This window comes from Neotamlana laminarinivorans, from assembly GCF_020523925.1.
Taxonomy (GTDB): domain Bacteria; phylum Bacteroidota; class Bacteroidia; order Flavobacteriales; family Flavobacteriaceae; genus Neotamlana; species Neotamlana laminarinivorans.
Genome location: NZ_JAJAPW010000001.1, coordinates 115,344 through 897,596 on the forward strand (window position 1 = coordinate 115,344; position 782,253 = coordinate 897,596).

Annotated in this window: 665 protein-coding genes, 2 tRNA genes, 3 other RNA genes and 4 pseudogenes (1 of these 674 cut by a window edge); 356 read left to right on the forward strand and 318 right to left on the reverse strand. The window is 31.4% G+C overall.

Annotation, left to right across the window (positions count from 1 at the left end; translation table 11 throughout):
* The 4 genes in view from LG649_RS00490 to LG649_RS00505 are tightly spaced (at most 8 nt apart) and all read right to left on the reverse strand, a layout consistent with a single transcriptional unit that may run on beyond the window.
* Positions 1-133, reverse strand: partial view of a response regulator transcription factor gene (locus tag LG649_RS00490; RefSeq protein WP_226539708.1) — the 5' portion only. The gene continues 509 nt to the left of window position 1, outside the view; 133 of the gene's 642 nt are visible here — the first part of the coding sequence; its start codon is at positions 131-133; its stop codon lies beyond the left edge, outside the window.
* Positions 120-881: a sensor histidine kinase gene (locus LG649_RS00495; protein WP_226539710.1), complete on the reverse strand. Its 762-nt coding sequence runs from the start codon at positions 879-881 to the stop codon at positions 120-122. Before LG649_RS00495 ends, LG649_RS00490 begins: the two co-directional genes overlap by 14 nt.
* On the reverse strand, positions 851-1,495 hold the full coding sequence (locus LG649_RS00500) for a hypothetical protein (protein ID WP_226539712.1): 645 nt from the start codon (positions 1,493-1,495) through the stop codon (positions 851-853). The genes LG649_RS00495 and LG649_RS00500 overlap by 31 nt, the downstream gene beginning before the upstream one ends.
* Before the next feature lie 8 nt (positions 1,496-1,503).
* Positions 1,504-2,019, reverse strand: coding sequence for a hypothetical protein (locus LG649_RS00505; protein WP_226539714.1), 516 nt, complete (start codon positions 2,017-2,019; stop codon positions 1,504-1,506).
* A gap of 254 nt (positions 2,020-2,273) precedes the next feature.
* Between LG649_RS00505 and LG649_RS00510 the strand changes: the two genes are divergently transcribed.
* The 12 genes from LG649_RS00510 to LG649_RS00565 all read left to right on the forward strand — a co-directional run bounded on the left by LG649_RS00510 (position 2,274) and on the right by LG649_RS00565 (position 12,262).
* Positions 2,274-3,809, forward strand: coding sequence for a YifB family Mg chelatase-like AAA ATPase (locus LG649_RS00510; RefSeq protein WP_226539716.1), 1,536 nt, complete (start codon positions 2,274-2,276; stop codon positions 3,807-3,809).
* Between the two features lie 74 nt (positions 3,810-3,883).
* Positions 3,884-5,002, forward strand: coding sequence for a DUF2891 domain-containing protein (locus LG649_RS00515; protein WP_226539718.1), 1,119 nt, complete (start codon positions 3,884-3,886; stop codon positions 5,000-5,002).
* Positions 5,003-5,077: 75 nt separating this feature from the next.
* Positions 5,078-5,383 carry an ArsR/SmtB family transcription factor gene (locus tag LG649_RS00520; RefSeq protein ID WP_226539720.1) on the forward strand — a complete coding sequence of 102 codons (306 nt, stop codon included), beginning with the start codon at positions 5,078-5,080 and terminating at the stop codon, positions 5,381-5,383.
* Between the two features lie 51 nt (positions 5,384-5,434).
* Positions 5,435-5,671, forward strand: coding sequence for a thioredoxin family protein (locus tag LG649_RS00525; RefSeq protein WP_226539723.1), 237 nt, complete (start codon positions 5,435-5,437; stop codon positions 5,669-5,671).
* Positions 5,672-5,718: 47 nt separating this feature from the next.
* Positions 5,719-6,696 (forward strand): permease, encoded by a 978-nt coding sequence (locus LG649_RS00530; protein ID WP_226539725.1) that lies wholly within the window; start codon positions 5,719-5,721, stop codon positions 6,694-6,696.
* Positions 6,697-6,714: 18 nt separating this feature from the next.
* Positions 6,715-7,152: a nitrophenyl compound nitroreductase subunit ArsF family protein gene (locus tag LG649_RS00535; RefSeq protein WP_226539739.1), complete on the forward strand. Its 438-nt coding sequence runs from the start codon at positions 6,715-6,717 to the stop codon at positions 7,150-7,152.
* Positions 7,153-7,860: an aromatic aminobenezylarsenical efflux permease ArsG family transporter gene (locus LG649_RS00540; protein ID WP_226539741.1), complete on the forward strand. Its 708-nt coding sequence runs from the start codon at positions 7,153-7,155 to the stop codon at positions 7,858-7,860.
* Positions 7,861-7,935: 75 nt separating this feature from the next.
* Entirely contained in the window at positions 7,936-9,165 is a 1,230-nt protein-coding gene (locus LG649_RS00545) for an Nramp family divalent metal transporter (protein WP_226539756.1), read from the forward strand.
* Positions 9,165-9,902 (forward strand): 5-oxoprolinase subunit PxpA, encoded by a 738-nt coding sequence (pxpA, locus tag LG649_RS00550; protein ID WP_226539765.1) that lies wholly within the window; start codon positions 9,165-9,167, stop codon positions 9,900-9,902. The genes LG649_RS00545 and pxpA overlap by 1 nt, the downstream gene beginning before the upstream one ends.
* A 3-nt stretch (positions 9,903-9,905) precedes the next feature.
* Positions 9,906-10,637: a 5-oxoprolinase subunit PxpB gene (gene pxpB / locus LG649_RS00555; protein ID WP_226539767.1), complete on the forward strand. Its 732-nt coding sequence runs from the start codon at positions 9,906-9,908 to the stop codon at positions 10,635-10,637.
* Entirely contained in the window at positions 10,630-11,478 is an 849-nt protein-coding gene (locus LG649_RS00560) for a 5-oxoprolinase subunit C family protein (RefSeq protein ID WP_226539769.1), read from the forward strand. The genes pxpB and LG649_RS00560 overlap by 8 nt, the downstream gene beginning before the upstream one ends.
* A gap of 40 nt (positions 11,479-11,518) precedes the next feature.
* Complete coding sequence (locus tag LG649_RS00565) at positions 11,519-12,262, forward strand: DUF6503 family protein (RefSeq protein WP_226539771.1); 744 nt, start codon at positions 11,519-11,521, stop codon at positions 12,260-12,262.
* Here the strand turns inward: LG649_RS00565 and deoD are convergent.
* From deoD to clpB, 4 genes are all read right to left on the reverse strand, one after another.
* Positions 12,259-12,957: a purine-nucleoside phosphorylase gene (deoD, locus tag LG649_RS00570; protein ID WP_226539773.1), complete on the reverse strand. Its 699-nt coding sequence runs from the start codon at positions 12,955-12,957 to the stop codon at positions 12,259-12,261. The genes LG649_RS00565 and deoD overlap by 4 nt on opposite strands.
* A gap of 3 nt (positions 12,958-12,960) precedes the next feature.
* Complete coding sequence (gene deoC, locus LG649_RS00575; RefSeq protein ID WP_226539775.1) at positions 12,961-13,623, reverse strand: deoxyribose-phosphate aldolase; 663 nt, start codon at positions 13,621-13,623, stop codon at positions 12,961-12,963.
* A 93-nt stretch (positions 13,624-13,716) separates the two neighbouring features.
* The gene (gene deoC / locus LG649_RS00580) at positions 13,717-14,475 is read right to left on the reverse strand and encodes a deoxyribose-phosphate aldolase (RefSeq protein ID WP_226539777.1); all 759 of its coding nucleotides are present in this window, start codon (positions 14,473-14,475) and stop codon (positions 13,717-13,719) included.
* A gap of 331 nt (positions 14,476-14,806) precedes the next feature.
* Positions 14,807-17,413 carry an ATP-dependent chaperone ClpB gene (gene clpB, locus LG649_RS00585; protein WP_226539779.1) on the reverse strand — a complete coding sequence of 869 codons (2,607 nt, stop codon included), beginning with the start codon at positions 17,411-17,413 and terminating at the stop codon, positions 14,807-14,809.
* A gap of 157 nt (positions 17,414-17,570) precedes the next feature.
* Between clpB and ytxJ the strand changes: the two genes are divergently transcribed.
* Together ytxJ and LG649_RS00595 are read left to right on the forward strand one after the other, a co-directional pair.
* Positions 17,571-17,960 carry a bacillithiol system redox-active protein YtxJ gene (ytxJ, locus tag LG649_RS00590; RefSeq protein ID WP_226539781.1) on the forward strand — a complete coding sequence of 130 codons (390 nt, stop codon included), beginning with the start codon at positions 17,571-17,573 and terminating at the stop codon, positions 17,958-17,960.
* Positions 17,961-17,965: 5 nt separating this feature from the next.
* Positions 17,966-18,361 carry a gamma-glutamylcyclotransferase family protein gene (locus LG649_RS00595; protein ID WP_226539783.1) on the forward strand — a complete coding sequence of 132 codons (396 nt, stop codon included), beginning with the start codon at positions 17,966-17,968 and terminating at the stop codon, positions 18,359-18,361.
* 6 nt (positions 18,362-18,367) lie between these two features.
* Here the strand turns inward: LG649_RS00595 and LG649_RS00600 are convergent, their stop codons facing one another.
* Entirely contained in the window at positions 18,368-19,456 is a 1,089-nt protein-coding gene (locus tag LG649_RS00600; RefSeq protein WP_226539784.1) for a heparan-alpha-glucosaminide N-acetyltransferase domain-containing protein, read from the reverse strand.
* A 95-nt stretch (positions 19,457-19,551) separates the two neighbouring features.
* On the opposite strand from LG649_RS00600, the gene LG649_RS00605 reads away from it, so the two are divergent.
* Positions 19,552-20,907, forward strand: a complete 1,356-nt coding sequence (locus tag LG649_RS00605; RefSeq protein WP_226539786.1) for an alanine/glycine:cation symporter family protein — start codon at positions 19,552-19,554, stop codon at positions 20,905-20,907.
* Positions 20,908-21,088: 181 nt separating this feature from the next.
* The gene (acs, locus tag LG649_RS00610; protein ID WP_226539788.1) at positions 21,089-22,996 is read left to right on the forward strand and encodes an acetate--CoA ligase; all 1,908 of its coding nucleotides are present in this window, start codon (positions 21,089-21,091) and stop codon (positions 22,994-22,996) included.
* On the opposite strand, the gene LG649_RS00615 is transcribed toward acs, so the two are convergent.
* The 7 genes from LG649_RS00615 to LG649_RS00645 all read right to left on the reverse strand — a co-directional run bounded on the left by LG649_RS00615 (position 22,997) and on the right by LG649_RS00645 (position 29,965).
* On the reverse strand, positions 22,997-23,656 hold the full coding sequence (locus LG649_RS00615) for a 3'-5' exonuclease (protein WP_226539790.1): 660 nt from the start codon (positions 23,654-23,656) through the stop codon (positions 22,997-22,999).
* Positions 23,657-23,665: 9 nt separating this feature from the next.
* Entirely contained in the window at positions 23,666-25,570 is a 1,905-nt protein-coding gene (locus tag LG649_RS00620; protein WP_226539792.1) for a DUF294 nucleotidyltransferase-like domain-containing protein, read from the reverse strand.
* Positions 25,571-25,594: 24 nt separating this feature from the next.
* Positions 25,595-26,209, reverse strand: a complete 615-nt coding sequence (locus tag LG649_RS00625) for a fumarylacetoacetate hydrolase family protein (protein WP_226539794.1) — start codon at positions 26,207-26,209, stop codon at positions 25,595-25,597.
* A 54-nt stretch (positions 26,210-26,263) separates the two neighbouring features.
* Complete coding sequence (locus tag LG649_RS00630; RefSeq protein WP_226539796.1) at positions 26,264-27,469, reverse strand: multidrug effflux MFS transporter; 1,206 nt, start codon at positions 27,467-27,469, stop codon at positions 26,264-26,266.
* Positions 27,470-27,546: 77 nt separating this feature from the next.
* Positions 27,547-28,221, reverse strand: a complete 675-nt coding sequence (locus LG649_RS00635) for a PrsW family intramembrane metalloprotease (protein WP_226539798.1) — start codon at positions 28,219-28,221, stop codon at positions 27,547-27,549.
* The gene (locus LG649_RS00640; RefSeq protein WP_226539806.1) at positions 28,222-28,779 is read right to left on the reverse strand and encodes an NUDIX hydrolase; all 558 of its coding nucleotides are present in this window, start codon (positions 28,777-28,779) and stop codon (positions 28,222-28,224) included.
* Positions 28,780-28,876: 97 nt separating this feature from the next.
* Positions 28,877-29,965, reverse strand: coding sequence for a M42 family metallopeptidase (locus tag LG649_RS00645; RefSeq protein ID WP_226539808.1), 1,089 nt, complete (start codon positions 29,963-29,965; stop codon positions 28,877-28,879).
* Between the two features lie 102 nt (positions 29,966-30,067).
* Here LG649_RS00645 and LG649_RS00650 point away from each other — a divergent pair, with 102 nt between their 5' ends.
* The 3 genes from LG649_RS00650 to LG649_RS00660 are packed head-to-tail and all read left to right on the forward strand — an operon-like array spanning position 30,068 to position 31,873.
* Complete coding sequence (locus LG649_RS00650) at positions 30,068-30,751, forward strand: DUF4294 domain-containing protein (protein WP_226539809.1); 684 nt, start codon at positions 30,068-30,070, stop codon at positions 30,749-30,751.
* Positions 30,751-31,377 (forward strand): PAQR family membrane homeostasis protein TrhA, encoded by a 627-nt coding sequence (gene trhA, locus LG649_RS00655; protein ID WP_226539810.1) that lies wholly within the window; start codon positions 30,751-30,753, stop codon positions 31,375-31,377. The genes LG649_RS00650 and trhA overlap by 1 nt, the downstream gene beginning before the upstream one ends.
* A gap of 1 nt (position 31,378) precedes the next feature.
* Positions 31,379-31,873, forward strand: a complete 495-nt coding sequence (locus LG649_RS00660) for a GNAT family N-acetyltransferase (RefSeq protein WP_226539812.1) — start codon at positions 31,379-31,381, stop codon at positions 31,871-31,873.
* Between the two features lie 3 nt (positions 31,874-31,876).
* Here LG649_RS00660 and LG649_RS00665 read toward each other — a convergent pair whose 3' ends face one another.
* The 7 genes from LG649_RS00665 to LG649_RS00695 form a co-directional block, all read right to left on the reverse strand.
* Positions 31,877-32,314 (reverse strand): hypothetical protein, encoded by a 438-nt coding sequence (locus LG649_RS00665; protein WP_226539814.1) that lies wholly within the window; start codon positions 32,312-32,314, stop codon positions 31,877-31,879.
* Complete coding sequence (locus LG649_RS00670; protein WP_226539815.1) at positions 32,304-33,632, reverse strand: ABC transporter permease; 1,329 nt, start codon at positions 33,630-33,632, stop codon at positions 32,304-32,306. Before LG649_RS00670 ends, LG649_RS00665 begins: the two co-directional genes overlap by 11 nt.
* Positions 33,629-34,258, reverse strand: coding sequence for an ATP-binding cassette domain-containing protein (locus tag LG649_RS00675; protein WP_226539817.1), 630 nt, complete (start codon positions 34,256-34,258; stop codon positions 33,629-33,631). Before LG649_RS00675 ends, LG649_RS00670 begins: the two co-directional genes overlap by 4 nt.
* A 37-nt stretch (positions 34,259-34,295) precedes the next feature.
* A complete protein-coding gene (locus LG649_RS00680) occupies positions 34,296-35,201 on the reverse strand; it encodes a GTP-binding protein (RefSeq protein ID WP_226539826.1) in 906 nt (301 codons plus the stop codon).
* A gap of 3 nt (positions 35,202-35,204) precedes the next feature.
* Positions 35,205-35,612 carry a molybdopterin adenylyltransferase gene (mog, locus tag LG649_RS00685; RefSeq protein ID WP_226541076.1) on the reverse strand — a complete coding sequence of 136 codons (408 nt, stop codon included), beginning with the start codon at positions 35,610-35,612 and terminating at the stop codon, positions 35,205-35,207.
* 288 nt (positions 35,613-35,900) lie between these two features.
* Positions 35,901-36,563: a GTP cyclohydrolase I FolE gene (folE, locus tag LG649_RS00690; RefSeq protein ID WP_226539828.1), complete on the reverse strand. Its 663-nt coding sequence runs from the start codon at positions 36,561-36,563 to the stop codon at positions 35,901-35,903.
* Positions 36,560-36,967: a MerC domain-containing protein gene (locus LG649_RS00695; RefSeq protein ID WP_226539830.1), complete on the reverse strand. Its 408-nt coding sequence runs from the start codon at positions 36,965-36,967 to the stop codon at positions 36,560-36,562. The genes folE (LG649_RS00690) and LG649_RS00695 overlap by 4 nt, the downstream gene beginning before the upstream one ends.
* An 81-nt stretch (positions 36,968-37,048) precedes the next feature.
* Here LG649_RS00695 and LG649_RS00700 point away from each other — a divergent pair, with 81 nt between their 5' ends.
* On the forward strand, positions 37,049-37,429 hold the full coding sequence (locus LG649_RS00700; protein ID WP_226539832.1) for a Fur family transcriptional regulator: 381 nt from the start codon (positions 37,049-37,051) through the stop codon (positions 37,427-37,429).
* Here LG649_RS00700 and LG649_RS00705 read toward each other — a convergent pair whose 3' ends face one another.
* Genes LG649_RS00705 through LG649_RS00715 form a run of 3 tightly spaced genes read right to left on the reverse strand, consistent with a single transcriptional unit; the run spans position 37,430 to position 39,318 of the window.
* Positions 37,430-37,858, reverse strand: coding sequence for a DUF4268 domain-containing protein (locus LG649_RS00705; protein WP_226539841.1), 429 nt, complete (start codon positions 37,856-37,858; stop codon positions 37,430-37,432). It lies immediately after the preceding gene.
* 42 nt (positions 37,859-37,900) lie between these two features.
* Positions 37,901-38,575 carry a ZIP family metal transporter gene (locus tag LG649_RS00710; RefSeq protein ID WP_226539843.1) on the reverse strand — a complete coding sequence of 225 codons (675 nt, stop codon included), beginning with the start codon at positions 38,573-38,575 and terminating at the stop codon, positions 37,901-37,903.
* A gap of 11 nt (positions 38,576-38,586) precedes the next feature.
* On the reverse strand, positions 38,587-39,318 hold the full coding sequence (locus LG649_RS00715) for a class I SAM-dependent methyltransferase (protein ID WP_226539851.1): 732 nt from the start codon (positions 39,316-39,318) through the stop codon (positions 38,587-38,589).
* A gap of 194 nt (positions 39,319-39,512) precedes the next feature.
* On the opposite strand from LG649_RS00715, the gene LG649_RS00720 reads away from it, so the two are divergent.
* Positions 39,513-40,667 carry a THUMP domain-containing class I SAM-dependent RNA methyltransferase gene (locus tag LG649_RS00720; protein ID WP_226539853.1) on the forward strand — a complete coding sequence of 385 codons (1,155 nt, stop codon included), beginning with the start codon at positions 39,513-39,515 and terminating at the stop codon, positions 40,665-40,667.
* 187 nt (positions 40,668-40,854) lie between these two features.
* Here the strand turns inward: LG649_RS00720 and LG649_RS00725 are convergent, their stop codons facing one another.
* The 8 genes from LG649_RS00725 to LG649_RS00760 form a co-directional block, all read right to left on the reverse strand.
* Positions 40,855-41,478 carry a hypothetical protein gene (locus tag LG649_RS00725; protein WP_226539855.1) on the reverse strand — a complete coding sequence of 208 codons (624 nt, stop codon included), beginning with the start codon at positions 41,476-41,478 and terminating at the stop codon, positions 40,855-40,857.
* A 363-nt stretch (positions 41,479-41,841) separates the two neighbouring features.
* Positions 41,842-42,780: a hypothetical protein gene (locus tag LG649_RS00730; protein WP_226539857.1), complete on the reverse strand. Its 939-nt coding sequence runs from the start codon at positions 42,778-42,780 to the stop codon at positions 41,842-41,844.
* 254 nt (positions 42,781-43,034) lie between these two features.
* Positions 43,035-43,769: a DUF4435 domain-containing protein gene (locus LG649_RS00735; protein ID WP_226539859.1), complete on the reverse strand. Its 735-nt coding sequence runs from the start codon at positions 43,767-43,769 to the stop codon at positions 43,035-43,037.
* 2 nt (positions 43,770-43,771) lie between these two features.
* Positions 43,772-44,833 (reverse strand): AAA family ATPase, encoded by a 1,062-nt coding sequence (locus LG649_RS00740; protein ID WP_226539860.1) that lies wholly within the window; start codon positions 44,831-44,833, stop codon positions 43,772-43,774.
* 145 nt (positions 44,834-44,978) lie between these two features.
* Positions 44,979-45,887, reverse strand: a complete 909-nt coding sequence (locus LG649_RS00745) for an NAD(P)/FAD-dependent oxidoreductase (protein WP_226539869.1) — start codon at positions 45,885-45,887, stop codon at positions 44,979-44,981.
* Positions 45,888-46,032: 145 nt separating this feature from the next.
* Positions 46,033-47,349, reverse strand: a complete 1,317-nt coding sequence (locus LG649_RS00750; protein ID WP_226539871.1) for a DUF3500 domain-containing protein — start codon at positions 47,347-47,349, stop codon at positions 46,033-46,035.
* A 76-nt stretch (positions 47,350-47,425) separates the two neighbouring features.
* Positions 47,426-48,112, reverse strand: coding sequence for a LytR/AlgR family response regulator transcription factor (locus tag LG649_RS00755; protein ID WP_226539872.1), 687 nt, complete (start codon positions 48,110-48,112; stop codon positions 47,426-47,428).
* On the reverse strand, positions 48,109-49,158 hold the full coding sequence (locus LG649_RS00760) for a sensor histidine kinase (RefSeq protein ID WP_226539880.1): 1,050 nt from the start codon (positions 49,156-49,158) through the stop codon (positions 48,109-48,111). The genes LG649_RS00755 and LG649_RS00760 overlap by 4 nt, the downstream gene beginning before the upstream one ends.
* A gap of 169 nt (positions 49,159-49,327) precedes the next feature.
* Here LG649_RS00760 and pyrR point away from each other — a divergent pair, with 169 nt between their 5' ends.
* The 5 genes from pyrR to LG649_RS00785 all read left to right on the forward strand — a co-directional run bounded on the left by pyrR (position 49,328) and on the right by LG649_RS00785 (position 52,580).
* The gene (pyrR, locus tag LG649_RS00765; RefSeq protein WP_226539882.1) at positions 49,328-49,867 is read left to right on the forward strand and encodes a bifunctional pyr operon transcriptional regulator/uracil phosphoribosyltransferase PyrR; all 540 of its coding nucleotides are present in this window, start codon (positions 49,328-49,330) and stop codon (positions 49,865-49,867) included.
* A gap of 65 nt (positions 49,868-49,932) precedes the next feature.
* A complete protein-coding gene (locus LG649_RS00770; protein WP_226539884.1) occupies positions 49,933-50,862 on the forward strand; it encodes an aspartate carbamoyltransferase catalytic subunit in 930 nt (309 codons plus the stop codon).
* 4 nt (positions 50,863-50,866) lie between these two features.
* Entirely contained in the window at positions 50,867-51,199 is a 333-nt protein-coding gene (locus tag LG649_RS00775) for a ribonuclease Z (RefSeq protein WP_226539886.1), read from the forward strand.
* A 2-nt stretch (positions 51,200-51,201) separates the two neighbouring features.
* Entirely contained in the window at positions 51,202-51,678 is a 477-nt protein-coding gene (locus LG649_RS00780) for a DUF3291 domain-containing protein (protein ID WP_226539888.1), read from the forward strand.
* Positions 51,675-52,580, forward strand: a complete 906-nt coding sequence (locus LG649_RS00785; protein WP_226539890.1) for a ribonuclease Z — start codon at positions 51,675-51,677, stop codon at positions 52,578-52,580. The genes LG649_RS00780 and LG649_RS00785 overlap by 4 nt, the downstream gene beginning before the upstream one ends.
* Here the strand turns inward: LG649_RS00785 and LG649_RS00790 are convergent.
* Entirely contained in the window at positions 52,570-53,001 is a 432-nt protein-coding gene (locus LG649_RS00790) for a hypothetical protein (protein ID WP_226539892.1), read from the reverse strand. The two genes, LG649_RS00785 and LG649_RS00790, sit on opposite strands and share 11 nt — an antisense overlap.
* Positions 53,002-53,088: 87 nt before the next feature.
* Here LG649_RS00790 and pdxH point away from each other — a divergent pair, with 87 nt between their 5' ends.
* The 3 genes from pdxH to LG649_RS00805 all read left to right on the forward strand — a co-directional run bounded on the left by pdxH (position 53,089) and on the right by LG649_RS00805 (position 56,273).
* The gene (gene pdxH / locus LG649_RS00795) at positions 53,089-53,736 is read left to right on the forward strand and encodes a pyridoxamine 5'-phosphate oxidase (RefSeq protein ID WP_226539893.1); all 648 of its coding nucleotides are present in this window, start codon (positions 53,089-53,091) and stop codon (positions 53,734-53,736) included.
* 170 nt (positions 53,737-53,906) lie between these two features.
* Positions 53,907-54,401: a CAP domain-containing protein gene (locus tag LG649_RS00800; protein WP_226539895.1), complete on the forward strand. Its 495-nt coding sequence runs from the start codon at positions 53,907-53,909 to the stop codon at positions 54,399-54,401.
* Positions 54,402-54,590: 189 nt separating this feature from the next.
* The gene (locus LG649_RS00805) at positions 54,591-56,273 is read left to right on the forward strand and encodes an RluA family pseudouridine synthase (protein WP_226539897.1); all 1,683 of its coding nucleotides are present in this window, start codon (positions 54,591-54,593) and stop codon (positions 56,271-56,273) included.
* A 19-nt stretch (positions 56,274-56,292) separates the two neighbouring features.
* Here LG649_RS00805 and fahA read toward each other — a convergent pair whose 3' ends face one another.
* The gene (gene fahA / locus LG649_RS00810; protein WP_226539899.1) at positions 56,293-57,576 is read right to left on the reverse strand and encodes a fumarylacetoacetase; all 1,284 of its coding nucleotides are present in this window, start codon (positions 57,574-57,576) and stop codon (positions 56,293-56,295) included.
* Positions 57,577-57,778: 202 nt separating this feature from the next.
* Between fahA and glyA the strand changes: the two genes are divergently transcribed.
* Positions 57,779-59,050, forward strand: a complete 1,272-nt coding sequence (gene glyA, locus LG649_RS00815; RefSeq protein ID WP_226539901.1) for a serine hydroxymethyltransferase — start codon at positions 57,779-57,781, stop codon at positions 59,048-59,050.
* 36 nt (positions 59,051-59,086) lie between these two features.
* Here the strand turns inward: glyA and LG649_RS00820 are convergent, their stop codons facing one another.
* The 8 genes from LG649_RS00820 to rlmD form a co-directional block, all read right to left on the reverse strand.
* On the reverse strand, positions 59,087-59,605 hold the full coding sequence (locus LG649_RS00820) for a hypothetical protein (RefSeq protein WP_226539903.1): 519 nt from the start codon (positions 59,603-59,605) through the stop codon (positions 59,087-59,089).
* Positions 59,606-59,776: 171 nt separating this feature from the next.
* The gene (locus tag LG649_RS00825; RefSeq protein ID WP_226539917.1) at positions 59,777-60,205 is read right to left on the reverse strand and encodes an SRPBCC family protein; all 429 of its coding nucleotides are present in this window, start codon (positions 60,203-60,205) and stop codon (positions 59,777-59,779) included.
* A gap of 11 nt (positions 60,206-60,216) precedes the next feature.
* Complete coding sequence (locus tag LG649_RS00830) at positions 60,217-60,732, reverse strand: SRPBCC family protein (protein WP_226539919.1); 516 nt, start codon at positions 60,730-60,732, stop codon at positions 60,217-60,219.
* Positions 60,733-60,802: 70 nt separating this feature from the next.
* Complete coding sequence (locus LG649_RS00835; RefSeq protein WP_226539928.1) at positions 60,803-61,168, reverse strand: DoxX family protein; 366 nt, start codon at positions 61,166-61,168, stop codon at positions 60,803-60,805.
* Positions 61,169-61,256: 88 nt separating this feature from the next.
* Positions 61,257-61,727: a Crp/Fnr family transcriptional regulator gene (locus tag LG649_RS00840; protein WP_226539930.1), complete on the reverse strand. Its 471-nt coding sequence runs from the start codon at positions 61,725-61,727 to the stop codon at positions 61,257-61,259.
* A 50-nt stretch (positions 61,728-61,777) separates the two neighbouring features.
* A complete protein-coding gene (locus LG649_RS00845; RefSeq protein ID WP_226539939.1) occupies positions 61,778-62,557 on the reverse strand; it encodes a DUF6048 family protein in 780 nt (259 codons plus the stop codon).
* Positions 62,529-63,071, reverse strand: a complete 543-nt coding sequence (locus LG649_RS00850; protein WP_226539941.1) for a DUF6452 family protein — start codon at positions 63,069-63,071, stop codon at positions 62,529-62,531. The genes LG649_RS00845 and LG649_RS00850 overlap by 29 nt, the downstream gene beginning before the upstream one ends.
* A 3-nt stretch (positions 63,072-63,074) precedes the next feature.
* Positions 63,075-64,526, reverse strand: a complete 1,452-nt coding sequence (rlmD, locus tag LG649_RS00855; RefSeq protein WP_226539942.1) for a 23S rRNA (uracil(1939)-C(5))-methyltransferase RlmD — start codon at positions 64,524-64,526, stop codon at positions 63,075-63,077.
* A gap of 406 nt (positions 64,527-64,932) precedes the next feature.
* On the opposite strand from rlmD, the gene rocD reads away from it, so the two are divergent.
* Complete coding sequence (gene rocD / locus LG649_RS00860) at positions 64,933-66,174, forward strand: ornithine--oxo-acid transaminase (RefSeq protein WP_226539958.1); 1,242 nt, start codon at positions 64,933-64,935, stop codon at positions 66,172-66,174.
* Between the two features lie 78 nt (positions 66,175-66,252).
* On the opposite strand, the gene LG649_RS00865 is transcribed toward rocD, so the two are convergent.
* Genes LG649_RS00865 through LG649_RS00875 form a run of 3 tightly spaced genes read right to left on the reverse strand, consistent with a single transcriptional unit; the run spans position 66,253 to position 68,840 of the window.
* Entirely contained in the window at positions 66,253-66,615 is a 363-nt protein-coding gene (locus LG649_RS00865; RefSeq protein ID WP_226539960.1) for a CCC motif membrane protein, read from the reverse strand.
* Positions 66,616-66,631: 16 nt separating this feature from the next.
* Entirely contained in the window at positions 66,632-66,913 is a 282-nt protein-coding gene (locus tag LG649_RS00870) for a DUF2752 domain-containing protein (protein ID WP_226539962.1), read from the reverse strand.
* A gap of 55 nt (positions 66,914-66,968) precedes the next feature.
* Positions 66,969-68,840: a T9SS type A sorting domain-containing protein gene (locus LG649_RS00875; protein ID WP_226539964.1), complete on the reverse strand. Its 1,872-nt coding sequence runs from the start codon at positions 68,838-68,840 to the stop codon at positions 66,969-66,971.
* A gap of 151 nt (positions 68,841-68,991) precedes the next feature.
* On the opposite strand from LG649_RS00875, the gene LG649_RS00880 reads away from it, so the two are divergent.
* Positions 68,992-69,186: a hypothetical protein gene (locus tag LG649_RS00880; protein ID WP_226539966.1), complete on the forward strand. Its 195-nt coding sequence runs from the start codon at positions 68,992-68,994 to the stop codon at positions 69,184-69,186.
* 5 nt (positions 69,187-69,191) lie between these two features.
* Entirely contained in the window at positions 69,192-69,734 is a 543-nt protein-coding gene (locus LG649_RS00885) for a Smr/MutS family protein (RefSeq protein ID WP_226539968.1), read from the forward strand.
* Here LG649_RS00885 and LG649_RS00890 read toward each other — a convergent pair.
* Positions 69,727-70,719: a hypothetical protein gene (locus LG649_RS00890; protein WP_226539976.1), complete on the reverse strand. Its 993-nt coding sequence runs from the start codon at positions 70,717-70,719 to the stop codon at positions 69,727-69,729. The genes LG649_RS00885 and LG649_RS00890 overlap by 8 nt on opposite strands.
* 123 nt (positions 70,720-70,842) lie before the next feature.
* Here LG649_RS00890 and LG649_RS00895 point away from each other — a divergent pair, with 123 nt between their 5' ends.
* Complete coding sequence (locus tag LG649_RS00895) at positions 70,843-71,982, forward strand: cysteine desulfurase family protein (protein ID WP_226541078.1); 1,140 nt, start codon at positions 70,843-70,845, stop codon at positions 71,980-71,982.
* A gap of 90 nt (positions 71,983-72,072) precedes the next feature.
* Complete coding sequence (locus LG649_RS00900; RefSeq protein ID WP_226539978.1) at positions 72,073-73,521, forward strand: hypothetical protein; 1,449 nt, start codon at positions 72,073-72,075, stop codon at positions 73,519-73,521.
* A gap of 6 nt (positions 73,522-73,527) precedes the next feature.
* Here the strand turns inward: LG649_RS00900 and LG649_RS00905 are convergent, their stop codons facing one another.
* Both LG649_RS00905 and LG649_RS00910 read right to left on the reverse strand, forming a co-directional pair.
* On the reverse strand, positions 73,528-75,990 hold the full coding sequence (locus tag LG649_RS00905; RefSeq protein WP_226539987.1) for a TonB-dependent receptor: 2,463 nt from the start codon (positions 75,988-75,990) through the stop codon (positions 73,528-73,530).
* A 12-nt stretch (positions 75,991-76,002) separates the two neighbouring features.
* Positions 76,003-77,691, reverse strand: coding sequence for a M23 family metallopeptidase (locus LG649_RS00910; protein WP_226539990.1), 1,689 nt, complete (start codon positions 77,689-77,691; stop codon positions 76,003-76,005).
* Between the two features lie 174 nt (positions 77,692-77,865).
* Here LG649_RS00910 and LG649_RS00915 point away from each other — a divergent pair, with 174 nt between their 5' ends.
* From LG649_RS00915 to rny, 4 genes are all read left to right on the forward strand, one after another.
* Entirely contained in the window at positions 77,866-78,156 is a 291-nt protein-coding gene (locus LG649_RS00915) for a hypothetical protein (protein ID WP_226540000.1), read from the forward strand.
* Between the two features lie 12 nt (positions 78,157-78,168).
* Complete coding sequence (locus LG649_RS00920; RefSeq protein WP_226540002.1) at positions 78,169-78,462, forward strand: cell division protein ZapA; 294 nt, start codon at positions 78,169-78,171, stop codon at positions 78,460-78,462.
* 53 nt (positions 78,463-78,515) lie between these two features.
* Positions 78,516-78,640: non-coding RNA, 6S RNA (gene ssrS / locus LG649_RS00925), on the forward strand.
* 56 nt (positions 78,641-78,696) lie between these two features.
* The gene (gene rny, locus LG649_RS00930) at positions 78,697-80,271 is read left to right on the forward strand and encodes a ribonuclease Y (RefSeq protein ID WP_226540004.1); all 1,575 of its coding nucleotides are present in this window, start codon (positions 78,697-78,699) and stop codon (positions 80,269-80,271) included.
* Positions 80,272-80,348: 77 nt separating this feature from the next.
* Here rny and LG649_RS00935 read toward each other — a convergent pair whose 3' ends face one another.
* Together LG649_RS00935 and xerD are read right to left on the reverse strand one after the other, a co-directional pair.
* Positions 80,349-82,955 carry a chondroitinase-B domain-containing protein gene (locus LG649_RS00935; RefSeq protein WP_226540005.1) on the reverse strand — a complete coding sequence of 869 codons (2,607 nt, stop codon included), beginning with the start codon at positions 82,953-82,955 and terminating at the stop codon, positions 80,349-80,351.
* Positions 82,956-83,072: 117 nt separating this feature from the next.
* Positions 83,073-83,969: a site-specific tyrosine recombinase XerD gene (gene xerD, locus LG649_RS00940; protein ID WP_226540007.1), complete on the reverse strand. Its 897-nt coding sequence runs from the start codon at positions 83,967-83,969 to the stop codon at positions 83,073-83,075.
* Between the two features lie 69 nt (positions 83,970-84,038).
* Here xerD and aroQ point away from each other — a divergent pair, with 69 nt between their 5' ends.
* The 4 genes from aroQ (at position 84,039) to LG649_RS00960 (ending at position 86,135) form a co-directional block, all read left to right on the forward strand.
* Positions 84,039-84,458 (forward strand): type II 3-dehydroquinate dehydratase, encoded by a 420-nt coding sequence (gene aroQ / locus LG649_RS00945; RefSeq protein ID WP_226540009.1) that lies wholly within the window; start codon positions 84,039-84,041, stop codon positions 84,456-84,458.
* 65 nt (positions 84,459-84,523) lie between these two features.
* Entirely contained in the window at positions 84,524-85,096 is a 573-nt protein-coding gene (locus LG649_RS00950) for an RNA polymerase sigma factor (protein ID WP_226540011.1), read from the forward strand.
* A 2-nt stretch (positions 85,097-85,098) separates the two neighbouring features.
* The gene (locus tag LG649_RS00955) at positions 85,099-85,302 is read left to right on the forward strand and encodes a hypothetical protein (protein ID WP_226540013.1); all 204 of its coding nucleotides are present in this window, start codon (positions 85,099-85,101) and stop codon (positions 85,300-85,302) included.
* 20 nt (positions 85,303-85,322) lie between these two features.
* The gene (locus tag LG649_RS00960) at positions 85,323-86,135 is read left to right on the forward strand and encodes a mechanosensitive ion channel family protein (RefSeq protein WP_226540015.1); all 813 of its coding nucleotides are present in this window, start codon (positions 85,323-85,325) and stop codon (positions 86,133-86,135) included.
* 357 nt (positions 86,136-86,492) lie between these two features.
* Here LG649_RS00960 and lpdA read toward each other — a convergent pair whose 3' ends face one another.
* On the reverse strand, positions 86,493-87,869 hold the full coding sequence (gene lpdA, locus LG649_RS00965; protein WP_226540017.1) for a dihydrolipoyl dehydrogenase: 1,377 nt from the start codon (positions 87,867-87,869) through the stop codon (positions 86,493-86,495).
* Positions 87,870-87,976: 107 nt separating this feature from the next.
* Between lpdA and LG649_RS00970 the strand changes: the two genes are divergently transcribed.
* Positions 87,977-89,260: an NAD(P)/FAD-dependent oxidoreductase gene (locus tag LG649_RS00970; RefSeq protein ID WP_226540018.1), complete on the forward strand. Its 1,284-nt coding sequence runs from the start codon at positions 87,977-87,979 to the stop codon at positions 89,258-89,260.
* 2 nt (positions 89,261-89,262) lie between these two features.
* Here LG649_RS00970 and LG649_RS00975 read toward each other — a convergent pair.
* Both LG649_RS00975 and msrB read right to left on the reverse strand, forming a co-directional pair.
* Positions 89,263-89,814: pseudogene (locus tag LG649_RS00975) on the reverse strand (DUF1572 family protein).
* Positions 89,815-89,863: 49 nt separating this feature from the next.
* Positions 89,864-90,340, reverse strand: coding sequence for a peptide-methionine (R)-S-oxide reductase MsrB (gene msrB, locus LG649_RS00980; RefSeq protein ID WP_226540020.1), 477 nt, complete (start codon positions 90,338-90,340; stop codon positions 89,864-89,866).
* A 158-nt stretch (positions 90,341-90,498) separates the two neighbouring features.
* Here msrB and LG649_RS00985 point away from each other — a divergent pair, with 158 nt between their 5' ends.
* On the forward strand, positions 90,499-91,332 hold the full coding sequence (locus tag LG649_RS00985; protein WP_226540022.1) for a M48 family metallopeptidase: 834 nt from the start codon (positions 90,499-90,501) through the stop codon (positions 91,330-91,332).
* A 65-nt stretch (positions 91,333-91,397) separates the two neighbouring features.
* The gene (locus LG649_RS00990) at positions 91,398-92,690 is read left to right on the forward strand and encodes an MFS transporter (RefSeq protein WP_226540024.1); all 1,293 of its coding nucleotides are present in this window, start codon (positions 91,398-91,400) and stop codon (positions 92,688-92,690) included.
* Between the two features lie 7 nt (positions 92,691-92,697).
* Here LG649_RS00990 and LG649_RS00995 read toward each other — a convergent pair whose 3' ends face one another.
* Both LG649_RS00995 and LG649_RS01000 read right to left on the reverse strand, forming a co-directional pair.
* Positions 92,698-93,081, reverse strand: coding sequence for a hypothetical protein (locus LG649_RS00995; protein ID WP_226540026.1), 384 nt, complete (start codon positions 93,079-93,081; stop codon positions 92,698-92,700).
* A 70-nt stretch (positions 93,082-93,151) separates the two neighbouring features.
* Complete coding sequence (locus LG649_RS01000; RefSeq protein WP_226540028.1) at positions 93,152-95,701, reverse strand: ATP-dependent Clp protease ATP-binding subunit; 2,550 nt, start codon at positions 95,699-95,701, stop codon at positions 93,152-93,154.
* A gap of 260 nt (positions 95,702-95,961) precedes the next feature.
* Between LG649_RS01000 and gyrA the strand changes: the two genes are divergently transcribed.
* Positions 95,962-98,520, forward strand: coding sequence for a DNA gyrase subunit A (gyrA, locus tag LG649_RS01005; protein WP_226540030.1), 2,559 nt, complete (start codon positions 95,962-95,964; stop codon positions 98,518-98,520).
* A 28-nt stretch (positions 98,521-98,548) separates the two neighbouring features.
* The gene (locus LG649_RS01010) at positions 98,549-99,802 is read left to right on the forward strand and encodes a tetratricopeptide repeat protein (protein ID WP_226540031.1); all 1,254 of its coding nucleotides are present in this window, start codon (positions 98,549-98,551) and stop codon (positions 99,800-99,802) included.
* 81 nt (positions 99,803-99,883) lie between these two features.
* Here LG649_RS01010 and LG649_RS01015 read toward each other — a convergent pair whose 3' ends face one another.
* From LG649_RS01015 to LG649_RS01030, 4 genes are read right to left on the reverse strand one after another with little or no spacing between them, the layout of a single operon-like run.
* Complete coding sequence (locus LG649_RS01015; protein WP_226540033.1) at positions 99,884-101,158, reverse strand: adenylosuccinate synthase; 1,275 nt, start codon at positions 101,156-101,158, stop codon at positions 99,884-99,886.
* Positions 101,159-101,167: 9 nt separating this feature from the next.
* Complete coding sequence (locus LG649_RS01020) at positions 101,168-101,623, reverse strand: Fur family transcriptional regulator (protein WP_226540035.1); 456 nt, start codon at positions 101,621-101,623, stop codon at positions 101,168-101,170.
* 23 nt (positions 101,624-101,646) lie between these two features.
* Entirely contained in the window at positions 101,647-103,872 is a 2,226-nt protein-coding gene (locus LG649_RS01025; RefSeq protein ID WP_226540037.1) for a RelA/SpoT family protein, read from the reverse strand.
* A gap of 43 nt (positions 103,873-103,915) precedes the next feature.
* Positions 103,916-104,497, reverse strand: coding sequence for a non-canonical purine NTP diphosphatase (locus LG649_RS01030; protein ID WP_226540039.1), 582 nt, complete (start codon positions 104,495-104,497; stop codon positions 103,916-103,918).
* A 151-nt stretch (positions 104,498-104,648) separates the two neighbouring features.
* On the opposite strand from LG649_RS01030, the gene LG649_RS01035 reads away from it, so the two are divergent.
* The 5 genes and pseudogenes from LG649_RS01035 (at position 104,649) to LG649_RS01055 (ending at position 111,553) form a co-directional block, all read left to right on the forward strand.
* Entirely contained in the window at positions 104,649-109,226 is a 4,578-nt protein-coding gene (locus tag LG649_RS01035) for a PAS domain-containing protein (protein ID WP_226540040.1), read from the forward strand.
* 9 nt (positions 109,227-109,235) lie between these two features.
* Positions 109,236-109,655 carry a response regulator gene (locus LG649_RS01040; RefSeq protein ID WP_226540042.1) on the forward strand — a complete coding sequence of 140 codons (420 nt, stop codon included), beginning with the start codon at positions 109,236-109,238 and terminating at the stop codon, positions 109,653-109,655.
* A 240-nt stretch (positions 109,656-109,895) separates the two neighbouring features.
* Positions 109,896-110,459: a cysteine hydrolase family protein gene (locus LG649_RS01045; RefSeq protein ID WP_226540044.1), complete on the forward strand. Its 564-nt coding sequence runs from the start codon at positions 109,896-109,898 to the stop codon at positions 110,457-110,459.
* A gap of 533 nt (positions 110,460-110,992) precedes the next feature.
* Positions 110,993-111,127 (forward strand): annotated as a pseudogene (locus LG649_RS01050) (ATP-binding protein); the annotation flags it as partial.
* Between the two features lie 21 nt (positions 111,128-111,148).
* Entirely contained in the window at positions 111,149-111,553 is a 405-nt protein-coding gene (locus LG649_RS01055; protein WP_226540046.1) for a response regulator, read from the forward strand.
* Positions 111,554-111,619: 66 nt separating this feature from the next.
* On the opposite strand, the gene rlmH is transcribed toward LG649_RS01055, so the two are convergent.
* Positions 111,620-112,093, reverse strand: coding sequence for a 23S rRNA (pseudouridine(1915)-N(3))-methyltransferase RlmH (rlmH, locus tag LG649_RS01060; RefSeq protein WP_226540048.1), 474 nt, complete (start codon positions 112,091-112,093; stop codon positions 111,620-111,622).
* Between the two features lie 132 nt (positions 112,094-112,225).
* Between rlmH and nadC the strand changes: the two genes are divergently transcribed.
* The 4 genes from nadC to priA all read left to right on the forward strand — a co-directional run bounded on the left by nadC (position 112,226) and on the right by priA (position 117,010).
* Entirely contained in the window at positions 112,226-113,086 is an 861-nt protein-coding gene (gene nadC / locus LG649_RS01065; RefSeq protein ID WP_226540050.1) for a carboxylating nicotinate-nucleotide diphosphorylase, read from the forward strand.
* 85 nt (positions 113,087-113,171) lie between these two features.
* Positions 113,172-114,113, forward strand: coding sequence for a YihY/virulence factor BrkB family protein (locus LG649_RS01070; RefSeq protein WP_226540058.1), 942 nt, complete (start codon positions 113,172-113,174; stop codon positions 114,111-114,113).
* Positions 114,114-114,115: 2 nt separating this feature from the next.
* Positions 114,116-114,538, forward strand: a complete 423-nt coding sequence (locus LG649_RS01075; protein ID WP_226540060.1) for a DUF2147 domain-containing protein — start codon at positions 114,116-114,118, stop codon at positions 114,536-114,538.
* An 18-nt stretch (positions 114,539-114,556) separates the two neighbouring features.
* Complete coding sequence (gene priA, locus LG649_RS01080) at positions 114,557-117,010, forward strand: replication restart helicase PriA (protein WP_226541080.1); 2,454 nt, start codon at positions 114,557-114,559, stop codon at positions 117,008-117,010.
* 86 nt (positions 117,011-117,096) lie between these two features.
* Here the strand turns inward: priA and LG649_RS01085 are convergent, their stop codons facing one another.
* On the reverse strand, positions 117,097-117,792 hold the full coding sequence (locus LG649_RS01085; RefSeq protein WP_044626026.1) for a LytR/AlgR family response regulator transcription factor: 696 nt from the start codon (positions 117,790-117,792) through the stop codon (positions 117,097-117,099).
* A 205-nt stretch (positions 117,793-117,997) separates the two neighbouring features.
* Between LG649_RS01085 and rpsF the strand changes: the two genes are divergently transcribed.
* The 7 genes from rpsF (at position 117,998) to hisS (ending at position 125,505) form a co-directional block, all read left to right on the forward strand.
* Positions 117,998-118,336 (forward strand): 30S ribosomal protein S6, encoded by a 339-nt coding sequence (rpsF, locus tag LG649_RS01090; RefSeq protein WP_226540062.1) that lies wholly within the window; start codon positions 117,998-118,000, stop codon positions 118,334-118,336.
* Positions 118,337-118,338: 2 nt separating this feature from the next.
* Positions 118,339-118,638, forward strand: coding sequence for a 30S ribosomal protein S18 (rpsR, locus tag LG649_RS01095; protein ID WP_042245715.1), 300 nt, complete (start codon positions 118,339-118,341; stop codon positions 118,636-118,638).
* A 13-nt stretch (positions 118,639-118,651) separates the two neighbouring features.
* Complete coding sequence (gene rplI / locus LG649_RS01100; protein WP_226540063.1) at positions 118,652-119,095, forward strand: 50S ribosomal protein L9; 444 nt, start codon at positions 118,652-118,654, stop codon at positions 119,093-119,095.
* A 133-nt stretch (positions 119,096-119,228) separates the two neighbouring features.
* Positions 119,229-122,381, forward strand: coding sequence for a TonB-dependent receptor (locus tag LG649_RS01105; RefSeq protein WP_226540064.1), 3,153 nt, complete (start codon positions 119,229-119,231; stop codon positions 122,379-122,381).
* Between the two features lie 61 nt (positions 122,382-122,442).
* Positions 122,443-123,318: a glycerophosphodiester phosphodiesterase family protein gene (locus tag LG649_RS01110; protein WP_226540065.1), complete on the forward strand. Its 876-nt coding sequence runs from the start codon at positions 122,443-122,445 to the stop codon at positions 123,316-123,318.
* Between the two features lie 27 nt (positions 123,319-123,345).
* Complete coding sequence (locus LG649_RS01115; protein WP_226540066.1) at positions 123,346-123,816, forward strand: DUF6495 family protein; 471 nt, start codon at positions 123,346-123,348, stop codon at positions 123,814-123,816.
* A gap of 72 nt (positions 123,817-123,888) precedes the next feature.
* Complete coding sequence (gene hisS / locus LG649_RS01120; protein WP_226540067.1) at positions 123,889-125,505, forward strand: histidine--tRNA ligase; 1,617 nt, start codon at positions 123,889-123,891, stop codon at positions 125,503-125,505.
* Positions 125,506-125,778: 273 nt separating this feature from the next.
* On the opposite strand, the gene LG649_RS01125 is transcribed toward hisS, so the two are convergent.
* Together LG649_RS01125 and LG649_RS01130 are read right to left on the reverse strand one after the other, a co-directional pair.
* Positions 125,779-126,333, reverse strand: a complete 555-nt coding sequence (locus tag LG649_RS01125) for a 3'-5' exonuclease (protein WP_394371884.1) — start codon at positions 126,331-126,333, stop codon at positions 125,779-125,781.
* A 476-nt stretch (positions 126,334-126,809) separates the two neighbouring features.
* Positions 126,810-126,883, reverse strand: a tRNA-Met gene (locus tag LG649_RS01130).
* 129 nt (positions 126,884-127,012) lie between these two features.
* Between LG649_RS01130 and LG649_RS01135 the strand changes: the two genes are divergently transcribed.
* Positions 127,013-127,405, forward strand: coding sequence for an START-like domain-containing protein (locus LG649_RS01135; RefSeq protein ID WP_226540068.1), 393 nt, complete (start codon positions 127,013-127,015; stop codon positions 127,403-127,405).
* A gap of 59 nt (positions 127,406-127,464) precedes the next feature.
* Positions 127,465-128,307 carry an aminotransferase class IV gene (locus LG649_RS01140; RefSeq protein ID WP_226540069.1) on the forward strand — a complete coding sequence of 281 codons (843 nt, stop codon included), beginning with the start codon at positions 127,465-127,467 and terminating at the stop codon, positions 128,305-128,307.
* Here the strand turns inward: LG649_RS01140 and LG649_RS01145 are convergent.
* The 5 genes from LG649_RS01145 to LG649_RS01165 all read right to left on the reverse strand — a co-directional run bounded on the left by LG649_RS01145 (position 128,304) and on the right by LG649_RS01165 (position 132,852).
* A complete protein-coding gene (locus LG649_RS01145) occupies positions 128,304-128,864 on the reverse strand; it encodes a YqgE/AlgH family protein (protein ID WP_226540073.1) in 561 nt (186 codons plus the stop codon). The two genes, LG649_RS01140 and LG649_RS01145, sit on opposite strands and share 4 nt — an antisense overlap.
* 118 nt (positions 128,865-128,982) lie before the next feature.
* Positions 128,983-129,255 (reverse strand): HU family DNA-binding protein, encoded by a 273-nt coding sequence (locus LG649_RS01150; protein ID WP_044626204.1) that lies wholly within the window; start codon positions 129,253-129,255, stop codon positions 128,983-128,985.
* 190 nt (positions 129,256-129,445) lie between these two features.
* The gene (gene fmt, locus LG649_RS01155; protein WP_226540074.1) at positions 129,446-130,393 is read right to left on the reverse strand and encodes a methionyl-tRNA formyltransferase; all 948 of its coding nucleotides are present in this window, start codon (positions 130,391-130,393) and stop codon (positions 129,446-129,448) included.
* A gap of 14 nt (positions 130,394-130,407) precedes the next feature.
* The gene (locus LG649_RS01160; protein ID WP_226540076.1) at positions 130,408-132,312 is read right to left on the reverse strand and encodes a RecQ family ATP-dependent DNA helicase; all 1,905 of its coding nucleotides are present in this window, start codon (positions 132,310-132,312) and stop codon (positions 130,408-130,410) included.
* On the reverse strand, positions 132,313-132,852 hold the full coding sequence (locus LG649_RS01165) for an AAA family ATPase (RefSeq protein WP_226540078.1): 540 nt from the start codon (positions 132,850-132,852) through the stop codon (positions 132,313-132,315).
* 88 nt (positions 132,853-132,940) lie between these two features.
* Between LG649_RS01165 and LG649_RS01170 the strand changes: the two genes are divergently transcribed.
* The 3 genes from LG649_RS01170 to murA all read left to right on the forward strand — a co-directional run bounded on the left by LG649_RS01170 (position 132,941) and on the right by murA (position 135,254).
* Positions 132,941-133,234 (forward strand): DUF493 family protein, encoded by a 294-nt coding sequence (locus LG649_RS01170; protein ID WP_226540080.1) that lies wholly within the window; start codon positions 132,941-132,943, stop codon positions 133,232-133,234.
* Between the two features lie 65 nt (positions 133,235-133,299).
* Entirely contained in the window at positions 133,300-133,938 is a 639-nt protein-coding gene (locus tag LG649_RS01175) for a DUF4290 domain-containing protein (RefSeq protein WP_226540082.1), read from the forward strand.
* Positions 133,939-133,943: 5 nt separating this feature from the next.
* Entirely contained in the window at positions 133,944-135,254 is a 1,311-nt protein-coding gene (gene murA / locus LG649_RS01180) for a UDP-N-acetylglucosamine 1-carboxyvinyltransferase (RefSeq protein ID WP_226540084.1), read from the forward strand.
* An 82-nt stretch (positions 135,255-135,336) separates the two neighbouring features.
* On the opposite strand, the gene LG649_RS01185 is transcribed toward murA, so the two are convergent.
* The 21 genes from LG649_RS01185 to LG649_RS01285 form a co-directional block, all read right to left on the reverse strand.
* The gene (locus LG649_RS01185) at positions 135,337-135,948 is read right to left on the reverse strand and encodes a hypothetical protein (protein ID WP_226540086.1); all 612 of its coding nucleotides are present in this window, start codon (positions 135,946-135,948) and stop codon (positions 135,337-135,339) included.
* Positions 135,949-135,961: 13 nt separating this feature from the next.
* The gene (locus tag LG649_RS01190; RefSeq protein ID WP_226540087.1) at positions 135,962-136,450 is read right to left on the reverse strand and encodes a hypothetical protein; all 489 of its coding nucleotides are present in this window, start codon (positions 136,448-136,450) and stop codon (positions 135,962-135,964) included.
* A gap of 149 nt (positions 136,451-136,599) precedes the next feature.
* A complete protein-coding gene (locus LG649_RS01195; protein WP_226540088.1) occupies positions 136,600-137,469 on the reverse strand; it encodes an outer membrane beta-barrel protein in 870 nt (289 codons plus the stop codon).
* Positions 137,470-137,566: 97 nt separating this feature from the next.
* Positions 137,567-138,871, reverse strand: a complete 1,305-nt coding sequence (locus tag LG649_RS01200) for a cryptochrome/photolyase family protein (RefSeq protein WP_226540089.1) — start codon at positions 138,869-138,871, stop codon at positions 137,567-137,569.
* Complete coding sequence (locus LG649_RS01205) at positions 138,872-139,333, reverse strand: SRPBCC family protein (protein WP_226540090.1); 462 nt, start codon at positions 139,331-139,333, stop codon at positions 138,872-138,874.
* Positions 139,334-139,336: 3 nt separating this feature from the next.
* Positions 139,337-139,792 (reverse strand): TspO/MBR family protein, encoded by a 456-nt coding sequence (locus LG649_RS01210; RefSeq protein WP_226540091.1) that lies wholly within the window; start codon positions 139,790-139,792, stop codon positions 139,337-139,339.
* An 8-nt stretch (positions 139,793-139,800) separates the two neighbouring features.
* Positions 139,801-139,971, reverse strand: coding sequence for a Lacal_2735 family protein (locus tag LG649_RS01215; RefSeq protein ID WP_226540092.1), 171 nt, complete (start codon positions 139,969-139,971; stop codon positions 139,801-139,803).
* A 2-nt stretch (positions 139,972-139,973) separates the two neighbouring features.
* Complete coding sequence (locus LG649_RS01220; protein ID WP_226540100.1) at positions 139,974-140,501, reverse strand: glutathione peroxidase; 528 nt, start codon at positions 140,499-140,501, stop codon at positions 139,974-139,976.
* The gene (locus LG649_RS01225; RefSeq protein ID WP_226540102.1) at positions 140,498-141,181 is read right to left on the reverse strand and encodes an SDR family NAD(P)-dependent oxidoreductase; all 684 of its coding nucleotides are present in this window, start codon (positions 141,179-141,181) and stop codon (positions 140,498-140,500) included. The genes LG649_RS01220 and LG649_RS01225 overlap by 4 nt, the downstream gene beginning before the upstream one ends.
* A gap of 22 nt (positions 141,182-141,203) precedes the next feature.
* Positions 141,204-141,419: a hypothetical protein gene (locus LG649_RS01230; protein WP_044631994.1), complete on the reverse strand. Its 216-nt coding sequence runs from the start codon at positions 141,417-141,419 to the stop codon at positions 141,204-141,206.
* Positions 141,420-141,577: 158 nt separating this feature from the next.
* Entirely contained in the window at positions 141,578-141,802 is a 225-nt protein-coding gene (locus LG649_RS01235) for a hypothetical protein (protein ID WP_044631993.1), read from the reverse strand.
* Between the two features lie 18 nt (positions 141,803-141,820).
* Positions 141,821-142,093: a TIGR03643 family protein gene (locus LG649_RS01240; protein WP_044631992.1), complete on the reverse strand. Its 273-nt coding sequence runs from the start codon at positions 142,091-142,093 to the stop codon at positions 141,821-141,823.
* On the reverse strand, positions 142,090-142,518 hold the full coding sequence (locus LG649_RS01245; RefSeq protein ID WP_044631991.1) for a hypothetical protein: 429 nt from the start codon (positions 142,516-142,518) through the stop codon (positions 142,090-142,092). The genes LG649_RS01240 and LG649_RS01245 overlap by 4 nt, the downstream gene beginning before the upstream one ends.
* Before the next feature lie 99 nt (positions 142,519-142,617).
* A complete protein-coding gene (locus tag LG649_RS01250) occupies positions 142,618-144,102 on the reverse strand; it encodes a cryptochrome/deoxyribodipyrimidine photo-lyase family protein (RefSeq protein WP_226540104.1) in 1,485 nt (494 codons plus the stop codon).
* Positions 144,102-145,634: a cryptochrome/photolyase family protein gene (locus LG649_RS01255; RefSeq protein ID WP_226540106.1), complete on the reverse strand. Its 1,533-nt coding sequence runs from the start codon at positions 145,632-145,634 to the stop codon at positions 144,102-144,104. Before LG649_RS01255 ends, LG649_RS01250 begins: the two co-directional genes overlap by 1 nt.
* 48 nt (positions 145,635-145,682) lie before the next feature.
* Complete coding sequence (locus LG649_RS01260) at positions 145,683-146,993, reverse strand: DASH family cryptochrome (protein ID WP_226540108.1); 1,311 nt, start codon at positions 146,991-146,993, stop codon at positions 145,683-145,685.
* Positions 146,966-147,103: a DUF2256 domain-containing protein gene (locus tag LG649_RS01265; protein ID WP_205618126.1), complete on the reverse strand. Its 138-nt coding sequence runs from the start codon at positions 147,101-147,103 to the stop codon at positions 146,966-146,968. The genes LG649_RS01260 and LG649_RS01265 overlap by 28 nt, the downstream gene beginning before the upstream one ends.
* Before the next feature lie 4 nt (positions 147,104-147,107).
* Positions 147,108-148,532 carry an SDR family oxidoreductase gene (locus tag LG649_RS01270; RefSeq protein WP_226540110.1) on the reverse strand — a complete coding sequence of 475 codons (1,425 nt, stop codon included), beginning with the start codon at positions 148,530-148,532 and terminating at the stop codon, positions 147,108-147,110.
* 5 nt (positions 148,533-148,537) lie between these two features.
* Positions 148,538-149,155 (reverse strand): flavin reductase family protein, encoded by a 618-nt coding sequence (locus LG649_RS01275; RefSeq protein WP_226540112.1) that lies wholly within the window; start codon positions 149,153-149,155, stop codon positions 148,538-148,540.
* Entirely contained in the window at positions 149,155-150,465 is a 1,311-nt protein-coding gene (locus tag LG649_RS01280) for an ABC1 kinase family protein (RefSeq protein ID WP_226540115.1), read from the reverse strand. Before LG649_RS01280 ends, LG649_RS01275 begins: the two co-directional genes overlap by 1 nt.
* Positions 150,466-150,471: 6 nt before the next feature.
* Positions 150,472-151,131 (reverse strand): TetR family transcriptional regulator C-terminal domain-containing protein, encoded by a 660-nt coding sequence (locus LG649_RS01285; protein ID WP_226540116.1) that lies wholly within the window; start codon positions 151,129-151,131, stop codon positions 150,472-150,474.
* A gap of 184 nt (positions 151,132-151,315) precedes the next feature.
* On the opposite strand from LG649_RS01285, the gene LG649_RS01290 reads away from it, so the two are divergent.
* Positions 151,316-152,164 carry a DUF2911 domain-containing protein gene (locus LG649_RS01290; RefSeq protein ID WP_226540117.1) on the forward strand — a complete coding sequence of 283 codons (849 nt, stop codon included), beginning with the start codon at positions 151,316-151,318 and terminating at the stop codon, positions 152,162-152,164.
* A gap of 80 nt (positions 152,165-152,244) precedes the next feature.
* Here the strand turns inward: LG649_RS01290 and LG649_RS01295 are convergent, their stop codons facing one another.
* Positions 152,245-153,657 carry a trypsin-like peptidase domain-containing protein gene (locus LG649_RS01295; protein ID WP_226540118.1) on the reverse strand — a complete coding sequence of 471 codons (1,413 nt, stop codon included), beginning with the start codon at positions 153,655-153,657 and terminating at the stop codon, positions 152,245-152,247.
* A 202-nt stretch (positions 153,658-153,859) separates the two neighbouring features.
* On the opposite strand from LG649_RS01295, the gene dapF reads away from it, so the two are divergent.
* The 5 genes from dapF to LG649_RS01320 all read left to right on the forward strand — a co-directional run bounded on the left by dapF (position 153,860) and on the right by LG649_RS01320 (position 157,868).
* Positions 153,860-154,633: a diaminopimelate epimerase gene (dapF, locus tag LG649_RS01300; RefSeq protein ID WP_226540119.1), complete on the forward strand. Its 774-nt coding sequence runs from the start codon at positions 153,860-153,862 to the stop codon at positions 154,631-154,633.
* On the forward strand, positions 154,630-155,154 hold the full coding sequence (locus tag LG649_RS01305) for a GNAT family N-acetyltransferase (protein WP_226540120.1): 525 nt from the start codon (positions 154,630-154,632) through the stop codon (positions 155,152-155,154). Before dapF ends, LG649_RS01305 begins: the two co-directional genes overlap by 4 nt.
* Entirely contained in the window at positions 155,155-156,198 is a 1,044-nt protein-coding gene (gene mltG, locus LG649_RS01310) for an endolytic transglycosylase MltG (RefSeq protein ID WP_226540122.1), read from the forward strand.
* Complete coding sequence (locus LG649_RS01315; RefSeq protein WP_226540125.1) at positions 156,198-157,097, forward strand: DUF2279 domain-containing protein; 900 nt, start codon at positions 156,198-156,200, stop codon at positions 157,095-157,097. The genes mltG and LG649_RS01315 overlap by 1 nt, the downstream gene beginning before the upstream one ends.
* Positions 157,098-157,211: 114 nt before the next feature.
* Positions 157,212-157,868, forward strand: coding sequence for a lysozyme family protein (locus tag LG649_RS01320; RefSeq protein ID WP_226540126.1), 657 nt, complete (start codon positions 157,212-157,214; stop codon positions 157,866-157,868).
* A 6-nt stretch (positions 157,869-157,874) separates the two neighbouring features.
* Here LG649_RS01320 and LG649_RS01325 read toward each other — a convergent pair whose 3' ends face one another.
* The 3 genes from LG649_RS01325 to dnaA are packed head-to-tail and all read right to left on the reverse strand — an operon-like array spanning position 157,875 to position 160,469.
* A complete protein-coding gene (locus LG649_RS01325; protein ID WP_226540127.1) occupies positions 157,875-158,588 on the reverse strand; it encodes an SAM-dependent methyltransferase in 714 nt (237 codons plus the stop codon).
* 2 nt (positions 158,589-158,590) lie between these two features.
* Positions 158,591-159,040, reverse strand: coding sequence for a low molecular weight protein-tyrosine-phosphatase (locus LG649_RS01330; RefSeq protein ID WP_226540128.1), 450 nt, complete (start codon positions 159,038-159,040; stop codon positions 158,591-158,593).
* A gap of 1 nt (position 159,041) precedes the next feature.
* Positions 159,042-160,469, reverse strand: coding sequence for a chromosomal replication initiator protein DnaA (gene dnaA / locus LG649_RS01335; RefSeq protein WP_226540129.1), 1,428 nt, complete (start codon positions 160,467-160,469; stop codon positions 159,042-159,044).
* A 193-nt stretch (positions 160,470-160,662) separates the two neighbouring features.
* On the opposite strand from dnaA, the gene LG649_RS01340 reads away from it, so the two are divergent.
* A complete protein-coding gene (locus LG649_RS01340; RefSeq protein WP_226540130.1) occupies positions 160,663-161,061 on the forward strand; it encodes an acyl-CoA thioesterase in 399 nt (132 codons plus the stop codon).
* Between the two features lies 1 nt (position 161,062).
* Here the strand turns inward: LG649_RS01340 and LG649_RS01345 are convergent, their stop codons facing one another.
* The gene (locus tag LG649_RS01345) at positions 161,063-161,671 is read right to left on the reverse strand and encodes an IMPACT family protein (RefSeq protein ID WP_226540131.1); all 609 of its coding nucleotides are present in this window, start codon (positions 161,669-161,671) and stop codon (positions 161,063-161,065) included.
* A 6-nt stretch (positions 161,672-161,677) separates the two neighbouring features.
* Positions 161,678-162,661 (reverse strand): bifunctional diaminohydroxyphosphoribosylaminopyrimidine deaminase/5-amino-6-(5-phosphoribosylamino)uracil reductase RibD, encoded by a 984-nt coding sequence (gene ribD / locus LG649_RS01350; protein ID WP_226540132.1) that lies wholly within the window; start codon positions 162,659-162,661, stop codon positions 161,678-161,680.
* A 33-nt stretch (positions 162,662-162,694) separates the two neighbouring features.
* Between ribD and LG649_RS01355 the strand changes: the two genes are divergently transcribed.
* From LG649_RS01355 to LG649_RS01375, 5 genes are all read left to right on the forward strand, one after another.
* Positions 162,695-163,186, forward strand: coding sequence for a GNAT family N-acetyltransferase (locus LG649_RS01355; RefSeq protein ID WP_226540133.1), 492 nt, complete (start codon positions 162,695-162,697; stop codon positions 163,184-163,186).
* Complete coding sequence (prmC, locus tag LG649_RS01360) at positions 163,183-164,040, forward strand: peptide chain release factor N(5)-glutamine methyltransferase (protein ID WP_226540136.1); 858 nt, start codon at positions 163,183-163,185, stop codon at positions 164,038-164,040. The genes LG649_RS01355 and prmC overlap by 4 nt, the downstream gene beginning before the upstream one ends.
* Positions 164,037-166,037: an NAD-dependent DNA ligase LigA gene (gene ligA, locus LG649_RS01365; protein WP_226540137.1), complete on the forward strand. Its 2,001-nt coding sequence runs from the start codon at positions 164,037-164,039 to the stop codon at positions 166,035-166,037. The genes prmC and ligA overlap by 4 nt, the downstream gene beginning before the upstream one ends.
* 74 nt (positions 166,038-166,111) lie before the next feature.
* Positions 166,112-166,852: a hypothetical protein gene (locus LG649_RS01370; RefSeq protein WP_226540138.1), complete on the forward strand. Its 741-nt coding sequence runs from the start codon at positions 166,112-166,114 to the stop codon at positions 166,850-166,852.
* A gap of 545 nt (positions 166,853-167,397) precedes the next feature.
* Positions 167,398-167,817 carry a hypothetical protein gene (locus LG649_RS01375; protein WP_226540140.1) on the forward strand — a complete coding sequence of 140 codons (420 nt, stop codon included), beginning with the start codon at positions 167,398-167,400 and terminating at the stop codon, positions 167,815-167,817.
* On the opposite strand, the gene LG649_RS01380 is transcribed toward LG649_RS01375, so the two are convergent.
* Together LG649_RS01380 and LG649_RS01385 are read right to left on the reverse strand one after the other, a co-directional pair.
* Positions 167,809-168,726 (reverse strand): bifunctional metallophosphatase/5'-nucleotidase, encoded by a 918-nt coding sequence (locus LG649_RS01380; protein WP_226540142.1) that lies wholly within the window; start codon positions 168,724-168,726, stop codon positions 167,809-167,811. The genes LG649_RS01375 and LG649_RS01380 overlap by 9 nt on opposite strands.
* A gap of 2 nt (positions 168,727-168,728) precedes the next feature.
* On the reverse strand, positions 168,729-169,484 hold the full coding sequence (locus tag LG649_RS01385) for a 5'-nucleotidase C-terminal domain-containing protein (RefSeq protein ID WP_226540144.1): 756 nt from the start codon (positions 169,482-169,484) through the stop codon (positions 168,729-168,731).
* Positions 169,485-169,546: 62 nt separating this feature from the next.
* Between LG649_RS01385 and LG649_RS01390 the strand changes: the two genes are divergently transcribed.
* From LG649_RS01390 to LG649_RS01450, 13 genes are all read left to right on the forward strand, one after another.
* On the forward strand, positions 169,547-170,065 hold the full coding sequence (locus LG649_RS01390) for a DUF6913 domain-containing protein (protein WP_226540147.1): 519 nt from the start codon (positions 169,547-169,549) through the stop codon (positions 170,063-170,065).
* 1 nt (position 170,066) lies between these two features.
* Complete coding sequence (dapA, locus tag LG649_RS01395) at positions 170,067-170,945, forward strand: 4-hydroxy-tetrahydrodipicolinate synthase (RefSeq protein WP_226540148.1); 879 nt, start codon at positions 170,067-170,069, stop codon at positions 170,943-170,945.
* 117 nt (positions 170,946-171,062) lie between these two features.
* Positions 171,063-171,914, forward strand: a complete 852-nt coding sequence (locus LG649_RS01400) for an outer membrane protein assembly factor BamD (RefSeq protein ID WP_226540149.1) — start codon at positions 171,063-171,065, stop codon at positions 171,912-171,914.
* 8 nt (positions 171,915-171,922) lie between these two features.
* The gene (locus LG649_RS01405; protein WP_226540151.1) at positions 171,923-172,249 is read left to right on the forward strand and encodes a DNA-directed RNA polymerase subunit omega; all 327 of its coding nucleotides are present in this window, start codon (positions 171,923-171,925) and stop codon (positions 172,247-172,249) included.
* An 11-nt stretch (positions 172,250-172,260) separates the two neighbouring features.
* Entirely contained in the window at positions 172,261-173,472 is a 1,212-nt protein-coding gene (coaBC, locus tag LG649_RS01410; RefSeq protein ID WP_226540153.1) for a bifunctional phosphopantothenoylcysteine decarboxylase/phosphopantothenate--cysteine ligase CoaBC, read from the forward strand.
* Positions 173,465-174,352 carry a type IX secretion system protein PorD gene (gene porD, locus LG649_RS01415; protein ID WP_226540154.1) on the forward strand — a complete coding sequence of 296 codons (888 nt, stop codon included), beginning with the start codon at positions 173,465-173,467 and terminating at the stop codon, positions 174,350-174,352. Before coaBC ends, porD begins: the two co-directional genes overlap by 8 nt.
* Positions 174,353-174,435: 83 nt before the next feature.
* Positions 174,436-176,088 carry a DNA repair protein RecN gene (recN, locus tag LG649_RS01420; protein WP_226540155.1) on the forward strand — a complete coding sequence of 551 codons (1,653 nt, stop codon included), beginning with the start codon at positions 174,436-174,438 and terminating at the stop codon, positions 176,086-176,088.
* An 88-nt stretch (positions 176,089-176,176) separates the two neighbouring features.
* On the forward strand, positions 176,177-176,998 hold the full coding sequence (locus LG649_RS01425; RefSeq protein WP_226540156.1) for an enoyl-ACP reductase FabI: 822 nt from the start codon (positions 176,177-176,179) through the stop codon (positions 176,996-176,998).
* A 196-nt stretch (positions 176,999-177,194) separates the two neighbouring features.
* Positions 177,195-178,202 carry a glycosyltransferase gene (locus LG649_RS01430; protein WP_226540157.1) on the forward strand — a complete coding sequence of 336 codons (1,008 nt, stop codon included), beginning with the start codon at positions 177,195-177,197 and terminating at the stop codon, positions 178,200-178,202.
* Positions 178,199-179,158: a CdaR family protein gene (locus LG649_RS01435; RefSeq protein WP_226540158.1), complete on the forward strand. Its 960-nt coding sequence runs from the start codon at positions 178,199-178,201 to the stop codon at positions 179,156-179,158. Before LG649_RS01430 ends, LG649_RS01435 begins: the two co-directional genes overlap by 4 nt.
* Positions 179,155-179,736 carry a dephospho-CoA kinase gene (gene coaE, locus LG649_RS01440; RefSeq protein ID WP_226540159.1) on the forward strand — a complete coding sequence of 194 codons (582 nt, stop codon included), beginning with the start codon at positions 179,155-179,157 and terminating at the stop codon, positions 179,734-179,736. Before LG649_RS01435 ends, coaE begins: the two co-directional genes overlap by 4 nt.
* A gap of 105 nt (positions 179,737-179,841) precedes the next feature.
* Positions 179,842-181,374, forward strand: coding sequence for a sensor histidine kinase (locus tag LG649_RS01445; protein WP_226540162.1), 1,533 nt, complete (start codon positions 179,842-179,844; stop codon positions 181,372-181,374).
* A 2-nt stretch (positions 181,375-181,376) separates the two neighbouring features.
* Positions 181,377-182,081: a response regulator transcription factor gene (locus tag LG649_RS01450; protein WP_226540163.1), complete on the forward strand. Its 705-nt coding sequence runs from the start codon at positions 181,377-181,379 to the stop codon at positions 182,079-182,081.
* A gap of 56 nt (positions 182,082-182,137) precedes the next feature.
* Here the strand turns inward: LG649_RS01450 and LG649_RS01455 are convergent, their stop codons facing one another.
* The gene (locus LG649_RS01455) at positions 182,138-182,377 is read right to left on the reverse strand and encodes a hypothetical protein (protein WP_226540164.1); all 240 of its coding nucleotides are present in this window, start codon (positions 182,375-182,377) and stop codon (positions 182,138-182,140) included.
* 143 nt (positions 182,378-182,520) lie between these two features.
* On the opposite strand from LG649_RS01455, the gene LG649_RS01460 reads away from it, so the two are divergent.
* The 9 genes from LG649_RS01460 (at position 182,521) to LG649_RS01500 (ending at position 201,593) form a co-directional block, all read left to right on the forward strand.
* Complete coding sequence (locus tag LG649_RS01460) at positions 182,521-184,467, forward strand: peptidylprolyl isomerase (protein ID WP_226540165.1); 1,947 nt, start codon at positions 182,521-182,523, stop codon at positions 184,465-184,467.
* A gap of 3 nt (positions 184,468-184,470) precedes the next feature.
* A complete protein-coding gene (locus LG649_RS01465; protein ID WP_226540166.1) occupies positions 184,471-185,325 on the forward strand; it encodes a peptidyl-prolyl cis-trans isomerase in 855 nt (284 codons plus the stop codon).
* On the forward strand, positions 185,288-186,742 hold the full coding sequence (locus tag LG649_RS01470; RefSeq protein WP_226540167.1) for a peptidylprolyl isomerase: 1,455 nt from the start codon (positions 185,288-185,290) through the stop codon (positions 186,740-186,742). Before LG649_RS01465 ends, LG649_RS01470 begins: the two co-directional genes overlap by 38 nt.
* Before the next feature lie 4 nt (positions 186,743-186,746).
* On the forward strand, positions 186,747-187,700 hold the full coding sequence (locus LG649_RS01475) for an AAA family ATPase (protein WP_226540168.1): 954 nt from the start codon (positions 186,747-186,749) through the stop codon (positions 187,698-187,700).
* Positions 187,701-187,711: 11 nt separating this feature from the next.
* Entirely contained in the window at positions 187,712-188,017 is a 306-nt protein-coding gene (locus LG649_RS01480; RefSeq protein WP_226540169.1) for an acyltransferase family protein, read from the forward strand.
* A 390-nt stretch (positions 188,018-188,407) separates the two neighbouring features.
* Positions 188,408-191,185: a bifunctional aconitate hydratase 2/2-methylisocitrate dehydratase gene (locus tag LG649_RS01485; RefSeq protein ID WP_226540171.1), complete on the forward strand. Its 2,778-nt coding sequence runs from the start codon at positions 188,408-188,410 to the stop codon at positions 191,183-191,185.
* A gap of 136 nt (positions 191,186-191,321) precedes the next feature.
* Complete coding sequence (locus LG649_RS01490; RefSeq protein WP_449587084.1) at positions 191,322-196,826, forward strand: alpha-2-macroglobulin family protein; 5,505 nt, start codon at positions 191,322-191,324, stop codon at positions 196,824-196,826.
* Between the two features lie 119 nt (positions 196,827-196,945).
* Positions 196,946-199,207 (forward strand): penicillin-binding protein 1C, encoded by a 2,262-nt coding sequence (gene pbpC / locus LG649_RS01495; protein WP_317197643.1) that lies wholly within the window; start codon positions 196,946-196,948, stop codon positions 199,205-199,207.
* Positions 199,208-199,325: 118 nt separating this feature from the next.
* Entirely contained in the window at positions 199,326-201,593 is a 2,268-nt protein-coding gene (locus LG649_RS01500) for an aconitate hydratase (protein ID WP_226540177.1), read from the forward strand.
* A 112-nt stretch (positions 201,594-201,705) separates the two neighbouring features.
* Here the strand turns inward: LG649_RS01500 and LG649_RS01505 are convergent, their stop codons facing one another.
* Both LG649_RS01505 and LG649_RS01510 read right to left on the reverse strand, forming a co-directional pair.
* Positions 201,706-202,023 (reverse strand): YtxH domain-containing protein, encoded by a 318-nt coding sequence (locus tag LG649_RS01505; protein ID WP_226540181.1) that lies wholly within the window; start codon positions 202,021-202,023, stop codon positions 201,706-201,708.
* A gap of 278 nt (positions 202,024-202,301) precedes the next feature.
* A complete protein-coding gene (locus LG649_RS01510) occupies positions 202,302-202,964 on the reverse strand; it encodes a hypothetical protein (RefSeq protein ID WP_226540183.1) in 663 nt (220 codons plus the stop codon).
* A 290-nt stretch (positions 202,965-203,254) separates the two neighbouring features.
* Between LG649_RS01510 and mazG the strand changes: the two genes are divergently transcribed.
* The gene (gene mazG, locus LG649_RS01515) at positions 203,255-204,034 is read left to right on the forward strand and encodes a nucleoside triphosphate pyrophosphohydrolase (protein ID WP_226540185.1); all 780 of its coding nucleotides are present in this window, start codon (positions 203,255-203,257) and stop codon (positions 204,032-204,034) included.
* Positions 204,035-204,108: 74 nt separating this feature from the next.
* On the opposite strand, the gene LG649_RS01520 is transcribed toward mazG, so the two are convergent.
* The 7 genes from LG649_RS01520 to LG649_RS01550 form a co-directional block, all read right to left on the reverse strand.
* Entirely contained in the window at positions 204,109-206,025 is a 1,917-nt protein-coding gene (locus LG649_RS01520) for a DUF349 domain-containing protein (RefSeq protein ID WP_226540187.1), read from the reverse strand.
* A gap of 103 nt (positions 206,026-206,128) precedes the next feature.
* Positions 206,129-206,872 carry a shikimate dehydrogenase family protein gene (locus LG649_RS01525; protein WP_226540189.1) on the reverse strand — a complete coding sequence of 248 codons (744 nt, stop codon included), beginning with the start codon at positions 206,870-206,872 and terminating at the stop codon, positions 206,129-206,131.
* Positions 206,869-207,885 carry a DUF368 domain-containing protein gene (locus LG649_RS01530; protein ID WP_226540191.1) on the reverse strand — a complete coding sequence of 339 codons (1,017 nt, stop codon included), beginning with the start codon at positions 207,883-207,885 and terminating at the stop codon, positions 206,869-206,871. Before LG649_RS01530 ends, LG649_RS01525 begins: the two co-directional genes overlap by 4 nt.
* A 1-nt stretch (position 207,886) precedes the next feature.
* The gene (locus LG649_RS01535) at positions 207,887-208,804 is read right to left on the reverse strand and encodes a DUF368 domain-containing protein (protein ID WP_226540192.1); all 918 of its coding nucleotides are present in this window, start codon (positions 208,802-208,804) and stop codon (positions 207,887-207,889) included.
* Between the two features lie 52 nt (positions 208,805-208,856).
* The gene (locus LG649_RS01540) at positions 208,857-210,245 is read right to left on the reverse strand and encodes a tetratricopeptide repeat protein (protein ID WP_226540193.1); all 1,389 of its coding nucleotides are present in this window, start codon (positions 210,243-210,245) and stop codon (positions 208,857-208,859) included.
* Positions 210,246-210,406: 161 nt separating this feature from the next.
* Positions 210,407-211,588, reverse strand: a complete 1,182-nt coding sequence (locus tag LG649_RS01545; RefSeq protein ID WP_226540194.1) for an aspartate aminotransferase family protein — start codon at positions 211,586-211,588, stop codon at positions 210,407-210,409.
* 2 nt (positions 211,589-211,590) lie between these two features.
* Complete coding sequence (locus LG649_RS01550) at positions 211,591-213,723, reverse strand: OstA-like protein (protein WP_226540196.1); 2,133 nt, start codon at positions 213,721-213,723, stop codon at positions 211,591-211,593.
* Between the two features lie 248 nt (positions 213,724-213,971).
* On the opposite strand from LG649_RS01550, the gene LG649_RS16365 reads away from it, so the two are divergent.
* Positions 213,972-215,696, forward strand: coding sequence for a carbohydrate-binding protein (locus tag LG649_RS16365; RefSeq protein ID WP_317197644.1), 1,725 nt, complete (start codon positions 213,972-213,974; stop codon positions 215,694-215,696).
* Positions 215,697-215,763: 67 nt separating this feature from the next.
* Here LG649_RS16365 and LG649_RS01565 read toward each other — a convergent pair whose 3' ends face one another.
* From LG649_RS01565 to LG649_RS01585, 5 genes are all read right to left on the reverse strand, one after another.
* Positions 215,764-216,657, reverse strand: coding sequence for a transglutaminase family protein (locus tag LG649_RS01565; RefSeq protein ID WP_226540203.1), 894 nt, complete (start codon positions 216,655-216,657; stop codon positions 215,764-215,766).
* Positions 216,658-216,666: 9 nt separating this feature from the next.
* Positions 216,667-219,225 (reverse strand): circularly permuted type 2 ATP-grasp protein, encoded by a 2,559-nt coding sequence (locus tag LG649_RS01570; protein ID WP_226540204.1) that lies wholly within the window; start codon positions 219,223-219,225, stop codon positions 216,667-216,669.
* On the reverse strand, positions 219,225-222,563 hold the full coding sequence (locus LG649_RS01575; protein WP_226540205.1) for a transglutaminase family protein: 3,339 nt from the start codon (positions 222,561-222,563) through the stop codon (positions 219,225-219,227). The genes LG649_RS01570 and LG649_RS01575 overlap by 1 nt, the downstream gene beginning before the upstream one ends.
* 138 nt (positions 222,564-222,701) lie before the next feature.
* Positions 222,702-223,706 carry a sugar kinase gene (locus LG649_RS01580; protein WP_226540206.1) on the reverse strand — a complete coding sequence of 335 codons (1,005 nt, stop codon included), beginning with the start codon at positions 223,704-223,706 and terminating at the stop codon, positions 222,702-222,704.
* 28 nt (positions 223,707-223,734) lie between these two features.
* Complete coding sequence (locus LG649_RS01585; RefSeq protein ID WP_226540208.1) at positions 223,735-224,775, reverse strand: GMP reductase; 1,041 nt, start codon at positions 224,773-224,775, stop codon at positions 223,735-223,737.
* 126 nt (positions 224,776-224,901) lie between these two features.
* On the opposite strand from LG649_RS01585, the gene LG649_RS01590 reads away from it, so the two are divergent.
* Positions 224,902-226,320 (forward strand): response regulator, encoded by a 1,419-nt coding sequence (locus LG649_RS01590; RefSeq protein WP_226540209.1) that lies wholly within the window; start codon positions 224,902-224,904, stop codon positions 226,318-226,320.
* Here LG649_RS01590 and LG649_RS01595 read toward each other — a convergent pair.
* Together LG649_RS01595 and LG649_RS01600 are read right to left on the reverse strand one after the other, a co-directional pair.
* On the reverse strand, positions 226,310-226,690 hold the full coding sequence (locus tag LG649_RS01595; RefSeq protein WP_226540210.1) for a RidA family protein: 381 nt from the start codon (positions 226,688-226,690) through the stop codon (positions 226,310-226,312). The two genes, LG649_RS01590 and LG649_RS01595, sit on opposite strands and share 11 nt — an antisense overlap.
* 3 nt (positions 226,691-226,693) lie before the next feature.
* Positions 226,694-229,453, reverse strand: coding sequence for a putative LPS assembly protein LptD (locus tag LG649_RS01600; protein ID WP_226540211.1), 2,760 nt, complete (start codon positions 229,451-229,453; stop codon positions 226,694-226,696).
* A 163-nt stretch (positions 229,454-229,616) separates the two neighbouring features.
* On the opposite strand from LG649_RS01600, the gene LG649_RS01605 reads away from it, so the two are divergent.
* From LG649_RS01605 to bshA, 10 genes are all read left to right on the forward strand, one after another.
* The gene (locus LG649_RS01605) at positions 229,617-230,741 is read left to right on the forward strand and encodes an N-acetylmuramoyl-L-alanine amidase family protein (RefSeq protein WP_226540212.1); all 1,125 of its coding nucleotides are present in this window, start codon (positions 229,617-229,619) and stop codon (positions 230,739-230,741) included.
* A gap of 48 nt (positions 230,742-230,789) precedes the next feature.
* Positions 230,790-231,719, forward strand: coding sequence for an MlaD family protein (locus tag LG649_RS01610; protein WP_226540213.1), 930 nt, complete (start codon positions 230,790-230,792; stop codon positions 231,717-231,719).
* Positions 231,720-231,736: 17 nt separating this feature from the next.
* Positions 231,737-233,044, forward strand: a complete 1,308-nt coding sequence (locus tag LG649_RS01615; protein ID WP_226540214.1) for a (Fe-S)-binding protein — start codon at positions 231,737-231,739, stop codon at positions 233,042-233,044.
* Positions 233,045-233,047: 3 nt separating this feature from the next.
* Complete coding sequence (locus LG649_RS01620; protein WP_226540215.1) at positions 233,048-233,437, forward strand: hypothetical protein; 390 nt, start codon at positions 233,048-233,050, stop codon at positions 233,435-233,437.
* Entirely contained in the window at positions 233,424-234,041 is a 618-nt protein-coding gene (locus tag LG649_RS01625) for a hypothetical protein (protein WP_226540217.1), read from the forward strand. The genes LG649_RS01620 and LG649_RS01625 overlap by 14 nt, the downstream gene beginning before the upstream one ends.
* A gap of 22 nt (positions 234,042-234,063) precedes the next feature.
* Complete coding sequence (locus LG649_RS01630; protein ID WP_226540219.1) at positions 234,064-234,855, forward strand: (Fe-S)-binding protein; 792 nt, start codon at positions 234,064-234,066, stop codon at positions 234,853-234,855.
* A gap of 50 nt (positions 234,856-234,905) precedes the next feature.
* The gene (locus LG649_RS01635; protein WP_226540221.1) at positions 234,906-235,391 is read left to right on the forward strand and encodes an ABC transporter ATPase; all 486 of its coding nucleotides are present in this window, start codon (positions 234,906-234,908) and stop codon (positions 235,389-235,391) included.
* An 85-nt stretch (positions 235,392-235,476) separates the two neighbouring features.
* The gene (gene serB / locus LG649_RS01640) at positions 235,477-236,694 is read left to right on the forward strand and encodes a phosphoserine phosphatase SerB (RefSeq protein WP_226540223.1); all 1,218 of its coding nucleotides are present in this window, start codon (positions 235,477-235,479) and stop codon (positions 236,692-236,694) included.
* 129 nt (positions 236,695-236,823) lie between these two features.
* Positions 236,824-239,748 (forward strand): glycoside hydrolase family 3 N-terminal domain-containing protein, encoded by a 2,925-nt coding sequence (locus LG649_RS01645; RefSeq protein WP_226540226.1) that lies wholly within the window; start codon positions 236,824-236,826, stop codon positions 239,746-239,748.
* Between the two features lie 31 nt (positions 239,749-239,779).
* On the forward strand, positions 239,780-240,916 hold the full coding sequence (bshA, locus tag LG649_RS01650) for an N-acetyl-alpha-D-glucosaminyl L-malate synthase BshA (RefSeq protein ID WP_226540228.1): 1,137 nt from the start codon (positions 239,780-239,782) through the stop codon (positions 240,914-240,916).
* A gap of 5 nt (positions 240,917-240,921) precedes the next feature.
* On the opposite strand, the gene LG649_RS01655 is transcribed toward bshA, so the two are convergent.
* Genes LG649_RS01655 through LG649_RS01675 form a run of 5 tightly spaced genes read right to left on the reverse strand, consistent with a single transcriptional unit; the run spans position 240,922 to position 246,146 of the window.
* Complete coding sequence (locus LG649_RS01655) at positions 240,922-241,575, reverse strand: alpha/beta hydrolase (protein WP_226540230.1); 654 nt, start codon at positions 241,573-241,575, stop codon at positions 240,922-240,924.
* Positions 241,576-241,581: 6 nt separating this feature from the next.
* Entirely contained in the window at positions 241,582-241,911 is a 330-nt protein-coding gene (locus LG649_RS01660; RefSeq protein ID WP_226540233.1) for a hypothetical protein, read from the reverse strand.
* A 4-nt stretch (positions 241,912-241,915) separates the two neighbouring features.
* Complete coding sequence (locus LG649_RS01665; RefSeq protein WP_226540240.1) at positions 241,916-243,169, reverse strand: dihydroorotase; 1,254 nt, start codon at positions 243,167-243,169, stop codon at positions 241,916-241,918.
* Positions 243,166-245,091, reverse strand: coding sequence for a BatA domain-containing protein (locus LG649_RS01670; RefSeq protein ID WP_226540241.1), 1,926 nt, complete (start codon positions 245,089-245,091; stop codon positions 243,166-243,168). Before LG649_RS01670 ends, LG649_RS01665 begins: the two co-directional genes overlap by 4 nt.
* A 47-nt stretch (positions 245,092-245,138) precedes the next feature.
* Positions 245,139-246,146, reverse strand: a complete 1,008-nt coding sequence (locus LG649_RS01675) for a glycosyltransferase family 2 protein (protein ID WP_226540243.1) — start codon at positions 246,144-246,146, stop codon at positions 245,139-245,141.
* Positions 246,147-246,253: 107 nt separating this feature from the next.
* Here LG649_RS01675 and LG649_RS01680 point away from each other — a divergent pair, with 107 nt between their 5' ends.
* Positions 246,254-248,143, forward strand: coding sequence for a M61 family metallopeptidase (locus LG649_RS01680; protein WP_394371894.1), 1,890 nt, complete (start codon positions 246,254-246,256; stop codon positions 248,141-248,143).
* Positions 248,144-248,255: 112 nt separating this feature from the next.
* On the opposite strand, the gene LG649_RS01685 is transcribed toward LG649_RS01680, so the two are convergent.
* The 3 genes from LG649_RS01685 to LG649_RS01695 all read right to left on the reverse strand — a co-directional run bounded on the left by LG649_RS01685 (position 248,256) and on the right by LG649_RS01695 (position 251,830).
* Positions 248,256-249,752 (reverse strand): S10 family peptidase, encoded by a 1,497-nt coding sequence (locus LG649_RS01685; RefSeq protein ID WP_226540246.1) that lies wholly within the window; start codon positions 249,750-249,752, stop codon positions 248,256-248,258.
* Between the two features lie 43 nt (positions 249,753-249,795).
* Positions 249,796-250,992: a sensor histidine kinase gene (locus tag LG649_RS01690; protein WP_226540255.1), complete on the reverse strand. Its 1,197-nt coding sequence runs from the start codon at positions 250,990-250,992 to the stop codon at positions 249,796-249,798.
* 64 nt (positions 250,993-251,056) lie between these two features.
* On the reverse strand, positions 251,057-251,830 hold the full coding sequence (locus LG649_RS01695; RefSeq protein WP_226540257.1) for a TIGR02757 family protein: 774 nt from the start codon (positions 251,828-251,830) through the stop codon (positions 251,057-251,059).
* A 209-nt stretch (positions 251,831-252,039) separates the two neighbouring features.
* On the opposite strand from LG649_RS01695, the gene LG649_RS01700 reads away from it, so the two are divergent.
* Entirely contained in the window at positions 252,040-252,843 is an 804-nt protein-coding gene (locus LG649_RS01700) for a hypothetical protein (RefSeq protein WP_226540258.1), read from the forward strand.
* 34 nt (positions 252,844-252,877) lie between these two features.
* Here the strand turns inward: LG649_RS01700 and LG649_RS01705 are convergent, their stop codons facing one another.
* Both LG649_RS01705 and LG649_RS01710 read right to left on the reverse strand, forming a co-directional pair.
* Positions 252,878-254,086 (reverse strand): GAF domain-containing sensor histidine kinase, encoded by a 1,209-nt coding sequence (locus LG649_RS01705; protein ID WP_226540260.1) that lies wholly within the window; start codon positions 254,084-254,086, stop codon positions 252,878-252,880.
* Between the two features lie 63 nt (positions 254,087-254,149).
* Positions 254,150-254,809, reverse strand: coding sequence for an ABC transporter ATP-binding protein (locus LG649_RS01710; protein WP_226540262.1), 660 nt, complete (start codon positions 254,807-254,809; stop codon positions 254,150-254,152).
* A gap of 143 nt (positions 254,810-254,952) precedes the next feature.
* On the opposite strand from LG649_RS01710, the gene folE (LG649_RS01715) reads away from it, so the two are divergent.
* The 3 genes from folE (LG649_RS01715) (at position 254,953) to LG649_RS01725 (ending at position 257,451) form a co-directional block, all read left to right on the forward strand.
* Positions 254,953-255,540, forward strand: a complete 588-nt coding sequence (folE, locus tag LG649_RS01715) for a GTP cyclohydrolase I FolE (RefSeq protein ID WP_226540264.1) — start codon at positions 254,953-254,955, stop codon at positions 255,538-255,540.
* Between the two features lie 52 nt (positions 255,541-255,592).
* Positions 255,593-255,856: a hypothetical protein gene (locus LG649_RS01720; protein ID WP_226540266.1), complete on the forward strand. Its 264-nt coding sequence runs from the start codon at positions 255,593-255,595 to the stop codon at positions 255,854-255,856.
* 68 nt (positions 255,857-255,924) lie between these two features.
* Positions 255,925-257,451: a GH3 family domain-containing protein gene (locus LG649_RS01725; protein WP_226540268.1), complete on the forward strand. Its 1,527-nt coding sequence runs from the start codon at positions 255,925-255,927 to the stop codon at positions 257,449-257,451.
* Here the strand turns inward: LG649_RS01725 and LG649_RS01730 are convergent.
* The 3 genes from LG649_RS01730 to LG649_RS01740 form a co-directional block, all read right to left on the reverse strand.
* Positions 257,448-259,181 carry an FAD/NAD(P)-binding protein gene (locus tag LG649_RS01730; RefSeq protein WP_226540270.1) on the reverse strand — a complete coding sequence of 578 codons (1,734 nt, stop codon included), beginning with the start codon at positions 259,179-259,181 and terminating at the stop codon, positions 257,448-257,450. The genes LG649_RS01725 and LG649_RS01730 overlap by 4 nt on opposite strands.
* Positions 259,182-259,191: 10 nt before the next feature.
* On the reverse strand, positions 259,192-259,800 hold the full coding sequence (locus LG649_RS01735; RefSeq protein ID WP_394371886.1) for a hypothetical protein: 609 nt from the start codon (positions 259,798-259,800) through the stop codon (positions 259,192-259,194).
* 78 nt (positions 259,801-259,878) lie between these two features.
* Positions 259,879-260,382 (reverse strand): outer membrane protein, encoded by a 504-nt coding sequence (locus LG649_RS01740; RefSeq protein ID WP_226540272.1) that lies wholly within the window; start codon positions 260,380-260,382, stop codon positions 259,879-259,881.
* Positions 260,383-260,519: 137 nt separating this feature from the next.
* On the opposite strand from LG649_RS01740, the gene LG649_RS01745 reads away from it, so the two are divergent.
* Positions 260,520-263,432 carry an FAD-binding and (Fe-S)-binding domain-containing protein gene (locus tag LG649_RS01745; RefSeq protein ID WP_226540274.1) on the forward strand — a complete coding sequence of 971 codons (2,913 nt, stop codon included), beginning with the start codon at positions 260,520-260,522 and terminating at the stop codon, positions 263,430-263,432.
* Here LG649_RS01745 and LG649_RS01750 read toward each other — a convergent pair.
* Complete coding sequence (locus LG649_RS01750) at positions 263,421-264,305, reverse strand: UDP-2,3-diacylglucosamine diphosphatase (protein WP_226540276.1); 885 nt, start codon at positions 264,303-264,305, stop codon at positions 263,421-263,423. The two genes, LG649_RS01745 and LG649_RS01750, sit on opposite strands and share 12 nt — an antisense overlap.
* A gap of 187 nt (positions 264,306-264,492) precedes the next feature.
* Between LG649_RS01750 and aroC the strand changes: the two genes are divergently transcribed.
* From aroC to LG649_RS01765, 3 genes are all read left to right on the forward strand, one after another.
* Positions 264,493-265,554, forward strand: a complete 1,062-nt coding sequence (gene aroC / locus LG649_RS01755; RefSeq protein WP_226540277.1) for a chorismate synthase — start codon at positions 264,493-264,495, stop codon at positions 265,552-265,554.
* Positions 265,555-265,768: 214 nt separating this feature from the next.
* Positions 265,769-267,094 (forward strand): dicarboxylate/amino acid:cation symporter, encoded by a 1,326-nt coding sequence (locus LG649_RS01760; RefSeq protein WP_226540279.1) that lies wholly within the window; start codon positions 265,769-265,771, stop codon positions 267,092-267,094.
* 5 nt (positions 267,095-267,099) lie between these two features.
* Positions 267,100-267,906, forward strand: coding sequence for a sulfurtransferase (locus LG649_RS01765; RefSeq protein ID WP_226540280.1), 807 nt, complete (start codon positions 267,100-267,102; stop codon positions 267,904-267,906).
* Positions 267,907-267,908: 2 nt separating this feature from the next.
* Here the strand turns inward: LG649_RS01765 and LG649_RS01770 are convergent, their stop codons facing one another.
* The 7 genes from LG649_RS01770 to recG all read right to left on the reverse strand — a co-directional run bounded on the left by LG649_RS01770 (position 267,909) and on the right by recG (position 277,273).
* Entirely contained in the window at positions 267,909-269,369 is a 1,461-nt protein-coding gene (locus LG649_RS01770) for a potassium/proton antiporter (RefSeq protein ID WP_226540281.1), read from the reverse strand.
* Between the two features lie 146 nt (positions 269,370-269,515).
* Positions 269,516-270,130 carry a porin family protein gene (locus LG649_RS01775; protein ID WP_226540282.1) on the reverse strand — a complete coding sequence of 205 codons (615 nt, stop codon included), beginning with the start codon at positions 270,128-270,130 and terminating at the stop codon, positions 269,516-269,518.
* A gap of 783 nt (positions 270,131-270,913) precedes the next feature.
* Entirely contained in the window at positions 270,914-271,225 is a 312-nt protein-coding gene (locus LG649_RS01785; RefSeq protein ID WP_226540283.1) for a hypothetical protein, read from the reverse strand.
* 67 nt (positions 271,226-271,292) lie between these two features.
* Positions 271,293-271,709 (reverse strand): thiol-disulfide oxidoreductase DCC family protein, encoded by a 417-nt coding sequence (locus LG649_RS01790; protein ID WP_226540284.1) that lies wholly within the window; start codon positions 271,707-271,709, stop codon positions 271,293-271,295.
* A gap of 89 nt (positions 271,710-271,798) precedes the next feature.
* Entirely contained in the window at positions 271,799-272,698 is a 900-nt protein-coding gene (locus LG649_RS01795) for a polysaccharide lyase family 7 protein (RefSeq protein ID WP_226540285.1), read from the reverse strand.
* 21 nt (positions 272,699-272,719) lie between these two features.
* A complete protein-coding gene (locus LG649_RS01800; protein ID WP_226540286.1) occupies positions 272,720-274,888 on the reverse strand; it encodes an endonuclease MutS2 in 2,169 nt (722 codons plus the stop codon).
* 228 nt (positions 274,889-275,116) lie between these two features.
* On the reverse strand, positions 275,117-277,273 hold the full coding sequence (gene recG / locus LG649_RS01805) for an ATP-dependent DNA helicase RecG (protein WP_226540288.1): 2,157 nt from the start codon (positions 277,271-277,273) through the stop codon (positions 275,117-275,119).
* Between the two features lie 72 nt (positions 277,274-277,345).
* Here recG and LG649_RS01810 point away from each other — a divergent pair, with 72 nt between their 5' ends.
* Together LG649_RS01810 and LG649_RS01815 are read left to right on the forward strand one after the other, a co-directional pair.
* Positions 277,346-279,319, forward strand: a complete 1,974-nt coding sequence (locus tag LG649_RS01810) for a M1 family metallopeptidase (RefSeq protein WP_226540298.1) — start codon at positions 277,346-277,348, stop codon at positions 279,317-279,319.
* A complete protein-coding gene (locus LG649_RS01815) occupies positions 279,320-280,228 on the forward strand; it encodes a patatin-like phospholipase family protein (RefSeq protein ID WP_226540300.1) in 909 nt (302 codons plus the stop codon).
* Here the strand turns inward: LG649_RS01815 and LG649_RS01820 are convergent, their stop codons facing one another.
* On the reverse strand, positions 280,229-280,747 hold the full coding sequence (locus LG649_RS01820) for a DUF7935 family protein (RefSeq protein WP_226540302.1): 519 nt from the start codon (positions 280,745-280,747) through the stop codon (positions 280,229-280,231).
* 4 nt (positions 280,748-280,751) lie between these two features.
* Positions 280,752-282,320: an FMN-binding glutamate synthase family protein gene (locus tag LG649_RS01825; protein ID WP_226540304.1), complete on the reverse strand. Its 1,569-nt coding sequence runs from the start codon at positions 282,318-282,320 to the stop codon at positions 280,752-280,754.
* Positions 282,321-282,393: 73 nt separating this feature from the next.
* On the opposite strand from LG649_RS01825, the gene LG649_RS01830 reads away from it, so the two are divergent.
* Positions 282,394-283,938 (forward strand): hypothetical protein, encoded by a 1,545-nt coding sequence (locus LG649_RS01830; protein ID WP_226540306.1) that lies wholly within the window; start codon positions 282,394-282,396, stop codon positions 283,936-283,938.
* Here LG649_RS01830 and LG649_RS01835 read toward each other — a convergent pair.
* Positions 283,935-285,212 carry an amidohydrolase gene (locus LG649_RS01835; protein ID WP_226540313.1) on the reverse strand — a complete coding sequence of 426 codons (1,278 nt, stop codon included), beginning with the start codon at positions 285,210-285,212 and terminating at the stop codon, positions 283,935-283,937. The two genes, LG649_RS01830 and LG649_RS01835, sit on opposite strands and share 4 nt — an antisense overlap.
* A gap of 152 nt (positions 285,213-285,364) precedes the next feature.
* Between LG649_RS01835 and LG649_RS01840 the strand changes: the two genes are divergently transcribed.
* From LG649_RS01840 to LG649_RS01855, 4 genes are all read left to right on the forward strand, one after another.
* The gene (locus LG649_RS01840) at positions 285,365-287,701 is read left to right on the forward strand and encodes an ATP-dependent helicase (RefSeq protein WP_226540315.1); all 2,337 of its coding nucleotides are present in this window, start codon (positions 285,365-285,367) and stop codon (positions 287,699-287,701) included.
* Between the two features lie 101 nt (positions 287,702-287,802).
* Positions 287,803-288,480: a hypothetical protein gene (locus tag LG649_RS01845; protein WP_226540317.1), complete on the forward strand. Its 678-nt coding sequence runs from the start codon at positions 287,803-287,805 to the stop codon at positions 288,478-288,480.
* Positions 288,481-288,635: 155 nt separating this feature from the next.
* On the forward strand, positions 288,636-289,256 hold the full coding sequence (locus LG649_RS01850) for an L-threonylcarbamoyladenylate synthase (protein WP_226540322.1): 621 nt from the start codon (positions 288,636-288,638) through the stop codon (positions 289,254-289,256).
* Between the two features lie 207 nt (positions 289,257-289,463).
* Positions 289,464-290,162, forward strand: coding sequence for a ZIP family metal transporter (locus LG649_RS01855; RefSeq protein ID WP_226540324.1), 699 nt, complete (start codon positions 289,464-289,466; stop codon positions 290,160-290,162).
* 194 nt (positions 290,163-290,356) lie between these two features.
* Here the strand turns inward: LG649_RS01855 and LG649_RS01860 are convergent, their stop codons facing one another.
* The 3 genes from LG649_RS01860 to LG649_RS01870 all read right to left on the reverse strand — a co-directional run bounded on the left by LG649_RS01860 (position 290,357) and on the right by LG649_RS01870 (position 292,718).
* Positions 290,357-291,193 carry an OmpA family protein gene (locus tag LG649_RS01860; RefSeq protein ID WP_226540326.1) on the reverse strand — a complete coding sequence of 279 codons (837 nt, stop codon included), beginning with the start codon at positions 291,191-291,193 and terminating at the stop codon, positions 290,357-290,359.
* Positions 291,194-291,288: 95 nt separating this feature from the next.
* Positions 291,289-292,275 (reverse strand): glycosyltransferase family 2 protein, encoded by a 987-nt coding sequence (locus LG649_RS01865; protein WP_226540328.1) that lies wholly within the window; start codon positions 292,273-292,275, stop codon positions 291,289-291,291.
* Positions 292,276-292,277: 2 nt separating this feature from the next.
* On the reverse strand, positions 292,278-292,718 hold the full coding sequence (locus tag LG649_RS01870) for a type I restriction enzyme HsdR N-terminal domain-containing protein (protein ID WP_226540330.1): 441 nt from the start codon (positions 292,716-292,718) through the stop codon (positions 292,278-292,280).
* Between the two features lie 103 nt (positions 292,719-292,821).
* Here LG649_RS01870 and holA point away from each other — a divergent pair, with 103 nt between their 5' ends.
* From holA to sppA, 9 genes are all read left to right on the forward strand, one after another.
* Entirely contained in the window at positions 292,822-293,826 is a 1,005-nt protein-coding gene (gene holA, locus LG649_RS01875; RefSeq protein WP_226540337.1) for a DNA polymerase III subunit delta, read from the forward strand.
* Position 293,827: 1 nt separating this feature from the next.
* Complete coding sequence (locus LG649_RS01880; RefSeq protein WP_226540339.1) at positions 293,828-294,493, forward strand: uracil-DNA glycosylase; 666 nt, start codon at positions 293,828-293,830, stop codon at positions 294,491-294,493.
* 486 nt (positions 294,494-294,979) lie between these two features.
* A complete protein-coding gene (locus LG649_RS01885; protein ID WP_226540341.1) occupies positions 294,980-295,819 on the forward strand; it encodes a 1,4-dihydroxy-2-naphthoyl-CoA synthase in 840 nt (279 codons plus the stop codon).
* Position 295,820: 1 nt separating this feature from the next.
* On the forward strand, positions 295,821-296,723 hold the full coding sequence (gene menA, locus LG649_RS01890) for a 1,4-dihydroxy-2-naphthoate octaprenyltransferase (protein ID WP_226540342.1): 903 nt from the start codon (positions 295,821-295,823) through the stop codon (positions 296,721-296,723).
* Positions 296,724-296,734: 11 nt separating this feature from the next.
* Positions 296,735-297,412 (forward strand): metal-dependent hydrolase, encoded by a 678-nt coding sequence (locus LG649_RS01895; RefSeq protein WP_226540343.1) that lies wholly within the window; start codon positions 296,735-296,737, stop codon positions 297,410-297,412.
* On the forward strand, positions 297,413-298,450 hold the full coding sequence (locus LG649_RS01900) for an o-succinylbenzoate synthase (protein WP_226540344.1): 1,038 nt from the start codon (positions 297,413-297,415) through the stop codon (positions 298,448-298,450).
* On the forward strand, positions 298,451-299,383 hold the full coding sequence (locus tag LG649_RS01905; protein ID WP_226540345.1) for a CPBP family intramembrane glutamic endopeptidase: 933 nt from the start codon (positions 298,451-298,453) through the stop codon (positions 299,381-299,383).
* 14 nt (positions 299,384-299,397) lie between these two features.
* Entirely contained in the window at positions 299,398-300,462 is a 1,065-nt protein-coding gene (locus LG649_RS01910; protein ID WP_226540346.1) for an AMP-binding protein, read from the forward strand.
* A 24-nt stretch (positions 300,463-300,486) separates the two neighbouring features.
* Entirely contained in the window at positions 300,487-302,250 is a 1,764-nt protein-coding gene (gene sppA, locus LG649_RS01915) for a signal peptide peptidase SppA (RefSeq protein WP_226540355.1), read from the forward strand.
* A 1-nt stretch (position 302,251) separates the two neighbouring features.
* Here sppA and LG649_RS01920 read toward each other — a convergent pair whose 3' ends face one another.
* Together LG649_RS01920 and LG649_RS01925 are read right to left on the reverse strand one after the other, a co-directional pair.
* A complete protein-coding gene (locus LG649_RS01920; protein WP_226540357.1) occupies positions 302,252-304,243 on the reverse strand; it encodes a DUF3352 domain-containing protein in 1,992 nt (663 codons plus the stop codon).
* Between the two features lie 3 nt (positions 304,244-304,246).
* Positions 304,247-305,875: an acyl-CoA carboxylase subunit beta gene (locus tag LG649_RS01925; RefSeq protein ID WP_226540359.1), complete on the reverse strand. Its 1,629-nt coding sequence runs from the start codon at positions 305,873-305,875 to the stop codon at positions 304,247-304,249.
* Between the two features lie 148 nt (positions 305,876-306,023).
* Here LG649_RS01925 and LG649_RS01930 point away from each other — a divergent pair, with 148 nt between their 5' ends.
* The 5 genes from LG649_RS01930 to LG649_RS01950 all read left to right on the forward strand — a co-directional run bounded on the left by LG649_RS01930 (position 306,024) and on the right by LG649_RS01950 (position 309,498).
* Positions 306,024-306,380: a DoxX family protein gene (locus LG649_RS01930; RefSeq protein WP_226540361.1), complete on the forward strand. Its 357-nt coding sequence runs from the start codon at positions 306,024-306,026 to the stop codon at positions 306,378-306,380.
* Positions 306,381-306,384: 4 nt separating this feature from the next.
* A complete protein-coding gene (locus LG649_RS01935) occupies positions 306,385-306,915 on the forward strand; it encodes an NADPH-dependent FMN reductase (protein WP_226540363.1) in 531 nt (176 codons plus the stop codon).
* A gap of 3 nt (positions 306,916-306,918) precedes the next feature.
* Positions 306,919-307,356: a MarR family winged helix-turn-helix transcriptional regulator gene (locus tag LG649_RS01940; RefSeq protein WP_226540365.1), complete on the forward strand. Its 438-nt coding sequence runs from the start codon at positions 306,919-306,921 to the stop codon at positions 307,354-307,356.
* Between the two features lie 46 nt (positions 307,357-307,402).
* Positions 307,403-308,131 (forward strand): pirin family protein, encoded by a 729-nt coding sequence (locus tag LG649_RS01945; protein ID WP_226540367.1) that lies wholly within the window; start codon positions 307,403-307,405, stop codon positions 308,129-308,131.
* Between the two features lie 206 nt (positions 308,132-308,337).
* Entirely contained in the window at positions 308,338-309,498 is a 1,161-nt protein-coding gene (locus LG649_RS01950) for an OmpA family protein (protein WP_226540369.1), read from the forward strand.
* Positions 309,499-309,529: 31 nt separating this feature from the next.
* Here LG649_RS01950 and LG649_RS01955 read toward each other — a convergent pair whose 3' ends face one another.
* Positions 309,530-310,711 (reverse strand): MFS transporter, encoded by a 1,182-nt coding sequence (locus LG649_RS01955; protein WP_226540370.1) that lies wholly within the window; start codon positions 310,709-310,711, stop codon positions 309,530-309,532.
* A 193-nt stretch (positions 310,712-310,904) separates the two neighbouring features.
* Here LG649_RS01955 and LG649_RS01960 point away from each other — a divergent pair, with 193 nt between their 5' ends.
* Together LG649_RS01960 and ettA are read left to right on the forward strand one after the other, a co-directional pair.
* Positions 310,905-311,087 (forward strand): CAL67264 family membrane protein, encoded by a 183-nt coding sequence (locus LG649_RS01960; RefSeq protein ID WP_226540371.1) that lies wholly within the window; start codon positions 310,905-310,907, stop codon positions 311,085-311,087.
* 41 nt (positions 311,088-311,128) lie between these two features.
* Positions 311,129-312,820, forward strand: coding sequence for an energy-dependent translational throttle protein EttA (ettA, locus tag LG649_RS01965; RefSeq protein ID WP_226540372.1), 1,692 nt, complete (start codon positions 311,129-311,131; stop codon positions 312,818-312,820).
* 37 nt (positions 312,821-312,857) lie between these two features.
* Here ettA and LG649_RS01970 read toward each other — a convergent pair whose 3' ends face one another.
* The 3 genes from LG649_RS01970 to LG649_RS01980 form a co-directional block, all read right to left on the reverse strand.
* Complete coding sequence (locus LG649_RS01970; protein ID WP_226540373.1) at positions 312,858-313,034, reverse strand: hypothetical protein; 177 nt, start codon at positions 313,032-313,034, stop codon at positions 312,858-312,860.
* A 20-nt stretch (positions 313,035-313,054) separates the two neighbouring features.
* Positions 313,055-313,312: a hypothetical protein gene (locus LG649_RS01975; protein ID WP_226540374.1), complete on the reverse strand. Its 258-nt coding sequence runs from the start codon at positions 313,310-313,312 to the stop codon at positions 313,055-313,057.
* 63 nt (positions 313,313-313,375) lie between these two features.
* The gene (locus tag LG649_RS01980; protein WP_226540378.1) at positions 313,376-314,170 is read right to left on the reverse strand and encodes an MBL fold metallo-hydrolase; all 795 of its coding nucleotides are present in this window, start codon (positions 314,168-314,170) and stop codon (positions 313,376-313,378) included.
* Positions 314,171-314,376: 206 nt separating this feature from the next.
* On the opposite strand from LG649_RS01980, the gene LG649_RS01985 reads away from it, so the two are divergent.
* From LG649_RS01985 to LG649_RS02030, 10 genes are all read left to right on the forward strand, one after another.
* The gene (locus LG649_RS01985) at positions 314,377-315,717 is read left to right on the forward strand and encodes a microtubule-binding protein (protein ID WP_226540380.1); all 1,341 of its coding nucleotides are present in this window, start codon (positions 314,377-314,379) and stop codon (positions 315,715-315,717) included.
* A gap of 339 nt (positions 315,718-316,056) precedes the next feature.
* Positions 316,057-317,121, forward strand: coding sequence for a hypothetical protein (locus tag LG649_RS01990; protein ID WP_226540382.1), 1,065 nt, complete (start codon positions 316,057-316,059; stop codon positions 317,119-317,121).
* A gap of 60 nt (positions 317,122-317,181) precedes the next feature.
* Complete coding sequence (locus LG649_RS01995) at positions 317,182-319,140, forward strand: AAA family ATPase (protein WP_226540383.1); 1,959 nt, start codon at positions 317,182-317,184, stop codon at positions 319,138-319,140.
* An 82-nt stretch (positions 319,141-319,222) separates the two neighbouring features.
* The gene (locus LG649_RS02000) at positions 319,223-319,807 is read left to right on the forward strand and encodes an NUDIX domain-containing protein (RefSeq protein ID WP_226540384.1); all 585 of its coding nucleotides are present in this window, start codon (positions 319,223-319,225) and stop codon (positions 319,805-319,807) included.
* A 65-nt stretch (positions 319,808-319,872) separates the two neighbouring features.
* Positions 319,873-320,721, forward strand: coding sequence for an alpha/beta fold hydrolase (locus LG649_RS02005; RefSeq protein WP_226540385.1), 849 nt, complete (start codon positions 319,873-319,875; stop codon positions 320,719-320,721).
* Between the two features lie 39 nt (positions 320,722-320,760).
* The gene (locus tag LG649_RS02010) at positions 320,761-321,999 is read left to right on the forward strand and encodes a DUF6638 family protein (protein WP_226540387.1); all 1,239 of its coding nucleotides are present in this window, start codon (positions 320,761-320,763) and stop codon (positions 321,997-321,999) included.
* A 60-nt stretch (positions 322,000-322,059) separates the two neighbouring features.
* The gene (locus tag LG649_RS02015) at positions 322,060-322,572 is read left to right on the forward strand and encodes a hypothetical protein (RefSeq protein WP_226540389.1); all 513 of its coding nucleotides are present in this window, start codon (positions 322,060-322,062) and stop codon (positions 322,570-322,572) included.
* An 85-nt stretch (positions 322,573-322,657) separates the two neighbouring features.
* Positions 322,658-324,352 (forward strand): hypothetical protein, encoded by a 1,695-nt coding sequence (locus tag LG649_RS02020; protein WP_226540390.1) that lies wholly within the window; start codon positions 322,658-322,660, stop codon positions 324,350-324,352.
* Between the two features lie 65 nt (positions 324,353-324,417).
* Positions 324,418-324,870 (forward strand): hypothetical protein, encoded by a 453-nt coding sequence (locus LG649_RS02025; protein WP_226540391.1) that lies wholly within the window; start codon positions 324,418-324,420, stop codon positions 324,868-324,870.
* A gap of 333 nt (positions 324,871-325,203) precedes the next feature.
* A complete protein-coding gene (locus LG649_RS02030) occupies positions 325,204-326,085 on the forward strand; it encodes a chromosome partitioning protein ParA (protein WP_226540392.1) in 882 nt (293 codons plus the stop codon).
* Between the two features lie 73 nt (positions 326,086-326,158).
* Here LG649_RS02030 and fumC read toward each other — a convergent pair whose 3' ends face one another.
* On the reverse strand, positions 326,159-327,556 hold the full coding sequence (fumC, locus tag LG649_RS02035; RefSeq protein WP_226540393.1) for a class II fumarate hydratase: 1,398 nt from the start codon (positions 327,554-327,556) through the stop codon (positions 326,159-326,161).
* 161 nt (positions 327,557-327,717) lie between these two features.
* Between fumC and LG649_RS02040 the strand changes: the two genes are divergently transcribed.
* Positions 327,718-328,359, forward strand: a complete 642-nt coding sequence (locus LG649_RS02040; RefSeq protein ID WP_226540394.1) for a peroxiredoxin — start codon at positions 327,718-327,720, stop codon at positions 328,357-328,359.
* Between the two features lie 95 nt (positions 328,360-328,454).
* Entirely contained in the window at positions 328,455-328,628 is a 174-nt protein-coding gene (locus LG649_RS02045) for a hypothetical protein (RefSeq protein WP_226540395.1), read from the forward strand.
* A 72-nt stretch (positions 328,629-328,700) separates the two neighbouring features.
* Here LG649_RS02045 and LG649_RS02050 read toward each other — a convergent pair whose 3' ends face one another.
* The 5 genes from LG649_RS02050 to prfB all read right to left on the reverse strand — a co-directional run bounded on the left by LG649_RS02050 (position 328,701) and on the right by prfB (position 333,788).
* Complete coding sequence (locus LG649_RS02050; protein WP_226540397.1) at positions 328,701-331,226, reverse strand: outer membrane beta-barrel family protein; 2,526 nt, start codon at positions 331,224-331,226, stop codon at positions 328,701-328,703.
* A gap of 93 nt (positions 331,227-331,319) precedes the next feature.
* Complete coding sequence (locus LG649_RS02055; RefSeq protein ID WP_226540398.1) at positions 331,320-331,661, reverse strand: ArsC/Spx/MgsR family protein; 342 nt, start codon at positions 331,659-331,661, stop codon at positions 331,320-331,322.
* A gap of 54 nt (positions 331,662-331,715) precedes the next feature.
* Positions 331,716-332,057, reverse strand: coding sequence for an arsenate reductase (glutaredoxin) (arsC, locus tag LG649_RS02060; RefSeq protein ID WP_226540399.1), 342 nt, complete (start codon positions 332,055-332,057; stop codon positions 331,716-331,718).
* Between the two features lie 3 nt (positions 332,058-332,060).
* Positions 332,061-332,681 carry an HAD family hydrolase gene (locus LG649_RS02065; RefSeq protein WP_226540401.1) on the reverse strand — a complete coding sequence of 207 codons (621 nt, stop codon included), beginning with the start codon at positions 332,679-332,681 and terminating at the stop codon, positions 332,061-332,063.
* Positions 332,678-333,788 (reverse strand): peptide chain release factor 2 gene (gene prfB / locus LG649_RS02070; RefSeq protein ID WP_226540403.1). Its coding sequence is split into 2 segments (ribosomal slippage): positions 332,678-333,724 and positions 333,726-333,788, totalling 1,110 coding nucleotides; the frame shifts between segments, so codons are not numbered across the junction. Before prfB ends, LG649_RS02065 begins: the two co-directional genes overlap by 4 nt.
* 135 nt (positions 333,789-333,923) lie before the next feature.
* On the opposite strand from prfB, the gene LG649_RS02075 reads away from it, so the two are divergent.
* Positions 333,924-336,317: a zinc-dependent metalloprotease gene (locus tag LG649_RS02075; protein ID WP_226540404.1), complete on the forward strand. Its 2,394-nt coding sequence runs from the start codon at positions 333,924-333,926 to the stop codon at positions 336,315-336,317.
* A 6-nt stretch (positions 336,318-336,323) separates the two neighbouring features.
* On the opposite strand, the gene LG649_RS16370 is transcribed toward LG649_RS02075, so the two are convergent.
* Genes LG649_RS16370 through LG649_RS02090 form a run of 3 tightly spaced genes read right to left on the reverse strand, consistent with a single transcriptional unit; the run spans position 336,324 to position 339,512 of the window.
* Positions 336,324-337,088, reverse strand: coding sequence for a transglutaminase-like domain-containing protein (locus LG649_RS16370; RefSeq protein ID WP_226540405.1), 765 nt, complete (start codon positions 337,086-337,088; stop codon positions 336,324-336,326).
* An 11-nt stretch (positions 337,089-337,099) separates the two neighbouring features.
* Positions 337,100-338,044, reverse strand: coding sequence for an alpha-E domain-containing protein (locus LG649_RS02085; protein ID WP_226540407.1), 945 nt, complete (start codon positions 338,042-338,044; stop codon positions 337,100-337,102).
* A gap of 10 nt (positions 338,045-338,054) precedes the next feature.
* Positions 338,055-339,512: a circularly permuted type 2 ATP-grasp protein gene (locus tag LG649_RS02090; protein ID WP_226540408.1), complete on the reverse strand. Its 1,458-nt coding sequence runs from the start codon at positions 339,510-339,512 to the stop codon at positions 338,055-338,057.
* A gap of 257 nt (positions 339,513-339,769) precedes the next feature.
* Here LG649_RS02090 and LG649_RS02095 point away from each other — a divergent pair, with 257 nt between their 5' ends.
* Complete coding sequence (locus LG649_RS02095) at positions 339,770-340,744, forward strand: threonine aldolase family protein (RefSeq protein ID WP_394371895.1); 975 nt, start codon at positions 339,770-339,772, stop codon at positions 340,742-340,744.
* Positions 340,745-340,817: 73 nt separating this feature from the next.
* On the opposite strand, the gene LG649_RS02100 is transcribed toward LG649_RS02095, so the two are convergent.
* The gene (locus LG649_RS02100) at positions 340,818-341,141 is read right to left on the reverse strand and encodes a YbaB/EbfC family nucleoid-associated protein (RefSeq protein ID WP_226540410.1); all 324 of its coding nucleotides are present in this window, start codon (positions 341,139-341,141) and stop codon (positions 340,818-340,820) included.
* Between the two features lie 84 nt (positions 341,142-341,225).
* Here LG649_RS02100 and LG649_RS02105 point away from each other — a divergent pair, with 84 nt between their 5' ends.
* The 3 genes from LG649_RS02105 to LG649_RS02115 all read left to right on the forward strand — a co-directional run bounded on the left by LG649_RS02105 (position 341,226) and on the right by LG649_RS02115 (position 345,894).
* Complete coding sequence (locus tag LG649_RS02105; protein WP_226540411.1) at positions 341,226-343,286, forward strand: S9 family peptidase; 2,061 nt, start codon at positions 341,226-341,228, stop codon at positions 343,284-343,286.
* Positions 343,287-343,365: 79 nt separating this feature from the next.
* Positions 343,366-344,406 (forward strand): PLP-dependent cysteine synthase family protein, encoded by a 1,041-nt coding sequence (locus LG649_RS02110; protein WP_226540412.1) that lies wholly within the window; start codon positions 343,366-343,368, stop codon positions 344,404-344,406.
* A 225-nt stretch (positions 344,407-344,631) separates the two neighbouring features.
* Positions 344,632-345,894 (forward strand): aminotransferase class I/II-fold pyridoxal phosphate-dependent enzyme, encoded by a 1,263-nt coding sequence (locus tag LG649_RS02115; RefSeq protein ID WP_226540415.1) that lies wholly within the window; start codon positions 344,632-344,634, stop codon positions 345,892-345,894.
* A gap of 56 nt (positions 345,895-345,950) precedes the next feature.
* Here LG649_RS02115 and LG649_RS02120 read toward each other — a convergent pair whose 3' ends face one another.
* Together LG649_RS02120 and LG649_RS02125 are read right to left on the reverse strand one after the other, a co-directional pair.
* Positions 345,951-347,075, reverse strand: a complete 1,125-nt coding sequence (locus tag LG649_RS02120; protein WP_226540417.1) for a GTP cyclohydrolase — start codon at positions 347,073-347,075, stop codon at positions 345,951-345,953.
* A gap of 24 nt (positions 347,076-347,099) precedes the next feature.
* Complete coding sequence (locus LG649_RS02125; protein ID WP_226540423.1) at positions 347,100-348,104, reverse strand: transporter; 1,005 nt, start codon at positions 348,102-348,104, stop codon at positions 347,100-347,102.
* Positions 348,105-348,235: 131 nt separating this feature from the next.
* Here LG649_RS02125 and LG649_RS02130 point away from each other — a divergent pair, with 131 nt between their 5' ends.
* The 5 genes from LG649_RS02130 to LG649_RS02150 are packed head-to-tail and all read left to right on the forward strand — an operon-like array spanning position 348,236 to position 354,129.
* Entirely contained in the window at positions 348,236-348,514 is a 279-nt protein-coding gene (locus LG649_RS02130; protein WP_226540424.1) for a DUF4834 family protein, read from the forward strand.
* 28 nt (positions 348,515-348,542) lie between these two features.
* Complete coding sequence (locus tag LG649_RS02135; RefSeq protein ID WP_226540425.1) at positions 348,543-350,978, forward strand: YfhO family protein; 2,436 nt, start codon at positions 348,543-348,545, stop codon at positions 350,976-350,978.
* Positions 350,962-351,369 (forward strand): MFS transporter, encoded by a 408-nt coding sequence (locus tag LG649_RS02140; protein WP_226540426.1) that lies wholly within the window; start codon positions 350,962-350,964, stop codon positions 351,367-351,369. Before LG649_RS02135 ends, LG649_RS02140 begins: the two co-directional genes overlap by 17 nt.
* Positions 351,370-351,385: 16 nt before the next feature.
* On the forward strand, positions 351,386-352,666 hold the full coding sequence (locus LG649_RS02145) for a glycosyltransferase family 4 protein (protein ID WP_226540427.1): 1,281 nt from the start codon (positions 351,386-351,388) through the stop codon (positions 352,664-352,666).
* Positions 352,666-354,129: a lipopolysaccharide biosynthesis protein gene (locus tag LG649_RS02150; RefSeq protein WP_226540428.1), complete on the forward strand. Its 1,464-nt coding sequence runs from the start codon at positions 352,666-352,668 to the stop codon at positions 354,127-354,129. Before LG649_RS02145 ends, LG649_RS02150 begins: the two co-directional genes overlap by 1 nt.
* An 85-nt stretch (positions 354,130-354,214) precedes the next feature.
* Here the strand turns inward: LG649_RS02150 and LG649_RS02155 are convergent, their stop codons facing one another.
* Entirely contained in the window at positions 354,215-355,375 is a 1,161-nt protein-coding gene (locus tag LG649_RS02155) for a hypothetical protein (RefSeq protein WP_226540429.1), read from the reverse strand.
* A 218-nt stretch (positions 355,376-355,593) separates the two neighbouring features.
* Between LG649_RS02155 and LG649_RS02160 the strand changes: the two genes are divergently transcribed.
* On the forward strand, positions 355,594-356,205 hold the full coding sequence (locus tag LG649_RS02160; RefSeq protein ID WP_226540430.1) for a class I SAM-dependent methyltransferase: 612 nt from the start codon (positions 355,594-355,596) through the stop codon (positions 356,203-356,205).
* A 62-nt stretch (positions 356,206-356,267) separates the two neighbouring features.
* On the opposite strand, the gene LG649_RS02165 is transcribed toward LG649_RS02160, so the two are convergent.
* Positions 356,268-356,765, reverse strand: a complete 498-nt coding sequence (locus LG649_RS02165; protein ID WP_226540432.1) for a hypothetical protein — start codon at positions 356,763-356,765, stop codon at positions 356,268-356,270.
* A 199-nt stretch (positions 356,766-356,964) separates the two neighbouring features.
* On the opposite strand from LG649_RS02165, the gene LG649_RS02170 reads away from it, so the two are divergent.
* A complete protein-coding gene (locus LG649_RS02170) occupies positions 356,965-358,041 on the forward strand; it encodes a DUF3667 domain-containing protein (protein WP_226540434.1) in 1,077 nt (358 codons plus the stop codon).
* A 1-nt stretch (position 358,042) separates the two neighbouring features.
* On the opposite strand, the gene LG649_RS02175 is transcribed toward LG649_RS02170, so the two are convergent.
* Both LG649_RS02175 and uvrA (LG649_RS02180) read right to left on the reverse strand, forming a co-directional pair.
* Positions 358,043-358,618: a hypothetical protein gene (locus tag LG649_RS02175; protein WP_226540436.1), complete on the reverse strand. Its 576-nt coding sequence runs from the start codon at positions 358,616-358,618 to the stop codon at positions 358,043-358,045.
* A gap of 4 nt (positions 358,619-358,622) precedes the next feature.
* Positions 358,623-361,406 carry an excinuclease ABC subunit UvrA gene (gene uvrA, locus LG649_RS02180; protein WP_226540438.1) on the reverse strand — a complete coding sequence of 928 codons (2,784 nt, stop codon included), beginning with the start codon at positions 361,404-361,406 and terminating at the stop codon, positions 358,623-358,625.
* 324 nt (positions 361,407-361,730) lie between these two features.
* Here uvrA (LG649_RS02180) and LG649_RS02185 point away from each other — a divergent pair, with 324 nt between their 5' ends.
* Both LG649_RS02185 and LG649_RS02190 read left to right on the forward strand, forming a co-directional pair.
* Entirely contained in the window at positions 361,731-362,315 is a 585-nt protein-coding gene (locus LG649_RS02185) for an RNA polymerase sigma factor (RefSeq protein WP_226540439.1), read from the forward strand.
* A 55-nt stretch (positions 362,316-362,370) separates the two neighbouring features.
* Entirely contained in the window at positions 362,371-362,511 is a 141-nt protein-coding gene (locus LG649_RS02190) for a hypothetical protein (RefSeq protein ID WP_226540440.1), read from the forward strand.
* A 17-nt stretch (positions 362,512-362,528) separates the two neighbouring features.
* On the opposite strand, the gene LG649_RS02195 is transcribed toward LG649_RS02190, so the two are convergent.
* The gene (locus LG649_RS02195) at positions 362,529-363,188 is read right to left on the reverse strand and encodes an endonuclease III domain-containing protein (RefSeq protein WP_226540441.1); all 660 of its coding nucleotides are present in this window, start codon (positions 363,186-363,188) and stop codon (positions 362,529-362,531) included.
* A gap of 34 nt (positions 363,189-363,222) precedes the next feature.
* Between LG649_RS02195 and bcp the strand changes: the two genes are divergently transcribed.
* Positions 363,223-363,675, forward strand: a complete 453-nt coding sequence (bcp, locus tag LG649_RS02200; RefSeq protein ID WP_226540442.1) for a thioredoxin-dependent thiol peroxidase — start codon at positions 363,223-363,225, stop codon at positions 363,673-363,675.
* A gap of 32 nt (positions 363,676-363,707) precedes the next feature.
* On the opposite strand, the gene LG649_RS02205 is transcribed toward bcp, so the two are convergent.
* Complete coding sequence (locus LG649_RS02205; RefSeq protein WP_226540444.1) at positions 363,708-365,174, reverse strand: TonB-dependent receptor; 1,467 nt, start codon at positions 365,172-365,174, stop codon at positions 363,708-363,710.
* A gap of 98 nt (positions 365,175-365,272) precedes the next feature.
* On the opposite strand from LG649_RS02205, the gene LG649_RS02210 reads away from it, so the two are divergent.
* Entirely contained in the window at positions 365,273-366,034 is a 762-nt protein-coding gene (locus LG649_RS02210; RefSeq protein WP_226540446.1) for an MBL fold metallo-hydrolase, read from the forward strand.
* A 17-nt stretch (positions 366,035-366,051) separates the two neighbouring features.
* Positions 366,052-366,552 (forward strand): hydrolase, encoded by a 501-nt coding sequence (locus LG649_RS02215; RefSeq protein WP_226540448.1) that lies wholly within the window; start codon positions 366,052-366,054, stop codon positions 366,550-366,552.
* 4 nt (positions 366,553-366,556) lie between these two features.
* On the opposite strand, the gene LG649_RS02220 is transcribed toward LG649_RS02215, so the two are convergent.
* The gene (locus LG649_RS02220; protein ID WP_226540450.1) at positions 366,557-366,925 is read right to left on the reverse strand and encodes a DNA topoisomerase IV; all 369 of its coding nucleotides are present in this window, start codon (positions 366,923-366,925) and stop codon (positions 366,557-366,559) included.
* A gap of 35 nt (positions 366,926-366,960) precedes the next feature.
* Positions 366,961-367,374 (reverse strand): helix-turn-helix domain-containing protein, encoded by a 414-nt coding sequence (locus LG649_RS02225; protein ID WP_226540452.1) that lies wholly within the window; start codon positions 367,372-367,374, stop codon positions 366,961-366,963.
* 279 nt (positions 367,375-367,653) lie between these two features.
* Between LG649_RS02225 and LG649_RS02230 the strand changes: the two genes are divergently transcribed.
* The 3 genes from LG649_RS02230 to LG649_RS02240 all read left to right on the forward strand — a co-directional run bounded on the left by LG649_RS02230 (position 367,654) and on the right by LG649_RS02240 (position 370,287).
* Entirely contained in the window at positions 367,654-368,796 is a 1,143-nt protein-coding gene (locus tag LG649_RS02230; protein ID WP_226540454.1) for a M14 family zinc carboxypeptidase, read from the forward strand.
* A 70-nt stretch (positions 368,797-368,866) separates the two neighbouring features.
* Positions 368,867-369,346 (forward strand): Lrp/AsnC family transcriptional regulator, encoded by a 480-nt coding sequence (locus tag LG649_RS02235; protein ID WP_226540456.1) that lies wholly within the window; start codon positions 368,867-368,869, stop codon positions 369,344-369,346.
* A gap of 167 nt (positions 369,347-369,513) precedes the next feature.
* Positions 369,514-370,287 (forward strand): polysaccharide biosynthesis/export family protein, encoded by a 774-nt coding sequence (locus LG649_RS02240; protein WP_226540458.1) that lies wholly within the window; start codon positions 369,514-369,516, stop codon positions 370,285-370,287.
* 82 nt (positions 370,288-370,369) lie between these two features.
* Here the strand turns inward: LG649_RS02240 and aroB are convergent, their stop codons facing one another.
* Complete coding sequence (gene aroB, locus LG649_RS02245) at positions 370,370-371,437, reverse strand: 3-dehydroquinate synthase (protein WP_226540459.1); 1,068 nt, start codon at positions 371,435-371,437, stop codon at positions 370,370-370,372.
* A 96-nt stretch (positions 371,438-371,533) separates the two neighbouring features.
* On the opposite strand from aroB, the gene LG649_RS02250 reads away from it, so the two are divergent.
* The gene (locus LG649_RS02250; RefSeq protein WP_226540461.1) at positions 371,534-372,706 is read left to right on the forward strand and encodes a proline dehydrogenase family protein; all 1,173 of its coding nucleotides are present in this window, start codon (positions 371,534-371,536) and stop codon (positions 372,704-372,706) included.
* A gap of 3 nt (positions 372,707-372,709) precedes the next feature.
* On the opposite strand, the gene LG649_RS02255 is transcribed toward LG649_RS02250, so the two are convergent.
* The 4 genes from LG649_RS02255 to LG649_RS02270 all read right to left on the reverse strand — a co-directional run bounded on the left by LG649_RS02255 (position 372,710) and on the right by LG649_RS02270 (position 376,030).
* The gene (locus LG649_RS02255) at positions 372,710-373,765 is read right to left on the reverse strand and encodes an SDR family NAD(P)-dependent oxidoreductase (RefSeq protein ID WP_226540463.1); all 1,056 of its coding nucleotides are present in this window, start codon (positions 373,763-373,765) and stop codon (positions 372,710-372,712) included.
* A gap of 66 nt (positions 373,766-373,831) precedes the next feature.
* Positions 373,832-374,422 (reverse strand): sugar transferase, encoded by a 591-nt coding sequence (locus LG649_RS02260; protein ID WP_226540465.1) that lies wholly within the window; start codon positions 374,420-374,422, stop codon positions 373,832-373,834.
* Positions 374,419-374,796 carry a hypothetical protein gene (locus tag LG649_RS02265; RefSeq protein WP_226540467.1) on the reverse strand — a complete coding sequence of 126 codons (378 nt, stop codon included), beginning with the start codon at positions 374,794-374,796 and terminating at the stop codon, positions 374,419-374,421. Before LG649_RS02265 ends, LG649_RS02260 begins: the two co-directional genes overlap by 4 nt.
* Positions 374,797-374,830: 34 nt before the next feature.
* Positions 374,831-376,030 carry an alanine dehydrogenase gene (locus LG649_RS02270; RefSeq protein WP_226540468.1) on the reverse strand — a complete coding sequence of 400 codons (1,200 nt, stop codon included), beginning with the start codon at positions 376,028-376,030 and terminating at the stop codon, positions 374,831-374,833.
* Positions 376,031-376,345: 315 nt separating this feature from the next.
* Here LG649_RS02270 and LG649_RS02275 point away from each other — a divergent pair, with 315 nt between their 5' ends.
* Positions 376,346-378,772 carry a TonB-dependent receptor domain-containing protein gene (locus tag LG649_RS02275; RefSeq protein WP_226540470.1) on the forward strand — a complete coding sequence of 809 codons (2,427 nt, stop codon included), beginning with the start codon at positions 376,346-376,348 and terminating at the stop codon, positions 378,770-378,772.
* On the opposite strand, the gene LG649_RS02280 is transcribed toward LG649_RS02275, so the two are convergent.
* The 4 genes from LG649_RS02280 to porX form a co-directional block, all read right to left on the reverse strand.
* Positions 378,763-379,287 (reverse strand): hypothetical protein, encoded by a 525-nt coding sequence (locus tag LG649_RS02280; protein WP_226540472.1) that lies wholly within the window; start codon positions 379,285-379,287, stop codon positions 378,763-378,765. The genes LG649_RS02275 and LG649_RS02280 overlap by 10 nt on opposite strands.
* Positions 379,250-379,393: a hypothetical protein gene (locus LG649_RS02285; protein ID WP_226540474.1), complete on the reverse strand. Its 144-nt coding sequence runs from the start codon at positions 379,391-379,393 to the stop codon at positions 379,250-379,252. The genes LG649_RS02280 and LG649_RS02285 overlap by 38 nt, the downstream gene beginning before the upstream one ends.
* Positions 379,394-379,561: 168 nt before the next feature.
* Positions 379,562-379,969 carry a tRNA (adenosine(37)-N6)-threonylcarbamoyltransferase complex ATPase subunit type 1 TsaE gene (gene tsaE, locus LG649_RS02290; RefSeq protein ID WP_226540477.1) on the reverse strand — a complete coding sequence of 136 codons (408 nt, stop codon included), beginning with the start codon at positions 379,967-379,969 and terminating at the stop codon, positions 379,562-379,564.
* 95 nt (positions 379,970-380,064) lie between these two features.
* Entirely contained in the window at positions 380,065-381,612 is a 1,548-nt protein-coding gene (gene porX, locus LG649_RS02295; protein ID WP_226540479.1) for a T9SS response regulator signal transducer PorX, read from the reverse strand.
* Positions 381,613-381,682: 70 nt separating this feature from the next.
* On the opposite strand from porX, the gene LG649_RS02300 reads away from it, so the two are divergent.
* The 19 genes from LG649_RS02300 to LG649_RS02390 all read left to right on the forward strand — a co-directional run bounded on the left by LG649_RS02300 (position 381,683) and on the right by LG649_RS02390 (position 401,088).
* A complete protein-coding gene (locus LG649_RS02300) occupies positions 381,683-382,903 on the forward strand; it encodes an HD domain-containing protein (RefSeq protein ID WP_226540480.1) in 1,221 nt (406 codons plus the stop codon).
* 51 nt (positions 382,904-382,954) lie between these two features.
* On the forward strand, positions 382,955-383,983 hold the full coding sequence (gene lpxD, locus LG649_RS02305) for a UDP-3-O-(3-hydroxymyristoyl)glucosamine N-acyltransferase (protein ID WP_226540481.1): 1,029 nt from the start codon (positions 382,955-382,957) through the stop codon (positions 383,981-383,983).
* Positions 383,970-385,376, forward strand: coding sequence for a bifunctional UDP-3-O-[3-hydroxymyristoyl] N-acetylglucosamine deacetylase/3-hydroxyacyl-ACP dehydratase (locus LG649_RS02310; RefSeq protein WP_226540482.1), 1,407 nt, complete (start codon positions 383,970-383,972; stop codon positions 385,374-385,376). Before lpxD ends, LG649_RS02310 begins: the two co-directional genes overlap by 14 nt.
* Before the next feature lie 34 nt (positions 385,377-385,410).
* On the forward strand, positions 385,411-386,196 hold the full coding sequence (lpxA, locus tag LG649_RS02315) for an acyl-ACP--UDP-N-acetylglucosamine O-acyltransferase (protein ID WP_226540483.1): 786 nt from the start codon (positions 385,411-385,413) through the stop codon (positions 386,194-386,196).
* A gap of 23 nt (positions 386,197-386,219) precedes the next feature.
* On the forward strand, positions 386,220-386,786 hold the full coding sequence (gene efp, locus LG649_RS02320; RefSeq protein ID WP_044631914.1) for an elongation factor P: 567 nt from the start codon (positions 386,220-386,222) through the stop codon (positions 386,784-386,786).
* Positions 386,787-386,789: 3 nt separating this feature from the next.
* The gene (locus tag LG649_RS02325; protein ID WP_226540484.1) at positions 386,790-387,734 is read left to right on the forward strand and encodes a UDP-3-O-(3-hydroxymyristoyl)glucosamine N-acyltransferase; all 945 of its coding nucleotides are present in this window, start codon (positions 386,790-386,792) and stop codon (positions 387,732-387,734) included.
* Between the two features lie 79 nt (positions 387,735-387,813).
* Positions 387,814-388,686 (forward strand): succinate--CoA ligase subunit alpha, encoded by an 873-nt coding sequence (gene sucD, locus LG649_RS02330; RefSeq protein WP_044631916.1) that lies wholly within the window; start codon positions 387,814-387,816, stop codon positions 388,684-388,686.
* Between the two features lie 119 nt (positions 388,687-388,805).
* Entirely contained in the window at positions 388,806-389,552 is a 747-nt protein-coding gene (gene fabG, locus LG649_RS02335; protein WP_226540485.1) for a 3-oxoacyl-[acyl-carrier-protein] reductase, read from the forward strand.
* A 9-nt stretch (positions 389,553-389,561) separates the two neighbouring features.
* Complete coding sequence (locus tag LG649_RS02340; RefSeq protein WP_226540486.1) at positions 389,562-391,598, forward strand: VWA domain-containing protein; 2,037 nt, start codon at positions 389,562-389,564, stop codon at positions 391,596-391,598.
* Positions 391,599-391,618: 20 nt separating this feature from the next.
* Complete coding sequence (locus LG649_RS02345; RefSeq protein WP_226540487.1) at positions 391,619-392,434, forward strand: prohibitin family protein; 816 nt, start codon at positions 391,619-391,621, stop codon at positions 392,432-392,434.
* 284 nt (positions 392,435-392,718) lie between these two features.
* Positions 392,719-393,576 (forward strand): ATP phosphoribosyltransferase, encoded by an 858-nt coding sequence (hisG, locus tag LG649_RS02350; RefSeq protein ID WP_226540489.1) that lies wholly within the window; start codon positions 392,719-392,721, stop codon positions 393,574-393,576.
* Positions 393,577-393,675: 99 nt separating this feature from the next.
* Positions 393,676-394,959 carry a histidinol dehydrogenase gene (gene hisD, locus LG649_RS02355; protein WP_226540491.1) on the forward strand — a complete coding sequence of 428 codons (1,284 nt, stop codon included), beginning with the start codon at positions 393,676-393,678 and terminating at the stop codon, positions 394,957-394,959.
* Positions 394,960-395,112: 153 nt separating this feature from the next.
* Positions 395,113-396,159 (forward strand): histidinol-phosphate transaminase, encoded by a 1,047-nt coding sequence (hisC, locus tag LG649_RS02360; RefSeq protein WP_226540493.1) that lies wholly within the window; start codon positions 395,113-395,115, stop codon positions 396,157-396,159.
* A 1-nt stretch (position 396,160) separates the two neighbouring features.
* Positions 396,161-397,303: a bifunctional histidinol-phosphatase/imidazoleglycerol-phosphate dehydratase HisB gene (hisB, locus tag LG649_RS02365; RefSeq protein WP_226540494.1), complete on the forward strand. Its 1,143-nt coding sequence runs from the start codon at positions 396,161-396,163 to the stop codon at positions 397,301-397,303.
* A gap of 61 nt (positions 397,304-397,364) precedes the next feature.
* Positions 397,365-397,946, forward strand: a complete 582-nt coding sequence (gene hisH / locus LG649_RS02370; protein ID WP_226540495.1) for an imidazole glycerol phosphate synthase subunit HisH — start codon at positions 397,365-397,367, stop codon at positions 397,944-397,946.
* A 63-nt stretch (positions 397,947-398,009) separates the two neighbouring features.
* A complete protein-coding gene (hisA, locus tag LG649_RS02375) occupies positions 398,010-398,765 on the forward strand; it encodes a 1-(5-phosphoribosyl)-5-[(5-phosphoribosylamino)methylideneamino]imidazole-4-carboxamide isomerase (RefSeq protein WP_226540497.1) in 756 nt (251 codons plus the stop codon).
* Positions 398,766-398,874: 109 nt separating this feature from the next.
* A complete protein-coding gene (gene hisF / locus LG649_RS02380; protein WP_226540498.1) occupies positions 398,875-399,630 on the forward strand; it encodes an imidazole glycerol phosphate synthase subunit HisF in 756 nt (251 codons plus the stop codon).
* Positions 399,631-399,705: 75 nt separating this feature from the next.
* On the forward strand, positions 399,706-400,299 hold the full coding sequence (gene hisIE, locus LG649_RS02385; protein WP_226540499.1) for a bifunctional phosphoribosyl-AMP cyclohydrolase/phosphoribosyl-ATP diphosphatase HisIE: 594 nt from the start codon (positions 399,706-399,708) through the stop codon (positions 400,297-400,299).
* Positions 400,300-401,088: a tRNA pseudouridine synthase A gene (locus tag LG649_RS02390; protein WP_226540500.1), complete on the forward strand. Its 789-nt coding sequence runs from the start codon at positions 400,300-400,302 to the stop codon at positions 401,086-401,088.
* Positions 401,089-401,148: 60 nt separating this feature from the next.
* Here LG649_RS02390 and LG649_RS02395 read toward each other — a convergent pair whose 3' ends face one another.
* Positions 401,149-401,694, reverse strand: coding sequence for a dual specificity protein phosphatase family protein (locus LG649_RS02395; RefSeq protein ID WP_226540504.1), 546 nt, complete (start codon positions 401,692-401,694; stop codon positions 401,149-401,151).
* Between the two features lie 279 nt (positions 401,695-401,973).
* Here LG649_RS02395 and LG649_RS02400 point away from each other — a divergent pair, with 279 nt between their 5' ends.
* From LG649_RS02400 to LG649_RS02425, 6 genes are all read left to right on the forward strand, one after another.
* On the forward strand, positions 401,974-402,480 hold the full coding sequence (locus LG649_RS02400; RefSeq protein WP_226540505.1) for a Dps family protein: 507 nt from the start codon (positions 401,974-401,976) through the stop codon (positions 402,478-402,480).
* A gap of 48 nt (positions 402,481-402,528) precedes the next feature.
* On the forward strand, positions 402,529-403,431 hold the full coding sequence (locus LG649_RS02405; RefSeq protein ID WP_044631930.1) for a mechanosensitive ion channel family protein: 903 nt from the start codon (positions 402,529-402,531) through the stop codon (positions 403,429-403,431).
* A gap of 217 nt (positions 403,432-403,648) precedes the next feature.
* Positions 403,649-403,810, forward strand: a complete 162-nt coding sequence (locus tag LG649_RS02410; protein WP_082050846.1) for a DUF1328 domain-containing protein — start codon at positions 403,649-403,651, stop codon at positions 403,808-403,810.
* A 59-nt stretch (positions 403,811-403,869) separates the two neighbouring features.
* The gene (locus LG649_RS02415) at positions 403,870-404,067 is read left to right on the forward strand and encodes a hypothetical protein (protein WP_226540506.1); all 198 of its coding nucleotides are present in this window, start codon (positions 403,870-403,872) and stop codon (positions 404,065-404,067) included.
* A 24-nt stretch (positions 404,068-404,091) separates the two neighbouring features.
* Positions 404,092-404,649 (forward strand): hypothetical protein, encoded by a 558-nt coding sequence (locus LG649_RS02420; RefSeq protein WP_226540507.1) that lies wholly within the window; start codon positions 404,092-404,094, stop codon positions 404,647-404,649.
* Positions 404,650-404,720: 71 nt separating this feature from the next.
* Positions 404,721-405,404, forward strand: a complete 684-nt coding sequence (locus tag LG649_RS02425; RefSeq protein WP_226540508.1) for a DUF2461 domain-containing protein — start codon at positions 404,721-404,723, stop codon at positions 405,402-405,404.
* Here the strand turns inward: LG649_RS02425 and LG649_RS02430 are convergent.
* Positions 405,401-405,817: a glyoxalase gene (locus tag LG649_RS02430; protein ID WP_226540509.1), complete on the reverse strand. Its 417-nt coding sequence runs from the start codon at positions 405,815-405,817 to the stop codon at positions 405,401-405,403. The two genes, LG649_RS02425 and LG649_RS02430, sit on opposite strands and share 4 nt — an antisense overlap.
* A gap of 118 nt (positions 405,818-405,935) precedes the next feature.
* Here LG649_RS02430 and LG649_RS02435 point away from each other — a divergent pair, with 118 nt between their 5' ends.
* The 6 genes from LG649_RS02435 to leuB all read left to right on the forward strand — a co-directional run bounded on the left by LG649_RS02435 (position 405,936) and on the right by leuB (position 412,373).
* On the forward strand, positions 405,936-406,829 hold the full coding sequence (locus LG649_RS02435; protein WP_226540511.1) for a DUF72 domain-containing protein: 894 nt from the start codon (positions 405,936-405,938) through the stop codon (positions 406,827-406,829).
* Between the two features lie 11 nt (positions 406,830-406,840).
* Positions 406,841-407,233 carry an acyl-CoA thioesterase gene (locus LG649_RS02440; RefSeq protein WP_226540513.1) on the forward strand — a complete coding sequence of 131 codons (393 nt, stop codon included), beginning with the start codon at positions 406,841-406,843 and terminating at the stop codon, positions 407,231-407,233.
* A 197-nt stretch (positions 407,234-407,430) separates the two neighbouring features.
* On the forward strand, positions 407,431-408,837 hold the full coding sequence (gene leuC, locus LG649_RS02445; RefSeq protein ID WP_226540515.1) for a 3-isopropylmalate dehydratase large subunit: 1,407 nt from the start codon (positions 407,431-407,433) through the stop codon (positions 408,835-408,837).
* Between the two features lie 95 nt (positions 408,838-408,932).
* The gene (leuD, locus tag LG649_RS02450) at positions 408,933-409,532 is read left to right on the forward strand and encodes a 3-isopropylmalate dehydratase small subunit (RefSeq protein WP_226541091.1); all 600 of its coding nucleotides are present in this window, start codon (positions 408,933-408,935) and stop codon (positions 409,530-409,532) included.
* A gap of 94 nt (positions 409,533-409,626) precedes the next feature.
* Positions 409,627-411,147 (forward strand): alpha-isopropylmalate synthase regulatory domain-containing protein, encoded by a 1,521-nt coding sequence (locus LG649_RS02455; protein ID WP_226540516.1) that lies wholly within the window; start codon positions 409,627-409,629, stop codon positions 411,145-411,147.
* Between the two features lie 170 nt (positions 411,148-411,317).
* Positions 411,318-412,373: a 3-isopropylmalate dehydrogenase gene (gene leuB, locus LG649_RS02460; RefSeq protein ID WP_044631939.1), complete on the forward strand. Its 1,056-nt coding sequence runs from the start codon at positions 411,318-411,320 to the stop codon at positions 412,371-412,373.
* 76 nt (positions 412,374-412,449) lie between these two features.
* On the opposite strand, the gene LG649_RS02465 is transcribed toward leuB, so the two are convergent.
* Positions 412,450-413,124 (reverse strand): hypothetical protein, encoded by a 675-nt coding sequence (locus LG649_RS02465; RefSeq protein ID WP_226540517.1) that lies wholly within the window; start codon positions 413,122-413,124, stop codon positions 412,450-412,452.
* Between the two features lie 184 nt (positions 413,125-413,308).
* Between LG649_RS02465 and LG649_RS02470 the strand changes: the two genes are divergently transcribed.
* Positions 413,309-415,786, forward strand: a complete 2,478-nt coding sequence (locus tag LG649_RS02470; protein WP_226540518.1) for a zinc-dependent metalloprotease — start codon at positions 413,309-413,311, stop codon at positions 415,784-415,786.
* 295 nt (positions 415,787-416,081) lie between these two features.
* Here the strand turns inward: LG649_RS02470 and LG649_RS02475 are convergent, their stop codons facing one another.
* The 4 genes from LG649_RS02475 to LG649_RS02490 form a co-directional block, all read right to left on the reverse strand.
* Positions 416,082-417,317: a mechanosensitive ion channel family protein gene (locus LG649_RS02475; RefSeq protein ID WP_226540520.1), complete on the reverse strand. Its 1,236-nt coding sequence runs from the start codon at positions 417,315-417,317 to the stop codon at positions 416,082-416,084.
* Positions 417,317-417,610: a DUF3817 domain-containing protein gene (locus LG649_RS02480; protein ID WP_226540521.1), complete on the reverse strand. Its 294-nt coding sequence runs from the start codon at positions 417,608-417,610 to the stop codon at positions 417,317-417,319. Before LG649_RS02480 ends, LG649_RS02475 begins: the two co-directional genes overlap by 1 nt.
* Before the next feature lie 356 nt (positions 417,611-417,966).
* Complete coding sequence (locus LG649_RS02485; protein ID WP_226540523.1) at positions 417,967-419,130, reverse strand: IPT/TIG domain-containing protein; 1,164 nt, start codon at positions 419,128-419,130, stop codon at positions 417,967-417,969.
* Positions 419,130-421,133 carry an IPT/TIG domain-containing protein gene (locus LG649_RS02490; RefSeq protein ID WP_226540525.1) on the reverse strand — a complete coding sequence of 668 codons (2,004 nt, stop codon included), beginning with the start codon at positions 421,131-421,133 and terminating at the stop codon, positions 419,130-419,132. The genes LG649_RS02485 and LG649_RS02490 overlap by 1 nt, the downstream gene beginning before the upstream one ends.
* A gap of 385 nt (positions 421,134-421,518) precedes the next feature.
* On the opposite strand from LG649_RS02490, the gene LG649_RS02495 reads away from it, so the two are divergent.
* The 4 genes from LG649_RS02495 to LG649_RS02510 all read left to right on the forward strand — a co-directional run bounded on the left by LG649_RS02495 (position 421,519) and on the right by LG649_RS02510 (position 424,704).
* Positions 421,519-422,103, forward strand: a complete 585-nt coding sequence (locus tag LG649_RS02495) for a TetR/AcrR family transcriptional regulator (RefSeq protein WP_226540528.1) — start codon at positions 421,519-421,521, stop codon at positions 422,101-422,103.
* Between the two features lies 1 nt (position 422,104).
* The gene (locus LG649_RS02500) at positions 422,105-422,770 is read left to right on the forward strand and encodes an NAD(P)H-binding protein (protein WP_226540529.1); all 666 of its coding nucleotides are present in this window, start codon (positions 422,105-422,107) and stop codon (positions 422,768-422,770) included.
* An 18-nt stretch (positions 422,771-422,788) separates the two neighbouring features.
* Entirely contained in the window at positions 422,789-423,949 is a 1,161-nt protein-coding gene (locus tag LG649_RS02505; protein ID WP_226540531.1) for an iron-containing alcohol dehydrogenase, read from the forward strand.
* Positions 423,950-424,026: 77 nt separating this feature from the next.
* The gene (locus tag LG649_RS02510) at positions 424,027-424,704 is read left to right on the forward strand and encodes a type 1 glutamine amidotransferase domain-containing protein (protein ID WP_226540533.1); all 678 of its coding nucleotides are present in this window, start codon (positions 424,027-424,029) and stop codon (positions 424,702-424,704) included.
* Between the two features lie 63 nt (positions 424,705-424,767).
* On the opposite strand, the gene LG649_RS16375 is transcribed toward LG649_RS02510, so the two are convergent.
* On the reverse strand, positions 424,768-426,981 hold the full coding sequence (locus LG649_RS16375; protein ID WP_226540542.1) for a tetratricopeptide repeat-containing hybrid sensor histidine kinase/response regulator: 2,214 nt from the start codon (positions 426,979-426,981) through the stop codon (positions 424,768-424,770).
* 436 nt (positions 426,982-427,417) lie between these two features.
* Between LG649_RS16375 and LG649_RS02520 the strand changes: the two genes are divergently transcribed.
* The 9 genes from LG649_RS02520 (at position 427,418) to LG649_RS02560 (ending at position 450,625) form a co-directional block, all read left to right on the forward strand.
* Entirely contained in the window at positions 427,418-428,590 is a 1,173-nt protein-coding gene (locus tag LG649_RS02520; RefSeq protein WP_226540544.1) for a cytochrome-c peroxidase, read from the forward strand.
* A gap of 78 nt (positions 428,591-428,668) precedes the next feature.
* Complete coding sequence (locus tag LG649_RS02525) at positions 428,669-429,190, forward strand: RNA polymerase sigma factor (protein WP_226540546.1); 522 nt, start codon at positions 428,669-428,671, stop codon at positions 429,188-429,190.
* Positions 429,191-429,241: 51 nt separating this feature from the next.
* A complete protein-coding gene (locus LG649_RS02530) occupies positions 429,242-430,162 on the forward strand; it encodes a FecR family protein (RefSeq protein WP_226540548.1) in 921 nt (306 codons plus the stop codon).
* A 5-nt stretch (positions 430,163-430,167) separates the two neighbouring features.
* Complete coding sequence (locus LG649_RS02535) at positions 430,168-432,627, forward strand: TonB-dependent receptor plug domain-containing protein (RefSeq protein WP_226540551.1); 2,460 nt, start codon at positions 430,168-430,170, stop codon at positions 432,625-432,627.
* 223 nt (positions 432,628-432,850) lie between these two features.
* Positions 432,851-434,296, forward strand: coding sequence for a vanadium-dependent haloperoxidase (locus tag LG649_RS02540; RefSeq protein WP_226540553.1), 1,446 nt, complete (start codon positions 432,851-432,853; stop codon positions 434,294-434,296).
* A gap of 128 nt (positions 434,297-434,424) precedes the next feature.
* The gene (locus LG649_RS02545) at positions 434,425-435,204 is read left to right on the forward strand and encodes a patatin-like phospholipase family protein (protein ID WP_226540558.1); all 780 of its coding nucleotides are present in this window, start codon (positions 434,425-434,427) and stop codon (positions 435,202-435,204) included.
* Between the two features lie 107 nt (positions 435,205-435,311).
* On the forward strand, positions 435,312-437,360 hold the full coding sequence (locus LG649_RS02550) for a tetratricopeptide repeat-containing sensor histidine kinase (RefSeq protein WP_226540567.1): 2,049 nt from the start codon (positions 435,312-435,314) through the stop codon (positions 437,358-437,360).
* A gap of 281 nt (positions 437,361-437,641) precedes the next feature.
* Complete coding sequence (locus LG649_RS02555) at positions 437,642-449,821, forward strand: DUF7507 domain-containing protein (RefSeq protein ID WP_226540568.1); 12,180 nt, start codon at positions 437,642-437,644, stop codon at positions 449,819-449,821.
* 99 nt (positions 449,822-449,920) lie between these two features.
* Positions 449,921-450,625, forward strand: a complete 705-nt coding sequence (locus tag LG649_RS02560) for a hypothetical protein (RefSeq protein WP_226540569.1) — start codon at positions 449,921-449,923, stop codon at positions 450,623-450,625.
* 3 nt (positions 450,626-450,628) lie between these two features.
* Here the strand turns inward: LG649_RS02560 and LG649_RS02565 are convergent, their stop codons facing one another.
* Positions 450,629-452,713 (reverse strand): DUF748 domain-containing protein, encoded by a 2,085-nt coding sequence (locus LG649_RS02565; RefSeq protein WP_226540570.1) that lies wholly within the window; start codon positions 452,711-452,713, stop codon positions 450,629-450,631.
* A 248-nt stretch (positions 452,714-452,961) separates the two neighbouring features.
* On the opposite strand from LG649_RS02565, the gene LG649_RS02570 reads away from it, so the two are divergent.
* From LG649_RS02570 to LG649_RS02595, 6 genes are all read left to right on the forward strand, one after another.
* Positions 452,962-453,606, forward strand: coding sequence for a DUF2064 domain-containing protein (locus LG649_RS02570; RefSeq protein ID WP_226540571.1), 645 nt, complete (start codon positions 452,962-452,964; stop codon positions 453,604-453,606).
* Between the two features lie 97 nt (positions 453,607-453,703).
* A complete protein-coding gene (locus LG649_RS02575) occupies positions 453,704-456,724 on the forward strand; it encodes a TonB-dependent receptor plug domain-containing protein (RefSeq protein ID WP_226540573.1) in 3,021 nt (1,006 codons plus the stop codon).
* 11 nt (positions 456,725-456,735) lie between these two features.
* Positions 456,736-457,659, forward strand: coding sequence for a nucleoside hydrolase (locus tag LG649_RS02580; protein ID WP_226540575.1), 924 nt, complete (start codon positions 456,736-456,738; stop codon positions 457,657-457,659).
* A gap of 2 nt (positions 457,660-457,661) precedes the next feature.
* The gene (locus LG649_RS02585; RefSeq protein WP_226540577.1) at positions 457,662-458,642 is read left to right on the forward strand and encodes a phosphotransferase; all 981 of its coding nucleotides are present in this window, start codon (positions 457,662-457,664) and stop codon (positions 458,640-458,642) included.
* A gap of 58 nt (positions 458,643-458,700) precedes the next feature.
* Positions 458,701-459,600 carry an EamA family transporter gene (locus tag LG649_RS02590; protein WP_226540579.1) on the forward strand — a complete coding sequence of 300 codons (900 nt, stop codon included), beginning with the start codon at positions 458,701-458,703 and terminating at the stop codon, positions 459,598-459,600.
* Positions 459,601-459,670: 70 nt separating this feature from the next.
* Positions 459,671-460,402 (forward strand): hypothetical protein, encoded by a 732-nt coding sequence (locus tag LG649_RS02595; protein WP_226540581.1) that lies wholly within the window; start codon positions 459,671-459,673, stop codon positions 460,400-460,402.
* A gap of 58 nt (positions 460,403-460,460) precedes the next feature.
* Here LG649_RS02595 and LG649_RS02600 read toward each other — a convergent pair whose 3' ends face one another.
* The 9 genes from LG649_RS02600 to nfsB all read right to left on the reverse strand — a co-directional run bounded on the left by LG649_RS02600 (position 460,461) and on the right by nfsB (position 468,907).
* A complete protein-coding gene (locus LG649_RS02600) occupies positions 460,461-461,054 on the reverse strand; it encodes a DUF6515 family protein (protein WP_226540583.1) in 594 nt (197 codons plus the stop codon).
* A gap of 76 nt (positions 461,055-461,130) precedes the next feature.
* Positions 461,131-463,023, reverse strand: a complete 1,893-nt coding sequence (locus tag LG649_RS02605) for a monovalent cation:proton antiporter-2 (CPA2) family protein (RefSeq protein ID WP_226540585.1) — start codon at positions 463,021-463,023, stop codon at positions 461,131-461,133.
* Positions 463,024-463,626, reverse strand: a complete 603-nt coding sequence (locus tag LG649_RS02610; RefSeq protein ID WP_226540594.1) for an NAD(P)H-dependent oxidoreductase — start codon at positions 463,624-463,626, stop codon at positions 463,024-463,026.
* Between the two features lie 11 nt (positions 463,627-463,637).
* Positions 463,638-464,261 (reverse strand): MarC family protein, encoded by a 624-nt coding sequence (locus tag LG649_RS02615; protein ID WP_226540596.1) that lies wholly within the window; start codon positions 464,259-464,261, stop codon positions 463,638-463,640.
* A gap of 60 nt (positions 464,262-464,321) precedes the next feature.
* The gene (locus LG649_RS02620) at positions 464,322-465,119 is read right to left on the reverse strand and encodes an SDR family NAD(P)-dependent oxidoreductase (protein WP_226540598.1); all 798 of its coding nucleotides are present in this window, start codon (positions 465,117-465,119) and stop codon (positions 464,322-464,324) included.
* Positions 465,120-465,362: 243 nt separating this feature from the next.
* Positions 465,363-466,325, reverse strand: coding sequence for a 2OG-Fe(II) oxygenase (locus tag LG649_RS02625; RefSeq protein WP_226540600.1), 963 nt, complete (start codon positions 466,323-466,325; stop codon positions 465,363-465,365).
* Between the two features lie 112 nt (positions 466,326-466,437).
* On the reverse strand, positions 466,438-467,298 hold the full coding sequence (locus tag LG649_RS02630; protein WP_226540602.1) for an AraC family transcriptional regulator: 861 nt from the start codon (positions 467,296-467,298) through the stop codon (positions 466,438-466,440).
* Positions 467,299-467,400: 102 nt separating this feature from the next.
* A complete protein-coding gene (locus LG649_RS02635; RefSeq protein WP_226540604.1) occupies positions 467,401-468,228 on the reverse strand; it encodes a DUF4437 domain-containing protein in 828 nt (275 codons plus the stop codon).
* A 19-nt stretch (positions 468,229-468,247) separates the two neighbouring features.
* Positions 468,248-468,907 (reverse strand): oxygen-insensitive NAD(P)H nitroreductase, encoded by a 660-nt coding sequence (nfsB, locus tag LG649_RS02640; RefSeq protein WP_226540606.1) that lies wholly within the window; start codon positions 468,905-468,907, stop codon positions 468,248-468,250.
* A gap of 234 nt (positions 468,908-469,141) precedes the next feature.
* Between nfsB and LG649_RS02645 the strand changes: the two genes are divergently transcribed.
* Positions 469,142-469,492, forward strand: coding sequence for a winged helix-turn-helix transcriptional regulator (locus LG649_RS02645; RefSeq protein ID WP_226540608.1), 351 nt, complete (start codon positions 469,142-469,144; stop codon positions 469,490-469,492).
* 59 nt (positions 469,493-469,551) lie between these two features.
* Here the strand turns inward: LG649_RS02645 and LG649_RS02650 are convergent, their stop codons facing one another.
* From LG649_RS02650 to LG649_RS02665, 4 genes are all read right to left on the reverse strand, one after another.
* Positions 469,552-470,706 (reverse strand): adenylyltransferase/cytidyltransferase family protein, encoded by a 1,155-nt coding sequence (locus tag LG649_RS02650; RefSeq protein ID WP_226540609.1) that lies wholly within the window; start codon positions 470,704-470,706, stop codon positions 469,552-469,554.
* 148 nt (positions 470,707-470,854) lie between these two features.
* On the reverse strand, positions 470,855-471,460 hold the full coding sequence (locus LG649_RS02655) for a hypothetical protein (protein WP_226540610.1): 606 nt from the start codon (positions 471,458-471,460) through the stop codon (positions 470,855-470,857).
* Between the two features lie 19 nt (positions 471,461-471,479).
* Complete coding sequence (locus LG649_RS02660) at positions 471,480-472,436, reverse strand: YHYH protein (RefSeq protein ID WP_226540612.1); 957 nt, start codon at positions 472,434-472,436, stop codon at positions 471,480-471,482.
* Positions 472,437-472,451: 15 nt separating this feature from the next.
* Positions 472,452-472,718: an EF-hand domain-containing protein gene (locus tag LG649_RS02665; RefSeq protein ID WP_226540614.1), complete on the reverse strand. Its 267-nt coding sequence runs from the start codon at positions 472,716-472,718 to the stop codon at positions 472,452-472,454.
* 182 nt (positions 472,719-472,900) lie between these two features.
* Here LG649_RS02665 and LG649_RS02670 point away from each other — a divergent pair, with 182 nt between their 5' ends.
* Together LG649_RS02670 and LG649_RS02675 are read left to right on the forward strand one after the other, a co-directional pair.
* Positions 472,901-473,929, forward strand: coding sequence for a sensor histidine kinase (locus tag LG649_RS02670; protein WP_226540615.1), 1,029 nt, complete (start codon positions 472,901-472,903; stop codon positions 473,927-473,929).
* Positions 473,929-474,600, forward strand: a complete 672-nt coding sequence (locus LG649_RS02675) for a LytR/AlgR family response regulator transcription factor (RefSeq protein WP_226540617.1) — start codon at positions 473,929-473,931, stop codon at positions 474,598-474,600. The genes LG649_RS02670 and LG649_RS02675 overlap by 1 nt, the downstream gene beginning before the upstream one ends.
* A 53-nt stretch (positions 474,601-474,653) precedes the next feature.
* Here LG649_RS02675 and LG649_RS02680 read toward each other — a convergent pair whose 3' ends face one another.
* Positions 474,654-475,082, reverse strand: coding sequence for an FKBP-type peptidyl-prolyl cis-trans isomerase (locus LG649_RS02680; protein WP_226540618.1), 429 nt, complete (start codon positions 475,080-475,082; stop codon positions 474,654-474,656).
* A gap of 269 nt (positions 475,083-475,351) precedes the next feature.
* Between LG649_RS02680 and LG649_RS02685 the strand changes: the two genes are divergently transcribed.
* Positions 475,352-476,542, forward strand: a complete 1,191-nt coding sequence (locus tag LG649_RS02685) for a pyridoxal phosphate-dependent aminotransferase (RefSeq protein WP_226540619.1) — start codon at positions 475,352-475,354, stop codon at positions 476,540-476,542.
* Positions 476,542-477,648 (forward strand): AEC family transporter, encoded by a 1,107-nt coding sequence (locus LG649_RS02690; RefSeq protein ID WP_226540620.1) that lies wholly within the window; start codon positions 476,542-476,544, stop codon positions 477,646-477,648. Before LG649_RS02685 ends, LG649_RS02690 begins: the two co-directional genes overlap by 1 nt.
* A gap of 5 nt (positions 477,649-477,653) precedes the next feature.
* Here the strand turns inward: LG649_RS02690 and LG649_RS02695 are convergent, their stop codons facing one another.
* The 7 genes from LG649_RS02695 to LG649_RS02725 all read right to left on the reverse strand — a co-directional run bounded on the left by LG649_RS02695 (position 477,654) and on the right by LG649_RS02725 (position 484,379).
* Positions 477,654-478,286 (reverse strand): peptidase associated/transthyretin-like domain-containing protein, encoded by a 633-nt coding sequence (locus LG649_RS02695; RefSeq protein WP_226540621.1) that lies wholly within the window; start codon positions 478,284-478,286, stop codon positions 477,654-477,656.
* A 120-nt stretch (positions 478,287-478,406) separates the two neighbouring features.
* The gene (locus tag LG649_RS02700) at positions 478,407-478,943 is read right to left on the reverse strand and encodes a DUF4251 domain-containing protein (RefSeq protein ID WP_226540622.1); all 537 of its coding nucleotides are present in this window, start codon (positions 478,941-478,943) and stop codon (positions 478,407-478,409) included.
* A gap of 52 nt (positions 478,944-478,995) precedes the next feature.
* Positions 478,996-480,045 carry a glycosyltransferase family 9 protein gene (locus LG649_RS02705; protein ID WP_226540624.1) on the reverse strand — a complete coding sequence of 350 codons (1,050 nt, stop codon included), beginning with the start codon at positions 480,043-480,045 and terminating at the stop codon, positions 478,996-478,998.
* Positions 480,042-480,893, reverse strand: a complete 852-nt coding sequence (locus tag LG649_RS02710) for a DMT family transporter (protein ID WP_226540626.1) — start codon at positions 480,891-480,893, stop codon at positions 480,042-480,044. The genes LG649_RS02705 and LG649_RS02710 overlap by 4 nt, the downstream gene beginning before the upstream one ends.
* Positions 480,883-481,797, reverse strand: coding sequence for an EamA family transporter (locus LG649_RS02715; RefSeq protein ID WP_226540631.1), 915 nt, complete (start codon positions 481,795-481,797; stop codon positions 480,883-480,885). The genes LG649_RS02710 and LG649_RS02715 overlap by 11 nt, the downstream gene beginning before the upstream one ends.
* 69 nt (positions 481,798-481,866) lie before the next feature.
* The gene (locus LG649_RS02720) at positions 481,867-483,420 is read right to left on the reverse strand and encodes a DEAD/DEAH box helicase (protein ID WP_226540633.1); all 1,554 of its coding nucleotides are present in this window, start codon (positions 483,418-483,420) and stop codon (positions 481,867-481,869) included.
* 248 nt (positions 483,421-483,668) lie between these two features.
* On the reverse strand, positions 483,669-484,379 hold the full coding sequence (locus LG649_RS02725) for a hypothetical protein (RefSeq protein ID WP_226540635.1): 711 nt from the start codon (positions 484,377-484,379) through the stop codon (positions 483,669-483,671).
* Between the two features lie 204 nt (positions 484,380-484,583).
* On the opposite strand from LG649_RS02725, the gene LG649_RS02730 reads away from it, so the two are divergent.
* Entirely contained in the window at positions 484,584-484,826 is a 243-nt protein-coding gene (locus LG649_RS02730) for an ExbD/TolR family protein (RefSeq protein ID WP_226540637.1), read from the forward strand.
* A gap of 312 nt (positions 484,827-485,138) precedes the next feature.
* Here LG649_RS02730 and LG649_RS02735 read toward each other — a convergent pair whose 3' ends face one another.
* Positions 485,139-485,582 carry a 3D domain-containing protein gene (locus LG649_RS02735; RefSeq protein WP_226540639.1) on the reverse strand — a complete coding sequence of 148 codons (444 nt, stop codon included), beginning with the start codon at positions 485,580-485,582 and terminating at the stop codon, positions 485,139-485,141.
* A gap of 258 nt (positions 485,583-485,840) precedes the next feature.
* Between LG649_RS02735 and LG649_RS02740 the strand changes: the two genes are divergently transcribed.
* The 6 genes from LG649_RS02740 to LG649_RS02765 all read left to right on the forward strand — a co-directional run bounded on the left by LG649_RS02740 (position 485,841) and on the right by LG649_RS02765 (position 490,932).
* A complete protein-coding gene (locus LG649_RS02740) occupies positions 485,841-486,791 on the forward strand; it encodes an isopenicillin N synthase family dioxygenase (RefSeq protein ID WP_226540641.1) in 951 nt (316 codons plus the stop codon).
* An 8-nt stretch (positions 486,792-486,799) separates the two neighbouring features.
* Positions 486,800-487,129 (forward strand): translation initiation factor, encoded by a 330-nt coding sequence (locus LG649_RS02745; RefSeq protein ID WP_226540643.1) that lies wholly within the window; start codon positions 486,800-486,802, stop codon positions 487,127-487,129.
* Positions 487,130-487,132: 3 nt separating this feature from the next.
* Positions 487,133-488,074 (forward strand): DUF1835 domain-containing protein, encoded by a 942-nt coding sequence (locus tag LG649_RS02750; RefSeq protein ID WP_226540651.1) that lies wholly within the window; start codon positions 487,133-487,135, stop codon positions 488,072-488,074.
* Positions 488,064-488,939, forward strand: a complete 876-nt coding sequence (locus LG649_RS02755) for a nucleoside phosphorylase (protein WP_226540653.1) — start codon at positions 488,064-488,066, stop codon at positions 488,937-488,939. Before LG649_RS02750 ends, LG649_RS02755 begins: the two co-directional genes overlap by 11 nt.
* A 10-nt stretch (positions 488,940-488,949) precedes the next feature.
* Positions 488,950-489,804, forward strand: coding sequence for a substrate-binding domain-containing protein (locus tag LG649_RS02760; RefSeq protein ID WP_226540654.1), 855 nt, complete (start codon positions 488,950-488,952; stop codon positions 489,802-489,804).
* Between the two features lie 81 nt (positions 489,805-489,885).
* A complete protein-coding gene (locus LG649_RS02765) occupies positions 489,886-490,932 on the forward strand; it encodes a TlpA family protein disulfide reductase (RefSeq protein ID WP_226540656.1) in 1,047 nt (348 codons plus the stop codon).
* A 55-nt stretch (positions 490,933-490,987) separates the two neighbouring features.
* On the opposite strand, the gene LG649_RS02770 is transcribed toward LG649_RS02765, so the two are convergent.
* On the reverse strand, positions 490,988-492,535 hold the full coding sequence (locus LG649_RS02770; protein WP_226540658.1) for an NAD(P)H-hydrate dehydratase: 1,548 nt from the start codon (positions 492,533-492,535) through the stop codon (positions 490,988-490,990).
* A gap of 336 nt (positions 492,536-492,871) precedes the next feature.
* Between LG649_RS02770 and thrA the strand changes: the two genes are divergently transcribed.
* The 5 genes from thrA (at position 492,872) to LG649_RS02795 (ending at position 499,137) form a co-directional block, all read left to right on the forward strand.
* Complete coding sequence (gene thrA / locus LG649_RS02775; RefSeq protein ID WP_226540660.1) at positions 492,872-495,316, forward strand: bifunctional aspartate kinase/homoserine dehydrogenase I; 2,445 nt, start codon at positions 492,872-492,874, stop codon at positions 495,314-495,316.
* A gap of 74 nt (positions 495,317-495,390) precedes the next feature.
* Complete coding sequence (locus LG649_RS02780) at positions 495,391-496,311, forward strand: homoserine kinase (protein ID WP_226541093.1); 921 nt, start codon at positions 495,391-495,393, stop codon at positions 496,309-496,311.
* Positions 496,312-496,361: 50 nt separating this feature from the next.
* A complete protein-coding gene (locus LG649_RS02785) occupies positions 496,362-496,715 on the forward strand; it encodes a four helix bundle protein (RefSeq protein ID WP_226540662.1) in 354 nt (117 codons plus the stop codon).
* An 84-nt stretch (positions 496,716-496,799) separates the two neighbouring features.
* Positions 496,800-498,092: a threonine synthase gene (gene thrC, locus LG649_RS02790; protein ID WP_226540663.1), complete on the forward strand. Its 1,293-nt coding sequence runs from the start codon at positions 496,800-496,802 to the stop codon at positions 498,090-498,092.
* 67 nt (positions 498,093-498,159) lie between these two features.
* The gene (locus LG649_RS02795) at positions 498,160-499,137 is read left to right on the forward strand and encodes a YHYH protein (RefSeq protein ID WP_226540665.1); all 978 of its coding nucleotides are present in this window, start codon (positions 498,160-498,162) and stop codon (positions 499,135-499,137) included.
* A 70-nt stretch (positions 499,138-499,207) separates the two neighbouring features.
* On the opposite strand, the gene LG649_RS02800 is transcribed toward LG649_RS02795, so the two are convergent.
* Complete coding sequence (locus LG649_RS02800; protein WP_226540666.1) at positions 499,208-499,858, reverse strand: SDR family oxidoreductase; 651 nt, start codon at positions 499,856-499,858, stop codon at positions 499,208-499,210.
* A gap of 328 nt (positions 499,859-500,186) precedes the next feature.
* On the opposite strand from LG649_RS02800, the gene gcvT reads away from it, so the two are divergent.
* The 10 genes from gcvT (at position 500,187) to LG649_RS02850 (ending at position 508,972) form a co-directional block, all read left to right on the forward strand.
* Positions 500,187-501,269, forward strand: coding sequence for a glycine cleavage system aminomethyltransferase GcvT (gene gcvT / locus LG649_RS02805; RefSeq protein ID WP_226540675.1), 1,083 nt, complete (start codon positions 500,187-500,189; stop codon positions 501,267-501,269).
* The gene (locus LG649_RS02810; RefSeq protein ID WP_226540677.1) at positions 501,269-502,183 is read left to right on the forward strand and encodes a glutaminase; all 915 of its coding nucleotides are present in this window, start codon (positions 501,269-501,271) and stop codon (positions 502,181-502,183) included. Before gcvT ends, LG649_RS02810 begins: the two co-directional genes overlap by 1 nt.
* Before the next feature lie 25 nt (positions 502,184-502,208).
* Complete coding sequence (locus LG649_RS02815) at positions 502,209-503,033, forward strand: sugar nucleotide-binding protein (RefSeq protein WP_226540678.1); 825 nt, start codon at positions 502,209-502,211, stop codon at positions 503,031-503,033.
* 51 nt (positions 503,034-503,084) lie between these two features.
* Positions 503,085-503,375 carry a 4a-hydroxytetrahydrobiopterin dehydratase gene (locus LG649_RS02820; protein WP_226540679.1) on the forward strand — a complete coding sequence of 97 codons (291 nt, stop codon included), beginning with the start codon at positions 503,085-503,087 and terminating at the stop codon, positions 503,373-503,375.
* Between the two features lie 73 nt (positions 503,376-503,448).
* Complete coding sequence (locus LG649_RS02825; RefSeq protein WP_226540681.1) at positions 503,449-504,192, forward strand: YebC/PmpR family DNA-binding transcriptional regulator; 744 nt, start codon at positions 503,449-503,451, stop codon at positions 504,190-504,192.
* 156 nt (positions 504,193-504,348) lie between these two features.
* Positions 504,349-505,797, forward strand: a complete 1,449-nt coding sequence (locus tag LG649_RS02830; protein WP_226540684.1) for a glyceraldehyde-3-phosphate dehydrogenase — start codon at positions 504,349-504,351, stop codon at positions 505,795-505,797.
* A gap of 127 nt (positions 505,798-505,924) precedes the next feature.
* Positions 505,925-506,548 (forward strand): tRNA (guanine-N1)-methyltransferase, encoded by a 624-nt coding sequence (locus LG649_RS02835; RefSeq protein WP_226540686.1) that lies wholly within the window; start codon positions 505,925-505,927, stop codon positions 506,546-506,548.
* Between the two features lie 67 nt (positions 506,549-506,615).
* Complete coding sequence (locus LG649_RS02840) at positions 506,616-507,125, forward strand: TlpA family protein disulfide reductase (protein ID WP_226540688.1); 510 nt, start codon at positions 506,616-506,618, stop codon at positions 507,123-507,125.
* Positions 507,126-507,144: 19 nt separating this feature from the next.
* Positions 507,145-507,897: a thioredoxin family protein gene (locus LG649_RS02845; RefSeq protein WP_226540690.1), complete on the forward strand. Its 753-nt coding sequence runs from the start codon at positions 507,145-507,147 to the stop codon at positions 507,895-507,897.
* Positions 507,898-508,003: 106 nt separating this feature from the next.
* Positions 508,004-508,972, forward strand: coding sequence for a hypothetical protein (locus LG649_RS02850; RefSeq protein WP_226540694.1), 969 nt, complete (start codon positions 508,004-508,006; stop codon positions 508,970-508,972).
* A gap of 1 nt (position 508,973) precedes the next feature.
* Here the strand turns inward: LG649_RS02850 and LG649_RS02855 are convergent, their stop codons facing one another.
* Positions 508,974-509,579, reverse strand: a complete 606-nt coding sequence (locus LG649_RS02855) for a DUF1684 domain-containing protein (RefSeq protein WP_226540695.1) — start codon at positions 509,577-509,579, stop codon at positions 508,974-508,976.
* A 253-nt stretch (positions 509,580-509,832) separates the two neighbouring features.
* Here LG649_RS02855 and LG649_RS02860 point away from each other — a divergent pair, with 253 nt between their 5' ends.
* Both LG649_RS02860 and LG649_RS02865 read left to right on the forward strand, forming a co-directional pair.
* Complete coding sequence (locus LG649_RS02860) at positions 509,833-511,065, forward strand: MFS transporter (protein WP_226540696.1); 1,233 nt, start codon at positions 509,833-509,835, stop codon at positions 511,063-511,065.
* Entirely contained in the window at positions 511,044-512,012 is a 969-nt protein-coding gene (locus tag LG649_RS02865) for a YpdA family putative bacillithiol disulfide reductase (RefSeq protein WP_226540698.1), read from the forward strand. Before LG649_RS02860 ends, LG649_RS02865 begins: the two co-directional genes overlap by 22 nt.
* 52 nt (positions 512,013-512,064) lie before the next feature.
* On the opposite strand, the gene LG649_RS02870 is transcribed toward LG649_RS02865, so the two are convergent.
* A complete protein-coding gene (locus LG649_RS02870; protein ID WP_226540700.1) occupies positions 512,065-512,508 on the reverse strand; it encodes an Lrp/AsnC family transcriptional regulator in 444 nt (147 codons plus the stop codon).
* Positions 512,509-512,631: 123 nt separating this feature from the next.
* Between LG649_RS02870 and LG649_RS02875 the strand changes: the two genes are divergently transcribed.
* Positions 512,632-513,027, forward strand: a complete 396-nt coding sequence (locus tag LG649_RS02875; RefSeq protein ID WP_226540706.1) for a hypothetical protein — start codon at positions 512,632-512,634, stop codon at positions 513,025-513,027.
* Here the strand turns inward: LG649_RS02875 and LG649_RS02880 are convergent.
* Complete coding sequence (locus LG649_RS02880) at positions 513,024-513,563, reverse strand: sigma-70 family RNA polymerase sigma factor (protein WP_226540708.1); 540 nt, start codon at positions 513,561-513,563, stop codon at positions 513,024-513,026. The genes LG649_RS02875 and LG649_RS02880 overlap by 4 nt on opposite strands.
* Positions 513,564-513,874: 311 nt before the next feature.
* Here LG649_RS02880 and purU point away from each other — a divergent pair, with 311 nt between their 5' ends.
* Together purU and LG649_RS02890 are read left to right on the forward strand one after the other, a co-directional pair.
* Positions 513,875-514,729: a formyltetrahydrofolate deformylase gene (gene purU / locus LG649_RS02885; RefSeq protein WP_226540710.1), complete on the forward strand. Its 855-nt coding sequence runs from the start codon at positions 513,875-513,877 to the stop codon at positions 514,727-514,729.
* 154 nt (positions 514,730-514,883) lie between these two features.
* Positions 514,884-515,981: an OmpA family protein gene (locus tag LG649_RS02890; protein ID WP_226540712.1), complete on the forward strand. Its 1,098-nt coding sequence runs from the start codon at positions 514,884-514,886 to the stop codon at positions 515,979-515,981.
* Positions 515,982-516,119: 138 nt separating this feature from the next.
* On the opposite strand, the gene LG649_RS02895 is transcribed toward LG649_RS02890, so the two are convergent.
* Together LG649_RS02895 and bshB1 are read right to left on the reverse strand one after the other, a co-directional pair.
* A tRNA-His gene (locus LG649_RS02895) sits at positions 516,120-516,195 on the reverse strand.
* A gap of 72 nt (positions 516,196-516,267) precedes the next feature.
* On the reverse strand, positions 516,268-516,990 hold the full coding sequence (gene bshB1, locus LG649_RS02900; RefSeq protein WP_226540714.1) for a bacillithiol biosynthesis deacetylase BshB1: 723 nt from the start codon (positions 516,988-516,990) through the stop codon (positions 516,268-516,270).
* Positions 516,991-517,287: 297 nt separating this feature from the next.
* Here bshB1 and LG649_RS02905 point away from each other — a divergent pair, with 297 nt between their 5' ends.
* The gene (locus LG649_RS02905) at positions 517,288-519,126 is read left to right on the forward strand and encodes an SLC13 family permease (RefSeq protein WP_226540716.1); all 1,839 of its coding nucleotides are present in this window, start codon (positions 517,288-517,290) and stop codon (positions 519,124-519,126) included.
* 12 nt (positions 519,127-519,138) lie between these two features.
* Entirely contained in the window at positions 519,139-519,828 is a 690-nt protein-coding gene (locus LG649_RS02910; protein ID WP_226540718.1) for a DUF2490 domain-containing protein, read from the forward strand.
* A 3-nt stretch (positions 519,829-519,831) separates the two neighbouring features.
* Here the strand turns inward: LG649_RS02910 and rlmF are convergent, their stop codons facing one another.
* Complete coding sequence (gene rlmF, locus LG649_RS02915; RefSeq protein ID WP_226541095.1) at positions 519,832-520,710, reverse strand: 23S rRNA (adenine(1618)-N(6))-methyltransferase RlmF; 879 nt, start codon at positions 520,708-520,710, stop codon at positions 519,832-519,834.
* 103 nt (positions 520,711-520,813) lie between these two features.
* Here rlmF and LG649_RS02920 point away from each other — a divergent pair, with 103 nt between their 5' ends.
* Entirely contained in the window at positions 520,814-521,473 is a 660-nt protein-coding gene (locus LG649_RS02920) for an HAD family hydrolase (RefSeq protein WP_226540720.1), read from the forward strand.
* Between the two features lie 195 nt (positions 521,474-521,668).
* Here the strand turns inward: LG649_RS02920 and LG649_RS02925 are convergent, their stop codons facing one another.
* The 3 genes from LG649_RS02925 to mscL form a co-directional block, all read right to left on the reverse strand.
* Positions 521,669-522,259 (reverse strand): lactoylglutathione lyase family protein, encoded by a 591-nt coding sequence (locus LG649_RS02925; RefSeq protein ID WP_226540721.1) that lies wholly within the window; start codon positions 522,257-522,259, stop codon positions 521,669-521,671.
* 193 nt (positions 522,260-522,452) lie between these two features.
* Positions 522,453-523,349: a DUF2167 domain-containing protein gene (locus LG649_RS02930; RefSeq protein ID WP_226540722.1), complete on the reverse strand. Its 897-nt coding sequence runs from the start codon at positions 523,347-523,349 to the stop codon at positions 522,453-522,455.
* 101 nt (positions 523,350-523,450) lie between these two features.
* The gene (mscL, locus tag LG649_RS02935) at positions 523,451-523,912 is read right to left on the reverse strand and encodes a large conductance mechanosensitive channel protein MscL (RefSeq protein ID WP_226540723.1); all 462 of its coding nucleotides are present in this window, start codon (positions 523,910-523,912) and stop codon (positions 523,451-523,453) included.
* 148 nt (positions 523,913-524,060) lie between these two features.
* On the opposite strand from mscL, the gene LG649_RS02940 reads away from it, so the two are divergent.
* Both LG649_RS02940 and LG649_RS02945 read left to right on the forward strand, forming a co-directional pair.
* Entirely contained in the window at positions 524,061-524,660 is a 600-nt protein-coding gene (locus tag LG649_RS02940) for a SatD family protein (RefSeq protein ID WP_226540724.1), read from the forward strand.
* Positions 524,657-525,373 (forward strand): DUF3307 domain-containing protein, encoded by a 717-nt coding sequence (locus LG649_RS02945; RefSeq protein ID WP_226540725.1) that lies wholly within the window; start codon positions 524,657-524,659, stop codon positions 525,371-525,373. Before LG649_RS02940 ends, LG649_RS02945 begins: the two co-directional genes overlap by 4 nt.
* 3 nt (positions 525,374-525,376) lie before the next feature.
* Here LG649_RS02945 and ccsA read toward each other — a convergent pair whose 3' ends face one another.
* Both ccsA and LG649_RS02955 read right to left on the reverse strand, forming a co-directional pair.
* Positions 525,377-528,571, reverse strand: coding sequence for a cytochrome c biogenesis protein CcsA (gene ccsA, locus LG649_RS02950; protein ID WP_226540734.1), 3,195 nt, complete (start codon positions 528,569-528,571; stop codon positions 525,377-525,379).
* 154 nt (positions 528,572-528,725) lie between these two features.
* The gene (locus tag LG649_RS02955) at positions 528,726-529,115 is read right to left on the reverse strand and encodes a group III truncated hemoglobin (RefSeq protein WP_044632028.1); all 390 of its coding nucleotides are present in this window, start codon (positions 529,113-529,115) and stop codon (positions 528,726-528,728) included.
* Between the two features lie 58 nt (positions 529,116-529,173).
* Between LG649_RS02955 and LG649_RS02960 the strand changes: the two genes are divergently transcribed.
* The 14 genes from LG649_RS02960 (at position 529,174) to LG649_RS03025 (ending at position 544,668) form a co-directional block, all read left to right on the forward strand.
* Positions 529,174-529,941 carry a Rossmann-like and DUF2520 domain-containing protein gene (locus tag LG649_RS02960; protein ID WP_226540736.1) on the forward strand — a complete coding sequence of 256 codons (768 nt, stop codon included), beginning with the start codon at positions 529,174-529,176 and terminating at the stop codon, positions 529,939-529,941.
* Positions 529,922-530,452 (forward strand): KdsC family phosphatase, encoded by a 531-nt coding sequence (locus LG649_RS02965; protein ID WP_044632030.1) that lies wholly within the window; start codon positions 529,922-529,924, stop codon positions 530,450-530,452. The genes LG649_RS02960 and LG649_RS02965 overlap by 20 nt, the downstream gene beginning before the upstream one ends.
* Before the next feature lie 3 nt (positions 530,453-530,455).
* Positions 530,456-530,773, forward strand: coding sequence for a hypothetical protein (locus LG649_RS02970; protein WP_226540739.1), 318 nt, complete (start codon positions 530,456-530,458; stop codon positions 530,771-530,773).
* Positions 530,774-530,776: 3 nt separating this feature from the next.
* On the forward strand, positions 530,777-531,691 hold the full coding sequence (locus tag LG649_RS02975; RefSeq protein WP_226540741.1) for a geranylgeranylglycerol-phosphate geranylgeranyltransferase: 915 nt from the start codon (positions 530,777-530,779) through the stop codon (positions 531,689-531,691).
* Positions 531,691-532,281, forward strand: a complete 591-nt coding sequence (locus LG649_RS02980; protein WP_226540743.1) for a Maf family nucleotide pyrophosphatase — start codon at positions 531,691-531,693, stop codon at positions 532,279-532,281. Before LG649_RS02975 ends, LG649_RS02980 begins: the two co-directional genes overlap by 1 nt.
* 27 nt (positions 532,282-532,308) lie before the next feature.
* Positions 532,309-533,247: a septum formation inhibitor Maf gene (locus tag LG649_RS02985; RefSeq protein WP_226540745.1), complete on the forward strand. Its 939-nt coding sequence runs from the start codon at positions 532,309-532,311 to the stop codon at positions 533,245-533,247.
* 5 nt (positions 533,248-533,252) lie between these two features.
* Positions 533,253-533,804 carry a mechanosensitive ion channel domain-containing protein gene (locus LG649_RS02990; protein ID WP_226540747.1) on the forward strand — a complete coding sequence of 184 codons (552 nt, stop codon included), beginning with the start codon at positions 533,253-533,255 and terminating at the stop codon, positions 533,802-533,804.
* A gap of 23 nt (positions 533,805-533,827) precedes the next feature.
* A complete protein-coding gene (gene corA, locus LG649_RS02995) occupies positions 533,828-534,910 on the forward strand; it encodes a magnesium/cobalt transporter CorA (protein WP_226540748.1) in 1,083 nt (360 codons plus the stop codon).
* A gap of 81 nt (positions 534,911-534,991) precedes the next feature.
* A complete protein-coding gene (locus tag LG649_RS03000) occupies positions 534,992-535,459 on the forward strand; it encodes a hypothetical protein (RefSeq protein WP_226540749.1) in 468 nt (155 codons plus the stop codon).
* A 93-nt stretch (positions 535,460-535,552) separates the two neighbouring features.
* Positions 535,553-538,078 carry a PIG-L family deacetylase gene (locus tag LG649_RS03005; RefSeq protein WP_226540751.1) on the forward strand — a complete coding sequence of 842 codons (2,526 nt, stop codon included), beginning with the start codon at positions 535,553-535,555 and terminating at the stop codon, positions 538,076-538,078.
* Between the two features lie 121 nt (positions 538,079-538,199).
* Positions 538,200-540,002 (forward strand): sodium:solute symporter family transporter, encoded by a 1,803-nt coding sequence (locus LG649_RS03010; protein ID WP_226540752.1) that lies wholly within the window; start codon positions 538,200-538,202, stop codon positions 540,000-540,002.
* Positions 539,986-540,957 carry a Gfo/Idh/MocA family protein gene (locus tag LG649_RS03015; RefSeq protein ID WP_226540754.1) on the forward strand — a complete coding sequence of 324 codons (972 nt, stop codon included), beginning with the start codon at positions 539,986-539,988 and terminating at the stop codon, positions 540,955-540,957. Before LG649_RS03010 ends, LG649_RS03015 begins: the two co-directional genes overlap by 17 nt.
* Before the next feature lie 26 nt (positions 540,958-540,983).
* Positions 540,984-541,964 carry a Gfo/Idh/MocA family protein gene (locus tag LG649_RS03020; RefSeq protein ID WP_226540757.1) on the forward strand — a complete coding sequence of 327 codons (981 nt, stop codon included), beginning with the start codon at positions 540,984-540,986 and terminating at the stop codon, positions 541,962-541,964.
* A gap of 121 nt (positions 541,965-542,085) precedes the next feature.
* A complete protein-coding gene (locus LG649_RS03025) occupies positions 542,086-544,668 on the forward strand; it encodes a zinc-dependent metalloprotease (RefSeq protein ID WP_226540759.1) in 2,583 nt (860 codons plus the stop codon).
* A 156-nt stretch (positions 544,669-544,824) separates the two neighbouring features.
* Here the strand turns inward: LG649_RS03025 and LG649_RS03030 are convergent, their stop codons facing one another.
* From LG649_RS03030 to LG649_RS03060, 7 genes are read right to left on the reverse strand one after another with little or no spacing between them, the layout of a single operon-like run.
* Complete coding sequence (locus LG649_RS03030; protein ID WP_226540761.1) at positions 544,825-545,376, reverse strand: 1-acyl-sn-glycerol-3-phosphate acyltransferase; 552 nt, start codon at positions 545,374-545,376, stop codon at positions 544,825-544,827.
* Between the two features lies 1 nt (position 545,377).
* On the reverse strand, positions 545,378-546,460 hold the full coding sequence (locus LG649_RS03035) for an iron-containing alcohol dehydrogenase family protein (protein WP_226540763.1): 1,083 nt from the start codon (positions 546,458-546,460) through the stop codon (positions 545,378-545,380).
* Positions 546,461-546,504: 44 nt separating this feature from the next.
* Complete coding sequence (locus LG649_RS03040) at positions 546,505-547,122, reverse strand: CatA-like O-acetyltransferase (protein WP_226540770.1); 618 nt, start codon at positions 547,120-547,122, stop codon at positions 546,505-546,507.
* A gap of 1 nt (position 547,123) precedes the next feature.
* Positions 547,124-547,828 carry an HAD family hydrolase gene (locus LG649_RS03045; RefSeq protein ID WP_226540772.1) on the reverse strand — a complete coding sequence of 235 codons (705 nt, stop codon included), beginning with the start codon at positions 547,826-547,828 and terminating at the stop codon, positions 547,124-547,126.
* Positions 547,819-548,547, reverse strand: coding sequence for a 3-deoxy-manno-octulosonate cytidylyltransferase (gene kdsB / locus LG649_RS03050; protein ID WP_226540774.1), 729 nt, complete (start codon positions 548,545-548,547; stop codon positions 547,819-547,821). Before kdsB ends, LG649_RS03045 begins: the two co-directional genes overlap by 10 nt.
* A 39-nt stretch (positions 548,548-548,586) precedes the next feature.
* A complete protein-coding gene (locus LG649_RS03055; RefSeq protein ID WP_226540776.1) occupies positions 548,587-549,162 on the reverse strand; it encodes a DUF4126 domain-containing protein in 576 nt (191 codons plus the stop codon).
* Between the two features lie 3 nt (positions 549,163-549,165).
* Positions 549,166-550,593 carry an ATP-dependent DNA helicase gene (locus LG649_RS03060; RefSeq protein WP_226540778.1) on the reverse strand — a complete coding sequence of 476 codons (1,428 nt, stop codon included), beginning with the start codon at positions 550,591-550,593 and terminating at the stop codon, positions 549,166-549,168.
* Between the two features lie 129 nt (positions 550,594-550,722).
* Between LG649_RS03060 and LG649_RS03065 the strand changes: the two genes are divergently transcribed.
* The 3 genes from LG649_RS03065 to rsmD are packed head-to-tail and all read left to right on the forward strand — an operon-like array spanning position 550,723 to position 552,816.
* Positions 550,723-551,460: a hypothetical protein gene (locus LG649_RS03065; RefSeq protein WP_226540780.1), complete on the forward strand. Its 738-nt coding sequence runs from the start codon at positions 550,723-550,725 to the stop codon at positions 551,458-551,460.
* On the forward strand, positions 551,444-552,271 hold the full coding sequence (locus LG649_RS03070; protein WP_226540782.1) for a DUF3822 family protein: 828 nt from the start codon (positions 551,444-551,446) through the stop codon (positions 552,269-552,271). The genes LG649_RS03065 and LG649_RS03070 overlap by 17 nt, the downstream gene beginning before the upstream one ends.
* Complete coding sequence (rsmD, locus tag LG649_RS03075) at positions 552,271-552,816, forward strand: 16S rRNA (guanine(966)-N(2))-methyltransferase RsmD (RefSeq protein WP_226540784.1); 546 nt, start codon at positions 552,271-552,273, stop codon at positions 552,814-552,816. Before LG649_RS03070 ends, rsmD begins: the two co-directional genes overlap by 1 nt.
* A 39-nt stretch (positions 552,817-552,855) precedes the next feature.
* Here rsmD and rnpB read toward each other — a convergent pair.
* An RNA gene (gene rnpB / locus LG649_RS03080) (RNase P RNA component class A) lies at positions 552,856-553,202 on the reverse strand.
* Positions 553,203-553,458: 256 nt separating this feature from the next.
* Between rnpB and dnaX the strand changes: the two are divergent.
* The 3 genes and pseudogenes from dnaX (at position 553,459) to miaE (ending at position 556,339) form a co-directional block, all read left to right on the forward strand.
* Positions 553,459-555,175 (forward strand): annotated as a pseudogene (gene dnaX / locus LG649_RS03085) (DNA polymerase III subunit gamma/tau).
* A complete protein-coding gene (locus LG649_RS03090; protein WP_226540785.1) occupies positions 555,168-555,755 on the forward strand; it encodes a hypothetical protein in 588 nt (195 codons plus the stop codon). The pseudogene dnaX and the gene LG649_RS03090 overlap by 8 nt, the downstream one beginning before the upstream one ends.
* 2 nt (positions 555,756-555,757) lie before the next feature.
* Positions 555,758-556,339: a tRNA-(ms[2]io[6]A)-hydroxylase gene (gene miaE / locus LG649_RS03095; RefSeq protein WP_226540787.1), complete on the forward strand. Its 582-nt coding sequence runs from the start codon at positions 555,758-555,760 to the stop codon at positions 556,337-556,339.
* Here miaE and LG649_RS03100 read toward each other — a convergent pair.
* The 4 genes from LG649_RS03100 to LG649_RS03115 all read right to left on the reverse strand — a co-directional run bounded on the left by LG649_RS03100 (position 556,336) and on the right by LG649_RS03115 (position 560,558).
* Positions 556,336-556,917 carry a porin family protein gene (locus LG649_RS03100; protein WP_226540789.1) on the reverse strand — a complete coding sequence of 194 codons (582 nt, stop codon included), beginning with the start codon at positions 556,915-556,917 and terminating at the stop codon, positions 556,336-556,338. The two genes, miaE and LG649_RS03100, sit on opposite strands and share 4 nt — an antisense overlap.
* Before the next feature lie 87 nt (positions 556,918-557,004).
* Positions 557,005-557,910, reverse strand: a complete 906-nt coding sequence (locus tag LG649_RS03105) for a Ppx/GppA phosphatase family protein (RefSeq protein WP_226540791.1) — start codon at positions 557,908-557,910, stop codon at positions 557,005-557,007.
* A 1-nt stretch (position 557,911) separates the two neighbouring features.
* Entirely contained in the window at positions 557,912-559,975 is a 2,064-nt protein-coding gene (gene ppk1, locus LG649_RS03110) for a polyphosphate kinase 1 (protein ID WP_226540803.1), read from the reverse strand.
* A gap of 97 nt (positions 559,976-560,072) precedes the next feature.
* Positions 560,073-560,558, reverse strand: coding sequence for a SixA phosphatase family protein (locus LG649_RS03115; RefSeq protein ID WP_226540804.1), 486 nt, complete (start codon positions 560,556-560,558; stop codon positions 560,073-560,075).
* A gap of 409 nt (positions 560,559-560,967) precedes the next feature.
* Between LG649_RS03115 and LG649_RS03120 the strand changes: the two genes are divergently transcribed.
* From LG649_RS03120 to LG649_RS03135, 4 genes are read left to right on the forward strand one after another with little or no spacing between them, the layout of a single operon-like run.
* A complete protein-coding gene (locus tag LG649_RS03120) occupies positions 560,968-566,202 on the forward strand; it encodes an HYR-like domain-containing protein (RefSeq protein WP_226540808.1) in 5,235 nt (1,744 codons plus the stop codon).
* Positions 566,203-566,213: 11 nt separating this feature from the next.
* Entirely contained in the window at positions 566,214-567,143 is a 930-nt protein-coding gene (locus LG649_RS03125; RefSeq protein WP_226540810.1) for a PorP/SprF family type IX secretion system membrane protein, read from the forward strand.
* 11 nt (positions 567,144-567,154) lie between these two features.
* Entirely contained in the window at positions 567,155-569,140 is a 1,986-nt protein-coding gene (locus LG649_RS03130) for an OmpA family protein (RefSeq protein WP_226540812.1), read from the forward strand.
* A gap of 31 nt (positions 569,141-569,171) precedes the next feature.
* Positions 569,172-571,073 carry an OmpA family protein gene (locus LG649_RS03135; protein WP_226540814.1) on the forward strand — a complete coding sequence of 634 codons (1,902 nt, stop codon included), beginning with the start codon at positions 569,172-569,174 and terminating at the stop codon, positions 571,071-571,073.
* A gap of 73 nt (positions 571,074-571,146) precedes the next feature.
* On the opposite strand, the gene LG649_RS03140 is transcribed toward LG649_RS03135, so the two are convergent.
* Positions 571,147-572,094, reverse strand: a complete 948-nt coding sequence (locus tag LG649_RS03140; RefSeq protein ID WP_226540816.1) for a phosphoribosylaminoimidazolesuccinocarboxamide synthase — start codon at positions 572,092-572,094, stop codon at positions 571,147-571,149.
* 160 nt (positions 572,095-572,254) lie between these two features.
* On the reverse strand, positions 572,255-573,208 hold the full coding sequence (locus tag LG649_RS03145) for a PhoH family protein (RefSeq protein WP_226540821.1): 954 nt from the start codon (positions 573,206-573,208) through the stop codon (positions 572,255-572,257).
* Between the two features lie 157 nt (positions 573,209-573,365).
* On the opposite strand from LG649_RS03145, the gene LG649_RS03150 reads away from it, so the two are divergent.
* The 6 genes from LG649_RS03150 (at position 573,366) to dnaN (ending at position 578,692) form a co-directional block, all read left to right on the forward strand.
* Positions 573,366-574,259, forward strand: coding sequence for an SAM hydrolase/SAM-dependent halogenase family protein (locus LG649_RS03150; protein WP_226540822.1), 894 nt, complete (start codon positions 573,366-573,368; stop codon positions 574,257-574,259).
* A gap of 15 nt (positions 574,260-574,274) precedes the next feature.
* Complete coding sequence (locus tag LG649_RS03155; protein ID WP_226540823.1) at positions 574,275-574,571, forward strand: putative quinol monooxygenase; 297 nt, start codon at positions 574,275-574,277, stop codon at positions 574,569-574,571.
* Positions 574,572-574,627: 56 nt separating this feature from the next.
* Positions 574,628-575,344 (forward strand): gliding motility-associated ABC transporter permease subunit GldF, encoded by a 717-nt coding sequence (gldF, locus tag LG649_RS03160; protein ID WP_226540825.1) that lies wholly within the window; start codon positions 574,628-574,630, stop codon positions 575,342-575,344.
* The gene (locus tag LG649_RS03165) at positions 575,344-575,829 is read left to right on the forward strand and encodes a hypothetical protein (RefSeq protein WP_226540827.1); all 486 of its coding nucleotides are present in this window, start codon (positions 575,344-575,346) and stop codon (positions 575,827-575,829) included. Before gldF ends, LG649_RS03165 begins: the two co-directional genes overlap by 1 nt.
* On the forward strand, positions 575,822-577,489 hold the full coding sequence (gene gldG / locus LG649_RS03170) for a gliding motility-associated ABC transporter substrate-binding protein GldG (RefSeq protein ID WP_226540829.1): 1,668 nt from the start codon (positions 575,822-575,824) through the stop codon (positions 577,487-577,489). The genes LG649_RS03165 and gldG overlap by 8 nt, the downstream gene beginning before the upstream one ends.
* Before the next feature lie 84 nt (positions 577,490-577,573).
* Complete coding sequence (dnaN, locus tag LG649_RS03175; RefSeq protein WP_226540830.1) at positions 577,574-578,692, forward strand: DNA polymerase III subunit beta; 1,119 nt, start codon at positions 577,574-577,576, stop codon at positions 578,690-578,692.
* A 75-nt stretch (positions 578,693-578,767) separates the two neighbouring features.
* On the opposite strand, the gene LG649_RS03180 is transcribed toward dnaN, so the two are convergent.
* The 12 genes from LG649_RS03180 to LG649_RS03235 form a co-directional block, all read right to left on the reverse strand.
* The gene (locus LG649_RS03180; RefSeq protein WP_226540832.1) at positions 578,768-579,310 is read right to left on the reverse strand and encodes a hypothetical protein; all 543 of its coding nucleotides are present in this window, start codon (positions 579,308-579,310) and stop codon (positions 578,768-578,770) included.
* A 76-nt stretch (positions 579,311-579,386) separates the two neighbouring features.
* On the reverse strand, positions 579,387-581,924 hold the full coding sequence (locus tag LG649_RS03185; protein ID WP_226540834.1) for a T9SS type A sorting domain-containing protein: 2,538 nt from the start codon (positions 581,922-581,924) through the stop codon (positions 579,387-579,389).
* A 193-nt stretch (positions 581,925-582,117) separates the two neighbouring features.
* Complete coding sequence (locus LG649_RS03190) at positions 582,118-582,624, reverse strand: protein kinase family protein (RefSeq protein WP_226540836.1); 507 nt, start codon at positions 582,622-582,624, stop codon at positions 582,118-582,120.
* A 33-nt stretch (positions 582,625-582,657) separates the two neighbouring features.
* A complete protein-coding gene (locus LG649_RS03195; protein WP_226540838.1) occupies positions 582,658-583,878 on the reverse strand; it encodes a hypothetical protein in 1,221 nt (406 codons plus the stop codon).
* 96 nt (positions 583,879-583,974) lie between these two features.
* Positions 583,975-584,727: a LytR/AlgR family response regulator transcription factor gene (locus LG649_RS03200; RefSeq protein WP_226540839.1), complete on the reverse strand. Its 753-nt coding sequence runs from the start codon at positions 584,725-584,727 to the stop codon at positions 583,975-583,977.
* 6 nt (positions 584,728-584,733) lie between these two features.
* Positions 584,734-587,550: a sensor histidine kinase gene (locus tag LG649_RS03205; protein WP_226540841.1), complete on the reverse strand. Its 2,817-nt coding sequence runs from the start codon at positions 587,548-587,550 to the stop codon at positions 584,734-584,736.
* A gap of 211 nt (positions 587,551-587,761) precedes the next feature.
* Complete coding sequence (locus LG649_RS03210) at positions 587,762-588,124, reverse strand: DUF4870 domain-containing protein (RefSeq protein ID WP_226540843.1); 363 nt, start codon at positions 588,122-588,124, stop codon at positions 587,762-587,764.
* Between the two features lie 136 nt (positions 588,125-588,260).
* Positions 588,261-588,449: a YgaP family membrane protein gene (locus tag LG649_RS03215; protein WP_226540844.1), complete on the reverse strand. Its 189-nt coding sequence runs from the start codon at positions 588,447-588,449 to the stop codon at positions 588,261-588,263.
* A gap of 20 nt (positions 588,450-588,469) precedes the next feature.
* Positions 588,470-588,649, reverse strand: coding sequence for a hypothetical protein (locus tag LG649_RS16380; RefSeq protein ID WP_317197645.1), 180 nt, complete (start codon positions 588,647-588,649; stop codon positions 588,470-588,472).
* Between the two features lie 139 nt (positions 588,650-588,788).
* Positions 588,789-591,983, reverse strand: a complete 3,195-nt coding sequence (locus LG649_RS03225) for an efflux RND transporter permease subunit (protein WP_226540845.1) — start codon at positions 591,981-591,983, stop codon at positions 588,789-588,791.
* Positions 591,984-592,151: 168 nt separating this feature from the next.
* Positions 592,152-593,228, reverse strand: a complete 1,077-nt coding sequence (locus tag LG649_RS03230; RefSeq protein ID WP_226540846.1) for an efflux RND transporter periplasmic adaptor subunit — start codon at positions 593,226-593,228, stop codon at positions 592,152-592,154.
* A 79-nt stretch (positions 593,229-593,307) separates the two neighbouring features.
* On the reverse strand, positions 593,308-594,615 hold the full coding sequence (locus LG649_RS03235; RefSeq protein ID WP_226540847.1) for a TolC family protein: 1,308 nt from the start codon (positions 594,613-594,615) through the stop codon (positions 593,308-593,310).
* A gap of 303 nt (positions 594,616-594,918) precedes the next feature.
* Here LG649_RS03235 and LG649_RS03240 point away from each other — a divergent pair, with 303 nt between their 5' ends.
* Both LG649_RS03240 and pncA read left to right on the forward strand, forming a co-directional pair.
* Entirely contained in the window at positions 594,919-596,316 is a 1,398-nt protein-coding gene (locus tag LG649_RS03240; protein WP_226540848.1) for a nicotinate phosphoribosyltransferase, read from the forward strand.
* A gap of 26 nt (positions 596,317-596,342) precedes the next feature.
* Positions 596,343-596,948 carry a bifunctional nicotinamidase/pyrazinamidase gene (gene pncA, locus LG649_RS03245; RefSeq protein ID WP_226540849.1) on the forward strand — a complete coding sequence of 202 codons (606 nt, stop codon included), beginning with the start codon at positions 596,343-596,345 and terminating at the stop codon, positions 596,946-596,948.
* A 26-nt stretch (positions 596,949-596,974) separates the two neighbouring features.
* Here pncA and LG649_RS03250 read toward each other — a convergent pair whose 3' ends face one another.
* Genes LG649_RS03250 through LG649_RS03260 form a run of 3 tightly spaced genes read right to left on the reverse strand, consistent with a single transcriptional unit; the run spans position 596,975 to position 599,699 of the window.
* Positions 596,975-597,274 (reverse strand): hypothetical protein, encoded by a 300-nt coding sequence (locus LG649_RS03250; RefSeq protein ID WP_226540850.1) that lies wholly within the window; start codon positions 597,272-597,274, stop codon positions 596,975-596,977.
* An 11-nt stretch (positions 597,275-597,285) separates the two neighbouring features.
* Positions 597,286-598,362 (reverse strand): cytochrome d ubiquinol oxidase subunit II, encoded by a 1,077-nt coding sequence (gene cydB, locus LG649_RS03255; protein WP_226540852.1) that lies wholly within the window; start codon positions 598,360-598,362, stop codon positions 597,286-597,288.
* A gap of 2 nt (positions 598,363-598,364) precedes the next feature.
* Positions 598,365-599,699, reverse strand: coding sequence for a cytochrome ubiquinol oxidase subunit I (locus LG649_RS03260; RefSeq protein WP_226540853.1), 1,335 nt, complete (start codon positions 599,697-599,699; stop codon positions 598,365-598,367).
* A gap of 256 nt (positions 599,700-599,955) precedes the next feature.
* On the opposite strand from LG649_RS03260, the gene LG649_RS03265 reads away from it, so the two are divergent.
* From LG649_RS03265 to LG649_RS03275, 3 genes are read left to right on the forward strand one after another with little or no spacing between them, the layout of a single operon-like run.
* Complete coding sequence (locus LG649_RS03265) at positions 599,956-600,720, forward strand: DUF3108 domain-containing protein (protein WP_226540855.1); 765 nt, start codon at positions 599,956-599,958, stop codon at positions 600,718-600,720.
* A 6-nt stretch (positions 600,721-600,726) separates the two neighbouring features.
* A complete protein-coding gene (locus LG649_RS03270; RefSeq protein ID WP_226540857.1) occupies positions 600,727-601,245 on the forward strand; it encodes a hypothetical protein in 519 nt (172 codons plus the stop codon).
* A gap of 38 nt (positions 601,246-601,283) precedes the next feature.
* Entirely contained in the window at positions 601,284-602,303 is a 1,020-nt protein-coding gene (locus LG649_RS03275) for a M28 family metallopeptidase (protein ID WP_226540862.1), read from the forward strand.
* Between the two features lie 30 nt (positions 602,304-602,333).
* On the opposite strand, the gene LG649_RS03280 is transcribed toward LG649_RS03275, so the two are convergent.
* Positions 602,334-603,452, reverse strand: coding sequence for a TlpA family protein disulfide reductase (locus LG649_RS03280; RefSeq protein WP_226540863.1), 1,119 nt, complete (start codon positions 603,450-603,452; stop codon positions 602,334-602,336).
* A 90-nt stretch (positions 603,453-603,542) separates the two neighbouring features.
* Between LG649_RS03280 and LG649_RS03285 the strand changes: the two genes are divergently transcribed.
* The 4 genes from LG649_RS03285 (at position 603,543) to LG649_RS03300 (ending at position 606,661) form a co-directional block, all read left to right on the forward strand.
* Positions 603,543-604,250: a DUF4197 domain-containing protein gene (locus LG649_RS03285; protein WP_226540865.1), complete on the forward strand. Its 708-nt coding sequence runs from the start codon at positions 603,543-603,545 to the stop codon at positions 604,248-604,250.
* Between the two features lie 163 nt (positions 604,251-604,413).
* Positions 604,414-604,560 carry a hypothetical protein gene (locus LG649_RS03290; protein ID WP_226540868.1) on the forward strand — a complete coding sequence of 49 codons (147 nt, stop codon included), beginning with the start codon at positions 604,414-604,416 and terminating at the stop codon, positions 604,558-604,560.
* Positions 604,561-604,802: 242 nt separating this feature from the next.
* On the forward strand, positions 604,803-606,266 hold the full coding sequence (locus LG649_RS03295; RefSeq protein WP_226540870.1) for a phytochrome family protein: 1,464 nt from the start codon (positions 604,803-604,805) through the stop codon (positions 606,264-606,266).
* Positions 606,245-606,661: a response regulator gene (locus LG649_RS03300; RefSeq protein WP_226540872.1), complete on the forward strand. Its 417-nt coding sequence runs from the start codon at positions 606,245-606,247 to the stop codon at positions 606,659-606,661. Before LG649_RS03295 ends, LG649_RS03300 begins: the two co-directional genes overlap by 22 nt.
* Before the next feature lie 6 nt (positions 606,662-606,667).
* Here LG649_RS03300 and pyrF read toward each other — a convergent pair whose 3' ends face one another.
* From pyrF to LG649_RS03325, 5 genes are all read right to left on the reverse strand, one after another.
* A complete protein-coding gene (pyrF, locus tag LG649_RS03305) occupies positions 606,668-607,477 on the reverse strand; it encodes an orotidine-5'-phosphate decarboxylase (protein WP_226540874.1) in 810 nt (269 codons plus the stop codon).
* Between the two features lie 58 nt (positions 607,478-607,535).
* Complete coding sequence (gene prfA / locus LG649_RS03310; protein WP_044632356.1) at positions 607,536-608,612, reverse strand: peptide chain release factor 1; 1,077 nt, start codon at positions 608,610-608,612, stop codon at positions 607,536-607,538.
* Positions 608,613-609,028: 416 nt separating this feature from the next.
* The gene (locus tag LG649_RS03315; RefSeq protein WP_226540876.1) at positions 609,029-611,578 is read right to left on the reverse strand and encodes an adenosylcobalamin-dependent ribonucleoside-diphosphate reductase; all 2,550 of its coding nucleotides are present in this window, start codon (positions 611,576-611,578) and stop codon (positions 609,029-609,031) included.
* 182 nt (positions 611,579-611,760) lie between these two features.
* Complete coding sequence (locus tag LG649_RS03320) at positions 611,761-612,726, reverse strand: DUF3078 domain-containing protein (RefSeq protein ID WP_226540884.1); 966 nt, start codon at positions 612,724-612,726, stop codon at positions 611,761-611,763.
* A 74-nt stretch (positions 612,727-612,800) separates the two neighbouring features.
* Positions 612,801-613,979 (reverse strand): AIR synthase related protein, encoded by a 1,179-nt coding sequence (locus LG649_RS03325; RefSeq protein WP_226540885.1) that lies wholly within the window; start codon positions 613,977-613,979, stop codon positions 612,801-612,803.
* Between the two features lie 255 nt (positions 613,980-614,234).
* Here LG649_RS03325 and LG649_RS03330 point away from each other — a divergent pair, with 255 nt between their 5' ends.
* A complete protein-coding gene (locus tag LG649_RS03330; RefSeq protein WP_226540887.1) occupies positions 614,235-615,080 on the forward strand; it encodes a phosphatase PAP2 family protein in 846 nt (281 codons plus the stop codon).
* 70 nt (positions 615,081-615,150) lie between these two features.
* Here LG649_RS03330 and LG649_RS03335 read toward each other — a convergent pair whose 3' ends face one another.
* Entirely contained in the window at positions 615,151-617,337 is a 2,187-nt protein-coding gene (locus LG649_RS03335) for a glutamine synthetase III family protein (RefSeq protein WP_226540889.1), read from the reverse strand.
* A 256-nt stretch (positions 617,338-617,593) separates the two neighbouring features.
* Between LG649_RS03335 and LG649_RS03340 the strand changes: the two genes are divergently transcribed.
* Positions 617,594-618,616: a glutamine synthetase beta-grasp domain-containing protein gene (locus tag LG649_RS03340; protein WP_226540890.1), complete on the forward strand. Its 1,023-nt coding sequence runs from the start codon at positions 617,594-617,596 to the stop codon at positions 618,614-618,616.
* 201 nt (positions 618,617-618,817) lie between these two features.
* On the opposite strand, the gene LG649_RS03345 is transcribed toward LG649_RS03340, so the two are convergent.
* Positions 618,818-619,774 carry a calcium/sodium antiporter gene (locus tag LG649_RS03345; RefSeq protein ID WP_226540891.1) on the reverse strand — a complete coding sequence of 319 codons (957 nt, stop codon included), beginning with the start codon at positions 619,772-619,774 and terminating at the stop codon, positions 618,818-618,820.
* 239 nt (positions 619,775-620,013) lie between these two features.
* On the opposite strand from LG649_RS03345, the gene LG649_RS03350 reads away from it, so the two are divergent.
* The 9 genes from LG649_RS03350 (at position 620,014) to LG649_RS03390 (ending at position 627,115) form a co-directional block, all read left to right on the forward strand.
* Positions 620,014-620,373 carry a BlaI/MecI/CopY family transcriptional regulator gene (locus LG649_RS03350; RefSeq protein WP_226540892.1) on the forward strand — a complete coding sequence of 120 codons (360 nt, stop codon included), beginning with the start codon at positions 620,014-620,016 and terminating at the stop codon, positions 620,371-620,373.
* 1 nt (position 620,374) lies between these two features.
* Positions 620,375-622,033, forward strand: coding sequence for a M56 family metallopeptidase (locus LG649_RS03355; RefSeq protein WP_226540893.1), 1,659 nt, complete (start codon positions 620,375-620,377; stop codon positions 622,031-622,033).
* 232 nt (positions 622,034-622,265) lie between these two features.
* On the forward strand, positions 622,266-622,898 hold the full coding sequence (locus LG649_RS03360) for a Crp/Fnr family transcriptional regulator (protein WP_226540894.1): 633 nt from the start codon (positions 622,266-622,268) through the stop codon (positions 622,896-622,898).
* 67 nt (positions 622,899-622,965) lie between these two features.
* Complete coding sequence (locus LG649_RS03365; RefSeq protein WP_226540895.1) at positions 622,966-623,775, forward strand: sulfite exporter TauE/SafE family protein; 810 nt, start codon at positions 622,966-622,968, stop codon at positions 623,773-623,775.
* A gap of 75 nt (positions 623,776-623,850) precedes the next feature.
* Positions 623,851-625,260 carry an MBL fold metallo-hydrolase gene (locus LG649_RS03370; protein ID WP_226540896.1) on the forward strand — a complete coding sequence of 470 codons (1,410 nt, stop codon included), beginning with the start codon at positions 623,851-623,853 and terminating at the stop codon, positions 625,258-625,260.
* Between the two features lie 8 nt (positions 625,261-625,268).
* Positions 625,269-625,634: a rhodanese-like domain-containing protein gene (locus tag LG649_RS03375; protein WP_226540897.1), complete on the forward strand. Its 366-nt coding sequence runs from the start codon at positions 625,269-625,271 to the stop codon at positions 625,632-625,634.
* On the forward strand, positions 625,634-625,903 hold the full coding sequence (locus LG649_RS03380) for a heavy-metal-associated domain-containing protein (protein WP_226540899.1): 270 nt from the start codon (positions 625,634-625,636) through the stop codon (positions 625,901-625,903). The genes LG649_RS03375 and LG649_RS03380 overlap by 1 nt, the downstream gene beginning before the upstream one ends.
* A 235-nt stretch (positions 625,904-626,138) precedes the next feature.
* Positions 626,139-626,696, forward strand: coding sequence for a YeeE/YedE family protein (locus LG649_RS03385; protein ID WP_226540900.1), 558 nt, complete (start codon positions 626,139-626,141; stop codon positions 626,694-626,696).
* 2 nt (positions 626,697-626,698) lie between these two features.
* Positions 626,699-627,115: a DUF6691 family protein gene (locus LG649_RS03390; RefSeq protein WP_226540902.1), complete on the forward strand. Its 417-nt coding sequence runs from the start codon at positions 626,699-626,701 to the stop codon at positions 627,113-627,115.
* A 1-nt stretch (position 627,116) separates the two neighbouring features.
* Here the strand turns inward: LG649_RS03390 and LG649_RS03395 are convergent, their stop codons facing one another.
* The 36 genes from LG649_RS03395 to LG649_RS03570 all read right to left on the reverse strand — a co-directional run bounded on the left by LG649_RS03395 (position 627,117) and on the right by LG649_RS03570 (position 690,070).
* Complete coding sequence (locus LG649_RS03395) at positions 627,117-628,526, reverse strand: hypothetical protein (RefSeq protein WP_226540904.1); 1,410 nt, start codon at positions 628,524-628,526, stop codon at positions 627,117-627,119.
* Between the two features lie 116 nt (positions 628,527-628,642).
* Positions 628,643-630,994 carry a beta-N-acetylhexosaminidase gene (locus tag LG649_RS03400; RefSeq protein ID WP_226540906.1) on the reverse strand — a complete coding sequence of 784 codons (2,352 nt, stop codon included), beginning with the start codon at positions 630,992-630,994 and terminating at the stop codon, positions 628,643-628,645.
* 14 nt (positions 630,995-631,008) lie between these two features.
* On the reverse strand, positions 631,009-633,234 hold the full coding sequence (locus LG649_RS03405; protein ID WP_226540908.1) for a GH92 family glycosyl hydrolase: 2,226 nt from the start codon (positions 633,232-633,234) through the stop codon (positions 631,009-631,011).
* Positions 633,235-633,240: 6 nt separating this feature from the next.
* On the reverse strand, positions 633,241-635,541 hold the full coding sequence (locus tag LG649_RS03410) for a family 20 glycosylhydrolase (RefSeq protein WP_226540909.1): 2,301 nt from the start codon (positions 635,539-635,541) through the stop codon (positions 633,241-633,243).
* Between the two features lie 2 nt (positions 635,542-635,543).
* Complete coding sequence (locus LG649_RS03415; protein WP_226540911.1) at positions 635,544-637,658, reverse strand: right-handed parallel beta-helix repeat-containing protein; 2,115 nt, start codon at positions 637,656-637,658, stop codon at positions 635,544-635,546.
* A 12-nt stretch (positions 637,659-637,670) separates the two neighbouring features.
* Positions 637,671-639,233: a sulfatase-like hydrolase/transferase gene (locus tag LG649_RS03420; protein ID WP_226540913.1), complete on the reverse strand. Its 1,563-nt coding sequence runs from the start codon at positions 639,231-639,233 to the stop codon at positions 637,671-637,673.
* The gene (locus LG649_RS03425) at positions 639,221-641,686 is read right to left on the reverse strand and encodes a prolyl oligopeptidase family serine peptidase (RefSeq protein WP_226540915.1); all 2,466 of its coding nucleotides are present in this window, start codon (positions 641,684-641,686) and stop codon (positions 639,221-639,223) included. Before LG649_RS03425 ends, LG649_RS03420 begins: the two co-directional genes overlap by 13 nt.
* Positions 641,687-641,702: 16 nt before the next feature.
* Positions 641,703-642,896 carry an alpha/beta hydrolase family protein gene (locus LG649_RS03430; RefSeq protein WP_226540918.1) on the reverse strand — a complete coding sequence of 398 codons (1,194 nt, stop codon included), beginning with the start codon at positions 642,894-642,896 and terminating at the stop codon, positions 641,703-641,705.
* 118 nt (positions 642,897-643,014) lie between these two features.
* Complete coding sequence (locus LG649_RS03435; RefSeq protein ID WP_226540919.1) at positions 643,015-644,385, reverse strand: arylsulfatase; 1,371 nt, start codon at positions 644,383-644,385, stop codon at positions 643,015-643,017.
* Positions 644,386-644,482: 97 nt separating this feature from the next.
* Complete coding sequence (locus LG649_RS03440) at positions 644,483-646,096, reverse strand: glycoside hydrolase family 172 protein (protein ID WP_226540921.1); 1,614 nt, start codon at positions 646,094-646,096, stop codon at positions 644,483-644,485.
* A gap of 89 nt (positions 646,097-646,185) precedes the next feature.
* A complete protein-coding gene (locus LG649_RS03445) occupies positions 646,186-647,526 on the reverse strand; it encodes a sulfatase family protein (RefSeq protein WP_226540923.1) in 1,341 nt (446 codons plus the stop codon).
* A 102-nt stretch (positions 647,527-647,628) separates the two neighbouring features.
* The gene (locus tag LG649_RS03450) at positions 647,629-649,971 is read right to left on the reverse strand and encodes a GH92 family glycosyl hydrolase (protein WP_226540925.1); all 2,343 of its coding nucleotides are present in this window, start codon (positions 649,969-649,971) and stop codon (positions 647,629-647,631) included.
* Between the two features lie 18 nt (positions 649,972-649,989).
* On the reverse strand, positions 649,990-651,477 hold the full coding sequence (locus tag LG649_RS03455) for a sulfatase family protein (RefSeq protein WP_226540927.1): 1,488 nt from the start codon (positions 651,475-651,477) through the stop codon (positions 649,990-649,992).
* 1 nt (position 651,478) lies between these two features.
* A complete protein-coding gene (locus LG649_RS03460) occupies positions 651,479-653,329 on the reverse strand; it encodes a beta-N-acetylhexosaminidase (RefSeq protein WP_226540928.1) in 1,851 nt (616 codons plus the stop codon).
* Between the two features lie 3 nt (positions 653,330-653,332).
* The gene (locus tag LG649_RS03465; RefSeq protein ID WP_226540930.1) at positions 653,333-654,121 is read right to left on the reverse strand and encodes an SGNH/GDSL hydrolase family protein; all 789 of its coding nucleotides are present in this window, start codon (positions 654,119-654,121) and stop codon (positions 653,333-653,335) included.
* 3 nt (positions 654,122-654,124) lie between these two features.
* On the reverse strand, positions 654,125-655,564 hold the full coding sequence (locus LG649_RS03470) for a glycoside hydrolase family 30 protein (RefSeq protein WP_226540932.1): 1,440 nt from the start codon (positions 655,562-655,564) through the stop codon (positions 654,125-654,127).
* An 11-nt stretch (positions 655,565-655,575) separates the two neighbouring features.
* The gene (locus tag LG649_RS03475; RefSeq protein WP_226540934.1) at positions 655,576-658,266 is read right to left on the reverse strand and encodes a glycoside hydrolase family 3 protein; all 2,691 of its coding nucleotides are present in this window, start codon (positions 658,264-658,266) and stop codon (positions 655,576-655,578) included.
* Between the two features lie 11 nt (positions 658,267-658,277).
* Positions 658,278-659,819 carry a sulfatase family protein gene (locus tag LG649_RS03480; protein WP_226540936.1) on the reverse strand — a complete coding sequence of 514 codons (1,542 nt, stop codon included), beginning with the start codon at positions 659,817-659,819 and terminating at the stop codon, positions 658,278-658,280.
* A 32-nt stretch (positions 659,820-659,851) separates the two neighbouring features.
* Positions 659,852-661,243: a sulfatase family protein gene (locus LG649_RS03485; protein WP_226540938.1), complete on the reverse strand. Its 1,392-nt coding sequence runs from the start codon at positions 661,241-661,243 to the stop codon at positions 659,852-659,854.
* Positions 661,243-663,576 carry a glycoside hydrolase family 95 protein gene (locus LG649_RS03490; RefSeq protein WP_226540940.1) on the reverse strand — a complete coding sequence of 778 codons (2,334 nt, stop codon included), beginning with the start codon at positions 663,574-663,576 and terminating at the stop codon, positions 661,243-661,245. The genes LG649_RS03485 and LG649_RS03490 overlap by 1 nt, the downstream gene beginning before the upstream one ends.
* Positions 663,577-663,590: 14 nt before the next feature.
* Complete coding sequence (locus LG649_RS03495) at positions 663,591-665,363, reverse strand: arylsulfatase (RefSeq protein ID WP_226540942.1); 1,773 nt, start codon at positions 665,361-665,363, stop codon at positions 663,591-663,593.
* Between the two features lie 9 nt (positions 665,364-665,372).
* Positions 665,373-666,698, reverse strand: coding sequence for a sulfatase (locus LG649_RS03500; protein ID WP_226540944.1), 1,326 nt, complete (start codon positions 666,696-666,698; stop codon positions 665,373-665,375).
* A 24-nt stretch (positions 666,699-666,722) separates the two neighbouring features.
* Positions 666,723-668,300, reverse strand: a complete 1,578-nt coding sequence (locus LG649_RS03505; RefSeq protein WP_226540945.1) for a sulfatase family protein — start codon at positions 668,298-668,300, stop codon at positions 666,723-666,725.
* A gap of 12 nt (positions 668,301-668,312) precedes the next feature.
* Positions 668,313-670,907, reverse strand: coding sequence for a glycoside hydrolase family 3 C-terminal domain-containing protein (locus LG649_RS03510; protein WP_226540947.1), 2,595 nt, complete (start codon positions 670,905-670,907; stop codon positions 668,313-668,315).
* 19 nt (positions 670,908-670,926) lie between these two features.
* Positions 670,927-672,321 carry a glycoside hydrolase family 30 protein gene (locus LG649_RS03515; RefSeq protein WP_226540948.1) on the reverse strand — a complete coding sequence of 465 codons (1,395 nt, stop codon included), beginning with the start codon at positions 672,319-672,321 and terminating at the stop codon, positions 670,927-670,929.
* Positions 672,322-672,328: 7 nt separating this feature from the next.
* A complete protein-coding gene (locus LG649_RS03520) occupies positions 672,329-673,927 on the reverse strand; it encodes an alpha-L-fucosidase (RefSeq protein WP_226540949.1) in 1,599 nt (532 codons plus the stop codon).
* A 30-nt stretch (positions 673,928-673,957) separates the two neighbouring features.
* Positions 673,958-675,493 (reverse strand): sulfatase-like hydrolase/transferase, encoded by a 1,536-nt coding sequence (locus LG649_RS03525; RefSeq protein ID WP_226540950.1) that lies wholly within the window; start codon positions 675,491-675,493, stop codon positions 673,958-673,960.
* Positions 675,494-675,528: 35 nt separating this feature from the next.
* Complete coding sequence (locus LG649_RS03530; protein ID WP_226540951.1) at positions 675,529-677,829, reverse strand: DUF5703 domain-containing protein; 2,301 nt, start codon at positions 677,827-677,829, stop codon at positions 675,529-675,531.
* A gap of 21 nt (positions 677,830-677,850) precedes the next feature.
* A complete protein-coding gene (locus LG649_RS03535; RefSeq protein WP_226540952.1) occupies positions 677,851-679,470 on the reverse strand; it encodes a sulfatase family protein in 1,620 nt (539 codons plus the stop codon).
* Positions 679,471-679,483: 13 nt separating this feature from the next.
* Positions 679,484-681,727: a GH92 family glycosyl hydrolase gene (locus tag LG649_RS03540; protein WP_394371889.1), complete on the reverse strand. Its 2,244-nt coding sequence runs from the start codon at positions 681,725-681,727 to the stop codon at positions 679,484-679,486.
* Positions 681,728-681,729: 2 nt separating this feature from the next.
* Positions 681,730-682,743 carry an isoaspartyl peptidase/L-asparaginase family protein gene (locus tag LG649_RS03545; protein ID WP_226540953.1) on the reverse strand — a complete coding sequence of 338 codons (1,014 nt, stop codon included), beginning with the start codon at positions 682,741-682,743 and terminating at the stop codon, positions 681,730-681,732.
* A 12-nt stretch (positions 682,744-682,755) separates the two neighbouring features.
* Complete coding sequence (locus tag LG649_RS03550; protein WP_226540954.1) at positions 682,756-683,874, reverse strand: family 10 glycosylhydrolase; 1,119 nt, start codon at positions 683,872-683,874, stop codon at positions 682,756-682,758.
* A gap of 13 nt (positions 683,875-683,887) precedes the next feature.
* Complete coding sequence (locus LG649_RS03555; RefSeq protein WP_226540961.1) at positions 683,888-684,958, reverse strand: carbohydrate-binding family 9-like protein; 1,071 nt, start codon at positions 684,956-684,958, stop codon at positions 683,888-683,890.
* A 6-nt stretch (positions 684,959-684,964) separates the two neighbouring features.
* A complete protein-coding gene (locus tag LG649_RS03560) occupies positions 684,965-685,930 on the reverse strand; it encodes a glycoside hydrolase family 130 protein (RefSeq protein ID WP_262904464.1) in 966 nt (321 codons plus the stop codon).
* A gap of 13 nt (positions 685,931-685,943) precedes the next feature.
* On the reverse strand, positions 685,944-687,821 hold the full coding sequence (locus tag LG649_RS03565) for a sodium:solute symporter family protein (protein ID WP_226540963.1): 1,878 nt from the start codon (positions 687,819-687,821) through the stop codon (positions 685,944-685,946).
* On the reverse strand, positions 687,821-690,070 hold the full coding sequence (locus tag LG649_RS03570) for a GH92 family glycosyl hydrolase (RefSeq protein ID WP_226540965.1): 2,250 nt from the start codon (positions 690,068-690,070) through the stop codon (positions 687,821-687,823). Before LG649_RS03570 ends, LG649_RS03565 begins: the two co-directional genes overlap by 1 nt.
* A 124-nt stretch (positions 690,071-690,194) precedes the next feature.
* On the opposite strand from LG649_RS03570, the gene LG649_RS03575 reads away from it, so the two are divergent.
* From LG649_RS03575 to LG649_RS03610, 8 genes are all read left to right on the forward strand, one after another.
* Positions 690,195-691,253, forward strand: coding sequence for a sensor histidine kinase (locus tag LG649_RS03575; RefSeq protein WP_226540966.1), 1,059 nt, complete (start codon positions 690,195-690,197; stop codon positions 691,251-691,253).
* Positions 691,254-691,281: 28 nt separating this feature from the next.
* Positions 691,282-691,992, forward strand: coding sequence for a LytR/AlgR family response regulator transcription factor (locus LG649_RS03580; RefSeq protein WP_226540967.1), 711 nt, complete (start codon positions 691,282-691,284; stop codon positions 691,990-691,992).
* 431 nt (positions 691,993-692,423) lie between these two features.
* On the forward strand, positions 692,424-695,717 hold the full coding sequence (locus LG649_RS03585) for a SusC/RagA family TonB-linked outer membrane protein (protein WP_226540969.1): 3,294 nt from the start codon (positions 692,424-692,426) through the stop codon (positions 695,715-695,717).
* A gap of 17 nt (positions 695,718-695,734) precedes the next feature.
* Entirely contained in the window at positions 695,735-697,450 is a 1,716-nt protein-coding gene (locus LG649_RS03590; RefSeq protein WP_226540972.1) for a RagB/SusD family nutrient uptake outer membrane protein, read from the forward strand.
* 280 nt (positions 697,451-697,730) lie between these two features.
* Positions 697,731-699,071, forward strand: coding sequence for a sugar MFS transporter (locus tag LG649_RS03595; protein ID WP_226540974.1), 1,341 nt, complete (start codon positions 697,731-697,733; stop codon positions 699,069-699,071).
* Positions 699,072-699,095: 24 nt separating this feature from the next.
* Positions 699,096-701,024 carry a glucosamine-6-phosphate deaminase gene (gene nagB / locus LG649_RS03600; RefSeq protein ID WP_226540984.1) on the forward strand — a complete coding sequence of 643 codons (1,929 nt, stop codon included), beginning with the start codon at positions 699,096-699,098 and terminating at the stop codon, positions 701,022-701,024.
* A gap of 101 nt (positions 701,025-701,125) precedes the next feature.
* Positions 701,126-703,918 (forward strand): PAS domain-containing sensor histidine kinase, encoded by a 2,793-nt coding sequence (locus tag LG649_RS03605; RefSeq protein ID WP_226540986.1) that lies wholly within the window; start codon positions 701,126-701,128, stop codon positions 703,916-703,918.
* A 2-nt stretch (positions 703,919-703,920) separates the two neighbouring features.
* The gene (locus tag LG649_RS03610) at positions 703,921-704,295 is read left to right on the forward strand and encodes a response regulator (RefSeq protein ID WP_226540988.1); all 375 of its coding nucleotides are present in this window, start codon (positions 703,921-703,923) and stop codon (positions 704,293-704,295) included.
* A gap of 77 nt (positions 704,296-704,372) precedes the next feature.
* Here LG649_RS03610 and rpsA read toward each other — a convergent pair whose 3' ends face one another.
* On the reverse strand, positions 704,373-706,205 hold the full coding sequence (gene rpsA, locus LG649_RS03615; RefSeq protein WP_226540990.1) for a 30S ribosomal protein S1: 1,833 nt from the start codon (positions 706,203-706,205) through the stop codon (positions 704,373-704,375).
* Positions 706,206-706,534: 329 nt separating this feature from the next.
* On the opposite strand from rpsA, the gene LG649_RS03620 reads away from it, so the two are divergent.
* Positions 706,535-706,915: a LysM peptidoglycan-binding domain-containing protein gene (locus tag LG649_RS03620; protein WP_226541000.1), complete on the forward strand. Its 381-nt coding sequence runs from the start codon at positions 706,535-706,537 to the stop codon at positions 706,913-706,915.
* Positions 706,916-706,988: 73 nt separating this feature from the next.
* Here LG649_RS03620 and cmk read toward each other — a convergent pair whose 3' ends face one another.
* The 5 genes from cmk to LG649_RS03645 all read right to left on the reverse strand — a co-directional run bounded on the left by cmk (position 706,989) and on the right by LG649_RS03645 (position 712,595).
* Positions 706,989-707,678: a (d)CMP kinase gene (gene cmk / locus LG649_RS03625; protein WP_226541001.1), complete on the reverse strand. Its 690-nt coding sequence runs from the start codon at positions 707,676-707,678 to the stop codon at positions 706,989-706,991.
* A 36-nt stretch (positions 707,679-707,714) separates the two neighbouring features.
* Complete coding sequence (porQ, locus tag LG649_RS03630) at positions 707,715-708,731, reverse strand: type IX secretion system protein PorQ (RefSeq protein WP_226541002.1); 1,017 nt, start codon at positions 708,729-708,731, stop codon at positions 707,715-707,717.
* 76 nt (positions 708,732-708,807) lie between these two features.
* Entirely contained in the window at positions 708,808-709,350 is a 543-nt protein-coding gene (locus LG649_RS03635) for a LysM peptidoglycan-binding domain-containing protein (RefSeq protein ID WP_226541003.1), read from the reverse strand.
* Entirely contained in the window at positions 709,334-711,784 is a 2,451-nt protein-coding gene (gene lon, locus LG649_RS03640) for an endopeptidase La (protein ID WP_226541004.1), read from the reverse strand. The genes LG649_RS03635 and lon overlap by 17 nt, the downstream gene beginning before the upstream one ends.
* Before the next feature lie 160 nt (positions 711,785-711,944).
* Positions 711,945-712,595: a rhomboid family intramembrane serine protease gene (locus tag LG649_RS03645; protein WP_226541005.1), complete on the reverse strand. Its 651-nt coding sequence runs from the start codon at positions 712,593-712,595 to the stop codon at positions 711,945-711,947.
* Between the two features lie 101 nt (positions 712,596-712,696).
* Here LG649_RS03645 and LG649_RS03650 point away from each other — a divergent pair, with 101 nt between their 5' ends.
* From LG649_RS03650 to LG649_RS03670, 5 genes are all read left to right on the forward strand, one after another.
* Entirely contained in the window at positions 712,697-713,572 is an 876-nt protein-coding gene (locus LG649_RS03650) for a lysophospholipid acyltransferase family protein (RefSeq protein ID WP_226541006.1), read from the forward strand.
* 219 nt (positions 713,573-713,791) lie between these two features.
* A complete protein-coding gene (locus LG649_RS03655) occupies positions 713,792-714,394 on the forward strand; it encodes a TetR/AcrR family transcriptional regulator (RefSeq protein ID WP_226541007.1) in 603 nt (200 codons plus the stop codon).
* Between the two features lie 4 nt (positions 714,395-714,398).
* A complete protein-coding gene (locus LG649_RS03660; protein ID WP_226541009.1) occupies positions 714,399-715,451 on the forward strand; it encodes an efflux RND transporter periplasmic adaptor subunit in 1,053 nt (350 codons plus the stop codon).
* Between the two features lie 3 nt (positions 715,452-715,454).
* Entirely contained in the window at positions 715,455-718,571 is a 3,117-nt protein-coding gene (locus LG649_RS03665; RefSeq protein WP_226541011.1) for an efflux RND transporter permease subunit, read from the forward strand.
* Positions 718,564-719,892, forward strand: a complete 1,329-nt coding sequence (locus LG649_RS03670) for a TolC family protein (RefSeq protein WP_226541013.1) — start codon at positions 718,564-718,566, stop codon at positions 719,890-719,892. Before LG649_RS03665 ends, LG649_RS03670 begins: the two co-directional genes overlap by 8 nt.
* A gap of 72 nt (positions 719,893-719,964) precedes the next feature.
* Here the strand turns inward: LG649_RS03670 and glmM are convergent, their stop codons facing one another.
* Positions 719,965-721,353 (reverse strand): phosphoglucosamine mutase, encoded by a 1,389-nt coding sequence (gene glmM / locus LG649_RS03675; protein ID WP_226541014.1) that lies wholly within the window; start codon positions 721,351-721,353, stop codon positions 719,965-719,967.
* A 77-nt stretch (positions 721,354-721,430) separates the two neighbouring features.
* On the opposite strand from glmM, the gene LG649_RS03680 reads away from it, so the two are divergent.
* From LG649_RS03680 to LG649_RS03690, 3 genes are read left to right on the forward strand one after another with little or no spacing between them, the layout of a single operon-like run.
* Positions 721,431-722,030, forward strand: coding sequence for an acyl carrier protein phosphodiesterase (locus tag LG649_RS03680; protein WP_226541015.1), 600 nt, complete (start codon positions 721,431-721,433; stop codon positions 722,028-722,030).
* Entirely contained in the window at positions 722,027-723,718 is a 1,692-nt protein-coding gene (gene ggt / locus LG649_RS03685; RefSeq protein WP_226541019.1) for a gamma-glutamyltransferase, read from the forward strand. Before LG649_RS03680 ends, ggt begins: the two co-directional genes overlap by 4 nt.
* A 26-nt stretch (positions 723,719-723,744) precedes the next feature.
* The gene (locus LG649_RS03690; RefSeq protein ID WP_226541022.1) at positions 723,745-724,473 is read left to right on the forward strand and encodes a hypothetical protein; all 729 of its coding nucleotides are present in this window, start codon (positions 723,745-723,747) and stop codon (positions 724,471-724,473) included.
* Between the two features lies 1 nt (position 724,474).
* Here LG649_RS03690 and LG649_RS03695 read toward each other — a convergent pair whose 3' ends face one another.
* Entirely contained in the window at positions 724,475-724,999 is a 525-nt protein-coding gene (locus tag LG649_RS03695) for a hypothetical protein (RefSeq protein WP_226541024.1), read from the reverse strand.
* A gap of 97 nt (positions 725,000-725,096) precedes the next feature.
* Between LG649_RS03695 and uvrA (LG649_RS03700) the strand changes: the two genes are divergently transcribed.
* From uvrA (LG649_RS03700) to LG649_RS03745, 10 genes are all read left to right on the forward strand, one after another.
* Positions 725,097-727,934 (forward strand): excinuclease ABC subunit UvrA, encoded by a 2,838-nt coding sequence (gene uvrA, locus LG649_RS03700; protein ID WP_226541026.1) that lies wholly within the window; start codon positions 725,097-725,099, stop codon positions 727,932-727,934.
* An 80-nt stretch (positions 727,935-728,014) separates the two neighbouring features.
* Complete coding sequence (locus LG649_RS03705) at positions 728,015-728,182, forward strand: lmo0937 family membrane protein (RefSeq protein WP_226541029.1); 168 nt, start codon at positions 728,015-728,017, stop codon at positions 728,180-728,182.
* Between the two features lie 162 nt (positions 728,183-728,344).
* Complete coding sequence (locus LG649_RS03710) at positions 728,345-729,034, forward strand: LOG family protein (protein ID WP_226541030.1); 690 nt, start codon at positions 728,345-728,347, stop codon at positions 729,032-729,034.
* 159 nt (positions 729,035-729,193) lie between these two features.
* Complete coding sequence (locus tag LG649_RS03715) at positions 729,194-731,971, forward strand: gluzincin family metallopeptidase (RefSeq protein WP_226541031.1); 2,778 nt, start codon at positions 729,194-729,196, stop codon at positions 731,969-731,971.
* Positions 731,972-732,137: 166 nt separating this feature from the next.
* The gene (locus LG649_RS03720; RefSeq protein ID WP_226541032.1) at positions 732,138-734,549 is read left to right on the forward strand and encodes an alpha-ketoacid dehydrogenase subunit alpha/beta; all 2,412 of its coding nucleotides are present in this window, start codon (positions 732,138-732,140) and stop codon (positions 734,547-734,549) included.
* Positions 734,550-734,618: 69 nt separating this feature from the next.
* Positions 734,619-734,882 carry a DUF202 domain-containing protein gene (locus tag LG649_RS03725; protein ID WP_226541033.1) on the forward strand — a complete coding sequence of 88 codons (264 nt, stop codon included), beginning with the start codon at positions 734,619-734,621 and terminating at the stop codon, positions 734,880-734,882.
* Between the two features lie 3 nt (positions 734,883-734,885).
* Complete coding sequence (locus tag LG649_RS03730; RefSeq protein ID WP_226541034.1) at positions 734,886-735,359, forward strand: hypothetical protein; 474 nt, start codon at positions 734,886-734,888, stop codon at positions 735,357-735,359.
* Between the two features lie 89 nt (positions 735,360-735,448).
* Entirely contained in the window at positions 735,449-735,877 is a 429-nt protein-coding gene (locus LG649_RS03735) for a MarR family winged helix-turn-helix transcriptional regulator (RefSeq protein WP_226541035.1), read from the forward strand.
* Positions 735,874-736,299 (forward strand): organic hydroperoxide resistance protein, encoded by a 426-nt coding sequence (locus LG649_RS03740; RefSeq protein ID WP_226541036.1) that lies wholly within the window; start codon positions 735,874-735,876, stop codon positions 736,297-736,299. Before LG649_RS03735 ends, LG649_RS03740 begins: the two co-directional genes overlap by 4 nt.
* Positions 736,300-736,325: 26 nt before the next feature.
* Entirely contained in the window at positions 736,326-736,961 is a 636-nt protein-coding gene (locus LG649_RS03745) for a nitroreductase family protein (protein WP_226541037.1), read from the forward strand.
* Positions 736,962-737,035: 74 nt separating this feature from the next.
* Here the strand turns inward: LG649_RS03745 and LG649_RS03750 are convergent, their stop codons facing one another.
* The 7 genes from LG649_RS03750 to LG649_RS03780 all read right to left on the reverse strand — a co-directional run bounded on the left by LG649_RS03750 (position 737,036) and on the right by LG649_RS03780 (position 750,014).
* Complete coding sequence (locus LG649_RS03750; protein ID WP_226541038.1) at positions 737,036-738,523, reverse strand: calcineurin-like phosphoesterase C-terminal domain-containing protein; 1,488 nt, start codon at positions 738,521-738,523, stop codon at positions 737,036-737,038.
* Positions 738,520-740,325 carry an alkaline phosphatase gene (locus tag LG649_RS03755; protein WP_226541039.1) on the reverse strand — a complete coding sequence of 602 codons (1,806 nt, stop codon included), beginning with the start codon at positions 740,323-740,325 and terminating at the stop codon, positions 738,520-738,522. Before LG649_RS03755 ends, LG649_RS03750 begins: the two co-directional genes overlap by 4 nt.
* Positions 740,326-740,403: 78 nt before the next feature.
* A complete protein-coding gene (locus LG649_RS03760) occupies positions 740,404-741,990 on the reverse strand; it encodes a RagB/SusD family nutrient uptake outer membrane protein (RefSeq protein ID WP_226541040.1) in 1,587 nt (528 codons plus the stop codon).
* 19 nt (positions 741,991-742,009) lie between these two features.
* Positions 742,010-745,075, reverse strand: a complete 3,066-nt coding sequence (locus tag LG649_RS03765; protein ID WP_226541041.1) for a SusC/RagA family TonB-linked outer membrane protein — start codon at positions 745,073-745,075, stop codon at positions 742,010-742,012.
* A 179-nt stretch (positions 745,076-745,254) separates the two neighbouring features.
* The gene (locus LG649_RS03770; RefSeq protein ID WP_226541042.1) at positions 745,255-748,962 is read right to left on the reverse strand and encodes a two-component regulator propeller domain-containing protein; all 3,708 of its coding nucleotides are present in this window, start codon (positions 748,960-748,962) and stop codon (positions 745,255-745,257) included.
* Positions 748,963-749,136: 174 nt separating this feature from the next.
* Positions 749,137-749,742, reverse strand: a complete 606-nt coding sequence (locus LG649_RS03775; protein ID WP_226541043.1) for a hypothetical protein — start codon at positions 749,740-749,742, stop codon at positions 749,137-749,139.
* A gap of 14 nt (positions 749,743-749,756) precedes the next feature.
* The gene (locus LG649_RS03780) at positions 749,757-750,014 is read right to left on the reverse strand and encodes a hypothetical protein (RefSeq protein ID WP_226541044.1); all 258 of its coding nucleotides are present in this window, start codon (positions 750,012-750,014) and stop codon (positions 749,757-749,759) included.
* Between the two features lie 119 nt (positions 750,015-750,133).
* Between LG649_RS03780 and pheT the strand changes: the two genes are divergently transcribed.
* From pheT to LG649_RS03795, 3 genes are all read left to right on the forward strand, one after another.
* Positions 750,134-752,560, forward strand: coding sequence for a phenylalanine--tRNA ligase subunit beta (pheT, locus tag LG649_RS03785; protein WP_226541045.1), 2,427 nt, complete (start codon positions 750,134-750,136; stop codon positions 752,558-752,560).
* A 6-nt stretch (positions 752,561-752,566) separates the two neighbouring features.
* On the forward strand, positions 752,567-753,418 hold the full coding sequence (locus LG649_RS03790; protein WP_226541046.1) for a phosphatase PAP2 family protein: 852 nt from the start codon (positions 752,567-752,569) through the stop codon (positions 753,416-753,418).
* Positions 753,419-753,506: 88 nt separating this feature from the next.
* On the forward strand, positions 753,507-753,740 hold the full coding sequence (locus LG649_RS03795) for a putative signal transducing protein (RefSeq protein WP_226541047.1): 234 nt from the start codon (positions 753,507-753,509) through the stop codon (positions 753,738-753,740).
* Positions 753,741-753,750: 10 nt separating this feature from the next.
* Here the strand turns inward: LG649_RS03795 and LG649_RS03800 are convergent, their stop codons facing one another.
* Positions 753,751-755,370: an ABC-F family ATP-binding cassette domain-containing protein gene (locus LG649_RS03800; RefSeq protein ID WP_226541048.1), complete on the reverse strand. Its 1,620-nt coding sequence runs from the start codon at positions 755,368-755,370 to the stop codon at positions 753,751-753,753.
* Between the two features lie 199 nt (positions 755,371-755,569).
* On the opposite strand from LG649_RS03800, the gene LG649_RS03805 reads away from it, so the two are divergent.
* On the forward strand, positions 755,570-756,985 hold the full coding sequence (locus tag LG649_RS03805) for a TlpA family protein disulfide reductase (RefSeq protein WP_226541049.1): 1,416 nt from the start codon (positions 755,570-755,572) through the stop codon (positions 756,983-756,985).
* Between the two features lie 12 nt (positions 756,986-756,997).
* Here LG649_RS03805 and LG649_RS03810 read toward each other — a convergent pair whose 3' ends face one another.
* Both LG649_RS03810 and ffs read right to left on the reverse strand, forming a co-directional pair.
* Positions 756,998-757,798, reverse strand: coding sequence for an SDR family oxidoreductase (locus LG649_RS03810; RefSeq protein WP_226541050.1), 801 nt, complete (start codon positions 757,796-757,798; stop codon positions 756,998-757,000).
* A 56-nt stretch (positions 757,799-757,854) separates the two neighbouring features.
* An RNA gene (gene ffs / locus LG649_RS03815) (signal recognition particle sRNA small type) lies at positions 757,855-757,953 on the reverse strand.
* Positions 757,954-758,041: 88 nt separating this feature from the next.
* Between ffs and LG649_RS03820 the strand changes: the two genes are divergently transcribed.
* Both LG649_RS03820 and LG649_RS03825 read left to right on the forward strand, forming a co-directional pair.
* Complete coding sequence (locus LG649_RS03820) at positions 758,042-759,073, forward strand: glutaminyl-peptide cyclotransferase (RefSeq protein WP_226541053.1); 1,032 nt, start codon at positions 758,042-758,044, stop codon at positions 759,071-759,073.
* A 22-nt stretch (positions 759,074-759,095) separates the two neighbouring features.
* A complete protein-coding gene (locus tag LG649_RS03825) occupies positions 759,096-759,569 on the forward strand; it encodes a hypothetical protein (RefSeq protein WP_226541054.1) in 474 nt (157 codons plus the stop codon).
* Here the strand turns inward: LG649_RS03825 and LG649_RS03830 are convergent.
* A complete protein-coding gene (locus tag LG649_RS03830; protein ID WP_226541055.1) occupies positions 759,559-761,040 on the reverse strand; it encodes an aminotransferase class V-fold PLP-dependent enzyme in 1,482 nt (493 codons plus the stop codon). The genes LG649_RS03825 and LG649_RS03830 overlap by 11 nt on opposite strands.
* Positions 761,021-763,066 carry a protein-disulfide reductase DsbD family protein gene (locus LG649_RS03835; protein ID WP_226541056.1) on the reverse strand — a complete coding sequence of 682 codons (2,046 nt, stop codon included), beginning with the start codon at positions 763,064-763,066 and terminating at the stop codon, positions 761,021-761,023. Before LG649_RS03835 ends, LG649_RS03830 begins: the two co-directional genes overlap by 20 nt.
* A gap of 327 nt (positions 763,067-763,393) precedes the next feature.
* Between LG649_RS03835 and LG649_RS03840 the strand changes: the two genes are divergently transcribed.
* The 3 genes from LG649_RS03840 (at position 763,394) to LG649_RS03850 (ending at position 765,945) form a co-directional block, all read left to right on the forward strand.
* Entirely contained in the window at positions 763,394-763,972 is a 579-nt protein-coding gene (locus LG649_RS03840; protein WP_226541060.1) for a YceI family protein, read from the forward strand.
* Positions 763,973-764,006: 34 nt separating this feature from the next.
* Positions 764,007-765,272 (forward strand): hypothetical protein, encoded by a 1,266-nt coding sequence (locus tag LG649_RS03845; protein ID WP_226541062.1) that lies wholly within the window; start codon positions 764,007-764,009, stop codon positions 765,270-765,272.
* Positions 765,273-765,366: 94 nt separating this feature from the next.
* Positions 765,367-765,945 (forward strand): YceI family protein, encoded by a 579-nt coding sequence (locus LG649_RS03850; RefSeq protein WP_226541063.1) that lies wholly within the window; start codon positions 765,367-765,369, stop codon positions 765,943-765,945.
* Positions 765,946-765,950: 5 nt separating this feature from the next.
* Here the strand turns inward: LG649_RS03850 and LG649_RS03855 are convergent, their stop codons facing one another.
* From LG649_RS03855 to LG649_RS03865, 3 genes and pseudogenes are all read right to left on the reverse strand, one after another.
* Positions 765,951-766,925 (reverse strand): PorP/SprF family type IX secretion system membrane protein, encoded by a 975-nt coding sequence (locus tag LG649_RS03855; RefSeq protein ID WP_226541064.1) that lies wholly within the window; start codon positions 766,923-766,925, stop codon positions 765,951-765,953.
* Positions 766,926-766,931: 6 nt separating this feature from the next.
* Entirely contained in the window at positions 766,932-780,896 is a 13,965-nt protein-coding gene (locus tag LG649_RS03860; RefSeq protein WP_226541067.1) for a T9SS type B sorting domain-containing protein, read from the reverse strand.
* 255 nt (positions 780,897-781,151) lie between these two features.
* Positions 781,152-782,253: pseudogene (locus LG649_RS03865) on the reverse strand (hypothetical protein); the annotation flags it as partial.

The following is a 782,253-nucleotide window of genomic DNA, read 5'->3' on the forward strand; positions in this document are numbered from 1 at the left end:
GTTTGGTTAAAAGATCTTTTCCGTTTTTACAAGTATATAAAACTGTAAATTTATTAAAAGAATTAACTAACCCTGCTATGGCTTGAGATAAAAGGTTGTGGTCTTCTACTATTACTACGCTATGTAATTCCATTTACGTAAGGGTATATTATTGTTAGTTTAGTTCCTTTATTTATTTCAGATTCTATTTTGGCGGTTGCCTTAACTAAATTTGCTCTAGATTTTATGTTAGAAAGCCCAATACCAGAGTTGTTAGTTTTATAAGTATTAAAACCTAAACCGTTATCTTTTGCGGTTATTATAAGTTCACTGCTTAAATAATTTAAAGTTACGCATAAATGTGAAGCTTTTGCATGTTTAATGGTATTAGAAAAAAATTCTTGTAATATTCTAAAAAAAACAATTTCAGTTTTATGGTCTAGACTTATTATGTTGCCTTTAATTTCTAGATTAGCATTAATAAAATTCAATCGGTTAAAACGGTTGGTTTCATCTTGTAATGCTTGTTTTAAATCAATATTTTTTAAAGTTTCTGGGTTTATTAATTTAGATAGTGTTCTTAACTCACTTATACTTTTACTAATGGTTTCTTTTACTTCATCTTTAGGTAAATTATTTGCTAATTGTATTTTAGCTAAGGTTAATAACTGGCCTATGTTATCGTGTAATTCCCAACTTATGTTTCTAAAAGTTTCTTCTCTAATTTCAATTTGAGCTTTAGCAATTTCTTGCTCAAATTTTTGTTCAGCTAATCTTTTTTCTAAAATTAAATCATTCTTCTTTTTTCTAAATAAAAGAAAAAGAGAAATCATTGTAAAACTAATAACCAGTACTACAACCGACGATATTATTAAAAATGATTGTATTTCTGTTTCGTCCATATAAAGCCAATAATGTAGCAGGTATAAAGTACCAAATTAAGAAAAAATAAAATATTGGTAAACACCACGTTATCCATTCTTACATTAAAATAATTTGAAAGTAAAATTAACGGAAACATGCCTATGTTAAAAAGTACTAATGCAGTGCTTATCCAGAAACTTAGTTTGTATTTTATTTTTAAGGTGTAGTCTGAATTTGATAGTTGGTGTAAATGCAAACAGGTTAAAATAAGAACTAAAAGTGCTCCTATTACAAATATGTATTTGTGCATATTTAAATAAAAAATGCCTGTAAAAAATGCTATTAAAAATATAATGAAAAAGACAGAGCTTAATATTTTATGCAAAGATTTTAGCAATACTTTATAATACCACCAACAATAAAAACTAAAACTAAAACCTGTGTAAGCATAGTAAATCCATATATTATCAAACTCAAAAAAAGTTGAAAAAAAAACACCTACAACACTATCTATAAAAAAGGTTAGCCATAAAAAATGTAAAAAGTAGCGCTCTGTAGATTGTACGTATTTTGGGTAATGTATTAACGCAAAAACCGCAGCAATTAGCTCTAAAAAGTTTACGGCATAAGATAAAACATCGCTGTAGGTCATAAATTATTCTATTCTTCTATTTTTTTAGGAGGTCTACCAGCGTGTCCATAATTAAGAGATGATATACTTTCTATGTTATCGTCTCCAGTTTCATAAACTGCTAAAAACGGGTTAAACGATCCTTGAGATTGGATTTTATTTCCAGTAGGTACAAGAAACACAGTCGATTTACCAGGATCTGGATATTTTTTACTCTCTGGGTAAGCTCCAAAATATATTCTAATACCTAAATCTTTATAGCCTTGTGTTTTGGCTTCACGCTCAAAATAAGCTATGTATTGTTTTAAAGAATCTAATGAGAATAAAAATTCTCTTGAATCTTCAAAACCTAAAGTATCATTTAAAATATTAGCACGCGTTTTTATAAATTCATCTTCTAAAATATTGGCTTGAGAGTAGCTAATAGCTTGCGATGGTACTTTAAGTTGGTCTTTTTCAACAGATGTTTTTGAAATACATGATTTAATAAAAAACATAGTGCAAAAACATCCTACGGTTACTATTATATTAAAAGTTGTTTTCATAATTGTTTTGTTTTTTGAGGGTTTCATAAAATTACGGATTAATATTAAAAGTTTTATGTCTGATTGTGTTGTTGTGTTTTGTAAAGTTCTAAAAATAAATCAGTTAAAAAATAAAAGTGCTAAATAAACAGCCTTTTTCCTGTTAAATAGGGTGAAAACACCTTAATTTTTTATAAGAAATATCTTAGTAAGAATGTGTTTATACTTATGATTTAATGGATACTTTTATTACATTTAAGTTATAAACTAATTATATGCTTAAAAAAGTTTTTGGAAGCGCCGTTTTTGGCGTTGAAGCCACCACCATAACAGTTGAGGTAAATGTAGATAAAGGCATAGGTTACCACCTTGTAGGGTTACCCGATAATGCCATAAAAGAAAGTAACTACCGTATTGCAGCGGCGTTACAAAATAATGGATACAGAATTCCAGGAAAGAAAATAATTATTAATATGTCGCCAGCCGATTTACGTAAAGAAGGCAGTGCATACGATTTAACTTTAGCCATTGGTATTTTAGCATCAACCAGTCAAATAAAAGCTGATAATTTAGAGCAATATTTAATTATGGGCGAACTTTCTTTAGATGGTAGCTTACAACCCATAAAAGGCGCATTGCCTATTGCAGTTAAGGCCAGAGAAGAAGGTTTTAAAGGATTTATTTTACCAAAGCAAAATGCAAAAGAAGCTGCCATTGTTAACGATTTAGAGGTTTATGGTATTGAAAATATTAAACAGGTTATAAACTTTTTTGATAAAGGAGAAGCTCTAGAACAAACCATTATTGATACTAGAAAAGAATTTGAAAAAAGTTTAGATTTTCCCGAATTCGATTTTGCCGATGTAAAAGGGCAAGAAGGCATAAAACGCTGTATGGAAATAGCTGCCGCTGGCGGACATAATATTATTTTAATTGGACCACCCGGAGCAGGTAAAACCATGTTAGCAAAGCGTTTACCTAGTATTTTACCACCTATGACGCTGCACGAAGCTTTGGAAACCACAAAAATTCATTCGGTAGTTGGGCGTGTAAAAGATAGCGGTTTAATGGCACAACGCCCGTTTCGGAGTCCGCATCACACTATATCGAACGTGGCTTTGGTTGGTGGTGGTAGTTATCCGCAACCCGGAGAAATATCATTATCGCACAATGGGGTTTTGTTTTTAGATGAATTGCCTGAATTTAAACGAGAAGTTTTAGAAGTGATGCGCCAACCTTTAGAGGATAGAGAGGTAACCATTTCTAGAGCAAAATTTACGGTAACATATCCGTCGTCGTTTATGTTGGTAGCAAGTATGAATCCGAGCCCTGGAGGTTATTTTAACGATCCCGATGCTCCGGTAACTTCAAGTCCCGCCGAAATGCAACGCTATTTAAGTAAAATATCAGGGCCACTGTTAGATAGAATTGATATACATATTGAAGTAACTCCGGTACCATTCGATAAATTGAGTGACGACCGCAAAGGGGAAAGCTCAGTAGATATTAGAAAGCGTGTAACCCGTGCCAGAGCAATACAAACTCAACGTTTTAAGGCCAGCGATAAAGTGCATTACAACGCCCAAATGAATACCAAACAAATTAGAAAATATTGCGGATTAGATGAAGCCTCAAAACAATTATTAAAAACCGCTATGGAACGTTTAAACTTATCGGCTAGAGCTTACGATCGTATTTTAAAAGTATCAAGAACTATTGCCGATTTAGAAGCAAGCGAAACAGTTACAGGAACACATATTAGTGAAGCTATACAATATAGAAGTTTAGATCGCGACGGGTGGTTGGGGTAGAAGGTTAAGAATAAAATTATAGCAATTTTTACCTCAATATGTTATTATAAGAGTTATTTTTCTAAATTTATTAAATGAAAAAACAAATTCTAACAATCACGTTAATATCAATCTTGAGCTGTAATAATAATCAAAAAGATAAGGTTGATGTTTTTCAAGAAACTACAGAAAAACCAGAAATAGTTGAAGTGCCTAAACTTAATTTAGAGCAAGCCAACAAATTGGCCGAATTACCCCTACATTGCTTAAATACAGAATATCCAAATAGACTTTCACAAACTTTGGGCAGCGATCAAGATTTAAAATCGCCAAGTACACTACACCCTGCATTTTATGGATGTTACGATTGGCATTCATCGGTACATGGGCACTGGAGTTTAATTTCGTTATTAAAGTATTTTCCAGAGATAGATAAAGCCGAAGAAATTAAAGAAAGTTTATTAAACAATATTTCTGAAGAAAATATTAAACAAGAAATAGAGTACTTTAAAGGCGAACACAATAAAAACTACGAACGCACATACGGTTGGGCGTGGTTATTAAAAATGGCTGAAGAACTTCACACCTGGAATACGCCTTTGGCCAGAACTTTAGAAGCTAATTTACAACCATTAGTAGATTTACTTTGCGAAAAATATATAGAATATTTACCAAAACTTAACTACCCGTTACGTGTTGGGCAACATACCAATACAGCGTTTGGTTTAAGTTTTGCTTACGATTATGCTTTGGCAACACAACGGCTAGATTTAAAACAAGCTATTGAAGCACGTGCTAAATATTTCTTTTTAAACGATGAAGATTGCCCAATGTCATGGGAACCTAGTGGAAGCGACTTTTTATCGCCATGTTTAGAAGAAGCCGCTTTAATGAAGCGCTTATTACCAAAAGAAGAATACAAATTATGGCTAACTAAGTTTTTACCACAATTAGAAAATAAAAATTATGATTTAGCACCTGGTGAGGTTTCCGATAGATCTGATGGGAAACTTGTGCATTTAGATGGTTTAAACTTTTCAAGAGCTTGGAATTTATATACAATAGCAGAAGGTTTACCAGAATACAATCATTTAAAAAACATTGCAAACAAACATATTAACTACGCTTTACCAAACATTTTTGGAGACGATTATATGGGAAGCCATTGGTTGGGCAGTTTTGCAATTTACTCCTTGAATACTACAAAAAAATAATTTTTATAAATTTTAAGAAATGTGACTTTTGTCACATTTCTTTTTAAAAACCAATCGTAAATTTGCGATAATAAAATGAAAAGAAGTTTAGAAACAATACAATATGATAAAAAAGCAGAAGCTTTAGCAATGTATGCCAAAGCATTATCGCATCCTATGCGTGTTTCAATTTTAAATTATTTAGAAAACCAAACGTGTTGCTATACAGGAGATTTAGTTGATGTGTTTCCTTTGGCACAATCTACAATTTCGCAACATTTAAAAGAATTAAAAAATGCTGGGTTAATTCAAGGAGAATTAAAACCACCAAAAATAAAATACTGTATAAATCAAGAAAACTGGGCTATAGCTAAAGAGTTGTTTAACCGTTTTTTTGATTAATATTTTTTTAATAACTATATCGTTTATTTACGATAAACAATTAATAATATTATGAGTTTAGCAATTAAAATTTTAGGAACTGGTTGTCCAAAATGTCAATCTATGGTAAGTATTGTTCAAAAAGTGGTTAAAGAAAATAATATTGATGCCACTGTAGAGAAAGTAGAAGACATTATGGAAATCATGAAGTACAATATAATGACTACACCAGCTTTAGTAGTAAACAATGAGGTAACTATTAAAGGGAGGGTACCATCTGGCGAAGAAATATTAGCATTATTAAATTAAAGCTAAGTTTACTTAATTCAATTTATAAAATATAAGGCTTTTTTAAAATGTTCGACTGGATTCAACACATTGCAGATTGGTTGGTATATAGTGTTTTTAACCTAAACACTAATCAACATTTAGCGAAAGCATTAAACTTTTTTATCTATGATTCTATAAAAATTTTAATTCTACTTTTTGTGGTTATTTTTTTTATGGGTATTGTAAATAGCTATTTTCCAATAGATAAAGTTAGAAGTTACCTATCAAAAAATAAATTATATGGTTTAGAATATCTTTTAGCAAGTCTTTTTGGGGTAGTTACTCCATTTTGTTCATGTTCATCTGTGCCTTTGTTTATTGGTTTTGTTCGAGGTGGTATTCCATTGGGGGTAACCTTTGCATTTTTAATAACATCGCCATTGGTAAACGAAGTTGCAGTTGGGCTTTTTATAGGCTTATTTGGTGTAAAAACAACTTTAATTTATGTAATAAGTGGTGTGTTATTAGGTACAATATCTGGTATAATACTTCAAAAATTAAAGTTAGAGCGTTTTTTAACGCCTTGGGTTAAAACAGTTTTGGCAGATGCGCAGCGAGAGCAAGATTTATTTCAAGAAGAAAAACTAAGTTTAAAACAGCGGCTACCTATTATTTGGGCAGAAGTATTAAAAATTTTAAAAGGGATTATTCCTTACGTATTAGTTGGTATAGCTATTGGAGGATTAATGCATGGTTATATTTCTGAAGGTTTTTTTGAAAGATATATGGATAAAGATAACTTATTTGCAGTACCTATAGTAACTATTTTGGCCGTACCAATGTATTCTAATGCTTCCGGTATTCTTCCTGTAGTACAGGTTTTGGTACATAAAGGTATTCCTTTAGGAACAGCAATTGCTTTTATGATGGGTGTTGTTGGGCTATCACTTCCAGAAGCAATGTTATTAAAAAAGGTGATGACATTTAAGCTTATTGCAACCTTTTTTGGCGTTGTAACACTTTGTATAATTCTATCAGGATATGTGTTCAACATTATATTATAAATTAAAAAATAACAGATAATGAAATTAGTAAAAACACTTTGTGTAATAGTATTAGGCATTATGTTTATGTCTTGCAATAGTCAAGATAAAAGCTCTAAAAAAATATTAAATACATCAATTTCAAAAATTGAAGTATTAGATTTTCATGCGACACATAGGTGCATGACTTGTAATGCAATTGAAGCTAATACAAAATATACTTTAAATACTTATTTTAAAGAAGCTTTAAGTAAAGGGAAAATTACCTTTCAAGTTGTTAATGTAGATAAAAAAGAAAATGAAAAAATAGCTAAAAAGTTTCAAGCATCAAGTACAGCACTTTTTTTAAATGTGATAAAAAATGGTGAAGAAAAACAAATTGATTTAACCGAATTCGCATTTTTGAATGGTAATAATAAAGAAGTTTTTTCAAAAAAATTAAAAGCCAAAATAGATGCAGAATTAAAAAATATTTAAATGGAATTTTTACAATCGCTTTTAGAGCAATACAATATTCCAATATTATCGGCATTTATTCTAGGGTTAATGGCGGCAGTTAGTCCATGCCCATTAGCTACAAATATTACAGCAACAGCTTTTATTACAAAAAATATAACAAATAAACGAACAGTACTTTTAAGTGGTTTACTGTATTCTTTAGGTAGAGCTTTTAGTTATACTTTAATTGGTTTAATTTTATTTTTTGGAGCTAGTAAATTTCATGTTTCTCGATTTTTTAATCAATACGGAGAAAAATTATTAGGCCCGTTATTAATTGTAATTGGCTTGATAATGATAAATATTTTGAAAATCAGTTTTTTAGAAAAACTCAACCTTCAAGAAAAATTCTCTAATAAATTTGAAAACAAAGGCATGCTCAGTCCTTTTTTTCTTGGGGCTCTCTTTGCGTTGGCATTCTGTCCATATAGCGGAGCTTTATTTTTTGTTATTCTAATACCAATTTCAATTACATCAACAGGTGGGTTATATTTACCTATAATATATGCCTTAGGTACAGGTTTTCCTGTTATGTTATTTTCTTATTTGTTAGCCTTTACGGCAGATAAAATTGGGTTGTTTTATAATAAAATTACTAAAGTAGAGAAAGTTATGCGCCTAATAGCAGGAATCGTATTTATAATTTCTGGATTATATTACTTATTAATATTTATAGGTTTATGGTAAAACCTAAATTTTAATTTTTAATTAGCTTTAAAAACCATTTTGAATTTAATAAATTTAATGCTTAAGCTAAAATCTATGAAAAGTTGGTTTAAAAATATAGGTCCAGGGCCATTAATTGCAGCTGCTTTTATAGGTCCAGGATCTGTAACCGTTTGCACATTAGCTGGTGCGGGTTTTGGTTATGCTTTATTGTGGGCTTTAGTATTATCAATAGTTGCAACTATTGTGCTTCAAGAAATGTCTGCCAGATTAGGTATAATTACTCAAAAAGGCTTATCTGATATCATCAGAACAGAAATAAAGCATCCTTGGTTTAAAGGTTTTGTAATAGTTTTAATGCTATCGGCCATAGTTATTGGTAATGCGGCTTACGAAGCAGGGAATATTTCTGGTGGCGTTTTAGGCTTGCAAACTGTTTTAGGTAATCCTTCAGTTAATGTTTTTGGATACTCAATTAATATTCTTAGTATTATTTTAGGAGGATTAGCCTTTGTTTTACTGTATTTAGGCAATTATAAAATACTAGAACGTGTGCTTTTAGCTTTAGTCATTTTAATGAGTTTAGCTTTTCTGGTTTCAGCAATATTAACAAAACCAGATGTTGTATCTATTTTTAAAGGTGCTTTTGTTCCTAGTTTTCCAGGAAATAGTTTGTTGTTAATTATAGGTTTAATTGGTACAACTGTAGTGCCGTATAATTTGTTTTTACATGCTTCTTTAGTGAAAGAAAAATGGAATAAAACATCCGATTTAGGTCTGGCTAAAAAAGATACCATAATTGCTGTCGTCCTAGGCGGAGTAGTATCAATGGCTATCATTGTTTCGGCCGCATCAATGCAAGGAAACAATATTAGCAATGCATCAGATTTAGCAAAAGGTTTAGAGCCTTTATTTGGTAGTTTTGCAAAATATTTTCTAGCTATTGGCTTATTTGCTGCAGGTTTAACAAGTGCAATTACAGCGCCTTTAGCAGCTGCTTATGTGGCTAGTGGGTGTTTTGGTTGGTCGTCTCATTTAAAAAGTAAAAAGTTTCAATCGGTCTGGGCAATTGTTTTAATTTTAGGTGTTATATTTTCATCAGTAGGCATAAAACCTATCGATATTATAAAATTTGCTCAAGTTTCTAATGGAATTTTACTACCGTTTATGGCTGTAATTTTATTATGGTTAGTTAACAAATCATCGGTTTTAGGAGCATTTAAAAATTCATTAAAGCAAAATATATTGGCTATTTTAATTCTGTTAATTAGTATTTTACTTTCGGTAGCAACAATTAACAAAATATTCAACTTCAACTTATTTTAATGCAAAATATAATCGATATAAATGCCGATGTAGGTGAAGGAATAAACAACGAAGCGCAATTAATACCGCTAGTTTCGTCTTGTAATATTGCTTGTGGTGGTCATGCAGGTGATGAAGAAACGATGCAAACCGTTGTAAAACTAGCGAAACAACATCATGTTAAAATAGGTGCGCATCCATCGTATCCAGATAAAGAAAACTTTGGAAGAGTTATTGTTGACATGCCTTTTAATGATTTAGTTGAATCTTTAAAAAATCAAATTGAAATTTTAATAAAGATTATAAATGAAGAAAACTTAAAACTTCATCATATAAAACCTCACGGTGCACTTTATAATTATGCTGCAATTAACACCGAAGCAGCTACAGCGGTAGTTGAAGTAATGAAGCAATTATCTATTAAAGTTAAATTGTATGCGCCATATAAATCGGTTTTAGCAGATTTGGCTATTAAAAATAATATTGAAGTTGTTTTTGAAGCTTTTGTCGATAGAAATTATAATCCCGATTTAACTTTAGTGTCCAGAAACCAGGAAAATGCAGTTATTAAAGATGAAAAATTGGTGTTTAACCATGTTTATAAAATGTTTACTCAACAAAAAGTATTAACTATAAAAAACACAGAAACACCAATAAAGGCGCAAACATTTTGTGTGCATGGAGACAACCCCAAAGCCATACAATTAATAAAATATTTAGTGATTCAGTTAAAAAGTAAAGGCATATTTATTAGTTAGTTTATGAGTTATAATTTAACATATAAGCAATTTAATGAACGTTCCATTTTAATTGAATGGCCTAAAACCATTGATGAAGATATTTTAAATGATGTTTTACAATTTAAAGCGAAAATAAAAGCTTTAGAAATGTTTGAAATTACGGTGATAAAACACGCGTATCAATCATTATTAATTCAGTTTAAAAATAACATTACAGATGTTGAAAGTTTAATAACTACGCTTAAAAGTATTTATCAATCTCAAACAGAAATCATATCATTTCAAAATAAAATTTGGAAAATACCTGTGTGTTACGATCCGTTTTTTGGTATAGATTTAGCAAATTTAGCAAACAAAAAAGGTCTATCTATTGAAACGGTAATTGAAAAGCATTCGCAAGTTACTTACAAAGTCTATTTTATTGGTTTTTTACCAGGGTTTTTATATTTAGGCGGATTAGACAATGCTTTAGAAACACCACGAAAAGCGACACCACGTTTACAAATAGAAAAAGGATCTGTTGCTATTGGCGGAAATCAAACTGGAATTTACCCAAGCAATAGCCCTGGCGGTTGGAATATTATTGGGCAAACGCCTATTAATTTTTTTAACGTTAATAAAAGTGAGCCTTGTTTTGCTAGAGCAGGAGATGGTATAAAGTTTATCCCGGTTTCTAAAAAAGAGTTTTTAGATATTAAAACTTTAGTTGAACACGATGTTTATATTATAGAAAGCGAGGTGATTAATGATTAAAGTAATAAATAGAGGTTTATATAGCACTGTGCAAGACTTTGGTCGTGAAAACTACCAAGACTTTGGTGTGCCATTTTCTGGAGTTATGGACAGAAAAGCAGCCGCTTTTGCTAATGCAATTTTAGGCAATAAACCTAATACAGCTGTTTTAGAAATGACCATGCTAGGAGCAAAACTTCTGTTTACTAAACCAACTTTAATCGCTATTTCTGGTGCAAACATGTCGCCTAAGTTAAATAACAAAGCCATTACTATAAATAAGGCTGTTGCTGTAAATTCAGGAGATATTTTGTCTTTTGGTAAACTACAAAAGGGGTTTAGGTGTTATTTAGCAGTTTTAGGCGGAATAAAATCTGATAAAGTATTGGGAAGTCAATCGATGTATTCTGGTATCACAAAAACATATGTTTTAGAAAATAATGATGAAATAGAGTTTGATGATTTAAACACGAACTTTAAACCTGCATTCGCTTCCATTAGGTTTAATGATGCCTATCTAGAAAAAAACAATATAAACGTGTTTAAAGGTCCCGAGTTTAATTTACTAACCAAGGAACAGCAAGGTCAATTATTATCACAAGAATTTAGTATTTCAAAAGATAATAACCGTATGGCATATCAATTAAACGAAGTTCTTCCCAATAATTTAAAACCCATTATAACATCGTTGGTTTTACCAGGTACGGTGCAATTAACACCAGCAGGAAAACTCATTATTTTAATGCGCGATTGCCAAACTACAGGTGGTTATCCCAGAGTTTTACAGCTTAGCGAAGCTTCAATTAATGTTTTATCTCAGAAATTTACGCATCAAAAAATTACTTTCAACTTAAAATATTAGGTTACATCATTTTTTCCGACTTTAAAATAAACGAACCATCATGCCTTACAAAAATATCATCATATTAATTTTTACATGTTTAGCTTTTAGTTGTAAAACGGAACAACCTAATGCTAACGAAATTATAAATACATCAATTTTAAAATCTGGAGGTGAAACACTTAAAAACGCGGTTCTAGACTTCGATTTTAGAGACAAACATTACAAAGCAAAACGGGCAGGAGGTAAGTTTGAGTTTCAGCGTGTTTTTAGCGATTCTATAGGTGTCGTGAAGGATGTTTTAAACAACTCTAGTTTTAAAAGATATATTAATGATACTTTAGTTGATGTTGATAAAAAGAAGGCCGATGCTTATACAAGCTCTGTGAATTCTGTACATTATTTTTCGGTGTTGCCTTATGGTTTAAATGATAAGGCTGTGAATAAAACGTTTTTAGCTGAAGTTGAAGTTAAAGGTAAAACTTACTATAAAATAAAAGTAACATTTAATGAAGAAGGCGGTGGTGAAGATTTTGATGATGAATTTATTTATTGGATAAATAAGAACACATTTTTTGTTGATTATTTAGCCTATTCGTACGCTGAAGCTACCGGAAGAGGTTATAGGTTTAGAGAGGCTTATAACGAACGGTTTTTAAATGGTGTAAGGATGGTAGATTACAATAATTACAAACCTAAAGAAAATGATATAACTCTAGGAAATTTAGACCTATTATTTGAAAAAGGTGAATTAACGTTGCTGTCTAAAATAGAGTTAGAAGCAGTTAAAGTATCTCCAATTTAAGCAAGCTCCAAAGCAATTTCAATCATATTCTTAAAGGTTGTTTCTCGTTCTTTACTCGTGGTTTTTTCTCCTGTAACTAAAGAATCTGAAATGGTTAAAATAGCAAGCGCATTAGCGTTATGTTTTGCTGCTACTGTGTATAAACCAGCAGCTTCCATTTCTACACAAAGTACACCAAATTCAGCCCATTTTTTGTACGAATTAAAATCGTCTGCATAAAATTCATCCGATGATAATACATTACCAGCTTTAAAAACTATTTTTTTAGTATTAGCTGCATCTATGGCTTTTTTAAATAAATTAAAGCTTGCTGTTGGTGCGTAGTTTGCACCAGTAAAGCGTAAGTTATTTATACCAGAGTTAGATGAAGCCGACATTGCTATAACAATATCTCGAACTTTTACATCTTTTCTATAAGAACCCGCACTGCCTACACGTATTAAATTTTTTACTCCAAACTCAGTTATAAGTTCATTAGCATAAATAGAAATTGATGGAATACCCATACCAGTACCCATAACAGAAATAGTTTTTTCGTTATAAGTACCTGTGTAACCAAACATATTTCTAACTGTATTAAAGCATACAGGGTTATCTAAATATGTTTCAGCAATCCACTTTGCTCTTAGTGGGTCGCCTGGTAATAAAATGGTTTCTGCAATATCGCCTTTTACAGCGTCAATGTGTATACTCATATTTTAATAGTTAGAGTTTGATGTTTCTCCAGATATAATAGCAATACCAGAGGATGTGCCTAAACGTTCTGCCCCTAAATTAATGAATGCCACAGCGGTTTCAGCATTTTTTATACCTCCAGAAGCTTTTACTTTAGCTTTATTTCCAGTAATTTGTTTCATTAATTTTACATGATGTAAAGTTGCTCCGGCCGTACCAAATCCGGTAGAAGTTTTAATAAAATCTGCTCCATTATTGATAGAAATTTCGCTGGCTTGTATAATTTCAGAGTCAGTTAAATAACAAGTCTCTAAAATAACTTTTAAAATGGTATTAGGCATTATTGTTTTTACGGCTTTAATATCTTGGGCAACAGCATCAAAATCGTTGCTTTTAATTAAACCTATATTTATAACCATGTCAATTTCATCTGCCCCGTTTTTAATAGCGTCTTTAGTTTCTTCAACTTTTGCATGAGTGCTCATAGCTCCTAAAGGAAAACCTATAACGCTACAAACCTTAACATTAGTATTTTCAAGCTGTTTTTTGGCTAATTGTACATAACAGCTATTTACACATACCGAGAAAAACTGATGTGTTTTTGCTTCGTTGCATAGTGTTATTATGTCTTCTTTGGTTGCTGTTGGTTTTAGTAAGGTGTGATCTATAAATTTATTTAAATCCATTTATAAAAAATTAAGGGAATAATATTTATTAAAAAGAAAGTATTCTTTCAAAAATAAATATTATTCCCTTAAAAATATAAATAAGGTGTAAATTTAATTATTTAGTTCGGTGGTTTTAGAGGTGATAATATCGGTATTACTATTTGGATTATCTTTTTTCTCTAAATTCTCAATATACTGCTTAAAAATTTTAGAATTTCTGGCTTGTTGTGTTTTGTTTACTTGCATTACATTAGCGTTTGTGCCAACCAAATCTGCACCCATTTCAATATATTTTAAAATAGTTTCGTAATCATCTATACCATCAGAAGCAATAATTTTAATTCTGTTTTTAACCGTTTTTTTAATAATTTTTACAGCTGTAAGTGTTGCTCCTCCTTTAGCAAATCCACTAGAGGTTTTTATAAAATCTACTTGAGCATCCATGCATATTTCGCATACCTTAATAATTTCATTTTTTGTTAATTCTGAAATTTCAATTGTTGCTTTTAAAGGTACATCTCCAATGGCACGTTTAACTTCAAAAATATCTTTTAAAACCGAAACGTAATTTCTACTTTTTAGATAGCCTAAATTAATAGCCATATCGATTTCGTTGGCACCATCATTTATAGCGGTTTTGGCTTCAAAAATTTTAGTTTTGGTATCGGCAAATCCAAAAGGAAAACCAACAGTAGCACAAATTTTAATTTCGCTTCCTGCTAATAATTGTTTTGCTAAAGGAACATAACAGCTATTTAATGTTACAGCGTAGTTCCCATTTTTTTTGGCATTATAGCAATGGTCTATAATTTCGTGTTCGGTAGTTGAGGGCGCTACAATTGAGTAATCAATAAAATGTGATATATTCATTCGTTCGTTTTAGGGTTAATTATGTAATAAATAACTTTCAAGAGAAGTAGGGTTCTTGTAAGTTATCTTACGGCTAATGTATAAATAAAAACTAACCGTTTATCGAGGAATACTTTGTTTTTTGTTAACAAGAGATTGTTGATTTTTATTATAAACCTCATGTTTTTTTATACAATAAAATAAATGTTAAAAATCCAGTAATGTAAGGTGTTGTCTATCAGAGTCGAGGATTTTGTGTTAAAAAACTAGCCTGGTTTAAGTTGTTAAATCAGGCTAGTTTTTATTGTTATTTTATGTTAATTTTAGCTATGTATTTCATCGAAAAAATGTGCTAAAATTCTTCTTTTACTAATTCTCCTTGATTACGAAACACTAATTTTTCATCAAAAGCATCTAATAAAATAATACTATCTGTGGTTACTTTACCAGCTAAAATTTCTTTACTTAAAGCGTTTAAAACTTCTTTTTGTATGATTCGTTTTACTGGTCTTGCTCCATACTCTGGATTGTATCCTTTTTTAGCTAAATATTGAATAGCTTCTTGAGTGGCATCAAAAGTAATACCTTGTTTGGCAATCATTTTTGTAATAGCTTTAAGCTGAAGCCCCACAATATCTACAATGTTTTCTTTAGATAGAGGTGTGAACATTACAGTGTCGTCTATACGGTTTAAAAACTCGGGGCGAACACTTTGTTTTAACAACCCTAAAACATCTACTTTTGCGGCTTCTATTGCCGAATCAATATCTTTTGTAGCCTCAAATCGCTCTTGTATTATATGGCTTCCCATATTTGAAGTCATGATAATAATAGTGTTTTTAAAATCGGCAATTCTGCCTTTATTATCTGTTAAATGGCCTTCGTCTAAAACTTGTAAAAGGATATTAAATGTATCTGGGTGTGCTTTTTCAATTTCATCTAAAAGTACAACAGAATAAGGTTTACGTCTAACAGCTTCGGTTAATTGTCCGCCTTCATCGTAACCAACATATCCTGGAGGTGCTCCAACCAAACGGCTTACAGCATGACGCTCTTGGTATTCGCTCATATCTATTCTAGTCATTGCATTTTCGTCATCAAATAAATATTCTGCGAGAGCCTTGGCAAGTTCGGTTTTACCAACACCCGTAGTACCAAGAAATAAAAATGTTCCTATAGGTTTTTGCGGATTTTGTAATCCGGCACGACTACGGCGCACAGCATCACTTACAGCTTCTATAGCTTCTTCTTGGCCAACAACACGTTTGTGTAACTCATCTTCTAATTTTAAAAGTTTTTCACGCTCGCTTTGTATCATTTTTGTAACAGGAATTCCTGTCCACTTCGCTACAACTTCGGCAATATCTTCATAAGTAACTTCTTCTTTAATTAAGGAGTTTTCAGATTGTGCTTGTAATTGTTTTTGGTACGTTTCAAGAGCTTCTTGGGCTTCTTTAATTTTGCCATAGCGTAATTCTGCTACTTTGCCATAATTACCTTCACGTTCGGCGCGTTCGGCTTCTAGTTTGTAGTTTTCAATATCTTGTTTTGTATTTTGGATATTATCTACAACTTCTTTTTCGCTTTTCCATTTGGCATTAATTTCGTTGCGAGCTTCTTTAAGGTTTGCTAAATCGCTTCTCAAAGATTTTAATTTAGTTTCATCCTTCTCTCGTTTAATGGCTTCAATTTCAATTTCTAACTGCATAATTTTTCTGTCCATCACATCTAATTCTTCTGGTTTAGAATTGATTTCCATACGCAATTTTGAAGCTGCTTCATCCATTAAATCAATAGCCTTGTCTGGTAAATATCTATTGGTTATGTACCGTGTAGATAGCTCTACTGCACCAATAATTGCCTCGTCTTTTATACGAACTTTATGGTGTGTTTCGTACTTTTCTTTAATACCTCTTAAAATAGAAATTGCACTTTCTGTATCTGGCTCGTCTACCATTACTTTTTGGAAACGACGCTCTAGTGCTTTATCTTTTTCAAAGTATTTTTGATACTCATCAAGGGTTGTTGCACCAATAGCTCTTAATTCACCACGTGCTAAAGCGGGTTTTAAAATATTTGCAGCATCCATGGCGCCTTGGCCACCACCAGCACCAACAAGTGTGTGAATTTCATCTATAAATAGAACAATATCGCCTTCGCTTGTTGTTACTTCTTTTATAACGGCTTTTAAGCGTTCTTCAAATTCACCTTTATATTTTGCACCAGCGATAAGAGCACCCATATCTAGGGCGAAAATTTGCTTATCCTTTAGGTTTTCTGGAATATCGCCATCTATAATTCTATGTGCTAAACCTTCAGCAATGGCTGTTTTACCAGTACCAGGTTCGCCAACCAAAATAGGATTGTTTTTGGTACGACGAGATAAAATTTGAAGAATTCTACGAATTTCCTCATCTCGACCAATAACTGGGTCTAGTTTTCCATCTTTAGCCAATTGGTTTAAGTTTTTGGCATATTTGTTAAGCGAATTATAGGTGTCTTCTTGACTTTGAGAGGTTACGTTTTCGCCTTGTCTTAATTCTTCAATTGCTGCATTTAAAGTTGAGGTAGTAACACCTTGATCTTTTAGCATTTGAGCAATTTTACTTTTAGATTTAAAAATAGCTAAAATTAAATGTTCTATAGATACAAAGTCATCTTTTTTGTTTTTTGCAATAATTGAAGCCTCATTTAATGTTTTTCCGGCTTCTCTCGATAGCATTAAGTCTGTTCCAGATACTTTTGCAAAACTTTCTAGTTGTTTATCTAAAGCTTGTTTTAAAATACTAACGTTTACATTTAGTTTTTTAAGTATAAATGGAAGAACGTTTTCATCTACTTCAAAAATTCCTTTGAAAAGATGTTCGTTATCTATTTGTTGATGGCCAAAACTTTGCGCTATTTGTTGCGCTTGTTGTATGGCTTCTTGCGATTTTATTGTATAATTATTAAAGTTCATAGCTTAAATTTGTTTTTCTTTACATTGGGTAATAGTCAATAATCTTACCAATACAATTTAAAAGACAAAATGTCGGTTTTTTACTTGTTTTAAATGACTTTTAGTCAGTGTGTAAGTAAAGTTAATAAAGTCGACTTAACAATAAAATTAAAATATAATGGGAATTTTTAAAAATATATTTGGAGGCTCAGGTGAGCCTAAAGAAGAGAAAACTTTGCCTTGGATTGCTTTGAATAGTATTGAGCAACTTAGTGATATAGAAGTTAAATCGAAAACAAAACCTCAATTAATATTTAAACATTCTACACGATGCGGAATTAGTAGAATGGTAATGAATCAATTTATTGATGCTTATAATTTTAGTGAAGATGACTTTGATTTATATTATCTTGATTTGCTTAATTATAGAGAAGTATCGAACGAGGTAGGTTATAAATTTCAAGTATTACACCAATCGCCACAATTGTTAGTTATAAAAAACGGAACTGTAATGGTACATGAATCTCATGGAGCTATAAATGGTATAGATCTTAAAACTTATGCTTAACAGGTGTGAAAACGTCGTACTTATTTGTTTACGGAACACTGCTTGACCAGTTAGAAAATAACATGTCTGTTTTCTTAAGAGCCAATTCAAAAATTATTGGTAAAGGCTATTTTTATGGAAAAGTTTATAAAATATCTTGGTATCCAGGGGCTATATTGTCAAATTTAAATACAGATAAAGTATATGGTACTTTGGTGCAACTAAATACTCCAGAGAACGCTTTACCTATTTTAGATGATTATGAAGGTTTTGTGCCAAATAACCCAAATAATAGTTTGTTTTTAAGAAAGCAGATTGGCGTTTATTTAAATGATATTGTTTATAAAGCGTGGGTTTATATTTATAATAAACCAGTTAACGAAGAAAACAGGATTTTTTCTGGAAATTTTTTAAAACAATAATTGTATTTAATTTTTAATTTTTGTTACCATTTTATTTATCATTTTATAAATAAATGTATTTGTTTTTACGTAGTAAAATGCTATGAAACAAACGGTAACAATAAATATTAATGCGCCAAAAATAGCTTCAACCGGATCAAGGCTTTTGTATAAATAGCGTTTTAAGCCATACCCCGTAAAACTTCCATAAAGTAGAATAAAGTGTATTACGTAAATTGATAATGTTTTTTTGCCAATGTTGGTAATTAAAGATTGTTTTAAAAAATGCTCACAAGCATAAAAAAAACCAAATAAAACAAAAACATTTCCAAGTCTAGAAAATAAATAATTATAGTTAGCACTTTTAACAAAAAGTTCTACTCCTGTAATTTCGCCAAATACGGTTAATATAAATGTTGAAAGGTAAATAAGGCTTAAACCACAAATAAAAAAGGTTAAAACAGTAAGTAGTTTAAATTTATTTTTATGAGCGTGGTTAAAAAACACTAAGGATAGAAAGGCTCCAAACGCAGTATAACCAAACCAAGGTAACATTGTAAAAACCGATCCGTTTGCTTTTGATAGGTAGTTAGAGAAAAATAAAGGCACATTGGGTAATGCTAAATTTCTATAAAGTGGTTCTGTTACAAAAATTAATGTTCCTATAAGTAATAAAGTAATGGCATAAAAAATTTGATGTTTTTTTAGTAGCATATGCAAAAAAACCAATATAATTAATGATAGCCCAATGCATTGTAATACATCAATTACTAAAACATAAGTATTAAAATTACCACTTAACCATCCTAAAATATTTATTCTTAAACTGTAGCCTATTACAATTAGAAGTAAACCTCTAAAAAGCCCTTTTTTAATTCGTGGTTTATCATCACCTTTTTGGTGAGCTTTTAATAATAAATAGGCAAAAACTAAACCAGAAATAGTAAAAAATACAGGTGCCGTAATACCTCTAAAATAACTCCAAGTATTAAAATAAATATTGTTTGTATTTCTGTATATAGGGCTTAAAAGTGTGTCTATAAAATGTCCTTGTAGCATCATAAGGATAGCAAATGCACGAACGGCATCAATAAAATATAAACGGGTGGCTTGCAATGTAAGTTAGTTTGTTGGCGATAAATATACTTTTTAAAATTTAAAAACTTTATATTGCTAGAACAAATTACCTTTATTTTTTTAAAAATTTATACATGGATGAAATCATTAAAGTTTTTTCTAATTACGCCTGGGGGTTACCATTGGTTATTTTACTAATTGGTGGAGGCTTATATTTAATAATTCGTTCTAAATTTTTACCATTTCGTTATTTAGGTCATGCTATACAGGTTTTACTGGGTAAATATGATAATCCTGATGATGTTGGGGAAATAAGTCATTTTAAAGCCTTAACTACAGCATTATCTTCAACCATTGGTATGGGGAATATTGCTGGTGTAGCTGTTGCTATATCAGTAGGAGGGCCTGGGGCTATGTTTTGGATGTGGGTTAGTGCTATTGTTGGAATGTCTACTAAATTTTTTACGTGTTCTTTGGCTGTAATGTATAGAGGTAAAGATTCCGAAGGTAATATTCAAGGTGGCCCTATGTACTTTATAACCGAGGGTTTAGGCAAAAACTGGAAGCCTTTAGCAGTTATGTTTAGTGTGTTCGGAATGGTTGGTGCCTTACCAGTTGTAAATGTAAACCAATTAACACAGGCAATAAACGATATTGTTTTAACTCCAAATGGATTTGAAGTTGGGCTTAAATCAAACCTTATTTTAGCCTTAATATTAGTAGCGTTTACTTCATTAATTATATTGGGTGGTTTAAAGCGAATTAGTAATGCGGCTTCTAAAATGGTGCCAAGCATGGTGTTGCTTTACTTTGTATTAGTATTATTTATTTTAATATCTAATTATCAAGTTATTCCTAAATATTTTATAATGATTTTTGAAAATGCATTTTCTGGAAAAAATTATAATGATGAAGCTTTTTATGGAGGTGTTTTAGGCGGATTAATTTTGTTAGGTGTTCGCAGAGGAGCTTTCTCAAACGAAGCCGGTATAGGTACAGCACCATTAGTACACGGTGCAGCTAAAACTAACGAACCCATTCGAGAGGGGTTAGTAGCTATGCTAGGTCCTGCTATAGATACTCTAATAGTTTGTACCTTAACAGCATTAGCTATTTTAGTAACAGGAGTTTGGGAAACTACCGAGAGTAACGGAGTAAGTTTAACTGCTAACGCATTTGAGCACGCTATTCCTTTTTACGGAAAGTATTTACTCATGGTTTGTGTTTTGGTGTTTAGTATATCATCTTTATTTTCTTATGCCTATTATGGGGCGAAATGTTTGTCTTTCTTAATAGGAGCGAACAAAAAACATTTTTATAATTACATTTATATTTTAAGTATAATTTTAGCTGCAACAACACCATTTACCACCATGTTAAATTTAATTGATGGTGTTTTTGCCCTTATGGCTATACCAACAATGATAGCTACTATAATTTTAGCACCTAAAGTTATTATTGAATTCAAAAAATATATTGCTAAACTTTAAGTATTTCTAATTATTATGATGTTAAAAAAAACATATAGTTAGTAATCTGTTTAAATTTTATAAATAAAATAATTAACTTAAAGTTTCATTTTCGTCGCAGATATTATGTTGTCGGTAGAAAATGTTTAACAAAAGCACATTATTTTTTAACTTTAAAACAACAATTAAAACTAAATAATACATGAGTAATTACCACATAAAACACTTAGAAGAATACTATCAAGTTTATAGAAAATCTGTAAGAAATCCAGAAGTTTTCTGGGAAGAAATAGCCGAAGAACATTTTATGTGGCGTAAAAAATGGGACAACGTTTTAAGTTGGGATTTTACAAAACCAGAAGTAAAATGGTTTGAAGGTGCACAATTAAACATTACCGAAAACTGCATCGATAGGCATTTGTACACGCGTGGCGATAAAACCGCTATAATTTTTGAGCCTAACGATCCAAAAGAATCAGCCGAACATATTACGTATAAACAACTTCACGACCGTGTTTGTCGTTTTGCCAATGTGTTAAAAGAAAAAGGTATTAAAAAAGGCGACCGTGTTTGTATTTATTTACCAATGATTCCAGAATTGGCTATTTCGGTTTTAGCTTGTGCTAGAATTGGGGCCATACACTCAGTTGTTTTTGCAGGATTTTCAGCATCGGCTTTAGCCACCAGAATAAAAGATTCTGAATGTAAAATGGTAATAACTAGTGATGGTTCGTTTAGAGGTTCAAAAACCATCGATTTAAAAGGGATTGTAGATGAGGCATTAGATGAATGTGATACCGTTCAAAATGTACTAGTAGCCAATAGAATTGATTCAAAAATTAAAATGAAAGAGGGTCGCGATTATTGGTTAGAGCCTTTGTTAGATGTAGCAAGTACAGATTGTGAGCCAGAAATAATGAATGCTGAAGATCCGTTATTTATTCTTTATACTTCGGGTTCTACAGGAAAGCCAAAAGGAATGGTTCATACTACCGCGGGCTACATGGTTTACACTGCATATACGTTTAAAAACGTGTTTCAGTACCGAGAAAAAGATGTGTATTGGTGTACTGCCGATATAGGGTGGATTACCGGGCATAGTTACATAGTTTACGGCCCATTGTGTAACGGAGCTACAACAATTATGTTTGAAGGTGTACCGAGTTATCCAGATTTTGGTCGTTTTTGGGAAATTGTAGAAAAACATAAAGTCAATCAGTTTTATACAGCGCCTACTGCTATTCGAGCTTTAGCAAAAGAAGGTGTAGACCATTTAGAGAAACACGATTTATCATCGCTTAAAGTTCTAGGAACTGTTGGCGAACCTATAAATGAAGAAGCGTGGCACTGGTATGATGATAATGTAGGTAAAAAGAAAGCTCCAATTGTTGACACTTGGTGGCAAACTGAAACAGGAGGTATCATGATTACACCAATTGCTTTTGCAACACCAACAAAACCAACTTATGCGACCTTGCCATTTATTGGAATTCAACCTGCTTTAATGGACGAAAACGGAAAAGAAATAAAAGGAAACCAAGTAGATGGTCGTTTATGTATAAAATTTCCTTGGCCTAGTATGGCACGAACTATTTGGGGAAATCATCAGCGTTATAAAGATACTTATTTTGCAGCGTTTGAAAATAAATATTTTACAGGTGATGGCGCTTTACGCGATGAGGTTGGTTATTACAGAATTACAGGTAGAGTAGACGATGTTATTATTGTTTCTGGCCATAACTTAGGAACTGCACCTATTGAAGATGCTATTAACGAACATCCTGCAGTTGCAGAAAGTGCTATTGTTGGTTTTCCGCACGATATAAAAGGAAATGCATTGTATGGTTATGTAACTTTAAAAGAAACTGGCGAAAGCAGAAACCATGATAATTTACGTAAAGAAATTAACCAATTAATTACCGAACAAGTTGGCCCAATTGCTAAATTAGATAAAATTCAGTTTACTGCTGGTTTACCTAAAACGCGTAGTGGAAAAATTATGCGTCGTATTTTAAGAAAAATTGCCTGTAAAGATACCAGTAATCTTGGTGATACAAGTACTTTGCTAAATCCAGAAATTGTAAAAGGTATTATGGACGAGGTTTTGTAATTATTTAAGCAAATAATCCCACTCCAAATTTTTTCGTTTATCTAAGCGCGATAAAATTTTTAAGAAAATAATAGCAGTAATAAGCGCATCGCCAGTGGCGGTGTGCCTATCTGTTTTTGGTACATTTAATTCTTCACACAAATCATCTAAACTATAATGTTCTTTTAAATTTTCTCTGTAAATAATGTGTTTCGATTTGTTGTAAAGGTGTCCAGTATCAATAAACTTATTTTTTAGTTTACCCAAATTATGTCTTAAAAGCATTTCATTTACCATATTTTTATCAAAACCAGCATGATGGGCTACTAAATCAGAATCTTTTATATAAGCTAAAAATTTTTTAATTGCTTCAATTTCAGATATTTTTTCTAATGATCCATGTTTTAGAATACCATGAATTTTAACAGTTTCTGGTTTAAAAATATCTTGTTCTATATAAAGTTCTAGGCTTTGGTTTACTTGAATTGTTTTTTTTGTGATTGAAACAGCTCCAATAGATAATATACGATCTTCTTTTCTGTCGAATCCGGTAGTTTCGGTATCAAAGGCAACAAAACGAGTTTCTTTAATAATTGTTCGCTTTTTAGATTTGAAGTGGTTAAGATACTCTAACCAAAAATCGGGATAATTTTTTTTCTTGCTTTTAAACCAGTTCAACATATGGTGTGCTTATAAATCAAATTTATACTTTAGTGTTTCTTGTATTTCGTTTATAGGTTTGAAACAGCGGCGTAATTTTAATTTTTCTTCTTTTGTTAAGCTTTCTAGGGCTATAAATTTACCTGAATTTTTATGAAGAAGCCCTTGCTTAGCTTTAAATTTTGAAAGCGCCTTAAATGCATAAGCACAAGAGTTGTATAATGCTTTGTTTTCAGGCTCGAGTTCGGCCATTTTTTCATAGCGTTCTGCGGTATTGTTAATACCTTTAATTTTGTTTATTAATACCAGCAATCTTGCAGAATCTATTAAAGGCATTAAAGCTCTGTTTTTTATGTTAAACAAATCTTTTTGTTCTCCATTTTGTTCAACAACAAATTTTTTGAAAAACCCAACAGGCGAAGGACTTTTAATAGCATCTCGACCTAAAAATTTAAAAAATTGAGAAGTATTATCAATAGTATTAAAAATGGTTTCCGTTAAATTTTCAACCAAGTACTTGTTACCATAAATATAGTTGTAATCGAAAAATATAGAAGATAACAAAACGGCTTTTTCATCGGGTTGAAGAATCCAGTTTTTAAATTGAGTCTGCCATTCACTCGCAGATTTACACCATTCTGGATTACTAGCCATCATATCGGCTTCACAATATTCAAAACCTATTTTATGTAGTCTTTCTGTAATTCTTTTAGAGAGTTCTAAAAAGTAGTTTTTAGTGTCTTCATATTTATCAGTATCAACATCTTCAAAAATAAGCGCATTATCTTGGTCTGTAAATAATAATTGCTCGTGTCTGCCTTGACTTCCTAAGGCTAACCAAGCAAAGGAGGTTGGTGGAGGTGTAGGCATTCTGTTTACAGCAATTTCAACAACTTTAAAACTTATGGCGTCGTTAATTTGCGCCATAATTTTAACAATATGCGATAACGGAATATTTTGTTCTAGGTAACTTTTAAGTAAGGTGTTGGCCTTTAGGCGTGCAGTTCTAAGTTTTTTTGTGCGGTTTGCACGTTTTATTTCTTTTAATATAACACTAGGGCTGTTTCCTAAAGCAACTAAAATGTCGTGATGGGTTAATATTCCAATTATTTTGGTATTGGTTGTGCCATCGTGAGTTATACACAAGTGGCCAATGCTATTTTTTATCATTTGTAATTGAGCATCGGCAATTGTTAGCCCTTTTTTTCCAGTAAATACGGGACTAGACATTATGTTTGTTACCTCGGTTTCAATAGGGAATTTACCCGTTGCAATTTTATTTTTAATATCACTATTTGTAATTATACCTAATGGTTTTTTTTGGTCATCTACAACAATAATACAGCCTATTTTTAAGGTACTCATTTTTATGGCAGCATCTCTTAAAGAGGTTTTTGCATTGCAGGTAACTGGATTTTTTGTGTAATCTGCTGTTTGGAAATTAGCAACATCGTTTGCAGTATTAGGTAAATAATCTACAAATACTTTAGAGTTTTCTTCAGTGGTATATGGGTCGTAAGCGTTTGTTGCAAAAGCGGTTACTAAATATTTGCTTACTTGAGAGTTGTTGTAGGTAATGGATTGAAAAAGATCGATAGGTATGCCATAAACAATAGATTCCTCGTTGGCGGTAGCCGTATGTTTGTAATTTTCTTTAGCAATTAAAGGTCTTACACCAAAAACATCGCCAACATCGTTAATGTTTAGGTTTTTATCTGAGTCATTTAATGTGTAGTGTAAGTTTATAGCCCCATCTCTAACAATAAAAAAATGATGATTAAAACTATCGTCTTGATTGTAGACCGTGTCGCCCTTTTCAAGGTATACAATGTTTACTTCTTTGGCAATTTGTAATAAATCTTGAGAAGAAATCATGTTAAAAGGAGGATACCTATTTAAGAAATCGGCGACACGTTCTGCAATGGAATTTTTCATTTAATAATAGTTAGTAAAAGACTTTTAAACTAATTTGAAATCTAGTAATAACTCACCTTCAATTGAAGCTTGTAAGTGATCGCCTTTTACATTTAAGCCTACACCTGAAGCTGGAGTTCCAGTAAAAATTAAATCACCAGGTTCTAGAGTCATATATTCAGAAACAAAAGCAATAATTTCACTAAAATTGTAAATCATTAAATCGGTGTTACCAATTTGTCTATCTTCACCATTAATTTTTAAGCTAAAGTTAATGTTGTTTAAATCCGGAAAATCGCTAATAGGTTTAAAATTTGAAATTGGCGAAGCGCCATCAAACCCTTTTGCTAAAGCCCAAGGGCCTTTTTTTTCTCTACTTTTAGCTAAAACATCTTTAGCTGTAAAATCTATACCAACAGCAATTTCAGAAATGTAAGATTCAGCATCTTCTAATGCAATGTTTTTTCCTTGTTTACCAATTTTTGCAACAAGCTCTACTTCATAAGCAAGTTGTTCTGTAATTGCAGGAAAAGTAATGTTGTTGTTATTGGTAACTATTGTAGAATTTGCTTTAATAAATATGGTTTGAAAACCTGTTTTTATGGCTTCAATTTCCGATTTATCGTTTACGTAGTTTTTACCAATTCCTATTAATTTCATTTTATTTTTAGTTTATAAATTAGGCTATAAAAATACTAAATATAACCACATAATTTATGCATTTTGTAAGGCTCTTTTTCGTTTTAAAATTAAAAAAACGGTCAGAGATAAAATGCCAAAAAATGAAAACCCAATAAATAAAGGTAAAACCGAAGTGTTTACGTAAGTGCCAATAAAATTTGCAATGGGAACAGCCAAAACAGTAGATAGAAATCCGTTTATTGCAGCACCTATACCAGCAATATGACCAAGAGGTTGCATAGCTAAAGCACGTAAATTTCCAAACAGAAAGCCAACAGCAAAAAATTGCATGGCAAAAAATGGAACTAAAATATAAATACTAGGGTTTTGTCCACTTGAAAATAATACTACAAATAAAAGTGATATAAAGGCATAAGCTATACAAGAGTTAAATGCTATGTTAAACATACCAAACCTTTCTACAAGACGGCTATTTAAAAAAGTAGCGAAACCAATTGATATAGCCAAACTTGCAAATATGTATGGAAATAATTCTTCTAATTTATACTGAACTTGAAAAATTTGTTGCGATGTACTTAAATACACCATAAACGAACCAGTTATAAAACCAGATATAAAGGTGTAAGCAACAGCATCTTTACTTTTAAAAAATTCTTTTGTACCATCTATAAACAAATGTGATGAGAATTTTATTCGATTTTCTTTAGCTAGTGTTTCGGGTTGCCTAAAATAAAACCAAAGCATAATAATAAGGCCAAATGCTAGATTGAAATAAAATATTGCCTGCCAATTAAAGGCATGAAATAATAATTGTCCTAAAGTTGGAGCAATAACCGGTACTAGTAAAAAGAACATAACAATTATTGAAATGATTTTAGCCATATAATCGCCCTCAAATTGGTCGCGAACCATAGAAATACTTATTGTCCTTGCTGAAGACAAGCCAAAACCTTGTAAGGCCCTACCAAAAATCATTACCGTAAAACTTTCGGTGGTTAAGCAAATTATGCTAGCAATTATAAAAATTAAGAAACCCGCATAAACAATGGGTTTACGCCCAAAACTATCCGATAAAGGTCCCAGAACTAATTGTCCGCAACCAATACCCAAAAAAATCATGGTGATTAGTAATTGGTTTTTACTTGGGTCGAACGAGTTAAGTGTTTTTCCAATTTCTGGTATAGCAGGTAATAAGGCATCTATTGAAAGTGCTACAATAGACATGAGTGATGCCATAAGTGCTACAAATTCAAACTTAAATTCTTGTGGTTTTTGCATGTTGTAAAATTACAGTAATTAATCTGTGGGTATTGCTTTTAATAGTTAATTAACAAAATGATATTATGCAATGTTTTTTAAGATTTAAATACGGAGTTGTTTTGGTGTCGTTTAATAGCTTTTCTAGATAAAACTAACCCAATAAAAAGCGATATAAAAGCTCCAATCCAGATTCCCGGAATAAAATCTATAAATAAAAAGAAATCGTATGCGCCATGAAAAATTATTGCTAATAACAAACCAGACAGGTTTAATATAATTCTATTTTTAGAGAATTTAGCTTTTCCCATAAAATACCCCATTAAAACCCCAAATGTAGCATGGGCTGGTACTGCGGTAAAAGCTCTTAAAATGGCTGTTTGGTAGCCGTTTTCAATAACATAAAATATATTTTCGGTGGCAGCAAAACCCATAGATACCATTACAGCATAAACAATGCCATCAAAAGGTTCGTTAAAATCTCTTTTTTTCTGAGCGTAGTATCGTACAATAATATACTTACTGAACTCTTCGGTTAAACCAACAACTAAGAAGGCTTTAACAAATTGCTGAATTACACTTAATGCATTAGTTAATGGTAAAAATATATCGAAAAAATAGTAAAGTATACTAGTTATAATTATGCTTACAATGGCACCAAGCATAAAGCAAATAGCTAACAGTTTTTTAGGTTCTTTTTCGTATAAATCGCGAGTGTAAATGTATATAATTATTATAAAAATAGGCGCTACGGCCAAAAGTAGTAATGTCATTTATTGTAATGATTCTTTTATTTTTTCAAGCACAATTTGGTAGTATGCTTTATTGCTAGGTATTAAATGGTTACTGTTGTTAGTTTCTATAGTGTTTATTAAATCTTCAAAGTTGTTTAATTGTATTAATTTTAATGCTTCAACTTCTTCTTCCTGAGGAGTTAATTGAGAAATAGGTACTTTTAATTCTGCTATAAATGTGTTGTGAAACTCGTTATCAGTAATTCCATTAATGTAAGACTGGAAACATTTAAAAACACCTATTTTTTTTAATTCTTTTTCTTTAATTGTTAAACCAATTTCTTCAAAGGTTTCTCTAACACAAGCTTGCTCTGGGGTTTCACCAGCATCAATATGCCCTGCTACAGAAACGTCCCAAAGTAACGGACAAATAAGTTTTTTTGAAGAGCGTTGCGATAATAAAATGTCTCCATTTTTAGTGTAAAGCCACAAGTGAGCTGTATTGTGTAATAAACCTTTACTATGTATAACAGATTTTAATGCGGTCTCACCTGTTGGTATACCTTTGTTATCAACAATATCTATAAGTTCGTCCATAAGTTTTTTTAAAGCAAAGCGAAGAATTTTTCGATATTAGAAAGATTCTTCGCTTGGTATTAAATTAAAAAGATTACCGCTTTCGCGGAAATTTATGCTATTCGAAATAACTAAACGTATCGCCATCATTGATTTTTAATAACGATTCGTAAATTAGTTTAATTACATTTTCTACATCTTCGCGATGCACCATTTCTACAGTGGTGTGCATGTAGCGTAGAGGTAAAGATATTAATGCAGAAGCTACGCCACCGTTACTATAAGCAAAGGCATCAGTGTCGGTTCCCGTAGCTCTAGATAATGCAGAACGTTGAAACGGAATTTTTTTAGCTTCTGCAGTATCAATAATTAAGTCACGTAATTTTTGTTGTACCGCAGGAGCATAAGCTACAACCGGCCCTTTGCCAAGTTCTAAATGGCCTTCTTTTTTCATTTCAATCATTGGTGTAGTGGTGTCGTGCGTTACATCGGTAACTATAGCCACATTAGGTTTAATGGTTTGCGTAATCATTTCTGCACCACGTAAACCAATTTCTTCCTGTACCGAATTAGTAATGTATAGCCCAAAAGGTAATTCTTTTTTATTTTCTTTAAGCAATCGAGCTACTTCAGCAATCATAAAGCCACCCATGCGGTTATCAATGGCCCTACATACAAATTTATTATCATTTAAAATATGAAATTCATCTGGATAGGTAATCACACAACCCACGTGTACGCCTAGTTTTTCAACTTCTTCTTTATCTTTACAACCACAATCTATAAAAATATTGTCTGGTTTTGGAGCTTCTTCTTTGGCGCGATTTCTGGTGTGTATTGCAGGCCATCCAAAAACACCTTTTACAATACCTTTTTTAGTATGTATGTTAACTACTTTACTTGGTGCAATTTGATGATCGCTACCTCCGTTTCTAATAACGTAAATTAATCCATTATCCGAAATATAATTTACATACCAAGAAATTTCGTCGGCATGTCCTTCAATAACTACTTTATATTTAGCGTCTGGATTAATTACACCAACAGCAGTTCCGTAGGTGTCAGTTATAAAATCATCGACGTATGGTTTCAGGTAATCCATCCATATTTCTTGGCCTTTCCATTCGTAACCAGTTGGTGATGCGTTATTTAGGTATTTTTCTAAAAACTCTATTGATTTTGTATTAAGAATACTGTTTTCTGACATAAGAATAAATTTTCCACTAAAATAATAATATAAAAAGAAATACTGTTTTAAATGCTGTAAATTAGTAATTTTGAAATGCAAATTGATTATGCTTTTTCTGTTATGAACAATTTAAAATTTATATTACTATTATGTCCTTTTTTTGTGTTTGCTCAAATCAATGAAGTTGAGCAGGATACAATTAAGGATAGGTATATAATTATTGAAGGAGATTCTATTCATAAGACCGCGATTGATTTGGGAGAGGTTAGGCTATTACACAAATTACGATTTAATAGCAGAGAAGAACGGATACAATATTTAATTTTACGACGAAAAACACTTAAAGTGTATCCTTATGCAAAATTAGCTGCTGAACGTTTAGATTCTATGAATACACGTTTAGCGCAAATTACAAGAACAAGAGAAAAAAAGCGATACACAAAACGTGTGCAAAAATATATAGAGAGTGAGTTTTCTGAAGAATTAAAAAAGTTTTCAAGAACAGAAGGGCAAATATTAGTAAAATTAATTCATAGGCAAACAGGAAAAACTGCTTTCGATTTGGTTTCTGATTTGCGAAGTGGTTGGCGAGCATTTTGGTACAATACAACGGCTAGTATGTTCGATATTTCATTGAAAAAAGAATTTGATCCAGAGCATGAAAAAGAAGATTATTTTATTGAAGATATCTTGCAACGTAATTTTCAAAGCGGCCGATTAGAACGCCAAAAGTCAGCTTTAAAATTCGATTTTTACGATTTAACTAATAAATGGATTTATAATAAAGAAAACGCGAAATATTAATGCGTATACAATCGCCTTTTGAAGAAAAATTAAACACATTTTCTCACGCCGTTGGAGCTCTATTTGGCGTAATTGCTCTGGTTTTATTAATACAGCGAGATATAAATAAACCATTTTGGAGCTTGTTTAGTGTTGTGGTTTATGGGGGGTCTATAGTAATTCTTTTTACGGCTTCCACCTGTTATCACGCTATTGTAAGCGAAAAGCGTAAACATTATTTTAGAATTCTAGATCACATAAGTATTTACTTTTTAATAGCTGGAACTTACACGCCGGTTTGCCTAATTGCATTATCCGAAAGTAAAGGTTGGTTATTATTTTATTTGGTTTGGGCTATAGCTGCCTTTGGTGTTATTCTAAAACTGTTTTTTACAGGAAAGTTTGAAGTGTTTTCAACGCTTTTGTATTTGGTAATGGGGTGGCTTGTGGTTTTTGATTTTTCTGCATTATCTCAACAAATTGGAGATAACGGAATTTGGTTTTTATTTGCCGGAGGTATTGCTTACACAGGCGGTATTGTGTTTTATGCCATTGATAAAATACCATTTAATCATGTAATTTGGCATGTGTTTGTTTTGGCAGGTGCTGTATTTCATTTTATTATGACTTATTTTTATATTCTTTAAAATGATTGAATTTTTTAAAGCAGAAAGTATAAGTGATTTTGAAACGATTGAAATTTTAGCAAAAACCATTTGGCAAGCACATTATACACCAATAATAGGCGAACAGCAAGTAGCGTATATGTTGAAGAAGTATCAATCTGCTGAAGCTGTACAAATGCAGATAGAATCTGGTTATATTTATTTTATAATAAAGTGGGCTAATGAAGCCTTAGGATATTTGGCCATAAAGCCAGAAAAAGACTCACTTTTTTTAAGCAAACTATATATTTTAAAACGCTTTCGCGGAAAAGGTTTTGGTAAGGAAGCTATCGCTTTTGTTGAAGCAGAAGCACTAAAAATGGGGCTTTTAAAAATTAGACTAACAGTAAATAAGTATAATAGCCAATCAATAAAAGCTTATGAAAACATAGGATTCATAACTACTAAAAAATTACTAATAGATATAGGCAACGGTTTTGTAATGGACGATTACGAAATGGTAAAAACGCTTGCTTAATTTTTAATCGAGAAGTTTAACTTCACATTCACTTAAAATATAATTAAAGTGCTCTACATCGTCTGCGTTTAATGTTAATTTACCAGTTACAGAAACAATATCGTCGGTTTTTAAATCTTGTCGGTCTTCAAATTGCATTTCTATAGCTGTTTCCGGACCGCCAACACCACAGAAAAAACAAGACGACATTGGGCCTTTGGATAGCATGTACAATTTATCCTTTGGAGAAATATGTAAAAAGTAGCCTGTAATTGTAATACGTTTTCCTTCTAAAGCCTTTATAGATTCAGAAAATTCTGGAACTAAAAACACGTCATCGTAAATTGGGAAAAACTTCTCTACAAATTTTACTTCCGATAAATCTTCCCAAGTAATTAGTTTTTGACCAAAAGAAGTTGCAGATGTTATTAAAAATAAGGCTATTATTATTTTATTTTTCATTGCTTAAAATAGTTGAAATATTCATTTTTAAAATTGGGTAAATCGCCAAAGCAATGGACAAAGTTACCATTATAAAAACTAATATTGCAACTTGCATGCCATCTTCAAAGGTTAAAGTTTTAATAATATTTTGTTTAAAACCTAATCGAGCTGTTTTTAAAACTAGGGTTAAACCAACCTTTACAAACAAGAAACCTGCTAAAAAAGCAATTATTGCAACAGTAAAACCTTCGTAAGCAATCATTTTAATTAATTGCAAGTTACTTGCGCCGTAAGTTCTTAAAATGGCTAAATCGAAAGCGCGTTCTTTTACCATTTTATACAGATTTACAAAAATGGTAATTCCAGAAATAATAAGTATTAAATAGGCTATCCAAGTAATGGTTTTAAACCCAATGCTTGTAAATTCGTATAATCTGTCTAACTCATATTTAGGAATTGCCGCTTGTAAATTACTGCTTTCGTTTACTTTTCTTGGAAAATTTAAAAGTGCTACTGGGCTTCTAAATTGTACTAACAGCGAGGTGATTTCTTTGTCTTCCTCATGATGATTTTCGTGCTCGTGATGAGCTTCATCCGTAGTTTCATGATCGTGTTCATCGTGCTCGTCGTGTTCATGATGCTCATTATCATGTTCATGTACTTCATGAGTTTCAGAGTCGTTATGTTCCGCTTCATGCGAGTTAGTGTGTTCTTCGTCATCATGATCATGAACATCCCAAACCGTTTCTAAATTGGTTACAATTAAACGATCTATTACTTTTTGCGTGGGTTTTAAAATACCAACAACAATTAACTCATCGTCATGTACATCAATAGCATTATCCACCAAACCGTGCGAACTTTTAAAAGTGTCGCCTAGTTTTAAATTTAGGTTTTTGGCTAAAGTTGCGCCAATAACAACTTGCGAAGATTTTTCTGTAAACTTACCTTCGGCTAATTCAGCGTTATAAAAATTATAGAATTCATCGGTCGTACCAACGATCCGATAGCCTTTGTAATTATCGCCGTAAGAAATAGGAACTGCCGTTTTAATTAATCGGTTTTTTGCTAATTTTTTAGCTTCAGCGTAATTTATATTTCCCGTAGGATTATCTAAATGAAGAATAGAAGCTAAAACGAGTTGCAACGGACTTCCTTTTGCGCCTATTACCAAATCTATATCACCTAAATTATTTTCCATTTGGTATTCAAATGAAGATTTTATTTGCTGAATACCCAACAATAAAGTGATACTCAATGCTAAAATAACTATACTTAAAACCGTGTAGAACGATTTCGACTTTAGGTTTTTTATGCTAATTTTCCAGATGTTCATAGCGTCATGGTATTTTCAAAAAAGGACTTTATGCGCTGGTCGTGTGTAATTACAATTAAATGCGCCTTGTTTTTTTCGGCTTGCTGTTTTAACAAGTTAATTACAGCCTCACAGTTTTCATCATCTAAACTCGATGTGGGCTCATCGGCTAAAATGACTTGTGGATTGTGCACTACAGAAAGCGCAATGCCTAAACGTTGCAGTTGGCCTTCGCTTATCTGGTTTATTTTGTTGTTTTTACAAGTGGTTAAATTAAGTTGCTCTAAAAGGTCGTTTAGTTTGTTTTGATTTTCTTTTTTATTGCTGAAGAATAAGCGGGCTTGTAAATTCTCTATAACGCTTAACGATTGTATGGCGTGTTTTTGCTGAAATACTAAACCAACATTTTTACCTCTAAATTTATCAAGTTTACTACTCGATAATGTGTTAATATTGGTGTTGTTTATAGTAAGATTTCCGGTTTCTGGTTTTAATAAACCTGCTAAAAGATGCAAAAGCGTGGTTTTACCAATACCCGATTTTCCTAGAATTAAAAGATGTTCGTTTTCTTTTAAATGAATATCAGGAAAGCCAATAGTGGTTTTCTGGTTTTTATATTTAAACGTAAGATTTTGGGTTTGTATCATTGTTAATTCAAAAAAATCTTTAAAACTAAATAAGGTATTATTTTATTACATTTAATTGAGACGTAATCGCCTCATTTAAAACTTCTGGCTTACTGCCAGGACCAATAGTTAGTAATTTTGCGCCTGTAATAGGAACACCTTTAAACGGACGGATATTAACAGAACCATCGGGTTTGCGCTCAAAATAAGTGTAGTTATTTTTATTAGCAAGCTTTGTACAACCTTTAACACGTAAAATACTTTTTGGCAAGTGGTCGCATATGTTTTTTATAATTTGCTCCGAAGGCAAGTTAGGTAAATCTACAGAACAAGATGCCCAATGTGCTTTTAAATGATCTAGTTTTTCGGCATTGTTTTTAGATGGTAATAATTCGGGCAATAACAACACATCTAAGGCATTAAAATCTATAATTTGCGCAGATGGATTTAGCTGTTTTAAATCTTGAATAACGGTGTTTTTTCGGTGTGCATTAACCTGATCTAAATGTGTTAAAACTAGGAGGGAAGACACTTGAATTTGATTTGCTTCTAATTCGTTATGCTCGCCTCGTTTTTGCCAGTTATTTACATCGACCACAGAGAGTTGAATGGGTGGTAAAAAGCGTTCGTTTAGCCCAACGCCTAAAAATTCCATAAGCGAACACGCATCTGATGTGCCGTTAGCTTCAATTAATGTAACCCCATTTTTGCGTTCAGGAATTCGATTTACAGTATCGCGCAGCTCTACAATGCCACTGCAACAAATACAGCTTCCGCTTAAAGGTTTTATAGAGTTTAAGTTAAGCTGTTCTCTAAACTGTTGTACATCCATATTGGCGTTTTCGTAATCGTTTAAAATTACAAAAGGTTGCCAGTTTTTAGCTTGAAAATTTTCAATTAAATACTTTAAAAGAGTGGTTTTACCAGCTCCTAAAAATCCAACTATGGTAATTACAGCTTCCATGGTTTATTTGTTTTTAGGTCTAAACGGTTTAATAACGTTTTCGTTACACTCTAAATAAGGCCCTTGCATAAGGTCGATGCAATAAGGCACTGCAGGAAAAACAGCATCTAAACATTCTCGAATAGATTTTGGTTTACCGGGTAAATTTATAATTAAACTGCTGCCTCTAAGTCCAGCAGTTTGCCTAGATAAAATAGCCGTTGGCACATATTTTAAAGATTCGGCGCGCATAAGCTCACCAAAACCAGGCATCATACGGTCGCAAACAGCTTCGGTGGCTTCAGGAGTTACGTCGCGTTTTGCGGGTCCTGTGCCGCCTGTGGTTACCACTAAACAACAATTTTCGTTATCAACCATATCAATAATGGTTTGCTCAATAACATCTTGTTCATCTGGAATAATTTTATAAATGGGTTGTCAGTTTGAAGTTAAATAATCGTTTAGCGTATTAATAATGGCTTTTCCGCTTAAATCTTCATAAACGCCATTACTGGCTCTATCGCTTACGGTTATTATTCCTATTTTAATGGATTGCATAGTTGCTGTTTAATACACAAAGTTAAGCATTTGTTGGTGCGAAATTTTCAATTGGCCAAGAATCTGTATTAGGAAATAGGTTGTTTTTCCAAAGGTTTACTTCGTTATCGGTTAGTAAACATTTATTGAGTTGTGCTATCATGTTAAAATAAGTTGGTTAATTTATGTTGATGAATTATTAACAATACCGAAAAACTCGTTTCGTTGTAGTTCGTTGTTAAACTCGCCATCATATTCAATAGTTGTGGTAAAACTATCTTTGTCTTTAATGCCTCTGGAAGATACGCAGAGGTGTTTTGCAGAAATCATTACAATAACGTCTTTGGTGTTTAAAACCGCTTGCAGGTCTTTTAAAATTTGAAGCGATAAACGCTCTTGCACCTGTGGACGATGGGCATAGTAATCTACCAGCCGGTTAATTTTAGATAAGCCAATAACTTTATCTTTAGGGATGTAAGCAATATGCGCATGCCCAGTAATTGGTAAAAAGTGATGCTCGCAGGACGAATCGATAGTAATGTTTTGTTCTACAAGCATTTTTTTATACTTGTATTTGTTTTCAAAAATCGAAAGTTTAGGTTTGTTTTTTGGGTTTAAGCCATAAAACAACTCTTTAACGTACATTTTTGCAAAGCGGTATGGCGTTCCAGATAAGCTATCGTCGGTTAAATCTAAACCTAACTCTTCCATTATTTTTGCAAAGTGATGTTTTATGTTTTCTATTTTTTCGTCATCACTTTTATCAAAAGCATTTGGTAGTAAAGGCGTTTCTATGTTTGTAGAGATATGGTTGTCTCCAATGTTTTCAATTAAATCTTTATTCATTTTTTTGTGCAGCATTTATCGGTTTTGCATTGGCAATAATTCAAATTATATAGGTGTAAAATAACCAGTGAAATAGCAACTATATACATAACCATTTCAGGTATGGCTAACCATTCTATTTTTTCATTTATTATTAAGATAAAAAGTAGGCTCCAAGACACCCAAAGCCCGTTTTTTATACTGTTATTACTTGATGTTTGAGTAGAACGATACACCGCAAAAAACGAAATAACTATAAATATAAAATCGATGGTGTGCCACCAAGTAGGAACTGCCTCTGAAGCGCAACAAGCAGCAACAGTAGTTTGAGCCATAAATAAAAACGGTGTAGCTATGCAATGTATTAAGCAAATAGAGTTTGCTAAAGCACCCAACGTATCGGGTTTTTTAATAGAAATGTTCATTTAAATTTATATTAATGCAACTAAGTTGTAAATATAAGTATTAAGTTTGTTAATGCAACTAAGTTGTATTAAATTTGTAATATGGGAGTTGTACGCAAAACACAATCGGTTAATTTGGTATTAAACGCATTTAAGGCAGAAAATAAAGCTATTTCTGTAATAGATTTGGTTGATAGATTTAGCGATAAAATAAATAAAACCACAGTGTATCGTGTTTTAGATAGGCTAGAAGACGATGGCGTTTTACATTCCTTTTTAGGAGTTAACGGTATAAAATGGTATGCGCCCTGTAAAGATTGTAGCGAGCACAAGCATACCGATGTGCATCCGCATTTTCAATGTACCGATTGCGGAAAAATAGATTGTTTAAATGTAGATATTATAATACCAAAACTACCCAATAGGGAAGTAGCAGGCGCTCAAGTATTAATTCAAGGAAAATGTGAAGCTTGTTGTAATTAATTAGCCTTCAATAACCTCTTTATATTCTTCAAAAAAGGCTTCGAATAAGCTCATGTTTTCATTAAAAAACTCCATAACTTGTTGCCAGGTGTTTTTGTTGTGTATAGAAACCTTTTCTTCTAAAGGCACGTAAATTCTAGAAATTTCTTTGTGGTTTTCAAGAAAATATTCTTCTTCGTAAATGGCGTTTGGTAAATAATCGTCGTGTAAAATACTTTTTAAGGCTACTAATTTTTCCCAGTATTTAATTCTAAATTCTAAATCGTCTTCAACATCAAGCGCTACTAAAGCTTTTTTAGTATCAAAATGAAATTTAAAGCTAAAGCCTTTCAGTTTTGTATCGTACAAAATCCATTTCCTCGGAAAAGATTTTCCGAAGCTAATCCAAAAGTCTTGTCGTAATTTTCGCGATTCTTCTTTACTAAACATTTAAAAACTCTCTTTTTCGGTATTTTCCGCGAAAGCGGTAACTTATATAAAATAGGCTACTGTAACCCCTAAAATAATGGCTACAAATTTCGATAAATTAAATTTATGTCCGTCGCCACTTTCAAACAAAATCGTAGTACTAATATGTAAAAATATACCAATAACAATAGCGTTTATAGCGCTTACCGTGTCGTGATTTAAGTTGGCGGTGTTCGATATTAAAGTGCCCAAAGGCGTCATTAACCCAAAAACTACTAAAAACAAAATACGCTGTGTTTTACTAAAATGCGACTGTAACAAAAACAGTGTAATCATTGTTGCAATGGGAATTTTGTGCACTAAAACCCCAAGCACCATGGTGTTGTGATCGTGTATAGGGAAGCCTTCTAAAAAACTATGAATACATAAACTAATAAATAATAGCCACGGGAATGTACTGTCGTTTTTATTTACATGTACATGTCCATGCTCTGCGCCTTTAGAGAAAAGCTCTAAAACAATTTGCAGTAAAATACCGCCCATTATTAAAAGGCCAGTAAATTTGGTGTCCAGGTGATGGTAAACTTCTGGTAGTAGCTCAAATAAAGTTAATGCCAATAAAAAGGCACCACTAAAAGATAATAATAATTTATTGTTCCAAGACTTTTGATTTTTAGTAAAAAAAGCCAAAACAATACCTAAAATAACAGCAATAACAGGTAAGAGAAACTTAATCATTTAACTTAAAATTATTTAAATATCATAATTAAACGTTCCGATTGTTTTACATCGAACTTATTTAATTTATAGTCACCAAAAGTATCCAATAAAAAAATATTTGCCGCTTCAAACAACGCTTCAAAATCTTTTAAAGTAAACCCACGCACACGCTCTTGAAAATTATAGTTTTCGCCTTCGTGTGTAAAACTAATATCTTTAACAATATAGCCATTATCAACAAAACGCTTTAAATAAAAGGTAATATCATCAACGGTTTTAACCTCTTCTGGTACTAAATTATCAATAACAAAATCGCTATTCATAAAATCGATAACCCCAAACCCCGTTTCGTTAAGGTTGGTTTTAATGGCTTTTAAGGTTTTAAGGTTATCCTCATCGTTTTCAAAATACCCAAAACTAGTAAACAAGTTAAAAACAGCATCAAAAGTTTCGCCAAAAGGTTGGCACATATCATGCACTTTAAAATGTAGGCTGCTATTTTCAAACTGTTTAGCAAAAGCAATACTATTTTCGCTTAAATCGGCACCCGTAACGTTGTAACCAATACTGTTTAAGTATTTAGAGTGCCTGCCTTTGCCGCACGCCAAATCTAAAATTTGTCCGTTTTCGGGTAAATTAAGGTAATTGGTAAGGTTATTCATAAAAACCTCGGCCTCTGTAGTATCTCTATCTTTGTATAGCGTGTGGTAAAACGGGGTGTTAAACCACGAAGTAAACCATTTAGTAGTTTGTTTTGTCATAATTTTTTGGAGGTTACCACGCTTAGGCGCGGTCAGGCTTTCCGTTATATCTTTTTATTTAGTTCGTTGCAATGCTTATTGCATTACACCAACCTAAATAAAAAGGATGCCACTGCAATCCTTAACCTAAATATCAGTAAACTTTATGTTTCGGGCAAAATTACATTATTTTTGCAATGTATTTTATATAAACTATGGAAGAAAACTTTAAAATGATAGCCAAAACCCTTTTTGGCTTCGAAGATATATTAGAAAACGAGCTTATACAGTTAGGCGCGCAAAACATAAACAAAGGTGTGCGAATGGTATCGTTTGTAGGCGATAAAGGCTTTATGTACAAGGCAAACTTAGCGTTGCGTACGGCTATAAAAATTTTAAAGCCTATACATTCGTTTAAAGTAAAAAACGAAAACGATTTATATAAAAACATTTACGCCATGGATTGGAGCCAATACCTAAAATCCAACGGTACCTTGGCTGTAGATGCTACCATACACTCCGATTTGTTTTCGCATTCCCTATTTATAGCACAAAAAACAAAAGATGCTATTGTAGATAAGTTTCGTGAAACTACCGGCGAGCGCCCAAGTGTAGATTTAAAGTTTCCCGACGTTAAAATAAACGTACACATTAGTAAAAACCACTGTAATATTTCGTTAGATACCTCTGGCGATTCTCTGCATAAACGCGGTTATAAAACCGCAACCAATATTGCGCCTATAAACGAAGTGTTGGCAGCAGGATTAATAATGCTATCTGGTTGGGATGGGCAAAGCGATTTTATGGACCCCATGTGTGGCTCGGGCACCATGCTAATAGAAGCGGCTATGATTGCCTGTAACATACCACCAAACTTAATGCGCAAAGAATTTGCTTTCGAGCGTTGGCCAAATTGGGATGTAGAATTATTTGAAAAAATTGAAGAATCGTTGCTTAAAAAAACACGCGATTTTCATCATAAAATAATAGGTTACGATAAAGCACCAAGTGCTGTAAAAAAGGCACAAATAAATGCAGAAAACGCCCAATTAGACGATTTTATTACCGTAAAACACGAAGATTTCTTTAAAACCCAAAAAGGCGGAAACGAAAAACTTCACATGGTGTTTAACCCGCCCTACGGCGAACGTTTAAATATTGATATGGAATTGTTTTACAAAAACATAGGCGATACCCTTAAACAAAGTTACCCAGGTACCGATGCATGGTTTATTACCAGTAATTTAAATGCTTTAAAACATGTTGGTTTGCGCCCTTCGAGAAAAATACAACTGTACAACGCTAAATTAGAATCGCGTTTGGTAAAATATGTAATGTACGAAGGCAGTAAGAAGGCTAAATTTAATTAGTTGGTTTTTGGACTTTTGTTGCTTATCGGGCTTGACTATGAGTAGTTGCGTGTTTTGATACGGACTTTTGCAAGTACACAACAAGCTGAAAATTCCCTAGGAATTTTCAGGATAAGACTGTAATAGCAATTGTTGGTAGTAGTAATTATTTTACAATTTCTGATTTTATCAAAAAAACCTCTTATAGTCATTCTTTTATTTCAATTAAAGGATCTATGTCAAGTAGTTCAGGAAGGTCAGGTGGTTGAGCATAGCTTCCTTCTATTGATCCCATACATTCTTTGCCAGTTGTTTTGTCTATAAAGTATTTTCCAAAGGCTATTTCATTATCTATGTAAATACTATACATATTAGCATTCTCAATAATTTTATTATTGAATCCAAAGCGTGGTAATCCAAATGCTTTGATAACAAAATCAATTTTCTCTTGTTCTTCGATTGTTGGTAAGTAAAAACGATCTAATCCCCAAGTATCAAAAGGAAAAACATTCTGGCTGATTAAGTCAACTTCAAAGTCGTAAATTAAATTTTCATCCTTTTTGTCATAAGGGGTAAATCTGATTATTCGTCTGTAGTTAACGATTGTTTTTTTTGAATTTTCCCATGTTGTGATTTCATATAATAAAGGGTTAAATACAAAATCAGGATATTTGGAAGCAATAATTTTATTGGCTTGATTTATTAGTTCATTTTTATTCAATTTAATTGTTTTTTTAATAGAGTCCTCTTTACTAATTATTTGGTCTATTGCATTTTTTTGAGCATAGCTTGATAAACTAAGAATAAGTAATAATATAGATAGCCTTGTCATGTTCATAGCTTTAATTACTGCTAACTTTATTGATATAACACCTGTTATAATGATTTATATCAGACGATAAGCAAGTTCGCCTTTTTCCATTAAAAAGAAAATAGATATATACGTTTTTTTAGTTATTTGTTATTTAAAATAATAAAATAAACTAAGCGAAAACAGAATCTTGTTTAGTAAAATATGTAATGTACGAAGGTAGTAAGAAAGCTAAGTTTAATTAGTTGGGTTTGATCTCTGTTATTGTTGGTTGCTTGGTTTAACAATTAACTTTACAAGTACACACCAAACTATAAATCCGCAAGGATTTTCAGAATTAGTCGGGAACAAGCAATTAATTATACTCAATGTTGTATACCGTTTTTATTCACAATTTAGTATTTGTGGAACATATTTTATTATTTCATCTGTAGTCGACAAGATGTTACTTGTTCGTCCAAGACCTAGAACTCTAGATGTGTTAAAAACTAAATCATCTGTTGTTATAAGTGGGTTTACCGAGCGAATAGATATAATTTGAGGTCTAATTTCAATATCATCATCATAAATTTTAGACTTGATAGTCGCCATTGCTTGCATTGCACTTTGTATTGATGCTGAACTAATTTCTGATGGCATTGGTAGTAAAGTTGTTATTTCTCTTGATTCTATTCCTAAAACGTTAACACTCAAAGAACCACTAACTTCGTTTCTACTCGCGGCAAAACCAATAGCAAATAAATCACCAAGATTGATTCCGCTCTTTTTAGTTTCTATTGATGCAACTATTCTCAATCCAACACCAACTCTTGCATATGAATAAATACTCAGGTTTTCTAATTGGATATTATTTTTGGCGTAATTTAAAGTATCGACAACATTTATTGTTACAAACTTAACATAGTCCATTGTTACTTGATAGCTTGTGTTTTTTGCTGAAATTGCAGCAGCTCCTTTTAATGAAAGACCACCTTGTTTAGTGATTTCTGAAATTTGAATTTCGACAGTTTCATTAGGTAATAGGTCAACAATTTTTTTATTCGGGATATCAGAAAAATAGATATTTCTGTCTTCTCTTGAATAACAAGTGTCAGTTTTGACTGCATAATTTTTGAGTTCTTTTTTCGAAACTCCAGACATTAATTTTTGGAAATATTCATTCGAGAATTTATAGTATGCTATTGGATAAACATAATTTATTGGGTCAACAGGTCTAAACCCTACACTAGACATTAAATCGTCGGAAGGATTAACTTTTTCTTGTGCTTTGGTATTAGAATTAAATGCTACTAGAAGGATTAATAGAAAAATAGTTTTATTCATATTGTTGGTTTTTTAAATGGTGCATAGCTATATTAATATAACGTCCGTTTTAGTGACTTATATTAGACGATAAGCAAGTTCGCCTTTTTCTGTTAAAAAGTAAATAGGTATATATACTTATTTTTTAGTGATTTGTTATTAGAATAGAACAAACCACGCGAAAATAGAATTTTGTTTGGTAAAATATGTAATCTATAAAGGTAGTAAGAAAGCAAAGTTTAATTAGGATTAGTTTGTGTTGCTTATAGGTTTTGTTATGCGTATAGTCTTGTTTTTAATTTTTCTATTATTGAATTTATTGAATCACTTCGGTGCATTTTATAACAATGCTCTAGAAGGGACTTTTTGTTATGTTTTACGTCCCTATTTTTTGCACTCAAAAATCTAATTAATAAAGCGAAAAGAGATTTGCCTCTAATTAGTACATCATACTCATTTTGCAAATACTCGATTGTCTCTTCACTTGGACTTTCAAAGTTGATTTCATTTAAAAAATCCTGCTTAAGATTTTGAGCGTCACATAGAACCTGGTTTGGGTGATTGGCGAAGTTGTAAATTAACTTTTTCTGAAATTGTTCAATTTCAAATGCGTAATATGTTATAAAATTTCTAATAGCTTTTCTAAACTTTACATTTTCATTTATATCAAGTAATTGTTCTATTTTCTGTCCTTGATATAAGTCATTTTCTATCGAATAACCTTTTGTCCAAATAATTTCTTCAAGTTCCAAAGGTGTTTCTTCATAAACAAAAGAATCTTTATCTGCTATGAATACAGTTTTAATGTGATTAAATTCATCTCTTCTTTCAAAAACCTTTAATAGTCTGTCTCTTCCGCCACAAGACAAAAAATTGGCGTTTTGAATTCCAATTTCTTCTTCAATCCATCTGTAAATTAGCATGTCGTCTTTACCTTCAACCAATACAGTTGTTAGAGAAGAGCGTTTCAATGTCTCAACGATTTCGTCTTCAGTTAAATGTAAATTCATCCTTATTGACCTTTATCGTTAGACAGTATTATTTCCTTGTCTGAATATTTTGAATATATAAAAGGACTGTGAGTTGCCATGAAGAATTGATTACTATTCCCTTGATTTAGAAGGGTAGGGACTAATGTCCTTTGCCAATCAGGGTGTAGGCTTAATTCTGGTTCATCAATAAATATAGTGCTGTTCTTTGTGAAGATATTATAGCAAATAAAACTTAACATTTGTTTTTCCCCTGCTGATAGTTTTTCTGAAGCCACAGAGTCACTTACATCCCCAAATGTTAAATTACTTAAATGAATTCCTTTATGCTGGAAAATAGTTGTGATTAAATCAGATAAAATTGTGAATGGCTTAAACAATGAGTTCCTTTCATTTTCCATTCCTTCAATATCATTTTGAATATCGTTTAATATAGAGGTTTCATCCTTTGTTCTATTTTTTATTTTGGCAATAATTGAATCGGATTTCTCTTTTTGCATTTTATTGATTTTGCTGTTGATTTCAGCATATTCTTTTGTCAAGAGTGAAACGATATCGTCAGTTGAGATTGAAGCTACGAATTTCTGATTAAAACTAGATAGTCTTTCCGAAAACTCATTCATTGCATCTTTCAATGAGTCGGAATGAAACCGAGGGTCATGTCTGTCCATTGAAAAACCACCTTCAATTCTTCTAAAAGTGGGAAAGAATACAGTTGGAATGCTCTTATTCTGTATTTCATGAAACCTCTTTTGATAGCGAGGGTGCATTCTAAACTCAAAATTTCTTAAGTCCTGTTGACTTAATGACCAAGTCGGGTCATTATTGAAGTTAACTGAGATTTTTTCTGAATTTGAATCTTGTTTAATAGAGATTCTAAATTCAGAAGTTGTTAATTCAGCATATTCGAAAACAATTTCTCTTATCAAACTCACAATTCTCCCTGAATTTAGAAACCAAATTAGTTTCAATATAGTAGTTTTACTTGAACCATTTTTCCCTGTTAGTAAATTTAAATCTGGTTCAAACGAGAGGTCTAAGTTTGTTTTATTATTTAATTTCTTCACAATTAGTCTTTCAATCATAATTTTTCGTTGTTTTCTGCTTACGTCTAACTTTATTGATATAAATTCCGTTTTAATGACTTATATCAAGCGCTAAGCAATTTCGAGTTTTTCTGTTAAAAAGTAAATACGTAGTTATACTTATTTTTAAAGCCTGTAAGGTATTTTAAAAAGCTTCATTAATTAAAGCATTATTTGCAGCAGCACCTGCAATAGTTCCTGTAGATACGGCATAAGATACGGCTCGAAATGGGCTAGTATTATCTCCGCAGGCATAAATACCAGCAATGGTGGTTTGTTGCATAGTATCTACTTTTATAAAATTTTGTTCTGTAAGCTCGCAACCTAATAGTTTTGGTAAGTTGCAATGTTGCTCAACATTTGGTTTTGCATAAATGGCTTTTACAGAAAAAGCGCTTTCATTATTAAAAATAATAGCTTGGAGTTGCCCATTTTTATGTTGTAAATGGCTTATTTTATTTTCTATAACTTTTATGTTATGCTTTGCTATTTTTTGGTTTTGTTCGTTGGTTAAAGTGGAGGTGCCGTTGGTAAAAATGGTTAATTTTTTGGTCCAGTTTGTAATAAGTTGTGCATAGTGAAATGCCATATCTCCGTTGGCTAAAATACCTGTGGCTTCATGTTTTACTTCGTAACCATGGCAATATGGGCAATGTATTACTGTTTTTCCCCAGCATTTTGAAAACCCAGGAATGTTTGGCATAATATCTTTTAAACCTGTAGCAAATATTAGTTTTTTTGCTGTAAAGGCATCGTTGTTTTGTGTAATTATTTCAAAACCTTCTTGGTTTTGTTTGGCTTTTATAGCTAAACCATCGTAAAATTTTATTGTTTTGTAAACACTAACTTGCTGTTTGGCAACGGTTGTAATTTCTAGAGGTGTTTTACCATCTTGAGTAATAAAATTATGCGAGTGTGGTGTAGCTTTATTACATGGGTTTTGGTTGTCTATTACTAAAACACGTCTTAAAGCTCTACCTAAAGCCATTGCAGCAGATAGGCCTGCGAAGCTTCCGCCAATAATTATAATTTCAAATTTTTTTATGTGTGCCATAGCTTTATTTTTATTACGATATTTTAAACATTATTTAATTATGTTTAAAAGTAATAATTGTATTAAAAAAAACGAGTAACTTTTCGTTACTCGTTTTACAATTCAAACAAAACAAATTTTAAAAAATTTGTAAAAAAACATGAATTTAACCATGATTGTGAGAGTAATCGTGGTTATGATGCTCAGGTATTAAGCCTTCAACTGTGTAATCAAATTTAATAGTACTCAGGTTATGGTGATCTGCCAATGCATAATGTTCTAGCAATGTTCTAGGGCCACCATTATTAATTATTTGTGCAAATATGCCGTAATCTCCACCATTATCTGTGGTTGGGTTGTTAGGTATTCTGGTTATGGCATGCACATGGTTATAATCTGCAATAGTATTTTCGTTGGCACCAGTAACATCTTCGGTGTTAAATTCTGCCCATAAATAAGGGTTGTAAACACGGTAATAAAATTGCGATGTTGTAGATGGTGCTTCGTCGTAAACAAAAGCAAAATAGGTATCATCTAAATTTGCCGAAATATCTGTCCACCAATCATCTGCAAAGGTATCGGTAAGGTTGTAAACATGTTCTTTCATTAAGGCAATTACATTGGCTTGAGTATCAGTAGACATATCTGAATATTTTAAACCTGTTGTAAAGCCAGAATAATCGTAAGTACCACGGTATGGGTCTGGATCGCCAGACATATCTGCAGCGCCAACTCTTAAATCTCTGTCGGTTGTGCTTATTAATGCCGAAGAAAGTTCGGTATCTGTCATGCCGCTGTAAAGGGCAATAGCTAAAGCTTTTTCGTTTTCAAAAATGTTGTAATCAATACCATTGTAGGTTTCTTCGGCAGGCTCGCCGCCCATAAAAGCAGGAACCATAGATACGTTATCGCCGTGTACTAAAAAGTTTATAGCACAATGGTGGCCATCTAATTGAAATCCCCAAGAACCACTAGTTTCTGGATCGCCAAACATATCGATAGAGTAGTAGCCTGGAGACCAAGCATCCATATTACTGCTATCTTCTAGCCAACCTTCTGCTAATTCTGTAATTTCGTATACTTTTTCGTAACCTTCTGCACTTAAAAATAACTGCAGCATTTCTTTAAAAGCTGTAAGTTGTGCATCGGTTAAATCGTTGTAAATAATACCATCTCTGTTTGTACCGCTGGTATTTGGTGTGTTGTGCCAAAGGTAGAAGCGCTCGTTGTCTAAACAATTATCTGCTTCATCTAAAAGTGTAGAAGATAATGAGGCTCTAAAATTAACCATGGCTTCTCGCATGGCTTCAATTTCGGTGTCTGTACTTTGGTCTACTTCACCATCGGTTTCACATGCTGTAGTGGTGTCATCATCATCGTCATCGTCTGTTGATGAGCCACTATCGTCACTTCCGCAGGCTACAAATAAGCCTAGAAATATCATTAATAAAAATGATTTTATCGTTCTTAAATTTAAATGCATATATCTTTTTTTAGTGAAAATACTAATGCTTAAAATGAAATGAAATAATTTGCGATTAACCTAGGTTATTTTGCGGTTAAAATAAGTTGTTGAAATTTTCTAATTGTTTTTTGTATTTGTTGCCAATAGGTAGCTCTATAAAATCTAGTGTAATTTTATCTTTTTCTATAGATTTAATTCGCGTTGTAGAAATAATGAACGATTTATGAATACGAATAAAATGTTTGCAATGTATTTTTTTTAAAACATTGGTCATGGTAGATCGTGCCACGATATTTTTGTTTGAATCTAAGTGAATTTTTACGTAGTCGTTCATGGCTTCAATATACTTAATATCAGACAGTTTTATTCTGTTTAATTTATAGTCGGCTCTAATTTTAAGGTATTTGTGCTCGCAGTTTTCATCATCTTCTTTGTTATCTTTAACACGATTAATGGCTTCAATAAAGCGCTCTTTAGAAAATGGTTTTAGTAAATAATCTGTTGCATTAACATTAAAACCCTCAACAGCAAATTCGCTAAAGGCTGTTGTAAAAATAACATGAACATTTTGGTTTAAAGCTTTATAAAAATTTATGCCATTTACATTGGGCATTTTTATATCTAGAAAAACAACATCTACAGGAAAATTATTTAAATATTTTTTTGCCTTGGTGGTGTTGGTAAACGTTTTTACCAATTTTATATACTCAATGGCATTACAATATTCTTCAATAATTGTTAATGCAAGTGGTTCATCATCAATGGCAACAGCTTTAATCATTCTAAGTTTAGGTCTAAATTTACTTGATACGTTTGGTTTTCTTTAGCGATTACTAATTTGTGTTTATTTGGGTAAAAAAGGTTTAATTGGGTTTTTGTGTTGCTAATTCCTTTTTTAGTAGTAAAAGGTATATTGGGGTTTACAATATTGTTTTTTACTTCTAAATTTAAATTATTGTTTTTTATTATTAAACTTATAGCTATTTCTGAACTATTTTCGGTGTCTGAGCCGTATTTAAAGGCATTTTCTACTAAACAAATTAAAATAAATGGCGAAACTTTATAGTTTTCAAAATCGCCAGTAAAATGTGTTGTTATTTTAGTTTTATTAGTTAATCTTAGTTTTTGTAAATCTATAAAAGCATTTATTATTTGTACTTCTTTATCTAAATTTACAAAATTGTTGCTACTTTCTGTTGTTGCATAACGCATTAGCTCAGATAGTTTTAAAATAGCATTTGGGGCGTCTTCAGACTTTGTTAGTACTAACGCATATAAACTGTTTAAAGTATTAAATAAAAAATGTGGGTTTATTTGTGCCTTTAAATAAGCTATGTCTGCTTTAAGTTTTTCGTTTTTTATTTTATTTGCTTGTTCGTTAACTCTTAAAAGAGCCGATAAAAAAAATACGCCTAAAAATTGCATTAAATGGCTGTCTTTTGATATTAAATGACTTAAAATAGGATGGTTTCTTATATATTGAAAATCTGGATTATGCATATACCTTGGCAGGCGATAGGCTTTTTGCAATCCACTAATTAAGTTATTGTTAATTACAAATTTTGGAATTTCAAGTACTAAAAAATAGCACATTAGTCCGGTTAAAAATAAAAACACCCATTGTTTGGTGATGTAAAATTTGGGTATAACAAAGTAGTAACTAAAAAAGAAAAATAAGGCTAGTAAAAAATAGCTGATAAAATTTCGTAAAAACGGAGCAAATTTAAACATAGCCCAACCTTTTACAATATCTGGCGATGTAAAAACAGGAATAGTAAGTAACCCAAACCCTATTAAAATGTTTATGAATAATTTTTCATTTTTCATAATGTTGCTATTCTTCATTTTTACTTTAACAAGCCTAAAAAAGTAAAACGGTTAATTACTTTATTATAAGAATTATAACTTTTTTTGCTGTGAATGTATTAAATATCTATTTAAATTTACAATAAAAAAATTAGTACTTTTGTAAGCCAAAAACAGGATTCTTGTATTTATGAGTCATAAAGTGTTACTTAACGAAAAAGAGGTAAACATCATTCTTCATCGATTGGCTTGTCAACTTATTGAAAAACATGGCAAATTTAAAAATACTGCTTTAATTGGTTTACAACCAAGAGGTGTGTATTTAGCCGATAGATTAGCAAAAATATTATCTGAAAATTATAACATAAAAAACATACCATTAGGTTATTTAGATATAACGTTTTTTAGAGATGATTTTAGACGCGGCGAGAAACCTCTTGAAGCTAATAAAACAAAAATTAACTTTTTAGTTGAAGATAAAAATATTGTTTTTATAGATGATGTTTTATACACCGGAAGAAGTATTCGAGCAGCACTTACGGCAATTCAATCTTTTGGAAGACCAAATGAAATTGAACTACTTACATTAATAGATAGGCGTTTTAGTAGGCATTTGCCTATACAACCTAATTATAGAGGTAGGCAAGTAGATGTAATTAACAATGAAAAAGTACGAGTAAATTGGAAAGAACGCGATAACGAAGATTCTGTTTACTTAATAGAAAATTAAAATATTAACTAAAGCTATGTGTTGTAAATAATAAACACGCAAGTTTTAAATTTTAAACCAACGTAATGAGCGAGTTAAGTGTAAATCACTTGTTAGGAATAAAATATCTTAATAAAGCAGATATTAAACTTATTTTTGAAACAGCCGACCATTTTAAAGAAGTTATTAATCGCCCTATAAAAAAAGTACCATCGTTACGAGATATTACCATTGCCAATTTATTTTTTGAAAATTCTACACGCACCAAGTTATCGTTTGAATTAGCAGAAAAACGATTATCTGCCGATGTTATAAATTTTTCATCAGCTCAATCTTCAGTAAAAAAAGGAGAAACTTTAATAGATACGGTAAACAATATTTTATCAATGAAGGTTGATATGGTTGTTATGCGTCACCCCAACCCTGGGGCAGGTGTGTTTTTATCAAAACACGTTAATGCAAGTATTGTAAATGCAGGCGATGGAGCCCATGAACACCCAACACAAGCTTTACTAGATTCGTATTCTATACGCGAAAAATTAGGCGAAGTAGGTGGTAAAAAAGTGGTTATAGTTGGAGATATTTTACACAGCAGAGTAGCTTTGTCTAACATTTTTGCCTTACAATTACAAGGTGCCGAAGTAATGGTTTGTGGGCCAAAAACTTTGCTGCCTAAATACATTAACGAACTAGGTGTAAAAGTAGAAACTAACTTGCGCAAAGCGTTAAATTGGTGCGATGTAGCCAATATGTTACGTGTGCAAAACGAACGTATGGATATAAGTTATTTTCCATCAACACGAGAGTACACTCAACAATTTGGTGTAAACAAGGCATTGCTAGAAAGTTTAGATAAAGAAATTACAATTATGCATCCCGGGCCAATAAATAGAGGGGTAGAAATTACTAGTGATGTTGCAGATTCAAATCAATCTATTATTTTAGATCAAGTACAAAATGGAGTAGCCATAAGAATGGCTGTTATTTATTTATTAGCTTCAAAAATTAAACAATAAGCTCATGATTATAGATCAAAACGAAAATATTACAGTTATTACTCAAGAAAGTGCAACAATTATTGAGTTAGTAAAAAAAATAGAAAGCTTATACCCTAAATTTAAAAACAACAATATTATAGTTGATTTAAATACGCTGAAACCAATTTCTTTAGAAGAAATTATTGAGTTTTTACAACTTTCAAATAAACATCGAGGAGCAAAAAACTCTTTTGTTATAGTAAATAAAGGAATTGATGCAACCAAAACTCCAGATGAAATTATAATTGTACCAACGCTACAAGAAGCTTACGATATAATTGAAATGGAAGAAATGGAACGCGATTTAGGTTTTTAAATATGCAGCATTACAATCTTGCTCAAGTAAATATTGCTAAATGTTTAGCACCTTTAAACGACCCAATTATGCAAGGTTTTGTAAATAATGTACAAAAAATGAATGCTATTGCAGACCAAAGCGAAGGATTTATTTGGCGTTTACAAGACGAAGATAAAAGCGAGGTTGCTCAAATATTTAAAGATCCAACACTTATTGTAAATATCTCGGTTTGGAAAAATATAGATAGCCTGTTTAATTACACTTATAAAACCGAGCATGCCAATATTTTTAAACATAAAAACAAGTGGTTTAGTAAAATTAAATCAAACCACATGGCTTTCTGGTATATACCAGAAAATAAAATACCAACCTTACAAGAAGCCAAACATAAGCTAGACTACTTAAATAAAAACAACTCTACACCTTACGCTTTTACTTTTAAGGATAAGTTCTCGGTTACAGATTTTATTAACTATAAACCTATAATAAAATTATGAGGCTTACCATTTTAGGCTGCTATAGTGCCACACCACGTACTTTAAATAACACAACATCTCAGGTGTTAGAAATTAACAATCATATGTTTTTAATAGATTGTGGAGAAGGCACACAGGTAGAACTACGCAGGCATAAAATAAAGTTTAACAGAATAAAACATGTTTTTATTTCTCATTTACACGGCGATCATTTTTTTGGGTTGGTTGGCTTAATTTCAACATTTAGGTTGTTAACTCGTGAAGCCGATTTACACATATATGGCCCTAAAGGAATTAAAGAAGCAATTACTTTACAGTTAAAGTTATCCGATTCATGGACTAACTACAAATTATATTTTCATGAATTAACATCAAAAAAATCTGAATTAATTTTTGAAGACGATAAGGTTGAAGTGCATACCATTCCGCTAGATCATAGAATTTATACTAATGGCTATTTGTTTAAAGAAAAACAAGGGCAACATAAATTAAATTTAGATGCAGCTCAAGAAGCTAATGTAAATGTTGCTTATTACAGAAAATTAAAACAAGGTTTTGATGTAAAAAACGAAGATGGTGTTTTAATTGATTATAAAACTGTAACATTTCCAGCCGAATTGCCTAAAAGTTATGCCTTTTGTAGCGATACCAAATATAAAGAAGATATTGTGCCTATTATTAAAGATTCTGATGTTTTGTACCACGAATCTACGTTTTTAGATAAACACGCACATTACGCTGAAAAAACAAAGCATGCAACCGCAAAACAAGCAGCAACTATTGCAAAAATGGCAAATGTTAAAACTTTAATTTTGGGGCATTATTCTACAAGATATAGTGATTTATCAGTTTTTAAAAATGAGGCTAAAGAAGTGTTTAAAAATGTTAAATTAGCCGATGATGGTAAGGTTTTTAACTTTTAAGAGTTGTTTTTTTAAACTCTTTTAAATTTTTCACCCAACAAATACCTTCATCTAAACTCGTACAACGCTTCAAACTTTTTTTTGCAAAGTGTTTTTCTATTGATGCGTTCATAAAAGTAGCATTGTTGTATATAATTATAGCACTAGCTACTACAAAATCAAAAGTTTCTTCCCATAGTGTCCATATTTGTGGATTTATTGAGTAATCGTTAATGCGATGAGATATGTACGCCAGTTTAGTATTTTTATCATAAAGAGCTTCAACATTCATTAGCATACATTCAATTTTATCCCAATCTACATGTTGTCCTTCAAAAAATTCACCAATCACCATTTTATCTGCTAAGTAAAAATCACCAAAAGGTAGAGTAAGTTTTCTAGTATTCAGTTCTTTATAGTAAACAGAATCTTCAAATTTCATATATTAGTATCTTAAGGGAGCTAAAAATAGAAATTCTACTTAAAACTAAACTATTTTATTCTTATAATTTTCATTTATTTTGTAACCATGGATGCAGATTTAAGTAATTACAGAAAGTCTTACGAGAAAGGAACTTTACTATTAACAGAAACACCAGAAAATCCCATTGAACTATTTCAAAGATGGTTTTTTGAGGTAGATTCTTTTTTTGTTGAAGACGAAACTAACGCTATGACCTTATCTACAATAGGGTTAGATGGATTTCCAAAAAACCGAGTTGTTTTATTAAAAAAATACACTTTTGAAGGGTTTATATTTTATACCAATTATAACAGCGAAAAAGGAAGAGCTATTGCTAAAAATCCCAATGTATGTTTATCCTTTTTTTGGCATGGTGCAGAACGACAAATTATAATTAAAGGAAAAGCCGAAAAAATTGCAGAAAACTTAAGTGATGGATATTTTGAGTCTAGGCCACGTGGCAGTCAACTAGGGGCATTAGTTTCTAACCAAAGCGAAATTATTGAAAGTAGAGATTTTTTGGAAAAAAAATTGAGCGATCTAGAAAAACAATTTGAAGGCAAGGACATTGAGCGACCTTTACATTGGGGCGGATACATTGTTAAGCCAATAGAAATGGAATTTTGGCAAGGTAGACCTAATCGTTTACACGATAGAATTCGCTACACACTTCAGTCTGATTATAATTGGCAAAAAGATCGATTATCTCCTTAATAAATCGATGTAAGACTTGTTTTTGTATTTTGACTTAAAATTTCATCGATTAAAAACGATTTTTCACCGACAAAATGCGCTTGCTTCATCGATTTTAACATTTAATTAACATTCGTTTTCTAGGATGTAGGTTATTTTTATAATCCCGAATTAATAAACTTAACCTACAAATGAATTCGTTTTACAAAGTAACGTTAGTGTTGCTATTGCTTTTTAGCAGTCTAACATCATGCACATCAGAGTCTATTGATGATGCAGATAGCTTAATTATTCCAGAAGAAACACTGGTAGCAAAAGACATTGAAGTTGAGATTTTAAGCTTAATAAATCAACATCGTAGCAATTTAGGCTTGTCTTCTTTAGATGATATGTCTATTATTAAATCCGTAGCTTTTAGCCATACAGATTATATGGTAGATGTTAATCAAGTTTCTCATGCAAATTTTTACACACGTAGTGCTTACTTAAAAGAAAATGCTGGAGCACAAACCGTAACCGAAAATGTTGCATACGGATATAGCTCTGCAGAAGCGGTTGTAAATGCATGGTTGCGCAGTGATTCTCACAAAGAAAATCTTGAAGGCGATTTTACCAATTTTGATGTTTCAGCAGAAACAAATGCAGATGGTCGTTGGTATTTTACCAACATATTTATTAAAATTTAAATTCTCATAGTTCCAATGGCTTGAAATTTTAACTTTTAATAGAAGCATATATAGTTTTGTATGTTATTCAAGTTTAACTTTGTTGTTATAAACGCTCTCATTAACTTTGGCAGCGTTTTTGTTTTTTCTATACCTATTTTAAATATCATGAAATAACAAAAAATATAAAGCTTTTCAACAAACGTATACATGCCTGAATTTAATTTTCAAGAAGCGTATTTTCATAATTTACAAAGTACGGCTTTTAGTTTACCTCAAAAATTTACGTATCCATTTTATTATACACCGCATAAATTAAGTGTTCTAGCAGCACAGCATCTTCAAAATTATCTTAGTAAGGCTAATCTTAATCATAATTTTGGTTTATGTCCAGATTCTAAAGGCTTAATTATTGGCAAAATGTTTGGGGTTATGGTAGTAAAAAATAATGATAATACTTTGGGGTATTTAGCAGCATTTTCAGGTAAACTTGCTAATACTAATAATCTGCCTGGTTTTGTGCCAACTGTTTTCGATACTTTAAATCCTAATGGATTTTACAAAAAAGGAGAGCAGGAGTTAAATGAAATAAATAAACAAATTGAAATCCTTGAAGCTTCAAACGAATATGTTGTAGCCAAACGCAATTTAGAATTAAGTTTATCATTGTATAATGAAGAATTAAGGGCTTTAAAAGAAACCATAAAACAAAAAAAGATAGCTCGAAAAAAACTTCGAATTTCTGAAGCAGATAAACTATCAAATGAAGATTATAATATTTTTTTAGAAACACTAAAAAACGAAAGTATACAGTATAACTTGAAGTTAAAACATTTTAAAAAGTTTCATGAATCAAACATTGATGATTTAAAACAAAAATGGAATAACTTAAAACATAAAATTGATTTATTAAAAGATTTACGCCAAACAAAGTCTGCAGCGCTTCAGAAACAAATTCATCAACAATATAAATTTTTAAACGCATTAGGTGAAACTAAAGATTTACTAGATATTTTTAAAGATACAACATTACGAGTACCACCAGCTGGTGCAGGGGAGTGTGCTGCACCAAAACTTTTTCAGTATGCATACGAGAATAATTTAAAACCAATAGCAATGGCAGAGTTTTGGTGGGGAGCTTCACCAAAATCTGAAGTAAGGAAACATAAACAGTTTTATCCTTCCTGTAGAAGTAAATGTGAACCCATTTTAGGCCATATGATGCAAGGTTTAACTGTTGAAGATAATCCAATTTTAGAAGTAAAAAAGCATAACGAACCTTTAGAAATATTATACGAAGATGATTATTTATTGCTGGTAAATAAACCCGCAGAATTTTTATCTGTTCCCGGAAAAACAAGTTTACAGTCTGTGCAAACTAAAATGCAGGAATATTTACCAAATAATAAGGTACTTCTTGTTCATCGTTTAGATATGTCTACATCTGGTATTTTATTAGTAGCAAAAAATGAAAGAACCCATAAAAAGCTTCAAAAACAGTTTATTAATAGAAGTGTAAAAAAACGCTACGTTGCCATTTTAAACGGTGAAATAGATACACAAGAAGGTGAAATAGAGTTACCGCTTCGGGTTGATTTAGATAATCGTCCGCAACAATTAGTTTGCTTTCAGTATGGTAAACCAGCTAAAACAAAATACAAAGTTGTAGCCGTTAAAAACGGAAAAACAAGAATTCATTTTTTCCCAATTACAGGTAGAACACACCAATTACGAGTTCATGCAGCTCATAGCAGTGGATTAAATACACCTATTTTTGGAGATGACTTATACGGTTTAAAAGCAAATAGATTACATTTACATGCAGAATTTTTAAGCTTTGAACATCCGGTTAAAAAAAAAGAGCTAAACATTTTCTGTAAAGCTCCTTTTTAAAATAAATTTTATAAATCTTTTATTTTTTGTTAAAAACTGGAAGTAACTTGGTTGAAACTTCGCCAAAACCAATACGTGTACCGTCTTTTTCGCAATAACCTCTCATAATTACAGTATCATTATCATTAATAGCTGCACGTTCACTTCCATCTGTCATTTTTATTAGGTTTTCGCCTTTCCAAGTTAATTCTAACATCGATCCGTAAGTATCAGGTGTTGGTCCAGAAATGGCACCACTTCCCATTAAATCGCCAGAATTTACAGAGCATCCGTTAATGGTATGGTGAGCTAATTGTTGCACCATATTCCAGTACATATATTTAAAGTTCGAGTTGCTTACAACAGTTTCTTTAGCGCCTTGAGGTTGTATAGCAACTTCTAAATTAATGTCGTAGCTTTTTTTTCCTTTATATTTTAAATAATTTAATTGAGGTTTTTTAGGTTTAGGACTTTCAACTCTGTAAGGTTCTAAAGCATCAAGAGTTACAATCCATGGGGAAATAGAGGAGGCAAAACTTTTTGCTAAAAAAGGACCAAAAGGCATTTGTTCCCATTCTTGAATATCGCGGGCACTCCAATCGTTAAGAAGTACAAGTCCAAAAATATATTCTTCAGCTTCTTCAATAGGTATAGGTTCTCCTAAGTCGTTAGCGGCAGTTGTTATAAATGCCATTTCAAGTTCAAAATCTACTAATTTACTTGGGCCAAAAACAGGATTAGTTTTACCATTTTGTAAAATTTGTCCTTGTGGTCTGTGAATTGAAATTCCTGATGGAATTACAGAAGAGCTTCTACCGTGATAACCTATAGGCATTTGCAGCCAATTTGGAGCTAACTCAGCATCGGCACTTTTAAAAATTGAACTTACGTTAGTGGCGTGTTCTATACTAGAATAAAAATCTGTATAATCTCCAACTTGAACAGGTAGTTGCATTTCAATTTCATCTAGCCTAAATAAAACAATTTCTTTGTGCTTTTTATTTTGTTTTAAGCTATCGTTATTATCATCAAAAATTTCTGCAATTCTATTTCTTACGGCGCGCCATGTTTTACGCCCATCTGCAATAAAATCGTTTAAAGTATCTTGCAAGAAAATATCATCAGTTAGGGCAATTCCATCAAAATATCCAAGTTGGTGTAAGGCACCTAAGTCAATTGCTGTATCACCAATTCGTGTACCAATAGTTATAATATCGTCTCGGGTTAAAAACACCCCAAAAGGAATGTTTTGTATAGGAAAATCAGAGTTTTTATCGACGTGTAACCACGACTTTCTATCTGGGTTATTTGCTGAAAGCGGCATAGTTATAATGTAATTATTTTGTTTTAAGTCTTATCAAACCTACACAAAATTTTCGTTTTTATTGTTAAAATCTATTAAAATTTAAATTTTATCAAAAAGTTGATAATTTGGTTAAAAACTTGGCTCGAATTATAACATTTTTACCATTTATAAGTAATGTATTTTCTATTTTTGCACATCATTAAAATAGAAACTAAATATTATGCAACGCGACGAACAAATTTTTGAACTTATTCAGGCAGAAAAAGAACGCCAACTTCATGGTATAGAACTTATAGCATCCGAGAATTTTGTAAGTGAACAAGTTATGGAAGCAGCTGGTTCTGTATTAACAAATAAATACGCCGAAGGTTACCCAGGAAAACGCTACTATGGTGGTTGTGAAGTGGTTGATGAAGTAGAGGCAATAGCCATAGAACGTGCAAAAACTTTGTTTGGAGCCGAATATGTTAATGTACAACCTCACTCTGGTAGTCAGGCTAACACAGCGGTTTACCATGCCTGTTTAAAACCAGGAGATAAAATTTTAGGTTTCGATTTATCTCACGGTGGTCATTTAACACACGGTTCGCCGGTAAACTTTTCAGGTAAATTATATAGCCCTGTTTTTTATGGTGTGGAAGAAGAAACAGGTGTCTTAAATTATGATAAAATTCAAGAAATTGCAACCAAAGAACAACCAAAATTAATTATTGCAGGTGCTTCAGCTTATTCTCGCGATATAGATTTTAAACGTTTTAGAACCATTGCTGATAGTGTAGGTGCTATTTTGTTAGCCGATATATCGCATCCAGCAGGCTTAATAGCAAAAGGTATTTTAAACGATCCGTTGCCTCATTGTCATATTGTTACAACAACAACTCATAAAACATTAAGAGGTCCTCGTGGAGGTATGATTATGATGGGGAAAGATTTTGAGAACCCATTTGGAATTACTTTAAAAAATGGAAGCTTACGTAAAATGTCGTCGCTTTTAGATTCTGCTGTATTTCCAGGAAACCAAGGCGGACCTTTAGAGCACATTATTGCAGCGAAAGCAATTGCATTTGGTGAGGCTTTAACAGATGATTTTTTAAACTACCAATTACAAGTTAAGAAAAATGCCAATGCTATGGCAAACGCTTTAGTTGCTAAAGATTATAAAATTATTTCTGGAGGAACAGATAATCATATGATGCTTATCGATTTAAGAAATAAAAATGTTTCTGGTAAAGATGCAGAACAAGCCCTTGTAAAGGCAGATATTACTGCAAATAAAAACATGGTACCTTTTGATGATAAATCGCCATTTGTAACGTCTGGTATTCGTTTAGGAACTGCAGCAATTACTACAAGAGGTTTAAAAGAAACCGATATGACTGCTATTGTTGATTTAATTGATGAAGTTATTACAAACTTTGAAGATGAAGCAACCTTAGAAGCTGTAAAAATTAAAGTTAATGCTATGATGAAGGATAAGCCTTTATTTGTATAACAATAGATAAATACACATAAAAAAAATCCTGCCTTTTCAGCAGGATTTTTTATTAATAATGAGTTTGGTATAAAACCTTACTGTTATTTTTATAAAACAGAGAAATTCATGTTTTTCTTCATTATTTTTTAATTCTTTCGATAAAAAATATCCACCAACTATTCCGTGAATTATTCCGAATATTCCGTAAATCCAAAGTTGATAAATCGAATAACCAAGAAGCGATTCCAAAATTTGTATGCGTTCAAATTCGAATGAATTTATTATTCCGATTACTAGTGCTTTAAAGTATAATATTAAAATCCACGAAGCAAAAAGAATAAAAAATGATATCCCGAAATATTTTTGGTTTTCTATTCTAACATATCTGTTCAGATATTTAAAAGCTAATAGTCCAATAATTAATGGTATCGAAATTATTGTAGTAATCCATTCAACCCAATCTCTCTCGATTGTGTGCCAACTTGGAATTTCTCCAATAACGACATAAAAAATGAAAAGAAAAATCAGTCCGAAAGAATAATATTTAGTTATTAAAATTTTAATATTTTTCAATTCCGCGTTGCGTTTTTCTTAAATCGTACATAATGCTAAATATATGAAAAGTAGATGATTTCGAAGCACTATCTTTTGGTTGAGTATCAAGTTTGATACGAGCCAAAGCCTTTGAGTTTATAACTTTCTAGCCTATTTTTATTTAAGTTGATGTATATCGTTTATAAATCATTAACTAATTAATAGGCCTTGGAGTATCCCGATGTCCTCGTTTATTCCTTGTTTAATTTTATTAAAGATAAGAGGCAATATTATTTTTGCAAATCCTTTCGCTTGAAAAGAAAATGAAATATGAACAAAACTTTTTCCATTAGTTTCTTTAATATCCCAATTTATATCAGCAAACAAACCTTTAGATTCAATGGTCTTGTATCTAACTTTATTATTTGGTTTAAGCTCGGTAAATTCAAGAATCATTGTTCCTTTATTAGTATTCTCTTTAAATTTACTGCCAACCGTAATAGGGCTATCTAATAATTCTACTTTTTTTATTATTGAAATCCACTCGCTTCTTCTTTCAACATTTTTTGCAAAATCATACACTGAATTACTAGAAGCAGGTGTTTGAAATTCAATGTTATGAATAAATTGTTTTTTCATTTCTATGAATTTTATTTATTCAATTCTTCTGCCAATACCTTTAAATACTTCTTCATTGTGCTACCGTAAAACATTTTGGTCATAAATTTGGGTATTACAAAAGGAGCCGTTTCTCCGGTCATTTTATTATCAAAAATTAAAGTGTAAGTAAATCTAGATTCTCCATTTTCGAGCGTAGTTACTTCTCTAATACTTTGCAAGTAATATTTTGCGCTATCTGGAGTGGTATAAACAATTTTATGATCTTTATTTTCCGTTACGTATGTTGGAGTTATTGTACGCTTTTTTCCAAACGAAGAATATTCGGTAAAACCTTTACCATATTTTGGTGAAGTAATTTGTACCATGCTATCAACTTCAGCTCTCCACACGACATCGTTATTTAAGTCTGATATATAATTGAATAATTTATCCTTACCTATAGGAATATCAATAGTTTTAGTTATTGAAACATTTTTTTGAGCCTGAAGTTGGGTACTGATAATAATCACTAGTATAATGAGTGAAAATTTTAATGAAGTTTTCATGTTTTTTAGATTGCTACTAAATTTTATTGAACACGATCAAATTAGATATTGATGTATTTTAAAGTACTGATTATACGTATAGTCTTCCTACAACTATAAATAGAGCTAGTAATAAAAGGATAAGGTTTACAATTACTTTGTCTTTTTCTTTTCTTTTAAGATGAAGAATTAACGCTCCAATCATGGTTATAGACAATCCAATTGCAGCAATAGGCACTAGTATTGCTATAGAGCTTATAAATATGGGTAAAACAATACCTATGGCACCTAAAACTTCTAAAAGACCTATTAATTTTAGTTTGTTTTCAGAATAGTTATCTGTCCAATCTCCTAGTTTTTCACGAAGTGTTTCTTTATTTTTTGCTACTTTCATTATTCCTGCCATAAAGAATATACAGGCTAATAAACCTTGTATTACGTAAAGTGTAATATTCATTTTTTCTGGTATTTTGGTTAAAAATTATTTAGAATGTAAATAACAGAAGAAGTGAATTTATATGCATTAATGTAGATTAAGAAATCTACTATTGTTTTGAACGAAGTCTTTGACTCTTTAGTGAGCTCAAAGCTTCAGGTGTAATGCCAAGATAAGAAGCAATCATATGTTGCGGTACTCTTTGTATAATATTTGGGTAGGTAGATATAAAATGCTCATATCTATCACTTGCTGTAGCGCTCATAAGCATGATTACTCTGTTTTGTAATACCCGAATTCGTTTTATAAACTTTTTTAAGTCAATATCTTGAGAAGATGTTTTTTCTATAGCAACAATCACAGAATCTTCTAAAGCATCAATATATAATTCACAAGGTTCATTAGGGGAGACGTAGTCTGTAACAATCCAACCCTCAGGGCCGAACATAAAAATATGTTCTTTTCCTTTTTCATCAATCGTATAACTTCTTAGTAAACCTGATTCTACTTTATAAGATTTACTGTATAAATCACCTTTTCGTTGTAGAATCTGTTTTTTTAGTACTTTGATTTTTTTCATTTGAATTGTATTCAATGATATACAACAGGTTTTAAAAGGTCAAATTCCGTCTATTTGCTCCTTTTATACAAAGGAATACGGTAACTTAAAAAATAGCTGTAGCCTGCTCCTATAATTCCACTATCGTAGGTTTTGCCATATCCGGGAATGTATAAAACTTCAAAATTATCAGGCTGAGATTCACTAGCAAGAAATTTTAATTGTAGGTTAGCTCCTAAATATAAGTTGTTAAAAAGTTCTACTTTAAAACCTAATAAAACTTCTGCCCAAAAAGCTGTTAAACCATCATAATCTATGGCTTCGGTAGAGGTTAGTTGTGGTGCCCAATATTGGTCTGTGGTATAAATAGTATATTCATTTAAGGTTTGGTTAAATGTACTTGCTCCAACGCGAAACCCAAAGTAAATCATATTATCCATATCTAACCAATTATCATAGGCGTTTAAGTCTATACCTGCTTTAAGATAAGATCCTGTTGTGGTAACATCTAAATAATCTGTAATGGTGTTCTTTTCTTCAATACCTAATTCTCCTGCAATGTATAAATTTGGTTTTAAGCGATAATCTACTAAAACTTCAAAACCAGAATAATCATCATCTAAATATGATTGAAGTATTTTACCTAAATCTATTCCAGCACGTAAACCATACTTTAATTTTACAGCAGTAGAATCGTTTTCTTGGGTGTTAATTATAGTGTCATTTACTTTTGTTAGTTCTTTTTCCGGTTTTGGTTTAGGCGGATTTTGATTGTTTTGTGCTTGGGTTTTAGCACAAAGCACTAACAAAGAAAATGCTATACTAATGTGTAATGCTAAAGTGTGCTTCATCTTCGTCATCAATAGTTTGATCGTCTGTTAAAGGTGTTCTTGATAATAACCAGTTATCATCATCTGATTCTATGGTTAAGGTTATGTTTGTGTAAATTGTTCTGTAACCACAGGCTCTGGAAACATATTCTTCCGAAAGCACATAGCCAACTGTTATGGTATCCCAATTGCTACCATCATAAAAGTCGTCCGAATCGTCATCCTCTGTACCATTGTCATCTAAATAAGCATCAGATATGAGTACAAATTGTGTTGGAGATTCATGGGTTTTTAAAGGTAAAACTAGCTGATTAACATCTACAATTTCATAGTCAGTTAGCACACTATCGGTGTCGCCACCAATACCATAAATTAATAAGTCGGATGCGTATTCTAAATCTTCGGGGCTGGAAGCATCGTATAAATCGATAACTAATCGTGGCGTTGTAGAAGTGCCTTCGGCGCAAATATCATCTTTCTCGCAGCTTATGGCTAAAGCAACTATAAGTATTATAAAAAATATGGTTTTCTTCATAAATTATTTTTCGAATAAAACTACAGTTTCAATATGTGCTGTATGTGGAAACTGGTCTACTAAACTTATTTTTTTTATTTGGTAACCCGATTGCATTAATTGTTCGGTATCTCTAGCTTGGGTAGCCGGATTACAAGATACATAAACCAAACGTTCTGCATTTAGGTTTATTATTTTTTTTAGAGTTTTAGGAGCAATTCCTGCGCGGGCAGGATCTAAAACTATAGTCCTAATTTTATTTTTATACTCAGGATGTTCGGTTAGGAATTTACCAACATCTGCTGCATAAAACTTTAAGCCTTCAATGTTGTTACGTTTAGCGTTTTCCTTAGCATCTTCAATGGCAGATGCAACAATATCAACACCTACAATTTTGGTGTTATTGGCTTTATTAGCAATTATTTGCCCAATGGTTCCTGTGCCGCAAAACAAATCTAAAACTACAGAATTATCTACAGCTTCCTGTTTTTCAAGTACATATTCTACAACTTTACTGTATAGTTTTTCGGCACTCTTTGGATTGGTTTGAAAAAAGCTTTTCATACTAATTTCGAAGTTTAATCCTAATAACTCTTCAACTATTTTGTCCTCACCATAAATTAACTTAATGCTTCCTGTAGTAGCAATGGTACGATCTCCAATTTCATCATTTATAGTATGTAAAAAGCCAGCAACTCGATTGCCAAATAATTCGGTTAAATACTCGGCAAATTTGTTTAAACTAAACTTTGGTAAATCGTAAGACGTAGTTACTAGGTTAAATAATAACTTGTTGGTTTTATAAGATTTACGAACAACAAAATACCTAAAAAAACCTTCTTTTTTTGGCGCGTGCCAAGGCGCTAAACCTGTGTTTTGGCAATATGCTCTTATATTTTTAAGGTTGTTCTCAAGTTCTGCATCAAATAAACCAGAATCGTTATTTAAATTATCGCCGCACCACCAAGTACCTCGTTTTTTAAACCCTAAAGTAAACTCATCTACATCAGTTTTTAACTCGTGATTGTAGCCAATGGCAGAAAAGCCATATTCCATTTTATTGCGGTAATGAAAAGTGTTTGGGGAGTTAATAAACTCATCGAATTTATCTTCGATATCTGCTACTTTACCAATGCGTTTAAACAATTGGAGTGTACTTTGTTTTTTATACTCGTGTTGTTTTTCGAGGGGTAATTTTATGTAAGGCGCACCCGGAATATCTTGGTATGGGCTATCAATTTCATCGTCAGACGATTTTAAAACTTCAAACAATTTGCATTCAGCATATTTTTTGCTTGCTTTTTTTACTTGAGCCTTTACTAATTGCCCTGGTAACGTATTTGGTACAAAAACCACAAATTCACCATGTTTATTCCTAATACGGCCAATACCTTTACCACCAAAGGCGTAGTCTTCGATTAGTATTTCGATGACTTGTCCGCGTTTTACAAATTTATTTCGTTCTCTTCTTGGCATGCTGCAAAAGTAATGAAGCCACAGCTATTTTTATATTTTGGCTTATTAATTTTTTTTGATTTTGATAATTTGTTTGATAAATGACTGCATTCGTGCAAAGGATTGAAACGGCATCCTTTTTTGTGCTATTAATTTTAATTGAAATACGATAATTATAATGTTAATTTAAAGCTGTTTATAAGACAGAAACTTTAACACAAAAAAGATATAGTGTAAAGCCTGACGCTATTATTTATTGAAAAAATAATAGGGTTGCACCCAAATAAAATATGAATATTTATTAAATTGCACGTCTATCCAGGGATGATTTCTCTCCCACGCTGCTTTTTCGCCCCGAAACTTGTCGGGAAACCGAAAAAATAAAGGTACAGAAGGAATTTATTTTAACAATTTAAATTCAATTAAGATGGCTGTTTTAGAGCAATTAACGTCGCAACAAGCGATAGATTTAGAAAACGAGTATGGAGCGCACAATTACCACCCGTTACCTGTGGTTTTAACTAAAGGAGAAGGTGTATATGTTTGGGATGTAGAAGGGAAGCAGTATTTCGATTTTTTATCGGCATATTCTGCGGTAAACCAAGGACATTGTCACCCAAAAATTGTGGGCGCTATGGTAGAGCAAGCGCAAAAATTAACTTTAACATCTCGTGCATTTTATAATGATATGTTAGGAAAATACGAGAAGTTTGCTTGCGAATTTTTTGGTTTTGATAAGTTATTACCAATGAATACAGGTGCAGAAGCGGTTGAAACAGCTTTGAAAATTTGTAGAAAATGGGCATACGAAGTTAAAGGTATTGATGAGAATGAAGCCGAAATTGTGGTTTGTAAAAACAATTTTCATGGGCGTACTACAACTATAATTTCGTTTAGTAACGACCCTGTTGCTCGTAAAAACTTTGGACCTTATACTAACGGGTTTATAAAGATAGATTATGATGATTTAGAGGCACTTGAAAACGCTTTTAAAAACAACCCAAATGTGGCTGGCTTTTTAGTTGAGCCTATTCAAGGTGAGGCAGGTGTTTACGTGCCAACCGAAGGTTATTTGGCTAAAGCTAAAGTACTTTGTGAAAAATATAATGTACTTTTTATTGCAGATGAAGTACAAACTGGTATTGCTAGAACAGGAAAGTTATTAGCTGTACACCATGAAAATGTTACTCCCGATGTTTTGATTCTAGGTAAAGCTATTAGCGGAGGAGTTTATCCGGTTTCGGCTGTTTTGGCTAATAACAATGTTATGAATGTTATAAAACCTGGAAATCATGGTAGTACTTTTGGTGGTAACCCTGTGGCTGCGGCTGTAGCTATTGCTGCTCTTGAGGTTGTAAAAGATGAAAAATTAGCCGAAAATGCTGAAGTTTTAGGTGAATTGTTTCGTGCTGAAATAAATAAATATATTAAAACCAGTGGTATTGTTAACTTAGTTCGTGGTAAAGGTTTGCTAAACGCCATTGTTATTAATGATGATGAAGATAGCGATACAGCTTGGAATATTTGCTTGGCTTTACGTGATAACGGACTGCTAGCTAAACCAACTCATGGTAATATTATTAGGTTTGCGCCTCCTTTAGTTATGAATGAAGCACAACTACAAGAATGTGTTGCTATTATTATAAAAACCTTAAAAGGTTTTGAATAGTAATTAGTAATAACTATCATAAATAAAAATCCCACGCATTTACGTGGGATTTTTATTTATGTTGAGGTGTAAGTATTATTATCTACAACCAGCTCTTTCTGCAGCTTCGTAAATTTGTTCCATAGATTCTGCTGGAACATTAGGGTTGCCCTCGAACATACCGATGTACCAATCAAAGAAAGCACAAGGATTAATTAATGTCCAAACAATAAAAGCAAGTCCTATTAGAGATATTATTAAAGAAACAATGGCAAAAGTTTTTGCATTTTTCATAGCAGAATAATTGCTATAAGCCTCAGGGTTTTCATTATATTTTTTAAGTTCTTTATTGGCCATTACAATGGCTATAATAGCAGCCACGGTACCTAGGCCATACACACAGCAACATAATATACCAAGTATAGATAAAATAATAACCAGTGTTGTGTTAAGTTTTTGCATAAGTTAATTTGATTAGTTAATAAATAAGAAACATTTTTAAAACATAGTTAATTATAGCTGTAAGAAAAGCTAAAACTCCTAAAAGTAATTTAATTTTTTCTCCATTTTTAATGGTTGTAAAGCTATTTAAAATTAGAAAAATAAAAAAAAATGCCATAGGATATATGGCAGGATACATATGAAATGCAGCAGTAAATTCTCCTTTAAAAAGCAAAAGCGTTGCACGTTGAATACCGCAACCAGGACAGTCTATTCCTATAAGCTTTTTGGTTAGGCAAGGCAGCATATATTTTTCCATAAATTAGTTTTACATGTTAAATGTAATAAAACTATATAAGAAAAAAGATGGATATTTATTTTTTGTGTTTAATGGCTATTTTTTTACTAAGTGTTTGCTGATTGTCTAACCTTATTTTTACAATATAAATACCATCACTAATATTTTTTGTACTGAAACTGTATTCAGGTTCTGCTTTCAAAATATTGTGGTTTAAAACTTGTTTCCCAGAAATATCAAAAACAGTAAGTCTTTTAATATTTAATAAGCTAGGGTTTGTAAGGTTAAGTTCTGCGGTAGTGTTGTTTTGGTAAATGTTTAAGTTGGTAAAAGTGGCTTCGTCTTCGGTATTTAAGGATTTGTTGGTAAAAGTGATTTCAAAACGGTTGTGGTATTCTCCCGAATCTAATGTTATATTAAAAGTGTTGTTTATAATATCTGTAAATATTCCACTTTCTTTATCTAGTAAAAACACTTCTAAATTGTTTGGTGTGTTATTAAGTTTATTAATGGTTATGTTAAATTCAGTGTTATTTTTATCGGTTTTAAGTCCTAATGGAATTGTAGTATTAACATCATAAATAATAGATTTTATTGAAAGGTGTTCGTTTTCAGATATTAAGTATGCATCTGTATTTAGCGAATTAATATTTAACGCATCAAAAAATTTATTATATGTATGGTTGTTTGGTGTTGTATTACGGAAAGCGATTACGTTTTCTTTGTAATAGGTATTATTTAATCTAGTGTGAATTCTTATTTCTGGAATAATGGTTGGATTTTCAAAAATGCTTTTATAATTAACACCATTGTGCGATATAGGGTAATTAATGGTGTTAGTTGATTTTGCATCTTTATTTTTTGCGAATACAGCACCGCTTCCTGTAGGATTAGAATCTTCATTAAATGCTAAACGCATATCGTTTGTAAATTCAGCATAACCACCGTTAACATTACTGGCTATTATAAAACCTTGGCCAACAGCAGCATATCTTCTTGAATTGTTGGTTGAATAATCCGTAGTGCTACCGCCTGTAGTTGAACCATCACTACCATCGTTATTATAATTTATAAAAGGAGCAATGGTGTAGGTTCCGTTGTCACTTAAATCGGCTGGGTCTCCGGGAATGTAAGTAGCATAACCACCTTCGTAATCTTGTAAATAATGCGAAAATTTTGGTTTTTGTTCCCAAAAGTATAATTGCGGGCTTAAAACCGCTTGGTTATTTGCCGAATTAACAAAAAACAATTTTAAATCAATGGCCGAAGGATAAGGGTTTCCTGTTAACGTTTCAGCGTAGTTTGGTGTTCCAGAGGGTTGATTATCTACACCATCAAAAGAACAACTTACTGTAATTGTGCCATTGTTTGGGCGTCCTCTAAAATCTAAAACGTTGTTTGCATTTGGGCTTCCTTTTAATGTAAAGCCATAACCAGCTTCTATATTTCCGGTATCAAAAACTTGTTGCCAATTGTGGTAACCTTCTGCATCTCTTAAAGTGTAAATCCAGTAATTAGAAAGTTCGGTTGCTGTACCATTAAAATCTGTAGTGTAAGTGTAGACTGATGAGTTAACATTACTAGTATCGGTATCGTCCATTGGATCATAAATATTACTTCCATTAAAATCGGCATTAATATTTACGGTTCCATCTGAACCTAAACCTACAGGTGAGCAAAAATAATTGTATTCGTAAACATTAGTAGTTTGGTTTTGATAAAGTGATAAAGATCCAGCATCGGAGTTTTTAATATCGTTGTTTTGAGTTAATTGTGCATCACCTCTAAGATAGAGATAAGAAGTTGCTGTTTCTAACCTAATATCATTATTAACAAATATGTGGATGCCATTAGAAAAAAGATAGCTATTATCTGCTACATATAAATCTTGTGAATATGATAAGACTGTAGTAAATACCAAAACTATAAACGTTAGAATGTTTTTCATGCATGAGATTTTAAATGTAGTTTTAAATATACGTATAATACATGAAAATTCTTTCAAAAAATTGCTTTTTAACATTAAAAAAAAGAGTTTTAAATAATTGACTTTACAGCTTTTTAATAAAAACTTACATTTGCATTCAACATTATTTTGTATGAAATATTTAAATTATATTTTAATTATTATTGGAGCTGTAATTGCAATGTATGCAAAGGCAGGAGCCAACCAAAACCAATTTATTTTAATAGCAGGTATTGTTTTATTAATGGTTGGTGCTTATCGTGTTTCTAGAACTATTTCTAGTAAAACAACAGATGATTCTGATGAATTCTATCAAGATAAAAATTAAGTAAGATGAGTTTTAAGCTAGGTGATTTAGTTCTGGTTTTAGATGAAGATTTACAAGGCACTGTAAAAAAAATTATTGGGCAAACTATAACTATTGAAACTGACGACGGATTTTTAATAGATTTTGATGCATCAGATTTAATAAAGCAAAAAAACGACTTTAGTAAGCAATCGTTAACTTCAAATTTTAATTTAGCGGAAAAGGAAGAGAAAAAGCGTAAAGCATCTCCTGTAAAAAAAGGTAAGGCTAAATTTGAGCCAACAATGGAGGTTGATTTGCACATTCACCAGTTAGTGCCATCTACTCGAGGTATGACCAATCATGATATGCTAACCTTGCAATTAGATACCGCAAGGCGTAAGTTAGACTTTGCCATTGCCAAACGCATACAAAAAATTGTATTTATTCATGGAGTAGGCGAGGGCGTTTTAAAATTAGAACTTGAATACTTGTTTGGCAGATACGACAATATAAAATATTATGATGCCAATTACCAAAAGTATGGTTTAGGAGCTACCGAAGTTTACATTTTTCAGAATGTTAATTAAAATCTGGTGTTGTAGTAACTGTATCTGGCCCATCTATCATGTAGCCAAAATCTAAAGTGTCTTGCGAAATTATACTTAAACCAATTTCTTTAATATCTAAAGTAATATAATAACTTGTATAATAAGTATTTGACCTGTAAGCTGTTGCCGGTACTGTTATTTTTATTAGGTCGTTTAAATAATCTGGTGTTACACCATCTGAAATATCGTTGGTGGGGTTTTGGTCTGCAGAGTCGTTTTCTTCATCTCTGGTTAAAACGCCGTCTTCATCATCGTCATTATCTAAATAATCTGGTATGCCATCTTCATCGGTATCTTGGGCGTCACTATAATCGCCATTACCATCTGGGTCTGGGTTTTCATCGGTAGTTAAAACGTTGTCGCCATCATCATCAGCATCAATAAAGTTTGGTATACCATCACCATCAGTATCAAAGCCAGCTTCAATCTCTCCGTCTTCATCACCAATTGTATCATCAGTAGAGTCATCATCTAAATAGTTATAAACACCATCACCGTCTTCATCTCCTAAGGGGCTATAGCCATTTACATTATTAGTATCATATTCATCCTCAGTATCAACATCATCGTCATCATAAGACGTTAAAATAGTTACTATATCTAGTAAAACATCATCAGTTTCATCTATATTAATGTTGAGATTGGTTGGTATTTCATTACAAAAAATATCGTCAATACTGGTGTCGTAGTAACTTCTGTAGGTAAAAGAGGCATCTACATCTTCAAGAGATAAAGAATTATCGTCTCCAACTTCTAAAAGATCTGCTAATTCATAATTAGAAATAAGCAAAGACATAGATTCCGATGGATCGGTTTTTGTTTTGTAAAGCACTAAATCGCTGACGCCTTCGCAGTATTCAAATTCTTCATCAAATTCAAATTCAAAGTCTAGAATATCGCCATCGTCGCAAGACCAAATGGTTAATAAACAAAAAGAGAAGATATATAAAAAAGGCTTACGCATTATACTTAAATTTTAAAGCAAAAATAATAGAATTGTTATTTATAACGCAGCTTATTGATAATAATTTTATTTGAAGTATTTTTGAGGTTTACTTTTAACAAAAGTTAAACGTTTATTTAGATGATTAAAAAAGTTTATTTTGATAATGCAGCAACTACAAAAGTACATGATGAAGTGGTGGATGCCATGGCCGAAGTTTTAAAAAATAATTATGGAAACCCATCGTCTACGCATAGTTTTGGGAGATCATCTAAAGTTTTATTAGAAAAATCTAGAAATACAATAGCAAAGCATTTAAATGCAGAGCCTGGTGAAATTATATTTACTTCTGGCGGAACAGAATCTAACAATTTAATATTACAAAGCGCTGTTAATAATTTAAATGTAACGCATATTATTACATCTAAAATAGAACATCATGCTGTTTTAAACACGGTTAACATGTTACATGAAAATTATGGTGTAAAAGTAAGTTATGTAAAATTGGATATTAGGGGAGATATTGATTTAACTCATCTGGAAACATTAATGCAAACCGAAGCTAAAACTTTGGTTAGTTTAATGCATATAAACAACGAAATAGGCAATGTTTTAAATTTACAAAAGGTTGCTAATTTGTGTAAAAAAAATGATGTTTTATTTCATAGCGATGCGGTTCAGTCTGTAGGGCATTATAAACTTAATTTAAAAGAAATCCCCATTGATTTTATTGTTGCTTCTGCGCATAAATTTCACGGTCCAAAAGGTGTAGGTTTTGCTTTTGTTAGAAAAAATTCAAATTTAAAACCTATTATAATAGGTGGCGAGCAAGAACGGGGTTTGCGTGCCGGCACAGAAAATTTACACAATATTGTAGGTATGGAAACGGCTTTAAAAATGGCTGATAAAAACTTAGAAAGTACTACAAGTTACATAACAGACTTGAAACAATATTTTATAGAGCAATTACAAAATAAAATACCAAACGTTGATTTTAACGGCACTAGTAGCAATTTAAATAATAATGCTTACACTATACTAAATGTACAGTTACCTTATTTAGCAGAAAAATCGAATATGATTTTGTTTCAACTAGATTTAAAAGGTATAGCTTGCTCAAGGGGAAGTGCATGCCAAAGCGGAAGTGAAAAAAAGTCGCATGTTTTAACCGAAATTTTGAATGAAACGGAATTGCAAAAGCCTTCGTTAAGATTTTCATTTAGTAAATACAATACAAAAGCTGAAATAGATTATGTAGTTGAAGTTTTGAAAGAATTATATTGATTTTTGATATGTTAAAAATCTTTCAATATTTTATTGATGTATGAAAAATCGTTAACTTAGTAATGTTGATAAATTCAATTAAACTAAGTTATGAAGAAACAATTACACTTTTTAATATGCCTATCTGTATTACTTTTACTTTCATTAAAAGTAGATGCACAAGTTGGAATTGGAACAACTACACCCGATGTTTCTTCTATTCTAGATATAGAATCTACAACCCAAGGTGTTTTAACACCTAGAATGACTACAGTGCAACGTCTTGCTATAGCAACACCAGCCGAAGGACTTTTAGTGTTTGATACCGATGAAGATGCATTTTATTATTACGATGCAACTGGAACAAATTGGGTTGAATTAGGAAATGCAGTTTTAAGAGATAATTACAAATTAGTAAAAAACGTTGCCGATTTAGCAGATGAACTTGCTGCTGGTGGAGGTATAGAATATCTACTTAACACAGATACATATTATGAAATAAATGGAACCATTAATTTAGCTTTTCCTATAAATTTAAATGATGCCTATATTGCTGGCGAAGATACAAATGAAGATGTACTTATAGGTACTGGTGCTATTTTCTCTGGTGCTGCAGGTGGCTCTATTAGAAATCTTACACTAATAACCCCAGGAGCAGTGTTTAACTTAAATGGTACAGGATCAGAAAACTTAATATTTCGAGATTCTTTTGTTGTGAGCTCTGGTAGTGTGGGAGCAATTTCAAATTTTAACCTTGTTTTTATTAGTACTGCTCAATTTTTAGGTAATACCTCTGGTATAGTTTACACTAATATTAATCAATTACTATTAAATACTTTAGGTTGGAATGGAACTAACGGTGGAATTTACGAAACTTTTGCAGGTAATTTTGATGTAATTGCAAAACAAGGTGGTTTTAGTGAGGTAGTAGGGGCAACCGCTGCTGTAGATGTAACTGGAATAACTTCTACATCAGGAAGTTTTACTATTCGTACTGTAGATTTTTATGGTGGAGGCAATTACATTAACGGTAGTTCTCCTTACGCAGGTTATAACTTTACCAGAGATTGGGATGTAGATTGCCCAGGAATTCCGGTTGAAACTGATGGCGTTGCAACTGGTAATTTTTATTATGATGGAAGTTTAACCACAGGTTTTACCCAATCAATAACCAGTACGGGAACAAGTTATGAAGTGGAACCATTAGTGCCTTCTTTTACGGCAAATAGTTTATTCAGGTTTACAAGTGCGGGAGGAGATAATAGATTAATTTATGATGGTGTTAAGGAAAGAGAATTTAACATTAATACATCTATGTCGGTTAGGGTTTCTGGAGCAAACGGTAATTTTTACGCTTTCTATTTAGTAAAAAACGGGACAGCTTTAATTGAATCTAACTCAATAATTGAGATTAATAGTAGTTCTCAAATTCAAAGTATATCTCTTAATGCAAATGTGAGTTTAGCTAATGGAGATTATATTGAAGTTCATGTTCAACGCTTAACGGGTAGTGGTACAGATACGTTAGCCGTATTCTCTGAAAATTTAAGTATTAATTAGTGGAAATTAAAAGCGCATTCGAGTTCTTAAATTAAAAACACGAGGTGTTAAATAATTCGGGATAGCATATTGTGTTTTAGTATAAACATCTCTTACCCAAGTATTGGTTATAGAGTTTTGAACATCGAACATATTAAAAATTTCAAAACCAAAAGATAATTCTTTAAAGGGCTTTTTCCATCCTTTATTAAATTGCTTTTGGTTATCTACTAAAACATACTGTAGCCCTAAATCTGCACGTTTATAATCAGGTAAGCGGTTTTGGTAAATATAAGGATCGGCATAACTTGGTGATCCGCCTGGTAAACCAGTATTGTACACTAAGTTTAAATACACTTTTAAGTTTGGCATATTCGGTATATAATCCTGAAACAAGGCAGCAAATTTTAAACGTTGGTCTGTTGGTCTGGCAATATAACCACGATTATCTAAGTTTTCTTCTGTTTTTAAATAACCAAAACTAAACCACGATTCTGTACCCGGAACAAACTCTCCGTTAAGTCGCATATCTAAACCGTAGGCATAGGCTTTAGCATTGTTATTTGCTCTATATCTTATTCTAACATTTTCTAGAGTATAGGTATTAACATCGCTTAACCCTTTATAATACATTTCTGTGGTAAGCTTAAAAGGACGAACCCACATTTTGAAACTATAATCGTTACCTAAAACCAAATGAAACGACTTTTGTGCTTTTACATTAGGTTGAACAACACCAGCTGAGTCTCGTAACTCACGATAAAAAGGTGGTTGATAGTATAAACCACCAGCAACTCTAAACAACATATCTTTTTCCCAATCTGGTTTTATAGCAAATTGCGCTCTTGGGCTATAAACCGTTTGGGTATTTTTTGTAATACCATCTCCATTTACAGTCCAATTATGCGTTCTAATTCCAGCATTATACCAAACATCGCTGTTTTTTATGGTACTTCTATAGCTCCATTGTGCATAAGCTTGAACGCGGTTAATAATTGTGTTGTTAGTTGCTCTTACATTTTGGTAAGGCTCTAAAGGACCTGTAAAAGGTTGGTAAGGTTGTTCGTTTGTTATATCGGATTTTGGTGGACGAATAGAAAATCCAGCAGAATCAATTACTTCCCATTCTACTAACCGGTCGCGAATGTCTTCATTGGTGTATTTTAAAGCCCATTCAATTCTGTGCCCTTTTATATTTAAATTTCCTTTGTGTTCAATATTAGTAATTAGTGCATCTAAATCGTTTCTACCATGATTTAATTGACTACCAACACCTTCAGTAAATTCAACTTCACCTAAATTTTCATCACCTATATCTGTATTAACTTCACCTAAATTGTATTGTGCTAAAATATCGAAGTACTCTTCTTCTGTAGTATGATATGTTGATGCTGTTAAATGTAAATTTAACTTATCGTTTACAAAATAAGAACCTTTAAAAGCTCCAAAAAGTGTTTGGTATAGGTCTTTTTCTTGCCCGCTATAATATACAACCAAAGCAATAGGTTCTGTAAATGTTCCAAAATTAGTTTGCCTAGTTTCGGGTTTGTAATTGTATTTATTTAAAGAGGCATTTCCTAAAAAACTTAAATGGAATTTGCTAGAAAACTTATAATTAAAAAATCCTTGTGCATCTGCAAAAACAGGATTGTAATTTGTTTTGGTTTCTTTAGCATTTACAAGTAAACTGTTGTCACGATAACGTAAACCAACAATACTTGAAAATTTAGAATCTTTGCTTATATTTTCTACGGAAACACTTGCACCTAAAAGACTTATATCTGCATTCGCTTGAAACTCGTAGGGTGTTTTGTAGGTAATATCTAAAACAGAAGACAGTTTATCGCCGTATTTAGCTTGAAAGCCACCTGCCGAAAAATCGACATTTTGAACCAAATTTGTGTTTACAAAACTTAATCCTTCTTGTTGCCCTGATCGAATTAAAAAAGGACGATACACTTCAATCCCGTTTACATAGACTAAATTTTCGTCGTAATTACCACCACGAACAGAGTATTGTGTACTTAACTCGTTATTGTTACTAACGCCAGGTAGTGTTAGTAATAAGTTTTCAACACCAGCATTTGCACCTGGTATTTTTCTAATGGTTTCGGGTTTTAACGTAACTACACCTTCGACTTCTTTATGAGTTGAATTTGTAACAATGACTGCCGCAATTTGCTCTATAGAAGTGCTCATTACAGGATTAAACTCGGTTTCTTCACCATTTTTTAAGTTAAATGTACTTGTAATTTTTTTATGAGAAATATGAGTAAAAACTAGAGTTATATTTTTGTTAGACGGAATAGTAAGCAAATAAAACCCATTGGAGTTGGTTTGTGTACCGTAATTTCCGGTTGTAATATTTACATTTTCAATGGGCGCATTGTTTTCATCTAGAATAATACCTTTTATAGTGGCATTTTGTGCAATAAGTGTTAAGGTACACAGTAAGTAAAAAACGTAAAATAGAGGAAATTTTGGTTTCAAATGTTTATGAATTTATTTTCGATAAAAAGTAGTTTCAAAAGTAGAACTATTTCCTACATTATCAGTAACAATTACTTTTAAATTATTGGTGGTTTCAGTTAGGTTTATATCATTAAAATCGAAAGTAAGTAAATCTTTTTTGTATTCATATTCCATTAAAACCCATTTACCGTTTATGGTAGCTCGATAACTTTTTATACCTGATTCTTTATCTTCAATAAAAACCTTTAAAAATCTAAAATTGCTAATCCATTGTTTATTTTTAAAATTTACAGCTTTAATAGTTGGTGCTATACTATCGGTAGCCAAAACATAAGTGCCTAATAATTTTGTACTTGCGGTTAAGTAATTAGTTTCTCTTTTTGTAGAGGTGTAACTTTTATAACTTTTATTTTTACCTGTTAAACGCGCAATGTATAATTTTTGTTGGTCGCTATTATTGTATTTCCTAATGTTATATTTAATAGAAAAACTTTTTTTTGTTGGTAAAATGTTCTCGTGTAAAAACAAGGTATCGTTTTTCACATCAAAATTCATATAAAAATTTTCGTAAAAAGTATTAGGTTTTATATTAACCAAAATATTATCCTCTTTTAAATTAATAGCTTGGTTTGCTTTAATAAAATAAGGTGTAATTGGTTTTTCGGGTTTATTTATTGTGACGGGTTTAATACCTTTTATATTAATGGTGACCCAAGCTTCGTTGTTTTTAAAATCGGTTACTCTAATTTTATATAGAGCATAGGTACTATCTTTTATGGAAACAAAGCCTTCGTTTTCAACGTCTTTGTATAAACTTAATGTATTGTTTCTTATAAATAATTTTTGAATGCGGTCTCGGTTTCTAATATAATGTTCGTAATCTATTAATTGATTTAGGTTTTTAGTTTCACTAAATGAAAATTTACTAAAATCAATTTCAAAATTTTTACGACCATTTAAAAAAGTTTGTATGTTGTAAACACCATTTGAGTTTGTTGAAAAATCTTGTCTATCAATAGTTTCAATACCAAAACCAATATCTCCAATAGCATTTATGTTTTCAACTACATAATCACCGTTTTTTAAAGGAATAAGTTTAAGCTCTTGCTTTTGGTTGGTTCCGTTAATTAATGAGTTGTCATTTAAAGGATACGCAAAAATAGATTGTACCAAAGGGTATGAACTATCTTTTACATCTATACCAAACAACATGGGGTTTATGGGGTGTTCAGCTTTATTTCTTATTTCAAAATGTAAATGAGGACCTCCCGAACCGCCAGTGTTCCCGCTATAAGCAATTAATTCACCTTTAGTAACTTTTAATTCTTCAGCTTTCGGAAATAACTCAATTTCGTATGATTCTGCCTTATATTGATGCTTTTTTACGTAAGCTTCAATTTCTGGAGCAAATTTTTGTAAATGCGCATAAACCGTAACATAGCCATTAGGGTGTGTAACATACAAGGCTTTACCATAGCCGTAATGCGATATTTTTATTCGGCTCACAAAACCAGATGCAGAAGCTACAATATTTAAACCTGTTCGACCTTGAGTTTTAATATCTAGTCCAGAATGAAAATGGTTGGAACGTAATTCGGCAAATGTTCCAGATAGTATAATTGGCACCTCTAGAGGGTTACCAAAATAGTCTTGGGGGTAGTTGTTTTGGGAATTAAATACAAAAGGAACAACAAAAAAAAGGACACGAATTAATTTCATAAAACACTTTACTGCTAAGTTAAAACTTTGGGTCGAGAACACAAAGCACGATTAAAAATTAAACAATTGCAAAATTATAATTTGTATAACAGTAGTTTTTAAATTTTATTGAAAAACAATTGTAAAATTTGCTTAGGTATGTTAACTTTGTAAGGTAAGTATTGATTTTTGTAAATGAGTAATATTGAAGATATTGTAAATTCGTTAGAAAACAAAATAAACAAAGTATTACATCAACTAGAGCTTTTAAAGCAAGAAAATTTTAAATTAAGCAATGATTTAGAAGCTTCGAAGCAACAAATTTTAACCCAAAAACAGCAATTAGCAAATTGGGAAGAAAAATATGAAGCTTTAAAAATTACAAACGCAATACTTGGTAGTGACGAGAATAAAAGAGAAACTAAGCTTAAAATAAACGCATTAATTCGGGAAATAGACCATTGTATAGGTCAACTTTCAGATTAATATAAAAAATCAATGTCAGCAAAGCTTAAAATAAAACTATCTATAGCAGATAGAGTATACCCTTTAACAATTGACCCTAGTCAAGAAGAAGGATTGCGTAAATCGGCCAAAAGCATTGATACTTTAATAAAACAATTTGAGCAAAGTTATTCTGTTCGAGATAAACAAGATGTTTTGGCCATGTGTGCCTTACAATTTGCATCTCAAGTAGAACAGAAATCTATTGATAATACGATTGTAAACGAGCATACAGAACAAAAACTAAATGCTTTAAATAAGTTGTTAGAAAATTATTTACAATCTTAACGTTCTTTAAATAAACAAAAGTTACTGCCTGTATTGGTTATTTTTTTTGATAAACTCAACGTTAATTCTTTAAAAAGGGTGAGTTTAAGTTGTAAAAGCATGCTGCTAGTGCCATTTATGGTATCTCGAGCAGACCCTTGATCAGCTTGTTAGCCCTAAACTTGTTTTTAAGGAGTTTATACAAAACTTTATACCGATGCAGGCTTTTTTTATATAAATTTTCAAAAATAACCGATGGATAACTTAATTATATTTGTAGTAGGTGGTGTAGTGTTAGGCCTAATTATTGGCTTTGTAATAGCTAAAGTATTAGAAAAAAATAAAGCTTCTCAAATTCTAGCAGAAGCAAAAAAAGCAGCTTCCTTAATAATAAAAGATGCTAAAAATGATGGTGAGAATATTAAAAAAGATAAAATATTACAAGCCAAAGAAAAATTTATTGAGCTAAAAAGTGAGCATGAAAAAGTTATTTTAGCTAGAGATAAAAAAATGGCTGAAGCCGAAAAACGAACTAGAGATAAAGAATCACAAGTATCTAGTGAACTGTCTAAAAACAAAAAATTAAGTCAAAGCTTAGAAGATAAGATTAAAGATTATAATCATCGCTTAGATGTTTTAGATAAGCGTCAAGAAGAAATAGATAGACTTCACAAAAACCAAGTACAACAACTTGAAGTTATTTCAAGTCTTTCAGCAGAAGAAGCAAAAGAGCAATTAGTAGAATCTTTAAAAGGAGAAGCTAAAAACGATGCTATGGCATTTATACAAAGCTCACTTGAAGAAGCTAAACTAACTGCCGAACAAGAAGCCAAGAAAATTATTATTAACACTATACAACGTATTGGAACCGAAGAAGCGGTAGACAATTGTGTATCTGTTTTTAATATAGAATCTGATGATGTAAAAGGTAGAATTATTGGACGTGAAGGGCGAAATATTCGAGCTATAGAAGCTGCAACAGGAGTAGAAATTATAGTTGATGATACACCTGAAGCTATTATTTTATCATGCTTCGATTCTGTACGTCGTGAAGTAGCACGTTTATCGTTACACAGATTAGTAACCGATGGAAGAATTCACCCTGCCAGAATTGAAGAAGTGGTTAGGAAAACCAGAAAGCAAATTGAACAAGAAATTATAGAAGTAGGAAAACGTACCGTTATAGATTTGGGTATACACAACTTAAACCCGGAGCTTATAAAGATGGTTGGTAGAATGAAATACCGCTCATCTTACGGGCAAAACTTATTACAACACTCGCGTGAAGTAGCCAAACTTTGTGGTGTTATGGCTGCAGAATTGGGCATAAACCCTAAACTAGCTAAACGTGCTGGTTTACTTCATGATATTGGTAAAGTGCCAGATGCAGAAGCAGATATGGAAACTCCTCACGCTATTTTAGGTATGCAGTGGGCAGAAAAATTTGGTGAAAAACCAGATGTTTGTAATGCAATTGGAGCACACCACGACGAAATTGAAATGAAATCTTTATTAGCGCCTATAATTCAAGTTTGTGATGCTATTTCTGGTGCGCGCCCTGGAGCAAGACGCCAAGTTTTAGATAGCTATATACAACGTTTAAAAGATTTAGAAGATATTGCTTTTGGTTTTAATGGAGTTAAAAAAGCTTATGCTATTCAAGCAGGTAGAGAACTACGTGTTATAGTAGAAAGTGAAAAAGTAGATGACCAAAAAGCTGCGGATTTATCGTTTAACATATCTCAAAAAGTACAAACAGATATGACATATCCGGGGCAAGTAAAAGTTACTGTTATTAGAGAAACAAGAGCAGTAAATATTGCAAAATAGAAATAGATAATTTTCTTTTTTCATATATACATAAAAAACGCTAGCAAACATCGCTAGCGTTTTTCATGTATTTATTTTTAGTTTACTATAATTTTATTCAAGCTTTTAAAGTTTTTACCCTTAATTTCAACAAAGTAAAGTCCTTTTGCTAAAGAACTTGTATCAATAGTTTCAATATTATTCGAAGTGTTTAGGGCTTTTTTTATAGTAAGTTTTCCCGAAACATCATAAACGTTTAGTGTATCTAATTCTAAATTATTCTTATAAAAATAAAAAACATTATTTGTTATAGGGTTAGGGTATAAGCTAATAGTATTTTTATTAGAAACAGTACTCGTAGTAAGCGATGTAGATTGGCCAAAGAACTCAATTTCACTTAATGCGCACCAAACACTTTCTCTAGTGGTTCCAGTAGTATTAAATCTACCAAAGCCAACAATTTTCACATAACGAGCAGTAGCGTTAACATGGTAAGTGTTAAATTCTGTAGTATTTGTTTCTGTTAATTGTAAATCGCCAGAAGTTGGTATTATCATGGAAAATTCAGCTTCTGTTGAACCAGATGTTGAAACCCAAACCTGATATCCAAATGCATCGGTTTTATTTGTTGTTGCATATCTAATAATATCTAGACTATATTCATCCCCTAAATCATAAATTATATATTCACCATCTCCTTTATAATCTCCAGAGATTAAATCGCCATCGTCTGCAGCCCAAACTGTGTTAAAATTTTTGTCTAGTGTGTTTGCGGCATAATTAAATTTTGTAGTACCGTTGACTTCTTCTTTTGAAAAAGAATTAATTGTAACAGGATCATCAATTTCACCTGTATTAATCAAGTTATACAAATCTGTTATAAGAGGAGCAGTTTGTGAAACAGACAGGACACGAGATAAAGAGCCGTTAACTTCGTTAAAAGTAATTGTACCTTGGCGTTCGGATGTTGTAGTATTTTCTGAAACTGTTATAGAAATTGTTGCAGAACCACTTCCAGAAGTTGTGCTTAAACTTATCCAAGAATCACTAGGAGTTACTGTCCAATTAATGTTTGATGTTACTTCTGTATTTTGTGTGCCACCATTAATACTAAAGGTTTCTAAATTAGTAAAATATAAGCTTGAAATATTAGCAATAGTGCAATTGGTATTAGTTAATAATGTACCCCCAGCACCTATAAAACAGCTTCCAATACCATTACCAACCATGGCATCGGTATGTGGTGAAAATATTACATTACCTGTGGCTCCTGAAACTTCATTGGCGCCAACATCTTTTTCAGAAGAAGACCTTGTTAATCCTTTAATATCAAAGCTTACTATTGGAGAGGTTGTAATAGCTGTATTAGCAGCAGAACCTGTTTCAGATGGTATATAAATTTCATCATCTTGAGTAAAACCAAAAACTCCTGTGCTAAATTCTGAAGCGTTAAGTGTGGCACCAAGGTTTGTACCTTGGTATAAATTATTTTGAAAGTTTAAACCGCTTCCTAATGTAGAGAAAGCACCAGAAATAATATTGGTTTGTGTGGTGTAAAATAAATTATTTATAAATGTACCTGTTGGGTCTGTAGATCCTTTGCTATCGTTAAAATATAGAGGGGCATTTACATTATAAAATGTATTATGAGCGATAAAAACATCTTGAGTAATTTGATATCCATTTGATGTTCCACCAGAAGATTCAGAGCCTCCTAAAAAGGTTATACCGTTATTCCATTGTGCTTGGGCGTCTACATTTATAACATCTTGTATATAATTATTTATTATGGTATGATAACTATCTGAAATTCGTATAGCTCCCGTTCCTTCAACATTTTCCCCTAAAAAATAATTACTATCAATAGTTGCAGATGCGCCATGGCGAAGTACTAACGAGCCTCTACAAGCTCTAAATGTATTATTTCTGTAAATATTGTTTGCACTTTTGTTTGTTATTATTTCGTTTTCGCCGTCGGCTTTATTAAAATAATTGCCTTCTACACTAACATTAGCATTAACTGCTTGGTAGCTACTTGCTCCAATTCTGATAGTTTCGCTATCTCCGGCATTAGTTGTTTCAGAATCTCTTTTTTCAAAATTATAAAAGTAATTATTTGAAATGTTGTGGCCTACTATACCATCTGCATTAGCATAGTTGTATGAAAGTTCTACTAAAACTAAGGCACCTGGCGATCGTTTATTCAGAAACGAACAGTTTAAAACGGTGTTATATTGGCCGTAAAGCACAATCCAGCGATGTTTTGAGGTAGATTCATCTTCATCTGTTGTAGTTGGGTCATCTGGTTCGGGTTCTAAACCATCAATAGCACAATTTTGAATGGTACAATTTATTGCATAATTGGTGCCATTTCTAAATTGAATGTGGTTATTTGCTCCCTCGCCTCCTTTCCAGTAAAAACCGTCAACGACTAGGTATTCTCCAGAAATATTTATTTTTAAACCACCAGTAAAGTTTACACCACCCGGTGATTCTGCTCTAAAAGTTATAGGGTTTGTAGATGTACCAGAGCCATTAAAAATAATACGTTCGTCTGTTGTATAAGTTCCGTTTGCAAGAATAACTTCGTCTCCAGCAACTAATGTTAAAGTTTCTAAATCTTCTGGATTGTTAATGTTGTAAGTGCTTTGTGCATAACTAATTATGCTACAAAGTAATAAAACAATGTAGTTTAATTTTCTCATTTCTAGTTTAGTTTAAATTGGTTAACCAATTTATGATTTACTTACCAATCTTTAATTTATTTTCGATTAAAAGCAAAAAATGCAGGTTTATACTTACTCGATTTGTTATTTGTAAAACTATTTTCTTGGGTGAAATTCCTCAATAACTTTTGTAAGGTGGCTTTTATCTAAATGCACATAAATTTCGGTAGTGGTAATACTTTCGTGCCCAAGCATAAGTTGTATGGAACGCAGGTCGGCGTCGTTTTCTAATAAATGCGTTGCAAAAGAATGCCTAAATGTATGTGGAGAAACATTCTTTTTTAAATCTATAGCTTTTGCTAAATTTTTAATAATGGTAAAAACCATAGCCCGTGTTAATTGCTTGCCTCGTCTGTTTAAAAACAAAGTATCTTCAAAACCCGATTGTACTTTTTGATGATTTCTAATGTGTTTTATATATATGTTAATATATTTTTGTGTGGCATTAACTATGGGTACAAAACGTTGTTTATCGCCTTTGCCTGTTACTTTAATAAAGCCTTCTTCAAAAAATAAATCAGATAATTTTAAGTTTATTAATTCACTAACTCGCAATCCGCAACCATATAATGTTTCTAACATGGCACGATTGCGTTCGCCTTCTGGTTTACTTAAATCTATGGCTTTTATTAGGTTATCTATTTCTTCTTCAGACAGTGTATCGGGTAATTTTCGTCCAATTTTTGGCGATTCAATTAAATCTACGGGGTTGGTTTCTCGATAATCTTCAAAAACTAAATAGCTAAAAAAGCTTCTTAATCCAGAAATAAAGCGCGATTGAGAACGTGCGTTTAGTTGTTTTGCGGTTTCATAAACACAACGTTGTACGGTTTCTGTATTAATATTTACAGGAGAAAATTCAATATTATTAGCTTTTAAATATTGAATAAGTTTTAAAATGTCTAGAGCATAACTTTCAATAGAATTTTCCGATAAGCCACGTTCAATTTTTAAATACGTTTTATAATCCTTTAAAGCTGCTTGCCATTTCATTCTTCAAAATTACTAAAATATCTGTTTAGAAGGTATGTTGAATAATTTCAAATTTTTTACATTTACTTTATGAAAAAACTTATCATAATTAACGGACCAAATTTAAACTTATTGGGTAAACGCGAACCCGAAATTTACGGTAGCTTAACCTTTGAAGATTATTTAGAGGATTTAAAGTCTAAATTCCCCAAGGTTGAGATTAGTTATTACCAATCTAACGTAGAAGGGGAGCTTATAAATAAGTTGCATGAGGTAGGTTTTAGTTTTGATGGAGTTATATTAAATGCTGGTGCTTACACGCATACTTCCATAGGTTTGGGTGACGCCATTAAAGGTATAGAAACTCCTGTTGTAGAAGTACATATTTCTAACACTTTTGGCCGCGAATCGTTTAGGCATCAATCTTATATTTCACCAAATGCAAAAGGTGTAATTTTAGGTTTTGGTATGTTAAGCTACGAATTGGCGATAAAAAGCTTTTTAGATTAAACCGTATATTTATGTGACTCAGTTAACTATACTGTGTCACAATGTAATTGAACCTTATTTTTGCATTGGAAGAATTAAAGATAGATAAATCCTTAGAAGATGAAAAGCTTGTAGCTTTAATCATTCAATCAAAAAGTGCCGAATTGTTTTCTGTTATCTACGATAGGTATTCAGAAACTGTTTACCATAAGTGCCTTAGTTTTGTTAAAAACAAAGAAGAAGCTCAAGATTTAGCCCACGACATTTTTGTGAAGCTTTTTGTAAAGTTAAAAATGTTTAATTTCAAATCTAAATTCTCAACATGGGTATACTCATTCACCTATAATCATTGTGTTAATTATGTGCAGCGCGAACAAAAAAAGCGCAGAGATAAATTTTTAATAGCAGATGATTTAGGAAATTACTCTAAAGAGGTTGAAGAAATTGATGAAGAAGTTATTTTTAGCATGAAAGCCGATAAACTTCAAAAAAGTTTAGAGCTAATAAATCCCAATGATAAAATGATTTTGTTTATGAAATATCAAGACGATTTATCTATTGAAGATATTCAAAACGCTTTAGGTATTGGTAAAAGTGCTGTTAAAATGCGCTTAAGTAGAGCCAAAGAACGATTAGTTAAAATTTATAATGACTTTTGATTATGGAAAATCCGTTTAAAAAAGTAATACATAATGAAAAGCTACCAGACATTATCAAAGAAAGGGTAATGAATGATATTGATATTGTAAAACTAGCTTTAGATTTTACAGATTTGATGGTAATTAAATACCCAGATGCAGTTGCCGATTTTTTAAAAAATAATGATGAGGATGATTTTAATGAAGATAAAAAACAAATTAATTAAACCCATAATAACCCTTTACAATGAATACAATTAAGCTAGATTTTACACTTCTAGAAACTATAGGTAACAACGTTTACAATGCATTGCCAAAGTTATTATTAGCCATAGCTTTAATTATTGCAGCATGGTTAATACTTAAAGCGGTTATGTTTGTGGTAAAAAAATCTTTAAAATTTACCAAGATAGATGTACTATCTGAAAAGTTAAACGAAACACCTTTATTCGGATCTAATTTTAATATACAACTAGATAAAGTTATATTAATATTTGTAAAATGGTTTTTAATACTCATTTTTTTAATAGTAGGTTCAGACTTTTTAGGATTAAGTTTTATAAGTAACGAAGTAAGTAAACTAATAAACTTTTTACCAAAAATATTTACAGCATTAGCCATTTTTGTTTTTGGTATTTATGGAGCTAACTATTTAAAAGAGTCTATTCGCTCGTTATTAAAAGCTGTAGACGTTGGAGGGTCTAAAGCCATTAGTCAAGTGGTTTTTATTCTTGTTGCTTTAATGGTGTCTATATTAGCATTAAACCAAGCAGGTTTAGATACCGAGATTATTACAAAAAATATATTTTTAATATTAGGAGCTGTACTAGCAGCCTTTACAATAGCTTTTGGTTTAGGTTCTCGCGATATTATTTTACGTTTACTTTTAGGATTTTATTCTAAAAAGAATTTTAAAATAGGCCAAAGAGTATCTATAGACGGAGAAGAAGGTGTTATTATTGCTATTGAGAGTATTAGCATGGTAATTCGTTTTGCCGATAAAAAAGTAGTCTACCCAATAAAATACATTTCCAATAAAAAAATTGAAATTTTAGAATAAAACTTGTGACCTTTTAAAAAGTGCTGTGTCTTATAATAAAGATTCGTTTGAATAATTTATAAGATGATAGATAAATTCGCACTTGTTATTATTAGTTTACAAATTGTTTTCATTATTGTAATGACGGTTCGTTACTATCATTCTAGAAAATTATTTAAAGAATCAAATAAGCACACAATTAAAAACATTAAAAGAGGGAAATAATGTTTTTAGCCCCAAATTGCTTATGGTTTTAACTTATGTTGCAATTATATTGTTATGGTTTGGTTAGATGGTTATGGTTAATTTCTTAATTGCAACAACAAAAAAAGGCTCAATATTTATATTGAGCCCTTTTTTTTATAAATACTACTTTACTTATATGTGTATACATTCATCGTAAGCATCAGCTACAGCTTCCATAACCGCTTCACTCATGGTTGGGTGAGGGTGAACAGCTTTTAAAATTTCATGTCCAGTAGTTTCTAATTTTCTTGCAACAACGGCTTCAGCAATCATATCTGTTACTGCAGCACCAACCATATGGCAACCTAACCATTCGCCATATTTAGCATCAAAAATTACTTTTACAAAACCTTCTTTGTTTCCGCCAGCACTTGCTTTACCAGATGCAGAGAATGGGAATTTTCCAACTTTAATATCTAATCCTTTTTCTCTTGCTGCTTTTTCTGTTAAACCAACTGATGCAATTTCAGGAGTACAATAAGTACAACCAGGAATATTACCATAGTCTAAAGCTTCAACATGCATTCCCGCTAATTTTTCAACACAAATAATACCTTCAGCAGAAGCTACGTGAGCTAAAGCAGCGCCAGGTGTAACATCGCCAATAGCGAAATAACCAGGAATATTAGTTTGGTAAAAATCGTTAACTAAAATTTTATCTCTATCTACTACAATTCCAACATCTTCTAATCCTATGTTTTCAATATTAGTTTTAATACCAACAGCACTTAAAATAATATCGGCTTCAAGAATTTCTTCGCCTTTTTTAGTTTTTACGGTAGCTTTTACACCGTCTCCAGAAGTATCAACACTTGTTACTTCGGCCGATGTCATAATATTAATACCATTCTTTTTAAACGAACGCTCTACTTGTTTCGATACGTCTTCGTCTTCAACAGGAACAATATTTGGTAAATATTCAACAATAGTTACTTCGGTTCCCATAGAGTTGTAGAAATATGCAAACTCTACACCAATAGCACCAGAACCAACAACAATCATTTTCTTAGGTTGTTTTGGTAAACTCATGGCTTCACGGTAACCAATTACTTTTTTACCATCTTGCGGTAAGCTTGGTAATTCTCTAGAACGAGCACCAGTAGCAATAATAATGTTATCGGCACTATACTCAGTTCCATCAACATCTACTTTTTTACCTGGTTTTATTTTACCATAACCATTAATAACGTCTATTTTGTTCTTCTTCATTAAAAACTGAACACCTTTGCTCATACCATCTGCAACACCACGACTGCGTTTTACAACAGCATCAAAATCATGCGAAGCTTCTTTTACGTTTAAACCGTAATCTTCAGCGTGCTTTAAGTATTCAAATACTTGAGCAGATTTTAATAAAGCTTTTGTAGGGATACAACCCCAATTTAAACAAACACCACCAAGATTTTCTTTTTCAATAATAGCGGTTTTAAAACCTAGTTGAGATGCTCTAATAGCAGTAACGTAACCTCCTGGTCCACTACCAAGAACAATAATATCGTATTTATTCATTTGTTAAATTTTAGAGTACGAATTTACGAAATCGATTTTTAATAATGAATTTAGAAGGCTTTAATTTTATATCTTTAATCTTACATTTGTATCGAAAGATTTAATTTATGAATATTCCCAAAACGAGTTTCCCAAGAGTTGTAATTATTGGAGGTGGTTTTGCTGGTGTTGCACTAGCAAAAAAATTAGCAAAACAAGAAGCGCAAGTTGTTTTATTAGACAAACATAATTATCATACGTTTCAACCACTGTTATATCAAGTTTCAACTGGAGGGTTAGAGCCAGATTCTATTGCATATCCTATACGAAAGGTATTACAAAATTTTCCTAATTTTTATTTTAGATTGGCTAATGTTGAAGAAATTGATACAGAAAACGAACGTGTAATTACCAATATAGGAGATTTAGATTTTGATTATTTAGTTGTTGCATCTGGATCGGTTACCAACTATTTTGGAAATACTGAAATAGAGAAAAACAGTATGGCCATGAAAACCATACCGCAATCGCTAAATTTAAGAAGTTTAATTCTGGAAAACTTTGAAGATGCTTTGCTAACTTCAGATTTAAACGAACGCAACGCCTTAATGAATTTTGTTATTGTTGGTGGCGGCCCCACGGGGGTAGAGCTAGCCGGTGCCTTAGCCGAAATTAAAAAAGGCATTTTACCTAAAGATTACCCTGATTTAGATACGAGAATGGCGCAAATTCATATTATTCAATCTGGAGATCGTATTTTAAAAGGAATGAGTGAAATTGCCTCACAAAAGGCAGAAGATTTTTTAGAGAAATTAGGTGTTAATATCTGGAAAAATGTTCGTGTAACAAACTATGATGGCGAAACCGTAACTACAAATGGCGAACTTTTGTTAAATGCTAAAACAGTAGTTTGGGCAGCGGGTGTAAAAGGTGAAACTATAAAAGGTTTAAATAGTGAAGATTTTATAACTAGAGGAAACCGAATGGTTGTAAATAAATTTAACCAAGTAAAAGGGTTTGATAATATTTTTGCTGTTGGAGATATTGCTTGCATGAAAACTGAAGATTTCCCTCATGGATTACCAATGATGGCGCAACCAGCAATACAGCAAGGAGAACAATTAGGCGATAATTTAATTAAACTTGTTGATAATAAACCTATGAAGCCTTTTGAATACACAGATAAAGGCGCAATGGCAACAATAGGAAGAAATAAAGCAGTTGTAGATTTAAAGAAATTTAAGTTTCAAGGTGTTTTTGCTTGGTTTGTTTGGATGTTTGTACACTTATTCTTTTTAATTGGTTTTAGAAACCGCATGGTTGTTTTTATAAATTGGGTTTACAATTATATTCGTTTTGATAGAGAAGCACGACTTATTATACGTCCGTTTAAAAACAGAAACATTGAATAGTTTTATAAATCGTCGGTAAAATGACGATTTTCTTTTTCTTGACTAAACTTTGAAGCATTGTATGCTTTTGAATCGCCTTTTGGAATAGATAGAGATTTCCATTCGTAACCCTTTAACAGTTTTCCAAGAAAAACAATTTGCCCAATATGATAACTGTAATGCGCTAGTTGTCTGTTTATAGCTTCAATTACTGTGTGACCACCGTTTCTAATGTAAATTATTTGATTTAGATTGGTTTCATTTAAAGAAGAAATGGTTTTAAATAAACAAGACCAACCACTTTCCCAAGCAGCAATTAGTGCTTCATAAGAGATAAAGGAATCAATAAACTCTTCATCTCTATTGCGCCAATCTTTTTCGCCATCTTCAGTTAAAAAATTTGTTCAACGGCTTAACATGTTGCCAGACAAATGTTTAACTATTACGGCAATGCTATTGGAGTTTTCATGGCTTTGCCATTGCGTATCGTCGAATGTTAATTGTTCAAGGGTTTTATCGCCTAAACTTTTATAATATTCAAATTGTTTTGTAATACTTGTTAGGTAACTTTCCATATCATATTTTAATGTAATAATGAAAATTAACAAGTAAAACGCTATAAAACTATTCTTTTGGTATAAATTTTAAGGCAGCACCATTTATACAATGACGTTTACCTGTAGTATCTCGAGGGCCATCATTAAAAACATGTCCTAAATGCCCGCCACAAACCGCACAGTGTTCTTCAGTTCTAGCATAACCAATTTTATAATCTGTAGAAAAAGCTACATTACCTTTAATTTCTCTATCAAAACTAGGCCAACCAGTACCAGAATTAAACTTGTGTTGGCTTTCAAATAAAGGCGTATTACAACCTTTGCAAACATAGGTGCCTTCTTCTTTATTTTTGTTTAACTCGCTACTAAAAGCGCGCTCCGTTCCGGCTTGCCTTAATACATAAAATTCCATGTCTGTTAACTGAGCTTTCCATTCTGCTTCTGTTTTAGTAACCTTAAAAGTTTCTTTAGAGTTTTTGTTTTGCGATTCGCCTTTACAGTTAAATATTAGCAACGTTGTAAAAATGAATAATATCTTTTTCATGTAAATTATTTTTACGTTAAGTCGTATTTATGGATACAAAATAACAGGTTGAACTAATAATTTTATGTTTAATTTGAGTTGTGACTAATTAAGTTAAAATGTGTCATAAAATACGACATTGATTTACTATTTTTATAATCTATTAAAACCATATAATAATGAATACAAAAAAAATATTAATAGCGGTGGGAGTACTTTTTTTAATGATTTCCTGTGCAACCAATCCGTTTACTGGTAAAAAAACAATGGCCTTTGTTTCTAACGACCAGTTGTTTCCATCATCTTTTTCACAATATAATCAGGTGTTAACAGAAAGCAAAGTTATTACAGGAACCTCTCAATCTGAAATGATAACTAGAGTAGGGCAACGTATAGCAGTTGCTGCAGAACGTTATTTAACAGCAAATGGTTTTGAAGGCTATTTAAACGATTATAAATGGGAGTATAAATTAATAGAGTCTGAGCAGGTTAACGCTTGGTGTATGCCAGGAGGAAAAATTGCTTTTTATACAGGTATTTTGCCAATTGCAGATAACGAAACAGGTGTTGCTGCCATAATGGGGCACGAAGTAGCTCATGCATTAGCAAACCACGGGCAACAACGTATGAGTGCTGCTTATTTACAACAAGGTTTAGCTGTTGCAGGAAATGTAGCTTTATCAAGCGACCAACAAGCTTTAAGCATATTTAATCAATCTTTTGGTGTAGTATCCAATGTGGCAGGTATGTTACCTTTTAGTAGAAGTCATGAAACTGAAGCAGATAAAATTGGCATTTATTTAATGGCAATTGCAGGTTATAATCCAGATGAAGCTTCTGTGTTGTGGGAACGTATGAAAGCACATAGTGGAGGGCAATCTACACCAGAGTTTTTAAGCACTCACCCAAGTAACGATTCTAGAATAGCAAACTTAAAATCTTTGTCACCTCATGCAAAAAAAGAAGCAGAAAAATATGGAGTATCTTCATTTAGACCGTTAGGAGACTTTTAGTTTAAAATATTTAATTACTTTAGAAGCTGTCAATAAAATACATTGGCAGCTTTTTTTATTTTATTATGACAACACTTAAAAAAGGAAGTAAAAAACTTTTAAACGCTTGGGCCTTTTACGATTGGGCAAACTCAGTTTACACTTTAACTATTGCCTCTTCAATTTTTCCAATATTTTATTCAGCATTATTTATATCAGAAATAAAAACTATTGAAGCTTTTGGTATAGAATTTAAAAGCACAGCTTTAATAACTTTTGTAACTGCTTTTACATTTTTAGTAGTTGCTTTTACATCGCCTATTTTATCTGGTATAGCAGACTATGTTGGTAATAAAAAGAATTTTATGAAATTCTTTTGTTATCTAGGTGGTGCAGGTTGTATTGGGTTGTACTGGTTTAGTTTAGATAGGATTTATTTAAGCGTTCTTTTTTATTTTATGGGTTTAATAGGCTATTGGGGAAGTTTAGTGTTTTATAATTCGTATTTGCCTGATATTGCTTTCGAGGAACAACAGGATAGTATAAGCGCAAAAGGTTTTAGTTTAGGCTATTTTGGTAGCGTTATTTTACTTGTAGTAAATTTAATAATGGTGATGAGTCAAGAGGATGGTGGTGCAAAAATGGATATGATGCGTTACTCTTTTATTACTGTAGGTATCTGGTGGATAGGTTTTAGTCAATACAGTTTTTATTGGTTACCAAAAGGTGTTTCATCAGGAAATAAAATTACTAAAGCAATATTATTTAATGGTTTAAAAGAGTTAAAACAAGTATGGAAACAACTTAAACAGAACTTAAGATTAAAACGATACTTATATGCTTTTTTTGTGTTTAGCATGGCGGTACAAACCATTATGTTGGTTGCAGTTTATTTTGGTGAAGAAGAAATTGCTTGGGGTAACGACGATGCCAAAACAACTGGACTAATTGGAAGTATTTTAATTATTCAACTTGTTGCAATTTTAGGCGCATTTTTAACATCAAAAGCATCATCTAAATTTGGAAATATAAAAACACTTATAATTATAAATTTAATTTGGATGAGTTTATGTTTTTATGCTTTTTTTATGAAAACGCCTGTTCAATTTTATATTGCAGCCAGTATTGTTGGGTTGGTAATGGGAGGTATTCAATCTTTATCTCGATCTACTTATTCTAAGTTTTTGCCAGAGACCGAAGATTCAACTTCATATTTCAGTTTTTACGATGTTGCAGAGAAAATTGGAATAGTAATTGGCATGGTAATTTTTGCCTTTATTGACCAAATTACAGGAAGCATGCGTAACGGTATTTTATTTTTATTCATATTCTTTTTAATAGGTATAGTTTTGCTTTTACGCGTACCTAAAAGTGAATAAGTTAATTTTAAAGACTTTTATTATAATTAGTTACAATATTTTCAGCCCAAATAATAGCTTCGTTTAGATCTGTAAAAATTTCAAAAGGTTTATTTACAAATAATTTTTCCACTTCGGCATTATTTAAAGATAAATTATTACTAGATACCACAGAAAACCCAGCTAAGTTTGGTATTTGCGATGTTTTAGTGTAAACCACTGGATTTACAGCATAAGAATTTATTCTGTTAGAAATATACACAAAAGGTTTTGTAGGGTAGTAGGCATCAGCAATATCTATTAAAATATTATTAGATGTTTCTGTAATGGTCTCGCCTTCATTTATTTCAACTATTAAATAGCTTTTATAAATTTTTACTGTTCCTATTTCAAGATTTAGGGCTTTTATCATAACTTGTCTGTAAGAAAAAAGCCCAAAAGTACACTTTTGGGCTTACATAGAACTATAATTTAGGAATTTATTAAGATTCTGTAGATTTTTTAGCTTTATCAATAGAAATAACTAATTCGTCCTTGTTTTCATCAAAATCTAATTTTATGCCATCGCCTTCCTGTAAATTAGAAGCAACAATTTCTTCAGCTAAAGTATCTTCAACATACTTTTGTATAGCTCTCTTTAATGGTCTTGCACCATATTGTTTATCAAAACCTTTATCGGCTATAAAATCTTTTGCAGCATCGGTTAATGTTAAATTATAACCTAAGCCATTAATTCTGCTTAATAGTTTCTTTAACTCAATATCAATAATTTTACTTATGTCTTCTTTTTCTAAAGCATTAAATACAATTACGTCATCAATTCTGTTCAAGAACTCTGGAGCAAACGATTTTTTTAACGAATTTTCTATAACACCTCGTGCATTTTCGGCTTCTTGTGCTTTTTGTGATGCTGTACCAAAACCAATACCTGTACCAAAGTCTTTTAATTTTCTAGCACCAATATTAGAGGTCATTATAATAATGGTGTTTCTAAAATCAATTTTTCTACCTAAGCTATCGGTTAAATAGCCATCATCTAAAACTTGAAGTAACATATTAAATACATCTGGATGTGCTTTTTCAATTTCATCTAAAAGCACAACAGCGTAAGGTTTTCTGCGTACTTTTTCTGTTAATTGTCCACCTTCTTCGTAACCAACGTATCCTGGAGGTGCACCCACTAATCTGGAAATTGCAAATTTTTCCATGTATTCACTCATATCTATTCTAACAAGAGAATCTTCACTATCAAATAATTCACGCGATAGTATTTTGGCTAATTGAGTTTTACCAACACCTGTTTGCCCTAAGAATATGAAAGAGCCAATAGGCTTGTTAGGATCTTTTAAACCTGCTCGGTTACGTTGTATAGCTTTAACTACTTTAGCTACTGCATCATCTTGACCAATTACTTTGCCTTTTATAAGGTTTGGTAATTCGGCAAGTTTGTTAATTTCGGTTTGTGCAATACGATTAACAGGTACGCCCGTCATCATAGAAATAACATCAGCTACATTATCTTCGGTTACAATTTCACGATGTTGTTTCGTGTCTTCTTCCCATTTTTCTTGAGCTATAGATAATTCTTTTTCTAAACGTTTTTCATCATCTCTTAAACGCGCAGCTTCTTCATATTTTTGTTTACGAACTACGGCGCTTTTAAGTTCTTTTATATCTTCAAGCTGTTTTTCTAACTCAATAATTTGTTTAGGAACATCAATGTTAGTTATGTGAACGCGAGAACCTGCTTCATCTAGAGCATCAATGGCTTTGTCTGGTAAAAATCGTTCAGACATGTACCTATTAGTTAATTTAACACAGGCTTCAATGGCTTCTGGTGTGTAATCAACGTTATGGTGTTCTTCGTATTTACCTTTAATGTTGTTTAATATTTCAATAGTTTCTTCAACACTTGTAGGCTCTACAATTACTTTTTGAAAACGACGCTCTAAAGCACCATCTTTTTCTATGTATTGTCTATATTCATCAAGTGTAGTAGCTCCAATACATTGAATTTCACCTCTTGCTAATGCAGGTTTAAACATATTTGAAGCATCTAAACTACCTGTAGCGCCACCGGCACCTACAATAGTATGAATTTCATCGATAAATAAAATAACGTCGTCATTTTTTTCAAGTTCGTTCATTACGGCTTTCATGCGTTCTTCAAACTGTCCACGGTATTTAGTGCCTGCAACTAAGCTTGCTAAATCTAAGGTAACAACGCGTTTATTAAATAAAATACGCGATACTTTACGTTTTACAATTCTAAGTGCTAAGCCTTCTGCAATGGCGGATTTACCAACACCAGGTTCACCAATTAGTAACGGATTATTTTTCTTTCGTCTACTTAAAACCTGAGATACGCGTTCAATTTCTTTTTCTCGACCAACAACAGGATCTAATTTACCTTCCTCGGCTAAAGCTGTTAAATCACGGCCAAAATTGTCTAAAACAGGAGTTTTAGATTTTTTGTTAGACTTGTTTGATGGTGTATTAAATACATCTTTAGAACCATCGTCGCCAGATGCTGTATCATCGTCTTGAAAAGACTCTGATTTAGGTTCTATATAATTATTATCATTATTTGTAATCATAAATTTAAATTGTTCTTTAACATTGTCGTAGTCAACTTTTAGCTTGTTTAAAAGTTTAGTAGTTGGGTCGTTTTCGTTTCGTAAAATACAAAGTAACAAGTGCGCTGTATTAATAGAGGTACTCTGAAAAAGCTTAGCCTCTAGAAATGTTGTTTTTAAAGCACGTTCTGCTTGTCTTGTTAAATGTAAATTCTTTTTCTGGTTTGAAGCAACAGAAATACTTGGGTTTGCCGGACTTAAAATTTCAACTTTACGTCTTAAATGATTTAAATCAATATCTAGGGCATTTAAAATATTTATTGCTTTACCATTGCCATCGCGAAGTAAACCAAGCATTAAGTGTTCGGTACCTATAAAATCGTGCCCCAAACGCAAAGCTTCTTCTTTACTAAATGCGATTACATCTTTTACTCTTGGTGAAAAATTATCATCCATATCTTGTGTCCTTTCTGCATTAAAAATAATAAAACATTTTACTAAAGGCAAAAACTATACCTAAAAATGTCTGTTTGTTGCTAATTGACGAAAAATTATTGAAATAATCAAAATCTTTAACGAGATACTTATTAACCAAAATTAGAATTATAATTGTTAATAAAAAAAAGGTAAAAAAGAGCCTTTATAGCTTATTAAAACTGATGAAATACTTATATTAGCACGTTTTGAAATTCAGATAAAATTAAATTAAATTATATATGGCAGAAGGAGAAAAACTCATCCCTATTAACATAGAAGATGAGATGAAATCGGCTTACATTGATTATTCAATGTCGGTCATTGTGTCACGTGCGTTACCAGATGTAAGAGATGGATTTAAACCAGTACACCGTCGTGTACTTTATGGTATGCATACCTTAGGAGTAAGATCTAATGTAGCTTATAAAAAATCGGCAACCATAGTAGGAGAAGTATTAGGTAAATACCACCCACATGGAGATTCATCGGTTTACGATACTATGGTGCGTATGGCGCAGGATTGGAGTTTACGATACTTATTGGTAGATGGACAAGGAAATTATGGTTCTATTGACGGAGATAACCCTGCAGCAATGCGTTATACCGAGGCTAGAATGCAGAAAATTTCTGAGGACATGTTGGCAGATATCGATAAAGATACTGTAGACCATAAGTTAAATTTCTCTGACGAATATAAAGAACCAACCGTTTTACCAACTAAAATACCAACGTTATTGGTTAATGGTGCCTCAGGTATTGCCGTTGGTATGGCTACAAATATGCCACCTCATAACTTAACTGAAGTTGTTGATGGAACCATTGCTTATATTGATAATACCGATATTGAAATAAGCGAATTAATGCAGCATATAAAAGCTCCAGATTTTCCTACCGGAGGAACCATTTATGGGTACGATGGAGTAAAAGAAGCTTTTGAAACTGGCCGCGGACGAATTGTAATGCGAGGTAAAGCCATTATTGAAGAAGTAAATGGTAGAGAGTGTATAATAGTTACCGAAATACCTTACCAAGTTAATAAGGCCGATATGATTAAAAAAACGGCCGATTTAGTTAACGATAAAAAACTAGAAGGAATATCAACTATTCGTGATGAGTCCGATAGAAATGGTATGCGCGTAGTTTACGTTTTAAAGCGTGATGCAATACCAAATATTGTACTAAATAAACTTTATAAATACACAGCCTTACAGTCATCTTTTAGTGTAAATAATATTGCTTTAGTAAATGGGCGTCCGCAGTTATTAAACCTAAAACAACTTATACACTATTTTGTAGAACACAGGCATGAAGTTGTTACTAGGCGTACACAATACGAATTACGCAAAGCGGAAGAACGTGCACATATTTTAGAGGGTTTAATTATTGCATCAGATAATATAGATGAAGTAATTGCGCTTATTCGTGCCTCATCAAATGCAGATGAAGCTAGAAATAAATTAATTGAACGTTTTGAGTTAACCGAAATTCAAGCACGTGCTATTGTAGAAATGAGATTACGTCAACTTACAGGACTAGAGCAAGATAAATTGCGCACAGAGTATGAAGAGTTGATGAAAACCATTGAAGATTTAAAAGACATTCTTGCAAAGAAAGAGCGAAGAATGGATATTATAAAAGAAGAATTAACCATTGTAAGAGATAAGTATGGAGACGAGCGTCGCTCGGTTATCGAATATGCAGGCGGAAGCTTGAGTATTGAAGATATGATTCCTAACGAAAAAGTAGTTATTACAATTTCTCATGCAGGTTATATTAAACGTACTTCGCTTAACGAATATAAAACACAAAATAGAGGTGGTGTTGGCCAAAAAGCATCAACAACTAGAAATGAAGATTTCTTAGAGCACTTATTCGTGGGTACAAACCATCAATATATGTTATTCTTTACCCAAAAAGGAAAATGTTTCTGGATGCGTGTTTACGAAATACCGGAAGGAAGTAAAACCTCAAAAGGTAGAGCTATACAAAACCTAATAAATATTGAGCAAGACGATAAAGTAATGGCCTTTATTTGTACTCAAGATTTAAAAGACGAAGAATATATTAATAGCCATTATGTAATTATGGCAACCAAAAATGGGCAAGTAAAGAAAACTGCTCTAGAGCAGTATTCGCGTCCGCGTACCAACGGTATTAACGCCATTACAATTAAAGATAACGATGAGTTACTTGAAGCAAAATTAACTACAGGTAACAGTCAAGTTATGTTAGCACTTAAATCGGGTAAAGCCATTCGTTTTGAGGAAGCTAAAACTAGACCAATGGGGCGTGGTGCTTCTGGGGTAAGAGGTATAACTTTAGCCCACGATAAGGATGAGGTTATTGGTATGGTAACCGTAGAAAATCCGCAAGAAGAAACAGTTTTAGTCGTAACAGAAAACGGTTACGGAAAACGTACATTTATTGATGATCCAGAAGATGGAGAAGCAGTTTACCGTATAACAAACCGAGGAGGTAAAGGTGTTAAAACTATATCAATTAGCGAAAAAACAGGCGATTTAGTAGCTATAAAAAGTGTGACAGATAACGATGATTTAATGATTATTAACAAATCTGGTATAGCTATACGTCTAGCTGTTGAAAATTTACGTACAATGGGTAGGGCAACACAAGGAGTAAAACTTATAAATCTTAAAGGTAAAGATTCTATTGCTGCTGTTGCTAAAGTTATGCATGATGAAGATGAAGTTGTAGAAGATGAAAATGCAGAAGGAATAGAGAATACAGGAGAAGTTCAAGATGGCACAACTCTTGATAATTCATCCACAGAAGAGTAAAACCTTAATAAACTTAATATTAAAAAAAATGAAAAAACAATTAATTTTTGCTTTAGCCTTATCAATGGGTGCCTTTTCATTTGCACAGAAAAAAGAATTGAAGGCAGCAGAAAAAGCAATTAAAAGTTCAAATTTTGCTGAAGCTAAAACCGCTTTATCAGCAGTAGAGCCTATGATGGGTTCTTTAGATGAAAAATTAAAATCAAAATATTACTTACTAAAAGCTCAAGCGTTATACTCTAACGGTAGCGCAACTGCTGCTGATATTGATTCTGCTATTGAAAATTTAGATAAAGTAGGGTCTGTTAGTGCTCCTGCTGCGGCAGAACTAAAATCTACAATGGTTGAAAACTTTTTAACAAAAGGAAACGAAGCCTATGAGGGGCAAGATTTTAAAGCGGCCTCTACAAATTTTGAAAGAGCTTATAATTTAAAGCAAACAGATACTGTATTTTTGTACTATGCAGCAGCAACTGCAGTAAATGTACAAGAGTATGATAGAGCTTTAACTTTGTACGAAAAACTTAAAGATTTAGGATATACAGGCATAAAAACAGAATATTTTGCAACCAACGTTGAAACTGGTAAAGAAGAAATTTTAGGAGATAAAAATACTCAAAATTTATATGTAAAAGCTAAAAGTCATATAAAGCCAGGAGAGCGTAAAACTGAATCGAAATATCCAGAAATTGTAAAAAACATAGCTTTAATTTATGTAAGTAAAGGTGACAATGATAAGGCTTTAGAAGCTATGGCAGAAGCCAGATCCAAAAATCCAGAAGATGTTAATCTTATTTTAAACGAAGCTAACATTTATTACAAAACTGGAAATACAGAAAAGTTTAAAGAATTATTAAAGCAAGCTATTTCTCTAGATCCTAATAACCCAGAATTACGTTATAACTTAGGTGTTATCGCGGCAGAATCAGGTGATGCTGTAGAAGCAAAAAAACAATATGAAAAAGCTGTAGAGTTAAATCCAAATTATGTAAATGCATATATTAACTTATCTGCATTAGTATTAGACCAAGAAGCACCACTTGTTGAGGAAATGAATGGTTTAGGTACTTCTGCTGCCGATGATAAACGTTATGAAGAATTACGTTTAAAAAGACAACAATTATACAAAGACGCTATTCCTTATTTATCTAAAGCTTTGGAATTAGATGAGTCTAATATAAATGCTGCAAAGACTTTAATGAATATTTATAGTATTATTGGGGAAACCGATAAATATAAAACCTTAAAAGCTAAGGTAGAGACTATGGAAGCTGGTCAATAATTATAGATAATTATTACAAATAAAAAAAGGTCGTTAAGCATTTGCTTAACGACCTTTTTTTATTTAAACTACTATATTATATTATTTTCTAAATATAGTTTGTTTTCTATCTGGTCCTACCGAAACAATTGTTATAGGTATTTCGAGTTCTTTTTCTAAAAATTCAATATATTCGTTAAGTTCTTTTGGAAGTTGAGATGTTTCAGACATAGCTGTTAAATCTTCTTCCCAACCTTTTACTTCTGAGTAAACAGGTTCTACATTTTCAGGTTCAATATTGTAAGGTAGATGTGTAATTTCTTCACCTTTATATTTGTAAGCCGTACAAACTTTTAAAGTTTTAAAACCAGAAAGTACATCACCTTTCATCATCATTAATTGTGTAACGCCGTTAACTTGACAGGCATATTTTAATGCAACTAAATCTAACCAACCACAACGACGACGACGTCCTGTTGTTGCTCCGAACTCGTTACCTACACGTCCCATTGTTTCTCCATCTTCATCAAATAATTCTGTAGGGAATGGCCCAGAACCAACACGAGTGGTGTATGCTTTAAAAATACCGAAAACCTCACCAATTTTGTTAGGAGCTACGCCCAAACCTGTACAAGCTCCAGCAGCGGTTGTATTACTAGATGTAACAAAAGGATATGTACCAAAATCAATATCTAACAAAGAACCTTGTGCACCTTCTGCTAAAATTGATTTTTCTTCTTTTTGAGCTTGATAAATGTACTCTTCAGAATCTATAAATGTTAGAGACTTTAAAACCTCAATGGCTTTAAAGAATTCTTCTTCTAATTCTTTTAAATTATACTCGATATCTACATCGTAAAACGCAATCATAGATTCGTGTTTATCGGCTAAATTTCGATAGCGTTCTTTCCAATCGCTTAATTCTAAATCACCTACACGAATACCATTTCTGCCTGTTTTATCCATATAAGTTGGCCCGATACCTTTTAAAGTGGAACCAATTTTAGCTTTACCTTTCGAGGCTTCGCTAGCAGCATCTAATAAACGATGTGTTGGTAAAATTATGTGTGCTTTACGAGAAATTAATAATGTTTTTTTGTAATCTATATTTTGCTCGTCAAGCTTATCTAATTCTCCTTTAAAAATAACAGGATCTATAACTACACCATTACCAACTAAGTTAATAGCATTATCATGAAAAATACCAGATGGAATAGTGTGTAATACGTGTTTTTTTCCGTTAAAAACAAGTGTGTGTCCTGCGTTTGGACCACCTTGAAAACGAGCAATTATGTTGTAATTTTGGGTTAGTACGTCAACAATTTTTCCTTTGCCTTCGTCTCCCCATTGGAGTCCAAGTAGTAAATCTACTGCCATTGTAAAAAGTTAGTTGTTTGTATTAGATTTTCTGTTTCCGTAGAAATAAAGGGAGTGGTTGTTTATTTCTATATCGAAAACTTCTTCGATTGTTTTTTTTATAGATTGAATTCTTGGGTCGCAAAACTCTATAACCTCACCAGTGTCTGTTAAAATTACATGGTCGTGTTGTTTATCGAAATATGATTTTTCGTATTGCGATTGGTTTTGCCCAAATTGGTGTTTTCTTACTAAACCGCATTCTAGAAGTAGCTCAATAGTATTATAAAGAGTTGCACGAGATACGCGATACTTTTTATTTTTCATGTTTAAATACAACGACTCGATATCGAAATGGTCGTTATTATTATAAATTTCTTGCAAAATAGCGTATCGTTCAGGAGTTTTACGGTGTCCTTTATTTTCTAAAAAGTTAGTAAAAACACTTTTAACTATTTCTTGATTTTTGTCTGCTGTTGTCTCCATAATATCGTTGCAAATTTACACTTTTAAACTCGTGTAACCTTATCTATACCATTAATTTTTTTAAGTTTTTGTAGAAGTGTTTTAATTATTGTGTTATTTTTAACAATAACGCTAACTTTTCCTGAAAATAGTCCATCATTGCTTTTAAAACTAATACTTTGCATGTTTACATGCATGTTTTCTGAGATTATTTTTGTTATATCGTTAACCAGACCAATGTGGTCTATTCCTGTTATAATAATTTTTACTAAAAACTCTTGCTGTGTAGAATCTATCCATTTCGCTTGCATAATGCGATATGCATAATTAGATTGTAAGCTTACCGCATTAGGGCAATTGTATTTATGCACTTTTATACCCTCGTTAACGGTTAAAAAACCAAATACAGCATCACCTGGAATTGGATTACAGCAGTTTGCTAATTTATATTCTAATTTTTCTTCTTCTTTACCAAAAACAAGTGAATCGAAATTTACAGTAATTTCATGTTTGTCGAGTTCTTCTTTCTTTATTGGTGTTTTTTTAGATATTTTATTTTTGATGTAAGACATAAAACTATTGCTTCTGGACGACGCAAAGTTTTTTATCATAGTATTATCTATGGTGCCAACACCAACTCGATAAAATAAATCTAAACTTGTTTTTAAATCGAAAAAGCGAACCATATCGTTTACGGCTTCTTCGTCTAAATTTATTTTTAAATGTTTTAATTTTCTTCTTAAAATTTCTTTACCATCTTCGCCGATACGTTTTTCATCTTCTTTTAAAGCTGATTTAATTTTAGCTCTAGCACGTGCAGTTGTAGCATAATCTAACCAGTTAGCATTTGGTTTTGCACTTTCTGAGGTTATAATATCTACTTGATCACCACTTTTAAGACCATGACTTAAAGTAACTAATTTGCCATTAACTTTGGCGCCTCGGGTTCTCATACCAACCTCTGTGTGTATGCTGAAGGCAAAGTCTAGTGCTGTTGCACCTTTGGGAAGAGATTTTAATTCACCTTTTGGAGTAAAAACAAATATTTCTTTAGAGTAAAGGTTTAATTTAAATTGCTCTACAAAATCTACGGCATTTAACTCTGGGTTTTCTAAGGCTTCTTGTAAGCGATTAATCCAGCTTTCTAAGTTATCTTCTTTCTCGTTGGCTTGTTTATATTTGTAATGTGCGGCATAACCTTTTTCGGCTATTTCGTTCATTCGGTTACTTCGTATTTGTACTTCTACCCATCTGCCTTTTGGCCCCATAACAGTAATGTGAAGTGCTTCGTATCCTGTACTTTTTGGTGAAGAAATCCAGTCGCGAAGCCTTGTTGGGTTTGGCCTAAAGTGATCTGTTACTATGGAATATATTTTCCATGCGATAAATTTTTCAGCTTTAGGGTCGGCATCACACTGGTAAATAATTCTAATGGCAAATTTATCATATACTTCTTCAAAAGGTACGCCTTGGTTTAGCATTTTTCGCCTTATAGAAAAAATAGATTTTGGTCGGCCTTTTATAGTGTAATCTAGGTTTTCTTTGTTTAAAGAGTTTTCAATAACTTCACTAAATTGAGCTATATACAAGTCTTGCTCTTCTTTACTCTCTTTTATTTTACTTAAAATATCGCTATAAACTTGTGGTTCGGTATATTTTAAACCTAAATCTTCAAGTTCAGTTTTTATATTATATAACCCAATTCTGTGGGCAAGTGGAGCGTAAATGTATAGTGTTTCTGAAGCGATTTTTACTTGTTTATCTGCTCGCATCGAGTCCATAGTTTGCATGTTGTGCAATCTATCGGCTATTTTAATTATGATTACTCTAACATCGTCATTGAGAGTTAAAAGCATTTTTCGGAAGTTTTCCGCTTGAAGCGAAACATCCATATCTTGTTCTTTACTTAATGAGGATATTTTTGTAAGTCCAGCAACAATTGTAGCAACGGTTTCACCAAAAAGTTTTTTTATATCATCAATTTCGTAATCAGGACTGTCTTCAACAACATCATGTAGTAGTGCAGATGCTATAGATGTGGCATCTAAACCAATTTCCTGAGCAACAATTTTTGCCACAGCAATGGGATGAAAAATATATGCTTCGCCCGATTTCCGTCTTTGATTTTTATGGCCATCTAAAGCCACATCAAAAGCTTTTCTAATTAGTTTTTTGTCATCATCTGTTAAGGTGGTGTAACTAACTTTTAATAGCTCTTTGTAGGCTTTTTTAATGGCAATGTTTTCTTTCTCTATAGCTTCTTCTGTCATAAATTAAATTTACAATAATCAAATGAAATCGCCAATATTAAAATTACAATTTTAAATTATTTAAATAGCTTACTAGCTGTTTAACAGCAATGGCTCTGTGGCTTATTATGTTTTTCGTTTCTAAAGACATTTCTGCAAACGTTTTGTTGAATGTATTGGGTTGAAAAACAGGGTCGTAACCAAAACCGTTTACTCCTTTTTTTTCTGTGGTTATTGTACCTTTACAGATTCCTTCAAATGTTTCTACTTTTTCTCCTATTTGTAATGCTATTACGGTTTTAAATTGTGCATTGCGATTGTTTTTATCTTTTAATTCGTGTAATAGCTTTTTAATGTTGTCGTTATCATTTTTTTGTAAGCCAGCATACCTTGCAGAGTGCACACCAGGCGCCCCGTTTAATTCATTAACTTCCAAACCTGTGTCATCTGCAAAACAATCGTAACCAAAATTAGTTTTTATATAATTTGCTTTTTGTTTAGCATTGCCTAAAATGGTGTTTTGTGTCTCAGGTATATCAATGTTACAACCTATATCTTTTAAACTTAAAATTTTGATGTAATCTGGAATGAGCTTTTGTACTTCATAAATTTTATTTGGGTTGTTAGTCGAAAAAACTAGCTTCATAACTGATTTTTATGGGTTTTAATGTTAATTTGTAAAAAAAATTGAACTAAATTTTAGTAATTTTATCACTATATGAATAATTTTATTCTGTCATTTTTTTAATTATTTTGAAAAAATACAATTATATTCAAAGTGGAGGTAAAGATAATAAATGAGCGAAATAAACAACAATATTGAAGTAGTAGGTGAGGAGAATTTATTTAAGGTCTTTATCGAGCAGTCTCCTAGCGCAGTAGCCATTTTAGATAAAAATATGGTTTACCTTGCTGCGTCATTCCAATGGTTAAAAGATTATAAAAAAGAAAAAGAAGATGTTGTAGGTAAGAGCCATTATGACATTTTTCCTGAAATTGGTGATGATTGGAAATTAAAACATCAAGAATGTTTAAATGGAGCTATTGATGTTTGTGAAGAAGCACCTTTTAAGCGAGCAGATGGATCTGTACAATGGATTTCTTGGGATGTTCGGCCATGGTATAATTCTGAAGGAAAAATAGGCGGACTCATAATGTACACAGGAGACGTTACAGAGAAAAGAAATAAAAGAATTGAAAATGAACGCAACGAGTATATTTTAGCTAAAACTGAGAAACTATCTAAAATAGGAACTTGGGAGTTAGATTTAAATACAGGTGAGTATACTTTAAATGAAATGAGTAGAAAGCTGCTAGAGTTGCCCGAAGATTATAAAACAGATGCTTCTGCTTGTTCACGGTTTTATAATTCAGATTCGCAAAATATAAATTTAAATGCAATTGCTACTTTAATTGAAACAGGCGAATCTTTTGATTTAGAAATTGAAATGATAACCTACAAAGGAAATAGCATTTGGGTTAGAAAAATAGGTGAAGCCGAATTTATTAACAACGAGTGTATTAGGGTTTTTGGCTTGATGCAAGATATTACAGAAAATAAGCTTCAAGAAATCCAAATAAAAAAAAGGAATATACAACTTAATAGAGGTGAAAAAATTGCAAACCTTGGGTATTGGAGCTGGAAACCAGAAAGTAATACCAGAGATTGGTCGGATAATATGTACGAAATAACTGGTTTTACTGGCGAGTTTGCAAACTTACAGCCTGTAGAGTTGTTAAACCTTGTAATTCCAGAAGATTACCAGGGAGCTAAAGAACACATGGATAAGGCTTTTAACCAAAAACAATGTCATGATGGTTTAGTAATGCGAATAAAAACACCACATGGAAAAATTAAAACAACCCGTGTTCTAGCAGAATTTATAATTAATGAAAAAGGAGAAATATGTGAGGTAGTTGGCACAATGCAAGATATAAGCGAATTAGTACAGGTTGAAAATAAATTTAAAAGTTTGTTACAATCTGCACCAAGTGCTATGATTATTGCAGATAGTAATGGATGCATACAAATTATAAATAGGCAGGCAGAAAAGATATTTGGTTACAAACCAAGCGAGTTAATAGGTAAACCAGTCGAGGTATTAATGCCTACAAATAAAACAAAAAAGCATCAAAATATAACAAAATTTTACTTTGAAAATCCTAAGGGAATATACAGCTACAGCGGTAACAATGTAGTAGGTAAAGATAAAACTGGGCGGGTTTTTCCTATTGAATTAAGTATAAATCCATTACAAACTGAAGGCGGTGTTTTAGTATCTGTAGCCATTCGAGATATTACAAAACAAAAAGAAGCTGAAAAAGAAACGTTACAAAAAAACGAAATGTTAAGTTTTGCCGAAGATTTGGCAAAAATAGGAAACTGGGAATGGCATGCCAATAGTAATGAAATTTATTGGTCTAATGGTTTGTATAAAATACTTGATTTATCTAATGAGGACTATCCGGAGATGATAACAGCAAGTTATTATTTAAATTTTGTACATCCAGACGATAAAGCGTTTCTATCTAAAAAAATAGAAGAAATACTAAATTTAAAGAAAACAGAAGATGAGTTTGTTTACAGATTAATAACAAAAACGGGCAGAGAAATAATAGTTGAAACCAAATGTAAAATTGTTTATAATTCTAGCACCAACAAAATAGATGTAATAAAAGGTACAACCCAAGATATTTCTAGAGATAAAAAAATAGAACAAGAAATAACTCAGAAAAACAAAATGCTCAATTTTGCTGAGAGTTTTGCTAAAATGGGTAGTTGGGAAATAGATTTATTAACTGATGAAATTTTTTGGTCTGATGGAATGTTCGAATTACTTGATATAGAAGATAGAAACCAAACTTTAACCTACGATTATTATTATTCGTTTGTGCATCCAGATGATTTAAGTAGTCTTAAAAAAACTCACGAAGTTTTACATGATAATCAGCAATTTTCAAAAAAAGAAGAGCATCGAATAATTTCAGCTAAAGGGTATTTAAAAACCATTATATCTAATGGAGAAGCAGTACTAAACGATAAAGGAGAAATTGTTAAAATTAAAGGTGTAGCCAAAGATGTTACTCAAGAAAGAGAAATTCAACAGGAAGTAATTCAAAAAAATCAAATGCTAAGTTTTGCCGAAAATTTAGCTATGCTAGGTAACTGGGAATGGGATGCCGTTACAGATGAATTTATTTGGTCTGATGGACTTTATATAATTTTAGGTGTAAAGAATAGTATTAAAAATATGTCAACAAGAGATTTTTTTAATTACGTTCACCCAGACGATAAAGAGTATTTAAAAATGCATATTAAGCAGTTTATGCATTTAAAAAAAATAAAAGAAACTTTAGTTTATAGAATTGTTACACCTAAAGGAAAAATTAAGGTTGTACATTCTAAAGGAAATATTTTTACAAATCAAGCAGGAGATGTAATTAAAATAAAAGGAACTACTCAAGATGTTACAAAACAAAAAGCAATAGCAGAAGAAATTTTGCAAAAAAATAAAATGCTAAGTTATGCTGAAGATTTAGCTTTAATGGGTAATTGGTATTGGAACATTGAAACCAATGAATTAACCTGGTCTTCTGGAAAAGATAAAATTCTAGAATTAAAAAAGCCTTTAAAAGATAAATCTTTTGAGGTATACCTTAATAAATTTGTTCATCCAGATGATACAGATTATGTAACAAACCGAGTGGAACAAATATTTCAAGATAAAAGCTTTGGAGAAGTTATTGAGCATCGCATTATTACAGAAAATAAAAATGTAAAAATTATACATTTACTTGGTGAGGTTGTTACTAACACCCAAGAGGAAATAATATTTATGAAAGGTACTTGCCAAGATGTAACTAAACAATATGAAACCCAAAAGTTAATAGAGCGAAAAAATGAAATGCTTAGTTATGCTGAAAATTTAGCACTCATAGGTAATTGGCAATGGTTTATAGGCAGTAATGAAATTATTTGGTCTGATGGGATTTATAAAATTTTAGATATAGATGATAAAACTCAAAAAATTACAATAAATTATTATTTAAGTTTTGTACACCCAGAAGATAAAAAATATGTATATAATATTCTAGAGAGAAAGTTAATAAAGAAAGATTTTAGTGAACCTATAGAGCATAGAATGATAACTAAAAAGGGGCTTATTAAAACTGTATATTTACTCGGAAATGCAGAAATTGATAGTAATGGTAAAGTAATGAGTATAAAAGGTACATGCCAAGATATTACCCAGCAAAAAAAATCAAAACAAGAAATATTACATAAAAACGAATTGTTATCTCAAGCCGAAAGTATTGGTTTAATGGGTAGTTGGCAGTTAAATTTAAAAACTTTTGAAGCAGAATGGTCTGAAGGTTTATGTGATATTTTAGAGGTAGATTATAAAACACAACAATTTTCATTTCAACATTATTTAAAATTTGTACATCATGACGATCGTAGTCATGTTATTAAAATGTTAGAGAAAGCAATTTTAGAAAAAACATTAAGCGAGAATATAGAGCATCGTGTAATAACAGCTTTGGGTAGTATAAAATATGTTGACATTTTAGCAGAAGTTGTTTTAAACGATAAAGGAGAACCATACATGGCCAATGGTACATGTCAAGATATTACAAAACAAAAAGAAGAAGAATTAATAGTTTTAGAAACCAATAAAAATCTAGAAATTTTAGCCGAAGAATTAACAAAACAAAACACTCAATTATCAGATTTTGCTCAAATAACATCTCATAATTTACGAGCACCAGTTAGTAATTTAAACTCACTTTTAGAGCTTTATCATTACAGCGATAATTTAGAAGAAAAAAGATTATTATTTGAAAAATTCGATACTGTAGTAGGGCATTTAACAAGTACATTAAACACGCTAGTTAATGCATTAAAAACAAAAAGTAGTGCTGTAAAAAGAGAAATTATATATTTTAATGATGTTTTAAATACAACAAAAAATTTATTATTCTTTCAAATATCCGAGAATAAGGTTATTATAAATAGTGATTTTGAAGAAGTAGAAAAAATTTCATATAATCGCGATTATATTGAAAGTATATTCCTTAACTTAATGGAAAATGCAATAAAATATAAGGCACCAAACAGAACGCCAATAATTGACATATATACAAAAATCAATGAAAATGGTTCAATAAAGTTAATTATAAAAGATAATGGATTAGGAATAAATTTAAATAGGCATGGAAAAAAAATATTTGGGTTAAATCAAGTTTTTCACAAACATCCCGAGGCTAAAGGAGTAGGGTTATTCATGACAAAAACACAAATTGAAAGTATGGGAGGTTCTATATTTGTATCGAGTGAAGTAGACGAAGGAACTACATTTGTAATTAATTTTTAAAAACTATTTATGACAAAAAAAGCAGTAAATATTTGTATAATAGACGACGATGAAATATATCAATTTACCGCAATACAAACCTTAAAAAAAATAGACATTGAAAAAAATGTAACATCGTTTTACGATGGGGAAGAAGCCTTTAATTTTTTTCTAGATAATATAAATACAGAAAGTAACTTACCAGATGTAATACTTTTAGATATCAATATGCCTGTTATGGATGGTTTTCAGTTTATGGATGCCTATGTTAAGTTAAAATCGAAGATTAAAAAAAATATAACAATATACATGGTGTCCTCTTCTGTAGATCCTGCAGATATGAAAAAAGTAGAAGACTACAAAGACATTATAGGCTACATTGTTAAACCTATGAAACGAGGAGATTTACTAACTAAATTTGAAGATTTACAAGAAAAAGGAGTAATTTAGTAAGATTGTTTTTGAAAAAATATCTTAACTAACTTTTTATCTATGCATTTAAAACATATCTATTTTAATAAAATTTATTTAAATTAAATAACATAAACTAAGTTAACTCTGCAACAGTTTTTAAAGAACTAGCTTGTTAAAAGAGTAAAATATAAAGCAAAATTTGTTTAAATACCTTTAAGGTATAAAAACAAGTAGTCTTATCTCTTGTTGGCAAACATTTAATAGCACTCTAAAAAAATGATGAAAAATAGTAAAGCTTTATTAGTAATAGATATGCAAAAAGGCTCTTTCACGATAGAAACACCAAGATTTGATACAAATGGAGTTGTTAAACGAATTAATGAACTTGCCGAAATGTTTCGTGAATTAAACTACCCTGTTATTTATATACAGCACGATGGAACAGGAACTGGAGAATTTGAAAAAAATAATACGGATTGGGAAAATTTAGACGAATTAAATGTGGAACCAACTGATATTAGAATTGACAAATATGCAAATGATGTATTTTATAAATCTGAACTTCATTCAAAACTGAAAGAATTAAACGTGAATGAATTGTTTATAACGGGTTGTGCAACTGACTTTTGTGTTGAATCTACTATTCAATCAGCTCTAACAAAGGACTTTGATATAACTGTAGTTGAGGACGGACATACGACTGGTGAAAGACCGAACCTAAAAGCTGAACAAGTAATAAAGCATTATAATTGGGTTTGGCAGAATATGATTCCTACAAAGGGAAAAATTAAAGTAGAGAAAGCGGAAAAAATAAAAACGATTTGCCAACACGGTGTATAAAACATAGCTAATAAGTGCTTAACCGAAAGGTTTGTGTATATTTAGAAAGTCCGCCAAATTTTTTATTTGGCTTTTAAAAAGTGAAAAATTAAAAACAAAATATAAAAATTCGGCTCTGTGTTAATCCGAAAAGTTAGTGTCTTTTTACACGCTACGTTTCATACACAAGTCCGATAAGAAATTCGTATTATTTATCGAATTCAGAAAAAAGAATGAACTTTAATATTTATACTTTCGAAGAGTATTCAATCATTCCGAAACAATCTTAAATTATGTTAGTAGGGATATAAAAAATAAAAAAAAATTTTTATAGGAAACTAACAAAGTAAAAAGGTTTTAGAATTTAAAGTATTGAAAATAAATAATTTACAGTTTAGGTCTGTATGCGTGTAAGTAAAATTATATATAATAGAGCATATTTAGAAAGTATTTTTATTAAATTAGTTGAATATTCTATAAAATAAAATTTTACTTTTAAAGACAACAGCTTGTATAAAGAAGAATAATTATAATGTTATATTTCTACATTAAACAAAGTTTTTCACCGACATCCTGAAGCCAAAGGGGTAGGGTTATTTATAACAAAAGTTCAAATAGAAAGTATGGGAGGAACCATATCAGTAACAAGTAAGGTAAATAAAGGTACAACCTTTAAAATAAAATTTTAAAAAAGCCTAATAGCTAAGCTTATGAATATTTGTATAATAGATGATGATGAAGTTTATCAATTCACAACACTTCAAATGTTAAAGAAAATTAATCTCGAAAAAAATGTAATGGCATTTTATGATGGAGAAGAAGCTATTAATTTTTTTTTAGATCATCTTGATGAAACAAGTAAATTACCCGATGTAATATTCCTAGATATTAACATGCCAATTATGGATGGTTTTCAATTCATGAATGAGTATATTAAAATAAAGCCTCAAGTTGGCAAAAAAATTACTATTTACATGATTTCTTCATCTGTAGATCCTATCGATTTGGAAAAAGCAAAAAATATTAGTGAAATTTCAGATTATATTATAAAACCAATAAAAAGAGGCGAATTAAAAAGTATTTTTGAAAATTTAAAAAAAGGTGGTAAAATTTAATTTAACAACTTGATGAAGAATAGTTACCAGTATTACCTTCAAAATACCTTAGGTTTAAATTAAGTTTTATTGATGATGATAGGGTTCGTTTCTTAAAATAGTAAACCCTCTGTAAAGTTGTTCAATAAAAAATAAACGAATCATTTGGTGGGAAAACGTCATTTTCGATAAAGATATTTTTCCATTGGAACGTTTGTAAATATCTTCCGAAAACCCATAAGGTCCACCAATAACAAATACGAGTTGTTTTATACCAGAATTCATATGTTTTTGTAAATAACTTGAAAACCCTACAGAACTAAATTGTTTGCCATTTTCATCAAGTAAAATTATAACATCAGATGTATTGGTTTTATTTAAAATAAGTTCACCTTCCTTTATTTTTTGTTGGGCTTCACTTAAGTTTTTAGAGTTTTTTATATCAGGAATAATTTCAAAAATAAATTTTACATAAAAACCTAAACGTTTTTCATATTCTGCAATTAAGGTAGTAAGTGGTTTACTATCTGTTTTGCCTATAGAAATAAGTTTAATCGTCATAATACTAAAAAGTGTAATGCGAAATTATGAATTTTGAATTTAATTGTAATATAAATATAAAATTCATAAAACTAAAATTTAATAAACTCAATCAATTTTTTATTTTTGTTCAAAACTAACGCACAATTTTTTATGATTACACAAGAGCAGTTTGATACCGAAGTGAAAATGATTATCGCTAATGCTATAAGAGAAGATGTTGGAGATGGCGACCATAGTTCTTTGGCCTGTATTCCAGATAATGCAAGAGGTAAGGCAAAATTACTAGTTAAAGATAAAGGTATTATAGGTGGTGTTAATTTTGCGAAAAAGGTATTTGCTTACGTAGATAAAAATTTACGTCTTGATGTAAGAATTGAAGATGGTACAGAAGTATCCTTTGGAGATATAGTTATGTATGTAGAAGGTTCATCGCAATCTATTTTAAAAGCAGAACGTACAGTTTTAAATGCTATGCAACGTATGAGTGCTATTGCAACAAAAACCAAAATGTTTGTAGATTTAATAGAAGGCACAGGTACTAAAATACTAGATACGCGTAAAACAACTCCTGGTATTCGAGTTTTAGAAAAGTGGGCAGTAAAAATTGGAGGAGGAGAAAACCATAGATTTGCACTTTACGATATGATTATGTTAAAAGATAACCATATAGATTTTGCAGGAGGCATTACAAAAGCCATTGAAATGACAAAAAATTACCTTAGAGATACAGGTAAAGATTTACAAATTATGGTTGAAGCAAGAAATTTAACAGAAGTTGAAGAAATACTACAAAATGACGGTATTTACAGAATTATGTTAGATAATTTTGATTATGAAGATACTCGTAAAGCCGTAAAGCTTATAGGTAATAAATGTTTAACAGAATCTTCTGGTAATATAAACGAAGAAACCATTAGGTTTTATGCAGAATGCGGTGTAAATTACATTTCTAGCGGCGCATTAACTCATTCAGTTTATAACATGGATTTAAGTTTAAAAGCCATAAAATAAAATAGTATTTTATTTAACTGTTTTTTAAAAGATTATTCATCACATTGTTTTATTAACTTTGTAGTAAATAAATGCTTGAAATTTGATGAGTAAACCTATAGAAGACAAACTAAATAAAATACCTATTGTAAATGTCTTAATTGGTTTTTTAAAAAAACTTAAGCTACCCGGTTTAGTAGGTTTATCGTTTTTCGATTTATTAGAATTATACATAACCGGTATAGTAAAAGGCGCTTTAACAACACGGGCAAGCGCTATAGCGTTTAGTTTTTTTACAGCATTATTTCCGTTTTTGTTGTTTGTGCTATTTATAATTCCGTATATTCCAATAGCAGATTTTAAAATAGAATTTTTGCGGTTTTTAGAGTCGTTTTTACCCCCAACAACCTCCGATTTTTTCTTTACTAATATATTTGAAAATATAGATAAATCTCCACGTGGCGGTTTATTATCTTCGGTTTTTGTATTGTCTTTATTATTAATGGCAAATGGAGTAAATGCATTATTTTCGGGTTTCGAAAACTCATATCACGAACAATTAAGCAGAAATGTATTTAGGCAATATTTATATGCTTTGGGTATAGCTCTAATTTTAGCTTTTTTACTTATTTTAACCATTGCTGTACTTGGATATTTTCAAATATATGTTGTACAAGGCTTAGTTGATGCCTTAAAAGGAAGTAGTTTAGAGGTTAATGTAAATGATGTATTTTGGGCAAACGTTGTTAAGTATGCATTTTTTGTAATTATGGTATATATTGCTACATCAATACTGTATTATTTTGGAACACAAGAAGGCAAACACTCAAAATTTTTCTCAATAGGCGCATTGTTTACTACAATTTTAATAATGGTAACTTCGTTTTTATTTGGAGTTTATATCGAGAATTTTAGTCAATATAATAAGCTTTATGGGTCAATAGGGGCATTGTTAATATTATTATTTTATTTGTGGTTAAATGCCAATATTTTATTGTTAGGTTTCGAGTTAAATGCATCATTAAACAAACTAAAAAAGAATATATAAAAATGAAAAAAATTGCACTATTATTAATATTTTGTTTATCAACTACTATCACATTTTCTCAAGATATTTTTGGAAAATGGATAACTATTGACGATGAAACTGGAGTTGAAAAATCCATAGTTAATATTTATGAAAAAAACGGTAAAGTTTACGGTAAAATAGTAGACATTTTAAATAAAGACCGTAAAGGTGTTTTATGTGATAAATGTGAAGGTAACGAAAAAAATAAACCTATTTTAGGTTTGGTAATTATTAAAGATTTAAAGAAAGAAGGAGAATATTATAAAAATGGAACAATTTTTAACCCAGAAAACGGTAAAAAATATACCTGCCGTATTACTTTAAGTGATAATCCAGACGTTTTACAAGTTCGAGGCTACATATCTTTTTTATATGCTACACAGTACTGGAAACGATTAAAATAATTTCTAAAACTAATAATTATATTGTTTTTTATAGATGTTATAATACCTGTTCCGCTTCAAAAACTATTTACATATAGCATCACAGAAGCCGAAGCTAATTTTTTAAAACCAGGAATGCGCGTTTCTGTGCCTTTTGGTAAAAGCAAAATTTACACAGGTATTGTTTATAGCATACACAACGTAGCTCCAACAGCTTACGAAGCAAAAGAAATTTATCAAATTCTTGACGATTTTCCCATTGTAACATCAACACAATTACAACTTTGGCAATGGATGGCAAAATATTATATGTGTACTTTAGGCGATATAATGCGAGCTGCTTTACCAAGTGCCTTTATTTTAGAAAGCGAAACATTAATTACTAAAAATAATAAAAAAGTAATTGATGAAACTGTTTTAATAGATGATGAATTCTTAATTTATGAAGCACTTCATCATCAATCATCATTAAAAATACATGATGTTTCAAATATTTTAAACAAAAAAAATGTACTTCCTGTAATTAAGTCTTTAATAGAAAAAGAAGCTATTATTGTTGAAGAAGAGGTTTACGAAAAATACATACCTAAACTAGTTCGTTATGTAAGGTTGCATTCAAAGTATAATTCAGATGAAGCACTTCAAGGCTTGTTAGAAGATTTAGGAAGAGCTCATAAGCAAAAGGAAGTTGTTTTAAGTCTTTTCTCTTTAGCAGCAAAAACTAAGAAGCCAGTTAAAGTTTCAGAATTATCAAATGCAATAAATGCGTCTTCAGGAATTATTAAAACTTTAATAGATAAAGAAATTTTTGAAGAATACCACATACAAACAGATAGGGTTAGCTATTCAGGAGAACAAACAGAGGATAGTAAACAGCTTAATACGCATCAAAATACGGCTTATAATGAAATTTTAGAATCATTTAAAACTCAAAATGTAACATTATTACACGGGGTTACATCCTCTGGTAAAACCGAGATTTATGTTAAGCTAATAGAGGATGCATTAAGTAAAAAACAACAAGTTTTGTATTTGCTTCCAGAAATAGCGTTAACCACACAATTAGTAAATAGATTACAAAATTATTTTGGAGAAAAAGTAGCAGTTTTTCATTCAAAATACTCAACGAACGAGCGTGTAGAAGTCTGGAATAACGTTTTAAGTAATTCAAAAAAAGCGCAAATAATATTAGGGGCACGTTCTTCTATTTTTATGCCTTATATTAATTTAGGATTAATAATTGTAGATGAAGAACACGAGCAATCTTTTAAACAATTCGATCCGGCACCTCGATATCAAGCCAGAGATACAAGTATAGTTTTAGCTAATTTACATAAAGCAAAAGTGCTTTTAGGGTCGGCAACACCGAGTTTAGAAAGCTATTTTAATGCGAAACAAAATAAGTATGGTTTAGTTGAATTAATGCATAGGTATAACAATGTGCTAATGCCAGATATTGAATTAATAGATTTAAAGGATAAGCATAAAAAAAAGCGAATGAAAGGTCATTTTAGTGACCGATTAATCGAAGAAATGACTGAAGCTTTAAGCGAAGGTTACCAAGTAATATTATTTCAAAATCGTCGTGGTTATTCTCCAATAATTGAGTGCAACACTTGCGGTAATTCTCCGCAATGCCCAAATTGCGATGTAAGTTTAACCTATCATCAATACAGAAATCAATTACGTTGCCATTATTGTGGTTACAATACCATAATGATTCAAGATTGTATGGCCTGCGGTAGTCAAGATTTAGATAGTAAAGGTTTAGGTACGCAGCAAATTGAAAAGGAGGTTGAGGTGTTATTTCCCAACCATAAAGTTGCCAGAATGGATTTAGATACCACACGTGGCAAATATGGTTATCAAAAAATAATAACGGCTCTTGAGCAACAAGAAATTGATATTTTAGTAGGTACACAAATGTTAACCAAGGGTTTAGATTTTAGAAATATAAAACTAGTTGGTATAATGAATGCCGATAGTATGCTTAATTTTCCAGACTTTAGGGCGCACGAGCGTAGTTACCAACTTATGCAACAAGTAGCTGGTAGGGCAGGGCGAACTAAAGAGAGAGGCAAGGTACTAATACAGACATACAATCCACATCATAAAATTTTGCAACAAGTATCTACAAATAATTATGTGGAGATGTTTAAAGAACAAATGGACGAACGTTTCAATTTTAAATATCCACCGGTTTATAAGCAAATAAAAATTACGTTAAAGCATAAAGATTATAATAGAGTAGAGGCTGCATCAATATGGTTGACAAAATCATTAAGGCAGGTTTTTAAAAATAATGTTTTGGGGCCAGAAGCACCACCAGTGGCTCGTATTAGAAACCAGTTTCACAAAAATATTTTAATAAAAATTCCAAAAGAACAGTCTTTACAAAAAACAAAAGAAGCCATTATTAAAATTAATAATAGCTTCTTTAGTGTTAAAGATTTTAGGTCGGTTAAGTTAATTCTAAATGTCGATAACTTTTAAATCAAAATTATTGGATTTGGGATCAATATCTTGAATTGTACGTTTAAGAATTACAATAAACTAAGAAATTTTAATTTAGTGTAGGTTTAAATATTATTTAAAGCATCTACAAGTTGAGTTTTTTTGTTTCGGCTTAACGGAATTTCGTAAGCGCCAACTTCAACATTTTTACTATTAAATCTGTCAATTTTATCTAAATTAACAATATATGATTTGTGAATTCTTAAAAACTTACCTTCAGGTAATTCAGCTTCAAAAGATTTCATTGTAGATAAAACCACTAAGCTGTTTTCTTCTGTAACAAGTTTAACATAGTCCCCAAGGGCTTCAATCCATTTAATGTCTTTAATATATACTTTACGTTTTTTAAGGTTACTTTTAACAAAAATGTGTTCACCTTCTTCTTCATTAAAATCTAGAGTTAGTCTATGTTGTTCAATAGCCTTGTCTACAGAAGTGTTAAAACGTTCTCTGGTGATAGGTTTGTGTAAGTAATCGGTAGCGTCGTAATTAAATGCTTTAAAGGCATACTCGGTTTTACCAGTTACAAAAATAATTTGTGGTTTTTTGTTTAATACGTCTAACAACTCAAAGCCATTTAAAACAGGCATTTCAATGTCCAAGAAAATTAAGTCTACTTGATGCGTATTTAAACCATTTTTAGTTTCGAGAGCACTGCTGTACTCAGCAATTAAATTTAGCGAAGGATGATTCTCAACAAGCTTCACAATCGATAATCGTTGTATTGCTGAATCATCTACTACTACACAGTTTAAAGTCATAACATTTAAATTATTTCGGTTAAGATATCGACAATATTACAATAAATTCCGCTAAAAACCAAAAATCATCGGTGAAATGTGTTTTTTAACTTTTTTTTAACAATTTAGATGATTTGTTTTTTGCAATATTAAATAGAGAATAGTTGTCTAATATACAAATATTATATATTTTTGCAGCCAATTTTAAATTTTAAACAAATTTTTTATGAATCATTATGAAACTGTTTTCATCTTAAATCCCGTTTTATCTGAAGATCAGATAAAGGAAACAGTAAAGAAATACGAAGATTTTCTTGTTTCTAACGGTGCTAAGATGATATCGAAAGAAGATTGGGGCTTAAAAAAACTAGCTTACCCAATTCAAAACAAAAAAAGTGGCTTTTACCATTTATTTGAGTACACTGTACCAGGAGAAGTTATTAACGCCTTAGAAATTGAGTTTAGACGTGACGAGCGTTTTATGCGTTATTTAACTGTAAAATTAGACAAGCATGCAGTGGCTTGGGCAGAACGTAGAAGAGAAAAACTTAAAGTAAAAGCGTAATCATGGCAACATCTATAGAACAACAGTCTAAAGGAAAAAAAGATGGTGAAATTAGATATTTAACACCATTAAACATTGAAACTAATAAGCAAAAGAAATATTGTCGTTTCAAAAAATCTGGTATCAAATATATTGATTATAAAGATCCAGATTTCTTATTAAAGTTTGTAAACGAACAAGGTAAAATTTTACCTCGTCGTTTAACAGGAACTTCTTTAAAATATCAAAGAAAAGTATCTGTTGCTGTAAAAAGAGCGCGTCATTTAGCTTTAATGCCTTACGTAGCAGATTTATTAAAATAAAATACCGATAACAATGGAACTTATATTAAAACAAGACGTTGATAATTTAGGATTTAAAGACGATGTTGTAACAGTAAAGAACGGTTACGGTAGAAACTTTTTAATTCCTACAGGAAAAGCTATTTTAGCAACTGTATCTGCTAAAAAAGTATTATCTGAGAACTTAAAGCAAAGAGCTTTTAAAGAAAAGAAAATTGTTGATGATGCTAATGCTATTGCTGAAGCATTAAAAGCATTAGAAGTAAAAATCGCTGCTAAAGTAGGTGCTGGAGATAAACTTTTTGGTTCGGTAAATAATATTGACGTTGCTGAAGCTTTAGAAAAAGAAGGTCAAAGCATAGAGAAAAAATTTATTACAGTTACTACTGTTAAACGTTTAGGTAAGTATAATGCTACTGTTCGTTTACATAGAGACGTAATAGTTGATTTGCCTTTTGAGGTTGTAGCACAAGCTTAAGTTAACAAAAAGTTAATAAAATCTTAAAATAAATTAAAGCCACTCTTTCGAGTGGCTTTTTTTTGTATTAAATTTAAAGCATCAATTAATTATGCACGCATAATAGAAACAAAACTAACTTTAAAATTAACTTATGAAAAAAAATCTAATTCTATTAACACTTTTATGTTTTAGTATGTTTTCCTTTTCACAGGTAACAACATCAAATATCAAAGGGTTAATTACAGACACTACTACGGCTCCTCTTCCTGGTGCAAATATTTTAGCTGTGCACACTCCAACAGGAACAAAATATGGTGCTGCTACTAATTTTGATGGGCGTTATAACTTATTAAATCTTCGTATTGGTGGTCCGTATACTATAACAATAAGTTTTGTAGGTTATAAGGAACAAACTTTTAACGATGTTTATTTAACATTGGGCAAAACACAAAACTTAGATGTTGTTATGGCTGAAGAAAGTGAGTCTTTAGATGCTGTAGTAATTCAAGCTGGACAAGGTACAGGTACTTTTGGTAGCGATCGTACTGGTGCCGAAACAAGTGTTGGGCGTCGTGAAATTACCAGATTACCAACTATTTCGCGTTCAGCTTCAGATTTTACAAGGTTAGAGCCTACTGCAAGTGGTAATTCGTTTGGAGGTAGAAACGATCAATTTAATAACTTTTCTTTGGATGGAGCTATTTTTAATAACCCATTTGGTTTAGATTCTCCAACTCCTGGAGGACAAACTGGAGCGCAACCTATTTCATTAGACGCTATAGATCAAATTTCTGTATCTACAGCGCCTTACGATGTTACACAATCGGGTTTTACAGGTGCTTCTGTTAATGCCGTTACAAAGAGTGGAACCAATGAGTTTCACGGAACTGTTTATGGTTTTTATAGAAATGAAAGCATGACAGGTAAAAAAATTAAGGGCGACGAAGTTATTCGTCCAGATTTAAACCAAACACAATATGGTGTAAGTATTGGCGGGCCAATTATTAAAAATAAATTGTTCTTTTTTGCTAATTTTGAAAGTGATGAACGTGACGATTTAGGAACTAATGGCTGGGTACCAAATACCGGCTCTGGAGCTATTAATGAGTCTCGTGTTACAGAATCTGATTTAATTTTAGTGCAAGATGCTTTAGGTTCAATTGGTTATAATACAGGTGCTTATCAAGGGTTTACTTATGCATCAGAATCAACAAAAGGTATTTTTAAAATAGATTGGAATATTAACGATGATCATAGGTTAGCGGTAATTTATAACTTTTTAAATGCATCAAAAGGAAATCCAGCGCACCCTACAGCATTAGGTTTTAGAGGCCCAAATGCATCAACTTTACAGTTTGAAAATTCTGGTTACGAAATTAACAACAATATTCAATCTGTTCAGGTTGAATTAAACTCAACATTATCAGAATCATCTTCAAATAAATTACAAGTTGGTTATACACATTTCGATGATTTTAGAACGCCGTTTTCTACGCCGGCACCTGCAATTACCATACAGCAAGATGGGTCAAACTACATTATAGCTGGTCATGAGCCTTTCTCTATTAATAATAAGTTAGATCAAAAAGTATTTCAATTTACCGATAATTTAAATTTTTATAAAGGCGATCATACATTTACAGTAGGAGTTTCTTTCGAGAAGTTTGAATTTGATAACTCTTTTAACTTAGGAGCTTACGGTTATGGTGATGCTAGAGGTTATGTAGGTGCATTTGGTGCATTTGCTTCTGTAACAGATTTTTTAGCGGCTGTGGATAACGGTTTAATTGCCGATGCTATTACCGCTGCCGAAGCTACTTTTGCTTCAAACAATGCTAACGATTCTTGGGCACTTGCAGAAACCAACGTAGGGCAATTATCGTTTTATATGCAAGACGAGTGGAACGCTTCGGATAAGTTTAAATTAACATATGGTGTTCGTTTTGATAAGCCATTATTTTTCGATTCTTCAGATAAAGCGCAAGATGTTATCGACGGTACAACAGATTACGCTCCGGGTACTCCTTATGTAAATCCAAATACAGGTGAAATACAATATATTGATAATACCGAAATGCCAAGCAATAAGTGGTTAATATCTCCAAGAGTTGGTTTTAATTACGATGTATATGGAGATGAAACCTTTCAATTACGTGGTGGTTCTGGTTTATTTACAGGTCGTTTCCCATTTGTATGGTTAGGTAATCAAATTGGTAACCCAAACTGGTGGTTCCACCAAGCGGTAGATCCAGATTATAAGTTCCCACAAGTTTGGAGAACAAATTTAGGTGTAGATAAAAAACTAGAAAATGGTATTGTATTAACTGCCGATGTATCTTATACTAAAGATATAAACGCAGCTCATGTTCAAAATTGGGGATTAATAGAACCAACAGGAACTTTAGAAGGTGTAGATAACAGAGCCACTTATACTGCTGCAGATTATGTTCAAGTAGATGTGCCTTTTCCTGCTAATGCAAACGCTTATGTTATGACGAATTCTGATGAAGGTAGAATTTGGAATGTGTCTTTAAAAGCACAGAAAAATTTCAGCAACGGACTTTATACTATGTTAGCATACAACTATTTAAACTCTAAAGATGTAAACTCTATTGAAGCTGAAATTACAGGTGATGCATTTGCTGCTAACCCTGCTTTAGGAAATGTTAATGATGATGTTTTAGCGTATTCTAAATATGGAGATACACACCGTTTTATTGGTGTTGCAAGTAAAAAATGGAATTACGGAAACGATAAGTGGTCTACAACTATATCTACATTTTTTGAGTATGCTCAAGGCGGACGTTTTAACTACACATACGGTGGCGATATTAATGGAGACGGTTCTTCTTTAAACGATTTAATTTATATTCCAACCGCAACTGAAGTTACGCAAATGAATTTTGCCGATGCTGCCGATGCTGCTGCTTTTGAAAGTTACATTCAACAAGACGATTATTTAAGCGACCGTCGTGGTGAATATGCAGAGCGTTATGGAGCTTTAGCACCTTGGAGAGGAAAATGGGACTTAAAATTTCTTCAAGATTATAAAATTAAGGTATCTAATGATAAAACAAATACCATTCAATTCAGTTTAGATATTTTAAATATTGGTAATTTATTAAGTTCAGATTGGGGATTAATTCAACAACCAAACAACGTACAAATTTTAGGTGTTACGGTTGATGATACCAACACACCAACCTACACTTTTGATGGTGATTCAAGTACAAGTACTTTTGGTTACGATTCTAGTTTAGCTTCTAGATGGCAAATGCAAGTAGGTTTACGCTATATTTTCTAAAATAATAGCTTATATATTCTTAAATTTGCGCTCCTAATTCAGGGGCGCAATTTTTTTATATATGAAATATTTATTCGTTTTATTTCTTCTTGTTAGTGTATCATGTAAACAAGCACCAAAACAAGAAGAACAACCAGAAAAAACTAAACCATCTGTTTTATTAAGTAAGTTTACTTATTCTCCAGAAGCTTCAACTTTAATAAGTGTTCACCGCGGCGGAAAAGGTATAAAAAATTATCCTGAAAATTGTTTAGAAACAATTCAGTTTATAAACGATAGTATTAAAGGTGCCATATACGAAATAGATGTTGCACTAACTAAAGATAGTGTTTTAGTTTTAATGCATGATAACGCCATAAACAGAACATCAACAGGAAACGGTAAAGTATCAAATTTTACCTATAATGAACTATTACAGTATAATTTAAAAGATGATTTTGGAAATGAAACATCATTCAAAATTCCGTTATTTAAAGATGTTTTACAGTGGGCAAAAACTAATAATGTAATTTTAACAGTCGATATAAAACGGGGTGTTTCAGTAAAAAAAGTAGTAGATCAAATAAAGGAAGTTAAAGCTGAAGATATTGCGATTATTATAACTTACAATTTAGATCAAGCCACAGCTGCTTACAAAGAAGCTCCAGAATTACTTTTATCAGTTTCAGCAAGAAACGAAAAAGAACTCGATTGGTTAATACACTCAGGAATCCCTACCCAAAATATGCTGGCCTTTACAGGAACACGTTTGTCGCCAAATACGTTATACAGTAAAATACACGATTATGGTATCAAAACAATTTTAGGAACATTAGGAAACCTAGATAAACAAGCGAGCGCAAAAAACGATTCATTATACAGGGTTTGGTCTAAAAAAGGTATAGATATAATTGCTACAGACAGACCTTTTCAGGCTTATAATGCTATAAAAAACTAAACGAAATTTAATTTTTAAAGGATTACAATGAAATATAGAAGACTTACAAAAGAACAATTTGAGGAGTTGCACAAAGAGTTTATAAATTTTTTAGCAACACAATCAATAACTGCAGATGAGTGGGAAAATTTAAAAGTTAATAAACCGGAATTAGCCGAAACGGAGTTGGATGTGTTTAGCGATTTAATATGGGAAGGTGTTTTAAATAAAGCCGAGTATTTGGAGCATTTTGCACCGCAGCACATGTATTTATTTTATTTAAAGGAAGACAAAATGCATGCTATTGTTGTTAATGTAAAAAACGAAGAAATAGATATTACAACACAAGAAGGCTACGATTGGTTGCGAGAAAATTTGATGCATGACAGCGTAGAGTTTTTACAAGCAGATAAAGATTATACAGAAGATAAAAATGCTGATAAATTTAGTATGATAGAACAAGGAGCCATTATTACAAAAGGCGAATTATACAATTATTTTAATAAGCTTATAAATTAGTACCAACCAAGGTAATTATTTATTTTTGTCGTGTTTAGTGCAGTTATTGCACAGATAAATTAAAACTATAAAATGGCTCAAAAACCAAGTATACCAAAAGGGACAAGAGATTTTAACCCAGAGCAAGTTGCAAAACGTAACTACATATTTAGTACAATAAAAGGTGCTTTCGAAACCTTTGGTTTTCAGCCTATTGAAACACCAAGTTTTGAAAACTCTGATACTTTAATGGGTAAATATGGAGATGAAGGAGATAGATTGATTTTTAAAATCTTAAATTCTGGAGACTTTTACAGATCATTGGTTATGGATGATGCTGTTACCCTTAAAGGTGTTGATGATTTTTTTGTAATATTAAAAAAAGTCATTAATGATGATCAAGGTAATTTAAAAGATTCTATTGAAGCTGAATTTAAAATTGGATATACTGATGAACAATACAGAAAAAAATTAACCGACTATATTTTTAAAATTAAAGAAATTGATTTTGAAATGCTATTACCTTTAAATAAGGAAGATAAGGAAGTAGTTGAAAAGAGAATTCTTTCTAATTGTGTTAGATTTATTTTGTTTAATTCTAAAACTCATATTTCAAAAATTTCAGAAAAAGCATTGCGTTACGATTTAACCGTACCATTTGCACGATACGTAGTGCAACACCAAAACGACATAGAGTTTCCGTTTAAACGATACCAAATTCAACCAGTTTGGCGTGCCGACAGACCTCAAAAAGGCCGTTTTAGAGAGTTTTATCAATGCGATGCCGATGTTGTAGGTAGTACAAGTTTATGGCAAGAGGTAGAGTTTATACAGTTATACGATACCGTGTTTACAGCCTTAAAACTTAACGGAGTTACTATTAAAATTAATAACCGAAAAATTCTTTCTGGTATAGCCGAAGTTATAGGAGCTAGCGATAAGTTAATCGATTTTACAGTGGCTTTAGATAAGCTCGATAAAATAGGTGAGGAGAAGGTTAAAGAAGAAATGTTGAGTAAAGGAATTTCTGCCAGTGGTATTGAAAAACTTCAACCTTTATTTAGTTTGTCTGGTGATTTTCAATCGCAAATTGAAAGCTTAAAAGGTATTTTAGAAGCATCGGAAGATGGAAAAAAAGGTATTGAGGAATTAAGTTTTATTGATGCAGCCATTAAAGAATTAGGTTTAACTACAGCCAAATTACAGTTAGATGTAACTTTAGCTCGAGGGCTTAATTACTACACAGGCGCCATTTTTGAAGTATCTGCTCCAGAAGGTGTAAAAATGGGATCTATTGGAGGCGGTGGTCGTTACGACGATTTAACTAATATTTTTGGTAAACCAGACACTAGTGGTGTAGGTATAAGTTTTGGTTTAGATAGAATTTATTTGGTTTTAGAAGAGTTGAATTTATTCCCAGAAACTGTAAATAAAAACGTTGAAGTATTATTTATAAACTTTGGAGATAAAGAAGCTTTATTTAGTTTAAAAGCCATTAAAAAATTACGAGAAGCAGGCATAAACGCAGAATTATATCCCGATGCTGCTAAAATGAAAAAACAAATGGCGCATGCCAATAAGCGAAACATACCATTTGTTGTTATTATTGGAGACCAAGAAATAGCTTCTGATACCTACGCTTTAAAAAATATGAGTTCTGGCGAACAATTTAAAATACCGCTTAACGAATTAATACAACAAATAAAGTAACATAGAAAAGCCTTGAGAAATCAAGGCTTTTTTTACGTTAAATATGGCCGTATCAATCAATATATAAATCTTTATTTCTTGATATAGAATTTATTCTACCTTCCGTAATTTTAATAAAAGTTTCTAGCGTTTTTCAGTATACAACTTGTTTGTATAAATAGGTTAAATATTCAATTTTTTATTTTATTTAAAACTCCTTTTAATTAATAGGGACTTATAACAAGCGGCTTTATTTGTTTAGGATAATAATTAGCATTTGGCGAGAGTTATACTTTAAAAATCCAATCTCAATTGGTTTTTAATAATGGTTTTATTTAGGGCAGTATTAAAAGCAATTTCAGCATTTTTAGAGTGTAACAGTTTATTAAATAAAATTACCGTAGCTTCAGCATCACCACGAGCTCGGTGGCGTGCTGCAATTTCAATGTTTAAATCGTTGCAAATACGTCCTAAGCTGTAAGATTTATAACCTGGTAATAATTGGCGAGAAAGTTTTACAGTGCATAGTTTCTTTCTATTAAATGTTATGCCAATAGCTTTATACTCATTGCGTATTACATTGTAGTCAAAATTCGCGCTATGAGCAACAAATACACTGTTTTTAGTTATTTCTAGAATACGTTTAGCTATTTGTTTAAAAGTAGGCGCATTTGTAACCATAGCGTTTGTAATTCCAGTAAGCTGTGTAATATATTCGGGAATATAGGTTTCGGGATTAACCAGCGATGTAAATTCATCAATAATAAATTCACCATCATATTTAAAAATAGATATTTCTGTAATTTTTCCACCTTTTCCTGTGGTTTCAACATCTATAATAGTGTACATTGTTTGCTTATAATTAACTTAAAATAGTAGTTTATTTTACTCAAATATAGTTAATTGTTTAGCTCATATAAATAGAGGCGATAGCTTTTTAAGTTTTATTTTAAAATATTATATGTTATACAACCTCGATGTTATACGTAGTAAACCTTGGTAAAGCATAATAAAATAAGATAGTCTAAAAAATTACTTTTTTCTTAACCTAAACTTGTTTCAGATTCTAATATATTTTGAAAATATTAAGTTTGAGGTTTTGAAATAAACTCAGAATAATAGATTTACACTTTTTAGAACACTTTTTTTAATATTGTAGATAGATCTAGATTTACATAATCTTCTAAAGGGAAGCCCTATAATAGTAAAAGCTTACAATAATAGCGAATTGTTATAAACTTTTTTAATGCGTTTAGCTATAAAGCAAGCTTTCGCGAAACACATAAAAAAAAGCCTAACACTTTCATGTTAAGCTTTTACTGTTGTAGCGAGATCGAGATTTGAACTCGAGACCTCCGGGTTATGAATCCGACGCTCTAACCAACTGAGCTACCTCGCCGTATTGCGGGTGCAAATATAATAACATTTATTAGGTATGCAAATACTTATTTGAGAAAAAATTTATAAATTTTAGGTAAAACTAATTAACAAATTTATATATTAGGCAACATAAACTTTACAATTACACATGGACGACAAAATTAAATTTAACATAGAATTCCCAATTCATGCTTCACCGCAACTCTTATATCAATATATATCAACACCTTCTGGTTTGTCCGAATGGTTTTCAGATAACGTAAATTCTCGTGGAGAATTGTTTACCTTTATTTGGGACGATAGCGAAGAACAAGCAAAATTACTAAACAAAAAAAGTGGTGAGCGTGTTAAATTTAGATGGCTTGAAGATGAAGAAGATGACCAATCGTATTATTTTGAAATTCGTATACAAGTAGATGAAATAACTAAAGATGTTTCTTTAATAGTTACAGATTTTGCAGAAGAAGATGAGGTAGATGAAGCTAAAATGCTTTGGGATAACCAAATTTCTAGCTTAAAACACGTTTTAGGTTCGGTTTAGCAAAAAGAAATTTTAATTAAATTATATTTGTCCCGCTTAATTAATAGCGGGATTTTTTTATGATAAATTTTAACGGAACTATACAAAACGAGAATAACATTTTAACTCCAGAAAATAGAGGTTATGCTTATGGTGATGCACTTTTTGAAACATTAAAAGTAAGTCATGGTAAAATTTTGTTTTGGGAAGACCATTATTTTAGGCTAATGGCTTCTATGAGAATTCTACGCATGGAAATACCTATGAGTTTTACTATGGAGTTTTTAGAATCAGAAATTTTAAAAACTTTAGAAGCTTGTAATTTAAAAAACAGTACTTGTCGTGTAAAATTATTAGTTCATAGAGTAGAAGGTGGCTTATATTTGCCAGAACATAATAATGTAAATTACATAATTACTGCTAAAGTTTTAAAATCAGATTTTTATATGTTAAATGATGATACTTACGAAGTTGAATTGTTTAAAGATTATTATGTAGCACCCGGATTGTTATCTACATTAAAAACTAATAATAAAGTTATTAATGTTGTAGGAAGTATTTTTGCAAACGAAAATGGTTTTAATAATTGTTTACTTTTAAATACCAATAAAAAAGTAGTAGAGGCTTTAAATGGAAACATTTTTTTAGTTAAAGGAAACAAAATTAAAACACCTGAATTATCAAATGGTTGTTTAAAAGGTGTGATGCGGACCCAAATTATTGATATTATTAAGTCGTTGCCAGAATTTAAAATTGAAGAAGCCGAAATTTCACCTTTTGAGCTTCAAAAGGCTGACGAAATTTTTATTACTAATGTTATTGTAGGAATTCAGCCTATAACAAAATACAGAAAAAAGAACTTTAATAATGAAGTTGCAAAATCAATACTTCAAAAACTAAACGTAAAAGTAAGATTAGGTTAATTATAGCTTGGGTGTTCTGGTGCGTTAGACCAAATGCTGTATTCGCCACCAAGTTCTATCATTTTTTCTTTCCAGAAAAATTCATAGTCTTTTTCAATAATATTTTTTTTATGGATGTTTTCTGTAACTACCCAAGAACTAGCCTTTAACTCGTTTTCAAGTTGGTGTTCTCCCCAGCCAGAATACCCCAGAAAAAACCTAATGTCGGTCTCTTTGATAGTTTTGGTTTTTATAAGTTCTGCCACTTTAGAAAAATCGCCGCCCCAATAAATCCCTAAAGAAATTTCAATACTATCAGGAATTAGTTGAGGAATTTTATGAATAAAATATAAGTTATCCTGTTCTACAGGGCCACCATTGTAAATTTTAAAATTGGCTTTTAATTCTGGAATTAAATCGTTAATAGTATAATCTAAAGGTTTATTTAATATAAATCCTATAGAACCTTCCTGTGTGTGGTCTGCGAGAAGTACTATGGATCGATTAAAAGAAACATCTCCAATAATAGCAGGTTCTGCTATTAATAAATTACCTTTCTTTGGGTTAGCTTTATCCATATTTTAAGGTGTTTATATCTTAAATCTAATATAAATTTCTCACAAATGCAACTGTTTGCTGTATAATAAAAAAAAAGCCTTCATAATTGAAGGCTTTTAAACTTATTTTATAAATAAATTAGTTTACAGCGTCAGATAAATCAGATCCAGCTTTAAACTTTACTACGTTTTTAGCTTTAATTTTGATTGTCTCTCCAGTTTGTGGATTTCTTCCTTCTCTAGCAGCTCTTTTAGAAACTGACCAAGAACCAAAACCTACTAAAGAAACACGGTTTCCTTTTTGTAATGCTCCCTCAATTTCAATTAATGCGCATTCTAAAGCTTTTTTTGCAGCAGCTTTAGTAATTCCAGCGTGTTCTGCCATTGCGTCGATTAAATCTGTTTTGTTCATAATTTTAATATTTAATTATTAATAAAGTGGTTAAACATTTTCGTTAAATCCTATACAAATTTATACGGATTATGTAATCAGGCAAGTAATAGCAAGGGAAATCCCCGTATTTGTTAATAACTTGCTTGTTTTGTTAATAAAGCTATTGTATTTTGTCGATATTCCTTTCAATGATAGTGTATATAAGGGCTTACAGCATTTTAGCATCGCTTTTAAAGCTATAGCCATTGAGTAACGATTTTATGTCCATTAATCGTTTTCCAGGAAGCTTCATTTGGTTTATTATTATGTAGCCGTTTTGTACAGCAACTTTTAATTCTTTTTTTGTTGAAATTATCGAACCTGTTTTAAAATCGTGACTAGTTGTTTCTTTTTCTGCCTTATAAATTTTTACATCTAGTTTTTCTTCACCGTTATTTAGCACGCACCATGCTGCTGGATATGGACTTAAACCACGTATTTTGTTGTAAATATTATCTAGTGGCTTTGTCCAATCTATTTTACAATTATCACGATTTAATTTATAAGCTGTTTTAATATTTACGTTTTCTTTTTGTTTTTGGGTTTTTACATTTCCTTTTTCTATTTCCGAAACTGTTTTAAGTACTAGTTGGCTACCAATTTTCATTAATTTATCATGTAAACTACCAGCGTTATCATTGGTTTCAATGTTTATTTCTTCTTGAAAAATCATATCGCCAGTGTCTATTTTTTCGTCTATAAAAAATGTAGATACCCCTGTTTTTGTTTCACCATTAATTATGGCCCAATTAATAGGTGCAGCACCCCGATAATTTGGTAATAAAGAGGCGTGTAAATTAAATGTGCCGTATTCGGGCATTTGCCAAACAGCTGTTGGTAGCATTCTAAAAGCAACTACAATTTGTAAGTTGGCATTTAAACTTTTTAATTCTGTTAAAAATGTTTCGCTTTTTAAATTTGTTGGCTGTAAAATATTTAAGTTTTGCGATTTTGCATATTGTTTTACTGCGCTTTCATTTAGTTTACGGCCACGACCGGCAGGTTTATCGGGAGCTGTAATTACACCAACAATATTATAATTTTGCTCTACTAATGTTTTTAAAGTATCTACAGCAAAATCGGGTGTGCCCATAAATATAATTTTTAAATCTCTCATGAATTGATTTTTTTTTATAAATGACTAAGCTTATAAGTATTGCTTTCTGTGATTTTTATAATGTTTTGTTCTAATAATAATTGTAAGTTTTGTTTAAGTTCGGTTGGTGTACATTTTAAATGTTCTTGTAGTACCCTTGACGATAAATCTTGATTTTGAAGCAGTTCTACAATTTTTATTTTAAGGTTAAACGTGGCATTATTAGTTTTAGTACCATTTAAATTTAAACAGACAGAACACACACCACAGGGTTTTGTGTTTTTCTCACCAAAATAGGAGAGCAGTTGCTCGCTTTTACATATTTCATTATTTTCGGTATAGTTTAGCATAGCAGTAACTTGCTTCTGTTTTTGCTTGTTTTGTTTTTTTATGGTTTTTGCTATTCTGTTTATAGTTTTATCATCTTCTCGAGGTTCAATAAACGTAATTTGTGCATCTGTTTTATTTAATGATAATGTAATAATTTCGTCGCGTTTTAAATTTTGTAAAATTTCTATAATATGTTCTGCAGAAGCAGACGATTTTTTTACAACTTTATTTAAATCTATAGCAGTTTCATTATCAAAAATGCCACCATACATTCGTAAAATAGATTTTACAATAATGTCAATTTTAGGGTTTTGTTCTAAATAGTTAAAAAGCGTGTTGTTGGTTGTTATAAATTGTAATTTAACTTTGTTTTTAAACTGTTTTGATAATGAAATAATACTGTTCCTATCTAATAATAGTAGTGCGTTATAGCATAATGTAGCATTAAAATTGTAGGTTTTGTTAAAGGTGTAAAAATCAAAATCAAAAGTTTCAAATTCTCCTTCACCATAAGAAATTTGAAAATAACTACATAACTTTCTGTAAACTTGTTTAACCATGTTTACAGAAGGTAAAACTTTTAAAAATTGGTTTTTAATTAAAAGCTCATCGCTATTGTTTTTTAAAATAATAGCAAAAGCTTTTTCTCCATTTCTGCCAGCACGTCCAGCTTCTTGAAAATAACTTTCAATACTTTCGGGTAAACTGATGTGAATTACTGTTTTAACATCTGGTTTATCTATGCCCATTCCAAAAGCATTTGTAGCTACCATAACTTGGTTTTTATTATTTAACCAATTATTCATATTTGTAGCTTTATCATGATTATTGAGCCCGCCATGATAGGTTGTTGAACTTATGTTTTTAGAGTTTAAAAAAGAAGAAATTTCGTTAGTTAGCTTTCGGTTTCTTACATAAATAATTGAAGGCGCTTTATATTTTTTTAAAATAGCTTCAACTTTGTAAAGTTTATCTTCTTCATGAAAAACCATGTAAGCTAAATTGCTTCTAAAAAATGATTGTTTAAATAGCTTAGGATTAATAAAATCAAGTTCTTTTATAATATCTTTAACCACCTCAGGAGTTGCAGAAGCTGTAAGTGCAATTACGTTGGCTGTAGGTTGTATTTGCCTTAAAATTGCAATGTTTTTATAGGCTGGTCTAAAATCGTTTCCCCATTGCGATATGCAGTGAGCTTCATCAACAGCAATTAAATTAACATGCATTTGTTTTATACGACTCTGTACTACTTCTTGTTGTAAGCGTTCTGGCGACAGGTATAAAAACTTATAATTACCATAAACACAATTATCTAGTTTGGTATCAAGCTCATTATAACTTATACCACTAGTTAATGCCATGGCTTTTATGCCCTTATTGTTTAAGGATTTAACTTGGTCTTGCATAAGTGCAATTAATGGAGAAATTACAATGCAAATACCTTTTTTAGCAAGAGCCGGTACTTGAAAACAAATAGATTTGCCACCGCCTGTAGGCATTAATGCAAAAGTGTCTTCACCTTCAATTACAGCATTTATAATAGCTTCTTGATGTCCTCTAAACGAAGTAAATTTCCAATAGCGTTCTAGTATGTTTATGGGGTGTTCCATTTACATGCCTAAAGCTTTTAATATGAAATTAGTGCGATTTTCAACAGTATCAAAAGGTACATCAATTAAATTATAATTATATTTTGTGTAAGTATTAACTAGGTTTTCATGAATTTGCAAAGCCTGTTCAAAACTTTCATAGCGTTCACTATCGCTAGTGTAAATTTCTTTCCATGGTTTTAAAATAAAAACGGTATCGTAAACAGCAGTTTTGCAAGTATTAATAAAGGTTTCTGGATAGCTGTCACCTATGTAATCCATATATGCTAAAACATCATGAACACCTCTATCAAAAAAAATTGTATTGTTAGGATAATTATTGGCTTGGGTAAATTGTTTTTGTCGTCCTTTTAAAAGCATTTCGCTAAACAGTAGGGGGTTTGTTAAAAATAACTGGTCTATACCATCCTTTTTAGCATCTATAGTTACTTGCCTAGAAATTTCTTCAAGACAAATATATTTCCTTTTAATAAGTTCGTTTACAATACTAGATTTTCCAGTACCAGGTCCACCTGTAATTACAATTTTTTTGGTTTTCAATTCAAAATATTTTTGGTAAAAATCGTAATAAAAGAGCTATAAAAAAAATGGAAACAAAACTCTATATTTGCAACTTATAAAAATAACTATGGACGCATCATCTAATTCTGAAGCATTTTACGAAAAATTAAAATCTCAATTACACGAAACAACAAGCTGGCCTGCAGAGTATTTGTACAAGTTTATCGTTAAAACAGACTCAAAAAAAATAGCTTTGGTAGAACGTATTTTCGATAATATGGGAGCTGTAATTAACACTGTAGAGTCTAAAAACGGTAAGTATACTAGTATATCTATAAATTTATTGATGCGAAATCCTGATGCTGTTATAGAAAAATACAAAGAAGTAGCAGAAAAAGTAGAAGGCGTAATAAGTCTTTAGTTTTTTTTCGTATTTTGCGAATGCATAAATACTACATGCAAAAATTTTAAAACTTCACATTTATTTTGATTGATAACTTAGAATACAATACCGAACGCGAGCATTTAATTATTCCAGAATATGGACGACATATGCAAAAAATGATTAACCATGCTAAAGCGATTGAAGATAGAGAAGAACGTAACAAAATAGCCAAATCTATTATAGCCGTAATGGGTAATATACAACCACATTTACGTGATGTTGCCGATTTTCAGCACAAATTATGGGACCAACTATTTATAATGTCTAATTTTGAATTAGATGTAGATTCACCTTACGAAAAACCAACAAAAGAACTTTTCGAGGAGCGCCCAGAACCTTTAAAGTACCCACAAAATCACCCTAAATATCGTTTTTACGGAAATAATATTAAAACGATGATAGACGTAGCAAATACATGGGAAGAGGGCGATTTAAAAGAAGCATTAGTTTATACTATTGCTAATCATATGAAAAAATGCTTCTTGAATTGGAACAAAGACACCGTTGAAGATGATGTAATTTATGATCATTTATACGAGTTATCTGGTGGAAAAATAAACCTGAAAAATTCTGATGAAGATTTAACAGATTCCTCTAGCCTAATGCGAAATAAGGGTAAATTCTCGAACAACAAAAAAACACACCACAAAAAAAATAACAGACAAAGAAAACGTTACTAAACTTTATGGGAACATTTAAAATTGAAGGCGGCCACCAATTAAAAGGAAGCATTCAACCACAAGGTGCAAAAAATGAAGCTTTACAAATATTATGCGCTGTTTTACTTACACCAGAAAAAGTAACCATTAATAATATACCCGATATTGTTGATGTAAATAAGCTTATTAAACTTCTAGAAAAACTTGGTGTTAAAATAGAAAAGCTAAGTAGAAGCACTTACACATTTCAAGCTAACGAAGTAAATTTAGAATATTTAGAGTCTGACCAATTTAAAATTGATGGTCGTGGTTTACGCGGTTCAATCATGATTGTTGGCCCTTTACTGGCGCGTTTTGGTAAAGGTTATATACCTAAACCAGGTGGAGACAAAATAGGTCGTCGCCGTTTAGATACTCATTTTGAAGGCTTAATAAAATTAGGTGCTAAATTTGGATACAGCAAGGAAGAACAGTTTTACGGTGTAGAAGCCGATAAACTAAAAGGTGCTTATATGTTACTTGAAGAAGCTTCGGTAACAGGTACAGCAAACATTGTTATGGCAGCGGTTTTAGCCGAAGGACAAACAACTATTTATAATGCGGCCTGCGAACCATATTTACAGCAACTTTGTAAAATGCTAAATCGTATGGGAGCTAAAATTAGTGGAGTTGGCTCTAATATGCTAATTATTGATGGTGTTGAAACACTTGGAGGTACAGAGCATACAATGCTGCCAGATATGATTGAAATTGGTAGCTGGATAGGTTTAGCTGCAATGACAAAAAGCGAACTTACCATTACTAATGTAAGCTGGAACGATTTAGGAATAATTCCTTCTGTATTTAGAAAATTAGGAATAACTGTAGAAAAGCAAGGAGACGATATTTTTATACCAGCACACACTGATGGTTACGAAATTCAGAATTTTATTGATGGTTCTATATTAACCATTGCAGATGCGCCTTGGCCTGGGTTTACACCAGATTTATTAAGTATTATTTTAGTTGTTGCAACACAAGCACGAGGAAGTGTACTTATACATCAAAAAATGTTTGAAAGCCGATTGTTTTTTGTTGATAAATTAATAGATATGGGGGCTAAAATTATACTTTGCGACCCACATAGAGCTACAGTTATTGGTCATGATTTTAAATCGACTTTAAAGGCAACAAAAATGACTTCGCCCGATATTCGTGCTGGTGTATCACTTTTAATAGCTGCTTTATCAGCAAAAGGAACATCAACAATTATGAATATTGAACAAATTGATAGAGGTTACGAGAATATAGACGAACGTTTACGAGCTATTGGTGCTAAAATTGAACGTTTAGATTAAACTAAGACATATTTTATCAAAAAAATCCTGAAAACTTAATGCTTTCAGGATTTTTTTATTGATAATTTGTAAGTGGAGCCTATTAGTTATCGTTGTTTATAGATTCTATATCACTATATTCAATATCAAACTCTACATCTATAATTTTCCCGTTTGTAATACTAACTTCCCTGTAATCTTCATCGCTGTAAGTAGTAAAATTGAAGGTCCCAGAAAATGTGTTATTAGTTGTACTGTAAGATGTAATTTTAAAAATACCTGTTCCACTTTCGGGGTTAGAAATACCTGCGTAATTAATATCTTCAGATAAGATATCTCCATACCAATAAACACCAAAAAAACCACCTAAGTTATTTTCATCAATAGGATTTATTCTATAATGTTCAGAATAAGTGGTTCCCTCAGCAAAATTATTAAAGTCGCTACCATAAGCAAATAAAGCTAAAGTGTGAATATCTTTAAGTACATCAGTAAGTTCGTCTATATTTGTAAAGGTCATTGAAAGTCCATATGAGTTATCTTGATAAATAGTAAATTGGGCACTACCCAAAACACTTATAAAATTTGAGCCATCTATATTTGCTTCAGCTACAACAGGTTCATTTAGTTTTGTTGTATCTTCTATTATATCTTGAATACAACTATTTAATAAGGTTATAATTAACGGAACAAATCTTAAATATAATTTTTTCATGTTTCTGATAATTTTAATATTTAATTATACTTGTTACAGAGAATTCTCCGTCTGTTATGCTTACTGAACCATCACCTATGCCTTCATAATCGGCGATTACATCAAAGTTTCCAACAGCAGAATTGCTATCGTAATAGGATAGTGTAATAGTACCAGATCCGTATTCGTAGCCAGCAGTGTAATATTCATCTGTAGCTGTTGAAACAGTAATACTTGTTGTATTTACTTCGTTGGTTATGCTTTCTAGATTGTAAGTAGTGCCTTCTACAGGATTATAAATGGTGATATTTACAAACTCGTCGGTTCCCAAAATCATACCTGTAATAGCTAAAGTGTTTACAGCATAAGCACCTGCTGTATAAGTTGCATTAAACGAATTGTTGCTAATATCACATGTTAAATAATCCCCATCTGGGTTAAGGTTGTCTGGGTTATTGCTACTACAATTAAAAAGAGAGGTAGAAATTAATAAGATGATGATTTGATTAGTTAAAGCTTTCATATTGATTTTGTTTTAAGCTCTTAGGAGTTTTCAAAATTAATATGGGTTTTTAGTATAATCAATACGGATTTTCACGGATTTTTATCAGAAATAAAATAAAAAAGCCACTAATTTAGTGGCTTTTTTATTTTTGTTATTTAGCTATAAAATTAAGCTTTATCTTTTCTAGACTTAAAAACATAGGTTATACCAAAGTTAATACCAAATGATGAGTAAGGTACTTTTTGAGATAGTTCTTTTGATGAGTCTGTGTTTGTATTAGATAATTCATCTACATACGTTGTTCGTTTATTAACCCCATCTGGTAAATTATCTATAGTATAATAACCTTCCGCTGCTAGTGTACCATCTTCTAAATAGATGTTAGTGTTAAACTCTTGAATTTCAGAATAATTGCGTTTTAAACTTATTCCGTAATATTCTGCTTCTGCAAATAGACTGAAATTAGAATTTTTAATATCGTATTTATAACCAAGTGCACCTACAAAACCAAGAGGAAAGTGGCCATGGAAGTTTTCTTTATAATTGGTAACCGAGTATGAATCTTCAGGTAAACCTAGTGCAGCAGCTTCATCATCTGAAAAAACAGATTTTTGATAAACAACAGCTTCAGTTTTTCCTCCAATTTTAACTAAAGCTCCAAAACGCCCGTATATATTGTTGGTGAATTTATAGACTACAGCTAATGATGCGCCAAATGCACGTGCTCGTGCTATGGCATCAACCTCTGTGTCTGGTAATGATACACTACTTACAGTTTGGTCTGCACCATGTAAATAACCTAATGAAAGATCGGCACCAAATGTATCATTAAAAAAGTAAGTTCCTCTAATTTGTATGTTGGAGCCTTCACCATAGCTACCGTAGCTGTTAGAAGTTTCGGAAATTGTTATTTCTTCACCAAGTTTCATTCCAGCACTGCTTATAGCTGTACCACCACTTACCGAAATTTGGAATTGAGCATGTGATAATAGTGCACATGCCACAGATAAGGTTAATGTTAAAAATTTAGTTTTCATGTTATAATGTTTATTGGTTTTATTCAATTAATAAGCTGACAAATATATATCGATGTTTACTTATTTTAGAATAAAGAATGTTAAAAACTAAATATTTTTAATTTAAAGCTGATTTATAGGTTTGTAAACAGCGTTCACGAGCGGCTTTGTGTTCTACTATTGGTTTAGGATAAGTTAATTCTTGATATTCTGGAACCCATTTTTTTATATACTCATGATTTTTATCGAATTTTTGAATTTGAGTAGTTGGATTAAAAATTCTAAAATAGGGTGCTGCATCTACCCCAGAACCAGAAACCCATTGCCAATTTCCTATATTACTGGCTAGTTCATAATCATGTAATTTCTCTGCAAAATAGGCTTCACCCCAGCGCCAATCTATTAACAAGTGTTTACATAAAAAGCTACCTACAAGCATGCGCACACGGTTATGCATATAGCCTGTTTCGTTAAGTTCGCGCATGCCTGCATCTACTAGCGGATAACCTGTTTTACCTTCACACCAAGCTTTAAATTCGGTTTCGTTATTTCGCCATTTAATGTTATCGTATTTTGGTTTAAAAGCTTTGGTTACAGTTTCTGGGAAATGCCATAATATCTGCATGAAAAATTCTCGCCATATAAGCTCTTGCCAGAATATCTCGTTTTTTTCTGCAATAGCCTTTTTTACCATTTTGCGCACACTTACTGTACCAAAACGTAAGTGCGGACCTAAATGTGAAGTGCCATTTTTTGCAGGAAAGTTTCTAGTATCTTCGTAATTAGCTATTAAAGTTGGTGTAACATCATAATCTGAAATATTTTGGCCGGAGGTTATAAAGCCAATATCTTGTAATGTTACATTAGGTAATCGTGTGTGTTCTATTAAATTGTGTAAAACTGAGTTTGTGTAAAAAATTTTTAAGCTATTACTATCAAAGGTTTTTTTCCAAAGTTTCATATATGGTGTATACACTACATACGGATTACCATCTGCCTTTACAATCTCATTTTTTTCAAAAATAACCTGATCTTTAAATGTTTTAAACGAGATGTTATTATCGTTTAAAAGCTTTTTAATTTCTTCATCTCTTTGTAATGCATAAGGTTCATAATCGTGGTTTGTGTAAACAGTATTTACATTATATTCATTTATAATTTCTTTGTAAACCTCAATGGGTGTACCTGAGTATATCGCTAAACTGCTGTTGTGCTCCTTTTGCAGTGTTTTTCGCATGCTTTGAAGGGTGTTAAATATAAAATTTACCCTAGCGTCATTTTTTGGTAATTTTTCTAGAATTTCCTTGTCGAAAATAAAAATGGGAAGTACTGGGTAATCTGCATTTAAAGCTTCATAAAACCCAATGTTGTCATCTAAACGTAAATCGCGACGAAACCAAAATATGTTTATTTCTTTATTCATTTAATAAAATCCAAAAAGTTTTTCTAATTTTTCTTTGCGATAATTAAAAATTTCTTCAAGTTTTGGCTTCACTAATATAGGATGTACTAACTGGCCTAAAAGCCCAAAAGGAATTTTATAGTCAATTATATCTTCCATTTCTACACCGCCTTCTATTTCTTTAATAAAATGTTTGTGATGCCACAATTGGTAAGGGCCAAAGCGCTGTTCATCTACAAAATAGTGTTTATCAATTACATGAGTTATTTCTGTAACCCATTTTGTTTTTATACCGAACACTGGTGTAACTATGTATTGAATTATTTGTCCTGCAAACATTGGTTTATCTGCACCGGACAAAATATTAAACCCCATGTAGTCTGGAGTTATTACTTTTAAATTTTTAGGATCTGATAAAAAATCCCAGGCTGTATTTACAGAAATTGGTAAGTTTTGCTTTTTATGTAGGGTGTATATTTTCATGTTTTAATTATTTATAACAATGTAGGCATTTAATGATGTGGCAATAATTAACCATACAAAATAGGGGAGTATTAGTAAGCTTTTTTGCTTTAAAACTGGATAATATTTTATAAGAAAAAATCCGATTAAAAAAGTTAAAAGAATAATACATATTAAACCAATGAGCATTAAATGTTTATTGAAAAAAATAAAATTCCAACCTACATTTAATAGAAATTGAAAGGTAAATAATCCTAATATAGTTGTTGTTGGTATTTGTTTGTAGAGGTAAGACATGTATATAGAAAAACAAATCATTATTAATGTCCACGCAACACCAAATACCCAACCTGGAGGCGTCCAAGGTGCTTTATTAAGGTTTAGGTACCAATCTGTTTGTGGCCCGTTATTCATTAACCAGCTACCAATACCTAGTGCGGTAAAATTTATAATTAAGAAAATTAATATTAATTTTTTCAATTTTTTAATTATTTAGTTTGTAGTACTTCTATTTGTTTTGCTATCGCGTCTGCTTCAGCAAATTTACCATCACTTTTAGATCGGTTAATAGTAGAAAGTTTATGGCTTTCTTGCATTAATTTTTTATACTTTTCCTGTAACCTTTCTATTTCCGTCTTCTTTTTAAATAGTTTAAACATAATTAGTTTAAGTGTTTTGTTATTTTGTTACTTAAAGGCCTGGTAATGGAAGAAAAATAGTCGATAAGTTCGCCTTTTGGACTAACTAAATATTTTTGAAAATTCCATTTAACCGAACTGTTAATTTTGTTGTTATTTGATTTTTTTGTTAACCAATTATACAAAGGATGCTGTTTAGTTCCTTTTACATCTATTTTTTCAGTAATTATAAATGATACGCCATAATTTACTTGGCAAAAGGTTTTTATGTCTTGCGATTTACCTGGCTCTTGACTACCAAATTGATTACATGGGCAACCTATTATAATTAATTTGTTTTTATATGTATTGTATAACTGTTCAAGCTCTTTATACTGCGGTGTAAAGCCACATTTAGATGCTACGTTTACAAATAGTATAAATTTACCTTTAAATTGTGATAAATCTATATCTTCGTTTGATATGGATTTAATGCTAATGTTATAAAGCGAATTTATATTATAATTTGGACTAATGTTTTTTGAACAGAACAGGGTTTTTAAACAAATCATAACTTGAAACTTACAATTCCACAATCCATTTGAAATATTTGTCCTGAAATAGATGCTGCTTTAGTAGATAACAGAAATTCTCCCATTTCAGCAACTTCGGTTGGATCTAAATATTTTTTTAATGGGTGTCTTTCCGTAATGTTTTCAATCATTTTCTCATTACGTAAAAGCTTGCTTGCGAGTTCTGTATTGGTAACTGTTGGTGCAATGGCGTTAACTCTTACTGTAGGAGCTAATTCTGCGCCTAAAGACTTAACTAAGCCTTCAATACCAGATTTTGCGGTTACTATACTGGCATGAAAAGGCATTCCTAATTTGTTGGCAACAGTACTAAATAATAAAATTGACGGATTTGTTCCTGTTTTTAAAAGCGGTAAATATGCTTGTATTGATTTAACAGCACCTAAAACATTAATTTCAAAATCGTTTTTAAAATCGTTTAAGCTTAAACGAGAAATAGGTTTTAAGTTTATACTACCAGGACAATAAATTAAGCCATCTAAATTATTTATTTCTGGTAATTCGTCTTGTATAACATCACAGGAGATGTGAGTTAAATTTTCATGCGAAGTGTTTGGTGCAGTTCTACTTACGTTAATAACTTTTGAGTGATTTAAAAGTTTATTTAGTAAAGCAAAACCAATGCCCTTACTACCTCCAATAATAACAAATGTTTTCATAAGGTTTCAGGGCATTTATTTTTTAAGGCCTGCCCTTTAGCCTTTTTTCAATTTTTTGTTTAATTTCAGTTAAACGCTTCATCAAATCCATAATTTTTGGATCTTTTTCCTTTTTATAAATAGTGTTTAAATCTAAAATTAAGTTTTTAACTTCTCTAGACGATTCAATACGCTCACTTGTTGTTTTAAAGGTGTGTTTGCGTTGTTCGAATTCTAAAGCACGATCAATAATCTCCATATTTTCTCTAATTTCGCATATTGATTTTTAAAATCAATAAATTTTAACAATTTCGCAATATACTAAATTGTATGAAATTACAAATTTTAATATGAAAATATTGGCAGAATTTTAATAATTACTATTAAAAAACATCTTTTTTGCACGCATATGCAAACTTATGCTGTAAGTGGAGCTCCTTTTAGTCGTTTTTCAACTTTTCTTTTTATTGCTGTAAGACGTTTCATGATATCCATAATTTTATCGTCCTTTTTCTTTTTATAAATTTGATTTAAGTCTAGTATTAATGCTTTTGCTTCTCTTGAAATTTTTACACGATCGCTGGTAGATAAAGATTTCATCTTTCTTTTTTCAAATTCTAAAGCTCTTTCTATTAGATCCATAATTAATATAATTTTTGTTTAACGTTTCGAAATTTTATTACTTGTTATTAGCTTCTGTCTACTACATTTAAAGCGTCCACTAACAAATGTTCTTAGTTTTTCATGTTTGGTTTTTCTTCCACTAACTCGTTTACGCCACATTTTAAAACTTTTAGGTTTCATTTGTTTACGCATTAGGTTAATAACTTCTTGTTCAGATATGCCAAATTGAAATTTTATTGCTTCAAAAGTCGTGCGGTCTTCCCATGCCATCTCTACAATCCTGTCTATTTCATTAATTGAAAAGTTCATAAAGTAGGTGTGCTATATTTTTGGTTATACTTTAATTTTTCATTTATTAGTTTTTTAAAAAACGTTTTGTTTTCCTTTAAAGTTTTATTCATTTTGAAGCGTATATAATTACCCTGGGCATGAATACTAGTGGTTTTGGTTTTGTAAATAACTAATTGGTAATAAGGGATTGCCCATGTGAAATTTTGCAACCCCTTGTTTATATAAATTAAAACCCCTTTTGTGCGTAACTCGATATTAGCATAATTAATATCTGAAACTCTGTTTAAGTACAGTTTCAAGTTTTCACTAACATCTTCAATAATCATTCTTTTAGAACCTATGCCTTTAATTTTAAAAGCTTCAAACAATGTAAACGATCTGCCTACTAAGTTTTCAATTAAAATTGTGTTTTCCTTGTTATTGTATGTTGTGTCTAAAATCATATCGTAATAACTCTTATCAAATATAGTAAATGTTTAATATTTGCAGCTAAAAGTTAAACAAAATTAACATATTATTTGCTTATGATGCATAAGGTAAATCTATTCATTTCTTAATAATCTATTTCTATTCTTTATGGTGTGCCTTTTTAGTATTCTTAAACTTTCTTTTTTTACAAGTTTATCGTCTTTTAAATTCCATAAAATTTGACTTGCTTTTTTTCTAGATTGGTTTTCGTTAACAATTGGGTTAGGGTAGTGGTAACCTAATTTAAAACCACTAATTTGTGAATCAAAATATGATATTTGGCTTGGGTTGTGTATAATAGGTGTTTCTAGATGTTGTAATTCTGGCACCCATTTTTTTATAAATTCTGCTTGAGGGTCATGTTCTATGCTATTTTTTAAAGGGTTGTATATACGTAGCATATTAATCCCAGTTTCACCGGCTTGCATTTGTATTTGAGGATAATGAATGCCTGGTTCGAAATCTAGAAATAAACTGGCTAAGTGCTCGCTTAAATCTTGCCAAGGCTGCCATAAATTATGAGTAAAGAACGAAACTACTAGTGCACGCATTCTAAAATTTAAATATCCAGTTGTGTTTAAACAGCGCATACAAGCATCTACCAAAGGAAAACCTGTTTTACCTGTTTTCCAAGCATTTTGAAATTCTATATTTACAGGTTTAATTAATTGATGATATCCTTTATTAATACTTTTAAACTCCATGCTATGCTCCATTTCAAATTTTTGAATAAAGTGAGCTTGCCAGCGCAATCGAGATATAAAAGCATTTAAATGGCGTTTATTTTTTTCTTGTTCTTTTTTTAAGTTGGCTGCTTTTAATACTTGTTTTACAGATAAGTTGCCCCAAGCAATATATGGCGATAATCTGCTACAGCCAGTTCGTGCTTGTAGGGGGTTAGATATGTGAAACATGTAGTTTTTATATCTTTTGTTGAAGAAAGACTCCATATATTTTAAGCCTGTTGTGGTGCCTCCTTTTTGTAGATTTTTATTGTGAATTGTTTCTGTTTGTACGGTTTTAAATTTTTGTTCTAAAGTTTCAACTGAAGCTATACTTAATAATTGATTGGTTTTTGGTTGAAATTTAAATTCTGGTTGCATCATAAATGTATTCCAATCTTCAAACCAATTATTGCGGTTACTTATAGCTCGTTTTACGCCGTTGTTTTTATTTTCTATCCATTTTATATTTTGTGTTTGGCAAAATTCCGCGAAAGCGATATCTCTTTTATAAGTTGAAAGAATACCAGTTTCTATATGCGAAAATATATATGTGATATTAAATTTTTCTTGAAGTTGCTGTATTGTGTTATTAATAGAATTATTAACAATTAAAACTTTAGAGTTATATGAATTAAGTTGATTATTAAGATCTTGTAACGATTGTTTTATAAAATCCCAATGTCGCTTACTGTAGTGTTTGTCTTGTAACAAAAAGTTTTCGAAAGTGTAGAGTAAAAGCACTTTTTGGTTTGTGTTTATGGCGTTGTTTATGGCTTCGTTATCTTGTAAACGAAGATCTCGCTTAAACCAAACTATGCTTAGGTTTTGTTTCATTAAAAATGATCTGGGTGTTTTATAATGCTTTGGGCTCGTTTTTTTATTTTTTCTAGTTGGTCTTTGTTCATTTTGTCCAACAAACTATACATCATTCCCATACGGCGATTATTACCTAAAATACTTCGTTTATCATCTAAAAAGTTCCAGTATAAACTATTAAACGGGCATGCTTTTTCGCCTAGTTTTTCTTTATTACTGTAGTGGCAATTACTGCAGTAGTTACTCATTTTATTTATATAGCTTCCGCTTGATACGTAGGGTTTTGTAGCTATTTTACCACCATCTGCGTATTGACTCATGCCTCTTGTATTTGGGAGTTGTACCCATTCTAATGCATCAATATAAATTCCTAAATACCATGCATCTACATCATCTGGATTAATTTGTGCTAACAACGCAAAATTGCCGGTTACCATTAAGCGTTGTATATGGTGTGCATAACTATTGTCTAAACTGTTTGCAATGGCATTTTTTAGGCAATTCATTTTTGTGTTGCCCGTCCAATAGAACTCGGGAAGTTTATTGGTGTTTTTTAGGTGGTTCTCATTTTTGTAATCTGGCATTAATGCCCAATACATACCTCGCATATACTCGCGCCAGCCAATTATTTGGCGTATAAAGCCTTCAACTTGGCTAACATGTATTTCTTCGTTATGTTTTTTCCAATAGTTTATTACTGTATTAACTACATTTTTTCCGGAAATTAGTTTAAGGTTTATTGCAAACGATAGTCGGGAGTGAAATAAGTATATCTCGTTGGTATGCATGGCATCTTGGTAGTCGCCAAAATGAATTAATAGTTCTTCGCAAAAGTATTTTAATTGTTCAAGTGCTTGCTGTCTGGTAACAGGGTAATTAAAGGTTTTGGTGTTAAAGTTGCCAATAGTTTTAATATTGCTGTTTTTTATTAGTTCAACAATTTCTGAAACATTATTTTTAAAATATTTATAATTGGGTATATTACGTTCGCCATTCCATTTGTTTCGGTTACTTTTATCATAGTTCCATCTGCCACCCTCTGGTTGATTTCCAACCATTAAAATGTTGTGTTTTTTACGCATATTGCGGTAAAAATTCTCCATTAAATATTGCTTTTTTCCTTTAAAAAAATCTTTTAAATCATTGCGGCTGGTATAAAAATGTTCGGTTGTAAAGGTTTTAAATTCAATTTCTAAATTTTCACAAAAGCTTGATAATTGTTGGTCTAATCGGTACTCATCGGGTAATTGATATTCAAACTTTTCAATATTGTGTTTATTGATTAGTAATTTTAGGTTTGAAATTAGGTTTTGGGTATTGTTTTTATTGTTTAGTGTGAAATATTCTACATTAAAGTGATTGTTTTTTAAATGATTTGAAAACTCGCGCATTGCGGCAAAAAATCCTATTATTTTTTGAATATGATGTGTTACATAATCTGTTTCTTGACGCATTTCGAACATACAGTATATTACGTTTTTATTGATGGTTTTGTACCAACTATGTTTACTGTTTAATTGATCGCCGAGTATAAGCCTTAATGTTTTCATGAATTCTTTTTTTGTCTTAGACTGCGCTGAGACTTACGTAAAGTTGTTTTAAAATAAAGTGTCTTGCAACCACAAACGTTGGTATTTACCGCTGCTGTCGTAACGTTCTGCTTGAAGTTTTACGTTAAATTTCCTGTCTCTTGGGTCGTTGCCAACACCTGAAACGTACATCCAGTTACCATAGTTACTGTGCACATCGTAGTCTAATAAAAGGCTTTCAAAATACGCTGCGCCAATCCGCCAATCGAGGTTCATAGACTTTGCAAAATAACTTGCTACGTTTTGGCGCCCACGATTACTCATCCAACCGGTTTTTTTAAGTTCAATCATGTTGGCATTAACAAATGATTCTGGTGTTTTACCATTAATCCAATTGTTTATTTCTTTTTGATTATTTATCCAAGTGTATTTATTGTTTAGAATGCCATTAATTTTGAAGATTTGATTTCCAAATTTCATGGAAACGTATTTAAAATAATCTCGCCAAATTAATTCAAATACTAACCAATATGTAGATTCGTTTTTAAAATATAAACTTTCGAATTGTTTAATTTTATAATAAATATGTTTTGCTGAAATACTGCCATTTGCTAACCAAGGAGAAAATTTAGAACTAAAGTCTTTTCCTAATAAACCATTACGCGTTTTTTTATAAAAACCTAATTTTTTGGTATTGAAAAAATAGTCTTGCAATCGGTTTAAAGCTTCGGTTTCTCCTCCTTTAAACGGAAATGCTGTATTTGTGTGTTGTTCAAAATCTTCGAAACCTAAATCTAACAGCGTTGGAACTATGGTTTCGTTTTTTATGAGCAAATTTTTTGCTTGATTAGTTGGAGTAATAATTTCTGGCCTTACGTGAACAAATTTTTCGCAAGTTTTTCTAAACTCAGTAAATATTTTAGGAAGTTGGTTAATTGTAAAGGGAATATCTTCTGGGTGGAATAAAAACTGATTGTAGCTTGTTGTAAACTTTACACGTTTTGGCAGTTGTGTTTTTACTTTGTTAAAGGTTTCAACTTCTTCAAATGTCCACTCTTCCTGTAAATAAATATTGTTAATGTTGTTTTTAGTAACCAGTTGAGGAATAATATCTTCTGGTTTTTTGTTGTAAATAAAAAGGGGAATATTTAATTGGCTAAGTTTCTGTTTTAAATCGGTAATCGTGTCAATTAAAAATTTGGCTCTAAATTTTTCAGTTTTTTTAAAACCAAATTCATCAGTTTTAAAGTGATTAGGATTAAAGCAATATAACCCAATAACTTGGTTGCTGTTTGCTATGGCTTTGGTTAAAGTTGAGTTATCGTGTGTTCTTAAATTATTAGTAAACCAAACTAGGCTAGTGTTTTGTTCTTTCTGCATTTTTCACTGCAATATTTTATATTTTCCCAGTTTAATTGCCATTTTTTACGCCATGAAAAAGGCAACTTACACACTGGGCAAATTTTGGTTGGTAAGTGTTGTTTTTTAATGTTTCTAGGCATTAGCGAGTTTGTTAATCATGCCATTAAAAATAAATCCATGAAATGGTAAAACGCTGTACCAATATAATCTGCCCCAAATGCCACGAGGCCTAAAAGTAGCTGTTTGTTTTAATATTTTATTTTCAATTTTAAACTCTAACCAAGCTTCTCCTGGTAGTCGCATTTCGGCATATAGTAAAAGTTTTTGTTTGGATTTATCTGCATAAATTACACGCCAAAAATCAAGCGCATCACCTGCATCCAATTGATCGGGGTTTGTTCGGCCTCTTCTTAAGCCAATACCTCCAAAAAGCTTATCGATATAACCACGAATACGCCATAAAAAATTACCATAATACCAACCGTTTTCGCCACCAATACTCCAAATTTTGTTTAATGTTTGTTCTGTGTTTTTAATAGATCGTTTTTTAAAGTCTTTAAAACATCCGTAGCTAGGTACATTAACATATTTATGAAGATTGCTACGCAGCCTTCCACTACTTACAAGAGAATCTTTCCAGCTGGAAATAATACCGTTTTGTTCAATTTTTTCAAAAGCTAGCGTTACCGCTTCTTTATATGCTATTGGCGAAATATTCATTAAGTTGTTTATATGGCTGGGTTTACCAATAATTTGCACACCCATACTATCCACTAAAGAAGAGGCTAATTTATAAGATGTTGAAGTCACAAAATACAGCCAATATGATGATAATTTAGCAGTCATAACTGGGACCGTTAAAATATATCGTTTTAACTGCCTAACTTCTGCAAATTGAAGTAACATTTGTTTGTATGTTAATATTTCGGGACCAAAAATATCGTACGATTTATTGAATAAACTACGTTTTCCAGCTGCTTTAAACAGAAAATTTAGAACATCGCGTACAGCAATGGGCTGTGTTTTAGTATTTAACCATTTTGGGGCAATCATAAACGGTAGTTTTTCTACTAAATCTCTAATAATTTCGAATGACGAACTACCGCTGCCCACAATTATCCCCGCTTTAAAAATGGTTAAAGCATATACTTTGGATTGTAATATTTCTTCAACATTTTTTCTTGATGAAAGATGTTTAGAGAGTTGTTCTTCATTTGTTATGCCGCTTAAATAAATAACTTGTTTTGTATTTGTTTGCTCTAAACGGTTTTTAAAATTAACAGCACATTTTTCTTCTAAAGATTGAAAATTTTTGGAAGAATTAGACATAGAGTGTATTAAATAGTAAGCCACATCAATGTCTTCAGGAATGTTTGCTAAAGTTTCAGGTTTTAAAAAATCTGCTTCAACAACAGATATTAAATCTTCTTCAAAAAAATACTTTTCTGCGCGTAGTTTATCTCTAACAACACAAATTACATGGTGTCCTTTATTAACTAAAAAAGGAATTAATCGTTTGCCAATATAGCCCGTTGCACCAGTAACAAGTATTTTCATGAGTATTAGTGTTTTGGGCGTTGGTAAGAAAAGCGTTTGTTTTTATCTGCAACAGCGTAACCATCAAGACCGTTAATAGCTGCAACTTCACCTTTGCTAAGGTTTATAAAGCCATCAATTTCTTGTAAATTATCATTAATATATAAATCTATAATTTCACCAACTATAAGTAAAGTATCATTTGCTTTTATGTGATATTCTTCAACAAATTTCATACCTATTTGTACGGGTGAACCTTTTACAAAAGGAGCGTGAAACTTGTTTTTTTCTTCAGGTTGTAAAGCAGTGATATCGAATTCTGAAATTGACGCATCATATTTAGCAGAAGTATGGTGTGCATCTTCTATAATATCTTTATAAATGTGATTTATGGTGTAAACTCCAGTTTCTTTAATATTTGCATAGGTGTCTCTAGGAACCGTTGTTGGACGTAAAAAAAAACCTAAAAGGGCAGGAGCAGAACCTAAGTGAGTTACAGAGCTAAAAACAGCAACATTATTATTGTTTTCTGAAGATTTTGTGCCTATTAAATTAGCAGATTTATATCCAGAACAACTATTTATAAGGTTTATTTTATAAATATGAGGTAGTTTTTCTATGTCTGTTTTTTTATAATGAATCATTACAAACTCAAATAATTATTAATCTTAATGTTTTCAGCTTTTAAATCGAACATTAAATTATACAGTCCAAAAAATGTACGGTTAATGTAAATAAAGTGTTTTGAGCCTCGATTACCATTCATTTTGCGCAACTCGGTGTTTTTAGAGTATTTTTCGCCTAATTCAGCTATTTTACCAAAGAAATTAGCATCAGAAAAATCAAAATTTTCAACTTGAAAAGGTTGTGTAAATAAACTTAGCATTTCATGAAACATGGCTGTGAAAAACTGTTTTTCTTCAAGAGTATCTTCATGTTTTATGATTTCCAATTCGTATAGTTTTTCTTGAAAAAGTACTTTATTTTCAATGTTTTCCTTTTTTGCTAGTTCAAAATATGGCACATAAAAATCTAGTGGAATATGTTTAATACAACCAAAGTCTAAAGCGATTAATTCACCGTTTTTTGAAATTAAAAAATTTCCAGGATGAGGATCGGCATGTACTTTTTTTAGCTTGTGAATTTGAAACATGTAAAAATCCCATAAAGCTTGCCCTATAGTGTTTGATAAGTTTTTATTGGTTTTTTTAGCTGTAAATTCAGATAAATGCTCACCCTCCATATAGTCCATTGTAATTATACGGTCTGTAGATAATTCTGGATAATAATCAGGGAATTTTAAGTTTGGAATATTGGCACAAGCAGAAGCCATTTCCTGACTTTGTTTAATTTCAAGAACGTAATTAGTTTCTTCAACTAATTTGTTTTCAACTTCTTTAAAATATTTATCGGAATCTTTACCTTTAATATTAAACATGCTCATGGCAATCGGTTTTACCATAGCCAAATCTGTAGCAATACTTTCTGCAACTCCTGGATATTGAATTTTCACAGCAAGTTTTTTCCCATCTTTAACCGCAGTATGCACTTGGCCAATACTGGCAGCGTTTACAGAAGTTGCATTAAAAGTATCGTATAATTCGTCTGGCGATTTGCCAAAATATTTTTTAAATGTTTTTATGACTAGAGGAGGCGATAATGGTGGCACAGAGAATTGTGATAATGAAAATTTTTCAACATAGGCCTGTGGTAAAATGCTTTTTTCCATGCTAAGCATTTGTGCCACTTTTAAAGCACTACCTTTTAACTGTTTTAAACCATCATAAATATCTGAAGCATTATTTTTATTAAGTCGCTCTTTAGCGTCAGCTTCAGATGACACTATTTTATCTCCGTAATATTTTAAATAATTAACGCCAACCTTTGCTCCCGTAGAAACCAATTTTGTGGCACGTTGTATTTTTGAAGTAGGTATTTTATCTATGGTATTCATAAGGTTTTAGTTGTTAAATTGAAATTTTTCTTTATACAAGAATTTACCAAAATCTACTACGCTTTTTAAAGGCGAAACGTTTAACACATCAAAGCTAGTGTTAACAGATTTTTCAATAAAAATTTCTGTTTTTTCAAAAGCTGAAGAAGTATCGTTTAGCCAAAACTCTATGGTTAAAATAAGTTGTACCCAAGCAGATTCCTCTAAGGTTTTGTTTTTTAATTTTTCAAGTTTTTCCTGCTTGAGGTCTAAAGTTTCAATATTTAGGTTTTGTATGTAGTGCGTAAAATGTTTTTTTAAAGGCATTAGCTTTTTTAAGCCTTTCATTTTATTCTTGTAATTGTTTAAAACATAAACTACGTAACTGCGATTGCTAGTTAATATTTCGAAAAACGTGAAATAGAAACTTAATAGTTTATTTCTTGCATCAAAAGTTTTGTAATCATCACTTTTGTCTAAAACATTTATTGTGTTGGTGTAAAAAGCTTCAAAAACGCCTTTTTCAATCGCTTCAAATGAAGCAAAGTAGTTGTAAAAATCACTTTCATTAAAACTATTGGCTTTACAAAAAGCATAAATGGTTTTAGGGTTTTCATTATGCTCTAAAACATAATCCATGTAAAGTGATATAATATCATTTTTATTTATTGTTTTCTTTTTTGCCATAACATTAATTTTATACAAATATACAAATTGTTTAATTAATTTTAATTAAAGTTAAACAAAATTAATTCCATTGAAATTGTAAAATAGTTATTGAATAAATATTTTAGGGTTTTATTAACATTTGCAACACGTGTGTATGTGTAATTTTATAAAAGATACTTTAACATTAAAATTGAACTAAAAAATGAAAAAACTATTACTTGTAATACTTGCTATTGCTTTAAGTATTGGAATCAATGCACAAATTAAAACGCCAGCTCCTAGTCCGTTTAGTAAACTAGAACAAAAAGTAGGTTTAACAGATGTAACTATAGAATATTCTAGGCCAGGAGTAAAAGACAGAAGTATTTTTGGTAATGTAGTGCCTTACGGGAAACTTTGGCGTACAGGAGCAAATGCTAGAACTAAAATTACCTTTAGTACAGATGTAACTATTGCAGAACAACCATTAAAGGCTGGAACTTATGCAATTTTGTCTGTACCTAATAAAGACAGTTGGGACATTATTTTTTATACTGAATATAATGCAGGTGGTGCGCCAGCAGAGTTAGATGCAGATAAAGTAGCTTTAAAGGTTACTGGTAAAGTTTATCCTATACCATTTAATGTAGAAACGTTTACTATTGATTTAAACAGTTTGCGCAATAGTAGTGCAACTTTGGAGTTTCTTTGGGAAAAAACTTATGTTTCTGTGAATCTTGGAGTTCCAACTGATGCAGCTGTAGAAAAAAGTATTGAAGCAGTTATGGCTGGCCCTAGTGCTAACGATTATCAATTAGCAGCGCAATATTATTTAAACGAAGGGAAAGATATTAATAAAGCTAAAGAATGGATAGATAAAGCTGTTGAAAAAACGGGTGACAAAACACCATTTTGGTTTTTAAGGCGTAAAGCTTTAATTTATGCTAAAGCTGGCGATAAAAAAGGCGCTATTGAAGCTGCTAGACTATCTTTAGAAGGTGCTAAAAAAGCAGGAAACGCCGATTATGTAAAAATGAATGAGGAATCTTTAAAAGAGTGGGGAGCTAAGTAGTTTTTAAAAATTAAAATACAATAAACAAAAAAGTGCAACGATTTTGGTTGCACTTTTTTGTTTATTAAGGTGTTAATAGTCTATCTAAAGTTATAACGCTCTTTTTCACCATTAGTGTTTATTAATTCAATTCGTAGTGGTTCGTATTGCGATTTATTTTTAATGGCATTTTTTACATCTTCAATAGAGCTAATTTTTGTTTCATTTATAGCTGTAATAATACAGCCTTCTTTTACGCCATTCTTTTTCCAGTATGATGCGTACTGCTCGTCTAGTTCAGTAATTTTTACGCCATGATCTGCTTTAAATTTTTTAAGATCTTCTTTTTTAGCATTTTTAACCATGCCAACCAAAGGCATTGTAAAGGTTTCGTTTCTAGTTAAAGTTACAGGAATAATTTTACTGTTGCCATCTCTAGAAATTTTTAATGACACTACATCACCAGCTCGTTTCGCTCCAATATGTCCTGTTAAATCAGCAAATTTAGATACCTTAATATTATCAATTTCTTTAATAATATCTCCTTTTTTAATACCGGCTTTTTCGGCTCCAGATTCTTCAACTGTACTAGCAACATAAATACCTTCGGTATCGTTAATGCCTAATTCGTCTGCAAATTTACTGTTTAATGCACCACCACTAATTCCTAAAATACCATTTTGTACGTTTCCATATTCCATAATATCTTCAATAACACGTCTGGCAATGTTACTAGGTACAGCAAAAGAGTAACCAACATAAGAACCAGTTTGTGATGAGATAGCTGTGTTTATACCAATCAATTCACCATTGGTATTCACTAAAGCGCCACCAGAATTGCCTGGGTTAACTGCTGCATCAGTTTGTATAAATGATTGTAAATAAGTTCCTGTTGGATCTAAATTTCTTGCCTTAGCACTAATAATTCCGGCAGTAACTGTAGATGTTAAATTAAAAGGGTTGCCAACGGCTAATACCCAATCGCCAATTTTTGCATTATCAGAATCTGCAAAAGTAACAAAAGGTAGTTCTTCTTCAGCTTCAATTTTTAATAGTGCGATATCGGTTTTTGGGTCTGTCCCTACAATTTCAGCCTCATAAGTTTTGTTATTGTTTAGTGTAACTGTAAGTTGGTCTGAATTATTAATTACATGGTTGTTTGTAATAATATATCCATCTGCATTAACAATAACCCCAGAGCCTGTTCCCATTTGTGCGCGTTGCGGGCTTCTTCCCATAAATAAATCTTGAAAGCTCATTTGTCCACTACTTATAGTTACGTTTTTTACGTGAACAACGGCGTTAACCGTGTTTTCAGCAGCTAGAGTAAAATCTGCTTTTTCTTCAATATTGTATGCTGTCGTATTTAAGTTAGATGTGGGTAAAAAAGACGGATTGTTTTCGTTTGCAGATACAACTACAGGTTGTTTTTCTTCAATGAATAGTTTGTAAGAGCCTAAGGTAAAAATACCTCCTAATGCAGATACTAATACTAGTGTTAAAACCTTTTTCATAATGTTATTTAAATTAAAAATTTTAGTTTAATTAATAAAATTACTCGTGCATTTTTACGAATAATTACTTATTTCTGTTAATAAAGAATAAAATTAGCTGTTTATTGTGTTCCTAAATCGCTTTTAACGGACTTTAACTTGGTTTTTAACGACTTTTAACAGTGATAAAAACAGTTTTATATTCATATATTTGTTGCTTATTATGGCACAAATTTTTTATAAATATCAAGGAACGGGAAACGATTTTGTAATGATTGATAATCGTTTACAAACATTCGACAAAAATAATACCAAACAGGTTGCTTTTCTGTGTGACAGACGTTTTGGCATAGGAGCAGACGGACTTATACTTTTAGAAAATCATTCAGATTACGACTTTAAAATGGTCTATTATAATGCTGATGGAAATGAAAGCACAATGTGCGGAAATGGCGGACGTTGTTTAGTGGCTTTTGCTAAACATTTGGGAGTTATTAAAGATAAAGCAATTTTTGAAGCAATTGATGGAATTCATCATGCAACCATTAAAAATGATGTTGTTAGCTTACAAATGCTTGATGTTGATAGTGTTGAAGATCATAAAACGCATGTGTTTTTAAACACAGGATCGCCACACCATGTGCAATTTGAAGATAAAATTGAAGATTTTGATATTAAAAACCTTGGGGCTAAAATTAGATACGGAGCGCCATATAACTCGGAAGGAAGTAATGTTAACTTCGTAAAGAAAATTTCAGATTCTAATTTTAGGTTAAGAACATATGAACGAGGGGTAGAAGACGAAACATTGTCATGTGGTACAGGAGCTACAGCTGTTGCCATTGCTATGCATTATATTGGTGAAACTGAAAAAAATACTATTGATTTAGATGTTGAAGGTGGTAAGTTACAAGTATCTTTTAATGTTGAAAATAATTCATACAACAATGTTTGGCTAATTGGTCCAGCTAATTTTGTTTTTAAAGGAGAAATATGATAACCTTAAAAGGCGAACATATTTATTTAAGAGCTCTGGAACCAGAGGATTTAGAGTTTATTTATGATATTGAAAACGATGAAGCTATTTGGGAAGTAAGTAACACACAAACGCCTTATTCAAGATATTTAATAAAGCAATATTTAGAACACGCCCATAAAGATATTTATGAAGTTAAACAGTTGCGTTTAGTAATTTCAAATTATGAAAAGAAGACTTTAGGTTTGATTGATATTTTTGATTTTGATTTTAAAAACAGTAGAGCAGGAATTGGCGTTTTAGTAAAAAATATTAATAATAGGTATAAAGGTGTTGGCAGTGAAGCTTTAAAATTACTAGTTAATTATTGTTTTACACATTTAGGCTTACATCAATTATATTGCAATATTACAGAAGATAATGAGGTTAGTATAAAGTTATTTACTAACCAAGGGTTTAAAAAAGTAGGTCTTAAAAAAGATTGGACAAAAATAAACGGTAAGTATAAAAACGAATATTTATTTCAGTTAATAAAAAAGTAAATGTACATTAAAAAAATTCTGGTAGCTATAGCTTTAATTGGTTTGGTTGCTGCGGCATATTTTGCAAATATGGTTTACAAAGCCATGATGAAACCTAATACAGCGTTTAATAACGAAGCTGCTTATATTTACGTACCTACAAACGCTAGTTATAATGATGTAAGGAACCAGTTAGAGCCTTTACTTTTAGATATTAATTCATTTGATGTTTTAGCAGAGCAAAAAAAATATATTTCAAATATTAAAGCAGGACGTTTCGAAATTAAAAAAGGAATGAATAATAACGATATTATAAATTCCATACGAAGTAGAAACTTACCAATAAAATTATCTTTTAATAATCAAGAAACCTTAGAAAAATTAGCAGGTAGGGTAGCAACTCAAATTGAAGCAGACAGTTTATCTTTGTTAAATGCTATGAAAAATGAGGCTTTTTTAAGTGAAAATAATTTTAATATGGCAACAGCATTGGGTATGTATTTACCTAATACTTATGAGTTTTTCTGGAATACTTCTGCAGAAAAGTTTAGAGATAGAATGCTAACGGAATATAAACGTTTCTGGACAGAAAGTAAAATAAAAAAAGCTAATGATATAGGTTTAAATCCTAATCAGGTTATTGCTTTAGCATCTATAGTTTACGAAGAATCAAAACAATCAAGTGAGCAGCCAAGAGTAGCGGGAGTATATTTAAATAGGTTAAAAATAGGTATGCCTTTACAAGCAGATCCAACTTTAAAATTTGCTGCTTACCAATTACCCAAATATAAAAATACAGTAATTAAGCGTGTTTTAAATGTTCATAAAGAAATAGATTCGCCTTACAATACCTACAAAAATTTGGGGTTACCACCAGGATTAATTGCAATGCCAGATATATCTGCTATAAATGCTGTTTTAAATTATGAAAAACATAGCTATTTATACTTTGCTGCCGATGCTAAACGTTTAGGCTTTCATAAATTTGCAAAAACTCTTGCTCAGCATAATGCAAACGCCAGACAATATCAGCGTTATTTGTCTTCACAAGGAATACTTAGGTAGTGAAAATTTTATACAGTAAATATGTATTATTAATTCTTTTAGTTTCAACTTTAGCAAGTTCACAATCTAAATTCAATAAATTCTTTAAGGTTAGTGATACCTTAAATAAATCAAGACGGAATACAGTTTTAATATCAGAAGCAGCTGTTTCCACCATTACACTAATAGGTTTAAGTCAGCTTTGGTATGCCGATTACGAGCAATCTAAGTTTCATACCACAAACGATAATAAAGAGTGGTTACAACTAGATAAGGTGGGGCATAGTTTTACAGCTTATCAAATGGGTAAGCATGGTGCGCAATTATTAAATTGGAGTGGCGTTAATAAAACTAAACAATTGGTTTATGGTGCAACTTTAGGTTTTACTTTTTTATCTGCCGTAGAAGTTTTAGATGGTTTTTCACAAGAATGGGGATTTTCATGGGGAGATATTGCAGCAAATGCCACTGGTACTGGTTTATATGTTGGCCAAGAGTTGCTTTGGAATGAGCAGCGCATAAGTTTAAAATATTCTTTTCATCATACTAAGTTAGCAGAACAAAGTCCAGATAAATTAGGGTCATCGTATTTAGAGCAAACTATTAAAGATTATAATGGGCAAACTTATTGGTTAAGTTTTAATTTAAAATCATTTTTTAAAGAAAGTGCTTTACCTAAATGGTTAAATGTAGCTGTAGGTTATGGTGGTAATAATATGTTAGGAGGTGTTGAAAATGAATTTAATGATGTAAAAAGATATCGCCAATTTTACTTTAGTTTAGACTTTAATTTAAAGAATATAAACACAAATTCTGAATGGATAAACACGCTTTTAGATGTTTTAAATATGATAAAAATACCATTTCCAACTTTAGAAATTAATAAAAACTACGTCAAATTTCGACACTTCTACTATTAAAATTGATTTTTTAACGATTAATTTTGCAGATATTTCAAAAACCGCTACCTTTGCACGCTCAAATTTAAGAGGGTGTTTAATTATCATTTTACATCTTTATAAAATTTAGAATTTATGGTAAGAAATATTGCAATTTTTATTACAATAGTACTTACAATTTGTACACTTGTTAGCTTGGGGTTTCAATCAAACGAAACACCAGATTTAAGCAAACACTCAACAAAGGGTTTAAGCTTAAATTACACTGTAGAAGATAATACTGATGTATTAGCTTTAGCTACAACCGAACAAGAAAACTACGAATTTTCTCCTTATTTAGGAAAATCGTTTGTAGGTTTTAAAGAAGCTCTTGCGTTTAAAGAGTCTGGTGGAAATTATTTTTCAGTTAATACCTTTGGATATTTGGGGAAATATCAATTTGGTGAAGGAACACTAAAACTTATAGGTATTAACAACCCTAATGAATTTTTACAAAATCCTAAGTTGCAGGAAAAAGCATTTATTGCTAATGTAGCTCGTAACAAATGGATTTTACGTCGTGACATTAAGAATTTTGTTGGTAGACGTATTAATGGTATTGTAGTAACCGAATCTGGAATTTTAGCAGCAGCACATTTAGCGGGTCCAGGAAGCGTGAAAAAATATTTACGCAGTTATGGTCTTGATAATTTTGCAGATGGTTATGGTACAACAGTGCATTATTACATGAAACGATTTTCTGGTTACGATACATCGTTTGTAAAGCCGAATAAAGTGGCAAAAGCGATTTAAAGTTAGTTAGTTTTTGTGAATAATAAATATGGTAGGTCTTTTATGAAGGTCTACCATATTTTTTTTCCAGTAACTTGCTGTTTGAGTTTTTATATATTCAGTTGGTAAGGTGATGTCGCAAGCAATACAAATGTTTGTATTAGCATCTAGGTAATTAGCTAAATCTTCTAACATTTTGTTATTTCTATAAGGTGTTTCAATGAATAATTGCGATTGGTTTTGTTCAAACGACAAACGTTCTAATCGTTTTATTTCATTTTTTCTTTCGCTTTTATCGATAGGCAAATATCCATTAAAAGCAAAACTCTGTCCATTCATTCCAGAGCTCATCATGGCCATTAATATTGACGATGGACCAACTAGAGGGTTTACTTTTATGTTTTTTTGATGTGCAATTTTTACAATATCTGCTCCAGGATCTGCAACACCAGGGCAACCTGCGTCAGATAGTAATCCTATGTTTTTACCGTTTAGGCAAGGTGTTAAAAAATCAGGTAATTCACTTGTTTCTGTACGTTTATTTAATTCGAAAAGGATTAATGAGGGTTGTGACTTTTCAGGGCATATTTTTTTTATAAACCTACGTGCACTTTTAGTGTTTTCAACAATAAAATAGTCTGTGTTTTCAATTAGATGTTTTACTGTAATAGGTAAAACATCTAAAGGATTATTATCTCCTAAAGTGGTAGGAATTAAGTATAATTGCCCTAGAGCTGTCATATTTAAACAAGTTTATTTGCTATAGCTGTGCAGGCTTCATCTAACATATTGTAAACGTTTTTAAAGCCATCTTCACCACCATAATAGGGATCTGGAACGCTGTAGTTTTCGTTAGGATAAACTTCATTTAAAATCATAGAAACTTTGGCAATATCTTCATCGTTTCTAGCTAGTTTTATAACATTTTTAAAATTAGAATCATCCATAGCATAAATAAAATCGAAAGCATCAAAATCTTCAACTTTAAATTGGCGTCCTTGTAAATTAGAAATATCTAAACCATTTGTTTTTGCTATAGCCACAGAACGGATATCTGGTGTTGCTCCTATATGATAATTTGAAGTTCCTGCGGAATCAACAATAAAGTCATCAGATAATTTTTCTCTTAAAATACCTTCGGCTAGTGGAGAACGACAAATATTTCCCAAGCAAACCATAAGAATTTTAGTCATTTTAAACAGATAGTTTTTTGGTTATGTCTTCAACATACTTTTTAAACTGCTTGTCGGTAGAAGATAAATTATCAACCGTTTTGCAAGCATGTAAAACAGTTGCATGATCACGTTTTCCTATTTGAGAACCAATACTAGCTAAAGATGCTTTAGTAAACTTTTTTGCAAAAAACATGGCTAATTGTCTAGCTTGTACTATATGTCGCTTACGAGTTTTAGATTGTAACGTTTCTACATCCATTTGAAAATAATCTGAAACTACTTTTTGTATATAATCAATAGAAACCTCTCGCTTGGTGTTTTTTACAAATTTTTCAACAATTACACGGGCTAAATCTAGAGTAACTTCTTTTTTATTAAATGAGGATTGTGCAATTAATGAAATAATAGCTCCTTCAAGTTCTCGTACATTACTTTTAATATTTTTAGCAATGTAATCTATAATTTCATCTGGCATAATTACGCCATCTCTGTATAATTTATTTTTTAATATAGAAACTCGAGTTTCAAAATCGGGATTTTGTAATTCTGCGGATAACCCCCATTTGAAGCGAGATAGTAAGCGTTGTTCTATATCTTGCATGTCTACAGGAGCTTTATCACTAGTTAAAACAACTTGCTTACCGTTTTGGTGTAAGTGATTAAAAATATGGAAAAACACATCTTGTGTGCCACTTTTACCTGATAAAAATTGAACATCGTCAATAATTAAAACATCAATAATTTGATAAAAATGAATAAAGTCGTTACGGTTATTCTTTTTAACAGCTTCAATATATTGTTGTGTGAATTTTTCAGCAGAAATGTATAATACAGTCTTTTCAGGATATTTGTCTTTAATGTCTACTCCAATAGCATGAGCCAAATGGGTTTTTCCTAAACCAACGTTACCAAAAATTAATAGAGGGTTAAACGATGTTCCTCCTGGTTTAGCGGCAACAGCTAGTCCTGCACTTCTCGCTAAGCGGTTAGAGTCTCCTTCTAAAAAATTTTCAAAACTGTAATTTGGGTTAAGTTGCGATTCAATTTTTACATTACGAATACCTGGAATAATAAAAGGATTTTTTAACTCTCTACTTTTATTATTCAAGGGAATGTCTACGTCTTGAGATTTTACCGCAGTTCTATGTGAACTTGGTATTTTTTCAGTGAATGGTTGTTTATTGCCATAGGTGTTTTCCATTTTTATTATGTAAACTAACTTGGCAGTTTCACCTAATTCTTTAGTAAGCGCAACTTTTAAAATTTTAACATAGTGCTCTTCAAGCCACTCGTAAAAGAATTTACTTGGTACTTGTATACTCAGCGCGTTATCTGTGAGTTTTACTGCGACTATGGGTTCAAACCATGTTTTGTATGCTTGAGGCTGAATATTATCTTTTATAAAAAGGAGACAATTATTCCATACCGATTTCGCAGTTTTACTCATTTTTTTTATAAATTTCTTTAGGTTTTATTAAAGATAAGAATGACCGAAATTAAATTTCAATCCCCCCGTTAATAGCGAGGCAAATATGTGAACAAAATTCTAAAAAAAAAAATGAATACCTCTTGAATTTTAAGATTTTTTTTCTCATGTTTAACCAGCGATGTAAACTACGAAAAAATATTTAAAATTGTGTATGAAATTCGATAAAATACAAATAAGAGTGCGTTATGGGGAAACCGACCAAATGGGAGTGGTATACCACGGGAATTATGCATTATATCTAGAAATGGGAAGGGTTGAGTGGTTAAGAAAGTTAGGGATTTCTTACAAATCGATGGAAGATAACGGTATTATGTTACCTGTTGTTTCTTTAAATATAAATTATAAAAAATCGGCGGGTTATGACGAGTTAATTACGGTTAAAACCATGCTTAAAAATAGGCCAACTTCTAAGATAGAATTTGACTACGAAATAACCAATGAGAAGGGGGAAATATTGACCTTAGCAAGTACAACATTAGTTTTTGTTAGTATGAAAACTATGAGACCAATTAAAGCTCCAGATTATGTTTTAAATTTAATTGAAGATTAGTTTAAATTGCTTTGATTTTTACCTCGAAAATAGAATTAAAAATTTCAAATATTTTTTCAGATTCTGTTTTTCTAACAGAAATTGTTATTTGGCAATTTAATTCTAGTTTTTGGTTAATAATATTTATTTGGTGCTCTTTTATTCTGCGCATTACCACATTCATGTTTTTATAATCGAAAGTTATTAGGTAATTAATATTTATAGTTTTTTTAATAACCGTTGCGCTTTCTAATGCTAATTGTGCAGTTTGTCGGTAGGCATTAATTAATCCGCCAACACCTAATTTAACGCCGCCAAAATAACGAACCACTATTATTAAAATATTGGTAACGTTAAACGATTGTATTTGTCCGTAAATGGGCATACCTGCTGAATTGCTAGGTTCGCCATCGTCGTTTGCACGATAATGTATTTTTTCGGTGCCTATTTGGTAAGCATAACACCAATGTCTTGCCGAATGGTGTTCTTTTTTTACGATTTCTAAATTAAGTTTAACGTCATCTTCAGTTAAAACCGGAAAAGCATACCCAAAAAACTTGCTGTTTTTATCTTTAAATAAAACAGGTTCTGTTGGTTTGTTAATAGTTTGGTATGTGTCTTCGCTAATCAAAAAAAGTTATTTGTTTTGGTATATTTCTAGTATGTCTCCTGCAATGATTTCCTTAGAAGTTAATTCTCCTTTGAATTTAGGGGCTTCAACACCTTCATTAAAAACAACAGCGCCTTTAAAAACTCTAGCTTCATCCCAGAGACCTTCATTTATAAAGGTTTGCAATATTTTACTTCCGCCTTCAATTATAACGGAATTAATATTTGCATTAAATAGTTCGTTACAAATAGCCTTAGCGGTGTTTTCTTGCAAACTAATTGTTTCCGCTTCAGCGTTAAAAATATTGAGATTTTTAGGTAAACTGTTATTGTTATCAATTACAATTCTAATAGGATTTTGTCCAAGGAAATCTCTGGTTGTTAAGCTAGGGTTATCTGCTAGCACTGTGTTGTAGCCAACTAGAATAGCTTGTTCTTCGGCGCGCCATTTATGTACCAATTGTCTGGAAAAGGTATTTGTAATCCAAACAGGTTTTTGCTCGTTTTTTGTTTTAGGCGCAATAAAGCCATCTGCAGTTTGCGCCCATTTTAAAATAATGTACGGGCGTTTTTTATTGTGAAATGTAAAGAATCTTTTGTGTAACGATTTACATTCGGCTTCCAACACACCAACAGTAACATTACAGCCCGCTTCCATGAGTTTTTTTATGCCTTTTCCTGCTACTTTTTCGTTATCGTCAATACAACCTATAACAACATTTGGAATGTTGTGATGTATAATTAAATCGCTACATGGTGGTGTTTTACCATAATGCGAACATGGTTCGAGTGTTACATAAATAGTAGCTTCCTCGAGCAGGTTTTTATCTGTAACCGAGTTTATGGCATTTACCTCGGCATGACTACCGCCATAAGGACTTGTAAAACCTTCGCCAATAATTTTATTGTCTTTTACAATAACTGCGCCTACCATGGGGTTAGGTCTCGTTGTTCCTAAACCGTTTTTGGCTATTTCTATACAGCGTTTTATGTATTTTTCATGTATCTTCATCCCGTAAAATATCTACAAAAATATCATTTTAAAGTGAGTAAAGATAGTATAGTTATTAGAGAAATAGAACATCAAGATAATGAGCAACTTGAGGCTGTAATACGCGCCTGTTTTCACGAGTTTAAAATTCCGCTAGAAGGTACAGCGTATACCGATCCTGAGACTAAAAAAATGTATGAAGCCTATCAAAATAGTAACGATGTATATTTTATTATTGAAGAAAATGGTGAAGTGTTAGGCGGCGGCGGCGTAAAACCGTTGCAAGATTCAAATGGTGATATATGTGAAATACAAAAAATGTATTTTTCACCTAAAGTTAGAGGTAAAGGTTACGGGAAACAACTTTTTGGTAAATGTGTTGAAGCTGCGAAGCAACTGGGTTATAAGCAATGTTATTTAGAGTCTGCATCTCAATTAAAAGCGGCTATACATATTTACGAAAATTTTGGTTTTAAACACTTGCAAGGTGCATTGGGAAATACAGGTCATTTTTCTTGTGGCGTGTGGATGATTAAAGATTTATGAAATTAAAACCCATACAACATACGTTTTTAAAACGTTTAGCTGCGTTTTATTCTTCGGAAGAAATTAATGCGTTTTATTATGAGTTAATTGAATTCTATTTTGGCATTTCTAGAATTAACTTAGCGTTAAATCCAGATGTTGAAGTTGATGATGCATCAAAATTAAATGAAGCTTTAAAAGACTTAGAAGCACAAAAACCGATACAATATATTATTGGTGAAACCGAGTTTTATGGTTTAAAGTTCAAGGTGTCTCAATCTGTTTTAATTCCGCGTCCAGAAACCGAAGAATTAATAAGTTGGATAATAAACGATTGTAAAGACGCGTCTGCCAAAATAAATATTCTTGATATTGGTACAGGTAGCGGTTGCATTGCTGTTTCCTTAGCCAAAAACTTACCAAATGCTAAAGTTTATGCGCTAGATGTTTCCGCGGAAGCGTTAAAAATAGCGAAACAAAATGCAGAGTTAAACCATGTAGATATTGAGTTTATTGAGGATTCCATTTTAGATGTTAAGCATTCAAAATTACTTTCGGAGGATTTAAAATTTGATGTAATTGTTTCCAATCCGCCATACGTTCGTGAGCTTGAAAAAGAATTAATGAAACCCAATGTTTTGGAGAACGAACCGCATTTAGCTTTGTTTGTGGATAATGATAATCCTCTATTATTTTACAAAGCAATTACAAATTTTGCTGTTAATAAGTTATATAAAAATGGTTCGTTGTTTTTTGAAATCAATGAGTATCTTGGGCAAGATATGAAGGCTTTACTAAATTTAAATTTTAATGAAGTTGAATTAAAAAAAGACATTTTCGAAAAAGATAGAATGATAAAAGGTGTTTTAAAATGAATGATGTAAAACAAAAAATTGAAGCTTTAAGAAACGAGTTACGCCAACATAATTACAATTATTATGTGTTAGATAACGCCACGATATCAGATTATGATTTTGATATTAAGTTGAAGGAATTACAAGCACTTGAAGATAAACATCCGGAGTTTTTTGATGCCAATTCGCCAACACAACGTGTAGGAGGAGAAATAACTAAAAACTTTGAAACTATTCCGCATGAGTTTAGAATGTATTCTCTAGATAATTCTTACTCAAAAGAAGATTTAGAAGACTGGGAAAAACGCATAAAAAAACTTGTTGATGGAGTAATTGAATACACCTGCGAACTAAAATACGATGGCGCATCTATTAGTTTAACTTACGAAAATGGAAAACTTACAAAAGCAGTTACACGTGGCGATGGTTTTCAAGGCGATAATGTAACAGCTAATGTAAAAACAATAAAATCGGTCCCTTTACATTTAAAAGGCGATTATCCTCCAAAATTCGACATTCGTGGTGAAATTATTTTACCTTTTGATGGGTTTAATAAAATGAATGAAGAGCGTATAGAAATAGGCGAGGAACCTTACCGAAACCCAAGAAATACAGCATCTGGTAGTTTAAAATTACAAGATAGTGCAGAAGTAGCAAAGCGTCCTTTGGAGTGTTTGCTATATAATTTAACTGGAAATAATTTAGGTGTTGCTACACAATTTGAAAGTTTAGAAAAAGCCCGCCAATGGGGATTTAAAGTGCCAAACGCCGCAAAACTAGCAAAAAGTGTTGATGAAGTTTTAGAGTTTATAGATTACTGGAACGAAGAACGCCATGCTTTGCCATACGAAACCGATGGTGTCGTTATTAAAGTTAACAATTTACAACAACAAGAGGAATTAGGTTACACAGCTAAAGCACCGCGATGGGCCATGGCTTATAAATTTAAAGCCGAACAAGTATCTACAAAATTAAATAGTATAACTTACCAAGTTGGTCGAACAGGAGCTATAACACCTGTTGCTAATTTAGAACCTGTAGAGCTTGCAGGTACAACCGTAAAAAGAGCTTCGTTGCATAATGCCGACCAAATTGAAAAACTTGATATTCGAGTTAACGATACGGTTTATGTAGAAAAAGGTGGTGAGATTATACCAAAAGTTTTAGGAGTAGATATGTTGCAGCGACCAATAAATTCTGAACCAACAAAATATATTACGCATTGCCCAGAATGTGGAACTGAATTAATTAGAAAAGAAGGAGAAGCACAACATTATTGCCCTAATTTTAATGGATGTAATCCTCAAATTATTGGGCGTATTCAGCATTTTATATCTAGAAAAGCTATGGATATTGATGGTTTAGGCGGCGAAACTGTTGCGCTTTTAGTAAATAATGGGTTAATTAATAATTATTCCGATTTGTATGAACTAACTAAAGAGCAAGTAATTCCTTTAGAGCGTATGGCAGAAAAAAGTGCCGATAATTTAATTAAAGGTATTGAGCTATCTAAACAAATTCCTTTTGAGCGCGTTTTGTATGCTTTAGGTATTCGATATGTAGGGGAAACTGTTGCAAAAAAATTAGCGAAGCACTATAAAAGTATTGATGCTTTAATGATGGCAACAGAAGAAGAATTAGTAAACGTTGATGAAATAGGCGTAAAAATAGCAGAGAGCGTAGTAGCGTTTTTTACTTCAGAAGAAAACAAAACTATTGTTGAAAGGTTAAAAGAATTTGGAGTTCAGTTAGAATTATCTGAAGAAGCTTTACAAGGGCAAACAAATTTACTTGAAGGACAATCTATAGTTGTTTCTGGAGTTTTTGAAACCGTTTCTAGAACTGAATTAAAAAAGCTGATAGAAGATAATGGAGGTAAGGTAAGTAGTTCTATTTCATCTAAAACTAGTTTTATTGTTGCCGGCGATAAAATGGGACCAAGCAAGAAAGAAAAGGCAGAAAAATTGAAAATAAATCTACTTTCTGAAAGTGAATTTTTACAAAAAATTAACATTTAATTTATAAAACATATTAGTTACTAATTATTTAGCAATTTTTTTTATGTTTGTTATTAATATTGATGAATATTAATATGAAAATTACAAAAGTACTAATAGGTTTATTAATAGTATGTTATGTTTGTTTTACTTTTTATGAAGTACTAGGTAATTACGACCTTTCAATTATTTTTGATAATTTACTCGTTCCAATAATAACAATAGGTTATTTTTTTGCTTTAAAAAAGAAAAGTCTTTGGGTTTCTTTATTTCTAATATTTTATTCTGTTTCAGATTTATTGGCAATTTGTTTTAATGTTGTTCTTAACAACTATAGCTTAAATACTAATTTAGTTTTATCTTACGATTATTATTTGGCTAACCTTCTTTATGATTTAGCACATATATTTTTAATTTTTGAAATAGCTAAATATTTATCTTTAAAATTTGTTTTAAAAAACCTGAAACTTCACCTTATAGTTTTAGTTTTATTAAATATATATTTAGCCTATGTGATACAAATGGTTTCGGAGTCTAATTACACATTTCCATTTGAAAATATTTTAGAATTAACATATAATGTTATTGTCTTATCTCTGCTTTCAATAGCTTTACTGAGTTATCTTTATCAAGACAACAGGAAATCCTTGTTTTTATTTCTAGGAGCTTTATGTATTGTTTTTTCTGAAATAATGGACATTGCCTTTATATATGTTAAAGAAGTCTCTTTAATACATATTTTAGGTACTAGTTTTACTGTTTTAGCTTTTTTACTTGTTTATAAACAATCTTATTTTACAAATAGTTCTAGAGGGTATAATTTAATACGCCGTTAATCATACTTTTTACCTTATTGTACAATTTCTACAAATTAAGAGATAAATTATAGAGGTCCATCTCGTTTTCAAAATTATAAACCTGAGAATGGTTTTAAAAATCCGATAAAATACAATTTTATAAAAATAATCGACGAAATGTTGCTTTTTAAGGTTGTAATTCGTGTTTTATTGTATATTTGTTTTAACCTACTTATACATTTATTTTGAAAAATTTGTCCCTACCAGTTTTTAGCAAGCTTGTGTTTACTATTTTTATTACACTATTAATTTGTAATTTTATTGGTGCTTTTACAGAAAACCCAATAATTAATAAATTTACTTTTTTATTACTTATTCCTTTATTTTCAATCACTTTTTTGTGGCGATTTCAAAAACTAAATCTAGCTGTTTTAGCTTTTCTTAGTTTTTCTTTGTTAGGGAATTTAAGTACTATTTTTTTAAAAGATACATTTACTGGTTTATTTTCCAACGGTTTTCATTTATTAAGCTTCATAAGTTTAATTTTATTGGCGTTGCAAAGTCTTAAGTTAAAAAGAATAGATATGGTAGTAGGCGGGTATTTAATTTTAGTGCTTTCTATAAATTTATATCTTTTATATTCTCTTTATAAGTTTTTGATTGATATAATGTTAAATGACTTAGCAGTTAAAATTTTTGCTGTAAAAAGTTTAGCATTAATCATTTTAGCTTCGGTTGCTTTTGGAGCTTATTTAAGTTATCAAACTAAAAAGGCAATATTATTTTTAATAGCAACTGCTTGTTTTGGCTTTGCTGCTATTTTAGAATATTTAAATAGTTATTATTCTAGTACGTTAAGCTTTTTAATGGTAGATAGAATATTATACATAGTAGGTGTTTACTTTATATTTAGATATGCTATAGCAGAAGCCGTAGTGGATATTAAGAAAGATATCATGAAAAATAAAATGAAGCCTTATTTTAATAAAGGTGTTCTAAACTAAAATTGAGGCACCATTAGCTGTTTTATTATTATTACTATCAAAATAAAAATCTATTTTTCCTAGATATAATCCATAACACCCCACTTGATTTACAAGTACATTTTTGTCAATAGCATTTTTTGCTATTGTTGGTTTTGGTAAAAATGTATGTGTATGTCCGCCAATTATTAAATCAATATTTTGTGTAGCTTCAGCTAGTTTTAAATCACTAATTTTATTTGGGTTGTTTTTGTAATGGTAGCCTAAATGCGATAAACAAATTATTAAATCGCATTTTTCATTTTCTTTTAATATGCGGGTCATATCTTGAGCAATTTCAATGGGGTCAAGATATTTTGTTTCTTTGTACAAATTTGGAGCAACTAAGCCATTTAGTTCTATGCCTAAGCCAAAAACTCCAATTTTAATCCCTTGTTTTAAAAACGTTTTATAAGGCTTTGTATGCGTGTCTAAAACGGTATTTGTAAAATCATAATTAGCACATATAAAATCGAATTTTGCATGAGGTAATTGAGCAAAAAGTCCATCTACACCATTATCAAAATCATGGTTTCCAATAGTAGATGCATCATATTTAAGTTTACTCATTAGTTTAAACTCTAATTCGCCTCCGTAATAGTTAAAATAAGGTGTGCCTTGAAAAATATCGCCAGCGTCTAAAAGTAAGGTGTTCGGGTTCTCATTTCTGTAGTTATCAATTAGAGTTGCTCTTCTGGCTACACCTCCTTTATTTGCGTTTCTCCCATCTTCAGGTCCAAAAGCATCTATGTGGCTATGTACATCGTTGGTGTGTAAAATTGTAATTTTTGTGTTTTTTTTAGCTTCAGTAAACGATGAAAGCCCTAATCCGCCTAAAGTAATTAATGCAGAACTAGCAGCAGTTTGTTGTAAAAAGTCTCTACGTTTCATAATTATTTTATTTGGATGAATCTGTCGTCTTGAGTTGGTTGTATTGTATCATTTTTTATAAAATTGTCAATTAAAGCATTTCTAATTTTATAATTTAAATCATATAGCGAATCATTGGTTTTGAAAAAGCTCATATTATCACCACCATTGTATAAATAATCGTTTGTGGCAACGTAATAAACTTTATCTGTAATTGGTTCTCCTTTAATTTTGGCATCAATAATTTTATAATCTGTATTTAGGCTAAGTTTTAGCTGAGATATTGGGTGCGCTTTTTTGGATTTTGATAGGTACGAAACTAAATCTTCTACTTGAGGCTTTTTTAAGGCAACCACTACAATACTGTTTTCAAAAGGCATCAACTCAAAAGCTGTTCGTTTAGATATGTTTCCTTTTGATAAAATCGAGCGAATACCTCCATAATTAAGTAAAACCATATCTATTTCTTTTCCTGTTCTACTTTTAAAAATCGGGTTAGATTCTTGGTAAACAGCATCGGCCATAAAGTTGCCAATGGCGGTGTTTAATTCACCATCAGATTTAGTATAGGTATCTGCTGAATATGCGATTACACTATCTAAATCGTTTTGAATATGTGTTCTGTATGGTTTAATGTAGGCTTCAATATCAGGGCTTGCTTCAATAGTATTATTAATTTCTACACGTTTGCCTTCAATTTTGGTTAAATGTAATTTGTTTTGTTTACAGCTAGTTAGTGCTAAAAAATATAACAAAACCAATAAAAATGTTATCCTCATTTTTTTACAAGATTTTTTGAATGTACTTTTGCTACCTTTGCGAAAGAAAAGCATAAAGGTAAATGATTTTACAGGGTTTTAAAGAAAAATCTAATAAAAAGTACTTGAACAAATTGTTATCAAACAGAGAAACTAATGTAACTGATGACAAAGTTGAGAGTCTTGGTATAGTTGTAAATGTTGATGAATTTGATGATATTGAGCAATTTGTAAATTTCTCTGAAACTATAAATATTAGATCTAACAAATTAAAAATTATAACTTTTTCTGAGAATGAAAAAGAGGATTTATTGTCCTGGGACTCTTGTTTTAATCCAGCAGATTTTGGGTGGAATGGCTCTATAAAAAACACAGAATTAGACACCTTAATTAGTAAAAATTTTGACTTATTAATTAGTTATTATACCAAAAACATAACAGAAATTAAACTAATTACTGCATTAAGTAAAGCAAAATTTAAGATTGGTATTTACCAAGAAGACGAACGTTTAAACGATTTAATAATTAAAACAACAGTAAAAGAATTTAATCTTTTTAAAGACGAGGTAATAAAATATCTCACCATATTAAATAAAAATTAAAATGAGTAAAAAGTTTTTAGGAACTGGAGTAGCATTAGTTACACCTTTTAATTCAGATTTATCAATTAATCATGAAGCCTTAACAAATATTGTAAATTTCAATATTGAAAATGGTGTAGAGTACTTAGTAGTTTCTGGTACAACAGCAGAAAGTGTTACTATTACAAAAGACGAAAAAAAGGCTATTACAGCTACAGTTGCCAAAGCTAACAACGGTCGTGTGCCTTTAGTTTTAGGCATCGGTGGTAACAATACTATGCAAGTTATAGAAGAAATAAAATCTACCGATTTAAGTAATATTGATGCTATTTTATCAGTTTCTCCATATTATAGTAAACCAACTCAAGAAGGTTTTTATCAACATTTTAAGGCAATTTCAGAAATTTGTCCTGTAGATATTATTTTATATAATGTACCAGGACGAACTGCTAAAAATATGGAACCAGAAACAACTATTCGTCTGGCAAAAGATTTTAAAAATATTATAGCAGTAAAAGAAGCAGGAAACAATGTCTCTCAATATTTAACGTTAATTAAAAATAAACCTGAGGATTTTATGGTTATTTCTGGTGATGACGATTTAGCCTTAGGTATTGTATTAGCTGGTGGTTCTGGAGTAATTTCGGTAATTGGCCAAGGGTATCCCAAGGAGTTTTCAGAAATGATTCGTTTAGGTTTAGCAGGAAATTCTAAAGACGCTTACAAGATTCACTACAAATTAATGGATGTTATAGCATATATATTTGAAGAAAATAACCCTGCAGGAATAAAAGCTGTTTTTGAAGCTTTAGGGCTTTGTAAAAGTACTGTAAGGTTGCCTTTAGTACCAGCAAGTAATGCCTTAAAAAGTAAAATTAACGATTTTGTAAAACAGTTTTAAGGGTGTTAAATATTACTTAAACCTTGTTAATGGTGAGTTTAAGCTATTATTTTAGCAATGAAATTATATTTTTAAATTCCATATTAATACCTTAATTTTGCAAACTGTTTAAGATTTATGAGAAATTTTTTTTATATAGTAATTGTTTTTACCTTTTTTACAAGTTGTAGTGAATATCAAAAGGCTTTGAAGTCTGAAGAGATTGCAACCAAATTTAAATTAGGGGAAGAGTTATACAATGCAGGAAAGTATGCTAAGGCAAATAAACTTTTTGCTCAAATAGTACCAGAATACAGAGGGAAGCCACAAGCAGAAAAATTAATGTTTTTGTATTCTAATTCTTTGTACAAAATGAAGGATTATTACACAGCAGGTTATCAGTTTGAGCGTTTTGTATCTAGTTATCCAAACAGTGAAAAAGTTGAAGAGGCAGCCTTTTTAGCAGTTAAAAGTTACTATATTTTATCGCCTGTTTATTCAAAAGATCAAACAGAAACTATTAGCGCAATAGAGAAATTACAAGAATTCATAAATTTATATCCTGAATCTAAATACGCAAGCGATGCTAATAAGTTAGTTCAAGAGTTAGATTTAAAACTTCAGCGTAAAGCTTTTGAAATTGCTAAACAATACAAGCTAATAGCACCAGGATATTCAAAAGATTTTAATGCAGCAATTAAATCTTTTGACAATTTTTTGTTTGATTACCCAGGAACACCTTTTAGAGAAGAAGCTATGTTTTTAAAACTAGATTCTATGTATCAATTAGCAATAAACAGTAGAGAATACACAAATTCGGTTCAAGAAGGGTTTAAACACATAAGAAAAGAACGCTTAGTTAACGCCTTAGACTATTCAGAAACATTTAAAAAATCATATGCTAATTCAGAGCATATTGAAACGGTAAATGCTATGATTGTTGAGCTAGATGAAGCATTAAAAAATTATAACAGTACAAAAGTTAATTAAAGACCAATATGGATTTAAAGAAAACCACTGCGCCTGTAAATACGGTAACGTACGACAGAAACCAAATTGATGAGCCAACATCAAATATTTACGAAGCAATTTCTATTATTGCACGTCGTTCTGAGCAAATTAATACAGAAATAAAAAAAGAACTTATTGATAAGTTAGAAGAATTTGCAACTTATAATGATAGTTTAGAAGAAATTTTTGAAAACAAAGAGCAAATTGAGGTATCTAAATTTTATGAAAAATTACCTAAACCTCATGCTTTAGCCGTTCAAGAATGGTTAACAGATAAAATTTATTTTAGAAATACAGAGGAAGACGCTCAGTAAAAAAATCTAAAATGTCAATATTAAGCGGCAAAAACATACTATTAGGTATTAGTGGTGGTATTGCCGCTTACAAAACAGCTTCACTTGTTAGGTTATTTATTAAATCTGGTGCAAATGTAAAGGTTGTACTAACACCTGCTGCCAAAGATTTTATAACACCTTTAACCTTATCAACTTTATCAAAAAATCCAGTTCATTCGTCTTTTACAAATGAAGAAGATGATAATGATGTTTGGACAAATCATGTAGATTTAGGCCTATGGGCAGATTTAATGATTATTGCTCCAGCAACAGCTAATACAATGTCTAAAATGGCTAACGGGGTATGCAATAACTTGCTTTTAGCAGTTTATTTATCTGCAAAATGCCCAGTATATTTTGCTCCAGCAATGGATTTAGATATGTATAAGCATCCTTCAACTTTAACAAGTTTTAATAAGCTTAAATCCTTTGGTAATATAATAATTCCTGCAACTAGTGGTGAATTAGCCAGCGGATTAGTAGGCGAGGGGCGTATGGCAGAGCCAGAAGATATAGTTTCTTTTATAGAAAACGATATTTTAAACAAATTACCACTTAAGGGTAAAACTGTTATAATAACGGCAGGACCAACTTACGAAGCTATAGATCCTGTTCGTTTTATAGGAAACCATTCCAGCGGAAAAATGGGGTTTGAAATTGCCAAAGCAGCTGCAAATAAAGGCTCTAAAGTAATTTTAATAACGGGGCCAACATATCAAACCGTAAAACATAGTTTAATAGATGTTGTTCCGGTTGTAAGTGCGGAAAATATGTATGAAGCTGTACATAAATATTTTAATAATTCAGATGTAGCTATTTTATCTGCTGCAGTTGCCGACTTTACTCCAAAAGAAGTCGCCTTAAATAAAATAAAAAAGAGCAGCGATACGTTAACTATAGAGTTAACTAAAACTAAAGATATTTTAGCATCGCTAGGTAAAATTAAAAAGCATCAATATTTAGTTGGTTTTGCTCTTGAAACTAATAACGAATTAGAAAATGCAAAAGGTAAATTAAAACGTAAAAATTTAAATTTAATTGTTTTAAATTCGTTAAACGATAAGGGAGCAGGTTTTAAAGGGAATACGAATAAAGTTACGTTTATAGATAAAGATGAAAACATAACAGCATTCGAATTAAAATCTAAAACAGAAGTTGCTAACGATTTGTTAAACAGAATTATAACTCAAATAAATGCGTAGTTTTACTTTAATTTTTGTGCTTTTTTTAAGCCTTGGTGCTTTTTCTCAAGAGTTAAATTGTAATTTGGTAGTAAATGCGCAACAAACAGGAAACGAAAACTTACCTATTTTTAAAACCCTAGAAAGACAACTTACCGAATTTGTTAATAAAACAAAATGGACAAAAAAAACATTTAAAACTCAAGAGCGTATAAATTGTAATTTTATTATTAATGTCTTGCAATATAGCAACGAATCTTTTCAAGCCAATTTACAAGTACAATCTACACGTCCGGTTTATGGTTCGTCGTTTAACACACCTGTTTATAGTTTTAACGATACCGATTTTAATTTCAATTACTTAGTAAATCAAAATCTAGTATTTAACCCAAATCAATTTCAAAATAATTTAGTTTCGGTAATCGCTTATCATATTTACATGATTTTAGCTTTAGATGCTGATACTTTTGAAGAGCAAGGCGGTAGCGAATATTACAATCAAGCTCAAGTAATTGTAAATTATTCGCAACAAAGTAATTATACGGGTTGGAAGTTAGAAGATGGTTTACAAAGCCGTTTTACACTAATAAATAATGTGCTTTCTCCAACTTATAAAGAATATCGCGAAGTATTATATAATTACCATCGAAATGGGTTGGATGTCATGGCCGAAAATGTGAAAAAAGGAAAAGAAGAAATAGCCTCGTCACTTTTAAAGTTTAATACTATGAATAGCCGCAGGCCAAATTCTTTTATTTTAAGAACATTTTTTGATGCTAAGGCAGATGAGATTGAACAAATTTTTTCAAACGGACCAAGTGTAGATATTGTAAAATTAAAAGAATCATTGCCAAAAATTGCGCCACTTCATAGTAGTAAATGGCAAAATATTAAATTCTAAATATTTATAATTAACAGTAATTCAGTTATTAAAACAATAAGTTTGTGTTTTAATGATTAATACTTAAAAATTGTTAAAAAAGTATGCTAACCTCACTTTCTATAAAAAACTATGCTCTAATCGATCATTTAAAAGTAGATTTTAATGATGGTTTTTCCATAATCACCGGTGAAACCGGAGCAGGTAAATCAATTTTACTAGGTGGTTTATCCTTAATTCTTGGTAAAAGAGCAGATTTAAGTAGTTTAAAAGATGACTCTAAAAAATGTGTTATTGAGGCTGTTTTTAATATTTCAAAATACAAATTAAAAGGATTATTTAAAGCAGAAGATTTCGATTATGAAGAACACACCATAATTAGAAGAGAAATTTTACCTTCAGGAAAATCAAGAGCCTTTGTAAACGATTCGCCGGTAAACTTAAGTAGTTTACAATTACTCGGAGAAAGATTAATAGATATACATTCGCAGCATCAAACCATGCAATTAACCGATAATAATTATCAGTTTCAGGTTATTGATGCTTTAGCAAAAAACGATAAAAATTTAGAAGATTATAAAACAGAACTAAAAGCGTACAAAAAGCTTCAAAAAGAATATAATGAGCTTTTAACCTTTCAGTCTGAGGCTATAAAAGAACACGATTACAATACGTTTTTACTAAATGAGCTAAACGAAGCTAATTTGGTTGATGGTGAGTTAAAATCTTTAGAAGAAGAATACGAAACACTTAATAATATTGAAAATATTCAAGAAAAATTAGGTGAAGCACATAATTTGTTAAACGATGAGCAAGTAGGCGCACTTACATCTTTAAACGAATTAAAAAATGTATTACAAAAATTGACTGGCTATTCTAATAAATATGAAGACATTTATAACCGTGCAGAAAGCAGTTTTATTGAGTTAGACGATATTTTTTCAGAAATTAGCAGCTTACAAGAAAGCTTAGATACAGACCCCAATAGGTTAGAAGTTGTAAATGCCAAGTTAAAAGCAATAAATAACTTATTGCAAAAACATGTGGTTAGCGAAGTTTCAGAACTTATAGAAATTAAAAATCAGCTTGAAGAAAAAGTTTCAGTTACCGAAAACTTAGATGAAACCATTAAAAAAAAGCAAGCTGAAATCAGTTCTAAAACAAATGTTTTAAACACAATAGCTAAAACCATACACGATAAACGCGAAAGTGTTATTCCTAAACTAAAAAAACAACTTGAAACTATTTTAAGTAGTTTAGGTATGGCTAATGCACAATTTAAAATAGAATTAAATTTAACAACAAGTTATTTACCTAATGGTAAAGACGAACTTTTGTTTTTATTTTCAGCCAATAAAGGTGGTAATTTTAACGAATTAAAAAAGGCAGCATCTGGCGGAGAGTTATCTAGAATTATGCTCGCTATCAAGTCGGTTTTAGCAAATTATATACAATTACCAACCATAATGTTTGATGAGATTGATACGGGAGTTTCTGGCGAAATATCAAACAAAATGGGCGATATTATGTTACAAATGAGCAAAACAATGCAAGTGTTTTCAATAACACACTTACCACAAGTAGCTGCTAAAGGGCATTCTCATTTTAAAGTATATAAAGAAGATGTCAACGAGGTAACCCAAACCAATTTAGTAAAATTAAACCACGACGAGCGTATTGTAGAAATAGCGCAAATGCTTGGTGGTGTAGAAATGTCATCTTCCGCAATAGCACATGCTAAAGAATTACTAAATTAAACAAAAGGTAAAACACTAAAGTAAAAAGTTTGTTACCTTTGGCGAAAATTATATAACTAAAAAACTAACGACTTTAACAAAAATAAATATGTCATTTAATTTATTAAAAGGAAAAAAAGGAATCATATTTGGAGCTTTAGACGAGAATTCAATTGCTTGGAAAACAGCAGAGCGTGTTCATGAAGAAGGAGGAGAGTTTGTATTAACAAATGCACCAGTTGCCATGCGAATGGGACAAATAAAAGAATTAGCCGAAAAAACAGGTTCTCAAATTATACCTGCCGATGCAACATCTGTAGAAGATTTACAAAAACTTATTGACCAATCCATGGAAATTCTGGGCGGTAAAATAGATTTCGTTCTACACTCAATAGGCATGTCTATCAATGTTAGAAAAGGAAAACATTACACCGATCAAAATTACGACTGGACGCAAAAAGGAACAGATGTTTCAGCCATGTCTTTTCATAAATTAATGCAAACACTTTACAAAAGCGATGCCATGAACGAGTGGGGTAGCATTGTAGCATTAACCTACATGGCTGCACAACGCGTATTTCCAGATTATAACGATATGGCCGATAACAAAGCATATTTAGAAAGTGTAGCCCGTAGTTTTGGTTATTTCTTTGGTCGCGATAAAAAAGTAAGAGTAAATACTATTTCTCAATCACCAACACCAACAACAGCAGGAAGCGGTGTAAAAGGTTTCGATGGTTTTATATCATACGCCGATAAAATGTCGCCGCTTGGTAACGCAACAGCTATGGATTGTGCAAACTACACAGTAGCCATGTTTAGCGATTTAACAAAACGTGTAACCCTACAAAATCTTTACAACGATGGTGGATTTAGCAACATGGGTGTAAGCGATGCTGTAATGAGCACATTTACCGGAGAAGAGCAATAAAATCTCAGTAATAAACACACAAAAGCCACCCATTTAAGGTGGCTTTTTTTGTTACATTTGTTATATAAAAATAATTAGGGCATTACCCCGTTTTATTACGGGGTCGGGCTTTCGCTACTCGCTGCCTCCTGCGTCGGCGAGCTCAAACAAGCCGCTCAATCCCTAATGCAACAACCAGTTAAGTAAAGTGCAAAACATGAAATTACAGTTTTCTTTTATAATTCCGGTTTACAACCGCCCTAACGAAACCCAAGAACTATTAGAAAGTTTTAAAGGTTTACAAGGTAACAAGGATTTCGAAATTGTAATAGTAGAAGATGGCTCAACAATAACCTCAAAACAAGTTGTAAATAATTTTAACAACTATTTAAATATAGCCTATTATTTTAAAGAAAACTCAGGCCCAGGCGATTCCAGAAATTTCGGTATGCAAAAAGCAAAAGGTAATTATTTTATTATTTTAGATTCCGATTGTGTTTTGCCAAGTAATTATTTAAACCAAGTAAAACAAAGTTTAAATAACAATTATGTCGATTGTTTTGGTGGGCCAGATGCAGCACATCAATCGTTTTCAAGTTTGCAGAAAGCCATTAATTTTTCAATGACATCATTTATAACAACCGGTGGAATTAGAGGAAATAAAAACAGTGTCGATAAATTTCAGCCAAGGAGCTTCAACATGGGGTTATCTAAAAAAGCTTTTTTAGCCTCAAAAGGGTTTGGTAATATTCACCCAGGTGAAGATCCCGATTTAACCATTAGGTTATGGAAACTCGGTTTTAAAACTAAGCTAATTCCAGAAGCTTATGTGTTCCATAAACGCCGAATTTCTTGGAAAAAATTTTATACTCAAGTTAAAAAATTTGGTTTAGTTCGCCCAATTTTAAACAAATGGCATCCATCAACAAAAAAAATAACATATTGGTTTCCAACACTTTTTAGTTTAGGGTTATGTATTGCCGTAATATTAGCTTTTCTGGGAATTTATTGGGCGCTTTTTTGCTATATTTTTTACTATTTAATGGGCTTTTTTGTAGCTTTAGTTTCAACAAAAAAATTAAATGTAGCATTGTTGGCATTGTTGGCTATAACCATTCAATTTATAGGTTATGGTTACGGATTTTTAAAATCCACAATAGTAGTTAGTATTTTAAATAAAGAACCAGAAGCGTATTTTCCGTATTTATTCTTTAAAAACAAATGATAAAAAAACTTAAATCTGAAATTATAAAATCTCATAAAAATAAGAGAATTAATGTGTTCTTTTTGTTTTTGTTATTTGCGTTTATAATTCTAATTTTCAGTAAACTATCTAAAACATATACAAATACGTTAGCATTTGAAATAAATAAAAAAAACGTGCCAGACGAATATATAATTTTAAATGATAGTGCTAAACTAAATATAACACTTACAACACATGGTTTTAAGTGGTTAAAATATTTAACATCGCAACCTAAAATAACTATAGATTTTAGTAAAGATGTTTACAAAGAAAATGGAGTTTTTGTATGGAGTAAATCGGCTTCATTTTTAAATAATACGCAATTTTCTAGCGAGGTGGAATTATTAAATATATCACCCAATAAGTTAACCTTTAAGTTTGATGTAAATCAAGTTAAAAAAGTACCAGTATTGGTTAAAGCTAATATTAATTTTGTTCCAGGATATAATACCGCTAATTCTATTATAGCAGAACCAGATTCTGTTACTATTATTGGGCCTAATGTAATAGTTTCCAAAATTAAAGCAATAGAAACTCAACCTTCAAGTTTTAAAGAAATTCGATCTAATTTAAACGAAGAAGTTAAACTAAAACTTCCAGAAAATACTGCCGATTTAAAATTTTCTGCTAAGACAGTAAAATTAAAAGCAGATGTAGAAAAGTTTACAGAAGGCAACCTAGGCATTCCTGTTACCATAATTAACAAACCTAAAAATGTTACATTAAAATATTTTCCTAAATCTGTAAATGTTCAGTATAGTGTAAGTTTAAGCAATTATAGTAAGGTTACAGTTAAAGATTTTAAGGTAGTTTGCGATTATTCAAAATTAAATACTAAACAACCATTTTTAATACCAGAATTAGTAAAACAACCAAGTATTGTTAAAAATGCTAAAATAAATCAGCAACGTGTAGAATTTATACAAATAAAATGATAATAGTTGGATTAACAGGAGGTATTGGAAGCGGAAAAACCACGGTTGCTAAAGAATTTAAAAAATTAGGTATACCCATTTATATTGCAGATGACGAAGCTAAAAAACTCATGCACAAATCAAAAATAATAAAACGAAAATTAATTCAATTGTTTGGTAGTGAGTCTTATATTGATGGTGAATTAAATCGTCCGTTTATAGCTAATATTATATTTAATAATAAAAGTTATTTGGATAAAATGAATGCCATAATACATCCAAGAGTAGCAAGGCATTTTGAAAAATGGGTGCTAAAACAAAAATCGCCTTATGTTATTAAGGAAGTCGCTATTTTATTTGAAAATGGTGGAGATAAAGCTTGTGATTACGTAATAACTGTTACCGCAGATATGGAAACAAGAATACAAAGGTTGTTAAATAGAGATAATACCACCAAAGAAAAAATACAAGCCATTATAAATAATCAATTATCTGATAGCGAAAAAATAAAAAAATCACATTTTGTAATTAAAAATACCACATTACAGAGTATTAAAATTCAGGTTGAAAAAATTCATAAAAAACTATTAAACGAATAAAGATTTCTCATTTTGTTAATGTAAGGTTAAAAATAAAATTTCTAAATGTTAAAATGTTAATTTTGAATAATGAGGAAGAGAATTTTTATCCTACTCATTATACTAATGAGTTTGTCGCTTATAGGTATTATATCTATTCAGGCGTATTATATTAATAATTCGGTAAAGAATGAAAAGGAACATTTTAAATTTAATGTTTTAACTGCATTAAATTATGTTTCTAATATTATTGAAGAAAATGAGTTAGAATCGGCTTTTAAAACCTTTAAAAAATTAGATAATGAAAAGGTTTTAGATTCTACAAACGTTTCGCAATTATTAGTTTATAGAAAAAACAATAATACAAACGAAACACTTATTTATAAAAGTAATGTACTTGAAGAGAATTATAAATTATCTTCATCGCTCTTTGACATTGGTTTAGATAGTCTTGATATTACAAATATTATAGGAAACTCAACAACCGAGGTTTTTACAGACTTAAGTCCTTCAGATAAAGATTTAAAAAGTCCAATTACTAACATTATTCGTAATGGTTCAATTGACGAAGCCCAGCGTATTAATTTTGAAAAAAGTTATAAAGCAATTTCTAAGGCAACACCAATATATAAGCGTGTTACAGAGGCTGAAATAAGGTCTTTATTATCCGAAAGGCTAAAAAAGGATGGTATTGATATAAATTTCGAGTTGGCTATTTACAGTAATGATTTGGCAACTAAGGTTAGTAGTGATAATTTTGAATACGATCCAAAGTCAACTTTTAAGGTTCCTATTTTTTATGATGAAAACAGGCAAACACCATACAGACTTTTAGTTAATTTCCCAGACGATAGTAAATACATATTATCAGGTGTAATTGGCATGATTTTATTATCTGTAGTGTTTACATTGGTAATTATTTTGGCTTACACTAGTGCTATTTTTCAGTTGGTTAAACAACGCAAAATATCACAAATTAAAAGTGATTTTATTAATAACATGACGCATGAGTTTAAAACACCAATTGCCACAATAAATTTAGCTTTAGACGCTATTAAAAATCCTAAAATCATTAACGACGAAACCAAAGTGTTGCGTTATTTAAAAATGATTAAAGATGAAAATAAGCGTATGCATGCGCAAGTTGAAAACGTATTAAGAATATCTAAACTTGAAAAAAACGAGTTAAACATTAGTAAGGAACGTGTTAAGCTGCACGATTTAATTATAGATGCAATTACGCACGTAGAGTTAATTGTAGAAGATAGACAAGGGTATATAAAAACCTTTTTAAATGCCGATAAATCTTCGGTTTTAGCCAACGAAACTCACTTTACTAATGTAATTGTTAATATTTTGGATAATGCTGTAAAGTATTCTCCAAATGCACCAGAAATAGAAGTTCATACAGAAAATGTTGGAACTAATATTGTTTTAAAAGTTAAAGATCATGGTAGCGGCATGAGTAAAGCTGTTGCTAAGCGTGTTTTCGAAAAATTTTATAGAGAACACACCGGAAATATACATAATGTAAAAGGTCACGGTTTAGGGTTGGCCTATGTTAAAAGAATTGTAGAAGACCACCAAGGTCATATATCAGTAGAAAGTGAAAAAGACAAAGGAAGCACCTTTATTATAAAGCTTCCACTAATATCTTAAATATGGAAGAGCAAAAGAAAAGAATTTTACTAGTTGAGGACGATCCTAATTTTGGAACCGTTCTTAAAGATTACTTAATGATGAATGATTATGAGGTAACACATGCTAAAAACGGTATGGAAGGCTTTGAAAAGTTTAAAAAAGACGATTTCGATTTATGCATTCTAGACGTAATGATGCCTTATAAAGATGGGTTTACGTTAGCCAAAGAAATTCGCGAAAAAAACACTGATGTTCCCATAATATTTTTAACCGCCAAAACAATGAAAGAAGATGTTTTAAAAGGTTATAAAGTAGGAGCAGACGATTATTTAAATAAGCCATTTGATAGCGAAGTACTTTTAATGAAAATTAAAGCTATAATGCAACGTAAGGCTACCGAAACTATTTCAGATAGTAAGCAATTCGAGTTTAAAATTGGAAAATTCGATTTAAATTCAAAATTACGTTTCTTAAAATTCAATGGCGGAGATCCTGTAAAATTATCTCCAAAAGAAAACGAATTACTACGTTTATTAGCATTACATGAAAACGATTTAATGCCAAGAGAATTAGCTTTAACTAAAATTTGGAGAGACGACAATTATTTCACATCTAGGAGTATGGATGTTTACATTGCCAAATTGCGTAAGTATCTTAAGTTGGACGAGAAAGTTGAAATTTTAAATATACACGGCGAAGGCTTTAGGTTAGTAATTAACGAATAACAAAACCTATAAAAATAAAAAATCCGGTGTAAACCGGATTTTTTATTTAAAAAAAACTATTCAGCGTTATAAACTTGTCCTCTATGAGGTTTTAAGGCATCTCTTATGGGTTTCATTTCCGCCTCATTTACAACTAAAAAAGCAATAGTATGTACATCGCTTATAGTTTTGTAGCCTGTAATGTTAACGTCAAGTTTTTCTAATTTTATATATTCTTTTAAATGAATTTCATGATGTTTCGCTGTGTTTTCAGCATTAGGTCCGTAAAAATCCCAAATTAATTTAAGGTCTCTCATGTTTAGCAAATTTTAACTGCAAATTTAAATTAAATCTAACCTAAAACAATTATAATATTTTATTGCTTAAGCCGTTAGAAAAACAACTTGTATAATAGCTTTATATTAGTATTTTTGTATTCATTCTAAAAACAAAATGAACTATGCGCGCAAGCGGATTTTTGTCTTTATTTATTAGCCTTTTAACCATTAGTTTGCATGCTCAAACTAATAAAGAAGAAGTATTATTTACAATTGATGACGAGCCTGTTTATACTAGCGAATTTTTAAGAGTTTACAATAAAAATTTAGATTTAGTACAAGATGAATCTCAAAAAAACATAGATGCTTATTTAGAGCTTTTTGTTAATTATAAATTAAAGCTAAAGGAGGCTCATGTTTTAGGTTTTGATAAAAAACGAAATTATATTCGCGAATTATCTAATTACAAAAAACAGTTAGCTAAAAGTTTCATGAGAGAACCTGAAGTAACCGATGCTTTAGTAGAAGAAGCCTATCAGCGTATTTCGTTCGATATTAATGCCAATCATATTCTTGTTAAATTAGAAGAAACAGCAAATCCACAAGATACTTTATTAGCCTACAATAAAATAAATAGTATAAGAAACCGTGCTTTAAATGAAGGGTTTGAAAAAGTTAGGCAAGATGTGCATAATGGCCAAACTATTTATGGTGAAAAATTAGGTTATTTTTCTGGTTTTAAAATGGTTTATAATTTTGAAACAGCTGCGTTTAATACAAAAGTTGGTGATATTTCGGAACCTTTTAGAACCCGTTTTGGATATCATATTGTTAATGTAATAGATAAAAGGCCATCACGAGGAGAACGCACAGTGGCTCATATAATGTTGCAAACTAAAAGTGATAACAAAGAAAACCTTGAAGTTAAAATTAACGAAATTTATCAAAAATTAAATCAAGGTGAAGATTTTGGTGCTTTAGCAAAACAATTTTCAGAAGATAAAAGTACTTCTAAAAATGGCGGTAAATTATCGCCAATAGTAGGAGGGCAGTTGCGTTCTCAAAAATTTGAAGATGTTGCTTTTGGGCTTCAAAATGTAGGAGATTACTCAAAACCTTTTAAATCAGAGTATGGTTGGCATATCATAAAATTATACAATAAAAAACCAGTGCCAGAATTTCAAACTATTAAAGCAGAACTTACTCAAAAAGTTGAACGAGACGATCGTTCTAAGCTTATTGATGCAGCTTTAATTTCTAAATTAAAAGTGAAGTATAACATAACAGAAAAACCAGATTTAAGTTATTTTGTATCTATATTAAACGATAGTTATTTCAATAAAAATTGGTTTTTACCACCAAGTTTTGTTGGAAAAAAAGATTTAGTAGTTATTGGTAATCGTACCTTGTCTTATAAAAATTTTGGTAATTATCTAGTACGATCACAGCAAAATGTAAGTGCTAAAATTCCGTTTAAAACTATTGTAGATAATGCTTATAATAATTTCTTAAATGAAAACATTTTGCGTTATCATGAAAATAATTTAGAATTTGAAAATGAAGATTTTGCCAATATTGTTAGTGAATATCGAGATGGTTTGTTACTTTTTGATTTAATGGAAAATACAATTTGGAATAGTTCATTAAATGATACTGTTGGAATAAAAAACTATTATGATAAGAATAAAAGCAACTATTTTTCAGAAGAAAAAATAGATGCAATTGTGGCCTCATCTTCTAGTAAAAAAATATTAAAGCAAGTATCAAAATTTTTAAAAAAAGGTTCTGAAGAAGCAGAAATTAAAAGTATGGTAAACACAGAAAACGCCATCAATATTTTGTTTACCTCTGGCGAATTACGTAAACCTCATCAAGCGCTTCCAGAAACAATCGAATTTAAAGAAGGTGTATCACCCATTTATAAGCATAACGATAATTATGTAGTAGTTAAAATTAATAAAGTAATTCCTAGCAAACAACTAACACTAGTAGAGGCAAAAGGATTGGTAACTAGTGATTATCAAGAACAAAAAGAACACAACTGGATTAAGGCTTTGCATAATAAATACCAGGTTAAAATAAACAAAGAAGCACTTAAAAAAGTAGAAACCCAACTAAACAATAATTAATAAGTGCTAAAAAAACTTTTATTACTAGCTTTAATTTTTTCTTTTGTACAATCATGTCAATTCTTTAAAAAAGAACAAGAAGGCATACCAGTGGCAAGAGTAAACCAATCGTATCTATACCAAAGCGATCTAGAAGATTTAGTTCCAGAAGGTGCTTCTGCAACAGATAGTACACTTTTAGTGCAAAATTTTATAAATAAATGGGCTACGCAACAATTATTTTTAGATGGAGCAAAATTAAATTTAAGTACAGCAAAACAAGAAGCCTATAATAGGCTTATAAACCAATATAAAAATGATTTATATACTAAGGCTTATGTTGATGCTTTAGTTAAGAAAAACATGGATACGCTTGTTAATTTACAAGAAATAAAAACGTATTATAATGATAATAAAGAGGTTTTTAAATTAAATGAAGAATTAGTTAAATTTCGCTACATTCATCTGGACGAAAATATTATTAATTACAAGGATATAAGCGAGCGTTTTAAACGTTATAATAATGAAGATAAGAAAGTACTCGATTCAATTTCAATTCAATTTAAATCTTATTCATTAAACGATTCAATTTGGATAAAATTAAATCAGGTAATTGAAAAAATACCTGTAATAAATGCAGAAAATAAAAGCGAATTGTTAAAAAAATCTAATTTTATACAACTCAAAGATTCATTAGGAGTATATTTGATGCAAATTAATGATGTGTTACTCCGAAATGATGAAGCTCCAATGGAGTACGTTAAACCAACCATTACACAAATAGTGGTTAATAAACGCAAGTTAGATTTAATAAGACAATTAGAAAAGGATATCACTAAAGATGCTATTAAAAACAAACAATTTGAAATTTACAATTAATTTGAAATACATTTTACCCATTGGCTTAAGCCTTTTGGCGTTAAATGTTATGTCGGCTCAAGAGGTTATTGAAGACGAAAAGGAAATAGTCGAAACAAAAGCAATCGATACAACTAAAAGTAAAAATGCATTAAAAGTAGATGGTGTTGCAGCTGTTGTTGGAGACTATATTGTTTTAGACTCTGATGTAGAAAAGGAACGTTTGCAATTAGAAGCAGGAGGTTATAGTACCAAAGATATTAAAGATTGTGAGTTGTTTGGTAAATTGTTAGAAAACAAACTATATGCACACCATGCCATTCAAGATAGTATAATTGTATCTGATGCAGAGATTAGGCAACAAGTTGATTATCAAATTGAGCAGTTCTTGCAACAAGTTAATGGTAACATGGATAGGTTACTAAAGTTTTACAAAAAGGAAGACGAAAAAAGCTTTAGAGATGAAATGTTTGCAATAAATAAAGCAAACCAACTAGCACAACGTATGCAGGCTAAAATTGTTGATGCTGTAGAAATTACTCCAGATGAAGTACGTACTTTTTTTAAAAATATACCTAAAGACGAACTTCCAACTTTTGGAACAGAATTAAAAGTAGCACAAATTGTTGCAGAGCCTAAGGTTTCTGAAGAAGAAAAACAACGTGTAATAGACAGGTTAAAATCTTTTAAAGCAGATATAATAGAAAATGGAGCAAGCTTCCGTTCGAAAGCGGTTCTATACTCCGAAGATCCTGGTTCTGCAAGTAGAGGTGGTAAGTATACTTTAAATAAAAAGAAACCGCAAATGGTAAAAGAGTTTCGTGAAGTAGCTTTTGCATTGCAAGAAGGCGAAATATCAGAGCCTTTTAAAACGGATTATGGTTACCATATTATAACTTTAGAAAAAATTAGAGGGCAAGAATACGATGTAGCACACATTTTATTAACTCCAAAAGTTTCTAATGAAGCCATTACTGAAGCAAAAGAACGTTTAGAAAAAGTAAGAGAACGTATTGTTTCTGGCGATATATCTTTTGCCGATGCAGCAAAAGAAGCTAGTGATGAAAAAGAAACAAAAAATGATGGTGGGCAATTAATTAATCCAACAACGCAAGATTATAATTTTGAGTTAACCAGAATGGATCCAGAGTTATATGCACAAATTCAAAATTTAAAAGACGGAGAAGTTAGTCTAGTACAAACAGAACAAGATAGAACAGGTAATGTTAAATTTAAAATTTTAACCGTAAGTGATAGAGTAGACGACCATACTGCAGATTACGCCAAAGATTTTTTGAAGATTAAAGAATTAGCCTTAGACGAGAAGAAAATTCAAGCCATTGAAAAATGGCAAAAAGAAAAAATACTTGATACTTATATTAAAATTAGTGGCGAGTATAGAGATTGTAACTTTTCTAGTAACTGGTTAAAAAGGTAATTTCATGTCTGACGTAGCTGCTATAGAAAAATTTGTAAATCAATTTAAAGAATTAAAATCTGAAATTGCCAAAGTAATTATTGGTCAAGACGAGGTTGTTACACAAATACTAATTTCAATTTTTTCTGGTGGTCATTCATTGTTAATTGGTGTTCCTGGTTTAGCAAAAACTTTAATGGTAAATACCATTTCTCAAGCTTTAGGTCTAGATTTTAAACGTATTCAGTTTACTCCAGATTTAATGCCTAGCGATATTTTAGGAAGTGAGATTTTAGATGAAGACAGGCAATTTAAATTTATAAAAGGCCCTATTTTTTCTAATATCATTCTAGCCGACGAAATAAACCGTACACCACCAAAAACACAGGCAGCTTTGCTTGAAGCCATGCAAGAACGAGCAGTTACAGTTGCAGGGCATCATTATAAACTCGATTTACCATATTTTGTTTTAGCAACTCAAAACCCAATTGAGCAGGAGGGAACTTATCCATTACCAGAAGCTCAATTAGATCGTTTTATGTTTGCTATTAACCTAGAGTACCCAACCTTTCAAGAAGAGGTAGAAGTAGTAAAAGCTACTACATCAAATAAAAAAGTAGAAGTAAAAGCGTTATTTTCATCAAAAGAGATCTTAGGTTTTCAGCAATTAATTCGTAAAATTCCTGTAGCAGATAATGTTATAGAATATGCTGTAGCAATGGTAGGTAAAACAAGACCTAACGGAAATAATACTCCAGAAATTGTAAAAAATTATATTGATTGGGGAGCAGGACCAAGAGCCTCTCAAAATTTAGTTTTAGCAGCCAAAACGCACGCTGCCATTAACGGTAAATTCTCGCCAGATATTGAAGATGTACAAGCTGTAGCCATTGGAATTTTAAGGCATAGAATAATAAAAAATTATAAAGCAGAAGCAGAAGGAATAACAGAAGAACAAGTTATTAAAGCGTTGTTTTAAATTAGGTTTTTATGCAACCTATAACAACTTCCAAAGAAAGAATTTATGGGTTAGATTTGGTAAGGGCTATTGCAATACTACTTATATTAAGCTCACATTCTACCATTTTAATTTTTCAAGACTCAGAATTAAAATCAATTAAATTTAACCAGTTTTTTGGAACAGTAGGTGTTAATGTTTTCTTTGTTTTAAGCGGGTTTAATAAATTTTTAATTCTGCTTTCATATTGGGTTTTAAGCTTTATGTTAGCTTATTTAATGTTTAATTATTTGGAAAAGACAATCTTAAAATTTAGAGATAGAAATATTAATGCTTAAATAGTTTTTATTTAAAGCTAGTTTCTTTAACAATTAGTTATCAATAAGTATAAAACTGTACATGAAGGAATTACCGTAATTATAATGATAAAAAGTATATTATGGTAAAACGAAAAGGTTTTAGTTTAAATAATATTCAATATTTTAAACTTTTTGATATAAAAAATGCAAATCATATTAAATATTAATAGGACTATAATAATTTAGTATTGTAAGGTGAATCAATACCCGTTTTATTTTTAAAACTTTGTATTTATTTAGTATTTTGCGTGACTTTTAAAATAAACTAATAACTATAACAAATGGCTTAATCTACAAATAAAAGGGTTTGTAAAATACTAACATTCATCTAAAATTTGTAGCGGGCCTAAAACGAAAAGACTTCTAAATATGAGCATTTACAGTGAGTACCTTAAGGAGATTGAAGAAAGAAAGGCTCAAGGGTTACATCCCAAGCCAATTGATGGAGCTGAATTAACTAGTGAAATAATTTCGCAAATTAAAGAAGCAAATAATCCACACAGAGAAGAATCTCTAAACTTTTTTATTTATAACACCCTACCAGGTACTACAAGTGCAGCAGGTGTAAAGGCAAAGTTTTTAAAGGAAATTATCCTTGGAGAGGAAATTGTAGATGAAATAACGCCAACTTTTGCATTCGAGCAATTATCTCATATGAAAGGTGGGCCATCAATTGAAGTTCTTTTAGATATTGCCTTAGGAGATAACGTGGCATTAGCCAAAGAAGCAGCTAAAGTTTTAAAAACACAAGTTTTTTTATATGAAGCTGATACAGAGCGATTAGAAGCGGCATATAAAAATGGAAGTGCTATTGCTAAAGATATTATAGAAAGTTATGCGCAAGCAGAATTTTTTACAAAACTTCCAGAAGTAGAAGAAAAAATTGATGTAGTTACTTACATTGCAGGTGTTGGCGATATTTCAACCGATTTACTTTCACCTGGTGCCGATGCACACTCACGTTCAGACCGTGAATTTCATGGGCAGTGTATTTTCGAGCACAATAAAGATATGCAAAAAGAGGTGTTGACTTTAAAAGAGCAACACCCTGATAAACGAGTTATGTTAATTGCAGAAAAAGGAACTATGGGAGTAGGATCTTCTCGTATGTCTGGTGTAAATAACGTAGCCTTATGGACGGGTATTTCATCATCACCATATGTGCCATTTATTAATATAGCTCCTGTAATTGCAGGAACTAACGGAATAGCACCAATATTTTTAACAACAGTAGGTGTAACTGGTGGTATTGGTATCGATTTAAAAAATTGGGTTAAGCAAAAGGATGAAAACGGAAATACTATTGTAGATGAAGATGGTGAGCCAATTTTAAAAGAGGTTTATTCTGTAAAAACTGGTACTGTTTTAACTATTAATACAAAAGAGAAAAAATTATACAACGGAGATAAAGAGTTAAAAGATATTTCTACAGCTTTAACTCCACAGAAAATGGAATTTATTAAAGCAGGTGGGTCTTATGCTGTAGTTTTCGGAAAAAAATTACAAACCTTTGCTTGTAAAGTTCTAGGTATTGATATTCCTCAAGTATATGCACCTTCAAAAGAAATTTCTATAGAAGGACAAGGTCTAACCGCCGTTGAAAAAATATTTAACAAAAATGCTGTTGGTACTACACCAGGTAAAACGTTACATTCAGGATCTAATGTTCGTGTAGAAGTAAATATTGTTGGATCTCAAGATACAACTGGTTTAATGACTTCTCAAGAATTAGAAATGATGGCAGCAACTGTTATATCTCCTATTGTTGATGCAGGTTACCAATCTGGGTGTCATACAGCTTCTGTATGGGACGATAAATCTATTGCAAATATTCCACGTTTAATGAAGTTTATGAACGACTTCGGGTTAATTACAGGTCGTGATCCTAAAGGAAAGTATCATGCAATGACGGACGTAATTCACAAAGTTTTAAATGATATTACTGTTGATGATTGGGATATAATTATAGGTGGAGATTCACATACACGTATGTCTAAAGGTGTTGCTTTTGGTGCCGATTCTGGTACAGTAGCATTAGCTTTAGCAACAGGTGAAGCAACAATGCCTATTCCAGAATCTGTAAAAGTTACTTTTAAAGGAAACATGAGAAGCTTTATGGATTTCCGTGATGTGGTTCATGCTACACAACAACAAATGCTTAAGCAATTTGACGGAGAAAATGTTTTTCAAGGTCGTGTTATTGAAGTTCATATTGGTACATTAACTTCAGACCAAGCCTTTACATTTACCGATTGGACTGCCGAAATGAAAGCAAAGGCATCAATCTGTATTTCAGAAGATGAAACTTTAATAGAATCTTTAGAAATTGCTCGCGACCGTATCCAAATCATGATAGATAAAGGTATGGATAACGAAAAGCAAATGCTTAAAGGTTTAGTTGACAAAGCAAATAACAGAATTCAAGAGCTTAAAACTGGTATAAAATCAGCTTTAAAACCAGATGCAAGTGCTAAATATTATGCTGAAGTTGTTATTGATTTAGATGAAATTGCTGAACCAATGATTGCCGATCCAGATGTAAATAACGAAGATGTTTCTAAGCGCTACACGCATGACACAATACGCCCATTATCATTTTACGGAGGAACTAAAAAAGTAGATTTAGGTTTTGTAGGTTCTTGTATGGTTCATAAAGGCGACATGAAAATTTTAGCGCAAATGCTAAAAAATATTGAAGCACAGCATGGTAAAGTAGAATTTAAAGCGCCATTAGTGGTAGCACCACCAACTTATAATATTGTTGATGAGTTAAAAGCAGAGGGCGACTGGGAAGTATTACAAAAATACTCAGGTTTCGAGTTTGATGATAGTGCACCAAAAGGATTAGCACGTACAAAATATGAAAACATGCTATATTTAGAGCGTCCAGGTTGTAACCTTTGTATGGGTAACCAAGAAAAGGCCGAACCCGGAGATACGGTTATGGCAACTTCAACACGTTTATTCCAAGGTCGTGTAGTAAAAGATTCTGGAGAGAAAAAAGGAGAATCTTTATTGTCTTCTACACCAGTTGTAGTATTATCTACAATTTTAGGTAGAACTCCAACTATGGAAGAATATGAAGCAGCCGTAGAAGGTATAGTATTAACTAAATTTAAACCATCACAAAAAGAATTAGTTCTTTAAAAGAAAGGTTTTAAAACATAATAAGTATTTAAAAAGCTCGAATTTTATATTCGGGCTTTTTTCTTATCGAAAATTTGATAATAGTAGCACCTTAGTTCGTATATTTTGATAAATTTGGTTAAACCATTTTAACCATATAGTTTTGAAAAAAATAGCCTACCTATTATGTCTTTTGTTTTTAAGTTTTATTTCATGTAAAGATGATTCAAGTGTTACTCTAGATAACATTCAAAAATTTAAGGATTACATTTTTGAAGTATCTACAGGAGTAGTTTCTACTAAAGATGAAATAAAAATAGTATTAATAAACCCAATAAAAGATATTTCATCTGAAGTAGAATTGGATAATAGCATACTTAAAGTATCTCCTAAAATAAAAGGAAAAGTTGTTGCAAAAAATAACAGAACAATAGCCTTTATACCAGATACAAAGTTTGAACAAGATACCCGTTATACATTTAAACTAGATTTAGCAGCAATACAAGATGTTAGTAGCGAGTATGAAACATTTGTTTTTGATGTTAAAACCATTAAACAAGATTTTCAAGTTATTCCAAATAATCTAGAAAGTTATTCAAGAAATTGGCAATACTTAAATGGAACATTACGATCTAGTGATGAAATTTTAACATCAACCGCAAAAAAATTAATTACGGCAAAGCAAAAAGGAAAAACTTTGCCAGTAAAAATTTTAACTGAGAATTTAGAAGGAAATTATTTTAAATTTAAAATAGATAGTATACAACGTTTTGATGAGGATACCGATATAGAAATAGAATGGGATGGAGGTAAGTTTAACATTGATACTGAAGGCGATTATACTTTTAATATACCAGGTAAAAATAATTTTCAAGTAATTGATATAAATGTATTTGATGAAAAAGATAAATACATTGAGATTAATTTTTCTGATCCAATTAAAAAGAATTTAGATTTAAACGGATTAATTACCATTGAAGGTAAAAGTTATCTGTCATTTTCTATTAACAACAATGTCGTAAAAGTTTATGTCGGAAATATTGAAGACACTAAAACACTTAAAATACATAGTGGTATTACAAATGCTTATGGCTTTAAGCTTAAAAACACTGTTACTAAAGAAATTACTTTTGAAGAAATTAAACCAGATGTTAAACTGTTACAAAACGGCACAATATTACCAACTTCAGAAAATTTAAAATTTAATTTCGAAGCAGTAAACTTAAAAGCAGTAGATATTACAATTATTAAAATTTTTGAAGATAATGTTTTACAATTTTTACAAAACAATAATTTAAAAGGTAGTTCAGAGTTATTAAGGGTAGCCAGACCTATAGCTAAAAAAACAATTAATTTATCTAAATATAAAACAGATTTATCTAACTGGAGATCTTATGCTGTAGATTTAAAAGAAATTATTAATCCAGATCCAGGAGCTATTTATCGCGTAGAAGTAAGTTTTAAAAAGCAGTATTCTAATTATAAATGTGCAACTGAAGATACAAGTGAAATAATTGAAGAAGTTATAAATTACGATCAAGAAGCTGAAGAAACTAGTAACTGGGATAATGATTACTATTATGAAGATTATGATTACGATTGGCGAGAATCTGATAATCCCTGCAATAATTCGTATTACCGAAACAAAAAAATAAGTTCAAATATTTTGGCTTCAAACATTGGAGTAATAGTTAAACAAGGCACAAAAAATAACTACTTTGTTGCAGTTAGCGATATTATTACAACCAACCCAATTGCAGATGCCGAGGTGAAATTTTACAATTACCAACAACAATTAATAGGAAAACAAAAAACAGATACCGAAGGTAAATTAGAGTTTCCAGCTACATCAAAAGCTTATTTTGCAGTTGTAACAAAAAATAAAATAAGTACCTATGTTAAGCTAAACGATGGTAATGCTTTGTCTGTAAGTAAGTTTGATGTTTCTGGAGCCGAATTAAAAAGAGGATTTAAGGGATTTATTTATGGTGAGCGAGGTGTTTGGAGACCAGGAGACACATTACACTTATCATTTATGCTAAACGATAAAAACAATAAATTACCAGAAGATCATCCAGTAAAACTAGAAATTTTCGATCCTTATGGCACACTATCATATTCTAGCATAAATACCAATGGTTTAAATAACTTTTACAAGTTTACTGTGCCCACACAATCAGACGATTATACAGGATCTTGGATGGCTAAAGTAAGTGTAGGCGGTGCTATATTTAATAAAGAGTTAAAAATAGAAACCATTAAGCCTAATAGGTTAAAAATTAAAACATCTATAACAGATAAAATAACAACAGCTAACAAACCAATTAATGGTAATTTAGAAGCTTTATGGTTACATGGTGCTATAGCTAAAAATTTAAAAACCGATGTAACAGTAACATTCAACTCAATAAAAACTAAGTTTAAAGCTTTTCCAAGTTTTGAATTTGACGATCCAACAAAAACATTTTCAGGTAAAGAGCAATTGGTATATAATGGTAAAATTAATAACGAGGGTAAAGCTCAGTTTTCATTCAATGCTTATACAGGAAATAGTGCTCCGGGTTTATTAAAAGCAACTTATGTATCTAAGGTTTACGAAGAAGGTGGCGATTTTAGTACTGATGCATTTTCTGTTACCCATGCACCATACAGCTCATTTGTTGGTTTGCTTACCCCAAAAGGAGATGCTGCAAGAAATATGCTATTAACAGATACTAAACACAGATTTGAGGTTGCTACTGTTAATGCTTATGGGCAACCTACAGCAGTAAATAATCTTAAGGTAACTATTTATAAAGTTAACTATAATTGGTGGTGGAATGAAGATGAAGATAATTTGTCTTCTTTCGATGTAAGTTCTAGTAGAAATGAAGAGTTTTCAACAACAGTTTCAACAAATTCTCAAGGTAAAGGCGTTTTCGAGTTCGAGTTAAAATACCCAGAATGGGGGCGTTATTTGGTTTATGTTTATAATAAAGAATCTGGGCATGCCACTGGAAAAACTGTTTTTATAGATTGGCCAGGGTGGGCAGGTAAAGCAAGAAAAGGAGATCCTTCATCTGCAACAATGCTTTCTTTTTCTACAGATAAAGTTGACTATAAAGTTGGAGACAAAGCTTTGGTTACATTTCCATCGTCAGGATCTGGAAGAGCTTTAGTAACCATTGAAAACGGTTCGGGTATCATTAAATCTATTTGGGTAAAGGCCAATAAAGGAGATACTAAGTTTGACTTACCTATTACCGCAGACATGACACCTAATGTTTATATAAACATTAGTTTATTACAAAACCATAATAATACAAAAAACGACTTACCCATTCGTATGTATGGTTTAAAAGGCATAAATGTTGAAAATCCAGAAACAAAACTTGAACCTAAAATAACCATGCCTTCAGTTTTAAAACCAGAAGAAGAAGTAACTATAAAAGTTACTGAAGCTAAAGGTAAAGCCATGACTTATTCTATAGCTATAGTTGATGAAGGCTTATTAGATTTAACTAGGTTTAAAACACCAAACCCATGGTATACCTTTTATAAAAAAGAAGCATTAGGTGTAAAAACTTGGGATATTTATGACGATGTTATAGGGGCATTTGGAGGAAATATCAATCAAGTATTTAGTATTGGTGGAGATGGTATGTTACAAGCAAGTAAAAATAAAAAAGCTAATAGATTTAAACCTGTAGTAATTTATAAAGGCCCATTTACACTTGATAAAAATAAAAGTAAAACACATAAAATAAAAATACCTAAATATATTGGTGCAGTTAAAACAATGGTGGTTGCTCATAACCCGGATACTGAGGCTTATGGTAGTTCAGAAAAATCTACACCAGTTAAAAAACCATTAATGGTTTTAGCTTCAATAGCTCGAAAAGTTGTTCCTGGAGAAAAAGTAAGAGTTCCAGTTACGGTTTTTGCTATGGATAAAAACATTAAAAATGTTAATGTAAATATTAAGCCTAATACTGTTTTTAAGGTTATAGGTAAATCTTCAAAATCTTTATATTTTTCTAACCCAGATGAAAAAATGGTTTATTTTGATGTAGAAGTTTTAAAAGATGGTGTTGGTAAAATTGATGTAAATGTTAGTGGACATGGTAAAAATGCTTCATATAGTTTAGAGTTAGATGCCTTTAATCCTAATCCTGTAACAATTGAAGCAACAGACTTTGTTTTACAGCCTAATGCATCGCAAAACATCAATTTTAATACCTTTGGAGTATCAGGAACTAATAATGTAAAATTAGAAGTTTCTGCATTTCCTTCAATAGATTTTACAGGAAGATTACAGTATTTAATAGCTTATCCACATGGTTGTGTAGAACAAACAACCTCTGCAGCGTTTCCTCAACTTTACATAAATGATATTTTTAATATTTCAGAGGATGAAAAAGATAAAACTCAAAAAAATATTCAATTAGCTATAGATAAGTTAGCAAAGTTTCAAAAATCTAACGGAGGTTTTTCATATTGGCAAAACCAAAGTTATGCTAACGATTGGGCAACTAGTTATGTGGGGCACTTTTTAATTGAAGCAGAAAAAAAAGGATTTGTATTACCGCTCGATTTTAAGAAAAGATGGCTAAATTATCAACAAAAAGAATCACAAAACTGGGAATCTTCAAATAATCAACTTGCTCAAGCTTATCGTTTATACACGTTAGCGTTGGCAAATACTGCCGATAAAGCATCTATGAATAGGTTTAGAGAACTTGCAAAACAAGACAAGCTTGATGAAGTAGCTAAATTACGATTAGCTGCTGCTTATGCATTATCTGGAAAAAAATCTGTAGCCAAAGATTTAATTAAACATTTTAATTTAATTACAGATTTAGATAAAATTGAGTATTCAACTAGTAATTATGGTTCTAAGCACAGAAATTTAGCTATGATTTTAGAAACATACATTCTTTTAGATGATGCATCCAAAGCTAAAATAATTGCAGATATTATCGCAGCAGAATTATCTAGCAATAATTATATGAGTACTCAAACCACATCTTATTGTCTTTTGGTCATGTCTAAATACGCAACATATGTAGGTAATAAGGGAATTAATTTAACTTACAGTTTTAATGGAAATAAAAATAAATCTACAAAAACAAATAAAGCTGTAATAATAGATGGTTTTAATGTGAATAATGGAAATAATTCAATTAAAATAAAAAATAATGAAGATAATATTATACATGTAAAATTAATTAATTCTGGTATTTTACCCATTGGAAGTGAAAAAATAGTACAGAAAAATATAACTTCTAGTATTGTTTTTACAGATAAATCGGGTAAGCAAATAGATGTAACAAACATAAATCAAGGTACTAATTTCGTAGCAAATATTACCTTGGTTAATAATACATCAAGTAATGTAGAAAACGTGGCTTTAAAAGCGTTGTTTCCGTCAGGATGGGAAATTATTAATAGCAGATTTAATACAGGTAATAGTATTAATAGTAAAATTGTACATGAAGATATAAGAGATGATAGGGTTAATTTTTATTTCGATTTTAAACCTAATCAAACAAAAACATTTAAAGTATTATTAAATGCATCATATTTAGGAAATTATTATTTACCAGGCTTACAGGCCGAAGCTATGTATAATAATAATTACTTTGTAAGAGGCCAAGGCCAATGGGTTAAGGTAACCGAGTAAGGTTAAATAATTACTTTAAATAAATACAAAACATGATAAATCGCTTTAAGTTTTTTTTATTAAAAAATAAATTTAAAGCGATTTTATTATTTGTTTTACTCGTATCGTATACATTTTGTTTGCCTAAGCAATTATTTAGTACACCAACAAGTACTATTGTTGAAAGTAAAGAAGGAGATTTATTAGGAGCTTTAATAGCAGATGATGGGCAATGGAGGTTTCCTCATTTAGATACAGTACCCTATAAATTTGAAAAATGTATAACTCTTTTTGAGGACGAGTATTTTTACAAGCATCCAGGTTTTAATCCAATATCAATATTCAAGGCTTTTAAAGCCAATATAAAAGCAAAAAAAGTAGTAAGAGGAGGCAGCACCATTACTCAACAAGTAATTCGTTTATCTCGTAAAAATAAATCGAGGTCTTATTTTGAAAAAATTATTGAAATAATTTTAGCAACACGTCTTGAGGTTAGACATACTAAAAAAGAGATATTAAACACCTATGTCTCTAATGCTCCATACGGTGGTAATGTAGTAGGTTTAGAGGCTGCTTCATGGCGTTATTTTAATACTTCGCCACATAAATTATCATGGGGCCAAAGCGCTTTATTAGCAGTTTTGCCAAATGCACCAAGTTTACTTTATCCTGGGAAAAACGCAGTATTGCTTAAAAATAAGAGAAACAAATTATTAAAAAAGTTATTAAAATTAAATGTAATTGATAGCATTACATATAGCTTATCAATTGAAGAAAACATACCAACTAAACCACAAAAGCTTCCACAATTAGCACCGCATTTATTGCAAAGTATAGCAAAAAAACAAAAGGGTAAGCGTATAAAAAGTTCAATAAGCAGTCATTTACAAGAATTAGCTTTACAAATTGTTAATAGGCATCATAAATTACAAGCTCAAAATGGGGTTAATAATATGGCAATTTTAATTTTAGATGTTAAAAATAAAAACGTATTAAGTTATATAGGAAATACAAATACATCAAAATTACACCAAAAAGATGTAGATATTGTGTTAGCCCCAAGAAGTACAGGTAGTGTTTTAAAACCATTTATGTATATGGCAATGTTAAATGCAGGACAGTTACTACCAGAAACCTTATTAGCAGATGTACCAACAACTATTGGAGATTATAAACCAGAAAATTTCACTTTAAACTATCTAGGGGCTGTATCTGCTAAAACAGCTCTTGCTAAATCGTTAAATATTCCTGCAGTTAGGATGTTACAAAAATACGGGACAGCAAAATTTTATGATGATTTGCAGCAATTAGGTTTATCAAACATAAATAAAGGTTCAGAACATTATGGGTTATCTATTATACTAGGGGGTAGCGAAGCTAATTTATGGAATATTTGCAATGCTTATTCCAATTTAGCAGGCACATTAAATAATTACAATATAAACTCAAGCCAATATTTTACTAAAGAATTTCAGAAATCTAATTTATTAGATAATTACAATATAAATTTAGGCGCGCTAGGTTTTGATAAAACAGTATTTAATGCGGGAAGTATTTATTTTGGATTTGAAGCTATGAAAGAACTAAACAGACCAGGTATAGATAATTCATGGAGATATTTTGAATCTGCTCAAGAAATAGCTTGGAAAACAGGAACTAGTTTTGGTAATAGAGATGCTTGGAGTATAGGTGTAACACCAGATTATGTAGTAGGGGTTTGGGTTGGTAATGCTGATGGAGAGGGAAGGCCAGGACTTACAGGGGTTTCGGCTGCCGCACCTGTAATGTTCGATTTATTTAATGTTTTGCCAAAATCGGAATGGTTTGAAGCACCGTTTGATGATTTGTTAGAAACCAGAATTTGTAACAAAAGTGGCCAATTAGCATCAGATATTTGTCCTTATAGCATAAAACAAATTCCTGCAAAAGGTATTGATACAGATATGTGTAATTATCATAAGTTAATTTACCTAAACAAAAGTAAAACATTAAGGGTAAATGCTTCATGCGAAAAATTAGATAACATGGTAAAAACATCTTTTTTCGTACTTCCGCCATTAATGGCTTGGTATTATAAAAATAACAATTCAGATTATAAATATTTACCTCCTTTAAAAGAAGGATGTAGTGGCGAAGCAACTCTAGTAATGGCATTTACCGAACCCTTAAATACAAACACGATAGTAGTACCTAAGGGCATCACAGGAGAAAAAAATAAGGTTATTTTTAAAATAGCTCATTCCAATTCTTCAGCTAAAGTATATTGGTATTTAGATGATTTGTTTTTAACAACAACTCAAAATTTTAATGAATTGGCTATAGATTTACATTTAGGACAAAATACCATTACTGTTATTGATAATAAAGGTAATACTCTAGTTAAAACGATTACTGTTAAATAAAAACATAATTATTTATACTCATTAAAAATAGAGAGTATTTTCCTTAAAAAAAAGTTATATTAAAATATATATCTGTGCTTTTTTTTAACTTTAGTCATAAACAAAAAATAACACATTTATGGCATTTGACATTGAAATGATAAAAGGTGTTTATTCAACAATGGCAGAGCGTGTAGATAAAGCACGCGAAGTAGTTGGTAAACCTTTAACATTATCAGAAAAAATATTATACAATCATTTATGGGATAAAACTCCTACTAAGGCATTTGTTAGAGGTAAAGATTACGTAGATTTTGCTCCAGATAGAATTGCATGCCAAGATGCAACAGCACAAATGGCATTACTGCAGTTTATGCAAGCGGGTAAACCTAAAGTAGCTGTGCCAACAACAGTACATTGCGATCACTTAATACAAGCAAAAGAAGGAGCAGCTAAAGATTTAAAACAGGCTAACAGTGTAAGTAGTGAAGTTTTTAACTTTTTAGAGTCAGTTTCAAATAAATACGGAATTGGTTTCTGGAAACCAGGAGCAGGAATTATACATCAAGTAGTTTTAGAAAATTATGCATTTCCAGGAGGCATGATGATTGGTACAGATTCTCACACAGTTAATGCTGGTGGTTTAGGTATGGTTGCTATTGGAGTTGGTGGGGCAGATGCAGTTGATGTAATGGCAGGTATGGCTTGGGAACTTAAATTCCCAAAACTTATTGGTGTAAAATTAACAGGAAAATTATCAGGTTGGACAGCGCCAAAAGATGTCATTTTAAAAGTAGCTGAAATATTAACTGTAAAAGGAGGAACTGGAGCAATTGTAGAATATTTTGGTCCAGGAGCTACAAGTATGTCTTGTACAGGTAAGGGTACTATTTGTAATATGGGAGCAGAAATAGGAGCAACCACTTCAACTTTTGGTTACGACGAATCTATGGAGCGCTATTTAAAAGCAACCGATAGAGTAGATGTAGCAGAAGCGGCTAATAAAGTAAAAGATTATTTAACTGCCGATCCTGAAGTTTATGCAAACCCAGAGCAGTATTTCGATCAAGTTATTGAAATTAATCTGTCAGAATTAACCCCATTATTAAATGGTCCGTTTACACCAGATCTTTCAACGCCAGCAGGTAGCGAAATGACTAAAAAAGCCACAGATAACGATTGGCCATTAAAAGTAGAATGGGGATTAATAGGTTCTTGTACAAACTCATCTTATGAAGATTTGTCTAGAGCTTCATCTATAGCACAACAGGCCTTAGATAAAAAATTAAAAACCAAAGCAGAATTTGGTATTAATCCAGGTTCCGAGCAAGTACGTTATACAGCAGAGCGTGATGGTATTTTAAAGGTTTTTGAAGATTTAGATGCTACAATATTTACTAATGCTTGCGGACCATGTATTGGTCAGTGGGCGCGTTATTCCGATCCTAAAAATGCACCAAAAAATAGTATAGTGCATTCATTTAACAGAAACTTTGCTAAACGAGCCGATGGTAACCCTAACACACATGCCTTTGTTGCATCTCCAGAATTAACTGCTGCAATTGCCATTTCAGGTAAGTTAGATTTTAACCCGTTAACAGATAAGTTAATTAACGAAGATGGTGAAGAGGTTATGTTTGATGAGCCAACAGGATGGGAGTTACCTCCAAAAGGCTTCGAGGTTAAAGAAAACGGTTATTTAGCACCAAAAGAAGATGGTAGTAATGTTGATGTTGTTGTAGCTTCAGATTCTGAAAGACTTCAATTACTTACACCTTTTGAACCTTTAGGAGACTCTATAACAGGAGCCAAACTATTAATAAAAGCCTTTGGTAAATGTACAACCGACCATATTAGTATGGCTGGACCTTGGTTACGTTTCCGTGGACATTTAGATAATATCGCAAATAACACTTTAATAGGTGCAGTAAACGCTTTTAATAAAAAAACAAACTTTGTTAAAAACCAATTAACAGGAGATTATGGTGGTGTGCCAGATGTACAACGTGCTTACAAAGCAGAAGGTATTAAAACTGTAGTAGTTGGCGACCATAATTATGGCGAAGGTTCTTCTAGAGAGCACGCTGCTATGCAACCACGCCATTTAGGTGTTGCCGCTGTAATTGTAAAATCATTTGCACGTATACACGAAACAAACCTAAAAAAACAAGGTATGCTTGGGTTAACTTTCGATAATGAAAGTGATTACGATTTAATTCAAGAAGATGATACATTTAACTTTTTAGATTTAAATGAGTTTGCACCAGATAAGCAATTAACCCTAGAGGTTGTTCATGCCGATGGCAGTAAAGACACTATTAAATTAAATCATACTTATAACGAAGCCCAAATAGATTGGTATAAAGAGGGGTCTGCTTTGAATTTAATAAAAAAGCAAAATGCTTAATATTTAAAAAGTAAATACCACAGTAATAAAAAAATCCAACATTTTAAGTTGGATTTTTTTATTTTCATTTACCCTTGAATTAACTTCAGTGTAAACTTAAAATAGTTTTTAGCTAGTTATGCTGTAAATTTCTGTTTTTTTCTTTTAGAATAGCTAATTGTTTTTCTAAAAAAGTAATAGCGTCTTCAGTTTTGTAACTAGCCTTTTTTGCAAAACCTTTTAAATCTTCCTTAAATTTATCTTTTCCAGAAGCTGCAGCTTTACTTAAATCTTCGGTAACTTCGGTAAAATCTTCAGTAATTTTATCCTTAATGTTGCCGCCTTCTTTCTTTAATTTATCTCTGGTAATTTTACCTTTATCTGGAGCCAGTAAAACACCCAAACCAGCACCAATAAGTGTTCCTAAAATTAATGTTCCTTTGCTAATCATTTTTATTTTTCTTTTAAATTAAACTTGTTTTAATTGTTAGTAATAAAAACTACTAAAATGTTACAAACAAATTAAATGCCAAATACTTAAAATTACATAATGCCTATTATTTAGTCGTTTCACAATTTTTTAGTAGAATAAAAACTTAAAGAACAAGAAGTAAATTTATATTATTTTATCAAGCTAATTATAGTGTAAAAAATTGTGACGGGCTTTACACTATATCTTTTTCTCGCCTCAAAAAAGGATGCCGTTTCAATCCCTAACGCGGTGTAAAGTTATCTAAGCTGGTAAATTGTAAAAAATGATTCTGTAGAATTGCCAAGTAAATTAACTGTTGCTAATGTTGAAGATACTTTAAATGTTATTTCATCTCCAGCCAACAAATCTGTAATAGTAGATGTAGTTCTAAAAGGAGAAGAAACATTTACGGCACTTACTGCAATACTTAGAAACTCTTCTTCAGCTATTTTTACACCATTTTTGTAAATACCAATACCAAAATTTGTACTAAGTGTAATTAACGAGCTAATTTTAATTTGTGCACTTATAGCAAAAATTCCATCTTGTTTAGCTGTAAAAACATGAGTTGTAGTATCAAACTCGTTGTTATTATCTATAGTTTCTGTATCATATTTAATAGTTTCAGGAGCGCTTAATAAAATGGCGTGTGCTATACTACCGCCGCCACTCATAGAGGCTTTAACCATTGTGGGTAAAGTGGCATTTAAAATAGTAGTAGCCTTGGTTCTGTTTATCATACCATCCTGAGATATTACTAAAATAGAATCACGAACTACCTGTTGGTTAGTTTCTAAAATTGTTGTATCTACCTTTAAATTACCATTAACATCTAAAGTGGCCATAGGTGTAGTTGTGCCAATACCTACTTGAGCAAATATGGTATGTGTAAAAAACAGTAAGATATATCTTATTTTCATACAGTAAAATTTTTTCTTGTTAATGAAAGAATTATTTTACTAATATAGGTAAAAAGTTGTTTTTAAAATATTTATATATTAAAATTTCGTTTAAATGATTTTATGTTTTTTAATAAATTGATGTTTTATTAAATAAAGCATTGTCTAAAATTTATTAATATTATAATAAAGGCAAATTATATCTTATTATATTTAAATAAATTGAATCCATAAATTTTTATAAGAATATTAATATTAGTTTTGCTGAAATATTAATTCTCTTCATCTAAGCATTAAACTTCAAGTAACCTATGAATTCTAGAGAAAACCAATTAAAAGCCTTCGACCGATTATTAACCATTATGGATGAATTAAGAGAACAATGCCCATGGGATAAAAAACAAACCATGGAGACACTCAGGCATTTAACTATTGAGGAAACTTACGAATTAGGAGACGCTATTTTAGATAATGATTTAGATGAGGTTAAAAAAGAATTAGGCGATGTATTATTACATATTGTATTTTACTCTAAAATTGGAAGCGAGACAAAAGATTTTGATATAGCAGATGTTTGTAACTCTATTTGCGATAAGTTAATACACCGACATCCGCACATTTATGGTGATGTAAAAGTTGAAAATGAAGAAGATGTAAAGCGTAATTGGGAAAATTTGAAATTAAAGGAAGGTAAAAAAAGCGTTTTAGAGGGCGTACCAAAAAGTTTACCAGCTTTGGTAAAAGCCAACAGAATTCAAGATAAAGTTGCTGGTGTAGGTTTTGATTGGGAAAAACCAGAACAAGTTTGGGAAAAAGTAGAGGAGGAGCTTACAGAATTTAAAGTTGAGGTAAATTCTGGAAATAAAGAAGCTATGGAAAGTGAATTTGGAGATGTTTTATTTTCTATGGTTAATTATGCCCGATTTTTAAAAATTAATCCTGAAAATGCCCTGGAGCGTACCAATAAAAAATTCTCTGGAAGATTTAAATATTTAGAGGAAAAAGCTAAAGCTTTAAATAAAAGCTTAAAAGATATGACACTTGCAGAAATGAATGTGTTTTGGGAAGAAGCTAAACTTAATAATTATTAATTTATAAAAAATAACCTCGATAAATAAACTAATATTCATCGAGGTCATTTAATTAACACAATTAATAATTACTTTTAATACAATTCTTTAATTTTACTAAGCTTAGTTTTCCAAAGATTTAACGATTCTTTGTGTGCTTTAATATTGTTTTTAACTTCCTTTACTAAAGGATTATCATCATCTACATTAGTAAAAAATTGAAGGTTATTTTCAAGTTGATTTATTTGAGCTTTAACTTCATCTATTTTTTTACGAATAAATGCACGTTCGTTATCTAAGTCTCTATTATCATCTGATGCAGCAGATAAAGTATCAAGTTTATTTTCAAACTTAATCATTTCAACTTCATTTTTTTCCATATCTAATCCGGAAAGTAATTCATCAATAGTTTTTTGGAATTTGCCTTCAATGTAACGTTTATCATTAGGTACCCTACCAATGGTTTGCCATTCGGCAATTTTTTCTTTTATAGTGGCAATTTTTTCGTCTTTGGTTCCGCTTAATTTTATATCCTTAAGGGTTGATAAAAATGCATTTTTTTTATTGTACGCTTCAACAAACTCTTTATTTGCAGCATTTTTGGTAGCATGAAGCTTATCAAAATAAAAATTACAAGCGGCTTTGAAGCGTTTCCATATTTTGTCGCTATCTTTTCTTGGTACATGCCCAATTTTTTTCCAATCGCTCTGGATTTTTTTCATTAGTGGTGTGGTCACCTCAAAATCGTCACTATCCTTATTATCTTCAGCTATTTGTACTAAATCTAGCTTTTTTTGTAAATTGCTATATTGCTCTTTTTTAAGGCCTTTGTAGTATGCATTCTTTTTACGATTAAAAGTTCTAACTGCTTCTTTAAATTTAGCCCAAGTTTCCTCGTTAACCTTTAAAGGAACTTTTCCTGCGTTAAAAAATGCTTCTCGAAGCGCTTCAATTTCTTTTATTTTTTTCTGCCATGCACCATGCGAAGTAATTTGTTGTTGGTGTATAGTATTTATACTTTCTATAATTTCAAGTTTTTTCTCTAAATTTTTCTCGTATACTTTATCTATTTCTTTGTAATAGATTTGACGTTTATCGTTTATAGTTTTTGTAGCTGCCTTAAAACGTTCCCAAATATCTTCACGGTATTCTTTAGCAACAGGCCCAAGTTCTTCTTTCCACATTTTATGAAGTTCTTGTAATTCCCTAAAAGCTGTTAAAACATCATCTTTTTTAGCAAGTTCTTCTGCGCGTTCTATTATTAATAGTTTTTTCTCGAGATTATGTTTAAAATCTAAGTCGCGTAAGTCTCGGTTTAAATGCAGAAAATCGTAAAATATTTCTACTTGGTGGTGGTAGCTATTCCATGCATTATTATATTTATCTCTAGGAATAGGCCCTGTGTTTCTCCAGCGTTCTTGTAATTCTTTAAAATGTTTATAGGTATTATTTATGTTTTCTTCAACATTTATTAAGCCTTTTAATTCCTCAATTATTTCGAGTTTTTGCGCTAAGTTTTGTTTAAGATTTTTTTCAATATTCTGGTAATGTTCATTTAATTTTTGGCGATATTCTTTGTATGCGGTTTTAAATCGTTTATGAACAGGTGAAGAATAATAAAAATCTATTTCGTTACCCCCATCGTTTAAAAACTCTTCCTTTTTTTCTTCTAGGAGCGCTTCAAATTTGCTTTTAAACTCTGTATTTATGCTATTAACATGCGAACGTATTGCCTGTGTTTTTTCATTTTTAACTAGCTTTTCTAGCTCTATAGCTAGAGCTTCTAGCGACATGGTATCGTAGGCTTTTACTTCAATAGTATGTCTGTCTTTATTACCTTCGTCTTCTGCATCTTCTGCATTAGACTCTTCAATTTCATTTAAAACATCATCATGTTCAGATGTTTCGTTTGTAGCTTCTTGCTCATTGTTAGGGTTGGTTTCAGAAGATATTTCATTAGAATTAGTGTTTTCTAATTCTTCAGATTGAGATGTATTCTTTTCGTCAGACATTTTTTAAATGTTAGGGTTCTTACTTAGGTTCAATTGAGATAAAGATAGTAACAACCTTGTTATTTACAAAAAAGCAAGTAACTTTTAATTAATTTGATTATGTTTATTTAGCTAAGCCCCATATTTCCCAAGACTTTTCGGCTTGTAATTCTAGCATTTTAGAACCATTTACAGTTGTAGCTTCTTTATCGTTACCGTGTTTTAAGAATTTAGTTATTTCTGGATTGTAAATTAAATCGAAAAGTATGTGATGTTTTGTTATGCCTTCGTAAGGTATATTTGGGCAAACATTTACATCTGGAAATGTACCTAAAGGTGTACAGTTAACTATAATTTTGTGTTGTTGTATTATACTTGGCGTTAATGTTTCGTATGTATAAGTTACACCTTTAGATTTTGTTCTGGAGACATAATGATATGGAATATCAAGTTGACTTAACGCGTAGGCAATGGCTTTGCTAGCCCCACCAGTTCCTAAAATTAAAGCGCTCATATGGTATGGTTTAATATATGGTTCTATAGATTTTAAAAACCCATAATAATCTGTATTATAACCAACTAAATTACCTGTTTTTGTTACTTTTATAGTATTTACAGCACCAATTGCTTTGGCCTTTTTCTTTATTTTGTTAAGGTAAGGCATTACTTCTTGCTTGTATGGTATTGTAACATTTAAGCCTTTTAGGCCTTTAGTATTTTTTATTATTTCAGGAAAATGTTTAATATCAGTAATATCATAATTATCGTAAACTATGTTGTTAATACCTTCTTTCTGAAATTTTTCTTTAAAATATGCGCGAGAGAAGGAATATGATATGTTTTTTCCTAATAACCCTAATTTTTTCATTTTGGTTGTCTTGTTTTTTGTCCGTACCAATCTAAACTCAAAACTATAAAAATGCCTAAGAAAATATAGGCGATAGCTATATATGTTTCTGTTTCTAAATACGGTATATATCTTTTATAAAATTCAATAATCTTTTCACCGGAACTATCATGAATAAAATTGCCTTCATGGTTTAGTTTGTATATGGTTTTTTTCCAGGGCCAAACAACGCCTAATGAACCAATAATAAAGCCTAAAATAGTGGCAACTGTAATATTTTTGTAATGTTTAAGAATATAGCTTAACAAATGTGAGAAGGTAACTAAACCAGTAATAGAGCCAAGTGTAAATACACCTAAAACTTTTAGTAGCTTAATGCGCTCGTTGTTTTGTATAAAACTAAAATTTCCTTTAAAAATTTCGGTAAAAGTATTGTATAATGCATTAACAGAATCTACAAGTAACAATACATAATTGCCTAATAAAATAAGTATGAAAGATCCTGAAAACCCAGGTAAGGTCATTCCAGAAACACTTATAATACCACAAAAAAACACAAACCAAAGGTTATCATTTTCTTTGGCAGGACTTAAAAAACTTACGCTTAATCCTGCTATTATGCCTATGCTTAAAGCAATTATTGTTTGGTAGTTCCAAGCTTTAAAATCTTTACTTACACTATAAATAGAGCCTAAAATCATTCCGAAAAATACACTCCAAACATATAGCTCATAATGTATAATTAAGTAATCGAGTGCTTTAGAAATACTGAAATAACTTATGAGCATTCCTAAAAAAAGTAGGCTTAAAAATTTGCCATTTATATATTTATAAAAACTTTTAAAACGGCCGTTTAAAAGAAGTTTAAAAGCATTTTTATTTACTTTTTTTAATGAATAAATAAACTCTTCATAAAAACCAGCAACAAACGCAACAACACCACCAGAAACACCAGGCACTTTATTTGCAGCACCCATGCCTAAACCCTTTAACACAAGGAAAATTTTATCGGTAAGTGTTCGGGTGCTTTCCATTTTATTTTTTTGAGCCTAGTTTTTCTAATAGAAAAATAGTTAAAAAACCTAACATCATTAATATAATAGCAAAAACTAATTGATGATTTCCTTCAAAAGAAAAAGGAGAAATACTTTCCTGAAGTACAGGGACATCAATACCTTTAGAGTTGGTATGCCATGTTAAAGTTTTTTTCCACGGCCAAACTTTATTTAATGAGCCTAAAATAAAACCAGTTAAAGCAGCTAAAGTTAAATTATGGTAGTTTTTAAATAGCCATTTAAGCACATGACTAAAACTTAATAAACCTATTATTGCTCCCGATACAAAAATTAGTATTTTTTTTATATCAAGGTAATGAATAGCATTGCTTAAAGTTTGATAAGCACCTAAAATTATTAAGATAAAAGAACCAGAAATGCCGGGTAATATCATTGCACAAATAGCAATGGCTCCAGCAAAAAATAAAAACCAAGAACTCTCATTATTACCTAGCGCTGGTGATTTACTAATGTAAAAGGCGATAATTGCACCAATGAGTAATGTAATTATTGTAGCTACATTCCATTTTGTAATTTGCTTGCCAACAAAGTAAATACTTGCTACTATTAAGCCAAAAAAGAACGACCAAATTAAAATTGGGTGGTACTCTAAAAGGTATTTGGCTAGTTTCATAAAAGATATAAAACTAATAACTATTCCTGTAAGTAATGCTAAAAGGAAATTACCATTTAATTCTTTCCAAAAACATGAAAATCCATCCTTAAATAAATTTTTGAAGAGAGATAAATTTATGTTACTTATGGAGCTGATTAACTCTTCATAGATACCAGAAATAAAGGCAATAGTTCCGCCTGAGACACCAGGTACTGCATCTGCAGCTCCCATGGCTAAACCTTTTAAGGAAATAATAAAATAATCTTTAATACTTCGTTGCATACTTGACTTTTTTTGTTAAAATCAAAGGTATACATTTTAATTAAATGATTTATTAAAGATTTGTTTTTAGAATATTTTTTACTAGAATTTTATTGGCAACTTCTGGGAAAAGTTCTTCAATTATAAAAGCGTAATCTTCGTTATGTTTTAAACCATTTTTTAAATGAAAAACACCTTTATTATTTTCATTTAATGAAAAATATAATCCAGCTAATCTGTAATCTAATTCAGCATTATCAGGGTAAAAATCTACAGCTTGCTCGAAGTTATAAATTGCGGCTTCGGGTTCGCCTAGCTTAATTAGCAAATCGCCTCTGGAAAGCCAAGTATTTAGTTCATAATTACCAAGCTCTAAAGTTTTTTTAAAACCTTTTTCTGCCTCTTCATAAAATTTGAGACGTTGGTTAATTTGTGAATACAATTTCCAAACAGTCGCATTTTCAGAGTTTATATGAATGGCAGATTTTATATAAGACAAAGCTTTGTTATAATCTTTTTTCTTGTAAAAAAAACGTGTTAAGGCTATCCAACCTTTTTCTAATGAAGGGTCTTCTCTGGTAACTTTAGTATAGAATTGAAGTGCCAAGTCGTTCTTTTTTAATTTTTCGTAGCAATTACCAATGCGTAATAGTGCAAATGCAGATGGATCGTCTAAAGAAAGTGTTATGGTATAACTTTCAATGGCATCTTGGTAGCGTTTTAATTTTTCTAAAACTTTGCCACGTTCTAGATAGGCACCAACAAAAGTGTCATCAGAAATTATAGCAAAATCGAATGCAGCCAAAGCTTTTTTGTAATCTTTTAAAACTAAATATTGTTTGCCTAATTGATGCCATGCTACTTCGCAATAAGGGTTAGAATCTAAAAAAATATTTAAATACGATATGGCATCTTCGTGTTGATTTAAGAACTCGAAGCAGTAAATTATATTGTATAAAGAAGAAAAATCGGTTTGATCTTCTTCAATACATTTCATAAAATATGTTTTTGCATCTTCATATTCATCTAAAAATAAATATTCCATTCCTATTAAGGAGTATAAATCTACTGCGTCATCAGTTAAATTAATAGCTTTTTTTAATACGTTTATAGCCTGAAGATGATCGTCTCGTTTAGAAAAAATATTTGCTTTTTGAATGTAAATTTCCTCGTTATTAGGATCTAGTAAATGAAGTTCGTTTAACATGTCGTCTGCTTCATCTAACTTATCCTCAAAAACCATAACCTCTACCTTAAAAAGTTTTAGGTTTACCGAGCTAGGGTGTTGGTCTAAACTAAGTTTAATAGCTTTTTTAGCTAATGCAATTTTACCTTGATTTAGATAATGGTGTATTATGTTTTCAAATTCTTCAGAATCAAAAAATAAAACATGATTGGTTTTAAGCATTAATTCAAATTTGGTAAGTGGTAAGTTATTGTTGTCTTCCGAACTAAACTTCATAAGCAAATTGGTAATTTGTTCTGTAATAAAATTAAATTCTATTTTGCTATTTAAACAATAAAGTAAGAAATGTTTTTAACAAAGTAATCAACAACTTTGAAAAAATAGTAAATAAATATATTATTGATAGTGTGTAGACTTATAATTTTTATATAGGAAAATTATGACTCTATTTTGTTTAAAATTGATAATATAATTTTACAACCTTGCTCTATTTCCGGTCTAGAAATAGTTAAAGGGGGGGTAATTCTAACAGCTTTTGGTTCAAATAATAACCAAAAAAGTATTAATCCTTTTTCTTTACATTTAAGAATTAATTGATTTGTTATTTCAGGAGTTGGCATAATTAAGGCTAACATGAGCCCAATACCACGAATTTCTTTTATTAACGGATGAATTAATAGTTTTCTAAATAATTTTTCTTTTTCTAAAGTTTCATTAATTAAGTTGGTTTCTGTGATTTCTTTTAAAGTAGCTAGAGCAGAAGCTGCAATTACTGGGTGACCACCAAAGGTTGTAATATGACCTAGTTTTGGGTTGTCTTGTAATAGAAGCATAAGTTCTTTTGAAGCTGTAAATGCACCAATAGGCATGCCGCCACCTAATGCTTTACCTGTTACTAAAATATCTGGAATGCAGCTGTAGTGTTCAAAACCAAATAGTTTACCTGTTCTGCCAAACCCTGGTTGAATTTCATCTAAAATTAGCAGAGCATCTACTTCAGAACATCTTTTTTTAACGGCTTTCAAATAATTGTTTTTAGGAACTATAAATCCTGCACCTCCTTGTATGGTTTCTAAAATTACACAGGCAGTTTTTGTTGTAATTTTATTTAGGTCATCTAAATTATTGAATTCAATAAAATTAATATTTGGCAAAAGTGGTCTGAAGGCTTGTTTACGTTCCTCATATCCCATAACACTCATAGAGCCCATTGTATTACCATGATAAGCGTTTTTGGCCGATATGATTTCACTTCTACCAGTGGCGCGTTTTGCAAGTTTTAAAGCACCTTCAATAGCTTCTGTTCCTGAATTAGTTAAATAGGTTTGTTCTAATGGTTCTGGAAGATTTTGGGCTAATAATTTTGAAAGCTCAACTGATGGTTTTTGTACATATTCACCATAAACCATTACATGCATGTATTTATCTAATTGATTTTTTATTGCATGAATTATTTTAGGATGATTATGTCCTAGAGGTGTAGCCGAAACTCCCGCAACAAAATCTAGATGCGCATTATTCTCAATATCGTAAATATAGGAACCTTTGGCATGTGAAATTTCTAAACCTAATGGATGTGGTGAGGTTTGAGCTTGGTATTTTAGGAAGTTTTGTTTCAATGTTAGTCTTTTATTTTTATGAGAGAAGCTCCCCAAACATGTACTTCTTCAGGAGGGTTAATAGACCCAATGAGGAATTTGACATCAGATAGTTCATCTAAATTTCCTTCTAAAGTATAATTAACCCAATTATTTGTAAGATTTATAATTTGATTATTAAGATCTTTAAAAGATTTTTGATGAATATTTTTAACTTTAAACCTAAAGATTATTTTTCCTTTACCTTTTAACCATACAGAAGCTTTTAATTGTCCTTTTTGTTTAAGCACATTTTGAAAAATTAATGCGTTTTTTGGAGCTTTATTAAATAATTTATGAGCATCTTTAGTATTATTTGGCGCTATTATGTAATTAGGCATGATTACAAGATTTTTTTTAAACCACGATTTATTTTTTAAATCATTAGAAAATTTTAGTAAATTCTCGTCTTTTTTTATTATAAATTGAGAAGGCGACATTTTCCCAGCCATTTCAATACGTTCAAGCATATCTTCGTTAAAAAAGGCATCTTGCGGAACATAATCTTCTAAGCCTTTAATGGTTGCTAATTCGAAAGGAGGATCGTCTTTAAACAAATCTTCAACACTCAATGGGCGTTCGTCTTCTCTCCAACCAAAATCTTTTAAAATACGTTCTTTTTCAGGAGATTTAGATTCTGGGCTTAAAGTTCCATCCACTTGATTAAATCTCGTGTACTCTTCAATATCGCCATTTTCAAAAAGCATGGTTATACTTCCTGATTTTGCTTTATCAATACCAATAAGTTCTTGTTGGTCGTCTCTAGCCCAAATAATAGACTCTGCATTTTTTGTAATATCTACTTGGCGCAATTGATTTTCTTCATTAAATAAACCAACTAGACTTAAACCTTTAATTTGATTGTATCCTGTTTTACTTATTGTATCTTGACTTATAACAAACGCGTTGTTAAATACTAATAAAGAATCAAGTTTTTCGGTTTTTGTATTCGATATTAGATGAATGGTATCGCCTGTCATTTGGTTTTCATAATTCCATAAAATAGGTTTTCTTTTCACCGAAAACTTATCCGTTGCTCCTAACTTCGAAATATTAATTAATTTGGTTATACCGGTTTTTTGATTTGAATAAATAGAGTCAGCCTTCCCACTTATATCGGTTTTATAAATTTTTGCGTTATAATAAGCATTAACTATACGGTTTTCGGGCTTACCGGTTACCATTATTTTGTCGGCATGCATATAAATAGAATCGTTTTCTTGTACGGTAATGGCTAAAGCACGTTTGGTAATAAAAACAGAATCTTTGGCTTTATAAACTTCGGCATAATGACCTTTAATTATACTATTGTTTAGGGTGTCTGTTACCTTAATATTGTTGGTGGCCGATGCAAAGTTTTTATTATTATCAAAATATAAACTATCACCTTCAATAATTCGATTGTCATAATATATTTTTGAATTTTTTACAGCATACCCCAGTTTATTTTCTGTATCATAGAAACCTTTCTCACAATAGGTTTTACTTTCTGGAGAGGTTATAGTTGACGGTCCAAAAAGATAGGCATGACCTGTATCAGAATAAAAATCGAAAAAATTAGAGTTAATAGTTGTGCTATCATTTATTAAAACTACATCTTCTACAAATTGGTATTTTTTCATATTCATAAAATACCTACCAATTTTACTTGTAATTGTTCCAGAAGAATCTTTAACAACCGTACCGCCTTGTTTGTAAAAAGCTTGCTGATTCAATTTGTCATAATATAAAGTATCTGAAGTAATGGTTGAGTTTGGGTCTTTTAAAACAACATCACCATGTGCAAAAGCTAATTCAGTAAATCCACTATATTCAATATATTTTGAAGTCATATTTATAGTGTCGCCTTGTATTAACTTTACATTTCCATAAGCTTCAATAAAATCTTCTTTACCATAATGTATAGCTTTATCGCACCATAAAATTGCTCCTTGGTGATGTACCTGAACCTGTTGAGAATCATCACGAGTTAATATTTTTGCACCAGGAAAATTAGCTTCATCAATGGTTAATTTACCTGCATATTCTATTTCAATTTTCTTTTTTTCTTGAGCAGATACTGATAAATTAGAAAAAATGTTTAACAGTATTATATAAACTATAATTGATTGTTTCATTTAAATAAATAAAAGTTCATGCAAAAATAACGATAATTATAATGCTTTTATTTTTTAATTAAAAATACTATTGTAAAGATTGCTTATTTTATAAAATGAATAAAATTGAATATTTTTTAGCTTAAAATATGTTATTAGTAATTTTCCTGTTAATATTTTGTTAACTACTTAATTTGATGTACTTTTGGTAAACCAATCTGGGAAACCAATTTTCTGGATAAAATATTAATAAACTAAACTAAATTAACATGAAAAATTATTTTAAACCTTTAGCCATGGGGCTTTTGGTAGTATTTAGCAATTGTGCAACAGATGAGTTAGATTCAGAACTTGTAGAAACCAATCCAACATCAACAGCGTTATCAGCTAATTTAAATTCAATTATTCAAGCCGAAGCTTACAGTTCACAAAGTGGAGTTCAAATTGCAGGAAGTGGTTCTCGAGTAGGTTACATTAATAATGGTGACTGGATTCGTTTTGACGATTTTGATTATTCAGGAGCTAGCTCAGTAAGTATTCAAGCCTCAAGTGGTAATAGTGGAGGTATTATAGAATTTAGAGCTGGAAGTCCTACAGGTGGAGATTTGTTGGGTACGGTTTCTGTATCAAATACAGGAGGTTGGGCAAATATGCAAACTTTTACGGGTAGTTTAAATGACGATTCTACCAATTCTGATTTATATGTCGTTTTTACTGGTAGTTCGGGCTATTTATTGGATATAGATAGTTTTACTTTAAGTGGCAATTCAAGTTCCAGCTCAACAAACTTAGCGTTAGAAGGAACTGCAGAACAATCATCTACAGGTTATGGTGGCGTTGCTTCTCGAGCAATTGATGGAAATACCAGTGGAGTTTGGAATCAAAATAGTGTAACACACAGTGCTACAAACGAATATCAATCTTGGTGGCAAGTGCGTTTGGCTAACGATACCAATATTGAAGAAATTGTAATTTGGAACCGTACAAACTGTTGCATGGATAGGTTAAGTAATTTTGATGTATTTGTTTATAACGTAGCAGGAAACCAAGTATATAAAACTACAATAACAGAAACACCAACCCCATCTGTAACCATTAACACAGGAGGTGTATTTGGTAACAGAGTTCGTGTTAAATTAAAAGACAGCCAACCATTATCTTTAGCAGAGGTACAAGTATTTGGAGAAAGTACAGGAGAACCAGTTGATCCGGTTGATCCCGTTGACACACCAACAGGTTCAAACCCATGGGATTTCTTTGAAAATTGTAATCAATGGAAAATTACTTGGGTAGATGGTTCAGAGCAAAAACAATTATGTTCTCAAGGTGAGGTTACTGGACAATATGAGGTTAGCGATAACCAAGATGCATTAATATTTTCTGTTTATTTAGATGGTGGTGAATTAGGAACTACTTCAGATCAAACTGGGTATTCCAGATCAGAATTAAGAGAACGCGAAGAGGATGGAAGCAGTGACGTTTATTGGACTACAGACGGCGATCATGCCTTATACATACAACAAGCTATTACGCATTTACCAATTAATAAATCGCATTTAGTTGCAGGGCAAATTCACGGTAATAAATCTGAAGGAATTGATGATTCTATGGTTGTAAGATTAGAAGATGATCATCTATTTTTAAGTTTTAATGGTGGAGATTTAAGAGAAGATTTAACTATTAAAAGAGGATATACTCTGGGAACTAAATTTGAGGTTATTTTCAGGATAATTGATGGAAAACATTATTGTTATTACAGTGAAGATGGTAATTTAAGAACAGCCTATAACAATGGTAATGCTAATAATTATTTGTTATCTGATGGTGGCAATACAGTACTTATGGATATTGATTATGACGATGTATATTTTAAAGTTGGTAATTACACACAATCAAACGAAAGTACTGAGGAAGAGTATTTTGGGAGAAGCGATAACTATGGCGAAGTTTATGTTTATGCATTTAATGTAAATCATAAAGGTGAATCTATATAATTAACGTTAAATAACAATAATAAATTAAAAAGCTATCAAATTAATTTGATGGCTTTTTTTTATAAATTTAATTAGCCGGTCTTAAATCTACAGATACATGCAGTTTATTTTGTCCGGTACTGTAAATTACGCCTTTTAAAGGAGGTACATCATAATAATCTCGACCATGAGCAACAACTAAGTGTTGGTTTTTAGGTATTTGGTCGTTTGTGGGGTCAAAATCTACCCAACCAAAATTAGGAATATAAACAGAAAACCAAGCATGAGAAGCATCGCTACCAATTAGTTTTTCTTTGCCTGGTGGCGGCAAGGTTTCTATATAGCCGCTAACATATCTTGCAGGTAAACCCACAGATCTTACACAAGCAATAGCAATTTGAGCAAAATCTTGGCAAACACCTTTTTTCTTTTTAATTACATCTTGTATTGGAGTGGCAACGTTAGTAGCTGTTGTATTGAACTCAAAATCCGTAAAAATACGATGCATTAGTTCGTATGTTGCTTCAAAAACAGATCTATTTGGTTTAAATGAAACCTCTGCGTAAGCTTTAATTGCAGGTGTAATTTTTGCAATTAAAACAGATTCTAAGATAAATTGTTTTACTGAAATTAATTCTGGTAATGTTTGTTTAAAATAGTTTAAACAATCTGTTAGCGTAATTCCTTTTGCAGGAATATTATCATCTATATTAGGTGCAGCCGTGTAATCTCTTAATATTTTACTTGTGGCAGTAACTTTTAATTCTTTATGATATTTTTGAATTGAAAAACGCGTAATATTATTTCCAAAAAAATCTAACTTATTACTAATTTCTGCGGGTGTAGGCGAAATTTCTAAACTATAATCTAATAATGTTTGTCCTAAAAAGTTTTTAGGTTTAAGTGTAGCCAAATTGTGGCAAAATGTAACACCATATTCGTAATTATAACTTGTAATATGTGATAATTGATATGTAGTCATTATTATTAATTATGGTAACGGAAAACTTTGTGTAACTAACTGCGTTTGTTGATAAGCGTGATTAAAATAGGTGTCGGAAATAGCAAGCGAAGTTTCGTGTAGTAAATCACTAAGTTCAGCTAAAACAGCATCTAAATTCTCCCGAACAGATTCAGTATCATCTAAATCAATTAAACTTTTAACATTTAAATTTTTAACAATATTATAAGCCTTATTAATTGTTTCTTTACAAGGTGTTGTTGTTTCTAATTCGTTATTTGGCAACCTATCTAAATCTTTTTTAATCCTTTTTATTTGGTAAGTTAACGACTTAGCATATTCTTTATCTAGTATAACTAGATTTATTACATTTTCTATGCTTAAATACGAACGGTAACTGTAGCGGTATATGTTTAAACTTTCGTGGCTAGATAAAAAAGATTCTAATATTTCGTATTGTAAAATTTCGTCATAATTTGGCACTAATAACGAACGGCATTTAGCTACATGCATCATAGCTTGCTCGGTTTGTAATCCTATAAAATATAGTAGTAGCCCTTGGTTTACTAATATGCTTTCTTCAATTAATCCCATAAAAGCAATTAAACGAGTAATTACTCTATCTAACAATTTAGTTAACGATATTATTGAGTAATTTTTTTCTTCTTTAAATTTTGTCCAAAGTTTTTTTATACTGTCAAACACTCTCCACATATCTTTAGACCATAAGCTTCTTAAAGAGTAGTATGAATTATTAAAGCTAGACATAGTTTGCGCAAAACTTCCAATTCTAGTCTCATCCAACACTAATGATGAAAGTTCTTTTAATGGGTTTTTAAGTTTTTCTTCTGAATTTTCTCCCGTAAACCCAGGAAATGTAGAGGTTATATTAGTAACAGACTTGTATAGTAATGTTAAGCTTTCAGAATCTGTGGCTGAAGCATCATAATGCTGTTGATTCATTCGATTCAAAACCATACGTAAATACCTTGCAGTTACTAGAGCTCTGCCTAAATAGCGCCCAGACCAAAATAAGTTTTCGGCCGTATTACTAGGTAAATTATTAATATCTGCAATATCAATTCTACAAGAATTATCCCAAGAATAACTTTGGTAGTTTGTTTCTGGCTTATCTGTAACTACCCAAAAATCTTTACTTATTCCGCCGCGTCTGTTCGATACAAATAAAGTTTCTCGTTCTGCAGCAACTCTTACCAAGCCACCAGGCATAACTTTATATTTGTTTTTGTTTGCTATAGAAAAAATGCGACACATTACTTTACGAGGCTCTAATGCTCCGTTAATAAAATTTGGAGCGGTAGAAAACGAAATTTTTGCTTGTGCTACAAATTTATAGGGTGCTGCTAAAATTTCTTCTCGCAGTTTTGTTAACTCTTTTTCGTTTAAAAACTCGCAAAAGAAAATATTTTCTCGGTTCGATCGGTCAATGCGTTTTACAACAAGTTCGTTTAAATGACTTAATACATAATTAAGTTCTTTTTTTTGCCCACACCACCAAGAAGCAATTTGAGGCAAAATTAAGTCTTCATCAAAAAAGTAGTTACAAATTTGATTCATAAATGGAATAAGTCCTGAGTTTTCTAAAACCCCGCTTCCTATAGGGTTTACTACAGCAACTTGTTTATTTCTAATAATATCTAGTAAACCAGCTACTCCTAAATATGAATCTTCCCTTAATTCTAATGGATCCAGAAAAACATCATCAACACGTTTTAAAATAACATCTATTTGCCTTAATTCTTTTAAGGTTTTCATCCAAAGTTTACCATTTCTAACTACTAAATCGTTTCCTGTAACCAATGGATAACCTAGAAAAGATGCCATATAAGCATGTTCAAAATAGGTTTCGTTTAAAGGGCCAGGTGTTAAAATAACAATATTAGGATTGGCTTTATTTTGCGGAGCACAGTTAATTAGCATTTGGTTAAATTCATAAAAGAATTTAGACGATTGCTTAACATTTATGTTTTTAAAAGCTTCTGGAAAAATACGACTAAGTGAGTAGCGGTTTTCTAGAGCGTAACCCATACCCGATGGGGCTTGAGTTCTATCGTTTACAACCCACATACGGCCATCTGGCCCTCTAGAAACATCTGTAGCGTGTATTAGCAAATGTTTCTCAGTGTTATAAAACACTTTATCGCATTGCCTTAAAAACCCCCGATGTGCATAAACTATTTCTTGCGGTAAAATACCATTTTTTATTAGTTCTTGCTCACCATAAATATCTTTTAAAATTAAGTTTAATAGCTCCGATCTTTGGGTTATACCTTTTTCTATATTAGCCCATTCGGTTTCATGTATTAAAAAGGGCACCACATTTAAATCCCAAGAGCGATGAATACCTTTAGGGTCGTTATAAACGTTGTAAGTGACACCATTTTCTTCCATTAGCCAATTAATCTCTTTTTGCTTGTTTGAAAGGTTTTTAAAACCAATTTCAGATAAGTTAGCGAGTAATTTTTGCCAATTAGCATTAACAGACATATTAGATTTTAAAACTTCATCATAATTTTTAAAATCTAAAAAGTAATTTTGAAATAAAGTGTTATTTGATTGGGTTGGCATTATTTTCTTCTTAAATCTAAAGTATTAGGGAATTCTGCATTAAATTCAATTTCTCTAGCTTGGAAGTTTTTTGTGTTTTTTTGATTTTTTTGAAACTTTTTAATTTCATTTTGATCTATAACATACCTTTTGGGTTTAAAAACTTCGCCTTGTGCTTGACCAATTTCCCAGAAACGATTGATACGTCGTGATTCTGCTTCATAGCTATTAACTGGATACGTATCGTATGAACGCCCACCAGGATGCGATACAAAATAAGTAAAGCCTCCTAAAGACTGGTTGTTCCATGTATCTACAACATCAAAAACAAGTGGTGTATCTACACCTATTGTTGGGTGAAGTGCAGAATACGGATTCCAAGCTTTATACCTAATTCCTGAAACGTATTCGCCTTTTATTTTGGTTTTTTTCAAAGGGATTTTAATACCGTTGCAAGTTACGTTATATCTTTCACTAATAAAATTAGAAACTTTAATTTGTACACGCTCTGTTGAAGAGTCTACATAACGAGAGGTTCCAGCTCCACTCATTTCTTCACCTAAAACATGCCAAGGTTCAATAGCTGCTCGTAACTCTAAATGAATATCACCAATAGTTTTTAAACCTAAAAGAGGAAATCTAAACTCAAAAAACGGATTAAACCATTCAGTTTTAAATTCGTAACCAGCTTGGTTTAGTTGCTCTACAATTGTGTTTATATCGTCTCTTACAAAATGTTCAATTAAAAATTTATCATGTAATTCTGTTCCCCAACGAATTAGTTTATGTTCATAAGGTTTTTTCCAAAACCATGCTACTAGAGTTCTTACTAATAAATTTTGTAGTAAACTCATTTGCGCATGTGGAGGCATATCGAAAGCTCGAAGCTCTAAAATACCCAGACGCCCTGAGGCTGAGTCTGGAGAGTATAATTTATCTATGCAAAATTCTGCTCTATGCGTATTACCAGTTAAATCGGTTAGTAAATGACGAAAAAGTCTATCGGTTAGCCAAAATGGAACATCGCCATTTTTAGGAATATTTTCAAAGGCAATTTCTAACTCGTATAAATTTTCTAATCTGCCCTCATCTACACGAGGTGCTTGACTGGTAGGCCCAATAAAAGCGCCAGAAAATAAATATGATAACCCTGGGTGATGTTGCCAAAAGGTTAATAAACTACGCAATAAACTTGGTTTACGAAGTAAAGGGCTATCTGCCGGCGACACACCACCTAAAGTAACATGATTTCCACCACCTGTTCCAGTATGCTTGCCATCTACCATATATTTTATGGTGCCTAAGCGCGATTGTTTTGCGTTTTCGTATAGTTTAAAAGTTGTGTTTACTAATTCGCTCCAATTTTTTGAAGGATGAACGTTAACTTCAATTACACCCGGATCTGGCGTTATTTTTAAAGACTCTAATCTGTTGTCTTTTGGAGCGCTATAGCCTTCTAAAATTACAGGAATTTTAAGTTCGGCCGAAGTTGCTTCAATTGAAGCGATAAGATTTAAAAATACTTCAGCAGTTTCTGTTGGTGGTAAAAATAAGTGTAATTTGCCATCTCTTATTTCAGCACAAAGCGCTGTTCTAATAAAAAATTCGTTATCGTATTGTTTTAATTGATTTTTTAAAAATTTATCTCGTCTAATTAATACAGACGAAAAATACTGAGGTAATTCTTGTAATTTAGAGAATTGATCTGGAATTAAAACAGGAAATTCTTGTTGATTAGCTTTTCTAATTAAAGAATCTAAAGGTAATCTTAAACCAATAGGAGAGTTTCCTGGTATTAAGAATAAATGATTTCTTCTAAAGGTCCATTCGCAGGTAAACCATTTATCTCTATAGTTATTAATTGGAACAACGTACCCAACTGGTTTAGATGTGCCATCCTTTAATAATTTTTGAAGTTTATCTTTGACCAACATATTACCATTTTCCTTTGTAGGATCGATGTCTATTGGCATTTTGCTTTCTTCCCACATAAAATAGAAACTATCTTCGTAAGTTGGAAGAATTGTGTTTTTAGTAATGCCTAAATATGTAGTTAGGGTTTCTAAAAATAATTTATCGGCATGTTCAGGTAATTGGTTGTTTTCGGCAAAAACGGAAAATAGAGCTTTATTTCTATTACGCCACATAGATTTACCGTCTTTACGCCAGCATAATTCAATGCTCCATCTGGGTATAGGTTCTCCTGGGTACCATTTTCCTTGCGCTTGATGTACAATACCATTATTACTAAACTCGTCGTAAAGTTTATTGGCTAATTTTTTTGCTAATTCTCGTTTGTGTGGTCCGTCTGCTTCGGTATTCCATTGTGCAGATTCCATATCGTCAATAGAAATGAAAGTAGGTTCGCCACCCATTGTTAGTCTTACATCTCCATCCTCTAATTCCTTGTCTACTTTATGGCCTAATTCGTAAATGGCTTCCCATTGGTCTTCGGTATAAGGTTTTGTAACTCTTGGTGATTCAAATATGCGTTTCACAGAATTTTCAAATTCAAATTCGGTTTCGCAAACATCTGTCATTCCTGTTACGGGAGCAGCGCTTTCAAACGAAGGAGTACAAGCTAAAGGTATATGGCCTTCGCCGGCTAAAAGCCCTGAAGTAGAATCGAAGCCAATCCAACCAGCTCCAGGAACATAAACTTCTGTCCAGGCGTGTAGGTCTGTAAAATCTTGTTCTGGGCCAGAAGGACCATCAAGCGATTTTTCATCTGGTGCGAGCTGAACGATGTAACCAGAAACAAATCGGGCTCCAAAACCTAAATGGCGAAGCGCTTGAACAAACAACCAAGCATAATCTCTACAAGAGCCACTTTTTTTTGTTAATGTTTCCTCGCAGCTTTGAACGCCAGGATCTAGCCTAATGTTATATTTTAGGTATTCATAAATCTTTTTATTTAAGTCTATTAAAAAATAGATTGTTTTACGAGGTGAAGTATCAACTGTTTTTAAAAAATCTTTAAGTAAGTCACCTTTTTCTGTAACTTCTAAATATGGCAGTAATTCTTTTTTTGTGGTTTCAGCGTATTCAAAAGGGTATTCTTCGGCATAGTCTTCAACAAAAAAATCAAACGGATTAATAGTTTTTAAATCAGCAATTATTTCTACATCAACAGAAAGCTCTTTGGTTTTTTCAGGAAATGTTAGTCGGGCTAAATAATTTCCAAAAGGATCTTGTTGCCAATTAAAAAAATGCTTTTCTGGCTTTATTTTAATGGAATAAGACTCTATTGGAGTTCTGCTGTGTGGGGCAGGTCGTAGTCGAAAAACATGAGGAGATAGAGAAACCGAACGGTCGTATTTGTAAACAGTTTTATGTGAAATAACAACTTTTAACGCCATAGAAATAAGTTTTGTTAATTAATTACAAATTAAACATTTTTAAGCACGAAGCCGACTAAACTAACTTTAAATAAACTTAAAATTAAATTATTATTAATATGGTATTTTTAAACTGCAAATTTTAATAAATTGATAAATCTATCTATTGAATCTTCCTGAAATATTACCTTCTAAAATAGCGGTTACTTCATCTACGGTAGCATAGTTAACATCGCCTTCGTAGGTATGTTTTAAAGCACAAGCTGCACTTGCAAATTCCATGGCTTTGCCATCATTATACTTTTGTAATCCGTAAATTAATCCAGCAGCAAAAGCATCACCAGTTCCAATTCTATCAATTATATGCGTAATATCTAAATCTGTAGTTTCATGAAATTCTATACCATTCCACATTCTGGCTCTAATTTTATGCCATGACGCATTTATTGCGGTTCTAATTTTATCGAAAACTTTTTCAATGTTTGGAAATTTTTCCATTAAAAGTTTACTGGCTTCAATAAACTCATCGTTAGAGTAGCCGTATTTAGTACCTAAAATTTCGTTTATTTCATTAATTCCGCCAATAAAAATTGTTGAATATGATACGAGGTCGGTTAACACTTCTTTGGGTTCTTTACCATATTTCCAGAGTCCACTGCGGTAAGTAGGATCTGTAGAAACAGGTATCCCTAATTTTTTAGCTATAACTAAACCTGCTTTTAAAGTATCGTAGGCACCTTGCGATAGTGCAGGTGTTATACCTGTCCAGTGAAACCATTTAGCTTTTGGTAATAACTTTTCCCAATCAACCATATCAGGTTTTATTTCAGAAAAGGAAGAGTGCGACCTGTTGTATGAAATTGAGCTAGGACGCATCACAGCACCTACCTCTAAAAAGTAAACGCCTAAAGGTCTTGGAGATCGAACTATTGCCGATGTACTAACACCAAATTTTTGAATGTATGATAGAGCAGTATCTCCAACAAAATCATTAGAAACACAACTAATATGTTTAACAGGTTCACCAAAATTAGCGATAGAAAGACCAACATTTACCTCGGTACCGCCAAAATAAAATTCTAGTAAATTTGCCTGCTTAAATTTTTTATTTCCTTCAGGAGATAACCGCATTAACACCTCACCAAAAGTGATTATTTTTTTCATTTTAAGTTATTTTATAGTATGAGTTAGTTTATTTTGAATATATTTTATTTTCCTGTTCGTTAACTCGAATAAAGGTTGTTCGTTTAGTAAGTTCTTTTAGTTTGGAAGCTCCTACATAAGTGCAGGTGCTTCTTATACCACCTAAAATATCTTGCAATGTGTGTTCTACAGGGCCTTTATAGGGAACTTCAACTGTTTTCCCTTCGCTAGCTCTATATTCGGCAACGCCACCAACATGTTTTTCCATAGCTGTTGAAGAGCTCATTCCGTAAAATTGTTTATATGTTTTTCCGTTTTTTTCTATTATTTTTCCACCGCTTTCATCATGTCCTGCTAGCATTCCGCCCAACATAACAAAATCTGCACCAGCACCAAAGGCTTTTGCAACATCGCCAGGAGTTGTACAACCACCATCGCTAATTATTTGACCACCTAAGCCATGAGCAGCATCAGCACACTCAATTATAGCAGAAAGTTGTGGGTAGCCTACACCAGTTTTAACTCGGGTAGTGCATACAGACCCAGGGCCAATGCCTACTTTAATTACATCTGCACCACACAATAAAAGTTCTTCAACCATTTCTCCAGTAACAACGTTTCCTGCAATAATTACTTTTTCAGGATAGAGTTCTCGTGTTCGTTTTACAAAATTCGTAAAATGTTCAGAATAGCCATTAGCTACATCAATACATATAAATTTTAAGTTTGAGTTTTGTTGAATAATTGTAGCTAGTTTTTTAGAGTCGTTTTCTCCAATGCCTGTACTTACAGCAATGTAGTTGTTTGCTTTAGCTGTTAATTTAGACGAAAAATTACTCCAATCGTTTATGTTGTAATGTTTGTGAATAGCTGTAAATAATTTTTTTTCAGATAATGCATTTGCCATTTCAAATGTACCTACTGTATCCATGTTTGCAGCCATTATAGGAATGCCAGACCAAGTTAAAGGGCTGTGTAAAAATTTAAACTCACGCTCTAAACTTACTTCAGAACGGCTCTTTAAAGTTGATCTTTTTGGACGAAACATGACATCTTTAAAGCCTAATTTTATATCGTATTCTATGCGCATAAAAGTGTAAAAAAAATATTAACTGTATATAAAATTAGAAAAATCATATTTTAAAACTCATAAATATATCTAATACTTTTGATAAAGTTAAATTTTATAGATAAGTTTGTTTAAATGTGAATTTTAATGGGGTTTTCTTCAAAATTTAATAGAAATAAACGCACTTTATCTTATTTTGTTCTGTTTTCAATAGCTATAATATTTGTAATAGCGTATTGTTATATTGAATCTATACTTAACATAGAGGTAACTGCTTTAATATTATTTGTGCTTAGCATTAGCCAAATTTTTGTACTTCAATTTTTTTTAAAAAATCAATTAAAAAATAAAATAATTGCTAAAAGCCAAAAGCTTAGAATTGATGAGTTAAACAAAAGCTTAGATAAGTCTAATAAAATTTTTGAGCACAAATCTATTAACCTTATAAATATGAGTTATGAGGTTCGTACGCCTTTAAACACCATTTTAGGAATGCTTAAAATGTTGTCTGAATCAGATTTAGATCAAGATCAAATATTAAAAGTTGAAATCGCAGAATACTCTTCTAAACACTTGTTGCAATTTTTCAATTTGGTTATAAATAATGAAGAAATAAAAAAGAATGAGTTTGAGTTAAATAAAAAAGCTGTTGACTTAAAGTCGGATTTAGTAAACTTATTTAAAGTTTTTGAATATCAAGCTTGGGAACATAATTTAGATTTTGAATACGAGTTTTTATCTGAAAACAAAAATAATAGGTTTATGGTTTTGGCTGATTCTGAGCGAATTCAATTAATATTAATAAACCTAGTTAATAACGCTATTAAATTTACCGATTCTGGAAAGATTTCCATTATTATAGATCAAACAATTGAAATTAATGATGACCAAATTATCACATTTTATGTAAAAGACACTGGAATGGGTATGAAGCCTGAAGAAATAAAGTATTTTTTAGGTAATACAAAAAATAAAAATGATAAAAATAAATTTATAAACGAATACAAAGGTTGGGGTGTTGGTCTGTCAATTTCATATTATTTAGTTGAAAATATGGGAGGCGAATTAAAGTTGGAAAGTAAGGAGCGTGAAGGCACAACATTTTACTTTACACTACAACTAAAAAAGACCTTAAATATTAAAAATGAAATACCAGATTTTATTCCAATACCTCTTAACAAAATAAATGTTCTGGTTGCTGAAGATAATCGAATGAACCAAAAAGTAATTCAATTTTTACTTGAAAGAAATGGTGCGCAATGTACATTTGCAAAAAATGGAGTTGAAGCCATAGATTTGTATAATGTTTTAGATTTTGATATTATTTTTATGGATATTTACATGCCAGACATGGATGGTTATGAAGCTACTAAACAAATAAAAGAAACTAAAAAATACGCAGAAAATAAAACGCCTATAATTGCAGTGTCTGCCAGTGCTTTTGAAGAAGATATAATTAAAGCAAAAAAAGCAGGTATAAATGAATTTTTAGCAAAACCCATAGATGTTGATAAATTGAAGTATATACTACAAGTATATACAGAAGTTGATGTAGCTAAACAATAGCAATCATACTTATTTCTACATTAACATTTTTTGGTAATTGGGCAACCTGTACTGTTTCTCTTGCTGGGGCTGTAGCCTCATCAAAATAGCTGCCATAAACTTCATTAATTTCATTAAAGTCATCCATATTGCTTATAAAAATCGATGATTTTACAACGTTACTAAACGATAAACCAGCGGCTTCAAGAATAGCTTGTAAATTTTGCATAACTTGCTTAGTTTCTATAGTGATAGAGTCCATTACTAAGTTACCCGTTGCTGGGTTCAACGCAATTTGCCCAGAAATAAACAAAGTATTTCCTGCTAATATAGCTTGGTTATAAGGGCCAATAGGGGCAGGGGCATTTTTGGTAGATATTATTTTTTTCATTTTTTATAAGCTTTTATCGGATTGTTTTCGTTTTTCGTATTTTAAATCTGATAGGAGGCTAGATTTTATTCCAATAAAAAAGTTCCATGAGGCATTAGTACTAAAAGGAATCCAGCTAAAATTCATTCTCCAACTTTCTAAATTACGCTCAAAACGTAGTTGTGTGTAGGTAAATCCTACGTTTTTTAAATCGTAACCAGAAGAGGCTCCAATGGTCCAGTTTTTGGTTAAATCAACATCTCCAGAAAACATTAAAGAGTGTGAAGAAATTTCGTTTTGGCGTGTTGAGTTAGAGTAGTTAACGGCATAAGCCAAACGCAAGCTCCAAGGTATTTTAAATTTGTAAAAGTTTTGTTTTTCTTCTTCATCATCTTTACCTTTTTTATCTTGAATTTGTTCGTTTGCAAAATCTTGGGAAACACCAAATAAATCGTCGTCACGCCCTCCGCTTTGTACGTTTCTTTCTATACCATCTTGATTTTTATTATCCTTGCCACCAGAATCGCTAGAAAGCGACCAACTTGCCGTCATGTTTGCGCTAGTTAGCCTGAATAAACTTCCTCCATTATCAATATTAAATTTATCAATTTTTGAGTTGTTATTATCTAATGCGTACGGGTCAAGTGTTGCTCCAAAATTTAAGCTTAATTTATTATTAAAAAGCTGAGTACCTCCGGTTACTCTAACGGCACTCCATTTTAAAGAATCACCAGCAAAATTGTAGGATGTAGAAAAATTTAAGCTATTAAGTAAAGTTACAGTTTTAGGTTCTGTAGCCGTACTATCTTTATCTTTTACTTTGGCTTCAAGGTTATTGGCAATAGAAATTCCTAAAGAACTTGAGAAGTTCTCGTTTGGTGCACCATAAATGCTTTCTTCAAAACGTGTATATGATACGTCTTCACTGGTTAAACCATCGGCGCTTACAACCTCGTAAGTGTCATAATACTGATCGAAAGAAGGGTTAATACTATAGCTTAATGATGGGCGCATAACGTGCCTTATTTTTTGGATTTTAGGGTCTTTACCTTTTTTCTCGAAGCTAAACAAACCATAAACTGTAGTTCCTAGGCTTGTGCTAAAATTGTAAGTTCTGTAAGCATCAAAACCATCGACTGTATTATCTATAACTTCTCTATCATCTGTATCAAAAGATCTTTCAATGGTTTTTAAAGTCCATACTTCATTAAAAGTAGAAGAAGCACTCATGCTTAAATACTTAAATAGTTTAAAATTGGTACTTAGCGGTATGGTGTGAATCATCCCAATTTCAGCTTCTTCAAACATTTCTTTTTTAAAGAATAAAGAATCTGTAGTAGTTATTTGGTTTTCGCCTCTAACATTATATTGTAAGTTAATATTTTGTATTAATCCTTTTTTGGTACCCTCGCTTGGGGCTAAAGGATATATTCTACCTACACTGGCTTGAAGAGTAGGTAATGTCATGTTAATAACTTGAGTTTGTGAGTTTTGTGAATGTGTAGCTGCTAAACTTAAAGAAACCTCTGGTTCTCCTGTAAACGTTTTAGAGTATGATACTGAAGATGAAAGGGTGTTATTTAAAAAAGAGCTGGCATCAACCTGATTTATAGAGTTTTGATAATATGTGCTACTACCTAAGTTTACAGATGCAGAAAAGCGAGATGTTGGGTTTGCTTTTGAGTCTTGACTATGCGACCATTTTAGGTTGTAAATTACATTTTTAGCATAATCAGAAAATCCACGCTCACTGGTAATTAAACTTTGGTAATTAAATGAGAAGTTTCCTTTAAATTTATAACGTTTTGCATAGGTATTTTCGACACGAATACCAAAACTGCCATTTGTATAATAGTCTCCCATTACTGCTAAATCTAAATAATCACTTATAGCAAAGTAATAACCACCATTTTGTAAAAAGAAACCTCTAGTATTATTCTCTCCAAAGGTTGGAAAAATAACACCTGATGTTTGGGTTTCACTTTGAGGAAAAAAACCAAAAGGTAACCCTAAAGGCGTAGGAACATCATAAATAAAAAGGTTGGCTAATCCGGTTACAATTTTTTTTCCGGGTACAATTTTTGCCTTACGTAGTTTTATGTAGTATTCAGGGTCGTCTAAATTTTCTGCAGTTGTATATTTCGCATTTTTTAAGAAGTAAATCGAATCATTTTCTTTTTTAGTTATACTTGCAATTACAGTACCTTCGCCTTGTGCCGTTTTTGAGTTATAAATTAAAGCTTTTTTAGATTCTGTGTGAAATAAAATAGAATCAGGCTCAACTTCGTTACTAGCTTGCTTAAAAACGGGCTTTTGCGTATAATTGCCTGTGCTATCTACAATTCCTTTAGCGTAAACCGTGTTTTTAACATGATCAATTATAATCATACCAGCCTTAATATTCATGTCGCCATATTCTATAGAGGCATTGTTATATAAATAAAGTTTGTTGTCTTTTTTACTAAAACGTGTATAATCGTCGGCATGATAAACCACTTTGTTGTCTAAAAGTTCTTTTTTAGGCTTAATGGAGTCGGTTAATGTGGAATCTTGTTCAATTTCAAGATTAGAAAGTTCAGAAACCGCAATACTGTCGGTTTTAACAGTTACCGTATCTTTTTCAGATCGCTCTATGCTAGCTTTCTTTTTCGGGATGTCTTGAGCAAAGCTAAACATGTTAATAAACATTGTAAAACTTAGTGCAAAAAGTATTTTAAAGTTGTTTGTACGCAACGCTTTTAAATGTATTTTTGTAAAAGTATGGCTCGATTTTTGAATTGCCAAAATTACATATATTTTTCTGGGATTGATTTAATTTTTGATTAAAAATTTAAATTATTAATTCTTCATAGTTTTATTAAGAATGTAATATTCAAATTTTAGTATTAAAATTTGTTTTTTAATGTTAATAAAAATTAAGTTAATGCTTTGTATTAAAAAAAAATTCATGATTTTAAAAATAAAAAACATATCAACATCATTAAAAACGACTATAGCTTATGTTTTCGTATGCTTTATAATACTATTAACATTTTCATCTTTTTCAAATATAAGTAAAGCTGCAAAACCAAAACCATTTGTGGTGGTTCTGGATGCTGGCCATGGTGGTAAAGATTCTGGTAATTTAGGAAATGGTTACAGAGAATCTGAAATTGCTTTAAAGGTAGTTTTAGAAGTAGGGAGACTTTTAGAGAAAACCCCAAATATAAAAGTGGTTTACACACGTAAAACTGATGTATTTATAGATTTGGTTGAACGTGGTAGAATAGCCAATAAGGCAAATGCCGATTTGTTTGTTTCAGTACATTGCAATTCACACAATTCTAGCGCCCATGGTACCGAAACTTTTGTATTAGGAACACATAGAAACAAAACTAATTTTGAAGTTGCAAAAAATGAAAACTCCGTAATTTTCATGGAGGATGATTACGAGAAGAATTATAACGGCTTCGATCCTAATTCACCAGAGTCTGTTATGGGCATCCTTTTAAGTCAAGAGGAATACTTAGATCAAAGTATAATGCTTGCCAGTGCCATTCAACAAAAATTTACAACCGATTTAAAACGAAAAAACAGAGGAGTTAAACAAGCAGGTTTTATTGTTTTGCATCAAACGGTTATGCCAAGTGTACTTGTTGAGTTAGGCTTTTTAACTTACAAGCAAGAGGGCGCATATTTAAACTCAAAAAAAGGGCAATTGCAAATTTCTTCAGCAATTTCTAATGCAATACTAGATTATAAAAGTAAGGTAAACCATAGCGAAAGTGTATATTATGACAGTGTTGAAACTAATAATGTAACTACAAATGGTGTAACATTTAAAATTCAAATAGCTGCTAGCTCAAAAGAGCTAGAAACAAAACCCTATAATTTTAATGGTTTAAATAATATAACAAGAGAAAAAGAAGGTACACTATATAAATACTATTATGGTAACACCTCTAGTTACGAGTATACTAAGCAATTGGAAGCCGAGGCAAAAGCTAAAGGATATAATTCTTGTTTTGTAACTGCATTTAAAGATGGTAAAAAAATTGAAATACAAGAAGCATTAAAAACTGATGCTGATTAGTAATGTTTCATTTTTATTTTACTTAAATTTGTTTAAAAACTTTTTATTTTGAAGATATCAAAAGAAATTAAAACAGGCATTTTAGTAGTATTAGGAATTATCTTATTTATTTTTGGATTTAATTATTTAAAAGGCCAAAATTTATTAGAATCTAATAATGTTTTTTATACAGAATTTAACTATAATGCATTAACGCCATCATCCATTGTTACTGTAAAAGGAAACCCAGTTGGTAAAGTTACCGATATTAAATACGATTATAAAACAGGTAAAACTCGAGTTGCATTTTTTGTAGATGAACAACTAAAATTTTCAAAAAATAGTAAAATACGTTTATATGAAACAGGATTAATGGGCGGAAATGGTTTAGCTATTATAATTGAAAAAGATGGAGTTTTAGCTAAACCCGGCGATCTTTTACAATCTGAAGTAGAAGAAGGCTTAGTTACAAGTTTATCAAAAAACTTTTCAGGTTTAAGTACAGATTTAAATTCTACTTTAAAATCTACAGATACCTTAATGGCTAGCTTAAATAGGTTAGTAAACGATAAATCATCCGATGGCTTAAAAACAACAATTTTAGAGCTTAATCAAACACTGCAATCTTTTAGAAGCACATCAAATTCTGTAAACGGATTAGTAAGTAAAAATGATGAAAATATTGCAGATATTTTAGCCAACTTTAAAATAGTAAGTGATGATTTGTCAGATTTGGTTAAAGAATTAAAAGCATCAGAATTAGGTGCTACGGTTGCTTCATTAAATACAACATTATCCAATTTAAATGGTGTTTTAGATAAAGTAAATAAAGGAGACGGAACGGTTGGTAAGTTATTAGAAGATGAAGCTTTGTACAATAACTTAGAAGGCGCAACAAAAGAATTAGAAGCTTTACTACAAGATATTAAGTTACATCCAAAACGCTATTTTAGGATTTTATCAAAAAAAGAAATACCTTACGAGGAACCAAATAACTAATAAACCAACTAAACTTAATGAAATTTATCCCTAATATCCTTTTCTTAATAGCATTAATTACGGGAATAGTTTTTTTTGCTAAAAACGTAAAAAAATTAATTCGTAATATAAAATTAGGTCAAGATGTAGACGTGAGTGATAATAAATCACAACGCTGGAAAAATATGGCAATGATAGCTCTTGGCCAGAGTAAAATGGTAAGACGGCCAATAGCAGGAATATTGCATATAGTAGTTTATCTAGGTTTTGTAATAATTAATTTAGAAGTTCTGGAAATTATTATTGATGGTGTTTTTGGTACACATCGTATTTTTTCTTCATTAGGTTCAATATACGGTATTTTAATTGCCAGCTTCGAAATTCTTGCTGTATTAGTTATTGTATCCATTTTAATATTTTGGGCTCGCCGTAATGTTGTAAAACTTAAACGTTTCTGGAAAAGCGAAATGAAAGGTTGGCCTAAAAACGATGGGAATTACATACTATATTTCGAGTTAGTATTAATGGGCTTATTTTTGATTATGAATGCTACAGATGTTCCTTTTCAAGCCATGAACTCAGGAAATGTAATTTCACAATATTTAGCTCCAATATTCTCAGGACTTTCAGAAACTACACTACATTTTATAGAGCGAAGTGCATGGTGGTTGCATATTTTAGGAATTTTAGTGTTTTTAAATTACTTATACTATTCAAAACACCTTCATATATTATTAGCATTTCCAAATACATATTATGCTAAATTATCTCCTAAAGGGCAGTTTAACAACTTAGAGGCTGTAACTAAAGAAGTTAAAATGATGATGGATCCAAACGCAGATCCTTTCGCAGCACCTCCTGAAGGAGATGAAGACGATGTTCCTGCAAAATTTGGAGCTTCAGATGTAGCGGATTTAAATTGGGTACAATTACTTAATGCTTATACATGCACAGAATGTGGACGTTGTACTAGCGAATGTCCGGCTAATTTAACAGGAAAAAAGCTGTCTCCTCGTAAAATAATGATGGATACTCGTGATCGTCTTGAAGAAGTAGGTAAAAATATCGATGCTAATAAAGGTGAGTTTAAAGATGATGGAAAACAACTTTTAGATGATTATATTACTCGTGAAGAGCTTTGGGCATGTACCACATGTAATGCATGTGTAGAAGCTTGCCCGGTAAGCATAAACCCGTTGTCAATAATTTTAGATATGCGTCGCTACCTGGTAATGGAGCAAAGCGCAGCGCCAACAGAGTTAAATAACATGATGTCTAATATTGAAAATAACGGAGCCATGTGGCCATATAATCAAATGGATAGATTAAATTGGAAAGATGAATAATGTATGGTGTACCGACTTGCTATAGCGATATTTATTTTATTTGGTTTTAACCAAATAAATGCTCAGGTAGGTTACCAAAAAGATTCATTACAAATTAAGGTTTATGCCACTATAGATTATGTAGATGGAAACGCTATAGATATTAAAATAAAACATGTTTTTTGCGATTATTGTAGCGAATACCAAAAAAAAAGACTTTCTGAAGAAGCAAAACGCCGAACCTTTTATATTAGAAATAATAAAGGCGTTAGAATGTTAAAAGGCACTTACAGGCATGCTGTTTACATAAGGGTTTCAAAAGAAGACCTTGCAAATTTAAAAGAAGAAAACATTGAAAATACTAAATACCCAAACAAAAACAAGCCACAAGAATATAAAAATGAAAAATCTTAAGTTAAACGTATTAGTAGCTTTGTTTTTTTGTTTGATAGGTTTTGCTCAAAATAAAGCAACCGAAACAGCTAAAATAAAACAAATAGCAGAACAAATGTTTCAAGATGTTGCAACTAAAAATTATGATGCTTTAATAGATAAAATGCATCCTAAAGTTTTTACTATAGTACCAAAAGAATCATTAAAAACTGTATTTAAAAGTACATTTGAAGGTAACGGAGCTATATCAATTGATGTACCAAAAGAAATACCAAACTTTAATATTTCAGACATTTACAACGTAAGTGATACCTTAGATTATGCTTTTATTTCTTATGATATGAAAATGAAGATGACTTTTAACGATCAAGAATTTGATGATGAATCTAAGGAACTCATGAAAAACATGATGAGTGCTAAAGGAATGGAAGTAAATTTTATTTCAAATAATACAATTAATGTTTCTGCCAATAATAGCATGACTATAGCCTTAAAAGATGAAGATACAAATAATAAATGGACAGTGTTAAATTATGATGCTAGTTCACCTTTAGTTTACGAAATTTTACCAACAGAATTATTAGAAAAAGCTAAACAATACAAGCAAAATTTAATGCTTGAATAAACTAAACAGTAATAAGAAAACCATGAGCGATACATTAATAGTACCAACAATGGCCGATTTAATGGCAGAAGGTAAAACACCCGAAATATTATTTTGGGTAGGTTCTGCAGGAAGTTATGATGATAGAGCAAAAAAAATAACACGAGCTTTTGTTAAAATTTTAAACAAAGCAGAAGTTAACTTTGCAGTTTTAGGTACAGAAGAAAGCAGTACAGGTGATGCTGCAAAAAGAGCAGGCAACGAATTTTTATTTCAAATGCAAGCTGTTACAAATATTGAAGTTTTAAATGCTTACGAAGTAAAAAAAATTGTAACTGCAGATCCACATTCCTACAATACAATAAAAAATGAGTACCCAGAATTAGGTGGTAATTATGAAGTTTATCATCATACAGAATTTATAAAACAACTTTTTGATCAAGGCCGAATAAAACCATCAACTAAAACTTATAAAGGTACACGAGTAACTTTTCATGACCCTTGTTATTTAGGTCGCGCCAATGGAGTTTACGAAGTGCCGAGAGAATTGTTAAAATTAGCAGGTGTAGAGCTAGTTGAAATGAAACGGCACAAAAGAACCTCATTATGTTGTGGTGCTGGCGGAGCTCAAATGTTTAAAGAACCAGAAAAAGGCGATAAAGATGTTAATGTTTTACGTACCGAAGATGCACTTAAAACAACACCACAAATTATAGCAACTGGTTGTCCTTATTGTAATACCATGATGACAGATGGTATTAAATTTAAAGAAAAAGAAAACGACATAGAAGTATTGGATATTGCAGAAATTATTGCTAATTCTCAAGAAGAATAGTTACGCTTTTTTTAATAATTTCAATCTGAATACATTTACATAGATAAAAAATGCTAGTAGACTTTAATACATTGCCAGAAACTTCAAGAGTTTGGATATATCAAGCCAATCGCTCTTTTTCAGAAGAAGAACTTCAAGAAATTGAAACAAAACTAAAAATATTTATAGAGAGTTGGACTGCTCATGGTAGCGATTTACAGGCAGGCTATACTATAAAGTACAAACGTTTTATTGTTTTAGGGTTAAATCAAAACCTCAATAAAGCTACAGGCTGCTCAATTGATGCATCTGTGCGCTTTATTCAAGAACTTGAACAAACATACAAAGTCGATTTAATGGATAAAATGAATGTTTCCTATAAACAAGGTGAGTTTGTTGCATATAAATCACTTACCGATTTTAAAAAAATGGCTAAAGATAAAGCTATATCAAAAAAAACTATCGTTTTTAATAATTTAGTAACTAACGTGGCAGAGTTTAATGAGAACTGGGAGGTTCCTGCAAGCGAAAGTTGGCATAGTCGCTTTATTAAATAAAAGCTTCTCACCATTTCATTAAAAAAAACTTTTATAATTCAATAAGAATAATCATTTTTACAGCTTATTAGAGTTAACACAAATTATGGCTAACGATATTTTTCTACTGAATATTTCAGGACAAGATAAACCCGGTTTAACAGCCGAATTAACAACTGTTTTAGCAACTTACGACGCTAAAATACTAGATATAGGGCAAGCAAATATACACGATACCTTATCTTTAGGTTTAATGTTTGAAATTGAAGCAGGCGAAAAATCTTCTGCCGTACAAAAAGAATTACTTTTTAAGGCTTACGAACTTGGTGTAGTGGCTAAGTTTACACCTATTTCATTAGCAAATTATGAAGATTGGGTAAGTCAGCAAGGTAAAGATCGTTACATTGTTACCATTTTAGGCGAAAAATTAGCAGCTAATCAAATAGCAGAAGTAACTAAAGTTATTTCAGATAAAAATTTAAATATTGATGCAATTAAGCGATTAACGGGGAGATTATCTTTAGTAAAAGAAGAAGAATACCCGCGTGCATCTATAGAGTTATCCATTCGGGGGCGATTAGATAAAAAAGCAGATTTAACTGAAAAATTCATGGAAATTTCTCGTGAATTGGATGTAGATATAGCTTTTCAAGAAGATAATATTTACAGAAGAAACCGCCGTCTGGTATGCTTCGATATGGATTCAACACTGATACAAACCGAAGTTATTGACGAATTAGCAGAATTAGCAGGTGTTGGCGAAAAAGTAAAAGCCATTACCGAAGCGGCAATGCAAGGCGAAATAGATTTTAATGAGAGTTTTAAACGCCGTATGAAACTTCTTGAAGGTTTAAGCGAAGAAGTTTTACAAGGCGTAGCAGAAAGATTGCCAATAACAAAGGGTGCCCGCCGTTTAATAGATACTCTTAAAAGTTACGGATTTAAAACCGCTATACTATCTGGTGGTTTCACCTATTTTGGTTATTATCTTCAAAAAGAGTTAGGTATAGACTATGTTTACGCCAATCAGTTAGAAATTAAAGATGGTGCTTTAACAGGTAATTATTTAGGCGACATAGTAAATGGTGCAAAAAAAGCAGAATACTTAAAAGAAATTGCAGATAAAGAGGGTATTCATATTAACCAAACCATTGCAGTAGGTGATGGAGCTAACGATTTGCAAATGTTGAATTTAGCTGGTTTAGGTATTGCTTTTCATGCAAAGCCAAAAGTAAAGGACAATGCTCAAAGCTCAATTTCAAGTATAGGTTTAGATGGTGTTTTGTATTTATTAGGTTATCACGATAGGCATATCGATTTATAATAATTTTAGTTAATTATTTCTTTATAAATCTATCATAAAGTCTTTTTAACTTCTTTTTAAAAGCACTATTTTGGCATGATTATTTATGTAGTAAGTAAACTACATAATTCTTAATAATTAATACTCTATATGCGATATTTAGTTTCTTTTATTTGTTTTACCTTTTGTTCACTATTTACTTTTGGGCAATCTACAAACCCTTTGTTAGCACATGATGTTGCAGCTCAAAATAAATGGGTTGATAGTTTGTACAATAATATGACTTTAAAGGAAAAAGTAGGGCAGTTATATATGGTACAAGTTATGTCTAACCAAAGCGAAGCTAAAAAAAGAGAAATAGTTAATACTATTACAAAACACCATATAGGAGGTATAATTTATTCTTTAGGAGGACCTGTACAACAAGCAAAGCTTAATAATGAATTACAAGCGTTAAGTGAAATACCTTTATTAATTGGCATGGATGCAGAATGGGGATTAAGCATGAGGCTAGATTCAACTTATGCCTTTCCTTGGAATATGACTTTAGGTGCCATAAAAAACGAAGAGTTAATAAAACAAACAGGAAAACAAATTGGTGAACATTGTAAGCGTTTAGGTGTGCACTTTAATTTTGCTCCAGATGTAGATATTAATACAAATCCATTAAATCCCATAATAGGTAATAGATCTTTTGGAGAAGATCGCGATAATGTTACAGCAAAAGCATTAGCATTTATGGAAGGTATGCAAGCTGCAGGTGTATTAGCAAACGCTAAACATTTTCCTGGACATGGAGATACACACCAAGACTCGCATAAAACATTACCATCTATCGATTTTTCAGCTAAACGAATAGATTCTATAGAGTTGTATCCTTACAAAAAGTTGATTTCTGAAGGCCTTTCAAGTGTTATGGTCGCTCATTTAAATGTGCCTAGTCTTGATGATTCTGGGTATCCTTCTTCTTTATCAAAAAAAATAGTAACAGGAATTTTAAAGGAGAAATTAGGTTTTCAAGGTTTAATTTTTACCGATGCTTTAACTATGAAGGGTGCCGCCGATTTTGATGAAGTAGGAGAAATTGATCTTGCTGCTTTTAAAGCTGGAAATGATATTATGTTAATGTCTGAAGATGTTGAAAAAGGAGTAGCTAAAATTATTGAAGCCTATAACAAAGGTGAAATAACCGAAGAACGCTTAGCTTATTCAGTTAAAAAAATATTACAAGCAAAGTATAAAGTAGGTCTTAATAATTATAAGCCTATTGGAGTGCACAACTTAGTTCAAGATTTAAATAGGCTTGAAGATGATGTGCTGTACGAAGAGCTAATGGAAAATGCTATAACTATCGTTCAAAATAAATTAAATGTGTTGCCAATACAACATTTAGAAACGAAGGATATCGCTTATGTAAATCTCGGAGATGATAGTGGTGAAGTGTTTTTTAATGCACTAAGACGATATACCAAAGTTCATAAAATAGAATCTGAAAGCCCAAATAAGTTTAAAAATTTATCTCAAAAATTACAATCATACAATACAATAATTATTGGTTTACATCGCTCAAACGATTCACCTTGGAAACCCTATAAATTAACTAAAAGTGAGATAGAGTTTATAGAAGACGTTGCAAAAGATCATGCAGTAATACTTGATTTATTTGTTAAACCTTATGCTTTAATGGATTTAAAGAATATTGATAATATAGAGGGTATAATTGTAAGTTATCAAAATAGCGAAATTGCTCAAGAAACATCGGCCGAAATTATATTTGGTGCTATTGGAGCTAGAGGTACTTTACCTGTTTCAGCAGGAAGCCATTTTGTAGTAGGCGAAGGCATTCCTACTGTAAGTATTAAACGCTTAGGATATAGTTTTCCGGAACGAGTTGGTATGAGTACTGAAAAGTTAAAGCGAGTAGATTCGGTTGCTAAAATAGCAGTAGATTCTATGATGACACCAGGAATTCAATTATTAGTTGCTCGTGAAGGAAAAGTTATATACAATAAAAATTTTGGAAAACACACATATAAAGGAAATGAAAATGTGGTTTGGGATGACATTTATGATTTAGCTTCACTCACAAAAATTTTATCAACATTACCTCTTTTAATGGAACTCGAAGAGCAAGGTGTTATAAATTTAGATACTAAACTTTCTGCCATATTACCAGAATATAAAACATCAAACAAGGCTAATGTAACCATAAAAAAAATGTTATCGCATTATGCACAATTACGTCCTTGGGAACCATTTTATTATAAAACTTTAGATTCTGTAACAAAAAAACCAAGTGCAAAGTATTATAGAACACAACGTAGTGAAGCTTTTAATGTTGAAGTAGCTAAAAATTTATATTTAAGAACAGATTACCAAGATTCCTTACCGGAAATTATAAAAGATTCGGAATTGCTAAGTAGATTGCGTTATAGATATAGCGATTTTCCTTATTATATTTTAAAGAAATTTATTGAGCAACATTACGACCAAACCCTAGACGAGTTAGTTCAATCACATTTTTATAAGCCATTAGGAGCAAATAACACATTGTATAATCCGTATAAAACTATTAGTAATAAAAAAATAGTGCCAAGTGAGGTAGACGATTATTATCGTTATCAAGAAGTGCGCGGCTACGTACACGATATGGGAGCAGCAATGCAAAACGGAGTTGGAGGGCACGCTGGTGTTTTTAGCAATGCTAACGATGTAGCCAAAATAATGCAAATGTATTTGCAAGATGGGTTTTATGGAGGTAAACAATTTTTAAAAGCAGGCACAGTGCCAAAATTTAATACATGTTATTATTGCGATAAATATAATAGAAGAGGAGTTGGGTTTGATAAGCCACAGTTAGGTAAATCCGGTCCTACATGTGGTTGTGTATCTATGTCAAGTTTTGGGCATTCAGGATTTACAGGAACATATACGTGGGCAGATCCAGAAAAAGAATTAGTATATGTGTTTTTAGCCAATAGAACATATCCGTCTTCAAATAGAAAAAACTTATTGTTAAGAGAAAATATTAGAACCGAAATTCAGCGCTTAATTTATGAAGCTATTGAAGAATAATGATAAAGCATTTAAGTAATTAATTGAAAAAATGAAAATAGGAATTGTTTGCTACCCAACGTTTGGAGGTAGTGGTGTTGTTGCAACAGAATTGGGTTTAGAGCTTTCTAAACGCGGGCATGAAGTTCATTTTATAACATATAATCAACCTGTACGATTAGAGCTAATAAGCAATAATGTGCATTATCATGAGGTTAATGTGCCAGAATATCCATTATTTCATTATCAACCATACGAATTGGCTTTATCAAGCAAATTAGTAGACACAGTAAAACTTCATAAAATTGAAATTCTTCATGTGCATTATGCTATTCCTCATGCTTATGCAGCCTATATGGCTAAAAAAATGCTAAGAGAAGAAGGTATTTTTGTGCCTATTGTTACAACATTACATGGTACAGATATTACACTTGTAGGTAGCCACCCGTTTTACAAACCAGCAGTTACTTTTAGTATAAATAAATCTGACGCAGTAACAGCAGTTTCAGAAAGTTTAAAAAACGACACTACACGATTATTTAATATAAAACGAGATATACATGTAGTACCTAATTTTATTGATTTAGAAAAGTATCACGATAATTTTACAGATTGCCAACGTAGTATGATGGCAAAACCAGAAGAACGAATTATTACTCATATTAGTAATTTAAGACCTGTAAAACGTGTACAAGATGTTATTTCGGTATTTAATAATATTCAAAAAGAAATGCCAGCAAAACTCATGCTAGTTGGCGAAGGTCCAGAGCGCGAAGCTATAGAGCTACGGTGCCAAGAATTAGGAATTCTTGATAAGGTTATTTTCTTCGGAAAAAGTAATGAAATTGATAAAATATTGTGCTACAGCGATTTATTTTTACTACCCTCTGAAGCTGAAAGTTTTGGTTTAGCCGCTTTAGAGGCTATGTCGTCTAGTGTTCCTGTAATTTCTAGTAATGCCGGAGGAATATCTGAAGTAAACAAACATGGTATTACTGGTTTTTTAAGTAATGTAGGTGATGTAGACGATATGACTAAAAATGCACTTTACATTTTAAAAGACGAAGCTCGTTTAAATACATTTAAAGAAAATGCTCGGGCAGAAGCCAAAAAATTCGACCTGCATGCAATAGTTCCGCAATATGAAGCTATTTATCAAGATACTTTAAAACAGTGTTTAGTATTATAGAATTATTATATTCTGGTTTTTAGCCACTCTTTTAATTCAAAGAAATTTTGAGGTGCTACGCCATGACCTACAGGAAACTCACTATACTTATGGCTTATATTTAATTTTTTTAAGAAAGGTGAGTTTTGTTGTGCCCACTCAACAGGAATAACTTGGTCTACGCTACCATGTGAGTTATATATATCCAGATTACTATAGTTTTTGGCTTCTAAATCTTCAGGTAAAATATCTTTATTTATATAACCACTAAGACCGATAACATTTTTTATTTTTTCAGGATAAGTTAAAGCTACAGCGAAACTTAAAATACAGCCTTGGCTAAAGCCCAGTAAAGTAACGTTATTTTTATCTACAGGATAAGTTTCAACAGCTTTGTCTATAAATTTAGCTATTAAGTCACGAGATAGTATGGCTTGATCGTTATCGCTCCATTTTCCTTTTTCTGCATCAAAATTAATGGCATACCACGCATTTCCGTAGGGTTGCATAGGGTAAGGTGCTCGTACTGAAATTATAAAAAGCTCTTGTGGTAATTCTTTTGCAAATGAAAATAAATCGTTTTCATCACTACCATAGCCATGAAACATGATTAGTAATGGTGCATTTTCCTTCAATGTTGAAGGTTTAGTTATGTGATAAAGTGGGAGTGAAGTGTTCATGTTTTATTATTTTCCTATGTTAGTAAACCAGTCTTGAAATAATTTTCCTAAAAAAGGTATTGTTTTAGCTTCACCTTTGGCCGCAGAAATTAAACCTAAAACCCAAAAAGCAAATGTTATTAACCATAAAAAAGAGCCTAACCAACTGTTTACATATTTTTCGGTAACATTTGAGAATATAAGCATTAAAATTAATCCTAACATTTGACGACAATGAAATGCCACAAATTCATTTTTCTTTTCAAAGTTTCTAAAAATTGAATATATGGTTCCTACAAATGTTATATAGGAAACTATTGCCAATGTTTTTCCTTCTTTAATCTCGAACTCTGTCATGACTTTAATTTAAATAAAAATTATTATTCGCTATAATACCATAAGCTTTTCCTGTTAAAGTTTCGTTTTCAAAAATGGCATTTTTTGATGTTGATATGATATCTATTTTACCAAAAGTATAAGATTTACTAGGATTAAAAAGCGTTAAATTAGCAATCTCACCAACCTTAAAAGTAGTTTTAGTTGCTGTAAATCTTGATTTTCCTTTGGTAAGTAATTCAATGGTTTTTTCGGTGCCAAAAATACTTTGTAAAGCACCAAAAGCACTTTCTAAACCAATAGTTCCATATTCAGCATGATCGAATTCTATTTTCTTTTGCTCAATATCTATAGGCATGTGGTCTGTTGTAACCATATCTATGGTACCATCTTTAACCGCTTCAATTAAAGCATTAATATCTTGTTGTGTACGTAATGGCGGTAATACTTTGTATTTTGTATCAAAGCCGTTTAAAACATCATCAGAGAAATATAGATTATGAATGGCAACACTACAAGTAACATCTAAACCATTTGTTTTAGCTGTTTTAATGAGTTCTACAGATTTTTTTGTTGATATAGTTGGTATATGTAGTTTTCCACCAGTGTATTCTTGTAAAAATAAATCACGAGCAACATGTAATTCTTCGGCTAATGCAGGAATTCCTTTTAGTCCTAATTTTGTACTATTTATATTTTCGTTTACAACGCCCAAACCAGCTATTTTTTGTTCCTGTGGAAAAGAGCAAACTAAACCACCAAAATTACTAGCATATTGCAAGGCTATTTTTACCAAGTTAGGATTACTAATAGCTTTTTTATAGTCATAAAATGCAACGGCTCCTGCTGTGTGCATATCGTAAAGTTCAGCTAAATCTTCGCCTTTACTTTTTACAGTTAAAGCGCCAATTGGTAAAAGCTCAACTAAACTACTTACCGATTTTGCTTTTATATATGTAATGTCTGCGTTTGATGCAATTACAGGATGGGTATTTGGATTTAAAGCTATACTAGTAAAACCTGATGAAGCGGCTGTTTTTAAACCATTTTCTATAGTTTCTCGTTCTTCGTAACCAGGTTCTCCAAAACTAACACTACTATCAAACCAACCCTGCGAAACATGTAAGTTTTTAAGATTAATTTCTTCATAGTTGTTAGTGTTATTAATTGACTTTTCAATGCTAGTAATAACACCATTTTCAATTAAAATATCTTGAGTAGTGTTATGAAATTGACTATTTGAATCTAAAATAGTAGCAGATTTTACAAGGATGTTCATTTAAAGTATTTTAATATGAGCATTTCAATTAGCAATAATGCTAGGGCAAAAATAACAAACCATTTCCATAGGGCATTAACATTTGTACTACTTTTTATAGAATTGAAAATGTTATTTATAGAATCGCTATAGTTTATATTTTTTACCGTAGATAAATTAGGGTATAATAATATACTTTCTTTTCTATTGTAATTAAAACTTATATAATCAATTGTTTCGTTTTTTTGTTTAACGGCATAAGTGTCAGAAACCTCTGGGTTTTCGTCTGTTGTAACTGCTACTTTACTATTAAAATATTGTTGTTTGGGTATAATATTAATATCGTTTTTTACAAGTGTAATTACCTCATCTTGTTGTAATTTAGTATCAATATCAAAAGTGTTTTCTTTACCTATTTCGTAATATAATTGTGATGATTTAAAACTTTGTTTTGCAATATTGTAAAGTGTAGGAACAATAAGTGGCGAGTTTTTAAAATTAGAATTTTTACTATTGAAGGCTGAGGCAAATACATAAATGCTTTGTTTTTGACCTAAAAACAAACTTTTATCTTCAAATTGTAACACAGGCGCTATTCCTGTTGAAGAAATATTATAAAAACTATTTACTTTAGGGTATTGAAAATTGCTTACTTGCTTCTCAAAAACACCATTATTAAATAATGGATGCTCATAATTTATAGTTGTTATTTGTTTTTCTGAGCTTGCAAAATTAGCGAAATTAAATTGAAATGCGTTTAAAAATGAATTGTAAGCAGAAATATCTGGATTTGTTGAAGGAATAATAATAAGTGAGCCGCCTTGCGAAGTAAATTGTTTTAAACTAGCGGTTAACGAAACAGGAATGTTGTTTAACTCGTTTAATATTATCAGGTTTTGATCTTCTAAAATATTATAATTTAAAGCATTTTCTGGTGTAGACGTATAGTTAAATTCATTATTGGTGAAAATTCGTTTTAAAAAATTATCGTCATCACCATTTATGGTTAACACATTTATTTTTTTCGTGTTATTAATGTTAAAAAATAAAGTGTTATCAAAATCTAAATTAGCATCATCAATTTCAATTTTACCATTAATAGGTTCATTTGCTGGTAACGAAAATAAAGTTTCGGCTTGTTTGTTTATACTTATCGAGGTTTTAGCAATAAGTTTATCGTTATTGAACAGAGAAATTGGAAAATTTTCTACCGGTTTACCACTGTTTTTTAAAACAACTTTTAACTCTATATTATTTACAGATGATTTAGAAATAAATGCTGAGTCAATTGTTATATTATCAATATTTACAGGGCTTAATTTAACTAAATGTAATTGTGTTAAAGTATCGTTTTGTTCTTTTAAATTCAAATCGCTATTCTGAAAATCGCTGATTGCAATAAAGTTTTTAATCGTATTTGTTTTTTTAGAGAAGTTTGATTTACCTTTTAGTATAACAGCATCAATATTTGTTGGGCTTGCCGAATATTCTAGTTGTAATAAATCATTTTTTATAGCTTTTATAGTAGTATTTTTATAGCTAGAATTATTTGTAAAAAAGGTAATATTATCGTTTTCAGGAATATTTACAATTAAATCTTGTACAGCACGCTTTAAAAGCTCGCCTTTAACACCTTTGGCTTGCATACTAAAGGAATTATCTAAATAAATTACAGTTTCTTTTTCTGTTTTAAAAGCATTTGTTTTTGATGTAAAAGGTTGAGCAAAAGCTAAAACTAACGAAGCTAATAATAATAACCTAGTCAATAGCAGTAACCATTTTTTTAACTGCTTACTTTTACGAGTTTGCTGCGTAGCTTCTTTTAAAAAAGCCACATTTGTAAAAGTCACTTTTTGAAACTTTCGAAGTTGAAAAAGATGAACAATAATAGGTATGAGTAGCAGGAAAAGTGCGTAAAGAATTTCGGGGTGTTTAAACTGCATTCTTTTTTAAGTTTATCAAATATAGAAATTGCATTTGACAATAGAAATTAACAAAAGAAAATATAATCCTTTACAGGTTGTTTATTTAATTTAAGCATATATTCCTTTATTTCTTTTTGCGCTAATTTGTTAGCAACGGTAACAATACTTTGCGAGTTTTTTATAGCAGCCAAAGCATTAAATGGTTTTAAAACAACACCGTAAATAGATTTCCCTATTTTGTTTGGGTTGTCACAAATCCAAGTAAAATCAATGTTTTTTTCCACTAAAGTTTTTGCAATAAGTTTGCCTTTATGGCCTGCTCCCCAAATAACTAAGTTTTTACTTTGGTTATAGTCAATATCTAGAAAATGCATTAATTTTAAATCTATAAAATGGTTTAATGCATAATGTACATGTGTTCTAGAAGTGCGGTAACTGTAATCGCGCCAATAGTGTAATAATTGGTTATTAGGTATGCATTTGTAGTTGTGTTTATAAAACCGGAATGTTAAATCGTAATCTTCTGGGTATAAATTGGGGTTAAAAGCATCACAAGCTAATAAATCTTCTCTGTAAAGCATCCAACAAGGTGATGGTATTACGCATTCTTTATAAATTTCGTTGTAGTTACTTCCGGTTTTGGTAAGCCCGTTAAGCCAGGTTTCATAAGTTTGGTAGCCATCGCTAATACCAGCTTCAGAGAAATATTTAACTAAACCTGTGGTCACATGTTTTTTACCATGTTTTTTTAATAAGGTTACTAATACTTCTAGCTTGTTTTCAGTCATTATATCGTCGCTATCCATTCTAGTAATAAACTCGCCATTACTGGTTTTAAGTGCTAGTTTTAAGGCATCAATAATGCCATTTCCTGTGTTTTTAAGAAGCTTAATTCTTGGCTCATCTTCCGCGTAAGCGTTAACAATATTGTAGCTATTATCGGTAGAATTATCGTCTATAATTAATAATTCCCAATTTTTATAAGATTGACTTATAATAGATTGCAAACATTCGCCAATAAATTTCTCGGTGTTTTTAAACGGAGTTAATATGCTTACTAAATTTTCTTGCATTTGGCGAATATACACAAATATCAATTTAACAAAATATTAGTTGGTTAAACTGTAACATAATAGTAATTTGCACGTCACATAAAAAATTAAAAATAAATTAGATGAATATGAAACTTATTCCTGCAACCTTTTTTGCAGGCCTTGTGTTGGTGGGTTGTGGCTCTACAAAAACCAGTAACGATTTGGCTACGGCTTTACCTATTGAAACTTCTATTAACTTAATAAATGTTACAGATGATAAAGCTCCTGTTGTAATAAATCCTGGGCGTTTTGTAACTGAAACTGTAACATACAGATTACCAAGAGTAGTACAAGGTACTTATGCTGTAAGCGATTTTGGTAAATATGTTGAAGCTTTTAAAGCTTTAGATTACGATGGTAATGAATTACCAGTAAATAAAGTAGATGAAAACACTTGGACAATTTCTGAGGCTAAAAAGTTAGACAAAATAACTTATTTAGTTAACGATACTTTTGATGAAGAAAAAGTAGGAGGTATAGGTAAAGATGTGCCTTTTTCACCTTCTGGAACTAACATAGAGCCAGAAAATTACGTTTTAAATTTACATGGTTTTATTGGTTATTTTGATAATTTAAAAAACAGTCAATATAAATTAGATGTTACTGCAAACGCCGATTTTGCACGTACATCTGCTTTACAAACAACAAGTTCTAAAACAAGCAAAGATGGTAAAACAGTAACTACAAGCTATTTTGCACCACGGTATTTCGATATTACCGATAACCCAATGATGTACGGTAATTTAGATGTAGAAGAGTTTCAAGTTGGTGATATTAAAATTGTTTTGAGTGTGTATTCACCAAATCAAGTACATTCTGCAAAATCGTTAAAAGAAACGGTTTTTAAAATGATGAAAGCACAAAAGGCTTACCTTGGAGATATAAACTCTACACCACGCTACGATATATATTTATATTTATCTGAAGGAAAAGAAGATTCACCTAAAGGTTTTGGTGCCTTAGAGCATCACACATCTACTGTTGTAGTTTTACCTGAATCTATGGATGAAGCTGAAATTGCTGCAAGCATGACAGATGTTGTATCGCATGAGTTTTTTCATATTGTAACGCCATTGAGTGTACACTCCGAAGATGTACATTATTTTGACTATAATAAACCAACCTTCTCAAAGCATTTATGGATGTACGAAGGTGTTACCGAGTATTTTGCTACGTTATTTCAGGTAAATCAAGATTTGGTTAGCGAAGATGATTTTTACAATAAAATTATGGAGAAAATACAGTTTTCTAAGCAACGTTATAACGATGCAATGAGCTTTACCATAATGAGCGAAAATGTATTAAAAGAACCTTATAAAGACCAATATGCAAATGTTTACCAAAAAGGAGCTTTAATAGGTATGTGTATAGATATTTTAATGCGAGAAGAAAGCAATGGTAATAGAGGTATTTTATCTTTAATGAAAGAATTATCGAATAAATATGGTAAAAACAAACCTTTTGAAGACGATAAACTTATTGAAGAAATAACAGCAATGACTTACCCAAGCATTGGCGAATTTTTAAATACCTATGTAGTTGGAGATATTCCAATTAATTACAATAATATTTTTGCAAAAGTTGGATTAGAAATTGGTGAAGGTAAAGTAGAGACCAATTATATTTTAATGAATGGAGCACCAATTGTTAGTGGAAACCCTGAAGCAGGAACAATTTTCTTTACAGATGCAGTAGCCGAAAATAGTTTTTGGGTAGAAAATGGTGCTAAACCAAACGATATTATAAAGTCTGTTGAAGGTACAACGCTTACATTACAAAATGCAAATACGGTTTTACAAAAAATATTTAGTTGGAAACCAGGAAATGAAGTGGAAGTTGTTTTAGATAGAGCAGGAGAAGAAGTTATAATTAAAACAACAGTTACAAAAACATTTACCACAGGTGAAGGTTTAATGAAAAATGAAAACGCTACAGAAGCACAAGAAGCTTTACGTAAAGCATGGTTAAAAGGATAACCTTTGGTGTAATTCTATAAGTAAAAAAAAGACTGGTAATTTACCAGTCTTTTTTATTATACAAACATTCTAATTTATTTAGTACTCAAAATTCAGTAAAAACTTAATCTTATTAGTTTTTCTCGTATTTGGCAGGTTTCCCTTTGCTTAACGAGCTTTTTATAAAATCTCGTATATCGTTGTTGGCAGTAATTAAATCTTCGTTTCTCAAATACATCATATGGCCACTGCGGTAACCTTTGTGTGTGAATCGGTCTTTCATTTTTCCACTTGGGTCTACTTGCCACATGGTATATTTTGCAGCGAAATACGTTGTTGCTCCATCGTAGTAACCAGACTGTATTAAAACCTTTAAATATGGGTTTTGTGCCATGGCTTGCCTTAAATTGTCTCTGGTGTTATCTCTAGTTCTGTCCCATGGGTGTACATCTCCAAACATGTAATATTTCATGTCTGTTTTAAAATTTAAATGCTCACGTAAATAATAGTTAATTGCAGGTGTAAATGAGTGATTCCAAGAGGTAAGTTCTGGACTATAGTCTGGTCGTGTTCCTGCTTCAATTTTATCAAGGCCTAAATACCTAGAATCCAAACGGCCAATAGTTTGCCCAGTTTCATCACGTAATAGCTCTTTCCAGAAAAAGGAGGTTGGTACATCTAAATTATGCTGTAGAATAGAAGTTTCTGATAATCCTGAATAAAAGGCCATTTTTTTAGCAACACTTTGTCTTTCTTCTTCAGAAATAAAACCACCTTTTGCAATAGCAGGCATTAGTTTGTTAATTGTATAATCTTCCACTTCTGGTAAAATTTCTAACAAATCTTTTTGTTGAAGTTCTGCAGGTAATACTTTTTGATACCAAGCCGCAGCAGTAAAATAGGGTAAATTTAAAGCCGAATAAATAGGTTGGCTTGTGCTATATTGTTTATAATCTGCCGGAGAAACCATAATTACTCCGTTTAAATACATCCATTGTTTACTTTGTAATTCGTTGGCTAAACCCATAACTCGTGTGCCACCATAACTTTCGCCTATAATATACTTTGGAGATTCCCATCGACTTTTTCGTGTAACAAATGTGTTAATCCATTCAGCTAAATATTTAATATCAGCATTTATACCAAAAAAGGTTTCACGTTTGGGGAGCTTGCCATTTTTGTCTGCAATCATTCTGGAATACCCAGTATTAACAGGGTTTACATAAACGATATCTGCAATATCTAAAATAGAATTAGGGTTATTTTTAACGCCATAAGGCTGTACTGGGTAACCTTCATCATCTATATTTAAAACTTTTGGGCCAGTATATGCAATATGCATCCAAACCGATGCAGAACCAGGACCTCCGTTAAATGAGATTACTAAGGGTCTGTTTGCTTTATCTTTTATATTGCTTCTTTCGTAGTATGTATAGTGTAGCGTTGCAATAGGTTCACCTTTTTTATCCCAAACAGGTTGTGTTCCTGTGGTTGCTTTGTATACTATTGGTACGCCTTTAATAACTGTATTATGGTTGGTTACAACCATAGTATCTACAGGAATTTTTCTAGTTTGTGCAATAGAAATGGTTATTGTAAAGCATAATAGTGTAGTAAAAATGTTTTTCATGATGATAAGTTAGTTTTAACCTAAAGATAGAAAAACAAATGGTTTATTTTAAAATTGTAAATTTAAATGTTGTGCCTTCGTTTAATTTAGAGTTTATGGTAATTGTACCTTTTAATTTTTTTAATAAAGATTTTACTGTAAACAAACCTATACCTGTTCCTTTTTTTCCGTGTTTATCTGTTTCATGAGCTGTTTTAAAGATATCAAATAAGGCATCTTGTTTTGTTTCATCAATTCCTTTTCCGTTGTCTGTTACGTAAAAAATATGGTGTGTTTCGTTTTCATCGTAATCAATGGTTACTATTGGCGACTCACTGAAATTATATTTAAATCCGTTATCTACTAAATTTAATAAAATTTGCTCTAAAACGTAGGTGTTTACATTTTTAAGTGTAACTTTTTTAAGTAGTTTAAAATTAGTTTCATTTAAACTTAAAATGGTTTTTATAGATTTATAAACATCTTCAAGTTTAGTTTTATTTCTGTCTTTTTTTAATAAGGCTTCACTTTTATAATGTTTTAAAATACCGTCTACATAAGCTCTTAATGTGTCGGCAGATTCTTCTATTAGATTTAGGTATTCTAAATCAATATTTGGATAATTTTCTTTTAACTCTTCTTTAAAAAGTTGAGATAGAGAAGTTATGTTCGCTAAAGGCGATTTTAAATCGTGTGAAACTTTGTTTGCAAACGATTTTAAAGTTTTATGTCGTTCTTTTAAATCGGTAAAGGCTTCGTTTGAGATTTTATTTTTTAGACGCAACTCCATTACATTAATAACCTGTTTTGCTAGTATAATTAGCGCATTTTGTTGTGTGTTATTTAGTTGTCTTGGTACAGAGTCATAAACGCAAAGGGTACCCAAAGCATATCCATCTGGATTAATTAATGGTACACCAGCATAAAATTTTACATTATTTTCTGTAATTATAGGGTTATCATAAAACCTTTCGTCTTTAGTGGCATCTTCAATTATAAAAATGGGATTATCTTGAATAATAGCGTGACCGCAAAACGAAAGTTCGCGGGGCGATTCATTAAAATCAATACCTATACGAGATTTAAAAAAATTACGTTCACTATCTAAAAGTGTAATTATAGCAATAGGCACGTCACAAATACTGGCAGTTAATTCGGTTATATTATCTAAATCGTATTCTGGACCCGTATCTAAAATATCATAATTTTTTAGTGCCTGTAAGCGTTGCTTTTCATTTTTTGGGAGTTCAGGTTTAATCATAATAGCAATTGTAGGTTTGTTATTTACTAACGAAAAAAATAGAATTGAGAGTTGTAATATTTTGTTAAAACTTTTCGAAAACACCTAAACCAAATAAGGCAAAATCATATTTAACAGGATCTTCTGGATCTAATATTTTTAAGTTATTATCTAATTCGTTTAACGCTTTAGCATCGTTTTGCTTTCTTTTTAACAAGCCTAATTTTCTGGCTACATTTCCAGAATGAACATCTAATGGACATGATAATTGACTTGGAGATATGCTTTTCCAGATACCAAAATCTACACCTGCATGATCTTGTCTTATCATCCAGCGTAAAAACATATTTATGCGTTTAGCTGCAGATTTTTTTAAAGGATCGCTAATATGTTTTTGTGTGCGTTGTAAATGTTCTATCTCAAAAAAAACTTGCTTAAACTTTGATATAGCTAGCTGAAGATTATTGTTGTTTAATTTATTAAATAAAGGTTCTAAACCGTTGTGATTATTATAAATATTCTGTAAAGCATTAATAAATGTTATACAATCTATTCCATTAAAGGTACGGTGTACAAAAGATTCAAGTTTAATTAAATCACTTTCATTATGGTTTACAATAAAATCGTGAGGTGCATTATCAAGTAATTGCATTAATTTTTTTGAATTATTAATAATACTTTTTCTATTTCCCCAAGCTATTGTTGCAGTTAAAAAGCCGGATGTTTCTATATCTTCTTTTTTTGAAAAATTATGAGGAATTTGAATAGGATCGCTTTCTATAAATTTAGGATTATTGTATGTAACTACTTTTTCATCCAGAAAATCTTTTAAATCTAAAATTTTTAAACGGTTTGTCAATGCTGTTGCTTTATAACAAAAGTAGTAACACTTTAATGTAAAAAGTATTAAACTTAAATTAAAAAAATAAGTTTATTTATAATGAGTTTAAAATCAAAAAATTAAAATATCGATTAAATGCACTTAATTATATTTTTTTAACGATTTATTAAGAAAACTATACAATTACGTAATCAACTTTCGTTATCTATGAAATAAAATATTTAAATATGAGAAGAATTATTATTCCAATTATTGCTTTGTTAATGTTTAGTTGCGAAGAACAAGACCAAAATCAGTCTACAAATTCAGAAAATGCTATTGAAGCCTTAACTGAGTACGCTATTGTAAATAAAATATTTCAAGATACTGGTAATAATAGCGGAGATACCGTATTATCTGCAGAAAGTACGACAACAAATAAAAATTCTGGTTTAAAAACAGAAGCAGAAATTACTATAGAGCCTTTAGATTATGCAACATTTCCTAAAACCATTACTATAAATTATGGAGATGGAATAGTAGGACAAGATGGGGTTACAAGAAAAGGTGTTGTAACTATTGTGTCTACAAATTGGTATAGAGCAACTGGAAGTGAACATACTACTACATTTAATAATTTTTATCATAATGAGTATTTAGTTGAAGGTACACATTTTACCAAAAATTTAGGAGAAAATAGTGATGGAAATTTACAGTTTGAAGTTACTGTTACTGATGGGAAAATAACTGATACAGTTGGAGAAACTATTAATTTTACAGAAGATGTATTACGAACTTGGATAGCTGGATCTACTACACCATTAAATATTTGGGATGATGAATATATGCTTGATGGTATACAGTCTGGTACAAGTACTAAAGGTGTAAATTATGAATTAACAATTGAAGAGTCGTTGCACTTTACTTTATTGCCAAGAAATATAGAATCAGGGATTTTAAATGTTGCTTTAGGAAGTTTTACCGACATTAAAATAAATTACGAAACATCTACCATTACTATATTAGGCGTTTCTTATCCTTTTGGAGATTAAAATATTTAAGGGTTTGTAATGTGATTACAAGCCCTTATTTTTTTATTGAAAATTTAAAAGTACAACCTTCACCTTGTTTAGATTTAACGTTTATATTTCCACCTAATTTTGACACAAGTTTTTTTACAGTAGATAATCCAATACCATGGCCGCGTTGCCCAAAACGATCGGTTTCTTCAACTGTGGAAAATAGTTTAAAAATTTTCTTTTGCTTCTCTTCAGGAATTCCAATTCCGTTATCTGTAACAGAAATGTAATTATGTTTTTCATCTTCGGTATCTAAAAACACATCGATTACAGTTTCGGGCTTGTCGTTATATTTTAAACTGTTAGTAATTAAATTAAGTAAAATAAGCTCTAAAGCAGCACGGTTTGTAACAATATCAAAATCTTTTTCTGGTAAATTAATTCTACAATTAACTTTAATATTTAAAATATCAATTACTTCTTCTAATAATTGATTAAAAGAAAAGCATTCCACATTTTTTTTATCAATGCTACTGTTTTCGTAATAATTAAGGAGGTTGTTTATATAGCTACTTAACGATAACGAAGCATCTTTAATATTATTTAAATAGTTTGTGCCTTTTTCGTCAATACTTTTATTGTATTTCTTTTTTAATATATCTGTAGTTAAAATCATGTTAGCCAAAGGCATTTTCATGTCGTGTGCCACTTGAGACGCAAAACCTTTTAGCATTTTATTTTTTTTAATCAGTTTGCGTTTAGCTTGTTTAAGCTTATGGTTACTTTTATTAAGTTCAATGAGTTTAACAACTTGTTTACCAAGTAATTTTAAGTTTTTGATTTGATCGTCGTTAAGATGATTTTCTTTATGGTCTATAACACATAAAGTACCTAATTTATGATTATTTTGATCTATCAAACAAACACCTGCGTAAAAAACAATAGGCTTGCTGCTTGCCTTAACATAAGGATGATTTATAAATTTTAAATTTTTCTTAGTGTTTTCAACAACATAAACATCTTCATCATTTGCAATAGCGTAACTACAGAAGGATAAATTTCTTTCCGAGCTACAAATTGTCATGCCTTTAGCAGATTTAAACCAAACTTCATCTTCTTCTACAATAGAAATTAAAGCATTAGGCATGTTAGTTATAGAACAAGCTAAGTTTGTAATTATATTAAAATTTTGGTCGTATTGGCTTCTATCTAACTTGTAGCTCTTCACAGCTAAAAGTCTTTCGGTCTCATTCTTTGGAATACTAGTTAGCTGCATCGTTAAGGTTTTGTGTTCAACTAAAATACAAAAATTTTAAACAAAAATATGTGTTATGTTTAATTAAATTATTTTTCCATCTACCATGGTAAGTTTTCTGTCAGCCATATCTGCCAATTCGCTATTATGTGTTACAATAACAAATGTTTGTCCAAATTCGTCTCGAAGTTTAAAAAATAAATTGTGTAAGTTTTCGGCCGATTCGCTATCTAAATTACCTGAAGGTTCATCAGCAAAAATAAGAGCCGGATTGTTAATTAATGCTCTAGCCACAGCCACACGTTGTTGCTCACCTCCTGAAAGTGCATTGGGCTTATGATTATAACGTTCTGATAATCCTAAAAAATCTAAAAGTTCTTTGGCTCTTTTTTCGGCACTCTCTTTATTAGTACCTTTAATAAATGCAGGTAAACAAACATTTTCTAAAGCTGTAAATTCGGGTAATAGTTGGTGAAATTGAAAAATAAAACCAATATTTTCGTTTCTAAATTTGGCAAGCGCTTTATCGTTAAGTTTATTAACAAGGTTATTGTTTATTTTAAGTTGATAATTTGCATTATCCGAGGCTTTATCTAGAGTGCCTAAAATTTGTAATAATGTTGTTTTTCCTGCGCCAGAAGCACCAACTATAGATATAATTTCACCTTGCTTAATACTTAAATCTACACCTTTTAGTACGTGTAAATCGGAGTAATATTTATGAATGTTTTTAGCTTCAATCATTAATCAAAAATAATAAGCGTGAAATTACTACTTTATGGGGTTTTGCACAATTATAGTACACTTTTCTTTTAAATTTAATGTTTTCTGCAAACTAATATTTTATTAACACTGTATTTATACTTATTTTTATTAAAAAAACAATAATGCCATACAACAAGTTTGAAGAATACAATATGCAAGTAACCGATGATGTTAAAACCCGTTACAAGCATATAATAAATGATTTAGGAGAAGACACACAGCGCGAAGGCTTATTAAAAACCCCAGAACGTGCGGCTAAAGCTATGCAATTTTTAACTCAAGGCTACGACCAAGACCCAGTAGAAATATTAAAAGGCGCCATGTTTAAGGAGTCTTATAACGAAATGGTTATTGTAAAAGATATTGAGCTATATTCTTTATGCGAGCACCATATTTTACCTTTTTTTGGAAAAGCACATATTGCATATATACCAAATGGCCATATTGTTGGGCTTAGTAAATTACCAAGAATTGTTGATGTTTTTGCACGACGTTTACAAGTACAAGAACGTTTAACCGAGCAAATTCTAGATTGTATTAACGATACTTTACAACCTCAAGGTGTAGCAGTGGTAATTGAAGCTGCCCATATGTGTATGATGATGCGCGGAGTACAAAAACAAAACTCAACAACCACAACTTCTGGTTTTCGTGGTCAATTCGAAAAAATTGAAACACGAAACGAGTTTTTAAAACTCATTGGAAAATAATTGTTTAAAACGGTACACTTCTTGTTTATAGTATGTTATTAAATTTTATTAAATGAAAGATAAATACAAAAAACTATTAATAGGCCTAGTTCTAGATGCTCTGGGTTATGTATCGTTTGTAATCCCTGGAGTTGGCGAATTTTCTGATATTATTTGGGCACCAGTTTCTGGTTGGTTAATGACGAAGCTTTACAAAGGTAAACCAGGAAAAATAGCAGGTTTAATTTCTGTAGTTGAAGAGGCTTTACCAGGTTTTGATGTTATACCAACATTTACGTTAATGTGGATTTACACCTATGTGTTTAACAAAAAATAAGCATATATTTAACATTTATTAAACTCTCGTTGATTGCCAATTTATGTAAATTAAAAGAAAAAATATAAATGGCAATATTAGGTAGTATAATTAAAGGAATAATAGATTTACAAGGCGTTTTTTCTTCAGAAGTAAATCATATTGAAGCTCAACAAACGGTTTTAAAAGATTTATTAAATAAAGCAAAAAATACACAGTTTGGTAAACACTATAATTTTGAAGCTATTTTAAATGCTGATAATATAGAGAAAGCTTTCGCTGATGCTGTTCCTTATTTCGATTATGACCAAATTAACGATGCATGGTGGCATAAATTACATGAAGGTGAAACCGATGTAACTTGGCCCGGAGAGTTATCATATTTTGCCTTAAGTTCTGGTACCACAGGAAAAACTAGTAAACGTATTCCTGTAACTGACGACATGGTTGATGCCATTAGAAGTTCAGGAATAAAACAAGTATTATCTTTAAATAACTTCGATTTTCCAGCAGATTTTTTTGAAAAAGAAATTATGATGCTTGGTAGCTCTACCGATTTAGAAGAGAACAATGAATTTCTTGAAGGTGAAATTAGCGGAATAAGCGCAAGTAACATTCCGTTTTGGTTTAAAGGTTACTACAAACCTGGAGAAAACATTGCCAAAATTGACGATTGGGATGATCGCGTTCAGCGTATAGCAGAACGTGCTAAAGATTGGGATATTGGCGCGTTAAGTGGTATCCCGTCTTGGATTGAGTTAATGCTTCAAAAAGTAATAGATTATCATAATTTAAATAACATTCACGAAATCTGGCCCAATTTAACCGTTTATACTTCTGGTGGTGTTGCTTTTGGGCCTTACGAAAAAAGTTTTCATGCCTTAATGGGAAAACCTGTTACGGTTATAGATACTTACTTAGCTTCCGAAGGTTATATGGCTACACAAGTGCGTCCAGAAACCGATGCGATGCAATTAAATACAGAACAAGGTATTTACTTTGAGTTTGTACCGTTTAAACCAGAATACATAAATCCAGACGGTTCTTTATCTCAAGATGCGCCAGTGGTTACTTTAAGTGATGTAGAATTAAATCAAGATTATGTTTTAATAATTAGTACTGTTAGTGGTGCATGGCGCTATTTAATTGGCGATACAATTGAATTTACTGATGTTGAGCGTGCAGAAATTAAAATTACTGGTAGAACAAAATTCTTTTTAAATACTGTTGGGTCTCAACTCTCAGTTAATAAAATGGATGCAGCTATGAAAGGTTTAGAAGCGCATTTTAAAACAAAAATTACAGAGTACACTATATGTGCCAAAAGGGGAGAAGATGACGAATTTTATCATTTTTGGTACATAGGAGCAGATAATGAAAATTTAAATGAAGATGAAGTGGCAGAAGCTTTAGATAATTTACTAAAAGAAGCTAATAAAAACTACAAAGTAGCCAGAAGTAAAGCATTGCATGGTGTTAAAGTAAAAATTATAAATCCTGAAATGTTTCATGAGTGGAATGCCGAAAACAAGAAGAAAGGTGGCCAAGTAAAAATGGAACGCGTAATGGGTGAAGATAAATTTGAAACTTGGGAAAATTTTATCGAGAAAAATTAATTTGAGATTCGTTTTATAACACCAATTGCCCAATCGTTAATTCTATGGCCAAAACATTCTAAAATTGCATCTACGCCAACAACACTGCCTTTGGCAAGTCTCCCTAAAACAGATAGATTAATTGGTTTAGATGTGTTTTTAGATATTACAGTACCATCTATATTTGTGTGAATTCCTAGTTTGGAGTGTATAGGTTGTATTAAATCGTTCCTTAATAAGTTTTTTATAGCTAAGGTGGTAACCTCGTTAATTTTTGGAGAGCTTAAAACACTATTTATTAAAACATTAATGGTTATAGAATCTGTTTGTTTTGTGAAAATAAGTTCATTTTTTTCTATTGATATTTTAGGATTATCACAGAATTGAAACGACACGATATTGCTTCTATGCAAAGCTAAAAGTTGTTGCATACTTTGTACAGGAGGCCCGTAGGAATATCGCTTTAATGTTTCATCTAATAAAATAACCGAAGCTATTACTTCTTCCGATATTTCGGCATGCGAAAATGTTTTATACAAAATAGGTTGGCAATGTTTCCAAACTTGCCCAACACAATAATCTAAAGATATAGCTCGCTGGCTACAAGCCATTTCAACAAAATTTGAAATAATTAATTCTGGTTTATTATCTGTGCTTTCAATCAATTCATGGTTATGTTTTTGATTATCTAACCAATGAATAATACACGTTTTAATACTGTCAATATCATTAATTTCAGGAGCATATCGATTTTCTATTTTTAAATACACTTCAGTTGCAATATCTGCAATTGTTTGTTTTAAAAAATAGTTATCGTTTACAGATAAAGATTTATTTGCTGCGGCTTGCGTTTTGTTTTTAAAATAGTCTGCTTGTTTTTCATTTATTTCAAATAATTTATCAATAGTTTCATTTAGTGGTTTTGGTGCTATTATTAAGCCATCAAGTGAATATAAAACTATTTTTTTTGGTACTTTAGGCGACGTAGAAAAGTTACATTTTAAAGTATTGTTGTCTTCAATTTTAAAATAACCACCTCTTGCCACGGTTAAGGCTCTCATAGCATCTAACATTGCTAACCCCATCCCACGTATGGCTACATTATCAGTCTTTTTTATGTCATGAGAATCTATAATATTTTTAATGGGATATGTTTCAGAAAAACATTTAAAAGTAGAAGAAGGTAATTGGGTTTCATACTCTAAAATATCAGCATCAATTTTAGTTGGTTGATGCCCTACAGTTAACAAAACTTCATCAAAATTAAAATAGTCTGTGTTTTGGGTGGTTACATTAAATTTGTCTTCATTTAAATTTATAGCTGTAACACAAGAATTAATTACAGTAACAATTTCAGCATTTTTTAAGATGTTTATTAAAGTATTTGCACGTTCCCTTAAATATTTTCCAATGTGATTACGAGATGGGAACGTTTCAATGTTTGCAATGTTATTTTCGGTATTATTATTTTTATTCCATTCGTTATAATTAGGGAAGTTAGGAATTGTAATATTATTTATTTCAATTTTTGGTCGTCCATGTAACTCTTTCAAATGTTTATTAGAAATATTTGCTAAGTTTATATCAGGTTGTTGTGTATTCCAAACAAAGCTTGTTCCTAACTCTGTATTAACTTCAAAAATTGATATTTCAAATTTTTTTTTAAAGCCATGTTTACTCAAATTCAATAATAGTTGCTCTAAAGCATGTAATCCTCTTGGGCCAAAACCTACAATTGCAATTTTTATCATGAATAGTTGTTTAGTTAGTTTCTACAATTTCCATAATTTCTTCTGGAGACAAATAATATTTTTTTATCCTGTTTTTATAAGCTGTTGTTATATCTGCATTATTTAAAATAAAGTTTTTGGTTTTAATAATGTATTTGGCCATTCCGTGTTTTACGGCATAAGTATCGGCAGCTCGTTCAGCTTCAACGATATGATTGTCTGAAAATAGATATTTAACACCAAAACCAATTAAATTTAAAGTACTTCGGTTTTGGTAATCTTTTATATGCCCGAGTTCATGCCCAATCCAACCTATTAAAATATCAGACGGAATGTTTTTGGTTAAAAATTTCTTATCAGATATTTTAAAGGTTTCACTAATTAAAATTACATACTCACGATGTTCTTTTGTTTTAAAAAAACTACTTAGCCTAGGCTGTGCTTGCATTGTAGATTTTTTAATATTTTTTTTAAACTTAAATTCTATATGTGTATCTTCTAATTCGGGGTAATATTGCAATGCAGTTTCTACTTCTTCTTTTATACTTACAGGTATAATTTTATCTTTCAACATATGTTGTTTGTTTATCGCATACACTAATGTAATTATAGTTAGTGCAACAATGGTTAAATATTTCATTTTCATATATATTAAGATAAGAATAAAATAGAAAAGCACCCAATTTTGGGTGCTTTTTAAGTTTTATTTAGCGTTTATTTAAAATTGGTATCTCACGCCAAGTGCTATATCAAAATCTAAATCATTGTTGTCATAAAAATCATCACCAAAACCTATTTCTGGTCTAAAATCTAATGAAAGTAGTAACGGGAAATCAAAGGCATATTCAATACCAATGTTTCCAGCAGCAAAAATAAATGTTTCACCATCATCTTCATCAAGGTCGTTAAAATAGCGAGCATCATAATCGTAAGCAGCTAAACCACCACCAACACCGGCATACCAGTTAAAATCACCTTCTATAGGCCAAACCCATTGGTATAAACCTGTAAGTTTAAAACCATCGTAATCTCTTGCGCTTCTCCATCCTAAATCTAATTCAAGTCTATTATTATCAGACAAAGCACGTTGGTACGATACTTCTGGGCCTAAACCATCACTTCCTCCAAGGCGTAAACCAATAGCGTTTTCAGCAATGTTTTGAGCATTTATTGTAGTGGTAAAACCTAAAATGGTTAATGATAATAAAAATAATTTTTTCATAAAGTTGTTTTTTTTGTTTAATGTAATTTACGAATTGTTAATCAAAATAGATGTTAAGTAAATTTTAAAATTTGGTTTTGCAATAATAACGCTAAAAATGTATTTATATTTATCCTCTAAGAAGTTTAAATTACAACATGTCTTTAAAACAATTAAAATCAAATTTATCCGGAGAATTGTACTTCGATAATTTATTAAAAGCTATATATGCTACCGATGCTTCTGTATATAGAATTCTGCCAGAAGCTGTAGCTTACCCTAAAGATATTCAAGATATTAAATGGCTTATTGCATATGCTAAACAGAATAGAACATCTTTAATTCCGCGTACTGCAGGAACATCTTTAGCTGGACAATGTGTAGGTGATGGTATTGTTGTAGATGTATCTAAACACTTCACAAAAATTATAAATTTTAATGAAAAAGAAAAAACAATAACTGTACAACCAGGTGTGGTTAGAGATGCTTTAAATAATTATTTGAAACCTTATGGTCTCTTTTTTGGCCCCAATACATCTACCTCAAATAGATGTATGATTGGTGGAATGGTTGGTAATAATTCCTCTGGAACAACATCAATTCAATATGGTGTAACTCGCGATAAAGTTTTGGAAATGCATACTATTTTAAGCGATGGAAGTGAGGTGGTTTTTGGTGAGCTTTCTAAAAACGAATTTCAAAAAAAGCTAGAATTAAAGACATTAGAAGGCGATATATACCGCACCATTTATTCAGAATTAAATAGCGATGTTGTACAAAAGCAAATTCAAGAAAATTTTCCTAAACCAGAAATTCATAGAAGAAATACAGGTTATGCTATAGATGAGTTAATAAAATCTGAAGTGTTTAATACATCTTCACAAAAGTTTAATTTATGTAAGCTGCTTTGTGGTAGCGAAGGTACATTAGCTTTTACCACGCAAATTACATTAAAACTAGATGTGTTGCCTCCAGAAAAAAGCATTATGGTAGCAGCACATTTTAATAGCATAGAAAACTGTTTAAACAGTGTTGCTATGACCATGAAGCATAATTTGTACACTTGTGAAATGATGGATAAAACCATTTTAGATTGTACAAAGCATAACAAAACCCAACAAGAAAACCGATATTTTATTGAAGGTGATCCTAAAGCCATTTTAATGTGTGAGCTGAGGTCTCATAGCTTAGACGATGTAAATAAACAAGCCGAAAAATTAATTGCAGATATAGAGGAGACTGGTTTAAGTTATGCGTACCCAACACTTGTTGGGCCTAATATAAACAAAGCTAATAATTTAAGAAGTGCAGGTTTAGGTTTGTTAGGGAATATTATTGGTGATAAAAAATCTGCGGCATGTATAGAGGATACGGCTGTATCTGTAGCAGATTTAGCTAGTTATATATCAGATTTTACAAAATTAATGGATGGCTACAATCAGGAAGCAATTTATTATGCCCATGCCGGAGCAGGAGAGCTACATTTACGACCAGTATTAAATTTAAAAAAAGCAGAAGATGTAATGCTTTTTAAAAAAATAACTACAGATGTAGCCCATTTAGTGAAAAAATACAACGGTTCAATGAGTGGTGAACACGGCGATGGTATTGTAAGGTCGGGGTTTATTAAATTAATGATTGGTGAATCCAATTACAACATTTTAAAACATATTAAACAAGTTTTTGATGCCGATAATATTTTTAATCCAGGTAAAATTATTGATGCTTTACCTATGGACAAAAATTTGCGTTACGTTGCAAATAGAGCAGAACCGGAAATTGAAACTTTTCTAGATTTCTCTAAATCGCAAGGGATTTTACGAGAAACCGAAAAATGCAATGGTTCTGGCGATTGCCGTAAAGCACCAGAATTTGGTGGTGTTATGTGCCCAAGCTATAGGGCAACGCGTAACGAAAAAGATACTACAAGAGCAAGAGCCAATGCCTTACGTGAGTTTTTAACCAATTCGAGTAAAGCTAATAGATTTGATAACCCAGAATTAAAAGACGTTTTTAATTTATGTTTAAGTTGTAAAGCTTGTGCTAGCGAATGCCCAAGTAGTGTAGATGTAGCTAGTTTAAAAGCGGAGTTTCAATACCAATATCAAAAAGCAAATGGCGTTAGCTTGCACACAAAGTTGTTTGCATACAACAATAAGTTAAATACTTATGCGAGCATATTTCCAAGGGTTTCAAATGCTATGTTTTCAAATAAATTCACATCATCAATTATAAAGAAGGCAAGTGGTGTGGAGGCAAAACGAAGTTTACCTTTAATTTCTAATATTACCTTAAAAAATTATTATAAAACATTTAATAAAAATTCTGAAGTAAAAAAATATATAAAAACGGTGTATTTGTTTAATGATGAATTTACAAATTTTTTAGACTCAGAAATTGGTCAAGATGCACTACAACTATTATCTGCTTTAAACTATAAAGTTGAAATTTTAAATAATTTTGAATCGGGTAGAGCATTCATTTCAAAAGGTTTATTAAAACAAGCTAAAAGTGTTGCCAACAAAAATATAGCCTTATTTAAAGATAAAATTACTACAGATACACCTTTAATAGGTATTGAGCCATCAGCAATATTTACTTTTAAAGATGAATATTTAAAATTAGCAGATTATTACGCTTCCGCGGAAGCGATTGCCCAAAACACGTTTTTAATTGAAGAATTTCTGCAGCAAGAAATTCTATTAGGGCATATAAAAGCAGAACAGTTTACAAATGAAGCAAAAGTTGTAAAATTCCATGGACATTGCCATCAAAAAGCAATAGCCAATCAATTATCTAGTTTTGCAGTATTAAATTTACCAACAAATTATAAAGTTACCATTATACCAAGTGGATGCTGTGGTATGGCTGGAAGTTTTGGTTACGAAAAAGAGCATTACAACGTAAGTATGCAAATAGGCAGTCAAACTTTGTTTCCGGCAGTTAAAAATGCATCAGATGAGGTTATAATTTCAGCAAACGGTACAAGTTGTAGGCATCAAATAAAAGATGGAACAAAAAAAATAGCAAAGCATCCTGTAACTATTTTAAAGGAAGCCTTAATTATCTAATTTTTTCTTCTTCTTTTTCTTTTTGTCTTTTTTCTTCTTTTTTTCTTGTTCAACAATGGTAATAGCTGCAATTAAATCTTGCATTTCCATATTATCCATTTCGTTTTCAACAACAAAAGGAGCTAATTTATCTTTGTTAAAATTGTAAATTTTCCAACGTTTAAATTGGTATTCTAAAGCCGTAAAATTCTCTACCCAATCTCCAGAGTTTAGGTAAGTGGTTTGCCCGTTTTTATTTTCAATCAACTCAAGTTTAGGTTGATGTATGTGCCCGCAAATCACATAATCATAGCCATTTTCAATAGCAATTTCAGCAGTTACCTTTTCAAAATCGTTAATATATTTAATAGCGCCTTTTACACCATTTTTAACTTTTTTACTTAAAGAATAACGTTCTTTTCCTCGTTTTTCTAAATACCAATTTACGCCGCGATTTAATAATGTAAGCAAATCGTAACCCCAACCACCTAGTTTAGCAAGCCATTTAGCATTTTGTATAGAAACATCAAAAACATCACCATGAAAAAACCACGCTTTCTTACCATCTAAATTTAAAACTAATTTATCCACAATAGAAATTTTGCCAATAGTGGTTCCGCTAAATTTACGTAGCATTTCGTCGTGGTTACCGGTTATATAAACAATGTCTACGCCTTCAGAAGCAAAATCCATTATCTTTTTTATAACCTTTAAATGCGATTTAGGGAAGTAACGTTTACTAAATTGCCAAATATCAATAATATCGCCATTTAAAATAAGTTTTTTAGGTTCAATACTATTAAGGTAGGTTAATAAATGTTTGGCATGACAGCCATATGTTCCTAAGTGAACATCAGATATTACGGCAATTTCTACTTTTCTTTTAATTTTCAAGGGAGTGTACGGTCTTGGTTTTTACAAATAACACATTCTTATATTATTAAACCATTACGTAATAATTATTTGTATATCAGTTTATTGTTAATTTAGTGTTACTTAATTGATTAAATTCGTGTATGTAAAGCCCAAATTTATTTCAGTATTTCTAAGAATAGAATTACCTTAGCAGCAAAATTGTATTATGGCTGGAAATTCTTTCGGAAAACTTTTTAACCTAACAACTTACGGTGAATCTCATGGTGCTGCTCTTGGTGGTGTAATAGATGGTTGCCCATCTGGAATTGAATTAGATTTTGATTTTATACAAAACGAATTAAACCGTAGAAAACCAGGACAATCTGCAATTGTAACACAGCGTAAAGAACCCGATACAGTTAAATTTCATTCAGGTATTTTTGAAGGAAAAACAACCGGAACACCAATTGGTTTTGTTATAGAAAATACCAACCAAAAATCACACGATTATTCCCATATAAAAGATAGCTACAGGCCAAGTCATGCTGATTATACATACGATAAAAAATATGGTTTTAGAGATTATCGTGGTGGTGGTCGTAGTTCTGCACGAGAAACAGCTTGTAGAGTAGTGGCAGGAGCCATAGCAAAACAACTATTAAAAAACATTGAAATAAAAGCTTATGTTTCTGGTGTCGGCCCTATTAAATTAAACAAACCACATACCGATATTAATTTAAATAACATAGAGTCTAACATTGTGCGTTGTCCAGACACAGAAATGGCAACAAAAATGGAGGCATTTATAAAAGAAGTACGCGGTAAAGGCGATACTGTTGGCGGTATAGTAACCTGTGTAATTAAAAATGTACCAGTTGGTTTAGGCGAACCGGTTTTCGATAAATTACACGCCGAGTTAGGTAAAGCCATGCTATCAATAAACGCCGTTAAAGGTTTCGAATACGGAAGTGGTTTTCATGGAAGCACTATGTTTGGTAGCGACCACAACGATGCATTTAATACAGATGGCACAACAAAAACAAACTTTTCAGGCGGAATACAAGGAGGTATAAGCAATGGTATGGATATTTATTTTAATGTAGCATTTAAACCAGTTGCAACTTTAATTCAAGAATACGAAACCATAGATAAAGAAGGTAAAGTTGTACAAATGCACGGTAAAGGACGTCACGATCCATGTGTAGTACCACGCGCCGTACCAATAGTTGAAGCTATGGCAGCCCTAGTTTTAGCAGATTTTTATTTAATTAATAAAATGCATAATTAGTAGCTTTTTCCCGCTTTCAACTATATCTTTTTAAAACACCATATACAAACAGGATAATTTTTATTAATTGTCCTGTTTTTGTTTAAATAATAAAAGGTTACAAATCAAAGTTTTAAAAAGGATGCCGTTTCAATCGGGGCTAAAATGTTTGCGAATTCTTCAACAAAAGCCTAAAAATACTTATCTTGTTTGCGAATAACTCATAACTAACTACATGAAGAAACTCGCGTTACACTGGAAAATTATTATTGGAATGGTTTTAGGAATCATTTTCGGATTTATCATGAACTCAATTAGTGGTGGAAAAGAATTTGTAACCAACTGGATTTCTCCTTTCGGAACCATATTTATTAATCTATTAAAATTAATAGCTGTTCCGTTAATTCTAGCCTCATTAATAAAAGGTATAGCCGATTTAAAAGACATATCTAAAATACGAAACATGGGACTTCGTACTTTAGGAATTTATATGGCAACCACAGTTGTAGCAGTATTATTAGGTTTAGCAATAGTAAATGTTGTAAAACCAGGAAATGGAATGCCCCAGGAAACAATTGAGAAAATAAAGCTAAAATATGCTAACGATGCAGGCGTAACCGATAAAATTAGTAAAGCCGCAGTACAAAAAGATGCAGGACCACTGCAAGCATTAGTCGATATTTTTCCAAGTAATATTTTTAAAGCATTTGCAGATGCATCTATGCTTCAAGTAATATTCTTTTCTTTATTTGTAGGTATTTGTTTACTGCTAATTGGTGAGAAAAAAGCAAAGCCATTAGTTAAGTTTTTCGATTCGCTAAACGAAGTCGTCATGAAAATGGTCGATTTAATTATGCTTTTTGCTCCTTACGCCGTTTTTGCACTTTTGGCTAATGTAATTATTGCTTTTGATGATGTTGAAATTTTAGTAAAACTGTTGTACTATGCAGGCTGTGTTTTACTTGGGTTATTTTTAATGATTTGTTTCTATTTAGTTTTAGTGGCTGTTTTTGCGAAAAAATCACCAATTTGGTTCTTAAAACAAATAAGTCCCGCACAACTTTTAGCATTTTCAACCAGTAGTTCTGCAGCCACTTTACCAGTTACAATGGAACGTGTAGAGGAGCATTTAGGTGTAGATAAAGAAGTGTCAGGGTTTGTTTTACCAATTGGTTCTACTGTAAATATGGATGGCACAAGTTTATACCAAGGCATTGCAGCTGTTTTTATCATGCAAGTTTTATGGGTAGAAGGCTTAACATTACCAAACCAAATCATGATTATTGGAACAGCCGTTTTAGCATCTATTGGAAGTGCTGCTGTACCAAGTGCAGGTATTGTAATGCTCGTAATTGTTTTAGAAACTATAGGATTTCCAGCAGAATTTTTACCAATTGGTATCGCTTTAATTTTTGCTGTAGACAGACCTTTAGATATGTGCAGAACCATAGTTAATGTTACTGGCGATGCTACAGTGTCTTTATTAGTAGCTAAATCATTAGGAAAAATACATGAGCCAAAACCAAAAGAATGGGATGATCATTACGATGAAGTAAAATAAATACTATGGAATTAAATTATCCTGTAGTTTCAGTTAATTGGTTAAATGATAATTTAAATGATACGGATATTGTTGTATTAGATGGTACAATAGCTAAAATCCCTAATCCAGATTTACCACAAATTACTTCTGCAAGGTTTTTCGATATCAAACAAAAGTTTAGCGATACTACAAATGAATTTCCTAGTGCATTTCCTTCAGAAACCAAATTTCAAGAAGAAGCTAGAAATTTGGGAATAAATATTAGCAGTGCCATTGTAGTTTATGATGATAAAGGCATTTATTCGTCGGCTAGAGTTTGGTATTTGTTTAAAGCTTTTGGCTTTAATAATGTTGCTATTTTAAATGGCGGATTACCAGAATGGTTAAAGTCAAAATACCCCATAGAACCATCAAAACTTTACTCTGGAAAAATTGGTGATTTCGATGCTAAACTTCAACCCGGTTTTATGCAATTTTTTAATGACGTTAAAACCGCTTCAGAAAATAAAACTCATAACATTATTGATGCGCGTTCGGTAGGGCGATTTAATTGCGAAGTGCCAGAACCTCGTGAAGGTTTACGGTCTGGAACCATCCCGAATTCGATTAATTTACCTTTTACTAATTTAATAGAAAACGGACTTTTAAAGTCTAAAGAAGCTATAAAACTAGAGTTTAGCAGAGTAGCGCAACTAGAAGATTCTATAATATTTTCATGCGGGTCCGGAATTACGGCTTGTGTTTTAGCTCTAGGAGCAGAAATTGCAGGTTATAAAAACGTTTCGGTTTATGATGGCTCTTGGAAAGAGTGGGGCAGTTTGGTTGAGTAATTTTATATTTGAAGTGTTTTGTTTACCTCTTCAAAAACTTCTAATTTATCAGCAAGCACAATTAAGGTATCATCTGCTTGAATTTCTGTAGTTCCGTTTGGCGTTATGTAACTATCATTTCTAATTATCATTGCTATTATAGCATTTCTAGGAAAACCAAGCTCTACAATTTTTTTGTTTACAGCAAAACAATTTGCAGTAACGGTAATTTCTTTCATTTGTGCTTTAGGGTTTTCAGTTAAAAGTAAATCGTTAGCTGTTAATTTTTTTACTTTTTCAGGCAAGGCAACATGTAACCATTTTGCAACAATAGAAAGGGTAGTGCCTTGTATTAAAACAGAACTTACCGAAATAAAGAAAACAATATTAAAAATCATGTTGGCTTTATCTATTCCAGCAAGTAAAGGATAAGTGGCAAATACAATAGGTACAGCACCTCGTAAACCAACCCACGAAATATAAAAGCGCCTGCGTAATTTCATTTTAAAAAATATTAAACTTAAAAAAACACCTACAGGTCGCGCTACAATTATTAAAAATATTGAGATAAGTAAACCAACACCCATGTATGGAATAATTTGTTTAGGGAAAACAAGTAAACCTAGAGTTAAGAATAATACAATTTGCATTAGCCACGCTAAACCATCGTACATTTTTAAAATGGTTTTTTTATGAATTAAATCTTGGTTTCCCAAAAATACAGCACAAATATAAATGGCAAGAAAACCATTGCCCCCAACAAAATCTGTTGCTGAAAATGTTATAAACATTAAAGCTATAACTAAAACAGGGTAGAGCCCTTCAAAATCTAGCTTTATCTTGTTAATTATATATTTACTTAATTTACCAAAACCAAAACCTGCTAAACCACCTACAAGCATTTGTTGAAAAAACATTGGGATAATAGACACTAAACTTTGGTCTTGGTTTACCACTAATGTTAAAAATGCTAAGGTTAAAACGTAAGCCATAGGGTCGTTACTTCCGCTTTCTAGCTCTAAAGTAGGTCGTAAATTAGTTTTTAAGGCAAGGTTTTTAGATCTTAAAATTGAAAATACCGCAGCGGCATCTGTAGAAGAAACAATAGAACCTAAAAGCATACTTTCATAAATGGTAAAATCTGTAATAAAATACACAAAAGTACCAAGGGAAATAGCTGTTAGTAATACACCAACAGTAGATAGCACTATACCTTCTTTTAAGATAGGTTTTACACCCGCCCAATTGGTATCTAATCCACCAGAAAATAAAATAAAATTAAGTGAAATAATTCCAATAAATTGAGCCATTTGTGGATTATCGAAATTTATGCCCCCAATGCCATCTGACCCTGCGAGCATACCAATGGCTAAAAACAACAATAGTGTAGGAACACCAAATTTATATGATGTTTTACCTGCCATTAAGCTAATAAATAGCAATAAAGAACCTACTAAAAGTATATTTTCTATGGTTAAATTCATAAATTTAAAAATAAACTATTAAAAGGTAAAGTTACATTATCAAATTACTTATGTTGTTATGAATTAGCAAATTTTAAATATTAGTTTAAATAAAAAGTCTCAAAACATAAGTTTTGAGACTTTACTTTATATATATTATTTAGTTTTTAGAACTTATAACCTACTGAAAATTGAATAACTCCATTTGTAATTTCAAATTCATCAGCATCATCTTGGTCATTTATGTTTGATAAACCTAAATTATAACGACCATCAATAAAAATTCCTGAAGATAATTGGTAACCTAAACCAAAATTTAAACCAAAATCAACAGATTTTAAATAATCTTTAATATCCTCATCTCCACTAAATGTTTCACCATTATAAACTTCTTCATATTCACTCTCTGCTTTTACAAGAAATCCAATTTGAGGACCTGCTTGAATGCTAAACCCTTCAGCTACATAAAATTTAGCCATTACAGGAATATTTAAATAGTTTAATTTTAATTTATCCTCATAAGAATAATCAGTACCAGATTCTTCTAATTTTGCTCCTTGTGTTGAGAATAATAATTCTGGTTGAATTGCAAATTTTTCTCCTACAGGTATTTCAGCCACAGCACCAATGTTGAAGCCTAATTTCGAGTCGTAATCTTCAATATCTCCACCAAGTGATGCAATATTTAAACCAGCTTTAGCTCCAAAACGAATAGCTTCTTCTTGAGCAGTGATTGATAAAAACGATAAAACTGCTATAGCAGTTAAAAATAAATTTTTCATAAATAAGTTGTTTTGTTGTTATTTCAGGTTCAAACATATGAAAATTCCTTATTAAAAATCGTAATAAAATATCAATCAGATAAAAAAACATAATAAGAACAGTTTGAAATTACTGATTTTATAATATTAGACAGTTCTAGATTTATTTTGAAAACACAGCAATTATTTGATTTGTAGGATTTTAATTAAATTAAAGTGTTTATTTTACATTTAGAAATTAAAAAAATGCACTTTGTCGAAAAAATAAAAACAAAGGGTTATGTGAATTATCTTTTCTTTTAGCTATTCATATATCTATACTTATACAATTTAATAGTAAAATTACATCTTGAATTTACAAGTTTGGTGTCTAGTACAATTTTTTCTTTGGTACTTAATTTGTTATAATCAATATTTATTTTAATCTATCAGGTTTTTGATTATCATTCAACTTTTTTGAGTTTGTAAGGGAGATTTAGTTTTATGAACTAGAATAAAAAAGGAAACTTACTAATAAAATGATATTGCTTGAGTAATTGTTAGTTTATAAAGAATTAATCTAAGAATTTATTTTTCAATTCAGGCGTAGGTATCATACAAGCTTCTTTTTTTCCATACCATTTGTAACGATTCTTAGCTATAAAATCGTAAACAGCGTTACGTATAAATGTAGGAATAATTAAAAAAATGCTTATTACATTTTAGGAAACTCTAAATAGTATGCAATTTTTAGAGCTGCAATACCTTTATTTGGAGTGTAAAGTAAAATGGAATCTGTTTTGTTGGTGGCTATATTAAACTTTTTTATGATTTGTTTTTCCTCGCTCGTTTTTTAGCTAGTTTTTTTTCTTTAATATATGCAGTATTTGTTTCTTCGTTTATCCAACCTGTTATTTCAATTTTATAACCCAAGTTATTTAATTTGTACTGTAAAGCGGTTACTTTTTCTTTGCTAAGTTTGGTTAAATCGCAATCAACTTTTAACCATTTTTGCGTTTTATTTACGTTGTAGCAATAGCATTCACCTTCTTTTGGCTTTGGGGGTAAATTATTACTTTGAGCACTTAAGCTGAATGGGAGGGTTATAAATAAAAAGAGAATACCGAATGTTTTCATCGTAATTTTTAATGCATTGAAAATGAAAATTAAGGAATTATTCTTACATAGCGTAGTGCTATAAAAATTATTCTAGAAACTTTTCCTTTAATTCAGGCGTAGGTATCATACAAGCTTCTTTTTTTCCATACCATTTGTAACGATTCTTAGCTATAAAATCGTAAACAGCGTTACGTATAAATGTAGGAATAATTAAAAAAATGCTTATTACATTTTGAGGAAAGCCTAAATAGTATGCAATTTTTAAAGCTGCTGTACTTTTATACTCTATACTCTTATTTGGAGTGTAAAGTAAAATGGAATCTGTTTTTTTGGTGTCTATGTTAAACTTTTTTATGATTTGTTTTCCAATATCACTTTGTAAGGCAGTAAATAAAAACATATTTTTTTTATCATGCTTAATAACGTATTGCACAGAACTATCGCAAAGGTTACAAACACCATCAAAAAGTATTAATTTTTTATTTTCTGGAATTTTAATCATTTATTTTATGATGGTAATTCAGCTTAATAAAGTATCTGATTAGTTTTAATTGTATATGGTTTTTAGTTGCTTTATTTTGTAACTAGGTTTTAATTATGCTCGGTAACTACTTTGTAAAGCGTAACTTGTGATGCTTTTTTATAATCGTCGTGCCAACCAAAATAATTTCCTGTTTTAAAATAATTTTCGTGTACATAGCCATTTGAAACATAGTCGTAAACAAAAGTGTAATCAATATCAATGCTTTTTGCTTCGCAAACTAAGGCATAATAAAACTTACCATTTTCAATTTTAATTTTAAAAGTAAAAATATCATTTCCAACATTGGCAACATCAATTTTATCGTCGAAAGCACTTGTCCATGCCTCGCCAGCGTCGGGTTTTGTGTAATAGTCAAGCTGAATTGTTCCGCTGTTCCATCTAATTTTTACTGTGGCCGGATTTCCTGAAATACCTGTAGATTCCTTTCCGTGTATTTGGGCGATAATGGTTCTTCCGTTTCCTTCTACGAAATCGATCTTCATAGTGGTTTCTAAAATATGAGTTCCGGTTGTCATAGACCAATTATCGGTAGTAGTTTGGTTTCCTTGCCAATATTCACGAAGTTCTGTCCTGCAATATTTATCACCTAACTCAGACTCGCCAGACGTTGTATAACCTGTAAATTTGGTATACAAGGTGTAGCTGCCATCATCATTTTTATAAAAATATTCTTTTTGGGCGGTTGTTAAGTTATCGTTTTCAATAGCTTCATAAAAAATAGAAGTTGCACTACCATCGCCTCGATTTATCGGTACAGATAAATACCAGTTTTTCCAAATTATATTTTGGGCCTCATCATCATTGTTAGTTTCGTCATCATCCTCTCCAGAATCATCTATTTCTTCTTCCATTATAATGTCTTCTTCTTCAGTAATATTTTCCGAAGAACTGCAATTAAATAAAAAGCAGATTAGCAGGCTTAGTGTGTAGTTGGTAATCAATTTCATTTTATTTACAATATACTAAATTTATTTTTTAGCTTCAACTAATTCTAATTGATCGATGCTAACATTTGTGGTGAACATGCCGTAGTTTACTACAGCTTTATTTTTTTCTATTTTATCAATCGAGCCAACCGATCGGCCATCTTCTAGACGTACACGATCGCCAACTTTTAAAGTAGGTTTTGGCTTTGGTGGTTGTTTAGCCTTAAGTTCTTTTTCCTTTTTCTTTTTGGTTCGTATGACTTCAACCTTTTTTTCAACTTCTTGTTTTATTTTTTGCTCTTTAGCTTTTTCAACCTTTTTTTGCTTTGCTGTTTTACGTTTACGCTTAGAGTTTTCAATTTGAACCAGTTTAAAAAGCTCGCCCATTAACTCGCGTTTTTGTTTGTTGTTGAAATATTTTTCGGCTAAATCGTCAATTTTTTGTCCTAAGTAAATTAAACGTTGATTGCTATCGTATAATTCTTGATAGCTTTCTAATTTCTTCTGAATTTTGCCGTTAATTTCTTCAAGTTTATCGGCTTCTTCACTTTTCTTTTTCTCGTTAGCTTTTAACGATTCTCCTGTTTTTTGAAGCCTCGATCGTTCTTTTTGAAGCTTAGCAATTGTAGCATCAAAGCGTACTTTGCTGCGTTCTATCTTCTTTTTAGCTCGATTAATTAAACTATACGGAATACCGTTTTTCTGGGCGACTTCAAACGTAAAACTACTTCCGGCTTGACCAATAACCAATTTAAACAAAGGCTCTAAAGTACGCTCATCGAATAACATATTAGCGTTTAACATGTGTGGTAATTCGTTGGCTAAAATTTTAAGGTTAGAGTAGTGGGTTGTTATTATGCCAAATGCTTCCCGATGGTAAAATTCCTCCAGAAAAGTTTCGGCTAAAGCGCCACCCAATTCAGGATCACTACCTGTACCAAACTCATCAATTAAAAACAATGTGTTTTTGTTGCATTTACGCAAAAAATAATTCATTTGTTTTAACCTGTAACTGTAAGTACTTAAATGGTTTTCAATGGATTGATTATCGCCAATATCACTCAAAATTCTATCAAAAATATACGCCGAACTACGCTCGTGTACCGGAATTAACATGCCACTTTGCAACATGGCTTGAAGTAAGCCTATGGTTTTTAGGGTGATACTTTTTCCTCCGGCATTTGGTCCGGAAATTACAATAATGCGGCTATCAGCTTTTAACGTTATAGTTTGCGGATAAGTAACTTCCTTTTTCTTTAAGTTATTTAAATAGAGTAGCGGATGGTAAGCATCGCGTAAAAACATACTTTTATCTCCCGAAAAATGCGGTAAAATAGCGTTTAAAGATTGGGCGTATTTCGCTTTCGCGGAAATTACGTCAAGTTCAATTAAAAAGACTTGATAATCTTTTAAAAGCGGTAAAAACGGACGAATATAATTGGTGACTTCTTTTAAAATACGAATAATTTCTTCTTTTTCTTCGTATTCTAAATTGCTTAATTCTCTGGTGTGTTGTAATGTAGTTTCTGGTTCAATATAAACAATACTTCCTGTTTTACTACTGCCCATTATGGAGCCTTTTACCTTACGACGATACATGGCTTTTACGGCTAAAACACGTCGGTTTTCAACAACAGTTTCGCGAATATCATCTAAATAATCTAAATTATTATAGGTTGTTAATGCCGAGGTAAAACTCGCATTAATTTTACCTTTTATAATGTTTATAGCTTGCCTTAACTGTTCTAAAAGTGCAGAAGCATTGTTTTTAATTTCGCCAAAACGGTCTACAATACTGTTTATTTTTTCAATAATAAGTTTTGTAACCTCAATATGAGAAGCAAAAGCGCAAAGTGTTGGATAATACTCTTCGAACTTTTTTAAGAATACAACAATTTCGTTTGCTGTGGTTGATATGGCTACAATTTTTTTTAAGCTATGTACTTCTAAATAAGTGTTTTCAATTTTTAAAAGCTTAAGCTCTTTTGTAATATCATCGAAACCATGATTTGGTATGCGGTTTTCGTTGGTAAATGATGCGACATATTCGTTGGTTAGATTTAACGAAAAAAACAGTTCTTCTTTAGTTTTATAAGGTGAAATTTCCAGCGCTTTAACATGGCCTAATTCGGTAATACAATGTTCGCTTACCTGTTGTAAAACTTTGGGGAATTCTAAATCTTGTAATGTTTTTTCGTGAATATGAATCATTCTTTTTACTAAACCGCTTTTATTGAAGTTGCAAATTTAAGCAATTACTTAACAAGTTTAAACACGTAACGTTTGCTTCATTATAACGAGTTATTTAACAGAGTGTTACTTTAGTTTAACAAAAATGTAACAAGCTCGAAGACTTTTTAGAATATTTTTACATTATAAGTTTCATCAATCATCAAACCATCAGTTACTTAGCTCAATTAATTTGATTTAATTGGGCTTTTAACTTATGTAATTCCAAATGTTTTTAAACTTAGCGAGTTGTTTATAAGTGTTTAAAATGACTTGATTTTCTGGAGCAGATAAGTTATTGTCGTTTTGTAACGTTTGTTTGGCGTAATATCTAGCACTGTTTAAAATAGCATTATCTTTTACAATATCTGCAATCCTAAGGTTTAAAACACCACTTTGTTGTGTGCCCATTAAATCTCCAGGACCGCGTAGTTTTAAATCGGCTTCGGCAATTTCAAAACCATCGTTGGTGCGTACCATAGTTTCTAAACGGGTTTTACTATCGTTGCTAAGTTTATGTCCAGTCATTAAAATACAATAACTCTGTTCTGCGCCACGACCAACACGTCCGCGTAATTGGTGTAGCTGCGACAAACCAAAACGTTCGGCGCTTTCAATTATCATAACCGAAGCATTTGGCACGTTAACACCAACTTCAATAACGGTTGTTGCCACCATAATTTGTGTCTCGCCTTTTATAAAACGTTGCATTTCGTATTCTTTATCGTCGGGTTTCATTTGCCCGTGAACAATAGAAATTTGATATTCCGGCATGGGGAAATCTCTAGAAATACTTTCGTAACCATCCATTAAATCTTTGTAATCCATTTTTTCGCTTTCTTGAATTAATGGATATACAACATACACTTGTCGGCCTTTTTTAATTTCATCTCGAATAAATCGGAAAACATTAAGCCTGTTTTTATCATAGCGATGTACGGTTTTAATTGGTTTACGCCCCGGAGGCAATTCATCGATTATTGAAATATCTAAATCACCATAAACAGACATAGCTAGTGTTCGTGGAATTGGAGTTGCGGTCATCACTAAAATGTGAGGAGGAATATAGCCCACTTCATTTTTTGCTTCTTCCTCATGGGAGGATTGAGGAGGGCTTGTTGGCCCTTTTTTCCATAATTTGCTTCGTTGTGCTACACCAAATCGATGTTGTTCATCAACAATAGCCAGCCCTAAATTTTTAAATTTCACTTTGTCTTCAAGCAAGGCATGAGTGCCAATTAATATTTGTAATTCGCCATTTTCAAGACTTTCATGAATTATTCTTCGTTTTGAAGTTTTAGTTGAACCAGTAAGTATTTCTATGTTGATATTCAGTTTTTTACAATATTCCTGCAATCCGTTATAATGTTGAACTGACAAAATTTCAGTTGGCGCCATTAAACAGGCTTGGTAATCGTTGTCAAGCGCCATGAGCATTGACATTAGCGCGACTATGGTTTTGCCAGAACCCACATCGCCTTGTAAAAGTCGGTTCATTTGGGCTTGACTACCTAAATCGGCACGAATTTCTTTTAAAACACGCTTTTGTGCATTGGTTAAATTAAAGGGTAAATACTCATTAAAAAAGGTATTAAAATAGTTGCCAACTTTTTCGAATGGCAACCCTTTAATTTTCTTTTTATGAATTAAATTTTTAATGATTAATTGTAACTGTATGTAAAATAATTCTTCAAATTTTAATCGAAATTGTGCTTTATGAAGTAGCTCGGTACTCTTAGGAAAATGAATGTTAAAAAGGGCTTCAGATTTATTAATTAACTTCAATTCATTTAAAATAGGCTGCGATAAAGTTTCAACAAAACGGCCTTTGGTTTCAATAAAAAGTTGTTGCATTATTTTGTTCACCACTTTATTGGTAATGCCTTTATTTGATAACTTTTCTGTTGAAGGATAAATAGGTTGCATAGCCGAACGAATGTTTTTTTCATGTTCTTCTTGCAACTCTAACTCTGGATGCGCCATGTTAAATTTACCGCTAAACCAATTTACTTTACCAAAAGCAACATAAGGTTTGTTGGTTTTAAGGTTGTCTCGAATCCATTTTTGGCCACGAAACCAAACCAATTCCATAACACCTGTGTCGTCTTGAAAATTAGCGACAAGTCGTTTACCACGTTTTTGAGCTACTTCTTTGAACCCTGTAATTTTTCCAATAATTTGTACATCGGCATTGGTTTGTTGCAGCTCATTAATCTTGTAATAACGTGTTCTGTCAATATATCTGTTTGGAAATAAGTTAATTAAATCTTGATAAGTGTAAATTCCCAATTCGCTTTTTAGCAAAGTAGCTCGACTAGGCCCAACGCCTTTTAAATAATCTATGGGTGTTTGAAGGTTAACAGACATAAAAGCGAATTTAAGTTATTTCGTTTAAGATTAAAAGTGCTATTTTGGTCTTATACTTGATGAAGTAATGTTATGAAAAATGTACTGTATTTTGTTTTTGGATGCTTTTGTTGGTTTGGTTTTTCGCAACAAACTGATTACGTTGATTTTAAATCTTGCAGAGCTTCAATTGCCTTTGGCAACCTTCAAAATAAAGAAGTAAAAGGAAAAGCGATTTACGAGTTGAAAATATTAAAAGACACCGATTCTATTTTTTTAGATGCTCAAAATTTTTCAGAAATTAAATATATTTTAAATGATGCTATTGAAGGCCATTTATACGATGGTAAACATCTTATTGTAAAACATAAATTCAAAGCAAAAACAAGACACAAACTAGAAATAGTTTGGGAAACTTCACCTAAAAAAGCTATGTATTTCATAGATTGTGATACTTCGACTGCGCTCAGTATGACAAATATAAGTCCACAAATTTGGACGCAAGGACAAGGTAAATACACCAGTAATTGGCTACCAAGTATTGACGATATGAACGATAAAATAGAGTTCGATTTAAATATCACCTTCTATAAATATTATCAAGTTATTGCTAATGGAAAATTAATAGGAAAAGAAGATCATCTTAACAAAACCACTTGGCATTACGACATGCGCAAACCCATGAGCAGCTATTTAGTTGCACTAGCTATTGGTAAGTACAAGAAAAAAGTTGAAATAGCGAAAAGCGGAATTCCACTAGAAATGTATTATTATCCCGAGGATTCTTCAAAAGTAGAGCCAACATACCGCTACACAAAACAAATGTTCGATTTTCTTGAAGATGAAATTGGAGTTGCTTATCCTTGGCAAAACTATAAACAAGTTCCTGTAAAAGATTTTTTGTATGCCGGTATGGAAAATACAAGCTGTACTATTTTTTCTGATGCTTTTATGGTTGATAATGTGGGTTTTGTAGATAAAAACTACGTTAATGTAAATGCACACGAACTTGCACACCAGTGGTTTGGCGATTTAGTTACCGAAACCTCGGGAACACACCATTGGTTGCAAGAAGGTTTTGCTACGTATTATTCTTTATTGGCGGAGAAAGATGTGTTTGGAGAAAACCATTATTACTGGCAACTTTGCGAATATGCGCAAGAATTATACGAGCAAGATAAAGCAGGAGCAGGAACATCTTTACTAAATCCAAAAGCGAGTAGTACTACATTTTACAAACGCGGTGCTTGGGTACTGCATGCCTTACGAGAAAAAGTAGGAGATAAGCCTTTTAAAAAAGCATTAAAAAATTATTTGAAGAAACACAAATTTGAAAATGTTGAAACCAATGATTTTGTAACTGAAGTTGAAAAATATAGCAAAACTGATTTATCGGAGTTTGTAGAAACTTGGTTAATGGCTGAAACCTTTAATTATGATGATGCTTTACTAAGCTTAAAAAAATCGACTTATATAAATGAGTACCTTATGGTAGATTGTGAGGTTTATAGCTCAAAATGTAAAGAATATTTACAATCTTGGATATCCGATGAAGCAAAAATAAAAGTGATTTATCAAATTCCAGATAAAATTACCATTGAAGATTTTAAAAACCCATTAAAAGTACGTCAAGCTATAGCACGTTTTGTAACTAAAATTCCACCTCGATTACAATCTGAATATGAAGAATTGTTAAATGATGAATCTTATCAAACCATTGAAGAAGCTTTATTTAATTTATGGACTAATTTCCCTCTAAATCGCTCTAAATATCTTGAAAAAACAGAACATATTATCGGTTTTAGTAATAAAAATATAAGACAATTATGGTTGACATTAGCTTTGGTAACGGATAATTTTAGAAATAACGAAAAGGAAAACTATCTAAAAGAATTAACAGCTTATTCAAGTAATAAATTTGATGCAGAAACTAGAATAATGGCATTTAAATATTTAAACCTAATTCAAGCTTGCGAAACTGCTTGTAAACAAAATTTAGAGGATGCAAAAAAACATCATAGCTGGCAATTATCTAAATTTGCAAAAACTTTTTTAACAAAAAACTAAATGAAAGCATTAGTAATTTCTGGTGGAGGTAGTAAAGGCGCTTATGCAGGGGGTGTAGCCGAATATTTAATAAAAGAAAAAGGTAAAAATTACGATATGTTTTTGGGCACATCAACAGGCAGTTTGTTAATTCCTCATCTGGCTGCTGGAGAAATCGATAAAATACACCATGTTTATACTAATGTTAAGCAAAGTGATATTTTTAGCGTGAACCCTTTTGTTATTCGAAAAAAAGGCGATCGACAGTTTGTTTCTATAGATTTTGTAAACTCTCTTTGGCAATTTATTAAAATGAAACGCACTTTTGGCGAAAGTAAAGCTTTAAAAAGGCATATAAAAAAGTATTTTACAGAGGCAGATTATGATTTAATTAAACGAAATAAAGAGGATGTTGTAGTTACTGTATCAAACCTTTCTAAGAATTGTGTGGAATATAAGTCTATAAACGATTATAGCTATGAAGAGTTTTGCGACTGGATTTGGATTTCATGTAATTACATACCTTTTATGTCTTTGGTTAAACGAAACGGTTTTGCTTATGCAGATGGTGGCTTAGGTTGTGTTGTACCAATACGCGAAGCCATTTTGCGCGGCGCAACAGAGGTTGATGCGATTATTTTGGATACTGAAAAGCTTGTTTACAATAAAATAATGGGTAAAAATCCATTTTCATTACTAATTAATTTATTTGGCCATTTGCTAGATCAAGTTGAACGTAGCGATATTGTAATTGGCAAACTTGCAGCCAAAAACAAAAACGTACAACTAAACCTATATTATACACCATCACGTTTAACCGAAAATGCATTAATTTTTAATAAAAAATTAATGAAAGAATGGTGGCAGCAAGGTTATGATTATGCAAAAGATAAATTTAGCAACTCAAGTTCTAATGAGCTTAGAGATTAATTACCAAATCTCAGAAATTTCATCTTTTAAAAAAGACAATGCAGTACTACTAGGCGATTTACGTTCCATCATTTCATTTAAAATAACCTCACGTAATTTATTTGCAGTATCTGTTTTCTCTTGCATACTTGCTTTTCTTATTAATTGTATAGTTGCGTTTTTTGATGTAGTTATAACATTCCAACAGCGATCGCTCATGTATATTTGCTGAGATAAGTTATGTTCAAACTCTTGTTCTATATTTTGAATTAATAGGCTTTCGTAAGCATTTTTATCGTCGCTTAATGGATTTATTCTTATCATTAATTTAGATGGAGAAATGCGTTCTAAAAAAAGCACCATACGTTCGTAAGCCTGCAAACGTGTTGGTAAAGCATTTACTTGTAAATCTTTTTTTAATAAAAATCTACGTCGTCCATCTTCGTTTTGTGTGTGTGTTTTAAAAAAATAGTAAGCAATTAAACCTGTAACAATTGTAGGTATGCAATATAGGGCTAAGTCTATTATTCGATCTGTCATTATGTTATTTGTTATTTTTTTTAATTCCGCCTAAATGTATACAATCTTTTAAATCTTGCATAGAATTAAAAGGTACTGGCACTTTATTATATTGGTAAGTTCCGCTTAATTGTTTCGATAAGTTATGGTCGTCTACATTTACCTCAATATCATCCATAGTAAACTGGCAAGGGTGTTCGTATCCTGCGGCATGCGTAATTTCAAGAAATTCTTTTTTAAAAGTTGTAAAATATTGCGCTAGCCTTTCAGATTTTAAAGGTATATCAATACCTTTTTGTAGCCATTTGCTTTGTGTTGCTACTCCAGCAGGACATCTGTTTGTATGGCAAACTTGCGCCTGTATACAACCAATACTCATCATGGCTTCTCTAGCAACATTTATACAATCTGTACCCATAGCAAATGCCATGGCAGCTTTTCCAGGAAAACCTAATTTACCACTACCAATAAATACAATGCGCTCGGTTAGGCCTCTTTCTTTAAACACTTTATATAAATCGCCAAAACCATAAACCCAAGGTAACGATACGTGGTCGGCAAAACTTGGAGGTGCAGCACCTGTACCACCTTCACCACCATCAACTGTAATAAAATCGGGTCCTTTACCTGTTTTTTTCATTAAATCGGCTAATTCCTTCCATTGGTTTAGTTTCCCAATAGCTGCTTTTATACCAACAGGTAAACCAGTTTCTTCGGCAATTAGCTCTATAAAATCAACCATTTCTTTTACATTAGAAAAAGCAGAATGATTTGGAGGCGAAAGTACATCTTGCCCCATAGGGACATGGCGTATTTCAGATATTTCTTTTGTTATTTTACTAGCAGGTAAAACACCACCTTTACCGGGTTTTGCACCTTGTGATAATTTTACTTCAATAGCTCGTATAAACGGATTTTTTTCAACTAATGTCTTTAATTTTTCTAAAGAAAAACTTCCATCATCAGCTCTAACACCAAAATAACCTGTACCAATGTGAAAAACCACATCGCCGCCATTGCTATGGTACGGAGATAAGCCGCCTTCTCCAGTGTTGTGGTATGCATCAGCTATAGCAACACCTTTGTTTAACGATTCTATGGCTTTTGCAGATAACGAACCAAAACTCATAGCAGATACATTAATTATTGAAGCTGGTCTGTAAGGTTTTTTACGTTTGTTAAACTCACCCATAACTTTTGCACAGGGTAAAAAAGACTTGTCTAAAGCATTTGGATGCTTTTTATCAATTTTAAACGGGAACATAGCGTTGTTAATAAAAATGTGCTGATGTGCGTAAATGTCGCGATCTGTACCAAAGCCCTCATAATTATTTTCTTTTTTTGCAGAAGCATAAATCCAACCACGTTCTATTCTGTTAAAAGGCAGTTCTTCTCGGTTGTTGGCAACTAAATATTGTCTAAGTTCAGGACCAATACTTTCCAACCAATACCTAAAGTGCCCTACAATGGGGAAATTATGACTAATAGTATGAGAGCGTTGAATAAAAATATCGCGAATTGCAACAATAATCAGTATTATTAAAACCCATGCCCACCAAGAAATGCTTGATAAAAAATCTAAAATAACTGTCATTTTTCTTTCTTTAAAAAGTAAAGATATTTTAAAATAAATTGTTCCCCAAGAAACGAAAACATATCTTTATAAAATGCAATTAAATTTTAAAAAAACATCACTTTTTTTAGCTGGTTTTATAGGGTTAATTACAATTATCACAATTATTTTAAATTTTATTATTTCGAATAAAATAAAAACTACTATATCTGAATTACCTAGCCATATTGAAGTAACTTATGAAGATGTAAGCACGAATATTTGGTTTGGTAGTTTTTACATACAACATCCAATAATTGTTGTTAAAGGTCAAAATACAAATGAAAATTTATTAGAAACTGAAGCCAAACAGTTTAAATTAGAAGGGTTTAGCTTATGGAAATATTTTTGGGATAAAAAAATAGACATTGAAACCATTGGTATTAATAACTCAGTATCCAAAATACTATATGATTCATATTTAAAAGAAAATGATTATGGGAGTGAGTCATCAAAGTATTTAAAAAACAATTTTTTAATTAATCATATTTATTTAAATGATGCTAACGTATTAGTAAAAAATGTTGAAAATGATTCTATAATTTTTAGCGTTTCTAGTTTAAATTCAACTGCTAAAGAGTTTGAAATTGATGATTCGAATGTTAATTATCAAAATTTTGTTTTACAAGGGAGTGAAATGTTTTTTGCCGTTAATGAGTTTGAAAACTTGAATGTATCAGAATTTAATATATCAAATAATAAAATAATATTACACAATGTAGGTTTAAATACTAAATATTCTAAAACGCAATTATCGTCAATTTTAAATAAGGAACGCGATCATATTAAAGCAAATTTTAATGAAATATTATTGAGTGAATTAGATTTAAAGTTTAATAAAGGTTTTGGTTTGTCTGCAAAAACAAGTGAAATTAATACGCCTAAAGTTGAAGTGTTTAGAAATAAATTATTGCCAGACGATTTTAAAACAAAACCTTTGCACTCAAAGCTTTTGCGAGATTTAAACTTTAATTTAAATATTGATGACTTAAAAATTAGCGACGGACAAATAACTTATTTTGAAAAAGTTAATAACGATAATAAAACACCTGGAACTATTAGATTTGATAATTTAAATGCGCAAATAAATAATTTAGGAAATGTAAATACCCTGAAACCGCTAAGTATTGAGGTTGATGCATTGTTTATGCAAGAATCTGTTTGTCATGTTGATTGGCATTTTAAAGTTGCAGACACTACTGATGCTTTTGTGTTTAAGGCTGATATAAAAAACTTAAATGCTTCAAAAATAAATCAATTCATTGAGCCAAATTTAAAAGTGAAACTAAAGGGGGAGTTGCAGCAAACTTATTTTTCTGTATATGGTAATAACAATATTTCGAATACAGATTTAAAAATTAAGTACAATAACTTTGAAGTATCTGTTTTAAAAGAAAATGGCAAAGAAAAACGTAAGTTATTATCTGGCTTAGTTAATTTATTTGTGTTAAAAAACACTAACGATAACTCCGATAATTTCCGTTACGGTAAAGCCGAAAATATTATACGAGAAAAAAACAAATCTGTATTTAATTATATATGGTTAAATACTAAACAAGGTTTGTTGTCTGCCATGACTGGTAGAGAAAAAGGAGATTAATTATTTAAATAATCAAATGTTAACTCAATAAAAGTTTTTACTCCTAATAATAAGCCACTTTCATCTATATAAAAATCAGGAGTATGGTGTGGGGCGGCTTTCTCTGAAGGAACATCAACGGGTTTTCCTCCTAAGAAAAAATATAATCCAGGTACTTCTTTAGCAAAAAACGAAAAATCTTCGGCTCCTGTAACTGCTTTGGTGAGTAATACATTACTTTCTCCTGCCACTTTTTGTAATGTAGGTAGCATTTGTGCGGTTAATTCAGGGTTATTATATGTAATAGGGTAACCTTTTTCTATTTCAATAGTGGCCTCAGCCCTGTAAGCTTTTGCTATTGCAGGAACCATTTCTTTCATTCTTTCATTAATCTGTTTTTGCATATCGTAATCTAAGGTTCTTATAGTGCCAATCATTTCAGCACTTTCAGGAATAATATTGCTTCTTACGCCAGAATCAATTTTACCGACAGTAATAACTGCGGCCTCATTTGTTAATTCAGCCTCTCTACTAATTATAGTTTGTAATGCATCAATAATTTTAGCAGAAATCATAATTGGATCTATACCTCCCCAAGGTCTTGAACCATGCGATTGCTTCCCTTTCACATTTACCTTAAAAGATTGAGATGCTGCCATAATACCTCCTGGTTTGTAACTGATAGTTCCTACATCATTTCCTGCTGAAATATGTAAACCAAAAATAGCATCAACATCTGGGTTTTTTAAAACATTTTCTTTTACCATAAGTTCTGCACCACCTTCTTCACCTTCGGGAGCACCTTCTTCTGCTGGTTGAAATATAAATTTCACAGTACCTTTAATTTTGTCTTTGTTTTTAGATAAAATTTCTGCCACTCCCATTAAAATAGCAATGTGAGTATCGTGTCCGCAAGCATGCATAACACCAACATCTTTACCTAAAAAAGTTGTTTTTACTTCAGATTTAAACGGTAAATTCGTTCTTTCTGTTACAGGCAATGCATCTATATCGGCTCTTAAAGCTAAAACTTTGCCATCTTCATTTCCCTTTAAAATACCAACAACACCTGTTTTAGCAACTCCAGTTGTAACTTCTAAGCCAAGATCTTTTAAATGTTTTGCAATTGTTTTTGCTGTATTAAATTCACGATTAGATAATTCTGGATTTTCATGAAAGTATCTTCTCCATTTTATAACTTTTTCTTCAATATCATTGAAATCAGTTTTTAAATTACTTTGAGATAAAAGTGGGAGGTAAAAGCTTAAGCATAAAAGTGTAAGAATTATTTTCATAAGAGCAATAATTTTATTTAAAAAATAAAAAGAATTAAAAAAGTATCTTAAAGTTAAGTAAATAAATTTAAACTGTTTATAAATATTAATAAAACCCCTTAATTAAAAGCGAAACAATGGTTAATTTCACGCTTTTAAATTACTTGTAGATTTTGGAGAAATATTTAAGTCAGTTAAACGAAGCGCAATTAGCGCCAACCATACAAATTGAAGGCCCAATGATAGTTATTGCCGGTGCGGGCTCTGGTAAAACACGTGTACTTACTTTTAGAATTGCTTACATGATGAGTAAGGGCATAGACCCTTTTAATATACTAGCATTAACGTTTACCAATAAAGCCGCACGCGAAATGAAAGAGCGTATCGCTAGCATAGTTGGGCAAAGCGAAGCTAAAAATTTATGGATGGGAACGTTTCACTCCGTGTTTGCTAAAATATTGCGTATTGAAGCCGATAGGTTAGGTTACCCAAGTAATTTTACAATTTACGATACCCAAGATTCAGATCGTTTAATACGCGATATTATTAAAGAAATGAATTTGGATAAAGATATTTATAAATACAAACAAGTTCGTTCTAGAATATCGTCTTATAAAAACAGTTTAATAACGGTTAGAGCATATTTTCAAAACCCAGAACTTATTGAAGCCGATACTATGGCACGACGCCCAAAAATGGGAGATATCTATAAAGAATATGTAGAACGCTGCTTTAAGGCCGGAGCTATGGATTTTGATGATTTATTGCTTAAAACCAACGAGCTTTTAACACGTTTTCCAGAAGTTTTAGCCAAATATCAAAATAGGTTTAAGTATATTTTGGTTGATGAGTATCAAGATACCAACCACTCACAGTATTTAATAGTTCGAGCATTATCAGACAAGTTTCAAAATATATGCGTAGTTGGTGATGATGCGCAAAGTATTTATGCTTTCCGCGGGGCAAATATTAATAACATTTTAAATTTCCAGAAAGATTATCACGATGTAAAAGTATTTCGTTTAGAACAAAATTATCGTTCTACTAAAAACATTGTAAATGCAGCAAATTCTGTAATAGATAAAAACCAAACCAAACTAGATAAAGTGGTTTGGACAGCCAATGATGATGGTGGAAAAATTATAGTTCATCGTTCGTTAACCGATGCTGATGAAGGTCGCTACGTAGCAAGTACTATTTTTGATAATAAAATGAATCATCAGCTACCAAACAGTGATTTTGCCATTTTATACCGTACCAATGCACAATCACGTTCTATTGAAGATGCTTTGCGTAAACGAGATATTCCGTATAGAATTTATGGAGGTTTATCCTTCTATCAGCGTAAAGAAATAAAAGATGTTTTATCGTATTTAAGATTAATTATTAATCCAAAAGATGAAGAAGCTTTAAAACGCGTTATTAATTTTCCGCCCAGAGGTATTGGTCAAACAACTGTCGATAGGTTAATGGTAGCTGCAAATGGCTACAAACGTTCCATTTTTGAAGTTATGAAAAACATCGACAAAACCGATGTTAAAGTAAACTCTGGTACAAAACGAAAACTTTTAGATTTTGTAACCTTAATTGAAAGTTTTCAGGTAATGAACCAAACTGCAGATGTGTTTGAACTTGCCGAATATGTTACCAAAACAAGCGGTTTAATACGCGAGTTTAACAAAGATGGAACGCCCGAAGGTGTTACCAGAATGGAAAACATCGAGGAGCTTTTAAATGGTATGAAGGACTTTGTTGAAGGCCAAAAAGAAATAGTTGATGCCACAGGATCTTTAGCCGAATTTTTAGAAGATGTTGCACTTTCTACCGATATGGATAACGATAAAGACGATGGTAATAAAGTTGCGTTAATGACGATTCACTTAGCCAAAGGTCTTGAGTTTCCGTATGTGTATATTGTTGGTTTAGAAGAAGATTTATTTCCAAGTGCCATGAGTATGAATACACGAAGTGAACTCGAAGAAGAGCGCCGTTTATTTTACGTAGCACTTACAAGAGCTGAAAAACAAGCGTATTTAACCTATGCTTTATCACGATATCGTTGGGGTAAATTGGTAGATTCTGAACCAAGTCGTTTTATTGAAGAAATAGATGAAGAATATTTAGAAATAGAAACACCTATTGAAGAACGCCGAATAAACCCAATGCTGTCGGCTGATATTTTTGGAGATGTGGAACCTAACAAGGTTCGTTTTAAACCGGCTAAACAAGTAAAACTTCAAAAAGGTACTACAAAAAAAACAGCCGAAAAATATCAAGCACCAACACCTAAAAATTTAAAACCTGTAGCTAGTAGTAGTTCTGGTACAGGAAGCCCAAATTTATTCGATAACAAAATAGCCGTTGGTAATAAAGTAAAACATAATCGATTTGGTACCGGAGAAATTATAAAAATTGAAGGCACAGGTCCAGACACTAAAGCCGAAATTAAATTTCAAGTAGGTGTTAAAAAATTATTATTGCGCTTTGCAAAGTTAGAAGTAATAGGCTAGAACAAAACTAAACTTTTAGTGTACTGTTAAATTGTTGTTAAGTACGAATGTTTTTATGGGGTTATACATCTAATACAATGTATAACCATTAAAATATATGTATGAAAGCATTTTTAACTTTAGTAATAATTTTAAGTTTTAAGTTAGTTGTTGCACAACCCGGAGGCGGAGGTATGATGGGCGGTGGCGGCATGAGAGGTGGTGGTCAAGGCGGACAACAAACCCAAGAACGCCAAGAAATACCAGATTTTGATGCCGCTAAAGTAGCTGGTATTTTTAATTATGATGATACCGAAGTTTTAAAAAAAATAAAACTTAAAAAGAAAGAGGCAAATCTTATATTAGAGGTTAGAAAAGCAATTAATACTTATAATGTTAGAGTTAACGAAATAGCACTTTTAAATAAAGATAATTTCGATACTTTAAATGTTTATGTAAATGCTGTTCGCGAATCACAAAAATCTAATCGTGGTCAAAACCAATCAACTAATCGTAATAGTGAACAAAATAGGGAAGATGACCCTATGTTTAAGGTTATGGAACTCGCAAAAGAAAAAATTGAGCCAGTAAAGGCATTGGTTTTAGAGGAAGAAGAAAAACTTAACCAACAAATGCTTACGCTTTTAGATGATAAAAAGTACAATAAGTGGTTAGATTATCAAGAAGAAATAAAAGAAGCTTTAATACCGCAGCGTCCAGAGCGTAACGATTCTGGTATGCAAGGTGGTGGCGGACAAGGAGGCTCCGGAGGTGGAGGCATGATGAGAGGTGGTTTTTAAAACCAAACGCACTTAAGTTACAAATACTCAATACAAGCTATACCATTCTATTTTTGGTAAGTTGTGTATTGGGTATTTTTTATTTAATTAATCTTAAATTAGGCTATAATTTTATTTAAAAAAGTAGTAATTTGAAAAATAAATACTTTTAAATTGTGGCCGAATTCATTAAAATATACGAAGAAAACCCTAATGCTAGAGAAATAGCAAAGGTTGTAAATGTTTTAAAACGAGGTGGTTTAATAATTTATCCTACCGATACGGTTTATGGTTTGGGTTGCGATATTACTAATATAAAAGCTTTAGAACGAGTAGCCCGAATTAAAGGTGTAAAGCTAGAAAAAGCTAATTTTTCCTTTATTTGTCAAGATTTAAGTAATTTAAGCGATTACGTAAAACAAATTGATACTTCTGTATTTAAAATTTTAAAGCGAAATTTACCAGGGCCATATACCTTTATTTTACCAGGCTCCAAACAGTTACCAAACCCTTTTAAAAAACGAAAAACTGTAGGTATTCGCATACCCGATAACAATATAGCTTTAGAAATTGTTAAAGCATTAGGTAACCCAATAATTTCAACATCTATTCACGATGATGATGAAATAATTGAGTACACCACAGATCCAGAATTAATTCTTGAAAAATGGGACAATATAGTTGACTTAGTTATTGATGGCGGTTATGGAGATAATACACCATCAACAGTAATTGATTTATCTGATGGCGAACCTGTTTTAGTACGTGAAGGAAAAGGAGATATTGATATTTATTAAGTTGTTTATATGTAGGTTGAAGTCTTTTATTTGTTTCAAGTAGTGAAATTATCGTTAAAACCAATCATATTATTAATTATTAAAAATTGAATTTAGTAGAGTTGGGGTTAATTCTGTAGGATTATTCATGTGTCATAGTAAGATTTATGATGAAATATTGAAGCAGAAATTAATCAACTTGACACAACAACATTAAAATACAAAACCATGACAACAACTATAGTAGTAATTATTGTTTCGGGAGCTTTAATAATTGGTGCAGTTTGGGGTATTTATGGTAATTTATCTAAAAAACTAGAGGGCTTTTTAGTAGCATTAGCAGGTGGAGCTCTTTTGGTTTCTGCATTACTTGAGTTAATTAATCCTGCACTTGAACAAAACTCGGTTTTAATAACGCTAACTATTGTTTTTGCGGGCGCTATAGTTTTTACTGTTTTAGATTATTTAATTAAAGAAAAATGGGGAAGTAAAAGCGGTGGCGGTTTACTTGCTGCAATTACCTTGGATGGTATTCCAGAAAATTTAGCTATGGGCGTTGCGCTTATTGGGGCAGAACCATTATCTGTGGCTGCATTAGCGGGCTCAATATTTTTATCTAATTTGCCCGAAGCTGCTGGTGGTGCTAAGGAAATGGCAGAAAATAGTGATTCGAAAAAGAAAATTTTGTGGCTTTGGATTATTACTGCGTTAATATTATCTGTATCTGCAATTTTAGGGCATTTTTTATTAGCTGATGTTTCTAATGAATATTTAAATTACATTAAATGTTTTGCAGGTGGTGCGGTTGTAGCATCGTTAGCTTTAGAGGTGTTTCCTAAGGCTTTTAAAGAGGATAAATACTGGACTGGTTTAGCAACTGCTATTGGTTTAGTTCTGGCTTTGTTTTTAAATAGTTTAGGCGAATAAAACTTTAAGGTTTTATTAGTAATATTTTTTAAGTTGTTTGGTTTCGCGTTAAGGATTGAGGCATTTGTTGGAGCTCCTCGCAGAGAGCGACTGCCGAAAGCCTGACCCGATAGGGAAACGCCCAAATGATTTACAGCATAAAAAAAGCCCAACCAAAAATGGTCGGGCTTTTAATTATTTATTTGTGAGATGGCTTAGTTACCAGCTTCTAAATTTTTCATTTCTTTCTCAATCATATCGTAAAACTGATCGATTTTTGGTAAAATTACTATACGTGTTCTACGGTTTTTAGCTCTGTTTTCGGCAGTATCGTTATCTGCTAAAGGCACATAGTGACTACGACCAGCTGCTATTAATTGGCTTGGGTTTACATCTAAATCTTGTAATACTCTAATAATTGAAGTAGAACGTTTTACACTTAAATCCCAGTTATCTAATAACGGTGGTTTGTTGTATGGTACGCTGTCTGTATGACCTTCTACCATACACTCAAAATCAGGCTTACTGTTTACAACTTTAGCTACTTTAGCTAAAACATCTTTAGCTTTGCTTGTTACGTTGTAGCTTCCGCTTTGAAATAATAATTTATCGGCAATAGAAATAAATACAACACCTTTTTCTACGTTTACTTCAATGTCTGGATCGTTAATACCTACTTCACGTTTTAAGCTTGTTACTAGTGCTAATGTTACACTGTCTTTTTTAGTAAGGGCATCTTGTAAACGTGTAATTTTTAAATCTTTTTCTTTTATACTTTCAAGCGTTTTTTCTACGTTACTTGCGCCTTTTGCAGAAAGTACTTGTAAGTTTTCATTGTAATTACGTAAATCTGCAATTTGCTCTTCTAAGGCAGTAGATCTTGCAGTAACAGAAGCTTTTTCTTCTAAGCAAGAATTTAATTTTACTGTTGCTGAGTTAAGCAAATCTTCTGTTTCTTTTTGTTTTGCTTGTAAATCTGTAAATTGCTTTTTTGATACACAAGAGCTTAGTGCTAACATAGCTGATGCACCAAGTATTATAACTTTTTTCATAATGATGTTTAGGATTAATTTTCTTTGTTTACTGATACAAAAATATAGAAAAATAGATTGATTTTAACATTTTAACAAAACTTTTACTATGGTAATTATAATCTGTTAAAATGCTTTGTTTTAGCTATAAAATATGCAAAAACAATAGATTTTTTATGATAATACAATATCTTATTTTTTTGTGATTTTCGTTTTTTAAGTAAAGTACTACAATGCTTATAAAAAGATATGTGAGCTTTTAATATTGAAAAGGTATGTAAAGGTTTAAACTCTACTAAAAACTTTATGGCAGCAATACCATCTAGAATTAATCTAACTAAAATGAGTGTAAAAATATTACCTTTTGCATTTTTAGTAATTGTATATAAGCTGTTTCTAAAATTTAAATAGGTTTTTTTGGGGTTTAAGGCGTTTAATGTTGCACCACCAAGGTGGTATACTATAGAGTTGTTAATGTATTTTATTGAGTAGCCTAAGTTTTTTGCACGCCAACAAAAGTCTATTTCTTCCATGTGTGCAAAAAAATCTTCATCGAATCCTTGTAATTTTTCAAAAATATTACGCTTTACAAAAAAACAAGCTCCTGATGCCCAAAATATTTCGGTGTTATTATTGTATTGTCCGGTGTCTTTTTCAATGGTATTAAAAATTCTTCCTCTACAATAAGGAAACCCATATTTATCAATATAACCACCAGCAGCTCCAGCATATTCAAAATGAGATTTATTTTTAAAGTCTAAAATTTTAGGCTGAATAATAGCGGTATCATTATTTTTAAACTCATTTAAAATAGGTTTAAGCCAATTTTCTGAAACTTCAACATCGTTGTTTAAAAGACAAAATATATCGGCCTTAATAAGTTTTAAAGCATCATTATAACCCTTGGCGTAACCACCATTATCTGAATTACGTATAATTTTTATTTCTGGAAAATTATTTTTGACAAAGATTAAAGAATCGTCGGTTGATGCATTATCTGCAATATAAATATCTGCCTCTATCGAGTATTTTAAAATCGATGGTAAAAACTGTTCAAGTAATTTCTTTCCGTTCCAGTTCAATATAACTATGGCAATTTTCATATTTAAAATTTTGGTATATCAGCTAAAAAATTATAGCGTTCATTATTATAATCCATTGCACAATAGTAATGATTTAGCCCGTTGGTAACCATTAAATAATCGGCATTTAAATTTAAATTATACCGTGCAATTTGATCGAAGGTGCTTTGTGATATTTCAATATTTGGAGCTTTACATTCCACAATTAAGTTAATGTTTCCGTCTGGTTTAAAAACAACTATATCATATCGTTTTTTTAACTTGTTAATAGTAATTTCTTTTTCAACGTTTATTAAAGAAATAGGATAGTTTTTTACGTTAATTAAATAATTAACACAATGCTGTCTTACCCATTCTTCGGGTTGTAAAATGACAAATTTTTTGCGAATAGTATCGAAAATAGAAATTTTATTTTCGCTATTTTTGAAGCGAAACGAATATGTTGGAAAATTTAATTTTTGCACAAGCAAATTTATAATTATAATGCTATTTTAAAATTTTTATTTTAAAATAATTTACAATTAGTACTGATTTTTCTGAAGTAATAAATCTATAAAACCATTTCCTTTGGACGACGTAAAACTATTGGTGACCGATATTAAAAATAGGCAATTAAAACCTATTTATTTTTTAATGGGAGAAGAACCATATTACATTGATAAAATTTCTGATTTTATTGAAAAAACTATTTTAACTGAAGAAGAAAGAGGTTTTAATCAAATGGTGCTTTATGGTAGAGATGTAACAGTTGAAGATATTGTAAGTAATGCTAAGCGTTTTCCAATGATGTCAGAATATCAGGTTGTTATAGTTAAAGAAGCACAAGATTTATCGCGTAATATCGAGAAATTATCTAGTTATGCTCAAAACCCACAGCCAACAACTATATTGGTTGTAAATTATAAATATAAAAAAATTGATAAGCGAAAATCGCTATACAAAACTTTAAAAAAAACAGGAGTTATTTTTGAAAGCAAAAAGCTTTACGAAAATCAAGTAGCAGATTGGATTCGTCGAGTGTTATCTCCAAAAAAATATGCAATTACACCAAAAGCAGCGCAAATGCTTGTTGAGTTTCTAGGAACCGATTTAAGTAAAATAAATAATGAATTAGAAAAATTACAAATTATTTTACCCAAGGGAACCGAAATTACTCCTACACATATTGAAGAAAATATTGGTATTAGTAAAGATTATAATAATTTCGAGCTACGAAAAGCAGTGGGAGAACGAAATATAAAAAAAGCCTATAGCATTGTTAATTATTTTGCAAATAACCCTAAAGACAATCCTATGATAGTAACTGTAGCTTTGCTTTTTAACTTTTTTTCGCAGTTATTGTATTTTCACGGATTATCTGATAAATCTCCTCGTAATGTAGCATCTGCTCTAAAAATTAACCCATATTTTGTTAACGAATATATAGCTGCAGCTCGAAATTATCCTATGAGAAAAGTAAGTGCTATTGTTGGAGTTTTACGTGAATTTGATGTTAAAAGTAAAGGCGTAAATGCAAATGCTGTTCCTCAGGGAGATTTGTTAAAGGAATTGTTGTTCAAAATTTTTAATTAAAATGAAAATTGATATTCACAAAAGTTGGTTGCCTTATTTAAAAGAAGAATTCTCGAAACCATATTTTAAAGAGCTAATAGCTTTTGTTGATCAAGAATATTCAACTAAAACATGTTTTCCTCCAAAAAATGAAATTTTTAACGCTTTTAATGCTTGTCAATTTAACAATGTAAAAGTTGTAATAATAGGGCAAGACCCATACCATGATGTTAACCAGGCAAATGGTTTATGCTTTTCTGTAAATGATGATGTAAAACATCCACCATCATTAGTAAATATTTTTAAAGAAATAGAAAAAGATTTAGGGATTCCTTATCCTGATAGTGGTAATTTAATGCGTTGGGCAAAACAGGGAGTTTTATTACTTAATTCTGTTTTAACAGTAAGAGCTCATGAAGCGGGTAGTCATCAAAAAAAAGGATGGGAAAAATTTACTAATACTATAATTAGTCAAATTAATAAATACAATAAAAATGTAATATTTCTACTTTGGGGAGGTTATGCGAAGAATAAAGCAAAATTAATAGATAGTAATAAGCATAAAATTTTAGCTTCAGGACATCCTTCACCTTTGAGTGCGAATAGAGGGTATTGGTTCGGTAATAAGCATTTTAGTAAAACTAACTTCCTGTTGGAGCAAGTGTCTCAGAATCCTGTAAATTGGTAGTATCTGGTTTTAAAACAACAGGTTTTTTGTTGTTTGGCTTACTAATTTTATTACAACTAAATTTTAATAAAAATAAATTAGTTATAATTAAAAAAGATAGTACTAGTGTAATTGTTAAAATCATAAAAATGGGGGTTTTATTTATAGTTTAAATACTTTAAAAAACCGATGAAATACATAATTAGCATTTAAAGCACATAATTTTATGTTAAAAAAACTACACCAAAAATACAGAATTAAGATTATTTGTGGTTACGGTATTCCCTCATTTCTTTTATTTTTGTACGATATATAATTAACGCAGTTGTTTATTGATAGATTCTTAATTATTCTATTAAAAAACTATTAATTAAATTTTGCTTTTTTTTGAAATTAACCATCTAATAGCTACAAAACGTGTAAAAAAGTAAGTAAAATCAATATGTCAATTGATTATTATTGCTAGCAATTTGAAAATAAAACTTATTTTTGATTAAAATAAAATTTATGAAAGAACCTAAATGGGTAACCGTAAAAGACTATACGGATATTACATACAAAAAATACAATGGCGTTGCCAGAATAGCCTTTAACAGACCAAATGTTCGTAATGCGTTTCGTCCAAAAACTACAAGCGAATTATATGATGCATTTTATGATGCTAATGAAGATGTAAATATTGGTGTTGTATTGCTTTCAGCAGAAGGACCATCAACCAAAGATGGTGTTTATAGTTTTTGTTCTGGTGGCGATCAAAAAGCACGTGGCCATCAAGGTTATGTTGGAGAAGATGGCTATCACCGCCTAAATATATTAGAAGTACAGCGTTTAATTCGTTTTATGCCAAAGGCAGTTATTGCCGTTGTTCCTGGTTGGGCCGTTGGTGGCGGTCACAGTTTACATGTGGTTTGCGATTTGACTTTGGCTAGTAAAGAACACGCTATATTTAAACAAACCGATGCCGATGTAACGAGTTTTGATGGTGGTTATGGCTCTGCTTACTTAGCTAAAATGGTTGGACAGAAAAAAGCAAGAGAAATATTTTTCTTAGGAAGAAATTATTCGGCGCAAGAGGCCTACGAAATGGGCATGGTAAATGCTGTAATTCCTCATGACGAATTAGAAAGTACAGCCTACGAATGGGCTCAAGAAATATTAGCAAAATCGCCTACTTCTATTAAAATGCTAAAATTCGCTATGAATTTAACCGATGATGGCATGGTAGGGCAACAAGTTTTTGCCGGTGAAGCAACACGTTTAGCTTACATGACAGATGAAGCTGTGGAAGGTAGAAATGCTTTCCTTGAAAAACGTAAGCCTAACTTCGATAAAAAATGGATTCCTTAATATGAATAAATTTTCGGTATGGATTTCGGCAATGCGTTTACGAACGTTACCATTGTCGGTTTCCGGAATTATTTTAGCTTCTTGTTTAGCGCAATATAAAGGTGTTTTTAATTGGAGTATTTGTATTCTAGCTATTCTAACAACTTTAAGTTTTCAAATTTTATCCAATTTTGCAAACGATTATGGCGATGGTGTAAAAGGAACAGATAATGCCGAACGCATAGGTCCAGAACGTGCTATTCAATCGGGGAAAATAACACCAAAACAACTTTTTAATGCCATAAAAATAAATATCGTAGTCGCTTTGTTATTGGCTATTGCACTCATTTATATAGCTTTTGGTTCACAATATATACTTTTAAGTGTATTGTTTTTAGTATTAGGTGTAGCTTCAATTATTGCAGCCATGAAATATACGGTTGGAGAAAATGCGTATGGCTACAGAGCTATGGGGGACATTTTTGTTTTCATTTTTTTCGGATTAATAAGTGTTCTAGGGTGTTATGCATTATTTGCCAAAAACCTTGATTTTATTGCCGTTTTACCTGCTTTTGTGGTGGGTTTGTTAAGTACTGGTGTGCTTAATTTAAATAATATGAGAGATAGAATTCCAGACGAAAAAGTAAATAAAATTACTCTGGCTGTTAAACTGGGTGGTCAAAAAGCCAAATGGTATCATTATACTTTAATTGGTATGGCATTAGGTTTGGCTCTAATTTTTGGAATTATTTATTATAAAAATCCTCTAAGTTTAATATTTTTAATAGCTTTTATTCCTATAATAAAACATGTATTAACAGTAGTTAAAAATACCGAACCAGCACAGTTAGATCCAGAGCTTAAAAAATTAGCATTATCAACGGTTTTATTAGCTATATTAATGGGAGTAGGGCAATTATTTTAAAACAATAAAAAATGAAAATTACATTTTACGGTCATGCCTGTTTAGGTATTCAAATAGATGATATTAACATTATTGTTGATCCGTTTATAACACCAAACGAAAAAGCTTCAGCAATTAATATAGAAAATTTAAAAGCAGATTATATACTAATTACTCACGGTCATCAAGATCACATTGAAGATGTTGAAGCTATTGCAAAACGAACAGATGCTACTATAGTTTCAAATTATGAAATTGCAATGCATTATCAAAATAAAGGTTTCGAAGCGCACCCAATGAATCATGGAGGAAAATGGGATTTTGAGTTTGGCTCTGTAAAATATGTAAATGCCATTCATACATCGTCTTTTCCAGACGGAAGTTATGCCGGACAACCGGGAGGTTTTATAATTGAAAGTGAGCATAAAAACATATACATTGCTGGCGATACTGCTTTAACTTACGACATGAAGTTAATCCCTTTAAGCACAAAACTAGATTTAGCAATTTTACCAATAGGAGATAATTTTACTATGGGTATTGACGACGCTATTCTTGCAAGCGATTTTGTAGAATGTGATAAAATTTTAGGATATCATTTTGATACTTTTGGTTACATCGAAATAAACCACGAAGAAGCAAAACGTAAATTTTTCGAAAAAGATAAAGATTTAATGCTTTTAGAAATTGGTGAATCTATAGAATTGTAAATGATTACAGCAAACTACAAACAATACATTCTTAATTTTAAACAACCCAGCGGTACATCGCGCGGTATTTTAAGAACTAAAGAAACCTGGTTTTTAATTCTTGAAGAAGATAATAAAAAAGGTATTGGGGAATGTGGTTTGTTTCGAGGACTTTCTATTGACGACAGACTCGATTATGAAGAGAAATTGCTTTGGGTTTGTAAGAATATCAATTTAGGATTATCTGAGTTATTAGAAGCTTCAAAAGAATTCCCGAGTATTCAAATGGGTTTAGAAATGGCTTTTAAATCACTTGAAGCAGAGGATTCATTCTCAATTTTTCCATCAAAGTTCACAAAAGGAGAAGCACAAATTAATATTAACGGATTAATTTGGATGGGAAGCGAAGCTTTCATGAAAAAGCAAATTGAAGACAAAATTAAAGCTGGGTTTTCATGTATTAAAATGAAAATTGGAGCTATCGATTTTGAAACCGAAATCAATCTTTTAAAATCTATAAGACGAAGTTTTTCAAAGACAGATATCGAACTACGAGTTGATGCCAATGGTGCTTTTTCGCCACTTGAAGCTTTAGAAAAACTAAAAATATTATCAGAATTAGAGCTTCATTCCATAGAGCAGCCTATTAAACAAGGTCAAATTGAAGCTATGGCAACACTATGTGAGCAAACACCATTACCAATTGCTTTAGATGAAGAATTAATAGGTGTGTTTTCTGTAACAAACAAAGCCCAATTGCTACAAACTATAAATCCGCAATATATTATTTTAAAACCAACTTTAGTTGGCGGGTTTAAAGGTAGTGACGAATGGATAAATTTAGCTAAAAAAAATAATATGGGTTGGTGGATTACAAGTGCTTTAGAGAGCAATATTGGTTTAAACGCCATTGCACAATACACTTTTAAAAAAAACACAACAATGCCACAAGGTCTAGGTACAGGCGGTTTATTTACCAATAATTTCGAGAGTCCGCTACAAGTTAATAATGGTAAATTAAGTTTTAATAAAAACGTATCATTTAATTTTAATTTATAAATGAATTATATACAACAAGCTTACAAAGGCAAGCGTGAATTATGGATGTTTTTGTTAACAGCATTTTTAATTTCAGGAATATTTATATTAAATTTTATAATGTTTCTTTTTACAAGTAAAGAAGATATGGAAATGCTTTACGATTCTATGAAAGCCATTCCATCAAACATATCTTTAGTTGCAAATTTATTACCGTTTGCATTTTTACTTGGTTTGTTATTCGTATTAGTTCGTTTTTTGCATGAGCGTAGTTTACTATCGCTTACAACAACGCGAAAAAAAGTCGATTTTAAACGTGTTTTTCTGGCTTTTTTCGTCATCGTATTGCTAACTGTAGGTTCGTTTGCAGTATCTTATTATGCAGATCCTAGTCAAATTGAATTTCAGTTTAAACCCCTAAAGTTTGCCATTCTTTTTGTTATCAGTATTTTACTTTTTCCATTTCAAATCGGGTTAGAAGAATATTTGTTTCGCGGCTATTTAATGCAGCATATTGGTGTATTAGTTAAAAATAAATGGTTTCCCTTAATTTTCACTTCGGTAATGTTTGGTATTGCACACAGTGCGAATCCAGAAGTAGCAGAAATGGGCTATATTACTATGGTTTTTTATATAGGAACCGGTTTGCTTTTAGGAATTATGACTTTAATGGATGAAGGCTTAGAGCTTGCTTTAGGTTTTCACCTAGGAAATAACCTAATGGCTGCATTGTTAGTTACTAGCGATTGGTCTGCTTTACAAACCGATGCTATTTTTAAATACACAGCTGAAGAAGCGAATACAAGTATTACCGAAATTTTACTTCCAGTTATCGTATTTTATCCAATAATTCTGTTTATTTTTTCTAAAGTTTATAAATGGACGAATTGGAATGAAAAATTATTTGGTAAAGTTGAAGAACCCGGGCAAGAAAACTATAAAATAATCGAATAAATAAAAGCTTAGCTATGACACCAACTTACAAAAACGTGCATCTAAAATTTAAACTAGATGGCCTTAGTTACAAGTACGATGATTTAATGGAAATCGCTTATAATTATGTAAAGGAAGGTTATCCTTTTCAGCAAGAATTAGGCGAGTTTTTGTTAGATTGGTTAGATCAACATGACTATGTTGAAGTGAATACATCTGGCTCAACCGGTAAACCTAAAAAGTTAAAAATTAAAAAAGCAGCTATGATAAATTCTGCTTTAGCTACAGGCGATTTTTTCGGCTTACAACCAGGAGATAAAGTACTAAACTGTTTGCCATCAAATTTTATAGCAGGTAAAATGATGATGGTTCGCGCCATTATTTTAGGATTAGAAATAGATATGTTGGCACCAACATCGAAACCTGTTATAGATTTCGATAAACCTTACGATTTTTGTGCCTTTACGCCAATGCAACTTAAAAGTTTTGACACATACATCAATAATATAAAAACTATAATTGTTGGTGGTGGTATGGTTTCTAAATCTATAATTGAGTCTATTCAAGACAAAAAAGCTAATATATACGAAACTTACGGTATGACAGAAACCGTAACACATATTGCGGTAAAAAAATTAAATCATATCAAAAATCCTTTAACAGATAATTATTTTAAAACCTTACCAAATGTTACTGTTCAAACCGACGACAGAAGTTGTTTGGTAATAAATGCACCAAAAATTGCATCCGAAAAAATTATAACCAACGACATTGTAAAAATACATTCAGAAAATAGTTTTGAGTGGTTAGGTCGCTTCGATAATGTTATAAATTCTGGAGGTATAAAATTGTATCCGGAACAAATAGAGAAGAAGCTTCAAAGTAAAATAAAAGAAGAGTTTTTTGTAGCATCTATTCCAGACGATACATTGGGAGAAAAACTAATATTATTAATAGAAACAGGAAATAAAGATTTTGACACATCTGTTTTTGATGTTTTAGATAAATACGAAAAACCTAAAGAGGTTATTACATTACCCAAATTTATTCAAACAGCTTCAGGTAAAATACACAGGCAAAAAACTTTAGAGTTGGCCTAATAATAGTTTAAATTATAATTACTTATGAATTTTTTAAAACGTGTTTTCTCTACCGTTATCGGTATTATTGTATTTCTAATTTTATGCTTTTTGGGCATTCTAGCCATAGGTATGCTTTTTGGTTCAGGACAAGATGAAATGGTAAAACCCAAGGTGAATTCTGTGCTAGAGCTTAAGTTAGATTTCCCAATTAAAGATTATGCTGGTAAAATAGTTTTTCCGGAGTACCCTTTTCTTGATGAGCACGAAAAAAACGGACTTTTTAATATCATAAGTGCTATAGAATATGCGAAAACAGATAAAAATATTAAAGGTATCTCGATTGATAATAATTTTATAAACGCCGGTATAACCCAAACCAAAGAGCTTCGTAAAGCATTACAAGATTTTAAAGAATCTGGTAAATTTGTTGTGGCTTACGCCGATATTTTTACTCAAAAAGATTATTATTTAAGTTCTGTTGCCGATACGGTTTACATAAACCCTGCTGGAATGTTGGAGTTTAAAGGTTTATACAGCGAGCATTTATATTTTAAAGATTTTCAAGAAAAAACGGGTTTAAAAATGGAAGTTATCCGTCTAGGAAAATACAAAAGTGCTGTAGAGCCTTATCTTGATAATGTAATGAGCGATAACAACAGAGAGCAAATAAACGCGTATTTATCTTCACTTTGGACTGAAATTAAAAACGATATTTCTGTAAGTAGAAATATTCCTGTTGAAACCTTAAATACTATTGCAGATAGTCTGTTAGGAAGAAACCCAAACCTAGCTCTAACAAATGGATTAATTGATAAAATAGCCTATCACGACGAGTATGTTTATGCCATTAAGCAAGCTATTGGAGTTGATGAAACCAAAGAGTTAGAGACTATAACAATTAAAGATTACGCGCAATATGCAGCAACAAAAATACCTGTAAATTATAGTGCTAGTAAAATTGCAGTTATTTATGCCGAAGGCGATATTATTTATGGTGAAGGCGACGAAAATACAATTGGTCAAGGTACCATGACAAAATCATTACAAAAAGCAAGAAAAGACGATAAAATTAAAGCCGTAGTTTTAAGAATTAACTCACCAGGAGGTAGCGCTTTGGCAAGCGAGCTTATTTGGCGTGAAATAGAACTTACCAAAAAAGTAAAGCCAGTTATTGTTTCAATGGGTAATTTAGCAGCTTCGGGTGGTTATTATATAGCTTGTAATGCCGATAAAATTATAGCCGAACCAACTACAATTACCGGAAGTATAGGTGTGTTTGGTATGTTGCCAAACGGAAAAACTTTAGCCGATAATATTGGTATTAATGCAGAACAAGTTAAAACTAACGAAAACGCCGTTACGTATAGCTTTTTTGAGCCTTTAGACGATATGCAGCGTGCATTTATTAAAGAAGGTGTTTTAGATATATATGATTTATTTACAAAACGTGTTTCTGATGGTAGAAATTTAACTAGAGACCAAGTTGAAGCCATTGCACAAGGGCGAGTTTGGACGGGTGCCGATGCTTTAAATATTGGTTTGGTTGATGAATTAGGTGGTTTAGATTTAGCGTTAAAATACGCGGCTGAAGTTGCAGAACTAAGCGAATATAGAAAAGTAGAATACCCAATTTTTGAAAAAGATCTAGACAAAATACTAGAAAGTTTCGGAATTGTAAAAGCAAAAGAAACCTTACTAAAAGAAGAATTAGGCGAGGAGCAATATAAAATGTACAAGAAAGTAAAAGCCATTTCAGAGAAAAAAGGAATTCAATTATTATTCCCTTTCGATACTGAAATAAAATAAGCTAAAACCGTTTTCTTAAAACCTGATCTTCATTAAAATCATAGGCGCGCCAAGTTCCACTTTGTGCGCCATTTTTATATTTACCGCTTATTTTTAATTTACCGTTTTTGTAATAGCTAAAATATTTACCATGCGGTTTACCATCTTTTAATTCAACTGAAAACCTTGTTTCACCATTACTGTATTTTCTGCTAAAATATTTGGCTGTTAAATCGTTTGGATATATTTCAGGAATATTAAATACAGCATCAACATTCATTTTATCCGTTAGCTCTTTTTCAGTTAAACTATTATTTTTTGTTGATTTTGTTATATTTTTTATTTGGTACTTCTCTTTAACCAATTCAATATCTAAATAACTAATAGCTATACGACTTTCAAAAAAATCTTTTTCTGGTGATAATTGAAATCCAATTTGTGGAAAACAGATAAAATAGTCCTTGTTTTTAGTTAAACTCTGTTTTGTTGAAGCATCTGCAAATTGATACAGATTTTTATAAAGAAATGGAGTATTTGCATAGGTAAAAACAGATGTTCTACTATCAAAATGATCATTAAAATCTATAAAATCGTTAGAGAAAGCTAACGTTTCTTTTTCGGTATAATTTTTTATAATGGTTTTTAAAGTGTTGGGGTTATTGCTAAACACTACAAAATCATCAATTACCGTATAATAAGGTTTTTCAATGTTTTTAAATAGGTTACCAAGTATTACTTTAAAGAAGCTTTTTATAGATAAATAATTAATATCATGTGCTAAATAATTAACAGTTTTAAATTTTACTGGGCTCCGTTTTTTTATTTGATTTAATATATAGTTTAAATTTTCTGTAGCATCATCTACATCTTTAGTTTTTAAAACTAAAGCCACATCTTTAGTAGATTTACTAACGGAAGATTGCATTTGCAGTAATGCCATTTCATCATCAATCCAACTAAAAAAGTGTTCTTTTAAATTGATATTTAAGAAATTTTCAATTTGTTCTGTACCATCTAAATAGTTTTTAAATTGTTCAGGATTTTCTTTTTGTATAGCTTCAAAATTGCTGTAAAATTCAGAAAAACTACTAAATGTAAAACTGGTGTATAATGCTGTTTGTTTAGGTGCAATATTGTAAATACTACGTTTTGATGTACCCGATTTTTGTAAGGCTTGTAAATAAATAGAAGCGTTTGTATTTGTTTTAGTAACGCCGTTTGCAATAATGTTATTTTCCTTATCAATATTAAAACTAAATCCGCTCCAATTTAAACTATTGTTTAAGGTTTTAATGTATTCGGTTTCTTCATTAAAAAATACATTACTAAAATCGTTTAAATATTTAAAATTGAAGAATAATCGGAATAAATTACCATCATTAACTTCTTTATTAACTTCAATAAAATTTAAATCTCTACCAATTTTGGGTTCGTTGTATTGGTCTATTGATGCTTCAACTAAAGTATGTACGTAAGATAAAATCATTTGATTTTTAATAAAGCTTATGTACAAAGTTTCTCGAGTTACATTACTGTAAATTTCAATTATTTCATGCTGATGGTAAGCACGGTTACTTACTTTAAAATCATCATTTACAAAAGTATTTAAATGTGTTTTTACAATGTTTAATTTTGCTATTTTTTGTAAGTCTACGGCGTATAAAAAGCTATATTTTTTAGGCGAATAAACATGGGCAGAAATTAAAATTTCTCGATTGCCAATATAGCTTAAAAGCGTTTGCTCTTTTTTAAAAATAGTATCGAGTGTGTTTAAATTTTCAGATAGTTCATTAAAGTAACTATTGGTATTTAAGTGTTTCCAAATTGGGCTTTCGCTTATTGCATTCCAATCGTCTAGCGGTTTTTGGGTTTCAAGAATATAAACAGCATCTTCAGGAATTAGGTAAACAGATTTTATGTTGTCATTATTATCAACATAAAAAAGGTAAAACAAATATATTATTAAACTAATTATAGCAAATAAACCTGTAATTAAAAGATGTTTTTTTTTCATTTATTAAACTTGTAAAACTCCCATATTAAAAGGTTTTTCAATAGGGGCGTGGTTAGCAGCTTCAATACCCATACTAATCCAAGTTCTGGTATCTAGTGGATCGATAATTGCATCTGTCCATAGTCTTGCCGCAGCATAATATGGCGATACTTGGGTATCGTATTTAGCTTTAATTTTATTGTAAAGGGCTTCTTCTTTTTCTTTGGTTATTTCTTCACCTTTCTTTTTTAAAGAAGCGGTTTCTATTTGTAAAAGTACTTTTGCAGCAGAGTTTCCACTCATTACGGCAAGTTCTGCGCTTGGCCATGCAGCAATTAATCGTGGGTCGTAGGCTTTACCACACATGGCATAATTACCGGCGCCGTAACTGTTTCCTATAATAATAGTGAATTTTGGAACCACCGAATTACCTACAGCATTTACCATTTTTGCACCATCTTTTATAATGCCAGAATGTTCGCTTTTACTGCCCACCATAAAGCCGGTAACATCTTGTAAAAATACTAACGGAATCTTTTTTTGGTTACAATTAGCAATAAAACGGGTGGCTTTATCGGCGCTATCGTTATAAATTACACCACCAAATTGCATTTCGCCTTTTTTAGTTTTAACTAGTTTGCGTTGGTTAGCCACAATACCAACGGCCCAACCATCAATTCTAGCATATCCAGTAATAATGGTTTGCCCGAAGCCTGCTTTGTATTCTTCAAATTCTGAATCATCAACTAAACGCTTAATGATGTCGTTCATATCATATTGATCGGCACGACTTTTTGGTAAAATACCATAAATATCTTGCGGATTTTCTTTTGGTTTTTTAGAATCGGTGCGATTAAAACCAGCTTTATCGTAATCGCCAATTTTATCAATAATATTTTTTATTTTATCAAGTGCATCTTTATCATCTTTAGCCTTATAATCTGTTACACCAGAAATTTCGCAATGTGTTGTAGCTCCTCCAAGGGTTTCGTTATCGATACTTTCTCCAATAGCAGCTTTAACCAAATAACTTCCAGCTAAAAAAATACTTCCTGTTTTATCTACAATCAAGGCTTCGTCGCTCATAATAGGTAAGTAGGCGCCACCTGCAACACAGCTACCCATAACAGCAGCAATTTGGGTTATGCCCATACTGCTCATAATAGCGTTGTTTCTAAAAATGCGTCCAAAATGTTCTTTATCAGGAAAAATTTCGTCTTGCATAGGTAAATAAACGCCAGCAGAATCAACAAGATAAATTATTGGTAATTTATTTTCTATAGCGATTTCTTGAGCTCTTAAATTCTTTTTTCCAGTAATAGGAAACCAAGCTCCTGCTTTAACAGTGGCATCATTTGCAACAATAATACATTGTTTTCCTTTTACAAAACCAATTTTTACAACCACACCACCAGAAGGGCAACCACCATGTTCGGTATACATATCTTCGCCAGCAAAAGCCGCAATTTCAATAGAGTTTTTGTTGTTATCTAATAGATAATCAATGCGTTCTCTAGCGGTAAGTTTACCTTTAGCACGAAGTTTTTCTATTCTAGTTTTACCGCCACCTAGTTTTACTTTGGTAAGCTTTTTTTTTAGTACACTTAGTAAAAGTTTGTTATGATCTTCGTTTTTATTGAAGTTGATGTCCATTGAAATTTCAGTTTGTGCTAAATTATAAAATATTGTAATAAAGTTAATCGAAATTGTTAATGAAAAATCAAAATTATATTACATGGAAATATATTCCTTGGAATATAAGTATATTTAAAGTAATTTTGCAGTATAAAATTTATATAAAATGAAAACGAACAAGATTATTTATTACATTTCTACAGGTTTACTTACTGCAATTATGCTTTTTTCGGCGAGCATGTACTTTTTTAAACATGATGCTATTTCTGAAGCTTTTAAACATTTTGGCTATCCAACATATATAATTTATCCTTATGCAACGCTAAAATTATTAGGTTTAATTGCGATTTGGAGTCCAAAATTTAAAGTTTTAAAAGAATGGGCCTATGCTGGTTATTTCTTTGCTTTTATATTGGCCTTTTTTGCACACGTCATGGTAAACGATGGTCAACAAGGTACCGCAATTATTGCCTTTGTTGCATTAATTGTATCTTACATATTTAATAAAAGAACAAACAACTAGTAATATGAAAAACATAATAGCTTTTGCCGGAAGCAATAGTAAAACCTCAATAAATAAACAATTAGCCATTTATGCTTCTAGTTTGGTTGAAGGTGTAGAAGTAAATGCATTAGATTTAAACGATTATAATTTACCGCTATACGGAACAGATTTAGAAAGTGAAGCGGGTATTCCAGACGATGCACACAAATTATTAAACATTTTAAAAAACACCGATGGAATTGTATTATCGTTAGCCGAACATAACGGCGCATATTCTGTTGCTTTTAAAAATGCTTTCGATTGGTTATCGCGCATCGAAGGTAAATTGTTTTTTAACAAGCCTATGCTTTTAATGGCAACATCACCAGGTGGTCGTGGTGGACAAACTGTGTTAGACATTGCCAAAGGCCGTTTTCCTTTTCACGATGGTAATATTATCGAAACATTTTCTTTGCCATTTTTTAGCGAAAACTTTAAAGATGGAAAAATTGTTAATGAGGATTTAGATACACAACTTAAAAACTCAGTAAAGCAGTTTCAAAAAGTACTTTAAATTATGGGAGATATTTCAAAAGATATAAAATCGAAATTTCCAAACGCTAAAGTAAAAGCATTAATAAATGTTATTTACACAGCAAATTGGATTAATAGTTTACAAAACGATTATTTTAAAACCTACGGAATATCACCACAGCAATTTAATGTATTACGAATTTTACGCGGAGCGGAAGAACCTTTAAAAGTGCAAAATATTAAAGAACGCATGGTGGAACGTGCACCGAATGCCACAAGGTTAATGGATAAGCTTTTCGATAAAAATTATATTAACAGATTGCCGTGTCCTAACGATAGGCGAGTGGTACATATTGAAATTACCCACCAAGGCTTAAACCTTTTAAAAGACATAGACAAGGATAATAAAGTTGATATTTTAAAGAACTTAAGCAACGAAGAAGCCGAACAACTAAGTGATTTATTAGATAAACTTAGGTAAAACTATAGTTTTTGAGTTCTAAAATAATGAAAGGATACAAATAAAAATGAAAACAATATTTCACAAAGCAGATACACGTGGTTTTGCAAATCATGGTTGGTTACAAGCCAATCATTCGTTTAGTTTTGCTAGATGGTTCAATCAAGACCGTATGCACTTCGGGGCACTACGTGTTTTAAATGATGATATTATTGCTCCTAAAATGGGTTTTGGAACACATCCACATGAAAACATGGAAATCATTACCATACCTTTAAAAGGTGTTTTAAAACACAGAGATAATATGGGTGATGAATGGATTCCAGTAGTTCCTGGCGAAGTACAGGTTATGAGTGCTGGAACAGGTGTAGAACATTCTGAAATAAACGGATCAAATAATGAATATTTAAGTTTATTTCAAATTTGGATTATTCCTGAAGAACAAGGAGTTTCACCAAGATACGATCAAAAATCATTTTCATTTAAAGATAGAAAAAATAAACTTCAAACTTTAGTAACCTCTTTTGAAGATGAAGATTCAGAAAGTTTAAAAATTCATCAAGATGCAAAAATATCTCGAATCGATTTAACAAAAGGTTTTGAGTTTAATTATAAACTTAAAAGTGATGTATACGGATTATATATAATGAATATTTCAGGTGAATTAGAAATAGAAAGTAATAAAATAAACAATAGAGATGCTATGGGCTTTATACAAACTAAAAATGTAAATATTAAAGCCAATACTGATAGTGAATTGTTATTTATTGAAGTACCAATGCTAGAATTAAAATAGCTCTATAAAATTCTGAAAATAGTAGATAAAGCATCGTAAAAACGATGCTTTTGTTGTTTTCACCTACGATGAATTAAAAAAAATAACGATTAAAAAAAATCAAAAATCCGTTAAACGGTAAAAAATATATTTTTAAAGTTTTTTTTATTAAGGCATTTTTTTTTGGATAAAATTTGTTAGTGAATAATCCTCAAATCACGTAGGCCATGAAACACATTAAAAATACTTTTTTACTGCTATTACTATTTATTTCAAATTCAGTTTTAGCTCAAACTCCAGTGTTAACAGTTAATGATTCTATTACTAAAAGTTACTGGATGGTATCTGCGGGTTATAATTTTGTTGATGACTCTGGAGCTATTTTTGATGATTTAGTAGCAATAAAGTCTTCATGGAATGCTGTTGCGTATCCATCGCAATTGAGTATCGGTAAATTTTTTAGTAATGGTTTAGGTGTAGAGGCTTTGGCTTCATATTTAAAATATAATAAAGGTAAGTTAGTTGATGGTCAGATTTTAGATAATGAATTAGATTTTTTCTCTTTCGATATGAGGTTAAATTACGACTTAAATAAACTTATTGGAGAAACCGGTTGGTTTGATCCTTACATAGGTATTGGTCCCGGATATTCAAATATAGATGGCATGTCAAGATATACAGGTAATGCAACTATTGGATTTAGAGCGTGGATTACAGAAAAAATAGGTTTAAATTTAAATGCTTCTGGTAAATGGTCTACAAAATCTGCAGCTACAAATTACAAGCAATATACTGCTGGTATCTCGTATAGGTTTAATATAAAAAAACAACTAACAGAAGATGGTGAAAGTAAACTAGCGTTAATTGAAAAACTAGAGCAAGATCGAATAAACGATTCTATAGCTTTTGCAAATCAACAAGAAAAAGAAAGACAAAAACAACTCGCTGTAGAAGAAGAAAAAGCAAGATTAGCTAAAATTAAAAAAGAAGAGGAAGAAGCAAAAGCAAAAGAATTAGCAGAAATTAAAGACGCAATAAGTTCTTTAGAAAAAATTAGCTTTGGCTTTAGTTCTGCAATATTAAAATCTGAGTCAAGACCAACAATTTTAAAATTAGCTAAAATTTTAGAAGCTCACCCAGATTTAGTTATAGAAATTAGCGCGCATACAGATTCTAGAGGAGCCAGAGAGTTTAATCAGAAATTATCAGAAAAGCGTTTAAAATCAACTATAGATTATTTGTTAAGCTTTGATGTTAAAGCAGAAAATGTAGTTGGTAAAGCTTATGGAGAAGATAAATTGTTAAACGAATGTGATGACCATGTTAAATGCTCAGAAGATAAACATAAAGTAAACAGACGATCAGAGTTTAAAGTTCTAGAGCGCTAAAATTTTAAAAATATAATTTAAAAAGAAGCTGTTATTTATGTTTTATAATAGCTTCTTTTTCTATTTTATTGTTTTTTCTTAACAAAGAAATTGTAAAAGCTATAAAAATACCGCAAGCAGCCATAGCAGCACCAACCCAATCGGCAGAAGTAAAACCATAACCCATTGCTATTGGTAGGCCTGCAAAATAAGCACCAGAAGCATTACCAATATTAAATGCACTTTGATTTAGCGAAGATCCTAAACGTTCAGATCCTTTAGCCGATTTTATTATAAGCATTTGAATTGGTGTAGAAATAGCAAAAGATACAGCGCCAATTAAAAATGTCATTAATAAAACTAATATTTTATTATGTGCTAAATATGTGTTTAATATTAAACAGAAAACCATTGTAAATAAAACAAGTGTTACTGTTGTAAGTAATGAAAATTTCTCGGTTAATTTGGCTCCAATAAAGTTACCAATTACCATACCTAAACCAGCAATAATCATAGCATAAGGCACTATGCTACTAGAATACCCAGCAACATCGCTAATTAAAGGGGCAATATAGCTGTACCAAGCAAAAAAGCCACCAGTACCAATTGTTGTTAATAAAATTATTAGCCATAATTCCAGGCGTTTAAATACTTTAAATTCACTTTTAAATGTACCCTCAGAAGATGTTTTTATACTTGGCATCCAAAATTTTAACCCAATAACAGTTAAAATACCAACAACACCAACCATTAAAAACGAAATACTCCAATTAAAATGTTTACCTAAATAAGTTCCTAAAGGAACACCTAGTAAATTTGCTATAGTAAGTCCGCTAAACATTATCGCTATACCTTGTGCTTCTTTACCTTTATTTGCCAATTTACCAGCTACAACAGCACCAATACCAAAAAAAGCACCATGCGGTAAAGCAGCTAAAAATCTTAAAGTTAAAAAGGAATAATAACCTGTAGCAAAAGCTGATAAAGTATTAAATATAGTAAACCAAATCATTAACCCAATTAAAGCTTTGTTAGAATTCCATTTACTAGCAAAACCTGTTAAAATAGGAGCGCCTACAACAACCCCTAAAGCATAAGCAGAAATAAAATGACCAGCTGTTGGAATACTTACAGAAAAAGCATTTGCGACATCTGGCAAAATACCCATAATAACAAATTCAGTTAAACCAATTCCAAAACCTCCAATGGCTAATGATAATAATGCTTTATTCATATAAAAAAATTAAGAAGCAAAATTAGTAGGAATACAATGCTTTAAAGAATTAATAATGCTAATAAAAAGTTAATTAGAAATATATTAATTTATAACACCAATATATGTGTATGCGCAAAAAAACAAGAGTTTTTTAATTGAATTATATACTTAAAAAACGATATTTGCACTCTTAACTAAATAATAAACAAAAATGGCGATGAATAAGAATACTGTGTTAGCATGGGCTACATGGATAATGATTTTTGTAGGATTGACTTTAATTGCTCTAGGTGCATTTAGGTACGACGAAGTTGCAGGTTGGGGTTTTGCATCTGTAGGTATTGGTTTTTTTGCAATAGCTTGGGTATTTAATGCTTTAAAAGGAAGAGTTTAAAAGCTTGGAATAAAATTTTAAATTAATTAAAAATATAGATAGTGAGCGACGATAAAAAAATAATTTTCTCAATGTCTGGTGTAACTAAAACGTTTCAAAGCGCAAATACACCTGTACTTAAAAATATATATTTGAGCTTCTTTTACGGAGCAAAAATAGGCATTTTAGGTCTTAATGGTTCAGGTAAGTCTACGTTACTTAAAATTATAGCTGGTGTAGATAAAAATTATCAAGGCGATGTAGTATTTTCTTCAGATTATTCGGTAGGTTATTTAGAACAAGAACCAGAACTTGATGAGGAAAAAACTGTTTTAGAAGTTGTTAAAGAAGGTGCTTCAGAAACTGTTGCTATTCTAGATGAGTACAACAAAATAAACGATATGTTTGGTTTAGAAGAGGTTTATAGCAATCCTGATAAAATGGAAAAGCTGATGAACCGTCAAGCTGAGCTTCAAGATCAAATTGATGCTGCCAATGCTTGGGAGTTAGATACCAAACTTGAAATTGCTATGGATGCACTTAGAACGCCTGATGGTGATAAAAAAATAGCTGTATTATCTGGTGGTGAGCGTCGCCGTGTAGCTTTATGTCGTTTACTTTTAAAAGAACCAGATGTTTTGTTATTAGATGAGCCAACAAACCACTTAGATGCCGAATCGGTACACTGGTTAGAGCATCATTTAGCACAATATAAAGGAACTGTAATTGCTGTAACACACGACCGTTATTTCTTAGATAATATTGCGGGTTGGATTTTAGAGTTAGATAGAGGTGAAGGCATACCTTGGAAAGGAAATTACTCATCTTGGTTAGATCAAAAATCTAAACGATTAGCACAAGAAAATAAAAGTGCTTCTAAACGTCAAAAAACACTTGAACGCGAGTTAGAATGGGTACGTCAAGGTGCTAAAGGACGACAAACTAAACAAAAGGCACGTTTAAAAAATTACGATAAATTATTAAGTCAAGATCAAAAACAACTGGACGAAAAACTTGAAATTTACATACCTAATGGGCCGCGTTTAGGTACAAATGTAATTGAAGCTAAAGGTGTAAGTAAAGGATACGGTGATAAATTATTATATGAAGATTTAAACTTTAATTTACCACAAGCAGGAATTGTTGGTATTATTGGGCCAAACGGTGCTGGTAAAACCACTATTTTTAGAATGATTATGGGCGAGGAAACTCCAGATAAAGGTGCTTTTGAAGTTGGTGAAACCGCTAAAATAGCCTACGTAGACCAAAGTCACTCTAATATTGATCCAGAAAAAACAATTTGGCAAAACTTTAGCGATGAGCAAGAATTAGTAATGATGGGTGGCCGACAAGTAAATTCTAGAGCCTATTTAAGCAGGTTTAATTTCTCTGGAAGCGAGCAGAACAAAAATGTAAAGCTGCTTTCTGGAGGAGAGCGCAACCGCTTGCATTTAGCAATGACGCTTAAAGAAGAGGGCAATGTATTATTATTAGATGAGCCAACAAACGACCTGGATGTTAATACACTTCGTGCTTTAGAAGAAGGTTTAGAAAATTTTGCGGGTTGTGCTGTAGTAATATCTCATGACCGTTGGTTTTTAGATAGAATTTGTACACATATTTTAGCTTTTGAAGGCGATAGTCAAGTATATTTCTTTGAAGGTAGTTTTAGCGATTACGAAGAAAACAAAAAGAAACGTTTAGGTGGCGATTTAATGCCAAAACGAATAAAATATAAAAAGTTAGTACGTTAATAAAAAAGCCTGCAAAAGCAGGCTTTTTTTTTATTATTTAATATAGATGATCCTTGCTTATGGTGAAATCAGATTTAGTGGTAATCACATCTATAGTTTTAATGGTTTCGTCGAACTTATTTATTTCCTTTCTTATTGAAGCCTCATGCTCATGAACATATAAATGGCGCTTACCAATAATAACCATTGGTATAAAGATTGCAAAAAATATCACTAAATAAATAATTTCCATATTTAATCTGTTTTGGGGTTGTTGTTACTATATAAATGGCCTTCTGTAAAATCTTGATATTCGTTTTTTTGCTCTTCAATAGTTTTAGACATTCTTTCCAACTTTTCGTTCTCTCTTTTAAGCTTTGCAGATTTTATAATTCCAGTTATTAATACAAATGCAAAAAATATAAATAGAATTATTAAAACTGTGGCTAGGGTATTTAAATTAATTAAAAGCAAAGAAAGCATAAAACAAGAAATTACAAATGGTAATAACATTTCGTAGTATTTAGTTGATTATTTAATAAGCAAATATAAGTAAAAATCTTACTTTTTTAATTATTATTTTTCTGAATACCAGTTAAGTAGAGTGACTTTTATATCTGGATTCCCTTCATTAATCATAGTTTTAAATTTTTCTACATCACTAAAACCGTTCGTTCCTCGATAATGATATGGTAATACTTCTTTGGGTTTAAAATCTAATACTGCGCTAACAGCACTCTCTACAGTCATTGTATACGGTAAGTTCATGCAAACAAAAGCACGATCAATGTTTTTTAAGTTTCGCATTTCTGGAATATCTTCTGTATCACCAGAAAAATAAACGCGTTCTTTTCCAAAGGTAAATACGTATCCGTTGCCTCTCCCTTTACTATGAAATTTTAAAGCTTCTTCTCGTAAATTATACATAGGAATAGCTTCAATGGTAAATGTATCAGTTGTTTTAACATCGCCATTATTCATTACAATAATTTCTGTAGTAATACCGTTTTGTAATATTTTTTCTTGTACGGCCTTTGGAGCAATAATTACAGCTTTACTTAAGTCTAAAGCTTTTAATGTCTCAAAATTTAAGTGGTCACCATGAATATCAGTAACAACTACAAAATCAGGGTTACCATAATTTTTGTATGGTTTTGCGCCAAGAGTTGGATCTAAAAAAATAGTTTTGTCTTTATATTTTATTACCGTACTAGCATGTTCAATTGGAAAAATTTCAGCTTTTTTAGGCGCATCAACTTTTATTTCTTTGTTAGTTGCTTTTACTAGTAAATCAGATGATTTATCTTTCTCTTTTTTACAACTTACAAGTGTAAATATGCAAATTGATATTAGTAAAAAATTAGTTTTCATAAATATTATATTTTAAGTTAAGTAAATTTAATGTAATAAATATGAATCTTAAAATGTAACATTTTAAAGTTTTGTTATACTTATTAGGTAAACAGCAAAATTTTATGAAAAAATTATAAAGTAACTCTTAATTACTTTTTCAAATCATTTTTTTTACAGAAATTGCTTGTCAGTATAATTGTTCAACTTAAACACTAACCACGACTATGTCTGATGATTTTGATTTATTAGAAACCTCTTCAAACCAAAAAACAGAAAAAGTAGATGTTAATTGGGGAAAAGCCATTGACACTATGAAATCTAAACTATCTCAAGAAGATGATCCAGAAGTACGCCAAAAAATATTAAATGCTACACTTGATGATGTAGTACATATGGCCGAAAAGGATAGAACAACGCTTCTTGATGCGATTAAAGATTTAACCGATTATCAAGATGAAGTAGGTATAATTTTCGAAAAATTCTCTTCATTAAATGCTACCGAACAAAAAGTAATAGATGATGCTCAAAAAGCCCTAGAACGTGCAAAAATTGAACTTGAAGATGCCGAAGCAAAACCTGATACTTGGTGGAATAACCTTTGGGGAAGAAAAAGTAAAATAAAAAAAGCTCAAGATGCATTAGCTGTAGCCGAAAAAACAAGAGCTGCAGCAGATAACAAAGCAAAAGCGATGTTTCAAGAACGTATTGAAAGTGCTGATGTGCAAACCTTATTAGGGGAATTATCATACAAATCGCAAGCTGCGGTAAAACGTTTAAAAGATCGTGAGGTTGAAATTAAAGAAGTAGAAGATAAGTTGCAAGATGCTATTGTTGAAGCGACTAAAAACCACACAAAAGCTTTAGAAAAGAAAAAAGAAGTTGAAGCAAAACTTGAAGAGCAATACGCCTTATTAAAACAAGCACGTCAAGAACTTGAAGATATCGCCGATAAACAATCTGCTGATTATGCCCAAGCTATTGGTAAAGTAACAGAACTTGAGCAAAAAGTAGAGGAACTTGAAGGTTTAAAAAATGCTTATACCACATTAGCTGCTAGTAAAGATAGCTTTGTACATAAACACAATTTAACTATTAAGGTTTTAACCTCGTTACGTAGTAATTTACAAACACACCGTGCAAAATTAAAAAGTGATACGGAAGAACGTTTAAAATATTACGATGGGTATGTGGTAGCTTTAAAAGCAAGAACAGATCAAGAATTTGCTGCTATTTTAGAGCATTTAGGTGTAAAAACCGATGAACATATTGGTCAAACTTTAGCTTCAATGCATACAGCTAGTGCTAAAGCACGTCAAGAAATGATGGACAACATACCGGTACACGAAAAAGTAATGAATGGCGTATACAGTAGTTATGCCGAAGCGTTACAAGAAATTCGCGCTAAAGATGGGGAAATTCAAAAGAATTTTGCAGAGCGCTATGGTATTGATATGAAAGAAATTTTTGAAGATTATTATAAAGCCGATGCAAATAAACCTGCTGGAGATGCAGAACCTGCAGATGCACCAAAACCAAGTTCAAGTGATGATGATTTATTGAGTTAATAAATCATCAATTAGAACTTAAAAATTTAAGGAGAGGTCATCTTTTTAAAAATAAAATAATAAATAGTTAGTCTGGGTTTGTTGTAAGCCTAATGCAAATTTTAATTAGAAATGTCAACAAACTCAGTTTACTAAAGTTTCAAGCTGTTAATTACCAACTTAAAAGTTGATTTGTAAACGTAAACTGCGTTAGGGATTGCAGCGGCATCCTTTTTATTTATTCTCGAGTGATGCGTAGCATAATCTTGAGAAAAAATAAAAAGATATAGCGTAAAGCCCGACCCTTTTAAGGAAACGCCATAAAATACATAAATAAAAAATTAAAAAGAACACTTTTTAATGTCTTTAAACCAGATAGTTACATCTTTAGATTCTGCAACTTTAGACTCTAAAGATCAATACGAATTTTATCACTCCATGATCGATTTTGCTTTTAAACAGCTTATTGTGGCTGTACAAAGGCAAGCAATTTGTAATGCGCAAGAAATACTTTTATTTAAGCAATATGCAGATTTGTTACTCTATTCTATTGATGCCATGCGTATTAAATATAAGTTTGATGAAGAGGATAATATGAAGGTGGATTTAACCGATTCTGGATTCCCTAATTATTTGGAATTTAGATATTTATTTAACGATTTAGAGCTAAGAGCATCCTATTTAGATAAGTTAACACCTATTGAAGATTTAAAGTCTGAATTTTTATACACTTTAATGCATAAAAAACAGCCAATTAAACAAAGTAAATTGTTTCAAGCAGCGTCTATTGTGTATTATTCTTCGGTTAAAAAGGAATATATTTTTAATCGTTTTGTACAAGGAAAAATTTTGGAAGCCACAGAAAATTCACCTGCTAAATACTTAACCAGTTGGAGTTTTTATGATGTATCTCATAACCGCCCGTTTATTTGTTTTATGTATTTTAATTATGATGGTGGCGATGTAAACGATTATAAATCTGAAATTTATGATGTTTTAAAAACAGTTGCCGATAGAGATATGAATTTGGATATGATGGCGCATACCATTGATAGAAAGTTGCCAAAAATACTTCCAAAATTTATAAAACGAATAGATTTAGGCCCGCTACACAATGTTTTTGCAAAAGATGAAAATTTAATTACACATGCTATTTTAGAGAGTATTGGTAAAAAAGAAATTCCTTTAGAGGCTTATGCTGTTTCATTAAAAATAGATGAAGTACTGTCTGATAGCGAATTTAAAGAAGGTGGTTTTTTTAGCAAACAAACCTTGCAAAAATGGGGCGATGTTTTTAAAAAACAATACGTTTTTGCACCACATAGAATTATTCAATTATTGCATAATAAGACTCCTGAAATTTTAAACAAATTAGAGAAATCTCCAATTGAATTGGCGGAACTTAAAATAGACTTAAAAAAGTAAACAGTCACAGTCGCGGTTTTCAGTACTGCCTGCTGCGACTGCTACTGAAAACTAAAAAAAATGGAACACAACACAACATTCCCAATAAAACAAAGCGAACTCGATGTATTGCGAGATGAAGCTTCATCCTATTTAAAAAGCGTACAATGGGAGCAAAGCGCAAGAGCTAAAAATAGAGATAAAGATGGTAAAGACGAATCTATTTTATTGTATTTATCAAGAGCAAATAATGGAAATAATGTAGAAATTACATCGGTTTCCAAAACTATTTTAGCATTAAAAAAGCGTTTATTGCCAGATTCGGTAGCAATTCCTATGTTTTTAAATCAGACGCTATACGCGGTTCAAGAAGGTTTAACGCTTGGTGTTTGGATAAAAGATAGCTTTTACGATTCCTCTGGATTAACTAGTTTAAATCAAAATAAATCGGCTTTAGATTCTAGTGGAAAGCGCGAGTACGAAAGTAAAATGCACACCGCTACAGCGTACATGCTTTTTGCAACGGCTTATAAAATTTTAAACGATTTAAAGCCACATGCCTCTGACGATTTAAGCGTAATGAAACAGAAGTTTGCCGGCATTCCAGAAGTATCTTTATTATCACCAATAAAAGGTATTTCATGTGCTTTATTTTATTTCGACAAGTACTTAGGTCATCCAGAAATTGTAAAAACAGATAAAGATGTTATAGATTTCACCGTGGTGTATTTTGAAGCTTTAATTGATGAAATACAATTAAGAAAAAGCACGCTGGAATACACCGAAACTATTGAAGATAGAACCTATAAATTAGAAAACTCTGAATTTGCCATTTCAGGTTGGAACAACGTATTTCAAGGCACAGCTAAAAGTGTAGAATTTAATAAAATTAAGTTTGAACAAATTGTAGGTAACCGTGATGCAAAGCATTTTGCACGTCGTTTAACCGAGCGCATGTTGAGTTACGATTTTGAAGCTAAAAAGAATCCGTTTCAAGAATTAGGTGGTTTTATGCCTGTTTTTATGGGGTACGGTATTCCAGGAACAGGTAAAAGTATGCTTATTGCAGCTATTGCAACACGTTTAAAAGAACATTGCGATATTTTAGATATTCCATTTTTGTTTCATCCTATGCCAGATACGTTAATAAGTACGTTTCAAGGTGGTTCTGCTGAAAAAATGGTAGAGTGGATGAAACCTATGCAAGATCCTACAAAGCTAATTTTCGCACCTATTGATGATGCCGAAAATAATTTACAAGAACGAACAGCCCAAGGTGTATCTGCAGGTGTTAAAGAAGTTATTGGTGTGTTTTTACGCTACACCGAAGGTGCGTATGCGGTAAATTACGGTAATAGTTCTATTGGTTTATTTACCAATTTACCTGAAATGCTCGATAAAGCAGTGATATCGCGTGTGCAAGGGCGTTTCAAAATTGATGGCGCCAGAACAGAACATGATTTTCTAGATCAAGACCATTTATGGTGGCGAAAATTTGAAGACACCATGCCAGATTTTGTAAACATGCAAGGACCTGAAAATTATAGTTATCTTCAAAATCAAGGTTTGGCAAAAAATATGGGAGAAATATTAAATCAGGTTGAAAAACCAACCGAAGCTCGTGTTCATGCTATTTATGATGAAGTTGAAAAGCACTTTAAAAGCGATCAGCATTTGTTTTTTGCTAATTTATACAAAGCCATGCAAGATGCATTTCCTTTTTTCTCTTCTCGTGATGTTAGAAATATACAAAGTGCCATTTCGTTGCGTTTAACCGATTTCGATTTGGAAGAAGATTGGTTTAGCAACCCCGAAATCTATTTTAAAAAGGATTACGATACCAAATTTAATATGTTACAAGAATTAATGCGTGGCAATATGAAAGGTTTAGATTTTTCTGAAATTCGACGTCAAGAAGTGGTAAGATATTTAGATAATGTAGCAACAATTGCCGATACCGATTTTAAACGAAAAGTAGATGCAAGAGTAAATCAATTAAATATTGAAACGGCAGCACGAAAAACCTTCGAAGGGTTATAGTTTAAAACACAAGATAAGTGTAGTTTTATAAAAAATATAATTTAGAAATTTCTTGTAATCGTTAATGAAATTTTAATTGAAGATGGAAGATAAATTAAGAAACATAAAAAAGAACATATTAGCCAACGAATGGGCAACTTTGTATCGTGTAGATTACGATTATAAATTTGAAAATGGCGATTGGCGCACATTATCGCGCGAAAGTTACGATCGTGGTAACGGCACGTGTATTTTGTTGTACAATAAAGCAAAAAAAACGGTAATTTTAACTAAACAATTCCGTATGCCTGCTTATGTAAATACACCGGCAGACGGTATGTCTATTGAAGTTTGCGCTGGAGCTTTAGATAAAAATGAAGAACCAGAAGTATGCATTATTCGCGAAGTAGAAGAAGAAGTTGGTTATAAAATTAATAGTGCTAAAAAGGTTTTGGAGTGTTACACTTCACCTGGTGCCGTAACCGAAAAAATGTTTCTTTTTATCGCTGAATATGATGATAGTATGAAAATAAATGATGGTGGCGGACTAGAAATTGAAAATGAAGAAATTGAAGTTCTAGAACTTCCTTTTGCAAAAGCTATTGAGATGATGCAGAATTTTGAAATTATTGATGCAAAAACAATTATGTTATTGCAGTATGCGCAAATAAATAGGTTGTTAAGTTAGAGTATTGCTCTTACAAAATAAACAGAATTCTAGTTTCTATTTAAATATTACAATATCTAAAATCAATGACATATAATTTCCAAAAAACTTACATAACCATAATTTTATTTTTAGGCATGCTAAACATCTCTAGTGGGCAATCGAATTCATATGGAAATAATGATGAAGTAGGTAACTTTATTACAGTTAACGGAGATAAGCAATATTATGAAATATATGGTGAAGGCGAACCACTTGTGTTAATTCATGGTAACGGTGGAGATATTGCGTATATGAAACCACAGATCGAGTACTTTTCTAAAAAGTATAAAGTCATTGTCATGGATTGCAGAGGACGAGGAAAAAGTGAACTTGGAGACGAAAGTTTAACTTATAAGCAAATAGCCAAAGATATTGTAGCTATTTTAGATCATGAGAATTTAGACTCAACGTATGTTTTAGGTAGAAGCGATGGGGCAATTTTAGCCTTGTTATTGGCAATTCACTATCCTGAAAAAGTAAAAAAAATAGTAGCATTTTCAGCGAACCTTACACCCGATACTACGGCACTTTATCCTGTGGTATACAAGCAAATTAAGGAACGACGAAAGCATGCAGATGAAATGCTGGCAAAGAAAGACACCACTCAAAATTGGAAGGTAACACAACAAAGGGTTCGCATGATGGAATTTCAACCTAATATTACCTTAGAGGATTTGCATAAAATTAAATGTCCTGTTTTAGTGATGTCTACCGACAGAGATATGATTCGAGAAGAACATACTTTCAAAATTTACCAGAATATTGAAAAAGCTAATTTATGTTTTCTTCCTGGGGTAAATCATTTTGTATCTAAAAATGGGGCCGAATTATTTAATCAAATTATAGAAACCTTTTTTCACAAACCATTTAAAGGTGATGAAATAAGACTTTAAAAAAAAGAATAGAATATATTTCAACGTATTTATTTAAAAATGAATAAACTAAAACAAGCCAATTTATACAGAAGTGAGCTTATTCCGGTAAGCGGCAAGCTTGTAGATCGTTACAATAAGGGCTTGGTAAAACTAGGGTTTACAGAAACTAAGCTAAAAACATTTAGTATAGATGGCATAGGTTGGAGTCCGGAAATTGCTGAAGAAAAAAACGATTTAAATTATTTAAATAACGGCGAAGCAAACCCGCATGGTATTTTAATTTCGCCACAGCAAAAAGGAAAACCTGTGTATTTACCGTTTCATACCTTCGATAAAGAGGTTATGAAATATGTTTTTAGAGTTCACGGCGATAAAATTAAAGACATCACACGAGATTCGGCTTTGTGTCTCGATTTCGATCAAGGTATTGATGCTTTTTACGAGCCTTTAGATGTTTTAAAATACGATAAAATTAAGGTTCATTTTCATTTTGTTGACGACTTAAACAAAATTCAAAAAGAGCAATTAGAGCTTGTCGAAGTTTTTAAAAGAGACAATAATTTTATAGACGAAAGTATTCATAAGAAATTATTAGCTTCCGCGAAAGCGTATGGCGATTTGCGCAATAGGAATTTAAACTTACATGTTTTAGAACATCAAACCAATTCCTTTTACACAAGGGCATTTGGCGGCGTTTACGTTTTACGTGATTTTATTTCACCAATCGTTATTTTTGAAGATGAAAAGTGGCATAAAGAAGCCATAAAAGATACCAATTACGATGTGTTAATTTATCATATTAAACAACCAGAATTAATGGATAAATTACGCGATCACATGATTATTGAATGTAATTTAGAAGAAGTTGTAAAAACCAAACGTTACGAGCGTATAAAATTGTTTAAAATGGCACAAGTTTTAAAGGAAACTCAGCATCCTTTATATGATATTTTAACCAATTCAATTTTAACTAAAAGCTATTTAAATAAACTTACAATTGACGATAGAAAGCGATTAATGAGTGTAGAGCGTTATCTAGAAAAGCTAGAAGTAAGCAATCAATTTAAACGCGCCGATATTGTGGATGATGCACTTTTTGAAGCTTTGCACAAACCACATTCGTCGCTGCAAGCGTCTCACCAAGATTTAATTTGGCAATTATTGGTAAATGTGACACCAAAAGATGTTTTATTTTGGTATTGGTACGATAAACCTGCATTTTATAAAGCTTTCGAAACTTGGGACGATTCCTTTAAAGACTGGGTAATTGAAACAATTAGTAACAATATTGAATAATTTAAGACAAATAAAATAAAGGTTCTGTAACAAGCTTTAGGCTTAAAACTATATAAACCCATGACACTAGAATTAATAATTTTCATCGCCTCCATTTTGTTTGGTGCATTTATTTACTGGAGAGAATCGCACAGTAATAAAGTTTACAGGTTTTTTAATAAAATCATGTATTCTAAAGAATTACAAATGAAAACAACTGATAAAACAGGTTTTATTTATCAGCAAAAATTTTTAATACGCTTATTGTTTTTAGGTTTTTTGTTTTTAATAGGAATTGTAGTAGTGCGTTTTTTAATTCCAATTGACTTAGCCACAATTTCAATATTTGCATCCATGTTGGTTGGTACTTTAGCTGGAACTTATTTGGCACATTTTATCTTTAAATCGTCGGAAGTTATTGAAGAGCAAACAGATTCTTTAGAAGATATAGTGCAAGACACCATTGAAAAAGGAAGGGATTTTATAGAAGATTTAAAAACAGGAGAAAACGAAGAGGTTAAAGTCATGAAGGAAGAAGAGAAGCCAAATGAAAAAAGTGCTCGTGAACGTTTAAAAGATAAAGGACTTCTTTAATTTTGTCACACTGAGCGAAGTCGAAGTGTCTTGAAAACGAAAATTAATTTAAAATAATTCCTGCCTGTTCAGGAACAATAAAAAAATGATAAAAAATTACTGGAAAAAAGGAACTAAGCAAAAAGTATTTACAATTTTAGGTTTACTAATTCTACTTATTGTTTTATTCGTTTTACGAGACGATTATCAACCGGCATTATTGTTTGTACGCAAATATATTTTTGTAATTCTACTAAGTTTAATTGTGTTAATTCTAGGTTTGCGTAAGTTTAGAAACAGTTCTAGCACAGCGGGTCGCTTAGGTATTTTAGCATTAATGCTTGTATTTTTTGGAGCGCTTTATGTAGTTGGTTGGCATTTTAAAATGTACGATTACATGAAAACTTATTATGTATTTAATAATTTAAATAAAGTTGAAATTCACGAATTGCCATTAACCCAAAACGAGCGTATTCAGCCATTACGAAATGTGTTTTCTATGGCTAACGAAAGTGTAGGCGAAACCAAAGATGTGTCGTTACCACATTTAGTTAGAATTGGAGACGATAATAAATGGACTATGGCCATTCAGCCAACCGAAAAATACATGTGGCAAGGGATGACGGATAACACAGAAGAAGTTTTTGCAGTATCTAGTACGACGCCTTTTCCAAGATTTTCAAACGAAAATAGAATATCAGTTACTTTTTCAATTGGAGAATCGTTAAAGTTTAGCCGAAACACCTACAATGCTGTTGTGCAACGCTTCAATATTTTTCAGTTGTTTAATATGGAGCCAAGCGATACGTATTACATGAAAAACGACACTGGAAAATGGGTGGAAGTGGTGAGTTTAATTAAATGGAAAGGCTTTTTATTTCCGTACCCAACCTTTGGTGGCGTTATGGTTATTGATAGCGGCGAGCATGATATGAGCGATTATATTGAGCGTATTTTAATTGGAAAAGGAACCTACGTGAGTCCTGAAGAAATGAAAAATCATGAGTATTTAACACGTCAAAATACTTTAGCCGAATCGGTTTCACAATTACAGGCAGAATCTTTAAAGTTTTTAGGTGGTTTTAGCGATCCGTTACCATGGAATATGGAAACAGCCGTTAAAATACCAGAAATGCCAAAAGACCAAAACCAACAACCTTATGTTACTGATTTTGACTTTTCGGACACAGAAACAGGTGCTTACAGTGGTTTATATCATTGGTTTGGATTAGAGCCCGTAGGCGAGGAGCGCACTAGTTTAAGCTTTAGTGTGTTTGTACCTGCCGATGGCACGGATAAGTTGTATTATTACAATCATGCGGCCAAAAAACAAGGTTACGCAGGTGTTTCTGCAATGCCATTAAAAGTAAAAGAGTCTCGTAAAGAATACGATTGGTCGGCAAACACGCCTGTTGAGTTTCGTCCTTATATAAAAAATATAGCAGGAAAAAAACGAATGTTTTTTATGGGTACAGTGTCCTCAATTAGCGATTCTAATTCACAACAATTTGATGGTTCTGCAACACCAGACTTAGTTTTGGTTGATAGTGAGTACCGAGATGTTATCTGGATAGATGTTAAGCATCCAAGCCAATGGGATAAAACAGTTTACGAGCAACTTAACGAAGCTTGGAGAGCAAGTGAAGGTATTGGCTATTATTATCAAGAAAAATTTAATGATTTAGATATTGAAGCTATCAATGATTCTGTTAGTGAAATGATTCCAATAAAAGATGAAAAAACAGAATTGCTTGAAAAACTTCAAAAACAAATAGATTCATTAAAATCTGCTGGACAATAACTTAACCTTTAAAATGAGTAACAAATAGCTTAAAATATATACCTATTAATAAATACTATTTTGTTATGGGATATATGGGATTTGGAATGCAAAAATGGATTTACAATAGAAATCCTAGAAAAAAATTATTTGAAAAACGCAGATTTCATGGTTTGGTAAACATAAACAATAATTTTAAGGAATTTTTACCAAAGAGAAAAGTTGATGAATCTAGTCAAAATAAAATAATCTTATACTTAATAGTTTTTGTTGGTTTATTTTTTACTACTACTTCTATTTCAAACTTTATTGATTATTCAAAAAAGTTTGAAGAATATAAAATGAAACAAAAAGAAAATAATAATACCAAGGCATTTAATTTTTTAATTAAATCTGGTAAAGAAAACCTTAGTAATAATAAATTGCAAGAGGCTTATTACGATTTTAAACTTGCAGAAGAAATATTTCCAAATCATTTAACAGTCCAAAATCTTAAAAACGAAACTTTTTATATGCTTTGTGAAAATGAAAATTATTAGCTCAATTAATCAAAAAAAACTATTAAAATTTAAATAACGCTTTTTAACAAAATTTTAATTCCGTATAATTCATTGTATTTAAAAGAGTTAAATGTTTTATTTGTTTTGTTTTATTATGAGTTATTATTACTTGAAATCTAAGTTTTTATTAAAAACGTATATATTTTCAAATGAAAAAATGTATTTATTGTTTATTTTTTAAAATAAGCAAAACGTAATAATTTAGTATAAATTTTATTCTTTTACAGAAAATATAATATAAGTTCTTATATTTTTGCGTGTTTAACTACATATTTACATTAAAATTAATAAATAAGATTAATAACATTAATTATGGAAAACAAAAGTAACAAAGGACTTAAAATAGCACTTGGTGTAGCAGTAGTGTTATTTTTAGCAACAGGTTTTTATGCAATGAACTTGTATACGAAAGCCCGTGAAGAACAAAAAGAATTAGCAGAACAAAAGGAGCTAGTTATGAAAGATTTAAATGCTATGGCTATGCAATATGATGAAGCTATAGGTGAAAATGAAATTACTAATAATAATTTAATTGAGGCCAGATCTAGAATTCAAGGTTTAATAGATTCTCTCAAAATTTCTGAAACAAACGTAAAAAGCTTATGGAGATATAAACAAAAATACGCATCTCTTCAAAAAGAAATGGATTTACTATTAGCCCAAAATGATTCTTTACGCATTGAAAACACATATCTAGCAACATCTTTAGATAGTACACGTATTCGCCTAGAAGAACGCGCTATATTTACAGATTCGCTATTGGTTCAAAACAATGCATTAGCAGAGGTTGTGTCTAATGCTTCAGTTTTAAGCGCTGTAGATTTAAAAGCTTCTGGTGTAATTGTTAGAACTTCTGGTAAGGTTATACCAACAGAACGTGCTAAAAGAAGTGATAAAATTAGAGTTTGTTTTATAGTTGCAAAAAATAAATTAATTCAAGCTGGAGATCAAGAATTATATGTTCAAGTTATAGATCCAAAAGGAAATACTATTGGATTAAACGAACAAGTTACTTTTGATGAGAAAACAATTAGCTATAGTTTAATTAGTAAGTTTAATTATGAGAATGCTAACTTAAATATATGTGAGTTTGTAAATCCTACTGATGACGCAGATTTTGAAAAAGGAAACTACACAGTTAATGTATTTAATGATAAAGATTTAGTTTCTACTTCAGAATTTAGCTTGAAATAAAATATATTATTAGGTTAAGAATAAAAAAAGAGCAGGATAAACCTGCTCTTTTTTTATTTGTATAAAACTTAAATTATTTTAAACTACCAACCATGTCTTCTGGTTTTACCCATTCGTCATAATCTTCAGCAGTAACATAGCCTAAATTAATAGCTTCTTCTTTTAATGTAGTACCGTTTTTATGAGCTGTATTTGCTATTTCGGCAGCTTTATAATATCCAATTTTGGTATTCAAGGCTGTAACTAGCATTAATGAGTTATTAAGTAACTTTGTAATAACTTCTTGATTAGGTTCAATGCCAGAAGCACAATTAACTTCAAAACTTTTACAAGCATCTCCAATTAATTGAGCCGATTGTAAAATGTTTGCGGCCATTACAGGTTTAAAAACATTAAGTTCATAATGCCCTTGTAACCCTCCAACAGAAATAGCAACATCGTTACCAATAACTTGAGCACAAACCATAGTAAGCGCTTCACATTGTGTAGGGTTTACTTTTCCTGGCATTATAGAACTTCCAGGCTCGTTTGCAGGAATAGTTATTTCACCAATACCACTTCTTGGTCCAGAAGCCATTAATCTAATATCGTTTGCAATTTTATTTAAAGAAACAGCAAGTTGTTTTAATGCTCCATGAGATTCTACAATAGCATCATGAGCCGCTAAAGCTTCAAATTTATTAGGTGCTGTAATAAAAGGTAGTTTTGTAAATTCTGCTATATATTCTGCTACACGTTTGCTATAACCTTTAGGTGTATTTAAACCAGTACCTACAGCTGTTCCTCCTAAAGCTAATTCACTTAAATGAGGTAAGGTGTTTTCTAAAGCTTTTAACCCATGGTTTAATTGAGCTACGTAGCCAGAAAGTTCTTGTCCAAGTGTTAACGGCGTTGCATCCATTAAATGTGTGCGTCCAATTTTAACTACATTTTTAAAAGCTTCAGACTTTTTTTGAAGTGTATCGCGTAGCTGTTTAACCCCAGGAATAGTTACTTCAACTATTTTTTTATAAGCAGCAATGTGCATTCCAGTAGGGAAGGTGTCGTTTGATGATTGTGATTTATTTACATCATCATTAGGTTGTATGGTTTTGTCTCCTTCACCAATAACTTTACCAGCCAATTGGTGTGCTCTGTTAGCAATAACTTCATTAACATTCATGTTACTTTGCGTACCAGAACCTGTTTGCCATATCACTAAAGGGAACTGATCGTCATGTTTACCTTCTAAAATTTCGTCGCAAACATTTGCTATTAAATCTCGCTTTTCAACAGGCAAAACACCTAATTCGCAGTTAGTATAAGCAGCCGCTTTTTTTAAGTATGCAAAACCATAAACGATTTCTAGTGGCATAGAAGCAGGAACTCCTATTTTAAAATTGTTTCTTGAGCGTTCTGTTTGTGCACCCCAAAGTTTATCGGCAGGTACTTTAACCTCGCCCATAGTATCTTTTTCTATTCTAAAACTCATATTTAATGCTTTTTAATTGTAATTACAAAGTTACAGCTTACTCTTTTTTTTATCTATTTTTTTCATGATTTTTTTAACAGAGATATAACAGTTAGAATTTTAGATATCACTTTAATTCTACTAATTTAGTAGGAGATAAAAATCATAAAAAATAAAATAAAATGGCAACAATAAGATTAGGAGATGTAGCTCCAGATTTTAGTGCAAATTCTACAGAAGGAAATATAAATTTTCATGAATGGTTAGGAACTAGTTGGGGGATTTTATTCTCGCATCCATCTGATTATACACCAGTATGTACAACAGAATTAGGAACTGTTGCGAAATATAAAGACGAGTTTGATAAACGTAATGTTAAAGTTGTTGCGTTAAGTGTTGATGGATTAGAGTCGCACGCAGGATGGGTAAAAGATATAAATGAAACCCAAAATACAACTGTAAATTTTCCTATTATAGCAGATGAAGATAAAAAAGTTTCAGAATTATACGATATGATTCACCCGAATGAAGACAGTAAATTAACCGTAAGATCGGTTTTTGTAATTGGTGATGATAAAAAAGTGAAGCTTATTATTACTTACCCTGCATCTACGGGTAGGAATTTTGATGAACTTTTACGTGTTATTGATTCTTTGCAGTTAACAGCATATCACAAAGTGGCTACACCTGCAAACTGGAAACATGGTGAAGATGTAGTGGTTAGTCCTTCAATTTCAACAGAAGATGCTAAAAACATTTTTACAAAAGGTGTTGAAGAAGTAAAACCCTATTTAAGAATGACACCGCAGCCAAACTTAAATTAGTTAAAAAGTATGTTAATAAATTTTGTTTACGTATTGTTTAAAAAGTAACATTACACTATCTTTGCATTAATATTATTAATATACGCAAATAAATTATGTTTGATTTTGACCAATATTTAGGCTTTTTAGCATTTTTAACCATTTTAACCATTGGGTTTTGGTTAATGATATTTTTAATAACTTTTGTAATTCCTTACTGGATTGGTGGGGCTTTAATTGAAAGACTTAAAGAAATTAAAGAAGAGAAAAAAGCAAAACGCTTAGGTTAATTTCAACTTAAAAAAATAAAAAAAAGGAAGCTAAATTTAGCTTCCTTTTTTTGTTTCTATCCTTTTTTAATTTTATCCTTCAAAATCGAAATCTTCATCGCCACCATTGTTGCGATTATTTTCGCCACGTTCGTTATGGCTTTTTAGTTGATTAAAGCGGTAACGAAATGATACGTTAATTTGGCGTTGTCTCCATTGCATCTCTTCGTAACTTGTATATGAATCTGTGAATACAGTAGATTTTCGTATTCTACTATTAAACAAATCTCTAACGTTTAAAGATATAGTTGCATTATTATTTAACACCTCTTTACTAAAAGCTAAATCTAGAGCAAATATACCTTCATTATCACTTTGTGCATCTTGACTTGGGCCTTTATAAAATGCATTAGTTTGCCAGTCTATTTTAGCAGGTAAAGTTACTTTACTACTAAAACGCGCAAACCAGCTTGTGTTTTTTGCACTATAATCTACATCATTAAACTCTCCATCGGTTTCAAATTGATAAAAGTTAAAACTAGAGTTTAAACGTATCCATTTTGCTGGATTGTATAATACACCTAATTCTGCGCCTGTACGATTATTTGTTGATAAATTAACAGGTATCGTTCTAATAATATCAATACCATCGGATGTTTGTAAGCCTGTATTTTCTTGAATTCGCTCGAAAGAATCTGTTTCGTGTTGGTAATATACCGAAGTTGTTAAGGTTAATTTTTCCCAACGTTTTAAGTATCCTAAATCGAATGCACTTGCAAAAGCAGGTCGTAAGTTTGGATTACCTTGAAATACGTTTGTTCGGCTAGATCTTGATGGAAACGGATTTATAAACCAACCACGTGGTCTGTTAATTCTTCGGTTATAACCAAATGTTATACTTTCTTCGGCATCTTCATCATTTTTCGATAAGCTATAAATAACGTTTAAAGTAGGGAATAGGCCTAAATAATTATTATCGAAAGTGGTTTGAATTGGAAAACCATATGATTCTTCTAATTCTTCTGCAGTTAATCTCGAATCTATATCACCTTTTAATTGCGTGTTTTCTAAGCGTAGGCCAAGTAAAAACGAAAATTTATTGAATTTTGTTCCGTATTGGGTATAAACTGCATTTACATTTTCGGTATAATCAAAAACATTTGATAATGTATCGTTAACAAATAAACTACCAGAATCTAAATCTTCTTGTTCTAATAAATAATCGGTTACAGAGTTTTCAAAATTTCCACGATATCCGGCTTCAAATCTTCCATTATCTCCAAGGGGTAACACATAGTCTACTTGAAATAAAGATTCGCTATCTTCTTCTTCTTGAGTAACGTTTTCAATTTGAAATCCTTCTGGATCGGTTTGATAAGTGTAATTATAATCTTCATTATAAAAAGTAAGTTGATCACTTTTACCTGTTTCAATTTGTATGTCGGCAGTTAATTCATGTCCAGAATCATCGAATTTAGTAATGTAATTTAATGCAAATTGAAAATTATTACCATCTTCGGTTTCTTTTTCAATTCTCTCGGTTTGTTCAACAAAGCTTTCGTTAATAAATCTATCACTTATATTTATTCCAGTATCTTCATCTTTTCCGTTTCTATAAAAAAATGTTCCTGTTAATGAGGTTTTATCAGAAAGGAAATATTCCATTCCTAGACTTCCATTAAAATTTTTATTAATTCGTTCTACTTCTTCATCTTCACGAACTCTGTCTATTTCATCATCTTCGGTATCAAAATAATCGGTATCACTAAAACTATTTCTTGGTGCATCAAAATAGCGGTATCCTAAGTTGGTAAACAAATTAAATTTTTCGGTTCTATAATTTAAATTTGTAGATAGGCCTAAATTATCAGGGTTTCCAAGTGTTAAATTTACAGAGCCATTAAACCCTAAAGTTTCTTGTTGACGTAAAATTATATTTAAAATACCTGCGGTTCCTTCGGCATCATATCTTGCAGAAGGTGATGTTATAACTTCTACACGTTCTATAGCTTCGGCAGGTAGTTGACTTAACACATTGGTATCTCCAAAACCAGCCATGGCAGATGGTTTGCCATTTATTAAAATTTTTACATTTTCATTTCCGCGTAGGCTTATTGCGCCTTCAACATCTACAGAAACAGATGGTACGTTATTTAAGGCATCGCTAACTGTACCGCCTGCTGTGGTTAAATCTTTACCTATATTGTAAACTTTTTTATCAAGTTTAATTTCAACAGTTGTTTTTTCTGCTATAATTTGTACGGCATCTAATGTAGCTAAATCCAGATCCATTGCAATGGTTCCTAAATTTTCGCTTTTAGTTAGGTTTTTATCTGTGTAAGAAATAGTTTTATAAGAAATGTATTCAATAGAAATATTGTAAACACCTGGCTTAACTTCAACATTAAAATTACCGTTAATATCTGTAATGCCTCCGCTAATAATTTTGTTTTCTGCTTTACTAAAAATAGATATTGACGCGTATTCAAGAGGATCTTGAGTTTCTGCATCAATAATTTTACCTTTAAGGGTAACTTCTTTTTCGTAATTTCTTGATTGTGAGTAGTTTTTAGAAATAAATAAAAAAGGAATAATAAGAGTAATTATAAATTTGCTCATCTAAAAAATAATGTTGGTTTGTTTTAGATTGCAAAAATAGAATATGCTTTAGGCTTTTCTGGTTAAAATTGTGTTAATACGAATTTATATAAGTTAAATGATTTGTTTTATAAGTTCTGGTGGCCTACCTATTACAGCTTTATTGCCGTTTATTACTATTGGACTTTTTATTATAACAGGGTAGTGGAGCATAATTTTAATTAGCTCGTCATCATTTAAATCTAGAAACTGAAGTAATGTTTTGTATATAGTATGCCCTAGCTTAATTAAGTCGATAGGTTTACAACCTAAAATAGAAATAATTCTTCTCAATTCATTTTCGGTAACATCCAAACCGTGATGAGATATTTCGTTAATTTGATTGCAATCTGTTTCTAAAATTTTAATACATTTTTTTGCAGCTCTACATCTTGGGTGTTGGTAAATTACAATCATAACACTTGTTTTGTTTATAAGTGGTATGTTAAAAAGTATCCTTACAGTTGTTTCCTAAATTATAGTTGAAATATTTTCAGGTGGTCGACCAACTACAGCTTTTTTACCATTTATTACTATTGGGCGCTCTATTAACTTAGGGAATTTTGCTAATGCCGATATAATTTCTGAATCTGATAATTCTTTATCCTTAAAGTTTTCTTTCCAAATGGCTTCGTTTTTTCTAACCAATTCTAAAGGTTTTATACCTAATAATTCAATAATTTCCTTTAATTTTTCTTCGGAAGGTGTATCTTCTAAATATTTTACAACTTTAAATTCTTTACCAGATTCTTCAAGTATTTGTAATCCTTCTCTAGATTTTCTGCAACGATTATTATGGTAAATGGTTATCATAAATTAATTAATGTTTATGTTGTAATCTTTTAATTGTTCTATTAATAATTCGGGAGATTCAAAGCGAATGCCATTAATTCCTAGTTTATTGGCAGCTTCTATGTTGCGCAAGTTATCGTCTATAAAAATGGCGTTTTCGGCAGTAATATTATAACGTTCTAAGGTTAAATTGTAAATCTCATCGAAAGGTTTTCTTGTGTTTTCATCTCCTGAAACAACAATGCCTTCGAACCATTTTAAAAATTCGAAGCGTTGAAGAGCTATTGGAAATAATTCTGAACTCCAATTGGTTAATGCAACTACTTTATAATTGGTGTTTTTAACAAAATAATCTAAAATTTTTACAGTGCCTTCAATCGGACCAAGTAGCATTTCTTCCCAACGACCGTAATATTGTAAAATTTCGGTTTTGTATTCTGGGTACTTTTCAGTTAAAACTTTGTTAGCTTCTTCTATGGTTCGCCCAGCGTCTTGCTCTTCGTTCCAATCTAAAGTGCAAATATTTTGTATAAACCATTTCGCTTTTTCAGCATCACCATTAAATACATCAGTAAATAAATGTTCTGGACTCCAGTTTACTAAAACACCACCAAGATCGAATATTATTGCGTTTATATCTTTCATAATTGATTATTGTCTTCTGTTTTTTGCCCCATTAGCATTAAATACGATTTTAAAAAGGCATCTATATTACCATCCATTACAGCATCAACATTCCCAGTTTCAAAACCAGAACGAACGTCTTTTACTAGTTTATAAGGATGCATAACGTAGTTTCTAATTTGGCTACCCCATTCAATTTTCATTTTACCAGCTTCAATATCTTCACGTTGTGCTAGTTGTTTTTGTAGCTCGATCTCATATAATTGAGATTTAAGCATTTGCATAGCTCTAGAACGGTTATCGTGTTGCGATCGGGTTTCTGAACATGAAATTTGAATACCTGTTGGTTTGTGAGTAAGTTGTACTTTTGTTTCAACCTTATTTACATTTTGACCACCAGCGCCACTTGAACGTGCCGTTGTTATTTCAATGTCTGCAGGGTTTATTTCAATTTCAATAGTATCATCAACCAATGGGTAAACGTAAACCGAAGCAAAACTAGTATGGCGTTTTGCATTACTATCAAAAGGAGAAATTCGCACTAAACGATGTACGCCATTTTCACCTTTTAACCAACCAAAAGCAAAATCGCCTTCAATTTCTAAGGTTACGGTTTTAATACCAGCAACATCGCCTTCTTGAAAGTTGAGTTCTTTTACTTTAAAACCGCTTTTTTCGGCATACATTAAATACATGCGCATTAGCATACTTGCCCAGTCGCAACTTTCTGTACCGCCAGCACCAGCAGTTATTTGTAAAACGGCACTTAAGCTATCGCCTTCATCAGAAAGCATATTTTTAAACTCTAGTTTTTCAATAGTTTCTAGAGCTTTTTGGTAGCGTGTTTCAACATCTTCGGCAGTAGCTTCGTCTTCTTTGTAAAATTCGTAAATTACCTCTAAATCTTCAACTAAGGTTTTGGAGGTTTCGTAGTCTTTCACCCAACTTTTCTTTTCACGAAGTGATTTCATAACCAATTCGGCTTGCTTCGAATCGTTCCAAAAATTAGGATCGAAGGTTTGTTCTTCTTCGTTTTGTATTTCTATAAGTTTGGCTTCTATGTCAAAGATAGTGCCTAAGTTTGTCAAGGCGGGTATTAAGATCTTTTACTTGATCGAGTGTAATCATTTTAAAATATTTTAGGCGAAATTAATATAAATATAGTTTTTTATAAAAGGATTATTTAATAATCTCATAAATATATATATGCCATTGTTTTAATAAGAGATATTGCATAAATTTAAAATCTTATATATCCAATTTATGAAACAGCTTTCCTTTTTACTTTTTGTCTTTTTTCTGCCTTTTTATATCTTTTCTCAAAGCATAAACTTAGATGAAACTAAAGCTTACAATGGGTATTTTAATTTTTATTACAACGAGGATACTGATAAAATTTATTTAGAAGTTAAAACCTTAAATGAACCTTTTTTATATGTTAACTCGTTAGCTACAGGAGTTGGATCTAACGATATTGGATTAGATAGAGGCCAATTAGGAGATGAACGTGTAGTTGAGTTTAAAAAAGCAGGTAATAAATTGTTATTAATTCAGCCAAATTTAAAATTTAGAGGCATTACAGATAATGAATTGGAAAAGAAAAGTATTGAGGAAGCCTTTGCTAAGTCTGTACTTTATGGTTTTAAAATTGTTAAAACTACTAATAAATCTTATATAATTGACATAACTTCTTTTCTATTGCAAGATGCACATGGTGTAGCAAACCGATTAAAGTCGCAAGGAAATTATAAGTTAGATGTTAGCAAAAGTGCTTTAGCTTTAGAGCGCACAAGAGCTTTTCCTAATAACATTGAATTTGAAGCGATGCTAACCTTTAAAGGAGATGCTAAAGGTAAATATATAAAAAGTGTGGTTCCTACAGCATCTTTAGTTAGTGTAATTCAACACCATAGTTTTATTAAATTACCAGATAATGACTATAAAAAACGTGAGTTTGATGTAAGGAGCGGGGCAATTTCAATTTCGTATTTAGATTATGCAACACCTGTACAAGAGCCAATTAATAAGCGTTATATAATAAGACATAGGTTAGAAAAGAAAAAACCAAATTCTGCAATTTCTGAAGCTAAAGAACCTATAATTTATTATTTAGATTCAGGAACTCCAGAACCAATAAAATCTGCGCTTTTAGAAGGTGCAAGTTGGTGGAATGAAGCTTTTGAAGCTATCGGGTTTAAAAATGCATTTCAAGTAAAAATGTTACCAGAAGGAGCAGACCCTATGGATTGCAGATACAACGTTATTCAATGGGTACATCGTGCTACAAGAGGATGGAGTTACGGCGCGAGTGTTGTAGACCCAAGAACAGGAGAAATTATTAAAGGACATGTAAGTTTAGGGAGCTTAAGAATTCGTCAAGATTTTTTAATTGCGCAAGCGTTGTCTAATAAACCTTTTGCAGAACGCGATGATAATTATGAAGCTATGCTAAATATGGCTCTTGCCAGAATTAGACAATTAAGTGCGCACGAAGTAGGGCATACACTTGGTTTTGCTCACAATTTTGCAGCTAGTACTAATAATAAAGCTTCAGTTATGGATTATCCGCATCCAAGTTTTACCTTAAAAAATGGAAACATTGATTTTAGTAATGCATATGCAAAAGGTATTGGTGAATGGGATAAAGTTACCACAGCGTATAGTTATTCTGAATTTTCAAATAAAACTAATGAAAAAGAGGCTTTAAATACTATTTTAACCCAAGCAACAAATAAGAATTTACAATTTATATCAGATTATGATGCGCGCGCCAAAGGTGGAGCTCATGCTTTTGCACATTTATGGGATAATGGAAAAACTATTGTAGATGAATTAAATAATATTTTGAATATTAGAGAAACTGCAATTAAAAACTTTTCTAAAGACAACATACGTGCTAATGAGCCTTATAGCCTTCTTGAAGATGTTTTTGTACCATTATATTTTTTACACAGATACCAAACCGAAGCTACAACAAAAATAATAGGGGGCTTAAATTATAATTATGCTACAAAAAACGATAACCAATTAATTGTTGAAACAATTGATTATAGCAAACAAAAAGAAGCGTTAAATGTTTTATTAAAAACTATTGATGCCGAAGTACTAGCAATTCCTAAAGATAAATTAGGTTTGTTCCCACCAAGAGCTTTCCGTTATAACAGAACTAGAGAATCTTTTAAAAGTAGAACAGGAGTGGCTTTTGATGCATTAAGTGCCTCGGCTACAGCTAGCGAATTTACTTTAGGGTTTTTATTGCATCCAGAAAGAGTTAACAGGTTAATTCAGCAAAAAAGTTTAAATAGTTCGCAATTAGGATTACAAGAAGTTTTAAATGCCATAACAGAAAATACATTTTATAAAAACCACAATAGTAGCTATTTAACAGAGGTACAACAAATGATTAATTTAAATTATTTAGAACAACTTTTTAATTTAGCAAACAATGAAGCCTGCTTTTTTCAAGTAAAAGCTATTGTAAATAATACGCTAGATGAATTGTATCAGGAATTAGGAAGCGATATTTATGCCAAAGAATACAAACGTTTAATAGAACAATTTAAAAAGAATCCTGAGTTGTTTAAAGAAGATAAAGCACCTAAAATTCCTGATGGATCTCCCATAGGAACAGATGCTTGCAACTATCAAGAATATTAATAATAGTTATTGTTGCTGTTGCGAATATTGATTGAGTTTTTCATCAGGTAAATTATAAAATATTGCAGCAATACAATCTGTTTCATTTATTCCATCAGCAACTTTTATATATTGATAATTTATTAAGCAATTATTTATAATATCAAAACCAATCCAGCCAATATTATAAATATAACATTCTACCCAATTATGCCATTGAGATATGTGTTTTCTGGACATTAAATAACCAGAAACAAACCTAGTAGGAACTTGATTTAACTTTGAGAAATAACAGAATTTATCGAGTTTGTTTTCTAATTGTTTAGATTGATTTACATATTTCATTAAAACTTTCAAGTTTTTAAAAATGGAAAGTTTATTATTAAAGACAAAAAATGTTGCAGAATTGTAATTAATTGAAGAACCAGGGTTTAAATACACATCATAGGTGTTTTTTATAACTTTTGTGATTGCTTTTGAACTATTAAAAAACAGCTTTAATTTATTTAAAAAACTGTTTTTTAGCGATTTAACAAAATTAACTTCAACAATAAATTTAGAATCAAATTTTATAAAACCAATCATTTTTTTTGGCTTAACGGTAATTATCCTGTAGTTAAAATTATTGTTTTGTTCATCTATAATTGCAGGGATATTCGTGCGGTAATTACTTGAAATTAATTTTTGTGAATTGTTATTTGTAGGCGTTACTAAAAACAGCCAAGTAGCACTTGTAACAGGCTGCTTGAATTTTTTTGTATAAGAGTATGTTATGGTGTAAAGCTTTTTCACACCTAGTAGTTTTAGTAATTAAAATATTCTTCTTCTAATTTAGAACTTATATTCATCAAACATTTTAGCGTATCATCTATAAATATACCTACGTTACTTTGTATTTCATTAATAGTTTTAAACTCGTAGTCCGCACGCATTTTACCAATTAAAAATGCGGCAGAATTAACTGTTTTTACTTTACTGGCATCTAAATTACATATGTGTAAGTAAGTTTGATTTAAACTATTCATTACCGAACGTGGGCAATTAGGGTTTAAAATTAAAAAATTTAGCGTATTTAGCTGTGCTGGAGATTTTCTATACAAACTACGCATCATATCATATGACTCTGCACATTTAAGTAAAGTAGTCCATTCGTAACTGTTTCTAATAGGTTTAGAATAGCTACTTATAGCTTTTTCGGCATCAAATAATTTTGTTTGAATAATTCTTGTTATTTGCGTAGCGCGTTCTATATTAATGCCTAACATAATTAAAGCAAAAATATCGTTATGCAACAAAGTACCCCGTATTTTACCACGCAAAATAGCAGTGTTTTCGGTAACGCTGGTAGTAAAATCATAAAGCCCGTTTTTAACAAATCTATCTTTAGGATAATTCATAACAAAATGATAGAATTTATTTATAGCCTCGTAAAACTCTGTAGATATTAAATCGCGGGCGTTACTGGCATTTTGTCGAGCTATTTTTATGCAACTTAAAATAGAATACAATTTTTCTGGATTTAGGCCTACATTATAAAGCACTTCTTCTTCTACTAATGTGCTTTGGTCCTCTACACGATCGTCTACCATTCCGTAAATAGAATTTAGTACAAATGGTCTAGACTGCGATAAAATATTTGGCGCATCAAGCGAAGAAAAATAGTTAACATTTAAAAATCGTGCAGTATGTTCGGCACGTTCAATATAGCGTCCCATCCAGAACAAATCGTTTGCAACTCTTGCTAGCATATAATTTTGTTTATTTTTTTAGTACCCAAGTATCTTTAGATCCGCCACCTTGAGACGAATTCACTATTAAATTTCCTTTTTTTAGCGCCACTCTAGTTAAGCCTCCTTTTAGCACAAATTCTTGGTCTTGCCCTAACAAGGTGTATGTTCTTAAATCTACATGGCGTTGCTCGAAAGAAGAGGTATCTTCAATATAAGTGGCATGAACAGAAAGTGACATAATAGGTTGTGCTATATATTTTCTTGGGTTTTCTTTAATTACAATTTTTACTTTTTCTATTTCGTCTTTAGTAAGTTTACTTCCTATAGAAATACCATAACCTCCAGCTTCATCAACAGGTTTTATTACGAGTTTATCAATATTTTCTAGAATATATTTTAAATCGTCTGGCTTGCTACAGTGGTATGTATGTACATTGTTTAAAATAGGTTCTTCTTTTAAGTAATACCTTATAATTTCTGGCATGTATGTATATATGGCCTTATCGTCTGCAACACCAGTTCCTGGGGCATTTGCTAAAGTTACATTACCATTTATATAGGCTGAAAATAAACCTTTTACACCTAAAACAGAATCTTTATTAAAAACATCAGGATCTATAAAATCATCATCAATTCTTCTGTATATAACATCAACACGCTTTGGGCCGTAAATTGTTTTCATGTAAACAAAATCGTTTTCTACAAATAAATCACGTCCTTCAACAAGTTCAATACCACTAGTTTTTGCTAAAAATTGATGCTCGTAATAAGCTGAATTGTATACACCAGGCGTTAAAATAACACAGGTAGGTGAATCTACGTTTTGTGGTTTTACAGATTCGAGCATTTCTAGTAAGTTTTCAGAATAATCTGTAACGTTATGTATTTCATAATGATTAAATACGCCAAATAAAGCGCGCTTTAAAGCGTTACGATTACCAACAACGTAGCTAACCCCTGATGGACAACGAATGTTATCTTCTAATACATAATATTTTCCATCACTATGTTTTATTAAATCTGTTCCAGATATATGATTATAAATTTTATTTGGTGGCGAAAAATTCATCATTTGCTTAAGATAATTTCCAGACGAATTAATTAATTCAATCGGAACAATGCCGTCGCGAATAATATTTTTATTATGATAAATATCCCATAAAAATGTATTTAAAGCTTTACAACGTTGTAAAACACCAGTTTCAATAGTTTCCCACTCTTTCGCTTCAATAATTCTTGGAAATAAATCAAAAGGAAATATTTTTTCTTGTGCTTGATCATCGCTGTAAACTTGAAAAGTAATACCTTGATTAAAAAAAGCAGCTTTAGCTTTTTCATTTAAAGAAGCAAAATCTTGTATAGAATGATTTCTATATAAATCGAAAATTTTTTGATAAGTTGGCCTTACATTTTTATTTACATCAAAAATTTCATCATATAAATTATTATTATTTTGATAAGAAGAGAAAATAGGATTTGTATTCATTGACTTTATATGATTTATTTTTACCAATTTACATAATTATTACAATTTAACTTATGATAATAATTTATTAATATTTAGCGTTTGTTAATAAAATATTATTTTTCATTGTTGAATTTTACTATAATCGTAATATTGAATTAATTTAATATAAGATTTTTGGATTTTAATTAAAATAAATAAACTAATAAATAATTGATTAATAATATATTAAAGTGATAGATTTAAGGAGCGATACAGTTACAAAGCCAACAAAAGAAATGTTGGAAGCTATGATGCGTGCAAAAGTAGGTGACGATGTTTTTCGGGAAGATACCACGGTTAATTTGTTAGAAGAACACATAGCTAAAATGTTTAATAAAGATATGGCTTTGTTTTTCCCTAGCGGCACCATGGCCAACCAAACTGCAATAAAACTACATACGCAACCTGGAGATCAAATAATTTGCGATAAATACTCTCATATTTTTAACTATGAATCTGGAGGAGTATCATTTAACAGTGGTGTGTCTTGTAATTTATTAGATGTGAACAATGGTTTTTTTACAGCAAAAGATGTTGAAAACGCTATTAACCCAAGTGCTTATTATTATAGTAAAACCAGTTTGGTAGAAATTGAAAACACAGCAAATAGGCGAGGAGGTTCTTGTTGGGATTTTAATGAAATAAAAAAGATAAAAGCAGTTTGCACTAAAAATAATTTAGGTTTTCATTTAGATGGCGCACGTTTATGGAATGCTTTAGTAGCTAAAAAAGAAACAACCGAACAATATGGAGAAGTTTTCGATACAATTTCAGTGTGCTTAAGTAAAGGTTTAGGTTGCCCAATTGGTTCCGTTTTAGTTGGTGATGCCAAAATTATGGAAAATGCTATTAGAGTTCGAAAAATATTTGGAGGAAACATGCGGCAAGCAGGATATTTAGCTGCTGCAGGAATTTATGCTTTAAACAATCATGTAGAGCGATTAGCGCAAGATCATGAAAAAGCAAAAAATATTGCAGACGTGTTATCTAAATTATCAATTATAAAATCTGTTGAGCCTACCGAAACTAATATTGTAATTTTTGAATTAAATGCAGGTGTTTCAGAAAACGAATTCGTAAAAAAATTAGCTGCTAAAAATATACATATTATAAGTATGGGCGGAAACAAACTTCGTATGGTTACACATTTAGATTATACCGACGCTATGCACGAAAAAGTTTTATTAACCTTAAATAAAATGTTTAGCTAATACCTTAAAATAATTCTAAAAAAAAAGAGCCTTCAATTAAAAGGCTCTTTTTTTTTATTTAAAACGCTTAGTTTTATTTAAATAAATCCATACCAGGTATATTCGGCATGCCTTGTTTAGCTACAGCAGCAAGTTCAGTTTCATTAATTTTTGTTGCTTTTTCAATCGCTTTATTTAAGGTTAAAATTAAATAATCTTCAAGTTCTTCTTTATCTTGAATTAAAGCATCATCAATTTCAATAGATTTAATAGATCTATTTGCTGTTAAAGTTATTTTTAATTTACCATCATTACTGGACTCATCAACCAAAACAGTATCTAAACGCTTTTTAGTATCTTCTACTTTTTGCTGGGTTTCTTTAAGTTTTCCCATCATATTCATCATATCTCCAAACATGTCGCTTTTAATTTTAATATTACAGTTACAAAACTATTTAATTTTTCTATTTTTGAGGGCTAAAATTTTAAGATTTATTTCCTTTTGAAAAAAGATATACAAGCCCCAGTAGCAAAACAAATAGCCAAGACTTTACAAATTCATAACGACAGTAGAGTTGACAATTATTATTGGCTGAACGAAAGAGAAAACCCAGAGGTTGTTAGTTATTTAAATGCCGAAAACGATTATACCAAAAGTATGATGGCGCATACCGAAGAGTTTCAAAAACAATTGTTTGAAGAAATGAAAGGTAGAATTAAAGAAGACGACACCTCTGTGCCATACAAACTTAATGGTTATTGGTATGTTACACGATTTGAAACAGGAAAAGATTATCCTATTTACTTACGAAAAAAGGAAACACTAGAGGCTCCAGAAGAAATAATCTTCGATTGTAATATTTTAGCTAAAGATCATTCGTATTTTAATTTAGGAAGTATTGCCATTAGTCCAGATAATAAAATGGCTGCATTTTCAACAGATACGGTTAGCCGAAGGCAATATAATATTCAAATAAAAAATTTAGAAACCGGAGAGATTCTTGAAGATAAAATTATAAACACAACAGGACGAGCTACTTGGGCAAACGACAATAAAACATTGTTTTATAGCAGAAAAGATGAAGTTACCTTGCGCTCGCACAAAATTTTTAAGCATAGATTAGGAGAAAGTGTGGAGCAAGACAAGGAAGTGTTTTTTGAAACCGATGAAACCTTCAATACATTTGTTTACAAAACAAAATCGAAAAAGTATATTGTAATTGGCTCTTCCAGTACGTTAACTACCGAATACCGTATTTTAAATGCCGACACACCTGATGGAGATTTTAAAATTTTCCAAGAGCGCACACAGGATTTAGAGTACTCTATTGCGCATTATAAAAATAGTTTCTACATTATTTCTAATGCAAACGGCGCACAAAACTTTAAGTTATCTAAAACAAACGAAGACAATACAGAACTAGAACATTGGGAAGATGTTTTACCACATCGAGCAGAGGTTTTAATTGAAGATATAGAAATTTTCAAAGACTATTTAGTAGTTAACGAGCGCGAAAATGGATTAAATAAACTACGTATTATAAGCTGGAATGGCGATGAAGATTATTATCTGCCGTTCAACTCAGAAACCTATACAACATATATTGGAAATAACCCAGATTTTAATAGTAACGAACTGCGTTATGCATATAACTCGTTAACTTCACCAAGTTCTGTAATAGATTATAATTTTAAAACTAAAACTAGTGAAATTAAAAAAGAGCAAGAGGTTTTAGGAGGGCAGTTTAAAAAAGAAAATTATGAATCTAAACGTATTTGGGCTACAGCCAGAGATGGTGTAAAAGTTCCAATGTCTTTGGTTTACAAAAAAGGAATAAAGTTAGATGGCAACAATCCGCTTTTACAATATGCATACGGTTCATATGGCTCAACTATCGATCCTTCTTTTTCAAGCATCCGTTTAAGTCTGCTAGATCGTGGATTCATTTATGCTATTGCGCATATTCGTGGCGGCGAATATTTAGGTCGCCATTGGTACGAAAACGGTAAATTATTAACTAAAAAAAATACGTTTACAGATTTTATAGATTGTTCAAAGCATTTAATAGAACAAAAATATACTTCAGAAAAACATTTATATGCTTACGGAGGTTCTGCGGGTGGCTTACTTATGGGAGCTGTAATTAATATGAATCCAGAATTATATAATGGTGTGTTAGCAGCCGTACCTTTTGTAGATGTAGTTACTACAATGTTAGATGACACTATTCCACTAACCACAGGTGAGTACGACGAATGGGGAAACCCAAATAATGCAGAATATTATTTTTATATGAAGTCTTATTCGCCGTACGACAATGTGCAATCTAAAGCGTACCCAAATATGCTAGTAACAACTGGTTTACACGATTCGCAAGTGCAATACTGGGAGCCAGCTAAGTGGGTGGCTAAACTAAGGGAGTTAAAAACCGATAACAATAAATTACTTTTACATACCGATATGGATGCTGGACATGGTGGGGCATCAGGACGGTTTGAAAGTCTAAAAGAAGTGGCTTTAGAGTATGCTTTTTTATTAGATTTAGAAGGAATTCATGGCTGATAAAAAAAAAAGTCATACTTTTGTTTAGTTATAAGCTACTTTTCATAGACTTATTTTAAGTAGCTTAAAATTAACTTTTATGAAAAACAGAAATCAAGTATTTGATAATGTATTAGATTTAGTAGGCAATACACCACTTGTAAGGCTAAATCGAATTACTTCGGAATTTGAAGGAGATTTTTATGCTAAAATAGAATCTTTTAATCCTGGTCAATCATCAAAAGACAGAATTGCACTTTATATTATTGAAGAAGCAGAACGTAAAGGCATACTTTCTCCTGGAGATACAATTATTGAAACTACATCAGGTAATACAGGTTTTAGTATTGCTATGGTAAGTATAATTAAAGGTTATGAGTGTATTTTAGCTGTTAGTTCAAAATCTTCTGCAGATAAAATAGATATGCTTAAAACCATGGGAGCAAAGGTTTATGTTTGTCCTGCGCATGTAAGTGCAGACGACCCAAGATCTTATTACCAAGTAGCAAAGCGTTTACATGAAGAGCGCAAGGGTTCTGTTTACATTAACCAATACTTTAACCAATTAAATATTGAAGCGCATTATCAATCCACAGGCCCAGAAATATGGAAGCAAACCGGTGGTGAAATAACACATTTGGTAGCATGTAGCGGAACTGGAGGAACTATTTCTGGAACTGCACGATTTTTAAAAGAGCAAAATCCTAATATTAAGGTAATAGGTGTTGACGCTTTTGGTTCTGTAATAAAAAAATATCATGAAACTCGCGAGTTTGATGAAAAAGAAATTTATCCTTACAGAATTGAAGGTTTAGGTAAAAATTTAATACCAGCAGCCACAGATTTTGATGTTATTGACGAGTTTGTTAAAGTTACTGACGAAGAAAGCGCTCACACTGCTAGACAAATTGCTAAAACCGAAGGTATATTTGCTGGATACACATCAGGAGCAGTAATGCAAGCCATTAAGCAGTTAGGAGAAGAAGGACGTTTTACAAAATCAGACAAAGTTGTAGTTATATTTCCAGATCATGGTTCTAGATACATGAGCAAAGTTTATAGCGAAAAGTGGATGAACGACCAAGGCTTTTTCGATAGTGTTAATGAGGTTTCAACCCAAAAAATTGAATATATAAAATAAAATATTACAAGCAATAATAAAAAAGGTGTTTTACATAGGTGTAGAACACCTTTTTTTAGTTGTTTTTTTAATAATTGAACATTAAAAATTATGTTCAATCCTATAAAATACTTAATTTTGCCACCACTAAATAAAAACGGCTTTTCTCAAAACTACACAAACTGTGTTTATATATTTTTTGAAACGTTTTAGTTATAACTTTTTAATAGCCATAAGAATTTTTAAATGAAAGATTTATTTGATAAAATTTATAGAGATAAAGGACCTTTAGGAAAATGGGCATCTCATGCTGAAGGATATTTTGTATTTCCTAAATTAGAAGGAGAAATTTCTAACAGAATGAAATTTCAAGGAAAAGAAGTTATAACTTGGAGTATTAACGATTATTTAGGTTTAGCCAATCATCCTGAAGTAAGAAAGGTTGATGCTGAAGCTGGTGCTAAATATGGTTCGGCCTACCCAATGGGAGCTAGAATGATGTCTGGTCATACAGAATTACACGAACAACTTCAAAACGAATTAGCAGCATTTGTTAAAAAAGAAGCCGCTTATTTATTAAATTTTGGTTACCAAGGCATGGTTTCTACTATCGATGCTTTAGTATCTAAAAATGATATTATTGTTTACGATGTAGATGCTCACGCATGTATAATTGATGGTGTGCGTTTACACCATGGTAAACGTTTTACATATAAGCACAACGATGTTGAAAGTTTAGAAAAAAACTTAGAGCGTGCTACTAAAATGGCAGAACAAACGGGTGGAGGAATTTTAGTAATTTCTGAAGGTGTTTTTGGAATGCGAGGAGAGCAAGGTCGTTTAAAAGAAATTGTTGAGCTTAAAAAGAAGTTTAACTTTAGGTTATTTGTTGATGACGCTCATGGTTTTGGGACTTTAGGTGCAACTGGCGCAGGTGCAGGCGAGGAGCAAGGTGTTCAAGATGATATTGATGTATACTTTGCTACATTTGCAAAATCTATGGCAAGTACAGGTGCTTTTATTGCGGCCGATCAAGAAATTATCGATTATTTAAAGTATAACCTACGTTCGCAAATGTTTGCAAAGTCACTACAAATGCAATTAGTTGTTGGTGCTTTAAAACGTTTAGATATGTTGCGTACAATGCCTGAGTTAAAACAAAACTTATGGACTATTGTTGATGCGTTACAATCTGGATTAAAAAAACGTGGCTTCGATATTGGTACAACACAAAGTTGTGTAACTCCTGTTTATTTAAAAGGAAGTATTCCTGAGGCTATGGCACTTGTAAAAGATTTACGTGAAAATTATGGGGTTTTCTGTTCTATTGTGGTTTACCCAGTAATACCTAAAGGATTAATTTTATTAAGAATGATTCCTACAGCTACACATACTTTACAAGATGTAGAAGAAACACTTAATGCTTTTGATGCTATTAGAGAACGATTAGATAACGGAACTTACAAAAGATTGTCTGCTGCTGTTATGGCAGAAATGGAAGATAAATAGTTTATAAAAGATTAAAACTTAAAAAACCGATTCTATTAAAGAATCGGTTTTTTTGTTTATAGTAACTTTTTATAAGTTTTTCTACGTTTAGTAATTTTTGGATTAAAATTTTTCCAAATATTTTGAATAGCAATATTGTCTTCCAACTCTGGAGTACGATGGCAATTTTTTATTCCTCGTTTTTTAAATATTGGGTAATACTCACTAAATAAAATGCCATGAACACCTTTGTTTTGGTAATCTTCACGAATACCTATTAAATAAAAAACAACATCTTTACTATGTTTTTTTGCATGTAAAATATGTGTAAAACCTAACGGGAATAACTTTCCGTTGGCTTTTTGTAATGCTTCAGAAAAATTAGGCATTACTATTGAAAACCCTACTAAATCATCATTTGCATCAACTACAAATTTAATATACTCAGGGTTTATAAAACTGATAAATTTCTTTTTAAAATATTCTTTTTGTACATCGTTAATAGCTACAAATGACGATAATTTAGCGTAAGTTTGGTTAAATAAATCAAACATTTTATCGACATAAGGCATAACATCTTCAGTTTTTGTGAAATTTAAAGCCTTTAATTTGTAACGCCTTTTAATTAAAGATTGAATTTTTGTAAAATCATCTGGATTTACATCATCAAAAGAAAAAATACTTTCTCTATAAGATTTCTCTTCTGTATAGTTTTCAGCCTCATAATGTTTTATATAATATGGGTAGTTATACCAAGTAACCATGCTAGAGATGGTTTCAAAACCCTCACTCATTACTCCAACTTTATCTAAGTTAGAAAATCCTACGGGGCCTTCTGTGTATTCTAGGTTGTTAGCTTTTCCTATTTCTTCAACTTTTTTTAATAAAGCTGAAGAAACTTCCAAATCATCAATAAAATCAAACCAACCAAAACGCATTTTTTTTTGGTTAAGTTCTTTAATTTCTTTCCAATTAATAATGGCTGCAACACGACCTACAACTTCGTTGTTTTTGTATGCTAAAAATAATCTGGCTTCTGCGTCAAGAAATACAGGATTTATTTTAGTGTCAAAAGATTTCATTTCTTCACTAATAATAGGAGGGACCCAATATTTTGAGTTTTTGTATAGTTTAAATGGAAATTTTACAAATGTTTTTAAATCCTTTTTAGATTTTACTTCTTTAAGTGTAATTGTACTCATATAAATGATTGACGTTATATATAATTAAAAATCAATTTCCTTTTTTTGATTTCGTTTAATAACGTTTTCTTGGTTGTTGTTATCTTTATTTTTCTTGTTTTTAACTTTTTTACCGCGTTTCGCTACATCTTTTTTAGAATTTCCATTATCAATTTCTTTATCCTTATGAAAATCAAGTCTATAAGATGCGCCAATGGTAGCATTAAAAACAGAGGGGGTGTCTTTAAAATTTGTTGTTACTGCTGCATCAATTTGAAAATCTTTTCCTAATAAATATGCAGCACCACCTCTTAATAAGTTATCGGCATAAAAATCGCTTTTTATGCCTTGTGTTTCAGCAAAAATAACCCATTTTGGATTAAATGAATGTGTCAATGTTAATATGTATTGAAAATCAGATTGGTCTGTGCCAATTCTATCCTTTATAAAATTCATTACAAAAACCCATCCGCCAGAAAAATTGTGCTGTGTTGCTATCATAATTTTTGGGCTAACACCTTCTACGCCTGCTGTAACATATGGGTTATCTTCAAGATCATAGTTAGCTCCTAAATAAACAGCAACTGCAGGTATTAAAGATTTCCATTTAAATCTGTTATTAGCTTTCCAGCTGTAAAGGTTTGGTTTTTCTTCTCCAGCATGTTTATAAGGGTCGTAAACCAAATATTTAGCTCCTAATGCTAAAAATTTAAAATTTCCTCGTTTATCATCAACAGCAAATTCAGAATCAAAAGTTTTTGTATCGCGCTGAAATGTGCCTTCTATATTAATTTCTAATGGCTCCCATAACAGTCCGTAACGAGCAGCAAAATCAACACCCCAACCTGATACTGAATAAGATGGCGATGGTTCACGTTCTTCTTTAACCATATAAGGACCTACTTCAAATTGCGCAACATTTGTTCCTACAGAAAAAGCGCTTCTAGAAACACCTGGGCGATTAGAATTTATAACATCTGTGTATTGGCCATAACTTAATGTGCTACAACAAATAAATAAGGCTGCTAATAAAGTTTTGTTTAAGTTCATAATTAAATTGGGGTTGTTTATTGATGCATTTTACAATACGAGTTTCAAATATAGAGATTTTATAAATTTTTTATCATTATTCAACGTTTTTTAAATGTATAGAATTGTATTTTTGTGAAAAAATTATTTCTATGCAATACGCATCGGCAGTTGGTTTAGTAAGAACAATTTTAATTATTCTATTAATTTATTTTGGAATAAAAATATTGTCACGATTATTTACGCCTTTTTTTCTGAAATTTGTTGCAAAAAAAGCTGAAGAACGTTTTGGAGGACAATTTTCTCAGTTTCAACAACAAAAGAAACAAAACCCTAAGAAAGAAGGAGAAGTTACTATTGATAAAATGCCAAAACCTAAATCTTCAAATAAAAAAGTTGGTGAATACGTCGACTTCGAGGAAATTGATTAATTTTCACATTCATACATAACCTATTTAAATGAATTTTTCTTTTAAAAAATTACTGCCTCATCTATTAATAATTTCTGGTTTTGTGGTAGTTGCTTTAGCTTATTTTAACCCTGTTTTGCAAGGTAAGACTATATACCAAAACGACATTGTTCAGTTTATTGGTATGAGCAAACAACAAAAAGATTACAAAGTAAAAACAGGAGAGGAAACATATTGGACAAACAGTGCGTTTGGTGGCATGCCAACATATCAATTAGGAGCAAAATACCCACACAATTACATTAAAAAGTTAGATTTAATCTTGCGTTTTTTACCGCGTCCTGCCGACTACCTGTTTTTGTATTTACTTAGTTTTTATGTGCTATTATTGGTTTTAAAAGTAGATTTTAAATTAGCAGCCTTGGGCGCTCTAGCTTTTGGGTTTTCAACATATTTAATAATTATTTTAGGTGTTGGTCATAATAGTAAAGCACATGCAATTGCTTATATGCCACTAGTTTTAAGTGGTATTTTGTTAGTTTTTCAAAAGAAATATATTGGTGGTTTTTTACTAACTACAATAGCTATGGGGTTAGAACTGGTTTCTAACCATTTCCAGATGACTTATTACTTAATGTTTTTGGTAATTATTCTTGGTATAGTGTATTTTATTGATGCCTTTAAAAAGAAAACTTTACCACATTTTTTTAAGTCTGTGGCAATTTTATTTGGGGCTGTTGCTTTATCAATAGCATTAAATGCAACAAATATTTTGGCAACACAAGAATATGTAAAAGAAAGTAAACGTGGTAAAAGTGAATTAACAGTAAATGTAGATGGGTCAGATAAAGAAACTACATCTGGGTTAACTAAAGATTATATAACACAATTTAGTTATGGTTTAGCCGAAACTTTTAATTTGTTTATTCCACGTTTTATGGGTGGTGGCAATGGAGAAAATTTAGGTAAAGATTCTGCTACTTATGAAGCTGTTAGAAAATTAGGAGCATCTACAACTGAAGCTGCAGAGTTTGCAAAAAGCGCACCAATGTATTGGGGCGATCAACCCATTGTTGAAGCTCCGGCGTATATTGGCGCTGTGGTGATCTTCTTATTTGTGTTTGCCTTGTTTTTGGTAAAAGGACGGTTAAAATGGTGGCTTGTTAGTGGTGCAATATTTTCTCTTTTGCTCTCATACGGGAAAAACTTAGGATTTTTAACCAATTTCTTTATCGATTATGTGCCGCTTTATAATAAGTTTAGAGCTGTAACTTCAATTCAAGTTATTTTAGAATTATGCGTACCTGCATTAGCTATATTTGGTTTGGTGCGTTTGTTTAATAATTTTGAGAAAGATGAAGAAAAACTAAAAGCATTAAAATATGCTACCGCAATTACAGGTGGTATAGCGCTTATATTTTTATTATTTAAGTCATCGTTGTTTGATTTTGTTGGTGTTAACGATGGTTATTATCGCCAAAGTTACGGGCAAGATTTTGTTGATGCTTTAAAAACAGATAGAAAATCCATATTTACAACAGATACTTTACGAAGTTTAGTATTAGTTATAATTGCGGCGGGCTCTATCTTATGGTATTTAAAAAACAAATTAAAAGAAAAATGGGTAATTACTATTTTTGCTGTATTAATATTATTTGATTTAGTAGGGGTTGACAGACGCTATGTTAATAACAATGATTTTGTATCGAGTATCGCAATGAACAAACCGTTTGATGCAAACCCAATTGATAAAGAAATATTAAAAGATAAATCGCATTTTAAGGTTTTCGATTTAGTTTCAGGCCCCTCAAAACCTTCTTATTTTCACAATTCATTAAATGGTTATAATGCTGCAGAATTAAGGAGATACAGTGAGGTTTTCGATTGGTACGTATCGCAAAATAACATGAACGTGCTTAATATGTTAAACACAAAATATATTATAGCGCAAGATCAAGAAGGAAATATGTTTCCTTATAAAAATGATGATGCCAATGGAAATGCTTGGTTTATTAGTAAACTAACACAAGTCCCTTCTGCTAATGTAGAAATTAAATTGTTAGATAGTTTAAATAATAAGCAGGAAGCTATTTATTCTAGTCAAGAACAATTGGCTAGTGCTAAAAAAACATATTTAGTTGATTCTCTGTCAACAATACGTTTAAAAGAAGTAAAGCCTAATTATTTAAAATACGAAAGCAATAATACTAACAATGGTTTTGCTGTATTTTCAGAAATTTACTACCCACATGGTTGGAAAACGTTTATTGACGGTAAAGAAGTTAATCATGCAAGAGTAGATTATATTCTAAGAGGAATGCATATTCCGAAAGGAAAACATATAATAGAGTTTAAATTTGATCCTGAAGTTGTAAAAACAGGAAGTAAAATTACTTTAGCAAGTTCTATTTTATTAGTTTTATTAATAATTGGTGGATTATTATTTACATTAAAAACAGCAAAAAATAATGACAAAACAGCTTAAAACTATAAAAATTATTCACTTAGCCATAAGTCTTGGTGTTATTTTAGCTTATATAATTTTAGGAGATAAAACATATTTTACAAATTTTGAAACTCCAAAGGTAAATTCAGACTCATTTATTTTTATGACTATACCGTTAGCGGCCTATTTTATAGCTAATTTTTTATATAAATCTCAAATTAAAAAAAATGACAAAACACTTAGCTTAGATCGAAAATTTGCTATTTACCATACGGCAACAATAATGCGATTAGCGGTTTTAGAAGGTGGTGCTTTTTTAATTTTAATTTTAAAGCCTGAATTGATTCTATTTGGAATACTTATAATTCTTTACATTATTTTTATTAGACCAACTGAAGATCAGTTTAAACGAGATTTTAATATTAGGTAGGCTTTAATATTTATTAATGAGCAATAAAAAAGTTCTTATTATAGCCTATTATTGGCCTCCAGCAGGTGGCCCTGGTGTACAACGTTGGTTAAAATTTGCAAAATACTTGCCGGAATTTAATATAGAGCCTATAGTTTATGTTCCTGAAAATCCAAATTATCCTATAATTGATGAAAGTTTAGTTGCTGAAGTGCCTAAAGATATAACTGTATTAAAACAGCCAATAAAAGAACCATATACAATTGCAAAATTCTTTTCTAAAAATAAATCTAAAATCATTAGTAAAGGAATAATTAATGATGATAAAAGTCAAAGTTTTATAGAAAAATTATTGCTTTTTATTCGTGGTAATTTTTTTATTCCAGATGCTAGAAAAAAATGGATAAAACCCTCATTTTTATTTATTAAGAACTATTTACTTAAAGAGAAAATAGAAACTATAATAACAACCGGTCCGCCACATAGTTTACACTTAATAGGTTTAAAATTAAAACAAGAACTTAATATAAATTGGATTTCAGATTTTCGAGATCCTTGGACAACAATAGGCTATCATAAGCAACTTAATTTGTTGAAATCTTCTGCTAAAAAACATAAATATTTAGAGCATAAAGTTTTAAATACAGCCGATAAAATAATTGTTACGAGTTTTACTACTAAAAAAGAATTTCAGTCTATTACTAAAAAACCTATTAAAGTAATTACTAACGGTTATGATGATGAAAAGATAGATTCTGTAAATTTAGATTCTAAATTTACAATAGCACATATTGGCTCATTACTATCCAAAAGAAACCCTGAAATATTATGGAAAGTATTAAGTGATTTAGTAGATAAAAACAATGTATTTGCAAAAGATTTACAACTTAATTTTGTTGGCTTATTAAGTGATAGTGTGTCTGATTCTTTAAGTAAATTTAATTTAAGTAAATTTATAAATAACATAGGTTATGTTTCGCACAATGAGTCAATTATCTATCAAAGAAAATCGCAAATTCTTTTGTTAATTGAAATAGATTCTGAAGACACAAAAAGCATTGTTCCAGGAAAGCTTTTTGAATACATGGTTGCTAATAGACCTATTATAGCTATTGGACCCAAAAAATGGGACGTGGAAAAAATAATTTCGCAAACCAACACTGGTAAATACTTTAGCTATAATGATTACGACTCATTAAAAAAAACTATCTTAGAATATTATAGTGCTTTTAAAAACCAACAGTTAAGTATACAGCCAATAGGTTTACAAAAATATCACAGAAAAGCACTTACCAAAGAATTAGCGCGTTTACTGTAATGGGAGTTGTAGCAAATCAATCGTTTAAAAATATTATTTTAACCTACTTAGGGTTTTTAATAGGAGGGATAAACACTTTGTTTTTATATACTCAGTTTTTAAGCACTCAGCAATATGGCATGGTTAATTACATGCTATCGCTTGCAACCGTTTTAACACCGCTAATGGCTTTTGGGGTTCATAATACACTTATAAAGTTTTATTCTTCATTCAAAACAAGATCTACACAAAACAGCTTTTTAACTTTAATGCTTTTTTTACCTTTAGTTATAGTAGTTCCTGTTGTAGCAATTACATATTTATTTAACGAAACCATAAGTGATTTTCTGGCTGTTAAAAATGAAATTATCAAAGACTACATTTGGCACACTTGTGCTATAGCTATAGCTTTAGGGTATTTTGAAATCTTTTTTGCCTGGATAAAAGTACAAATGAAAACTGTTTTTGGAACTTTTATGAAAGAAGTTTTTCATAGAGCAGGAGCGATGCTTTTACTAATATTATTATATTTTAAAGTGGTTAATTTAGACCAGTTCATGATTGGTTTAGTATGCGTATATGTTTCAAAAATGCTCGTAATGAAAATTTACGCTTTTAGTGTTAAATTTCCAAAAATCACTTTTAAAAAGCTAAATAACTTAATTCCCATTTTAAAATATTCTGTATTAATAATAATTGCGGGTTCTGTTGCAACTGTTCTTTTAGATATAGATAAGGTAATGATGGGAAGTTATATAAAAATTAAAAATATAGCTTATTACAGTGTTGCTGTATACATAGCTGCTGTAATTGCTGTGCCACAGCGCGCAATGCATCAAATATTAATGCCACTTTCGGCTAAGTATTTAAATGAAAAGAATTACACTTCACTTAAAAATTTATATCAAAAAAGCTCGCTTAATTTATTTATAGTTAGTGGTTTTGTGTTTTTGTTAATTGTTCTAAACATTAATGAGCTTTATGAAATAATGCCTAATTCTAATCAATATCACACAGGCTTATTTGTATTAATAATAGTTAGTATTTCAAAGCTTTACGATGCCCTTTTAGGCAGCAACAATGCCATTTTATTTAATAGTGATTACTACAGAGTAGTTTTAACATTTGGCGTAATTTTAGTTACCATTATGATTTTATTAAATATGCTATTCATTCCTAAATTTGGTATAAACGGGGCTGCAATAGCAACATTTATAGCTGTGTTTCTGTATAATACAGCTAAAATTATATTTGTTTATAAAAAATTTAAAATATTACCGTTTTCAAAATTTACATTAAAAATAATGTTACTAATATCAGCTTTTGTATTAGCATTTTATTTTTGGGAGTTTCCGTTTAATCCAATAATAAATATAGCGTGTAAAACTTTTATTGTTTTTATATTATATGTTTTAATTATTTATAAATTGAATTTTTCAAAAGACATAACAACTGTTTTAAAGCGCTATTTAAAACTTAAGTAATAATAGTTATATATAACAGAAAACCTACCGAAGCTGCTTTGAGGCAAACTTATCGATAGGTCTTCCAAACTAACCAACCAAAATTTTAAGATCTTCTTCTGCTTGAAGTCGATTTTGTATTATTTCTAGAGTTCCCTGTGTTTTTTCTTACCGACGAACTTCTATTTTGTGTGCTTTTATTTACAGAACGAGAAGCGGTTGATTTTGTTGCAGTTCTAGAATTATTTCTAGTATTTGAGCTTCTGATATAATTACGATTATTTGTGCTATTTGGTTTTTGCGAAACCGAATTATTGCCTCTAGTTACCGCTCTAGAATTAGCTCCGTTTCTGTTATTGTTTGATTTAGTGATAGTTCTAGTTGTTCTTGTAGTAACATTACCATTATTATTTGTTCTAGTTACAGTTCTACTATTTCTTACAACATTATTGTTTCGGTTATTGGCATTTCTATTTACTGTTGTATTTCTTCTTGTAACAGTTGTATTATTTCGTGCTATAACATTTCTGTTTCTGTTTGCTTTTGTATTAATTTTAGTAATGTTTCTGTTACTTCGGTTCGCGGTAGCATAATTTCTATGTCTAACAATAGCATTACCTCTTCTTGTTGCAACAGCTGTTCTTGGTCTAAAATTGTTATAAAAAGGTCTGTTATAAACATATCTAACTGGGTTATAAAACTGTCTGTAAGGTCTGTTATAAACTACACAGAAATTTCTTGATGGCACAACATAAAACCTGTGCCATGGTCTAAAAACATAACTCCTGTTGTATACGTTTATAAAACCTGAATAATGCGTAAATGTGTTATAGTTATTATAGTGAACATACAGACCGCCTACGCGAGATACATAACCGAAATTATTGTAATATAAATTTATGTTTCCTATTTGGCTAACACGCCCATAATAATCATAATAAACTGGTGTGTTTTCTATTTGAATAATAGCTCCATATTCATCATATTGCACATAGGCATTATAATCATGCCCAGCGTTAAAGCTCACATTTACATTAGGAGAACCTATTGATACACTAAAACGGGGGTTATTATGAATTATATTAAAATCGAATTGACCATCACGAAAAACCGAAAATTCAATACCGTTTTCAACAAAAATGATAGAGTTTGCATAACCATCATAAATTGAAGAATTAGTACTATTTATTTTTGTATTGGTTGTAGCTGCATTAACAGTAAATCCAGACAGGATTAAGGCTGTTATTAAAAATATAAACTTTCTCATAATTGTTTGTTTTTAATATGTTACACATTGTTATAAACAAACAGCGTGCCAAAAACAAAATATCATATTTAAACAACTGTATTTTAGTGTTTTAAATTATTTTAAAAAGTGACTTTTAATATTCTAAGGCATTAATTGGTAGTTTGTAATAAATGTTACTAATTTTATTTAGCTTTCTAATTAATTTTGAAGTAATCAAAAAATGAATAAAAAAGAAGATGAAAGACTTTTGGGATAACAGATACAATAACAAAGAGTTTGCTTATGGTGAAAAACCAAACTTATATTTTAAAAAACAATTAGAAAAATTAGAGCCAGGTAAAATATTATTTCCTGCAGAAGGAGAAGGAAGAAATGCTGTTTATGCTGCAAAATTAGGACATGAAGTTTCAGCTTTTGACATAAGTGAATCTGGCAAAACTAAAGCTGAAATTTTAGCTAATTCAAACAACGTTAAATTAAATTACACTATAGGGGAGTTGCCAAATTTAAATTACAAAAATGAAGCTTTTGATGCCATTGTTTGTATTTACACACACTTTCCTGCAAATATTAAAAATGATTATTTTAATTTAATTGAAAAAAAATTAAAAAAAGGAGGGTTTATTATTTTTGAAGGATTTAGTAAAAATAATTTAAAGTTAAAGGAAGCTGATCCAGATGTTGGTGGCCCATCAAATATAGAGGTATTATTTTCTATAGAAGAAATTAACACTTATTTTAAAAACTATGAAATTATTGAATTAAAAGAAGAAATAATTTTATTAAACGAAGGTTTATACCATAAAGGCAAAGGCTCTGTAGTAAGGTTTTTTGGAAGAAAAAAATAAATCCCGAAGTTATAAACACTTCGGGATTTACTCAACTTTTAACTAACTAATTTAAACCAAGATTATCTTCTGTTTTTTTTCGTTGTTTTTACAACAGTAGTAGTTTTAACAACTTTTGTTTTTGTTGCTTTACTATTGGCTCTTATAACACCTTTTTTAGTAATAACTTTACCATTTTTGTTATAGTTTACGTGTAAACCTCCAATTTTAGATACAATGGCGTTGTTATAGCTTATGTTTATTGAGCCTGCTCTAGTAATATTTCCAAACCTGTCGTAATTAATATTCACAGTGCCTATTCGGGTAATTTTCCCTGTTCTATCTTTAATAACCGCATTGGTACGTCTGTTATTTGTGTAATTTACTTTACTTGTATAATTAAAATTACCATTTGGGTAAATGTAAAACTCTACGCCGCCTTCAATAAAAATTATAGGTTCAGCATTTTTATACGTAGTAATGATAGTTTTGTTTTTATTTAAATTATTATTGTTTGGCGTTTTAGCAAATGCTGTTGCTCCAATTAATAACCCTGCGAATACTACTGCTAATTTTTTCATAATGTTCATTTTTAAATTAATATTATCCGAAAATTTAATCACTCATTTTTTTAGTTTGTTTTTAGCTTTTCGGCTTCGCTATTGTTTTTAAGTACTCAATTTGCGTGCCAAAATAGTAACATTTTGTTTTTCAAATATTTGAATCTTGTGTTTTTAAAAATTGTTTTCTTATTTTTAAACATCAATCAAAAAAAGATAAATGGGTCAACTTTTAGAAGTTTGTAAAAATTGTGATAAAACGTATTACTCCAAATATAGATTTTGTCCGCATTGTGGGCAGCAAACAAAAGATAAGTTAACGGTAGGTGTTTTATTCGCAAATACTATAAAAAATTACTTCTCGGTTGATGCCCGATTTTTTAAAAGTTTTTTTCCTTTACTTTTTAAACCCGGATTTTTAGCTAGGAAATTTGTAGAAGGTAAGCGTTTACTTTTTTTACATCCAGCACAAATGTATTTATTTATAACTGTGGTGTTTTTCTTTTTGTTTTCTTTTGTTCAAAAAAAACAAGCAGATAATTTAAATAAAGAGTTAGCCAAAACTATAAAAAACAGAAATGATGAGGCTTTGCCTATTAATGTAAAGGACTCGTTGCTTATCGAAAAATCTAAAATAGAAGATTCTTTAGCCTTAGCACAAGTTAAAACTGCTTTAACAAAAACAAGAAGATATACTAATTTATCTGAAGCTGAAATAGATTCGATAACCAACGTATCACAACAGCGTAAAGGTGATTTTAGTTTCGATGAACAAAAAATAGACTCTTTAATAGTAGCTGATGCTTCCGATGAAGATATTTATAAAGCCATGGGAATGGACAACGACTCCAATTGGTTTGCTAAACGGATGTATAGGCAAATATTAAAATTTTATAAGTCTAGACAAGGCGGAAGTGTTTTAGAAGCTTTTTACGATACTATACCAATTGCGATGTTTTTTTTGTTACCTATTTTTGCTTTAATTTTAAAGTTGTTATATTATAAAAAAGGTGTATTTGCTAACCACTTGGTATTCTGCTTTTATTTTTTCGCATATTTATTTACGGTTTTTAGTTTTTTAATAGCTATAAACTATTTAATATCTATTCCTGCAAAGTTTAATTTTTTAATTGCTTTATCTACATTTATTTATTTCATAATCGCATTAAAAAACTTTTATAAACAAGGCTGGTTTATAAGTTTTTTTAAAGGAGGAATAACGTCGTTTGTGTTTTTACTAATAGTTGCACCATTTACAGCGTCAATTTTAGGATTTATTGCATTTTTCTTCTATTAACTTAATTGTTGCGAGATTCTGCATGCCAAATAGGAACGTTTAAAAACTTGCTTAAAATATAAGCATCGTTTATAACCGATTTTAAATTTCCATGATCAACAACATTAAGCCTTGAGGCATCACTTAAAACTAAATTCAATTCAAAACTTCCGTAAGTAGAGTTTTTACCTCGCACTGTTTCACCTAAAATTTGTATGGCTATTATTTTATTAAGTGGTGTTGAACTTGACGATGCAAAAGATTTATAATAAATATTTTTAGTTTTATTAAATACACGTGGTTTTAGCATACCAACCAATATGCTACCTCCTGCAAAACTAAATATTAAACCAAATAGTATTAAAAACCAATTGATGTTTTTAAAACTTTTATTTATAAATGTAGGTTTAATAGCTATAAATAAAACAATTAAACCTATTATTAAAAAGAGTAAGCAAAACAATACACCTCCAATAGTTGCTACATATTTTATACTATTTCCAGATGATTTTAATTTATGAGTTTTAAAGCTAGCGCCACCATACTTTAGTGGTTGTACAGAAGTTGTTTTTTTAATTTCTTCAATAGTTTGCGCCATACAACTACAGTTTATCCGCTAAATATTTAGCAGTTTCAGAAGTTTTAGATTTAATAACTTCCTCAGGTGTTCCAGTAGCAACCAAATTACCACCATTTTCGCCGCCTTCTGGACCTAAATCAATTATATAATCGGCACACTTAATTAAATCTAAATTGTGTTCAACAACAATAATTGAATGACCATTTTCTATCAAGGCATTAAACGATTTTAAAAGCTTTTGTATATCGTGAAAATGCAGACCTGTAGTAGGTTCATCAAAAATAAATAATGTGTTGTTTTTATTGCTTCCTTTTCCTAAAAAGGAAGCTAGTTTTATACGTTGGGCTTCGCCTCCAGAAAGGGTAGAAGAGCTTTGACCTAAAGTAACATAACCTAAACCTACATCTTGTAGCGGTTTTAATTTTTTTATGATTTTAGCTTGTTTCGTTTCTTCAAAAAAAGCAATAGCATCATCAATGGTTAAATTTAAGATATCGTCTATATTTTTATCATGAAACGTAACCTCTAAAACTTCTTTTTTAAAGCGTTTACCTTTACAAGTTTCACATTGTAAATGCACATCTGCCATAAATTGCATTTCAATGGTTACTTCACCTTCTCCCTTGCAAGTTTCACAACGTCCGCCATCTACATTAAAACTAAAATGCTTTGGTTGGTAATTACGGATGGCACTAAGTTTTTGTTTTGCAAATAACGATCGTATGTCGTCGTAAGCCTTAACGTAAGTGACAGGGTTTGATCTAGAGGAACGACCAATTGGGTTTTGATCTACAAATTCAATATGTTTCACATTACTAAAGTTCCCTTTTAATTCTGAAAACTGACCTGGTTTATCACTAAAATCTGTTAATTTCTTTTGTAAAGCAGGAAACAGTATTTTTTTAATTAATGTACTTTTTCCGCTCCCTGAAACTCCTGTAATAACAGTTAGCATATTTAAAGGGAAATTTACATTTATATTTTTTAAATTATTTTCTCGAGCACCAATAATTTCTACATTGTATTTAGATGTTCTACGCGTTTTAGGCACCTCAATTTTTAAATTTTCATTTAAATATTTCGCCGTTAAAGACTCGGAATTTAAAATGGCATTATAATCGCCTTCGGCTACCACATTTCCACCTAAAGTTCCAGCTTCTGGACCTATATCAATTATGCTATCGGCGGCTTTCATAATATCTTCATCATGCTCTACAACTATAACTGTATTTCCTAAATCGCGAAGTTGTTTTAAAACAATAATAAGTCGCTCGGTATCTTTAGGATGCAACCCTATACTGGGCTCATCTAAAATATACATGGAACCAACTAAACTACTACCTAAAGATGTTGCTAGATTTATTCGCTGACTTTCGCCACCAGATAACGTATTAGATTTTCTATTTAACGTTAAATAATTTAAACCAACATTAGATAAAAATGTTAGTCTGCTATTTATTTCCTTTAAAAGTCTATTTGCTATTTTTGTGTCATAATCATTCAACTCCAATTGGCTAAAAAAGTTAGCTAATTTGTTTAATGGTAGTTCTACTAAATCTAATAGGGTAGCACCACCAACTTTAACGTAATTGGCTTCCTCTCGCAAACGTTTGCCATTACAAGCTTTACACTTTGTTTTTCCGCGGTAACGCGAAAGCATTACACGATTTTGTATTTTATAAGCTTTAGATTCTAACTCTTCAAAAAAGCTATTTAATCCTTCAAAATATTTATTTCCATCCCAAACCAACTGCTTTTGAGCGTCGGTTAGTTCAAAATATGGCTTGTGTATAGGAAAATCGAATTTATGTGAATTATTTACTAATTGGTCTTTGTACCAACTCATACTATCTCCACGCCAAGGAAAAATTGCATTTTCGTAAACAGATAAGGCTGTATTTGGTATTACTAAATCTTCATCTATACCAATAATATCGCCGTAACCTTCACATTTTGGGCAAGCACCATAAGGATTGTTAAAGCTAAACAAATGCACGTTAGGTTCTAAAAAACTTATGCCATCTAATTCAAATTTATTACTAAAATGACGTTGATTATCATTGCTTAAAGTTTCAATTATGCATTCGCCTTTACCTTCAAAAAAAGCAGTTTGTACAGCATCTGCTAATCTGTTATAAAAATCTTCATCGGTTTTTGTTACAATTCTATCTACAACAAGTAAAACTTTATCGTTACCGGTTATTTGGTTAGTTTCATCAATTCTTAAAACCTCGTTATTTACTTTAACTCTGGCGTAACCTTGTTGGTTTAAAACCTTTAATTTATCGTGAATACTTCTGCCTTCTTCTAAGTAAATAGGGGCTAAGAGGAGCATTTTTTCTCTTTCAGCAAATGTTTTTACATAATTTACAACATCTGTAACTGTATCTTTTTTAACTTCTTGACCAGAAATTGGAGAGTAAGTTTTACCTATTCTAGCAAATAATAATTTTAAATAATCGTAAATTTCTGTGGTTGTACCAACTGTAGATCGTGGGTTAGTAGAATTTACTTTTTGTTCTATAGCAATGGCAGGAGCAATACCCTTAATGTAATCTACTTTTGGTTTATTTAATCGTCCTAAAAATTGTCGAGCATAACTAGATAAACTTTCTACGTAGCGCCTTTGTCCTTCTGCATATAATGTATCGAAAGCTAAACTAGATTTTCCAGAGCCAGATAAACCTGTAATAACAACAAGTTTGTTTCTAGGAATAACAACATCTATGTTTTTTAAATTATGAAGTTTAGCGCCTTTAATTATTATATTTTCTTTCGGATTTATGTCTGAAATATTCGTGCTCATAGAAAAATTTAAGAGTAAATAACAAAGATAAGGTTATGTAATTATTCTTTTTTAATTATTGCTACTTAATTAACATTTTGAATATTTTAAAATTCAAAATAAATACCATGAAAAGTGTATTTTAAAGGATTAAAAACATGTTTATATAATATTATGACGTAAAAAAATGTGTTAATTTTTGTTTTTTAGGAACGATTGTTGTTATATTTGGCATTATAAAGCAATAAAAACTAAACACTTGCCTATAGAATAACATTACTTTTTTAACATTTTAACCCCAACCAAAGAAATTCTTAAAAATTTTCTTTGAAAAAAGTAATGACTATGCAAAAGCAATTAATTTCAGACGCTACTTTGGTAAGTAGCTATATAAGAGGTGAGGAGAGTGCACTTGAAACTTTAATTATAAGGCACAAACAAAAAATTTACAGTTTTATTTATTCCAAAGTTTACGATAAAGATGTCGCTGAAGATATTTTTCAAGACACTTTTATTAAAGTTATTAAAACTTTAAAAAAGGGATCGTATAACGAAGAAGGTAAGTTTTTACCTTGGGTTATGCGTATATCTCACAACTTAGTTATCGATTTTTTTAGGAAAAATAACCGTATGCCAAAATTTGATAACTCTGGCGATTTTAGCATTTTTTCTGTTTTAAGCGATTCTAGCCTTAATGCTGAAAAAACTATAATTAAAGATCAAGTTGAAAACGATGTTAGAAGATTAGTTGAAGAACTACCACAAGACCAAAAAGAGGTTTTATTGATGCGTATATACAAAGACATGAGCTTTAAAGAGATATCCGATAAAACAGGAGTTAGCATAAATACAGCTTTAGGAAGAATGCGTTATGCCTTAATTAATTTAAGAAAAATAATAGAAAAGCATAACATAGTTTTAACCAACTAAACAATAAAGTAATTTTTGCTGCGTTATTTTTTTTATAAATCATTAATAAAATAAAATGGCAAAACTTTACTCTGAAAAAAAACCTTTAAATGAAATGGAGCCCCGTGAAGAAACCATTAAATTTCTTCTAAATTACTCTAAGGCTTTAAGTGTTATAAATTATAAAAAAATGAAGTTTGAAGCGCTTCTAAATTAAATTAAAAGTCCTGTTCTTCAGGACTTTTTTGATTTATAATAACCATCTAACACAGTTTTTCTGCCAATAGTTTTTGTAATTATATCTTTATCTAAATTCCAACCACGTGCAGGCGAATATTCGCGACCATACCAGATTATTTGAAGATGTAAGTCATTCCAAAGCTCTTCTGGAAATAAGCGTTTTGCATCTTTTTCGGTTTGTACCACATTTTTACCATTACTTAAATTCCAACGATACATTAATCTATGAATATGAGTATCTACCGGAAAAGCAGGTATACCAAAGGCTTGAGACAAAACTACAGCTGCTGTTTTATGCCCAACGGCAGGTAAAGCTTCAAGTGCTTCATATGTTTTTGGAACTTCACCATTATATTTTTCAATTAAAATTTTAGATAAACCATGTATGCCTTTACTTTTCATGGGCGATAAACCTACAGGTTTTATTATTTCTCTAATTTCTTCAACAGTAAGTTTAACCATATCAAAAGGGTTATCGGCACGTTCAAATAAAAGTGGTGTTATTTGATTTACACGAACATCTGTACTTTGCGCAGACATTAATACTGCAATTAATAGAGTATAAGGATCTTTATGATCTAACGGAATTGGTATTTCTGGATATAATTTGTATAGTGTATTTATAACAAAATTAACCTTTTCTTTCTTTGTCATTAATCGTATTTTTGTTAAAAACAAAATTAAGCTTATGAATACATTAAAACAAGGTGATAGTGTTCCAAATTTTTCTGTTAAAGATGAAACTGGAAATTTAATATCACTAAATGATTACAAAGGAAAAAAATTGATAGTATTTTTCTATCCAAAAGCAAGCACCCCAGGATGTACAGCAGAAGCTTGTAATTTAAGAGATAACTATAAAGAGTTACAAGAAGCTGGTTACGAATTATTAGGGGTTAGTGCAGATAGCGAGAAAAGACAAAGTAATTTTAAAAATAAATATGAATTTCCTTTTCCGCTTTTAGCAGATGAAGATAAAGAGGTAATTAATGCTTTTGGAGTTTGGGGGCCTAAAAAATTTATGGGAAAAGAATATGATGGTATTCATCGTAAAACATTTATTGTTGATGAAAATGGTATTGTGGAACGCGTTATTGATAAAGTAAAAACTAAAGATCACGCAGCACAAATTTTGGAATAAAAAAAAGAGGCTTTTAAAGCCTCTTTTTAGTTTTATTTTAATCGTTTTCTACTTAACGTTAGTGGTTTTCTTGTATAACCAAACAATCTGTAATCTTTAATTAATTCTGCAGTGCCTTCGGGAACCATATCTTCCCAACCAGTTTCTCCATTGGTAATCATTTTTAATATTTCTCTAGAAAAAATATTCATAATACTGGTGTCATACTCTTCAATATCAATAACTTTTCCGTTATATTTAAAAAACTTATAAAGCTCTTTCATTCTTGGATGAACTTTTAAATTCTCACTATTTATTAGCTCTCCTGTATCTGGATCGAGCATAGGATATAGGTAAACTTTTAAATCTTTAAAGAATAGCTTACCAAAAGCTTCTAATATTCCTCCACTTATATGACGATAATATTTTTCATCAAAAGTTTCAACCATATTACTAACTCCCATAACTAAGCCCATTCTGGCTTTTGTGTAATTAGAGAAATATTCAACAACTTTGTAATACTCTTGGAAATTTGAAATCATTACAGAGTGCCCAAGCGAACATAATAAATCGGCTCTGTCTATAAAATCTTGTTCATCAATTTCGCCTTCAGCTCTAAGGTTAGATAATGTTATTTCAAAAACAACTTCAGTTTTGTCTTTCTCAACTTTATTTTCGTTTATAAACATTTCGTATGATTTCTCGTACATTGCCATGTTTACCTTAGTTACCGGCCTAAAACTACCGCGAAGTGCTAAAATATTTTTCTTGTAAAACACTTTAGCTGGTAAAACATTGGTGCCATCTGGACCAAACATTACAGCATCAGTCATACCGTTTTTAACAAGCTGTAAACTCATTAATCTGTTATCTACATTCTTAAAAACCGGACCAGAAAAGTTTATGGTATCTATTTCTACTTGATCTTTATGTAAATGGTCGTATAAATAACGTAGTAACTTTTTAGGCTCATTATACTTATAGAAAGCACCATAAATTAAATTGGTTCCTAAAACACCAAGAGTTTCTTGCTGTAATCTTGCATCAGTTTCTTTAAAACGAACGTGCAAAATAATTTCGTTATAATCGCCAGTTGCTTCAACTTGATACCTAATACCAACCCAACCATGTCCTTTAAATTGCTTTGCAAAATCTATGGTTGCCACAGTGTTGGCGTAAGTAAAAAATATTTTATTTGGGTTTTTATCTCTAACCAGCCTTTCTTCAATTAAATTCATTTCATGGGCTAGCATTTTTCGTAACCTGGCTTCAGTAACGTAACGCCCATCTGCTTCAGCTCCATAAATGGCATCACTAAAATCTTTATCGTAAGCAGACATAGCTTTGGCAATAGTACCAGAAGCACCACCGGCTCTAAAAAAATGTCTACAGGTTTCTTGTCCAGCTCCAATTTCTGCAAAGGTTCCGTAAATATTTTCGTTTAAATTAATGCGAAGTGCTTTCGATTTTAGAGAAGGTATATTATCGAATTCTTTATCTCCTTTTATGGTAATTTCCATATTAAATTTTTAGCTTATCTGTGTTTCTCACAAAGGTATTAAATAAGTAAAGCAAACAAAAAAATAAGTTTATTTTTGTATCAAACTTTTATATTACATTGAAAATTACATTTCTTGGTACTGGCACCTCACAAGGTATTCCTATTATTGGAAGCAAACATCCCGTTTGTTTAAGTAAAAACAAAAAGGACAAACGATTAAGAGTTTCTGTTTTAGTAGAATGGGAAAATTATAGTTATGTAATAGATTGTGGGCCAGATTTTAGATACCAAATGCTAAGAAGTGGATGTACTAAGCTAGATGGCATAGTGTTTACACACGAGCATTCTGACCATGTTTTGGGGTTAGATGATATTAGACCTTTTTACTTCATGCATGGCGATTTACCAATTTACGCACATTCCAGAGTTTTAAATGAGTTGAAAAAAAGATTTAATTATATTTTTGAAACTAAAAATAAATACCCTGGCGCACCAACGGTAATAGAGCATGAAATAAAAAATGAACCATTTAAGTTAAAAAACATTGAAGTTATGCCCATTAATGGTTTACATGGTAAACTTCAAGTTTTTGGCTATAAGTTTCAAAATTTTGCTTACTTAACAGATATGAAAACGGTTGCTGATGAAGAAATAGAAAAAATTAAAAATGTAGATGTTTTAGTGGTTAATGCATTACGTGAAAAGCCACATCATTCTCATTTTAATTTGGAAGAAGCATTAGTTTTTATAAAAAAGGTAAGCCCCAAAAAAGCTTATCTTACGCACATTAGCCATTTATTAGGTTTTCATGATGAAGTTGAAAAAACATTACCAGAAAATGTATTTTTAGCCTATGATGGCTTAGAATTATTTATATAAAAAATTAAGAAAAGAATATGAAACAAAGAATTTTTATGTACTTGTTTGTTTTTGCAGTACTACTTATAATATTTCAATATGTAAATGCTAAACGAGTTTTTGAAGGTTTAAACAAACAAAATGAAAGCTACAAAGTACAAGTTGAAAAATATAAGGATTCCGTTGTAAAACTTCATCATAAAATAAAGAATAACACTTATTTTAGTTTAGAAAATAATGAAGATGCTTTAAGTTATTTTGAGGCAGATGGCTACAAGGTTTCAGAATTACTACCTTATATAAAAGACAAATTATATGAAACAAACGAAGTTTCGGGCGAGCACCCTTTGGTGCCTTATGTATCTGGAGAAAACCGAAAAATTTTAATTAATACCGTTAAATTTTTAAACCATAAATGGTTAATTGCTAACTTCTCTGATGGGGAGCTATGGGGAGAAATTTTAGTTAGCTATTTTGTTAATGAAGACAAAACTATAGATTTTGAGTTATCTGAGTCGTTCTTATACCCAAATTATTAACAAGTTAATTTATTTTATAAGCAATACCTTTTTGTTTCTTAGTTTCACCAACATAAGAATACTCAAAAGTATAAGAAGAATCCGTTGTAGTTAAGATTTTTAAATGAATATCTTTTCTTTCAGCTCTATTTTTAGGGTTTATTGTTTTGAAAATAACCTCACAATCATTAATCCAACGCAAGCTAGAAGAATCCTTTTTGCCATTATATGTTTCTACTTGAATGTTTTTAGCTCTATTAAAAGTAGACTTGTAAAGCTCATCATTAATAATAACTTCGCTATAAAATTTACCTGTTTTAAAATCTTTACAATTTCTAGTAGTGGTATAACAACCGAAAAAGCAAAAAAACAAACCCCAAATAATTGACTTCATATAATTTTTTAAAACAAAAATAACAAGATTATTTATTAATTATTGTAGTTTTCAAAAGTTCCGTCTGAGTAAAATATAACTATACGATTAATACGCTTGTTATTTATTTTATTTAGATTAGGTTGATCCGTTTTTATTTCAGCTTCTTTTTCATCAAATCTCGTAGAAAATAAATCATTATTTTGCTCAACATTTTGAATATTTAATTCTTTAGAAATTGTTTTTTTAGGGAATTCTCCTTTACCGTTAAATAACCAATACAAATCAACTTCAGGGTAGTTGTCAAAAATTTTTAAAACAAAATCTAAACTAGGTTTATTTCTTCCTGATAATATATGCGAAATACTAGAACGCTGAACTCCTATTTTTTGCGCAAAAGAAGAAGCTGATTCACCGTAATAATCAATAATTATTTGAAGTCTTTTAATAAAATCAATACTGTTTACCATTGTGAACAATGTTTAAAAATTACAAATGTTACAAATGTAAATATAAGCATTTTAATTATGTATACAAGTTTTACATCAACAAATAAATTGTAATTTTAAGTTTAAGTAAATGCATTTAAAATACTGAAAAACATATATTTAAGTGTTTGTTATTGAAAATAGTTATTAATGTAACATATTTATCTCGAGACATGTTTACATTTGTATAACATCAGACAATTTCTTTTGTTTACATTTGTAATAATTATATTGTTTACATTTGTAACTCAATTAATAAATATGAAAATAACACATATACAATCAGCATTTAAAAATAATATAGAACACAGCCTAAAACATAGATACATTACCAATGGTGATATAGAACCTTTATTAAATAATATAGGAAGTATGGTTAAGGTTGAAGTTATAGGTAAGTCGGTTTTAAACGATAATATTTATGGATTAAAATTAGGTAAAGGAAACAAGCGTATTTTAATGTGGTCTCAAATGCATGGTAATGAATCTACAACTACCAAGGCCATTTTCGATTTAATAAACACATTAAAAAATGAAACAGAGCTAAATTATATTTTAGAAGCTTGTACATTATATATTATACCAATACTAAATCCAGATGGTGCAAAAGCTTACACAAGAGTTAATGCTAATCAGGTTGATTTAAACCGAGATGCTCAAAACCAAACTCAACCAGAAAGCCAACACTTAAAAAACATATTCAATAATTTCAAACCAGATTATTGTTTTAATTTACATGGACAACGTACTATTTTCGGAGCAGGAAAAACTAATAAATCTGCCACAATATCATTTTTAGCACCTGCCCAAGATGAAAACTGTACAGTTACCGCTAACCGAAAAATAGCTATGGAAATAATTTCTGTTATGAATAATAGCTTACAGAAAATAATCCCAAATCAAGTCGGTGTTTACGATGACGCTTTTAATATTAATTGTGTCGGAGATACATTTCAAAGTGAAAATGTGCCTACTATTTTATTTGAGGCTGGACACTATAAAAATGACTATGCAAGAGATAAAACTCGTGAGTTTATTTATATTTCTTATCTATCTGCATTAAGCTATATTTCAAAAAATAATGTTACCGGAAATTTTGCAGATGATTATTTTAATATACCAGAAAATGAAAAGTGTTTTTTTGATGTAATAATAAGAAATGCTAAAATTAATAATGAAATTTTAGATGTAGCTATTCAATATCAAGAACAATTAATAGATAATCAAGTTTTATTTATTCCAAAAGTTGAAAAAATTGAGAAGATATTAAATTATAATTCTCATAATGAGATAGATGCAAAAGATGGTAATGTAACAGATGAAAATGATAATACCATAAAAATAGGTAGCGAAAACGTTTTAGTTATGAAAAATAATGTGAAATTATCATTAAATTTAAAATAAAACGTATTATTTATGTGTTTTTTTTAATAAAAATGTATTAATTTTACATCTTATTTAAGATATAGTTAATATGGGGAAAATAAAATTAGACGAAATCGATCATCAAATTCTTGATATGTTAATTGATAACACAAGAATTCCATTTACAGACATTGCCAAAAAATTATTAATTTCTGCAGGAACGGTTCATGTTCGAGTAAAGAAAATGGAAGAATCAGGAATTATAAAGGGGTCTTCATTAAGTTTAGATTACAAGAAATTAGGTTATTCATTTATAGCCTATGTAGGAGTGTATTTAAATAATACATCTCAAACTAAATTTGTCTTAGAACGTATTAATGAAATTCCTTATGTAACTGTAGCTCATATAACCACAGGCAAGTTTAATATTTTTTGTAAAATAAGAGCAAGAAGTACGGAACATGCTAAAGAAGTTATATTTTTATTAGATGATATTGAAGGTGTTTATAGAACAGAAACTATGATTTCTTTAGAAGAAAGTATAAACGATAAAAAACGTTTAATGCACTCTATATTCAATGATTTATAAAAATCAATACATATAAAATTAAAAAGCTCTCGTACTGAGAGCTTTTTTTTATCGATAATGTAGATAACGGGTATTAATTGGTAATTTAAAGATTTTTTTTGATGAATTAATATTGAAAAAAGATATTTACAATTGAAATTAAAGCCCTTTTTACAAAACAACTTATAATGAATAAACTTAATCGAATCTATAAATCATATCTAATCCTATTTTCTATAGTATTATCATTTAGTTCATGTGTAACTAAGCAAGAAGTGGTCTATTTTCAAAATGCTAAAGATTTTGAAACTATGGTTGATACTGATACTTTTGAAGCTAAGTTGAAAATTGGTGATATTGTAAGCATATATATTTCTACGTTAAATCCAGCTTTAGCACAACCCTACAATATAATTATGGAAACGGGTGCAGCTGGAGAAGCAGTAAATTATATAATTGATATAGATGGTAATATAGATTATCCCGTATTGGGTAAAATTAAATTGGTCGGGCTAACCACTGAGGAAGCAAAAGAATTATTTAAGAAAAAATTTAAAGAAGGGAATTTATTAAAAGATCCGGTAGTAATTATTAGAATTTTAAACTATAGAATTACAGTTGCTGGTGCTGTTAATTCTCCTGGCGTATACCCGATAGAAAATGAGCGTGTTACAATTTTAGAAGCCTTAGGAATGGCTGGAGACCTTACAATAAAAGGTAAGCGAGAAAATGTTATGGTTATAAGAGATCAAAACGGAACAAAAACAGTCTCACGCATAGATTTAACAAGTAAAGAAGTGTTTAATTCGCCTGTATTTTATTTAACTCAAAACGACTACGTCTACGTTGAACCAAACAACTCTGCTGTGAGTGGAGCCTCAGGAGACTCCAGGATTAGTACAATTATAACAATAACATCTTTCTTGTTAACTACAGCATTAATATTTGTTACAAGAAATTAAATAACGTATTATTTCATAATAACATTCATAGAAAAAAAGCCACTAAATTAAAATTTAGTGGCTTTTTAAAATATAAATTTTTTTAGCTCGCATAGTAATTAAAAGCATCTAAAATAACACTTTCTTCTACAATACAATCAATTTTTGGTTTTCCTATAGCTTCCAATAATACGAAGTTAATGTTGCCGTGACTATTCTTTTTATCATATTTAAGTAGTTCCAATATAGGTTTTATATCCTGATTTTCAATTACAACTTCTCCGTAGTAACTAATAAATAGTTTTTTTATAAAATCTCTTTCCGGTTTTGGGAAATTGGTGAGTTCACTAGATATATAAGCTGCTAAAATCATGCCTATAACAATAGCTTCACCATGAAGCAATGTCTTTTTATTTTCGTTACCTAAAAAATAAGTTTCAATTGCATGGCCCAGTGTATGACCAAAATTTAATGTTTTTCGTAATCCGTTTTCTCTAGGGTCTTCAGTTACAACATTACGTTTAATAATTACCGATTCGTAAATCAACTCATCTAAATCATCCAATGAAAGTTTGGATAAATCAGTAAATTTATTCCAATAATTCACATCACTTATCAATCCATGCTTTAGCATTTCAGCTAAGCCAGAACGCATTTGGTTAGTAGGTAAAGTATCTAAAAAATTAGTATCTATCAATACTAAATCAGGGCTATCTATAACCCCAATTTGATTCTTTAAATGACCTAAATCAACTCCTGTTTTACCGCCAACAGAGGCATCAACCATTGATAGTAGTGTGGTTGGTATATTTACATATGCTATACCACGCTTAAATGTACAGGCTACAAAACCACCTAAATCTGTAATAACGCCACCACCAACATTAATCATTAAGCTTTTTCTATCAGCATCTAAATCCGATAAAGTATTCCATACTCCAACACAAGTGTCAATTGTTTTATTAATTTCACCAGATTCAATTTCAATAATTTCAATGGTAATTGAAGTTTCTAAATTTTCTAATAAAATAGGTAAACACAATTCATGTGTATTTTCATCAACTAAAATAAATATTTTAGAAAAATCACTTTCTTCAATATGCTTATTTAGAGAAGTATAGCAGTTTTTATTAAAATGTATTATGCTATTATTTGCGGTAATTGAATCCATTAAAATGAAATTTTTTTTTGAGGATGTGAAATTAAGGAGATTTTATAAAAAAAGATAACATCGGTATAATTATCTTTATCAAAATTTTTTCAAAAAATGAACACCAATTTAATTTTTGATAACACAGAAGTGGCTTTTGCCTTAAAAAATGATTCTGAATTAGAGCGCGCTTATTTTTTATTCAAAATGATATCAATTGAACCTTTAGTAAAAATAGGAACTGCCGCTACAAATTTTGCACTAAAGGCACATTTACCTATTGAAGGATTAATTAGATCTACGGTTTTTGATCATTTTTGCGGAGGTGTAAATGAGGAAGATTGCTTACCTGTAATAGAAAAAATGTACACTAAGGGAGTAAGTTCAGTATTAGATTATTCAGTTGAAGGCAAAGAAAATGAAAAAGAATTTGACGCTGCTAAAAACAAAATAATAAAAATTATAGAATTTGGCAAAGACAACAAAGCTATGCCTATTGCGGTTTTTAAGCCTACCGGATTTGGACGATTTCATTTATATCAAAAAATAGGAGAAGGAAAAACTTTAACCATAGAAGAAAGCAAAGAATGGGAAAGGGTAGTGCAACGCTTTGATGAAGTTTGCTTGAAAGCAAAAGAAGCAAATGTAACCGTTTTAATTGATGCGGAAGAGAGTTGGATGCAAGATGCGGCCGATAATTTAGTTACCAATATGATGGAAAAGTACAATACTGAAAAGCCAATTGTATTTAACACTGTACAAATGTACAGGCATGATAGGTTAGCTTTTCTTGAAGAAGAATTAAAAAAATCTAAATTAGGAAATTATTTTCTTGGTTATAAGTTAGTGCGTGGTGCGTATATGGAAAAAGAAAATGATAGAGCAGAACAAAAAAGATATAAAACACCTATATGTGAAAGCAAATTTGCTACAGATCAAAATTTTAATGATGGTTTAAAGTTTATAATGAAAAATTTAAAGACTATTAGTTTGTTTGCAGGAACACACAATGAGGACAGTTCATATTTATTAATGCGACTAATGGCTGAAAATAATATAGAAAACAACGACCCAAGGATTTGGTTTGGTCAATTATACGGTATGAGCGACCATATTAGTTTTAACCTAGCTGCACAAGGTTATAATGTGGCAAAATATGTTCCTTTTGGTCCTGTAAAAGATGTTATGCCTTATTTAATAAGACGTGCTGAAGAAAACACATCGGTTGCTGGACAGACAGGACGTGAGTTAGCGCTTTTAGCAAAAGAAAAACGACGCAGAAAGACTTAAAATTTAAAGAGAGTTTTTTAAAATAGTTTTTATTTCTTGACTACTTAAATCTCTACTTATGTTTTCTAGTTTTAAAAAATTTATTGAATTTATAATTTTATTTGAATTTTCAACTATAAATATATCTGTGTTTGGTGTAGCTACTAGTTTTTCAGAATTACTAATTATTTCTTCTTTTAATTTTTCACCTGGTCTTAAACCAATATAGTTAATAGGGTAATTATCATTTAAATTATGTAAAAAAAGGATTCGCTGTGCCAAATCGATTATTTTTATTGGTTCTCCCATATTAAAAGTAAAAGTATTACTCGACTTATGGATTTTAGTAATTTTTAAAATTAAATTACAGGCCTTTTCTTTATTGATAAAATATCTTGAGATATTGGGGTCGGTTATGGTTATAGGTTCTTTGTTTAAAATTTGTTTATTAAACAAAGGTATTACAGACCCATTAGAGCCTAATACATTACCAAATCGTGTAATTAAGAATGTAGTTTTAAATTGTTTTTCTAAAAATTTTAAATAGCGTTCTGCTATTAATTTGGTTAAACCCATGATACTTATAGGGTTAACTGCTTTGTCTGTAGAGATGAAAATGAATTTTTTTACATTAAATGTAATCGACATATCTGCTAGATATTTTGTGCCAAATATATTCAGTTTTATGGCTTCTAGCGGATTGTGTTCCATTAACGGAACATGTTTATAAGCAGCTGCATGAAGGATTATTGTTGGCTTATAATTTATAAATAAATGTTCTAAAGATGTTTTTTCTGTAATATTTAAAACAAAAAACTCAACATTTTTTAATTGTTTACTTTCTAAATCCTTTATAAGTTCGTAAAGCGGTGATTCGGCTATATCAATAAGAATTAATTTTTTGAAAGTTGAATGAATCAACTGTTTAGCTAATGTGCTTCCTATTGAACCAGCAGCTCCAGTTATTATTATGATGTCATCAGAAAAATCATGAGTAATTAAATTTTGCTTCAATTTACTTGAAAACATGTTTGAATTTAGTAATAAATTATCAATACGATCTGAAGTACTGCTGTTCATAAAGTGCGATTCTAAATTCTGTTTAAATAATTTATTTTTAATGCTTTACAAGTAAGATTTAAATATTTACTTTAAGAATAAAAATATAGTTTTAATAATAATTTTTACATCTAAAGTTAAACTTTTCGATTTTATATAAAGTTTATTAAGTTCTATTTTATTTGGCAAAATTGTATTTAAGTAAAATGCTTCAGGATTTTCTGCAGTTTTTAGCAATTCATCTTCATCTTTATATTTCAAAGAAGCTAGACCTGTAAGACCGGGTTTAATTTTTAAAACTTCAAAATAGTTTGGCTGATACTTATTTACAAAATAGCGTAATTCTGGCCTGGGTCCTACAAAGCTCATATCACCTTTTAATATGTTAAATAATTGTGGTAGTTCATCTAATTTAAATTTACGCAAATAGTAACCTGCTTTGGTAATTCTAGAGTCGTTGTTACCAAGAGTTAAGTTTGATTTTTTTTTGAAAGTAACATACATTGTCCTGTATTTGTAAAGCACAAAATCAATGTTGTTTTTACCAACGCGATTTTGTTTAAATATTATTGGTCCTTTTGAATCTAATTTTACAATTATGGCAATGAAAACAAGGTATGGAAATAATAAAATAAGTCCTGCTATTGAAAAAAAAATATCAAAACAGCGTTTTATCATTCTTTTAATATTTTCAAAGTTTTAACTGTTGCAATACTATCGCAGTTTTCAATGGTTAATGCAATGTTTTTAGAATTTAAAACATTTTCTAAGTAATAAATAGCACAAGGTTTTTTCTGGGTTTCACTTTTTGAAAAATTTATATCTCCGTGTTTTATAATGCTATTAACTTTAGCTGTGTCTAAACTATTTATATTTAAAATTGAATATACTTCGCTAGAGTAAACTATTTTTTTAGAGTTAATATTTTTAATAACTCTTGCTTCTGGACCATAACTACAAGAGGTTTTTTTTCCGCTTAAAAAAAAAGCTAAAACAATTAATCCTATTGAAAAACCGCCAAGATAATACCCGAGTCTGTGTATAAACTTCATTTATTTTGTATTCAAAAAAAGTAATAGTCGGCAATTAAAAAATGAGCAAGTTAACATCACTGCAATCTAAATCAAACCAATCAGCTACCGATTTACTAGTTAAAATTCCGTGGTAAAAATACAACCCATTTTTTAAACCTCTATCAAATCTTAATGAATTTTCAAGTCCACCATCTTCTCCTATTTTTAAAAGGTAAGGTGTAAAAATGTTACTAATTGAAATTGAAGATGTTCTGGGGTATCTTGCCGGAATATTTGGCACACAGTAATGCACTACATCGTGACGCAAAAATGTAGGTTTGTCATGGTTTGTTACTTCGCTAGTTTCAAAACAACCTCCCATATCTATACTTACATCAATAATAATACTACCTTTTTTCATGGATTGCACCATTTGGTCTGTAACCAAAATAGGTGAACGATTAGTGCCTCTAACAGCACCAATGACTACATCACAACGTTTTAAAGCTTTAGCTAAATTTTTTGGTTGAATAGTAGAAGTAAATATTGGACGACCTAAATGAGCTTGAAGACGTCTTAATTTAGTAAGTGAATTATCAAAAACTTTAACATTTGCACCTAAACCTAAAGCACTTCTAGAAGCGAATTCACCAACGGTGCCGCCTCCAAGTATAACAACTTGTATAGGGGGCACTCCACTAATATTGCCAAACATAAGTCCGTTTCCATTTTTAGGATCTGAAAGTAACTCGGCTGCAATAAGTACAGAAGCTGTTCCGGCAATTTCACTTAAAGAGCGCACAGCTGGATAATTACCATCATCATCTCTAATAAATTCAAACGCTAATGCTGTTACACGTTTAGCTGCAAGAGCTTCAAAATATTTTTTACTTTGTGTTTTTATTTGAAGTGCTGAAATTAGTATAGTTTGCGGATTAATAAGCTTAATTTGATCTAGGGTAGGAGGTTCTACTTTTAAAATCATAGGACATGAAAATACTTTAGCAGTATCTTGTGTAACTTCAGCTCCAGCTTCACTATAATCTTTATCACTAAAATTAGCATTTTCTCCAGCACCAGATTCAATTAAAACTCTATGGCCATTACTAACTAATGCATAAACTGCATCTGGAGTTAAACAAACTCTTTTTTCTTGAAAAGCTGTTTCTTTAGGTATTCCTATAAATAAATCTCCTTTTTTCTTAAAAATTTCCAGCTTTTCTTCTTGAGGTATAAGCTGTTGTTTAGTGAAAGGTGATAAGGGGTTTGACATATTTAGTTTATTAAAAAAATTAAATTACAAATATTTTTTTTATTGGATAATATTTGCAGTGAAATTTTAGAATTATTTTAAAATAACTTAAAGTAATTTCTCTAAACATAAATTTTACATAGTTTTAAACTTGCCTTAATTTTAAGTTTAAATTATAAATTTTACTATTGTAGTATATTACTTAAATAATATTGTGGATAAACCGTAAATTCTCAATTATTACATTGTGTAAGTTTGTTTCTACAATAAAAAAGTTAATTTCGTATTAATTAATCAATCCTTTGCATTAATAAATTAACTATTGTACAATATTTAATGATAAAAATACGAATTACCCTCCTGTTTGTTTTTTGTTCTATTTTCTGTTTTTCACAAAATATCAAAATACACGGAGTTATAAAAGATGAAAATAAGCTACCAATAGCTTATGCAAATGTTGTTTTACTTGACACAGAAAATAAAAAACCTGTAAAAGGAACAATATCTAATGAAAATGGTGAATTTTTCGTTGAAAAAATAGATAAAGATAAATACATTTTAAAGATTACTTATTTAGGTTTTGAAGAATACTCGAACGAGTTAGAAATAACTAAAAACATTAATCTAAAAACTATTACTTTAAAAGAAAATATTGAAAAACTTGATGGCGTTACAGTTGTTAGTAAACGGCCAACTGTAACAAGAAAAGTAGATAGGTTAGTATTTAATGTTGAAAATTCTACACTTTCAAACAACAATGTTTTTGATGTTTTAAAGCAAACCCCTGGAGTTTGGGTTAGTGATAATAAAATTACCATAAAAAATAATACTCCTATTGTTTACATAAACGACAGACGAGTTTATTTAAGTGACAATGAAATTGTACAATTGCTTGAGGGTACATCTGCAACTGTTGTAAAATCTATAGAAGTTATTACAAATCCTCCAGCAAAATATGATGCAGAGGGTAGCTCTGTATTAAACATAGTAACAAGTAAAAATTTAATTACTGGATATCATGGCAGTGTTTTTGGTAATTACAAACAAGGTTTTAAGTATCCTAAGTTTTCATATGGTACAAGCCATTTTTTTAAAACTAAAAAATTAAACACCTATTTAAATTTTAGTGATAGCCCAAGAAAAGATTTTCGTAACCAATATGAAAATGTTAATTTTTTAGATAATAACGAAATAGAAACTAGTTGGACTACAGATTATAACCGAGTTCGTGAAAGTGCTTTGAAAACAATTAATAGCAATATTGATTATGATTTAAACGAGAAAAGCAATATTGGTTTAACAACAAATATTCTTTATCAGCCAAGAAGAACAGGACAATTAGACATAAATTCTTCAACAGAAGTTTTTAATAATTCTATGGAATTAGACTCCATTTTTAACACCTTTAACAATTCTGTTAATGAAAAAACTAATTTAGGATTTACTTTAAATTATTCAAGAAAATTAAAAAAAGAAGGAGAAAAGCTAACAGCAAATGCACATTATACATATTATGATTATGCCGATTTTCAAGATGTTACTACTGGATATTTTTTTCCTGACGAAACCGTTTCTTTTAGAAACAATCAATTCCAGACATACTCAGACCAAAATACTCAAATTTTTACGGGACAATTTGATTATGAATTACCCCTTGAACACGGAAACTTTGAAAGCGGTGCAAAAGTTTCATATATAAATTCTGAGAGTGTATTAAATCAATACTTTTTTGAAAATGATGAAGCACAAATAGATACTAATAATTCTGATGTGTTTTTATATGATGAAATTAATTATGCTGGATATTTTAGTTGGTCTAGAGACTGGACCAATTGGAACTTAAAATTAGGTTTAAGAGCAGAGTATACTGATCTAACAGGTGAGTCAGTTGTGAGTGATGAAATTAATAATAATGATTATTTAAGGTTATTTCCGTCATTTTATTTATTACATAGTTTAAATGATAATAATCAATTATATTTTAGTTATAATAGAAGAATTTACAGGCCAAATTACAATCAACTAAACCCTTTTCGCCTATACTTAACAGATAATAGTTATTCTGTTGGTAACCCCGATTTAAGTATTGAAATAGATGATTCGTTTGTTTTTGGGTACACATTAAAAAACACCTATACTTTTGAAGTTTACTACAGGTATGAGAATAATCCTGTTTATCAATTAACACTTCAAGACAGTGAGAACAATCAAATACAAAATATTTATACAAATATTGATAATGGAGTTTCTTATGGTTTAGATTTTACAACTTACACCTCTATTACTAATGGTTGGGATTTATATTGGTTATCATCATTATTTAATTACAAAACAACTTATAATTACATTAGTAATGAAAACTTGGTTGAAACCGATAATTGGGGTTTATATTTAGTTGTTGCTAATTATTTTTCCTTTTTAAAAGACAAAAGCTTAACTCTAGATGTTGTGTATAGTTACATACCTCGCATAGTTGATGGTGTATCTATAATAAGTGATCGTGCTGGACTAGATATTAGTTTAAGAAAAACATTTTTTGATGATAAAGCTTCTTTAAGTATTGGAGTAACAGACGTGTTTAACACGCAAAATTTCACACAAACTACTAAGTTTATAGATCAAGACTATTATTTAGATTCTACTATGGAAAACAGAATGTTTGTTTTTGGTTTTAATTATAAGTTTGGTAATTATAAACTTAAAACTAACAAAAAGGATATTGAAGTTGATGAAAGAGATCGCTTAGGGTTTAATCAAAAATAATTTTTTATTTTTCCCCAGAAAGTTTTCGGTTTTGAGGTTAGTTCGAATTCTAAGTCCTCAATAGATTTATCCATATCTATTATCTCATCAAACATTTTTGCTCTTATTAGGTATATAGATGGTATTATTACTGCCATAACAGGCATCATATAGATAAGTTGAAACTCATCAAAATATTTTTGATCATCATTAAACAATACCATAATTTGGTATAGATACATAATAATAGGCACCAATAAGGCATGATACCACCAATGCTTATTAGTAAAAAACCAAATAAGCAATAAAAATAAAGGAATGGCTTTGGTTGCAAAAATCCACATAACAATATTTGCATTACTCCAATGTTTACTGTCATAAGTAAACAAAAAAGTGTTCCAAACTTGTGTGTTTGGAACACTTTCATATAAATTAAATAAGAAAGGCGTAATTGCTATTAATGTAGCTATAACACTCCCTTTAATTAATGATTTTCTTTTAACCTGCAGATGGTATAGGGAAAGGTTTCTTTTCAATTTTTGCTGTTTGTTCTGCATTGTTGTTATACTCGTTAGCAGCTTGAGCTAAAAATAACGCTCCTCCGAAAATTGCGATTGCAACTAAATACTTTTTTGTTTTCATTGTTATAAGGGATTAATTAAATATATCCCAAACTTAAAACAAGATGTATTTAAAAATTATACGGAAAAGTTAAAGAAATGTTAAATAATGTTGTTTGTAATAAAATTCTGTGTGGCTTTCCCGTAAAACTTAAATAGAGGCTTATTTAGTGTTATTTTCTCTCATACTTCAGTTAGTTAATTTTAGTTTTCTCTCTAATTTTTGATTTGTTTTAATTTCAATTTGGTCATAATCATCTATTAAAATTGGTAAGGCAATATTTGGCCATTCTATAAAAACCCAATTGTTATTACTAACATAATCTTCAAAACCAAAATCATATAATTCTTCTTCATTATTAATACGATATAAATCAAAATGAAAAATTTTATCACTTTTTAAATTATACTCATTAACAATAGAAAATGTTGGACTACTAACTTCATCTGAACTTCCTAAAATCTTTACTAAAGTTTTTATTAAAGTAGTTTTACCAACACCTAAATCTCCATAAAATAAAATGGTTTTACTTTTAAAGCTTTTAATAAGTTTTAATGCAACCTGTTCTATTTCATTTAGTTTATAATTTATTTCCAATTTTTTTAATATAAATACTTAACAATTATAATTAAATTATTACATAAATCCTAAAAAAACATGCTTTTAATCGATTTTTTTTAACATTTGAAGGATTATTTAGGAGAAAACACAATAAATGGTATAATCATTTCTTCAAGAGAAACGCCACCATGCTGGTATGTATTTCTATAATAACTTACATAATGATTATAGTTGTTTGGATAAGCAAAAAACAAATCATTTTTGGCAAAAATAAAGGAGCTACTCATATTTATGGATGGCAAGAACAGTTCATTTGGGTTTTTAGCAACTAAGACATCTTTGTTATCGTAAGTTAAACTTCTTCCTGTTTTGTATCTTAAGTTTAAGCTTGTGTCTTTATCTCCGATAACCTTCGATGCATTTTTTACATTAATTGTACCATGATCTGTAGTTAAAATTAGTTTAAAGCCCATACGTTGTGCTTGCTGAATCATATCTAGAAGAGGTGAGTTTTTAAACCAGCTTAAAGTTAGTGATCTATATGCTTTATCGTTAGATGCAAGTTCTTTAACTACTTCCATTTCTGTTTTAGAATGGGATAGCATATCAACAAAATTGTAAACTATTACTGTTAAATCATTATCTTTTAAAGACTTAAAGTTATCAGCTAATTTTTTACCTGTTTTTAAATTGGTAATTTTATGATATTCATAATTTAAATGACTTAAACCAAGGCGTTTAATTTGAGTTTCAAGAAAATCAGCTTCATGTAAATTTTTACCACCTTCGTCTGTGTCATTTTTCCAAAACTGAGGGTATAGTTTCTCCATTTCACTCGGCATTAGCCCAGAAAAAATAGCATTTCTTGCATACTGTGTTGCTGTTGGCAAAATGCTAAAAAAAGCTTCTTCACTTTCTTTTTTGAAGTAATTATTAATTACAGGTTCGAAAACTTTCCATTGGTCGTAACGTAAGTTATCAATAACTACCAATATTGTTGGTTGTTCTTTACCTATTTGAGGCACTACTTTTTCTTTAAATAAAGTATGCGACATAATTGGTGAATCAGCATCTCTTGTAAACCAATTTGCATAATTTTTATCTATAAATTTCCCAAATTGAGAGTTGGCTTCAACTTTTTGCGACTCTAAAATTTCAAACATACTGGCATCTTCAATGTCTTCAAGTTGTATTTCCCAATAAATAAGTTTTTGGTAAAGGTTTACCCAGTCTTCATAAGTGTTTACCATGGCTAAATCCATAGCTATTTTTCTAAATTCTTGCTGGTAATTTGATGTTGTTTTTTCGTTTACCAATCTAGAATGATCTAAATTCTTCTTTAAACTTAATAATATTTGATTGGGGTTTACTGGTTTAATTAGGTAATCTGCTATTTTATTACCTATAGCTTCTTCCATTATGTATTCTTCTTCACTTTTGGTAATCATTACCACCGGAAGTGTGTCTTTTTTCTCTTTAATTTCATTAAGCGTTTCTAACCCTGTTAAACCAGGCATGTTTTCATCTAAAAAAACAATATCAAAATTTGCTTCATCTAAAATATCAATGGCTTCAGTACCACTTTTACAAGTGCTAACTTTGTAATTCTTTTTCTCTAGAAATAATATGTGGGGCTTAAGTAAATCTATTTCATCATCTACCCAAAGTATATTTATCATAATGTTTAGTTGTAATTTATGCCCGTTACAGAGCTATTCTTATATTTGTATATATCTAAAAAATTAAAGTTTGAACAAACTTAAAATATTAAACGATCCAATTTACGGATTTATTACTATACCAAATTCGCTAATTTTCGATTTAATTCAACACAAATACTTTCAGCGACTTCGCCGCATTACACAAATGGGCATGTCCTATTTAGTTTATCCAGGTGCACACCATACTAGGTTTCATCACGCTATAGGTTGTATGCATTTAATGCAACAGGCAGTAAATGTGCTTCGTTTTAAAGGAGTTAGCATATCAAATAACGAAGAAACAGCGCTTTACTGCGCTATTTTACTCCATGATATTGGGCATGGGCCATTTTCTCATGCTATGGAACATAGCATTGTAAATGATGTATCTCATGAAGAAATCTCACTTATTTTCATGGAGCGTCTAAACGAAGAATTTAACGGAAGTTTAACGCTAGCTATAGAGGTTTTTAAAGGAAATTACGAACGTAAGTTTTTATGCCAGTTAATTTCGGGACAAATTGATATGGATCGCGCAGATTATTTAAAACGGGATAGCTTTTACACAGGTGTAGCCGAAGGAAACATAAATAGTGAGCGCTTAATAACCATGCTAAATGTTGTTGAAGATAATCTGGTTGTTGAAGAAAAAGGTATTTACAGTGTAGAAAAATTTATAATTGCACGCCGTTTAATGTATTGGCAAGTTTATTTACATAAAACCAGTTTAGTTGCCGAACAATTATTAATTAGGGTTTTAAAACGAGCAAAAGAGTTGAACGATGAAGGTGTAGAAATTAATGCCAGCGAATCTGTTATGTTTTTTCTAAATAATAAAATCACTTTAAACGATTTTAATAATGAAACTATTGAAGTTTTTTCAAGATTAGATGATTATGATATTGTTTCAGCAATGAAACAATGGCAATACCATCACGATTTTGTACTTAGTTCTTTGTGTGGTATGATAATTAACAGGCATCTGCTTAAAATAAAAGTAAAAAAGAAACCTATAAAGGCTTCCACCTTAAAAAAACACCAAAAAGAAATAATTTTTAAATATAATATAACAGAAAAAGAAGCTGCATATTTTGTATTTACAGGAAGCATTTCAAACCAAGCTTACCAATTAAACACCAAGGGAATAAACATTTTGCATAAGTCTGGAAAAATTGAAGATATTGTTAAAGCGTCAGATCAACTTAACCTTAAAGCACTATCAAAACCAGTTACAAAATATTATATATGCTACCCTAAGCAAAAACTTTAGTACATTTTTTATATTTTTGCGTGAATTAAATAAGAACTAACTTAACAATTTGTGAAATTTACTGCACAACAAATAGCAAGTATTTTAGAAGGTGATGTTGTTGGAAACCCAGATATAGAAGTATCTAAACTTGCTAAAATAGAAGAAGGGCAAGAAGGAGCTTTAACATTTTTGGCTAATCCAAAATATACGTCTCATATATATTCAACAAAAGCTTCAATTACCATTGTAAATAAAACTTTTGAACCTGAAAACAAACTTGAAACGACACTTATAAAAGTTGATGATGCTTACAAAGCATTTTCAAAATTATTAGAATATTACAATCAAGTTAAAATGAATAAAATAGGGGTGGAAAACCCTTCTTTTATTTCAGAATCTGCCAATTATGGTGAAAACATATACATTGGAGCTTTTTCTTATATAGGTGATAATGTAATTATAGGCGATAATGTAAAAATTTATCCAAATGCATACATAGGAGACAATGTAAAAATAGGAGATAATGCTGTTGTTTTTGCTGGGTCGAAAATATATTCAGATTGTTTAATAGGACAAAACTGCGTTATTAATTCTGGTGCCATTATTGGTGCAGATGGTTTTGGTTTTGCTCCAAACGAAGATGGCGAATACAATAAAGTTCCACAAATAGGAAACGTAATTTTAGAAGATAACGTAGATGTTGGTGCGGGTACAACTATAGATAGAGCTACACTGGGTTCAACTATAATTCGTCGTGGTGTAAAATTAGATAATCAAATACAAATAGCACACAACGTTGAAATTGGTAAAAACACGGTTATCGCAGCACAAACAGGTGTTGCAGGTTCAACAAAAATTGGAGAAAATTGTATTATTGGAGGTCAAGTTGGTATTGTAGGCCATATCAACATTGGTAATAATGTAAAAATACAAGCACAATCTGGTATTGGAAGAAATATAAAAGACAATGAGGTTTTACAAGGTTCGCCAGCTTTAGGTTATGGCGATTATAATAAATCTTATGTTTATTTTAAAAATCTACCTAAAATTGTTAAAAATATAAATGAAATCGAAAAAAAACTAGATGGGAATAATTAACACTGAAATAAAGCAGAAAACCATAAAAAAATCGGTTACTTTAACCGGTGTTGGTTTACATACAGGTAAAAACGTTACCTTAACTTTTAAACCTGCCACAGGTAATTCAGGGTTAGCTTTTAAACGCGTAGATTTAGAAGGTGAACCAGTTATTGAAGCCGATGCTAATTATGTTACTAGTACACAACGTGGCACGTGTTTAGAAAAAAACGGTGTATCTATACAAACTTCAGAACATGTTTTAGCTGCCTTAGTAGGTTTGGATGTAGATAACGTTTTAATTGAGTTAGATGCTTCTGAGCCTCCTATTATGGACGGGTCTTCAAAGTTTTTTGTTGAAGCTATAGAGAAAGCTGAAATTATAGAACTAGAAGAAACACGAGAAGAATTTGAAATTACAGACGTGGTTTCTTATACAGATGAAGAAAGCGGTAGCGAAATTTTAGTAATGCCTGCAAAAGAATACCAAATAACTACTATGGTAGATTTTGGTACTAAAGTTTTAGGTACACAAAATGCAACCTTAAATCAAATTTCAGATTTTAAAGATCAAATATCAAATTCTAGGACATTTAGTTTTCTACATGAAATTGAAATGCTTCTTGAAAACGGATTAATAAAAGGAGGCGATTTAAATAACGCTATAGTATATGTAGATAAACCTTTATCTGAAGAAACTATGGCTAAATTAAAAGAAGCCTTTAATAAAGATAGTATTGCTGTAAAACCAAACGGTATTCTAGATAATTTAACACTACACCACCCCAATGAAGCTGCAAGACATAAATTGTTAGATGTATTAGGGGATTTAGCTTTAATTGGTACTCGAATTCGAGGTAAAGTTATAGCAAATAAACCAGGGCATTTTATAAATACACAATTTGCAAAAAAACTTGCTAAACTTATAAAAAATGAACGTCGTAACAACGTGCCAAATATTGATTTGAATCAGCCACCATTAATGGATGTTACTCAAATTATGGCTATGTTACCACATAGGCAACCATTTTTACTAATAGATAAAGTTTTTGAGCTTGAAGAAAACTACGTTACGGCTACAAAAAATGTAACCATGAACGAAGAATTCTTTAAAGGTCATTTCCCAGGAGCTCCAGTAATGCCTGGTGTGCTAATTGTTGAAGCCATGGCGCAAACTGGCGGTATTTTAGTGTTAAATACAGTTCCAGATCCAGAAAATTATCTAACATTTTTCATGAAAATGGACAACGTTAAATTTAAACAAAAAGTAATGCCAGGTGATACTTTAATTTTTAAATGCTCGTTAATTACACCAATACGTCGCGGTATTTGCCATATGCAAGGTTATGCTTATGCTAATGGAAAACTTTGTGCTGAAGCCGAATTAATGGCTCAAATTTCTAAAGTAAAATAATATTTGCTTTTTTATTAAAATTTAATTTTCAAAAATGAATCAACCTTTAGCGTATGTGCACCCGGGTGCAAAAATTGCAAAAAATGTAGTTATAGAGCCTTTTGCTACAATACACAATAATGTTATTATAGGTGAAGGCACCTGGATTGGGAGCAACGTTACCATAATGGAAGGTGCTAGAATAGGTAAAAATTGTAACATATTTCCTGGAGCAGTAATTTCGGCAGTTCCACAAGATTTAAAATACAATGATGAAGACACAACAGTTGAAATAGGCAACAATGTAACTATTCGTGAATGTGTTACTATTAACCGTGGTACGGCAGATAAAATGAAAACCGTAGTAGGTGATAATTGTTTAATTATGGCATATTGCCATATTGCTCACGATTGCATTGTTGGTAATAATTGTATTTTTTCTAATAACAGTACTTTAGCCGGACATATTTCAATTGGCGATTATGTTGTTTTAGCAGGTATGACTGCTGTTCATCAATTTGTATCTGTTGGTAATCATGCTTTTGTAACGGGAGGGTCTTTAGTACGAAAGGATGTGCCGCCATTTGTAAAAGCTGCTCGAGAACCACTTTCATATGTTGGAATAAACTCGGTCGGTTTACGTCGTCGTGGATTTTCAACCGAAAAAATAAGAGAAATTCAAAATATATACAGAATCCTGTATCAAAAAAACTATAATAATACACAAGCTTCAGAAATTATTGAAGCCGAAATGGAAGCCACTCCAGAACGCGATGAAATTCTTCAGTTTATAAAAGATTCGCAACGCGGTATAATGAAAGGGTATTTCAAATCAAATTAAAATAAGTAATTTAAATTATAAAAATGGCAACAACTAGTGACATTAGAAACGGATTATGTATTCGCTATAACAATGATATTTATAAAGTAGTAGAGTTTTTACACGTAAAACCAGGAAAAGGTCCTGCCTTTGTTAGAACTAAACTTAAAAGTGTAACTAACGGAAAAGTTATAGATAATACATTTTCTGCAGGTCATAAATTAGAAGATGTTCGCGTAGAAACACATAAATTTCAATATTTATATAACGATGGTGAATATTTTCATTTTATGAATGAAGCCGATTATACGCAAATTCAGTTAACAGAATCTGCTCTAGACAGGTCTGATTTAATGAAAGAAGGCGAAATTGTTACCATTCAAATTAATTCGGAAGATAATATGCCACTTTCTGTAGACATGCCGGCTACTGTTATTTTAGAAGTTACACATACCGAACCTGGAGTAAAAGGAAATACCGCTACAAATGCTACAAAACCAGCTACTGTAGAAACTGGGGCAGAAGTAAATGTGCCACTTTTTATAAATGAAGGTGATAAAATTAAGGTAGAAACCGAAAAAGGTACTTACAAAGAACGCGTTAAAGAATAACGATTGAAGTTCTCTAAACCACATACTTTAAAGCAAATTTCAGAATTAATTAATTGTGAATTTGTAGGTGTAGATGACTTTCAGGTGTTAGGCATGAATGAAATTCATGTTGTAGAACCTGGAGATATTGTTTTTGTAGATCATCCTAAATATTACGATAAAGCATTAAATTCTGCTGCAACCATCATTTTAATTAATAAAAAAGTAGATTGTCCAGAAGGAAAAGCATTATTGGTTAGCGACGATCCTTTTAGGGATTTTAATAAGTTAAGTCTTCATTTTAAACCGTTTACAGCTTCAAATGTTTCAATTTCTGAAACAGCAACTATTGGCAAAAACACCATAATTCAGCCTAATACATTCATAGGTAATAATGTGGTTATTGGCGATAATTGTACCATTCATTCTAATGTTAGTATTTATGATGATGCTGTTATTGGAAATAATGTTACTATTCATTCAGGAACTATTTTAGGCGCGAATGCCTTTTATTATAAAAAGCGTCCTGAAGGTTTCGATAGGTTAATTTCTTGCGGAAGAGTTGTTATTGAAGATTTTGTAGATATTGGTGCATCATGCACTATAGATAGAGGTGTTACTGGGGATACAACAATTAAAGAAGGCACTAAAATAGATAATTTGGTACAAATTGGTCATGATACCGTAATTGGCAAAAAGTGTTTAATAGCATCTCATGTTGGTATTGCTGGCTGTGTAGTTGTTGAAGATGAAGTAACGCTTTGGGGGCAAGTTGGCACTACAAGTGGTATAACAATAGGTAAAGGAGCCGTTGTACAAGGGCAGTCTGGAGTAACAAAATCGATTGAAGGCAATAAAACATATTGGGGAACACCAATACAAGAAGTGCGATTAAAGCTTAAAGAAATGGCATTAATTAAACAGTTGCCAAAATTAATTGATGCTTTTAAAAAAAATAACGAAAAGTAATTGTGTTTTTGTTTTAAAAATTTAATTCAAAAAATTACTTTTGTTTTCAACATAATTAAATAAACGAAAATAGAGACAAATGAGCGTTTTAGTAAACAAAGATTCGAAAATAATAGTTCAAGGTTTTACAGGAAGTGAAGGGACTTTTCACGCTGGTCAAATGATTGAATACGGAACTAATGTTGTTGGTGGTGTTACACCAGGAAAAGGTGGGCAAACTCACCTAGATAAGCCAGTTTTTAATACAGTAGCTGAAGCTGTAGAAAAAGTTGGTGCAGATACAACGCTTATTTTCGTACCACCTGCATTTGCTGCAGATGCTATTATGGAAGCTGCTGACGCTGGTATAAAAGTAATTATAGCTATTACCGAAGGTATTCCTGTTGCAGATATGATAACTGCTTCAAACTATATAAAAGATAAAGATTGTCGTTTAATTGGCCCTAACTGTCCAGGTGTTATTACTCCAGGAGAAGCAAAAGTTGGTATTATGCCAGGTTTTGTATTTAAAAAAGGTAAGGTTGGTATCGTTTCTAAATCTGGAACATTAACTTACGAAGCTGCAGACCAAGTTGTAAAACAAGGTTTAGGAATTACTACTGCAATTGGGATTGGTGGAGATCCAATTATTGGAACAACAACTAAAGAAGCTGTTGAGTTATTAATTAACGATCCAGAAACAGAAGCAGTAGTAATGATTGGTGAAATTGGTGGCCAATTAGAAGCCGATGCTGCTAAATGGTACAAAGAAAGCGGTAGTAAAAAACCTGTAATTGGTTTTATTGCTGGTGAAACAGCTCCTGCTGGTCGTACAATGGGTCATGCTGGTGCAATTGTAGGCGGTAGCGATGATACAGCCCAAGCTAAAAAAGCAATTATGAGAGAATGTGGTATTCACGTAGTGGATTCTCCGGCTAAAATAGGTGTAAAAGTTGCCGAAGTTTTAGGATAAAAACACATCAAAAATATAATAAAACCTTGCAAAATGTTGTAAGGTTTTTTTATTTGATAACATTTGTATTTCTTATCTTTGATTTAATAAAGAATAACGAACTAACTAGAATTTTATAAATGAAATTATTAGAAGGAAAAACAGCTATTATTACTGGAGCTAGCCGTGGTATTGGCAAAGGAATTGCTCAAGAATTTGCTAAACAAGGTGCAAATGTAGCATTTACATATAGTTCTTCTGTTGAAGCGGCTAACGAACTTGAAAAAGAATTAAATGCCTTAGGTGTTAAAGCTAAAGGTTACCAAAGTAATGCTGCAAGTTTTGATGAAGCACAAGAATTAGCTGCCGATGTTGCCAAAGAATTTGGTAGCATAGATGTATTAATAAATAATGCTGGAATTACAAAAGATAATTTATTAATGCGTATAACCGAAGATGATTTCGATAAAGTTATTGAAGTAAATCTTAAGTCAGTTTTTAACATGACCAAAGCGGTACAACGTACCATGTTAAAACAACGCAAAGGTTCTATTATTAACATGAGTTCTGTGGTTGGTGTAAAAGGAAATGCTGGACAAACCAATTATGCTGCCAGTAAAGCTGGGATTATTGGTTTTTCTAAATCTGTTGCTTTAGAGTTAGGTTCTCGTAATATTAGAAGTAACGTACTTGCTCCTGGTTTTATTGAAACAGAAATGACTGCAAAATTAGATGAGGAAGTTGTAAAAGGATGGCGTGCTGGTATTCCGTTAAAACGTGGAGGAACTCCAGAAGATGTTGCTAATGTTTGTGTATTTTTGGCTAGCGACATGAGTGCCTATGTTACAGGACAAACATTAAATGTAGATGGCGGTATGCTAACCTAATAGCAATTAATGCAAATACAAACCATTTTATATATTGTTTTAGCTGGAATTATAGCATTGTTACTTGCTCTTTTTCAGTATTATAAAAAAAATGAAAAAAGCATGTTCAAATTAAACATGCTTTTTTCGGTTTTGCGGTTTATTAGTGTTTTTTCGGTTTTAGTTTTAATTATTAATCCGCAATTCAATAAAACCAACATTTATACAGAAAAAGCTAATTTAATTATAGCTACAGATAATTCTAAATCTGTAAAATTTTTAAAACAAGACCAAAAAACACTTCAACTATTAAAAAAACTAGCTTCAAATCAAGATTTAAACTCTAAATTTAACATTCAATTTTACAATTTTGGTGAAACTTTAAACTTATCAGATAGTCTGGATTTTTCAGAAAACCAAACCAATATTTCTTCTGCGTTTAATCAACTAAACAAAATTTATAGGCAAACTACAGCACCAACCATTTTAATTACAGATGGTAATCAAACTTATGGTAACGATTATCAATTTGTAAATAATAATTATAAACATCCAATTTACCCCATTGTTTTAGGTGATACGCTAACTTACACCGATTTAAAAATAGAACAACTTAACGTAAACAAATACGCCTATTTAAATAATAAATTCCCTGTAGAGGTTATTTTAGTTTACAATGGGAAAGAACAAGTAAGTTCTAATTTTACGGTATCAAATAATGGCAGAACGGTATATTCTTCAACTTTGAAGTTTTCAGAAGAAAATAATTCAAAAGTTTTAAATTTTACCATACCAGCAAATTCGGTAGGCTTTAGTAATTATAAAGCAACTATTTCTCCAATTGAAAATGAGAAAAACACGGTGAACAACACTAAAAATTTTGCTGTTGATGTTATTAATGAAAAAACAAAAATTGCGATTGTTAGTGATATCATTCATCCAGATATTGGGCTTCTTAAAAAAAGTATAGAAACTAATAAACAGCGCGAAATTGTTATTTTAAAACCTAACGAATTTATTTCTCAAATAAATGATTTTAAACTTGTTATATTAAATCAGCCAAATAATTCATTTAAGTCTGTTTTTGAGGTTGTTAAAAAAAATAAAATCAATAAATTAGTTATTGTTGGTTCTAAAACCGACTTGTTTTTTTTAAATAATACTGTTAAAGAATATGAGTTTGAAATTACTAATCAAACCGAAAATTATCAAGCTCAATTAAATTCAGGTTTTTCTCCTTTTATTGTAAGCGATATTGAATTTGAAAGTTTTCCACCGTTGCTTTCCAACTACAGCTCGGTTATTTTCAACACGCCTTATCAAGTCCTTTTAAATAAAACTTTAAATGGAGTTTCTATCAACGAACCGCTTATTGCTACTATTGAAAACGATAAACAACGTGAAGTTTTAATTTTTGGTGAAAATATTTGGCAATGGCGTGCTCAAAGCTTTTTAAACACAAAGTCATTTAACGATTTTGATGATTTTATAGGCAAGCTAATTCAATTTTTAAACACCAATCAACAAAGAAGCCGCTTAAATATCGATTATAATTCATTTTATAACAGCGGAACAAATATTATTGTAAAAGCAGAATATTTCGATAAAAACTTTGTTTTCGATACTCGCGAAACAATTAATATTACTGTAGTTGACGAAGCTTCAAACGAGCAAAAAACATATCCTTTTGTTCTAAAAAACAACAATTATCAAGTTGATTTAAGTAATTTATCTCCAGGTTCATATAAATTCAATATTCAAACTTCAACAGATAAACTAACTAAATCTGGGCGTTTCGAGATTTTAGATTATAATGTGGAAGAACAATTTTTAAGCGCCAACGTAACAAAACTAAGAAGTATAGCGACAAACAGTAATGGAGAAGCGTTTTTTATGAATAATACAGATAATTTAATATCAACTTTAGTAAACGATGAGCGTTTTACGCCTATTCAAAAAAGTAAAAAAGAAACCCTACCTTTAATAGATTGGAAAATTCTTTTAGCAATTATAGCTTTAAGCTTAAGTGCAGAATGGTTTTTAAGAAAATATAACGGATTAACATAGATAAACTAAATAAACAACAAATGGACAAATTACCTAAAATAGCATTTCCTGCAATTATTGCAATTGTAGTTTTAATTATAATATTATCCAAATCGGCAGTAACAATAGGTTCTGGTGAAGCTGGAGTTCTATACAAAACTTTTGATAATGGAGTTGTAACCGATCAGCCTCCTTTAGGCGAAGGTTTTCACATAGTAGCGCCTTGGAATAAAGTTATTGTTTACGAAGTGCGTCAACAAGAATTATTTGAAAAAATGAAGGTACTATCTTCAAACGGGTTAGAAATTCAAATTGATGGTTCTGCTTGGTTTCAACCGGTATTTCAAGATTTAGGAAAACTACACCAAACTTTAGGCGAAAATTATTTGCAACGTGTTATTCAACCTGCTATTCGAAGTGCCGCTCGTAGTGTTGTAGGTCGTTACACACCAGAGCAATTATATTCTAGTAAGCGTGATGCTATACAAGATGAAATTTTTGTAGAGACTAAAAAAATTCTAGAAAAACAATATATTAAGCTAAACGAATTTCTAGTTCGCGATGTAACGTTGCCATCAACTATAAAAGAGGCAATTGAGCGTAAATTAAAGCAAGAACAAGAGTCGTTAGAGTATGAGTTTAGACTTGTAACTGCAGAAAAAGAAGCTGAAAAACAAATTATTGAAGCCGAAGGTAAAGCTGAAGCTAATAAAATTTTAAGTGCATCGTTAACTGATAAAATTTTACAGGATAAAGGTATCGAGGCAACCATAAAATTATCTGAATCACCAAATAGTAAAGTTATTGTTATAGGTTCGGGAGATAGTGGAATGCCAATTATTCTAGGAAATCAATAAACATTCACGATAAATATTTTACAAATACCTAAAAATTGTAAAATGTTTCAATATTTGTAAATTAAAGTTTGAAAATTTACTTTTATTACAGATATTTGCTTCAGTAAAACAAAAAGACATGACTTTTATTCAAACACATCATCATTTTTACATTTGCTCTCAAGCGAAGTAAAAATGTATTGAATAAAATGAAAATATATTTAAACCCGTTTGAGACAATCAAGCGGGTTTTTTAATTAAAAGAAAATCAACAAGATTGTTTCAAACTCATATAAAAAACAACAATGAGTAAACTAAAAATTGCAGTACAAAAATCAGGACGATTAAATGAAGAATCGTTAGACCTACTAAAAAATTGTGGAATCTCTATCGATAATGGTAAAGACCAATTAAAAGCCGAAGCTAGAAATTTCCCCATGGAAGTTTTATACCTTCGTAATGGTGATATTCCCCAGTATTTGCGCGATGGCGTTGTAGATATTGCCATTTTAGGTGAAAACACTTTAATAGAAAAAGGTAGCGATTTACCAATAGTAGAGCGCTTAGGGTTTTCAAAATGTAAAGTATCTATTGCAGTACCTAAAAATGCAGAATACAATTCTATAAAAGATTTACGTGGTAAAAAAATTGCAACATCATACCCAAATACAGTAAATCAGTTTTTCGAAAAGAAAGGTGAGAAGGCAGATATTCATGTTATTAATGGTTCGGTAGAAATTGCTCCAAATATTGGCTTATCGCACGCTATTGTTGATATTGTTTCAAGCGGAAGCACGCTTTTTAAAAACAATTTAAAAGAAGTAGAAGTACTTTTTAAAAGTGAAGCCGTATTAACTTCGGCTCCAGAATTAACCGAAGAAAAACAAGCCATTCTAGACAAGTTATTATTTAGAATGAAATCGGTTTTAAAAGGAAAAAACTCTAAATATGTTTTATTAAACGCACCAAACGACAGGTTAGATAAAATTGTGAATTTATTACCAGGAATGAAAAGTCCGACCGTGTTGCCTTTAGCACAAGAAGGTTGGAGCTCGGTACATTCTGTTATTAATAAAAACGATTTTTGGGAAGTTATTGATGAATTAAAAGCCAACGGTGCCGAAGGTATTTTAGTTTGCCCAATCGAAAAAATGGTGCTTTAATATAATAGCTTTTTGTATTTCCGTGAAAACGGAAATCTCAAATTAAATTTACACACTTTAAGATTTCCGCTTCTGCGGAAATGAAGAAAAGAAAGTTTTATGCAAATAATTAACAATCCAGATAAAAACACATGGGCCGATATTTTAAAACGCCCAACACAAACCGTCGATGATATTGAAGGTATTGTAAGCGAGGTGTTTAACGATGTTAAGACTAATGGCGACAGTGCTATAAAAATATATACAGAACGTTTTGATAAGGTAACCTTGGAAAACAATTTAGTTTCTACTGAAGAAATTGAAGAAGCTGTTAAAAGTATTCCTGAAGCTTTAAAAACAGCGATAGCAAACGCAAAACGTAATATTGAAACGTTTCATGCAGCTCAAAAAACAGAAAAAATAGAATTAGAAACCACAAACGGTGTTCAATGCTGGCAAGAAAAACGGGCTATAGAACGTGTTGGTTTATATATTCCAGGAGGAACAGCGCCTTTATTTTCAACAGTTTTAATGCTGGCTGCTCCTGCGAAAATTGCAGGATGTAACGAAATTGTATTGTGTTCGCCACCAAATAAAGAAGGCAAACTAGCTCCCGAAATTTTGTATGCTGCAAAATTGTGTGGCGTAACTAAAATATTTAAAGTAGGTGGTATTCAAGCCATTGCTGCATTAACTTTTGGTACAGAAACGATTCCACAAGTTTATAAAATTTTTGGCCCTGGCAACCAATTTGTAACCGTGGCAAAACAATTAGCCACTAAATACGGTGTGGCTATCGATATGCCTGCTGGCCCAAGTGAATTATTAGTGGTTGCCGACAACGGTGCAAATGCAAGCTATATTGCTTCCGATTTATTAAGTCAGGCAGAACATGGTGCCGATAGTCAGGTTATTTTAGTAGCAACATCACAAGAACTTATAGCTAAAGTTTCAGAAGAAGTAGAGGCTCAATTACAAGTGTTGCCACGTAAAGAAATAGCCGAAAAAGCCATAGCTAATTCTAAATCTATTTTTGTTGAAACTGATGACGTTGCGTTAGATTTAATTAATCAATACGGGCCAGAACACTTCATTATTTGTTCTAAAAATGAAGATTTCTATGTTGAAAACATCAGAAATGCAGGTTCGGTTTTTATAGGTGATTATACACCAGAAAGCGCGGGCGATTATGCATCTGGAACTAACCATACGTTGCCGACAAACGGATTTAGTAAAGCGTATTCGGGTGTGAATTTAGATAGTTTTATGAAGAGCATGACGTTTCAAAAAATATCAAAAGAAGGTATTTTAAATATTGGAGAAACTATTGAATTAATGGCTGAAGCCGAAGGTTTACAAGCACATAAAAATGCGGTTAGTATTCGGTTAAAAGATTTAAAATAAAATTGTTTTGTCATGCTGAACTCGTTTCAGTATCTCATAAAATAAACAAGTATAGTTATATCAGGCTGAGCGCAGTCGAAGCCTTTTAGAAAACAAAAAGGAAATTAAGAAAACACTTCGACGGTGTTAAGTGTGACCATTCAGAATAATAAAATGAATAACTTTAATTTACAAAATATAATTCGAGAGAACGTAAAAACAATGAAAGCCTACAGTTCTGCTCGCGACGAATATGTTTCCGATGGGTCTAAAATGATTTTTTTAGATGCCAACGAAAATCCGTTCGAAAATGGTGTAAATCGTTATCCAGATCCGTTACAGCGTTCGTTAAAAGCTGTTTTAGCAGAACAGAAAAACGTTTCTCCAAATCAGATTTTGTTAGGTAACGGTAGCGACGAAGTGCTAGATTTGTTATTTAGAGCCTTTTGCGAACCTAAAAAAGACAACATTATTACACTGCCACCAACTTATGGCATGTACACTGTGCTTTCTAACTTAAATGAGATTGAAGAACGTAAAGTAGAGTTAAATTCAAATTTTCAGCCAAATGTTGAAGCCATTTTAGAAGCCATTGATACTAATTCAAAAATGCTTTTTATTTGTTCGCCAAATAACCCAACTGGTAATTTAATTGCTTCAGAAAAAATAAAAACATTACTTAAAAATTTTAATGGCTTAGTGGTGATTGATGAAGCTTATATCGATTTTTCAAATCGACAAAGTTGGATTTCAGAATTAAATAATTATCCTAATTTAATCGTTACGCAAACATTATCAAAGGCCTATGGTTTGGCAGGAATTCGTTTAGGGTTGTGTTACGCTTCCGCGGAAATTATTTCAATTTTAAACAAAATTAAACCTCCATATAACGTTAACGAATTAACACAAAAACGAGCACTAGAACGTATTTCAAATTTAGAAGCGGTTACAAACGAAGTAAATGCGGTTTTAAAAGAACGCCAAATTTTAATTGATGCCTTAAAAAACATCAGTTTCGTAGAAACTATTTTCCCTACGGAAGCTAATTTTGTGCTCGCACGAGTTGATGATGCTACAAAACGCTACAATCAGTTACTCGAAAAAGGTATTGTTATTAGAAATCGCACCACACAACCACTTTGTGAAAACACGTTGCGTTTTACCGTAGGAACCGACGCTGAAAATGAAGTTTTAATTAAGGCATTAAAAGAATTAGACTAACATGAGCAAAACAAAAGTACTATTTATAGACAGAGACGGCACATTGGTGCTAGAACCGCCAGTAGATTATCAATTAGACAGTCTTGAAAAACTAGAATTTTACCCAAAAGTGTTTCAATACATGGCTAAAATTGCTAGCGAATTAGATTTTGAGCTGGTTATGGTTACCAATCAAGATGGCTTAGGAACCGATTCGTTTCCTGAAGATACCTTTTGGCTACCTCAAAATAAAATTATTGATGCCTTTAAAAAGGAAGGTGTAGAGTTTGCTGAAATTCATATAGATAAAACCTTTCCGCATGAAAATGCCGATACGCGTAAACCTAGAACAGGCTTGTTAACCAAGTATTTTTCTGAAGATTACGATTTAGAAAACTCTTTTGTTTTAGGTGATAGAATTACCGATATGGAATTGGCTAAAAACCTTGGCGCAAAAGGTATTTATTTGTCTGAAGACCCAGATTTAGGTGCCGATGAAATAGAATCGTCTAAGCAGGAAATTTTAGATTGCATTGCATTGACGAGTACCGATTGGAAAGCCATTTACGAGTTTTTAAAACTTAAAGATCGTGTGGAAGAAATTACACGTAATACCAATGAAACTCAAATTTATATAAAATTAAATCTTGATGGTTCGGGTAAAAATGATATTGACACAGGTTTATCGTTTTTCGATCATATGTTAGATCAAATTGGGCGCCATGGTGCTATGGATTTAACCATAAAAGTAAATGGTGATTTAGAAGTAGACGAACACCATACGATAGAAGATACCATGATTGCGCTTGGTGAATTATTCAATAAAGCCCTAGGAAATAAATTAGGCATAGAGCGCTACGGCTTCTGTTTACCAATGGACGATTGCTTAGCACAAGTTGCGGTAGATTTTGGAGGACGAAACTGGCTAGAATGGGATGCCGAATTTAAACGCGAAAAAATAGGCGACATGCCAACCGAAATGTTTTATCATTTATTTAAATCGTTTACCGATGGCGCAAAATGTAATTTAAATGTAAAAGCAGAAGGTGTAAACGAGCATCATAAAATTGAAGGTATTTTTAAGGCCTTTGCAAAAGCCATGAAAATGGCCGTAAAGCGCGATGCTAACAAAATGTTTTTACCAAGTACAAAAGGAATGTTATAATTAGCGATTTGCTCTTAGTTATTTACCAATAGCTAAAAGCTAATAACTAAAAGCTATAAAAATGAAATTAGTAATAATAGATTACGGTGCAGGAAATATTAAAAGCATACAATTTGCTTTTAAACGCTTAGGTGTCGATGCTGTTTTATCGAATAATGCAGATGAAATTAAAGGGGCCGATAAAGTGATTTTCCCAGGAGTAGGAGAAGCTAGTTCTGCAATGAAAATGCTTAAAAAAAGTGGTTTGGATTCTTTGATACCAACGTTAAAACAACCTGTTTTGGGTATTTGTTTAGGCATGCAATTAATGTGTTTACACTCCGAAGAAGGTGATACGGACGGTTTAGGAATCTTTCAAACAAAAGTAAAGCGTTTTTCAAATAGCGTAAAAGTACCGCAAATGGGTTGGAATGTTATAAAAGATTTAAAATCCGATTTATTTAAAGGCATCAAAGAAAACGAATACATGTATTTAGTGCATAGTTTTTACGCCGAACATTGCAACGAAACCATTGCTGCCACCGATTACGAAATTAATTACGCATCGGCATTACAACACGAAAATTTTTATGGCGTGCAATTTCATCCAGAGAAGAGTGGTAATGAAGGAGCTAAAATTTTAAAAAACTTTATGAATATGTAGCTTTTAACAATATGCCTTTAGCTTTTGCTAATGGCCAATTGCTAATAGCTTAAAGCTAAAAAAATGAGAATAATACCAGCAATAGATATTATAGACGGTAAATGTGTAAGGCTATCAAAAGGCGATTACAACACAAAAAAAATATATAACGAAAACCCGTTAGAAATTGCAAAGCAATACGAAGCTCATGGTATAGAGCATTTGCATTTAGTAGATTTAGATGGTGCCAAGGCGAGTCATATTGTAAACCATAAAGTGTTAGAAACTATTGCGACTAAAACAAATTTAAAAATAGATTTTGGTGGTGGTTTAAAAACCGATGAAGATTTACACATCGCATTCGAATCTGGAGCAAAACAAATTACCGGCGGAAGTATTGCCGTTAAAAAACCAGAAGTTTTTGAAAGTTGGCTAACCAAATACGGTAGTGATAAAATAATTCTAGGTGCTGATGCAAATAATGAGAAAATAGCCATTAGTGGTTGGTTAGAAGAAAGTGATGAAGAGCTTATTCCGTTTGTACAGAATTATATGACTAAAGGTGTTAGCTACGTAATTTGCACAGATATTGCTAAAGATGGTATGTTACAAGGCCCTTCGTTTGATTTGTATAAAAAGATGCTCGAAGAATGTCACACTGAAGGCAGTCGAACTGAAAACGAATCAGCATTAAAATTAATCGCCTCTGGAGGTATTTCTACATTTGATGAATTACCAAAATTAGCCGAATTAGGTTGCGAAGGTACAATAATAGGAAAAGCGATTTACGAGAATAAAATAAGTTTGAAACAACTTGAAAATTTTATAATAAATAAATAATGTCACTTCGAGTGATTTTGAGGCACGAAAAATTGTATCGAGAAGCTATAGTTCTCGATACAATGCTCATAAAATCGCATCACTCGAACTGACGACATATTTAAAAAGCATGCTAACAAAAAGAATTGTTCCCTGTCTAGATATAAAAAACGGACGCACCGTAAAAGGTGTTAATTTTGTCGATTTACGTGATGCCGGAGATCCTGTAGAGCTCGCTAAGCAATATGCCGAAGTAGGTGCAGACGAATTGGTGTTTTTAGACATCGCAGCAACTTTAGAAAACCGAGGCACAACTTTAGATATGGTAACTCGTGTTGCCGAACAAGTTAATATCCCTTTTACAGTAGGTGGTGGCATTTCGTCTGTAGAACACGTTGATGCTTTGTTAAAATGTGGTGCCGATAAGGTTTCTATCAACTCCTCAGCAGTAAAAAGACCTGATTTAGTAAACGAATTAGCTAATAAATTTGGTAGCCAATGTGTTGTAGTTGCTATTGATGCGAAACAAGTTGATGGACATTGGAAAGTGCATTTAGCTGGTGGAACTATTCCAACAGATATCGATTTATTTGAATGGGCAAAAGAAGTTGAAACTCGCGGTGCGGGTGAAATTTTATTCACATCAATGGATCACGATGGTACAAAAGCTGGTTTTGCAAACGAAGCTTTAGCGCAATTGTCTGATACCTTAAATATCCCTATTATTGCATCTGGTGGTGCTGGTAATGTTCAGCATTTTGTAGATACATTTAAAGAAGGAAAATCTGACGCTGCTCTAGCGGCTAGTGTTTTTCATTTTGGTGAAATACCTATCCCTGAATTAAAAAAAGAATTAAAAAAACATAATATTGAGATTCGACTTTAGATGTCATGCTGAACTTGTTTCAGTATCTCATAATAATAAGTTCCTGAAACATATTCAGGATTAATAAAAAAATCAATGGAAATAAAATACGATAATAACGGCTTAGTTCCTGCAATTATTCAAGATGCTACTACAAAAAACGTATTGATGTTGGGTTACATGAATGAAGAAGCTTATAAGAAAACAATTGAAACTAAAAAAGTTACTTTTTTTAGCCGAAGTAAGCAACGTTTATGGACAAAAGGCGAGGAGAGCGGTAACTTTTTAAACTTGGTTGAACTTAAAAACGATTGCGATAATGATTCCTTATTAATTCAAGTAAATCCTGCAGGACCAACTTGCCATAAAGGAACGGGGAATTGTTGGGGCGAAGATAATACACCTAATTACGGGTTCTTTTCAACCTTGGAAGCTATTATTGCAGAGCGTGTTGCTAATAAAGATACCGCAAAATCGTATGTGGCGAGTTTGTTTTCAAAAGGCATTAATAAAGTAGCTCAAAAAGTTGGGGAAGAAGCTGTAGAAACGGTTATTGAAGCTATGGATAATAATGATGAGTTGTTTTTATACGAATCGGCCGATTTATTGTTTCATTACTTAATGTTACTTCAAGCCAAAGGCTTTACTTTAAAGGATATTGAAGCAGAATTAAAAGGCAGACATAAATAAATGCAATTTCAGCCAAAAAAGTATTATTATTTAATAAACTTCCAATATTTAGGGTATAGGTTTCATGGTTGGCAAAAGCAACCAAATGTAAAAACCTTGCATTTAATGGTTGATAGAACCTTAAACTATATTCTTGAAGGCAAGTATTTTAAAACTTTAGTATCGGGAAGAACCGATGCCATGGTTTCGGCCGAAAATGCAACGTTCGAGTTATTTCTTCAGCATGAAATTGAAGATTTAGATGCTTTTTTAGAGCTGTTTAATTACAATCTTCCGCAAGATATTCGCGCTTTAGCTATTAAGGAAGTTGATGCTAAATTCAATATTATAAATCATCCAAAATCTAAAGAATATCTTTATTTATTTACATACGGCAAAAAGTGTCATCCGTTCTGTGCACCAATAATGACGACTATTTTAGATGATTTAAACATTGAAATAATGAAAGAAGGTGCAAAACTTTTTGAAGGCGAGCATTACCTTAAAGCTTATTGCTACAAACCAACCGATAAAGGCATTTATACTAGAATTATTGAAACCTGTGAATTGGTTGAAAACACGATTTACACAGCCAATTATTTTCCTGATAAAACCTACATTTTACGAGTTCGAGGTAAAGGTTTTATGCGAAATCAAATACGATTAATGATGGGTACTTTATTCGATTTAGGAAAAGGAAAACTTACTTTAGATGATATTAAAACAAGCTTAAGGCCTGATAACACTGTAAAAATGAATTTTATTGCCCCAGCTCCAGGGCTTATTTTAAATAAGGTTGATTTTTTATAATTACTTCTCGATACAAATTTGTTTCGCTTTAGCTTCACAAATTCACGTAAAGTGACGTTTTTATTTAATTCCTAATTCCGAGCGAATTTCATCAACATTTAAATCATTTAAAATATCAATTAAATTAGGATACCATTTTTCATGGTAACCAAACTCTGGCCTTCTAAATTCGGCAATAGCATCAGCTTTGGTCCAATTTTCAAAAACAATTCTGTAGGCAGCAATTATAATTCCGGTTCTATCCGATCCGTGCCAGCAATGAATTAATATAGGTTTTTCAGCCTTTTCAATAATTTTAAGCACGCTTACAACTTTAGCTTCAGTCATTTCTTTAGACTTTAACTTAATATGTTCTAATTGTAACTTAGTGTGCCTAGTTTTTTTATCGTCGCTCCATTTACGTCTAAAATTTAATATGGTTTTTATTCCAAGCGCTTCAATTTCCTTAAATCCTTTTTTGCTAGGTTGTTCCGATCTATAAATAGCTTCAGAAACTTTATAAAAGCGTTTAAAGTTTTTCGATTCTTGTTTTGTAGCTTCAATAATTTGTGCGTTTATGTTTATAGAACAGCAAATCATCATTAAAAATATATAAGATGTCTTCATTTAATTCATTTTAAATACTAACGGTATATAATGCGTAAAATTTCAATGTAATTTGAACAACAAATCAAATATATAAAAGAGGTATGATTTTATAAATTATGCTAATTACAAATTTTGAAAACCTAACTACTTCTTCTTAAATTAATTAACAACTCAAATTTTTATTAACATAATTTAAGTTAATTAAAACTTAATGCCGTTAAACCCTGTTAAAAGACTTGACAAAATTGCTATTTGCCTTAGTTTGATAACAGTTGAACACAAAAAAACAGAAATATTATGAGTTATTTGAATATGAAAGATGAAGAATTATTAACTGTTGTTGTAGAACTAAATATTCTGCTAGCAGATTACCACATTTATTACCAAAAATTACGCAGTAATCACTGGAACATTTTAGGTAAAAACTTCTTTGATTTACACGTACAATTTGAAGAATTATACACCGATGCCAGGGTTAAAATTGATGAAATTGCAGAACGTATTTTAACTTTACGATACCACCCAATGAGTAAATTTAGCGATTACTTAAGAGTATCATCTATAGCTGAAGCTGCACCAATAAAATCAGACATGGATATGGTTACAGAAACCATAAACGACCATAAGTTAATTTTAAAACAAATGGGAAAAGTTATTGAAGTTGCAGAAGGCGTGAATGATGAAGGTACTATAGATTTAATTGGAGCTTACATTCGCGAACTAGAAAAAGCAAGTTGGATGCTAGATGCTTGGAGCAAAAACACATCCGATGCCTTAAAAACTAGAGTTGCTGAAGTACAATAATTAATACTTAAATTAAAAAGAGTATTAATATTTTAAAAATTAAAAATAATGGAAAGTACCATAACAGAAGCATTTAATAATTTAATTACCAAATTACAAGGTTGGTTAAATGCTGTAATTCAAAATATACCTAATTTAATATTAGCCATTGTTGTAATGGTAGCTTCATATTTTATTGCAACTTATATTAAAAAGTTAGTATTAAAACTGGTAAGCCACAAAGTAAAGCAACAATCTATTGCCAACATGATTGCAAAAATATCTGCAGTAGTAATAGTAATGGCAGGTTTGTTTTTATCATTAGGTATATTAAACCTAAGTAAAATGTTAACCTCGTTATTGGCTGGTGCTGGGGTTGCTGGTTTAGCTATTGGTTTAGCTTTACAAGGCACATTATCTAACACATTTGCTGGTATTGTAATATCGTTTAGAAAACGCATACAAATTGGTAATTGGGTTGAAACTAGCGGATATTCCGGAGAGGTTATTGATGTTAATTTAAAAGAGTTTGTTTTAAAAGAAGCCGATAATCATATTGTAATTATCCCTAACAAAACAATTCTTGAAAATCCTTTAAAAAATTATTCGTTAGCCAATAAAATGCGTGTGTTTATTAATTGTGGTGTTGGTTACGAATCGGATTTAGAACAGGTTAAAGATTTAACTCAAAAAACAATAGCAAATGCTTTTTCTGATGTAAAATCGGCAGAAGATGTAGAATTTTATTATACCGAATTTGGAGATAGTTCTATAAACTATTTATGCAGATTCTGGATAAATACAAGCGATTTACTGGAGAAAAAACGAGTTAAAACAAAAGCAATAATAGAAATTAAGAAAGCTTATGATAAAGCTGGAATCAATATCCCATTCCCTATAAGAACACTTGAATTTAATAACAAGTTATCTTTTGATGAGGCTATTTTAGATAATCAATATTCTAATAATTAATAGAAAAATTGTAAAAAATTAACATAGTTTATGAAACGATCATAAACTATGTTAACAAAAAATCTACTAAGCATTTTAGCCTCGTATTTATAGTAAACAATTGATTCTTAAATAGAAACAATTAATAGCTATTACACTTTAAAATCTCTAAAATATATTTAGAGTAAAACTGAAAAAGTTTCAGTTTTAAATTATTCACTTATTAAAAATAAAAATTATGTTACGTTGGACAATCACATTTGTAATAATCGCATTAATAGCCGGAGTTTTAGGCTTTGGAGGAATCGCAGGAGCATCTGCAGGAATTGCTAAAATTCTATTCTTCATTTTTATAGTACTGTTTGTATTATCACTTTTAAAAGGTTTAGTAAAAAGATAATTAAATCTAAAACCTTTTTAATTAAAAATTATATCAATACAACTTTAAAAACAACAATCATGAAAAAAGTAATTTTAACCTTAGCTATATTATTTACAATATCAACCGCATTTATTGGTTGTAGAGAAGAAAAATCTACAGGAGAAAAAATCGAGGAAACCATGGAAGATGCTGGAGATGAAATTGAAGATGCAGCAGATGATGTCTCTGATGAAGTAGAAGATACTGCAGACGACATTGAAGATGAAATGAAATAATAATAGCTTTAAAATTTAACAAAAATGAGAAATTTAATATATATAAGTGCCTTTTTATTGTGCACAAGTGCTTTTTCTCAAACAAATAAAGAAGAAGCTAAAGAAGAAGTAGAAATTGAAACTGTTAAAGTAAATAATGGCAGTGAAATTATCGAAAAGAAAGTAAAAGTAATAACCAGAGAAACAGCCAATGTAGAATTGGCAGAAACTGATAAAAATAAAGTAAACCAAGAACGCGTAAATAGCGTATCAAAAGTTGAAAAAATGGTTATGGTAGATAATAATGGAGATAACAATTACGAGTTGTTAACCAAAAGTACATTTTACAAATTAGGAGATAAACAATATTTGTTTAAGCCACATGACAGAGGTTTCGATATTGCTTTTAGTAAAGAAGAAAATAAATTTGTAAAAACTGGTTCTGCTTACAATACTCAAAACGGCAATTATCTGGTAGATCATAAAAACTATGCAGGAATTGGTTATTTTAATGAAAATGGCGATTTCACTATCGAATATTACGATAAAAATAAAGATGAAATTGTAACTAAATCTTATAAAATGGCAGAACCTAGTTTATAATTTCTAAATAAATAACATTTTAAAAGCCCTAATTAATTAGGGCTTTTGTATTTTTAAAAAAATATTTTTTAATGAGTGCTACACTATCTAAGTCCGTTTTTACATTTTTAAAAGCTTTAGAACAAAATAATAATCGCGATTGGTTTAACGAAAATAAACCTGAGTTTAAAACTATTCAAGATGAAGTTAAACAATTCTATAATTTAGTTCTAGAAAAATTAAACACTCATGATGATATTGATAAATTAAAAATCTTCAGAATTTACCGAGATGTTCGCTTTTCTAAAAATAAACAACCTTACAAAACACATTTTGGAGGTTCGTTTCACCGAACAAAACCAAGACTAAGAGGTGGCTACTATTTGCACATCCAGCCAAATAATGAAAGTTTTATAGCAACAGGGTTTTGGCAACCCGAAAAAGAGGATTTACTACGGATAAGAAAAGAATTTGAAATGGATACCACAGAAATTAAAGACATTCTATCTAACCCAAAATTTAACTCTATTTGGGGAAACTCTTTTGAAGGCGACGAATTAAAAACCGCACCAAAAGGTTTTAGTAAAGATCATCAAGCTATAGATTTTATTAAGAAAAAACAGTACATTTTTACTAAAAAATATACAGACAAAGAAGTATTGTCTCCTAATTTTTTAGATGATGTTAACGCGTCGTTTAAAGCTATACGCCCATTTTTTAATTACATGAGCGATGTACTTACCACCGATTTAAATGGTGTGTCTTTAATAGATTAAACCGCAGTTAAATACTCAGGCTTAACAAATAATTGAATATTACTAAGCAAACGCTCTTTTACAATATTCATCATACGTTTGTTTAAAGCAGACGAGTTTTTAATGTAAAGCAAATACTCATCTGTGGTAAACTGCCCAATTACCATACCTTTTAAAGAATTTCTAAATTTCATATCCTTTTGTATAGCGTTTTCAATGTAGGTTGTCCGCTTATCCAAAGATAAATCATAAAAAACATATTTATGTTTAGCAATATAATTTCTAAAAACCTCTATAAATAAATCATTTTGCAATTTAATTACAGGGCGTAAAACAGCATTTTGAAAATACTCATCACCGCTCATATTTTCGTTTATAGTTAACGTTTTAATAGCTGGTCTAATTTTCTTTAAATCTAAATCTCGATTGCTCATATTGCGAAGTTTTCATTAAAATTATACAATATTTAAACGTTTATTAATTATAATAATTTTAATTATTAACGGGCTTATCAACAATACGCAATTTTGTACCTTTATATAAAAATTAAAAATGAAGTTTGGCAGTGTTAAAAACCCTAAAATTATTGATTTTACATTACCTAAAGATCATCCAGAAACTAAAAAATTATTAAATTCTTACTCAACTAATACTAAACCTAAAATTTACGTGGGTTGTGCAAAATGGAATAGAGCCGATTTAAAAGGATTTTATCCTCGTGGTACTAAAGATGAGCTTCAATATTATTCCTCTCAGTTTAATGCCATTGAGCTAAATGCAACATTTTACAGAATATTTCCCGCAGAACAGTTTGAAAACTGGTATAAAAAAACACCAAAAGATTTTAAATTTTTCCCCAAATTAAATCAAGAAATTAGCCATTGGAAACGGTTAAACGATACTAAAGCCGTTGTTGAACATTACTTATACAACGCATCTAATTTAAAAGAAAAATTAGGCACTATTTTCTTGCAAATGCATAATAATTTTGCCCCAAAAGATTTTGATAGAGTAGTGGCTTTCGCCGAAAATTGGCCCAAACAAATACCCTTAGCAATGGAGTTTAGGCATACCAATTGGTATAATGATGCTGTTGTAGCAAAAGATCTTTACACACTTTTAGAAGAAAACAACATTAGTAATATAATTGTTGATACCGCTGGAAGGCGCGATTTAATGCACATGAGGCTTACTAATGCCACAGCATTTGTACGTTACGTTGGTGCAAATCATGAAAGCGATTATAGCCGTTTAAATGATTGGGTAGAACGAATTAAACTTTGGAGCGAACAAGGCATAAAAGAAATTGATTTTTTTGTGCATCAAAATCTAGAAAAAGAATCACCTTTATTATCAGCGTATTTTATAAAAAAATTAAATTCTGAACTTGGGTATAATTTAAAAATACCTAATGAAGAACAACACATACAACAAAACCTATTTTAAAAATTAAAATTATGAGATTTCATACCAGAAAATGGATAAAACCAGAAGATTTAAATGCAAACGGAACTTTATTTGGTGGTCGTTTACTTGAATGGATCGATGAGGAAGCTGCATTATATACCATTATTCAATTAGAAAACAGAAAAGTAGTAACAAAATATATAAGTGAAATCGATTTTAAAGCATCGGCAAAACAAGGCGATATAGTTGAAATTGGTATCGATGTTGTAAAATTTGGTAAAGCATCAATAACACTAAGTTGCGAAGTACGTAATAAAATGACGCGTGAAACAATTATTACCATATCAAATATAGTTATGGTTAACCTTGGTCAAGACGGAAAAGCCTTGCCTCATGGTAAAACAGAAATTGAATACGTTGCAGATCGATTAAATAACGATTAAAAATTATAACCAATTCTTGTATTCTATTGAAAAAAAAGCAGTTTATATACTTTCTATTAGAAATATTATAAAAATTAAATAACTAATCCTTCTAAAGTTTCAAATAAGTTTAATAAAGCCTAAATTTGTCCACCTTTTTTTGAAAGTTTTTTTCTAAAAAAGATTCAATTTTAACGTATAAGAAAAATCAAATTATAATGAGCAAAACGTTGTTTGACAAAGTGTGGGATTCCCATGTTGTTAGAAAAATAGAAGATGGTCCAGATGTGTTTTTTATCGATCGTCATTTTATTCATGAAGTTACAAGTCCTGTTGCTTTTGTTGGTTTAAAAAACAGAGGTATAAATGTTATGTACCCTGAAAAAACATTTGCAACTGCAGATCATAACACACCAACTTGGAATCAACATTTACCAGTAGCCGATCCATTATCGGCAAACCAATTAGAAGCATTAGCTAATAATGCTGCTGAATATGGTATTTCTCACTGGGGTTTAGGCCACAGAAATAATGGTATTGTTCATATTGTTGGCCCTGAAAATGGTATTACCTTACCTGGGGCAACTATTGTTTGTGGAGATTCACATACATCAACTCACGGTGCTTTTGGTGCAATTGCATTTGGTATTGGTACATCGGAAGTAGAAATGGTATTGTCTACGCAATGTATTATGCAACCAAAACCTAAAAAAATGCGTATTAACGTAAATGGTAAGTTAGGCTTTGGTGTAACTCCTAAAGATGTGGCACTTTACATAATTTCAAAACAAACAACTTCTGGTGCTACAGGGTATTTTGTAGAATATGCCGGAGATGTTTTTGAAAACATGTCTATGGAAGGTCGTATGACGGTTTGTAACTTATCTATCGAGATGGGTGCACGTGGTGGTATGATTGCTCCAGACGAAAAAACATTTGAATATATAAAAGGAAGAAAACATGCCCCAAAAGGAGCCGATTGGGATAAAGCCATGGCATATTGGGAAACATTATATACCGAAGAAGATGCTGAATTTGATACTGAATTTACTTACGACGCAGCAGATATTGAACCAATGATTACTTACGGAACCAACCCAGGAATGGGAATGGGAGTAACAAATTCAATTCCTTTAGCAGAAAATGTTGAAGGTGGTGTAGCAACTTACAAAAAGTCTTTAGGCTACATGAATTTTAACGAAGGTGATGACATGATTGGTAAAACAGTTGATTACGTTTTCTTAGGATCATGTACAAACGGACGTATAGAAGATTTTAGAGCATTTTGTTCTATTGTTGAAGGGAAGCAAAAAGCGCCAAACATTACAGCTTGGTTAGTTCCTGGATCGCATAAAGTTGTAGATCAAATTAAGGAAGAAGGTTTAGATAAAATATTAACCGAAGCCGGTTTTGTTTTAAGAGAACCTGGTTGTTCTGCCTGTTTAGCAATGAACGATGATAAAGTTCCTGCTGGAAAATTAGCGGTTTCAACATCTAACCGTAATTTTGAAGGTCGACAAGGTCCTGGATCAAGAACGTTATTAGCGTCACCATTAGTTGCAGCAGCAACAGCTGTTGAAGGTGTGGTAACAGACCCAAGAACATTAATGAAAGAATTAGTCTAAAATCAGACTTCGCTTTGTAGTGTTTAACTATATAAATCGAAAAAAAAATAACATTTGCCAACAGCTAAAAGCTAATGGCCAAAAGTAAAAATATTATGGCTTACGATAAATTTGAAGTTTTAACAAGCACAGCATATCCATTACCAATAGAAAACGTAGATACAGATCAAATTATTCCTGCACGTTTTTTAAAAGCAACAGAGCGCAAGGGCTTTGGAGATAACTTTTTCCGTGATTGGAGATATGATTCCGAAGGAAACCCAATTGCAGATTTTCCATTAAACGATGCAAAATATACAGGTTCTAAAATATTAGTTGGAGGTAAAAACTTTGGTTCTGGTTCGTCTAGAGAGCACGCTGCTTGGTCTGTTTACGATTTTGGGTTACGTTGTGTAATATCGTCGTTTTTTGCAGATATTTTTAGAAATAACTGTTTAAACGTTGGTGTATTACCAGTACAAGTATCTGCTGTTTTTGCTCAAAAATTGTTTGATGCTATTGAAGCAGATCCAAAAACTGAAATTAAAGTAGATTTACCTAACCAAACCGTAACACTTGTATCTACAGGAGAATCAGAATCTTTTGATATTAATGGTTACAAAAAAGGTAATATGTTAAATGGTTTTGATGATATTGATTATTTACAAAACATGAAAGAAGAAGTAGCTTCTTTTGGTGAAACAAGACCTTTTTAATAATTATTAGATGACCTAAATTATTTTGGGTTTACATAATATTTAAAAAGGATTCTGAAAATTCAGAATTATAATAAATTGATCAAAATCTTCAATGAGTAAGAAACATATAGAAATAATGGATACGACACTTCGCGATGGTGAGCAAACCTCCGGTGTGTCGTTTTCTGCTTCAGAGAAGTTAACGATAGCTAAGTTACTTTTAGAAGAATTAAAAGTAGATCGTATAGAAATTGCTTCAGCACGTGTTTCTGAAGGCGAATTTCAAGCGGTAAAAAATATTACCCATTGGACTAAAGAAAATAATTATTTAAACAAGGTTGAAGTACTTACTTTTGTTGATAATGGGGTTTCTATCAATTGGATGATTGAAGCAGGTGCTAAGGTACAAAACTTACTAACAAAAGGCTCGCTTAATCATTTAACTTACCAGCTTAAAAAAACTCCTAATCAACACTTTGCAGATATTAAGGAAAATATTTCTTTGGCGCAAAGTAAAGATATTGAAACCAATATTTATTTAGAAGATTGGAGTAATGGCATGCGAAATTCTAAAGAATATGTTTTTGAATTTTTGGAATTTTTAGCATCACAACCGGTAAAACGTATTATGTTACCAGATACCTTAGGTGTATTAACGCCTTCGGAATCTTTTGAATTTATCAAAGAAATAAAAGATAAATACCCAAATACGCATTTCGATTTTCATACACACAACGATTACGATTTAGGTGTTTCGAATGCTATTGAAGGTATAAAAGCTGGAGCCGATGGTTTGCATTTAACCATAAACGGCATGGGCGAACGTGCTGGTAATGCACCAATGGCAAGTACTATTGCTGTTATTAACGATTACTTACCCAATGTTACCATTAATGCTAACGAAAAAGCCCTTTATACAGTTAGTAAGCTGGTAGAGAATTTTTCTGGTATTTTAATTCCAGCAAACAAACCTATTGTTGGTGCTAATGTATTTACACAAACAGCTGGTATTCATGCTGATGGCGACAATAAAAACAACTTGTATTTTAGCGATTTAATGCCAGAACGCTTTGGTAGAAAACGCCAATATGCATTGGGAAAATCGTCTGGAAAGGCTAATATTCAAAAAAACTTACAAGAATTAGGGCTTCAGTTAAATGATGATGACTTAAAGAAAGTAACCCAACGAATTATTGAGTTAGGCGATAAAAAGCAAGTGGTAACTAAAGAAGATTTACCCTATATTATTTCGGATGTTTTAGATAGAACTTATGATGAGAAAGTAACTGTAAATTCATATGTATTAACTCATGCAAAAGGTTTAAATCCTTCAACTACAGTTTCTATAACCATTGAAGAAGAAACATTTGAAGAGAATTCGCAAGGTGACGGACAATTTGATGCCTTCATGAATGCCTTGCGGAAAATTTTTAAGAAAAAGAAAATGATTTTACCGGCATTAATAGATTATGCTGTACGTATTCCGCCTGGTAGTAATTCTGATGCTTTGTGTGAAACTATAATAACCTGGAAATCTGACACCAAAGAGTTTAAAACTCGAGGTTTAGATTCCGACCAAACAGTGTCGGCAATTATTGCTACCGAAAAAATGCTGAATATTATTACTAACTAAATGTTTATTGTAGTAATACAGTGCGTTAGGGATTGAAACGGCATCCTTTTTTTTGGCTTCCCGAGCGTAGTCGAAGGGTAAGATTAAAAAAAGATATAGTGTAAAGCCCGACCCCTTGTGGGTAACGCCCAAAATGAATAAAATTTAATAATTTAGATAAAACAACTAAAATGAAATTAAACATAGCCCTTTTAGCCGGAGACGGTATAGGACCAGAGGTTATAGACCAAGCCGTTAAAGTAAGTGATGCTGTCGCTGCTAAATTTGGTCATGAAATTACATGGAAACCTGCTTTAACAGGAGCAGCGGCTATTGATGCTGTTGGTGAACCTTATCCAGATGAAACTCACGAAATTTGTGCATCTTCTGATGCGGTTTTATTTGGAGCTATTGGTCATCCAAAATTTGATAATGACCCAACTGCAAAGGTTCGCCCTGAGCAAGGTTTACTTAAAATGCGTAAAAAATTAGGTTTATTTGCTAATGTGCGTCCTACATTTGTTTTCCCGTCGTTATTAGATAAATCTCCATTAAAAAAGGAACGCATTGAAGGTACTGATTTAGTATTTTTCCGTGAGTTAACTTCTGGTGTTTATTTTGGTGAAAAAGGCAGAAAAGACGATGGTAACACGGCTTATGATACTAACATGTACACCAAAGAAGAGGTTACACGTTTGGCTAAAAAAGGTTTTGAAGCAGCTATGCAACGCTCGAAAAAATTATGTTGTGTAGATAAAGCAAACGTTATGGAAACATCGCGTTTATGGAGAGAGACTGTGCAAGGTATGGAAAAAGATTACCCAGAGGTAGAGGTAAGCTATGAGTTTGTTGATGCCGTTGCTATGCGTTTGGTACAATGGCCAAAAGATTATGATGTATTAATTACTGAAAACTTATTTGGTGATGTTTTAACTGATGAAGCTTCTGTAATTTCTGGATCTATGGGGTTAATGCCATCGGCATCATTAGGTACTAGTATTTCTTTATTCGAGCCAATTCACGGTTCGTACCCACAAGCTACTGGAAAAAATATTGCAAACCCAATGGCTACGGTATTATCTGCAGCTATGATGTTTGAAAACTTTGGTTTAGCAGAAGAAGGTAAAGTTATTCGTGAGGCTGTAAATAAAGCTTTAGCTGAAGGTATTGTTACTGAAGATTTAGCTGAGGGTGGTAAAGCTTACGGAACTACTGAAGTAGGAGATTGGTTAGCTAAAAATATATAAGTTTAAACCGTCTATTTAATTTATACAACCTGATAACTTAAGTTATCAGGTTTATTTTTTTAAAAATATTTATATATTAAACAGGAAACTTTTTTATGAAATCTGTTGCTACCATAAAGTACAAATTATTTTCTAAATTTTGAATTACATAAAATTGACTATTAAATAAAAAGTCGTCTTTTGTTAAGTTGTTATCTTTAGCCTCTTCTACAGAAATTAAATTACTCTCTGTTAAACCGTTAACACCTTTTGCAACATAAAACAAACCCAAAACTTTAAACTTACCTACAATTACATTTTCAGGTTTAAAAATACTTCTACTAATTTTTAACTTGTAATAAAAGTCATCCTCAATAACCTTAACATACTCATATTTTTTGACTCGCTTTAGGGTTCTTCTACAAACTTTTAATCTATAATTTACTTCGTTTTCATCTAATCCTATAATGGGTTGAGATGCTTGCTTAAATTCTGCAATTTTTATACTATCTGCCTCAGCTTGATTTTTATATGATATTGCTTTTTTATAAAATGTTGTTAAACGTTTAGCATATTTATCTTTCTCAGGAATAATGAATTTCTCTCTTACCAATTCATATACATATGGAGATTTACCTTCTTTATTTACAATAGATTGATTCTTAACTTTATCAAAAAAAAGAATATCGTAGTCTTGAGAAAACCCTTGGTGCATCAAAAAGAAAGAAATTAAAACTGTTGAGATAGTTTTAAAGTTACTTTTAAATATCATTAAATTTATTATCTTATGGTAAGTGTGCTGATTAACAAATATATACATATTTATTTTAAAATAAAACCCAAAACGCAAATTTACTTTTTAATATTAAATTACTTAATATTTTGTGAAAATTTATTTAAACACTTTGTTTTATTTTATATTAGAAGCTTAAACTTACTCAAACAAATCAATTTTTATGAAACACGTATTACTTTTTACGTTATCAATTTTTTTAGCTCTTGCGCCTTTAAGTTCAGAAGCTCAATCTAAAAAAAAGAAGAAAAAGGCAGCAGAGGCGGCCGCTTTAGAAAAGAAAAAATCGGCTCCTGAAAAAGCAAGTAAATTTAAACCTTACGATAAGTTAATTAATAAAACTGCTATATCTGACTCTGGTTTATTTACCACTCACAAAGTAAATAATAAATTCTATTTTGAAATACCCAACAGTTTACTTGGTAAAGATATGTTGCTTGTTAGTCGTATTAAACAATTACCAGAAAATTTTGGTGGTGGGTATATAAATGCTGGAACAAAAACAGCTACTAGACTTATAGTTTGGGAACGTTTTCAAGACAAAATATTAATTAAAGAAAAATCGAGTCATGCGGTTGCCAATAAAAGCTTAGCAATTAATGCTTCAGTAAAAGTTAACAATTACGAGCCAACGCTTTTTTCTTTTGATATTTCATCATTTAGCAAAGACTCATCTGCTGTGGTTATTGATGTAACAAAATTTTATTCCACCGATGTAAAAGCTATTAGTGGCTTAACTGCTAGAGCAAGAAAATCTTATAAAGTAAGAAATTTAGATGCGTCTAGAAGTTTTATTAATTCTGTGAAAAGTTTTCCAAATAATATTGAAGTGGTTCAGGACATGACTTATAATGCTTCAGAACCACCGTCTTTTAAAAGTTTAGAATCTATTAGTATTCAAATGAATCAATCTATGATTTTGCTACCCGAAGAGCCTATGCAAAAACGCTACGCCGATGAGCGTGTAGGTTGGTTCTCGTTTAGCCAAATTGATTATGGAAGTGAAGCTTTAAAAGCAGACGAAAAAACTTATATTAGACGTTGGCGTTTAGAACCAAAAGATCCTGAGGCTTATGCACGTGGTGAGTTGGTAGAGCCTATAAAACCCATAATTTATTATTTAGATCCTGGAACACCAGAGAATTTGCGAAAGTATATTAAAGAAGGGGTTGAACTTTGGCAAAAACCTTTTGAAAAAGCTGGGTTTAAAAATGCTATTATTGCTAAATATCCTCCAACAAAAGAAGAAGATCCAGATTTTAGTCCAGAAGATATTAGATATTCTGTAATTCGCTATGTAGCTAGTGAAACTAGAAATGCAATGGGCCCAAGCGTATCCGATCCGCGTTCTGGTGAAATTATTGAAAGTGATATCATTTGGTATCATAACCACTTACGTTCTTACAGAAACCGTTATTTACTTGAAACTGGCGCAGCAAACCCATCCGCTAGAACGCTTGATACTCCTGCTGAAGATATTGGAGAAATGATGAAAATGGTAATTGCTCACGAAGTAGGGCATGCCTTAGGTTTACCACATAACATGAGTGCAAGTAAAGCATATAGTGTAGAAGATTATAGAAGCGGAGAGTTTACACAAAAAAACGGTATTGCAGCAACCATTATGGATTATGCCAGATATAATTACATTGCCCAACCCGGAGATAAAAACATTCGATTTATTCGCCAAATAGGGCCTTATGATGAATACGCTATTAATTGGGGTTACAGATATATTCCTGAAGCTAAAACATCTGAAGATGAAATAGCTATTCTTGATAAGTGGATTTTAGAAAAAGCTAACGATTTACGCTACAGATTTGGAAAGCAAAGTAGCCGTTTCGATCCAAATTCTCAAACTGAAGATATTGGAGACGATGCTATTAAAGCCAGTAATTATGCTTTAAAAAATTTAAAAATTGTAGTTAAATATTTACCTGAATGGACCAGCGATAAAACAAACAATTATAAAGATTTAGAAGAACTTTATGGTGAATTATTAGGTTGTTGGAATCGTTATTCTGGTCACGTAGCAACCAATGTAGGCGGTGTTTACGAACATTTAGTTAATCCAAATCAAGAAAAAACTGCTTACGAAGCTGTACCTAAAAGTTTACAAAAAGCATCGGTTAATTGGTTACACAAAAATGTTTTTGAAACCCCTAATTGGTTAATCGATAAATCTATAATTACAAACATTGATTATGCTGGTTACACTAGTACATTAGGCAAATACCAAAACAGATTTTTATCTGGTTTGTTAAGTTTTGATAAATTAGGAAGACTTATTGACCATGAAGCAATAAATGCTGAAAACTATTCTGCTTTAGAAATGCTTATCGATGTTAGAAAAGGGCTTTTTACAGAAGCTAATTACACAAAAAATGTAGATGTATACCGCAGAAATTTACAACGTGCTTATGTAGATAGAATGGCGTATTTAATGACAGACGAAGGTTCGCCACGCACCACAGAAAAAGTAAATGTTACACAATCTGATATTCGCCCGATTATTCGAGGTGAATTAAATGTTTTACAACGTAACTTAAAAAATGCTTCGGTTAGAGGTGTAAATACAATTACTAAATACCATTATAAGGATTTGGTTGAACGCATTGAAATGATTTTAAATCCTAAATAATCTTTTAAAACTTTAACTTTTATATACTTGAGAGGATGCATAGCATCCTCTTTTTTATTTCACTAACTCTTGATAAAACCTAACCGTAACATCAGTTCGAGTGATTACGAGGTACGGGTAATTGTATCGATAACGTAATTAATTAACAAACTTAAAAGCTAAAAAAGCTTCTCGATACTAATTTACTTCGCTTTGGCTGCATAAATTCACTCGAAGTGACGATTTTTATAAATTTTAAACTTACCGTAACTTCAGTGCGAGTGGTTACGAGGTACGAGGAATTGTATCGAGAACATTATTTAAAACTGGAAGGCAACTCAAAAACCTCTAAATTAAAATAGGGTAGTGCCGCTATTAAATGGTCAAAAATATCGGCCATAATATATTCGTAATTTGCCCAACGTTTATCGGAACTAAAAGCGTAAATTTCTAACGGAATACCTTGAGAAGTTGGAGCTAATTGGCGCACCATAATGGTCATATCTTTATTAATTGCAGAATGCTGATTTAAGTAAGCATCAACATACTTCCTAAAAACACCTAAATTCGTAAGATTTCGTCCGTTAATTAAAACCGATTTATCAATATTTTTAGAGCCATTAAACTGATTAATATCGTCTTGACGTTGCTCTAAATACTCCGTAATTAATTGTATTTTTTTTAAGGCTTCAACTTCAGCATCATTTAAATAATTAATGCTAGTTTGTTTTAAAATGAGCGCGCGTTTTATGCGTCGTCCGCCAGAATTCGTCATGCCTCGCCAGTTTTTAAACGAATCGGAAATTAGGGCATAGGTAGGTATGGTGGTAATGGTTTTGTCAAAGTTTTGAACTTTTACAGTTGCCAACGTAATTTCAATAACATCACCATCGGCACCATATTTTTCAAAAGTAATCCAGTCACCAATGCGAACCATATCGTTTATAGAAACCTGAATACTAGCTACAAAACCTAAAATAGTATCTTTAAATACCAATAAAATAACAGCCGAAATAGCACCTAAACCAGTTAAAAATTTTAAAAAAGGAATACCAGTTACAATGGCAATAGCAGACATAATTCCTGCTAACCAAGCAAAAATCATGAATACTTGTATGTAACTTGCAATTGGTTTGTCTTTAAAACGTGGTAAGGTTTTTAAATAATCTTTTATAGAATTTAACAGACTTCGTACAATCCATAAAACCAATACAATACCAAAAACTTTTAAAGCTTTTTCTACAGGCGCTTCAAAATTTGGAAAATCTGAAAATACCACCGGAAAGTACTGTATAGTTATTATTAAAGGAATAATATGCGCTACATTTCTAGGTACTTTATTGGTGATAAGTAAATCGTCGAAATTAGTTTTAGACTGCGTTGCAAATTTATTAAACGATACTATTAAAATACGTTTTAAAACATAATCTGTAATAGCAACAACAACTATTAAAACCAATAGTAAAATAAACATATTTAGGTAAGAAGCAGCATTCTCGGAAAAGCCATTAGCTACTAAAATATTGTAAAAAAAATGTCTGAAAGAAGTCATTATTTAGTTACTGTTTTCAAGTATTTAAAATCGATGTAAAATGTTCCGAAAGGAATTACGGAAGCAATAAGAACAATAAATAATTGTTTGTTCGTCCAATTGTAATCTTTTTTAAGCATAATAGCAAAAATCACATAAAGCATAAATAAAATACCATGAGGCATACCTAAAAGTTTTACATATTCAGGGTTTCCAGACATATATTTTATTGGTGTTGCAATAAATAATAATAAAATGTATGAAACGCCTTCTAAAAAGGCCACTAAACGAAATATATTTTTAAATGAAAACATGTTTGTAATTTTAAACAAAATTACATTTAGTTTATGGTTTTACATATAGATTAATTATAATTCTTTTTTATTGCGGAATAGTGGTATTTAGAATTTTCTATTTTACATAATATAAATTATAGAACATTTTATAACAATTAGCGAAATAGCGCTTTTGGGCGATATTTGACATTTATCCAACGCTTGCCAACGCCAAAATAAAAGCTAACCTTTTTGCTCTTATTAAAAATCGCGTATTCGATAAAATGTACGTAATAAAAAATTTTAGACGATTCTCGTAAGCTTGCCACAAGAGCATAAATTTTATGAAAAATAATTTAGAAACAATTAATTGAAATAATATTTACTACTGTAATTTAATTAAAAGTAAACTCTTTTGGTTCGGATGTTAAAAAATCCCTAATATGAACTTTTAAACTTGCTTTATTATTTATATATGTACCATCAGGGATTTTAACAACCAATTTAGTAGATTCTCCACTAATTATCTCTGCTTTATAACTATCAAAATAAACTTCATTTACATAAGAAGCTGGCCAGAAATATTTACCAATTATTTCAATTTCATCACCTACACTACCTTGTTGAAATGAAACTATTTCTGGTGGATAATAACTAAAAGTATTAGTTTCTTGTGTTACATATTTAAAATTAGAGTCTACAACTATTTTTGGATTGTTTGCAAACATATGTATGCTAACTTTAACTCTTATTTCATCATGATTTTTATAAGTAATATTACCCATATAAAAATCATTGATATTGACTGCAATATAATTTGGCGGATATCCTTCTTCAAAAAAGCTCCCTTTAATGGTTATTTCGCCTTCCCAATCAATAAACTTTGGAGAAATGGATGTTATTTCTGGCGATTTTATATGAAATTCATAGTCACAAGGCACACTTTTACCCAAATAAATTATACTAATTTTAGCCCAAGGATATCTGTAATAACCAGAGATTGGTATAAAATCAGGTATTTTACATACTATTTTTTTATCTTCTACTATATCAATAATTTCAACATCCTGAGTGTGTAATTTAATTTCAAAATTTTCAATTTTTGGATTATCTAGTTTTTCGGAAAACACAATTTCTATATCACTACCTATGTAACCTGAAGATGGGGATATACTTTCTAGTTCGGGTATATAACTACCGGTTAAGGCATAAAATTCTTTTGTTATTGAGTAAAAAACGTTGTCATTAGTTCTAATAAATGCGTAAAACCAATACTTTTCATCCTGAATTAAGCCTGATGTTAATTCAATAGTATTTATACCAATTTTTGGGGTTGAAATTAAATACTCTTCTCCTCCATTTTCATTAGAAATATAAAACCCTAATTCATCACCTTCTGAGAAATTTTGAAAATCTGCAGTTAAGGATATTCCTCCTTTTGGTAGAGATTGGCTATCTGTAATTACAATGGTGGGTGAAATAGTTTCGTTTGAAGAGCTGTCACAATTAAAAAGTAAAAACGTTAACCCAAAGCAAAGTTGAAATAATATCTTTTTCATCAATTATTAAAATATGATTTCTTAATTTTTATTAAACTATTATTATTCATACTATAAATAAAATCTTCATTTTTAAATAGATATCTATTATAACCATTGAATGTAAAACTCGTTTTTTTAGATGACCATTCATCTATTATTGGATCATAGATATAAGTAGTACCATCGAAATCAAAATAGCCTTTGCCTCCAAAGCTTAAACCTTCTATTTTAACTGAAGTAATTATTGGTAAGTCACTTTTTCTTGAAACACTATTGGTTTTAGTATCTAATTCCCAAAAATCAGTTAATTGTGGATAAAAATATGACTGACCACCACCAACATAAATTTTATCTCCTATAGAAAAATAAACAGGCCTTTGTTTTGCATTGGCATCTGAATCAATTTCTGGAAAATTTAGCACAAATTCCCATTTATTATCAGAAAACGAATATCTCCATATATCATCTAAATTATCTGGATTTGTATAACTATAACCTCCTAAACCATAGTATAAATACTCTCCTACAACAGTATTTAAAGCAAAAGTTCTATCTGTACCTGGGAAACTAGCTAATTTTTCTTTGGCCTTTGTGAAAATATCATAACTAAAAAATAAGACTTCATCGTTGGATGATTCTAACCAGTAAAATTTCGTATCATTAAATGATATGTTTTTCATATAACCAGATGTAGAAATTGGTTCGCCTGTGTAGACTTCATCAAAAAGATTAGTTTGTTTATTTAATTTCACAAGTAAATTATTACTGTTTTGGTGTTCAATGGAATACAAGTCCTCTCCAACTTGTCCATAAGCTCTCCCACTTATATTTTGTCCATAATGCTGAAGGCGTACATAGTTCTCGTCTAACTCAATTTCTTGATTGTAATCTATTTTATGACCAAAGAAGTCAATTGATAATCCATTAATAGAAAAATCTTCATAATACCAATTGTCAATAATATCAATAACCAAGCTATCTCTGTGATTTTCATAAAAAGGAATGTGTTTTGTCCCAAACGAATATTGTAAAGTATCAAAGGCGTAGCTATTGTTTTGTGGAAAATTAGTTCCATATACAATCAATTTATCACCATATTTTATTTTGTTTTTAGAAAGTCGTTCAAATTGTGGTAGTATATGTTTAATTTCATTTTTGACTTCTATTGATTGAGACTGACTTTCTATAATTATAGTGGGTTCAAAACTACTAATTGAGCGCAAAACAAATTGAAGTTCTTTTTGACTAGCTCTGATTACCTCTGGGTAAGCAGAAGTACCTGTATTACGGGGTATAATTAATCGATTGCCAGATGACTGCCTATTAAAATGATCGCCGTAGATAGTAATTATATCTCCTGGAAACGCTTCATAGGGTCTTATAGAATCAACTTTTGGTGTATGTAGAGCAAATTCATTAAAAATTGTTTCATTACCGGTATTGCTTCGAACTTTTAATTCTATAAACGGCAACTTATCTGTATTATATTCAGGTTTATTGGTTACTACACATTTTATCAATGTATCATTTCCAATTAAAGCTTTAGAGGACCAAGTGTTAAAAAACACCTGAGGGTATTCTGAAAAATGTTTACCATTAATAGTAATAGTATCTCCTAAATGCGCTTTACTTGGTTCTGTAGATTCTATTAGCGGATCTGCACTTCCGTTAGAAATAAATGACTTTTCATTTCCATAAATGTATTCTCCATTTTTAAAAGCAATAGTATTATAATAATATGTTATGCCTTCTCTTAAATTACTTTTAAAATCCAATGTAAAATTACCATTCTTAATACCTGCTAATAATTTAGTATTAGAGTTTGCGGAATATGTATCATTTTCAATTGAAGAAATTATAAATCCATAATCAATTGGTAATTCTACATTACCAATTTCTCCTGTTAAACTTATACCACCTCCATCTAGAATACTGTGACTTAAGGTTTTTATGTATACGTTATTATTATTCGGAGGTGAATTCTCCTCTTTCTCACAAGAATAAAAAAACATGAGAATCATAATAACTAATATGTATGTTTTATTTTTTGTAATAACAATCATGTGAAACTTTTATTAGTTAAATATAAAGCTAAATTTTATATTAAGGTCTTAGAAAGAAAAAATAAAGAAAAACGTGCTAAAATTACGCTTATTACCAAAACAAAGTTACATAACGCATAACATTAGAATCTATTTATAATATTGGATTACTTACCCGTTGTATAGTTTCAATATTAAAACAATGACATTTTTATAGTTTTCATTTTAAAACGCAAAATTTAAGTTTTCAAACACTATAGATTAAATGTATACCTCTCCTAAAATCATAAAATTATGATAAAACCCCAAAAAAGAATGAACATTCATTTTTATTTAAATAAATTTGTACTTTAATATATAAACTATGGCTAAACTCCAAAAAAGTATAGATAAACGAAACGCATTGATTAAAGCGACTATCGAGCTAGTGAACAACAGCGGATTTCATGCTACACCAATGAGTAAAATAGCTAAAATGGCCAATGTATCGCCTGCTACTATTTATTTATATTTTGAAAACAAACAAGACTTAGTAAACAAAACGTATTTAGAGGTTAAATACAAGTACACCGAAGCGGTTTTTAAAAATTATGACACAAATACTTCGGTTAAAGCTGGTTTTGAATTTATATGGAAAAGTATTGCCGATTTTAAAACTAAAGAACACGAATATGCTTTCTTTTTAAACCAATGCGACAATACACTTATGATTGATGAAAGTATTATAAAAGAAGGTATTAAATACCTACAACCTTTATTAGACCTTTGGAAACGGGGAAAAGAAGAAGGCCTAATAAAACCAATGTCCAATCACTTACTATACGCCTACACCATAAATCCTTTATCATTTTTAATAATGGTGCAAAAAAGAGGCGACTTTCAATTGGATAAAGAACATTTAGAAAAAGCTTATCAAGCGGCATGGAACAGTATAAAAACAACCAAATAACATGAAGAAAACTGCAATAATATTAGGAGCAACGGGTTTAACTGGTGGTTTATTATTAAATCTGTTAATACAAGATGAAAACTACAAAAGTATCAAGTTGTTTTCACGCTCAAGAATAGACAATTTACCCAATAAAGTTACTCAATTTATAGGCGATTTACTTCAATTGGAACAATTTAAAGATGAATTTAAAGCCGATGAAGTATTTTGTTGCATTGGTACAACTAAAAGTAAAACACCTGATAAAACGCTTTATAAAAAAATAGATTATGGTATTCCTGTTTCTGCTGCAAAACTAGCTAAAACCAACGGTATTGACACTTTTTTAGTCATTTCTGCTTTAGGTGCAAATGCTAATAGCCGTATTTTTTATAATAAAACTAAAGGAGAAATGGAACGTGATGTTTTAAAACAAAACATAAGCAAAACCTACATTTTACAACCATCATTAATTGGTGGTAATCGTGATGAAAAACGAACGCTCGAAGCTATTGGATTAGCCATATTTAAGGTTATTCAGCCTTTATTCTTCGGAAAATTAAAACAGTATAAAATTACAGACCCAAAACGTATGGCTCAGGCCATGGTTAATTTAGCAAATAGTAAAAGCTATAACGAAATAATTATTACTTCAACAGATATTAAAAAAATTACAAAACACAATTAATTAAAAATATAAAACGCTATGAATAATTTTAATTTTAAAAACCCAACAAAAATAATATTTGGTAAAGGTGAAATTGAAAACCTTGCTAACGAAATTCCTGAAAATGCCAAAGTATTACTGCTTTACGGTGGTGGTAGTATTAAAAAAAATGGTATTTACAATAAGGTAACCGCTGCTTTAAACAATTTTGAAGTGGTTGAATTTGGTGGTATTCCCGCCAACCCAGAATATGCTGTTTTAATGGAGGCTTTAAAGGTTATTAAAACCGAAAATATTACGTATTTATTAGCTGTAGGTGGTGGTTCTGTTATAGACGGCACCAAATTTTTATCGGCAGCAGCAGTATATAATGGCGATACACCTTGGGATATATTAACCCAAAATATAAGAACCGAAAAAGGAATGCCTTTTGGTACGGTTTTAACGCTGCCAGCTACAGGATCTGAAATGAATTCCGGAGCTGTAATTACACGTGAAGAAACTAAAGAAAAATTAGCAATGGGTGGCCCTGGCTTATTTCCAGAGTTTTCAATTCTAGATCCAGAGGTGATAAAATCAATTCCTAAACGTCAATTAGCAAACGGTTTAGCCGATTCTTTTACGCATGTTTTAGAACAATACATGACCTACCCTATTGATGCTAAAATTCAAGACCGTTTTGCTGAAGGCATTTTACAAACATTAATTGAAATTGCTCCAACAATTTTAAATGAAGAGTTTGATTATAAAGCGGCTTCAAATTTTATGTGGAGCTGTACTATGGCATTAAACGGATTAATTCAAAAAGGAGTGCCAACAGATTGGGCTGTACATGCCATGGGACACGAATTAACGGCTTTATACGGTATAGATCATGCTAGAACTTTAGCCATAATTACCGAAAGCCATTACAAGTATAATTTTGAAAGCAAAAAAGAAAAATTAGCCCAATATGCTGAACGCGTTTGGAATATTACCGAAGGTAGTATTGATGATAAGGCTTACGAAGCCATTGAAAAGACTACAGAATTTTTTAAATCTATAGGAATTAACACGAAATTATCTGAATATACAAGTGATTATGAGGGTACTGCTGAAGAAATTGCTAAACGATTTACAAACAGAGGTTGGTTAGGTTTAGGAGAACATCAATCACTATCTCCAGAAAAGGTTGAAAAAATAGTTAAAATGGCTTATTAAATTTAATTTTAAACACCCTATAACAAACAACTATTTTAGAATTAAGAAAACATTATTGAATTAAAAAAAGAAGAAAAATGAAAATATTATTTGTGTTAACATCTCATGATAAATTAGGTGATACAGGAAAAAAAACAGGGTTTTGGGTTGAAGAATTTGCAAATCCATATTATACATTACTAGATAAAGGTGCAGATATTACTATTGCAACACCCAAGGGTGGTGCTGCACCAATAGACCCAAATAGTGATGCGCCAGATGCAGCAACAGAAGATACAGAACGCTTTAAAAACGATACTGAGGCTAAAGAAAAAATAGCAAATACTAAAATTCTTGCTAATATGAATGCGAACGATTTTGATGCTGTTTTTTATCCAGGTGGCCATGGTCCTCTATGGGATTTAGCTGACGATGATAAATCTATAAACCTTATTGAAAACTTTAACAAACAAGCTAAACCAATTGCTTTTGTTTGTCATGCTCCTGCTGCATTAAAAGGTGTAAAAAATACTAGTGGCGAACCTTTAGTAAAAAATAAAAATGTAACTGGATTTACAAATAGTGAAGAAAATGCTGTTGGACTTACCAATGTTGTTCCGTTTTTAGTTGAAGATATGCTAAGTAAAAATGGTGGTATTTATACTAAAAAAGAAGATTGGCAGCCTTATGCTATTAAAGATGGTAATTTAATTACGGGTCAAAATCCGGCTTCATCACAATTAGTTGCAGAAAAACTATTAGAGAGTTTAAACTAATTTTATAAAACATTTAATTTTAAAAGGTTACCTATAGCTGGTAGCCTTTTTTTAATAATTAAGTTAGCCAATTTCTTTCGCTGTAATTTGCTCTCTTAATTGTAAACCATTTTGTATGGTTGATATAAAATCGTCTATAAAAAATGGCTTTTGTATAAAGCCATCCATTTTAGAATTTAAAATTTTGTTTTTAACATCATCTGATGCGTATGCCGTTAGCGCTATTATTGTAGAGCTTATGTTAAATTGCCTTATTTTTTCTGTAGCTTTGTAACCATTCATTTCAGGCATATTTAAATCCATTAAAATACAGTTGTAATCCTTTTTTTGTGCTGCGTCAATAGCTTTGAGTCCAGAATCTACAACATCGCACTCCAACTCTAGTTGTAACAATATTTTTTTAGTAATTAATTGGTTAATATTATTATCGTCTACCACTAAAAACGTATTGCCTTTAAGCAAATCTGCTTTACTTTTTAATAAATTAATTTTAGTTTCTACAGTTGCAATTTTTATTGGGATAGTAAAATAAAATGTTGAGCCTTTATTTATAACACTTTTAATTTTTATTTCGCTACCCATTAACTGCAATTGGCGTTTTACAATTGATAAACCTAAACCTGTACCTCGGTAGGATTTATCGGTTTTTGCATGTTCTTGGTAAAAGTCGCTAAATATTTTCTTTTGGTTTTTTAAGGATATACCAACACCACTATCTTTTACGCCTGCATATAAATTACATATTTTACCGTCATCGGTAATTGACTCATTATTTAAAACAACTTTTATTACGCCTTTGTTAGTAAATTTAATGGCGTTTGTAATTAAATTTATAAAAATTTGAGAAAGCTTTAACGAATCTCCAATAAGCTTCTCTGGTATAGTGTCATCATATTCTAACACTATAGTGTTTTCGGTATCGCTTATAGCAAATTCTAGCGATTCAATAATATTAGTAATAAGTTGTTTTGGTGAAAACACTATGTCTTCAATAGTGCTTTTACCAGCTTCAATTTTATTTAATTCTAATACATTATTAATCAATGATAATAAATGGTCTCCAGAAAATTTTAACGACTCTAAATAAACACGATTATCCTCATTTAAATTTTCTTTCAATAATATATTTGAAATTTCGATTACAGCATATAAAGGTGTTCTTAACTCATGGCTTATTTCTGAATAGAAATCGCTTTTAGCCCTCGATAATTGTTGTGCTTTTTCTTTAGCTATTTTTAATTGTTTTAATTTTAGAAAAATAAAAATTAAAGCCAGTATAAGCAATACAATTAATATAGTAAATGCAATATTATATTTACTTATTTTTTTTATTGTTGTGGCCTGTAGTTTCTTTTCTTTTTCTATGTGTCGCAGTTTTTCTTCATTTTCTGCAACTTCAAATTTAGCCAGCATTTCTTGTGCTATATCAAACTTTTCGTTTTTTAATATAGAATCATTTACTTGCATCATACTATACAAAATAGTATTTGCTTCTTGATATCTATGCTGCTTATTTAAAATTTGAGTTTTTATATTGTATATTTTTTTTAACTCAGATAAATAATTGTTTTCCTTAGCAGCTTCAATAGCTTGATTTAAATAGCGTTCTGCAGTTGTAAAATCTTTTAGTAAAAAGTACCCTTCCCCGTAGGCCGATAAAATATCGACTTTCATTAGTATATCTTCTTCAGTATTGGATTTATTATAATAATAATATTCAGCTTTTTTAATGTACTCTAAACCTTTCTTAGGTTGTTTTAACTGCTCGATATAATAATCTCCAATATTGTACAGCGGATGAATAGCATGCTTATAAGCTTCTATATTTATGGCTAAATCGGCTGCATCTTGGTAATAATCTATAGATTTTTGGTACTCTCCTAGCTTTGCATAAGCAATTCCAACATTGTTTATTCCATTAATTACTCGTAGATTTAAACCTAATGCCTTGTTTATTTCAAGCGATTTTAGGTAATATTTTAATGCTGTAGAGTCATTATCTATTAAATAATGCGACGTACCCATGATGCTATACGTAACAGCTTTTATGGTGTCGTTTTTATGCTTTTTTTCGTAATTAAGCACTTCTTTGCATATATGTAAAGCTTCAGAAACTTTACTTTCCATACTTAAATTATATGCATGTATTAATTGCGCTTCTAAAGAATCTTTTATTTTTTCTTGACCAAATAGAGGGTTAACAATTAAAAACAAGAAGGCAACGATAAAGTAAAATCGGCTTTGTTTAATAAATAATATGTTAATAATTCTAGTCACTGTTTGTAGCTTAACCTCTTCTAATTTATAGAAAATTTATTACAACAAGTAATTTAATTTGATATTTAACTTTTAAACATTTTTATTAAGAATTCGCTAAAATGGAACGCGAGAAAATTCATTATGCATTGTTTTTAAGGTAACTATTTTACTCTAGTTTAACTAGTAAGTATAAAAATTTCAAAATACTCTTCTTTTTTGGTCTGCTCTTCAAATACGAAAACCAAAATGGCAAAAACACTTAAAATCACTAATAAACAAATAGTTAAGTGAATTGCAGAGAACCTTATTCATTTTCATCTATTTCAATAATAAATCATAATAATTAAATTTTAACATATATCATGTTGGGTAAAATTATGTGCGACACGTAATAATTACAAACGCACACAGAAGTTGCGAGAAAACATTATTCAAAACAAAAAAAACTATTTAAATGAAACAACGTATTGCCCAAATGTTCTTAATCTTATTTTTTTTAATGTCCTGTAGCCAAGATGAATACAGTGATATTAGTGATGTTACAATGGATGAGTTAGAAGACACAGACACCACAATACCCGATTTATTGGAACTTAATTTACCCAACACACCATTTAACTATGCCAATATTGCATTGCCCAACTATTTTTTAGATAATGATGTGCAAAACGAAGACAACACACCAAACAACAACCAAATTCCCAATAATGGAGCAACCCTTGGGCGTGTTTTGTTTTACGATAAAAACTTATCGGCAAACAACAGTATTTCGTGTGCCTCCTGCCATATTCAAGAAAATGGTTTTTCCGATCCTAATCCTTTGAGTACGGGTTTCGATGGCGATTTTACATCTAGAAATTCCATGGGTTTAGCCAATGCAAGATTTTATGAAAATGGTCGCTTTTTTTGGGATGAAAGAGCAGATTCTCTAGAAGAACAAATTTTAATTCCTATTCAAGATTTAGTTGAAATGGGTATGACATTGCCTGAACTTGAAACCAAATTGGCACAAATAGATTACTATGAAGTATTATTTGAAAATGCTTTTGGTGATAGTAATATTACAAGCAATCGTATTGCTTTAGCGGTGTCGCAATTTATTCGATCTATGGTGTCGTACCAATCTAAATTCGATGAAGGTATGGCACAAAGCAACAGCATAAATAATAATTTCGCCAATTTTACAGCTTCCGAAAACCGCGGAAAACAGCTGTTTTTAAGTAACCAAACCCGTTGTTTCGATTGTCATGCCACCAATGTTTTTGTTGGCGACCAGGCTAGAAACAACGGTTTAGATGCCACTATTACCGATGAAGGTGTTGGTGGAATTACAGGAAACAATAACGACCTAGGAGAATTTAAAGCACCGTCTTTACGAAATATTGAATTAACCGGACCTTATATGCATGATGGGCGTTTTGAAACACTTGAAGAGGTAATTGAGCATTACAATAGCGGAGTACAAAATAACCCGAACCTCGATAACCGATTAACACAAGGCAATAACGTACGTCGTTTAAACTTATCGGATGCCGATAAACAAGCAATTGTAGACTTTTTAATTACCCTAACTGATGATGTGTTTATTAACGACGAAAAATTTTCCGATCCGTTTATAACAGAATAGCCTATTGTTTAATGTTTTTATAAAATAAAAATGCTCCGCTAAATTTATTTTATCTTTACAATTAAATAATAAGTCAGAATGAATCAATCCTTCTCTGTTTGCGATGAAGATGTTTATAATAATTTGTACCTAAAACATGCTGAGAGCTTAAGAAATCATTTATATTTTAAATTTGGTAATTTAAAACAGGCTGAAGATATTGTACAAGAATCGTTTATAAAGTTATGGGCTAAATGCAACAGTGTAATTTACGAGAAAGCGGTTGGCTTTCTTTATACCATAGCTAAAAATATGTTTATAGATTCGTTGCGACAACAAAAAGTAGCCTTGAAATTTGAGAAAAATCACATTGAAACCTCAGATATCGAAGATCCTTATTTTCATTTAAGAACCAAAGAATTTAAACAAAAAATAGAAGCAACCATTTCTGCGTTACCAGAAAAACAACGAGAGGCATTTTTATTAAACAGAATAGAAAAGCTTACTTTTAAAGAAATAGCTAATAGGCTAGAGATTAGCCAGACGGCAGTAGAAAATAGAATTTCTAAAGCTTTACTTAAGCTAAAAGAAATAACCGAACTGCAAAAACGCAAAATTTAAGTTAAAAAAAATAGTTTGTAAAGCAGATATAATTAGATAAAAAATATAGCGGTGGACGATAAATTTAGTAAAGATAATATACTGGCAAGATGGCTTGATAATCGTTTAGATGATAACGAAAAAAATGAGCTAGAATCTAACGGTGAATTAAATGACTTAAAAGTTGTTCTCGATGATATTGACACTTGGCAAATTGAAAAATTTGATGTTGAAAAAGGTTTAGCTGATCTTAATAAGCGAAAAAAACTGGTAATCTCCCCTGCTCCAACAAAACAAAATAAATTTGCGCCTTGGTTAAAAATGGCAGCGGCTATTGTTGTGTTATTAACTGCCGGATATGTTACGTTTAATTACTTTATTAATGCCGAAACCAACTTTAAAACTACCGTTGCAGAAACAAAAACCATTAATTTACCGGATGGTTCTGTTGTTAAAATGGATGCTTTATCAAGTATTTCATTTAAAGAAAAAGATTGGGAAAACAACCGAAATATTCAATTAAATGGTCAAGCTTTTTTCAGTGTTGCCAAAGGCGAAGTTTTTAACGTAATAACTAATTCTGGAAGTATTCAAGTTTTAGGTACACAATTTAATGTAAATACTAATAATTCCATTTTTGAAGTTAAATGTTACGAAGGCAAAGTAAAAGTTACTTATAATAGCGATGCCGAAATTTTAACAAAAGGTCATGCCGCCATAGCCAAAGCAAATAAATTAGTGCATACAACGCACAATGCTAAAAACCCAGAGTGGCTCGATGGTTTCAGTAAATATTTCGAGACGAATTTATTACAAGTTGTTACTGATTTAGAAAAGTATTACGACATAAATATTGAACTTCCAGAAACCTATAATAACTTACAGTTTACAGGAACCGTGCCTCATAACGATTTAAATACCGCTTTACAAACCTTGTTTTCATCTATGGAAATTAACTATAAAATAAGCGGAAAAACGATAATTGTAGACTAGTTTGTATGAAACTGAATTTTGCTTCTAACAAATATTTCCTCGTGTTTTTCTGTTTTTGGGCTTTAAATTTTAGCTTTTCACAAACAGGAAATACAGTAAAGTTATCAGATAAGCTTTCGGAATTAGAACGTAAATTCGATGTTCATTTTTCTTACAATCACACTTTTTTTGATACGCTGTTAATTAATAAAAACATTACCTGCGATAGTATTTCAAATTGCCTTGAAGTCATTCAGCAAAAAATTCCTGTAACCATAACGAGCAACGATGGTAAATTCTTTACTATCATCCCGAATAGAGATACTTTAATTTTTAAAGCTATTGATGTTGAAACCAACGAAAGCGCAATGTCTTTGCAGTATCAAATAAATAATGAAGCGCATAAAGTAGTTCACGAAGAACAAGGTATTTTTACAATAAACAATGTTTTTCCTTTAGATTCTATTCATTTTTACTCCAATTTTTATAAAACAGTCCATTTACAAGTAAAAGATTTACAAAAAACTAAAAGTTTAAAACTATACAAACAACAAATTAGCTTAAGTAAAGTTTTGCTAAAAAGTTATTTAACAAGTGGTATTGATTCTAGGATTAGAGACCATAGTTTACAAATTAATACAGAGGTTTTAGGCTTATTGGCCGGTGAAACCGATGGCGATATTTTTAATGTTTTAAACAATGCTCCTGGAATACATTCACCAAGCGGTAAGTCTGGAAATTTAAATTTTAGGGGGAGTACTTACGACCAAAATTTAGTACAAATTGATGATATTCCTATTTATCATTCTGGACATTTTTTGGGTGCTATTTCACCTTATAACGCTTCAATTATTTCAAATATTGAACTGCAACGCAATATGCTTCCTGTAAAATGGGGTGGTCGTGTTGGAGGGCTAATAAACATGACTACAAACAGTAAAATTCCTGATAGTACTACATATGAAGTTTCTGTGAATACCTTATTTGCAGGTGCTACATTAAATACAAATATTGCAAAAAATAAATTGTCTTTAATTGCTGCGTTTAGGTCTAGTTATTCGCAGTTTAAGACACCTAAACTAACTGCCATTTCAGAGCTTATTTTTCAAGGGAGTAAATTAGAAACAGTTTCTGACGAAATAAATAGTTCTGATGATTTTGATATGGGTTTTTCAGATATGAATGCCAAATTAAATTATAAAATTAACAACAAACATACCGCTACATTAAGTTTTATAAACATCCAAAACAGATTGTATGCCCAAGTTGATAGTAACGACAATAGCGACCAAATAGACTATCGCGACTTAGAATTAGATAATTGGGGAATTACAGGTAAGTGGAAGGCTAATTTATCTAAAAAATGGATAACAGAAGTTCGGCTAAGTAAATCTAAAATGAACTTATATAGTGAAAGCGAAGGATTTATTGCAGAAGAGCGTAATAGTTATCAAAAATACGATAACACAATAAAAGACACGAGATTAATTACTGAAGCTATTTACAACTATAACGATAATTTACAATTTGAAGCTGGTTACACATTAACCGAACACTCCATTATTAGTAACGAATTAGAAGAAGAAAACGAAATAAACACCGAAAGAAAACAAAATTCAGTTGTTCATTCTAATTATTTATCGCTTCACAAAAATTGGAAGGATACATTTATTTTAACTTTTGGATTTCATAATAATTATTATGTGCCGTTAAAAAAACTATATGTAAACCCAAGAATTTTAGCAAGTTATAAACTTGATAATCGCTGGTATTTAAAATCATCTTTAGGTACTTCAAACCAATTTATTCAAAAAAAATTCACAAATGATTTTGATGATTTTAATATTACCAATCAACTTTGGTATTTACCAAAAGAAGACATTAATCCGTTAAAAGGCACACAAGCCATGATTGGTGGGGTTTTTGAAAACTCTAAATGGTTATTCGATTTGGAATTGTATCATAAAAAAACAAAAGATGTAACCAATAAAAGTGATAACGAACACGGAAATATTATTAGTAAAGGTGCCAATTTATTTATAAAAAGACGTTGGAATAGTATTGAAACATGGGTAAGTTATGCACTTAGCCGTACTGAAACTGATTTTAATGGTGTAACAACTACTGCTTTTTACGACCAAACACATGTTGTTAATTTAACAGGATTATTAAATATAAAAAAATGGAAATTAGCACTTTCATGGGGGTATTTTTCTGGAATGCCAATTATTTTTCCAGATGAAACCGATAATAATAATTTTGATATTAATTTTTCTGATAGATTTGATGCTTTACATCAACTCGACTTTTCAGCTTCATATACATTTTATAATCCTTCAAAACCAATTAAATCTGTTATAGGTTTATCAATAATAAATGTTTATAATCAAGACAATGTTGTAAATGTTTTTCAAAACACTTCTAATAGTACATTTCGAAAAGCAAGTAAATTTTCTCCTAATTTACAATTAAATCTATTTTTTTAAAAAAATCAACAATTAACACAAACTACTTAAAAAACAAAGGTTTATATCTTTGTTCTGTGTTTTTTTATTTCTAAAATTCAAATTTTTTATTTTTTTTTTAAAATAAGGTTGGGTAAAATAAAAGCTTACTCGTAATACAATTAAACAAGCGAGCTATAGTATTCTTTAAAGCTATAAGCGCAAGTTAAAAAAGAGAGCAACTTAATTTTAAAAACCCAATATTATGAAGACAATAAACTTAAAATGGATTATAATTTTATGTATAAATATAGTTTTGTTTCAAGCCTGTAACAACGACGATTTAACCGAAGAAATTACCAATAATTTTGATGACGATAGCCTAGAAGCGGGCATTATAGAAGCCAATGTAACAGACAACACTACCAATTTAATAGTACAATGGAGCGACCTTTGGGTATCTTTAGATCAATACACCGTTGGCATGAGACCAAATACTGTTACACGATCTTTGGCATATATTCATTTAACTGGTTACGAAACTGCTGTACCGTTTATGAATAATTACAACTCTAACACCAACAGATTCAATAATTTCAACATTAATAATAATAATTTTGAAGACAATGTTGACTTAGATTTAGCTTTAAATACTGCCTATGCCATAGCTATAGATCACTTTATGCATAGCTTAGAGGCTGGTACAAGACAAAGTATTTCTAATTTTCAAGATGATAAAGAAGAGGAATTAACCATTGGCTTGACTACTCAAGAAATTGAAAACTCTCAACTTTGGGGAACCCACGTTGCAGAACGCGTAATTGCCTATGCAGAAACAGATAATGATGCCGAAGAACAAATTGTAAACCAAACGCCAAACGATTATGTTGCTCCTGTTGGTGTTGGACTTTGGGAAGCTGGAGAAGGCGAAAACGCTTGGTTCCCCTATTGGAGAGAGGTAAGAACCTTTGCAATTTCACCAAACCAAACTAGTAGTACAAATTTTAGTTCTGTATTACAACATAGTACAAATCCAAACAGCGAATATTACCAACAAATGACGGCTGTTTACGAAGCTACAGTTTCTGCTGCAACAACAAATACCGAACAATTATGGATTGCAGAGTTTTGGGCAGATGATGTTGAGGGTTTAATGATTAGCCCTCCAGGTAGACATTTTTCAATTGCTAATCAATTAATTGAACAATACGATTTAGATTACGATGAGTCTTTAGAACTTTTATTACGATTAGGTTTAGCTTTAAATGACGCTGCCGTTTCTGCTTGGGACGATAAATACACTTATAATATTGAGCGCCCAAGTAATTTTATTAGAGAATATATTGATGAAGATTATACCACCAATTTATCCCGATTTATTGATGGTGTTAATCCAGCTTTTCCAAGTTACCCCTCTGGACATGCTACATTTGCAGGAGCCGCAGCAGGTATTTTTATAGACTTTTTTGGTACAGATAATATTAATTTTACCGATAACACATACAGTGATTATACAAACCTAACATTTAACGGTACCCCAAGAAGCTTTACATCATTTTCAAGTATGGCAACAGAAAATGCTCTTTCTCGTATGCCGCTTGGTGTACATATTGAGCAAGATGCTATTGAAGGTTTGCGTTTAGGTTATGAAGTTTCCGATGCGGTTAACGCAATAAATTTACAAGGCAGAAACAATAATAACAATAATTAATTTTAAATATTAATTAATAGCAAGTTTAGCCATAGTAATGTATTTATTATGGCTTTTTTTTTGTTAAACCATAAGTATTTTCTAGCTTGTATTTTTATAATTTAAATGGGTAACTTTTATATAAAATCATGAAATTAAACAAGCAAATTGAAGGTAAAAAAATTGGTATTGTACTATCTGGTGGAGGTGTAAAAGGTGTAGCCCATGTAGGCATTTTAAAAGCTTTACTTGAAAATAATATAGAACCTAGCGTAATATCTGGCTCAAGTGCTGGAGCTATAGTAGGTGCTTTATATGCCAATGGAACAAGTCCTGAAGATATGGTTTTATTTTTTAAAGACACTCCCCTTTTTAAATATAGCCATTTTACAATAAACAAACCCGGTTTATTTGATACTGATAAATATTTAAATTCTTTTCAAAAATATTTTCCCAATAACGCTTTTGAAGCATTAAAAAAACAATTATACGTTTGTACAACAAATTTACAAACTGGCGAACCTCATTTTTTTAGTAAAGGTGAATTATTAAAACCTGTATTAGCATCAGCGGCATTACCTCCTGTATTTAGCCCTGTTAATCTTAATAATGAATTACATGCTGATGGTGGCATAATGAATAATTTCCCGATTGAACCTTTAATAAAAAATGTAGATTTTATAATTGGCTCCAATACATCTGCTTTTAAAGTAATGGATAGTAAGTTGTTAAAAAATTCATTACAATTATCACAACGTGCAAATTTGCTAATGTTACATGCCAATGTTAGGTACAAATTGCATTTACCTAATCTGTTATTTACACCCGAAAATCTTGATTCTATAGGTATTTTAGATAAAAGAGGTATTGAAAAATCATATCATATAGGATATGATTATGCTTCTAAAATTTTAGAAAAACTCAATTAAAATATCGATTAAAAACATATTTATTCGTTAAAAAACACTAAATTAACGAATTAACTTATTTTTTTAAGCTTATTTTTCTAATTTTACACTGGTTAAATCCTGTTAAAATGAAAAATAGTTTTTTAAGTACATATTTTTCAATTTCATTTTTATTCATTTTTTCTTGTTTTAGTTTTCTACACGCACAAAATGATTCAAGTTTAATTGATAAAATTGAACACATACGCTCTACTCCAGATTTTTCTACAAAAAACACAGAATACATAGATCTTTTATTAGAATTAGCAAAGAAAAAAGTAAGAACAAACCCAGATAGTACAATTATTCTCCTTGAACAAGCAAATAAATTAAGTAAAAATATTAATTATAAATACGGAGAAAGTATTGCATTATCAACATACGGCTATTATTTTTTTGAAAAAGGCGAAACAGAAAAAGCATTTGAAAATAATCAAAAGGCATTAAAAATGTCTGAAAAACACAACTTAAATGAACCCAAACTTCGTGCATTAAATAACATGGGGCTAGATTATTGGATTCAAGGTGAAGCAGAAAAAGCTTTACCAATGTTTTTAGAAGCTTTATCAGTAGCCAAAATCATGAATAAAATAGACATGATTATTAGCTTAAACATTAACATTTCTAATATTTATAGTGAAAACGGTGATTTTAATACAGCTGAATCTTTTCTTAACACTGCTCGTGAAATGAGTACGAAAATTAAAGATGAAGAAGTTCTAGCTTTCACACAATTAAATATGGCACTAGAATATTCTAAAATTGGAAATTTAAATGAAGCTGAAAATATTGTTGATTTAAGTATTAAATATTTTGAAAAAAAAGGGGTTAAAGATTGGTTAGCTCATGCCTACGAACAAAAAGGAAGTATTGAAATAAAAAATAAAAATTATAACAATGCCATTATTTGGTTGAAAAAATCTGAGTCGATATGCGACGAAATTGATTTTAAATATGGACATGCTCTAGTTTATAATGGATTAGCCAAATCTTATTTAGGAGTTAATAATTTAGAAAACGCAAAAAACTATGGAATCAAATCCTTAGAAGTCTCAAAAGAACTCAATATAGCTACAACTATAAAAGAATCTAATGAAACGCTATACCAAGTATATCAAAAATTAGGAAAATATGAAATGGCCTTTAGTCATCAACAAAAATATTTAGAATTATTTAAAAAAGAAACGGAAGAAAAATTTAAAAAAGGTCTTGGGCTTTTAAGAGCAAAAACCAATTTTGAAAATCAAAAAAAACAACTTATTCTAGAGCAAACTAAAACCCTAGAAAAACACAAAAACTACACTTATTTAGCCGTAGGTGTTTTAATTATATCATTAATTACTTTATTCTCAATAGTTAAAACAACTAAGCTTCAAAAAAAATTCAATCAAAAATTAAAATTTAAACAAGAAGCTTTATTAGTTCGAGAAGCTGAATTAAGTGAATTAAATAAAACAAAAGATAAATTGTTTTCTTTAATAGCACACGATTTAAAAGGTCCTATAAATTCACTTTACGAATTACTAAAATTATATGTAGATGAGCCTTTTAGCCAAAATGAGTCTAAAACTTTTTTCACTAATGTCCTAAACGAAACTCAAAGGTTATCCGATATGCTAAATAATCTACTCATTTGGGCAAAAACACAAATGAATGGTATAAATATAAAACAAGAAAATTTAAATATTTATAATGCTGCTCAACACAGTATTATATTATTAAAGCCACTTTCTGTAAAAAAGAACATTAAAATAATAAATAAAATACCAAAAGAAATAATTACCTATAGTGACAAAGCTTTTCTGTCAATTATATTTAGAAATCTAATTACCAATGCTTTAAAGTTTACAGATGTTAATGGCAAAATTGAGCTTTTACTTGTAAATATGGAAAGTTTATTACAAATTAAGATTAAAGATAATGGAATTGGCATGACCGAAGATGTTCAACATAAATTATTTAAAACAGAACACATAAAATCCACTTATGGCACTCAAAACGAAAAAGGAACAGGTTTAGGTTTATCTATTTGTAAAGATCTTATAAACAAAAACGGAGGTGAAATTTGGGTTAAAAGTAAAGTTAATATGGGCACGGAGTTCTGTTTTACAATTCCCAAAGAAAAACTCAATAATTAATTTCTTACCTCTCCCCTTTTTAACCAAAAATCAATTTTAACTTTAGCTATAATTTTCAATCAAAGAAAATAATTATATCTCTTTTCTTTGATTGAAAATTTATCTTAATCAATTTATTATTAAAATTCCCTTACAAAATTATAATAATAAATTTACACTAATATCCACTCATCGATATTAAACATACTTTTATCTACACATTAAGTAAATTAATAGAAATAAAATCTTATCTTAATTAAAATTTCTTTTTTTACAATTTACAATCCTAAAAACTATTAAAAGTGAAAAAATATTTACTTTTTACATTTCTATGCTTAACCGTACTAAAATCTTTTAGTCAATTAGATAGTTCACATTATTTACCCCCACTCAAACAAACTTCAGGCACAAATAATACAGCAACACACCAAAGTACTGCTGCAATTAACCAGCAAGCTATTTATTTATCAACACCAGAGGTAACTCCATTTACTGTTAATGTATATCGTGGTACATCTACAACCCCATGGCTAACAATACCTAGCCTTGCTAATGGTAGTCCGTTTACTATAGATTCAAGCAATGGGTTAACAAATAGTAACAATAATATAACCTTAGTCACAAATGTTAACACAGGTCAAGTTTTAAGTAACTCAGGATTACGATTTGAAGCTCCTGGAGGGCAACAATTTTATGTAAATTATAGAGGTCGATCAGGTTCTCAAGCAGGATCTTTAACCTGTAAAGGAACCAAAGCCTTAGGTACAGATTTTCGCTGGGGAGGCATAGCCAATAAACATAACAATGTAAACTCAAGTACAAGTTTAGGTATAATGGCAACTGTTGATGGTACTGTAGTAACTATTTCAGGTTACGATAGCGATTGTGCATTTCGTGATGGTATATCTCCTTATGGTTTAACAGACGACACCATAAATATAACATTAAATGCAGGACAAACTTATGTTTTAGAAGCTGTAAGAAATCAAACAGGAACTAATGCTAATGCAACTGCCAGTGCTGCTAATTTAGATGGTTGGTTAGGAGCAAAAATTACCTCAACACAACCCATTGCCATTGCTAATGGTGGTTTAAACACAGGAATATCAACATCTAGTCAAGCACGTGATGTTGGCATCGATCAACCTGTTCCAACAAATATTTTAGGTAAAGAATATGTATTTATTCGCGGAAATGGAGATGCTAACGATGGTAGCGAGTTTCCTATTATTGTTGCTATTTCAAATGGTACAGAAGTGTATGCAGATGGTAACTTAATAGCAACTATTGACGATGGCGAATATTTAGAAATTCCTGGCTCTTATTATTCTGGTAATACAGCGGGCTCTAATATGTACGTAACAACATCAAAAGACGCATACGCTTTTCAATGTTTGGCTGGAATAGAAAACAGAATACAAACAATAGGCATGAATTTTATAGCGCCAGTTAATTGTTTACTACCAGATTCTATTAGTGAAATTCCTCAAATACAAAGAATAGCCGGGACAAACTCAAATGTATCGGCACTTACAATTATTGCTTCTGTTTTAACAGATGATGCAGATGTTGAAATATATCAAAATGGCGTTCAAATAGCTACTCCTGCTTCAACTATAGTTCAAGAAGGCACTACACCTACCGCTTGGAAAACCTTTTTTGTATCGGGACTTACTGGCGAAATTTCAGTAGTTACGCCTGGACCAATTGCCGTGGGTACATTTATGTCTTTAGGTTCAAATGCAGGGTTAGCTGGTTATTTTTCTGGTTTTGATACCGTACCAGAAGTAGAAGTTACTGTAACTGGTGGAGGATGTTTTCCGGGTTCTTCAATTCAAGAAGTTTCAGGTAGCTTTTTCTCTTACGAATGGTATAAAGATGGGGCTTTAGTTACAGATACAGATTTAGATCCCGCTAGTTTCGATCCAACTTTGACTGGAGTTGGAGATTATTTTGTGAGAGTTACAGATTTTGGAGGTTGTACCTATGATTCTTCAATAATATCATTTTATAACTGTGATCCAGAAATTCAAATTTTAAAAACTGATGATGCAGACCCTATTGATGCCGGTAGTAATGTAACCTTCACAATAACCGCCGAAAGCTTCTCGGTAAACGAAGTTACTAACTTTGTAATAACAGATGTTTTACCCCCTGAATTCGATTTGATTAGTGCTACGCCAAGTACAGGAACATCTTGGTTAAATCCCGATTGGACCATAGGAACAATTCAACCAGGAGAAAAATTTACTCTAGAAATTGTTGCCCGTGCTAAAGATGAAGCATCAGGTACTGTAACAAATACTGTAACATATAATTTTGATGACATAGCCAACGAAAGCAATACAATAACTGATGATTTAAGTGAAGATGTTACCATAAACCCTTGTAATACAGCTTCTGATCCATCTAGTACACCAACGTTATGTGTTAATACTACTTTAATAGATATTACACACACTACAACTCAAGCTACTGGTATTGGAACACCTGTAAACCTTCCTGCAGGTGTTACTGCTTCATGGTCTTCAGATGTTATAACCATAACTGGAACTCCTACTGTTTCCGGTATTTACAATTACTCTATACCATTAACTGGTGGATGCAATACAGTAAACGCAACAGGAACTATTACTGTAAATGAATTACCTATAGCTAATGATATTACAGGAGATAATGTCGTTTGTATAGGTGAATCAATATCTTTAACAGAAGGAACAACAGGAACCATATCTTGGAATTCATCAAACCCAAGCATTGCAACAATAGATTCAAATGGAAATGTAACTGGTATTGCAAACGGAACAACAGATATTACATATACAATAACCGAAGCAAATGGTTGTACTTCTAATTCATCAAATAATTTCACTGTTACAGTTAATTCACTACCAGAAATAACATCACTTACCACAAATTCTGATATTTGTGAAAATGAAACCGCAGAGTTTTACATTTCTGGTACTCCCAATGCAGAAGTTACATACAACATTAATAGTAATGCCAATGAGACCATAACCTTGAATGCCACGGGAAATGCTACTGTTACATTCGCTAACGCTCCCTCAGATATTACTATTAATTTAATTTCTATTGAAAATACTACAACAAATTGCTCTACTTCTTTAAATAACACCGAAACTGTTACAGTAAATCCTTTTCCAACTTTAGCTAGTTATTTTGATATTATAGAATGTATAGATGATCCGTACACTCCTGGAGGTCAAATATTAAATGCTAATGATGCTGTTACATTAAATCCTAATACAACTTTAACATGGTATGATGCTGCTTCTGGAGGAAATGTTGTCTCTAATCCAATTGTCGATACACCTACTCCACCAACAGACGCCCCTACATCCTACTATGCACAAATAGAAGACACTAATACAGGGTGTATTAACCCTAATAGAATAGAAATAAAATTACAAATTGTAAATCCTCCTTTCCCTGATTTATATCCAGAAGTATGTTCTAATGAAGCTTTAAATGTGGGTTTATCTTTTGCTGTAACTTATACTGTATCATCTTCAGATAATGCTAATGTACCTCCTGGACCAGACAGAACAACTGCCAGCACTAACAATATTACAGATATTTATGTTAATAATACTAGTTCTCCTGTTACAGTAACCTATTTAACCACAATAGCAGATGGGTCTGCATGTAATGGGGAAACTTTTGAAATAATTGTCACTGTATACCCTGAAAGTAATGCCGGTAGTATATCTCCAGATCAAGTAATATGTTCTGGAGACACAGCCAGCGATATTAATTTAACAGGAATAATAGGTGACGTTATTAATTGGGAACGTTCAACAAGTGCAAGCTTTAGTAGTATTACAAACATTTCAGAAACAACAACAACTTTAGCAGGAAGCACATTAGGGTCATTAACCGAAAACACCTATGTTAGAGCTGTTATTAAAAGTGGTAATTGTACTTCCACTTATTCACCAATACATGTTATTAATATTGATGAAACTAGCCCAATTATAACTGGCACGTTACCCAATATATCTAATACAGGATGTACTGCTGCAGACGCTCCAGTCGCTGTAAATACAGTTTCAGATTTAGAGAGTTTAGGATTAACAATCTCTGATGATTTTACTGCAAATAATAATTTAAATGTAACTCACGTTGATACTGATAATGGGTATTGCCCAATTGAGATTATTCGAACATATACCATTGAAGATAACTGCGGAAATAGTAATGATATAACGCAAAATATTACAATTACCATTGATGCTTTTTCTATTGCTGATGCAGATGGTGCCTCAACTATTGATTGTATTGATGATGCTACTGAAACTTTTACTCTACCAACGGTTACTGATTCTTGTGGAGATGTTATAACTCCTTCAACTGCAGTAATTACTGAAAATCCCGATCCGTTAACTTGCGAAGGCACTCGTACTTACACATACACTTACGCCGATTGTGCTGGTAATTCTGATACTTGGGCCTATGTTTACACCATCGACACACCAACGTTAACTATTGCTGATGCAGATGGGGCTTCAACTGTTAATTGTATTGATGATGCTACTGAAACTTTTACTCTACCTACAGTTACAGATTCTTGTGGAAACGTTTTAGATCCTTCAAAAATTGAGATTAACGAAAATCCCAACCCTATTACATGTGAAGGAACCATTACCTATATTTATACCTATACAGATTGTGCGGGTAGTTCAGATATCTGGCAATTTGTTTACACCATCGATACACCTGCTTTTTCTATTGCTGATGCAGATGGGGCTTCATCTGTTAATTGTATTGATGATGCTACTGAAACTTTTACTTTACCTACAGTTACTGATGTTTGTGGCAATACTTTAACGCCTTCAGCCGCAGTAATTACTGAAAATCCCGATCCGTTAACTTGCGAAGGCACTCGTACTTACACATACACTTACACCGATTGTGCTGGTAATTCTGATACTTGGGCTTATGTTTACACTATCGATACACCTGCGTTTTCTGTTACAGATGCAGATGGAGCTTCAACTGTTAATTGTATTGATGATGCTACTGAAACTTTTACTTTACCTACAGTTACTGATGTTTGTGGTAATACTTTGACGCCTTCAGCTGCAGTAATTACCGAAAATCCCGATCCGTTAACTTGCGAAGGTACTCGTACTTACACATACACTTACACCGATTGTGCTGGTAATTCTGATACTTGGGCTTATGTTTACACCATCGATACACCGGCGTTTTCTATTGCTGATGCAGATGGGGCTTCAACTGTTAATTGTATTGATGATGCTACTGAAACTTTTACTTTACCCACAGTTACTGATGTTTGCGGTAATACTTTAACACCTTCAGCTGCAGTAATTACTGAAAATCCCGATCCTTTAACTTGTGAAGGCACTCGTACTTACACATACACTTATACAGATTGTGCTGGTAATTCCGATACTTGGGCTTATGTTTACACTATCGATACACCGGCGTTTTCTGTTACAGATGCAGATGGGTCTTCAACTGTTAATTGTATTGATGATGCTACTGAAACTTTTACTTTACCTACAGTTACTGATGTTTGTGGTAATACTTTAACGCCTTCAGCTGCAGTAATTACCGAAAATCCCGATCCGTTAACTTGCGAAGGTACTCGTACTTACACATACACTTACACCGATTGTGCTGGTAATTCTGATACTTGGGCTTATGTTTACACCATCGATACACCGGCGTTTTCTATCATTAATAATGCGGAAACTTCTACAATAGAATGTTTAACTGATGCAACTCAACCTACAGCTCCAACAATTACAGACGTTTGTGGCAATAATATTGTTCCTGTAATCACAGAAAACACTGATCCAGAATGTGAGGGTGACAAAATATACACTTTTACATATACCGATTGTGCGGGTAATTCAGCACAATATGTGTATACTTATGTTATAGATTATACTATTTCCCCAATTGTTCCTGCTAACGAAACATCAACAGTAAACGATCCTGATGATGCTGTTCAGCCTGATGCCCCAATTGTTACAGATAATTGTGGAGAAAACATTATACCTGTTGTTACAGAGAATACGACACCTGAATGCGACGGACAAAAAATATATACATTTACTTATACCGATTGCTCAGGAAATACATCTGTTTATACTTATACATACAACATTGATGTAACCTCAACTTTAGAAATTGAAGATACAACAACAGTATCTTGTAGTGATGAAGCTTTAAATTTTGATTTAAACGATTTAACTTCATTATCAAATGTTACTTTCGATTGGGTGATAACACCAAATTCCAATATAAGTGGTGCTAGTAATGGTAGCGGAACTTTGCTTAACGATACCATAAACAATATAAGTGGAACATCTCAAGATGTTATATATACAATTACACCATATAATTCAGATGGGTGCATGGGTAATACTTTTGAAGTTTTAGTAACAATTAACCCCGAACCGTATAATAATTCAGCGCCTACAGATACTACTTGTAGCAACATAGCACTAAATCATAATTTAAATAATGATGTTAATGTTTCTGGTAGTTCATTTAGTTGGGTAGCTACAGATAATCCTAATGTTACAGGTGAAACAACTACACCTACAACATCAAATATTATCACAGATAATTTAATTAATGTTTCAGGAGCTACACAAACGGTAATATATACTATAACTCCAACAAGCAATTTAGGCTGTGTTGGTAATTCTTACATATATACTGTTATTGTAAGTCCTGAAGCTGTTCTTTCAGTTAATAAAATAGCTTTAACTGCAACCGATGGAAGTTATGACAGTGTTGGAGAAATTATTGAATATGAAATTACTGTTGAAAATATTAATGAGGTTGAGGTTAGCAATATAACACTAACTGATGCTAATGCAGATTCAATTTCACCTGCCTCAGTAAGTTCTATTCCTGCTTTTGGATCGACAACTTTTGTAGTAACTCATAAAATTACTCAAACCGATTTAGATGCTGGAGAAGTTATTAATAGTGCATCGGTAACCGCTACGGATCCTTGTGGAAATGTGGTAAATGCAATCTCCAACGATCCAAGCACAACAGCTCCAAACGATAGTACAGTAACTCCTTTAATACAGTCACCTGAGTTATCATTATTAAAAGATGTTACTTTTAACGATGAAAATGGTGATGGTATACCACAAGCCAATGAAACGTTAACATATAATTTCACCATATCTAATACAGGTAATGTTAGTATAACTAATATTAGCATAACCGATCCTTTAATTACTGTTAATGGCGGACCAATAGATTTAGCACCAAATACATCTGATAGTACAACCTTTGCAGGAATATATACTATAACACAAGGTAACATAGATTCAGGTAGTGTTACAAACTCTGCTACAGCTACTGGAGCCGATAGTAATGGTAATTCAGTTTCTGATATATCAGATGATCCTAGCGATCTAACAAACAGTGATATCGATGGTGATGGCGACCCTGATGACTCCACAATTTTTACTTTTGTTGAATCTCCTGAATTAACAATTTATAAAACTGGCGTGTTTATTGATGAAAACAGTGATGCTGTTGCTCAAGCAGGAGAAACAATTGTTTATTCTTTTAACGTAATTAATTCTGGAAATGTAACTATTTCAAATATTTTAATATCAGACCCTCTTGTAACAGTTTCGGGCAGTGCTATAACTTTAGCACCTTTAGAAAATGATAACACTACTTTTACCGCCGTTTACACGCTTACTCAAAACGATGTAGATAATGGCAATGTTACTAATACAGCAACTGCATCTGGTACATCTCCAAATGGAACAACTGTTACAGACACATCGGATGACCCAACAACCACAGATAGTAATGATGCCACAGTAACTGAATTAACTCAACAAGCACAAATATCATTATTAAAAACAGCTGTATTTAACGATGAAAACAGTAACGGTTTTCCTGAAGCTTCAGAAACCATAACTTATATTTTTACTGTTCAAAATACTGGTAATACTACTATTTCTAATATAACAATATCTGATCCGTTAGTTACCATAACAGGCGGACCTATAAATTTAACACCTAATGAAATAGATGACACATCATTTACAGCAACTTATGTATTAACCTTATCGGATGTTAATAATGGTGAGGTTGAAAACTCGGCTACAGTTACTGGTGAGGACTCTAATGGAGATACTATTACAGATGTATCTGATGATCCATCAAATACAACCAATACAGATATTAATGGCGATGGTGACCCTGATGATATAACAATAACAACTCTAAATGCAAACCCAAGATTAAGTATAGAAAAAACAGGAATATTTAATGATGAAAATGGTGATGGATTTGCTCAAGTTAATGAAACTATAAGTTATATTTTCAACGTTACTAATATTGGTAATGTAACAATTTCTAATATTATGGTTTCTGATGCATTAGCTACTGTTTCAGGAGGACCAATTACATTAAACCCTAATGAAAACGACAATACATCATTTACAGCTACGTATAGCTTAACACAAGAAGATATTGATAATGGTAGCTTTTCAAATTCGGCAACAGTAACCGGTAACGATCCTTCTGGAACTTCTATTTCAGATACCTCCGATGATCCTAATAACACTGATAATATCGATTCTAACGGTGATGGTGAACCAGATGATGTTACTGTAACCGAATTACCTACTTCAAGCAGTATAAGCTTAACAAAATTAACTTTACCAGCTACAGATGGCTCTTACAATACATTAGGCGAAATAGTAAGTTATGAATTAACAGTTACAAATACTGGTAACGTAACCCTATACAATATAATTGTTACCGATACTAATGCAGATTCTGGAAGTATAATTCCAGCAGTTATTACTATGTTAGCACCAGGAGATATTGCTACCGTTTCGGCATCTCATACAATTACACAAGATGATTTAAATGCCGGTTTTGTAAATAATTCAGCTTCTGTAACCAGTGATGATCCTTTTGGAGATGTAGCCACAGATATCTCAGATGATCCAGATAATCTTACTGATAATGATACCGACGGCGATGGAGATCCTGATGATATTACAACTACAATTATAGAACAAGACCCAGCAATGGAACTGGAAAAAACAGCAATCTTTAACGATGAAAACGGAGATGGTATTCCTCAAGAAGGAGAAACTATTACTTATAACTTTACAGTAACAAATACAGGTAATGTAATAATCTCAAATATTAGTATTACAGACCCTTTAATTACAGTAAACGGTGGACCAATTACTTTAATGCCAGAAGAAATAAACAACTCTACATTTTATGGCGTTTATAATATTACGCAAGCAGATATTGATGCTGGTAGCATTACAAATACGGCAACAGCTACAGGGTTAGATACAACTGGTAATAATGTTTCAGATACCTCAGACGATCCTAATAACCCGACAGACAGCGACACAAATGGAGATGGTGACCCTGATGATTCCACAGTTACAATCTTACAGAATGCTCCTGAGCTAACACTTTATAAAACAGGTATCTTTATAGATTCAAATGGAGATGGTTTAGCTCAAGTGGGTGAATCCATTCAATATATATTCGATATTTCTAACACAGGAAATGTTACAATATCAAATATAACAATAACAGATCCTTTAGTTAACGTTACAGGTGGACCAATAAGTTTAACTCCTGGTGAAACCGATAATACAACTTTTGTAGCTAATTATATTTTAACACAAAACGACGTTGATAATGGCTTTGTTATTAATACAGCTACTGCTAATGGAAATGCACCAAACGGCGACACCGTTACAGATACATCTGACGACCCTACAACAACTAATGATAACGACCCTACTAACACATCATTATCAAGAGAACCTAAACTTACCTTATTAAAAATAGGTGATTTTAATGATGAAAACGGTGATGGAATTCCTCAAGCAGGAGAAACTATTTTATATACATTTATAGTAAGAAATACCGGAAATGTTACGCTGTTTAATGTAGAAATAAATGACCCAATTGTTCCCGTTACTGGAGGTCCAATTGATTTAGCTCCAGCACAAACAGACTTTAGTACTTTTAGCGCATTATATACAATTTTACAAACAGATATAGATAGTGGGAATCTTACCAATACAGCAACTGCTACTGGCCAAGATATAGATGGAACCTTAACTACAGACGTAAGTGATTTCTCAGATGATCCTGATAACCCAACTAACGAAGATTTAAATGGTGATGGTGACCCTGATGACCCAACTGTTACTACTCTAATAGGTAACCCTGAATTAACTCTTGAAAAAATTGGAATATTTAACGATGAAAATGGTGACGGAATTGCTCAAGTAGATGAAACCATCACTTATAATTTTACAGTAACAAACTCAGGTAATATAACAATAACCAACATTTCAATATCAGATCCTTTAGTTACTGTACTTGGTGGTCCAATTGATTTAGCTCCTAATACTTTTGATGAAACAACATTTACTGTTACTTATGCAATAACTCAATTTGATATTGATTCAGGAAATGTGGTTAATTCTGCTACAGCTTCCGGACAGGATCCTGATGGAAACACAATATCTGATAATTCTGACGACCCTAACAATTCATCTAATGTAGATGATAATAATGACGGTAATCCAGACGATGATACTGTAACAACAATCCCTACTATTAGCAGTATTGCTATTACAAAAGAAGCATTAACAGCAACAGATGGTAATTACGATACTTTAGGTGAGGTTATTACTTATAACATTATAATTACCAATACAGGAAATGTTACTTTAACCAATTTAGTAATTACAGACGATAATGCAGATGTTGGTAGTATTTCACCCTCAGCTATCACTATTTTATTGCCAGGTGAATCGGTTTCAGTTTATGCTCAACACACCATAACTCAAACAGATTTAGATTTTGGTTCAGTTACTAACACAGCATTAGTTGAAGCTCAAGATTCTTTTGGAAATAATATTTCAGATGAATCTGATGATCCTAATAACTCAACAAATAACGATAATGATGGTGATGGTGATCCTGATGATGCAACAGTAACTAGTATTAATCAAAATGCAAACCTATCTTTAACAAAAGCTGCAGATGTAGCACCAGATGGTGCTTGGGACACACTTGGTGAAATAATAACTTATACATTAGTTGTTACAAATACTGGTAATGTAACATTAACCAACGTTATAATTACAGATGCCAATGCAGATGTTGGTAGCATTTCACCTGCAAATATTAGCTCTTTACTACCAGGGCAATCTGTAAACATTACAGCTAATCACACTATAACCCAACAAGATTTAGATGCTGGTTTTGTTACCAACACAGCCAATGTAAATGCAGAAGCCCCTAACGGAGATTTAGTTTCAGATACTTCTGATGATCCAAATAACACAACAGATAATGATATTGATGGTGATGGCGATCCTGATGATAGCACAATAACAACCTTACAACAATCTGGAAGTGTAAGTATTGCTAAAACTGTTGATTTTGATACCTATGTAAATATTGGAGATTTATTAACCTACAACATTACGGTAACCAATACAGGTACTGTTACGCTTGTTAACTTAATAATTACAGATCCAATTGCAACAATTACAGGGGCTTCAACTATTAGTTCGCTTGCTCCTGGTGAAATATTTATTACATCAGCAGAATATATAATTACCGCAGAAGATATTAATAATGGCTTAGTTGAAAACACAGCTTATGTAAATGCAACTATAATTAATACAAGTAATAGTTTTGATGAAGATTCTGATGATCCAACAGATTCTACAAATATTGATTTAGATAACGATGGTGATTATGAAGATCCTACCGTAAGTACTTTTACAGGGCTTTCAGACTTAAGTATTGAAAAAGTTGTAGATAATGCTAACCCTGTGGTTGGCGACCAAATAATTTTTACAATTACTGTTGCTAACGAAGGTACTGTAACTGCAAATAATATTATTGTTGAAGAATATTTACCTAGCGGATACGAATTTGAATCTTATATATCAACTTCAGGGGTATATTCAGATAATAGTGGTGAATGGATTATTCCTTCTTTAGAAGAAGGTGATGTTCAAATATTAGAAGTAACAGTTACAGTTTTAGGTTTTGGTGATTATTTAAATATTGCCACATTAGCAAGTTTTGAAGGTGCTACAGATACCGATTTGAGTAATAACTCTGATGATGTTGATACAACCCCAGAATGCCAATTTGTTTACAACGAGTTTTCTCCTAACGGTGATGGTGTAAATGAAACTTTATATATTGATTGTATTGAACGCTACCCAAATAACACCTTTGAAGTTTACAACCGTTGGGGTAATATTGTTTACAAAAAACAAGGTTACACCAATACAAATGGTTGGGATGGTTTATCTAATGGTAGAGCAACTTTAGCTAAAGAAGCAGAGTTACCTGTTGGAACTTATTATTATATTTTAAATTTAGGAGATGGATCCAAGCCTAGAGTTGGTTGGATTTATATCAACAGATAGCCTTGATAAGTAATAAAAAACTTACAACAAAAGAATTAATTATCTTTGTATGATAATTAATTCTTTTTACTTTTATAATTAAATCACCACAAAACTATTTTGAGAAAAATTAATGTTTTTAAAATTATATTCTTCACTAGCTTTATTGTTTGTATTGTACTTAGTATAGTACTTAATAAAAAAGATTTAATATATATTGTACCTTTAGTATTATTTACTTTAGCTATTTTTTATATTAGCGAAGCTCGTAAAAAATCAAATCCGCTTTATCTAGTTTCTTTAGGGTTTGTAACATGTACTAATGTTCTTTCTTTTTTAGATTATGACAAGTACTTAAACTACATTACAATTAGCGCTTCTGTATATATAACTGGATTTACATTAATTTTGAAGAAATATTTAAACAAAGGCCAGTTTAAAAAATTTTTATCGTTACCTGTTTTTATTACTTCAACTTTTATAGTCTACTTATTTTATACTATAATGAATAACTTAACTAATTATATTTCTAATACTAAACTTCTATTTACAACTTTATGTACAGTAAGCTTAATAGTTCATTTAGTTACTATAGCTGTAATTTATCTTAGCGATAAATATAAAAATGGTATAACCTTATTAACTTCTGGAATTCTTTTACTTGTACAATTATCTGTAAGTATAATGAATCAATATTTATATTTTAATAAAACATTTACTGTTTTAATAACTCTTACTCATTTTACTTCATTATACCTTTACACAAGGTTTATTTTAAAACCTATTGAGTTTAATTTAAATGATAGCGATAGCGACACTATTTAAATTTTAGTTTTCATTTGTTACACCTTGAATTTTATATTTAATTTCAAAAACAGGTTGAGAACCTCTATTTTTAGGGTTAAATTTTTCTGGTGCTGTTACTTTTATACGTGTACTATCTGCGTAGTTTCTGTTTAAAAATGTTTCAATATCTTTTAAGCGCTTATTATCAAAATAATTTGATATTGAATCGACCTGTAACGAATCAACTTGTAATTGTTTTAATATTTCTTCCTTTTGTCTGCGTTTATCGTTAAAATAAACTAATTCAATATCTAAATTAGGTTTACTAGTTTCTAGTTTTCGTAAAAGTTTTAATTGGTGTTCTTTACCTGTTGTTAAAGTTGTATCTAAATAGGTATAATTAATTTCTTTTATATCGCTTGGATCAACATTTATTAAGTTTGATAATGCTCTGAAAGGCGAAGTGGCGGTTTTTAACAAAAAATTACCTAGTGTTTTCCATATAATTTTACGTAAATTTATTTTTGGGTCGTTTAAATCTCCTTTTACAGGAACATCCATATTTATTACGCCATCTTTATCTTTTAATATATAAAGTGCCACTTTTAAAGGTAATTTATAAAAAGCACTTTTACGTTTATTACCTATCTCTGCATTATGCACTATTAATTTATTTTCAAGGTTAAGTTTACCGGCATCAATATCCATATTTCCTTTATAGTACATATCTCCATAAAGAATAGGATAACCGGTATATTGCATTGAATATATGTTTAAATCGCTTAACTGAAAATCTGAAATAACATAATCTACTTTCATATTCATGCCAGCATCATTAGGGTTAAAACCAATATTGGCTGCCAACTGTCCCCTTTTATTTAAAATCATTGAGGCTTTACCACTAACCCACTCTGATTGCTTATTTATGGGATCAATATCCATTTTCATTTCAGAAAATTCATAAGTAAATGGTCTGCGTTCTGTTGTATAATCTGTAAAATGAAACGTGCCACCATCTAAATGAATAGAATTAACAGAATATACAATGGGCTCAGTTTCTTGAGTAACCAATGAGGAATCTGCCACTTGTTCTGGTGTATCCAATCCAAAAGATTTATAAAAATTATTAGAATCTTCATATAAATCAAAAGAAACATTAGGTTCTGTAAGTGTTATATTTCCAAAATTATAAACATATTTCATAGGTAGCATTTCCTCTATTGGGCAAATTAATTTTTTTGCTCCTAAAAAAGTTTTTCCAACAGAATCTAACAATGCAAAATTAGAAACATTAGTATTTCCTCTTATAGATAAATTGTTTAAGTTATTTATGTTTCCTGTAATATCAATTTCTCCAGAAGCGGTTCCTTTAACCTGGCTTACCACTAAATAAGCTTCGGTGTATGGTTTAAACTGAGCTATATCTAAACTATCTATATTTACATGAAATTTATAATCTCCATTTTTTGAATTGAAATTAGAATTTACACCAAAACTACCTCCATTATTTAATTTAAACGACGCATCCATATTACTAGCACCTCGTCCCCATTCTATATGCGGTAAAAAAAACGATAAATTTTCAATAGTCTGGGTAACATTTAGTATTTTATCATTATACACTAATGTTCCTCCATTAAGCTTTAAATTTGAAAGATTAAATAACAAAGGTTCTGCTTTATCTTCTGCTACGAGCGTTGAATCTGATGTGTTATAAAATGTGATTAAATCGTCGAAGTTAAAAACAGAATCTTTTTGAGAAATATTTACCCATAAATTTTTAACGTTTAACTCTTCAACTACAACTTCTGAAGAAAAATATTTTAACATATCTAAATCTAGCTTCAAACTATCCAAAGACACGAAGGTATCTTTATCGTTAGCTTCAAACATTTTAGCACCAACTAAATTAATGGTTGAAGTAAAATAATTTACCGAAACATCTTCAATTTTTAATCTGCGCCCAACCCATTCTTTACCATTTTTCTCCAATTGGTTTTTAACAATGTTAGGAGCTAAAAAACCAACTATTATTAAAACAACAAAAACTATTATTATTAAAATAACAGCAATTTTAAATAACTTTTTAGTTTTAAACTTTTTAGTTTTTTGGTTATTACTTTTCATAATAATTATAGTTTTCAATATAAATAACAATCTAAATTACCATTAGCAGCCCTAATAAAACCATAAAATAGATGAACTCATGTTTTACACATATAAATTAACTCGTTTTATAGACTAGAAATGTTAATATTTAAATATTAAAACATTTATTTTTTATTTAAAAAGTAAGGATTTTAATATAACTTAGACCAAAGCCAAAAATTTAAGTAATTAAGACACTAACTAACACTGCGGTTTTATTATTTTCTTTGTCTCCAGAACAGGCAGAGAAAAAAAATTACCTTGTTTCAAATAAAAAACTATCTGAAACTTTAGATAATAACACCCTTAAAAAAGTTAAAGCTACAGGGTTAAATTACTTTCATTACACAGAAAAAGATCAAATTGGAAATAGCTTTGGTGAAAGATTTACCAACGCAATAACAGACATTTTTAATTTAGGGTATTCTCAAATTATAACAATTGGTAACGATACCCCACAACTAAAAGTAAAACATATATTACAAGCAAAAGAGCTTGTAGAAAACAATCAGCCTGTTTTAGGGCCTAGTTTAGATGGTGGTTTTTATCTTTTAGCTATTGGTAAAAAGCAGTTTAACGCCAAACAATTTAAAAACTTTAACTGGCAAACTAGCCAAGTTTTTAAGCAGGTTTTTAATTACATACAGCCCCAATTAAAACAACAGAGCATACATTTACTTCCTGCATTTCACGATTTAGATAAGCTTGAACAGGTAAAAAAAGTATTGGCGGTAATTGGTATTACATTACAAACGCTTCGCAATTATTTACAACAATTAATAAAAAATGCGCAAAACATTCTATTTGTTAGCAGTTTTTATAATCAACTTCATAAACAACAATACTTTAACAAGGGATCGCCAACATTTTAGTTTAAGGTAAAAATTTACTTTAAAACTAAAACCAGTCTAATTTAAAAAAAAATCAAAAATACAATTGCCTTTAGGCAAGAACCCTTAGTATATTATTATGAAAAAAATATTATGCTTAGCATTTATGCTATGTAGTATATTTGCTATAGCTCAAGAAGATTTAGAAGTTACCATTATTAATTTCTCAACAGGTTTACCAATTGAAAATATAAATATATCGTTGGTGAATAAAGATTTATCTTACACAAACATAAAAACAACAAACACCACTGGCAAAGTATTATTTAACTCCATTCCTGTTGTAAACGGCTATCAAATTATTTTTGAAGGAAACGATGTTTACGCCGCACAAGTTTCAGAACAAATAGATGTACGTTCTAACCAAGAACTTACAGCACAATTATGGCTTTTACCCATAGACCAACAAACCCAAGATTTGCAAGAAGTAGTTGTAAACACCAATACAGGAACAAAAATAAATAGAACTTCGGCCGAAGTTTCTTTTGAGCTTAAAGAAGCTGAATTAGAAGAATTGCCCGTAGAAGGGCGCGATGTTACAAGAGCACTTTTTAGGTTACCAAATGTATCACAAGCTACTGGTTTTTTCTCTGAAGCACCAAACGTAAGCATTAACGGTGGCAACGGTTTATTTACAAGTTATTTAATTGATGGCTTAGATAATAACGAGCGTTTTCTTGGTGGGCAAAAATTTGCAATCCCTGTTGGTTTTACCAAAGATATTACGGTATTAACTAATAATTATTCTGCCGAATTTGGTTTATCTAACAACGGTGTAATTAACGTAACTACAAAATCTGGAAGTAATGCCCTAGAAGGCGAAGTGTTTTTTGTTACACGTCCTGGCTCTGTAATAGATGCCAGCTCTCCTTTTGCTCAACAAGACTTATCTGGTAACCAAGTGCAAGATGGTTTTATGCGTTTTCAACAAGGTTTTGCATTAGGCGGGCCGATAATTAAAGATAAAACCTTCTTTTTCGTTAATGCCGAATATACCCATGATGTAAAAGATAATTTATTAAATTCTGAAGAATTAAACGTTAACGAAACCGTTAAAGGGAATAACGATTTTGCTTATTTCTCAGGAAAAATAGACCATAATTGGTCGCGAAATTTCAGAACTTCGCTGCGTGCCAATATAGGTTTAGTAACTATAGAACGTCAAGGTGGCGGATTAGAAGGTGGCGTTACCTTCCCTTCTGCTGGAAATTTTCAAGATAGAAACTCATTAAATTTGGCACTAAAAAACGATATAATTGGCAATAATTACAGTTTACAATCTAACATTCAATATTCTCGCTTTCGCTGGAATTATGCCCGTTCCAATACACAAAATAGTTCTCGAGTTACAGTTCTAGATCCTAGCGAAAATACAGTCGCTATTTTAGGACATCCTGGTTATGTTTTTGATGCTCTTGAAAAAACACTACAAGTTCAACAAAAATTAAAATATTACTTAAACAATCATACCATAAAAGCAGGATTGGGCTTTATTTCTGGTAACCATAGCCTATTTGGAGGTGGCAATCCTAATGGTAATTATGTAGTTCGCTTAACCGAAGACCAATTAACAACACTGCAAAATGCAAACTTAGGTGCTAGTTTAAGTGTAAATGATATTCCAGAAGATGTTAGTGTAACATCATACGCCGTTGAGTTACGCCCACAAGCCTTTGGAAAAACACAAAATATTTACTCTATTTATATAGAAGATGAATGGGATGTTTCAGAGAAATGGAATTTAAATTTTGGCCTACGTTACGATTACGATAATTTATCTGTTGGTGGAGGTACTAAAGGCGATACAAATAATTTTGCCCCACGATTTAATTTTAATTACGCTTTAAGCGATAACGAAAGTATTCGTGGTGGATACGGTATTTTTTACGATAAAATAAATTACGCCATTTATAGCGATGCCTTACAGCGTAACACTACAGGAGAAGAATACCAAACACAAATACAAGAATTTATAGATTTAGGTATTTTACCTGAAAGTACAGATATTGATAGAGTTATTTTTGAAGGTAATTTAAATGCTGCTTTTGTTGAAGCAGATGGTATTCAGTACCTTAATGGTCCATCAAGTGAATCGTTACAAAACAATCGTGATGGTGTTTTTAGTAACGAACGCAGAATATTAAACCCTAATGGTTATAAAAATCCATACACACATCAATTAACTTTAGGTTACCAATGGCAAATTAATAACCATAGTTTATTTTATGCCGATATTGTACATAACTGGTCGCGCGATTTATTTAGGTTACGAAATTTAAATGCCGCAGCACCTTTTACGGTTGATGCTAACTTTACTCAAGATGAGGTTAGAACGCCTGAAGATGCCGATTTGTCTCGACCAATTCCTATAGAAAATAGTGGTGCAACAATTAACGGCCAACGTGTAACAGGTATTTCCAGAAATGTAGTTATTACAGAAAGCGAAGGGCGTTCACGTTATACCGCTTTAAGTTTAAATTACCAAAACGACCGTGGTGATGGTATATTTGGATATCGATTAAACTACACACTATCAACTTCTAAAAACGATACAGAAGGCATTAATTTTAGAGCTATGGATAGTAATAATTTTGATGCCGAATATGCAGTTGCTATAAACGACAGAACACATTTAATTAATGCTATTGGTTCGCTATATCCTGCAAAAAATTTATCGTTTACCTTAGCAGGATTAATACAAAGTGGTCAGCCTATTAACAGAATTCCTAATACAAGTATAGACAGTGCTAACTTTGTACGTTTTGATACGCGCGATTTAAATGGAGATGGAACATCGTTTGGAGATGCCTATGTTGGTAATAGTGATAGATCACCGGGTGAAGATAGAAACAGTGACCGTTTACCTTGGTCTTATACTTTCGATTTAGCTACCCAATATCAATTTAAATTATCTGAAAAAACAAAAATAGAATTACGAGCAGATGTTTTTAATATTTTTAATACCGTAAATTTAAGCGGTTATAGTAATAATGCCACTCAAAGTAACCAAATTCAAGAAGGTCCAAGTGGAAGTGGTATTGTTGTTAGAAATGCAGCACCACCAAGACAATTTCAATTTAGTGCTCGCTATTTATTTTAAATAACCTTTTAATGAAAACAAGTTTAAAAATTATAATATTAAGTTTTAGTTTGTGTATTACTTTAGTTAATGCACAAACTAAAATACCATTAATTATTGATGCCGATACAGCAAACGAAGTTGATGATTTGTTTGCTCTAGTAAGAGCTATTAATGCGCCAGAGTTCGATTTATTAGGTATAACATCTGCTCAATTTCATACTTCGCCTTTGGCCACAGATAGTACAGTTGTTGAAAGCCAGAAAATTAACGAGAAAATAATTGAGTTACTAAACAATAAAAACATAGCCCTTCCTTTAGGAGCTAACAAACCTTTAAAAAACAATAAAATTGCACAGCGCTCACCTGCTTCAAATTTTATCATTGAAAAAGCGCATCTGCAACAAAAAAATCAAAAATTAAACATTGTAATTCTTGGGTCGTGTACTAATGTAGCTTCGGCTATTTTGTCCGACTCTACAATTATTCCTAAAATTAAAGTACACTATTTAGGTTTTTGGCATAATCCTGAAAATAATTCATATAACAAAAATGAATTTAACTCCAGAAATGATAGCTTAGCAGTAAATATGCTATTAAATAACAAACAACTAGATTTAAGTGTAATGACTGCTACTACAAGTCAACATTTAGTGTTTTCAAAAAAAATAGTAGACAAAAAACTTAAAGGTAATGGCGGAATTGCGGATTATTTAGTAAACCGTTGGGAGACTTATAAACGTTGGTGGACTACAAAAGACCAAAAACAAAAAAAATGGATTATGTGGGATTTAGCTATAATTGAAGCTTTAGCACACCCAGAGTGGACACAACAACGCATGTTTTTAACCCCAACAGAAAACACTAAAAGGCAAATTAACATTTACACAAAAATTGATGTTGAAAAAATGGAAGCAGACTTTTGGCAACATTTTGAAACAATTTTAAAGCAATAACAATGATTTTATCTACGGAAAATACAATTACAGAATTAAGCTCTTTTTTAAGTGAAAATAACATTTTACAAAAAAACGAACTTATTAAAAGCATTGAAAAACCAGGTGAAGGTAACATGAATGTTGTTTTGCGTATAACTACAAACAACAGAAGTTTTATAGCAAAACAATCGCGCCCATTTGTACAAAAATACCAAGATATTCCTGCTCCTATTGATAGAATTCTAGTTGAATATGAATTTTATAAAAACATTAAAAACTCTAAAGTTAATTGCTATTTACCAAAACTAATTGCTTTTTTACCAGAGTACCATATGCTTTTTTTAGAAGATTTAGGGGAAAGCAAAGACATGTCTTTCATTTATAACTCTAAATCCATTTCAATAAAACATATAAAACATCTAGTAGAAATACTTGAAAGTATTCATAAAATAAAAGTATCAAATTATCCCGCAAATTTAGAATTAAGAAAATTAAACCATCAACATATTTTTATTTTACCATTTATTAACGATAATGGAATAAATTTAGATGATATTCAAGAAGGATTAACCGAAATTTCGCAGGCCATAATAAACGATCCCAACATAAAAGCTAAAGTTAACGAATTTGGAAATTTATACTTATCGGAAGGTGAAGTACTTTTACACGGCGATTATTACCCTGGAAGTTGGATGCAACAAGATGATTCTATTTTTGTTCTTGACCCAGAATTTAGCTTTACAGGTCCTGCAGAATTTGATGTAGCTGTAATGATAGCGCATTTAGTTATGGCAACTAGCCAAGAAACTATTTTTGAAGAAGTAGCAAAACTATATAATGGCCACTTAAATTTAAATTTGGTTAAAACATTTACTGGTATTGAAATTGTTAGGCGTATTATAGGGCTTGCTCAATTACCTTTACAACGTACTTTAGAGGAAAAATTACGTTTATTAATACTTGCAAAGTCATGGATTTTGAATGAAAACGCTTATTCATAAAAAATTAATGCTTAAAGACGTAGTTAATAGTTCTTAAAATTTTATTTTCGCGCCCATTATGTGGATGTATTTAGGACTTTTAGCTGCGCTTTTTTTAGGTTTACACAACCTTGCAAAAAAACATGCCGTACAAGGAAACGAAACATTTCCTGTTTTGTTAGGCACTGTTTTAAGTGGTTTTATATTTATTGCAGGATTTTATCTGTATGCAATACTTTACCCAGAAAAAGCTTTACAGAATGGTTTTGTTTTTCAAAATATCAACTGGCAACACCACTGCTTTATTTTTATAAAATCTGGAATAATGGCGAGTTCCTGGATTTTAGCTTATCAGGCATTAAAACATTTACCCATAACCATAGTTACACCTATTCGTTCGGCAGGACCATTTTTTACTTTTATTGGTGCTATTTTAATTTACAAAGAAAGCCCTAACCTTTATCAATGGATTGGTTTCTTTTTAATTATATTTTCTGTAATACTTTATTCAAGAATTGGTAAAAAAGAGGGTATCATTTTTAAACGAAATAAATGGATTTTTGCAATTATAGGAGCCACTTTTTTAGGTGCTAGTAGTGGTTTGTATGACAAATTTTTAATTCAAAATTTAACCTTAAACCCACAAACCTTACAGTTTTGGTTTTGCTTTTACACCATACTTATTTTAATAATTATTTTAAGTATAACCTGGTTTCCTTTTAAAGAAAAACGAAAAGCTTTTAAATTTAGATGGACAATTATTGCTGTTGGAATTTTATTACAATCTGCTGATTATTTTTATTTTAAAGCTTTACAAGACCCAGAAGCTTTAATTATGCTGCTCTCTGCCATAAAACGTAGTCAAATATTAATAGCCGTAATTGTAGGAGGTATAATTTTTAAAGAAAAAAATAAAAGAAAAAAATTAGTCCCGCTAATAGGAATAATGCTTGGTGTTTTTTTAATTCTTTATTCTTAAGCTTTTGCCTTTATAATTGGATTTGTTATTATCCTTTTCTATCTTTAGAATAAGAAACTTCTCCGATAAAATGTTAACTCCAAAACATAAAATTTTTAATAATGTTAAATCAATCAATATTTTTGATGCTGTTATTTTATCAGCATCTTTAGTTACAGTTGTTTTAAGTATTTTTAACGACAAAGAAGCTTTACTTTATGTAATGCCTGTAATAATTATTACTATTATATGTAAATACCTTTTTTACTACAAAAAAAAATGTAATGTCTGTTATATAATTGGCTTATTAGCTGTTCTGGCCTCAGATATATTGGCTTATTTAGATTTTAAGAAAAATTTTATACTCATAACAATTCTAACAACGCTATATGAAATAGGTTGTATTATGGCTATTAAAAAGTTTTTAAATAAAGGGAAGTTTACAATACTCTTATCTGCGTCTGCTTTATTAGCCTTTACCGCTTTTGGTTATATTTTATTTTCCATTTTAAAACATTTAGTATTTACTTTGCCAAGTAACCAATGGTTTTTTATGTTTTTATGTTCTTTTTTTATGGTGGTACTGCTGGTGTTAATTTCAATCATTCACATTAAAAATGCATATTATGCAAGTATATATTTATTAATTTCAGGTATTTTTTTCTTTTGCCAAATGCTTTTAAGTTCTATAAATGAATATTTATTTTATTTAAAAACTATAACTATAGTCACTTTAATATTTCATATTGCATCTATGTATTTCTTCATGACGTTTTTAATAAAAATGTTAAAGAATAAATCTGAAGAAAAAGTGTATGTATAAAAAAGAGAAGCTTAACAAGTAAACTTCTCTTTTCAAAATTAAGAAACTATTAATCAATCTATTCTAATTCTATTATCCCTACTACTTCGTAAGCTCTAGTACCATCAACCTGAACTTTTTCATATAATACATTGGCATATTCATAATAAGTAAGTCCGTCGATTTCTACTTTTTCTGTTTCAGTTGGTAGTTCGTAAACAATGGTTCCAACTTCTGGCTCTACTACTTCGTAACCTTCATCTACTTGAGAATAAAAAATGCCATCAACATTAAAAAACACATGGTTATTAAACACTATGCGAGTATGTATGCGTGGTAATGTGCTAATACGAAAACCAACTCGTGGCGCTATATTTACATAACGACCTCTTGAATATGTATAAAACCTATTATTGGCATAATAATAATTTACACCTCTGTGAGTTACTACTTTTCTATTGGGAATACTACGAACAGCCACAACCTTTTTAGTTGGCCGTTTATAATTTACACGACTGCTAGAAATTCTGCTATTCCTGTTCAGTTTTAATGAATTTCTTTTTGATGTATTTTTACTATAATTTCTACTTTGTGCGTTAGCGGTTGCAGAAACTCCAAAAACTAGGAGAGCGACTATAGCTATTGATGTTAATGTTTTATATAAAGTTTTCATAAGTATTAATTTTATAATTACGCTTATTTGACTTTATAAAACAATAAAGGTTTAGCTATTAATTGCTAAAAATGTGTTAAGATTTGTTCTTTTGAAATTGCTGAAGAGCATCTTTAATGTTTTTACTGTCCCAATGGTTGTCGTAATCTACAACCCCTCGTTTAAAATCGTTGTTTAATAATTTTTCCTGTTCGGCTAATTCTTGTCGTGCTTTAAAAATATAAGAGTCTTCGTCGGTAGGTTGTTTAGCCAACCTACGAATGCTTTCCTCATCGTATTTTATAAAATTTTGCACTTGTCTGGCCAAAGTATATTTTCTGAAACCTAATTTACTTAAAGCATCGCTAGCTAAAGCCAGTGAAGTATCTAAAGATTCTCTGTAAATATTATCTATCCCCATATTTAAAAGGTCGTAAGCATCATACCTATTTTTTGCTCGAATTAATAATTCTACATTTGGATAATTATCTTTAACTATTCGAGCAACTTCTCTTGTTACCGTAGGATTATCAATAGCAATAATTAACAAATTAGCGTCTGCTATTCCGGCAGATTCTAACAAACTAAGTCTTGTTGCATCGCCATAATACACTTCAAAACCCATTTTTCTTAAAAAATCTACACGATTAGAATCTATATCTAAAATAGTAGCTTCTACACCATGCGATCGTAAAAAACGACCAACTGTGCTACCAAAATGCCCAAAACCTACTAAAATTACCTTTTGTGATTTTGCAATATGATCCATTGGACGGTCAATTGATTCTTTTGTACCCACTTTGGGGAGAATATAATGCTCGTTAATTATACCTAATATTGGAGTTAGTGACATACTTAAGGCGGTTATTACTAACATTAAGTCCATAACTTCTTGATCTAATATATTAAGCCCAAATGCAAATGATAGTAGTACAAACGCAAATTCACCTATTTGTGAAAGATTAAAGGTTAATAATAATTTCTGATCTATTTTAAGTTTAAATACGTGAGCTGTAATAAATAAAACGAATGCTTTTAAAGCTATTATTGCTAATAAAATTCCGCCTACCGTAAATGGAATATTAGCAATAACTATAAAGTTTATTGAAGCACCAACAGCCATAAAAAACAGACCTAACATTAAGTTTTTAAAAGGCTCTAATGTGCTTTCTAGTTCATGTTTAAACTCGCTGTTAGATAATACTACACCACCTAAAAAAGCACCTAATGCAGGACTGATACCTACAAATTCCATTAAGTAAGATATTGAAAATACAATTAAAAAGGCTGCGGCAATTAGCATTTCTCTAACTCCTGTTTTTGCTACTTTTCGTAACATTGGCACGATTAAATAACGTCCGGCAACAACAATTAAAGCTACAGAAAGAATAATGGCTAGAGTTTGAAATCCTATTGGTAAAGTTTCTAATAAACTTGTATCTGAAGTATGATTACTCGTTTCTGTATCTTCTGTATTAGATAATAGAGGTATAAAACCTAACATAAAAATCACTATAATATCTTGAAATAATAAAATAGAAAAGGATGAAGCGCCAGATGTGGTTTCCATTAAACCTTTTTCTTTTATAGTTTGCATAGCAATAGCCGTTGATGATAATGCAATGGCCATAGAAATTACTAAAGAAACATTTACGCTATAACCTAAAATAAGAAATAAACCATAGGATAAAAACATGGTTAAACCCACTTGTAAACCGCCCATTCCTAATATGGTTTTACGCATGTTCCAGAAGTTTTTAGGTTCAATTTCTAATCCTATTAAAAAAAGCATAATAACAACACCAAATTCTGCAAAATGTAAAATATCTTCACCTTCTTTTCCAATAAAACCCAGTACGTAAGGCCCTATTACAACACCAGCCAGCAAATAGCCAATTACAGAACTTAAACCTAAACGTTTTGCTATCGCAACACATATTATGGCTCCTAATAAAAAAACAATGGCTTCAAAAAGTAAACTTCCAGTCATTTAAATCAAATGTTTAGATAATATTGGTAAATCGTTTATAAAAAAGTAATTAGAAAGATTTACATCATCAATATTGCCTTTTAGAAAGTCTAATAAACTTTTGTATTGATTTGCGTATAATAACAATGCTTCATCATTTAAACTGTAGGTTCCCATTACGGCAAAAGGTGGCAAAAAACGCATTCCGCATAGGTTGGCTGTTTGCTCGTAAGGCCTTAAAAATTCGTTTACTGTGAAACTATTCGACCCAGTTGCACAATAAATTTCACGCTTTCCTCCAGTTGTTATTACATTTAAAGCTGTTTTACCTTGTAAAGCTAGACCAGTAGGCCCGTGTGCCCAATTAAACTCAAGCACCATATCTTTCCACTGCTTTAAAATTGCAGGACTACTATACCAATAAAACGGATGATGCCAAATAATAACATCATGTTTTAACAGTAATTCTTGTTCTCGTTTTACATCAATATGAAAATTTGGATACTCCTCGTACAAATCATGAAATGTAACATTCTCAATATGTTTAACTTTATCAATAAGTACTTTATTAACTCTTGATTTTTCAAATTTAGGATGCGCAAAAAGAATGAGAATTTTTTTCATACAATTTAAGTTTATTGCACTATTAAATTAAAAGCAAGTTTAATTCCTGTAATTACCATACCAGTGCCAATAATGGCTATAATTAACCCCATAATTTTACCTATAACAGATATTACATTATTACCTACAACTTTTACCACAAAATTACTTAGGCTAAAAGTTATATAAGTTAATATACTCATAAATCCAAAAATGCCAATTACCAGTATAATATGTAATGGTTTAGCATTTGAAACAAAATTCATGGCTGTTACAATAGTTCCAGGTCCTGCTAATATAGGAATTGCTAATGGTGATATGGCTATGTTTTCGTCTTCATCTACATTTTTAATATGTTTTACATTAGATTTTTTAGACTGAAGCATTTCAAAACCAATAAAAAATATTAAAATTCCCCCGGTAATTTTAAATGCTGGAATACTAATATTAAATAATTCAAAGATAAATTTACCTAATAAAATAAAGACAGTAACAATAGTAAATGCTGTTATATTAGCACGTTTATTAATATCCTGCTTTGTTTTTCTGTCTTCCCCACGCGTTAACGATAAAAATACCGTCATGTTAGATATAGGGTTTGTTATTGCAAAAAAACCAGTAAAAACCGTAATTGAAAATGTAACTATGTTATCCATCAATAAAAAAATTTAAACCTGCAATAAATTGATTTACTTCTGTTTTACCAAAGTTATTTTCTATTTTTTTAAAATTGATTTTGTTTCGGTAATTAATGATTCGGTTTTTATCAGATTATAAACATCTGGATAGGCTTTTGCATACATTCCTTTATCATTATCAAAATATTTACCTGACTCGTTTTGGTGCGTTTTCGAGGTTGCTAATTCAAAAAGAATAGCTACACCTTTTTCTGCTGGAGACCAATGCTGTCCATACGCTTCCTTTACCATTTTCGTATTTAATAACGAACCAGGATTTACAGCTATGGTTGTAATATTTTGATGCTGTTTTGCAAAAATAAATGACCACATAGTTAGAGCCAACTTACTTTGCGCATAACTTTCACTTGCGTTTACAGTAGCATCACCCGAAAGAACACCTTTTTGAACAGTAGATTGTGCTGCAGAACTTAAATTAACCACTCTTGTATTTGTTCCTTTTTCTAAAACCGAAATAATGTTTTCTGTTAAGATATAAGGCGCCAGATAATTAACTGCCATTCTAATATCTAAACCGTCTTTGGTTTTGTTTGTGGCTGTTTTAAATATTCCGGCATTGTTGATTAATACATCTAATTTTTCTACGTCATTTATAATCTGTTCTGCCATTTGTTTTACAGCATTTAAATCTGAAAAATCGGCTATAAAACCTTTTATGTTTTTGTTGTTTGAAGCTTCTTTTAGCTCGTTAATTACTGCATTTAATTTGTCTTCACTTCTACCGTGAAGATATATTTCGTGTCCTTCTTTGGCTAGTTTTAAAGCGGTTAGTTTCCCTATTCCGTCTGTACTTCCTGTAATTAATATGGTTTTCATTGTGTTTTTTATTTTTTGATGAAATGTCAATTCGAGCGCAGTCGAGAACTATTAAGACCTTTCGACTGCGCTCAAGGTGACATTTAGTTTATTTTAATTAGTTCTCAATACTATTTTTCTTCAAAATGTCTTCTCAATAAAAATAACTCGAACCGACGTTTCTTTTAATTTCTTATAATTTTAATGAATCGTCACTTCGAGTGAATTTCACGATTAAAATGAGTAATATTTGTATCGAGAAGTTTAAAATGGCGCAACAGTATCTTTTGGTCCATCAGGTAAACTCCAGCGTTGGCGTGCTGTAACACTTTCTAATGCCACATCTTTAATTGAACTACTGCTTATGTTTCCATAACTGCTAGTACTTCCACGTGGTATTTGCATATTATCGCCATACAACCAAACTACTAAATTACTACGTTGCCCACTTTCAATTGGATGTGTTGCGTGTGGCACATTACCTCTGTGAATTATGGCTTTACCAGGTTCAAACTTGGTTTGTACGGTTTTACCAGAAGCTTTATCATAGAAGTCAACTACAGAACCTGTAAATTTCTCATCAGGTAAATTGGTATTGATATTTAAGGTTGCTGATGAGGCATCGGTATGCGCGTGTAAATCTTTGTCTTTATCTGGATTGTACTGTATTGAAAATCCGAAAGTCTGATTGTCATAACCGTAAGTTCCTAATAAAAGTCGAGAAATCGGACGCATATAACGGTCCATAATAGCATTATAAAATGCTTGAAAGCTTGGTGCAGCCAAATGTCCTTCAGATCTTGGATCTAGCATCATTCCATAACGATTTAACTGTATACCGTAAGGTGCACGTTTTGGTATTCCGGAATTTACGGCATCTTCTAAATACTTTCTAAAATCTGCTAAACGTTCTAAATCAAAAAACTGTGTTTCGTAAACTCCAGGAATTATTTCTTCCCATAAATCGGCTACAACATTTTCTTTTTCTGGATTTTCCCAAGCATCGTTTATGGCTTTACGTAATTTTGAGTCAAGTAAAGATTCATCTGGCAACAACAAATTGTCTTTGTTTTCCACTTCCCATTCTACCCAAGCGGCTTCTAATAGTTTTCGGTTATCATTCCAAAATTTTGAAACCGATGGATCTCGTCTTAATGATAATTCTCTTGATGGCACTTCTAAAGCAAGTGCTTGTTGTAATGCATTGGTATATTCTATTGTTTTCATAATAAATTTTTTATTGTTTCTTATTTACATTACAAAGGTATTTTAGACAACAAGCTATTTTTTGGTAGAAAACAATGTGGTATTGGTAAAAAATAAGGTTTCTAATAAAAAACTAGACTAAACTAGCCTTAAACGTACTTAAACTGATACCTTTATAGGCTTTAAACGTTTTGTTTAAGTGGCTAGAATCTGTAAAACCAAGCTCTAAAGCAATTTCAGAATCTTGCGCATCTGTATATTTTAATCGTGTTTCTACCAACTTTAATTTGTAGTTGATAATATACTTTTTAAGAGAAACATCAGTATGTTTTTTAAAATATTCACTAATGTAATTATCTGCCATAAAAAATTCATTTGCTAAACTTTTAGTAGTTAAAAGCTCAGGATTATAAATATTGGAATGAATGTAATTGATGATTTGCTGAATTTTAGAAGACTTAATTTCTTTTACTTCTGAAGTGTTTAAATATTGAATATTACGCGCAATTAAATGAAGTATTACTGATAAAGAATTTTGAATAATGAAAATATCGTGGGTTTGGGTATTTAGATATTCTGAAGCTACCATATTTACTAAGGACACCAAATGCGACCTATCTGAAGTAGTTTCAAACTGCATGTCGCGTAACTCGTGACTTTCGCTATTTAAAATTTCTTCAATTTTACGAAACCAATCATTTACTGGTAATTCTTGGTTTTGCGAACTGATGTTTCTAAAAAAACTCTTCAAAAATTTAATAGCAATACTACTTGTTGCAGTTTCGGCCTCAACAATATAAATATCATCAGGAATAAATACAAAAACACTATTTGATGTATAGTTAACCGTTTTTCCGTTTATTTTAATACGTCCACTACCCTTTTCAAAATATAAAATCTCAAAAAAACGGATGTTGGTATATTCACAAAACGAAAAAAATGTTTGGTCTTTGTACTGTTGTATAACAATATTTTCTAAAATCGTTCTTGCCATATTTATAATTAATTAAACCTTTTAAAAAATGAAAAAGCCACACCTTATAAAATATAAATCGTGGCTTTTTTTGCTATCAATTAACTAAATTAAAAGGGTGTATTATATTTTGAATTTACCATTTGAACGAATATAAATAACTGTTTCAACCTCCGTTTTTAAAAGTGGTGAAGCATTTTCTTCTGCACCAAAATACGAACCAGGTTCTAATATGTTTTCATCATCTTTTTTAGAAAATTGATGAGTTACTTTACCAGAAATAACAACTGATCTAAAATTTGGGCTTAAATTTTTAATTTTTCCTTTAAATCCTACAGGTAATTTTATTAATGACGCACGCAGTTGATTTTTTTCGTGACTTCCCCATAAAAAAGCGGTTTCAACATTACTTTTTTCTGAAACCCATTCAATGTCATTAGCATTTAACCAAACTAAATTGGTTTTATCAACATTCACTGGTTTTTCACCATTATCAAATACTTCCGACGTTGGTTTTACTAAATACGGACCTTCCTGTATATCTAAAAATGCCATATTATCTTCAGCATCAGCTGCTGTAATATGCGCTTCGCCAGCAGGCTGTTGCCAGTAAGAAGCTGCTGGTAACCATTGTTTTTCGGCATTTTCATCATCATTATGTAATAAACCTTTAATTACGACACCACGATAGGTGATGTTGTGAATGTGTGGTGGTGATGAAAATCCTTTTTTAAACTTTACTAAAAAACCGGCAGGCTCGTTTTTAGTACGGTCGCCCCACAGTTTTCCTGCAGCTGGACTTTTGTCGCCTCTCAACGGATTTAGCCAGCCCCATTCTACATTGTCTGCAGTAACGACTTCGTTTTTAGATTTTGCTGAATCTGTAGTTGGTGTTTGCGCCAATACTTTAGTCGCCACCAATAACAAAACAACCATTATAAATTTTTTCATCGCTATGGATTAATACAATTTATATTTCAGTGAAAATTTCACTTTCCGACAATCTAGATTTTGGTGTTTTATCTGTAGAATTAAAGTCAGATTCTGCTCTGTAACCTATTGAAACAGCAACTAATGCAGTGAAACCTTTTTCTCTTAACCCGAATTCTTCATCTAATGCTTTTACATCTATACCTTCCATTGGAGTTGCATCAATACCTAAACTCGCAACGCCTAATAAAAAGCTTCCTATGTTTAAGTATACTTGTTTTTCCATCCAATGATTTAAATCTTTTAAATCGTATTTATGGATGTTTGCAAAAGTTTTTACAGCACCAATAAATCCATTTTTTATGTCTTCATTTGGGAAGCGTCCGTTTTTATCACCTACATCTGCAATGTGTTTGTAATATTCTTCATCTGCATCTGTTTTTGCACAAAAAAGCACAACAGCTGAAGCATTAGTTACTTTAGGTTCGTTAAAATGGAAAAAACCTTGTGTTCCTTTTGCTATACGTGCTTTTCCTTCTTCAGTTTCTGCAATAATAAAATGCCAAGGTTGTAAGTTTACACTTGACGCGCTCAGTCTTAATAAGCTTTTTACTTGATCCATATCTTCTTTAGATATTTTTTTGGTTGGATCAAATTCTTTAGTGGTGTATCTCCAGTTTAGTATTTCTTTTAAGTTCATTTTAAGTGATTTTTATATTAATATTTAAACTATCAAAAGTATAGTGACAAAAATAATGTTAGTGATACTTATATACAATAACGGTCGTAAATGATAGTATAAAAAAGTTGAATTAAAAACGCATTAATCGTAGTAATAGTAAGGATTTTCAATGGTTGTTAAACTTACTATAAAAAGTATAGTTGTATAAATAACTATAGTACCATACCTTTGCATTAAGCAATAATTGAAGCTATGTATACATTTAAAGGAAAAGAATACCCATGCTGTGCTAGTTTAACCATGGGACTTATTGGTGGAAAATGGAAAACGGTGATTCTTTTTCATCTTATAAATAAGACATTACGATATAATGAGCTGAGAAAAGAAATGCCAACTGTTACTGAGCGCACATTGAGTTTACAACTAAAAAACTTAGAAGAAGATGGTTTAATAAAACGAAAGGTTTATACCTCTAAACCACCACTAAAGGTTGAATATTCGTTAACGGATTTTGGAAAAACGTTAATTCCGGTAGTACAGTCTATTGCAGATTGGGGTGTTTATGCAGTTGAAGAAAAAGGAAAATTTACAGGAGCGAAATAAAAAAACAGCAATAAGCACTGGCCTACCGCTGTTTTAATTATTTTTTATTTTTATAAAAATTATAAATCTGAACCTTTACGACGTATTTTAATTGGCATCGTTCCCTCAATTGGTTTATCTGAAACTAAAATAAGGTAACCACCGCCACCTGCTCCAGAAAGTTTCCAACCAAGAGCTTTTTCTTTATAAGGCGCCATAGCTTTTAAAATTTTCTCGTTTATCATAGCAGGAAACATTGTTGTTTGGGCATTAAAAGAATCTACAACTCCTTTTGCAAAACCTTTTAAGTCTTTATTATTTATGGCTTCCCAAGTATTTTCAGCTGCTTGTGTAAGCGATTTTACATTTTCTTCGTTAATATAAGTTTCACCTAACAAATCTAAATCGTCTTCACGTGGCCATAGCAATACCATACTAATATGCTTTTCTAACCATTTAAATGTTTCTTCGTCGTGATTTTCTTCAAATTTAAGTGGCCAATACTCATTATCATAATAATGCCTAACCAAACCAGGCATACAAATACCAATGGCATCTTGAGCTCCAGAAACAAACTCTTTACCAGGAATGTTTTCGAAACTAAAAAGCATTTTAGCTATTTTTTTTGGCTTTTCTAATGGTAAGTTATACGGCCATATTTTTTTTGCAACATTACGAGTTGAAGTAGACATTCCGCTGCGTTCAAAATATTCAAAAATGGGTTCTAATGATAATGTTAATGCCCAACCCGGAGCATATTTAGACACGTAAGGTTGGTCTATCCAAGTACCTGCTAAATCTATTCTGTAAGGCAAGTTGCAAAAGTTAGATTTGCGTATGCTTGTTGTTGATCGTTCTGGCAAGCCAGTTTCGGGAAAACGCTCTAAAACATGTAATTCTATGTTTAATTCTTCGCAGATTTCACGCTTTAAATCGGAATAACCATCTTCGTTTACTACAAAATAGTCTGGTTTTAATTCACGGAGTTCTTTATCAAAATCTAATAATCCAGAACCACTGTTTACAAATGCATCTTTTACGTGGCGAATGGCTTTAACCATATATAGACGTTCATCCTCAGAATTTATTGTTTCTCTGGCTTTTAACTCGAAAACGGTTTTATCTGATCCCAAACCTACATAAAGATCGCCATAAGAGGCTGCTTCTTTAAAAAATGCAACATGACCGCTATGTAACATATCGAAACAACCGGAAACAAAAACTTTTTTACTCATATATTTAATTTTGTAATTGTTGTAATTAATGCTATTAACAATTCAAAAAAGATTAATTTTTACATGAGCAAAATAACTGTTTTATGTACAACAACAAAACTAATTATTTTAACGGTTGTGTTTATTCTATAAAGGGGGAATTTATTAATTAATTTGTGCTTCTTGATACCAACCTTATAACAATACCAAAAGATACAATTACAAATATTATTATTGCTATTAAATAGGTATTGGCCGAAAACTTTGTAGTTGAAGTATCATTAACTATTTCATTAAATTGATTATTGTTAAGCTGTAAATTTATACTATAATTATTATCTTTATTTAAGTAAAAAAGTTCCTTTTTAACATCATTTTTTAGAACCAAAAAAGCCATTTTACTTTTATAAATATTCTTAAAAACATCATTTTTGTAGCTAATAGTATTTAAACTATTTGGCATATTAACTTGATATAATACAATGGTTTCGTGACCTAGTTTTACTTTTTGATTTTTAAGTGTTATGATTTTATTGTCTAAATACAACTCTTGATTGTCTTTTAAAAGCTGAAACACTAAATCTTTAAATTCGTCTGCTGTTTTATACGATTTTTCACCAAACTCATCATGTACAATTGTTTGGAATGCCGTTAACGATGCTCGTAACTGTAATGTCCATTGTCCATTTTTACCTTCAGATAAAATTACACTTGCATTTGAAGGGGAATGAGCTAAAACATTGTAAGGTATAATGACGCATAATAAAATGGTCAAGTAGTATTTTTTAATTATGTTATAAAACATAAGCTCCTTTTAATCCGTTAATAAAATTATTAGTTCCAGCTACATCTACATGATAATGATAACCTCTAACATCATCATAATGTCCGCGAAGTTCATCTAAATCTGTTGGCTCGTTCCCGTCTTTATCTTTTAACTCATATATTCCAAAACCATCTAGAGCATAGCCTATAAGTGCACCATGATTATCGTTTTGGGCAATAGTATGCCTATCTGAAATACCTGTTGTTGCTATATGATAATGATATCCTTGATGAATATTTATATGCCCACCTGCATCATCAAAAGGAGCAATTGTGTAGGCATTTAAAATATTATTTACCGGTGCAGGAGCCGAAAACTCAACACCATTTAACGCTATTCCTCTTGTAGAAGGCACTCTTTTTTCACCGGGTCTTGGTCTGCCATGTCCTTGCTTAAATTTAGTAGTTTCGGTTTGTAGTACAGGTGTAACAGGAATATACCAAGTATTAGAGACATCCGTTAAATATGATGGTAAGCACTCTACACAAAAGTTTCTGTACGCATCGCCTACATCTGGAGTAGCAGCATTAGTACAGTCTTCTAAAGTTGATGTTTTAATTATTTTGCCATCATTGGTATACATCATCCAAGTACTATCATTATAAAAAGTAGATAGATTTTTTATAAACTCACCATCTACATTGTAAACTTTACCATCATTCATCCAAATACCACCGGCTTCTGCCCCATCGGTAATGTTTTCTGGACACCAAGGCCCCATTTGATGATCTGTAGCTAATCCATTAGTTACAATTTTATAACATTCTGTACTTGTTCCATCAGATAACTCACAAGGCACTTTAGTAACTGTAACGTTTTCTGTTGTAAAATATTCAGGATTAACGCTTACAATATCTGTATTGGATGACTTACAAGCAATTAAACAAATAGTTAGTAAAAGTGAAATGTGAGTTAATTTAATCATTTTTTCTTTATTAAATTATTGTCTTGGTTTTCTGCCTTTTGGCTTAGCGTTTTCAACCTCTTCTTTAGACAAGTAACCATCTTCGTTTGCATCAATTTTGGCAAAGTTTTCTTTTAAAGGGCCTTTTACTTCATCTTCTGATAGTAAATCGTCTTCATTAGCATCAAGCTCTTTAAAAATTTCGTCAACAGTAGGAGGTTCTTTTCTTTCTTCTTGTGCATTTACAGAAAATGCCATTGCTATCATTGTTATTAAAGATAACAAAATTGTTTTACTTTTCATTATATATCATTTTAGTATTCCTTACAAAGGTTGTTATTTATTACATGCAATATTTATGTTTTCAATGAATAGGCTTAGCTTTTCTGTTAATGGCTGTAAATAATCTGTAACGACCTTATTTTACTAATATAAATGAGTGCTTTTTCTCAATTCATAGATTTTTTTTTGCTTTACTTTGCAACATGAATAAATTTAAACGACTTATTTTAGAGGTACTTTTATGGTTATTAATAGGTATTATTATTTGGCTTAACCAAGGTACCACAGATGCCATATTAACTGAAAACTTAATTGTTTTAATTTTCCAGGCATTTTTAATATTTACTGTAATATATTTTACTGCATCAAATTTATTATTCAATAAAAAATATACATTATTTATTGTTTCCTCTGTAATATTAATTACTGTTTCGGTAATAGCCCTAAGTTATATTAATCCGCTATTTATTGATCCGTATCAACCGGAATTCGATTTTAATTTTAGGCCTCCGCCAAACGATGGAAAACACCCACCAACTCATGTTTTAATTCAAGTTTTAATACTTTCAATTAGCTATTTATTTGCAACAGCCATAGAGGTTTTTATTTATTTAAAAGATAGAGAACGAGAAACTATGGAAGCAAAAAATGTAAATTTAGATAACGAACTTAAATTATTAAAATCGCAAATAAATCCGCATTTTTTATTTAATGCCTTAAATAATATTTATGCACTTTCTGCCATTGATGCTAACCGAACACAACAAAGTATAACGTATTTATCTGATATGCTTCGTTATGTATTGTACGAATGTGAAAATGATTTTGTACCTATAAAAAAAGAAATAACATATATAGAAAATTACTTGCAATTATTCTCTCTAAAAAGTAGCAAAAAGCACCCCATACATAAACATTTTAACGTTGAAAATAACGACCTTAAAATAGCACCAATGCTATTTATTCCGTTTATTGAAAATGCATTAAAACATGGTAATATTGAAAAAATTAAAGATGTTTTTATAAATATAAAATTAGAAGCGAAAAATAATGTTGTTAATTTTGAAATTGAAAATAGCAAACCCAAAACTGTAGCACAAAAAGATAGTGTTGGTGGTATAGGTATTGAAAATGTGAAAAAACGTTTGCATATTTTATACCCTAAAAAGCATAAACTAGTTATTACAGAAACCGAAACAGTCTTTAAAATTAATTTAAACTTAGAGTTATAATGAAAACCCTAAAATGCTTAGTTATTGATGATGAAGAATTGGCGCGTGGACTCATAAAATCTTATATTAATAAAGTTGATTTTTTAGAGTTGATTGCCGATTTTGAAAGCCCAATAACTGCGATGCAAATTTTAAAATCGGAAACTATTGATATTATTTTTTTAGATATACAAATGCCTGATTTAAAAGGAACCGATTTTGCGAAATTAATTCCAAAAGAAACCAGTATTATATTTACAACTGCCTATTCTGAATATGCACTAGATGGCTTTAATTTAAATGCACTAGATTACCTTTTAAAACCAATAAGTTTTAATCGTTTTTTACAAGCAGTAAATAAATTTAAAAAAGAAGAAGTAATTGTTAACGACACACTAACTATTAAATCTGGTTACGATTTGTATAAAGTTAAGTTTAACGATATTAATTACATTGAAAGTGATAACGAATATGTGGTTTATTATACTTCCCAGAAAAAAATAATGAGTCACCAAACCTTAAAATCGTTAGAAAAAATATTACCAAAAACCTTTATGCGCGTACACCGTTCTTACATTGTAAATACACAAAAAGTGACTGCCTTAAAACAACGTGATTTACTTATAAACGATAAAACAATTCCTGTAAGTGATCGCTATTTTGATGCTGTAAAAACTGTAATTTTTAAATAAAAAAAGCCTTAATATTAATTTATTAAGGCTTTTATAATTATATGTAGTTTCTTTTAATTAATAGCAATTAATTCTAAATCAAAAACTAAATCTTGTCCAGCTAACGGGTGGTTAGCATCTACAATAATAAACTCCTCTTCTACTTCTGCTACTCTAAATTGTTGTTCAGAACCATCAGGTCTAGAACCAACTAAGCCCATACCAACTTCTGGATTTATAGATTCTGGCAAATCGCTTTTTGCAATTTTTTGAAATAATTCCTTATGAATTTCTCCGTAAGCATTAGTTTTTTCTATAGTAACTGTTTTCTTTTCATTAACTTCCATATCAACTAAAGCATTCTCAAAACCAGGAATTAATTGTCCTTGACCTAGTTGAACTTTTAATGGTTCTCTTTCCAAAGAACTATCAAAAACTTGACCGTTTGTTAATTTTCCTGTGTAGTGTACTTCAACTGTATCGTTTGCTTTTACTTTACTCATAACTATTTTTTAAAATTTTAGTTAAAGCAAAGGTATAATCTATAATCTCGCTTAAAGAATTATAACAAACAATGTTATGTTAAATAAAAAAATAAATCATCATAATAAACCAAAACATATGTTTAAATCTGTAATACAATATAAAATATACGGTATTGTTTTCTCACTGTTTTAAACAAATAGATGATTTTTTTTCAGTGTTTAGAACTTTTTAACATATTTTATTCAAAAAAAGCAATAACTTAGTTGCGCATTAAAACAAACCAACCATGAATACAACACAACTTAGCAGACGCAATTGGCTTAAAAAAGGGACATTAACTTTAGCTGGAATGGCAATGATGCCTTCTGATATTTGGGCAAATGCTGTAGAAAATGCACAAATTAACAACTCAACTTTTTTATTTAGCACAAAAAATACATTTAACGAATTTACTCCTCCTGTAGGTTTAGAGCCAGAGCTTAAAGCTATTTTACGCGCCAATGAAAACCCTTATGGCCCACCACCATTAGCTGCTAAAGCTTTTCAAGATGAAGTATTTTCTGGTAATAGATATGCATGGAAAACTTTAAATAATTTAATAAATATTTTAGCCGAAAAAGAAAACGTAAAACCAGAGCAAATATTAATGGCTCCTGGATCGTCTGATATTTTAGAAAAAGTGGCCATGGTGTTATTTCAAAAAGGTGGCGATGTAATTAGTGCAGACCCAAGTTATATGTCTTTAATAAACGTATCCAAATCGGTTGGTGGGCAATGGAAATCTTATAAATTACTAAGTGATTCTCAACACGATTTAGATGCTATGGCTGCTGGAGTAGACGAAAACACAAAGTTAGTTTATATATGTAACCCCAATAACCCAACGGGATCTATTACAAATGCTAAAAAACTTAAAGAATTCTGTAGTAAGGTTTCCGAAAAAGTTCCTGTTTTTGTAGATGAGGCCTACATAGAACTTTCTGATAATGGTATAAAAGACAGTATGGTTAGTTTAGTTAGTGAAGGTAAAGATGTTATGATTGCCAGAACATTTTCTAAAATTCACGGAATGGCTGGTTTACGCATTGGTTATTTAGTAGGTAAAGAAGAAACCATTAATAAAATAAACGAAATTACTCGTGGAGGAATGGGAATTACTGGTCCTTCAATAATGGCAGCTACAACAAGTTTACAAAATGATGATTTTTTAAACATGTCTAAAACTAAAATTGCTGAAGCTAGAGCCTACACAAAAGATTATTTAACAAAAAAAGGGTATAAGTTTTTACCATCGCAAACCAATTTTATAATTTTTGAAATTGATATGGAAGGTAAAGAGTTTTTAAAACAAATTTATAGCAAACAAGTTGGTGTTAGAGCTTTTAAATTCTGGGATAAAAACTGGTGTAGAGTAAGTATGGGCACCATGGAAGAAATGAAATTGTTTACAGCAGCCATGGACGAAATATTTGCTTAATGAGTGATGCAATAACAAAAGCAATATCTTTTTTAGCTTTTATTATTATTGGAATTATATTAAAAAAGAAGTTTGCTTCAAAAGAAGAAGTTAACGGATTAAAAAAAATAATTTTATTACTCGCTTTACCTTGTACCATTTTTGTTGCACTTTTAAAGGTAAAATTAAATGCAAATTTATTTGTTCTACCTCTTATTGCTTTAGGGTTTAATCTTATATTATTTTATGTTACCCCTATTTTACTTCAAATTTTGGGTATAACAGATCGAGGTATTGTAAACACCATAAAATTATTAATTCCATCGTTAGCTCCTGGCCTATCGTGTTTTCCTTTTATTTTAGAATTTTTAGGAGAAGATTATTTAGCTAAAGCTGCTATGGCCGATTTGGGTAACAAATTTTTTGTACTTTTTATACTTTATTTAGTTGCTATAAGATGGTTTTACAAAAATTCTGAAACTAAACAAGAATCTGTAAAAACAAAACTAAAATCTTTAGCAAAAACTATGTTTTTTGAGCCCGTTAATATTTTTATTATTGTGGCGCTAATATTATTATCACTAAACATATCTTTAAACGAACTACCATTATTTTTACAAAACAACTTATTGCGTTTAAGTGCTATAATGACACCTTTAGTTTTATTATTTATAGGTTTAGCGTTAAAACTACAACGTAAACAATTTGCCGAAATATTTTCAATTTTAATGCTTCGTTATGGCTTAACTTTATTTTTAATTGCAGCTGTTGTAGCCATTGCGAAAATTAAAGTAAATGCCGATATTTTATTTGCAATAGCCTTTGGACTGAGTTCATGTAGTTTTTGGCCATTTGCACATATTTCAACCATTGCAACAAAAGAAATAGATTTACCAAAACACAAACAAACATTTAATACCGATTATGCATTATCAATACTAGCATTATCACTACCATTATCTGTAATCTTAATTTTAGGTGTGTTAGTGTCCGGCAATACGTTTGCAAATACTAACAACATTTTGTTTTTGGCATTAGCCTTAACTTTTTTTGGTATTGCAATGCCATTGTACAAATGGGGAAAACGAGGTGCACAAATAAAAAGTCGTTATAGCAATATTAAATAAGTAATTTAATAAGATTCTGTTTCTTCCTTGCCTAAAACTATATCTCTTTTTGAAACGAATAAGCCTTCTTCTGTATCAAAAGTTAAGCTTAAAATTCTTTTAGGGTTTGTTTTTTCAATTTCTTCACGACAAGAATCTTTTAAAGAAGGATCGTCATTAAAAACATACGATTCTATTTTATGTTCTTCTTCACCAGGCGCTTTAATAATAGGCAATATTTGCTTTAATTCTTTACCATGAAAATATGAACCAGGAACAAAAGTATAAAAAGTATATTTTCCATCATCGTTGGTTTTTACCCAACCTCTGTGATGTACATAACGTTTTTTATTTTCACGCTTTAACTCAAAATTTCCATTTTCGTCTGTTTGATGAATAAATAAAATTACATTTTTTGCAGGTGTAACACCATCGCTTTCATAAATAGTTCCTGTAATTTTTAATTTATTTGTTTTTGAAGCAAAGTCAGGAATGGTATCAACATTATTAAGTTGTTTTTCTTTGTAATCATAAACTGGACTTCTTTTTTTAAAATCTACCGGAGCTTTGTTAGTTAAACTTGCACTTTCTTGTGCAAAACTTTTGTTTATAAAAAACAATAAGCATAGAATGCCTAAGAGGGAAATTGTTTTTTTCATAGGGTTATAAGATTAATTAGCTTAAAGCTAGCTAATTACCCTTCAATAAAATAATATATTCGTTTGAATTTAGAAATTAACGATTAATAGATTAAACGTCTATTTTAGTAGATAAATGGTTTATTTAATAATATTTCCTGTATAATTTATAGGAAACCTAGAAGCACTATTTAAAGATATACTTGTTTTTAAATTTGGCCATAGCGTTATAAAAACATCAAAATTTTCAGTATTACTTTTTGCTTGAAATGATATGTTATAGCCACTGTCTTTTCGTTTTTCAACTTTATAATCTTGCATTAAACCTTTAAATTTAATGGCCCCATCGGTTCCTCCATAATTTACATTCATTTGTCTTTCTCCAAAATAAGGTAAATAAGAAAATATAGAATCTCCTGAGATTTTTAAAAAGTTGCTATTACCTATTAAATTTATACTACTCGCATTACTCCCTGGTTGTAAAAGGCCTGAGTTTAATACTTGCTGCATGGCATTTGTAACTTGTGGATTCGCCCAAGTAGATTCAATTTTAAAATTTTTATTTTGAATTACTTGATTGAGATATGATATTTCTGCTTCTGTAACTTTACTTCTTGAAGATTTACACGACAATAAAAATACTAAGGAAACTAAAACAAAAATTATAACAGATTTCATAACGGCTAATTTTTACTTTAAAATACAAAATTTAACCGACATTTAAAATATACTAATTGGTTAGCATTTTCTTTATAGTTTTAATCCAGTCGTTTATATTGCTATTACCGGTATTAATTGCCTTATTTTTATTTCCGTAAGGCCCATAAACTGTTAAATCTGTAGGTTCAAAAAAGCCTAAAGTAGGTGTTAAACTAGCGCTCGCTAAATGCATTACACCATTATCTGCTGCAATAAATATTGAAGTATTACTAATAATACCTGCCATTTCCCTAATATCTTTACTGTAAAAATTAGGAGCTTTAAAATTTATTTTTGAAATGTTTTCAATAGGTAGCATTTCAATTATATTATAGTCTGGAAATTCTTGTAGTAACCTATTGTAAAAAGTATTCCACCAATCTTCAGAATAACACTTACTTCCAGTAGCATTGGTGTAAATACAAATAGTTTTCTTATCGTTTTTAATTAAATTATTCAAGATTTTTTTACCTGCAGCAATTTCATCTGTATTCAATTTAATATTTAATACGGGTAATTCTGAATTGTTTTTTGGATATCCTAAATTTTCTAAAAAACGTCTTAAATTATAAATTGGTTTTTTTGATATATGTTTATAATCATGAAACTTAGCATCTAAATCTTCATAAAACTCGCCAAATACTTTAAATTTAGCTTTGCTAATATTAGTTAGAAGTTTACCTGAAGAAGAGTTTGTATCTCCATTAATAACTAAATCGTATCGTTTTTGTTTTATAGAAATCCAAACTGCTACATATTTTAATAAATGATTAAATGGCTTTTTTGGAAGTTGTTTAATTTTATCGATATGTTCAAAATTTTGAAAAACAGGAACAGCAACACCTCCTTTAACAAACAAATCTATTTTACAATTAGGAAAGGTATTTATAACCTCTTGTACAATGGGTGTAAGTAATAGTTGATTTCCTAACCTGTGGTTTGGCCTTACTATTAAAACCTTTTTTACATCTAAAGGTTTAGTTACATCAACTTTAGGTGTTTTATACGATTTACCAACATTTTTGGTAATATTTCGCATAATACGTCTTCTTAAATTATTTATGCGATAATTTACTTTCATTGTTTTTTATCCATTTTTGCTTTATAAATTACGTTTAATATTAAACCTGTAATTATTAAAGCTATTCCTAAAAGGCTCCACATAGTATAAACTTCGGCAAAAATAAAAACCCCGAAAAGTACAGTAAAAATAACTTCTAAGTATTTTAATGGCGCTACTTGACTGGTAGAAGCTACCTGAAAAGCTTTTGTCATGTACACCTGACCAAAATATCCAAAAACACCTAAACTCAACAATAAAACCCATTCTATTCCTTTCGGATTTGTCCAGTTAAAAACGGAAAAAACAGCGCCCACAAGTGTAGAAATTATCATGAAATAATTAACCACAACAACAGGATGTTCACTTTTACCTATCTTACTTAAAACTACATATACAAGGCCACTAAATACTGCCGCACCTAAAATTAACACTAGGCCATAAGTATTTATTTGGGCATCAAATCCTTTTATTATTAACACGCCAAAAAATGCAATTGCAAAAAATAGCCATTGCCATTTTTTTATTCGATCATTTAACAAAAACATCGCTAAAACAGATGCGAAAATTGGTGCTAAATACCTAAGTGTAACTGCCGTACCTATTGGCAAATATTTAGTAGACATAAAATACAACGACATTGATGTTACACCAACCAATCCTCGTAATATTAAAAGTTTTTTATTATTACCTAAAAGTGGAATTTTATTTTTTAATAAGAAACCAAATGTAAAAAACAACGAGCTTATAGATCTAAAAAAAACAATTTGAAATGCATTAACATGCACCAACGATTTTACAATTGTATTCATGCAAGCAAAAGCCAATGTGCTAATTAACATGAATTTTATGGCAGATTTAACGTCCAATACTTCTAGGTTTAAATTTGCGTTTTGTATTTATAAAATACACGCCAGTTAATAAAACAGTTGCAGCAATAACCGATTGCAAGGTAATTTTTTCGTTTAAAACGTACCAACCTAAAAGTAAAGCTATTATAGGATTTACATAGGTACTTGTTGCTACTTTTTCTGGAGAAACTTCTTTAAGTAAATAATTAAAGGCTGTAAACGCAATAGTGCTACCAAAAATTACTAAACCAACTAAAGCCCATTGCACATCGGTACTCCAAGAAGTTGGTAACGACCAATTTTCGCCAAAACAAAAACTTAAAAACAACAGCATTAAACCCCCAAATAACATTTGGTATGCTGTATTTACAAAAGAGTTTTTTGGTAAATCTGCCTTACCTACAAAAATGCTACCGTAAGCCCAACTTATCATACAGATAAAAATCATTATAATACCAACAATTTGGTTTTCTTGACTTATTAATTGTTTTTGGCTAACCAAAAGGTAAATGCCTATAAAGCCTAGTACAACACCTATGTAAGACATTGTAGATATTTTCTTTTTCTGAATAATTCGCATTAAAATTAAAACCACTAAGGGTTGTGCAGAAATTTCTAAAGCAGCAAAACCACTATCTACAAATTTTAAAGCCCAAACCACTACCCCATTACCAAAAGTTAAAAACAAAAATCCGGCAATTGCTGTATTTTTTATTTGTTTAACAGATATTGATATATCTTGCTTTAAAAACTTAGCAATTAAAAAAATTATACCACTTGCTGTTATAAACCTAATGGCTGCAATTTTAAATGGAGGTAGTTCTGAAACTGCAATTTTATTAAGTAAATACGTAGATCCCCAAATTACATATATAGCAAAGAAGGCTAATAAAATAGAGATGGTTTTTCTAGAAACACTCATACAATTGCTTTAAAAATAGGCTGCTAAGTTAAAGCTTATTTTATGGTTAGTTGGAAAATTATAAAGAAATTAATCTTCTGGAGGATAGCCATGAATGTCTTCAAAAACTTCATCAAAATTATTACGTAAATATGCATTTAATTTTTTTCTATAATCGCCTTTAAGCCATTCGACAAAATTAAAGGTACTTTTACTTATACATTTAGTATAACGACCAATTCTAAAATCGATATCGTCTCCTAATTTTTTTGCCAGAGCTAAGGCATCGTAAACATCTTCGCTGTTTTCTATACAAATTTTTGCATGATGTTCTATTGAACGTTCTAAAACAACTTTTGATGATTCGCCGTTTCTAATAGAATTTACATATGTTTTTTGAATATCGAAATATACATCTTTGGAGTTTGAGAATTCTTGTCGCAATTCATCAGGCATTTCATATCTAAAATTGCTTTCGAGTTCTTCATCACTTAAAATATTATCTAAATAAAAATTAGGCGATTTAAAAATGCGTTGCCAATCTAGATCGTCTCCCCAAGGACCAAACCTGTGGAAATTATTTCCTAAATCTATTACAGAAAACGAACTTTTATTTTTAAAAATACGCGATCCACGACCAATCATTTGGTAATAAAGCGTTAAAGATTTTGTTGCCCTGTTTAATATGATACTTTCAACACTTGGTTCATCGAAACCTGTTGTTAAAATACTTACAGATGTTAAAATAGCATCAGGCGTGTTTTTAAACCATTTTAAAATCATGGCACGCTCCTTTTTTGTATTAGTATTATCTAAATGAGCTATTGGATATCCTGCTCGCCTAAAGGTATCATAAACATGTAATGATGTGTTAATACCATTATTAAATATTAATGTTTTTTTACCCTTTGATCGTTCTTCATATGCTTGTAATAACTTGGTAAGCATATCGTTATCTGTATACAAATCTTCAGAAGATTTAACTGTATAATCTCCATTTGCACCAACTACTAACGAGGTTAAACCAACATTGTAGGTGTACATTTCTGCTCGAGCTAAAAATCCGTTTTCTATAAGAGATTCTATGCTTTCTCCTACGATTAGTTCATCGTAGTTATCTGTCATTGGTAACTCTATACTCGAACTTAATGGTGTTGCTGTAACACCAAGTATAAATGATTGACTAAAAAATTTAAATAATTTAGTAAACGAATTGTAGTGAGCCTCATCAATAATAACCAAACCAATATCTGAAATATCAAGTTTATTATCGTTTAATCGGTTATTTAACGTTTCCACCATTGCTACAAAACAACTATAATTTGCTTGGTCGCTTAAATCGGCTTTACTATCAACAACTTTATTTATAACACCAAATTCGGTAAGCATTTTGGAGGTTTGTTTGCAAAGCTCAATTCTATGAGTCATTACAATAACCTTTTTCTTGTGAGTTTTTAAATATTGCCTAACAATTTCAGAAAAAATTACTGTTTTTCCTCCTCCTGTTGGTAATTGATATAGTAAATGATAATCGTCTGGAGATTCCTCAAAGGCTGTAAAAATTTTATCGATAGCGCCTTTTTGATAACTATATAAATCTTTTCCTGCTTTTCTTTCTTCTAATTCTGTTTTTGAAACGGCCATATTTACAATTTACTGACGAGCAAAAGTAACATCTTTAAAGGGTTTTTTAAAGTAAAAATCTGGTAAAATTTAAAAAACTTTAAAAGTAGATGATTGTAAAAAATATAAATATTTTTATAAACAGAGACTGTTTTTAAACAAAAAAATTATTGATGATAAATAAAAATTTGATAATCTATTACGATAAACACCAAACAAATAAAAGTTAGTCAATTAAATACAACTTGTTGTGTTATATAAGCTTAAATTTATTCTTTGACAATAATAATTGTTGCTTTAACTCCTGTTGCTAAATTCCATTGATTGTGTGAAACAATATGGCCAGCATCATCAATCACTTGAAATTCTGCTGTATTAGGTCCAGATTGGCCTTGATTTAAAGCCACAAAGTCAATTTTATTAAAGCCTGGTTTTAAATTTAATTTAAAGCCTTTGTAACCTCCAGTTAACATTACTCTTGGATGAATTATATCATCGTTTACACGTACTTGAATAACATCGCCATCTGTAAAGCCATGATCTCTGTAAACCACATTAACAAATTTAGCTTTACTTTTAAAATCGCCTAGAAATTGATCTGTTGTACTTCCATTTCTTTGTTCTATTTCCTCTGGAGATAATTTAATGTTATTTAATGATTTATTAATTCGGTCTATATAAAGTTCTCCTGGATTGCCAAATTCTTCTTCAGGGAACATTGAGAATTCTTTTTTTGGTAACTCTAAATTTGGAGAAACTTTTGGTAAATTTAAGCCGTACTGTTTATTTTCAATGGGCTTTGATGGTGTTAAACCAGTACCATCTATAGAATCTTTTTTACTTTCTACCGCAGGAATTGAAATAGAGTTATTTCTACTGTCTATTTGTGAAAAAACAGATATTGAACAAAACAAAACTATAATTAAAACCAACTTCGTTTTCATTAATAAACCTAAATATTGAATGGTTAGTAAAATCAAATATATTTATTTAAAAATCATTTATATAATTGAATAATCTTTTTTAGTAACTGTTTAACAATAATTATACCTAATTGTGATTTTTTTAATATTGACATACTATTACAAAACAAATATAACATCAAAGTTGTTAAAATATTACTTTTAAATATGGTATCATTTTTGTGATTTAAGTTTTTATTAACATTTTAAAACTATAATCGCATGAGACATTCAAAACAAACCCCTCAAGTTAATGCTGGCTCTATGGCCGATATTGCATTCTTATTACTCATTTTCTTTTTAGTAACCGCAACAATTTCTTCTGACGAAGGATTAAACAGAAAACTCCCCGAACATTGCTCCAATGAAGATTGCAACACAATTATTGCAAAAAATAATATTTTAAGCATTTTTGTTAATGATAATGATGAAATATTACTAAATAATGAGCTTACAGATATATAAAGTATTAAATCATCTGTTATTAATTTTGTTGATAATAATGGTGACAAATCCTGTAATTACTGTAATGGCTCACAAAATATTCAAGCATCAGATAACCCTAAAAAAGCAATTATATCACTTCAAGTAAATGATTTAACCACTTATAATAAATTTATAGAAATTCAAAACGAATTATCAAAAGCCTACTATACTTTAAGAAGTAATTACAGTAAAACCAAATTTAATAAATTACCAGAAGATTTAACTTTAAAAGAATTAACACAAGTAAAAGCGGCTTATCCTTTTAATTTATCTGAAACTGAAAGTAAATAATTAATCTATTGGTTTGGCTAAACCATAATCAATACAAATACGCTTTTTACCCCATTGCAAAGCAGAATCTACGTTAACTCCCATGTATATGTCTATTCTGTTTTTCCACCGAAAATGCATTTTATCTTTAACTAAATATATCCCAGTTAATCCTTCAATTTTAACTGGGGTATTATGCGTTAAACCTTTATTTAACAAATCCCTAGAAACTGCAATATACTTTAATCCTGGTTTTAAACTATCTCCAAAGGCAGTTATATGTGGGTTAGAATTAGTTTGATAGGCAAGAGAATTATAAGCCGTAGCAGTTACTAAAGCAGAATTCCAATTAAATTTATCTTCAAAAGTAGGTGTTTTTACACTTTCATTCTTGCAAGAAAACATACCTATAACCATTAACGTTAAAAGTTTTTTTTTCTCAAAAAATACAAATTTGAAATTCATGGTTTAAAAGGTAAATTCCAAGATAATTATTCAAAACAAACATTATTATTAATCTGTTTTTTCAAAATAACAATTAAAAATTGAATTCTAAATTCAAGGGTTTAATGTAACAAAATCATAATAAAATGATTTCTTTTTAATCATATTAATAACTAAAACAACATAAAAATACAGAAATCACAATAAAAAGCCACAATATAAAAAATTCAATTGTTTTTGTACATTTGTATTTACCCTTATTTTAAAAAATAATTTCAAATGAATAGTATCCCGAGTGTAAATTTAAAAGATTTTACTTCAAACAATCCTGATAAAAAACAAGAATTTGTTAATGCCATAGGTAAAGCCTACGAAGAAATTGGTTTTGTAGCTTTAAAAGGCCATTTTTTAGATGATGAACTGGTTGAAAGATTGTATAGCGAGGTTAAAAACTTTTTTGAATTACCTACAGAAACTAAGCAAAAATATGAAATACCAGGTATTGGTGGCCAACGTGGTTACGTATCATTTGGTAAAGAAAGTGCCAAAGGAAAAAAGGAAGGCGATTTAAAAGAATTTTGGCATTTTGGTCAATATGTAGAAGACAATGATGCTTTAAAAGCTGAATATCCAGACAATGTAACTGTGGAAGAGCTTCCAGAGTTTAATAAAGTTGGTAAAGAAACCTACCAAATGTTAGAAAAAACAGCAAAGTATGTATTACGTGCTTTAGCGCTTCATTTAGGTTTAGAAGAAACTTATTTCGATGAATACATACACAACGGTAACTCTATATTGCGCCCAATACATTACCCTCCAATTACAGAGGAACCAAAGGAAGCTGTAAGAGCCGCTGCACATGGCGATATTAACCTAATAACACTTTTAATGGGTGCGCAAGGCAAAGGCTTACAAGTACAAAACCACAAAGGAGAATGGATTGATGCCATAGCAGAACCAGACGAGTTAATGATTAATGTTGGTGATATGTTATCTAGACATACCAATAACAAATTAAAATCTACAATACACCGTGTTGTGAACCCACCAAAAGAACTTTGGGGTACTTCACGCTATTCAATTCCATTTTTTATGCATCCAGTAAGCAGCATGAAATTAGATGTACTTGAAGGTTGTGTTGACGAAAATAACCCAAAACAGTTTGAAGATACTACTGCTGGTGAGTTTTTAACAGAACGTTTAGTTGAACTTGGTCTTATTAAAAAGTAATTAATTTTATGGATTTGCAAGACCAACTTAAAAATCTATTTCCAGATCATGTACCAGAAGAATCACCATCAACCCAAGATGATTCTTCTGGCATATGGTTACAAGACGACCCCATTATTTGCAAATACGAAAAACGTAAAGGCAAACCAATAACTATTTTAGAAGGTTACACCGGAGCTAGCGAAGACTTTAAACAACTAGCAAAAGAAATAAAAACCACACTAAGTGTTGGCGGTAGTTTTAAAGACGATAAAATAATTATACAAGGAGATTATCGCGATAAAATCATGTCTATTCTAAAAAATAAAGGCTTTAAAGTAAAGCGAGTTGGAGGTTAAATTATGGGTGAAAAATTACTGCATATTACTAATGGAGATGCATTAACACAAGTTTTAAAAGATTTAAATATTGAAGGTGAAATGCTCGTATGGCACGAAATGTTATGCGAAGGTCCTACCTTAGAGTTTATATATTCTGAAGCTTTTCTAGAAAAACGAAAAGCTTTTTTTGACCAAACTTACGATATTGAAATTGATGAAAACAGAGTTATAACAGAATTAGAGAAACTAAACAATTCTAATAACTACTCCCAGATAGTGTTGTGGTTTGAATACGACTTATTTTGTCATATTAACATGATTGCTGCAATAAATTTGCTACAACAAAAAAAAATTGATTTACCTATTTATTTAGTATGTAGTGGCAGAATTGATGGAGAAAAAGATTTAAAAGGACTCGCCGAACTATCATCAAAACAATTGCTAAAACATTACAAAAACAAAACGCTTTTAACCCCAGAAGATATCGATCTAGCAATAACTATTTGGGGTATTTATTGTGGTATAGATCATAATTTACTAAAACCATATATAGTAAAACCATCTTCATTTAAATATTTAAGCAATTGCCTAAAAGCTCATTTAGAACGTTTTCCAGACAGCAAAACTGGTTTAAATATTCTAGAAACCAATATTTTAAAAATAATTAAAGAACATGACATTGTTTCTAAAAACCACTTACTTGGTTATGCCTTAAATTATCAAGGTTACTATGGCTATGGAGATTTGCAATTAAAGCGAATTATTGAAAAACTAAGTATATTTTATAATATTGAAAATAAAAAAATAGAACTTAATCGTAAAGGGCATGAAGCGCTTCTAGGAAAATACAACTTATCAAACGAAATAAATAATAACATTAGCTTTGGCGGTGTAGAACGCTTAAATCATCATTTTAGCAAAACCGAGAACAAGCTAATTAAATCTGCATTAAATGCCTATTAAGGAATCTGAACTTATATTAAATCCAGACGGTAGTATTTATCATTTAAATTTAAAACCCGAAAATATTGCACAAAATATTATTTTTGTTGGCGACCCAGATCGTGTTGAAAAAGTAACACATCATTTCGATTCAATTGAATTTTCTACTCAAAAAAGAGAATTTAAAACCCAAACAGGTTACTATAAAAACAAAAGAATAAGTGTTATATCAACTGGCATTGGCCCAGATAATATTGATATTGTTTTAAACGAATTAGATGCATTATTTAATATTGATTTAAAAACCAGACAACCAAAACCCGAATTAACTAGTCTTAATATTGTGCGCGTAGGCACATCGGGTTCTTTACAAAAAGAAGTTCCGGTTGATTCTTTTTTAGTAAGCGAATATGGTTTAGATATTAATGGGACACTTCAATTTTATGTTACAGATAAAGTAAGTAATCCAGAAATAGAAAATGCATTTTCAAATCAAACACAGTGGAGTGAAAATAAATCCAAACCACTGGTTATAAAATCTAGCGATAAGCTTTTCAATATATTTTCAAATAATAAAACGTTTCACGGCATTACAGTTACCGCAAACGGTTTTTATGGTCCACAAGGTCGCGTATTGCGTTTACCTGTTCATGATCCAGAGCTTAACTCTAAGTTAGAAAATTTCAATTTTAAAGACTTAAAAATTACTAATTTAGAAATGGAAACCTCTGCAATTTATGGTTTATCTGCTCTTCTGGGTCACCATGCCATTTCCTTAAATGCCATAATTGCTAACAGACCTTCTGGTACTTTTAGTGAAAACCCTTATAAAGTTGTAGAAGATTTAATACTTTACGCTTTAAACACAATAGTGGAAAAAATCTAAACCGATTTAAATGAAGAAAGTAAATATAGGTGGTGTACCAGAACACTTTAATCTACCTTGGTATTTAACCTTAAAAGATGGCGAATATAAAGCTGAAAACATCAATTTACGTTGGCATGATTATCATGGTGGCACCGGTGCCATGTGCAAAGCGTTAAGAAATAAAGAAATTGATTTAGCTGTAATTCTTACCGAAGGTATTATTAAAGATATTATTGATGGAAACCCAAGTAAAATTGTACAAACCTTTGTACAAACACCTTTAATTTGGGGTATTCATGTTGCTGCTAACGCTTCATTTAAAACTATAGAAGATATTAAAGGAACACGAGCAGCCATTAGTCGCTTCGGTTCTGGTTCACATTTAATGGCTTACATAAATGCCGAAAATAATAATTGGGATTTACAAAACGATTTAAATTTTGAAGTGATAAAAAATTTAGATGGTGCAGTAAAAGGATTGACAAACGGAGATGCCGATTATTTTATGTGGGAAAAATTCACCACTAAACCTTTGGTTGATGATGGTACTTTTAGACGCATTGGTAACTGCCCTACTCCATGGCCATGTTTTGTAATTGCTGCTACCGAAGAATTTATTGAAAACAATCCAGAAGAATTAAAAACTATTCTAAATATAATTAACAATACAACTTCCGATTTTAAAAATATCCCAAGCATAGATAAAACTATTGCCAACCGATACGAACAAAAACTTGAAGATGTACAAGAATGGTTAAGCATTACCGAATGGTCGCAATCTTTAATAGATGAAGACACTGTAATGAAAACACAAAAAGAATTACTCGCATTAAATATTATTCCTGAAATAGCAAAATTTAAAACACTAACTCACAAAGTTTAACTGCTATAAATGTTAATAATATTAAAAAAGTAAAAATTTAAAATTCTAAATTTTTACTTTTAAACAAATTCAAACAAAATCATGAAAAAATTACTTTTACTTTCTGTTGCAATAGCTGCAATGGCCTGCAAACAGGAACCTAAAGATTATGTTACGCTTTCTGGAAAAATAACAAATAAAAATAGTGATTCACTTTTAGTAAGAAGTAGAACATATTCTAAAACTATTCAAGTTAACGAAAACGGAACATTTACAGATACGTTAAAAGTAGAACCTGGAGTTTATAACTTTTTTGACGGTGTTGAATCGACATCTATATTCTTAAAAAATGGATTTGATTTAGATATAACTCTTGATACCAAAGAATTTGACGAATCTATCACTTTTGAAGGTAGCGGTGCAGAACACAGTTCGTTTTTAGCAAAGCATAATTTAATGGTTGAAGAGTTTTTAGATATTGATAAACTTAGCGCTTTAAACATGGAAGAGCTAGATGGCGAATTAAATAATGTAAAAACTAAGTTTTCAACTTTTTATGATACAAATAAAAATATTGATACACTAATAACAAAGCAATTAACCGCTAGCCTCGACCCTATGCTAAACTCGTACAAACGTTATTTAGCGCAAGGTATTGCATTAAAAACAGCACTTCCAAAAGGAAGCCCTTCGCCTACTTTTGAAGATTATGAAAACTTTAATGGCGGAACAACTTCACTTGAAGACTTAAAAGGAAAGTATGTTTATATAGATGTTTGGGCTACTTGGTGCGGACCATGTAAGGTGGAAATTCCTTCGTTAAAAGCTCTTGAAAAAGAATATGAAGACAAAAATATTCAATTTGTAAGTTTATCTGTAGACGACGGACGTGGTTACAGAGGCGAGTCTAAAGAGGAATCTGCAGAGTTAGCTAAAGAAGGTTGGAAAAAAATGATTGCAGAAAAAGAATTAGGTGGTATTCAAGTTTTATCTCCTAACGGATGGCAATCCGATTTTATTCAAAACTACAGAATTAGTGGTATTCCAAGATTTATTTTAATAGATCCTAATGGAAATATTGTTTCTGCCGATGCGCCTAGACCATCTAGTGCAGCAATAAAAACACTATTTAACGAATTAAATATTTAAATTTAAGAATATTTGTAAATAAAAAAGCCGCTTTAAAAGCGGCTTTTTTATTTAATTATTTTACCTCTGGTGGAGCTTGTTGTACTTGCTCTGGCTGTGCAAATAAATCAACAATTGCTTTACCAATATTTTTTATAACATCACTTGCTAAAAGACTTTCATATCCAGAATCTTCAACAGCTATATCGGCAGATTTTCCGTGTAAATATACTCCAAAAATAGCAGCGCTTAATGGATGATAACCTTGTGAAATTAATCCAGTAATAATTCCTGTTAAAACATCGCCACTTCCGGCAGTTGCTAATCCAGGATTTCCTGTTGTGTTTATAAACTGCTTATTATTAAAAATGGTAATGGTATTTGCGCCTTTAATTACTAAAATAACTTTGTATTTTTCAGCGAAAGCTTTGGCTTTATCTAACTTTTCAAAATCGTTTGCCCAAGTACCAATTAAACGTTCTAACTCTTTTGGATGTGGTGTTAAAACACTGTCAGATGGCAATAACTCTAATAAATTTTGGTTTTTAGATAAAATATTTAGGCCATCGGCATCAATTACCATCGGTATTTTATTTGTTTTTAAAAAAGCTTCAAACGCTTTTACTGTTTCTGTGTTTTTCCCTACGCCTACTCCAAACGCAATTACGGTTGGTTCAATATCAAAATCAATTGCAGTAATATTTTCTTCAGAGGCATCTGTAATTACCATAGCTTCTGGAAAAGCAGTTTGTAAAATTTGATAACCACATTTTGGCACATAAGCAGTTACTAAGCCTGCTCCAGTTGTTAAAGCAGCTTTACTTGCCAAAGTAACTGCGCCTATTTTGCCGTAACTACCTCCTATTATTAAACTGTGCCCAAATAGGCCTTTATGCGAAAATTTATCGCGCGGTCTGTAATTAGGCAACACTTCATATTTACTAATAAGTTCATTTTCAGTCTGTGCTGTATATGTATATTCTTGATCTAATCCAATATCTAGAATTTCCCATTGTACAGTGTATTTAGCTGTTTCAGGTAAAAAGAATACTAGTTTAGGCGATGCAAAACTAAGTGTAAAACCGGCATAAACTACGGCGTCTTCATCTTCAACGGGTTTATCTACAAATAAGCCAGAAGGAATATCGATAGACAAAGTAAAAGCTTTACTTGCTTTAAAATGCATAAATAAAGTTTTTACCCAATTTACAACTGGGCGATTTAAACCAATACCAAAAACAGCATCAACTACTATATCGTTTGGGTTAATTTCTGGTAAGCTTTCGGCATCTGTTAAAAGTAAAGGCCAATCTTTTGTAGTGTTTTTAATTCTTTCATAATTCACTAAAAAGTCTTTCGATCGTTTATCACTATAATTAATAATATAGGTTTTTACATTATAACCATCTAAAATTAAATGTCGGGCTAAAACCAAACCATCACCTCCATTATTTCCAATACCACAAAATATGTGAATTGGCACCTGAGCACCTTGCATTCTGGCATGCATCCAATTAAAAATTTGGGTGCCTGCACGCTCCATTAAATCGGTTGATGATATATTTTGTCTTTCGGCTGTTAAACGATCGCCTTCGTATATCTGTTCTTTAGAGAAAATCTTCATTTAGGTATTATCAATTTTTCAGTTCAAAATTATTTTCGTTAAAAATATTAAACGAAATTAACTTCAATATAAGAATACATTAAAAAAAAGTATTTAATTTTTTTATTAAGCTAAAAGTAATACTTTTGAATTGTATAATTATTTCAATGAACTATTTAAACCAAAATACAATTGTTTCTGCACCTTTTACTTCTACAAAAGGCGATTTTACTATTGGTTTAACTACAATTACCACTACCCTTTGGGGTTGCTAATTATATATACTTCAAGCAGATTTTGTAATTTTTTTAATTACAACAGTTTTAATTTTATTTTTAATTATTCATTTAAAAAAACATGAAAGTTTTAAAATTTGGAGGAACATCTGTAGGTTCTTCAAAAAATATAAATAGTGTTATTAGTATTTTAGAAAATTATTCTAAAAACGAATCGGTAGTTTGTGTAGTTTCTGCTGTTGGTGGTATTACCGATAAATTATTACTTGCTGGTAAACAAGCACAAGATAAAGACGCTGCCTATAACGATACCTTTAATTTTATTTGTGATAAACATTTAGAAATTATTAATGAGTTAACGCCTTTAAAAGGACAAAGTATTATTGCTTTTGTTAATCAACGTTTAAACGAGTTAAAAAACTTATTAGATGGTATTTTTTTAATTAACGAATTATCTCCAAAAACATCTGATAAACTTGTTAGTTTTGGTGAAATTTTATCATCATACATTATTGGTGAAACTTTAGTAAAACGAGGTTTATCGGCATCTTGTAAAAACTCACAAGAATTAATTGTAACCAATTCTAATTTCACAAAAGCTGAAGTAGATTACGAGGTTACAAACAAAAACATATCTGATTATTTTTACTCAGCTTCTAGTAAAATAACTATTCTTCCTGGTTTTGTTGCTAAATCAATAACAGGAGAACAAACTACACTTGGACGCGGTGGATCAGACTTTACTGCCGCTATTGTAGCCTCGGCCTTAAAAGTGGACTCTTTAGAAATTTGGACCGATGTAAGTGGTATGTATACTACCAATCCTAAATTGGTTAAACATGCTTACCCAATCGATAAAATTTCGTACCAAGAAGCTATGGAACTATCTCATTTTGGAGCTAAGGTTTTATACCCGCCAACGGTGCAACCTGTTTTAGATTTAAATATTCCTATTCATATTAAAAATACTTTAGATCCTGAAGCTGCAGGAACAATAATATCTAACGAAATTGTTAACACATCGCAACCTGTAAAAGGTATAAGTAATATTTCTAAAATCTCGTTATTAACCTTGCAAGGTAGCGGTATGATAGGTATTCCTGGATTTTCTAAACGATTGTTTGAAACCTTATCGCAAGAGAAAATAAACGTAATTTTAATTACACAGGCATCTTCAGAACATTCCATTTGTTTAGGAATTAATGAAGCTGATGCTGTAAAAGCAAAAGTAGCTATAGATGATGCTTTTAGTAACGAAATTGCGCTTCATAAAATTGACCCCATAATAGTTGAAAACGAATTATCTATTGTTGCTTTAGTTGGCGATAACATGAAAAACCATCAAGGTATAAGTGGTAAAATGTTTAGCGCTCTAGGTAAAAACAATATAAATATACGTGCTATTGCTCAAGGTGCATCAGAGAAAAACATTTCTGTAGTTATTGCTGAAAAACATGTAAAAAAAGCGCTTAATACATTGCACGAACAGTTTTTTGAAGCTAAAACAAAGCAGCTTAATGTATTTATTACAGGTGTTGGTAATGTTGGTGAAAAATTAGTTGAGCAAATTAAACAACAGCACAATTATTTAAAAAAGAACTTAAAAATTAATCTTCGTGTGGCTGGCTTATCGAATTCTAGAAAAATGATTTTTAACGAATCTGGAATCGATTTATCGAACTGGAAAGAACAACTTGCTAATGGCGAAAAAGCGTCGTTACAAGGCTTTTTTGAAGGCACAAAAGCTTTAAATTTACGTAACAGTATTTTCGTAGATGTTACTGCAAATTACGATGTAGCTAAACTTTACGAAAAATATTTACGTGAAAGTATTGGCGTTGTAGCTTGTAATAAAATTGCTTGTGCTAGCGATTTTGAAAACTACAAATTACTTAAAACCTTATCGCTAAAATATAACGCACCTTATTTATTCGAAACAAACGTTGGCGCAGGTTTACCAATAATAGACACTTTAAACAATTTAATCGCTTCTGGCGACCAAGTTACTTCAATACACGCAGTACTATCTGGAAGCTTAAACTTTGTATTCAATAATTTTAATGATAAAACCAAATTCTACGATGTTGTAAAACAAGCCGGAGATGAAGGTTATACAGAACCTGATCCAAGAATTGATTTAAGCGGTGTGGATGTGGCTAGAAAAATTTTAATTCTTGCTCGTGAAAGTGGTGTTGAAATGAATTTAGAAGATATTAAAAACGATCCGTTCCTTTCTGAAGCTGGTTTCAAAAGCGACACTGTTGATGATTTTTATGAAACATTAATTGCAGACGAAGCACATTACCAAAGTTTGTATGCTTCCGCGAAAGCGAATAACTGCCAATTAAAATATGTAGCACAATTTAACGAAGGAAAAGCGAGTGTTGGTTTACAAGAAATTCCAGAAGGACACCCGTTTTACAACTTACAAGGAAGCGATAACATTGTTATGTTTTATACAAAACGCTACGCCAACCAACCTATGATAATTAAAGGTGCTGGCGCTGGTGCAGATGTAACAGCTTCTGGCTTGTTTGCAGATATTATAAGAATTGGAAATGATTAATTTTGCGTATGGAATTGCATAAACCAAGCGATATTTCTTGCTCTTGTGCCGCCGAAAATTATTTAATTGAAATGATGAATGAAATAAAGATTTTTTCACCAGCTACTGTTGCAAATGTGGCCTGCGGTTTTGATGTTTTAGGCTTTTGCTTAGACAATGTTGGTGACGATATGGTAATACGCAAAGTAGATAAAAAGGGCATTAAAATTACCCATATTGAAGGTTTCGATTTACCATACGAAGCCGAACAAAACGTCGCTGGTGTTTCGGCATTAGCCATGTACAATGCTCTGGATATAGATTTTGGTTTCGAAATTGAAATTTATAAAAACATAAAACCTGGTAGCGGTATTGGTAGTAGCGCTGCCAGTGCTGTTGGAAGTGTTTTTGGTATGAACGAACTTTTAGGAAGACCATTTAACAAAACCCAATTAACCGAATTTGCCATAAAAGGTGAAGCTTTAGCAAGTAAATGCGAACATGCCGACAACCTTGCTCCTGCTATGTTTGGTGGTTTTACTTTGGTAAAAGGAATCAAGCCGTTACAAATTTTGGAAATTCCGAGTCCAGATGATTTGTTTGCAACTATTATTCATCCGCAAATAGAAATAAAAACATCAGAATCTCGTGCCGTTTTACCAAAAGAAGTTTCGTTAAGCGATGCCATTGCGCAATGGTCTAACGTTGGAAGTTTAATTCATGCTTTGCATACCAGCGATTACGATTTAATTAAAGATTCGCTTCACGATGTTATTATAGAACCGCACAGAAGCAAACTAATTCCGCATTATCAAGAGGTTAAAAATAGCATGCTAAATGCTGGAGCCTTAGGCGCTTGTATTTCGGGTTCTGGACCATCAATTTTTTCACTTTGTAAAGGAGAAGAAACTGCAAAAAAGGTAGCAGAAGCCATTAAAAATGTATACAACTCTACTGGAATTGATTTTGATATTCACGTATCGAAAATTAATACAAAAGGAGTTAAAATTCTTTAGTAACAGTGACGGATGACGGGAAAATGACCGAAGACTGAAGCATCAAAGTTATGAGTAAATTTAAGTTTGAAAAATTAATTATTTGGCAAAAAGCAATGGATTATGGCGAAACCATTTTTCAATTAGCTAAAAATTTTCCAGATATTGAAAAGTTTAATTTAACATCTCAAATTTGTAGAGCTGTCGATTCTATTGCGTTAAATATTTCCGAAGGTTCCATAGGTCAATCTAACCCTGAACAACGCAAATTTATAAACTATGCTATTAGATCTTTGGCCGAAGTTGTTACTTGTTTACATAAAGCTAAAAGAAGAAATTACATTGAAAGCTATAATTTTGAAATACTATATAACGAAGCATTTCATTTAATGAACATGATGCAAGTTAAAAGAAATATAAAATAAGACTAATAAATACTCCGATTTTTATTTAATCGTTTTTTCGGCTTCGGTCAACGGTCAAAAAATCATCGGTCAATAAAACACAACATGAACTACTATTCATTAAACCATAAAGCACCAAATACAACTTTTGTAAACGCAGTTGTTAAAGGTTTAGCACCAGATAAAGGCTTATATTTTCCTGAAAGTATAACGCCATTACCAAAAGCATTTTTCGATAATATAAATGAACTTTCAAATTCTGAAATTGCCTTTACCGCAATAAAACAGTTCGTTTCGCCTGAAATTCCTGAGGATGTTTTAAAAACGATTGTTGAAGAAACATTATCCTTCGATTTCCCTGTGGTAAAACTAAACGATAACATTTCAACTTTAGAATTGTTTCACGGCCCAACTATGGCTTTTAAAGATGTCGGGGCACGCTTTATGGCACGATGCTTAGGTTATTTTAATAAAGATAACGATAACGAAGTAACTGTTCTAGTAGCAACATCGGGCGATACCGGTGGTGCTGTGGCCAACGGGTTTTTAGGTGTTAAAGGTGTAAATGTTGTAATTCTCTACCCTAGCGGAAAAGTGAGCGACATTCAAGAAAAACAATTAACCACCCTTGGGCAAAATATTAAAGCATTAGAAGTTAATGGTACTTTCGATGATTGTCAGGCCATGGTTAAAACCGCTTTTTTAGATGAAAGCTTAACCAGCAAAATGCAATTAACCTCTGCAAACTCAATAAATGTGGCGCGTTGGTTACCACAATTATTCTATTTTATGTTTGCCTATAAGCAACTTCATAAAAAATATAATGATATTGTTTTTTCTGTACCAAGCGGAAATTTTGGTAACATTTGTGCAGGAATGATGGCACAACAATTAGGTTTACCAATTAAGCATTTTGTAGCATCAAACAATGCGAATAATGTGGTTACACGCTACTTAATTTCCCAATTATACGAGCCTAAACCATCAGTACAAACTATTAGTAACGCTATGGATGTTGGTGCGCCAAGTAATTTTATCCGTATTGAAGAAATTTACAAAAACAACTTCGAGTCTTTAAAAGAAAACTTATCGTCTTACAGTTTTACAGATGAAGAAACTAAAGCTGCGATGTTAGAAATTTATAAAAACTACAGTTATGTTGCCGATCCGCATGGCGCTGTTGGTTATTTAGGTTGTAAAAATTATCTGAAAGAAAACCCAGAAGCGCATTGTGTGTTTTTAGAAACGGCACATCCTACTAAATTTTTAGATGTAGTTGAAGAGGTTATAAAAGAAGAACAGCCTTTACCAGAGCAAATACAAAGCGTTATGGGTAAAGAAAAAGAAGCGACAGTTATTTCTACTTACGAAGATTTAAAGCAGTTTTTATTAAACTAATTTTAAATATACCACAAGTTTTTCATTTTTAGCGCATCTTAATTATATCTCAATTAATTAGCTAAAAATGAAAAACTTAATTTTATTTACCTTATTTTCAAGTGCATGCGCATTATTTTCTTGTAGCGGAGATGATAGCGAAGCAACAACATCTCAAGATAACGAAGTTGATTACAGTGTTGTTATAGATGCTTCAAGCGATAATTTTACTGGTGTTACGGTAAACATTGTACCTTGTACATTATCAAATGGCACAGAAACCAATTGCTACGAAATTGTTACAACTAGCGCTCCAACAGATCACGAAATGGGACCTTGGTGTCCAAGTAATATTTCAGATGACGATTCTGCTGGTGGTATCTGGCTTGATAGCGGAACAGTTTACGACGTCGACGGTGAATTTGTATCTAATCTAGCCACTTTTTACAACGATAATACTTGGTTAATGTATGATGACAACGGAGATATTTACATCACAGAAACAGAAGAAGATTGCATAAACGCTGCCAATCCAAATGTTGGTGAAGAATATGAAAATTTTTGTGTTGAATGTATTCCATCGTATATAACCGATTTAACACAAACTTGGACAATTCCAATTACACCAATTGCACTTACAACAACCTATAGTTTTAACACTGCTCCGGGCGCTACTACAGGACCTTCTACAAGAGGTGTTGCTTTAAACGGCATAGAATTTTCTGCACCCGCACCTGTAAGCAATATTTTAGCGGCATATACTCTAGCCCCATTCGATGATGCCGGCGGGCATATTAATGTTAATCAAGGCTATCACTATCATGCTGCAACTCAAGACATAGCCGATAGACATGTAATTACACAAACCGATGGGCATGCAGAACTTATTGGTTATGCCATGGACGGTCACGGTATATATGCTAGGGTTGATGAAATTGGCAACGAACCAACCGATTTAGATGAGTGTAAAGGGCATTACGACGATATACGTGGTTATCATTATCATGTAGATAATGCTGGAAATAATAACTTTATAGATTGTTTAAAAGGAGCTTATGTATTGTAAATTATAAAATTTGTTATAAAAAAAGCTACCTTCCGTGGTAGCTTTTTTTTCTATTCGTTATGTTTATATTTTAAACTTCAACTTCAGTTAAAGCTAAACTAAAAACAGCCCTTTTAATTGGTGTTGCTCCTTCTAAAATTTCAAAAGTAATATTATTTGGTACATCATCATCCAAACATTGTACTAGAGTTTTAGCCACATCTGCTCTACTAATTTCACCGTGTTTATCAAAATGGTTTTTTAATTCAATTTTACCTGCACCGTCATCATTTTTTAAACTACCTGGGCGCACAATTACATAATTTAAATCACTACTTTTTAAATACTCATCGGCATTATGTTTTGCTTTTAAGTATTCTTGTAATTGAGATTGTTCTTCAGGGTTATCTGCCCCCATAGAACTTAACATAACAAACTTACTTACGTTATTTGCTTGTGCTGCGTCTATTAACTTTTTAGCTCCCTCTTGGTCTACACCTATTACATTTTTACCTCCAGAACCTGCTGCAAATAAAACTTCATCTATTTGCTTATTAAAAGCTTTTGTTACATCTTGTTCTAAATCGGCCACAACAGTTTGAATACCTTTATCTTTAAAGTACGATACTTGTTCCTGTTTTCGCACCATTGCTATTGGTGTATAATGATCTGATCTATTTAATAAATTTACTATTTGTTTACCGGTGGTGCCATTTGCACCTGCTACTAATATATTTTTCATACTTAAATTTACAAAAATCAATTGGTCTTATCTGTTTCATTTTAAGTGTTTAACTATAGTTTAGCATAAAGTTTAAAAGAAAAGTTAAATGAAAAATACTAATATTTAACTAACCTTTATAGCCTTCCGCGAAAGCGTTATTATAAAATTTCAATACATTTGCTTTTCTTTGAATTATGGAAGACATACTTGTAAGAATTATAAAATTCTTCGGTAATTTTATTGAAGATATTATGTTTTCTTTTAAAAAAGAAATCCTGTTTTAATAGGTATATTAATTGTTGTAATATGCCTAATTGCACTTTATATACTAACAAAAGATTTTTAAATGAAGAATACTGCTCTTACCGAAACTCATACTGCTCTTGGCGCTAAAATGGTGCCGTTTGCTGGCTACAACATGCCTGTACAATACGAAGGTGTAAACGCAGAACACGAAACCGTAAGAAACGCTGTTGGCGTGTTTGATGTTAGCCATATGGGAGAATTTTTAATTGAAGGCGAACATGCTCTAGACTTAATACAAAAAGTTACTAGTAACGATGCTTCTAAGCTAACAATTGGTAAAGCACAATACAGTTGTTTACCTAACGATAATGGTGGTATTGTAGACGATTTAATAGTGTATCGCATAAAAGAAAACACCTATTTGCTTGTGGTAAATGCTAGTAATATTGAAAAAGATTGGAACTGGATTTCGAGTAAAAACGATGTTGATGCTACCATGCGCGATTTAAGCGAAGACTATTCTTTACTGGCTATTCAAGGGCCAAAAGCGGTTGAAGCCATGCAAAGTTTAACAAGCCACGATTTAGCTAGTATTAAATTTTACAATTTTATAGTTGGTGATTTTGCAGGTATTGAGCATGTTATTATTTCGGCCACTGGATATACTGGTAGTGGTGGTTTCGAAATTTATTGCAAAAACAGTGAGGTAAAACAAATTTGGGACAAGGTTTTTGAAGCCGGCGCAGATTTTGGTATTAAGCCAATTGGTTTAGCCGCTCGCGATACATTAAGACTTGAAATGGGATATTGCCTTTACGGAAATGATATTGATGATACCACCTCGCCTATTGAAGCTGGTTTAGGATGGATTACAAAGTTCACAAAAGAGTTCACAAATTCTGAAGCCTTAAAAAAACAAAAAGAAAACGGTGTAGATAGAAAATTAATTGCTTTTGAATTAGACGAACGCGGCATACCAAGACAAGGTTATGATATTGTAGATGGCAATGGTAATATAATTGGAAATGTAACTTCTGGTACCATGAGCCCTAGTTTAGGTAAAGGTATTGGTTTAGGCTATGTGCCAACAGTTTTTGCCGATGTTAATAGCAAAATTAATATTCAAATTCGTAAAAAAACCATTCCAGCAACGGTTGTAAAACTCCCTTTTTATAAAAATTAATGCGCGACTTTAAATCTATTTTACATTCTATTTACAACGAAGCTATTAGTCAAACCGATAAAGGTAAAGTAGCGACTTACATACCCGAATTGGCTAAAATAGATATTGATAATTTTGGTATTTATTTAAAAACCATGACTGGCGAAAATTATGGTGTTGGTGACTTTAATATCCCCTTTTCAATACAAAGTATCTCTAAAGTTTTAGCCTTAGGAAAAGCGATGGAACTTATTGGAGAATCTGTTTTTAAACGTGTTGATGTGGAGCCTTCTGGCCACCCATTTAATCAACTAGCCTTGTTAGAGGTTGAGAATGGTATTCCTAGAAATCCGTTTATAAATTCTGGAGCTATTGTTATCGCAGATATTTTAATTTCTAATTTAAAAAACCCAAAAACCGATTTTTTAAATTATGTAAGAGATTTATGTGGCGATAAAAATATAAACTACAACATTGCTGTAGCTAAATCTGAAAAAGATACGGGCTTTAAAAATTTTGCTGCTGCAAACCTTTTAAAATCTTTTAAAAATCTGGATAATGATGTTGAAGAAGTTTTAGATTTCTATTTTCATCAATGTTCTATAGAAATGACTTGCAGTCAACTATCTAACGTATTTTATTTTTTAGCTAACGATGGCTACTGTATTAACAAAAAGCTACATTTAAGTAACTCGCAAGTAAAACGTATTAATGCGTTAATGCTAACCTGCGGTTTTTATGATGAAGCTGGAGAATTTGCCTTCGAGGTTGGTTTACCCGGTAAAAGTGGTGTTGGCGGTGGTATTGTTGCCCTTCTACCCGATCATTTTATTATAACAACTTGGTCTCCCGGACTCAATAAAAAAGGGAATTCGTTGTTAGGTATGAAAGCATTAGAGCAATTTACGACCAAAACAAACCTATCTATCTTTTAATTTCATTAAAAACTAATTATTACTTATGCGTGAAATAAAACATAACATATTAATTCTTGGTGGCAGTGGCTTTTTAGGTCATGCCATTTACAGAGAGTTATGTTCTTATTTTAACACATTTGCAACATACAATTTTAATAAGAGCTTCGAAAAAAACCATCATTTTTTTGAATACAATTTTGAAGAAGATGACATTTACGAAATTCTCGATATTGTAAAACCAACTATAATTATTTCGGCCTTACGTGGCGATTTTTCAAAACAAGTAATGCTTCATAGGCATTTAAGTGATTATATTTTAGATAAGGATACTAAACTCCTCTTTTTATCTTCTGCTAATGTTTTTGATGCCTACAGTAAATTCCCAAGTTACGAACAAGACAAAACGCTAAGCAACAGTGTTTATGGCCATTTTAAAATAAAAATTGAGAATATGCTTTTACGCTTACCTCAAAAAAAAGTATGTATTTTAAGATTACCAATGGTTTTTGGTTCGCAATCACCACGAATACTAGAAATAATTAATTTTATAAAGGCTAAAGAACCTATTGAGATTTTTCCAAATTTAATAATGAATGTTACTACAGAAAGTAAAATTACACAGCAAATTCATTACATAATTAATAGAAATAAACATGGTATTTTTCATCTGGGCAGCAGTGATTTAGTTCATCATGACGATTTTATTAAAGAAATTACAGATAAATTAGGTTTAACAGAAAAAGCGTTCTTTAAAAGAGTTTATACAACTAATAACGACCGTTATTTAGCAGTGCTACCTAAGTACAATTTACTACCAAAAAACTTAAACATTTTAAGCGACGAAATTCTTGGTGAAATAAAAGTTTAACTTGATTATAAATAGCTAAATCTGTACATTGTAAAAAATTAAATTTTACTTATGAGCGTTTTAACCCAAGAAGAAATAGAGACTAAATTACTACGTTTTCCCGAATGGGAATATTACGACAATGCATTACATGCAGAGTTTGAATTTGAGAATTTTAAAGATTGTTTTAGTGCAATGAGTCGCATTGCATTTGAGTGCGAAGCTTTAAACCATCATCCAAATTGGAGCAACACTTATAATGTGTTAACCATTTCATTATCAACACACGATGCCAGTGGCGTTACCAATAAAGACTTTAAATTGGCCGAAGCCATAGAACACATTGTAGAACCCGAGGAATAATTTGTTTTTAAACACCAGGTTATTAACTTTGTGAGATTAAAATATCACCTTAAAAAATTAAATATATAGAATTATGGGAAGAGCTTTTGAGTTTAGAAAAGCAAGAAAAATGAAACGTTGGTCTGCCATGAGTAAAGCCTTTACTCGTATAGGTAAAGACATTGTAATGGCAGTTAAAGAAGGTGGCCCAGACCCAGATAGCAATTCTAGATTAAGAGCAGTAATACAGAATGCCAAGTCTGTAAACATGCCTAAAGACAATATTGAGCGTGCCATAAAACGCGCTAGCGATAAAAGTCAAGGCGATTATAAAGAAGTCCTTTTTGAAGGCTATGCCCAACATGGTATTGCTATTTTAGTTGAAACAGCAACAGATAATAATACAAGAACCGTTGCTAATGTGCGTAGTTATTTTAATAAATGTGATGGTAGTTTAGGCACATCAGGTTCGGTTGTTTTTATGTTCGATCACACTTGTAATTTTAAAATTAAGGGTGAAGGCATGGATTTAGAAGAACTAGAACTAGAACTTATTGATTTTGGTGTTGAAGAAATATTTGAAGACACCGACGAAGATGCTGACGGAAATGAAGTTAACAGCGTAATGATTTATGCTCCTTTTGAAAGTTTTGGTAAAATTCAAGCCTATTTAGAAGAAAATAATATTGAAATTTTATCGTCCGGTTTCGAACGTATTCCACAAGTAACAAAAACACTTAATGCAGAACAAGTTGCCGATGTGGAAAAACTAATTGAAAAACTTGAAGAAGATGACGATGTACAAAACGTATATCATACCATGCAAGAAGCAGAATAAAAGTATTATCATGTAATTGGTAATTCGTATTTAATATTTAAAACCCTTCAAAAAACATAGATTTTTTGAAGGGTTATTTTTTTCGTTAAACAGCTTACGAAAACGTTTGAAATATGGTATTTTTACTTCATAAAACATAAAATAAACTAAATAACTATGAGTTTTAATAAAACTTATGAAAAGGAATTAGCTTTTCAAGCAGACCGACGAAGAGCCACCGTAGAATTTATCAAAGCTGTAAACGATTTATGGTACGATAAAGCTATTGAATTGGTTATTTTTAGAAATCAATTAATAGATAAAAATGTTAGCCAAATTTTAAATCTGCACGATTATGCTGGTAAATTTGTACAAAAACCTATTTCTATTTTCGATTCGGTTGAAATTGCACAAGCTATTAAAACCCTAAACTTACCACCAGCAAAATTAGATATAGGTAAACTAACATACGAATATCATTTAGAAGATAATGCACATAATAACGCTACTGCATTTGTGGCATCAAAATTAAAAGATGCTCATAAAAACGGAGCCATTACACCAAAAGATGTTGTTTTATATGGCTTTGGCAGAATTGGCAGGTTGGTTGCTAGAGAACTCATGGTACGCACAGGAAAAGGTAATCAATTACGCTTAAGAGCTATTGTAACTCGTGGTGAAATAAACGAGCAAATTCTGGAAAAAAGAGCTTCGTTATTAAAAAACGATTCTGTACATGGCGATTTTTTTGGCACTGTAAACATAGACGTAAAAAATCAAGCTTTAATAATTAATGGCACAACCGTAAAAATTATTTCGGCAAATGCACCTAATGAAATAGATTACACAAAGTTTAATATAAATAATGCTTTAGTAATTGATAACACCGGTGCTTTTAGAGACGATGCAGCATTAAGTAAACATCTTAAAGCTAAAGGCGTAGATAAAGTTATTTTAACTGCGCCAGGAAAAGGCATACCCAACATTGTTTATGGTGTAAACCATAAAGCTTATAGTCCCGATGAATTAAAAATATTTTCGGCCGCATCGTGCACAACTAATGCTATTACTCCAGTTTTAAAAGCTATAGAAGACTCGTTTGGAATAAATAGCGGACATTTAGAAACCATTCATGCCTATACCAACGATCAAAACTTAGTTGATAATTTTCATAAAAAATATCGCCGTGGTAGAGCAGCCGGTTTAAACATGGTAATTACCGAAACTGGTGCAGGTAAAGCGGTAGCAAAAGCACTACCAGAATTAGAAGGCAAATTAACTTCAAACGCCATTCGTGTTCCTGTACCAAACGGATCGTTAGCTATTTTAAATTTAGAATTAAAGAATAAAACCTCTCTCGATGGAGTAAATACTATTTTAAAAAAATATGCTTTAGAAGGCGATTTAGTAGAACAAATTAAATATGAATTAAGCGACGAACTTGTATCAACAGATATTGTAGGAAGCTCTGCTCCTTCTATTTACGACAGCAAATCAACCATAATACGCAAAGATGGTAAAAATATAATTTTATACATTTGGTACGATAATGAATATGGTTATAGCCATCAAGTTATAAGACTTGCAAAATATGTTGCTAAGGTTAGGCGTTATACCTATTATTAATGCTATTTTTAACATCCGGAAAAATAAATTAGCCGTATATAAATTAGCCTCATAATTTGAGGCTTTTTATTTAAACTTAATTTTATATTTTAGTAGCCTTACAAAACAATTAACAATCATCAATACAATGAACGCTTTATCATCAAAATTTTTATTAATACTAATTTGTTTATTTTCTAGTTTATCTTTCTCTCAAACTACACAAAATGAAGAAACACAATCTATAAACAGTGGCACTATTGATAATCAGTTTGAATACTTATTAAGAAAGTCGGGTAATTTCAAAGGAACTAATGGTCAACCGTACGAAGCTGTAAAGTTAAGTATGATAAACGCTTTAAGAGCAAATACAAAAGACTCTTTAAATACCATAAAAAAGAATTTAGCCGACACCAAAGCTGTTGTAAATACACAAGCCAAAGAAATTTCTACGTTAAAATCTAATTTAAATAACACGCAAAGCTCCTTAGATGCTACAAATGCTGAAAAAGACAGCATGTCTTTGTTTGGTATACAAATGAGCAAAACAGGTTATAATAGCCTGATGTGGATTATTATTGCTGCTCTGTTAGCTCTTTTGCTTTTATTTATTTACAAATTTAAGAATAGTAATGCGGTTACAAAAAGTGCTAAAAAAGCTTTGGCTGAAACAGAAGAAGAGTTTGAACAACACCGTAAAGTAGCTTTAGAGCGTGAACAAAAAGTACGCAGACAACTACAAGACGAAATTAATAAACAAAAAAATGCTTAAAACTTTGTTAAAGCATTAAACCTATATATCCTCAAGAAGTCTAACAGCTTAATAAAACATATTTTTAATGAAAAAAAGTCTTTTATTAAGCTGTTTTTCTTTGTTCATTTTTTTAAGCTCTTGCGGCGATAAAAAAAATAAAAACACTACAATAAAAAATAACGAAAATATAACTGTATATAATTTTAATGATATAGAACCATTTTTATACAGTACTTCAAACAAAACCAAAATTGTAAATTTTTGGGCCATGTGGTGCGCACCTTGTGTAAAAGAGTTACCTTACATTCAACAATACGTAGCGCAAAACCCAGATGTTGAACTTTTATTAATTAGTTTAGATTTTCCTGAAACTATTGAAAAGGAACTAAAACCTTTTTTAAAAGAAAAGAAAATTACAGCCAAAGTAGTTATGTTAGACGATCCTGATGCAAATTCATGGATTAATAAAATAGACCCTAATTGGTCTGGTGCAATCCCTTTTACCATAATTTCAAATAAAAACAAACGTTTGTTTTTCGAACGCTCTTTTGATAGTGTTGAAGATTTAGAAAACGAAATTCAAAAAAACTTTTAATAATAATTTTAAACTATTTATGAAAAAATTTAGTGCATTAACATTAGCCTTAGTTTTAACTTTAGGCATGTTGGTTTCATGTAAAAACAAATCTGAAGCCAAGGAAAAAGAAGCTGTAAAACATGAACATAATGGTTCAAATGGAGAACATCCACCAAAACATGATCGTGAAAGAAAAGGTCCACCACCAGGAGGAAACCACAGCCCAGAACAAACTAAAACCTTAGAAGAAATTGGAGGCTATAAAATAGATGAAACTGCTACCGATTTTAAACTTAAAAATATTGATGGTAACCTTTTTTCGTTATCAAGTATAGAAAACGCCAAAGGTTACATTGTTGTGTTTACATGCAACGAATGTCCATTTGCTAAAATGTACGAAGATCGCCTAGTGGCATTACACAAAAAATATGCCCCTCAAGGGTTTTCGGTTGTAGCAATTAACCCTAACGTTAGCGCCAATAGTGATAAAGAAAGTTTTGAAGCTATGCAGAAAAGAGCTAAAGAAAAAGCATTTCCTTTTGTGTATTTAGCTGATGAAAACCAAGAAGTTTTCCCAAAATACGGCGCGGTTAGAACGCCTCATGTATTTTTATTAGATGCTGAAAGAAAAGTGCAATACATTGGTACCATTGATGACAATGCAAGGTCTGCAAGCGGTGTTAAAACAAAATATGTTGAAGATGCTATTAATGCTTTATTAAAAGGTGAAAAACCTGAAACCAATTACACAAAAGCTATTGGCTGCCCAGTTAAACCTGTAAAAGCCTAATTTTCCAATAAATAACTAATTAAAACCCGCAATTATTTTGCGGTTTTTTTATGTCTTTAAAAAATTAAAAGTAATTTTATAACTAAATATAATTCCTGTTTTTCTAATGAAATGTTATAAAATTATACTCGGTTTTTTATTTACAATTACAGTAGCGTGTGCTCAAAATAATTTAGACTTTGGAGAGAAATTCCCTTTAAAATTAGGTCAAACTACACCGTACACAAAAGTATCTATTGGAAATATTGAAGGTTATTTTTTGGTTGATTTCGGAACCACTTCTAGCACCATAGATACAAATAACTTTATCAACGGGAGACCATATGCGAACACTTCACATAAATACAATAACTTTAATTTTCTTGGTAATTGGGGTACGGTAAGTTTATATCATCAAAACCACTCAAACATTGCAGGCTTAAGTAATTTTAAGCAAGCAGGTATTATTGGAACCGACTTTTTAACGACTAATATTTATACTTTAGATTACGAAAACAAAGCTATTTATAAATCATCTGGAATAAATTTTTATTCCAACAAAAGCTTAATTAAACAAGGTTTTAAAGCCGCATCTAGCGTTGGGTATTATTCAAACGATTACAAAAAATTGAATAACGATTGTACAGCGAACATACCAACCATTCCAATAAAAATTGGTTCTATTAGCGCAACAGCCCAAATAGATTCTGGCTACGACGATGCAAAATACCGTCACTCCATAAATATTAACCAAGCCTTTTTTAATGCTTTAATTGATGGAGGAATTTATTTAGTTGAAAATCCTTCAGCAAATATAACGTTAAGCACTTGTGTTAGTTTTTACAGTGAAGCAGTTAAGGCCTACAAACTACCTAAAGGCGTAAAATTTTCGATTACTTCGGTTGATGGCTCTCCAATATTTTTAACGAACGATGTAAATATATTTTTAAAACAAACACCACCTGAAGCACAAACTTGCGGAGGTATTGGTACCTGGAAGATTCCTGCTGCACAACTAGGTGCTTCATTTTTAATGGATAGTAAAAAGGTGATTTTCGACCCGTTTCAATCGAAAGTTTGGTTTTATACTAAGTAATCTAGTGCTTTTCAAAAGCCTTCACCCCTGCTTCAATTTTAGTTCGTAAATAATTTACTCGAGGTACAATTGGGCAAGAATATTTATCATTATAGGCGCAGTAAGGATTATATGCCTTGTTAAAATCGATAGTTAAGTTATCATCTTTAGGAATTCTTAAATCAATGTAACGTCCGCCTCCGTAACTTGTGCTGCCGTTAGTTTCATCTAAAAAGGGTAAAAACAAATAATCTTCAAAACCTTCTCGCTGCATTAATTCTAAACCTTGGTAAACATTTAGTTTATATGGCTTTCCTTTTAATTCAAAATGTAAAACCCCATAAATACGTTCTTTAGTCAACCTGTTTGTTGTCGTTTTCATATTAAACCATTTGCTATCTGGAGTGCGCTCTAATTTTGCATTTACAACATAAACAGAATCTACTTTAAAAAAATCTAAACCTTCAAACGTTTTTCTATCTTCATTTTTTAATGGTGATGTAGAAGCATCTTTATATTCTGCGTTCAATTCCTTTTGAAAAGCAGTTTCTCCTTTTAAAAATCGTTTTTTTTGAGCACAACTAGTCAAACAAAAAAACGCAATAAATAATACAATTAATGGTCTCATATTAAATTTTTTCATTTCAAAAATACAACTTAAAACTTTTTTACCTAGTTTTGGAGTAACAAAGAAAATAAAAATGCAAGTCAACATTTTAATTTGTAAAAAACGTTATACCTCGTTACAACAACAGAGGTTGGGTTATTTATGTATTAAAATGTAATAAAACATTGCACAAAACATATTTTTTAAGCCCGACCTTTTTAGGTCGGGCTTTTTATTTTTTATAAACCAAATTTTATGATTTAAAACTTTACAAATGAAAACTTTATTTAACAACTACATAAATACTTTTAAAGGCTTATCTAGAGAAATCTGGTGGCTTGCTTTTATTACTTTAATTAATAGAGCTGGCACCATGGTTATTCCGTTTTTGTCGTTATACTTAAAAGAAGATTTAAACCTTACAGTTGCCGATGTTGGGTGGGTAATGAGCGCCTTTGGTTTAGGTTCGGTTGCGGGCTCTTGGTTAGGTGGTAAATTAACCGATACTTTAGGCTATTACAAAGTAATGGTAGGGAGCTTATTAAGTACTGGTATTTTATTTATTGTACTACAATTTTTAAACACTTTTGCGTCTATTTGTTTCGGTATTTTTGTTGTAATGCTAGTAGCCGATACGTTTAGGCCAGCTATGTTTGTGGCCCTAAATGCTTACAGTAAACCAGAAAACAAAATACGTTCGTTAACTTTAATTCGATTAGCTATAAATTTAGGTTTTTCGGCTGGTCCTGCTCTTGGAGGCTTAATAATTACAGGTTTAGGCTATGGCGGATTATTTTGGGTAGATGGTATTACGTGTATTGCAGCAACCTTAGTATTAATAAATGTATTACACCCTAAAAAAGCGAAAGTTTTAGATGAAGTTAAAACCGAAAACCCGGTATCTGCTTATTCAGATAAAGCATTTCTTGTATTTTTAGTAGCCATGATGCTGTTTGGCATTGTATTTCTTCAATATTTTTCAACAATAACCATATATTACAAAGATGTACATGTTTTAAGTGAATTTGAAATTGGTATTATTTTAGGTCTTAACGGATTTCTTATTTTTGTATTTGAAATGCCCTTAATTAAGTGGCTAGAAAACTCAAAATACAGCAAACTTAGGCTTATGTTTTTTGGTGCCATTTTAACAGGTTTAAGCTTATTAATTTTAAACTTAACAACTTGGTCTGGCGTTTTAGTTATAGGTATGTTATTAATGACATTTGGCGAAATGATAGCCTTTCCTTTTTCTAACGCGTTTGCTGTAGGTCGTGCAAAAAAAGGTAATCAAGGTGAATTCATGGCTTTATATTCCATATCGTTTTCTGTGGCTCATATTTTTGGGCATAATGCTGGGTTACAACTTGCAGGAACCGTTGGTTACAATACAACCTGGTATATTATAACAGCTATTGCAGCCATTTGTGCCATTATTTTGTTTAGCCTTAATGAAAAATTAAAAACTGATAAAAAAAGAAAAGCTTGGAAAATAAAAAAGATATAATAATTGTTGGCGGAGGACCAATTGGAATTGCTTGTGCTTTAGAGTGTAAAAAAAGAGGTTGGAGTTATTTAATAATTGAAAAAGGAGCGTTAACAAACTCTTTATTTAATTACCCTAAAAATATGACCTTTTTTTCTACTTCTGAAAAATTAGAAATTGATGATATTCCTTTTATAAGCAATAACCCAAAGCCTAACAGAGATGAAGCTTTAGAGTATTACCGCCGTGTTATAACATCAAATAAATTAAATATCAATTTATATGAAACCGTTAAAACTATTAATAAAATCAATAATGAATTTACTGTAACAACAGATAAAGCAAATTACAATAGTAAACGGGTAATTATGTCAACTGGCTTTTATGATATTCCTAAACTATTAAATATTCCTGGTGAAGATTTACCAAAAGTTACACATTATTACAAAGAAGCTCACAACTACGCATTACAAAATGTTGTAGTTGTAGGTGCAAGTAATTCAGCAGTTGATGCCGCTTTAGAAATTTATAGAAAAGGCGGTAATGTAACTATGGTAGTTCGTGGAGAAACCATAGGTGAACGTGTTAAATATTGGGTGCGACCAGATATTTTAAACCGCATAAAAGAAGGCAGTATTACCACTTACTTTAATTCTGAACTCACTGAAATTAAAGAAAATACGGTAACCATTAAAACGCCAGAAAAACGAATTACTTTAAATAACGATTATGTAATTGCTTTAACCGGTTATTTGCCAGACTTTAATTTATTAAAAACTAATGGTGTAACACTTTCTGAAGAGAAAAGAATACCTAACTACAATCCAGAAACTATGGAATCTAACATAAAAGGATTGTACTTAGCTGGTGTGATTTGTGGTGGAGAAGAAACTCATAAATGGTTTATTGAAAATTCTAGAATTCATGCTAAATTAATAGCAAAACATATAGAAAGTATAAATACTTAAACAGGGCATTTAAAAGCTAAAAACGTAATTTTTAACAGAGAGAGTTATTCTTTTACTTTAAAGGAATAACTTCTTTTTGTTTTACCACTCTAGATAAAACAATTTGAGTTTTAGATTCGCCATATGTTATTAGCTGGTCTATAAAGTTCTCTAAATGTTTATTGTTTTTTAAAACCACCTCCATCACAATATTTTCATCACCTGTAATTCGATAGCAATTTATCACCTCGTCGTAGGTTTTTACCTTTTCTAAGAAAGGCTTTAATTTACCCATAAAGGCACGAAGTGTTATTATAGCTTTTAATTGGTAACCCATTTCAAATGGCGAAACAATAGTTTTATACCCTTCAATTATACCTAAATCTTCCATCTTTTTTATGCGTTCTGAAACTGCTGGAGAACTTATACCTACTCGCCTACCTATTTCGGCATTCGATAAACGTGCATTTTCCTGTAAACACTTCAAAATCTTACTATTAAGAGAATCTAATTTCATTTTACATAAAATTTAACTTAAAAACTTAAATATTAAACCAAATATATTAATTTACTTTAAAATCTAAAGAAGAATATAAATTTATGTGAGTAATTTTGATGTGATTGCTAAGAAAAACAATATATGTCGACTAATACCCCATTAAATCTATCGGAATTACCGGTTTACAGAAAAGCTCAAGAGATTTTTACTATATCTCAAAACATATCTGCATACTTAAACCATGATTTATCTGGTTTAAATCCAGATGGTACAGAAGATAATAATATTTATTTTTCTGGGGATATCGTTCAGCAATCAAATTCTTTAGCTCCAGAAATTGCTAATGCCCAATTGGAACGTTGTTCGCTTAAAAAACGTAAGCACATTGCTTCTTTAAAACGATTAACTAACAGACTTTATAAAAACTCTTATAGACTTGAGCGCTCGAACAGTAATGGAAAAGATTTTTTACCTATTTTAAGAAGCGAATTAAAAAAGTTTAAAAAGTTACAGCGTAACTGGATGATGACACTTTAGTGGCAAATTTTGCAATCTTCTTTTTCTTTAATTTCGCCAACCAAATATCCTTCTTCATTTAGTGTATAACCACAGCAATCCATAAAACCTTCGGCTATTTTAGTTCTGCCACGTTGTATTTGAGATTTTACAGTAGATAACGGTAATTTTAAACGTTCTGCTACCTCACGTTGTTTTAAACCCATTATATCTGCTAAAAAAATGGGGGTTCTATATTTTTTTGGTAAATTAACTAATATACCTCGTAGGCAATCTTTTTCAGAATGCTTATAAATTTCTGTTTCTACCTCGGCTTCAATTTCATTTATATTAACTTTAATGTTACTGGTTTTAAAATAATCTAAAACAGTATATCGAGCTACAGAAAACAACCATGCTTTAAGTTTACTGTCATCTTTTAAAGTATGGATTTTTGTATGTACTTTTATAAAGGTGTCTTGCAGTAAATCATCTGCAATATCGTTTTGCTTTACTTTATCTTTTATAAAACGTTTAATATCTTGTGAGTATGTTTCCCAAATTTTCTTTGTTGTCATATCTTAATTTATAAAAATCAGCTTAAATTTCAAAAAATTTAAGCTGATAGTTAGTTAACAATTGCAGTTTTTACAATTGCAGTTCTCGCATTGGCAATCGTTACATTTTCCTTTATTACATGGCTCGCAATTACAAGCGCAATTTTCTCTATTTTTCATAATGATAAATTTTATTGTTCATTTAATAGACGATTATTTTGTAAAAAAGATGCAAAAATTATTCACGATTTATGTATTAATCATAAAAAATAAAAAAATTAACAATTTTAATACTATTTAAATTAATTTTGAATGCATTAAACAAAGAATAAATGAACAAAATAACCATATTAATACATTGCCAAGATCAACCAAATATTATAGCTTCTGTAACCAATTTTATAGTTAAAAAAAATGGAAACATTGTATATATAGATCAGCACGTAGATCGTGAACAGAACATATTCTTTATGCGATTAGAAAGTGAATTTTCTGAAAATAATTTTTCTACTGATGATTTTAAAACTTGTTTTAAAGAAGATTTAGCAGATAAATTTATAATGAAATGGCGCATTTATTCATCTGAAGCAAAACCTAAAATGGCACTATTTGTTTCAAAATACGATCATTGTTTATACGATTTACTTGCTAGATATAATTCTGGAGAATTAAACCTTGAGATTCCTTTTATAATTAGTAATCATAATGATTTAAAACATATAGCTGATAATTTTAAAATTCCGTTTTATCACATTCCTGTAACTAAAGCTACAAAAGCCGAAGCCGAAAACAAACAATTAGAGCTTTTAAAAAAACATAATATAGACTTTATTGTTCTAGCGCGTTATATGCAAATCGTTTCTAGTAAATTAATAGATGTTTATACTAATAAAATAATAAACATTCATCATTCATTCTTACCAGCTTTTGTTGGTGCAAAACCGTATCACTCTGCATACGTTCGCGGAGTTAAAATTATTGGAGCAACAAGTCATTATGTTACTGAAGAACTTGATGCAGGACCTATAATTGAACAAGATGTAACTAGAGTAACACACACACACTCAATTAACGACCTTATAACCAAAGGGCGAGATTTAGAAAAAATTGTTCTTGCGAATGCTGTAAAATTACATGCAAACAGAAAAGTTATGGTTTACAACAATAAGACTATAATTTTTACATAATTTTTAAGTAATTACCTACATTTAGTTACATATTAGTAAAGCAGGATTAACATTTTTTTAAGAATTTTTAATTAATTTTAGTGACCGTTCATTTTTTTTCGTGTCATAAACATGAAAGAATAAAAAACCGTTATAAATAACTAAAATTAAAACAATGAAAAAACAATTATCTATTGGGCTAATGTTACTATTAGGTGTAGGATTTGCAAATTCACAAAACTTACCTGCAAATCCAGATCCGGGCAAATGTTACGTAAAATGTATTACTAAAGATGAATTTACAGATGTTGAAGAAACTATTGAAGTTTATCCGGCATATACAAAATTAAAAGTAGTACCTGCAACATACAAAACTGTTGAAGAGCGTGTTTTAGTAAAAGAAGCTACTAAAAAGTTCGTTTATGTTCCTGCAACTTACGAAACTATTGATGTGCCTTACACTAAAAAAGAAGGTAGAAATAATTTAGAGGTTATTCCTGCTAGTTTTGGCTCTGATTCAAGAACTTTTGAAGTATATCCTGCAACTTCTGGTTGGGAATACAAAGAAACAGCTTGTGATTCTCCAAATAAAGAAGACTGTGTTGTAGCATGTTTTGTTGAGTACCCATCACAATCTAGAGAAGTAAGCTATACTACTTTAGCAAACGATGCTAGTACAAAAAGTATCCCTGTTCCAGAAACTGGTTCTACTTACAAGAAAAGAGTTATCAAAACTCCAGCACGTATGGACGAAATTGAAATTCCTGCTGAATATGCAACTATTACCAAGCAAGTTTTAGACCAACCTGCTACTACAACTAGCGTTACTGTTCCTGCTAAAACACAAACTATTACCAAAACTGTTTTGGCTAAAAAAGGAGGTATTACTACTTGGGAAGAAATTGATTGTGGTTTATTAAGTGCTAATGTTTTACCTATTTTTTATGAAACTGCAAGTGCTAGAATTACTCCTGCTTCAAAAAAGATTATTGATGAAACTTTATTACCATTATTAAACAATAAGCCTGTTAGCATTGAATTAATGTCTCATACAGATTCTAGAGGTAACGACGATTATAATATGTCTTTATCACAACAACGTGCTAACTCTGTAGTTAACTATTTAGTTTCTAAAGGCATTTCTAGAAGTAGATTGTCAGGTAAAGGTTATGGTGAAACTCGTTTAGTAAACCGTTGTTCTAATGGAGTTTCTTGTTCAGATTCTGAGCACCAAAAGAACAGAAGAACAGAGTTTAGAGTTATAAACAACTAGTAGTAATAATAAACTCATTTTTATTATAAAAAAGCCTTTCTTAAATTAGAAAGGCTTTTCTATTTATATTATACTATTGACTTTTAAAGTACTATATACAAAAGAAGCCCCTCCTTAAAAGGAGAGGCTTTTATTTCTGGGTGGAAGATCGGTCTCGAACCGACGACCTCCTGAACCACAATCAGGCGCTCTAACCAACTGAGCTACAACCACCATTTAATCGCATTATTTAATGCGAGTGCAAATGTAATTTATTACTTTGTATCTACAAAAAAATTTTTCAATTTTATTTCAAATTGTATAAACTATTTACAGCAACGTAGCGCTCAACTGTAAAGCCTTCTGCGTGTTCTACTCCTATTAGTCTTCCTAAATCTCTTGCTCTATATATCACACTATCAGTAAAATTCTTGCTAGAAATAGGTGTTGCAGGCTCTCTACTGTTAGCGTTAAAAAATTGTGTTTTATAAGCTAAAACAGCTTCCATTTTTTTATCAATAAAATTTGTTACATCTACAACAAAATCGGGTTTAATATCCTTCCATTGTATATAATGATAAACGTGTTTAGGTCGCCAAGGCTTTTGTAGTTCGTTTTCTTCATCAAGTTTAGTTTCTATTTTTACTAAACCACTTAAAAAGCAGGCATCACTAACAAGTTTACTGCCTTTACCATGATCAATATGACGATCATCAATAGCATTACAAAGTACAATATCGGGTTTGTACTTTCTTATCATTTTAATTATTTCAAATTGATGTTTTTTATCGTTAATAAAAAATCCATCAGCGAAAGCTAAATTCTCTCTAATTACAACTCCTAAAATATTTTTTGCATCTTCTGCCTCCTCTGCTCTAGTTTTTGCAGTACCACGAGTTCCTAACTCTCCTTGAGTTAAATCTACAATCCCTACTTTTTTACCTTCAGAAATTTCTTTTGCTAAAGTGGCTCCGCATCCTAACTCAACATCGTCAGGATGTGCTCCAAAGGCTAAAATATCTAACTTCATATTCTTATTTTTAAACTTGGTATGCAAAATACAAACATGTACACTTTTAAATAACAATTTAACTTAAAAATAAACAGAATTTTAACCTCTTATAATTTATAATATTTTTCTTTTGATTTAATTAAATTAAAAATGCTCAAAACTAAAACGTAGTAGTTTCAATAATCTTTAATTTAATCACCCTAAAAACACTAATAATTTAAAAATTAAAGCTTTTAACAAAGCATGATATTAGTCAGTTTTAATACAAACTCTCTATAGTAATTTTACCCTGTAATTAATACAAAAATTTCAGGTATGCATTTAATGTTGTTTATTTTAGTTGTAACTATTGGTTTGTTTGTTTGGGGAAAATTTACGCCAGATATTGTGGCATTAATTTCCATGATAAGTTTATACCTTACTGGTATTTTAACTCCTAGTGAAACGCTAAGTGGCTTTAGCAACCCAACGGTTATTATGATTGCTGCTCTTTTTATTATTGGCGAAGGTATTTCGCAAACAGGATGGACTGCCGTTGCTGGTAAAAAGTTTATTGAATGGGCAGGTAAAAGTGTGCCTAAATTATTAGTTATTGTTAGCTTAGGCGCTGGTGTATTATCTGGTTTTGTTAGTAATACCGGTACTGTTGCTACTTTAATGCCACTTACAATTTCTTCGGCTTGGAGTATTGGTACACTACCCTCTAAAATGCTTATGCCTGTTGCATTTGGATCTAACACTGGTGGATTATTAACTTTAACAGGAACACCTCCAAATATTATTGCTAGCAATGCCTTAGTTGAAAATGGATTTGAAGGCTTTTCGTTTTTTGAATTCGCACTTATTGGTTTACCTCTATTAATTATTGCTCTAATTTATTTTAGATATGTAGCTTACAAGATTTTACCAAAAAACAAAACCAATAATAAGCCTGTAAATATAGAGTCTACTTTACACAACTGGATTAAAGCCTACCAAGTTAACGATGCTTATTACAGACTTAGAATTCGTTCTGTTTCTCCTTTAATCGACACTAAACTAAAAAAATGGAAATTAGAGAAAAATTATAACGTATCGGTAATTCGTTTAAAGCGCAGACATCCAAATATGCTTAAAGGCATTCCGCAATACGAGGAATTTCCAGATTTAAATACAAACTTGAAATATCATGATATCATTACTGTAAAAGGAGATACTGAAGCTATTAATAAATTAATGATTGAATTTAGTTTAGGATTATTGCCTCTAGAGCCAGAAACCGATGAGTTAAAAAACAATTTAATTAATCAAGAGGTTGGTATGGTTGAAGTTATTGTAAACCCAAACTCAATTTTTGTTGGAAGAAAATATAAACTAGGCGATTATTTTAATCGATTTGGTATACAATTATTAGCAGCTTCTAGAAACAATAAGCCACTTACCAAAAAAGAATTTACTGTTGAGGCTGGCGATTCATTTATTTTAAGAGGAAGCTGGGATAGTATTGAAGAATTAAAAAACCAACATGGAAATTTAGTTATTTGTGGAAGCCCTGAAGGTATGGCAAAAAACGTTGAAAGTCTTAATCACAAATCTTACATTGCGCTAGGTGCGCTATTATTAATGATTGTTTTTATGGTTTTTAAAATTGTACCAGGATCTATTGCTGCTTTAATTTCTGCAGGAATAATATTACTAACAGGTTGTATTCCTATGGCAAAGGCCTACAAAGGTATTAGCTGGATTAGTGTTGTAATGATTGCTGCCATGATACCAATGGGTATTGCACTACAAAAAACAGGAACCGCACAAGTAATAGCAAATGCTTTAGTAGATTATTTGGGAGCCATTCACCCTGTTGTTCTACTAGGTGGTGTATTTTTATTAACAACTACATTTAGTCAAGTTATTAATAACTCTGCCACCGCTGTATTAATGGCACCAATTGCAATTCTTGCGGCTAATTCTTTAAACTTATCACCAGAACCTTTTATGATTGTGGTAGCCATAAGTGCTTCAACTGCATTTTTAACACCAATTGGCACAACAACAAATGCTATGGTAATGACATCTGGTGGTTATAAATTTATGGATTATTTAAAAGTTGGGGCACCTTTATTATTAATATTCTTAATTATATCTATGCTATTGGTACCTGTTATTTGGCCATTTTAAACACTCCTAATCATGAAAAAATATATAATTTTAAGTGTCGTATTAATTACGATAAGCACAACTTTTGCCCAATCTCCAGTAGAAGATAAAATAGGGTCTTGGTTTACCTATGGCGCTAGTTACAGACTTACAGACAAAGTTAGTATTAGCAATGTGGTTCAATCTTGGCATTATGAGATTCCTGATAATTTCAACTTTTTGTTTACCAGCTTAGTTTTTAACTATCATGTAAATTCAAAATTAACAGCTTCGGCTTCATATGGTTTTAATGATATTGATAGCGGATTTAACAAACCAGGAACACATACCTACGAAAATAGATTTTACGAACAATTAGGATACAAACAAACTATTGCAAAATTACCTTTTGATTTAAGAATTCGTCTTGAACAACGTTTATTAAATAAACCAGAACCAACTGAAAATGTTTTACACCACAGAACACGTTATAGATTAGGCACTAAAATAAAATTAAATAACACCTTTTTTATACGATTACACAACGAGTTTATCTGGACTATACAAACCAATAAAAATGATGGTTTTACAGAAAATAGAGCCTATGGCGCTTTTGGTGTTAATGTTTTTAAATCGGCAAATGTACAAGTAGGTTATTTAAACAGAAAAGTAAAAGGGCTAGATTTACACCGTTTACAATTAGGATTTTTTTATAAAATAGATTTTAGGAAAACCAATAATTAAATTTTATTGAAATGTCCACGCTATAATTCTAGATAATTTATGGCCTTGCCCCATGTTAATAATTTTTACTTGAGTAGCTTTTAATTTTTTTAAAGAAACTTCTAAACCTTTAAGTAACTCTTTTTTAGACACTAAAGATGTAAACCAAATACAATTATCTTTAAAACCTGTACTCTCATAAATATAATTATGAAGAAAAGCCTTTTCGCCACCTTCATACCAAAGTTCGTTATGTTTACCCGAAAAGTTTCTCGTTAATTTTTCTTTTGTAGTCTTTAAATTATTTTGCTTTCTTGTGGTAGCATCAATAGCTTCTTTTTCTGATTTGTAAAAGGGCGGATTACACATTGAAACCGAAAATCTATCTGATGGCTTTATTACACCATTAAGAATATGCTTTACTTCCTTTTGATACCTAAAGGAAATTTTTTTTGATAAATTGTTTGATGCAACAATATGTTCCGCACTTTCTAAAGAAGATTTATCAATATCGGTTCCTACAAATTGCCAATTATATTCCGCATAGCCTAACAATGGGTAAATACATGTTGCTCCTGTACCTACATCTAAAACCAAAATATTTTTAGTAATGTTATGGCCTATTAACAAATCATTTAAATAATGAATATAATCAACTCGTCCAGGAATTGGCGGGCATAAATTATCATCTGGAAATTCCCAATATTCAATATGGTAATGGCTAATTAATAAGGCTTTATTTAAAAGTTTTACAGCCTTAGGATTAGCAAAATCTATAGTTTTTTTATTGTATTTATTTACATAAACAAAAGTGTTTAGCTCCGGACAAACCAAACATAAAGCATCTAGATTATAACCATATTTATGCTTATTATTCTTATGTAATTCTGTTTTCGTTTTAATTTTTTAAAATATTTATTAGCTAAAGTGCTTATATAATTTTAAAACACCAAAAGAAATTTAGGAAGCCTTTTCAAATTCATATATATTCGTTAAAAAAACTATTATGCTTAAAGCCGTAATTTTTGATATGGATGGTGTTATTATTGATAGCGAACCTTTACACCATAAAGCTTACCATAAAATGTTTAATGATGTTGGCGCCAATGTATCTAAAGAGTTATACGAATCGTTTACAGGACAATCTACACTTAACGTTTGCAAACAAGTATGTGAAGTTTTTAATTTAAATGAAGCTCCAGAAACACTGGTAAAACTTAAGCGAAAACATTACAAAAATATTTTTGAAAATGATGACGCACTACAACTTATTGATGGTGTTTTAAAGCTAATTAAAAATTATCATGCCAATGGTTTAAAGCTTGTTTTAGCTTCTTCGGCATCAATGCCAAGTATAAATCAAATATTTGAACGTTTTGATTTAAATCAATACTTCTCGGCTAAATTTAGTGGTGCCGATTTAAAACAAAGCAAACCACATCCAGAAATTTTTATAAAAGCCGCAGAGTCTACAGGTTTTAAAAATGAAGAGTGCCTAGTTATTGAAGATTCTACTAATGGCATAAAAGCAGCTAATGCTGCAAATATTTTTTGTATTGGTTACGACAGTTTTAACTCAAAAAATCAAGATTACAGTTTAGCAGATTTAGTTATTAACAATTTTAACGACATTACATACAACAAAATAAAAAATATAATTCCTTAAAACTGCTTACCATAAATTAAGCGTTCTAAATAAATATATATAACGTACTATATTTAAAATCAATACGTAATTTTAATATCTAAAATTAGTGTATACTTCTTTCATCTATACGCGTAACTTAAAAAAAAACTAAACCTCCAAAAATTTTTAATTTAAAAATTTTGAAGGCTAGTTCATATTAATAATCAAATAAAATTATTTGTAGGCTCCTAGCGAATATTGTAATTCATAGGAATGTGAATATATTTCGAAAACTATTCCGAATGGATCTTCTACATAGCACATACGGTAAGGTTTCTCTCCAGGATAATATTCTCGTATTGGCATTCTTTGTTTACCTCCTGCTTTAACTATATTTTTTACAAGTCCCTCAACATCTGGATCTTGCACTGAAAAATGAAACAAACCTGTTCTAAATGGTTCAAAATTTGGTTTAAGTTCTTTACTTTCTTTAAATTCAAATAACTCAAAACCTATTTTATCTCCAGAAGATAAGTGAGCTATTTTAAAAGATTGCCAACCTTTGCCAAATACATCAATACACATTTTGCCGATTGCTGTTTTATTTTCTTCTTTTATAACTGTAGGTTCAATTATAACATAAAAACCCATAACCTCAGTATAAAATTTTACAGCTTCATCAATATCAGGAACCGTAATTCCGATATGAGAAAATGTTTTTGGGTATGTTTTTGGTAATAAATTTGAATTTTTAATTTGATTTTGTGCATTGCAAAAAGTTATTGTAAAAAATAATAACGCTATTAATCTTAAACGTATTTTCATTGTTAATGTATTTTAATTTATGCGAAAATAAAACCAAAAACTCTGACAAACAATAGCTTACAAAAAACTCACATAGTTACTTAAAAGTGTATTTTTTAGATTTCCAAAGGCTTATAGTTAATTTTTTTTTTAGTAAATAAATAAAAAAAGAGAGCCTCTGCCCTCTTTTCTGTTTTTATGATTAATTTAAAAATTAAGCATCTTTATCATTACCGCCTCCAAAAAGTTTCTTTTTAAAGGCACCAAACATACCTACGGCTCCAATAGCTATAAACTTCCAAAACTTTAATATTACAGCAAAAAAACCGGCTTTGGCTAAAATTTTACCAGCGACTAAACTTCCTATACCGTAAGCAGCTACTTCATCTATATCTGGGTTAAAATCTGAATATCTATTACCCGAAGTAAACTCTACACTTTTTAAAATATTTTCCCTGTCTTTATTAAAGGTATCTAAAATATTTATATCTCCAATGGCGTTTAAATTTAAATACCCTTTACGTCCCAAAATTCTAATATTATAGTTTAATGTATTAACCTCTGTGTCTTCAAATTTTAATTCTTTGGCCCAATGTAGTTTTTTATTTTCGGCATCATAATATGGTTCTGAAGCCCAACCAACAATTTCAATTTCTGGGTAACCTAATCTTACACGCTCTTCATTTTCTGCTACCGCATCATTTTGCATTTCTAATAATAAATCTGAATAATCTATATCATCAGCGTCATCATCATCAATATAACCTTCTTCTGAATAAATAATTTCTACAGCATAAGTAAAATTATCATGCATTGGAGTCATATCTTCAGGCAGTAACATTCCTAAGGATGTGCTTGGTGGATTTCCCCATAAATCGGTTAAAACGCGTTGTGCTTGTATACCATCTAAAAATTTAAAACCTTCGGGCACATTAAGCTCCGCTAAATTATCGCCTAATATTATTTTACCATAACCATAGTTAAAACTATTATCTATGCTATCCATGGTTTTTTGGTACTGCTCTAAATTAAAGCTTAAAGTGTCTATTTCTTGTTGTGCATAAATACTTGTATTAATAAATAATAACAATAAAAAAGTAATTTTCCTCATAATAATTTGGGTGTGATTTAATAGTTTGAGGGTTTAAAAATAACTTTTAATTTAAAAATTTATGCTTCTTGTATGAAAATTTCGATAAACTAAAGGTATTACTATCTTTTATCTGTTAAAACAGTACTGTTTTGTAATAACTTATTCTGCTCCTCCATTAAATCGGTTAATTTAGATAGTAACTCAATATCTTTTGGAGTAACCACAGTTTCGTCTTTAGAGTCGTGAGATTTATTTCGTAACCGATTCATAAATTTAACTATAATAAACACAGTAAAGCCAATTATTAAAAAATCTACAGCAGCTTCAGCTAAAGCACCGTAGCCAATAGCTACTTCTTCGGTTTTTATTGTTCCATCTACATTATTTACGGCATCTTTTAATATAATACGCTTATCTTGAAAGTTTACACCATCGGTTAATAAAGATAAAGGTGGTAAAAATACTTTTTTAACTAAAACATCTACAACTTTGTTAAAGGCGGCACCTATTATTATACCTATGGCCATATCCATCATGTTTCCTTTTACAGCAAATTCTTTAAACTCATTAAATAACTTCATATAATTATATTTTAATTTATTATTTTAAATATAAAAATTCATTTTAAAATATCTGTTAAAAAAAAGATAATATTAAATATCTTTTAATTAAAGGATATTTTTGTTTATCTGATAAAAATAATATATTTTTGAATAAATACTATTAAAAATGATAGCTATAATTACTGGCGATATTATAAATTCAAGGCAAAGTGAACCTGAACAATGGTTAAATTCACTTAAAACTTGCCTACTATATTTTGGTAAAACACCCAAAACATGGGAAATTTTTCGTGGCGATAGTTTTCAATTAGAAGTTAAACCTGAAGATGCTCTTTTTGCCAGTTTTTTAATAAAATCCACTATTAAACAATATAAAAATATTGATGTTAGACTTGCTATTGGTTTAGGTGAAAAAAATTATGACTCTTATAAAATTACAGAATCAAATGGATCTGCTTTTATAAATTCTGGTGAATGTTTTGAAAGTTTAAAGAAAAATACTTTAGCTATTAAATCTAGGTTTAAAAATTTCGATATAACTTTAAACCTTATGTTAGAACTAGCACAACTTACCATGAATAACTGGACTAGTATTTCATCATTAATAATAAAAACAAGTTTAGAAAACCCTGATATGAAGCAAAACGAACTGGCTGAATTACTAAAAAAATCGCAAAGTAATATTAGTGAAGGCCTTAAACGTGGTGGTTTTGATGAGATTTTAAAACTTCTAGACTATTACAAAAACCAAATACAACAACTATGATTGCCTTAGCCATTAAATTAATTCTAGCTCATTTTATTGGTGATTTTTTACTGCAACCACAAAAATGGGTTACACATAAGGAAGCTTACAAGCATAAATCTAAATACCTGTATTTTCATATTTTAGTTCACTTAGGCGCTTTACTTTTTGTGCTTCAAGCAAATTTTAAATATTGGCTAGGAATTTTAATAATTATTGTTAGTCATTATATAATTGACGTTATTAAACTCAATTTAAAATCTAAAATAAATTCAAGACTTCTTTTTGGCTTAGACCAATTGGCGCATATTATAATTTTAGGTCTTGTTTTAAGAATATACGAACCAGTAACGTTTAATTTTAAACTATTTTACAAAACAGAAATTCTATTATTCGTTACATCTATTATTGGTATAACCTATGTATCTTTAATAATTATGAAAACCATAATCTCTAAATGGGATTTAAAGGAATATACCGAAGAAGCTTCGCTAGAAAAAGCTGGAGCTTATATTGGCATGCTCGAGCGTTTATTTGTATTTGCATTTGTAATTACCCAACACTGGGAAGGTATTGGTTTTTTAATTGCTGCAAAATCGGTGTTTCGTTTCGGAGATTTATCTAAGGCCAAAGACCGAAAATTAACCGAATATATTTTAATTGGAACCTTACTTAGTTTTGGGTTAGCCATTATATTTGGCGTTACTTTTAACTATATAAAAGACTTAATTTAATTTCTATTTTTTATAATACTTTGCATAGCCTCGGTAGCTAACAAAACCTAAAATAGCAACTATACCACAAGCTATACCAATAAATTTTAAACTTACAATTTGGTCGCCACTTGCGTAACTGTGTAAACCTGCTAAGTAGAAATTAACACCAAAATAAGTCATCATTATACTAGCAAAAGCTACAATAGATAATAAGTTGTAAATCCAACGGCCTCGTAAACCAGGAACCAAACGCATGTGTATTACAAAAGCGTAAACCATAATACTAATTAAAGCCCAAGTTTCTTTAGGATCCCACCCCCAGTAACGTCCCCAACTTTCGTTAGCCCACATACCACCTAAAAAGTTACCAATAGTTAGCATAACTAAACCAACAGTTAAAGCCATTTCGTTAATTATTGTAAGTTCTTTAATGTTTAAATCCATTTTAGCTTTATTATTTTTATTGGTAAATGCCATTAAAAATAGTGACACAACACCTAAAATCATAGCTAAAGTAAATGGACCGTAACTAGCAACTATAACCGCTACGTGAATCATTAACCAATAACTATTTAATACTGGTTGTAGGTTAGCAATGGCAGGATCCATCCAATTCCAGTGTGCTATCATTAAAATCATTGAAGTAACAAATGCTGTTGAAGCTAAAGTTAAATCACTTTTTCTACCAAAGGCTAAACCAAAAAACATAGTTGCCCAAGCTACGTAAATCATAGACTCGTAAGCATCACTCCATGGCGCATGTCCAGATATATACCACCGTGCTATTAAGCCAGCTGTGTGTAAAATAAAAATCCCATAAATAATAAACTTAAAAATATTAACCGATAGGTTTAATGCTTTGCTTTTATCTTTAAATATTTGAATTATAATTAAAATAAACATTAATGTACCTGCATACATATACCAACTAAACAGCTTCTTAAAAATGTCGTATTTGTTATAAAGTATTTCAGTTTTAATTTTTTTATCGCTTAACATAACCTCTCCACCGTACTTTTGCTGAGTTTTTTTAAAGGACTCCACAATTTTTGAAGCTTGAGAAAAATCGCCTGTTTGTTTAGCCTGATTTAAGGTATATAAGTATACCTCTAAACCATTTTTTATAAAATTGGCATAAAGCGAATCTTGTATAGGAACTGCACCTAATTTGTATTCGTAGGAAGAAATCCATTTATTGTTTTCATCCTCTGGTATTGGAAATAATTTTAAAGATGCGCCTTGAATGGTATTATAGAGTAAAGTAACACGCTCGTCTGTTTCTTTTATTTTCTTCTGATATCCGTTAGGAATAGCAGCACTGTAAGCTTCCTCTAAATATGGACTTAATTTATATGAACCATCTTCGTTTATAAAATCGTTTAAAGCAAAATGTTTTCCTTCTTTAGGTACACCAATTATAGTTCTTAAAGAATCCGTTTCCATTGGACGCAAATAAATAATGGGCACATTGTACCAAAATACCGGACTTTCTTGCATTGAAAGAAATACTTGATCTGCCGATAAACCTTCATAGGTGTCACTTTTACTTAACTTTCTTAACAACTCTGAAGCATAAGTGTTAACAGGCATCATACGGCCACTTAAATCTTGAATTACCAAATGTCCAAACTCATTAGCATGATCTTTTGGAGAAACATTAGCCTTTAAAAGCGAGTCAATTTGAGCTTTACTTGATTTTTGTGGCGTGCTGTGATTATGTCCATCGTTAGCAGAATGTTCTTGAGCTAAACCATGTAAACCAACAAATAATAATAAAATAGTGGCGGCTTTTATTTTTTTGGCTTTAACCTTATCTAATTGCTTTTTTAAATCGCCAAAACGCGAACTTTTAGTAAATAAAATAGCCATTAAGCCTAAATACAACATTAAATAACCAAAATAGGTTATCATAGTTCCCCAATAATCATGGTTTACAGATAGTATTGTTCCTTTTTCGTCAGGATCGAAACCAGATTGAAAGAACCGATAGCCTTTATAATCTAAAATGTTATTCATAAATATTTTATAGTCGAAACTTTCGGCTCCCTCATCAATAACAGTAACTTCGCTTGAATAAGCAGAATAGCGCTTTTCGGTTCCAGGATATTTTTCAGCTTCAAAATCGTTTAGCTTCACAGAGAATGGCAATTCTAAAACTTTCGAGCCATAGTTTAAAGCAATTTCTAATCCTCCAACTTCAATTTGCTCAAATTTACTATTGGTTCCCATTCCTCCTATTAATCCCACCTTTTTGGTTTCTCCGTTTGCAGTAACATTTAAAACCACACCATCTTCATCGTTTTTAAATAACTCTGATTTTTTAACCACATCGAACACGCCTTTAACTACAGGTTTAGGAAACACCACTTGCATATTACCAATTACATATCTAGCTCTTAATGCTAACGGTTGTATGGTATCTTTAATTAACTTTCCCTGTGCCATAGTTGCCATAACCATATACTCACCTTCAAAAGGAGAATTAATAGTTAAAGAATCGCCATAATTTGTAATATTTATGGCACCTGGCGTTGGCTTATTTAATGCAAAAAGTATGTTGTGTATACTTGCTACTTGACCTTCTTTTAAAAAATGATTATGTGGCCCGTTTTGTCCAGCTTCAACTAGCTTTAAGTAAGATTCTCCAGTTTCATCTGGCACAATATCTTTTTCTGCACCAACAACAAATTTTTCTAGCTCAAAACTTACTGGCTGATTGTTGTATTTAGTTTCAATACTAAAATTGTTATCCATTCTTCCTGAAAAATCAACTTTATCTTGAACGGTTAACCTTTGGCGAACACCATCTATTTCATAATCACCATCAATAAAGGCAGTAATATATGTTTCTCTTGATAAAAATGAACTTTCTGTTGCTCCTTCTCGAATGGCCATCATACCTTCGAAACCAGTGTAACGTGTTACAAAAGCACCCAACAAAATAAAAATGAACGCTATGTGCAGAATAAAAGTAGCCCATTGCTCCTTTTTATAAAGTTTATAACGCTTAATGTTACCAACAAAGTTAATTACAAAAAATACCATAATAGCTTCGAACCACCAGGTGTTATAAATTAAATTTCGTGTATATGGCGTTGGAGATGTTTCTTGTCCGGCATCTAAAAATGTACCTGTTGCCATTGCAGCGGCAAAAACAATAAATAAAATGGCGGTAAGACGTGTTGAAAAGAGAATTTTGGCTAGTTTATTTTGCATAATTTCACCCTTTTTTTAAAGGTTTTGCAAATTTAACCAATTATGTTTATTTGCGGGTGTTAAATTTAACTTAATACGGCACTTAATTGCAGATAAATAAACACTTTTATGTACTAGAAGTAAATTTTTTAATTACTATTGGTAAACCTCTAAATCACTTTACCGTTCTAGCTTCAAAAATTTTCATGTAAAGAAATGTACTCATTTTTCGGGCTCTATTTTTGGCTATTTCTGCATATTCACCTTCAAATAACTCATTAACAGTTTCTAACCATAAATTTAGCCATAAACCAAAGTGTTCTTGATTTATAACATGCTTATTATCTTCATCAATTTGAATATGCGTTTTTAAAGGGTTGCCATAATATTTCGTTTTTAAAAACAAACTCGACTCCCAAAAACTGGTTAAATTTTCTAAATGATCATCCCAATCATTAATTACATGAAAAAAAGGCGCTAAAACTTCATCGTTTTTTACTTTTTTATAAAACGATGACACTAATAAATACACATCTTTTCTGTTTTGCAAATCGGGTTTATCCATATTAAACAAAGATACAGGTTTTATATAGTTATTATTCTTTTATTTCTATTTTTGCTTTATGATTTCAGTAGTAATTTTAGGTGCTGGCAACGTAGCCACTCATTTATTTAAAGCTTTACAAAACAGCAAAGAAGTTATTGTAAAACAATGGTATAGTAGAAATTTAAACCATATTAGTTCGTTTAAAAACAATGTAAATATTACAGACGATTTAAAACAACTTGATGAAGCAGATGTATACATTCTAGCTGTTAGCGATGACGCTGTAGCGGAAGTATCATCGCAATTACCCTTTGATAACCGATTAGTTGTGCACACCTCTGGAAGTGTAAACATTCACGATTTAGATAAAAAACATAAACGCGGTGTATTTTACCCTTTACAAAGCTTTAGTAAAGATGCTAAAATAGATTTTGAAAACGTACCTATTTGTATTGAAACCATTGAAAAACCTTGTTATCACACCCTAAAAGCTATTGCTATAAGTTTAGGTAGCCCAACCAAAAAAGTAAATAGTAGCCAACGTGGTGTTTTACACTTAGCTGCCGTTTTTGTGAATAACTTTACCAATCAATTATATCGTGTAGCTCATGAAATTACAGAAAGTGAAGGTGCCGAATTCGATTTACTAAAACCACTAATTTTAGAAACAGCTTTAAAAGTGCAAGACCACTCGCCTTACATGGCACAAACTGGCCCTGCAAAGCGTAATGATAAAAAAACCATAAAAAATCACTTAAAATTATTAAGTAACGAACATCATAAAGACATTTATAAACTCTTAACCGAATCTATTCAAATAACACATGGAAGAAAAAAGCTATAAAGAATATTTAGAACATATTACTACTTTTATTTTTGATGTTGATGGTGTTTTAACCAACAGCATGGTTTTAGTTACCGATGATGGCGAATTACTAAGAAGTATGAATGCCAAAGATGGTTACGCCATTAAAACCGCCATAAAAAATGAGTTTAATTTTTGCATTATTACTGGAGGAACTAACCAAGGTGTAAAAAAACGTTTAGAAGGTTTAGGTGTAGAAGATATTTACTTAAATGCACACGAAAAAATTAATCAGCTAAATGATTATCTTGTTAAAAAGAATATAAAACCCGAAAATGTACTTTATATGGGTGATGATATGCCTGACATTCCTGTTATGGAAGTTGTTGGCTTACCATGCTGCCCACAAGATGCTGTGCCGGAGGTTAAAAATGTAGCAAAATACATTTCTCATAAAAAAGGTGGCAAAGGCGCTGCTAGAGATGTTATCGAGCAAGTTTTAAAAGTACAAGGCAAATGGGCTGGAAATTTCTCGGCTAAAAACGATTAAAATTTGAAAAGAACTAGCAGGCGCATAGGTAATGGTTTTGGTTATAGTGGCTTTGGCAACAATCAAAGTGTTTTTAACCAAAGTTCTAGGCGTGCTTTTTCTAGTTTAAAAGATAAATTAAATAGCGAAACTCATTTACATTTTGAGCTAGATTTTCTTCATAAAAAACTCACCAAAGAAGAAAAAGAAACTATTAAGAATAAAATTAGAAAATCTGAAAAACGAAAGAGTATTAGAGTTTATATTCTTGCCAGTTTTTTACTTATTATTTTCTTAGTTTTTTTAAAAATTCTTGTCACCAACATTATGAATAAAGCTTAAATTATGGCATTTTTAAAACTAGTACGCTATAAAAATTTAATCATTTTAATTTTAGCACAACTGTTAATTAAATATGCATTTTTACAACCTTTTGGTGTTTTAACTAGCTTGAATACATTTGGTAATTTACTATTAATATTAGCTACTATTTTAATTGCTGCGGCAGGTAATATTATAAATGATATTTATGATGTTAACACCGATACAATTAACAAACCAGAAAAAGTAATTATTGGCAAAATTATTTCTGAAAAATGGGCTTTTAATGCCTTTATTATACTTAATATTTTAGGTGTTTTATGTGGCTTTTTTGTATCGTATATTGTTAATAAACCTCCTTTTTTTTCATTATTTATAATTATATCTGTATTACTTTATTTGTATGCCACATACTTAAAACAATTACCTATTATAGGAAATGTGATAATTTCTATATTAGTTGGCTTTAGTATTTTAATAGTGGGTATTTTTGAATTACTTCCGGCTTTAACTCCAGATAACAAGGTTATTCAGATAGCCTTTTTCAAAATTATTTTTAAATATTCTGTATTCGCATTTACTATTAATTTATTACGAGAAATAGCTAAAGATGTTGAAGATTATGAAGGCGATTTAAATCAGAACATGAAAACACTTCCTATAATACTAGGTAAAAAAAACACAAAGTATATTTTATCAATTTTAAATTTTGTACCACTTATACTTATTATTATTCATATTAATAACAGGCTTTATAAACATACATTTGCAGTTATATATTTTTTAGTTTTTGTAGTAGCTCCACTACTCTACATTTGCATAAAAACTTTAAGCGCACAAACAAAAACAGATTATACTCACCTTAGCAAAGTATATAAAATAGTCATGGTTTTTGGTTTACTTTCATTACTTTTATATAAGTATGTAATTTTAACATAATGCTTTCAGATAAACTTAAAAACCATAATATTATACTTGCTTCTGGCTCTCCTAGAAGACAACAATTTTTAAAGGATTTAGGAATTAATTTCGAAATTCGTTTAAAACCCATAAAAGAAGATTACCCTAATAAATTAACTCATTTTGAAATTAGTAATTATCTAGCAGAATTAAAATCGTTACCTTATAAATCAGAATTAAAATCAAACGATATTTTAATCACTAGTGATACTATTGTGTGGCATAATAACAAAGCTTTAGGAAAACCCACAGATTACAATGATGCTTTTGCTACACTAAAATCTTTAAGCAACACAACTCACGAAGTTATTTCATCTGTCAGTTGCACAACAACTACAACCCAAAAAACATTTTTTGATGTTACCAAAGTTACCTTTAAACCTTTAACAGATGGCGAAATAGATTTTTACATCAATACCTACAAACCATTTGATAAAGCTGGCGCTTATGGCATACAAGAATGGATTGGACAAATTGGTGTTACTAAACTAGAAGGCTCATATTTTAATGTTATGGGATTACCTATTAACCTTCTTTATAAAACGTTAAATGCTTTAATTGCAGCTTAATTATTCGTAATTTTAAATAAAAAAATTATGGTTTTCTCTTTAAACAAACATCAAAAATTACTTTCTGGTTTTATTTTTCTTTTTGTTATTTTAACTTCTTGCAAATCCGAAACCGAAAATACCACAAAATTAGCGGCAGTAATAAATTCAAAAAAAATTAAAGACTCTGTTAACAACATTACAAAACCAAAACAACCGCTTTCAAAAGACTTTAAGACATATTGGTATGCCAATGAAGCAGAAATTTCATCGTATAAATTGCAACAATATCGATATGGCGAACTTCGAGAAGGTACAGCTATTTTAGTATATGTAACCGAAGACTTTTTACCTAATAAACAAGTAAAAGCAGATAAGTATAACCCTAAAAACATACCCGTTTTAAAACTAAATGCTACAAAAAAATTTGTAACGGGAATTTACCCTTATTCCATAATGCAGAGCACCTTTTACCCTGTTGCAAACAACCAACACGCTTTAAAAGTTTCAACTTCAATACAAGAATGGTGCGGACACGTTTACACCCAACTTAATAATAAAAACGACTTTGAAATTACAACGCATTCGTACTTTGAGTCGGAAGCAGATTATACAAGTTCTATAGAAAAAACTATTCTTGAAAATGAACTATGGACACAATTACGTATTAACCCAAAAACATTGCCCACAGGTAATTTAAAAATTGTGCCTTCTTTAGAGTCTACTAGACTTAATCATTATAAAATTAAAGCTTATAACGCAAATGCTGTTCTAAAAAATAATTCATATACTTTAACATACCCAGAATTAAACAGAACATTAATAATTAATTTTAACTCCAATTTTCCTTTCGATATTTTAAGTTGGGAAGAAACTGTTAATGGCTCGACCACCACAGCCACAAAACTTGAAACCTTAAAATCTGATTATTGGAATAAAAAAAGCACAACAAACGAGGTGCTTCGTGAACAACTCCAGCTAAAATAAAATATATGATTTTAAACGAATATAAAAGTGAATTAATAATTTCAACTATAGTTTTAGCTTCTATTATTATTATAAAACTATTAGTAACCTTTACTGTTACAAAAATCGCCATTAAAAACGGTATAAATGATGCACGAATAAGATTAATTAGACGCTACATTACAGTTACTTTAATACTAATTGCATTAATTATTGAAGCTTTTATTTTTGGTACCGAATTAGAGCAACTTGCTCTTTTTTTCTCATCAATTTTTACAGTTTTAGGTATTGCATTATTTGCCGTTTGGTCTATTTTAAGTAACATTACTTCTGGTGTAATCATGTTCTTTAACTTCCCATATAAAGTAGGGGATAAAATAAAAATCCATGACAGCGATTTTCCTGAAAAAGGAATTATTGAAGACATTAGAGCCTTTCAGCTAATTTTAAGATTAGAAAATGGCGATTTAGTTACATACCCTAACAACCTTATTTTACAAAAACCAGTAACTTTAGTAGAAAAAGATGCCATTGTTGAAATGACAAATGATATTGATGATGAAGGCGATGCTATTTAATTTTATTTACTTTTTAATTAAAAATGCCCAAAAAACGTATAACTAAAAAAAAACGGAATTTACTTTCTAAAAAAAGTATTGGACAAATTCCTGGTAGTGTTATTTACACTGGAAAAAAACCAGATCAAAAATTATTTATTGAATCGTTCGATTATAACGAAGAAATCTGTATAGAAAAAGAACTTACCAATGTACAAGACTGCTTTAACTTTAAACCCGGTACGATAACCTGGATAAACGTTAACGGATTAAACCACGTTGCAACTATTGAAAAAATTGGAGAACACTACGAGTTACACCCGCTTGTTTTAGAGGATATTGCTAATATCTCACAACGCCCAAAAATTGATGAGTACGACGATTACATTTTTGTGGTTTTAAAAATGTTGTATTATGATGATAACGACACCATAGTTTCAGAACAAGTTAGCTTTGTTTTAGGCGAAGAATATGTACTTTCATTTCAAGAATCTGAAGGTGATGTTTTTGATAGTGTTAGAGAACGAATACGCCAAGCATTAGGTAGAATTAGAACATCGCAAGCCGACTATTTACTTTATGCATTAATGGATGCTATTGTAGATCATTATTTTACAGTTATTGAAATTTTAGGGGATAAAATTGAAGATTTTGAAACTGCAATTTTTGCTGGGAATGTAGATGAAGATGCTAATAAAAACATAAGAGATTTAAAAAAAGAAATTCTTCGTGTGCGCAGAGCAATATTTCCGCTGCGTGAATTATTAAACCGTATTGAAAAAACCGAAAACACCTTAATCCAACAAAAAACAATTACTTACTTCAGAGACATTTACGATCATTTAATTCAAGTTTCAGAAAATATTGAAATTTATCGAGAAATGGTATGGAGTTTAATGGATATGTACATGACATCCATAAGTAATAAAATGAATGAGGTCATGAAAGTATTAACCATAATGGCTTCAATTTTTATTCCACTAACATTTATAGCTGGTATTTATGGTATGAATTTCCAATATATTCCAGAACTTCATTATAAATACGGATACTTTATTGTTTGGGCTGTAATGATAGTTATTATTGCAGGGATGCTATACTATTTTAAACGAAAAAAATGGCTTTAAATTTTTAACTGTCATTTTTTCATTTGGTATATTTTTTGAAAATGAATTTTTAAAATTTGTTTAATTTAAAATGTACAAATAATGAAAACACTTAAAGTTATTCCAATTTTATGTTTACTATGCTTTAGCTGTTCTGCGCAAGAAAAACAGCAAAATAAATCAGATTCCCAACTTAAGCCCAACGAAAACGTACAAGTAAATAAGGAGTATGATGAATTTGGTAATTTAATTAAATACGATTCTATTTATTCGTATAGCTATTCTTCTGGTAATAAAATTAATGATAGCCTTAAACTTCAATTTCAGCAACATTTTAAAAATCATTCTATTTTTAGCGATTCATTTTTCGATGATTTTTTTAAAACCGATTCCATAACTGGTAGTTTTAATCATAAAAACTTCTTTTTTGATGGTTTTACAAGTCAAGACCAACAAATTAAAAGTATGATGAAGCGTATGGACTCTATTCAACAATTATTCTTTAATAAAAATCAACCTTTAATACCTGCAGAGCCAGATCAAAAAAACATAAGCTATAAACGTATTTAATAATTAATGCTTTAAATCGTTAAAGAAACTTTAAAACCAGCATTTCTGCTGGTTTCTTTTTTATATTTGGTAGCTATCAAACCAATACATGCTATGCGAAAGCTTATATTTTTAAGTATAACGTTACTGTTTTCAAGTGCTATAACTTCGGCTCAAAAACCCAAAACACCAACATCTACAACTATATACGAATCTATACAAAAGCTTAATTTTTTAGGCTCTGTATTGTATATTGCTGCACACCCAGACGATGAAAATACAGCTTTAATAGCCTATATGGCCAATCATGAAAAAGCCAGAACTGCTTATTTATCGTTAACGCGTGGCGATGGCGGACAAAACTTAATTGGGCCTGAAATACGCGAACTTTTAGGCGTTATGCGCACACAAGAACTTTTAGCTGCACGTCGTGTAGATGGTGGCGAACAAATGTTTACACGTGCAAACGATTTTGGGTATTCTAAACACCCTGATGAAACTCTTGAAATTTGGGATAAAAACCAGGTTTTAAGCGATGTTGTTTTAGCTATTAGAAAGTTTAAACCAGATGTTATAATAAATCGTTTTGATCATAGAACTCCAGGTACAACACATGGACATCACACAACCTCTGCAATGTTAAGTGTAGAGGCTTTCGATTTAGCTGGAGATGCTTCTACATATTCAAATTTAAATGAAGTGGCCTCACCTTGGCAGCCTAAGCGTTTATTTTATAACACAAGTTGGTGGCGTTACGGCAGCAGAGAAGCTTTTAATAAACTAGATAAAAGTAATATGCTAAGTTTAGATGTTGGTGTGTATTATCCGTTTAAAGGACTATCAAATAATGAAATTGCAGCAATCTCTAGAAGTCAACATTTATGTCAAGGTTTTGGGCGTTTGTCAAGTAGAGGTTCCAGTGAAGAATATATAGAGTTTTTAAAAGGAGAACCGTTAAATGGCTCTAAAAATGTATTTGAAGGCATTGATACATCATGGAATAGAATTAAAGGTGGAGAAGCTATTGGTAATATTTTATATGACATTGAAAACAACTTCAATTTCAATAACCCATCACAACATATTCCACAACTAGTTGAAGCTTATAAACTACTTCAAAACATTGAAGATAAACATTGGAAAAACCTTAAAACAAAAGCATTAAAAGATATTATACAAATGTGTTCTGGCTTGTATTTGGAAGCTTCAGCAGATACCAATTGGGCAACACCAAACGGTTTGGTTACAATGAATTTAGAAGTCTTAAACCGGAGCAATACACCAATAACTTTAGTTAGCATAAAAAAGGATAATTCAGAAAGCATTTCAAAAGACATTCAGCTAAAAAACAATATAGCATACACTTTTAAAGAGGTTTTAAAAATAAACGAGAATCAAGAACCAACAACCCCCTACTGGCTCACCAAAAATGGTACTTTAGGAATGTATAAAGTTGATGATAAACATTTAATTGGTTTACCCGAAACACCTCGCGTTTACAACGTAGATTTTAATCTGTTAATTAATAATACGCCAATTACTATTACTAAACCTGTTATTCAGCGTTATGCAAAACCAGATAAAGGCGAATTATATCGTCCGTTTGAAATTATTCCGGAAGCTTCAGTAAAAATTCAAGAAAAAGTAATCATATTCAACGATTCTAATCAAAAAGACATTTCGGTTACCGTAAAAGCAGGTCAAAATAAAATAGACGGATTTTTAGAAATTAAACATCCAGAAAACTGGAACGTTTATCCGCAAAAACAAAAAGTAAATATTGAAAGTAAAGGAGAACAGCAAACTTTAGTATTTACTGTAATTCCTCCAAAAAATCAAAACGAAGGTTATTTAAAACCAGAATTACACATTAATAACAAAACTTATAACAAAGAACTTATTGAAATAAGTTACGACCATATTCCTTACCAAACAGTTTTACTACCAAGCAAAACAAAAGTTGTTAGGTTAGATATAGAAAAACGTGGCGAAAACATTGCTTACATACAAGGCTCTGGCGATGTAGTTCCTGCAAGCTTACAACAAATTGGTTATAACGTACGTGTTTTAAAGCCTAATGAAATTACTGCCGAAACATTAAGTAATTTTGATGCCGTAATTATTGGAATTCGAGCTTACAATACTGTTGAAGAATTAAAATTTAAACAAGCAACCTTATTTAATTTTGTTAAAAACGGAGGTAATATGATTGTACAATACAATACCAGCCACCGCTTAAAAACAGAACAAATTGCACCTTATAATCTAGAAATTTCTAGAGATAGAGTTACAGATGAAAACGCTGAAGTTAAGTTTTTAGCTCCCCAACACGAGGTATTAAATTACCCAAATAAAATAACTGCCTCAGATTTTGAAGGTTGGACTCAAGAACGCGGTTTATATTTCCCTAGTAAGTGGGACAAAGCCTTTACTCCTATTTTATCCATGCACGATAAAAAAGAATCGGCAAAAAAAGGAAGTTTATTAGTAGCTAAATATGGCAAAGGCAATTACATTTATACAGGTTTAAGTTTTTTTAGAGAATTTCCCGAAGGAGTTTCTGGTGCATATCGCCTATTTGCAAACATGCTTTCACTTGGTAAAGATAATATTGAAAACACCGGAAAACTAAACGATTAAGTATGAATTCTAACGAAGAAAACGATACCAAACAGCCTTGGTTAAAACTATACTCTGTAGTTTTAATTGCTAATTTACTTTACATAATTGTGTTTTACTTAATCATGCAAGCTTTTTAACTATGCATACTTTAAATTGGATTGATTGGGTTGTTTTAATTGTTACATTATTAACAATTGTAGGTTACGGCACCTGGAAAACACGAGGTAGTAAAAGTGTACAAGATTATGTTAAAGGCGGTAATAGCACACAATGGTGGACTATTGGGTTATCAGTTATGGCTACACAAGCTAGTGCCATAACGTTTTTATCTACTACAGGTCAAGCATTTTCAGACGGTATGGGCTTTGTGCAATTTTACTTTGGTTTACCTATTGCCATGGTAATTATTTGTTTAGTTTTTATTCCGTTATATCATCGTTTAAAAGTTTACACAGCTTACGAGTTTTTAGAAAATCGATTCGATTTAAAAACCAGAACGCTAACAGCAACATTGTTTTTAATACAGCGTGGTTTAGCTGCAGGTATAACCATTTTTGCCCCTGCCATAATTTTATCTATTGTATTAGGCTGGAACATTGTTACCTTAAATATTATTATTGGTGTATTAGTAATTATTTACACGGTTTCCGGCGGTACTAAAGCTGTTACCGTTACACAAAAACAACAAATGTTTGTCATTTTTGCCGGAATGCTGGCTGCCTTATTTATAATTTTAAGCCTAATACCAAAAGATGTAACATTTACCGATGCGTTAAATATTGCTGGTGCTAGTAATCGTATGGAAATATTAGATTTTTCGTTCGATTTAGAAAACCGCTATACAGTTTGGACAGGACTAATTGGTGGTACTTTTTTAATGCTTTCTTATTTTGGTACAGATCAAAGCCAGGTGCAACGTTATCTTTCTGGAAAAAACAAAAAGGAAATGCAAATGGGCCTAATATTTAACGGATTACTAAAAGTGCCTATGCAGTTTTTTATTCTTTTAGTAGGTGTTATGGTGTTTGTTTTCTATCAATTTAATCCAGCTCCATTAAATTTTATTGATGCTTCTACACAAAAAGTTTTAGCTTCAGAATATGCTGAAGAGTACAAATCGCTTCAACAAAAACAAAATGAGTTGTTCCAACAGAAAAAAACTTTAAGTATTCAACTGGCAAAAAATAATACCACTGAAACTAAATATAAACTGCAAAAGTTAGATAGTATTGAAAAAATTCATCGATTACATTCAAAATTTCTAATAAAAAAAGCAATCGATACTAGTTACGCCAACACGTACCTAAAACTAAATAACGAGCTAAAAAATATAACAACTAACACCCAAGCTTACAAAAACAAACAAGAAGAGCTCGCTACTTTTTATAAAGACGCAGCTAAAGACACCCAAACCAACGACAGAGACTATATGTTTATAACCTTTATATTAAGCTATTTACCTAAAGGTTTAATTGGGTTACTTTTAGCAGTTATTTTAAGTGCAGCTATGTCTTCTACAGCCTCAGAGGTTAATGCTTTGGCAACTATTACGGCTATCGATTTATATGGTAGAAATTATAAAGGCGAGAAAGATGAAAACCATATGGTAAAAATGACCAAATTTTTCACATTAGGTTGGGGTATTGTGGCTATAATAATTGCTTGTTTTGCAAATCTTGCCGAAAATTTAATTCAACTTGTAAACATTATTGGTTCTATTTTTTATGGTAATGTTTTAGGCATATTTTTGTTAGCATTCTTTTTTAAATTTATAAAAGCCAATGCTGTTTTTACAGCAGCTATAATTACACAAATTATTGTAATTATTGGTTGGTGGTTTAACTGGATGCCATATTTATGGCTTAACCTTTTTGGCTGTGTGTTAGTCATGATTTTAGCTATTATAATTCAAGTTTTAAATAAAAATGAGCAACAAAATTAAATGGGGAATAATTGGCTTAGGAAATATTGCTAATAAATTCGCTAAAGATTTATTAACTATTAACGATGCCGAACTATATGCCGTAGCATCAAGAAGTCAAAATAAAGCTGAAGCATTTGCTACAGAATACGGTGCAAAAAAAGCCTATGCAAATTATCAAGATTTAGCAAACGACACCAATATTGATGCTGTTTATATTGCTACTCCTCATGTTTTTCATAAAGAAAATTCAATAATGTGTTTAAAAAAAGGCATTGCTGTTTTATGTGAAAAGCCTTTTGCTATGAATGCAAACGAAGTTGAAGACATGATAACTTCTGCAAAAGCAAATAACACCTTGTTAATGGAAGCTTTATGGACTTATTTTTTACCACATTATCAATTTGTTTTAAATGAAATTAAAAATAAAACTTATGGAGCGCTTTTAAAGCTTGAAGCCGATTTTGGATTTACACGCCCATTTGATGAAAATAAAAGGTTATTTGGAAAACACCTTGGCGGTGGAAGCCTTTTAGATATTGGCATATACCCTATTTTTGCTGCTTTATCTACTTTAGGAAAACCAAAACAAATTGATGCAAAAGCTACTTTTTTTGATAATGGTGTAGATTCATCATGTTCTATGGTTTTTAAATATAATAACAATGTGGAAGCTCACTTAAAAAGTTCTTTAATAGAAAAACTGCCTACCGAAGCTATTTTTACTTTTACAGATGCTACAATTAAAATAAACACCATGTTTCATCAACCATCAACAGTAACTATTATAAAAAATGGTATTGAAGAAACAAAAGACTTTGGTTATAAAACTATTGGCTATAACTTCGAAGCTATTCATTTTAATACACTTTTAAAACAAGACAAAAAAGAAAGTAACATAATGTCTTTTGACTTTAGCAGAAACTTAATTAAATTGCTAGATACTGTTAGAAATAAAATAGATTTAATGTATTAAAAGTTGTATAAATAACCATAATTTTTATGGCAAAAAAAATAATTAATTGGGGTATAATTGGTTGTGGCAATGTAACCGAAGTAAAAAGCGGTCCAGCCTATTCTAAAGTTGAAGGTTTTAACTTAAAAGCCGTAATGCGACGTGATAAAGCAAAACTTGAAGACTACGCAACCAGACACAACATTAAAAAAACATACACCAATGCCTTCGATTTAATTAACGACCCTGATATACATGCAGTTTACATTGCAACGCCTCCAGATACACATAAATTATATGCGCTAAAAGTTGCAGAAGCAGGAAAACCGTGTTGTATAGAAAAACCAATAACACCAACCTATCAAGAAGCTTTAGCTATATTAGAAGCTTTTAATACTAAAAACTTACCGCTTTTTGTAGCTTACTACAGACGGTCTTTACCCAGATTTTTAAAAATAAAAGAATGGCTAGACCAAAAATTAATTGGTAAGGTTAGGCATATAACTTCACATTTAAGTAAACCTGCCAGCGAAACCGATTTATCTGAAAAATACAATTGGCGAACCGATAAAAAAATTGCTCCTGGCGGATATTTTGATGACCTAGCAAGTCATGGAATAGATTTATTCACCTATTTATTGGGTGATATAAAAAACGCTTCTGGTTTTAGTGTAAATCAACAAAATTTATATTCAGCCAAAGATGCTGTTACCGCCTCTTGGCTGCACAAAAACAATATAACTGGTTCCGGTACATGGAATTTTGGTTCTAATAAGCATACCGATCAGGTTGTAATTTTTGGTAGCGAAGGCACTATTGAATTTTCAGTTTTTCATGATAACCCTATTCTTTTAAAATCAAAAAACCGTAACGAATCGTTGTTTATAGAACAACCAAAGCATATTCAAATACATCATGTTGAATTAATGAGAGACGACCTTATTAACAACACAAATATCCATCCATCAACAGGAAAAACAGCTTTACACACAAGTTGGGTTATGGACAAAATTCTTAATAACATTTAAAACTCTATTCTAATTTAAGTTTTTTATTCATTATTAATAATAAATTAATAGCATTTCATTATTTTTACTATATAATTTTTAATCAATTTAAAGATTTAATTAAAAAAATGTATTTTAAATAATGAAAAAAACTACTTTTAAACTAGTTTCAACTGTATTTCTTAGTTGTGCACTTTTAATATCTACAAACACAGAGGCGCAAAAAAAGAATAAAAAGAAAAAAGGTAAAACTGAAACCGTAGCCCCCAAAAAAGACAAGCAAAAATCAATTAAAGACCTTGTTAAATCTAGCAAAAAAATAGACGGGTTGTTTCCCATCTATCAAGATACTATAACTGGAGCTTTACAAATGTTAGTTTCTGAAAAGCAGATAGGTAAAGAATATATTTATTTCAGTCAAATCGCTGATGGAGTTTTAGATGGAGCAAGAGCTAACAGAGGATCTTACAGAGGGTCGAAAGTTTTTAAAGTCGAAAAATATTTCAATAAAATTGAGTTTGTAACTCAAAACACCTCATTTTATTTCGATCCAGAAAGCCCTTTAGCCAAATCTAAAGATGCAAATACTAGCCAAGGTAATATGGCTAGCTTAAAAATTGAAGCTTACGATAAAAAAGACAGTTTATACTTAATTAAAGCAGATGATTTGTTTTTAAAAGAAACATTCGCACAAATAAAACCTTCAAATCGTCCAGGAACTCCACCTACTTCATTTAAACTAGGAAATTTAGATAAAGGTAAATCTAAAATAAGAAGCATAAAAAATTATCCTGAAAACACTAATTTAGAAGTTGAATATGTATACTCATCTCCTTCAGTATTAAATAGCGGATCGAATGCCGTTTCAGATGGACGAAATGTAAGTATTAAAGTATTTCATAGTTTAATTGAAATGCCTGAAAACGATTATGAAATTTTATTAGACGACCCTCGAATTGGGTATTTTACTACACAAGTTGAAGATCAAACATCAACATCATCAACACCTTACCGCGATTTAGTTCATCGTTGGCAACTTGTAAAAAAGAATCCGGAATTGGCTATTTCTGAACCAGTTGAACCAATAACTTGGTGGATTGAAAACTCTACACCTTTAGAATGGAGAGAAACTATTAAACAAGGCGTTTTACAATGGAATACTGCATTTGAAAAAGCAGGATTTAAAAATGCTATGGTAGTTAAAATTCAACCGGATGATGCCGATTGGGATGCTGGCGATATTCGCTATAATGTTTTACGTTGGACTTCATCTCCTCGTCCTCCTTTTGGTGGTTACGGTCCAAGTTTTGTAAACCCAAAAACAGGTCAAATTTTAGGAGCCGATATTATGTTAGAATTTGTTCACTTTACAAACCGTGTGTTTTACGATAAACTATACAATTTAGCAGCAGAAAATGAATCTTTTGAGCATGAACATGCCAATGAAAACGATTATAAGTATTGCTCATTAGGGCACTTAATGCACCAAGATGTTATGTTTGCAAATGCAGTAGCTTCTGCAACGGGAGCTTCCGATTTAGAGATGGAGCGCATTAAAAAAGAATCGATGACAGCCTTAATTATGCACGAAGTTGGGCATACCTTAGGACTTAACCACAACATGAAAGCGAGTTATTTATACACTCCTGAACAATTATCTACGCCAGAATTTATTGAAGGTAAATGTTTAACTGGTTCCGTTATGGATTATGCTACACTTAACATAACTAGAGACAGAAGTAAGCAAGGGCAATACGACGATACGGCTGTAGGTCCTTACGATGTTTGGGCCATTCAATTTGGTTACACACCATTTCAAAATGAAACTGAAAAACAAACCTTATTAAATCAATCTACCAAACCAGAACTTATTTTTGGAAACGATGCTGATGATATGCGATCACCAGGAAAAGCAATTGACCCTAGGGTAATGACTAACGATCAATCAAACGATCCTATTACCTATTCCATTGATAGAATTGAGCTATCTAACGACTTAATGAAAACGACAAAACAGCGTTTTATAAAAGATGGTGAATCTTATCAAGAATTAAGACGTGTTTATTATTTATTAAGCGGCCAAAAGGCTGGAGCTGCCAATGTTATTTCAAGACAAATTGGTGGTGTTTATGTAGAACGTGCTATGGCAGGACAAGAAAATGCAAAACAACCTTATACGCCTGTTAGTTTAGAAGACCAAAAAAGAGCTATGGCTGCTTTAAGCAAATATGTTTTTGCGCCTAATGCTTTTGAGGCACCTAATGATTTATATAATTACCTAGCACTTCAACGCCGTGGTTATAACTTTTTTAGAGGTCCTGAAGATCCAAAAATACACGAACAAGTATTAAGCTACCAAAAAAATGTTTTAAACCATTTATTACATTATAATACCTTACAACGTATTACAGACTCAGAACTTTATGGAAATCAATACGTTTTATCTAAATTTATGACAGATTTAAATAATGCTATTTTTAAAGCTGATATATACGGAAGTGTTAATTCTTTTAGGCAAAACTTACAATTAGAATATACCAATATGCTAATTAATATTTTAACTGGTAAGCAAAACGGAAGCTATACAAATAATGCAAAATCAATGGCTTTGTATAACTTAAAAACCATTAGAAACATGGCATCTGCCAACGGAAATATTTCTACCAAAGCTCATAAACAACACTTAAGAACTTTAATTGATAATGCCATTAAAGAGATAAAGTAGTTTTGCTATATTTATTTAAAACACAAAAGCTACTTTTAAAAGTAGCTTTTGTGTTTTATTCATGTTTTTTTCTTAGTGACAGATGCTTGTTTACTTTATGTTTCACGAACGTATTAAGTAAATAGAAAAAGTAATGCCAAATTATTTATTATTAAGTTAATAAGAATATTTATCTACTTTACCTTTTACATCTTTAAAAAAGTTTTCCATAAAAATAAAATCGGCTTCCTTATTTTCTGTTGGATAAAAAGGTTCTGATATCTTGTTTTGTTTATTTTTAAAATCGAAAGTAACCATAATTATGGGTACGTTAGCCATTTTTGCTATGTAATAAAAACCCGAACGCCACTTCTCTACTTTTTTTCTTGTGCCTTCGGGAGCTAAAGTAATTCTAAATTCTTCTCTATTTTTAAAGAGTTTAGCCATAGCTTCAACTTTATTTTCATTATTAGCTCTATTAACAGGAGTGCCTCCCATTGCTCTAAAAAAAAGTCCAAAAGGAAAAATAAAAAGTTCCTTTTTTCCAACAAAATTTATTTTTATTCCTATTATGTTTCTAAGTAAGACACCAATATAAAAATCGTGCCAACTTGTATGCGGTACAGCAATAATAACAGCTTTTTTAACTTTGTTTTTAGACATATTAGTATTGCCAGCTATTTGCCAACCTAATAGCTTAAAATATATAAATTTTGCCAGTTTTTGCATGCTACATTTTTTCGTAAAGTGAACGCAGCTTTTCTGGAGTAGCTATTGTTTTCCAGTTTTTACCAAGTGCATTTTCCCATAGAGGCTCTAAACCAAGAGCAACTTTTATCATGGTATTAAATTCGTCTTCAGATAAATTGGCACAAATGCCTTCAGGTAATTCAATTTCATGTTTTTCTTTCATTTTTTTAAATAAAGCAACACCTTCTGGGTAAAACTCTTCTAAATGATTAAAAACTATACAATTGCCTATACCATGCTTTACACCTAATAAAAATGCAAGCCCGTAACTTAATGCATGTGCAACACCTACTTGAGAATAAGCTATACTCATACCACCGTGCCACGAAGCCATCATAAGCTTTTCTTGTGCATCAGTTTTTGATAATGTATCATCTAAAAATATTTGCTTACATAACTCAAAAGCCTTTTCGCCGTAACTTTTACTAAATTCATTTAAATAAGTGCCCGTTAATGACTCTACGCAATGGATGTAACAATCCATTCCTGTGTAAAACCACTGGTTTTTAGGCACATCTTTTGTTAATTCTGAATCTAATATAACTTGATCGAAAGGTGTATAATCTGAATTTATACCTAACTTTTTTTCGGGACCTGTTAAAACAGTTGTTCGAGAAACTTCGGCTCCTGTACCAGAAATAGTAGGAATACCTATATGATAAATAGCTGGGTTTTTAACCAAATCCCAGCCTTGATAATCTTTAGCTTCACCACTATTTGTAAGCATTACAGCAACAGCTTTAGCCATATCTAAAGTTGTGCCACCACCAATTCCTATAACACCTGAAGGCCGCTCTTTGGATTGAACAATTATATCTTCAACCAAAGCATCAACTTGTTCTGTTTTAGGTTCTACTTTTGTGGGGATAAAAATAATTTTATCGTCGTAGGCTAATTGAATTCTTGACGTTAACCAAGGGTTACCTTTAAAAGCATCGTCTATTAAAAAAACAAAAGGGGCATTTATGTTTTTGCGTTTTGGGGCTAAAACATCATTAATTTGATTAAAACTACCTCTGCCAAACATAACTCTTGGCACCATTGGAAAGTTCTTATAAGTCATTAATTTTTTTATTTTCTAATGATAAAAATACCATTATTTATTTTTTATTGATTTAAATATTGTTGAAATTTCTCAGAAAAATCTCCTACATGATAACCATCAACTAAAGCATGGTTTGCATGTATGGATACATTCATAATCAATTCTCCATTAATTTTTTCGGCCTTACTAAAAGCAAATTTTGGGACTGAATCTGGTTTACCTGATACAGGTTGCCTTTCTCCTGTAAAACTAACCCAAGGAATTGCAGATGAATGTATACAATCTAACGAATTTACTGGTGGATATAAACTATCCGATGTATTTATACGTTGTTTTTCGGCTTCAAAATTTTTAATAAAACCTTTTAAATTTTCATCAAATTTAATAAAAGAAAATCCATAAGTTTTATTTTCACGCATAATTGTTGTTGAGCCATGTATAACATCAAATTTAACAACTTGCCCATTAACTATTCTATATTTTAAGTTATCAATTACGTTAACAGCTTTTAAACAATCGTGATAATACTTTACAAAAAAACTAATGTTATTGGCTTTAGCAAAACTATAGGCTTTTGTAACATTAAAAGGTATTGTTAACCCAAAATACGGATCGTTAAAGCTTGAGAAGTGTTCAAAAACTTGTTTTCGTTCCCAGGTATTTACATTAATAATCTTCAAACTAGTTTAATATATTTAATAAATCGGTTAACGAATTTATAGTTTGATATTGTTTACCATTAGTTTCATTTTCTGTGACTTGTTCGTGTGCCCAAGTTGTATGAAATGGAACATGTATGGCTTTTGCCTTTAAATTTACCAGTGGTAAAATGTCTGATTTTAAAGAATTTCCAATCATTAAAAACTCTGAAGGCTTAATATCCAAATGATTTAAAAGTTTAGAATAATTTCCCTCTTTTTTTTCACTTAAAACCTCAATGTGATGAAAATACTTTGTTAAGCCTGATTTTTCAAGCTTGCGCTCTTGATCTAACAAATCGCCTTTTGTAGCCAAAATTAGTTTGTATTTTTTCGATAAGGTTTTTAAAACTTCCTCTACGCCATCTAGCAATTCTACAGGTTCATTTAACATGGTTTTACCTATGTTTAAAACTGCTTCAATGGTTTTTGGTTTTACATTATAATTTGAAAGTTCCAAAGCGGCTTCAACCATAGATAAAGTAAATGCTTTAACACCGTAACCATAAAGTTCTAGATTTTCAATTTCTTTTTTAAAAAGCTCTTGTTCTAATTTGTTTGGTGTTTCATATTCCGATAGTAACTGTCCAAATTTGGTTTCGGCATCTCGAAAATACGTTTCGTTTACCCAAAGCGTATCGTCGGCATCAAAACCTATTACTTTTATATTTTTATAGTCTATTTCCATTGTTTATTAGCTCTTACTAAATCTTCGGGTGTATCAATTTCTATACCTTCAACGTCGGTTTCTACCATTTTTATACGTTTGCCGTACTCTAAATAACGAAGTTGCTCTAGTTTTTCTGAAGCTTCTAATGTTTTCATTGGCAAGTTGTAAAAATCTAACAAAGCCTGTTTTCTAAAGGCATAAACACCTTTATGTTTAAAATATTTTACATCTACACTTTTATCACGAGGATACGGAATTGGGCTTCTTGAAAAGTATAATGCAAAATCACTTTGGTCGAGAACAACCTTTACCGTGTTTGGGTTATTTATCTCATCTTCATTTGTAATATGCACCATTAATGAAGCTAAATCGACTTCATTTTTAGAATCATTTTTAAAAACATTAATAAGTTTTTTAAGCGATTCTTCGTCTGTAAAAGGTTCGTCGCCTTGCACATTAACCACTACATCAACATCTAAATGCTCTACCGCTTCAGCAATTCTGTCGCTGCCACATTCGTGTTCTTTTATGCTCATTATAGCTTTTCCACCATTATTCACAACCTCATTGTAAATAATATCGCTATCGGTTACCACAAAAACATCATCGAATAAGTTTGTTTTAACAGTCGCTTCATAAGTTCTACGAATTACTGTTTTTCCGCCTAAGTCTTGCATTAATTTCCCTGGAAAGCGCGATGCACTGTACCTTGCAGGAATCATTGAAATAATTTTCATTTGAAATTAAAAAAATTGAACATCAAAAATACTTAATTTTTAAGTGGTTTTAGCAACTGACTTCTTAAACTTTTTATAGATTTTATAAATAAGGAATAAAATTACCACTACGAGCAGGATAGCTAAAAAAGGGATAAAAATAGAAACTACAGACATAATTGCCGATGTACTAGTTTCAATTAATGCTACTACAGGATTTGCTATTCCTGCTGTTGTAGCTGTTGATGCTAGCCGTGTTGTAGATGAAGAGCCTGCCACTAGCGAAGCAGTACCTCCACCAGCAATTATAGCTAATGCCCAAGTGACTACCGGACTTAAATCTGCAACTGTTGATAGCATTACGGCTGTTCCTGCTATGGCTGCTAAAGGAATGGCTATACTATCTAGCAAATTATCTACATAAGGAATAAAATAGGCAAAAACTTCTACTAAAGTTGCAACGCCAAGTGTTACTAGTGCCGGTGTACTAGCTATCCATTGCCAAGATTCGTTTAATACCCAAACATCGAAATAGGCTGCTAAACTTAGTGCAAATAATGGTAAAAACACACGAAACCCAACCGATGCCGATAAACCTACGCCTAAACAAACACTAATTATGGTTTCTGCTGTCATAATTCAATCCTCTTCAAAAAATTCGTTTTTAAAACCTATAAGGTACAATTTTTCTTTAGCACGCGTTACCGCTGTGTACAACCAACGCATATAGTCTTTATCTGGGCCATTTGGTAAATATGGTTGCTCTATAAAAACGGTATTCCACTGCCCACCTTGCGATTTATGACAAGTTATAGCATATGAGAACTTAATTTGCAAGGCATTAAAATATTTATTAGCCTTAACTTTTAAAAATTTTTTGTATTTGGCCGTTTCTTCTTCGTAATCTTTCATTACTTCTTGATATAAACGGTTGGAATCGTCGTAAGATAAAGAGGGAGTTTCGGCATCAATAGTATCTAAAAGCAAAACAGTTTCAAAAGGTTTCATTTTGGGGTAATCTACCATGCGAATTTTAACTTCGGCAAAGCGAAAACTATAAAGTTCCTTTAGTGCATAAATTTCTAATACTTCAATAATATCTCCATTTGCAATAAATCCAGCCTCGGTAGTTGGTTTAATCCAGAAATAATTATTTTTTACTACCATTAAATAATCGCCGGCAGTTAATTCATTTTCGTTAAATAAAATTCGATTTCTAATCTGTTGATTGTACAAATTAGCGCGTTTATTACTTCGAACAATTATAGCGGTATCTTCTTTACCATGGTTGCTATACGAATCGTTAATAGCATCCATAATTTCGTAACCATCAACAAGTCGAATAATATCTTTAAATGGCTTCACATCAAATTTAAAATCTTCAAAAAAATCGTTAGCTAAATGGTCGCGTAATACCGTAGCATTTACTAAAATTCCAGAATCTTGTTCTTGACGTACTACTTCATCTAATTCCATTTTAGTAACGTCTTTATTATAATTTAAGCCTAAAGTATTTTCATTTAAAGCCGGACTTACATCTAATTTTACCGGTGGTAACTGCGCAGTATCTCCAATTAATAAAAGTTTGCATTGATGCCCTGAATATACGTATTGCATTAAATCGTCTAGTAACGACCCGTTTTCGAATAGTTTGGAGTCTCCTGGTGTATCAGGTATCATGGAGGCTTCATCAACAATGAATATGGTGTTTTTATGTTTATTAGGTTGCAACACAAACTTAACCCCACCCCCACGTTCTTTTCTAGGAAAATATATTTTTTTATGAATGGTAAATGCTTCCTTACCGGAATAATTAGCAATAACTTTTGCGGCTCTTCCTGTAGGTGCCATTAATACAGCACTTTTTTTTGCTTTCCATAAATTGGTAACAATTGTACCTATAATTGTTGTTTTTCCTGTACCTGCATACCCCTTTAACAGGTACAAATCATCTTTATTTTTGTTAAAAATGAATTCTGAAAGTTGCTGTAAAACAATATCTTGTTTTAATGTGGTTTGAAACGGAAAATGTTGTTTTATAAGCTTATAGAATTCTGGAGCGGTCATTAATCAATATATAGGATTATAAAATATTCAAAGATATAAATGATTTTTACTACTATAAGCTTTTACGATTAAAAAAAAATTGTAGATTTGCTAAACACCAATTAATAATTTACAAATTAAAAACATATTATGTTAACATTCATTTTTATTGCAGTTGCAGTGATTTTAGGTACAATTGGCTTGGTTTGGTTAATTGACAAATTTATCCCATCAAAATTTAAACCATTTTTAAACATACTGCTTTGGATTTTAATAGCCTTTTTAGGTTATAAAACGTATATGTCTGTTTACGAACCAATTAAATTTAACAAAGTAAAAAATAAGCGTTACGCACAAGTTATTGAAAGTTTAATAGATATTAGAGACTCTCAATTAGCACATAAAACAGTTACTGGAAAATTTGCTGATAATTTTGACGGTTTAATTAAATTTATTGATACTGCCCAATTTACTATTACTGAACGTCGTGACACTTCTGTAGTAGACGAAGTACTAACGAAGCAATTTGGAGTAGATATGAAAAAATCAATTGTATTAATTGATACTTTAGGATACGTACCTGTAAAAGATTCTTTATTTAAAAACTCTAACCGCTATAAAACTATGATGAATGTACCTGTTGGTGAAGAAGGCGCTAAGTTTAAAATGGACGCTGGATTTATTATGCAAAACAAAATAAACATTCCTGTTTTTGAAGCATCGGTTGCAAAAAATGTTATTTTATTTGATCAAGATAAAGATTTATTAGTACAAGAAAACCAAGTAGTTTCGGTTGATGGTGTGAATGGAGATGCTCTAAAAGTTGGATCTATGAACGAAGTTAAAACTGGAGGAAACTGGCCAAAAACATATGGCGCTGCAGAATAAAAAAATAATAAAATTATCTAATTCAGAATTGTCCATTCAAATAAGTTTGAGTGGACTTTCTTTTTGTATTTTAAATAGAGAGACAAACACCATTACTTTTTTAAAAGATATTTGTTTTCCTAAAAAAAGAAATCATTTTGAGCTTTTAGATACACTTAAAAACGAATTCGATACAGAGGCCGTTTTAAATAATTCGTTTTCTGAGGTAAATGTAATACACGACAACGAATTAGCAACACTTGTCCCAAAACCTTTATTTAGCGAAGATCTGCTTGCCGATTATTTAAAATTTAACACTAAAATTTTAAAATCAGATTTTATAACCTTTGATAATATTAAAATTAACGATAGTGTTACCGTTTATGTTCCATACATTAACATAAATAATTTTATTTACGATAAATTTGGCAGGTTTACTTACAAACATATTTCAACAGTTTTAATTAATGCCATTTTAAAAACCGACATAAATTTTAATGTACCAAAAGCTTATGTTCATGTTAGTAAAGAGCATTTTGAGATTGTAATTGTACAAAACAAAAAACTGCTACTCTATAATTCGTTTTTTTACAATACAAAAGAAGATTTTATTTATTACATTTTGTTTTGTATCGAGCAACTTCAATTAAATCCAGAAACCATTAACTTGATTTTCTTAGGAAATATAGATGCTTACGACGATATTTATGTTATAACCTATAAATACATACGACTTGTATTTTTTGGAGACCGCGAAGACGAATATAAATACGCCCTAGATGCACAACCCAAAAACAACCATAGTAATTACAGTATAATATCCAGTTTTTAATGCGAATTATTTCAGGACAATACAAAAGCCGCAAAATTATTGCACCAAAAAATCTCCCAGTTCGTCCAACCACAGATATGGCGAAAGAATCTCTGTTTAATATAATAAACAACAATTACTATTTCGATGATATATCTGTACTCGATTTATTTGCCGGGACTGGTAATATAAGTTACGAATTCGCGTCACGAGGTACCGAAAACATTACCTGTGTAGATCAAGATTTTGGATGCATAAAGTTTATAAATCAAACAGCAGAAAAATTTGAAATGCCAATAAACACAATTAAAAGCGATGTGTTTAAATATCTAGAAAAAGCAACTGGCAACTACGATATAATTTTTGCAGATCCGCCATATAACTTTCCAGACGACCAATTCTTAAAAATACCAGAACTCGTATTCGCTAATAATTTATTAAGTGAAAATGGTATGCTAATAGTAGAGCATTCAAAACACACAAGTCTAGAACAAGCAACACATTTTAGCTATCAAAAAAGTTACGGTGGCAATGTTTTTAGCTTCTTCGAAATAGAATCAGAATAAAATGGAAAACCCTTCTTGCAATAACAAGAAGGGTTTATTTTTTTAAGTAAATCTATAAGCCGAATTCTGTATGTTCTAAACTTGTTTCAGAATCTCATCCACAAGAAAAACACCCCTATCATTTATCTGCGAGCACTGTTACCAGTACACTTTAGCTGCCTACCCTCCAACAATCGAGCGTGCCGCCCTCAAACGTTGGTTTACATGACATTGCACCACATAGAGTTTACCCGGTTTCACTACAGCATTACCTGTACATACTTTCTGTTGCACTTTTCCTAGCCTCACGACTGATGGCCATTAACCACTATGTTGCACTACGGTGTTCGGACTTTCCTCTAAATACCCAATCAAGTTGGGCATTTAGCGATAAGGCAATCTACTCGCCGCAAAAATACAACACAAAACAACCAAAAAACAACTAAAACCAAAATAATAATTTGGGCATTACCCACAAGGGGTCGGGCTATACGTTGCAAGTCCGCGCTCGTACCTCGCTGTGGGCTTTCCACTGCTATCCCTAATGCAGCTTGCACGATAAAAAATATTGTTAATAACTCCTATTAAAATCTATTTTTAATATTCTAAATTCTAAACATGAATTTTTAACTTTGTTATCCACAAAAAAGCAAAAATAAACCTTTGGAACACTTTATAGTATCTGCACGTAAATACCGCCCACAAACGTTTAAAGACGTTGTAGGCCAGCAGGCTATAACCAATACTTTGCTTAATGCCATCGAAAATAATCATTTAGCCCAAGCCCTATTATTTACAGGGCCACGTGGAGTTGGTAAAACCACTTGTGCACGTATTTTGGCAAAAATGATAAATAGCGACGGACAAGAAAACGAAGAAGAAGACTTTGCCTTTAATATTTTCGAGCTCGATGCCGCATCAAATAACTCCGTTGATGATATTCGTAACCTAACCGATCAAGTTCGTATACCACCGCAAGTAGGTAAATACAAAGTGTATATTATTGACGAGGTACACATGTTATCTCAAGCCGCTTTTAATGCCTTTTTAAAAACTTTAGAAGAGCCACCAAAACACTGTATTTTTATACTAGCAACTACCGAAAAACATAAAATAATACCAACTATTTTATCGCGTTGTCAAATCTTCGATTTTAAACGAATTACAGTAACCGATGCCAAAGAATACCTTAAATATATTGCCGAAGAGCAAGGTGTAACCGCCGAAGACGATGCACTGCATATTATTGCTCAAAAAGCAGATGGCGCCATGCGCGATGCCTTATCAATATTCGATCGTGTGGTTAGTTTTTCTGGTAAAAACCTAACCAGACAAGCCGTAACCGAGAACTTAAATGTTTTAGACTACGAAACCTATTTCGAAAGTACCAACCTAATTCTGGAAAACAAAATACCAGATTTACTGCTGCATTTTAATAAAACCCTATCAAAAGGTTTCGATGGGCACCATTATATTGCTGGTTTAGCATCTCATTTTAGAGATTTATTAGTTTGTAAAGCTCCAGAAACAATTCCGTTGCTAGAAGTTGGCGACGAAACAAAAACCAAATATTTAGAGCAATCTAAAAAAGCCTCGCAAACCTTTTTATTAAAAGGTATCGATTTAGCAAACGACTGCGATCTCAAATACAAATCCAGTAAAAATCAGCGATTACTCGTTGAACTCTGTTTAATGCAATTAGCCTCTATCACTTTCGATGGAGAAAAAAAAAAATAGCAGACATTACATAATCCCTGCTTCTTACTTTAAAAAACTAGGTGTAAAACCTGTACCTGTAGACGTAAAAAAGGCTGAAGAATCTTCAGCAAAAGCACAACCAACTCAAACTACTAGTAAAACAAAACAACCTGAACCACAAGAAAACAAAACGCCAAAAATAATTTTAAATGCACAAACCAAACGTGCATCAGCTTTATCGCTAAGTAGTATTCGAGCAAAAAAAGTTCACCTAGAAAAACAAAAAGAAGTTGTTGTAAATGAGGATGATTTACCAAAAGAACCTTTTACAGAAAAAGAACTCATTATTGCCTGGAATGAATACGTCGAAATTATTAAGAAAAAAGGTAAGCATAATTTAGCCTCTATTTTATCTATAGACACACCTAAGGTTACAAATAGCACAACTATAAATCTTGTTTTTCCTAACGAAACCAATAAAATTGAAGTTGAACGTTCTCAACATAATTTATTGCAATACATTAGAAAAAAATTAAGCAATTACGATATTTCCCTTAATATAAAAATTAACGAAGTATTAGAAAAAAAATACGCATACACAGGTCAAGAAAAATTCGAGAAGCTTAAAGAGAAAAATCCAAACATAGCCCTTTTAAGAAAAACCTTCGATTTAGATGTTTAAAAATTTAAAATACCGTGCTCCTGTTCTTTTACTAATTCTGTTATCAATAATATTATTTAATTGTGATGGCAGAGAAAGAGCTTACAAAACCAATGCTGATATTTTAAAAGAAAACAAGTTATTTAAAAGCTTTAGTGAAACAATAAATTACATACCCAAACAACCTGTTATAATTATAACCGACACTATTTTAAACAATGGCTTCAATATAAAAATTAACTACCATTCCATTGAAGATGCTCCACTAATTATAGACAAATTAAGCAAAAATGACACGCTGCAAAAAACTGTGTATAAAAACTTTGAAGCGCAAATTACAGTCTCAAAAATTAATAGTTTACCGCATCAATTTTTAGTAAACAAATCTAGTTTTAGTAATTTTGAAAATAATGATTTTTTTAACAAAGCTATAATGCAGTATGTTTGGATAGATTTTGAAGCATCAACCAAAAACACAATTTGCTTAAACACAGCATTTCATATTCCTGAAACAGAAAATTATAGAGACTTTGTAATTTCAATTAATAAGTTTGGAATTATACAAATTAAAGAAAAACAACTAACGCAAAATATTATATAATTATGTTAGGCTTAAAATTACCAACAGACCCTCGTTGGGTAAATATTGTAGAAAAAAATATTGAAGAAATACTTACAGATCATGCTTTTTGCGAACAAAAGGCGACAAGTACAGCTATTTCTTTAATTGTTAGTTTTCCAGAATATACAGAGCTAGTTCAAGAAATGACAGCTTTAGTTAAAGAAGAAATTAGCCATTTTAAAATGGTACATGATATTATTATAAAACGTGGATGGGTATTAGGTAGAGATCGTCGCGACGACTATGTAATAGAGCTACTTAAGTTTTTCCCTAAAGGAGGCAGCAGAACAACACAGTTAGTACATCGTTTACTTTATGCTGCTTTAATAGAAGCTAGAAGTTGTGAACGCTTTCGCTTATTATCGGAAGAGTTAGATGATAAAGAATTAGCTACTTTTTATAAAAACCTAATGGTAAGCGAAGCTAACCACTACACTATGTTTTTAGGTTTTGCTAGACAATATGGAGACCGAAAGGAAGTTGATAAAAAATGGCAAGATCTTTTAGACTACGAAGCCCAAATAATGAAAAACTTAAGTAAAAAGGAAACTATACACGGTTAAAACTTGTAACCAATACCTATTTGTATATTGGTGTTTCTTGCTTCTGTACTTAATTTATCATCAAAAATATTGCTAATTCCGTAAGTATAACGAACATCGGCAAACAATGCATAATTAATTTTATAAGTTACACCACCAACACCAGAATACGCAAAGTTTTTTATACCATCTTCATATTTATGAACTTTTAAACTTACTTGCGGGCCTAAACCAATACTAACTTTTTCGGTAATGCTAACATTCATTAAAATTGGCATTTGTATATAATCTAAATGCAAAGTTTCTTCGTTTGCTCCTTCTGCCGAAAATTGTAATTCTGGAGAAATAGCTAATTTATTAGATAAAGCAATTTCCGCGAAAGCGCCAAAATAAATGCTATTTCTATGCTTATTTGGTACTTCAGGATGTTCCTTAAAATCTAAATTCGAAATATTTAATCCACCACGAACACCATATTTAACACCTTTAAACATTGGTACTTTCTTCTTAGGAGTTTTTATTGCAGTAGAATCTACATTTTGAGAGTAGCTAAAAAAAGTAATTGAAAGTAGTAAAGCAGAAAGTAATATTTTATTCATAATCAATAGCATTGGGAATAAATTCAAAAATCTAATATAGATGAATATGAGAAAATAAAACAATTATAAAAGGTGAAATGCAAAATTTTACTGTGTATTGCTTGAAACAGTATCGTAATAGATGCTTTTTATTATTCCGTCTGATAGTCCAATTTTAGGAACATAAATATTTTTGGCACCACTCCATTTCATTGCTGTTAAATAAATGCGCATTGCTGGAATAATTACATCTGCTCTATCTTGATTTAAATTAAGCTCTGTTATACGCTCTTCGTAGGAGTAACGCTGTAAAGTATTGTAATATGATGTCATGTAGAAAAAAGACAAAGGTTTACCAATGGCTTTTCCTGAAATTTTAAAAATTTTGTTTATGTTTCCACCAGAACCAATTACATCTATTTTTTCGTAACCAATAGTGTTCTGGCTAATCCAAATTTGCAATTCTTGCCAGGTTTCGTTTTGTACCATATCGTTTAGAAGCCTTACCGTGCCAATTTTAAACGACCTTGAAGCCTTTTGTTCACCTTGATCTATAATTGTAAACTCGGTACTACCTCCCCCAACATCTACGTATAAATAGGTTTTGGTTTGGTCTATAAATTTATTTAAATCTGTTGCAGCAATAATTGCAGCTTCTTCTTCACCATTAATAATATCAATACTTATTCCAGAATGTTCATAAATTAAATCGACTATTTTTTTACCATTTTCTGATTCTCGCATTGCAGAAGTTGCGCAAGCTTTATACTTTACTACCTTATGTGTTTTCATTAACATTTTAAACGCCAGCATAGTATCTAGCATGCGTTGTGTGTTTTCTTTTGATATTTTATTTTTTATAAACACATCTGCACCTAAGCGAATGGGCACACGAACTAATGAATTTTTTTTAAATTGAACTGGCTTCCCTTTTTGTTCAATAATGTTAGATATAAGTAATCTTACAGCATTCGAACCAATATCGATAGCTGCATATTTTTTTATAGATAGCATGCTATTCGTTTAATTTTTTTAAATAGTAATCGTAAAGTGCAAACTGTGAACGCACTTTTTCTTTATTGTTTTCTCGATAAGTATTGTCTTGCGTTTGATTTATTAATCTTGCTTTAACATTATCGTTCCAGCTTATATTAAAAGTTTCTATAATTTCTCGTTTAATGTCTTCATCGTAAATAGGACAGCTTACTTCTACTCTATTTTCAATATTTCTTGTCATCCAATCTGCAGATGAAATATATAATTTAGTATCACCGTTGTTGCCAAAAATGTATACCCTGGAGTGTTCTAAAAACTTATCTATAACACTTATTACCTCAATATTTTCACTCATTCCTTTAACTCCTGGGATTAAACAACATAAACCACGTACTATTAACTGAATTTTTACACCTGCATTACTTGCTTCATATAATTTATCTACCATTGTGTAGCTAGATAAGCTATTCATTTTTAAACGAATAATACCTTCATTCCCATTTTTAACATGTTCAATTTCTGCATCAATTAACTTAAAAAGCGATTTTCTGGTAAAATGTGGAGAAACAATTAGGTGTTTGTAACTTTGTATTCTGTAATTAGTTACAAAAAATTCAAATATTTTAATTACGTCTTTTAAAATTTTTTGACTTGAAGTAAATAAAGTATAATCTGTATAAATTTTAGCGGTAGATTCGTTGAAGTTTCCTGTACTTATAAAACCATATCTTTTTATTTTATTATTTTCTTCACGTTCAACCACACATATTTTGCTGTGTACTTTTAATCCTGCAACACCAAAAATTAGGTTTACACCTTCACTTTTCATTTGTTCTGCGTATGCAATATTTGCTTGCTCATCAAATCTTGCACGAAGCTCAATTACTACTGTTACAGATTTTCCATTGATTGCTGCATTTATTAATGCACTAGCCACATGAGAAATTTCTGCTAAACGATAAATAGTAATTTTGATGGTTTTTACTCGTGGGTCTAAAGCTGCTTCGCGTAAAAATTTAACAACATAAGAAAATGTTTGATAAGGCGCATGCAACAAATAGTCTTTTTTGTTTATGGCGGCAAATAAACTTTCTTGAAGACTTAACCCTTTAATTGGTAAAGCTTCAATTTTATCGTACATTAAATCTGTTCTGCCTAAACTTGGGAACCCCATGTAATCTCTACGGTTATGGTAACGCCCTCCTGGAATTATACTATCGGTTTTATCAATACCCATTTTAGACATTAAATTCTGTAAAGTATCCTCGTCAATGGTTTTATCGTATACAAAACGAACGGGCTCACCTATTTCACGATGTTTTACACTTTCTGAAATTTTATCTATAAAACTTTTACTTAAATCGCTATCAAAATCTAATTCACCATCACGAGTAATTTTTATCATATGTGCCGAAACACTTTTATAATCGAATATGCTAAAAATATCTGACAAACAATATCTTAGTAAGTCGTCTATCATTATAATAAAATCTTTACCCTCTTGCTTTGGTAATTGTATAAACCTTTCTATGTTTTTAGGTATTTCTAATAATGCATACTGTTTATCACCAGTTTTCATTATCATTTTAACTGCTAAGTAAGCCGCACTGTCTTTTAAGTTTGGCAGATTAACATTATCATTTAAAATAATTGTTACTAAACCGGGGCTAACTTTTCTGAGAAAATATTTTTTTACAAAATCATGCTGATTTTGAGTTATTTGATGCTCTTTTATTATAAAGATATTTTCATCTTCAAGCTGCTCTTGAATTATTCTTAAAATATTAGAACTTTCGGCTTGTTGTTTAATTACTATTTGAGTAATAATTTCTAGAAGTTCTTTTGCTCGAATTCCTCCAAGTTCGTTTTTACCACCTTTTCCTGCTTCTACAATACGCTTTACGGTGGCATAGCGCACTTTAAAAAATTCATCTAAATTATTTGAAAAAATACCAACAAAACGAAGTCTTTCTATTAATGGTACAGTTATATCTGAGGCTTCTTGTAATACTCTTGCATTAAATTGTAACCAACTTATTTCTCTGTTTATATAATTATTGGTTACAGCGTCTGTTTTACTCATCTATTAGTATTGAATTTTTTATTTAGTAGAAACAAATATATTCTTTTTAAGGCAAAAGCTAAGTTAAAATAATGCTACTATTTTATTAAAGAGAAAATTATTTTAAATCTTTCGGAAAAATAGTTTTTATAGTTTTCCCTTGTTTTAATTCTCTCCATGTATCTATCTTAAATTCTAAAATGCTAACTCCACAAGTTGGAATATTATCAAAATACAAACTACCATAAGTATTAACAAAATTTGTAATGGCATGATTGTGCCCAAAAATTATTAAATGGTTAACTGAATTAGAACAATTTTCAATGATTTTGACTAAGTTTTCTCCTGTAAAATCGTATAAGTCAGAATTTAATGAGCAATTATTTTTATCTATTTTTAAGTTTTCAATAAAAATATTAGCCGTAGTTTTTGCTCTTATAGCATTACTTGAAATTAGGTAATCAAACTTTAAGTTTAAATTAATCAAGTATTTAGAAACTAATTCTGCATCTCTAAAACCTTTGGAGTTTAAGGGCCGTTTGCGATCTGTAACTTCATGTTCCCAAGAAGATTTAGCATGCCTTACAATTGTTATTTTTTTCATATTTATCGATAAAATGAGTTGCTATATCGATAAATGTTTTCTAATCGATAAAATTCGTGTTATTTGTTTATAAAATTATAAAAATTTAATCTTTAAATAAAATAAATATTGAATCGCTATAAAGCTTTTTATCACGACAATCTACCTATAACGAGCTGTTAAACGATTTTATAAGTTATTTAACATTTTTTTTTTACTTAAATACATGATATGTTTTGTTTTGTTTATACCTACAAAGATAAATCGTATGACCCTGAATCAAAATTTTCGAATTCAATTTAAAAGCTGTTCTACGGTTTTGCTCCCTTTATTTTCTCCCTCTGAAAAATATAAAAAATCTTTAGTTACTTTAATAAAATAGAGAGTAATTAAAATTTAAAACTTAGGTCTATATAAACTAATGAAAAATATGAAAAATAAATACAATTATATTTCATTAAACAAATTAAAAATATTTTCTGTATGGATTATTATTTTTATCATAAAGTTTACCAATGCACAACAAGCACCATCTATACAAACTGGGGTTACTTTTCAATGGATGGCAGCTCAACCATTAACAACTAGCGAAGCTGAAATTGAGTCTGTTACAATTAATGGGGTTTTATATAACACTTTTGTGGTTCCCTCTGAATATGAATTAACCAGACTAGGACCAGATGGTAATGCAAATAATAAAATTATAGAAAATGGAATAACATTAGCAAATTCAAGTGCAGATCCAAACTGGAACATTTTGGCGCTAGAAGCATTCAAAGATAAAAATTTAAATCATATTTTTGATGCTAGCGGTAATGGGGCTAACATATGCAATGATTTTGATGCGCTTGAAACTACTTACGCTCAAAAACAAACAATTTTTTATGAAAATCCTATTCCATCAAACGATGGTGGTGTTTTGGCTGTAACTGAGAAAGGAGGAAATAATTGTTATTATATTGAGGTTTGGGGAACGCCAGTTGGCGGTGGTCCTGAACAAAAATTAGGACAGACATTTGTAAGAAATAGCGGAGATTACTATGGTTCGGGTTTTGCAGCACCAAATACTGGTTCTGATTATTGGAAATCTGGAAGGCAAAATCATAATGGCCAATCAATAGCTATCGCTCTTTTCTACTTAAATAACCTAGCACCTACTGGATCATTAATAACAAAAATTGAATTTGTAGGAGCAACAAGAGATCATGGGGATGGGAAGTTTTTTCTACTTCAAAAATATGCTGTAGATCAGCAATTGATTGAATGTTTAGATGAAACATATAATGGCGATTTAAAAGTTATAAATAATGAACCAACAAATTCAACATACACTTTAATTTCAGGTCCATCATCTCCTGGTGAATCTTTTAATTTTAATACAGACGGAACATATACCTATGAACCTTCTCAAGGATTTATCGGTGATGTTTCTTTTACATATCAATTATGTTTACCTGACCCAAATACAGATGTATGCGATTTAGGAACGGTTATTTTATCATACGTTGATTTACCTCCTGAACCTAGTTATGAAATTGATTGTACTGGGGGTGACGATAATTTCACACTCACTATAACTAATCCTTTAAATACAGACTCCGATCCTAATCAGTATGAATATTCTATAGACGGGATCAATTATCAAGCTTCACCAATATTTTCAGGTTTACTAGAAGGCACTTATACAATAACAGTAAAGAGTACTTATACTGATTGTGTTAGAACGGCTGCTTCTGATGCAGAGTTAGTTAATGACATTGAAGCACCTACAGGAACTGCTCCATCAGGTGAAACAGGTGTTAACTTATGTATGGACGATGCAGAGTCAACCTACCCTTTTGAAACTACATCCATAGCCTCAAATTATTCAGACTACTGTAGTGAAAACTTAACCATAAATCTTATAAACACAGTCTTATCTGGAGATAATTGTGCATGGACATTAACATATACATACGATGTTATTGATTCCTCTGGAAATAAACTAGAAAATGAAACTATAGTTTATTCTGGAAGCGACCAAAGTGCCCCAACAGGTTCTGCTCCAATGGGTCAATCAGACATAAATCTATGTTCTGCTGATGCTATATCAAATACTCCATTCAGTGATACAATAATCGCTTCTTATTATTCTGACAACTGTTCAAACGTTACAATAACTTTAAAAAATACTGAACTTAACGGTAATGATTGCTCTTGGAGTTTAAAATATACTTATGACGTATTAGATGAATGTGGTAATAAATTAGAGAATGAAAGCATTACACATACTGGAGGTAATCAAACCCCTTTAAGTTTTTTATCAGAAGCTAGTGATTTTACTGTTGAATGTAACGGAGATAATTCTGAAGACTTGCAAAATTGGATAAACAATCATGGGGGTGCTACCATCAACAGTACTTGTTCATCAATAACTTGGTCTGATGATTATTCTGATATTGATATTGATTGTGGTATTGCAGGAACTGGTATGGTTACATTTACGGCTACAGACTCGTGTGGTAATTCTATTTCATCATCAGCAACATTCACTGTTGAAGACACTACTGCTCCAATCATAGATATAGAAGCTAGCGACTTAACAGTTGAATGTGACGGCTCTGGTAACACTTCTGACATTAACAATTGGCTAACAAGTAATGGTGGAGCTTCAGCTTCTGATAACTGCTCTTCTGTTACATGGACCAATGATTATTCTGCCTTATCTGATGAATGTGGTGCTACTGGTTCTACTACTGTAACTTTTACGGCTACTGATGCTTGTGGTAATGAAACCATAACAACTGCAACATTCACTGTTGAAGACACTACTGCTCCAATTATAGATATCAATGCAAACGATTTAACGGTTGAGTGCGATGGCTCTGGAAACACTTCTGATATTAATAATTGGCTGACAAGTAATGGTGGAGCTTCAGCTTCTGATAACTGCTCTTCAGTCACATGGACTAATGATTATACTGCTTTATCTGACGACTGTGGTTCTACTGGCTCTACTATTGTAACTTTTACAGCTACTGATGACTGTGGTAATACAACAACTACAACCGCTACTTTTACCATTGTAGACACTACAGCTCCTAGCATAAACACTCAAGCTAATAACATTGTAGTTGAGTGTGATGGCTCTGGCAACAATAACGATATTCAAGATTGGTTAAATAATAACGGAGGTGCTGTTGCTTCTGATGAATGTTCTACAATTACTTGGACAAATAATTACGATGGTACAACTTCAGACTGTGCTAATGCAATTACTGTAACGTTTACTGCTACCGATGAATGTGGAAATTCTTCAACTACTTCTGCAACATACGCTATTGAAGATACAACTCCACCAACTTTAAATAGTTTGGCCAGCGACTTAACAGTTGAGTGCGATGGAGAAGGCAATATTTCAGAATTCAACACTTGGTTAACAAACAACGGAGGAGCTAGTGCCTCAGATGATTGTTCGGCCATAACATGGTCTAACAACTACACTTCTTTTTCAGATGAATGTGGTACTACTGGTTCGGCCACTGTAACATTTACAGCTACAGATAGTTGTGGTAATGAAAATAAAACTACTGCAACATTTACTATACAAGATACTACCGCACCAGAATTACCTGAAGCACCAGCAGATATTACTTATGAATGTATTGAGGATGTTCCTAATCCTGAAACATTAACAGCTACAGATAGTTGTTCAGGGGATTACACAATTACAGGTACTGACATTATAGATGAAACAGACTCTTGTAACATAATTATAACAAGAACATGGACTTTTACTGATAGCTGCAATAATACAAGTTCTGTATCACAAACTATAACAGTAAAAGATACCACACCGCCAGTACTAGTTTTACCAAATAATGTTTCTGCTGAATGTAGTAATGATTTATCTCCAATTTCTTTTGGAAGTGCAACAGCTACAGATAATTGTGATACTAATCCAATAATTACATTTAGTGATGTAATTACAAACGGATCTTGTTCCGGTACGTATTCAATTACCAGAACCTGGATGGCTACAGATTCATGCAACAATACAACAACTGCCGACCAAACTATTTCAGTTTCTGATACTACAGCCCCTGAATTTGATCAAACCGAATTACCACAAGATGTTACTGTTGAATGTGATGCCATTCCAGAGACCATAACCTTAACAGCTACTGATAATTGCAGCGAGGCAACAGTTACTTTAGATGAAGAAATTATCTCAGGAAATTGTGAACAAAATTATACTATAATACGCACTTATACTGCTACAGACGAATGTGGATTAACAAGAACTCATATTCAAACAATTACAGTTCAAGATACTACACCACCAGAATTTGTTGAACTATTGCCTTTAGCTAATATTGTAGTTGAATGCGATGCGGTTCCAACTCCAGAAATCCTTACAGCTACAGATACTTGTAGTTCTGCAACTGTAACAGTAAACGATACTCGAACAGATGGTACATGTGAAAATAACTATACACTAGCACGTACCTGGATAGCCACTGATGCTTGTGGTTTAACTACATCTTTTACCCAAAATATAGTTGTACAAGACACCACTGCTCCTACTTTTAACGAAAGCCTGCCTAGAGATATAACCGTGGAATGTAATGAAATTCCTGAAGCCGAAAACCTTACTGCTTCAGACAATTGTGGAAGCGCTACCGTTACTGTTGAAGACACTATTACAAACGGAAATTGTCCATCATCATATATAATAACTCGTGTTTGGATTGCTACAGATGAATGTGGATTAACTTCAAATCACATACAAACCATAACAGTTCAAGATACAACTGCACCTCAACTTGCTAGTCCTTTTGATGAAACCTTAGATATAAGTTGTACAGATATACCTGATATACCAAACTTAGAATTCTCTGATAATTGTTCGGAAAACTTAACTGTAAACTATGAAGAAGAAAGCTCTTTTGAAGATAATGTTTTTGAGGATTATGTCATTACAAGAACATGGACAGTTATAGATGAATGTGCAAATCAAGCAATATTCACTCAAACACTTAATGTTACTTTAGATGAAATTTATTCTGAAATTGTTGCGCAAGATGTTTGTTACGATAATGGTGCTGTAAATTTAGATGATACTCTAACAAGTGACATTAACTTAAATGGTACTTGGGAAATTATAGAAGGAAATACAAATGCGACATTAACAGGTAATATTTTCGATCCTACTAATCTTCAGTTAAGTGAAGACTTTTTACCAGAAAGCGGCGGTATAGATTATAGATTTAGATACACCACAACAGATCAAGGATGTTTAAGTGTAACAGAAGTAACCATGAATGTTCATGCAGATTGTGTTGTACTACCATGTGGAGAAAACGATATTAAAATCTCAAAAGCTATAACACCTAACGGCGATGGTTATAATGATACTTTTGATATAGAAGGAATTGATTTATGTGGTTTTGTTGCAGAGGTTAAAATATTTAATAGATGGGGAGCTTTAGTATTCGAATCTAATAATTACACTTTAGGTAGTACAGAAACATCTGGTGCCCATGGCGATTGGGATGGCAGTTCTCCAAATTCATCGGTTGGAACTTCGGGTAAATTACCAAATGGAACTTATTATTACATTATTAAATTAAGAGATAGCGGATTAAATGCTTTAACCGGCCCTATTTATTTAGGAACTAAATAAAAACTTAACCTATGAGACTGTTAAAAATTACAATATTCGCAATTGCCTTGTTAAGCTCTATAACTAGTAAAGCACAACAATTACCGCAATTCACTCAATACATGTATAATACAATATCTATTAATCCTGCTTATGCCGGTAGTAGAGAAGCTTTAAGCATTGTAGGCTTACACCGTAGCCAATGGGTTGGCTTTAAAGGAGGTCCAATAACACAAACGCTATCAATACACACTCCTTTAAGAAACGATAGGATTGGTTTAGGATTATCATTTATTGAGGATGATTTAGGTCCACAAAATTTCTCGTACTTATATGCAGACTTTTCATATGCAGTACCAACTGGTCGAGAAGGTAAATTAGCATTTGGTATAAAAGGAGGTTTTACACAATTTAGTTTCGACTCAGATTTTAGATTAGAGGAATCTAACTTAAGCGATCCTTTAATCTATGGTACAGAAGATAGATGGTCACCAAATATTGGTGCTGGTATTTATTGGAGCACAAACAGAATTTATGCTAGTTTATCTGCCCCAAGAATATTAAACAACGATTTTAGTAACCGAAATAACGATATTGAAGCATTAGAAAGAATTAGTTATTATTTTACTCTTGGCGGAGTAATTGATTTAAGTCAATCTATAAAATTTAAGCCTGCCGGTTTAATAAAAGCAACAAATGGGGCGCCACTTTCGTTCGATTTAACTGCTAATTTCTTGTTTATCGAGAAGTTTTGGGCAGGAGCTTCCTATAGAATAAATAATGAAACAGCAGCAATTGGTGGCATTGTTGATTTTCAAATATCTAGACAATTAAGAATAGGCTATGCCTATGAAAAACCAATTTCTGAAATTGCAGATTATACAACTGGCACGCATGAAATTTTACTTATTTATGAGTTTAAATTCTTAAATTCTAAATTAAAATCTCCAAGATATTTCTAATATAAACTATTATGAAACAAACTAAATACATATTAGTTGTATTAACTATTTTTATAAGTTTCCCCCTGTTTTCTCAACAAGGTAAACAAAAACGTGCAGATACACTTTTTAATAAATTTTCATTTGTTAAAGCTGCAAAAGTTTACAGAGAACTTATCGATAAAAATTATAACAGGGATTATGCTACCCGAAAACTTGCAGATTGTTATGCTTATTTGCGGGATCCAAGAAATGCAGCGCGGTATTACAAAACTGCAGTAAAACAAAAAAACGTTCCTGTAGAATATTATTACAAATATGCACAAGCTTTAAGAGGAATAAAAAAATACGATGAATCTCAAGAATGGCTTAAACGTTATAAAGATTCTGGTGGAGTAGTTAATGCAAATGATTTTTCTAAAGATGTAAATTTTATAACTAGTGTTTTTGGAGCAGACCAACAATATTTTTTAGATCGTTTTAGATTTAATTCTAAGTTTAGTGATTTTGGTGCTTTTCAACAAAACGATAAAGTATATTTTACTTCTGCCCGTGATGAAGGTGTTGGTGTAAAACGTTTGTATGGATGGAACGAACAACCGTTTTTAGATGTATATGTAGCAGATGTAAATTCAAAAAAAAATGTTGATTATTCGGCAAAAGTTAAAGGTGACATAAATTCAATTTATCATGATGGTCCTGTAACAATAACAAAAGATGGGAAAACCATGTATTTTTCTAGAAATAATTTCACAAAAAATTCTGAAATTAAAGACAAAAATGGTTTAACCAACATGAAAATTTACAGAGCAACTTTAATTGACGGTGAATGGAAAAACATTGAAGACTTACCAATAAATGGAGATGAATTTTCAACACAGCACCCTGCTTTAAATGTAGACGATTCAAAACTTTATTTCACTTCAGACAGGCCAGGAACTAAAGGAGGATCAGATATTTGGGTAGTAGATATCTTTCCTGATGGTTCTCTACGTAATATAAAAAACATGGGAGCGGTTGTAAATACCGAAAGTGCAGAAGGATTTCCTTTTATTAACAATGAAAACGTATTATTCTTTTCATCCGATGGACATACAGGATTAGGCTTATTAGATATATTTGCTACTATAAAAGATGAAGAAAACAATAATGAAATTTCAAGTGTTATTAACGTTGGTGTTCCTGTAAATTCTAATGCAGACGATTTCTCCTTCAGCATGAATCCAGATGGTATTACTGGTTATTTTGCCTCAAACAGGCGTGGTGGTCGAGGAAGTGACGATATATATGCCTACCACAGAGTACCTATTTTAAACGTTGAAGGTGTAGTTACAGATGCTATAAATGGTAACCCGGTAAAAGGCGCAAAAATTACATTATTTGATGATAAAGGAAACCAAATTGCATTTATGGAAACCGATGAAAACGGTTTCTATCAAATAAATATTGATCGCAACCAAGATTTTAAAATTGTAGCAAGTCAAGATAAATATATAGATGATTACAGAACATTTAACTCTAAAAAAATTCAAACAGAATTAACCTCTATAGCCGCAAATTTATTGTTGAACCCTATACCTAATGTGGCTAAGTTAGCCGACTTAAATAATAAAAATTTAGATTACGAAAATGTAAACGATTCTACAGCAATAAAACAAGCTAAATTAAATCCTATATATTTCAAATTCGAAAAGTATAATATCCAACCCCAATATGCTTTAGAACTTGATAAAATTGTTAAATTAATGACTGTAGATTATCCTGAAATGGCTATTAAAATTGAAGCACATACAGATTCAAGAGGTCCAAAAGAATACAATAAATTCTTATCAGAGAACAGAGCTAAATCAACATATAATTACTTAATTTCTCAAGGTGTAAACCCTGAAAACATTGTTGAATACAAAGGTTATGGTGAAGAAAAACTAATAAATGAATGTGCAGATGGAGTTTCTTGTAGCAAAGAAAAACACCAACTAAACAGACGCACAGAATTTGTTGTTGTAAAAATGGAATAAACCACAAACTTTTTTAATTAAATAAGACCCCATGAGATTAAAATACTCTATAATATATAATATTGCGTTGTTACTAACTGTAGTGAGTTATGCTCAAACCGGGAAACAAAAAAAAGCAGACTATTTATTTGAAAAACTCTCATATTCTAAAGCAGCCGAAACCTATTACGACCTTATTAACAAAAAAATAGATACTATTAATGCCTCAAAAAAATTAGGAGATAGCTACTATAATTTAAGAAACCCAGATAGTGCTGCTGTTTACTATAAAAAAATAGTATCAAATCCAGATATAGATCCTATTTATTATTACAAATATGCACAAGTTTTAAAAGGCATAGAAAATTACGATGAATCTAGAATATGGTTTAAAAAATATGCTGAATCTGGAGGAACTTTAAGTGAAAATTCAAATGATTCTGACTTTTTAAGTAAAGTAAATTCCGATTATTTTTTAAAAGAAGTTAAATTTAATTCCGAATACAGCGATTTTGGCGCTTATGAATTTAATGGAACAATATATTTTGCTTCCAGCAGAAATACAGGAGTTTTAACCAAAAAAAAATATGGTTGGAACGGTCAACCTTTTTTAGATATTTATACTACACAGCAAATAACAGATAGTGTTGTAAGTCATAAAAATAAATTAAAAGGAAAAGTTAATACGGTTTTTCATGAGGGATCATTAACTATTACCAACGATGGCAAAACCATGTATTTTTCTAGAAACGATTTTATAAAAAATAATCGTGGTACAGATGAATTGGGTATCACAAATTTAAAAATCTATAAAGCATCATACATAGAAGGTAAATGGAAAAATATTGAAGAATTACCATTTAATAGTAGTGCTTTTTCAACAGGTCATCCAGCTTTAAATAAAAATAACAACAAGCTTTATTTTACATCAGATAGACCTGGAGGATATGGTGGATCGGATATTTATGTGGTTTCTATCAACGAAAATGGCAATTACAGCAACCCTGAAAACTTAGGAGAAAATATAAATACTGCTGGCAATGAAAGTTTTCCTTTTTTAGATGCTAATGATAAATTGTATTTCTCCTCAGATGGCCACCAAGGATTAGGCTTATTAGATATTTTTGAAACAATAGAAAATCAAGATAGTAAAGTTATTGGCGTAAAAAATATTGGTAAACCTATAAACTCAAGTAAAGATGATTTTTCTTTTTTCCTAAATCCCGATGGTTTAACAGGCTATTTTTCATCTAATCGTGAAAATGGTATGGGTAGTGATGATATTTATGCATTTGATAAACTACCACAACTTATAGTTGAAGGAACTATAGTAGATATTGAAACTAAAAAACCTATTACTAACAGCGAAGTCGTTTTGGTTTCACCAACTGGAGAACAAATTGCTTCAGTAGTATCTGATAAAAATGGGCATTATGAGATTAATGTAGACCGAGGAAAAAACTATGGTATTAAAGTTTTAAAGGAAGGTTACATTGATTTAACATCGCTTATTAGCACTAAAAGAATTGATAATAACATCTCTAAAATTACCGAAAATATAGAATTAAATCCGAAAGTTATTGAAACTATACAAGATGCCGAATTCTATCCTATTTATTTTGATTATAATAAAGCTGTGATAAGAAAAGATGACACTAATGAATTAGATAGGATAACAAACTTTATGGTTAATAAATATCCTAATATGGTTATAAAAATTTATTCTTACACAGATTCTAGAGGGTCACAAAAATATAACCTAAAACTTTCACAAGAACGTGCTATTGCAACTTATAATTATTTAGTTGAAAAGGGTGTTGAACCAAATAGAATTTTAGAATTTAAAGGTTTGGGGGAAGAAAATTTAGCCAATAATTGCGACGATAAAACAAAATGTACCGAAGAAGAGCATCAGCTTAATCGCCGTACAGAATTTATAATTCTAGGAAATTAAAGTATAAAAAAACCTCTTAAGCTATATAGTTTAAGAGGTTTTTTATTTTGTGATTGTTTTTTTACAAAAAAATCTATTTTAAGTATTTTAAAACATTAGCTTCTATTCTACCTTGAATATAGCTTACATCTCCTTTTTTAAAGGTCTCGCCTGTAATGTTTTCATAAAGTTCTATATAACGCTCGCTTACAGTTTGAATATATTCATCACTCATGTGAGGGACAGTTTGCCCTTCTAAACCTCGAAAATTATTTGAAATTAACCACTGGCGTACAAATTCTTTACTTAGTTGCTTTTGTGCTTCTCCTTTATCTTGACGCTCTTGATAGCCTTCGGCGTAAAAGTAGCGAGAAGAATCTGGTGTGTGTATTTCATCAATTAATACAATTTTACCATCTTTAGTTTTCCCAAATTCGTATTTAGTATCAACTAATATTAGTCCTCGTTGTGCTGCTATTTCTGTACCACGTTTAAATAGTTTACGGGTATAATCTTCTAAAACAATATAATCTTCTTCACTTACAATACCTCGTTTTAAAATATCTTCACGAGATATATCTTCGTCATGGTCGCCCATTTCTGCTTTAGTAGCTGGTGTAATTATTGGTTCTGGAAAGGCATCATTTTCTTTCATGCCTTCTGGCATTGGCACACCACAAAGTATGCGTTTTCCGGCTTTATACTCACGAGCTGCATGACCACTCATGTAACCACGTATTACCATTTCTACTTTAAATGGCTCGCATAAATGCCCTACAGCTACATTGGGGTCTGGTGTTGCTACTAACCAATTTGGTACTAAATCTTCAGTATCCTTCATCATTTTTGTGGCAATCTGGTTTAATATTTGCCCTTTAAATGGAATGCCTTTTGGCATTACTACATCGAATGCTGAAAGCCTATCGGTAGCAATCATTACTAATTGCTCGTTATTTATGTTGTAAACTTCACGAACTTTACCTTTGTATACGCTTTTTTGATTAGGAAATTTAAAGTTAGTATCTGTTATTGTGTTGCTCATTTTTATTTAAAATTCGGTGTGTTGCTGTTTGTGTTAGGCTATTGCTTTTGCTGTTTAGATTTTACATTCAGGCTAGTTTAGCCCCGATTGATGCGGCATCCTTTTTTGCCAATAAAAGCAAAAAAGATATAGCGGAAAGCGGGAATAGCTTCTTATAAATTTAATCTCTGTTTTCTATGCTTTTGTAGGCTTCTATTACTTTTTTAACGAGTTTATGGCGAATTACGTCTTTATCGTCTAGAAAAATTATGCCTACACCTTCGATATTTTTAAGTACTAGTAATGCTTCTTTTAGCCCAGAAATGGTACGACGCGGTAAATCGATTTGTCCTGGATCGCCGGTTAATAAAAACTTAGCGTTTTTACCCATTCGGGTTAAAAACATTTTCATTTGGGCATGGGTTGTGTTTTGTCCTTCGTCTAGAATTACAAAGGCATTGTCTAGTGTACGGCCTCGCATAAAAGCCAATGGGGCAATTTGTATAGTGCCGTTCTCGATATAATGTGCCAGTTTTTCTGGTGCTATCATGTCGCGTAATGCATCGTAAAGTGGTTGCATGTACGGATCTAATTTTTCTTGTAAATCGCCGGGTAAAAACCCTAAATTTTCTCCAGCCTCTACCGCTGGTCTTGTTAAAATTATACGCTTAACTTCTTTATTTTTAAGAGCTTGTACGGCTAAAGCTACACCTGTATACGTTTTACCTGTTCCGGCTGGTCCTATTGCAAAAACCATATCGTTTTTTCGCATACTTTCTACCAATTTGCGCTGGTTTGCGGTTTGTGCTTTTATAAGTTTGCCGCCTACACCATGCACAATGACTTCTCCGCTTTGTTGAGATGTTGTATAATCGTCGCTACTTTGGCTTGTTAAAACGCGTTCTATGGCATTTTCATCGAGCTTGTTGTACTTTCCAAAATGCTTTAAGAGCATGGTTATGCGCCTATCGAATTCTTCTAGTAATTCTTCGTCTCCAAAGGCTTTTATTTTATTTCCTCGTGCTACAATTTTTAGCTTTGGGAAATACTTTTTTAAAAGTTCGATATTAGCATTTTGAGCTCCAAAAAACTCTTTTGGGCTAATTTCTTCAAGTTCAATGATAATTTCGTTCAAAAGTGTAATTTTAGGTTTTAAAGTTTGCCTGATTATTTAAAAAATTATTACCAAATCAGACCAAATGATTTATTAGTTTTGTAAACTTAAGTGATACAACTCAAAAATACATAATTTTGAGGCACACTTTACTAAAAACATATCAACAATTTTTAACATGCCAATAATAACATTAACCACCGATTTTGGTGACAAAGATTACTTTGCTGGTGCTACTAAAGGGGCTATTTACAGCGAGCTTCCTGATGTTACTATTGTTGATATCTCTCATCAAATATCGCCTTTTAATATTCCTGAAGCAGCTTATATTATACAAAATGCTTACAGCAGTTTTCCGAAGGGTACCATACACATTATTGGTATAGACTCGGAATTAAATGAGGAGAATAAGCACATTGCTTTAAAACTAGACGACCATTATTTTATTTGTGCAAATAATGGCATTATGAGTATGCTTTGTGCCGAGGTAGCACCCGAAAAAATTGTTGAAATTAATATTCACGATAAAATTACTTCAAGCTTTCCTGTGCTTGATGTTTTTGTTAAAGTTGCTTGCCATATTGCACGTGGCGGAACACTTGACGTAATTGGTAAATCCATAAACAAAATTAAGCCTATTAGGAACCTAAAACCTTACGTTAATGAAGACAAAACACAAATTATGGGTAGTGTAATTTATATTGATAATTACGGTAATGTTGTAACTAATATTACACGTAGTTTTTTTGAAACTATACAAAAAGGAAGAAATTTTGAAATTTCTGCTAGAAATTACACTTTCAAAAAAATTTATAATAAGTATAGTGATTTTATTAATTTTGAAATACCTGAAAATAAGCGTAACGACGAAGGTAAACGCTTAGCTGTGTTTAATTCTGGTAATTTTTTAGAAATTGCTGTATACAAAAGTAATATTAATACCGTAGGTAGTGCATCAACCCTACTTGGGTTAGGTTTGCTAGATACAATTAGTGTGCATTTTATAGCAAATAAAACTATACCAGATCCAGATAATTTTCCGCCTACAGTAGGCCACATAAATAAGTACTAATTAAAATAATAACAAATGTTAGTTAGAATAGTTAAAATGGGATTTTATAAACAAAACATTGATGTTTTTCAAGAACATTTTAACAACCATAAACAAGATATTAGAAATTTTGAAGGCTGCCAGTTTTTAGAAGTTTATCGTGATGTTAAAGATCCATCTGTATTTTTTACCTACAGCTATTGGGAAAACGAAGATGCTTTGGAAAACTACCGAAGGTCTGATTTATTTGCAGAAGTTTGGGGAAAAATAAAACCTTTATTTAGTAAACCACCAAAAGCTTGGAGTGTAGAAAAAATTTTAAGCTTAGAGTAAAAATCAATAATTAGGTTTTATTAAACAAAACACTAAATTTGTTGTAAAATAATTTCATGCTAGCATTATTAAAAAAAGAAATAAACACATTTTTTGCCTCGCCTATTGGCTATTTGGTAATCGCTATATTTTTAGTTTTAAACGGGCTATTTTTATGGCTGTTTAAAGGTGAGTTTAACGTTTTAAACTATGGCTTTGCAGATTTATCTTCGTTTTTTTTATTAGCCCCTTGGATACTTATTTTTTTAATTCCTGCCGTTACAATGCGTAGCTTTAGCGATGAGAAAAAACAAGGCACCATGGAACTTTTACTTACAAAACCAATAAGCAAATTAAACATTGTTTTAGGTAAATATTTAGGTTCATTTATTTTAATTTTAATCGCGTTACTGCCAACCTTAATATATGTTTATACAGTATACAATTTAGGAAATCCTGTTGGTAATTTAGATTTTGGCAGTACACTTGGTTCATATTTTGGCCTATTATTTTTAGTAGCGGCCTATACTGCTATTGGTATTTTTACATCCACCCTCTCAGAAAACCAAATAGTGGCATTTATAATAGCTGTTTTTATCTGTTTTATATTTTTTATTGGTTTTGAAGGGATTGCAGATTTTACTTCTAGTAATTTTATAGATCAATTAGGAATGAGTGCGCATTACAAAAGCATGAGCCGAGGTGTAATAGACACCAGAGACTTGGTTTATTTTTTAAGTATTACCGCTTTATTTTTATTATTAACCAAACTTAATATAACCAAAGAAAACTAATGATTTTCACTCCTCTCTTCATAACATTTTTAATTATAGTTTTTGCATTAACATGGTTATTTGTTAATACTATAGACAAACGTAAATGGCTTACATTTATAGTAAGTTTGGCGCTTACACCTATTGTCTATTTTTATGTCTTTTATCCGTTTATTAATATTTTTGTTAGCTATCATCATGAAAAATATTTTAATGCTAACGCTTGGGAAAACAAACCTGCATTACGCTACGAAATGAGTAATTATATAGTTAACGACAGCATTTTTATTGGAAAAAGCAAAACTGATGTTGAGCAAGCATTGGGTAAAGCAGAATGGTTTAGTTGGGACGATTCTATAAAAGCAAATTCACCAGAAATGTGGAACTACAATCTTGGTTTTAAACCCGGAGCATTAAACCAAACACAAGAATGTTTAGAGTTAGTTTTTAAAAATAATAGAGTGGTTACTGTAAAACAATATCAATTAGAACAATCTTTTGAATAAAAACATAAAACACATAGCATTATTAGTATTTGTACTTTTTGCCATTAATTTTATTGCAAACAAAGCTTACAAACGTTTTGACTTAACTACAGATAAACGTTATACATTAAGCGAAGCGGCAGAAAATATTGTAAACAATATTGAATCGCCTTTAGTTATTGATGTTTTTTTAGAAGGAAACGATTTTCCTTCAGAATTTAGAAGATTACAACGCGAAACCACCGAATTATTAGAAGAGTTTAAAGCTAAAAATAAAAATATTGTTTTCAATTTCATTAATCCACTAGAAAATGAAGACACTCGCGACAGAAATATTGAACAACTTACACGACGCGGTTTAACACCAATGCAACTTACCGTTCAAGAAAACGGCAAGTCATCGCAAGCCATAATTTTTCCTTGGGCATTAGCTAGTTATAATGAACAAACAGTTATTATTCCGTTGGTAAAAAATAAAATAGGTGCTTCGCAACAGGAATTAGTTACCAATTCGGTACAACATTTAGAATACGCTTTCGCGGATGCTTTTAGCAAACTTACACAAGCTAAAAGCAAAAAAATAGCAATATTAAAAGGTAACAAACAATTAGAGGATAAATACATTGCCGATTTTGTAAAAACCATTGGTGAATATTATTTAATTGCACCATTTACATTAGATAGCGTAGCTACAAACCCGAAAAAAACACTACACGATTTAAGCCAGTTTGATTTAATAATATCTGCAAAACCATTAGAGCCTTTTACAGAAGAAGAAAAATTTGTGCTAGACCAATACACCATGAATGGTGGCAAAAGTCTGTGGTTAATTGACGCTGTAGCTATGGAAAAAGATAGTTTGTACAATGATGCAGGACGTAATTTTGCTGTAGGACGCGATTTAAAGCTAACCGATTATTTCTTTAATTACGGAGTTCGTATAAACCCTGTAATTACTAGTACGTTGTACTCTGCTCCTATTACACTAGCCATGGGAACTGGTAGTAATTCACAATTTCAGCATTTACGTTGGCCGTATTCACCTTTGGCTGGAAGTAACAATACTCATGCTATTACTAACAACCTAGATTTAGTAAAGTTTGACTTTGCCAACCAAATTGATACCTTAAAAAACAGCATAAAAAAAACTATTTTACTTGAAACAGCTCCGCTAACCCGTTTAGAAGGAATTCCAAGAGAAATAAGTTTAAACATTGTTACACAAGAGCAAGACCCTTCAACATTTAACAAAGGTAAACAGAATTTAGCTGTATTGTTAGAAGGTGAGTTTACCTCAGCCTACAATAATAGAGTTAAACCATTTTCACTTTCACAAATAAAAAATAAAAGTGTACCGACTAAAATGGTTGTAATTGCAGATGGAAATATTATTAAAAATGATGTTTCTAGAAATACACCGCAAGAATTAGGTTTCGATAAATGGACGGGAAAACTTTACGGTAACAAAGAATTTTTACTAAATACAGTAAATTACCTACTAGACGATAACGGACTTATAAACATTCGTACTAAAGAAATATCGGTTGCATTTTTAAATCAAGAAAAAATTGCAGAACAAAAAACAATGTGGCAGCTAATAAACATAGTGCTTCCGCTACTTTTATTGGCAATATTTGGTATACTTTTTACTTATATTAGAAAGCGTAAATACAGCGCTTAAATGTTAATAAGTTTGTTTCATAATATACACACTTTGAAATATATTTGTAAATAGTACATTTTACAATTAAAACTAAGCTATTACATGAAATTTATTGTATCGAGCACATATTTATTAAAACAATTACAAGTTCTTGGAGGTGTAATTAACAACTCTAACACCTTACCTATTTTAGATAATTTTTTATTTGAATTAGATGGAAACAAATTAACCGTTTCGGCTAGCGATTTAGAAACTACAATGTCTTCAATTTTAGACGTAGAAAGCGATAGCGAAGGAAGTGTTGCAATACCAGCCCGTTTACTTTTAGATACATTAAAAACATTTCCGGAGCAACCTTTAACATTTGTTGCCGATGAAAATAATAATGTAGAAATAAGCTCTAACCACGGTAAATATGCTTTAGCTTACGCCGATGGAAATGAGTTTCCTAAGGCTGTAGCTCTAGAAGACCCAAGTAAAACTGTAGTAAGCGGCGATATTTTAGCTACCGCCATTAGTAAAACTATTTTTGCAGCCGGAAACGACGATTTACGCCCTGTAATGAGCGGTGTATTTTTTCAGTTTACTTCAGAAGGTTTAACTTTTGTAGCAACAGACGCTCACAAACTTGTAAAATATACTAGAGAAGATATTAAAGCAAACGAAGTTGCAGAATTTATTATGCCTAAAAAACCTTTAAACTTATTAAAAGGAATTTTAGCAACTAATGAAGATGAAGTAACCATAGAATATAACGACTCTAACGCTAAGTTTACTTTTGAAAACTCAGAATTAATTTGTCGTTTAATTGATGGTAAATACCCTAACTACGAAGCGGTAATACCTAAAGAAAACCCGAATAAATTAGTAATAGACAGAAATCAGTTTTTAAACTCAGTAAAACGTGTTAGTATTTTCTCTAATAAAACAACACACCAAATTCGTTTAAAAATTGCGGGAGCAGAATTAAATATTTCTGCAGAAGATATTGATTACAGTAATAAAGCCGAAGAACGTTTAACTTGTGATTATCAAGGAGACGATATGCAAATTGGTTTTAATTCGCGCTTTTTAACTGAAATGCTTAACAACCTAAACTCAGACAACGTACAATTAGAAATGAGTATGCCTAACAGAGCTGGTATTTTAACACCTGTTGATGGTTTAGATGAAGGTGAGCAAGTTACTATGCTTGTAATGCCTGTTATGCTTAATAGCTAGTAAAAATTTAATTACTTATATAAAAAAAGCGCTTCTAAAATTTATAAGCGCTTTTTTATTTTAACAGATTTTAATTTAATCATCTTCGACATTAAAGTATAAAAAGCTACCTGTATAACTTCCTGTTATTTGTGTACCATCATTTCGGTTAAATGTAAATGATAAACTAATAACATCCACAGAATAATCTATTACAGTTATACTACCAGATATAACCTCTAAATCTGAATTGCTACCGCTTTTGTAAAATTGACTAAAACCATTTTCAAATTCAGAATTAATAATATCTCCATCAACAATAAATTCAAGACTTGAAATATCGTCTAGGTCATACGTTTCTCCTGGAGAAAGGTCAGAATGACTAATTTTTGCTGAAAAATAGTCGACATTATTTAGCGTTGTTCCTGAAAAAGAAGCATTAATTTCTGCTTCAGTTTTATTGGTTATACTTAAAAAAACCGAATTAAATGATGGCTCTACTACTGCCATTTTCATCTCAAAAGAAGAATCTCCTACCAGAATAAAATTACTTTCTGAAGTATTGGAATCATCATTAGATGAACAAGCGGTTAATAAAATTGTTAAGAATAGTAATGAGATTTTTTTTAAATGTTTCATGTGGTTTTTTAATTACTTGGTTAAAAAAAGCGCCCACAAAAGTGAGCGCCAAATAAAGCTGATGTTACACACCAACTCAGTTCTTAAGGAACTTCTTATTAATCGTATTATTTGAGGTCTTGATGTAAATCATGTACAAACCTGAAGGTAATACAGATACATCAATGCCATTTTCTATATTATTAGATTTTTTAAGCAATTGTCCGTTAATATTGTAAATAGACACACTTTCTATTTGCTCATTCGATTTTACGAACATGCGGTCCTTTACAGGATTAGGATATAATTTTAATGAATTTGTATTTAAAGAAACATCATCAATTCCTAATGTTGAATCATATTCAAAAGCACCAAGATCTATTGTACTGTTAAAAATTCTATCATTACCTGCTAAATCTAAATCACCGAATAAAGCTAAATCGAAGTAAGCGTTATCTCCCTGATCAACAATATAATTTGAAGCTGATGTTGGCTTATAATCACTATCTAAATTTAAATTATCTGTTGCTGGATCTAAAGTTGTTACGTTTGTTGCACTAAATGTCCCGAAAGTTCCAGCGTTTGATGATACATTTGCAATAGAATTTCTAATAAACACATCGTAATGCTCGTCTAATCCATTAGAAATATCTCTAGTTGCTGCTGTACCATTAACAGTATTCTGCCAAAAGATAGAATTATTAACATTTAGGTTTACACTACCATTACCTGATGCCGTTATAGAATTGCCATAAGTACCATTATAATCATTATTAACAAACGTACTATTATTAATTACAACATCTAAAGTACTTCCGTTATTCCAATCTTCTCTGTAAATATCTAAGGCTGTAAGATTGATATCGTTATCTGCTACCAATACATTTGCCCAACGTGTAAAAATATAGCCGTTTGTACTATCAGATTGCACATAAACCAATCCCATATTAACAATAGTGTTATTTATAAACTTGGTGTTTTCAATTAGTAATCCTTGATTAAACTTTCTAATTTTAAGTAAATACCCATTAGAATAATTACTTCTGAATATCGAATTTTTAATTTTTAAATTATTGGCATTCAAACTATTTGGTATAAAAATCACACCGTTTTCTTCTACGCCACCAGATTGTGAAGTATCGTAAATGTTTTCAAAAATAATACCATCAAAAGTGACGTTGCTTGTTCTTAATTCAAATAATCGTTCTGCATTATCTGTTTTGTTCAATGAAAAATCTCCATCAATATCATCACCATTAATATCGCCCGTAAAAATGGTAGCATTTGTAGTATGAATAGCCGTAAAGTCTCTATCTGCTAAGGTTGTTTCAGTTCCAGCAAAACCTCCAATAATATCCACTTCGTTTGTACTAACAGCTATTGGCGTATTTTTATCTGCTAATGTATAGGTTCCTTTTGCTACCCAAACAGCATCATTTAAATTGGTAAGTGCTAAAGCGTCTGTTACGTTTGTAAAAGCATCTGCCCAAGAGCTACCATCGTTAGCACCTGTTGCATTGGCATCTACATAATAAACTGCTGGTATACAATTTTCACTATAACTTGCTTGACCATCTTTAGTCCAACCTACTGCGTATTGACCGCTATTTGCTGGTGGAGAAAAGCCTGCATCTACTTGAATACATGTTAAACTTGCATTACTATACGCTTTCATGTAGGTGAAATTGCTATTATTTCCGTTTGAGATTAACAAATTCTCTAATGCACTATTTTCATAACAAAACAATTCATTAATACTTGTATTTAAACGAATATCTAAACTTGTTAAGTTATTGAAACCAACATGCAAACGTGTTAATGATAAGTTTTGACTAACATCAATAGTAGTTAAGCTATTATTAGGCACATCTAAACGCGTTAAATTAGTAAAAGCTTCAATACCTGTTAAATCTGCAATACCAATACCGTTCATAATTAACTCTGTAGTCGCTTGCGCTTCTGCCATCGTTATTTCAGCATCTCCATTTAAATTGATACTGTTATCACTTACTAAAAAGTTTTTAAAATTGGCATCAGGAATGTTTACAATTTGGTTTAAGGCAGCACAGTTTTCACTATAAAATGCTGAGTTATCTTTAGTCCAACCTTGGCTGTATATTCCAGCATCTGCTGGCGGTGTAAAACCAGCATCTATTTGAATGCATGATAAGCTATTACCATAGGCTTTCATCCAGTTAATATTACTGTTATTACCATTGGCAATGTTTAATTCATATAACACGCCATTATTATGGCATTGTATATCTGTAATTGATGTATTTGCACTAATATCTAAAGTTTCTATTTGATTAGAACCACAATGTAAACGTGTTAATGCTAAATTATTACTAACATCTAATGACGTTAAATTATTACTATAACAATCTAATCGTGTAATATTTACAAAGGCTTCAATACCTGTTAAGTCTGAAATTGACAAACCATTAATCAATAATTCACCAGAAAATGCTTGCGCTTCTGCAACAGAAATTTCGCTATCACTATTAGTATTAATTGCGGTATCGCCAACAAGATACGCTTTAAAATTAGCATCAGGAATATTAACATTTTGTGCATGTGTGCTAAACCATGCAGTTGCCATTAAAAAGGAAAATAAGAGTAATTTTTTTTTCATTGTAGTTGAGATTTATTATGATTTTCAAGAGCAAAATAATAGTACATAAAAAGGTTTTCAACATGCTTTTTTCTGAATTGTTCTAATTTCTTTCTAAATGATTTTTTTAAATCATACTGCAGTTTTATTTCATAAAAAAAGAGTCTACATCTCGTAAACTCTTTTAAATATGAAAGCAAATATTTTTTGGATATTATTCTACGCAAGCTATATAATTACCATAAGGCGCCTTAATTGTGCCTCTATTTATACCGTTGAAATAGGAATCTCCAAACTGCCCTCCACCTGTGTAATCTCGTCTTAAAATAAACTCATATAGCATACATTGTCCATCTGAATTTTTCTGAACAACTGCTCCTACAGCCCATTGGTATAAAGGCAGCCCTGTATCTTTATGTTTTACAGTAGACCAAGTATTCGATGTAATATATTGATGTGTATTACTCATGCTATGCTTACTGTAATACGAATCTAAACCTTTGACTGCAATGGCTTTTAAAGCTTCATCTTTATCTAAGACACCAACATCTGGCAGCTTAATATTTTTTCTTTTTTCCAGCTCTTCTTCACTTATTTTTTTATCCTTCTGTTTAATAAGAGGCTTATCTAAATTATCCTTTATTTTTTTTAAGAATTGTGCATGTGAAGGCTGTGCTGCACCTATAAAAATTATAGTTAAAAATATAAATAGCTTTTTCATTTTTTAAAATGTATTAATTATTCCTTTATCGTTTTAATTGGCATTTTCACAGTTCATTTTTTGTCCGTAAGGCATTTGTCCGTGAATAATTCCTCCAAATTGTAAGTTACCATAACCACTACCATTATACTGTTGCTTGATTAAAAAACCTTGTAAGTAGCAATCGTTATTTTTATTTTTTTCTGTGAATGCGCCTTTAATCCAACGATATAAAATATGTCCTGTGTATTTATTTTTAACAATACTCCAGTCTTTAGATTCTATATTTAATTTTAAAAGTTTTGCACCATCTTTTGCTATAGTTTTAGACACATTTTCTTTAGCAAAACTAACTAATGAAGCATTACTATTCATGCTACCTGCTTTTGGCATTTTTATAGCATCCATTGTTGATTTTGCAGCGGCATCGTAATTCGCTTTTAACGTCGCTTCAAACTCTTTTACAATTGGTTTTGCTTTTTCTAACCAGTCTAAATGAAATTGTTGCTCGCCTTTACCAATTACGTTTAAAATGGTAATATCTTTTTCATGCATATACGATGGTACATTAAATGCGTGTCCGCCTTGGTGAGATGCAGCATAAATTACAAATACATCGTCTGCAATTAACATTCCTCTTACTAAAATTGGCATACCTGTACCTAGCTCTAAAGTTTGCGATCGGTCTGCGCCAACTTTGGTTGTAAACATTCCGGAAACCAACTCGTAACCAACATAACCTTCTGGCGACATGGCTACTAGCTCTGGTGTTGTTAAAAAGCGTAACCATGCATAATCTGGATCTTGCGCAGGCAACAAGTCTACATTATCGCCCATGTCTGTCATTTGGCGTCTTATTTTTACACGATCAACACCAACTGCGCTCATGCCTTTGGTCATCGCAAATGGATACGACATGTATAAAAACTCATCACTTACTGTATTAGTTGGTTTTGGCTTATTAGCTTCAGCTTCTTGCTGCTTTTTTTCAAGATATTTTTGATAGTATAAATCTTGTTTTGCCTGGTCGTTTGGGTATTTTTTAGCTAATTCTGCTTTAAATTCCTCATCTGTATATTCATTTGAATTTGTTGATGAATTACTAACCATTCCTGTTGCCGAATTGTCTTTTTCTGATTCTGAAGAGCCTTCTGTTTTTTCATTAATTTTTTTCTCGACAGCAGCTTTAGCTTTACTTTTTAGCATTTTACCTAATTGCGCATAAGCAGAAGAATAACAAATAGTAAAAACTAGTAATAATAATATTTTTTTCATTTGAAATAGTGTTTAATTATCTTCAAAATAACTTGATAAAACACTATTTGTAATTTTGTTTTTTCTGAATAGTACTATTTTTTTTCTGAAAACTTTTTATAAGAATGTTTCCTTTATCACCTCTAAAAATTGATCGCGTTTAGATTTTGAAATGGGAATGCGTTTCTGATTATTCATTAATAAATAATCGCCATCATCTTTAACCAATTCATCTACGTATTTTAAGTTGATTAAATACGATCTATGACATTTAAAAAACATAGTATTACGCTCTAACTGCTCAACAAAATGTTTTAAGGGTTTGCAAATGGTTTTTTGTTTACCATCAATAAGTTGTACATTGGTGTACATACCATCTGCCTCAAAATATACTATATCGCTATGTGAAGCGAATAGGATACCTTTTGGTATTTCTAATGCAATTTTATCTATGGAAAGTTGTTTTAAAGAGTCGCGTAATTTGTTTAACTGGTCATTTAAATTATTGGCTTTTATCGCTTCTTCTGCTTTTGTAACTGCTTCTTTTAACTCGTGGGTGTCAACTGGTTTTAATAAATAATCTACTGCCGATAATTTAAAAGCTTCAATAGCATATTGATTATAGGCTGTTACAAATATAATTTTAAAGTCTATGTTGTTTGGAAAGTATTCTAAAATATCTAAACCTGATTGATTTGGCATTTCAATGTCTAGAAATACTATATCTGGTTTTAATGTTTTTATTACATCTACTCCAGATGCTAAGTCTTGAGCTTCATTAATAGAGGTAATACTTGTGCAATGTTGGGTTAACAAATTAGACAGTAAATGTCTGGCGCGTTTTTCATCGTCAATAATTATCGCTTTCATATATTATTACATTGGCATCATTATAATTACTCGAGTACCTGATGGTATATTTTTGTCTGTAACTAAATCTTTTGTAATTATGGTAATATCACGTTTTAGTTTGTTTTTATATAAATATACTCGTTCTTGGTTTGCCCGAGTAGCAAAAGGTTTATGCTGTTTATTAGGGCGTTTTAATTTCTCTGATTGTTCTCGCCCAATACCATTATCTGTTACCGTTATTTGCAACCTATTATCTAAAATAATTTTTGCGTCAACCTGTAATTGCCTATTATTTGGTTTATGTAACAAACCGTGTTTTAAGGCATTTTCTACATAAGGTTGAATAAACAATGATGGTACTTTTATTTGTTTTGTATTCAACTGATTATCGATAGATATTTTGTATTCTAACTCATCTTCAAAACGTACTTTTTCTAATTCTAAATACAATTTTAATGCATTTAGCTCTTCTTCTAAAGTAATTTCGTTTTGCTGACTGTAATCTAAATACATTCGGATTAATCGGCTAAACTTTACTAAATACGAACTTGCTAATTCTTTTTCGTTTGAAACAATATAATCTTGAATGGAATTTAACGCATTAAAAATAAAATGCGGATTCATTTGCGAACGCAGATTTTCTAGTCTTAAATTCGTTATTTTTTTATCGATTAAAATTTTATCAATTTCTAAAATGCGCTGTTTTTCCTTTTGCTTTAAACGATTTATAAAGTACAGCCATATTAAACCAAAAATTGACAACATTATTAAACCATAAAACCAATACGTTTCCCAAAAAGGTTTGCTAATTATAAATGTTATTGGCGATACATAAACATAACCTTTCGCGCTAATATTTTTTGCTTTAAGCTCGAACGTGTAACTACCATTAGCCAAACTATTAAAATTAACAAAATGTGTGTTTTTGGGTATATTTTGCCAACTCGTATCTAGTTGTTTAACCCTGTACTTATAATTTACTAGTTGGTTAGATTGAAAACCATTAGAATTAAACTGAATTTCAATTTTATTTAAATCATGTGGTAATTTATAGGTTGGTTTAAGTAGTGTATCTCGGTCATTTATCTTTACGCTTTCTATTTTTACTCTTGCTGTTTTAAATGATTTAAATAATCCTTCATGTTTTGGAAGCAAATAAAACGACGTTGGCAAAGTAACTACTATTTTGTTTTTAAGTATTAAAAAGTTATTTACGGCAGTATTTAAACCATCTTGAGCACTTAAAGATTTTAATGTTTTTGTGTTTATATTGTACTGAAACAGTCCAGAATCTGATGAAATCCACAATAAATTATCATCATACTTTAAATTATTTATATGAAGGTTTTCAGGTAAACCGATTTTTAATTTTGATAGTGTATTATTTTCAAGTTTAAGCAAACCGTTGTGCTGTGTAGCTAACCAAATTATTTTTTCATTATTTGATGCAATAGCGTTAACTAATAAGTTTTTAGAATTATAGTTTATTTCTTTTGATTCGAAATTTTCTAAATTATAAACAAAAAATCCATCAATATAAGATACAAACAGACTATTCTTACAAACTACAGAGGCTTTTACTCGACTTGAACGAAGCTCTTTTTTGTGATCTAAACTATATGGTTTTTTATAAACAATACCTTGCCGGTAGTTACCGTAAAACAAAGTACTATCATTAATTTTAGAAAAGCTCTTTGCTACAGAAAATGTATATGTTACATCTTTTATTTTATAAGATTTTAAATTTACAATAAACGATTCTGATGAATTTATGCTTACAATTAATTGTTCGGTTTTATCATCAAAAAATAAATTTCCTATAATTTTTTTTCCAGGTAATTGAATGGTTTTATACAGTTTATCTTTGTTATAAAACAACAGCTTACTATTGTTTGTACCTAACACAAAATTATTATCGTGTAAAGCAGCAGATGCAGTTACTTTATTTTTATGTTCTACTTGCCTAATATTTAAATTTGGTGACACAAAAACACCATTATCTAAAGTTGCAAACCAATAATTTTTATTAAAATCTATTTGAATGTCTGTAATAGATTCTGATTTAAAAAGCTGTTCTTTAAATATTAATGATTTTCCTGTTAATTTAAATATATGCACACCAGAATTAGTTAAAAACCAGTACTCATTGTTAAAACTTAAAACATTATAAATAGTTTCATTTTGCAACTGTTTTGGGGTTTCTATCTTAGTGTAAGAGTCATTTTGTTTATCAACTAGGTATATTACATTACCATTAGAACTTTTATGTGTAAAAAACACAACATTGTTAAAAGCAAAAAGTTTTGGTGATTGAATGAGTTTTGAAGTAGTTATTTCAATAATTTTTTTAGCTATTCCGTTTTTAAATTTATAAACTCTATGACGTTTTAAAGCACCCTCGAGATTAATCACAAACGTGTAGTTCGCATCATTTACAGCTGCATTACTAATACACATGCCATTAAAAACTGGTGAGATATTTTTAGAATCTTTATTTATATCGTAAATACCTGTTTCTGTGAATATACGAACACTTTTTTCTAAAACCTGATAAGAAGCTAATTGACCTTTAACGAATTTACTAGCATCAAAAAATAATTTTAAACTATCGTTTTCAACATAAAAAAATTGTCCGTAAATGTTATTACACCAAAGTTTTCCTTCGTGATCAAATTGTAGTTGAAATATTGAATTTGATTTTTTTTGGGGGTTATCAAAATTATGATATGTTTTTCCGTCATACCTATACAATCCTTTATCTGCTGCTAACCATATGTAATGGTCTTCATCTTCAGCAATATCATAAAATTCAAAATCTGGAAGTTGAGAAATACTTCCCATATTTACAGATACCGGATTTTGAGCCTGTAACTCAAAGCAAAAAAAACAAACAAGTATATACTTAAAACAATACCGCATAATTACTAAACAACAAACTTAACATTTATGTAAATACAGGTACATGTATTTTGCTGTAAGTCCTATTTTTTTTTCTAAATACAAAAAACGCCTACAATTGTAGGCGTTTAATATCTCTTAATATAAAATAACACTAACTAATAAAATTAAAAGATAATGGGTAGCTAGGTAATTCGCCGTTACTAGCTTTTATGGTGTTTATAATTGGCATGACAAAAGCCAAAATGCCTATAAAAATAAGTGTTAATATACCTAAACCAAATAGTAATATTAAAGGAATACTTAATACAGAATATGCTACAATGCTTAACTGAAAGTTAATTATAGATTTTCCATGAATATCTAAACCTTCAACGTTATCTTTTTGTGTTGCCCAAATTATTAATGGTACAATTAATCCTCCAAATCCTGTTAAACAAGTAAGTAATTGAGATAAATGTGTTAATGCTAACAATTGATTGTCAGTTCGTTTTAAAGTATAATAGTTCGTTTCCATGATTAATTTGTTTTATATTAATATGACGTTCATACCTATTAAATGTTACAAAAAAAGAGTCATATTATTAACATGACTCTTTTCTACTAACCAAAAACAAATTCATAAAAATTTATGAACCTAAATAATAATGATACTACTTTTTAATTTTAAATACTTTTGTTAAGATATCTTCTAATAAACACCATTTTGTAAATGCAGACTGTATCATGTTTACACCTATAAATACGGTAAACCACAACCAATTTGTATTAACATAAACGGTAAGTACTACACTTAATAATACCATTACACCAACAATTACTCTAAAATATGTATTTAACATGCTTATAAACTTTTTTTAAATTATATATATTTCTCAATAGGAACCACAATTGCTTTAATTGGGTTATTACTCTCTAAATTTTCATTAAACGCTTTTATTAAATTAAATAAAGCATCAATATTTAAGTCTTCTGTAAAAGAGAAAAACATAACAGAATTATTACTGTTTTTTTCACTAGCAAACCAACTTGAAGTTAGCATTAAAGCGCCTTTAGTTTTATACCCTTCTATACCTGATTCGCTAAAATTTTCAATACCTGATTTTTTAAAAAGTTTTACAACTTCTTTTTGGTATTACTCTACAGCAGTTACTATTACTAATTTCATTTTAATATGATTTTTAATTATATTTTTTTCGCTCTATCATATAATACACAAGAGGCACCACGAGTAAGGTTAAAAATGTTGATACAATGGTTCCGCCAATTAATGAAATTGCTAAACCTTGAAATATAGGATCGAAAAGAATTACAAATGCGCCAATTACTACGGTTCCTGCGGTTAACAAAATTGGTGTGGTACGCACCGCACCAGCCTCAATAGCAGCTTGTTTTAATGGTACACCTTCCTCTAAACGCAAGTTTATAAAATCGATTAGTAACACCGAGTTACGAACCATTATACCAGCTAATGCAATCATTCCTATAAATGAAGTTGCTGTAAAAAATGCTCCCATTAACCAGTGGCCAAGAATAATACCTATCATAGATAATGGTATGGCAACCATCATTACAACCGGTGCTTTAAAGTTTTGAAACCAACCTACAATTAATATATATATTAAAACTATGGCACCTAAAAAGGCTATACCTAAATCTCTAAAAACCTCTAGCGTTATTTGCCATTCTCCATCCCATTTTACTGTATAATCATCTTCATATTCTGGCTGCCCCAAATACATTTCGTTTATTTCATACCCTTGTGGTAACTTAATTTCATTAAGCTTTTCTTCCATACCTAAAATAGCATAAGCAGGACTTTCTAACTCACCAGCCATATCTGCCATTACATAAACTACACGTTTTTGGTTTTTTCTATAAATACTTTTGGCACTTGTTGTTTCGGTTACAGATACCAAATCTGCAATTGGAACCAAGTTACCTTGTTTAGATTTTACTTTTAATTGTGATATATCTTGAATAGTAGATTTTTCTTTTTCATCTAAAGCTAATACCAAACCTACTTGGTTTACTGCATCTTCATCGTATAAAACAGTTAAAGGTTTGTTTGATAAAGCCATATTCATGGTATAAGCAATCTGTTTTGGAGCAACGCCATACAACATCGCTTTTTCTTTATCTATTGTAAATTGAAATTCTTTTTGGTTAGCTTCCACCATCCAATCTACATCAACTACATCTGCTGTGTTTTGTAATATATTTTTAACACTATTAGCTATTTCAATTTGCTTATTATAATCTGGTCCATAAATTTCAGCAACCAATGTAGATAAAACTGGAGGCCCTGGCGGAACCTCAACAATTTTTATATTTGCATTAAATTTAGCTGCTATTTTCTGAATTTCTGGACGTAATAACTTTGCTATATCGTGGCTTTGCGCACTACGCTCTCCTTTATCTATTAAATTCACTTGAATATCGGCCATATTACTACCACCACGTAAATCGTAATGCCTTACCAAACCATTAAATGTTATCGGGGCTGATGTGCCTGTATAAATTTGATAATTAACAACCTCTGGTCTTGTTGATAAATATTGAGAGATCTCTTTAGAAACAACCGCTGTTCGCTCTAAAGTAGTTCCTTCTGGCATATCAATAACCACTTGAAACTCGTTTTTATTATCAAAAGGCAACATTTTAACCACAACACTATTAGTAAAAAACATTACCATTGTACCTATAAGAACAATAAAAGTAACACCTAAAAACAACCAACGTTTAGAGCTATTCTCTATTAAAGGACGTTCAAACTTTTCGTAAATTTTATAAATTGTAGTTTGTTCTAATGGCTTTTTAGGCTTTTCTACAACTCCTTTTTTATCCTTTTCTCTTAAAAAAATGTAACCTAAATAAGGTGTTATTGTAAGAGCCACAAATAAGGATAAAATCATGGCTATGGAAGCTCCTATTGGCATTGGCGCCATGTAAGGCCCCATTAAGCCAGATACAAATGCCATAGGTAATACCGAAGCTATTACTGTAAAAGTTGCCAATATAGTTGGGTTACCCACTTCGTTAATAGCATATAAAGCTGCTTGTTTAAAAGGTAAACGTTTCATTTTAAAATGCCTATGCATATTTTCGGCAATAATAATGGAATCGTCTACCACAATACCTGTAACAAAAACTAAAGCAAATAACGTAATACGGTTAAGCGTATAATCTAACATATAATAGCTTAACAAGGTTAAAGCAAATGTAATTGGCACAGATAAAAAAACCACTAAACCACCACGCCAGCCCATTGCTAGCATAACAACAAAGGTTACTGCAATTATAGAACCTATTAAGTGTAACAATAATTCGGATACTTTGTGCGATGCTGTTTCACCATAATTTCTTGTAATTTCAACATTAACGTCGTCTGGAATTAAAGTTTTTCGCAGATGTTCAACTTTATCTATAATTATGTCTGCTATTTTCATAGCATCGGCTCCTTTTCTTTTTGCAACCGATATAGTTACTGCTGGATACTCCGATTTAAAATCGGCAGACTTTTGGCTAGCTTGACCAAATCCTAAGCTTACATAATTTTTTGGCACCTCTGGCCCATCAACAATATTTGCAACTTGTTTTAAATAAATTGGCTGATTTTGCTGTACACCAACAACCAAGTTTTCAATATCTGATACCGACTCTAAAAACTTACCTGTATTTACAACAAACTCAGTATCATTTTTATCAAATTTACCAGAATTTAATTGTGCATTATTAGCTTTTATCATTTCAGAAACCGACAGAAAATCTAAACCTGCACTTACTAGCTTATCTTTATCTAATACAACTCTAATTTCACGTTCTCTACCTCCAATTTTATGAGTAATAGCTACATCATTAACCTTTTTTATCTCCGCTTCCAATTCTTGAGCCATTTGGCCTAACTGGAAATCATCATAATTTTCGCTCCATAAAGTTAAACCAAGCATAGGAACATCATCAATAGCACGGGTTTTTACCAACGGAAACGTTACACCTTCTGGCATTTGGTCCATGTGCTTATTAATTTCATTGTAAAGTTTTACAAACGAACGCTCAATATCTTCGCCAACATAAAACTGAACGATAACCATACCTTGCTCTTTCATTGATGTAGAATACACATACTCTACACCTTTTATGTTAGAAATAAGTTGCTCCAAGGGTTTAATAACCCTAGACTCTACTTCGGTTGGACTCGCCCCTGGGTAACCAACAAAAATATCTGCCATAGGCACATCAATTTGTGGCTCTTCTTCACGAGGAATTAAAAACGAACTGTACACACCAATAGCCATAAAAACAATCATTAAAAGCACAGTGAGCTTCGATGTTATAAATACTTTGGCTATTTTTCCTGCTAAACCTTCTTTCATTTAATTTATATTTTTTGGGCGTTTTAACGGGCTATACGCTATATCTTTTTATTGTTTAACAACTCGCTTATTCCAAAGTCGGCTTTCAACAAAATGTATGTTTTAATAAACCCACATTTTACATAACAATAAAAAGGATGCCGCTTCTATCCCTAACGCGACTGTTAGTTATTGAATTAAAACTTTTGCTCCGTTATATAATTTTCCTTCAGCAGAAACAATGTAGCTTTCATTGGCACTTAAACCAGATAATACTTCAATGTCTCCTCCAAATGCTCTACCTAAGCGTAACCACCTTAAAATAGCAGTATTACTTTCACTAACTGTATAAACACCACTTAATTGGCCGTTAGTTACAATAGCTTTTTTGGGAATTAAAACTAGAGACGATTGTGACTCTTTTTCTACAGGAAATTGAACAGTAGTAAACATACCCGATAGTATATTATAATTGGTTTTATTCAATATTATTTTGGTTAAATATTGCCCTCCTGTTTGAGCCGCAGAGCTACTTACTTCTGTAACTTTACCTTTTATAATCTGGTTAATTGCTTTTACATTTACTTTTACTTCTGTACCCTTTTGTATTTTAGAAATTTCTGTTTCTGGCACCATAGCAATCACCTCGAAATCATCTAAAGACTCAACAGATATTAATGGCATTCCTGGGTTAGCCATATCTCCTTTTTTTACTGTTTTATTAGTAATTACACCGCTAAATGGTGCGGTAATATTAGTATAAGCAAATTGAGCATTTACTTCATTTTTCATTTGTTTTGCAGCTTCAAGACTTGCCTTTGCCATTTCGTAATTAGCAGATATATCATCTAACTCTTTTTGTGATGCGCTATTATCTGTAAATAAGGATTTAAAACGGTTATAGTCTTTTTCGGCATTATTAAAGGCTGCTGTTGCTTTTGTTATATTGGCATTTACTTGCGCTTTTTTTGCTTGTAAATCGGTATTATTAATACTTACCAATAATTGTCCTTTTTTAACTTTATCACCCACATTTACACTTACAGTGTTTACATATCCCATTATTCGAGTGCTAAGGTTAGCGCTGTTTTTAGCCTGTATTTTTCCGCTTACTGCTAAAAAAGATCCATCTGTATTATTACTTACTTTTGCAACATTAACAGGAATTTCTGGTGTGCTATTTGCTACCGCTTTTTTGTCTTTACTGTTACAACTTGTTGCTAAAATTGATATTAAAAGTGATAATATGATATATGTTTTTTTCATTTTATAATAAGTTTTATGTTTAGTATCGACTGTACTCAAAATGACATAATTGGTCTCTTTAAGCGCAATCAATAGGTTATTATTTGGTTAAAAAATTCACGTAAGCTAAAGCGTAATTGTATTCATAAATGGTTTGATAATACTCTAACTGTTTTTGTGCATATTGAGTTTCTTCCATTAATAAATCTGAAGTTTTCTCTAACCCTTCCTTAAAACGATTAGTTCGAATTCTTAAAGACTCTCTAGATTGTTTTAAGGCCAATTCCGAAAGATTTAATTTATTTTCAGCATCAATTAACATGCGTTTTGCTTTATTTAATTCTAATTTACTTTTAGATATGTATTGATTATATTTTAGTTTAGATTGTGCATACTCTGCCTTACTTTTTTGCGCTTTTCCAAAGCGTTTAGAGCCTTGAAAGATATCCCAGCTTAATTGCGCGCCTACAATGTATCCGTTAGCTTCTCGCTTAAAAAAGTTATCATCATATAATTCATAACTTCCAAAAGCACTTAAGCGGGGTAAAAAAGCCATTTTATCAGCCATATTTAAAGCCTTAAAAGCATTATTTGCCAATTCCATAGCTTTTATATCACTTCTGTTTTTTAATATGCTATTGGTTTCTGTTGATTTACTTATAATAGATAAAGTATCACTTGGTTTATAAACTACAAAGTCTTGAGTATCCATTAAAAAAGACAAATAATTTGATGCGTTTTGAACATTACTTTTAGCTTGATGTAACTTATTTTTCACTTCGGTTACCCTAACTTCTACATTTAATACATCAGCACGTTGCAGATACCCTTGCTTAAAGCTATTATCAGCAAGATTTTTATTGGATATAGCCGCCTCTAATGCTTTTTCTAAAACACTTACTGCTTTATATGCTAACTGCAATTGCATGTAGGCGTTATGTACCTCAAAATTTATATAATCTTTGGTACGTTTCGTTTTTAATGCCATGGCTTCCATTTTAGCTTTAGCTGCTTTACGCTCATAAATGCCATCTGCATTAATTAAGGGTTGTTGCACCTCCAATTTGGTTGCAAAATTTTCAATTTGATCTGGATTGTTTAATAAAGCTGGATTAAAATCGTTTGCCGTTAAAATTTCTTGATTAAGTTTGGAACCAAATGCCATTAAAGGGTTTGTAGTAGAAATACCCGTATGACTTGCTGAAATATTAGGCAAAAATACAGCATTAGTTTGTCTGTAATCTGCTCGGGCTTTATAAAACTCTTCCTGAGAAATTTTTATTGCCGCATTACCCGCTGAAACTGCACTTAAAACCTCACTTTTGCTTATTAGTTTTTCCTCTTGTGCAAATACAGCAAATGACAAAAAAAATAATAGGTAAGTAGATAAGTATATTCTGTTTTTCATTTTTAAATTTTTACTGAAACAAAAGTATACCTAGAGACCGTGCTAGTCAGTAACCTTTGTTACTAAGCAAAATTTAGTTGATATTGGGCTTAAATTGTAAATTGTAATATGATTAAAGTAATAGAACTATTTAGTAAGCAATAAGAAAGAGCGATTAATGTTTTACAGGTAAATTAATATTAACTATGTTATAAAATTCTCCCAAAAACCGTAAAATATGATTAAATTTATTCATTATAATTTTTAATCATTTTAACAAAAAACGTGGCTTTATATTACGTTTTTTAAACAGAATACATTTTAATGAATATTACTGCTGCATATACAGACCTTTATCAAATTACCATGGCGCAAGTTTATTATGGAACTAAACCAAACGGTCGCGCTGTTTTCGATTATTATTTTAGACATAACCCTTATAAAGGTGGATATTCTATTTTTGCTGGGCTAGAAGATGTTTTAAACATACTAGAAACTTTAGAGTTTTCTTCTTCTGACATGAATTATTTAAAACAAAAAGGATTTGAAAATGATTTTTTAAACTATCTCAAAAATTTTAGTTTCAAAGGTAATATTTATGCCTGTAACGAAGGTGATGTTGTTTTTCCAAACAGACCAATATTACAAGTAGAAGCGAATATTATTGAAGCACAAATTATAGAAACCCTTTTATTAAATATACTAAACTTTCAAACTTTAATTGCTACTAAAGCCAGCCGAATAAAATATAGCGCTAAAGATGGTATTTTGCTAGATATGGGCTTACGTCGCGCACATGCTACTGGCGGCTATTATGCATCTAGAGCTGCTGCTATTGGAGGCTTTGATAGTACAAGTAATGTTAAGGCTGCCGAAGATTACAATATTCCTTCCACAGGCACAATGGCACATTCATTTATACAAAGTTATGAAGAAGAAATACAAGCTTTTAGAGATTTTGCAAAAATGCGTCCGCAAAATTGTGTATTGTTAATAGATACCTACAACACTTTAAAAAGCGGGCTACCAAATGCCATTAAAGTTGCAAAAGAAATGGAAGAACGTGGCGATAAATTGTTAGGTGTTAGGTTAGATAGTGGAGATTTAGCTTACCTATCTAAAAAAACCAGAACCATGTTAGACGACGCTGATTTAAGCTATGTAAAAATTGTAGCTTCTAATCAATTAGATGAATATGTTATTAAAAGTTTAAAAGAACAGGGTGCATATATTGATATTTATGGAGTTGGAACCAATTTAGTTACAGGAAAGCCCGATGCTTCTATAGATGGTGTTTATAAACTTTCTGAATTTAATAATACACCACGAATAAAACTATCGGAAAATATTATTAAAACTTCGTTGCCTTTTAAAAAACAAGTTTATAGAATGATAGACGAAAATAATATGTTTTATGGAGCAGATGCTGTAACAATTAACTCCGAAGAAAGTGTTTCGCTTATGGAACATCCTTTTGATAATACAAAAAGCTTAGATCTTAATAGGTTTAAACATGAGCCTTTATTGCAACAAGTAATGAAAGATGGTAAAAGAATTATTGCTTCTAGAACTGTTACTGAAATCAAAGAGTATTCGCAATCTAGATTACAACAACTTCCTAATGAATATAAACGTTTTCAAAACCCGCACATTTATAAAATAGGACTCAGCCCAAAGCTTAAAAAAGAACGAGACGTTTTAATTAAAAAAAATAAATTCTAAAAACATACTTAACAAAATCCTTATTCATGAAAACCCTAATTATCATTGATGTACAAAATGATTTTATGCCAACAGGCTCGCTTCCTGTTCCTTTAGGAAATGAAATTATTCCGGTAATTAATAATATGGTTAATAAGTTTGATTTGGTTTTAGCCACCCAAGATTGGCATCCTTTAAATCACGTTAGTTTTGCCTCAAACCATAAAGGCAAATCTAATTTTGATGTAATAAAATTACATGGCAAACCACAAACTTTATGGCCAAACCATTGTGTACAAGGTACAAAGGGTGCCGAATTTCACCCATATTTAAATACTAAAAACTTTGAAGCCATATTTAGAAAAGGCACTAATAATTCTATAGATAGCTATAGTGCTTTCTTTGACAACGGACACTTAAAATCTACAGGTTTAACGGGTTATTTAAAAGAAAAAGGAATTACTGAACTTTATTTTTGTGGTTTAGCTGCAGACATTTGTGTTTACTTTTCAATACTAGATGCTTTTAATGAAGGCTTTAATTGTACCTTTATTGAAGATGCTTCAAAAGCATTGGACAACAATAAATTTGAAACAACAAAAAAAGACATGATTACAATGGGAATTAAAATCATATCATCAAAAGATTTATAATTATACTTAATTACTAAAAAAAGCAGCTAATTGTCTGCTTTTTTATTTATTAAATACTTTAATAGGATGATTCCAAAAACACCACCAGCACAAGATACTATAACATTAACAACAAAAGGGATAGCGTGAAATTTTCCATTAAGCATAATTGCCCAAGGATCAAAACCTAGTTTGCCAAAAGATTTTATTAAAAATATACTACCAAAAACACCAATTAATGTATTTCCTGTAAATCCAAAAGAACATTTATTGTAAAAAAACGCTGTTAAGTTAGCCGCAATTATTCCTAAAAAAATACTTATTAAAGAAATTAGGGTACCTGTCATCTTTAATTTATTTAATGCTCACCATAACCAACATTATCCATTTTCCCTTTAAATACACGATATTGTATTGTAAAATAAACTACAACTAAAATGGCCGCAATAACAAACCAATACACACCTACCGATAAACCATAACTATCTGCAGCAACATTATACAGCGTTAAGTCTGGGTTAATATTATTGGTTGATGGTAAAACCTTTGGGAAAATTGAGGCTACTGTTGATGTTAACCCTCCAAATAAAAACAATGAGGAAAATAAAAAACCTTTTCCGTGTTTTTTAAATCGTTTAACATTAAACAAACCAAATAAGCCTGTAAAACAGATTATTGGAAATATAATAAACCAAGGATTATTTATAAAATTGTGAAACGGTTTGGGCTCTATTACGTGCCAAACTAGTAATGAAATAATAACTAATACAACTAATACTATATTTAAATTAAAAACCACTTTTTTAAGTTTTTCGTTTAATTTGGAGCTTGTTTTAAAAATAATCCAGTTAGCGCCATGAATGGTTAAAGCTACTACCCCTATAATTCCTAAAAGAAGTGTAAACCAATCTATAATACCAAGTTGTTCTGTTTGTGGACTAAAGGTTGGGTTCCACAATGGTAAAAAGAAATAATGAGCCTCATGGGTAGATTCTCCGTTTATTACATTTCCTAAATTTACGCCACGCACTACATTACCTAGAGCAATACCGAAAAATAGAGCTAACAAAAAACTTGAAATACCAAATGCTTTATCCCAAATGCTTTCCCACATATTGTTATGTATTTGCCCCCGTAACTCTAATCCTGTAGCTCTAAAAATAAGCAACCATAAAATCATTATTAGTGGTAAATAAAAACCACTAAATGATGATGCATAAAGTGTAGGAAATGCGAAAAACAACACGCCTCCTGCTGCAATTAACCATACTTCGTTAGCATCCCAAAACGGACCGATAGCATTAGTTATAGCTTTCTTATCTTTTTCTTCTTTTGCAAAAAACAAATGAATTATTCCTGCTCCAAAATCGTAACCATCTAAAATTACATAAATAGCTAACATTGTCATTAAAACGATATACCAGAATAATTCCATAATTAATGCTCTTGATTTAATTGAGGCCCTTTATTAATTATTTTACCTGCTAACAATAAAAATAACATACCTAAAAGCAGATATAATCCTATAAAACCTAATAGTGTAAATAATGTATTTCCAGATGAAACTGTTGGCGAAGCTCCTTCAGTAGTTCTTAATAAGTTATAAACCAACCATGGCTGTCTGCCTAATTCTGCGGTGTACCACCCTGTCGTATTTGCAATGTAAGGAAAAGGTAACATAAACATTAAGCTCCATAAAATCCATTTGGTTTTGTATAATTTTTTGCGAATTAATTGTACCACAGCCAATAACATTAAACCTATAAAAATGGTCCCTAAACCAACCATGATATGATAAGAATAATACAAGCCTGGAATATTAGTAGGATAATTTTCTTGATCAAACTCATTTAAACCCTTTACTTCTGCACTCCAATCTTGATAGGTTAAAAAACTTAATATATTAGGTACCGCTATTTTATTGTCTAATTTCTTTTCTAAAATATTTGGCTGACCTATTAAAACAATTTCAGAGCCACCTTCTTCGGTTTCAAAAATTCCTTCCATAGCAGCGAAGGTAACTGGCTGATGTTCTGCTACATTTTTAGCTGCTAAATCACCGGTAGGAAACGCAACCAACAAGCTAGAAATTAAACCAAATATTACGCCTGTTTTCACAAATAGTTTACCAAATTCGTGATGCTTATTGTTTAGCAAATAAAAAGCACCAATTGCCGCTACCACAAACGATGATGTTACTAAAGATGCGGCTTGATTGTGCAAATATGATGGCAACAACCATGGGTTAGAAAATAAAGCTCCAAAATTATTAAGTATAAACTTTCCGTTTTCTAATACCTCATATCCAACAGGGTATTGCATCCAAGAATGTGTTGCAATAATAAGATAGCCACTAGCCCAAGATCCTAAAAACACTAAAAAACCAGTAACAAAATGTAATTTATGGCCTAATAGTTTTTCTCCAAATAAAAAGAGTCCCAAAAAGGATGACTCCAAGAAAAATGAAAACATACCTTCCATAGCCAACGTTTGCCCTATTATTCCTCCTGTTAATTCTGAAAATTTGGCCCAATTAGTTCCAAATTGAAATTCCATTGGAATTCCTGTTACAACGCCCATAGCAAAATTTAGTGCAAAAATTTTCATCCAGAACTTTGCTGCGTTGTTATATTTTTCGATTTTACAGCGTAAAAATTTCCATTTAAAATAAACTATCATTAAAGATAAGCCCATAGTTAATTGTGGAAATAAATAATGAAACGTAATAGTAAATGCAAACTGCATTCTATCGTAAAAGAGCATGTCTTCCATCCTACCAATTTTATGAAGTATAAAAATACGGAAAAGCTCTATGTTTTTATGTAACAATCATTACAAACTCTTCAATTTTAACATCTCAATTTTCAAACAAATCAAATCAAATTCTATAAGTAATTAATAGTAAAACAAGTAGGTTATTATCGGTATAATACTTCATCTACAAAAAAATTAGCATAATAGCTTTAAGCATTGTATTTTCGGCACAATAAATGCTTAACTCTACGTTATAACCCAAAAAAGTAATTTTATGCTACGTCTATCTTTAATTATTTTACTGTTTTTTACCTTTTCGGTAAATGCACAAAACACAGCTGTTGGTGCCGGAGAAAAATTGGTTTACACAGCCTCGTTTAACATGTCTGGTATTTTAACAGATATTGCTCAAGTTAACATGGAAACCAGTGCTGTAAAAACATCTAAAGCTACATTATTACGTTTAAAATGTACAGCTTCTACATATAGCAAATGGGATAATTTTTTTAAAGTAAGAGATTTATACGAAAGTTATGTTAGCCCAAAAACATTAACGCCTTACTTATACAACAGGTCAATTAATGAAGGTGGTTATTTTAAAAAAATGAAGTACACTTTTAGTCACAAAAATAAAACAGTAAAATCTGTACAAACAAAAAGTAAAAACAGAGTTGAGAACAAAACCGTTTCTATAAGTTCTGGTACAAAAGATATTATTTCTACGTTGTATTATGTTAGATTACACGACTTTTCTAAAATGTCTCAAGGTTCAACAAAAACACTAAAAATTATTTTTGACAGAAAGGAATTAAACGCTCAAATAACCTATTTAGGTAAAGAAACTATTTCTACGGCAATTGGTAATAAAACATGTTACAAAATAGCTATAGGATCTGAAACCAATGTATTACAAGGTAAAAATAACAATGTTTTATGGTTAACCGCTGATGCCAATAAAATTCCTGTTTATGGTAAGTTTAAAATTCCTGTTGGAAACGGCGAACTAAAAATAAAATCGGCTACAGGTTTAAAAAACTAAAATAAAATGAAAAAACTATTTACTATTTTAGCATTAATTGCAGCTATACTTACTGTTATCCTATCTATTTTACCTGTTTCTAACTTGGCTATTTTTCCGGGTATTTTGGCTCTTATTTTTGGAGGTACAGCCTACTATTTTTCTAAAAAAACTGGAGAAATAAAAAAATTATTACCTTTTACAATTATGCTAACTGTTTTAGCTTTGGTTTTAACCTCTTACAAAGCGTTTTTTACAGAAACTATTGTTGAAGACACTAAGGCTTTAGAAGCCACAGAAGTATTACTTCAAGAAGAATCTTTAGAAGAATTAGAGGACTTAGATATTGAAGAAATAGAGCTTGATGACAGCGAGCTAGAAGACCTAAGCATTGATGAAACTGAACTTGAAGAATTAAACATAGAAGAAAACATAGAAAGCCTTGATGAAATTGATGCTAAAGAACTTGAAAACATTGAAATTGATGCTGTTGAAGATATTGAAATAGATGAAAGTGAATTAAATGAACTCGAAATAGATCAATAATTGTAAAAATGAAGAAAACAATATAAAACCTTATAAATTTGAAAAAACTATTATTCTTATTTTTTCCTGCAACTATATTAACTAGTTGTATTTCTTTTCAAAATAAAAACAAAACAAGTAATGAAGCTGAAAACAATAAAGTTGAAGATTACGCTAAAACCATTACATCCAACGAATTAAAAACTTTACTTTACACCTATGCTTCAGATGAATTTGAAGGTAGACGAACGGGAGAACCTGGTCAAAAAAAGGCTATTGAATTTCTTAAAGATTTTTATATTAAAAATAGCATTTCTTCTCCGTTAGGAGAAAATGATTATTTTCAAGAAATACCTGAGTCTTATTTTAAGCATGGTATAAAAGCTTCTGAAAATGTATTAGCTTATATAAAAGGTTCTGAAAAACCTGATGAAATTGTCGTTATTTCTGCACATTTAGATCATATAGGCATATCTAAAAATGGTGATATTAATAACGGGGCTGATGATGATGGCTCTGGTACTGTAGCGCTTTTAGAAATTGCCCAAGCTTTTAACGAAGCTAAAAAAGCTGGCAATGGCCCAAAGCGCACTATTTTATTTTTACACGTTACCGGAGAAGAACTTGGACTTTACGGGTCTAGTTATTATGTAAATGAAGATCCTATTTTTCCCCTAGAAAATACAATAGTTGATTTAAATATAGACATGATTGGTCGTGTTGACCCAAAGCATGAAGGCGGTAATAACTACTTATACTTAATTGGTTCTGATAAATTAAGCACAGAATTACACAATATTTCTGAAGAAATCAATAAAAAATATTACAACTTAGAATTCGATTATAAATACAACGCAAACAACGACCCTAATCGTTTTTATTACCGCTCAGATCATTACAATTTTGCTAAAAACAATATACCCGTTATTTTTTATTTTAATGGAACACATGCAGATTACCACCGCCCAAGCGATACTCCAGATAAAATTAATTACGCATTTTTAGAAACAAGAACCCGTTTAATTTTTACAACAGCTTGGGAACTTGCTAACCGTGATAAGAAACCAAAATTAGATTAAAATACTTTTAATAATTAAAAAAGCACCTCTTTAAGGTGCTTTTTTTGTTATGTTATATACATTGTATTGGGCTTTTTGTTTTGATATATCTATACCATAATCTTGAAGATTATTTAGCATTAATTCGTAATATTTATAATGAATTTGCCAATCGTGCAAAGCTGTATCTTGGTTTTTACTTACTAAAACAATAGGTTGTTCTATAAGATTAGCTAATTTATAAACCACATTATCAAAACTTATATTATCGGCCTGTAAATCTGAATCTCCTATTAAATAATTCTGGTTATTGCCCTCCCAATTAATTTGTTTAGTATCCCAGAAACTTGCTTTCTCAGTATTCATAACTAATACTTCTCCACTACTCTGCTTCACTTTATTACTCAACTTTAAAGCTTTAAATATAGTACGTTTTATGTTATTTAATGCTCTACTACCTTTGTTAAAGCTTAAAGAATATGTTTTGTTAAATTGGTCTTCAATTACAATTTGTTTATGGTATACTTTAAAAACATAAGCTAGAATTTGTTGTAAATTACCATTAATTTTGAGATAATCTTTGGTTTCAATAATTTCTATAGTTGTGTCATCTTCAAAAGCATCAATTATAGCAAACTCAAAATCATCTGAGGCATCGTAACTTTCATCTTCAACAGCTAAAGCATAAGATTCGGTAATAAAAAACGACGATTTATTTATAGTAGCTTTATTTTTACTTAAATTATTTCTTAAATGATATAATTTGAAATCTGAAGGATGTCCTTCCCATAATTTATCGCCATTGGCATTAAATAAAACACCATGTGGTAGGCTGTAAACATTATGCTCTTTAAATGTTTCCCCATCATAATCAATAGCTACTGCTAGTTTTAAATCGTGTTTCTCTAAAAATTTTGAAACCACTTCTGGGCTTTCTTGAGATAGAGACATGACATAAAAATTATTTGGATATTGATTTTGTAGAGTTTCTAAATATTGTGAAGCTGGCACACATGGTTTACACCAAGTAGCCCAAAAATCTATAAAATAAAGTGCATTTTCATTACTTCCAGAAATTTCAGACTCTTTAACAAGCTTTGATATTTTTACCTGACCAAATACACTGGTGCTAAAAACAAATGAAAATACGATTAAAGCAAACTTATTCATAGAATTAATTTTATCAATATAAATAACAAAAACTATGCTAAAATAGTATTTAATCTTAAATTTGCTTCATTAAATTTAATTCCCAATACCATGATTCGTAAATTTTTAATTGGTTTACTTGTTTTTAATTTAGCTGCTTGTGCAGAATTACAACAAGTTGTAGACCAGCTTCCGCAGCAAACTACTACCTTAGGTAACGACCAAATAGCCTCTGGCTTAAGACAAGCTTTAGACTTAGGAATAGACAAACAAGTAACTAAGCTTACGCAAACTGATGGTTTTTTTAAAAATGAATTAGTAAAAATTACCTTACCTGAAGAATTACAAAAAGTTGATAAAGCATTAAGAGATATTGGTTTAAGTAGTTTAGCAGACGAAGGTTTAAAAGTACTTAATAGAGCAGCAGAAGATGCTGTAAAAGAAGCAACACCCATTTTTGTTGACGCTGTTAAAGGTATAACATTTGCAGATGCAAAAAATATTTTATTAGGAAATGATGATGCCGCTACGCAGTATTTAACTACAAAAACACAAACATCGCTTTACGATAAATTTCAACCGGTAATAAATTCTTCATTCGCAAAAGTGGGTGCCGATAAAATTTGGGCTAACTTAATTACTAAGTATAATAACATTCCGTTTACTAATAATGTAAATCCTGATTTAACAGATTATGTAACTGGTGAAGCTTTAAAAGGAGTTTATACTATGATAGCCGTAGAAGAGAAAGAAATAAGAAACTCTGTTGCATCTAGAACAACAGATTTACTAAAACAAGTATTTGCTTTACAAGACTAAAAAACTTATTTTTAAGTTTAAAACGCAAAAATCTAAAAATTAGATTTTTGCGTTTTTTTTTAAAATAAAAGCAAAAAAATCATTTTAACATTTCTTTAACCTTAAAATAACGTCTAAATATCGATTAAATACGTAATTTAAGAATAATAAAAAAAGAAAAGTTATGAGTCCACATTTTTGCAAAGTTGGTAAGATTAAACCAAACCTAAGTAAACTTTTAAGTTTAAAAGAATTAGAAAACATGATTGAAAATTTTGTTGATGACGTTAGCAAAGTAGATTATAAACAAGACTTAGGCCAGTTAGCCTAATTTAAAATTTATTAACTAAGCCAATAAAATTTTGTTTAATTAATCTATGAGCATGCTCATAAATTAATTAAAAATAGTTTATTATATTTATGTAAGTTAAAACATACTTAACTGAAAGAAAATTACTATATTTAGTAAAGTGTTAACTTATTTATAATAAACTTATGCTTCCTTTAAAAGAAAATAATTTACGGCACAGGGCTTTATTTGCATATAAACTAACTGCTAATTTTACCATATTAATGGCAGTTATAAATATTTATGCATGGAGTTCAAACCATATAAATAATTTTTTTACAGGATATATTATAAATCCTGGTGCTACAATGAAAGTAGCCACAAGTTTAAGTTTTGTATTTCTTGTTATTCCTTTATTAATAAAAAGGAAATTTATAAAACATCTTTTATTTGTAGGTTTATTTATTCAAATTTCTCAAATTATCGCTTATATATTTAATTTAAGTCCAAGCGGTGTTTTTGCCTTATCATCATATGCCACAATTTTAATGTTTACATTGGCATATGCTAGTATATATTTTGTTTGGGTAGTAAAAAAAAACCTTTACTTTTTAATTACAAATTGCCTATTATATTTATTATCATCTTTTGCAATATTTTATTATCTCTTAGATAAAGAATCTGTAACAACAGTAATTGGTTTTAGTAGTTTAAGTTGGAATACTTCAATATTGTTTTTTATAAACTCTATATCATTATTCGAAATAGCATTAATTGAAAACATAAAAAATTATGAGTTTCAAATTTTACCATTAAAAAAAACACACCCTTATAATTATTTTCCATACTTCTTTTTATTACCAATAATTATAATTGTGAGCATTTCTATTGCTATATATTTTAATATAATTTTTCCTAACGTTGGTATATTTATAATTTTTCTGTTTTTAAACCTAACCATATTAATGAGTATTTTTTTATACTCATCACGCTTTATAGATTTTTTTAAGGAAATATCAGATAAATCAAAAGCACTATTAAAAACAAACTCACAACTAAAATCAGTTAATAACGAATTAGGTGAAAAAAATAATTACTTAAATGATTTTGCTTCATTAACATCTCACAATTTAAGAGAACCTATAATTGCTTTAAAAGAACTTTATAATTTATACAAAGAATATGATACAGAAGAGCTTACCTTAAACTTTAAAGATATAGAAGCCATGTATTTAACTAATGCCAATAATTTAAATTATGGATTAAATTTATTGACTAACTATCATGAATTTATTAAAAGCTTAGGAAAAGATAAAATCACGAAAATTAAATTTTCTAAAAACTTAGAAAACATAATATTAGAGTTAGATTATTTAAAGCCAAAATCGACAATAATAAGCTATAACCTAATAGCTAATTTAAAATTGCCTGAAGTTTATATTAAAAACTTATTAGTTAATTTATTAATTAACTCTTTTATGAATAAATTAAATGACACTGACTTAAAAATTAATATAACCACCACACACACCAAAACCTTTTTTAATATAGTTTATACTGATAATTCTGGATTTTTAATAACCAATAATACTAAACAAATAAAGAATAAACATCAAAATTATAGCTTACACTTTTTAAATTTATACATAAAAAAACTATGCGGAAAAATTAAAATATTGCCACAAAAAACTATAGGCAACATTATTACCATAAAACTAGACTACCCATGCATAAAATCGCAATTATAGATGACAATTTACTTTTTAGAAAAATTACACAAAGATTACTGTTTAAGTTAAATATTAATGACTCACAAATATTATTATTTGAAAACGGTAAAACTGCATTTAATTATATATCAGATAATATTGAAACGCCTAAAATGCTTCCTAGTGTTATTTTGCTAGATTTAAATATGCCTTGTATTAATGGTTGGGAATTTTTAGAATTAATAAAAAAAATTAACCAAGATAATTTATACCAACCAATTATACATATTATAACCTCATCTATAGATGATAATGATAAGCAAAGAGCTAAACAAACTAACCTGGTAAGTAATTATTTAGTAAAACCAATAAATTTAAGGCAATTACAAAATGTTTTAAATTTTAATAGTAATGATGAAAAAATGGTATCGTAACTACAATTAAACAAATGCACTCATTTCATTTTGTATTTCTTGTGCCTTTTTAGCCGCTTGTTGAGCAAAATCTTCATTTTTTGATGCATATATAATACCTCTAGAAGAATTTATTAATAACCCTATTTGGTTATTTAAACCATATTTACAAACCTCTTGCAAATTTCCACCTTGAGCTCCAACACCAGGTACTAGTAAAAAACTTTCTGGTATGATTTGTCTTATTTCAGCTAAATATTCGGCTTTTGTAGCGCCAACAACATACATTAAGTTCTCAGAATTTTTATAAGTTTTTGATATCTTTAAAACTTCTTTATATAATTCATTCTCCTCTAATTGTTTTGTTTGAAAATCGAAAGCACCTTGATTAGAGGTTAAAGCCAAAAGTATAGTATGCTTATCTTTAAATTCTAAAAAAGGTTCTACAGAGTCTTTTCCCATATATGGAGCCACAGTAACAGAATCGAAAGCTAAATCTTCAAAAAAAGCTTTGGCATACATTGTACTTGTATTACCTATATCGCCACGTTTTGCATCTGCAATAGTAAAAATTTCAGGATAATTTTCGTTTAAGTATACAATGGTTTTCTCTAAAGCTTTCCATCCTTTTAAACCATATGCTTCATAAAAGGCCGTATTTGGCTTGTAGGCAACACATAAATGGTGAGTTGCATCAATAATTGCTTTATTGAAAGCGAATATTGGATCTTCCTCTTTTAATAAATGTTCGGGAATTTTATTTAAATCAACATCTAAACCAATACAAAGAAAAGATTGCTTTTTTTTAATTTCTGAAACAAGTTGTGCTGTTGTCATTATTAATATTTTCAGTAAACTATTATATAAAAAGAATCCCGCAATTGCGGGAATATATTTAAATGGTTTCGTCGCTTGCTTTTAATTTTTCTGTGTTCTCTGCAAGCATCAATTCATCTATTATTTTTTGAATGTCTCCGTTTACAATGTTTTGTAAATCGTAGAGTGTTAAACCTATTCTATGATCTGTAACACGACCCTGTGGGTAGTTGTATGTTCTAATTTTAGCACTACGATCTCCTGATGTTACCATGCTTCCACGCTTGGCAGCATCTTCTTCCATTTTTTTAGCCAATTCTAAATCATACAATCTAGAACGTAACACCTTAAATGCTTTTTCTTTGTTTTTATGTTGCGATTTTTGGTCTTGGCATTGCGCTACTAAACCTGTAGGTTCGTGCGTTAAACGTACTGCCGAATAGGTTGTATTTACCGATTGCCCACCAGGACCAGAGGAACAGAAATAATCTATTCTAACATCCTTTGGGTCTATTTCTACATCAAACTCTTCTGCTTCTGGAAACACCATACAGGTTGCTGCACTTGTATGTACACGACCTTGTGTTTCGGTTTGTGGCACACGCTGCACACGGTGTACGCCGGCTTCAAACTTTAAAGTACCATAAACATCTTCGCCAGATACTTCAAATTGTATTTCTTTAAAGCCACCATTTGTGCCTTCACTAAAATCAACAACATCTACACGCCAACCTTTATTTTCACAATATTTATTATACATTCTAAATAAATCGCCTGCAAAAATACTTGCTTCATCTCCTCCTGTTCCTGCGCGTAATTCTACTACGGCATTTTTAGAGTCTTCTGGATCTTTTGGTATTAAAAGTACTCGAATTTCTTCTTCTAATTTAGGTATACCTTCTTTAGCTTCATCATATTGCATTTTGGCCATTTCAACCATTTCTGCATCACTTCCGTCTGCTATAATTTCTTCAGCTTCAGCTAAATTATTAGTTAATTCAATATATTCTTCGCGTTTATCCATTAGAATACGTAAGTCTTTGTATTCTCTGTTTAACTCTACATAACGCTTTTGATCTGATATAATATCTGGTTGAATTATTAAATCGCTAACCTCATCAAATCGTTGTTTTACTATCTGTAATTTCTCTAACATCGTTCCTCAAAAAATTTGAAAATCAAAAGTACAATTTTTTATGCATTTAAAATTATAGTGCTTTAATAAGTTAAAAAATAATTTTAACTATTGTTACGTTAATAAGATTATGCTAAAACAAGTAACTGCAATAATAAACTATTATAAACCATTAGCTTTTTGGTCTTTTTTGGTAACTATAGCTATCACTATTATTAATGCAGAAGTTATACTAGCGCTTTTTACTAAATTATTTTTAACTTTTTTATTGTGGGTTTTGTTAAATGATAGGGACTTAAGAAAGCGTGTTAATTTTTATAAAATAAAAGGTTTATCAAATTTTAAATTTTTTAGTAGTTTGTTTTTAATTGATAGCATTATAACATGTAGTTTTATTGCTATTATTAAATGTTTTATTTAAAAAACTTGCTTTAGTACTAGCCACATTTTGAGCTACCACAATCTTTACAAATTAAGCAACCCTCTTGATAAATCACGTTATTTGATTTACAACTTTCGCACTTTTGTCCTTTAGCTTTTGTACCGTTTGCTATATACTTTTTTAAAGCTCTAACTACTCCATTTTTCCAGGTATTAATAGATTTTGTGTCGAGTTGTAAACTATTAATTAAATTCACTATTTTATCAATTGGCATACCATAACGCAAAGTAGATGATATAAGTTTTGCATAGTTCCAGAATTCTGGATTAAACTTATGAGACAACCCCTGTATGGTTACTTTATAGCCTCTTTTGTCTTTATATTGAAAATCGTAACGGCGCTCACCTTTTTTATTCTTACTTTTTAAAATGAAACCTTTTTGAATATAATGCGGTATTAAAAGGCCATTTTCGTCATCTATTAATCCAGTAAATATTTCGTATGGTTTATCATTTATTAAACCTACAAAAGCAATCCATTTTTCTTTATTATTTTGAAACCTAACTACATCTGCAGTTAAAATATCTGGACGCTTTATAGGAAAGTTTGTTAAAGTATTTTTTTCTTCATTTTTAGTAGCGTTTGCTATTAATACACCAGATCGAGAGCCATCTCGATACACCGTTACGCCTTTGCACCCCACCTCCCATGCTTTTAAATATAAATCGCCTACAAGTTTTTCGGTTGCGTTGTTTGGAAGATTAATGGTTACACTTATTGAATGATCTACCCATTTTTGTATAGCACCTTGCATTTTTACTTTGCTAAGCCAATCCACATCGTTTGATGTGGATTTATAATACGGAGATTTCTTTATTAATTCTTCAATTTCTTTTTGGCTATAATTTTTATTAATATTTATGCCATTTACTTCCATCCAATGCTTAAATTTATGATGAAAAACCACATATTCTTCCCATGAATCTCCAACTTCATCAACAAAATCTACTCTAATGTTTTTATCGTTAGGGTTAACTTTTCGACGTCTTGTATACACTGGCATAAAAACAGGCTCAATTCCAGATGTGGTTTGCGTCATTAAACTTGTTGTACCTGTTGGCGCAATGGTTAACAACGCTATGTTTCGCCTACCATACTCTAACATATCGTAATATAACTTACCATCTGCTTCTTTTAATCTATTTATAAAGGGATTTTGTTTTTCTAATTCTGAATTATAAATAGGAAATGCTCCGCGCTCTTTTGCCAAATTAATCGATGCCCGATACGCTTCAATTGCCAATGTTTTATGAACTTTTAAAGAAAATGTATTTCCCTGGTCACTACCATACTGAATACCTAATGCCGCCAACATATCGCCTTCTGCAGTTATACCAATACCAGTTCTGCGACCTTCTTTAGCTTTTTGTTTTATATTAATCCACAAATTACGTTCTGTATGCTTTATAGTTTCATCTTCTGGATCGGCATTAATTTTATTTATAATGCCTTCAATCTTTTCTAACTCTAAATCAATTATATCATCCATTATCCGCTGTGCATAAGCTACATGTTCTTTAAATAGTTTAAAATTGAATGATGCATTGTTAGTAAAAGGTTTATCTACATATGAAAACAAGTTTATAGCAAGTAACCTACAAGAATCGTAAGGACAGAGTGGAATTTCGCCACAAGGATTTGTTGACACGGTTTTAAAACCAAAATCTGAATAACAATCTGGTACAGATTCATTTATTATAGTATCCCAAAATAAAATTCCTGGCTCTGCAGATTGCCATGCATTATGAATAATTTTATTCCATAAATGCTCCGCCTTAATTGTTTTGATTTGCTTTGGGTTAGCACTAAAAACAGGATATTTTTGAAGATACTTACTTTTAGTTTTTACAGCTTGCATAAATTCATTATCTATTCTTACAGATACATTTGCTCCTGTTATTTTACCTTGTGCTAATTTTGCATCAATAAAATCTTCTGAATCTGGATGATTTATTGCCACGGATAGCATTAATGCTCCTCGCCTGCCATCTTGCGCTACTTCTCTAGTTGAATTAGAATACCGCTCCATAAAAGGCACTAAACCTGTAGATGTTAAAGCCGAATTTTTTACCGAAGATCCTTTGGGCCGAATATGAGATAAATCGTGGCCAATACCTCCACGGCGCTTCATTAACTGCACTTGTTCTTGGTCTGTTTTCATTATCCCTCCATAAGAATCTGAAAGCCCATTATTACCAATAACAAAACAATTGGATAAGGATGCTATTTGATAAGGATTACCAATTCCTGCCATTGGGCTACCTTGTGGAACTATATATTTAAAATTTTTGAGTAAGCTAAAAATCTTTTCTTTTGGTAGGGGATTTTTATACTTATTTTCAATTCTGCAAAGTTCTGTAGTTATTCGGGTATGCATTTGGTGGGGTGTAAGCTCATAAATATTACCTATAGAATCTTTTAAGGCATATTTATTTACCCATACACGAGCAGCTAAATCGTCGTTATTAAAATATTTTAAGGAAGCCTGATACGCCTCTTCTTGACTATAAGTTTTAAGAGAGGGTTTAGAAAATTTTGTATTCATGAATTCAGCTAGATTTTACTGTTTTAGAAAATTTATTGGAACAATAAATTAACTAAAAAGCAAAGCAAGAAAGCATGATAATTATCAGGCTAGCAATATAACCCAAAAGTATTAATTATTAATATACAGCATTTTACCTCTGTTATTAACAAGTGAAAGTTGATAAGTTTATTATTTAATTTTTAAAAATCTACAGCAAAACCAACACCTAAAAACTGTCTCCATTGTACTTTTGCACCAGCTTCAGCAGTTTCACCATCATCGGTTTCAACAACAGTTTTTACATCGTCATCATATTTTATTTGAGAACCAAATGATGCCTTAATGTAATCGTTTACTTTAAAATCAAAGTCTAAACTCCAGTCTACATCAACATTTCCAAAATTATTTAAATAGTCTGAGTATAAACTCACTTGATTTTTTAAGTTAACATTTTTCATTACTGCCATTTCGTAACTATTAGTAATTAAAATACCAACCTCAGAACGTATACGCTCTCCTTCTGATATTATATTACCATCATCATCATAAACTGCAGGATCAACACCATAAGAACCAGCATTTGCTAAATCTTCTTCTAAAACAAAAGTAGTTTTAAGTGTTACTGGCGAGAAATAAATTGACATTTTATCAACATTTTTACCATACTCCATACCGCCACCAAAATATAAATACCCTGGCGCTAAAAAACTAGATATTAACGTTCTAGAATCTGATGAATAAGTATAACCATTAAATAACTGTGTATTAAATGTAAGTTTTGCTGAATAAAACCAATTTGATTTGTCATCAGATTGATAGCTAAAGTTAGAACTAAGTGAAAATATATCATCCGATTTTTGAAGACTACTACCTTGTTGGTCTGTCATGCCTAACTTTAACGAAGCATCATTTTTCCAGGTGTAATATTTATCGGTATAATTTGCTGAAGTTTGATAACTCATTAACCCCGATATTGAGTTTGTTCCACCAGCATTCCAGTTAACAAAAGATACTTGACTTAAATATACAGATGCCTTGTTTGTGGTTTCCCAACTTGGTCCTGTAAAAACTTCTTCATCATCGTCTGTTGGGCGAAATAAAAAGCTAGGTTGAGCGAATGAAAGATTAAAAAAAAGTAAAGCCGAAATAAATGAAATATATTTCATTGTGATATGTTTGGTTAATTAAAAAAGTAATCGCTATCAATAATCATTCCAAAAAAATAAAATTGAAACAAAATTTAATAAGTAAACTCTCCAAACTCACTTTTTATTGTAAGCTTTTTTTCTTTTGATGCTTCTACTCGTCCAATTACTTGAGCATTAACATTAAACGATTTTGATATTTCTATAATATCTGTAGCAACATTTGGAGAAACATAAAGTTCCATTCTGTGCCCGCAGTTAAATACCTGGTACATTTCTTTCCAGTTAGTATTACTTTGTTTTTGTATTAACTTAAACAAAGGCGGAATTGGAAACATATTGTCTTTTACAATATGATTTTCTTCAATAAAATGAAGAATTTTTGTTTGCGCGCCACCAGAACAATGCACCATACCATGTATAGTTTCACTATTATATTTTGCTAATATAGCTTTAATTATTGGTGCATAAGTACGTGTTGGTGACAGCACTAATTTACCAGCATTAATTGGAGAATCTTCAACATCATCAGTTAATTTAACTTGACCTGAATACACCAAATCTTCTGGTACAGACGCATCAAAACTTTCAGGATATTTTTCGGCTAAATATTTATTAAACACATCATGTCTTGCAGATGTTAACCCATTACTTCCCATTCCACCATTGTACTCTGTTTCGTAAGAGGCTTGCCCAAAACTTTCTAAACCAACAATAACATCTCCTGGTTTTATGTTTGCATTGTCAACAACATCGCTTCGCTTCATTCTGGCTGTTACTGTAGAATCTACAATAATGGTTCGCACTAAATCGCCTACATCGGCAGTTTCACCACCAGTTGAATGAATGGTAACACCAAACTTTTTTAATTCTGATATTAATTCTTCTGTCCCGTTAATTATTGCAGAAATTACTTCGCCAGGAATTAAATTTTTATTTCTACCTATGGTTGAAGATAACATAATATTATCTGTAGCACCAACACATAATAAATCATCAATATTCATTATTAAAGCGTCTTGTGCAATACCTTTCCATACCGAAACATCTCCGGTTTCTTTCCAATACATATAAGCTAGAGATGATTTTGTTCCTGCTCCATCGGCATGCATTATTAAACAATAATCGTTATCGTTAGTTAAATAATCTGGAACTATTTTACAAAATGCCTTTGGAAATAAACCTTTATCTATATTTTTTATAGCATTGTGCACATCTTCTTTTGATGCTGAAACGCCTCGTTGTGCGTATCGTTTAGAAACTTCTTGACTCATAAGATTAGATTATTATGCAAAAGTAAAGTAATAATTTAAAATGAAGCTTGATAAATGAAAATATGAAATAGGTTTTATTAACGAGTTTTTAACCTTTTTTAAAACCAAATAATTATTACATAAATCCGAAGTTTTTTTCGTGTTGGGTTATCAAAAACCTGGCTACTTAATGCTTATTATCCTTATAAATAATTTATATTTGCACCCATTTTTAAATTTCTCTTTTACATCCCTTCATACATTTTTAATTGTTTTATGAAAAAATTAATTTTTCTTTTTATTGGTTTCGTTCTAAATTTTATGAATGCTCAAACGACTACCGAAATGGTAAAAGAGGAAACAATTTGGCAAAACTTTAAATACGACATGGGAAGTATAGGTGGAGGCGTTGGGTATTCTTTTAGCAGACCATTACACTGGAAAAAGAAAGATTGGGTTAACTTTGCAGGCTTTACTGTCGGAACCATAATATTAAATTTAGCCGATGACGAGATTAATTCTTGGGTTAACGGTATTAGAAGCGAAATACCTGAAGGCTTAAAAGAGTTTGGCAACCATTACGCACGACCAGAGGGAAATTTTAGCCTTTCTGGTGCTGTATATTTAACCGGTTTGTTTATAAAGAATGAAAAAGTAAGAAGAGCTGGTGTTTTAATGATGGCTTCAACCATTTCTGGCGGAGTAATACAACAATTTGGTACACGAATTATTCATAGAGCAAGACCGTTGACTGGAAAATCTTCAAGCAATTACAGTATTGGGCATTTCGAAAAAGTTGAAGGTTACGATTCCTTTTTCTCAGGGCACACCGTTTTATCTTTTGCTAATGCCTACGCCATTGGTAAACAGTTTAAAAACCCTTGGGTAAAAGCAGGGATTTATACGGTTGGAATGATTCCTGGTTTTACAAGAATCATTGTTAGCAAACACTGGCTTTCCGATGTCGTTTTTGGCACCGTAATGAGTATTGTTATCGTAGAATCGATAGATAAGTATTTAGACTCTAAGTATAAAGCAAAGTATAACAACAACGATAAAAAGGTAAGTTGGAATTTATCATTTGCTCCAGGTCAAATTGGTCTTAATATCAGTTTCAATTAATCAAAATAGCAACTTACTAATTGATTGCAACAAGAGTTCAAAATTAATCCTTCATTCAAAAAACATAAAACTATCGCGTAAATAACATTTCGCTGTATTTTGCAAGTGGCCAAATTTCATTATCTACTAGCAATTCCAAACTATCGCAATGCGTACGAATTTTTTCGAAAAAAGGTTTTACTTTAAAACAATAAGCAATAGCCTTTTCTTGAACTTTTTCATTGCTGTTTGCAGCCTCTCTTGCCTTTATCATTTTTGTTACATTATCGTTTATTCCTTCAATATGTTTTGATATTTCTTTAATTAATTTTAGTTGCTCTTTAGCTAATTTATTAAAATCATTTTCAAAAATAGATTTTAAACCTTGTACATTTTCTATTAAAATATTTTGATATTTTACTGCTGTTGGTACAATTTGATTTCTGGCCATATCGCCTAAAACTATACTCTCAATTTGAATATGAGTAACATAGGCTTCCATTTCAATTTCATAGCGAGCTACAGTTTCAATCTTACTCATAACTCCCATTTCTTCAAAAAGCGAAATGCTTTTTTCTGATATTTTAGCTTCAAGTGCCTCTGGTGTGGTTCTGTTATTACTTAAACCTCGTTTTTTGGCTTCGTCTTCCCAAATTTTTCCGTAGCCATTACCTTCAAATAAAATGGCTTTTGTATCTTTTATATACTCTCTAAGAACATTAAAAATGGCTTCGTCCTTTTTTAAATCTTTTTTATTAATTAACGTATCAACTTCAACTTTAAAACCTTTTAATTGTTTAGCAACAATTGTATTTAAAACCGTCATTGGGTTGCCACAATTAGAAAGCGAACCTACGGCTCTAAACTCAAATTTATTTCCAGTAAACGCAAAAGGCGAAGTACGGTTTCTGTCTGTATTATCAAGTAAAACATCTGGTATTTTACCAACAACATTTAGTTTAAGTTCTGTTTTTTCTTCAGGTGATAATTTACCTTTTGTTACACCTTCTAACTCTGCTAAAACTTTTGATAATTGTTCGCCAATAAATACCGACATTATTGCAGGTGGGGCTTCGTTTGCCCCTAAACGATGATCGTTACTGGCAGAAGCTATTGAGGCTCGCAATAACTCCTCATAATCTTTAACAGCCTTTATTGTGTTAATAAAAAACGTTAAAAATTGTAAATTGCTCATTGGTGTTTTTCCTGGTGATAATAAATTAATTCCAGTATCTGTGGATAAAGACCAGTTATTGTGCTTACCTGAACCATTTATTCCTGCAAAAGGTTTTTCGTGCAAAAGCACCTTAAAATTATGCCTTTTTGCCACACGCGCCATAATATCCATAACTAATGCGTTATGGTCTACAGCTAAATTGGCTTCTTCATAGATTGGTGCTAACTCAAATTGGTTTGGTGCTACTTCATTATGCCTTGTTTTTACAGGTATGCCCAACAATATACACTCGTGCTCTAAGTCTTTCATAAAGTTAAAAGCTCGCGTTGGAATGGCTCCAAAATAATGATCGTCTAGCTGTTGTCCTTTTGCAGAAGAATGCCCTATTAAAGTTCGACCGGTTAACAATATATCTGGACGGCTAGCTATAAGCTCTTTATCTACAAGAAAATACTCTTGTTCCCACCCCAAGGAAGATGATACTTTTTTTACATTTTTATCAAAGTATTTACACACATCTGTAGCTGCTTCATCTACAGCATGTAATGCTTTTAAAAGTGGGGTTTTATAATCTAGAGCTTCTCCTGTGTAAGCTACAAATATAGTTGGAATGCATAAGGTTGTACCAATTATAAACGCAGGCGACGTTGGGTCCCAGGCAGTGTAACCTCTAGCTTCAAAAGTGTTACGAATGCCTCCACTAGGAAAACTAGAAGCATCTGGTTCTTGCTGTACTAAAGAGCTACCTTCAAACTTCTCAATTCCTAATCCGTTTTCGGTTAATTCAAAAAAAGCATCGTGTTTTTCAGCTGTACTTCCTGTTAAAGGTTGAAACCAATGTGAATAATGCGTAACACCCTTTGATAGCGCCCAGTCACGCATAGAAGCTGCTACCTGATCGGCAACACCGCGCTCTATTTTTTTTCCGCGTTGTATGGCATTTAACACACCTTGCATGGCATCTTTAGTAAGATACTTTTGCATGGTGTTTTCATTAAATACATTACTTGCAAAAAGCTCTGAACGACGTACATTATCATCAAACATTACTGGTTTATTAGCTAAAGTCTTTTTTAAAGCATGAAAACGAAGTGTAGACATAGTTTTTATATGTTTTTGGCAAAAATACACACGAAAAACTAAAAATGATTTAAAAAAAGAAAAATTCTTATTATCACTTTTTCAGTTTTAATAAAAATTAATTAAGTTTTTTTAATATATCCCTCAAAAAAATGGGGTTTAAATAAAAATTTATTGAAGTCTTGTTAAAACACCCCTATTAAATTTAGAGTAATAACTTAAAAAATTATATTTGTGTGAATATAACTAACTTTAATTTATAAATTAAACATACATTATGGCAAAAATTAAACTGGAATACCTTTGGTTAGATGGGTATTATCCAACTCAAAACTTAAGAAGTAAAACTAAGGTAGAAGAACACGAAGATTTCAAAGGAACTTTAGAAGAAATAGGAAACTGGTCTTTTGATGGTTCATCAACTAAGCAAGCTGAAGGTGGTTCTTCAGATTGTTTATTAGTTCCTGTAGCTATTTACCCAGATCCAGATAGAAAAGACGGTTATTTAGTAATGACTGAAGTTATGAATGCTGATGGTACGCCACACGAATCTAACGGTAGAGCTACTATTGACGATGAAGATGATGATTTCTGGTTTGGTTTTGAGCAAGAGTATTTTATTATGGACACTCAAACTGGTTTACCTTTAGGTTTCCCTGTTGGTGGTTACCCTGCTCCACAAGGTTTATATTATTGTTCAGTTGGTGGGAAAAATACTCACGGAAGACACTTAGTAGAAGAGCATGCTGATTTATGTATTGCTGCTGGATTAAACTTTGAAGGTATTAACCAAGAGGTTGCTTGCGGACAATGGGAGTATCAATTATTCGCTAAAGGTGCTAAAAAAGCTGGTGACGAAATTTGGATTTCAAGATACTTATTACAACGTTTAACTGAAAAATATGGTTATTACATCGAGTATCACCCAAAACCTCTAGGTAAAGATATGGACTGGAATGGTTCTGGTATGCACGCTAACTTCTCTAACACAACTTTAAGAACTTGTGGTTCTAAAGAAACTTACGAGAAAATTTGTGAAGCGTTCAGACCTGTTGTTGATGAGCATATTGCTGTTTACGGAGAGTTTAACGACCAACGTTTAACTGGTGAGCACGAAACTGCTGCTATTACTGATTTCTCTTATGGAGTATCTGATAGAGGCGCGTCAATTCGTATTCCATTAATTACTGTTGAAAAAGGTTATAAAGGATGGTTAGAAGACAGACGTCCTGCATCTAACGGTGACCCATACAAAATTGCTGCGGTAATTATTAAAACTGTAAAATCTGCTAAGATTTAATAAATCTGTTTTATTCATAAAAAAAGGGCTTAATATTAAATAATGTTAAGCCCTTTTTATTTTTATGTGAATTTTTACGCCATTTAATTAAACCAGAAAACTCCTTAATTATTATACATAAATTAAATTGTAAGAGATAATTGATTAGGACAAAAACATCTTAATATTCCTATTCTATAACTTTCTGGGAAAAGTAAAATATCAAAACTTATCTTTAGTAAAAACTAAGAACATAAAAACACCATAAGCTAAAACTAAAACAAACCCTTTTACTCTACTTATTTGAAGTCGTTTTGGTAAAAATACTAACGGAATTAAAACAGCTGCAAAACCTAACATCCAAAAAAAATCGCTACTTAAAATTTGAGGTTCGGTTACCGGAATAGGTTTTATTATTGATGTTAAACCTAATACAGAAGCAATATTAAAAATATTAGAACCTATTAAATTACCTAAAGAAATGGCTTTTTCTTGCTTTGCTGCAGCAATTACAGAAGCTGCTAATTCTGGAACGCTTGTACCAATTGCAATTAAAGATACACCAATAACGGCTTCGTTAACTCCAATAGAACGTGCAATAGTTTTAGAGCCCTCTACCAACCATTCGCTTCCAAAATATAAAGCCACCGCACCAATTAATAACCAAATTACAATTTTAAAGTTTGATGTATGTGCTAGTTTATCGTCTACTTCTTCTGGTATAGCTTCTTGTTCTTGTTTTGCATTTTTTATTAAAATGAATAAAAACACAACTAAACCTGCAAATAAAATACCGCCTTCTATAGCCGAAAGTAAATTGTCGTTTTTCAAGAAGTAATATAGAACTATAGAAAACAACATCATTACTGGCCAATTAAGTTTGTAAAACGATTTATCGACAGCAATAGAGCTAACCATAGCCGTTACACCTAATACCAAACCAATATTAGCAATGTTCGAGCCTACTACATTATTTATAGCAATTGCTGGCGAACCAGACATGGCCGCTTGCAAACTTACTAGTAATTCTGGCGCAGAGGTTGCAAAACTTACAACCGTCATCCCAATTACCATTTTAGATATATTAAATTTAAATGATAATGCCACAGACGAACGCACTAAAAACTCGCCTCCAATTACCAAAAGCACAAAACCTAATATTACCAAAAGTAAACTCATAAAAATTTTTTTTTTGCGAAGATAATTAAAGTTGAATCTAATTTGCTAAAAGTTTTTTTATAGCACCAAATAATATTAGTTAACTTAAAATTTAGTTAAATAACTACTTATATAGTTTTATAACTACAAAAATAGTTATATATTTGAATTGCGTTAGGGATTGCAGCGGCATCCTTTTTTTGAGGCACGAGAAAAAAGATATAGCGTAAAGCCCGCCCGAACGCCCAAAAACTATAATAATGGAAAAATTAACAAATAAAGAAGAAGAAGTAATGCATATTTTATGGAAGCTGGAAAAAGCTTTTGTTAAAGATGTTATGGCAGAAATTAAAAGTGAAAAACCACATTACAACACCTTATCGACCATAATTCGAAAGCTGGAAGACAAAGGTTTTGTTGCTTATAATGCTTACGGAAAAACGCACCAGTACTACCCTATTGTTACAAAAGAAGCTTACAGACAGAAGTTTATGAATACCGCCATAAATAACTACTTTAATAATTCTTATAAAAACATGGTATCGTTTTTTGCTAAAGAAGAAAAAATAAGTGTTGACGACCTTAAGGAAATTATTGCATTAATAGAAAACGAGAAATAAAATGGCATATTTACTAAAAGTTAGCGCCATTGTTGGCCTGTTTTACCTTACTTATAAACTTTTATTGCAAAAAGACACCTTTTTTAAACAAAACAGATGGTTTTTACTTTTTGGTTTAGGAGTTTCGTTTTTAGTGCCTTTGTATGTTATAACAGAGTATGTTACTTACACGCCCATGGTTTTAAGCGATTTTACTTTTAATACAAAAACTACTGCAACTACAAAAACCTTTAATTTTATTGATGTTTTGCCTTATTTATATATTACAGGAGTTGCCATATTTTCACTTAGGTTTTTATTGCAATTTGCTGCCATATTTAAAGTAATTAAATGCCCAAATAAAAGAAAAGAAGGCCACTATATTTTTATTGAAAGCGAAACCGCAGCGTCTCCGTTTTCCTTTTTTAACTGGATTGTTTACAACCCAGAACAATTTACCCATACCGAATTACAACAAATTATAACTCACGAAAAAATACACGCTAAACAAAAGCATTCTTTCGATGTTATTTTAGCTAATTTGGCTTGTGTTATTCTTTGGTTTAATCCGTTTATATGGTTATATCAAAAAGACTTAAAACAAAACTTAGAGTTTTTAGCAGATTATTCGGCTTTTAAAGCGGTGTCTTGCAAAAAACAATATCAATACACATTACTTAAACAAAGTTTACCAACTCATCAATTGGCTTTAAGTAATGCTTTTTATAATTCATTAATCAAAAAACGAATCGTTATGTTACACAAATCAAAATCAAACAACATGAATCGCATTAAATGTTTGGCTGTATTACCGTTAATTGCTCTGTTTTTAATGAGCTTTAATACTAGAACTGTTTATGTTGAAAAAGAAATTACTTCGGAAACTAAACCAGAATTTACAACTAGTTTCACCGAACATTTTGAAGCAATTTTACTTAAAAACAGCACCGAAGCCGATTTAAACAAAATAAAAAACACGCTAGAAGCACAAGGTGTTACCATTAAATTTAAAGGATTAAAACGAAATGCTAACGACGAAATAATTGCCATAAAAATTGATGCTAAATCTAAAACCTCTAAAGCTAATTATAATATAAACGCTGATGAAGCCATTATGCCCATTAAAATAAGTTATAACCCTAATAATGAAACTATAAACATTTCTGGTGCTAACTCTCAAAACGCTATTGTTGCTAGTTTTAAAGGTAATACCAATAAACAAAATGAAACTGTAATAATTAAAGAAGAAAACAAAATACAATTTTTCTCAACTACACAAAAAGATTCTATTATTTATATTATTGATAGCGTTAAAGTTAAAAAAGAAGATGCAAAAGCTTTAGAGCCTTCTAAAGTAAAATCTATAAATGTTATAAAAGATGAAAAAAGTCTAAAAGAATATGGCAATATAAAAGCCATTATAGAAATTTTAACAAAAGATGAAACCGATACAAAAACAAGCAACAAAACCATTAAAATCATTAAAGGAACTAGTGGGTTTAATGGTTTGCCCAAAGACTTACTAGTTATTGTTGATGGCAAAGAAATTGACCATGAAAAACTTAAAGATGTAAAAAAAGACGATATTAAAACTGTAAATGTGTTAAAAGACGAAAAAGCCATTAAAAAATACGGCGAAAAAGGTAAAAACGGTGTAATTATTATTGAAACTAAAAAATAAACGTTTTGCGCTCCAATAAGAGGCTGTTTAAAAGTAACATTTTTGTCAATATGAACTCGTTTCAGATTCTAATGTATTTTGAAAATCAATTGTTTGAGATTCTGAAATAAATTCAGAATGACAGATTTCACACTTTTTAAACAGCCTCTTTTATTATAAATAAAATTAATGTAACCCTTGTTACACAAATTAAAAATTGAAAGGCTTAATTTTATACTCATAATTTAGCCTTATGATACAAGAACTAAAAGATAATTACGGACACCTGTTTGAAAACAATCTTTTAAACGAAATAAACCAAGTTGGCACCTTTAAAGAAGTTCCCGAAGGAGCTGTTATGATTAATATTGGCGAATATGTAAAATCTATGCCTTTATTAATTTCTGGAGCTATTAAAATTTTACGCGAAGATAATGATGGCGACGAACTCCTACTCTATTTCTTAGAAAAAGGCGACACCTGCGCCATGACGCTTACCTGCTGTTTAGGGCAAAAAAAAAGTGAAATTAAAGCTGTTGCCGAAACCGATGCAAAACTCATGATGATTCCTATTCAAAAAATGGAAGAATGGTCTGGTAAATATAAAAGTTGGCGCAATTTTGTTTTCGAAAGTTATCATAATCGCCTTAATGAAATGCTTGAAACCATTGATAGTATTGCTTTTTTAAAAATGGACGAGCGGTTACTTAAATATCTCATTGAAAAAGCTCGCGTATCAGAAGATGGTACAATTAGAAACACCCACCAAGAAATTGCTTACGATTTGCATACTTCTAGAGTTGTAATATCCAGATTACTTAAAAAACTTGAGAATCTAGGAAAAATAGAGCTTCATAGAAATTATGTTACACTTTTAAAAATTTAAGAGTGTAACCATTGTTACTGTATGCAACAATTTTACCATATACTTTTGCTATTAAGCAAATTGTATTATGGAGTTTCTTAATATTTTAGGTTATGTAAGCGCTCTTGTTATTGGTATTTCATTAGGCTTAATTGGTGGAGGCGGCTCTATACTTGCTGTACCTGTTTTAGCCTATATGTTTTCCATTAACGAAAAAGCAGCAACAGCATATTCGTTATTTATAGTTGGTTCTAGTGCCCTTTTAGGTGGAATAAAACAACATTTTAAAGGTTTAGTAGATTGGAAAACAGCTATTATTTTTGGCTTTCCTGCTATTATTGGTGTAACCATAGTAAGACACAATGTAGTTCCTATTTTACCTGATGTTATTTTTAACATAAACCAATTCGCATTTACTCGCCGTATGGCCATGCTTGGCTTATTTGCGTTTTTAATGATTCCTGCTGCCATTTCCATGTTAACCACAAAAACGATTCCAATAAAAAAACACAATGTAACCTATAAGTATCCTTTAATTTTCATCGAAGGCTTAATTGTTGGCGGTATTACAGGCTTAATTGGTGCTGGCGGTGGTTTTTTAATAATTCCTGCATTAGTTATTCTTGCTCGTTTAGAAATGAAAGTTGCTGTAGCTACTTCATTAATAATTATAGCGTTTAAATCGTTAATTGGTTTTTTTCTTGGAGATGCGTTTATTATGGATATTAATTGGTCCTTTTTACTCCTATTTACAACACTATCGTTTATTGGTATATTTATAGGTAGTTTTTTTAGTAGTTTTATAGACGGAAAGAAACTAAAAAAAGGCTTTGGCGTTTTTATAATAATTATGGCTTTCTTTATTTTTTACATGGAATTTTTAACACCTCATATTTAATAAAACCAATAAGTAACCTTTGTTACCATAAAAACAAAACACTATTATTAATTTAGCATCATAAAATTTAATACTATGAAAATAGAACAAATATACACGGGTTGTTTAGCTCAAGGCGCTTATTATATAGAAAGCAATGGCGAAGTTGCTATTATAGATCCGCTACGAGAGGTACAACCTTATTTAGACAGAGCAAAAGCAAATAACGCTACCATTAAATATATTTTTGAAACTCATTTTCATGCCGATTTTGTTAGTGGTCATGTTACTTTATCTAAAGAAACGGGCGCTCCAATTATTTATGGTCCTTTAGCCGAACCAAGTTTCGAGGCTATCATAGCCACAGATAATCAAGAATTTAAGTTAGGCAATATTACCATTAAGGTATTGCATACTCCTGGGCATACTATGGAAAGCTCTGTTTATCTTCTTAAAGACGAAAACGGAAAAAATCATGCTATTTTTAGTGGAGACACCTTATTTTTAGGCGATGTTGGTCGTCCAGATTTGGCACAAAAAGTTGGTGAAATTACAGAACAAGATTTAGCTGGTTACCTATTTGATAGCCTAAGAAATAAAATTATGCCTTTAGCCGATGATGTTATTGTATATCCAGCACATGGTGCCGGTTCTGCTTGTGGTAAAAACTTAAGTAAAGAAACTGTTGATTCTCTTGGAAACCAGAAAAAAACAAACTACGCACTTCGTGAAGATATGACGAAGGAAGAATTTATAAAAGAAGTTACCAACGGTTTATTACCTCCACCTCAATACTTTCCTTTAAATGTTAAAATGAATAAAGAAGGGTATGATGACTTTAATGATGTTTTAAAACGAAGTACTCAAGCATTATCACCTGAAGCCTTTGAAGCTGTAGCAAATGAAACTGATGCCGTAATATTAGATGTTCGCAATCAAAACGATTTTGCAAAAGGCCACATACCACGTTCAATTTTTATTGGTTTAGATGGAGGATTTGCTCCTTGGGTTGGCTCACTAATTGCCGATGTAAAACAAACCATTTTATTAGTAACCCCAGAAGGCCGAGAAAAAGAAGCTATAACACGATTATCGCGAGTTGGTTTCGATCAAGTAATTGGTTTTCTTGATGGTGGTTTCAATTCTTGGAAAAAAGCATCAAAAGAATATGATACAGTTAGCTCAGTTGATGCTTCTGTGTTTAAACAAGCTAAATTAAATGATAATGTTCCAGTTTTTGATGTTAGAAAAGATGGTGAATATAAGTCTGAACACGTAATTAATGCTATACACACACCTTTAGATTATATAAATAATTATCTATCAGAATTCCCAGAAAACGAAACGTTCTATTTACACTGTGCCGGCGGTTACAGAAGTATGATTGCTGCTTCAATTTTAAAAAGTAGAGGTATTCATAACCTAATAGACATTAAGGGAGGCTTTAAAGCAATTAAAAAAAATGGCGTGAAAGTTTCAAATTACGTTTGTCCTTCAACATTATAACTCACAAAATGAAAAAAATATTAATTACCATGTCTATTATATCTTACTTATTTGGTTGTGCACAACAACCAGAAACCATAAAAATTTTAGAAAAACAAGCTTTTAAAAAAGCAATAGAATCAAAAAAAGTACAACTAGTTGATGTTCGTACTGCTACCGAATATAATTCTGGACACATAAAAACTGCTAAAAATATTGATGTTTTTAAAATTTCAAAATTTACCGAAGAATTTAATAAACTAGATAAAAACCAGCCTGTTTATGTGTATTGCAGATCTGGAAAAAGAAGTAATAGCGCTGCCAAAAAATTAGATAAAATGGGTTTTAAAGAAATTTACGATTTAAAAGGTGGTTATTTAAATTGGATTAAATAATGAAAACAACAATAGCAATACAAAATTTAAAATGTGGAGGTTGTGCGCATACCATAACCTCTAATTTATCTGAAATTAAAAACATTACTAATGTTAATGTTTCTATTGAAATGTCTACCGTTTCATTTGATTATAATAGTAAAACCGATGTTTCTTTAGTTGAAACTAAACTTAAAAGTTTAGGCTATCCAACAAAAACTAATGATAATAATATAGTTTTAAAAGCAAAATCAATGTTTAGTTGTGCAGCAGGAAAAATTTCAAAGTAAAATAATATGAAAATTACTAACTTAAATACATCAATATTTTAAAAGACCTCATATTAATTAAAACCATAGTATTCTTTAATTCATTTTAATAAGTAAATAATTTATTCAGATTTCATTTACAAAATTTTTAAAGTTTTGTGTTTTTAATCACTTATTTCTTTATTTCAACAAATTATATTTACTTCTCCATAAAAAGTGCTGCAAAAACTGTTAATTTGCTACTTTATTTTTTAATATGGATATCATTTTTCAACCTTGGCCATGGTATATTTCTGGGCCATTAATAGCCATTGGTATGTTTTTGCTTTTACTTGCAGGAAAAACCTTTGGTATGTCTAGTAACCTAAAAACCATGTGTTCTATTCTGGGTGCTGGAAAAAAAGTAAAGTTTTTTCAATACGACTGGACAGCATACAAATGGAACTTAGTTGTAGTTTTGGGCACAATAATTGGCGGATTTATTGCGGCTAATTTGTTATCAAGTAACTTAAACGTAAATATATCACCTGCATCTGTTGCCGAATTAAATTCACTTGGCTTTAAAAGTGCAGGAAAAGCTTATTTACCTACCGAATTATTTAATTTATCTGCTTTAAAAGATATTAAAACCTTAATAATATTAGCCATTGGAGGTGTGCTTATAGGCTTTGGTACACGTTATGCTGGTGGTTGTACTTCTGGTCATGCTATTACTGGACTAAGTAATTTACAATTACCCTCTCTAATAGCTGTAATTGGTTTTTTTGTAGGTGGTTTAATAATGATTAATCTAATATTTCCTTTAATTTTTTAATCATGAAAAAGTATTTAACGTATTTAAGCATAGGTATTTTAATAGGTATTACTTTATTTAAATCTGAAGCAGCATCATGGTTTCGTATATATGAAATGTTTAAATTTCAATCGTTCCATATGTATGGAATTATTGGTTCTGCTTTATTTCTAGGAATTATATGTATTCAATTTATAAAACGTAATAATTTAAAATCCTTTTATAAAGAAACCATTGTAATTCCAGCAAAAGAAAAAGGGTTTTATCGCTACTTTATTGGCGGTACTATTTTTGGATTAGGTTGGGCACTTGCTGGAGCTTGTCCTGGGCCTATGTATGTATTATTAGGTGCTGGATTTTTTAACATTTTAATAGTTATTGCTTTTGCCCTTTTAGGCACCTATTTATATGGTGTTTTTAAAGACAAGCTACCACATTAATTTAATTTTGCATTGCTTTCACAGGGCCTTTACTATTAATATTTAAGTTTTTGTTTCCAGGATACAATATTACTGTTGCTTGAGTTTCGTTTTGTAACTTAATATTAGTAGCGTGCATATTGGCTTTGGGATTAAAATTACCATAACCCTCCCATACCGAAAATTTTATAACCATATCTTTAGGAATAAAATCTTCATTATTTGTTTTAATTAAAATATCGTGGTTTAATCCATTAATTTTTGCAAGCATATTATTAGCTATACCATTTCTGCTATCTAAAATATTCATATCTACATAAGCGTTTTTGGCATTTGTATATGGCACACCAAAAGCTTCAGCAAATTTGGCGTTTGCCCTACAATTTGTTAATGTATCATTATTACCAACATTAAAACCAGTTGTTACACAATCGCGTACTTCACAATTTATAACTTTATCTCCAGACTTATTTAAGCCTGTACAAATGCCTCTACGCATTTGAAAAACTGTACAGTTTTTAATTATAGTATTTTTTGTTTGATGCCCATTATATTCTGGGTACATGCGAATACCGTCTTCGCTTAACGAAATAATTTCTCCTGGTAAAATTTTTCCATCTAAACCAATTGTTGTACCCTCTACGTAACCTGGTTTATGCTTGTGTTTAGGTTTTTTAGCAAAAAAATCCTTGTCAAACATATAACCAGATGTTTCTTTTAAAATATCATCGGTTGTTCTTAATAAACCATCTACATGGCAATCTTCTATAATGGTATTCTCTGCTCCTTGTAAAAATATAGCGTGCCCCATAGCTCGCATATGTACTTTACAACCTAATAATTTTACATTTTTTGCAGGATAACCAACACGAATGCCATTCATTTTTTTTACATCTCCACCACCTAAACCAAATAAACTGCCATAACCGTATGGATTGGAACCCGCTGTTCTTACCTCTATGTTTTTAAGTGTAATGTTATCTCCAACTAGGTTAAATATTTTATTTTTACTTTGTATACCAGATTTATTGCCATAAGTTTCAATGTATAAGCCTTGAAAAATTACATTTTTTCCAGAAATTTCAATAGCACAATACATGCTATTTCCATCATTACTTTTTGCTAAATCTTTACGACTAAACAAATCTGTATCAACCATAAAACGAACATCTGTTAAATCGAAATGTGAGTTATTGCCTGTTATTCTTAAAAACCGGATATTATTGGCTTTATCGATTTGATAGTTACCCGGTTTTAATTTAATATTTACACTATCTTTATCTAAATATGTTTTAAATTCCTGTAATGTTTCAACAGTTTTAAATTCTGAAGATATTTTAATTGTTGATTCTTCTACAATTTTTAAATTATTTGTACAAGCTGTTAAAAAAACAAATGAAAGTGTAAAAAGTAAAGATTTAATTCGCGTCATGAATAGTTAATTTAGTTTTTATAAAACTAAAAACATAAAAAATTTAATACTATAAATTAGTATTCATTTACTGTAAACTATTATTTTTTTCGACTAAATAATCAGTTGGTTTAAAATTAATAAACAACAATTTCATCCAACATAAGTTTAGATGCTACATCTTTGCAGTGGTGTTCTTTTGGAATTGGATTAACACGCTTAGCTTTTATTTTTAAAAATTTTACGGAAGTTGCTTTAAAACTTAAGTTACTTTCTATCTTATTTCTTCCCTGTGTATGGCTAATTTTTAGCTGATTTAAATTAGATAAACTGGAATAATCTTTACCGTTTAAACTGCCTAAAACCTCTATGTTTTCTGGTGAATATACACAGCCAATAGTAAATCTTAACCACGTAATATCAACGTGACTTACTTCCGTTTCTTCTTTAAAGTTTAAAACAGCCTCAAAATCGTCATTAATTGTAACCCAATTTTCGTTGTATTTTACCAATTTAGCATAATTTAAATCGGTTAATTTTTGCCTATTTGCATTTGAATTACCTTTTGAAATGATTTTAAGTTTGGCATCACACCCCTTATGAATAGGAAATTTTTGCTGAGATATATTGGCAACTTGAGTATTATTTTTATAGGCTGTCGCTTTTACAGTTTTAGTTTCTTTTAAAACAAATGGGGTTGTGTATTTAATTGAAGCTTCTGTAGGAAGTGAACCATCAGTGGTATAATAAATATCTAAACCATCAACTTCGGTTTCTAATGAAACTTCAATTTCTTGCGCTTTTGGATGCCCTTCATGGTTTATTTTAACATTAAAAGCACTAGTTGCATATCGTGTTTCTTGAGCTTCTAGCTTTTTAAACTGATATAGTAAACGCTCTATAAAATTATCCCAGTTTTGCAATTTTTGGCTAGTCCATCCATTTTCAGCAACGGCATATAAACGAGGAAACGTCATATAGGTTAACTTGCTCCAATCGCTTATAGATTCGGTCCATAAATTCCCTTGAACACCTAATATATGTTTCGCGTCATCAATTGTTAAACTATCTGAAATAACTTTGTAATTATAAGTATCTTTTAAAAAACTATGCGAATACCCAAGATTTGGCTCTAAGTCGTCATCACCTTGCTTTAAATCTAAATAACAGTATTTAAAAGGTGTCATAACCACATCATGCCCTTGTTTAGCAGCAGCAATACCACCTTTTTCGCCACGCCAAGACATAACAGTTGCATTTGGAGCTAAACCACCTTCTAAAATTTCGTCCCAGCCAATCATATTTTTGCCATGGGCATTAATATTTTTTTCAACACGTTTTATAAAATAACTTTGCAATTCATGCATATTTGCTAAGTTTTCATCCTTCATGAGTTGTTTACAGTTCAGATCGTTTTTCCATGCATCTTTATTACATTCGTCTCCTCCAATATGTATGTATTTATACGGAAAAAGATCCATAACTTCGGTTAAAACACCTTCAATAAATTGGTATGTTTTTTCCTTTGCAGGGCAATAAGTATTGTTATTTACAATTCCTCCTGTTGCCACATAAAATGGTTGTTTGGCACATGAAATTTCAGGATAAGCCGTTATGGCTGCCATGGAATGCCCTGGCATATCTATTTCTGGAATAATCTCTATCTGTAGTTGTTTTGCGTAAGCTACAATTTCTTTTATGTCCTCTTGTGTATAAAAACCGCCATATGTGGCTTTCTCTCCTGGTTTTTGTTTAGGTCTGCCCCACCAATTAGATACCGTTTCGTCTGTGGTATTATAATCTACTCGCCATGCACCTACCTCGGTTAATTTTGGGAATTTTTTAATTTCAATTCGCCAACCTTGATCGTCTGCTAAATGCCAATGAAACCGGTTTAATTTAAGCTCTGACATAAAATCTAAAACTTCCTTAATTTTTTCTTTATCAAAAAAGTGTCGAGACACATCTAACATATAGCCGCGCCATTTAAACTCAGGTTCATCATTAATAGTTACTACTGGAATACCCCATTCTATATTTTCTGGCGCATTTATATTATGAAATGATGGCGGAAAAAGTTGTTTTAAAGTTTGTAAACCATAGAAAAAACCTTGCTCTTGTGATGCTTTTAATATAATTTTTTCTTGACTGACGATTAACTGATAACCTTCTTTTGGTAATGAAGCATCGGTAAAAAATTGAATATTTGCACCTGTATTTTGAATTTTAACTTCTGTGGAAAACCCTAAAGACTCTTCAATTAATTCAAAAAAATGACTAGCTATTTTTAACTGTGATTCATTCTCTACTGATACTTGGCTGTCTTCATTTAAAATAAAAAATCCCTCACCTAAATTTTGTGCTTTAGGTAAGGGAATTATTGATACTTTGCCTTTAAGAAGTGTTTTTGGTACTTCCTTTTTACAGGATGAAATTATAAAAAATGATAAAAATATTAGTGTTAATTTTCTGTAGTTTTTATAATTCATCTGTTTAGTTTTTGTTACAAATATTCATTAGGTTTTGGCCCTAAAACAATGTGAAGTTCGCCTCCTAACATTAACGTATGGTGCTTTATAGTAAATTCATTTATTGGTTTACCGTTTATACTCATAGATTGAATATAGGTATTCTCTTCAGATTGATTTTCTGTTGTAATTTTAAACGTTTTGCCGTTTTCTAAATTAATAGTTGCCGCTTCTACAGTTGGTGCTGTAATACTATAAACAGCTTCGGCTGGATTTATAGGGTATAACCCAATAGAAGAAAACACTAACCAAGCACTCATTTGCCCACAATCTTCATTACCACAATAACCATCTGGTTTTGTACTATATTGGGTTTTAATAATTTTACGTACCATTTCTTGGGTTTTCCAAGGCTGCCCTATTTCATTGTATAAATAGGCCACGTGATGACTTGGCTCGTTACCGTGTGCATATTGCCCAATCATTCCTGTACTAAAAATAGGCAATTTATCGTTTTTTTCAGGATAATATGTAAACATAGAATCTAGTTTGGCTGCAAATTTTTCTTTACCAACAGTTAGTTCTAGACCTGAAATATCATGTGGTACGAACCAAAAATATTGCCATCCGTTACTTTCACAAAATTCTTTAGTATATTCTTTTGCAGAAAACGGACTAATAAAGTTTCCTTTATCATCTTTAGGTCTAAAGAAAGTAGATTTTTCATCATATAAGTTTCTCCAATTCTCAGCTCGTTTGGTAAACTCTCTGTGAGCGTCAAAATTTCCCAAATCTTTAGCTAATTTGGCAATACACCAATCGTTATAAGCATATTCTAAAGTTTTTGAAACCGACCAATTTTCATGATGCTCTCCTGTAGGCACATAACCTAGTTTTTTATATAAATCAATTTGTCTTCCATCTTCATTAGCTGAAGCAATACAAGCCTCTAGAGCTTTTTGGGCATCCATAGGAATACCTTTAAAATAAGCATCAACAATTACAGGAACCGCATGATAACCAATCATCATATTAGTTTCGTTTCCTGCTAAAGACCACACAGGAAGTAAGCCTGTTTCTTCGTAATGAGATAAAAACGACTTTATCATATCTTCGGTTTCTTTTTGAGATATAATAGTATATAAAGGGTGTGTTGCTCTAAAGGTATCCCAAAGCGAGAATGTATCGTATTTATTGTAATCTTTAGCAATATGATTTTCGCCGTCTGCTCCTTTATATGCACCATCGACATCGCTGTGTAATGATGGTGTTAAAAACACATGGTACATATTAGTGTAAAATAATTCTTTTTGAGCTTCTGTACCTTCAATAGTTATTTTTGAAAGTTCTTTCTCCCAAGCAGCATCTGCTTGTTCTACTGTTTTTTCAAAATCCCAATGTGGTAATTCTGATTCAAGGTTTTTTCTAGCTCCATTAATACTTGCAGAAGATAAAGCTACTTTTACCTTAATCTGTTCATTAGCTTTAGTTTTATAATGGGCTATTATTTTTGTAAACTGACCTGTTATACTATCTCCTTTAATTTCTTTCGATTTATTAAATAACTGAGCTTTATCAAAAGGTTTAGAAAATTGCATAACAAAATACACACGCTGGTCTGCTGCCCAACCTTTAGATTTTCGGTAACCTACAATAGTTTGCTTATCCTCAATAGTTATTTTAGTTTCCATAGGTTTATCCCAATTTAAACTATAGCCTAAATCAAGAATAATTTGACTTTTATCATCTTTTGGAAACGTATATTGATGAAAACCTACTCGTTCTGTAGTGGTCAATTCAGCTTTAATACCTGAACTTAATAAATCTACCGAATAGTAACCTGGACTAGCTTCTTCTCTATCATGAGAAAACTTTGAATAAGGTCTATAATCGCCTTCTTTAGTTAAACTTTCTGTAAACTTACTATTTAATGGCATTACTAATAAATCGTACATATCGCCAGCTCCAGTTCCCGAAAGATGCGTATGACTAAAACCTGCAATGGTAGAATCTGGATAAAAATAACCTGCAATTCTGTCCCAGCCTGGTAAACCATTATCTGGGCTTAATTGTACCATACCAAACGGAGCTACCGCACCTGGATAGGTATTTCCTGGTCCATCTGTACCAGTAAAGGTATTTACGTAACTTGTAAGTTTTCTTTTTTCTTTTTCTGGTGTTACTTTTTCTTTTTTTTCTGGTGATTTGCATGCTATTATTGCAAAGCTCAAAAACACTAGTAGGTAAGTGCTATTCTTCATAAAAATTTAAAATCCTGTATTTATTGAGTTTATTAATTGTTTTTCCTCTCCTTGTAAACCAAACCATGCATTTATAACTCTAGGATTATCACTAGATCGGTATTTAATGGTAATAGGATGCCAACCTGCTTTTAATGCCACATTACCGTAGCGTTTTCTTGGTCCGTGCCAACCGCTATTATCTACAACTAATGTATCTCCAATGTATAAATAATCGCCCCCATCCGATCTTGTTTCAAACTGATAAATTCCGTCTTTTTCGGCTTTTATATAACCAGAAAACACCATATTAACCGGCTTTTTTCCTTTAAAATCTGCAATATCAACGCTATCTACAGCTTCCCATTTTGCTGTATCTTTGAGTTCAATATCTTCCACTTTTTTAAGTTTTCCTGATATTAAAAAACGTTTAAGTCCTTTTTTACTTGGTTTAATTTCTGTAGATGTTATATACTCCTTTTTCTCTACTTTGGTTTTTTTAATATCGTTAAATATATCACCTTTGTATGCTCGAGCTTTAATCTCTATAGTATCATTAACGATGAAAGGTTCTGTATATTTTGTAGTTTCCTTTGTTGGTACAGAACCATCTGTTGTGTAATAAATATCTACACCTTCTAAAGGATAAGCTAATTCCAACTTAACTTTTGTACTATCAACCATAGCCATGGTTTTATCTAAGCCTTTTACAATAGGGATGTAATAATATACTCCTAGCTCATCTAACCTTGGGTATTGTTTTTCAACGCGCGAATTAAAAGCTTCAAAATCTTTATTTTCTTTTGATGCCCAAGCATTTTCTGCCACCGCTAACATACGTGGAAATGCTTGATATTGTAAGCGTTTAAAACTTGGAATCCACTCAGACCATAAATTGGCTTGAATACCTAAAACTTTAGCTTCTTCTTCGGCTGTAAAGTTTTCTGGAACGGGTTCGTAATTATAAATTTTCTCTAAAGTATTTCCTTCATTTAAATAATCGAAATAATAGGCATCGGTTGGTGTAATTACCAATTCGTTACCATTTTCGGCCGCTTTTTTAGGTGCTTCTGGTCTCCAGCCTCTCCACCACATTACGGCTGCATCTTTGGTTAAACCACCTTCAACAATTTCGTCCCATCCCATAAGTTTTTTTCCTTTTGAATGTAAAAACTGCTCAATATCACGATTAAAAAACGACTGTAGTTCGTGTTCATCTTTTAGGTTATTATCTTTTATTGCTTTTTGGCAATGCGGACAAACTTTCCATGAGGCTATATTAACCTCATCACCTCCAATATGAATATATTCGTAAGGAAATAAATCGACAACTTCGCTTAATACATTTTTCATAAACTCGTAAGTCGTGTCTTTTCCTAAACATGACGGGTGCGTAAAAACAGTATCCCAACCCGACTCTCCAGTACATGATAAAAACGGATAATTATCTATAGCTGCTTTAAAATGCCCTGGCATATCAATTTCTGGAACCACGGTAATACATCTTTCATCGGCGTAAGCCACTATTTCTTTTATTTGTTCTTGGGTAAAGAAACCACCGTATTTACGCTCACCATCAATAGTTTTAAACTTAGCTTCATCAATGGTATAAAGTTTATTTTCTTCGGCGCGTTCCATACAAATCGTGTCTTGATTGTTTGGTGTTCTCCACGCTCCTTTTTCGGTTAATAAAGGATATTGTTTAATCTCAATTCTCCAACCTTGATCGTCAGTTAAATGCATGTGATAAATGTTCATTTTATAAAGCGCTAGGTAATCTAAAAAAGATTTAACCTCATCTATATCAATAAAATGACGACTAAAATCGTTATGCATACCTCGCCATTTAAAACGCGGCTCGTCTTCAATACTTAAACATGGTACATACCAATTTACTGAAACCTCGCTCGTACTTTCTATTTCTGCAGGCAATAATTGACGAATGGTTTGAACACCATTAAAAAATCCGCTTTCTTCGGAAGCCGAAATAATAATTTGCGACGGATTTACCACTAATTTATACGCCCCTTCTTTTAAACCTTCTACCGTTTCAAAAATTACAGCTGCAGCTGTTTTTGATGTTGATTCGCTAAACTCGAACCCTGCAGAAGTACTAAATAATCCTTTTAAATAGTTAGCTGCTTTTTTATGCGCATCTTCGGTAACTACTAATTTGGTTTTAGACTCGAACTCGAAAGCATTTTCATGAAGTTGTATGCTTGAAGGCTTTGGTATTATTGAAATATCTTCTTTGGTAAAAGATGGTTTTTGATGGGAGCAGCTCGCAAAAAGAACTGCTAAAAGTAAGAGCGTTAGGTAGTTTTTCATGGTTATCGTTTTATTTTCATTTTCATGTTGGTTTCAACCGCTTTATCAAAAGCTTCGGTTATTTCGGGTTTTAGTTTAGATTTTTCAATCCAAGCGTCATCGCCATAAATTCCAGCTTCCGAATAATTAAAAGGTTTAAACCCAATTTTCTTATAATTCTTTTTTCTTTTAAAGCTAAAATTAAAAGCTTCTGCATCTTTAAAATATGGCTTAGTAATTAGGCTATGTTTATCGAATCCTAAAGCTTTCCATTCTTTAAAATTATGGTTATTAAAGTTATAATTGGTACTACTACTATTCCAATATATATTCTTGTCAATCTCTGCAACTACAGTATCCCAAGCGCCTTTGGCCACCATACCTTCGTTAAAAATTATAATATTATTTGTGAAGGTAAACGACTTATGCTTTTCTGGAATTGTACATTGCAATTGATATTTTTTTGCAAAGGCTAAAATGTTATTTTTTACAACATTATGCTTTCCATAGTTTTGCTGAAATCCGCCAGTTTTTGTACTATAAACTAAGTTGTTTTTAAACACAATTCCTGTAGAACCTTCGTCGGCATACATGCCCCAGCCACCGTAAGAATACGAATGTATATGATGAATCAAATTATTTTCGACCACCGTACCTTCTGAAGCTCCCAAAGTATAAATTCCGGCCATATCGCTTAATAAAGCCCAACCAATATGATGTATATGATTATAAGAAATTGTGTTACGTTTTGCTAAACTTGGTTTATAACCCCAAACCCAACCAACAGAAACTCCGGTATAGAAAAAGTTACCAATATCGTTATGAGTTATCGTGTTGTCTGAACTATGTCCAACCCAAACACCAACGGCTGCCGGAAATTCTTGCCCACCAGATTTTATAATATTATTTTCTACTGAAATGTGATGTGTATGAAGCTCGTTTTGCAACGGTTTAAAATCGCCCAAATAAACACCACCGCCACCAATGTTATGAATGTATGTTTTATTGATTGATGAATAGCTACAACCTTTACCAAACCAAACCGCATGCTGACCAATATTTGAAACTTCGCAATTGCTTATATTTATATGCTTGGCATTTTCAACCAGAATGGCTGCATTTAAAATAGCTGCCGCCTGATTAGGCTCGGAACCTGTTGGAGGTATTTTATAATGACAATGTTTAAAGATTAAGCCTTCAAAATTAACATACTGTACATACTTATTTTCACTAGCATTACCTGCAATTGTTATTAAATTCCCCAAAACGGGAGCAATAAACTCGGTATTATTAATGGTTTCACCATCCTTGGGTTTGTAAAGTAAAATGCCGTTATCTTTTAAAAACCATTCACCGGGAGCATCAAGTGCGGCTTCGTAGTTTTCAAGAATTATGCGTCTATCCTTTTTTAACGGATTCCAAGGTTTCATACCTTTTCCTGAAGTTACTATTTTGCTGTTATCGGCAATAAAATCATCAATATGCCTTAACGTATAATCCCATTTATGATAGGCTTTAAAACGTACATTTTTAAGTTCGTTTGGCTTTATATTTTGCAAAGCTTTTGCGCCGTTACTATCTAAATAAATAATTTGTTCGGCACGTTCTGCAACTTTAGATTTACCTTGTTTCCAAATGTTTTGAAAAACTGTATCTATTTTAATAAAACCTTGGTTTGGTGTTTTAGCTAAAGTCGCTCGGTTATTATTAACGTATAACTGATCGAATTTCCAGTTGTAATACACCGATTCCGGAACTTTAGTTTGCCACAATCCGGTTTCTGTTTCAATAAAATTTGAAATTGTTTTGCCTCCACTAAAAACAGGATGTGCACCTTCTTCTGCTTTATAAATTATTGGGTATTCTTCCGTTCCACTGTCTTCTGGAAATAACTCCAAAGGCGCTTTCATAACATACAATCCGTCTTTGACAATTACCGTGAAAGCTTGTGTTTTAAACGATTGATTTTCCTTTAAAAGCCTTATTGCATTTCTAGCTCCAATTAAAGTAGCTAAAGGCTCTGTTTTAGTTCCCAAATTAGCATCGTTACCATTTGGAGATATGTAAATTTTATGTTGTGCATTTAAGTTGAAACTTAAAAACACGATAGCGAAAACTATGTGTTTAATATTATTCAAAATTGAAATATTTTATTTTTTATGTTCGACTGGTGTAGTACTCAACTTTAAAAATTGCTCTTCGGTAGCTAAGCCCATCATATTATTTTTTCTGTGCTTAATACGCTCTGCAGCTTTGTCTAAAAATTTTAAATCTACATCTGTTCGTAAACCTTTTGTTTTAGTATACTTCGGATTATTATCTAAACTTGGCAAAGCATCAACTTTTGTTTGAAATTCGCTTACTACAGATTGTAAATTAGCGTCATCAATTAAGTTTATAGTTTCGTAAGGATCTTCTTTTAAATTGTAAATTCTGTGTACTTTTTGAAGCGTATCAACATATACTTTATACTGCTCGTTTCGCAATACACGATCTCTAAATTGCAACGCATTCACAAGCCAACCATCTTTATTAATATGCCCCGGCAAACCACCCATAGACAAAATATAATCTCTGTTAGTCCTTGATGCTTTTTCGGTTAAAACTTTAGCAAACGAATGGCCATCAAGATTTAAATGTTCGTTGTTTGTGGCACCTGCTAATTCTAAGAACGTTGGAAACATATCCGTAAAATCGACCAGAGCATCGGTTTCAAAATGTTTATTATCTGGTGTTTTTACAATGAAGGGTGCATTAATCCCGTTTTCGGTTAAATAAGCTTTTCCGCCTCTAATATACTTTCCGTTTCTTTTACCAATAATTGATGGCGACGTACCGTTGTCTGTAGTTAAAACCACATAAGTGTTTTTTGCCAAGCCTGATATTTCAAGATTATCTAGAATTTTTCCAATGATAAAATCGGTATAACGCACCATGGCTCTATGCTTTTCATATTTTGTTTTTACGTTTGGCTCTAGAGGCGTATGAACAAAAGGTGAATGCGTTAAAACCATTGGATAATAAATACAAAACGGATTGTTATTATTGGTATTCATAAAATCGATTACAAAATCTGAAAACAGATCTGGACCGAATTTACCTTCGTAGGTTTTACTACCTTCTTTTGTGAAAATATAAGGATTCCAATAGCGTTTATCGCTTGGTTTATTACCCGATTCGTAACCTGTCCACATGCAAAATTCATCGAAACCTGTTTTTTGCATCACATTTGGCTCTATTCTAAAATCGTTTATTTGCCATTTACCAGCAATACAAGTTTTGTAACCCGATTCTTGTAAAGCTTTGGCAAAACTTGGGTTTTTATCGGCATCAAAATTAGCACCATGTCCCCAACGAGGCACATCGTAATGGTTAACCCAACCATTTTGGTAAGGATACTGACCTGTAATTAAAGCCACACGACTTGGTGTACATTGTGGCATTGAATATACATTATTGAATTTTATACTCGTATTAACTAAGGCATCAATATTTGGGGTATTAATTTCTGAAGCTCCATAGCTTGTAAACCATTCTTTACCTAAATCATCTACTAAAATAAATATGAAATTAGGCTTTTCATTAGTTTCAGAAATCACCTTTTTTTCAACGTTTTGCTTACAAGACCATGCAAAGCTAATGGCTATAATTAGCAGTAAACTAAGTTTTAAGTTATTTGATATTTTAATAAACATAAACCTTAGTTTTTCCATTCAATTTCGCCGTTTTCTAAACTCCAATCATTACCGTAATACCCAATGGCTTCCACAGCATTAACACCGTCATTATAAATGGTATTATTAAAAATTATAACATCGGGAGTATCTGTTCCAGAACCAAAGTATTTGTTTTGGTTGGCCGATTTAAACCCGTTTATTCCCGTACCTGTAATTACCGCAATTGACGCCGTTTTACTATCCGTTCTTGGGTAAGTTAAATAGGCGCTATAATTATCACCTTTTAGTATTTTGTTTCCAACTTTAATTTCGTTGCGTTTTACTTGCACCGGACTATCTTTCAACAATACTTTCCAAGCGCTGTTTGTTGAAGCATTTCCGTAAAGGATAACCGAACGATCTTTATATTTTTTAAGTGAAAACTCTTTATCTGAAATGATATCGATAGAGCCATTACCTCGGTAATAGAATGTTTCGGCATCAAAACGGGCTTTATTAAACGCCCAATTGTTTTCGGCAGTAGTTCCTTTTGTACCATAAACAAACAGCATATTGTTTTTAAACGCTTCTTTAAAATTACCGTAGCGTGTTGGGTTTTTCTCGAACGTATTGCTAGGAGCTTCTGCTATTTTCCAAGAATCATTTAATTTTTCAAACCAAATATCATTCTTGTTTTTAGCATCAATATTATTAAACTTAACACCATCAATTGTAATATTTACAGTGTCTGAAGCTTTAGTATGTTCAAGATTAACTTTAAACTTTTTTAAGTTTTCGGTTTCAAAAGAAATGTGTCTCGTTTTTAAAACTTCATTCTTTTTTATTTGTTTTTCGGTTCTTACGTTTTGAGTGCCTTTTATACTTGTAAACTCAAACAATTTTTCTTGTTGATATAAGCTTACATATCTACTTTCTGAAGACACACCTGGATTTACCGTTTTAAACTCAAAAGTTTTTACCGCATCGTTATATGGAATGGTATGCCATTTAAAATAATCGAAAATGGTGTGGAAATCAATACCAAACCAATGCTTTTTATCTTCATATTCTAAATAGGCAAAATCTGGATGAAACTCTGCTAAATGCTTTTTCATAAAACGTGCTTGATCTACCGAAACTACCTCATCGGCATCGCCATGTTGAATATAAACGCCGTGATGTAAATAGTTTCTAGATAATTCTAAAGTATGACTCGCATAATTAGAACGCGTAAACATATGTTCAATAGCCGATTCGTTTTCCGCTTTCTCTTTTCCAGCATACGAAAACAAGGAATACCAACCCGAAATTGGTGCAATAGCAGCCCATTTATTAGGAAAGGTAGCGCCTAAATGCCAAGTACCATGACCACCCATAGAATGCCCTGTTAAATAGGTTCGTTTTGGGTCTGTGCCATACATATCTTCAGCTATTTTTTGAACTTCCATAGCATCCCAACGGCCCCAATCTTCCCAATTGAAACCAAAAGGTCTGCGGTTTGTTGGAGCAAAAACATGTCCCCAATCTTTTGCTTTATAAGACGCTGCTTGATTTCTAGCTTCAACACTTGCCCCGTGTACGGATAAAAACATCGCTGGTTGTTCATCTGTTTTTAAATCGCCTTCTTTAACTGAAAAATATTGTACACTGCCGTCAATGTTTGAAACAAATGTTCTGGAATAACGATCTTGCGGTGTACGCACGTGATATAAAACCGAGGTTTCATCAACTAACTTATTATTGTTATATAATTTTAAATGGACTCTAACCGTGTCTTTTTCAGTATAATTATCTTTAACCTTATAGGCTACTTTACGCATTGCCATTGGAATAATAGACGCAGCTTTAGTTTCTATAACTTCACCATTACTTTCAGCAACTATTTTTAGGTTTTTTAAGCTGTTTTTTGATGCATTTAAAATTCTAACCGAACCTATTTTGGTATCGTTTTCTGTGGTTAAAAAATCTGGAATTGTCATATCTCGTTTTAAAAACGAAATAGGTTTAACCACCGGTAATAATTGTAAATTTACTTGTCCGCGACCACCTTTTACTAAAAATGTATTCTCGCCTTTTTTTATTTGAATTGGATGAAAAGTTAAGTGCTTATTATACACATCACCACCACGAGGTACACCATTTACAAAAACCTCGTTATGCCCAGATATTTCTAAAATACGAAGCTCTTCTACTGGGGAATTATAGGTTATAAATAAATAACCACCGCGTAGTTTTCTGCTTTTAAAAACACCTTTTTCATCGGCAGTAACAATTTCCCATCGCTCAACCTCATCTCTTCTATTTAAACCAATGCTGTCATTTTCTTTAGGTTTATAATGTTCTTGAGTAATAAAACTATGAAAAACAGGATCTTTATAAATCATGCTTCTTCTAGCCTGACTTGTACTACCTACCATTAAACCTTTGGTTAATGGAATGGTATCTTGAGCTATTAAAACGACTGTTGAAAATAATGCTATTAATAAGGTTGAGAGACTTTTGATTTTCATTATTGTATTTAGTTAATTAATTCTTTGTATTGTTATCTTTATTAAGTTGAATAAACTCTGAACTCACCATTAAGCCTTCGCCATCCATAACCTCAATAAAACCAAGTATAGCATCTTTAGGTATTTCGGCTTTAATTTGCGGATTTAAAATGGTAGCAGGTACTTTTTGCCAATGACGATTTACCCACTTTCCAGAATCTTTGGTGTAAACCAGATTTGCAGATTTAACAGTTGAAGTTGTATGAAACTCAACCTGTATGACGTGTAATTTAATTTGAGGTTTTTCTATTTCAATTAATGCTTTATCGCCTTTTACTATACTGTTAGCAAAGGCATAAATTTCTTTAGGTTTCCATCCTGCATAATGTCCATGAGGCATATTTAATTTATAATATTTTGTTACTTCGCCGTTTACTGCCTGGGCTGATTTTTGTGTAGATAATAAAGGAAAATGCTTATCATTAGTTCCATTAATCCATAATGTAGGTATTCTTACATTATTAAAATAGGCAGACCCGTCGTAATTTAAATTAACAAATTCAGTATACTTTCCTGGTTTTATATTTTCACCCTGCAAACCGTCTGAATCAGGTAAAAAACCACAGCCATAAACAGGAATAGCAAATTTGAAACGATTATCCAATCCAATAACTGTACTCGTTAATATACCACCCCAACTTATACCAGTAATTCCAATTTTATTTGGATTAACCTCTGAGAAAGAACGCAACAATGAATTTGCATGAATAACCTGAGCGACAGCATGATAATACCATTGTTCAGTTATTGGTTTTTCAAAATCATTAAACGTACCAACTCTAGTTAATCCTGGATTTTCGGTTGGTATTCTTGGGCTTTTTTTATCATTAATATCTTCAGTTATTGGATAATGTCCTTCCAAATCCATGCTTATAGCAGCATAACCATGTTTATTCCACTTTTTTACCCATTCATGAAAAGCAGTTCCGCCTCCACCGTGTACACAAACTACAGCAGGCCACCCATCCTTAGGGGTATCTCCTTCAGGTATACCGTAATAGGCAAAAACCTCAACTTTTTGTCCACTAACAGGACTAGACTCATATAAAATACTTGTTACTCCTTCTTGTTTCGCTTTTTCTGTTTTTCTCCAGTTAGGAGTTTTATATAATTGTTCTAAATTCCATGGTGACTTTATTTTTTGAGTAGTGCATGACACCATCAATGTCATATAGCATAAATATATGATATACCTTAACCTTTTTACATTAATAAATAAAGACGCGCAACTTCTTAACATTTTTAAATTGATTTAATTATTTCAGAATTTTAAAACCATTTTGACTATGTTATTTTTGATCTTGTTTCTTTCTAAACTCCACATCTTCTATACTTAACCTTGAACCTCCCTCAAGAACTGCACGCTCTTCATTAACCATCATAGGAACTGTCTCCATCCACCAATCTTCATAGAATTCTCGCATTTTTTGCACCAACTCTGGATATTGGTCTAAAACATTAATACTTTCGTTAGGGTCATTTTTGATATCAAAAAGGTATTTGTTATCCACCAAACGAAAACGCTTATTTTGAATAGCATACTTTTTATATTTATTATCTTCAAATTTTCCATCCTTCCATCTACCTACATGACAAACCATAAATCGGTCACTAAAATTGTTGTTATCATCTAATAACAGAGGTACTAAGCTTTTTCCGTCAACTTTCTTTTCTAGATTTAATTGACACAAATCTGACAATGTGGGCAAAAAATCAATACCACCTGTTAACTCATCAACTACACGATTTCCTTCAAAATACTCAGGGCAATGGAAATAACATGGTACTCTTGTTCCTCCTCGATATTGAGACCCCTTAGACCCTCGCATTCCTGCATTATAACCTCCGAGAACATGACCATTATCCGTCATATAAATCAGTAATGTATTTTCATAAATACCTTTTTTCTTTAATTGGTTTATTATCTTACCAACGTTCATATCTATATTTGAAATCATACCGTAGTATGTCTCTCGTTTTTTTATATCCTGAGTTCCCAAATACTGTTCTTTAAATTCATCTGGACAATCAAATGGACCATGAGCAGAGTTAGTTGCTATATAACAAAAAAAAGACTTTTTCTCTTGTAATTGATTATCAATCCATTTCGCCGCTTCATCAAATAAAATATCTGTACGGTATCCTTTGTAAGAAATCATTTTTCCGTTCAGCATCATATCTGGATTAAAATGTTCACGATAATGACTCACTAAAGACGTTTCAAAACCTCTTGATCTTGCACTATACTCATCATCAAACACATCATTTCCTAAATGCCATTTTCCAAAATGCCCTGTTGTATAGCCTGCTTCTCGAAAATATTCAGGGAGTAACTTTTCATCTAAATTTAAATATGCTCTTGGATATTTTGTATGTGTAACTCCAACACGAAATTCGTGTTTTCCAGACATTAATTGTGCTCTGGAAGGTGAGCAAGTCGCTGCCACATGAAAATTCTCAAAACTTACAGAACTAGAAGCTAAAGCATCTATATTTGGCGTTTTTATGAATTCATTGCCATAATTTCCATGTTCACCATAACTGTAATCATCACCTATTATAAAGACTACATTTCTTTTGTTCTCATCATGATTGTTTTCTGACTTGCATCCAATTAAGAAAAAACCTAACAAGGTTAGTACTATTATATTAATTTTCATTTTATAAAATTCTTTTAATATTAAACTTCATTATTATAGAATTTTAACAAACTTTATCTATAATATCAATTAAAAAAACTATTCTAATAGAGTTTATTTAGTTAATTAATTCTTTTTCGGTTTTTAAAAGGTTTTTAACTCCTTCCGGATCTGGAGTTCTGTTTGATGTTGTTGCCGCATTTCCATACCAATACACGCCTACGCCATATTCCATATCGCATTTAGTCCAACTCCAAATTTCCATATCTAATTGTAAAGACGAACCAAAAGGCATACCATCTAAAGAACGAGTACGTGTTTCTGTACTATATTTTTGGGTGTTTCGTGTGCCAAATTCGGCTTCAGGTTTTCTATTAATTTTATTGTAAACATTGCTAGCTGTTTGCGCATGAAATGGATGCTCGTAAAAATCGTTACTCATACCGCCCCAAGAATAACCGTAGTAATCTTCGGTTCCGGTTCCGAATATAGATGGAAAATCTTCTCCATCTACCCAAATTTTTTCATCGCCTTCGCCCCACCATCTTTTTACAGGATTCCAAATGGTTAAAGCGTCGCCAACATACACGCCTTTACCTTTTATGGTAACATAATTCCAATCGGAAAATGGTCTGGTTGAAACTGGATATTCGCCTCTCCAAGCTGCATTAAAATACATGCTGTTTTCGTCCCAAGTATAATCTCCAACGTTGGCTTCTAATTCTAAATCTACAGGTTCTTTACCAAGATTAACTACAGATATTTTTCCTGAATTTTGATATGGCATTACCCATCTGCTCGCCATTGTTCCATCATTAGCTACAGTCCTGTACCAACCTTGAAACGGATTTAAACCTACTCCACTTCCAAAAAAGTCTCCTATGGGACACCAAACGGTTTCTTGTCCATCGAACTGAATTTTTAAAACGACAGAACGGGTAACTGTAGAGTCTTTGTAACTTCCCAATTTTAAAGATAAATCTCTTATGGCTTTGGTGCCTTGGGCTAAGTTTAGAAACTTTTCTTCGCCTTGTTTTAAAGTTTCATTTAATTGCAATGTTTCGCCTTGTTCTGTTACTTTTGGCCTTAACAAAGCTTCGCCTACTGTTTTTATTAATTCAGTTTCTTTCTTAAAATCTTCAACCGTAAACGTTTTTATTTGGGTTCCTTCTGTATATTCTCTGTAAGTGAATTGATAGAAAAAAGGTTTTTCCGTTACTGTAATTTTACAGCTTTTTGAATACGGAATTGGAAAAAAGGATACTGCAGAACGTATTGATTTATGTGCAAAAGGAAACGGAAACAGTCCTGTTCCGTTTAAAAGTCCTAGCATATTTCCTTGTAAGGTTGGTTGCTCTGCTCCATCTAAATAAATTTTAATTATGCTAGTTGTTGTTGGCTTTTTGGCGTTTAAAAATGGCATCCAAGTACGTACAATTGCACCTGGGCCTTGATGATCCATTAAAACCCATTCTTTTTCTCCATTATTTTCTTCTACACGAATAAAATTTTTGTCGCTTCCTTTAGAATTAAAATCGTGATTTATAAACCAACCAACAGTATCGTTTGGTGTTTTTGATAATCTGTTATAGCTACTTTCTTGTTTTAAACGAAACTCATTTTTTGGAAATTTTGATATAGCTTCGCGATCTATCATTTCATTTAATAAGGATTCAATTGACACCGTTTCGTCTACTTTTACTTGTGTGCAAGCCGTTAAAACGATACACATTAATAAAACTATCGTTTTATTAATATTTATAAACCTAGTAATTTTTTTGTTTTGTAAATTCACGCGGTAGATATATAGTTTATTGGTTGTTAATTTTGGTAGTGTACATCGTCATCTTGTTGTTTCATCCAATCTTGAATAGCCGTTTTTAATTCCGCTATTCTTGAACCGTATTCTGGTTTATTGGCAAGATTATTAAACTCATAAGGATCTTCATTTAAATTGTACAATTCAAATTCTGGTCGTTTTTTATAACGCTGTACCAAGTTACTTGCAGATTCATTATAACCTGCTTTTTCAAGCCAAGACAGATATATTTGCCTCACATCTCTATCGAGCATTTTTTTATCGACATAACCATAATCAAAGCCGTTAATTACACGTACTGCGTACAGATTATCTGGCGTTAAATTCCAAATCAATTTAAATTTACCATCGGTTACTGCTCTAGATGCATATTCTGGACCTTCACTACCACTATTGTACAAGAAAAAAGCGTATTCTCGATGTGTATTTGCCTTTTTATTAATAATTGGCATTAAGCTTTTGCCATCGAGATTTGTAGGTACTTTTCCTCCTGCTGCGTCTATTAGCGTTGGAAGAATATCGCAATATTGGGCAATAGCATTAGTTTCTAATTTTTGATTATATGATTTTGGCCATTTCATTACACAAGCAGACCGCACGCCCCAATCGTAGGTGGTCCATTTTCCACCAGGCATTCCCGTACCGTTTTCATCTAAAACAATCATTGCAGTGTTTTTTTCTAGACCATTATCTTTTATAAGGTTTAGGGCTTTACCAACTTGCTCGTCAAACGCTCTAACTTCTGCTAAATATTCACGAAAGTATTTGCGCGTAACGTCAGTATCTACAAGATTATCTGGTAGAATCAATTCTTCTGTATTCCATAAACTGCTATCTCCGGCATCCCATGGAGCGTGCGCATTAACAGAGCAAATAAGTAAACAAAAAGGTTGATTAGGATTGCGCGTAACAAACTCCTTTACGCCGCTCCAATCCTCCGGTGCTGGCCCTCTAAAACCAACACTTTGCGTAAAACCATCAATAAACTCATACGGATAAACCGATTTTGGTTTAAAATGTCTTTTCCCTGTTAATCCCACACGATAGCCTAACTTTTCTAAATGTTGCACAATACTTAGCGTGCCTTTTTTTGTTGCAGCATGGTTAATAGAACAACCATTTTTTACAGGCATTAAACCGGTCATTAATTCTGCTCGTGCTGGTGCACAAATAGCCTGAGAAACAAACATGTTGGTAAACTTTATACCTTCGCTTGCCAGTTGGTCGATATTAGGAGATGTATTTGGGTTTGGAGAACCATAGCAACCTAAGGTATTGGAGCTAATATCATCTGCTAATACAATAACAAAATTCGGTTTTTGCTGTTTCTGTGCGTTAAGCAATGAGCAAAAGCTTAGGAATACAAATAAAAAAAATGTTATTCTATTAAGCTTCATCTGGTCGTATTCCTTTTTTAGTTTACTCTCTATTTACTCTAAATTGAATTAACTTTTTATTTTTGGCGTTGCCCCCATTTCAAACTCTAAAACACCACCGTTTACAATTTCGTCGTGGGTAATATAATACCTGTCTAAAATTTTGCTGTTCAATTTGATAGATTGGATATAAATATTTTCTTCTGAATTATTATGAGCTATAATTTTGAAGGTTTTTCCTGAATAATAATTCTTATCCAATTTTATTTCAGCTTCTGAAAATACCGGACTTGTAATTTGATATTTATTATCTCCAGGATTTATAGGATGAATTCCTATAGAAGCTAAAACATACCATGCCGACATTTGCCCAACATCTTCATTGCCGCATAACCCAAAAGCATCTGTTCCATAAGCGTTTTCACAAATTTTACGTGTATACTTTTGTGTTAAATGTGGCGCGTCGGCTTCGTTTAACATAAATGGCACATGATGTACTGGCTCGTTTGGATGATTGTAATAGTTATTCCAAAGAAAATCTTCTGGTGTATTTTCAAAGAAAGAAATTAACTCGTTTTTAAACGCCGCTTCGCCTCCCATAAGTTCTTTTAAACCAGCTATATCATGTGGTACAAACCAACCTTGTTGATACGGATTACTTTCTATACAACCTTGACCGTGTTTTGTTTTTCCTTCCCATGGTAACCAAGTTCCTGTACTATCTTTAGCTCTAAACCAATTTACCTCATCGTTCCAAATATTTTTATAATTTTTACTGCGCTTAAAATATTCTTTAGCCACATCTGCTTTTCCTAAAGATTCTGCCATAGTTGCCAAAGCCCAATCGGAATAGGCATATTCTAAGGTTTTAGAAATGTGTTTATGGGAATAACCAAGTGTTCCATTACCAGTGTTATTTACCGTGTTTAAGGAATAGGTAAACGCTTTTTCAACATCGTAATTGCGGATGCCTTTTTGGTAGGCATCGTTAATAACCGAAACTGCAGGATTACCTAACATAACACCAGAATACGAATTTAACATTTCCCAACGTGGTAAATATTCGCGACCGCTTAACTCTGCCATTTGAATTAGCGAATTAATTTCATCGTTTACTAAACTTGGATTAATTATGGTTTGAAGTGGAAACTGTGAACGAAAAACATCCCAACCACTAAAAATGGTGCGGTATGTAAAATCATTAGTTTGATGTATTTTTTTATCTGCTCCAACATAATTTCCGTTGACATCTGAAAAAGCACGAGGATCAATTAACGTATGATACAACGACGTATAAAAAATAGTTTTTTCTGCATCTGTGCCGCCTTCAACCGAAATATTAGAAATAGCATCACTCCACAAATCCTTAGCTTCTTGTCTGGTTTTATCAAAATCCCAGTGATTAATGTCGTGCTCTAAATTTTCTTTTGCGCCTTCGATACTTACAAATGAAATTCCACTTTTTACTAAAACTTGTTCGCCGGCTTTGGTATTAAAATTGGTATAAAAACCTAAATGTTCGCCTTGTAATTCGGTTTTATCGGTATAAATTTTAGCGTTTTTAATGGCGTTTTGGTAATTATCTTTACGTATCCAACGCATTTTGCGTTTTACATCTGGTAAATCTGCACTCCAAATGCCATAATCTTTTAAAGGCTTGCTAAATTGACAATAGAAATACACCACATAATCGGCGTTTCCGGCACCAGCGCCCCAACCACCACCTTCTGGCGGACATTTCATCCAACCTTGAATGGTGTTTTCGTTTACTATTTTTATGTATTGTTCGGTTGATGTACCACCTACTCTACGCGCTAAATCTATTTGCACACGAGAACTATCGCTTTCTGGATAAGTAAAACGAATAATTCCTGCTCTTGGCGATGAAGTTAATTCTGTTCGCACCTTGTAATCGTCCATAGTTACTGCATAATATCCTGCTTCTGTAACTTCGGTATCATGTGAATATCGCGAACGGTAACCACTTTCTGGGTCTTTTTCAACGCCTCTATTCGTTTGTAATTTTCCTACGGTTGGCGTTACTAAAAAATTTCCTAAATCGCCAAACCAACCAATACCACTCATGTGTGTAAAACTAAAACCTTCTATAGTAGAATGCTCGTAGGAATATCCAGGGCCGTTATCGCCATCGGAAACCGTATCTGGGCTTAATTGTACTAAACCAAAAGGTGTTGCCGAACCTGGGAATGTTTTACCAAAACCGTGAGCATCTTTAGATTTTTTACCGTAGGTAACTGCACCAATTATTGGGTCGATATAATCTACCGGCTCTTTTGTGTTATTATCAGCTTCAACCGTTTTGGTATTTTTTGTTGTAGAACATGCAATAGCCAATAGCACACTTGAAACTAAAGTGAAATAGACCGATATTTTTAACCTTTTAATTTTCATGTAACGTATTCTGTTTTGTTAGTGTGCCGATGCTTTTTTTGTAATACCTGGTTTAAAAATGTCTACTTCCACATCGTTTTCTAATGTTTTTCCTGAAGTTGTTCTTCCGTTTTCTACAATTTCAACGAGCTGTGATGTTAGTTTTTTAACCACTTTTGGATATTTATCGTAAACATTTGTAGTTTCTTCCACATCCTTCTTCATATTATATAATTGAATATCTGGATAGTTTTCTTTAATGGCTTTATTATCGGTAGGTCCAGACCATCCGCCAGAACCGGGAGTTAACTCTAATTTCCATTTTTTATTACGAATAGAAAATTTTCCGTTTATAGAATGATGCACCACTAAATTATAATCAGTTTTCGCTTTTTTGTTTTTAAGCATTGGAAGAATGCTGTATGAATCTACACCGGTAGTTTCATTTAAATTTGCACCGACAATTTCGGCACAAGTAGCCATTAAACTAGTTTGGCAAATTAATTTATCGTTTTCTGAACCCGCCTCAATAACTCCTGGCCATTTTACAATAAACGGAATGCGATGACCGCCTTCCCAAATATCAGACTTATACCCTCTAAAATTAGCACTTGGGTAATGCCCAAATTCTTTTTCTAATTTTCCTGCTTTTGAAACTGGAGCAGAACACCCATTATCGCTAGTAAAAAATACAAGCGTATTGTCTTCTATACCATTTTCTTTTAAAGCATCTAAAACACGGCCAACCACAAAATCGGTTTCCATTACAAAATCTGCATACGCACCCATACCGCTTTTACCTTGCCAATCTTCAGACGGAACAACCGGACTGTGCGGAGAGTTTAAAGCCAAATACATAAAAAAAGGCTCATCGTCATCGGCTTCTTTTGCAATATATTCTGTAGCATGATCGCCTAAAAATTGAAGCATTTTAATGGGCTCCATTTTATCGATTACCTTATCATCTTTAATTACGGTTTTCATAACTCTAGAGTGGTGAAACCCGATATAAGAATCAAATCCGCGTGATAATGGCCCGTTAGGAACGGTAGAACCAATTGCAGGACCAATTACTTTTTTACCATCGTAAACTTCGGCAGGATTGCCTTCATCATCAACAAACTTAAATCCTAAATGCCATTTACCAATTGCGGTAGTTTTATAGCCTGCTGTTTTAAGCATTTTTGGAACGGTTGTAATATCGTCTGCAATTAAAGGATCTAGCTCATCGCCGCCACTTAAAACCCCTTTTTGTAGTCTTGAACGCCATGAGTAACGCCCTGTAAGCACCGCATACCTAGATGGTGTACAAACCGCCGATGCCGAATGCGCGTCGGTAAACGTCATGCCTTCTTTAGATAAAGCATCAACTTCTGGTGTTAGTATTTTTCCTTTTTCTGGGTTTAAAGCTTGTATATCGCCATAGCCTAAATCGTCACAAATAATGTAAACAATATTAGGTTTTTGTTGTGCCGATACTAAACTTGAAATGAATAGCGCTACAAAAAGTATTTTATTTAGTTTCATATTATTTTAATCTTATCTCTGTTATTTCTCCCAACAGTTCGCCTTTTTTATTGAATAATCCTGCTTTTAATAAAGACTTTGGTACTGCTTTAAAATTTTCGGTGTACTTAGTAGCTTCCATTGTTGGGTCGCTACCATCTAGTGTATAGTAAATATCGTAACCAACTGCTTCGGTTTCTAAATACACAATAGCTTTATTATGCAATTGATCGATACCGAAAGCCGGATACACTGTAAACAAACTTTTTGCAACGTTTACACCTTCTTTTTTTAATCTATTAAAGTGTTTAAACTCTAATGCATTTTGAAAACGCTCCCAGTTTTTCACTTCTGGGTTACTCCAAGATACTTCTGCACTTGCTAAAGTTCTTGGGTACAACATATACTCAAAATGTTCTCCTGTTGGCGTAAACTCTCCCCATAAACTAGCTTGGTTTCCTAGTACTCTAGCCGCTTCTTCTTGGTTTAATTCTGCAGGAACAGGTTCGTGATTGTACACTACAGATAATGGTAACACCGAATTAGGACCTTCTGGCTCCATAAAAGTTGGCCCTTGAACTCGGCTTATGTAGGAATGTAAATAAGAGGTCATAATAGTTGGATAACCTTCTCTTGGCGCTTGTACTTCTGGGTTATATTTACCTCTACGCCATGCCATAATGGTTGCTCCAGGAACACCATTACCACTCAACACTTCGTCCCAACCAATCATGGTTTTGTTTTGTTTTTCTACAATTTTATGAACACGTTGAATAAAATAACTCTGTAATTCTTCGTAATCTTTTAAACCGTTTTCTTCCATAAGTGCAGCACACATGGCACTTTTTTTCCAATCTTTTTTGCTACACTCATCGCCACCAATATGTAGATATTTTGACGGAAATAAATCGGCTATTTCTTCAATAACACCTTCTAAAAATTCATAGGTAAATTCACTTGCTGGACAAACCGTATTATTAGGCGCTTTACCACCAACGGCAACTTCAAAATTTACGCCAGTAGTATCAATATCCGAACAAAATAATTCTGGGTACGAAGCTACCAAAGCTTTACTATGACCAGGAACATCTATTTCTGGAATAATTTCCACATTTCTCGTTTTTGCAAATGCAATAATTTCTTTTAAATCGTCTTGCGTATAAAAACCACCAACTGTTTTAGGCTCGCTAGCGGTTGCCGGTTTTCTGCTCCACCAATGATCGTCTCGTTCTGCTCTCCAAGCACCTTTTTCTGTTAGCTTAGGATATTTTTTAATTTCTACTCTCCAACCTTGATCGTCGGTTAAATGCAAGTGGAACACATTTATTTTGTAAGAAGACAATAAATCAATCTGCTTCATTACAAATTCTTTAGAATGAAAATGACGCGACACATCCATTAAAACACCACGCCAACCAAATCTTGGATTATCTGTAATTGTTACATTTGGAAGCTTAATTTCTGATGTTTTTTCTATAGGAACTATTTGTCGTAAAGTTTGAAATCCATTAAAAAAACCAGCAAAACCTTTTGCTTTCACTATAATTTTTGAATCTGAAACTTCTAAAATATAACCTTCTTCTTTTACCGATTTATCTTTTGTTTTTTGAAATTCAATGTAATTCGATTTCGCTTTAACTTTTCCTGTTTCAACAACAAAATTTAAACCTGTTTCAAATTTTAATTTTTCTAAAACGTAAGGTTTAAAGCTTGATGCCACTTGCTTTGGCATGTAAATTTTAGTGGTATTTGATAAAGTAAACACACCTTCTTTAAACACCACAGATTCTGGTTGCGGAATAAATGTATTTTCTTGTGCTTTTCCTGTTACAGAAAGCAAAATAATGGTTATAAAAATTACTATTCTATTCATAAACTATAAGTTTTGGGCTATTATTTTAGCCACTTCTTTACCTTGAGCGGTTTTACCAAGCTCATTATAATGTACATTATGCGGTTTTATATACCACTCCTTTTCGTGTGGTTTTGTAAAGGCGTACAAATCGTTAATTTGTATTTCAGGATAATTTGCTAAAACCTCTAATGCCGCTTTATTATATTTAACACTATCACCTGCAACTCTACCATCGGCACCTTCTTCTGGCACTGCAGTTGTAGTTGCAAAAATTAATTTTGCTTTAGGGTATTCCTTCATTAAATACTTACAGATTTCATGCAAGTTTTCTTTGTACTTTTCTATGCTATTTACTTGCTTACCGTTTTCTAAATCGAGCTTGCCGTTTTTAACATATTTTAAATCGTGTAAGCCTACATTAAAATGAATGACGTCCCAAGTAAAATCCCAACCGCCTTTTAAATACGGCTGAAACATGGTGGTTTTCATTTTTTCTGTAAACGGAATAAACTTGTTGCTTGACTGTCCGTTTTTATGAAACCTGAACACATTGGCTTTGCCTTCTAACTCTTTTCTAACCGTAGTTGTATACCCAATAGAAATAGAATCGCCATAAATAAATACGTTTGGTAATTTTTTATTAGGACTAACATAAGCAAAAGCGGCTTCTTTATTTGCTAAGTTTTTCCAAGCTTCGCGTGCTACTTCTTCATCATATGTATCTCCAAATAAATTTAAAGAGGCACACGATGAAGCACTAATACAAATTCCTGTAGCTCCTAAATATTTTACAAAACTTCTTCTATCCATGTTTTATAAGTTTACAGTTAAGGTGTTAAATGACTTGGCATCTAAACTTGCTTTAACTTCTTTATCGTTTATGTTAAATTGAACGGTTTTATTTTCGCTAGCGTCGTTATACGCTAAAATCACTACATTATTTTCTGCTTCGTTATAAAAAACAACGGCGTTTTCATCGTCTCCAGCAGTATCAATTTTTACTGAACCTGGCATAACAAAAGCACTTAAATGCTTCATTAAATAAAACTCTGGGTTGTAGGTAATGGCTTTTGTTTTACTATCAATAGAAATCATAGAATTTTGTTTCCAACCCCATTGACTTTTTCCAGTTTCATCTAAAACCATGTTCCAATACATGTATGAATTTGCACCGTTTTCAAAATAATGCTTCATTAAATTAAATGTATATTCTGCAGCCTTCCAATCGTTAGAGCCATCGCCACACTCGGTTTCAGTTTGCATTAAACGCATATCTGGATATGTAGCATGAACCGCTTCAATAGCACCTTTACCAGCCCATTGAAAACCAATACCATCAACATATTTTTTGGCATCACCATACTCAACAACATCTGTTACACGCTCTAATTGCGGACGCTCTACAGTTCCTAACCAAATTTCGGCATCAATATTTTCAGCTTCAAATTTTGGTCCTAAATAATCTGAAATAAGAATTCCTAAATCTTCTGGTTTCCAAACACAAGATGGAAAGTTTTGTGCTGAATTATATTCGTTTTGTACGTGAACAGCGCTAATATCTATACCTGCTTCTTTATAAGCTTGAACAAACTTTGCAAAGTATAAGGCGTAAGCCTCAAAATAGTCTGGTTCTGTAATAAAACGTGAAACTAATTCTTCTGTATTACTCCACTCTTCTGGTAAATCGTTAAATTCCGGATTAGCTTTACAAGCGTAATGTTTGCTGTGTTTCATCCATGACGGCGGACACCAAGGCGATGCCCAAACAGCTACATTTGGGTTAATTTTTTGAGCTTCTTTTATGTAAGGAATTAATCGTTTTTTATCGCGATCTATAGAAAAGTTTTCCATTGCAAAATCGCCTTCGGTTTCGTTATGACTATACCAATCTACCGCATAATCGTTAGCACCAATTGGCATTCTACACAATGTAAATTTACAGCCTGTTTCTTGACTAAATAAATCGTTTAAAATTTGTTGTTTTTCTTCGGGTGTAACCATGGCTAAAGCCTCCCAACCTAACTCGTTAAAACAGCCGCCAAAACCATCAATAGTTTGTTGTTGGTTTGTTGTATTTACAACTATAGTTGTTTCTGGAGTTACTTCTACAGGTTGTTGTTGTTGATAGGTTTTATCAGTCCAAACACTGTTTTCTGTACTACTTTTCCAAGATACATCAAGTCCTTTTTCTTCTTGTTTACACGATGAAAAAGCTACTAATGCAATTAAAATTAATCCTTTTATATGTTTCATTTTGATGTTGGTTATTTTACGGTTAAAATTTTTCTTAAACGAATATCTTTTGATGATGCACCAATCATGATTCTAAAATCACCTGATTCAACAACACGCTTTAAATTAATATCTAACATAGATAAAGCTTCACTATCTAAAGTAAAAGTAACGGTTTTAGATTCACCTGCTTTTAAGGCAATACGTTGAAATCCTTTAAGTGATTTAATAGGTTGTGCTACTGATGATAACTCATCACGAATGTAAAGTTGCACCACTTCTTCGCCATCTAATTTACCTGAATTGGTGATGGTACAAGTTACTTCTATTGATTCGTTTGGCTCTATATTATTTTTACTGAATTCAATATTTGAATACTCAAACGATGTATAACTTAAACCGTAACCAAATGGAAATAAAGGTTGCCCAGTTAAATTATGGTAGTTATCGCCACGACCTGTTGGTTTGTTATTGTAGTATAACGGGCATTGCGCTTCATCTACCGGAAATGTAATTGGTAAACGTCCCGCAGGATTTTCATCACCAAATAAAATATCGGCAAAACCATTACCTCCGTTTTCACCAGCATACCAAGCCATGATAATACCATCTACATCGTTTTTCCAATTGGCCATCGTAATCGCACTACCACCAACTAACACAACAACGGTTGGTTTACCTGTTGCAGCAACGGCTTTTATTAATGTTTCTTGATGCCCTGGTAAAGCCAATAAAGCACGGTCTCTAAATTCACCTTCGTGAATACCAGCGAATACAACCGCAACATCACTTTTTTCTGCAGCTGTAACCGCATCTTCAATTTGTTGTTCCCATTCTTGAGTTACATCGACATCCCAAATAAATTTGAATTTTGCATTTCCTGCAGATTCGTAAAATTCAATTTTTACATCGTATTCTTTTCCTTCAACAAAATAAAATTCTTTTAAAATGGTATTATACGATTGCTTTTGCCAATTATCAATTAACAATTTACCATCTAAATACAAACGGTAACCATCATTACCTTCAATACCAATTTTTGAAATTCCTGTTTTAGGCGCTTTAACTTTTCCTGTCCAACGCACAGAATACCAATCGTAAGGTAAATCTTTATGAGGTGAAAATAAGGTCCAACCAAAACCGATTTTCTTATCTACACGTTCCACTTTTGGCGAACCGCTTAATGTAATGTTATCGAAATAATCGCCTTTTAAACCTTCAACTTTTTTACCATCTTTAGTTGACGATAAATATTTTGGAGCAATAACAGTGTAATTTTCTTCTTTAAGTGAAACGCCTTCGGCATAACTAATATTAGCTTCTCCAATTTTAGCAGCTACACCATTGTAAAACGAAACTTTATCGTTACCAGGGCCGCTATAACCACCTAAACGTACTGTTTTAGCATCGTGACCAATTAAGGCTACTTTTTTATTTGATTTGCTTACAGGTAAAACTGCATTATTATTTTGAAGCAACACCATAGATTTTGAAGCTACTTTTCTTGCTAACTCGCGGTGTGTTTTGTGTCCGTTCCATTTGTCGGCTTCTTTAGCATCAACGTAAGGATCTTCAAATAAACCTAATTCAAATTTTATTTTTAAAATACGACTAACCGCTTCATCAATAGCTTTAATATCAACCATTCCTTTTTCGTAAGCTTCCCAGAATAATGGAAAATGATTGTAATTGGTTTGAAACATCACATCTAAACCGCCTTCAACGGCATCTTCTGTAGCTTCAGCATAATTTGCAGCTGTAAAATGCAATACATTGGCACCACCAGTTGCACCTGCATCTGAAATTACAAATCCATCGAATCCCCATTCGCCTTTTAATTTATCTCTTAGCAACCAAGCGTTTGATGTACAAGGTGTTCCATCTAAAGAATTATAAGCCGTCATTACCGAACGTGCGCCTGCTTTTTGAAAAACTGCTTTAAAAGCTGGAAAATAAATTTCTTCTAATAAGCGTTCGTTAAAACTAATTGGGTAACTATCGCGACCACCAGCACCTACATTTGCAACAAAGTGTTTTGGTGTAGTTATAACACCTTCGTTTTCAAACTCACTAATAAAAGATAAGCCCATTTGCGTTGTTAAATATGGGTCTTCGCCGTAAGTTTCCTCTACGCGTCCCCAACGTACATCGCGCGCAATATTTAAAACTGGTGATAAAATTTGACGAATACCACGTGTTTTAGTTTCTTTAGTTATTGCCTTTGCAACATCTCCAACTAAATTAGTATCCCAAGTAGCTGCTAAACCAATAGCTTGTGGGTACACCGTAGCACCATCGCGCGCTAAACCATGTAAAGCTTCGTTAAACGGAATGATAGGAATACCTAAACGTGTTTCTTCTAAAAAGTACTTTTGCAGCTTGTTAATTTCGTTTGCCATATCTTGAGCACTTCCGGTAGAACCGTAATCCATAATTTGCTCTGCGGCATTATCATTTTTTCCTTTTGATGAAATTTGAAAACCAAAAATACCGTGTTTCAATTTGTCTTTACCAATGCTTAAATCGCCAGGAATCATAAACATTTGCCAGAACTTTTCTTCTAAAGTCATTCGGCTTAACAAATCTTGCACACGCTCTTCAACAGGAAGTTTAGGGTTTTTATAAGGCGGATCTTTTTTATCTGTAAACGATAAAGAAATTGTAATAATTCCTCCTAAAAGCAAACACGTAAATACCTGTTTTATGTTTAATTTATATTTCATCTTTTTGTTAACTATAATTTTGTGTTCTTCAGTTTTTCTAATTGTGGCCAATCGCTTGTACCATCGTTTTCTTGTTTTGCACCAACAGTACTTCTGCCATCATTTATAATTTTTAATAAATCGGCTTTAAATTCCTTTACAATTTCAGGATGTTCTGCTTGTAAATTTTTGGTTTCGGCAGCATCGGTTTTAACATTATACAATTGAACCATTGGAAGTGTATCGTAAATTGCTTTTTTAGTGTTGATATTTGGATAACTCCATCCGCCAGAACCTTTACAGAAATTAACTTTGTAATCGCCTTTACGATAGGCAAACTCACCTCGAACTGAATGATGAATGATGCTTTCGCGTTTTGGAGCGTCAGAATTTGTTAAATGACTGAAGCTGTCTTCTGCTACATTATCTTCTAAATCAATATTTAAAACATCGGCAACGGTTGCAAAAAAGTCAGTAGTACAAACCAATTGTTCTGTTTTTGTTGGCTGAATGTTATTTTTCCATGTCATGATGTATGGTACACGGTGTCCGCCTTCAAAAATATCAGATTTTGTACCTCTGTAAACGTAACTTGGATTGTGATCTTTAGATTTTAATTGTTTGAAATTTGCTGTTGGTGAACAGCCATTATCACTAGTAAAAACAATTAATGTATTTTCTGAAATACCGTTAGCTTCTAAAGCTTTTGTAACTTCTCCAACAACCCAATCGACCATAATAACAAAATCGGCATACGGATTTTCTAAACCACTTTTACCTTTAAAAGCATCAGTTGGTAAAATTGGCGTGTGCGGTGCAGGCAAAGGCATATACACAAAAAACGGATCGTCTTTTTTTGCATTATCGTTAATATAACTTACGGTACGTTTTGTAATTTCTGGTAACGCTTGTTCGTGCTCAAAATTATCGGCAGTTAAGCCATAACGCCAAGTACCTTGTTTGGTTTTACCTTTGGTATATTTTGTGGGTACGCTGGTTGGCATATCGTTTTCTACCCAAACGTATGGTGGCATGTCTAAAGAGCCACAAAATCCGTAGCTATAATCAAAACCATGTGTATTTGGACCATTTTGAATAGGTGTTGTAAAATCTACCTCTGGTCTTGCTTTTAAGTTATCGATATCTAAACCTAATGAATCTGGTTTTGTAATATCCCAGTCCCAGCCCATGTGCCATTTACCTATAAAAGCTGTGTTGTAACCGTTGTCTTTTAAAACATCGGCAATAGTAGTTCGGTTTGGCTTTATTAATGATTTTGAATAACCACTAACCACACCTTGTTTAAGCGATGTTCTCCAATTATAACGACCAGTTAAAATACTGTATCGTGTTGGCGTACATACGGCAGAGCTTGTGTGGGCATCGGTGTACATTACGCCGTTAGTTGCCAAGGCATCGATATTTGGTGTTTCAATTTTAGAGTTCTCGTTGTAAATAGATACATCGCCAATACCTAAATCATCAGCAAGAATGTATATGATGTTTGGTTTTGTTGCATTTGTAGTGCTCTTTTTCTCTTCTTTTTTATTACAAGAAAAGAAAACGATACTCATTAAAGTAATTTGTAAGATGTTTTTAATTGACATTATTTGCTGCGTAAATGTTGTTGGTTTCTTTTGTTTTGTTGTAATTCTTCATCAAAATCTAGCATCAATTTTTTAAGTTTTTTAACCTTTTTAGGATATGTTGAAGCTAAATTATGTTGTTCTGATATATCGTCTTTTAAATTATAAAGTGCGACATCGTCTTCTATTATTCTTAATTTCCAATCGCCCTGTCTTACCGCTTCAAGGTTAAAATCTTTGTAATAAAAGAAGCCCTCTTTTTTATGAGGTGATTTTTTATTTTGTTTACCTGAAAGTATAGGCCAAATGTTTTTTCCGTCTATTTTTTTCTCTGGTAAATCTGCTCCTGTTAAATAGGCTACAGTTGGTAAAACATCAATAGTAGAAATAACTTTATCGCTTACTGAAGCTGGTTTAATTTTTCCATTCCATTGCGCTATCATTGGTACGCGAAAACCACCTTCAAAAGTTTCATTTTTGTGTCCTCTTAGCGGTAAAGCACTTCCACCATGTTCTCCTCTTGAGGTCCAAGGTCCGTTATCTGATGTAAAAATAACTAAGGTATTTTCATCAAGCCCTTGTTCTTTTAAAGTTTTTAAAATTTCTCCAACACTCCAATCTATTTCTTCTACAGCATCGCCATAGAGCCCTCTTTTACTTTTGCCTTTAAAATTAGCCGATGCATAAAGCGGTACGTGCGGCATTGAATGTGCCAAGTATAAAAAGAAATGTTCGTTTTTATTTTCTTTAATAAAATTTATTGCTTGTTCGGTATAGCGTTGTGTTATGGTAGATTGATCTACGGGATATTCAATAACTTCATCTTGTTTAAGCAAAGGAACTCTGCTACCACGCCATTTTGTTTCACGCAAACTATCTAAAGTCATACCTTCTCTAAACACAATATTTTTAGAGATTTTAGATTTTGGATTTACCGACATATCGTTACTAAACGGAATGCCATAATACATATCGAAACCTTGTGATGTTGGTAAGTATTCTTGCTTATCGCCCAAATGCCATTTACCAATACAAGCCGTGGCATAATTTTGGGATTTTAACATGTTTGCAATAGTTGTTTCTGCATTGCTTAAACCTCCAGGAAGATTTGGCCATAATACCTGAGGCACTCCAACACGATTTGGATATGAACCCGTTAATAAAGCAGCTCTTGATGGCGAACATACCGATGATGCAGAATAAAAATCGGTGAATTTTATACCGTTTTTAGCCATGTTATCTAAATTTGGTGTGCTAATTAATGGCGAGCCAAATACACCTACATCTTGATAACCTTGATCGTCAGTAAAAACAATAACAATATTGGGTTTAGAATTTTTAGCCTGAGCGAATACTGCTTTAGGACTAAAAAAAACCGTTATAAAAAGTAATATGAACGTTAATTTCTGCATTACGATTTTTTGTTTAATAAGCCATCAAAATTATAGGTTTTACCTGCTTCGGTTTCAAACTCAATAGATTTGTCTCCATATTTTAATACACAAGGCATACCACTTTTTGATAAAACTGACACGTTTTTAAGTGTACCTGCTTCCCATGAAAATGCTAACTCAAATCCGCCACGTGCTAAAATTCCAGAAACATGTCCTTCTGGCAACGTGCTTGGTAATGCTGGTAATAATTCGATGTATTTTAACTGACTTTGTAAAAGCATTTCTAAAATACCTGAAGCACCTCCAAAATTACCATCTATTTGAAATGGCGGATGTGCATCAAATAAATTAGGATAAGAACCACCGCCAACTTTTCCATTTGGTCTTTCGGCAGGACTTAATAATTTATGTAATAATTTATATGCGTGATCTCCATCTTTAAAACGCGACCAAAAATTAATTTTCCATGCTAAACTCCAACCTGTACCATTGTCTCCTCTATATTCTAAAGATTGTTTTGCAGCTTGCATTAAATCTGGAGTCTCATCAAAATTAATTTCGTTTCCTGGGTGAACTGCCCAAAGATGCGATACATGCCTGTGATGATTTTCTGGGTTATCTTTATCTTCCATCCACTCTTGTAATTGCCCATGTTTACCTATTTGGTTTGGCGCAATTTTATTAATCATGGGTTTAAGGGTTGATGTAAACTCTGCATCTTGATCTAGAATTTTTGAAGCTTCAATAGTGGTTTTAAATAAAGCTCGAATTAATTGATGATCCATAGTTGGGCCAGCAACTAAACCTCCTATTTCTGGTGAATTTGAAGGCGAACTAATTAAATATCCTGTATTTGGATCTTCATGCAAAAACTGACTATAAAATAAAGCCGCATTACGAAGTAACGGATAACGTTTTTTTAAGAATTCTTTATCTTGCGTAAATAAGTAATGCTCCCAAATATGCGATGATAACCAAGCAGCACCACCTAACCAAATACCGTGATGCGATGCATTTACTGGAGCAGCACCTCGCCAAATATCAACATTATGGTGTACAATCCAACCATCGGCGTTATAATGTGTTTTTGCAACTTTGGATCCTGTTATAGATAAATCTTCAATTAAATCGAAAAGTGGCTCGTGGCATTCACTTAAGTTGTACATTTCTACAGGCCAATAATTCATTTCTAAATTAATATTAGTGGTATAACTACTAAACCAAGGCGGCGTTAATTTATCGTTCCAAATGCCTTGCAATGTTGCAGGTTTAGTTCCTGGTCTGCTACTTGCTATGGTTAAATAGCGTGCATATTCCACGTAAAGTGCTACCAATTGCGGATCGTTAGGTGTTTTGCTAAAATCGGCAATACGTTTATCGGTTGGGTTTTTAGATTTTCCATTATCGCCAAAACTAATTTGAAAACGGTTGTAAAGCGATTGATAATCGGAGATATGTCTTTCTTTTACAAACTCAAAACTTTGATCTTGCACATTCACTAAAGTTTCTGGAACTATTTTTTCCGGTGTTCCGGTTACATCGTTAAAATCGACATAATTTGTGGCTGCAGATAAGTATACCGTAGCGTTTGAAGCATCGGTAATTTGTAATTTACCATCGGTAGTAGTAACCGTTCCATCGGTTTTAATTTTCAAGGTTGAAACTCCCCACAATACACCGTCTTTTACTTTAACTACAAGGGTTTGTGTATTATTTGAAGTAACAACCGATTTATCTTCATGTATGGCATCTAACCATAAATCGAAATTTAAAGCTTTCTCTTTACTTGCCGATACATTAATTGCTATAATTTGATCTGGAAAACTAGATAATACTTCGCGTTTATATGCTACATCCTCTACTGTATAAGAAACCGAACTTACCGCATTATTTAAATTAAGCTCACGTTTATAGTTTTTATAGTTTTCGTGATTTTTAAAGTCGAAATAAATATCTCCAAAAGGTTGATAGTGAATTTGTTTTATAGGATCGCTCATAAAATGTTCTTGAGCTAACCTTTGAGCCTCTAACTGCTTTCCTGTAGCCAACAAGGTTCTTATTTCACCCAAATATTCGCCAGCACCTTCGTGCGAATAATCGTGAGGTTGACCACGCCATAACGTTTCCTCATTAAACTGAATGTGTTCTTGCGAAACACCACCATAAATCATGGCGCCTAAACTACCATTACCAACAGGTAAAGCTTCTGTCCATTTTTCGGCAGGCTCGTCATACTGTAATTTAAACGTTTCTTTTTGTTGATTGCTTTTAGCATTATTACAACTTGAAATGGTAATTGCTAAAGCAACAATACTTAGCTTTTTTATGGTATGTACTATTTGTTTCTTCATTTAAATCCTCCTGATTATCCTTTTATTTCAATGTAAAACGGATAGGCGTATTTTAACTCGCCTTTTCTTTTTAAATAGGTTTTAGGCATTATGGTAACTTTACCTTTTGGTAATTCTATATTATTAAAACTGAAACTTGTTTGTTTGTTAGCTTCAATTTTTACGGTTTTTGTTTGCGAACCTAAATCTAGCTCTAACGTGCCGGTTGTAGCTATTGGCGCATCAAAATGCACGGTGATATCGAACGTTTTTGTTTCATTTACAATAACATCCCAATAAATAAATTCTTTTTTAACACCTTCTTTCTTTAAGAAAAGAGCATCATTCTGATTTAGCATTACAGGATTTTCATGAACCGTTCCAATTATTGGCATTGGTGAATTTACAATATGTTCTGAAGTTTCCATGGTATTTAACCAAGCATCCATTTCGGCTTTTAATTCTTCAACTAAAGCAGGATGTTCTGCTGAAATATCGTTTTGTTCGTAAGGATCTTCATTTAAATTAAATAATTCAAATTTATCGTTACCATCTTCATCTTTACCAACACCAACTAATTTCATTTCCCCTTTTCTTGTTGATACATTTCTGTAATGCACTGGCGCTGTTCTTGCCCAATAACGGTTAATGATGCGTTCTGGTAAGCTATCTTCTTTTTTAGTTAATAATGGTAATAAACTTTCACCTTCAATTTTTAAACCTTCTGGTAATGAAGCGCCTGTAAGTTCGGCTAATGTTGGTAAAATATCGTAATGAGCGGCTGGCGTTTTTATATCTCTGGCTTCTTTAAACGCTTTTGGATAATACCAGAAACTTGGTACACGTACGCCGCCTTGAAAAACAGAACCTTTTTTACCGCGCATACCTGCAATGTATCTTGGATGTTGCGGACCATTATCTGTCATGAAAATAACTAGTGTATTTTCATCTATGCCTAAATCTTCTAACTTTTTGAATAATAGTCTTAAGTTATCATCAATATTAGTTACCATTCCGTAGACTTTTCTAGAGTTTTCTCTACTATGGTCTGTAACATTTGGATATGGTTTTCCTTGGTTAATTAAACCCGCATCGATATCTACATCTTTGTACATATCATAATATTTTTGCGGTAATTGCAATGGCCCGTGAGGCGCATTATAAGATAAATATAAGAAGAATGGATTGTCTTTGTTGTCTTCAACATAATCCATTGCTGCTTCGGTTAAAACATCGGTACAATATCCTTGAGTTTGCACTTGTTTACCGTTTTTCCATAAAATAGGATTGAAGTAACTGCTGTCTCTTTTCAATGTATTTGGCCAATCGCCGTATTGCCCAATTCCGCCAGATAAATGATTTAGTGTATAATCGAAACCTTGGTCTTGTGGACGCATTGGGTAATTATCGCCTAAATGCCATTTCCCAATCATTCCGGTTTTATAACCTGCTTCTTTTAAAATTTCGGCAATGGTAACTTCACTTGGCGCCATCATTGCACCACCTCTGTAGGTATCGTGCACTCCTGTTGTCATGGAGTACTTTCCTGTCATGATTGCCGAACGTGTTGGCGCGCACACTGGGTTTACTGAAAAATCGTCGAAACGTACACTTTTACTTGCTAAACTATCTAAAACTGGGGTTTTAATATGCGGATTTCCATAATATCCAATATCGCCAAAACCTTGATCGTCTGTAATAACCAAAAGCACGTTAGGTCTTTTTGGCTTATCTGCCGTTTTTGTTTCGGCACAACTATTAAAACATAAAATAGCTATAATTAAAGCGATATAAATTGAATATTTCATTAATGGTTATTATTTAGTTGTTGCATAAACATCGTCGCCCCAAGCTTCTAATTTTTTAGTCAAACTTTTAACTAGTTCTGGATGTTGTTGGGCGAGGTTATTATTTTCTCCTATATCTTCTTTTAAATTATATAATAAAGGTTCTGCGGTTTTGTTTCGAATAATAAGTTTCCAATCGCCTTGACGAATGGCTTTTCTTCCAGCATAGCCCCAAAACAAATCTCTTTCTGCTAAGGGCTCACCTTTAATTAAATTATTTTTTAAACTTACACCATCTAGATTTTCTGGTTGTTCTGCACCTACTAAATCCATGATAGTAGGAAATAAATCCATGGTTAAAACCGTTTCGTTATTTACTTGGTTTGGTTGAATTGTTCCCGGATACCAAGCCATTGCAGATACACGATGACCACCTTCCCATAAGGTAGATTTATATCCTCTTAAACCACCATTGCTACCTACTTTTTTTGATGCACCGTTATCTGAACAAAAGAATATAATCGTGTTTTTATCAATATTCAGTTCTTTTAAGGTTTTCATTACTTCACCAACACCTTCATCCATAACTTCAACCATTTCTTTATAAATGTTGTTGAGTTCTTCATCAGACATTTTATCTTTTTGCTTTGCGCCATTTTTCCAACCTACGTAACGTTCTGCAGCAGATTTACGCCCTTGAAATGGCCCGTGAGGCGCTTCGTGCGGAATGTAAAGTAAAAAAGGTTCGTCTTTATGTCGCTTAATAAAATCTACAGAATGTTCGGTAATTAAATCTGTAGAATAACCTTTTTCATTTTTAATAGTATCGCCAACCCACCAATCTTCGTAGCCTTCTTGATCGATGTGTGAGTGATAATCTACATTACCAGAAACATAACCAATATACTCATCGAACCCTTGGTTAATCGGGTTAAATTCCTTTTTGTAACCTACGTGCCACTTACCAAACATTCCGGTTACATAACCTGCTTTTTTAATAGCATCTGCAAACGTTTTTTCGCTAACTGCTAAACCTTTATCACGATGATGTTTGGCTGTAACCACACCATCAATACCAACGCGTTGTTGATATTTACCTGTTAAAATAGCAGCCCTGGTAGGGCTACAAACGGGACCGTTGGCATGAAAATCTGTAAACTTAATACCTTCTGAAGCCATTTTATCGAGATTAGGCGTATTTATTAATGTACTACCGTAACACGATAAATCGCCGTAACCCATATCGTCTGCCATAATGATGATAATGTTAGGCTTAGTTTCTTTTTGTGCTTTACAACTTAGTGTTATTATGCTTAAAAAGATTAGGCTAAAAAGTGTATTAAGTTTACTATGCATTTTGTTACTTACTTTTGTTGAATATTAATTCCAGTGTTTTTCAATAATCTCAAGAATTTCTGGATTATCTGCATCTGTATCACCAATAGCCTCGCGTTGTTTTAAAATTTCAGCTTTCATATCGGCAATAATATCTTTGTATTTTGGGTCGTTGTAGGCGTTGTGTAATTCGTGCGGGTCTTCTTGTAAATCGTAAAAATCCCAGAATTGATTTTGAGCAGCTCCTTTGAATCCGTTGCCGTAAAAGAACGCTAATTTATAACGTTGCCCACGAATACCGAAATGTCCAGGACGATCTTTGGAATGATCCCAATAACGATAGTAGCCGTAATCTCTCCAGTCGTTAGGTGTGTTTCCTTTTAAGTTTTCACGGAAACTGCGCCCTTGCATATCCTTTGGATAATCGATTCCTGCATAATCTGCGAATAATGCTGAAAAATCTACATTTTCAATTAAATCTTTATTTCTTGCGCCTGCTCTTACTTCTTTTGGATAACGAATAACGAACGGCATGTGAATAGATTCTTCGAAAATTAAACGCTTATCGAACCAACCGTGTTCACCCAAGAAATAACCTTGATCTGCTGTGTAAATTACTACGGTATTTTCTGCAAGTCCGTTGGCTTCTAAATAATCTAAAAGTTTACCAATATTATCATCTACCGCGGCACCAGAACGCATAAAATCTTTCACCATCTTTTGGTAGGTTTTATAACGTGCTTCTTCGTTGGTTAATCCATCAACTGAAAATGGTAACCCCGGATAATTCATAAAGTCTTTACGCAATTCTGGATTTGCTGTAGCATCTAAATAACGTTGTTTTAAATTATCCATAGATTGTCCTAAAAACGAACGTCCTGTTACAGATGCACTACTATCGTAAAATGATTCTGGAACTGGAATTTCTTCATCTTTATAAAGGTCCGCAAAACGCTCTGGGTAATCGTAAGGCTCGTGTGTGGCTTTAAAATGACACATGGCCATAAATGGTTTATCTTTATCTCGGTTTTCAATCCAATCGATAGTCATATCAGCAATAATATCTGTACTATAACCTTTATATTGTTTACCACCTTCGTAATAATCTTTCCAATTATCGGCCGTTTTAATTATTGGATCGTGATATTCTCCTTGACCAGGAAGCACTGCATAATGATCGAAACCTGCTGGCTCTTGTTTTAAATGCCATTTACCAATAATTGATGTTTGGTACCCCCCTTTTTGCATTTCTTTAGCAATGTTATTGTATTGTGGCGATAAACCAGCATCTAAAATTTTAACACCGTTAACATGACTGTATTGTCCTGTTAAAATTGTAGCTCTACTTGGTGTACAAATAGAGTTTGACACCAAACAATTTTCTAAAACAGTTCCTTCTTTAGCTAAACGTTTAATATTTGGTGTGTGTACCAAATCTTTTAAAATGCTTTCGTAAATACCCCAAGCTTGCCCTGTATGGTCGTCTGCCATTATAAACAAAATGTTTGGGCGTTCTGGAGTAGCTTCAGTTTTAGCTGTTTCTTCTTTTTTTTGGTCTTTACAACTTGTAAAAGATGCAAAAACTAATAAACATATTGCACCTATTTTAAGTACATTTTTCATTTTATATATTGTTTAATTGGTAACGTTAAGTGTTACCGTTTCAAAATTATTTGATGCTGGACCAATACCAATTTCAAATTCGCCTGGTTCAACTACGTATTTATGTAGTTCGGTATCAAAGAATTGTAAATCTTCTGGTGTAATATTAAAAGTTACTGTTGCAGATTTCCCTGGTTTTAAAGTAATACGCTTTATACCTCGTAAACTTTTTAATGGTCGTTTAACCGAACTCTTTAAATCTTTAATATACAATTGTACAACTTCTTCCCCTTGCAAATCTCCTACATTTTTCACCTTAACAGATACTTTTGTTGCCTCTGTAGTTTTAATTTGATTTTTATCTAATTTCAACTTTTCGTAATTGAATTTTGTATAACTTAAACCGAAACCAAAAGGATATAAAGCTTCGCCTTCGTAATACCTATAAGTTCTGCCTTTCATACTGTAATTTACAAATGGTGAAAGTTCTTTATGCGATGTATAAAAGGTTACAGGTAATCTTCCTGAAGGGTTATAATCTCCAAATAACACGTCGGCAATAGCAGTTCCACCAAGTTCACCAGGATACCAAGCTTCTACAATAGCTGGTAAATTATCGTTTTCCCAGTTTATGGCTAGTGCACTACCGTTTAATAATACTAATACAACAGGCGTTCCTGTTTCATGAAGCGCTTTTAATAATTTAGTTTGAACTGCAGGTAAATCAATATTAACTTTATCTCCACCATCAAAACCTTTAGAATTTACAGGCATATGTTCACCTTCTACACTTGCAGAAATACCACCGACAAAAACCACTACTTCAGATTTTTTAGCTATTTCAATAGCTCTATCAAATGAAGTCTTGTCTTTCGAAGCCCACATAAATTTCAACTTAGCAGGATAACCGTGATGTATGTATTGAATTTTAACATCGTATGATTTTCCTTTTTCTAAATACATCGATCCTTTGATAACTTTACGCTTTGGACGATTAGAATTATCTGCTATTACTTTTCCATCGATAGCTAAAGTGAATACTCTATGATGACTCTGTAACCCTAAATCATATTCTCCTGACACATCTACTTTTATTGTCCCAGTGTATTCTACACCAAAATTTGCTTCATTTAAACCTTCAACAGGATTTAAATTCCAGTTAGAATTTACAACATCTTCTATTCTAGTTGCTACAGGTGTTCCTGTAAACTCATGATTATTGTAATATTTAGCTTGCAGACCTTTTTGGTTATTAAAACTTAAAAATTCAGTAGGAATTAAAGACATTTTTGAATCTTCGGTAATCATTTCTATACCTGCTTCAAAATATATTTTTGTGTCTTTAGAAACTTTAGATTTAATTCCATCTAAAGGTGTAAAATATCTTGATGGAAATCCGTTATAATTTCCTAATAATACTTCTAGCTCGTTTGCATTAGGACCTACAACAGCAATAGATTTTACATCTTTTTTAATTGGTAAAGTTTTGTTTTCATTCTTTAATAAAACAATGGATTTTTGAGCGGTTTCTAAAGCTAAAGCTCTGTGCTTATCTGAACTCACAACATCCATAGGAATGCTTGCATAAGGCACCATTTCTGTAGGATCGAACATTCCTAATTTAAAACGTGCTTTAAAAATTCGTTTTAATGATACATCTACATCGGCTTCTGTAATTAATCCTGCTTTTACAGCGCTTACTAAATATTCATAACGCGAACCACAATTTAAATCTGTTCCTGCAAGAAGAGAAACTGCAGCAGCTTCTTCTTTAGAATCTACGTAATTATGGTAATCGTGAATATCTCTAATGGCATTACAATCTGAAACAACGAAACCTTTAAAGCCCCAATCTTGACGTAAAATTTCATCTAATAATTGGTGACTTGCACAACATGGTTTACCCATATATCTATTATAAGCACCCATAATAGAATATGCCTGCCCTTCCTTAACCGTTGCCTCGAAGGCCGGTAAATAGGTGTCGTATAAATCACGTTCGGTTGTTATGGCATCAAAGAAATGTCTTTCTGGTTCTGGACCACTATGTACTGCAAAATGCTTTGGAGTTGCTACTAACTTTAAGTATTTCTCATCGTCGCCTTGTAAACCTTTTACAAAACTAATTCCCATACGAGATGTTAAATAAGGATCCTCGCCATAAGTTTCTTGACCACGCCCCCAACGCGGATCACGGAATATATTTACGTTTGGCGTCCAATAGGTTAAACCTTCGTAACGTTTGTATGATTTATTACGTTGTGCTTCATGGTGTTTAGCTCTTGCTTCATCTGAAATTACTGTAGCAGATTCTAAAATTAAAGCTTCATCAAAAGTAGCTCCTAAACCAATGGCCTGAGGAAAAACCGTTGCTTTACCTGCTCGAGCAACTCCATGTAAAGCTTCATTCCAATATTCGTGTGCAAGAATGTTTAATCTTGGAATTGCAGGCGCATCATTCATCATTTGTCCTACTTTTTCTTCAAGAGTCATTCTTGATACTAAATCGTCTACACGTTCATCAAAAGATAAAGATGTATTTAAATATGGTAGTATTTCTTGAGCCTTAGAAGAATTAACTGCAACTAAAACTAGTGCTATTAAAATTTTTAATTTAATATGTTTCACTTTTAAATTATTCTTAGAATTATTTATAATTTACTTCGACCACAGATATAGAATTTGCAGGGATATCTACAACTTGGGCATGGTTATCTTTTAACCAAATGTCGAAAGTTTTTGTTTTGTTTGATTGATTTTTAATGAACAGATAAACATTATTATCATCTTTAAGTGTAATAGTATCACCATACCAAGATGCCGATGCGATACGTTTCATCCCTGGTTTCATAAACCTTCCAAAAAGTGCCATAGTTGCATAATCAGGATTGTACGTAACCGTTTTGTCTTTTCTGTTGATTTTGATTAAACTGTTTTGTTTCCATCCCCATCCACTTGAAGAGTCTTCATTTAAAATCATGTTCCAATAACAAAAGTTTGGTACACCATGGTTTATAAACCCAGCAACTTCATTAAACCTTGAAAATGCTTGATCTACACTATTTTTACCCCCGTAGCAATTACCTTCAGTATGTAAAAATTTAATATCTGGGTAAACCGCTTGCATATTTTCCACTTGTCTGGCATTCATATATTGTACACCAATACCATCAACCGCTTCTCTCCATGCTTTGTTTGATACAAATTCTAAACCATCTAAACGTTTAGCAGTACGGAAAGAACCTGCCCAAATTTCAGCTGGTGTATTATCTTTTTCAAACTGTGGACGCAAATAATTAATTACAAACTCGCCCATTTGTTTTGGTGGCATGTGGCAAGACGGGTATTTTGTAGAAATATCTTGCTCATTTTGAATTACAATTTTATTTACTGTAATACCTTCTTTAGCGTAAGCATCAACATACTTAGAAAAATATTTAGCGTAAGCTTTGTAAATTTTAGGATCGTCTTTTAAAACATTTTTCTCAGGAAATTCTTCCCCTCTATCCATTAATCCCGATTCTTTCATCCAACCTGGAGGACTCCAAGGTGATGCAAATAATTGCATCTTTGGATTATACTTATAAGCCATTTGAATAAAAGGGATAACGCTTGTACGCTCTCTTTCTATAGAAAACTTTTTCATTTTAAAGTCGTTTTCAACTTCGCTATAACTGTAAGCATCTATACCAAAATCACTAGCACCAATAGCTGTTCTGCACACTGTAAAATTAGCTCCATTAACATCAAAAAGATTTTTCATAATCTCATTTTGCTGTGCTTCGCTTAAAGACATTAATGCTTCGCCTCCAATTTCGTTAAAAGCGCCACCTATTCCTGTTATGGTTTGAAAAGATATATCTGGATAAATTCTAACAGAAATACCTTTACCTTCTGATTTTGCTTCCTGAGTTTTTATTGGGTTTGAAACTATTTTTTCACCTTCAACAAGTTTTACATAATGCACTTTAGCATTACGTTGTGCGCTTATTGATAGCGAAATTGATAGAACTGTAGTTAATGTTATAACTATCTTTTTCATTTCTTCTTTACTTTTTAAATTTCGCTTTTAATACTACCGGATAACTATCCCCATTTACAGCGGGCATATTTATAGTTAAACCGTTATTTGATTGTTTAAATGCTACTTTTCTACCATCGTATAGTTGTGATAAACCTTTTAAAATTCCTGGATTTACTTCGCTCGATTTAGCAAAAGAAGGAATTACAAATTCACCGCCTTTAGGATTCATAACCATTATGTAAAAATCGTCTCCTTTTGTTGTAAATCTCACTTCATCGTTAGCAAAAGCAGGAGTTGCTGTAGTACGTTGATTAAAGTGCTCGCCATGTTTTTGGTTAGCGGTAGCATTTCTTAATTCTCCTTCAACTGTTTCAACTTCTTCACCTCTAACACTTTTACCGTCTCCAAAAACTTTCCAAGGACGTGTGCCATAAATTGCTTCACCATTAATTTTTAACCAATCGCCAACAATAACAACACTCTTTTTTATTTCGTGCGGAATAGTTCCATCAGGGTTTAACTCCATGCTTAATAGTAAGTTTCCATTTTTACTAACTGCTTCAATCAGCATTTCAAGAATGGTGCGTGCATTATGTGTTAAATGGCGATCTTTTTTGTAAAACCAATCTGTAAAAGTAATTTCGGATTGCCAAGGGTATTCACGTAAAGTATTACTACCACCAGATTCTACTTCATTAACAGTACCTTTTGCTTTACGCTTTAATAACATTACAGCATCAATTTTACCATTTTCACTTAAACTATTATTGTAAAGTTTACGTGTAACTTCTTTGCCGTAATCGCCGTAAGTAAAATTAAATCCGTCGTTGTATAATAAATCTGGTTTGTATTTATCAACTAATTCTATATGACGTTTTAGCCAGTTTTTTTTGATGTCTTCAATAATTTCAGGTGTACGATCTTCTGGAGCTGGACCGTATAAATCTTTTGGGTCTAAACCTTCCCACCATTTTCCTTTGCCATCTGCTTTGGTTAAACGTGCATCGTAAGGCACACCTGCGTACATTCCATCTTTATCTGAACCAAAAGCGGGTTTCCACCAATTTAAAAAACGATCGTCGTGACTGGTAACCCCAAATTTTAATCCAGCTTTACGTGTTGCTGTTTCAAACTCACCAATAATATCCTTTTTAGGGCCTACATTTACAGAATTCCATGGATGATAAGACGAATCAAACAAATCGAAATGATCGTGATGATTTGCTAAAGCAACAATATATTTTGCTCCGTTTTCTTTTGAGAAATTGATTAAGGCTTCGGCATCAAAATTTTCTGCCTTCCAACTATTTATAACGTCTTTGAAGCCAAATTCTGAAGGGTGTCCGTAAGTCATTAAATGATACGGATACGCCATTTTACCAAATTTTTGGCGACCTACATCTTGCATATACATATGGCGTGCATACCAACCACCACCTTGCTCTGGTGCTGCTTGAGGCCCCCAATGAAACCAAATGCCAAACTTAGCGTCTCTAAACCATTCTGGGCATGCGTACTGTTCGGCTAATTCATCCCAGGTTAATGTTTTTTCTTGTGCAGTTAGTGGAATAGCTGTTAATAAAACAAGAAGATTACAAAGGATTAAATTGCTAAGTTTTGACATTAATTTCATCTCGTTCAAAGGAATATATTATTATTTTTTTGTTTTAAAATTATATGCTTCAGGGTTATCGAAAAGACCAAATTCACGTTTTGTTAAATCTGCAGGGTCACCTACTTCTTTTATTAACTTTTCAAGCTCTTGTTGTAAATCTTCTTTTATATCTTTATAGTTTTCATCATCAATAAGATTTACTAACTCCCAAGGATCATTTTTAAGGTTGAATAATTGATAAGTGTAAACTTCTTTTTTAGCACTAACAATTAATTTAAAATCACCTTTACGCACTGCTCTATGTCCGCCGCCATTATTAATATTTGGACGTGTTTTTTCACCTGGCCAAGAGTTATACGCGTAAAACATACTTTCTCTAACGGATTCTTTTTCACCTGTAATTACTGGAGTTAAATCTTCGGTTTGAATAGATTCTGGAATATCTAAACCTGTTAAACCACAAAGCGTTGGGAATATATCGTGTAAATAAGCTAAAGCATTATTTTTTTGATTTTTTGGAATGTTTGGTCCACAAAACACCATTGGTACACTCACACTGTGTTCATACACATTTTGTTTGCCTAAAAGTCCGTGTTGACCAAGCGCTAAACCATTATCTCCAGCTAAAACAATAATTGTATTTTCTGCTTTTCCTGAAGTTTCAAGCGCTTTTAAAATTCTACCAATTTGAGTATCGGTAGCTGTAATCATAGCATAATAATCTGAAATTTCTTTTTGAATTGCTTCTGGCGTTCTTGGAAAAGGAGCTAATACCTCGTCTCGAATTTTTTCGTCTGCTAATTCAAAAGGATGCTTAGGCATAAAGTTTTCAGGTAGCGCAATATCTGCTGCAGGGTACATGTCGTGATATTCTTGTGGTGCTGTTCTTGGATCGTGTGGAGCCGTAAACGCTACATACATTAAAAATGGTTTATCTTGTTTGTATGCATCAATAAAACCGACGGCTGCATCAGCAAATACTTCACTACTAAATTTTTTATCATTTTTATAAGGCTCAGACCAACCTGTTTCCGGAGAATAATCTTTTACTTTGGTACCAAAATGCCTTGTCATACCTCCTAAGAATGCCGATTTTACATTTGAAAATCCGCGTTCTACCCACTGCTCACCATTATGTTGTTTCCCTGTTGCAAAAGTGGTGTAGCCATTGGCTTTAAAGTATTCCGGAAAAGTTAATTTATCGCTTTTACCTTTATCTTCTTTATCAAAAGCAAACTGCGCATACACATTGGGTTCAATATTAAAATAGTGACGCCCTGTCATTAACATAGCTCTACTTGGCGAACAAACAGCGGCAGTAGTTGCACCTAAAATATAAGAATTAGTGAACGCCGTACCATTTTTAACGAGCTTATCCATATTTGGCGTTTGCACATTGTATTTATGCAATTCGTTGATGGTTCCGTTACGTTGATCATCAGTAAAAAGAAATAAAATATTAGGCATTTCTTTTTCTTCAGAAACTGCTTTTTCTTCTGCTTTTTCCTTACATGAATTAACACTTACAAAAAGTATTAAAACAAAAATTCTGATTAGGTTTTTAGTGTTGCTCATTTTATTGTGAACCTTATTTTAAAATTAATTCTTTCTTAATCTTCCCAAATTTCTGGCTTTGGAGCCTGCAGTTTTTGACCTATAACTACATTTTCTTTTCGCGTTGAAGGCGTTACTTTTAAACGTTTAATTTCTCCGTTAACTATTTCACCTTCAACTATAGTATTTTGTTTTGCATACAACTTAAACTCAGCACTCCAGTTTGAAGGAAACGCTGGTAAGAGTATAATTTTATCGTTTACATTTTGTAAAATCATGCGTTGTAAAGCTGTTGCGGCAACCGATGAGTGTTGTACATCTGGAGTGCCATCGTGTGTAGACATAAAAAATCCTGGGTAACGTTGTTCTGGAACCGGACGGTGTAAGGCCCAAACCACTTCTTTTTGTACAGAATCGGTTAAACCAACCATGGCTGCCATAATGGCTTCTGGATGCCAACCACCACGAAGATATCCTGGTGCCCATTTTGGGTTTTTACCGCCAACATCATCAACTAAAGTTGTACGGTTTTTGTAAGTATCTTGCGCCATTTTTAAATCGGGCAAACCAACACCGTACAAATGGTATGGGAATACTGAATATAATTCGGCAACTTCTACATTGGCTTTATTAGATTTTATAACTTCGGCATTCGCTAAAATTTTTATACCATTTCTGTCTCTTGTAGGAATTTCTGGTACTCTAGCTAATAGTTCTTTCCAATAGGTTCTATCTGCTTCTGTTGTTAATTGAGAAGGCAATTTTAATAACCTACCTAAAACCGAACGTAATCCTGCTATAAAAGGCATTGGGTTATCTGCTTTTCTAAACGATTCTAAAACATGAACATCTGGGAAATATAATTTGCCATCTTTATGTGGCCAGTGCTTATCGAAAAACGTTACAATTTCTGATGCAAACGGAATAAATTTTTCTTTAGCAAAAGTTTCATCTAAAGTATAATCGTAACGTTCTGATAAATACCAAGCTACTTCTAATCCTGCATTCCAATGGGTTCTGTGCCATTTAGATTGTTGCTGTCCTGGTTCTAAACCTTCACGATTTACACCGTAAACACCTGGAGCAACAACACCCCAAAGTGTAGTAGACTCGCGAATTACAGTACCTTCGTGACCAAAAACCGTATTACTATGTTCCTTCATGGCATTAAAACCACGCATGTATAAATCGATAAATGTGTTGGCGTATTTAAACTGTCCAGCAGCATTCATGGAATAAAACGGTAATCGCACATTTTGATGCAACATTAAATTACCCCAAGAACGATGGTCTTTATCTTTAAAGTGCTTTATACCTGTATGATTGCGTTGTAGAACTTCGTTTAAATCTGGGGCAAACATAGAGCCATTCCAGATTATTGGAAACTCGCCTTCGCCTGCCATAGCATTTAAATACATGGTATACGCATACCCTGCACTAGTTTGTTTGGCTTCTTTAAAACCAGTTAAATGAATATAACTACTCGCCCAAAAGTTTTGCCACCAAGTAACATGATTTTTCCAACTGGATTTAGTATTTATTTTTTCTGAAGCTTCAGCATTCAAATTTGACAACCATTTTTCGGCCGATACTGTACGCTCGTTAAGTGTATAAATTTTTAAATGATTGCACTTTCGTGATTTTGATACCAATGTAGTATCTGAAGTATTAATCATTTTATCGCCCACAATTTTAGCTCCGAACGTTCGATTTTCTAAAACGTTATCTAAATCTTTAGGTTTTGGAATTTCAAGTGCTTTAATAGTCCAATCGAAGGCTTTTGTTGTGCTATTTCTATGATACCATGAAATGGCATTTTTATTACCGCTTACAATAACATCTGGAGATTCGGTAACACCTTCGGGAATACCTTTTAAATTGGTTTCGTTTATAACCTTAGCTTCTTTTCGCCAGTTGTGAAGTGTTACATTGAGTATAAATTTTGATTCTGAATTATTCTCTACATGAATAATATTGTTATGCTTATCGATCCAGATTTTTGATTTAAACCCGTTATCGCCTTCTAAATAAATAGCGCTTTCACTTAAAATAAGCTCCTGTTTAAAGGTGTTTTTGAACGGATTTGGAGAAACCTCTACTTCAACATCACCTAATTTTAAAAGTCTGTGCGCTTCAGACCAAGCATCAATATGTCTTACAGAAATCCAAAGATGTCCATTTTCTAAAACAGATACTAAAGCACCTGTTGTGCCATTGCCAAGTGGCATAGCATCAGAAGCTATTTTACTTTTTTCTGTCCATGAAACATTATACGCATCAACGGCTATATTTTGGCTGTAAAGCTTAACACTAATTAAACAAAAGCAAATGTATATGGTTGATAATTTAAGTTTCATAGGGAAATTTTTAATTTGTTTTTAGTGCTTCTTTTTAATGTTTTTCTTGTTTAAATATCTATTTAAATTTTCTTCATTTAAAGCATCACTGTCGCCGTATTTTTGTCTCATTCGCTCCAATTGTTCGTGCATATCTTTTTGTACCGATGCATATTCTGGATTATCGTAAAGGTTATGCATTTCCTGTGGGTCTTTTTCTAAATCGTATAATTCCCATTTATTGATATCGTAGTAGAAATGAATTAATTTATAGCGGTCGGTTCTTACACCATAGTGACGTTTTACTTTATGCTCGGCAGGAAATTCGTAGAATGTGTAATATAAAGCATCGCGTAACTCGGTAACTTCACCGTTAACTAAACCTCTTAACGATTCACCTTGAATAGATTCATCAATAGCAATACCAGCATAATCTAAAAATGTAGGTGCAAAATCAATGTTTTGAACTAATTCATCAATTACAGTTCCTGGTTTAATTTCTTTTGGATATTTCATTAAGATTGGTGTTCTAAACGACTCTTCGTACATAAAACGTTTATCGAACCAACCGTGTTCTCCTAGGTAAAATCCTTGATCTGAAGTATAAACTACAATGGTATTTTCTTCTAAACCGTTTTCTTTTAAATAATCTAAAACCTGACCAACACCATCGTCTACAGATTGAATAACTCTTAAATAATCGTGCATGTATCGGTTATACTTCCACACGGCAAGCTCTTTTCCTTCTAAGTTTTGAGATTTAAAATCTGCTATAATTGGGTCGTAATAGGCATCCCAAGCAGCTTTTTGTTCATCGGTCATTCTATCGTACTTCTTTTGGAACATACCACGATATTTTGTTTTAATGTCTCCATCTTTATCTAACATTTTTAAATCGTAAACCAAATCCATGTCTTTAAAAATGCTCATTTCTTGTGAAGCTGCTGCAGGTCTATCTTCGTAATCATCAAAGAAATTAGCAGGCGGCACGAAGTTTACAGAATCTAAAAGTGTAAAATATTTTTCCTCTGGCATCCACGTTCTGTGTGGTGCCTTTTGGTGATACATTAAAAGAAAAGGTTTATCTTTTTCGCGCTTGTTTTGTAACCAATCTAAAGCAATATCGGTTGTAACATGTGTAATATAACCTGGATATGTTTTTTTAACTCCATTTTCTATAAAATCTGGAGAATAATACTGTCCTTGCCCCGGAAGTACATTTGAGTAATCGAACCCTTGTGGCAAACCATCTAAATGAATTTTACCTATTAAAGCCGTCTGGTATCCATTTTTTTGTAAAGATTTAGCAAAGTTATCTTGATCCCAGTTAAACGGTTGTAAATTATCTACTTTCCCATTTTTAAAACTATGTTTACCTGTAAGAATGGCTGCTCTACTTGGCGCACATATAGAGTTATTTACAAAACCTTTGTTAAAAATAGCACCTTCGTTTGCAATTCTGTCAATATTAGGTGTGTTGTTTAAACCATGTCCATAAGCACTAATAGCTTGGTAAGCATGGTCGTCGCTCATTATAAAAACAATGTTTGGCTGTTTAGCGACATCTTTTTTAACTTCTGTACTCTCTTTTTCGTTTTTACAGCTCGTAACAATAAGAGCTAAAACGTAAAATAAAACGATTTGCTTTAAGGAGTTTTTCATTATTTAACTTTGTTTATTTTATGGGATTTTTACCTAATTCAATTTCTAATACACCTCCATTTACGAGTTGTTGATGAGTTACCGAATACCCTTTTAATGGTTTATTATTAAGTTTGATAGATTGGATATATTTATTTTCTTCTGAATTATTTTTAGTAATAATTTTGATGCTTTTACCTGAATAATATTCAGAATTTAAAGCTATTTCAACTTCATCGAAAACAGGGCTAGTTATTTGGTAAACATTATCTCCGATTGAAGCTGGATAAATTCCAGACATGGCATAAATTAACCACGCAGACATTGTACCCGTATCGTCGTTACCTGGTAAACCTGCAGGTTTATTTTGAAAATATTTTGAAGCTAATTCTCTTACAATTTTTTGACTACGCCATGCTTCTCCTTTTACATAATTAAACCAATATGGGTAAGCGATATCTGGCTCGTTTGCCATATCAAATTGATTGGTATCAAAAAGTTTTTGTAATTGATTGGTAAAACTTTTTCCTCCTCCATATAATTTAATCATACCTTTTACATCATGTGGAGCCATAAAAGCGTATTGCCAAGCATTACCCTCGATATAACCCACGTTTTCTTCAAAATTTGCTCCGGCTAAAGGATCGAAAGGTTTGTAAAATGAACCATCTTCGTTACGCGGTCTTAACAATTTAAAATCTTTATCGTAAAATTTATAGTAACTTAATGAACGCTTTTTAAAAGTTTTATAATCGTCTGTTTTACCTAATTCTTTTGCCAAAACAGCAATAGCATAATCGGCGGCATTATATTCTTGAGTAGTTGAAACAGGGCCTCTTTGTCCGACCACCAAATATCCATTATTTAAATAATTTTTTAAACCAGGACGCAGCGGATTATTATCTAGAGTTGTGGCACTTTTAAGCATAGCTTCATATGCTTTATTAACATTAAAATCCTGAATACCTTTTATGTAAGTATCGGTTATAACAATACTAGCAGGATCACCAACCATTGTAAAAGTTTCAGTAGAATTTAATTCCCATTTTGGCAACCAACCGTTTTCATCGTACATATCTAACATGCTTTTTACCATATTAGATTGCTGCTTTGGGTAAACCAAAGACATTAATTGGTGCAAATTTCTATAAGTATCCCAAAGTGAAAATACGGTAAATCGAGTGTCTTTAGTGTTTCCTATTTTTCCTGTTTTAATCTCAGGATAATCTCCATTAACATCATTTAAAGTATTTGGGTGAATTAATGTATGATATAAAGCCGTGTAAAAATTAATCTTATCATCTTCTGTTCCTCCTTTAACCTTAATTCTAGAAAGTAAACTATTCCATTGGTTAAAAGTTTCTTTGTAAACAGTATCAAATGATTTGTTTCCAGTTTCCTTTTCTAGGTTTTCTCTAGCATTTTCTATACTTACGTAAGATATACCTATTTTAACTTCAACAGTTTCTTCTTTATCAAATTCATACGAAAAATAAGTGCCAATACTATCGCCAACAACCATTTTAGTGTTGCGCTCCATAATTCTGGTTTTACCGTTATAAGTCATCCATTTAGCCTCTTCGCCTTGGTAAGTATCTGGTGTTTTCCATACACCATAATTTGTAGCTGGTTTAGAAAATCTAGCTACAAAATATACAGGATAAGCATCTTCTGGACTGTTATAACAAAATGAGCCTACACTACGTACACCTTGAATTTCTGTTGGAGAAACCACTTGTACCATAGCATCTTGCTCGTTAGTTAAGCCTAATCCTAAATTTATTAAGATGTTAGATTTACCCTTTGGAAATGTAAACTTGTTTACACCAACTCTTGTGGAAGCGGTAAATTCTGTTTTAATATTATATTTATCGAGCGTGTTACTGTAATAACCTGCCTTTCCAATTTCGTTTGAGTAAGTGGTACCATAATCTAAATGATTAGTTTGTACCTCTCCTGTTGTTGGCATTACTAAAATTACGCCCAAATCTGGACAACCAACACCACTTAAGTTTACCTGACTAAATCCTGTTAAAAAGGTGTTTTCGTAAACATAAGGGTTAGATAACCAACGGCTATCTTTTTCTAATTTATTTTGTTTTCCTGCAACATTAAACGGCGATACACTAGCCATACCTCGCGGTGCAATTGGTCCAGGAAAGGTAGCTCCAAAATTAGAGGTCCCAATAAACGTGTTTACATACGTAGCACACTCTTGTGATGCTACGCATGAAACACAAAACATAAAATAAACTAAAAATAAAACTCTTTGTATCATTATTATTTTTTAGGAGCCATTTTGGAATCTGCTTTTTCCATTCTGTTTCCTTCTTTATTATCGTAAACGGCATAATTAAAACCAGGTCTTATACTATAACCGGCATGTTCGCCTTTTTTATTAACCGCAATGAAACCAACTTGTAAATAGGCCATATCTTTATGGTTTTTATGCTTATTGTAAATGCGTTCTACAATTTCTTTACAAGCTTCGTAAGGCGATTTTCCATGGCGCATTAACTCTACAACCATGGCACTTCCGGCAGTTCGTATTACAGCTTCACCTAAACCGGTTGCTGCAGCTGCACCAACTTCATTATCTAAAAATAAGCCAGCTCCAATAATTGGCGAATCGCCTACTCTACCATGTAATTTCCAAGCCGCTCCACTAGTAGTACAACCACCAGAAAGATTGCCTTCTTCATCTAAAACCAACATACTTATTGTATCGTGATTTTCAATATTTATTACAGGTTGATATTTCGATTTTTCTAACCATTTTTCCCAAGATTCTTTAGATTTATCGGTTAGTAAATTTTCTTCTTTAAACCCTTTTTCTAAAGCAAATTGTAAGGCGCCTTTACCGGTAAGCATAACGTGTGGCGTTTCGTCTAAAACTTTTTTTGCCACTGCTATTGGGTGTTTTATGCCTTGTAAAAAAGACACCGAACCGCAATCGCTATTCTTATCCATAATACAAGCATCAAGCGTTACTTTACCTTCACGATCTGGTAATCCACCGTAGCCCACACTACGTACATCTGGATCGGCTTCTGGAATACCTACACCGGCAACAATAGCATCTAAAGGTGCCGCACCGTTGTTTAACTGTTTCCAGGCTTCTTCGTTTGCCGCTAAACCATGTCTCCATGTAGAAATTACCAAAGGTTTTTTTACTGGTTTTGCTTTTGAAGTGTTTTTATTCGTTTCCGCGGAAGCTGAAAAACTACTTAACAAAGAACTTAAACCTACAGTTCCTAAGGCCGTATTTTTAATAAATTTTCTTCTACTAGACATGATAAATAGACTTTATTCTTTTGAAGCTTTTATAATTTCAAATTGCTCATCAGTCATATGATAATCATCAAAAAATGCAACACCGCTTGCCCCATTATCTTTAGCGTATTGAATGGCATCTTTTAAATCTTCATTACTTAATTTTGGTGTATATAAACCTGTATGTAATTCGGTTGATTTTCCTTGTAAATCTTCTACACCTTGTTTTGTAGCATAACCAATCCAATCTAATTCTTCGTTGTAGAAGTTGTAATAAATCATTGGTAAAACCATATCTATATTCCATTTATCCCAACGCTGACGCACCATATGATCTGCCATTTCTGGATAAGGAAATACTGCGGCACTTAATTTCTTATCGTGTTTATGTACAATGTCATAAGCTTCGTTTACTAACGAACGAATTTCGTTTAAACGAAAGTTTTTCCACTCGATATCGATAGCTGGGTTTTCCATTTTACGAGGATCTTTATGATGTAAAGCCATAAACTTATTTACACTAGCATCAGAATAATCGAAATCGTAATCAGGTAATTCTTCTTCTTGTTTTAAATCGTATTTTGGTAATAAACCAATTGGTAAATATACATCTGGATAGCGTATATAATCTAAATGTACACTAGCAACACCTTCTACTTTTGCTAAGCCTTCAATAAGACTTAAAATGTGCTTTCTGGCTTCTGGGTGACTTGGTGATAACCATTGGTAATACCCAACGTATGGTCTTTCTTCCTTTTTAAAACAAGATTTACCACTACGGCTTACCATGTACCAATCTGGATGTTGTTGCGCTATAGAATCGCCTGGTCTGTTTGTTGTAAACATCCACGCATGCACTTCTAATCCTGCTGCTGTTGCTAAAGGCGTTAAGCGTTTTAATAAACCTGGATCTGCTCCTGTGTTTAATAAAACAGCATCAATACCTTTACTTTTTAATTTATTGAAGTGTGCCGTGTACGCTGAATCTGATTTTTTATGACCAACCGACATCCAGTTCCAATACTTAAAAGTTTTAGTAGTTTCTTCTGTAGTTGTTGTAGCAACAGGTACTTCTGAAGCGGTTTCTTTAGTAGCTTGATTGCATGATACTATTGAAAGTACCAATCCAAAAAGTGCTATTTTAAGTTTCATAAGGTTAATTTTATTATTTGGTTATAAATTTTCCGTTTTGATTTACTATTAAAGTTTTTCCTGAAAAAGGGCTAACGATTGAAAGGTTAAAACCTGTACTATGATTCTCTAATTTTGGAACCACCGCCTTATCATCAATTTTTATGCCTTTTTGAGTTAAACTATCAATAGATTTAAAATATTCGTTGTTTTTTTTAAAATGTGCGATTTGCTTTCTGTACATACTATACAATTCCCACTTAACTTTTTCATCTGAAGTTATATTGAATACATCTTTTGCTCCCGCTTCTTTTGATGAAAAATATACATAACCCCATTTTTCTGGTTCGTGCATATTAATTACTCCCATTGGCGACCAAACCCAATTATATTCATGTAAAAGTTTCCCTTTATCATTACGTTTTCTTTCGTATTTACTATCTTTAATTTGGTAATCCCAATTAACTCTTGAAAAATTAACTCGCCAATATGAATCGGTTGGAACGTTTTTATGGAAATAGCCTTTTTTATAAGCCTTCCAAGGAATGGCAAGTTCTAATACCCAACCTTCATCTATATCTTTAGGATTGTTTAGTGTTCCGCTAACTGTAACGGCCGATTTTAAACCAGTGATATTCCAATCGTTTAAAACCACATTGTCTTTTCTGTAAGGTTGACTAACAAATAAATCCCAAGCTGTGTTTAATGCGTTAATCTCTAATTCGTAATAGTTATGAGTATCGCCATCTGGATCTATAAACACCTCAAAATCATTATTATGAAAAATTATAGTATCTCTTTTAGTTAACGTTGCCCATACATGAGGTTCTTCGAGCTGTGCTAAAATATAATAGTACTTATCGTCCCACAACATTTTAACTTTTGTTTTATATTTTGGCTGTTTAACACCTTCAATATCTATAAAAGTATCGCTCCAGTCTACCTTACTCCAAGCAGCATCATTAGCTTCACCATCAATTTGTATTGGTGTGCTCGTTTTATAAGCAATATAACTTTTTGGTGCCTTGTTTTCTTTGCTTTGCGAACAACCTAAAGCAGATACTACACCAAGAATTAAAACGAATATGTGCTTTTTTAACTTCATTTAATATTATAAACTATTGTTTTTTGTGAAGGCAACCACCTCGCTTAGTTTACCGAATGCCATGGCTACCACAGTATCTGCAGCTCCGTAATAAACCGCTAACTTATCTTCTTTTTCATCATGCAATGCTGCACAAGGAAAAACAACATTAGGTACATCGCCATTTTGCTCGTAATTTACTGCCGGACCTAATAAATAAGGTTGCGTTCTGTATTTTACTTTATCGGGTTCATTTTCATCTAAAAGTGCTGCTCCCATAGCGTATCTAAATCCGTTGCAGGTATTTATTACTCCATGATATAACATTAACCAACCCTCATTTGTTAAAATAGGAATAGGTCCTGCCCCTATTTTTGTGCATTGCCAAGCGCTATCTTCAAAATTAGCCGCTTTCATTACACAACGGTGTTCTCCCCAATATTTCATATCTGGGCTGTAGCTTATGTAAATATCTCCAAAAGGTGTATGTCCGTTATCGCTTGGTCGACTTAACATAGCGTATTTCCCATTTATTTTCTTTGGAAACAATACACCATTTCTGTTAAATGGTAAAAATGCATTTTCACATTGGAAAAACTCTTTGAAATCGAAAGTGTAACCAATACCAATCGTTGGCCCATGATAACCGTTACACCAAGTTATCCAATATCTATCTTCGATAAACACAACTCGTGGGTCGTATTTATAGGCAGACTCAATCATTTCTGTATTTCCTTCTTGAAATACGATAGGTTCGTGCTCTATATCCCAATTGATACCATCTTTACTAAAGCCTGCAAAAATATTCATTTGCACCGCTTTATTATCACATCTAAAAACACCTGCAAAACCATCTTTAAAAGGCACTACGGCACTATTAAAAACACTGTTTGATGTTGGTATAGCATACCTATCTATTATAGGGTTTTCGCTATAACGCCACATAACATCGTTACAATTTTCTGGCTTATCCTGCCAAGGCATTTTACTCATAATCTGTATATTATTAATCTTTATATTGTTTTACTTTATCTAACCAAGTGAATTTTAAAATAACTGTTGTTATTATAAATACTATAAAGGCCATCCACATTTTTGGATAATCTCTTATCATGAAATAAATGGGCAACAAAATCATACTCGATTGCCACACGATTCCTACTACACAATTTAACATATCGCTTAAAAAACTTGTGTTTTTCTCGAATGTTTCGTCTTCACTTTTTAATGCTTTAAAAACAGGCCCCCAGAAACCCCAAGGTTTTACGTTTTTATAAAACGATTTTAAGGTTTGCATATTTGTTGCCGGTGTAAATAAGGTTCCTAAAAACGAACCTAACAAAGACACTACAAAAATAATAGGAAACATGTAAATTGCAGGTATTTGTGCTAATTCAAACAACCATGTTCCTTCTGTGAAATTAGCTTTATTTTGGTCTAACAAAAATTGCAGGGTTGCAATAAATAAGCCTGAGGTCATTCCCCAGAAATATCCCCAACCATTAAAACGCCACCAAATCCATTTTAAAAAGTTTGCGGCTACATAACCACCATATAATGCACTAGTAATCCATAGTGTAATAGAGTTAATAGAATCTGCAAAAAAGCCCATTATAACACCCAAAGTTACTACTGCAAAAGATGCAATATGACTTGCTTTTATATAATGCTTACTAGATGCGGTTGCATTGTAGTATTTTTTATAAATATCGTTTACAATATATGCAGGACTTGAATTAACAAAAGCTGAAAATGTAGACATAAAAGCAGCTAATAAGCCTGCTAAAAGTAGTCCTTTAATACCTACAGGAATATGGTTATTGATAACTTTAGGTAAAATAACTTCAAGCTCGCTTAAGTTTGCACCACCATTTGCTATCATATCTGGCGCACAATAAACTAAAGCTAAAACCACTACTCCACCAATTAATAAATAACGTGGAATAAATAGAATAATATTAGTAAAGCCACTCATGTAAGCGGCTTCTTTTACCGTTCTTGTAGATAAAATACGCTGCATATCGTATCCTGGTGTTGGTCCTGCAATACTTGCAAAAAAACCTTTAAAAAGTGCCATTCCAATAAAAGCACCAAACATTTTATAACCTTGCGTATCAACTAGTGTATTAAATGCCTCATATTTACCAGACCAAGACCCTTCTAGTTCTGTACCAAACATTAAATTACTCCACTCGGGTGAAATTACATTATATATTTGAACATCGGTTACCGTAACAAAAGCATAAATAGCTATTAAAATACCAGCTAACACCATGATTCCGTACTGCAACACTTCGGTTGCTACAACAGAAAACATACCTCCTTTAATGGTATATATTGTTGTTAATAGAATAATTATTAAGGCGTAAGATTGATCCGAAGTTAGTAATACACTTTCATTTAAAACTAAGCTTACATCCCAAGGTAAAATAACGGTCATGAATTTACCAACACCTTCAAAGAAATATGCTATAAAACCAATAGAAGCAACAACTGCAAATACAGCAACAATTAAATGTGAAGCTCTCCCTGCTTTATCGTCTCCAAAACGTGTTAAAATCCATTCGGAACCTGTCATTATATTCGATCGACGAATCCATGCCGCGAGGAAAATCATAACAAATATTTGATTCCAAATAGGCCACATCCACATAAACATGAAGCTTTTGGCGCCATACAAAAACAGAATACCAACCATCCAAGCTGTTCCAGATACATCAAACATACCAGAACCATTACTTAAACCTAAGTAATACCATTTTATACTTTTACCACCAAGAAAATAATGATCTAAACCTTGAGACGCTTTTTTAGATACCCAAATACCAACTCCTAAAGTAAGTAGAATGTATAACGCAATAATAATAACATCAACTATATCCATTATTCTTGAGTGTTTTTAGTTAAACCCCAAGATTTATTAGGTTGATTTCCCATAACGAATTTTAACTCGCCACCATTTAATATAGTTTCATGAGAAATTGATGTTGTATTGAAATCTTTACCGTTTAATGTTGATGATTGTATGTAGATATTATCGGCAGAAACATTTTCTGCTACAATAGTAAACACTTTACCGTTTGGAAGCTGCATGGTTGTTTTATCGAAAATTGGGCTACCAATTTCGTAAACCGTTGAAGCCGGATTTAAAGGATATAATCCTATAGAACTCATTACATACCAAGCGCTCATTTGCCCGCAATCTTCATTTCCACTTAATCCGTTTGGTGTTGTGTTATATTGTGTATCTAAAATTTTACGAACCCAATATTGTGTGCGCCAAGGTTTCTCAGCATGATTAAACATGTATGCAATATGATGACTAGGTTCGTTACCGTGTGCATATTGACCGATTAAACCAGAAATATCTGCAGACACGTTACTACCCGTAATTTCTGAGCTTTCTGTAAATAACTGTTCTAATTTAGCGGTGAACTTTTCATTACCACCGTGCATTCCTGCTAAATCTTCAACAGCATGTGGTACAAACCAACTGTGTTGCCATGCGTTACCTTCGGTATAATCTGTATATTCTCTGTGGTTAGAATATTTAGGGTCGAATGGTTCATTCCAAGATTCACCATCTTCAAATTTACCGCGCATAAACCCTGTTTTTGTATCAAATAAATACTTATAAGCTTCAGATCGTTTTAAAAACAACTCATAATCTTCAGTTTTACCTAAAGCTTTTGCCATTTGCGCTACACACCAATCGTTATAAGCATACTCTAAAGTAATGGTTACAGATTCATCTAATAAATTATAAGGAATGTAGCCGTAATTTTTATAAAACTCCAATCCGCGCTCGTCTTGCATCATGGTAGTTTTCATTGCATTGTAAGCTTCTTCTGCATTAAAACCTTTAATTCCTTTTAAATAAGCTTCAACTATTACAGGTATTGAGTGATAGCCCGTCATTGTATTTGTTTCGTTTCCGTAAAGCGTCCAAACTGGCAAAATATTTTTATCCTTGTAATACTCCAACATGGTATTAACCATATCTGACACCTTATTTGGCTCCAAAAATGTAAGCAAGGGATGCTCTGCCCTAAACGTATCCCACAGTGAGAGTGTGGAATACGCTGTGTAGTTAGAGGCAGATACCACGCTATCTGTTTGTTTTCTAAACTGTCCGTTTTTATCACTAAACGTAACTGGTGCCAATTGTGTATGATACATGGCTGTATAGAAAATAGTTTTTAGCGAATCTATTGATGTTTCTACTTTTATTTTTCCAAGAGAAGATTCCCAGATTTTATTTGCGTTTTCTTTAACTTCATCAAAACCAAAATTAACCTCACCTAAATTTTCTTTTGCATTTGCTACACTTACTGAAGATAGCGCTACTTGTACGAAAAGTTTATTTCCTCGAGACTCATCAAAAAAGAATTGAGCTGCAGTTTTAGTAGCTTTATCTAAACTTTCTACCTTTTTATTATCTGCAACCAGAATATGATTCATAATAGGTTTAGAAAATTTGGCCACAAAAAACACTTTTTGGTTTTTTGCCCAACCTGTGCTATATCTATAACCACTTACTGTAAAGCTATCTTCTACTTGTATTTTACTTTCTGTAGCTTTATCCCAATTTATGGCAAACCCTAAATCTAAAACTAAAGATTGTATATCGTTTATTTTATATGTGTACTTATGTACTGCAGAACGAAGACTGGTTGTAAACTCTGCATTTATTTTATGATCTTTTAAAAACACTTGGTAATATCCTGGTTGTGATGTTTCATTGTCATGACTATAACTTGACTTATAGCTTACAGAATCACGTCCTTTAGGCATAATAGTTAAATCTACTTCTTTGTTAACTGGCATAAATAGTACATCAGCTAAATCTCCAATTCCTGTTCCGCTTAAAGCTAAATGACTAAAACCTACAACCAAAGAATCTGAATAATGATATCCTGAACACCAATCCCAACTACTAACACCATTTACTGGGGTAACTTGTAACATCCCAAAAGGCACCGTTGCACCTGGATATGTATGGCCATGACCACCTGTTCCTATAAAAGGATTAACATTTTTTGTTAAATTTGAAGCTTCATCTTTAGAATTACTAATACTTTTGTTGCAACCAACAATTACTATTAATATTAGTAGGTGTAAAATGTGTTTCATTTATCAGTTTTATTATTGAAGTTATAAATTTTCATAATTTTAACGTTTATTAAAAGTAATTTAGACGGATAACATCTAAACTTAGCTAAACATCAAAAAACCTTAACAAAATATTTATATTAAAATGAAGTTTAATTCAAACCAAAGTTATAAGCTATCTGCCGTACATCACGTCATATTTTGGTCTATATATTTCTTGTTTAACGTATTTAAATGGGGAAGCTATTTTGATGATTATATGTATTCTTTTAAAACTAATTTGTTTGGTTTCCCAATACATATGATGTTATGCTATTTTAACATCTATTTTTTAATGCCCTATTTTGTGTTTAAAAAAAGATATATAACCTACATTATACTAATACTTTCTGCTATATTTTTAATGGTTTTAGTGAAATTTAACTTAACCTATTATTTAGTAAGCACAAACGTATGGCCCGAAGGCCCAGAGCCTACAACAAATTTAACCCTTAATTATACTATAGACATGATGATTGGCGAACTTTATGTTATTACTTTCGCCACTGCAATAAAAGTAACCTTAGATTTTTTAAATGAACATCGAAGAGTTGCCGACTTAGAAAAAGCTCAATTAGAAACCGAATTATTATTTTTAAAAACGCAAATATCACCTCACTTTTTCTTCAATACTTTAAATAATATTTACTCTTTAGCTGTTGAAAAGTCAAAAAAAACACCAAAAATCATTCTGAAGTTATCAGAACTCATGAGATATCTTTTATATGACACAAAAAGTAAACGCCAATCTTTAGAAAATGAAATATTATGCATTCAAAATTACATTGACTTAGAACGCATTCGGCATAACCATGAATTGGAAGTAAATATGTATATTTCTGGAGATATAGAAAACAAAAAAATTGCACCTATTTTATTACTAACATTTATAGAAAACGCATTTAAACATGGTGCACATAAAAATATTGGAAACGTTAAAATTGACATTAATTTAACAATTAAAAAAGAATTTCTTTACTTTACAATCTCAAACCCTATGCCTTTAAAAACGAAACACGACGAACGTTTTAATCGCTCGAGCGGTATTGGTCTAGAGAATGTAAAAAAAAGACTTGCATTAGGTTATAACAAAAATGATTACAAACTTGTTATTAAAAACAACGATAATAAATTTGTAGTAAAACTAAAGATTAAAGTTTCATAACATTAACAACTAAACTTGCTCCTAAGAAATGAAAATTAAATGTTTAATTATAGACGACGAACCCTTAGCTATTAATGTTATAAAAAATTACCTTGAACAAATTGAAGACTATGAAGTTACAAACACTTTTACAAACGCCATAGATAGTTTAAATTACTTAAAAAGTGAAACTGTAGATGTTATTTTTGTTGATATTAATATGCCTGTATTAGATGGCTTAAACTTTATTAAAAGCTTAGAAAAACCACCCTTAATAATAATTACAACCGCCTATGAAGAGTTTGCTCTAGAAACTTACGAACTTGATGTTTTAGACTACTTAGTAAAACCCGTTGAGTTCCCCAGATTTATGAAATCTCTTAACAAGGTAAATCGCAGGCTTGAAAACAATAAATCTATAAATGATTATAGTAATGATCGTCCTTACCTATTTATTAAAATAGATAAAAAGAAAATGAAAAAAATATATCTTGACGAGATTTTAACCATTGAATCTTTAAAAGATTATTTAAAAATAAACACCACAACAGGAAAGTACATAATTCATAGTACACTTTCAGACTTCACAAACCTATTACCCGCCAAAGATTTTATTAGAATACATCGCTCTTACACCATTGCCATTAACAAAATAGATGCTGTTGAAGGTAATAGTGTTGAAATTGAGGGTTTACGCTATACTATTGGCAGGTCTTATCTTGAAGATGTAAAACAAAAAATACTTAGCTCTTCCTTATAAATTAAGGTTTTACAAGGTTTACAACAACCTCACATTTTTTAATATAAGCTTAACATAAATTCACAAAGCTTAGCCAAATACATGGCAAAAAACCTAATTTATTAAGGTTTACTTAACATAAAAATTAATTATTTGTCGATGCGCATAAGTTATTGGTCGAAATTTTTAACCTAACCCATTAAGAAATATTTAAGTTTAAACGATTGTTTTTATTAATTTAAACTTTGTTTTTAACAATTAAATTAAAAATTCATCAACTAAACTATTTATTTATTAATTATCTAATTAGATAATAAATTAACTCCTTTAACTATTAAATATATGACTAATGACTTAAAAATTTCTCTCAACTCTAAAAATTTAAATCATGTCGATTTAAAACTCAAAACAAACTAATTAACAAATTGTCTAACAATAATCAAAACAAGCTTATGAAAGTCAAATTAACCAGTAGGTTTTTCTCGCAAAGGAAAAAACTACTATTAACTATTAATTCATTGGTTATCCTAGGTTTTTCCAGTACTAATGCTGTTTCTGCAAGTACTGTTAATACTTATATAACCATACAACAATCGCAAATAAGCGGTGTAGTATATGATAGCAATGGATTACCTCTTGCTGGTGCAACAGTTATTGAAAAAGGAACTACTAATGGCGCCCAAACAGATTTTGATGGAACATTCTCTTTAAATCTCACTAATCCCAATCCTACACTTGTTATCTCATATGTTGGCTTCACAACAAAAGAAATAACTATTGGAGACAAAACGAACGTAACCATTACATTACAAGAAGATGTATCTCAATTAGATGAAGTTGTAGTTGTAGGTTATGGTACACAGAAAAAAGTTAACTTAACTGCTTCTGTTTCACAGGTAGGTGCCGAAGTATTTGAAAACAGACCAACAGCAAATGCATTCAGATCCCTACAAGGTACTGTTCCTGGTTTAGTGATTTCTAACTCTGCTTCTGGTGGTGAACCTGGTGCTGCATCAAACATCAACATTCGTGGTTTTATTACTGCAAATAGTGACGGTACTGATGCTGGTAGTCTTGCAGATGCTGGACCATTAGTTCTTATTGATGGTGTAGAGATGAGTTTAAATGATATTGATCCTGAAGATATCGAGTCAGTATCAGTACTAAAAGATGCTGCTGCTGCTTCTATTTATGGTTCTCGTGCTGCAGGCGGTGCCGTTTTAGTAACCACTAAAAGCGGTAAAAATACTGAAGGAAAAATACGTGTAAATGTCAGCTCTAGTTTTTCTTTAACTCAACCATCTATTTGGCCAGAAAGCGCAAGCCCAATAGATTTTGCATACACCATGAATGATGCAAGAATAAACAACAATCAAGCAGCTTATTATGATGAAACAGAATTAGGTTACATAATAGCTAACATGCAAAACCCAGGTAGTGCACCAAGTATTCAATCTAATGCTGCTGGAACAGATTGGGATTACGGAACAATTGGTATTGAAGGTACAGGTGCTACAAATTGGGATGATATTATAATGAAAAACTGGGCGCAAAGAACTAAACATAACTTAAGCTTATCTGGTGGAACCGAAAAATTAAACTTTTATTTATCTGCAGGTGCCTATGATGAAGATGGTTTACTAGCTGTTGGCGATGAATCTTACCAACGTTATAACTTAGATGCTAAATTTGGTAGCAAGGTAAACGATTGGTTAACTATTGAGTTATTAACTAAATACAGAAAAAGTTTCACAGATTTCCCAACAGAATCTAGTACTAATTCAACTTTCTGGAATAAATCTAGGGTGTTAGATTTAATTACAAAAATTAAACCTACACTACCTCAATACGATCCTATTTATGGTTCTGACAGATTACAACATTCATACTATTCATTCTGGGATACGCAACGAGTAAAAACTAAGAACGACCAAATCATTCTTTTACCTAGAATTATTATAGAGCCATTAGACGGACTTAAGTTTAATGTTAACCTAAACTACAAGAGGGATACAAACTTCCAAGAAACTTCAATTTTGGCAAGCCAAAAAATTACTCCTGCTGGTTTCGTAGATCAAATAGCTCAAGCCGCAACATCTTACGATTCTGCAACAATATTTAATGATTATTTTTCATCAAACATTTTTGCAACGTATGACAAATCTGTTAACAATCATAATTTTCATGCCACTATTGGTATGCAAACTGAACAAAATAAATATTATGCACTTAGTGGGTCATCAGATTATTTAATTACAAATAATATTGTATCTCATGCAGCCTCATTAGATGATGATCAAACATTGAATGAATCTATAACACATTGGTCTAATGTTGGTTTATTTAGTAGATTTAGATATAACTACATGGAAAAGTATTTATTTGAAGTAAGCTATCGTAGAGATGGTTCTTCTAGATTCGAACCTGATAACAGATGGGCAGGATTTCCTAGTTATTCTGTTGGATATAATATTGCTAAAGAAAATTTTTGGCCAATCGATGCTGTAAATACATTTAAATTAAGAGGTTCTTATGGTAACTTAGGTAACCAAAATGTTGGTAACTATTTATACTTAACAACTATTCCTTTAAACACTGCAGGTACTTCATATTTATTTGGAGGAGAAAGATTAACTTTTGCAAACACGCCTGTAATTGATAGTGAAAATTTAACTTGGGAAACTGTTGAAACTACAGATATAGGTTTCGACTTAGGTGCGTTTAATAATAGATTAAATGTAGGATTCTCTTGGTATAGAACAAATATTCTTGATATGGCTGCTCAAGGAGCTGATTTACCAGCTCAATTAGGTACTACAGCACCATTAACTAACATTGGTTCTTCAAGAATACAAGGTTGGGAAGTTGAAGCAACATGGAGACAACAATTAGGCGATTTTGGTTATAGTATAAGAGGTGTTTTAAGCGATTATAAAAGAACAATTACATCTTACCCTAATGACACTAACAACTTAAGCCAATACTATGCTGGTCGTGATTTAGGAGATATTTGGGGTTACAAAACAGAAGGTTTATTTTTAACTGATGAAGCTGCAACAGAAGTAACTTCTAACATCGATTACTCTTTCCTTACAGGATGGGCACGTGTAGCTGGAGATATCGAGTACACAGATCTTAACGGTGATGGAGCAATCAATAATGGTAACAATGTATTAGGTGATTCAGGAGATTATACCGTAATTGGTAACTCTACACCTCGTTATCAATATTCTGTAACCTTAGCCATGAATTATAAGAATTGGGATTTTAACGCTTTAGTTCAAGGTGTTGGTAAGCGTCAAGTATCATTTGCTAATCAACAACGATTTAAAGGTCCTGCTAACGGTCCTTTCCACGCTTTCGTATGGGAAGGTCATTTAGATTATTTTAGACCTGAAGACACAACAAGTCCATTAGGACCTAACACAGATGCTTATTTCCCTACACCTTACTTAAATGGTGGTGGTAGAAATAACAAAAACTATAATGTACACACAGACAGATTATTACAAAACGCAGCATATACAAGATTAAAAAGTGTACAATTAGGTTACACCATCCCTAGAGAGGTTACTCGTAAATTTAAAGTAGATAAGATAAGACTGTATGCTACTGGAGAAAACTTATTAACTTTTACAGATTTAATGTTCTTCGATCCTGAGGTTAATACTACGGGGCTTACAGGTAGTGCTCAGTCTTATCCATTATCAAGAATATTATCAACTGGGGTAAATATTTCTTTCTAACAAAAAAATAAATAATTATGAAAAATACATTTAAATTACTTTTTCTAGGTGCTATTATGTCTTTCACATCTTGTGAAGATTTTCTAGACAAAACGCCCTTAGATGAAGTTTCTGAAGTTGATTTTTACACAACTACTTCAGATTTACAAGCCGGTGTTAATGGCTGGTATAATGACTTACCAGGATGGTCTGCTCTATCAATTGGTTTTAATGTTTTACCCGACATGTATTCAGATCTTGGTACTGCTCAAGAACCAAGTAACAGAATTAGTGGATTAGAATATTCTGTACCAACATCTGCAAGTGCTTCTGTTTGGAGTTTTGATGAAGTTAGAGAAGTAAACTGGTATTTAGATCACCTTGACCAAGTTAGAGATGATCAAGATGAAACTCTTGTAAATCAATACACAGGAGAAGGTTATTTCTTTAGAGCATATTTCTATTTTGAATTATTAAAAAGATACGGTGATTTACCTATTTTCCCTGAATATTTTGATAACCTTGATGAAGAATATGTTTATGCAGCAAGAGCCCCTAGAAACGAGGTTGTAGAATTTATGCTTTCAGATTTAGATACTGCCATATCTTTATTACAATCTTTTCCAGATATTGATGGGCATCCAAGAATTAGTAAAGAAGCTGCTCAATTATTTAAAGCAAGAGTTGCTCTTTACGAAGGAACATGGGAAAAATACCACAACGGTACAGACTTTGGTGTTGATGGATCAGATGGCTCTGCATTTTTAGCAATAGCCGCTGAAGCTGCTCAAGACGTTATGAATAGTGGTGTATTCTCACTATATAGCGATTACCAAACATTATTTAATCAAGAAGGTTACACAGGTAACAGCGAAGTAATGTTATGGAGAGACTACAACTCAATTGATTTAGATCAAGCTAATGTTTTACAACAACAATGGCCAAACAGATGTGGTTACACTAAATTTGCTATAGACAGCTATTTATGTATAGATGGAGACCCTATTTCTGTTAGTGATGAATACGTAGGAAACACAGATTTATCAACTATCGAAAATGGTAGAGACCCTCGTTTAGCTGCCACAATAATGGTTCCTGGAGATTTAATTTTAATAGATTCTGATGGCACTGAAACTTATTGGCAATATCCAGATTTTGACGCTACCAACACAAGCTTAACGGGTTATGAATCTGAAAAGTACAGAAATGTTAACTATGATGAAGATTATGACGATTTTACAGAAGATACATCTAGAATCCTTATGCGATATGCAGAAGCACTTTTAATATTTGCTGAAGCTAAAGCTGAATTAGGAACTATTACTCAAAGTGATTTAGACGCTTCAATTAACTTACTTCGCGCAAGAGTTGGTATGCCTGATATGATTTTAGGTGGAATAACTACAGATCCAGACTGGCCAAACTATGGTTACACTTTAACCGATGTATTATATGAGGTTAGAAGAGAACGTTCTGTTGAGTTAATGGCTGAAGGATTTAGAGCCGATGATTTATACAGATGGAGAGCTCATTCTTTATTTGATGGTGATCAACCAAGAGGAGCTTACCTAGAAGACGGAATTGTAAATACTACAATTGATGCTTCAGGAGTAAGTGTAGATAGTGACGGTTTTATTTTACCGTTTGCTAGTACAGGTGATTATAATTTTGATGAGTCTAGAGCTTATTTATTACCTATACCATCAGATGAATTACAATTAAACCCAAACCTAACTCAAAACCCAGGTTGGTAATCAACTTTAATTAATAAATAAAAAATCTCGTTATGAATTATAACGAGATTTTTTTTTGAATAAAACTTTAAAAAGATAATTATTTACATCAATATTATTTATCGAACCGTGATAGTTATTGGTCGAAATAATTAAATGTAAAACCCTTAAATATCTTAAATTTATTAATTAATTTAATGTCGTATTGTCAATAAATTATAAAAAAAACTCTCGTTATTTGTTACAAGCAGTTCACTTTATTAAATAATAATTAAAACTAACTTATAAACAACCTAACCATATGGCAGAATCTAAAGTTACCCCTAACTCTAAAAACAACCTTATACCTATAATAATAATAGCAGGTCTATTTTTTATATTCGGTTTTGTAACCTGGATAAATGGTGCTTTAATTCCATTTATGAAAACCATTAACGAGTTAACAGATGCCCAATCCTATTTAGTAGCATCAGCTTCTTACATATCTTTTGTAGTAATGGCTTTACCTGCCTCATATATTATAAATAAAATTGGATACAAAAAGGGTATGTCTTTGGGATTAATTATTATGGCTGTTGGTGCCTTAGTTTTTATTCCTGCAGCAGAAGCTAGAACTTACTGGATATTTTTATCAGGAATTTTTATACAAGGTATAGGTATGACTTTATTACAAACGGCATCCAATCCTTACATCACCATTTTAGGTCCAATTGAAAGTGCTGCAAAACGCATCGCTATTATGGGTATTGCTAATAAGGTTGCAGGGTCTTTAGGATCTATAATTTTTGGAGCCTTATTACTATCAGGAATAGATGAAGTAAAAACTAAATTAGAATCAGTTTCAATTGATGAGAAAAGTGCTTTATTAAACACTATGGCAGATAGTGTTGTTACACCATATATAACTATGGCAGTTGTGTTAGTTTTATTAGGTATCTTAATTAGAAAAGCGCCTTTACCACACGTAGAAGCTACTGATGCTGATAGTGATAATACCGCTGAAGCAAAAACTAAAAAAACAAGTATATTTCAGTTTCCTCATTTATGGCTAGGTGTTTTAGCGCTCTTTGTTTACGTAGGCGCAGAAGTGATTGCTGGAGATACTATTATTGCCTACGGTATATCTTTAGGCTTTCCTGCTGCCGAAGCAAAATACTTTACAACTTACACCCTTTTAGCAATGGTTTTAACTTATGCTTTAGGTGCCATTTTAATTCCAAAATATCTAAAACAAGGCACTGCATTAAAAATTAGTGCTATTTTAGGTATTGTATTTAGTATATGCATCATATTAACATCTGGTTTTACTTCAGTTTTATTTGTTGCTGCCCTAGGTATATCTAACGCATTAGTTTGGCCTGCAGTATGGCCTCTAACTTTAGACGGATTAGGTAAATTCACTAAAACCGCCTCTGCCCTACTTATTATGGCTATATCTGGTGGTGCCATTATACCTCCATTATACGGAAGTATTGTAGATGTTAAAAAATTACAATTAATTTCTACAGGACTATCTGAAACCGAAGCCATAGCTTCTGCTTCAACTAGTAGTTACTGGATATTAATTCCTTGTTACGCTATTATCTTGTTTTTTGCTATTTGGGGACACAAATTTAAAAGCTGGACTAAAAACCAATCATAATAAATATTTAAAGAATTTTATAAAATGCTAAAAAGTAGTACAGACAAAGCTACAGACTTTGAAAAAAGATTTGAAAACGTAAATACCGTAGTTTTCGAAAACTCGACAGCAGCTTCAAAAGCCATTGCTTTAGAAATTGCAGCGTTAATTAAAGACAAGCAATCTAAAAACCAAAATTGCGTATTAGGTTTAGCTACAGGATCTTCACCTAAAGGTTTATATGCCGAATTGGTTAAATTACATAAAGAAGAAGGATTAAGTTTTAAAAATGTAATTGCTTTTAACTTAGACGAATATTATCCAATGGAGCCAGACTCTATTAATAGTTATGTTCGTTTTATGAAAGAATTACTATTTGATCAAGTTGATATTCTTCCTGAAAATTATAATATCCCAGACGGTACATTAGCTAAAGATGCTATTTCTGATTATTGTAACCAATATGAAGCTAAAATTGAAGCTTTAGGAGGAATAGATTTACAAATTTTAGGTATCGGGGGTAACGGACATATCGGATTTAACGAATCAGGTTCTTTGCAAAACTCTAAAACCCGTTTAGTAGCTCTAGATCATATAACAAGAGTTGCTGCAGCAGGCGATTTTTCTGGTTTAAGTAATACGCCTAGAACAGCAATAACTCTTGGTGTTAAAAAAATTATGGAAGCCAAAAAAGTAATTTTAATGGCTTGGGGTGAAGGAAAATCTAATATTATAAAAACATCGGTTGAAGGTACAGTTACAAGTCAAGTTCCGGCTTCGTTTTTACAGCAACATGATAACGCAACATTTGTGCTAGATCAAGCATCAGCATCAAAATTAACTAGAATTAATTCACCTTGGTTAGTTGAAAAAATTGATTGGACCGATAAACTTATTAGAAAAGCCGTTTTAGGTCTAGCTTTAAAAGTTGAAAAACCAATTTTAATGCTTACCGATGCCGATTATATTGAAAACGGTATGAGTGATTTGTTAGCAGATTCTGGTCCTGCTTACGATATTAACATAAAAATATTTAATCAGTTACAAAACACTATTACTGGATGGCCTGGTGGTAAACCAAATGCAGACGACAGTAAAAGACCTGAACGTGCAGAACCAGCAAAAAAACGTGTGCTAATTTTTAGTCCGCACCCAGACGACGATATTATAAGTATGGGAGGAACTTTTATGAGGCTTCAAGAACAAGGACACGAAGTTCACGTTGGGTACCAAACCTCTGGAAACATAGCTGTTGCTGATGCTGAAGCTTTACGTTTTGCCATTTTTGTTTGCGATTACAACAAAAAATTTGGTATAGACAATACTGAAGCAAATAAAATATATGAAAAAGCTGTAGATTTCCTTAAAAATAAAAAAACTAGTGAGGTTGATATACCTGAAGTACGCTACATAAAAGGTATTATTAGAAAGGGTGAAGCACAAGCTACGTGCCATTACGTAGGTTTACCAGATAGTCAAATTCATCATATGAATCTTCCTTTTTATGAAACAGGAAGAGTTGAAAAAAATCCAATAGGTGAAGAAGATATAAAACTTACCATGGATTTAATTGAAAAAATTAAACCTCATCAAATATATGCAGCTGGAGATTTAGCTGATCCACATGGCACACATAAAGTTTGTCTTGATGCTGTTTTTGAAGCTGTAAAACGCCTAAAGCCTAAAAAGTTTATGGACGATTGTTGGTTATGGTTGTATCGTGGCGCATGGCAAGAATGGGATATTAACGAAATAGAAATGGCTGTTCCAATGGGGCCAGATCAAGTCCTAGAAAAGCGCTATGGTATTTTTAAACATCAATCACAAAAAGATGGTGTTGTTTTTCAAGGTACTGATAGTAGAGAATTTTGGCAACGAGCTGAAGATAGAAATAGTGAAACCGCCGAAACTTATAATAAACTAGGTTTAGCACAATATGCTGCCATGGAAGCTTTTGTTAGATGGCATTACTAGACAAATAGTGGTTACTATAAATTAAAACTAAAAATAATCCTACATAATAAGTAGGATTATTTTTTTTATATTTGAGTATAGGTATTACAACACAACAGCCAATGCTAATCTCCAATCTAATTATTTTTTTTCAATGTTTTCTTGTAGTTGCTTTGTTGTGTTACTTATTTTGGAATAGAAAAAAACTTGGGTTAGCCTTTCTTTTTACTGCAATTGGGGTATTTCAGTTTTTACAAATATTTTTAACAAATACATTTTTTGTATCTATTGGCCCTGAAATAATAATATCGCCTGGTACATTTGTATTATTTTATTCTACACTATTCTGCTTACTTTTAGTTTACATATGTGAAGATTTAATTAAGGTACGCTCATTAATTTACGCTATTATTATCGCCAATGTTTTATTAACCGTTTTTCAATATACATTGCGCTTATATAATCTTGATGGTGTTACTACAACAAGTACCAATTTATCATCATTGGATTTCGTAAACTTTAGAGGGGCAATTATAGGTACTTTTTTATTTGTATTAGATTCTGTAATTATTTTTATTCTTTATGAAGTATTTTCTGCAATATTTCGTCATTTATTTTTTAGAATATTCATAACAATGTCTATAGTTCTATTTATAGATAATTTAATTTTCAAAACAGTTGGGTTACAAACAAGTTTAGAAAATTTTGATAAAAGCTATATAATCCCGCCTCTATTGGCGGCTTTTTATAATAGTGTTTTATTCTCTATATACATTTACTTTTTTGAACACTATAAAAAACCTAATAAGGGAAAATCAATAAAAGATATTTATTCATTTATTTTCGAAACAAGTAAATACTTGAACGATCAATATCATTTAAATCAGAAAAATCAACTTATAGAATCTAAACTAATTGATAGTGCAAAACAGTTTGAAATTGCATCAAAAATTGCAAAATTGGGTTACTGGGAATACGATATTGATACACAACACTTCATACTAAACCAGCATTTTTATAACATTCACAAAATAAATATAAACACAGGAGAACCTATAAAAATATCTGTTTCAAGTTATTCTGAAAGATTTATTCCCGAACAATATCAAAAAAGTGTTAACACAAAAATTAAAAATATTTTAGCCATAAACGAGCAAAAATATAACCGTACCATTGAGCATCCTATTATTTATGATGATGGTACCACTGGAATGGTTTCTGTTTCAATTTTTGTTGAAAAATATAAATCTGGAGATTACAAAAAAATATATGGAGTTACTCAAGATATTTCTCATTTAAAAAATATAAAAGATAATCTCAAAATATCTCAAAAACGATTTAAATCTCTGGTTGAAAATGCCGTTGATGCTATTGCCATAATATCAAAAACCGGAAAGCCAATTTATGCTTCGCCTGCAATGTTTAATATTTTAGGTTATAATGAAGACGAATTGAGTAGTCTTGTAATTGAAAAAGATGTACACCCAGACTACATTAAAACTGTATTAAATGCCTTCTCTCTGAGTTTAAAAACCCCAGGTGTAGAAATAACCAAACCACTTTCTAAATGGCGTAGAAAAGACGGAAAATGGATATGGCTTAAAGGTGTATTTAAAAATATGCTACATGATCCGGCCATTAATGGAATTATTGATAATTTTACGGAGGTTACAGATGTTGTAGACTACCAAAACGAGCTTAAAAAACAAACAGAATTACGAGAATTACTTCTTCAAATCTCTACAGACTATATTAATATTCCAACTAAAAATGTTGATGCTGCATTCGATACCGCTTTAAAAGATTTAGGCACATTTGTAAATGCAGATAGAGCATATATATTTAGCTATGATTTTGAAAACAACACATCAACCAATACACACGAATGGGTTGCAGAAGATATAATTCCAGAAATAGATAACCTACAAAACGTCCCTATGGAAGCCTTTGAAGAATGGGTTACCACACATATTAAGGGAGAACACATGTATATAGAAAATGTTGAACACCTCAATAATTTAAAATTAAAAGATATTTTGAGTTCACAAGGCATAAAAAGTTTACTAACTATACCCATTTTTGATAATGGGAATTGTATTGGCTTTTTAGGTTTCGATTCTGTAAAAAAAAGATATCAATATTCTGAAAAAGAGATATTACTCTTAACTTTATTTGCTGAAATGATATGTAACTTTAACAATAGAATTAAGAAAAAAGAAGAAATAAACTCACTTTTAAAGAAAACCACAGAACAAAATCAAAGACTTTTAGATTTCTCTTTTATGATTTCTCATAACATTAGAGCATCGGTAGCCAATATAATAGGACTTACAGATATAATTTATGAAAGTGATAGCAATAATGAATTCTTAGATATGTTAAACGAAAGTGTAACAAAGCTAGATTACACGATAAAAAACATAAGCGATTTATTAAACTTCCAAAACCTAAATAGTTTACTTGAGGTTAAGCCTTACAATGTATTAAACTGCGTTACAAATGTTTTAAGCCAGCTAAATAACATAATTAGGGAAAAACAAATTCAAGTTAATTTAAATATTGAAAAAAATATTTACATAAATGTTATACCCGCTTATTTAGAAAGTATTATTCATAATTTAATTACCAATGCCATAAATTATGGTGTAACAGAAAACAACAAACAAATTAATATAACAGGTAAAACACACCAAAACCATATTACAATTACTATTGAAGATTTTGGCTCAGGTATTGATTTAAGTGATGATGAAAAAAAATTATTTAATTTAGGATCCAGATTTCATACAAGTAGTACAGGACTAGGTTTAGGCCTTTTTACTACTAAAACCTACGTAGAAACTATGGGCGGAGAAATAAAAGTACAAAGCACTTTAAATAAAGGCACTAAATTTATTTTAAATTTTAGGAAGTAAATATGAAGAAAATACTATTGGTTGATGACGATTTAATTTACTTAAAAATAACAACACATATATTAAATAAAAGCTCTGAAAATAAATTTGAAGTATATAGTGCAGATAGTGCAGATACGGCACTACAAATGCTTAATAAAAACTATTTTGATTTTATTTTTTTAGATATAAATATGCCAATAATATCTGGTTGGGAATTCCTTAAGTTATTTAGTGAACAACAATATAACAAATTACCAACTATATTTATTACCTCATCTACAATTGACCCTAAGGAAAAAGAAAAAGCAAGAAACCATGAATTAGTACATAGTTTTATTGAAAAACCTATTACTAACAACATTATATTAAACTTTAAACAAACATTTTTTAATTAATAATAAGCTATTTACATTTTAACAAAAAAAGCCTCGCAAAATTGCGAGGCTTTTTAATTTATAAAATTTACAGGAAATTATGCTTTTCCGTCTAATTTATCTTTAAGTGCTTGTAAAGCGTCGTTAGCATCACCTAATGTTGGTTTAGCTTCGGCAGCAGCAGCTTCTGCTTTTCTAGCAGCTTGCTTAACTATTTTAGCCTCTTCAGCCTTAAATACAGCAGTATGAGATGCAACTACACGTTTAAATTCTTTATTGAATTCAATAATTTTAAACTCTGCACTCTCACCTTTCTTAAGTTTAGTTCCATCTTCTTTCTCTAAGTGACGAGTTGGTACAAAAGCAACGATATCTTCGTTAAACTCTACGGTTGCACCTTTATCAACGATTTCAGAGATTTCAGCAGTATGAACAGTTTCTAAAGCGAAATCCGTTTCATATTTATCCCAAGGGTTTTCAGTTGTTTGTTTGTGACCTAAACTTAATTTACGTCCTTCAACATCTAACTCAAGAACTACAACATCTAATTTATCACCTACAGAACAGAATTCTGATGGGTGCTTAATTTTCTTAGTCCAAGATAAATCAGAGATATAAATTAAACCATCAATACCTTCTTCTAATTCAACAAAAACACCAAAGTTTGTAAAGTTACGTACAACACCTGTGTGCTTAGAACCTAATGGGTATTTAGTTGTAATATCTGTCCATGGGTCTGGGTGTAATTGCTTAATACCTAAAGACATTTTACGATCTTCTCTATCTAAAGTTAAGATAACCGCTTCTACTTCATCACCAACAGCTACGAAATCTTGAGCAGAACGTAAGTGTGTAGACCAAGACATTTCAGAAACGTGAATTAATCCTTCAACACCATCTGCAACCTCAATAAATGCACCGTAATCTGCAATTACAACAACTTTACCTTTTACTTTATCGCCAACAGCAACAGTATCAGCTAAAGCTTCCCAAGGGTGCTTGCTTAATTGTTTTAAACCTAATTGGATTCTTGATTTATCTTCATCAAAATCAAGGATTACAACATTAAGTTTTTGATCTAATTCTACGATTTCGTTAGGGTGGTTAATACGAGACCAAGAAAGATCTGTAATATGTACTAAACCATCTACACCACCAAGGTCGATAAATACACCGTAAGAAGTAATGTTTTTAACAACACCTTCTAATACTTGACCTTTTTCTAATTGACCAATAATTTCTTTCTTTTGCTCTTCAATATCAGCCTCAATAAGTGCTTTATGAGAAACAACAACGTTTTTAAATTCGTGGTTAATTTTAACAACCTTGAATTCCATTGTTTTATTTACGTATTGGTCGTAATCTCTAATTGGTTTAACATCAATTTGAGAACCTGGTAAGAATGCTTCGATACCGAATACATCCACAATCATACCACCTTTAGTTCTACATTTAACGAAACCATTAACGATTTCACCTGTTTCGTGTGCTTTATTAACTCTATCCCAAGCTTTGATTACACGAGCCTTACGGTGTGATAATACTAATTGTCCTGTTGCATCTTCACGCACATCAATTAATACTTCTACTTTATCACCAACAGCTAAGTTAGGGTTGTAACGAAATTCGTTTAAAGAAATTACACCTTCAGATTTTGCGTTAATGTCAATAATTGCATCGCGATCTGTAATGTGAATTACTGTACCTTCAACAACTTCATCATCTAAAGTGTCTACAAAGTTTTCAGCAACTAACTTTTCAAATTCTTTTAATTGTAAATCATCAACCTCATCAATACCCTCTTGGTAATTGTGCCAGTTAAATTCTTTTAAGAATTTTTCTGGGTTTGCTTGAGCTTCAGATACAACTGGAGTTTCTTCTTTTTTTGCTTCAGTAGATTCTACTTGAGCTTCTTGTGCTTTTTCAGCCATTTAATTAATTTTTGCAAGTTTGCTTTAATTTTTAAAGTATGACTTACATTTTGTATTCTGCATGCTACGGAAGATTTAAGCGACTGACACACAGAAGTGTTATTACTTATTTTATAACTAATTTCCTTTTATCTTTTCCGTTGATTCGCTAAAAGGAGTGCAAAAATACAAACATTAAACTTAATTACCTAATTATGAGGCATTAAATTAAATGTGACTTTTTCTAGTTTTTTGTATCTTAATATTGAAGAGAAACTTAATTTTTATTTAAGTTATTCTTTTTAAAAATTCATTATATTTAAACTTAAATTAATTAAAAATCTTACAAAATGGCAGTAAAACAAAAATATCAAGCAGTATTAGATTTAGGGGAAGAATTAAGCATTAAAAACGGAGACGTATCTGTTGAAGGTGATGTTTTAAAAATTAAAGGAACCGCTAATACGCAATACGAAAAAAACCTAATTTGGGATAAAATTAAAGAAATTGGAGGGCAAGAACCATCTGATATCATGGCAAACATTGGCGTTGAAGATGAAACCGTTTTTCATAGACATACTGTAAAAAGTGGTGAAACTTTAGGTAAAATTGCTAAGCATTATTATGGAGATGCTATGAAATACAAAGCTATTTTTGAAGCTAATACATCTATTTTAAGTAATCCAGATGTTATTCACCCAGACCAAGAATTGGTTATTCCTAACTTATAATAAAGTTTTATATTACTAAAAAAGCGAACCCTAATTGGTTCGCTTTTTTTATGTTTATTGTTAATCAAAGCTTTTAATTTGAAATTGTTTGATTTACTAGCTTTAAAATTTCTTCAAACTGCTCTTTTAATGTCATGTTAGAGTTATCGAACTTTATAGCTTCATCGGCTTTGACTAACGGTGAATCTTTTCTGTTTGAATCAATATAATCGCGTTCTTGTACATTTTTTAATACTGCTTCGTATTCAATTTTATCACCACGTTCAATAAGTTCGTCGTATCGTCTTTGGGCTCTGGTTTCTGCCGAAGCTGTCATAAATAACTTTAACTCTGCATCTGGAAATACAACGGTTCCAATATCGCGACCATCCATAACAACACCTTTATCCTTTCCCATGTTTTGTTGTTGTTCTACTAACTTTTTTCGAACTTGAGACACGGCTGCTACTTGGCTAACAAAACTTGAAACTTCTAGTGTTCTAATTTGTTTTTCAATATTTTCATTATTTAAATAAACCTCTGCAAAGCCTTTATCTTCATTAAACTTAAAGCTAATTGTAATTTTAGGTAAATCGCTAATTAAAGCTTCGGTATTAAATATTTCTTTATTTATTAAACCTTTTTGCATAGCATAATAAGTTACCGCACGATACATAGCGCCTGTATCTACATACACATACCCTAAATGTTTTGCTAGTTGTTTTGCCACGGTACTTTTTCCTGTTGATGAAAAGCCGTCTATGGCTATTGTTATTTTTTTCATATTGATTAATAGTAAGGCAAAAATACAATAAGATATTTATTGTAAATCTATTTGAATACCAAAAAAGTTTGTATTGGCTGCACTAGCATATTTTGCATGTGTGTAACTAAAACGCATTCTATTCATTTTTAATGAAAACCCTGCAGAAAAACCTGAAAAATTACGCTGATCTTCAATTCTTAGCTCTTCGCCTCTTCTAAAATTATATCCCAATCGAATATTGAATCCGCCTTCAGGAAATAATTCTGCTCCAATTATTGTGTGTCTTATTATTTCACTTAAAAAACCTACTTTCTCTTCAGTTTCGTTTCCATTTAAATCGCTGGATGTTCGTGCCGGGTTTGAAAATGCAATTGGCCATTGTTGTAAATTCTCTAAAGTTAAATGCCATCTTAAAGGCACATTTTCTAATTTTTGAGACATCCCCAAAGCCACTTCAAATGGCAACGATTCTTTTAAGCCTGCATAAGTAGTTATTTGTGTACCAAAATTTCTAACAACCAATGCTGCATTAAAATCTAGAGATTCATCAATATATATTACACCTAAATCCACAGCTGTTCCAAAGGATGTATATTGTTCAAGTTTAGATGTGATTAGTTTTAAATTACCGCCAAAATAAAAATCGGAGTAACCTATTTGTAAGGCATAACCTAAAGATAATGCTGTTTCGTTTCCAGAAAAGGTTCCTGTGGAATTACCATCTTCATCATATCCATCAAATGTACCATAATTAATATATGTAACACCTGCATGAAAGGTTTGTGTACGCCTATCAACAGTATAAGCGTAGGCTGCTGTACCATAACCAATGCCCCCTAAATAACTTACATAATTTAAAGCTAATTGATTATCCATCTCTACATTTATAGTTGCTGGATTATAAAGTGCTTGGGTAACATCGTAATCTACATTAGTTAGAACTTTACCACCTAATGCTGCTTGACGTGGAGAAGAAACTAAATTTAAAAATTGATACGTATCCTCTCCCCCTATTTGAGCATAGGAAAACGTATGAATTAATAAACAAAGTAGGGTTATTTTTCTCAGCATATTTACATTGCAAAGTAACTAAAACTATAGTAAAACGTAGATATGCATTTTTTATTTTTTTTAACAGTAGCTAATTCTATTTTAATTTTAGCTTTTGGCCAACAAAAATATTATTATCCTTTAGGTTATTTAATACCTTTAATTTCTTTACTGTTAATCCTGTATTTACAGAAACTCTGTATAATGTTTCTCCTGGTTTAACAACCCAAATAGATTCGTTTAAAGTTTCTTTATTTGAAGAAGATATTTCGGTTTGATTAAAATTTCTAACACGAAGTTTTTGACCTGTATTAACTAACGTAGTTTGCAAGTTATTACCTGCCTGAATTTCTTTTAAACTTAAGCCATATTGTGTTGCAATGTCTACTAATTTTTCATTTTCTTGAACTATATGAAAATTTAAACGCTCCAGGGAATAATCTAAATGCTTTCGAGTGGCATCTACAATAGAGTCTTGACCATTCTCTCCTACCAAAATAAACTCGCCTGTAGCTAAGTTTAAACGAGCAGGTTTGCCATTTAAAAGTACATCTTTATATGAAGTTCTTGTTTGCGCTTGTAAACCAAAACAAACACAAACAAGAATAATAAAAATTTTAAACCTATAGTTTTTTAGCATTTTTTACTTTTTGATTTGTCAATGCTAATTTAATAACATCGCTCATATCTGTAACGTAATGAAAAGTTAAGCCTGTTAAATACTCTGGTTTTATTTCTTCAATATCTCTACGGTTGTCTTCACAAAGTAAAATTTCTTTTATCCTGGCCCGTTTAGCAGCTAGAATTTTTTCTTTTATTCCTCCTACTGGTAAAACTTTTCCACGAAGCGTAATTTCACCTGTCATAGCTATGCTTTTTTTAACCTTACGTTGCGTATACAAGGACACTAAAGATGTTAACATAGTAACACCAGCACTTGGGCCATCTTTTGGTGTTGCCCCTTCTGGTACGTGAATATGGACATTATATTTCCCAAAAACTTCCGGATCTATACCAAATTCTTCTGCATTTGCTTTAATATATTCCATGGCAATGGTTGACGACTCTTTCATTACCTTACCTAAATTTCCAGTAATGGTTAATGCGCCTTTTCCTTTTGATAAAATAGATTCAATAAATAAAATATCGCCACCAACTCGTGTCCATGCTAAACCTGTTACAACACCAGCTACATTGTTATTTTCATATTTGTCGCGTTCTAATTTTGGGCCACCTAAAACTTCAATAACATCTTCGTTTGTAACTTTTATGTTATAGTCTTCCTCCATAGCAATATTTTTTGCGGCAAAACGCACCATTTTTGCTATTTGTTTATCAAGACCACGTACACCAGATTCTCGTGTATAACCTTCCACAATTTTTTCTAGTTGTGCTTTACCAATTTTTAAATCTTTGGTTGTTAAACCATGCTCTTTTAATTGTTTTGGTAATAAATGGCGTCTGGCTATTTCTACTTTTTCTTCAATAGTGTAACCTGTTACATTTATAATTTCCATACGGTCTAACAATGCCGGCTGTATGGTTGATAAACTGTTTGAAGTTGCGATAAACATAACTTTAGATAGGTCGTAACCCATTTCTAAAAAGTTATCGTAAAACTCACTGTTTTGTTCAGGATCTAAAACTTCTAGCATAGCAGAAGATGGATCGCCTTGATGTGAATTTGATAATTTATCTATCTCATCTAACACAAAAACTGGGTTTGATGTTCCTGCCTTTTTTAAACTTTGAATAATACGCCCTGGCATGGCACCAATATAAGTTTTTCTGTGTCCGCGAATTTCGGCCTCGTCACGTAAACCACCAAGCGATATACGTACATACTCACGCCCTAAAGCTTCTGCTATAGATTTTCCTAAAGATGTTTTACCAACTCCTGGAGGACCATAAAGACATAATATTGGCGATTTCATATCGTTTCGCAGTTTTAAAACCGCTAAATATTCAATTATTCTGCGCTTTACATCTTCTAAACCAAAATGATCGCGATCTAGAATTTTCATAGCGCGTTTTAAATCGAATTTATCTTTACTAAACTCATTCCAAGGTAAATCTAAAAACAGCTCTAAGTAATTTCTTTGGATGGAATATTCGGCTACTTGAGGGTTCATACGCTGTAGCTTAGCAATTTCTTTATCAAAATGCTTACCTACTTTTTCGTCCCATTGCTTATCTTTTGCCTTGGCTTTCATCTCATCAATTTCTTGATCGTGGCTAACGCCTCCCAATTCTTCTTGAATGGTTTTCATTTGTTGATGCAAGAAATATTCGCGCTGTTGCTGGTTCATATCCATTTGAACCTTCGATTGAATATCGTTTTTCAATTCTAATTTTTGAAACTCAACATTCATGTATTTTAAAGTAGCTAAAGCACGCAACTTTAAATCATTCATTTCTAACAAACTCTGTTTTTCATCTACAGTTAAATTCATGTTAGATGATACAAAGTTTACCAAAAACGAATTGCTTTCAATATTTTTTATGGCAAATGAAGCCTCGCTAGGTATGTTTGGACTTTCTTTTATTATTTCTAAAGCTAAGTCTTTAATAGAATCTATTATTGCTGTAAATTCCTTGTTTTTTACGGCAGGTTTAGCCTCAGGAATGTCTCTAATAGTAGCATTCATGTATGGTTCTTCGGTTAAAACCTCGGCTACTTTAAATCGTTTTTTACCTTGAATAATTACTGTAACATTACCATCTGGCATTTTTAAAACACGTAATATTCTAGCAACAGTACCTGTTTCATGAATTTCTTTTGCTGATGGGTTTTCAACAGATTCATCCTTTTGAGCTACAACACCAATAACTTTTCCACCTTTATTGGCATCGTTTATTAATTTTATAGATTTATCTCGTCCTGCAGTAATTGGAATTACCACTCCAGGAAATAATACAGTATTTCTTAACGATAAAATTGGTAAAGTTTCAGGTAATTCCTCGTTGTTTATAGCTTCTTCATCTTCGGGCGTCATTAAAGGAATTAATTCTGAATTTTCATCGAATTCCTGAAGTGACAAACTGTCAAGGGTTGTAAATTTAGATTTTTTCATATATACATAATAGGTCAATCTGTCATTAAAAACTAAATTGATCTTAATTTTTATTACACAATAAATAATTAAATATACTGAATTTCAACAACTTAATTAATAGTATTAGCTCAGTATTACAGCTATAAACTCAATTGCTATGCCACAATTAAATTACTATTTACATTTTACCCATTTTACGAAGTACAAATAAAATAAGTATAGGAATAGCTAATAAAATCACCATTAATAAATTAGTACTAAAAAGCCATGGAGATAATATTAATGTAATTAAATATCCGCCAACTGCACCACCAAAATGCGCATCGTGCCCAATATTACCTAATCGGTTTTTCATCCCATATATAGAGTATAATAAATAACCGACACCAAATATATAAGCAGGAATGGGTATAGGTATAAAATACATGTATAAACTCATTCCTGGATGCAATAAAATTGCAGAGTAAATAATACCCGAAACGGCCCCACTAGCTCCTACAGCGCTATAATGGTACTCGCTTTTATGAAAATACACCGAAAGTAAACTACCTAACACTAAACTAACAAAATATACAATTAAAAATTTTACCGTTCCTAATGATGCTATTACAGCATCAGCAAAAAAGTAAAGTGATAACATATTAAATAATAAGTGTTGTGTATTGGCATGTAAAAAGCCTGAACTTACTAAACGTATTTGCTCACCACGATTAATAGAACCTACGTGTAGTTTATATTTTTCGAAAAAACTATAATCGTTAAAACCTTTATATGAAATTAAGGCATTAGCTGCTATTAAAATTATTGTAATCAAATCTAATTTTCCCATAGTTTTTTTATTGTTATACTTCTTTAATTTTCGTTATGAGTAATCGCAATTCAAATGAAAAAATTGCTGTATTTTTGCAGGTACAAATCTAAAACTAATTCATGCAATTTTTAGCATATATTCTGGTTTATCCGCTTTTATGGATAATTTCAATTTTACCTTTTAAGCTTCTTTACTTTGTTTCCGACTTGCTGTACATTTTACTTTATCGGGTTTTTGCTTATCGTAAAAAAGTGGTTTTAAATAACTTAAAATTAGTTTTTCCAGATAAATCTAATCCTGAAATACAGCGTATTACAAAAGCCTTTTACCACCATTTATGTGATATGATTGTTGAAGCTATTAAATCTATGACTATTTCTGAATTAGAAATGAAAAAGCGCTTCACCTTTACCAATGTAGAACTTTTACAAGAAATTGAAACACAAAACCGAAGCGTTATTTTAATGTGCGCACATTATGCAAGTTGGGAATGGATTTTTATACTACAAACACTTATTAAATCGCGCGGAAACGCAGTTTACAAACAACTCGCTAATAAACATTTTGATAAACTTGTAAAGCGTATTCGTGCTAAATACAATAGTTATTTAGTTACAACAAAAGACATTATACCTACTTTAATTAAAGAAAAAAAACAAGGTATATTATCTGTAAATGGCTTTGCTTCCGATCAATCTCCTAAACGTAACAAAGCTTTTCATTGGCAAAAATTTATGGGTATTGAAGTTCCCGTCCATACAGGAGCAGAAATGTTAGCAAAAAAACTGGATATGACAGTAGTTTTTATGAAGGTAACCAAATTAAAACGTGGTTTTTATCAATGTACATTTAAAACTATTACCGAAAACCCAAAAGACATTAACAACTACGGAATAACAGACAAGTTTTTAAAACTTGTTGAAGAACAGATAACAGAAGCTCCTGAATATTATTTATGGACACATAAACGCTGGAAGCACGCCCGTAAACACTAATATTCTTCAATGCATGTAATTACTCTTCTACTTTAATTACAAAATAACACTAAAACACAAATAATCAGATAATTACAAAATTTAGTGTGAGCTAAAATTTAACTTAACATAAATATTGAGGCTCTATTAAAAAAATAATTTTTTGTTAAATAAATTATTTACACCTCATGTTTAGACAAATTTCATATTTTTGTCGAAAATTAAACACTTTTAAATAAAATGTCGAAAAACCAAAAAGACGAATTTGTAAAAAGTCAAATTATGGAAGCCTCTAAAACTGTGTTTCAAAAACATGGTTTTCGCAAAGCTAACATGGGGCTTATTGCAAAAGCATCTGGAAAAGGCAGAAGTACGCTTTATTACTATTACAAAAATAAAGAAGATGTTTTTCAAGCATTCATGGAAGACTTCAATGAAACACTAATAAAAAGCTGTAAAACAAGAATTACCAAAAACAATTCTATTGAAGAAAACCTATCTATATACGCTAATGAGCATGTAACACATTTAAAAAATGCTGCAAAAACTTATGAAGCCATTTTAAACGATTTAAAACAAGGTGAAGATTTTGTTTCTGCAATTGCAATTAAATTAAGAAAACAAGATATAGAAATTATAAAAACATGTTTGAAATGGGCTATAGAAAAAGAAGAAATAATTACTATCGATGAAGAAAATTTAAACTTTTTAGCAACTATAATTGTTACAACAAGCGACAATACAAAAAAAGAGTTTTTTATATATGAAACCTTTAAAGGAGATATAGAAACAAAAATAAACTGGATAAATCAACTTTTAATAAAATCGTTAAAAACCATATAACAAAATGATAAATAAACAATTTTTATACACTATTCTTTTGGGGCTTATTTTAACCTCTTGTAAAGAACAAAAAACAACTAAAACCATAAACCCAATTGGGGTTAGCATAATTACAATTACACCCGGAACTAATAGTAATAATACAGAAAAGTACCCAGGAATTATAAAACCCATTAAAACATCAAACGTTAGTTTTCAAGTTGCAGGAGATATAACTAAACTAAATGTTAACCTAGGCGACTATGTAAAAAAGGGACAAATTTTAGCCAATATAGATCCATCAATCTATAAAGCTCAATTTGAAGCGAATAAAGCTCAAGCTAACTTAGCTAAAGAAAACTTTACACGTATAAATAGTGTGTATCAAAAAGGAAGTATTGCAGAAATACGAATGATTGAAGCAAAATCTAATTACGAGCAAGCACAATCTGCTTTAAACGCTTCAAGTAAAAACCTAAGCCACACAAGTTTAGTAGCTCCTTTTAGCGGCTATATAACCAAAAAGGAAATGGAAACTGGCGATATAGCTTCTCCAGGAATGCCAGTTCTTGAATTAGTTGATCTATCTAAGGTTCAAGCCATAATTTCATTATCAGATAAAGAAATAAACTTATATAAAACAGGTAGCGAAGCAAAAATTTATGTACCTAACCTTAACAAAGAATTTACGGGTAAACTTACAGAAATTGCTGTACAAGCAGAAACCTCAACTCCTGTATACACAGCAAAAATAACTATTGATAATCCTAATAGCATCTTAAAGCCCGGAATGACATGTACTAACGTAATTCAAAATTTATCTAAAGATATTGATAACGCTGTAAATCAATTCATCAAACTACCTGTAGATGTAGTTTCTATAACCAACGAAGGCAAAAATTTTGTATATGTTGTAAATAATGAAAATAATTCTGCAGAACGTAAATTGGTTGAAGTTGGCAAATTATATAATGATGGTATTGAAATTAAAAAGGGCCTAAAATTAGGCGATAAAGTAATTACTTCCGGCTACCATAAATTAACCAACAACACTCCAATTAAAATTTTAACGCAATAAAAAATGAAACAAAAAGGTTCACTTATTGAATGGGGAATGAAAAACACGGCTTTCCCCATAGCGCTTGCTTTGGTGTTTTTATTTATAGGTATTCTTGGGCTAGCCAACATGTCTAGAAATGAGTTTCCAGATTTTACTATTAGAACAGGGCTTGTTGTTGGTATATATCCGGGAGCCAGTGCCGAAGAAGTAGAAGAACAACTTACCACTAAGCTAGAAGAATATTTATTTAGCTACAACCAAATTGATAAAGCAAAAACCTACTCGTATTCGCAAGAAGGCAGAAGCTATGTTTATGTGGAAGTTGCTAACAGAGTAGATAAATACGAAACACAACAGTTCTGGAACAGATTAAAAAACGATTTATTTGTATTTCAGCAAATATCGTTACCTCCAGAAGTTCAAGGTGTTATAGTAAATAGCGATTTTGGTAATACAGCTGCCATGATTTTGGCTGTAGAGTCTAAAGACAGACCATACAAAGACTTACAACGTCATGCCGAAGAAATTATAGACGATTTAAGAGGCATTGATGAAATGGCTAAAATTAGTTTTTCCGGAAGCATAAAGGAGCAAATAGCTGTATATGTTGACCAAAATAAATTAGCAGAATACGCCATAAGTCCTGGCATGCTAACGCAAAGTTTAAATGCTCAAGGCGCTATAAAACCTGCAGGCGATTTAGAATCGGTAACCATAGATTACCCAATACACATTAATCCATCGTTCAATAATATTGCAGATATTGCTCAACATATTATTACTTCAGATGAAAACGGAAACGTTATAAGAATAAGCGATGTTGCCGATGTAAAACGTGAGTATAATGATCCGGATTCCTACATTCAAAGCAATGGTACAAAAAGCATTATTATTACTTTAGAAATGGCTAAAGGCAATAACATTGTACAATTTGGAGATGAAATTGAAGAACATATTTCTAAACTTAAGCAAGATTTACCTCAAGACATTAAAATAAATGTAATTGCAGATCAACCTGAAGCTGTAAACCACTCCATTGCACATTTTATGAAAGAGTTTGGTTATGCCCTTATGGGTGTAATTTTAGTAAGTATGCTTTTGCTACCTTTTCGTGTGGCATCTTTAGCTGCCGCTACAATTCCTATTACCATTGCATCAACACTTGCCGTTATGTATTTGCTAAATATGGAACTAAACACAGTTACCCTAGCCGCTTTAATTGTAGTTTTAGGTATTGTGGTAGATGATCCTATTGTGGTTATAGATAATTACATTGAAAAACTAGACGAAGGTAAAACACGCTGGGAAGCTGCCTTAGAAAGTGCTACCGAACTGTTTCCATCTGTATTTACTGCTACCCTAGCAATTTCAGCTACCTTTTTCCCGCTTATGTTTTTTATGAGCGGAACAGCGAAAGACTTTTTAAGTACATTTCCATGGACAATATCTATAGCGCTATTCCTTTCATTAACCATATCTATTTTATTAGTACCGCATTTAAATACTGTTTTTATTAAAAAAGGACTTCATGCCGATAAAAAAGAAGGCGAAGAACATAAAAAATCGATGCTAGATCGTATTCAAACTTTCTTCAACAATAGCGTTAATAAAGCTATGGAGCATTACAGAATTACGGTTTTAGCTGGTGTTCTTTCTATTGTTTTAGGGTTAGTCTTATTTTCAAACGTAAGCCAAGAATTATTTCCCATAGTTGAAAGAAATCAATTTGCTGTAGAAGTTAATTTAAATAAAGCTAGCAACTTAGAAGAAACAGCTAAAGTTGTAAATGAATTCGAAAAAGTACTCGCTAAAGATGAACGTGTGGTTAACTACACAAGTTTTATAGGCGAAAGTTCTCCAAGATTCCACATGGTTTATGCACCTAATTTACCAGCAAAAAACTATGCACAAATTTTGGTAACAACTACCTCTGATGATGCTACAGAAGAAGTTTTAAAAGAATACGACCAAAAATATGCAAACATGTTCCCGAATGCATATTTACGAATGAAGCAATTAAACATGGTTGGTAAACCTGCACCTATTGAAATTAAACTATATGGTGATAACATTGCGGAAATTAAAAAGTATGGCGATTCCATAATAAACTTAGCAAGACAAACACCACAAACCATTTGGTCTAGAACCGATTTTGGAGAAGTGTACAATAAAGTTGGTATAAAAATAAAAGAACAACAATTAGCACAAGCCGGATTAACCAAAACCGATATAGCAAATACTATTGCTATGAATACCGAAGGTTTACAGGCTACACAAATTTACGATGATAATTACGCTATAAATGTAAAAGTAAAATCTAAAACAGATAAAGCGCAAACTATATCAGAGTTAAATCAACTTTCTGTTATTGTACCTTCTACTGGTAAAAACATTCCGTTAACTCAAGTAGCAGAAATAAAAGCAGACTGGGGACAAGAGCAAATTGTAAGGCAAAATGGTATGCGCTGCTTAACCGTTAGAGTAGATATTGAAAAAGGTGCCGTTGCCAACGTAGTATTAGAAAAAATTAAACCAAAATTAGAAGAACTTAACATTCCGGACCACATTACTGTAGATTATGGTGGAGAATTCGAGATGTCTCAAGAAAATCTTGTACCAATGGGAATTTCTCTACTAGTTAGCGTTGTACTAATCGTACTTATACTTATCTGGCATTTTAAATCGTTTAAACACGCTATTTTAAGTTTTATAACAATGCCTTTAAGTATTTTAGGAGCCGCTTTAGGGTTACTGCTTATGCAATATCCATTTGGTTTCACTTCATTCTTAGGCATCTTAGCATTATGTGGTATTGTAGTACGAAACGGTATTATTTTAATAGATTATGCCGATGAGCTTCACCTCCACCATGGTAAAACATTTAAAGAAGCTGCTATTTTATCTGCAGAACGCAGAATGCGTCCAATATTTTTAACATCGGCTGCCGCTGCGGTTGGTGTAACACCAATGATAATTAGTCGCTCTAGTCTTTGGGGACCACTTGGTACTGTAATTGCCTTTGGTTTATTAGTATCTATGGTATTAACATTATATGTATTACCAATTTTATATTGGATATTTTTTAGAGGAGATGAAGACAAAACTGAACAAGAACAAAATATTGAAAACCATGAGTAACACATATAAATTAGCATATTTATCTACTAGCGTTTTTATTGTCTTTCTATTATTTAACACAGTTACTGTTAATGCACAAGAGAAACAATTAAAACTAGACGATTTAAAAAAGAAAGCGCTACAATACAGTAGAAGTATAAAAAACGATTCACTTTTAATAAAAAAAGCAGAATTTGTTAAGCAAGAAGCTTTTGATAATTATTTTCCAGAAGTTTCAGCAAATGCATTTGCTGTTCAAGCTTTTGATTATTTAGTACCTGAAATACCAACCTATTTGCCCGACGGTATTGAGAATATATATTCTGTAGGCGCTACAGCAACACAAGCCGTTTATGCAGGAGGCAAAGTAAGACTTGGCAATAAGCTAGCTGAATTACAATTAGAAGCTAGAAAAATTGGTCATGAAACTACTATAGATTCTGTTATGTTTAATACAGAATTAAAGTTTTGGCAGCTAATACAGTTACAAGAGCAACAAAAAGTATTACAAGCAGGTAAAACGTATGTTAACGAACTTTTAAAACAACAACAGGACTTACTAGATGCTGGGTTAATATCTGAAAGCCAAATGCTACAAGTAAATGTTGAAAAAAGTAATATTCTGGTTAACGAATTAGAACTTGCTAATTTTAGAAAAATTGCACTTTTAGATTTAGCTTTATATGTAGGAATACCTTTTGACACTACTATGGTAGCCACAAGCAGTATTAATGAAGAGGCTTTTTCATCGGCAATTTTAGATAACAATTTAACTATTGATTTAGCTAGCAACAATCTATATCAACTTTCTCAAAAACAAGTAAGTGCTGCCGAATTGCAAGTTAAAAATGAAAAATCGAATTTATTACCACAAGTTGCCGTGGGCGTAAACGCAGTAAAAGTAGGTACTTTTAACAATGCTTTTGATATGGATATACAACCCATTGCTTTTGGTACAGTAACCATACCTATTTCTGCATTCTGGGGAAAAGAAAAAAAGAAAATTCGCCAAAAAGAAGTGGATTTACAAATTGCTGAAAATAATTTACATGATGTTGAAGATCAATTAACAAAATACATTACCAAAAATTGGTACGATTTACAAACAGCAAACAAACAAATTCAATATGCAAAAGACAAACTTACTTTTGCCAACAAAAACCTTGAAGCTCAACGTGATAATTACAATAGTGGTTTAAACAATTTAACCGATTTATTAAACGCAAGACAAACTCAAGAAGAAGCCGAAGCTAGCTTAATAAGCGCTATTGCTAATTTTAAACAAAAAGAAGCGACTTACTTATACAGCACAAACCAAATTGAAATTCCGGTTTTAGATTAATAGCAAATAATCGTTCCAAAAAAAAAAGGCTATAAACATTGTTTATAGCCTTTTTTTTGTTTTAAATCAATCTTATTTTTTGGCTATTTCACCTAATTCTTCAATAAATTTATCAGCTAAATTATCTGCAACATCTTGCGATTTAGCTTCAGTATAAATTCTAATAATAGGTTCTGTATTACTTTTTCGTAAGTGTACCCAATTCTCCGGGAAATCTATTTTCACACCATCAACAGTGGTTAATTGTTCGTTTTGGTAACGGGATTCTATTTCTTTTAAAATAGCATCAACATCTAATTCTGGTGTTAATTCTATTTTCTTTTTACTCATAAAATAACTTGGGTAGGTTTTTTTAAGCGCACTAACACTCATTTTTTTATCGGCTAATAAACTTAAAAACAGAGCTACTCCAACTAAGGCATCTCTACCATAATGTGCTGGAGGATAAATTATTCCACCGTTACCTTCACCTCCAATAACCACGTTATTTTTCTTCATTAAATTCACAACATTCACTTCGCCTACAGCACTTGCTTCATATGTTCCGCCATGTTTTTCGGTTACATCGCGCAATGCTCTGGTAGAACTCATATTGCTTACTGTATTTCCTGGTGTTTTGCTTAACACATAATCGGCACAAGCCACTAACGTATATTCTTCACCAAACATTTCTCCATTTTCATCCATAAAGGCTAATCTATCTACATCTGGATCTACCACAATTCCAAAGTCGGCATTGTGTTTTTTTACAGCTTCAGACAAATCGGTTAAATGCTCTTTTAAAGGTTCGGGGTTATGCGGAAAATGCCCGTTTGGGTCGCAATATAATTTAATTACATTTACACCTAAACGTTCTAAAAGCAAAGGTATAGCAATACCTCCGGTAGAATTTACACCATCAAAAACTACTGTAAAATTAGCATTCTCAATAGCCTTTACATTTACTAAATCTAAATCCAGTACTTCAATAATATGTAAATCTATATATGCTTTATTTTTAGTAATTTTTCCCAGACTATCTACATCAGCAAAATTTATAGTATTATTTTCTGCTATTTCTAAAATTTCGGCACCTGCTTTGGCATCAACAAACTCGCCCTTGCTATTTAATAATTTTAAAGCATTCCATTGCTTTGGGTTGTGGCTTGCTGTTAAAATTATACCGCCATCGGCATGTTCCATAGGCACAGCAACCTCAACAGTTGGTGTAGTAGAAAGACCTACATCAACCACATCTATACCTAAGCCAATTAGTGTATTCATTACTAAATTCTGTATCATTTTTCCAGAAATACGCGCATCTCGCCCAACTACAACTTTATAATTTTGTTTGTCGCGTTGCTGCTTTACCCACATACCATAGGCCGAAGCAAATTTTACAGCATCAATAGGAGTTAAATTATCACCTACTTGACCACCTATTGTACCTCGAATTCCTGAAATGGATTTTATTAACGTCATATAATTTTTAATTAGTTATTCACAAATATAGTATTTCAAAATCGTAATTTTTACTAAGGAATTTGTAAATTTCCAGAATGAATTACTTAGCCCACATCTATTTATCTGAAGGTAATAAACTAGTTACTATTGGAAATTTTATTGCAGATGATATAAAAGGAAAAAAATACCAAACCTTACCCAAAGAAATACAAATAGGCATATTATTGCATAGACACATAGATACTTTTACTGATGCACATCCTATTGTAAGGCAAAGCACAAAAAAACTACATAAAAATTATGGGCACTATTCTGGAGTTATTGTAGATATTTTATACGATCATTTTTTAGCCAAAAACTGGGTAAAATACTCAACAACACTACTACCTGATTACATTGAAAATTTTTATGATTTACTACGAGAAAATTTTGAATTACTTCCTCCTAGAATTCAAAAAATGATGCCACACATGGTTACCGATAATTGGCTAATATATTATGCCTCTATTGATGGAATTACTAAAGTTTTAGATGCCATGAATAAACGTACCCAAAATAGATCGGGTATGGATAGAGCAATAGACGAATTAACATTATATTATGATGAATTTGAAAATGAATTCACTCTTTTCTTTGAAGAATTAAGAGCATCATCAAAAGAAAAATTTAAATTATTAAACACCATTATTAGATGAGAAACTTAATACTTTTTAGTATAACATTAGTTTTATTTTCATGTAAAGAAAAGGTTCCTGAAAATGTAAAAACACGAGGTTTAATAACACAGAATGCCATGGTAGTTTCGGCAAGAGCTGAAGCTTCAAAAATTGGTAGCGATATTTTAAAACAAGGTGGTAATGCTTTTGATGCCATGGTTGCTACAGAATTAGCATTAGCAGTGGCCTACCCTTACGCTGGAAATCTTGGTGGTGGAGGCTTTATGGTTTATAGAAAAAATAATGGCGAATATGGCGCTTTAGATTACAGAGAAAAAGCACCCCTAGCTGCTACAAAAGACATGTATTTAGATAGTTTAGGTAACATTATACCAGATAAAAGTACGCTAGGCGCTATGGCCGTGGGCGTTCCTGGAACAGTTGCTGGAGTTTTTGAAGTGCATAAAAAACTAGGTTCTTTACCAATTAAAACTATTTTAGAACCTGTAATTAAATTGGCTAAAAAAGGGGTAATTGTTACCAAAAAACAGGAAAAACGAATAAAAAAATATCAACCATTTTTTAAAAAAGCGAATCAAGATTCCATTATATTCGATAAAAATTGGAAAGAAAACGACACTATTAAATATCCGCAATTAGCAAAAACTTTAGAGCGTATTTTAAAAAACGGACGCGACGAGTTTTATAAAGGCGAAACAGCTAAAACACTAGCTAAATTTATGCAAGATAATGGCGGAATTATTACCGAAGAAGATTTAGCGCTTTACCAAGCTAAATGGCGTAAACCCATAACTTTTACTTATGATGATTTAAAGGTTATTTCAATATCACCACCATCAAGCGGTGGTGTGTGTTTAGCGCAAATTATGAAAATGATTGAGCCTTACGATTTAAATGATTATGGTCACAATTCTGTAAAAAGCATTCAAGTTATTACGGAAGCCGAACGACGCACATTTGCTGATAGAAGTCATTTTTTAGGCGACCCAGACTTTGTTAATATTCCTATTGATTCGTTAATAGATGCATCATATTTAAATAGCAGAATGTCCAACTTTTCATTTAAAAAAGCGACTTTATCTAGCGATGTAACCTACGGAAATATTGAAGTTATGGAAAGTGATGAAACCACTCATTACTCTATTGTAGATCAATTTGGAAATGCTGTGGCTGTTACAACAACAATAAACGGAGCTTACGGTTCTAAATTATACTGCCAAGAATTAGGTTTCTTTTTAAACAATGAAATGGACGATTTTAGTAGTAAACCCGGAGAACCTAATATGTTTGGCCTTATTGGCGCCGAAGCAAACAGTATAGCACCACAAAAAAGGATGCTTAGCGCCATGACACCAACAATTGTTGAAAAAAACGGCGAACTTTTTATGGTTGTAGGTACTCCTGGAGGTTCAACCATTATAACATCGGTATTACAAACTATTTTAAACGTACACGAATATGGCATGACTATGCAAGACGCCGTTAATGCACCTCGTTTTCATCATCAATGGTTACCCGATGAAATTAGATTAGAAAAAAACGGATTTAGCAAAAAACTCAAAACAGAATTACAAAATCTAGGCTACCCAATAAACGAAAATCGTTCTCCTATTTTGGGTAAAGTAGATGCTATTCTTGTTTTAGACGACAAAACCTATGAAGCTGGTGCCGATTACAGAGGAGACGACACTGCTATTGGATTTTAATTATTAAAAAATAATAATCGTTATAAATGACCAAAAGATTAAAAAAAATATTAAAAATTATTTTAGGGGTAATTGTGTTTTTCACCTTACCTTCCTTACTTTTATTTGGCTTTTTATATTTTAAATACAACGAAGATTTACCAACAGGAATTCAAGGTAAAAAAGCTGATGCGTTAGCCAAAAACATGCTACAAAGCTTAAATTATGAAGCTTATAAAAACACCGATTATATTGAATGGACTTTTAAAAAAAGACATCATTATAATTGGAACAAAAAAAATAATATTTGCGAAGTTTTCTGGAAAAACAACAAGGTTGAGCTTAACCTAAATAAACCTTCGCTAAGTATTGCTTTTGTAAACAACGAAAAAGTTGTAGACGAAACAACAGCCAAAGACCTAATTAATAAAGCAACAGTTTATTTTAACAACGATTCGTTTTGGCTTGTAGCACCATACAAAGTGTTTGATAATGGTGTAGAAAGACGCCTCGTAAAAACCGAAAACAACAAGGAAACACTTTTAATTACTTATAAATCTGGAGGATCAACACCTGGCGACTCCTATTTATGGCTATTTAACGAAAACGGAAAACCCAAATCGTTTAAAATTTGGGCATCAATTTTACCTATAAATGGTTTAGAAGCCACTTGGAACGATTGGACAACCACCGAAACAGGTGCGCAATTACCAACCTTTCATAAACTTTTGGTTTTAGGTATAGAGATAGAAGATATTAAAACCAATAAAAACTAAACTACTTACTGCGTTGCCCTACAAACTTGTGGGTATCCGATTTAAAAAGCACATTAAAGCTAGTTAAACTGCCGTAAATTCTAGTTAAATATTGCTGTAAATCTATTTTTTGTTGCGCATCTAAATCACTAGAATTTATACGCTGTTCCATAACTCGTAAACGATCTCTTACCATGGTTATTTTATGAAAAAACTTATCAATAGGCAATTCGTATGGCTTCAAATTATCATCGGCTGGTTGTAAAATTAAAGTTCCACCTTTGTACTTATCAGCAATAGGCACAACTTCGCTAGCATCGCTCCATTTTTTTAAAATTTTAACCAAACTAGTTTCTACATCATAAAAACTAACGGTATCAACTTCATCTTGAGCCGCTTCAATAACCTCAAAATCACTATCTAAATCAATAGTTTCCAATCCGTTTTCAATAAAAGTAATCCAGTAATGTTGCGAGGTAACATTAGTAACTACACCTTTACCAAATTCGACATGATTTATCCTAGATCCAATTCCTAATAATTTCATTTATATAATTTTTAGTTGTTTACAAGTATAAGAAATACAACATAAAACTTCACAAGAAATTAACAACTAAAGTTGTAAATTAGCAGTTTTGTAATTTATGAGCAATTTCGAAGAATTTATTGAAGTAAAAGGAGCACGAGTACACAATCTTAAAAATATAGATGTGTCTATTCCGCGTGAAAAACTTGTAGTTATTACAGGTTTATCGGGTAGCGGAAAATCGTCGTTAGCTTTCGATACTATTTATGCTGAAGGACAACGCCGTTACATTGAAACATTTTCGGCTTATGCCAGACAATTTTTAGGTGGTTTAGAACGACCAGATGTTGATAAAATTGATGGCCTCTCGCCTGTTATTGCCATAGAACAAAAAACAACGAGTAAATCGCCACGATCTACCGTTGGAACTATTACAGAAATATACGATTTTTTACGTCTACTTTTTGCTCGTGCTAGTGATGCTTATAGCTACAACACCGGCGAAAAAATGATTAGCTATAGCGACGAACAAATAAAAGAGCTCATTATAAAAGATTTTAATGGTAAACGCATTAATATTTTAGCTCCTGTAATTCGATCTAGAAAAGGGCATTACCGCGAATTGTTCGAGCAAATAGCCAAACAAGGTTTTGTAAAAGTTAGAACTGATGGTAATATTGTTGATATTACTCGTGGCATGAAGTTGGATAGGTACAAAACCCACGATATTGAAATTGTTATTGATAGATTAAAGGTTGATGATTCTGTAGATAATGATAAAAGGCTTACCGAAACCATAAACACCGCCATGTACCATGGCGACGATGTACTTTTAGTAATTGATCAAGACACGCAAGAAGCACGTTATTTTAGTAGAAACTTAATGTGCCCTACTTCTGGAATTTCATACCCAAACCCAGAACCTAATAATTTCTCGTTTAACTCACCAAAAGGTGCGTGTAGTAACTGCAATGGTATTGGTACTTTATATAAAGTTAACGAAAGCAAAATTATTCCAGACCCGTCATTATCAATAAAAAATGGCGCTTTAGCACCACATGGCGCAGAAAAAAAGAGCTGGATTTTTAAGCAGTTTGAAACTATTGCACAACGTTATAATTTTAAACTAACCGATGCTTACAAGGATATTCCTGAAGAAGCTAAACAAATGATTTTATACGGTGGTAACGAAAAATTTTCTATTGAAAGTAAAACACTTGGTGTTACCAGAAATTATAAAATAGATTTTGAAGGCGTTGCTAATTTTATTGAAAACCAATACAAAACAGCCGAATCTACTTCACTAAAACGTTGGGCTAAAGAGTACATGGATAAAGTTGAATGTCCTGTTTGTCAAGGTTCTCGGTTAAAAAAAGAATCGCTTTATTTTAAATTAAACGGTAAAAATATTGCCGAATTAGCAAATACCGATATTGTTGATTTAGCAGATTGGTTTAATGATTTAGACAAACACCTTTCAAAAAAACAACTAAAAATTGCTGAAGAAGTTGTAAAAGAAATAAAAGCTCGATTACAGTTTTTATTAGATGTAGGTTTAAACTATTTATCACTAAACCGAAGTAGTAAAACCTTATCTGGTGGTGAGGCGCAACGTATTCGTTTAGCAACACAAATTGGATCGCAATTAGTTGGAGTTTTATATATTCTAGATGAACCAAGTATTGGTTTACACCAACGCGATAATGAAAAACTCATAAATTCATTAGTTTCATTACGCGACATAGGCAACTCTGTTTTAGTAGTAGAACATGATAAAGACATGATTGAGCGTGCCGATTTTGTAGTAGATATTGGCCCTAAAGCAGGAAAACACGGAGGTGAAATAATTAGTTTAGGAACTCCGGAAGAACTTAAAACACATCATACACTTACGGCACAGTATTTAAATGGTGATTTAGAAATTGAAGTTCCTAAAAAACGACGTGAAGGCAACGGTAATTTCTTAGAGCTAAAAGGTTGCACAGGCAACAACTTAAAAAATGTATCTGTTAAGTTTCCTCTAGGAAAAATGATTGGAGTTACTGGTGTTTCCGGTAGCGGAAAATCGACCTTAATTAACGAAACCCTTTACCCTATTTTAAATGCACATTACTTTAATGGTGTAAAAAAACCTATGCCTTACAAAAGCATTAAAGGTTTGGAATATATCGATAAAGTTATTGATATTAACCAATCGCCTATAGGAAGAACACCTCGAAGTAATCCAGCAACCTATACAGGTACTTTTGGCGAAATAAGAGCGCTTTTTGCAAAAATACCAGAAGCCATGATTCGTGGTTATAAAGCTGGGCGTTTTAGCTTTAATGTAAAAGGTGGTCGCTGCGAAACTTGTCAAGGTGGTGGTTTACGCGTTATAGAAATGAATTTTTTACCAGACGTTTATGTTGAATGCGAAACTTGCCAAGGTAAGCGCTTTAACCGTGAAACGTTAGAAATTCGATATAAAGGCAAAAATATTAGTGATGTTTTAAACATGACTATTACTGAAGCTGTAGAATTTTTTGAGCACATCCCAAAAATTCACAGAAAACTAAAAACTATAAAAGATGTTGGTTTGGGTTATATTACATTGGGCCAACAAAGCACCACTTTGTCTGGTGGTGAAGCTCAACGTATTAAATTAGCTACCGAGCTCTCTAAACGCGATACTGGTAATACCTTTTATATTTTAGATGAGCCTACTACCGGACTTCATTTTGAAGATATTCGTGTGTTGATGCAAGTTTTAAACAAACTAGCCGACAAAGGTAACACGGTTTTAATTATAGAACACAATTTAGATGTTATTAAAACCGTTGATCATATTATAGACATTGGTTACGAAGGTGGTAAAGGAGGTGGCCAACTAGTTGTAGAGGGCACTCCCGAAAAGGTTGCAAAACACCCTAAAAGCTACACAGCTAAGTTTTTAAAAAAAGAGTTAAATAACTCCTAAAAAACACTTAAACTATTAAAAAAACAAGTCTATAACACTAATTATTTCGTACATTTAAGAAACACTTAAATCGAAAAATTATGAAAAGTCTTTTATGGTTAGTAGCCGTTATTTGTATAATTGGATGGCTATTGGGATTATTAGGTATAATTCCTGGTATTGGCACAAACAGTTTAATACATATTCTATTAGTTATTGCAATAATTGTAATTTTATATAATATTATTAGTGGTCGAAAACCGCTTTAATTAAATCTAAAACACAAAAAAGCAAACTTAATAGGTTTGCTTTTTTTTAGTAACCAACTCATTTACAACAACTAATAATGTTTAATAAAATAATATAATAAGAAACTAAAACTATTTTGTTTTTAAATATTATTTTGCAATGTATAATTGAAAAAATTTAACATGAGAAAAGAACAACATCATAAAGGTTGGAATGAGATTAAAACTAACGACTCCTGGGCTATTTTTAAAATAATGGGAGAGTTTGTTAACGGTTACGAAAAACTTAGTAAAATAGGTCCATGTGTATCTATTTTTGGTTCTGCACGTACAAAACCAGATCATAAATACTATAAATTAGCCGAAAAAGTGGCTAATAAAATTGTTGAAGCTGGCTACGGTGTTATTACCGGTGGAGGACCAGGAATTATGGAAGCTGGTAATAAAGGTGCACATTTAGGCGGTGGTACATCGGTTGGATTAAATATTGAATTACCTTTCGAGCAACACGACAACCCGTATATTGATTCTGATAAAAATTTAGATTTTGACTATTTTTTCGTTCGAAAAGTAATGTTTGTAAAATATTCTCAAGGTTTTGTTGTTATGCCTGGTGGTTTTGGAACTTTAGATGAATTGTTTGAGGCCATTACACTTATTCAAACTCATAAAATAGGTAAATTCCCAATAATTTTAGTAGGAACAGATTTTTGGTCTGGTTTAATGGATTGGGTTAAAAAAACACTTCTAGATGGCTTTGCTAATATTAGTGAAAAAGACTTAGACTTAATTCACTTAGTTGATACAGAAGACGAGGTTATTTCTATATTAGAAAACTTTTATAAAGAATCTGGATTAAGCCCTAACTTTTAACAAAAACCAGAAATTAAATTTAACTCTTTGCTAATAAAACCAAATTGTACATTTATTTTGATAAACGGTAATGCCTTAAAACATACACGAATTACGAATGGTTTTAATAAGTTGAAATTTCGCCTAATTATCTCTATTGCATTTTGCACTTTATTCAATTTGGCTACAAGTCAAAATAAAATAGAATTACAGGCAAATTTCAACTTAGAACAAAGAGAAATAAAAATATCACAATCTATTACCTATTTTAATACTTCTAAAACAGTATTAGATACTATTTACTTAAATAATTGGGCAAATAGTTTTTCTTCAAAAAAAACACCTTTAGCAAAACGCATAGCCGAAGAATACAAAAACGATTTTCATTTAGCTAAAAGCGAAGATCGTGGCTACTCTGTAATTACATCAATAACTCAAAATAAAGAATCATTACATTTTTCAGAATTAAAAAATCAAACAGATGTTATTAAAGTAGCTTTAAATAAACCTTTACAACCTAATGAATCATACCATATTCATTTAGAATATTTAGTGCGTATACCTAACGCAAAGTTTACAGGTTATGGAGTTACCGATAATTTTGATTATAATTTAAGATACTGGTACATTACACCAGCAGTATATAATGGTGAATGGCAATATTACAGCAACAAAAATTTAAACGATTTATTTATTCCTATATCCGATTTAAATTTTGAATTAAAAATACCTAAAGGATATACATTAATTTCAGAACTAGATACAGAAAAAATTGATGATAATTTAGCTGAAAGCATCATATATTTAGAGGGTAAAAACAGAATAAACACCAAGCTGTATATAGCAAAAAAATCTACCTTTAATACCATTCAAGACGAAAACTTAGCCCTTGTTTCTAATCTTGAAGACAAAAATTTAGAAGTTATTGAAAAGGTTTTAATAACCGAAAAAGTAACTAAGTACTTAAAAACTAAGTTTGGAGAATATCCGCATAAAAGACTCCTTCTTTCTCAAATAGACTACAATAAAGATCCGCTTTATGGCCTTAATTTTTTACCTAATTTTATTCGTGCCTACCCGAACAGTTTTGAATATGAAGTTAAACTTCTAAAAATTGCTATTCGTAATTATCTAGAAAATGTATTACTTATAAATCCACGAAAAGAACAATGGCTGCTTGATGGTATTCAAACCTACTATCTTATTACCTACATAGAAGAATTTTATCCAAACATGAAGTTTTTTGGTGGTATTGCAGACATTTGGGGTATTCGCTCTTTTCATGCGGCCGACATGAAATTTAACGACAAATATAATTTAGCTTTTATGCTTATGGCGCGAACAAATCGCGATCAACCCCTCAGTATGCAAAAAGATTCGTTGTTAAAGTTTAATAGTAATATAGCAAATAAATACAAAGCTGGTATTGGTTTAAAGTACTTAGACGATTATGTAAATAATAATGTTGTGGAGCACAGCATTGAAACCTTTGTAAAAACCAATAAGTTAAAACCAACATCTCCGGAAGTTTTTAGAGATTTTATTACCTCAAAAACCAACAAAAATATCAATTGGTTTTTTACAGATTATTTAACCACTAGAAAAAAATTAGATTTTAAAATTAAAAAAATTACCAAAACAGAAGATTCTATAACTGTTAGCATAAAAAACAAAAGAGAAAACAATATGCCGGTTTCTTTATATGCTTTAAAAAACGATAGCATCATCTCCAAAACATGGATTGATAGTATTGAAGGTGTAAAAATATTAACCATACCCAGAAACAACGCCACTAAACTGGTTTTAAATTATAACAATAAAATACCTGAAATAAATTTACGCGACAACTGGAAATCATTAAAAGGCCTAAGTAACAAACCACTACAATTTAGGTTATTTCAAGATATTGAAGACCCCAATTATAGCCAAGTATTTTTTATGCCTATTGTAGAGTTTGATAATATTTACGATGGCTTTACATTAGGTTTAAAAGCCTACAATAAAACCGTTTTACGTAAACTGTTTAATTATAAAATACAGCCGCAATACGCCTTTAAATCTAAATCTTTAACAGGTTCCTTATCACTATCTAAAACACATTATTTTCAAAACAAAAACCTGTATTATATGACGTATGGTGTAGGTAGCAGTTATACATCGTATGCTGAAGATTTATTTGCTCGAAAAATAACACCATCTATAACCTTTGGATTTCGTGAAGACGACGACTTTCGATCTAACAAAAGAAAATTTCTTCAATTTAGATATGTAGATATTCATCGCGATAAAGATGATAATAATTTACTATCATCCGAAGAACCAAATTATAGTGTTTTTAATGCACGCTACACACACTCCAACGACAACTTAATTAATTACAGTCGTTGGTACGCCGACTTTCAATTAGGCGCACAATTTAGCAAACTAGCGTTCAATTATGAATTTAGAAAATTATTTGAAAGTAACAGACAATTAAACCTTAGGTTTTTTACTGGTACTTTTTTAAAAAATGAAACCGATTTAACATCAAACTACTTTAGTTTCGCTTTAGATAGGCCTACAGATTATTTATTTGATTATTCATATTTAGGAAGATCTGAGGAATCTGGAATATTTAGTCAACAATACATTGATGCAGAAGGCGGTTTTAAATCAAAATTAAGACCCGAGTATGCCAATCAATGGATTTCTACACTTAATGTAAGTACAACCATCTGGAATTACATTTTGGCATACGGAGATATAGGTTACATAAAAAACAAAAATAATACTGCGGAGTTTGTTTACGATTCTGGTGTTCGAGTAAATTTAGTTACAGATTATTTTGAAATATATTTCCCAGTATATTCAAACCTAGGTTGGGAAATTAGTCAATCTAGTTATGCCGAAAAAATTAGATTTAAAATCACTTTAGAGCCGCAAGCACTTCTTGGGCTATTTAGACGACGTTGGTTTTAACTCATTAAAAAATAATCACCTTTTACTTCTTTTTTTAAAAATATTTTAAACAAAACTTAATATATTTTAATTTTATTGCAACATTCACAAAATCATGTAATCATTTTTAATTGCATAATAGTAGGATTTTCACTATTTTTGCAAAACCAAAAAAAGCATATACCTCATGCAAACCATACCTGATTTAAAAAACAATATTTCTTTTGATGATTTTAAAACTGAAGTTCTTTCTGATTACAAAATAGCCGTAGAAAGTCGAGAATGTAGTTTACTTGGTCGAAGAGAAGTACTTACAGGAAAGGCTAAATTTGGAATTTTTGGAGACGGTAAAGAAGTACCTCAACTTGCTATGGCTAAAGCATTTGCTAAAGGCGATTGGCGTTCGGGTTATTACCGAGACCAAACCTTTATGATGGCTATTGGAGAATTTACTAAAGAACATTTTTTTGCCGGTTTATACGCCGATACCAATATAAAACATGAACCCATGTCGGCAGGTCGCCAAATGGGCGGTCATTTTGTTACACATAGTTTAGACGATAACGGTAACTGGAAAGATCTAACAAATCAATATAACTCTAGTGCAGATATTTCACCAACAGCAGCTCAAATGCCGCGTTTACTTGGTTTAGCACAAGCCTCTAAAATTTTCAGACATGTTGAAGGCATTAACACTACAAAATTTTCTATTAAAGGAAACGAAGTAGCTTGGGGAACTATAGGTAATGCAAGTACCAGCGAAGGTTTATTTTTTGAAACTATAAATGCAGCCGGTGTACTGCAAGTGCCAATGGTAATTAGTATTTGGGATGACGAATATGGTATTTCTGTCCACGCTAAACACCAAACAACAAAAGAAAATATTTCTGAAGTTTTAAAAGGATTTCAACGAGATAAAGATAATAACGGATTTGAAATTTTAAGAGTAAAAGGTTGGGATTATCCTAACTTAGTAGCCACTTACCAAGAAGCAGGTGCCATTGCTCGCGAAGAACATGTACCTGTAATTATACATGTTACAGAAGTTACCCAACCGCAAGGGCATTCAACATCTGGTTCTCACGAACGCTATAAAAGCCCAGAACGATTAGCCTGGGAAAAAGATCACGACTGCAATTTAAAAATGCGTGAATGGATTCTTGAAAGTGGTATTGCCACAGAAGAAGATTTAGTAAAAATTGAACGTAATGCAAAACGTGAGGTTAGAGAAGCTAAAAAAAATACTTGGAATACCTTTTTAAAACCAATAGCTAAAGAACAACAAGAGCTTATAGTTCTGTTAAAATCTATAGAAACAAAAAGTGCCAATGGCGTTTTTATAGCTAAGCTAAAACAAAGTTTAGAAGCTATAGATGAGCCAACCAGAAAAGATATTTTATCGCATGCCAGAAAAACGTTAAGATATCTTTTAAATGAAAACTTCGAAGAAAAACAAAAACTACAAAGTTGGATAAATAATATTTTTGATTACGTTCAACCTAAATTTAGTTCTCATGTTTTTTCTGAAACAGAACGAGCTAATACACGTATAAAAGAAATAAAGCCAACATACAACGACGAAGCAGAACTTGTTGATGGACGTATTATTTTACGTGATAATTTTGAAGCAATATTTCAAAATATACCTGAAGCTTTAGTTTTTGGTGAAGATTCTGGAAATATTGGAGACGTAAACCAAGGTTTAGAAGGTTTACAAGAAAAATTTGGCGATTTAAGAGTAGCCGATGTAGGTATTAGAGAAGCTACAATTATTGGTCAAGGTATTGGTATGGCATTACGCGGGTTAAGGCCCATTGCCGAAATTCAATACTTAGACTATATTCTTTATGCCATCCAAATCATAAGCGACGATTTGGCTACAACACACTACCGTACTGTTGGAAAACAAAAAGCGCCTTTAATTATAAGAACCAGAGGCCATAGACTAGAAGGAATTTGGCATTCAGGTTCTCCTATGGGCGGTATTTTGCATTTAACACGTGGTGTTAATGTATTAGTACCCCGAAACATGGCTAAAGCTGCTGGTTTTTATAACACCTTACTTCAAGGTAACGATCCTGCTATAGTTATAGAATGTTTAAACGGTTACCGTTTAAAAGAAAAAATGCCCAACAATTTAGGAACATTAAAAACTCCTATAGGCGTTGTAGAAACTATAAAAGAAGGAGCAGATATTACTGTAGTATCATATGGCTCAACATTACGTATTGTTGAGCAAGTTTCAAAAGAACTAATAGCTGTTGGAATTGATATTGAGATTATAGATGTACAATCGCTTCTTCCTTTCGATTTAAATCATGACATTGTTAAAAGTGTTGAAAAAACAAACCGATTAATAATTATTGATGAAGATGTTCCTGGAGGAGCTTCAGCCTATATTCTTAACGAAGTTTTAAATAATCAAAATGCTTATCAATACCTAGATAGTGCACCTAAAACTTTAACAGCAAAAGAGCATCGTCCTGCTTATGGTAACGATGGCGATTATTTCTCTAAACCTTCAGCTGAAGATATTTTTGAAGCCATATATGCCATAATGCATGAGAGCAATCCTAAGGATTATCCTAAACTAAGATAAAACACAGTTTTAATATTTTAAACCATCGTTTCGCGATGGTTTTTTTATATTTATATACAATTAAAAATTATGAAAACGGAATCGCCTTTAATAACTAGAGATTGGTTAGCTATAGAACGCACTAAACTAGCCAACGAACGCACCTTTTTAGCTTATTTTAGAACGTCTATTGTGTTTTTAGGTACTGGTATTACACTAATAAAACTCCAATTTTTTTCTGAAATGAAGCCATTTGGCGCCATTTTACTCGCCATAGCTCCAATTATTTTAATTATTGGCATTATAAGACTTATTAGTGTAAAACGAACCATAAAAAAACATTACCAAGCTTAATACATGAAAGCCGCCACAGTAAAAGAGATTAAAACGGAGTTAAATCAATTATCTACATCAGAATTACAAGAACTTTGTTTACGTTTATCTCGTTTTAAAATTGAAAATAAAGAGTTACTTACCTACTTACTTTTTGAGTCTCATAACGAAGCTTCTTATATAGAAAGCATAAAAGCATATATAGATAATGAATTTAATAACATAAACACCAAGAGTATTTTTTACATAAAAAAAAGTATTCGTAAAATTTTAAAAAACGTAAAAAAATATATTCGTTATACACAAAACAAGGCTACAGAAGCAGAACTACTACTCTATTTTTGTAAAAAACTAAAACATTTTACACCAAGCATATCTAAAAGTACGCAATTACAAAATATGTACAATAGGCAACTTGAACAAGCCAAAAAACGCATAAATACACTACATGAAGATTTGCAATACGATTTTAATCTAATTATTGAAGAGCTACAGTAATTAATAAAATAGTAAACATTTAACTTAACTTCACAATACATTAACACAATTAAATTGCACACAATTTAATTGTGTATTAATTTCGCATTATGAAATCAGATAAGTTAAAATTAAACCAGCAATTATGCTTTCCTATTTATTTATTAGCTAAAGATATTGTAAGTCTTTACAAACCTTTATTGCAAGCCATAAATTTAACTTACCCACAGTACTTAGTTATGTTAATACTTTGGGAACACAACGCGCTATCTTTAAAATCTATTGGAGAGAAATTAAGTTTAGATAGCGGTACATTAACCCCTTTAATAAAGCGCTTACTATCCAAAGAATTGGTAATAAAAAAACGTAGTGAAAAAGATGAACGGATAGTGAACATTTCGTTAACCGAAAAAGGAAAAGCTCTAAAAACTGAAGCTCAGTGCATACCGGAAGAACTAATGTCTATTATGAACTTAACCAACGAAGAGCTTGAAAACTTTAGAGAAACAATAAAAAAAATACTAAATAAAAGAAAATGAAAACAATTTATACCACTGGCGCAACAGCCACTGGAGGAAGAAACGGACGAGTAACTAGCGAGAACAATATTTTAGATATAGAAGTAAGGCATCCAAAAGCACTTGGTGGTGCTAACAACGATTATGCAAATCCTGAAATGTTATTTGCCGCTGGTTACGCAGCTTGTTTTGATAGTGCCTTAAACCTAGTAATAAATAAGGGTAAGATTAAAACCGGCACAACCGAAGTAAAAGCAAACATAAGTATTGGGCAATTAGATAATGGTGGCTTTGGTTTAGCAGCCGAACTATTTATAAATATATCTGGTGTTAGTAATGACCAAGCCCAAAAGTTAGCAGAACAAGCTCATCAAGTATGTCCATACTCTAATGCAACTAGAAATAACATTGAAGTTAAGCTAACAGTTACTAACAACGATTAAAAAAAGAAAAATTTAAAACAAAAAAAATGAGTTTATTAGAAGATTTAAATTGGAGACATGCCGTAAAAGCATATAATCCAGAGAAAAAAGTAAGTCAAGAAAATATAGATAAAATTGTTGAAGCTGCTCGTTTAGCTCCAACATCTTCAGGGCTTCAACCTTTTAAAGTCTTGGTTGTTACAAATCAAGATTTAAAAGAGAAATTAGTTAAAGGCGCTTTAAACCCAGAATGTATGCGCGATTGTTCGCATGTTATTGTTTTTGCTGCTTGGGATAGGTACACCGAAGAACGCATAGACAAGGTTTACAACTTTACTACAGACGAAAGAGGCTTACCTAGAGGACGATTTAGTAGTTATACAGACAAGCTTAAAGCTTTATATTTAAATCAACCTGCGGAAGAAAATTTTGCACACATAGCTAGACAAACCTATATTGCATTAGGTTTAGCTTTAGCTCAAGCTGCAGAATTAAAGGTAGACACAACACCTGCTGAAGGTTTTAGTAATGCCGTTGTAGATGAAGTTTTAGAGCTTGAGAAACTAGGTTTAAAAAGTGTATCATTAATGTATGTTGGTGTTGCAGACAACGAAAATGACTGGATAGCACACATGAAAAAAGTACGTATACCAACTAATGAGTTTTTAGTTGAATATAAATAAGACTTGAATTTTATAGCTAAAAAAGCTCAAAATCTAAATTAGGTTTTGAGCTTTTTTTTATTATCCATCGTGTATCATTTAAATAAAACTCTATTTCCTATTACATAAAAATTCTGTGATGTATTTTTTGCTTTAATATTTATTAAATAAGCTCCTGGATTTAATGAATCGGGAATTTTAATTCGCCATAAATGCTTCGTTTTTGTAACTGGTTTTGGACTTTTACTTATGTTGAGGCTATTATATCTTCCTAATTCTTGAATTTTATAAAATCTCTTTAATTGCGGATCAACATCATAATGATATTGCATTGAATGCCAATTTTTATTATTAAAACTAATTTCCACTTTAGTATTACTATCTGCCGCAAATACATTTGCGTAAATATAGGGTTCATTTAAAGTATTTAAACCTGTATCCCACTCATTAACTTCGGGCACCCAAATATTCATTTGCTTTGTATCTGGAGCACCAGACACTTTATAATTAAAACTCCTACTACTTCCTTCGGCAAACATAAACCAATATCCTTTTGGTGTACCATCGTACATCATTCCAAACGGTATACCACGAATGTCGTGAGCTCCTTGCCACCATGAACCACAAACAGCCCCACAAACTATTTCATGAATTGGCTGTTGGGTTTCCCCCCTACTATAATAATTATGGTATTGAGTATGTGTGTGGCCAGATGCTATAAACACATCTTTGAAAGGTTTTAAAATGTCTATAATACTATCTTTATTTAAAACCTCATCAAACGGAATATGCATTGCTAGATTAATAGCCTCATACTTAGTTTTATTCAAGCTTATTATACTTTTAATAAAACTCATTTGGTCGTTATCTATTACAGCATTGTACTTACCATTAGGTAGAGGGTTAATGTTGTTTAATACCAAAAACAAATTTTTACCATACTCGAAAGCATAATAGGATGGCCCAAAATTAGCTTCAAAACTACTGTCTCTATCTCTAAATTTAACTTTATCAAAATTTAAATCATGATTACCTATAACATAAAAAACAGGAACTCCAACCAACCCAAGCACCTTAGATAAAGGATTAAAAATATTTAAATTATCAAAAGATAAATCGCCCAGAGGCATTATAAAATCTGGCTTATTAATTGCTAATTCTTCTGTTACTAATTTACCTACATGGTGTACATCATCAATTACATCTACCTGTACATCACCCAAAAAAGCTATTTTAGATTTCGGGCTTTCATCATTTTTATATAGTGGAAAATTATATTCTTTTGATGTTACATCTTTGGGGTTAAAATAAAACTGTACTGTATTTTCCTTATTAAGTTTAGAAATATAACCTGATGGCTTTATTATAAAAACTAAATTACCAGAAATTGCATTAATTTTATATTCTCCTTTACTGCCTGTTGTAACTACATCTTTGCCATTACTAACCAATATATTTGGCATTGGATTTTCTTCTGCATCAAATACACCATTATTATTTTTATCTAAAAAAACGGTACCCGTAAAGGTTTGGCTAATAGAAACATTACAGATTAAAACAATTAATAGTAGTAGCCTTTTCATAACTTTACTTTATTGATAACTTTTAATATTTTAGAGAATACTTCATTATTTTCATAAATCCCTTGAAATTCATTAGATTTTGGTCCATAGGCGAATATAGGTACCATAGTTGCGGTATGATCGTAGCTTATAAAATCGCCTTCAATAATACTATGGTTTACATCTCCACTAGAAACACTAAACCCGGATGTTTCGTGATCTGCTGTAATTATTACTAAGGTTTCTTGGTTAGTATCTGCAAATTTTATTGCTTCTGTAATTGCTCTATCAAAATCTATAGTTTCGGTTACAATGCCTTCTGTATTGTTGTGATGTCCAAAGGAATCTATTTGTGCAGCTTCAACCATTAAAAAAAACGGTTCGTTACTTTTGTTTAAAAATTTAATAGCTTTTTCTGTAGTATTAGCCAATAAATTTTCTCTTCCAGCCATTATTGATGGCACGCTATTTTCCGAGAAAAACACCCCTACTCTTTTGGCCTTGGTAGACTCTATTTCATTTAAAGGAAAAATTTCGAAGGTTTCAGAAAGATTTACATTTTTAAACGATGCTTGCCCTCCTCCTGCAAAAAAGTTAAGGTTACTTTTAATTAAATCTGAAGCTATTTCAAAATCCATAGATCGATCTACTTGATGGGCATAAAATGCGGCCGGAGTAGCTCCTGTAATTTCATCTGTTGTAATAATTCCTGTTTTATAACCATTATTACTCAAAACATCTGTTATAGAGTTTATAGGCTTACCATAAATATTTGTACCAATTGCTCTGTTGTTTGTTTTCTCGCCGGTGGCTAAAGCTGTTCCTGCGGCTGCAGAATCGGTCGTAAAATCGTCTGCAGATTGAGTTTTAATAAAGCCTATATTTTTTAATTGCGTTAATGTTAGCTCTCCTTTATTAGCCAAAGTTGCTGCCGATATTTGAGATAATCCATTGCCATCTCCTATTAATAATATTACATTTTTTACTTTTTTATTTGCCCCATCTAATTTAAAAGTTGGCTTATATACTGGCGATTTTAATGTGAAATTTTTGCGGTTTTTTTCTAAACTATTCACGTAATTACTACACCTATTTGGCATATCTGTATTAATAACGTTAACACCTAAATCTATAAAAGTACGCCACGCTGTTTTAGAGTCTGGAGTTGCCCAAAACCTAAAGGGTTTATTGTATTTTTTTGCGATTTTAATTACAGAATCTACGCGCCTATAATCTGTATGTGTTAAACGCCCTTTACCTCCCCATTTTGAAAAATCTTTAAAACTTGTGCTTACCATAGCTACTTTTTTAAGATTTTCTGGAGATAGCTTTTCATTTAAATTTTGATGATCGAAATAAATAAAATCCGGGTAATTTTTATAGTATTTACTAGCTGGCCTGCTGCCTGAAATTATAATTTTAATATTTGGGTGTTTTACAATGCTTGGGTATTCATTTAAAACAGAAATAATTTTGGTTAATGTTTTTTCGGCGTTTTGCTTAACATCTAAAAACAAATTTAAATTAGTAATATTACTGTTGTGGTTTGCTACGGCATTTTTTAACGGATTAAGGTATAATTTTTTTAAAGTGTTTTTTTTATTTATTTCTGCCTTGGTATGCGCTACCATTAAAGAATCGTTAACTAAAAAAATGTCGGCTTCAATGCTATTTAACCCATTAGAAAAAGCAACCCAAAACGGTACATTTTGTAAATAATCGTTATGACTATGAATTAAAACCGAATTACTATTTTGTGCAAAACCTTTACAGGTTATTACAATACTAAAAACAACTAAAAGTGTATTTATTAATTTACTCATAAAATATTAATTTTAAAAAAGTGCTGGTAGTAAATACCAGCACTTTTTACTCATGAAACTTAAACTACTAAATGCTATTTACCAGTTTATATTTTGAGGAATACCTGAAGATTCTATAACCTCAACAGGTATTGGCCAAACGTGCATATAGCTAGCATCAAAACTTCTGGCCGCTCTTACTTCTTCTACACTATAGCTAGAATAGGGATCGGATTTATCTGTATGAATTCTACCATAAGAAGGTTGACTATAGGTTGACTCTGCATCTCCCCAACGTACTAAATCGAAATGTCTATTAGCAAACTCGCCTGCAAACTCTACTCTTCTTTCATTCTTTAAATTTTCAAGTGTTGCCCCTGTTATGGCATTTAAACCTGCTCGGTCTCTCACTAAGTTTAAAGGTTCATCACCATCTAATCCTTGCATAATTAATGCTTCGGCTTTCATTAATAAAATTTCTGAATAACGCATTAATGGCACATTATAAATAGTTCCTGGGTTATTACCATTTGAATTGATGTAAACACCTACTGGGTCTTCAAAACCATATTCGTACATGTATTTATTAAACTGAAATCCTGATAATGAATTTTCTGATTGATACGCTCTTGTTTCTCCAAAAAATTCGAATTCGTCACCAAATTTTAAAATGGTTACTTCACGGCGTGCATCATCTTCTTCAAAAGCATTATATAAACCTTCGGTAGGTTGGTAATACCCCCAGCCATTGTATAAACCCCAGCCTGTGTTTTCTAACATAACACCTGGTAATTTACTACCGTCGTCTACTCCTGAATCTACAGACCATATATACTCCGATGTCCAGTTATTTAAATGGCTATGTAACAATCTGTAGTCTTCCTCTGGATTATCTGTATCTATTAAAGCTCTACCCGAACCTGAATTTGTAACAGCATCACAGTATGTAACTACTTCCTGCCACTTACTATCGTCGTACTGTGCCCAGTATAAATTTGTTTTTGCTATATATGCTAAAGCTGCATCTTTGTGTGCTCTTCCGTAATCGCCAGAGCTGTAAGACGTGTAAAGAGGTAATAATTGAGCAGCTAATTCTAAGTCTTCAATAATTTGCTCATAATTTTCAATAACACTCGCTGGCCTAGAATAAGATCCTGCTTCATCATTCATATTATCTACTGTAACTATAGGCACTCCTCCGTTTAAACCATTATCACCATAAGTGTGTGCTAACCAGAAATAATGAAACCCTCTCATAAAATAAGCTTCTCCTAAATATTGATTTTTTAAATCTTCATCAATATCCATATTAGGCACATTAGCCAACACATCGTTTGCACGACGAATTATTTTATAACATTGTGGATACATCCAGTAAGTATAGCTTTCGGTTCCTGTTGTATTAAAGTTCGCAATATTATCTGCGGTTGCATTAACTCGTCCAGTTATCATATCGTCTGATGCGTTTATGTACCACATAAAACCTCGGCTAAACATATCTTCATCTTTCATGTAATAGTACATGCTATTTACGGCCTCGGTAGCATCTTGTTCGTTTTGCCAAAAGTTACCCGAAGAACTACTTCCTATAGGTTCTAAATTTGTAAATTCATCTGAGCAAGACACTAAAACTATACTTATTATAAGTAGTATTAGTTGTTTTGTTTTATTTATATTTTTTCTCATGATTGCTTTTTAATTTTTATTAAAATGAAAATGATAACCCTCCAGAGATTGTTCTTGATAATGGATATTTACCAATGTCTAAACCAATACCTCCAACTTCTGGATCCATACCGGAATAATTTGTAATTGTAAAAACATTTTCTGCAGAAAGGTATACTCGTAAAGAACTGTTTTCTATTAATTGATTCATAATATCACTTGAAAAAGTATAGCCTAAGTTTACATTTTTTAATCTTAAATATGATGCATCTTCTAAATACCAACTTGAAGCTGTACCAAAGTTTTGATTATTATCTGTAGTTGAAATAATTGGAATATCTATGTTTGTGTTGGTTTCTGTCCAAGCGTTTAACACTCTAGAATCTAGATTATAGCCTTGTGACGATGCATTATAAGCCGTGTACTTATAACCGTTAAAAGCTTTAGCGCCAGATACACCTTGAAACATAACTCCTAAATCGAAGCCTTTATAATCTACATTAAAATTAAAGCTATAGGTTACATCGGGTTGATAAGAACCCATATATACTTTATCGTTATTATCTATTTGTCCATCGTTATTAGTATCTGCAAACTTAAAATCTCCAGGTACTGCGTTAGGTTGAATTAGCTCACCATCGTTAGTGTAAGCGTCAATTTCAGCTTGACTATTAAATATACCCAAGTAAGGCACTAGATAATATGAATATAGTTCTTCTCCAGGAGTTGAACGGTAAGGATAAAGTGTACTACGAACATTGGTACTATGGTCTATATAATTTATTCCACTTTGGTTATAGCCATCTAAATTTACTAGTTCGTTATCTATGAAGCTAGCATTAGCTCTTGCCGAAAAACCAACTTCTCCAAAAGTTTTTCTGTATCCTAAAGACACTTCTAAACCATAATTTTTAACTTCTCCCCCATTTACGTATGCTGCTTCTGTACCTTGATGAAGATCTTCTAACCCTTCAAGAATCATATCTTTTGTTTGCTTTTCGAAATAATCTAAAGTTACCGAGAAACTTCTATTAAAAAATTCGGCATCAATACCAAAATCTAATGACTCTGATGTTTCCCATTTTAAGTCTGGGTTAGATTGTTGCCCTATATAAACACCTCTATCATCTAACTCACCATCTTCACCTATAATTACCGTGGTAGAGTATAATGGCACGTTAAATGAGTAGTAACCAACAGAATTAATATTACCTATTTGACCCCATGAAGCCCTTATTTTTAATTCGTTTACGGCATCTAGATTAAAAAAATCTTCTTTACTAATTCTCCAACCTAAAGAAGCTGATGGGAAAAAATCTGCTTGATTTTGTTCGGCTAAACGAGAACTCTCATCTCTACGGATACTTAATGATGTATAATATTTATTATCAAAGTTATACATAGCTCTACCAACCGCCGATGTTAATGCATCTTCGTAAGCCGTACTGCTATAATTATCTATTTGACTTGCGTTACCTACATATTGATTGTAAGCTTCTTCACTACTAAAACCACTAGCTTGTGTATAAAAATATTCGTAATTTGTTTTTTGTGATGAATACACAGCTGTTACATCTATGTTGTGCTTACCAAAAGATTTTTTATAGTTTAATTGGTTATCCCAAATCCATCTATTTTCATCGGAGTACGATTGGTATAGGTAATTCTCTAAAGTTGTTCTACCTATTTCTGTAATCATTGGATAAAAACGTTTGAATTTTTCACCTTGATAATTGTAACTGTAATTTGTTTTAAAAGTTAAACCTTCTAGAATATCGTATTCTAAATACACATTGGCGTTAATATTATTTACAGGGTTTGTAGTTGTTGGTCTTAAAAGTAAAGCCACAGGATTATATACATCTCCGTAGGCGCCTGCAAATTCTGTTAAATCTTCTGATACAGTACCATGAAAGTTTCCTTCTTCATCGTAAACAGGTGCTGCTGCAGGCATATAAATTGCGTTTATAATAGCTCCTGAATAAGAACTGGTTGTGCTTGTACCCAAAGCATTTGTTCTTGAAAAATATACATTCTCTCCAAGTGTTAATTTATTTGAAAGTTGATGATCTGATTTTAACCTAAACGAATAACGCTCTGACTCTGTTCCAATTAACACACCCTCCTTTTTATTATACCCAAACGAAGTCATGTAATTAGAATGCTCACTACCTCCACTAACATTTGCATTTAAATTATATGTAGCAGCGGTTCTAAAAATTTCATCAATCCAATCTGTGCGCGTTACTTGCCCCCAAGGGTTTAAAGAGGCATCGTGTGCAGATAACCTTTGTGTACCACCATTATCTGCAGCTAGATTATATATATTTGCTTGCTGTTCTGCATTTAAAGCAGATGGTAGATTGGTAGCTGTTTGTAAGCCGCCATAGAAATCTAAATTTACCTTTGGTTTACCTTTAGCGCCCTTTTTAGTGCTAATTACAATAACACCCGAAGCTGCTTGAGCACCATAAATAGCGGCTGCCGCAGCATCTTTTAATATTGATACAGACTCTATATCGTTAGGGTTAATTGCTGGCCCATAATATGGTACACCATCTACAACGGTTAAAGCAGTTTCATCGCTAATAGAACCAAGCCCACGTACTACAATATTTGCACTTTCACTAGGATCTCCTCCTTGTTGTAATACCGTAACACCTGCTACGTTTCCTTGTAAAAAATCGGAGAAATTTGATACTGGTCGCGTAGTAATATCCTCAATAGCATTTACTTGTGAAATTGAGGTAACAATATCGCCCTTTTTAGATGACCCATAACCTATTAGCAACACCTCATTTAACGCACTAATTTCTTCGGTTAAGCTTATTTTTAAATTTTGATTTCCTGAATACGAAACTTCTGTTGTTGCATAACCTATTGAAGATATAACTAAAACACCATCTGAATTATTTAAGGTGATGGTAAAGTTACCATCAAAATCTGTGGCAACTCCATTTAATGGAGTTCCTTTTTCTACTACAGACGCTCCTGGTATAGGCATATTATCTATATTAGAAATTACATTTCCTGATACCGTTACTTGCGAAAAACAATATGTTATTGTTGCAAATAATAATACCAATGTTAAAGTTGTTTTTTTCATTAAAATACATTTTTTGGTTTGTGTCAAATGTATTTTACTGGATTAGCTTTTGGGGGTAAAATTGTTTCAGTAAGGTGTATAATGCGTTCAAATTCGGTGCTTATTTTTACTAAAAAAGATAAATTTTGTTACACTAACATTAGGTTAACATTAGGCTAATCTTACAGAAACAATACAAACTAACAATACTGTGCTTTGAATTCTTTTGGACTACACCCAAAATGCTTTTTAAAAGATCTACCAAAATATTTTGGGTCGTTGTAACCACACTCGAAACTAATTTCTGATATGTTTAAGTTTTTTGATTTTAATAATGTTGCTGCCTTTTGTAAACGAAGTGATGTAATAATGTCTGATGGTGATTTTTGAAGTAACTCTTTAAATAAACGATAACATTTAACTCGAGATATACCCATTTTATATACCAACATTTCAACATTAAATAAAGGGTTTGAGAGTTCGTTTTTTATAATTTCAAGCCCTGATTTTAACAACTTATCGTTTGGAGATAATATTTTAGTTTCTGAGGTTAGAATATTGAAAATTTCTTTTTGTAAACTGGCGTGTAATACTTTATCTTTTTTATTAATTAATGCCGTTATTTTTTTTATTATTAGTTGGTCGCTTGCTGGCATTTGTACTAATACATCAATACCAAAATCTGTTATTTGTTCTTGCATACCATAGGCTATATCTTCAGATATATATAACATTGGTACTTTTACATTTTTTATTAATTTATTTTGTTTTAAAGCATTAAAAAAGCCTACCAATTCCTTTGAAAATTTTGCCTGATAAAACACCATAATATCTACAGAAATTTGATTTAATGCCACTATTAAATCTTCAATACTGTTTTCAAATATCAAATTAAATCCTTTGTTTTCTAATATTTGATTGGCTATGCTATTGTTTTCTTTTTCTGTAAAAATTAATATGGTTTGATTAAATTTATTTTCTTGATTCTGTTTTTCAAAATGTTTCCAGTTTACTATGTTTAATTTTGGAGGTTCGTTTTCTACCAATTCAAAAGGTATAGACATTGTAATGCTTGTTTGGTCCTCAATTTTGTTTTCTAAATTACCTTCTAAATTGCCCAACAATACTTTAACAGATTCAAAATAAGGACTATAACTTAATATATTTTTCAAATTAGCTTTTAAAACAGAACTATTAGTATTTAGTATTATTAAAATATTATTTACTTCGGTAATAATATTTATGTTTAAAGCGCTTCCTGTCTCAATGTACTTTACTGTATCGGTGAAAAAATATTGTAATAACAATCTAAACCTTAAAACATCAATAAAAATCCAACTTTGTATAACTTCAATATTACATTTTAAATTAATATTTTGAAATTGAGCCTGCTTATTTAATTTTGCTACGGTATGCTTTAATAATCTTGGTAGTATAATTGCCGTTTTTTTTACTGGGCCAATATCTTTAATATGATCTAAATAATTCCACTCAGATATTAATTCAACCAACTTCCCCGATTCTTTAATTATTTCTTCTTTTAATAAATTGTTGTTTTCAAACTTGTTTACTTTTTTTATGATTTTAAAAATTGGTTCTTGAAATTGTGATAGTACGAATGTTTTAAATTTTTCAACTTCAAAATCTTCATTTTTTAAATTAGTATGTAGGTTTAAAAGTTTTTCTTTTTGCTCTAATATTTGCCTATTTTTCTTATCTAACTGTATATTAAACAATTGTAAGTCTTGCTTTTGTTTTTCAATAACCTTAGTTCTTAAAAGTATTTGGTTCTCAAGTTTTTGTTCTGTTTTTTTTGCTATTCTATTTTTTATAGTAATTACCAATACAATACCTAAACATAAGGCACCTATTAAAAACCCGTAAAATAATGTTGTTTTATAAAATGGTTTTTTAATAATTAAATTAAGAAATTCTTGTTCAATTTCATTTTCTTTTCTTAAAAGCAAAGTATAAATTCCAGGCTTTAAATTTTTATATACAACTTTTTTAGATTCTGTAATTGGTAACCAGTTTTTGTTTACACCGTCTAGTTTATAAAAATTGTGCGGTTTACTTTTATCTAAAAAACTAATAATTGTAAAATCTAATTCAAGTGAATTAGTATTATAACTCTTTAAAATTTGAGATTTAAAAGTGCTACTACCATCTACCAAGACAGTAACGCTAGAAGATATTTTATTTTCCTTTAAACCATTAGGGTTAAAATAATTTAAGCCATTTACCCCTCCAAAAAACAACAATCCTTTTTTGTCTTGATAATATGCGCCTTCTGAAAACTCTGATGCTTGCCAACCTTCGTTTGGATTATAACCCGTTACCTTGTACGTGCTTTTATTTATGTTTGCAATACCCTTGGTTGTACTTACCCAAAAATGATTTTTATTTTTTAAAATACTGTAAACCATATGACTTGGTAAACCATTTTCCTCAGTTATATTTTTAATTACTTTTTTATTTTCGTTCAATACAGATATTCCCCCTAAAGAAGCAACCCAATAATAATTATTTGTAAGATCTTTATAAACACAATAAATACTATTGCCTAAAAGGTTATTTGATGTTGTTATTTGCTGTATTTTTTCTGTTGAAATGTTATAAATAAAAATGCCATTTTGCTCTGTACCAACAATAATTTCGTTAGCTATTTTTTTTACGTTTCTAATATTTAATTTTGAAAATAACTCTTGCCCATTAAAATGCTCAAATTTATTTTTTTTAAGATTAAATTTGGCTAAACCACCCCAACAGCCAATCCATAATTGATTATTATCATCCTCAAAAACAGAATAATTTCTATTATTAGGAAATAAACCGTTGTCCTCTGCTTTAAAAAATTTGTAATTATTGTTTTTTATTTGAATTAACCCTGCGTAAGTACCCACCCAAATACTACCATCGCTTGCGGTAAAAAGCATACGAATGCGTTCCCAATCTTTATTAACTTTTGCTTCTGCTATTTTAAATTTTTGGTAACATTGTGTGGTAAGATCAAAATAATACAATCCACTATTATAATAACCAAGCCAGATAACTCCATTATTGTCTTTTGTTATAGCTCTTAAAGTTTCGTTGGGTAAATGCGGGAATTTTATTGGGTGTGGTACAACAGTAGCTATATTTTCTGAGCCGCTATAGGCCATACTTAACCCGCCATCTTTTTGGGCTAACCATATATTACCAAATACATCTTGATGAATTTTTTCTACCTCATTACTATTTATACTGTAAGGGTTATATTTATCATGTTTATATTGATTTATGGTTGTATTTAGTACATTATTAGTGTGATTAGGAATTATAAACAAACCATTACGAACTGTAGCAAACCATACATTTCCAAAATCATCATTATAAACATCGTTTACACTAACATTTGGGTATTTATCAAGTAATGTTTTTACAAAATGTTTGTAAGACTTATTTTGCTTGGGATACTTTTTTGTTTTACAAAAACTATTGTTCTTAAATTCGTAATATGTATTATTTACCTTAACTAATATGGTTTTATCATCCGATAAATCCATATTGGTTACAACACCATCAAATTCATAAGTTTTAAAAGTGTTATTTTTAATATATTGGGTTACGTCTCCGTTATTACTAAATATCCAAATATTATCATTTTTATCTTTTTCTAATCTCAATAAATAATTGTGAGGAATAGATTTTGAATTACCTACTTCATGTTTAAATGTTTTTATCGTATAACCATCAAAATAGTTTAGGCCATCCCAGGTTGCTATCCATAAACCTCCATTTGTATCATTTTCTATATCTGAAACAGAATTGTTAGATAAACCATTTTCTGTGATAAAATTTTTAAATTTAATTTGTTGACAATATATTATTGCTGGAATAAAAAAACATGCTAAAAATATGCGAATCATTATTCTTGAGAGATAAAATAAGTGAGAGAAATTATTTTAAGCAAAGTATATATTATGATTTCACTTGTACATTATTTTAACATGAAGATTTTATTAATTTAACGAAACCATTTTTAAAACAAAAAAAGCCAACCAATAAAGGTTGACTTTTCTAATATGTTATTAAATAAATATTTAATTTTTATACTTATCCAGTTTTTCACTATAAGTTTTAACTTTCGCCTTACCTTCTGTAACTGTTGTTTTTAACTTAGATAATTTAGCCTCTGCGTTGGCAATTTTAGCTTCTTTAGCCTTAATTTCTTCAGCAGATAATTTCCCACTTTTTTTAAGCGTTTCTAATTTTGCCTTGGCAGCATCAATTTTTTCGCGTCCGTTAGATATTGTTTGTTCTTTAGCTTCAAAACGTTGCGATTGTTTACTTAATTTGTCTTTTACCTCATTTGCTCTTGCTAAACCAGTTACTTTGTTTTGAGCGTTATTTATTTTATCTGAAGCTTTATCTTTAACAGCTGTTTTAGCGTTTTCTGCTTTTTTATTTACATCGTTACGAACCTCGTTAGCTTTATTCTTAGCTTCGCTTAATTTTTCATCTTTTTTAGCATTGAGCTCTTTTTTTGCACTTTCTTTTTTACTGTTAATAGCTTCTTTTTTGTTTTCCTTTACACTTTTAACTTCCTTTTTTAAAGCTTCCTTGCTAGTACTTTGTGCATAAAGCGCTTGGTTTAATGAAAAAGCCACAAATAAAACAGCTATAATTAATCTTGATATTGATTTCATCTTTTACTTTCTGTTTAAATATTATCCAATTCGTTTAAAGCTTCCTCTAATTCTTTTGCTTCTTGTTCCACTTTTTCGTTCACCTCCTCTACTTCTGCCTCAACAGCATCAATATCATCAGATACTGCTTCTACAGTTTCTTTTGCTGTTTCTGTTACTTCAACCGAAGTTTCTTCTTTAATATCGGCCGAATTTTCAGAAGTTTTTGCATCCCTACAAGACCACATAAAAGCTACGCAAACAATAAGTAATACTTTAATTTGATTTTTCATTATTAATATTTTAGTTTATTTATATAGTTTAAAGATAAATTAAAAATTATAGAATTCAATTATTTGAATGCTTCTTTCAATAGTTTTATATTTGCGTCCTTATTTAAGACGTATACTTTATGAAGATTTCATACAATTGGCTAAAACAATTTTTAAACATTGATTGGACTGCAGAAAAAACTGGTGAATTATTAACCGATTTAGGTTTAGAAGTTGAAGGTATTAATGCCTATCAATCTGTAAAAGGAGGACTTGAAGGTGTTGTTATTGGAGAAGTTTTAACTTGTAAAAAACATCCAAATGCCGATAAATTAAATATTACAACTGTAAATATTGGTACCGATACGCCTGTACAAATTGTTTGTGGTGCGCCAAATGTTGCTGCAGGACAAAAAGTACCTGTTGCTACTATTGGTACAACTTTATATACTGAAGAAGGTGAAGCTTGGACCATTAAAAAAGGTAAAATAAGAGGAGAAGAAAGCTTTGGCATGATTTGCGCCGAAGACGAATTAGGCTTAGGTAAATCGCATGATGGAATCATGGTTTTAAACAATGATTTAATTCCTGGTACACCTGCTGCCGAAATATTTGAAATTGAAAACGATCAAGTTTTCGAAATTGGTTTAACACCAAACCGTGCAGATGCTATGAGCCACTGGGGGGTTGCGCGAGATTTAAAAGCGGGATTACTTCAAAAAGATGTTAATTTAGAACTTATAACACCATCTATTAGTGCATTTCATGTAGATAATAGAACGTTAAAAATTGATGTTGAAGTTTTAAATAATGAATTAGCGCCACGCTATTGCGGTGTAACAATTTCTGGATTAAAAATAAAAGAATCGCCAAAGTGGTTACAACACCGTTTAAAGTCTATTGGCTTAGCTCCCATAAACAATGTAGTTGATGCCACAAACTACGTTTTACACGAACTAGGGCAACCTTTACATGCATTTGATGCTGCAAAAATAGCAGGTAATAAAGTAGAAGTAAAAACATTACCAACAGGAACTAAATTTGTTACTTTAGATGGAGTCGAAAGAGAGCTTCATGAAGATGATTTAATGATTTGTGATGCCGAAAAACCTATGTGTATTGCCGGTGTTTTTGGTGGATTAGATTCTGGTGTTACAGAGCACACAACTAGTATTTTTTTAGAAAGCGCTTACTTTAATCCTGTTAGCGTTCGAAAAACTGCTAAACGCCATGGTTTAAACACAGATGCCTCATTTAGGTTCGAGCGCGGTATAGATGCAAACACTACACAATATGCCTTAAAACGCGCTGCGCTTTTAATTAAAGAATTGGCTGGTGGAGAAATTACCTGCGATGTCCTAGATTTTTATCCTAAAAAAATTCAAGATTTTGAAGTAAGGCTTAGTTTTGACAATGTAACGAAATTAATTGGTGAAGAAATTTCAAAAGAAACCATCAAACGTATATTATCCTCTTTAGAAATTAAAGTAAATAATGTTACCGAAGCTGGTTTAGGTTTAACTGTTCCTGCTTACAGAAACGATGTACAGCGTGAAGCTGATATCATCGAAGAAATTTTACGTGTATATGGCTATAATAATGTTGGTAACTCAAAAAAACTGAATGCATCTATTGCTAGTACAACAAGGTTTGAAGATTACAAAATACAAAATGTAGTTGGTACGCAATTAGCCTCTAAAGGCTATTATGAAATTATGACCAACTCACTTACCACGCCAGAATACGTAAGTCTAATCGATCAACTTAAGGAAGAACACAATATTACAATGCTTAACCCGCTAAGCAACGATTTATCTGTATTACGCCAATCGATGCTGTTTTCTGGTTTAGAAGCTATTTCGTTTAATATTAACCGAAAACGTGCCGACTTAAAACTTTTTGAATTTGGTAAAACCTATCACGATTTTAACGGCACTCGCGAAGAACAAAAACATTTAGCTATTTATGTAACAGGTAATCAATCTCATGAAAGTTGGTTATCCTCTAACAGAAAAAGTGAATTCTTCTACTTAAAAGGTACTATTGCTACTATTTTAACACGCTTAGGTATATCTAAATTTAACGAGTCTGTAACTAAAAACGAATTATTAAGTGAAGGATTAAACTTAGGTTTAGGTAAAAACAAATTTGTAGATTTTGGCTTAGTTAAAAAATCTGTTTTAAAACATTTTGATATTTCTCAAGATGTATTGTATGCCGATTTTAATTGGGATACTATTTTAGAGTTTGTAAAACACAACAAAATTGTTTATCAACCTATTACTAAATTCCCAGAAGTAAAGCGTGATTTTGCATTGTTATTGGATGATAGCGTTACTTTTGATTCGATTAACACCATTGCTAAAAAAACTGAAAAACAGCTGCTTAAAAGTGTGAATTTATTTGATGTATACCAAGGTAAAAATTTACCTGCCGGTAAAAAAAGTTATGCGGTTAGCTTTACATTACAAGATGATAAAAAAACCTTAACCGATAAGCAAATAGACAAAATAATGAACAAACTCAAGCAAAACTTTGAGAACCAATTAGGTGCTGAACTTAGATAGTTTTACATGAAAAAGATTTTTATTTTAATTGCTGTTTGTTTTATTTTTTTTGCCAACTATGTAAATGCACAAAATAAACTTTATGAAATAGACCAAGATTCGTCTTCAGTTTGGGGTTTATTTAAATATGACGTTAATACCACTTGGCACGGTGTTAAATATGCTTTTACAAAACCAGTAACATGGAAAGGTAAAGATTTTGCAAAGCTTGGCGGCTTAGTTGCTGGAACCGCTATTTTATCTTTAGCAGATGAAAGCGTTAACGAATTTGCACAAAGACAAGTATCGGACTTTCCTGGTATAGTTCGAGATTTTGGCTGGTATTTTGGTAGCCCACAAAATTACTTTATGGCCAATGCTGGTTTATACGGTTTTGGGTTATTAACAAAAAACGAAAAAGTAAGATATACTAGTGTTTTAATTATTTCGTCATCGGTTACTACTGGTTTTTTACAATCATTAGCAAAAAATGCCTTTGGTAGAGCACGACCAGGTACGGATTTAGGGCCATATAACTTCAAGCCTTTTTCAAGTGAAGGAGGACAACATTCTTTTCCTTCTGGACATACTGTTTTATCTATCACTATGGCTCATGCCATTGCTAAACAATTTAAAAATCCGTGGGTAAAATCTGGAATATATACCATAGGGGCAATTCCACCTATTTCTAGGTTAATTGACAATGCCCATTGGCTAACAGATATTGCTTTTAGCACGGTAGTAAGTATTATTGTAGTAGATACTATAGATGCTTTTTTAAAGCGAAATAACGCCTATAATTTACACCAAAAACCTAAAAACATAAGTTGGAATATTACTTTTGGAGGTAACAAAATTGGTTTAGTAGGAACTTTCTAACAAAAAAATATGTTAATCCTGATTTTTTTTAATTAAAATCAGGATTTTTTTCTTAAATTTAAAGGTAATCCAATTAAAACTAAACGTCATGTCAAACTACATTAAAGTATTTTCCGGAAATTTTATCGATGTGCAACGCATTTTTAGCGAACTAGAAAAAGAAAGCATTTGTGCAGTAATTAAAGATGAGTCAGAATCTGGCCGATTAGCCGGTTTCGGTTCTTCTATACTTGGTTTTCAAGAAATTCATGTACACAAAGACGAATTAGACCGTGCAATTTTAACTGTTGAAAAAATTGCATCAGAAGAATTTCAAGATTAAATTTCAAATATTATACACTATACATTTTATCGCGTAATTCTTTTATTTTTTTGTCCTGCATGTACTCATCAAAAGTAGTGTAACGATCTATTATACCATTTGGTGTTAATTCTATTACACGGTTTGCCACGGTTTGCGCAAACTCATGGTCGTGTGTGGTAAATAAAATAGTGCCTTTAAAGTTTTTTAATGAGTTATTAAAAGCAGTAATACTTTCTAGGTCAAGGTGGTTTGTTGGTTCATCTAACATTAAAACATTAGCTCTTACCATCATCATTCTACTTAACATACAACGTACTTTTTCTCCACCAGAAAGTACGTTTGATTTTTTTAGAGCCTCTTCTCCACTAAAAATCATTTTACCTAAAAATCCACGAATATAAACTTCTTCTCGTTCTTCTTCGGTTTGTGCCCATTGGCGTAACCAATCTACTAAACTTAAATCGTTTTCAAAATATTCACTGTTATCTAAAGGTAAATACGATTGTGTGGTTGTTACACCCCATGCAAATTTTCCAGAATCGGCTTTTTCGTTATCATTTATAATTTGATAAAATGCTGTGGTTGCTCTTGAATCTCTAGAAAACACAACTACTTTATCTCCTTTTTGAAGATTTAAATCTATATTTTTAAATAGTAATTCACCATCAATTGAAGCTTCTAAACCTTCAATATTTAAAATTTGATCTCCTGCTTCGCGCTCACGTTCAAAAATAATAGCTGGATAACGGCGACTAGTTGGCCTTATATCTTCAATATTAAGCTTATCAATCATCTTTTTTCTACTAGTTGCTTGTTTACTTTTAGCAACGTTAGCTGAAAAACGACGAATAAATTCTTCCAATTCTTTCTTTTTCTCTTCGGCTTTTTTGTTTTGTTGTGCACGTTGTCTCGCTGCTAATTGCGAAGATTCGTACCAAAATGTGTAATTACCCGAGTAGTGATTGATTTTTCCAAAATCGATGTCAGAAATATGTGTACAAACAGCATCTAGAAAGTGACGGTCGTGCGATACTACAATAACACATTTGTGGTAGTTTGCTAAAAAGTTTTCTAACCAAGAAATAGTTTCATAATCTAAATCGTTGGTAGGTTCATCCATAATTAATACATCTGGACTACCAAATAAGGCTTGGGCTAATAATACTCTTACTTTTTGCTTCCCATCTAAATCGTTCATTAAGGTATAATGAAACTCTTCTTTAATACCTAAATTTGATAACATTGCTGCAGCATCGCTATCGGCATTCCAGCCATTCATTTCTTCAAATTCTACTTGTAATTCTCCAATTTTTTCGGCATTTTCATCGGTATAATCTGCATAAAGCGCATCAATCTGAGATTTTATTTTAAATAATGGCTTGTTTCCCATTAAAACAGTTTCTAAAACCGTATGCTCATCATATAAATTATGATTTTGCTCTAGTACAGACATACGTTTACCAGCTTCTAAATGTACTTGTCCGGAAGTCGCTTCCATTTTACCAGATAGTATTTTTAAAAACGTAGATTTTCCAGAACCATTGGCCCCAATAATACCATAACAATTACCATTAGTAAATGTTGTATTTACTTCGTCAAAAAGTATACGTTTGCCAAATTGAACAGAAAGATTAGAAACTGATAACATATAAAAATAAATTTTTGCAAAAGTATAAAATTGTATTGGTTTGCTGAAAATTACTTGAAACCTTTTTACATTTATTTACTAGCTTCAAAATATAATTGCTTAATATTTAACAACGCATTAACAAGAGTTTAGTATTACAAAAGCTACATTTGTTTACAAATTTATTTTATTGCAAAAAAATTACGCTCTCGATACATTTATGAAATGGTTAGTTCCCTTAACTTTTATTACACTTTCTTTTTTGAGTTGTAAAAACGACTCGAAGGAAGAAAACTATGCATACGTTGGGGGAGAAATAATAAACCCCATGACAAACTTTGTTGTTTTAACTAAAGACAAAGTGATAATTGATACGGTTAAATTAGACTCAAAAAACCGATTTTTATACAAAGTTAATAACTTAAACCCTGGTTTTTATACATTTAGACATGGCGGTGAATTTCAAAATATGCTTTTAGAACCTAAGGATAGTTTGTTACTAAGATTAAACACTTTAGAGTTTGACGAGTCGCTAGTTTTTTCTGGTATTGGTAATAAAAAGAACAATTACTTTATTGATTGTTTTTTAGATCATGAAAAACAAGAAAAATACATATTTAAAATATGCCAGCTAAAACCAGAGAATTATTTAAAGCATATTGACTCTTTAAATGAAATAAAAATAAATAAATTAGAAAAATTTAATAAAAAATATAAACCTACAGAGCTATTTAATAAAATAGCTAAAGCCAATATTAATTTTGATTATTACACAAATAAAGAAGTTTATCCTTTTATTCATTATGGCCGAAATAAAAAAGCTATTTTAGAATCATTACCTGAAGATTTTTACGATTACAGAAAAAATATTGATTATAACGATACTTTTTTTAGTAAATACCAAAATTATAATGTGTTTTTAAGAAAAAATATCAGCAACATTTCCTTAAACATTCACTACTCGCATTCTGATGATAAAAATTTTAAACGTAAATCGTTATGCTATAATTTAGATAAACTTAACTTAATTGATAGTTTAGTAACCAATACAAGTATAAAAGATGACCTGCTGTATTATTTTACAATGGATTATGTTTCAAAAAATCAAGATATTGAAGATAACAAGGTTGTTTTAAATTCGTACTTAGCAAAAAGTAAAGATGATAAAGGAAAAGAGGTAATTGAGCGTATTATAGCCTCTATTGATAGGTTAAAAACAGGAAAAAAACTTCCGGATTTCAATGTTTTAGATTATGGTGAAAACAATTACAACGTAGCCTCTTTAATAAATAACAATACAGTAATATCGTTTTGGTCTCAGTCTTACTACAAACATTTTAAGGACAGCCATAAACGTATTAAAGAATTACAGAAAAAATACCCAGAAATTAATTTTGTTAGAATAAACACCGATAATCTTTCGGCAACCCGATCTAAAAAACTGCTTAAAAATCATAACTATAGTTTTAAAAACGAGTATACACTAGAAAACCCTTTGTCTGCTAAAGAAACTCTAGCAATTTACCCGGTAACTAAAACCTTTATTGTTGACAAAAACAATAATATTGTAAGTAGCAACTCTAATCTTTTTTCTTTAAGATTTGAAAAAGAGCTACTTGGTTTAATAAATAAATAAAAGCTTATTTTTTTATAATTTATAATGCTTAATTAAAAGCTTTTCGTAAGCTTTATCTGAAAGTAAAAATTTAAGCACTATTGAAAATTTCTGCATAAAGGCTCCTACTTTATAATGAATTTTTGGAGACTTATTTTCTATTATTTTTTTAACAGCTTTTGCAACCTCAATTGGGTCATCACTATTATCTACATCATCATCAATATCTTGTAAAACCGAAGGGTATAATTTATAAGGCGACGTTTTTAAAGCCGGAGCATGATAACGCCCTGCAGCTATATTTGTAGCAAAATCACCTGGCGCTAAATTCGCCATTTTAATATTAAAGTCTTTTAGTTCTATTCTAAAAGCTTCTGTAATTAATGAAAAAGCACCTTTACTGGCACTATAAACACCCCTGTAAGGCAATCCCATATAACCTGCAATAGATGTAACATTAATGATTAAACCTGAATATTGCTTACGCATTTGTGGTAACACCGCTTTAATTACATTTATTGGACCGAAAAAATTAGTATCAAAATTGTTTCGTATTTCAGCTTCAGGTATTTCTTCTATTGGCCCCGTAATGCCAACACCAGCATTGTTAATTAAAACATCAATTTTATTTTCTTTCTCAATTACTTGCGCTATACAACTGTTAATAGTATTCACACTTTTAACATCTAGCTGCAAAATAGGAAACTTACTTTTTTTGTATTTTTCTGGGCTTCTACTGGTTCCGTAAACCACATAATTATTTTCTAATAAAAACTCGCCAATGGCTTTTCCAATTCCAGAAGAACCACCTGTAATTAAAACAACTTTAGACATTTAATAAAAATTTATAGCTTAAAGATAAGAAAGAAATACTTACAATTGGGCATAAAAAAAGGCAAGCTACCTACATCACACCGCTACGACCATTTACCTTTGCTTCGTTCCCGACCTGGAGGATTCAACAGGAGCTGGTTGTGTAGGACTTGCCGGGTGCAAATATACAATCTTTTAAAAATATCACAATGATTTTTTTAACCGATTTTAAATAAATATCTTGCTTTAAAATTTAAGTAAAACATGACACGCTACAATTACCTAACAATCATAATTTTATCGCTTGTTTTAACATCTTGCGGATCAAAATCTAATAATAAAAAAAGCTATTTTTCTATAGAAACTAATGCTAAAAAAGGCAATATTTCTAATAACGAAACGCTAAAACTGTCAATTTCTAACAAAAAAAACATTAAAATTGATTCGGTTAGTTATACTCTAGATGGAAAAATAATTAATGAATCTACAGATTTAAATAATTTTAAATTAGGAAAACAAACTGTTGAAGCTACTGTTTACTTTAATAGCGAAAAACAAACCACAACAACACCTGTTACTATATTAAATAGCGAACTTCCTAAAGTTTATAAGTATAAAATTGTAAACGAGTATCCTCATGATATAACGTCTTACACACAAGGTTTAGAGTTTTTTAATGATACACTTTACGAAAGTACAGGGCAATATAAAGAATCGAAGCTACGCAAAGTTGACTATAAAACTGGTGAAGTTATAAAGAATATAAACTTAGCTAATGAATATTTTGGTGAAGGCTTAACCATATTAAACAATAAAGTATACCAACTTACCTGGCAAAAAGGCACTGGTTTTGTTTATAATGTTGATACTTTTGAAAAACTAAGCAGCTTTAAATACGGAAATAGTAAAGAAGGTTGGGGTTTATGTAACAACGATACTACTTTATATAAAAGTGATGGAAGTGAAAAAATTTGGTTACTAAACCCAGAAACCCTTGCGGAAGAAAGTTTTATACAAGTATACACCAACAAAGGTAAAATTGTGGGTATTAATGAAATGGAATGGATAAACGGTAAAATTTATGCCAATCGTTACCAAAAAGATGGTGTTGCCATTATTAATCCTGTGAACGGTGCTATTGAAGCTGTTATTGACTTTTCTCCGTTAAAAAAACTAGTAACCCAACACGATGGTCTAGATGTTTTAAACGGTATTGCCTATAACCCTAAAACCAATACTATTTTTGTAACCGGAAAACGTTGGGATAAATTATTTGAAGTTGAAATTATAGAATAGTTAAAATAGAATAACTTAACTCATGCTTCAAACCAGACATTTCAATTTATGCGAGCATAGTAAAAGGAGTTTGAAACATGGAATTACTTGTGGATTAACTAATAAAAAACCGGATTTTATAGAATTTTGCCCGAATATAAAATTTACTGAAGCTTTTAATAATTCCTATAAATCCTTAAATAGTGACATAAAAATAGCTCGAAAAGGTAAAATAGTAGCCTACATAAAATTTGCACTATTAATTATTATCGGTCTATTTGTAATTTTAAAAAGTTACTATTTATTAATTGAAGCAAACACCCGAGATTATTCCAGATCTGGTTATCATTATTTTAAGTTAGCTATTTTAGTTTTAATTTTAGGTTCTGCAATTGTAAAACTAGGATTTATAAGTCTTTCTAATTATATAAAACCACTTAGAGAGCTAAAGTTTGAAAAGAAAGAAATAGATTTAATTCTTAGAAAATACAATAAATATAAAAGCACTAAACTTTAAACCAATTTTCGGTAATTTTTTGTTCAGTATTTAAATTACTATTGTGTATATACTCGTTTTTAGTAGCGTTATAAGTATAATCTTCACCCCAAATTTTATAATTTTCGGCAACTTGTTTAATAGCATCGCAAATAAACTCAATTTCGGCATTCGTCATGGTTGGGTGTACAGACATTCTAATCCAACCTGGGCGTTCAATTAAACAACCTTCTAATATTTTTTGTTCTATAGCTTTTGATGTGTTTTGGTCTACATGCAACAAATAATGGCCGTAGGTTCCAGCACAAGAACAACCACCACGCGTTTGCACTCCAAAACGATCGTTTAAAAGCTTCACTATTAAATTAAAGTGTACACCTTCTAAATAAAACGAAAATACACCGAGTCTTTCTTTATTGTTAGGTGCGAGAATATTTAGGTTATTAATTTTAGACAATTTCTGAAAAACCAAATCGTTAATTTCGTGCTCTCTTGCTAAAATATTTTCTACACCCATTTGCTCTTTTAATTGAATTGAAAGTGCAATTTTTATAGCTTGTAAAAATCCTGGTGTACCGCCATCTTCTCGCGTTTCAATATCATCAATATAATCATGATCGCCCCAAGGGTTGGTGTAATTTACAGTGCCTCCTCCCGGATTATCGGGTACCAAATTTTTATATAATTTTTTATTGAATATTAATACGCCTGAAGTACCTGGGCCACCTAAAAATTTATGAGGCGAAAACGTAACAGCGTCTAAATATTCCTCTTCATTTTCAGGATGCATGTTTATATTTACATAAGGCGCAGAACATGCAAAATCCACGAAACACAACCCGTTATTTTGATGCATTATTTTCGCGACTTCATGATAATTTGTTTGAATACCAGTAACATTAGAGCAAGCCGTTATAGCTGCTATTTTAATTGGTGTATTTTGATGCTCAACTAATAATTTTTCAAGATTATCTATGCAAGGTAAACCTTCGTCGTTACAAGGTATTACTTTAACTCTAGCAATGGTTTCTAGCCAACTTGTTTGGTTGGAATGATGCTCCATATGTGACACAAAAATAATAGGGCGTTTTTCTTCTGGGACTTCGGTATTATCTTTTAAATTTTCATTTAATTTTATCCCTAAAATACGCTGAAACTTGTTGATTGCTCCCGTCATTCCGGTACCAACAGTTATTAAAACATCGTCTTTAGATGCATTAACGTGTTTCTTAATTATGTTTCTAGCATCATGATAAGCCAAAGTCATGGTAGAACCCGTTATTGAAGTTTCGGTGTGCGTATTTGCAACAAACGGCCCTATATCCTTTACCAATTTATCTTCTATTGGGCGATACAGTCTACCGCTTGCGGTCCAATCGGCGTAAATAATTTTTTTTCTTCCGTAAGGCGAATCAAAATAGGAATCTACACCAACAACATGTTCTCTAAATTTTGAGAAATATTGTTCTAAGTTAGTTAAGTTTGAAACCATAACTTCCTGAATTATTTTTAAAACTCTCTAAACCACATTCTAAAAATTTAGCATATTCAATTTCATCTGGGGTGTAACCAACGGGTTCATTTAAAATTTTTGTACCATCGCTATTAAGTAAAACATAATATGGTTGAGAATTTGTTTGAAAAAATTGAGTTTGAAAATGAGCCCATTTATGTCCATAATTCTTTAAAGTTCGAATTCCACCATCTACTCTACTCACTTCAATTTGTTCATTGTCTGGCAATTCTTTTTTATCATCTACATAAAGAGATATTAAAACATAATCATTCCTTAAATAATTATCTACACTTTTTTTAGACCATACATGCTCTTCCATCTTTCTACAATTTACACAAGCGTAACCAGTAAAATCTAACATTACAGGTTTATTTACTTTTTGGGCATAAGCAATTCCTGTTTTTAAATCTTTAAAGCATTCTAAATTATTAGGGCAATCATTTGGGTAGAAAAAACTGTAACCAACAGGAGGCGCTAAACCACTTAATAATGTTAAAGAAGAAAATGTATTGGTTTCTTTATTAACGCGAAATCCAGATGCTAAATATATTACAAACGAGGCAACTAAAATGCCTCCTGAAATTCTAGAAAATGATAACTTTAATAAAGGGGAATCGTGAGGGAATTTAATTTTACCAAATAAATACAAGGCTAATCCTGCAAAAATTATAATCCAGATTATTAAAAATGGTTCTATTTTTAAAATACCCCAATGTTGAACCAAATCTGCATTTGATAAGAATTTGAAAGCCAAAGCTAATTCTAAAAACCCTAAAATAACTTTTGTTGTATTTAACCAACCACCAGATTTTGGCAATGCATTTAACATGTTAGGAAACATTGCAAATAAAGCAAATGGTAATCCTAAAGATACCCCAAAACCTGCCATTCCTGCTGTAAGTTGCCATGCTCCCCCATCTGAAGATAGCGATCCTGCTAAAAGTGACCCTAAAATTGGGCCTGTACATGAAAACGACACAATGGCAAGCGTTAATGCCATAAAAAAGATTCCTATTAATCCTCCAGAATTTTCTCCTTGGGTGGTTTTATTTGTCCAGCTTGCTGGAAGTGTTAATTCGTAGTAACCAAAAAACGAAAAGGCAAAAAAGATGAAGATGACAAAAAAGATAACATTTAGCCAAACATTTGTTGAAATTTCGTTTAATATGTCTGGGTTAACTGAATCTAGTAAATGAAATGGAACACTTAACAATATGTAAACTGCAAAAATAAAGAAACCATAAAGCAATGCTTTAGAGATTCCTGAAGCTTTAGTTTGTCCGCTTTTTTTTGTAAAAAAGCTTACTGTTAAAGGAATCATTGGAAATACACATGGTGTTAATAAAGCTAATAAACCGCCTAAAAAACCTAAACCAAAAATACTCCATAAAGATTTATTGCTTTCTTCTGAAGTTGACTTTATCTCTACATCACAATTATTATCAGCCTTTGTTATATTGTTTATAGATAAGCCATAAAGAGATTGATTTAACTCTGAATTGTTGACTAATTTCTCAATATCATTTTTTTTTTCTACTGAAACACTATCACTGCTTAAATAAAAAACTAATTCTACTTCATTTGGTGGCAAACAACGCTTATCGTCGCAAACCATAAATTCTACCACACCTTTAATTGATTCAATATCAGAATTTAACAAAGCTACTTTTTGAGTAAATATTGCACTATTTTCAAAGAATTTAATTTTCATTTGAAATATAGGGTCATCAATAGTATGGCCCTCTTCTTCAGTAGTCTTTTCAGCTAATTGATAATTTTCAGCTTTATCTATATAGTTAAAAGAAGTTGGTATCGGTCCCCCATCGGGAACAGATTGAGAATACAAATGCCAACCTGTTTCAATAGTAGCAATAGATATAAGTTTATATTCGGTATCTGAAAGTTTTTCAACCGAAGTACTCCACTTTACCGGATTTAAAATTTGAGAAAATCCGTTAAATCCAATTAAAAATAATAAAGCTAATAGTAATTTATGTTTCATGTTAAGGGCTTAAATATATTTCAATATAAAATTTTTGCTTTAAATGCACTTTTAAATTCTCATAATATTCTTTTCAATCATAAATTTTTAAAAAAAATAGAGCATTATAAATGTGGTAAAATTAATGTTTTTGACTCATATAAAACGTTATAATTTCCTTAAAACGGTTTAAATGAATATGGTTTAATTTTCATGATAATTTAATTTAACACTGTTTTTTTGTTAAAATCTTCCTCGTTGAGTTATTTTTTTTCAAATATGACAAATGTCATAATTCACCTTTCACATAATAATGACCTTTGAACCATAATTAAAAAACAATCCAATATGACCTATTTAGCATCATCGAAAATAAAATTCGCAGTATGTATTTTATTTTCATTTATTTCCAGTTTAATGTTCTCTCAAGAATACCAATTAGATAGTGCATCTACCTTAAGCGTTTATGGTACTTCTAGCCTACACGACTGGCATATTACTACAACATCGTATAGCGGAAGTATTAGTTTTACTAATGTAAATACTGGTGAAATTAAAACTTGTAATGTTACAATTCCTACTGAAACTTTAAAAAGTGGCAAATCTGCAATGGATAAAAATACTTATAAAGCTTTACAAACTAACAAGTATAAAAATATAAGTTTTACACTTACTAAAGCAGATAATGCTACAGTAACATCTGAAGGGAACTTTAGTATAAAAGCTACAGGTAATTTAACCATAGCTGGAACAAAAAAATTGATAACTCTAAATTTAAATGTAATTGCATCTCAAAACCAAATCAAGCTAACGGGAGAAAAAACTTTTAAAATGAGTGAGTTTAATATTGAGCCACCTACTGCATTATTTGGTACAGTTACCACTGGCGATGAAATTACCATAAAATTTAATTCAATTTTTAAATAAAATATTATTAAAACAACCTTAAAATTATATAATCATGATATCAAAATTTAAAACATCAATCACATTATTAGTTGTGCTACTAAGTTTTAGTTTATTTGCACAAAACAGACAATTAGATAATTACAGACAACCAGATAAAAACGGTGTAAATGTATTTGAAGCTCCAAAAGACAGCGATTCAACCTTTGATGGCGTTAAAGTTCGAGTTGGAGGTTCTTCCACACTACAATTTCAAGCTATAGACCACGAGAACTCTGGAGTTACCGAATTAGCAGAAATTGGATACAACATTAATTTAGCCACTGCTAACTTAGATTTAGATGTTGCTTTATACGACGGAGTTAGAATGCACTTAAGAACTTATTTATCTTCAAGACACCACAACGAACCATATGTTAAAGGTGGATACTTTCAAATAGATAAATTGGAATTTATAAGTGAAGGCTTTTTAGAAGATTTTATGAAGAATGTTACCATTAAAATTGGACATATGGAAACCAATTACGGTGATGCACATTTTAGAAGAACAGATAATGCTCAAGCCATTTTTAACCCTTTTGTTGGTAACTTAATTATGGATGCGTTTACAACCGAAGTTGGTGCCGAATTCTATTACAACACACACAAAGGTTTGTTTGCCATGGTTGGTTTTACAAACGGTAAATTAAACCAATCTGTTGAAGAATCTGATGGAGATACAGGTGGAGCTTCATTTATAGCCAAATTAGGATACGATAAGCAATTAAACGACGATTTAAGACTTAGATTAACAGGATCTGTATACAATACAGGTTATGTTCCTAACTCTTACTTATATGCTGCTGACAGAGCGGGATCTAGATATTATAATGTTTTACAAGCTGCCGATGCAACAAGCGATAATTTTAGATCTGGACGTTATAACCCCGCATTTGGTAATAAAGTTACTGCTATAATGATTAATCCTTTTGTTAAATACAACGGTTTAGAGTTCTTTGGAACCTTTGAAACTTCAAGCGGAAACTCTATAGGTGCAGAAGAAAGAACGGCAACACAATTAGCCGGAGAATTGATTTATAGATTTGGTAAAAACGAAAATCTATTTGTTGGAGCAAGATATAACACTGTTGAGGCAGACGATACTAGTGGTGAAGATATAACCATTAACAGAACACAACTTGGTGCTGGTTGGTTTATGACAAAAAACATATTAATGAAAGCAGAATACGTTAATCAAACATATGATGGCTTTACATCTGGAAGCCTTTACGACGATTCCAAGTTTAATGGCCTTATGCTAGAAGCCGTAATAAGCTTTTAAATTCAACCATAATTGAATAAAACCTTACATTAAAATGGTTGTTGTTTAACAAACTATTTTAATGTAAGGTTTTTAATTTTTTAAACTTAAAATCATGAAAGTTATTATAATATTAATTGCAGCTATTCTTCAATTTAGTTTTATAAACAATCCCATAAATAAAACTAGCGTAAAAATTAACCCAGAAAGCACTTTGATTATTGAGGGTAAAACCAATGTTAACCAATTTTATTGTAACTATAATACTTCAAAATTAAATCATGAAATTCCAGTAAAATTCTTTATTGAAGCAAATCAAAAAGTCGTTTTTAACAATACTATATTAAAACTTAACAACCAGTTATTCGATTGTGGAAACGATATCATGAATAAAGATTTTAGAAACCTTTTAAAATCTAAAAAACATCCAAATATTTCTATTCAATTATTAGAAATTGAAAAAAAATCTAATAAAAAAATAGAAGCAAAACTTAATATTGAATTGGCTGGTGTTAGTAGACTGTTTAAAATACCTGTTATTGTTGAAAATTACGAAAGCAATATTCGTGTTAACGGTAAAATTGAAATTGATATTTTAGAATATAATTTAGAACCACCTAAAAAGCTTTTAGGAATGGTTAAAGTTGATAACACTATTAATGTATTATTCAACCTTTCTCTTACAAAAGGTTAAATAGATTAGTGCACAGGACTTTGAGTACACGGACAATTACTAATACCTTGTAAGAAATCAAAACCTATAGTTACTACATGTGTACCGGAGTTATAGCCAAAAAAATCGTTGGTTGTTAATTGATAGGCATACCCAAAATAAAATTGGGATTTTTTAAATCCTACCATAGGGCCAATATTTAAAGGTTTAAAAATTTGATCGTTTAAAAAACGATACGATACCCCTCCCCATATGTAGTCTTCTCGTCTATTATATTTCCTTACTTTAAAGTTTAAATCGGTACTTGACCTATCATCACTAGCGTAATATTGAAAAAATGCTGATGGCTCAAACTCTAAACCACTTTTTTTGGCGCCTGCGATGGTTAAACCTGTATAAACCTGATAATTCAAAAGCAAATTAGGCTCAAAAACCGTTTCAAAATTATCTAAATCCTTTGGCAAAAGGTTATTAAAGTTTAAACTTAAAAAGTATCCTTTCCATCTAAATAAGGCGCCTACATCAAAATTATGGTTTGTAGTACTTCTATCATCATTTACATAAGGATCAATTGTTGGATTAGTATAAGTTGGATCGAAATTATCAATATTAATTCTAAAGGTGTTTAAATTGTATGAAATACCAAAAGACAAATACATTTTCTCATAATAATCTAGAATTAAGTGATGTGCAAATGAAAATTTAGCACCTTGCTGTATCGTATTTCCATTACTATCATTATATAATGATACACCCAAACCTGATCTATCTGCTATTCGAAAATCTATATATGCAGATTGGTTGTCTGGTGCATCTTTTATACCTACCCATTGTGTTAAACCATTAAGCCTAACTCTTAAATTATCACCAATACCCGCATAAGTTGGAGAGACTACAAAGTTATTGTCAGCCAAATACTGTGTAAATACTGGTAAATTTAACTCCTGAGCGTAGCTTTTTACAATTACTACTAAAAATATATAGGTTATTAGTTTTTTCATAATATTTTATCTGTAAAGGGTAAAATGACCTACAAAATTTCTGTCATCTTCTTTATCGTTAAGTTTAACAATGTACCAATAATCTCCTGTTGGTAATTCTTTACCTTTATATTTTCCATCCCACTTATCGTTTACTCCTAACGTTGCTATTTTTCTTCCATACCTATCAAAAATATCAAAGGTTAAATTAGTGTATTGGTTTGCACAGTCTGGTCCCCAACCATCTAGAACTCCATCTCCATTTGGCGTAAAGTAATTTGACAAACAAATATCAATAAACTCAAAATAACGGGTTACTGATACACTACAACCATTAGTATCTGTTACCGTAACTGTATAGTCTCCAGACTCTCTAATAAAATAAGAACTATCACTACCCTGTGAATCTCCATTTAAGGTAAATTCATAACCTCCTGAACCTCCTGTTGCTGTGGCAACTATCTCGTTTATATCGCCGTCTGCAATCGATAACCCTAAAGCATCAAACGCTTCAATTTCGAAATCGATAATCTCTTCACAGGTATTGGAATGTCTTACTGTTATAAAATGTGTACCTGATGATAAATCTGTAAATACATTTTCTGTTTGATAGGTACCGCCATCTAATGAATAATCTATTTCTGTTAAATCTATTTCTGTATCATCTACATTTACTATAACCATGTTACTTGTAGCATCTATACCATTTGTACAATACTCAATTTCAAGGTCGGCTATAATTTCTACAGATTCTGGGAAGGCTATATTCCATTCTGATTCACATCCATTGGAATCAATAACATATAGAATATGATCCCCTCCTGATAATCCTGTAAAATCAAACTGTGTTTGTGTTGCTGTTCCTGTAAAATAACTTCCATTTACATCATCTAGAGTAACGCTATATGGCATTTCTCCTCCAGAAATCTCTATACTAAACTCTCCATCTTGATCACCCGTACAAGCTTCTGGATAAATGGAATCTGGTACAATACTAACCGATACAAATTCTGGCTCGGTGATGGTAAAATCGTAAAGTACAAAACATCCTAATTCATCTTGAGCTATAGCTTGATAAGTTCCTGGTGCTAAATCTGTAAAAATTGGTGTATCAAAAAACTGATCTAATCTTGGTGAAATAGCATATTTAATAAGTCCGGTTCCTCCGGATGCAGTAATCTCTAACATACCATCATTCTCTCCTGCACAAAGTACATCAGTAACATCAAAAACTGCTGTTAATGGGTCGTCAGGCTCAGTAATTTCAACTAATGAACTGGTTTCTAAACAGTCTCCACTATTTACTCTTACTTGATAAATCCCTGCTGGTAATTCTGTAAATATACCTGGACTATCTTGGATTACTGGAGTTATTGCATTTCCTGTGCTATCTTCTAAAGTATAAATATAATTACCTAAACCTCCTTGTGCTGTTGCTATTATAACACCTGTTTGGTCGCCATAACAGTTTATAGTAGCGTTTTCTGTATCTATTTCAATTTCTAAATCTGGTAAAGGATCTATTGTTATTTCGTTAGAAACATTCGAGGTACACGCATTAGCATCCCGCACATAATACTGATAGGTTCCTGGGGTTACAGCAAATGTAGTTGATGATGTAAATGTGCCTAAAATAATTGCAAAATCTGATGTTTCACTGTATTCATAACTTCCTGTTCCACCCGTTGCATTTAATGTTAAAGAGGCATCTGTTGTACATGTTTGTGTAGTTGTTGTTACTAAACTTGCCATAACTTCATCTGGCTGTGTTATGGTAATATCTGCTGATGTACCTACACAATTATAACCATCAGTTACAGTTACATTGTAAGTTCCTGCTACTAACCCGTCGAAAATCGGAGAGGTTTGAGGTCCTGAACTACTTACAGTTGGTGACAACATATTTAATGTATAACTATAATTACTGCCTTGGCCTCCAATGGCTGATACAGTTATTCTGCCATCTGAATCTCCGTAACATGTTAACATAGTGGTATCTGGAATAGCAGTTACTACAATTGAATCTGGATTTACTAAAACAACATTAACTGAAGCAATACAACCCGAAGCATCTCTTACACTAACTACATAATCGTTAGCTACTAAATCTTCAAAAGTGGTTTCACTTCCGTAAGGTACTATTATGGTTCCTGTTAAAGTTTCTAACTGATATTCATAATCTAACCATCCCCCTGAAGCTACTACAGAAATTGAACCGTCGTTATTTCCAGAAACACAAGTTATTTCAGTATGTGTTTCAGTAATTGTTAATGCCTCTGTTGGTGCATCAACTGTAAAGTTTTGCGAAACTGTACAATAAGGCGTATTCGTTAAATTAGCAGTTATTGTGTAGGTACCAGATGCCAATCCGCTAATTGTTGTTGGACCTGCATTTGCAACTGTTCCTGTAGTTACAGTCGCTCCTGTACTATCAAAAACTGTGTAGCTAAACGCTCCAGATTCATCTGTAGGCGTTGGTACTCTATCTATAAATGTAACATCTACACTTCCATCAGTATCACTAAAACAAGTTACATTAACAACAGAATCTATTTCTAAAGTAAAAGTATTAGGATCGTTTACATAATGTATAGTTTCTAAAGTACAATTAGTGTCTAAGTTTATAACAGTTATGGAATAATTACCTATTGGTAAACCTGTAAACACGCCTGTTGTATTTGTTTGATTATAAATACCTCCATATACTCCAGTAGCATCAATATCCTGAACTGTAAACTCTAAATTTGTTGGTGCTGGCCCTGTTGAGTTAACAGTTACAGTAATATCTTCATCATTAGTACAAGTAATTGCATTATCAACAGTTACATCTATACTTTCTAAAGATGTAAAAGGAGAAATTGTAGCTGTAGTACTTCCTACACAACCATTATCGTCATATACATTAATAGTGTAAGTACCACCTGAGAAATCAGATTCAGTATAAGAAGTATTAGCTCCATATTGTACAACATTACCTGATTTTATGAATTCGTAAATTGTATAGTTTGAAGACCCTCCTGTTACATTTGTTACAGTTATTGAAGCATAATTAACCGCATTTACACCTGTGTTACATGCATACTCTACAACTGTTGGTGCCGCTACCGTTATGGTATTAGGTTCGTTAACTACTACATTTGCAGTTTCAATACAACCTCTACCTGAGTTAACTTGTATTGTATAAGTTCCTGCACTTAAACCTGTAAATACATTTGATGTTTGAGCTGCCACAACAATAGGTGCTGTTATTTCATATGTATAAATTGGATTGTTATTACTTGCTGGTAAATCTACAGTAATAGTACCATCGCTGCCACCATTACAACTTACATCAGTAGATGCAGCAGTAAAGGTTACTGGAGTTGCTGCTTCTACTGTAATAGATGCACTATTTGTACACGTGGTTACATCATCTGTAACTGTAATAGTATAGGTTCCTGATGGCACACCAGAAAATACGTTTCCACTAAAACTTATAGTCGCTGGACTTGGACTAATTGTGTAACTATAGGTTCCTGAACCACCAGTTGCATTTACTGTAATTACACCATCATCATCAGTACAAGAAGGTACTGTTGTTAATTCTGGAGTAATACCTAGAGCATTATAAATTTCTATAGTATTTGTACTTGTAGCTGTACACCCATTAGCATCTTTTACAGTAACAGTATAAGTTCCTGGCGCATTTACTGTAAATGTATCGCTTGTTTGATAAGAACTTCCACCATCAATACTATATTCAAAAGGAGCTATTCCAGTTGTATTTGAAACTGTGAATGTATATGGATCTCCTGTTAAGTTACATTGATTAGATGCAAAACTTGGTAAAGTAACCGTTGGTAGTGGATCTGTTGTAATAGTAACATCAATCATTGCCGGACAATTATTCACATCTAATACATAAACATCCCAGTTCGTGTTTACAGAAGCATCTAAAATAGCTGAGTCACTATTAGTATAATCTCCAGCTACAGGAGTGACTCCATCTTCTACAAAAGCATAAGTATATGGCGATGTACCTCCGGTTGCTGTTACTGTTACTTGAGCACCTGTATTACAATTTGCATTTATATTACTTGTTTCTGTTAATGAAACTGTTGTTGGTTCTGATACTGTTATAGATGACGTTGCTGTACAACCTGTAACTTCATCTGTAATATCAATGGTATGTGTTCCGGTTGGCAAGCCTGTTAATACAATATCGCTTATTGTTTGAGCTGTAATTACGGTTGTTCCTCCATCTAAAGAATAACTATAAGTACTGCTAAAGTTTGAAACTGTAAAAGTAACTTCTCCATCGGTACTTCCGTTACAACTTACATCTGATACTAATAAGCCAGAAACAGTAATATTTGTAACAGGGTTAACTGTATATGATTCTTGGTAAGTACAACCATTAGCATCAGTTACTTCAAACAAATATGTATCTGGTAAAAGACCTGTGTATGTTCCTGTAGAATCGCCGGTTGTATTAGAGGTTGCACTTGCTGGCTCTAAAATAGCATAACTTACTGGCATTACTCCTCCTGTAGTTGTAAGTGTAACATCACTTGTAGTATTAATACAGGTAATATCGGTTGAAGCAAAGTCTAAATCCGTTGGTGGATCCAATGCTGGTACATTTTGAGTTTCAGTTGCACTTAAACAGCCATTGCTATCCATTACAACTATAAATACATCACCTGGTGTATTGGTTGTATAAGTATTGTTTGATGAGAATAATGTACCTCCATCGAAGCTATACGTGTATGGTGATGAACCTCCACTAGCCGTTACGGTAATTGTAGCTGCCTGAGATGCATTTGAAGCATCACAAGTTAAACCTTGAGTTAAAGTAGGACTAGCTACTACTATAGTTGGCTCAATTAATGTAACTGAAACTGGTGCTGATACACAAGATTTACTGTCTCTTACAACAACACTATATGTATTTGGTAATAAACCAGTAAACACATTAGAAGTTAAAAACGTTGTACCTCCATCAATACTATATTCATAAGGACCTTCTGTTCCTGAAGCTGTTACTGTAATAGTACCATCACTTCCACCGTTACAACTTATATCTGTATGAATTTCTGTTGCTACTGGTGTCCCTAAAGGGTCTACAGTTATTATATTAGATGTAGCTTGACAGGATTGACTATTTGTAACTCTAAATTCGTAAGTTCCAGATGTTGTAACAGTATAAGTATCACTAGCTATAACCGCGAAAGCACCACCATTTATACTTACCTCATAAGTATACGGACCTACACCAGTACCTCCGCTTGGTGTTAAAACTATGGTGCCATCTGGAGATGTTGTACAATCTATATCTTTTGTTAAATCAGCATCTAGTTGTAATTGAGGCTCTACCGTATATGTTGTAGAGGCAATACAACCATTGTCATCTTGAATACTCAAAGTATATGTTCCAGGCGTATTTAATGTAAAATTCGGATCGTTTTGATAAGCGCCACCGATACTATAGGTTGCATTACTATTATATGTTGTACCCGTTATTGTAATTGATATTGGGCTACCAACATAACATTGTGTTGCTAAAGTATCAATGGTTGGCTCTGCATCTCTTGGTAAGAAAATTGTATCGAATTGTTCACAACCATAAGCATCACGAATGTAAATATCATAAGTTTGATTTCCTGCTAAGTTGAAAGCATTAGATGTTCCCCAGCTTGATGGATCAGGAGTATTTCCTGTAACCACGGCCTGATATTCGTAAGGTGATGTTCCGTTTTGACCAACGGCAATTATTGTACCTAAATCATTACAATTTTCATTTTCTGAAACTGATGCTGAAACCGATAATAATACTGCTGATTCTGTTATATTAAACTCTGTTGTAGCAACACTACAACCTGCGTTAGGAGCTCCTAAATCCTCTGTTATAACAACTACATATGTTCCAAAATCTAATGGGCCTAAGTTGGTAACATTTAAAGTTCCGTTTGATGGTACCGTACCTGATCCCGTTACTCCTGTTGAAGTTAAAGAAAGTGCTTCAAAAACTTCGTAAGTAACATTAATATCAGAACCGTAAGTACTATTAACATCAAAACTCACATTACCATTTCCCGAACCTGTACAAGTAATATTTGTAGGTACTACATTTGATGATGTTAATGTTGAATTTGTTGGAACTACGTCACCTGCTGTTTCGTAATAATAACACCCTGTTGTATCGTCATACACCACAAAGGTATAAGTTACACCAGGAATAAGCCCTGTAAACGTTGTACCTGCAGGAGAACCAATTCCAAGTTGCCATGCTGCAGAACCATCATAAGTCATTCCTGATCCTGTGTAAATTGCGAAGTAAAAAGGTCCAGAACCTACAATACTTGTAGATGTACCAATACTTACATCGACCTGTCCTCCTAAAACACAATCTACAGTAGGATCAGCAATAATAATATCTAAATCATCTGGTGGTGAAGCAACTAAAATATCTTGCTCTAAATAAGTACAACCGTTGGCATCTGTAATTATAATTTCATATAAACCAAAATCAACTACTTCAAAAACTTGGGTAGTTCCTGTTTGATTAGTGATTGTATTATCATATCCATTGGCACCCGTTACATGATAGGTATACTCTGTTGTACCTCCTGAAACGGAATCTATAATAATTTCTCCTAAAGATATTCCACCTGTACCACAAGTAATTGGTGTAACACTATAATTCAAAACAATAGGCGAAGGCTCTGTAATATTAATTGTATCTGTATCTGTACATCCCTTAGCATCCGTAACCGTAATCGTATAATTTCCGGCTGTTAAACCTGAAGTTTGTGTACCATAATCTGTACTCGTTGTATTATTATAAACATTTATTACAAATGGAGATTGCCCTAAAGACATATCTATTGTTACATCAATTGCTGCAGTAGCCTCGCCACTACAAGTAATTTGAGCTGTTTGTACTACTGAAGTTATACTAGGGTTTACAGGAGTTGTAACTGTTACCTCATTAGTTTCTACTATACATCCTACCGAATCAGTAATTCTAAACATATAAGTACCTGCAGTTGTTGTAGAATAAGTAAACATGGAACCTGAAAGTGTAGGTGTAAATGCTGTATACGATGAACCACTGTCTGTAGATACTTCAAAAGTTGAGTATGAAGCTGATCCACCAGAAATATCTACATCAATTGTTGCGTCAATTGGTGCAGCACATGTAATATCTTTTGTTAATAAAGCGTCTGCTTGTAATTGTGGGTTAACTACTAAACTTTGTGATGCTGTACAACCATTTCCATCTTGTATGGTAAAGGTATATGTTCCTGGTGCAGTTATTGTAAATGTTGGACTTGTTTGAAAGCCAGAGCCCATACTATACATTGCCGTACCTACTGATACAGTTCCAGTTAAATTAATAGTTAAATCGTTACCAATATAACATTGTGTTGCTATAGGGTCTAAAGTTGGTTGAGCATCTGCTGTAATTGTAACTGTTGTAAATGTAATACAATCATTGTTGTCTTTTACATAAACATCCCAAGTTAAATCTGTGGCAGAATTAGTATCTACTGTTACCACATTATTACTAGAATAAGATGCTAATGCTGGTGCCGATGCTCCTGAAATAACTGCTGCATATGTATAATTTGGTGTTCCTCCTGAAGCTGATACTGTAATTTGAGATGTATCGTCATCACAATAAACATTTGTGGTTGTTGCCGATAAAGCTAGAGCATTAGCTGGTTGTGAAACAATAACGGAAGCTGTATCTGTACATCCGGTTGCTTCATCAGTCACCTCAATTGTATAAGTACCTGCCGCTAATCCTGTTAAAGGTATTGAATTTGCGGTTTGTCCTGTTATAACAGTTGTACCACCATCTAGTGTGTAGCTGTAAGAACCTCCAAAATTAGATATACTAAATGTTACCGCTCCAGTTGAGTCTCCAAAACAAGCAACATCGGTATTTAAATTTCCTGTTGCAACAATATTTGTTACCGGTGAAACAGTAAATGATTCTTCGTAATAACAATTATTTTCGTCAGTTACTCTAAATATGTAAGTATCTGGCGCTAAACCTGTAAAAGTACCTGTTGCAGCTCCTGTGGTATTTGAAGTTGCACTTGCAGGAGATTGTATAGAGTAAGTTAACACACCAACTCCATCTGTTGCTGTTAATGTAACATCGCTTGTTGTAGCTAAACATGTTACTGTTGTTGCAGAAAATGCAATATCTGAAGGTGGGTTTAAAGCTGTTAACGTAACACTATCGCTAAACACACATCCGTTGTCATCTCTTACAGAATAAGTGATGGTTTGATCGCTACCATTATCATTAATAGTTAAGGTATTTGTTGCCGAATAATTTGAACCATTAAAACTATATTGATAGGGTGAACTACCTGTAGTTGGAACATTAATAGTTATTTGTGCCGATTCAAAAGTATTTGAAACGTTACATGAAAATTCTGTAACTGTATGTGTTGTTGTTAAGGCTGTTGGTGCTGTTAAAGTTACCGAACCATTATAGATACAACCATTATCATCTCTTACTTGATAAGCATATGTTCCTTCTGATAAATTTTCGAATAACGAGGTTGTTGTAAAACCTGCTGAATCAAAATTATATTCATATGGTGCAGTTCCACTTGATGCTACAATTTGTACAGAACCATTAGAATCTCCACTACATAAAGGATTAACTGTTGTTTCTGTAGCTGTAGGATTTGTTATTGGATTAATAACCACTGAAGCCTCTGCTATACAATTCTCGGCATCTGTAATTCTAAAATAATATGTTCCATCGGTAGAAACTGAGTAAGTAAATGGGCTTGCTGACGGTGTTGGAGTAATTGCTGTATAAGTTGTTCCGTCTGTAGAAACTTCATAACTAACATAAGGTGTGTAACCTCCTGTATAACTAATCTCGATTTCTGCATCTGGTGAGGTTGTACAATCTAAACCTTTTGTTACGGCTGCATTTAATTGTAATTCTGGTTCAATTGTTTCTGTACCTAAAGCGTAAGTACAACCGTTAGAATCTCTAACAATTATGTCATAACTACCTGGTGTTAAATTACTAAATACATTATTTGAAGTAAATGATCCTCCATTAATATTATATTCATAAGGCGTTGAACCTCCAGATGCAATAACCTCTAAAGAGACTCCTGTGCTAGCATCATAACAATACCCTGTTGTAACATTTATTGTAGCAGTTGGCCCTGTTGGATCTGTAATGTTTACAGGTGTTGTAGCTGTACAACCTTGTGAGTCTGTAACTCTTACTACATAATTCCCTGCTACTACATTAGTTAAAACACCATTTGCTGGGAATGTAGCTACTAAATTTAATGTAGAATCTTCTAATAATTCGTATGTATATGCTGCTGTACCTCCTGAAGAACTTGCTTCAAGTGTTGCTCCATCTAAACAAGTTGGTGGTGTAACATCTACATTTAATATTAATATAGTAGGTTCAAAAATTTCTTGAGTAAAAGGGAATTCACAAGTATCTGATGCATCATCGTATCTAATTTGCACATCATATACTGCTGCTAACAAACCTGTTATTGTATACGGAGATGTAGTTTCTGTTACCCAAGTTACTCCGCCATCTACAGAATATTGATATCCATTTGTGGCATCAAAATTTTCAACAGCTATTGTTATTTCACCATCAGAAGAACCTGAACATGAGACATCTGAGGTTCCTGTTATTTCAGCTGAAAATGCATTACCCGAATTTACAACAAAAGGAAAATCTATTGTAGTAACACAACTAACCGGTAGTTGGTATACATTAATATCGTCAATAGCTATATCATTACCATTAATACCAAAAATATTTGTTCTAACAACAAAATCTAATTCTGTATTATTACCTGGATTTAATTCTATATTATATTCATTCCATTGTTCGTTTTCAGAAATAGTACCCGTTGTAATAGATGATACAATATCGCCAGTTGTTGGATCTAAAACAGCTAATAGCAAATCTGGTTCTATACGGTTTCTATTTTCTTCAATTACATTAGCTACAAATAAATTTACACGAATTGGTTGATTAGGTATTACATCTGTAATTCGTTTCTTGTAAAAATTATCGTCTAAAGAAATTCCAGCTGTAGTTGATGGATCACCTATATTTACTAATAAGTACCTTCCAAAGGTAGATCTATCTCCAGAAGTATGATCTATTGGATTCCACCATGCGCCAAAAGGACTTTCAATGTTATATGTAACAGAATATTCGCCATCATTTACAGAAATAGCAGCTCTACCATCTCCAGGTCTTACTTGCGATTCAAAAATATAAAAATCAATTCCAGGTGACTCAACATTTGTTTCACCGAAGCCAAAATTCTCGGTTAATAAATTACTAAAAGTTGGTACATCTTCTAATTTATATTCTACAGTGATAACATGAGACCCTTCTGAAACATCTAAAAAGGTTTTAGGATCGGCAGTATTTGTGTTTTCAACACCATCTAAATAATAGGTATAGCTAAAAGTACTATTATCCTCGTTATTAACGGTTACTGTTGCATTTGCTGAACCATCACAATTAAAATCTGGATCACCAACAGTTATTGTTGGAGGTACAGGTTCTGGATCTAAAACGATATCTGGCATGGCATAAATACAACCATTTGAATCTCTTATATATAAAGTATAAGTACCAGGATCTACATATGCCTCGCTTGTAGTTACCCAAGTAGCCTGATTATCAAAACTATATTCGTAAGGTGCCGTTCCTCCTTGTGGGTTTGTAATTCTTAATGCTCCCTCTCCTGAGGCACCACAACCTGCTAATTGAGAAACTCCTCCCGATGCTGTAACCGCATCGTCTGGTTGTGTAATTGTATAATCGGTTACTTCACTGTAACAATTTACACCATCGATAGAATATTGGATTATTGTAGAATATGTTCCTGCATCTAAATTAGAAAATGTTGAAGAATTACTGTATGTTGCTCCGTTATCTATACTATATTGTATGCTATAGCCATTTGCATTGGTTACATTAAATTCTATTACACCTGTACTTTCATTATAACATAAAATATCGGTTACATTTACATTAAAAGTTGGTGCATCTAGGGCTTCAACGGTAATTGATGTTTCTGTAGTACAGTTATTATAATCTACAACAGTTATATTATAAGTACCTGCAGAAGTTACCGTATAAGTTGCAGTACCTTGAAAATCTGTTGTGCTGTTAATAAAATATGAATATGGAGCTGTACCTCCAACTGGATAGATTGTTAATTCTCCATCTTCGCAGGTTAATGCTGTAGTTAAAGCAACAGTTGCTGTTAATTCGTCTGGACTAATAATTTCTATATCTTCGGTATGTAAACAACCATCTTCAGTTTCAATATTAACGGTATATGTTCCTTCACTTAAATTATTAAAAGTATAATCATTATCCGCTATTGGACCTACACTATTAACTAAAGTTGCTCCATCGTAAATAGAGAAACTGTATTGCCCTCTAGCATCGTTAGCTGCTAAAACAACACTACCTAAATCTCCATAACATAATGGTTGATTTATAATTACAGAACCAGAAAAATCTACATCTCTTATTTGTACATCTGGAACCGTAAAAACACATGGATTTGGAGATACGCCAACTTGTCTTATATAAACAGTGTATAAACCTTCAGTTGAAATATCAAAAACATTACTATTTTGATAATTTGTACCATCTATACTAAATTCGTAACCACTAGGTATACCACCAACTCTAATTTCACCATCTGTATCACAATATATATCTGTTGCTGTTACGTTTGGTTCTAAAACATTTGTGTATACATTAAAAAAGAATCTATTAAAACAACCTCCATCATAATTTAATGTAAGTCGGTATTGTCCTTCTGTATCTATTGTAAAATTAGACCCTGTTCCTACTTGGTTCCATGTACATGAGGTATCTTCATTAGCACAATCTTGATTTGCTACTGCTGTACAGCTACTTTCATCTAGCTTTTCCCATATTATAGAAGTAGTATCGGTTATGCCTGTTTCTATATCTCTAGCATCATTTGCACCACATAAATAGAAGTTAGGTAACTCTTTACCATCATTAGGACAAACTACAACTTCATCTGCATCTGGAATTAATGGGTTTGTAACACCGGCACCAAAAGTAACAACTTCAAAAACTTGATCTATAGATTGGCATGGAGCTATGGCTGTATTATGCACATAATAAGTTCCTGTCTCTGTTACTGTTAAAGTTTGATCTGTTCCAATTACTGGTGTTCCCGAAGGATCTGTTGACCAGGAATAAGAATCGTATCCTCCTCCTGCTGTTAATGTTGTACTATCTCCACAAAGAATAACTTCTTCTTCGAAACTACAGTCTATATCTGCTAAAAAATTTGTTGCTGCTGGCGTTATTAAACATCCGGTATTTGTTGAAAAACTGGGATCATCTGATATTGTAAAATCTGAGTTTATTGTTCCTTGATAAGTAGAATATGCTTGATTACTAATTACATTAGAACATGCATTATTTAATAAACTACATGAAGCAACTACAGTTACCATAAAACGAATTTCTCTAACAGGATCATTTTCTTCGATTACTGAATCATCAATATCAAAAATAATTTCTCTAGTATCAGGATCGTAACTTTGAACTGTTACACCTGTTGGTAAAACGCCTAAATCTGTCGGGTAATTAAACACAACATTATCCGGAAGTATATCCCTGATTATTAAACCTGTAGCATCATCATTTCCTGTGTTTTGAAAACCTATTGTATAATAAAGTTCATCACCTAAAGCAACTTCTTGATCACTAATATCGTTACCAAATTCATCTTCAACAATTTTCGTTAAAACAATATTTGGAGCTATAATTTCAACGGAAAAAGCGTTAAAATAAAAATAATAAAGATCTCCAAAAGTTCCTATAGTTATATTTGCAGAAGTATCTCCGTTATCTATTACCGTGTTTGATGCATTTGGAATATTAAGAATACCAGCATCAAAACCAAGAGTATTTGAACTACTTGGATTTCTATCTGTAAATAATTCTGGTGTTTGAAGTACAGGATCTATATAAGACACAGAACTATTAAAGAAGTTTGTACTTGGCCTTATATTATTTCCAGCAGAATTGGTGGCACTAATAGGTGTTCCATTTATTGCTAAATAATCTCCTGTGTACCTGGTATCTCCTTCTAAGCCTAAAAAGGCATATTTTGCTCTAACTGGTCCTGTATCTATTGTACGGAATCCTGAAATAGGAATGTTTTGAGTGCTGGTATTACTAATTCTAGTCATACCATCAAAACTTGTAATATATTTACTAGTTAAGTTTGGGTCTTGATAAATAACGTAAAGCGCCCAACCGGCAGATAACCCTTCAGCATTGTCGTAATTTGTACCTCTATCACGACCACTTGAAGTAGAATCTGCATAATCATCGTAATCATCATCTTCAAGAGAAGAAATGTTTGCAACGGCATAGGTTCCTTCAGGATTTGCTAAACCTTGTATTATACTTGTGACATCTTGATAATACACAAAAGTATTTGAAGAATTATTGTCTGGAATATTAGTACCACCAATTAAAGCTGCATTTTGAAAATAAACCTCTGTACCAGTGATATCCATATAGCTGCCACCTGGTGTTTTAAATTTTATTTGTGAAGGATCTGTGCTACCTGCAACAACAGAAGTCCAGTATAAACCTGCATAAGCGATTTGATAACAATCAACAGAACTGTCTGGAACATTTAAATCGGCCGTACTAGAATTAAAAGTACTGGAATCTCCATCAATATCGACATAAACCATTTCTCTTAATCGGTCGTTGGTTTCATTACCAGAATAGGCATTACTTTCATGAACACCCATATTACTGTTTCCAATTAAAAGCATATCCCCTTTGATAGCTTGATCGTATCTGGGGGCAAAAGGCACTAAGTTTTGACCATCAATATTAGAATACCCTAATACCGTGAAAATAACAACCAAAAAAAACTTAAAAAAGTACTTTTTTTCCATAAGTAGGCTAATAATTTATTAATAACTAAAGTCTTGGGAAACTTAAGTTAAGTTATTTATTACAAAGGCATAAAAATCATCTTTTTTCTATATCATCTCCAAACACCTAATTTTAAAACCTTTAATCGAGGTAAATATCGTAATTTTTTTTAAAAGAACATTGATTTTAATTCTAAAACTTACCTTTTAACGATAAAAAAACACAAAATAACGGAAAAATAACAATAATGAAAAAGATTATTCCTACAAAAAATTTTATTTTACATTTACAACAGAAGCTTTTGATGTATAAGGTTCTGTATTACTTTTTTGCATCTGCATTTGTGCTTGATTTAAATTTGAAAATACTTTACTATATATATAATATTTACTTGTATTAACATCATAAAAGAAATCAACAGCTCTTTCTCCAGACTGAATAACCTTTCTAACAAAATCGTCACGTTTTTCTACATCTGAATGTACAGCTAAAACTAAGTAGAAACCACTATCAACATTCGGAATATTATTTAATATTGAAATATTATTTGGGACAACTTCACCAAAGTCAAAACTATCAATTGTAGGAGAAGTTGTGCTAACTTGTGTATTTTGTTTAATTACTTGTAAAGCAGCTCTATCTTTATTATATCTGGCTTGTTCATTATCGAATGCAGCACGTTTTATTCTACGTTTGTTCTCGTAATCTGTAGCAACTTTAATTTCGTCTAATTTTGTTAATAAATTTTGTTTTGTTGCCAGTAATTGTGTTTGATATGATTTTAGTTTATCTATTTCCTTATTATAAAACTCATTAACCTCATCTTTAGCATTTTTAGTACTTTTTAATCGGTCTTTATAAACTTCTTCAAGTTCCTTTATACTATTGCTTTGGTTTACAATGGCTTTATCTAAATCTCTTTTAACAGCTTCTAACCTAGCATTTTCTGCAGAAACACTTTTAAATGGTTTTGGCTGTCTAAAAATACCTTGATCACTTAAATCATTTTCTTCTTTTAAGTCATCTAAGTCTTTTTGCTTACTGCCTACTAAATCTTTTAAACGATTTAGTAAGTCTGATTGATTAATACTTTGATCTACAGATAATTCAGCTAATCGTTTCATTTCTATAGATTCTTTATCTTTTGCTGTAGGAATTACAACTCCTTCTAATGGTATTACAGATTCAGTTTTTGCTTCTGCTGCTAAACGTTCTTGTTCTGCTTTCGTTGCTGCAGCCTCTGCTTCTGTTCTTTCTTGTGCTAAACGCTTAGCTTCTGCTTCTGCTTCTGCTTTTGATTTTGCTTCTGCTGCTAAACGTTCTTGTTCTGCTTTCGCTGCTGCAGCCTCTGCTTCTGCTCTTTCTTGTGCTAAACGC

What these genes read in the sequence shown, in the direction of transcription:
- LG649_RS00805 (WP_226539897.1), top strand. Translation starts at nt 54,591, where the DNA reads ATGCCTGAATTTAATTTTCAAGAAGCGTATTTTCATAATTTACAAAGT.
- LG649_RS03790 (WP_226541046.1), top strand. Translation starts at nt 752,567, where the DNA reads ATGAAAAAGATTTTTATTTTAATTGCTGTTTGTTTTATTTTTTTTGCC.
- hisB (WP_226540494.1), top strand. Translation starts at nt 396,161, where the DNA reads ATGAGCAAAACAAAAGTACTATTTATAGACAGAGACGGCACATTGGTG.
- LG649_RS03380 (WP_226540899.1), top strand. Translation starts at nt 625,634, where the DNA reads ATGAAAACAACAATAGCAATACAAAATTTAAAATGTGGAGGTTGTGCG.
- LG649_RS03055 (WP_226540776.1), bottom strand. Translation starts at nt 549,162, where the DNA reads ATGACAGCAGAAACCATAATTAGTGTTTGTTTAGGCGTAGGTTTATCG.
- LG649_RS02695 (WP_226540621.1), bottom strand. Translation starts at nt 478,286, where the DNA reads ATGAAAAAAACAATTTCCCTCTTAGGCATTCTATGCTTATTGTTTTTT.
- fahA (WP_226539899.1), bottom strand. Translation starts at nt 57,576, where the DNA reads ATGCCGCTTTCAGCAAATAACCCAGATAGAAAGTCGTGGTTACACGTC.
- LG649_RS00725 (WP_226539855.1), bottom strand. Translation starts at nt 41,478, where the DNA reads ATGACAAGGCTATCTATATTATTACTTATTCTTAGTTTATCAAGCTAT.
- LG649_RS03230 (WP_226540846.1), bottom strand. Translation starts at nt 593,228, where the DNA reads ATGAAAAAAACATATATCATATTATCACTTTTAATATCAATTTTAGCA.
- LG649_RS01825 (WP_226540304.1), bottom strand. Translation starts at nt 282,320, where the DNA reads ATGACAGTTATTTTAGATTTTTTATCAAGCATTTCTTGGTGGGCATGG.
- LG649_RS03475 (WP_226540934.1), bottom strand. Translation starts at nt 658,266, where the DNA reads ATGAAATATAAATTAAACATAAAACAGGTATTTACGTGTTTGCTTTTA.
- LG649_RS00990 (WP_226540024.1), top strand. Translation starts at nt 91,398, where the DNA reads ATGACAACACTTAAAAAAGGAAGTAAAAAACTTTTAAACGCTTGGGCC.
- LG649_RS02240 (WP_226540458.1), top strand. Translation starts at nt 369,514, where the DNA reads ATGAATAAACTTAATCGAATCTATAAATCATATCTAATCCTATTTTCT.
- LG649_RS01330 (WP_226540128.1), bottom strand. Translation starts at nt 159,040, where the DNA reads ATGACTAAAATTCTTATGGTTTGCTTGGGAAATATTTGTCGTTCTCCA.
- LG649_RS01340 (WP_226540130.1), top strand. Translation starts at nt 160,663, where the DNA reads ATGAAATTCGATAAAATACAAATAAGAGTGCGTTATGGGGAAACCGAC.
- LG649_RS02195 (WP_226540441.1), bottom strand. Translation starts at nt 363,188, where the DNA reads ATGACAAAGAAAGAAAAGGTTAATTTTGTTATAAATACACTATACAAA.
- LG649_RS01325 (WP_226540127.1), bottom strand. Translation starts at nt 158,588, where the DNA reads ATGACAGCTCTAGGGCAATTATACTTAATTCCTACCACTTTAGGAGAT.
- LG649_RS02135 (WP_226540425.1), top strand. Translation starts at nt 348,543, where the DNA reads ATGAATTTTTCTTTTAAAAAATTACTGCCTCATCTATTAATAATTTCT.
- LG649_RS00605 (WP_226539786.1), top strand. Translation starts at nt 19,552, where the DNA reads ATGGATGAAATCATTAAAGTTTTTTCTAATTACGCCTGGGGGTTACCA.
- LG649_RS03295 (WP_226540870.1), top strand. Translation starts at nt 604,803, where the DNA reads ATGGCAGTTATAAATATTTATGCATGGAGTTCAAACCATATAAATAAT.
- LG649_RS03515 (WP_226540948.1), bottom strand. Translation starts at nt 672,321, where the DNA reads ATGAAAAAGATAGTTATAACATTAACTACAGTTCTATCAATTTCGCTA.
- LG649_RS01665 (WP_226540240.1), bottom strand. Translation starts at nt 243,169, where the DNA reads ATGAACATCCTTGTAAAATCTGCTACTATTTTAGATTCAAATAGTCAA.
- pyrF (WP_226540874.1), bottom strand. Translation starts at nt 607,477, where the DNA reads ATGACAACAGCACAACTTGTTTCAGAAATTAAAAAAAAGCAATCTTTT.
- LG649_RS01450 (WP_226540163.1), top strand. Translation starts at nt 181,377, where the DNA reads ATGGAAGAGCAAAAGAAAAGAATTTTACTAGTTGAGGACGATCCTAAT.
- LG649_RS03315 (WP_226540876.1), bottom strand. Translation starts at nt 611,578, where the DNA reads ATGAATACAAAATTTTCTAAACCCTCTCTTAAAACTTATAGTCAAGAA.
- LG649_RS00865 (WP_226539960.1), bottom strand. Translation starts at nt 66,615, where the DNA reads ATGCAAAAACTTAACACAACACTGGTTATTATTTTATCTATACTTGGT.
- LG649_RS03755 (WP_226541039.1), bottom strand. Translation starts at nt 740,325, where the DNA reads ATGAGTAAATTAATAAATACACTTTTAGTTGTTTTTAGTATTGTAATA.
- LG649_RS02660 (WP_226540612.1), bottom strand. Translation starts at nt 472,436, where the DNA reads ATGATTAAATTAACTCACATTTCACTTTTACTAACTATTTGTTTAATT.
- LG649_RS03390 (WP_226540902.1), top strand. Translation starts at nt 626,699, where the DNA reads ATGAAAAAGTATTTAACGTATTTAAGCATAGGTATTTTAATAGGTATT.
- LG649_RS02170 (WP_226540434.1), top strand. Translation starts at nt 356,965, where the DNA reads ATGGGTCAACTTTTAGAAGTTTGTAAAAATTGTGATAAAACGTATTAC.
- LG649_RS01570 (WP_226540204.1), bottom strand. Translation starts at nt 219,225, where the DNA reads ATGCCAACCCAATCAAATAACACTTTATTTCAAAATTACTTTTTAGAT.
- LG649_RS03595 (WP_226540974.1), top strand. Translation starts at nt 697,731, where the DNA reads ATGGCAGAATCTAAAGTTACCCCTAACTCTAAAAACAACCTTATACCT.
- LG649_RS03690 (WP_226541022.1), top strand. Translation starts at nt 723,745, where the DNA reads ATGACCAAAAGATTAAAAAAAATATTAAAAATTATTTTAGGGGTAATT.
- LG649_RS03320 (WP_226540884.1), bottom strand. Translation starts at nt 612,726, where the DNA reads ATGAAATATATTTCATTTATTTCGGCTTTACTTTTTTTTAATCTTTCA.
- msrB (WP_226540020.1), bottom strand. Translation starts at nt 90,340, where the DNA reads ATGAAAAAGATATTATTCATTTTTACAACGTTGCTAATATTTAACTGT.
- LG649_RS00875 (WP_226539964.1), bottom strand. Translation starts at nt 68,840, where the DNA reads ATGAAAAACATTCTAACGTTTATAGTTTTGGTATTTACTACAGTCTTA.
- efp (WP_044631914.1), top strand. Translation starts at nt 386,220, where the DNA reads ATGGCAACAACTAGTGACATTAGAAACGGATTATGTATTCGCTATAAC.
- LG649_RS02635 (WP_226540604.1), bottom strand. Translation starts at nt 468,228, where the DNA reads ATGAAAAAATTTATAATGGTTGTTTTGTTATTGGTGGCGACTAAAGTA.
- LG649_RS01815 (WP_226540300.1), top strand. Translation starts at nt 279,320, where the DNA reads ATGAAAGCATTAGTAATTTCTGGTGGAGGTAGTAAAGGCGCTTATGCA.
- LG649_RS01990 (WP_226540382.1), top strand. Translation starts at nt 316,057, where the DNA reads ATGTCTTTAAACCAGATAGTTACATCTTTAGATTCTGCAACTTTAGAC.
- LG649_RS02580 (WP_226540575.1), top strand. Translation starts at nt 456,736, where the DNA reads ATGAAAACAAGTTTAAAAATTATAATATTAAGTTTTAGTTTGTGTATT.
- LG649_RS02595 (WP_226540581.1), top strand. Translation starts at nt 459,671, where the DNA reads ATGTTAACTCCAAAACATAAAATTTTTAATAATGTTAAATCAATCAAT.
- LG649_RS03335 (WP_226540889.1), bottom strand. Translation starts at nt 617,337, where the DNA reads ATGTCTACACTTCGTTTTCATGCTTTAAAAAAGACTTTAGCTAATAAA.
- LG649_RS02415 (WP_226540506.1), top strand. Translation starts at nt 403,870, where the DNA reads ATGAAAAAAGTAATTTTAACCTTAGCTATATTATTTACAATATCAACC.
- nfsB (WP_226540606.1), bottom strand. Translation starts at nt 468,907, where the DNA reads ATGAACTTAAAAGAAATACTAAACTGGAGATACACCACTAAAGAATTT.
- LG649_RS03730 (WP_226541034.1), top strand. Translation starts at nt 734,886, where the DNA reads ATGAAAGCCGCCACAGTAAAAGAGATTAAAACGGAGTTAAATCAATTA.
- LG649_RS02115 (WP_226540415.1), top strand. Translation starts at nt 344,632, where the DNA reads ATGAAAGATTTATTTGATAAAATTTATAGAGATAAAGGACCTTTAGGA.
- LG649_RS01240 (WP_044631992.1), bottom strand. Translation starts at nt 142,093, where the DNA reads ATGAACTTTTCAATTAATGAAATAGACAGGATTGTAGAGATGGCATGG.
- LG649_RS03765 (WP_226541041.1), bottom strand. Translation starts at nt 745,075, where the DNA reads ATGAAAAAAACAACTTTAACATTGGTATTATTATTTGCAACAATAACA.
- LG649_RS03550 (WP_226540954.1), bottom strand. Translation starts at nt 683,874, where the DNA reads ATGAAACTTAAAATAGCACTTTTTGGATTGGTACTTTCAATAGTATCA.
- LG649_RS02265 (WP_226540467.1), bottom strand. Translation starts at nt 374,796, where the DNA reads ATGAAGTTTATACACAGACTCGGGTATTATCTTGGCGGTTTTTCAATA.
- LG649_RS03720 (WP_226541032.1), top strand. Translation starts at nt 732,138, where the DNA reads ATGCAAACCATACCTGATTTAAAAAACAATATTTCTTTTGATGATTTT.
- LG649_RS00825 (WP_226539917.1), bottom strand. Translation starts at nt 60,205, where the DNA reads ATGAAAAAACAATTTATTCATAACATTGAATTTCAAACACCTGCTTCT.
- LG649_RS02005 (WP_226540385.1), top strand. Translation starts at nt 319,873, where the DNA reads ATGACATATAATTTCCAAAAAACTTACATAACCATAATTTTATTTTTA.
- LG649_RS02020 (WP_226540390.1), top strand. Translation starts at nt 322,658, where the DNA reads ATGATAAAAAATTACTGGAAAAAAGGAACTAAGCAAAAAGTATTTACA.
- LG649_RS03385 (WP_226540900.1), top strand. Translation starts at nt 626,139, where the DNA reads ATGGATATCATTTTTCAACCTTGGCCATGGTATATTTCTGGGCCATTA.
- LG649_RS02860 (WP_226540696.1), top strand. Translation starts at nt 509,833, where the DNA reads ATGAAAACTTTATTTAACAACTACATAAATACTTTTAAAGGCTTATCT.
- leuC (WP_226540515.1), top strand. Translation starts at nt 407,431, where the DNA reads ATGAGCAAAACGTTGTTTGACAAAGTGTGGGATTCCCATGTTGTTAGA.
- LG649_RS00640 (WP_226539806.1), bottom strand. Translation starts at nt 28,779, where the DNA reads ATGGACGAACTTATAGATATTGTTGATAACAAAGGTATACCAACAGGT.
- LG649_RS02425 (WP_226540508.1), top strand. Translation starts at nt 404,721, where the DNA reads ATGAGTGCTACACTATCTAAGTCCGTTTTTACATTTTTAAAAGCTTTA.
- LG649_RS03340 (WP_226540890.1), top strand. Translation starts at nt 617,594, where the DNA reads ATGGCAAAAATTAAACTGGAATACCTTTGGTTAGATGGGTATTATCCA.
- LG649_RS00710 (WP_226539843.1), bottom strand. Translation starts at nt 38,575, where the DNA reads ATGATTAAGTTTCTCTTACCTGTTATTGCTGTTATTTTAGGTATTGTT.
- LG649_RS02665 (WP_226540614.1), bottom strand. Translation starts at nt 472,718, where the DNA reads ATGAAAAGTAAAACAATTTTGTTATCTTTAATAACAATGATAGCAATG.
- LG649_RS01075 (WP_226540060.1), top strand. Translation starts at nt 114,116, where the DNA reads ATGAAAAAAATTGCACTATTATTAATATTTTGTTTATCAACTACTATC.
- LG649_RS02490 (WP_226540525.1), bottom strand. Translation starts at nt 421,133, where the DNA reads ATGATTCTCATGTTTTTTTATTCTTGTGAGAAAGAGGAGAATTCACCT.
- LG649_RS03590 (WP_226540972.1), top strand. Translation starts at nt 695,735, where the DNA reads ATGAAAAATACATTTAAATTACTTTTTCTAGGTGCTATTATGTCTTTC.
- LG649_RS01730 (WP_226540270.1), bottom strand. Translation starts at nt 259,181, where the DNA reads ATGATAAAAATTGCAATTGTAGGTTTTGGCCCAAGAGGATTACATGCT.
- ppk1 (WP_226540803.1), bottom strand. Translation starts at nt 559,975, where the DNA reads ATGAGTAAAACAGACGCTGTAACCAATAATTATATAAACAGAGAAATA.
- LG649_RS03325 (WP_226540885.1), bottom strand. Translation starts at nt 613,979, where the DNA reads ATGAGTCAAGAAGTTTCTAAACGATACGCACAACGAGGCGTTTCAGCA.
- LG649_RS02175 (WP_226540436.1), bottom strand. Translation starts at nt 358,618, where the DNA reads ATGGCGCAAACTATTGAAGAAATTAAAAAAACAACTTCTGTACAACCA.
- LG649_RS01775 (WP_226540282.1), bottom strand. Translation starts at nt 270,130, where the DNA reads ATGAAAAATTTATTTTTAACTGCTATAGCAGTTTTATCGTTTTTATCA.
- LG649_RS02000 (WP_226540384.1), top strand. Translation starts at nt 319,223, where the DNA reads ATGGAAGATAAATTAAGAAACATAAAAAAGAACATATTAGCCAACGAA.
- LG649_RS03745 (WP_226541037.1), top strand. Translation starts at nt 736,326, where the DNA reads ATGAGTTTATTAGAAGATTTAAATTGGAGACATGCCGTAAAAGCATAT.
- LG649_RS02840 (WP_226540688.1), top strand. Translation starts at nt 506,616, where the DNA reads ATGAAAAAAAGTCTTTTATTAAGCTGTTTTTCTTTGTTCATTTTTTTA.
- LG649_RS03485 (WP_226540938.1), bottom strand. Translation starts at nt 661,243, where the DNA reads ATGCAGAAATTAACGTTCATATTACTTTTTATAACGGTTTTTTTTAGT.
- thrA (WP_226540660.1), top strand. Translation starts at nt 492,872, where the DNA reads ATGAAAGTTTTAAAATTTGGAGGAACATCTGTAGGTTCTTCAAAAAAT.
- LG649_RS03520 (WP_226540949.1), bottom strand. Translation starts at nt 673,927, where the DNA reads ATGTCAAAACTTAGCAATTTAATCCTTTGTAATCTTCTTGTTTTATTA.
- LG649_RS03645 (WP_226541005.1), bottom strand. Translation starts at nt 712,595, where the DNA reads ATGGGAAAATTAGATTTGATTACAATAATTTTAATAGCAGCTAATGCC.
- LG649_RS02750 (WP_226540651.1), top strand. Translation starts at nt 487,133, where the DNA reads ATGGGTGAAAAATTACTGCATATTACTAATGGAGATGCATTAACACAA.
- LG649_RS03150 (WP_226540822.1), top strand. Translation starts at nt 573,366, where the DNA reads ATGCCAATAATAACATTAACCACCGATTTTGGTGACAAAGATTACTTT.
- LG649_RS00870 (WP_226539962.1), bottom strand. Translation starts at nt 66,913, where the DNA reads ATGGAAAAATATATGCTGCCTTGCCTAACCAAAAAGCTTATAGGAATA.
- LG649_RS02255 (WP_226540463.1), bottom strand. Translation starts at nt 373,765, where the DNA reads ATGAACAGCAGTACTTCAGATCGTATTGATAATTTATTACTAAATTCA.
- LG649_RS00740 (WP_226539860.1), bottom strand. Translation starts at nt 44,833, where the DNA reads ATGATTGAAAGACTAATTGTGAAGAAATTAAATAATAAAACAAACTTA.
- LG649_RS02235 (WP_226540456.1), top strand. Translation starts at nt 368,867, where the DNA reads ATGGGGAAAATAAAATTAGACGAAATCGATCATCAAATTCTTGATATG.
- mazG (WP_226540185.1), top strand. Translation starts at nt 203,255, where the DNA reads ATGAATTCTAGAGAAAACCAATTAAAAGCCTTCGACCGATTATTAACC.
- LG649_RS01070 (WP_226540058.1), top strand. Translation starts at nt 113,172, where the DNA reads ATGAGTAAACCTATAGAAGACAAACTAAATAAAATACCTATTGTAAAT.
- rlmD (WP_226539942.1), bottom strand. Translation starts at nt 64,526, where the DNA reads ATGCCAAGAAGAGAACGAAATAAATTTGTAAAACGCGGACAAGTCATC.
- rny (WP_226540004.1), top strand. Translation starts at nt 78,697, where the DNA reads ATGGATAACTTAATTATATTTGTAGTAGGTGGTGTAGTGTTAGGCCTA.
- LG649_RS03280 (WP_226540863.1), bottom strand. Translation starts at nt 603,452, where the DNA reads ATGAATAAGTTTGCTTTAATCGTATTTTCATTTGTTTTTAGCACCAGT.
- LG649_RS03620 (WP_226541000.1), top strand. Translation starts at nt 706,535, where the DNA reads ATGGCAGTAAAACAAAAATATCAAGCAGTATTAGATTTAGGGGAAGAA.
- LG649_RS01740 (WP_226540272.1), bottom strand. Translation starts at nt 260,382, where the DNA reads ATGAAAAAATTATTTTTATTATCATTAACCATTTTAGGTTTTACCACT.
- rpsR (WP_042245715.1), top strand. Translation starts at nt 118,339, where the DNA reads ATGGCAACATCTATAGAACAACAGTCTAAAGGAAAAAAAGATGGTGAA.
- LG649_RS03010 (WP_226540752.1), top strand. Translation starts at nt 538,200, where the DNA reads ATGCATACTTTAAATTGGATTGATTGGGTTGTTTTAATTGTTACATTA.
- LG649_RS03370 (WP_226540896.1), top strand. Translation starts at nt 623,851, where the DNA reads ATGAAAATAGAACAAATATACACGGGTTGTTTAGCTCAAGGCGCTTAT.
- LG649_RS00995 (WP_226540026.1), bottom strand. Translation starts at nt 93,081, where the DNA reads ATGATAAAAGCCCTAAATCTTGAAATAGGAACAGTAAAAATTTATAAA.
- LG649_RS00665 (WP_226539814.1), bottom strand. Translation starts at nt 32,314, where the DNA reads ATGAAAAATAAAATAATAATAGCCTTATTTTTAATAACATCTGCAACT.
- LG649_RS02965 (WP_044632030.1), top strand. Translation starts at nt 529,922, where the DNA reads ATGGAAGAAAAAAGCTATAAAGAATATTTAGAACATATTACTACTTTT.
- pxpB (WP_226539767.1), top strand. Translation starts at nt 9,906, where the DNA reads ATGAGTTATAATTTAACATATAAGCAATTTAATGAACGTTCCATTTTA.
- LG649_RS03015 (WP_226540754.1), top strand. Translation starts at nt 539,986, where the DNA reads ATGAGCAACAAAATTAAATGGGGAATAATTGGCTTAGGAAATATTGCT.
- pdxH (WP_226539893.1), top strand. Translation starts at nt 53,089, where the DNA reads ATGGATGCAGATTTAAGTAATTACAGAAAGTCTTACGAGAAAGGAACT.
- LG649_RS02615 (WP_226540596.1), bottom strand. Translation starts at nt 464,261, where the DNA reads ATGGATAACATAGTTACATTTTCAATTACGGTTTTTACTGGTTTTTTT.
- LG649_RS03355 (WP_226540893.1), top strand. Translation starts at nt 620,375, where the DNA reads ATGGCATATTTACTAAAAGTTAGCGCCATTGTTGGCCTGTTTTACCTT.
- LG649_RS00900 (WP_226539978.1), top strand. Translation starts at nt 72,073, where the DNA reads ATGAAGAAACAATTACACTTTTTAATATGCCTATCTGTATTACTTTTA.
- LG649_RS02705 (WP_226540624.1), bottom strand. Translation starts at nt 480,045, where the DNA reads ATGAAAGTAAATTATCGCATAAATAATTTAAGAAGACGTATTATGCGA.
- LG649_RS01270 (WP_226540110.1), bottom strand. Translation starts at nt 148,532, where the DNA reads ATGAAAATACTTGTTACTGGTGCAACGGGCTATATTGGCAAACGATTA.
- LG649_RS01185 (WP_226540086.1), bottom strand. Translation starts at nt 135,948, where the DNA reads ATGAAAAAATTATATTTAAGATTTGTTCCGTTAATTATAACCTTATTA.
- lpxA (WP_226540483.1), top strand. Translation starts at nt 385,411, where the DNA reads ATGAATCAACCTTTAGCGTATGTGCACCCGGGTGCAAAAATTGCAAAA.
- kdsB (WP_226540774.1), bottom strand. Translation starts at nt 548,547, where the DNA reads ATGAAAATTATTTCAATGATTCCTGCAAGGTACAGTGCATCGCGCTTT.
- LG649_RS00890 (WP_226539976.1), bottom strand. Translation starts at nt 70,719, where the DNA reads ATGCGTAAGCCTTTTTTATATATCTTCTCTTTTTGTTTATTAACCATT.
- LG649_RS01765 (WP_226540280.1), top strand. Translation starts at nt 267,100, where the DNA reads ATGGAATTAAATTATCCTGTAGTTTCAGTTAATTGGTTAAATGATAAT.
- LG649_RS03495 (WP_226540942.1), bottom strand. Translation starts at nt 665,363, where the DNA reads ATGAAATATTCAATTTATATCGCTTTAATTATAGCTATTTTATGTTTT.
- LG649_RS01040 (WP_226540042.1), top strand. Translation starts at nt 109,236, where the DNA reads ATGACAAAAAAAGCAGTAAATATTTGTATAATAGACGACGATGAAATA.
- LG649_RS01725 (WP_226540268.1), top strand. Translation starts at nt 255,925, where the DNA reads ATGGCAATATTAGGTAGTATAATTAAAGGAATAATAGATTTACAAGGC.
- LG649_RS03420 (WP_226540913.1), bottom strand. Translation starts at nt 639,233, where the DNA reads ATGGAAAAACTAAGGTTTATGTTTATTAAAATATCAAATAACTTAAAA.
- LG649_RS03130 (WP_226540812.1), top strand. Translation starts at nt 567,155, where the DNA reads ATGAAACAAACTAAATACATATTAGTTGTATTAACTATTTTTATAAGT.
- LG649_RS02835 (WP_226540686.1), top strand. Translation starts at nt 505,925, where the DNA reads ATGAACGCTTTATCATCAAAATTTTTATTAATACTAATTTGTTTATTT.
- LG649_RS01290 (WP_226540117.1), top strand. Translation starts at nt 151,316, where the DNA reads ATGAAAAAACTATTACTTGTAATACTTGCTATTGCTTTAAGTATTGGA.
- LG649_RS03345 (WP_226540891.1), bottom strand. Translation starts at nt 619,774, where the DNA reads ATGAGTTTACTTTTGGTAATATTAGGTTTTGTGCTTTTGGTAATTGGA.
- LG649_RS00775 (WP_226539886.1), top strand. Translation starts at nt 50,867, where the DNA reads ATGATTATAGATCAAAACGAAAATATTACAGTTATTACTCAAGAAAGT.
- LG649_RS03430 (WP_226540918.1), bottom strand. Translation starts at nt 642,896, where the DNA reads ATGACATTGATGGTGTCATGCACTACTCAAAAAATAAAGTCACCATGG.
- ccsA (WP_226540734.1), bottom strand. Translation starts at nt 528,571, where the DNA reads ATGCAAAATAAACTAGCCAAAATTCTCTTTTCAACACGTCTTACCGCC.
- recG (WP_226540288.1), bottom strand. Translation starts at nt 277,273, where the DNA reads ATGTCTGTTAACCTTCAAACACCCATAGATTATTTAAAAGGCGTTGGG.
- LG649_RS03455 (WP_226540927.1), bottom strand. Translation starts at nt 651,477, where the DNA reads ATGAAACTAAATAAAATACTTTTTGTAGCGCTATTCATTTCAAGTTTA.
- LG649_RS03120 (WP_226540808.1), top strand. Translation starts at nt 560,968, where the DNA reads ATGAAAAATAAATACAATTATATTTCATTAAACAAATTAAAAATATTT.
- LG649_RS01985 (WP_226540380.1), top strand. Translation starts at nt 314,377, where the DNA reads ATGTCTGATGATTTTGATTTATTAGAAACCTCTTCAAACCAAAAAACA.
- LG649_RS03180 (WP_226540832.1), bottom strand. Translation starts at nt 579,310, where the DNA reads ATGAAACATTTAAAAAAAATCTCATTACTATTCTTAACAATTTTATTA.
- LG649_RS02525 (WP_226540546.1), top strand. Translation starts at nt 428,669, where the DNA reads ATGAATCAATCCTTCTCTGTTTGCGATGAAGATGTTTATAATAATTTG.
- LG649_RS01280 (WP_226540115.1), bottom strand. Translation starts at nt 150,465, where the DNA reads ATGAATACCATAGATAAAATACCTACTTCAAAAATACAACGTGCCACA.
- LG649_RS01675 (WP_226540243.1), bottom strand. Translation starts at nt 246,146, where the DNA reads ATGCAAGAAAATTTAGTAAGCATATTAACTCCGTTTAAAAACACCGAG.
- LG649_RS02650 (WP_226540609.1), bottom strand. Translation starts at nt 470,706, where the DNA reads ATGAGTAAAAAAGTTTTTGTTTCCGGTTGTTTCGATATGTTACATAGC.
- LG649_RS03350 (WP_226540892.1), top strand. Translation starts at nt 620,014, where the DNA reads ATGGAAAAATTAACAAATAAAGAAGAAGAAGTAATGCATATTTTATGG.
- LG649_RS02855 (WP_226540695.1), bottom strand. Translation starts at nt 509,579, where the DNA reads ATGAGACCATTAATTGTATTATTTATTGCGTTTTTTTGTTTGACTAGT.
- LG649_RS02565 (WP_226540570.1), bottom strand. Translation starts at nt 452,713, where the DNA reads ATGAAAAGTAATAACCAAAAAACTAAAAAGTTTAAAACTAAAAAGTTA.
- LG649_RS00845 (WP_226539939.1), bottom strand. Translation starts at nt 62,557, where the DNA reads ATGAAGCACACTTTAGCATTACACATTAGTATAGCATTTTCTTTGTTA.
- LG649_RS01220 (WP_226540100.1), bottom strand. Translation starts at nt 140,501, where the DNA reads ATGATTTGTTTAAAAACCCTGTTCTGTTCAAAAAACATTAGTCCAAAT.
- LG649_RS01860 (WP_226540326.1), bottom strand. Translation starts at nt 291,193, where the DNA reads ATGAAAAAAGTTATAATACTTGGTGCATCAGCTATGTTAGCACTAAGC.
- LG649_RS02670 (WP_226540615.1), top strand. Translation starts at nt 472,901, where the DNA reads ATGAATAAATTTAAACGACTTATTTTAGAGGTACTTTTATGGTTATTA.
- LG649_RS03825 (WP_226541054.1), top strand. Translation starts at nt 759,096, where the DNA reads ATGCTTCAAACCAGACATTTCAATTTATGCGAGCATAGTAAAAGGAGT.
- LG649_RS03820 (WP_226541053.1), top strand. Translation starts at nt 758,042, where the DNA reads ATGACACGCTACAATTACCTAACAATCATAATTTTATCGCTTGTTTTA.
- LG649_RS00750 (WP_226539871.1), bottom strand. Translation starts at nt 47,349, where the DNA reads ATGCATTTAAATTTAAGAACGATAAAATCATTTTTATTAATGATATTT.
- LG649_RS02410 (WP_082050846.1), top strand. Translation starts at nt 403,649, where the DNA reads ATGTTACGTTGGACAATCACATTTGTAATAATCGCATTAATAGCCGGA.
- dapF (WP_226540119.1), top strand. Translation starts at nt 153,860, where the DNA reads ATGGCACAAATTTTTTATAAATATCAAGGAACGGGAAACGATTTTGTA.
- LG649_RS02745 (WP_226540643.1), top strand. Translation starts at nt 486,800, where the DNA reads ATGGATTTGCAAGACCAACTTAAAAATCTATTTCCAGATCATGTACCA.
- LG649_RS01655 (WP_226540230.1), bottom strand. Translation starts at nt 241,575, where the DNA reads ATGAACACTTCACTCCCACTTTATCACATAACTAAACCTTCAACATTG.
- LG649_RS00880 (WP_226539966.1), top strand. Translation starts at nt 68,992, where the DNA reads ATGAAATATTTAAATTATATTTTAATTATTATTGGAGCTGTAATTGCA.
- LG649_RS02010 (WP_226540387.1), top strand. Translation starts at nt 320,761, where the DNA reads ATGAATAAACTAAAACAAGCCAATTTATACAGAAGTGAGCTTATTCCG.
- LG649_RS03860 (WP_226541067.1), bottom strand. Translation starts at nt 780,896, where the DNA reads ATGGAAAAAAAGTACTTTTTTAAGTTTTTTTTGGTTGTTATTTTCACG.
- LG649_RS02085 (WP_226540407.1), bottom strand. Translation starts at nt 338,044, where the DNA reads ATGCTAGCAAGAGTTGCAAACGATTTGTTCTGGATGGGACGCTATATT.
- dnaN (WP_226540830.1), top strand. Translation starts at nt 577,574, where the DNA reads ATGAAATTTATTGTATCGAGCACATATTTATTAAAACAATTACAAGTT.
- LG649_RS01700 (WP_226540258.1), top strand. Translation starts at nt 252,040, where the DNA reads ATGAGAAGAATTATTATTCCAATTATTGCTTTGTTAATGTTTAGTTGC.
- LG649_RS00515 (WP_226539718.1), top strand. Translation starts at nt 3,884, where the DNA reads ATGAAAAAACAAATTCTAACAATCACGTTAATATCAATCTTGAGCTGT.
- LG649_RS01015 (WP_226540033.1), bottom strand. Translation starts at nt 101,158, where the DNA reads ATGGCAGTAGATTTACTACTTGGACTCCAATGGGGAGACGAAGGCAAA.
- LG649_RS02470 (WP_226540518.1), top strand. Translation starts at nt 413,309, where the DNA reads ATGAAACACGTATTACTTTTTACGTTATCAATTTTTTTAGCTCTTGCG.
- ribD (WP_226540132.1), bottom strand. Translation starts at nt 162,661, where the DNA reads ATGAAGATACATGAAAAATACATAAAACGCTGTATAGAAATAGCCAAA.
- sppA (WP_226540355.1), top strand. Translation starts at nt 300,487, where the DNA reads ATGAATTTTTTAAAACGTGTTTTCTCTACCGTTATCGGTATTATTGTA.
- LG649_RS02550 (WP_226540567.1), top strand. Translation starts at nt 435,312, where the DNA reads ATGAAAAATAGTTTTTTAAGTACATATTTTTCAATTTCATTTTTATTC.
- LG649_RS03210 (WP_226540843.1), bottom strand. Translation starts at nt 588,124, where the DNA reads ATGGAAACGAACTATTATACTTTAAAACGAACTGACAATCAATTGTTA.
- LG649_RS02485 (WP_226540523.1), bottom strand. Translation starts at nt 419,130, where the DNA reads ATGAAAAAGATATTATTTCAACTTTGCTTTGGGTTAACGTTTTTACTT.
- LG649_RS01835 (WP_226540313.1), bottom strand. Translation starts at nt 285,212, where the DNA reads ATGAAAATAATTCTTACACTTTTATGCTTAAGCTTTTACCTCCCACTT.
- LG649_RS01605 (WP_226540212.1), top strand. Translation starts at nt 229,617, where the DNA reads ATGATTTTAAAAATAAAAAACATATCAACATCATTAAAAACGACTATA.
- LG649_RS00935 (WP_226540005.1), bottom strand. Translation starts at nt 82,955, where the DNA reads ATGAGAAAATTAAACTACATTGTTTTATTACTTTGTAGCATAATTAGT.
- LG649_RS01525 (WP_226540189.1), bottom strand. Translation starts at nt 206,872, where the DNA reads ATGAAAAAATTAGGGTTATTAGGAAAAAACATATCATATTCCTTCTCT.
- LG649_RS02955 (WP_044632028.1), bottom strand. Translation starts at nt 529,115, where the DNA reads ATGGATAAACCCGATTTGCAAAACAGAAAAGATGTGTATTTATTAGTG.
- LG649_RS00565 (WP_226539771.1), top strand. Translation starts at nt 11,519, where the DNA reads ATGCCTTACAAAAATATCATCATATTAATTTTTACATGTTTAGCTTTT.
- LG649_RS01170 (WP_226540080.1), top strand. Translation starts at nt 132,941, where the DNA reads ATGGACGCATCATCTAATTCTGAAGCATTTTACGAAAAATTAAAATCT.
- LG649_RS03205 (WP_226540841.1), bottom strand. Translation starts at nt 587,550, where the DNA reads ATGGGAAGTATTTCTCAACTTCCAGATTTTGAATTTTATGATATTGCT.
- LG649_RS01250 (WP_226540104.1), bottom strand. Translation starts at nt 144,102, where the DNA reads ATGAAACAAAACCTAAGCATAGTTTGGTTTAAGCGAGATCTTCGTTTA.
- LG649_RS02125 (WP_226540423.1), bottom strand. Translation starts at nt 348,104, where the DNA reads ATGAACTTAAACAAAACTTTATTAGCAGCCTTATTTATTTGTTGTAGC.
- LG649_RS02845 (WP_226540690.1), top strand. Translation starts at nt 507,145, where the DNA reads ATGAAAAAATTTAGTGCATTAACATTAGCCTTAGTTTTAACTTTAGGC.
- thrC (WP_226540663.1), top strand. Translation starts at nt 496,800, where the DNA reads ATGAACTACTATTCATTAAACCATAAAGCACCAAATACAACTTTTGTA.
- LG649_RS03530 (WP_226540951.1), bottom strand. Translation starts at nt 677,829, where the DNA reads ATGAAACTTAAATTATCAACCATATACATTTGCTTTTGTTTAATTAGT.
- LG649_RS01470 (WP_226540167.1), top strand. Translation starts at nt 185,288, where the DNA reads ATGCTATTAAAAACAAACAATTTGAAATTTACAATTAATTTGAAATAC.
- LG649_RS02440 (WP_226540513.1), top strand. Translation starts at nt 406,841, where the DNA reads ATGAGATTTCATACCAGAAAATGGATAAAACCAGAAGATTTAAATGCA.
- LG649_RS03260 (WP_226540853.1), bottom strand. Translation starts at nt 599,699, where the DNA reads ATGGAAGACATGCTCTTTTACGATAGAATGCAGTTTGCATTTACTATT.
- LG649_RS03525 (WP_226540950.1), bottom strand. Translation starts at nt 675,493, where the DNA reads ATGAGCAACACTAAAAACCTAATCAGAATTTTTGTTTTAATACTTTTT.
- LG649_RS01295 (WP_226540118.1), bottom strand. Translation starts at nt 153,657, where the DNA reads ATGAAAAAGGTTTTAACACTAGTATTAGTATCTGCATTAGGAGGTATT.
- LG649_RS02940 (WP_226540724.1), top strand. Translation starts at nt 524,061, where the DNA reads ATGATAGCTATAATTACTGGCGATATTATAAATTCAAGGCAAAGTGAA.
- leuB (WP_044631939.1), top strand. Translation starts at nt 411,318, where the DNA reads ATGAAATTAAACATAGCCCTTTTAGCCGGAGACGGTATAGGACCAGAG.
- rlmH (WP_226540048.1), bottom strand. Translation starts at nt 112,093, where the DNA reads ATGACGATTAAACTTATTTCTATAGGCAAAACAGATAGTAAACCACTT.
- LG649_RS01195 (WP_226540088.1), bottom strand. Translation starts at nt 137,469, where the DNA reads ATGAAAACTAAATTTTTAACATTAACCTTATCTGTGGCATGTGCACTA.
- LG649_RS02140 (WP_226540426.1), top strand. Translation starts at nt 350,962, where the DNA reads ATGACAAAACAGCTTAAAACTATAAAAATTATTCACTTAGCCATAAGT.
- LG649_RS02630 (WP_226540602.1), bottom strand. Translation starts at nt 467,298, where the DNA reads ATGGCAAGAACGATTTTAGAAAATATTGTTATACAACAGTACAAAGAC.
- LG649_RS01580 (WP_226540206.1), bottom strand. Translation starts at nt 223,706, where the DNA reads ATGAAAAAAATAATCACTTTTGGTGAGGTGTTAATGCGGTTATCTCCT.
- LG649_RS01125 (WP_394371884.1), bottom strand. Translation starts at nt 126,333, where the DNA reads ATGTACACTATTATAGATGTTGAAACCACAGGAAAAGGTGGAAAAATT.
- LG649_RS03440 (WP_226540921.1), bottom strand. Translation starts at nt 646,096, where the DNA reads ATGTGTATCGTTTTAACGGCTTGCACACAAGTAAAAGTAGACGAAACG.
- LG649_RS03375 (WP_226540897.1), top strand. Translation starts at nt 625,269, where the DNA reads ATGAAAAAAATATTAATTACCATGTCTATTATATCTTACTTATTTGGT.
- LG649_RS02645 (WP_226540608.1), top strand. Translation starts at nt 469,142, where the DNA reads ATGTATACATTTAAAGGAAAAGAATACCCATGCTGTGCTAGTTTAACC.
- LG649_RS02605 (WP_226540585.1), bottom strand. Translation starts at nt 463,023, where the DNA reads ATGACTGGAAGTTTACTTTTTGAAGCCATTGTTTTTTTATTAGGAGCC.
- LG649_RS03610 (WP_226540988.1), top strand. Translation starts at nt 703,921, where the DNA reads ATGAAGAAAATACTATTGGTTGATGACGATTTAATTTACTTAAAAATA.
- LG649_RS01950 (WP_226540369.1), top strand. Translation starts at nt 308,338, where the DNA reads ATGAAACACATTAAAAATACTTTTTTACTGCTATTACTATTTATTTCA.
- LG649_RS01935 (WP_226540363.1), top strand. Translation starts at nt 306,385, where the DNA reads ATGAAAAACATAATAGCTTTTGCCGGAAGCAATAGTAAAACCTCAATA.
- LG649_RS00970 (WP_226540018.1), top strand. Translation starts at nt 87,977, where the DNA reads ATGAATATTCCCAAAACGAGTTTCCCAAGAGTTGTAATTATTGGAGGT.
- bcp (WP_226540442.1), top strand. Translation starts at nt 363,223, where the DNA reads ATGAATACATTAAAACAAGGTGATAGTGTTCCAAATTTTTCTGTTAAA.
- hisF (WP_226540498.1), top strand. Translation starts at nt 398,875, where the DNA reads ATGCTAACAAAAAGAATTGTTCCCTGTCTAGATATAAAAAACGGACGC.
- hisH (WP_226540495.1), top strand. Translation starts at nt 397,365, where the DNA reads ATGAAATTAGTAATAATAGATTACGGTGCAGGAAATATTAAAAGCATA.
- LG649_RS01035 (WP_226540040.1), top strand. Translation starts at nt 104,649, where the DNA reads ATGAGCGAAATAAACAACAATATTGAAGTAGTAGGTGAGGAGAATTTA.
- LG649_RS02090 (WP_226540408.1), bottom strand. Translation starts at nt 339,512, where the DNA reads ATGAATACAAATCCTATTTTCTCTTCTTATCAAAATAATAATAATTTA.
- LG649_RS03435 (WP_226540919.1), bottom strand. Translation starts at nt 644,385, where the DNA reads ATGAAAATTAATATAATAGTACTAACCTTGTTAGGTTTTTTCTTAATT.
- LG649_RS00695 (WP_226539830.1), bottom strand. Translation starts at nt 36,967, where the DNA reads ATGAACATTTCTATTAAAAAACCCGATACGTTGGGTGCTTTAGCAAAC.
- LG649_RS01285 (WP_226540116.1), bottom strand. Translation starts at nt 151,131, where the DNA reads ATGGCAAAAAAGAAAACAATAAATAAAAATGATATTATATCACTTTAC.
- LG649_RS16380 (WP_317197645.1), bottom strand. Translation starts at nt 588,649, where the DNA reads ATGCTAACTTCAAGTTGGTTTGCTAGTGAAAAAAACAGTAATAATTCT.
- LG649_RS01660 (WP_226540233.1), bottom strand. Translation starts at nt 241,911, where the DNA reads ATGACAGAGTTCGAGATTAAAGAAGGAAAAACATTGGCAATAGTTTCC.
- hisS (WP_226540067.1), top strand. Translation starts at nt 123,889, where the DNA reads ATGGCTCAAAAACCAAGTATACCAAAAGGGACAAGAGATTTTAACCCA.
- leuD (WP_226541091.1), top strand. Translation starts at nt 408,933, where the DNA reads ATGGCTTACGATAAATTTGAAGTTTTAACAAGCACAGCATATCCATTA.
- LG649_RS03060 (WP_226540778.1), bottom strand. Translation starts at nt 550,593, where the DNA reads ATGACCGCTCCAGAATTCTATAAGCTTATAAAACAACATTTTCCGTTT.
- LG649_RS02765 (WP_226540656.1), top strand. Translation starts at nt 489,886, where the DNA reads ATGAAAAAATTACTTTTACTTTCTGTTGCAATAGCTGCAATGGCCTGC.
- LG649_RS00735 (WP_226539859.1), bottom strand. Translation starts at nt 43,769, where the DNA reads ATGAATTTACATTTAACTGAAGACGAAATCGTTGAGACATTGAAACGC.
- LG649_RS03565 (WP_226540963.1), bottom strand. Translation starts at nt 687,821, where the DNA reads ATGGATATAGTTGATGTTATTATTATTGCGTTATACATTCTACTTACT.
- LG649_RS01020 (WP_226540035.1), bottom strand. Translation starts at nt 101,623, where the DNA reads ATGGAGACAACAGCAGACAAAAATCAAGAAATAGTTAAAAGTGTTTTT.
- LG649_RS02040 (WP_226540394.1), top strand. Translation starts at nt 327,718, where the DNA reads ATGGCAACAATAAGATTAGGAGATGTAGCTCCAGATTTTAGTGCAAAT.
- LG649_RS03470 (WP_226540932.1), bottom strand. Translation starts at nt 655,564, where the DNA reads ATGAAACATATAAAAGGATTAATTTTAATTGCATTAGTAGCTTTTTCA.
- LG649_RS03575 (WP_226540966.1), top strand. Translation starts at nt 690,195, where the DNA reads ATGAAGTTTAATTCAAACCAAAGTTATAAGCTATCTGCCGTACATCAC.
- folE (WP_226539828.1), bottom strand. Translation starts at nt 36,563, where the DNA reads ATGAATAAAGATTTAATTGAAAACATTGGAGACAACCATATCTCTACA.
- LG649_RS03835 (WP_226541056.1), bottom strand. Translation starts at nt 763,066, where the DNA reads ATGAAACATAAATTACTATTAGCTTTATTATTTTTAATTGGATTTAAC.
- LG649_RS01255 (WP_226540106.1), bottom strand. Translation starts at nt 145,634, where the DNA reads ATGAAAACATTAAGGCTTATACTCGGCGATCAATTAAACAGTAAACAT.
- LG649_RS00540 (WP_226539741.1), top strand. Translation starts at nt 7,153, where the DNA reads ATGGAATTTTTACAATCGCTTTTAGAGCAATACAATATTCCAATATTA.
- LG649_RS02825 (WP_226540681.1), top strand. Translation starts at nt 503,449, where the DNA reads ATGGGAAGAGCTTTTGAGTTTAGAAAAGCAAGAAAAATGAAACGTTGG.
- LG649_RS02510 (WP_226540533.1), top strand. Translation starts at nt 424,027, where the DNA reads ATGAAAATATTATTTGTGTTAACATCTCATGATAAATTAGGTGATACA.
- LG649_RS01790 (WP_226540284.1), bottom strand. Translation starts at nt 271,709, where the DNA reads ATGATTAAAATTCCAGAAAATAAAAAATTAATACTTTTTGATGGTGTT.
- rpsA (WP_226540990.1), bottom strand. Translation starts at nt 706,205, where the DNA reads ATGGCTGAAAAAGCACAAGAAGCTCAAGTAGAATCTACTGAAGCAAAA.
- LG649_RS03105 (WP_226540791.1), bottom strand. Translation starts at nt 557,910, where the DNA reads ATGCTATCTATAAAAAAATATGCAGCTATCGATATTGGTTCGAATGCT.
- LG649_RS03800 (WP_226541048.1), bottom strand. Translation starts at nt 755,370, where the DNA reads ATGTTATCAGTTTCTAATCTTTCTGTTCAATTTGGCAAACGTATACTT.
- LG649_RS02050 (WP_226540397.1), bottom strand. Translation starts at nt 331,226, where the DNA reads ATGAGCAAATTTATAATTACTCTTATTATTCCTTTTTTATTTATTTCT.
- LG649_RS02465 (WP_226540517.1), bottom strand. Translation starts at nt 413,124, where the DNA reads ATGATATTTAAAAGTAACTTTAAAACTATCTCAACAGTTTTAATTTCT.
- LG649_RS03775 (WP_226541043.1), bottom strand. Translation starts at nt 749,742, where the DNA reads ATGAAATCAATATCAAGATTAATTATAGCTGTTTTATTTGTGGCTTTT.
- LG649_RS01810 (WP_226540298.1), top strand. Translation starts at nt 277,346, where the DNA reads ATGAAAAATGTACTGTATTTTGTTTTTGGATGCTTTTGTTGGTTTGGT.
- LG649_RS03845 (WP_226541062.1), top strand. Translation starts at nt 764,007, where the DNA reads ATGATATCAAAATTTAAAACATCAATCACATTATTAGTTGTGCTACTA.
- LG649_RS02720 (WP_226540633.1), bottom strand. Translation starts at nt 483,420, where the DNA reads ATGGCCGTTTCAAAAACAGAATTAGAAGAAAGAAAAGCAGGAAAAGAT.
- LG649_RS01375 (WP_226540140.1), top strand. Translation starts at nt 167,398, where the DNA reads ATGGTAGTAGGCGGGTATTTAATTTTAGTGCTTTCTATAAATTTATAT.
- LG649_RS01535 (WP_226540192.1), bottom strand. Translation starts at nt 208,804, where the DNA reads ATGCAACGAAGTATTAAAGATTATTTTATTATTTCCTTAAAAGGTTTA.
- LG649_RS01105 (WP_226540064.1), top strand. Translation starts at nt 119,229, where the DNA reads ATGAAAAAAAATCTAATTCTATTAACACTTTTATGTTTTAGTATGTTT.
- LG649_RS02400 (WP_226540505.1), top strand. Translation starts at nt 401,974, where the DNA reads ATGAGTTATTTGAATATGAAAGATGAAGAATTATTAACTGTTGTTGTA.
- LG649_RS00535 (WP_226539739.1), top strand. Translation starts at nt 6,715, where the DNA reads ATGAAATTAGTAAAAACACTTTGTGTAATAGTATTAGGCATTATGTTT.
- LG649_RS02155 (WP_226540429.1), bottom strand. Translation starts at nt 355,375, where the DNA reads ATGAGAAAGTTTATATTTTTAATAACAGCCTTAATCCTGTCTGGATTT.
- LG649_RS00850 (WP_226539941.1), bottom strand. Translation starts at nt 63,071, where the DNA reads ATGAAGAAAACCATATTTTTTATAATACTTATAGTTGCTTTAGCCATA.
- lpdA (WP_226540017.1), bottom strand. Translation starts at nt 87,869, where the DNA reads ATGAATAAATACGATATTATTGTTCTTGGTAGTGGACCAGGAGGTTAC.
- LG649_RS01475 (WP_226540168.1), top strand. Translation starts at nt 186,747, where the DNA reads ATGTCTGACGTAGCTGCTATAGAAAAATTTGTAAATCAATTTAAAGAA.
- LG649_RS03535 (WP_226540952.1), bottom strand. Translation starts at nt 679,470, where the DNA reads ATGAAAAACTCCTTAAAGCAAATCGTTTTATTTTACGTTTTAGCTCTT.
- deoD (WP_226539773.1), bottom strand. Translation starts at nt 12,957, where the DNA reads ATGAGTATACACATTGACGCTGTAAAAGGCGATATTGCAGAAACCATT.
- LG649_RS03655 (WP_226541007.1), top strand. Translation starts at nt 713,792, where the DNA reads ATGTCGAAAAACCAAAAAGACGAATTTGTAAAAAGTCAAATTATGGAA.
- LG649_RS03410 (WP_226540909.1), bottom strand. Translation starts at nt 635,541, where the DNA reads ATGAAAAACTACCTAACGCTCTTACTTTTAGCAGTTCTTTTTGCGAGC.
- LG649_RS03195 (WP_226540838.1), bottom strand. Translation starts at nt 583,878, where the DNA reads ATGAAAAAAATATTATTATTACTAGTTTTTACTATTTGTTATTCTTCT.
- pncA (WP_226540849.1), top strand. Translation starts at nt 596,343, where the DNA reads ATGAAAACCCTAATTATCATTGATGTACAAAATGATTTTATGCCAACA.
- LG649_RS02980 (WP_226540743.1), top strand. Translation starts at nt 531,691, where the DNA reads ATGCTTTCAGATAAACTTAAAAACCATAATATTATACTTGCTTCTGGC.
- LG649_RS02225 (WP_226540452.1), bottom strand. Translation starts at nt 367,374, where the DNA reads ATGGTAAACAGTATTGATTTTATTAAAAGACTTCAAATAATTATTGAT.
- LG649_RS01565 (WP_226540203.1), bottom strand. Translation starts at nt 216,657, where the DNA reads ATGACTACATATCAATTATCACATATTACAAGTTATAATTACGAATAT.
- LG649_RS02260 (WP_226540465.1), bottom strand. Translation starts at nt 374,422, where the DNA reads ATGATAAAACGCTGTTTTGATATTTTTTTTTCAATAGCAGGACTTATT.
- LG649_RS03395 (WP_226540904.1), bottom strand. Translation starts at nt 628,526, where the DNA reads ATGACGCGAATTAAATCTTTACTTTTTACACTTTCATTTGTTTTTTTA.
- fumC (WP_226540393.1), bottom strand. Translation starts at nt 327,556, where the DNA reads ATGAGTTTTAGAATAGAAAAAGATACTATGGGCGAGGTTAAAGTACCT.
- LG649_RS03710 (WP_226541030.1), top strand. Translation starts at nt 728,345, where the DNA reads ATGAGAAAAGAACAACATCATAAAGGTTGGAATGAGATTAAAACTAAC.
- LG649_RS01320 (WP_226540126.1), top strand. Translation starts at nt 157,212, where the DNA reads ATGGTAAGAAATATTGCAATTTTTATTACAATAGTACTTACAATTTGT.
- LG649_RS03725 (WP_226541033.1), top strand. Translation starts at nt 734,619, where the DNA reads ATGAAAACGGAATCGCCTTTAATAACTAGAGATTGGTTAGCTATAGAA.
- LG649_RS01380 (WP_226540142.1), bottom strand. Translation starts at nt 168,726, where the DNA reads ATGAAACGTAGAGACTTTTTACAACAAACTGCTGCTAGTTCTGCATTA.
- LG649_RS00545 (WP_226539756.1), top strand. Translation starts at nt 7,936, where the DNA reads ATGAAAAGTTGGTTTAAAAATATAGGTCCAGGGCCATTAATTGCAGCT.
- hisC (WP_226540493.1), top strand. Translation starts at nt 395,113, where the DNA reads ATGAATAACTTTAATTTACAAAATATAATTCGAGAGAACGTAAAAACA.
- LG649_RS02075 (WP_226540404.1), top strand. Translation starts at nt 333,924, where the DNA reads ATGAAACAGCTTTCCTTTTTACTTTTTGTCTTTTTTCTGCCTTTTTAT.
- LG649_RS03670 (WP_226541013.1), top strand. Translation starts at nt 718,564, where the DNA reads ATGAGTAACACATATAAATTAGCATATTTATCTACTAGCGTTTTTATT.
- LG649_RS02795 (WP_226540665.1), top strand. Translation starts at nt 498,160, where the DNA reads ATGAAAAACTTAATTTTATTTACCTTATTTTCAAGTGCATGCGCATTA.
- LG649_RS02230 (WP_226540454.1), top strand. Translation starts at nt 367,654, where the DNA reads ATGAAAATAACACATATACAATCAGCATTTAAAAATAATATAGAACAC.
- LG649_RS01720 (WP_226540266.1), top strand. Translation starts at nt 255,593, where the DNA reads ATGAAAGATAAATACAAAAAACTATTAATAGGCCTAGTTCTAGATGCT.
- LG649_RS02405 (WP_044631930.1), top strand. Translation starts at nt 402,529, where the DNA reads ATGGAAAGTACCATAACAGAAGCATTTAATAATTTAATTACCAAATTA.
- LG649_RS01705 (WP_226540260.1), bottom strand. Translation starts at nt 254,086, where the DNA reads ATGCAGCTAACTAGTATTCCAAAGAATGAGACCGAAAGACTTTTAGCT.
- LG649_RS03855 (WP_226541064.1), bottom strand. Translation starts at nt 766,925, where the DNA reads ATGAAAAAACTAATAACCTATATATTTTTAGTAGTAATTGTAAAAAGC.
- LG649_RS03580 (WP_226540967.1), top strand. Translation starts at nt 691,282, where the DNA reads ATGAAAATTAAATGTTTAATTATAGACGACGAACCCTTAGCTATTAAT.
- LG649_RS02390 (WP_226540500.1), top strand. Translation starts at nt 400,300, where the DNA reads ATGCAATTTCAGCCAAAAAAGTATTATTATTTAATAAACTTCCAATAT.
- LG649_RS00745 (WP_226539869.1), bottom strand. Translation starts at nt 45,887, where the DNA reads ATGGCACACATAAAAAAATTTGAAATTATAATTATTGGCGGAAGCTTC.
- LG649_RS02285 (WP_226540474.1), bottom strand. Translation starts at nt 379,393, where the DNA reads ATGAAAACAAAAAAGTATTTAGTTGCAATCGCAATTTTCGGAGGAGCG.
- LG649_RS01760 (WP_226540279.1), top strand. Translation starts at nt 265,769, where the DNA reads ATGAAGAAACTCGCGTTACACTGGAAAATTATTATTGGAATGGTTTTA.
- LG649_RS01010 (WP_226540031.1), top strand. Translation starts at nt 98,549, where the DNA reads ATGAAAAAACAATTAATTTTTGCTTTAGCCTTATCAATGGGTGCCTTT.
- LG649_RS01645 (WP_226540226.1), top strand. Translation starts at nt 236,824, where the DNA reads ATGCGATATTTAGTTTCTTTTATTTGTTTTACCTTTTGTTCACTATTT.
- LG649_RS01230 (WP_044631994.1), bottom strand. Translation starts at nt 141,419, where the DNA reads ATGGAGATTATTGATCGTGCTTTAGAATTCGAACAACGCAAACACACC.
- mscL (WP_226540723.1), bottom strand. Translation starts at nt 523,912, where the DNA reads ATGAAGTTATTTAATGAGTTTAAAGAATTTGCTGTAAAAGGAAACATG.
- LG649_RS00700 (WP_226539832.1), top strand. Translation starts at nt 37,049, where the DNA reads ATGGGAGTTGTACGCAAAACACAATCGGTTAATTTGGTATTAAACGCA.
- LG649_RS03480 (WP_226540936.1), bottom strand. Translation starts at nt 659,819, where the DNA reads ATGAGTATCGTTTTCTTTTCTTGTAATAAAAAAGAAGAGAAAAAGAGC.
- LG649_RS01505 (WP_226540181.1), bottom strand. Translation starts at nt 202,023, where the DNA reads ATGATTAGCAAAGGAACATTAATTTTAGGAACACTTATTGGTGCTGGT.
- LG649_RS01635 (WP_226540221.1), top strand. Translation starts at nt 234,906, where the DNA reads ATGCTAGTAGACTTTAATACATTGCCAGAAACTTCAAGAGTTTGGATA.
- LG649_RS01150 (WP_044626204.1), bottom strand. Translation starts at nt 129,255, where the DNA reads ATGAACAAAACAGATTTAATCGACGCAATGGCAGAACACGCTGGAATT.
- ggt (WP_226541019.1), top strand. Translation starts at nt 722,027, where the DNA reads ATGAGAAACTTAATACTTTTTAGTATAACATTAGTTTTATTTTCATGT.
- LG649_RS03000 (WP_226540749.1), top strand. Translation starts at nt 534,992, where the DNA reads ATGAAAACACTTAAAGTTATTCCAATTTTATGTTTACTATGCTTTAGC.
- LG649_RS02130 (WP_226540424.1), top strand. Translation starts at nt 348,236, where the DNA reads ATGCAATACGCATCGGCAGTTGGTTTAGTAAGAACAATTTTAATTATT.
- LG649_RS03185 (WP_226540834.1), bottom strand. Translation starts at nt 581,924, where the DNA reads ATGAAAAAAAAATTACTCTTATTTTCCTTTTTAATGGCAACTGCATGG.
- LG649_RS03155 (WP_226540823.1), top strand. Translation starts at nt 574,275, where the DNA reads ATGTTAGTTAGAATAGTTAAAATGGGATTTTATAAACAAAACATTGAT.
- LG649_RS00520 (WP_226539720.1), top strand. Translation starts at nt 5,078, where the DNA reads ATGAAAAGAAGTTTAGAAACAATACAATATGATAAAAAAGCAGAAGCT.
- uvrA (WP_226540438.1), bottom strand. Translation starts at nt 361,406, where the DNA reads ATGAGCACGAATATTTCAGACATAAATCCGAAAGAAAATATAATAATT.
- LG649_RS02760 (WP_226540654.1), top strand. Translation starts at nt 488,950, where the DNA reads ATGAAGAAAGTAAATATAGGTGGTGTACCAGAACACTTTAATCTACCT.
- LG649_RS00635 (WP_226539798.1), bottom strand. Translation starts at nt 28,221, where the DNA reads ATGACATTACTACTTTTGGCCGTAGCGCCTATTTTTATAATAATTATA.
- LG649_RS01110 (WP_226540065.1), top strand. Translation starts at nt 122,443, where the DNA reads ATGAAATATTTATTCGTTTTATTTCTTCTTGTTAGTGTATCATGTAAA.
- LG649_RS02735 (WP_226540639.1), bottom strand. Translation starts at nt 485,582, where the DNA reads ATGAATTTCAAATTTGTATTTTTTGAGAAAAAAAAACTTTTAACGTTA.
- LG649_RS00645 (WP_226539808.1), bottom strand. Translation starts at nt 29,965, where the DNA reads ATGTCAGAAAACAGTATTCTTAATACAAAATCAATAGAGTTTTTAGAA.
- LG649_RS02890 (WP_226540712.1), top strand. Translation starts at nt 514,884, where the DNA reads ATGAAAAAACAATTATCTATTGGGCTAATGTTACTATTAGGTGTAGGA.
- LG649_RS03045 (WP_226540772.1), bottom strand. Translation starts at nt 547,828, where the DNA reads ATGGAAATAGACTATAAAAATATAAAAGTAATAGGTTTTGATGCCGAC.
- porQ (WP_226541002.1), bottom strand. Translation starts at nt 708,731, where the DNA reads ATGCTGAGAAAAATAACCCTACTTTGTTTATTAATTCATACGTTTTCC.
- LG649_RS01140 (WP_226540069.1), top strand. Translation starts at nt 127,465, where the DNA reads ATGATAAATTTTAACGGAACTATACAAAACGAGAATAACATTTTAACT.
- LG649_RS03250 (WP_226540850.1), bottom strand. Translation starts at nt 597,274, where the DNA reads ATGACAGGTACCCTAATTTCTTTAATAAGTATTTTTTTAGGAATAATT.
- LG649_RS01385 (WP_226540144.1), bottom strand. Translation starts at nt 169,484, where the DNA reads ATGAGGATAACATTTTTATTGGTTTTGTTATATTTTTTAGCACTAACT.
- LG649_RS02250 (WP_226540461.1), top strand. Translation starts at nt 371,534, where the DNA reads ATGAACACCAATTTAATTTTTGATAACACAGAAGTGGCTTTTGCCTTA.
- LG649_RS03285 (WP_226540865.1), top strand. Translation starts at nt 603,543, where the DNA reads ATGATTCGTAAATTTTTAATTGGTTTACTTGTTTTTAATTTAGCTGCT.
- deoC (WP_226539775.1), bottom strand. Translation starts at nt 13,623, where the DNA reads ATGGATTTAAATAAATTTATAGATCACACCTTACTAAAACCAACAGCA.
- LG649_RS03795 (WP_226541047.1), top strand. Translation starts at nt 753,507, where the DNA reads ATGTCAAACTACATTAAAGTATTTTCCGGAAATTTTATCGATGTGCAA.
- LG649_RS01960 (WP_226540371.1), top strand. Translation starts at nt 310,905, where the DNA reads ATGGCGATGAATAAGAATACTGTGTTAGCATGGGCTACATGGATAATG.
- LG649_RS00495 (WP_226539710.1), bottom strand. Translation starts at nt 881, where the DNA reads ATGGACGAAACAGAAATACAATCATTTTTAATAATATCGTCGGTTGTA.
- xerD (WP_226540007.1), bottom strand. Translation starts at nt 83,969, where the DNA reads ATGAAATGGCAAGCAGCTTTAAAGGATTATAAAACGTATTTAAAAATT.
- LG649_RS03070 (WP_226540782.1), top strand. Translation starts at nt 551,444, where the DNA reads ATGGCGCTGCAGAATAAAAAAATAATAAAATTATCTAATTCAGAATTG.
- nagB (WP_226540984.1), top strand. Translation starts at nt 699,096, where the DNA reads ATGCTAAAAAGTAGTACAGACAAAGCTACAGACTTTGAAAAAAGATTT.
- LG649_RS03460 (WP_226540928.1), bottom strand. Translation starts at nt 653,329, where the DNA reads ATGAATAGAATAGTAATTTTTATAACCATTATTTTGCTTTCTGTAACA.
- LG649_RS03135 (WP_226540814.1), top strand. Translation starts at nt 569,172, where the DNA reads ATGAGATTAAAATACTCTATAATATATAATATTGCGTTGTTACTAACT.
- LG649_RS03540 (WP_394371889.1), bottom strand. Translation starts at nt 681,727, where the DNA reads ATGATACAAAGAGTTTTATTTTTAGTTTATTTTATGTTTTGTGTTTCA.
- LG649_RS01625 (WP_226540217.1), top strand. Translation starts at nt 233,424, where the DNA reads ATGAAAAATCTTAAGTTAAACGTATTAGTAGCTTTGTTTTTTTGTTTG.
- LG649_RS01910 (WP_226540346.1), top strand. Translation starts at nt 299,398, where the DNA reads ATGACACCAACTTACAAAAACGTGCATCTAAAATTTAAACTAGATGGC.
- ligA (WP_226540137.1), top strand. Translation starts at nt 164,037, where the DNA reads ATGAATGATGTAAAACAAAAAATTGAAGCTTTAAGAAACGAGTTACGC.
- glyA (WP_226539901.1), top strand. Translation starts at nt 57,779, where the DNA reads ATGCAACGCGACGAACAAATTTTTGAACTTATTCAGGCAGAAAAAGAA.
- LG649_RS03030 (WP_226540761.1), bottom strand. Translation starts at nt 545,376, where the DNA reads ATGCAAAAACTGGCAAAATTTATATATTTTAAGCTATTAGGTTGGCAA.
- LG649_RS02270 (WP_226540468.1), bottom strand. Translation starts at nt 376,030, where the DNA reads ATGTCAAACCCCTTATCACCTTTCACTAAACAACAGCTTATACCTCAA.
- LG649_RS00560 (WP_226539769.1), top strand. Translation starts at nt 10,630, where the DNA reads ATGATTAAAGTAATAAATAGAGGTTTATATAGCACTGTGCAAGACTTT.
- LG649_RS00510 (WP_226539716.1), top strand. Translation starts at nt 2,274, where the DNA reads ATGCTTAAAAAAGTTTTTGGAAGCGCCGTTTTTGGCGTTGAAGCCACC.
- LG649_RS03695 (WP_226541024.1), bottom strand. Translation starts at nt 724,999, where the DNA reads ATGAAATTATTAGGAATTGGATCTAGGATAAATCATGTCGAATTTGGT.
- LG649_RS03225 (WP_226540845.1), bottom strand. Translation starts at nt 591,983, where the DNA reads ATGAAAGAAGGTTTAGCAGGAAAAATAGCCAAAGTATTTATAACATCG.
- LG649_RS00615 (WP_226539790.1), bottom strand. Translation starts at nt 23,656, where the DNA reads ATGTTGAACTGGTTTAAAAGCAAGAAAAAAAATTATCCCGATTTTTGG.
- LG649_RS02215 (WP_226540448.1), top strand. Translation starts at nt 366,052, where the DNA reads ATGAAACAAAGAATTTTTATGTACTTGTTTGTTTTTGCAGTACTACTT.
- LG649_RS03650 (WP_226541006.1), top strand. Translation starts at nt 712,697, where the DNA reads ATGCAATTTTTAGCATATATTCTGGTTTATCCGCTTTTATGGATAATT.
- LG649_RS01435 (WP_226540158.1), top strand. Translation starts at nt 178,199, where the DNA reads ATGATAAAAAAACTTAAATCTGAAATTATAAAATCTCATAAAAATAAG.
- LG649_RS00620 (WP_226539792.1), bottom strand. Translation starts at nt 25,570, where the DNA reads ATGAAAAATTCCATTGCAGAACGTGTCGCCGATTTCTTAAATAGGTAT.
- prmC (WP_226540136.1), top strand. Translation starts at nt 163,183, where the DNA reads ATGAAATTAAAACCCATACAACATACGTTTTTAAAACGTTTAGCTGCG.
- hisIE (WP_226540499.1), top strand. Translation starts at nt 399,706, where the DNA reads ATGGAAATAAAATACGATAATAACGGCTTAGTTCCTGCAATTATTCAA.
- LG649_RS01160 (WP_226540076.1), bottom strand. Translation starts at nt 132,312, where the DNA reads ATGGAACACCCCATAAACATACTAGAACGCTATTGGAAATTTACTTCG.
- bshA (WP_226540228.1), top strand. Translation starts at nt 239,780, where the DNA reads ATGAAAATAGGAATTGTTTGCTACCCAACGTTTGGAGGTAGTGGTGTT.
- LG649_RS02600 (WP_226540583.1), bottom strand. Translation starts at nt 461,054, where the DNA reads ATGAAAACTTTATATAAAACATTAACATCAATAGCTATAGTCGCTCTC.
- LG649_RS03850 (WP_226541063.1), top strand. Translation starts at nt 765,367, where the DNA reads ATGAAAGTTATTATAATATTAATTGCAGCTATTCTTCAATTTAGTTTT.
- LG649_RS01135 (WP_226540068.1), top strand. Translation starts at nt 127,013, where the DNA reads ATGGACGACAAAATTAAATTTAACATAGAATTCCCAATTCATGCTTCA.
- LG649_RS02960 (WP_226540736.1), top strand. Translation starts at nt 529,174, where the DNA reads ATGATTTCAGTAGTAATTTTAGGTGCTGGCAACGTAGCCACTCATTTA.
- LG649_RS01390 (WP_226540147.1), top strand. Translation starts at nt 169,547, where the DNA reads ATGATTTTACAGGGTTTTAAAGAAAAATCTAATAAAAAGTACTTGAAC.
- LG649_RS01885 (WP_226540341.1), top strand. Translation starts at nt 294,980, where the DNA reads ATGAAAGAACCTAAATGGGTAACCGTAAAAGACTATACGGATATTACA.
- LG649_RS03545 (WP_226540953.1), bottom strand. Translation starts at nt 682,743, where the DNA reads ATGTCTAGTAGAAGAAAATTTATTAAAAATACGGCCTTAGGAACTGTA.
- LG649_RS00800 (WP_226539895.1), top strand. Translation starts at nt 53,907, where the DNA reads ATGAATTCGTTTTACAAAGTAACGTTAGTGTTGCTATTGCTTTTTAGC.
- LG649_RS02030 (WP_226540392.1), top strand. Translation starts at nt 325,204, where the DNA reads ATGGAAAACAAAAGTAACAAAGGACTTAAAATAGCACTTGGTGTAGCA.
- nadC (WP_226540050.1), top strand. Translation starts at nt 112,226, where the DNA reads ATGATTACACAAGAGCAGTTTGATACCGAAGTGAAAATGATTATCGCT.
- LG649_RS01845 (WP_226540317.1), top strand. Translation starts at nt 287,803, where the DNA reads ATGAAAGCATTTTTAACTTTAGTAATAATTTTAAGTTTTAAGTTAGTT.
- LG649_RS01145 (WP_226540073.1), bottom strand. Translation starts at nt 128,864, where the DNA reads ATGGATAAAGCTAACCCAAAGAAAGGTAATTTATTAATAGCAGAACCT.
- LG649_RS00830 (WP_226539919.1), bottom strand. Translation starts at nt 60,732, where the DNA reads ATGAAAACTTCATTAAAATTTTCACTCATTATACTAGTGATTATTATC.
- rsmD (WP_226540784.1), top strand. Translation starts at nt 552,271, where the DNA reads ATGCGAATTATTTCAGGACAATACAAAAGCCGCAAAATTATTGCACCA.
- LG649_RS00505 (WP_226539714.1), bottom strand. Translation starts at nt 2,019, where the DNA reads ATGAAAACAACTTTTAATATAATAGTAACCGTAGGATGTTTTTGCACT.
- LG649_RS01205 (WP_226540090.1), bottom strand. Translation starts at nt 139,333, where the DNA reads ATGAAAATATACACCCTACATAAAAAGCAAAACTTACCAATTTCTGTA.
- LG649_RS02610 (WP_226540594.1), bottom strand. Translation starts at nt 463,626, where the DNA reads ATGAAAAAAATTCTCATTCTTTTTGCGCATCCTAAATTTGAAAAATCA.
- LG649_RS01520 (WP_226540187.1), bottom strand. Translation starts at nt 206,025, where the DNA reads ATGTCTGACGAAAAGAATACATCTCAATCTGAAGAATTAGAAAACACT.
- LG649_RS01030 (WP_226540039.1), bottom strand. Translation starts at nt 104,497, where the DNA reads ATGAAGCTAGTTTTTTCGACTAACAACCCAAATAAAATTTATGAAGTA.
- LG649_RS02540 (WP_226540553.1), top strand. Translation starts at nt 432,851, where the DNA reads ATGAAGACAATAAACTTAAAATGGATTATAATTTTATGTATAAATATA.
- LG649_RS02150 (WP_226540428.1), top strand. Translation starts at nt 352,666, where the DNA reads ATGGGAGTTGTAGCAAATCAATCGTTTAAAAATATTATTTTAACCTAC.
- rpsF (WP_226540062.1), top strand. Translation starts at nt 117,998, where the DNA reads ATGAATCATTATGAAACTGTTTTCATCTTAAATCCCGTTTTATCTGAA.
- LG649_RS02505 (WP_226540531.1), top strand. Translation starts at nt 422,789, where the DNA reads ATGAATAATTTTAATTTTAAAAACCCAACAAAAATAATATTTGGTAAA.
- LG649_RS01735 (WP_394371886.1), bottom strand. Translation starts at nt 259,800, where the DNA reads ATGAAATATTTAACCATTGTTGCACTAACTATAATTACATTAGTGTAT.
- LG649_RS02430 (WP_226540509.1), bottom strand. Translation starts at nt 405,817, where the DNA reads ATGAGCAATCGAGATTTAGATTTAAAGAAAATTAGACCAGCTATTAAA.
- LG649_RS00915 (WP_226540000.1), top strand. Translation starts at nt 77,866, where the DNA reads ATGAGTAATATTGAAGATATTGTAAATTCGTTAGAAAACAAAATAAAC.
- LG649_RS03490 (WP_226540940.1), bottom strand. Translation starts at nt 663,576, where the DNA reads ATGAAGAAACAAATAGTACATACCATAAAAAAGCTAAGTATTGTTGCT.
- LG649_RS01400 (WP_226540149.1), top strand. Translation starts at nt 171,063, where the DNA reads ATGAGAAATTTTTTTTATATAGTAATTGTTTTTACCTTTTTTACAAGT.
- gyrA (WP_226540030.1), top strand. Translation starts at nt 95,962, where the DNA reads ATGGCAGAAGGAGAAAAACTCATCCCTATTAACATAGAAGATGAGATG.
- LG649_RS01370 (WP_226540138.1), top strand. Translation starts at nt 166,112, where the DNA reads ATGAAAATTACAAAAGTACTAATAGGTTTATTAATAGTATGTTATGTT.
- LG649_RS02055 (WP_226540398.1), bottom strand. Translation starts at nt 331,661, where the DNA reads ATGATTGTAATTTACCAACACCCAAGATGTAGAGCTGCAAAAAAATGT.
- LG649_RS00770 (WP_226539884.1), top strand. Translation starts at nt 49,933, where the DNA reads ATGAGCGAGTTAAGTGTAAATCACTTGTTAGGAATAAAATATCTTAAT.
- LG649_RS01550 (WP_226540196.1), bottom strand. Translation starts at nt 213,723, where the DNA reads ATGAAACAATCAATTATAGTTTATATAATACTGTTAAACATTTTTTCT.
- LG649_RS02930 (WP_226540722.1), bottom strand. Translation starts at nt 523,349, where the DNA reads ATGAGGAAAATTACTTTTTTATTGTTATTATTTATTAATACAAGTATT.
- LG649_RS01925 (WP_226540359.1), bottom strand. Translation starts at nt 305,875, where the DNA reads ATGGACATCAACTTCAATAAAAACGAAGATCATAACAAACTTTTACTA.
- aroC (WP_226540277.1), top strand. Translation starts at nt 264,493, where the DNA reads ATGGCTGGAAATTCTTTCGGAAAACTTTTTAACCTAACAACTTACGGT.
- LG649_RS02875 (WP_226540706.1), top strand. Translation starts at nt 512,632, where the DNA reads ATGTCGACTAATACCCCATTAAATCTATCGGAATTACCGGTTTACAGA.
- uvrA (WP_226541026.1), top strand. Translation starts at nt 725,097, where the DNA reads ATGAGCAATTTCGAAGAATTTATTGAAGTAAAAGGAGCACGAGTACAC.
- LG649_RS02740 (WP_226540641.1), top strand. Translation starts at nt 485,841, where the DNA reads ATGAATAGTATCCCGAGTGTAAATTTAAAAGATTTTACTTCAAACAAT.
- LG649_RS03215 (WP_226540844.1), bottom strand. Translation starts at nt 588,449, where the DNA reads ATGTTAAATACATATTTTAGAGTAATTGTTGGTGTAATGGTATTATTA.
- LG649_RS03020 (WP_226540757.1), top strand. Translation starts at nt 540,984, where the DNA reads ATGGCAAAAAAAATAATTAATTGGGGTATAATTGGTTGTGGCAATGTA.
- gldF (WP_226540825.1), top strand. Translation starts at nt 574,628, where the DNA reads ATGCTAGCATTATTAAAAAAAGAAATAAACACATTTTTTGCCTCGCCT.
- LG649_RS01955 (WP_226540370.1), bottom strand. Translation starts at nt 310,711, where the DNA reads ATGAATAAAGCATTATTATCATTAGCCATTGGAGGTTTTGGAATTGGT.
- LG649_RS03200 (WP_226540839.1), bottom strand. Translation starts at nt 584,727, where the DNA reads ATGAAAGCGATAATTATTGACGATGAAAAACGCGCCAGACATTTACTG.
- LG649_RS03235 (WP_226540847.1), bottom strand. Translation starts at nt 594,615, where the DNA reads ATGAAAAACAGAATATACTTATCTACTTACCTATTATTTTTTTTGTCA.
- LG649_RS01945 (WP_226540367.1), top strand. Translation starts at nt 307,403, where the DNA reads ATGAAAACAATATTTCACAAAGCAGATACACGTGGTTTTGCAAATCAT.
- LG649_RS01630 (WP_226540219.1), top strand. Translation starts at nt 234,064, where the DNA reads ATGAGCGATACATTAATAGTACCAACAATGGCCGATTTAATGGCAGAA.
- gcvT (WP_226540675.1), top strand. Translation starts at nt 500,187, where the DNA reads ATGAAGAATACTGCTCTTACCGAAACTCATACTGCTCTTGGCGCTAAA.
- LG649_RS03740 (WP_226541036.1), top strand. Translation starts at nt 735,874, where the DNA reads ATGAAAACAATTTATACCACTGGCGCAACAGCCACTGGAGGAAGAAAC.
- porD (WP_226540154.1), top strand. Translation starts at nt 173,465, where the DNA reads ATGCGTAGTTTTACTTTAATTTTTGTGCTTTTTTTAAGCCTTGGTGCT.
- LG649_RS02625 (WP_226540600.1), bottom strand. Translation starts at nt 466,325, where the DNA reads ATGAAAACAATAGAATATACCAATGCATTACAACAAGCACTTGCTTTA.
- LG649_RS03660 (WP_226541009.1), top strand. Translation starts at nt 714,399, where the DNA reads ATGATAAATAAACAATTTTTATACACTATTCTTTTGGGGCTTATTTTA.
- LG649_RS03780 (WP_226541044.1), bottom strand. Translation starts at nt 750,014, where the DNA reads ATGAAAAATCAAATTAAAGTATTACTTATTGTTTGCGTAGCTTTTATG.
- LG649_RS02815 (WP_226540678.1), top strand. Translation starts at nt 502,209, where the DNA reads ATGCGTGAAATAAAACATAACATATTAATTCTTGGTGGCAGTGGCTTT.
- LG649_RS01510 (WP_226540183.1), bottom strand. Translation starts at nt 202,964, where the DNA reads ATGAAAATAAGATATATCTTACTGTTTTTTACACATACCATATTTGCT.
- LG649_RS01045 (WP_226540044.1), top strand. Translation starts at nt 109,896, where the DNA reads ATGATGAAAAATAGTAAAGCTTTATTAGTAATAGATATGCAAAAAGGC.
- LG649_RS03735 (WP_226541035.1), top strand. Translation starts at nt 735,449, where the DNA reads ATGAAATCAGATAAGTTAAAATTAAACCAGCAATTATGCTTTCCTATT.
- LG649_RS02785 (WP_226540662.1), top strand. Translation starts at nt 496,362, where the DNA reads ATGAGTAAATTTAAGTTTGAAAAATTAATTATTTGGCAAAAAGCAATG.
- LG649_RS01595 (WP_226540210.1), bottom strand. Translation starts at nt 226,690, where the DNA reads ATGAAAAAAATAATATCTACCAAAAATGCCCCTGCCCCTATTGGCCCT.
- porX (WP_226540479.1), bottom strand. Translation starts at nt 381,612, where the DNA reads ATGATAAATATACTTTGGGTAGATGATGAAATAGATTTACTTAAGCCC.
- clpB (WP_226539779.1), bottom strand. Translation starts at nt 17,413, where the DNA reads ATGAACTTTAATAATTATACAATAAAATCGCAAGAAGCCATACAACAA.
- mltG (WP_226540122.1), top strand. Translation starts at nt 155,155, where the DNA reads ATGTACATTAAAAAAATTCTGGTAGCTATAGCTTTAATTGGTTTGGTT.
- LG649_RS02345 (WP_226540487.1), top strand. Translation starts at nt 391,619, where the DNA reads ATGGACAAATTACCTAAAATAGCATTTCCTGCAATTATTGCAATTGTA.
- LG649_RS02585 (WP_226540577.1), top strand. Translation starts at nt 457,662, where the DNA reads ATGATTTTATCTACGGAAAATACAATTACAGAATTAAGCTCTTTTTTA.
- LG649_RS01305 (WP_226540120.1), top strand. Translation starts at nt 154,630, where the DNA reads ATGATAACCTTAAAAGGCGAACATATTTATTTAAGAGCTCTGGAACCA.
- LG649_RS01425 (WP_226540156.1), top strand. Translation starts at nt 176,177, where the DNA reads ATGTCATTTAATTTATTAAAAGGAAAAAAAGGAATCATATTTGGAGCT.
- LG649_RS03025 (WP_226540759.1), top strand. Translation starts at nt 542,086, where the DNA reads ATGAAAAAAACTACTTTTAAACTAGTTTCAACTGTATTTCTTAGTTGT.
- deoC (WP_226539777.1), bottom strand. Translation starts at nt 14,475, where the DNA reads ATGAATATATCACATTTTATTGATTACTCAATTGTAGCGCCCTCAACT.
- fabG (WP_226540485.1), top strand. Translation starts at nt 388,806, where the DNA reads ATGAAATTATTAGAAGGAAAAACAGCTATTATTACTGGAGCTAGCCGT.
- LG649_RS00790 (WP_226539892.1), bottom strand. Translation starts at nt 53,001, where the DNA reads ATGAAATTTGAAGATTCTGTTTACTATAAAGAACTGAATACTAGAAAA.
- LG649_RS00985 (WP_226540022.1), top strand. Translation starts at nt 90,499, where the DNA reads ATGAATACAAAAAAAATATTAATAGCGGTGGGAGTACTTTTTTTAATG.
- LG649_RS03140 (WP_226540816.1), bottom strand. Translation starts at nt 572,094, where the DNA reads ATGAGCAACACAATAACAGATACTAACTTTAAATTTCCTAATCAAAAA.
- pyrR (WP_226539882.1), top strand. Translation starts at nt 49,328, where the DNA reads ATGAGTCATAAAGTGTTACTTAACGAAAAAGAGGTAAACATCATTCTT.
- LG649_RS01920 (WP_226540357.1), bottom strand. Translation starts at nt 304,243, where the DNA reads ATGAAAAAAAAACATCTTTTAATTACAGGTTTATTTGCTATAATTAGT.
- LG649_RS01995 (WP_226540383.1), top strand. Translation starts at nt 317,182, where the DNA reads ATGGAACACAACACAACATTCCCAATAAAACAAAGCGAACTCGATGTA.
- LG649_RS02870 (WP_226540700.1), bottom strand. Translation starts at nt 512,508, where the DNA reads ATGAAATTAGATTCTCTTAATAGTAAGATTTTGAAGTGTTTACAGGAA.
- LG649_RS03665 (WP_226541011.1), top strand. Translation starts at nt 715,455, where the DNA reads ATGAAACAAAAAGGTTCACTTATTGAATGGGGAATGAAAAACACGGCT.
- LG649_RS02160 (WP_226540430.1), top strand. Translation starts at nt 355,594, where the DNA reads ATGAAAGACTTTTGGGATAACAGATACAATAACAAAGAGTTTGCTTAT.
- LG649_RS02145 (WP_226540427.1), top strand. Translation starts at nt 351,386, where the DNA reads ATGAGCAATAAAAAAGTTCTTATTATAGCCTATTATTGGCCTCCAGCA.
- LG649_RS02435 (WP_226540511.1), top strand. Translation starts at nt 405,936, where the DNA reads ATGAAGTTTGGCAGTGTTAAAAACCCTAAAATTATTGATTTTACATTA.
- LG649_RS02730 (WP_226540637.1), top strand. Translation starts at nt 484,584, where the DNA reads ATGAGACATTCAAAACAAACCCCTCAAGTTAATGCTGGCTCTATGGCC.
- prfA (WP_044632356.1), bottom strand. Translation starts at nt 608,612, where the DNA reads ATGTTAGAGAAATTACAGATAGTAAAACAACGATTTGATGAGGTTAGC.
- LG649_RS03770 (WP_226541042.1), bottom strand. Translation starts at nt 748,962, where the DNA reads ATGATTCGCATATTTTTAGCATGTTTTTTTATTCCAGCAATAATATAT.
- LG649_RS01000 (WP_226540028.1), bottom strand. Translation starts at nt 95,701, where the DNA reads ATGGATGATAATTTTTCACCAAGAGTAAAAGATGTAATCGCATTTAGT.
- LG649_RS02910 (WP_226540718.1), top strand. Translation starts at nt 519,139, where the DNA reads ATGAAAAAATATATAATTTTAAGTGTCGTATTAATTACGATAAGCACA.
- LG649_RS00910 (WP_226539990.1), bottom strand. Translation starts at nt 77,691, where the DNA reads ATGAAATTAATTCGTGTCCTTTTTTTTGTTGTTCCTTTTGTATTTAAT.
- LG649_RS01975 (WP_226540374.1), bottom strand. Translation starts at nt 313,312, where the DNA reads ATGTTATTACCATTTGTAATTTCTTGTTTTATGCTTTCTTTGCTTTTA.
- LG649_RS03585 (WP_226540969.1), top strand. Translation starts at nt 692,424, where the DNA reads ATGAAAGTCAAATTAACCAGTAGGTTTTTCTCGCAAAGGAAAAAACTA.
- LG649_RS00670 (WP_226539815.1), bottom strand. Translation starts at nt 33,632, where the DNA reads ATGAACATCTGGAAAATTAGCATAAAAAACCTAAAGTCGAAATCGTTC.
- coaBC (WP_226540153.1), top strand. Translation starts at nt 172,261, where the DNA reads ATGTCAATATTAAGCGGCAAAAACATACTATTAGGTATTAGTGGTGGT.
- LG649_RS00630 (WP_226539796.1), bottom strand. Translation starts at nt 27,469, where the DNA reads ATGCAAAAACCACAAGAATTTAAGTTTGAATTTGTAGCACTTATGGCA.
- LG649_RS01235 (WP_044631993.1), bottom strand. Translation starts at nt 141,802, where the DNA reads ATGGATCTAATAGAAAGAGCTTTAGAATTTGAAAAAAGAAAGATGAAA.
- glmM (WP_226541014.1), bottom strand. Translation starts at nt 721,353, where the DNA reads ATGACGTTAATAAAATCCATTTCAGGAATTCGAGGTACAATAGGTGGT.
- LG649_RS01500 (WP_226540177.1), top strand. Translation starts at nt 199,326, where the DNA reads ATGGCATTTGACATTGAAATGATAAAAGGTGTTTATTCAACAATGGCA.
- acs (WP_226539788.1), top strand. Translation starts at nt 21,089, where the DNA reads ATGAGTAATTACCACATAAAACACTTAGAAGAATACTATCAAGTTTAT.
- LG649_RS00755 (WP_226539872.1), bottom strand. Translation starts at nt 48,112, where the DNA reads ATGATTAAAGCTGTTGCCATTGATGATGAACCACTTGCATTAACAATT.
- LG649_RS02395 (WP_226540504.1), bottom strand. Translation starts at nt 401,694, where the DNA reads ATGAAGACATCTTATATATTTTTAATGATGATTTGCTGTTCTATAAAC.
- LG649_RS02920 (WP_226540720.1), top strand. Translation starts at nt 520,814, where the DNA reads ATGCTTAAAGCCGTAATTTTTGATATGGATGGTGTTATTATTGATAGC.
- LG649_RS03805 (WP_226541049.1), top strand. Translation starts at nt 755,570, where the DNA reads ATGAAATGGTTAGTTCCCTTAACTTTTATTACACTTTCTTTTTTGAGT.
- LG649_RS02800 (WP_226540666.1), bottom strand. Translation starts at nt 499,858, where the DNA reads ATGAAAAATATATTAGTAGCAGGTGCAAATGGCACCACCGGTAAACAA.
- LG649_RS02095 (WP_394371895.1), top strand. Translation starts at nt 339,770, where the DNA reads ATGTTGGAAGCTATGATGCGTGCAAAAGTAGGTGACGATGTTTTTCGG.
- LG649_RS00650 (WP_226539809.1), top strand. Translation starts at nt 30,068, where the DNA reads ATGAACAATTTAAAATTTATATTACTATTATGTCCTTTTTTTGTGTTT.
- LG649_RS02905 (WP_226540716.1), top strand. Translation starts at nt 517,288, where the DNA reads ATGCATTTAATGTTGTTTATTTTAGTTGTAACTATTGGTTTGTTTGTT.
- LG649_RS03680 (WP_226541015.1), top strand. Translation starts at nt 721,431, where the DNA reads ATGAATTACTTAGCCCACATCTATTTATCTGAAGGTAATAAACTAGTT.
- LG649_RS02190 (WP_226540440.1), top strand. Translation starts at nt 362,371, where the DNA reads ATGGCAAAACTTTACTCTGAAAAAAAACCTTTAAATGAAATGGAGCCC.
- LG649_RS00720 (WP_226539853.1), top strand. Translation starts at nt 39,513, where the DNA reads ATGGAAGAAAACTTTAAAATGATAGCCAAAACCCTTTTTGGCTTCGAA.
- LG649_RS03760 (WP_226541040.1), bottom strand. Translation starts at nt 741,990, where the DNA reads ATGAGAAAAAATATAAATAAAACAAAACAACTAATACTACTTATAATA.
- purU (WP_226540710.1), top strand. Translation starts at nt 513,875, where the DNA reads ATGAACAAAATAACCATATTAATACATTGCCAAGATCAACCAAATATT.
- trhA (WP_226539810.1), top strand. Translation starts at nt 30,751, where the DNA reads ATGCGTATACAATCGCCTTTTGAAGAAAAATTAAACACATTTTCTCAC.
- LG649_RS01800 (WP_226540286.1), bottom strand. Translation starts at nt 274,888, where the DNA reads ATGATTCATATTCACGAAAAAACATTACAAGATTTAGAATTCCCCAAA.
- LG649_RS01670 (WP_226540241.1), bottom strand. Translation starts at nt 245,091, where the DNA reads ATGCAGTTTAAACACCCCGAAATTCTTTACGCACTTTTCCTGCTACTC.
- LG649_RS03450 (WP_226540925.1), bottom strand. Translation starts at nt 649,971, where the DNA reads ATGAAAATTAAAAGGTTAAAAATATCGGTCTATTTCACTTTAGTTTCA.
- murA (WP_226540084.1), top strand. Translation starts at nt 133,944, where the DNA reads ATGGGAACATTTAAAATTGAAGGCGGCCACCAATTAAAAGGAAGCATT.
- recN (WP_226540155.1), top strand. Translation starts at nt 174,436, where the DNA reads ATGCTAACCTCACTTTCTATAAAAAACTATGCTCTAATCGATCATTTA.
- LG649_RS01900 (WP_226540344.1), top strand. Translation starts at nt 297,413, where the DNA reads ATGATTACAGCAAACTACAAACAATACATTCTTAATTTTAAACAACCC.
- cmk (WP_226541001.1), bottom strand. Translation starts at nt 707,678, where the DNA reads ATGAAAAAAATAACAATAGCCATAGACGGCTTTTCATCAACAGGAAAA.
- LG649_RS02830 (WP_226540684.1), top strand. Translation starts at nt 504,349, where the DNA reads ATGAGTTTTAATAAAACTTATGAAAAGGAATTAGCTTTTCAAGCAGAC.
- LG649_RS02045 (WP_226540395.1), top strand. Translation starts at nt 328,455, where the DNA reads ATGTTTGATTTTGACCAATATTTAGGCTTTTTAGCATTTTTAACCATT.
- LG649_RS00705 (WP_226539841.1), bottom strand. Translation starts at nt 37,858, where the DNA reads ATGTTTAGTAAAGAAGAATCGCGAAAATTACGACAAGACTTTTGGATT.
- LG649_RS00885 (WP_226539968.1), top strand. Translation starts at nt 69,192, where the DNA reads ATGAGTTTTAAGCTAGGTGATTTAGTTCTGGTTTTAGATGAAGATTTA.
- LG649_RS01895 (WP_226540343.1), top strand. Translation starts at nt 296,735, where the DNA reads ATGAAAATTACATTTTACGGTCATGCCTGTTTAGGTATTCAAATAGAT.
- LG649_RS02780 (WP_226541093.1), top strand. Translation starts at nt 495,391, where the DNA reads ATGAATGAAATAAAGATTTTTTCACCAGCTACTGTTGCAAATGTGGCC.
- LG649_RS02685 (WP_226540619.1), top strand. Translation starts at nt 475,352, where the DNA reads ATGAATACAACACAACTTAGCAGACGCAATTGGCTTAAAAAAGGGACA.
- lon (WP_226541004.1), bottom strand. Translation starts at nt 711,784, where the DNA reads ATGAAAAAATCTAAATTTACAACCCTTGACAGTTTGTCACTTCAGGAA.
- LG649_RS02945 (WP_226540725.1), top strand. Translation starts at nt 524,657, where the DNA reads ATGATTGCCTTAGCCATTAAATTAATTCTAGCTCATTTTATTGGTGAT.
- LG649_RS01405 (WP_226540151.1), top strand. Translation starts at nt 171,923, where the DNA reads ATGGATTTAAAGAAAACCACTGCGCCTGTAAATACGGTAACGTACGAC.
- LG649_RS02495 (WP_226540528.1), top strand. Translation starts at nt 421,519, where the DNA reads ATGGCTAAACTCCAAAAAAGTATAGATAAACGAAACGCATTGATTAAA.
- pxpA (WP_226539765.1), top strand. Translation starts at nt 9,165, where the DNA reads ATGCAAAATATAATCGATATAAATGCCGATGTAGGTGAAGGAATAAAC.
- LG649_RS00835 (WP_226539928.1), bottom strand. Translation starts at nt 61,168, where the DNA reads ATGAATATTACACTTTACGTAATACAAGGTTTATTAGCCTGTATATTC.
- LG649_RS03570 (WP_226540965.1), bottom strand. Translation starts at nt 690,070, where the DNA reads ATGAAACACATTTTACACCTACTAATATTAATAGTAATTGTTGGTTGC.
- LG649_RS02535 (WP_226540551.1), top strand. Translation starts at nt 430,168, where the DNA reads ATGAAACTGAATTTTGCTTCTAACAAATATTTCCTCGTGTTTTTCTGT.
- LG649_RS02205 (WP_226540444.1), bottom strand. Translation starts at nt 365,174, where the DNA reads ATGGAAATTACCATAAAAGGAGATAAAGAATTCGATAATATACCTTCT.
- LG649_RS01770 (WP_226540281.1), bottom strand. Translation starts at nt 269,369, where the DNA reads ATGAATTTAACCATAGAAAATATACTTTTAGTAGGTTCTTTATTGCTA.
- ytxJ (WP_226539781.1), top strand. Translation starts at nt 17,571, where the DNA reads ATGGGAATTTTTAAAAATATATTTGGAGGCTCAGGTGAGCCTAAAGAA.
- cydB (WP_226540852.1), bottom strand. Translation starts at nt 598,362, where the DNA reads ATGGAATTATTCTGGTATATCGTTTTAATGACAATGTTAGCTATTTAT.
- LG649_RS03405 (WP_226540908.1), bottom strand. Translation starts at nt 633,234, where the DNA reads ATGAAGAATAGCACTTACCTACTAGTGTTTTTGAGCTTTGCAATAATA.
- LG649_RS02690 (WP_226540620.1), top strand. Translation starts at nt 476,542, where the DNA reads ATGAGTGATGCAATAACAAAAGCAATATCTTTTTTAGCTTTTATTATT.
- LG649_RS01685 (WP_226540246.1), bottom strand. Translation starts at nt 249,752, where the DNA reads ATGAAAAACATTTTTACTACACTATTATGCTTTACAATAACCATTTCT.
- LG649_RS02025 (WP_226540391.1), top strand. Translation starts at nt 324,418, where the DNA reads ATGGGATATATGGGATTTGGAATGCAAAAATGGATTTACAATAGAAAT.
- LG649_RS01785 (WP_226540283.1), bottom strand. Translation starts at nt 271,225, where the DNA reads ATGAAAACATTCGGTATTCTCTTTTTATTTATAACCCTCCCATTCAGC.
- LG649_RS03190 (WP_226540836.1), bottom strand. Translation starts at nt 582,624, where the DNA reads ATGAAAAAGCTATTTATATTTTTAACTATAATTTTTATAGGTGCAGCA.
- LG649_RS01930 (WP_226540361.1), top strand. Translation starts at nt 306,024, where the DNA reads ATGAAAACGAACAAGATTATTTATTACATTTCTACAGGTTTACTTACT.
- LG649_RS03365 (WP_226540895.1), top strand. Translation starts at nt 622,966, where the DNA reads ATGGAGTTTCTTAATATTTTAGGTTATGTAAGCGCTCTTGTTATTGGT.
- LG649_RS01905 (WP_226540345.1), top strand. Translation starts at nt 298,451, where the DNA reads ATGAATTATATACAACAAGCTTACAAAGGCAAGCGTGAATTATGGATG.
- pheT (WP_226541045.1), top strand. Translation starts at nt 750,134, where the DNA reads ATGAAGATTTCATACAATTGGCTAAAACAATTTTTAAACATTGATTGG.
- LG649_RS02455 (WP_226540516.1), top strand. Translation starts at nt 409,627, where the DNA reads ATGAGTAAGAAACATATAGAAATAATGGATACGACACTTCGCGATGGT.
- LG649_RS01025 (WP_226540037.1), bottom strand. Translation starts at nt 103,872, where the DNA reads ATGACAGAAGAAGCTATAGAGAAAGAAAACATTGCCATTAAAAAAGCC.
- LG649_RS03505 (WP_226540945.1), bottom strand. Translation starts at nt 668,300, where the DNA reads ATGAAAAATGTACTTAAAATAGGTGCAATATGTTTATTAGTTTTTGCA.
- LG649_RS01980 (WP_226540378.1), bottom strand. Translation starts at nt 314,170, where the DNA reads ATGAAAACTAATTTTTTACTAATATCAATTTGCATATTTACACTTGTA.
- LG649_RS03300 (WP_226540872.1), top strand. Translation starts at nt 606,245, where the DNA reads ATGCATAAAATCGCAATTATAGATGACAATTTACTTTTTAGAAAAATT.
- LG649_RS03465 (WP_226540930.1), bottom strand. Translation starts at nt 654,121, where the DNA reads ATGGATAGAAGAAGTTTTGTAAAATATTTAGGAGCTACAGGAATTTGT.
- LG649_RS02220 (WP_226540450.1), bottom strand. Translation starts at nt 366,925, where the DNA reads ATGAAGTCAATTATTTGGGGTTTGTTTTTTTGCTTTTTCGGTTGTTAT.
- LG649_RS01055 (WP_226540046.1), top strand. Translation starts at nt 111,149, where the DNA reads ATGAATATTTGTATAATAGATGATGATGAAGTTTATCAATTCACAACA.
- hisA (WP_226540497.1), top strand. Translation starts at nt 398,010, where the DNA reads ATGAGAATAATACCAGCAATAGATATTATAGACGGTAAATGTGTAAGG.
- LG649_RS01200 (WP_226540089.1), bottom strand. Translation starts at nt 138,871, where the DNA reads ATGAATAAAGAAATAAACATATTTTGGTTTCGTCGCGATTTACGTTTA.
- LG649_RS00780 (WP_226539888.1), top strand. Translation starts at nt 51,202, where the DNA reads ATGCAGCATTACAATCTTGCTCAAGTAAATATTGCTAAATGTTTAGCA.
- LG649_RS01590 (WP_226540209.1), top strand. Translation starts at nt 224,902, where the DNA reads ATGGGGTTTTCTTCAAAATTTAATAGAAATAAACGCACTTTATCTTAT.
- LG649_RS03035 (WP_226540763.1), bottom strand. Translation starts at nt 546,460, where the DNA reads ATGACTTATAAGAACTTTCCAATGGTGCCAAGAGTTATGTTTGGCAGA.
- LG649_RS02715 (WP_226540631.1), bottom strand. Translation starts at nt 481,797, where the DNA reads ATGAGTGTTTCTAGAAAAACCATCTCTATTTTATTAGCCTTCTTTGCT.
- LG649_RS02475 (WP_226540520.1), bottom strand. Translation starts at nt 417,317, where the DNA reads ATGACTTCTTTCAGACATTTTTTTTACAATATTTTAGTAGCTAATGGC.
- LG649_RS00785 (WP_226539890.1), top strand. Translation starts at nt 51,675, where the DNA reads ATGAGGCTTACCATTTTAGGCTGCTATAGTGCCACACCACGTACTTTA.
- LG649_RS03090 (WP_226540785.1), top strand. Translation starts at nt 555,168, where the DNA reads ATGTTTAAAAATTTAAAATACCGTGCTCCTGTTCTTTTACTAATTCTG.
- LG649_RS02975 (WP_226540741.1), top strand. Translation starts at nt 530,777, where the DNA reads ATGGCATTTTTAAAACTAGTACGCTATAAAAATTTAATCATTTTAATT.
- LG649_RS03065 (WP_226540780.1), top strand. Translation starts at nt 550,723, where the DNA reads ATGTTAACATTCATTTTTATTGCAGTTGCAGTGATTTTAGGTACAATT.
- LG649_RS02850 (WP_226540694.1), top strand. Translation starts at nt 508,004, where the DNA reads ATGAAATGTTATAAAATTATACTCGGTTTTTTATTTACAATTACAGTA.
- LG649_RS03360 (WP_226540894.1), top strand. Translation starts at nt 622,266, where the DNA reads ATGATACAAGAACTAAAAGATAATTACGGACACCTGTTTGAAAACAAT.
- LG649_RS02925 (WP_226540721.1), bottom strand. Translation starts at nt 522,259, where the DNA reads ATGAAAATACGTTTAAGATTAATAGCGTTATTATTTTTTACAATAACT.
- LG649_RS01190 (WP_226540087.1), bottom strand. Translation starts at nt 136,450, where the DNA reads ATGAAAGCTTTAACTAATCAAATCATCATCTTATTAATTTCTACCTCT.
- LG649_RS01260 (WP_226540108.1), bottom strand. Translation starts at nt 146,993, where the DNA reads ATGCAGAAAGAACAAAACACTAGCCTAGTTTGGTTTACTAATAATTTA.
- LG649_RS01480 (WP_226540169.1), top strand. Translation starts at nt 187,712, where the DNA reads ATGCAACCTATAACAACTTCCAAAGAAAGAATTTATGGGTTAGATTTG.
- dnaA (WP_226540129.1), bottom strand. Translation starts at nt 160,469, where the DNA reads ATGAGTAAAACTGCGAAATCGGTATGGAATAATTGTCTCCTTTTTATA.
- LG649_RS01795 (WP_226540285.1), bottom strand. Translation starts at nt 272,698, where the DNA reads ATGAAATTGATTACCAACTACACACTAAGCCTGCTAATCTGCTTTTTA.
- coaE (WP_226540159.1), top strand. Translation starts at nt 179,155, where the DNA reads ATGATAATAGTTGGATTAACAGGAGGTATTGGAAGCGGAAAAACCACG.
- LG649_RS03100 (WP_226540789.1), bottom strand. Translation starts at nt 556,917, where the DNA reads ATGAATAAAATATTACTTTCTGCTTTACTACTTTCAATTACTTTTTTT.
- LG649_RS02100 (WP_226540410.1), bottom strand. Translation starts at nt 341,141, where the DNA reads ATGTTTGGAGATATGATGAATATGATGGGAAAACTTAAAGAAACCCAG.
- LG649_RS01620 (WP_226540215.1), top strand. Translation starts at nt 233,048, where the DNA reads ATGGTGTACCGACTTGCTATAGCGATATTTATTTTATTTGGTTTTAAC.
- LG649_RS01225 (WP_226540102.1), bottom strand. Translation starts at nt 141,181, where the DNA reads ATGAAAACATTTGTTATTATTGGAGGTAGTAAGGGCATTGGTTTTGCT.
- LG649_RS01460 (WP_226540165.1), top strand. Translation starts at nt 182,521, where the DNA reads ATGCGCGCAAGCGGATTTTTGTCTTTATTTATTAGCCTTTTAACCATT.
- LG649_RS00730 (WP_226539857.1), bottom strand. Translation starts at nt 42,780, where the DNA reads ATGAATAAAACTATTTTTCTATTAATCCTTCTAGTAGCATTTAATTCT.
- corA (WP_226540748.1), top strand. Translation starts at nt 533,828, where the DNA reads ATGCCCAAAAAACGTATAACTAAAAAAAAACGGAATTTACTTTCTAAA.
- LG649_RS02065 (WP_226540401.1), bottom strand. Translation starts at nt 332,681, where the DNA reads ATGAAAGATATAAACGCAATAATATTCGATCTTGGTGGTGTTTTAGTA.
- LG649_RS01215 (WP_226540092.1), bottom strand. Translation starts at nt 139,971, where the DNA reads ATGTTTAAACTATTTAAAAAGAAGACGGAAATAGAAAGGTTACAGGAA.
- LG649_RS02420 (WP_226540507.1), top strand. Translation starts at nt 404,092, where the DNA reads ATGAGAAATTTAATATATATAAGTGCCTTTTTATTGTGCACAAGTGCT.
- LG649_RS01855 (WP_226540324.1), top strand. Translation starts at nt 289,464, where the DNA reads ATGACAACAACTATAGTAGTAATTATTGTTTCGGGAGCTTTAATAATT.
- LG649_RS03635 (WP_226541003.1), bottom strand. Translation starts at nt 709,350, where the DNA reads ATGCTAAAAAACTATAGGTTTAAAATTTTTATTATTCTTGTTTGTGTT.
- LG649_RS01455 (WP_226540164.1), bottom strand. Translation starts at nt 182,377, where the DNA reads ATGAGAGACCTTAAATTAATTTGGGATTTTTACGGACCTAATGCTGAA.
- LG649_RS01275 (WP_226540112.1), bottom strand. Translation starts at nt 149,155, where the DNA reads ATGATTCATTATAAAAAAACAGACATAGAAAAACTACCTCATATTTAT.
- LG649_RS03240 (WP_226540848.1), top strand. Translation starts at nt 594,919, where the DNA reads ATGAATATTACTGCTGCATATACAGACCTTTATCAAATTACCATGGCG.
- LG649_RS00715 (WP_226539851.1), bottom strand. Translation starts at nt 39,318, where the DNA reads ATGACAAAACAAACTACTAAATGGTTTACTTCGTGGTTTAACACCCCG.
- LG649_RS01485 (WP_226540171.1), top strand. Translation starts at nt 188,408, where the DNA reads ATGAGCATTTACAGTGAGTACCTTAAGGAGATTGAAGAAAGAAAGGCT.
- rocD (WP_226539958.1), top strand. Translation starts at nt 64,933, where the DNA reads ATGGCTGTTTTAGAGCAATTAACGTCGCAACAAGCGATAGATTTAGAA.
- LG649_RS02680 (WP_226540618.1), bottom strand. Translation starts at nt 475,082, where the DNA reads ATGAGTAAAGTAAAAGCAAACGATACAGTTGAAGTACACTACACAGGA.
- LG649_RS01880 (WP_226540339.1), top strand. Translation starts at nt 293,828, where the DNA reads ATGAAAATTGATATTCACAAAAGTTGGTTGCCTTATTTAAAAGAAGAA.
- LG649_RS01575 (WP_226540205.1), bottom strand. Translation starts at nt 222,563, where the DNA reads ATGGCGTTAAAAGTTGTTATTTCACATAAAACTGTTTACAAATACGAC.
- LG649_RS02770 (WP_226540658.1), bottom strand. Translation starts at nt 492,535, where the DNA reads ATGAAGATTTTCTCTAAAGAACAGATATACGAAGGCGATCGTTTAACA.
- LG649_RS00660 (WP_226539812.1), top strand. Translation starts at nt 31,379, where the DNA reads ATGATTGAATTTTTTAAAGCAGAAAGTATAAGTGATTTTGAAACGATT.
- LG649_RS02810 (WP_226540677.1), top strand. Translation starts at nt 501,269, where the DNA reads ATGCGCGACTTTAAATCTATTTTACATTCTATTTACAACGAAGCTATT.
- LG649_RS03810 (WP_226541050.1), bottom strand. Translation starts at nt 757,798, where the DNA reads ATGTCTAAAGTTGTTTTAATTACAGGTGGTTCTTCTGGAATTGGAAAA.
- LG649_RS03560 (WP_262904464.1), bottom strand. Translation starts at nt 685,930, where the DNA reads ATGAGTAAAATGCCTTGGCAGGATAAGCCAGAAAATTGTAACGATGTT.
- LG649_RS03005 (WP_226540751.1), top strand. Translation starts at nt 535,553, where the DNA reads ATGCGAAAGCTTATATTTTTAAGTATAACGTTACTGTTTTCAAGTGCT.
- aroB (WP_226540459.1), bottom strand. Translation starts at nt 371,437, where the DNA reads ATGGATTCAATTACCGCAAATAATAGCATAATACATTTTAATAAAAAC.
- LG649_RS02880 (WP_226540708.1), bottom strand. Translation starts at nt 513,563, where the DNA reads ATGACAACAAAGAAAATTTGGGAAACATACTCACAAGATATTAAACGT.
- LG649_RS01245 (WP_044631991.1), bottom strand. Translation starts at nt 142,518, where the DNA reads ATGATTTTAGACACAACATACAATAACAAGGAAAACACAATTTTAATT.
- LG649_RS03270 (WP_226540857.1), top strand. Translation starts at nt 600,727, where the DNA reads ATGAAAAAACTATTTACTATTTTAGCATTAATTGCAGCTATACTTACT.
- LG649_RS02990 (WP_226540747.1), top strand. Translation starts at nt 533,253, where the DNA reads ATGATTTTAAACGAATATAAAAGTGAATTAATAATTTCAACTATAGTT.
- LG649_RS01820 (WP_226540302.1), bottom strand. Translation starts at nt 280,747, where the DNA reads ATGACAGATCGAATAATAGACTTAGCCCTATATTGCATACCTACAATT.
- LG649_RS01940 (WP_226540365.1), top strand. Translation starts at nt 306,919, where the DNA reads ATGGGAGATATTTCAAAAGATATAAAATCGAAATTTCCAAACGCTAAA.
- LG649_RS00920 (WP_226540002.1), top strand. Translation starts at nt 78,169, where the DNA reads ATGTCAGCAAAGCTTAAAATAAAACTATCTATAGCAGATAGAGTATAC.
- LG649_RS01690 (WP_226540255.1), bottom strand. Translation starts at nt 250,992, where the DNA reads ATGATTAAACCTGAACTCCCAAAAAATGAAAAGCAACGCTTACAGGCA.
- LG649_RS02110 (WP_226540412.1), top strand. Translation starts at nt 343,366, where the DNA reads ATGAAAAACAGAAATCAAGTATTTGATAATGTATTAGATTTAGTAGGC.
- LG649_RS02120 (WP_226540417.1), bottom strand. Translation starts at nt 347,075, where the DNA reads ATGAGTACAATTACACTTAAAGAAGTAAAATCTAAAAAGGATTTAAAA.
- LG649_RS01830 (WP_226540306.1), top strand. Translation starts at nt 282,394, where the DNA reads ATGCAATTAAATTTTAAAAAAACATCACTTTTTTTAGCTGGTTTTATA.
- LG649_RS02480 (WP_226540521.1), bottom strand. Translation starts at nt 417,610, where the DNA reads ATGTTTTCATTTAAAAATATATTTCGTTTAGTGGCCTTTTTAGAAGGC.
- LG649_RS02700 (WP_226540622.1), bottom strand. Translation starts at nt 478,943, where the DNA reads ATGAAATCTGTTATAATTTTTGTTTTAGTTTCCTTAGTATTTTTATTG.
- LG649_RS03125 (WP_226540810.1), top strand. Translation starts at nt 566,214, where the DNA reads ATGAGACTGTTAAAAATTACAATATTCGCAATTGCCTTGTTAAGCTCT.
- LG649_RS03605 (WP_226540986.1), top strand. Translation starts at nt 701,126, where the DNA reads ATGCTAATCTCCAATCTAATTATTTTTTTTCAATGTTTTCTTGTAGTT.
- LG649_RS00760 (WP_226539880.1), bottom strand. Translation starts at nt 49,158, where the DNA reads ATGAAAAATGAAAAATTATTCATAAACATTTTAATAGGGTTTGGGTTA.
- LG649_RS03330 (WP_226540887.1), top strand. Translation starts at nt 614,235, where the DNA reads ATGAAAAAATTAATTTTTCTTTTTATTGGTTTCGTTCTAAATTTTATG.
- LG649_RS02675 (WP_226540617.1), top strand. Translation starts at nt 473,929, where the DNA reads ATGAAAACCCTAAAATGCTTAGTTATTGATGATGAAGAATTGGCGCGT.
- miaE (WP_226540787.1), top strand. Translation starts at nt 555,758, where the DNA reads ATGTTAGGCTTAAAATTACCAACAGACCCTCGTTGGGTAAATATTGTA.
- LG649_RS02185 (WP_226540439.1), top strand. Translation starts at nt 361,731, where the DNA reads ATGCAAAAGCAATTAATTTCAGACGCTACTTTGGTAAGTAGCTATATA.
- LG649_RS01585 (WP_226540208.1), bottom strand. Translation starts at nt 224,775, where the DNA reads ATGCGCATAGAATACGATATAAAATTAGGCTTTAAAGATGTCATGTTT.
- LG649_RS03290 (WP_226540868.1), top strand. Translation starts at nt 604,414, where the DNA reads ATGAGTCCACATTTTTGCAAAGTTGGTAAGATTAAACCAAACCTAAGT.
- sucD (WP_044631916.1), top strand. Translation starts at nt 387,814, where the DNA reads ATGAGCGTTTTAGTAAACAAAGATTCGAAAATAATAGTTCAAGGTTTT.
- LG649_RS01710 (WP_226540262.1), bottom strand. Translation starts at nt 254,809, where the DNA reads ATGATTGAAGCTAAAAACATTCATAAATATTACTCCGATTTACACGTA.
- LG649_RS01115 (WP_226540066.1), top strand. Translation starts at nt 123,346, where the DNA reads ATGAAATATAGAAGACTTACAAAAGAACAATTTGAGGAGTTGCACAAA.
- LG649_RS00530 (WP_226539725.1), top strand. Translation starts at nt 5,719, where the DNA reads ATGTTCGACTGGATTCAACACATTGCAGATTGGTTGGTATATAGTGTT.
- bshB1 (WP_226540714.1), bottom strand. Translation starts at nt 516,990, where the DNA reads ATGAAGTTAGATATTTTAGCCTTTGGAGCACATCCTGACGATGTTGAG.
- menA (WP_226540342.1), top strand. Translation starts at nt 295,821, where the DNA reads ATGAATAAATTTTCGGTATGGATTTCGGCAATGCGTTTACGAACGTTA.
- LG649_RS16365 (WP_317197644.1), top strand. Translation starts at nt 213,972, where the DNA reads ATGAAAAATTATTTTAAACCTTTAGCCATGGGGCTTTTGGTAGTATTT.
- LG649_RS01745 (WP_226540274.1), top strand. Translation starts at nt 260,520, where the DNA reads ATGTCTTTAAAACAATTAAAATCAAATTTATCCGGAGAATTGTACTTC.
- LG649_RS02620 (WP_226540598.1), bottom strand. Translation starts at nt 465,119, where the DNA reads ATGAAAACCATATTAATTACAGGAAGTACAGACGGAATAGGGAAACTA.
- LG649_RS00525 (WP_226539723.1), top strand. Translation starts at nt 5,435, where the DNA reads ATGAGTTTAGCAATTAAAATTTTAGGAACTGGTTGTCCAAAATGTCAA.
- LG649_RS01085 (WP_044626026.1), bottom strand. Translation starts at nt 117,792, where the DNA reads ATGACTTTAAACTGTGTAGTAGTAGATGATTCAGCAATACAACGATTA.
- LG649_RS02820 (WP_226540679.1), top strand. Translation starts at nt 503,085, where the DNA reads ATGAGCGTTTTAACCCAAGAAGAAATAGAGACTAAATTACTACGTTTT.
- LG649_RS02310 (WP_226540482.1), top strand. Translation starts at nt 383,970, where the DNA reads ATGGGAATAATTAACACTGAAATAAAGCAGAAAACCATAAAAAAATCG.
- LG649_RS03115 (WP_226540804.1), bottom strand. Translation starts at nt 560,558, where the DNA reads ATGAAAAAAATAACAATTGTAAGGCATGCTAAATCTTCTTGGGAACAT.
- LG649_RS01430 (WP_226540157.1), top strand. Translation starts at nt 177,195, where the DNA reads ATGAAATTACAGTTTTCTTTTATAATTCCGGTTTACAACCGCCCTAAC.
- LG649_RS03750 (WP_226541038.1), bottom strand. Translation starts at nt 738,523, where the DNA reads ATGAAAAGGCTACTACTATTAATTGTTTTAATCTGTAATGTTTCTATT.
- LG649_RS02755 (WP_226540653.1), top strand. Translation starts at nt 488,064, where the DNA reads ATGCCTATTAAGGAATCTGAACTTATATTAAATCCAGACGGTAGTATT.
- dapA (WP_226540148.1), top strand. Translation starts at nt 170,067, where the DNA reads ATGAGTAAAAAGTTTTTAGGAACTGGAGTAGCATTAGTTACACCTTTT.
- LG649_RS01540 (WP_226540193.1), bottom strand. Translation starts at nt 210,245, where the DNA reads ATGAAGTTTAGTTCGGAAGACAACAATAACTTACCACTTACCAAATTT.
- LG649_RS02575 (WP_226540573.1), top strand. Translation starts at nt 453,704, where the DNA reads ATGAAAAAAATATTATGCTTAGCATTTATGCTATGTAGTATATTTGCT.
- LG649_RS03265 (WP_226540855.1), top strand. Translation starts at nt 599,956, where the DNA reads ATGCTACGTCTATCTTTAATTATTTTACTGTTTTTTACCTTTTCGGTA.
- LG649_RS02985 (WP_226540745.1), top strand. Translation starts at nt 532,309, where the DNA reads ATGGTTTTCTCTTTAAACAAACATCAAAAATTACTTTCTGGTTTTATT.
- LG649_RS01865 (WP_226540328.1), bottom strand. Translation starts at nt 292,275, where the DNA reads ATGAAAATTGCCATAGTTATATTGAACTGGAACGGAAAGAAATTACTT.
- serB (WP_226540223.1), top strand. Translation starts at nt 235,477, where the DNA reads ATGGCTAACGATATTTTTCTACTGAATATTTCAGGACAAGATAAACCC.
- LG649_RS00960 (WP_226540015.1), top strand. Translation starts at nt 85,323, where the DNA reads ATGAATACAATTAAGCTAGATTTTACACTTCTAGAAACTATAGGTAAC.
- LG649_RS02500 (WP_226540529.1), top strand. Translation starts at nt 422,105, where the DNA reads ATGAAGAAAACTGCAATAATATTAGGAGCAACGGGTTTAACTGGTGGT.
- LG649_RS00500 (WP_226539712.1), bottom strand. Translation starts at nt 1,495, where the DNA reads ATGACCTACAGCGATGTTTTATCTTATGCCGTAAACTTTTTAGAGCTA.
- LG649_RS00955 (WP_226540013.1), top strand. Translation starts at nt 85,099, where the DNA reads ATGGAAAATCCGTTTAAAAAAGTAATACATAATGAAAAGCTACCAGAC.
- LG649_RS02165 (WP_226540432.1), bottom strand. Translation starts at nt 356,765, where the DNA reads ATGAAAAAATTAGCAGTAGTATTCGCAGGGTTATTAATTGGAGCAACA.
- LG649_RS01530 (WP_226540191.1), bottom strand. Translation starts at nt 207,885, where the DNA reads ATGGAAAGCACCCGAACACTTACCGATAAAATTTTCCTTGTGTTAAAG.
- LG649_RS01615 (WP_226540214.1), top strand. Translation starts at nt 231,737, where the DNA reads ATGAAATTTATCCCTAATATCCTTTTCTTAATAGCATTAATTACGGGA.
- LG649_RS03500 (WP_226540944.1), bottom strand. Translation starts at nt 666,698, where the DNA reads ATGCATAGTAAACTTAATACACTTTTTAGCCTAATCTTTTTAAGCATA.
- LG649_RS00840 (WP_226539930.1), bottom strand. Translation starts at nt 61,727, where the DNA reads ATGAAAAAAATCAAAGTACTAAAAAAACAGATTCTACAACGAAAAGGT.
- LG649_RS01680 (WP_394371894.1), top strand. Translation starts at nt 246,254, where the DNA reads ATGAAACTTATTCCTGCAACCTTTTTTGCAGGCCTTGTGTTGGTGGGT.
- LG649_RS03425 (WP_226540915.1), bottom strand. Translation starts at nt 641,686, where the DNA reads ATGAAAATCAAAAGTCTCTCAACCTTATTAATAGCATTATTTTCAACA.
- LG649_RS02545 (WP_226540558.1), top strand. Translation starts at nt 434,425, where the DNA reads ATGAAATTAAACAAGCAAATTGAAGGTAAAAAAATTGGTATTGTACTA.
- LG649_RS00625 (WP_226539794.1), bottom strand. Translation starts at nt 26,209, where the DNA reads ATGAAATTAATAGGAATTGGTAAAAACTACGTAAACGATAAATCGGAA.
- LG649_RS02340 (WP_226540486.1), top strand. Translation starts at nt 389,562, where the DNA reads ATGCAAATACAAACCATTTTATATATTGTTTTAGCTGGAATTATAGCA.
- LG649_RS02275 (WP_226540470.1), top strand. Translation starts at nt 376,346, where the DNA reads ATGATAAAAATACGAATTACCCTCCTGTTTGTTTTTTGTTCTATTTTC.
- LG649_RS02590 (WP_226540579.1), top strand. Translation starts at nt 458,701, where the DNA reads ATGTGGATGTATTTAGGACTTTTAGCTGCGCTTTTTTTAGGTTTACAC.
- hisG (WP_226540489.1), top strand. Translation starts at nt 392,719, where the DNA reads ATGAGTAAACTAAAAATTGCAGTACAAAAATCAGGACGATTAAATGAA.
- folE (WP_226540264.1), top strand. Translation starts at nt 254,953, where the DNA reads ATGCCATACAACAAGTTTGAAGAATACAATATGCAAGTAACCGATGAT.
- LG649_RS02520 (WP_226540544.1), top strand. Translation starts at nt 427,418, where the DNA reads ATGAAACAACGTATTGCCCAAATGTTCTTAATCTTATTTTTTTTAATG.
- LG649_RS02015 (WP_226540389.1), top strand. Translation starts at nt 322,060, where the DNA reads ATGACACTAGAATTAATAATTTTCATCGCCTCCATTTTGTTTGGTGCA.
- LG649_RS01445 (WP_226540162.1), top strand. Translation starts at nt 179,842, where the DNA reads ATGAGTTTGTCGCTTATAGGTATTATATCTATTCAGGCGTATTATATT.
- fmt (WP_226540074.1), bottom strand. Translation starts at nt 130,393, where the DNA reads ATGAGAGATTTAAAAATTATATTTATGGGCACACCCGATTTTGCTGTA.
- hisD (WP_226540491.1), top strand. Translation starts at nt 393,676, where the DNA reads ATGCAAATAATTAACAATCCAGATAAAAACACATGGGCCGATATTTTA.
- rplI (WP_226540063.1), top strand. Translation starts at nt 118,652, where the DNA reads ATGGAACTTATATTAAAACAAGACGTTGATAATTTAGGATTTAAAGAC.
- arsC (WP_226540399.1), bottom strand. Translation starts at nt 332,057, where the DNA reads ATGATAACCATTTACCATAATAATCGTTGCAGAAAATCTAGAGAAGGA.
- LG649_RS00680 (WP_226539826.1), bottom strand. Translation starts at nt 35,201, where the DNA reads ATGGAAGCTGTAATTACCATAGTTGGATTTTTAGGAGCTGGTAAAACC.
- aroQ (WP_226540009.1), top strand. Translation starts at nt 84,039, where the DNA reads ATGAAAAAACTTATCATAATTAACGGACCAAATTTAAACTTATTGGGT.
- LG649_RS00675 (WP_226539817.1), bottom strand. Translation starts at nt 34,258, where the DNA reads ATGATACAAACCCAAAATCTTACGTTTAAATATAAAAACCAGAAAACC.
- LG649_RS03705 (WP_226541029.1), top strand. Translation starts at nt 728,015, where the DNA reads ATGAAAAGTCTTTTATGGTTAGTAGCCGTTATTTGTATAATTGGATGG.
- LG649_RS03165 (WP_226540827.1), top strand. Translation starts at nt 575,344, where the DNA reads ATGATTTTCACTCCTCTCTTCATAACATTTTTAATTATAGTTTTTGCA.
- LG649_RS03830 (WP_226541055.1), bottom strand. Translation starts at nt 761,040, where the DNA reads ATGGTTTCAAACTTAACTAACTTAGAACAATATTTCTCAAAATTTAGA.
- LG649_RS03840 (WP_226541060.1), top strand. Translation starts at nt 763,394, where the DNA reads ATGACCTATTTAGCATCATCGAAAATAAAATTCGCAGTATGTATTTTA.
- LG649_RS03555 (WP_226540961.1), bottom strand. Translation starts at nt 684,958, where the DNA reads ATGAAGTTAAAAAAGCACATATTCGTTTTAATTCTTGGTGTAGTATCT.
- LG649_RS03400 (WP_226540906.1), bottom strand. Translation starts at nt 630,994, where the DNA reads ATGAATTATAAAAACTACAGAAAATTAACACTAATATTTTTATCATTT.